Annotated in this window: 824 protein-coding genes, 12 tRNA genes and 8 pseudogenes (1 of these 844 only partly in view); 329 read left to right on the forward strand and 515 right to left on the reverse strand. The window is 61.3% G+C overall.

The window, feature by feature from the left end; genetic code table 11:
- The 3 genes from YH63_RS17340 to lptG all read right to left on the reverse strand — a co-directional run.
- Positions 1 to 902: the 5' portion of a peptidylprolyl isomerase gene (locus tag YH63_RS17340; RefSeq protein WP_046829436.1), read on the reverse strand. 28 nt of this gene lie to the left of the window's left edge; the window shows 902 of its 930 coding nt (coding positions 1-902); its start codon is at positions 900 to 902; its stop codon lies off the left edge, out of view.
- Between the two features lie 184 nt (positions 903 to 1,086).
- Positions 1,087 to 3,567, reverse strand: coding sequence for an LPS-assembly protein LptD (locus YH63_RS17345; protein ID WP_170978705.1), 2,481 nt, complete (start codon positions 3,565 to 3,567; stop codon positions 1,087 to 1,089).
- Positions 3,567 to 4,655: an LPS export ABC transporter permease LptG gene (gene lptG / locus YH63_RS17350; protein WP_046826525.1), complete on the reverse strand. Its 1,089-nt coding sequence runs from the start codon at positions 4,653 to 4,655 to the stop codon at positions 3,567 to 3,569. The genes YH63_RS17345 and lptG overlap by 1 nt, the downstream gene beginning before the upstream one ends.
- Positions 4,656 to 5,126: 471 nt before the next feature.
- Between lptG and YH63_RS17360 the strand changes: the two genes are divergently transcribed.
- The 3 genes from YH63_RS17360 (at position 5,127) to YH63_RS17370 (ending at position 8,039) form a co-directional block, all read left to right on the forward strand.
- Complete coding sequence (locus YH63_RS17360; protein ID WP_046826524.1) at positions 5,127 to 6,629, forward strand: leucyl aminopeptidase; 1,503 nt, start codon at positions 5,127 to 5,129, stop codon at positions 6,627 to 6,629.
- A 154-nt stretch (positions 6,630 to 6,783) separates the two neighbouring features.
- Positions 6,784 to 7,236: a DNA polymerase III subunit chi gene (locus YH63_RS17365; protein ID WP_046826523.1), complete on the forward strand. Its 453-nt coding sequence runs from the start codon at positions 6,784 to 6,786 to the stop codon at positions 7,234 to 7,236.
- Positions 7,237 to 7,508: 272 nt separating this feature from the next.
- Positions 7,509 to 8,039 carry a hypothetical protein gene (locus YH63_RS17370; RefSeq protein WP_170978706.1) on the forward strand — a complete coding sequence of 177 codons (531 nt, stop codon included), beginning with the start codon at positions 7,509 to 7,511 and terminating at the stop codon, positions 8,037 to 8,039.
- A gap of 4 nt (positions 8,040 to 8,043) precedes the next feature.
- Here YH63_RS17370 and YH63_RS17375 read toward each other — a convergent pair whose 3' ends face one another.
- The 4 genes from YH63_RS17375 to YH63_RS17390 all read right to left on the reverse strand — a co-directional run bounded on the left by YH63_RS17375 (position 8,044) and on the right by YH63_RS17390 (position 11,173).
- Positions 8,044 to 9,918: an ABC-F family ATP-binding cassette domain-containing protein gene (locus YH63_RS17375; RefSeq protein WP_046826522.1), complete on the reverse strand. Its 1,875-nt coding sequence runs from the start codon at positions 9,916 to 9,918 to the stop codon at positions 8,044 to 8,046.
- Positions 9,919 to 10,026: 108 nt separating this feature from the next.
- Positions 10,027 to 10,233, reverse strand: a complete 207-nt coding sequence (locus tag YH63_RS17380; protein ID WP_046826521.1) for a hypothetical protein — start codon at positions 10,231 to 10,233, stop codon at positions 10,027 to 10,029.
- A 210-nt stretch (positions 10,234 to 10,443) separates the two neighbouring features.
- Positions 10,444 to 10,704: a hypothetical protein gene (locus YH63_RS17385; protein WP_046826520.1), complete on the reverse strand. Its 261-nt coding sequence runs from the start codon at positions 10,702 to 10,704 to the stop codon at positions 10,444 to 10,446.
- 169 nt (positions 10,705 to 10,873) lie between these two features.
- Entirely contained in the window at positions 10,874 to 11,173 is a 300-nt protein-coding gene (locus tag YH63_RS17390) for a sulfur globule protein precursor (protein ID WP_083992690.1), read from the reverse strand.
- A 324-nt stretch (positions 11,174 to 11,497) separates the two neighbouring features.
- Here YH63_RS17390 and ndk point away from each other — a divergent pair, with 324 nt between their 5' ends.
- On the forward strand, positions 11,498 to 11,920 hold the full coding sequence (gene ndk / locus YH63_RS17395; protein ID WP_046826519.1) for a nucleoside-diphosphate kinase: 423 nt from the start codon (positions 11,498 to 11,500) through the stop codon (positions 11,918 to 11,920).
- Positions 11,921 to 11,957: 37 nt separating this feature from the next.
- On the forward strand, positions 11,958 to 12,794 hold the full coding sequence (locus YH63_RS17400; protein WP_046826518.1) for a TerC family protein: 837 nt from the start codon (positions 11,958 to 11,960) through the stop codon (positions 12,792 to 12,794).
- Between the two features lie 19 nt (positions 12,795 to 12,813).
- Here YH63_RS17400 and YH63_RS17405 read toward each other — a convergent pair whose 3' ends face one another.
- A complete protein-coding gene (locus YH63_RS17405; RefSeq protein WP_246658078.1) occupies positions 12,814 to 13,863 on the reverse strand; it encodes an autotransporter outer membrane beta-barrel domain-containing protein in 1,050 nt (349 codons plus the stop codon).
- A gap of 354 nt (positions 13,864 to 14,217) precedes the next feature.
- On the opposite strand from YH63_RS17405, the gene YH63_RS17410 reads away from it, so the two are divergent.
- Both YH63_RS17410 and YH63_RS17415 read left to right on the forward strand, forming a co-directional pair.
- Complete coding sequence (locus YH63_RS17410) at positions 14,218 to 14,421, forward strand: cold-shock protein (RefSeq protein ID WP_046826516.1); 204 nt, start codon at positions 14,218 to 14,220, stop codon at positions 14,419 to 14,421.
- A 162-nt stretch (positions 14,422 to 14,583) separates the two neighbouring features.
- Positions 14,584 to 15,918, forward strand: a complete 1,335-nt coding sequence (locus YH63_RS17415) for a PQQ-dependent sugar dehydrogenase (protein WP_046826515.1) — start codon at positions 14,584 to 14,586, stop codon at positions 15,916 to 15,918.
- On the opposite strand, the gene purN is transcribed toward YH63_RS17415, so the two are convergent.
- Positions 15,911 to 16,564 carry a phosphoribosylglycinamide formyltransferase gene (gene purN, locus YH63_RS17420; protein WP_046826514.1) on the reverse strand — a complete coding sequence of 218 codons (654 nt, stop codon included), beginning with the start codon at positions 16,562 to 16,564 and terminating at the stop codon, positions 15,911 to 15,913. The genes YH63_RS17415 and purN overlap by 8 nt on opposite strands.
- A gap of 1 nt (position 16,565) precedes the next feature.
- Complete coding sequence (gene purM, locus YH63_RS17425) at positions 16,566 to 17,639, reverse strand: phosphoribosylformylglycinamidine cyclo-ligase (RefSeq protein WP_046826513.1); 1,074 nt, start codon at positions 17,637 to 17,639, stop codon at positions 16,566 to 16,568.
- A 347-nt stretch (positions 17,640 to 17,986) separates the two neighbouring features.
- Between purM and YH63_RS17430 the strand changes: the two genes are divergently transcribed.
- The 7 genes from YH63_RS17430 (at position 17,987) to YH63_RS17460 (ending at position 26,611) form a co-directional block, all read left to right on the forward strand.
- Positions 17,987 to 18,532, forward strand: coding sequence for a CDP-alcohol phosphatidyltransferase family protein (locus tag YH63_RS17430; RefSeq protein WP_046826512.1), 546 nt, complete (start codon positions 17,987 to 17,989; stop codon positions 18,530 to 18,532).
- Positions 18,533 to 18,572: 40 nt separating this feature from the next.
- A complete protein-coding gene (locus tag YH63_RS17435) occupies positions 18,573 to 19,256 on the forward strand; it encodes a DnaA ATPase domain-containing protein (protein ID WP_046826511.1) in 684 nt (227 codons plus the stop codon).
- 128 nt (positions 19,257 to 19,384) lie between these two features.
- Positions 19,385 to 21,571 carry an RNA degradosome polyphosphate kinase gene (locus tag YH63_RS17440; protein ID WP_046826510.1) on the forward strand — a complete coding sequence of 729 codons (2,187 nt, stop codon included), beginning with the start codon at positions 19,385 to 19,387 and terminating at the stop codon, positions 21,569 to 21,571.
- Positions 21,572 to 21,590: 19 nt separating this feature from the next.
- Entirely contained in the window at positions 21,591 to 23,120 is a 1,530-nt protein-coding gene (gene ppx, locus YH63_RS17445) for an exopolyphosphatase (RefSeq protein ID WP_137325234.1), read from the forward strand.
- Between the two features lie 191 nt (positions 23,121 to 23,311).
- Positions 23,312 to 24,715, forward strand: a complete 1,404-nt coding sequence (locus YH63_RS17450; protein WP_246658079.1) for a hypothetical protein — start codon at positions 23,312 to 23,314, stop codon at positions 24,713 to 24,715.
- Positions 24,716 to 24,791: 76 nt separating this feature from the next.
- Positions 24,792 to 25,532, forward strand: coding sequence for a 2OG-Fe(II) oxygenase (locus YH63_RS17455; RefSeq protein WP_046826508.1), 741 nt, complete (start codon positions 24,792 to 24,794; stop codon positions 25,530 to 25,532).
- Between the two features lie 143 nt (positions 25,533 to 25,675).
- Positions 25,676 to 26,611, forward strand: a complete 936-nt coding sequence (locus YH63_RS17460; RefSeq protein ID WP_046826507.1) for a glutaminase — start codon at positions 25,676 to 25,678, stop codon at positions 26,609 to 26,611.
- A gap of 124 nt (positions 26,612 to 26,735) precedes the next feature.
- Here YH63_RS17460 and YH63_RS17465 read toward each other — a convergent pair whose 3' ends face one another.
- Positions 26,736 to 26,915 (reverse strand): DUF2735 domain-containing protein, encoded by a 180-nt coding sequence (locus YH63_RS17465; RefSeq protein WP_046826506.1) that lies wholly within the window; start codon positions 26,913 to 26,915, stop codon positions 26,736 to 26,738.
- Between the two features lie 448 nt (positions 26,916 to 27,363).
- On the opposite strand from YH63_RS17465, the gene YH63_RS17470 reads away from it, so the two are divergent.
- Together YH63_RS17470 and alkB are read left to right on the forward strand one after the other, a co-directional pair.
- Positions 27,364 to 28,401 carry a glutamine synthetase beta-grasp domain-containing protein gene (locus YH63_RS17470; protein ID WP_046826505.1) on the forward strand — a complete coding sequence of 346 codons (1,038 nt, stop codon included), beginning with the start codon at positions 27,364 to 27,366 and terminating at the stop codon, positions 28,399 to 28,401.
- 200 nt (positions 28,402 to 28,601) lie between these two features.
- Entirely contained in the window at positions 28,602 to 29,249 is a 648-nt protein-coding gene (gene alkB, locus YH63_RS17475) for a DNA oxidative demethylase AlkB (protein WP_083992689.1), read from the forward strand.
- A gap of 125 nt (positions 29,250 to 29,374) precedes the next feature.
- On the opposite strand, the gene rnd is transcribed toward alkB, so the two are convergent.
- Positions 29,375 to 30,523: a ribonuclease D gene (gene rnd / locus YH63_RS17480; protein WP_046826503.1), complete on the reverse strand. Its 1,149-nt coding sequence runs from the start codon at positions 30,521 to 30,523 to the stop codon at positions 29,375 to 29,377.
- Positions 30,524 to 30,691: 168 nt separating this feature from the next.
- Between rnd and YH63_RS17485 the strand changes: the two genes are divergently transcribed.
- The 5 genes from YH63_RS17485 to YH63_RS17505 all read left to right on the forward strand — a co-directional run bounded on the left by YH63_RS17485 (position 30,692) and on the right by YH63_RS17505 (position 37,008).
- Positions 30,692 to 30,955, forward strand: a complete 264-nt coding sequence (locus YH63_RS17485; RefSeq protein WP_046826502.1) for a hypothetical protein — start codon at positions 30,692 to 30,694, stop codon at positions 30,953 to 30,955.
- A 193-nt stretch (positions 30,956 to 31,148) separates the two neighbouring features.
- Positions 31,149 to 31,994, forward strand: coding sequence for a VOC family protein (locus YH63_RS17490; protein ID WP_137325235.1), 846 nt, complete (start codon positions 31,149 to 31,151; stop codon positions 31,992 to 31,994).
- Positions 31,995 to 32,183: 189 nt separating this feature from the next.
- The gene (aspS, locus tag YH63_RS17495) at positions 32,184 to 33,950 is read left to right on the forward strand and encodes an aspartate--tRNA ligase (protein ID WP_046826500.1); all 1,767 of its coding nucleotides are present in this window, start codon (positions 32,184 to 32,186) and stop codon (positions 33,948 to 33,950) included.
- Positions 33,951 to 34,193: 243 nt separating this feature from the next.
- Complete coding sequence (locus YH63_RS17500) at positions 34,194 to 36,503, forward strand: NADP-dependent malic enzyme (protein WP_046826499.1); 2,310 nt, start codon at positions 34,194 to 34,196, stop codon at positions 36,501 to 36,503.
- A 49-nt stretch (positions 36,504 to 36,552) separates the two neighbouring features.
- Positions 36,553 to 37,008 carry a DoxX family protein gene (locus YH63_RS17505; protein WP_046826498.1) on the forward strand — a complete coding sequence of 152 codons (456 nt, stop codon included), beginning with the start codon at positions 36,553 to 36,555 and terminating at the stop codon, positions 37,006 to 37,008.
- Here YH63_RS17505 and YH63_RS17510 read toward each other — a convergent pair.
- From YH63_RS17510 to YH63_RS17530, 5 genes are all read right to left on the reverse strand, one after another.
- Positions 37,005 to 37,550, reverse strand: coding sequence for a dihydrofolate reductase (locus YH63_RS17510; protein ID WP_046826497.1), 546 nt, complete (start codon positions 37,548 to 37,550; stop codon positions 37,005 to 37,007). The genes YH63_RS17505 and YH63_RS17510 overlap by 4 nt on opposite strands.
- Before the next feature lie 46 nt (positions 37,551 to 37,596).
- Positions 37,597 to 38,562, reverse strand: coding sequence for a polysaccharide deacetylase family protein (locus YH63_RS17515; RefSeq protein ID WP_046826496.1), 966 nt, complete (start codon positions 38,560 to 38,562; stop codon positions 37,597 to 37,599).
- A 151-nt stretch (positions 38,563 to 38,713) separates the two neighbouring features.
- Positions 38,714 to 39,286: a glutathione peroxidase gene (locus tag YH63_RS17520; RefSeq protein ID WP_046826495.1), complete on the reverse strand. Its 573-nt coding sequence runs from the start codon at positions 39,284 to 39,286 to the stop codon at positions 38,714 to 38,716.
- Positions 39,287 to 39,362: 76 nt separating this feature from the next.
- Positions 39,363 to 41,015, reverse strand: a complete 1,653-nt coding sequence (locus YH63_RS17525) for a hypothetical protein (RefSeq protein ID WP_046826494.1) — start codon at positions 41,013 to 41,015, stop codon at positions 39,363 to 39,365.
- 181 nt (positions 41,016 to 41,196) lie between these two features.
- Positions 41,197 to 42,765, reverse strand: coding sequence for a L,D-transpeptidase (locus YH63_RS17530; RefSeq protein WP_046826493.1), 1,569 nt, complete (start codon positions 42,763 to 42,765; stop codon positions 41,197 to 41,199).
- Between the two features lie 261 nt (positions 42,766 to 43,026).
- Here YH63_RS17530 and YH63_RS17535 point away from each other — a divergent pair, with 261 nt between their 5' ends.
- Positions 43,027 to 43,560, forward strand: coding sequence for a CreA family protein (locus YH63_RS17535; RefSeq protein ID WP_046826492.1), 534 nt, complete (start codon positions 43,027 to 43,029; stop codon positions 43,558 to 43,560).
- 192 nt (positions 43,561 to 43,752) lie between these two features.
- On the opposite strand, the gene YH63_RS17540 is transcribed toward YH63_RS17535, so the two are convergent.
- A complete protein-coding gene (locus tag YH63_RS17540) occupies positions 43,753 to 44,046 on the reverse strand; it encodes a hypothetical protein (RefSeq protein WP_083992533.1) in 294 nt (97 codons plus the stop codon).
- A 254-nt stretch (positions 44,047 to 44,300) separates the two neighbouring features.
- Between YH63_RS17540 and YH63_RS17545 the strand changes: the two genes are divergently transcribed.
- Complete coding sequence (locus YH63_RS17545) at positions 44,301 to 45,047, forward strand: SDR family oxidoreductase (protein WP_046826491.1); 747 nt, start codon at positions 44,301 to 44,303, stop codon at positions 45,045 to 45,047.
- Here the strand turns inward: YH63_RS17545 and YH63_RS17550 are convergent.
- From YH63_RS17550 to YH63_RS17565, 4 genes are all read right to left on the reverse strand, one after another.
- The gene (locus tag YH63_RS17550) at positions 45,044 to 45,292 is read right to left on the reverse strand and encodes a DUF6719 family protein (protein WP_046826490.1); all 249 of its coding nucleotides are present in this window, start codon (positions 45,290 to 45,292) and stop codon (positions 45,044 to 45,046) included. The genes YH63_RS17545 and YH63_RS17550 overlap by 4 nt on opposite strands.
- A complete protein-coding gene (locus tag YH63_RS21685; RefSeq protein ID WP_170978707.1) occupies positions 45,289 to 45,447 on the reverse strand; it encodes a hypothetical protein in 159 nt (52 codons plus the stop codon). The genes YH63_RS17550 and YH63_RS21685 overlap by 4 nt, the downstream gene beginning before the upstream one ends.
- A gap of 18 nt (positions 45,448 to 45,465) precedes the next feature.
- Positions 45,466 to 45,795 (reverse strand): DMT family transporter, encoded by a 330-nt coding sequence (locus YH63_RS17555; protein WP_046826489.1) that lies wholly within the window; start codon positions 45,793 to 45,795, stop codon positions 45,466 to 45,468.
- Positions 45,796 to 46,293: 498 nt separating this feature from the next.
- A complete protein-coding gene (locus YH63_RS17565) occupies positions 46,294 to 46,620 on the reverse strand; it encodes a winged helix-turn-helix transcriptional regulator (RefSeq protein ID WP_246658148.1) in 327 nt (108 codons plus the stop codon).
- A 206-nt stretch (positions 46,621 to 46,826) separates the two neighbouring features.
- Here YH63_RS17565 and YH63_RS17570 point away from each other — a divergent pair, with 206 nt between their 5' ends.
- From YH63_RS17570 to YH63_RS17605, 8 genes are all read left to right on the forward strand, one after another.
- Complete coding sequence (locus YH63_RS17570; RefSeq protein ID WP_046826486.1) at positions 46,827 to 47,438, forward strand: NAD(P)-dependent oxidoreductase; 612 nt, start codon at positions 46,827 to 46,829, stop codon at positions 47,436 to 47,438.
- Positions 47,439 to 47,659: 221 nt separating this feature from the next.
- Positions 47,660 to 48,952, forward strand: coding sequence for an ArgE/DapE family deacylase (locus tag YH63_RS17575; protein WP_046829431.1), 1,293 nt, complete (start codon positions 47,660 to 47,662; stop codon positions 48,950 to 48,952).
- A gap of 73 nt (positions 48,953 to 49,025) precedes the next feature.
- Positions 49,026 to 50,162 carry an alpha/beta hydrolase family protein gene (locus YH63_RS17580; protein WP_046826485.1) on the forward strand — a complete coding sequence of 379 codons (1,137 nt, stop codon included), beginning with the start codon at positions 49,026 to 49,028 and terminating at the stop codon, positions 50,160 to 50,162.
- Between the two features lie 96 nt (positions 50,163 to 50,258).
- Entirely contained in the window at positions 50,259 to 50,657 is a 399-nt protein-coding gene (locus tag YH63_RS17585) for a PaaI family thioesterase (protein ID WP_046826484.1), read from the forward strand.
- A 149-nt stretch (positions 50,658 to 50,806) separates the two neighbouring features.
- The gene (locus YH63_RS17590; RefSeq protein ID WP_137325236.1) at positions 50,807 to 52,321 is read left to right on the forward strand and encodes an outer membrane protein; all 1,515 of its coding nucleotides are present in this window, start codon (positions 50,807 to 50,809) and stop codon (positions 52,319 to 52,321) included.
- A 305-nt stretch (positions 52,322 to 52,626) separates the two neighbouring features.
- Positions 52,627 to 55,818 (forward strand): efflux RND transporter permease subunit, encoded by a 3,192-nt coding sequence (locus YH63_RS17595; RefSeq protein ID WP_137325237.1) that lies wholly within the window; start codon positions 52,627 to 52,629, stop codon positions 55,816 to 55,818.
- Positions 55,808 to 57,016 (forward strand): efflux RND transporter periplasmic adaptor subunit, encoded by a 1,209-nt coding sequence (locus tag YH63_RS17600; RefSeq protein WP_046826481.1) that lies wholly within the window; start codon positions 55,808 to 55,810, stop codon positions 57,014 to 57,016. The genes YH63_RS17595 and YH63_RS17600 overlap by 11 nt, the downstream gene beginning before the upstream one ends.
- Before the next feature lie 48 nt (positions 57,017 to 57,064).
- Positions 57,065 to 57,520: an MgtC/SapB family protein gene (locus tag YH63_RS17605; RefSeq protein WP_046826480.1), complete on the forward strand. Its 456-nt coding sequence runs from the start codon at positions 57,065 to 57,067 to the stop codon at positions 57,518 to 57,520.
- Positions 57,521 to 57,599: 79 nt separating this feature from the next.
- On the opposite strand, the gene YH63_RS17610 is transcribed toward YH63_RS17605, so the two are convergent.
- On the reverse strand, positions 57,600 to 57,911 hold the full coding sequence (locus YH63_RS17610) for a hypothetical protein (protein WP_046826479.1): 312 nt from the start codon (positions 57,909 to 57,911) through the stop codon (positions 57,600 to 57,602).
- Positions 57,912 to 58,100: 189 nt separating this feature from the next.
- On the opposite strand from YH63_RS17610, the gene YH63_RS17615 reads away from it, so the two are divergent.
- Positions 58,101 to 58,352, forward strand: a complete 252-nt coding sequence (locus tag YH63_RS17615) for a hypothetical protein (protein WP_046829430.1) — start codon at positions 58,101 to 58,103, stop codon at positions 58,350 to 58,352.
- A 7-nt stretch (positions 58,353 to 58,359) separates the two neighbouring features.
- On the opposite strand, the gene YH63_RS17620 is transcribed toward YH63_RS17615, so the two are convergent.
- The 3 genes from YH63_RS17620 to YH63_RS17630 all read right to left on the reverse strand — a co-directional run bounded on the left by YH63_RS17620 (position 58,360) and on the right by YH63_RS17630 (position 60,737).
- Complete coding sequence (locus YH63_RS17620; protein ID WP_046826478.1) at positions 58,360 to 58,914, reverse strand: cupin domain-containing protein; 555 nt, start codon at positions 58,912 to 58,914, stop codon at positions 58,360 to 58,362.
- 188 nt (positions 58,915 to 59,102) lie between these two features.
- Complete coding sequence (locus YH63_RS17625) at positions 59,103 to 60,296, reverse strand: ABC transporter substrate-binding protein (protein WP_046826477.1); 1,194 nt, start codon at positions 60,294 to 60,296, stop codon at positions 59,103 to 59,105.
- Positions 60,297 to 60,530: 234 nt separating this feature from the next.
- On the reverse strand, positions 60,531 to 60,737 hold the full coding sequence (locus YH63_RS17630; protein WP_046826476.1) for a KTSC domain-containing protein: 207 nt from the start codon (positions 60,735 to 60,737) through the stop codon (positions 60,531 to 60,533).
- 97 nt (positions 60,738 to 60,834) lie between these two features.
- On the opposite strand from YH63_RS17630, the gene clpS reads away from it, so the two are divergent.
- The 3 genes from clpS (at position 60,835) to YH63_RS17645 (ending at position 63,198) form a co-directional block, all read left to right on the forward strand.
- Positions 60,835 to 61,152 (forward strand): ATP-dependent Clp protease adapter ClpS, encoded by a 318-nt coding sequence (gene clpS / locus YH63_RS17635; RefSeq protein ID WP_046826475.1) that lies wholly within the window; start codon positions 60,835 to 60,837, stop codon positions 61,150 to 61,152.
- A gap of 83 nt (positions 61,153 to 61,235) precedes the next feature.
- Positions 61,236 to 62,300: a phospholipase gene (locus YH63_RS17640; RefSeq protein WP_046826474.1), complete on the forward strand. Its 1,065-nt coding sequence runs from the start codon at positions 61,236 to 61,238 to the stop codon at positions 62,298 to 62,300.
- 109 nt (positions 62,301 to 62,409) lie between these two features.
- Positions 62,410 to 63,198 (forward strand): tetratricopeptide repeat protein, encoded by a 789-nt coding sequence (locus YH63_RS17645; RefSeq protein WP_046829429.1) that lies wholly within the window; start codon positions 62,410 to 62,412, stop codon positions 63,196 to 63,198.
- A 14-nt stretch (positions 63,199 to 63,212) separates the two neighbouring features.
- Here YH63_RS17645 and YH63_RS17650 read toward each other — a convergent pair whose 3' ends face one another.
- The gene (locus YH63_RS17650) at positions 63,213 to 63,530 is read right to left on the reverse strand and encodes a hypothetical protein (protein ID WP_046826473.1); all 318 of its coding nucleotides are present in this window, start codon (positions 63,528 to 63,530) and stop codon (positions 63,213 to 63,215) included.
- A gap of 246 nt (positions 63,531 to 63,776) precedes the next feature.
- On the opposite strand from YH63_RS17650, the gene YH63_RS17655 reads away from it, so the two are divergent.
- Positions 63,777 to 64,073: a hypothetical protein gene (locus YH63_RS17655; protein WP_046826472.1), complete on the forward strand. Its 297-nt coding sequence runs from the start codon at positions 63,777 to 63,779 to the stop codon at positions 64,071 to 64,073.
- Between the two features lie 17 nt (positions 64,074 to 64,090).
- Here YH63_RS17655 and YH63_RS17660 read toward each other — a convergent pair whose 3' ends face one another.
- Positions 64,091 to 64,330, reverse strand: a complete 240-nt coding sequence (locus YH63_RS17660; protein ID WP_046826471.1) for a hypothetical protein — start codon at positions 64,328 to 64,330, stop codon at positions 64,091 to 64,093.
- Positions 64,331 to 64,903: 573 nt separating this feature from the next.
- Between YH63_RS17660 and YH63_RS17670 the strand changes: the two genes are divergently transcribed.
- Positions 64,904 to 65,494: an NADPH-dependent FMN reductase gene (locus tag YH63_RS17670; protein ID WP_046826470.1), complete on the forward strand. Its 591-nt coding sequence runs from the start codon at positions 64,904 to 64,906 to the stop codon at positions 65,492 to 65,494.
- A gap of 154 nt (positions 65,495 to 65,648) precedes the next feature.
- Here the strand turns inward: YH63_RS17670 and YH63_RS17675 are convergent, their stop codons facing one another.
- A complete protein-coding gene (locus YH63_RS17675) occupies positions 65,649 to 66,002 on the reverse strand; it encodes a hypothetical protein (RefSeq protein WP_046826469.1) in 354 nt (117 codons plus the stop codon).
- Between the two features lie 207 nt (positions 66,003 to 66,209).
- Here YH63_RS17675 and YH63_RS17680 point away from each other — a divergent pair, with 207 nt between their 5' ends.
- A complete protein-coding gene (locus tag YH63_RS17680) occupies positions 66,210 to 67,067 on the forward strand; it encodes a 3-hydroxybutyryl-CoA dehydrogenase (RefSeq protein ID WP_046826468.1) in 858 nt (285 codons plus the stop codon).
- Between the two features lie 112 nt (positions 67,068 to 67,179).
- Here the strand turns inward: YH63_RS17680 and YH63_RS17685 are convergent, their stop codons facing one another.
- The 4 genes from YH63_RS17685 to YH63_RS17700 form a co-directional block, all read right to left on the reverse strand.
- Entirely contained in the window at positions 67,180 to 67,395 is a 216-nt protein-coding gene (locus tag YH63_RS17685) for a hypothetical protein (RefSeq protein ID WP_046829428.1), read from the reverse strand.
- Between the two features lie 89 nt (positions 67,396 to 67,484).
- Entirely contained in the window at positions 67,485 to 67,709 is a 225-nt protein-coding gene (locus YH63_RS17690; RefSeq protein WP_046826467.1) for a hypothetical protein, read from the reverse strand.
- A 44-nt stretch (positions 67,710 to 67,753) separates the two neighbouring features.
- A complete protein-coding gene (locus tag YH63_RS17695) occupies positions 67,754 to 67,957 on the reverse strand; it encodes a hypothetical protein (protein WP_046826466.1) in 204 nt (67 codons plus the stop codon).
- Positions 67,958 to 68,078: 121 nt separating this feature from the next.
- Positions 68,079 to 69,056 carry a DUF4344 domain-containing metallopeptidase gene (locus YH63_RS17700; protein WP_052753795.1) on the reverse strand — a complete coding sequence of 326 codons (978 nt, stop codon included), beginning with the start codon at positions 69,054 to 69,056 and terminating at the stop codon, positions 68,079 to 68,081.
- A gap of 130 nt (positions 69,057 to 69,186) precedes the next feature.
- Between YH63_RS17700 and YH63_RS17705 the strand changes: the two genes are divergently transcribed.
- The gene (locus tag YH63_RS17705; protein WP_046829426.1) at positions 69,187 to 69,609 is read left to right on the forward strand and encodes a group III truncated hemoglobin; all 423 of its coding nucleotides are present in this window, start codon (positions 69,187 to 69,189) and stop codon (positions 69,607 to 69,609) included.
- A 64-nt stretch (positions 69,610 to 69,673) separates the two neighbouring features.
- Here YH63_RS17705 and YH63_RS17710 read toward each other — a convergent pair whose 3' ends face one another.
- The gene (locus YH63_RS17710; protein WP_052753794.1) at positions 69,674 to 70,630 is read right to left on the reverse strand and encodes a Bug family tripartite tricarboxylate transporter substrate binding protein; all 957 of its coding nucleotides are present in this window, start codon (positions 70,628 to 70,630) and stop codon (positions 69,674 to 69,676) included.
- 109 nt (positions 70,631 to 70,739) lie between these two features.
- Here YH63_RS17710 and YH63_RS17715 point away from each other — a divergent pair, with 109 nt between their 5' ends.
- Complete coding sequence (locus YH63_RS17715; RefSeq protein WP_052753793.1) at positions 70,740 to 71,654, forward strand: LysR substrate-binding domain-containing protein; 915 nt, start codon at positions 70,740 to 70,742, stop codon at positions 71,652 to 71,654.
- 49 nt (positions 71,655 to 71,703) lie between these two features.
- Here the strand turns inward: YH63_RS17715 and YH63_RS17720 are convergent, their stop codons facing one another.
- Positions 71,704 to 72,672 carry a Bug family tripartite tricarboxylate transporter substrate binding protein gene (locus tag YH63_RS17720; protein WP_052753792.1) on the reverse strand — a complete coding sequence of 323 codons (969 nt, stop codon included), beginning with the start codon at positions 72,670 to 72,672 and terminating at the stop codon, positions 71,704 to 71,706.
- 212 nt (positions 72,673 to 72,884) lie between these two features.
- Here YH63_RS17720 and YH63_RS17725 point away from each other — a divergent pair, with 212 nt between their 5' ends.
- On the forward strand, positions 72,885 to 73,583 hold the full coding sequence (locus YH63_RS17725; protein WP_046826464.1) for a hypothetical protein: 699 nt from the start codon (positions 72,885 to 72,887) through the stop codon (positions 73,581 to 73,583).
- 132 nt (positions 73,584 to 73,715) lie between these two features.
- Here the strand turns inward: YH63_RS17725 and YH63_RS21690 are convergent, their stop codons facing one another.
- Together YH63_RS21690 and YH63_RS17735 are read right to left on the reverse strand one after the other, a co-directional pair.
- Positions 73,716 to 73,877 (reverse strand): hypothetical protein, encoded by a 162-nt coding sequence (locus YH63_RS21690; RefSeq protein WP_170978708.1) that lies wholly within the window; start codon positions 73,875 to 73,877, stop codon positions 73,716 to 73,718.
- 170 nt (positions 73,878 to 74,047) lie between these two features.
- Positions 74,048 to 74,332 (reverse strand): DUF1488 family protein, encoded by a 285-nt coding sequence (locus YH63_RS17735; RefSeq protein ID WP_046826463.1) that lies wholly within the window; start codon positions 74,330 to 74,332, stop codon positions 74,048 to 74,050.
- A gap of 154 nt (positions 74,333 to 74,486) precedes the next feature.
- Between YH63_RS17735 and YH63_RS17740 the strand changes: the two genes are divergently transcribed.
- Positions 74,487 to 74,774 (forward strand): GIY-YIG nuclease family protein, encoded by a 288-nt coding sequence (locus YH63_RS17740; RefSeq protein ID WP_046826462.1) that lies wholly within the window; start codon positions 74,487 to 74,489, stop codon positions 74,772 to 74,774.
- Between the two features lie 255 nt (positions 74,775 to 75,029).
- Here YH63_RS17740 and YH63_RS17745 read toward each other — a convergent pair whose 3' ends face one another.
- Together YH63_RS17745 and YH63_RS17750 are read right to left on the reverse strand one after the other, a co-directional pair.
- Positions 75,030 to 76,241: a pentapeptide repeat-containing protein gene (locus YH63_RS17745; protein WP_083992529.1), complete on the reverse strand. Its 1,212-nt coding sequence runs from the start codon at positions 76,239 to 76,241 to the stop codon at positions 75,030 to 75,032.
- Positions 76,242 to 76,322: 81 nt separating this feature from the next.
- Entirely contained in the window at positions 76,323 to 80,060 is a 3,738-nt protein-coding gene (locus tag YH63_RS17750; protein ID WP_046826461.1) for a vitamin B12-dependent ribonucleotide reductase, read from the reverse strand.
- 899 nt (positions 80,061 to 80,959) lie between these two features.
- On the opposite strand from YH63_RS17750, the gene YH63_RS17755 reads away from it, so the two are divergent.
- From YH63_RS17755 to YH63_RS17765, 3 genes are all read left to right on the forward strand, one after another.
- The gene (locus tag YH63_RS17755) at positions 80,960 to 81,859 is read left to right on the forward strand and encodes a DMT family transporter (RefSeq protein ID WP_046829423.1); all 900 of its coding nucleotides are present in this window, start codon (positions 80,960 to 80,962) and stop codon (positions 81,857 to 81,859) included.
- A gap of 11 nt (positions 81,860 to 81,870) precedes the next feature.
- Positions 81,871 to 82,755, forward strand: a complete 885-nt coding sequence (locus YH63_RS17760; RefSeq protein WP_046826460.1) for a DMT family transporter — start codon at positions 81,871 to 81,873, stop codon at positions 82,753 to 82,755.
- Between the two features lie 220 nt (positions 82,756 to 82,975).
- Positions 82,976 to 85,399 (forward strand): autotransporter outer membrane beta-barrel domain-containing protein, encoded by a 2,424-nt coding sequence (locus YH63_RS17765; RefSeq protein WP_046829422.1) that lies wholly within the window; start codon positions 82,976 to 82,978, stop codon positions 85,397 to 85,399.
- A 105-nt stretch (positions 85,400 to 85,504) separates the two neighbouring features.
- On the opposite strand, the gene YH63_RS17770 is transcribed toward YH63_RS17765, so the two are convergent.
- On the reverse strand, positions 85,505 to 85,960 hold the full coding sequence (locus YH63_RS17770; protein WP_046826459.1) for a BA14K family protein: 456 nt from the start codon (positions 85,958 to 85,960) through the stop codon (positions 85,505 to 85,507).
- A gap of 151 nt (positions 85,961 to 86,111) precedes the next feature.
- Positions 86,112 to 86,801: a BA14K family protein gene (locus YH63_RS17775; RefSeq protein WP_046826458.1), complete on the reverse strand. Its 690-nt coding sequence runs from the start codon at positions 86,799 to 86,801 to the stop codon at positions 86,112 to 86,114.
- Positions 86,802 to 87,249: 448 nt separating this feature from the next.
- On the opposite strand from YH63_RS17775, the gene YH63_RS17785 reads away from it, so the two are divergent.
- Positions 87,250 to 87,660 (forward strand): NADH:ubiquinone oxidoreductase subunit NDUFA12, encoded by a 411-nt coding sequence (locus tag YH63_RS17785; protein WP_046826457.1) that lies wholly within the window; start codon positions 87,250 to 87,252, stop codon positions 87,658 to 87,660.
- A 250-nt stretch (positions 87,661 to 87,910) separates the two neighbouring features.
- On the forward strand, positions 87,911 to 88,819 hold the full coding sequence (locus YH63_RS17790) for a DUF2155 domain-containing protein (RefSeq protein ID WP_170978709.1): 909 nt from the start codon (positions 87,911 to 87,913) through the stop codon (positions 88,817 to 88,819).
- A 15-nt stretch (positions 88,820 to 88,834) separates the two neighbouring features.
- Here the strand turns inward: YH63_RS17790 and aat are convergent, their stop codons facing one another.
- From aat to YH63_RS17835, 9 genes are all read right to left on the reverse strand, one after another.
- The gene (gene aat / locus YH63_RS17795; RefSeq protein WP_046826456.1) at positions 88,835 to 89,509 is read right to left on the reverse strand and encodes a leucyl/phenylalanyl-tRNA--protein transferase; all 675 of its coding nucleotides are present in this window, start codon (positions 89,507 to 89,509) and stop codon (positions 88,835 to 88,837) included.
- Positions 89,510 to 89,546: 37 nt separating this feature from the next.
- Positions 89,547 to 90,638, reverse strand: a complete 1,092-nt coding sequence (locus tag YH63_RS17800) for a sensor histidine kinase (protein WP_046826455.1) — start codon at positions 90,636 to 90,638, stop codon at positions 89,547 to 89,549.
- Between the two features lies 1 nt (position 90,639).
- The gene (locus YH63_RS17805) at positions 90,640 to 91,074 is read right to left on the reverse strand and encodes a response regulator (RefSeq protein ID WP_046826454.1); all 435 of its coding nucleotides are present in this window, start codon (positions 91,072 to 91,074) and stop codon (positions 90,640 to 90,642) included.
- A complete protein-coding gene (locus YH63_RS17810) occupies positions 91,071 to 92,609 on the reverse strand; it encodes a sensor histidine kinase (protein ID WP_046826453.1) in 1,539 nt (512 codons plus the stop codon). The genes YH63_RS17805 and YH63_RS17810 overlap by 4 nt, the downstream gene beginning before the upstream one ends.
- A gap of 151 nt (positions 92,610 to 92,760) precedes the next feature.
- Positions 92,761 to 94,116: an acetyl-CoA carboxylase biotin carboxylase subunit gene (gene accC / locus YH63_RS17815; RefSeq protein WP_046826452.1), complete on the reverse strand. Its 1,356-nt coding sequence runs from the start codon at positions 94,114 to 94,116 to the stop codon at positions 92,761 to 92,763.
- Positions 94,117 to 94,140: 24 nt separating this feature from the next.
- Positions 94,141 to 94,635 carry an acetyl-CoA carboxylase biotin carboxyl carrier protein gene (gene accB / locus YH63_RS17820; RefSeq protein ID WP_046826451.1) on the reverse strand — a complete coding sequence of 165 codons (495 nt, stop codon included), beginning with the start codon at positions 94,633 to 94,635 and terminating at the stop codon, positions 94,141 to 94,143.
- 35 nt (positions 94,636 to 94,670) lie between these two features.
- Positions 94,671 to 95,126, reverse strand: coding sequence for a type II 3-dehydroquinate dehydratase (gene aroQ / locus YH63_RS17825; RefSeq protein WP_046826450.1), 456 nt, complete (start codon positions 95,124 to 95,126; stop codon positions 94,671 to 94,673).
- Positions 95,127 to 95,359: 233 nt separating this feature from the next.
- Positions 95,360 to 96,124 carry a DsbA family protein gene (locus tag YH63_RS17830; RefSeq protein ID WP_046826449.1) on the reverse strand — a complete coding sequence of 255 codons (765 nt, stop codon included), beginning with the start codon at positions 96,122 to 96,124 and terminating at the stop codon, positions 95,360 to 95,362.
- A gap of 40 nt (positions 96,125 to 96,164) precedes the next feature.
- Positions 96,165 to 97,607 carry a M48 family metalloprotease gene (locus tag YH63_RS17835; protein ID WP_046826448.1) on the reverse strand — a complete coding sequence of 481 codons (1,443 nt, stop codon included), beginning with the start codon at positions 97,605 to 97,607 and terminating at the stop codon, positions 96,165 to 96,167.
- Between the two features lie 144 nt (positions 97,608 to 97,751).
- On the opposite strand from YH63_RS17835, the gene YH63_RS17840 reads away from it, so the two are divergent.
- Positions 97,752 to 98,945, forward strand: a complete 1,194-nt coding sequence (locus YH63_RS17840; protein ID WP_046826447.1) for a pyridoxal phosphate-dependent aminotransferase — start codon at positions 97,752 to 97,754, stop codon at positions 98,943 to 98,945.
- A gap of 81 nt (positions 98,946 to 99,026) precedes the next feature.
- Here the strand turns inward: YH63_RS17840 and YH63_RS17845 are convergent, their stop codons facing one another.
- Positions 99,027 to 101,993, reverse strand: a complete 2,967-nt coding sequence (locus YH63_RS17845; protein WP_046826446.1) for an Rne/Rng family ribonuclease — start codon at positions 101,991 to 101,993, stop codon at positions 99,027 to 99,029.
- A 674-nt stretch (positions 101,994 to 102,667) separates the two neighbouring features.
- Here YH63_RS17845 and YH63_RS17850 point away from each other — a divergent pair.
- From YH63_RS17850 to YH63_RS17865, 4 genes are all read left to right on the forward strand, one after another.
- The gene (locus YH63_RS17850) at positions 102,668 to 103,954 is read left to right on the forward strand and encodes an N-acetylmuramoyl-L-alanine amidase (RefSeq protein ID WP_046826445.1); all 1,287 of its coding nucleotides are present in this window, start codon (positions 102,668 to 102,670) and stop codon (positions 103,952 to 103,954) included.
- 195 nt (positions 103,955 to 104,149) lie between these two features.
- Positions 104,150 to 106,642, forward strand: a complete 2,493-nt coding sequence (locus YH63_RS17855) for a penicillin-binding protein 1A (RefSeq protein WP_046826444.1) — start codon at positions 104,150 to 104,152, stop codon at positions 106,640 to 106,642.
- A 297-nt stretch (positions 106,643 to 106,939) separates the two neighbouring features.
- Positions 106,940 to 108,071 (forward strand): peptide chain release factor 2 gene (prfB, locus tag YH63_RS17860; RefSeq protein WP_137325239.1). Its coding sequence is split into 2 segments (ribosomal slippage): positions 106,940 to 107,008 and positions 107,010 to 108,071, totalling 1,131 coding nucleotides; the frame shifts between segments, so codons are not numbered across the junction.
- Between the two features lie 170 nt (positions 108,072 to 108,241).
- Positions 108,242 to 109,138 carry a DMT family transporter gene (locus tag YH63_RS17865; protein ID WP_246658080.1) on the forward strand — a complete coding sequence of 299 codons (897 nt, stop codon included), beginning with the start codon at positions 108,242 to 108,244 and terminating at the stop codon, positions 109,136 to 109,138.
- Positions 109,139 to 109,145: 7 nt separating this feature from the next.
- On the opposite strand, the gene YH63_RS17870 is transcribed toward YH63_RS17865, so the two are convergent.
- Both YH63_RS17870 and YH63_RS17875 read right to left on the reverse strand, forming a co-directional pair.
- On the reverse strand, positions 109,146 to 110,492 hold the full coding sequence (locus YH63_RS17870) for a peptidoglycan DD-metalloendopeptidase family protein (protein WP_046826441.1): 1,347 nt from the start codon (positions 110,490 to 110,492) through the stop codon (positions 109,146 to 109,148).
- Positions 110,493 to 110,652: 160 nt separating this feature from the next.
- Entirely contained in the window at positions 110,653 to 111,402 is a 750-nt protein-coding gene (locus YH63_RS17875) for a peroxiredoxin (protein WP_083992527.1), read from the reverse strand.
- Between the two features lie 286 nt (positions 111,403 to 111,688).
- On the opposite strand from YH63_RS17875, the gene YH63_RS17880 reads away from it, so the two are divergent.
- Together YH63_RS17880 and YH63_RS17885 are read left to right on the forward strand one after the other, a co-directional pair.
- The gene (locus tag YH63_RS17880) at positions 111,689 to 115,309 is read left to right on the forward strand and encodes a YhdP family protein (protein ID WP_137325240.1); all 3,621 of its coding nucleotides are present in this window, start codon (positions 111,689 to 111,691) and stop codon (positions 115,307 to 115,309) included.
- Complete coding sequence (locus tag YH63_RS17885) at positions 115,306 to 115,749, forward strand: PaaI family thioesterase (RefSeq protein ID WP_046826437.1); 444 nt, start codon at positions 115,306 to 115,308, stop codon at positions 115,747 to 115,749. Before YH63_RS17880 ends, YH63_RS17885 begins: the two co-directional genes overlap by 4 nt.
- A gap of 21 nt (positions 115,750 to 115,770) precedes the next feature.
- Here YH63_RS17885 and tyrS read toward each other — a convergent pair whose 3' ends face one another.
- Positions 115,771 to 117,024 (reverse strand): tyrosine--tRNA ligase, encoded by a 1,254-nt coding sequence (gene tyrS / locus YH63_RS17890; RefSeq protein WP_046826436.1) that lies wholly within the window; start codon positions 117,022 to 117,024, stop codon positions 115,771 to 115,773.
- Positions 117,025 to 117,179: 155 nt separating this feature from the next.
- Between tyrS and YH63_RS17895 the strand changes: the two genes are divergently transcribed.
- Both YH63_RS17895 and YH63_RS17900 read left to right on the forward strand, forming a co-directional pair.
- Positions 117,180 to 118,277: an anhydro-N-acetylmuramic acid kinase gene (locus YH63_RS17895; RefSeq protein WP_046829420.1), complete on the forward strand. Its 1,098-nt coding sequence runs from the start codon at positions 117,180 to 117,182 to the stop codon at positions 118,275 to 118,277.
- 212 nt (positions 118,278 to 118,489) lie between these two features.
- Positions 118,490 to 119,164 (forward strand): glutathione S-transferase family protein, encoded by a 675-nt coding sequence (locus tag YH63_RS17900; RefSeq protein WP_046826435.1) that lies wholly within the window; start codon positions 118,490 to 118,492, stop codon positions 119,162 to 119,164.
- Between the two features lie 76 nt (positions 119,165 to 119,240).
- On the opposite strand, the gene YH63_RS17905 is transcribed toward YH63_RS17900, so the two are convergent.
- Positions 119,241 to 119,888 (reverse strand): alpha/beta hydrolase, encoded by a 648-nt coding sequence (locus YH63_RS17905; RefSeq protein ID WP_006020406.1) that lies wholly within the window; start codon positions 119,886 to 119,888, stop codon positions 119,241 to 119,243.
- 241 nt (positions 119,889 to 120,129) lie between these two features.
- On the opposite strand from YH63_RS17905, the gene YH63_RS17910 reads away from it, so the two are divergent.
- The 8 genes from YH63_RS17910 (at position 120,130) to YH63_RS17945 (ending at position 127,537) form a co-directional block, all read left to right on the forward strand.
- On the forward strand, positions 120,130 to 121,287 hold the full coding sequence (locus YH63_RS17910; RefSeq protein WP_046826434.1) for a cysteine desulfurase family protein: 1,158 nt from the start codon (positions 120,130 to 120,132) through the stop codon (positions 121,285 to 121,287).
- 82 nt (positions 121,288 to 121,369) lie between these two features.
- Positions 121,370 to 122,848: a Fe-S cluster assembly protein SufB gene (gene sufB, locus YH63_RS17915; RefSeq protein WP_046826433.1), complete on the forward strand. Its 1,479-nt coding sequence runs from the start codon at positions 121,370 to 121,372 to the stop codon at positions 122,846 to 122,848.
- Positions 122,845 to 123,603 (forward strand): Fe-S cluster assembly ATPase SufC, encoded by a 759-nt coding sequence (gene sufC / locus YH63_RS17920; RefSeq protein WP_046826432.1) that lies wholly within the window; start codon positions 122,845 to 122,847, stop codon positions 123,601 to 123,603. The genes sufB and sufC overlap by 4 nt, the downstream gene beginning before the upstream one ends.
- A gap of 11 nt (positions 123,604 to 123,614) precedes the next feature.
- On the forward strand, positions 123,615 to 124,940 hold the full coding sequence (sufD, locus tag YH63_RS17925) for a Fe-S cluster assembly protein SufD (RefSeq protein ID WP_046826431.1): 1,326 nt from the start codon (positions 123,615 to 123,617) through the stop codon (positions 124,938 to 124,940).
- On the forward strand, positions 124,937 to 126,184 hold the full coding sequence (locus YH63_RS17930) for a cysteine desulfurase (RefSeq protein ID WP_170978753.1): 1,248 nt from the start codon (positions 124,937 to 124,939) through the stop codon (positions 126,182 to 126,184). Before sufD ends, YH63_RS17930 begins: the two co-directional genes overlap by 4 nt.
- The gene (locus YH63_RS17935; RefSeq protein ID WP_046826429.1) at positions 126,181 to 126,561 is read left to right on the forward strand and encodes an SUF system Fe-S cluster assembly protein; all 381 of its coding nucleotides are present in this window, start codon (positions 126,181 to 126,183) and stop codon (positions 126,559 to 126,561) included. The genes YH63_RS17930 and YH63_RS17935 overlap by 4 nt, the downstream gene beginning before the upstream one ends.
- A gap of 63 nt (positions 126,562 to 126,624) precedes the next feature.
- Positions 126,625 to 127,035 carry a HesB/IscA family protein gene (locus YH63_RS17940; protein WP_046826428.1) on the forward strand — a complete coding sequence of 137 codons (411 nt, stop codon included), beginning with the start codon at positions 126,625 to 126,627 and terminating at the stop codon, positions 127,033 to 127,035.
- A gap of 19 nt (positions 127,036 to 127,054) precedes the next feature.
- Entirely contained in the window at positions 127,055 to 127,537 is a 483-nt protein-coding gene (locus tag YH63_RS17945) for a TfoX/Sxy family protein (protein WP_046826427.1), read from the forward strand.
- On the opposite strand, the gene YH63_RS17950 is transcribed toward YH63_RS17945, so the two are convergent.
- Together YH63_RS17950 and YH63_RS17955 are read right to left on the reverse strand one after the other, a co-directional pair.
- Positions 127,534 to 128,601, reverse strand: a complete 1,068-nt coding sequence (locus YH63_RS17950; protein WP_046826426.1) for a GGDEF domain-containing protein — start codon at positions 128,599 to 128,601, stop codon at positions 127,534 to 127,536. The genes YH63_RS17945 and YH63_RS17950 overlap by 4 nt on opposite strands.
- A gap of 134 nt (positions 128,602 to 128,735) precedes the next feature.
- Entirely contained in the window at positions 128,736 to 130,151 is a 1,416-nt protein-coding gene (locus YH63_RS17955) for a DEAD/DEAH box helicase (RefSeq protein WP_046826425.1), read from the reverse strand.
- Between the two features lie 345 nt (positions 130,152 to 130,496).
- Here YH63_RS17955 and YH63_RS17960 point away from each other — a divergent pair, with 345 nt between their 5' ends.
- Positions 130,497 to 131,981 carry a caspase family protein gene (locus tag YH63_RS17960; protein ID WP_046826423.1) on the forward strand — a complete coding sequence of 495 codons (1,485 nt, stop codon included), beginning with the start codon at positions 130,497 to 130,499 and terminating at the stop codon, positions 131,979 to 131,981.
- Positions 131,982 to 131,995: 14 nt separating this feature from the next.
- Positions 131,996 to 133,240: an FAD-dependent oxidoreductase gene (locus YH63_RS17965; RefSeq protein ID WP_046826422.1), complete on the forward strand. Its 1,245-nt coding sequence runs from the start codon at positions 131,996 to 131,998 to the stop codon at positions 133,238 to 133,240.
- On the opposite strand, the gene YH63_RS17970 is transcribed toward YH63_RS17965, so the two are convergent.
- The 3 genes from YH63_RS17970 to parE are packed head-to-tail and all read right to left on the reverse strand — an operon-like array spanning position 133,241 to position 136,361.
- Entirely contained in the window at positions 133,241 to 134,011 is a 771-nt protein-coding gene (locus YH63_RS17970; RefSeq protein WP_046829419.1) for an SDR family NAD(P)-dependent oxidoreductase, read from the reverse strand.
- A gap of 60 nt (positions 134,012 to 134,071) precedes the next feature.
- Positions 134,072 to 134,260 (reverse strand): hypothetical protein, encoded by a 189-nt coding sequence (locus YH63_RS17975; RefSeq protein WP_046826421.1) that lies wholly within the window; start codon positions 134,258 to 134,260, stop codon positions 134,072 to 134,074.
- 49 nt (positions 134,261 to 134,309) lie between these two features.
- Positions 134,310 to 136,361 (reverse strand): DNA topoisomerase IV subunit B, encoded by a 2,052-nt coding sequence (gene parE / locus YH63_RS17980; RefSeq protein WP_046826420.1) that lies wholly within the window; start codon positions 136,359 to 136,361, stop codon positions 134,310 to 134,312.
- Positions 136,362 to 136,534: 173 nt separating this feature from the next.
- Between parE and YH63_RS17985 the strand changes: the two genes are divergently transcribed.
- The 4 genes from YH63_RS17985 (at position 136,535) to argC (ending at position 140,171) form a co-directional block, all read left to right on the forward strand.
- Complete coding sequence (locus YH63_RS17985; RefSeq protein WP_046826419.1) at positions 136,535 to 137,053, forward strand: DedA family protein; 519 nt, start codon at positions 136,535 to 136,537, stop codon at positions 137,051 to 137,053.
- A gap of 159 nt (positions 137,054 to 137,212) precedes the next feature.
- Positions 137,213 to 138,202, forward strand: a complete 990-nt coding sequence (locus YH63_RS17990; RefSeq protein WP_046826418.1) for an MBL fold metallo-hydrolase — start codon at positions 137,213 to 137,215, stop codon at positions 138,200 to 138,202.
- Positions 138,203 to 138,429: 227 nt separating this feature from the next.
- Positions 138,430 to 139,116 carry an FMN-binding negative transcriptional regulator gene (locus tag YH63_RS17995; RefSeq protein ID WP_046829418.1) on the forward strand — a complete coding sequence of 229 codons (687 nt, stop codon included), beginning with the start codon at positions 138,430 to 138,432 and terminating at the stop codon, positions 139,114 to 139,116.
- Complete coding sequence (argC, locus tag YH63_RS18000; RefSeq protein ID WP_046826417.1) at positions 139,113 to 140,171, forward strand: N-acetyl-gamma-glutamyl-phosphate reductase; 1,059 nt, start codon at positions 139,113 to 139,115, stop codon at positions 140,169 to 140,171. Before YH63_RS17995 ends, argC begins: the two co-directional genes overlap by 4 nt.
- Positions 140,172 to 140,251: 80 nt before the next feature.
- Here the strand turns inward: argC and YH63_RS18005 are convergent, their stop codons facing one another.
- Positions 140,252 to 140,650: an MAPEG family protein gene (locus YH63_RS18005; RefSeq protein WP_046826416.1), complete on the reverse strand. Its 399-nt coding sequence runs from the start codon at positions 140,648 to 140,650 to the stop codon at positions 140,252 to 140,254.
- A 156-nt stretch (positions 140,651 to 140,806) separates the two neighbouring features.
- Entirely contained in the window at positions 140,807 to 142,624 is a 1,818-nt protein-coding gene (locus YH63_RS18010) for a PHA/PHB synthase family protein (protein ID WP_046826415.1), read from the reverse strand.
- A gap of 282 nt (positions 142,625 to 142,906) precedes the next feature.
- Between YH63_RS18010 and YH63_RS18015 the strand changes: the two genes are divergently transcribed.
- The 7 genes from YH63_RS18015 to recJ all read left to right on the forward strand — a co-directional run bounded on the left by YH63_RS18015 (position 142,907) and on the right by recJ (position 150,113).
- Positions 142,907 to 143,194, forward strand: coding sequence for a hypothetical protein (locus YH63_RS18015; protein WP_052753791.1), 288 nt, complete (start codon positions 142,907 to 142,909; stop codon positions 143,192 to 143,194).
- A gap of 220 nt (positions 143,195 to 143,414) precedes the next feature.
- Positions 143,415 to 144,632, forward strand: a complete 1,218-nt coding sequence (locus tag YH63_RS18020; protein WP_024919170.1) for an LL-diaminopimelate aminotransferase — start codon at positions 143,415 to 143,417, stop codon at positions 144,630 to 144,632.
- A 24-nt stretch (positions 144,633 to 144,656) separates the two neighbouring features.
- Positions 144,657 to 145,979, forward strand: coding sequence for a homoserine dehydrogenase (locus tag YH63_RS18025; RefSeq protein WP_046826413.1), 1,323 nt, complete (start codon positions 144,657 to 144,659; stop codon positions 145,977 to 145,979).
- A 53-nt stretch (positions 145,980 to 146,032) separates the two neighbouring features.
- Positions 146,033 to 147,031: a class II fructose-bisphosphatase gene (gene glpX, locus YH63_RS18030; RefSeq protein ID WP_046826412.1), complete on the forward strand. Its 999-nt coding sequence runs from the start codon at positions 146,033 to 146,035 to the stop codon at positions 147,029 to 147,031.
- Positions 147,032 to 147,045: 14 nt separating this feature from the next.
- Positions 147,046 to 147,495 carry a GNAT family N-acetyltransferase gene (locus tag YH63_RS18035; RefSeq protein WP_046826411.1) on the forward strand — a complete coding sequence of 150 codons (450 nt, stop codon included), beginning with the start codon at positions 147,046 to 147,048 and terminating at the stop codon, positions 147,493 to 147,495.
- 8 nt (positions 147,496 to 147,503) lie between these two features.
- Positions 147,504 to 148,214, forward strand: coding sequence for a haloacid dehalogenase type II (locus tag YH63_RS18040; protein WP_046826410.1), 711 nt, complete (start codon positions 147,504 to 147,506; stop codon positions 148,212 to 148,214).
- 57 nt (positions 148,215 to 148,271) lie between these two features.
- Entirely contained in the window at positions 148,272 to 150,113 is a 1,842-nt protein-coding gene (gene recJ, locus YH63_RS18045; protein WP_046826409.1) for a single-stranded-DNA-specific exonuclease RecJ, read from the forward strand.
- 1,034 nt (positions 150,114 to 151,147) lie between these two features.
- Here recJ and YH63_RS18050 read toward each other — a convergent pair.
- The 3 genes from YH63_RS18050 to efp form a co-directional block, all read right to left on the reverse strand.
- Positions 151,148 to 152,386 carry a lytic murein transglycosylase gene (locus YH63_RS18050; RefSeq protein ID WP_046826408.1) on the reverse strand — a complete coding sequence of 413 codons (1,239 nt, stop codon included), beginning with the start codon at positions 152,384 to 152,386 and terminating at the stop codon, positions 151,148 to 151,150.
- 134 nt (positions 152,387 to 152,520) lie between these two features.
- Positions 152,521 to 154,239, reverse strand: a complete 1,719-nt coding sequence (locus YH63_RS18055) for a peptidoglycan DD-metalloendopeptidase family protein (RefSeq protein WP_046826407.1) — start codon at positions 154,237 to 154,239, stop codon at positions 152,521 to 152,523.
- A 40-nt stretch (positions 154,240 to 154,279) separates the two neighbouring features.
- On the reverse strand, positions 154,280 to 154,846 hold the full coding sequence (gene efp, locus YH63_RS18060; RefSeq protein WP_019197229.1) for an elongation factor P: 567 nt from the start codon (positions 154,844 to 154,846) through the stop codon (positions 154,280 to 154,282).
- A gap of 138 nt (positions 154,847 to 154,984) precedes the next feature.
- On the opposite strand from efp, the gene epmA reads away from it, so the two are divergent.
- The 4 genes from epmA to YH63_RS18080 are packed head-to-tail and all read left to right on the forward strand — an operon-like array spanning position 154,985 to position 157,609.
- A complete protein-coding gene (gene epmA / locus YH63_RS18065) occupies positions 154,985 to 156,037 on the forward strand; it encodes an EF-P lysine aminoacylase EpmA (RefSeq protein WP_046826406.1) in 1,053 nt (350 codons plus the stop codon).
- Positions 156,034 to 157,101, forward strand: a complete 1,068-nt coding sequence (locus YH63_RS18070; RefSeq protein WP_046826405.1) for a lysine-2,3-aminomutase-like protein — start codon at positions 156,034 to 156,036, stop codon at positions 157,099 to 157,101. Before epmA ends, YH63_RS18070 begins: the two co-directional genes overlap by 4 nt.
- Before the next feature lie 11 nt (positions 157,102 to 157,112).
- Positions 157,113 to 157,310, forward strand: a complete 198-nt coding sequence (locus YH63_RS18075) for a hypothetical protein (protein ID WP_046826404.1) — start codon at positions 157,113 to 157,115, stop codon at positions 157,308 to 157,310.
- Positions 157,311 to 157,351: 41 nt separating this feature from the next.
- Positions 157,352 to 157,609, forward strand: a complete 258-nt coding sequence (locus YH63_RS18080) for a hypothetical protein (RefSeq protein WP_046826403.1) — start codon at positions 157,352 to 157,354, stop codon at positions 157,607 to 157,609.
- Between the two features lie 20 nt (positions 157,610 to 157,629).
- Here YH63_RS18080 and YH63_RS18085 read toward each other — a convergent pair whose 3' ends face one another.
- Positions 157,630 to 158,202, reverse strand: coding sequence for an HdeD family acid-resistance protein (locus tag YH63_RS18085; protein WP_046826402.1), 573 nt, complete (start codon positions 158,200 to 158,202; stop codon positions 157,630 to 157,632).
- Positions 158,203 to 158,289: 87 nt separating this feature from the next.
- Positions 158,290 to 159,066: a cyclase family protein gene (locus YH63_RS18090; protein ID WP_046829417.1), complete on the reverse strand. Its 777-nt coding sequence runs from the start codon at positions 159,064 to 159,066 to the stop codon at positions 158,290 to 158,292.
- 281 nt (positions 159,067 to 159,347) lie between these two features.
- On the opposite strand from YH63_RS18090, the gene YH63_RS18095 reads away from it, so the two are divergent.
- The 10 genes from YH63_RS18095 to paaE all read left to right on the forward strand — a co-directional run bounded on the left by YH63_RS18095 (position 159,348) and on the right by paaE (position 167,483).
- Positions 159,348 to 159,422, forward strand: a tRNA-Glu gene (locus YH63_RS18095).
- Positions 159,423 to 159,800: 378 nt separating this feature from the next.
- The gene (locus YH63_RS18100; RefSeq protein ID WP_046826401.1) at positions 159,801 to 160,460 is read left to right on the forward strand and encodes a hypothetical protein; all 660 of its coding nucleotides are present in this window, start codon (positions 159,801 to 159,803) and stop codon (positions 160,458 to 160,460) included.
- Positions 160,461 to 160,706: 246 nt separating this feature from the next.
- Positions 160,707 to 162,227: an L-piperidine-6-carboxylate dehydrogenase gene (amaB, locus tag YH63_RS18105; RefSeq protein WP_137325320.1), complete on the forward strand. Its 1,521-nt coding sequence runs from the start codon at positions 160,707 to 160,709 to the stop codon at positions 162,225 to 162,227.
- 101 nt (positions 162,228 to 162,328) lie between these two features.
- On the forward strand, positions 162,329 to 162,475 hold the full coding sequence (locus tag YH63_RS21695; RefSeq protein WP_170978710.1) for a hypothetical protein: 147 nt from the start codon (positions 162,329 to 162,331) through the stop codon (positions 162,473 to 162,475).
- A gap of 272 nt (positions 162,476 to 162,747) precedes the next feature.
- On the forward strand, positions 162,748 to 163,641 hold the full coding sequence (gene paaX / locus YH63_RS18110) for a phenylacetic acid degradation operon negative regulatory protein PaaX (protein WP_046826399.1): 894 nt from the start codon (positions 162,748 to 162,750) through the stop codon (positions 163,639 to 163,641).
- Between the two features lie 57 nt (positions 163,642 to 163,698).
- Complete coding sequence (gene paaA, locus YH63_RS18115) at positions 163,699 to 164,694, forward strand: 1,2-phenylacetyl-CoA epoxidase subunit PaaA (RefSeq protein ID WP_046829416.1); 996 nt, start codon at positions 163,699 to 163,701, stop codon at positions 164,692 to 164,694.
- A gap of 9 nt (positions 164,695 to 164,703) precedes the next feature.
- Positions 164,704 to 164,991: a 1,2-phenylacetyl-CoA epoxidase subunit PaaB gene (gene paaB, locus YH63_RS18120; RefSeq protein WP_006020444.1), complete on the forward strand. Its 288-nt coding sequence runs from the start codon at positions 164,704 to 164,706 to the stop codon at positions 164,989 to 164,991.
- A 130-nt stretch (positions 164,992 to 165,121) separates the two neighbouring features.
- A complete protein-coding gene (paaC, locus tag YH63_RS18125; RefSeq protein WP_046826398.1) occupies positions 165,122 to 165,898 on the forward strand; it encodes a 1,2-phenylacetyl-CoA epoxidase subunit PaaC in 777 nt (258 codons plus the stop codon).
- Positions 165,892 to 166,392, forward strand: a complete 501-nt coding sequence (gene paaD, locus YH63_RS18130; RefSeq protein ID WP_046826397.1) for a 1,2-phenylacetyl-CoA epoxidase subunit PaaD — start codon at positions 165,892 to 165,894, stop codon at positions 166,390 to 166,392. Before paaC ends, paaD begins: the two co-directional genes overlap by 7 nt.
- Before the next feature lie 11 nt (positions 166,393 to 166,403).
- A complete protein-coding gene (gene paaE / locus YH63_RS18135) occupies positions 166,404 to 167,483 on the forward strand; it encodes a 1,2-phenylacetyl-CoA epoxidase subunit PaaE (RefSeq protein WP_046826396.1) in 1,080 nt (359 codons plus the stop codon).
- Here the strand turns inward: paaE and YH63_RS18140 are convergent, their stop codons facing one another.
- The 8 genes from YH63_RS18140 to paaG are packed head-to-tail and all read right to left on the reverse strand — an operon-like array spanning position 167,484 to position 174,892.
- Entirely contained in the window at positions 167,484 to 167,909 is a 426-nt protein-coding gene (locus tag YH63_RS18140) for a PaaI family thioesterase (protein ID WP_046826395.1), read from the reverse strand.
- A 21-nt stretch (positions 167,910 to 167,930) separates the two neighbouring features.
- Entirely contained in the window at positions 167,931 to 169,202 is a 1,272-nt protein-coding gene (locus tag YH63_RS18145; RefSeq protein WP_046826394.1) for a cytochrome P450, read from the reverse strand.
- 15 nt (positions 169,203 to 169,217) lie between these two features.
- Entirely contained in the window at positions 169,218 to 169,523 is a 306-nt protein-coding gene (locus tag YH63_RS18150; protein WP_046829415.1) for an EthD family reductase, read from the reverse strand.
- A 28-nt stretch (positions 169,524 to 169,551) separates the two neighbouring features.
- Entirely contained in the window at positions 169,552 to 171,585 is a 2,034-nt protein-coding gene (gene paaZ, locus YH63_RS18155; protein ID WP_046826393.1) for a phenylacetic acid degradation bifunctional protein PaaZ, read from the reverse strand.
- Between the two features lie 48 nt (positions 171,586 to 171,633).
- A complete protein-coding gene (locus YH63_RS18160; protein ID WP_046826392.1) occupies positions 171,634 to 172,269 on the reverse strand; it encodes a TetR/AcrR family transcriptional regulator in 636 nt (211 codons plus the stop codon).
- Between the two features lie 20 nt (positions 172,270 to 172,289).
- Positions 172,290 to 173,621 carry a phenylacetate--CoA ligase PaaK gene (paaK, locus tag YH63_RS18165; RefSeq protein ID WP_046826391.1) on the reverse strand — a complete coding sequence of 444 codons (1,332 nt, stop codon included), beginning with the start codon at positions 173,619 to 173,621 and terminating at the stop codon, positions 172,290 to 172,292.
- 15 nt (positions 173,622 to 173,636) lie between these two features.
- The gene (paaI, locus tag YH63_RS18170) at positions 173,637 to 174,101 is read right to left on the reverse strand and encodes a hydroxyphenylacetyl-CoA thioesterase PaaI (protein ID WP_046826390.1); all 465 of its coding nucleotides are present in this window, start codon (positions 174,099 to 174,101) and stop codon (positions 173,637 to 173,639) included.
- Entirely contained in the window at positions 174,101 to 174,892 is a 792-nt protein-coding gene (gene paaG, locus YH63_RS18175; RefSeq protein WP_046826389.1) for a 2-(1,2-epoxy-1,2-dihydrophenyl)acetyl-CoA isomerase PaaG, read from the reverse strand. The genes paaI and paaG overlap by 1 nt, the downstream gene beginning before the upstream one ends.
- Positions 174,893 to 175,082: 190 nt before the next feature.
- On the opposite strand from paaG, the gene YH63_RS18180 reads away from it, so the two are divergent.
- The 5 genes from YH63_RS18180 to YH63_RS18200 all read left to right on the forward strand — a co-directional run bounded on the left by YH63_RS18180 (position 175,083) and on the right by YH63_RS18200 (position 179,681).
- A complete protein-coding gene (locus tag YH63_RS18180) occupies positions 175,083 to 176,249 on the forward strand; it encodes an ABC transporter substrate-binding protein (RefSeq protein WP_046829414.1) in 1,167 nt (388 codons plus the stop codon).
- Positions 176,250 to 176,381: 132 nt separating this feature from the next.
- The gene (locus tag YH63_RS18185; RefSeq protein WP_046826388.1) at positions 176,382 to 177,254 is read left to right on the forward strand and encodes a branched-chain amino acid ABC transporter permease; all 873 of its coding nucleotides are present in this window, start codon (positions 176,382 to 176,384) and stop codon (positions 177,252 to 177,254) included.
- A 3-nt stretch (positions 177,255 to 177,257) separates the two neighbouring features.
- On the forward strand, positions 177,258 to 178,205 hold the full coding sequence (locus tag YH63_RS18190; RefSeq protein ID WP_046826387.1) for a branched-chain amino acid ABC transporter permease: 948 nt from the start codon (positions 177,258 to 177,260) through the stop codon (positions 178,203 to 178,205).
- Entirely contained in the window at positions 178,202 to 178,984 is a 783-nt protein-coding gene (locus YH63_RS18195; protein ID WP_046826386.1) for an ABC transporter ATP-binding protein, read from the forward strand. The genes YH63_RS18190 and YH63_RS18195 overlap by 4 nt, the downstream gene beginning before the upstream one ends.
- Entirely contained in the window at positions 178,977 to 179,681 is a 705-nt protein-coding gene (locus tag YH63_RS18200) for an ABC transporter ATP-binding protein (RefSeq protein ID WP_137325241.1), read from the forward strand. The genes YH63_RS18195 and YH63_RS18200 overlap by 8 nt, the downstream gene beginning before the upstream one ends.
- 6 nt (positions 179,682 to 179,687) lie before the next feature.
- On the opposite strand, the gene YH63_RS18205 is transcribed toward YH63_RS18200, so the two are convergent.
- From YH63_RS18205 to YH63_RS18230, 6 genes are all read right to left on the reverse strand, one after another.
- Positions 179,688 to 182,933, reverse strand: a complete 3,246-nt coding sequence (locus YH63_RS18205; RefSeq protein ID WP_046826384.1) for an efflux RND transporter permease subunit — start codon at positions 182,931 to 182,933, stop codon at positions 179,688 to 179,690.
- Positions 182,934 to 182,943: 10 nt separating this feature from the next.
- Positions 182,944 to 184,137, reverse strand: a complete 1,194-nt coding sequence (locus tag YH63_RS18210) for an efflux RND transporter periplasmic adaptor subunit (RefSeq protein ID WP_046826383.1) — start codon at positions 184,135 to 184,137, stop codon at positions 182,944 to 182,946.
- A gap of 139 nt (positions 184,138 to 184,276) precedes the next feature.
- Positions 184,277 to 184,648: a hypothetical protein gene (locus tag YH63_RS18215; RefSeq protein ID WP_046826382.1), complete on the reverse strand. Its 372-nt coding sequence runs from the start codon at positions 184,646 to 184,648 to the stop codon at positions 184,277 to 184,279.
- Positions 184,649 to 184,689: 41 nt separating this feature from the next.
- Positions 184,690 to 185,664: a cation diffusion facilitator family transporter gene (locus YH63_RS18220; RefSeq protein WP_170978711.1), complete on the reverse strand. Its 975-nt coding sequence runs from the start codon at positions 185,662 to 185,664 to the stop codon at positions 184,690 to 184,692.
- A gap of 120 nt (positions 185,665 to 185,784) precedes the next feature.
- Positions 185,785 to 186,648 carry an SGNH/GDSL hydrolase family protein gene (locus YH63_RS18225; RefSeq protein ID WP_046826381.1) on the reverse strand — a complete coding sequence of 288 codons (864 nt, stop codon included), beginning with the start codon at positions 186,646 to 186,648 and terminating at the stop codon, positions 185,785 to 185,787.
- Between the two features lie 200 nt (positions 186,649 to 186,848).
- Positions 186,849 to 187,499, reverse strand: a complete 651-nt coding sequence (locus YH63_RS18230; RefSeq protein ID WP_083992687.1) for a MarC family protein — start codon at positions 187,497 to 187,499, stop codon at positions 186,849 to 186,851.
- Positions 187,500 to 187,681: 182 nt separating this feature from the next.
- Between YH63_RS18230 and YH63_RS18235 the strand changes: the two genes are divergently transcribed.
- The gene (locus tag YH63_RS18235) at positions 187,682 to 188,041 is read left to right on the forward strand and encodes a hypothetical protein (protein ID WP_046826380.1); all 360 of its coding nucleotides are present in this window, start codon (positions 187,682 to 187,684) and stop codon (positions 188,039 to 188,041) included.
- Positions 188,042 to 188,244: 203 nt separating this feature from the next.
- Here YH63_RS18235 and YH63_RS18240 read toward each other — a convergent pair whose 3' ends face one another.
- The gene (locus YH63_RS18240; protein ID WP_046826379.1) at positions 188,245 to 188,694 is read right to left on the reverse strand and encodes a VOC family protein; all 450 of its coding nucleotides are present in this window, start codon (positions 188,692 to 188,694) and stop codon (positions 188,245 to 188,247) included.
- Positions 188,695 to 188,842: 148 nt separating this feature from the next.
- Here YH63_RS18240 and YH63_RS18245 point away from each other — a divergent pair, with 148 nt between their 5' ends.
- From YH63_RS18245 to YH63_RS18265, 5 genes are all read left to right on the forward strand, one after another.
- On the forward strand, positions 188,843 to 189,052 hold the full coding sequence (locus tag YH63_RS18245) for a hypothetical protein (RefSeq protein ID WP_083992525.1): 210 nt from the start codon (positions 188,843 to 188,845) through the stop codon (positions 189,050 to 189,052).
- 105 nt (positions 189,053 to 189,157) lie between these two features.
- Positions 189,158 to 189,412, forward strand: coding sequence for a hypothetical protein (locus tag YH63_RS18250; RefSeq protein WP_046826378.1), 255 nt, complete (start codon positions 189,158 to 189,160; stop codon positions 189,410 to 189,412).
- 95 nt (positions 189,413 to 189,507) lie between these two features.
- Positions 189,508 to 190,269, forward strand: coding sequence for an SIR2 family NAD-dependent protein deacylase (locus tag YH63_RS18255; RefSeq protein WP_046829411.1), 762 nt, complete (start codon positions 189,508 to 189,510; stop codon positions 190,267 to 190,269).
- 377 nt (positions 190,270 to 190,646) lie between these two features.
- On the forward strand, positions 190,647 to 191,285 hold the full coding sequence (locus YH63_RS18260) for a cold-shock protein (protein ID WP_046826377.1): 639 nt from the start codon (positions 190,647 to 190,649) through the stop codon (positions 191,283 to 191,285).
- Between the two features lie 147 nt (positions 191,286 to 191,432).
- Complete coding sequence (locus YH63_RS18265; protein ID WP_046826376.1) at positions 191,433 to 191,924, forward strand: DUF192 domain-containing protein; 492 nt, start codon at positions 191,433 to 191,435, stop codon at positions 191,922 to 191,924.
- 72 nt (positions 191,925 to 191,996) lie between these two features.
- Here the strand turns inward: YH63_RS18265 and YH63_RS18270 are convergent.
- Together YH63_RS18270 and YH63_RS18275 are read right to left on the reverse strand one after the other, a co-directional pair.
- Positions 191,997 to 192,073 (reverse strand) — tRNA-Pro (locus YH63_RS18270).
- 101 nt (positions 192,074 to 192,174) lie between these two features.
- On the reverse strand, positions 192,175 to 193,353 hold the full coding sequence (locus tag YH63_RS18275) for an OpgC domain-containing protein (RefSeq protein ID WP_046826375.1): 1,179 nt from the start codon (positions 193,351 to 193,353) through the stop codon (positions 192,175 to 192,177).
- A gap of 226 nt (positions 193,354 to 193,579) precedes the next feature.
- On the opposite strand from YH63_RS18275, the gene YH63_RS18280 reads away from it, so the two are divergent.
- From YH63_RS18280 to YH63_RS18305, 6 genes are all read left to right on the forward strand, one after another.
- Positions 193,580 to 193,885, forward strand: coding sequence for an ETC complex I subunit (locus tag YH63_RS18280; protein WP_046826374.1), 306 nt, complete (start codon positions 193,580 to 193,582; stop codon positions 193,883 to 193,885).
- A gap of 299 nt (positions 193,886 to 194,184) precedes the next feature.
- Entirely contained in the window at positions 194,185 to 195,789 is a 1,605-nt protein-coding gene (locus YH63_RS18285; protein ID WP_046826373.1) for a carboxyl transferase domain-containing protein, read from the forward strand.
- A gap of 14 nt (positions 195,790 to 195,803) precedes the next feature.
- Positions 195,804 to 196,583: an enoyl-CoA hydratase/isomerase family protein gene (locus YH63_RS18290; RefSeq protein WP_046826372.1), complete on the forward strand. Its 780-nt coding sequence runs from the start codon at positions 195,804 to 195,806 to the stop codon at positions 196,581 to 196,583.
- A gap of 7 nt (positions 196,584 to 196,590) precedes the next feature.
- A complete protein-coding gene (locus YH63_RS18295) occupies positions 196,591 to 198,615 on the forward strand; it encodes an acetyl/propionyl/methylcrotonyl-CoA carboxylase subunit alpha (protein WP_046826371.1) in 2,025 nt (674 codons plus the stop codon).
- Between the two features lie 18 nt (positions 198,616 to 198,633).
- Positions 198,634 to 199,536 carry a hydroxymethylglutaryl-CoA lyase gene (locus YH63_RS18300; RefSeq protein WP_137325242.1) on the forward strand — a complete coding sequence of 301 codons (903 nt, stop codon included), beginning with the start codon at positions 198,634 to 198,636 and terminating at the stop codon, positions 199,534 to 199,536.
- A gap of 177 nt (positions 199,537 to 199,713) precedes the next feature.
- Positions 199,714 to 199,938, forward strand: a complete 225-nt coding sequence (locus tag YH63_RS18305; RefSeq protein ID WP_046826369.1) for a pentapeptide MXKDX repeat protein — start codon at positions 199,714 to 199,716, stop codon at positions 199,936 to 199,938.
- An 88-nt stretch (positions 199,939 to 200,026) separates the two neighbouring features.
- On the opposite strand, the gene YH63_RS18310 is transcribed toward YH63_RS18305, so the two are convergent.
- Positions 200,027 to 200,368, reverse strand: a complete 342-nt coding sequence (locus tag YH63_RS18310) for a DUF6481 family protein (protein ID WP_019197182.1) — start codon at positions 200,366 to 200,368, stop codon at positions 200,027 to 200,029.
- A gap of 230 nt (positions 200,369 to 200,598) precedes the next feature.
- Between YH63_RS18310 and YH63_RS18315 the strand changes: the two genes are divergently transcribed.
- Positions 200,599 to 201,459 carry an outer membrane protein gene (locus YH63_RS18315; RefSeq protein WP_046826368.1) on the forward strand — a complete coding sequence of 287 codons (861 nt, stop codon included), beginning with the start codon at positions 200,599 to 200,601 and terminating at the stop codon, positions 201,457 to 201,459.
- A 227-nt stretch (positions 201,460 to 201,686) separates the two neighbouring features.
- Here YH63_RS18315 and YH63_RS18320 read toward each other — a convergent pair whose 3' ends face one another.
- From YH63_RS18320 to YH63_RS18330, 3 genes are all read right to left on the reverse strand, one after another.
- Positions 201,687 to 201,938, reverse strand: coding sequence for a DUF1488 family protein (locus tag YH63_RS18320; protein WP_046826367.1), 252 nt, complete (start codon positions 201,936 to 201,938; stop codon positions 201,687 to 201,689).
- 82 nt (positions 201,939 to 202,020) lie between these two features.
- Entirely contained in the window at positions 202,021 to 202,272 is a 252-nt protein-coding gene (locus YH63_RS18325; protein WP_046826366.1) for a DUF1488 family protein, read from the reverse strand.
- A 134-nt stretch (positions 202,273 to 202,406) separates the two neighbouring features.
- Positions 202,407 to 202,643, reverse strand: a complete 237-nt coding sequence (locus YH63_RS18330; protein WP_046826365.1) for a hypothetical protein — start codon at positions 202,641 to 202,643, stop codon at positions 202,407 to 202,409.
- Positions 202,644 to 202,711: 68 nt separating this feature from the next.
- Here YH63_RS18330 and YH63_RS18335 point away from each other — a divergent pair, with 68 nt between their 5' ends.
- Positions 202,712 to 203,410, forward strand: a complete 699-nt coding sequence (locus YH63_RS18335) for a metallophosphoesterase (RefSeq protein ID WP_083992523.1) — start codon at positions 202,712 to 202,714, stop codon at positions 203,408 to 203,410.
- A 138-nt stretch (positions 203,411 to 203,548) separates the two neighbouring features.
- Here YH63_RS18335 and YH63_RS18340 read toward each other — a convergent pair.
- Positions 203,549 to 203,625 (reverse strand) — tRNA-Arg (locus YH63_RS18340).
- A 314-nt stretch (positions 203,626 to 203,939) separates the two neighbouring features.
- On the opposite strand from YH63_RS18340, the gene YH63_RS18345 reads away from it, so the two are divergent.
- The 6 genes from YH63_RS18345 (at position 203,940) to YH63_RS18370 (ending at position 215,188) form a co-directional block, all read left to right on the forward strand.
- A complete protein-coding gene (locus YH63_RS18345; RefSeq protein WP_046826363.1) occupies positions 203,940 to 209,162 on the forward strand; it encodes an alpha-2-macroglobulin family protein in 5,223 nt (1,740 codons plus the stop codon).
- Positions 209,159 to 211,387: a penicillin-binding protein 1C gene (gene pbpC, locus YH63_RS18350; protein ID WP_433995101.1), complete on the forward strand. Its 2,229-nt coding sequence runs from the start codon at positions 209,159 to 209,161 to the stop codon at positions 211,385 to 211,387. The genes YH63_RS18345 and pbpC overlap by 4 nt, the downstream gene beginning before the upstream one ends.
- A 50-nt stretch (positions 211,388 to 211,437) precedes the next feature.
- A complete protein-coding gene (locus YH63_RS18355) occupies positions 211,438 to 213,183 on the forward strand; it encodes an ArnT family glycosyltransferase (RefSeq protein ID WP_046829410.1) in 1,746 nt (581 codons plus the stop codon).
- A gap of 1 nt (position 213,184) precedes the next feature.
- Positions 213,185 to 214,030 carry a phosphatase PAP2 family protein gene (locus YH63_RS18360; RefSeq protein WP_046826361.1) on the forward strand — a complete coding sequence of 282 codons (846 nt, stop codon included), beginning with the start codon at positions 213,185 to 213,187 and terminating at the stop codon, positions 214,028 to 214,030.
- A gap of 64 nt (positions 214,031 to 214,094) precedes the next feature.
- A complete protein-coding gene (locus YH63_RS18365; RefSeq protein WP_046826360.1) occupies positions 214,095 to 214,850 on the forward strand; it encodes a glycosyltransferase family 2 protein in 756 nt (251 codons plus the stop codon).
- The gene (locus YH63_RS18370; RefSeq protein ID WP_046826359.1) at positions 214,850 to 215,188 is read left to right on the forward strand and encodes a lipid-A-disaccharide synthase N-terminal domain-containing protein; all 339 of its coding nucleotides are present in this window, start codon (positions 214,850 to 214,852) and stop codon (positions 215,186 to 215,188) included. Before YH63_RS18365 ends, YH63_RS18370 begins: the two co-directional genes overlap by 1 nt.
- 91 nt (positions 215,189 to 215,279) lie before the next feature.
- Here YH63_RS18370 and metC read toward each other — a convergent pair whose 3' ends face one another.
- The gene (gene metC / locus YH63_RS18375; RefSeq protein WP_046826358.1) at positions 215,280 to 216,476 is read right to left on the reverse strand and encodes a cystathionine beta-lyase; all 1,197 of its coding nucleotides are present in this window, start codon (positions 216,474 to 216,476) and stop codon (positions 215,280 to 215,282) included.
- 247 nt (positions 216,477 to 216,723) lie between these two features.
- Between metC and YH63_RS18380 the strand changes: the two genes are divergently transcribed.
- Genes YH63_RS18380 through YH63_RS18395 form a run of 4 tightly spaced genes read left to right on the forward strand, consistent with a single transcriptional unit; the run spans position 216,724 to position 221,262 of the window.
- Positions 216,724 to 217,764, forward strand: a complete 1,041-nt coding sequence (locus tag YH63_RS18380) for an amino acid ABC transporter substrate-binding protein (RefSeq protein ID WP_046826357.1) — start codon at positions 216,724 to 216,726, stop codon at positions 217,762 to 217,764.
- A gap of 19 nt (positions 217,765 to 217,783) precedes the next feature.
- Positions 217,784 to 218,989, forward strand: a complete 1,206-nt coding sequence (locus tag YH63_RS18385; RefSeq protein WP_046826356.1) for an amino acid ABC transporter permease — start codon at positions 217,784 to 217,786, stop codon at positions 218,987 to 218,989.
- Positions 218,986 to 220,512 (forward strand): amino acid ABC transporter permease, encoded by a 1,527-nt coding sequence (locus YH63_RS18390; RefSeq protein WP_046826355.1) that lies wholly within the window; start codon positions 218,986 to 218,988, stop codon positions 220,510 to 220,512. Before YH63_RS18385 ends, YH63_RS18390 begins: the two co-directional genes overlap by 4 nt.
- Positions 220,513 to 220,521: 9 nt before the next feature.
- Complete coding sequence (locus YH63_RS18395) at positions 220,522 to 221,262, forward strand: amino acid ABC transporter ATP-binding protein (RefSeq protein ID WP_046826354.1); 741 nt, start codon at positions 220,522 to 220,524, stop codon at positions 221,260 to 221,262.
- Positions 221,263 to 221,354: 92 nt separating this feature from the next.
- Here the strand turns inward: YH63_RS18395 and YH63_RS18400 are convergent, their stop codons facing one another.
- The 4 genes from YH63_RS18400 to YH63_RS18415 form a co-directional block, all read right to left on the reverse strand.
- Positions 221,355 to 222,395 (reverse strand): cysteine synthase A, encoded by a 1,041-nt coding sequence (locus YH63_RS18400; protein ID WP_046826353.1) that lies wholly within the window; start codon positions 222,393 to 222,395, stop codon positions 221,355 to 221,357.
- Between the two features lie 133 nt (positions 222,396 to 222,528).
- Positions 222,529 to 223,758: an SAM-dependent methyltransferase gene (locus YH63_RS18405; RefSeq protein WP_046826352.1), complete on the reverse strand. Its 1,230-nt coding sequence runs from the start codon at positions 223,756 to 223,758 to the stop codon at positions 222,529 to 222,531.
- Positions 223,759 to 223,770: 12 nt separating this feature from the next.
- Positions 223,771 to 224,637, reverse strand: coding sequence for a DUF1365 domain-containing protein (locus YH63_RS18410; RefSeq protein WP_046826351.1), 867 nt, complete (start codon positions 224,635 to 224,637; stop codon positions 223,771 to 223,773).
- Between the two features lie 2 nt (positions 224,638 to 224,639).
- On the reverse strand, positions 224,640 to 225,953 hold the full coding sequence (locus YH63_RS18415) for an NAD(P)/FAD-dependent oxidoreductase (RefSeq protein ID WP_046826350.1): 1,314 nt from the start codon (positions 225,951 to 225,953) through the stop codon (positions 224,640 to 224,642).
- Positions 225,954 to 226,249: 296 nt separating this feature from the next.
- Between YH63_RS18415 and YH63_RS18420 the strand changes: the two genes are divergently transcribed.
- The 6 genes from YH63_RS18420 to YH63_RS18445 all read left to right on the forward strand — a co-directional run bounded on the left by YH63_RS18420 (position 226,250) and on the right by YH63_RS18445 (position 238,461).
- Positions 226,250 to 227,719, forward strand: a complete 1,470-nt coding sequence (locus YH63_RS18420; RefSeq protein ID WP_046829409.1) for an efflux transporter outer membrane subunit — start codon at positions 226,250 to 226,252, stop codon at positions 227,717 to 227,719.
- Positions 227,709 to 229,061, forward strand: a complete 1,353-nt coding sequence (locus YH63_RS18425; protein ID WP_046826349.1) for an efflux RND transporter periplasmic adaptor subunit — start codon at positions 227,709 to 227,711, stop codon at positions 229,059 to 229,061. The genes YH63_RS18420 and YH63_RS18425 overlap by 11 nt, the downstream gene beginning before the upstream one ends.
- 166 nt (positions 229,062 to 229,227) lie before the next feature.
- The gene (locus YH63_RS18430; protein ID WP_046826348.1) at positions 229,228 to 232,380 is read left to right on the forward strand and encodes an efflux RND transporter permease subunit; all 3,153 of its coding nucleotides are present in this window, start codon (positions 229,228 to 229,230) and stop codon (positions 232,378 to 232,380) included.
- 158 nt (positions 232,381 to 232,538) lie between these two features.
- Complete coding sequence (locus YH63_RS18435; protein WP_046826347.1) at positions 232,539 to 235,643, forward strand: efflux RND transporter permease subunit; 3,105 nt, start codon at positions 232,539 to 232,541, stop codon at positions 235,641 to 235,643.
- A gap of 58 nt (positions 235,644 to 235,701) precedes the next feature.
- Positions 235,702 to 237,633 (forward strand): ABC transporter ATP-binding protein/permease, encoded by a 1,932-nt coding sequence (locus YH63_RS18440; protein ID WP_046826346.1) that lies wholly within the window; start codon positions 235,702 to 235,704, stop codon positions 237,631 to 237,633.
- Positions 237,634 to 237,699: 66 nt separating this feature from the next.
- A complete protein-coding gene (locus tag YH63_RS18445) occupies positions 237,700 to 238,461 on the forward strand; it encodes a tRNA-uridine aminocarboxypropyltransferase (protein WP_046826345.1) in 762 nt (253 codons plus the stop codon).
- A 101-nt stretch (positions 238,462 to 238,562) separates the two neighbouring features.
- Here YH63_RS18445 and YH63_RS21700 read toward each other — a convergent pair whose 3' ends face one another.
- From YH63_RS21700 to YH63_RS18470, 6 genes are all read right to left on the reverse strand, one after another.
- Positions 238,563 to 238,724 (reverse strand): hypothetical protein, encoded by a 162-nt coding sequence (locus tag YH63_RS21700; RefSeq protein WP_170978712.1) that lies wholly within the window; start codon positions 238,722 to 238,724, stop codon positions 238,563 to 238,565.
- Positions 238,725 to 238,906: 182 nt separating this feature from the next.
- Positions 238,907 to 239,212, reverse strand: a complete 306-nt coding sequence (locus YH63_RS18450) for a hypothetical protein (protein ID WP_046826344.1) — start codon at positions 239,210 to 239,212, stop codon at positions 238,907 to 238,909.
- Between the two features lie 117 nt (positions 239,213 to 239,329).
- Positions 239,330 to 239,404: transfer RNA gene (locus YH63_RS18455), tRNA-Asn, on the reverse strand.
- A gap of 104 nt (positions 239,405 to 239,508) precedes the next feature.
- Positions 239,509 to 239,582 (reverse strand) — tRNA-Cys (locus YH63_RS18460).
- A gap of 121 nt (positions 239,583 to 239,703) precedes the next feature.
- Complete coding sequence (locus YH63_RS18465) at positions 239,704 to 239,991, reverse strand: hypothetical protein (protein ID WP_046826343.1); 288 nt, start codon at positions 239,989 to 239,991, stop codon at positions 239,704 to 239,706.
- Complete coding sequence (locus YH63_RS18470; RefSeq protein ID WP_246658083.1) at positions 239,988 to 240,635, reverse strand: hypothetical protein; 648 nt, start codon at positions 240,633 to 240,635, stop codon at positions 239,988 to 239,990. Before YH63_RS18470 ends, YH63_RS18465 begins: the two co-directional genes overlap by 4 nt.
- A 159-nt stretch (positions 240,636 to 240,794) precedes the next feature.
- Between YH63_RS18470 and YH63_RS18475 the strand changes: the two genes are divergently transcribed.
- From YH63_RS18475 to YH63_RS18500, 6 genes are all read left to right on the forward strand, one after another.
- Positions 240,795 to 241,460 carry a protein-L-isoaspartate O-methyltransferase family protein gene (locus YH63_RS18475; protein ID WP_046826341.1) on the forward strand — a complete coding sequence of 222 codons (666 nt, stop codon included), beginning with the start codon at positions 240,795 to 240,797 and terminating at the stop codon, positions 241,458 to 241,460.
- Positions 241,461 to 241,649: 189 nt separating this feature from the next.
- A complete protein-coding gene (locus tag YH63_RS18480) occupies positions 241,650 to 243,062 on the forward strand; it encodes a TolC family outer membrane protein (RefSeq protein WP_046826340.1) in 1,413 nt (470 codons plus the stop codon).
- Between the two features lie 381 nt (positions 243,063 to 243,443).
- Positions 243,444 to 244,247, forward strand: a complete 804-nt coding sequence (locus tag YH63_RS18485) for a PopZ family protein (RefSeq protein WP_046826339.1) — start codon at positions 243,444 to 243,446, stop codon at positions 244,245 to 244,247.
- 219 nt (positions 244,248 to 244,466) lie between these two features.
- The gene (locus tag YH63_RS18490) at positions 244,467 to 247,325 is read left to right on the forward strand and encodes a valine--tRNA ligase (RefSeq protein WP_046826338.1); all 2,859 of its coding nucleotides are present in this window, start codon (positions 244,467 to 244,469) and stop codon (positions 247,323 to 247,325) included.
- A complete protein-coding gene (locus YH63_RS18495) occupies positions 247,322 to 248,488 on the forward strand; it encodes an MFS transporter (RefSeq protein WP_046826337.1) in 1,167 nt (388 codons plus the stop codon). The genes YH63_RS18490 and YH63_RS18495 overlap by 4 nt, the downstream gene beginning before the upstream one ends.
- Before the next feature lie 49 nt (positions 248,489 to 248,537).
- Entirely contained in the window at positions 248,538 to 248,924 is a 387-nt protein-coding gene (locus tag YH63_RS18500; RefSeq protein WP_046826336.1) for a VOC family protein, read from the forward strand.
- 313 nt (positions 248,925 to 249,237) lie between these two features.
- Here YH63_RS18500 and YH63_RS21870 read toward each other — a convergent pair.
- From YH63_RS21870 to YH63_RS18515, 3 genes and pseudogenes are all read right to left on the reverse strand, one after another.
- Positions 249,238 to 249,327, reverse strand: a pseudogene (locus YH63_RS21870) (DNA-3-methyladenine glycosylase); the annotation flags it as partial.
- 14 nt (positions 249,328 to 249,341) lie between these two features.
- On the reverse strand, positions 249,342 to 250,487 hold the full coding sequence (locus tag YH63_RS18510; protein WP_052753790.1) for a hypothetical protein: 1,146 nt from the start codon (positions 250,485 to 250,487) through the stop codon (positions 249,342 to 249,344).
- A 34-nt stretch (positions 250,488 to 250,521) separates the two neighbouring features.
- Positions 250,522 to 251,115, reverse strand: coding sequence for a DNA-3-methyladenine glycosylase (locus YH63_RS18515; RefSeq protein ID WP_046826335.1), 594 nt, complete (start codon positions 251,113 to 251,115; stop codon positions 250,522 to 250,524).
- A 193-nt stretch (positions 251,116 to 251,308) separates the two neighbouring features.
- Between YH63_RS18515 and lipA the strand changes: the two genes are divergently transcribed.
- Positions 251,309 to 252,268 (forward strand): lipoyl synthase, encoded by a 960-nt coding sequence (gene lipA, locus YH63_RS18520; protein WP_046826334.1) that lies wholly within the window; start codon positions 251,309 to 251,311, stop codon positions 252,266 to 252,268.
- A gap of 9 nt (positions 252,269 to 252,277) precedes the next feature.
- Positions 252,278 to 252,748, forward strand: a complete 471-nt coding sequence (locus tag YH63_RS18525) for a type II toxin-antitoxin system RatA family toxin (protein WP_433995102.1) — start codon at positions 252,278 to 252,280, stop codon at positions 252,746 to 252,748.
- Between the two features lie 34 nt (positions 252,749 to 252,782).
- On the opposite strand, the pseudogene YH63_RS18530 reads toward YH63_RS18525, so the two are convergent.
- Positions 252,783 to 253,253: pseudogene (locus YH63_RS18530) on the reverse strand (CinA family protein); the annotation flags it as partial.
- The gene (locus YH63_RS18535; RefSeq protein ID WP_083992518.1) at positions 253,250 to 254,458 is read right to left on the reverse strand and encodes a bifunctional 2-C-methyl-D-erythritol 4-phosphate cytidylyltransferase/2-C-methyl-D-erythritol 2,4-cyclodiphosphate synthase; all 1,209 of its coding nucleotides are present in this window, start codon (positions 254,456 to 254,458) and stop codon (positions 253,250 to 253,252) included. The gene YH63_RS18535 and the pseudogene YH63_RS18530, both read right to left, overlap by 4 nt.
- Positions 254,459 to 254,715: 257 nt before the next feature.
- On the opposite strand from YH63_RS18535, the gene dusB reads away from it, so the two are divergent.
- From dusB to hflX, 8 genes are all read left to right on the forward strand, one after another.
- Positions 254,716 to 255,741, forward strand: coding sequence for a tRNA dihydrouridine synthase DusB (dusB, locus tag YH63_RS18540; RefSeq protein WP_046829407.1), 1,026 nt, complete (start codon positions 254,716 to 254,718; stop codon positions 255,739 to 255,741).
- On the forward strand, positions 255,738 to 256,907 hold the full coding sequence (locus YH63_RS18545) for a two-component system sensor histidine kinase NtrB (protein ID WP_046826330.1): 1,170 nt from the start codon (positions 255,738 to 255,740) through the stop codon (positions 256,905 to 256,907). Before dusB ends, YH63_RS18545 begins: the two co-directional genes overlap by 4 nt.
- Positions 256,908 to 256,909: 2 nt before the next feature.
- A complete protein-coding gene (gene ntrC / locus YH63_RS18550) occupies positions 256,910 to 258,352 on the forward strand; it encodes a nitrogen regulation protein NR(I) (protein WP_046826329.1) in 1,443 nt (480 codons plus the stop codon).
- A gap of 236 nt (positions 258,353 to 258,588) precedes the next feature.
- A complete protein-coding gene (locus YH63_RS18555) occupies positions 258,589 to 260,859 on the forward strand; it encodes a sensor histidine kinase NtrY-like (protein WP_046826328.1) in 2,271 nt (756 codons plus the stop codon).
- Positions 260,860 to 260,876: 17 nt separating this feature from the next.
- A complete protein-coding gene (locus YH63_RS18560; RefSeq protein WP_046826327.1) occupies positions 260,877 to 262,247 on the forward strand; it encodes a sigma-54-dependent transcriptional regulator in 1,371 nt (456 codons plus the stop codon).
- A gap of 2 nt (positions 262,248 to 262,249) precedes the next feature.
- On the forward strand, positions 262,250 to 263,107 hold the full coding sequence (locus YH63_RS18565; protein WP_046826326.1) for a D-amino-acid transaminase: 858 nt from the start codon (positions 262,250 to 262,252) through the stop codon (positions 263,105 to 263,107).
- Positions 263,108 to 263,276: 169 nt separating this feature from the next.
- A complete protein-coding gene (gene hfq / locus YH63_RS18570) occupies positions 263,277 to 263,525 on the forward strand; it encodes an RNA chaperone Hfq (RefSeq protein ID WP_006020546.1) in 249 nt (82 codons plus the stop codon).
- A gap of 12 nt (positions 263,526 to 263,537) precedes the next feature.
- Entirely contained in the window at positions 263,538 to 264,914 is a 1,377-nt protein-coding gene (gene hflX, locus YH63_RS18575) for a GTPase HflX (RefSeq protein WP_046826325.1), read from the forward strand.
- A gap of 18 nt (positions 264,915 to 264,932) precedes the next feature.
- On the opposite strand, the gene mazG is transcribed toward hflX, so the two are convergent.
- On the reverse strand, positions 264,933 to 265,748 hold the full coding sequence (mazG, locus tag YH63_RS18580) for a nucleoside triphosphate pyrophosphohydrolase (protein WP_046826324.1): 816 nt from the start codon (positions 265,746 to 265,748) through the stop codon (positions 264,933 to 264,935).
- A gap of 95 nt (positions 265,749 to 265,843) precedes the next feature.
- Between mazG and queC the strand changes: the two genes are divergently transcribed.
- Positions 265,844 to 266,572 carry a 7-cyano-7-deazaguanine synthase QueC gene (gene queC, locus YH63_RS18585; protein ID WP_046826323.1) on the forward strand — a complete coding sequence of 243 codons (729 nt, stop codon included), beginning with the start codon at positions 265,844 to 265,846 and terminating at the stop codon, positions 266,570 to 266,572.
- On the forward strand, positions 266,569 to 267,126 hold the full coding sequence (locus YH63_RS18590) for a VUT family protein (protein WP_046826322.1): 558 nt from the start codon (positions 266,569 to 266,571) through the stop codon (positions 267,124 to 267,126). Before queC ends, YH63_RS18590 begins: the two co-directional genes overlap by 4 nt.
- Positions 267,127 to 267,128: 2 nt before the next feature.
- On the opposite strand, the gene YH63_RS18595 is transcribed toward YH63_RS18590, so the two are convergent.
- Positions 267,129 to 267,962: an enoyl-CoA hydratase/isomerase family protein gene (locus YH63_RS18595; RefSeq protein ID WP_046826321.1), complete on the reverse strand. Its 834-nt coding sequence runs from the start codon at positions 267,960 to 267,962 to the stop codon at positions 267,129 to 267,131.
- A 136-nt stretch (positions 267,963 to 268,098) separates the two neighbouring features.
- Between YH63_RS18595 and YH63_RS18600 the strand changes: the two genes are divergently transcribed.
- Complete coding sequence (locus tag YH63_RS18600; RefSeq protein ID WP_046826320.1) at positions 268,099 to 268,350, forward strand: DUF1272 domain-containing protein; 252 nt, start codon at positions 268,099 to 268,101, stop codon at positions 268,348 to 268,350.
- A 62-nt stretch (positions 268,351 to 268,412) separates the two neighbouring features.
- Here YH63_RS18600 and YH63_RS18605 read toward each other — a convergent pair whose 3' ends face one another.
- Positions 268,413 to 268,991 (reverse strand): thermonuclease family protein, encoded by a 579-nt coding sequence (locus YH63_RS18605; protein WP_083992517.1) that lies wholly within the window; start codon positions 268,989 to 268,991, stop codon positions 268,413 to 268,415.
- A gap of 178 nt (positions 268,992 to 269,169) precedes the next feature.
- Between YH63_RS18605 and YH63_RS18610 the strand changes: the two are divergent.
- The 4 genes and pseudogenes from YH63_RS18610 to YH63_RS18625 all read left to right on the forward strand — a co-directional run.
- Positions 269,170 to 270,690, forward strand: a pseudogene (locus tag YH63_RS18610) (alpha-amylase family glycosyl hydrolase); the annotation flags it as partial.
- A 406-nt stretch (positions 270,691 to 271,096) separates the two neighbouring features.
- The gene (locus YH63_RS21875; RefSeq protein ID WP_246658084.1) at positions 271,097 to 271,435 is read left to right on the forward strand and encodes a hypothetical protein; all 339 of its coding nucleotides are present in this window, start codon (positions 271,097 to 271,099) and stop codon (positions 271,433 to 271,435) included.
- Between the two features lie 21 nt (positions 271,436 to 271,456).
- Entirely contained in the window at positions 271,457 to 272,413 is a 957-nt protein-coding gene (dapA, locus tag YH63_RS18620) for a 4-hydroxy-tetrahydrodipicolinate synthase (protein ID WP_246658085.1), read from the forward strand.
- 666 nt (positions 272,414 to 273,079) lie between these two features.
- A complete protein-coding gene (locus YH63_RS18625; protein ID WP_046826318.1) occupies positions 273,080 to 274,738 on the forward strand; it encodes an acyl-CoA synthetase in 1,659 nt (552 codons plus the stop codon).
- Positions 274,739 to 274,795: 57 nt separating this feature from the next.
- On the opposite strand, the gene YH63_RS18630 is transcribed toward YH63_RS18625, so the two are convergent.
- From YH63_RS18630 to metG, 3 genes are read right to left on the reverse strand one after another with little or no spacing between them, the layout of a single operon-like run.
- Complete coding sequence (locus YH63_RS18630) at positions 274,796 to 275,596, reverse strand: MBL fold metallo-hydrolase (protein WP_046826317.1); 801 nt, start codon at positions 275,594 to 275,596, stop codon at positions 274,796 to 274,798.
- Positions 275,593 to 276,387, reverse strand: coding sequence for a TatD family hydrolase (locus tag YH63_RS18635; RefSeq protein ID WP_046826316.1), 795 nt, complete (start codon positions 276,385 to 276,387; stop codon positions 275,593 to 275,595). Before YH63_RS18635 ends, YH63_RS18630 begins: the two co-directional genes overlap by 4 nt.
- 5 nt (positions 276,388 to 276,392) lie before the next feature.
- Positions 276,393 to 277,988, reverse strand: coding sequence for a methionine--tRNA ligase (metG, locus tag YH63_RS18640; RefSeq protein WP_046829402.1), 1,596 nt, complete (start codon positions 277,986 to 277,988; stop codon positions 276,393 to 276,395).
- Here metG and YH63_RS21880 point away from each other — a divergent pair.
- Positions 277,978 to 278,358 carry a hypothetical protein gene (locus YH63_RS21880; RefSeq protein ID WP_246658086.1) on the forward strand — a complete coding sequence of 127 codons (381 nt, stop codon included), beginning with the start codon at positions 277,978 to 277,980 and terminating at the stop codon, positions 278,356 to 278,358. The two genes, metG and YH63_RS21880, sit on opposite strands and share 11 nt — an antisense overlap.
- A 70-nt stretch (positions 278,359 to 278,428) precedes the next feature.
- Here YH63_RS21880 and YH63_RS18645 read toward each other — a convergent pair whose 3' ends face one another.
- From YH63_RS18645 to YH63_RS18655, 3 genes are read right to left on the reverse strand one after another with little or no spacing between them, the layout of a single operon-like run.
- Positions 278,429 to 279,490: a DNA polymerase III subunit delta' gene (locus tag YH63_RS18645; protein WP_046826315.1), complete on the reverse strand. Its 1,062-nt coding sequence runs from the start codon at positions 279,488 to 279,490 to the stop codon at positions 278,429 to 278,431.
- Positions 279,487 to 280,179, reverse strand: coding sequence for a dTMP kinase (tmk, locus tag YH63_RS18650; protein WP_046826314.1), 693 nt, complete (start codon positions 280,177 to 280,179; stop codon positions 279,487 to 279,489). The genes YH63_RS18645 and tmk overlap by 4 nt, the downstream gene beginning before the upstream one ends.
- A gap of 1 nt (position 280,180) precedes the next feature.
- Complete coding sequence (locus YH63_RS18655; RefSeq protein ID WP_046826313.1) at positions 280,181 to 281,431, reverse strand: D-alanyl-D-alanine carboxypeptidase family protein; 1,251 nt, start codon at positions 281,429 to 281,431, stop codon at positions 280,181 to 280,183.
- Between the two features lie 113 nt (positions 281,432 to 281,544).
- On the opposite strand from YH63_RS18655, the gene YH63_RS18660 reads away from it, so the two are divergent.
- Positions 281,545 to 282,510 (forward strand): alpha/beta fold hydrolase, encoded by a 966-nt coding sequence (locus YH63_RS18660; RefSeq protein WP_046829401.1) that lies wholly within the window; start codon positions 281,545 to 281,547, stop codon positions 282,508 to 282,510.
- On the opposite strand, the gene YH63_RS18665 is transcribed toward YH63_RS18660, so the two are convergent.
- Entirely contained in the window at positions 282,504 to 283,436 is a 933-nt protein-coding gene (locus YH63_RS18665) for a septal ring lytic transglycosylase RlpA family protein (RefSeq protein WP_046826312.1), read from the reverse strand. The genes YH63_RS18660 and YH63_RS18665 overlap by 7 nt on opposite strands.
- Positions 283,437 to 283,789: 353 nt before the next feature.
- Between YH63_RS18665 and YH63_RS18670 the strand changes: the two genes are divergently transcribed.
- The 4 genes from YH63_RS18670 to YH63_RS21705 all read left to right on the forward strand — a co-directional run bounded on the left by YH63_RS18670 (position 283,790) and on the right by YH63_RS21705 (position 285,623).
- Entirely contained in the window at positions 283,790 to 283,987 is a 198-nt protein-coding gene (locus tag YH63_RS18670) for a hypothetical protein (protein ID WP_046826311.1), read from the forward strand.
- 130 nt (positions 283,988 to 284,117) lie between these two features.
- Entirely contained in the window at positions 284,118 to 284,873 is a 756-nt protein-coding gene (locus YH63_RS18675; protein ID WP_046826310.1) for an outer membrane protein, read from the forward strand.
- Positions 284,874 to 285,040: 167 nt separating this feature from the next.
- A tRNA-Ser gene (locus tag YH63_RS18680) sits at positions 285,041 to 285,130 on the forward strand.
- A 316-nt stretch (positions 285,131 to 285,446) separates the two neighbouring features.
- Entirely contained in the window at positions 285,447 to 285,623 is a 177-nt protein-coding gene (locus YH63_RS21705) for a hypothetical protein (protein ID WP_170978713.1), read from the forward strand.
- Positions 285,624 to 285,667: 44 nt separating this feature from the next.
- Here YH63_RS21705 and YH63_RS18685 read toward each other — a convergent pair whose 3' ends face one another.
- The 4 genes from YH63_RS18685 to YH63_RS18710 all read right to left on the reverse strand — a co-directional run bounded on the left by YH63_RS18685 (position 285,668) and on the right by YH63_RS18710 (position 299,364).
- A complete protein-coding gene (locus tag YH63_RS18685) occupies positions 285,668 to 285,871 on the reverse strand; it encodes a cold-shock protein (protein ID WP_046826309.1) in 204 nt (67 codons plus the stop codon).
- Between the two features lie 193 nt (positions 285,872 to 286,064).
- Positions 286,065 to 296,867 carry a tandem-95 repeat protein gene (locus YH63_RS18695; RefSeq protein WP_046826308.1) on the reverse strand — a complete coding sequence of 3,601 codons (10,803 nt, stop codon included), beginning with the start codon at positions 296,865 to 296,867 and terminating at the stop codon, positions 286,065 to 286,067.
- Between the two features lie 405 nt (positions 296,868 to 297,272).
- Entirely contained in the window at positions 297,273 to 297,929 is a 657-nt protein-coding gene (locus YH63_RS18700; RefSeq protein WP_046826307.1) for an outer membrane protein, read from the reverse strand.
- 1,012 nt (positions 297,930 to 298,941) lie between these two features.
- Positions 298,942 to 299,364: a DUF5413 family protein gene (locus YH63_RS18710; RefSeq protein ID WP_046826306.1), complete on the reverse strand. Its 423-nt coding sequence runs from the start codon at positions 299,362 to 299,364 to the stop codon at positions 298,942 to 298,944.
- Positions 299,365 to 300,333: 969 nt separating this feature from the next.
- On the opposite strand from YH63_RS18710, the gene YH63_RS18725 reads away from it, so the two are divergent.
- Together YH63_RS18725 and YH63_RS18730 are read left to right on the forward strand one after the other, a co-directional pair.
- Complete coding sequence (locus YH63_RS18725; protein ID WP_046826304.1) at positions 300,334 to 300,600, forward strand: PilZ domain-containing protein; 267 nt, start codon at positions 300,334 to 300,336, stop codon at positions 300,598 to 300,600.
- A gap of 35 nt (positions 300,601 to 300,635) precedes the next feature.
- Positions 300,636 to 300,719 (forward strand) — tRNA-OTHER (locus YH63_RS18730).
- 42 nt (positions 300,720 to 300,761) lie between these two features.
- On the opposite strand, the gene YH63_RS18735 is transcribed toward YH63_RS18730, so the two are convergent.
- Positions 300,762 to 301,034 carry a DUF3551 domain-containing protein gene (locus YH63_RS18735; RefSeq protein WP_046826303.1) on the reverse strand — a complete coding sequence of 91 codons (273 nt, stop codon included), beginning with the start codon at positions 301,032 to 301,034 and terminating at the stop codon, positions 300,762 to 300,764.
- Positions 301,035 to 301,384: 350 nt separating this feature from the next.
- Here YH63_RS18735 and YH63_RS21710 point away from each other — a divergent pair, with 350 nt between their 5' ends.
- A complete protein-coding gene (locus YH63_RS21710) occupies positions 301,385 to 301,543 on the forward strand; it encodes a hypothetical protein (RefSeq protein WP_170978715.1) in 159 nt (52 codons plus the stop codon).
- Positions 301,544 to 301,615: 72 nt separating this feature from the next.
- On the opposite strand, the gene YH63_RS18740 is transcribed toward YH63_RS21710, so the two are convergent.
- The 8 genes from YH63_RS18740 to YH63_RS18775 all read right to left on the reverse strand — a co-directional run bounded on the left by YH63_RS18740 (position 301,616) and on the right by YH63_RS18775 (position 314,644).
- Positions 301,616 to 302,113 (reverse strand): hypothetical protein, encoded by a 498-nt coding sequence (locus tag YH63_RS18740; protein WP_046826302.1) that lies wholly within the window; start codon positions 302,111 to 302,113, stop codon positions 301,616 to 301,618.
- Between the two features lie 113 nt (positions 302,114 to 302,226).
- Positions 302,227 to 303,045 (reverse strand): DUF6537 domain-containing protein, encoded by an 819-nt coding sequence (locus YH63_RS18745; RefSeq protein ID WP_046829400.1) that lies wholly within the window; start codon positions 303,043 to 303,045, stop codon positions 302,227 to 302,229.
- An 80-nt stretch (positions 303,046 to 303,125) separates the two neighbouring features.
- Complete coding sequence (locus YH63_RS18750; RefSeq protein WP_046826301.1) at positions 303,126 to 303,770, reverse strand: Crp/Fnr family transcriptional regulator; 645 nt, start codon at positions 303,768 to 303,770, stop codon at positions 303,126 to 303,128.
- 163 nt (positions 303,771 to 303,933) lie between these two features.
- Positions 303,934 to 304,764: an MBL fold metallo-hydrolase gene (locus tag YH63_RS18755; RefSeq protein WP_046826300.1), complete on the reverse strand. Its 831-nt coding sequence runs from the start codon at positions 304,762 to 304,764 to the stop codon at positions 303,934 to 303,936.
- A 134-nt stretch (positions 304,765 to 304,898) separates the two neighbouring features.
- Positions 304,899 to 307,151, reverse strand: coding sequence for a CHASE2 domain-containing protein (locus tag YH63_RS18760; protein ID WP_083992514.1), 2,253 nt, complete (start codon positions 307,149 to 307,151; stop codon positions 304,899 to 304,901).
- A gap of 18 nt (positions 307,152 to 307,169) precedes the next feature.
- Positions 307,170 to 308,567, reverse strand: coding sequence for an HlyD family type I secretion periplasmic adaptor subunit (locus YH63_RS18765; protein ID WP_083992513.1), 1,398 nt, complete (start codon positions 308,565 to 308,567; stop codon positions 307,170 to 307,172).
- Positions 308,564 to 310,327, reverse strand: coding sequence for a type I secretion system permease/ATPase (locus YH63_RS18770; protein ID WP_046826299.1), 1,764 nt, complete (start codon positions 310,325 to 310,327; stop codon positions 308,564 to 308,566). Before YH63_RS18770 ends, YH63_RS18765 begins: the two co-directional genes overlap by 4 nt.
- 144 nt (positions 310,328 to 310,471) lie before the next feature.
- A complete protein-coding gene (locus YH63_RS18775) occupies positions 310,472 to 314,644 on the reverse strand; it encodes a VCBS domain-containing protein (protein ID WP_052753787.1) in 4,173 nt (1,390 codons plus the stop codon).
- Positions 314,645 to 315,211: 567 nt separating this feature from the next.
- Here YH63_RS18775 and YH63_RS18780 point away from each other — a divergent pair.
- Positions 315,212 to 316,072 (forward strand): transglutaminase-like cysteine peptidase, encoded by an 861-nt coding sequence (locus tag YH63_RS18780; protein ID WP_046826298.1) that lies wholly within the window; start codon positions 315,212 to 315,214, stop codon positions 316,070 to 316,072.
- 227 nt (positions 316,073 to 316,299) lie between these two features.
- Here the strand turns inward: YH63_RS18780 and YH63_RS18785 are convergent, their stop codons facing one another.
- Together YH63_RS18785 and YH63_RS18790 are read right to left on the reverse strand one after the other, a co-directional pair.
- Positions 316,300 to 316,497: a hypothetical protein gene (locus YH63_RS18785; protein WP_046826297.1), complete on the reverse strand. Its 198-nt coding sequence runs from the start codon at positions 316,495 to 316,497 to the stop codon at positions 316,300 to 316,302.
- Between the two features lie 91 nt (positions 316,498 to 316,588).
- Entirely contained in the window at positions 316,589 to 317,434 is an 846-nt protein-coding gene (locus tag YH63_RS18790) for an SDR family NAD(P)-dependent oxidoreductase (RefSeq protein ID WP_046826296.1), read from the reverse strand.
- Positions 317,435 to 317,649: 215 nt separating this feature from the next.
- Here YH63_RS18790 and YH63_RS18795 point away from each other — a divergent pair, with 215 nt between their 5' ends.
- A complete protein-coding gene (locus tag YH63_RS18795; RefSeq protein WP_083992512.1) occupies positions 317,650 to 317,859 on the forward strand; it encodes a hypothetical protein in 210 nt (69 codons plus the stop codon).
- A 32-nt stretch (positions 317,860 to 317,891) separates the two neighbouring features.
- Here YH63_RS18795 and YH63_RS18800 read toward each other — a convergent pair whose 3' ends face one another.
- Positions 317,892 to 318,596 (reverse strand): ribonuclease activity regulator RraA, encoded by a 705-nt coding sequence (locus YH63_RS18800; RefSeq protein WP_137325245.1) that lies wholly within the window; start codon positions 318,594 to 318,596, stop codon positions 317,892 to 317,894.
- A 176-nt stretch (positions 318,597 to 318,772) separates the two neighbouring features.
- Here YH63_RS18800 and pxpB point away from each other — a divergent pair, with 176 nt between their 5' ends.
- The 3 genes from pxpB to YH63_RS18815 all read left to right on the forward strand — a co-directional run bounded on the left by pxpB (position 318,773) and on the right by YH63_RS18815 (position 321,351).
- Positions 318,773 to 319,495: a 5-oxoprolinase subunit PxpB gene (gene pxpB, locus YH63_RS18805; RefSeq protein ID WP_046829396.1), complete on the forward strand. Its 723-nt coding sequence runs from the start codon at positions 318,773 to 318,775 to the stop codon at positions 319,493 to 319,495.
- Entirely contained in the window at positions 319,492 to 320,511 is a 1,020-nt protein-coding gene (locus tag YH63_RS18810; RefSeq protein WP_046826293.1) for a biotin-dependent carboxyltransferase family protein, read from the forward strand. The genes pxpB and YH63_RS18810 overlap by 4 nt, the downstream gene beginning before the upstream one ends.
- 75 nt (positions 320,512 to 320,586) lie before the next feature.
- The gene (locus YH63_RS18815; RefSeq protein WP_046826292.1) at positions 320,587 to 321,351 is read left to right on the forward strand and encodes a LamB/YcsF family protein; all 765 of its coding nucleotides are present in this window, start codon (positions 320,587 to 320,589) and stop codon (positions 321,349 to 321,351) included.
- 111 nt (positions 321,352 to 321,462) lie between these two features.
- Here the strand turns inward: YH63_RS18815 and YH63_RS18820 are convergent, their stop codons facing one another.
- The 10 genes from YH63_RS18820 to YH63_RS18860 all read right to left on the reverse strand — a co-directional run bounded on the left by YH63_RS18820 (position 321,463) and on the right by YH63_RS18860 (position 334,639).
- A complete protein-coding gene (locus YH63_RS18820) occupies positions 321,463 to 324,168 on the reverse strand; it encodes a nitrate reductase (RefSeq protein WP_046826291.1) in 2,706 nt (901 codons plus the stop codon).
- Between the two features lie 142 nt (positions 324,169 to 324,310).
- Entirely contained in the window at positions 324,311 to 324,463 is a 153-nt protein-coding gene (locus YH63_RS21715) for a hypothetical protein (protein WP_170978716.1), read from the reverse strand.
- A 183-nt stretch (positions 324,464 to 324,646) separates the two neighbouring features.
- Positions 324,647 to 326,263, reverse strand: coding sequence for a sulfite reductase subunit alpha (locus YH63_RS18825; RefSeq protein ID WP_046826290.1), 1,617 nt, complete (start codon positions 326,261 to 326,263; stop codon positions 324,647 to 324,649).
- A complete protein-coding gene (locus YH63_RS18830; RefSeq protein WP_046826289.1) occupies positions 326,263 to 328,017 on the reverse strand; it encodes a NirA family protein in 1,755 nt (584 codons plus the stop codon). The genes YH63_RS18825 and YH63_RS18830 overlap by 1 nt, the downstream gene beginning before the upstream one ends.
- Before the next feature lie 3 nt (positions 328,018 to 328,020).
- Positions 328,021 to 329,235: an NAD(P)/FAD-dependent oxidoreductase gene (locus tag YH63_RS18835; protein ID WP_046829395.1), complete on the reverse strand. Its 1,215-nt coding sequence runs from the start codon at positions 329,233 to 329,235 to the stop codon at positions 328,021 to 328,023.
- A 9-nt stretch (positions 329,236 to 329,244) separates the two neighbouring features.
- Positions 329,245 to 330,036 carry an ABC transporter ATP-binding protein gene (locus tag YH63_RS18840; protein ID WP_046826288.1) on the reverse strand — a complete coding sequence of 264 codons (792 nt, stop codon included), beginning with the start codon at positions 330,034 to 330,036 and terminating at the stop codon, positions 329,245 to 329,247.
- 173 nt (positions 330,037 to 330,209) lie between these two features.
- Positions 330,210 to 331,112 (reverse strand): nitrate ABC transporter permease, encoded by a 903-nt coding sequence (gene ntrB, locus YH63_RS18845; protein WP_046829394.1) that lies wholly within the window; start codon positions 331,110 to 331,112, stop codon positions 330,210 to 330,212.
- Between the two features lie 66 nt (positions 331,113 to 331,178).
- On the reverse strand, positions 331,179 to 332,510 hold the full coding sequence (locus YH63_RS18850) for a CmpA/NrtA family ABC transporter substrate-binding protein (RefSeq protein WP_046826287.1): 1,332 nt from the start codon (positions 332,508 to 332,510) through the stop codon (positions 331,179 to 331,181).
- A 369-nt stretch (positions 332,511 to 332,879) separates the two neighbouring features.
- A complete protein-coding gene (locus tag YH63_RS18855) occupies positions 332,880 to 334,052 on the reverse strand; it encodes a CmpA/NrtA family ABC transporter substrate-binding protein (protein WP_046826286.1) in 1,173 nt (390 codons plus the stop codon).
- Positions 334,049 to 334,639 (reverse strand): ANTAR domain-containing response regulator, encoded by a 591-nt coding sequence (locus YH63_RS18860; protein WP_046826285.1) that lies wholly within the window; start codon positions 334,637 to 334,639, stop codon positions 334,049 to 334,051. The genes YH63_RS18855 and YH63_RS18860 overlap by 4 nt, the downstream gene beginning before the upstream one ends.
- Before the next feature lie 113 nt (positions 334,640 to 334,752).
- Between YH63_RS18860 and rimO the strand changes: the two genes are divergently transcribed.
- Positions 334,753 to 336,078, forward strand: a complete 1,326-nt coding sequence (gene rimO, locus YH63_RS18865; RefSeq protein ID WP_046826284.1) for a 30S ribosomal protein S12 methylthiotransferase RimO — start codon at positions 334,753 to 334,755, stop codon at positions 336,076 to 336,078.
- A 240-nt stretch (positions 336,079 to 336,318) separates the two neighbouring features.
- Here rimO and YH63_RS18870 read toward each other — a convergent pair whose 3' ends face one another.
- The 3 genes from YH63_RS18870 to pcsA form a co-directional block, all read right to left on the reverse strand.
- A complete protein-coding gene (locus YH63_RS18870) occupies positions 336,319 to 337,293 on the reverse strand; it encodes a quinone oxidoreductase family protein (protein WP_046826283.1) in 975 nt (324 codons plus the stop codon).
- A gap of 88 nt (positions 337,294 to 337,381) precedes the next feature.
- Positions 337,382 to 338,119, reverse strand: coding sequence for a TerC family protein (locus YH63_RS18875; RefSeq protein ID WP_046826282.1), 738 nt, complete (start codon positions 338,117 to 338,119; stop codon positions 337,382 to 337,384).
- Entirely contained in the window at positions 338,116 to 338,853 is a 738-nt protein-coding gene (gene pcsA / locus YH63_RS18880) for a phosphatidylcholine synthase (protein ID WP_046826281.1), read from the reverse strand. The genes YH63_RS18875 and pcsA overlap by 4 nt, the downstream gene beginning before the upstream one ends.
- Before the next feature lie 157 nt (positions 338,854 to 339,010).
- On the opposite strand from pcsA, the gene YH63_RS18885 reads away from it, so the two are divergent.
- The gene (locus YH63_RS18885; protein WP_046826280.1) at positions 339,011 to 340,207 is read left to right on the forward strand and encodes a UbiH/UbiF family hydroxylase; all 1,197 of its coding nucleotides are present in this window, start codon (positions 339,011 to 339,013) and stop codon (positions 340,205 to 340,207) included.
- A 231-nt stretch (positions 340,208 to 340,438) separates the two neighbouring features.
- Here YH63_RS18885 and YH63_RS18890 read toward each other — a convergent pair whose 3' ends face one another.
- Positions 340,439 to 340,660 (reverse strand): hypothetical protein, encoded by a 222-nt coding sequence (locus YH63_RS18890; protein ID WP_046826279.1) that lies wholly within the window; start codon positions 340,658 to 340,660, stop codon positions 340,439 to 340,441.
- 52 nt (positions 340,661 to 340,712) lie between these two features.
- Complete coding sequence (locus YH63_RS18895; RefSeq protein ID WP_046826278.1) at positions 340,713 to 341,666, reverse strand: AEC family transporter; 954 nt, start codon at positions 341,664 to 341,666, stop codon at positions 340,713 to 340,715.
- Positions 341,667 to 341,790: 124 nt separating this feature from the next.
- Here YH63_RS18895 and hspQ point away from each other — a divergent pair, with 124 nt between their 5' ends.
- Positions 341,791 to 342,123 carry a heat shock protein HspQ gene (hspQ, locus tag YH63_RS18900; RefSeq protein WP_019197079.1) on the forward strand — a complete coding sequence of 111 codons (333 nt, stop codon included), beginning with the start codon at positions 341,791 to 341,793 and terminating at the stop codon, positions 342,121 to 342,123.
- Positions 342,124 to 342,309: 186 nt separating this feature from the next.
- Here hspQ and YH63_RS18905 read toward each other — a convergent pair whose 3' ends face one another.
- Both YH63_RS18905 and YH63_RS18910 read right to left on the reverse strand, forming a co-directional pair.
- Positions 342,310 to 342,507 (reverse strand): hypothetical protein, encoded by a 198-nt coding sequence (locus YH63_RS18905; RefSeq protein WP_046826277.1) that lies wholly within the window; start codon positions 342,505 to 342,507, stop codon positions 342,310 to 342,312.
- A gap of 130 nt (positions 342,508 to 342,637) precedes the next feature.
- Positions 342,638 to 343,429, reverse strand: a complete 792-nt coding sequence (locus YH63_RS18910; protein ID WP_046826276.1) for an invasion associated locus B family protein — start codon at positions 343,427 to 343,429, stop codon at positions 342,638 to 342,640.
- Positions 343,430 to 343,823: 394 nt separating this feature from the next.
- Here YH63_RS18910 and YH63_RS18915 point away from each other — a divergent pair, with 394 nt between their 5' ends.
- The 3 genes from YH63_RS18915 to YH63_RS18925 all read left to right on the forward strand — a co-directional run bounded on the left by YH63_RS18915 (position 343,824) and on the right by YH63_RS18925 (position 348,582).
- Positions 343,824 to 345,551 (forward strand): extracellular solute-binding protein, encoded by a 1,728-nt coding sequence (locus YH63_RS18915; RefSeq protein WP_046826275.1) that lies wholly within the window; start codon positions 343,824 to 343,826, stop codon positions 345,549 to 345,551.
- A gap of 16 nt (positions 345,552 to 345,567) precedes the next feature.
- Positions 345,568 to 347,091 carry a class I adenylate-forming enzyme family protein gene (locus YH63_RS18920; RefSeq protein ID WP_046829393.1) on the forward strand — a complete coding sequence of 508 codons (1,524 nt, stop codon included), beginning with the start codon at positions 345,568 to 345,570 and terminating at the stop codon, positions 347,089 to 347,091.
- Positions 347,092 to 347,337: 246 nt separating this feature from the next.
- The gene (locus tag YH63_RS18925; protein ID WP_046826274.1) at positions 347,338 to 348,582 is read left to right on the forward strand and encodes a hypothetical protein; all 1,245 of its coding nucleotides are present in this window, start codon (positions 347,338 to 347,340) and stop codon (positions 348,580 to 348,582) included.
- Positions 348,583 to 348,810: 228 nt separating this feature from the next.
- Here the strand turns inward: YH63_RS18925 and mfd are convergent, their stop codons facing one another.
- Positions 348,811 to 352,326 (reverse strand): transcription-repair coupling factor, encoded by a 3,516-nt coding sequence (gene mfd / locus YH63_RS18930; protein ID WP_046826273.1) that lies wholly within the window; start codon positions 352,324 to 352,326, stop codon positions 348,811 to 348,813.
- Entirely contained in the window at positions 352,323 to 352,613 is a 291-nt protein-coding gene (locus YH63_RS18935; RefSeq protein WP_046826272.1) for a succinate dehydrogenase assembly factor 2, read from the reverse strand. Before YH63_RS18935 ends, mfd begins: the two co-directional genes overlap by 4 nt.
- Before the next feature lie 270 nt (positions 352,614 to 352,883).
- On the opposite strand from YH63_RS18935, the gene recG reads away from it, so the two are divergent.
- Positions 352,884 to 354,992, forward strand: a complete 2,109-nt coding sequence (gene recG / locus YH63_RS18940) for an ATP-dependent DNA helicase RecG (RefSeq protein WP_046826271.1) — start codon at positions 352,884 to 352,886, stop codon at positions 354,990 to 354,992.
- A 151-nt stretch (positions 354,993 to 355,143) separates the two neighbouring features.
- Complete coding sequence (locus YH63_RS18945; protein ID WP_046826270.1) at positions 355,144 to 355,431, forward strand: GIY-YIG nuclease family protein; 288 nt, start codon at positions 355,144 to 355,146, stop codon at positions 355,429 to 355,431.
- 141 nt (positions 355,432 to 355,572) lie between these two features.
- Here the strand turns inward: YH63_RS18945 and YH63_RS18950 are convergent, their stop codons facing one another.
- The 3 genes from YH63_RS18950 to glmU form a co-directional block, all read right to left on the reverse strand.
- Positions 355,573 to 356,349 (reverse strand): DUF502 domain-containing protein, encoded by a 777-nt coding sequence (locus YH63_RS18950; protein ID WP_046826269.1) that lies wholly within the window; start codon positions 356,347 to 356,349, stop codon positions 355,573 to 355,575.
- A gap of 122 nt (positions 356,350 to 356,471) precedes the next feature.
- Positions 356,472 to 358,298 carry a glutamine--fructose-6-phosphate transaminase (isomerizing) gene (glmS, locus tag YH63_RS18955; RefSeq protein WP_046826268.1) on the reverse strand — a complete coding sequence of 609 codons (1,827 nt, stop codon included), beginning with the start codon at positions 358,296 to 358,298 and terminating at the stop codon, positions 356,472 to 356,474.
- Positions 358,299 to 358,430: 132 nt separating this feature from the next.
- Positions 358,431 to 359,792, reverse strand: a complete 1,362-nt coding sequence (gene glmU, locus YH63_RS18960) for a bifunctional UDP-N-acetylglucosamine diphosphorylase/glucosamine-1-phosphate N-acetyltransferase GlmU (RefSeq protein ID WP_046829392.1) — start codon at positions 359,790 to 359,792, stop codon at positions 358,431 to 358,433.
- Between the two features lie 325 nt (positions 359,793 to 360,117).
- On the opposite strand from glmU, the gene YH63_RS18965 reads away from it, so the two are divergent.
- On the forward strand, positions 360,118 to 361,233 hold the full coding sequence (locus tag YH63_RS18965) for a hypothetical protein (protein WP_046826267.1): 1,116 nt from the start codon (positions 360,118 to 360,120) through the stop codon (positions 361,231 to 361,233).
- 57 nt (positions 361,234 to 361,290) lie between these two features.
- Positions 361,291 to 361,671 carry a hypothetical protein gene (locus tag YH63_RS18970; RefSeq protein WP_046826266.1) on the forward strand — a complete coding sequence of 127 codons (381 nt, stop codon included), beginning with the start codon at positions 361,291 to 361,293 and terminating at the stop codon, positions 361,669 to 361,671.
- On the opposite strand, the gene YH63_RS18975 is transcribed toward YH63_RS18970, so the two are convergent.
- Positions 361,631 to 363,121, reverse strand: coding sequence for a beta-1,6-glucan synthase (locus YH63_RS18975; protein WP_046829391.1), 1,491 nt, complete (start codon positions 363,119 to 363,121; stop codon positions 361,631 to 361,633). The genes YH63_RS18970 and YH63_RS18975 overlap by 41 nt on opposite strands.
- 383 nt (positions 363,122 to 363,504) lie before the next feature.
- On the opposite strand from YH63_RS18975, the gene YH63_RS18980 reads away from it, so the two are divergent.
- Positions 363,505 to 364,050: a hypothetical protein gene (locus YH63_RS18980; RefSeq protein WP_046826265.1), complete on the forward strand. Its 546-nt coding sequence runs from the start codon at positions 363,505 to 363,507 to the stop codon at positions 364,048 to 364,050.
- 64 nt (positions 364,051 to 364,114) lie between these two features.
- Here YH63_RS18980 and YH63_RS21925 read toward each other — a convergent pair whose 3' ends face one another.
- Positions 364,115 to 364,249, reverse strand: coding sequence for a hypothetical protein (locus YH63_RS21925; RefSeq protein ID WP_283809712.1), 135 nt, complete (start codon positions 364,247 to 364,249; stop codon positions 364,115 to 364,117).
- Between YH63_RS21925 and YH63_RS18985 the strand changes: the two genes are divergently transcribed.
- Positions 364,239 to 366,896 carry a glycosyltransferase gene (locus tag YH63_RS18985; RefSeq protein ID WP_046826264.1) on the forward strand — a complete coding sequence of 886 codons (2,658 nt, stop codon included), beginning with the start codon at positions 364,239 to 364,241 and terminating at the stop codon, positions 366,894 to 366,896. The two genes, YH63_RS21925 and YH63_RS18985, sit on opposite strands and share 11 nt — an antisense overlap.
- 24 nt (positions 366,897 to 366,920) lie before the next feature.
- Here the strand turns inward: YH63_RS18985 and YH63_RS18990 are convergent, their stop codons facing one another.
- Positions 366,921 to 367,106, reverse strand: a complete 186-nt coding sequence (locus YH63_RS18990) for a hypothetical protein (RefSeq protein WP_046826263.1) — start codon at positions 367,104 to 367,106, stop codon at positions 366,921 to 366,923.
- 112 nt (positions 367,107 to 367,218) lie between these two features.
- A tRNA-Lys gene (locus tag YH63_RS18995) sits at positions 367,219 to 367,294 on the reverse strand.
- Between the two features lie 171 nt (positions 367,295 to 367,465).
- Here YH63_RS18995 and YH63_RS19000 point away from each other — a divergent pair.
- On the forward strand, positions 367,466 to 367,717 hold the full coding sequence (locus YH63_RS19000) for a hypothetical protein (protein WP_046829390.1): 252 nt from the start codon (positions 367,466 to 367,468) through the stop codon (positions 367,715 to 367,717).
- 16 nt (positions 367,718 to 367,733) lie between these two features.
- Here the strand turns inward: YH63_RS19000 and YH63_RS21720 are convergent, their stop codons facing one another.
- On the reverse strand, positions 367,734 to 367,907 hold the full coding sequence (locus tag YH63_RS21720; protein WP_170978717.1) for a hypothetical protein: 174 nt from the start codon (positions 367,905 to 367,907) through the stop codon (positions 367,734 to 367,736).
- 111 nt (positions 367,908 to 368,018) lie between these two features.
- Between YH63_RS21720 and YH63_RS19005 the strand changes: the two genes are divergently transcribed.
- Entirely contained in the window at positions 368,019 to 368,948 is a 930-nt protein-coding gene (locus YH63_RS19005; RefSeq protein WP_046826262.1) for a glycine/sarcosine/betaine reductase selenoprotein B family protein, read from the forward strand.
- A 1-nt stretch (position 368,949) separates the two neighbouring features.
- Here the strand turns inward: YH63_RS19005 and YH63_RS19010 are convergent, their stop codons facing one another.
- Positions 368,950 to 369,195: a BrnA antitoxin family protein gene (locus YH63_RS19010; RefSeq protein ID WP_046826261.1), complete on the reverse strand. Its 246-nt coding sequence runs from the start codon at positions 369,193 to 369,195 to the stop codon at positions 368,950 to 368,952.
- 2 nt (positions 369,196 to 369,197) lie between these two features.
- Complete coding sequence (gene cysK, locus YH63_RS19015; RefSeq protein WP_046826260.1) at positions 369,198 to 370,181, reverse strand: cysteine synthase A; 984 nt, start codon at positions 370,179 to 370,181, stop codon at positions 369,198 to 369,200.
- A gap of 231 nt (positions 370,182 to 370,412) precedes the next feature.
- Between cysK and YH63_RS21885 the strand changes: the two genes are divergently transcribed.
- Complete coding sequence (locus YH63_RS21885) at positions 370,413 to 370,625, forward strand: hypothetical protein (protein ID WP_046826259.1); 213 nt, start codon at positions 370,413 to 370,415, stop codon at positions 370,623 to 370,625.
- Between the two features lie 24 nt (positions 370,626 to 370,649).
- Here YH63_RS21885 and tgt read toward each other — a convergent pair whose 3' ends face one another.
- The 5 genes from tgt to coaD form a co-directional block, all read right to left on the reverse strand.
- Complete coding sequence (gene tgt, locus YH63_RS19025) at positions 370,650 to 371,783, reverse strand: tRNA guanosine(34) transglycosylase Tgt (RefSeq protein ID WP_046826258.1); 1,134 nt, start codon at positions 371,781 to 371,783, stop codon at positions 370,650 to 370,652.
- A gap of 16 nt (positions 371,784 to 371,799) precedes the next feature.
- On the reverse strand, positions 371,800 to 372,876 hold the full coding sequence (gene queA / locus YH63_RS19030) for a tRNA preQ1(34) S-adenosylmethionine ribosyltransferase-isomerase QueA (RefSeq protein ID WP_046826257.1): 1,077 nt from the start codon (positions 372,874 to 372,876) through the stop codon (positions 371,800 to 371,802).
- 72 nt (positions 372,877 to 372,948) lie between these two features.
- Positions 372,949 to 373,413 (reverse strand): peptidylprolyl isomerase, encoded by a 465-nt coding sequence (locus YH63_RS19035; protein ID WP_046826256.1) that lies wholly within the window; start codon positions 373,411 to 373,413, stop codon positions 372,949 to 372,951.
- 66 nt (positions 373,414 to 373,479) lie between these two features.
- Positions 373,480 to 374,022, reverse strand: a complete 543-nt coding sequence (locus tag YH63_RS19040; RefSeq protein WP_046826255.1) for a peptidylprolyl isomerase — start codon at positions 374,020 to 374,022, stop codon at positions 373,480 to 373,482.
- Positions 374,023 to 374,050: 28 nt separating this feature from the next.
- Positions 374,051 to 374,548, reverse strand: coding sequence for a pantetheine-phosphate adenylyltransferase (coaD, locus tag YH63_RS19045; protein ID WP_046826254.1), 498 nt, complete (start codon positions 374,546 to 374,548; stop codon positions 374,051 to 374,053).
- A 165-nt stretch (positions 374,549 to 374,713) separates the two neighbouring features.
- Here coaD and YH63_RS19050 point away from each other — a divergent pair, with 165 nt between their 5' ends.
- Positions 374,714 to 374,968, forward strand: coding sequence for a hypothetical protein (locus YH63_RS19050; RefSeq protein WP_046826253.1), 255 nt, complete (start codon positions 374,714 to 374,716; stop codon positions 374,966 to 374,968).
- A 9-nt stretch (positions 374,969 to 374,977) separates the two neighbouring features.
- Here YH63_RS19050 and gyrA read toward each other — a convergent pair whose 3' ends face one another.
- The 3 genes from gyrA to YH63_RS19065 form a co-directional block, all read right to left on the reverse strand.
- Positions 374,978 to 377,719: a DNA gyrase subunit A gene (gene gyrA / locus YH63_RS19055; RefSeq protein WP_046826252.1), complete on the reverse strand. Its 2,742-nt coding sequence runs from the start codon at positions 377,717 to 377,719 to the stop codon at positions 374,978 to 374,980.
- A 181-nt stretch (positions 377,720 to 377,900) separates the two neighbouring features.
- Positions 377,901 to 378,305 (reverse strand): DUF2306 domain-containing protein, encoded by a 405-nt coding sequence (locus YH63_RS19060; RefSeq protein WP_046826251.1) that lies wholly within the window; start codon positions 378,303 to 378,305, stop codon positions 377,901 to 377,903.
- 135 nt (positions 378,306 to 378,440) lie between these two features.
- Positions 378,441 to 378,929: a single-stranded DNA-binding protein gene (locus tag YH63_RS19065; RefSeq protein WP_046826250.1), complete on the reverse strand. Its 489-nt coding sequence runs from the start codon at positions 378,927 to 378,929 to the stop codon at positions 378,441 to 378,443.
- 491 nt (positions 378,930 to 379,420) lie between these two features.
- On the opposite strand from YH63_RS19065, the gene YH63_RS19070 reads away from it, so the two are divergent.
- Positions 379,421 to 380,134, forward strand: a complete 714-nt coding sequence (locus YH63_RS19070; RefSeq protein ID WP_137325247.1) for an outer membrane protein — start codon at positions 379,421 to 379,423, stop codon at positions 380,132 to 380,134.
- A 278-nt stretch (positions 380,135 to 380,412) separates the two neighbouring features.
- The gene (gene uvrA, locus YH63_RS19075; RefSeq protein WP_046829879.1) at positions 380,413 to 383,397 is read left to right on the forward strand and encodes an excinuclease ABC subunit UvrA; all 2,985 of its coding nucleotides are present in this window, start codon (positions 380,413 to 380,415) and stop codon (positions 383,395 to 383,397) included.
- A gap of 40 nt (positions 383,398 to 383,437) precedes the next feature.
- On the opposite strand, the gene YH63_RS21930 is transcribed toward uvrA, so the two are convergent.
- Together YH63_RS21930 and YH63_RS19080 are read right to left on the reverse strand one after the other, a co-directional pair.
- Positions 383,438 to 383,566: a hypothetical protein gene (locus YH63_RS21930; RefSeq protein ID WP_019197040.1), complete on the reverse strand. Its 129-nt coding sequence runs from the start codon at positions 383,564 to 383,566 to the stop codon at positions 383,438 to 383,440.
- Positions 383,567 to 383,800: 234 nt separating this feature from the next.
- A complete protein-coding gene (locus YH63_RS19080) occupies positions 383,801 to 384,208 on the reverse strand; it encodes an SPW repeat protein (RefSeq protein ID WP_046829880.1) in 408 nt (135 codons plus the stop codon).
- A 244-nt stretch (positions 384,209 to 384,452) separates the two neighbouring features.
- On the opposite strand from YH63_RS19080, the pseudogene YH63_RS19085 reads away from it, so the two are divergent.
- A pseudogene (locus tag YH63_RS19085) lies at positions 384,453 to 384,725 on the forward strand (GNAT family N-acetyltransferase); the annotation flags it as partial.
- A gap of 56 nt (positions 384,726 to 384,781) precedes the next feature.
- The gene (locus tag YH63_RS19090; protein ID WP_046829882.1) at positions 384,782 to 385,048 is read left to right on the forward strand and encodes a GNAT family N-acetyltransferase; all 267 of its coding nucleotides are present in this window, start codon (positions 384,782 to 384,784) and stop codon (positions 385,046 to 385,048) included.
- Between the two features lie 69 nt (positions 385,049 to 385,117).
- Here the strand turns inward: YH63_RS19090 and YH63_RS22035 are convergent.
- Positions 385,118 to 385,224: pseudogene (locus YH63_RS22035) on the reverse strand (fumarylacetoacetate hydrolase family protein); the annotation flags it as partial.
- Between YH63_RS22035 and YH63_RS21725 the strand changes: the two are divergent.
- Complete coding sequence (locus YH63_RS21725; protein ID WP_170978718.1) at positions 385,217 to 385,450, forward strand: hypothetical protein; 234 nt, start codon at positions 385,217 to 385,219, stop codon at positions 385,448 to 385,450. The pseudogene YH63_RS22035 and the gene YH63_RS21725 overlap by 8 nt on opposite strands.
- 88 nt (positions 385,451 to 385,538) lie before the next feature.
- On the opposite strand, the gene YH63_RS19095 is transcribed toward YH63_RS21725, so the two are convergent.
- Both YH63_RS19095 and YH63_RS19100 read right to left on the reverse strand, forming a co-directional pair.
- Complete coding sequence (locus YH63_RS19095; RefSeq protein ID WP_046829883.1) at positions 385,539 to 385,904, reverse strand: DUF3597 domain-containing protein; 366 nt, start codon at positions 385,902 to 385,904, stop codon at positions 385,539 to 385,541.
- 561 nt (positions 385,905 to 386,465) lie between these two features.
- Positions 386,466 to 387,503 (reverse strand): DUF1775 domain-containing protein, encoded by a 1,038-nt coding sequence (locus YH63_RS19100; protein ID WP_046829884.1) that lies wholly within the window; start codon positions 387,501 to 387,503, stop codon positions 386,466 to 386,468.
- A 917-nt stretch (positions 387,504 to 388,420) separates the two neighbouring features.
- Here YH63_RS19100 and YH63_RS19105 point away from each other — a divergent pair.
- A complete protein-coding gene (locus tag YH63_RS19105) occupies positions 388,421 to 388,573 on the forward strand; it encodes a DUF1127 domain-containing protein (RefSeq protein ID WP_002711692.1) in 153 nt (50 codons plus the stop codon).
- A gap of 132 nt (positions 388,574 to 388,705) precedes the next feature.
- On the forward strand, positions 388,706 to 390,142 hold the full coding sequence (gene trmFO, locus YH63_RS19110; RefSeq protein ID WP_046829886.1) for a methylenetetrahydrofolate--tRNA-(uracil(54)-C(5))-methyltransferase (FADH(2)-oxidizing) TrmFO: 1,437 nt from the start codon (positions 388,706 to 388,708) through the stop codon (positions 390,140 to 390,142).
- A 549-nt stretch (positions 390,143 to 390,691) separates the two neighbouring features.
- Here trmFO and YH63_RS19115 read toward each other — a convergent pair.
- The 5 genes from YH63_RS19115 to yajC form a co-directional block, all read right to left on the reverse strand.
- Positions 390,692 to 391,555: a phytoene/squalene synthase family protein gene (locus YH63_RS19115; RefSeq protein ID WP_046829888.1), complete on the reverse strand. Its 864-nt coding sequence runs from the start codon at positions 391,553 to 391,555 to the stop codon at positions 390,692 to 390,694.
- Entirely contained in the window at positions 391,552 to 391,959 is a 408-nt protein-coding gene (locus tag YH63_RS19120; protein WP_137325248.1) for an Mth938-like domain-containing protein, read from the reverse strand. Before YH63_RS19120 ends, YH63_RS19115 begins: the two co-directional genes overlap by 4 nt.
- A 199-nt stretch (positions 391,960 to 392,158) precedes the next feature.
- Positions 392,159 to 393,163, reverse strand: a complete 1,005-nt coding sequence (gene secF / locus YH63_RS19125; RefSeq protein ID WP_046829889.1) for a protein translocase subunit SecF — start codon at positions 393,161 to 393,163, stop codon at positions 392,159 to 392,161.
- 13 nt (positions 393,164 to 393,176) lie between these two features.
- On the reverse strand, positions 393,177 to 394,775 hold the full coding sequence (gene secD / locus YH63_RS19130) for a protein translocase subunit SecD (RefSeq protein ID WP_046829890.1): 1,599 nt from the start codon (positions 394,773 to 394,775) through the stop codon (positions 393,177 to 393,179).
- Between the two features lie 207 nt (positions 394,776 to 394,982).
- Positions 394,983 to 395,336: a preprotein translocase subunit YajC gene (gene yajC, locus YH63_RS19135; protein ID WP_046829891.1), complete on the reverse strand. Its 354-nt coding sequence runs from the start codon at positions 395,334 to 395,336 to the stop codon at positions 394,983 to 394,985.
- A gap of 205 nt (positions 395,337 to 395,541) precedes the next feature.
- Between yajC and YH63_RS19140 the strand changes: the two genes are divergently transcribed.
- Entirely contained in the window at positions 395,542 to 396,513 is a 972-nt protein-coding gene (locus tag YH63_RS19140) for an ATP-binding protein (protein ID WP_046829892.1), read from the forward strand.
- Between the two features lie 34 nt (positions 396,514 to 396,547).
- Here YH63_RS19140 and YH63_RS19145 read toward each other — a convergent pair whose 3' ends face one another.
- On the reverse strand, positions 396,548 to 397,426 hold the full coding sequence (locus YH63_RS19145; protein ID WP_046829893.1) for a LysR family transcriptional regulator: 879 nt from the start codon (positions 397,424 to 397,426) through the stop codon (positions 396,548 to 396,550).
- 125 nt (positions 397,427 to 397,551) lie between these two features.
- Here YH63_RS19145 and YH63_RS19150 point away from each other — a divergent pair, with 125 nt between their 5' ends.
- Positions 397,552 to 399,108, forward strand: coding sequence for an MFS transporter (locus YH63_RS19150; RefSeq protein WP_046829894.1), 1,557 nt, complete (start codon positions 397,552 to 397,554; stop codon positions 399,106 to 399,108).
- Positions 399,109 to 399,191: 83 nt separating this feature from the next.
- Here YH63_RS19150 and YH63_RS19155 read toward each other — a convergent pair whose 3' ends face one another.
- A complete protein-coding gene (locus tag YH63_RS19155) occupies positions 399,192 to 400,568 on the reverse strand; it encodes a LysM peptidoglycan-binding domain-containing M23 family metallopeptidase (protein ID WP_046829895.1) in 1,377 nt (458 codons plus the stop codon).
- A 146-nt stretch (positions 400,569 to 400,714) separates the two neighbouring features.
- Positions 400,715 to 401,368, reverse strand: a complete 654-nt coding sequence (locus tag YH63_RS19160) for a protein-L-isoaspartate(D-aspartate) O-methyltransferase (protein ID WP_046829896.1) — start codon at positions 401,366 to 401,368, stop codon at positions 400,715 to 400,717.
- 143 nt (positions 401,369 to 401,511) lie between these two features.
- Here YH63_RS19160 and YH63_RS19165 point away from each other — a divergent pair, with 143 nt between their 5' ends.
- The gene (locus YH63_RS19165; protein ID WP_046829897.1) at positions 401,512 to 401,982 is read left to right on the forward strand and encodes a PaaI family thioesterase; all 471 of its coding nucleotides are present in this window, start codon (positions 401,512 to 401,514) and stop codon (positions 401,980 to 401,982) included.
- A gap of 120 nt (positions 401,983 to 402,102) precedes the next feature.
- On the forward strand, positions 402,103 to 402,486 hold the full coding sequence (locus YH63_RS19170; RefSeq protein WP_046829898.1) for a response regulator: 384 nt from the start codon (positions 402,103 to 402,105) through the stop codon (positions 402,484 to 402,486).
- Between the two features lie 94 nt (positions 402,487 to 402,580).
- Here the strand turns inward: YH63_RS19170 and surE are convergent, their stop codons facing one another.
- The 11 genes from surE to YH63_RS19225 form a co-directional block, all read right to left on the reverse strand.
- Positions 402,581 to 403,348: a 5'/3'-nucleotidase SurE gene (gene surE / locus YH63_RS19175; protein WP_046829899.1), complete on the reverse strand. Its 768-nt coding sequence runs from the start codon at positions 403,346 to 403,348 to the stop codon at positions 402,581 to 402,583.
- Between the two features lie 117 nt (positions 403,349 to 403,465).
- On the reverse strand, positions 403,466 to 404,914 hold the full coding sequence (serS, locus tag YH63_RS19180) for a serine--tRNA ligase (RefSeq protein WP_046829900.1): 1,449 nt from the start codon (positions 404,912 to 404,914) through the stop codon (positions 403,466 to 403,468).
- 292 nt (positions 404,915 to 405,206) lie between these two features.
- A complete protein-coding gene (gene tatC, locus YH63_RS19185) occupies positions 405,207 to 406,034 on the reverse strand; it encodes a twin-arginine translocase subunit TatC (protein WP_046829901.1) in 828 nt (275 codons plus the stop codon).
- Positions 406,031 to 406,438, reverse strand: a complete 408-nt coding sequence (gene tatB / locus YH63_RS19190) for a Sec-independent protein translocase protein TatB (RefSeq protein ID WP_046829902.1) — start codon at positions 406,436 to 406,438, stop codon at positions 406,031 to 406,033. Before tatB ends, tatC begins: the two co-directional genes overlap by 4 nt.
- 60 nt (positions 406,439 to 406,498) lie before the next feature.
- Entirely contained in the window at positions 406,499 to 406,735 is a 237-nt protein-coding gene (locus YH63_RS19195) for a twin-arginine translocase TatA/TatE family subunit (protein ID WP_046829903.1), read from the reverse strand.
- A gap of 178 nt (positions 406,736 to 406,913) precedes the next feature.
- A complete protein-coding gene (gene scpB / locus YH63_RS19200; protein ID WP_170978719.1) occupies positions 406,914 to 407,684 on the reverse strand; it encodes an SMC-Scp complex subunit ScpB in 771 nt (256 codons plus the stop codon).
- Positions 407,685 to 407,722: 38 nt separating this feature from the next.
- A complete protein-coding gene (locus YH63_RS19205) occupies positions 407,723 to 408,559 on the reverse strand; it encodes a segregation and condensation protein A (protein ID WP_046829904.1) in 837 nt (278 codons plus the stop codon).
- Positions 408,556 to 409,584 (reverse strand): beta-N-acetylhexosaminidase, encoded by a 1,029-nt coding sequence (gene nagZ, locus YH63_RS19210; RefSeq protein WP_046829905.1) that lies wholly within the window; start codon positions 409,582 to 409,584, stop codon positions 408,556 to 408,558. The genes YH63_RS19205 and nagZ overlap by 4 nt, the downstream gene beginning before the upstream one ends.
- A gap of 127 nt (positions 409,585 to 409,711) precedes the next feature.
- Positions 409,712 to 411,211 (reverse strand): SPOR domain-containing protein, encoded by a 1,500-nt coding sequence (locus YH63_RS19215; RefSeq protein WP_046829906.1) that lies wholly within the window; start codon positions 411,209 to 411,211, stop codon positions 409,712 to 409,714.
- Positions 411,212 to 411,316: 105 nt separating this feature from the next.
- Positions 411,317 to 413,110, reverse strand: coding sequence for an arginine--tRNA ligase (gene argS / locus YH63_RS19220; protein WP_046829907.1), 1,794 nt, complete (start codon positions 413,108 to 413,110; stop codon positions 411,317 to 411,319).
- Between the two features lie 49 nt (positions 413,111 to 413,159).
- Positions 413,160 to 414,368 carry a deoxyguanosinetriphosphate triphosphohydrolase gene (locus YH63_RS19225; protein ID WP_046829908.1) on the reverse strand — a complete coding sequence of 403 codons (1,209 nt, stop codon included), beginning with the start codon at positions 414,366 to 414,368 and terminating at the stop codon, positions 413,160 to 413,162.
- Between the two features lie 97 nt (positions 414,369 to 414,465).
- Here YH63_RS19225 and erpA point away from each other — a divergent pair, with 97 nt between their 5' ends.
- Entirely contained in the window at positions 414,466 to 414,816 is a 351-nt protein-coding gene (erpA, locus tag YH63_RS19230; RefSeq protein ID WP_046829909.1) for an iron-sulfur cluster insertion protein ErpA, read from the forward strand.
- A gap of 15 nt (positions 414,817 to 414,831) precedes the next feature.
- Here the strand turns inward: erpA and YH63_RS19235 are convergent, their stop codons facing one another.
- Genes YH63_RS19235 through YH63_RS19245 form a run of 3 tightly spaced genes read right to left on the reverse strand, consistent with a single transcriptional unit; the run spans position 414,832 to position 419,959 of the window.
- Entirely contained in the window at positions 414,832 to 415,722 is an 891-nt protein-coding gene (locus YH63_RS19235; RefSeq protein ID WP_246658088.1) for an amidohydrolase family protein, read from the reverse strand.
- Positions 415,688 to 418,816, reverse strand: a complete 3,129-nt coding sequence (locus YH63_RS19240; protein WP_137325249.1) for an efflux RND transporter permease subunit — start codon at positions 418,814 to 418,816, stop codon at positions 415,688 to 415,690. The genes YH63_RS19235 and YH63_RS19240 overlap by 35 nt, the downstream gene beginning before the upstream one ends.
- Before the next feature lie 3 nt (positions 418,817 to 418,819).
- On the reverse strand, positions 418,820 to 419,959 hold the full coding sequence (locus YH63_RS19245) for an efflux RND transporter periplasmic adaptor subunit (protein ID WP_046829912.1): 1,140 nt from the start codon (positions 419,957 to 419,959) through the stop codon (positions 418,820 to 418,822).
- A 171-nt stretch (positions 419,960 to 420,130) separates the two neighbouring features.
- On the opposite strand from YH63_RS19245, the gene xth reads away from it, so the two are divergent.
- A complete protein-coding gene (xth, locus tag YH63_RS19250) occupies positions 420,131 to 420,916 on the forward strand; it encodes an exodeoxyribonuclease III (RefSeq protein ID WP_046829913.1) in 786 nt (261 codons plus the stop codon).
- Between the two features lie 39 nt (positions 420,917 to 420,955).
- Here the strand turns inward: xth and YH63_RS19255 are convergent, their stop codons facing one another.
- The 3 genes from YH63_RS19255 to YH63_RS19265 all read right to left on the reverse strand — a co-directional run bounded on the left by YH63_RS19255 (position 420,956) and on the right by YH63_RS19265 (position 424,040).
- Positions 420,956 to 421,780: a tetratricopeptide repeat protein gene (locus YH63_RS19255; protein WP_046829914.1), complete on the reverse strand. Its 825-nt coding sequence runs from the start codon at positions 421,778 to 421,780 to the stop codon at positions 420,956 to 420,958.
- On the reverse strand, positions 421,767 to 423,491 hold the full coding sequence (gene ilvD / locus YH63_RS19260) for a dihydroxy-acid dehydratase (RefSeq protein WP_046829915.1): 1,725 nt from the start codon (positions 423,489 to 423,491) through the stop codon (positions 421,767 to 421,769). Before ilvD ends, YH63_RS19255 begins: the two co-directional genes overlap by 14 nt.
- 270 nt (positions 423,492 to 423,761) lie before the next feature.
- Positions 423,762 to 424,040, reverse strand: a complete 279-nt coding sequence (locus YH63_RS19265; RefSeq protein ID WP_046829916.1) for a GlsB/YeaQ/YmgE family stress response membrane protein — start codon at positions 424,038 to 424,040, stop codon at positions 423,762 to 423,764.
- Positions 424,041 to 424,279: 239 nt separating this feature from the next.
- Here YH63_RS19265 and YH63_RS19270 point away from each other — a divergent pair, with 239 nt between their 5' ends.
- Positions 424,280 to 425,104, forward strand: a complete 825-nt coding sequence (locus YH63_RS19270; protein ID WP_083992733.1) for an outer membrane protein — start codon at positions 424,280 to 424,282, stop codon at positions 425,102 to 425,104.
- A 246-nt stretch (positions 425,105 to 425,350) separates the two neighbouring features.
- Here the strand turns inward: YH63_RS19270 and lpdA are convergent, their stop codons facing one another.
- From lpdA to eno, 11 genes are all read right to left on the reverse strand, one after another.
- Positions 425,351 to 426,784: a dihydrolipoyl dehydrogenase gene (lpdA, locus tag YH63_RS19275; protein ID WP_046829917.1), complete on the reverse strand. Its 1,434-nt coding sequence runs from the start codon at positions 426,782 to 426,784 to the stop codon at positions 425,351 to 425,353.
- A gap of 27 nt (positions 426,785 to 426,811) precedes the next feature.
- Positions 426,812 to 427,609: a DUF4886 domain-containing protein gene (locus YH63_RS19280; protein ID WP_349642972.1), complete on the reverse strand. Its 798-nt coding sequence runs from the start codon at positions 427,607 to 427,609 to the stop codon at positions 426,812 to 426,814.
- A gap of 11 nt (positions 427,610 to 427,620) precedes the next feature.
- The gene (locus tag YH63_RS19285; protein ID WP_046829918.1) at positions 427,621 to 428,094 is read right to left on the reverse strand and encodes a hypothetical protein; all 474 of its coding nucleotides are present in this window, start codon (positions 428,092 to 428,094) and stop codon (positions 427,621 to 427,623) included.
- 35 nt (positions 428,095 to 428,129) lie between these two features.
- Entirely contained in the window at positions 428,130 to 428,345 is a 216-nt protein-coding gene (locus YH63_RS19290) for a hypothetical protein (RefSeq protein ID WP_137325250.1), read from the reverse strand.
- 34 nt (positions 428,346 to 428,379) lie between these two features.
- Positions 428,380 to 429,750: a pyruvate dehydrogenase complex dihydrolipoamide acetyltransferase gene (locus tag YH63_RS19295; protein WP_046829919.1), complete on the reverse strand. Its 1,371-nt coding sequence runs from the start codon at positions 429,748 to 429,750 to the stop codon at positions 428,380 to 428,382.
- Positions 429,751 to 429,768: 18 nt separating this feature from the next.
- Positions 429,769 to 431,181, reverse strand: a complete 1,413-nt coding sequence (locus YH63_RS19300) for a pyruvate dehydrogenase complex E1 component subunit beta (RefSeq protein ID WP_046829920.1) — start codon at positions 431,179 to 431,181, stop codon at positions 429,769 to 429,771.
- Between the two features lie 13 nt (positions 431,182 to 431,194).
- Positions 431,195 to 432,235, reverse strand: a complete 1,041-nt coding sequence (pdhA, locus tag YH63_RS19305; RefSeq protein ID WP_046829921.1) for a pyruvate dehydrogenase (acetyl-transferring) E1 component subunit alpha — start codon at positions 432,233 to 432,235, stop codon at positions 431,195 to 431,197.
- 152 nt (positions 432,236 to 432,387) lie between these two features.
- On the reverse strand, positions 432,388 to 432,705 hold the full coding sequence (locus YH63_RS19310; protein ID WP_137325251.1) for an FtsB family cell division protein: 318 nt from the start codon (positions 432,703 to 432,705) through the stop codon (positions 432,388 to 432,390).
- A gap of 65 nt (positions 432,706 to 432,770) precedes the next feature.
- Positions 432,771 to 433,322, reverse strand: coding sequence for an NADPH-dependent FMN reductase (locus YH63_RS19315; protein ID WP_046829923.1), 552 nt, complete (start codon positions 433,320 to 433,322; stop codon positions 432,771 to 432,773).
- Between the two features lie 111 nt (positions 433,323 to 433,433).
- Positions 433,434 to 434,558, reverse strand: a complete 1,125-nt coding sequence (locus tag YH63_RS19320; RefSeq protein WP_046829924.1) for a CaiB/BaiF CoA transferase family protein — start codon at positions 434,556 to 434,558, stop codon at positions 433,434 to 433,436.
- 130 nt (positions 434,559 to 434,688) lie between these two features.
- Positions 434,689 to 435,972: a phosphopyruvate hydratase gene (gene eno, locus YH63_RS19325; RefSeq protein WP_137325252.1), complete on the reverse strand. Its 1,284-nt coding sequence runs from the start codon at positions 435,970 to 435,972 to the stop codon at positions 434,689 to 434,691.
- A 139-nt stretch (positions 435,973 to 436,111) separates the two neighbouring features.
- On the opposite strand from eno, the gene queF reads away from it, so the two are divergent.
- On the forward strand, positions 436,112 to 436,591 hold the full coding sequence (gene queF / locus YH63_RS19330) for a preQ(1) synthase (protein ID WP_046829926.1): 480 nt from the start codon (positions 436,112 to 436,114) through the stop codon (positions 436,589 to 436,591).
- A 143-nt stretch (positions 436,592 to 436,734) separates the two neighbouring features.
- Here the strand turns inward: queF and YH63_RS19335 are convergent, their stop codons facing one another.
- The 4 genes from YH63_RS19335 to YH63_RS19350 form a co-directional block, all read right to left on the reverse strand.
- Entirely contained in the window at positions 436,735 to 437,910 is a 1,176-nt protein-coding gene (locus tag YH63_RS19335) for an MFS transporter (RefSeq protein WP_046829927.1), read from the reverse strand.
- 43 nt (positions 437,911 to 437,953) lie between these two features.
- Positions 437,954 to 438,805 (reverse strand): 3-deoxy-8-phosphooctulonate synthase, encoded by an 852-nt coding sequence (kdsA, locus tag YH63_RS19340; protein ID WP_046829928.1) that lies wholly within the window; start codon positions 438,803 to 438,805, stop codon positions 437,954 to 437,956.
- Positions 438,806 to 438,871: 66 nt separating this feature from the next.
- A complete protein-coding gene (locus YH63_RS19345) occupies positions 438,872 to 439,744 on the reverse strand; it encodes a VOC family protein (RefSeq protein ID WP_046829929.1) in 873 nt (290 codons plus the stop codon).
- A gap of 22 nt (positions 439,745 to 439,766) precedes the next feature.
- On the reverse strand, positions 439,767 to 440,093 hold the full coding sequence (locus YH63_RS19350) for an NIPSNAP family protein (RefSeq protein WP_046829930.1): 327 nt from the start codon (positions 440,091 to 440,093) through the stop codon (positions 439,767 to 439,769).
- A gap of 138 nt (positions 440,094 to 440,231) precedes the next feature.
- Between YH63_RS19350 and YH63_RS19355 the strand changes: the two genes are divergently transcribed.
- Positions 440,232 to 440,555 (forward strand): PAAR domain-containing protein, encoded by a 324-nt coding sequence (locus YH63_RS19355; protein ID WP_046829931.1) that lies wholly within the window; start codon positions 440,232 to 440,234, stop codon positions 440,553 to 440,555.
- Positions 440,556 to 440,564: 9 nt separating this feature from the next.
- On the opposite strand, the gene YH63_RS19360 is transcribed toward YH63_RS19355, so the two are convergent.
- From YH63_RS19360 to tpiA, 4 genes are all read right to left on the reverse strand, one after another.
- The gene (locus YH63_RS19360) at positions 440,565 to 441,332 is read right to left on the reverse strand and encodes a hypothetical protein (RefSeq protein ID WP_246658089.1); all 768 of its coding nucleotides are present in this window, start codon (positions 441,330 to 441,332) and stop codon (positions 440,565 to 440,567) included.
- Between the two features lie 143 nt (positions 441,333 to 441,475).
- Positions 441,476 to 443,107, reverse strand: coding sequence for a CTP synthase (locus tag YH63_RS19365; protein ID WP_046829932.1), 1,632 nt, complete (start codon positions 443,105 to 443,107; stop codon positions 441,476 to 441,478).
- Positions 443,108 to 443,287: 180 nt separating this feature from the next.
- A complete protein-coding gene (gene secG / locus YH63_RS19370) occupies positions 443,288 to 443,656 on the reverse strand; it encodes a preprotein translocase subunit SecG (RefSeq protein WP_046829933.1) in 369 nt (122 codons plus the stop codon).
- Between the two features lie 134 nt (positions 443,657 to 443,790).
- A complete protein-coding gene (tpiA, locus tag YH63_RS19375; protein WP_046829934.1) occupies positions 443,791 to 444,546 on the reverse strand; it encodes a triose-phosphate isomerase in 756 nt (251 codons plus the stop codon).
- Between the two features lie 295 nt (positions 444,547 to 444,841).
- Here tpiA and YH63_RS19380 point away from each other — a divergent pair, with 295 nt between their 5' ends.
- The 6 genes from YH63_RS19380 (at position 444,842) to lexA (ending at position 451,274) form a co-directional block, all read left to right on the forward strand.
- A complete protein-coding gene (locus YH63_RS19380; protein ID WP_046829935.1) occupies positions 444,842 to 446,737 on the forward strand; it encodes a peptidylprolyl isomerase in 1,896 nt (631 codons plus the stop codon).
- Positions 446,738 to 446,791: 54 nt separating this feature from the next.
- Positions 446,792 to 447,805 carry an anthranilate phosphoribosyltransferase gene (gene trpD, locus YH63_RS19385; protein ID WP_046829936.1) on the forward strand — a complete coding sequence of 338 codons (1,014 nt, stop codon included), beginning with the start codon at positions 446,792 to 446,794 and terminating at the stop codon, positions 447,803 to 447,805.
- A gap of 13 nt (positions 447,806 to 447,818) precedes the next feature.
- Positions 447,819 to 448,640 (forward strand): indole-3-glycerol phosphate synthase TrpC, encoded by an 822-nt coding sequence (gene trpC, locus YH63_RS19390; protein WP_046829937.1) that lies wholly within the window; start codon positions 447,819 to 447,821, stop codon positions 448,638 to 448,640.
- A gap of 3 nt (positions 448,641 to 448,643) precedes the next feature.
- Positions 448,644 to 449,153 carry a cyclic pyranopterin monophosphate synthase MoaC gene (moaC, locus tag YH63_RS19395; protein ID WP_083992734.1) on the forward strand — a complete coding sequence of 170 codons (510 nt, stop codon included), beginning with the start codon at positions 448,644 to 448,646 and terminating at the stop codon, positions 449,151 to 449,153.
- 10 nt (positions 449,154 to 449,163) lie between these two features.
- On the forward strand, positions 449,164 to 450,372 hold the full coding sequence (locus tag YH63_RS19400; protein ID WP_046829938.1) for a molybdopterin molybdotransferase MoeA: 1,209 nt from the start codon (positions 449,164 to 449,166) through the stop codon (positions 450,370 to 450,372).
- Between the two features lie 194 nt (positions 450,373 to 450,566).
- Positions 450,567 to 451,274 carry a transcriptional repressor LexA gene (gene lexA, locus YH63_RS19405; RefSeq protein ID WP_046829939.1) on the forward strand — a complete coding sequence of 236 codons (708 nt, stop codon included), beginning with the start codon at positions 450,567 to 450,569 and terminating at the stop codon, positions 451,272 to 451,274.
- Positions 451,275 to 451,425: 151 nt separating this feature from the next.
- Here lexA and YH63_RS19410 read toward each other — a convergent pair whose 3' ends face one another.
- Complete coding sequence (locus tag YH63_RS19410; RefSeq protein ID WP_046829940.1) at positions 451,426 to 453,711, reverse strand: ComEC/Rec2 family competence protein; 2,286 nt, start codon at positions 453,709 to 453,711, stop codon at positions 451,426 to 451,428.
- A gap of 261 nt (positions 453,712 to 453,972) precedes the next feature.
- Positions 453,973 to 455,646, reverse strand: a complete 1,674-nt coding sequence (locus YH63_RS19415; RefSeq protein ID WP_046829941.1) for a glutamine--tRNA ligase/YqeY domain fusion protein — start codon at positions 455,644 to 455,646, stop codon at positions 453,973 to 453,975.
- Positions 455,647 to 456,017: 371 nt separating this feature from the next.
- Between YH63_RS19415 and gltX the strand changes: the two genes are divergently transcribed.
- The gene (gene gltX / locus YH63_RS19420) at positions 456,018 to 457,442 is read left to right on the forward strand and encodes a glutamate--tRNA ligase (protein WP_046829942.1); all 1,425 of its coding nucleotides are present in this window, start codon (positions 456,018 to 456,020) and stop codon (positions 457,440 to 457,442) included.
- 329 nt (positions 457,443 to 457,771) lie between these two features.
- Complete coding sequence (gene gltA / locus YH63_RS19425) at positions 457,772 to 459,076, forward strand: citrate synthase (protein WP_046829943.1); 1,305 nt, start codon at positions 457,772 to 457,774, stop codon at positions 459,074 to 459,076.
- Between the two features lie 75 nt (positions 459,077 to 459,151).
- Here gltA and lpxB read toward each other — a convergent pair whose 3' ends face one another.
- From lpxB to dnaE, 16 genes are all read right to left on the reverse strand, one after another.
- Complete coding sequence (lpxB, locus tag YH63_RS19430; RefSeq protein WP_046829944.1) at positions 459,152 to 460,327, reverse strand: lipid-A-disaccharide synthase; 1,176 nt, start codon at positions 460,325 to 460,327, stop codon at positions 459,152 to 459,154.
- On the reverse strand, positions 460,324 to 461,178 hold the full coding sequence (locus tag YH63_RS19435; RefSeq protein ID WP_046829945.1) for an LpxI family protein: 855 nt from the start codon (positions 461,176 to 461,178) through the stop codon (positions 460,324 to 460,326). Before YH63_RS19435 ends, lpxB begins: the two co-directional genes overlap by 4 nt.
- Positions 461,175 to 462,005: an acyl-ACP--UDP-N-acetylglucosamine O-acyltransferase gene (gene lpxA, locus YH63_RS19440; protein ID WP_046829946.1), complete on the reverse strand. Its 831-nt coding sequence runs from the start codon at positions 462,003 to 462,005 to the stop codon at positions 461,175 to 461,177. Before lpxA ends, YH63_RS19435 begins: the two co-directional genes overlap by 4 nt.
- A 148-nt stretch (positions 462,006 to 462,153) precedes the next feature.
- Positions 462,154 to 462,612 (reverse strand): 3-hydroxyacyl-ACP dehydratase FabZ, encoded by a 459-nt coding sequence (gene fabZ / locus YH63_RS19445; RefSeq protein WP_046829947.1) that lies wholly within the window; start codon positions 462,610 to 462,612, stop codon positions 462,154 to 462,156.
- Positions 462,612 to 463,697 carry a UDP-3-O-(3-hydroxymyristoyl)glucosamine N-acyltransferase gene (gene lpxD / locus YH63_RS19450; RefSeq protein ID WP_046829948.1) on the reverse strand — a complete coding sequence of 362 codons (1,086 nt, stop codon included), beginning with the start codon at positions 463,695 to 463,697 and terminating at the stop codon, positions 462,612 to 462,614. Before lpxD ends, fabZ begins: the two co-directional genes overlap by 1 nt.
- Positions 463,698 to 463,840: 143 nt before the next feature.
- Positions 463,841 to 466,363, reverse strand: a complete 2,523-nt coding sequence (gene bamA, locus YH63_RS19455) for an outer membrane protein assembly factor BamA (protein ID WP_046829949.1) — start codon at positions 466,361 to 466,363, stop codon at positions 463,841 to 463,843.
- Between the two features lie 172 nt (positions 466,364 to 466,535).
- Positions 466,536 to 467,684 (reverse strand): M50 family metallopeptidase, encoded by a 1,149-nt coding sequence (locus tag YH63_RS19460; RefSeq protein WP_046829950.1) that lies wholly within the window; start codon positions 467,682 to 467,684, stop codon positions 466,536 to 466,538.
- A 46-nt stretch (positions 467,685 to 467,730) separates the two neighbouring features.
- Complete coding sequence (gene dxr / locus YH63_RS19465; RefSeq protein ID WP_046830311.1) at positions 467,731 to 468,954, reverse strand: 1-deoxy-D-xylulose-5-phosphate reductoisomerase; 1,224 nt, start codon at positions 468,952 to 468,954, stop codon at positions 467,731 to 467,733.
- A gap of 4 nt (positions 468,955 to 468,958) precedes the next feature.
- Positions 468,959 to 469,813: a phosphatidate cytidylyltransferase gene (locus YH63_RS19470; protein WP_433995103.1), complete on the reverse strand. Its 855-nt coding sequence runs from the start codon at positions 469,811 to 469,813 to the stop codon at positions 468,959 to 468,961.
- Positions 469,810 to 470,580, reverse strand: a complete 771-nt coding sequence (locus YH63_RS19475; protein ID WP_046829952.1) for an isoprenyl transferase — start codon at positions 470,578 to 470,580, stop codon at positions 469,810 to 469,812. The genes YH63_RS19470 and YH63_RS19475 overlap by 4 nt, the downstream gene beginning before the upstream one ends.
- An 11-nt stretch (positions 470,581 to 470,591) precedes the next feature.
- Positions 470,592 to 471,155: a ribosome recycling factor gene (gene frr / locus YH63_RS19480; RefSeq protein WP_046829953.1), complete on the reverse strand. Its 564-nt coding sequence runs from the start codon at positions 471,153 to 471,155 to the stop codon at positions 470,592 to 470,594.
- Positions 471,156 to 471,263: 108 nt separating this feature from the next.
- Positions 471,264 to 471,980 carry a UMP kinase gene (pyrH, locus tag YH63_RS19485; RefSeq protein WP_046829954.1) on the reverse strand — a complete coding sequence of 239 codons (717 nt, stop codon included), beginning with the start codon at positions 471,978 to 471,980 and terminating at the stop codon, positions 471,264 to 471,266.
- A 98-nt stretch (positions 471,981 to 472,078) separates the two neighbouring features.
- A complete protein-coding gene (tsf, locus tag YH63_RS19490; RefSeq protein ID WP_046829955.1) occupies positions 472,079 to 473,002 on the reverse strand; it encodes a translation elongation factor Ts in 924 nt (307 codons plus the stop codon).
- 171 nt (positions 473,003 to 473,173) lie between these two features.
- Positions 473,174 to 474,169: a 30S ribosomal protein S2 gene (locus tag YH63_RS19495; protein ID WP_046829956.1), complete on the reverse strand. Its 996-nt coding sequence runs from the start codon at positions 474,167 to 474,169 to the stop codon at positions 473,174 to 473,176.
- Between the two features lie 234 nt (positions 474,170 to 474,403).
- Positions 474,404 to 476,761 (reverse strand): caspase family protein, encoded by a 2,358-nt coding sequence (locus YH63_RS19500; RefSeq protein ID WP_046829957.1) that lies wholly within the window; start codon positions 476,759 to 476,761, stop codon positions 474,404 to 474,406.
- Positions 476,762 to 476,871: 110 nt separating this feature from the next.
- A complete protein-coding gene (gene dnaE, locus YH63_RS19505) occupies positions 476,872 to 480,393 on the reverse strand; it encodes a DNA polymerase III subunit alpha (protein ID WP_046829958.1) in 3,522 nt (1,173 codons plus the stop codon).
- Between the two features lie 541 nt (positions 480,394 to 480,934).
- Between dnaE and YH63_RS19510 the strand changes: the two genes are divergently transcribed.
- Positions 480,935 to 481,210: a DUF3551 domain-containing protein gene (locus YH63_RS19510; RefSeq protein WP_046829959.1), complete on the forward strand. Its 276-nt coding sequence runs from the start codon at positions 480,935 to 480,937 to the stop codon at positions 481,208 to 481,210.
- A 16-nt stretch (positions 481,211 to 481,226) separates the two neighbouring features.
- Here the strand turns inward: YH63_RS19510 and YH63_RS19515 are convergent, their stop codons facing one another.
- The 3 genes from YH63_RS19515 to proS all read right to left on the reverse strand — a co-directional run bounded on the left by YH63_RS19515 (position 481,227) and on the right by proS (position 484,618).
- Positions 481,227 to 481,925 (reverse strand): ABC transporter ATP-binding protein, encoded by a 699-nt coding sequence (locus YH63_RS19515; protein ID WP_046830312.1) that lies wholly within the window; start codon positions 481,923 to 481,925, stop codon positions 481,227 to 481,229.
- A gap of 8 nt (positions 481,926 to 481,933) precedes the next feature.
- Positions 481,934 to 483,202 carry a lipoprotein-releasing ABC transporter permease subunit gene (locus YH63_RS19520; RefSeq protein WP_046829960.1) on the reverse strand — a complete coding sequence of 423 codons (1,269 nt, stop codon included), beginning with the start codon at positions 483,200 to 483,202 and terminating at the stop codon, positions 481,934 to 481,936.
- Between the two features lie 96 nt (positions 483,203 to 483,298).
- Entirely contained in the window at positions 483,299 to 484,618 is a 1,320-nt protein-coding gene (proS, locus tag YH63_RS19525; protein WP_046829961.1) for a proline--tRNA ligase, read from the reverse strand.
- Between the two features lie 328 nt (positions 484,619 to 484,946).
- On the opposite strand from proS, the gene YH63_RS19530 reads away from it, so the two are divergent.
- Both YH63_RS19530 and YH63_RS19535 read left to right on the forward strand, forming a co-directional pair.
- Positions 484,947 to 485,327 (forward strand): hypothetical protein, encoded by a 381-nt coding sequence (locus YH63_RS19530; RefSeq protein ID WP_046829962.1) that lies wholly within the window; start codon positions 484,947 to 484,949, stop codon positions 485,325 to 485,327.
- 57 nt (positions 485,328 to 485,384) lie between these two features.
- On the forward strand, positions 485,385 to 487,490 hold the full coding sequence (locus tag YH63_RS19535; RefSeq protein ID WP_046829963.1) for a TonB-dependent receptor family protein: 2,106 nt from the start codon (positions 485,385 to 485,387) through the stop codon (positions 487,488 to 487,490).
- A gap of 453 nt (positions 487,491 to 487,943) precedes the next feature.
- Here the strand turns inward: YH63_RS19535 and YH63_RS19540 are convergent, their stop codons facing one another.
- The 22 genes from YH63_RS19540 to YH63_RS19645 all read right to left on the reverse strand — a co-directional run bounded on the left by YH63_RS19540 (position 487,944) and on the right by YH63_RS19645 (position 508,637).
- A complete protein-coding gene (locus YH63_RS19540) occupies positions 487,944 to 488,219 on the reverse strand; it encodes a DUF1467 family protein (RefSeq protein WP_046829964.1) in 276 nt (91 codons plus the stop codon).
- A gap of 14 nt (positions 488,220 to 488,233) precedes the next feature.
- Entirely contained in the window at positions 488,234 to 488,638 is a 405-nt protein-coding gene (gene mce / locus YH63_RS19545; protein WP_019196912.1) for a methylmalonyl-CoA epimerase, read from the reverse strand.
- A 29-nt stretch (positions 488,639 to 488,667) separates the two neighbouring features.
- Complete coding sequence (locus YH63_RS19550; RefSeq protein WP_046829965.1) at positions 488,668 to 490,338, reverse strand: ribonuclease J; 1,671 nt, start codon at positions 490,336 to 490,338, stop codon at positions 488,668 to 488,670.
- Positions 490,338 to 491,147, reverse strand: coding sequence for a biotin--[acetyl-CoA-carboxylase] ligase (locus YH63_RS19555; RefSeq protein ID WP_046829966.1), 810 nt, complete (start codon positions 491,145 to 491,147; stop codon positions 490,338 to 490,340). Before YH63_RS19555 ends, YH63_RS19550 begins: the two co-directional genes overlap by 1 nt.
- Before the next feature lies 1 nt (position 491,148).
- On the reverse strand, positions 491,149 to 492,576 hold the full coding sequence (gene nuoN, locus YH63_RS19560) for an NADH-quinone oxidoreductase subunit NuoN (protein WP_046829967.1): 1,428 nt from the start codon (positions 492,574 to 492,576) through the stop codon (positions 491,149 to 491,151).
- A 15-nt stretch (positions 492,577 to 492,591) separates the two neighbouring features.
- Positions 492,592 to 494,100 carry an NADH-quinone oxidoreductase subunit M gene (locus tag YH63_RS19565; RefSeq protein WP_046829968.1) on the reverse strand — a complete coding sequence of 503 codons (1,509 nt, stop codon included), beginning with the start codon at positions 494,098 to 494,100 and terminating at the stop codon, positions 492,592 to 492,594.
- Positions 494,100 to 496,175 (reverse strand): NADH-quinone oxidoreductase subunit L, encoded by a 2,076-nt coding sequence (nuoL, locus tag YH63_RS19570; protein ID WP_046829969.1) that lies wholly within the window; start codon positions 496,173 to 496,175, stop codon positions 494,100 to 494,102. The genes YH63_RS19565 and nuoL overlap by 1 nt, the downstream gene beginning before the upstream one ends.
- Before the next feature lie 8 nt (positions 496,176 to 496,183).
- Entirely contained in the window at positions 496,184 to 496,492 is a 309-nt protein-coding gene (gene nuoK, locus YH63_RS19575; RefSeq protein WP_002711592.1) for an NADH-quinone oxidoreductase subunit NuoK, read from the reverse strand.
- Complete coding sequence (locus tag YH63_RS19580; RefSeq protein ID WP_046829970.1) at positions 496,489 to 497,127, reverse strand: NADH-quinone oxidoreductase subunit J; 639 nt, start codon at positions 497,125 to 497,127, stop codon at positions 496,489 to 496,491. Before YH63_RS19580 ends, nuoK begins: the two co-directional genes overlap by 4 nt.
- 9 nt (positions 497,128 to 497,136) lie before the next feature.
- Complete coding sequence (gene nuoI / locus YH63_RS19585; protein WP_046829971.1) at positions 497,137 to 497,625, reverse strand: NADH-quinone oxidoreductase subunit NuoI; 489 nt, start codon at positions 497,623 to 497,625, stop codon at positions 497,137 to 497,139.
- Between the two features lie 10 nt (positions 497,626 to 497,635).
- Positions 497,636 to 498,676, reverse strand: a complete 1,041-nt coding sequence (nuoH, locus tag YH63_RS19590) for an NADH-quinone oxidoreductase subunit NuoH (RefSeq protein ID WP_046829972.1) — start codon at positions 498,674 to 498,676, stop codon at positions 497,636 to 497,638.
- A 10-nt stretch (positions 498,677 to 498,686) separates the two neighbouring features.
- On the reverse strand, positions 498,687 to 500,762 hold the full coding sequence (nuoG, locus tag YH63_RS19595; RefSeq protein WP_046830313.1) for an NADH-quinone oxidoreductase subunit NuoG: 2,076 nt from the start codon (positions 500,760 to 500,762) through the stop codon (positions 498,687 to 498,689).
- Between the two features lie 5 nt (positions 500,763 to 500,767).
- Positions 500,768 to 502,093, reverse strand: coding sequence for an NADH-quinone oxidoreductase subunit NuoF (gene nuoF, locus YH63_RS19600; protein WP_046829973.1), 1,326 nt, complete (start codon positions 502,091 to 502,093; stop codon positions 500,768 to 500,770).
- Between the two features lie 10 nt (positions 502,094 to 502,103).
- Positions 502,104 to 502,283 (reverse strand): hypothetical protein, encoded by a 180-nt coding sequence (locus YH63_RS19605; RefSeq protein WP_046829974.1) that lies wholly within the window; start codon positions 502,281 to 502,283, stop codon positions 502,104 to 502,106.
- Positions 502,280 to 503,050 (reverse strand): NADH-quinone oxidoreductase subunit NuoE, encoded by a 771-nt coding sequence (nuoE, locus tag YH63_RS19610; RefSeq protein ID WP_046829975.1) that lies wholly within the window; start codon positions 503,048 to 503,050, stop codon positions 502,280 to 502,282. Before nuoE ends, YH63_RS19605 begins: the two co-directional genes overlap by 4 nt.
- Positions 503,051 to 503,085: 35 nt before the next feature.
- Positions 503,086 to 504,054 carry an FkbM family methyltransferase gene (locus YH63_RS19615; protein ID WP_046829976.1) on the reverse strand — a complete coding sequence of 323 codons (969 nt, stop codon included), beginning with the start codon at positions 504,052 to 504,054 and terminating at the stop codon, positions 503,086 to 503,088.
- Positions 504,054 to 505,247, reverse strand: coding sequence for an NADH-quinone oxidoreductase subunit D (locus YH63_RS19620; RefSeq protein WP_046829977.1), 1,194 nt, complete (start codon positions 505,245 to 505,247; stop codon positions 504,054 to 504,056). Before YH63_RS19620 ends, YH63_RS19615 begins: the two co-directional genes overlap by 1 nt.
- Before the next feature lie 58 nt (positions 505,248 to 505,305).
- On the reverse strand, positions 505,306 to 505,686 hold the full coding sequence (locus YH63_RS19625) for a four helix bundle protein (RefSeq protein WP_083992735.1): 381 nt from the start codon (positions 505,684 to 505,686) through the stop codon (positions 505,306 to 505,308).
- A 30-nt stretch (positions 505,687 to 505,716) separates the two neighbouring features.
- Entirely contained in the window at positions 505,717 to 506,325 is a 609-nt protein-coding gene (locus YH63_RS19630) for an NADH-quinone oxidoreductase subunit C (protein ID WP_046829979.1), read from the reverse strand.
- A gap of 6 nt (positions 506,326 to 506,331) precedes the next feature.
- The gene (locus tag YH63_RS19635) at positions 506,332 to 506,928 is read right to left on the reverse strand and encodes a NuoB/complex I 20 kDa subunit family protein (RefSeq protein ID WP_046829980.1); all 597 of its coding nucleotides are present in this window, start codon (positions 506,926 to 506,928) and stop codon (positions 506,332 to 506,334) included.
- Positions 506,919 to 507,284 carry an NADH-quinone oxidoreductase subunit A gene (locus YH63_RS19640; RefSeq protein ID WP_046829981.1) on the reverse strand — a complete coding sequence of 122 codons (366 nt, stop codon included), beginning with the start codon at positions 507,282 to 507,284 and terminating at the stop codon, positions 506,919 to 506,921. Before YH63_RS19640 ends, YH63_RS19635 begins: the two co-directional genes overlap by 10 nt.
- A gap of 261 nt (positions 507,285 to 507,545) precedes the next feature.
- On the reverse strand, positions 507,546 to 508,637 hold the full coding sequence (locus tag YH63_RS19645) for a tartrate dehydrogenase (RefSeq protein ID WP_046829982.1): 1,092 nt from the start codon (positions 508,635 to 508,637) through the stop codon (positions 507,546 to 507,548).
- Positions 508,638 to 508,831: 194 nt separating this feature from the next.
- On the opposite strand from YH63_RS19645, the gene YH63_RS19650 reads away from it, so the two are divergent.
- The 4 genes from YH63_RS19650 to YH63_RS19665 all read left to right on the forward strand — a co-directional run bounded on the left by YH63_RS19650 (position 508,832) and on the right by YH63_RS19665 (position 511,512).
- Positions 508,832 to 508,908: transfer RNA gene (locus YH63_RS19650), tRNA-Asp, on the forward strand.
- Positions 508,909 to 509,174: 266 nt separating this feature from the next.
- Positions 509,175 to 509,477, forward strand: coding sequence for an HU family DNA-binding protein (locus YH63_RS19655; RefSeq protein ID WP_046829983.1), 303 nt, complete (start codon positions 509,175 to 509,177; stop codon positions 509,475 to 509,477).
- Between the two features lie 209 nt (positions 509,478 to 509,686).
- Positions 509,687 to 510,934 (forward strand): peptidase T, encoded by a 1,248-nt coding sequence (gene pepT / locus YH63_RS19660; RefSeq protein ID WP_046830314.1) that lies wholly within the window; start codon positions 509,687 to 509,689, stop codon positions 510,932 to 510,934.
- Entirely contained in the window at positions 510,931 to 511,512 is a 582-nt protein-coding gene (locus YH63_RS19665; protein WP_046829984.1) for a hypothetical protein, read from the forward strand. The genes pepT and YH63_RS19665 overlap by 4 nt, the downstream gene beginning before the upstream one ends.
- A 43-nt stretch (positions 511,513 to 511,555) precedes the next feature.
- Here the strand turns inward: YH63_RS19665 and YH63_RS19670 are convergent, their stop codons facing one another.
- Entirely contained in the window at positions 511,556 to 511,864 is a 309-nt protein-coding gene (locus tag YH63_RS19670; RefSeq protein ID WP_046829985.1) for a YciI family protein, read from the reverse strand.
- Positions 511,865 to 512,015: 151 nt separating this feature from the next.
- Between YH63_RS19670 and YH63_RS19675 the strand changes: the two genes are divergently transcribed.
- A tRNA-Val gene (locus tag YH63_RS19675) sits at positions 512,016 to 512,092 on the forward strand.
- Between the two features lie 167 nt (positions 512,093 to 512,259).
- Here YH63_RS19675 and lon read toward each other — a convergent pair.
- The 10 genes from lon to YH63_RS19730 all read right to left on the reverse strand — a co-directional run bounded on the left by lon (position 512,260) and on the right by YH63_RS19730 (position 527,126).
- On the reverse strand, positions 512,260 to 514,686 hold the full coding sequence (gene lon / locus YH63_RS19680) for an endopeptidase La (RefSeq protein WP_046830315.1): 2,427 nt from the start codon (positions 514,684 to 514,686) through the stop codon (positions 512,260 to 512,262).
- 490 nt (positions 514,687 to 515,176) lie between these two features.
- Positions 515,177 to 516,451, reverse strand: a complete 1,275-nt coding sequence (gene clpX, locus YH63_RS19685; protein ID WP_046829986.1) for an ATP-dependent Clp protease ATP-binding subunit ClpX — start codon at positions 516,449 to 516,451, stop codon at positions 515,177 to 515,179.
- Positions 516,452 to 516,770: 319 nt separating this feature from the next.
- Positions 516,771 to 517,538 (reverse strand): hypothetical protein, encoded by a 768-nt coding sequence (locus YH63_RS19690; protein ID WP_046829987.1) that lies wholly within the window; start codon positions 517,536 to 517,538, stop codon positions 516,771 to 516,773.
- A 280-nt stretch (positions 517,539 to 517,818) separates the two neighbouring features.
- Positions 517,819 to 518,271, reverse strand: coding sequence for a hypothetical protein (locus YH63_RS19700; RefSeq protein WP_046829989.1), 453 nt, complete (start codon positions 518,269 to 518,271; stop codon positions 517,819 to 517,821).
- Positions 518,272 to 518,346: 75 nt separating this feature from the next.
- Positions 518,347 to 521,715, reverse strand: coding sequence for a CHAT domain-containing protein (locus tag YH63_RS19705; protein ID WP_046829990.1), 3,369 nt, complete (start codon positions 521,713 to 521,715; stop codon positions 518,347 to 518,349).
- A gap of 270 nt (positions 521,716 to 521,985) precedes the next feature.
- The gene (locus YH63_RS19710) at positions 521,986 to 522,618 is read right to left on the reverse strand and encodes an ATP-dependent Clp protease proteolytic subunit (RefSeq protein WP_046829991.1); all 633 of its coding nucleotides are present in this window, start codon (positions 522,616 to 522,618) and stop codon (positions 521,986 to 521,988) included.
- A gap of 244 nt (positions 522,619 to 522,862) precedes the next feature.
- The gene (gene tig / locus YH63_RS19715; protein ID WP_046829992.1) at positions 522,863 to 524,221 is read right to left on the reverse strand and encodes a trigger factor; all 1,359 of its coding nucleotides are present in this window, start codon (positions 524,219 to 524,221) and stop codon (positions 522,863 to 522,865) included.
- 432 nt (positions 524,222 to 524,653) lie between these two features.
- Positions 524,654 to 525,229 carry a hypothetical protein gene (locus YH63_RS19720; RefSeq protein ID WP_052753920.1) on the reverse strand — a complete coding sequence of 192 codons (576 nt, stop codon included), beginning with the start codon at positions 525,227 to 525,229 and terminating at the stop codon, positions 524,654 to 524,656.
- Positions 525,230 to 525,246: 17 nt separating this feature from the next.
- Entirely contained in the window at positions 525,247 to 526,833 is a 1,587-nt protein-coding gene (locus tag YH63_RS19725) for a hypothetical protein (RefSeq protein ID WP_046829993.1), read from the reverse strand.
- 208 nt (positions 526,834 to 527,041) lie between these two features.
- Positions 527,042 to 527,126 (reverse strand) — tRNA-Leu (locus YH63_RS19730).
- Between the two features lie 184 nt (positions 527,127 to 527,310).
- Between YH63_RS19730 and YH63_RS19735 the strand changes: the two genes are divergently transcribed.
- Complete coding sequence (locus YH63_RS19735; protein ID WP_046830317.1) at positions 527,311 to 528,654, forward strand: multicopper oxidase family protein; 1,344 nt, start codon at positions 527,311 to 527,313, stop codon at positions 528,652 to 528,654.
- A gap of 96 nt (positions 528,655 to 528,750) precedes the next feature.
- Here the strand turns inward: YH63_RS19735 and YH63_RS19740 are convergent, their stop codons facing one another.
- Positions 528,751 to 530,250, reverse strand: coding sequence for a bifunctional ADP-dependent NAD(P)H-hydrate dehydratase/NAD(P)H-hydrate epimerase (locus YH63_RS19740; protein WP_046829994.1), 1,500 nt, complete (start codon positions 530,248 to 530,250; stop codon positions 528,751 to 528,753).
- 385 nt (positions 530,251 to 530,635) lie between these two features.
- Between YH63_RS19740 and YH63_RS19745 the strand changes: the two genes are divergently transcribed.
- Both YH63_RS19745 and glnA read left to right on the forward strand, forming a co-directional pair.
- Positions 530,636 to 530,974, forward strand: coding sequence for a P-II family nitrogen regulator (locus tag YH63_RS19745; RefSeq protein WP_046829995.1), 339 nt, complete (start codon positions 530,636 to 530,638; stop codon positions 530,972 to 530,974).
- 144 nt (positions 530,975 to 531,118) lie between these two features.
- Positions 531,119 to 532,528, forward strand: coding sequence for a type I glutamate--ammonia ligase (gene glnA, locus YH63_RS19750; RefSeq protein ID WP_046829996.1), 1,410 nt, complete (start codon positions 531,119 to 531,121; stop codon positions 532,526 to 532,528).
- A 383-nt stretch (positions 532,529 to 532,911) separates the two neighbouring features.
- Here the strand turns inward: glnA and YH63_RS19755 are convergent, their stop codons facing one another.
- Genes YH63_RS19755 through YH63_RS19770 form a run of 4 tightly spaced genes read right to left on the reverse strand, consistent with a single transcriptional unit; the run spans position 532,912 to position 534,361 of the window.
- Entirely contained in the window at positions 532,912 to 533,388 is a 477-nt protein-coding gene (locus YH63_RS19755; protein WP_433995104.1) for a DUF1801 domain-containing protein, read from the reverse strand.
- Complete coding sequence (locus YH63_RS19760; RefSeq protein WP_046829998.1) at positions 533,357 to 533,569, reverse strand: hypothetical protein; 213 nt, start codon at positions 533,567 to 533,569, stop codon at positions 533,357 to 533,359. Before YH63_RS19760 ends, YH63_RS19755 begins: the two co-directional genes overlap by 32 nt.
- 46 nt (positions 533,570 to 533,615) lie before the next feature.
- The gene (locus YH63_RS19765; RefSeq protein ID WP_046829999.1) at positions 533,616 to 534,041 is read right to left on the reverse strand and encodes an SRPBCC family protein; all 426 of its coding nucleotides are present in this window, start codon (positions 534,039 to 534,041) and stop codon (positions 533,616 to 533,618) included.
- On the reverse strand, positions 534,038 to 534,361 hold the full coding sequence (locus tag YH63_RS19770) for an ArsR/SmtB family transcription factor (protein ID WP_046830000.1): 324 nt from the start codon (positions 534,359 to 534,361) through the stop codon (positions 534,038 to 534,040). Before YH63_RS19770 ends, YH63_RS19765 begins: the two co-directional genes overlap by 4 nt.
- 207 nt (positions 534,362 to 534,568) lie before the next feature.
- On the opposite strand from YH63_RS19770, the gene YH63_RS19775 reads away from it, so the two are divergent.
- Complete coding sequence (locus tag YH63_RS19775; protein ID WP_137325254.1) at positions 534,569 to 537,244, forward strand: DUF3772 domain-containing protein; 2,676 nt, start codon at positions 534,569 to 534,571, stop codon at positions 537,242 to 537,244.
- Positions 537,245 to 538,322: 1,078 nt separating this feature from the next.
- On the opposite strand, the gene YH63_RS19785 is transcribed toward YH63_RS19775, so the two are convergent.
- Positions 538,323 to 539,120 carry a hotdog fold domain-containing protein gene (locus YH63_RS19785; protein ID WP_046830001.1) on the reverse strand — a complete coding sequence of 266 codons (798 nt, stop codon included), beginning with the start codon at positions 539,118 to 539,120 and terminating at the stop codon, positions 538,323 to 538,325.
- A 169-nt stretch (positions 539,121 to 539,289) separates the two neighbouring features.
- On the opposite strand from YH63_RS19785, the gene YH63_RS19790 reads away from it, so the two are divergent.
- Together YH63_RS19790 and YH63_RS19795 are read left to right on the forward strand one after the other, a co-directional pair.
- Complete coding sequence (locus YH63_RS19790) at positions 539,290 to 539,760, forward strand: YaiI/YqxD family protein (protein WP_046830002.1); 471 nt, start codon at positions 539,290 to 539,292, stop codon at positions 539,758 to 539,760.
- A 14-nt stretch (positions 539,761 to 539,774) separates the two neighbouring features.
- Entirely contained in the window at positions 539,775 to 541,589 is a 1,815-nt protein-coding gene (locus YH63_RS19795) for an ABC-F family ATP-binding cassette domain-containing protein (RefSeq protein ID WP_046830003.1), read from the forward strand.
- Between the two features lie 157 nt (positions 541,590 to 541,746).
- On the opposite strand, the gene YH63_RS19800 is transcribed toward YH63_RS19795, so the two are convergent.
- The 9 genes from YH63_RS19800 to YH63_RS19840 all read right to left on the reverse strand — a co-directional run bounded on the left by YH63_RS19800 (position 541,747) and on the right by YH63_RS19840 (position 551,747).
- Positions 541,747 to 542,967 carry an NAD(P)/FAD-dependent oxidoreductase gene (locus YH63_RS19800; protein WP_046830004.1) on the reverse strand — a complete coding sequence of 407 codons (1,221 nt, stop codon included), beginning with the start codon at positions 542,965 to 542,967 and terminating at the stop codon, positions 541,747 to 541,749.
- Positions 542,968 to 542,972: 5 nt separating this feature from the next.
- Positions 542,973 to 543,905 (reverse strand): SDR family NAD(P)-dependent oxidoreductase, encoded by a 933-nt coding sequence (locus YH63_RS19805; RefSeq protein WP_046830005.1) that lies wholly within the window; start codon positions 543,903 to 543,905, stop codon positions 542,973 to 542,975.
- Between the two features lie 14 nt (positions 543,906 to 543,919).
- Positions 543,920 to 544,384: a MaoC family dehydratase gene (locus tag YH63_RS19810; RefSeq protein WP_083992737.1), complete on the reverse strand. Its 465-nt coding sequence runs from the start codon at positions 544,382 to 544,384 to the stop codon at positions 543,920 to 543,922.
- A 224-nt stretch (positions 544,385 to 544,608) separates the two neighbouring features.
- On the reverse strand, positions 544,609 to 546,336 hold the full coding sequence (locus YH63_RS19815; RefSeq protein WP_046830007.1) for an AMP-binding protein: 1,728 nt from the start codon (positions 546,334 to 546,336) through the stop codon (positions 544,609 to 544,611).
- A 9-nt stretch (positions 546,337 to 546,345) separates the two neighbouring features.
- Positions 546,346 to 547,230, reverse strand: a complete 885-nt coding sequence (mmsB, locus tag YH63_RS19820) for a 3-hydroxyisobutyrate dehydrogenase (RefSeq protein ID WP_046830008.1) — start codon at positions 547,228 to 547,230, stop codon at positions 546,346 to 546,348.
- 31 nt (positions 547,231 to 547,261) lie between these two features.
- Positions 547,262 to 548,350 (reverse strand): enoyl-CoA hydratase/isomerase family protein, encoded by a 1,089-nt coding sequence (locus YH63_RS19825; RefSeq protein ID WP_046830009.1) that lies wholly within the window; start codon positions 548,348 to 548,350, stop codon positions 547,262 to 547,264.
- Positions 548,347 to 549,492, reverse strand: coding sequence for an isobutyryl-CoA dehydrogenase (locus tag YH63_RS19830; protein ID WP_046830010.1), 1,146 nt, complete (start codon positions 549,490 to 549,492; stop codon positions 548,347 to 548,349). Before YH63_RS19830 ends, YH63_RS19825 begins: the two co-directional genes overlap by 4 nt.
- A 19-nt stretch (positions 549,493 to 549,511) precedes the next feature.
- Positions 549,512 to 551,008, reverse strand: a complete 1,497-nt coding sequence (locus YH63_RS19835) for a CoA-acylating methylmalonate-semialdehyde dehydrogenase (protein WP_046830011.1) — start codon at positions 551,006 to 551,008, stop codon at positions 549,512 to 549,514.
- A 115-nt stretch (positions 551,009 to 551,123) separates the two neighbouring features.
- Positions 551,124 to 551,747 (reverse strand): TetR/AcrR family transcriptional regulator, encoded by a 624-nt coding sequence (locus YH63_RS19840; protein ID WP_046830012.1) that lies wholly within the window; start codon positions 551,745 to 551,747, stop codon positions 551,124 to 551,126.
- 165 nt (positions 551,748 to 551,912) lie between these two features.
- Here YH63_RS19840 and YH63_RS19845 point away from each other — a divergent pair, with 165 nt between their 5' ends.
- From YH63_RS19845 to fabF, 3 genes are all read left to right on the forward strand, one after another.
- Positions 551,913 to 552,683 carry an enoyl-CoA hydratase gene (locus YH63_RS19845; protein ID WP_046830319.1) on the forward strand — a complete coding sequence of 257 codons (771 nt, stop codon included), beginning with the start codon at positions 551,913 to 551,915 and terminating at the stop codon, positions 552,681 to 552,683.
- A 191-nt stretch (positions 552,684 to 552,874) separates the two neighbouring features.
- The gene (locus YH63_RS19850) at positions 552,875 to 554,068 is read left to right on the forward strand and encodes an acetyl-CoA C-acyltransferase (RefSeq protein WP_046830013.1); all 1,194 of its coding nucleotides are present in this window, start codon (positions 552,875 to 552,877) and stop codon (positions 554,066 to 554,068) included.
- 127 nt (positions 554,069 to 554,195) lie between these two features.
- Complete coding sequence (fabF, locus tag YH63_RS19855; RefSeq protein WP_083992759.1) at positions 554,196 to 555,458, forward strand: beta-ketoacyl-ACP synthase II; 1,263 nt, start codon at positions 554,196 to 554,198, stop codon at positions 555,456 to 555,458.
- 9 nt (positions 555,459 to 555,467) lie between these two features.
- Here fabF and YH63_RS19860 read toward each other — a convergent pair whose 3' ends face one another.
- A complete protein-coding gene (locus tag YH63_RS19860; RefSeq protein WP_046830320.1) occupies positions 555,468 to 555,971 on the reverse strand; it encodes a winged helix-turn-helix transcriptional regulator in 504 nt (167 codons plus the stop codon).
- A gap of 104 nt (positions 555,972 to 556,075) precedes the next feature.
- Between YH63_RS19860 and YH63_RS19865 the strand changes: the two genes are divergently transcribed.
- The 4 genes from YH63_RS19865 to YH63_RS19880 all read left to right on the forward strand — a co-directional run bounded on the left by YH63_RS19865 (position 556,076) and on the right by YH63_RS19880 (position 559,121).
- On the forward strand, positions 556,076 to 557,053 hold the full coding sequence (locus YH63_RS19865) for a zinc-dependent alcohol dehydrogenase family protein (protein ID WP_046830015.1): 978 nt from the start codon (positions 556,076 to 556,078) through the stop codon (positions 557,051 to 557,053).
- A gap of 131 nt (positions 557,054 to 557,184) precedes the next feature.
- Positions 557,185 to 558,048 carry a class I SAM-dependent methyltransferase gene (locus YH63_RS19870; protein WP_046830016.1) on the forward strand — a complete coding sequence of 288 codons (864 nt, stop codon included), beginning with the start codon at positions 557,185 to 557,187 and terminating at the stop codon, positions 558,046 to 558,048.
- Between the two features lie 109 nt (positions 558,049 to 558,157).
- The gene (locus YH63_RS19875) at positions 558,158 to 558,394 is read left to right on the forward strand and encodes a DUF6496 domain-containing protein (protein WP_046830017.1); all 237 of its coding nucleotides are present in this window, start codon (positions 558,158 to 558,160) and stop codon (positions 558,392 to 558,394) included.
- Between the two features lie 154 nt (positions 558,395 to 558,548).
- Positions 558,549 to 559,121, forward strand: coding sequence for a DUF4189 domain-containing protein (locus tag YH63_RS19880; protein ID WP_046830018.1), 573 nt, complete (start codon positions 558,549 to 558,551; stop codon positions 559,119 to 559,121).
- Between the two features lie 15 nt (positions 559,122 to 559,136).
- On the opposite strand, the gene YH63_RS19885 is transcribed toward YH63_RS19880, so the two are convergent.
- From YH63_RS19885 to YH63_RS19900, 4 genes are all read right to left on the reverse strand, one after another.
- Entirely contained in the window at positions 559,137 to 560,015 is an 879-nt protein-coding gene (locus YH63_RS19885; protein WP_046830019.1) for a transglutaminase family protein, read from the reverse strand.
- Positions 560,012 to 562,519: a circularly permuted type 2 ATP-grasp protein gene (locus tag YH63_RS19890; RefSeq protein WP_137325255.1), complete on the reverse strand. Its 2,508-nt coding sequence runs from the start codon at positions 562,517 to 562,519 to the stop codon at positions 560,012 to 560,014. The genes YH63_RS19885 and YH63_RS19890 overlap by 4 nt, the downstream gene beginning before the upstream one ends.
- A gap of 52 nt (positions 562,520 to 562,571) precedes the next feature.
- Positions 562,572 to 565,904, reverse strand: coding sequence for a DUF2126 domain-containing protein (locus YH63_RS19895; RefSeq protein ID WP_046830020.1), 3,333 nt, complete (start codon positions 565,902 to 565,904; stop codon positions 562,572 to 562,574).
- A gap of 83 nt (positions 565,905 to 565,987) precedes the next feature.
- Positions 565,988 to 567,838, reverse strand: a complete 1,851-nt coding sequence (locus YH63_RS19900) for a sigma 54-interacting transcriptional regulator (protein ID WP_433995121.1) — start codon at positions 567,836 to 567,838, stop codon at positions 565,988 to 565,990.
- Between the two features lie 244 nt (positions 567,839 to 568,082).
- On the opposite strand from YH63_RS19900, the gene YH63_RS19905 reads away from it, so the two are divergent.
- From YH63_RS19905 to cynS, 4 genes are read left to right on the forward strand one after another with little or no spacing between them, the layout of a single operon-like run.
- A complete protein-coding gene (locus YH63_RS19905) occupies positions 568,083 to 569,465 on the forward strand; it encodes a CmpA/NrtA family ABC transporter substrate-binding protein (protein WP_046830322.1) in 1,383 nt (460 codons plus the stop codon).
- The gene (gene ntrB, locus YH63_RS19910) at positions 569,465 to 570,304 is read left to right on the forward strand and encodes a nitrate ABC transporter permease (RefSeq protein ID WP_046830022.1); all 840 of its coding nucleotides are present in this window, start codon (positions 569,465 to 569,467) and stop codon (positions 570,302 to 570,304) included. The genes YH63_RS19905 and ntrB (YH63_RS19910) overlap by 1 nt, the downstream gene beginning before the upstream one ends.
- Before the next feature lie 4 nt (positions 570,305 to 570,308).
- Positions 570,309 to 571,223 carry an ABC transporter ATP-binding protein gene (locus YH63_RS19915; RefSeq protein ID WP_046830023.1) on the forward strand — a complete coding sequence of 305 codons (915 nt, stop codon included), beginning with the start codon at positions 570,309 to 570,311 and terminating at the stop codon, positions 571,221 to 571,223.
- A 24-nt stretch (positions 571,224 to 571,247) separates the two neighbouring features.
- Positions 571,248 to 571,736, forward strand: coding sequence for a cyanase (gene cynS / locus YH63_RS19920; protein ID WP_046830024.1), 489 nt, complete (start codon positions 571,248 to 571,250; stop codon positions 571,734 to 571,736).
- 6 nt (positions 571,737 to 571,742) lie between these two features.
- Here the strand turns inward: cynS and otnK are convergent, their stop codons facing one another.
- The 3 genes from otnK to ltnD are packed head-to-tail and all read right to left on the reverse strand — an operon-like array spanning position 571,743 to position 574,738.
- On the reverse strand, positions 571,743 to 573,017 hold the full coding sequence (gene otnK / locus YH63_RS19925; RefSeq protein WP_046830025.1) for a 3-oxo-tetronate kinase: 1,275 nt from the start codon (positions 573,015 to 573,017) through the stop codon (positions 571,743 to 571,745).
- Positions 573,014 to 573,805: a 2-oxo-tetronate isomerase gene (otnI, locus tag YH63_RS19930; protein WP_046830026.1), complete on the reverse strand. Its 792-nt coding sequence runs from the start codon at positions 573,803 to 573,805 to the stop codon at positions 573,014 to 573,016. Before otnI ends, otnK begins: the two co-directional genes overlap by 4 nt.
- A gap of 21 nt (positions 573,806 to 573,826) precedes the next feature.
- A complete protein-coding gene (gene ltnD / locus YH63_RS19935) occupies positions 573,827 to 574,738 on the reverse strand; it encodes an L-threonate dehydrogenase (protein ID WP_046830027.1) in 912 nt (303 codons plus the stop codon).
- Between the two features lie 135 nt (positions 574,739 to 574,873).
- Between ltnD and YH63_RS19940 the strand changes: the two genes are divergently transcribed.
- The 4 genes from YH63_RS19940 to YH63_RS19955 all read left to right on the forward strand — a co-directional run bounded on the left by YH63_RS19940 (position 574,874) and on the right by YH63_RS19955 (position 577,910).
- Positions 574,874 to 575,530 carry an aldolase gene (locus YH63_RS19940; protein WP_046830028.1) on the forward strand — a complete coding sequence of 219 codons (657 nt, stop codon included), beginning with the start codon at positions 574,874 to 574,876 and terminating at the stop codon, positions 575,528 to 575,530.
- On the forward strand, positions 575,527 to 575,934 hold the full coding sequence (gene arsC, locus YH63_RS19945; protein ID WP_046830029.1) for an arsenate reductase (glutaredoxin): 408 nt from the start codon (positions 575,527 to 575,529) through the stop codon (positions 575,932 to 575,934). Before YH63_RS19940 ends, arsC begins: the two co-directional genes overlap by 4 nt.
- A 262-nt stretch (positions 575,935 to 576,196) precedes the next feature.
- Positions 576,197 to 577,474: a PQQ-dependent sugar dehydrogenase gene (locus YH63_RS19950; protein WP_046830030.1), complete on the forward strand. Its 1,278-nt coding sequence runs from the start codon at positions 576,197 to 576,199 to the stop codon at positions 577,472 to 577,474.
- A 103-nt stretch (positions 577,475 to 577,577) separates the two neighbouring features.
- The gene (locus YH63_RS19955) at positions 577,578 to 577,910 is read left to right on the forward strand and encodes a c-type cytochrome (RefSeq protein WP_046830323.1); all 333 of its coding nucleotides are present in this window, start codon (positions 577,578 to 577,580) and stop codon (positions 577,908 to 577,910) included.
- 34 nt (positions 577,911 to 577,944) lie between these two features.
- Here YH63_RS19955 and pip read toward each other — a convergent pair whose 3' ends face one another.
- The 6 genes from pip to pqqA form a co-directional block, all read right to left on the reverse strand.
- Positions 577,945 to 578,922 carry a prolyl aminopeptidase gene (gene pip, locus YH63_RS19960; RefSeq protein WP_046830031.1) on the reverse strand — a complete coding sequence of 326 codons (978 nt, stop codon included), beginning with the start codon at positions 578,920 to 578,922 and terminating at the stop codon, positions 577,945 to 577,947.
- On the reverse strand, positions 578,912 to 580,114 hold the full coding sequence (gene pqqE, locus YH63_RS19965) for a pyrroloquinoline quinone biosynthesis protein PqqE (RefSeq protein ID WP_046830032.1): 1,203 nt from the start codon (positions 580,112 to 580,114) through the stop codon (positions 578,912 to 578,914). Before pqqE ends, pip begins: the two co-directional genes overlap by 11 nt.
- A complete protein-coding gene (gene pqqD, locus YH63_RS19970; protein ID WP_170978755.1) occupies positions 580,111 to 580,419 on the reverse strand; it encodes a pyrroloquinoline quinone biosynthesis peptide chaperone PqqD in 309 nt (102 codons plus the stop codon). Before pqqD ends, pqqE begins: the two co-directional genes overlap by 4 nt.
- A 5-nt stretch (positions 580,420 to 580,424) precedes the next feature.
- Positions 580,425 to 581,189 carry a pyrroloquinoline-quinone synthase PqqC gene (pqqC, locus tag YH63_RS19975; protein WP_046830034.1) on the reverse strand — a complete coding sequence of 255 codons (765 nt, stop codon included), beginning with the start codon at positions 581,187 to 581,189 and terminating at the stop codon, positions 580,425 to 580,427.
- Positions 581,186 to 582,106, reverse strand: a complete 921-nt coding sequence (pqqB, locus tag YH63_RS19980) for a pyrroloquinoline quinone biosynthesis protein PqqB (RefSeq protein ID WP_046830324.1) — start codon at positions 582,104 to 582,106, stop codon at positions 581,186 to 581,188. Before pqqB ends, pqqC begins: the two co-directional genes overlap by 4 nt.
- 153 nt (positions 582,107 to 582,259) lie before the next feature.
- Entirely contained in the window at positions 582,260 to 582,340 is an 81-nt protein-coding gene (gene pqqA / locus YH63_RS19985) for a pyrroloquinoline quinone precursor peptide PqqA (protein WP_040426128.1), read from the reverse strand.
- Positions 582,341 to 582,679: 339 nt separating this feature from the next.
- Between pqqA and YH63_RS19990 the strand changes: the two genes are divergently transcribed.
- Positions 582,680 to 583,027 (forward strand): hypothetical protein, encoded by a 348-nt coding sequence (locus tag YH63_RS19990; RefSeq protein ID WP_046830035.1) that lies wholly within the window; start codon positions 582,680 to 582,682, stop codon positions 583,025 to 583,027.
- 44 nt (positions 583,028 to 583,071) lie between these two features.
- Here the strand turns inward: YH63_RS19990 and phoB are convergent, their stop codons facing one another.
- The 11 genes from phoB to YH63_RS20040 form a co-directional block, all read right to left on the reverse strand.
- A complete protein-coding gene (gene phoB, locus YH63_RS19995) occupies positions 583,072 to 583,773 on the reverse strand; it encodes a phosphate regulon transcriptional regulator PhoB (protein ID WP_046830036.1) in 702 nt (233 codons plus the stop codon).
- 24 nt (positions 583,774 to 583,797) lie between these two features.
- On the reverse strand, positions 583,798 to 584,514 hold the full coding sequence (gene phoU / locus YH63_RS20000) for a phosphate signaling complex protein PhoU (protein ID WP_046830037.1): 717 nt from the start codon (positions 584,512 to 584,514) through the stop codon (positions 583,798 to 583,800).
- 26 nt (positions 584,515 to 584,540) lie between these two features.
- Positions 584,541 to 585,368 (reverse strand): phosphate ABC transporter ATP-binding protein PstB, encoded by an 828-nt coding sequence (pstB, locus tag YH63_RS20005; protein ID WP_046830038.1) that lies wholly within the window; start codon positions 585,366 to 585,368, stop codon positions 584,541 to 584,543.
- Positions 585,365 to 586,210, reverse strand: a complete 846-nt coding sequence (gene pstA, locus YH63_RS20010) for a phosphate ABC transporter permease PstA (protein WP_046830039.1) — start codon at positions 586,208 to 586,210, stop codon at positions 585,365 to 585,367. Before pstA ends, pstB begins: the two co-directional genes overlap by 4 nt.
- Before the next feature lie 3 nt (positions 586,211 to 586,213).
- Positions 586,214 to 587,212, reverse strand: a complete 999-nt coding sequence (gene pstC / locus YH63_RS20015; RefSeq protein ID WP_137325256.1) for a phosphate ABC transporter permease subunit PstC — start codon at positions 587,210 to 587,212, stop codon at positions 586,214 to 586,216.
- Positions 587,213 to 587,332: 120 nt separating this feature from the next.
- Positions 587,333 to 588,343 carry a phosphate ABC transporter substrate-binding protein PstS gene (pstS, locus tag YH63_RS20020; protein WP_046830041.1) on the reverse strand — a complete coding sequence of 337 codons (1,011 nt, stop codon included), beginning with the start codon at positions 588,341 to 588,343 and terminating at the stop codon, positions 587,333 to 587,335.
- 351 nt (positions 588,344 to 588,694) lie between these two features.
- On the reverse strand, positions 588,695 to 588,856 hold the full coding sequence (locus tag YH63_RS21730) for a hypothetical protein (RefSeq protein WP_170978721.1): 162 nt from the start codon (positions 588,854 to 588,856) through the stop codon (positions 588,695 to 588,697).
- A gap of 2 nt (positions 588,857 to 588,858) precedes the next feature.
- Entirely contained in the window at positions 588,859 to 591,624 is a 2,766-nt protein-coding gene (gene fdhF / locus YH63_RS20025; protein ID WP_046830042.1) for a formate dehydrogenase subunit alpha, read from the reverse strand.
- Complete coding sequence (locus YH63_RS20030; RefSeq protein ID WP_046830043.1) at positions 591,621 to 593,330, reverse strand: NADH-ubiquinone oxidoreductase-F iron-sulfur binding region domain-containing protein; 1,710 nt, start codon at positions 593,328 to 593,330, stop codon at positions 591,621 to 591,623. The genes fdhF and YH63_RS20030 overlap by 4 nt, the downstream gene beginning before the upstream one ends.
- A 177-nt stretch (positions 593,331 to 593,507) precedes the next feature.
- The gene (locus tag YH63_RS20035; protein ID WP_046830325.1) at positions 593,508 to 593,891 is read right to left on the reverse strand and encodes a gamma-butyrobetaine hydroxylase-like domain-containing protein; all 384 of its coding nucleotides are present in this window, start codon (positions 593,889 to 593,891) and stop codon (positions 593,508 to 593,510) included.
- Entirely contained in the window at positions 593,891 to 594,130 is a 240-nt protein-coding gene (locus YH63_RS20040) for a sulfurtransferase TusA family protein (protein WP_046830044.1), read from the reverse strand. Before YH63_RS20040 ends, YH63_RS20035 begins: the two co-directional genes overlap by 1 nt.
- Positions 594,131 to 594,219: 89 nt before the next feature.
- Here YH63_RS20040 and YH63_RS20045 point away from each other — a divergent pair, with 89 nt between their 5' ends.
- Positions 594,220 to 594,465, forward strand: a complete 246-nt coding sequence (locus tag YH63_RS20045; RefSeq protein ID WP_137325257.1) for a hypothetical protein — start codon at positions 594,220 to 594,222, stop codon at positions 594,463 to 594,465.
- Positions 594,466 to 594,472: 7 nt separating this feature from the next.
- Here the strand turns inward: YH63_RS20045 and YH63_RS20050 are convergent, their stop codons facing one another.
- From YH63_RS20050 to YH63_RS20105, 12 genes are all read right to left on the reverse strand, one after another.
- Complete coding sequence (locus YH63_RS20050) at positions 594,473 to 595,726, reverse strand: molybdopterin molybdotransferase MoeA (protein ID WP_046830045.1); 1,254 nt, start codon at positions 595,724 to 595,726, stop codon at positions 594,473 to 594,475.
- Positions 595,727 to 595,732: 6 nt separating this feature from the next.
- Positions 595,733 to 596,260 (reverse strand): molybdopterin-guanine dinucleotide biosynthesis protein B, encoded by a 528-nt coding sequence (gene mobB / locus YH63_RS20055; protein ID WP_046830046.1) that lies wholly within the window; start codon positions 596,258 to 596,260, stop codon positions 595,733 to 595,735.
- Between the two features lie 83 nt (positions 596,261 to 596,343).
- Positions 596,344 to 597,354, reverse strand: coding sequence for a formate dehydrogenase subunit gamma (locus YH63_RS20060; RefSeq protein WP_046830326.1), 1,011 nt, complete (start codon positions 597,352 to 597,354; stop codon positions 596,344 to 596,346).
- A gap of 82 nt (positions 597,355 to 597,436) precedes the next feature.
- Positions 597,437 to 598,033, reverse strand: a complete 597-nt coding sequence (fdh3B, locus tag YH63_RS20065) for a formate dehydrogenase FDH3 subunit beta (RefSeq protein ID WP_028348819.1) — start codon at positions 598,031 to 598,033, stop codon at positions 597,437 to 597,439.
- A gap of 14 nt (positions 598,034 to 598,047) precedes the next feature.
- Positions 598,048 to 601,014 carry a formate dehydrogenase subunit alpha gene (locus tag YH63_RS20070; protein ID WP_046830047.1) on the reverse strand — a complete coding sequence of 989 codons (2,967 nt, stop codon included), beginning with the start codon at positions 601,012 to 601,014 and terminating at the stop codon, positions 598,048 to 598,050.
- A gap of 13 nt (positions 601,015 to 601,027) precedes the next feature.
- On the reverse strand, positions 601,028 to 601,252 hold the full coding sequence (locus YH63_RS20075; RefSeq protein ID WP_046830048.1) for a hypothetical protein: 225 nt from the start codon (positions 601,250 to 601,252) through the stop codon (positions 601,028 to 601,030).
- Between the two features lie 43 nt (positions 601,253 to 601,295).
- Positions 601,296 to 602,078: a molecular chaperone TorD family protein gene (locus tag YH63_RS20080; protein ID WP_046830049.1), complete on the reverse strand. Its 783-nt coding sequence runs from the start codon at positions 602,076 to 602,078 to the stop codon at positions 601,296 to 601,298.
- Between the two features lie 114 nt (positions 602,079 to 602,192).
- Entirely contained in the window at positions 602,193 to 602,903 is a 711-nt protein-coding gene (locus YH63_RS20085; RefSeq protein ID WP_046830050.1) for a DUF3306 domain-containing protein, read from the reverse strand.
- Positions 602,900 to 603,409 (reverse strand): DUF3305 domain-containing protein, encoded by a 510-nt coding sequence (locus YH63_RS20090; protein ID WP_046830051.1) that lies wholly within the window; start codon positions 603,407 to 603,409, stop codon positions 602,900 to 602,902. The genes YH63_RS20085 and YH63_RS20090 overlap by 4 nt, the downstream gene beginning before the upstream one ends.
- A gap of 25 nt (positions 603,410 to 603,434) precedes the next feature.
- Positions 603,435 to 604,454, reverse strand: coding sequence for a DUF6352 family protein (locus YH63_RS20095; RefSeq protein ID WP_046830052.1), 1,020 nt, complete (start codon positions 604,452 to 604,454; stop codon positions 603,435 to 603,437).
- A complete protein-coding gene (locus tag YH63_RS20100; RefSeq protein WP_046830053.1) occupies positions 604,451 to 605,023 on the reverse strand; it encodes a DUF6505 family protein in 573 nt (190 codons plus the stop codon). Before YH63_RS20100 ends, YH63_RS20095 begins: the two co-directional genes overlap by 4 nt.
- A gap of 7 nt (positions 605,024 to 605,030) precedes the next feature.
- A complete protein-coding gene (locus YH63_RS20105) occupies positions 605,031 to 605,789 on the reverse strand; it encodes a biotin/lipoate--protein ligase family protein (protein ID WP_046830054.1) in 759 nt (252 codons plus the stop codon).
- 147 nt (positions 605,790 to 605,936) lie between these two features.
- Here YH63_RS20105 and YH63_RS20110 point away from each other — a divergent pair, with 147 nt between their 5' ends.
- The 4 genes and pseudogenes from YH63_RS20110 (at position 605,937) to mobA (ending at position 610,407) form a co-directional block, all read left to right on the forward strand.
- Positions 605,937 to 607,976 carry a 4Fe-4S binding protein gene (locus tag YH63_RS20110; protein WP_046830055.1) on the forward strand — a complete coding sequence of 680 codons (2,040 nt, stop codon included), beginning with the start codon at positions 605,937 to 605,939 and terminating at the stop codon, positions 607,974 to 607,976.
- 45 nt (positions 607,977 to 608,021) lie between these two features.
- Positions 608,022 to 608,867 (forward strand): annotated as a pseudogene (locus YH63_RS20115) (Mrp/NBP35 family ATP-binding protein); the annotation flags it as partial.
- 66 nt (positions 608,868 to 608,933) lie between these two features.
- A complete protein-coding gene (locus tag YH63_RS20120; protein ID WP_433995122.1) occupies positions 608,934 to 609,785 on the forward strand; it encodes a formate dehydrogenase accessory sulfurtransferase FdhD in 852 nt (283 codons plus the stop codon).
- The gene (gene mobA / locus YH63_RS20125; RefSeq protein ID WP_046830057.1) at positions 609,778 to 610,407 is read left to right on the forward strand and encodes a molybdenum cofactor guanylyltransferase MobA; all 630 of its coding nucleotides are present in this window, start codon (positions 609,778 to 609,780) and stop codon (positions 610,405 to 610,407) included. The genes YH63_RS20120 and mobA overlap by 8 nt, the downstream gene beginning before the upstream one ends.
- 10 nt (positions 610,408 to 610,417) lie before the next feature.
- On the opposite strand, the gene YH63_RS20130 is transcribed toward mobA, so the two are convergent.
- From YH63_RS20130 to YH63_RS20155, 5 genes are all read right to left on the reverse strand, one after another.
- Positions 610,418 to 612,367 carry a molybdopterin biosynthesis protein gene (locus tag YH63_RS20130; protein WP_046830058.1) on the reverse strand — a complete coding sequence of 650 codons (1,950 nt, stop codon included), beginning with the start codon at positions 612,365 to 612,367 and terminating at the stop codon, positions 610,418 to 610,420.
- 9 nt (positions 612,368 to 612,376) lie between these two features.
- Positions 612,377 to 613,501, reverse strand: coding sequence for a molybdopterin-binding protein (locus tag YH63_RS20135; protein WP_046830059.1), 1,125 nt, complete (start codon positions 613,499 to 613,501; stop codon positions 612,377 to 612,379).
- 415 nt (positions 613,502 to 613,916) lie between these two features.
- On the reverse strand, positions 613,917 to 614,753 hold the full coding sequence (locus YH63_RS20145; protein ID WP_046830060.1) for an extracellular solute-binding protein: 837 nt from the start codon (positions 614,751 to 614,753) through the stop codon (positions 613,917 to 613,919).
- Positions 614,754 to 614,776: 23 nt separating this feature from the next.
- Complete coding sequence (locus tag YH63_RS20150) at positions 614,777 to 615,499, reverse strand: energy-coupling factor ABC transporter ATP-binding protein (RefSeq protein WP_170978757.1); 723 nt, start codon at positions 615,497 to 615,499, stop codon at positions 614,777 to 614,779.
- A 2-nt stretch (positions 615,500 to 615,501) separates the two neighbouring features.
- A complete protein-coding gene (locus YH63_RS20155; protein ID WP_046830062.1) occupies positions 615,502 to 616,194 on the reverse strand; it encodes an ABC transporter permease in 693 nt (230 codons plus the stop codon).
- Positions 616,195 to 616,278: 84 nt separating this feature from the next.
- On the opposite strand from YH63_RS20155, the gene YH63_RS20160 reads away from it, so the two are divergent.
- Positions 616,279 to 617,172: a helix-turn-helix transcriptional regulator gene (locus tag YH63_RS20160; protein ID WP_046830063.1), complete on the forward strand. Its 894-nt coding sequence runs from the start codon at positions 616,279 to 616,281 to the stop codon at positions 617,170 to 617,172.
- 150 nt (positions 617,173 to 617,322) lie between these two features.
- The gene (locus YH63_RS20165; RefSeq protein ID WP_046830328.1) at positions 617,323 to 618,618 is read left to right on the forward strand and encodes a c-type cytochrome; all 1,296 of its coding nucleotides are present in this window, start codon (positions 617,323 to 617,325) and stop codon (positions 618,616 to 618,618) included.
- On the opposite strand, the gene phnN is transcribed toward YH63_RS20165, so the two are convergent.
- Genes phnN through phnG form a run of 8 tightly spaced genes read right to left on the reverse strand, consistent with a single transcriptional unit; the run spans position 618,602 to position 624,892 of the window.
- On the reverse strand, positions 618,602 to 619,180 hold the full coding sequence (phnN, locus tag YH63_RS20170; RefSeq protein ID WP_046830064.1) for a phosphonate metabolism protein/1,5-bisphosphokinase (PRPP-forming) PhnN: 579 nt from the start codon (positions 619,178 to 619,180) through the stop codon (positions 618,602 to 618,604). The genes YH63_RS20165 and phnN overlap by 17 nt on opposite strands.
- The gene (locus YH63_RS20175; protein ID WP_046830065.1) at positions 619,177 to 620,334 is read right to left on the reverse strand and encodes an alpha-D-ribose 1-methylphosphonate 5-triphosphate diphosphatase; all 1,158 of its coding nucleotides are present in this window, start codon (positions 620,332 to 620,334) and stop codon (positions 619,177 to 619,179) included. The genes phnN and YH63_RS20175 overlap by 4 nt, the downstream gene beginning before the upstream one ends.
- 10 nt (positions 620,335 to 620,344) lie before the next feature.
- A complete protein-coding gene (gene phnL, locus YH63_RS20180; protein WP_046830066.1) occupies positions 620,345 to 621,043 on the reverse strand; it encodes a phosphonate C-P lyase system protein PhnL in 699 nt (232 codons plus the stop codon).
- Between the two features lie 7 nt (positions 621,044 to 621,050).
- On the reverse strand, positions 621,051 to 621,833 hold the full coding sequence (gene phnK / locus YH63_RS20185; protein WP_046830067.1) for a phosphonate C-P lyase system protein PhnK: 783 nt from the start codon (positions 621,831 to 621,833) through the stop codon (positions 621,051 to 621,053).
- On the reverse strand, positions 621,833 to 622,708 hold the full coding sequence (locus tag YH63_RS20190) for an alpha-D-ribose 1-methylphosphonate 5-phosphate C-P-lyase PhnJ (protein ID WP_046830068.1): 876 nt from the start codon (positions 622,706 to 622,708) through the stop codon (positions 621,833 to 621,835). The genes phnK and YH63_RS20190 overlap by 1 nt, the downstream gene beginning before the upstream one ends.
- A complete protein-coding gene (locus YH63_RS20195) occupies positions 622,705 to 623,811 on the reverse strand; it encodes a carbon-phosphorus lyase complex subunit PhnI (protein ID WP_046830069.1) in 1,107 nt (368 codons plus the stop codon). Before YH63_RS20195 ends, YH63_RS20190 begins: the two co-directional genes overlap by 4 nt.
- A 2-nt stretch (positions 623,812 to 623,813) precedes the next feature.
- Positions 623,814 to 624,428 carry a phosphonate C-P lyase system protein PhnH gene (gene phnH, locus YH63_RS20200; RefSeq protein WP_046830070.1) on the reverse strand — a complete coding sequence of 205 codons (615 nt, stop codon included), beginning with the start codon at positions 624,426 to 624,428 and terminating at the stop codon, positions 623,814 to 623,816.
- Between the two features lie 2 nt (positions 624,429 to 624,430).
- Positions 624,431 to 624,892, reverse strand: coding sequence for a phosphonate C-P lyase system protein PhnG (gene phnG, locus YH63_RS20205; protein ID WP_083992743.1), 462 nt, complete (start codon positions 624,890 to 624,892; stop codon positions 624,431 to 624,433).
- A 125-nt stretch (positions 624,893 to 625,017) separates the two neighbouring features.
- Here phnG and phnF point away from each other — a divergent pair, with 125 nt between their 5' ends.
- The gene (gene phnF / locus YH63_RS20210) at positions 625,018 to 625,749 is read left to right on the forward strand and encodes a phosphonate metabolism transcriptional regulator PhnF (RefSeq protein ID WP_046830072.1); all 732 of its coding nucleotides are present in this window, start codon (positions 625,018 to 625,020) and stop codon (positions 625,747 to 625,749) included.
- Between the two features lie 9 nt (positions 625,750 to 625,758).
- Here phnF and phnE (YH63_RS20215) read toward each other — a convergent pair whose 3' ends face one another.
- From phnE (YH63_RS20215) to phnC, 4 genes are all read right to left on the reverse strand, one after another.
- A complete protein-coding gene (gene phnE, locus YH63_RS20215) occupies positions 625,759 to 626,610 on the reverse strand; it encodes a phosphonate ABC transporter, permease protein PhnE (protein WP_046830073.1) in 852 nt (283 codons plus the stop codon).
- Complete coding sequence (gene phnE, locus YH63_RS20220; RefSeq protein WP_046830074.1) at positions 626,607 to 627,491, reverse strand: phosphonate ABC transporter, permease protein PhnE; 885 nt, start codon at positions 627,489 to 627,491, stop codon at positions 626,607 to 626,609. The genes phnE (YH63_RS20215) and phnE (YH63_RS20220) overlap by 4 nt, the downstream gene beginning before the upstream one ends.
- Positions 627,492 to 627,556: 65 nt before the next feature.
- Positions 627,557 to 628,495, reverse strand: a complete 939-nt coding sequence (gene phnD, locus YH63_RS20225; protein ID WP_046830075.1) for a phosphonate ABC transporter substrate-binding protein — start codon at positions 628,493 to 628,495, stop codon at positions 627,557 to 627,559.
- A 45-nt stretch (positions 628,496 to 628,540) separates the two neighbouring features.
- On the reverse strand, positions 628,541 to 629,350 hold the full coding sequence (phnC, locus tag YH63_RS20230) for a phosphonate ABC transporter ATP-binding protein (RefSeq protein ID WP_046830076.1): 810 nt from the start codon (positions 629,348 to 629,350) through the stop codon (positions 628,541 to 628,543).
- Between the two features lie 196 nt (positions 629,351 to 629,546).
- Between phnC and YH63_RS20235 the strand changes: the two genes are divergently transcribed.
- Together YH63_RS20235 and YH63_RS20240 are read left to right on the forward strand one after the other, a co-directional pair.
- Positions 629,547 to 630,737, forward strand: a complete 1,191-nt coding sequence (locus YH63_RS20235; protein ID WP_046830077.1) for an alpha-D-ribose 1-methylphosphonate 5-triphosphate diphosphatase — start codon at positions 629,547 to 629,549, stop codon at positions 630,735 to 630,737.
- 23 nt (positions 630,738 to 630,760) lie between these two features.
- Positions 630,761 to 631,462 (forward strand): DUF1045 domain-containing protein, encoded by a 702-nt coding sequence (locus YH63_RS20240; RefSeq protein WP_046830078.1) that lies wholly within the window; start codon positions 630,761 to 630,763, stop codon positions 631,460 to 631,462.
- Between the two features lie 43 nt (positions 631,463 to 631,505).
- On the opposite strand, the gene YH63_RS20245 is transcribed toward YH63_RS20240, so the two are convergent.
- From YH63_RS20245 to YH63_RS20280, 8 genes are all read right to left on the reverse strand, one after another.
- On the reverse strand, positions 631,506 to 633,308 hold the full coding sequence (locus tag YH63_RS20245) for an AMP-dependent synthetase/ligase (protein WP_046830079.1): 1,803 nt from the start codon (positions 633,306 to 633,308) through the stop codon (positions 631,506 to 631,508).
- Positions 633,309 to 633,326: 18 nt separating this feature from the next.
- Positions 633,327 to 634,139, reverse strand: a complete 813-nt coding sequence (locus YH63_RS20250) for an ABC transporter ATP-binding protein (RefSeq protein ID WP_205717127.1) — start codon at positions 634,137 to 634,139, stop codon at positions 633,327 to 633,329.
- A 5-nt stretch (positions 634,140 to 634,144) separates the two neighbouring features.
- On the reverse strand, positions 634,145 to 635,323 hold the full coding sequence (locus YH63_RS20255) for an ABC transporter substrate-binding protein (protein ID WP_046830081.1): 1,179 nt from the start codon (positions 635,321 to 635,323) through the stop codon (positions 634,145 to 634,147).
- 19 nt (positions 635,324 to 635,342) lie between these two features.
- A complete protein-coding gene (locus tag YH63_RS20260) occupies positions 635,343 to 636,383 on the reverse strand; it encodes a branched-chain amino acid ABC transporter permease (protein WP_046830082.1) in 1,041 nt (346 codons plus the stop codon).
- Complete coding sequence (locus tag YH63_RS20265) at positions 636,383 to 637,261, reverse strand: branched-chain amino acid ABC transporter permease (RefSeq protein ID WP_046830083.1); 879 nt, start codon at positions 637,259 to 637,261, stop codon at positions 636,383 to 636,385. The genes YH63_RS20260 and YH63_RS20265 overlap by 1 nt, the downstream gene beginning before the upstream one ends.
- Positions 637,261 to 638,094, reverse strand: coding sequence for an ABC transporter ATP-binding protein (locus YH63_RS20270; RefSeq protein ID WP_046830084.1), 834 nt, complete (start codon positions 638,092 to 638,094; stop codon positions 637,261 to 637,263). The genes YH63_RS20265 and YH63_RS20270 overlap by 1 nt, the downstream gene beginning before the upstream one ends.
- Positions 638,095 to 638,248: 154 nt before the next feature.
- Positions 638,249 to 639,022 (reverse strand): FadR/GntR family transcriptional regulator, encoded by a 774-nt coding sequence (locus tag YH63_RS20275; protein ID WP_046830085.1) that lies wholly within the window; start codon positions 639,020 to 639,022, stop codon positions 638,249 to 638,251.
- 299 nt (positions 639,023 to 639,321) lie between these two features.
- Positions 639,322 to 639,395 (reverse strand) — tRNA-Gln (locus tag YH63_RS20280).
- Positions 639,396 to 639,823: 428 nt separating this feature from the next.
- Between YH63_RS20280 and YH63_RS20285 the strand changes: the two genes are divergently transcribed.
- The 9 genes from YH63_RS20285 (at position 639,824) to YH63_RS20325 (ending at position 648,171) form a co-directional block, all read left to right on the forward strand.
- Positions 639,824 to 641,584, forward strand: coding sequence for an ATP-binding protein (locus tag YH63_RS20285; protein WP_046830086.1), 1,761 nt, complete (start codon positions 639,824 to 639,826; stop codon positions 641,582 to 641,584).
- A gap of 109 nt (positions 641,585 to 641,693) precedes the next feature.
- Positions 641,694 to 642,275: a peroxidase-related enzyme gene (locus YH63_RS20290; RefSeq protein WP_046830087.1), complete on the forward strand. Its 582-nt coding sequence runs from the start codon at positions 641,694 to 641,696 to the stop codon at positions 642,273 to 642,275.
- A gap of 109 nt (positions 642,276 to 642,384) precedes the next feature.
- On the forward strand, positions 642,385 to 642,699 hold the full coding sequence (locus YH63_RS20295) for a hypothetical protein (protein ID WP_046830088.1): 315 nt from the start codon (positions 642,385 to 642,387) through the stop codon (positions 642,697 to 642,699).
- A gap of 162 nt (positions 642,700 to 642,861) precedes the next feature.
- A complete protein-coding gene (locus YH63_RS20300; RefSeq protein WP_002711294.1) occupies positions 642,862 to 643,143 on the forward strand; it encodes an acyl carrier protein in 282 nt (93 codons plus the stop codon).
- A gap of 11 nt (positions 643,144 to 643,154) precedes the next feature.
- Positions 643,155 to 643,628: a 3-hydroxyacyl-ACP dehydratase FabZ family protein gene (locus YH63_RS20305; RefSeq protein WP_046830089.1), complete on the forward strand. Its 474-nt coding sequence runs from the start codon at positions 643,155 to 643,157 to the stop codon at positions 643,626 to 643,628.
- Positions 643,621 to 644,820: a beta-ketoacyl-ACP synthase gene (locus YH63_RS20310; RefSeq protein ID WP_046830090.1), complete on the forward strand. Its 1,200-nt coding sequence runs from the start codon at positions 643,621 to 643,623 to the stop codon at positions 644,818 to 644,820. Before YH63_RS20305 ends, YH63_RS20310 begins: the two co-directional genes overlap by 8 nt.
- Before the next feature lie 18 nt (positions 644,821 to 644,838).
- Positions 644,839 to 646,119, forward strand: coding sequence for a beta-ketoacyl-ACP synthase (locus tag YH63_RS20315; RefSeq protein WP_046830091.1), 1,281 nt, complete (start codon positions 644,839 to 644,841; stop codon positions 646,117 to 646,119).
- 97 nt (positions 646,120 to 646,216) lie between these two features.
- Positions 646,217 to 647,239 carry a zinc-binding dehydrogenase gene (locus tag YH63_RS20320; RefSeq protein ID WP_046830092.1) on the forward strand — a complete coding sequence of 341 codons (1,023 nt, stop codon included), beginning with the start codon at positions 646,217 to 646,219 and terminating at the stop codon, positions 647,237 to 647,239.
- Positions 647,239 to 648,171 (forward strand): lipid A biosynthesis lauroyl acyltransferase, encoded by a 933-nt coding sequence (locus YH63_RS20325; RefSeq protein WP_137325258.1) that lies wholly within the window; start codon positions 647,239 to 647,241, stop codon positions 648,169 to 648,171. Before YH63_RS20320 ends, YH63_RS20325 begins: the two co-directional genes overlap by 1 nt.
- On the opposite strand, the gene YH63_RS20330 is transcribed toward YH63_RS20325, so the two are convergent.
- From YH63_RS20330 to YH63_RS20370, 9 genes are all read right to left on the reverse strand, one after another.
- A complete protein-coding gene (locus tag YH63_RS20330; protein ID WP_137325325.1) occupies positions 648,172 to 649,284 on the reverse strand; it encodes a polyamine ABC transporter substrate-binding protein in 1,113 nt (370 codons plus the stop codon).
- A 23-nt stretch (positions 649,285 to 649,307) separates the two neighbouring features.
- Positions 649,308 to 650,459: an aminotransferase gene (locus YH63_RS20335; RefSeq protein ID WP_046830095.1), complete on the reverse strand. Its 1,152-nt coding sequence runs from the start codon at positions 650,457 to 650,459 to the stop codon at positions 649,308 to 649,310.
- A gap of 7 nt (positions 650,460 to 650,466) precedes the next feature.
- The gene (locus YH63_RS20340) at positions 650,467 to 650,811 is read right to left on the reverse strand and encodes a rhodanese-like domain-containing protein (protein WP_046830096.1); all 345 of its coding nucleotides are present in this window, start codon (positions 650,809 to 650,811) and stop codon (positions 650,467 to 650,469) included.
- Between the two features lie 124 nt (positions 650,812 to 650,935).
- A complete protein-coding gene (locus YH63_RS20345; protein ID WP_046830097.1) occupies positions 650,936 to 652,837 on the reverse strand; it encodes a potassium transporter Kup in 1,902 nt (633 codons plus the stop codon).
- 153 nt (positions 652,838 to 652,990) lie between these two features.
- Positions 652,991 to 653,818: an OmpA/MotB family protein gene (locus tag YH63_RS20350; RefSeq protein ID WP_046830098.1), complete on the reverse strand. Its 828-nt coding sequence runs from the start codon at positions 653,816 to 653,818 to the stop codon at positions 652,991 to 652,993.
- A gap of 29 nt (positions 653,819 to 653,847) precedes the next feature.
- Positions 653,848 to 654,621 carry a motility protein A gene (locus YH63_RS20355; RefSeq protein WP_046830099.1) on the reverse strand — a complete coding sequence of 258 codons (774 nt, stop codon included), beginning with the start codon at positions 654,619 to 654,621 and terminating at the stop codon, positions 653,848 to 653,850.
- 244 nt (positions 654,622 to 654,865) lie between these two features.
- Complete coding sequence (pssA, locus tag YH63_RS20360) at positions 654,866 to 655,741, reverse strand: CDP-diacylglycerol--serine O-phosphatidyltransferase (RefSeq protein WP_433995123.1); 876 nt, start codon at positions 655,739 to 655,741, stop codon at positions 654,866 to 654,868.
- 79 nt (positions 655,742 to 655,820) lie between these two features.
- Entirely contained in the window at positions 655,821 to 656,519 is a 699-nt protein-coding gene (locus tag YH63_RS20365) for a phosphatidylserine decarboxylase (RefSeq protein ID WP_046830101.1), read from the reverse strand.
- Between the two features lie 34 nt (positions 656,520 to 656,553).
- Positions 656,554 to 658,527, reverse strand: coding sequence for an ABCB family ABC transporter ATP-binding protein/permease (locus tag YH63_RS20370; protein ID WP_046830102.1), 1,974 nt, complete (start codon positions 658,525 to 658,527; stop codon positions 656,554 to 656,556).
- Positions 658,528 to 658,742: 215 nt separating this feature from the next.
- Here YH63_RS20370 and YH63_RS20375 point away from each other — a divergent pair, with 215 nt between their 5' ends.
- Positions 658,743 to 659,348 (forward strand): TIGR00730 family Rossman fold protein, encoded by a 606-nt coding sequence (locus YH63_RS20375; RefSeq protein WP_046830103.1) that lies wholly within the window; start codon positions 658,743 to 658,745, stop codon positions 659,346 to 659,348.
- A 10-nt stretch (positions 659,349 to 659,358) separates the two neighbouring features.
- On the opposite strand, the gene YH63_RS20380 is transcribed toward YH63_RS20375, so the two are convergent.
- From YH63_RS20380 to cysS, 4 genes are all read right to left on the reverse strand, one after another.
- Positions 659,359 to 659,751, reverse strand: coding sequence for a VOC family protein (locus YH63_RS20380; protein WP_046830104.1), 393 nt, complete (start codon positions 659,749 to 659,751; stop codon positions 659,359 to 659,361).
- Between the two features lie 27 nt (positions 659,752 to 659,778).
- Positions 659,779 to 661,377 (reverse strand): citramalate synthase, encoded by a 1,599-nt coding sequence (gene cimA, locus YH63_RS20385; RefSeq protein ID WP_046830105.1) that lies wholly within the window; start codon positions 661,375 to 661,377, stop codon positions 659,779 to 659,781.
- Entirely contained in the window at positions 661,374 to 661,898 is a 525-nt protein-coding gene (locus tag YH63_RS20390) for a GNAT family N-acetyltransferase (RefSeq protein ID WP_046830106.1), read from the reverse strand. The genes cimA and YH63_RS20390 overlap by 4 nt, the downstream gene beginning before the upstream one ends.
- Positions 661,899 to 662,012: 114 nt before the next feature.
- Positions 662,013 to 663,452, reverse strand: coding sequence for a cysteine--tRNA ligase (gene cysS, locus YH63_RS20395; RefSeq protein ID WP_046830107.1), 1,440 nt, complete (start codon positions 663,450 to 663,452; stop codon positions 662,013 to 662,015).
- Positions 663,453 to 663,742: 290 nt separating this feature from the next.
- Here cysS and YH63_RS20400 point away from each other — a divergent pair, with 290 nt between their 5' ends.
- Positions 663,743 to 664,042, forward strand: coding sequence for a hypothetical protein (locus tag YH63_RS20400; protein ID WP_046830108.1), 300 nt, complete (start codon positions 663,743 to 663,745; stop codon positions 664,040 to 664,042).
- Positions 664,043 to 664,189: 147 nt separating this feature from the next.
- Positions 664,190 to 665,305 (forward strand): DUF2865 domain-containing protein, encoded by a 1,116-nt coding sequence (locus YH63_RS20405; RefSeq protein ID WP_046830109.1) that lies wholly within the window; start codon positions 664,190 to 664,192, stop codon positions 665,303 to 665,305.
- A 7-nt stretch (positions 665,306 to 665,312) separates the two neighbouring features.
- Here the strand turns inward: YH63_RS20405 and YH63_RS20410 are convergent, their stop codons facing one another.
- The 6 genes from YH63_RS20410 to rpiA all read right to left on the reverse strand — a co-directional run bounded on the left by YH63_RS20410 (position 665,313) and on the right by rpiA (position 671,702).
- Complete coding sequence (locus YH63_RS20410; RefSeq protein ID WP_046830110.1) at positions 665,313 to 667,064, reverse strand: NAD+ synthase; 1,752 nt, start codon at positions 667,062 to 667,064, stop codon at positions 665,313 to 665,315.
- Positions 667,065 to 667,119: 55 nt separating this feature from the next.
- The gene (locus YH63_RS20415) at positions 667,120 to 667,488 is read right to left on the reverse strand and encodes a diacylglycerol kinase (protein ID WP_046830111.1); all 369 of its coding nucleotides are present in this window, start codon (positions 667,486 to 667,488) and stop codon (positions 667,120 to 667,122) included.
- Positions 667,488 to 668,876, reverse strand: a complete 1,389-nt coding sequence (locus YH63_RS20420) for a class II 3-deoxy-7-phosphoheptulonate synthase (protein WP_046830112.1) — start codon at positions 668,874 to 668,876, stop codon at positions 667,488 to 667,490. Before YH63_RS20420 ends, YH63_RS20415 begins: the two co-directional genes overlap by 1 nt.
- A gap of 194 nt (positions 668,877 to 669,070) precedes the next feature.
- Positions 669,071 to 670,456, reverse strand: coding sequence for a glutathione-disulfide reductase (gor, locus tag YH63_RS20425; RefSeq protein WP_046830113.1), 1,386 nt, complete (start codon positions 670,454 to 670,456; stop codon positions 669,071 to 669,073).
- A 17-nt stretch (positions 670,457 to 670,473) separates the two neighbouring features.
- Positions 670,474 to 670,980, reverse strand: a complete 507-nt coding sequence (locus YH63_RS20430) for a DUF2059 domain-containing protein (protein WP_046830114.1) — start codon at positions 670,978 to 670,980, stop codon at positions 670,474 to 670,476.
- A gap of 11 nt (positions 670,981 to 670,991) precedes the next feature.
- Entirely contained in the window at positions 670,992 to 671,702 is a 711-nt protein-coding gene (gene rpiA, locus YH63_RS20435) for a ribose-5-phosphate isomerase RpiA (RefSeq protein ID WP_046830329.1), read from the reverse strand.
- A 164-nt stretch (positions 671,703 to 671,866) separates the two neighbouring features.
- Between rpiA and YH63_RS20440 the strand changes: the two genes are divergently transcribed.
- The 5 genes from YH63_RS20440 (at position 671,867) to YH63_RS20460 (ending at position 677,018) form a co-directional block, all read left to right on the forward strand.
- Entirely contained in the window at positions 671,867 to 672,553 is a 687-nt protein-coding gene (locus YH63_RS20440) for an HAD hydrolase-like protein (protein WP_046830115.1), read from the forward strand.
- A gap of 151 nt (positions 672,554 to 672,704) precedes the next feature.
- Positions 672,705 to 673,154, forward strand: a complete 450-nt coding sequence (locus YH63_RS20445; protein ID WP_046830116.1) for a PEGA domain-containing protein — start codon at positions 672,705 to 672,707, stop codon at positions 673,152 to 673,154.
- Between the two features lie 134 nt (positions 673,155 to 673,288).
- Entirely contained in the window at positions 673,289 to 674,302 is a 1,014-nt protein-coding gene (gene moaA, locus YH63_RS20450; RefSeq protein ID WP_137325259.1) for a GTP 3',8-cyclase MoaA, read from the forward strand.
- A 234-nt stretch (positions 674,303 to 674,536) separates the two neighbouring features.
- Positions 674,537 to 675,133: a TRAP transporter small permease subunit gene (locus YH63_RS20455; RefSeq protein ID WP_046830118.1), complete on the forward strand. Its 597-nt coding sequence runs from the start codon at positions 674,537 to 674,539 to the stop codon at positions 675,131 to 675,133.
- Positions 675,134 to 675,173: 40 nt separating this feature from the next.
- A complete protein-coding gene (locus YH63_RS20460; protein ID WP_046830119.1) occupies positions 675,174 to 677,018 on the forward strand; it encodes a TRAP transporter large permease in 1,845 nt (614 codons plus the stop codon).
- A 78-nt stretch (positions 677,019 to 677,096) separates the two neighbouring features.
- On the opposite strand, the gene YH63_RS20465 is transcribed toward YH63_RS20460, so the two are convergent.
- The 3 genes from YH63_RS20465 to YH63_RS20475 all read right to left on the reverse strand — a co-directional run bounded on the left by YH63_RS20465 (position 677,097) and on the right by YH63_RS20475 (position 680,734).
- A complete protein-coding gene (locus tag YH63_RS20465) occupies positions 677,097 to 678,185 on the reverse strand; it encodes a TRAP transporter substrate-binding protein (RefSeq protein WP_046830120.1) in 1,089 nt (362 codons plus the stop codon).
- 171 nt (positions 678,186 to 678,356) lie between these two features.
- On the reverse strand, positions 678,357 to 679,445 hold the full coding sequence (locus tag YH63_RS20470) for a TRAP transporter substrate-binding protein (RefSeq protein ID WP_046830121.1): 1,089 nt from the start codon (positions 679,443 to 679,445) through the stop codon (positions 678,357 to 678,359).
- A 161-nt stretch (positions 679,446 to 679,606) separates the two neighbouring features.
- Positions 679,607 to 680,734 carry an Mrp/NBP35 family ATP-binding protein gene (locus YH63_RS20475; protein ID WP_046830122.1) on the reverse strand — a complete coding sequence of 376 codons (1,128 nt, stop codon included), beginning with the start codon at positions 680,732 to 680,734 and terminating at the stop codon, positions 679,607 to 679,609.
- Between the two features lie 123 nt (positions 680,735 to 680,857).
- Between YH63_RS20475 and YH63_RS20480 the strand changes: the two genes are divergently transcribed.
- The 4 genes from YH63_RS20480 to YH63_RS20495 all read left to right on the forward strand — a co-directional run bounded on the left by YH63_RS20480 (position 680,858) and on the right by YH63_RS20495 (position 684,390).
- The gene (locus YH63_RS20480; protein WP_170978758.1) at positions 680,858 to 681,775 is read left to right on the forward strand and encodes an NAD(P)-dependent oxidoreductase; all 918 of its coding nucleotides are present in this window, start codon (positions 680,858 to 680,860) and stop codon (positions 681,773 to 681,775) included.
- Between the two features lie 215 nt (positions 681,776 to 681,990).
- A complete protein-coding gene (locus tag YH63_RS20485; RefSeq protein WP_046830124.1) occupies positions 681,991 to 683,586 on the forward strand; it encodes a sensor histidine kinase in 1,596 nt (531 codons plus the stop codon).
- Between the two features lie 41 nt (positions 683,587 to 683,627).
- Complete coding sequence (locus tag YH63_RS20490; protein ID WP_046830125.1) at positions 683,628 to 683,858, forward strand: DUF1289 domain-containing protein; 231 nt, start codon at positions 683,628 to 683,630, stop codon at positions 683,856 to 683,858.
- A 103-nt stretch (positions 683,859 to 683,961) separates the two neighbouring features.
- Positions 683,962 to 684,390: a TIGR02281 family clan AA aspartic protease gene (locus tag YH63_RS20495; protein ID WP_433995124.1), complete on the forward strand. Its 429-nt coding sequence runs from the start codon at positions 683,962 to 683,964 to the stop codon at positions 684,388 to 684,390.
- Between the two features lie 17 nt (positions 684,391 to 684,407).
- Here YH63_RS20495 and dusA read toward each other — a convergent pair whose 3' ends face one another.
- The 9 genes from dusA to YH63_RS20540 form a co-directional block, all read right to left on the reverse strand.
- The gene (gene dusA / locus YH63_RS20500) at positions 684,408 to 685,403 is read right to left on the reverse strand and encodes a tRNA dihydrouridine(20/20a) synthase DusA (protein ID WP_283809713.1); all 996 of its coding nucleotides are present in this window, start codon (positions 685,401 to 685,403) and stop codon (positions 684,408 to 684,410) included.
- 170 nt (positions 685,404 to 685,573) lie between these two features.
- Positions 685,574 to 687,184: a benzoylformate decarboxylase gene (mdlC, locus tag YH63_RS20505; RefSeq protein WP_046830330.1), complete on the reverse strand. Its 1,611-nt coding sequence runs from the start codon at positions 687,182 to 687,184 to the stop codon at positions 685,574 to 685,576.
- 30 nt (positions 687,185 to 687,214) lie between these two features.
- Complete coding sequence (locus YH63_RS20510; RefSeq protein WP_170978722.1) at positions 687,215 to 688,357, reverse strand: Bug family tripartite tricarboxylate transporter substrate binding protein; 1,143 nt, start codon at positions 688,355 to 688,357, stop codon at positions 687,215 to 687,217.
- A complete protein-coding gene (locus YH63_RS20515; RefSeq protein ID WP_046830129.1) occupies positions 688,326 to 689,777 on the reverse strand; it encodes an aldehyde dehydrogenase in 1,452 nt (483 codons plus the stop codon). Before YH63_RS20515 ends, YH63_RS20510 begins: the two co-directional genes overlap by 32 nt.
- 37 nt (positions 689,778 to 689,814) lie before the next feature.
- The gene (locus tag YH63_RS20520) at positions 689,815 to 690,540 is read right to left on the reverse strand and encodes an ABC transporter ATP-binding protein (RefSeq protein ID WP_046830130.1); all 726 of its coding nucleotides are present in this window, start codon (positions 690,538 to 690,540) and stop codon (positions 689,815 to 689,817) included.
- Positions 690,533 to 691,279: an ABC transporter ATP-binding protein gene (locus tag YH63_RS20525; RefSeq protein ID WP_046830131.1), complete on the reverse strand. Its 747-nt coding sequence runs from the start codon at positions 691,277 to 691,279 to the stop codon at positions 690,533 to 690,535. Before YH63_RS20525 ends, YH63_RS20520 begins: the two co-directional genes overlap by 8 nt.
- A complete protein-coding gene (locus YH63_RS20530) occupies positions 691,279 to 692,223 on the reverse strand; it encodes a branched-chain amino acid ABC transporter permease (protein WP_046830132.1) in 945 nt (314 codons plus the stop codon). The genes YH63_RS20525 and YH63_RS20530 overlap by 1 nt, the downstream gene beginning before the upstream one ends.
- Complete coding sequence (locus tag YH63_RS20535; RefSeq protein WP_246658092.1) at positions 692,220 to 693,089, reverse strand: branched-chain amino acid ABC transporter permease; 870 nt, start codon at positions 693,087 to 693,089, stop codon at positions 692,220 to 692,222. The genes YH63_RS20530 and YH63_RS20535 overlap by 4 nt, the downstream gene beginning before the upstream one ends.
- A gap of 28 nt (positions 693,090 to 693,117) precedes the next feature.
- On the reverse strand, positions 693,118 to 694,344 hold the full coding sequence (locus YH63_RS20540) for an amino acid ABC transporter substrate-binding protein (RefSeq protein ID WP_046830133.1): 1,227 nt from the start codon (positions 694,342 to 694,344) through the stop codon (positions 693,118 to 693,120).
- A gap of 152 nt (positions 694,345 to 694,496) precedes the next feature.
- Between YH63_RS20540 and YH63_RS20545 the strand changes: the two genes are divergently transcribed.
- Positions 694,497 to 695,423 (forward strand): helix-turn-helix domain-containing protein, encoded by a 927-nt coding sequence (locus tag YH63_RS20545; RefSeq protein ID WP_052753924.1) that lies wholly within the window; start codon positions 694,497 to 694,499, stop codon positions 695,421 to 695,423.
- Between the two features lie 90 nt (positions 695,424 to 695,513).
- On the opposite strand, the gene YH63_RS20550 is transcribed toward YH63_RS20545, so the two are convergent.
- From YH63_RS20550 to YH63_RS20580, 7 genes are all read right to left on the reverse strand, one after another.
- Positions 695,514 to 695,936, reverse strand: a complete 423-nt coding sequence (locus YH63_RS20550) for a c-type cytochrome (RefSeq protein ID WP_046830134.1) — start codon at positions 695,934 to 695,936, stop codon at positions 695,514 to 695,516.
- Between the two features lie 70 nt (positions 695,937 to 696,006).
- Positions 696,007 to 696,300 carry a GYD domain-containing protein gene (locus YH63_RS20555; RefSeq protein ID WP_046830135.1) on the reverse strand — a complete coding sequence of 98 codons (294 nt, stop codon included), beginning with the start codon at positions 696,298 to 696,300 and terminating at the stop codon, positions 696,007 to 696,009.
- A 32-nt stretch (positions 696,301 to 696,332) separates the two neighbouring features.
- Positions 696,333 to 696,713 carry a cytochrome C oxidase subunit IV family protein gene (locus YH63_RS20560; protein ID WP_046830136.1) on the reverse strand — a complete coding sequence of 127 codons (381 nt, stop codon included), beginning with the start codon at positions 696,711 to 696,713 and terminating at the stop codon, positions 696,333 to 696,335.
- Positions 696,714 to 696,722: 9 nt separating this feature from the next.
- Positions 696,723 to 697,448 carry a heme-copper oxidase subunit III family protein gene (locus tag YH63_RS20565; RefSeq protein ID WP_046830137.1) on the reverse strand — a complete coding sequence of 242 codons (726 nt, stop codon included), beginning with the start codon at positions 697,446 to 697,448 and terminating at the stop codon, positions 696,723 to 696,725.
- Positions 697,449 to 697,463: 15 nt separating this feature from the next.
- Positions 697,464 to 698,168, reverse strand: a complete 705-nt coding sequence (locus YH63_RS20570) for a cytochrome c oxidase subunit 3 (protein WP_046830138.1) — start codon at positions 698,166 to 698,168, stop codon at positions 697,464 to 697,466.
- Positions 698,165 to 699,940: a cytochrome c oxidase subunit I gene (gene ctaD, locus YH63_RS20575; RefSeq protein ID WP_046830139.1), complete on the reverse strand. Its 1,776-nt coding sequence runs from the start codon at positions 699,938 to 699,940 to the stop codon at positions 698,165 to 698,167. Before ctaD ends, YH63_RS20570 begins: the two co-directional genes overlap by 4 nt.
- 76 nt (positions 699,941 to 700,016) lie before the next feature.
- Entirely contained in the window at positions 700,017 to 700,850 is an 834-nt protein-coding gene (locus YH63_RS20580) for a cytochrome c oxidase subunit II (RefSeq protein ID WP_046830140.1), read from the reverse strand.
- Between the two features lie 573 nt (positions 700,851 to 701,423).
- On the opposite strand from YH63_RS20580, the gene YH63_RS20585 reads away from it, so the two are divergent.
- Positions 701,424 to 702,326 carry a DUF2189 domain-containing protein gene (locus tag YH63_RS20585; protein ID WP_046830141.1) on the forward strand — a complete coding sequence of 301 codons (903 nt, stop codon included), beginning with the start codon at positions 701,424 to 701,426 and terminating at the stop codon, positions 702,324 to 702,326.
- A 108-nt stretch (positions 702,327 to 702,434) separates the two neighbouring features.
- Here the strand turns inward: YH63_RS20585 and YH63_RS20590 are convergent, their stop codons facing one another.
- Complete coding sequence (locus tag YH63_RS20590; protein WP_349642973.1) at positions 702,435 to 703,013, reverse strand: TetR/AcrR family transcriptional regulator; 579 nt, start codon at positions 703,011 to 703,013, stop codon at positions 702,435 to 702,437.
- A 122-nt stretch (positions 703,014 to 703,135) separates the two neighbouring features.
- On the opposite strand from YH63_RS20590, the gene YH63_RS20595 reads away from it, so the two are divergent.
- The gene (locus tag YH63_RS20595; RefSeq protein WP_046830143.1) at positions 703,136 to 704,371 is read left to right on the forward strand and encodes an MFS transporter; all 1,236 of its coding nucleotides are present in this window, start codon (positions 703,136 to 703,138) and stop codon (positions 704,369 to 704,371) included.
- A gap of 27 nt (positions 704,372 to 704,398) precedes the next feature.
- Here YH63_RS20595 and YH63_RS20600 read toward each other — a convergent pair whose 3' ends face one another.
- From YH63_RS20600 to YH63_RS20635, 8 genes are all read right to left on the reverse strand, one after another.
- A complete protein-coding gene (locus tag YH63_RS20600; protein WP_046830144.1) occupies positions 704,399 to 706,021 on the reverse strand; it encodes an ABC-F family ATP-binding cassette domain-containing protein in 1,623 nt (540 codons plus the stop codon).
- 103 nt (positions 706,022 to 706,124) lie between these two features.
- Positions 706,125 to 708,692 (reverse strand): putative Ig domain-containing protein, encoded by a 2,568-nt coding sequence (locus YH63_RS20605; RefSeq protein WP_083992746.1) that lies wholly within the window; start codon positions 708,690 to 708,692, stop codon positions 706,125 to 706,127.
- 36 nt (positions 708,693 to 708,728) lie between these two features.
- A complete protein-coding gene (locus YH63_RS20610) occupies positions 708,729 to 710,273 on the reverse strand; it encodes a GNAT family N-acetyltransferase (protein WP_246658094.1) in 1,545 nt (514 codons plus the stop codon).
- A 105-nt stretch (positions 710,274 to 710,378) separates the two neighbouring features.
- Entirely contained in the window at positions 710,379 to 711,737 is a 1,359-nt protein-coding gene (locus tag YH63_RS20615) for an HlyD family type I secretion periplasmic adaptor subunit (protein ID WP_046830146.1), read from the reverse strand.
- A 65-nt stretch (positions 711,738 to 711,802) separates the two neighbouring features.
- Entirely contained in the window at positions 711,803 to 713,977 is a 2,175-nt protein-coding gene (locus YH63_RS20620) for a type I secretion system permease/ATPase (protein WP_046830147.1), read from the reverse strand.
- Positions 713,978 to 714,037: 60 nt separating this feature from the next.
- Complete coding sequence (locus YH63_RS20625) at positions 714,038 to 715,975, reverse strand: hypothetical protein (RefSeq protein ID WP_046830148.1); 1,938 nt, start codon at positions 715,973 to 715,975, stop codon at positions 714,038 to 714,040.
- A 115-nt stretch (positions 715,976 to 716,090) separates the two neighbouring features.
- Complete coding sequence (locus tag YH63_RS20630) at positions 716,091 to 716,924, reverse strand: hypothetical protein (RefSeq protein ID WP_046830334.1); 834 nt, start codon at positions 716,922 to 716,924, stop codon at positions 716,091 to 716,093.
- A gap of 486 nt (positions 716,925 to 717,410) precedes the next feature.
- Positions 717,411 to 717,983 (reverse strand): hypothetical protein, encoded by a 573-nt coding sequence (locus YH63_RS20635; RefSeq protein ID WP_046830149.1) that lies wholly within the window; start codon positions 717,981 to 717,983, stop codon positions 717,411 to 717,413.
- Positions 717,984 to 718,115: 132 nt separating this feature from the next.
- Here YH63_RS20635 and YH63_RS20640 point away from each other — a divergent pair, with 132 nt between their 5' ends.
- Entirely contained in the window at positions 718,116 to 718,670 is a 555-nt protein-coding gene (locus tag YH63_RS20640; protein WP_046830150.1) for a hypothetical protein, read from the forward strand.
- Positions 718,671 to 718,904: 234 nt separating this feature from the next.
- On the forward strand, positions 718,905 to 719,963 hold the full coding sequence (locus tag YH63_RS20645; RefSeq protein WP_046830151.1) for a LuxR C-terminal-related transcriptional regulator: 1,059 nt from the start codon (positions 718,905 to 718,907) through the stop codon (positions 719,961 to 719,963).
- Positions 719,964 to 720,018: 55 nt separating this feature from the next.
- On the opposite strand, the gene YH63_RS20650 is transcribed toward YH63_RS20645, so the two are convergent.
- From YH63_RS20650 to YH63_RS20680, 7 genes are all read right to left on the reverse strand, one after another.
- Positions 720,019 to 723,339, reverse strand: a complete 3,321-nt coding sequence (locus YH63_RS20650) for a carboxyl transferase domain-containing protein (protein WP_046830152.1) — start codon at positions 723,337 to 723,339, stop codon at positions 720,019 to 720,021.
- Positions 723,340 to 723,418: 79 nt separating this feature from the next.
- Positions 723,419 to 725,137, reverse strand: coding sequence for an AMP-binding protein (locus YH63_RS20655; protein WP_046830153.1), 1,719 nt, complete (start codon positions 725,135 to 725,137; stop codon positions 723,419 to 723,421).
- A 34-nt stretch (positions 725,138 to 725,171) separates the two neighbouring features.
- On the reverse strand, positions 725,172 to 726,047 hold the full coding sequence (locus YH63_RS20660; protein ID WP_046830154.1) for an ABC transporter permease: 876 nt from the start codon (positions 726,045 to 726,047) through the stop codon (positions 725,172 to 725,174).
- Between the two features lies 1 nt (position 726,048).
- Entirely contained in the window at positions 726,049 to 727,002 is a 954-nt protein-coding gene (locus tag YH63_RS20665; RefSeq protein WP_046830155.1) for an ABC transporter permease, read from the reverse strand.
- 68 nt (positions 727,003 to 727,070) lie between these two features.
- The gene (locus YH63_RS20670) at positions 727,071 to 728,624 is read right to left on the reverse strand and encodes an ABC transporter substrate-binding protein (RefSeq protein WP_046830156.1); all 1,554 of its coding nucleotides are present in this window, start codon (positions 728,622 to 728,624) and stop codon (positions 727,071 to 727,073) included.
- 18 nt (positions 728,625 to 728,642) lie between these two features.
- Positions 728,643 to 729,665: an ABC transporter ATP-binding protein gene (locus YH63_RS20675; RefSeq protein WP_046830157.1), complete on the reverse strand. Its 1,023-nt coding sequence runs from the start codon at positions 729,663 to 729,665 to the stop codon at positions 728,643 to 728,645.
- The gene (locus YH63_RS20680) at positions 729,665 to 730,702 is read right to left on the reverse strand and encodes an ABC transporter ATP-binding protein (RefSeq protein WP_046830158.1); all 1,038 of its coding nucleotides are present in this window, start codon (positions 730,700 to 730,702) and stop codon (positions 729,665 to 729,667) included. The genes YH63_RS20675 and YH63_RS20680 overlap by 1 nt, the downstream gene beginning before the upstream one ends.
- Positions 730,703 to 731,071: 369 nt before the next feature.
- Here YH63_RS20680 and YH63_RS20685 point away from each other — a divergent pair, with 369 nt between their 5' ends.
- Entirely contained in the window at positions 731,072 to 731,863 is a 792-nt protein-coding gene (locus YH63_RS20685; protein WP_433995125.1) for a GntR family transcriptional regulator, read from the forward strand.
- 89 nt (positions 731,864 to 731,952) lie between these two features.
- Here YH63_RS20685 and YH63_RS20690 read toward each other — a convergent pair whose 3' ends face one another.
- The 3 genes from YH63_RS20690 to YH63_RS20700 form a co-directional block, all read right to left on the reverse strand.
- The gene (locus YH63_RS20690; RefSeq protein ID WP_046830159.1) at positions 731,953 to 732,411 is read right to left on the reverse strand and encodes a carboxymuconolactone decarboxylase family protein; all 459 of its coding nucleotides are present in this window, start codon (positions 732,409 to 732,411) and stop codon (positions 731,953 to 731,955) included.
- A 54-nt stretch (positions 732,412 to 732,465) separates the two neighbouring features.
- A complete protein-coding gene (locus YH63_RS20695; protein WP_046830160.1) occupies positions 732,466 to 733,263 on the reverse strand; it encodes an enoyl-CoA hydratase-related protein in 798 nt (265 codons plus the stop codon).
- 304 nt (positions 733,264 to 733,567) lie between these two features.
- Positions 733,568 to 734,668, reverse strand: a complete 1,101-nt coding sequence (locus tag YH63_RS20700; RefSeq protein ID WP_046830161.1) for a substrate-binding periplasmic protein — start codon at positions 734,666 to 734,668, stop codon at positions 733,568 to 733,570.
- 238 nt (positions 734,669 to 734,906) lie between these two features.
- Between YH63_RS20700 and YH63_RS20705 the strand changes: the two genes are divergently transcribed.
- From YH63_RS20705 to YH63_RS20715, 3 genes are all read left to right on the forward strand, one after another.
- Entirely contained in the window at positions 734,907 to 735,875 is a 969-nt protein-coding gene (locus tag YH63_RS20705; RefSeq protein WP_046830162.1) for a zinc-binding dehydrogenase, read from the forward strand.
- 99 nt (positions 735,876 to 735,974) lie between these two features.
- Positions 735,975 to 737,342, forward strand: a complete 1,368-nt coding sequence (locus YH63_RS20710; protein ID WP_046830163.1) for a cation diffusion facilitator family transporter — start codon at positions 735,975 to 735,977, stop codon at positions 737,340 to 737,342.
- A 339-nt stretch (positions 737,343 to 737,681) separates the two neighbouring features.
- Positions 737,682 to 740,138 (forward strand): sensor histidine kinase, encoded by a 2,457-nt coding sequence (locus YH63_RS20715; protein WP_246658095.1) that lies wholly within the window; start codon positions 737,682 to 737,684, stop codon positions 740,136 to 740,138.
- Here YH63_RS20715 and YH63_RS20720 read toward each other — a convergent pair.
- The 19 genes and pseudogenes from YH63_RS20720 to YH63_RS21935 form a co-directional block, all read right to left on the reverse strand.
- A pseudogene (locus YH63_RS20720) lies at positions 740,059 to 742,956 on the reverse strand (bifunctional [glutamine synthetase] adenylyltransferase/[glutamine synthetase]-adenylyl-L-tyrosine phosphorylase); the annotation flags it as partial. The gene YH63_RS20715 and the pseudogene YH63_RS20720 overlap by 80 nt on opposite strands.
- Positions 742,953 to 744,392, reverse strand: a complete 1,440-nt coding sequence (locus YH63_RS20725; RefSeq protein WP_137325261.1) for a sensor histidine kinase — start codon at positions 744,390 to 744,392, stop codon at positions 742,953 to 742,955. The gene YH63_RS20725 and the pseudogene YH63_RS20720, both read right to left, overlap by 4 nt.
- Positions 744,376 to 745,101: a response regulator transcription factor gene (locus tag YH63_RS20730; RefSeq protein WP_046830336.1), complete on the reverse strand. Its 726-nt coding sequence runs from the start codon at positions 745,099 to 745,101 to the stop codon at positions 744,376 to 744,378. Before YH63_RS20730 ends, YH63_RS20725 begins: the two co-directional genes overlap by 17 nt.
- Positions 745,102 to 745,585: 484 nt before the next feature.
- Positions 745,586 to 747,166, reverse strand: coding sequence for a Do family serine endopeptidase (locus YH63_RS20735; protein ID WP_046830166.1), 1,581 nt, complete (start codon positions 747,164 to 747,166; stop codon positions 745,586 to 745,588).
- 195 nt (positions 747,167 to 747,361) lie between these two features.
- Positions 747,362 to 747,844, reverse strand: a complete 483-nt coding sequence (locus tag YH63_RS20740) for a cytochrome c-type biogenesis protein (protein WP_046830167.1) — start codon at positions 747,842 to 747,844, stop codon at positions 747,362 to 747,364.
- 181 nt (positions 747,845 to 748,025) lie between these two features.
- Positions 748,026 to 750,017 (reverse strand): heme lyase CcmF/NrfE family subunit, encoded by a 1,992-nt coding sequence (locus YH63_RS20745; RefSeq protein ID WP_046830168.1) that lies wholly within the window; start codon positions 750,015 to 750,017, stop codon positions 748,026 to 748,028.
- Positions 750,014 to 750,496: a cytochrome c maturation protein CcmE gene (gene ccmE, locus YH63_RS20750; protein WP_046830169.1), complete on the reverse strand. Its 483-nt coding sequence runs from the start codon at positions 750,494 to 750,496 to the stop codon at positions 750,014 to 750,016. The genes YH63_RS20745 and ccmE overlap by 4 nt, the downstream gene beginning before the upstream one ends.
- A gap of 138 nt (positions 750,497 to 750,634) precedes the next feature.
- A complete protein-coding gene (ccmI, locus tag YH63_RS20755; protein WP_046830170.1) occupies positions 750,635 to 751,735 on the reverse strand; it encodes a c-type cytochrome biogenesis protein CcmI in 1,101 nt (366 codons plus the stop codon).
- 188 nt (positions 751,736 to 751,923) lie between these two features.
- Positions 751,924 to 752,106: a hypothetical protein gene (locus tag YH63_RS20760; RefSeq protein WP_137325262.1), complete on the reverse strand. Its 183-nt coding sequence runs from the start codon at positions 752,104 to 752,106 to the stop codon at positions 751,924 to 751,926.
- A 79-nt stretch (positions 752,107 to 752,185) separates the two neighbouring features.
- Positions 752,186 to 752,998, reverse strand: coding sequence for a nickel-binding protein (locus YH63_RS20765; RefSeq protein ID WP_046830172.1), 813 nt, complete (start codon positions 752,996 to 752,998; stop codon positions 752,186 to 752,188).
- Positions 752,999 to 753,214: 216 nt separating this feature from the next.
- Positions 753,215 to 754,630, reverse strand: a complete 1,416-nt coding sequence (locus YH63_RS20770) for a hypothetical protein (RefSeq protein WP_046830173.1) — start codon at positions 754,628 to 754,630, stop codon at positions 753,215 to 753,217.
- Positions 754,631 to 754,732: 102 nt separating this feature from the next.
- Complete coding sequence (locus YH63_RS20775) at positions 754,733 to 755,197, reverse strand: DUF6941 family protein (protein WP_046830174.1); 465 nt, start codon at positions 755,195 to 755,197, stop codon at positions 754,733 to 754,735.
- The gene (locus YH63_RS20780; protein ID WP_083992748.1) at positions 755,194 to 755,622 is read right to left on the reverse strand and encodes a helix-turn-helix domain-containing protein; all 429 of its coding nucleotides are present in this window, start codon (positions 755,620 to 755,622) and stop codon (positions 755,194 to 755,196) included. Before YH63_RS20780 ends, YH63_RS20775 begins: the two co-directional genes overlap by 4 nt.
- Positions 755,609 to 756,109: a hypothetical protein gene (locus YH63_RS20785; RefSeq protein WP_137325263.1), complete on the reverse strand. Its 501-nt coding sequence runs from the start codon at positions 756,107 to 756,109 to the stop codon at positions 755,609 to 755,611. The genes YH63_RS20780 and YH63_RS20785 overlap by 14 nt, the downstream gene beginning before the upstream one ends.
- 102 nt (positions 756,110 to 756,211) lie before the next feature.
- A complete protein-coding gene (locus YH63_RS20790) occupies positions 756,212 to 757,612 on the reverse strand; it encodes a sensor histidine kinase (RefSeq protein WP_046830176.1) in 1,401 nt (466 codons plus the stop codon).
- A gap of 158 nt (positions 757,613 to 757,770) precedes the next feature.
- Positions 757,771 to 758,448 (reverse strand): response regulator transcription factor, encoded by a 678-nt coding sequence (locus tag YH63_RS20795; protein WP_046830177.1) that lies wholly within the window; start codon positions 758,446 to 758,448, stop codon positions 757,771 to 757,773.
- A gap of 101 nt (positions 758,449 to 758,549) precedes the next feature.
- Positions 758,550 to 759,122, reverse strand: a complete 573-nt coding sequence (locus tag YH63_RS20800; protein ID WP_046830178.1) for a 3TM-type holin — start codon at positions 759,120 to 759,122, stop codon at positions 758,550 to 758,552.
- 213 nt (positions 759,123 to 759,335) lie between these two features.
- Entirely contained in the window at positions 759,336 to 760,121 is a 786-nt protein-coding gene (locus YH63_RS20805) for a glycoside hydrolase family 108 protein (RefSeq protein WP_046830179.1), read from the reverse strand.
- The gene (locus YH63_RS21935; protein WP_283809714.1) at positions 760,121 to 760,252 is read right to left on the reverse strand and encodes a hypothetical protein; all 132 of its coding nucleotides are present in this window, start codon (positions 760,250 to 760,252) and stop codon (positions 760,121 to 760,123) included. Before YH63_RS21935 ends, YH63_RS20805 begins: the two co-directional genes overlap by 1 nt.
- Before the next feature lie 156 nt (positions 760,253 to 760,408).
- On the opposite strand from YH63_RS21935, the gene YH63_RS20810 reads away from it, so the two are divergent.
- Positions 760,409 to 761,254: a class I SAM-dependent methyltransferase gene (locus YH63_RS20810; RefSeq protein WP_052753925.1), complete on the forward strand. Its 846-nt coding sequence runs from the start codon at positions 760,409 to 760,411 to the stop codon at positions 761,252 to 761,254.
- A 266-nt stretch (positions 761,255 to 761,520) separates the two neighbouring features.
- Positions 761,521 to 762,726, forward strand: a complete 1,206-nt coding sequence (locus YH63_RS20815) for a hypothetical protein (protein WP_083992750.1) — start codon at positions 761,521 to 761,523, stop codon at positions 762,724 to 762,726.
- Here YH63_RS20815 and YH63_RS20820 read toward each other — a convergent pair.
- The 6 genes from YH63_RS20820 to YH63_RS20845 all read right to left on the reverse strand — a co-directional run bounded on the left by YH63_RS20820 (position 762,721) and on the right by YH63_RS20845 (position 770,817).
- Entirely contained in the window at positions 762,721 to 763,017 is a 297-nt protein-coding gene (locus tag YH63_RS20820; protein ID WP_205717116.1) for a hypothetical protein, read from the reverse strand. The genes YH63_RS20815 and YH63_RS20820 overlap by 6 nt on opposite strands.
- Positions 763,018 to 763,281: 264 nt before the next feature.
- On the reverse strand, positions 763,282 to 764,487 hold the full coding sequence (locus YH63_RS20825) for a DUF2793 domain-containing protein (RefSeq protein WP_052753927.1): 1,206 nt from the start codon (positions 764,485 to 764,487) through the stop codon (positions 763,282 to 763,284).
- Positions 764,488 to 764,699: 212 nt separating this feature from the next.
- Positions 764,700 to 768,560: a baseplate multidomain protein megatron gene (locus YH63_RS20830; RefSeq protein WP_046830181.1), complete on the reverse strand. Its 3,861-nt coding sequence runs from the start codon at positions 768,558 to 768,560 to the stop codon at positions 764,700 to 764,702.
- 119 nt (positions 768,561 to 768,679) lie between these two features.
- A complete protein-coding gene (locus tag YH63_RS20835) occupies positions 768,680 to 769,123 on the reverse strand; it encodes an NlpC/P60 family protein (RefSeq protein WP_046830182.1) in 444 nt (147 codons plus the stop codon).
- Positions 769,117 to 770,013, reverse strand: coding sequence for a DUF2163 domain-containing protein (locus YH63_RS20840; RefSeq protein ID WP_046830183.1), 897 nt, complete (start codon positions 770,011 to 770,013; stop codon positions 769,117 to 769,119). Before YH63_RS20840 ends, YH63_RS20835 begins: the two co-directional genes overlap by 7 nt.
- Positions 770,014 to 770,172: 159 nt before the next feature.
- A complete protein-coding gene (locus tag YH63_RS20845) occupies positions 770,173 to 770,817 on the reverse strand; it encodes a DUF2460 domain-containing protein (RefSeq protein WP_046830184.1) in 645 nt (214 codons plus the stop codon).
- Positions 770,818 to 770,913: 96 nt separating this feature from the next.
- On the opposite strand from YH63_RS20845, the gene YH63_RS20850 reads away from it, so the two are divergent.
- Complete coding sequence (locus YH63_RS20850; RefSeq protein WP_046830185.1) at positions 770,914 to 771,150, forward strand: hypothetical protein; 237 nt, start codon at positions 770,914 to 770,916, stop codon at positions 771,148 to 771,150.
- 120 nt (positions 771,151 to 771,270) lie between these two features.
- On the opposite strand, the gene YH63_RS20855 is transcribed toward YH63_RS20850, so the two are convergent.
- The 7 genes from YH63_RS20855 to YH63_RS20885 form a co-directional block, all read right to left on the reverse strand.
- Positions 771,271 to 771,861: a phage tail tape measure protein gene (locus tag YH63_RS20855; protein WP_083992751.1), complete on the reverse strand. Its 591-nt coding sequence runs from the start codon at positions 771,859 to 771,861 to the stop codon at positions 771,271 to 771,273.
- Positions 771,858 to 772,058 (reverse strand): rcc01693 family protein, encoded by a 201-nt coding sequence (locus tag YH63_RS20860; protein ID WP_046830187.1) that lies wholly within the window; start codon positions 772,056 to 772,058, stop codon positions 771,858 to 771,860. The genes YH63_RS20855 and YH63_RS20860 overlap by 4 nt, the downstream gene beginning before the upstream one ends.
- A complete protein-coding gene (locus tag YH63_RS20865; RefSeq protein ID WP_046830188.1) occupies positions 772,055 to 772,381 on the reverse strand; it encodes a gene transfer agent family protein in 327 nt (108 codons plus the stop codon). The genes YH63_RS20860 and YH63_RS20865 overlap by 4 nt, the downstream gene beginning before the upstream one ends.
- Before the next feature lie 177 nt (positions 772,382 to 772,558).
- Positions 772,559 to 772,966 (reverse strand): phage major tail protein, TP901-1 family, encoded by a 408-nt coding sequence (locus YH63_RS20870; protein WP_046830189.1) that lies wholly within the window; start codon positions 772,964 to 772,966, stop codon positions 772,559 to 772,561.
- 144 nt (positions 772,967 to 773,110) lie between these two features.
- Positions 773,111 to 773,521: a DUF3168 domain-containing protein gene (locus YH63_RS20875; protein ID WP_046830190.1), complete on the reverse strand. Its 411-nt coding sequence runs from the start codon at positions 773,519 to 773,521 to the stop codon at positions 773,111 to 773,113.
- 185 nt (positions 773,522 to 773,706) lie between these two features.
- Positions 773,707 to 774,027, reverse strand: a complete 321-nt coding sequence (locus tag YH63_RS20880; RefSeq protein WP_046830191.1) for a phage head closure protein — start codon at positions 774,025 to 774,027, stop codon at positions 773,707 to 773,709.
- Positions 774,024 to 774,590 carry a head-tail connector protein gene (locus YH63_RS20885; protein ID WP_046830192.1) on the reverse strand — a complete coding sequence of 189 codons (567 nt, stop codon included), beginning with the start codon at positions 774,588 to 774,590 and terminating at the stop codon, positions 774,024 to 774,026. Before YH63_RS20885 ends, YH63_RS20880 begins: the two co-directional genes overlap by 4 nt.
- A 171-nt stretch (positions 774,591 to 774,761) precedes the next feature.
- On the opposite strand from YH63_RS20885, the gene YH63_RS20890 reads away from it, so the two are divergent.
- The 3 genes from YH63_RS20890 (at position 774,762) to YH63_RS20900 (ending at position 776,483) form a co-directional block, all read left to right on the forward strand.
- A complete protein-coding gene (locus YH63_RS20890; protein WP_137325264.1) occupies positions 774,762 to 775,529 on the forward strand; it encodes a S1 family peptidase in 768 nt (255 codons plus the stop codon).
- A 107-nt stretch (positions 775,530 to 775,636) separates the two neighbouring features.
- Positions 775,637 to 776,047: a YbaY family lipoprotein gene (locus YH63_RS20895; protein ID WP_046830193.1), complete on the forward strand. Its 411-nt coding sequence runs from the start codon at positions 775,637 to 775,639 to the stop codon at positions 776,045 to 776,047.
- Between the two features lie 145 nt (positions 776,048 to 776,192).
- On the forward strand, positions 776,193 to 776,483 hold the full coding sequence (locus YH63_RS20900; protein ID WP_052753928.1) for a hypothetical protein: 291 nt from the start codon (positions 776,193 to 776,195) through the stop codon (positions 776,481 to 776,483).
- A 78-nt stretch (positions 776,484 to 776,561) separates the two neighbouring features.
- Here YH63_RS20900 and YH63_RS20905 read toward each other — a convergent pair whose 3' ends face one another.
- From YH63_RS20905 to YH63_RS20925, 5 genes and pseudogenes are all read right to left on the reverse strand, one after another.
- Complete coding sequence (locus tag YH63_RS20905; RefSeq protein ID WP_046830340.1) at positions 776,562 to 776,801, reverse strand: hypothetical protein; 240 nt, start codon at positions 776,799 to 776,801, stop codon at positions 776,562 to 776,564.
- A gap of 127 nt (positions 776,802 to 776,928) precedes the next feature.
- Positions 776,929 to 777,780 carry an outer membrane protein gene (locus YH63_RS20910; RefSeq protein ID WP_083992752.1) on the reverse strand — a complete coding sequence of 284 codons (852 nt, stop codon included), beginning with the start codon at positions 777,778 to 777,780 and terminating at the stop codon, positions 776,929 to 776,931.
- A gap of 200 nt (positions 777,781 to 777,980) precedes the next feature.
- Positions 777,981 to 778,103: pseudogene (locus YH63_RS20915) on the reverse strand (phage major capsid protein); the annotation flags it as partial.
- Positions 778,104 to 778,105: 2 nt separating this feature from the next.
- Positions 778,106 to 778,480 carry a DUF2019 domain-containing protein gene (locus tag YH63_RS20920; RefSeq protein ID WP_046830194.1) on the reverse strand — a complete coding sequence of 125 codons (375 nt, stop codon included), beginning with the start codon at positions 778,478 to 778,480 and terminating at the stop codon, positions 778,106 to 778,108.
- Positions 778,477 to 779,334: a hypothetical protein gene (locus YH63_RS20925; RefSeq protein ID WP_083992761.1), complete on the reverse strand. Its 858-nt coding sequence runs from the start codon at positions 779,332 to 779,334 to the stop codon at positions 778,477 to 778,479. The genes YH63_RS20920 and YH63_RS20925 overlap by 4 nt, the downstream gene beginning before the upstream one ends.
- A gap of 255 nt (positions 779,335 to 779,589) precedes the next feature.
- Between YH63_RS20925 and YH63_RS20930 the strand changes: the two genes are divergently transcribed.
- Entirely contained in the window at positions 779,590 to 779,856 is a 267-nt protein-coding gene (locus YH63_RS20930) for a hypothetical protein (RefSeq protein ID WP_137325265.1), read from the forward strand.
- Between the two features lie 54 nt (positions 779,857 to 779,910).
- Here YH63_RS20930 and YH63_RS20935 read toward each other — a convergent pair whose 3' ends face one another.
- From YH63_RS20935 to YH63_RS20975, 8 genes are all read right to left on the reverse strand, one after another.
- Entirely contained in the window at positions 779,911 to 781,182 is a 1,272-nt protein-coding gene (locus tag YH63_RS20935) for a phage major capsid protein (protein ID WP_046830342.1), read from the reverse strand.
- Positions 781,183 to 781,320: 138 nt separating this feature from the next.
- A complete protein-coding gene (locus YH63_RS20940; RefSeq protein ID WP_046830196.1) occupies positions 781,321 to 781,698 on the reverse strand; it encodes a hypothetical protein in 378 nt (125 codons plus the stop codon).
- Between the two features lie 530 nt (positions 781,699 to 782,228).
- Entirely contained in the window at positions 782,229 to 782,876 is a 648-nt protein-coding gene (locus tag YH63_RS20950) for an HK97 family phage prohead protease (RefSeq protein WP_046830343.1), read from the reverse strand.
- Positions 782,877 to 783,110: 234 nt separating this feature from the next.
- Complete coding sequence (locus YH63_RS20955) at positions 783,111 to 783,302, reverse strand: hypothetical protein (RefSeq protein ID WP_046830197.1); 192 nt, start codon at positions 783,300 to 783,302, stop codon at positions 783,111 to 783,113.
- Positions 783,303 to 783,305: 3 nt separating this feature from the next.
- Positions 783,306 to 783,521, reverse strand: coding sequence for a hypothetical protein (locus YH63_RS20960; protein ID WP_046830198.1), 216 nt, complete (start codon positions 783,519 to 783,521; stop codon positions 783,306 to 783,308).
- Between the two features lie 162 nt (positions 783,522 to 783,683).
- Positions 783,684 to 784,856: a phage portal protein gene (locus tag YH63_RS20965; protein WP_046830199.1), complete on the reverse strand. Its 1,173-nt coding sequence runs from the start codon at positions 784,854 to 784,856 to the stop codon at positions 783,684 to 783,686.
- 206 nt (positions 784,857 to 785,062) lie between these two features.
- Positions 785,063 to 786,331: a DNA-packaging protein gene (locus YH63_RS20970; protein WP_170978760.1), complete on the reverse strand. Its 1,269-nt coding sequence runs from the start codon at positions 786,329 to 786,331 to the stop codon at positions 785,063 to 785,065.
- The gene (locus tag YH63_RS20975; protein WP_349642974.1) at positions 786,318 to 786,716 is read right to left on the reverse strand and encodes a hypothetical protein; all 399 of its coding nucleotides are present in this window, start codon (positions 786,714 to 786,716) and stop codon (positions 786,318 to 786,320) included. Before YH63_RS20975 ends, YH63_RS20970 begins: the two co-directional genes overlap by 14 nt.
- Before the next feature lie 88 nt (positions 786,717 to 786,804).
- Between YH63_RS20975 and YH63_RS21890 the strand changes: the two genes are divergently transcribed.
- Positions 786,805 to 787,143, forward strand: a complete 339-nt coding sequence (locus YH63_RS21890; RefSeq protein ID WP_246658151.1) for a hypothetical protein — start codon at positions 786,805 to 786,807, stop codon at positions 787,141 to 787,143.
- A gap of 48 nt (positions 787,144 to 787,191) precedes the next feature.
- Here YH63_RS21890 and YH63_RS21735 read toward each other — a convergent pair whose 3' ends face one another.
- Both YH63_RS21735 and YH63_RS20985 read right to left on the reverse strand, forming a co-directional pair.
- Positions 787,192 to 787,356, reverse strand: a complete 165-nt coding sequence (locus tag YH63_RS21735) for a hypothetical protein (RefSeq protein ID WP_170978723.1) — start codon at positions 787,354 to 787,356, stop codon at positions 787,192 to 787,194.
- 196 nt (positions 787,357 to 787,552) lie between these two features.
- Positions 787,553 to 787,930, reverse strand: coding sequence for a response regulator (locus YH63_RS20985; protein WP_046830345.1), 378 nt, complete (start codon positions 787,928 to 787,930; stop codon positions 787,553 to 787,555).
- Positions 787,931 to 788,066: 136 nt separating this feature from the next.
- Between YH63_RS20985 and YH63_RS20990 the strand changes: the two genes are divergently transcribed.
- Entirely contained in the window at positions 788,067 to 788,234 is a 168-nt protein-coding gene (locus tag YH63_RS20990) for a hypothetical protein (protein WP_246658096.1), read from the forward strand.
- Between the two features lie 323 nt (positions 788,235 to 788,557).
- On the opposite strand, the gene YH63_RS21000 is transcribed toward YH63_RS20990, so the two are convergent.
- Both YH63_RS21000 and YH63_RS21005 read right to left on the reverse strand, forming a co-directional pair.
- The gene (locus tag YH63_RS21000; RefSeq protein ID WP_046830203.1) at positions 788,558 to 789,253 is read right to left on the reverse strand and encodes an RES family NAD+ phosphorylase; all 696 of its coding nucleotides are present in this window, start codon (positions 789,251 to 789,253) and stop codon (positions 788,558 to 788,560) included.
- A 147-nt stretch (positions 789,254 to 789,400) separates the two neighbouring features.
- On the reverse strand, positions 789,401 to 789,799 hold the full coding sequence (locus YH63_RS21005; protein ID WP_046830204.1) for an MbcA/ParS/Xre antitoxin family protein: 399 nt from the start codon (positions 789,797 to 789,799) through the stop codon (positions 789,401 to 789,403).
- 600 nt (positions 789,800 to 790,399) lie between these two features.
- On the opposite strand from YH63_RS21005, the gene YH63_RS21740 reads away from it, so the two are divergent.
- Positions 790,400 to 790,567, forward strand: a complete 168-nt coding sequence (locus YH63_RS21740; protein ID WP_170978724.1) for a hypothetical protein — start codon at positions 790,400 to 790,402, stop codon at positions 790,565 to 790,567.
- A 12-nt stretch (positions 790,568 to 790,579) separates the two neighbouring features.
- On the opposite strand, the gene YH63_RS21010 is transcribed toward YH63_RS21740, so the two are convergent.
- From YH63_RS21010 to YH63_RS21020, 3 genes are all read right to left on the reverse strand, one after another.
- Positions 790,580 to 790,819: a hypothetical protein gene (locus tag YH63_RS21010; RefSeq protein ID WP_046830205.1), complete on the reverse strand. Its 240-nt coding sequence runs from the start codon at positions 790,817 to 790,819 to the stop codon at positions 790,580 to 790,582.
- A 575-nt stretch (positions 790,820 to 791,394) separates the two neighbouring features.
- Positions 791,395 to 792,975: an MDR family MFS transporter gene (locus YH63_RS21015; protein WP_046830206.1), complete on the reverse strand. Its 1,581-nt coding sequence runs from the start codon at positions 792,973 to 792,975 to the stop codon at positions 791,395 to 791,397.
- 204 nt (positions 792,976 to 793,179) lie between these two features.
- Positions 793,180 to 793,698, reverse strand: a complete 519-nt coding sequence (locus tag YH63_RS21020) for a YcgN family cysteine cluster protein (RefSeq protein WP_046830207.1) — start codon at positions 793,696 to 793,698, stop codon at positions 793,180 to 793,182.
- 326 nt (positions 793,699 to 794,024) lie between these two features.
- On the opposite strand from YH63_RS21020, the gene YH63_RS21025 reads away from it, so the two are divergent.
- The 3 genes from YH63_RS21025 to YH63_RS21035 are packed head-to-tail and all read left to right on the forward strand — an operon-like array spanning position 794,025 to position 797,464.
- Positions 794,025 to 796,298 (forward strand): transglycosylase domain-containing protein, encoded by a 2,274-nt coding sequence (locus YH63_RS21025; protein ID WP_046830208.1) that lies wholly within the window; start codon positions 794,025 to 794,027, stop codon positions 796,296 to 796,298.
- A gap of 24 nt (positions 796,299 to 796,322) precedes the next feature.
- A complete protein-coding gene (locus YH63_RS21030) occupies positions 796,323 to 796,901 on the forward strand; it encodes a DUF1214 domain-containing protein (RefSeq protein ID WP_046830209.1) in 579 nt (192 codons plus the stop codon).
- Complete coding sequence (locus tag YH63_RS21035) at positions 796,898 to 797,464, forward strand: DUF1254 domain-containing protein (protein ID WP_046830210.1); 567 nt, start codon at positions 796,898 to 796,900, stop codon at positions 797,462 to 797,464. The genes YH63_RS21030 and YH63_RS21035 overlap by 4 nt, the downstream gene beginning before the upstream one ends.
- Before the next feature lie 163 nt (positions 797,465 to 797,627).
- On the opposite strand, the gene YH63_RS21040 is transcribed toward YH63_RS21035, so the two are convergent.
- Complete coding sequence (locus YH63_RS21040; protein WP_046830211.1) at positions 797,628 to 798,557, reverse strand: LysR family transcriptional regulator; 930 nt, start codon at positions 798,555 to 798,557, stop codon at positions 797,628 to 797,630.
- Positions 798,558 to 798,665: 108 nt separating this feature from the next.
- Here YH63_RS21040 and YH63_RS21045 point away from each other — a divergent pair, with 108 nt between their 5' ends.
- Together YH63_RS21045 and YH63_RS21050 are read left to right on the forward strand one after the other, a co-directional pair.
- Positions 798,666 to 799,169: an ester cyclase gene (locus tag YH63_RS21045; RefSeq protein WP_083992755.1), complete on the forward strand. Its 504-nt coding sequence runs from the start codon at positions 798,666 to 798,668 to the stop codon at positions 799,167 to 799,169.
- Between the two features lie 49 nt (positions 799,170 to 799,218).
- Positions 799,219 to 799,824, forward strand: coding sequence for an NADPH-dependent F420 reductase (locus YH63_RS21050; protein ID WP_046830212.1), 606 nt, complete (start codon positions 799,219 to 799,221; stop codon positions 799,822 to 799,824).
- A gap of 55 nt (positions 799,825 to 799,879) precedes the next feature.
- Here the strand turns inward: YH63_RS21050 and YH63_RS21055 are convergent, their stop codons facing one another.
- The 4 genes from YH63_RS21055 to YH63_RS21070 all read right to left on the reverse strand — a co-directional run bounded on the left by YH63_RS21055 (position 799,880) and on the right by YH63_RS21070 (position 802,234).
- Positions 799,880 to 800,518 (reverse strand): TerC family protein, encoded by a 639-nt coding sequence (locus tag YH63_RS21055; protein WP_046830213.1) that lies wholly within the window; start codon positions 800,516 to 800,518, stop codon positions 799,880 to 799,882.
- 239 nt (positions 800,519 to 800,757) lie between these two features.
- A complete protein-coding gene (locus YH63_RS21060; RefSeq protein WP_246658097.1) occupies positions 800,758 to 801,111 on the reverse strand; it encodes a hypothetical protein in 354 nt (117 codons plus the stop codon).
- Between the two features lie 121 nt (positions 801,112 to 801,232).
- Complete coding sequence (locus tag YH63_RS21065) at positions 801,233 to 801,961, reverse strand: hypothetical protein (protein WP_046830214.1); 729 nt, start codon at positions 801,959 to 801,961, stop codon at positions 801,233 to 801,235.
- A gap of 66 nt (positions 801,962 to 802,027) precedes the next feature.
- Positions 802,028 to 802,234 carry a hypothetical protein gene (locus YH63_RS21070; RefSeq protein WP_019197873.1) on the reverse strand — a complete coding sequence of 69 codons (207 nt, stop codon included), beginning with the start codon at positions 802,232 to 802,234 and terminating at the stop codon, positions 802,028 to 802,030.
- Positions 802,235 to 802,378: 144 nt separating this feature from the next.
- Here YH63_RS21070 and YH63_RS21075 point away from each other — a divergent pair, with 144 nt between their 5' ends.
- Complete coding sequence (locus tag YH63_RS21075) at positions 802,379 to 803,374, forward strand: DUF2336 domain-containing protein (RefSeq protein WP_046830215.1); 996 nt, start codon at positions 802,379 to 802,381, stop codon at positions 803,372 to 803,374.
- 3 nt (positions 803,375 to 803,377) lie between these two features.
- Here the strand turns inward: YH63_RS21075 and YH63_RS21080 are convergent, their stop codons facing one another.
- The 3 genes from YH63_RS21080 to YH63_RS21090 all read right to left on the reverse strand — a co-directional run bounded on the left by YH63_RS21080 (position 803,378) and on the right by YH63_RS21090 (position 806,211).
- Complete coding sequence (locus YH63_RS21080; protein ID WP_046830216.1) at positions 803,378 to 803,725, reverse strand: DUF1491 family protein; 348 nt, start codon at positions 803,723 to 803,725, stop codon at positions 803,378 to 803,380.
- 100 nt (positions 803,726 to 803,825) lie between these two features.
- Positions 803,826 to 804,458 carry a peptidoglycan-binding domain-containing protein gene (locus tag YH63_RS21085; protein ID WP_046830217.1) on the reverse strand — a complete coding sequence of 211 codons (633 nt, stop codon included), beginning with the start codon at positions 804,456 to 804,458 and terminating at the stop codon, positions 803,826 to 803,828.
- Positions 804,451 to 806,211, reverse strand: coding sequence for a PAS domain-containing sensor histidine kinase (locus tag YH63_RS21090; RefSeq protein WP_433995105.1), 1,761 nt, complete (start codon positions 806,209 to 806,211; stop codon positions 804,451 to 804,453). The genes YH63_RS21085 and YH63_RS21090 overlap by 8 nt, the downstream gene beginning before the upstream one ends.
- 522 nt (positions 806,212 to 806,733) lie before the next feature.
- Between YH63_RS21090 and YH63_RS21095 the strand changes: the two genes are divergently transcribed.
- Positions 806,734 to 807,207, forward strand: coding sequence for a DUF5330 domain-containing protein (locus YH63_RS21095; protein WP_046830219.1), 474 nt, complete (start codon positions 806,734 to 806,736; stop codon positions 807,205 to 807,207).
- Positions 807,208 to 807,337: 130 nt separating this feature from the next.
- Positions 807,338 to 807,769: a SufE family protein gene (locus YH63_RS21100; RefSeq protein WP_046830220.1), complete on the forward strand. Its 432-nt coding sequence runs from the start codon at positions 807,338 to 807,340 to the stop codon at positions 807,767 to 807,769.
- On the opposite strand, the gene YH63_RS21105 is transcribed toward YH63_RS21100, so the two are convergent.
- The 3 genes from YH63_RS21105 to YH63_RS21115 form a co-directional block, all read right to left on the reverse strand.
- Positions 807,759 to 808,370, reverse strand: a complete 612-nt coding sequence (locus YH63_RS21105) for a DUF6456 domain-containing protein (protein WP_046830221.1) — start codon at positions 808,368 to 808,370, stop codon at positions 807,759 to 807,761. The genes YH63_RS21100 and YH63_RS21105 overlap by 11 nt on opposite strands.
- On the reverse strand, positions 808,367 to 808,744 hold the full coding sequence (locus YH63_RS21110; protein WP_046830222.1) for a helix-turn-helix domain-containing protein: 378 nt from the start codon (positions 808,742 to 808,744) through the stop codon (positions 808,367 to 808,369). Before YH63_RS21110 ends, YH63_RS21105 begins: the two co-directional genes overlap by 4 nt.
- Before the next feature lie 162 nt (positions 808,745 to 808,906).
- Positions 808,907 to 809,320: a MucR family transcriptional regulator gene (locus tag YH63_RS21115; RefSeq protein WP_046830223.1), complete on the reverse strand. Its 414-nt coding sequence runs from the start codon at positions 809,318 to 809,320 to the stop codon at positions 808,907 to 808,909.
- A 233-nt stretch (positions 809,321 to 809,553) separates the two neighbouring features.
- Between YH63_RS21115 and YH63_RS21120 the strand changes: the two genes are divergently transcribed.
- Positions 809,554 to 810,189: a class I SAM-dependent methyltransferase gene (locus YH63_RS21120; protein ID WP_046830224.1), complete on the forward strand. Its 636-nt coding sequence runs from the start codon at positions 809,554 to 809,556 to the stop codon at positions 810,187 to 810,189.
- Between the two features lie 72 nt (positions 810,190 to 810,261).
- Here the strand turns inward: YH63_RS21120 and YH63_RS21125 are convergent, their stop codons facing one another.
- Positions 810,262 to 811,296 carry a hypothetical protein gene (locus YH63_RS21125; RefSeq protein WP_046830225.1) on the reverse strand — a complete coding sequence of 345 codons (1,035 nt, stop codon included), beginning with the start codon at positions 811,294 to 811,296 and terminating at the stop codon, positions 810,262 to 810,264.
- 330 nt (positions 811,297 to 811,626) lie between these two features.
- On the opposite strand from YH63_RS21125, the gene YH63_RS21130 reads away from it, so the two are divergent.
- Complete coding sequence (locus tag YH63_RS21130) at positions 811,627 to 813,276, forward strand: ArnT family glycosyltransferase (protein ID WP_046830226.1); 1,650 nt, start codon at positions 811,627 to 811,629, stop codon at positions 813,274 to 813,276.
- A gap of 101 nt (positions 813,277 to 813,377) precedes the next feature.
- Positions 813,378 to 814,157, forward strand: a complete 780-nt coding sequence (locus tag YH63_RS21135) for a class II aldolase/adducin family protein (protein ID WP_046830227.1) — start codon at positions 813,378 to 813,380, stop codon at positions 814,155 to 814,157.
- Between the two features lie 1,301 nt (positions 814,158 to 815,458).
- Here YH63_RS21135 and YH63_RS21140 read toward each other — a convergent pair.
- Together YH63_RS21140 and YH63_RS21145 are read right to left on the reverse strand one after the other, a co-directional pair.
- Positions 815,459 to 816,859 (reverse strand): M20/M25/M40 family metallo-hydrolase, encoded by a 1,401-nt coding sequence (locus tag YH63_RS21140; RefSeq protein WP_046830228.1) that lies wholly within the window; start codon positions 816,857 to 816,859, stop codon positions 815,459 to 815,461.
- Between the two features lie 41 nt (positions 816,860 to 816,900).
- Positions 816,901 to 818,574 (reverse strand): helicase HerA-like domain-containing protein, encoded by a 1,674-nt coding sequence (locus YH63_RS21145; protein WP_137325267.1) that lies wholly within the window; start codon positions 818,572 to 818,574, stop codon positions 816,901 to 816,903.
- 492 nt (positions 818,575 to 819,066) lie between these two features.
- Between YH63_RS21145 and YH63_RS21150 the strand changes: the two genes are divergently transcribed.
- The 12 genes from YH63_RS21150 to YH63_RS21205 all read left to right on the forward strand — a co-directional run bounded on the left by YH63_RS21150 (position 819,067) and on the right by YH63_RS21205 (position 831,063).
- On the forward strand, positions 819,067 to 819,432 hold the full coding sequence (locus tag YH63_RS21150) for a DUF2267 domain-containing protein (protein WP_046830230.1): 366 nt from the start codon (positions 819,067 to 819,069) through the stop codon (positions 819,430 to 819,432).
- 23 nt (positions 819,433 to 819,455) lie between these two features.
- Positions 819,456 to 819,878: a DUF4332 domain-containing protein gene (locus tag YH63_RS21155; protein ID WP_046830231.1), complete on the forward strand. Its 423-nt coding sequence runs from the start codon at positions 819,456 to 819,458 to the stop codon at positions 819,876 to 819,878.
- 103 nt (positions 819,879 to 819,981) lie between these two features.
- Positions 819,982 to 820,839, forward strand: coding sequence for a dihydropteroate synthase (gene folP / locus YH63_RS21160; RefSeq protein ID WP_046830232.1), 858 nt, complete (start codon positions 819,982 to 819,984; stop codon positions 820,837 to 820,839).
- Entirely contained in the window at positions 820,836 to 821,216 is a 381-nt protein-coding gene (gene folB / locus YH63_RS21165; RefSeq protein WP_046830233.1) for a dihydroneopterin aldolase, read from the forward strand. The genes folP and folB overlap by 4 nt, the downstream gene beginning before the upstream one ends.
- A 27-nt stretch (positions 821,217 to 821,243) precedes the next feature.
- Positions 821,244 to 821,735, forward strand: coding sequence for a 2-amino-4-hydroxy-6-hydroxymethyldihydropteridine diphosphokinase (gene folK, locus YH63_RS21170; RefSeq protein WP_046830234.1), 492 nt, complete (start codon positions 821,244 to 821,246; stop codon positions 821,733 to 821,735).
- A gap of 87 nt (positions 821,736 to 821,822) precedes the next feature.
- Positions 821,823 to 823,688 carry a methylmalonyl-CoA mutase subunit beta gene (locus YH63_RS21175; protein WP_046830235.1) on the forward strand — a complete coding sequence of 622 codons (1,866 nt, stop codon included), beginning with the start codon at positions 821,823 to 821,825 and terminating at the stop codon, positions 823,686 to 823,688.
- A gap of 4 nt (positions 823,689 to 823,692) precedes the next feature.
- Positions 823,693 to 824,157 carry a GFA family protein gene (locus tag YH63_RS21180; protein ID WP_046830236.1) on the forward strand — a complete coding sequence of 155 codons (465 nt, stop codon included), beginning with the start codon at positions 823,693 to 823,695 and terminating at the stop codon, positions 824,155 to 824,157.
- Between the two features lie 44 nt (positions 824,158 to 824,201).
- Entirely contained in the window at positions 824,202 to 826,361 is a 2,160-nt protein-coding gene (scpA, locus tag YH63_RS21185; protein ID WP_046830237.1) for a methylmalonyl-CoA mutase, read from the forward strand.
- A gap of 39 nt (positions 826,362 to 826,400) precedes the next feature.
- On the forward strand, positions 826,401 to 827,378 hold the full coding sequence (gene meaB, locus YH63_RS21190; RefSeq protein WP_246658098.1) for a methylmalonyl Co-A mutase-associated GTPase MeaB: 978 nt from the start codon (positions 826,401 to 826,403) through the stop codon (positions 827,376 to 827,378).
- Between the two features lie 162 nt (positions 827,379 to 827,540).
- A complete protein-coding gene (locus YH63_RS21195) occupies positions 827,541 to 828,194 on the forward strand; it encodes a pyroglutamyl-peptidase I (protein WP_046830239.1) in 654 nt (217 codons plus the stop codon).
- 103 nt (positions 828,195 to 828,297) lie between these two features.
- On the forward strand, positions 828,298 to 829,545 hold the full coding sequence (locus YH63_RS21200) for a multidrug effflux MFS transporter (protein WP_046830240.1): 1,248 nt from the start codon (positions 828,298 to 828,300) through the stop codon (positions 829,543 to 829,545).
- Between the two features lie 147 nt (positions 829,546 to 829,692).
- The gene (locus YH63_RS21205; RefSeq protein WP_046830241.1) at positions 829,693 to 831,063 is read left to right on the forward strand and encodes a TIGR03808 family TAT-translocated repetitive protein; all 1,371 of its coding nucleotides are present in this window, start codon (positions 829,693 to 829,695) and stop codon (positions 831,061 to 831,063) included.
- On the opposite strand, the gene YH63_RS21210 is transcribed toward YH63_RS21205, so the two are convergent.
- From YH63_RS21210 to YH63_RS21235, 6 genes are all read right to left on the reverse strand, one after another.
- On the reverse strand, positions 831,019 to 831,348 hold the full coding sequence (locus tag YH63_RS21210; RefSeq protein ID WP_046830242.1) for a TIGR03809 family protein: 330 nt from the start codon (positions 831,346 to 831,348) through the stop codon (positions 831,019 to 831,021). The genes YH63_RS21205 and YH63_RS21210 overlap by 45 nt on opposite strands.
- Positions 831,349 to 831,513: 165 nt before the next feature.
- Entirely contained in the window at positions 831,514 to 833,808 is a 2,295-nt protein-coding gene (locus tag YH63_RS21215) for a DUF4384 domain-containing protein (RefSeq protein WP_046830243.1), read from the reverse strand.
- 80 nt (positions 833,809 to 833,888) lie between these two features.
- Positions 833,889 to 834,512 (reverse strand): OmpA family protein, encoded by a 624-nt coding sequence (locus YH63_RS21220; RefSeq protein ID WP_246658099.1) that lies wholly within the window; start codon positions 834,510 to 834,512, stop codon positions 833,889 to 833,891.
- Between the two features lie 301 nt (positions 834,513 to 834,813).
- Positions 834,814 to 836,277 carry a S8 family serine peptidase gene (locus YH63_RS21225; RefSeq protein ID WP_246658100.1) on the reverse strand — a complete coding sequence of 488 codons (1,464 nt, stop codon included), beginning with the start codon at positions 836,275 to 836,277 and terminating at the stop codon, positions 834,814 to 834,816.
- A 194-nt stretch (positions 836,278 to 836,471) separates the two neighbouring features.
- The gene (locus YH63_RS21230) at positions 836,472 to 837,143 is read right to left on the reverse strand and encodes a hypothetical protein (RefSeq protein ID WP_046830245.1); all 672 of its coding nucleotides are present in this window, start codon (positions 837,141 to 837,143) and stop codon (positions 836,472 to 836,474) included.
- Positions 837,140 to 837,709: a sigma-70 family RNA polymerase sigma factor gene (locus tag YH63_RS21235; RefSeq protein ID WP_046830246.1), complete on the reverse strand. Its 570-nt coding sequence runs from the start codon at positions 837,707 to 837,709 to the stop codon at positions 837,140 to 837,142. Before YH63_RS21235 ends, YH63_RS21230 begins: the two co-directional genes overlap by 4 nt.
- Positions 837,710 to 838,020: 311 nt before the next feature.
- Between YH63_RS21235 and YH63_RS21240 the strand changes: the two genes are divergently transcribed.
- Positions 838,021 to 839,181 carry a GGDEF domain-containing protein gene (locus YH63_RS21240; protein WP_170978725.1) on the forward strand — a complete coding sequence of 387 codons (1,161 nt, stop codon included), beginning with the start codon at positions 838,021 to 838,023 and terminating at the stop codon, positions 839,179 to 839,181.
- Between the two features lie 67 nt (positions 839,182 to 839,248).
- Complete coding sequence (locus YH63_RS21245; protein WP_046830247.1) at positions 839,249 to 840,358, forward strand: DUF2336 domain-containing protein; 1,110 nt, start codon at positions 839,249 to 839,251, stop codon at positions 840,356 to 840,358.
- Positions 840,359 to 840,383: 25 nt separating this feature from the next.
- On the opposite strand, the gene YH63_RS21250 is transcribed toward YH63_RS21245, so the two are convergent.
- Both YH63_RS21250 and YH63_RS21255 read right to left on the reverse strand, forming a co-directional pair.
- Positions 840,384 to 841,022, reverse strand: coding sequence for an NrsF family protein (locus YH63_RS21250; RefSeq protein WP_046830248.1), 639 nt, complete (start codon positions 841,020 to 841,022; stop codon positions 840,384 to 840,386).
- Positions 841,023 to 841,024: 2 nt separating this feature from the next.
- Positions 841,025 to 841,570 (reverse strand): sigma-70 family RNA polymerase sigma factor, encoded by a 546-nt coding sequence (locus YH63_RS21255; RefSeq protein WP_046830249.1) that lies wholly within the window; start codon positions 841,568 to 841,570, stop codon positions 841,025 to 841,027.
- A gap of 83 nt (positions 841,571 to 841,653) precedes the next feature.
- Here YH63_RS21255 and YH63_RS21260 point away from each other — a divergent pair, with 83 nt between their 5' ends.
- Positions 841,654 to 842,517, forward strand: a complete 864-nt coding sequence (locus YH63_RS21260) for a hypothetical protein (RefSeq protein ID WP_246658101.1) — start codon at positions 841,654 to 841,656, stop codon at positions 842,515 to 842,517.
- A gap of 180 nt (positions 842,518 to 842,697) precedes the next feature.
- Positions 842,698 to 843,477 (forward strand): enoyl-CoA hydratase, encoded by a 780-nt coding sequence (locus YH63_RS21265; RefSeq protein WP_046830251.1) that lies wholly within the window; start codon positions 842,698 to 842,700, stop codon positions 843,475 to 843,477.
- Here YH63_RS21265 and YH63_RS21270 read toward each other — a convergent pair.
- From YH63_RS21270 to YH63_RS21300, 6 genes are all read right to left on the reverse strand, one after another.
- Positions 843,474 to 845,330 carry an acetyl-CoA hydrolase/transferase C-terminal domain-containing protein gene (locus YH63_RS21270; RefSeq protein WP_046830252.1) on the reverse strand — a complete coding sequence of 619 codons (1,857 nt, stop codon included), beginning with the start codon at positions 845,328 to 845,330 and terminating at the stop codon, positions 843,474 to 843,476. The genes YH63_RS21265 and YH63_RS21270 overlap by 4 nt on opposite strands.
- Positions 845,331 to 845,716: 386 nt before the next feature.
- Entirely contained in the window at positions 845,717 to 849,073 is a 3,357-nt protein-coding gene (locus YH63_RS21280; protein WP_046830253.1) for an error-prone DNA polymerase, read from the reverse strand.
- On the reverse strand, positions 849,070 to 850,662 hold the full coding sequence (locus YH63_RS21285) for a Y-family DNA polymerase (protein WP_046830254.1): 1,593 nt from the start codon (positions 850,660 to 850,662) through the stop codon (positions 849,070 to 849,072). The genes YH63_RS21280 and YH63_RS21285 overlap by 4 nt, the downstream gene beginning before the upstream one ends.
- Complete coding sequence (locus tag YH63_RS21290) at positions 850,553 to 851,338, reverse strand: ImuA family protein (RefSeq protein ID WP_046830255.1); 786 nt, start codon at positions 851,336 to 851,338, stop codon at positions 850,553 to 850,555. The genes YH63_RS21285 and YH63_RS21290 overlap by 110 nt, the downstream gene beginning before the upstream one ends.
- 244 nt (positions 851,339 to 851,582) lie before the next feature.
- Complete coding sequence (locus YH63_RS21295) at positions 851,583 to 852,086, reverse strand: ferritin-like domain-containing protein (protein WP_046830256.1); 504 nt, start codon at positions 852,084 to 852,086, stop codon at positions 851,583 to 851,585.
- Positions 852,087 to 852,203: 117 nt separating this feature from the next.
- On the reverse strand, positions 852,204 to 853,379 hold the full coding sequence (locus tag YH63_RS21300; RefSeq protein ID WP_046830257.1) for a M20 aminoacylase family protein: 1,176 nt from the start codon (positions 853,377 to 853,379) through the stop codon (positions 852,204 to 852,206).
- Between the two features lie 165 nt (positions 853,380 to 853,544).
- Here YH63_RS21300 and YH63_RS21305 point away from each other — a divergent pair, with 165 nt between their 5' ends.
- Complete coding sequence (locus tag YH63_RS21305; RefSeq protein ID WP_046830258.1) at positions 853,545 to 855,164, forward strand: GMC family oxidoreductase; 1,620 nt, start codon at positions 853,545 to 853,547, stop codon at positions 855,162 to 855,164.
- Positions 855,165 to 855,329: 165 nt separating this feature from the next.
- Here YH63_RS21305 and YH63_RS21310 read toward each other — a convergent pair whose 3' ends face one another.
- Complete coding sequence (locus tag YH63_RS21310; RefSeq protein WP_046830259.1) at positions 855,330 to 856,886, reverse strand: acyl-CoA carboxylase subunit beta; 1,557 nt, start codon at positions 856,884 to 856,886, stop codon at positions 855,330 to 855,332.
- A gap of 152 nt (positions 856,887 to 857,038) precedes the next feature.
- Here YH63_RS21310 and YH63_RS21315 point away from each other — a divergent pair, with 152 nt between their 5' ends.
- The 4 genes from YH63_RS21315 (at position 857,039) to YH63_RS21330 (ending at position 861,308) form a co-directional block, all read left to right on the forward strand.
- The gene (locus tag YH63_RS21315; RefSeq protein WP_046830260.1) at positions 857,039 to 857,260 is read left to right on the forward strand and encodes an acetyl-CoA carboxylase biotin carboxyl carrier protein subunit; all 222 of its coding nucleotides are present in this window, start codon (positions 857,039 to 857,041) and stop codon (positions 857,258 to 857,260) included.
- Between the two features lie 138 nt (positions 857,261 to 857,398).
- Positions 857,399 to 858,556 (forward strand): TAXI family TRAP transporter solute-binding subunit, encoded by a 1,158-nt coding sequence (locus YH63_RS21320; RefSeq protein ID WP_046830350.1) that lies wholly within the window; start codon positions 857,399 to 857,401, stop codon positions 858,554 to 858,556.
- 54 nt (positions 858,557 to 858,610) lie between these two features.
- Complete coding sequence (locus YH63_RS21325) at positions 858,611 to 860,851, forward strand: TRAP transporter permease (protein WP_046830261.1); 2,241 nt, start codon at positions 858,611 to 858,613, stop codon at positions 860,849 to 860,851.
- A gap of 220 nt (positions 860,852 to 861,071) precedes the next feature.
- Positions 861,072 to 861,308, forward strand: coding sequence for a hypothetical protein (locus YH63_RS21330; protein WP_046830262.1), 237 nt, complete (start codon positions 861,072 to 861,074; stop codon positions 861,306 to 861,308).
- A 64-nt stretch (positions 861,309 to 861,372) separates the two neighbouring features.
- Here YH63_RS21330 and hpnO read toward each other — a convergent pair whose 3' ends face one another.
- Positions 861,373 to 862,764 carry an aminobacteriohopanetriol synthase HpnO gene (hpnO, locus tag YH63_RS21335; protein ID WP_137325330.1) on the reverse strand — a complete coding sequence of 464 codons (1,392 nt, stop codon included), beginning with the start codon at positions 862,762 to 862,764 and terminating at the stop codon, positions 861,373 to 861,375.
- A gap of 123 nt (positions 862,765 to 862,887) precedes the next feature.
- On the opposite strand from hpnO, the gene YH63_RS21340 reads away from it, so the two are divergent.
- Complete coding sequence (locus tag YH63_RS21340; protein WP_046830264.1) at positions 862,888 to 863,487, forward strand: DUF2147 domain-containing protein; 600 nt, start codon at positions 862,888 to 862,890, stop codon at positions 863,485 to 863,487.
- Here the strand turns inward: YH63_RS21340 and YH63_RS21345 are convergent.
- Positions 863,471 to 866,068 carry an MMPL family transporter gene (locus tag YH63_RS21345; RefSeq protein WP_046830265.1) on the reverse strand — a complete coding sequence of 866 codons (2,598 nt, stop codon included), beginning with the start codon at positions 866,066 to 866,068 and terminating at the stop codon, positions 863,471 to 863,473. The two genes, YH63_RS21340 and YH63_RS21345, sit on opposite strands and share 17 nt — an antisense overlap.
- A gap of 213 nt (positions 866,069 to 866,281) precedes the next feature.
- Here YH63_RS21345 and dxs point away from each other — a divergent pair, with 213 nt between their 5' ends.
- The 3 genes from dxs to hpnH are packed head-to-tail and all read left to right on the forward strand — an operon-like array spanning position 866,282 to position 870,383.
- Positions 866,282 to 868,198 (forward strand): 1-deoxy-D-xylulose-5-phosphate synthase, encoded by a 1,917-nt coding sequence (gene dxs / locus YH63_RS21350; RefSeq protein ID WP_046830266.1) that lies wholly within the window; start codon positions 866,282 to 866,284, stop codon positions 868,196 to 868,198.
- Between the two features lie 4 nt (positions 868,199 to 868,202).
- Complete coding sequence (gene ispH, locus YH63_RS21355; RefSeq protein WP_137325331.1) at positions 868,203 to 869,180, forward strand: 4-hydroxy-3-methylbut-2-enyl diphosphate reductase; 978 nt, start codon at positions 868,203 to 868,205, stop codon at positions 869,178 to 869,180.
- Positions 869,181 to 869,186: 6 nt separating this feature from the next.
- A complete protein-coding gene (gene hpnH / locus YH63_RS21360) occupies positions 869,187 to 870,383 on the forward strand; it encodes an adenosyl-hopene transferase HpnH (RefSeq protein ID WP_046830268.1) in 1,197 nt (398 codons plus the stop codon).
- Positions 870,384 to 870,461: 78 nt separating this feature from the next.
- Here the strand turns inward: hpnH and YH63_RS21365 are convergent, their stop codons facing one another.
- From YH63_RS21365 to YH63_RS21400, 8 genes are all read right to left on the reverse strand, one after another.
- On the reverse strand, positions 870,462 to 871,157 hold the full coding sequence (locus YH63_RS21365) for a phosphorylase (RefSeq protein WP_046830269.1): 696 nt from the start codon (positions 871,155 to 871,157) through the stop codon (positions 870,462 to 870,464).
- Positions 871,154 to 873,127, reverse strand: a complete 1,974-nt coding sequence (gene shc / locus YH63_RS21370) for a squalene--hopene cyclase (protein WP_046830270.1) — start codon at positions 873,125 to 873,127, stop codon at positions 871,154 to 871,156. Before shc ends, YH63_RS21365 begins: the two co-directional genes overlap by 4 nt.
- Positions 873,128 to 873,149: 22 nt before the next feature.
- Positions 873,150 to 874,409: a hydroxysqualene dehydroxylase HpnE gene (gene hpnE / locus YH63_RS21375; protein ID WP_046830271.1), complete on the reverse strand. Its 1,260-nt coding sequence runs from the start codon at positions 874,407 to 874,409 to the stop codon at positions 873,150 to 873,152.
- Positions 874,409 to 875,248 carry a presqualene diphosphate synthase HpnD gene (gene hpnD, locus YH63_RS21380; protein WP_046830272.1) on the reverse strand — a complete coding sequence of 280 codons (840 nt, stop codon included), beginning with the start codon at positions 875,246 to 875,248 and terminating at the stop codon, positions 874,409 to 874,411. The genes hpnE and hpnD overlap by 1 nt, the downstream gene beginning before the upstream one ends.
- A gap of 6 nt (positions 875,249 to 875,254) precedes the next feature.
- Positions 875,255 to 876,133, reverse strand: a complete 879-nt coding sequence (gene hpnC / locus YH63_RS21385) for a squalene synthase HpnC (protein WP_046830273.1) — start codon at positions 876,131 to 876,133, stop codon at positions 875,255 to 875,257.
- Positions 876,133 to 877,302: a glycosyltransferase gene (locus tag YH63_RS21390; protein WP_046830274.1), complete on the reverse strand. Its 1,170-nt coding sequence runs from the start codon at positions 877,300 to 877,302 to the stop codon at positions 876,133 to 876,135. The genes hpnC and YH63_RS21390 overlap by 1 nt, the downstream gene beginning before the upstream one ends.
- 196 nt (positions 877,303 to 877,498) lie before the next feature.
- Positions 877,499 to 878,686 carry an NAD(P)/FAD-dependent oxidoreductase gene (locus tag YH63_RS21395; protein WP_046830275.1) on the reverse strand — a complete coding sequence of 396 codons (1,188 nt, stop codon included), beginning with the start codon at positions 878,684 to 878,686 and terminating at the stop codon, positions 877,499 to 877,501.
- A 47-nt stretch (positions 878,687 to 878,733) separates the two neighbouring features.
- The gene (locus YH63_RS21400) at positions 878,734 to 880,320 is read right to left on the reverse strand and encodes a B12-binding domain-containing radical SAM protein (RefSeq protein WP_046830276.1); all 1,587 of its coding nucleotides are present in this window, start codon (positions 880,318 to 880,320) and stop codon (positions 878,734 to 878,736) included.
- A 237-nt stretch (positions 880,321 to 880,557) separates the two neighbouring features.
- On the opposite strand from YH63_RS21400, the gene YH63_RS21405 reads away from it, so the two are divergent.
- Both YH63_RS21405 and YH63_RS21410 read left to right on the forward strand, forming a co-directional pair.
- Positions 880,558 to 881,556 (forward strand): NADP-dependent oxidoreductase, encoded by a 999-nt coding sequence (locus tag YH63_RS21405; RefSeq protein WP_046830277.1) that lies wholly within the window; start codon positions 880,558 to 880,560, stop codon positions 881,554 to 881,556.
- 185 nt (positions 881,557 to 881,741) lie between these two features.
- Positions 881,742 to 883,331, forward strand: coding sequence for a gamma-glutamyltransferase family protein (locus YH63_RS21410; RefSeq protein ID WP_046830278.1), 1,590 nt, complete (start codon positions 881,742 to 881,744; stop codon positions 883,329 to 883,331).
- A 142-nt stretch (positions 883,332 to 883,473) separates the two neighbouring features.
- Here YH63_RS21410 and eda read toward each other — a convergent pair whose 3' ends face one another.
- The 7 genes from eda to YH63_RS21445 form a co-directional block, all read right to left on the reverse strand.
- Positions 883,474 to 884,133 carry a bifunctional 4-hydroxy-2-oxoglutarate aldolase/2-dehydro-3-deoxy-phosphogluconate aldolase gene (eda, locus tag YH63_RS21415; protein ID WP_046830279.1) on the reverse strand — a complete coding sequence of 220 codons (660 nt, stop codon included), beginning with the start codon at positions 884,131 to 884,133 and terminating at the stop codon, positions 883,474 to 883,476.
- Positions 884,130 to 885,068, reverse strand: coding sequence for a sugar kinase (locus YH63_RS21420; RefSeq protein ID WP_046830280.1), 939 nt, complete (start codon positions 885,066 to 885,068; stop codon positions 884,130 to 884,132). Before YH63_RS21420 ends, eda begins: the two co-directional genes overlap by 4 nt.
- Before the next feature lie 17 nt (positions 885,069 to 885,085).
- The gene (gene denD / locus YH63_RS21425) at positions 885,086 to 886,069 is read right to left on the reverse strand and encodes a D-erythronate dehydrogenase (RefSeq protein ID WP_046830281.1); all 984 of its coding nucleotides are present in this window, start codon (positions 886,067 to 886,069) and stop codon (positions 885,086 to 885,088) included.
- Between the two features lie 129 nt (positions 886,070 to 886,198).
- Positions 886,199 to 887,107, reverse strand: coding sequence for a carbohydrate ABC transporter permease (locus YH63_RS21430; RefSeq protein WP_046830282.1), 909 nt, complete (start codon positions 887,105 to 887,107; stop codon positions 886,199 to 886,201).
- A gap of 87 nt (positions 887,108 to 887,194) precedes the next feature.
- Positions 887,195 to 888,154, reverse strand: coding sequence for a carbohydrate ABC transporter permease (locus YH63_RS21435; protein WP_137325270.1), 960 nt, complete (start codon positions 888,152 to 888,154; stop codon positions 887,195 to 887,197).
- Positions 888,155 to 888,273: 119 nt separating this feature from the next.
- Complete coding sequence (locus YH63_RS21440; protein WP_046830284.1) at positions 888,274 to 889,599, reverse strand: ABC transporter substrate-binding protein; 1,326 nt, start codon at positions 889,597 to 889,599, stop codon at positions 888,274 to 888,276.
- A 78-nt stretch (positions 889,600 to 889,677) separates the two neighbouring features.
- Positions 889,678 to 890,745 (reverse strand): ABC transporter ATP-binding protein, encoded by a 1,068-nt coding sequence (locus tag YH63_RS21445; RefSeq protein ID WP_046830285.1) that lies wholly within the window; start codon positions 890,743 to 890,745, stop codon positions 889,678 to 889,680.
- A 257-nt stretch (positions 890,746 to 891,002) separates the two neighbouring features.
- Here YH63_RS21445 and YH63_RS21450 point away from each other — a divergent pair, with 257 nt between their 5' ends.
- From YH63_RS21450 to YH63_RS21460, 3 genes are all read left to right on the forward strand, one after another.
- Entirely contained in the window at positions 891,003 to 892,826 is a 1,824-nt protein-coding gene (locus tag YH63_RS21450; protein ID WP_046830286.1) for an IlvD/Edd family dehydratase, read from the forward strand.
- Between the two features lie 163 nt (positions 892,827 to 892,989).
- Positions 892,990 to 893,724, forward strand: a complete 735-nt coding sequence (locus YH63_RS21455) for an SDR family oxidoreductase (protein ID WP_046830287.1) — start codon at positions 892,990 to 892,992, stop codon at positions 893,722 to 893,724.
- Between the two features lie 30 nt (positions 893,725 to 893,754).
- Complete coding sequence (locus YH63_RS21460; protein WP_046830288.1) at positions 893,755 to 894,501, forward strand: SDR family NAD(P)-dependent oxidoreductase; 747 nt, start codon at positions 893,755 to 893,757, stop codon at positions 894,499 to 894,501.
- A gap of 246 nt (positions 894,502 to 894,747) precedes the next feature.
- Here the strand turns inward: YH63_RS21460 and YH63_RS21465 are convergent, their stop codons facing one another.
- From YH63_RS21465 to YH63_RS21515, 11 genes are all read right to left on the reverse strand, one after another.
- Positions 894,748 to 895,173 (reverse strand): DUF4399 domain-containing protein, encoded by a 426-nt coding sequence (locus YH63_RS21465; protein WP_046830289.1) that lies wholly within the window; start codon positions 895,171 to 895,173, stop codon positions 894,748 to 894,750.
- A gap of 56 nt (positions 895,174 to 895,229) precedes the next feature.
- Positions 895,230 to 896,750, reverse strand: a complete 1,521-nt coding sequence (locus YH63_RS21470; RefSeq protein ID WP_046830290.1) for an SUMF1/EgtB/PvdO family nonheme iron enzyme — start codon at positions 896,748 to 896,750, stop codon at positions 895,230 to 895,232.
- A gap of 291 nt (positions 896,751 to 897,041) precedes the next feature.
- Positions 897,042 to 897,902: a crotonase/enoyl-CoA hydratase family protein gene (locus tag YH63_RS21475; protein ID WP_246658102.1), complete on the reverse strand. Its 861-nt coding sequence runs from the start codon at positions 897,900 to 897,902 to the stop codon at positions 897,042 to 897,044.
- Positions 897,902 to 899,608, reverse strand: a complete 1,707-nt coding sequence (locus YH63_RS21480) for an IlvD/Edd family dehydratase (protein WP_137325271.1) — start codon at positions 899,606 to 899,608, stop codon at positions 897,902 to 897,904. Before YH63_RS21480 ends, YH63_RS21475 begins: the two co-directional genes overlap by 1 nt.
- A gap of 246 nt (positions 899,609 to 899,854) precedes the next feature.
- On the reverse strand, positions 899,855 to 901,378 hold the full coding sequence (locus YH63_RS21485; RefSeq protein ID WP_046830292.1) for a UxaA family hydrolase: 1,524 nt from the start codon (positions 901,376 to 901,378) through the stop codon (positions 899,855 to 899,857).
- A 158-nt stretch (positions 901,379 to 901,536) separates the two neighbouring features.
- A complete protein-coding gene (locus YH63_RS21490; RefSeq protein WP_046830293.1) occupies positions 901,537 to 902,313 on the reverse strand; it encodes an HpcH/HpaI aldolase family protein in 777 nt (258 codons plus the stop codon).
- Between the two features lie 92 nt (positions 902,314 to 902,405).
- On the reverse strand, positions 902,406 to 903,491 hold the full coding sequence (locus YH63_RS21495) for a malate/lactate/ureidoglycolate dehydrogenase (RefSeq protein WP_046830294.1): 1,086 nt from the start codon (positions 903,489 to 903,491) through the stop codon (positions 902,406 to 902,408).
- Between the two features lie 166 nt (positions 903,492 to 903,657).
- Positions 903,658 to 904,386: an ABC transporter ATP-binding protein gene (locus YH63_RS21500; RefSeq protein WP_046830295.1), complete on the reverse strand. Its 729-nt coding sequence runs from the start codon at positions 904,384 to 904,386 to the stop codon at positions 903,658 to 903,660.
- Positions 904,387 to 904,389: 3 nt separating this feature from the next.
- The gene (locus YH63_RS21505; RefSeq protein ID WP_046830296.1) at positions 904,390 to 906,168 is read right to left on the reverse strand and encodes a branched-chain amino acid ABC transporter ATP-binding protein/permease; all 1,779 of its coding nucleotides are present in this window, start codon (positions 906,166 to 906,168) and stop codon (positions 904,390 to 904,392) included.
- Entirely contained in the window at positions 906,165 to 907,040 is an 876-nt protein-coding gene (locus YH63_RS21510) for a branched-chain amino acid ABC transporter permease (protein WP_046830297.1), read from the reverse strand. The genes YH63_RS21505 and YH63_RS21510 overlap by 4 nt, the downstream gene beginning before the upstream one ends.
- 154 nt (positions 907,041 to 907,194) lie before the next feature.
- Positions 907,195 to 908,340, reverse strand: coding sequence for an ABC transporter substrate-binding protein (locus tag YH63_RS21515; protein ID WP_046830298.1), 1,146 nt, complete (start codon positions 908,338 to 908,340; stop codon positions 907,195 to 907,197).
- A 303-nt stretch (positions 908,341 to 908,643) separates the two neighbouring features.
- Between YH63_RS21515 and YH63_RS21520 the strand changes: the two genes are divergently transcribed.
- Positions 908,644 to 909,147 (forward strand): hypothetical protein, encoded by a 504-nt coding sequence (locus YH63_RS21520; protein WP_046830299.1) that lies wholly within the window; start codon positions 908,644 to 908,646, stop codon positions 909,145 to 909,147.
- A gap of 73 nt (positions 909,148 to 909,220) precedes the next feature.
- Here the strand turns inward: YH63_RS21520 and YH63_RS21525 are convergent, their stop codons facing one another.
- Positions 909,221 to 911,575, reverse strand: coding sequence for an efflux RND transporter permease subunit (locus YH63_RS21525; protein WP_046830300.1), 2,355 nt, complete (start codon positions 911,573 to 911,575; stop codon positions 909,221 to 909,223).
- Between the two features lie 283 nt (positions 911,576 to 911,858).
- Here YH63_RS21525 and YH63_RS21530 point away from each other — a divergent pair, with 283 nt between their 5' ends.
- From YH63_RS21530 to YH63_RS21545, 4 genes are all read left to right on the forward strand, one after another.
- Positions 911,859 to 912,656 carry a rhodanese-related sulfurtransferase gene (locus YH63_RS21530; RefSeq protein ID WP_046830301.1) on the forward strand — a complete coding sequence of 266 codons (798 nt, stop codon included), beginning with the start codon at positions 911,859 to 911,861 and terminating at the stop codon, positions 912,654 to 912,656.
- Positions 912,649 to 912,867, forward strand: coding sequence for a SlyX family protein (locus YH63_RS21535; RefSeq protein ID WP_046830302.1), 219 nt, complete (start codon positions 912,649 to 912,651; stop codon positions 912,865 to 912,867). Before YH63_RS21530 ends, YH63_RS21535 begins: the two co-directional genes overlap by 8 nt.
- 128 nt (positions 912,868 to 912,995) lie before the next feature.
- Positions 912,996 to 914,177, forward strand: coding sequence for a substrate-binding domain-containing protein (locus YH63_RS21540; RefSeq protein WP_046830303.1), 1,182 nt, complete (start codon positions 912,996 to 912,998; stop codon positions 914,175 to 914,177).
- 106 nt (positions 914,178 to 914,283) lie between these two features.
- Complete coding sequence (locus YH63_RS21545; RefSeq protein WP_046830304.1) at positions 914,284 to 915,051, forward strand: ABC transporter ATP-binding protein; 768 nt, start codon at positions 914,284 to 914,286, stop codon at positions 915,049 to 915,051.
- Positions 915,052 to 915,089 lie beyond the last annotated feature (38 nt).

Genomic DNA, 915,089 nt, shown 5'->3' on the forward strand with positions numbered 1-915,089 from the left:
TTGCGGACTTCCTGAAGATACGACTTGGATTTGGCTTCGTACTTCTGGTTATAAATTTTCTCGCGCGCCGCGCGCTTGGCCGGTGTGTCCGCCTTGGTCGGCTTGCGGCTGCACAGCGCCACCATTTCGACGCCTTGCTTGGTGACTTCCGGCGGCGTCAGTTTGCCGACAGGTGTTTTGTCGAGCAGTTCACGCAAGGCCGGCGGCAGATCCGCCGAGGTCTTGGTCAGTTGATCGCGGATCGCGGCATCGCGCATCGAACGGAACAGCGACTGCGCTTCATCGCAACTCTGAATCCGGCTGCGAAGCAATTCCGCTTCCTTGCGGCGTGCTTCGATGGCGCTCGACGGCGAGCCGCGCGGCACGATCAGAACGATCGGACGAACGAGATACTCGAAGCTTTCGCCTTCCTTGGTGTCGGACGGTTCGATTCCGGCGAGGTCCTTCTCCGGCACCAGCAGGTTCGACTGGAACCGCCCGCGTACCAGGTTGCCCCATGTCATGTCGGCCTTGATGCGGTTTTTGAGCGTCTCGGGACGGATGCCGTGGCCCTCCAGCGTTTTCGACAACTGCTCGGGATTCATGCGCATGCGCGACGCCATGTTGCCGTACGCACCGTCGACGTCAGACGATGACATATCGAGGCCGTATCGCTTGGCTTCCTTGACCTTGAGCTTGTCGTCGATCAGTTCTTCGAGCGCTTCCTGCCGCGAGATCGCCTTCTGCGTCGTAAGCTTGGTCAGCTTGATGCGCTGCTCGATGTCGAAATTGGTAATGGCCTCGCCATTCACCATGGCCGCTACGGATTGCGCCATGACAGTCGAGCCGAAACCCGACACGGCGAGCAGGGCGGCCGCGAGTGCAGCTGTTCGTGCGTAGCGAAAAAGAAAAGTCGCGATCATATTCAAACCCGTCATCAAACCGGTCTTGGCGGAGGCTGGAGATTCCAGCGGGTATTCAGCAATATCAACCCCGAGTTTGCGGCGTTAATACGCGCATCCGATGCTCCCGGCGGTTCCCGTGACTATACGGTGCGCGCCCTGAAACCTGCAATCGAGTTGGCTGCACCACCCAGCTACCAGAATATTACTGAGCAGCGCTAAATGACGTGCCGCCGATGGTGCGCAGGCCGATCTGCAGCATGATGCGGTGATCGGTGACGGGACTCGTGTAGCTCTTCGAGGTATACGCGTAGTCCGTGATGTAGTTGGCCGCGATGATGAAGCAGTCGTCTACGTAGCCCGCGCCCACGATGTACTGATTGACCGTCTGGTTAGCGATGTCGTAGCGCAGTGCGCCCGACAGCATCCAGTTGGTGGCTACCTTGATCGATCCGGTGGCCACGACGCCTTCGCGGCGCGTGAGGAAGCCGAGTTCAGGTTGTGCGTCGTAATTGCCGTACAGCAGGCTCACCCCGAAGCGGTCGAAACTAGCCCGGCCTTCGAGTTCGAAACGCCGCACAGTTCCCGTTGCCTCGTCGAGCCGGGTGCGGGCGATCAGACTGTAAATTCTGTTGGGTTGATAGGCGATGCGAGCGACATAGTCGGAGCGGGCGGTTTCAAGGCCACTGCCGATGCCGGTGTTGGTGGGATCCTGCACGGCGAACGAGTTCAGGCCGAACAGTTGATAGGACTGTCCGAACAACACATTGACGAAGCCGCCACGGTCGAACTGCGTCGTCGCCTGGACGCCGACATTGGCGCGGCCGCCGCCTTCGACGCGATCGTAGCCGGAGAATTTATCGACGCGGAACAGATTGCTGTCGTCAAACGTGAAGCTCTGTGCGTCTTCGTTGGGAAGGCGGCCGGCGCTCGGTTCGTTCGGCCGGATGATCAACTGGCCGATCGGTTCGATCGTCGTCGTGCCCCATGGCTGCACGTTGATGAATGGATAGCGATACTCGAGTCCGACCGTCGGCATTAGGCGCGCTGTCTGCGTCGAGCCGATCGGCAGGTAATTGGAAACGCCAGGCTGGTTGTCGATGTTGGCGCTGATCACGTCACCGCGCAGCGACGCGAACGGCGTGAAGATCTGCCCGATGGAATCGGTGAACGACCGGCGCCATTCCACCTCGGCCGTCAGCCGCGTGTAGTCGCCGGGAATACCGCGCAGGAGGCATTGCGATCGGGTTCTCGCCAGCGGGTCGGCCGAGGTCGGCAGGCAATACCCAGCGGCGAATGCTGTCGGGTTGATCGCGTCAAATGAGGCGGTCTGGCGGCTCAGGCTGGTGAAGTTTGCCTTATAGCTGAACTCGCCGCCGAGAACGTTGCGGTTGAGCACGTTGGAATAATCGATCACCGGATGAACGATCGGAATTGTGCTTTGATCGTCGGCGGCCGAATAGCCGAGGAAGTGCATCACGCGCGCGTCGAAATAACTGCGGTTGCCGACGCCGGTGAGATAGATCTGCGACAAGCCCGTATCGGGCGTCAGCAGGAATGCGTTAAGCGCGTTCTTGTACGGGCCCAAGCCGTAGTCAAAGAAGAACGATTTATCCGAGACGGCGACCGCATCCCAGCCCCAGACCCATTTGTCGTTCAACGCGAACTGGCCTTTGGTATCAATGCCGCCGCGGAACTCGCGATCGCCGGGTTCGCCGTTGAACTGCTTTTGATCGTTCTGGCGAATGCCATAGCCACGGATTTCGTAAGCGCCATTGATCAGGCGCTGACGGAATTCGCCCTGCAACAACAGGCCCTGCTTGGTGGTGTAGCGCGGCGACACGGTCGCGTCATAGTCTGGAGCCAACGCGAAGTAATAGGGCACCTCGATGCCGACACCGTAGCGCGTGCTCGACGAATAGTTCGGAATCAGGAAGCCGCTCTTGCGCTTGACCGTCGGGTCCGGCGTCGAGAAGAACGGCAGATACGCGATCGGCTGGCCGAAGAATTCGAGGCGCGCGTCCTCGAAGTACAGCATCTTCTCGGTCTGGTTGTGGATGATGCGCGCACCCTTGACCTGCCACAGCGGCGGTTTCTTCGGATTGTCCTTACAGGCTGCGCAGGCAGTGTAGACGCCGTTCTGGAAAATCGTGACCTCGCCGCCGGTGCGATCCGCGCGCGTCGCCGCCATGCGGGTCTGATCGGCGGTGTCGAGCCGCAGCGAATCGACGAAGCCGTCACGGTAATCGTCCGACAGGTCGAGCAGGTTGGCGTAGGTGATCTTGCCGTCAGGGTCGGTCAACCGGACGTTGCCTTCGGCATGCAGGCGCTTGGTCTTCTGGTCATAGATGACCTTGTCGGCCTCGAGCGTCGATCCGTTGTAGTAGATCTGGACGCTGCCGACCGCCGAGACACGCGAATTGTTGTAGTCGTAATTGACCTCCGCGGCCTGCACGAGCATCTGCCCGTCATTGGCCTGCTGGGCCGGCTTCTGCTTGGGCGGCTTGGGCGGCTGGGGATTGTATCGGAAGGATTGCTGGGCCGACGCGGGTGTCACACCCGCGTTGCCGAAGCCGGCTGCCAGGCCAAGCCCCAGAACTGCAGACATGACCAAGCTTTGACGGCGCAAGCGAATGCGCCGCCTGAACGCAGGCGTCCGTCCTTGGAGGGCGGCGACAACGGCCACTACCCGTCCTCCTGGTACAGCAAAGCCAAAAATCCCGAGAGGCCGCCCACGCAAACAGGCAACCACGCGGCAGCGAGCGGATGCATCAACTCGGCCTTGCTTAAATCTTCAGTTACTTTCGAGAGGACATAGAGCAGAAACCCTGCTGCAACGCCACTCAAAACCATCTTTTGCACGCCGCCGAAGCGGAAGAACCGCAAGCTCACAGCGGCTGCGAGCATCACCATTGCAGCCAGTAAAAATGGGCGTGCGATGAGCTTCTGGTACTGCAGGCGGTAACCGGCTGTGGCCTGGCCGGAGTTCTCGGACGATCTGATGTAGTCCGGGAGTTGCCAAAATGACACGGTTTCGGGAGTGGAGAAGCTGTTCCGGACCTGGGCCGGGGTGAGGCTCGTGACCAGTGTAAAGGTATCTTGTTCCTCTGGCGGGCTATCGAGCTTGTACCTGCGTACCTGTTTGAACACCCACTGGCCGGGTTCAAGGGTGGCTTCCTTCGCCTCGATTCGTTCCCTGAAAACGCCGGACGTGTCGTATCTGAATACCGTGATGCCGGTCAGGAGCGCGCCTTGTCCCTGGCTCCGGGCGGCGTTGATGATGCTCTGTCCTTCGCTGGTCGACTGATTGAGCCAGAAGCCTGCGCCATCCTGGTTCGCCGGCGCACCATCAGTGAAGATCTTGGTCTCCATGCTCTTGGCGCGTTCGAGCATCTCCGCCGACATCGGATTGTAGAGCACAGTTGCAAGGACACCGAGGATGAGTGCGCTGAGCAGGGCAGGAGTTATGAACTGCCAGGCCGAGATGCCGGAGGCGCGCGCCACCACGAGTTCGAGCCGTCGCGACAAGGCGAGGAACGACACCATTGCACCGATCAGAATGCAGAACGGCATCAGTTTTTCGAGCGACAGCGGCACGCGAAACAGCGCGGTCTGCGCGACAAAGAGACCCGACAGATTCGGCACGCTTCCGGCGCGGCGCATCAGTTCGATGTAGTCGACGGTAATGACCAGCACGAAGATCGCGCCGAAGGTCATGACCGATGCGATCACGAAACGGGCGGCGAAATAGCGTGCGAGAATTGTCGTTACCATGCGCGCTTCCGCCTCACGCCAACGCCCACCGCCGGACGAGCCGTGCGGTCGCGATAGTCCGGGCGGACGACGGCATTGCCGTCCGGGCAACAGTGGTATCGATCGAGCCCATCGGGCAGTTGTATCCCCAACTCCAGCCGGATTTCGTGAGCGCGCCCAAACCTCTTGCGAAGTTCCCCCAGGCGCGGAATCGAGCTTTCCGGCACATTCTTATTTCATAGCATCCCTTTGATTGGTCAACAAAATGGCCGACCTGAGGCTGGGTGCCAACTGTGGTTAATAAAACATCATCGTTGCTTTGGGGCCACTCCGGGGGCAAGCGGCTGCTGCCGTAGGCGGGCTTGATTGCGGCGCGCTTGGCAGCGCACGCCGGAACGCGTCATAGTGCGCCGTCTTATGTCCCGAATCTGAGCGTCCGCCGGATTCTGGTCCCTTTGCTGCGCAAGCCGCGACTATCTGGAGGATTTGCTTATGACCGACGCCGTGAAGGTCGGCTTCGTACCGTTTTCCGCTGCCCCACGCGGCGTTCTGGTGGTGTTCTGCGACGAAACGCTCAAGTTCGGGCCCGCAACGATCAAGGCGCTGGGAACTGCGGCGAACGCCGTCAAACGCGCCGCGACAATGAACCAGTTCAAGGCGAAAAGCGGCTCCACGATGGATATCCTGGCGCCGGAAGGCCTCAAGGCCGGCCGCCTGATCGTCCTCAGCGCCGGCAAGATAGCTTCGCTGAAGGACCGCGACTTCCTGAAATTCGGCGGCAAGATCGCCGCCAAGATCACCGCCGGCACGGAGGCCGTCACGGTTCTCGCCGAGCTTCCATCGGGTGCGATGAAGGGATCGCAGGCCGCGTCGGTCGCATCGGGCGTCCGGCTGCGCGCCTATCGGTTCAACCGTTACAAGACCACGAAAAAGGACGGCGACAACGCGCCGCTGCGCGCGCAGTTCTCGGTCGCGGTCGCCGATGTCGCTGCGGCACGCAAGGCGTTCGCGCCGGAGAATCATATTGTGGACGGCGTGCTGGTCGCGCGCGATCTCGTCAATGAACCGCCGAACGTGCTGTTCCCCGCGGAATTCGCGCGGCGTGCAGCACTGCTGCGGAAACTCGGCGTCAAGGTCGAGATTCTCGACGTCAAGGCGATGACGAAACTCGGCATGGGCGCGCTGCTCGGCGTCTCGCAAGGTTCGGAACACGACGGCCGCATGGTCATCATGCGCTGGAACGGCGGCAAGGCCGGTGAGCAGCCAATTGCTTTCGTCGGCAAGGGCGTGTGCTTCGACACCGGCGGCATTTCAATCAAGCCGGCCGGCAGCATGGAAGACATGAAGGGCGACATGGGCGGCGCGGCCTGCGTCGTTGGCCTGATGCACGCGCTGGCCGCACGCAAGGCGAAGGTGAATGTGGTCGGCGCGATCGGCCTCGTTGAAAACATGCCGGACGGCAACGCGCAGCGGCCCGGCGATATCGTCACATCGATGTCGGGACAGACCATCGAGATCATTAATACCGATGCCGAAGGCCGCCTCGTGCTGGCCGACGTGCTTTGGTATGTGGCGAAAAAGCACAAGCCGAAGTTCATGGTCGATCTGGCGACTCTCACCGGCGCGATCATGGTTGCGCTCGGTGTCGATTACGCAGGCATGTTCTCGAATGACGACAAGCTTGCGGAACGTCTGACGGCTGCGGGGCAGGAGACCGGCGAGCGCGTGTGGCGCATGCCACTCGGTCCCGAATACGACAAGCAGATCGACTCGCAGTTCGCCGACATGAAGAACACCGGCAGCCGCAACGGCGGTTCGATCACCGCGGCGCAGTTCCTGAAGCGTTTCGTCGATGATACGCCGTGGGCGCATCTCGATATCGCCGGTACGGCGATGGGGGTTCCCGCGTCGGATCTGAACCGCAGCTGGGGATCGGGATACGGCGTGCGCTTGCTGAACAAGCTGGTGGCGGACAACTACGAGGCGAAGCGCTGAAGGCCCTTCGGCGTCATTGCGAGGAGCGCTTGCGACGAAGCAATCCAGTTCTTGCTGTTTCCAAGGCTGGATTGCTTCGCGGAGCCTGTCATCGGGCGGCGCTTTGCGCCGACCCGTTGGCTCGCAATGACGACTTGCAACCTGGCGGCACGCGATGACCGAAGTCCTGTTCTATCATCTGCAAGATACGGCACTTGAGAAGGTGTTGCCGCCGCTGCTTGAGAAATCGCTTGAGCGCGGATGGCGCGTCGCTGTGCAGACCGGATCGGAAGAGCGCGCGGAAGTGCTCGACGCGCATCTGTGGACGTATCGCGACGATTCCTTTTTGCCGCACAGCACATGGCGGGAGAGCGACGTCGCGAACCAACCGATCGTTCTCACCGTGGATGATGGCAATCCGAACAATGCCAATGTCAGGTTTATCGTCGATGCCGCAGGTTTGCCCAAGGATTGCGCGACATATGACCGCGTGGTTCTCGTTTTCAACGGCGACGACGATGAAGCTCTCAGCGTCGCTCGCGCGGCTTGGGCGGACGGCAAATCGCGCGGTCTGGATCTGACGTACTGGCAGACCGATGAACGCGGCAAATGGCAGAAGCGGGCGTAAGCTGAAGCACGATGACAATTGCGTAACGCGGCTTCTCTCGCCGCGCTGCGCGCCGGTCCGCGTTAACAATACAGTCTTTTTTCGTTGACCAGACCGGCGGTTAGCCACCATGGTGCCGCAAAGGGGTGGTGGAAGGCCAGACGAGCGCAGTGATCGGCGAGTGTTCCATCTTGTCGCCCAAAGACGCGCAAATGATTCTTTAGGCATTTGCTTTAAGTGATGTCCTGGTTCCGAAACGCGCAGCAAGCGCTGAAGTTGGTGTGAGAACGAATTTGAGCGTCCTGCGTAAAAGCATCCATGTCCGGCAGTTGGCGGCCCTTGTCATCCTGGCCCCCATGATGGCTGGCTGCGGCGGACTGTCCGACTTCTCGCTCAAGGACCAGGAATGGTTCGCGCGACCAGGCAGGATTTTCAAAGGCGGCAATAGCGCGATTGAAACGCCGCCGCTGAGTTCGTCGAAGGAAGTCTCGCAGAGCGACCTGATTTCGTCAGATGGTCAATGTCCGGGCATGCCTGCAGCCGGCGCGCCTGCCGATGCCAACGCATCGTCGGAAGGTCAGGTCTCCGTGGCTCCGGTCGCGCTGGGTCATACCGAATGCGATGTCGCGCGTGCGATTCCTGTCGCGCCCGACAACGTCAACCTGTCGAGCAATGCGCGCGGTGACCGCGTCGCGCTCATTACCTGGCGGAGCGGACCGCGCCCCGGCGCCTATACATTCACGTCCGGCCGCCTGACGTCGATCGAACGTGTCGATGTGCCGCCGCCCGAGAAGCCCGCGCGCGGGACCAAGAAGCGCTCCTAAATTTTCAGCCTGCCGCTTCGTCGTAGGACGAGCTTGCTTCCAGCCACTCGTCCTCTGCGCGTTGCAGCGCATCGGCCGCACTTGCGCGGGCCTTGGTGAGTTGTGCTGCCTGTTTCGGATCGCGCTTGAACAGATCGGGCAGGGCAAGCGCGACATCGATCTTCTCGATGATGCCGGTGATCCGCGCGATCTCGCTTTCCGCGTTCGAGATTTTCTGCTTGAGCGGGACGCGCTTTTCCTTGGGACGCTGCGGTTTGTCGCGGCCGTTGCCGCGCTCATTGCCAGCGCGGTCGCGGCTTGAAGCGCGCATGCCGCGCGCGGTCAGCACAGACCGGCGATAGTCGTCGAGATCGCCGTCGTAAGGCGTCACGGCGCGGTCGGCGACCACCCACAACTGATCGGCGCAGGCTTCGATCAGGTAGCGATCATGCGAGACCATGATGATCGCGCCGGGAAAGTCGTTGATGGCTTCCGCGAGCGCTGCGCGGCTGTCGATATCCAGATGGTTGGTCGGCTCGTCGAGAATGATCATGTTCGGGCCGTAGAATGTCGCAAGCCCGAGCAGAAGCCGCGCCTTCTCGCCGCCGGACAGCGAACTCACTTTGGTGTCGCCAGCCTTGCCGGAAAACCCGATGGCGCCGGTGCGGGCGCGCACTTTGGTTTCCGTCTCGTGCGGCATCAGCCTGCGCAGATGATCGTAAGCCGAGCCCTCGAGATCGAGTTCGTCGGTCTGATGCTGCGCGAAGTATCCGACCGACAGCTTGTCGGCGCGCACGACCTTGCCGGAAAACGGCGGGAGCTTGCCGGCGAGCAGTTTCACCAGCGTCGATTTGCCGTTGCCGTTGGAGCCGAGCAGCGCGATGCGATCATCGTCGTCGATGCGCAGCGTGACGTTGTTGAGCACCGGCTTTGCCGGATCGTATCCGACCGACACACCGTCCACCGCGATAATAGGCGGCGAGAGAATCTTGTCGGGCGTCGGAAATGTGATCTCGCGAACGTCCTGCGTCACGAGCGCCGTGACCGGCTTCATCCGCTCCAGCATTTTCACGCGCGATTGCGCCTGCTTGGCTTTCGAAGCCTTCGCCTTGAAGCGATCGACGAACGCCTGCAACCGCTTGCGCTCGTCCATCTGCTTCTTGGCATGCTTGGCGTCGAGCATCTCGCGGGTGGCGCGCTGTTCCTCGAACGACGAATAGGTGCCCTTGTAGAGCGTGAGCTTGCCGCGATCGAGATGCAGGATCTGATCGACGGACGTATCGAGCAGGTCGCGGTCGTGGCTGATGACGATCACGGTGCGTGGATAGTTCGCAAGATGATCCTCGAGCCAGAGCGTGCCTTCAAGATCGAGGTAGTTGGTCGGCTCGTCGAGCAGAAGAAGGTCAGGCGCCGCGAACAGCGTCGCCGCCAGCGCCACGCGCATGCGCCAGCCGCCGGAGAATTCCGAGCAGGAGCGCAATTGATCGGCGGCGGAGAAACCGAGGCCGGAGAGAATGGCCGCGGCGCGGGCAGGGGCGGAATGCGCATCGATGTCCACGAGCCGGGTCTGGATATCCGCGATGCGATGCGGATCGTGGGCGGTTTCCGCCTCATGCAGCAGCGCGGCGCGCTCCAGATCCGCCTTGAGAACGACGTCGATCAGGCTCTCCGGGCCATCGGGCGCTTCCTGCGCGAGGCTGCCCACGCGCCAGCGCGGCGGAATCGAAATTGAGCCGGTTTCTGTCGGCAATTCGCCTCGAATGGCGTGAAACAGCGTCGATTTGCCGACGCCGTTGCGTCCGACGAAGCCAACGCGCGCGCCCGGCACGATTTGCACCGTGCTTTGGTCGATCAAAAGGCGTCCGGCGATCCGGATGGAGATGTCATTGATGGAGAGCATGGCGGGCTTTTACGAAACAGGCCGCCGAACGCAACTGCTTTGTCAGGTCGAATTGTGACGGATGGCGGCGCTTTTGGCGTGCGCGACCCGGCTATTGGAGCAAACGCGCTAGCGCGTTTGCATGTCCGGCACCAGCGAGGGAGCCTTTTCGCCATCGAGCTCGGGCAAACGTGCGATCACCGCGCGCAGGCGCTGCGACATGTCCGGCGACTCGCGATTGAGCGCATCGCGCAGCTTTTCGCCGATGCCTTGCCAGACGGCCTCGCAGTGGATGTGATCGAGATGGACGTCCCGCGTGTCGACTCGATTGGGCATGGCGTGTTCCAATTCGTTTCAACTTCAATTCAAATTACACCGGACCAAGTCCACAGGGGTGAATTCGTTCAGACGTTCGCGCCGGATGGTGAGCAACCGGTAAAAATTAAAACTTCGGGAACCGGGAACTTGCGATGAGGATGAAGAAAGCCCCCGAACAGTGTCACCTGCCGGGGGCCTGAAGTCTGGGAGAAGCGGATTGCGATCTGCTTAGTAGCAGACGTTCACCACGCGGTAGCGCAGGCCATACGGCGTATCGACCAGGCGCTTCACGTAGCAGCCGCCATAACCGCCGCCGTAGCCGCCGGCGAAGAAGCCGTACCCGCCACCCCAGTGGCCGTGGCCGTGATGGTGACCATGATGATGGTGATGATGCCAGCCCTTGCCCTTGGCTGAAGCGGCGGTGGGAAGCATGGCGGCGGTGGACAGAGCAGCGACAGCAGCCAGTCCAAGAACGAGTTTGCGCAACATGACAAGTCTCCTTCGGTTTGGCGCGGGGCGCCTTGATGTGTCCCTGCATGTCTGTCGATGCGTCCGTGCGGATGGTTCGATCCGCCGGTGCGAAAAAAGACCGGCCGCTTTTGGCGGCCGGTCAAGTCCGGGAACCGGGTTCGGGGAAGTCAGGAAAGCAATCGCTGGATCAGTAGCAGCGATTTACCAGCCGCTCCCGATAGCCCCACGGGGTCGGAACCAGACGGCGCACGTAACAGCCGCCGTAACCGCCACCTGCAAAGTAACTCGGAGCGCCCCAGCCGCGACCGCCCCAGCCACGATGATGATGGTGGTGATGACCGCCATGTCCACCGTGCCAGCCGCCGTGTCCGCCGCCACCCAAGACACCGACGCTGCGCCATTCCCGCGCCGAGGCAGCCGAAGGCGTCAATGCAGCCGCACCGAGAGCTGCCGCCGCGATGCATACAAGTGCGAGTTTGCGAAACATGGTCATCTCCTTAAGTTCGCTGCGAGGCGTGGGCGGGATACGCCAAACCTCGCTGCTCATAAAGTTAGACCCGCGATCCTGAACCTGACCGTGCTGGCCGGGTCAGTCAGCGTTCATGTTGATGAAATCGGAGTAAGCTTGGAAGTAAGCCTTGGGAGAGGTTGATAAAATCGAAGCAGGGCTTGGCAGGAGCGCGCTGCGGGGGTATCGGGGGCGTGATGTCGTCCATCCCGGGCGGGCTCTGGTATACCAGCTTGCCGTCGCATCACCGCGCCGTTATAAGCGCGGCAACCCTTCCAACAGACCCTTCCAAGGACAGTTATCATGGCGATTGAGCGCACCTTTTCGATTATCAAGCCGGACGCGACCGCGCGCAATCTGACCGGCGCCGTCAACGCCATTATCGAAAAGGCCGGACTGAAGATCGTTGCGCAAAAGCGCATCCTGATGACCCGCGCCCAGGCCGAGACGTTCTACGCCGTGCACAAGGCGCGTCCGTTCTTCGGCGAACTGGTCGATTTCATGATTTCCGGCCCGGTGGTGGTCCAGGTCCTCGAAGGCGAGGGCGCCATCCTGAAGTATCGCGACGTGATGGGCGCGACCGATCCGTCGAAGGCCGCTGACGGCACCATCCGCAAGGCGCACGCCAAGTCGATCGGCGAGAACTCGGTGCATGGTTCGGACGCTGCCGAAACCGCGACGATCGAGATCGCGCAGTTCTTTGCAGGAAATGAAATCGTCGGCTGAGTAACAGCCGCACTAAATTGGCCGGGGGGCCTTTGACGTGAACTGGATTGCGCAGATCTTCGATCCCGCCTCCATCGGCGGTCTCGTCACTCAGTTCGAGAGTGAGATTCAGCACCCCCAGTTCTGGGTCGCCCTGACCAAGATCATCTGGATCAACGTGCTGTTGTCCGGTGACAACGCGCTGGTGATTGCGCTGGCATGCCGCGGACTGCAACCCAGTCAGCGCGTATGGGGCATGGTGCTGGGTGCGGGTGTTGCGGTTTTCCTGCGCATCATCTTCACCTTCATCGTCGTGACGCTGATGACGATTCCGTTCCTCAAGCTGATCGGCGGACTGGCGCTGATCGTCATCGCGGCGAAACTCCTCGTGCCTGAAAAGGAAGACGAGGACGGCGTGCAGGCCGCGGCCCATCTGTGGGCGGCGGTGCGCATCGTCGCCATCGCCGACATCATCATGAGCCTCGACAACGTCATCGCGGTCGCGGCCGCCGCCAACGGCAGCATCGTGCTGATGGTGCTCGGCCTTGCGATCAGCATTCCGATGATCGTGGCCGGAGCTGCGCTGATCATGGCGCTGCTCGACCGCATGCCGGCCTTGATCTGGCTGGGCGCAGCACTGCTGGGCTGGATCGCGGGCGAGGTGATCGCCACCGATCCTGCCGTTGTGCCCTTGCTGCACAGTGTGCTCAACGGCCACATCGCGCTCGATCTCGATACGACCTCGACGATGTTCGGCTTCGCCAGGCATCTCAAGTTCGATGGCGAGATCGGCGAGATCACGCTCGCATTGCTCGGCGTGATCGTGGTGCTGGCGGTGGGTACGGTCTGGCGCCGCCGCGCATTGCGCGAACACGAAGCACCTGCGGCGGCCTGAGGCCGCGACACTTAGCGCATTACCACTTCAACTCGACGCCCAGCGTCCCCTGGTGCGACTGGTATCCGTCGCGGAACCTGCCGTCGTAGTTGGCGTAAAGCCGAGCCGCATTGCTGAAGATCCAGGACGCGGCAGCACCCGCGTCGGCACCGTTCCGACTTTCGCCAATGCCTTGCACGCTGATCGCGTTGTTGCCGAGGCTGACCTGAACCGCGCCGATGTTCTGCGCGAAGTTATCGACGAACTTGCCATACACCGACACGTCGATCGCCTGCTGGCCGACGATCCAGTAATGGCCGACTTCCGCGCCGGCCAGTACACGGGCGCGTTCGCCGTGCCCGGCGGCGACCGTCACCGGATTGAGGCCGCCGACCTCCGAGAAACTGTCTGTGCGCGCCGAAACGTATTCGAGTGCGACCTTGGGCACGATCCGGCTCTGGCCGAAGGAGTAGGTATAGTTGAGCTCGCCGAGCACGCCGTCGATGCTGCCGCGATAGTTCGCGAGCGCGCCGCCGATCAATGTGGCGCGGGTTGAACTGATCCGCGCGAAACCATGAACCGCCGCCATCGCCACCGTCCACGGGCCGTTGACGTATGATGCGTTGACGCCAAGCTGCGTCATGCCGAGCGTTGCGGATTGCAGCGCGAGCGGTACATCGATCCAGGTGTGACTCTGATCGACCGAAAATCCGACGTTCAGGCCGGGCGCAACGGTGGTGCCGATGCCGCCGACGATCCCAAGCGTCCCGCGCTTGTCGCCGACGAAGGTGCCTTGTGCGGCCGTGCGCGCGCGGATGCCGTAGGTTTCCGCCCATGTCCGGTACAGCGGCTCGGCGGTGCTTTGCGACGCGCCACCGCCGCCGGAATTATCCCGCGCTGCGTATCCGTAGGTCGCTTCACGTGCGAGACGTTGCAGAAAGCTGCTGCCGATGTCGAATTGCGCGGCGTTGACCGAGAATTGGGCGTTGTTGTCAGTGACGCCCGGGACGGGTGGTACGAATTGTGCGCTGGCGTTTGAGGCCGCGCACATCGCGGTCAGGCCGGCCACAGTCGCGTGCAGCACCTTCATGCGCCTCAAGCCCGGTCGCGATGCTGTCATTCTCATAAAAACGGAACTCAAATGGATTTGCTGCAACCGCGTCCCGCGATTAGCCGCGAATCCAACGCTTGCGTCAACGTGCCGCCGCGCAGACCGGAGCCATTCGCACCCTCTGTGTTGCTCGCGCCACAGGCATTTTGTGGCTTCGTACCGTCTTGCTAAGACGAAATTTTCGTGTTGGGATTGTTGCTGCAATCGGATTTGGGCCGTTCGGCTGTGCACTTGGAAGACACTACATCCAGCAAAACATTTGAAGCCCGCTAGCGGCGTGGCACGCGATGAGCGTGACCGCGTCTTTTTTATATCTGAACGAGGAGACGGACGTTGGCAAAAGGTACGGTGAAGTGGTTCAACCCGACCAAAGGCTACGGGTTCATCAAACCGGTGGTCGGTGACAAGGACGTGTTCGTTCACATCTCGGCGGTGGAACGCGCAGGGCTTTCCACCCTCAACGAAAACCAGACTGTCGAATACGATCTCGTGGATAATCGCGGCAAGTCATCCGCGGAAAACCTGAAAGTTTCCTGATCGCGACATAACGGGAATGCGATGCTCCCCCGGCCACCAGCCGGGGGTTTTTGTTTGTGCCTTCGAGTTCGGCGGCGCAGAGCGTGAATTCTGCGTGATCGCTGTTTCGTACCTTGAACGGTTGGCTGGCCTGTGCGTTGCCAGAGGACACTGAGGATCAATATGTACAGCAATAGCCGCACCATCCTTCTGCTTGGGGCACTTGCCCTGACCTTGGCCGCCTGCAATGAGCAGGCGAACGTCCCCATTGAGCAGGGTTACGGCCCCAAGCCGACGTTGCCGGAGCCGAAGAGTTCGTGGATACCGACGGTCAAGATCGCCACCGCCACGGGTTGGCCATCCGGTGAAAAGCCGACGGCAGCGGACGGGTTTTCAGTGACGGCGCTCGCGTCCGGCCTGGATCATCCACGCACGCTGTTCGTATTGCCGAACGGCGACGTGCTGGTTGCGGAAACCAATGCCCCGCCGAAGCCCGATGACGGCGGCGGAATCAAGGGGTGGGTAACCAAGAAGGTGATGGGACGTGCAGGCGCAGGCGTGCCGAGCGCGAACCGCATCACGCTGCTGCGTGACGCGGACGGCGATGGCAAGGCCGAGACGAAATCCGTCTTTCTCGAAAATCTGAATTCGCCGTTCGGCATGGCGCTGGTGGGCAATGATTTCTACGTCGCCAACACCGATGCGATCATGAAGTTCACCTACCGCGACGGCGACACCAGGATCACGACGGCCGGCACCAAGGTGGCGGATCTGCCAGGCGGCCGGCGCAATCATCACTGGACCAAGGATCTGATCGCCGGTCCCGACGGGACGAAGCTCTATGCGACCGTCGGCTCCAACAGCAATGTCGGCGAAAACGGCATGGAGGCAGAGAAGGATCGCGCGGCCGTTCTCGAAATCGACATCGCGACAGGCTCGTCGCGGGTGTTCGCGTCGGGACTGCGTAATCCGAACGGGCCCGCGTGGCAGCCGCAGAGCGGCGCGCTGTGGGTTGCGGTCAATGAGCGCGACGAAATCGGCAGCGATCTCGTGCCTGACTACATGACGTCCGTGAAGGACGGCGGGTTCTACGGCTGGCCTTACAGCTACTTTGGCCAGCATGTGGACGTGCGCGTCAGCCCGCCGCGTCCGGACCTTGTGGCCAAGGCGATCGTGCCGGACTACGCGCTCGGGCCGCACACCGCGTCGCTCGGACTGACGTTCTATCAGGGCGATCTGTTTTCAGAGTCGTTCAAGAATGGCGCGTTCGTCGGCCAACACGGATCATGGAACAGGAATCCGCGCAGCGGCTACAAGGTGATCTTTGTGCCGTTCAAGGACGGTATGCCGTCCGGCAAGCCGCAGGATATCCTCACCGGATTTCTCAACGACCAGGGAGAAGCGCGTGGCAGGCCGGTGGGCGTGGCGATCGACAAGCAGGGTGCGCTGCTGGTGGCCGACGACGTCGGCAACATGGTGTGGCGCGTGACCCCTGCGGCAAAGTCCGCGTCTAGGTAATCGCCGGCACGATCAGCGCGGTATCAGGACCTGCATTGCCGGTCTTGCAGAAGCCGTTCTCGAGCCGCGTGCCGCCGCTGGCGACGAGGCGCAGCGCATCCGGATAAATCCGATGCTCGACGCCGAGGACACGCACAGCCAGCGCGTCCGGCGTATCGTCGTCATGCACCGCGACCGCGCCCTGCATGACGATCGGACCGGAGTCCATTTCCGGCACCACGAAATGAACCGTCGCGCCGTGAATCTTGACGCCGTCGGCCAGCGCGCGCTCGTGGGTATGCAGGCCGCGATAGGACGGCAGCAGGGCCGGGTGGATATTGAGCATCCGTCCCTCCCACTGCTTGACGAACCACGGCGTCAGCAGGCGCATGAATCCTGCTAGGCAGACCAGTTCGATGTTGTGGGCCACAAGCACGTCATGCAGCTTGCGCTCGAATGCTTCGCGGTCCTTGCCGAACGGCTTGCTTTCCACGGTCGCGGTCTCGATCCCGGCGTCGCTCGCCTTTGCCAGTCCCCCGGCGCCCGCGATGTTGGAGATCACCAGAACGATCTCTGCGGGATAGTCCTTGGCCTTCGCGGCCTCGATCAGCGCGGTCATGTTCGAGCCGCGGCCCGAAATCAGAATGGCGACGCGGCGTCGTACCATCTCAATCCGCCAGGTTGAGGTGGCCGTCGTAAATCACGCGCTCGTCGCCTGATGCTTCGACCACTTCGCCAAGATCCACGACGCGCTCGCCATTCTGCGAGAATACGTCCATCACCTCGGCGAGCTGTTCGCGCTTGACGATCGCGATCATACCGATGCCGCAGTTGAAGGTGCGCAGCAATTCGAGTTCGGCAATGTTGCCCTCGCGCGCCAGCCACTTGAACACCGGCAACACCGGCACGGCGGTCAGATCAATGCGGACGCCGAGATGCTTCGGCAGTACGCGCGGGATATTGTCGGTGAAGCCGCCGCCGGTGATGTGGGCGAGGCCCTTGACCGCGCCGGTCTGGCGGATCGCCGCAAGGCAAGACTTCACATAGAGCTTGGTCGGCGTGAGCAGCGCTCCGCCGAGCGTCATCACGGGCGCGAACGGCGCCGGCGCGTCGAACGTCACGCCGGATTTCTCGACGACCTTGCGCACCAGCGAAAAGCCATTGGAATGGACGCCGGAGGAGGCGAGGCCGATCACCGCGTCGCCGGGACCGATGTTCTTGTGCGGCAGCAGCGTGCCGCGTTCGGCCGCGCCCACCGCGAAGCCCGCGAGGTCATAGTCGCCGTCCTTGTAGAGGCCGGGCATTTCGGCGGTCTCGCCGCCGATCAGCGCGCAGCCGGATTCACGGCAGCCTTCGGCGACGCCCGCCACAATCGAGGCGGTGGCCTCGGGGTCGAGCTTGCCACAGGCGAAGTAGTCCAGAAAGAACAGCGGTTCCGCACCTTGAACGACGAGATCGTTGACCGACATCGCCACGAGGTCGATGCCTATGCCGCCGTGGATCCCGGTCTCGATGGCGATCTTGACCTTGGTGCCGACGCCGTCTGTGGCGGCAACCAGCACAGGGTCCTTGAAACCCGCAGCCTTGAGGTCAAACAGGCCGCCGAAACCACCGATTTCGGCATCGGCGCCCGGCCGTGCGGTGGCGCGCACCATTGGCTTGATGAGGTCAACCAGCCGGTTTCCGGCGTCGATATCGACGCCAGCGGAGGAGTAGGTCAGGCCGGATTTTTGATCGGTCATACTAACCACCACACCAGGTTTCCGTGAGTTAGCCGGTGGTTACGTCGGATTTTGCGCTGGCGCAATGGCTGGTGGACGGGCTGTGCATAGCTAGGAGAACGGGACTTCTGACGGCGGGGCGTCCTGAAGTGGATTTGACATTCGCACCCGGCTCAACCGCAAGCGCGCAATGCGAATGTCAAATCCAAAACTGCTCTGGAAGCTTATACTTGCCAATGGTCCTTCGATTCTAACATTTGCAAAAGCGCCCCCTGAAACGGGACGCCAATGCTGGAATCCGACCGCCCGCCGCATCCTATGCAAGGCTGTGGGGGGCCGCTAAAAGACGGAGAGCCGGGAAAAAGCGCGTGAATCTGCCGAACATCATCACTCTTGGCCGCATCTTGCTGGTGCCGGTCATCGTCTGGGCGATCGCGTCGAACCAGATGACCATCGCTTTTGTGATCTTCGTCGTGGCGGGGGTCAGCGATGCTATCGACGGGTTCCTCGCCAAGCGGTTCAACATGGCGACCGAAATCGGGGCGCTGCTCGATCCGGTCGCCGACAAGGCGCTGCTGGTGTCGATCTATGTCGCGCTCGGAATCTCGGGTGACATTCCGCGCTGGCTGGTGATCCTGGTGGTGTCGCGCGATTTCATGATTGTGGGCGCGGTGATCATCTCGTGGATTCTCGACAATCCCGTTCCGATGAAGCCGCTGATGGTGTCCAAGCTCAACACCGTGGCGCAGGTGGCGTTCGCCGCACTGGTGCTGGCATCGCTTGGTTTCGGTTTCAGTACAGCGCCTTACGAGATCGCGTTGATGTTGTGTGTCACGGTCTTGACGCTGCTTTCGGTGTCCTTCTATCTCGTCGAGTGGGCAAGGCACATGAGTGCAGGCGCTCCAACGCCTTGAATGCGATGATGGCCGCGTATTGCGTACCTGGAGTGACTGCGTGGTAGTCCGCGTCCGCCCTCGTCAATTGGCCCTTGCGTTGCCGCACGCGGAGAGCCTGACGCGCGACAATTTTCTGGAAGGTTCCGCGAACGCGCAGGCGCTTGCCCTGATCGATGCGTGGCCGGATTGGCCCAACCGCGTGATGATGCTGGTGGGGCCCGAGGGCAGCGGCAAAAGCCATCTCGCGTCGATCTGGGCGGATGAGGCGGGCGCGCGGTCGGTCGCGGCACATACGCTGACACCGGACAATGTGCCGGGCGAGCTCGCGACCGGAGCGCTGGTTGTGGACGATCTCGACCCCGCGTCATTCGACGATCGCGCGCTGTTTCACCTGCTCAACCTCGCACGCGAAGACGAGGCCTATATCCTGATGACGGGGCGGGCGCAGCCGTCCTCGTTCGCGGTGACGTTGCACGACCTGCGGTCGCGGTTGCGGGCGGTGCCGGTGGTGACGCTGACGCCGCCGGACGATCAGTTGTTTCGCGCGCTGATCGTCAAGTTCTGCGCCGACCGGCAGATGAGTGTGGACGAGAGCATTGTCAGCTATCTCGCGACCCGCATCGAACGCTCGTTCGCGGCGGCGCGGCGAGCGGTCGAACAGCTCGACGAAGAGGCGCTTCGGCAGCGCCGCCCGGTGACCCGCGCGCTGGCGGCGGAAGTGCTGAAAGACACTGCGGCCTGACCGCGCAGGGACTTGGTCATTAACCGGTCCTGGCTCATCATGTCATCGAACTGTCATGACAGTGGCACATTGTCTCTGTGGAACGGGCCTAAGGTCCGGTCTGATGACATGATATGAGGTTTCGCTTCATGGACGCCGCGCAAGCTGTTGTAAAAAAAGAAGAAAATGAAGAAATCGTAAGCGTGTCGTCGATCGGGTCGAGCCCCGAGCGCTTCATCAATCGCGAATTGTCATGGCTCCATTTCAATCGCCGCGTGCTGGAAGAGTCGGTCAATCTCAATCATCCGGCGCTGGAGCGGGTCCGGTTCCTGTCGATTTCGGCCAATAACCTTGACGAGTTCTTCATGGTCCGCGTCGCGGGCCTCAAGGCGCAGGTCCGCGAAGGCATCGCCGAGCGCAGCCCTGACGGCTCGACGCCCACCGAACAGCTCGCCAAGATCAACGAGACCGTCTCGAAGCTCGCCAGCGACCAGCAAGAGATCTGGCGCGATCTGCGCCATGTGCTGTCCGATGTCGGAATCGTTCTGGTCGACGGCAAGGACGTCACCAAGGCCGAAGGGAGCTGGATCGAGGACCATTTCCTTCACAACATTTTCCCGCTGCTGACGCCGCTGGCGATCGACCCGGCGCATCCGTTCCCGTTCATTCCGAGTCTCGGCTTCACCATCGCGCTGCATCTGGCGCGCGTGTCCGACGGCAAGGCGATGAATGCGCTGATCCGCATGCCGGGCAAGATCGACCGTTTCATCAAGCTGCCGGCCGGCAAGGACGGCTCGGTGCGTCTCATCACGCTCGAACAAGCCACCGGCCTGTTCATCGGCCGGCTGTTCCCGGGCTACACCGTCAAGGGGCGGGGCGCGTTCCGCATCATCCGCGACTCCGAACTGGAAATCGAGGAAGAGGCCGAGGATCTCGTTCGCCTGTTCGAGTCGGCGCTGAAGCGCCGCCGTCGCGGGTCGGTGATCCGTCTCGAAATCGAAGCCCACATGCCAGACGAACTGCGCGCCTTCGTGCAGCGCGCGCTGTCGGTGCCGGACGATGACGTCCTGCTGGTCGACGGCGTGCTCGCCATGAACGAGCTGTCGCAACTGACGCGGCTGGATCGTCCCGATCTCGAATTCACGCCTTACGTGCCGCGTCACCCCGAGCGTGTCCGCGACCACGGCGGCGACATTTTCGCGGCGATCCGGCAGAAGGATCTGGTCGTCCACCATCCGTATGAATCGTTCGACGTCGTCGTGCAGTTCCTGCAGCAGGCGGCGCGCGACCCCGACGTCGTTGCCATCAAGCAGACGCTCTATCGCACCTCGCGCGATTCGCCGATCGTGAGAACGCTTGTTGAAGCTGCCGAAGCCGGCAAGTCGGTGACGGCGCTGATCGAACTCAAGGCGCGGTTCGACGAAGAAGCCAACATTCGCTGGGCACGCGATCTCGAACGTGCCGGCGTGCAGGTCGTCTACGGGTTCCTGGAACTGAAGACCCACGCCAAGCTGTCGCTGGTGGTGCGCCGGGAAGGCGCAGGTCTCACGACCTACGTTCACGCCGGCACCGGCAACTACCATCCCGTTACGGCGCGCATTTATACAGACCTGTCGTACTTCACCTCGGACCCGGTGATCGCGCGCGATGCCGCGCGCGTGTTCAACTACATCACCGGCTACGCCGAGCCGCGCGACATCGAGAAGATGGGCGTGTCGCCGCTGACGCTGCGCAAGCGGATGATCGAGCACATTCACGCCGAGAGCAATCACGCGCGTCACGGCAAGCCGGCGGCGATCTGGCTGAAAATGAATTCTCTGGTCGATCCCGAGATCATCGACGCGCTCTACGAGGCGTCGCAGGCCGGCGTCTCGATTGATCTGGTGATCCGCGGAATCTGCTGCCTGCGTCCCGGTGTTCCCGGGCTGTCGGAGAACATCCGTGTCAAATCGATCATCGGCCGGTTCCTGGAACACGGACGTGTCTACTGCTTTGGTATGGGTCACGGCCTGCCGAGTGCGAAGGCGGCTGTGTATATCTCGTCAGCCGACATGATGCCGCGCAACCTCGACCGCCGCGTCGAGGTCCTGTGCCCGCTGCAAAATCCTACGGTTCATCAGCAGGTTCTCGAGCAAATCATGGTCGCCAACCTGAAAGACAACGAACAAAGCTGGCAGTTGTTGCCGGATGGGTCGTCAACGCGTATGAAGGCCGCGAAGGGCGAGGAACCTTTCAACGTGCACAATTATTTCATGACGAATCCGAGTCTGTCAGGCCGTGGAAAGTCGCTTAAAGAATCTTCGCCACGTCGTCTTACGCGCCGTTCGGAGCGTTAGCGGCACGAAGAACGAATCCGTGGCCCCCGCAGCCGTTCGCGAACGTCATCGCAGCGTGCGCAAGGTTTCCAAGAGCGTCGCCGTCATTGACATCGGATCGAACTCGGTCCGTCTCGTTGTCTATGAAGACAAGACGCGCAATCTCGCGCCGATCTTCAACGAGAAGACGCTGTGCGGCCTAGGGCGCGAAGTGCAGTCCACCGGGCTTCTCGCCGCCGACGCCGTCGAGAAGGCGCTCGTTGCGCTGAAGCGCTTCAAGGCGCTCTGCAAGGTGATGAAAGTCGGCGAGGTTCATGCGATCGCGACGGCAGCCTGCCGCGACGCGACCAACGGACCGGACTTCATCGCCAAGGCCGAACGCATCTGCGGCTGCGCCATCGACATCCTGCCCGGCGCGCGCGAAGCGAAGCTGTCCGCGCTTGGCGTGGCGTCGGGTGTCTACAAGCCGGACGGGATCGTCGGTGACCTCGGCGGCGGCTCGCTCGAGCTTGTCGATGTACGCGGTCATCGCATCCGCACCGGAACGACGTTGCCGCTCGGCGGCCTCGCATTGCAGGACGCGTCGCAGAAATCGCTGAAGAAGGCGGAACGTCTCGTCGCCAGTCAGTTGACCGGGCTGCCGCAACTTAAGGCGGGGACGGGGCGGACATTTTACGCGGTCGGCGGCACATGGCGCGCGCTGGCGCGCATCCACATCATTCAAAGCGGTTATCCGCTGCGCGTCATGCACGGCTACAGCATTCCAGCGGCCGATGCGCTCGACTTTGCGCGACGGCTTCGCCGTCTCGCCGCGAGCAATACGCTTGCCGATATCGAGACTGTGGCCGATGCCCGCCGTCCGCTGCTGACCTATGCGGCGCTGGTGCTGGAATATATCATTCGTGTCGCGAAGCCGAAGACCATCGTGTTCTCGACCTACGGAGTTCGCGAAGGATTGCTCTACGAGATGCTGCCGGAAAAGGAGCAGCGCAGGGACGGGCTGATCGCCACGGCGCAGACGATGAACGAGTTGCGGTCGCGCTCGCCGCGCCACGCCGATGATCTGATCATGTGGACCGACAAGCTGTTCCGGGTCGCGGGCCTGCGCGAAACCGACGACGAGAAGCGGCTGCGTCATGCGGCTTGCTGGCTGTCCGATGCAGCCTGGCGCGCCCATCCGGATCACCGCGGCGAGCAATCGCTCGATTTCATCATCAACGGAAATTTCGGCGCGGTGACGCATGAGGGCAGGGTATTTCTCGCGCTCGCGGCTTTCTATCGTTACGCCGGATTGAATCCGGAGAACGAGGCGCCGGAATCGGTGCGCGCGCTCATTCCGCCCGCGATGGTCGAGCGTGCGCGCCTGGTCGGCGCTGCGTTCCGCGTTGCGTTCATGATCTCCGCGGCGCAGCGCGGCGTGCTGCCCCACACGCATTTCCGCAATCAGGGCCGCAAGCTTATCCTGGTGTTCGACAAGCGGGCCACCGACCTTGCCGCCGACCGCGTCACCAATCGCTTCAAGCAGCTCTCGCGCCTGATCGGGCGCACCGGCACGATCGTAAAACAATAGGGATGCGCGCGTCTGCTGGATCTTTCGGCAGGCTCGATCCCGGTCCATTGTGGTATGCGACGGCGCTGGCGCTCGTTGCAGGCTTGGCAGCTCCGTTCTTTCTCGTCGATCTGCCTCCGGTTCTGGATTATCCGAACCATCTCGCGCGCTACTTTGTTCTCGCCCATCCGAACGATCCATTTCTTTCGCAAATGTACGCGCCGCGCTGGGGCATCCTGCCGAATATCGGCATGGATGTTCTCGGCGTGAGCTTGCTGAAATTTGTCGAACCGCATTTTGGCGGTCGATTGATACTGGCATTGAGCCTCTTTGCGCCGGTGGTGGGGGTTGTCGCGTATAGCCGAGTGGCTTTCGGACGCTTCACCTATTGGCCGTTAGCCTCCGGGCTAGTCGCCTGGAACGCTATCTTCTTTCTGGGGTTCATGAACTTCCTGCTGTCGGTGGGGCTTGCCTTCGGCGCCGCCGCGCTGTGGATGATGCTGGTTCGGCGCGGTCAACGATGGAGCGCGGCCGTGCTTCTCGCGGGCGCCGTCGCCGTGATTTTCTTCTGTCATATCTTCGGTGTGTTGCTCACGGCGCTCCTGATCGGTTCATACGAACTGGCTCGTCTTCTCGATCTGAGGCGAGACGGAGCGTTCACCTTGGGTGAGGGGTTGCGAACCTGTCTTCCGATCGCGTTGGCTCTGAGCCCGGCAGTCGCGCTCTATCTGGCGTCGCCATTGTCGGGTGATTCCACTCCCGGCACATGGGACGGCCTGCAAAAGGTCTTCGTGACGTTTGCGCCTTTCACGGTTTACAGCACGGTCCTGACAGTGGCGGCCGGAGTTGTTTTCTTTTCTTTTCTCGTCCTCGTCTGGCGTCATGCCGTCTTCGCGCAGGGCGTCCCGCTGGCGCTTGCGGCATTGGGATTGGTGTTCGTCGTGGCACCATCGACAATCAAGAACGGCACGTTCGTTGACGGACGGCTGGCGTTGCTGTTTGCGCTGCTGATTTTCGCAGGCATGCAGCCGCGGATCACGCCACGTCAGGGCTTGCTGGCGGGTCTGGTCTTCGCGGCGTTGATCGGCATTCGCACAGGTTATGTTGCGTGGGCCTGGATCGATCATCGGCATGACGTCGCAGATGTCAGGTCTGCCATTGCAGAGGTGAAGCCAGGTTCCCGGGTGTTGGTGGCGCGAGGACAGCCGGGGTACAAAACAGCCGGCGTCTCGCCGCCGGAGCGGGCGCTGCCGGGAATGTACAGGCTTGATGGGCACCTCGGTGCGCTGCTTGTGATAGAACGGCGCGCCTTCTGGCCGCTGATGTTTGCCGATCCTGCCCAGCAGCCCTTGATGGTGAAGCCCCCCTATGACCGTATCGCCCATCCGCTTGCTGAGCCGGTGGATTGGCCTGTGTTGAATCGGGACCGGTTCACAGCGGAAGACCTCGCGGCAGCGCGCTATCTGCCGGACTGGCGGGCAAACTTCGATTATGTCCTGCTGATTGATCCGCCGACGCCGTTGCAGCCACCCTCTGGTCTGATGCCTGTGGTTTCTAACGGTTACGCAGTTCTCTATCGGGTAACATCAGCGCCCGCAGCGGCTGCGAAGCGATAGAGCGCCGTTTACGTCAGAAATCGGGTGGATGCTTTATCGTTCGCAACGTAGCTCTGGCTCCAAAGAGGAGCTTTGTATGACAGTTGTAGCGAAACCCAGGGTTCCCGCGTCGTCCGATTCATCCCGCGTCGAGGCGTTGGATTGGCCGGGCATCGCCACGCATCTCGACGGCAACGGCTGGGCCGTGTTGCCGCGCTTGCTGTCGCCGGAGGAATGCGGAGCAATTGCCGGGCTCTATGGCGAGGAGAGCATTTTCCGCAGCCATATCATCATGGGTCGGCATGGCTTCGGACGAGGCGAATACAAATACTTTTCCTATCCGCTGCCGGACATCATCGCCGACCTGCGAACGGCGCTGTATCCGCAACTGGCGCCGATCGCCAACCGATGGAACGAATCGATGGGGATCGATGTGCGTTATCCGGCGGCGCATGCCGATTTCATCAAGCGTTGCCACAAGGCCGGCCAGACGCGGCCGACGCCGCTGCTGCTCCAGTATGCCGCGGGCGATTACAACTGCCTGCATCAGGATTTGTACGGTGAGCATGTGTTTCCGCTGCAGGTCGCGATCCTGCTGTCGGAACCGGAGCGCGACTTCACCGGCGGCGAGTTCGTGCTGACGGAGCAGCGCCCCCGCATGCAGTCGCGCGCGGCGGTGGTGCCGCTGCGCCAGGGCGATGCGGTGGTGTTCGCGGTTCATCAGCGTCCGGTGCAGGGCACCCGCGGGACCTATCGCGTCAATCTCCGGCATGGCGTCAGCCAGCTCCGGTCTGGCCACCGGCATACTGTCGGGATCATTTTCCACGACGCCAAGTAGGAGCGCGGGCGGGTTCGAGGCTCGACGGCTGGCACGTTTGTGGCTTTGGCACATTTGTCGCGTTGGCACATTTGTCGCGTTGGCACATTTGTCGCATAAGACGACATCGACACGAGTGCCCGCAACGAGAAGCCGAATCCCACATGAGCAATGCCACCCTGGATCGCGTCGTGAAGGAAATCACCGACGAGATGATGGAACGAAAGGACCGTGGAGACGTCGCCACCTATATTCCGGAACTGGCCGGGGTCGACGTCAACTCATTTGGTCTCGTCGTGGTCGATTCCAATGGACACGTCGCGGCAGGCGGTGACGCCGACACGACGTTCTCGATTCAAAGCATCTCCAAGGTGTTCACGCTGACGCTGGCGCTGGGCATGATCGGCGACAAGCTGTGGCAGCGGGTAGGGCGCGAACCGTCGGGCAGCCCGTTCAATTCGATCGTTCAGCTCGAGCGTGAACGCGGTATTCCGCGCAATCCGTTCATCAACGCCGGCGCGATTGCGGTGTCCGACGCTATTCTGTCCGGGCATCAGCCTAGGGAGACGCTGGGCGAAATCCTGAGGTTCATGCAGTTCCTCTCCGGCGACTCCTCGATCACGATCGATGAAGCGGTCGCGGCCTCGGAGCAGCGCACCGGCTTTCGCAACATCGCGCTGGCGAACTACATGAAGTCGTTCGGTGTCGTCGAGAATCCGGCGGAGCTCACGCTCGGGGTTTATTTCCATCAATGCGCCATCGCCATGTCGTGCCGTCAGCTTGCGATGGCGGGGCGGTTTCTCGCTCATTCCGGACGGAACCCGTCGACAGGATTCCTGGTCGTTCCTCCGGAGCGGGCGCTGCGCATCAACGCCGTGATGCTCACATGCGGGCATTACGACGGGTCCGGGGAGTTCGCCTATCGGGTTGGCCTGCCGGGCAAGAGCGGTGTCGGGGGCGGCATCCTGGCCATCGCGCCGGGCAAGGCATCCATCGCGGTCTGGTCGCCAGGCCTCGACTCGAATGGCAATTCCCGGCTTGGCCGCGACGCCCTTGAAAACCTCAGCAAGCGGATGGGGTGGTCAATCTTCGGCGCATGACGGGGCGTGACGCGCTTCGCGAGCACCAAAGCAAAAGGGCCGAAGCTTGATGCTTCGACCCATTATTCGACGTCGTTATCTACCGGGCGGACCTGCCACCCGGGCGTCATGCCGGCCGGCGGCATCAGTGTTCGCTGCCCCGCTTGGCGTCTTCGATGGCGGCTTCGTGGTACCAGCCGCTGCCGGAGACTGCATAGTCGAGTGTCGGCTTGGCAGGCTCGCTTCGGCTGCTGAGCGCGGCTCCTCGGCCGCCCACGGGGAATTGGTAGATCTTGGCCGTCGGCTGGGTCGAATTGGGTGTCATTCCGGTCTCCTCTCGGTGGGCGCGTCAGCGCTTCGAGATAATGTAAGTGGAACGCACGTCTTTTGCGCGGTTTGCCCTATAAAAAGCAGGCGTTTGCATACAATTTGCGCATCCGCGATTCTGCGCCGTCACTCAGCATGCGCTTGATGTCTTAACGCACTCACACCTGCAGGGTTTCCTCGACAGATAGCCCTAAATCGGGCCGCCGCCAAACGAGGCAGGTGCAAAAACTGATGCGAAAACGTGCACATGGCTGAGCGGGACTGGCGAATCAGTCCGGTGCAATGGATGGGGCGGGGGTGACCTGACCCGCTGTGGACAGCGTCCCGCCAGGAGGCCGGTTGGCATGTTAAATGCTTATTAAGGGCCAGCCGTTTGCGGCCGGGTTCCCCGGTGGCTAAACCGGCCGGGAACTTAGCACGCAATCGTTCACTCACGAGAGATCGCAATGACAAAGTATAAGCTCGAGTACATCTGGCTCGACGGATACACCCCAACACCTAACCTCCGCGGAAAAACACAGATCAAGGAATTCGATGCGTTTCCGACGCTCGAGCAACTCCCGCTGTGGGGCTTCGATGGAAGCTCGACCATGCAGGCCGAAGGCCATAGCTCGGATTGCGTTCTGAAGCCCGTTGCCATCTATCCCGATGCCACGCGCATCAACGGCGCTCTGGTCATGTGCGAAGTCATGATGCCGGATGGCAAGACCCCGCACGCGTCCAACAAGCGCGCCACCATTCTCGATGACGCCGGCGCCTGGTTCGGCTTCGAGCAGGAATACTTCTTCTATCAGGACGGCCGCCCGCTCGGCTTCCCTGAGGCTGGTTATCCAGCACCGCAGGGCCCGTACTACACCGGCGTCGGCTACAGCAACGTCGGTTCGGTCGCCCGTGAGATCGTCGAAGAGCACCTCAACCTGTGTCTCGCTGCCGGCATCAACCACGAAGGCATCAATGCCGAAGTGGCCAAGGGGCAGTGGGAATTCCAGATCTTCGGCAAGGGCTCCAGGAAGGCCGCTGACGAAATGTGGATCGCGCGTTACCTGCTTCTGCGTCTCACTGAAAAGTACGGCATCGACATCGAATTCCACTGCAAGCCGCTCGGCGACACCGACTGGAACGGCTCGGGCATGCACGCCAACTTCTCGACCGAGTATATGCGCACGGTCGGCGGCAAGGACTACTTCGAAGCGCTGATGAAGCAGTTCGACAAGAACCTCATGGACCACATCGCCGTCTACGGCCCGGACAACGACAAGCGTTTGACCGGCAAGCACGAGACCGCTCCGTGGAACAAGTTCAGCTACGGCGTTGCCGACCGCGGTGCATCGATCCGCGTGCCGCACTCCTTCGTCAACAACGAGTACAAGGGCTACCTCGAAGACCGCCGCCCGAACTCGCAGGGCGACCCCTACCAGATCGCTTCGCAGATCCTGAAGACGATCTCCGAAGTTCCAACGGGTGCCAAGAAGGCCGCGGCCTGAGGGCCTCAAGGCTAAGCTATCCAGATAGCTTGAGCCATGAGTTACCCCTTTTGGTTCAAGTTAGTGCCGGACGGAAGCTCACGCTTCCGCCCGGCTTTTCTTTTGCGGGCGCGGTCCCCGGAAACCGGGTGGAAACATCGCCCTGAATCGGTTGATGTAGGTGAGGCGGCGAAGCCGCGAATCTCACTTTGAGTCCGATGATGCGTGATCTATTCGACGGCGATGTTATGGAACCGCGCGACGTGCAACTCGCGCCAGGAGCGATGCTACTCGCTGGCTTTGCGCGGCCTCTGGAAGCGTCGTTGATCGAAGCGGTGAACGCCATCGTTGAGCGCGCACCGTTCCGCCATCTCGTCACGCCCGGCGGGCACCGGATGTCGGTGGCGATGACTAATTGCGGCAGGGTGGGCTGGGTCAGCGACCACACCGGCTATCGCTATGATGCGATCGATCCCGAAAGCAGCCATCCATGGCCGCAAATGCCGGCCGTGTTTGCCGATCTGGCTGCGCGCGCCGCAGCGAAGGCAGGCTTCGTCGATTTTCGTCCCGACGCCTGCCTCATCAATCGCTATAAGCCGGGCGCCAAGCTGTCGCTGCATCAGGACAAGGACGAACTGGATTTCAACGCGCCGATTGTTTCGGTGTCGCTGGGTTTGCCCGCGACGTTCCTTTTCGGCGGCTTGAACCGGTCCGACAAGACCGCGCGCTACCGGTTGACCCATGGCGATGTGGTGGCGTGGGGCGGGCCGTCGCGGCTGGCTTATCACGGCGTGATGCCGCTGCCCGACGGCGAGCATCCGCTGCTCGGTGCCCAGCGCATCAACCTGACTTTTAGGAAGACGCGTTGACGCGGTTTCGTCGCAAGACGCGGTAAAGCTTTCACTCCGTTCGTCCCCGCGAAGGCGGGACCTAGGGCAAAGAACTTTATTCCCGCTTGCGCGGGAATGAGCGGAGAAAGGCAAGTCGGAAGCTTTTACTCTCGATCGACCCGCACGACGCGGCCCTTGTCGATGGCCAGCGCAAGGCGGCCCTTCTTCAAGGCCAGCGCTGCTTCGCCGAACAGTTCACGGCGCCAGCCGTGCAGCGCGCCGACATCGGCGTTGTCGTCGGCGGCGATCTGTTCGAGGTCGTCCACGGTCGCAATCACCTTGCTGGCGACGGCGTGCCGTTCCGACGTCATGCGCAGCAGTACCTTGAGCAGTTCGACCGTTGCTGCGCCGTTGGTGTTGCCGCGTGGCTTGTCGAGCTTGGGCAATGTCGACAGGTCGCGTGCAGTCCCGCGCTTCACCGCGGCGACGATGTCCTGTCCCCATTTCGATTTGTCGAAACCCTTCGGCAGCGAGCGCAGACCCGCGAGCCGCTCGAGGCTGGTGGGCGCGTGAGTGGCGATGTCGCCGATGGCGTCGTCCTTCAACACACGCGAGCGCGGCACATCGCGGCTTTGCGCTTCCTGTTCGCGCCACGCCGCGACTTCCATCAGAACGGCGAGTTCTTTCGGCTTGCGGACGCGGGTCTTGAGACGCTCCCACGCGCGCTCGGGGTGGAAATCGTATGTCTTCGGCGAGGTGAGGATTTCCATCTCCTCGCTGACCCATTCGCTGCGGCCGCGCTTCTTGAGGTCGGCGTCGAGTGCAGCGAACACGTCGCGCAGATGCGTGACGTCGGCGAGGGCGTAGGTGACCTGATCATGCGTCAGCGGACGGTTCGACCAGTCGGTGAAGCGGTGGGTCTTGTCGGGACGATGCCCGGTGATGCGCTCGACGAGTTGATCGTAGGCGATGGAATCGCCATAGCCGAGGACCATGGCGGCGACCTGGGTGTCGAACACCGGATGCGGGATGATGCCGGCCCGGTGAAAGATGATTTCGATATCCTGCCGCGCGGCATGGAACACCTTCAGCACGCTCTCGTTGGCCATCAGGTCGAAGAACGGCTTGAGGTCGATTCCCTCGGCGAGGGTGTCCACAACGACAGCCTCATCCGCACTGGCCATCTGCACGACGCAGAGGAGCGGATAGTAGGTGGTTTCGCGCAAAAACTCGGTATCGACGGTGATAACACGGTGTTTGGCGAGGCGATTGCAGACTGCGGCGAGTTCGTCCGTGGTGGTGATCATTTCCATGCGGGGGTTATGGACGCCTTGAACGGAATTTTCCATGCGAAAATCGGCTGATCGGGCAAGCCCATAGGTCATGGCAGGGGACATCTTTTCCCCGCTTCTGAACCGGAGGCGTATGCTCCGCGACCAATAGGTTATTGCCGCAATGCACTATTTCAGGGAGCAATTGTCATGGCCGGAAAATGTCTCATCGGTGCGGGAGCCGCGGGCTTCCTGATCGCGTCGCTGGTTCCAGCCATGGCCCTGGCCAACAACCTCAACGTCAACGCCGGCACGCACATTCCAATGCGGCCCCACGTCAATCTCAACGCGACGATCAATCTCGATGTAAAGTCCCGAATGTTTCGCGATATTGACCTCTCCGATACCTGCCGCGCCGATGAACGCATCAAAACGAAAGGCAAGCGGGAGTGGCGTTGCCGTCAGGATCGCTAGGATTCACGCCCCGCGAATTCCCATCCCCGCTCGTCCCCGCGCAAGCGGGGACCCAGAGCAACGGCCGGATTCCCGCTTTCGCGGGAATGAGCGGAGAGAGCTGGAATTCAAGGTAGCTATGCGAGCCGCTGAAGGGGCTGCATTGCGCGCTATAGCGTGATTAGGTGCGGCTCCACATGCGAGCTTCATCATCATGATTACTGGACTTGATCACGCCGTCGTTCTGGTTCGCGACATTGAAGCCGGTATCGCGGGCTATCAGACATTGCTCGGCCGCGCGCCCGCATGGCGCGCGCAAAGCAATGGTGCAGCCACCGCGATTTTCGCGCTCGATAACACGTCGCTCGAACTGATGGCGCCTGCGGGTGAAGGCGAAGCAGCCGATCGCGTGCGCGCCGCGCTCGACAAGCAGGGCGAGGGGCTTGCGAGTCTGGCCTTCGGTGTCGACGACATCGCAAAGGCGCATCATCGACTCACGAGGCTCGGCCTTGCGCCAGACGAGATTTCCGACGGTGCCAGCACTGATACTGCGGGACACACGCTGACCTGGAAACGCACGCGAGCGTCGGCGGAATCGACCCACGGTATCCGGCTGTTCTTTCTCCAGCGCGCGGAACGGTTGGCGCGTTCAGAGGAGACGACCGCTGCGTCGGTTGTTGCGCTGGATCATCTGGTGATTGCGACACCCGACCCGGAGCGCACCGCAGCGCTGTATGGCGCGCGACTCGGCCTCGACATGAAGCTGGACCGGACCATCGCCGCGCTCCAGACCCGCTTCCTGTTCTTCAAAACCGGCGGTCTGGTGTTCGAGGTCATCCATCGCACCAAGGACGGAAGAGGGGACGGTCCGGACAAGATTTACGGCGTGTCCTGGCGCGTCGCCGACATCGAGGCGACCCGGGCGCGGCTTCTAGGGGCGGGTCTGGACGTCTCCGAACCGCGTGAAGGACGCAAACCGGGCACCCGGGTCTTCACGGTGCGGACCGGCACATTCGGGGTGCCGACCATTGTGATCCAGCAGGGGCAGCGGGAGCCCTAGCGACAGTTGACGGCCCTCTGCGACCCGGGCAGCGGGTACATTGTTTTTATTAAGCTTTTTCCCGCCATACGGGAGGGTAACCGGCACCATGCGGTTGCCGCGTTCCCTTCGCTCGGGTAAACCCTGCGCGCGCGCACTAGCGCCTGCACCCCTTGATTCTGCCCTCTGACGCCGTTTTCCAGGATTTCCATGCATCGTTATCGTTCCCACACCTGCGGCGCGCTCCGCGAAGCCGACATTGGTCAAGAGGTCCGGCTGTCCGGCTGGTGTCACCGCATCCGCGACCACGGTGGACTGCTGTTCATCGACCTGCGCGACCATTACGGAATGACGCAATGCGTGGTCGATCCGGATTCGAAGGCATTCGGTCTGGCCGAAAAGCTGCGCGCCGAGTGGGTGGTGAAGATCGACGGCAAGGTTCGCCGCCGTCCTGACGGCACCGACAATCCTGACCTGCCGACCGGCATGGTCGAACTGTTCATCGCCGACATTGAAGTGCTGGGCGAGGCGGGCGAACTGCCGATGCCGGTATTCGGCGATCAGGAATATCCTGAGGAAATCCGGCTCAAGTACCGCTTCCTCGATCTGCGCCGCGAGAAGCTGCACCAGAACATCATGACGCGCGGCGCCATCGTCGATTCGATGCGCGCGCGGATGAAGACGGCCGGTTTCTTCGAATTCCAGACGCCGATCCTCACTGCGTCGTCGCCGGAAGGCGCGCGCGACTTCCTCGTGCCGTCGCGCATTCATCCCGGCAAGTTCTACGCGCTGCCGCAGGCGCCGCAGCAGTACAAGCAACTGCTGATGATGTCGGGCTTCGATCGCTACTTCCAGATCGCGCCGTGCTTCCGCGATGAAGATCCGCGCGCCGATCGTCTGCCGGGCGAGTTCTATCAACTCGACGTTGAGATGAGCTTCGTCACGCAGGACGATGTTTTCGCGGCGATGGAGCCGGTGATTACCGGTGTGTTCGAGGATTTTGCCAAGGGCAAGCCGGTCACCAAGAAGTGGCCGCGCATTCCGTTCGCCGAAGCGCTGCGCAAATACGGCACCGACAAGCCGGACCTGCGCAATCCGCTGGTGATGCAGGACGTGTCCGAGCACTTCCGCGGCTCCGGCTTCAAGGTGTTCGCGCGCATGCTCGAAGACGCCACCAATCAGGTCTGGGCGATTCCCGGACCGGGCGGCGGTTCGCGTGCATTCTGCGACCGCATGAATTCGTGGGCGCAGGGCGAAGGCCAGCCGGGCCTCGGCTACATCATGTGGCGCGAAGGCGGTGAGGGCGCAGGCCCGCTTGCCAACAACATCGGACCCGAGCGTACCGCTGCGATCCGTGAACAGCTTGGTCTCAAGGAAGGCGATGCCGCGTTCTTCGTCGCCGGCGATCCGTCGAAGTTCTGGAAATTCGCGGGCCTCGCGCGCACCAAGCTCGGCGAAGAATTGAACCTGATCGACAAGGATCGGTTCGAACTCGCATGGATCGTCGACTTCCCGATGTACGAGTACAACGAGGAAGACAAGAAGGTCGACTTCTCGCACAACCCGTTCTCGATGCCGCAAGGTGGCATGGAAGCGTTGCAGACGCAGGATCCGCTCACGATCAATGCGTTCCAGTACGACATCGCTTGCAACGGTTACGAGATCGCATCCGGCGGCATTCGCAACCATCGCCCCGACGCGATGGTGAAGGCGTTCGAGATCGCGGGCTATGGCGAGGAAACGGTCATCGAGCGTTTCGGCGGCATGTATCGCGCATTCCAGTACGGAGCTCCGCCGCATGGCGGCATGGCCGCTGGCGTCGATCGTATTGTGATGCTGCTCTGCGGCACGAACAACCTGCGCGAAATCTCGCTCTTCCCGATGAACCAGCGTGCTGAAGATTTGCTCATGGGCGCGCCATCGGAAGTCGCACTCAAGCAGTTGCGCGAGCTGCACATCAGGCTCAATCTGCCCTAGTGTGGTGGTTCGCAAGTCCGCGTGTTTCCTGCTGCACGCTTTTTTGCGGACTTGCGAACCGAAACCACACTAGAATTATAATTTCCAGTGTCCTTTTGAATCCGAAGTTCGCTAGATACGCGCTGCAAAATTAAGCGAACTTCGGATTCAGGACACTGGGACTGAATCGCATAACCGTCGCAAGACGGGACTAAACAGCACTCGCCGCAAGACGGTGCTGATAAGAATATATCGGGAGTGGGTATGGCGTCGACGTTGTCTGAAGAACTGCGCCTCGCGGCGTTGGCTTACCATCGCCTTCCACGGCCCGGTAAACTCGAGATTCAGGCGACCAAGCCGCTTGCCAATCAGCGCGACCTCGCGCTGGCCTATTCGCCGGGTGTTGCCGCGGCCTGCGAGGCGATTGCAGCCGATCCGGCGATGGCTGCCGAACTCACGACCCGCTCCAATCTTGTTGCCGTCGTCAGCAACGGCACCGCCGTGCTTGGCCTCGGCAATATCGGTCCGCTCGCGTCCAAGCCCGTGATGGAAGGCAAGGCGGTCCTGTTCAAGAAATTTGCCGGCATCGATGTGTTCGACATCGAGATCGCCGCCGACACCATCGCGCGCGTGGTGGAGACTGTTGCGGCGCTGGAGCCGACCTTCGGCGGCATCAATCTTGAGGACATCAAGGGGCCGGAATGCTTCGAGATCGAGGAGCAGCTCAAGGCGCGGATGAAAATCCCGGTCTTCCACGACGATCAGCACGGCACCGCGATTATCGTCTGCGCAGCGATCCGCAACGCGCTGATGCTGACCGGCAAGAAGATCGAAGATATCAAGATCGTGGCGTCCGGCGCGGGTGCCGCCGCGATCGCCTGCCTCAATCTGCTGGTGTCGCTCGGCGCGCAGCGCAAGAACATCTGGGTCTGCGACATCGACGGCCTCGTCTATGAGGGCCGCAATACGCTGATGGACAAGTGGAAGGCGGTCTACGCGCAGAAGACCGACAAGCGCACGCTGGCCGATGTCATCGGTGGCGCGGACGTGTTCCTCGGCGTGTCGGCGGGCGGCGTGCTCAAGCCCGAGATGGTCAAGGAGATGGCCGACAAGCCGCTGGTGATGGCGCTCGCCAATCCGACGCCGGAAATCATGCCTGACGAGGCGCGCAAGGTGCGCCCCGACGCAATGATCTGCACCGGGCGTTCCGATTTTCCCAATCAGGTGAACAATGTTCTCTGCTTCCCGTTTATCTTCCGGGGCGCGCTCGATGTCGGCGCGACCGCGATCAACGAGGAGATGAAGCGTGCGGCAGTGGATGCGCTGGCGCAGCTTGCGCGCGATCCACCGTCCGATGTCGTGGTGCGCTTCGATGGCGGCGAGACGCAGGGCTTCGGTCCCGGCTCGTTGATCCCGAGCCCGTTCGATCCGCGGCTGATCCTGCGCGTCGCGCCCGCGGTGGCGCAGGCGGCGATGGACTCCGGCGTGGCGACGCGGCCGATTACTGATTTCGACACCTATATCGAACAGCTCGACCGGTTCGCGTTCCGCTCCGGTCTGGTCATGAAGCCGGTGTTCGCCAAGGCCAAGACCCAGCCGGTCCGCGTGATCTACGCCGAGGGCGAGGACGAGCGCGTGTTGCGCGCGGTTCAGGTCGTGCTTGAGGAAAAGCTGGCGCGCCCCATTCTGGTCGGACGTCCGTCGGTGGTCGCAACGCGCATCAAGCGGTTCGGTCTTTCGATCAACCCCGGCAGCGATTTCGATCTGATCAATCCCGAGGACGATCCGCGTTATCGCTCCTACGTGCAAACCTACATCGATCTGGCCGGGCGGCACGGCATCACACCGGAAGCTGCACGGACGCTGGTGCGCACCAATGCGACCGTGATCGCGGCGCTTGCGGTGGCGCGCGGCGAGGCCGACGCCATGCTGTGCGGCGTCGATGGCCGCTACATGAGCCATCTGCGGCGCATTCGCGAGATCATCGGCGTCACGCCGGGTCTTGCGGACTATTCGGCGCTGGCACTGGTGATCACCAGCAAGGGTGCGTACTTCATCGCCGACACCCAGATTCGTCCCAACCCGACCGCGGAAGAACTGGCGGAAATGGCGGCGCTCGCCGCCGTGCACGTCCAGCGGTTCGGCATCAAGCCGAAAGTGGCTTTCCTGTCGCATTCGGACTTCGGCAGCTACGATTCAGCGTCGGCCCAGAAGATGCGGCGCGCGACCGAGATATTGGTCAACGACCACCCCGAGATCGAAGCCGACGGCGAGATGCACGGCGATTCCGCGCTGACCGAGCTGTCGCGCAAGCTCGTCCTGCCGCATTCGCGGCTCGAAGGGTCGGCCAATATCCTGATCATGCCGAACCTGGATGCGGCCAATATCGCGTATCAGATGATCAAGATTCTCGCCGACGCGCTTCCTGTCGGGCCAATCCTGATCGGACCCACGCGTCCGGCCCATATTCTGACGCCGTCGGTGACGGCGCGGGGCATTCTCAACATGACGGCGGTTGCGGCGGTCGAGGCGCAGGAGCGGGCGGGACGGCAACAGCCAACGCTGTTCGGTTGACGGCAACTCCTGTATAGTCCCGTTCGCGGGATTTCAGCGGGGGCGACAAATGCCAGCCATAGTCACAGTCGGTCGTGTTCTGTTTGTCGTCCTGTTTGTGTTTTCCGGGGCCTCCAAGCTATTCGATATCGCATCGACCACCCAGGCAATCACCGAGAAGGTCGTCCTTCCGGCGATGCTGACGCAATACACCACCCAGCTTGAGGGCGTCACCGGGATGCCGACCGCGCAGATGCTGGCAATTTTGGCCGGCGTCCTGGAAGTCGCGGCCGGATTGTTCATCGCGCTGAATTTCGGCACGCGGTTCTTCGCCTGGGTGCTGGTGCTGTTCGTTGCGGTGGCGACATTCTACTTCCATAATTTCTGGGACATGACCGGCGCCGATCGGATCAACAACATGATCCATGCGCTGAAGAATCTCTCAGTGATCGGCGGGCTGCTGGTGATCGCAGGGTACCCGCGTCCAGTGGCGATGGAAGACAGTGGCCGCTACACCGACGTCTAGCTCCGCCGCCACGCCGTTACATCGACGCGCCGTTCCGCGTCCAGTACGCGGACTCCGTCAGCCTTGAGGCCGTGACTGGCCAGAATTTCCTGCGGCGAACGCGACGGTACTTCGAGAAACCCGCCCATGCCGCCGGGGATTGTCAGGTTGTGCGCCTGCGACAGCCAGAACGTATCGAAGCGGTCCATGAACATCTCGAACACGACGGGGCCGCCGATGATCGCCGCTGTTCCGGTCGTCACGCCGCTCTCGCGGCAGGCGTTTTCGAACGATGCGCCGGCGGGATTCCACAACGTCGCCCTGGGATTGGCGGGATCGCGGGCGAGGCCCGGTACGGTTCGCGTCAGCACGATGCGCGTGCGGTCGGGCGAGCGCGGCTGATCCTCGAATGAGTTTCGCCCATGGACGATCAGGTCCGCCGCATCGAGGGCGGATTCGAAAAACCTTTGATCGGCCTCGAACTTCAGTTCCGGCGGCATGATACCACTGGCGTCCGCGAGCATGCCGTCGGCGGAAAGGATCACATAGCCTTCGATGCGCATGAGATGCGGTTTAGCCATTTTCGGGAAAGCCGCAAGTGCGCGTTTGTTATTCCGAAATGGTCTGCACGACGCTGTTGACCGGGCGCGCGCTGACCGTCGGTAGCTTCACGTCCTTGACCAACTCCTCGTCGTATTTCGCGATGGTCTGCATCGGCGCCTTGGCCTTGACCTGTACCACCTTGTAGCCGCCTGCCTTCAGCCGCTTCATCAACTCGGGCAGCGCTTCTGCGGTATGCTTCTGGAAGTCGTGCATCAGTACGATGCCCTTGCCGTTCTTCTCGAGCTTGTTCATCACGTTCTCGATGATCTTCTCGGCCTTACTGGCCTTGAAGTCGAACGAGTCGAGATCACACGACCAGATCGAAATGTTGCGCTCGCCGAGATACGTCACCATCGCAGGCGGATGCTGGAGTGCGGGAAACCGAAACAGCGGTGAGGGCGCGGCTCCCAGCGCCCACTTCACGGCGCTGAACCCCTTCTCGATTTCGTCCTTACGCTGGTCGTCGGTCAGCTTCTTGTTGGCGAGGTTGGCGTGGGACCACGTATGCGCGCCGATGGTGTGACCTTCCGCTGCGACCTGCTTGAGAATCTCGGGATAGTAGGTGGCATGCTTGCCGATCGGGAAGAAGATCGCCTTGACGCATTCGTCGGCAAGCGTCTTGAGCACTGATGGCGTGTTGACCGGCCATGGACCGTCATCGAACGTCAGCACCACTTCCTTGTCGCGCAGGAAGTCGAGCTGCTTGAAATGCTCGAAGCCGAAGCCGGGGCCGCCGGTGGTGTCGATCTGCACCACGCGCGACACGCCGATGGCGTTCGGGTTGGCGCAAGTGGCCTTGATCGGCGTTGGTGCAGGCGCTGGTGCGGTCGCAGTCGTTGGCGCCGGCGTTGGAGCTGCGGCTTTGGGCGGCGGTGGGGTGGTGCGCTGCGGGATGAGGGCCTGTGACCAGACGCTGGTGAAGGCGCAGATCGAGATGACACTGGCGGCGAAAACGGTTGCCTTGATGCGCATGGAAAATACCCCCGAACGCAAAACCCCCGCGTCCGGCCCGGCGGACGCTGCCGTAGTCCCGGGCATGAGCCTAGACCCACATCGTTTATTGCGCCAACCGATTTTCAAGCGGAGCGTTGGCAGGGTTAATTCTGGAGAATTGCGGGTTCCGTCAGGCTGTCAGGGCGCGAGCAATCGCGGTGACGACGCGCGTGTCGGTCGGCTCGACGCGGGAGGAAAACGCATCGGCGATATGGCCGTCACGGCCGACGAGATACTTGTGAAAATTCCAGCCTGGCAGATCGGCCGGGCGCTCGGTTGCGGCCCATTTGTAGAACGGATGGGCGTTTGGTCCCTTCACGGAGGTCTTGGCCGTGATCGGGAAGCTGACGTGATAGGCCTGCTCTGCGGTGTGCGTGATGTCGCTTGCGCCGCCCGGCTCCTGCGCACCGAAGTCGTTGGAGGGGACGCCGATGACAGTCAGGCCGCGGTCGCGAAACTTCGTCCAGATCTCCTGCAGCCCCGCATACTGCGGGGTGTAGCCGCAGAGCGAGGCGGTGTTGACCACCAGCAGCGGCTTGCCCGCGAAGTCGGCGAGGCGGATGTCGCCGCCCTTCAGGCTCTGGAATGAAAAGCCGTATGCGGTCATGCGGCTCATCGCGGCCTGCGCGAAGACGGATCGCGTCGCGAACGGGAGTGCTGCGCCAGCCGCAATGGCCGTTATCACACGTCGGCGGTCGATCATGATGCGCTCCCTGAGAGACTGTCGCTCAAGATAACGGATTGCCGCCGCTCCAAGTTTCAAGAAGCCGTGACAGGTCTCACGGACGCTTTGGCGGCTTGTCGCACCATGGCATCGGCAATTCCGGTTCGTAGTACTCGTTCCACTCGCAAATGTATTCGGGGCCGCTGCGCTTCATGACATGCTTCACCGGCTCGGCCTGGCTGATAGCCACATGGGCGACGATCAGCGCCGCGCCGATCGGATAGGCCCACTTGCTCCACCGCAGGTCGTTCAGCTTTTCCAGCAGGAGTGCGCCGGCCAGAATGATGAGCGGGTCGGTCAGAATGAAGTATTCGGCCTTGAGGTTGCGCCGCACGCCGAGCGCATCGATGCCGATAGCTGACAGCAGCAGCAGCGTTGCCTGGATCGCGACCTGCCGTTCGCCTTTGAGCCACGCATAAACGATGCCCGGAATGACCAGCCAGGTCAGGAACACGGTCGGGCGCGGTGACGTGAACAGGACGAACGTGTACCGCTTGAGCACGGAAATGACGCCGTCGAACAGCAGGCTGATGGCCGCGAGAATCTTGCCGCCTTCAGTCGCCGTGGTCGCCGGCGCGCCCGCAAACACCAGCATTTTCTCGATAGGGTTGATCACCGCGACGGCGTTTTGCGGATCATACTGCAGATAGAGCGCGAGCAGTCCGAGTGACGCGCCGGCGATAACCGCGAACATCGACGTCAGCGTTTCGGTGAGGCTGATCCGCCAGATCACCGCATAGACAATCATGGCGAGGCCGATCCAGCAGAGCAGGGCAACCTGATACACCCCGAATTTGCCGCCGATCAGCGCGTTAAGCTGGGCAATGTCCATCGATTCCGGCTCGAGCCCCGCGGCAATCAGGGGCCACGCAAGGCTGAACATCAAAGCCGCGACAACGGCTGCACCGAGCGTCGCAATCCATGCCCGAGCCGAGTTGTTCCAGAACGCTGTGCTGGTGCTCTCCGGTGTGCCGAACGGCAGCATCATCAGCGGCAGTCCCGCGATCAGCAGAATGATCTGAACCTTGTTCTGCAATCCGAGCACGCACAGCGCGGCCGCGCCAGCGAGTGCCATCGGACGCCAGGTGCTGGCGCGGCGGCTCACCGCGATCAGCAGCATCAACGCCAGCGTGAACAAACACGCGGCGATCAGTTCGCTGCGGAGAATACGCATATGAACCGCGATGCCGCCGGAGAATGCGAAGGCGAATGTGGCCAGCAGCGCGATCCGCCAGTCGCGGAAGATGCAGCGGGCGAGCGCCGCGAAGGCAAGCACGAAGATCGTTGCGGTAAGCCACGCCGCAACGCGGCCGGCGCGAACCGCGCTCGTCATCGCCGCATCGAAGGCGGGAACGTTCAGCGCCGAGGGGATCGACGACAGCTTCCATGCATCGAGCAGACCCAGCGAATGCATCAACTGGAACCACGACTTCACCGACAGGATGGTGAAGTAGGATGGGTGATCGAAGAACGCCTGCGGCTTGCCCTCGTTCAGCACGAGCGCGTTGTAGACGATCATGAAATCCATATCGGCATTGCGCCAGTAGATGACGAAATAGCCGGCCAGGAAAAACGACAGCGCGAGGCCAATCAAAATGACGGCCATGCCGCCGGTCCAGCCGAACGGTGTCAGCCTAGCAAGCGCGTCACGCCGCGGGTCTTTGGAGGAGGGTGTTGCTGAGGTCTGGATGTCGGGGAGGGCTGTCATGATTGGCGGGTTCTATCGCAAGGCCGCACCGAAAGCCAACGGGGTTGCAGGGCAAGTGACCGCTGAAAGAAACCCTCTCCGCTCATTCCCGCGCAAGCGGGAATCCAGTTCGTCAAATTCTGGGTCCCCGCTTACGCGGGGACGAGCGGGATTAAATCTGGCCCACCCTTTCGATCAGACGCTACCGCAGCGGGACGATGAAATCCGTGCCCCGGCCGGTCTCGTCGCCAAGGCCGCGATCGGACACGGTGATCGAGCCGCCCGGCGCAAGCGCCGATGCGATCCGCTTCATGGCGTCTTCAGGAATGGTCAGGCGATCGAGCGCCTCCGTTGGCGATGACGGTGGAGCGGTCGTTGTGATCGCAGCGGCAGGCTCGCCGCGCCTGCGCCGGGGAGTTTCTTCGGCCGCGCGCACGGGCACGGGAAGCGAGACAACCGACCAGCGCAGCGCATCGGGATCGGCCTTGTCCGTACGGACCGTGAAGACGTACGTGCCGAGCGGGCGATCCGATGCGGCGATGGTGATCGGCGCTTCAAACCACGGTTCGAAATTCTGCCGCACGTAGATTTTATTCTCCTTAGCGCTGACAAGGGCCGCAACATGACCGGTGCGGGGTTTCACCGGGCCGATAAATTCCGCCGTTCCTTCGAGCGGAGGCGTGACGCTGGGCGATGCTAGAGGATCAGTGGCGCGGGCCTGATCCTTGTCGGTCTTCGAGGTTTCGCCCTTCTGGTCGGCAAGCTTGTCATCGACAGGTTTACTGTCAGGCGCATCAATCTTGGTGTCATCTTTCTTCGCGTCATCGTTCGAGGTCTCCGACGATGCGACCTTGGGAGTTTCCCGACCGGAATCCCACGCTTGCGCGACGGTGTCCGCATCGCTCTTTTGCGGAAATGCACCGCTGGCGTCGGCTGTGCGAATGGGCGCGCCTTCGGAAATCGATGTCAGCCTCAGTTGCGGCTTTTCGTGAGCGGCGGCATCGAGGATCGACGAGCGGTCGGACTTCAGCGTCGAGGCCTGCTTGTCCGGTGCGGGCGCCGCTGCGACCGGCCTTGTGTCCGGCTTGCGCGTGATCAGCAGCGGATGAGAGACATCGATCGGCGAGATCTCGCCGGGGGTGACGATCACGCGCGCGCCCATGCGGGTCCAGCCCCACATCCGCATCGCGAAATTCATCGGCATGCGGATGCAGCCGTGCGACGCCGGATAACCGGGCAGCGCGCCCGCGTGCATTGCTATGCCGGACCAGGTGAGGCGCTGCATGTAGGGCATCGGCGCGCCGCTGTAGATATTCGAGCGGTGGTATTTGTTTTTCTGGATGATGCTGAACACGCCCGTCGGCGTCGAATGGCCCTGCATGCCGGTGGACACCGGCGACTCCGCGAACAAGCCGTTCTGGTCGTAGATTTTCACCTTCTGGTTTTCGATCGAGATCGCGATGACGATCGGCCCGACCGGTTTGGCGGTGTCCTTGGGCGCATCGGGCAGCTTCTGGCGGGTGCGCGCGACGCGCGGGCGGCGCGGTTCCATTAGCGGCGGCTCGGCGTAATAGTCGCCGCCGGGGTCCATCGGCCAGAACATCTGGGCGTCGGCGGGCAGCGCAAATCCGGCTGTCAGCGTCGCGGCAAGCCATGCGGTTCGCAGGCCCCCGGATCGGGCCGGACGGGAACTGATGTCACTGCCAAAAGGGGAGGTTGTGCCGACCATTTTGTGCTGGTCGTTCGGAAAAGGTAGCCGATTGCCGTACACGCGAAATTCCTCAATTGATTCCAGTATTAGTGTCGCCAATCGGCTGAATGTTCATCGCCGTCCCGGGTCTCGGTACCGCATTCTGCGTGATTCACGGTGCTCAAATGCTAGCCGGGGAGCCTTCAAAAGCGCTTAACGGCTGCTTGGTGGCGGTCACAATCCCGTGCCTTCCAACGCCGCCGACGCCACCCCACATGAGGGGTTCCCGGCGCGGGGCAAGTTGCCCTGAGCCGTCCTGAAGACCCTTCCTTGGAGTTCCCGATGTCCTTACGTTCGACCCGAATGACAGCCGCCGCGCTGTTGGCCACCGCTTTTGTCTGGCTGGCCGCAGCGCCTGTGGTGGCGGCTGACGAGCCGGACCTGATCTTCCGCCGCTCCACCGTCTTCAAGCTACTCAGCCCGGACGACAAACTCGCGACCTACGGAGTCGATGATCCGGCGGTCGAAGGCGTGGCGTGTCATTTCACGGTGCCGGAGAAGGGTGGTTACAAGGGCTGGCTCGGACTTGCCGAGGAGGTCTCGGACATCTCGCTGGCCTGCCGCCAAATCGGACCGATCCGCTTCAAGGCCAAGGCGGCTCAAGGCGAGGACATGTTCCGGCAGCGCCGCTCGCTGTTCTTCAAGAAGATGCAGATCGTGCGCGGCTGCGACGCCAAGCGGAACGTGCTGGTCTACATGGTCTACTCCGACAGGCTGATCGAGGGCTCGCCGAAGAACTCGACGTCCTCGGTCCCGGTCATGCCCTGGGGCAGCAACGACACCATCCAGAAATGCAGTGATTTCATTTCGGGATAGTCACTCGTGATGACGGTGGTGCGATCCGTCATTGTGAGGAGCGCTTGCCGTTTCCATCCCCGCTCGTCCCCGCGAAAGCGGGGACCCACGCACGCAACGCTGGATTCCCGCTTTCGCGGGAATGAGCAGAGAGGACACGTTCTCTAGTTCATCACGAACACACGCCAGCTCGCTCGCAATGACATCAGGCGATCAAGCCGCCGACTTGTTCTTGATCATGCCGACGATGGCGGTCAGCACCGCACCGGCAACGCCGCCGCCTGCAGCCTGTCCGATGATCGCGCCGATGTCCGGTGTCGCAGCCGTGTTGGCCAGCAACGGAATCAGCATTCCGAGAATCTGCCCGCCCACGCCGCCGCCGATAGCACCGGCGATGGTATTCCCTATGGTGCCAAGATCGATGTTCTTGGCCGCGCCGCCCACGACGTTTCCGCCGATGGCGCCGCCGATGATCTGAATCAGCAGGGTAACAAGCATGCCCGACATGATTTCGCCTCCCGGTCCGGATTGACGTTCATCACGACGGCGCCGGACTCATTCGCCGCGCTTTGCAACTGTAGGACGATGAAACCGGCGGTCACGCTGAAAGTGAGAATTCGTACGACGAAAAGCCGGGCGATAAGTCATCGAATTGTCTTGCGCGATTTCGAATCAGAAGTGACGCGCGGCGCTCTTGCGTTTGCGGGTGGTTTGATCGACCCTTGCCGGACAACCAAATGAAAATCAAAAGGGCGGATAACATGCGTCTCAAGAACAAGGTTGCGCTGGTCACGGGCGGCGCATCGGGATTTGGCGCGGCCATTGCGCGGCTTTTCGTGGACGAGGGCGCCAAGGTGGTGATCCTCGATCTGAACGGCGAGGGCGCGGCGCGCGTCGCCGCGAACACCGGCGGCGCTGTCGCGGTCGCTGGCGATGTCTCGAAGCGCGACGACATCGACAGGGCCGTCGCAACAGCGGTCGAGAAATTCGGACGGCTCGACATCGTGGTCAACAATGCGGGGTGGTCGTTTCGCAACAAGCCGATCATGGACGTGACTGAAGACGAGTTCGACCGCGTGTTCGCGGTCAACGTCAAGTCGATCTATCACATGACGAACGCGACCGTGCCGCTGATGCGCAAGCAGGGCGGCGGATGCATCATCAACATCGGCTCGACCGGCGGCATCCGTCCGCGTCCGGGGCTTACATGGTACAACGGCTCGAAGGGCGCGGTGAACCTGCTCTCCGGCGCGATGGCGGCGGAACTTGCGCCCGACAAGATACGGGTCAACTGCGTTGCGCCGGTGATGGGCGAGACCGCGTTGCTTGAAACATTCATGGGTGTGCCGGACACGCCGGAAAACCGCGCGAAGTTCATCGCGACGATTCCGCTCGGCCGTATGTCCCAGCCGGATGATATCGCCAAGGCGTGTGTCTATCTGGCGTCGGACGATGCGGATTTTATTACCGGCGTGGTGCTGCCGGTGGATGGCGGCCGAACGATCTAGCGCTTGCCCTTGCGGTCGACGCATTTGCGGGAAGCTTCGACGCCTGCTGCGGTGAGGCGAAGGCCTGACACTTCCTTGATCTGCCCCGAGGGGCAGGAGCCGTCATCGACATAGATCTTCTGGCCGAGCCGCAGGTTGGTGATGTCGGCTTCACGACCGACAATGTCGGCGCGAGCGGAGGCAGTCGTCGCAAGCGACAGGACTACTGCGAGCAAGAGCGTTCGTGGCGACGATACTGCGTTCATGCGTAGCTCTTGTTCTGGATCTTCAGCCCGTCGGGACCGACATTGATCTGCAGGCCCTGCGGCTTCTTGTTGTCCTGATAGACCTTGTAGCCGAGCACGCCGACCGCGATCACGAGTGCGCCGACGACGGCGTAGAGAATGTTGCGATTGTCCATGCGTGTCTCTCCAATGCGTCAATGCGAAACTGTTGATGAAAACAGGTTGATGGTGCCGACGCCGGCGATGATCAGCGCGAGGCCGATGACGGCGGGCATGTCGAGTTTCTGGCCGAACCAGACGAGGCCGACGATGGTGATCAGCACGATGCCGAGACCGGACCAGATCGCATAGGCGATCCCGACCGGCATGGTCCGCAGCACCAGCGACAGGAAATAGAACGACGCCGCGTAGCCGATCAATGTCAGGATCAGCGGCTTCGGTTTGGTGAATTGCTCCGACGCCTGAAGCGCGGCGGTGCCGATCACTTCAAGAATGATTGCGATGATGAGGTAGGCGAAGGTCATGCCTCATCGTAGTCGGGCCACCGCGATTCTCATAGGCAGCGGTTGCCTTGCGGACATGCGCAGACGCGGTCAGCCGGCGCATGTCGCAAGATGTGGGCGAAGGGAACCGGCACGCGCAAGTCGCGCGTGCCTAATGCTTCGCCACCGTTTCCCTGACTTCGGTACAGCACGCCGGGCATTCGTAAACGAAGTCGACTCTCGCCAGGTCCCAATGGGGCTGAACCTCCATGATCTGCATGGGAAGGCTCAGGCAGCTTGGACACACGGTCATCGCTGCGTGAAAGATCTGACGCTTTTGGTGATGCTGCGCATAGGCTGGCATGATTGCTCTCCTTTATCGTGGGAGCTCATTCTCAATCGCCGGCGAGACTTCATCGCAAGAGACTTCATTGATTGTCGCCGATGATGAACGATCCTATCGCGCAAGCCGCAAATGCCTCATCAACTCTTGCGAACGCACGAAGAACATCCGCACAAACTCGGCGTGTGTGACTAAATCTACACAGTTGGCGCCTTGGTTCGGTCATAATGTATCTGCGCTTTCGCGACATCGCTCATGTGTCGCTCGGCCCAGATCCGTAACGCGTCGACAGTTTCGCTCAGCGTGCGCCCCAGCGGCGTGATCGAATACTCCACCGTCACTGGAACAGTGGGCGTCACCTTGCGCGTCACGAGGCCGTCGCGCTCAAGACCTTTCAGAGTCTGAGATGCCATCTTCTGCGTAAGCCCGCCAATCTCGCGGCGCAGTTCGTTGAATCGCCATGGCCGGTGCGAGAGCAGGATCAGCAACAGCACGGTCCACTTGTCGGCGATGCGATCGAGCACAAGCCGCGTCGGGCAGTCCTGCGCGTAGGGATTAGCCGGCCAGTTGCCGCGCGAGGCCTTGGTCGCACGCGCAGATCTGGCGGGCGGTCTCTCGCGGGAGACCATGTCTCTGGAAAGTGCCTTCTTCACAGCGGCGCCGGCAGCGGGCATCTGATGTCCATTCGTTAGTTGGTATCGATTGGATACCACGTATCGCAAAGGACGTCATGATGAAAGTCGCATTGATCGGAGCCACCGGCCGCGCCGGTTCGCCCATCCTCCAGGAACTCGCCCGCCGCGGCCACGAGGTCACCGCCATCGTCCGCAATCCGGAAAAGGTTCAGGCGCAGGCCAACGTCACGCCGAAGAAGGGCGACGTGTTCAACAAGGATGATCTCACAGCGCTGCTCAAGGGACACGACGCGGTCATCAGCGCCGTGCATTTCCTGCAAAGCGATCCGCGCAAGCTGATTGACGCCGTGAAGGCGTCGGGCGCGAAGCGCTATCTGGTGGTCGGCGGTGCGGGCAGTCTCGAAGTCGCGCCCGGGGTTACGCTGGTTTCGACGCCGGAGTTTCCGGCGATCTACAAGGACGAGGCGACGAAGGGCGGCGAGTTCCTGAATCTGTTGCGGCAGGAGAAGGAACTGGACTGGACGTTTCTCTCGCCGTCGGCGCTGTTCTTTGAGGGGCCGCGCACCGGCACATTCCGCCTTGGCAAGGATCAGCTTCTGACCAATGATAAGGGCAGCAGCATCTCGTTCGAGGATTACGCCATCGCGCTGGTCGATGAAGTCGAGAAACCGGCGCATTCAAGGCAGCGGTTCACGGTGGGGTACTAACCCGACACGACGGCTCCTGCCCATCGTCATTGCGAGCGAAGCGAAGCAATCCAGTCCTGAGAAAGACAGAGGCTGGATTGCTTCGTCGCTTTGCTCCTCGCAATGACGGGGGCTGGAACAACTTACCTCCAACGTCATCGCATCCCTTCCAACGGCCCCTTAAAGTTGGCTACACTCGCGGCCAATAATCTGCGCGCAGACGCATGAAGGGACGAAACGCGATGGACGCCAAAACAACGACGAACGAGACCCAGCGCCGTATTCTCGATGCGGTCGACGATGCCTTCGACCGGCAGATCGAAACCACGAAGCAGTTTTCATCCATCCCCTCGACGCGCGGTGCGGAAGGCCCGTGTCAGGACATGATGGGCGACCTGCTGCGCGCGCGCGGCTATGAGGTCGATGACTGGCATATCGACACCGACGATCTGAAAGACCTGCGCGGCTATGGGCCAATCGAGCATGATTTCTCCAAGGCTCGCACGGTGGTCGGGACCTATCGTCCGGCGCGAGAGGCAGGCCGCTCGCTGATCCTGCAAGGCCACTGCGATGTGGTGCCGGCCGGTCCGCTCGACATGTGGGACACGCCGCCGTTCACGCCGACGGTCAAGGACGGCTGGCTGTATGGACGCGGCGCAGGCGATATGAAGTCCGGCACCATCGCCGCACTCTACGCGCTGGATGCGTTGCGCGCGGCGGGCCTGAAGCCGACGGCGCGAATTCATTTTCAGTCGGTCATCGAGGAGGAGAGCACCGGCGTCGGCGCGCTCTCGACGGTGCAGCGCGGTTATCGCGCCGACTGCTGTTTCATCCCGGAGCCGACCAACGGCAAGCTGGTTCGTTCGCAGGTCGGTGTGATCTGGTTTCGCCTCAAGGTGCGCGGCAAGCCGGTGCATGTGTTCGAGGCGGGGGCAGGGGCCAACGCGATCAAGGCGGCGTATCACCTCGTGCAGGCGCTTGAAGTGCTGGAAGAGGAATGGAACAGGCGCGCGGCCAGCGACAGGCACTTCAAGGTCGTCAAGCACCCGATCAATTTCAATCCCGGCATTATCAAGGGCGGCGACTGGGCCTCAAGTGTGCCGGCATGGTGCGACCTGGACTGTCGTATTGCCGTGCTGCCCGGCTGGTCGATCGCCGATCATCAGGCCGAGATTGTGGCCTGCGTCGAGGCGGCCGCGAAACGGCATCCGTTCCTGGCGAAGAACCCGCCGGCGGTGGAGTGGTCGGGCTTTCTCTCCGAAGGCTATGAACTGACGGACGCCGGCGAGTCCGAGGCTGTGCTGCGCTCAGTCCACGGGACCGTATACGGCGGCCCGTTGAAGGAGCTGGCGTTCACGGCGCTGACCGATACGCGGTTCTACGGCCTCAATGCGGGCATCCCGAGCCTGTGCTTCGGGGCGACGGCGGAGGCGATGCACGGCTTCAACGAGCGGGTCGAAATCGAATCGCTGCGCAAGACCACGCAGGCGATCGCGCTGTTCGTGGCGGGGTGGTGCGGCGTGGAGGCTGCATAGGACGCAGGATCACTTGCGCAAGCCAGCGAGCATCTCGGGGTCTGTCGAATTGCTCATGACGGGGAGAAAGCGAATGCGACGCTGTGTTTACGTTTTCGGCTTGCTCGTTTTGCTCACGACAGGCGCGGCCGCCCAAACAGTGTTGCCTGGTTTGATCCGCGCTCCAATCGCCATTGCGATCGATCTGCCCGATGGACGCAAGGTAACTCTCGAAGGTCTCGTGATCCGCCCCGACAGATCCGGGCGCTTCCCGCTGGTCGTCCTTATTCATGGGACGCCTCGCGGTGATGGCCCGACTTTTTTGGCGACGATTGCCCGCCAATCGCCAGCCCGACTTAACGGCCCGTCGGTTGCCTTCGCGCAACGAGGTTACGTGGCGGTCTCGATCATGCGCCGCGGTTTCGGACGTTCCGAGGGGCCGTATGCTGAACATATATCAGGAACATGCGACAATCGGGACTATCTGGAGGTGGCACGTACGGCAGGCGAGGATGTTGCCGGTGCGGTAGCGGCGCTTCGGCGTGAGCCTTGGGTGGACCCCGATCATGTGTTGCTGTTGGGCTGGTCGTCAGGCGGCCTGGCTGCGACTGCGGCTGCTGCGACCAATCCTGCGGGCGTCGTCGGCGTTCTGAGTGTCGCTGGTGGCCGCGGCTCTTTCGCACCAGGCCAAATTTGCAGCGCCGGCCGGCTGGTCGAGGGCTTCGGCGTGTTCGGCAAGACAGCGCGTGTCCCTGCGTTGTGGCTGTATTCCGAGAACGATCGTTACTTCAATGCGACACTGGCCCGCCAAATGTTCGAGGCCTACACAGCCTCGGGCGCTCCGGCGCAGTTACAGATGCTGCCGCCGTTCGGCACGGACGGTCACATGGTGCTGGATGCCGAGCCGATCGAAATTTGGTGGCAACCCGTTCAGACATTCCTGACCGCGTTGCATTTGCCAACGTCGGTGGTGGTGGAGTTACCTCCGTTGGCTGATCTTCCACCGCCGACGCCCATAAATGCTGCGTGCGCAGCCTTCTTCAATCGGTATTATTCCGCGCGCACCGACGTCAAGGCGTTTGCCGTCAACCCCGAAGGGCATTGCGGCTCCAGCGTTATGGCGCGATCGCGCGACGAAGCTAAGGAAGAGGCGATGACGCGATGCGCGCGGGCCTGGAAGGATTGCCGGCTCTATGCGGTCGGGCAGGAATTGGTCGAGCGCTCCAACTAGCGAGTGGCGGAGCGCCCGGAGCTTCATCCATCGCTTTAACTGATCTGTTGCCTGAGGAAGGTCTTCATCTTTTTCCTGAATGTGAGGAGCGGCAGCGTGACCCTGCTTGAAATGATCCAGTCGCGGCCGATGCCGTTCGCCGCCCTGATGGGCGTGACTTTCACGCAGGCCGAGAAGGACAGGGTGGTCGCGACTATGGTGGTGCGCGAGGACCTCTGCACGCTGGGACATGCGATCCACGGCGGTGCGGTGATGGCCTTTGCCGATTCCGTCGGCGCGGCCGCAACCATCATCAACCTGCCGCCGGACGCCAAGGGCACCACCACCATCGAGAGCAAGACCAATTTCACCGGGGCGGCCAAGGCCGGGACGACCGTCACGGCGACCGCAACCGCCATCCATCTCGGGCGGCGCACCCACGTCTGGCAGACCCGGATCGAGACCGGCGAGGGCAAGCTGGTCGCTGTGGTCACCCAGACCCAGTTGATCCTGTGATTGGTCCAATCTCAAGTTGTCCGGGCAGGGACTGGGCCGATTCCGGACGTTGAAATACGACGCCTTCACACGTTTTTGGAAGGTGTTGCCCTGCCGCTATATCGTTGGCTCGGTGTGGCCACGTAAGCTCCCTCGGTATTTTTGACTCGTTGGTATTTGAGGCTTCGGGGGTTCTAATGCGGACAATTTTTCTGTCGACCGCTGCAGCGCTGGCGACTGTTTCGTTCGCCCATGCAGCTGACTTGCCAAGCCGCACCTACACGAAAGCGCCGGCTGCGGTTTCAGCCTATAGCTGGACCGGGTTCTATGTCGGTGGCGGCTTTGGCTACGGAATGGTCAATGAAGAAACCAGCTCAGCAGCTCTAAATGGCCTTTTTGCAAATAGCGGTCTGAACAACGCTGCGAAAGGTTGGTTCGGAACGGTCAGCGCCGGTTACGACTATCAATTCACGGATCGTATCGTCGCGGGTGTGTTCGGAAACTATGATTTTTCGGACATCAAGGGCACGTATTCGCTGGCAAACGCGACTGCACCTTTCTCGCCATTGGGCGGTGAGGAAAAGCTCAGTTCGACATGGGCTGTCGGCGCCCGCCTTGGCTGGCTTTTCGATGAAAAGACACTGACCTATGTCAGCGGCGGTTACACCCAGGCCAGGTTCGATTCCATCAACATCGCTCAACTCAACGGTATTCCGGCGGTCCCTCCTGGTGTTTCCTTCACCTTGGGCTCACGGACCGTGGATGGTTGGTTCTTGGGCACCGGTATCGAAACGAAGCTGGATTTCCTGCCTGGGGACGGCTGGTTTGCGCGGACCGAATATCGGTATGCGCGCTACGATGCGGCATCCGCTCCTCAGTTGGTCAATGGCGGCCCGTTCAATGCGGTCGTTACGATGCGTCCCGACGTGCAGACTGTACGGACGGAGCTGACGTATAAATTCAATCCGTTCGGCGCGCCGAAAACTTATGCACCGCCTGTTCGGAGCTTCACCTCTGCTCCAACATCGTGGACCGGCATCTACATCAGCGGTGGCGGCGGGTACGGCCTCGCCAGTGTCGCGCAGTCCAATTTTGGCGCTCTTCCGTTACATGCCAACATGGGTGCGAAGGGTGCGTTCGGCACCATCGGCGGCGGCATCGACTATCAGTTCAGCAACCGCATCGTTGCTGGTGTTCTCGCCAATTATGATTTCGCCAACATTCACGGCACCGCCGACACACTTTTCTATACGAACCCGACAGACCCGATCGGTGCCGCGACAAAGTTGAGTTCGTCCTGGGCCGTTGGTGCGCGCGCCGGCTGGCTGATCACGCCGAAGACGCTGACGTATATTAACGGTGGTTACACCGAAGCGAAATTTGACGGGTCTCCGGCTGCAAGTCTTTTAACCGGTTTGCCTGAAGCGCCGGGCGACAATGTGCCCGGCCATACTCACAAGGGCTGGTTCCTCGGCAGCGGCGTCGAAACCAAGCTTGACCTTCTTCCCGGCAACGGCTGGTTCCTGCGCTCGGAGTATCGCTACGCGGAGTATGACAGGGTCAACACCGTCGCCACTCTTGGCGGAGCGCCCATTGCTATGTCGTTCAAGCCGACGGTCCAGACCGTCCGGACCGAGTTGAGCTACAAGTTCAATTGGGACGGGCCAGTTGTCGCGAAGTACTGAACGCCTCTCTCCACGCAAAAGCCCGGCTAGGCCGGGCTTTTTCATTTTTGAAGACTGGCCGCTTGGCTCGCGGTGGTCACCCAGACCCAGTTGATCCTGTGATAAATTAACCCCACGCGGCGAAATACTGCGCAATTTGGCCTCTAAACAGGCAGTTCCGCCGCCTGAACAAGTAACTGTGAGGTTTGCCGCGTTGCGCAATCGCGGCAGATTCGGATAGATCAGCCCCCAGATTTGAAGCGTGAAGAGAACAGGTCCTTCCTGCGGGCGCAGCGTTGCGCATCGCTGACCGAGAAACGTCAAATATGAATGCGCTCGTCCGGATTGCCCTGAGCCGACCCTATACTTTCGTCGTACTGGCACTTCTGCTGCTGATTGTCGGGCCGCTCGCGGCCTTGCGTACACCGACCGATATTTTCCCCGAGATCCGGATTCCGGTGATCGGCGTGGTCTGGTCCTATACCGGCCTGCCGCCGGACCAGATGTCGGGCCGCATCGTGACGCCGTTCCAGCGCGCACTGACCACGACTGTCAACGACATCGAGCACATCGTCGCCAATTCTTACAACGGCACCGGCGTCATCAAGATCTTCTTTCAACCCAACGTCGATATCCGCACCGCCAACGCGCAGGTGACCGCGATCTCGCAGACGATGCTCCGGCAGTTGCCGCAGGGCGCCACGCCGCCGCTGATCCTGAATTACAATGCTTCCACGGTGCCGATCGTCCAGCTTGCGCTGGCAGGCGAAGGACTGACCGAGCAAAACCTGTTCGACTTTGCCACCAACCAGTTGCGAACGCCGCTGGTGACGGTGCCCGGTGCCGCGATCCCATGGCCGTACGGCGGCAAGCAGCGCCAGATCCAGATCGACCTCAACCCGAGCGCGATGCAGGCGCTTGGTCTGTCGGGGCAGGACGTCGCAAACGCGCTGGCCGCGCAAAACCTGATCACGCCTGTCGGCACCCAGAAGATCGGCGACTTCGAATACAACATCCGGCTTAACAACTCTCCGCTGAAGATCGAAGAGCTTGGCAACCTGCCGATCAGGGTCGTGAACGGGGCCACCGTCTATATCCGCGACGTGGCGACGGTGCGTGACGGCAATCCGCCGCAAACCAATATCGTTCACGTCGACGGCAACCGCTCCGTGCTGATGATGGTGCTGAAGGCCGGCGCGACATCGACGCTGGACATCATCTCCGGCATTAAACAGAAGGTCGCCGATATCAAGGATTCGATGCCTGACTCGCTCAGGGTCTCGTTCATCGGCGATCAGTCGATCTTCGTGCGCGGCGCCATCGCCGGCGTCGCCTTTGAGGGCGTGCTCGCCGCGGTGCTGACCAGCATCATGATCCTGCTGTTCCTGGGAAGCTGGCGTTCGACCATCATTATCGCGGTCTCGATCCCGCTGTCGGTGCTCGGCGCGATCATTTGCCTCGCGGCGATCGGCGAGACGCTCAACATTATGACGCTTGGCGGCCTCGCGCTCGCGGTCGGCATTCTGGTCGACGACGCGACCGTGACCATCGAGAACATCAACTGGCATCTGGAGCAGGGCAAGGAGGTCGAGGAATCGATCCTCGACGGCGCGCGTCAGATCGTGACGCCGGCGTTCGTATCGCTGCTGTGCATCTGCATCGTGTTCGTGCCGATGTTCTTCCTCACCGGCGTGTCTCGCTTCCTGTTCGTGCCGATGGCGCTCTCGGTGATGTTCGCCATGGTGTGGTCGTTCATCCTGTCGCGCACGCTTGTGCCGACGATGGCGAAGTACCTGCTGCACAAGCACGCCCATGACGAGCACGGCAATGCCGCGGAAAAGCCGCCCACCCGCAATCCGCTGGTGCTGTTCCAGCGCGGCTTCGAGGCCCGGTTCGAGAAATTTAGGGCGGGCTATCACGGCCTGCTTGAGATGGCGCTCGCTCACCGGCCGATATTCGTCACGGGCTTCCTCGCCTTCGTTGCGCTGTCGTTCCTGCTTGTGCCGTTCCTCGGCCGCAACTTCTTCCCGTCGGTCGATACCGGCCAGATCCTGATCCACGTCCGCAACCAGATCGGCACCCGTGTCGAGGAAACTGCGAACCGGCTGGCCGACATCCAGAAGGCGATCCGGCAGGTCATCCCGCCCGACAACATCGACACCATGGCCGATAACATCGGGATGCCGAACAGCAGCATCAACATGACCTACAACAACACCGGCGTGATCGGTCCGCAGGACGGCGACATCCAGATCAAGCTGAAGGGCGATCACCGCCCGACCGACGACTATGTCCGCGAACTGCGCGAGAAGCTGCCGCGCGAATTCCCCGGCGTCTCCTTCGCATTCCTGCCGGCCGACATCGTCAGCCAGATTCTGAACTTCGGCGCGCCGGCTCCGATCGATCTTCAGGTGCGCGGCAATAATGCCGAGGGGAATTTCAAGTACGCCAACGATCTGCTGCGGCGGATCAGGCTCATTCCCGGCGTAGCGGACGCGCGGATCCAGCAGTCGCCGAACAGTCCGGGCTTCAATGTCGATGTCGATCGGACCCGCGCGCAGTATGTCGGGCTGACGGCGCGCGACGTCACCAACAGCATGGTCGTCAATCTCGCCGGCAGTTCGCAGGTGGCGCCGACGTTCTTCCTCAATCCCGAGAACGGCGTGTCGTATTCCATCGTGATGCAGACGCCGCAGTATCGGATCGACTCGCTGAACAAGCTCGAGGCGCTGCCGATTTCATCGGCGGGGATGGCGACGCCGCCGATCCTCGGCAGCATCGCCAACATCAACCGCTCATCCTCCAGCGCCGTGGTGTCGCAGTACGACATCCAGACCATGGTCCAGATCTATGCGACGCCGCAGGGGCGCGATCTCGGCGCGGTGGCGAAGGACATCAACAAGGTTATCGCCGACACCGCGAACGATGTTCCCAGGGGCAGCCGCGTGGTTCTGCTCGGGCAGGTGGAAACCATGAACAACGCCTTCGCGGGGCTGCTGTTCGGCCTGCTAGGCGCCATTGTGCTGATCTACCTTCTGATCGTGGTCAACTTCCAGTCGTGGTCCGATCCGTTCGTGATCATATCGGCGCTGCCGGCGGCACTGGCGGGGATCGTCTGGTTCCTGTTCGCGACCCACACCACGCTGTCGGTGCCCGCGCTGACCGGCGCGATCATGTGCATGGGCGTGGCGACGGCGAACTCCGTGCTGGTCATCGCCTTCGCCCGTGAGCGTTATGAGGAATTGGGCGACCCGATCGCCGCCGCGCTCGATGCCGGTTTCGTTCGGTTCCGGCCGGTGCTGATGACCGCGCTGGCGATGATCATCGGCATGACGCCGATGGCGCTGGGACTGGGCGAGGGCGGCGAGCAGAACGCGCCGCTCGGACGCGCCGTGGTCGGCGGGTTGATTTTTGCGACATTTGCCACGTTGATGTTCGTGCCAGTGCTGTTCAGTATGGTTCACAAGAAGATGCCCGCAAAACCTGCGATGGCACCGGAGATTGTTCATGCGACCTGATCAGGGCTCACGCGTGTCGCCGCGCAAGCTAAGGCTCTACGGCACCGTCGCCATCGGCGTGCTGACTGCCGTGGTCGTCACTGGCATCATCACCCGCTCGAAGGGCGACGCCCAGCTCAAGGAATGGACCGATGCGCAGGCCGTGCCGTCGGTGGCGGTGACGCTGCCCGGGACCAAGCCGCTCAACGCCACGCTCGAGCTGCCGGGCCGGCTGGAAGCCTATTCCCGTGCGCCGATCTATGCGCGGGTCAGCGGCTACCTGAAAGGCTGGAAGTCCGACATCGGCGCGCAGGTCAAGGCCGGGCAGGAACTGGCTGAAATCGAAGCCCCGGATCTCGACCAGCAGCTGCTGCAGGCGCGCGCGGACCTGGCCAACGCACAGGCCGCCGCCAAGCTGTCGGCCGCGACGCTGGCCCGCCGCAAGACGCTGCTGGCGTCGAACTTCGTTTCGCAGCAGGAGATCGACGAGCGCTCGGCCGACCTCGCCAGCAAGGAAGCGCAGGTCAAGTCGCAGCAGGCCAATGTCGAACGTCTCGAGGCGCTCGCCGCCTACAAGCTCGTGACCGCGCCGTTCGACGGTGTCGTCACCGAACGCAACACCGACGTCGGTGCGCTGATCAGCGGCGGCACCGGTTCGGGTGCCGCGATGTTTGTCGTGTCCAACGTCAGCAAGCTGCGGCTCTATGTGAACGTGCCGCAGAGCTATCTGCCCGCCATCAAGATGGGCGCGAAGGCGACGGTCACGGTCCCGGAATATGCCAACCGGACCTTCCCGGCGACCATCGAGGCCTCCGCGCAGTCGGTGGACGTGTCATCCGGCACCACGCGGATGCAGCTGGCCATCGAAAACCCGAAGGGCGAATTGCGCCCCGGCGCCTACGCCAACGTCAAGCTATCCCTGTCGAGCGACGTGCAGCCCCTGAGCATTCCGGCAAGCGCGCTGGTGTTCAATAGCAGCGGTCTGCGCGTGGCGACGGTCAACGCGGGGGACAAGGTACTGTTCAAGACCATCACCATCGCCCGCGATCTCGGCCGCGAGATCGAGATCGCCTCCGGCCTGTCGCCGGACGACCGGGTCATCGTGACCCCGCTCGACGGTATCGCCGACGGCGATCAGGTCCGCATTGCGGGCGCGGGCAAGAATGGCAAGGACGGCAAGCCGCGGACCAGTTCCAACAGCACCACCAAGACCGAGTAGCGCCGCGCGCGTCTCCGTGTCACGCTGCAACGGTTCCTGGAGGGGTCCATGCAGTCGCTTTTGGAGATGACCGGCAGCTTTCGGCTCGGGCCGCATTTCATCGCTCTCGCAGTGGCTTACGTGCTGGCGCTGCCAATCGGATGGAACCGGGAAAAGGCGGAGCGAAGCGCCGGACTGCGGACGTTCCCGCTGGTGGCGCTGGCGACCTGCGGCATCGTCCAGGCCACGGAGCACATCCTCGAGGGCCACCCGGAGGGCACTGCGCGCATCATCGAAGGCTTGATGACGGGCATGGGCTTCATCGGCGGCGGGGCGATCCTGAAAACCGAGAATTCGGTGCGTGGTACCGCCACTGCCGCCAGCCTCTGGGCGACCGGGGCCACCGGCGCGGCGGTCGGGCTCGGCGCTTACGACGTCGCCGTGATGATCTCCCTGTTCACGTTCCTCACGCTCTGGCTGCTTGCTCCTTTCAAGCAGGAAGGCAGCGAAGAGGAAAAGAAGTAGCCGCGCAGCGAGTGTTCTGCGCGCGATCGCGCTTAGAATCCGCGAAGCATTCGCGCGCGGCCGGCCACCGGGACCGTGTCTACTTTCCGACCTTGCCCGGATAACCGGGACTGGAGGTGCTGTCGCCTGGCAGGCCGCTCGGGTACGCGCCGGTCCCGATCGATCCGGGCGTCGAGGTATTCGGCACGCCGGGCTGGTTGATGCCGGTATTGCGACCGGTCGTTCCGGTGGCTGGCGCCGACGATGGAGGCGGGGTCGCGGGCGAGACGCCCGGTGAACCGGCCGCCGAACCGCCCGGCGAAGACGGGGGAGCAACCTGGGCGGAGGCCGCCAGCGTCGATGCCGCGAGCGATGCCGCCACCAATGTCGTCAGGAGCAATTTACGTCGCATTAGAACCTCCGTTGCTATTGGAGGCCCAACACATCGCGGCTTGTCCCGTTCCGGAATTTGCTATGACGTGTTCGCGAAGGCGTGCCGTAAAAATTTTCACGGTGCCGCTGTTCACGTCTTGGAACCTTCACTGAAACCGAGCATTGTGTTGTCCGTCGGTGTTGTCTGCCGGCTTTTGGGATGAGCGTCATGCGTACCGTCGTCGCCCTCGCGTTTCTATGCGGTGTGTCCGCGCCTTGCATGGCGCAGGAAATGTCACCCAACTTCTTGAAAAAAGAACCTTATTTCCTCTCACCGTGGTCCGTCGTCTATGTCGATAACGGCACCTGCGGGGTCGGTAAGGTGATGAAGGTCACGGGCGCGATCGGCGCGCTCCGCCGCAAGAAAGTCTGCGTCCCGATGGGACCGGAGCAGGCATCGCGAACATTCGCGACGCCCTGATCGCCGGTTATCGGCGTCGTTTTCTCCAGAGTTCGACCAGCGGACCCCGTTGTCCGTACACCGGGTCTGTCTCCGGCAGGGCAACTTGCGGGATCATCCGGATCGCCAGGCGATAGTTCTCCGCCGTCGGGCGCGTGACCTGCATCTGCTGGCCGGGCGGATAGGCGCCGACCACGGCGAAATCGTTGCTGGCCGACAGGCACTGATGGCCGGTGCCGGCGGGCAAAATGGCGACATCGCCCTTTCTGATCTCGAAATCCTCACCATGGTTGCCGCCGAAGCGGACAAGCGCGCGGCCGCGCGTGACGCCCAGCACTTCATGGACCGTCGCGTGATAGTGCAGATAGTCGAAGATGCCGTTGCGCCAGCTCTGACCCCAGCCGTTCGCGTGAAACATTTCTTCCATAGTCTGCTCCGGATCGCCGTCAACGGCGACGGCTCCCTTGTAGAGCAGGAACGGCAGCGGGCTGTTCGGGACCAGTCCGTCATCGGGGAAGATGAAGGACACGGGGCTAACCTTGAACGACGCCGTCGGTGGATCGGAGTTATAGATTGCAGGCATGGGGGCTAATCCATGTTTCCGTCATTCAGATAGGGGATTTTGCCGGCGGCAAAAGCCTGCGCGGCGGGGTGCAGGAAATAACGCCTTGACCGTGACTATGTTCCGCGAAACCGGTGCCTCATGAAGAAGGGCGCCGCGATTTTTCGCGACGCCCTGATAGTTGCAGAAGCCTGACGGCGTAAGTTGCGTCAGTCGGCTCTCATGACTTCGCCGAACTGATCCCAGCTTTTGCCATTCCAGCGCTGCATCTGCATCTGTGTGTAAGCCTGGTTCACTTCAGGTGTTGTATTGACCTTGATGCCGGGCAGAACTGTCGGCAACACAAAGTCCTTGAAGCTCTTGCTTTGCTTTACGATGTTTTCGCGGGACAGATCGCTGCTGCTCTGCTTGATGAGTTGTTCAAGGATCATGCCCTGCTGGTATCCGTACATGTAGTTCTGGTCGGCGAGGTCCGCGCCGGGCAGATACTTGTTGAAGAACGCGACGAAATCCTTCACGCCCTGATCGTCCTTCCACTTCGGATCGGTCGGATCCTTCTGGAAGCCAGCCGTCACGACGCCTGTCACCTTGTCCAGGCCGACCGGCGCGAACGTATTGCCGATCGAGGCCGCGACGAAGTTAACGAGAGTGAGGGGCTTCCAGCCCATCTCGTTCATCTTGCGCAAGGCTTGCGCCGCGAACTTCGGAGTGCCTGCGATGAGGAGGGCGTCCGGTGCGCTGGCCCTCAGGTTGACGACCTGTGAATCCACTGTCGGGTCGGCAACCTCGTAGGCCATTGCCACGACCTTGGACGCGTATTCGTCCTTGTAGACCGCTTTCATCGCGACGACGAAATCCTTTCCGAGGTCGTCGTTCTGGTAGAGGACTCCGACTTTCGCGTTGGGCAACTGGGCGCGGAAGTACTTGGCGTAAATCTTCCCCTCGGTGTCGTAGCTCGGCAGCGCCGTCGTAGTCAGCGGGTAGTCCTTGCTGTCGGTGAATTTGGTCGCGCCGGTGGTGATGAAGGTGTCCGGAACCTTCCTGCCGGTGATGTATTTGATGGTCGCCGAGTTCGACGGAGTTCCGAGCTGGCCGAACATGAACGAGACTTCGTCGCTCTCGATCAGCTTGCGCGTATGTTCCACGGCCTTCGGCGGGCTGTAGGCGTCATCGTAGGTGATCAGGTTGACCTTGCGGCCATTGATGCCGCCACGGTCATTGACCTGATTGACGTAGGCGATCAGCCCCTTGCCGGCGTTGCCGAGCGATGAGGCAGGGCCGCTGAACGGGAAGGTCGCTCCGACCTTGATTTCCGTTGCGGTGACGCCAGGGGCATCGGCGGCGACTGCAGCCGCGGTCAGCGTGAGCGATGCGGCCAGCGCGGCGAATAATATCCTCGACATAGTGGTTTCTCTCCCGTGAGCCGCCCGTCTACCCGATGCGGACTATTAGTTCGATTTTAGAACTTTAAACTAGCTTCGGCGAAATCAAGGAGCAAGTGGAAAGAATCCATATTTTAAGGAGATTTATGCGGCATAAGCGCCGTCACTCGTCGCAAAGACGATGCTATAGTATCAATTTTGGACTATTGATTGGCTCGGCTGTCTGCGGTTTGCCGCCAGCGGATGCCGTCCGCGTCAGCGATGCTCGGTAAATTCGTAGCGGTCGAGGATCAGGGTGTTGAAGAAGTCGCCCTTCGAGGGAGCCCGGCAGAACTGGAAGTAGACCTCACCGGGAACGCCGAAATAGCTGTAGGACCGGCCGCTCGTGAAAGTGACGTGAAGCTCGCGCGCGGGCGCGTTATACTCGATGCGCGAAATCACGCTTGATGCGACCTGCGGCATGCGGTCCTCGTTGCTTTCACTCGTCCCGATATGGGAAGCGAAACGTCCCGTACCAACCCTGAGATCGTCAACCTCTGCACGTGCCGAGAGATCACAGATGAGCCCGACCACCGTCACACCGAAAACCACCACCAAGACCAAGACCGAGGTCAAGCTGCAGCGGCCGCCGCTCTACAAGGTGATCCTGCTCAACGACGATTATACGCCGCGCGAATTCGTCGTCAGTGTGCTGAAGGCGGTTTTCCGGATGGGTGAGGAGACGGCGAGCCGCGTGATGCTGACGGCGCATCAGAAGGGCGCCTGCGTGATCGCGGTCTACACGCGCGACGTCGCCGAGACCAAGGCCAAGGAAGCGACTGAACTCGGCAAGGCCAAAGGCTATCCGCTGTTCTTCACGACCGAGAAGGAAGAGTAGCGGGGCGAAAACCTTCACGATCATGGCTGCCAGTCGTGGGCGTTGCCTTGCCTGAGCGCCGCGTCAAGCGGTAGCGTGGATCGATGACATCCGATCCCGCGAAGATTCTCCTGCCCTTGCTCACCTGCATCGAGACACTCAGTCTCATTGCGCGTCACTTCGATCCGTCCGCGCTCGGTGAGGTGATGGAGGCGGTCGGCGCGCCGGATGCGGCCTTGCGCGCGGACTATTCGGACTTCAAGCCATCCGATGCATCCGACGATGTCGGCAAGCGCCTTGTCGCCGCCAGCGACGAAGCGCTGGCCGGGTTCGCCGCATTGCGTGTGGCCGCTTTGCAGGGCGATGTCCGCGCGGTGTTTCGCGCCTTGCGTCATTTGCCGCGCGCGCAGGAAGCGCTCTATCCGCTCGCATCGATGATCCCGGCGGTAAACGGGTTCTTCCTCGATCCATCGCTGCGAAGCGATGCGGAAGCATTGGCGCACCGCATGCAGCCGCCCCGCGAGAACGAGACCGGCGTGATGCATGTCGACAACGAGCCGCGCACGCGCGGCGGCTTCTCGCTCTATGTGCCGGAAAACTACACGCCGGATCGCGCGTGGCCGCTGGTGGTGGCGCTGCACGGCGGCAGCGGGCATGGCCGCGGTTTTCTCTGGAGCTGGCTACGCGATGCGCGCTCCTTCGGTGCGATCCTCGTTGCGCCGACCTCGGCGGGCAATTCGCTCGGCTCGACATGGGCGCTGATGGGCGACGACACCGACACGCCGAACCTAGCGCGTATCGTCGCCACAATTCGCACGCGATGGAACGTCGATCCGAAGCGCCTGCTGCTGACCGGCATGAGTGACGGCGGCACGTTCTGCTATGTCAGCGCGCTCGATAACGGTTCACCGTTCACGCATCTTGCGCCGGTGTCCGCGACCTTCCATCCGATGCTGATCTCGATGGCGGACGCCGGGCGGATGCAGGGGCTGCCGATTTTCCTGACCCACGGCGCACTGGACTGGATGTTTCCGGTCGAGGTCGCGCGGCAGGCACAGCGCGCGCTGAGCGCGGCGGGCGCGAACGTGACCTATCGCGAGATCGACGATCTTAGTCACACCTATCCGCGCGAGATCAACGCGCCGCTGCTGGATTGGCTGAAGGCGTAGCCGGGCGGATGATTGTCGGGATATACTGATTGCAGGAAATCCCGAGATCCTCATGACCCTTTCCGCAAGTTCCATTGCCGCAAGTTTAGGCATCGCCGCATTCGTGTGGATGGCGACAGCGCATGCGCCGCTGCGCGCGCAATCCGCCGATCTCGTGCTGTGCGACCGGCTCGCCGCCGATCCCGCCGACCCGGACAAGCCTGCGGATGCGAAGGGCGTTGCCGCTGTCGCCGCAGCCGATGTCGCAACCGCGATCAAGTTCTGCAAGCAGGCGTCGGGTTCGCGCCGCGCAATGTATCAGCTTGGCCGCGCCTATGCCGCGAACCGCCAGAGCACGGAGGCCATCGGTGCCTGGCGCAAGGCCGCCGACAAGGGCAGCACCTCGGCGATGGTCGAACTTGGCGTCGCTTACGCGACCGGCGCGGGCGTGGCCAAGGACGAAGCTGCAGCGGCCAAGCTGTTCGAGCGCGCGGCGCTGGGCGGCAATCCGCGCGGCGTCAGCAACCTTGCGGCCCTCTCGGGAAAGGGCGGTGCCGCGCCCGCCGATGCAGCCCGGTCGCGCAGCCTGCTGGCGAAGGCAGCCGAGACCAATGCCGAGGCGCAGTTTCAACTGGGGTTGATGTTGCAGGATGGCGTCGGCGGTCCGAAGGACGACGCGGGCGCGCGCAACCTGTTCGAGAAGGCAGCGGCGCAGGATCATCCCGGCGCGCTGGAGCGCATGGGAGCTTTCGCGAAGGACGGCCGGGGAGGCGCGCAGGATTCCGGCGCGGCGAAAACCTATTACGAGAAAGCCGCAGCGCTCGGCAACGACGAGGCCAAGGCGGCGCTCAAGCGTGCGCAGTGTCCCTATGTGCTCAAGGACAAGTCCGGCAAGGTCGTGACCAACCTCTGCTTCTGACGGGACGCGGCTGTTCAGCCCGTCCGCCGCTCGCGCACGACCTGCGAGCTAATCGCGGTTTCCACCGCGCGATGACGCGGCCGCTCGGCGGCATCGGGACTGAAGCGGAAAATCTCGAGACTGCGCAGATGCGTCGTGGCGCGCGACGTAAATATTGGCGTGTCGCCCGCGATCGCACGGATGGTCTCGGTGCCGCAGCCCGAGCAGGCATAGGTGAACTCGAGCTTGGTCATCGCCCAGCGGACGTCCATGACGTCCATCAGGTGTTTGGCGCAGCCAGGACACACGATCACCGCCGGCCGGGCATCCCGGAGCGCAACATTTGTCAGCATCTGAACTCTCCCTCCAGACCAGGGATGACGCGACTCACGGACAAACGCCGAAAGACCACAGGTATTTGAAGGCGCTTGCGAAATCGCAATGGCCGACGAGGCGTCAGTGTACTCCTATGCGGGGGACCGCTCCCGTGAACTGTTGCGATATGCACAGGAAAGGCGGGCCTGCTAGACTACCGGAGCGTGTGGGTTGTAAGGCGAGCCGGGGAACCCGATGGCTAGCTGGAGCGGGAGAGGCGAACGATGAAACGGCTGACATTCCTTGCAGCGGCATTTGCCGTCCTGACCGGCGCGGACACGTCGCCGGTGTCCGCGCAGAGCTTCCAGAGTTTCACCTGCGCCGACGGCGCACGCTTCGTTGCGCTTCTGGATACGAAGGTCGCGAACGTCCAGATCGACGGCAAGGCCGTGGCGCTGAGGAAGCGGTTCACCCTGACGGGTGCGCGCTACACCGGTCGGGGCATTACGCTGACCATGAACAAGAAAGGCACCTTGCTCAGGCACGGCAAGCGAGGGCCGACTGTATGCACCAGGACATAATCTAGCGCGGCGCTATCTCAAACCGCCGCAGACGGCGGTTCTTTCGCACCATGCACACGCATCATCCACTGGCGATACTTGCCGGGCTCGCGGCGCTTGAGGGCGGGCCATGTCCACGACATCGCGCGCCTGGCGTTGCCGTCCTTGTCCGCTAGCCAGATCCGTCCGATGCTCAGAGGGATCGGCGTTTCGTCGATGGGGTGCCAGGTCTGATAATCGTCGGCCCGCGCCCGCCGAAGTCGCTTCCAGATCGCCATCGACAAACCTCGCAATCGGCTTGCAGAAAAATGCTTCTCAGAAACGAGGGCATCATGTCGCAACGGGGCCTGTTTTGAAAGCTTCGAGTGCTTCGTCGCGGCGGGTTCGTGAAGACGGGCAAGGGCATTCGATCTGGTGTATTGCGGCACCCGGATTTCGCTCCGCGTCTTCCGGCGCTGGGCTATTGACCGCTCTCGGCCAGAGCCCTGAGACATGGCTTGCTGAGCTTGGCGCGGTTTTCTTTCAGGCATCCCAAAATTGCGAAATCGTCCTCCTTCATCACCGGACGGCAATGACGGGACACATCCTTTGAACAGGCGCGCTGCTGGTCGGATGTTCCGCCGCGTCGAGAGTCCTGGGCGAAAGCGGCGGTGACGGTTGCGGAAAGCACGGCAGCGATGAGGATCGTTCGAACCATTGCTCTTGCTCCTCAGTCAGGGACAGGCCGGAGCACGGAATGATGACCGCGCCATTTCAAACCCAAAACGCGGGTAGTTGTTCCACTCCCTCCGGATTACGCCGCGCTCCAATCCGGGCTACGCTTTCTGCCGTCCCGCAACCGGAGCGCGCCCATGACCGACCGCATTCTCGTGCTCTATGGCTCCTATCGGTCCGACCGGATGGGCATTCGCCTCGCGGATTTTATCGTCAAGGGTCTGCGCGACCGGAGCGTCGATGCCGAACTGATCGACGCGAAAGCCATCGGCCTGCCGATGCTGGACCGGATGTACAAGGAGCATCCGAAAGGCACAGCGCCCGCCGCGATGGAAGAACTCGCGCAGAAGATCATCGCTGCCGACGGCTTTGTGTTCGTGACCGGCGAATACAACTGGGGCCTGCAGCCGGGCCTGAAGAATCTCACCGATCATTTTCTGGAGGAATGGTTCTGGCGCCCGGCGGCCATCGCCAGCTATTCGGCGGGACGGTTTTCCGGCGCGCGGGCTGCGCTGGCGTGGCATGGCACGCTGTCGGAGATGGGCATGGTGGTAACCTCGAGCACCATCGCGGTCGGACCGATTGGACAATCGCTCTCTGAAGCAGGAGAGCCGACCGGCGAGGGTGGCAAGGCGCTCGCAAGATCGTTTCCGCGCTTCGCCGATGATCTGATGTGGTGGGTCGAGGCCGCAAAGGCGCAGCGCGCGAAGAAAGCGCCGCCGTACTGAGGGGCAAACCCCTAACTTCCGCTCATCGGGCGAGCATTCGATTTATCCCGCTCATCCCCGCGCATGCGGGGATCCAGAGGGCGGCGCCACGTGAACTCTTCCCTATGTCCTGACAAGCCAGCATCATCCTTGCGGATACGCGTCTGTTCCGCGCTTATTTCGTTCCCGTGAACTCGCCGAGAACCTGCAAGTACATCATCGCGTTCAGCATCGTTGCGCCGATCACCAGCGCCAATGCAATGCCGAGATTGAATCCTGGTCCGAAGGCACGGGGTCCGCGGATCGCGCGCATCGCGGGCAGCAGCGCGCCGAGAAGGAAGATGAAGCCGAACGGCATCACCGCGACCCATTCGAAGCCGTCGCCTTTGGGATTGGTGTGGGCCGCGATGAAGCGGAACGTCCAGAGCCAGAACACGGTGTTCGCCGCCGCAATCGCCAGCACGGTGGCGCGGATCGTCGGCGTCTCCCAGTCGGAGACCGGCGGCAGCGGAGGGGGCGTGGAGGTCATGACAAAGTCTCGTTGGATGTCGCTTCTTTCGTCGTCCGGCGGAGGAACCGGGTTCATGAGCGGACGGCCCGTCCGTGTTAGCTGTAGCGCAGCCGGGCAGGGCGGAGTAGATACCCGGTCCATGGACGAGACGCGGCCGGGCCGTATGGCGAACCCATGCGGCGTAAAGGTTTGCCGCCGGATTGAAGCAATGAAAGGACAAGAGACATGATTGAGACCGTTGGCATCATCGGAGCCGGCACCATGGGTAACGGCATCGCGCAGATCTGCGCGGCTGCGGGTCTTCAAGTCGTGATGGTGGACATCTCCGACGCGGCTGTATCGCGCGGTGTCGCGACGGTCGGCAGCAGCCTCGATCGGCTGGTCAAGAAAGAGAAGATGACCACCGCCGACCGCGACGCCGTGCTGGCGCGGATCAACGGGACGACCGACAAGTCCAAACTGTCCTCATGCGATCTGGTGATCGAGGCCGCGACAGAGAACGAGGATCTGAAAATCAAGATCCTCAAGGACCTCTGCGCGAACCTGCAGCCGCGCGCGCTGGTCGCCACCAACACCTCGTCGATCTCGGTCACCCGGCTTGCGGCGGCGACGGATCGTCCGGATCGCTTCATCGGCATGCACTTCTTCAATCCGGTGCCGGTGATGCAACTGCTCGAACTGATCCGCGGCCTGCAGACCTCCGACGACACCCACGCCAAGGCGCTCGCTTTCGCGCAGCGCGTCGGCAAGGTGGCGGTCACCGCCAAGAACAGCCCGGGCTTCGCGGTCAACCGCATCCTGTGCCCGATGATCAACGAGGCGGTGTTCGCGCTGCAGGAAGGCATTGCCACCGCGGAAGAGATCGACGCCGGCATGAAGCTCGGCTGCAATCATCCGATCGGCCCGCTGGCGCTGGCCGACATGATCGGTCTGGACACCATGCTGTCGGTGATGGAGGTGTTCTACACCGGATTCAACGATCCGAAGTACCGGCCCGCGCCGCTGCTGAAGGAGATGGTCGATGCCGGACTCCTCGGCCGCAAGACCGGGCGCGGGTTCTACGAGTACGGCAAGGCGGGCTGAGCCCGCCGGACCTCTGCAGCGTTTTCGAGCGAAGCGGGTACCGGTTCGCCTGAAAAAAGCGCTAAATGAAAAGCTGAAGTCCGGCTTTGATTTGATCAAAGCCGGGCAGGCTCTACGGCCGCATGAAGGCGAAGTCCGCGTCGGGGTCGCAGTTGTCAGCAAGGAAGTGCAGTTCCGACTGCACGTCGGAGACACTCCTTGTCTCAAGATATTTCGCGACGATGAGACCGAGCAGCGAGCGGCAGACGCCGTCGTCATCCAATCCTGCGGCTTTTGCTTCCGCCAGAGCCGCCGCGAAGTGACGGCTTGCGATTTCGGATGCGGACATTTTGGCTTCCCTGTCTGTTGGTTCCGGCTTGTACATCGGAACCATACCCGGCCCTTGATCCGGATCAAACAGGCGTGCGCCAGCGGCGCTTATTCCGCTCCGGAATAGGGCCTCGGCATTTCTCTCCCGGACATTTTTTCCATGGACCCCGGGCCAGTCAGCCACAAGGGTGCGCGGGCCGTTTGCCGCGGGGCGGCCTTGTCGATGATGACCGTCATCATGGTCAGCTGCGTATGGATCAGGACGGGATCGTCGGTCGCAGATGCGGCCTTGATCAGGGTGCGGAGATGTTTGAACGCCTGAGCAGACTCCATGCGGTCTCTCCTGTGTGCTCAATCTGAAGATCTAACTCGAAGACTTAACTCCAGGGGCTCTCGACGGTTGGCCTGGAACGGCTGCGTTGGGCGATCCGCTCCAGCGCCTGGGCCACCTGATCGCTGTCGAGTACAGACCGCAGACTGTCGATTGTTATCTTGCGGTCCTGTGGACCAGAGCCGGTGTCGCGGCCGAGGATGCGACGCGCTTCCTGAACAGCCGCGATGACAGTTTCCTGATCGTCCATCGTCGTAAACCCCGCCTTCTCAACACAGCTTGAGAGTTTCAACCCGGAGACAGCGGTTTCGTTCCAAACGGCTGAGTGCCGCCGGGGCGTGTTCCTCGCAGTCGCGGAAAATGCAGTGCCGTTACGGCTTGCCGCCGGTCCCGACACGGTCCGGCTTGACTTCAGGTGTATCTGACGGGCGCGCGAGGCGGGCGCGCCGCGCGCTGACGGTTCGCGCCCAGACCTCGTGAAATTTTTTGGCAACACGCATGTCGATATGCGGGGCGATCAACTTCGTCATCGCGAAGGTGAGGTCCTCGTATTCGTATCCGCAGCCTTCGGCGCGCTTTTTCGGCAGAAAATCCTTTTCGACGACGTCGGCGAACAGCGTCTTGTCCGCGCCATAGGCGATGCACAGGACGTTGAACGCCCGCTGGGCCGGCAGGGAATGTTCGTCCGAAAACGCATTGAGCCGAACGGTGACGTGCGGTCCCTGCGGCATCTGGATGTTGTAACCGTAGGCGGAGCCCAGGATCATCCGGCGGGCCTCGTCCTTGCCGAGCCGGAGCATGACATAGGCAGCGAACTGATCGGCGGCGTCCTCCTCGCGACCGAGCACGGGAATTTCCAGCATATGGAAGACCGCGTGTCCGGTTTCGTGTAGGAAGACATCGAGCGCTGGACCCAGCATGGTGTCCGCCCGGGAAATGCCGATGGGAAGGTCCTGCTTCGGCGCGTTTTTCTGGATCTCCGCGAGCAACTCGTAGCAGACCGTGATGACTTCATTCTCATACCAGGCGTTGGCAACGCCGTCGCACCCTGCGACCTTGAGCATCAGCGGATAGGGAAGGCGAAGCGGGCTGAGCAATTCCTGCAAATTTTCGAGGGCGCGGCCTTGCTTCATCTGGTCGTGGATCGGCTGGTGCGCAGGATTCTTCGGCGGCACATACTCGTAGCGGATCTGATTGGATTTGCCTCTGGGGGCTGCGTTCGCGGTGCCGTTGGCGGACAGTGACAGAACCATGGCCGCTGCGGCGACAATCGCAGCCACCGGCTTTGGCCGCACAGCGCTGCGCGACTTCGCGTCCGGCGCGAATGCGCGATCCATGGGACTGGGCATGCATGTCCTCCCGCCGGCGGCTGGGTTTTGGGCTCGATCAAGAGCAGCAAGAATGCGCGCGCCGCGTCAACCGGAAAGTGATGGCTGTAGGGCGCTTGTCTGCGGCGAGGCGGCGGCTTACATCAGCCGCATGACCGATCAGACTACTCCCGCCATTCATACCTTCCATCCCGACCTGACCGAACAGAAGATCGCCCAACTTGTGGCGACATTCTACGGCCGCGCCCGCGCCGACGATGTCATCGGGCCGATCTTCAACGCGGCGGTGAAGGACTGGGACCATCATATCGCGCAGATCAGCGATTTCTGGTCGTCGATGCTGCTCAAGACCGGCCGTTACGAAGGCCGCCCCATGCGCCCGCACCTGATGCTACCGATCAAGGGCGAACACTTCGACCGCTGGCTTCAGCTCTTCGAAAAGACCGCGCGCGAAATCTTCCAGAGCGATGTGGCTGAGGCCTTCGTCATCCGCGCCCGCCGCATCGCCGACAGTTTCGAGATGGGCATCGCCACCACGCGCGGCGAGATCGCAAGGCCGAGGCACAGCGTGTAAAGCGAAGGGAGCTGACTGACAGCCAGCTCCCCGAGGATGGTCCCGCCTTTGGGCAGGTTAGTTCTCACTCGATGATCTCGATACCGGCGACTGAGACCATCTTGCGGTGGATGTCGAGCTGCCGCTTCACAAGTGCACCGAGGTCTTCCGGCGTTGATGGCGTCAGCGTAAAATCCTGCTCGGCCATCCGCTGCTTCACGGCGGGATCGGACATGGCTTCTTTGAAGGCGTTGTTCAGCAAGGCAACGATGTCGCGCGGCATATTCGGCGGACCGAACAGGCCTGCCCAGGGCTCGATCTTGAAATCCGGAAAGCCCGCTTCGGCGATGGTCGGCACGTCCGGCGCGGCGGCGCTGCGCTTTTCGAGAATGGTCGCCAGTGCCAGGATCTTTCCGTCCTTCACCTGCGGGAGGCCGGTGCCGGAGGTTGCGACCATCGCCTGGATACGGCCGGTGATCAGGTCGGTGATGGCAGGCGGCTCGCCCTTGTAGGGGACGGGCGTCACATCGAGATTGTTCGCAGCGACAACCGACGCAAAAGCCAGACGGCCCGTGATGTTGCCCGAGCCATAGGCGAGCTTGCCCGGGTTCGCCTTGGCGTAAGCGATCAGTTCTTTCAGGTTCTTCGCCGGAACGTCCTTGCTGACGTAGAGGAAGAAATTGTAGCGGCCGATCTCGGTGATCGGTGTGAAATCGGTGGTGACGTCGTAGGGCGGCGTCTTGCGCGTCGCAGGCACCCCGGACATCGCGCTGTTGGTCGCGAGCATGATGGTATAGCCATCCGCCGCGCTGCGCTTCAGCTCGTTTGCGGCGATCGAACCGTCTGCTCCGGGCTTGTTGTCGATGATGATCTGCTGGCCGAGTTTCTTTGAGACGGACTCGCCGAACGTGCGCGCGATCACGTCGGTGGAGGAACCGGCCGGGAAGTGGACAATGAGCCGGATGGGGCGGGTGGGAAAGTCGGCGGCCGTGGCTTGGCCGAGGCCCATAACCATAGAAATCGCGATCAAAATCTTCCGCAAAACGGTCTCCTCCGCAGGGTTCTGTGTGTCTTTTGCGCTCACATAGGAAGTGGACTGTCCGATGAGTCAAATGATATATATCCCCCGTATCAATCGATGGTATCGATGAATGATCGAACTTCGGCATCTTCGGTATTTTCTGGAAATTGCACGCTCCGAGCACATCACGCGCGCGGCCGAAGCGCTGCATGTCACTCAGTCAACGCTGTCGCACCAGATCGGACAGCTTGAGGCGCTGCTTGGAACCCGGCTCTTTGATCGTGTCGGGCGCGGAATTCAGCTGACCGACGCGGGGCGAACGTTCTCGGACTACGCGCGGCGCGCGCTGGAGGAGGTCGATGAGGGACGGTTTGCGCTGGATGGTCTCCGTGACCTCGTGCGCGGTCGGGTCCGGATCGGAGTCATCCATACCTACAACACCACGCTGCTCCCCGCCGTGATCGCGGAGTTTGCGCATTCGTACCCAGGAATTCACATTTCCATCGAGGATCTGCCGGCGCCGGACATCGCGGCGCAAGTTGCGAGCGGCGCGCTGCACCTGGGTCTGTCGTTCGCAACGCCGGGTCGCACCGACGTGGAAGCGGAGGCCTTGTTCTCGGAGCGGCTGATGCTAGTCGTGCGGGACGATCATTCGCTCGCGCGGCGAAAATCCGTTCCCGCGCGGATGCTGACGGGCCTGAGGCTAACGGTACAGACCGAACGGTTCCTGTCGCGCCGGATCATCAATGCCGAGCTTGGGAAATGGATCGAGCGCGACATCTGGCTGGAGATGAGTTCGATCGATGCGATGCTCGAGACCATTCGTCTTCAGGGGCAGACGGCCGCGATCCTGTTCGAGCGCGCCATTGGCGAGGAGAGTGGCTTAAGACAAATCGAGATCGTCCAGCCCGGCGTGACGAGGACTGCGGCGATCATCTGGCGCAACGGCCGTGCGCGAAGCCGCGCGGCGACCGAAATCGCCGCGGCCGTCCGGCGGCACTGCAAGGCCGCGGGACTGTCGGTGAAGCGAACGGCGCGGCGCTAGCGGGCGCGGGCAACTGACAGCCAGCTGCCCGCGATTGACGCCGCCAACGTTAGTCGATCTTGACGTCGGCCGCGGTGATGACCTGCTTCCAGCGCGCGACTTCCTCGCCGACGAACTTCCGGAATTCGTCCGGCGTGGTGCCCATGGCGACGATGCCCTGTTGCTCAAGCTTTTTCTTCAGGTCGGGATCGGCGAGGGCTTTCTTTGCCTCGGCAGCCACGCGCTCGACGATCTCCTTGGGCACGCCCGCCGGAGCAACGATGCCCGCCCAGGTCCCGGAGGCAAAATCCTTCACGCCTTGCTCGTTCAGGGTCGGCATGTCGCCGGCAGCCGGAACGCGCTCCTTCGCCGCCACGCCGAGCGCCTTGGCGTTGCCCGCGCGCACCTGCTCCATCAACGGCCCGATGATATCGAACATGACGTTGATCTGGCCGCCCACCAGATCCTGCAGCGCGCCTGCCGTGCCCTTGTAGGGCACGTGCTGGAGATTGATGCCTTCGCGGCTCTTCAGCATTTCCATGGTCAGGTGCGCCGCAGAGCCGACGCCGCTGGACGCAAAATTGAGCTGACCCGGCTTCGCCTTGGCCAGCGCGATCAACTCCTTCATGTCTTTCGCGGGCAGCGAGGGCGTCGCGATCAGGATCAGCGGCGCGACGCTCATCAGCGAGACATAGGTGAAATCCTTTTCCGTGTTGTAAGGCAGATTAGCCTTGAGCGTCGCGTTCACCGCATGGGCCGCGATCACGGTGCCGAAGGTGTAGCCGTCGGGCGCGGCCTTGGCGACCACGTCGGTGCCGATCGCGGCATTGGCGCCCGGCTTGTTTTCGATAACGATGCTCTGCCCAAGCGCGGCCGCCATCTTCTCGGAGACAAGGCGCGCCATCATGTCGGTGTAGCCGCCCGGCGTGTAGGGCACGACCATGCGGATCGGCCGGGTCGGCCAGTTCTGGGCCGATGCGTTTCCGGCGCCAGCGGAGATGACAACGAGCGCTCCCAGCGCGCGGACGAGGCATTTCATCTTGGTATTTCCTTCTGATGCGCGGCTTTCGGGCGGCGGTGTGTCGGTCCGCCCAACCGCATTTTGATTATTGTTTGTTCTTCCCGCGCCGCGTGTGTGCCGCGCCGGCAGGCTTGGATGCTATATCAATTAAGAGCAGGATGGAAAGGTGGCGGCATCGCAAGCACACGCGGCGAGATCGCGCGGCCAGGTTTGGACGAAGGGACTTGCAGATGACCTTGCTGGGTCGCGCCGCCGTGGCGATGTGGTGGGACATGGCTCCCGATCAGCGTGCGGAATTCGAGGATTGGCACTCGCACGAGCATTTTCCCGAGCGAATGAGCATTCCGGGTTTTCTTCGCGGATCGCGCTGGTCCGCCGCGGATGGAAGCGAGGGATTCTTCGTCATCTACGAATTGGACGCCTATGAGACGCTCACGTCCGAACACTATCTCGCCCGGCTGAACGATCCGACGCCGTGGTCGGCGAAGATGATGCCGCATCATCGCAACATGGTGCGCAGCCAGTGCCGCGTGATCGCCAGTCACGGCGGCGGTGTCGCGAGCGTGATGGCGACGCTGCGATTGTCGCCGCAGCCGGGCAGGGAGGAGGCGCTGTCGGCGCATTTGCACGATGCCCTTGCCAAGCTGCCGTCGCAGCCCGGCGTCACGGGAGCGCACCTGTTCCAGACGAACACGCCCAAATCCGGCGTCACCACCGAGCAGCGGATTCGCGGCGGTGCCGATGCTGCGGCGGACTGGATTGTCCTTGTGTCCGGATACAGCGACGAGGCCCTGCGGCAGGTTCTGTTGTCCGAGCTTCAACCGACGGCGTTGGAAGCAGCCGGCGCGTCGGCCAAGCCATCGTCATCGGTCTTTCGACTGGCATTCTCGATGACGCGCGACGACGCTGCACAGCCAGGTGCGCGATGAGCGAGGGCGGCGCGGCCGCCAAGCGCGCCGCCGAGGCCATGCTCAGGATGAAGAAGCTCGACATCGCCGCGCTGAAGAAGGCGTTTGAGGGCTGACGCGTCCGCGTGAACCCGCGCGCCTTGCTAGACTCTGTCAGAGCGGCGAGGCGAGCGGCACTCGCGCGAGGGTCTGTGTCGTCACTTGATAGTGTGTACCCATGTACAGGATCGCGGACCCCGCGAGGATCATGATCGCGATCACCAACGCCAGACACATCTGCGTTTCACGTCTCTCGTTGTCGAGATGAAGCCGCATGGCGCGTTCTCCGCTCGCCTCCGGAGAACAATACGCCCGGGGCCGCAGCGTTCCAGCAACAGGGCTGACGTATCCGATAAGTTTATGTGCGGTGCGGAAGGTTGACGGTTTGCGGCCGGCTTTGAGGCGGGACCGTTTCCCGTTGATGAACCGGGCGGAGGAAGCCGCCGTTACTTGCGCGGCGTGAGGTCGATGGAGCGCACGAGGATGCGCGACGCGCCGGCTTCCAGATTTCCGGCGAGATATTTTTTGGCGGCGCAATCGGTGATGCGGTCCTGCAGACGCGCGAACTGGTCGCCGCGCTGGTTTTCGCGGACGTTGCGCGCCTTCTCGGCGTCGTCCATGGCGGAGTCCGAGACGCCGCATTGAATTTCGGTTTCGCCGTCGGCCATGAAGAACAGGAACGTGCCGGTCTGGTAATCGTGACCCTGGGCGCGAAGGAAGGTGAGTGACATGGGGATCGTCCTTTCAGGCATATGATGCCGGTGCCCTGAAGGAGCGTAGCACAGTCTGGAGGAGCGCCGGCCAATTGTTTCCGTTGATCCTCGGCTGCTAAAATCCCGTTCTCCGCTCATCCCCGCGCATGCGGGGATCCAGAGGCAACGCAATATGAGCTTCTTCGTCTACATGCTGGCAAGCCAACGAAACGGCACGCTCTACATCGGCATGACCGACGATCTGCCGCGCCGCGTCTGGCAGCACCGGACGGGGGCCGTGCCGGGATTCACGTCACGATACGAGGTGAAGATGCTGGTTTGGTATCAAGCGCATGAGAGCCGGGAGTCAGCCTTCATGCGCGAGCGGCAATTGAAGAAATGGAATCGCGGCTGGAAGATTGCTTTGATCGAGGCAGGCAATCCGGAGTGGCGGGATTTGTTTGAGGATTTGTCGCCGTGATTCTTCGTTGATCGCGTGGGCATCGGATCAAGTGCACTTGCTGTCAGGTTCCTTTCTGGGTCCCCGCTTTCGCGGGGACGAGCGGATGGGGGAGCGATCTCGCACCACCCGCTCATTCCCGCGCAAGCGGGAATCCAGTCAATACCTACCGGTGAAATTTGGGATGGGGCGGAAGTAGCCGCATGGAGCGCAGCGCAATGCGGGGGAGATGGCGGCCGCGGATGCAGCCCCGGATTTCGCTTCGCTTCATCCGGGCTACGCTTGCTTCATCAAGCCGATGGCGTCGAGGGTAGTTTTTGATAAAGCCGTCGTTTCGTCCCAGTGGGCCTTCTTAAATAGTTCATTTGTTCGAACGATTTCCATCGCATTAAAGCTCGTTGCGCCATTCTTAATTGCGTCGGTTACGGAAAATTCTAGCCAAGAACTGAAAGCGTTTTTTAAGTTTGCGCCTCTAATATCTAGACTTATTATGTGAGCTTCTCGAAGATCGGTGTTTTCAATCGTGGTTAGAGAGAAGTCAGAGTCCTTAATTTTTTCCGAACTGAAATTACAATGATTGAGTGAAGAGCAGGTCAATTTGGTTCGATTAAGTTCTGCCCCACAAAATAGAGTATTTGAGAATATTGAATTCTCGAAACTAGCTCCGTTCAGTTTACAGAAATTCAGAAATGAGCCTGTAAAATCTGATCCATCGAAATTCAGGCCGGAGAAATCATATCCAACGAGATTTGCTTCACGAAGATCTAAGCGCCATCCTTCTCTACGTCCTCGTTCATGAACGACCAAAAGTCGGCGGCCAATTATCGTAATTGCAGCTTGCACGTCGGTTCGTCTGCTCGGTTCAGGCGCTTGCTTGCCGGAAGAAATTTTGTCCCGCTCGTTTTCATCTTCTGGAATTTCCAACGGAGAGTTTTCGCGAACGTAAGCACATAGCGTTTCCAAAATTGCTTGTTGGTCTTTGTTGCTTTCGCGCAGGAGGCGTTCGAGCGAATACAAAGCCCCTAAGCGCGATTCTAAATTTGGGAGAGACCGCACGACAGGTGAGCCATCTGGCTTTATGGTTTTCACTTCTCGGACGAGGCCTAGGAGCTCCACCGACTTTGCAAAGATACCGGTTAAATGGCTTTCTAGTGCCGTATTCGCTTGAGCCGTGGCCGCGTTGGCTTGTAGGTGAGCAACCCATGTTCTCCACACGAGAAATGGTGCACCAAACGCACCGGCTAAAGCGAACAAGAAGTTTTTGGCCGCGTCCTGAAATGAATCGTCCGGCGAAAACAGCGCATTGACGCCAAGGCGAAATAGTAGAATTGCGGAGATCAGCACACCTAAGCTGAAGACAATTAATCCAATCGTGAGTGAAACAGTCGTCCAAGATCTAAATGTTTCGGGAACGGGTGCGAAAACGTTTCGGTCAATTCCGAAAATGTCAAAAAAGTTTCGTTTATTCGGATCTGGCTCTGTCGACATAGCGTAACCGTGTGCCGTTTAAGAAAAGGGGCAGGTTAGACCTGCCCCAAATTCAGTCGATTAGCTACTATTCAGCCAATCTCACGAACATCCCGTCGTGCTGCCACACGTGTCGCACTTCATGCACGTTCCGTTACGAACGAGAGTGAAGTTCGAGCACTCGGTGCACATGTCGCCCTCGTAGCCGCGAGCCTTGGCTTCCGCGCGGCGTTCGGCCTTGGATGGAGCGGCCTGTGCTGCTGAACCTGATTTGCTCCAGTTCTGCTGCTCCAGCTTTTCCGTCGGCGAGAGTTCGCGCTCAGGCTCGGCGACCTTGAGTGCCACCGCGCCCTCGACATTGTCCTGCCCGTCGTGGTGCCGTGCGGTCGCGCCGGCGGACGCAATCGAGGTGACATTGCCGGAAGCCTGCGCGTCGGCGCCGCCCTGCATGACCACAAGCTTGTCGGTGCGCGAGCGGGTGAGGCCCTTCGAGACGAACTTGTTGCCGTCCGGATTGCGGCCTTCCTCGACGCCCTTGCCGAGCGCGTCGAACTGCGTCTCGCTCGGATCGACGTGGGCGAGATCGAAGCGCGACTGGTACGACACGGCGAGTTCGCGGAACACGTAATCGAGGATCGAGGTCGCGAACTTGATCGAGTCGTTGCCCTGCACCGGGCCCGCAGGCTCGAAGCGGGTGAAGGTGAAGGCGTCGACATACTCTTCCAGCGGCACGCCGTACTGGAGGCCCAGCGAGACGGCGATGGCGAAGTTGTTGATGAAGGAGCGGAGCGCCGCGCCTTCCTTGTGCATGTCGATGAAGATCTCGCCGAGGCGGCCATCATCGTATTCGCCGGTGCGCAGATAAACCTTGTGCCCGCCGACCACAGCCTTCTGGGTGTAGCCCTTGCGGCGATCCGGCATCTTCTCGCGTTCGCGCATGACGATGATGCGCTCGACCAGCTTCTCGACAATCTTTTCCGAGACCTGGGTGGTGCGCGCCGCCATCGGCTTGTCGTAGAACGCCTCGATGGCATCTTCCTCGTCGTCATCATCGCTGATGAGCTGCGAGTTCAGTGGCTGCGAAAGCTTCGAGCCGTCGCGATAGAGCGCGTTGGCCTTGAGCGCGAGCTTCCACGACAGCAGGTAAGCGGATTTGCAATCCTCCACCGTGGCGTCGTTCGGCATGTTGATGGTCTTGGAGATCGCACCCGAGATAAAGGGCTGCGACGCGGCCATCATGCGGATGTGGCTTTCCACCGAAAGATAACGCTTGCCGATCTTGCCGCAGGGATTGGCGCAATCGAACACCGAGTAGTGCTCGGCCTTCAGGTGAGGCGCGCCTTCCACGGTCATCGCGCCGCAGATGTGGATGTTGGCCGCTTCGATCTCGCGCTTGCTGAAGCCCATGGCGGTGAGCAGGTCGAAGCCGGGGGCCGCGATGGCTTCCGGTTCGATCTTCAAGGTGTCGCGCAGAAAATCTTCGCCGAAGGTCCACTTGTTGAAGGCGAACTTGATGTCGAAAGCGGTCGGCAGCGCAGCCTCGGCCTTCTTCAGGGCTTCGTCGGTGAAGCCCTTGGCCTTCAGCGTCGAGGCGTTGACGCCGGGCGCTTGTCCCAGCGAGCCGTGACCGACCGCGTAGGCTTCGATCTCGGCGATCTGGTTTTCAGGATAGCCGAGCGCGCGCAGCGCTTCCGGCACGGCGCGGTTGATGATCTTCCAGTAGCCGCCACCGGCGAGCTTCTTGAATTTCACCAGCGCGAAGTCCGGCTCGATGCCAGTGGTGTCGCAATCCATCACGAGGCCGATGGTGCCGGTCGGCGCGACTACCGTGGTCTGCGCGTTGCGGTAGCCGTGGGCTTCTCCGAGTTCGAGCGCCTGATCCCAAACGAACTTCGCGCGGGTGACGATGTCGCCCTGCGGGCAGCTCGCATGATCGAGCGGCACCGGATTGACGGCAAGCGCTTCATAGCCGTTGGAGTGGCCATGGGCCGCGCGGCGATGGTTGCGGATCACGCGCAGCATGTGCGCGGCGTTCTTCTTGTAGCCGGGGAAGGGGCCAAGCTCCTTTGCCATCTCGGCGGAGGTGGCGTAGCTGGTGCCGGTCATCACGGCGGTGAGGGCGCCGCACAGCGCGCGGCCTTCCTTGGAGTCGTAAGACAGACCCATGGTCATCAGCAGGCCGCCGATGTTGGCGTAGCCGAGGCCGAGCGTGCGGTACTCATAGGAGAGTTCGGCGATCGGCTTGGACGGGAACTGCGCCATCATCACCGAGATTTCGAGCACCACGGTCCACAGGCGGCACAGGTGCTCATAGGCTTCGATGTCGAAGCGGCGGGTCTGCGTGTCGTAGAAGGTCAGCAGGTTGGCGGAGGCGAGGTTGCACGCCGTGTCGTCCAGGAACATGTATTCCGAGCACGGATTCGACGCGCGGATGTCGCCGCTGGCCTTGCAGGTGTGCCAGTCGTTCATGGTGGTGTTGTAGTGCAGGCCGGGATCGGCCGACGCCCAGGCGGCGTAACCGATTTTTTCCCAGAGATCGCGGGCCTTCAGCGTCTTCATCACCTTCTTGCTGGTGCGGGCGTTGAGATTCCAGTCGCCGTCGGTTTCCACCGCCCGCAGGAAATCGTCCTTCAGCGAGACGGAGTTGTTCGAGTTCTGGCCCGCGACGGTGAGATACGCTTCCGAATCCCAATCCGTGTCGTAGGTGTCGAACGAGATGTCGGTGTAGCCCTGCTTGGCGAACTGCATCACGCGCTTGATGAGGTTGTCCTGCACCATGGCGCGGCGCGCGAACTTGATCTCACGGCGGAGCGCCGGGTTCTTTTCGGGATCGAAGCAGTCGTCGCCTGAACCTTCGCAGTTCACGCAGGCCTTCATGATGGCCTTGAGGTGCTTCTGGTTGATCTTGGAGCCGGTGACGAGGGCCGCGACCTTCTGCTCCTCCTTCACCTTCCAGTCGATATAGGTCTCGATATCCGGATGGTCGGCATCGACCACGACCATCTTGGCCGCGCGGCGCGTGGTGCCGCCGCTCTTGATGGCGCCCGCTGCACGGTCGCCGATCTTGAGGAACGACATCAGGCCCGACGAGCGGCCGCCGCCCGAAAGCTTTTCGCCTTCACCGCGCAGACGCGAGAAGTTGGAGCCGGTGCCGGAGCCATACTTGAACAGGCGCGCTTCGCGGACCCACAGGTCCATGATGCCGCCTTCGTTGACGAGGTCGTCGTCCACGCCCTGGATGAAGCAGGCGTGCGGCTGCGGATGCTCGTAGGACGATTTGGATTTGGTCAGCTTGCCGGTCTTCCAGTCCACATAGTAGTGGCCCTGGCCGGGACCATCGACGCCGTAGGCCCAGTGCAGTCCGGTGTTGAACCACTGCGGCGAGTTCGGCGCGACCATCTGCTTGGCGAGCATGAAGCGCAGTTCGTCATAGAACGCGCGGGCGTCTTCTTCCGACGAGAAGTACGAACCCTTCCAGCCCCAGTAGGTCCAGCAGCCGGCGAGGCGGTCGAACACCTGCTTGGCGGAATGCTCGCCGCCGATACGCTCGGATTCGGGGAGGAGGGCGAGCGCTTCGGTGTCCGGCACCGAGCGCCACAGCCACGAGGGAATGGTTTCTTCCTCGACCTTCTTCAGGCGCGAGGCGACGCCGGCTTTACGGAAATATTTCTGCGCCAGAACGTCGGAGGCGACCTGCGACCAGAACTCCGGCACCTCGACGTTCTCAAGGCGGAACACCACCGAGCCATCGGGGTTGCGGATCTCGCTCGTCGTCAGCCGGAAGTCGATGGCGGCGTAGGGTGACTGGTCGGCTTTGGTATAGCGGCGTTCGATGCGCATTGTAGTGCCCCGTCCTTTGCCGGCGCTCCCGTCCCTTGACGGTAAGCCGGAGATTTCAATTTGCGAACCGGTTCGTCCGCAGTTCTTTGCCGTTCACGTCGTCCCGTTTCGGGTCCGAAGCCGCGGCCTGTTAACTCTGGTGGGCGCGATCCGGTCCCCAAACCGGCCTTGCCCGAACGCCCCAAACTCGCCTTATGCGCCACGGTTTGCCGCGGTTTCGCCTTTTGCCCGGACTGCCGTCCGGCTCCGAAAAAAGAGCAGACAAATCCACGTCCCGTGGCCTCGACCGGCCTGACGGAGTTGTCGTTTTGACCCTTTTCGGGAGGTGTCCGGCGGGACTGAAAACCCCCGCGCCGAACAGTCCCAAAGCTAGGCCGACTCCATCCGGCACGTCAAGGATTAGTGTCGAAAGTTGAATCAAATACTAAATATGGTGGAAAATGCGGATTTCCAGCGGGATGGCGCATCGCCGGGATGGTTCGCATTGCGGGAAGTATCGGTGAGTCCTTGTGGATTCGGAAGCCGAAATCTCACCTCCTTGTGAGTTCCTCCAAGGTTTGTCGCGAGCCTCCAAAATCGCGTCTTGGGTATGCGCGCTTTTTGCGGATTTCGGGTGGATCACGTGACGCGCCCAAGGTCTTTCTCCCCGTCATCCACATGGTGTGGAATTCAAGTCGAAGGGCCAAACCTGTGGACAGCCGCACGCCGCCCGAAGCGCTGATCGAAACGTCGCCGGACGAGCGAGCCGTCGCGCAGTGGCGAATGCGGCCTGTCGGGAATCGTTGAGATGCATCGACCCGGCGCCTGCGCAATCGCGGGGAAGATCTGCCGCAAAGCGGGTGGCTGAACGCGCGAATCGCGGTCATGGTGCGGACGGTTCCCTCGGACTCTTCATTCCCATGACAGCCCAGATCTATCGAAGCGCGCCGGCACGCATAGCGCCCGCTGGGCTGGTTTTCCTCGGCATTATGACGCTGGGCGCCGGCATCAACTGGCCGGTTCAGAAGATATTGCTCGGCGAATGGCCGCCGTTATCGGCGCGGGGGCTGTCGGGACTGGCGGGAGCGTGTCTGCTTGCCGTGCTTGCGATCGCGGCGCGCCAGAGTCTGCGCGTGCCGGAGGGGCAGTGGCTGCGAATCTGTATCTCCGCGTTCCTCAACATCACTTCCTGGGTGGTGATGATGGGATTCGCGCTCACAATTCTCCCTGCCAGCGAAGCCGCCATTCTCGCCTATACCATGCCGGTTTGGACGGCCGTGCTGGCATGGCCTGTACTTGGCGAACGGCTGACGCCATTGCGCGTCGTCGCCATGATCATGGCGTTCGCCGGGATCGTGGTTCTGATGGGCGGTAGCGGCGTCGAGGCCAGCGTTGCAAAATTGCCAGGCATCCTGCTGGCGCTGGCCACCGCCTTTACGTATGCGCTGGGCACCATTTTTCTGAAGCGCTTTCCGATCACGATGCCGCCGATGGCCTCCGCATCCTGGCAACTGGCGGTCGGCTGCCTGCCCGTTGCGCTGTTCGGCGTCGCGATCGAGCGGCCCGACATCGCGGCGCTGTCCATCGTTGGCTGGAGTTGTCTCGCCTACAACGCCATCGTGCAACAATGTATCGGCTATGCCTGCTGGCTTGCAGCCTTGCAGCGCATGCCGGCATCCGCCGCCGCCATCGGTACGATGTTCGTGCCGGTGATCGGTGTGCTGGTGTCCGCGTATGTCATCGGCGAGCCTCTGGGCGCCGCGCAGATTGCCGCGCTCGTGCTGACGGTCGGTAGCGTCGCGCTGGCAGTGCGATCGTGAGTACGCCAACGATGAGCAGGGCGAGCTCCAAAATCGATCCGACAGGTGTGCTGCTGTTGGTCGCAACATCGATCGGCTGGGGTCTCAACTGGCCCGTCACCAAACATCTGTTGACGGAATTGCCGCCGCTGTCGGTGCGGGGCCTGTCGGGAATCGTTGGCGCGGCGTTGCTCGCGCTGCTGGCGCTGGCGTTCCGGCAATCGCTGAAGGTGCCCCGCGCGCAGTGGGCGCGGCTTGTGCTCCTGTCCGTTCTGAACGTGACGGCGTGGATGGCGCTGATGGGCTTGGCGCTGGTTTATCTCCCGGCGAGCGAAGCGGCCGTGATGGCCTATTCGATGCCGGTCTGGGCTTCGATGCTGGCGTGGCCGATTCTGGGCGAGCGCATTTCACTGCTGCGCGTGGTCGCCATGGCGATGGCTATTACGGGCCTCGTGACGCTGATGGGCGGGGGAGGCATTACTGCCAGCTACGCCAAGCTGCCGGGCATTCTCCTCGCGCTGGGAGGCGCGTTCCTGTTTGCTTTGGGTACGGTGTTCGGCAAACGCTGGCCGCTGACGCTGCCACCTCTGACATCGGCGGTCTGGCAGATCCTGATCGGCTGCCTGCCGGTCGCGGCGATAGGACTTTTGATCGAGCAGCCGCACTTTATGAGCCTGACGCCGCTGGGCTGGACGTTGTTTGGCTATTCGATCGTAGTCCAGTTCTGCGTCGCCTATGCCTGCTGGTTCGCCGCGCTGCAGCGGCTACCGGCGTCGGTCGCCGCCATCGGGACGTTGCTCGTGCCGGTGATCGGGGTGCTGGCTTCGGCGGCGGCACTCGGCGAACCGCTTGGTGTCGCGCAAATCGCAGCGCTCGGGTTCACCATTGCCGGCGTCGTGCTGGCGTCACGGTCCTAATGGACGTCTCAAAGCGCGCAGAAAGCGCCTGTTAACACTTCATTATTTGGCGCTGTCGCCCAAATGCAACAGCTCTTGGAACCGCCGCCTGCTAGGTTCCCCTGCGGAACAACCACGGCTGACGTGCCGCTGGGTGTGTGGGGTTGGCGTGGCGTTGATCGTTGCGGATGTGGCGTTGAGGGTGAGCGCGTCGTGGGCGCGCGCGCTGCGATTCCTTGTGATGACCGCTTCGATCACTGCCGTCGTGACGCTGGTCTCAACCAATGCGCGCGCGCAATTCGCCTGCGTCGGAACGCTGGGCGCCAGTGACGTCACCTGTAGCAACACCGGCGCGACGGCCGTGCCGTTTCTTCAGGACCAGCTCGGCTCGTTCAATCTCACGACGACCAGTTCCGGATTTAGCAACGGAATCACCACGACAAGTGTTGACGGCAACGTTACCGCCACGAACTCCGGCATCAACGCGGATATGCTGGAAACGTCGGCCAGCGGTCTTGGCAACGCGACGTCCAACAATTCCGGGACAATCGGGACATACATCAGCACGCTCACCGGAGCAGGCAATGCCACTTCGACGAACTCCGGAACGGTAATTCAGGATATCACCACGATTGCGCAGGACGGCGGCAATGCGCTGATCAACAACTCCGGATTCACTTCAGCGATTACCACTTCCACGGTACCTGGCTCGGCGCTGGTTAGTGGATCGGCGACATCGATCAATTCGGGCTTCGTGGCGAATGTGATCAGCACCACGGCGGATGGCGGCGGCAACGCCACGACCAGAAATTCTGGTATTGCCATTAATGGAATGGCCACGGTCACAAGCAATGGCGGCTTGGGGTCCGGCGCTGGCACTGCGACCGGCATCAATTCCGGCACAGTCGATACGATTTTGACTCAGACCTCCGATGGCGGCAACGCAATCACCATCAATTCTGGACGCATCGTGAATGCGGGCTTTGGACCCGGAATCTTTAGCGGCGCTGTCGATGGTGGCAACGCAACGACGGTAAACACCGGTTTCGTGAATGGCGGCATTTTTACCGGGAGCGGTATGGCCGGAGGCGACGGCAATGCGATCACTGTAAACTATGGCACCGTCATGGGCCCAGTCGTGACGGCCGCTGGCGTGGCCGGAGGCAACGGCAATGCATCCGCGCTGAATGCCGGCAAAATCTATGGCACGGTCGATGTCATCGCTGGTGTGATCGGCTCGGCTAGTTTTACCAACGCGGGCTTGGTCGATGGAACCTCGAGCGGTGGATTGGCCATCAATCTCGTCCAATTCGATCCTGCAACGCCGACAACACTAAACATCCTGCCGGGCTCGCGTATCGTCGGGCAGGTTATCCTCAACGGCGACATCACCGATCCGTTCGCGGTTGGCACCAAGGTCAATATCCTGAGCGGTCACGACATATCTTCTGTCTTGACCTTTGGCGGTCCTGGCTGCGGATGCGGCGCCTTCGGCGGCCTCATGGATACCGGCGCGATCGTCAATATCACCGGTGGTGCGCCTTACGTCATCAACGAAGACACCGTCGCCATTCTTGATCCGACGTCGTTCGCGGCCGCGGATCGCAATGTTGTCGACGTGACACGCACGATCACGTCGCTGGTCACGAGCCGCCTGACCAATCCTGCGCCGATCGGCGGCAGCGGATCGATGGCAATCGGTTTCGCACCGTCCGGCAACGTCGCGCGCGACATGGCCAACGATGCCTTTTCGGGCATTCCTGCGCTGGCTTATGCGAGCAACGATCGCGTGCTCCTGAGCAATCCGAGCTTCACGGCGGCAGACGGCACAAGCATCTGGGCGCAGGGTTTCGGCGGCCAGCGCATTCAACAAGCGGATGCCCCGACGTTGCGCTCGGTGTCTAATTTCTATGGCGGTGTGCTCGGCATCGACAAGACGGTGCAGCCCGGCCTGCGTCTCGGCGGCTTCATTGGTGGCGGCGCGATCAAATCCACCATCGATCTGAATTCAGGCGACACTTCAAGCGACATCGGGTTCGGCGGTCTCTACGGCCGCTACGCGATGGGGCGCGCCTTCCTGGATTTCTCATTGCTCGGCGGCTACAGCAGCAATGACGTCAAGCGCACGATCGCCAACAACCTCGTACCGGGCGGCTACGAATACGCTGCAGGAAAATACAACGGCTGGTTCATCAGTCCGGAGGTTGCTTACGGCTTCCAGCGGTCGCTCGGCTATAATCTGACCCTGACACCGTCCGCGCGCATGCGCTACCTCGCAGCCGGCTTCGGCGGATATCAAGAGGTGGGATCCTCCACAAACCTGACGGTCGCTTCGCGCACGTCGCACAATTTCGAGGAACGCGGCGAATTCAAGCTGACGCACACGACCAACGCGACGCCGACGGAGCAGCTCCAGTTGAGCGGCACAGCGGGTCTGATCGCCTTGCAGCGCGTCGGCGACAGCAACGTCAACACCGTTTTGCTCGGGCAGAGCCTCGCTTTCGCAACACCGGGCAAAGCCAGCATCGTCGGCTTCTATGCGGGGGCGGGTTTCGACTGGCGCAATGCGTCGGGTTTCTCGGTGTTCGGAGCAGCCGAATTCACCGCGATGTCCGATCAAAGCCAGACCATCACGGGCAGGGGCGGCGTGAAGGTTTCGTTCTAGCGCTTTCGCTCTGCGGGATTTTTGGATTCAAATCAAAATGGTCAAAAACAAACCGGCGACGCATTCGGATGCATCGCCGGATTTGAAATCAAGCTTTGTTCGAACTTACGGGCAGGGATAGCGATTGCCATCGTAGTTCAGATACGTTCCTGAAGCCGGATCATAAGACCGATACCGCTGCATGCAGTACGCCTCGGCGTCTCCGCCACCGTAGCCGTACCGAGGTGCGACAACGACCGGAGCAGGGGCCGGATAATAAGCCGGGCCGCCATATCCATAACCGTATCCAGGTCCGTAGTAATATGGGCTGGATCCCGCAGCGATGGCGCCGCCGATCAGCGCGCCCGCAGCTAGGCCGATCCCGAGGCCGGCAGCACCTCCGCCGCGATAATATCGCCGCCGGTACTGAACCTGAGTTGCCAGCGAATTGTCGGCACCGATGTGCGCCGCCGACATCAACTGGCTCGGCGCCAGCGGAGCAGCATGGCTGGATGACGTCGCAGCCATCGGAAGCGCCAGCGCAACTGCTGCGATCGCACATCCATTCCTAAACGTGATCATGTCCTCACTCCAAGCCCGCATCGATCACTCTGCATCGAGAAGCCGCGCGGAATGCGCGGCCTCACTCAGAGGACAATAATGTTCGTTTGGATTCAGGCGCTTCTGGGGCGGTTCCAAATCCGGAACACGCCCCGAAGCGTGGAGCGGCAGCTTACGGGCAGGGGTGCCGCTGGCCGTCATAGCCAAGGTACGTCCCGGATGCCGGATCGTAGGACTTGTAGCGCTGCGAGCAGTAAGCGTCATCGCCGCCCGGCACTGCTGCATACTCCTCATAAACCGGCGCATAGGCATACGAGTCATCGTAATAGTACGGGCTGTTGTAATAATAAGACGAGCTCAATGCACCGAGAGCCAGCCCGGCGCCGAAGCCGTAACCCGGGCGCCAATGACGATGGTGCCTGTGACCGTGGTGTCTGTGGCCACTCCATCCGCTACCAAGCTGGGCAACCGGACGTCCGCCTCCGAGCTGCGCTACGGGCCGTCCGGCGAATGCCGGGCCTGAGGCAAGAGCGCCGGCTCCGGCGCCAGCGATTGCCGCGCGGCCGGCAAAGTTGCCACCGCCGCGGAAGCCACCGCCGCCCATCGCAGCACCACCGCCACGGAAACCGCCGCCACCTATCGCCGCACCGCCGCCACGGAAGCCACCACCACCGATGGCAGCACCGCCGCCACCACCGCGAAAGCCGCCGCCTCCACCGATGGCACCGCCACCGCCGCCGCCGCGAGACATGCCGCCGCCGCCGCCTCCACCTCTACCGCCTTGCGCATCCGCGGTTGACGACGCAATCGCCGGTGCGACTGCGAGTAGCGCTGCTGCGCCGATAATCTTGAGATTGATCATTGTTCGCACTCCGAGTGAACTTGACGAAAGAACGGACAGGAAAGTCAGTCGTTCCGTCCTTTCGAAGTTTCACGTCACGGTCCCAGACATCACCCCAATGCAGCATGAACGGATTGCGACCAAACCATGTTGCTCCATCACTTATGCGCGACGCCCGATGCCAGTTGCGTGTGGCGACAGTTCAGTGTCATGCGTTGTTTCACGATGAACGAATTCCTGGCGCGTTCGGGGCAGGGCGCCGGGGTATTCTTCCTGCAGGAAGGCGATCAGCTTTTCCTGTATCTCGCAGCGCAAATCCCATGCGGCAGGCGCGCTGCGCGCGCTGAGTAATGCGCAGTTCGACCGTGTGGTCCTTCCACCAAGTTGCTGTTGGTGCTGGACAATTGGCCCGCCCGGTGGCATCAAACAGCTCTCGCGCGGCCACCCGCGCCCAGTTCGGATTCGCGCCATGAAGCTGTTTTTCCTGCGTTTTTTCACGTGGTGGAGCGGGTCGACCTTCGGCACGCAGCTCTGGACTCGCCGATTTGGCGAACTGGTCGGACAGGACGAGGGCGGCAACACCTACTACCGTACGCGCGGCGGCAAGATCGACCCGACACTGGGCTTCGAACGCCGCTGGGTGATCTACAACGGATATGCCGAAGCGACGCGCGTTCCACCGGCGTGGCACGGCTGGTTGCACCACACCGTGGACACGCCGCCGACCGAGATCGATTACAAGCCCCGCGAGTGGGAAAAGCCGCACCGCCCCAACATGACCGGGACGCCTGCAGCCTATCGCCCTTCGGGTTCGACGCTTGCCAGCGGCCGCCGGCCCAAGGCCACCGGTGACTATCAGCCGTGGACGCCCGGGCAGTAACGCCAGCTCCAACGCCCTTAATGTAGCGCGGACGGCCCGCCCTTTCCCCGCCGTATTCGGCGTGTTAACCGAAGACCTGCGCAAGGCCCATTATCTGTAGAATGGCGTGCAGCCGATTCGATTGAATCGCATAATGGGGCCGGATCAGCTTAAGATCATGACCGTGATCGTTCCGACAGGTGTGGAGCACGATGTTTTCCGGAAACCGCTTCGCACCTCTTGGCGTCGTGCTCGTGTAAAGTCGCGCAAGATGTTCCGAACCATCACCACCTTTTCATTCGCAGCCTTGATCGCGACATCGCTGGTGTCGCTTGCGTCGCCCGTTCACGCGCAGATCGGCAACATCTTTTCCGACAGACCGCGGCCGCCCGCCAATATCCAGCGCGGGGAGCCGATACAGGAGCCGGAAGAAGAGGAAGTCCCTGATCTGCCGCCGCAGGGCCGCCTGCTTCCGACCCCCAACCGTCCGCCACCGGGGCAGGGCGTACCGCCGCCCGGCAACGTTCAAACACAGCCGTTGCCTCCACCGCCAGGAACGGCCGCTGCTCCAAGACAGCCCGCAGTGCCCGGACAAGGCACGCCAAACGTCGCGACCGTGCCTCCAGCCAATCCGTTGCCGGGGTTGCCGCCGGGGCAGAAACAGCCGCGCGGTGCGCCGCCGTCGCCTGCGACCTTGCAGCCGGGCGACGAGGTCGTGACGGAGCCGCCGGCGCAGAAGATCGTCAACAAGCAGGCGGTCTTTGCGGGCCTCGACAAGATCACCGGCCGCATCATCAAGTTCGATGCCGACATGGGTGAGACCGTTCAGTTCGGCGCGCTGCGCGTCAAGCCACAGGCCTGTTACACGCGACCATCGACAGAAGCGGCCAACACCGACGCGTTCGTCGAGGTCGATGAGATCACGTTGCAGGGTGAGGTGAAGCGGATATTTTCAGGCTGGATGTTCGCGGCCAGTCCGGGTCTGCACGGCGTCGAGCACCCGATTTACGATATCTGGCTGACCGACTGCAAAGGTCCGGCAGCAACCGTTGCGCAGCAGGAGGCGCCGAAAGCCGCGCCGCCTCCGCCGCCTCAGCAGCAGCCAAAGCGTCCGGCGAAGCAGCCGGCCGTGCAGCGGCCCTTGCCGCCGCCCAATCCATTCCCGCCGTTCCAGCGATAACGCCTTTCGTGCAAGCTAGGTTTGCGTCAGGCACGCCAGCGCTTCCGCGCCGGTGACCGGCCGGCTGGCGGGAAGCGCGAAGAAGTCGCCATGCCCGGTCACGGCTTCATCGAGCAGCATGCGATAACGCCGCCGCGGAACTTCGACAGCGCCGAAGGTGCGCAGGTGGTCCGTCACGAATTGCGTATCGAGCAGCACGAAGCCTCCGGCCAGCAGGCGGGCCACGAGATGGACGAGTGCCACCTTGGATGCGTCGCGCTCGGTGTGAAACATGCTTTCGCCGAAGAATGCGCGGCCGAGGCTGACGCCATACAGTCCGCCCACCAGGTGATCGCCGCGCCATGCTTCGACGCTGTGGCAATGACCGATCTCGTGCAGCGACGTGTAGAGATCGCGGATGCGGCCATTGATCCAGGTGTCATCGCGGCCCCGCTGCGGCGCGGCGCAACCGGCGATGGTTTGCTTGAAAGCAGTATTGACCGTGACGCGGAAGGTGTCGGCCCGAACGGTCCGCGCCAGGCGAGATGCGACGCGAAAGCCATCAAGCGGGATAATGCCGCGCTTTTCGGGTTCAACCCAGAAAATGGTCGGGTCGTCGGCGCTTTCCGACATCGGGAAAATGCCGCAGGCATAGGCTCGCAGCAGGACACTGGGGGTAATTTCGGAAGGTGCGGTGTCGCGCGAACTCATGCGCAACTGTAGCAAAATGTATCCGCTTCCGCGACCGTCAAGCCATCCCGGGGGCGGGCTGTCGAACGTGGGTTTGGGCCGTGTTCTTCAGGTGCAAGACGATACGTGTTCCAGGATGCGCCGGGTCGCGTTCTGCCTTGGTGTCGAGCTTGATCGCCATGGCGCTGACGATGCGCTGGCCCATGCCGGTGGATTGGGGATTCTGCTTCACTTGCAACCCGACGCCGTCGTCGGAAATCGACAACTCCAGGCCGCCGTCGCGCGATCGAAGCTCGACGTGAATAGGGCCGGCTCCATCCGGATAAGCGTATTTGACCGCATTCATCACCAGCTCGTTGACGATGATGCCGATCGCCACCGCGCGGTCCGGGTCGATCTCAACCGGCTCCGCCTTCAGCGTCAGCCGCGACATCCGGTTGCCTTCCGCGGAACGGCGCAGATCTTCGAGCAACGCCTCGAGATACTGATTGAGCATGACCGTCTTCAGATCCTGCGATGTGTAAAGGCGGCGATGCACCTGCGCGACGGCAGCGACGCGGCCCATTGCGTTGGTCAGCGCGGCCTTCACGTCTTCGTCGGTACTTGAATTCGCTTGAAGATGCAGCAACGACGCGATGATCTGCAAACTGTTGCCGACGCGGTGGTTCACCTCGCGCAGCAGAACCTCGCGTTCCGCCGCCAGCGCAGCGTAGCGATCACGCGAAGCATGAACTTCCGCTTCGGCATCGTCGCGCGCCTTTCGGACCAGGGCCTGCTCCACGGCACCCCTGGCTGCCACGTCGAGTAGCGCGAGAAATTCTCCCTGTGTATCCTTCACCAGATAGTCCGAAGCGCCAGCCTTCAACGCAGTGATCGCAATCTTGCTATCCTGTGATGCGGTTACAAAAATGACTGGCGGTGCATCGGAAATCTTCTGGATTTCAGCGAGTGTCTCGAGCCCGTCGAGGCCAGGCATGTGCTGATCGAGTGCGACCACATCGATCCCGCCTTGCCTAATGCGTGCAAGACCGCTCGTACCATCTGAGGCGTGCTCCACGGCATATCCTTGCCGCTTCAATCCGCGCTCGACCAGCCGCGCGAGATCGGCATCGTCGTCGATGTACAGGAGGAGTGGTGTTTCCGGTTTCATGTTAGGCGGATGGAACCTTGATGACTGAAAAGAAGAGGCCCAACTGCCGAATGGCGTTGGCGAAATTTTCGTAATTCACCGGCTTTGTGATGTAGACGTTGCAGCCGAGCTCGTAGCAGCGCTTGATTTCCTGTTCGTCGTCCGTGGTTGTTAGCACCACAACCGGCGCGCATTTGACGTGACTGTTTTCCTTTATCCGCTTGAGAATATCGATCCCGGTCATGTCGGGCAGGTTCAAGTCGAGCAAGATCAACAGCGCCTGATCCTTATGCTCTTCGCCAGATCCATCCGTGCCGAACAGGTACTTCACCGCGTCGGTTCCGTTGGTGAATGGCACGATCTCGTTGTTGACGCCGGAACGGCGAATGTTGCGTTCGATCAGACGAGCATGACCTTCGTCATCCTCGATCATGATAATTTTGACTGGCAGACTCATACTTCTTTTCCTTGAGTTCCAAAATTCCATCGTGCGGGCAGGGTAACTGTAAAAGTACTGCCCTCGTGAAGCTCTGACGAAACATTGATGGTGCCACCCAAACGGCGCACCAGTGCGCGGACGTGGGCAAGCCCGATGCCCTGGCCCTGACGATCCTGAAGGCCCGCCCGGCGAAACAGGTCAAAAATACGGGAGTGATCTTTTGGATCGATACCGCGGCCATTATCGATGATCTCGAAGACAACGAAACCGAGCTTCTGGCGGCCCTTGATCAGGATGTCGCCTGGCGTGCCTGGCTTGAGATATTTGAGAGCATTGTCAATCAGGTTGGAGAAGATTTGTTCCAATGCAAGGCGGTCGCTGACGACACCCGGCAGCGGTTCGACGCGTATTTGCGTATTGGATTCAGATGCCTGGTGAGCAGTCGACGATATAATCGTCTCGATCAACTCTCTTGCGTCGATCTCCACGGGATGAAAATCGCGACGGCCTTCGCGGGTCAGATTGAGAATTGCCGAGATCAGTCGATCCATCTTGCCGATTGACGACTTGATAAAGCCGAGCGCTTCGGAAAAATCCTGAGAGAGCTGTTTGTCCTCTGCCTGGAGTTCCGGCGCATCGGCGGGATTCGCATCGCCGATAGGCTCGGGAGCTACGGAGGTTATAGCTGCGGCCCGGCTGTATTTTGCGATACGGGTGAAGATGTCGGTGCGCAGCTCTTCGAGCTCGCTCGTGAAGCCCATGATGTTGACGAGCGGCGAGCGCAGGTCGTGGCTTACAATATAGGCGAAGCGCTGTATCTCTTCATTGGCTTCGCGAAGATCGGCGGTTCGCGTTTCGACGGTCGCTTCGAGATAAAGGTTGTTGTCACGCAATTGCTGCTCGGCTTCATCGCGTGCCTGCGTCGAGCGGCGCACCAGAAAGATCGAGGCGCCGGCCAGAAGAAGCACCAGCCCTGAACCGGCTGTGGTGACAACCGCTGATAGCGTCTGGCTGCGATCCGCCGCTGCAGTTCGCAGTTGTAAAAGGCGATCTTCCTCGGCGCTCATCGCGGCGGCGACTTCAACGACGCGTTGAACGACAGCGCTGCTGCCATCGCGTAACATCGCAATGCCGCCGGGGATATCATCTCGCTTTACATAGTCGATAGCTTTCACAAATTCGGCCAGCCGCAACTCCACAGCTGTGCGTAGTTGCTTGCTGTTTTCGATTTGAGCGGGGCTGTCGGTGGTCAACTTCGCAAGTGCATCGACACTGGGCGGAATGCGTTTGACCGCCGTTTCATGCTCGGTCAAAAACTTTGGTTGGGATGTCAGCAGATAGCCGCGAGCCGCGCTTTCAGCGCGCCGGATTTCCAGCAGAACTGTCGATATCTGACTTTCAACTTCGACGGTATGAACCACCCACTTGCTGTCGTCGCGCACCCTGTTCACCAGAATGATCGACGTGATGCTGATCGCGACCAGCACCAGAAAGCCCGCGGAGAGCAGGGCAATCTGCCAGAGCGTGCGCCGACGGGCCGCGTCCTGTGTCACGTTGGCCCTGCGGAGCTGCCGGAATGGAGAAATCTATGAAATTTCAATGTGCTACCCCTGAAACCGATAAATAGCTCAGTTGCGGGATCACGCGCAAATAGGAATTTAGTTCCATCGCTGGAACCGAAATTTGGGTGCGGGCAATATCGGCTCAGGACGACTTGGTGTCGCCGGCTGCGAGATAATGTTCGAGCCAGTGGATGTGGTAGTCGCCGTCGATGATGCTGGGCTCGCGCACCAGCCCGCGGAACAGCGGCAGCGTGGTTTCGACGCCGTCCACCACCATCTCGTCCAGAGCGCGCCGTAGCCGCATCAGGCACTCGCCACGGGTCTTGCCGTGGACAATGAGCTTGCCCACCAGCGAGTCGTAATACGGCGGAATGACATAACCCTGATACACTGCTGAATCGATCCGCACGCCCAGTCCACCGGGCGGATGGTATTGCAGTATCTTGCCCGGCGAGGGGCGGAAGGACACCGGATTTTCGGCATTGACCCGGCATTCGATCGCGTGGCCGTTGATGACGATCTCGTCCTGCGTGCAGGGCAGATCGCCGCCGGCGGCAACACGGATCTGCTCGATCACCAGGTCGATGCCGGTGATCATCTCGGTCACCGGATGCTCGACCTGGATGCGTGTGTTCATTTCGATGAAATAGAACTCGCCATCCTCGTAGAGGAATTCGATGGTGCCGACGCCGAGATACTGCATCTCGCGCATCGCCTTGGCGCAGGTCTCGCCGATCTTGGCGCGCGCGGCTGCGTTCAGGATCGGTGAGGGGCCTTCTTCCCACACCTTCTGGTGACGGCGCTGGAGAGAACAATCGCGCTCGCCGAGATGGATCGCGCCGCCGCGTCCATCGCCGAGAATCTGAATCTCGATGTGGCGAGGCTTGCCGAGATACTTTTCCAGATAGACCGATCCGTCGCCGAACGCGGCCTTGGCTTCGTTGCTGGCGGTTGATAGCGCGAGCAACAGATCAGCTTCGGTCGGAGCGACCTTCATGCCGCGTCCGCCGCCGCCGGCGGCAGCCTTCACCAGCACGGGAAACCCGATCTTCTTGGCGATGGCCATGGCATCGTCACCAGGACCAACGCCACCGTCCGAGCCGGGCACCACGGGAATGCCGAGGCGTTGCGCGGTTTTCTTAGCTTCGATCTTGTCGCCCATCAGGCGGATGTGTTCGGCCTTTGGGCCGATGAAGTGCAGATTGTGGTCGGCCAGAATTTCAGCGAACCGCGCATTTTCCGACAGGAAGCCGTAGCCCGGATGAACCGCATCGGCGCCGGTGATTTCGCACGCTGCGAGCAGCGCCGGCACGTTCAGATAACTGTCCTTGGCGGGCGGCGGTCCGATGCAGACGCTCTCGTCGGCAAGCCGGACATGCATTGCGTTTGCATCCGCAGTCGAATGCACGGCAACAGTCGCGATGCCGAGTTCCTTGCAAGCGCGCAGCACGCGCAATGCAATCTCGCCGCGATTGGCAATCAGGATCTTGTCGAACATCGCAGCGCCTGACGGTGAGAACGATTATTCAATGATGACGAGCGGTTCGCCGAATTCGACGGGCTGGCCGTCTTCGACGAGGATTTGCGTGACGGTGCCGGCGCGCGTCGACGGGATCTGGTTCATCGTCTTCATCGCTTCGATGATGATGAGCGTATCGCCGACCTTGACCTTGCTGCCGACGTCGATGAACGGCTTCGCGCCAGGCTCCGACGCAAGATAGGCCGTGCCGACCATCGGCGAGGGAACCGCACCGGGATGCTTCGAGATGTCGGCGGACGTCGCCGCCGCAACAGGTGCGGATGCCGGAGCCGCCGCGACGGGCGCGGGGTGATAAGAGACGGGTGCGGCTGCCGCGATGCTGATGTTACGTGCAACCCGCAGGCGCAATCCGGCGCGCTCGATCTCGATTTCCGTGAGATTGGTTTCGTCGAGCAGCATTGCCAGCTCGCGAATGAGCTCGCGCTCGTCGGCTGGCTTTTCTTTGGGAGCAGATGGTTCTTTCGGCGAAGCGGCCATGTGAAATCCGGAGCTTTCTTAACTGACAAACAGGATCAGGCTTTTGCCTTGGCGCCGATCTTGGCGGCGAGGCCGCTGATAGCGAGGCGATAGCCGTCAATTCCGAAGCCGCACAGCGTTGCCACGGCTGCCGATGCGACGAAGGAGTGGTGACGAAAGGGTTCGCGCGCGTAGATGTTGGATACGTGAACTTCAATCGTCGGGAGCTTGACCGCGATCAGCGCATCGTGAAGCGCGATCGAGGTATGGGAGTAACCGCCCGCGTTGATGATGATACCGGCAGCCTTCTTGGCACCGGCCTCGTGGACGAAATCGATCAGTTCGCCCTCGCGGTTCGACTGCCGGCAATCCGCCGTGAGGCCGTAAAGGGCGGCGCTGTCGTGGCAAAGCTTTTCCACGTCGGCCAGCGTGTGATGGCCATAGGTCTCCGGCTCGCGGGTGCCGAGCAGATTGAGGTTCGGCCCGTTGAGCACGTAGATCGTCTTTGCCATCCGAAAACCAAACCCAGCAATGTCGGCGAAATGATGCGGCGCGCGCGGCTTCGGCCGGTTTATAGGCAACATGAGGCCGGGAGGGAAGCCTGATCGGCTTCGCCGTCCCCTGCCAAATGGTTCAGAAATCACCCGAAAAGCCCGATAGAAGGCCCGGAAATCGTTGGTTAACCAATATTAACGGATATTCCCGGCGGTCTTCCGATACCCCCAGACCTATGGGCCGGTTGGGCCTAGCAGGTCGCCTTGCCGCAACGGGCCTCGGAGATTTTCTTGGCCAGGCCTGCCGCGCCGACCGCGCCGACCACGACATCTTTTCCGATCACGTAGCTTGGTGTCCCGTTGAGACCCATCTCCTCTGCGAGCTTGAAGTTCTCATTGAGCGTCGCGCTGATTTCGGGGCTGGTCATGTCCTTTTCGAGCTTGGCCATGTCGGCGCCGGCGTCCTTGGCCGCTGCCATGGCGCGGGCCTTGTCCGCCTGTCCGCGTCCGTTCAGCAGCTTCTGGTGGAAATCGAGATACTTCTTGCCGGTTGGATCCTGCATGCGGACCGCGATCCCGACCTGGGCGGCTTCGACTGAACTTGGCCCGAGCACCGGGAACTCCTTCAGCACGACGCGCAGCTTCGGATCCGATTTCATCAGCGCGAGCATGTCGACCATAGCGTGTTTGCAGTAGCCGCAATTGTAGTCGAAAAATTCGACGAAATTCACGTCGCCATCGCGGTTGCCGACAACGACGCCACGCGGCGACTTGAAAATCGTGTCCGCATTTTTCTGGACGGCGGCGCGATGCTTTTCGGCTTCTGCCACAGCCTGTCGCTTCTGCAACTCTGCGGACATCTCCTCAAGCAACTCCGGATTCGCCACGAGATAGTCCTTGATGATTTTTTGAATCTCGCTGCGTTGGGCGTCGTTAAATGACTGCGCATGCGACGCGGCAGGCAGACCCAGCACCAGTGCGAAGGCGAGGGGAGCAAGAGAGCGGAGCGAGAACATGAGTATCCCTTCGGACGGTTTGGACCGGCAACGCCGGAGTTCAATTCTTTATCGGCTTCGTATTAACGATATCGTCGGCCTTGACCCAACCGGGCGTGCCGATGGCGAATCTCGTCTTCGCGCGCGAGGCGAGGTCTCGCGCCGTTTTCTGGTCTCCGCGTAGAAAGGCTGCCTGGGCCGAGGCGAGATCGGCTTCCGCATAGTCGCCCTTGCGGCCGTACGCCATTGCGAGCTGCGTATATCCAAGCGCTGCCTCGGGCTCCCGTATCAGCGCTGCACGCAGAATCTTGATGGCCTCCTCAGCGTAGGCCTTATTCTCGGATGCCACGAAGGCCTGGCCAAGTAACATCTCGATGAGCGGTGCGTTGTTGGACAGCTGCACCGCCTTGCGCAGGGGCGCGATGGCCTCGACCGGCTTGCCGCCTTCGAGCAGAGCCTGACCCTTCAGTTCATAAAAGTAAGGATTGTTGGGCTGCACGCGGATCAAGGCGTCGATCTGGGACTGGGCGCTGCGCAGGTCCCCATGACGATAGGTGGCGATGGCGCGGGCATAGCGCGCGGGCAGGCTGTCGTTCGAGGCCGGATAGCGGCGATTCACGGTATCCGCGCGTTCCATGAAGCCGGATACCTTGGCGCGCATCATGTCGTGGCGGAGCTGCAGAGCTGCATCGTCTTTCTTGTCCCAATACGGACTCGACTTCGCCAGTTCTTCCAGCGCCCTGACGCGCTCGGCGGGCATCGGGTGAGACATGTTGTAGGGATCGGCGCCGCGGGATGCGTACAGGCTTTGCTCCGAGAAGCGCTTGAATGTCTCATACATGCCCTTGGCCGACTGGCCGGTGGCGTTGAGAAATTTCACGCCGGCCTTGTCGGCGTTTTCCTCCTGCTGCCTTTGATAGGACAGCATGGTGCGCATGATGGCGGCCTGAGGTGCTGCGACCGCAGCGGCACCGGCGCTTCCGGCGCCCGAACGTGCACCGGCCACCGCTGCGCCCAGGCCGAGCAGCATGGCGATGATCATCTGTGTTTGCGCGCGGGAAATCTGCTCGCGTAGCTTCGAAAGATGTCCGCCGGCCAGATGCCCCGTTTCGTGCGCAAGCACGCCGATGATCTGGTTGGGCGTATCGGACTCGCGCAATGCGCCGTAGTTGACGAAAATTCGGCGGCCGTCGGCAACGAAAGCGTTGAACGACGACTCGTTGATGATGACGACCTGAATGTTGTGCTTCTCGAGTCCTGCCGCGCGCAGGATCGGGCGGGTATAGTCGCGCAGGAGTTGCTCGGTTTCGGTGTCGCGCAGCAGCGGAAGGCCACCGCCGCCTCTCTGTTGCGCATGAACCGGCCATGACGCGACGAGCAATGCCGCCGTCGTGACGATCGCAGTCGCGCGTCGCGCGAACGATTGCCCGAAACGGAACCATCCGGTGATGGGTGCGCGGACGGACGAGCGTTCGGCTGGCACGGTCAAGGGGACATTTGTCATGGCTTGGTCAGCGAGCTTGGCAATGGAGCGGCGGCCTGTAGGGTGCTAAAATCAAGGTCTAACAAGCCGCCGAATGCGGCGGTAGAACGGCACGGCGCCGCATGCTTTCCTCGCATGTCGCCACACCGGGGAACAGCAGATTTCATGCTCGATGTGACACTCAGAGACAAGGCAAAAAGCCTTTTGAAGCCCTCCAGCCGCGGCAATGTTCCGCCGTTCATGGTGATGGATGTGATGGCGGCCGCGGCCAAAATAGAGGCTGAGGGCGGTAATGTGGTTCACATGGAGGTCGGGCAGCCGGCGGCGCCTGCGCCTCAGACCGCCATCGCCGCCGCCCGCGCGGCGCTCGATGTAGGCAAGATCGACTACACCGCTGCCATCGGTATTCCTTCACTGCGTAAGCGAATATCGCGCCACTACCGCGAAACCTACGCGCAGGATGTGGATCCCGCCCGCATCGTGATCACCACAGGCTCATCGGGGGCCTTCGTTCTCGCGTTCCTGTCTGCGTTCGAGCCGGGCGACAGGGTCGCCATCACGTCGCCGGGCTATCCGCCATATCGTCATATTCTGCGTGCGCTTGGATGCGAACCGGTCTTGATCGAAACCACCAGCGCCACACGGCACGCACTCACTGGCGAAATGCTGCTGGAGGCTCATCGGAAGACACCGCTCAAAGGCGTGCTGGTTGCCAGCCCCGCCAATCCGACCGGCACCATGATGACCCGCGAGGCGATGACCGATCTGATCGCCGCGGCGGACAGCGCGGGTATCCGGTTCATTTCGGATGAGATCTATCACGGCCTCGACTACGCATTCCCGGCGGTGACGGCGGCGCAGTTGTCGTCCGAGGCGATCATTATCAATTCGTTCTCGAAGTACTTCTGTATGACCGGCTGGCGTGTGGGCTGGATCGTCGTGCCCGAGGGATTGGTACGTTCCGTTGAAACGCTGCAGCAGAACCTGTCGATTTCGGTGCCGACACTGTCGCAGATCGCGGCCGAAGCCGCGTTCGACGGCTGCGCCGAGATGGATGTGATCAAGCACGGTTATGAAGAGAACCGCCGTATCCTGATCGATGGTCTGCCTAAAGTCGGCTTGACGGAATTCCTGCCGGTGGACGGTGCGTTCTATCTTTACGCGGATGTGTCGAAATTCAATTCCGACAGTTTCGAGTTCGCCAAGGCGATGCTGCAGCAGGCGCATGTGGCGGCGACGCCGGGTGTGGATTTCGATCCGTTTCACGGAAAGTCGTTCGTGCGCTTTTCCTACTCGCGCTCGACGCAGGAAATCTCCGAAGCGGTGGCGCGGATTACGCGCTGGCTGACCAAGGGCTGATCGGCCGCATGGCAACAAGGCTGCAGTAAAAAACCGCCCGCTGTGAAGCGGGCGGTTTCATTTTTGACGACGGTCTGGATGCTACTCGCCGCGGCGTGACCACCAGCCCGCGCGACGCGGTGAGGAGGGCTCACTCTGCGGTTCGGAAGGCGTTGGCTCGCTCGACGATGCCGGCGTCTGAACAGGAGTCGGCTCCTGCTCGGTTTTCGGCGTCTCTCCGAAGAAGAAGCTCACCTTCTCGCGGACGGTCGATCGCTTGCGCGGAGCGGCCTCGACGTCTTCCGGCGTCGAGATGTGATGGGATACGGGTTCGGGCGCCGGTGCAGGAGCAGGGCGTTCCTCGCGGACCGGCTCTGCCGGCGCCGACAGATCGGCAACCGCTTCAGCGGATTCGGATTCAGGCAACGGTCCGAAGTCGTCGGCAATCGTAGAGACGATTCCCTCGCCGGGCTGAGCACCTTCGCCGGCTTCGTTGCCTCCACGGCGGCGGCGGCCACCGCGACGGCCACGGCGGCGCGGACGGCGCTCGCCGTTTGCCTGGTCGGCGCGCTGTTCGCCGCTCTGATCTTCCTGCTCGTCGTCACCTTCTTCGCTATCGTCGTCCGTGGCCTCAGCCTGCGTTACAGATCCCTGAGCGGCGTTCTGATCAGCGGGAGCAGCACCTTCACGCCCCTCACCACGGCCACGTCGACGGCGGCGACGCTTGCGGCGCGGACCTTCTTCGCCTTCTGCAACGGCACCGGCGTCAGCGGACTGAGCTTCCGTGCCTTCGGCTTCTTCGTCGCCTTCGAACTCGGCTTCGGCTTCAAACGTTTCGTCGTCTTCGTAGTCGTAGGTATCCTCGGCCGCAGCCGGGGACGCGGCGAGCTGCGCGGCAAGGATCGCCTTGGCGGCCTCGAGCGTATGCACGGCTTCGCCACGATCGATCACGAAGGATTGCTGGCCGCTGATCGTCCCGTCGGCGATGACCGCCAGCGTGACCTTGAAGCTGCTTTCCAGATCGCGCAGGTGACCGCGCTTGTGATTAAGGACGTAGAGCGCCACGTCGGTACGCGTGCGCACCGTGAGGTTGTGGGTGGGGCCCTTCATCAGGGTTTCTTCGAGGCCGCGCAGCAATTGCAGCGCGACGGACGAAACCGAACGGACGTGGCCGCTGCCGCCGCAATGTGGGCACGGTTCGGTCGAGCTTTCCAGCACGCTGGCGCGGATGCGCTGGCGCGACATTTCCAGCAGGCCGAAATGGGAGATGCGGCCGACCTGAATGCGGGCGCGGTCCTGCCGCAGGCAGTCGCTGAGCTTGCGCTCGACGGAGCGGTTGTTCCGCTTCTCGTCCATATCGATGAAGTCGATGACGATCAGACCGGCGAGGTCGCGCAACCGGAGCTGCCGTGCGACTTCCTCGGCGGCTTCAAGATTGGTCTTGAGCGCGGTGTCCTCAATGTGGTGCTCGCGGGTGGAGCGGCCCGAGTTCACGTCAATCGAGACCAGCGCTTCGGTCTGGTTGATGACGATGTAACCGCCAGACCGCAAAGTGACCGTCGGCGAGAACATCGCGTCGAGCTGGCTCTCGACGCCCATGCGCGAGAATAGCGGCTGGCCGTCGCGATATTGCTTCACCGACCGCACATTGGTCGGCATCAGCATTTTCATGAAATCGCGCGCCTCGGTGAAGCCGGACTCGCCGGCGACGAGGACCTCGTCGATTTCCTTGTTGTAGAGATCGCGCAGCGAGCGCTTGATCAGCGAACCTTCCTCGTAAACGAGGGTGGGGGCCTGTGACTTCAGCGTGGTGTCGCGGACGGTTTCCCACATCCGGATCAGGTATTCGAAGTCGCGCTTGATCTCGGGCTTGGTGCGCGAAGCGCCCGCGGTGCGCAGAATGATCCCCATGCCCTCCGGCACGTCGAGATCCTGCACCACGTCCTTCAGGCGGTTGCGGTCCTGCGCCGAGGTAATCTTGCGGCTGATGCCGCCGCCGCGTGCGGTGTTGGGCATCAGGACGGCGTAGCGGCCTGCGAGCGAGAGATAGGTCGTCAGCGCAGCGCCCTTGTTGCCGCGTTCTTCCTTCACGACCTGAACCAGCATCACCTGGCGGCGCTTGATGACTTCCTGAATCTTGTACTGACGGCGTGGACGGAAGGCGCGTTCCGGCACTTCTTCCAGCACGTCGTCGCCACCGACCGACTCGACGACTTCCTCTTCGGCATCGTCTTCTTCTTCTTCGTCGTCAGCATCGTCGGCGTGGTGTTCGTCCTGACGATCGTCGCCGCGCGAAGCGGCGTCGGTGTCATGAGAGTCGTCATGCGCATGATGCTCATGCGGTTGATCGTCATGCGCGTGGTCGTCGTGAGAATGATCGTGAGCCGCTTCAGCTTGGTCGCTGGCAGATGTGCTGGGCGCGTCTTGAGCTAAGGGCGCAGCAGCTTGTTCAATCTCATGTAGATGATCGTCATGGGCGTGTGCAGCGTGATCGTCATCGGCGCGATCGCCATGGTTGCGCTGATCACGGCTGTGCTCGCCATGCTCGTGCTCGCCGAGACCGTGTTCATCGTGATGTGCAGCCTCTGCATCATGCGGATGGTCAGGCGCGTGATCGCCGACTTGCGCCGTATCCGCCTGCGTCAGGCCCTCAGTCTCGGAGCTTGCGCCCTCGACAATCTCGCTTTGCACGCGCTCGCCGCTGTTGCGGCGTCGCGAACTGCGATGACGGGACCGGCGGCGGTTGGACCGGTTTTCCGTTTCTTCCTCGGCTTCGCGGTGCGCGCGCTCGTCGGCCTCGATCAGGGCCTGACGATCGGCAACCGGGATCTGATAGTAGTCCGGATGGATTTCGCTGAAGGCAAGAAAGCCGTGACGATTGCCGCCGTACTCGATGAAGGCAGCCTGCAGCGACGGCTCTACGCGCGTGACCTTGGCGAGATAGATATTGCCGCGCAGTTGCTTGCGCTGGGCAGACTCGAAATCAAATTCCTCGACGCGATTGCCGCGGACCACGACCACCCGGGTCTCTTCCGGATGGGTGGCATCGATCAACATTTTGTTGGGCATTTTTGAGCTCTTGACGGCGAACGGCACGTTCGGCGGGCAGCGCTAGGCGCGTAGCCGGGTCACGTAACGGTTCACCTGATTCGGGGGTGAGGGGAAGGCCAAAACGCCGCCCGAAGCACCGTGCCGATCGCAACGTCAGCGAAACGCGACGCGGAAAAGATTCGCGTCGTATCGATGCTGGCATTGATGGGATTTTATTACAGATCCCGTTCGGCAATAGAGTCTGGCGCATCAAGCGTCGGCCCGTCTAATTCAATGGGCGGCAAAGGTGCCGCCGTATCCTGCCGCCGACGTCGCCAGCGGGTTCGCGCTGGTTCTGGATGTCCGCTGCCTTGCAGCAGCGGTTGCCGGTTATGAGGGTAGCCGCTCGGGCTGGTAACCGCCGCTCCGTGTCAGCCGCGCACTGCGCTGGCTGTGGAGGGTCGGAAGGTACGCTGGAACCTCTGATTGAACTATGAGGAACTGGCGCTGCACCGGGAAGCTGAACGCGACACAACCGGAAGTTTAAACCGTCAGCCCCTCATACATACGTCGAACAGTGGTTTCTGGCAAGCGAAGCGTCACAACGCTGCAACACAGCGTCTTAATCGTTCTTTGCCCGGTAAGCCGTCGTTAACTGTGCGGTTCTATTGCGGTATGAGGTGTCCGGAGCTGCGGATTTGGTGACAAACTACATGAAATATCGCGCATTGTTGGTGGCCGCCCTTGTGTGCGCCGCAGCATTGTCGTGCCTGGCGATTCCCGCCGCCAGAGCAGTCGAATCTCAGTCGCCACAGCCGACGGTTGCACCAGCCTTTCCAATCGCCTCCGGCGTGCGCGTGGCGGGCGATAACAAGCAGACCCGATTCATTCTCGATCTCGACCGCAAGATCGACGTGGGGGCCTTTGTGCTCGGCGATCCGTATCGCGTTGTGGTGGATATTCCTCAGGTCACCTTCGACTTTCCTGCCGGCACAGGGGCGACAGGGCGCGGGCTGATCCGCGCATTCCGTTATGGTCTCGTGATGCCGGGCGGGTCTCGGGTGGTATTCGACCTGACAGGCCCGGCGAAAATCGAGAAGGCCTACGTCATTGATGCCGCTAACGGGCAGCCGCCGCGGCTCGTCGTCGAACTGGCCGCCGTGGAACGCTCTGCCTTCAAGGTTTCGCACGCGAGCGACGAAAAACTCCAACTGCGTCCGGCGATTGTCGCCGATGCCTCGGGCGCCGCGGTGGAAATGACCGGCGCGACTGGGGCCGGCAAAGCCGCCGATCCCCGCCCGGTTATCGTGATCGATCCCGGTCACGGCGGCGTCGACAACGGAACTCAGGCGGCGACCGGTGAGGCTGAAAAGACGCTCGTGCTGGATTTCGCCAAAGCGCTGCGGGACAGGATCGAGAAGGGCGGCAAATTCCGGGTCGTCATGACACGCGATGACGATACCTTCATCCCGCTCGGCGAGCGCGTGAAGATCGCCCGCACCAACATGGCATCGCTGTTCGTCTCGATTCACGCCGATGCGCTGCCCAAGCGGGAAGGCGACGCGCAGGGCGCAACCGTCTACACGCTCTCGGATCGCGCCTCCGACGCGGAAGCCGAGAAGCTGGCCGAGGCGGAAAACAAGGCGGACGCCATCGCGGGCATCAATCTGACCGAAGAGCCGGCGGAAGTGGCGGATATCCTGATCGAGCTCACCCAGCGCGAGACACGAGCGTTTTCAAACCGATTTGCGCGAACCCTCGTCAACGAGATGAAGACCGTCGCCCGGATGCACAAGCATCCGCTGAAGTCGGCTGGCTTCAAGGTCCTCAAGGCGCACGACGTTCCCTCGGTGTTGGTCGAGCTCGGCTACGTGTCCAACAAGGACGATCTCCAGCATCTGGTCTCTGAAAGCTGGCGGTCGCGTACGGTCGGTTCCGTCGCGCAGGCCGTCGATGCGTTTCTGGGAAAGCGTGTGATTTCCGCAGGGTCTTCGAAATAAGCGCCTTCGGCTTGAATTCGCAGGGCAATTGTCGCCGAGGCCCTAGTTTGGCCACAGCGGCGGCTCTATAGAAATTTGGGTTGGGAAGAGACGAGAATCGATCCACGCGCGAATGGCGAATGGTATAGTTCGGTTCGGAAGCCCGGTCGTTTACCGCGGGTGATCGCGCCAGACGCTTAAGGACGGATACTGACGATGCGCTTGCTCTTGCGGTTCATGGGCTTTCTGTTCGCGGCTGGAACGATCGTGTTCCTCGTCGGCGTCGCCGCTGCTGCGGGATTGATCTGGCATTTCTCAAAGGACCTGCCGGACTATTCCCAGTTGCAGGACTATGAGCCGGCAGTGATGACGCGCGTTCATGCTGCGGACGGATCGCTGCTTGGCGAATACTCCAAGGAGCGCCGGCTTTATCTACCGATCCAGGCGATTCCGAAGCCGGTCATCAACGCGTTCCTCGCGGCGGAAGACAAGAATTTTTACGAACATGGCGGCATCGATTTCATGGGCATGGCCCGCGCCGCAGTGCTCTACGCGCAGAACTATGGCTCCAACCGCCGCCCGCAGGGGGCGTCCACGATCACCCAGCAGGTCGCGAAAAACTTCCTGCTGACCAACGAAGTCTCCTTCGATCGCAAGATCAAGGAAGCGCTGTTGGCAATGCGCATCGAGCGCACCTACACCAAGGACAAGATTCTCGAACTTTATCTCAATGAAATCTACCTCGGCTTGAGCGCTTACGGCATTGCCGCTGCGTCGCTGGTCTATTTCGACAAGTCAGTGAACGAACTCACCATCGCGGAAGCCGCGTATCTGGCGGCGTTGCCGAAGGCGCCGTCGAGCCTTCATCCGGTCCGCAATCGTGATCGTGCCATCGAACGCCGAAACTACGTCATTGACCGGTTGGTTGAGAACGGCTGGATCAAGCAAGCCGACGCTGTCGCTGCCCGCAAGGAGCCAATGATCGTGACGTCGCGCTCCAACGCGGCACACATTTTTGCGGGCGAGTATTTTGCGGAAGAAGTCCGCCGCGACATCTTCGAGCGTTACGGCGAGAAGAAGCTCTATGAAGGTGGCCTTTCGGTGCGCACCTCGCTCGATCCCAAACTTCAGATTATGGCCCGCAAGTCGATGGTGGCCGGGCTGGTCAAATTCGACGAGGCCCAGGGCTGGCGCGGCGCGCCCCACAAGATCGATGTTGGCGGCGATTGGGGCGTGAAACTCGCCGAGGTTAAATCGCTCTCCGATATCTCGCCGTGGCGGATGGCGGTGGTGCTCGAGACCAGCGACCAGTCGGCGCGTGTCGGCTTTCAGCCCGGGCGTGAACTTGGCGGCGCGGTTTCCAAGACGCGCGAAACCGGTTTGATTTCGCTGGACGGCGTGCGGTGGGCGAAGGCGGCGGCAGGTCCGACACGGTTCAAGACGCCGACCGCCGTGACGCAGGTGCTTGCACCGGGCGACGTGATCTATGTCGATCCGCTGCTGGACAAGGATGGCAACAAGGTCGAGGGGCAGTATCGGCTCCGTCAGACACCGGAAGTTTCGGGCGCGATGGTTGCGATGGATCCGTGGACCGGCCGCGTCGTCGCCATGGTCGGCGGCTTCTCGTTCGACCAGAGTCAGTTCAACCGCGCGACCCAAGCCTATCGTCAGCCGGGCTCGTCGTTCAAGCCGATCGTGTACTCGACCGCGATGGACAACGGTTACACGCCGTCAACGGTTGTCGTGGACGCGCCGATCGAAATTGATCAGGGGCAGGGAGCCGGTGTCTGGCGTCCGGAAAACTACTCGACCGGCAAGTATTACGGACCGACCACGCTGCGGAACGCGCTGATCAGGTCGCTGAATACGGTGACGGTACGCCTCGCGCAGGATGTCGGCATGCCGCTGATCGGCGAATACGCCAAACGCTTCGGCATTTACGATGAACTGCCGAACTATCTATCTTACGCGCTTGGCGCGGGCGAGACGACGGTGATGCGCATGGTGACCGCCTATTCGATGTTCGCCAACGGCGGCAAGCGGGTAAAGCCGACGCTGATCGATCGTATTCAGGACCGCTACGGCCACACCATCTTCAAGCACGATCAACGTGAGTGCAGGGGCTGCGATGCGGGCGAGGGCTGGAAGAACCAGCCGGAACCGTCACTGGTCGACCGGCGCGAGCAGGTGCTGGATTCGATGACCGCCTACCAGATCACGTCGATGATGGAAGGCGTCGTGCAGAGCGGCACCGCAACCGTCTTGCGAGAGGTCGGCAAGCCGATCGCGGGCAAGACCGGCACGACCAACGATGAAAAGGACGCGTGGTTCATCGGCTTCTCGCCGGATCTCGTTGTCGGCGTTTACATCGGCTACGACAAGCCAAGGAACCTCGGCAGAGGCGGTACCGGCGGTCATCTGGCCGCGCCGGTTGTCAAAGACTTCATGAAGCTCGCGCTTGCCGACAAGCAGGCGGTTCCGTTCCGCGTGCCCGCCGGAATCAAGCTGATCCGTGTGGATGCCAAGTCCGGCATGCGCGCTGGACCGGGCGACGGCGGCAGGACCATCCTCGAGGCCTTCAAGCCGGGCACGGCACCGCCCGATAACTACTCGGTGATCGGCGTGGCTGATGCGGACGGGCGCTCGCCGGGGATCTCTCCCGACGCGGACCGCGCGATCTTCCGGCCGGGGACCGGCGGTCTCTATTAGCGCGAAGCGTATTCCGCAAAAGTGGGTACCGGTTTTGCGATCAGAATACGCGATCCTATAAAGTTGCGCTGGCCGCCGTCAGCCGTTACATCCCTCACGTCCTTGAATCGCGGCTCAGCCGCTAGTGTCCCGAATCCGAAGTTCGCTTCATTCTGCCGCACGCTCTTTGGCGAACTTCGGATTCGAAAGGACACTAGCAATTATGATTCTAGTGTGGTCTTGGTTCGCAAGTCCGCATGCGGATCACACTGCGGGAATGATGCGGACTTGCGAACCACCACACTAGCTGGAATTGTCATGCGCCCCGAAATCGAACGGTTAGTCGAAGAGATCAAGCAGTCAGTCGGGCTGCTGAGGAGGCATCTTTGACGTCGATGCTGCAACGGCGCGCCTCGCCGAACTGAACGCCCTCGCTGAAGACCCCAATCTCTGGAACGATCCGCAGAAAGCCCAGAAGCTGATGCAGGAGCGGACCGCGCTTGAGGGGCAGCTCACCGGTATCGGCAAGATCGAGCGCGAGCTCGAAGACCAGATCGGCATGATCGAGCTTGGCGAGTCCGAGAACGACGAGGGCGTTGTTCTCGAAGCTGAGAATGCGCTCAAGGCTCTGAAGAAGGATGTTGCGCGTCAGGAGCTGGAAGCCCTGCTGTCCGGCGAAGCGGACAAGTTCAATTCCTATCTTGAAGTCCATGCCGGTGCGGGTGGCACGGAGAGCCAGGACTGGGCCTCGATGCTGCTGCGCATGTATACGCGCTGGGCGGAGAAGCGCGGCTTCAAGGTCGAGTATCTGGAAGAAACGCAGGGTGAAGAAGCCGGCATCAAGTCTGCAACGGTCCAGATTAGCGGCCACAATGCCTATGGCTGGTTGAAGACGGAGGCGGGCGTGCACCGGTTGGTGCGGATATCGCCTTACGATTCGAACGCGCGCCGGCACACGTCGTTTTCGAGCGTGGCGATTTTTCCGGTGGTTGATAATTCGATCAAGATCGATATTGCGGAGTCCGATGTTCGTGTCGACACGATGCGTTCAGGTGGCGCCGGCGGCCAGCACGTCAACAAGACCGAATCCGCGGTGCGTTTGACGCATATTCCGACCGGCGTGGCCGTGGTCTGTCAGGCGGGCCGTTCACAACATAAGAACAAGGCGCAAGCATGGGACATGCTGCGCGCGCGGCTCTACGAAATTGAATTGAAGAAGCGCGAAGAGAAAGCCGCAGCCGATCAGGCCGCCAAGACCGACATCGGCTGGGGGCATCAGATCAGATCTTATGTGTTGCAGCCGTATCAGATGGTGAAGGATCTGCGCACCGGTGTGCAGACGTCCGATACGTCGGGCGTGCTCGACGGCGATCTCGATGATTTCATGGCGGCGACATTGGCGCAGAAGGCATTCGGCACCACGCCGGGCGCGATCGAGGACGTCGACTAGAGTCCTTGATGTGTAGCGTTTTCGTTACATGAGCCGGTGTCCACCTCGCTTGAAAACGCTCCAGACGCAGAACCGGGTTGTCGGGAAGCGGGTGGTTTTGCGCCCGAGCGCCGCGTACTCCTTGCGCCATGACGATCGTGCAAGAGAGACTTCCCGACACTGAATTGCGAATGGACGAGCGCGATTGGTCGCGGCTTGTCCTGCTGTCGGTTCTCTGGGGCGGCACGTTCTTCTTTACCGGCGTGGCGCTGAAGGAATTGCCGCCGCTGACACTGGTGTTCCTGCGGCTGTCGATTGCGACGTTGATCCTGCTGCCGCTGCTCTGGGTCAATGGAATCCGGCTTCCAGCCGGTGTCGCGGGATGGCGCCCCTTTGCGGTGATGGCGCTAATCAACAATGTGATCCCCTTTTCACTGCTCGTCATGGCGCAGACCTACATTCCGAGCGGGATGGCATCGGTTCTGAACGCAACGACGCCGGTTTTCACTGTTCTGGTCGCAGCGGCGTTCGGGGAGGAGAATCTCATCCTCCGGCGCGTTGCGGGCGTGCTGCTCGGCCTGTGCGGCGTCATCATCCTGAAAGGGTATGACTTTGACATCAGTTCGAACCAGAGCATCGGTATCGCGCTCTGCCTTGGGGCCACGATCAGTTTCGGGTTCTCCGCGCTGTGGGCAACGCGGAAGCTGGCCGGCACTCCGCCGATCGGGGCCGCAACGTTTCAACTGATCTCGGCAAGTCTGATGATGGCGGTTCTGGCCAGCATCTTCGATCGCCCCTGGCAGTTGCAAATGCCGGGATTGGTCACATGGCTGGCCATACTCGGTATTGCGTCACTCTCCACCGCGCTGGCGTTTATTCTTTTTTTTCAGATCGTCACGCGCTCCGGCGCGAGCAACGTGATGCTGGTGACGCTTCTTGTTCCCGTCAGCGCAATTCTGCTGGGCTATTTCTTCCTGGGCGAGAGGATCGAGGCACGTGAAATCGTTGGCGCACTCGTTATCGCGAGCGCGCTGCTGGTGATGGATGGGCGCGTCTTTCGCCTGTTCCGCCGGTCCGGAATTGCCTGAACTGAAACTAACCCTGCGTCAGGCGAACGCCCGCGCGAAGGAATTTCTGCGGGTCCACCGCATCGCCGTCGATACGCGTTTCATAATGAAGGTGAGGACCCGTTGACCGGCCGGTCGAGCCGACCGCGCCGATCACATGGCCGATCGTGACATGCTGGCCGACTTTGACGTTGATCTCCGACAGATGCCCATAGCGCGTCGACAGGCCGTTGCCGTGATCAATCTCCACCAGGCGGCCGTAGCCGCCGCTCCATCCTGCAGTGACGATCTTGCCGTTCGCGGTGGCGCGCACCGGATCGCCGGTCGAGCCGCGGAAATCGAGGCCGGTGTGCATCGCCGGACGGCCGAGGAACGGATCGCTACGCACGCCAAAGCCGGACGAGAATTCGACGTTGCCCACAACCGGCTTCCGGTAGGGCACCAGCGACAACGTGCGCGTCAGCTTGTCCACCTGCGCGCGGGTGAGGTTGATGCGGTAGAGCTGCCGTTCGAACGCGCCGGCATCCGACCCGGGCTTTGCGGGTACGAATGGTCCGCCCACGCCGCCTTTCGGGGTAGCAGCTTCCAGTTGCGCCATATCGAGGCCGAGATCGGTGATCACGCCTCGCATGCGGCGCATTCGTGACTCGTAACTGCCTTCGACGGAGCTGAGTGTAGCAGTCTGGCGGCCCTCGACCTTGTCGAGCGCTGTCTGCAGGTTCGACAACACGCTGTCGACGCCCTGAGTTTTCGCAAACTCCGTGCGCGGCTGGGCGACTGCTGGCGTCCGCGATTCGAGCCGGGCCTCGCGATCCGGCGGCGTGACGAAGATCACGGTGTCGTTGATCGGTGACGGCTTGGGCATTCCTGTCGTCGTGCCGGCGTCGGTCGACTGTGGCCCCCGCGAGGTCGGCTTGATCGAGCCGGTCGGAGCGGTGTCAGGCATGGCGTTGAGTGCCGCGGCGCGCGATTCAAGCAGCGCCTGCCGCCGCATGATCTGGTTGAGCTTCTGATCGTATTGCTCCTGATCGAGCAACTGGCGACTGGTGGTGCGATCGACACGTGCGCGTAGTTCCGCGATGCGGTCTTCGTAAGCGTACTGCATCTCGGCCTGGCGTGCGATCAGCCGCGTCAGTACGTCGTCACGGAAAGCGAAGTAGGTCGCCGTCGCCGCGGACCACGCGCCCATGACAACGATCGATCCGGCCACGATCCAGAACACCACCGGCCCGAATCGCACCGCCTTGCCGTGATGGACGATCGTATAGCCGTTGCGATCGGGGCGATGATGCGCCGGGCGTCGCTGCGGCGCCCTTGCATGCTCATGGGCGTGATGTTTGGGGTGATCAGAATAGTGGGCGGAACGGTTCGACATCAGCACTCCCGCGCCGGCCGGAACGGCTCCGGACGGCTCATTTACAGAGGCTGATTTGAACCTTTCATGGTTAATTTTCGGAAAACGGTACTTAGTTGCGGTGCCAGAATCTGAAGTCGCGTGGGGAGGTTAGGTAGCGAACGTCGACGCGCCAGTCCCGCTAGGCGACTCGCGCCGCCGCCAGCACCTCATCGGCATGGCCATCGACCCTGACGTTGCGCCAGATTTTTGCGACTTTGCCGCTGGCGTCGAGCAGAACTGTTGTCCGAATAATCCCCATGAACGTCTTGCCGTACATCGATTTTTCGCCCCATACGCCATAGGCTTTCAGCATCCCGAGCGTCTCATCCGACAGAAGGGGGACCGTCAGTTCGTGCTTGTCGCGAAATCGTTCCTGCGCGGTTACCGGGTCTGCCGAAACTCCGAGAACAGCAGTTTGGGCCGCCGCGAAAGCATTGGCGAGGCGGCTGAAGGCGACAGCTTCGAGGGTGCACCCCGGCGTGTCCGCGCGGGGATAGAAGAAAATCACCAGCTTGCGCCCGGCATAGGTCTTCAGCGACACGAGTTGCCCGCCGTCGCGCGGCAAGGAGAACGCAGGCGCTGGTTTGCCCTCTGTAAGCGTTCCCACCATCCGGACCGGTGTGGTCGCCGGTTTGCCCTTTGTTGCGGATGCAGCAGGCTTTCTGGCCGATGCGGTCTTGGCGCCGGCGCGTTTCGATGTGCTGGCAGCAGATGTTTTTTTTGTTGCCGCAGCTTTCGCCGCCCCCCGTTTGGCCGTGGTTTTTCTGCCAGATTTACCGGCGGCGGATGAGGCCGCTGCCCTGGTGGCAACCCGCTTGGAGGTTTTGGTTTTTCCGCTCCCCGCCGTTGGGCTCGATTTGGACGATTTCTTACGCGTTTTCTTGGACATACGCCTTCCTTTCGTCGCTTTCAGCGGGGTATTTTGGGATTCGCGAGAACCGCGACCAGACCACTAATGCCAACTTCTTCGGCTGGGCAAATTTGACGTCCCCGGGGTATGGTGGATAGCCATTTTATTGAATTTTCGACTCTCTCAGGCCACCGGTCGAACGACGGATAATACAATAAACTAAGACTGGACCTTTAGTCTGGCAGTACTCCGACGGAGCGAGTCTCCAATTTGACGCTTTGACGCCCGGCGGCGCGACCAGGCTGACTATCAATACCGAGAGGCAATGCCGAGATCAGAGCCCCAAAAAGCCTTTGCGAAGGCTGCAGACGAGCACCGGCATTGGGATGATTCCGGATGGAATCACCATGACGCTGCCGCGTGTGACAGGGCGGTCAAACTTCTCAATCGGCCAAGCATCGGAATTCACCGGGTCACAGACTGGTTTCGTGGGTTGCGCCGAGGGATCGCGCGCAGTCGATGGGCCGGACGGACCGCGATTGTCCTGATGTCGGTGAGTCTTATCTTTGCCGCGGCGTTCGGAGCGCTATGGCTGCGGCTTGGTGCCGGCCCGGTAAATCTCGACGTTATGACGCCCTGGCTGGCATCGGCGATCGAAGAGAATCTTGGACACAATCACACCGTTGAAGTTGGAGGCACGCAGATCGAACGTGCCGGCCGGATCAGGATTGCGGTGCGGTTGCGTGACATCGTCGTACGGGATCACGACCGCAACATCGTTGCGAGCGCGCCGAAAGCGGAAGTGCGGCTTTCCGGGATGGCGCTCTTCACCGGGCGGCTTCGCGCTGAAACTCTTCGGCTCGTGGGTGCCGAACTTGCGGTGCGGATCACGCCCGACGGCCGCGTGATTGTTTCGACGGGACAAAGCAACAGCCCGCTCGCGACCGGCAAGGTTCCCGTTAAACCCGCACCGCCGACCGCTACCGGTCCGACACCTTTGCCGTTTCAGGCATCGCCCGCGCCGCCGGCAGTGCCTGCGACATCGGCCGCAGCGTCGAACGGTACGGGAGGGCTGCTTGCCGCGCTTGATTGGCTCGACAGTCTCAGCGCCAACGGTCTTGATGGCCAGAGCCTCAACGAAATTGGATTGCGCAATGGTGTGCTGACGGTCGAGGATCAGCGCAACGGCGGAGTCCTCAACTTCTCGAACATCAGCCTGAGCTTGCGCCGTCCGTTGGGCGGCGGTGTTGCGCTTAGCGTCGGCGAAGAAGGCAAGAACGGCTGGGAGCTCAAGGTCGCGGTCGGTGCGCCGTCCAACGGCGTGCGGTCGATCGAGATCAGCGCCAACAAGGTTCCGACCAACAACCTGCTGCTTGCGGCCCGCTTGAAGGATTTCACCTACGCGGCAGACATGCCGCTCAGCGGCGAGTTCAAGGGCGAGATCGGCCGTGACGGGCTGCCCACCTATTTCAGGGGCGAAATTGTTGCGGGCAAGGGCACTATCGTCGATCTCAACGTGCCCGACTATCCAATGGTGATCGACCACGCCGATGCGCGTGTTGAGTGGGATGCGGGCCGCCGCGTCATGGTGGCGCCGTTTCATGTTTACGCGGGCGCCAACCGCATCACGCTGCTGGCACATCTCGAACCACCCAACGACAGCATCCCGAACTGGCAACTCGGACTCAGCGGCGGAACAATTCTGCTGGCCGGTGAAGCGGGAGAAGCCCCCTCGATCTTCAACCGCATCGCCATTCGCCTCCGGTTCGATACCGAAAACCGGCGCGTACTTTTGACTCAATGCGACATCAGCAACGGCGAGATCGGTGTCGCGGGTTCCGGAAGTCTCGACTATTCGGGCGAGGCGCGGTTGACGCTCGGCATGGCGGCGACGCCGATGCCGGTGACGGTGCTGAAGCGCATCTGGCCCGTCCTGATTGCGCCCGAGGTCCGCGAGTGGGTCACCGAGCGGGTCGATCGTGGAATGGTCCAGCGGCTTGATGTTGCCGTGAATGCGCCAGTCCATACGCTGGTCCGCGGCGGTCCGCCGATCCCTGACGATGGGCTGTCGGTGAATTTCCTGGCGAGCGGCCTGACCATCAAGCCAGTCGATGACATGCCGTTGGTTCGCGATGCCGACATGAAGGGTCGTGTCAGCGGCCGCACGGTCAACATCAACGTCGGGCAGGGCGCGGTCGATACGCCGGCGGGTAGACGGCTCAACATTTCCGACCTGACGTTCGAGGTGCCGGATCTTGCGCCGAAACCCGCGCCGACCAAGGTGCGCTTCCGGATTGATGGTCCGGTTCCGGCGGCAGCCGAAGTCCTGCAATCGGAGAGGCTGCGCGAAGCCGGCGATACGGCAATCGATCCCAATTCGAGCAAAGGAACGGTTTCCGCGATTGTCACGCTGGCGATGCCTCTGAAGAATGCGTTGACCAAGGCGGATACGACTTACTCCATCAACCTCGATCTTGGCGCGCTGGCCGTCGACAAGCTCGCAATGAACCAGAAGCTTGAGGCAAACTCGCTGAAGGTGGTTGCCGATAATCAGGGGTATCGTGTGAAGGGCGACGTCAAGATCGGCGGGCAACCAGCGGCACTCGACTATCGCAAGAACAATGAAGGCGATGCCGACGTGCGCGTTTCGGCAACCCTTGACGATGCGGCCCGCGCGCGCTTAGGCGTCGATCTGGGATCGAGCCTGAGCGGCGCCATTCCGATCAAGCTGACCGGGAAGATCGCCGGCGGCGAGGGGGATAACCGCGACAATCGCTTTGGCGTCGAGGCCGACCTCACAGCCGCGCGCATCGACAACCTGCTGCCCGGCTGGATCAAGGTTGCGGGCAAGACGACCAAGATGACCTTCAACGTCGTGCAGAAGCCTCAAGGCACGCGCTTCGAGGATATCGTCGTCGAAGGCAGTGGGACACTGATCAAGGGTTCGCTGGAGGTCGATGACAAGAACGATCTCGTCAGTGTGTCCTTCCCGACGTTTTCGCCGTCGGAAGGCGACAAGGCGAACCTGAAGGCCGAGCGGCTGCCGGACGGAATGCTCAAGGTTACGATGCGGGGTGAGGTGTTCGACGGCCGCGGCTTCATCAAGAGCGCGATGTCGGGCAGGGACCAGAACACCAAGGAAAAATCCAAGAATTTTGACATCGATATCGACGCCAAGCTCGGTGCGCTGGCGGGTTTCTACGGCGAGGCGGTCCGCAGCATAGATCTGAAACTCACGCGCCGCGCCGGAGCGATCAGATCGTTCTCGCTCAGCGGCAAGCTGGGGCGTGACACGCCGGTGATCGGGGACCTGCGTGGACGTGCACAGGGGCGTGACGTGATGTATCTCGAGACCAGCGACGCAGGCGCGTTCTTCCGTTTCACCGACACCTACGCGAAGATGAATGGCGGCAAGATGTGGCTGGCTGTCGATCCGCCGACGTCGGATACGGCACCCCAGGAGGGACTGCTGAACGTTCGCGACTTTGTTATCAAAGGCGAGGCCGCGCTTGACCGGGCTGTCGCCAATGCGCCGGGCGCAAATTCGCAGGGCGTTGGTTTTTCCGGCATGCGCGCGGAGTTTACGCGCCAGAGCGGCCAGCTACGGGTGAAGGACGGCGTGCTTCGCGGCCCGACGATCGGTGCGACTATCGAAGGGTTCATCGACTATCCCGTCAATCAGGTGAAGATGAGCGGCACCTTCGTTCCGCTCTATGGTCTGAACAATATGTTCGGGCAGATTCCGATCGTCGGCCTGTTCCTTGGCGGCGGCAGCAATGAAGGCCTGATCGGCATTACATATGAGGTAGTCGGAACACCCGGCGCGCCTGTTTTGCGGGTCAATCCGATTTCGGCCATGGCGCCCGGCGTATTCCGCAAGATCTTCGATTTCAACACCGGCAGGCAAAGCGCCCCAGCGGATTTTGCGACCCCCAACCAGCAATGAGCGCATTTCAGATTCAGGATCCCGACTACGAAGCGCGGGTGCGGAAGACGTTCGCGGGTCAAATGGCTTTGGCCACGCTTGGAGTAACGCTGACCAGGATCGAGCCGGGAACGCTTGAACTACAGATGCCGTACGATGTGAGGTTCTCGCAGCAGAACGGCTTCCTGCACGGCGGTATCGTCTCCGCTGGACTGGATACCGCGTGCGGGCTGGCGTCTTACACGCTGATGCCCGCGCAGGCGGATATCCTCACCGTCGAGTTCAAGATCAACCTGCTGGCGCCTGCCAAAGGCCAGACGTTCCGTTTCGTCGGCAATGTTGTGAAGCCGGGCCGCACGCTTGTCATCGCGGAAGGCCGCGCCTTCGCCAGCGACGATGGCCGCGAAAAATTGGTGGCCACGATGTCGGCCACCATGATGACCATGCTCCGCCGGGGTTAGCCAAAGCTAGCGGCGCGCTTTCTAAACGGGCTTCAGGAGCACGTGCTTTTTGCGCCCCATCGAGAGCTTCACCACGCCTTCCGACGTCAGATCCTTCGGCGTCAGGTTCATTTTCTCATCGGTAACCGGCGCATCGTTGACACGCAGGCCGCCGCCTTTGATCTGACGGCGCGCCTCGCCATTCGACGCCACAAGACCAGCCTTAACGAACAGTCCCAGCGCCGGCGCACCGGCCTCAAACTCGGCGCGTGAGATTTCCAGCGTCGGCAGGTCACCGGCGATAGTGCCTTCCTCGAAGGTCTTTCGCGCCGTCTCCGATGCCGCATCCGCAGCTTCGCGTCCGCGAATGAGTGCCGTCGCTTCGGTTGCAAGGATCTTCTTCGCCTCGTTGATGTCCTGTCCCTTGAGTGCCGCGAGCTTCGCGATCTCATCCATCGGCAGAAGCGTGAACAGCTTCAGAAAGCGTTCGACGTCCGCGTCTTCGGTGTTGCGCCAAAACTGCCAGTAGTCGTAGTTGCTCAGCAGGTCAGCGTTCAGCCAGACCGCGCCCGCAGCGGTCTTGCCCATCTTCGCGCCCGAGGAGGTCGTCAGCAGAGGACACGTCAACGCGTAGAGTTGGTGCGTTCCCATGCGGCGTCCGAGATCGATACCGTTGACGATGTTGCCCCACTGGTCGGAGCCGCCCATCTGCAGGTTGCATCCGTAACGACGCGAGAGTTCTACGTAATCATAGGACTGCAAGATCATGTAGTTGAATTCGATGAATGACAGTTCCTGCTCTCGCTCCAGTCGCATCCTCACCGAATCCATGGTCAGCATGCGGTTGATCGAGAAATGCCGGCCGACGTCGCGGAGCATTTCGATGTAATTCAGCGTGGTCAGCCATTCCGCGTTGTCGGCCATTACCGCATCGCTTTTGCCTGCGCCGAACCGGATCAGCTTCGTGAAGGTTCCCTTGATGCTTTCCTTGTTGGCATCGATCTGCTCGTAGGTCAGAAGCTTACGCGTCTCGTCGCGGCCGGACGGATCGCCGACCCGGGTGGTGCCGCCGCCCATGAGCACGATCGGCTTGTTGCCGGTCTGCTGGAGCCAGTGCAGCATCATGATCGACAGCAGGTGCCCGACATGCAGGGACGAGGCCGTGCAGTCGTATCCGATGTAGGCTGTCACATCGCCCTTGTCGGCAAGGGCATCGAGACCGGCGGCATCCGACATCTGGTGGATGAAACCGCGGCTCTGAAGGACATTGAGGAAATCGGACTTGTAGGCGCTCATGGAGGCACTCTTTGACGATTGAGCTATTTAGCATTTTGTTTGGGCCTGTGGTGTATCAGGTCCGGCGTCGGATTCAACCAAGCGCGTATTCGGGCTTTGCGGCCAGAATGCGAACAAAACAATGAATGCGGGCATTTTGGCCGAAGGAGACGCTCTTGCTGAAGGCGATTGGGCTGATGAGCGGGACATCTCTCGATGGCGTCGATGTCGCCCTGATCGAGACGGATGGTGAGCGTATCGGGACGTTCGGCCCGACGTCTTATCGCGCCTATAGCGACTGTGAACGCGTTTTGCTGAGGCAGGCGCTTGCCGATGCCGTATCTGTCATCGAACGCGATGCACGGCCCGGCGCGCTGATGGACGCGGAGTTGCTGGTCACGCGCGCACATGCAGAAGCAATCGAGAATTTTCTGAAGGCCCATAATCTGTCTCGCGACGCCATCGATGTCGTCGGCTTTCACGGCCAGACGGTGCTGCATCGTCCGGATCAGAAACTGACGGTGCAGATCGGCGACGGTCATGCGTTGGCCAAGGCACTTGGCTTGCCGGTGGTGTTCGATCTGCGCGCCGCCGACGTTGCCGCAGGCGGGCAGGGCGCGCCGTTGGTGCCGGTGTATCACCGCGCATTGGTGCGGCTGTTGAACAGCACAGGACCGGCGATGGTCGTGAACATCGGCGGCGTCGCCAACATCACATATATCGACGGCGAGACATTGATCGCCTGCGACACTGGACCCGGCAATGCGCCGCTCGACGATTTCATGCTGCGCAGGACAGGCGAGGCGGTGGATCGCGACGGCCGAACGGCAGCCAGAGGGCGTGCCGATCAGGATTGGATCGCGCGTGCATTGAGCCGCCCCTTCTTCACAACGCCACCACCGAAATCACTCGATCGCAATGATTTCGCAGCGCTGAGTGTTGAGGGCATGAGCACGGAGGATGGCGCGGCTACCCTGACGGCATTTACGGCTGCCTCGATCGCGATGATTGCGCCGACGTTGCCAAAGCTACCCGCGAACTGGATTGTCGTTGGCGGAGGTGCCAGCAATCCGACCTTGATGCGGATGCTGGGCCAGCGCGTCGCGCCCGCGTCCATGATACGGGGCACCGATCTCGGCTGGTCAGGAGATGCGGTCGAGGCCCAGGCCTTTGCCTACATGGCCGTCCGCAGCCTCAAGGGCTTGCCGCTGACATTTCCGGGAACCACAGGCGTAACCGCACCACTGACGGGTGGCGTGCTCGCGAAACCGTGACTTCATGCATCTGCATGGATCTTGACAAGTTTCATGCACTCGCATTTATTTGCATACAAGTGCATAGAAGGAAGATTCCCGATGCTGGTCGCCGAACTTATTCTCGCAGTTCAAATCATTCGCGACGGCGTGTGGCGCTATGTGCGCCAGACAGCGTCGAATGTCGAAAGTGATCGACCGCCGCCGTGCTCGCATCAGTGGAGGAAGACGTCATGAGCGAGAAGCTCAAGCTCATTAGCCACAAGCTCTGCCCTTATGTGCAGCGTGCGGTGATCTCCTTGACGGAGAAAGGCGTGCCGTTCGAGCGGATCGACATTGATCTCGACAACAAGCCCGATTGGTTCCTGAAGATTTCGCCGCTCGGCAAGGTGCCGGTGCTTCAGGTTGGCGACAAGGTTGTTTTTGAATCTGCGGTCATTCTCGAATATCTCGAAGAAACCCAGCCCAAGCCATTGCACCCGAAGGACCCGCTCACCCGCGCCGAACATCGCGCGTGGATGGAGTTCGGCTCGGCGGTGTTGGCGGATATCTGGGGGCTGGAAACGGCCACCGATGAGGCAGCGTTCAACGTCAAGGTGAAGCAGGCAACTGAAAAATTTGCGCGGCTTGAATTGCGACTCGTCGCGGCACCATGGTTTGACGGCGAATCCTTCTCGCTGGTCGATGCAGTGTTCGCACCGGTGTTCCGTTATTTCGATACGTTCGATGAAATCGGCGATTTCGGCATTCTCGCCGACAAGCCGAAGATCGCACGCTGGCGCAAGAGTCTGCGCGAACGGCCCTCAGTGGTCGCAGCCGTGAACGCCGAGTATCCGGCGCTGCTGCGGGCCTTCATGAAGAAGCACAGGTCGTATCTTTCCCAACTGGACCAGCGTGCTGCTGCTTAAAGGCGCAGGTTCAGTAATGAAAATGGCGCGGAACGATCCCTCGTCCGCGCCATTTTGTTTGGAAAAGATCGCTTCGTTAGCGGACGTTGGCGAGCCGCATGTCGAGATAGGACGTCACCGATTCCATCAGCGGCTCCATCTTGTCGACGAAGAAGTGGTTGGCGCCGGGAATGACCTGCTGATCGATCACGATTCCCTTTTGCGTCTTGAGCTTCTCGACCAGGGTCGTGACGTCCTTCGCCGGCGCCACGATGTCCTTGTCGCCATGAACGATCAGGCCGGACGAGGGGCAGGGCGCGAGGAACGAGAAGTCGTAACGGTTGGGCTCAGGCGCGATCGAGATGAAGCCTTCGACCTCGGGACGGCGCATCAGAAGCTGCATGCCGATCCATGCGCCAAACGAGAAGCCGGCAACCCAGCAGGCGCGCGCCTCGGGATTGATGGTCTGTGCCCAGTCGAGCGCCGACGCCGCATCCGACAACTCGCCGGTGCCGTGATCGAATTGCCCCTGGCTGCGGCCGACGCCGCGGAAGTTGAAGCGCAGCACGGAGAAGCCGCGCGCCACGAACGCGTAATAGACCTGATACACGATCGGATGGTTCATGTTGCCCTGAAACTGCGGATGCGGATGCAGCACCATCGCAATCGGCGCGTTCTTTTGCTTCGCCGGGTGGTAGCGGCCTTCAAGACGGCCGGCAGGGCCGGTGAAAATGACCTCAGGCATCAAAATTCCTTTGAAGCGTCGTTGTGCGGGCCGGTTGGCCGATGCAAACGATGTGTCTCTCGAGTGTTCTCATGCGCGCGGCACGGCGCGATGAACGGGTGCCGCGTTCTAGCATGGGGCAAGGGGCAAAAAGCAAGCATATTGAGCCTGCAGGGACTATCTAGGGGGCGCAGATTGCTGATTATTTTCATGCAATTGTGGGGTAAAGCGCCCAGCGGATCGGACGGGATTGTCAGACATCATGCGTGAACGCGTCTATCTCGACTGGAATGCGACGACGCCGCTGCGGCCGGAAGCGCGCGCGGCGATGGCGGCTGCGTTCGATGTCAGCGGCAATCCATCGTCGGTGCACAGCGAGGGCCGCGCCGCCCGAAGGCTTGTCGAGGATGCGCGTGCGGCTGTGGCTGAAGCGGTCGGCGCCGATCTGCGGAACGTCATTTTCACCTCGGGAGGTACGGAGGCGAACGCGCTGGCGCTGACGCCGGCGTTGCACCAAAGCGGCGGGGAACCGGTGCAGCGGCTGATCGTCTCGGCCATCGAGCATCCGTCGGTGCTCGCGGGCGGTCGATTCGCGCAGGGCGCGGTCGAGATCGCGCCGGTGCTGCCCTCGGGCGTGATCGACCTGGAGAGCCTCGCCGCGTTGCTGGCAGGCGGACCTCCGGCGCTGGTCTCGATCATGCTGGCGAACAACGAGACCGGGGCGATCCAACCAGTCTCCGAGGTGGCTGCGCTGGTTCATGAGGCCGGAAACCTGCTGCATGTGGATGCGGTTCAGGCGCTTTCAAAAATACCCATCAAGGCTCTCGGGGCCGATATTCTCACGATTTCTGCGCACAAGATCGGCGGTCCCAAGGGGATCGGAGCAGTCGCTGTCGCCGCCGGGGTCGAAGGACTGTATGCGCTGGTCAGGGGCGGCGGTCAGGAGCAGGGCCGCCGGGCCGGAACCGAGAATGTGCCGGGAATCGCGGGCTTTGGAGCCGCGGTGAGGGCCGGCGTGGCGTCGATAGACGTGGACGCATCCCGGATGAAGTCGCTTCAGGCGCGGCTAGAAACGGGCCTCAGGAACCATCCGGGCACCGTAATTTTCTCGGATGCCGTATCGAGGCTACCCAACACTACGCTGGTTTCGGCTCCGGGCCTGAAGGCGGAAACCGCTGTGATCGGCTTCGATCTGGAGGGCATTGCGGTATCGTCGGGATCTGCGTGTTCCTCGGGCAAGGTCCAGCCCTCCCATGTCCTGCAGGCGATGAAGGCCGATCCGGCGCTCCTGCAGGGAGCTATTCGCTTCAGTCTGGGCTGGGACACCACCGAAGCAGACATAGATCGGTGTCTTGAGGCTTGGATAAAGCTCTCAGGTGTATTAGGTAAAGCGCATGCAATCGGGCTTGAACGGTTCTAACCTTCACGCGATGCGTGTACTCAAGTCTGATACAACTTAAGCGGTCCACCGCGGTCCTTGAAACCGCGAGCGGAGGATTGAAATGCCGGCTGTACAAGAGACGGTCGATCGGGTTCGCCAGATCGACGTCGATCAATATCGTTATGGATTCGAAACCATCATTGAATCCGAGAAGGCCCCGAAAGGGCTTTCCGAAGACACCGTCCGATTCATCTCCGCGAAGAAGAACGAACCGGAGTGGATGCTGGAATGGCGTCTTGAAGCGTATCGCCGCTGGCTGACGATGGAAGAGCCGACCTGGGCACGCGTCAATTATCCGAAGATCGACTATCAGGACCTCTATTACTATTCCGCGCCGAAGAAGAACGCGCTGGCCTCGCTCGACGAGGTCGATCCGGAAATTCTGAAGACCTACGAGAAGCTCGGCATTCCGCTGCGCGAGCAGGAGATGCTGGCCGGCGTCGTGCGCCCTGAAGGTGAGCGCCGCGTGGCCGTCGATGCCGTGTTCGACTCGGTGTCTGTTGCGACGACGTTCCAGGCCGAGCTGAAGGCAGCCGGCGTGATCTTCATGCCGATCTCGGAAGCGATCCGCGAGCATCCCGATCTGGTGAAGAAATATCTCGGTACCGTGGTGCCGACTTCGGACAACTATTTCGCGACGCTGAACTCTGCTGTGTTCTCCGACGGCTCGTTCGTTTACGTGCCGCCGGGTGTGAAATGCCCGATGGAATTGTCGACCTATTTCCGCATCAATGAGCGCAACACCGGCCAGTTCGAGCGCACGCTGATCATCGCCGACAAGGGCTCATACGTCAGCTATCTCGAAGGTTGCACCGCGCCGCAGCGCGACGAGAACCAGTTGCACGCCGCCGTGGTCGAACTCGTCACCCATGACGATGCCGAGATCAAGTACTCGACGGTTCAGAACTGGTATCCGGGAAACTCGGAAGGCAAGGGCGGCATCTACAACTTCGTCACCAAGCGTGGTGACTGCCGTGGCAAGAATTCCAAGATTTCGTGGACGCAGGTCGAGACCGGCTCCGCGATCACCTGGAAGTATCCGAGCTGCATCCTGCGCGGCGACAACTCGCGCGGCGAGTTCTATTCGATCGCGATTTCGAACGGCTACCAACAGGTCGATTCCGGCACCAAGATGATTCATCTGGGCAAGAACACGACCAGCCGCATCATCTCGAAGGGTATCGCGGCCGGCGTTTCGCAGAACACCTATCGCGGTCTCGTCACCGCCCATCGCAAGGCAACCGGCGCGCGTAACTTCACCGCGTGCGACTCGCTGCTGATCGGCGACAAATGCGGCGCGCACACCGTGCCGTATATCGAAGCCAAGAATTCATCGGCGCTGTTCGAGCACGAAGCGACCACGTCGAAGATTTCCGAAGACATGCTGTTCTATTGCGTGCAGCGCGGACTAAGCCAGGAAGAAGCCGTGGCGCTGGTCGTCAACGGTTTCGTCAAGGATGTGCTGCAGCAATTGCCGATGGAATTTGCGGTCGAGGCTCAGAAGCTGATTTCGATCTCGCTGGAAGGAAGTGTTGGATGACCGCGTTACTGCAAGTCAAAGGCCTCAAGGTTCAGGTGGAAGATAACGAGATCCTTCATGGTCTCGACCTCACCGTGAATCAGGGCGAAGTTCATGCAATCATGGGGCCGAACGGCTCCGGAAAATCGACGCTGAGCCATGTCATTGCCGGCAAGCCCGGTTACGATGTCACCGCTGGCGAAATCCTGTTCAAGGGCGAAGACGTTCTGGAGATGGCGCCGGATGAGCGCGCCGCCAAGGGCGTGTTCCTGGCGTTCCAGTATCCGGTGGAAATTCCCGGCGTCACCACCATGAACTTCCTGCGCACCGCTTTGAATGCCCAGCGCAAGGCGCGCGGCGAAGCCGAGCTTCTGGTTCCTGATTTTCTGAAGAAGGTGCGTTCCGTCGCGGACTCGCTCAACATTCCGATGGATATGTTGAAGCGCGGCGTCAACGTCGGCTTCTCTGGTGGCGAGAAGAAGCGCAACGAGATTTTGCAGATGGCGCTGTTCCAGCCGAGCTTGTGCATCCTCGATGAAATGGATTCCGGTCTCGACATCGACGCACTGCGTGTCGCCGCCGACGGCGTCAACGCGCTGCGCTCGAAGGATCGCGCGATGGTTGTCATCACGCACTATCAGCGGCTGCTGAACTATATCACCCCGGACTTCGTCCACGTGATGTCGAAGGGGCGCGTCGTGAAGAGCGGCGGCAAGGAACTGGCGCTGGAGCTGGAAGAGTCCGGTTACGCCCAGTTCGAAGACAAGGCAGCGTAAGCGGGTCCATCATGAACGTTGCATTGGTTAAGCCCACGACGGACCATGCGCTCGGCGAACTGTTCGCCGCGGCGCGCGGCCGTCTGCCCGGATCGGGCACCGTTGCCGAAGTCCGGCAGAATGCTTTCGACGACTTTGCGCGTCGCGGCCTGCCGCACCGGCGCATCGAGGAATGGAAATACACCGACCTGCGCGCCTTGCTGCGTGAGGTCGCGCCACTGGCGCCTGCGCCGGATCAGGCAGATCTTGTGCGCGCTGCGAAAGCGATCAAGTCGCTCGGCATCGATGGCACGCAGAAGCTGGTTCTCGTCGACGGCGTGTTCGCGCCGCAACTGTCGGATGTGACGGTGCTCGAAGCGGGCGTTCACGTGAAGGCGTTGCGCGAGGTTCTGGAAGATAACGACAACAAGGTGCGCGCGGATCTGCTGATGACCAGCGTTGCGTCGGATGCGATGATTTCGCTGAACGCCGCGCTGGCAACGGACGGGGTCGTGATCGACGTGGCCGAAGGCGCCGCGCTCGCAAAGCCGATTCATATCGTTCACGTGGCGACCGATTCAGGCACGTCGCTTGTCACGCGCTCCCTGCTGAAGATCGGGAAGGGCGCGCGCGCGACATTCGTCGAGAGCTTCGTTGCAGCGGAGGGTGCTGCATCCTACCAGACTCACGACTCTGTCGTGATCTGGATTGGTGACGATGCTGAGCTTCAGCATGTCCGCCTGATGGAAGACGCGCTTGACGCCGCCCACATCTCGACCAGCATCGTAACCATCGGCGCCAAAGCGAAGCTCAACACATTCAACCTGACGAATGGCGGCAACGTCAGCCGCTATCAGGGCTTCATCACGTTCGCCGGCGAAGGCAGCGAGCTGACCACGAACGGCGTCAACCTGCTCGGCGCTCGTCGGCATGGCGATACTACGCTTGTGGTCGATCATGCGGTCCCGCACTGCACGAGCCGCGAGGTGTTCCGCGCGGTTCTCGATGATCGCGCCCATTCGGTGTTTCAGGGCCGCATCATTGTGCGCCCCGACGCGCAGAAGACCGACGGCAAGATGATGACCCGTGCTCTGTTGCTGTCTGACGAGGCCGAAGCATCCAACAAGCCGGAGCTGGAGATCTTCGCGGACGACGTGACCTGCGGTCACGGCGCGACCACGGGAGCGCTGGACGAGAGTCTGTTGTTCTACCTGCGCGCGCGCGGCTTGCCTGAGAAGGAAGCGCAGGCACTTCTGATCGCAGCTTTCGTCGGCGAGGCCATTGAGTCGATCGTGGATGACAATCTTCGCGACTTCGCGATCGCCGCGGCCGAGCGATGGCTGGCGACGCGAGGCTGATCATGCATCCGGCAGTAGCCAATGGCTCATATGATGTGGAGCGCGTCCGGCAGGATTTTCCGGCGCTCGCGCTGAAAGTCTATGGCAAGCCGCTGGTGTACCTCGACAACGCGGCCTCGGCGCAGAAGCCGAACGCCGTGCTTGACCGCATGATGGAAGCCTACAAGTCCGAATACGCCAACGTCCATCGCGGCCTGCACTATCTCGCCAACGCGGCGACGGACGCCTACGAGGGCGGCCGGACCAAAGTTGCGCAGTTCATTAACGCGAAGCGCAACGAAGAGATCATCTTCACACGCAATGCCACTGAGGCCATCAACCTCGTGGCGTCGTCATGGGGTGAGCCGAACATCAAGGCAGGCGACGAGATCGTGCTCTCGATCATGGAGCATCACTCGAACATCGTGCCGTGGCATTTCCTGCGCGAGCGATACGGAGCGGTCATCAAGTGGGCGCCGGTCGATGATGAAGGCAACTTCCTGATCGACGAGTTCGAAAAGCTGCTGACGGCGAAGACCAAGCTCGTCGCCATCACGCAGATGTCGAATGCGCTCGGCACCGTCGTGCCGGTCAAGGACGTCGTGAAGCTCGCGCATGCGCGTGGCATTCCGGTGCTGGTCGACGGCAGCCAGGCGGCCGTGCATATGGCCATCGACGTGCAGGACATCGATTGCGATTTCTATGTCTTCACCGGTCACAAGCTCTACGGGCCGACCGGGATCGGCGTGTTGTACGCAAAGTATGATCACCTCGTTGCGATGCGCCCTTACAATGGCGGCGGCGAAATGATCCGCGAGGTCGCGAAGGACTGGGTGACCTACGGCGATCCGCCGCACAAGTTCGAGGCCGGCACGCCGGCCATCGTCGAATCGATCGGGCTCGGTGCAGCGATCGACTATGTGAATTTGATCGGCAAGGACCGTATCGCCAGGCATGAACACGATCTGCTGACCTATGCGACCGACCGGCTGCGCGAGATCAATTCGCTCCGCATTATAGGTACGGCGAAGGGCAAGGGTCCGGTCATCTCTTTCGAAATGACCGGTGCACACCCACATGATGTGGCGACGGTCATCGACCGTGGCGGGATCGCGGTCCGGGCAGGCACCCATTGTGTCATGCCACTTCTGGAGCGATTCAACGTGACGGCGACGTGCCGTGCCTCATTTGGCATGTATAATACGCGCGCTGAAGTCGATCAGTTGGCGCAGGCGCTTATCAAGGCGCGGGAGCTATTCTCATGAACGACACCATCCAGACGGCCGAACCGGCGGCCCTGAAATTCGATACCCAGTCGGCGCTTCCTCCCGAGGAAACCGAGCGGCTCGGCACGGATATCGTGGCCGCGCTGAAGACCGTGTTCGACCCCGAAATCCCGGCGGACATCTACGAACTCGGCCTGATCTACAAGGTCGACATCAAGGACGACCGCTCCGTGGACGTACAGATGACGCTGACGACGCCGAATTGCCCGGCTGCAGGCGAATTGCCCACCATGGTGGAGAATGCCGTGGCCAGTGTCGCGGGCGTTGGCCCTGTCAGCGTCGCCGTTGTCTGGGAGCCGACCTGGACCCCCGACCGGATGTCAGACGAGGCGCGCCTCGTCCTCAACATGTGGTGATTTGAAGTACCGACTCGGCATGTAATCTGAAGGCGGCATTGAATCGCCGCGGGAAATGACCAAATGACCGGTATGACGCCAAGCACTCCGACACCCGCCGCAAAGCCGGCCGTTCGCCCCCGTCCGCAGGTCATGCGACTGACGGACGCTGCTGCGTCGCGAGTCAAGGAACTGTCGGCGCGCGCCGACTCCGAGATCGTCGGTCTTCGCGTCGGTATCAAGAACGGCGGCTGCGCAGGCCAGTCCTACACTGTAGAATATGCCCATGAAGTGCGCCCGACCGATGAAGTGGTCGAGGACAAGGGCGTGAAGGTGCTGGTCGATCCGAAGGCCGTGCTGTTCCTGCTCGGCACCGAGATGGACTACAAGGCCGACAAGATGCAGGCGCAGTTCATCTTCAACAATCCCAATCAGATCAGCGCCTGCGGTTGCGGCGAGTCGGTTCAGTTGACCGCCGCGAAAATCGACGGCTGATCGACCCGGTCCGGGGAAAATGGACCGCGATTATCTCATAGACCTCTTTTCGGAATTCGGACCCGTCGTGCTGCGGCGGATGTTCAGCGGCTACGGCATCGTCGCCGACGGCGTGAACTTCGCCATGGCGTTGCGCGCAGGCGTCATCTTCAGGGTCGATGACCTCACGGTCCCTCGCTATGAAGCCGAGGGAGCCAAGCCTTTCCAGTATGAGACCAAAAGCAAGATAGTCGTGGTGAAGTCGTATCGGCATTTGCCGGAGCGGCTTTACGACGATCCTGAAGAACTGGCTGTGTGGGCGCGCGAGGCTCTGGGTGCGGCGAAACGGGCTGCGGCGAAGAAGTCCGGGGTGAAAAAACGGGCAACCAAGCTGGCTGCGAAGCCCGTCCCGGCCAAGGCCAGAACGAGCAACGCAAAGTTGTCCGCAGGAAAGAAAGCGCCGGCGAAAGCTGCCAAAAGCAAGAAAGTCAGCCCGAAACGGGCGCGCGCGAAAAAGCGTTAAGCGACCTGAATGCGATCTGTCGGCGAGAATTCGGGATCGGCTTCGCAGATCACCCGATTGCGGCCGTTGCGCTTGGCCGCATAGAGGCAGGCGTCCGCGCGCTCAATCAGCCTCTCGCGGTCATCGCCGGGCTGCAGCATCGAGACACCGACAGAAATGGTCACGCGGCCGAGAATCTCGCCCGTCGATTTCTTTTTCAACTGCTTCGACATCACCGCACGGCGGATGTTGTCGGCGACCGTCAGCGCCTGACGTAGAGCGGTGTTCGGCAGCACCACGGCAAATTCTTCGCCGCCGTAGCGCGCAGTGATGTCCTGACCCTTGGTGGTCTGCTTCAGCGACATCGCGACAAGGCGCAGCACCTGGTCGCCGGTGAGGTGACCGTAGTTGTCGTTGAAGGATTTGAAGTGGTCGATGTCGAGCATCAGCAAGGATAGCGGCTCGCCGCATTCGGCCGCGTGCGTAACCGCGTTTTCGATGGCGCGATCGAAGAATTTCCGATTTCCCAGCGAGGTGAGAGGATCGGTCAGGCTTTCGTTGCGAATGGCCTCAAGACTGTGCTGGAGGCTGCTGATCTGCTGCTTGGACGTGGCGAGGCGGGCCTCCAGCGCCTTGTTCGTTTCTTGCATCTCCCGCGTCGATGCCACGAGCGCCTCGACCACGGCCTTGACCTGTTCGCGATCCTTGGCGCCGGACAGTTTCTGGGTGGCGCCCTCGAGATTGCGCCCGAACGTGGACGTCATTCCCAGAGCATCCGTGATGAGATTCATCACGTCGTCGATTTCATTGATCACCCGCGTGCCGACCGTGTCGATACGCTCAGTGGTCCGGTTCTGGGAGAGATAGGTTTCGTAAATCTGCTCGAGGTCGGCCTCGGTCAGTTTGCCGTTGCGACCCAGCGTTTCGTTGATGATCTTGTTGAGCGCGGCGTTGTAGCCGGTCGCGTAAATGTACCAAATCTCGTAATTGCGAGGCACTGCGTTCTGACGCAAGGATCGGATTTGACCCAAAGCGACTTCGGCGAACGCCATGGTGCGCTCGTATTCTTCCAGCAGGCCAATCACGTTCGGTGTCCTTCAAGGCGGGCTTCTGCCAGCCTTTGTCAACGAAATGGCTAAAAATATCGAAGGCACGTTAAGGGATGAGAATGAATGACCCGTAAACGACATAATCGGCAGACGGGTCAAATAGTTGTAGCTTAGCCGCGGGCGCGGACTGGCCTTAGCAGGAACGCTGGAAGATGCGAGTGGTCTCCCGGCTCGGCATGTTGTTCGCGCGCGGCCGGCGGCATTGCGCGTCCGATTGACGGCGGCTGGGATTGTGCGGGTTTTTCGGCTGCCTGAGGTTTCCGGTCTGCGCCTTCAGGCTTGCGGGACTTGTTACGGCCACCACGGGTTCGCTGGGAATCGCGGCGAGGCTTGCGCTCTTCCGGTGCACGCTCGGCCTGCTGTTCGCGGGCTGGCGATGGGGATGCGTCGCTGTTCTCAAGGGGGACGAAATCGGCGCGGGCGATCGGCTGCCCGATCAGCTTCTCGATAGCGGCGACAGATTTCTGGTCCGCAGGGCTGACGATCGAAATCGCTGTCCCGAGGCGTCCGGCCCGGCCTGTGCGGCCGATGCGGTGGACGTAGTCATCCGGATGGTGAGGAACGTCGAAATTGAAGACGTGGCTGACTTCGGGGATGTCGAGGCCGCGGGCTGCGACGTCGGAGGCCACCAGCAGCGGAAGCTCGCCCTTGCGGAATTGGTCGAGTGAGGCGGTTCGAGCCGACTGATCCATGTCGCCATGAAGGGCGCCGACGCTAAAACCGTGCTTCTGCAACGATTTATAAACCACCGCCACGTCGCGCTTGCGGTTGCAGAAGATGATCGCGTTCTTGAGATCCTTGGCGTCGCGGAGCAACTGCCGAAGCACTTCGCGCTTCTCGTGCGGCTCGCGTCCGACCCCGACCTGGAATTGGGTCACGCCCACGGCGGTGGACGCCGGTTTGGAAACTTCGATCTTTTCGGGATTGTGCAGGAAGGTCTCGGTGATGCGCCGGATTTCCGCTGGCATGGTCGCGGTGAAAAACAGGGTCTGCCGCGTAAACGGGACAAGCTTGCAGATGCGTTCGATGTCGGGAATGAAGCCCATGTCGAGCATGCGATCGGCTTCGTCGATCACCAGCAGTTCGACGCCCGTGAGAAGCAGGCCACCGCGCTCGGTGTGATCCAGCAACCGGCCGGGCGTCGCGATCAGCACGTCGACGCCGCGCATGAGCTTGGTGTCCTGGTCGCCGAATGACACGCCGCCGATCAGCAGGGCGACATTCAGTTTCTGGCCGGCGCCGTATTTGTCGAACTGTTCCTTGACCTGCGCTGCGAGTTCGCGCGTCGGCTCCAGGATGAGGGTGCGCGGCATCCGCGCGCGGGCCCGGCCCTTTTCCAGCAGCGTCAGCATCGGCAGCACGAAGGCGGCGGTCTTGCCGGTGCCGGTCTGGGCGATGCCGAGCACGTCGCGCCGGGCGAGAACGTGGGGGATCGCTTGTTCCTGGATGGGGGTGGGGATCGTATAACCAGTCGCCGCCACGGCAGCGAGAACCTTGTCGGACAGGCCGAGATTGGAAAAGGACATTGAGCCTCGAGTCGAAATCGCCGTTCGGACTCTGGAAATTTCTGTCGCGCTCACCCCGGAACGGCACGCTTTAAGGGCACGGGGAGGAGATATTTGCCGACAGGCGGCTGGCCAGAGAATCGCGTCTCGATTCTGACCGCGTTGCAGCGGAACATAGGCATGAAACGGCGAAAGTCAATGAATTTGAGGGCGAAAACCGCGAAAAACCTTAATACGACAACAAGTTGAAGGGGTTTCCAGCCCTCTGGCAGGGATGCATGAACCGCCTTCTTGTCCCTGACGACTATGACATACTGACCGCCGGAACCGGGCCTCGCCAGCCGCGCGGCCCGAGGGGACAGAATCATGGCCATATTTCGGATCGGGACGCTGCTGATCGGCCTCGTTGCGCTGATGACGGCGTTTGCCGCGCCAGCTTCCGCCGAAAGGCGCGTGGCGCTGGTGATTGGCAACAACGACTATCGCAACGTGCCACGGCTGCAGAAGGCGGTGAACGACGCGCGGACCATGACCGATGCGCTGAAACAGCTCGGCTTCACCGTGCTGTTCGCTGAAAATCAGACCCGCAAGGCGTTCAGCGAAACGATGTTGGCGTTCGACAAGATTGTTGAGCCGGGCGATACGGCGTTCTTCTTTTTTGCCGGACACGGATTCGAAATCAACGGCCAGAACTATCTGCTTCCGACGGACATCGCTGCGGTCACGCAAGGGCAGGAAGAGTTGATCCGTGACGGCGCATTCTCGGCCGAGCGCGTGATTTCACGCCTGCAGGCTCGTGGTGCACGAACCTCGATTTTCGTTTTCGATGCTTGCCGCAATAATCCCTTCGAGGCGACGGGCACACGCGCCCTTGGCGGAAGCGGCGGCCTCGCACCAATCTCACCGCCAGAAGGCGTGTTCGTGATTTTCTCCGCGGGCGCAAAGCAGACCGCGCTCGACCGCCTGAACGACAACGATCCCAATCCCAATTCGGTGTTCACCCGCAGCTTCGTGCGCGAACTGGCGCAACCGGGTCTCAATCTCGTGCAGATCGCCAAGCGGACCCAGTCCGATGTCCGTCAGATGACGGTGGCGGCGAGCCGGATGCAGACGCCCGCCTATTACGATCAGATCGTCGGTGATTTCGTCTTGAGGCCAGTCAAGGACGGCGACCGCGCCATCGCGGTCGAGGCGCAAACGCAGGTCGCGGCGCTGCCGGTGCAGCCGACGCCTCCGATTATCATCGATAACGGCAACGCGCCGATTGCGAGTTTCATGCGCCACAACGGCGGATGGTCGATTGCGTTTTCCATTGCAGACCCGACACTGGCGATTTCCTGGCGGCTCGGCGAGAGCGGCGAATTCAAGGAAACCGGTTTCACTGATGCGCTCGATCCGCGCACCCGGCGGCGCATGCCGAACCCTTCGATCGAACTGCCGAACGATGCGCCGGCGGCGACGATTCAGGTGCGTTATGTCGATCCGACCGGCCAGATGCAGGGACCGTTTCCGATCAAGTTCGATCCAGAAGCGGCGCTCATCGCCAGCCATCGCAAGCTGCTGGACATGACGTCGAACAGCTGGCTCTCGTTCGGCGGATACAGCGGCCCGCTGGTTTACTATTCGCAGATATTGTCGTTCCGCTGCGCGGTTCGGGAAATGCGCATTGGCATCGACACGACGGTGCCGAACCAGGTGGTCAAGATCCCGCCGTGCAATCCCAGGGATCCGTCCGCCATCCCGGAAAACGCCGCGTCATACATGAAGATTCCCGCATCGACCCGATCCGTTTCAGTCGAACTGACCTATCAGGACGGCAGCCTGTCGGAGATCAAGAACTTCCGGCGATAGGAAGGGACCGTCCCATGTCCTTCGAGAGTTCGAGCGAATCTGCCGGGCGATCCCTCTCGGTGCAATGTTGCATTGTAGGCGGCGGGCCTGCGGGCATGATGCTTGGCTATCTGCTTGGCCGCTCCGGGATCAGAACCATCGTTCTGGAAAAGCACGCAGATTTTTTCCGCGATTTTCGTGGCGACACGGTTCATCCCTCGACCATGCAGGTGATGCAGGAGCTGGGTCTTCTGGACGACTTCCTGAAAATTCCGCATCAGAAATTGACGCAGATGCAAGGCGTGTTCGGCGCGACGCCGATCCGGATTGCTGACCTGTCGCGACTAAAAACCCAGTGTCCGTTCATTGCGCTCATGCCGCAATGGGATTTCCTGAACTTTCTCGAAACGAAGGGGGCACGTTTTCCGAGTCTTCAGATCATGAAGTCCACCGAAGCAACCGAGCTGGTCAGGGACAGCGAGCGGATAACCGGCGTCGTTGCTGCCACGCAGCAAGGGCCGCTTCACGTTACGGCAGACCTCACGGTGGCTTGCGATGGCCGTCATTCGATTCTGCGGGAGCAGGCGGGCCTCAAGAGCGAAGATATCGGCGCGCCGATAGACGTGCTCTGGTTTCGCGTCGGAAAGCAGAAGGCCGACAGCGACGGCATATTCGCGCGCCTGCAGCGCGGGCAGATGATGGTGACCATCGATCGTGATGACTACTGGCAGTGCGCCTATGTGATCGCCAAAGGCAAGATCGACGACATCAAGGCGCGCGGGCTTGATGCGTTTCGCGAGAATGTCGCATCGCTGGTGCCGATCTTGCGCGATCACATCGGCGACGTAAAAAGCTGGGATGACGTCAAGCTGCTCACAGTTCGGATTGATCGGCTGACGCAATGGGCGTTGCCCGGCCTGCTTTGCATTGGCGACGCAGCGCATGCGATGTCTCCGGTTGGGGGCGTTGGCGTCAATCTTGCGGTTCAGGATGCGGTCGCGGCCGCAAACATCCTGTTCGACAAATTTGGGGCCGGGGAGCCATCGCTGGACGACCTCGAAGACGTTCAGCAACGTCGCCTGTTTCCGACGCAGGTGACGCAGGTCATGCAAACCGTTGTTCAGGATCGCATCATCAATCGCGCACTGTCCGGTGAAGATCTAAAGCCACCGTTCGCCGTCCGCGTGATCAATGCACTGCCGTGGCTCCAGGGCCTCACGGCCCGTCTGCTCGGCATCGGCGTTCGGCCGGAACACGTCCGCTCTGTCGAGAAGACATGATCATCCTTGTGTGGAATAGCCGCCATCCACCGGGATCGCAGTGCCGGTGACGAAATCGGACGCGGACGACGCGAGAAATACCGCGGCGCCCGCGAGATCATCGATGTTGCCCCAGCGTTTTGCGGGTGTGCGGTTCAGCACATTCTCGTTGAGCCCCGGAATCTGCTCGCGCGCGGTTCGGGTGAGGGCGGTGTCGATCCAGCCGGGCAGGATCGCATTGGCCTGAATGTTGTCGGCCGCCCACGACAATGCGATTGACTTGGTGAACTGCACGATGCCGCCCTTGCTCGCGGCATAGGCGGGCGCGAAGCTCGCACCGAAAATCGACATCATCGAACCGATGTTGATGATCTTGCCGCCACCGGCATCCTTCATCGCCGGATAGGCCGCTTTTGAGCAGATAAAGGCACTCGTGAGATTTGTATCGATCACGGTGTGCCAGTCGTCGAGACTGAGTGTGTGAGCGGGATGGCGGACGCTCATTCCAGCATTGTTGATGAGGATGTCGAGCCGGCCCAGCTGCTTCAACGTGACCTCGACCAAGTCTGCGACGGAGGCTTTGTCTGTCACATCGACCGTGACCGCCAGCGCCTTTGCGCCAAGCGTTTCGATGTCACGAACAGCGTCTTCGGACTTTGCCTTGTTGCGCCCGGCAATGACGATGCTTGCGCCTGCGCGGGCCAGACCGCGAGCCATGCCCAGGCCGATACCACCATTACCGCCGGTGACGATGGCGACCTTGCCGGTGAGATCGAAGAGCGTTGTTTGCATGTTGCCTCCGTTGCGGTCTTCGCCGCTCGCGGAGATCAAATCATATCGAGGCCATATCGCCTAGCGGCCCCGCGCGAACGCCACCATGAGCAATCCGACGAGGCTCAGTGCAGCACCGTAGTACGCCCATTGGATCTGGCTGATCATAAAGCTGGATTGCGGCCAGTTCACATAGCCCGTGCCCTGACCGATCCAGAGTAGACCGATGGCTATCGCGAATGCGCCGATGGTGAGGAAGAGTGTTCGCATATGAACACTACGCCTCGTTCCTGAATTGGTTTCATCCGCGCATGGCGGTTTACACGTCCAGCAGATCCTCGCTGGCGAACTCCGCCTTGTCGGAAATGAAGGCGAAGCGTGCTTCGGCCTTGGTGCCCATCAGGCGCTCGACGGAATCCGCGGTGCCTTCGCGGTCGTCCGGCAGCAGCACCACACGCAGCATGGAGCGCTTCGTCGGGTCCATTGTGGTTTCCTTCAATTGCGCCGGCATCATCTCGCCGAGGCCTTTGAAGCGGCCGATATCGACTTTGGCGTTGGCGTGGAATTCCCTTTTCAGGAGCTCATCGCGATGCGCCTCGTCGCGGGCGTAGACCGTCTTGGAGCCGTGCGTCAGACGATAGAGCGGGGGCACGGCGAGATAGAGATGTCCTTCGTCGATCAGGCGCGGCATCTGCCGGTAGAAGAACGTGATCAGCAGCGAGGCGATGTGCGCGCCGTCCACGTCCGCGTCCGTCATGATGATGATGCGTGAGTAGCGCAAATCCTCTTCGCGATACTGTGCGCCGATGCCGGCGCCGATGGCCTGAATGAGATCGGCCAACTGCGCGTTCGAGGTCAGCTTGTCCTTGGTTGCCGAAGCGACGTTGAGGATCTTTCCGCGCAGTGGCAGGATCGCCTGCGTCTTGCGGTCGCGCGCCTGCTTGGCGCTGCCGCCTGCGGAGTCACCTTCGACGATAAAGAGTTCGGAGCCCTCGGTGGCGCTGTTGGTGCAGTCGGCCAGCTTGCCTGGCAGCCGCAGTTTTTTCACAGCGGTCTTGCGCGAGGTCTCTTTCTCGGCGCGACGGCGCAGTCGCTCGTCGGCGCGCTCCACCACAAATTCCAGCAGCTTGTTGGCCTGCAGGGGATTGCCGGTCAGCCAGTGATCGAACGGGTCCTTGATGGCCTGTTCGACAATCTTCTGGGCTTCAGCGGTTGCCAGACGATCCTTGGTCTGGCCCTGAAATTCCGGTTCGCGCACGAACACCGAGAGCATGGCGGCTGCGCCAACCATTACGTCTTCAGACGTGATGGACGAGCCCTTCTTGCCCTGACCGATCCGCTCTGCGTAATCCTTCAAGCCGCGCAGCAGCGCGCTGCGGAAACCTGCTTCGTGCGTGCCGCCATCCGGCGTCGGAACCGTGTTGGTGTAGGACGACAGGAAGCCATCGGCGTCCGCAGTCCATGCGACCGCCCATTCGCAAGCGCCGTGTGCGCCGTTGCGGCCTGACTTGCCGGAGAAAATATCCGGATGCACCAGCGTGTCGGCGTGGATTGCTGCGGCGAGATAGTCCTTCAGGCCGCCGGGGAAATGGAATGTGTCTTCCGCCGGCACGTCATCGACGCCCTTGAGCAATTCCTTGTCGCAGCGCCAGCGGATTTCAACGCCGCCGAACAGATAGGCTTTCGAGCGCGCCATCTTGAACAGGCGCTGCGGTTTGAACACGGCCTTCACGCCGAAAATTTCGGTATCGGGCTTGAATCGGATGCTGGTGCCGCGGCGATTGTTGATCTTGCCGAGTTCTTCGAGCTTGCCCTTCGGCTTGCCGCGCTCGAAGGTCATCCTGTAGAGCTGCTGATTGCGCGCGACTTCGACCACGAGCTGCGAGGAGAGGGCGTTCACGACCGATACGCCGACGCCATGCAGACCGCCCGAGGTCTCGTAGACCTTGGAGTCGAACTTGCCGCCCGCATGCAGCGTGCACATGATGATTTCGAGAGCGGACTTCTTTGGAAATTTCGGATGCGGATCGACCGGAATGCCGCGGCCGTTATCGACGACGGTCAGATACCCGTCGGCTCCGAGATGCACCTCGATGAAAGTCGCGTGACCGGCCAGCGCCTCGTCCATCGAGTTGTCGATGACTTCCGCGAACAGGTGATGCAGCGCCTTCTCGTCGGTGCCACCGATATACATGCCGGGGCGACGGCGCACCGGCTCCAGACCCTCGAGCACCTCGATGTCGCGCGCGGTATAGCCAGCCTCCGCGCCTGATGGCTTGGCGGTGGCTTTTGCGGCCGCACGGGGCTTCCGGTCCGATGAGGCGAACAGATCGACGTCTGTTTTATCTTTCTTTTTCAAAGGCTTCCGCATATCTCTTAAATCTTGATAGATCGTGATCAGGGGACGAATCGCTGGCTGTTACTATGCCATGGTTAGGGCGGTAAATGTGACGCAGGCGGTTCCCGAACAAGGCAGTTCCAGTCGTGGTACTTGGAATTAAGGGGAACCGGCAGATTCGATAAAAGCCGGGATTGGGACATTGCATGACGTTCGAGGAAATGACTCGCGGGATCGCCGAATTTGTCCGCGACCATCAGATGTGGGCCGTGCCCGTCGTGTTCGCGCTCGCGTTCGCGGAATCTCTCGCATTTCTTTCGCTGGTCATTCCGGCGTGGGGCGCACTGGTATCGATCGGCGCACTGATCGGCGTTAGCGGCATCAGCTTCTGGCCGGTGTGGATTGCGGGCGGGCTCGGTGCGGCGATGGGGGACTGGGTCTCCTACTGGATAGGGGTCAGGTTTCACGACCGAATAGCTCACATGTGGCCGATGTCGAGTTTTCCCGACATGCTGCCGCGCGCTGAACGGTTCATGCAAAAGTGGGGCGTGCTCGGCATTTTCATCGGCCGCTTTTCCGGGCCGTTGCGCGCGACCGTGCCGCTCGTCGCGGGCATTGTCGAAATGGAGTACTGGCACTTCCAGTTCGCGAACTTCGCCTCCGCGTTCCTGTGGGCTGGCCTGTTGATGGCGCCAGGCATGCTCGGCGTCAAACTGCTCATGTGACCGGGCCATTTCAAACTATTTGTGATCGGGAATAGCTGTCGCGAAGTGGTGTTACAGTGACGCGCGGTCATGCGCGCGTTCGTGCTGCGAATGATTTGCAAGAAGGCGTCACAAACGGCGCGGTGTTTTCAAACGATCTCATTTACGGGGAGAAACAAGATGGATTTGACACGACGTCATGCGCTGACTGGCGCTGCAGCTCTCACTGCGGCTCCGCTGTTATCTGCTCATCCCGCGAAGGCTGCAGCACCCGTTGCGGGCAAGCAGAACGCCAGCTTCTATCGATATAAGGTCGGCGACGCTGAGGTCACCGTGATCTCGGATGGCGCCAACACGTTTCCGCTCGGCGAGACGTTTGTTCTCAACGCCAAGAAGGACGAGGTCAATGCTGCGCTCGAGAAAGCTTTCCGCCCGCGCGACAAGATGACAATCCAGTTCGGACCGCTCGTGATCAACACCGGTGGCAAGCTTGTGGTCATCGATACCGGCAACGGACCCGGCGCTTTTGCATCGAGCAAAGGTGCGGTCGGTCAGTTTTCGTCCAACATGGCGGCGGCCGGGATCGATCCCAAGTCGATCGACATGGTGGTGATCTCGCACTTCCACGGCGATCACGTGAACGGCCTGCTTACCGCAGACAATCAGCTTGCGTTCCCGAACGCGGAGGTTCTGGTGCCTGCCGCGGAGTGGAAGTACTGGATGGACGATGGCGAGATGAGCCGCGCTCCTGCCGGTCGCATGGAAGGTCTGTTTAAGAACAACCGCCGCGTTTTCGAAGCCGGGCTGAAGAAGAAGGTGACGCCCTATGAGTGGGGCAAGGATGTTGCTCCCGGTTTGCTGACCGTCGAATCCATCGGCCACACCCCCGGCCACACGTCGTTTGTCCTGTCGTCCGGCGCGGACAAGGTCTTCATCCAGTCGGATGTAACCAATGATCCCGACCTGTTCGTCCGCAATCCCGGCTGGCACCTGATGTTCGATCAGGACCCTGCACAGGCCGAGAAAACCCGGCGCAAGGTTTACGACATGATCGCCGCCGACAGGATGCGCGTGCAGGGCTTCCATTACCCGTTCCCCGGCCTCGCCAACATCGAGAAGGACGGCTCGGGTTATCGCTGGGTGCCGGCCCCCTGGAATTCGTCCATCTAAGCTGACGGATCACGACTTGACGGAAATTGGGCGCGGACTTATATCCGCGCCCATGATTTTGAATGCAATCATCATCGCTGCCCGCCGTCGCCGCATTCCCGCGGTATGGGCGGTTGATCGCGTTTAAGATCACCTTTCGTGCCGCCGGAGACAGTCCGCGGCATGCTTCCACTCCCAAAACACGCGGTTTGATCTCAGGCGGCTCCTCGCTGAAGCAGGAGTTTGCAATGTACGTTCCGCCCGCCTCCCGAGTTGATCGAACTGCTTGCCTCGCGTTTGCTGCCGCGCGCGGTTTTGGGCTCGCCTGCGCCCACGACGGCAAAAAGCCGGTCGCGTCGCCGGTGCCGTTCCACATTGAATATGGGAGCGATGGCACGCCGCTGCTTTGCTTTCATCTTGCTCGTCACAATCCGCTTGTCGGCCACGCCGACGGCGTGACGCCGTGGCTGTTCGCCGTGAGCGATGCGGACGCCTATGTGTCACCCGATTGGTACGTTTCGCCCGATCAGGTGCCGACGTGGCTCTATCAGACGGTTCACATGACGGGTCCGGTTCGGGTGATGACAGGACAACAACTGCCTGATCATCTGAACCAGGCCAGTGCCCGGTTCGAAAGCGACCTTGCGCCGAAGCGGCCCTGGACGATGGACAAGATGTCTAGCGGCCGTCGCGAGGCGATGATGAAAGCGATCGTGGGATTGGTCATGACCGTCGAGGAGATTGAGGGCAGCTTCAAGCTGAACCAGCACAAATCGGATGCGGACCATGTTGCGGTGACCGGCGCTTTGGCCTTACAGAAGTCGGCGGGCGCACAAACACTGTCGGCTGCGATGCGCGCCGCGCGCCCGCAGGCTTTTGCTGCCATTAAAGAAAATGAAATGTTGAGCACTGTGCACGAAAGGATCGCGCCATGAGCACGAAGAAGAAGATCGGTATCCTCGGCGCTTCGGGCTACACCGGGGCGGAGCTCGTCCGGCTGTTGCTGCGCCATCCCCGAGTGGAGATCGCCGTGCTGACGGCCGACCGGCGTGCCGGGCAGATGATGGGCGACGTGTTCCCGCAATTTGCTCCTTACGATCTCCCACGGCTGGTGACGATCGACGAGGTCGATTGGGCCAACGCCGGGCTCGATCTGGTGTTCTGCGCACTGCCGCACGCCACCACGCAGAAGGTGTTGAAGGACGTTTTCGCCAAGGCCCCTGACGTCAAGATTGTCGACCTGTCGGCGGACTTCCGGCTGGAAGATCCGGCGGCCTACGCCAAGTGGTACGGACACGAGCATCACGCGCTGGAACTACAGAAGGAAGCCGTCTATGGGCTGGCGGAAATCTATCGGCGTGACATCAAGAAGGCGCGGCTGGTCGCCAATCCTGGCTGCTACACCACCTGCGCACAGTTGCCGCTGATTCCGCTGTTGAAAGCCAAGGCGATCGAGCCGGACGAAATCGTCATCGACGCCAAGTCAGGCATGACCGGTGCAGGACGCTCGGCGAAGGAGGAGATGCTGTTCTCGGAAGTCTCCGAAGGCTTCAATGCCTATGGTGTCGGCCAGCATCGGCATATGGCCGAACTCGATCAGGAGTTCTCGAAGGCCGCCGGCAAGGATGTCGTCGTATCGTTCACCCCGCATCTTCTCCCGATGAATCGCGGCATCTTCTCGACCATCTATGTGCGGGGCCGGCGGGGCAAGATCGCGCAGGACCTTCACGAGATTCTGGTCAAGCAATACGAGAAGGAGCCGTTCGTTCACGTCCTGCCGTTCGGCAAGACACCGCACTCGCGGCATGTGCGCGGCTCGAACATGACGTTCATCGGCGTGGCCGCGGATCGCATCGCGGGGCGGGCAATCATCGTCTCGACGCTCGACAATCTTACCAAAGGCGCCTCGGGCCAGGCAGTGCAGAACATGAATCTGGTGCTTGGGTTTCCGGAGACGGCGGGCGTCGATCAGCCACCGATGTTTCCGTAAGACATCGCATAGCGGACATACGAAAGAAAAAAGGGACGGCGATCAGCCGTCCCTTTTGTTTGACCGGCGATGTCGCGCGATCAGAGGATCTTGAAAATCGCCAGCGCGAGAACGGCCTGCGCGATGAATCCGACGGTGAAGGCGAGGGTGCGCAGCACGGGAACGCCGAACGTGTAGACAATGAGATGCGCAACGCGCGACCAGAAGTACACGGCGCAGGCAAGCACGGTCCATTTGGTCGAATAGTCGACCGCATTGAGGATCAGGACCAGCGGCGCGAAGATCACAAGATTTTCGACGGCGTTGTCATGGGCGAACATCAGGCGGTTGGCCCATTCGGCCTGTGGCTTGTCGTTGCGCGACGGGTTCGCCAGGGTGCCGCTAAGGCCGCGCACCTGGCAGCGATTGAGAATGTAGGGCACCCAGAGCAGGCCTGTGAAAATAACGGTCAGCGTCAGCCAGAACAGTTCACGTGTCATCGACGTTTTTCCTTCCAATCTTGCAAGGCCTGCCCGGAGGCGGGTGGAAATGCCTTCACCGTCCCGTCATGGTACGGGGCGAGTCGACGAAGCAAATAACGTGAGAAGTCATAGACGATTGGCGGTGCGAGGCCAATGTCGAGGCAGGTGTTATTCTCAGGCGCGGACCCGGACATAGCTTCCCGGCGCGTCTTCGAGCGCTTCCAAGGGCCCGGAGCCGGGGATGCGCGCGGGCACCTGTTCGGCGTCGATCGACTCGACCCATGAGCGCCAGTCAGGCCACCACGACCCCTTGTGCTCCTGCGCATCCTTGACCCAGTCGGCGAGTGTGACGTCGCCGATGCGGTCATTGGTCCAGTACTGGTACTTTTCCAGCTCCGGCGGATTGACCACGCCTGCAATGTGGCCCGATCCGGCCAGCACATATTTGACCGGACCGCCGAAGAACTGCGAGCCATAGAGCACGGATTCCGCTGGCGCGATGTGATCTTCCTTGGTGGCGAGATTGTAGATCGGCACTTTCACCTTGGAGAGATCGAGTTGGGTGTTGTCGATGGCCATGGTGCCAGTGGACAGCCGGTTCTCGAGATAGCAGTTGCGCAGGTAATAGGAATGGTTTGCCGCCGGCATGCGGGTGGCGTCCGAATTCCAGTGCAGCAGGTCGAATGCCGCCGGCTCCTTGCCCTTGAGATAATTGCTGACGACGTACGACCAGATCAGGTCGTTTGAACGCAGCATGTTGAAGGCCATCGCCATCTTGCTGCCTTCGAGCACGCCGGTTTGTTTCATGTCGCGTTCGAGATTCGAAATCTGGCTCTCGTCGACAAACACGAGCAGATCGCCGGCATGGGTGAAATCGACCTGTGCAGCGAGGAACGTCGCCGAGGTCACACGGACCTGGCGCTTTTCCGCGAGCCACGCCAGCGTCGTCGCCAGCAGCGTGCCGCCCACGCAGTAGCCTATGGTGTGGACGCGCATCTCGCCCGTGGCCTTTTCGATGACGTCCATCGCCGTCAGCGGGCCTTCGCGCATGTAATCTTCGAAGGTCTTGCCGCCGAGCGTCTTGTCGGGGTTGACCCATGAGATCAGGAACACCGTGATGCCCTGATTGACGCACCACTGGACGAATGACTTCTGCCTGTTGAGATCGAGAATGTAGAACTTGTTGATCCACGGCGGCACGACCAGCAATGGCGTGCGCAGGACGGTTTCCGTCGCCGGCGAATATTGAATGAGCTGCATGATCTCGTTCTGGTAGATGACCTTGCCCGGTGTCAGCGCGACATCGCGACCGACTTCGAGGTTGCCTGCGGACTGACGGATCTTGAGCGTGCCGTGTCCGGCCTCGATGTCTTCCGCAAGCATCGTCATGCCGCGGACAAGGTTATCGGCATTGCTTGCCAGCGTTTGCCGAAGAACTTCCGGATTGGTCAGCACGAAGTTGGACGGCGAAATCGCGTTGGTGACCTGCTGAACGTAGAACTCCGCTTTCTTGCGGGTATGCGGATCGAGGCCGTCGGCATTCTTGACGAGGTCGTTCGCGCACTGCGTGGTGAGCAGATAGGCCTGCATCATGAAATCAAAAAACTGATTGGTCTTCCATTCAGGATCATGGAAACGCTTGTCGCGCGGCGACGGTTCGGCCGCGGGTGTCGTTGCCTCGCCCGACAGACGGCGCGCGGCGCTGGTCAGCAAGTCCAGATAGGCCTTGCCGAACTTCATCTGCACGTCGGCGGCACGATCCTTGTCGGAAAGCCAGTACTCGGCGACCGACGTAAACGTCTTCACCACTTCGTTGAGTTCGCCGGGTGGCCGGCCCTTTTCCTCACCGTTTTCACGCGGCTTCAGATAGGCGGAGAGGGCGCGACCGCTTGATTCAAGTGCGCGCGCAAGATTTGCCGAGAACGCCTCCGGATCGAAGCTTTTCGTGGAGCCGTTCTCGCCGGTCTTGGTGCTTAGCAGGGTGTCACTCATCGCTTACTTCTGAACTTTCGTTTCGATCAGCCACGAACCTTGTGAGTTCGCACGATCATCATGGCATAGTTCGGATCGGCTTGCTGATTTGCATGTGCTGCGTTGCGGCATGATTAATACTTCGGTCACATTAGAGCCTCATGAACACTGTCTGCTCAGCGGCAATGATTATCCGGGGTTAACGCTCTCCGCCGATGATAAGTTCGCATCGCCTGCCCATCCACAGAGCAGGAATCGTGCCGATCGAAACCAGAGGACGTAAATATTTCCGTGCGACGCCAAATGCAGCGGGTTCGGCAGTCGCCGGCTTGGGCCGGCTTGCTGCTGCTTGGCCTTGCGCTCGGCGGTTGCGCGTCCACGATCGCTGACGCACCCTTGGTCGGGCTGCCTGCAAATACGCCAGCGCGGCCTGCAACCCCGGCAGAGTATCTGTCCGTCCATGACCTGCCGGCGCCCCGTCAGGAAACGGTGCTGGATCAGGCCCAGCAGGACAAGCTGGAGAAGGATTTGCTCGCGGCCCGCGATCGGCAGGCCTCCGGCGCAAAGGCCGCCCAGCGCCGCACCAACTGAGATTTACGCTTCGCCGCAACCCCCGGTGGTGCTAAAAAGACCACGATTCAATCGCAAAAATGCAAATTCTGGTGCGGGTCCTCCCGCATTGCGTCCGAATCCGCGTAATATGCTGAAATTCCGCACCTTCTAACCACCGTGCCGAATTCCACTTCGGTGCAAAACACGTTACTGATCTCGTCTGTTACCGCCGGTTTTACCGGCCTTCGGAGCCCGACCCATGGAAGAGTTTTACCGTATCCGCCGTCTGCCGCCTTACGTGTTCGAGCAAGTCAATCGGGCCAAGGCGGCCGCGCGGAACGCCGGGGCCGACATCATCGATCTCGGGATGGGAAATCCGGACCTGCCGACACCGCCGCATGTGATCGAAAAGCTTAAAGAGACACTCGGCAAGCCGCGGACCGACCGGTATTCGGCATCGAAGGGTATTACAGGCCTGCGTCGTGCGCAGGCTGCCTATTACGAGCGCCGTTTCGGCGTGAAACTCAATCCGGAAACCCAGGTCGTTGCGACACTCGGTTCCAAGGAAGGCTTCGCCAACGTTGCGCAGGCGATCACGTCGCCCGGTGACGTGGTGCTGGTGCCGAACCCAAGCTATCCGATCCACGCCTTCGGCTTCCTGATGGCGGGCGGTGTGGTTCGCTCTGTTCCTGCCGAGCCGACTCCAGAACTGTTCAGCGCGCTCGAGAAGGCGATCATCCACTCGATCCCCAAGCCGATTGCGATGATCGCGTGTTATCCGTCGAACCCGACGGCTTATGTCGCCTCACTTGATTTCTACAAGGACCTCGTCGCGTTCGCGAAGAAGCACGAGATATTCATTCTGTCCGATCTGGCCTATGCGGAGCTTTATTTCGACGGCGTGCCGCCGCCATCCGTTTTGCAGGTGCCGGGTGCAATCGATGTCACGGTCGAATTCACGTCGATGTCGAAGACGTTCTCGATGGCCGGCTGGCGCATGGGCTTTGCGGTGGGCAATGAGCGGATCATCGCTGCGCTGACCCGCGTCAAATCATACCTCGACTACGGTGCGTTCACACCGGTTCAGGTCGCAGCCACGGCTGCGCTGAATGGTCCGCAGGATTGCATCAAGGAAATGCGTGACACCTACCGCAAGCGCCGCGACGTGCTGGTGGAAACCTTTGGCCGCGCGGGCTGGGATATTCCGCCGCCGGCTGCGTCAATGTTCGCCTGGGCGCCGTTGCCGGAGAAGTTTCGCGAAGTCGGCAGCATGCAGTTCGCCACACTCATGGTGGAAAAATCCGGTGTCGTTGTGTCGCCCGGCGTCGCCTTCGGCGAGCATGGCGAGGGCTATGTCCGCATCGCGATGGTGGAAAACGAGCAGCGCATTCGCCAGGCCGCCCGCAATATCCGGCGCTTCCTTGAAACTGGCGTTGAATCGTTGCACAACGTGGTTCCGCTCGCCAATCGGCGGTAATTTTTCCGGCAGGTTTTCAGCACAATGGTCGCACCACTCAAGGTGGGTATCGCGGGCCTCGGCACCGTGGGTGCCGAGGTAGTCCGCCTGATCGAAAGTCAGAGCAGGGTCTTGTCGGCGCGGTGTGGCCGTGGCGTCCGGGTTGTCGCAGTGTCAGCGCGTTCAAAAGCCAAGAAGCGCGGGCTCAATCTGCGCGGCCTCGAGTGGGCGAAGAACCCGCTGGCGCTCGCCAACGATCCGAAGATCGACTGCTTCGTCGAACTGATGGGCGGTTCCGGTGAACCGGCGTTGTCGGCGATCGAAGCGGCTCTGCGGAACGGCAAATCGGTGGTCACCGCGAACAAGGCGCTGATCGCCAAGCACGGTTCTCGCTTGGCTGCGCTGGCCGAAAAACACGGCGGTGCACTGAACTACGAAGCGGCGGTGGGGGCAGCGATCCCCGTCATCAAGACGCTGCGCGAAGGTCTCGCCGGCACCGACATTCATCGCGTCTACGGCATTCTCAACGGCACCTGCAACTACATCCTGACCCGGATGGAGCGCGAGGGATTGTCGTTCGCGGAATGCCTCAAGGATGCGCAGCGGCTCGGCTATGCCGAGGCCAATCCGTCTTTCGACGTCGATGGACATGACACCGCGCAGAAGCTCGCCATTCTCGCGAGCCTTGCGTTCGGCACCAAAGTCAATCAGAGCGCGGTTTACGTCGAAGGCATTTCATCGATTGCGCCGGAAGATTTGCGCGCAGCCGAGGAACTTGGCTATCGCGTCAAACTGCTTGGCGTCGCGGTGCGGACCGAGTCCGGTATCGAACAGCGCGTGCATCCGACCATGGTGCCGAAGTCATCCTCGATTGCGCAGGTTATGGACGTGACCAATGCGGTCACCATCGACGGCGAGGGATTTCCGCCGATCACGCTGGTCGGTCCCGGCGCTGGCGGTGCCGCGACCGCTTCGGCGGTGCTCGCCGACATCGCGGATGTCGCACGTGGTATTCGTGCTGCGCCGTTCGGACGGCCGACTGCGAAGCTGAAAACCACAACCAAGGCGCCGATGAAGCGTCATGAAGGCGGCTACTATATTCGCCTGATGGCGCGCGACCTTGCTGGAACGGCTGCGACCATCGCGACGCGTCTCGCCGAGCAGAAAATTTCCATTGAATCGATCGTGCAGCGTCATCCTGATGGCACAGTCGAACCGACAAATACGCGCGGCAAACCATCGCCGGTGCCTGTCATCCTCATTACCTACGCCACCACTGAGGATGCGGTGCGCCGTGCCCTGCATGCCGTCCAGCAAGATCGGGTGATAACCGGCCGTCCGCAGGTCATCCGCATCGAAAAGAACTGATAGGGTCCGGTCAGCCGGGTCCGTCGCCACGTTGTTGTCTTGGGAGTTAGCCTATGTCCGTTACGATTTCCGTTCCGCCGCAGCTTCTGCTGGAACGCATTCTCACACTCGAAATCGTGCGCGTGACTGAGCGTGCCGCCGTATCCGCTGCGCGCCTCCGGGGCCACGGCAACGAGAAAGCCGCCGACCAGGCGGCGGTGGACGCCATGCGGCGCGAGCTCAACAAGATTCCAATTCAGGGCACCGTCGTGATCGGCGAAGGCGAACGCGACGAAGCGCCGATGCTGTTCATCGGTGAAAAGGTCGGCTCGGATGCCGGTCCGGAAGTCGATATCGCGGTCGATCCGCTCGAAGGCACCACGCTGTGCGCCAAGAACATGCCGGGCGCGATTGCGACCATGGCGATGGCGGAAGGCGGCACGCTGCTGAATGCCCCGGACGTCTATATGCAGAAGATCGCCATCGGTCCCGGCTACCCGAAGCATGTTGTGGAACTGGATGCATCGCCTGCCGAAAACATTCGTCGCCTTGCACGCGCCAAGGACGTGCATCCGTCAGCGATCACGGCGCTTGTGCTTGATCGTCCGCGCCACGCTGACATCATCAACGCGATCCGCAGCACAGGCGCGGCTGTGCGCCTGATCACCGACGGCGACGTTGCGGGCGTGATCCATACCGCAGACCCGGACAACACCGGCGTCGACATCTACATGGGCACCGGTGGCGCGCCGGAAGGCGTGCTGGCTGCGGCCGCGCTGCGCTGCATCGGCGGCCAAATGCAGTGTCGTCTCATTCTCGATACTGACGAGAAGCGCGAGCGCGCTCTGAAGATGGGTGTGACCGACCCCAAGATGATCTACGGCATCGAGGACATGGCGCGCGGCGATTGCCTGTTCGCGGCGACCGGTGTGACTGACGGCTCGCTGCTGTCCGGCGTCAAATTCCGCAAGAACGTCATCGAAACCGAGACCGTCGTGATGCGCTCGGTCACCGGCACCGTTCGCATCATCAAGGGCGAACATCGCCAGTTCGAGAAATTCCACCTCGATTGAGCAGGGCATAATCCATGACTGACCGCGTTGTCATCCGGCCTCTTCGCGTGGATGAGCGCGAAGCGTGGGAGCCTTTGTGGGCCGGCTATCTCAAGTTCTACAAAGCCACCGTTCCGGCTGAGACGACTGCCGTGACGTGGCAGCGCTTTCACGACGATGCGGAGCCGATGTACGTGCTCGGTGCATTCGTCGATGAAAAGCTGACCGGTATTGTCCATTTCCTTTACCACCGCTCATGCTGGACGGTCGGCAACTATTGCTATCTGCAGGATCTGTTCGTGAACGCAGGTGCGCGCGGGCATGGCGTGGGCCGCAAGCTGATCGAGGCCGTCTATGAGAAGGCCAAGGCCGCCGGTGCGAGCAGGGTGCACTGGCTGACGCAGTTCGAAAACGCGCGCGCACAGATTCTGTATGACGAAGTCGCCGATCGGTCGGGCTTCATGCAATACCGCAAGATTCTCTGAGGAGTTCGATGTCCGAGATCAAGGCGCTGGTGTTCGATGTCTTCGGGACCGTGGTCGATTGGCGAACCAGCCTGATCGATAATTTCATCGCATGGGGCAAGGCGAAGGGCATCAAGGGCGACTGGACCGCGCTGGTCGATGGGTGGCGTGGCGCGTATATGCCGTCGATGGACGAGGTTCGCAAACATCCGGAGCGGGGCTTCGTGATCCTCGACGACCTGCAGCGGCAGTCGATCGAGCCGCTCACCGCAAAACTCGGCATCACCGGTCTGACGCCGGCCGATTTCGATTATCTCACCCGAGGCTGGCACAGCCTCAATCCCTGGCCGGACAGTGTCAGCGGCCTGACACGGCTGAAGACAAAGTTCATCATCAGTCCGCTGTCCAACGGCAACGTCGCGCTTCTGACCAACATGGCGAAGCATGCCGGCCTGCCGTGGGATCTGGTGCTGAGCGCCGAGATTTTCCGCCATTACAAGCCTGATCCCGAAGCCTATCTGGGCGCAGCGAAGATTCTCGGTCTTGCGCCGGCGCAGGTGATGATGGTCGCCGCTCACAATAACGATCTGGCGGCGGCGCAGGCGCTCGGCCTGAAGACGGCTTTTGTGCCGCGCATCACGGAGTATGGTCCGTTTCAGAACCGTGATTTCAAGGCCGAGGGAAACTGGGATTTCGTCGTCAAGGATTTCAACGACCTCGCCGACAAGCTCGGCTGCTAAGCTCGTCGCGGCGAATCATTGAACGTTGACGCTTCGTGCTTACCTGCGGAAGGCATCATGACGCTCCCTGCATCCGCATTGCCTGCTGAGTCGGTCCCGGCCTTCCTTGGCGTGACCCGGTCCGCGACCGGCCGCGTGTGGCGCGACCGGCTGGATCCGCGCGGCGCGGCGAGGGCGCTTGCCATCGCGCAGCGTTATCAGGTGCCCGAAATGCTGGCGCGGATCATTGCTGGCCGTGGCATTGACATCGATGCCGTCGATGATTTCCTCGATCCGACCATTCGTAAACTGATGCCCGACCCTTTGACGGTGACGGAAATGGAAGCCGCTGCGAAACGCATTGCCGATGCGGCGGCGCGCGGCGAGAAGGTTGCGATCTTCGGTGACTATGACGTGGACGGTGCGACCTCGGCGGCGCTGCTGACCTGGCATTTGCGTCATTGCGGGCTCGATCCGCTGATCCATATTCCCGACCGCATCTTCGAAGGCTACGGCCCCAATGTCGAAGCGGTGCGAGGGCTTGCCAACAAGGGCGCGACGCTGCTGGTCACGGTCGATTGCGGCACCACAAGCATCGAGCCGCTTGCGGAAGCCAAGCGCCTCGGCATGGACGTGGTCGTGATCGATCATCACCAGTGCGGTGATGAACTTCCCGTGGTGGATGCGCTGGTCAATCCGAACCGGCTCGACGATCTATCGGGCCTTGGGCATCTCGCCGCTGTCGGTCTTGTGTTCGTTACGCTGGTGGCTGTGAACCGCGAGTTGCGCGCCCGTAATTTCTGGAGCGATGTGCGGCCCGAACCAAATCTGCTTGATGCGCTCCACCATGTCGCACTCGGCACCGTCGCCGACGTCGCTTCTCTGACCGGACTCAATCGCGCTTTCGTCGCCAAGGGATTGATCGCGCTGCGACGCCGGGATCACGTCGGCCACACCGCGTTGATGGATGTCTCCCGGCTCAGCGGCCCGCCTGAGGCTTGGCATCTCGGATTCATGCTGGGTCCACGCATCAATGCGGGCGGCCGTATCGGACGCGCCGACCTGGGCGTGCGATTGCTGCTCGAAGGCGATATCTCGGAAGCTGCCCGGATCGCTGCTGAACTGGATCGTCTCAACACTGAGCGCCGCGTGATCGAGCAGATGGCGGAAGCGCAGGCCGAGGCGGAAGCGCTGGCGTCGCTCGGACTCGACGACAAGGGCTCTGTGATCGTTACGGCTTCCGAGGGCTGGCACCCGGGCGTGGTCGGTCTTGTGGCGTCACGGCTCAAGGAGAAGTTTTCGCGACCAGCTTTTGCCATTGCGCTGGAACCCGGCGGCATCGGCACAGGCTCGGGCCGCTCCATTCCGGGCGTCGATCTTGGCAAGGTGGTGCGCGAGGCGGTGAATGAAGGAATTCTGCTGAAGGGCGGCGGGCATGCGATGGCCGCGGGCGTGACGCTGAAGAAGGAGAACCTCGCGGAGTTTCGGGCGTTTGTCGAAACAGCGCTGGCCGCGACCGTTGCCGACGCGCGGCATGCGAATGAGCTGTTCATCGACGGTGCCGTCAGCGCGCGCGCGGTGACCACTGATTTCGTCAACACCATGAACCGCGCCGGACCGTATGGCGCAGGCAATCCCGAACCGCTGATCGCGTTGCCGTCACACCAACTGGTTTTCGCGGATGAAGTGGGACAGGCGCATCTGCGTCTGCGATTCAAGTCCGGCGACGGTTCTTTCGTCAATGGCATCGCGTTCCGTTCGATCGGTCAGAAACTCGGCAATGCGCTGATCGAAAATCGCGGACAGATGTTGCATGTCGCGGGATCGCTCACGGTCGATCGCTGGCAGGGCTCCGAGCGCGTGCAGATGCGTGTGACGGATGTGGCCGTGCCTGATCTGGGGCCTAGCGTTATTCGCTAGGCCTCATTCCTGAGCGCGCAACGCACCTCTGGATGACGATCTCGGTGATGGGACATGCGCACAATCTCTGCGCGTCGTCCCCGCGCAGGCGGGACCCATACTCCCTGAGTTCTCGATTTGAGGGAGATGCTGGAGCGATCTTCTCGCCATCATCACATCGTTTAGTGGTTATGGGTCCCCGCCTGCGCGGGGACGACGAATGAATGTGACGTGACAGCGTGTGTCACTTCGACTTCCAGATTCAATTTTCAAACAGCCACTACATTCACGCACGCGCCATCGTTCTCGCGCCACGCGCGAGGTGAACTCTGAGTCTCGCCCTCAAACAATGAGGGGCATGGAGCGCCGCGAGGCGCAAATGTAGTGTCTCGCTTCCTTTGCGAGGAAGCGCATCGCCTTGCGGCGCTCCATCAGCGGCGATTTTGGGCGAGGGGAGCGTTCTTCCGGGACAGGACAAGCGCTTTCACGCCCCGATCCGGCGGCTTTCGCCGCGTTCATCCTGTCCGCGTCCAGCCACTGAAGGCAGAGCCACGTAGTTGGCCCGGTCGCTGACCCCAGCCTCCCGGACGCATGGTTGCGAACCATGCGCGCAGGCGCCGTATCCTGCTCCGCTCTCTGACGCCTCTAGAAAGCGCCCCTCACGAACAGGACGCGCTGAATTTAAGGGAGGTTCAGCGCATGGGGATTGCTATCCCCATCACGAAATGTTGCAGAAATGCGTGGCTTTCTGCCCTGTCATTCCGGGCTCGCGCGAAAACGCGCGCCCCGGAATGACGGGTGGAAAAATCTCCATCCAGATCATTTTGCTGGCGTTGTTTGGAATCCCCCCACGTCGTCCCGGCGAAGGCCGGGACCCATACGCCCAAGATTCTCGATTGAGGAAGATGTTGGAGCGATCTTATCGCCACCACCACGATGTTCGGTGGTTATGGGTCCCCGCCTGCGCGGGGACGACATCGTATATATGGCGCAATCCCAGTTAAACTCGTCGTCTGCAACTCGCAGTCTTTATGAGCAAAGCGGGCTGACGGCAGCTACGATCCTTGCCGCAGCCGCGCCAGCACCTTCAATCCGGCATAACCGTCAGCGGGCAGCAGTCCTGCCTTGGTCTGGAAATCTTTCACTGCCTGCATGGTGTCGTTGCCGACGCGGCCATCGGTGCCGCCGGTGTCGAACCCCGCCTTGGTGAGGCGCGTCTGGACTTCCTGGATTTCGGCCAGCGTGAGCGCGCGTTCCGATCCGGGGAAGGGCTGGACGAATGGTCCGCCGCCCTGAATGCGATCGCCGAGATGCACGATGGCGAGCGCGTAGTTCATCGACGGATTGTAGCTCTTCACGGCGTAAAAATTCGGTCCCAGCAGGAACGATGGTCCGCCCTGCACGGGCACCCAGAGCTGTGCAGAATCGTTGGGGCGCGGAAACGGCTGGCCGTCCGCGCGGGTGACGCCGGAGGCAGCCCACTTGGCGTAGGACTGGCTGCCGCTCTTGGGCGCGGTCGCGCCCTTCACCTCATAACCCCAATGCTCGCCGCGACGATACTTGCCGCGGTTGACGAGGTAGCGCGCGCTGGAGCCCAGCGCGTCATCGGGGCGGCCGAACGGCGAGACGCGGCCGTCGCCGTCGTAGTCGAAGCCGACATTGAGCCAGACTTCCGGCATCCACTGGGTGTGGCCCATCGCGCCGGCCCATGAGCCGCGCATTTCCTCGGGCGTGCTCCAATGCTTGTCGACAATGCGCAGCGCGTTGATGAGTTCGGTTTCCCAGTAGGCCTTGCGGCGGGGCTCGTTCCACGCCAGCGCCGCCAGCGAGGGAAACACTGGCCGCATATGGTTCTGCTGCACCAGCGGGTCGCCGTACGCTGTCTCGACGCCCCACAGCGCGAGCAGCGTGCCGCGCTCGACGCCGAAATCCTTTTCGATCCGCGCAAACAGCGCACTGTATTTCTGAAGCGCCACCTTGCCTGCGGCCAGACGCCAGTCCGAGACGCGGCGGTTGATGTATTGCCAGAGTTGCTCGTTGAACTCAGGCTGCTTGCGCATCTTCTGGAACACGCTCATGTCCGGTTCGATGCGGCTCAGCACGCGAATGTAGGTGCCCTCGGAAATCCCGCGCGCGAGGGCGCGGGCGCGAAATCCTTCGCGCCATTGATCGAAGCCGGGAGGGCTCGCGAGCGCGCGAAGCGGATTGGCCATCAGCGCGCCTGCACCAATCGCAGTGCCAAGCAGCGTTCGTCGCGTGAGGAAGGTCGGATTCCGAGAATCTCTGTGTGTCATGCGGTCAGTCTAGCGTGGCTTTGCAGAATGGGCCAAAGGCCAATCTGCCGCGGATTCTGTCTGGCATGATCCCTCGGGTCAGGCCCGAGGGCATGCTTGTCTGAGAACCGGTTCCCATTTCGGGATCATGCCGTCTAGCGGCCTCCGCCTTCCGTAACAGCATTCGGCGGGAGATCCGCACGCGGTTGGGCATGCGCCATCGCAGGCGCTTCCGGAGGCGGCTGGATGTATTCCCGGCCACGGCCGCCGACGAGGCGTTCATAGGACGAGATCAGGGTGACGTAGGGATTGACCCAGAGCCAGCCGTCACGTGTGAACACCTGGACGTCGAAATGCAGATGGTTTGTCGTTCCGCCGGGGCGATCCTGAAAATTCGAAACCACACCGATCCGCTCGCCCTCGGTCACGCGCCGTCCATAGATCACGCCGTCGGCGTCGAGGCGCGCCGGGTTCATGTGCATGTAGCGGAAGCGGACGTGCTCGTTTCGTGTATTCACCAGCAGGAACGCGGCCTGTTGCTTCGGCGACCTGATCAGAACGCCTTCCCGGACCGCGACAACCGGAAAAAGATCGGGGATGCAGCGATCCGCGCCATCGTTGCGCAGGTGACATGTCGAGGGGCGGATATCCTGACCCTGATGCCCCATTCCGTTGGCGCACTGTCCGACCTCGAAGTCGCGTGTCTCGCAGAAGTTGTCCTGCCAGGGGTAGCTGTAGTTCTCCTTGGCCGATTCATCGAACACCAACTGCTTGTCATTGCGCTTGCAGCGATACGGATCGCCCTTGGTCGGCGCAAATGAGACCCGCCCCGTGAGGTTGCAGTCACCCCAGTTCAGGAACGACTGCGAGTTGGCGAATGCCGGAGCTTTCTCGATCGGAAAGCGGATCTGCGAGTAGACCGTGAAGTCCTGGTGGCCGCCTTGCCCGCGATAGCCGCTGTTGGCGATGATCTCGCCCGGCGGGCGATAGGTGAAGTCAGCGTCGTATGCGATCGGCCGCTCAGAGGCGTAGGAAGCGATGTTGTAACGGGGATCGCGCGGGGTGCCGCCCGCGATGCGCAGGGCCTTGATAAACCGCTCGGCGACGGGCGACGCTTCACGGCAGGAGAGACGCTTGCTGCGCGCGACGCTGTCGAGGCACTGGATCGAAACGACATAAGGAACGCCGAACCGTGTGAACGCGTAGCGTACATACCCCTCGCGGATCACCCGGCGCAGGTTTGGAAATTGCGTCGCCAGCGATTTGACCGGCTCGCCCTTGCCGGCGAGCGGATCCCTGATGTCGTAGATCAGCAGTGACGCGGTGATCTGGACTTCAACGGGTTGCGAATAGACCCGCGACGGCATGTTGCCGTCGGCGCCATGGTCGAGCAGGAAGACCGCGTCGTAGCCGGACGGCCCGGCCTCGAACATGCTGGCGGCGCGGAAGCCGGCCTGATAGCGCGGGATCAGAAGATTGACCGCCCCGCTCCGGCGATCGGCGAGATACAGGGCGCCGTCGAACGGCAACAACACCGGAACCGGACTGAGTTCGATGCCGGAAAAGATCGGCGACGTGACGGTGTTGATCTGCGAGACCGCCGTGATGCGCCGTGCGCTGAACTGACGTGACGGGCGGCGTCCGCCGGTGAAACTGAAATTATCGACGGCAAGCGGCTGCGAGTCGATTTCGGTCTTGAGCTGGTTGACGGCAGCAGACCAGTCCGGCCTGACGAGCGATATCGATGGCGTTCTGAATTCGCCGGCTCGGGCAGGTTGCGCGAGCAGGCCAAAGGAGAGCGAGGTAACGGAGAGCGAGGCAAGGTACAGAAAACAGCACCAGAAATTCCCCGATGCCGTCCTTCTGTTGTTCACTGCCCGCGCCGTCGTCACTACGTCCTCACGGGATCTGCGCTCAGTCTTTCGCGCGCTCGACGTAGGAGCCGTCTTCGGTCATCACGACGATGCGCGTGCCGGTGCCGATGTGCGGCGGGACCAGCGTGCGGACGCCGTTCGACAGCATTGCAGGCTTGTAGGATGACGACGCCGTCTGTCCCTTGGTCACCGGCTCGGTATCGACCACTTCCAGCGTGGTGCGCTGGGGCAGGGTGATCGCGACCGCGATGTTGTCGTGGATCGACAGCTTCACGGTCATGTTTTCCTGCAGGTAAGGAGCCTGCGTGCCGACCACATCCTTGGGCACCAGGAGTTGGTCGTAATTCTCGTTGTTCATGAAATGGAAGCCGTCGCCGTCTTCGTACAGATAGTTGTAGTCGCGATCCTCGACGAACGCGCGCTCGACCTGATCGGTCGTCTTGTAGCGTTCGGAGACCTTGGTGCCGTCGCTGATTCGGCGCATTTCGATCTGGCTGACCGGAGTTCCCTTGCCGGGGTGGATGTTCTCCGCAGTCAGAACGACATATAGCTTGCCGTCCTGCTCAATGATGTTGCCCTTGCGGATCGAACTGGCGATGACTTTCACAGATAGGTTTCCTAATGTTCAGGGCCGGTTGCGGTGCCGGGTCGGTGCTTCGAGGTCCGGCAAGGCGGTTTCGGGCCGCAACATACCGATTTGGAGCGCCAAAGCCAGCATTTTGCTAGGGAATCAGGCATTTCGCGCATGAATGCGGGACAGGAACCTTCACCCTGGTGGATGCCCGGCCGCCACGTGGACCGCAAGCCGTTTTTGCAGGCGCGGAGCGCCATTACCCGGGCTACGCGAGAGTGGTTCGGAGGTGAGGGGTTCACCGAGGTCGAAACCGGAATTCTCCAGAAATCGCCCGGGAACGAGACACATCTTCACGCCCCCTCGGCTGACCTGACGTCGGCCGCGGGTGACAAGACGAGGCATTATCTCCGAACCTCCCCCGAATTTGCCTGCAAGAAGCTGCTGGCAGCCGGGGAGACAAAGATTGTGGAGTTCGCCCGGGTATTCCGGGATCGCGAGCGCGGTCCGCTGCATCTGCCGGAATTCACCATGCTGGAATGGTATCGCGCAAATGAGGGGTATGAAGCGGTCATGGCCGATTGCGTCGTCGTGATCGCACGCGCAGCTCAGGAGACGGGAATCGGGACGTTCTCATTCCGCGGCAAGAGCGCCGATCCATTTGCCGCGCCGGAACTGCTGACTGTTGCGGATGCGTTTTCGCGCTTCGCGTCCATCGATTTGCTTGCAACGATTCCCGAAGGACAGGCGGACCGCGATGCGCTCGCAGTGATGGCGGGACATCGCGTCCGCATCACCGAGGACGACACGTGGTCGGACATCTTCAGCAAGGTTCTGGTCGAGCATGTAGAACCAAATCTGGGGCAGGGCCGATTGACGATTCTCTACGAATACCCCGCGCCGGAATCAGCGCTGGCTCGCGTCAAACCATCCGATCCGCGCGTTGCAGAACGGTTTGAAGTCTATGCCTGTGGTGTCGAACTCGCGAACGGCTTTGGCGAATTGATCGACGCAGGCGAACAACGGCTGCGCTTCACCGCGGCGATGGACGAGAAGGAGCGGCGATACGGTGAACGCTACCCGCTCGATGAGGACTTCCTTGCGGCGATGACCCGCATGCCGGAGGCCTGCGGCGTGGCGCTGGGGTTCGATCGCCTTGTGATGCTCGCCAGCGGCGCAACGCGCGTCGATCAGGTGGTCTGGACGCCGCCGGGAGGTGACGCATGACCGGTCGCGCCACTGCAACGTTGCGAACGGCAGCCGACCTGATCGAGCATGGCCTGGTGTCTCCTGAGCAGCTACCCGCGCTTGAAAAGGTCGCTGCGCGTTACGCGGTCGCAGTGACACCCGCTGTGGCCGCGCTGATCGATCCATCCGATCCGCACGATCCGATCGCGCGGCAATACATTCCCTCCGCCGATGAACTAGTTACACAATCGAACGAGAATGCCGATCCCATCGGCGATCATCCCCATTCGCCGGTCAGCGGGATCGTGCACCGCTATCCGGACCGTGTGCTGTTCAAGCTCGTGCATGTTTGCGCGGTGTATTGCCGGTTTTGTTTCCGCCGCGAAATGGTTGGGCCGGGCAAGGAGACTGCGCTTTCGAATGAGGCCTATGCCGCTGCTCTGGACTACATTCGGACGCATCCGGAAATCTGGGAGGTGATCCTGACCGGCGGCGATCCGCTGATGCTGTCGGCACGTCGGCTGAAAGAGATCATGAACGATCTCGCTGCGATTGATCACGTCAGGATCATTCGCATTCACACGCGCGTGCCGGTTGCTGATCCGGGCCGCGTGACCGACGAGACCGCGGCCGCATTGAGAGTGAGCGGGGCGACCACGTGGGTTGCCGTGCACGCCAACCATCCGCGCGAACTGACGGCCGAGGCGCGTGGCGCCTGCGCGCGGATCATCGACGCGGGGATTCCGATGGTCAGCCAGTCGGTGCTGCTGCGCGGCGTCAACGACGACCCGGAGACGCTGGAGGCGCTGATGCGCGGCTTCGTCGAGTGCCGGATCAAGCCGTACTATTTGCATCACGGCGACCTTGCGCCGGGCACGGCCCATTTACGCACGACGCTGGAGGAAGGGCAGAAGTTGATGCAGCATCTGCGCGGGCGTGTGTCGGGACTATGCCAGCCGGATTACGTACTCGACATTCCGGGCGGTCACGGCAAGGCGCCGGTCGGGCCGCAGTATCTATCGCGGACAAGTGAAGACGCGGACGGTCAGTATCGCGTTGCGGATTACTGCGGCGATGTTCACCTCTATCCGCCTGCAGAGTAGGCAGTTCAACGATGGCGGGACCCGAACCTCCCGAAAACGACGGCAATCGAGCTGTCGAAAATGCGGTGATGTTCGGCTTTTTCGTCCTGCTTGTGGTCGCAGGTATCTGGCTGCTCGGATCGATGGCGGATCTGCGCAAGGTGCAGGATTGTGCGGCGCAAGGCAGACGCAACTGCGGAACGATAGAAAATCCCAATCGTTCCCAGTAGAATAGTCTCACGCTGAGGAATCGCATTGCTGGAGGTGTGACATGAGAAAATCCATCCCGATGGCCATCATGGCCGTGTTGCTGGCCACGTCCGGCGCTCTGGCGCAAAGCAAAAGTGGCACGTCCGGCCCCACGACCCCCTCGGCGACGACGAATTCAGGCAACATCCCCAACGCGCCGGTTGGACATCGGCAGCCGCGCGCCAGCGATGTGCCAACCCTGCAGGAAAAGAATTACACGGAGTCAGCCGAAGACAAGGCGCTCGATCGCAAGATCAAGAGCATCTGCAGAGGCTGCTGAACGCAACAGATCTCAGGACGTCAGGCCTTCCGCGCGGCGAGCGCCATCCCGATCAGGGAGGTGCCGCCGAACACGAGGTTGATGCCGACAAGCAGTCCGATCGCCCACGCGGCTGATCCGGGAAGCCCTGCGATGATCAGCGCAGCTACCACCAGATCGACGATGCCCGACACCAGCAGCCATCCCCAACGTCCGGATAGTTCACTACGATGGGCGAGGGCATACATGATCGTGGTGATGCCTTCGGCGATGAAGTAGGCGCTGACCACGAGCGTGAGCGTCAGCGTTCCCGCCACAGGCTGAACAATCAGGATGATGCCAGCGGCAAGTGCGAGCACCGCTGAGAGCAGCGACCACCAGAAGCCGGGCATGTCACGCGTGGTGAAGGTGAGGTAGAGCCCGACCGCACCGCTGATCAGGAACAGCCAGCCGAGGAAGATCGTAACCGCGATGCTGGCGAGCAACGGAATCGCAATCGCAGCCATCCCCAGGATCACCAGAACGATGCCCTCGATCAGGAAGGCTTTCCAGTTCGCCTTGACGGCTTCCTTCATTCGCTTGTGAAGCCCGGCGACATCCTGAGGCATCGTCATGGACGGTCTCCTGTTCCTATTTCGATCTGCCGGTTACAGCCAGCTTAGTCCTGGGCTGGTGGTGTTGTAAGAGCCAGCCGGCTCAGTCTACGCGTCGAGGATCGCGACTGCGCGGGTCCAGCCGGCCGATGCACGCTCGATCTTAACCGGGAAGCATGACACGGTGAATCCGGTCGATGGCAATTGTTCTAAATTGTGCAGCTTTTCGAGGTGGCAATAGCCGATGTGGCGGCCAGCCTTGTGACCTTCCCAGATCAGGCTGGCGTCTTTCGTCTCGGCATATTTCTTGGCCGTGTAGATGAATGGTGCGTCCCAGCTCCAGCCATCGATGCCGGTGAGACGCACGCCGCGCTCCAGCAGATACATCGTTGCCTCGTAGCCCATTCCGCAACCGGACGTGACGTAATCCTGCCGGCCATACTTCGCACCGGCGCTGGTGTTGACGATGACGATCTCAAGCGGCTTGAGGGTGTGTCCGATCCGCTTCAATTCGTTTTCAACGTCGGCGGCGGTCGCGACATAGCCGTCGGGGAAATGGCGGAAGTCCAGTTTCACGCCGGGCTGGAAGCACCATTCCAGCGGAACCTCATCGATGGTCCATGAGCGCTCGCCGCGGTTCATGGTGGGATGAAAGTGATAGGGCGCATCGAGGTGGGTGCCGTTGTGCGTGGAGAGGCTCACTTGCTCCACGGCCCAGCCCTGACCGTCGGGAAGGTCTTCCTTCTTTAATCCGTCGAAGAATTGCAGCATCCGCGGCAATCCCTGCTGGTGGTCGATATACTGGATCGTGGGGTGGCCGCCCGGAGGATCCGCCGGCACGTCATTTTGCAACGGTACGGAAATGTCGATCAGCTTGCGGGTCATGCTTGGCGCTCCGGCGGCCTGGCCCACTGCGGGCGGCAGGTCTCAACGGAGTGTGCATGAAGTTACGCACACCGCTCAAGCGGGGGCATCTGGCGGCTTGCCGCAGTCGCGAAACGCCTTTATACGTTCCCCCGCGTCGGCCAAATCACCTCACGGGATTGCGGTTCGGTGCCGCCCAGAACAATGCTAACGCATTGTTTTTGTGCGACTAAAAGACTAGTTCCAAGGCGAAAAGACAACGGTCAACGTACCACCCGGTGCGCAGCGGTTGCAGCCTTTTCGCTCCCTTCGTCTATCGGTTAGGACGCCACCCTTTCACGGTGGAGAGAGCGGTTCGATTCCGCTAGGGAGCGCCACTCACAAAGCTAAAACAATAATATCAAATACTTAGGTGTGTGTTTCGTCCTAGATTCTGTGAATCGTCCTACATCGCAGTCGAGTGCTGAATCTTAATGCCGAATGATGTGAGCATTAAGTTCGCATGCACTCCCGGCTCGCGTGAGCGCGATTGACACGATCCGTTGCGTTGTGTGTCGATGCACGGGAACTCGGCGTGGGCGCATTACCATGAGTGATTTTGGAACGGTGGAATCGACCGTAATCAAACTGCATTTCGCCGTTGCTCGAGGCAAGGGACACGGAAAAATGCGCGTTGCATTGGTGTCGTGTTGATCAAGGGACTGCGATCACGGTCGCTAGTATTGAAAGAATTAATCCGCCCAACATGGGAATGGATGATTGCTGTCCCGTTGTCACTACTCGGCGCGGCCGGCGCCGTTCGAGACGAAATACTTCTGCCTTCGCATCCCGAAATCTACAAGCTTGTCTATTGGCTGCCAGCTTGGAGCTGGCAGACTTATCTCATCATCGTCGCGTGTATGCTTTTGGCTCTAATCTTGGAAAGCGCGTATCGCGCGATCCGACGGCGAGAAGATCGGTATACCGAACTTGTTGATCGCTATAGCCATGCGCTGGTTTTGCAAAACGTAGTTCCACAGACTGATTGGAAAAATGTCGCAAACATGCTTGAGCTAAGGCTTTTGCTACAAAATAGTACAAGCCTGCCGTTGAAGTTCCTCGTCCAAGATTACCGCTTGGCGTTTAATGGAGTCGTTATCCGTCAGGCGAATTCGTCGTCGTCGGTTATGGGATCCAACGCGCAGATGACCTATTTTCCAAATCGCGGTCTTTCCAAATGGCAGTTTGACCAAGTACCCGAACGATGCGTGGGAACGCTTGTTTACGAAATTGCCTATGGGCATCCTGATCTGGGTTATTCGAGGTTGGCAACGAAAGAATTACGGGTTGAGCTTTTCAAGAATAGGAAGACGCGGCAGGTGTCGCTCATTCAAACGGTACTGACGGAAAAAGACTCGCCCATCGGTGAAGTGTAACGACAGGCTAACTGCATGGCCCGGCAGTGCTCGCACACTTCAATTCGCGGCGTGATCCGGGATATTGGGAAATTGAATGTACTGTAGCTGGCGGCAAGCTGTGCGATGATGCTCGCACGAGGCTTGGTCTTCGTTTGTCGAAGAGCGCGCGATATTCAAACGGCGGAGCGCGGGTCGTATGTCGGAACTGCCTGAGCCGGATCATCTCGTTGGTGAAGTTGCCGGGAGTGGAAAATGAGTGCTCGCATGGAAAGCTCGACCGTCGCTCGCGAAGCAATTGATCTCCTGAACAAGCTCGGCGCAGCCCCGCCGTTTGCGGCGCAGGGCAGCCTCGTCGCGCGGTCGCCGATCGATGGCCTGACCGTCGGCCATCTGCCGGAGGCAAGTGCGGATGATGTGCGCAGGACGATCGAGCAAGCGCATGCGGCTTACCTGATTTGGCGCAGCGTTCCGGCACCGCGCCGTGGCGAACTGGTGCGGCTTCTGGGTGAGGAACTGCGCCGGTCCAAGGAGGATCTGGGTCGTCTGGTGACCATCGAGACCGGCAAGATCCTCTCCGAAGGATTGGGCGAAGTGCAGGAGATGATCGATATCTGCGACTTCGCCGTCGGATTGTCGCGGCAGCTCTATGGCCTCACCATCGCCACCGAGCGGCCGGGCCATCGCATGATGGAGACCTGGCATCCAGCCGGTGTCTGCGGAATCGTGACGGCGTTCAATTTTCCGGTTGCTGTCTGGTGCTGGAATGCGGCTCTCGCTCTGGTGTGCGGCGATGCTGTCGTCTGGAAGCCGTCGGAAAAGACGCCGCTGACGGCCTATGCGGTGCAGGCTGTCATGGAGCGCGCGCTGGCGCGGTTTGCCGCCGCGCCGCTTGGGCTTGCCGGACTTGTTCAGGGCGGCCGAGCTGTTGGCGAGGTTCTCGTCGATCATCCGAAGGTTGCGGTCGTGTCCGCGACCGGTTCGACGCGCATGGGCCGGGACGTGGGGCCGCGGGTCGCGGCGCGGTTCGGCCGCTGTATTCTCGAACTGGGCGGCAACAACGCGGCGATCGTCACGCCGTCCGCCAATCAGGATCTCGCGCTGCGCAGCATAGCGTTCTCCGCGATGGGGACCGCAGGACAGCGTTGTACTTCGCTGCGGCGGCTGTTCGTTCATGAAAGTATTGCGGACGGATTTATCGCGAAGCTGCGCAATGTTTACGCTTCGGTCTCGATCGGCGATCCGTCCCAGCCGTCGACCTTGATAGGCCCGTTGATCGATGCGGCAGCTTACGAGGCGATGGAAAAATCACTGACAGAAGCGCAGGCGCTCGGCGGCAAGGTTCACGGCGGCGGGCGCGTCGATCGCGCTCTGCCTTCGGCTTACTACGTAACGCCGGCGCTCGTGGAAATGCCGGGGCAGCAGGGGCCCGTCCTGCGCGAGACCTTCGCGCCAATTCTCTATGTCATCCGTTATCGCGACCTGACCGACGTGATCGCCATGCACAACGGCGTTCCGCAGGGGCTCGCGTCATCGATCTTCACAACCGACATTCAGGAAGCTGAAACCTTCATGTCGTCGGCCGGGTCCGATTGCGGCATCGTCAACGTCAATATCGGCCCGTCCGGCGCCGAGATTGGCGGCGCGTTCGGCGGCGAAAAGGAGACGGGGGGCGGCCGTGAATCCGGTTCGGATGCTTGGAAGGGCTACATGCGCCGGACCACCAATACGATCAACTATTCGCGCGACCTGCCGCTCGCCCAGGGCGTCAAGTTCGACGTCGGATGAGTGTCTGATCACAAGGCCGCCTCACGGAATTTAGGTGGGTGGCGGAACCTCCACGCGGGTTCGCGATTGTCTCTCACAGGGAGGCTTCATTGGAGGCTGCGATGGCTGACCATTGGCGTGTCCACCAGGTGCCGACAGAGCACATGAACGATCTGGGTCTTGAGGCCGCCGCTTACGTTGCCGGCTGGGTGCTAAGCGGCGCAGCGGTGTTGGGCGTCGTTCTGCTGGTTTGGCATTTTCACGTCTGATCGCCCGGTTAGAGGCGGTCGCTATGGACAAAGCGCTCTCCGCGCCGAGGATGTCCCTTGGCGTCAAATATGGGCGGAAGCCTAGCGGCCGTAGACTGGCAACCAGGGCAGTCTCTCCCTGAAATTTTCCTCAGATTTTAGATGAAGAAGCTGATCTAGCCCGTCCGGAATGGGCGGTAAGCTAGCCTGCTGGTCGGATTGACTACCCCGAAGCGACGCATCTTTATCTTCCGGGCTCGCCCGCCTGATGGAATGCACTATGCTGGGTGGCCATGAGTCACCCATCGCTTTCCCGCATTGTCAGCCGATTCAAGCGCGAGCCCTCGCGTACCGGCTCCCTCATCATCACGTTCTATGGCGATGCGATTCTGCCACGTGGCGGGTCGGTCTGGCTGGGGACGCTTCTGCAGTTCCTGGACATGCTGGGAACCGACGGGGGCGTGGTACGGACTGCGGTGTCGCGGCTCGCCACCGATGGCTGGCTCGACCGGGACAAGGTGGGCCGAAAGAGCTTCTACAAGCTCGCAAAGAGCGGGCGCGAGCGGTTCGAAACGGCCGTCGCGCATGTCTATAACCCGCATTCGTCGGACTGGGCCGGGCGCTTCGAGCTCCTGCTGATCGGAAACGGGGCGGACCGCGAAGCATCGCGCACGGCTTTGACCGAAGCTGGCTTCGGCAGCCCGATGCCCGGCGTCTGGGTGGCGCCGTCCAATGTTTCGCTGCCGTCGATCGCCGCCGGCGCGATCCGGCTTGAGGTGTCGGCTGACGATGCCTCGGGGCGGCGGCTGGTCGATGCGAGCTGGTCACTGGAGCGGACCGCGGACTCGTATCGCGAGTTCATGAAAACCTTCGCGCCGCTGGAGGCTTGGGTCAGCGATGCCGACAGCATGGTGCCGGCGGACGCCATCCTCGCCCGGGTCCTTTTGATCCATCACTACCGGCGGGTGATCCTGCGCGATCCGCTGCTGCCGGCGTCGCTGTTGCCGCCGGCATGGCCCGCGCTCGAAGCGCGGAAATTCTGCGCCCGGCTTTATCAAGCCCTTCTGCCTGCTTCCGAATCCTGGCTGGACGCGCATGGGGAGAGCGCAACAGGTTCGCTGCGGCCGCCGGGGCCGGAACTTGGCCGTCGGTTTTCGGACGTGCGGCGCAACATGTTACAAAAATAACTTGCGATTAGATATTTTTGTTATATGTTTATCGGCGTCTCCCGGGAGGAAACGGCGATGTACACGCAAGCGCTCAACACATCGGAAGCCGAAGTCGTTCATGTCGAGGACGCGGAACGTGCGGCGCATTTCCAGGCGCGCATTGATGCCGATGATCGCATCGAGCCGAACGACTGGATGCCTGCCGCGTATCGCAAGACGCTGACACGGCAGATTTCCCAGCACGCTCATTCCGAAATTGTCGGCATGCTGCCGGAAGGCAACTGGATTACCCGGGCTCCGACGCTGCGCCGCAAGGCCGCGCTGCTGGCCAAGGTTCAGGACGAGTGCGGTCACGGACTCTATCTCTATGCGGCGGCCGAGACGCTTGGCTCATCGCGCGAAGAGCTTGTCGATCTGATGCTGAGCGGCAAGGCGAAGTATTCCTCGATCTTCAATTATCCGACGCCGACGTGGGCCGACATTGGTGCGATCGGCTGGCTGGTCGATGGCGCTGCCATCATGAACCAGATCCCACTCTGCCGTTGTTCGTACGGTCCCTATGCGCGCGCGATGATCCGCGTCTGCAAGGAGGAATCATTCCACCAGCGCCAGGGCTACGAGATCATGCTGACGCTGGCGCGTGGCACCGAGGAGCAGAAGGCCATGGCGCAGAACGCGCTGGATCGCTGGTGGTGGCCCTGCCTGATGATGTTCGGTCCGCCGGACCAGCTCAGTCAGCACAGCGATCAGTCGACGCAGTGGAAGATCAAGCGCTTCTCGAACGACGACCTGCGTCAAAAGTTCATCGATGCGACGGTCCCGCAGGCACACTATCTCGGCCTCACGATTCCGGACGCCGACCTGAAGTGGAATGAGGCAAGCGGCCACTGGGACTACGGCGCGATCGACTGGAACGAATTCAAGCAGGTGCTTTCGGGCAACGGCCCGTGCAATCGTGACCGCATTGCCGCGCGCCGCAAGGCCCACGAGGAGGGTGCGTGGGTGCGTGAGGCGGCGGCCGCTTATTCGGAGAAACAGCAGGCGCGCCGCACCGCTGCGGTTGCGGCTTAGGAGGCTGTCATGACCACTCAGAACACCCAGCTTTGGGAAGTTTTCATCCGCAGCCGTAACGGCCTCGCGCACAAGCATGTCGGATCGTTGCATGCTGCGGACGCGACGCTGGCGCTTCAGGCAGCGCGGGACATCTACACGCGGCGCGGTGAGGGGCTGTCGATCTGGATCGTGCCGTCGAATGCGATCATCGCGTCCGATCCGTCTGAGAAGGGCATGATGTTCGAGCCGGCGATGTCGAAGATCTATCGCCACCCGACGTTCTACGACGTGCCCGATGAAGTCGGCCATATGTGATTGGCATTCACTCGTCATTCCGGGGCGCGAGTGAAACGATCGAACCCGGAATCCATAACCATCGTTGGCGCATGGATTCCGGGTCTGCGCCAAGAAGCGCATCCCGGAATGACATCGCGAGTATTGAACCATGGCAACGCCTTCTATCAGTATTTCTGAAAGTCCGCTGGTGCTTTACGCGCTGCGCCGGGCCGATGACGCGCTGATCCTCGGGCACCGCGTGTCCGAATGGTGCGGTCACGCCCCGATGATGGAAGAGGACATGGCGCTCGCCAATATGGGTCTCGACCTGATCGGGCAGGCGCGCGAGCTCTACAGCTATGCCGCCGAGGTCGAGGGCGCGGGCAATGACGAGGATAAGTACGCGTATCTGCGCGACGTCCGCCAGTATCGCAACGTGCTTTTGGTCGAGCAGCCGAACGGAGACTTCGCCCGCACCATCGTGCGGCAGTTCTTCTACTCCGCCTTCGCCGATCCCTATTGGCGCGCGATGATGAAATCCAGGGATGAGACGCTGGCGGCGATTGCCGCGAAATCCGAGAAGGAAAGCGCCTATCATCTGCGACACACGTCGGAATGGATGATCCGGCTCGGCGACGGCACCGACGAAAGTCACCGGCGAGCGCAGACCGCGACCGATGATCTCTGGGCCTTCACGGGAGAGTTGTTCCACGCCGATCAGAGCGATGCAGAATTGATCTCTTCCGGCATCGCCATCGATCCGGAAAGCCTGCGGGGGCTCTGGACGGAGACTGTCTCCAATGTTCTGGGCGCGGCGACGCTGACGCGTCCGGCCAGCGACTGGATGCAGAAGGGGGGCCGCTCCGGCGATCACACCGAACATCTCGGGCATCTGCTCAGCGAACTGCAATCGATGCAGCGAACCTTCCCGAACGCGACATGGTAACCGGCAGCAACATGCACGACCTTCGCCAGACCGCGTGGAATGCGGCGGCGCAGGTGGTTGACCCGGAAATTCCGGTGCTGACCATCGCCGATCTCGGTGTGCTGCGCGATGTGACCGTGATCGACTGCGCCGTTGAGGTCGCGATTACGCCGACCTATTCCGGATGTCCGGCGATGAACATGATTGCGCTGGAAATCGAACTGGCGCTTGAACGCGAAGGCATTCGCAATTCGAAGGTACGTACGGTCCTGTCACCAGCCTGGACAACAGACTGGATGAGCGAGCAGGGGCGACAGAAACTGAAAGAGTATGGCATCGCGCCGCCTCAGACTGGAGGTGGACGTCGTGCGCTGTTCGGCGAGCAGGAAGTGGCCTGTCCGCAGTGTGGATCGGTGAACACCGAAGTTCTTTCGGAATTCGGCTCGACCTCCTGCAAAGCGCTATGGCGCTGCAAGGCGTGCCGTGAGCCGTTTGATTACTTTAAATGCCACTAAAGCAGCCAACCATGTCACACGTTCCAAAATTCCACCGCCTTGCCATTGACGATCTGCGCCGCGAAACCGCAGATGCTGTATCGATGACGTTCGCCATTCCGGGTGAGCTGGCGCAGGACTACGTCTTCGCACCCGGCCAATATCTCACGCTGCGCACGATCATGGACGGCGAGGAGGTGCGGCGCTCGTATTCGATTTGCTCAAGCCCGGACGATCACGAGCTGCGCATCGCGGTCAAGAAAGTCGACGGCGGTGCGTTCTCCAGTTGGGCGCTGGACGAATTGAAATCCGGCGACGAGATCGACGTGATGACGCCCACGGGCCGCTTCGGCGTGGCGCATGCGCCTGACCAGGCGCGCATCCATGTCGGCTTTGCCGCCGGTTCCGGCATCACGCCGATCATGTCGATCGTGCGCGGGATTCTCGCGCGTGAGCCAAACAGTCGCTTTTTCCTGTTCTACGGCAACCGTGCGACCAACGGCATTCTGTTCCGCGAGGCGCTGGAAGAGCTCAAGGACCGGTTCATGGGCCGCCTGTCGGTGTTCCATGTGCTGTCGCAGGAAGAGCAGGATTTGCCGATCCTGTACGGTCGGCTCGACCGCGCGAAGGTCGAGGTCTTGTTGCGTTCGATGGTGCCGGCAGCAGCGGTTGATCATGTGTTCGTCTGCGGCCCGGTCGCCATGAGCGAAGAGATCGAGGCAACTTGCATCGATCTCGGCATTCCGGCCGATCGCGTGCATGTGGAGCGGTTTGTATCGGAATTCGGGGGCAAGCCGCGTCCGAAGGTTCAGATCGTTCCGGAAGCACCGCCGAAGGCGGTCGCATCGCTGATCGTGGACGGCAAGCGCAAGGATGTGCCGATTGCCGACGGCGAAGCCATTCTCGACGCCGCGTTGCGCGCCGGCATGGACCTTCCGTATGCCTGCAAGGGCGGCATGTGCAGCACATGCCGCGCCAAGATCGTCGAGGGCGAGACGCGGATGGACGTCAACTACTCGCTGGAGCCGTGGGAGCTTGAAGCCGGCTTCGTACTGACCTGCCAGGCGCACCCGGTCTCAAGCCGCGTCGTGGTTGACTACGATCAGATGTAACTATTTTCCCTCGCGGAGCAGAGCGTAGGCTGTTTGCGCCATCGCGACAGGCCGCGCGTCGGCGTCCGTCCGGATCGACACGCTGCCGTAAGCCATGGTCTTTCCCATCCGCACGACGCGTGCTTCAGCCAGCAAGTCCGAGCGCATGGCCGGGCGCATGAAGTGGATTGTCTGATCCACCGTGGTCATCGGAAAGTATTCTCCCGCAGCTGAGCAGATCGCGAACACCATCGAAGTGTCGGCGAGACTCATCAATGCCTGACCGCAGACGACGCCGTTGTCGCGGCAGAGCTTGTCGGAAAAACGCATCCGGAGTACGGCCCCATCGCCCTCGATGCTTTCAATCGACAGGTCGAGGTCCTGGACCCACTGCGCGAAGACGGATGTGAGCAAAGTTGTAGCGGCGGCCTTGTCGAATGTCGGCATGTGATGTCCTGTGAATGAAGCTTAGGCGAGCGTGACGGGAAGCGATGTGAAGCCGCGGAAACGCACACGTCTCGCCCTGTGGGTAGGCCCGCTGGCTTTGAAGTTCGGGAAGCGGGCGAGAAACCGGCTAATGGCAATCCGGCCTTCAAGCCGCGCGAGGGTGAGGCCGACACAGGCGTGCGCGCCGGATGCGAACGCGAGGTGGCGGTTCGGTGAGCGTCCGATGTCGAGGTGCTCCGGTTGCGCGAATACGTCTGGGTCCCGGTTCGCCGCGCCGATGCAAAGCGTGATTAGCGTCCCTTCCGGGATCGCCACGCCGTCGATTTCCGTGTCCTGAGTAACGCGCCGGTTTCCGAGCTGATTTGAACTCTCGTAGCGCAGGAACTCCTCGACCGCCGTCTTGATCAATGCCGGGTCGTCGATCAGGCGTTGTCGTTCGCGCGGGAAACGCAATAGCAGTTCCAGCCCGTTGCCGATCAGGTTGGTCGTCGTCTCGTGGCCTGCGTTCAGGATGAAGATGCAATTCTGCAGAAGCTCGATCTCGCTCAGGCGTTCTCCGCTGCTCGCTTCACCTTCGATCAGGCGGGTCAGGACGTCGCGCTCTGCGTCGCCGGGCCGTGCGCGGCGATCCGCCACCAAGCGGCGGAGATAGTCTAGAAATTCTTTTACGGCTCGCTCGCCACGTGCCTGCACATCCTCTGAAAGGAAAGGCTCCAGCGCGCCAAGGATCGCCAGCGACCAGCCGCGCAGCGGTGCGCGGTCCCTATGAGGAATGGCAAGCAGGTTGCCGATCACTTCGACGGGAATAGCGGACGCAAAATCCTCGATGAGGTCGGCATTGCCGCGCGCCTGCATGTCGTCGAGCAGCCGGTCGACAAGGGCAGTCAAGCCCGGCTCCATCTCGGCGATGGCGCGCGGATTGAGCGCACCGGCGATCAGGCGGCGCACCCGGGTGTGCAGCGGCGGATCGTTGAAAACGAGGCTTGTGGTGTGATGCTGGAAGAGGAGTGAGCCCGCGCCATATTTTGGCGCGAACTCGACCTTCTTGTCGGAGCTGAAGCGCGTCGTGTCCTTGTAGATCGCTTCCAGATCGCGATGGCGGGTCAGGAACAGCGATCCGTCCGGCATGCGATGGATCGGATCGGCGGACTGCAGCGCGCGATAAGTCGGGTAGGGATCATCATAGAATGCATCGGGAAGGTCCTTGAGCGAGAAGGCGCGCGCAATTGCAGCATCCTCGCTCGAAACCGAACGACGTGCACTCTCAGGATCTGTTTGATCCGTTGACGACACCTTATCGCCCGAAGTCTAGAAAACGACGTCGTTGATCTGCACCACGGCCTGCGCCTTGGTGAAATTGGGAATGTCGGCGAAGATTTCCTTGCCGTGCGCTTTTCCGGCGGCCTTGAAATCGTCCATCGATCCGAAGGTCAGCAGCGCGCTCATCTGATAATCGGGCGCGCTGCCGTCCGGCTTCGCCACGCCCTTGATGGCTTGCGCATTCTTGAGCCCGAGCGGACCCCAGCGATCCTTCACCAACGGCATGTGTGTCTTGAGATAGTAATCGGTGTCGAATGCCTCACCCACTGGGTACATCACTGTCACGAGGATCATGGTCGCTCCCTTTGTGCTGTTTGTTTGATCAGGCCTGAGGACGAACAGCATTCATCGTCAGCAATTCGTAGGTCGCTGCAGATTCGTCCTTGTCGGTCAGAATTTCAACGTCCCAGCGCACTTCGCCGTACTGTTTGTTGCGGGGTATTTTCTCTTTCGCGGTGAGCCGCACCTTGATGGTCTCACCAGGCTGGATCGGTTTGATGAAGCGAAGTGAATCGAGGCCGTAGTTCGCGAGCACCGGACCGGGATCGGGATCGACGAACAGGCCAGCAGCGAACGACAGCAAAAGGTAGCCGTGCGCGACACGCCCGGGAAAGAACGGATGGCCCTTGGTGGCTTCCTCGTCCATGTGGGCATAGAACGTGTCGCCCGTGAAATGGGCGAAATGTTCGATGTCCTCCAGCGTGATGGTGCGCTCCTTCGAATAGAACGTCTGTCCGACGTCCAGATCCTCGAAATGAAACCGGAACGGATGCCGGTCTTTTTCGATCACAGATGCGCCCTTCATCCAGCTTCCGGTGATGCCCGTCAGCATCGCCGGTGAGCCCTGCAGCGCGGTGCGTTGCATGTAATGATGCACGCTGCGCACCCCGCCCAGTTCCTCGCCGCCGCCTGCGCGGCCGGGACCACCATGGACCATCTGCGGCATCGGTGAGCCGTGACCGGTCTGCTCCTTGGCGCAGTCGCGATCGATCATCACGAGACGTCCGTGGAAGCTACCGACGCCAAACACAAGCTCCGACGCCACCTTCGGATCGTGGGTATAAACTGAAGCGACCAGACTGCCGCCGCCGCGATTGGTGAGCGCAATGGCTTGTTCGAGATCGCCGTAACCCATCACGGTGCAGACCGGGCCGAAGGCCTCGACCGAATGAACATTCGTCGCGCGAATAGGATCGGCACAATGCAGCAGCAGGGGCGGAAGGAACGCGCCACGCGTGACATCAGCTCCCTGAATGTCGAAATTGTCGGGATCGCCTGCGACAAGCTGCGCTTCGGTCCGCAACGTCTTCACGTGAGCAAGGACATCGCGGCGCTGATCAAGGCCGACCACGGGGCCCATGCGAACGGTTTCCAGTTCAGGATTTCCGATGGCCACCTTCGCGAGCCGTTCGCGCAGGGCGTCGATGACGGCCTCTACACTGGCGGACGGCGCAAGCGCGCGGCGGATCGCCGTGCACTTCTGCCCGGCCTTCACCGTCATCTCCTTGGCGACTTCCTTGACGAACAGGTCGAACTCCGGCGTGCCGGGCTTGGCGTCCGGCGCGAGAATTGCAGCATTAAGCGAATCCCGCTCGGCGATGAAACGGACGGCTTCCCGCGCGATCACCGGATGCCGCTGAAGCTTCTCGGATGTATCGGCGGAGCCGGTGAACGAGACAACGTCCTGGCAGGTGAGGTGATCGAACAAGTCGCCGGTGCTGCCGACGACAAACTGAAACGCGCCTTCGGGAAGAATTCCGGACTCGGCGATCATGCGCGCGAGCGCGTGTGCAACGTAGGATGTCACAGTTGCGGGCTTTGAGACGACCGGAACGCCCGCAAGCAGCGCGGGTGCAAGTTTCTCAAGCAATCCCCAGCATGGGAAATTGAAGGCATTGATGTGAACTGCGGCGCCATGCAGCGAGGTGACAATGTGCTGGCCTGCGAATGTGCCACCTTTGCCCATCGGCTCCACCGCGCCGTCCAGCAGGAAAGTGGAATTCGGAAGTTCGCGGCGGCCCTTGCCGGCGTAGACGAACAGCGTGCCGATGCCGCCATCGACATCGATCAGGTTATCGGTCCGCGTCGCGCCGGTCTGGAACGACAGCTTGTAAAGCTGGTCTTTGCGCTCCGTCAGATACTGCGCAAGCTTCTTGAGCAGATCCGCGCGCTGGTGGAATGTCAGCTTGCGTAGATTCTTGCCGCCGACATTGCGGGCATATGCGAGGACGCTGTGCATATCCAGCCCGCCGCTTGTTGCTTCTGCGACCACATCGCCGGTGACGGCGCTGCGCACTTCGACGAGGTCGCGCCCGGGTGCGGCCCATTGTCCATTGACGTAGCTGTCGAGTTTCATGCGATCACTTCGATGTTGGGTGCGGGCAGCACCGGTTGAGAAATGAGTCTATTCCGCTGCTGCGGTGCGTTTGGACGCCTTTGACGGTTGCTTGAGAACATTACGAGCGCCGTCAACGATCAGCCTGGTCACGAGATCGGCGTATTCCGCGCGGCTGACCGATCCGGTGCTTTTGAACCAGAGGTAATGCCAGTTGACCATGCCGAACAGCGACATGGTCACCGGTGTCAGCATTTTGGTTCCCTTGAGGTGAGGCGCGACGCCGACGACGGCCGATGAAAAGATGGTGACGAGATCGCGCTCCATCCTTTTAAGCTCGGTCTGACGCTCCTGAGGCAGAAACCGCATGCTGCTGATTTGAACGTTGTGCTGGGAATCGGCATCCCGGTAGGCTTCCAGCAGTGCTGCAACCAGTCCGCGCAAACGCGCCTCGGGCGGCGCGCCCGGATCGTCTGCGGTTTCGACGACTTCCAGCAACTCTTCAAGATGGAAGCGGATGACGTCAAACAGCAGACCTTCCTTGTCCTTGTAGTAATGATAGAGATTGGCCTTGGACACGCCGCAGGCTTCGGCGATCTTGTTCATCGACGCGCGGTCGTAGCCGTGCGCCGAGAAAAGCTCCGCCGAGCGATCGAGGATCGCCTGTCGTTTGTCGTCGTAGTCGTTGGCGCGGCTGCGTGCCATGAGTCTTTGCTATTCCTTGGTTATTCTTTTGGCCGGCGATCGATAATGCGTGTGGCCTTGCCGACGGAGCGTTCGATGCTTCCCGGATCGAGAACCGTGACGAGGGCCGTGATGCCGATGGTGTCTTTCACCGATTGCACCAATTGCTTCGTCGCAGCCTCGCGTGCGGGAAAGCTGGCTTCCGGCCGCGCTTCAACCTGGATTTCCATGTTGTCCATGCGGCCGTCGCGTGTGAGCACAAGCTGATAGTGCAGGGAGAGATCGTGAATGCTGAGAAGCTTTTCCTCGATCTGAGTAGGGAATACGTTAACGCCGCGAATGATCATCATGTCGTCGGAGCGTCCGGTGACTTTTTCCATCCGGCGCAGCGATCGCGCGGTGCCGGGCAGCAGCCGTGTCAGATCGCGCGTCCGGTAACGGATCACGGGCATCGCTTCCTTGGTCAGCGACGTGAAAACCAGTTCGCCTTTCTCACCATCGGGCAGCACTTCGCCAGTCGCAGGATTGATGACCTCGGGATAGAAATGGTCTTCCCAGATGTGAAGGCCGTCTTTGGTTTCGACGCATTCGCTGGCGACGCCCGGGCCCATCACCTCGGACAGCCCATAGATATCGACGGCGTGAAGATCGAAGGCCTCTTCGATTTCCTCACGCATGGCGTTGGTCCATGGCTCGGCGCCGAAAATGCCGATACGCAGCGATGATTTCCGCGGGTCGAGACCCTGTTTCCTGAATTCATCGAGGATCGCCAGCATGTAGGACGGCGTCACCATGATGACTTCGGGTTTGAAGTCGTTGATGAGTTGGACCTGACGCTCGGTCATGCCACCCGAGATGGGAATCACGGTGCAACCCAGACGCTCTGCGCCGTAATGCGCGCCGAGGCCGCCGGTAAACAGGCCATAACCATAGGCGATATGGACCTTCATGCCGGCACGGCCGCCCGCAGCGCGGATCGAGCGTGCGACCACGTCGCTCCAGGTTTCGATGTCGCGCTTGGTGTAGCCGACAACGGTTGGCTTGCCGGTCGTTCCTGACGACGCATGGATGCGCGCAACATCCTTTTCGGGTACGGCAAACATGCCGAAGGGATAGTTGTCCCGCAGATCGGTTTTGATGGTGAAAGGAAACTTCGCCAGATCTGGTAGATCCTTGAACGAATCCGGGGTGACGCCAGCGGCATCGAACTTCGCGCGGTAGTGCGGCACGTTCTGATACGCGTGACGGAGCGACCAGGCCAGCCGCTCGCGCTGAAGCGCGCGGATGTCGTCGCGGGAGGCGATCTCGTAACGATCGAGTTCCGTCGGTTCGGGCGTCAGCCGGTCGAGCTTGCGTAGCGGTATCTGAAGCAACGTTCTCTCCCAATCCTACTTGTTGTCTTGCGGCTGGTTGTCGAGCAACTGGCCCGAGATCGTCCGCGAATGTCCGCGAAATTCGGCGATGACCTTGTTGCTGCTGTCGCGGACCGTAACATCGTAAATGCCGCCGCGCCCGGCGCGTGTGCGTTCGACGGCGTGCGCGGTGAGCGTTTCGCCCTCGCGGACCGGCTGGAGAAACGTCACCGCGCATTGCTGCGCGACCGTGCGCTGGTCATAGGTGTTGCATGCGAACGCAAACGTAGAGTCGGCGAGGGTGAAGATGAAGCCGCCGTGGCAGATGCCGTGACCGTTGGTCATCTCCTTGCGGATGGTCATCGAGAGAACGGCTTCACCCGGCGCAATCCGCTGAAGGCTCATGCCGAGTCCCTGACTGGCCCGGTCGTCCTGCCACATCTTGTTGGCGCAAGCCTGGGCCAGCGCATGCGGATCTTTGTTGCCGGCAACTGCGTCCATCACATGCCTCCGACAAAACGAGGCGCACGTTTTTCGAGGAATGCGTTCACGCCTTCCGCGAAATCCGGAGCACGGCCTGCTGCCCCTTGAAGATCGCGTTCAAGATCGAGCTGTTGGTCGAGCGTATTCGTCTCTGACGCGTCGAGCGCTTGCTTGGTGAGCGTCAGTGCGCCGGTCGGCTGCTTGGCGAGATGAGCGGCGAGGCGGTGTGCTTCCGCCATCAGGCCTGCATCGTCCACCACCTTCCAGATCATGCCCCAGGCCTCTGCCTGTTCGGCGGTGACAGGTTCGGCCAGCATCGAGAGGGCACGAGCGCGCGCACTCCCTGCAAGCCGTGGCAGGAACCATGTGCCGCCGCAGTCCGGGACAAGGGCGATCTTGGAAAAGGCCTGAATGAATTTGGCGGAACGGGCGGCCAACACGATATCGCAGGCAAACGCAATATTGGCGCCGCCGCCGGCAGCCACGCCATTCACCGCGCAGACGATAGGAAGCGGCAGTTTTCGCAATCGGCGAATGAAAGGATTGTAGTGCCGATCCAGCGTGACGGTGAGATCCGGCTTCTGGCCGGGGGTGAAATCCACTTCCGACAAATCCTGTCCGGCGCAGAACCCGCGTCCCGCGCCTGTGAGGATCAATGCACGGCATGCCTTGTCGGATTCCGCATCGGTCAATGCCGCATCCATCGCGGCATGCACGCTTGCGTTGAACGAGTTGAGGCTGTCAGGCCTGTTGAGCGTGATGACGCGATATCCGTCGCGGATCTCGGTCAGGACCACATCCTTGTCCACAGCGTCCTCCCAATCGGCCTGTTTCTGTCAGCCGTTGGAAAGCATATTACTATTGACCAACCGTTCGGTCAATTATATTGATGAGATCAGAAGCGCATCAGATCACATGGGACAATTCGCCGATGTGACGAACAAGATGCGCCGGGCAAGCTCTCCAAAAAACGGGCGCCCATCATTCAGGGAGGAAACCATGAAGCCGACTTCAGCATTGAAACTTTTATTGGCCGCCGGTGCAGCCGGATTGGCGTTCAGCAGTTCCGCATTCGCGCAGCAGACCGTCAAGATCGGTTCCGTCCTTTCGGTGACGGGTCCGGCTTCGTTCCTCGGCGAGCCTGAAGATAAAACGCTGCGGATGTATGTCGACAAGATCAACGCGGCTGGCGGGGTCAACGGCAAGAAAATCGAACTCATCGTCTATGACGACGGCGGCGACGCCAACAAGGCGCGCACGTTCGCCACGCGTTTGATCGAGGACGACAAGGTTATTGCAATGGCGGGTGGCTCGACCACCGGAACAACCATGGCGATGATCCCGGTTTTCGAGGAAGCACAGGTTCCGTTTATTTCGTTCGGCGGTGCTGTCGAAATCATCGACCCGGTCCGCAAGTATGTCTTCAAGACGCCGCACACCGACAAGATGGCGTGCGAAAAGATTTTCGAGAATCTGAAGGAGCGCAAGCTCACGAACATCGCCATGATCTCGGGCACCGACGGCTTTGGCGCTTCGATGAAGGCCCAGTGCACCAAGGTTGCGCCGAACTACGGTATCAAGATCGTCACCGAGGAAAGCTACGGTCCGCGCGACAGCGACATGACCGGCCAGCTCACCAAGATCAAGAACACCGCAGGCGTTCAGGCCATCGTCAATCCTGGCTTCGGGCAGGGACCTGCGATCGTCACTCGCAATTACGCGCAGCTCGGCATGACCGCGACGCCGCTGTATCAGAGCCACGGCGTGGCCTCGAAGAGCTTCATCGACCTCGCGGGCGCCGCTGCTGACGGCATCCGCCTGCCGGCAGCCGCGCTGCTGGTCGGTGACAAGCTGCCGGACAGCGATCCGCAGAAGAAGGTCGTCGTGGATTACAAGAAGACTTACGAGGACACCGCGAAGAGCCCGGTCTCGACCTTCGGCGGCCATGCCTATGACGGTCTGTACATCCTGATCGACGCCATGAAGCGCGCCGGTTCAAACGACCCGAAGAAGATCCGTGACGAAATCGAAAAGACCAAGGGCTTTGTCGGCACCGGCGGCATTGTGAACATGACGCCGACAGACCATCTTGGCCTCGATCTCTCCGCGTTCCGCATGCTGGAAATCAAGGGCGGCGACTGGTCGCTGATCAAGCCGGGCTCGTAAACCCGCCGCGTATGTATTGATGCTCCCGGATGGTTCGGATTGCTCCGTCCGGGAGCACCATCTCTCTGCCTGAATGAATTGTATCGCCGGGAACGGCAGCCCTCGGCTGCCATCGTCGTTCGTGGAGCGTGAATGCCAGAGTTTGTCCAATTTCTTGTTTCCGGACTGACCGTGGGCGCGGTGTACGCTCTGGTCGCTCTCGGCTTCACGCTTGTCTACAATGCATCCGACGTCGTCAATTTCGCCCAGGGCGAGTTTGTGATGCTGGGCGGCATGGTGACGGTGTTCGCCGCTGCCGCCGGCGTTCCGCTTCCGCTCGCAGCGCTTCTTGCGGTGTGCGTGGCTGTCGTCGTCGGTCTTTTGTTGTACTGGCTCGCCATCGAGCCTGCACGCGATGCATCGCCAGTCACGCTGATCATCATCACAATCGGCGCCTCGATCTTGTTGCGTGGCGTGGCGCAGGTCCTGTTCGACAAGCAGTTTCACAAGCTTCCGAGCATCTCCGGCGACACGCCGGTCAATCTGCTCGGTGCGGCCATCCAGCCGCAGAGCTTCTGGGTCCTCGGCGGAACGGGCGTGATCGTGCTTCTGCTGTATGTGTTTCTGGAGCGCACCGTGCTCGGAAAGGCTGTGCTCGCGACCGCTGCGAACAAGCTTGCAGCGCGCTTGGTTGGTATCAACACGGCGACCGTCATGGCGCTGGCGTTCGGAGGATCTGCTGCCATCGGCGCGGTCGCCGGCGTCCTGATCACGCCGATCACGCTGACGAGCTACGATGTGGGAACATTGCTCGCATTGAAGGGATTTGCGGCTGCGATGCTCGGCGGCATGGGTAATCCGCTTGGCGCGGTCGCAGGCGGATTGCTGCTTGGCCTGCTTGAAGCGTTCGGGGTCGGTTACATCAGTTCGACCTACAAGGACGCCTTTGCCTTCATCGTTATCCTTCTCGTCCTGTTCGCCATGCCGCAAGGCCTGTTTGGCCGGCGGACCGTGGAAAGGGTCTGAGCGGTGCTGCAGAAGATCGGCCATCGTTATCTGACATTGATTGTGCTCGCGGCAATCGTCGCTGCGTTGCCGCTGATATTTCCGTCGAGCTACTACTTCCGCGTGGCGTCGCTGGTCTGGGTCTCCGCCTTCGCGGCCATCGGCCTCAACATTCTGATGGGATCGGCTGGGCAGGTCAGCCTCGGCCATGCCGGCTTCTTCGGAATTGGCGCTTATGCCGTCGCTATCGGACCAGCGCATCTCGGAATTCCGACATGGGCTGCGCTTCTGATCGGCTGCGTGCTTTCTTCGGTACTGGCCTATCTCGTCGGTCGTCCGATCCTCAAGCTCAAGGGCCACTATCTTGCTATCGCCACGCTTGGCCTCGGTGTGCTGGTGGCGCTGGTCATCACCACGGAGGGCCGCTGGACCGGCGGCCCGGACGGCATGCCAGTGGCGAAGCTCACGCTGTTCGGCTGGCGCGTCAGTGGCTCGGACACGTGGTACTGGATCTCGGGCGGACTTCTGCTGCTGGGAACATGGATCGCCCTCAACCTGAACAATACGCCGACCGGACGCGCCTTTCGCGCGCTCCATGACAGCGAGGTTGCGGCCAGGGTCGCCGGTATCGACGTCGCACGCTTCAAGCTGCAGGCATTCGTCATTGCCGCCGCATACGCATCGATCGCCGGGTCCGTGCTCGCGCTGATGAACGGCTTCACCAACCCCGATCAGGCGGGTTTCCTGCACTCCGTGGAAATGGTGACAATGGTGGTGCTCGGCGGCCTTGGATCGGTCGTCGGGAGCATCGTGGGCGCAGCGGTGCTGATCACGCTGCCGCAAGTTCTCACCGTCTTTCAGGAATACGAGCATCTGCTGCTCGGCTTCCTCATCATCGTGTCGATGATCTTCATGCGCGACGGAATCGTCCCGACGCTTTCGCGCGTGCTGGCGAAGAGGACACAGTCATGACGATCCTCGCGGCCAAGGACATCGGCATTTCGTTCGGAGGCATCAAGGCGATTGATGGCGTCAGCTTTAGCGTCAGCCCGGGACAGATTCTGTCCATCATCGGACCGAACGGAGCGGGCAAGACAACGCTTTTCAACGTCGTTTCCGGTGTGTATGCGCAAGATCAAGGGCGGGTCGAACTGTCCGGCGAAGACGTCACCGGATTGACCCCGGACAAGCTTGCCGCGCGCGGCCTGTCGCGTACCTTCCAGAACCTCCAGATATTCCAGCGCATGACCGCGGCGGAAAACGTCATGGTCGGCCGTCATCTGCGCGAGCGCTGCAATCTTCTCGCGGATATGTTTCGGCTGCCGTCGGTGACGCGGCAGAACAGTGAGACGCGTGATGCGGCGCTGACCTTGCTCGACGATGTCGGCTTGCACGGCAGCGCCGATGTTCCGGCGGGTTCGCTGTCGTATGGAGCCTGCAAGCGCCTTGAGATTGCCCGCGCACTCGCCGCCGAACCGCGCGTGCTTCTGCTCGACGAGCCGGCTGCCGGATGCAACGCGGTGGAGACCGAGGAAATCGATCATCTCATTCGCCGCGTAGCAGCCAAGGGCATCGCAGTGGTGTTGGTCGAACATGACATGAAACTCGTCATGAAGATTTCCGACCACATCCTTGTATTGAACCGTGGCAAGCCGATCGCGGAAGGCGCGCCTCGTGAGGTGCGCGACAATCCAGCCGTGCTTGAAGCCTATCTCGGCAAACACGGTGCAAAGGAGGCGGCCCGTGCTTGAAGTCGCCAATCTTCGCAGCGCCTATGGCCGCATCGAGGTTCTGCACGGCGTGAACCTCAACGTCCGCTCGGGTGAGGTCGTGGCGCTAATCGGCTCGAACGGCGCGGGAAAGACCACGCTGCTTCGGGCGCTGTCCGGCGTTCAGCCGATCACCGCCGGCGAGATCAGCTTTTTGGGTGATCGAATCGAGCGTCTCCCGCCGCACCGGCGGGTGGAGCGCGGCATGACACAATCGCCGGAAGGACGTCAGGTTTTCGGACCGCTGAGCGTCGAAGACAATCTGCGTCTCGGGGCCTACATGCGCCGCGACAAGGATATCGACAGCGACCGGGATCGTGTTTTCGAGATGTTCCCGGTTCTGGCGGAGAAGCGGAAGCTTCTGGCGGGAGGATTGTCCGGCGGCCAGCAACAAATGCTTGCGATCGGACGCGCCTTGATGGGTAAACCGAAGTTGCTTCTTCTGGACGAGCCGTCGCTAGGTCTGTCGCCCACGCTGGTCGACCAGATCCTTGCCGCCATCGTCGATCTTCGGAGCAATGGCGTCACCGTGTTGCTGGTCGAGCAGAACGCCAGCGCAGCTCTTGAAATTGCCGACCGCGGTTACGTGCTGGAAACAGGCAAGGTGGCTTTTGAAGGTGCCGGCGCGACGCTCCTGTCAGATCCGAAAGTGAAGGCCGCGTATCTCGGCGCGGCCTAGCACCCATTAACTTCGCGATGGCTCGATAACCGTTCTCTGCTCCGCCGGCATCGAGACGGAATCTGCCTCGGCGTCTTCGCTCACCGGAGCGCGTCCGAACCACGCATAAAGTGCTGGCAGCACAAAGAGCGTCAGCAGCGTCGCGCTGATGAGGCCTCCGATGACGACGGTCGCAATCGGCCGTTGAACCTCCGCTCCGGTTCCGGTTGCCAGCGCCATCGGGACAAATCCGAGCGATGCGACCAGCGCGGTCATGGCAACGGGACGAAGCCGGGTGAGGGCGCCGACAAAGATTGCGTCTGTCTTCTCGTACCCCTTCGCCATCAACTGCTTGATGTAGGTCAACATCACCAGGCCGTTGAGGACGGCGACGCCGGACAGGGCGATGAACCCGACTGCGGCCGAGACCGAAAACGGAATTCCCCGCAGCCACAGCGCGACAACGCCGCCGGTCAGCGCCAACGGCACGGCGCTGAAGACCATGAGTGCATCCCGCGCTGTGCCGAGTGCCCCCATGAGCAACAGGAAGATCAGGACGAAGCAAACCGGAACCACGATGAGAAGTTTCGCGCGCGCCGCCGCGAGGTTCTCGAACTGGCCGCCCCAGGACATCCAGTAGCCGGACGGCAGGGTCACGGCGCTCTCGATCTGCGACCGGGCGTCGTTCACGACGGTGGCGATGTCGCGGTCCCGTACATTGGCGGTGACGACAACGCGGCGCTTGCCGTTCTCGCGGCTGATCTGATTGGGGCCTTCGCTGATCTTGAAGGTTGCCAGTTGCCCCAGCGGTACGGTCAATGGCGTGACGCCTGCCATCGGCAGTGAGACCGGAAGATTTTTCAGGGCATCGAGATCGCCGCGGATGTCCTCCGGCAGCCGGACCACGATGTCGAAACTGCGGTCTCCTTCAAACACGGCTCCGGCGGCTCGCCCGCCGATGGCGGTGCCGATCACATCCTGAACTGCTGCAAGGCTAAGGCCGCGCCGCGCGATCTCCATCTTGTCCACGGTGATATCCAGCACCGACAGGCCGCTGACCTGTTCGATTCTAACGTCGGTTGCGCCCTTGGTTTTCTTCAGGATGTTTGCAATCTGTCCCGCGCTGCGCAACATCGGTTCGAACTCGTCGCCGAAAACCTTCACGGCAAGATCGCCGCGAACACCGGCCAGCAGTTCGTTGAAACGCATCTGGATTGGCTGGGTGAATTCGTAATTGTTGCCGGGCAGCTCGCGCACGGCGTCTTCGATCTGCTCAAGCAGAGCAGCCTTGGTCAATTTTGGATCGGGCCATTGGTCCTGCGGCTTGAGAATAATGAAGGTATCCGAGGTGTTGGGCGGCATCGGATCGGACGCGACTTCGGCGGTGCCGGTCTTGGAGAACACGTAGGAGACTTGCGGGAACGCGCTAATTGCTTTCTCGACGTCAAGTTGCATCGTCTGCGATTGCGTCAGGCTGGTGCTGGGAATCCGCAGCGCGTGCATGGCGATGTTCTTTTCGTCCAGCGTCGGGATGAATTCCTGACCGAGCCGAGAAAACAGCAGCAAGGCTCCGACGAACAGGACCAGTCCGGTCGCAACAGCAGGAGCAGGCCGTTTGATGGCGCGCTTGAGCAGCGGTGCGTAAGACGCCTTAAGGCTGCGCACGAGCCGGCTGTCGGATTCCGTCACCCGGCCGGTCACCGCGATGGCGATCAGCGCAGGAACGAAGGTGAGGGACAGCACGAAGGCCGAGACGAGCGCAAGGATGACCGTCAAGGCCATCGGTTCGAACATCTTTCCCTCAACGCCGCTGAACGTCAGCAGCGGGACATAAACCAGGATGATGATCGCCTGACCGTAGACGCTGGGGGCGATCATCTCTTCGGCTGATGTTTTCACAACCGCGAGACGCTCGGGCAGCGACAGTGTCCGGCCGGCGGCGGTCTGCTTTTCGGCCAGGTGACGCAGCGCGTTCTCGGTAATGATGACCGCGCCGTCGACGATCAGGCCGAAATCGAGCGCGCCGAGGCTCATGAGGTTCGCGCTGATCCGGCCTTGCAGCATCCCGAAGGCCGTCATCAGCATCGCCAGCGGAATAACGAGAGCGGTGATAAATGCTGCGCGGAAGTTGCCGAGCAGCAGGAACAGGACGGCGATGACGAGCAGGGCGCCTTCGCCCAGATTCCAGGCCACTGTGGTGATCGTCGCATCGACGAGCTGCGTGCGGTTGAGAACTGTTTCGACAGTCACGCCGGCAGGCAGCGTACGGCGGATGTCCTGCATTTTGGCATCGACCGCGGCGGAGACCGTTCGGCTGTTGCTCCCGATCAGCATGAGAGCCGTTCCGACGACCACCTCATGCCCATCGCGGCTGGCGCTGCCGGTGCGGATTTCACCTCCGATCGTCACGTCCGCGACATCGCGAATCCGTACAGGAACCGCGCCGCGGGTGATGATGGTCACGTCGCCGATGTCGGCGATCTTTTCCAGACGGCCGCCGGTCCGGACCGCGATGCCTTCGCCGTTACGGTCGATGGTGCTGGCCCCGCGGCTGATATTGTTCACCTCAATGGCGCGCACGACGTCGCCGAACGAAAGACCCAGCGCGATCAGCTTCGCAGGGTCCGGCTTGACCTGAAACTGCTTGATGAACCCGCCGATGGCGTCAACGCCCGCCACACCGGGCACGGTTTTGATCTGCGGGCGGATGATCCAGTCCTGCACCGTTCGCAGATATGCGCCGCGCTCGATGTCGGTTTTCAGCAGTTCGCCTTCTGTGGTCAGGAACGAGCCGTCTGCCTGCCAGCCCGACTTGCCGTCGCCAGATTTCGCGCCGAGCGAAACTGTCCACATGTAGATTTCGCCAAGACCAGTGGAGATCGGCCCCATCTTCGGATCGGCGCCGGGCGGCAGGCTGGCGCGTACGTCGATCAGCCGCTCGTTGATCTGCTGCCGCGCGAAGTAAATGTCGGTCTTCTCATTGAAGATCGCCGTGACCTGCGAAAATCCATTGCGTGACAGCGACCGTGTGGTTTGCAGTCCGGCGATGCCGGCCAGTGCGGTCTCGATACGGAACGTGACCTGCTTTTCGATCTCCACCGGCGACAGCGCCGGCGCCGTGGTGTTGATCTGCACCTGCTTGTTGGTGATGTCGGGCACTGCATCGACAGGAAGACGCGTGAGCGACCACGCGCCCAGAGCGACGAAGCCAAGACTGAGCAGGACGACGATCCAGCGATGCTGGATGGATAGATCGAGAATGCGCTTGATCATGATGATTGCCTTAATGCTGATGCTCGGTGTCGCCTTTGCCGAGATCGGCCTTCAAGACGAAGGTGTTGGCGGTCGCGATCCGGTCGCCGGGAGACAGGCCGGAGATCACCTCGAATGATTTGCTGTCTTCGCGGCCCGTGATGATCTTGCGGGGCTCGAAGCCTTCCGAAGTGCGGACGAAGACGGCGCTTTGGCCCTCCACGGTCTGCACGGCGCTTTTCGGCACCACGATGCCCGCTTTAATCTGCTGGAACGGAATGTGAGCGGTCACGAACATTCCCGGCCGCAGGACATGGGAAGGATTGTCGACCGAGGCGACGACGCGCGCCAGACGAGTGTCCTTGTCGAGCAGCGGGCTGACGAACATGATTGTCGCGGGCAGAGGCTCCGCGCCGGAACCGGTTTCGACGCTGATCTGCTGTCCCTCCCTGACCACGGCAATATCCGCCGCAGGCAGCGCCAGTTCGGCCCACACCACGCGCGAGTCGACGATCACGAACAGTTCGCTTTCCTGACCTTCGCGACCCACCAGGGATCCGAGATCGACGCGGCGCTCGGCGATCCGGCCGCTCATCGGCGCACGCAGTTCCTGCAGCCTCAGGCTTTCGACCGGTTGCTTGGGCAGCGCTGCAATCTGGTCACCGGTCAGGCCCAGCGCAAAGAGCTTCTGGCGTGCGACATCGAACTTGATCCGCATGTCTTCGTACAGGGTCTTCGCACGCAGGAAATCATTCTCGCTGCTGACCTTGGACTCGAAAAGACTCTTCGAGCGAGTGAACAGCGTTTCCTGAAGTTCAAATGCGACACGCGCGGCGAGGTACTCGCTTTTGGCGTCGGCAACCTCACGGCTTTCGATAATCGCCAGAACGTCGCCCTCACGGACAGTATCTCCGAGCCGTTTGCGCAACTCCGCGACGGTGCCGAGCAATCGCACGGAGACCTTGGCGAAATGCTCGCCACTAGGGACGATGGTACCCGGTACGGCGATGCGTTTGCTCAAGATCCCGGCGGTCACCTCCCGGATCGCGAAGTTTCCGGCTGCGATCTGACGCTCGCTGAGCTTCAGGCCGGCTTCTTCATGATGCTCATGTTGCTCGGACTTGCTTTGCGCCTTTGGAGATTCATGCGCGTGTGCGGCGGTGAGAAAAATGCTCGCGAGTGCGCCAAGAGCGCCGCCTGCGACACGTAATCGAAGTCTGGTCATTGTTAAAATCCCGCGAGCGGTCAGGCTCGAGCCACGATCAATTCAACGAATTGCTGTGCCTGCGAAAGTTGATGCAGACAGGCTGTCGCGCAGCCTGCGGGGCTGCGGACATGCCAACGGGCCTGTCGGCCCTCGGGATTTAGGCGCGGGGTGGTTTGAAAAGGGGCAGGCCGGCAAGCGACGGCGGCGTCTGTTCCCGGCCGATGCGCGGCGCTTGATGGCTGATGTCAGCAGGAAGACTCACGGCAGAGGCCGGTTGCCCGGTGACGTGGTTCAGGCAATGGTCGCAATGCGCGGGCATCTTCTGATCTGGCGTATCGGGCGGGGTGCCCGCGTCGAAATCCAGCGTGATCGCCGTAGGATTCGAGCCCGCAAAGGCCAGATCGCAGCTTCCGCAATGGATCAGCGATGCCAGCAGGCCAAGCATCAACGCCAGAACCAGCGACAGACGGCGTCGCCGTCCATTGCGTCCTGAGCTGAAGCCCGCATCGAGTTGAAGACCGCTGGTCATGTTCTATCAGTAGATTTTCTGTCGGGCCTTTTCAAGGCCGGTTAGACGGCCCGATCGGGGACCAGCGCGCACGCCGTGACCGGACTGGTCACGATCTGGATGGTTGTGTGCTGAATGCCGAAATCTTCATTCAAATGATGCGTCGCCTCCACCAGGAAGGCATCGCCCGGATGGCCGGACGGCATGACCAGATGGCAGGTCAGCGCAACCTCGGTCGTGCTCATTGGCCAAATATGAAGATCGCAGACCTCCGTCACGCCCGGACGCTGTTCAAGGTAACGGCGGACTGCGGCGGGATCGATGGTTGACGGCACCGCGCCAAGCGACATCGCGGTGCTATCGCGCAGAAGTCCCCATGTGCCCCACACGATGACCGCGACGATCGCAAGGCTTGTGAGAGCGTCGATCCACAGCCAGCCGGTGAACATGATAACCAATGCGGCAATGACGACGCCGGCCGAAACCGCAGCGTCAGCCGCCATGTGCAGGTAGGCGCCCTGGATATTGAGATCGCTCTTGCGGCCGGAGGCGAACAGCAAGGCTGTGAATCCGTTGATGACGATCCCGATGGCCGCGACAATCATGACGGTCACTTCCGCGACCGGCTCGGGATTGAACAATCGCAGCACGGCCTGCCAGCCGATCGCGCCGACCGCGATCAGCAGGAAGACCGCATTGAACAGCGCAGCCAGGATCGAGGATCCGCGCAGACCATAGGTGTAGCGCTCAGAAGGCGGCCGCTTCGACAGGATGACCGCGATCCAGGCGACGATCAGTCCCAGGACGTCAGAGAGGTTATGCCCGGCATCCGCGATCAGGGCTGTCGAATTGCTGATGTAGCCGTAGACCGCTTCGATAACGATGAAGATCGTGTTGAGCACGATGCCGACCGCGAAGGCCATCCCGAAATTCGCAGGCGCGTGCACGTGTCCGCCGGGCCCATGATCATGTCCATCGGCATGGCCGTGATGCTGACGATCAGCATGGTCGTGAGCGGCGTGATGCGAGTGCGTCATGCGGTTCCCATACAGGGCGGCGCCCGAAGCGCCGGTTGCTGCAAGGGATATGCGTCATCCGGAAACCGAATACTATCACAGCGGGGAAGCAATTAGAGAGCGTCGATGGCGCTCGGGGTCTTACTGGAACGGCTTCACACCCGCGACGGCGCGCGATCGGGCAACGGTGGCTGTGATGTTTTCAGCAAGCAGGCGGGCGAGGCAGGAGTAGCCCCAGTCGTTCATATGTAAGCCATCTGCGGTGATGAACCGGTCGAACGCGATGGCCTGATCTTCATGCCAGTGCCGCATGGCCACGTAACGCCGAAACAGCGGGACATGCGTTTGCTTTGCGACATAAGCGATCAGCCCGACCATTTCGCTGACCGCCGGCTTGGCGTTCACGCGCGGTGCGAACTGCGGGTCGATCAGCAGCACGTCCGCGCCGCTTTTCTTGATGCGCGAGATCCCGGCCTGCAACACGTTCGCAGTCTCGGGGATGTTCCCGTCGCGAAGCACGGTATTTGTGCCGAGTTGCCAGATCACCAGATCCGGCTTGGGCTCGAGAACCGCATCCATCCGCGCCATCATCGAGTTCGCGTCTTCGCCGTTGATGCCCTGGTTGATGACGGTCACACGCGTTTCCGGAAACCTTTGACGCAACTCGCGCTCAAGGCGGCTGGGATATGAGAACGCCGGCGTGCTGGCGCCTGCACCGCCGGTCGAGGAAGAACCGACAGCGACAATCGTGACGGGATCGTGCGCTTCCAGACGTTTGGCGACGCGCGCGAGCGGAGCATCGAGCTGCGAGAGCGACTTCGCCTGCACGCAGGGCTGAGTCTTGAAAACGCTGTTCAGATCGTCGGATGCGGAAGAACTGGTTTTCGCCTGTTCTGCGTGCGACGCAGCGGGGCATACGACAAGTGCCGAGATGCCAAGCGCAAGCGCACCAACGCTGGCGGCGATCGTCGAAGCCGTTTTCCGGCTGGGCGAGGGGCTGAGCATCAAAAAGCGAACCCTGGCGTAGCGGCCATCGAGGGTCCGCGTCGATCAACACCTAACGAAATTTACCACCGTATTCAATGCGCCCTTCGGAGGTAGGGAACTCATGCTTAATCAAAATCATCCGCCAAAACAGCAGGTTGAGTTCATGTTCCGCGTGCTGCGATGCACAAGGGCGTGAATGGGGCACCGTTTTTTGGTTGTCAGAGGGTCTTGCCGAGCAGCGCACTCAATCCGTTCCAGATGATCTGAATGCCGATACAAAACAGGATGAAGGCCGAGAGCCGCATCACGACGTCCGTTCCGCGCGCGCCGAGAAACATGATGATGCGATCGGCGAAGCGATAACTGACGAAGATCGTAATGGCGATGGCCGCCAGACCGGCCACGGCTGCGCCTCCGAGCATTGCCAGGTGCGTGAGATCGTCGGCAGCCATTGGCCGTTGGCTTCCCAGCGTGACTGCAACGGAAATCGAGCCGGGTCCGACCGTCAGCGGCATGGTCAACGGATAGAACGCATCGATCGTAGGGCCGGTATCGACCTTTGGGTTATTCAGGTCCGGCTCTTCAGGGGCATGGAGCAGACGCCACCCAAACGCCGCGACCACGAGGCCACCGGCGACCCGGACGACGGGCAGGGTGATCCCGAAGAACTCGAGCACATGAGAGCCGATGAACAGCGAGCCGAGCAAAAGGAAGAAACTGTTGCGCGCTACGCTCCGGGCGAGAACGCTGCGCTCGGCTGTGGTGCGTCCGCGAGTCATTCGCAGGAACAGCGGCGCGCTGCCGATCGGGTTGACGATCGGAAACAGCGCGGCATAGACCAGCAGAAATGCGTTGATGATGTTTTGCACGACGTCCGTCCCGGCAGCACCTGGCCCGATCACCAATTTCGAACAGAGATCGCGGATGTTTGCAACTCGGACGGACGGTCCGAATTCGTCGAACGTCTCTCCGAACAGCGACCGTCTATGAAGCGCTCGTGTTTGGCGGGCGGTCTTGATACCGTGCTGACGGAAGCAACGACGGTCGATTCATGTTACGCAAACTGGCTGTAATTACTCTGACGGCTCTGATCGGAAGTCCGCCATCTACGCTGCATGCGGAGCCGGTCCCGATTACCTGCACGATCCTGCCGGGTGCGGAATCGGCAAGCGTGTTGCTGACCAACTCGCTCAGCTATGCCGCGTCATGTCAGGCGAACTGCAAATTCTCGACTGCCGTGTACGACGATAATCCTCAGATCATCTGCGCAAAGCCGGTGCCGGCCGGCAAGCAAGTCGAGATGTGCATACTCAAGGCTGCGGGCAACAAGCTCGTCAAACTTGTCGAAGCGACCGCTGATTGCAAAAAACCCAGAGCGGCCGCGTCTGGAATCAACTTGCAGAAACGATGAAAGCCCCGCGATGCGGGAGCTTTCATATGATGCGGCTAGCGGCCGAAGAACAGCCAAAGCAGGATGATGATCGGGATCGGCACGCCGATCAGCCACAACAATAGTCCGCGTCCCATTTTCGCCTCCATGTCAACCTCAGGACATGGAGAACGTCGAAGCGATGCGCTTGTTCCAACAATAAGGTCTGACGCGACCGCGGAAGATCACCAATGTCCGGTGTTCGGCATTGAGCTCCAGGGTTCTTTCGGTGCGAGCGCGTCGCCCTTCTGCAAGAGCTCGATGGAATGCAGATCGGGTGACCGGATGAATGCCATCTGGCCGTCGCGCGGCGGACGATTGATGGTGATGCCGAGCTTCATCAGCCGGTCGCAGGTCGCATAGATATCGTCGACCTCATAGGCGAGATGTCCGAAGTAGCGATCCTCGCCATACGTTTCTTCATCCCAGTTATAGGTCAGTTCGACCAGCGGCGCGCCGCGCCCCTTGACCTGCTTGAGCAGGTGCTCGTCTTCGGCGGCGCACAGAAACACCAGCGTAAATCGGCCTTTCTCGCTCTCGGTGCGGCGGACTTCCTTCAGCCCGAGCGCGTCGCTGTAGAACTTGAGCGCAGTGTCGAGGTTGCGGACGCGCAGCATGGTGTGGAGGTAACGCATGGTTCTTATCCTTCTTCGGACATTGCCGGAGTTTGATGTCGTCAAGCGAGAGTGGCGATCAAATAGCAGCAAAAGGAATCGGATGGAGCGGAACTTTTATGCTGCGTCGCCGTTGTCTTTCACAACTTCGAGATGATGGAGGCGTTTTTTGAACGAGGTTGACCGGGTTATCCATACCTTCGGGATGATGCGTAACTTGAGCGAAGACGCGCTACGCGAAGCCAGAGAGAGTCTCGGCAGTTACATCGAAACGCTTACGTCCGCCGGAGAAACCGATCCACAACGCCTGGCGGTGTATGGCTTGGCTTATCTCCGTAATCGTCATGACGGCTCCTCGCCAAAATTCACGGGCTGCTGACGTTTTCAGGCGGCCACTAGCCCTATGACAGTGGATAAGAAACCGCGTCAACTGGCGAGATGTGGTCCTTCTTGGTACCTCCGTGAGCATTCAACGGAGACGACCATGCAAAAAGTAGATCTGGATTCGATGTCGATCGACGATCTGGCGAAGCTGCGCGATCAGGCGAGCGAAAAGCTTGCGGAGAAGGTTGCCGCACGCCAGCTTGAACTCGCCGCAGAGATGGAAAAGCTCGCGGCGTTCGGTGGCGGCAAGAAGGCCAAGGCTATTGTGCCAAAGAAAGACCTGAAGGATGTCAAGGAAGCCCTGAAGCCGCAGCTTCAGGAGGCATCGAAGCCGCAGGCGACCAAGGCAGCCTGAGGCGCAACGATCCGTGATCGATGCCCAATGGGGGCTTCGCGCCCCCATTTTTGTTGAGCTATACTTCGCGCGAACCCATCATTCAGGCGCGCCAGATGATTGCATCCGATCTTCGCAGCGGAATCGAAATGCTCGGCGACATGATCGCCGAGGCACGCACAATCGTGCCGTTCACCGGCGCCGGCATTTCCACGGAATGCGGTATTCCCGATTTCCGCTCGCCGGGTGGTTTGTGGACACGCAACAGGCCTATTCCGTTCGACGAGTTCGTCGCGAGTCAGGAGGCGAGGGACGAATCCTGGCGGCGGCGATTTGCGATGGAGTCGAGCCTTGCAGCGGCGCGGCCGGGGCGGGGGCACCGGGCGTTGGCTTCATTGTATAAGGCGGGCAAGGTACCCGCGATCGTGACGCAGAACATCGACAACCTGCATCAGGCTTCGGGTTTTTCCGCCGAACATGTCGTGGAACTGCATGGCAACACCACTTACGCCCGGTGCATCGGATGCGGAACGCGCTTCGAGATTGCCTGGGTCAAGGAACGCTTTGATCCTAAAGGTATTGCGCCGTCGTGCACGGCATGCGGCGAGCCGGTAAAGTCAGCGACGATCTCCTTCGGCCAATCGATGCCGGAAGAGGAAATGCGCCGCGCAACGGAACTCGCGCAGCACTGCGATCTGTTCCTCGCGATCGGATCGTCACTGGTGGTATGGCCTGCAGCCGGTTTTCCGGTATTGGCGCGGAACTGCGGAGCCAGGCTGGTGATCATCAACAATGAGCCGACGGATCAAGATGATATCGCCGATCTGGTGATCCGCTACGACATCGGCGAAACACTCGGACCGTTCGTCAGGAATTGACCAGTGGAGTGGATTTGACATTCGCGCCCCACTCAGCCGGGAATCTGCAACGCGAATGTCAAATCCAAAACTCCACTGGAAACTTATATTTGCTAGTGGTCCTTTGATTCTCACATTCGCAAAAATGTCGGCAGAGACGGGATGCGAATGTGAGAATCGGACCACTAGCTCAATCGATTCGCATCGTTCAAGGCTGTTCATAGGTCGCTGCTGTTTTCTTTTTTGTCTTTCAGCCCTGTTCCGGAGTGTTATCGTTCAATTAAGGATTCGCATTGCTTCGTTTTGATTCGTCACGATGAGAAATGCGAGCTTCGTTGCATAACGTACTTGGTCATGCCGGTGGGGCTGACTGCAGATTTTGTTGGGGTCCGGGAGTCATGGGTTCGGACGCATTTGAGTCCAAGAAGGCAGGCGGTTCGCTGATGGGGGCTGGACCCGACAGGTTCGCTCCGAGCGATTTGGCTGCCGACAGCTTCGCAGCCGCTGATGGAGCGGCCGTCAACCTCGTCGAGATTTCCGGCGTCATCAAATGGTTCGACGCCTCCAAGGGTTACGGCTTCATCGTCCCCGACAATGGCTCGCCCGATGTGCTGCTCCACGTCACGGTCCTGCGCCGCGACGGCTATCAGACCGCCTATGAAGGGGCGCGACTGGTCTGCGAATGCGTGCAGCGCCAGAAGGGCTATCAGGCCTTCCGCATTGTCTCGATGGACGAGTCGACGGCCATCCATCCGGCGCAGATGCTCCCGGCGCGGACTCATGTCAGCGTCACCCCGACAAGCGGGCTGGAGCGGGCGCAGGTCAAATGGTTCAACCGGCTTCGCGGCTTCGGCTTCCTTAGCTGCGGCGAGGGAACGCCGGATATTTTCGTGCACATGGAAACCCTTCGCCGGTACGGCATGACCGAACTGCGTCCCGGCCAGTACGTGCTGGTCCGCTTCGGGCCCGGTTCCAAGGGCATGATGGCGGCTGAGATCCAGCCCGAGACCGGCGCGCCAGGACTGTCTTCACACTAATCCGAGGCCGGCAGTACTGCCGCCTTCGCGCTGGTCTGTCCCGACCACATCCACGTGATCCTCCAACGAGGCCAGACCGGTGTCTGGCCTTTGCCATGATTGCCGCGCTAGGGTGCAGTGGTCATTGGTTCAGGACATTGCTCGCGAATGCTGTTTGGTCGTCTGCCGAAATCCCCAAATCTGAAAACGAATATCCGGATCGTCTTCGCGGCGGCGATCGCATTCCTTGGGGCTGCGGCGAGCAACGTCTCCGCCGCCGAGATGCAGCCTCTGGAGATCGTCACCAAATCCGGCGTGCATGTGTTTACGGTTGAGGTGGCGAAGACCGAGCAGGAGCGGGCCACCGGCCTGATGTATCGCAGAGAGTTGCCCGAGGGGCGGGGCATGCTGTTCGATTTTTCCCCGGAGCAGCCTGTCTCGATGTGGATGAAAAACACCTTCATCCCGCTCGACATGATTTTCATCCGGAGCGATGGCCGGATCCTGCGGATCGCGGAAAACACCGAACCTCATTCGGAGAAGATTATTTCGTCCGGAGGACTGGCCAAGGGTGTACTTGAGGTGATCGGGGGCACCGCCCGGAAGCACGGAATTCAGGCCGGTGACCGGGTTGCCCATCCGTTGTTTGGAACCCGGTGAACGCGCGTTGGGCGAGCCGCAGCAGGACACGCCGCAGCATCGTCAAAATCATATAATATTCAATGATTTAGTTGGTCGGGGCACGAGGATTCGAACCTCGGACCTGCAGTACCCAAAACTGCCGCGCTACCAGGCTACGCTATACCCCGATGAATGCAGTCGATACACGCTTCGCATGGCGTCAGCAAGGCGGAATGGCGCATCGCGGGCGGCAAAAAACCGCCCGCACATGCAGTCCTCCAGTCGCGGATCAGGCCCCCGGAGCCGCCGAGGCTTGGGGCGCGGCGGTCTTTGGAGGTGCCGTACGCGCCGACGGCTTGTCCTGCTTTTTGGACCAACTTCCGTAATAGGCAACCGCGGTCAGGATTGCGACGCCGCCGATGGAGACGCCCAACTGCGCCCAGACGGTGCCCCAGCTCAGCATCAGGATAAAGTGCGCGACAAACGACAGGAAGATACCGACGCAGAACACCTGCAGCGATTGCTGTCCGCACTTGATCACGGGTTCGAGCCACTTCGATTCGAGTAAACTCCAGTCCTTGGGCACGAAGCGGGTGATGAAGAACGCGATCACCACGAAATGGAGAACGCGATACGGCGCAAGGAACGTCTTGTCGTTCGGATTGAAGGCGTCATAGAGCCACTTCGGAAACAGCGCGCCGAAGGATTCAAAACGACCCGCCATCGTCATGATCATCGCGAAGATGAGATAGATCGTGCCCGCGATCAGCAGCCATTGCGACTTGATCACCGAGCGGGACTCGTTGGCTCCGCCGAGCGCGAACCAGGCGCCGAACACGAACAGCAACTGCCAGGTATAGGGATTGAAGTACCAGGAGCCGGTCGGATAGGCCGAGAAATTCCAGCCGAACTGGCGGGCTGCGAAATACAGCACCAGTGAAGCGATCATCACCATGTCGGGCTTGCGCAGCATCAGCCACAGCACCGGCGGGAAGAAGCCCATCAGGATGATGTAGAGCGGCAGCACGTCCAGATTGACCGGCTTGAAGCGCAGCAAAAGCCCCTGATCGAGCGTCTGGATCGGGTTCTCGATCAGGCCGGCGACGTTGAACTCGTTGAGGATGTCCGGATCAGCGTAACGCAGCGCGACCCAGCCGATCGCCGCGATATAAATCACGAACAGAATGACGTGCGCGACATAGAGTTGCCAGACGCGCTTCCACAGCCGTGTCGAACCGACGATAAAGCCGCGATCGAGCATCATCTTGGCGTACACGAACGACGCCGTGTAGCCCGAAATGAACACGAACAGGTCGGCCGCGTCGCTGAAACCGTAGTTCCGCGGGGTGACCCAGTTGATGACGTTGTTGGGAATGTGGTCGAGAAAAATCCACCAGTTGGCGATACCGCGGAAGAAATCGAGCCGGAGATCTCGGCCTTTTTCTGGGAGTGTTGCCTGAATTTCCATGGGTACCGTTTCGTGATGCGATCGAACTAAAATAACTTGAGCGGCGGCTATCCGGACCCAAGCGGTCCGGCGTTGTCACCGCGTTTTGGACAGACTATACCAGAACCCACCGTAGAAAAGTCTCCTTCGGGGCATGCTCAACATCTTGATCTTGGCCGGCCACCGAATCGCACGCTTTTTACCTATCTGATCGATGCCACAGCGAGCAGGCCAGGACCCCGAATCCATGACAGCCAGAATATTCAAACCTGCCAAGAATGCGATGCAGTCCGGGTCCGCCAAGACCAAGGCGTGGCAGCTCGACTATGAGCCCGAACAGCCGCGTGTGATCGAGCCGCTGATGGGATGGACCAGCTCCACCGACATGAAGCAGCAACTGACCCTTCATTTCGACACCAGGGAAGAGGCGGTTGCCTATTGCGAGCGGGAAGGCATCCCGTACCAGGTGCTTGAGCCGAAGGAATTGCAGCCGCGCGTGAAGGCCTATGCGGACAACTTCGCATTCCGCCGCGTCGAGCCCTGGACGCACTGAGCCCGCAGCGGGTCTTGTCCCATTTGTTCTGCGGGAGGCGCGCCACCGGCCGGGCGCGCGCGGCTTTACATCCAGACCCGCAAGCCGTTGCTTGTGAAATGCCCCAACAAATGTCGGGGACATGACATTTCAGATGATCGCTTTGCCCTATTGAGGGCGTCTGACCCGGCGCAAGTCTCTCCAATATCGTCGCAAAAGTTGTGGTTGCATTCAGCCGCCAAGCAGTGACACCTTGCGGGTCGAAGCCGTCCGGAATGGACGGAAGCAAGCAAGATCAAAACGTTACGCGGCGGGAAACAATGGGACTTCGTTCCGGACTCGATCCCAAATCGTCCGATTTCACGCGCAATGCGGAAGCTATGCGTACTCTGGTCGCTGACCTGCGGGACAAGCTTTCGCAAGTCGCAGGCGGGGGCGGTGAAGCGTCCCGCGCCAAGCACTCGGCACGCGGCAAGATGCTGGCGCGTGACCGCGTCGACCTTCTGATCGATCCCGGCACCGCGTTTCTGGAATTCTCGCCGATGGCCGCCTACGGTCTCTACGGCGGCGCGGTGCATTCGGCCAGCATCGTCACCGGCATCGGCCGCGTCTCGGGCCGCGAATGCGTCATCGTCGCCAACGACGCGACGATCAGCGGCGGCACCTATTACCCGATGACGGTGAAGAAGCATCTGCGTGCGCAGGACATCGCCCGTCAGAACAACCTGCCGTGCATCTACATGGTGGATTCCGGTGGAGCGTTTCTGCCGCAGCAGGACGAAATCTTCCCGGACGAGAAGCACTTCGGGCGTATTTTCTACAATCAGGCCAACATGTCGGCGCAGGGCATTCCGCAGATCGCCATTGTGATGGGGTCGTGCACCGCCGGCGGCGCGTATGTGCCTGCCATGTCGGATGAGAGCATCATCGTTCGTAATCAGGGCACGATCTTCCTTGGCGGCCCGCCGCTGGTGAAGGCCGCGACCGGCGAAGTCGTGACGGCGGAAGAGCTCGGCGGCGCTGACGTTCACAGTCGCCAGTCCGGCGTGACCGATCACTATGCCCAAAACGACAGCCATGCCATCGGCATCGCCCGGCGCATTGTCGGCAATCTCAATCCTGCGAAATCCTCCGCTACCGGATTGCGCGAGCCGCGCGATCCGCTGTTCGAGCGTGAAGATATTTACGGTGTAGTGCCGGCCGACGCGCGCAAGCCGTTCGACGTGCGCGAGATCATCGCGCGGATCGTCGACGGCTCGGAGTTCGAAGAATTCAAGAAGCTGTACGGAACGACGCTGATCTGCGGTTTCGCACACATCTGGGGTTACCCGGTCGGCATCATCGCCAATAACGGCATCCTGTTCAGCGAGAGTTCGCTGAAGGGCGCGCACTTCATCGAACTGTGCTGCCAGCGCGGCATCCCGCTGCTGTTCCTGCAGAACATCACCGGCTTCATGGTCGGCAAGAAATACGAAGCCGGCGGCATCGCGCGCGACGGCGCAAAACTCGTGACGGCGGTTGCGACGGCGTCAGTGCCGAAGTTCACCGTGGTGATCGGCGGCTCCTACGGCGCCGGCAACTACGGCATGTGCGGCCGCGCCTATAGTCCGCGCTTCCTCTGGATGTGGCCCAATGCCCGGATCTCGGTGATGGGCGGCGAACAGGCGTCGATGGTGCTGAGCCAATTGCGCCGCGACAACATCGAGGCCAAGGGCGGAACGTGGTCGGCCAAGGAAGAAGACGCTTTCCGCAGCCCGATCCGCGAACAGTACGAAACGCAGGGCCATCCGTATTACGCCACCGCGCGACTGTGGGACGACGGCGTGATCGATCCCGCCGATACGCGCTTGGTGCTCGGCCTCGGACTATCGGCGGCCGCCAACGCTCCGATCGAGCCGCCGAAGTTCGGCGTGTTCAGAATGTGATGCAAGGCATAACGATGAGCGATCTTGTCCGCATCGAACGCGATCACGACGTGGCGCGCGTCACGTTGAACCGCCCTGAACTGAACAACGCCCTCAACAAGGCACTGATCGAGGAACTGCGTGCCGCGTTCGAGAGCATCGCCGCCGATCGCTCGATTGCGACGCTGCTGCTTGCGGGCGAGGGCAAGAGCCTCTGCGCCGGCGCCGACATCAACGCGATGCGCGAAGCGGGCACTTACTCGCGCGAGGAGAACATCAACGACGCGATGCCGCTGGTGCGGATGCTGTCCGCGCTCGACCGGATGCCCCAGACCACCATCGGCAGGGTGCAAGGACCGATTTACGGCGGCGGCGTCGGTGTAGTCGCCGCGTGCGACATTGCCATCGGAACATCGAGCGCGACGTTCTGCCTGTCCGAGGTTCGTCTCGGCATCGTACCGGGCATGATCAGCCCTTACGTTCTGCGCGCCATCGGCGAACGCACCGCGCGGCGTTACTTCCAGACCGCAGAAGTGTTCGATGCGAACGAAGCGATGCGGATCGGCCTGTTGCATGAAGTGGTCGCGCCAGAGGCGCTCGACGAGCGGATCGTTAAACTGCTCAAGCAATTGAAGTCCGCAGCGCCGGGAGCGCGCAGCATTGCCAAGAAGCTCGCCGGCGACATCGCCGGCCGTCCCATCGACGAAGCCCTGATGACCGAGACCGCGCAGTTGATCGCCGATGTGCGCGCCAAGCCAGAGGCCCGCGAAGGCCTTTCGGCATTTCTTGAAAAGCGCAAGGCGTCGTGGAGTTAAGCCGGTCATGGAGTCGCATGTGAACGCCAAAACCCCCTCTGCGCTGTATCGCCGCTTCAACACATTGCTGATCGCCAACCGCGGCGAAATCGCCTGCCGTGTGATCAAGACCGCACGCGCCATGGGGTTGCGAACGGTCGCGGTCTATTCCGAAGCCGACGCCGATGCGCTTCATGTCGCGATGGCCGACGATGCCGTCCTGCTGGGCCCGGCGCGGGCGCGCGACAGCTATCTCAATGTCGATCGCATTATCGAGGCTGCAAGGAAGACGGGGGCCGAAGCGATCCATCCCGGCTACGGCTTCCTGTCGGAGAATGCCGGGTTCGCACGCCGCTGCGCTGCCGAGGGCATTGTGTTCGTCGGTCCGACCGGCGAGATGATGGAAGCGATGGGGTCGAAGTCCGGCTCCAAGGCGCTGATGGAAAAGGCCGGCGTGCCGCTGGTGCCCGGCTATCACGGCGACGCGCAGGACGACGCGACCTTGGCGAAGGCAGCCGAGAAGGCGGGCTATCCGGTTCTGGTCAAAGCATCGGCGGGCGGCGGCGGGCGCGGCATGCGCATCGTCCGCAGCGCCGATGAACTGGCGGCGGCCATCGTCAGCGCCAAGCGCGAAGCGCTGGCGGCGTTCGGCGATGACAGGATGCTGATCGAGAAGTTCGTTCAGAACCCGCGCCACATCGAAGTACAGATCATCGGCGACAGCCACGGCAATCTGCTGTCGCTGTTCGAGCGCGAATGCACGCTTCAGCGCCGCCATCAGAAGGTGATCGAGGAAGCACCGTCGCCGACGCTCGACCCGGCGCAGCGCGAGGCTGTGTGTGCGGCAGCACGCAAGGCCGCAGCAGCGGTCAGCTATGTTGGAGCAGGAACCATCGAGTTTGTGTCCGACGGCCGCGACGTGTTCTTCATCGAAATGAACACCCGCCTTCAGGTCGAACATCCCGTGACCGAACTGATCACCGGCATCGATCTGGTCGAATGGCAGTTGCGGGTCGCGTTCGGCGAGAAGCTGCCGCTGGCGCAGGATCAGATCAGGCTCAACGGTCACGCCATCGAGGCGCGCGTCTACGCAGAAAATCCGAACAAGAATTTCATGCCGTCGGTCGGCCGCATCCGGACGTGGCATACGCCGGATGAAGTCGACGGTCTGCGCATCGACGCCGGTTACGGCGAGGGCAAGACAGTATCTCCGAACTACGACGCCATGCTGGCCAAGGTGATTGCATGGGCGCCGACGCGCGATCTCGCGATCTCCCGGCTCAATCGTGGACTGCAGGAGACCGACGTTCGCGGCATCGTCACCAATATCCCGTTCCTGTCGGCGCTGATCACGCATCCGGATGTCCGCGCCAACACCATTGACACCAGTTTCATCGAACGCGAGCTGGCGAAGCTGACGCCGGCCGAAGCCGAGCTGACCGACCTCGAACTCGCCGCTGCCATGGCTTCGATCCTGCGCAGCGAGGAAGTCGCCGCGGGCCGCGACGCGAACTCGCCGTGGCGGGCGTCGTCGGGATGGGCCGCTGTGGGCGCGCGCCATCGCCGGTTCCTGTTCCGGCAGGCAGGCGGCGAGCGCAAGGTGTCGCTCCGATACGGTCAGGGCCCCTCGACGCTGGCGATCGATGGAAAAATTCTGGCTTTTGCGAGTTCGGCGTCGCCGCGCGGCGGCATCGATGTCGTGCTCGACGGCGTCAAGCATCACGTCACGGGACTCCTCGACGGCCATGAGGTCTATGTCCGCACCCGCAACGGCCGGTTCGAAGTGCACTGGGTCGATCCGTTCGGCACCGAGGACGAGGAGCAGGCGGGTGCCGACCGCGTGGTTGCACCGCTGCCGGGCACCGTCGTGGCAATACTGGTCGAGGAGGGCGCGGAGGTCGAGAAGGGTGCTGCGATCCTGACGCTCGAAGTGATGAAGATGGAGCAGACGCTGCGCGCGCCGTTCGCGGGCACCGTGAAGCAGCTGAAGTGCAAGGTCGGCGACATCGTGCAGGAAGGCGTCGAACTCGCAGAGATCGAGCCCAAGGCTTAAGTTTAAAGGCGTAGGTTGATGAGCGATCAGGTCCACATTGTCGAAGTCGGCCCGCGCGACGGGCTGCAGAACGAAAAGACGCCGGTCACTGCCGAGGCGCGCATCGCGTTCATCGAGGACCTGATCAAGGCGGGCCTGCACACCATCGAAGTCGGAAGTTTTGTTTCGCCCAAGGCCATTCCGCAGATGGTCAATTCCGATCAGGTGCTGCGCGCAGTGAATCACCATCCCGGCAGCGAGTTTCATGTCCTCGTTCCCAATGAGAAGGGCTACGAGGGCGCGAAGGCGGCGGGCGCGAAAGTGATCGCGGTGTTCGCTTCTGCCTCGGAAGGTTTCTCGAAAGCCAACATCAACTGCACGGTCGCGGAATCGATCGAACGTTTCGCCCCTGTGATGGAGCGCGCCAGGGCCGACGGCATCAAGGTTCGCGGCTATGTGTCGTGCGTGCTCGGTTGTCCTTATGATGGCGAGGTGAAACCGTCAGCAGTTGTCTCCGTGACGAAGAAGCTGTGGGACCTTGGCTGCTACGAGGTTTCGCTGGGTGACACCATCGGTGTCGGCACGCCGGCGAAGGCGCGGCAGTTGCTGCGCGCGGTCGCTGCCGAAGTCCCGATGAAAAATCTCGGCATGCATTTCCACGACACCTACGGGCAGGCGCTCGCCAATCTGTATGCGGGTCTGGAAGAGGGTGCGCGCGTGATCGATTCCGCCGCAGGCGGTCTCGGCGGTTGCCCTTACGCACCGGGTGCGACAGGCAATGTTGCGACTGAAGATGTCGTCTACATGCTGGAAGGCATGGGCATCGCGACCGGTGTGGACATGAAGCAACTCGTTGCGGCCACCAACGGCATCGCCAGGCTGCTCGGCAAATCGCCTGTGAGCCGGGTGGCTTCGGCACTTAATGCCAAGGCACGCAACTAACCGATCCGCCTTCGTTAGCTGATTGTCTGCTCAAGTCGCGCGTGCGACCGGAGGTTGTTGCGCTGCACTGATCCGGGAATATTTTTCCCGGCGCGATGTAACGAAATCCGATCTCGCCCGAACATCCAGAAGCGGCACACGTCGCGCAACGCAACTGGATTCAGAGGACTGCTTCACATGGCACGCACCACCCATTTCGCGCTCGGCGCAGCGGCACTTCTTTCGCTTGGCCTGGCCTTCGCGCCGGCCGCTGTTGCTCAGGACAAGATGTCCAAGGACGGCATGAAGAAGGAAGACACCATGTCCAAGGACGGCATGAAGAAAGATACAATGTCGAAGGATGGAATGAAGAAAGACACGATGTCGAAGGACGGCATGAAAAAAGACGAGATGAAGAAGTAACTTCATCTCGCCTTTGCGTTTCTGCAGGCTCGCTCTCATCGGGCGGGCCTGTCGCATTTTGAAATCGTCGCGGGACGTATCCGCGGTGTTACTTCTTCGCCTTGCGAGCGGCGTAGCGCGCGTCGCGGGCGGCCTTCTGCTGAGCCTTCAGCTCAGCTTCTGCAGCCTCTTTCTCGGCCTGAAGGCGGCGCGCTTCCGCAGCCGCCTGGGCTGCGAGTTCAGCTTCGCGGGCAAGCTTTTCAACCCGGGCTGCCTCACGCTGCTTCTGGGCTTCGGCACGCGCGGCGGCTTGCGCCTGCCGCTCGGCAGCCTTTTTCAGCACAGCAGGATCGTCAGGCCCCGGCTTGGCCTTGAACTTTTCGACGATGTTCTTCCTGGCGTTCTGCGCGGCGGCCTGCCGGTCCGCAAAACTCGGCTCCTTAAAACCCATACGGTCGATGTCTTTCTGTTCAATGGTGTACTGGGCGGCTTGTAGCAGATTTCGAGCGCGCGCAATGAGCTAGGGAGCCGATCTGGAGGCTATTTTTGGAGCTAGAGGCCAAAGTTTCCCAAATAGGGGCTCAAATGGCCGAAAGGTGTTGCCCGTCAGCTACATCATCGCCGAACAGCTCCCCGTAATATGGTTCCATATTCGGTATGTATTTTTCTTATGGGGTTTAAATGAAGAAGCTTTTGATCGCTGCTGCGGTTGCAGTTCTTGGTGCAACCAGCGCGCAAGCTGCCGATATAGCGGCGCGGCCTTTCACCAAAACTCCTGCCTCCAGTTGGTCCGGATTCTATGTCGGCGGGAATCTGGGAGCCTCCTTTAGTGACGCGAAGCCGTCCAATAGCATCGCCTGCGGCGCAGCAGGTGTGGCTGATTACATCTGCAGCACTGGTGATCCAGCGTCGCTAGCCAACGCACCTGCTGTCGTCAATTCGCTAGTGGGATCCAGCTCAAACTCCAACGTCATTGGCGGCGTGCACGCCGGTTACAATCAGCAGGCCGGCCTCATTGTCTATGGCGGCGAGATCGACGTTGGCTATTTTAACTTTGGGACCAGCCAGTTAGGTCGGGGTGTTTATCCCGAATCCGGCGGCGGCGGCGCTGGATTAGCTGGCGACAGCTTCGTAGCAGCGACCTCGGTGTCGAGCGACGTTCTGGCCACGCTGCGTGGTCGCCTCGGGTATCTGATTTCGCCAAATCTGCTGGGTTACGCCACCGGCGGCCTGGCCATCGGCCGGGTGAAAACTGCCAACAGTTTCGTCGATAGCCACACCGACGGCAATCCGTTTAGTGGAAATGGATTCGGTGAGAGGACCGAAACGAAGGTTGGCTGGACCGTCGGCGCTGGTCTTGAATACGCCTTCGCGCGGAACTGGAGCATGCGTGCCGAATACATGTATCTCGACCTCGGCAGCTCCAGTGTGAATACGCTCATCACCAACCAGAACCACGGCGGCGAACAAACGCCCTTCAATACCTCCGTGGACCTGACGGCCCATCTCGTTCGCGCTGGCGTCAGCTACAAGTTTCAGTGAGGCGAGCGGCTAGCACCGCAGCTACTCAAGGATTGATGGATCTAAACAAAAGCCCGGCCTCGCGCCGGGCTTTTTGCTTTTGTAATGTAACTTCACAGGCTGGCCGCCCCACATCAACACCTTAGCTGCCGGGCGGTGGCGAACAGGGCATCCACAACTCAGCTTGCCTCGCTTTTCAGCAAGTGGTGACAACTGGCACTCATCACTGGTGGAACCGGCGACGGTTCTCAGGGGTTCAGGTCATCAGTGGTCAAGACGAAGCCCTGGTCGGAATGTTCTTCGCGCTGCATCTTCGCGATAGCGAGATATTCGATCTCGGCTCGGTGCTTCACAAAAATAGCAATGAGTTGTCCGTGATTGAGGTGTTCTTTGTCCGCACGCTCTCGATTCAAGAGGGCAGCCTCAGTTATTCGGCACCTTTCGGTATTCCCGCCGTACCGCACAACGAAGTCGACGTAATCGCCGCTAACGACAGCCATGAGGGTGACCCTCCGCTACCTCCAATCTCAACAGATAGCCGGCTGATAAGTTCCGGTTAGGCGAGGACACCCCTTGGGCGTTTCAGCGGTTCAAATCCTCAGTGGTCAGGATAATACCGAGCAGAGAAACATGGCCGCTCTCCAGCTTCACAACCGCAATACGCTCAATTTCAGCCCGGTGCTTTTCAAACATGGCGAGAAGCTGGTCGTGGCTCGTGTCTTTCTTGCGAACGCCCTCCTTGTTCGTGAGGGCAATATCAGACACTCGGCATTTTTGCATTTTGCCGCCGAATTCCACAAGGAAATGCACGCAATCGCCGATAACGACAGCCATTGGCTTGATCCTCGGATATCTGCGATCTTTACAAGTGGCGGCTGGTCGGCCCCGCACAAGCGAGTGCGGCATCATGGCTGAAACCTCCTCAATGGCGCCGACACGGTAAATCACCAGGGAAGGGCGGCGTGAGATCAGTTCTCCAAATCGAACTGCTTCCCAAGATGGTCGCCTATCTGGACGATGCGCGCGACGCACTCGCCGTAACCAACGGAGGACTTGGTGGCGTCGTCAGCGGTTGTCCGAAACTCCCAGGAATCACCAGCCGGGATCACAGAGACGCTTATGCCGTCGGGACAATCGGCGTAGTGGTTCATTTCTTCCTTGAGGAGGGCAAGGAGAGCTGCCGAGGTCTTTGTGGGTTTGCTCATGGGTCACTCACCTTCTGGCGGTGGTGGATCGAGACTAACACGAGATGTGAAACCATCGGAGGCACAGCTTGAGCCTCATATACGCAATCGCTGACCTGCACGGCCGGATGGATATGTTGTTGAAATCTTATGAGCAGATCGCGGTCCGCGCGAACGGCGCCCCGGGCGCGATCATCCACCTTGGCGATTATATAGATCGCGGGCCCGACAGTCGGCAGATCATCGAATTTCTGATGAGCCCTGCAACATTGCCGCCCGGTTGGAGGCGCATCGTGCTCAAGGGCAATCACGAAGACATGATGGTAGAAACGCTCCGCAAGCCGCTTCACCCGGGCTGGTGGATCGGCAATGGGGGGGCGGCGACGCTCATTTCTTACGGCCACCTACGGGACGGCGACTACGATCCCGGCGTCATCCCGACCGCGCATCTGGATTGGATCGACAGGTTGCCGCTTATGCACGTCGATAAACACCGCGTGTTTGTTCATGCCGGTGTCGATCCGGCAATCCCGCTCGATGAGCAGAAAGAGCAGGTCTTGCTCTGGTGGCTGTATCCCGATCGCACAGACATCGGTCACGGTGATCGCCACGTCGTGCATGGTCACCATCAGTTCGCAGATGGGCCGAAGTGCTTTCACCATCGCACCAACCTTGACACCTTCGCCTGGTACACGGGGCGGCTTGTTGTCGGCGTGTTCGATGATGATGTTGCAGGCGGCCCGGTTGATTTCATCGAAATCCTCTGCGCTCCAGCGCAGACGCCGTAGGGACGCGCAACGCTGACCGGAAACACGCGGCCGCCAGAGCAGGGAGGCTCATTTCAGGAACAGAAAGTGGCTCACCGAACTGCCCAGTGAGCCAAACGGCGACTAAACATCTGAAAGGAAACAGGTCTCATGGATAGATGGCGATCCCAGCAGGATTCGAACCTGCAACCCACGGAGTAGAAATCCGTTACTCTATCCAGTTGAGCTATGGGACCGTTGGCCCTCTCATATCACCCGGATCGTGAAAAATCCGCCACCCTGCGGTGAAATTTCTGAACCGTTCCACGCGTCCGGCCGACAAACCTGCGGGGTTTGCCCGAGGGTCCGCATTGTCTTCGGCATCCCCCGGCCTAAAGTCATGCTGCCGCCGGGTCAATGGCTTGACGCGCCGTCTCGCGCCCGTCGATGCGCGACCGTCGCGCAGAATCTTTCGACCCGATATCGGTACGACCATGAGTCCGTCACGATTCGCGCATTTTCTACATTTCAAGGCGACTTTTGCTCACCGTCGCCGGCAGGGAGTTTCACCATGATTGGTCTGGTTCGCGCCATTTCGGTTTGCGCCGCGCTGGCGCTTGGCCTCGTCACGGCCCAGGCGGCCGACAAGGCCTTCAAGCGGGACGATCTGGCTGACTCCGCGATCCGGCTCGAGGCCCAGATCAAGACCGAGGCCGGGATCATCAACAAGACCGCGGCGACGCTGAAGTCCGATACCGACGCCGCCTTCAAGCGCAACGATCTGCGCGGCGCGCTGGTCCTGCTGGGACAGACGGCCGCTGTTGCCCCCGAGGACAGCGGCAACTGGCTGCGGCTGGCCAAAACCGTGTTCCAGATCCGCCCCTCGGATAACCGCGAGCGAACCTTCTTCCACGAGCGCGCATCGACCGCAGCCTACATTGCCTATCAGCGCGCGGCGAATGCGAGCGAGGAGGCCGACGCGCTGGCTGTGTTGGGGAACGCCTTGGCTGAACGCAAGCTCTGGCGCCCGGCGCTCGATGCGCTGCGGCTGTCGCTCGATCAGAAGGAGGTCGCGGACGTCCGCGGCCAGTATGAAAAGCTGCGTGATGAAAAGGGCTTCCGGCTGCTGGATTACAGCGTGGATTCGGATTCGGCGTCGCCACGCGCCTGCTTCCAGTTCTCGGAAGACCTCGCCAAGCGGGTGGACTTCAATCCGTTCGTGGCGCTGGCCGGCACCGACAGCCCGGCGCTCACCTCCGAAGCGAAGCAGCTTTGCGTCGAGGGTCTCAAGCACGGCGAGCGCTACACCATCAACCTGCGCGCCGGCATGCCGTCCACCGTCAAGGAAACCCTGCCGAAGTCTGCCGAGTTCAACATCTATGTCCGCGACCGCAAGCCGTTCGTGCGCTTCACCGGCCGCGCCTATGTGCTGCCGCGCACCGGCCAGCGCGGCATCCCGCTGGTCAGCGTCAACACGCCGTCGGTGTCGGTGAACATCTTCCGGATCGGCGATCGCAACCTGATCAACTCGGTGCTGGGCAGCGACTTCCAGCGCAGCCTGTCGAGCTATGAACTGTCCGACCTCGGCAACGAGAAGGGTGTCAAGGTCTGGACCGGCGAGGTTGCCACCGCACAGACGCTGAACGCCGACGTGGTCACCGCTTTCCCGGTCGATCAGGCCGTGGGCGAAATGCAGCCCGGCGTCTACGTGATGACGGCTGCGGCCAAGGGGCCGGGCTCGTCCGGCGATGACGATTCCGGTCAGTTGGCGACACAGTGGTTCATCGTCTCAGACATGGGCCTGACCGCTTATTCCGGCAATGACGGCGTCCACGTGTTCGTCAACTCGCTGGCGACTACCCAGCCGACCTCCGGTGCGGAAGTCCGGCTGGTGTCCCGCAGCAATGAAGTGCTGGCCACCCGCAAGACCGACAGCGCCGGCCACGTGCTGTTCGAGGCCGGGCTCGCGCGCGGCGAGGGCGGGTTGTCGCCGGCGCTGCTCTCGGTCTCGGGCGATAAGGGCGACTATGCCTTCCTGAGCCTCAAATCCAATGCGTTCGATCTGTCCGATCGCGGTGTCTCGGGACGCGCGGTGCCTGCGGGACCGGATGCGTTCGTCTATGCCGAACGTGGCGTCTACCGCTCCGGCGAGACGGTGTACCTCACCGCGCTGCTGCGTGACGGCAAGGGCAATGGCGTGACCGGCACGCCGCTGACGCTGGTGGTCGAGCGTCCGGACGGCGTGGAATTCCGCCGGTCCGTCGTGCCGGATCAGGGCGCGGGCGGCCGCAGTCTCACCTTGCCGCTGAATTCGGCGGTCCCGACTGGGACCTGGAGGGTCCGGGCCTTCACCGATCCGAAGGCGCCGTCGGTGGGCGAAACCACCTTCATGGTCGAGGATTATGTCGCGGATCGCATCGAATTCTCGTTAAATTCCAAAGCAAAGCAGATCACTGCGGAACTTCCTGCAGAACTTGAAGTCGATGGCCGTTTCCTCTACGGCGCCCCCGCGTCCGGTCTTGCCCTTGAAGGCGACATGCTGGTTGCTCCGGCGTCGGATCGTCCGGGCTTTGCAGGCTACAAGTTCGGCGTCGCCGACGAGGAAACCTCGAGCAACGAGCGCACACCGCTGGAAAACCTTCCGGAGGCCGACGCCAACGGCAAGGCGACCTTCAAGGTCAGCCTGCCCAAGCCACCGTCTTCCACGCGTCCGCAGGAAGCGCAGATATTCGTCCGCATGGTGGAAACCGGCGGCCGCGCGGTCGAGCGCAAGCTGACGATTCCGGTCGCGCCGAACGATGCGATGATCGGTGTGAAGCCGCTGTTCGCTGACAAGAATGTCGCCGAGGGCGACCCTGCCAATTTCGACGTGGTGTTTGCAGCGCCCGACGGCAAATCGCTGGCGCGCAGCGGGCTGCGTTACGAATTGCTGAAAATGGAGTCGCGCTATCAGTGGTACCGGCAGGGCTCATCCTGGGGTTACGAGCCGGTGAAATCCACAAAGCGCGTGGCCGACGGCGACGTGACGATTGCCGCCGACAAGCCCGCGCGCATCACAGTCGCGCCGCAGCCCGGCCGCTATCGCCTCGACGTGAAGACCACCGAGGCCGATGGACCGCTGACATCGGTGCAGTTCGATGTCGGCTGGTATTCCGACGGCAGCGCCGATACGCCGGACCTTTTGGAGACCTCCATCGACAAGCCGGAATACAAGTCGGGCGATACGATGGTGGTATCCATCAACGCGCGGGCTGCAGGCAAGCTGACCATCAACGTGCTCGGCGACCGGCTGCTGACGACGCAATCCACCGACGTCAAGGAAGGTGCTAACAAGGTCAACATTGCCGTCGGCAAGGACTGGGGCACCGGCGCCTATGTTGTAGCCACGCTGCGCCGTCCGCTCGATGCCGCCGCCCAGCGCATGCCGGGACGCGCCATCGGACTGAAATGGTTCGGGATCGACAAGGCCGACCGCACGCTGAAAGTCAGCCTCACGCCGCCTGCGCTGGTGCGTCCGGGAACGACGCTCAAGCTGCCGGTGAAGGTCGAAGGCCTCAGCCGCGGCGAAGACGCCAAGATCGTGGTGGCCGCGGTCGATGTCGGCATTCTCAACCTGACCAACTACAAGCCGCCCGCACCGGATGACTATTATCTCGGCCAGCGCCGCATGACGTCCGAAATCCGCGACCTCTATGGGCAGTTGATCGATGGCATGCAGGGCACGCGCGGCCAGATCCGCACCGGCGGTGACGGTGCAGGCGCCGAGCTGCAAGGCAGCCCTCCGACGCAGAAGCCGCTGGCGCTCTATTCGGGCATCGTTACGGTCGGCGCCAACGGCACGGCGGAAGTCTCATTCGAGATTCCGGAGTTCGCCGGCACCGCGCGCATCATGGCCGTGGCCTGGACCGCCACCAAGGTCGGGCGCGCCAACACCGACGTCACGGTGCGCGATCCGGTTGTGCTGACCGCAACGCTGCCGCGCTTTCTGCTGAGCGGCGATCGCGGCACCATGAACCTCGATCTGGATAACGTGGAGGGTGCTGCCGGCGACTACGTCATCAGCGTCAAGACATCCGGCCCGGTGAAGCTCACCGGCAATCCGGCGACCACCGTGCGGCTCGCTGCCAAACAGCGCAGCTCCGTCGCGCTCGCCATTGACGCTGCAGGCGGTGCGGGGCAGGCGCAACTCAATGTCGAGATCAAGGGACCGAATGGTCTGACGCTGGCGCGTAACTACGCGCTCGACGTGAAGGCGGCGACGCAGATACTTGCGCGGCGTTCGGTGCGCACTTTGGCCAAGGGTGAGAGCCTGACGCTGACCTCCGATATGTTCACCGACCTCGTGCAGGGGACCGGCGGCGTGCAACTGTCGGTCGGTCTGTCGACGGCGCTCGATGCGGCGACGATCCTGAAGGCGCTGGACCGGTATCCGTTCGGATGTTCCGAACAGATCACCAGCCGCGCGATGCCGCTGCTGTATGTCAACGATCTCGCGGCGGAGAACCATCTGGCGCTGGACACCGCCGTCGATCAGCGCATCAAGGACGCCATCGACAAGCTGCTCGCACGCCAGGGCTCGAACGGTTCGTTCGGCCTGTGGTCGTCCGGCGGCGACGATGCCTGGCTCGATGCCTACGTCACCGACTTCCTGACGCGCGCGCGCGAAAAGGGATTCTCCGTGCCGGACGTGCTGTTCAGGACGGCGCTGGATCGCATCCGCAATTCCGTCGTCAACGCCGATGAGCCGGAGAAGGATGGCGGCCGCGATCTCGCCTACGGCCTCTATGTGCTGGCGAAGAACGGCACCGCGCCGATCGGCGACCTGCGCTATCTCGCGGACACCAAGCTGAACAATATCGCCACGCCTATTGCCAAGGCCCAGCTTGCTGCAGCACTGGCATTGGTCGGCGACCGCGCCCGCGCGGAACGCGTCTATTCGGCGGCGGTGAACAGCCTTGCTCCGAAACCGACGCTGGAGTTCGGCCGCAGCGACTACGGCTCGTCGCTGCGCGATGCGGCAGCATTGGTCTCGCTCGCCAGCGAAGGCAGCGCACCCCGCGCGACGCTTACGCTCGCCGTCGAACGGGTCGAAGCCGCGCGCGGCCTGACGCCGTACACCTCGACGCAGGAGAATGCGTGGCTGGTTCTGGCCTCGCGGGCGCTTGCGAAGGAGGCCAACAGTCTGGCGGTTTCCGTCAACGGCGAGGTCGCCAAGAACGCGGTCTACCGTAACTATCGAAGCGCCGATGTGGTCGCAAAGCCGGTCACCATTACCAATACCGGCGACACGCCGGTGCAGGCGGTTGTCTCGGTCACCGGTGCACCGATCACGCCGGAGCCTGCGGCGTCGAACGGTTTCAAGATCGAGCGCAATTACTTCACGCTCGACGGCAAGCCCGCCGATGTCTCGAAGGCGAAGCAGAATGATCGCTTCGCTGTCGTGCTAAAGGTCACCGAGGAAAAGCCGACGTTCGGTCAGATCATGGTGGTCGATTATCTGCCCGCCGGTCTGGAGATCGACAATCCGAAGCTGGTGTCGTCGGGTGACTCGGGCACGCTCGACTGGATCGAGGATGGTGAAGACCCGCAGAACACGGAATTCCGGGATGATCGCTTCAGTGCCGCCATCGAGCGTGCGAGCGACGACACCGCCGTGTTCACGGTCGCCTACATCGTGCGTGCGGTCTCGCCCGGTAAGTACGTGCTGCCGCAGGCCTATGTCGAGGACATGTACAATCCCTCGCGTTACGGCCGCACCGGCACCGGAACAGTCGAGGTGACGAAGGCGAAATGAGCACGTCAGTCGACGATAACGCTCCCTCATCACGTGCGGTCTTTCCGCCGTCATTGCGAGGAGCGAAGCGACGAAGCAATCCAGCTCTTTGGGTTGCTCGTTTGGCTGGATTGCTTCGCTTCGCTCGCAATGACGGAGCGAAAAGCGAGCGTCGTGTGCTGCGGCGGTTTGCAATCACGGCCGCAGCAACCGTCGCGTCTTGCATGATCGCAGGCACGATTTGGATCGCGTCGCTGCCACCGCTGCCGTTCGAGGATGCGCGGAAGGTCTCGACCACGATCCTCGATCGTAACGGCAAGCTGCTGCGTGCGTTCGCGATGGCCGACGGGCGATGGCGGTTGCCGGCCCACGCGAAGGACGTCGATCCGGGTTATCTCAACCTGCTGCTGAACTACGAAGACAAGCGTTTCAGGTCGCACATCGGCGTCGATCCGCTGGCGATGGGACGTGCCTCGTTCCAGCTCGTCACGCGCGGGCACATCGTATCCGGCGGCTCGACCATTACCATGCAGGTGGCGCGGCTGATGGAGCCGCGACAGGAGCGCTCGGTCGCCGCCAAACTTCGCCAGATGGTGCGCGCCGTGCAGCTTGAGCGGAATCTGACCAAGGATCAGATTCTCGATCTGTATCTGACGCTCGCGCCATTCGGCGGCAATCTCGAAGGCGTGCGCGCGGCGTCGTTCGCCTACTTCGGCAAGGAGCCGAAGCGGTTGTCGCTCGCTGAATCAGCGTTGCTGGTGGCGCTGCCGCAGTCGCCCGAAACACGGCGGCTCGACCGTCATCCCGATTTGGCGCGGATCGCGCGCGATCGCGTGCTGTCGCGCATGGTGGAACATCGACACGTCTCCGCCGACGACGCAACTCAGGCGAAACGTGAGATCGTGCCGCGCCTGCGCAAGCCGATGCCGCTGCTCGCGCCGCATTCGACCGATCAGTCGCTCGCGATCATGAAAGATGCAACGCGAATTCAACTCACGCTGGATTCCAATATTCAAAGTGCGCTGGAGTCGCTGGCGAAGGATCGCGCCTTTGCACTGGGGCCTGATGTGTCGGTCGGCATTCTCGCGGTCGATAACGAGACCGGGGACGTGCTGGCGCATGTCGGATCGTCCGATTACTTCGATACGCGGCGGGCGGGGCAGGTGGACATGACGCGGGCAGTGCGCTCGCCCGGCTCAACACTGAAGCCCTTCATCTACGGCCTCGCTTTCGAGGACGGCTTTGTGCATCCCGAAAGCCTGATCGAGGATCGGCCGATCCGTTACGGCAGTTACGCGCCGGAAAATTTCGACATGACGTTTCAGGGTACCGTCACCGTGCGCAAGGCCTTGCAGATGTCGCTCAACGTGCCGGCGATCGCCTTGCTCGACCGGATCGGTTCGAACCGGCTCACGGCGCGGATCAAACAGGCGGGCGCGAACCTGATCCTGCCCAAGGACGAAACGCCCGGCCTTGCGATGGGGCTTGGCGGCGTTGGCATCACTCTCAACGATCTCGTCCGGCTTTATGCGGGACTGGCCCGGTCCGGCGACACGGTCACCCTGCGGGAGATCGTGCGTCCGGACGACAAGGACGAGCCGGAGACCCGACGGCTGCTCGATCCGTCTGCGGCATGGCTGATCGGCAACGTCCTGATGGGAACGCCGCCGCCGGACAATGCCCCCCGCAACCGGCTCGCGTTCAAAACGGGCACCAGCTACGGCTACCGCGATGCCTGGTCGGTCGGCTTCGACGGCCGGATGACCATCGGGGTCTGGGTCGGCCGCCCGGATGGCGCGCCGGTTCCGGGGCTCATCGGTCGGACCGCCGCAGCGCCGATCCTGTTCGATGCCTTTGCACGGACCGGCAAGCTTCCCATGGCGCTGCCGAAGGCCCCGAAGGGAACGCTGATGGCGAGCAATGCCAAGCTGCCGTTGCCGCTGCGGCGGTTCAGGGCGTCCGGGGAGTTCGTCCGGACCGGGAGCGAACAGGCGCTGCGCATCCAGTTTCCGCTCAATGGCTCGCGGATCGACGCCTATGGCGGCGGGGAGGCGAGCCAGTCGGCGATGCCGGTCAAGGTCGCAGGCGGGGTGCTGCCCCTGACGATGATGGTTAACGGAGTAGCCGTCGGACATATCGACAGCCGGCGTCAGAAACTGGTCGATCCGCCGGGTCCGGGCTTCGTTCGGCTGACGGTGATGGATGCGACTGGCGCGGCGGACACAGTTGTCGTGAGAATTCAGTAGAACCGGCCCAAGCTGTTGTCCGGGTGTCGGTTTCAGCGTATGCGGAACCGATGGCTGAGACCTACCCAAGACCCAGATTTGGCGCGCCGCGCGAACCCGTGGAACAGAAGAATCCCGGCAGCGGACTCGTGCGCGTCGTTGATTTCGCAGTCGGCAGCCATGGCCGCGCGGTTCTCCTGCTGATCGTGGTCGGCCTGCTGTTTTTCTTACCCGGCTTCTTCACCATTCCGCCTGTCGACCGCGACGAGGCCCGCTTCGCGCAGGCCACCAAGCAGATGGTCGAAACCGGCGATTTCGTCGACATCCGTTTCCAGGACGAGGTGCGCTACAAAAAGCCGGTCGGCATCTACTGGGCGCAGGCGGCCGTTGTGGAGACCGCATCCAAGCTCGGTCTGCCGCGCGCGCAGGTTCGCATCTGGCTGTATCGCGTTCCGTCGCTGATCGGCGCCATTGGAGCCGTGCTGCTGACATACTGGACGGCGCTGGCATTCGTGACACGCCGCGGCGCGCTGCTTGCCGGTCTGATCATGTGCAGCTCGATCCTGCTGGGAGTCGAAGCGCGTCTGGCCAAGACCGACGCTATGCTGCTGCTGACGACGACGGCCGTGATGGGCGCGATGGCGCGTGCCTATCTCTCTTGGCAGCGCGGGGACGACGGGCCGCAGCCGTGGAGATGGGCCGCGATTTTCTGGACGGCGCTGGCCGGCGGCATTTTGCTGAAGGGTCCGCTGATCCTGATGTTCGTGGCGCTGACGGTGGTGACCCTGGCGATCCTCGATCGCTCGGCGGCGTGGCTGTGGCGTTTGCGCCCGGTCTGGGGATTGATGTGGACCCTCGTGCTGGTGCTGCCGTGGTTCATCATGATCTTCCTCAAGGCGGGCGATACGTTCTTTGCCGATTCACTCGGCCGCGACATGCTCAGCAAGGTCGCCAGTCCGCAGGAGACGCACGGCGCGCCGCCGGGACTTTACTTCGTGCTGTTCTGGGTGACGTTCTGGCCGGGCGCGGCGATGGCGGGCATGGCGACGCCGGCGGTCTGGCGCGCACGCCGCGAGCCCGGTGCGCAGTTCCTGCTCGCCTGGCTTCTGCCGGCGTGGATCATTTTCGAACTCGTCATCACCAAGCTGCCGCACTATGTGCTGCCGCTCTATCCGGCCATCGCCATCCTGATCGTCGGCGCGCTCGAGCGAAAAGTCCTGTCGCGCACCCCATGGATCGTACGCGGCTCGGCGTGGTGGTTCGTGTTGCCGCTGGTCATCACCGTTGCGTCGATCATCGGCGCGATGACGCTGTTGCGGCAACCGGAATTCCTGGCGTGGCCGTTCGCGGCCGGTGCGCTGATCTTCGGGCTTTTCGCATGGTGGATGTACGACGATCAGCGCGCCGAGCGCTCGCTGTTGAATGCGATCGGCGCGGCGTGGTTTCTGGCCGTCTGCATTTACGGCGTTGTCGTGCCGTCGCTCGCGCCGCTGTTCCCGAGCGTCCAGGTCGCGCGCGCATTGCGCAACGTCGAATGCGTCGGTCCGGCAGCCGCAGCGGCGGGCTTCCACGAACCGAGCCTTGTGTTCATGGTCGGCACATCGACGGTGCTGACCAACGGCTCTGGCGCCGCCGATTTCCTTTTGCAGGGAAGCTGTCGTTTTGCGCTGGTCGAGTGGCGCGAGGAGCGGGCCTTTGCGCAACGGGCCGAAACGGTCGGCCTGCGCTACAACGTGGCCACGCGCATCGACGGCTATAACTTCTCGCAGGGCCGGGCGATTTCGATCGCTGTGTTCCGCTCGGAAGGGACCCGATAGGATGGCGACCGACATCAGCGGCAGCCATCCGCGCAATTACGTGACGGACGTCGGTTTGGTGGCGTGGCAGTCGGTCACGCGCCTCGTGCGCGCGCCCTCCCATTCGAGGTGTGCCGAAGCGCGCCGCGCGCTCGCCCGGCGATGGCTGGGCCTCGCGGTGCTGACGGCATTCACCATCGGAATTCTGATGGTCGCCGCCGACGTCGCGACCATCAAGCTGATGCCGGCGCGGGGGACAGCCAGCCTCTGGCCGTTGCGTTGGTTCACCGAGCTTGGGAAGTCGACCTACGTGCTGTGGGCGCTGGCGGGCGGGCTCATCGTCATCTTGCTAATGCTGCCGCGATTGGCCGGCATATCGCGGCAGGCTCTGATCGCATTCGGCGTGCGCGTTCAGTACATTTTCTTCTCGGTGCTGACCGCCGTTTTGTGCGCCGAATTCCTCAAATACATCATCGGCAGGAGCCGGCCGTTCGTCGGCGGCGAGGCCAATGCTTTCTATTTTAGCCACTTCGCTGGAAACCCGGCGTTTGAGAGCCTGCCGTCCGGCCATGCGACCACGGCGTTTGCGCTGGCCTTTGCGGTCTCCGCGGTATGGCGAAAAACGACGCTCGTTATGCTGGTCTATGCGGTGCTGATCTGCATCAGCCGGGTCATCCTGCTTGCCCATCATCCAAGCGATGTCGTCGGCGGCGCCTTGACCGGCGTGGTCTGCGCGATGTTCGTCCGCTACTGGTTCGCGGCCCGCCGCCTCGGGTTCTCGATCGGCCGGGACGGCTCCATTGAGCCCCTCGCGGGGCCGTCCGGGGCCTCCCTGAAAAGGGTTGCCCGACAGGCGTTGGCACCATAAGAAGCGGTCGCCCGCCCGGTGCGTGTTTTTACACGCATTTCTGGGCATTTGGACCCATCGGGACATGAGCGAGCACCAGACAAACCCCGGCCTGCCGGCCCCCGACGTATCGATTGTGGTTCCTGTCCGCAACGAGCAGGACAACGTCGCGCCGCTGATCGCCGAGATCGCGGCGGCGCTCGATGGCCGCTGGGCCTATGAGATCATCTACGTTAACGACGGATCGACCGATGCGACCGGCGAGCGGCTTGCCGCCGAAATGCAGAAGCGGAACAATTTACGCCAGATCCGCCATGCGGCCTCCAGCGGGCAATCCGCCGCCGTGCGGACCGGGATTCGCGCGGCGCGCGGCCGGATTGTCGCCACGCTCGACGGCGACGGTCAGAACAATCCCGCGTTCCTTCCGGATTTGATCGAAGCGATCGAGAAGGGCGGCGACAAGGTCGGCCTGGCAGCAGGTCAGCGTGTCGGCCGCAAGGATACCGGCTTCAAGAAATTTCAGTCGCGCACGGCCAACGGCGTGCGAAACGCAATCCTGCATGATGGCACCCGCGACACCGGATGCGGATTGAAGGCGCTTCGCCGCGACGTATTCCTCGCGCTGCCATATTTCGATGGTCTGCATCGCTTTCTGCCGGCGCTGGTGCGGCGGGAAGGGTATGACATCGTCTATGTCGATGTGATCGATCGTCCGCGCCACTCAGGCGTCTCGAACTACGGCTTCTTTGACCGGCTCTGGATCGGGATCATGGATCTCGCAGGCGTGTGGTGGCTGATCCGCCGCAAGAAATCCACGCCGGTCGCGACGGAGGTGAGCTGATGCTGATTCAGTTCGGTCAGGATCTTGGCAACTATCTCTACGATGTGTTCGTCGCGAAATTCGACTTCTGGCTCGCGTTCGGGCTCGTCGCGCAGTTGCTGTTCACGGCGCGTTTTCTGGTGCAGTGGATTTCGAGCGAGCGCGCAGGCCAGAGCGTGGTGCCGATGGCGTTCTGGTTCTTCTCGATGGCCGGCGGATTGATGACGCTGATCTACGGCGTCGCCAAGCGCGAGCCCGTGATCATTCTCGGCCAGTCGCTGGCGACGATCATCTACATCCGCAACATCATGCTGATCATCAAAAGCCGGGGCACAGGCTCGAAGGTCGAGAAGACCTAAGCGTCATTGCGAGGAGCGCCAGCGACGAAGCAATCCACTCTTGAGAAAATTTTGGATTGCTTCGCTACGCTCGCAATGACGAAAGGTAAGATCACTTCGCCGCGTTGAATGCGTCGAAGCCGCGCGCCAGATCGGCTTTCAGGTCATCCAGATTTTCAAGACCGATGTGGAAGCGCAGGGTGGGACCGCCCGGATTCCATGTCGTTGCCGTTCGATATGACGAGCAGTCGAACGGGATGACGAGGCTCTCGAAGCCGCCCCACGAATAGCCCATACCGAACAGCGTGACCGTGTCGAGAAACGCATCGACCGCCTGCTTCGACGCAGGTTTCAGCACGATGCTGAACAGCCCCGTGGCGCCGGTGAAGTCACGCTTCCAGATCGCATGCCCCGGATCGCTTTCCAGCGCGGGATGGATCACCCGCTGAACCTCGGGACGAGTAGCGAACCAGCGCGCCATGTCGAGACCGGCCTGCTGGTGATGGGCAAGGCGCACGGCCAATGTCCGGAGCCCGCGCAAGGCAAGAAACACATCGTCAGGTCCGGCGCAGACGCCGAGCAGACGGATCGCTTCGGTGATCGAAGGCCACGTTTTCGCGTTGGCGGAAATGGTCCCGAACATGATGTCGGAATGCCCGCCGATATATTTTGTCCCCGCCTGAATGCTGATGTCGACGCCCTGATCGAGCGAGCGGTGAAACAGCGGCGTGGCCCAGGTGTTGTCGTCGACGACCAGTGCGCCCTTGGCATGAGCGACGGCGGCAATGGCCGGTATGTCCGGCATCTCGAACGACTGCGATCCGGGCGCTTCGACCAGGACGGCCCGGGTGTTCGGCTTGAACAGCTTTTCGATCCCGGCTCCGATCAGCGGATCGAAATAGGTGGTTTCGATGCCATAGCGCTTGAGCAGGGCGTCGCAGAAATTCCGGGTGGGACGATATGCGCTGTCGATGACGAGCAAGTGATCGCCGGCCTTGAGAATCGCCAACAACGCTGTGGAAATCGCAGCCACGCCGGACGGCGCCAGTCCTACGCCGGCGCAGTTCGGGCCTTCGAGGGCCATAAGGGCCTGCTGGAGCGCCTTGGTGGTCGGCGTACCGTGCCGGCCGTACTGATACTCTCCGCGATGCGCGTGGAGATCTTCGGCGGTCGGATAGAGCACCGTTGAACCGCGCACGATGGGCGGATTGATGAAACCCTTTTGCGCAAGGGTGTCGCGACCGGAGGTCACCAGCTCTGTCTGTGGATCGAGCGGTGCGGAAGATCGGTCGTCTTTTCGGGAATTCATGTGAGGATCACTTGTGGAAGACATCTTGCCGCAGCGTTGCCCGACATGACCAATACGCCGCCGCTGCCTATGAATGGTATGCTCAGTAAGCTGACCGTGATGGCCGACGTCAACCCCTTGACACGTCACGCGCGGCGTTCTGTTATGCAGACCAGATATTTAGCTGGGTCTGTACACATCAGCAGGATCGTTTAGCCCCGCGCGACGTTGTCGTCGCCAGTGCCGAACTATCGGGAAAGGTCTTTCTATGAAACGGGTATCTCTCGCTCTTATTTCAATTGTCTCGGCATTTGCCGTCCAGTCCGCCCTTGCCCAGACGCAGGACAAGCCCAAGGACCGGGGAACGCTGCAGGGCGTGAAGGACCGGGGCACTCTGTCCTGTGGCGTCAGCCAGGGATTGCCCGGTTTCTCGGCACCCGATGACAAGGGCAACTGGACAGGCCTCGATGTCGATGTCTGCCGCGCCCTCGCGGCGGCGATCTTCAACGATCCGAGCAAGGTGAAATTCGTGCCGCTGTCGGCGAAGGATCGCTTCACGGCCCTCCAGTCGGGCGAAATCGATGTGCTCTCGCGTAATTCGACCTGGACCCTGTCGCGCGACACCTCGCTGGGCCTGAACTACACCGGCATTTCCTATTACGACGGGCAGGGCTTCATGATCCGCAAGTCGCTCAAGGTCAATTCGGCGCTGGAACTGAACGGCGCGTCGATCTGCGTTCAGACCGGCACGACGAACGAACAGAACACCTCGGATTACTTCAAGGGCAACAACATGAAGTACGAGCTGATCGCGTTCGGCACCGCGGACGAGACATTGAAGGCTTATGAGTCGGGCCGTTGCGATGTGTTCACGTCCGACGTCTCGCAACTGTATGCCGAGCGTCTCAAGGTCGCCGCGCCGAACGATCACGCCGTTCTCCCGGAAGTAATTTCCAAGGAACCGCTCGGTCCCGTCGTGCGTCACGGCGACGACCAGTGGTTCGATATCGTGAAGTGGACGTTGTTCGCGATGATCAATGCGGAGGAATATGCCATCACGCAGAAGAACGTCGACGAGATGGCGAAGTCGAGCAAGCCCGAACTGAAGCGGATGTTCGGCACCGACGGCAACCTCGGCGAGCAACTCGGCCTGACGAAGGATTGGGTCACGCGCATCATCAAGGCGACGGGCAACTACGGTGAATCCTTCGATCGCAATGTTGGCGCCGGTTCGAAGCTCAACATCGCGCGCGGATTGAACAAGCTCTGGAATCAGGGCGGGCTGCAGTACGCGCCGCCCATTCGCTAAGCGTCGCCGGACGCGGCGAATGGCCAATGAGCCCCGCAAGCCCCCGCTGCAACTGGTCGCACGGCTTCGCCGTGCGCTGGGTGGCCAGGCGGGGTGGAGCGGTGTGGTCGTACAGATCCTGTTCGTCGCGCTCGTCGTCTGGGTCGGTTACGAAATCGTCGATAATGCAAGGGCCAATCTTCAGACCCAGCGAATCGCGTCCGGCTTCGGATTTATGTCCAACACGGCGGGATTCGCGGTCAGTCAGGCGCTGATCCCGTTTACCGAAAGCGATTCCTACGCACGCGTTTTCGTTGTCGGTCTGCTGAACACGCTGCTGGTGTCCATCGTCGGCATCGTGATCGCGACGATCATCGGCGTGCTCGTCGCGCTGGGACGCCTGTCGCCGAACTGGTTGCTGGCGCGGATCGCCGGCGGCTATGTCGAACTGATCCGCAATCTACCGCTGCTGTTCCAGATTCTGTTCTGGTACCTGGCCGTGCTGGCGACGCTGCCCAGTCCTCGCCAGAGCATTTCGCTGTTCGGCACTGTGTTTCTGAGCAATCGCGGACTGATCGTTCCCGATCCTGTCCCGCAGCAACCGTTCGGCGTGTTCGTCGTGGCCATTGCGATCGGGATCGTCGCATCGCTTGCGATGCGCGCCTACGCACGTCGCCAGTTGTTCGTCGCCGGAGAGAAGCTCACGATCTGGCCGTTCGTGCTGGCCATGCTGATCGGGTTGCCCGCGCTGGCCATCGCGATGTTCGGCGCGCCTGTCACCTTCGACATGCCGCAGTTGAGGGGCTTCAACTTCGTCGGTGGCGCGAAGGTTTTGCCGGAATTCGCGGCCCTGACCATCGCACTGTCGACCTACACCGCCGCGTTCATCGCTGAAATCGTCCGCGCGGGGCTACAATCGGTTCCCAAGGGGCAGATGGAGGCTGGCGCGTCGCTCGGTCTGTCGCGCGGTGAAACGCTACGGCTGGTCATCATTCCGCAGGCGATGCGCGTGATCCTGCCGCCGCTGACCAACCAGTACCTCAACCTCACCAAGAATTCGTCGCTCGCGGTTGCGATCGGTTATCCCGATCTGTTCTCCGTGTTTGCTGGAACGGCCCTGAGCCAGACCGGGCAGGCGGTCGAGATCATCGCGCTGACCATGGGCGTCTATCTGCTGATCTCGCTGGTCACGAGCGCGATCATGAGTTTTTACGGCTGGCGTCTGAACCGGAGCCTTGCCGCATGACCGAGCAGGCCACCTCATTTGTCCGGCAGAATATCGTCGAAGCGCGCCGCGCTCCCGTCAGGACCACGGGCCTGATCGGCTTTGCGCGCGAACGGCTGTTCAATTCACCGCTCAACATCGCGATGACGCTCATCGGAGCTGTGCTGCTGTGGCTGATCCTTGTGCCTGTCGTGAAGTTCCTGCTGGTCGATGCGGTGTGGCAGGGCAGCGATCGCAACGCCTGCCTTGAGTCGAACGTAGGTCGCGTGGTCGGGGCATGCTGGCCATACATTCAAGCAAAACTCGACCAGTTCATCTACGGCTTCTATCCGGCGGAGGAACGCTGGCGGGTCAATCTCACGTTCGCGCTCGGCGCGCTACTGCTTCTGCCGCTGCTGATCCCGCGCGCACCTGCCAAAGCCCTCAACTCCGGACTGTTCTTCGCAGCGTATCCTGTGATCGGTTTCTTTCTGCTGCGCGGCGGCGGCCTGAAAGGTTTTGCCGTGCACTGGGTCGCCGATCTTGGATCGGGATTCGCGTCCAGCCTTGTGGACGCGGGTAACCAGCTCGCGGGCGCGGGAGCAACGATCAGTCGCGGCTGGCTCAGCCAGCCGGTCGCATTGCTTGGAAAGGCGCTGGCGTGGCTCGGCGAGGGGCTCGGCTGGCTGGTGTGGCCGCTGGAGTGGCTGCGCGATTACACCGAGCGATTCCATTCGCCGCTGTGGGCGGATTTGACGGCAACCGCTGTCATCGTATCGCTGTTTGTATTTTTCTTCACCGGCGGATTCCGCAACGGCTGGCGGGGACTGTTTCGCAGCATTGCGATCTTTGTCGGCATTGCCATCGTCATCAAGGTGATGCGTCTCGATCAGGGCGGCCTGCCGATTGTCGATACACGGTCGTGGGGCGGTCTCCTTGTGACGCTCGTGGTGTCGGTCACCGGCATCGTCGCGTCGATGCCGGTCGGCATCGTGCTGGCGCTTGGCCGCCGTTCGACCATTCCGCTGATCCGCGTATTCTCGATCGCCTTCATTGAATTCTGGCGCGGCGTGCCGCTGATCACGGTGCTGTTCTTCGCCACCTACATGCTGCCGCTGTTTCTGCCGGGCAACTTTACCGTCGATGGTCTGGTGCGCGTGCTGATCGGCATCGCGCTGTTCGCCGGCGCGTATAATGCCGAGGTCATTCGCGGCGGTTTGCAGGCCGTTCCACGCGGACAGCCGGAAGCGGCGAATGCGCTCGGATTGTCGTACTGGAAAACCACCGGGCTTATCGTGATGCCGCAGGCGTTGCGGAATGTCATTCCGGCTCTTGTCAACAGTTTCATCGCGCTGTTCAAGGACACGACGCTGGTGCTGATCGTGGCGATCTTCGACCTGCTCGGACAGTTGCGCGCGTCTTTCGCCGATCCGAACTGGGCGACGCCATCGACATTGTTCACCGGCTTTGCCTTCACCGGCATGATCTATTTCGTGTTCTGCTTTGGAATGTCGCGCTATTCGCTGTTCGTGGAACGCCGCTTGAACGTTCACAAGAATGTCTGAGATGAAATCATGACCGCAGATCCCATTGTCAGTATCTCGGGCCTTAACAAGTGGTTCGGCGACTTCCATGTGCTGCGCGACATCGACATGGCCGTCGGCCGCGGTGAACGCATCGTGGTCTGCGGACCGTCGGGCTCCGGCAAATCGACGTTGATCCGCTGCGTCAATGCGCTGGAGGAATTTCAGGAAGGCCGCATCGTCATCGATGGCATCGAGCTTGGTCCGAACCTGCGCCGCGTCGATGACGTGCGCCGCGAGGTCGGCATGGTGTTTCAGAGCTTCAACCTGTTTCCGCATCTGACCGTGCTGGAAAACTGCACGCTGGCGCCGATCTGGGTGCGCAATATTCCGAAGAAGGATGCTGAAGCCGCGGCGATGAAATACCTCGAGCGCGTCCGGATACCCGACAAGGCCAACAAGTATCCCGGCCAGATTTCAGGTGGTCAGCAGCAGCGCGTGGCGATTGCGCGTGCGCTGACGATGAATCCCAAGGTGATGCTGTTCGACGAGCCGACGTCCGCGCTCGACCCTGAAATGGTCAAGGAAGTGCTCGACACCATGGTCGATCTCGCCAGGGAGGGCATGACCATGCTGGTGGTCACCCATGAGATGGGCTTCGCCCGCGAGGTCGCGGACCGCGTCGTGTTCATGGATGCCGGTCAGATTGTCGAAGCGAATACGCCCGACAGGTTCTTCTCGAACCCGCAGCACGCACGGACGAAGTTGTTTCTCAGTCAGATTTTGCGGTAGCCCCTCGTCATTGCGAGGAGCACTTGCGACGACGCAATCCAGTTCTTTCTTATGTTCTGGATTGCTTCGCTTCGCTCGCAATGACGAAGAATTCACACCTTCTCGAACGGCGGTTTGATCGTGCTCTTCCGCTCAAGCCAGGCCGGCACCGGCAGATTCTTCGAGCGCAGAAAGTCCGGATTGAACAGCTTCGACTGGTAGCGGGTGCCGTAGTCGGCAAGGACGGTCACGATGGTGTGGCCGGGGCCAAGGTCTTTCGCGAGACGAATTGCGCCTGCGATATTGATGCCGGAGGAGCCGCCCACGCAGATACCCTCATGTTCGAGAAGGTCGAACACGATCGGCACGGCTTCCGCGTCTTCGATCAAATAGGCCTTGTCGACCTTGACGTCCTCGATGATCGCGGTGACGCGACCGAGGCCGATGCCTTCGGTCACCGAGCCGCCCTCGGTCGATTTGACCTCGCCGTGATCGAAGTAGTTGTACATTGCTGCGCCGCGCGGATCGGCCACGCCGATCATGATGTCTTGCTTCTTTTCGCGCAGGAAAGTGGCCGTTCCGGCGAGCGTGCCACCGCTGCCGATGGAGCAAATGAAGCCGTCGACCTTGCCGTTGGTCTGGTCCCAGATTTCGGGGCCGGTCGAAACGTAGTGCGCCTTGCGATTGTCGAGGTTGTTCCACTGGTCGGCGAAGATCACGCCGTTCTTCTCGGTCTTGCGTAGTTCATCCGCGAGCCGGCGGCCGATGTGCTGGTAATTGTCCGGATTGCTGTAGGGCAGCGCCGGCACTTCGACCAGTTCGGCGCCGAACAGCCGCAGCACGTCCTTCTTTTCCTGGCTTTGCGTTTCCGGGATCACGATGATGGTGCGGTAACCGCGCGCGGCGGCGACGAGGGCGAGGCCGATGCCGGTGTTGCCGGCGGTGCTCTCAACGACAAGGCCGCCGGGCCTGAGTTCGCCGCGCTTCTCCGCTTCGAGGATCATCTGCTTTCCGGCGCGGTCCTTGACCGACTGTCCCGGGTTCATGAACTCGGCTTTGCCAAGGATGGTGCAACCGGTCTCTTCGGAAGCGCGTTTCAGCTTGATGAGCGGAGTGTTGCCGATAGCGTCGATGACGTCTTTGCGAATGTGCATGATATTGAAGGACCTGGGACCGGCTGTGTCAGGAGGCAAAGGAAGGATGAGCTTATGCTCACAACCTAGAGGCCACCTGCCGTTCCGACAAGGGCAGCGCGTGCAGGCGTGATCTGCTGTGTTTCGGCCTTGGTTAACCCGATTTGGCGAACACCACCTGACGAACGTCGATGTTGCCGGACAGGAATCCTGCCTCGCAATAGGCGAGGTAGTATTCCCACAGCCGCCGGAAGCGCTCGTCGAATCCGAGCGGCATCAGGTTCGGCCACGCTGCGCGGAAGTTGTCTCTCCATGTCGCAAGCGTCTTGGCATAATCTTCTCCAAAAATGCGCTCGCGGATAACAGGAACACCGAACTTCTCGCCGAGCGATTTCAGCACCTGCGGCGAGGGCAGCATGCCGCCGGGAAAAACGTAGCGCTGGATGAAATCAACCTCGCGCCGATAGGCGCTGAAGAACTTGTCCTGAATGGTGATCGCCTGAATCCCCGCGAAGCCGCCGGGGACGAGGCGATCGCGAAGCTGGGTGAAGTACTGCGGCCAGAATTGCTCGCCGACGGCCTCGATCATTTCGATGGAGGCAATGCGGTCATATTGCCCGCGCTCGTCGCGGTAGTCCTGAAACCTGATCTCGACCTTGTCGTTCAGTCCCGCAGCCTGCATCCGCTTCTGCGCGAAGTCGCGCTGCTCGGTGCTGATGGTGAGCCCGACGACCTTTACGTCGTAATTCTTGGCGGCATACTCCGCGAAGCCGCCCCAGCCGCAGCCGATCTCAAGAACCTTCTGTCCGGGCTGCAGGTTGATCGCCTCCGCAAGGCGCCGGTACTTGTTGTGCTGCGCGGCGGTGAGGTCGTCGGTGCCGTCCTCGAACAGCGCGGATGAATAGGTCATGCTCGGGTCGAGCCATGCCGAGTAGAACGAGTTGCCGATGTCGTAATGCGCGTAGATGTTGCGGCGCGCCTGACGCTTGGTGTTGCGGTTGAACCAGTGACGAACCGACTGCACGAACCGCGCAATCGGTTTGTCGCCGAGCATGGTCTGGATCAGATCGTGATTGACGCAGAAAATATAAAGGAACTGCGTCAGGTTGGGCGTGTCCCATTCGCGGCGCAGATAGGATTCGGCAATGCCGATGTCGCCGCCGCGGGCAAGCCGCCATGCAAAGCCGTAGTTGTAGACCGTCATCTGCGCGGCGGGGCCGGGCTCAAGTCCGCCGCAGCGCACCACGCGGCCATCAGGCAGGGTGATGTCGAGCGTCCCGCGCCGGAGATTGGATGCGAACGTGAGTGCGAATTGGACCAGTTTGGGCACGTCAGGCAAAACCGCCTCGACGTTGTCGGGGGTCAGGGTGATCAGGTCAGACATCGCGCAATTCCATCAGTGTGATGTGGCTCTGGGTCCAAATCTTCTGCTCGCGTGTGCCGGCCGTTTGTCCGCCGAACTGTCCTTCTCTGTTGGTCTTGCCACAATTCTTGCGCCTTTGATCCAAAGACGCAAGGCCTCCCAATGTATCGCCGCCATGATTTTGAAAGTTACGAGCGGTAGCGCACCGAAGGTCCGGATCAGCGCAGCAGAGGTCAGTCGCCGCCGTTTACCATTGAACGTCGCTGCCAGAACGGGGCCTTCCGCGTCCGATTCCAGGATGCGCAGTTTCACGCGGTCCCCCGGCGGCGTGACGCGGAAACGGTATCGCATGGCCATGTCGATGAAGGGCGAGACATAGAAGAGCTTGTCCTGCTCCTGCCGGATGCCGGCTTCGCTGATCTCGTTCGGGGCAACGGGAAGCGCATAGGAATGGATTTCGCCGAACGTGTTGCGGACCTCGTAGATCAGCATCGCGAGAGTGCCGTCAGCGCGCGTGCAGAAGTAGACCGACAGCGGATTGAAGGTGTAGCTGAGCAGCCGCGGGTAGCACAGCAACAGGACCTTGCCGCCGCTCAGGTCGATCCCGTGTTCGGCCGCACGGCGCTGGACATAGACGCGCAGTGGCGAGCCGTCGCGGTCGCCGTGATCGATTTCATGGAAGCTGTAGAGCGCCGCGCGATTGACGCCGAACAGGCGTGACTGCCGGTCCGCCGCGTCCAGCCTGTCGAGGTCGATCAGCAGACTCATGACCCGGTAGCTGAAGCGATGGCCTATGAATCTGGAATTTATGGGTTTGAGCCGCGCATGCATGACGTCGCCGAGATACAGCGACGCTGCCTCGTTGGAATTAGCCTGCTTGCTCGCTTCGTCCGGCAGCATGATCACTCCGCCGCTTGTGCAAGTTCTTGGGGCGGCTCGCGCCATGGGACCGATGCTCCCAGAGCTTCCGCGATCGCAAATCCCGACCGCAAGCCGTCTTCGTGAAATCCGTATCCGGTCCAAGCGCCGCAGAACCAGGTACGGCGCTTGCCCTGAATGTCCGGCAAGCGCGTCTGCGCCGCGAACGCCGCCGGATCGAACTGCGGATGATCGCACAGGTGGCGGCCGAAGGTGAGCGCCGGATCGGGTGCGAAGGGCGGATTGAGGCTGACGAACAGCGGCAGTGCATTGTCGAGGCCCTGAAGCGGATTCATCCAGTAAGTCACCGCGACGTCATTGACCGCCGCGCCGTCGCGCTTCCAGCGCAAGAAGTTCCAAGAGGCCCAGGCGTTTCTGCGCTTCGGCATCAGCCGTGGATCGCGATGCAGATAGACGGTGTTCGGGGCGTAGCGAATGTCGCCGAGCACGCTGCGCTCGTTCGCGTCGGCATCGGACAGCATCTTCAGGGCCTGATCGCTGTGGGCCGCGATCACGACGTGATCGTAGGTGTCGGTGTGTCCGAGGCTGTCCTTCACGACAACCCCGTGGCTGGTGCGCTCGATGGACGTGACGGCGCAACCGAGCCGCAGGCGATCGCGGAATGCAGCTGTCAGCTTGTCGACATACACCTGGCTGCCGCCCCTGATCGATCGCCATTTCGGGCGGTCGTATTGCAGCAGGCGGTGATTGTTGAAGAACGCGACGAAGTTCTCGGCCGGAAAATCCAGAATGCGGTCGGCGGGTGCCGACCATATCGCAGCCCCCATCGGCGCGAGGTAGTCCGACAACAGTCGCGGCGCGAAACCGCGCATCGTGAAGTAGTCACCGAGCGACAGATCCTTGAGCGTTCCGTCTGCGTGATCCTTCACGCTCGTGTCGTTGAACACGAGAATGTCGCGCAACATCCAGAGATAGGACGGGGAGAGCAGGTTGCGCGGCTGCGCGAACAGGCCTTTCGCGGTCTCCGGCCATGTATCGCCGCCGCCCTTCCACTCGAAGCGGCCCGCGTCGGCGGTGACCGCGAAACTCATGCAGCTCTCGACGGTCTCCACGCCGAGATGCGCCAGCATCGCGGTGAAACCGGGATAGTTCACCTCGTTGTAGACAATGAACCCAGTGTCGACAGCGACCGGGGTTCCATCGTAGTCGAGGGTGACAGTGTGACTGTGACCGCCGGGGCGAAGTTCGCGTTCATAAACTGTAACCGGGTATCGCCGCGACAAGGCCCACGCTGCGGCGTTGCCGGCAATTCCCGTTCCAATAACCGCGACTCGCATTCCAACCCCCGTTGTCAAAACCGTGTTTGAGATACGGGAGTGTGCTGTTGAGGTTTCAGGAGCGCGCGAACGGCCGAATCGCACATGAAATCTTGGTAACGCTTGTCAATGCACAAGCGCGCGAAATCCGGAAAGTCCCCTGTTTATGGGGCTAAGTGCAATTCCAGATGTGACACTGCGGAGACACAGGTGGCCCTTGTCTTGGGGGCGGCGATGGAACATCCCTGTGCGCCGCCAGAACAGCCCGCTACAATAAGATTCTGGCCCTGTTGGAGAGTATTCACCTGGTGTTCGAGTTGCCCCTCAAGCTGAAACGTGGAGCGTTTCCGAGGCCTTCGCTCGCGTTATGCGCGGCGCTGGCATTGGCGGCCACGTCGGGCGGCTGCATCCTCACGGCCGACCTGCCTGATCCGGCGCTGGACATCCCAGCAGCCTACAAATCGGCATCGGGCGCTGCCGACACCAGGCCGCCGACACTGGACTGGTGGCGCGGCTTCCGCTCGCAGGAACTGACGGTCCTCATGGAAGAGGCGCAGACCGTCAATCTCGACATTGCCGCCGCGGTCGCCCGCATTCGGCAGGCGGACGCACTGGCGCAGACGGCAGGCGCAGCGCTGCTGCCGAACGTCACCGGCAGTTTCTCCGGCTCGCGGTCGCGTTCGTCGAGCACGACCGGCACGATCACAAGCGCTACTCCGATCACGGGACGCGGCGAGGTCACCAACCACACGGCGTCGCTCAGCGCGAGCTACGAGATCGATTTCTGGGGCAAGAACCGCGACGCCCTGCTGGCCGCCGAAGAGACCGCCAACGCCAACCGCTTCGATCGCGATGTGGTCGCGCTGACGACATTGGCGAGCGTGGCCAATGCCTACTTCAACGTGGTCGCTGCGCAGGAGCGGATCAGGATCGCGACGCGCAACATCGCCAGCGCGCAGCGCATCTACGATGCGATCAAGGCGCGCGTCGATGCGGGAACGGGGTCCGACCTCGATCTGGCGCAACAGGAAAGCCTGCTGGCGAACCAGAAGGCGGCGGTACCGCCGCTGCGACAGGCGCTGGCAGAGAATGCCAACATTCTCGCCACGCTGGTGGCGCGTCCGCCGGAGCGGGTGCAACTGGCCGGCGGCTCGCTTGGAGGGATTGCGATTCCTCGCGTGACGCCGGGTATCCCGTCGGATCTGCTGACGCAGCGGCCTGACATCCGACGTCAGGAAAATCAGCTCGCATCGGCGACGGCCAGCGTCGGCAGCGCGCGGGCGCAGTTCTTTCCGAGCATTCAATTGACCGGACAGGGTGGCTACCAGAGCGCGGCGCTGGCGGCGCTGTTCACTCCGCAGTCGGCGTTCTTCAACGTGGCCGCCGGGCTGACGCAGCCCATTTTCGATGCAGGCCGGATCCAGGCCAACTTCGACCTGCAACAGGCGCGGCAGGATGAGCTGTTGCAAACCTATCGCAAGACCGTGGTCTCGGCGTTTGCCGACGTGAACACGGCGCTCTCGACGCTCAAGCAGGCGAACGAGCGGCTGCGGTTGCAGCGTATCGTGGTGGCGGCGTCGCGGCGGGCATTTGAGCTGTCGGAACGGCAGCTTGGCGCGGGCACAGCAGACATCGTGACTGTGCTAAACACGCAATTGACGCTATTTCAGGCTGAAGATTCGCTGGCGCAGTTCCAACTCGCCCGGCTGCTGGCGGTCGTCAGTCTCTATCAGGCATTGGGCGGTGGTTGGTCGCCAAGGACGGAAGGGCCGGCGAATGCTCTTTAAGCCCGATCTGAATGAAAAGGCCAAAGCGGCCGGCGAGGGAGTCGCGCGCGTTGCGTCGGGCGCGCGGCGGCGAACCGTGTCGATCGCGGTATGGCTGCTCATTCTCGGCGGCCTCGGCTATCTCGGCTGGACCTACTTCAAGAAAACCGAGACAGCGACAAGGACGCGGCCTGATTTTCCGATCCCGGTGCTTGCCGCATCGCCTCGTATCGAGGACGTGCCGGTCTATATCGACGGCGTCGGCACTGTCCGCGCGCTGAACAACGTGACGGTGCGTGCGCAGGTCGATGGAAAACTGCTGTCGGTGAAATTCAAGGAAGGTCAGGACGTCAAGGCCGGTGACGTGCTCGCCGAAATCGATCCGGTGATCTACCAGGCGCAGTACGATCAGGCCGTCGCCAAGAAGGCGCAGGACGAGGCGACGCTCGCCAACGCGCGAATGGATATGGTCCGTTATCAGCAACTGGCGACAGCCAAGGCAGGCTCGGCGCAGCAGGCGGACACCCAGAAGGCACTGGTTGCGCAGCTTGAGGCGCTCGTGAAATCCGATCAAGCGGCGATCGACAATGCGCAGGCAACGCTCGGCTATACCAAGGTCGTGGCGCCCTTGTCGGGCCGCGTCGGGCTTCGTCAGGTTGATCAGGGCAATATCATACGCGCGTCGGACGCCACCGGTCTGGTCGTCATCACACAGCTGCAGCCGATTGCCGTTCAGTTCAGCCTGCCGCAGCAGCAGATCTTCCGCGTCAACACGGCATCGGCGAAGGGACCATTGGCCGTCGATGTGTTCGGGAATGACGGCAAGACCGTTGTCGATACCGGCACCGTGACCGGCATCGACAACCAGGTCGATCAGACCACCGGCACGGTGAAGGTGAAGGCGGAATTTCCCAACACCAATTTCCAGCTGTGGCCCGGGCAGTTCGTCAACGTGCGCCTGAAGGTGCAGACACTGGACAAGGCCATCGTTGTTCCGACGGCTGCGGTTCAGCGCGGTCCGGCGGGGACGTTCGTTTACGTCATTGGCGCCAATGACGTCGTTACCGCGAAGACCGTCTCCGTCGTCCAGCAGAACGAAACCATTGCCGTGATCGCGTCAGGCCTCGCCGTCGAGGACCGCGTGGTCACGACCGGGTTCGCCAATCTGTCGGACGGCGCGAAGGTCTCCATCAGCAAGGACTATCAGGCTCCGACGCCGGACCTCGCGCCGCGCAAGCGGCAGGGACCGGGTGGCGGCGAGAAAGGCCCACGGGCTGAAGGACGCAGTGGTCAGAAGGAGCAGGGGGCTGCACCACAAGGCGGGCAACAAAACACGGGCGGCGGCGCGAAAGCGCCGCAGTGAGTTGCGATCGAAACAGGATTTATCACCGTCATTGCGAGGAGCTCTTGCGACGAAGCAATCCAGCTTCTCACATCCGAAAGATGGATTGCTTCGCTTCGCTCGCAATGACGATTGAAAATCCACCTGCTTCGCCGTTTTCTAGCGTCCAACCTGTGAGCGCGTATCGATGAGCGTCTCTGAGCCATTTATCCATCGGCCGATCGCGACCTCGCTGCTCGGCATCGCGCTGATGATCGGCGGCGCGCTCGGATACTGGGCGCTGCCGGTGTCGGCTTTGCCGCAGGTCGACTTCCCGACGGTGCAGGTCACGACCCAGTTGCCGGGCGCAAGTCCCGATGTGGCGGCGTCGCTGATCACCGCGCCGCTGGAGCGGCAGCTCGGGCAGATTCCGTCGCTGGTCTCGATGACGTCGACGAGTTCATTCGGCGTCAGCCAGATCTCGCTGCAGTTCGATCTCAACCGTGACATCGACGGCGCGACGCAGGACGTGCAGGCCGCGATCAACGCCGCAGCAGGCGTGTTGCCGAAGAACCTGCCGTACCCGCCGACCTATGCAAAAGTAAATCCAGCCGATGCGCCGGTGCTGACGCTGGCGATGACGTCGGACACATCGCCGCTACGCGCAATGAGCGATCTCGCCGACACCATGATGGCGCAGCGGCTGGCGCAGATTTCCGGCGTCGGCCGCGTTTCGATTCTGGGCGGACTGAAACCCGCTGTTCGTGTGCAGGCCGATCTCGCCCGGCTCGCGGCCTACGGCATCTCGATGGAAGACCTGCGCACGGCGATTGCGGGCGCCAACGTGTCCGGCCCGAAAGGATCGCTCGACGGCGCGCAGCAGGCTTACACCATCGCAGCGAACGACCAGATCGCCACCGCAGAGGCCTACAAGCCGATCATCATTGCCTATCGCAACGGTTCGCCGGTCACCATCGGGGACGTTGCCAGGATCGTCGACGGGCTGGAGAACGAGAAGACCGGCGCCTGGTATCAGGGCAAGCCTGCGGTTGTCATCGAGATCCAGCGCCAGCCGGGCGCCAACGTCATCGACGTCGTGCGGCAAATCCGCGAAGAAATCCCCAAGCTGCAGAAAGCCGTTCCGGCCGGCATCGACGTCGCCATCGTCAGCGACCGCACCGTCACCATTCGCGCCTCGGTTCACGACGTCCAGTTCACGCTGGTGCTCAGCGTCGTTCTGGTCACGCTGGTGGTGCTGATCTTCCTGCGTTCGCTGCGCGCAACGCTGATCGCGGGCGTAGCGCTGCCGCTGTCGCTCATTACGAGTTTCGGCGTGATGTACTTCGCCGGCTTCAGCCTCGACAACCTGTCGCTGATGGCGCTGACCATCGGAACCGGGTTCGTGGTCGACGACGCCATCGTGATGATCGAGAACATCGTTCGCCATATGGAAAATGGCGAGAACGCCATGGAAGCGTCGCTGCGCGGCGCGAGCGAAATCGGGTTTACAGTCATATCGCTGACGGTGTCGCTGATCGCGGTATTCATCCCGCTGTTGTTCATGTCGGGTCTGGTCGGGCGCATGTTCCGGGAGTTCGCGCTGACGCTGACAATTGCCGTGGTCACATCCGCGGTCGTGTCGTTGACGTTGACGCCGATGATGTGCTCGCGGCTGCTGAAGCGGCACGACGAGGAATTCGCCGTTCCCGGTCTCGCCACGCTCAGCGGCTGGATCGACAAGATGGTTGCGTTTTACGAGCGCACGCTGCTGGTGGTGCTTCGGCATCAGCGCGCGACGCTGGTCGTAACCTTCCTGACCATCATTGCAACGCTCGCGCTTTATGTCGTCGCCCCGAAGGGCTTCCTGCCGCTGCAGGATACCGCGTCGATCACGGCGGTCACCGAAGCCGGCCCAGAAGTGTCGTTCGCGGACATGCGGCTGCGGCAGACCCAGGTCGCCGATGCCATCAAGGCCGATCCTGACATTGTCGGCGTCGTCTCGGTGATCGGGGCGGGATCGGTCAACCCGACAACCAATGTTGGCCGTCTTGTCCTGACGCTGAAGCCGCGCGGCGAGCGCGACACCGATATCACCGTGGTGATCGCTCGGCTGAAACAGCGTGTGGCCGCTGTTCCCGGCATGACAGTCTATTTTCAGGCGGTGCAGGATGTCCAGATCAGTACACGCGCCAGCAGGTCGCAATATCAGTACACCTTGAGCGCCACCGACGCGCCCTCCGTCATCGAATGGTCGAACAAGCTCGTGCAGGAGATGCGGCGCGATCCGCTGTTCCGTGACGTGTCGTCGGACGGGCAGGAGGGCGGTCTCCGCGCGCTGGTCAATGTCGATCGCCAGCGCGCCGGCCAGCTCGGCGTTTCGGTGCAGGCCGTCAACGACACGCTGAACGACGCTTTCGCCCAGCGCCAGATTTCAACGATCTTCGGTCAGGCCAATCAGTACCGTGTCGTGCTCGAAGCGTTGCCGGAATATCAGCGCGATCCGTCGGTGTTGTCGAAGCTGTACGTGCCGGGCGCCGCCGGTGCATCAGGGGCGCCCACTGCGCAGGTGCCGATCGACGCCGTGGCCACGATCACCCGCACCACGGCGCCGCTGTCGATCTCGCATCAGTCGCAATTTCCGTCGGTCTCGCTGTCGTTCAACCTCGCGCCTGGCGAGTCGCTCGGCAATGCCGTTCAGCGGGTCGCGGAGATCGAAAAGCGCATCGGCATGCCGGGAAACATCGTCGGCCTGTATTCGGGCGACGCAGCGGAGTTTTCCAAGTCGCTGGCGGGCCAGCCGTGGCTCATCCTCGCCGCGCTGGTGACGATCTACATCGTGCTCGGCGTGCTGTACGAGAGCTACATCCATCCGATCACCATTCTTTCGACGTTGCCGTCGGCGGGCGTCGGCGCGATTCTGGCGCTGATCCTCTGCGGGCAGGACCTGTCGGTGATCGGCTTGATCGGCATCATTCTGCTGATGGGTATCGTGAAAAAGAACGCGATCATGATGATCGACTTCGCGCTCGAAGCGGAGCGGCATCAGGGCCTGTCGTCTTACGATGCCATCGTGAAAGCTTGCCTGCTGCGGTTCCGCCCGATCATGATGACGACGCTGGCCGCGCTGTTCGGCGCCTTGCCGCTGGCGCTCGAGAGCGGGACGGGGTCCGAGCTGCGGTTTCCGCTCGGCGTCTCGATCATCGGCGGCCTGATCGTCTCGCAGATCCTGACGCTCTACACCACGCCAGTGATCTATCTCGCGCTTGACCGGATCAACCGCCGGATCGAAGCCGTCGTGCCGCCGGATGAGCCCGGCAAGCCGTCGCCTCCGATCGCAGGAGCCACGGAGGGCGTGCAGTGATCCGGTTCTGACATTCGTATCACACTCTTCGCGGGCACTTTACGAATGTCAGAACCAAAGGATCACTGCCATTATAGTAAGCTAGTGTCCTTTCGTATCCGACGTTTGCTCGGAAGGCGCTGCAGAATGAAGCAAACGTCGGATACGGGACACTAGGAATGCCCTCCATCTCCGAACCATTCATCCGCAGGCCGGTCGGCACCACGCTGCTGGCGATCGGCCTGTTTCTGGTCGGAGCCGTCGCCTACAATTTCCTGCCGGTCGCAAGCATTCCGTCGGTCGATTTTCCATCGATCCGCGTGTCCGCGTCGCGCCCCGGTGCCGATCCGACCATCATGGCCTCGACCGTCGCCGCACCTCTGGAGCGGCGGCTCGGCGAGATCGCCGGCGTCGATCAGATCACGTCCACAAGTTCGCTGGGATCAACCAGCATCTCGCTTCAGTTCGCGATCGGCCGCAACATCGACCGCGCGGCGCGCGACGTGCAGGCGGCGATCAATGCCTCGCTCGCGGATCTGCCGACCGATCTGCCGACCCTGCCGCGGTTTCGCAAGGCCAATCCGGCAGCCTCTCCGGTCCTGATCATCGCGCTGACCTCGAAGACTATGCTGCCGAGCGCGATCTACGACATCGCGGATACGGTCATCAATCAGCGCATTTCGCAGGTTCCTGGTGTCGGTGAAGCCACCGTCAGCGGCGCGGACCAGCCCGCGGTCCGGATTCAGCTCAATCCCGGTGCACTGGCGACGGCGGGTATTTCCAGCGACGATGTCCGCACCGCCATCATCAATGCCAATGCGATCGGACCTGTCGGCGCGTTCAACGGTTCTGCGCTGAGCGAAACCATCGCCACAAATCCGCAGATGCGGACCGCCGCCCAGTTCCGCGACATCGTCATCAAGTCTGCGAACGGCAACTTCGTGCGGCTGTCGGATGTGGCCGACGTCAGCGACGCGACCCGCAACAGCCGTTCCATCGCCTGGTTCAACAAGCAGCCCGCGGTTCTTATCACCGTAACCAAGCAGCAGGACGCCAACGTCATCGAGACGGTGGATCGCGTCAAGGCGCTGCTGCCCGAGCTGAAGCAGTGGATTCCCGGCGGGGTCGAGATTTCAATTCTCTCCGACCGCACCGGGACCATCCGGGCCAACGTCGAGGACATGGAGTGGACGCTGGGCGCAACCGCGTTCCTCGTGATGCTCGTGGTGTTCGTGTTCGTGCGCCGGATGACGCCGACCATCGCGGCGGGCATTTCCGTCCCGCTGGCGCTGGCGGGCACATGCGCGATGATGTGGGTCGCCGGGTTCTCGATCAACAACCTGTCGCTGATGGCGCTGGCGGTGTCCGTCGGCTTCGTGGTCGACGATGCCATCGTCATGATCGAGAACATGTATCGCAACCTCGAGGAGGGCATGAAGCCCTATCAGGCGGCGCTGCTTGGCGCGAAGCAGATCGGTTTCACCGTGCTGTCGATCAGCATCTCGCTGGTGGCGGCATTCATTCCGCTGATCTTCATGGACGGGATCGTCGGGCGGCTGTTCCGCGAATTTTCGCTGACCCTGACGTTCGCCATTCTGGTCTCGATGGTGGTGTCGCTGACCGTGACGCCGATGATCTGCGCGCACTATATCAAGACCACGGTTTCACCTGATGCCACGTGGTTCGACCGGCTTGTCGAAGGCAGCCTGTCGGGAATGGTCAGGTTCTACGAGCGGACGCTGCATGTCGTGCTGCGGTTTCCGTTCCTGACCATGGTGGTCTTCGTCGCGACCATCGCCCTGACGATCACGCTCTACATCAAGACGCCGAAGGGATATTTCCCGCAGGATGACAGCGGCCTTGTGATCGGCGCGACACGCGCGTCGCCCGACGTGTCGTTTCAGGCGATGCTCGGTCTGCAGCAGCGCGTTGCGGATATCGTCATGGCCGACCCGGCCGTCGCCGGAATCGGTTCGAGCCTCGGGAGCGCCAGCGGCTTCGGCGGCTCCAACACCGGCCGCATGTTTATCAGTCTCAAGGAACCTGCGGAGCGCGCAGGAGTGAGCACCCAGCAGGTGATCGATCGGCTGAGGCGAAAGCTCGGGGCCGTGCCCGGCATTCGCCTGTTCATGTTTGCCGCGCAGGATTTGCGGACCGGCGGACGTCAAAGCGACTCCAACTATCAGTACACGCTGATCAGTGCCGATCTCGACCTTCTGTCGAAATGGGCGCCGATCGTGGCGAAGAAGCTGGAGAGCGTCGAAGGCATCACGGATATATCCAGCGACCGCGAAGCATCAGGTTTGGCACTCAACCTCACCATCGACCGGAAGACTGCAGCGAGCCTCGGCGTGCAGGCTCAGGACATCGACAACGCGCTGAACAACGCTTTCTCGCAGCGGCAGATATCGATCATCTACACGCAGCGCAACCAGTATCAGGTCATTCTGGAAGCAGCCCAGCGGCTGCAGGGCGATCCGTCCTCGCTCGACAAGATCTACGTCGCCGGGGCGGGGGACACGCAGGTGCCGTTGTCGGCGGTCGTGCGGATGGAGCGTGGCCTGTCGCCGCTCTCCGTGTACCATCAGGGCTCTTTCCCCTCGAACACGATCTCGTTCAATGTGCCCGACGGCGTCCCGCTGCAGACCGCGACCGACAACATCCTGCGCGCGGTCGAGGAACTGCACATGCCGGAAGGCATCCGGGGCGAGTTCGCGGGCAACGCCGCCGACAGCCAGAAAACCGCAGGCAAGCAACCGTTGCTCATTCTCGGCGCGCTGATCGCCGTCTACATTGTTCTGGGTGTTCTGTATGAAAGCCTCGCGCATCCGCTGACGATCATTTCGACATTGCCGTCAGCGGGACTGGGCGCGCTGCTGGCCTTGCAGCTCACCAACACGCCGCTCACCGTGATCGCGTTTATCGGCATCATCCTTCTCATCGGCATCGTGAAGAAGAACGGCATCATGATCGTCGACTTTGCGCTCGAAGGGGAGCGGCAGCGTGGCTTGGCGTCGGAAGAGGCAATCTTCGAAGCCTGCCTTGCACGCTTCCGGCCGATCCTGATGACCACGATGGCGGCGCTGCTGGCGGCTGTGCCGCTGGTGCTGGCCACAGGGCCGGGCACTGAGCTGCGAAGGCCGCTCGGCATCACCATCATCGGCGGCCTGATCGTGTCCCAGATCCTCACTCTCTATACGACGCCGGTGATCTACCTGCTGATCGACCGGTTGCGGGGACGCGATAGGCCGAGGCCGCTGCCGCAGGCTGCGCCTGCCGAATAGCCGTTTGTGGCGCGCACAGCGTGGTGGAACTTTGCGGTTCCATCCGCGTTGGGCGGGTATGAATAAACCGCCGATTCAAGAAGTTGTCGCAGAAACCGGAAAGCCGGTTGAGGCTCCCCCGCCTGAAATGCTTGAGCCGGACCCGGCTCTGTCGCCTGAAGAACTCGAACAACTCAAACGCGATTATCTGCTGACCCGCTTCTGGATCAGCGCGCGCGGGTTTTGGGGGGCGGGCGGAGGCCGGCTCTCGCGAGTGCTGAGCGTCGGCCTGTTCGGACTCATCATCCTGCAAATTTCCTTTCAGTACGGCATCAACGTCTGGAACAGGGCGATCTTCGACGCCATCGAGAAGAAGGACGCCTCTACGGTGTTCTATCTGACCGGCGTCTTTTTCCCGTTGGCCATCGGGAGCGTCGCCGTCGGTGTCGTGCAGGTTTATACCCGCATGAACATTCAGCGGCGCTGGCGCGCGTGGCTGACGAACTCCGCCGTCTCGCGCTGGCTGGCCAACGGCCGCTACTACCAGCTCAATCTGGTCGATGGCGATCATCAAAATCCCGAGTACCGGATCGCTGAGGATTTGCGGGTTGCGACGGACGCGCCGGTCGATTTCGCGGCGGGTGTCACGCAGGCGTTTCTCTCGGCGACGACCTTCATCGTCGTGTTGTGGACCATCGGCGGCGCGCTCACACTGTCGATCGGCGGCAGCACCGTCACCATTCCCGGCTTCCTCGTGATCGCGGCCGTTCTGTACGCGGCGATTGCCAGCAGTTCGATGGCGATCATCGGCCGAAATTTCGTCTCGGTGTCCGAAGGCAAGAACCAGGCGGAAGCCGAGTACCGCTATGCGTTGATGCGCGTGCGCGAGAATGGCGAAAGCATTGCGTTGCTTGGCGGCGAGGAAGAAGAACGCTCAGGGATCGACAGGTCGCTCGGCAATGTTCTGCGGCAATGGGCAAGGCTGTGCGGGCAGCATATGCGAACCACGGTCGTGTCGCAGGGATCAAGCCTGATCGCGCCCGTCATTCCGATCCTGCTGTGCGCGCCGAAGTTCCTGGATGGAAGCATGTCGCTGGGTCAGGTCATGCAGGCTGCGTCGGCGTTCACGATCGTGCAGGCGGCGTTCGGCTGGCTGGTGGACAATTATCCACGCCTTGCGGAATGGAACGCAGGCGCACGGCGCATCGCGTCGCTGATGATGTCGCTCGATGGTCTTGAGCGCGCCGAAACCGGCGACGGCATCAATCGCATCCAGCGCGGAGAGACCGAGGGCGATGCGATGCTCCGCCTCAATGAATTGTCCGTCACGCTGAACGACGGCACCGCTGTTGTCGGAGAGTCGGAGGTGCTGATCGGGCCCGGTGAGCGTGTTCTTGTTGCCGGCGAATCCGGCACCGGCAAGAGCACGCTGGTCCGCGCCATTGCCGGGCTCTGGCCGTGGGGCGGCGGCAGTGTCGATTTCCATCCCGACCGCCGGATATTCATGTTGCCGCAGAAACCGTATGTGCCGTCCGGAACGCTGCGGCGCGCGATTGCGTATCCCGGCGCGGCGGACGACTGGACCGTCGAAACCATGGCGGAGACGCTCGAGAAAGTCGGGCTGGCGCATCTGAACGAGAAGATCGAGGAGGACGCGCCGTGGGATCAGACCTTGTCGGGCGGCGAAAAGCAGCGGCTGGCGTTTGCGCGGCTGCTCCTGCATCGCCCGGACATCATTGTCCTCGATGAAGCGACATCCGCGCTCGATGCAACCGGGCAGGACAAGATGATGCAGTTGCTTCAGGACGAGCTCAACGATGCGACCATCATCAGCGTGGCGCACCGCGCCGAGCTGGAAGAGTTTCACAGCCGCAAGATCACGCTCGAGCGGCGCAAGGGCGGCGCGAAGCTCGTCAGCGACATCGATCTCATTCCGCGCGAAGGCAAGCGGCGCCTGCTGGGCGGGTGGCTTCGACGGCGCCGGGCCCCACCGCCCAGCAAGGCGGCCTGACCGAATTGTCGCCAGCCGATGCCTGACAGGTTGCCGTGATCTGGTGCGCAGCGTATAGCCGGACCCATGTCAAAAGCCGCCAAAGCCAAGCCGGGCGCCGATGCGCCTGAAGAGATCGAAGAGTGCCCCCGCTGCGGCAAGCCGCTGCCGCTGTGCATCTGCGACAGCGTCACGCCCATCGCAAACCGGATCGAACTCCTGATCCTGCAGCATCCGCAGGAGCAGGACAGGGCGCTTGGCACCGCGCGGCTGACGGCACAGCATTTCAAGAAAGTGACCCACAAGATCGGCCTGTCATGGCCGAGCCTGTCCAAGGCGCTGGGCCGTTCCGTCGATCCGCTCGACTGGGCGATCCTCTATCTCGGCTCGGCGAAGGTCGCCGATCTCGCGACCGAACGGGACATCGTCGCCATCGACCGCAAGGGTGAGCTCGAGGAGAGCCAGCGATCGATCCTGAAGGACATCGAAGGCGTGGTGCTGCTCGACGGGACGTGGAGCCAGGCCAAGGCGCTGTGGTGGCGCAATGCGTGGATGCTGAAATGCCGGCGCATCATCCTTGGGCCAGCGCAGCCGTCACTCTACGGCAAGCTGCGCAAGGAGCCGCGGCGCGACGGACTGTCGACCATCGAAGCTGCGGGCATGGTGCTCAGTAGGCTTGAAGGACGCGCGGACATCGAGACGGAACTCAATGCGACGTTCCAGCGGATGCTGACACAGTATCGCGCCGTTCAGTCGACGATGCCCGAACTCGCGCCGAAGCCTCGGCCCAAGCGCGATTATCGGCGTCCGGAAAACAGGCGGGGCAAGGGCGCCAAGGCCTCGACCTGATTCTGATTGTCAGCAATCGCGGCGGGTAGACTAAGCTTGGTCATTGCGAGCGAAGTGAAGCAATCCAAAAACCAACAAGTAAGGCGTTAGCTGAAGCCGCGTCAGCGCCAGCCGGCGTTCTGCACCAGCAACACGCCGACGATGACCGCGAGTGTCACTGCAGTGGCGATCAACATCGACCGTCCGCCCATGCCACGGCCGATCCACCACAGCAGCGCCGCGCCCATCAGGATCGGAACAATAATGTCGAGAGGTGAGTTCATTCCCGGCTTCCTGTGACGGCTAGTGGAGTGGATTTGACATTCGCTACCCAAGCGCTGCGAGTCCGCGAAGCGAATGTCAAATCCAAAACTCCACTAGAAACTTATACTTGCTAGTGGTCCGTCGATTCTAACATTCGCAAGGATACCCGCTGTAATGGGATGCGAATGTTAGAATCGGACCACTAGGACTGTCCGTTCTTCCGGCCCAGCCATTTTCGCTCGACCCATCCAAGCGCATGGGCAAGCGGCCGCTGAAGGAACGGCACGTCCTGGGCAATCAGCATCAGGCCGAGCGGCAACATCCAGAGGCCCAGAATGGGCAGGAAACTGAAAATGCCGCCAACGACAAGAAAAAAGGCGAGGGGAATCCGCACCAATCGCGATGACGGCTGACGCAACCAGCGCACGAAACGGCCGCCTTTTTCCGGAAGCCGATCCGCGATCCACTCAAAGTGGCGGTTAAGCTCGGCCCTGGATTCTGCACTCACTTCAAAACCGCCTGTTCCATTCCGGGATTGCCCGCCGCGCCCTTCGAGAAGCTAGGCACATGCGCAGGCCCCCGCAAGGCAGGGAAGGATCGGGAACAGTTAAGTGATTGATTTGATTGGCTCCCCGGGCTGGATTCGAACCAGCGACCATTCGATTAACAGTCGAATGCTCTACCGCTGAGCTACCGAGGAATACTGCTGAAGCAGCAATGGGCCGCCTATAGCAAAGGCCCCGAGTCTTGCAAAGCGTAAATCGCCGAAAAAAGAGCGATGTGTGTGAATGGATAAGAGAATATTGGAGGCCACGACCGGAATTGAACCGGTGTACACGGTTTTGCAGACCGTTGCGTAACCACTCCGCCACGTGGCCCCACTGGCGGAGTAGTTACAAGGGCACAGGCACTTATGCAATCCCGTGACCGGGGGCCGTCTTTATGCCGCAGCCGAGCCCGGTTGGGCGGATTTGCGGCGGTGATAACCACGCCCTCAATTTAGCTGCTGCCCTTGGCGTTGCTTGCCGTGATCACCTTCATCAGGGCTTCGACCGGAAAACCGCTGCGATGCATGGTGCAGAGGACATCGATCATCTGATCGCTGGGCTCATTCGCGGACATCAATGCCGCGCGCACCTCGGGCGGCAGGTCGTCGAACTCGCCCATCTGCCGCCGGACAGTCGACAAGCCGGTTGCGGACAGCGCGCCGGACCCAGACTCCGGAACTGATGTGTCCGTACCCGATGCCGGCATTCCGCTGCGGCGTTTGCGCTGATCTTTCTTCATTTGAATGAATTGGCTGCCACGTCATAGGTCCAGGTCAGGCGGCCATCCGTGAAGATCACGGACCGGAATCCGAGATCGCGCGCCCTGTCGAATATCTTGCCGGATCTCGCGAGACTGAGAACCGTCGGCCGATCCATCTTGAAATACTTGATGCTCAACACCGTCTCGTGCTCGTCGGACGTGCCGATATCCATTGAAAGCCCCCGCCGCGACATCTGCTTGCGGGTGTCGGCTGCGAATTTCCTGCGGCCCTCGACGTTGCCGGCGAGCGAATCAAGTTTGGCGTCGATGTTGTTGGTGCCGAGCTTGCGGACATATTCGCGCTCGTTCTTCTGCATCGCGGCCAGCAGCTTCTTGGCCCGTGGCGCTTCCGGGGCAGACGGATCGATCGACTTGAGGTCGGCCTTCGCGGCGTAATAGTCGGCCAGCGCCGGGAGTTTCTGCCCGCGCTTCGCCGAAGCATCTCCGAGCGCCTTCATGATGGCAGCAGCGCGCTCGACCATCTTCTTGCGCTTGGGAGCCTGATCCGCGGTGTCCGCCGGTGTCGCGGCCGTTTGCGCAGGGGCGGGGATGATGCTTGCGCCGATCATCAGTGCAGCCAGCACCAGGCCAGAAATGTGAAAGCGGAACGGAAGTGTTGTCATATGATGTGCCATCATTTCCCACCATGCCCCGGCATGCTGCCATCGGCCGTAAGCCCATACCATAGACAGGCTTGCAACGTATTCTGCCTTGCCGCAAATATGCCCGCGCCGGATACGTCGATCCGGCTGTCCCAATCAGTTCCGTCTTGAGGTTATCCCATGTCAGATTTCACGGCCGCGCGGCAGAATATGGTCGACTGTCAGGTGCGTCCGAGCGATGTGACGGACCTGCGCATCATTGATGCGATGCTCGCGGTGCCGCGCGAACAGTTCGTGCCGGACGGCAAGCGTCCGATCGCCTATCTGGATATGGATATCGATGTTGCCGCGGACGGGCAGGCGAAACGCCACCTGATCAAGCCCGCGGTGCTTGCAAAAATGCTGCAGGCAGCAGCGATCTCCGACACGGATCGTGTGCTGGTGGTCGGCTGCGCGACCGGCTATTCGGCGGCTGTCGTTGCGCACCTCGCTGCCGAGGTGTTCGCCACCGAGCCTGATTCGTCGCTGGCAGCCGCGGCGACAAAGAATCTGGCGGGTCTGGGTCTCGCCAATGTGACGGTGATCGCGGCTGCGCCTGCCGATGGCGACCGCGCTCGCGGGCCGTATGACGTCATCGTCATGGACGGGGCCACGGAAATCGAGCCTCACGGACTCTATGAGCAGTTGAAGATGGGCGGCCGGCTTGTCGGCGTCTTTGCGACCCGCAAGCCTCCACGGGCGACCTTGGTAGCGCGCTCACCGGCGGATTTCGGCAGCCGGATGCTTTTTGATGCCTCCGCGCCGGTCTTGACGGGTCTGGAGCGCCGTCCGGCGTTCACTTTCTAGGATCGCTTTCTCGGAATCACGCAGGTGTGGCTACAATGTCCCAGCCACACTGTTTCGGTGGCACCCGGGCGGGACGGGGTTTCCCCCCGGCTTGCCGATGCTAGACTGACGCGCACGGGCAAAGGCGACTCAGTTACCCGGTGTACGGGCGCCCAAATGGCGAGCGGAACCGGTTTGGGGACAGACGTAATGCAAGCTAAAAATCGGACGAAACTCAGTGCGGGTGTCGCTCTCGCGGCTCTCTTGATGGGTCAGCTCGCCACAACGCCTGTCATAGCCGACACCATCGAAGCCGCACTGGTGCGTGCCTACCAGAATAACCCGCAATTAAACGCTCAGCGCGCATCGGTCCGCGCTACTGACGAAAGCGTGCCGCAGGCGCTCTCCGGTTACCGTCCACGCGTCGCCGTGACGGCCAGCGCCGGAACCCAGTACACCGACACCGCGCAGAACACCCAGGTTGGTGGGCGCGTGAGCACCACCAGCATCGCGGGCGTGAATGCGCCGCGCTCGGTCGGCGCAACGGTGACCCAGACGTTGTTCAACGGTGGGCAAACTGCCAACCGCACCCGCTCGGCGGAAAGCCAGGTCTCCGCAGCGCGCGAAGGTTTGCGCGTGCTCGAACAGACCGTGCTGTTCTCGGCTGCGACGATCTACATGGATTACCTGCGCGACTCGGCCATCGTTGAGGTGCAGAAGAGCAACGTCCGTGTGCTCGAGCAGACCCTCAAGCAGACCCGCGACCGCTTCAACGTCGGCGAAGTGACCCGCACCGACGTGGCCCAGTCCGAAGCCCAACTGGCGAACGGCCGTACCCAGCTTCTGACGGCGGAATCGAACCTGACGTCCACGCGCGCAAACTTCCGCCGCATCATCGGCAACGACCCCGTCAATCTTGCGCCTGGTTCACCCGTTGATCGTTTCCTGCCGACCACGCTGAACGGCGCGATCGATCGCGGTCTTCTGGAAAACCCCAACGTGACTGCCGCCATGTACGGCATCGACGTCAGTTTCCTTCAGGTCAAAGTCAGCGAAGGTGCGCTGTTCCCGGTTGTCACGCTTCAGGGCAGCGTGCAGCAGTCCTATGAGAGCACGATGTCCCAGTACCGGGCATTCGGCGCGTCCGCCGTCGCCCAGTTGACCGTACCGGTCTATCAGGGCGGCGCAGAATATGCCTTGATCCGTCAGTCGAAAGAAACGCTGGCGCAGCAGCGCCTCAATCTCGAACAGGTTCGCGATCAGACCCGCGCGACCGTTGCGCAGGCGTGGGGCCAGCTTACTGCCGGCAAGGCGCAGGTTCAGTCGGCGCAATCGCAGGTGACCGCGTCTGAAATCGCGCTCAACGGCGTTCGCGAAGAGGCGAGGGTCGGGCAGCGCACGACGCTCGACGTCTTGAACGCGCAGCAGGCGCTGGTGAACGCCCGCGTCGCGCTGGTGACGGCGCAGCACGATCGCGTCGTCGCGTCCTACAGCGTGCTGAACTCCATCGGACGTCTGTCGCCGAGCGTGCTGAAACTCGCGACCAACGTCTACGATCCGAGCGTCCACTATCATCAGGTGCGCGATAGCTGGTTCGGCGTACGGACTCCCGACGGCCGCTAGGCCGTCGGTCGCGGCAGCCATCCGGCTACCGCCTTTTAAGCACTGCCATCAAGCACTGTCATTCCGGGGCGCGAGCGCTTGTGAGCGAGCCCGGAATCCAGAAATTGCTTCCGATGAACTCTTCGGGATTCCGGATCGGCCCGCTTGCGCGGGCCGTCCGGAATGACGTGCAAGGCGAGAGAGACAAGCCTTAGGCCTCGGTGTTGGACGCCGGCACAAACGGCCGTCAGCGCTGTGATCAACCGGCCGACTTTGCAGGCCGTTGCTTGCAATCAATTGTTGCCATGACATACCGTTCTGAAGGGTCGCTAAAGCGATTCGTGACGGTGGTGTGCGGCTCTGCAGGTCCTATGATCTGGAGCCGAGGATTTGGAGTCGGAGATGACGCAACCGGCAAAGGCGCAGGAGCCCTCCATGGAGGAGATTCTGGCGTCGATCAGGCGCATCATTTCGGATGACGAAGCGAAACCGGCTGCAGGAACTGCCGCACCGGCTGCGGCGGCTCCGGTTGCTGCTGTTCCGGCTGCCGCGCCTCCAAAGACCGAAGTTCCCAAGGCGGAAATGTCCCGTCCCGCACCGGCGCGTCCGGTGATGTCGGGCATTCCGCCGTCCAAGATCGCACCGGCTAAACCGGCTGTTGCTGCGGCGCCTGCACCTAAGCCGGCTCCTGCACCTGCAGCAAAGAACAGCCAGGACGAAATCGACGCGATGATGGCGAGCTTTGATGCGCCCGCCGCGCCGCCAAAGGCCGAAGAGCCTGAGGAAGACAATGATGTGTTCGAACTGACTGAACAGATGGCGGTGCCGGAAACGCCTCCGCCGTCGTTCAACAAGATCGAACCCGAGGATGATCTGGAGTTTACCGAGTCGCCGATGGTTCAAGTTTCTCCTCACCGCGCCCCGGCGATGGAAGCGCCCAGCTTCACCGAGCGGGCGCCGCCGCGCGAAATGCCTTCGCCCCAGATGTCGTCGCAGCAGATTCTGTCGGGCTCGACGGTGTCCGCGGTCGAGTCCGCTTTCAACGCGCTGCAGAACACCGTCCTGAGCAACAACGCCCGGACGCTGGAGGATCTCGTCAAGGAGATGCTCCGTCCGATGCTGAAGTCCTGGCTGGACGACAATCTGCCCCAGTTGGTCGAGCGGATCGTCAAGGCCGAGATCGAACGGGTCTCCCGCGGCCGCTGACCGCGCGCCAAAGCAAGCCATCCAAGGCAGGCGGCTTTACCCAGAACCTTCAATTCCTGGCAGGAAGTGCCCGGAATACCGCAGGTTTTGCTTTCAGGGCCAACACCCAATATAGTTGTGCTCGCGTTTCCGAACGCATTCCGGATTTCACAACGCCTGAAAACGCGCTAGAGCGCGCTGGATGCGTTCCAGCGCGATAAACCCACGATTGCACGCAAGATGATCGAGAAAAATTATCAGCCCGCCGAAATCGAGACCCGCATCGCCAGCGCCTGGGAAGACGCCGGCGCGTTCAAGGCCGGACGGCCCGAGCGGCGCGAGGCCGAACCCTTCACCATCGTGATCCCGCCGCCGAACGTCACCGGCTCGCTGCACATGGGACACGCGCTGAACAACACGCTGCAGGACATCCTGTGCCGGTTCGAGCGTATGCGCGGCCGCGACGTGCTTTGGCAGCCCGGCACCGATCACGCCGGCATCGCCACCCAGATGGTGGTCGAGCGGCAGTTGATGGAACGGCAGGAGCCGGGCCGCCGCGACATGGGGCGCGCGAAGTTTCTGGAGCGGGTCTGGAAGTGGAAGGCCGAGTCCGGCGGCGTCATCGTCAACCAGCTCAAGCGCCTCGGCGCATCGTGCGACTGGTCGCGCGAACGCTTCACCATGGACGAGGGGCTGTCGCGCGCCGTCGCGAAAGTGTTCGTCGAACTCTACGCGCAGGGCCTGATCTACAAGGACAAGCGGCTGGTCAATTGGGATCCGAAACTGCTGACCGCGATTTCGGACCTCGAAGTCCAGCAGATCGAGGTCAAGGGCAGCCTCTGGCACCTGCGTTATCCGCTCGAAGGCGTCGCCTATAACGCGGAAGATCCCTCGACCTACATCGTGGTCGCAACCACGCGCCCCGAGACCATGCTCGGCGACACGGCTGTCGCCGTGAACCCGGATGACGATCGCTACAGACATCTCGTCGGCAAGAGAGCGGTGCTGCCGCTGGTCGGTCGCCTGATTCCGATTGTCGCCGACGAGTACTCCGATCCGGAGAAGGGCTCGGGCGCGGTGAAGATCACGCCGGCGCACGACTTCAACGACTTCGAGGTCGGCCGCCGCCACAGCCTGCGCTCCATCAGCGTGCTCGATCAGGAAGGCCGCATGTCGCTCTCCGGCAACGAGGATTATCTGCGCGACCTGCCGGAAGCCGCATTGATCTTCGCGGAAGAACTTGACGGCAAGGACCGCTTTGCCGCGCGCAAGCTGATTGTCGCGAGGCTCGAGGAAACCGGCTTCCTCGACAAGATCGAACCCAACACGCACATGGTGCCGCACGGCGACCGTTCCGGCGTCGTGATCGAGCCGTATCTGACCGACCAGTGGTACGTCGACGCGAAGACGCTCGCCGCCCCCGCGATTGCCGCGGTGCGCAGCGGTGAGACCGCGTTTGTGCCGAAGAACTGGGAGAAGACCTACTTCGAGTGGATGGAGAACATCCAGCCGTGGTGCATCTCGCGTCAGCTCTGGTGGGGTCATCAGATTCCGGCGTGGTACGGCCCGGACGGCAAGGTGTTCGTCGCCGAGACCGAAGACGAGGCCGTCGGCAAGGCGCTCGGCTACTACGTCGAGAAGGAAATCATCACGGAAGAGCAGGGCCATGACATGGCCGTCGATCCGGCGAAGCGCGAGGGCTTTATCACGCGCGACGAAGACGTGCTCGACACATGGTTCTCGTCGGCGCTGTGGCCGTTCTCGACGCTCGGATGGCCGGATACCGACGTTGACGTGAAGCGCTACTACCCGACCAACGTGCTCGTGACGGGCTTCGACATCATTTTCTTCTGGGTCGCCCGGATGATGATGATGGGCAAGCATTTCATGAAGGACGTGCCGTTCCCGACGGTCTATATCCACGCCCTCGTCCGCGACGAGAAGGGCGCAAAGATGTCGAAGTCGAAAGGCAACGTCATCGATCCGCTGCACCTGATCGACGACTACGGCGCCGATGCGCTGCGCTTTACGCTGGCCGCGATGGCGGCGCAGGGCCGCGACATCAAGCTCTCGACCCAGCGCGTCGAGGGCTACCGCAACTTCGCGACCAAGCTGTGGAACGCATCGCGCTTCGCAGAAATGAACGGCTGCGCACTGGCCGAGGGGTTCGATCCGTCGAAGGCCAAGGAGACGCTCAACCGCTGGATCGCGCATGAAACCGCGCGCGCCACCCGCGAGGTCACCGACGCCATTCAGGCCTATCGCTTCAACGACGCAGCCGGCAGCATGTACCGCTTCGTCTGGAACATTTATTGCGACTGGTACCTCGAACTCGCAAAGCCCGTGCTGATGGGCGCGGACAGTCCGGCCAAGGTCGAGACGCAGGCCAGCATCGCCTGGGCACGCGACGAGATCCTGAAGCTGCTGCATCCGTTCATGCCGTTCCTCACGGAAGAGCTCTGGGCGGTGACGGCGCAGCGCAACGGGCTGCTCGCACTGGCTGAATGGCCGCTGAAGGCACCGGCCGAGCCGATCTTTGAGCCGGCGATCGCCGGCGATCCGATGGCGATGCCGGTCATCGTTGTGCCGGCGCCGGAGATCGAACAGTTCAGCGATCCTGCGGCCGAGGCTGAAATCGGCTGGCTGATCGAACTCATCTCGGCAATCCGCTCCATGCGCGCCGAAATGAACATCCCGCCAGCCACGTTGTTCCCGCTGGTGCTGGTCGGTGCATCCGCCGACATCAAATCCCGCGCGGAGCGCTGGAGCGATGTGATGAAGCGTCTGGCGCGGCTGGGCGACATTTCGTTTGCCGATCGCGCGCCGGATGGTTCGGTGCAGTTGCTGGTGCGCGGCGAGGTGGCTGCGATCCCGCTCAAGGGCGTGATCGATCTCGCTGCTGAAAAGGTCCGCCTCGACAAGGAACTCGCGAAAGCTGACGCCGACATCAAGCGCGTCGACGCTAAGCTCGGCAACGAGAAGTTCGTCGCCAATGCGCCGGAAGAGGTGATCGACGAGCAGCGCGAGAAGCGTGACGAAGCCGAAGCCCGCAAGGCGAAGATTCTCGAAGCACTGGAGCGGCTGAAGGACGTGGCGTGAGCTCGGCACGCTCCACATTCGGCGCGCTTTTTCTCCTTTGGCTCGCAGGGAATGGCCTTCGTCTGACCATCCTTGCGGTCCCGCCGGTGCTGGCGCTCATCATTCTCGATCTCAAGCTTTCCGGCACCGAAGTCGGAATTCTCAACGCCATTCCGGTTTTTCTGTTCGCTCTGGTCGCGATCCCGGGCTCGCTGCTGATCGCGCGTGTCGGTGCCGTGCCCGCGCTGATCATCGGGCTTTTGATCGCTGCGGCGGGTTCGGCCTTGCGCGGCCTGACGTCCGATACGATCGTGCTTTACATCACAACCGTCGTCATGGCGGCGGGGATCGCGGTGATGCAACCGGCGATGCCGCCGATTGTCCGCCAATGGGTGCCGAGGCAGATCGGCTTCGCCACCGCCGTTTACACCAACGGACTTCTGTTCGGCGAAATCTTCCCGGTGCTTCTTGCCGCCGTGATATTGCCGGTCGTCGGCGGAAGCTGGCGGGCCAGCCTCGTGCTGTGGTCAATTCCGCTGGTCGTCATCGCGCTCATCATCTTCTGGTTTCAGCCGGGAGGGAAGAGCGCGCCGGTCTCCCGCCCACGCCAGTGGATGCCGGATTGGCGCGATCCGTTGCTCTGGAAGCTCGGCCTGATGATGAGCACCAGCAACCAGCTTTACTTCTGCTCCAACGCGTTCCTTCCCGGATTTTTGCTTCACACCGAGCGTACGGACCTGATTGGTCCCGCGCTCACCGCGCTGAACGTCGGGCAGTTGCCGGCGTCGTTCATTCTGCTGGTCATGTCGAGCCCATGGGAACGAAAGAAGTGGCCGCTCATTGGTGGCGCGGTGATTGGACTCGCCGCCATTGCAGGCGTTTTGTCCGCAACGAGCCTGTGGGGCGTTCTGGCGGCAGCCGCCTTTATCGGCTTTTCCTGCGCGGTTGTGCTGACCCTCGTTCTGACGCTGCCCGCTCTGCTGGTTGCATCCGATGACGTGCCCCGCATGTCTGCGGGGGTATTCACAATCGGTTATGGCGTCGCGATGCTCATCTCAATCATCGGCGGGATCGCGTGGGACGCCAGCGGAAATCCGGCGTTTGCATTCATACCCATCGCAATCGCAACACTTCCCGTCATTTTGTTTGCATTGCTGACCGACTTCTCAAAACGCCGGGCCTGAATGTAGTCTGGCTAGTGAACATCACGGAGTGATAATCCCGGAGTGACCGATGCTCGATCATGTTTCGATTACCGTCTCCGACATAGCGGCTGCTGAGCGGTTCTATGATGCGATCATGAATGCGCTTGGCGTCGTCAAGATCGGACGCCGAGATGATTGGCTTGGCTACGGCGAACGCTCGCGTTCCGCTTATCCCGATCGCGTCTACATCTCGATCCGCAAGGGCGCGAAGCCCGAGGACGCCGCCGGCCGGCACTGGTGCTTCAAGGCGAAGTGGCAAACTCAGGTTGATGCATTCTGGGACGCGGGGCTCGCAGCAGGCGGCAGCGACGATGGCGCGCCGGGCCTGCGCAACTACCACGCGTCCTATTACGCCGCGTTCCTGCGCGACCCGGACGGCAACCGGATCGAAGCCGTCTGCCATGCGGCGATTTGATTCAGGTCAAATTGTCTCTCTCGTCATTGCGAGCGAAGCGAAGCAATCCAGCTTTTGAAAAGCGAGAACTGGATTGCTTCGTCGCTACGTTCCTCGCAATGACGGCTTGTGAGGGACGAGTATTGCGAATGCCTGCATTCTGATGGATGCACGTTTTCGAGGCTTGCGTGCCTTCACGGTCATGCACGCGGCGCATAACAAGCGCGCGCTTCGACGGAGCTACGTCGCCGCGATGCAAACATCGCGAAATTCTGAGATGTCGCGGTTACGTCACCGGTTCGCCTTTTGCAGCGAAGTTCGTCACCGTTTCGCCTTATGCCGGAAACGGCTTGCTGAGAAATTTCGAGCCCTTCAATCCGTAGCGCCACGGTAGCTCCACCGCCTTGGTGATGCCGATACGGATGCGACAATCCGAAGCTAGTCAAAGATAAGTTTCAGAGTTCCCCGCTCCACGTCGTTCAGATAATCGATATTCTCGGTTATGGCCTCTACCAGTCGTTTCTTAGCTCGATTAAATTGACTCGTTATCCGAGGGAGGGCTTCTACGGTTTGTTTAAAGGCGATCATGGTATCGCGCGTACCAATCGCGTTGGTAAGCATCTCACTGAACCCTTGAGTCATGGCATGTTTAGCTTTCGCAAGCTCTTCTTCTTTAAGATTTCCGAGAATGATCAGTTGAAGCTCAGTTTGAGCCTCAAACAAATTTCTGAACAGAATGCGAGCTCGCGATGATCGATCAAGAAGTTGTTGGGCATTGGTCACCAGAAAGGCAGCGAAATCGTTTGCGGATGACTTTTTGACAGTTGTCGATACGTCCGCTGCATTAAGCTGTTCAAAAGTTGCGGTCTGCTTTGTCGCTTCGTTGCCAATTTCATCTACAATTTTTGATAGACCCTCTAACTCACGAGTCATTTCAGCTACGGCTCTTTCGGACGCCTCCATTAAATCGAGAAATCCTGGCTCGTCAGGTTCGTCAAAGTTGGTTAGTTCAATTGATGTCAGAGCAGGCGCTGAGGTATTCTGGACCTCCTTTGCAGAGTTAAGCAACTTCATTACCGCGCGCTGGACATTTATGCGAACGGCTTTGGATAGTTCTCCGGGCTCAAGGAAGGTGCTATAAAGTATTCCCTGCTCCCCAAGCTGTGATCGAAAAGCGAGAACATCTGCGAGTTCGCCAGCGTCTATTTTCGATAAGGCTGGAATGGAATCTTTAAAATATATCTGTATCCGCTGATCCTCAAAGACGCTTTCGGTAGCAGCGATGGCTTTTTCGATTTCCTCGATGCTGCCAGATCGAAACGATTTTGTTGGCGTACCTAACTTTGCCCCGAAAACGGCAATAAGCATGTCATAGGATTGGAACAGTTGCTTGTTGATGACTGCTTGAGGTTCGGTCCCAATGCCGGGGGATACGGATTCTTCCCACCCGATAGCTCGAACAGATATATTGCTGCCTTCGAGTTGCATGTTTAATTCAGCGATTGCCTCAAAAACTGCTTTTCTCTCTTCGAATACGTCGCTAGGTGACGCGATAACCAGTCGGTATTCTGTAATGTTGCGCATTCCGGTTCCTATGAGGCGGTTGAGTGCTTACTGCTTAACGAAATGGCTTGCTGAGAAATTTCGAGCTCTTCAATCCGTAGCGCCACGGTAGCTCCACCGCCTTGGTGATACCGATACGGATGCCGCTGACGATCTCGGGCTTTCGCAGCCGCGCGTAAATCGCAATCGGAGGTGCGTCGAGCGGCAGCGCATTGTGCTTGTCGCTCACGCCCATCGCTTCGCAGAGTTTGCCCGGTCCAGAACACAGCATTCGTTCGTCGTGCAGTCCGCGGTGGCGACGCATCGCCGGGATGCCGTGGGTCGGCTCGATCGCGCGGATTAGTACGGCGCTCGCGGAGCCTTCCTTTTCGCAGACAAAGTTCATGCACCAGTGGATGCCGTAGGAGCGGTAGACGTAGAGAAACCCCGGCGGGCCGAACATCACCATGTTGCGCGGCGTCGGCCCGTTGAACGAGTGCGCCGCCGGCTCCGTGTGGTGATAGGCCTCGACCTCGGTGATGATGCCGCCGACACCGTCCACCAGCAGCGTCGCCCCGATCAGGTCAGGAGCAACCTCATGGACGCTGCGGGCAAAGAATTTGCGCGTCAGCAGGCGTCCTGCAGGGGCGGGAAGGCGGTTTTCAGCCATTTATGGGCAGGGGATGTGCGCGGAGGGCCATGCTGGACTGCTTCAGGACGTGATATGCATTCCAGGGTAAGGCATGATCCCGAAAAGTGGAAACCGGTTTTCGGAAAAGATCATGCCCTATCAAGGCGACGCAGATAGCTTGCGCCAAGGGGGCGGCAGGCTTAGGTAAGTCGAGGGAAATCGCGGACTTTTCATGGTTGTTCTGATCGATACGGTATCTTCCAATCAGGTGCGCCCGCGCCATCCGGAGAAGGTCAACCGGCCGGATTCGAAGTCGCCGGCGAAGCCCGACTGGATTCGCGTGCGCGCGCCGAATTCGCGCGGCTATGCAAACACCCGCAACATCGTCAAGGAAAACGGGCTCGTTACCGTATGCGAGGAAGCGGGCTGCCCGAACATCGGCGAATGCTGGGACAAGAAGCACGCCACCTTCATGATCATGGGTGACACCTGCACCCGGGCCTGCGCCTTCTGCAACGTCAAGACCGGCATGCCGAACGCGCTCGATGCGTCGGAGCCGGAGCATGTGGCACTGGCCGTCTCGAAGCTCGGCCTGAACCATGTCGTTATCACCTCGGTGGACCGCGATGATCTCGCCGACGGCGGCGCCGATCATTTCGCGAAAACCATCCGCGCGATTCGCGCGAGCTGCCCGACCACGACGATCGAGATTCTGACGCCGGATTTCCTGCGCAAGGACGGCGCACTGGAGCAGGTCGTTGCGGCCAAGCCCGATGTGTTCAATCACAATCTGGAAACGGTGCCGTCGCGCTATCTGACCGTGCGGCCCGGCGCGCGCTACTTCCATTCGATCCGGCTGCTGCAGCGGGTCAAGGAAATGGACCCGACTATTTTCACCAAGTCCGGCATCATGGTCGGCCTCGGCGAGGAGCGTCACGAGGTGTTGCAGGTGATGGACGACCTGCGCTCGGCGGATGTCGATTTCCTTACCATCGGCCAGTACCTGCAGCCGAGCCTCAAGCATCATGCGGTGATGCGCTATGTGACGCCGGATGAATTCGGCGGCTACGAGAAGGTTGCCTACACCAAGGGGTTCCTGATGGTTTCTGCGAGCCCGCTGACGCGCTCCTCGCATCACGCCGGCGAGGATTTCGCCAAACTGCAGGCGGCACGCGAAGCAGCCGGACGCTAGCCTTCCACGATGCCACACTTTTCAAACAAGCGCCGCGTGCATCACAGCGCGGACAAAATGTTCGATCTCGTCGCCGACGTCGAGCGGTATCCCGAATTCGTGCCGTTGTGCCAGTCGCTGAAAGTCCGCCAGCGGACGGCGAAGCCTGACGGCCGCGAGGTCATCGTAGCCGACATGACGGTGTCGTTTCAGCTTGTCCGCGAGAAATTCACAAGCCGGGTGACGCTCGATCGTCCGGACCTGAAAATCATGGTCGAGTATCTGCAAGGTCCGTTCAGCAAGTTCGAGAACCGCTGGACCTTCGAGGCGAAATCCGATCATGCCTGCGTCGTCGGATTCTTTATCGCCTACGAGTTCAAGAGTCGGATACTCGCGGTGCTGATGGGCGCGATGTTCGACGCAGCTTTCCACCGCTTCGCCGCGGCGTTCGAGAAACGCGCGGACGCAATCTATGGGCGGCCGCGCGTGGGCGCTTCTTGATCGGTGGCTGCGGTCCGCGCGCCATCTCCGTCAGCATCTTCAGCGCTTCCACGACCGACTGCTCGCGGACATTGTTGCGGCCGACCGCGCCGAAACGGCACTCCTTGTGCGCGATGCGGCCATCGCGCGCGGCGACCGCCAGATGCACCAGTCCCACGGGTTTTCCCGGCGTTGCGCCGCCGGGGCCTGCGATCCCGGTAATCGAAACCGCCAGATCGACATCGGCATGTTCGAGCGCACCGAATGCCATCGCGGTCGCGGTTTCCTTGCTCACCGCACCGAATGTTTCCAACGTCGAGGTCTCGACGCCGAGCATCGCGTGCTTGGCTTCGTTGGAATAGGTGACGAAGCCGCGATCGACCACATCGGAAGAGCCGGGAATTTCGGTCAATGCCGCCGCGACCAGACCGCCGGTGCAGGATTCGGCGGTCGCAATCGTCAGCTTGCGCATCCGGCACAGATCCAGCAACGAGCGGGAGAGGGCGCGAATGGCGCTGGCGCTCATGCGAACTGCTCGCTTGGGTCAGAAGATTCTTGCCAAGGCAGGCGGATCGTTGCGCTGGCGGTCGCGGCAATGCCTTCCTGGCGTCCGGTAAATCCGAGCCGCTCGCTCGTTGTCGCTTTCACGGCGACGCGCGACTGCGGAAGCCCGGTGATCTCGGCGATCTTCGCGCGCATCGCATCACGCAACGGACCAATTTTCGGCGCTTCGCAAATCATCGTCACTTCGAGATGCGCGATACGGCCGCCGCGCTTGCCGACGAGTTCGACGGCATGTTTCAGGAATTGATCGGATGCCGCGCCCTTCCACTTCGGATCGCTCGGCGGGAAATGCGAGCCAATGTCGCCGTCCGCCAGCGCGCCGAGGATAGCGTCGACAATGGCATGCAGTCCGACGTCGCCGTCGGAGTGAGCAAGGAAGCCACGATTGAACGGCACGCGCACGCCGCACAGCATCAGGTGATCGCCGTCGGTCAGCGCATGCACATCGTAGCCGGTGCCGGTGCGGATATCGCCCAGCATGGCGCCGAGGCGCGCTTCTTCGCGTGCAAAGTCTTCGGGGGTGGTGAGCTTCATGTTCGCAGCATCGCCTTCAAAGGTCGCGACCGTCAATCCTGCCCATTCGGCAATTGCAGCGTCGTCGGTAAAATCATCGCGGCCCTCGCGCGCGGCACGGCGATGGGCTTCCAGAATAACGTCGAAACGAAACGCCTGCGGCGTCTGCGCGATCCGTAAGTTCGCACGATCCGGCGTCGCCTGTACCGCGCCCGATCCATCTACGACCTTGATGGTGTCAGTCACCGAAACAACAGGGATGGCTGCGCCTGTGATCAGCGCGGCATCGATGGCGCGAGAGATCACCTTGTCGGTGACGAACGCACGCGCCGCGTCGTGAATGAGAACGATGTCCGGGGCCTCACTCGCAAGCGCTTCAAGACCGGCACGAACGGAAGCCTGCCGCGTCGCGCCGCCGCTCACAGGCGTTTGATATTTGAGATGGCACACCGCCTGGTCGAAAATGTCGGCGTCGTCCGGATTGCGCACCGGCTGAACGGCGAAGACATCCGGATGTGTGCAGAACGGCTCCATAGCCCTCGAAAGGACGGTTTTACCGCCGATGGATCGGTATTGCTTGGGGCCGCCAGTGCCGGCGCGAAGCCCGCGGCCGGCGGCAACGATGATAGCAGCAGTCCGTTTTGAAGTTGGCATGAGTAGGTAACGACCGTCCGAGCAGGGTGGATGAGCCGAATGTTGGCAGGTTTGGGTGCTGCCCTTAGCATATTTGGGTCGGGAACAGCACGATTCCGCAACCCTGTGAAGAATTTGGAAGAATTGGTGCGTTGCACTTGCGCACCGCCCATAAATGGCTAAAGTGTAGGCATGATTTTGCGATGCTTAGAAATTGAGCTGCGCGCCCTCCGCAATGAGGCGGGGTTCGTCAGAAAACGGGATACGCGGTGATCGGCATGGCTCCGGCACGTCAGGCAGCGCTGACCATTGGCGATATCGAGGTTGCCAATCGCGTCCTCCTCGCCCCGATGTCCGGGGTGACCGATGCTCCGTTCCGCCGCATTGCTGCCGAGCTGGGCGCCGGCCTCGTTGTCTCCGAAATGACGGCTAGCGACGATCTCGCGCGCGGCCGCCCAATGTCCGTCCTGCGCTGTGAAGCCGCCGGTATCGGCCCGCATGTGGTTCAGCTCGCCGGCTGTGAAACGCACTGGATGGCCGAGGGCGCGCGCATCGCGGAAGCCGCCGGAGCCGACATTATCGACATCAATATGGGCTGCCCGGCGCGTCACGTGACCGGCGGCCAGTCCGGCTCCGCGCTGATGCGCGATCTCGATCATGCGCTGCGGCTTGTTGAAGCCACGGTGTCTGCGGTCAGCGTCCCGGTGACGCTGAAGATGCGGCTGGGCTGGGACGACACGTCGCTCAACGCACCGGAGCTTGCACGCCGTGCGGAAGCGGCAGGCGTGAAAATGATCACCGTCCACGGCCGCACGCGCTGCCAGTTTTACAAGGGAAGCGCCGACTGGACTGCGGTGCGGCCGGTCAAGGATGCTGTGACCGTGCCTGTGGTGGTCAACGGCGACATCACCTCGTTCGAACAAGCCGCTATCGCGCTCGAAGCTTCTGGCGCGGACGCGGTCATGATCGGACGCGGCGCGCAGGGGCAGCCGTGGCTGCCCGGGCAGATCGCCCGTCGTCTCGACGGCGGCGAACTCGAACAGACGCCGCAACTCAGCACGCAACTGGACCATCTCTGCAATCTCTACGATCAGGTGGTCGAGCACTACGGACCTCGTGTCGGCACACGCCACGCGCGCAAGCATCTCGGCTGGGCGCTCGATGTGGCCGCGAAGGGGAGTGCTGCGTCCGGCGATGTCCTCAAGCGATGGCGGCAGATCATCCTGACCGCAACCGAGCCGGCTCAAGTACGCCGCTCGCTTCACGATGCCTTTGGCGAATTTTCCTGGAGCGCAGCTGCATGAGCAACGTCGCCGAACAACGCGCTCCGCAGCTCGCCAACAGCGATGCCATTCTGAATGCGTTGCCCAATCCGGTGATGCTGATTGCTCCGGACGGCAAAATTCTCGACGCGAACATCGCTGCGGAATCATTCTTTGAGACGTCTATCCCGCATTTGCAGCGGCAGATGCTGCGCGAACTCGTACCGTTCGGCAGCCCGCTGCTTGCGTTGATCGATCAGGTGCGCCGTACCGGCTCCGCTGTGAACGAATACAAGGTCGACCTCGGCACGCCGAGAATCGGCGGCGATCGTCAGGTCGATCTTCACGTCGCGCCGCTGGGGGAACATCCGGGCCACATCGTTGTGATGCTTCAGGAGCGCACCATCGCCGACAAGATGGACCGGCAGCTCACTCATCGCAGCGCCGCCCGTTCGGTGATTGCGCTGGCCGCAATGCTGGCACACGAAATAAAGAATCCGCTGTCGGGCATTCGCGGTGCCGCGCAATTGCTCGAACAGGCAGCGTCGCCGGAAGACCGCACGCTGACACGTCTGATCTGCGACGAGGCGGACCGGATCGTAACTCTCGTTGACCGCATGGAAGTGTTCGGTGATGAGCGTCCTGTGGCGCGCGGACCGGTCAACATCCATTCCGTGTTCGATCACGTGAAGCGTCTCGCGCAATCGGGCTTTGCGCGCAACGTCAAGTTCGTCGAGGAATACGATCCATCGCTGCCGCCAGTCCTCGCCAACCAGGATCAGCTGATTCAGGTGTTTCTGAATCTGGTCAAGAATGCTGCCGAAGCGGTGACGGATTTAGGCACCGACGGAGAAATCCAGCTCACTACAGCGTTCAGGCCTGGCGTACGTCTTTCGATTCCGGGCAAGAAATCACGGGTGTCTTTGCCGCTGGAATTCTGTGTGAAGGACAACGGTCACGGCGTTCCGGATGACCTTCTTGCAAATCTTTTCGATCCGTTCGTGACCACGAAACCGACGGGAAGCGGGCTCGGTCTCGCCCTCGTCGCCAAGATCGTCAACGATCACGGCGGCATCATCGAATGTGAATCGCAGCCGCGCAAAACGGTGTTCCGCGTGTTGCTGCCGATGTTCAACCCAACCAAAAGCAATAGCGACGCGCGCCCGGGAACGCCGTTGCATGCCTCACAGACTGCAGATGAGGACTAAAAATGCCCGCAGGTAGCATACTTGTCGCTGACGACGACACAGCCATCCGAACCGTCCTCAATCAGGCGCTGTCACGCGCCGGATACGAGGTGCGGTTGACCGGAAATGCCGCCACGCTGTGGCGCTGGGTCAGCCAGGGCGAGGGGGATCTCGTCATCACCGACGTCGTGATGCCGGACGAGAACGCTTTCGATCTGCTGCCGCGGATCAAGAAGATGCGCCCCAATCTGCCGGTCATCGTCATGAGCGCGCAAAACACGTTCATGACGGCGATCAGGGCGTCGGAACGCGGCGCGTATGAGTATCTGCCGAAGCCGTTCGATCTGAAGGAACTGATCGCAATCGTCGGCCGCGCATTGTCGGAGCCGAAGGAGCGTCCGGCCTCGGTCAAGGACGAGGGGGAATTCGATTCCATTCCGCTGGTCGGCCGTTCGCCGGCGATGCAGGAAATCTATCGCGTGCTCGCACGCCTGATGCAGACCGATCTGACGGTGATGATCTCCGGCGAGTCCGGCACCGGCAAGGAATTGGTCGCACGCGCGCTTCATGACTATGGCAAGCGCCGCAACGGTCCATTCGTCGCCGTCAACATGGCGGCAATCCCGCGTGACCTCATCGAGTCTGAACTGTTCGGACACGAACGCGGCGCGTTCACCGGCGCGAATGCCCGCGCGACCGGCCGCTTCGAACAGGCCGAGGGCGGCACCCTGTTCCTCGACGAAATCGGCGACATGCCTATGGAGGCGCAAACCCGCTTGCTGCGCGTGTTGCAGCAGGGCGAGTACACCACGGTCGGCGGCCGCACCCCGATCAAGACCGACGTGCGGATCGTCGCGGCCAGCAACAAGGACCTGCGCATCCTGATTCAGCAGGGCCTGTTCCGCGAAGATCTGTTCTTCCGTCTCAACGTGGTGCCGCTGCGGCTTCCGCCGCTGCGCGAGCGCATCGAGGATTTGCCTGACCTGATCCGGCACTTCTTTGCTCTGGCGGAGAAGGATGGCCTGCCGCCAAAGAAACTCGACGCGCAGGCGCTGGAGCGGCTCAAACAGCATCGCTGGCCTGGCAACGTCCGCGAGCTTGAAAACCTCGCGCGCCGGCTTGCCGCGCTCTATCCGCAGGACGTCATTACAGGCTCTGTCATCGAGGGTGAACTGGCGCCGCCTGCTGTCGTCTCCGGTGGCAGCATGCCGCAAAACGTCGACAACCTTGGGGGCGCGGTCGAGATGTACCTGGCATCGCATTTCGCCGGCTTCCCGAATGGGCTGCCGCCGCCGGGGCTTTACCATCGCATCTTGAAGGAGATCGAAATCCCGCTGCTCACGGCGGCGCTGGCGGCCAATCGCGGCAACCAGATCAGGGCTGCGGATCTGCTGGGCTTGAACCGGAACACCCTGCGCAAGAAGATCCGGGATCTCGATATTCAGGTCTATCGCAGCGGCAGCTAGTTAGTCCTTGGCGCTCTTTCCCGGGCAGCGAATTCTGCTCGGGGCAGGTCGCGTGGCATTCCGGTGACTGGATCGATGCTGAAAGCCCTTTGCTAGGGTTAGAACCGGTTGAAGGTGTTGCTTTGTTCGTTGGCACGCCTAGGAATTGTCGCAATTCAGCAACATTGTGATATGAATGCATCACTGGATACGGCAACCGCCGTGTTCCGGCAATTTGGCCTGACACGATCCCCCGCATGAGCGCAGTAGAGGCGTCGGCCCAATCCATTGAACAGTCGGCTGCCGAGCCGGCCAGCCGGCCGTGGCATCGGCTATTGGCCCCGTTTGCCGTCGCGGTTGCGCTGCTGTCGGCCTTCCTGACCTTCGTAGTGCTGACCGGGCTGACCCCGATTGCACCGACCCACGAAATCGTCGTCACGTTTCTCCTGATCAACGGCGCAACCATCCTGTTGCTGCTCGGGATCATCGCGCGCGAGGTGTGGCAGGTCGTTCAGGCCCGGCGCCGCGGCCGGGCTGCCGCGCGCCTCCATGTTCAGATCGTCAGCCTGTTCTCGGTGATCGCGGTGTTACCGGCGGTGCTGGTGTCGATCGTCGCCAATGTCACCATCGATCGCGGTCTGGATCGGTTGTTTTCGGTTCGCACCCGCGCGGTGATCGAGAATTCGCTGATCGTCGCCAATGCCTATGTCTACGAGCACGCCCAACTCATTCGCGGCGACATCCTCGGGATGTCGAACGACATCGCGCGTGCGCGGCCACTGTACGATCAGGACCGGCAGACCTTCCGCAGCCTACTGACGTCGAGCGCGAAGTCGCGCAATCTTCCCGGCGCCATGATCATCGACAAGGATCGCAACATCCTCGAAACGGCGGCAACCGGTATCCGGCAGGACTTCCAGACACCGGCCGCAGACTTCCTCAAGAACGTCACGGAGGAAGACCCCCAGATCGCGGTGTTCATCGAACAAAATTACGTTGCCGCGGTCATCCGCCTGCGCGCGTTTCAGGACACGTTTCTCTACGTGGCGCGGCTGCTCGACCCGCGTGTCGTTGCCCAGTTGCAGCAGACACAGGCGAGCGTGAAGGAATACGCCGAACTCGAATCGCGGCGTCTCGGAATTCAGGTCGCCTTCGCGCTGATGTTCACCGTGATCGCGCTGACCGTGCTGATGTCGTCGGTGCTGATTGGCCTGAATTTCGCCAACTGGCTGGTTGCTCCGATTCGGCGACTGATGGGCGCCGCGAATCTCGTCTCCACCGGTGACCTCCACGTTCAGGTCCCCGTCATTAAATCCGAAGGCGACCTCGCCAGTCTAGGCGAGACTTTCAACAAAATGACGCAGGAGTTGCGGACACAGCGCGACGATCTCATGAATGCGAGCGGGCTGATCGACAGCCGCCGGCGGTTCATCGAGGCCGTTCTCTCATCCGCAAGCGCCGGCATCATCGGCGTCGATGGCGCTGGCAAGATCGCTGTCCTCAATCGCTCTGCGGAGAAATTGATCGGGCATTCGGAATCCGAGGTCTTGAGCAAGCCGTTGTCCGAGATCGTGCCTGAACTGAACGATCTGATGGCGACGGCGCGCAGCAGTGCGCAACGGCTGTTGCAGGGCCAGATCGAGATCAGCCGCGATAGCGTCGAACGCAACCTGTCGGTGCGCGTCAGTTCTGAACAGACCGGACAATCCAACGAGAGCTACATCATTACCCTCGACGATATTACCGAGCTGGTCACGGCGCAGCGTACCTCGGCATGGGCGGACGTTGCGCGCCGAATCGCTCACGAGATCAAGAACCCGCTGACGCCGATCCAGTTGTCCGCCGAGCGCATTCGCCGCAAGTTCGGCAAGGTGATCACCGAGGACCGGCCGATCTTCGATCAGTGCACGGATACGATCATCCGTCAGGTCGATGACATTCGCAGGATGGTGGACGAATTCTCGAAATTCGCGCGCATGCCCAAGCCGGTGATCGAGGGCGAGGATGTCGCGGACACCGTTCGTCAGGTCGTATTCCTGATGCGCGTCGGACATCCCGATGTCGATATCGAAGCCGATATCAAGCAAGAGCCGATGCATGCGAAGTTCGACCGGCGGTTGATCTCGCAAGGGCTGACCAACATCATCAAGAACGCGACCGAAGCTATCGGCGCGGTTCCTCCCGGAGAGATCGAGCGCGGACACATTAATGTCATCGCCGCGCGCGAGAACGACGATATCGTGATCGACGTTGTGGACAACGGAATCGGGTTGCCCAAAGAAAGCCGCGCGCGCCTGCTTGAGCCGTATGTCACCACCCGCGAGAAAGGCACCGGGCTGGGCCTCGCGATTGTCGGCCGTGTTCTGGAAGATCACGGCGGACGCATCGAACTGAACGACGCATCCGCCCTTCGTCCCGGTGCACGGGGCGCATGGGTGCGAATGAGATTCTCCGTCCTCGGCCAGGCGAAAGACGCCGGTGCCGCGGAATCCAATGAAATAAAAGCAGAAGCCGTAACCGGCAATTGACAGAACGGGCATGATTTATGGCCAATGACATTTTGATCGTCGATGACGAAGCAGACATTCGAGACCTCGTTGCGGGTATTCTCGATGACGAAGGTTTCAAGACGCGCACCGCGCGCGACAGCGATACCGCGCTGGCAGAGATTTCGGGCCGCCGGCCGAACCTGATATTCCTCGACATCTGGCTTCAGGGCAGTCGTCTGGATGGGTTGCAGCTGCTTGAGCAGATCAAGCTCGAGCATCCCGAAGTGCCGGTCGTGATGATTTCGGGGCACGGCAATATCGAAACAGCGGTCGCGGCAATCAAGCGCGGCGCCTACGACTTCATCGAGAAGCCGTTCAAGGCGGACCGATTGATTCTCGTCGCCAACCGCGCGCTGGAAACGTCGCGGCTCAAACGTGAGGTGCGCGAACTCAAACAGCATGCGCCGTCGTCCGGAACGCTGGTTGGCCGCTCCCCCAGTATGAACCAACTGCGTCAGACCATCGATCGCGCAGCCAAGGCCAATAGCCGCATCATGATCGTCGGCCCGTCAGGGGGCGGCAAGGAACTCGCGGCGCGCACGCTGCATGCGATGTCCAGCCGCGCCGATGGACCGTTCGTCGTCATCAATGCCGCGGCGATTACGCCCGAGCGGATGGAAGTCGAACTGTTCGGTGTCGAGTTGTCGGACGGCGAGACCGGCCGCAAGCCGGGCGCGCTCGAAGAGGCGCATGGCGGCACCTTGTTTATCGATGAGATCGCCGACATGCCGCGCGAAACCCAGAACAGGATTCTGCGTGTACTGGTCGATCAGACGTTCCAGCGGGCAGGCGGCACCACCAAAGTCAGCGTCGATGTCCGCATCGTGTCCTCGACAGCGCGCAATCTCGAAGCCGAGATCGCCGAGGGAAAATTCCGCGAAGATCTTTATCACCGGCTTTCTGTCGTTCCGATCCGCGTGCCGCCGCTCTCGGAGCGCCGCGAGGACATTCCAGACCTCGTCGAATATTTCATGGACCAGATCTCGTCCGCGACCGGCCTGCCGAAACGTCGGATCGGAGAGGACGCGATGGCGGTTCTGCAGTCGCATGTCTGGCCGGGCAACGTCCGGCAACTTCGCAACAACGTCGAGCGCGTGATGATCCTGGCCGGCGGCGATGCCGAGGCGGCCATCACCGCGGACATGCTGCCGCAGGATGTCGGCTCGATGATCCCGGCCATGCCGACCGGTAACAACGGCGAGCACATCATGGGTCTGCCGCTGCGCGAAGCCCGCGAAGTGTTCGAGCGCGATTACCTGATTGCGCAGATCAGCCGCTTCTCGGGCAACATCTCGCGAACGGCTGAATTCGTCGGCATGGAGCGCTCCGCCCTGCATCGCAAGCTCAAGGCGCTGGGTGTAGGTTAAACATGTCCCGCATTGCCTATGTGAACGGCCAATACCGCGACATGCGGGACGCCAGCGTGAACATCGAGGACCGCGGCTATCAGTTTTCCGATGGTGTCTACGAGGTCTGCGAGATCAGGGGCGGCAAAGTCGTCGATATGCCGCGCCACCTGACGCGACTGCAGCGCTCGCTGCGCGAGTTGCGCATCGACATGCCGATGCCGCTGGCCGCACTGGAAATCGTGATCCACGAGACCGTGCGGCGAAATCGCGTCAGTTACGGAATCGTCTATCTGCAGGTCACGCGCGGCGTCGCGCGGCGGGATCATGCATTCCCGGTCAATCCGGTGAAACCGGCCCTGGTGGTGACCGCGCGCGGTCTCAATCTTCAGAAAAATCAGGACACCGCTGCGAAGGGCATCGGCGTCATCACCGTGCCCGAGAACCGCTGGCCGCGCGTCGACATCAAATCCGTGTCGCTATTGCCCAACGTGCTGGCGAAACAGCAGGCGCGCGAGAACAGCGCTTATGAGGCGTGGTTTGTCGATCACAACGGTCATGTCACCGAAGGCTCATCGAGCAATGCCTGGATCGTGACCACGGATGGCAAAGTGATCACCCGATCAGTTGACAGCGGCATCCTGGCCGGGATCACCCGCGCCGTGCTGATGGAGGTGCTGGCGGCGCTCCAGATCAAACTCGAGGAACGGCCGTTCACCCCTGCCGAGGCTTATGAAGCGGCTGAGGCGTTCGTGACGGCTTCCAGCCAGATCGTCATGCCGGTGGTCCGGATCGACGGCCGCAACATCGGAGACGGTAAGCCGGGCTCCATTTCCATGCGGTTGCGTGAAGAATTCCACCGTTTTTCAGCATTTTCGTAAGTTTTTCCGCCCTTTGGCCGCTTAGCCGGGTACCACGGTCTTGCCTAACAACCGGGCGTGTCCTTTAATCGCGCTGCAGCACCCGGAGGGGGATCTCAGGGACGCCGGCAGCCAGACTACGCCCCGAAGAGGGCAGGCTGGCCCAAAAACAAGAATGCGGGATAAGAAAATGGCGGCAGACCGCGCACAAAACCTACAAGACACTTTTCTCAATCACGTTCGCAAAACCAAAACGCCACTGACGATCTTTCTGGTCAATGGAGTGAAGCTGCAGGGCATTGTCACCTGGTTCGACAATTTCTGCCTGCTGCTTCGGCGCGATGGTCACTCGCAGCTTGTCTACAAGCATGCGATCTCGACAATCATGCCGGGCGCTCCGATCCAGTTGTTCGAAGGCGGCGAGGACGCGCCAGCTTGAGATTGAACTGACTTGGAACCCCGGAACTTCGACGGGGCCGCTGACCGTCCGCGGTCGGCGAGGGGCGATACAGGACGGGTGCTGGTCATCGGTCCTTACAAACGTGCGCGACGGGGTGATCCTGACGCGCCAACGATATCCCATGGCACACGCAATCCTGACGCCCGGCTTGAAGAAGCCGTCGGCCTGGCGCGCGCCATTGATCTGACCGTGGCGGAAGCGGTCGTGGCACCGCTGAGCGAGATCCGGCCTGCGACCTATCTCGGCAAGGGCAAGGTCGAGGAGATGATCGGCCTGATCAAGGCCAACGATGTCGATCTGGTCGTGATGGATTGCGCGCTGTCACCGGTTCAGCAGCGCAACCTCGAAAAGGAATGGAATGCGAAGGTGCTCGACCGCACCGGCCTCATTCTGGAAATTTTCGGCCGCCGCGCGAAGACCCGCGAAGGCACGTTGCAGGTCGAACTCGCACATTTGAACTATCAGCGCAGCCGCCTCGTGCGGTCGTGGACCCATCTCGAACGCCAACGCGGCGGATTCGGCTTCATGGGCGGCCCGGGCGAAACCCAGATCGAAGCCGACCGCCGCATGATCGGCGAGCGCATCACGCGCATCGAGAATGAGATCAAGAAGGTACAGGCGACGCGCCGGCTGCACCGGGCAGGGCGCCAGCGGGTGCCCTACCGTGTCGTCGCGCTGGTCGGTTACACCAATGCCGGCAAGTCCACGCTGTTCAACCGGCTGACCCGCGCCGATGTGCAGGCCGCCGACATGCTGTTCGCGACGCTGGATCCGACGTTGCGCGCGCTAACGTTGCCGCACGGTGGCAAAGCGATGCTGTCCGACACGGTCGGATTTATTTCCGATTTGCCGACCATGCTGGTGGCAGCCTTCCGCGCCACACTGGAAGAAGTCATCGAGGCCGACGTCATCCTGCATGTGCGTGATATTTCGCATGAGGATGCCGAAGCCCAGCAACACGACGTCGAGAATGTGCTGCGCCAGCTTGGCATCGATCCGGACAGCGGCCAGCGCATCCTGGAGGTCTGGAACAAGATCGATCGCTTCGACGAAGAAGGCCGCGCCAACCTCATGAATATCGCCGCGCGCCGGCCTGCCGAGCGGCCATGTTTTCCTGTCTCGGCCGAAACCGGCGAAGGCATCGACGCGCTTCTCACCGCCATCGAGGATCGTCTTGCGACCACGCGAGTGACGCTCGAACTCTCCATCGATGCCTCAGACGGCGCGGGCATCAGCTGGCTGCACCGGAACGCTGAAGTGCTCGACAAGAATCTGCTGGACGGCCGTTTTGCCATGACCGTGCGTGTCGATGAAACCAAACGCGACATCACCATTGCCAAGTTCGGCGCAGTGCCCAGCACGCATTGAAACGCGCATGCCGCGAGATTACTTCGCGGTTTTTGCCTCGTTCCACAACGCATCCATTTCGGCCAGCGTCGCGGCTTCCAGCGATGAACCGCGCGCGGCCAGGGTACGTTCGATATAGGCGAAGCGCCGCTCGAACTTCGCATTGGTTGCTCGCAACGCCATCTCGGGATCAGCCTTGGCATGACGGGCCAGATTGACGACGGCGAACAGCAGATCGCCGGTTTCCTCGGCAATGTGGGCATCGTTGCCGCTGTCCAGCGCCGCTTCGATTTCGTCGGCTTCCTCGCGGATCTTCGCCAGCACTGCGCGAGGGTCGTTCCAGTCGAAGCCGACGGTCGAGGCGGTGCGCTGCAAATCCATCGCCCGTGCGAGCGCCGGCTGGCTCTTTTTCACACTCTCCAGCAGGCCGGGCTTTGCGTCGGGAGTCTCACCGCGCAACGCCGCGCGCTCGGCCTTTTCTTCAGCCTTGATGCTGTGCCACAGGCCCTTCACTTCGTCAGGCGTCATGTGCCCGGCTTTTTCGCCGAACACATGGGGATGGCGCCGGGTCATTTTCGTCGTAATGGCATTGACCACGTCGCCGAAGGCGAATGCGCCTTGCTCCTCGGCCATCCGCGCATGAAACACCACCTGAAGCAGCAGATCGCCGAGTTCTTCCTTCAGGTCTTCGAGATCGTCCCGTGCGATTGCCTCCGCGACCTCATAGGCTTCCTCGATGGTGTAGGGCGCGATGGTCGCGAAGGTCTGCTCCAGATCCCATGGGCATCCGGTTTCGGGCGTGCGCAGCGCCGCCATGATGTCGAGGAGTTCGGAGATGTCGCGGGAAGGAGGCATGGCGCACCACGGGCATGAAAGGGCTTGCCCTCTATGCCGCAATGACGGTCTGGAGACAATTGGCGGAGCGGTGTCCGGATGCTAAGTGCAGTCTCATGACAGAGTTGGGCCAAAACAACGCAGCCTTGGTGCTTTTCTCCGGCGGGCAGGATTCCGCGACGTGCCTGGCGTGGGCGCTGGCGCGCTTTACGCGCGTGGAAACCATCGGGTTTTCCTACGGCCAACGCCACGCCGTTGAACTGGACAGCCGGGCGAAACTGATCGACGGCATGATGGCGCTCCGCCCCGAATGGGCTTCAAAGCTGGGCGAAAACCACACCCTGGATGTTCCGACGCTCGGCGACATCTCGGAGACCGCTCTGACGCGCGACACCGCGATTGAAATGGGCGAGGGCGGCCTGCCCAACACCTTCGTGCCCGGTCGCAATCTGGTGTTCCTGACCTTCGCCGCCGCGCTGGCCTACCGGCGGGGCGTCACCCACATTGTCGGCGGCATGTGCGAAACGGATTTCTCAGGCTATCCCGACTGCCGCGACGAAACCATCAAGGCACTCAATGTGGCGCTCAATCTCGGCATGGCGCGTCCGTTCGAACTGCACACGCCGCTGATGTGGCGCGACAAGGCCGACACCTGGGCGCTGGCGGAAGAACTCGGCGGCAAGGGGCTGGTCGATCTGATCGTTGAACACTCCCACACCTGCTATCTCGGTGAACGCGGCGCGCGTCACGATTGGGGCTACGGCTGCGGCGAATGTCCCGCTTGCAGCCTGCGCGCCAAGGGCTGGGCGGCTTATGCTGCGCACGCCGTCCCCGAAGCGCGATGACGCTCGCTCGACGTCTTCGCGCGGAAGGCTTTGTTTTCCTTGCCGCCTATATCGCCTGCATCCCGATCGCGAACTGGCTGATCCAGCACATCGGAACTGTCTGCCCACCCGATGGACCGTGTCTTATCCCGGTGGCGCCGGGTCTGATGGCGCCGAGCGGCGTGCTGATGGCCGGCCTCGCGCTGGTGCTGCGCGATCTGGTGCAGCGGCGGCTTGGCGTGACATACGGGTTGGCGGCGATCGGAGCAGGGACCGTGCTCTCGGCGGCGCTGGCCCCCGCGTCGCTTGTGGTCGCGTCAGCGGTTGCGTTCCTGTTGTCGGAACTGGCCGACTTCGCGGTCTATACCCCACTGCAAAAGCGCGGGCTTGTGCTCGCCGTCGCGGCGAGCAGCCTTGTTGGACTGGTCGCTGACTCGCTGCTGTTTCTGTGGCTCGCCTTCGGCAGCCTCGATTTTCTATCGGGTCAGATCGTTGGCAAGGTCGTGATGGTGCTGCTCACGCTGCCGGCGATCCGCTGGCTGCGCAACAGGGATGAGCGACTGGGCGTCACGTAGGCTCAGCGCCCCTTGAAATCGGCTGGCCGCTTTTCGAGGAACGATGCAAGGCCTTCACGAAAATCCTGCGTTCGCATCAAGGGCAGCAGTTGCAGGAAGACGTGGTGAACGTGATCGTTGAAATTCTCCGAAAGCCCGACGCGCATCATGCGCTTGGCTGACTGAACCGCCAATGGTGCATTGGCTGCGATCTCGGCCGCAAGCGCGCGGGCGCGCGGCATTAGTTCGGCGTCGGGAACGACGTGATTGGTCAGGCCCATCTCAAGGCTTTCCTTGGCCGACAGCGTGCGCCCCGTGAAGATGATTTCGGCGGCCTTCGCCCAGCCGAGCATGCGCGGCAGAAACCAAGTCCCGCCTGACTCCGGCACGATGCCGCGCTTGACGAAGGCGGCCGCGAACTTCGCGCTTTCGGCCATGATGCGAATGTCGCAGCCCAGTGCCGTGTCCATGCCGTAGCCGGCGGCGGCGCCATTGAGCGCGCAGATCGTCGGCTTCTCCATGTTGAACAGGATCGTGGGTGGCGCGGTCTTGAGGTCGAGCGTTGTCCGTGCGCCGTCGGCATCATTCTGCGAGCCGATTCCGGTGCCGCTGGATGCGCTGGCCACATCGAGGCCGGCGCAGAAGGCGCGTCCCGTCGCGGTGAGAATGACGACACGCACGGCAGGATCGTTGTCCGCCTGCAGAAGCAATTGACCGAGCTGTTCCAGCATCGGACGCGAGATCGTGTTCAGCCGCTCCGGGCGATTGAGCGTGATGGTGGCGATGTTGCCGTCGACCGCATAGAGCACTTCCGACTCGGCGATACGGGATTCCGGCACTCTTTCGGTCTTCGACATTTGGCATTTCCTCATTTTTTCTGCGCGCAGGTAAGATCAAAAGCCGCCACGGCGCAAGCGCTGGACACCGCTCGGCTGCCTTGCGCGCGCTGTGGCAGCCGCATAGACTCGAGAAGCCGCGCACGGGAGAAGCACAATGATGAAGCTCAAGCCGAACTGCGAATGTTGCGACAAGGATCTGCCGCCGGAGAGCGGCGAGGCTGTGATCTGCACGTTCGAGTGCACGTTCTGCGCAACCTGCGCCGATACCGTGTTTGGCGGCGTCTGTCCGAACTGCGGCGGAAATTTTGTGCCGCGCCCGATCAGGCCTGCAGCGATGTTGCGGAAGTATCCGGCTTCGACCGAGCGACATCTGCGCGAACAGCCGTGTCTGGCGAAAGCGGGCTGAGCATGATCCGGAAAAGTGGGAACCGGTTTTCCGACAAGATCATGCTCGTATAATCAAAGCCCTCAATCTTTGCGATTGTCTGTTCGCGGATGCTGCTGCCGCCACTCGCGCGGCGGCGTGAACGATCCGGCCCACAATCCGCGCTTCGCGGACTTCGCCTCGTCCTGCTGCACGCCATAGATATTCGCGACACCTGACGTCATGGCCCAGCCCTGCCGGACCATCCAGGCGTTGATGTCGGTGCCGTCGGGCAGGGTGCAGGTGGCCAGCGAGCGCCCATACTTGTCGATGGACTTTGGCTGGCACGTCAGATCTCGGCCGCGCACACGGCTTCGGAGCTGCGCCGAGGCCTGTCGGCCACACGGCCAGTCGCGGCCCTGGGCATCCAGGCACATCTGATCGAGTTCCGGTGCATCGATGTCGACGAGGCGAATCCGCGTCCCGGAAATTGTCAGCGTATCGCCGTCAGCGACAAGGGCATTGCCGGCAATGGGCGCGTCCGGAGTCCGCATCCAGCGTTCGACCGCATAAACACCAAGCGAGCCGATCAGCACGATCAGCATCACGCCCCAGCGCCTTGTATCCGAACCGAACCGTTCCGGTCCGCGTGGCTGCCGCCGCTGTGGCGTTTGAAAAATCATGCGCGAACGTAACTCGGCTCTGTGTGAAGGATTTATGTCGCGCAGTCGCGCAATGCGATTCATCACCTGAATTATGAACTTGCGCGCGCCGGGTTCAAGACAATCTTGCCAACGACCGCGTGCTGCGACTAAGTGCCGAAGAAGGACCATTCAATACTCAACTCATCCGGCCTGACATATGCAAGAGAGTTGTCCATGGTGGATGTCCGGCATCCTGTATCAGATCTATCCGCGTTCGTTTCAGGATTCGAACGGCGATGGCGTAGGTGATCTGCGCGGCGTCATTCAGCGATTGCCTTATCTGGTTGAGCTTGGCGTGGATGCGCTGTGGCTGTCGCCGATCTTTCCATCGCCAATGGAAGATTTCGGCTATGACATCTCGGACTACACCGGGATTGATCCGCTGTTCGGTTCGCTTGATGATTTCGATGCGCTGGTAGCGGCGGCCCACGAGTTGGGTCTGAAAGTCATTCTCGATCTGGTGCCAAATCACACATCAGAGCAGCATCCGTGGTTCATCGAAAGCCGCAGTTCGAAGACCAATCCCAAACGCGACTGGTACATCTGGCGTGATCCCAGCGGTGAGGGCGGCCCGCCCAACAACTGGCTCTCCGAATTCGGTGGCAGTTCGTGGGAGTTCGATGCTGTTACCGGACAGTATTACTATCACGCATTCCGGCGCAGTCAGCCGGACCTGAACTGGCGCAATCCGGAGGTGCGCCGGGCAATTCATAACGTGATGCGGTTCTGGCTGCGGCGCGGCGTCGATGGCTTCCGCGTCGATGTGATGTGGCATCTCATCAAGGATGAACTGCTGCGCGACAATCCGCCGAACCTCGACTATGTACCGGGACAGCAACCTTATCAGCAGTTGATACCGTCGTATTCGACCGACAGGCCTGAAGTACATGCCGTGGTGGCAGAGCTTCGACAGGTCATCGAAGAATGCGATGATCGCGTTCTGATCGGAGAAATCTATCTGTCGCCGGAGAAGCTCGTGGCCTATTACGGCCGTGACCTCGCCGGCGCGCATTTGCCATTCAACTTTGCGCTGATCTCGACGCCGTGGAACGCGCGTGCCGTCGCCAAGCTAATCGATGACTATGAAGCCGCGCTGCCGCCGGGCGCATGGCCCAACTGGGTGCTCGGCAACCACGACCGCCAGCGCATCGCCAGCCGGATCGGCGGCGATCAAGCCCGCGTCGCGGCGATGTTGCTGCTGACGCTCCGGGGAACGCCGACGCTGTATTACGGCGACGAGATCGGCATGCCGCAGGTCGACATTCAGCCGGATCAGGTGAGGGACCCGTGGGAGAAAAATCTGCCCGGTCTTGGTGTCGGCCGTGACGGCTGCCGCACGCCGATGCAATGGGATTCGACGCCGCAGGCGGGCTTCAGTGCTACCGAACCGTGGCTGCCGCTGAGCCGGAACTTCGCATCGGAAAATGTCATGACGCAGCGCCAGGACGCAGCGTGCATGCTCAGCCTGTACCGTGCGCTGATCGCGTTACGCCGTGCGAGACCTGAGCTGGCACTTGGCACGTACAAGCCACTCGGCGCGACCGAAAGTCTCCTGGTGTTTGCGCGCGAGCATCACGATCGACGGTCGTTGGTGGCTCTGAACTTTGGAAGAGAACCAGTGTCGTTCGAAACGAACAGTTCGCGCGGCCGGATACTGCTGTCGACGGTCATGGACCGCTAGGACGAGGTCGTGGACGGAAGGTTCGCTCTGCGGGGCTCTGAAGGGCTCATTATGGAGCCTTTGGACTGAGGTGGAGACAGCCGTAAGCCCGTATGCTTGGCCATATCTCGGATTCGCATAAGGTATATTATGGAACATAAATAGATCTGTCTTTCCATGAGCGGAAAACCCGGCTCAGACAGTCGCCACACGGCCTCTGGGCCGGGTCATTCGCGAATGCGGATGGGGCCTTGCCGGTTCATCGCGGACCACGGGTCATTTATGTCCCGCTTATGAGATCGCCCCAGATTCCATCTCGAATTCATATGGGCCCCACCTGACACTGCCGGTGTGATTGCGCGGCGACTTTTCGATTCTCGAAGGCCGGGCGCGACGTCCCAGAATGACTTTTCGAGGCGATCAAATGACGATCCAGACTGAACCTCCGTCGTGCAGTTCCGCGTTGGTTTTCATCGGCAAGAACAGCCGCGGCCAGTGGGTCGCGCAGGAGCAGAACGGGCTGTTCGGCGGTCTGTTCATTAGCCGAGCCGCAGCCGTTCGCTACGCCCTCTTTGAGAACGGCCATCATCCCGAAACCATCATAGCCGCGACCAGCACGCTTGAGCTCGATATGGGCGGCAGCGCTTCGCGCGGCCTGGAGAGCTATTCGGGCTCGGAGAGCGAAGTCGGCCTGAGATGCCACGAGCAATTTTTGCTGTCGGGGCGGCGGCGAAATTTCAGCCACATGACCAAGGCAGCGTGACGGCATCTCATGACATATGCGATGAACCATCCCGCGACCTGGCTGGCGGGCTATATTCCTGATCTTCCAACACCCTTTGACAACGCCGGCGAACTCGACCTTGCGGCCTTTCGGCGGCTCTGTGAACGGCAGATCGCGGCCGGCGCGACCGCACTGGTGGTCGGCGAACTCACAGGCGAGGATTCAACGCTGAGCGATGCGGAGCATTCGGCGCTCACGCGCATTGCTGTTCGCACGTCGCGTGGCCGCGCGGCGGTGATCGCCGGGGCAGGTTCAAACTCCACAAGTGCTGCCATTGAACTCTCTCAACGGGCCGAAGCGGACGGCGCCGATGCCGTCCTGTCTGTGGTGCCGTACTATAACAAGCCGACACAAGCGGGGCTCTACGCACATTTCTGCGCGATCGCCGAAGCCACACGCCTGCCCATTGTCCTGCATGACGTCCCTTCCCGCACGGTTCGCGAATTGTCCGACGACACGGTTGCGCAGCTGTCGCAATCGGCGCAGTTCGTTGGTTTGAGAGACGCAACGGGCGATATTTCCCGCCCGCAGCGGCTGCGGTCATTGATCCGGCCGGAGTTTCGACTGCTGTCAGGCGATGACGCGACCGCGCCAGCTTTTCTGGTGCACGGTGGCGACGGCTGCATATCCGTCACATCGAACCTGATTCCGGATCTGTGCCAGTACCTGTATCGCTGCTGCAAGGAAGACGATCTGCAGACCGCCAGAGCCTTGGCGATCAGGATCGGCCGCCTCACCGCGACGTTGCTGCGCGAGCCTCCATCCGTGTCCATCAAATACGCTCTCAGCCTGTTCGGCCTGATGGCGCCCCATGTCCGCCTGCCGCTTCTAGAGCTCACGGATACTGCCAAGGTCGCGATTGCGGAAGCGATCCGCACCACAGACGAAAGTCCTGCCCCGCATGCCTTGAAGTGCATTGCAACGTCTGATGCGCAGCCCGCCAATGCCGTCCGGTGAACGTCGTGACTGCCGCGTGTCTTCCTATCGACGATCGTTACGACAGGACAATCAGGGCATGGTTGTTGGCGCTGCTGCGGTACGCGATCACGCTGGACGACGAAGACCGGCTTGTAGCGCTGGCTGCAGCCTCCGAGATCGACAAATCGGGCACACGGCAATCCGGTGACTTTCGGTTCTTTCATCGCACCAGCGCTAGGCTTTGCGAAGCGATGGCAAGCCCTAGTCGCGCCAGTACGGACGTCTTGCGCTGTCATCTGGACCGGATGAGCGACCCGCGCATGAAACGAGCGTTCGTCGCCGTTCTCGATCTGGATTTGGGTCAAGCCGTCACCCAGCACGCAGCGAGAGCGCCGCGAGGGCCGGAACGTCCCGATTTGTGGAAGGGCTTGAAATCTAACCCCGTGTGCCAAAGGATGCGTGATGGATAAATACGATATAATTCAATATCTTATTGATTTTCATCCAATTTGAATCTTAGATAGTTCAAGTAATTTATAAGAAGCCCTTGCCTCGTTGCTGCAACGTCCGATCTGCACGCCGCCATCCACCACAAGCGCGGCCCGGCGCGATCATTGACCGGAAATGCCGCCGCTGTAGAACCAGATGCAAATGCTCGCCGGACTTGCGCGTTGGGAACGGCAGCAGCACCGAGAGGTCCGAACCATGAGCAGCCAAGGCCAATACAGCATCGGTCTGGACAAGAACGCCGCCAATTACGTCCCGCTGTCGCCGTTGAGCTTCCTTGTCCGCAGCGCCAGCGTCTATCCGGACCACACCAGCGCCGTCTACGAAGGCCGCAGCTTCACCTGGACGCAGACCTATGAGCGCTGCAAGCGCTTCGCGTCGTTCCTCGCCAAGCGCGGCATCCAGCGCGGCGATACCGTCGCGGCCATGCTGCCGAACATTCCGGCGATGAACGAAGTCCATTTCGCCGTGCCGATGGCCGGCGGCGTGCTCAACGCGCTCAATATCCGGCTGGATGCGGCTTCCATCGCGTTCCAGCTCGACCACGGCGGCGCAAAGATCATTCTGGTCGATCCCGAATTTACCGGCGTGATCTCCGACGCGCTCGATCTCATGAAAGGCCCGAAGCCGCTGATGATCGATGTCGATGACCCAGCGTTTGCCGGTGGCAAGCGGATCGGCGAACTGGAATACGAAGCCGCGGTCGCGTCCGGCGACCCTGAGTTTGCGTGGCTCCAGCCGCAGGACGAATGGGACGCCATTGCACTCGGTTACACGTCGGGCACCACCGGCAATCCCAAGGGTGTCGTGACGCATTATCGCGGCGCGTATCTCAACGCCGTCAGCAACATCCTTGCGGGCAATCTCGGCACGCATCCGATCTATCTCTGGACGCTGCCGATGTTCCATTGCAACGGCTGGTGCTTCCCGTGGACCATCGCGGCATCGGCCGGGATCAATGTCTGCCTGCGCAAGGTCGATCCCACCAGGATTTTCGAACTGATCAAGGCCCACGGCGTGACCCACATGTGCGGCGCGCCGATTGTCTACAACACACTGATCAACGCACCCGGCGCGCCCAAGAAATCGTCAGAGGGCAAGTCCGAGAAGCCGGTCGTGGGACTGATCGCGGGCGCTGCGCCGCCCGTGGCCGTGCTCGAGGGCGCGGAAAACATCGGGATCAAGCTCACCCACGTCTACGGCCTGACCGAGGTTTACGGCCCCGCCTCCGTATGCGCCGAACAGCCCGGCTGGGACGACCTGCCGGCGGACCAGCGCGCGCAGCTCAAGCGCCGTCAGGGCGTGCCCTATCCGCTCCAGGAAGCCGTCACGGTGCTCGATCCCGAAACCATGCAGCCGGTGCCGCGCGATGGCGAAACCATCGGCGAGGTCATGTTCCGCGGCAACATCGTCATGAAGGGCTACCTGAAGAACGAAAAGGCCACCAAGGAAGCGTTCGAAGGCGGCTGGTTTCACACCGGCGATCTCGGCGTGCTCGATGAGTTCGGCTACGTCATCATCAAGGACCGGTCCAAGGACATCATCATCTCGGGCGGCGAGAACATCTCGTCGGTCGAGGTCGAAGACGTTCTGTACAAGCACCCGGCGATTCTCTTTGCCGCCGTTGTCGCCAAGCCGGACCCCAAATGGGGCGAGGTGCCCTGCGCCTTCGTCGAACTGAAAGAGGGCGCGACCGCGACCGAAGCGGAGATTCTGGCTTACTGCAAAAACATCTTGCCGGGATTCAAATCGCCGAAATCCGTGGTGTTCGGCGCGATCCCGAAGACATCGACCGGCAAGATCCAGAAGTTCATGCTGCGTGAACAGGCGAATTCCGCGAAGGCGATTTCGGCCTAGCGCTTATTCGCGAAAGCCGGGACCGGTCTTGCGATCAGAACAAGCGCAAAATAGTTCTCAGGCGTCGATCGCCAGCCGCATGCCGTCGTAGCCCACCTCGATACCCGGCGGCAATTTCGCTTGCAGCACGTCATAGTCGAGGTCGGAATGCAGGTTCGTCAGCACCGCGCGGCGCGGCTTGAACTTCGCGATCCATGAGAGCGCATCGTCAAGGCTGAAGTGGCTCGGATGCGGCGCGTAGCGCAGCGCATCGATGATCCACAGATCGAGATTCTCCAGTGCATGAAAACTCTCGGGCGGAATATCGTGAAGATCCGGTGTGTAGGCAGCATCGCCGATCCGATAACCAAGCGCCGGAATATTTCCGTGCTGGACCAGAAATGCGGTCAAGGCGAGGGAGCCGCCCTTCCCGTCGATAGTCTCGGTTTCTCCGGCCTCAATCGAGCGCTTTTCGAGGATCGCCGGATAGTCGCTGCCGGGCGCCTGCTCAAAGCAGTATGAGAAGCGCAGCAGGATGTCCTTGCCTGTCGACGTGTTGAGATAGACCGGAATCCGCTTGCGCTGATGCAGCACCACGGAGCGCAGATCGTCGATGCCGTGGGTCTGGTCGGCATGCTCATGGGTAAGGAATGTCGCTTCAAGATGATCCACATTGGCGTCGATCAACTGCTCGCGCAGGTCCGGCGACGTATCGATCAGCACCCGCGTCAGACCGGTCGCGCGCCCCTTCTCGGCCAGCAGCGAACAGCGGCGGCGGCGATTTTTTGGATTGTTGGGATCGCACGCGCCCCACCCCAGCGCGGGGCGCGGCACGCCGGCGGACGATCCGGAGCCAAGGATTGTCAGGATCACCGTCATGCAGCTTTTGCGTCCGGTCGCGGCACCTTGTCAAACAGCCGGAAGAAATTTTCCGTGGTCTGCTGCGCGATCTCGTCCTGCGAAACGCCGCGCGTTTCCGCCAGCACCCTGGCGGTCTCGGTCACGAAGGACGGTTCATTGCGCTTGCCGCGGAATTTCCCCGGCGCGAGATATGGCGCGTCGGTCTCGACCATGATCCGGTCTGCCGGCAATTCGGCGGCGATGTCGCGGATCGCCTGCGAATTCTTGAACGTCAGGATGCCGGTGAAAGAAACCGACAGTCCGAGCGAGACAGCCTTCATCGCAAGTTCGCGGCCGCCGGTGTAGCAATGCAGCACAGCCTTGAACGGGCCCTTTGCGATTTCGTCCTCAAGAATCCGGCCGCAGGCTTCATCAGCTTCGCGCGTGTGAATCACCAGCGGCAGGCCGGTCACCCGCGCCGCCGCGATGTGCGCACGAAAGCCCCGCTCCTGCGCCTCCGGCGATCCGTCCTTGTAGAAGTTGTCCAGCCCCGCCTCGCCCAGCGCCACCACCTTCGGATGTTGCGTCAGCGCGATCAGCTCACTCGAGGTGATGCCGTCTTCTTCATCGGCGTTATGCGGATGCGTACCGACCGAACAATAGACGTTCGGAAACCGCGCGGTGATCGCCAGCAACGATTCGATCCGGCGCACGCGCGTCGAGATCGTGACAATACGTCCGACTCCCGCCGCTTCGGCGCGCGCGACAATGGCGTCGAGATCGTCCGCGAAGTCGGGGAAATCGAGGTGGCAATGGCTATCGACAAGCATCAGGCTTAACCCGGCGAATCTTCTTTGGGTTCGACGTAACGCGGAAAAATCGGTGCAGGCGGCGGCAATTGCGTGCCGCCCTTGATCCGCGTCCCGAGTGCCGCGAAGTCGCGCGCGTCCGGTGCGATACCGAGAATATCGAGCAGCTTGGCGCACGCATCCGGCATCGCAGGCTGCGCGAGGATCGCAATCTGCCGCACAACCTCGGCCGTGACATACAGCACCGTTTGCTGACGCGAGGGATCGGTCTTGGCGAGCGCCCACGGTGCCTCTCCCGCGAAGTAGCGGTTGGCTTCCGCCACCACAGCCCAGATCGCATTCAGCGCTTGATGAATCTGCTGCGTGCTCATGGCAGTGCGCGCCTGCTCGAGCATGCCGTCGGACATCGCGAGAATGGCATTGTCGTTGTCGCTGAATGCGCCCGGTACCGGCAGCACGCCCTGATACTGCTTGCCGATCATCGACAGCGAGCGCTGCGCCAGATTGCCGAGATCGTTGGCGAGATCCGCATTGGTGCGCGCGACGATGGCTTCGTGATTGTAGTTGCCGTCCTGACCGAACGGCACTTCGCGGAGGAAAAAGTAGCGAAGCTGATCGACGCCGTACGCATCGGCGAGACTGAACGGATCGACCACGTTGCCGACCGACTTCGACATTTTCTCGCCGCGGTTGAACAGGAAGCCGTGTGCGAACACGCGCTTCTGCACAGGAATACCCGCCGACATCAGGAATGCCGGCCAGTACACCGCGTGAAAGCGGATGATGTCCTTGCCGATGATGTGAACATCCGCCGGCCAGTAATTCCAGTTTGCGTCGCCCTCGTCCGGAAACCCGACGCCGGTGATGTAGTTGGTCAGCGCATCGACCCAGACATACATCACGTGGCCTTCGTCGTCCGGCACCTTCACGCCCCAGTCGAACGTGGTGCGCGAAATCGACAGGTCCTTCAACCCGCTTTTTACGAAGCTGATGACTTCATTCTTGCGGGAGTCCGGGCCGATGAAGTCCGGCTGGTTTTCGTAAAGCGCCAGCAGTTTGTCCTGATAGGCGGAGAGCTTGAAGAAATAGCTCTTCTCCTCGACCCACTCGACCGGCGTTCCCTGTGGGCCGCGCCGAACCTGGTCTTCGCCGACGACGGTTTCGTCCTCGGCGTAATAAGCCTCGTCGCGCACGGAATACCAGCCGGCGTAGCTGTCGAGATAGATGTCGTCGTTCGTCGTCATCCGCTTCCAGATTTCCTGCGTCGCTTGATGATGCACGGACTCCGAGGTGCGGATGAAACGGTCGTAGGAAACATTCAGGCGCTGATCCATCTCCATGAAACGCGCGGCGTTGCGCGTCGCAAGATCCATCGGCGTCATGTTTTCCTTCTGCGCCGTCTGGACCATCTTCTGGCCGTGCTCGTCGGTGCCGGTCAGGAAAAACACATCCTTGCCGTCGAGCCGCTGAAAGCGCGCGAGCGCATCGGTCGCAATCGCTTCATAGGCGTGGCCGATGTGAGGTTCGCCATTCGGATAAGCGATCGCGGTCGTGATGTAGAAAGAATTTTTCGCGCGAGCGCTTGCGGCGCTCTGCGGAGCAGCCGACGCTTTGGGCTTCACTGGTTTTGCCGGTGCTTTCTTTGTCACCTGCTTTGCGGGCTGCGCAGTTTTCGCGGTAACTTTCTCAGCAGGCTTCTTTGTAACGGACTTTTTGATGGCGCTCTTTTTGGCGCCGGTCTTTTTGGCTACGGCCTTCTTGCCGGCACGCTTTGCAGCCGCTTTCTTTGCAACCTTCTTGGCTGTTTTTCCGACGACTTTCTTTGCGGCTTTCTTGACAGCTTTTTTTTCCGCCTTTTTGGTGGCCGCCTTGCGTCCCTTCTTCTTCGAGGAAACCGTCGCGCGCCGGGACGCTACTTTGCCAGCCGGTTTGACTGCTTTCTTTTTCTTCTTCGCGGCGGTTTTCTTGGCTTTGGCCATTACGCTTCCTTAGAATTTCTTACGGCGCCGACGTGTGCGCGATCACTCAAATGGGGTGCTGCCAAACCGCTGCGATTATCCAGTTAGCGAGCCTGCGGGCGGGCCGCGGTGGCTTCGGCGAGCATGCCAAATACCGAGAAAACCAACGGTTTCCGCTCCAGATTGAAGCTTTCCGTGTCGCGCGCGGCACTGTTGATCTTTTCCCATACCTCGGCCAGCCGTGCAAGGCGCGGCAGGTTTGCGCCAACATCAGGCGCATGAAGGTGCCCCGTCAGCCAGCGGTCGATGGTGTCGACAAACGCTTTCAATCCGACACGGTCGTTGAGCGGAAGCGCATCGCCGAGAGCATGAAGTGCGCGCTGATCGAGCTGCGGCAACCGATTGAGGAGTTCAAGCGTACGTTGGTGAAGCCCGAGCGATTGCCCACCGAGCAACGTGAGGGCGCGGGCAACGCTTCCCTCCGCTGCATCTGCCGCCTCAGCCAGCGCCGGATCGCGGCGAGTTAACCCGCCTGCCTCAGCTACAGCCTGAATAACCTCGTCTGTCTCCAGCGGCCGCAACGGCAGCTTCCGGCACCGCGACTGGATGGTGGCGAGCACGCGCGCCGGTGCGTGACTGATCAGCAGGAACAGCGAACGTGCCGGCGGCTCTTCAAGAATCTTCAGCAGCGCGTTGGAGGCGTTGGCGTTGAGTTCATCCACGGTATCGACCACGCAAACGCGCCAGCCCCCGACGGATGCGGCGGTCGAACCGAAAAATCCGATGGTCTCGCGCGACTCGTCCACCGTGATGACGGTGCGCATCGTGCCCTTCTCATTGGCGGTGCGCTCCAGCGTGAGCAACCCGCCGTGACTTCCGTTTGCGACCTGTCGCGCCACAGGATGATCCTGATCGACGTAAAGACTGTCCGCCCCCTGAACGGCTTGCGCAGCAGGATCGGAATGGGCCAGCACAAACCGCGCCATGCGATAGGCCAGAGTCGCCTTTCCGATGCCCTGCGCGCCGCCAATCAGCCACGCGTGCGGAATGCGTCCGCTGCGATAGGCCGTCAGCAACGTCTGCTCGGCGTCACGATGACCGAACAGCGCGGTTGTTTCACGCGGCGCCGGGATAGCTACTTCTGGTTCGGATGACTTCGCGCTCATGCCTTGGTGGTCTCGCGAACCGTGGCCACTGTGAACAGATGATCGCGCAAAGCTTTCCAGACCCGCTCGGCGACGGTCTTGGCATCGGCATCGGCGTCCACCAGCGCGCAGCGCTGCGGATCGCTTTCAGCGATCTTGCGATAGGCGTCGCGCAGCTTCTCGTGAAAGCTCACGCCCTCGCCCTCGAACCGATCCGGCACAGCCGTCCCGCGCCGCTTCAGCGCGCGCTCCATGCCGATTGCGACGGGCACGTCCAGAATGATCGTGAGGTCAGGTTTGAGATTGCCGATGGTGACGCGCTCCATCGCCCGGATCAGCTTCGGATCGACCTTCCCCAATTCGCCCTGATAGACTCGCGTGGAATCCGTGAAGCGGTCGCACAACACCCACGTTCCCTGCGCCAGCGCCGGTTCGATCACCTGACTGACATGATCATCGCGCGCAGCAGCGAACAGCAGGGACTCCGTCTCGGGACCGAACGCCTTCGCCATGCCCGAGAGCAACAGATGCCGGATAATTTCCGCGCCGGCCGAGCCGCCGGGCTCGCGCGTCGTGATCGTCCGCAACTTGGCGGCGTTGAGACGATCCGCCAGCAACTGGATCTGCGTTGATTTGCCGGAGCCCTCGCCGCCTTCAAAGGTAATGAAGCGCCCGCGCGGCGGCTGTTTCGGTTTAACGGTGTCAGCCATATTACAGCTTCTCCGCGCCGGCGCGGAACAGGCCGATGACCAGTTCGCTGGCGCCGTCGATCGCGCGGCGGGTGGTTGAACCTGTCGCGACCGGTTCTGCCGCAACCAGCGGAGCTTCCATCGCGATGTTGCTGCCGCGCCAGACTTTCAACACGCCGATCCGCTGGCCGGGCGCGACCGGCGCACGCACCGGGCCGGTGTAAACGATACGCGCCACCAGCTTGTCGGTTCCGTTTCGCTGCACCATGACCTTGATGGGTTCGGGACTGGCCAGTTTGACCGAACGGTTTTCACCGCCGAACACGCGCGCGAAACCGACAGCTTGGTTCGCGGAGAACAGCGTCCGCGCCTCAAAATTGCGGAACCCCCATTCGAGCAACTTCTTGGCCTCCGTCGCTCGATCGTCGGAATCCGTCAGGCCATTGACGACCACGATCAATCGCAGGCCGTTCTGCACGGCGGAGCCGACCATGCCGTAGCCGCCCTCCTTGGTATGGCCGGTCTTCATACCATCGGCGCCTTCGAGCATTGTCAGCAGCGGGTTGCGGTTCTGCTGGCGGATCTTGTTCCAGGTGAATTCGCGCTCGCCGAACAGCTTGTACTGATCCGGATAGGTCAGAACGATGTGGCGCGCGAGCATTGCCAGTTCGCGCACGGTCATCTTGTTGCCGGGGTCCGGCAGGCCGCTCGAATTCCCAAAGGTCGATTTCGTCAGCCCGAGTTCACGTGCGCGTTTGGTCATCCGTTCGGCGAAGGCGGCTTCGGTGTTCGACAGGCCCTCAGCCAGCGCCATGCAGGAATCGTTGCCGCTCTGGATCACCGCGCCGCGGAGCAGGTCATCGACGCTGACGCGGCTGTTGATTGCCGCGAACATGGTTGAACCGCCTGACGGCGCACCGCCCTTGCGCCAGGTGTTCTCGCTGATCCTGAATTCATCGGTGGGCTTGATCTCACCCTTCTTGAGCGCGCTGAAGACCACCTCGGCCGTCATCAGCTTCATCATGCTGGACGGCGCGCGCAACTCGTCTGCGTTCTTCTCGAACAGGATGCTGCCGGATTTCGCCTCGATCAGGATCGCGGTCGGCGCATCGACCTCGTACCCGTCCTCTTTCTTGGCACCCTGCACGCTGTTGTTGGCGGCATAGGCCATCTCGCCCAGCGCCACGCCGGCCGTCAGGACCGCGGCGACGAGCGGCCAGAACCGCCCAGTCCGACGTCCACGAATCCGGGATGCTGTAAGAATGGCTGCCATGTCGAGATTCCTGAGGATCGCCTTGTAACAGTTGGGCTGATACCAAACAACGTGCGGCTGACCACCCCGGTGTTCACACAGCCTTCAAATTCTTGAAAAAAGGCAGCAAATCGATGTCGTCATCGCGAATGATCTCGGCCAACGGCATCGAGATCAGTGTCACCGAACAAGGCTCAGGACCGCTGGTGCTGCTGTGCCACGGCTGGCCCGAATTGTCGCATTCATGGCGTCATCAGATTCCCGCCATCGCGGCAGCCGGTTTCCATGTCGTCGCTCCCGACATGCGCGGCTTCGGTCGGACCTCGGCCCCTCTGAACGTCGAGGCCTACTCCATCTTCGATCTGGTGGGCGACATGGTGGCGCTGGTCGCAGCGCTGGGTGAAACCAAGGCGATCATCATCGGCCACGATTGGGGCGCGCCGGTCGCATGGCATGCCGCCCTGTTCAGGCCCGATATCTTCACCGCCGTCGGCGGCCTGAGCGTCCCGCCGCCATGGCGAGGGCGCGAGCGGCCGCTGGAGACCCTGGCGAAGAGTGGGGTCAACAACTTCTACTGGCAATATTTCCAGACGCCGGGTGTGGCGGAAGCCGAGTTCGAACGCGACGTCGATTTCACGATGCGTGCGGTCACCTTCGGCGTCGACTCATCACTGTTCCTGAAAGACGGACAGGGTTTTCTGGGCGATCCTGCAAAGGCGCGACCCCGCCCGGCCTGGGTGAGCGAGCAGGATCTGGCACACGTCGTTGAAACCTATTCACGCACCGGGTTTCGAGGCGGCCTGAACTGGTATCGCAACATCGACCGGAACTGGGAGCTGACCGCTCCGTGGCATGGCGCAAAGATCTATCAACCGTCGATCTTCATCGCCGGCGCAAACGATTCCGTGGTCACCGGCATCATCGGCGGAAAGCGGGTCACCGAGATGGATCGTGTGTTGCCTAACCTGCGGCGAAAGCTGCTGATCGAGGGTGCGGGTCACTGGATTCAGCAGGAGCGCCCCGACGAGGTCAACGCGGCGCTGGTGGAATTCCTGAACGGCGTACGGGATTTGCCTGTCGACAGCGACTGGTCTCAGTAGAGACCGCGACCCGACATTAGGTTGTTGTTGCTGGTGCGCGGAGCCGCTGCAAAGGAAGCGACAGGCTTCGTCGCCGACTCCTCGCCCCCCTCCTCAGCGTCAGCCTGAACGATGCGCTCGAAGCGACGTCCGCCCGGCCGTGCGGCGCGTGATGCCGAGACTTCCGACGCGCCGGCTGCCGCAAAATCTTCCTTGGTATGGCCGAGCGTATAGGGACGCCCCGCCGGCAGCGGAACATCTCCCCGCATGACACCGCGCGTCGGCGCGATATCCGGGACAAAGGCATTTGCCGACGCGATCCTGACGCCCGAAGGCGCCGGAGCCGGCTGCCCTGTCCGCAGCGTCGCCATCAACTGGCGGTCGTCCGATCCCTCCAGCGGAGCGCGTCCGACATACTCGACACGCACGCGCCCAACGCCATTCTCGTGGAATTCCAAAAGCTTGGCCGCGGTATTTGAGACATCGATCAAGCGATTGCCGTGGTAAGGACCACGGTCGTTGACACGCACGATCACCGACTTGCCGTTGGCCATATTGGTCACGCGCGCGTAGCTCGGCAGCGGCAGCGTTGGATGGGCAGCAGTGAGCGACGTCATGTCGAACACCTCGCCGTTGGCAGTCAGGCGGCCATGGAAGGCATCGCCATACCAGGAGGCCATGCCCTCGGCGCGATAGTTTGGATCTTCTTCCGGCACATAGGTTTTGCCGGCAACGACATAGGGTTTGCCGACGCGATAGGTGCCACCGCCCTTGGGAACGGCTTCGCCGAAATCGACCACCCTGGGGCTGCTGGACACGCCGTATTTCGGATCGACACGACTGGAGAGTTTGTTGGACGCGCCGCAATTGGCGACCAGCAGGCACACGGCTCCCGCCGCTGCGACACGCAGGCCCGCCTTGCCCGATTCCCTGACGCTAATCCCCATAGAACCCCAAATAGCACTTTTCGCGCCGTCTTGCCTACCGGGCATCGCCGTGGCCGGACGCTCGCACTTCATACGGCGATTACCTTAACCCATTGCTTCCATGCCCGGAACGGCGAGATACGCGAGGTGGTAAACCAGAGATTGATTTTCCTAGCGCTTGCCGCCACCCGTTGCGCAGGCGATCTTCGCGCCCGCGACGGCCTTGGGGCGGTGGAAGCGTCTGAGATCCAACATGGAACGGCTGGTTTTCGGTCCTGCTTATCGGGGCGCTTCTGATCGCCGCAGCGGTTGTCCTGATCCGTCGGGCCGCACGGCGATGGTGGGACTATCTGCTGATCCTGGCGCTGGCCGGATTGCTGTTTCGGCCCCTCTACAACCTCGTCAGCGGTGACGTGTCGCGTTACCTGCCGGCGTTCATCTGGTCGGACGGCAGCGACGGAAAAGACCAGATTATTCTCGCCAGCATCGCGAGCACATTCCTGCTGCCGCTCGTCGTCTCGGCGCTCATCCTGTTGATCGTGAAGTGGATTGTGGCCATCAGCCATTCCTGACCGGCCCGAGAGGGATCGTTCGGCAGGCGCACTTTTTTGCCGCCGATGTTGCCGGGGCGTGACAGGTGGAGCGGTGATTCTAGGTTACAAACGATGCAATTGAATTGTTTCGAACGCAGGACATTTTGATATGAAAAAGTTCCTTCTCGCCACGACAATTCTCGGCGCAGCCATCGCCTCCGCATCCGCCGCTGACATGAGCCGCCCTTACACGAAGGCTCCTATCTATGTCGCGCCAGTCTACAACTGGACCGGATTCTACGTCGGCGCGCACATCGGTGCAGCCTTCGGCGGAAGCGACACGGTCGAACAGGTTCTTCCTGCACCTGCCCTCTTCCCTCTCTCGGCAAGCAGCCGCGACGCCACGTTCCTCGGCGGTGGCCAGATCGGCGCCGACTATCAGTTCGCCCCGAATTGGCTGATCGGTGTCGAAGGCCAGATCAGCGGCCTGGCCAGCAGCGACCGCACCTTCACCAGCACGTTCAGCGGCGGTGTCGTCATCAACGATCGTTCCAGCGACTGGCTCGCTTCTGTGACTGGCCGCCTCGGTTACGTGTCCGGTCCGCTCCTGATCTACGGCAAGGGCGGCGTCGCATTCCGCGATGACAGCGACATCAGCTTCACGGTCGCGAACCTGGCGACTCCGTTCATCATCAACCGCGAGACCACTGGCTGGACCGTCGGCGGCGGCCTGGAATACATGTTCGCTCAGAACTGGTCGGCCAAGATCGAGTACCAGTACTATGATTTCGACCGCACCAACTTCTCGACCGTAGCGGGATCGACCACGCCGGTGGCCTTCAGCTACAAGGAAGACCTGCACACTGTGAAAGTTGGCGTGAACTATCACTTCAACTGGGGCGGCCCGGTCGTCGCCAAGTACTGAGTACTGAAAGCTTCAGTTTCTGCCATTAGAACTTAGGCCCGGCCATGCGCCGTTTTGTGGTTTGCGGCCAGCGGCAAGGCCGAATGGTCATCAGGGCAGCGGTCTTGGAGGCAATCACCTCTTTCGCTACCCCGTTCGCTTTGCTAAGTGCTGGTTTCCAAAGCGCAGGAAGGGTGGCCGAGTGGTTTAAGGCACCGGTCTTGAAAACCGGCGTGCCTGCAAGGGCACCGTGGGTTCGAATCCCACCCCTTCCGCCATGTCAGCGTTTTTCCCGAACTTTTTCAATCGTCTAACGCCGGCACCTGTTTCTAGCCACGGTTCTGCCCACGAGCGAAATGGCGTGTGGTGCGGACGGAGATGGTCGCATGCGCTCTCAATCCTCGCGATGGTCACTATCAATGGGTGACCATCTGGCCGGTACTGAACGGGTGGATCGCGCCGTGACGTGGCTTGACCGGGTGCCGGTCGCCCCCTGCGTGGCGTCATTTAGGTCGCAGCCCTAATGCGAAAAATGGACTCGATTCTCGTTCGGCGCAGGAACTAGAATGGTGAACCCTTGGCAGGGCGGTCACGATGCCCATCAATCAGCGGATTTGTCCGGAGTGTGGAAAGCCTGTGAAACTGATGCTGCCACCCGGCGGCAAAGGTCCGCGCGTTTATCAATGCATCCATTGTGATCGGCCCGACCCGATCAAGTCGCCCCAGGTTAAGAACCTGCTGGATGCGCTCCTGCACGACGAAAAGAAGTAGACCGCCCAGTGAGGCGGCCTCCCCTGTCCCTAACCATTGCGCAATCAGCCGACGCGCAAATTCTCAGCAGATTCTTTGCCGCGGTTTGGCACCACGTCGTAGCTGACCTTTGCGCCCTCGTTGAGGTTAGAAAGTCCCGCCTTTTCAACTGCTGAGATGTGTACGAACACGTCTTTGCCGCCATCGTCAGGCTGAATAAATCCGAAACCTTTAGTCGAGTTGAACCACTTCACGGTACCCATAGCCACGGCTGATATCTCCCAGATTAATCAAGACTGACAGCAAGCCTGAAATAATGATCCGTGACAATAGGAACCTGCCGGCGCGAACCGGCAGGTGCCTGTTCTCCTTTTCGCGCCTGACGCCCTAGGCGATTGCCTCAAGCCGGTACGCTTGGCCCTGGGAGCCTGCCAAACGCAACCCGATTCCACCCTAGCGCAATCAAGCAAGAATGAAGTCGCCAAACGTCAGGGTGTGAAGACCGTGGAGCTTGAAATCGATGGTGCCACCAAACACATCCGCATGCACCAGCGTTGCGTCGGCCGTCTGGGTAATCGCCAGCGAACTGAAATCCAAAGCCAGCCCCTTCATATCGATCTTGTCTTGCCCATCCTGGAAATCGGCAATGACAGCAGGCACCCCGACCTGTGATCGCGCGAATACGAACGTGTCCGCGCCGCCGCCGCCAATCATGAGACCGCCCCCGGCATCGAAATCGAGCCGGTCATTCTCGTTGCCGCCAATGAGGATTGCGCCGGTGTACGAGCGGTAGGTGATGTCATTGGCGATGTTCAGGTCGCCGACAATCACGCTGCCGCCGTTAGGCACGTTGATCACGGGAACGCCGGCCTTGTTGAGGGAGTAATCAGTGTTTCCGAAATCAAATCCGGCGTAGGAACCGCCATTGAAGTTGATGGTTTCAATATTGTGACCCTGGCCATCGAACTGGTTGAGCACCGTGATCGAGTCCGTGCTGCTGTAATTGATAACAAGGTCATTTCCCCCGCTCGCGGCGGATGGATCGTGAGACGCTGAAAACGAAGTCAGCGCGGCTCCCTTGGTGTCGATGATGATGCGGTCGGCGTAAAGACTCGATTGCGGATTTCCGCCGCCCCGATCATCGATGCTGTCCTGCCCATCGCCGACGTTGAAGACGTAAGTTTCGGTCGCATAAATATTCGAGAATGGGCCAGCGTTCGGATCACCAACTCCATAGCTGATGAGCATGTCGTCGCCCTTCCCGCCGACATAGATATCGCTGCCACCCAAGGCATAGGGGTCCACATTTGCCAAGGCATTGCCGCCGGTGATGACATCGTTGCCATCGCCGCCGAACATGAGGTTGCCGAAGCCGACGGCGTTGATGTGATCTACGCCATCGGTGCCGACAAGAATCTGCTTGCTATCGGTGCCGTCCACTCCGTGGTGAAAACTCCAGTTCCAGCCAAATGATGCGGTGCCGTAGATGAATGGAATGGGGTTATCGAACGTGAAGCCGATGTTCACATGATCGTTGTCGGTGTAGTTCAGCAGATCGATGACGGTGTTGCCGTACGTCAGTTGCAGCCCGTCGGCGCCCAGATGTGTGATGTTGAATGCATCGTATGGTGCATAGCTGGGAGAACCGCTGAGCAAAATCGTTCGGGTGCCGCCGTCGGTATAGGCGACGGTGTCGTGGCCATCATTCGCGGTGAACTTGAATGTGTTGTTGCCAGTGCCGCCGTCGAGATAATCGTTACCGCCGCCACCCATGATGACGTCGTCGCCATTGTTGCCATAGATCGACTCGGTGCCGCTCGATCCGACGATCGTGTCGGATCCGCTACCGTCGATAATTGTCAGATACTCGACGTTGAGGATTTGGCCTGGGGTAATGGTGAAATCACTGCTCGTGACGATGGTGAGTGCATCCTGAGCACCATCGCCCAGATCGATTGACGCGAATTGCGCAACTTCGGTGCCGGTCATTTTCAACGACTGATTGCCCGAACCGGTCGTCATCAGCCTTATGGATTGAGCATAATTCGCGCTAACGTAATTGAATGACGTCATGTCGAATTGTGTTGGAGCGGTCGCAAGATCGGCGGAATTGATCGAGCTCGGCAGATACACGTTGACTTCGTTCGTACCGCCTCCAAGATTGAATACGGCCAGCGTGCGGTATTGATCGTAGGACATCAAAACGGTGTTGGAGCTATTGTCACCGAACAGAAATTCAAAGTTCACGATGGTCGCGGGACGCAGATCTACGTAACCTGTTTCGATGGATATGATATCGTAGATATTGCTCTCTCCGGTTCCACCGTCGAAGACGTCACCCGCGCTGATATTGCTGCCGTCGAGCAGTTGAAGCGTATCGGCGCCCGGTCCGGCGTGGATAATGTCATCGCCATCGCCCGGAGTGTAAAGATCGCCCGCAATGTCGCCGACCTGCCCGGCCGTGCCGCCCGTGAACCCGACGAGCGCGCGCGGGGTCGCAACGGCCGTGTCGTTGCCAGATGTGCCGACGAAATGGGCAGAGATGTTTTCAAAAACGAAATCATTGGCGGTCAGCGTGTGCGATCCGTACAGATTGACAACGATGCCGGTAAAACTGTCGGTCACGACGGTCATGTTTCGAGCGGCGTCGTAGACGAACGACAGATTGCTGAACGACGTGATGTTCGGGAGGAGAGAGAAATCGATCGAATCCACGCCGTCCTGAAAATCGGCGATGATATCGGTTGCAGAAGCAGTGCTTGAAGAGGCTAACGAAAATACGAAATGATCGGAGCCGCCGCCGCCGACCATCAGATCGCTCTTGGTGCCGCCGTAAAGCTGATCGTTCTGATCGCCACCAAACATGAGTTTGGCGCCGTCAAAATAATCACCGCGCAGGATGCTGGGCTGGTCTTTTTCCGCGACAAGAACCGTATTTTTAGTGGCGCTCATCGCATAGCGCGACAGCGTGACATTGTCGTCGTGAGACAGGTCGTAAAATCCAAACCCGAGATTGTATCCGGCGAACGACGCGCCGTTGAAATCAATTGTGTCGCCTCCAGCGATGCCGTTATTTGTGAACTGGTTGTTAATCGTGATCTGATCGGAACTGCCGCCGCTGCCATACTTGATAACGAGATTTCCAGTGATGCTCGCCGGATTGTCGTCGTAAAAACTCAGACTCGTGAACGCGGCGCCTGCGGTGTCCAGAACAATAAAGTGCTCGTAATTGGATGTGTCGTTGATCGTGTCGTTGCCGTCGCCCGGCTGGAAAACGTAGGTCACGCCATAGCTGTCGGTTCCATTGAGCGTGTCATCGCCACGCCCGCCGATGAGAAAGTCGGCCGAAGTCGAGTTGACCAGTGTCAGCGTGTCGTTGCCGTCTCCTCCAAAGAAAGCGCCGCTGCCGGATATAATGTCGTTGCCGTCAGTTCCCACGATAAGGGAATTGGTTCCCGATAGCCCGGTCGCGATGCTGTATCCATTGGTATTGAAAAAATTATATGTCGGCAGATAGGACGCGATGTAGTCGATGCCGCCCTGATCGATGATCGTTTCATTTCCGAACGTGAACGTCAGTGTCGAGCCATCTCGCGTCACATCGAATGTCATGTAAGGCGACGTTGACGAAGGGATCGAACTGGAGTTGCCGAGAACCAACGTATCAAACTGATCGGCCGACCCTATAGAGCCAGTATCGGTGACTGTCGTCGTGCCGCCGCTCGTGCCGAAAAATTTGTACGTATCGATACGCCCGCCGCCGTCTATGAAATCGTTGCCGCCGCTGCCGATGAGAATATCGTCTCCGTCTCCGCCGCGGATCGTTTCGGAGTGACTCGATCCGGTAATCGTGGCGCCAATGCTGCCTTGGCCTAGGACGATGCCTTGACCCACAATGGTCACTTTTTCCGCGTTGAGAACGACGCTCTCAGGCATAGAGAAGTTTCGGCCGGTGTGAATCTCAAGCGTGTCATGATTTCCCGCGCCTAGATCGATAAGCGAGAGCGCCGCAAACTGCGCCTGCGACAGAACGAGGTATTTGCTGCCTGAACCCGTTGGATGGAGATTGACCGTTCCCACGCCGGTCAAGGTCGGGAATGGCAGGTTGGAAATGTCGTACTGTGTCGCCGGAACAGCATCCGGATCGCTACCGAAATCAGGCAGATAGAGATCGATCTTGTTTGTGCCGTCGCCGAGATCGATCGCGCCCAATTGCAGGAATTGGTCAAACGTCATTGATACCGTGTTGTCGGCATCGCCACCGGTGAGATTCGTAAAGTTGGAGATGCTGGCGCCACGAAGGTCGACGGCTGTGGTTTCGCCGACGTCGATGGTGTTGGTGCCTGACCCGCCCTGGAATACGTCGCCCGCGCCAACGTTGGTGGAAGAGGTGATCTTGATCGTATCGTCGCCTCGCCCGCCGATCACCGTATCGACGCCATCGCCTGGCAGGAATACGTCGCCGGCGATGTCACGCAATTGGCCGACGGAGCCGCCGGTAAATCCCGTCAGCGTCCCTACCGATGCATTGGCAACGTCGTTGCCTGAGGTGCCAGTGAATGTCGCGGTTTCAGGCGCGCGTGCCGAGGCGGTCGCGGGAGCCGACTCGGTGAGATAGGAATCGATCGCGACGTACGTGAAGTCACCAGGAAAATCTGCGCTCGCCGACACGATATAAAGCGTGTCGGTGGTGAAGACCTGGTTCTCCACCACGGGATGCAGATGCTGTTCGTCGAGATAGACCTGAACGTCGTTGGGGATATGCGTGAGCTTGTAGCTCAGCGAATCCCCGCTGTCCTGATCACTACCAGCCAGCGTCAGCACGGACTCGTCGCCGGATGAGAATGAGAACGTTACAGGCGCCACGGTTGGCAAATGATTGACGGCCACCACGATGTTGAACGTGCTGGCGATGCTTGCGATGCCATCGTTCGCGACGACCTTGACCTGCAAGGTTTCGGCGTTGGGCGGCGAACCCGAGAACGTGCGGGTCGCAATATTGAACGACAGCCAGCCCGGGAGCGGATCGCCGTTTGCGAGTGTGGCCGAATAGGCCAGCGCATCGCCGTCGCCATCGCTGAAGGTGTTGCTGTTGAACTGGTAGGAAAACGGCGCGCCCTGCCCTGTGGCCTGATTTACCAGCGCCTGCGCGACCACCGGTGCATCGTTCACCGGATCGATAACGATCTGGACCGTATCCGTGAACGTCACGGAATTGCTGGTGGCGCCCGTCGTCAACGTCGCGGTATCGGTGACCGACGTGACTGCCGTGATCACGAAGCTGCCGTTGAAATTCTGCGGCGCCTGCAGGATCAGATTGTTGGACGCGAGCGATGCGATCTGCGCCGCATCGGTGATGACCCATTTACCGTTGTCGGCGCCGCCGACCGTGAGCGCGCCAGCTTGCGTGCCGTTGATCATAAAGACCGTACCGGGTTCGAAACCGCTCAGAACAAGTTTCGTGATCTGCTCGGAGCCATCGGTATCGCCGGTTGACAGCTTACCGACCACAATGCCGGCATCTTCTGCACCCGTCCCGTTGAAAGTGAAAACCGGATGATCCGCGATCGGTTTGACATCGATGGTGACGTGGGCGCTTGAGGTCCCGCCCGCGCCATCCGAGATGACGTAATCGAAGCCGGCGATACCGGAGAATCCTGCGGTAGGTGTGAATACCGCGCTCGTTCCATTGAGAGCAACGGCACCACCCACGGCTCCGCTCACCGCCGAAACGAGAAGGCTAGATGCGGAAGAATCGACGTCGGTGTCGTTGGCGCGCAGCGTTGCACTCGTGAGCGTCAGAACGGTGTCTTCATTTACCGTGACCAGATCGTCATGCGCGACCGGCGCGTCGTTGACTGCGTTGATCGCGACACTGAGGGTTTGCGTGACCGGAGCACTTGTATTCGTGACCGTCACGCCATTGACGACGGCGCTGTCCATCGTCGTCGCCGCGATGCTCAGGCTGTAGCTGCCGTTGACGTCTGCAGGCGGCACCAACTGGAGCGCGTGGTCATGAAGCGACGCGATCTCGCTCGCGCTGGTGATGATCCACTGTCCGAACGTGGGGCTTCCCGGCGTGCTGTCGAGCGCACCGACCTGAACACCATCGATCTTAAACACGGTGCCCGCCGGGAAACCGCTGATCGCAACTTTGATCGTTTCGGAAGGATCTGACGTCGAAATATCCAGCGTGCCGAGATTGATCGTGGTGTCTTCTTCTCCTGCCCGCGCTCCGGCGGATGGTGGAAGAAAGATCGGAATATCGGCCACCGGATTCACATCGAGCGTGATGGTGTGAGTCAGCGACAAGTCCGTGTCGACATGCGTGCTGTCGTAGCCGCCGCTGCCGCCGTCGTCCTGCACCTGGAATGTGAACGACGAGATCGAGGAACCACTCATATTGTCGGCCGGCGTGAAAACCAGCTTGCCCGCATTGATATCCGCGAGGGACACAGTCTGGCCGGCCGCCACAGCAACACCGTTCAGCGCCAGTGACCCGCCTGCCTGTGGCACACTGACGATTTTGATGGCCTGGAGAACATCGCTGTTGACGTCGCTGAACGGAAAGTCGTTGGCAGTGAACGTACGCGGAACATCTTCGCTGATAGCAATGCGCGCATCCGCAGACGTCGGCGCATGGTTTGGCGGCAGGATTTCGACTTTCAGCGTATCGGTAAAAGTCTGTGAGGCTGTGTGAACGGTGCCGTCCGAATAAATTGCGCTGTCGGTTATAGTCGCTACGCTCGTGACGTTGAAGCTGCCGACATAATCCGCGGGAAGAGATGCCTTCAAATCCGTTGTCGCAAGCGCGTCGAGCGACGCCTGATCGGTGATGACCCACTTGCCGATGTCGGGACCGCCAAGCACAAGCGCTCCGACCTGCACTCCGTTGAGCTTGAATACGGTGCCCGCAACAAATCCGCTCAATACCAGTTTGGTGACGTGCTCGGAGCCGTCAGTGTCGCCTGTTGAAAGTCTTCCGATAACAATGTCACCGTCGTTCTCAAACCCTACGGCGCCGATCTTGGCGGTTACCACGACATTGTCGACGCCCATGTCCAGGGGAATGGGATAACCGTTCACAACGCCAAACCGGAGAGTGTAAGTCTGGTCGCTGGTGAAGCTGATCAGGCTTCCCGTATCCGTCGCGAAATCATAGTGGTGCCATTGGTCGGCACCAAAATGCCGGAAGCCACCCGAAACGTTGCCGCCCAACAGGTCTGCCGTTGTGCCAATGAACAGATTATCCAGAACAGCATTACTGCTTACGTCGTAGTGGTCCGATACGCCGTTAAGGAGGTCCACCCGCCCAAATTGCGAGTACGGAGTTCGATGAAGCGAGCCATCGACATTGTCGTGAGTCGAATTTCGATTCAGAATAAACATGTCATACGAGATACTTATGCTCTCGATGCCGTACGGAATCTTGAATGACTGCTGGAGAATTGCGTCGTAGGTGGTGGTCTCGGGGTAAGCCAATGCGTATGGGCCGGTGGGAGCACCGGGCAGATGGTAAACATTGGTAACGGGGCCCGCCTGCTTCTGGTATTGCCCCATCGTTGTGTCGAAGAATACGTAGTTGAGATTGCTTGCCCCCAAGGACCAGCCGCTCATACCCGTATCGAATCCGCCATTAACAATCAGACTCACATTGCCGCGGCCGAACGCGAACGTCGCGGTATCCACCACCGGCGCAATATCGATCTCCACCGTCGCAGGCGTCGTGTCGTCGCTGCCGAAATTGTTGACGGCCGCGAACTGGAACGACGCAGAACCATCGAAGTTTGCGGCAGGCTTGAAGTAGACAGTTGTTGCGAAATTGTTGGCGGCATTCCCGCTCGCGGCCACGTTGCCGGTGATCAACTGCGATAATCCGGCGTCCTTGTAGAGCTGACCATGCGATATCGACGTAATGTTGTAGCTGGAGACCGTGCCCGTCGGGTCCGTACCCGACAACACGATGGCGACGCCCGTTGTCTGGTCTTCCGTACCCGCAGCGACCGATGACGGCGCAATCGTCTGCGGCTCGGGCGGCAGGGTAACGTTGAAATGGAACGTGCTGGCAACGGGTGTCGAAAGATCCTCATTGCCGTCTTCGACGGTCACCGAAAATGAGGCTGACGTGTTTGCCGAGCCGTCCTGGGCGAAGGTGACACGACCGGCCGCCACGTCGGCCTGTGTAAACGTCGTCGCTACCGTGCCGTTGACCTTGATCGTGCCGTGCTGAAGGTTCGAAACCAAGAAATTGGACGTTGCGTCGTCGGGATCGCTGGCGTTGAGATCATTCGTCGTCAGCGTGTAAGCCTGGTTTCGTGTCACGCTGGCTGTCAGATCGCCGAGAAGTTTCGGCGCGTCATTGGTACCGGCAATGTTAACGGTGATCGTCGAGGTCGTGCCATCGGTGCCGGCAACATTCAGCGTGTCGGTATAGGTTATGCCCGCGACGAACTCGTTGTGGACGCTGTCGGTCGCATAGCTCCACACGCCATCTGCGCCGAGCGTGAAATGTCCATAGCCGCCGCTTCCTGCGACATTGGTTTGCGCAACGAAAGTCGGCGAGTTGTCGGGATCGACAATAGCGATCGTGCCACCCGTCGTAAGGACCGCGTCGCCTTCATTCAGATTGACGGTCGCCGCCGCTATCACCGCGATGTCATCGGTACCGGCGACGTTGACCGTGATCGACGACGTCGTGCCATCCGCGCTCGTCACGGTGAGCACGTCGGTATAGGTCACCCCTGCCTTGAATTCATTGTGCGCCGAATCCATCGCGTAGGACCACGCGCCATCCACGCCGACCGTGAAATGTCCGTAGCCGCCGCTCCCTGCGACGTCCGTTTGCGCGACAAATGTCGCCGGGCTATCGACGTCCGTAATCGCCAGCGTTCCGCTTGCCGTCTGCATCGCGTCGGTTTCGTTCAGGTTGACGACGGCTGATGTAATCACCGCCGCGTCGTTGACGCCGTTGATCGTTACAGTGAGCGTCTGCGTGTTGGAATCGACCGCGCCGTCGCTGACGTGCACGGTATAGGTAATGGTCAGGACATCGTTTTCTTTGAGGAAATCGAGGGTCGCGGCACCGGGATCATAGGTCCACGTCAGATCTTTCGACCCGCCATCGCTTGTTGCACCATCGATATGAATGTTGCCGGCCAGGCCAAGCCCCGACAGATTGACGCCAGGCGGTAATACAGTCGAACCGTTCAGTTTGATGACGGCGGCGCCTGCGACCGAGGCCGTCAGCGTGTCGCCGACATCCAGGTCGTGAGCCGTCAGGGTTCCGGTAATCGACCCAATGTCCTGTGCCGAGGCGTTCAGCGCTTCGGTCTGGTCCGGCGGCACGGTTACACCCGTAATAACCGGCGCGTCGTTGACCGCCATAACGTTCAGCGTGACGATGGCGCTTGCCGAATTCTGGCCAAAGTGGGCGGTGCCATCGGGATCCTGCACGGTTAAGGTGATCGTGCGCGGCGATGTCGATGGCGCATCGGATGTGTCGGTGTATGTCACCGATTGTAACGCAGTCTGGAAATCCGCAAGCGTCGGTGACTGCCCGGCAATAGCAGTCAGTGTCAGCGTACCGGAGGTCACGTCGAACACACCGTGAATCTTGGTCGTGTCCGTGAACGACAGCACGTCTTCAACTGCGTGATAATTGCCGGTGATCTGGACGGTCGTCTTCGTCAGTGTTGTGCTGTCGATGTCTGCGAGCGTGAGCGACGGAGCGACGAAAACAGTCGTCTGCTCCTGCGCGGTGACCGGGCTGGTTCCGATAATTACGACAGGTGCATCGTTCACCAAGTTGACGTTGAGCGTCACAATCACCGGGTCGGATATCGTGGTGCCATTGGTCGCGTGATAGGTAAACGTATCCGTGCCGCTGAAATCCGCCGCCGGCGTGTAAAGGAACGAGCCGTCTGGATTGAAGGTCAGCGAACCGTGCTGGGGGCCGACATCAACAATCGCAGTCAGCGATGAGCCGTCGCGCGTGGAATCGTTAGCGAGTACGCCGCTCGGCAGAACGGCAAGAATGCCGTCTTCATTCAGCGTATAGGAATCCGCTGACACGTAGGTTTTATGATCGACCGCGCTGACGCCGGCGACAGTTGTCACAGCCGGGTTGCCGGTCGTCGTGTTACCGGTGCTGTCGCTTGCTGGTGGAATGACAATCGTAACCGGAACGACAACCGGTGGCGATGCCGTATCGCTCGGCGTCAGGAGCGGCGTGGTTGGATCGCCAAAGGGCGACGATGAGCCGTGCCTCGTAGTCGATTGCGGCTGTGCATCGGCCAGCATGCCGGAGCCGGCGATACTCTTGAATTTCAGCAAGGCCTCGAGCGCGCTCAACTCGGCCGCAAGATCGGCGGGCGTTTTGCCCTGCAACTGACTGTCGAATTGCGACGGGCCGGTCGGCGTGAGAATGAGCTTGCCGCCTTCGCTGGTCAGCGTCGCAATGACATTGCCGTTCTGGTCGAGGACGGATGCCCTGTGCTCTCCGTCGCCCTGACGGAAGATATACAGCGTCACCTCGCCGTTATTCGAGCCGACATCACCGCCGCCTGCAGTGCCATCGATCTTCATGGTCGCGGCCGGCGTGCCTATCCGCATGTTGCCGAGCTTGGCGATCGCGCCCGAAACAAAACTGAACGAGCCCTGGACGAGATTGAACTCTTCGATATTGGCGGAGCCGTTCGCGTCATAAGCGAAGTCGGTCAACACCAAACGCGAATCCGGCGTGATCTGAAACACGCTGCCATCCCTGAACAGGATGCCAATCGTTCCGCTGGAATCTGTCTGAACGACGTCGCCCTTCAGCACTACATCGCCGACGTTGAGCACGATGGCAACGCCGTTACGGATCACGGTCGCGTGGCCTTCAAGCTTGGCCACCTGCCCGATGGCTTGTGCGGAGGCCTCTTGCGTCGTTGCGGACGCGTGTTGCCCGGCGGCGCGCGGGCCGGCGAGAGCTGCGATCACATCGCCTGTCAGCGCTGCACCGCTCGGCGATTGAATTGTCGCGGGAGCGCTTGTTTTGAAATAGCCCATAACGACGTGAACGCTGCCGTCGCCACCGATAAGCGTGAGGTCGTCGCCGGTGCGTTTGAAATCAGCGTGGAACAGCAACTGCGCATCAACGATCGCAATGCTGGCGCTTGAGCTGACATCGTCTGTCGGCTGCGAGGTCCACGCCGGAAACGTGTCGCCTCTGCTCTTCAGAAAGGAGGGGATTTCCGCGAAACCAGTATCGTCGCTGCCCAGCATTTCAACCCACCGCCAATTTGCCGTCACGTTCCGTATGGAGCGCGGCGGGACCCAAGCGGGGGGTTCCACTGCAGGTCTAACTTTTGACGAATTGTAGGGAACCAAGCAAGAAAATGTTCCCGATAACCTTAGCTCTCCACCGTCCCCGCTAAGTTCCGTACGAGCTAAGGGAGCGCTCATTGGGCAAGAAATCGGGGAGGCGTCAAAATCGATATATTGAAAATACATAATATTTTCAATATATTATAGGTCGTTCTTGTTGTGAAAATTGACACTAAGAAGGCACGGCCTGAGGTTGGCTTTTCGCCCGTTGCGGACACCGCCGGCGGCATTCATCTGCGGCTTGACGAAAAAGGCCCCGGTTTTCCCGGGGCCTAAGTTCAAACTGGAGTAGGAATTCGACGGTTAGTAAGCGCCGAACCGATAGTTCAGGCCGACCTTGACCGTCTGCACTTCGATATCGCCGCTGCGCAGGAAGCCCGCGGTGCTGACGAAGTAATCTTCGCTGCCGTAACCGGCGTAGAGATACTCAGCCTTCACAGACCAGTTTCGAGCAAAGCCGACTTCCACGCCCGCGCCCACAGAATATCCAACGTGCGTCTTGCTGTCGTTGAAATTGACACCAAGCACGGCGACGTTCACCTCATTGCTTGCGAAGCCGACGCCGCCCTTACCGTAAACCAGCACGTTGTCGAAGGCGTAGCCGATGCGACCCGACACAGAGCCGAAGCCTTCAATCTTGGTCCCGACGGTGAGCAGACCGACCACACCCGCGGTCTGGCCGATGTCGGACCATGCACCTTCAGCCTCGATACCGAAAACCCAAGGCGAGCCGACGCCCTGCCAGTTGTAACCGAGGGTGCCGCCCGCGAAGCCGCCCTTCAGATCCATTCCCTGGCTGTCCGACCAACCGTAACCGCCCATCGCGCCGATATAGAAGCCGGTCCAGTTGTAGGCCGGAGAAACGATTGGCGCCTTTGTATAAGTGCGCGTTGGCAGATCGGCCGCAGAGGCGATCGACGTCGTGGCAAGAAGTCCCAGTGCAATAAGCTTAAGTTTCATTCCCAGTCCCCAAGGTTCCAAATTTACGGTTCCACTGAGCATTGTTTAGTCAAGTGGCTCAAGTGGATGCCCATATTTCAGGCCGATTAACCGGGGTTGAGCTTTTTTGGCAACACTACTGCCGAGAACGCTAGCGGTATCTGGCCACTTATGGGAGCGCTGCCACGCTAGGGCGCCACGAGCGTTCTTGGATCCTGCCTAAAACAGCCGTCCACGTTGGGCACTTCACACGCGCGGTTGAGCGGCCAAAATGGACGGGCTGGGTTCACCCGGACCAAGCGTCTATGCCAGCGCAACCGCCCAATGTGTCGCGGAGTCCTGCGCGCGCGCACGCGCACATTTATGAAAGGACGACCGCCGACCGAAGGTCTTGCAGGCTTGGCAGGCAGATTTCTCAATCACGATCTCTCCCGCTGTCCTTCAGCAACTGCGCCGCGTTGATGAGCCGGTAGATCTTTGGTGATTTCAGCGGGTCCGCGTCGCAATTCGGGCAAAGCAACTGCGTCTTCCCGCCCTTGAGAGCGATCGCCATCTTGTTCCCGCAGTGGGGACAACGACTATGGACCCATTTTCCCATTCCGGAACTCAAGCAACTGGCTGGGACTCTGTCTGTGCAATACCTCACAGATAACCCCGAGCCGCCTGCTTTCTTCCAACTGGTTTTCGTGAAAGCATTCCCTTCCGCAGTTTCAAACACGGGACCGCCGTGAGCTCGCGTACGAATAAAAAGGACGCGCCCAGCAATGCTCGACGCGTCCTTCCTATCTCGCTGAACCAGGCGGAAAGACCGCCATGTCCGAAGCTCTTGCGAGCTTAGCGGGCGGCCCCAGCGAGGTGACAGCGCTTGGAATGAGACACTGGACCACCTCCTTTCGTGTTGACGGAACAATCAATATAGGCCGCCAGACGCCAAAGTGAAGGTGCGCCGCGCAATGTCCCCTGTTTCCGCGCGCTACTCGATAGACCAGCTATCGTAGCAATTGCGCTGGCGATGCAGCGCAATCGGCAAGCATCATGCGCTCATCGTATTCGGGTGTGCCCCGCCGACCTTGTCGAACTTGTGCGCCAGCCACGATGAAAACGTCGCCGGGATGAATCCCACAAGTCCGTAGAGGAAGTAATGCTTGAGGCCCGTCTCGGTGCCCAATGTCCCATAGAGAACGGCTGTTGCCGCAAATGCCACGAGCCCGGTCAACACCATTCGGACGGCCGGACTGATCCGCCGGACGTGCAGGAAAATATCATCGACCGCGCCGATCATCAGAGCCGGAATAATCCCGAACAGGTAATTGTAGGGAAGCGTCACGACCAAAACCTTGAACAGCTTCCTTATGACGTTGTCTCCGTCCCAGTATCCGTCCGGCGTTCCCAGGACGAGCAGGAAGAACCCAGCCACCAGCGGTCCTATGGCTGCGAAGATGATGTATCGCTTCATTTGCTCCCTGCCCGGTTCTTTTCGCGCGAGCCGCGCCCAGCGTGTTCCACATATAAGAAAACGAGAACCGGCCGCGCGCAAGTCGTTAGCCTCTGCCGCCGGTCTCGCCGGCAAAAATATCTACCTCTGCGGGGAACGAAGTGAAAAGCCGACGCGTTATCGAAACAAGAGCCGTCAGCCCGAGAGGGTTGAAAGCTCGAAGAGCCCCGCTCGATGCTCCGGCATAGGGCGGGGCTTTTTCAGGGCGCCAAGATCAGTAAAGCCTACCAACCGAGGCCGATGTCTGGAAACATGCCGCCCGGAACGGCCTGGTCGTCGATGTGGCGCCGGCCCGGACGAGCCTACGCCGAAACGGATTCTCGATAATGACTGGACCATCCGTCCCTGCGAACCGGCCCCGAAGGAAAGCACGATCCGGGAGCGACGGACATCGAACTGCCTGTCAGTTCCTGATTGCGTGAAGGCCTACCGCGCGCCCCTGAGCTTGCAAGACGTCGAGCACGTTGTCTTCACGCCCGCGCTGCAGGCCATGCAAACGGCCATGCATTGCTCGAGATTCTTCGGGTCATAGGTACTGTAAAGCTTCGTTGCGCACGCCAGCGAAGCTTGAGGCTGCTCCGCATTGCCGAGTGACCGCATGACAGCGAAGGCAACAATCAGCAGGCACACAACCGCGGACATCAACAGAATCACGCCGCGGATCATGCCTGACCGCCCGTGTTTTTCCGCCTTGGCCGTGCTGCCAGTGTCGCTGCCGTCACCGGAGGCTCCTCCGGATAACCAACGCGAGGGACCTTTGTCGGTTCCCGGACGGAAGATCCCTGCGTTCAAACCCGCTGCCCGCTAGGTTTTCGCGGCCCCGCCATGGTTAACGAAATCTAAATCGGCGATCCGGGTATTGGCGCTTTGATTCAAATTTTCCGAAACTTTCGCGGGCTATGAATACGCTTCAATCATGGAGCGCAGCCGATGGCCGTTTTCAAAAGAGAATCCCGCAAGCCCCGCCACACGACCCGGCACGATGCGTGGATGCTGCTCGACGGGGGATTTGCAAAACGCAACTGCACCATCCTCGACCTGTCGGCGGGCGGTGCGCGAGTCAAACTCGCAGACCGCGAGCCGCTCGGAAGCAGGCTCAGTCTGGCGCTGACAGGCGATGTGCGAAAAGTCACGCATTGCCGCCTGATCTGGCGCAAGGACACCATCATCGGCGTGGAGTTTGTCGGGCGTAGCTGATGCCACACAAGCCGCGCCCGCGGCTGAACGAATCCGGAGAGGTGGCTGAGTGGCCTAAGGCACCGCGTGCGGTACACGGGCAACCGTGTCGGAGGTTCGAATCCTTCCCCTCTCCGCCATCACGCTTCCCCGCCTAGCTGCGAGCATTTTCGCAGATACCGTCAGCGCTGGCTACGTTTGCTTCTCGGGGCACCCTGCTCAACTGGATAGACGCTGCGGTTCTGCGTCAATCTCCAGTTCGGCGCGCATGTCCCGCTCAGGCCGCCGGTGCTCGCCTGACACTGCGCCATCGACGTGTAGTCGCATTGCTCGATGGTGCCGCTCCACCCCTGAACGTAGGTCATGCAATAGGGATAGTCGATCGCCTGCGCCGGAGCCTGACCCAAGAGGACCAGCCCGGCGAATGCCAGCAAGGTGCGATGCGGATAGTTCATTCAATCCTCGATTCTTGTTTTGCCGCATGAGACACCAAGGCGCTCCCGCGCTCAAGGCGATAGCCAGCCTCCACGATCACAGTTCAGCGAACCGGGCGGGCACCTGGTTTCAGCGTAACTCGCCGCCCTGCGCCGTGCTGAAGCCACCCCAACCCTTTTGCGATGCCGGGTCCTTGCTGACAACCAAATGGAAAACGCCGGGGGAAACGTCATGGCATCGTCCTGGAGCGCCGCCGCCCTCTGTTTTGTTCTTTGCGGATTGATCCCTGTGCCGGATACACTGCTCGCGTGGTGCCTCCGGCCTCAAACCGGCGGACGATGTTCTGGCCCTGCCAAAGTCAGGAGAAGCCGTGAGTGACCCCGAGCAAGACAATCGGAAACGCAACCTGAAAATCGCCGAGAACGAAGCAGCGCGCGAACTCAAAAGTGACGTCCGCCTGACAACCTGGGCGATCGCTGTTGCGGTGGTCGTCGCGCTGATCGTTCTTGCGCTCTTTCTGAGGCGATAAAGTCAGGCTCGCCCCTGCACCCCCGTCTTGGCGGCTATGCGAGCGGCGGCCTGAACCATCCCCGAATGGAGGCTACTTGTCGAAGGTCATGTCCACGCATTTCATGACGTCCGGCCCGACGCCAACGCTGAGGATGATGCATCCCTTGGCGCTGAGCTTGGAGCGGTCGCTGACCCAGATCGCGGACCCGCCGGAGCCGAAGAATGCATTCGTGTTCGGCGGCTCGGTTTCGGTCGCGTCGAATGCGTAGTCCGAATCTCCGGGAAATATGCGGGCCTTCAATTTGCAGGAACCGTCGGTATCGACCTTGAGCACTTCCTTGTTGTCGCGGGTCACGCCGACGCTGACCTGACATCGATAGAATTCGGATGTCCGCGAGTTGAAAATGTAAGCGTAGGACTTGCAGTTGATGTTCTGGAGCTTGCCCGCGTTCAGGCCGCGACCGCAGGCGATCCGCTGGTTGCTGCTGAGCTTGATTTCGTCGGCTGCGCGAGCGTCCGTGACGCCGGAAAAGGTAGTGAGAGCGAGAGCCGGCAAAAGCCCAAAAAAGAATCCGCGAAACTTCTTCATTGATTATCTCCTGTTGCGTATGCCGTATGGCGGCGAAATCATGCCGGGCACCGCACGTCCGGCCCCGACTCTAATGCAGTTTGTACAGATAGGCTATCGGCCAGCCGGTTTCCTCAGCGCGCAAGCGCCTGCGCTCTCAAATGCTCCACGGCGCTCAGCAGGCGGCTTTGGCCCTGCTCTCCGATAGCCGCCTCACGCGCTTCCAGGATGGCGTCACCGAGCTTCGGAAGCGGGAGGTCCCCGTCGCATGTCGGTTTGACCAGGCGGTCGATAATAATATTCCATTGTGCAAGGCCATTCTCGTAGGCGTCGCCGTGCCCGTTGATGAGGTTGGCAGTACGTACAATCGCAATGGTTGCATCGGGCTGTTTCACGAGGCTGCGGTCGACCATGTGAAGCCACCGTTCAACCCACACGCGCTCCAGCTTGAATCGCTCGGAAAACGGTCGCGTGACCCGCAGTGCGGCAAGCCATTTCAGCTTGCGAAGCGAAAATCGGCCCGCAGAACTGAACCGCAGCTTGACCGACCGGTGTGTCAGCCGCGCCAGCCGCAGCCGCCGGAAAATATCCAGCGCGGCGCCCGCTATTGCGGATGGAAGCATCCGGATCACCTCATCCCAGTGAAACCGCTCCACCCGGTCGGTCGACGATGCGTTGGGCTCGGCATTCATACCGCCGGCGGCGGACAGCTTGAGCTGTGCCACGCGGATCGGATCCTCGAAGTGCATCCGGTCCGACAGGAGTTGTGCCAGTTCGGCAAGATTGGGCACGGTAACACCGATCGGACCGATATAGCGGCCGATCCGGTCGAGATAGGCCAGCGCGTAATCGGGATCCTGGTAGTCGATCAGCGAATGAACGGCTTCATTCACGATGGGGACGACGTCGGGCGGCAGGCGCAGCGACAGCCGTGCCAGCGCCGCGCGCGCCACTCGCGGATCGCGGGTCTCCTCGCCGAAGTAGCGCTCTTTGAGCAGCCGGAACGGCGATGGCGGGACTTTGACCCTTATCTTCATGACGAGGCCTGAGCACTGCTTTGGGCGAGTTGGGCCTCAAGCTTTCCGACATTCTGGAACAGGCGCGCGCTGACCAGCCGCAGGAAATAGAATCCGAACTCCGGATTCTGGACGTAAAGCTCCTGCACCTTTGAATAGGTCACGCTGAGCACCAGCCCGCCCTCGAGACATTCGAGTGTCTGGGTCCGCTTGTTGGATGGCGACAGCATTCCGAGTTCACCGACAATGGCGCCGACCGGAAGCTCGATGCCGGATTCAACCAGCCGGTAACGGCCGCTGACGATGTAGTACATTTCCTCGGCCTGTTCGTGCTTGTAGAACAGCACCTCGCCGGTTGCGCACTTTCGCTCTGTCATGAACGGCTTCAGCCACGCCATCGACAGATCGCTGCTGACCGAGCGCTTGACCTCGCGGACCAGCAGCAGCATTTCCCGCAGCCGGTAGATGTTGAGCGGCAGCAGGATCATGTGCAGCACCATCACGGGGTAATGGCGGTGCGCGATCGAGAACGCGATGAACACAACGTTGGTGAGGATACCGAAGATGCGGAGCGGGATCATCGTCCGCATCGTGTAGCCTGCGACCACGAACGCGGACGCGATAAACCCGCCGGCTCCAGAAACGAGACCTGTCATATCCATGGGAATCGACCTGATGCTGAAGGATGTTTGACGCGTATTATGCCGTTCCGCGCCTTGCGGAACAACGGTTGTCGCCTCTGACGCCGCTATTCAGGCGTCAATCTCGATATGGACGCCCACCATGACCGGCGGATGATACCGGCAGCGCAGTGTACTGCGTTGCTCAAAGGTCGATGGACAGGCCTTCCCTGGCGACGATGGTCCCTGCCCGCGCCTTGGCAGCAGCCGCAGCTATGCGATCCATCTCGTCGTCGTCATGCTCTGGATCGTGATGAAACAGGCAGAGCGTCCCGGCGCCCGCCTCATCGGCAAGCTGGACCGCCTGTTGCCAGCTCGAATGCCCCCAGCCGACATGTTCCGGCAATTCCTCGTCCGTATATGTCGTGTCGATAACGACAAGCGCCGCATCCTTTGCGAGAGCGAGCAAGGCCGGATCGATCGAACTCCCGCTCAACTCGGTGTCGGTGATGTAGGCAAAGACACGGCCGCCGAATTCCACACGGTAGCCGGTCGCACCGCCGGGATGATTCAGCGCGGCGGTCTGGACCTTGATTCCGGGCCGCGGAGAGAGCGTCTCGCCGGGTACAAAATCGGTAAACTCGATGGCGCCCTGCGCGGTTCCGATCTCGATCGGAAACAGCGGATAGCTCATCAGCTTCCGCACCGTTTCCTTGATCCCGCCGGCGGGCTGCAGATTTCCCGCCCACAACCGGAGCCGGCTGCCCCTGTCGAACACCGGCGTAAAAAACGGAAGGCCAATGATGTGATCGATGTGCGAGTGGCTCAAAAACAAATCGAGGTCCGTCCGCGCGGCCTCATCGCTCAGCGCGTTGCCGAGCAGACGAAGTCCCGACCCTGCATCGAACACCAGACGATGATCGCCGCACTTCACCTCGACGCATGACGTATTGCCGCCATAGCGCACGGTATTGGGGCCTGGACATGGAATGCTCCCACGAACACCCCAGAACCGCACAGACATTGTGGTCGACATGAAAAAACTCAATGAATCTTACGTAAGGATGGCATGCAGCGGTCATACTCACCAACATGATACCTCGCGGCGGCGATCAAAAAAATGGCTTGCCAGACGGTCATGTGGACGGTAGCGACGGCCTTTCGCCTCATTTACTTGGTTGTCAGGGCAACGACGCCATTCCAGTCGTCCGGCGGCGGAGTTTTGCGGAATGTTTCGATCCGCTCGGAATACAGATCATAGAGCACGCTGAAGCTCTTTGCTTCGTCGGCAATGCGGCCCTTCGCGATTGCGGCGAGAGCGCCGTCCCAATCCCGGCTGCGGTAGCACGCCAGCATTTCGATGCCGAGGTTGCGCTGGCGTTGAAACGGCCCCGATTTGGCAAGATCTTCCCGCCCGACGATCGCATAAATCACCTCGGGCTCTTGCTTGCCCTTCACCGTGATGAAATCGATTTCCAGGATTGCGAACTTGTCCTTTGCCGCCAGCGCCGTCGCTGATCCCGCGATGATCGGCACGCCGTAGGACTTCGACTGCCCCTCAAGCCGCGAGGCCAGGTTCACGCTGTCACCCAGCACCGAATAGTCGAATCGCAGGTTGGACCCCATGTTTCCGACCACGCAGGTCCCGGTATTCAGACCGATGCCGACACGCATTGGAATGAACGGCTTGCCAGCCTCATTTGCCTCGCGCTCACGTTCGACATTCAGCGCCTCGATGCGGTCGATCATGTCGAGCGCTGCATTGCACGCGTTGATCTGATGCTGCTGATCGCTCAGCGGCGCGTTCCAGAACGCCATGATGGCGTCGCCCATGTACTTGTCGATGGTGCCCTTGCGATCGAGAATCGCATTGGTGAGCGGTGTCAGGAACCGGTTCATCAGCGATGTCAGGCCCTGCGGATCCCGCTTGAACTGCTCTGAGATGGCGGTGAAGCCACGTACGTCGCTGAACATGATGGTCATGTCCCGCTCCTCGCCGCCGAGCACGAGCTTTTCCGGCGACTGCGCCAGTTGTTCAACCAACGCCGGCGACAGGTATTGACCGAAGGCCGAACGGATGCGGCGGCGCTGCGCCTGTTCGCGGAAGTAGCTGCTGAACACCAGCACCAGGTAGATCGCGGTGCTCGCGATCAGCGGGAACGTGAAATCGATCAGCAGCCGGTGCTCCGCGAAGAAGTACCAGGACGTCGCCACCATGATGCTGACGATGACGGCGCCGAACAGCAGAAGCATGATGGCGCTGAGGATCGGCGCGAGCCAGATGATGGCGATGCCGAACAGGATCGCGGCCAGCACTTCCGCGCCGACAGCATAATTCGGCTGCGACAGCACCGAGCGGGTCAGCGCGCTCTCCAGCACCTGCGCATGAACTTCGACGCCCGGCATCACCGGATCGAGCGGTGTGGTCTTCACGTCCAGCAATCCGACAGCCGAGGTGCCGATCAGGATCAACTTGCGCGAAATCCGATCGGGACCAACCACACCGTCCAGCACATCGGCTGCCGACACATAACGCGCCGCATCGTGTTTTGCGAAATGCACCCAAAGCTGGCCGTTGCGATCGGTGGGGACTTCAAATCCAGGCACCGCCACGCTCTTCACACCGGCCTCGTCCGACTTGATGAGAATGGTGTCGGACTTGGTGACGATGCGCAGCATCTCGAACGTCAGCGAAGGCATCAATTCGCCCTGCGCCAACATGATCATCGGGACGCGGCGGACAATACCGTCGCGCTCGGTGCGGATCGTGAACAGGCCGCGCCCGGGAGCGGCCTCCTCAAGCACCGGAATATTGCGCAGCAGCCCCGGGAACTGCAGCAGGAACGGCCGCGGATCGCCACCCAGCGTCGCAAGGCCAGTCAGAGGCAGATTCAATTCCGGCTGGGGTACGAATCTCGGCAGGCCGGATTCGCCAAGAATAGACGGCGATTTCCGCAGCACGTCGGCGAGCACCTGATCGTTGCTAGGCAGCGCCCGCAATTTTGCCCGGCTTGCTTCATCCAGATCACGGTACGTATCGGCTGCGATGCCGGGCGAAAGTCGATCCTGCTCCGCGAACACGATATCGAAGGCAATCGCGGCGGCACCGAGATCGGTCAGCCGCTGAACAAGGTCGGCAACGCGCGTGCGCGGCCACGGCCATTGCCCGAACTTGGCGAGGCTTTTCTCGTCGATGTCGATGATGACGACGGGGCGCTGCGTGGTTTCGCGCGGCTTGAGGATTTGATACCCATCGAAGGTGCGGACGCGCAGCTCTTCGAGCGGGATCGGGTCCACAATGCGGACACCGAGCATTGCGATCAGAAGCAAAAGACACAACAGCCGCGCGTAGCCGAACAGCTTCGCATAACGCCTGAGACGCGCGAGAAAACGCACCGCCGATTTCATGACCGCCCGCACCATGCCGCTAGCCGATACCCGTTACTTTTCCCGGAATGCACGCATGAGCTGGTCGCTGAACGGCTTCGCGAGATAGGATATCATGGTGCGCTCGCCGGTCTGCACAAAAGCCTCGACCGGCATGCCGGGCATCAGCCTGACATCCCCGAGCCGCGCCACCTCTTCCGGCGGCAGCGAGACGCGGACAGTATAATAGCTTTGGCCGGTACGCTGGTCGACCGTGGTGTCGGGCGAAATCCGGCTGATGGTCCCGTTCAGTTCAGGCGTGGTGCGCTGATTGAAGGCGGACAGCCGGAGCAATGTCTTCTGGCCGATCCGCAACTGATCGATGTCCTGCGGATTGACCTTGGCTTCGACGGACAGATTGTCGGAGTCCGGTACGATGAGCATGACCGCATCGCCGGCGGTGATGACGCCACCGACGGTGTGGACTGTCGACTGGAGCACCATGCCGTCCTGCGGCGCGCGGATATCGATGCGGCGCAGCTGATCCTCGGCGGTCACCTTGCGTTCGACGAACTCGCCGATCTTGTCGTTGATCTCGCGCATCTCCTTGGAGACTTCGCTGGAAAGATCCTTGTCGATCTGGATGATCTGCAGTTCGATTTCTGTGATCTTGCCCTTGGCTTGCGCCTTCTGGGCGACGAACTGCGCACGATCGCCGTCGAGCCGTGCTGCGTCCCGCTCGAGAACGGTCAGTCGTGAAATCTGCACGAGGTTCTTTGCGTAAAGATCGCGGACGCCGACGAGCTCCTTCTGAATGAGTTCAATCTCGCGCGACTTGGCGTTCTCCTGCGCCTCAAGGCCGCCGATCTCCTCCTTGAGCTGTGCGATACGTTCCTTGAGCTGAGCCTTCTGGTTGACCCGGCCGGATGAGCGCACCTGAAACAGCTTGATCTCGTTGCCGATGAGCGACCGGACATCCGGATTGGCGAACGATTCCATCAGTTCCGGCGGAAAAGTAATGCGGTCTGCGCCATCTTGCTCCGCCAGCAATCTAGCCCGGCGCGCCAACAGTCCGTCCAGACCTTTGGTGACGATAGCAAGGCTTGCCTTGGTCACCGTGTCGTCGAGGCGCACCACGACATCACCGGCCTTGACGCGGTCGCCGTCACGCGCCCTCACCTCGCCGACGACACCGCCGGTCGGGTGCTGCACTTTCTTGACGTTGGAATCGACGACAATGGAGCCCGGCGCGATCAGCGCGCCGGAGATCTGCGCGGTCGAGGCCCAGCCGCCGATGCCGCATGTCAGCAGCGTGACGACGACAAGGCCCACGATCAAATGAAAACGGATCGATCTGCGCGATCCCGGCTGGTCGAGGCTCTTGAAGATGGAGAGGCGCTCCAGCGGTGAAAACAAGGCGGTGAAGATGCGACGCACATTACCTTCGGTTCTGGCGAGGGGCGGCTTGCTCATGGTTGGCCTCCTCCCTTGTCCGACACGATCTTGATGGCGGGTGGGGTCGCGACGGGGCGTTGCAGCACCTGGCCAAGGACAGCCTCCTTGGGTCCGAACGCCTGAACCCGCCCGTCCTTCAAGACCAGAACGAGATCGACGCTCTCGATGCCGATCGGGCGATGGGCGACCACGACAACAACGCCGCCCCGTGCGCGGACCGCAAGGATGGCCTTGTTCAGCGCCACATCGCCTTCGCTGTCGAGGTTGGAGTTCGGCTCATCGAGCACCACGAGGAATGGATTGCCGTAGAGCGCCCGCGCCAGCGCGATGCGCTGGGCCTGTCCGGCCGACAGCACGCTGCCCTGATCGCCGATCTGGGTGTCGTAGCCGTCCTTCATGCCGATGATCAGGTCATGGACGCGCGCTTCCCGGGCGGCAGCGATGATGCTTTCCGGCGACGCATCGTCTTCGAAGCGCGAAATGTTCTGGGCAATGGTGCCGGCAAACAGCTCCACATCCTGCGGCAGGTAGCCGATATGGCGGCCGAGGATTTCCGGCGACCATTGGTCGAGCGCCGCCCCGTCGAGCCGCACCTTGCCGCGCAACGGCTGCCAGACTCCGACCAGCGCCCGCACCAGCGAGGATTTGCCCGATCCGCTGGGCCCGATGACGCCGACGCCCTGACCTGCCTCAAGCGTAAACGTGATGTCCTGCCCCACCACCTTCTGTTCGCCCGGGGGCGCGATGGTGAGCACCTCGACGGAGACCTTGTTGGCCGGGGTTTCCAGCAGCGTCGGAGCGCCCTGCTCCGGCAGCATGCCCAGCAGCCGGTTGAGCCGGTGCCAACTTTGCCGGGCGGCCACGAAACCCTTCCAGTGCGCGATGGCGAGATCGACCGGCGCCAGCGCCCGGGCGCTGAGGATCGACCCGGCGATAATGATACCCGCAGTGGCCTGCTGGTTGATGACCAGATAGGCGCCGACGCCGAGCACGGCGGATTGCAGCATCATGCGCATCACCTTGGCGATGGCGCCTAGCCCGCCCGCGACGTCGCTGGCCCGCTGGTTGCTCGCGAGGTAGTCGCGGTTGGACTCCTCCCATCGCCGGCCGACACGACCGGCCATGCCCATCGCCGCCAGCACCTCCGCATTGCGGCGGCTCGCCAGCGCAAGGTCCTGCCGGCGCATAGCCATGCCCGTGGAGCGCTTCATAGGGTCGTTGGTCAGGTATTCGGTCAGGATGGTCAGTGCGATCAGGAGAATGGCGCCGACCAGCGCGGTCACACCGATCAGGGGATGGAAGGCGAAACAGATCGCGAGATAAAGCGGCAGCCACGGCAGGTCGAACAGCGCGCCCGGCCCCATGCCCGAGAGGAACGACCGGACGTTGTCGAGATCACGCAGCGGCTGCAGGCCCTCGCTGCGATTACCCACGAGCAGCGGCATCCGGACGACAATGTCATAGACGCGGCGGCTGAGCATTTCATCGAGCGCGGACCCGATCCGGATCAGGATGCGGCCGCGGATCACATCGAGGATGCCCTGGACGACGTAGAGACCGCCCGCCAGCACGATCAGCCCCACCAGCGTCGGAATGCTGCGGCTCGGCAGCACCCGGTCGTAGACCTCCAGCATGAAGAACGAGCCGGTCAGGTAGAGTATGTTGATGACGCAGCTCATCACACCGACGCCGACAAACGCGCTGCGGCAGGCGCGCAGCGCCGCGCCCAGCTCGGAACGGGGCGAATGAGCGTGACCTGATGTCTTAGCGGACTGCATCGATACCTGGCTTGCCGGCTGCTGTCAGAACGCCAATCTGCAGTTCATGAATCGTGCGCGGCGACGGGTCCATCATGCCATGACATGGGCGGAGATTGCAGCCGGAAACATGATCGAAGTTAATGTTTCCGCCCCTCCCGCTCATCAGGCGTGGAGGATGAAATCGCTCGCATTCAGGGTGGCAACACCCTTCAGGAGCAGGGTATCCGTGTTGCCGTTGAAATGGAGTAACAAGTCTGCACCACCCGCACCGACATGATCCGCCGAGGACAGCAGCGTCGTCAGCGCGGACGCAGTCATGCCTGAGAGCGCCTTGAGGTCGATCTTGTCGGATCCGACCGAAAAATCCATGATCGTGTCTTGCCCAGAAGCCGGCGCGAACACGAAGTTATCCCGACCCGTCGTCTCGACGAGCGTTTCGTTCGCGCTGGTGCTCGCTATTTCGGTGACGCCGTTAATCGTGAAGTTGATGTCTTTGGACGTACCGTCCTGCGACTGAATCGTGAAAACATCCAAGTGCGTTTGGAAGCCCGTCAGAGCCTGAACGCTCGGGTTTGAGTTCAAAACCGAGTAGACGTATTGACCGTCCGCCTGAAGCGACAAGGTTCCGAGGTTGGTGTGACCAGTTGCATTCACCACGGTCGTGCTGAACGTCGCGGGACTATCGACATCTGAAATCGATAGCGTGCCGGACGTAACGAGATTTCCCGCGAAATCAATGATGCCCTCGCGGACTTCTGCCGTTGGCGGGTTGCCTATGACAGCAGCGTCGTTGGCGCCGTTGACAGTGACCGTTACCGACTTCTGAACCGTATCCGGACCAGACGAAGCATCAAATGTGAACGTCGCCGTCACGAATTGGCCAGCAGCGAGATAGTCGAATGCCGCGCGATCGTAGCCGATCGTGCCGTCTGTCGTGTTGACGGTAAACAGATCTGCCAGCGCGCTGCCGCTCGGCGCGAGCCCCGTCGCTGAATCGAAGAGCAGTGTGCCGGTTACATACGGCACATGAGTATCGCTGACATCGACATCTGCAATCAAAACATGATCGGCGACCGTCACCGTCACAGGTGCTGGCGTCCCGGTATCGCCTTCAACAACGGCAACTGGATCAGTTACCGTCACTGTCGGCGCGTCGTTCACGCCATCGATGGTGACCGTGATGTTCTGAGGAACGGTATCGGGCCCCGACGAGGCATCGAACGTGAACGTGGCCGTCACGGACTCGCCGGCGGCAAGATAATCGAACGCCGCGCGATCGTAGCTGATCGTACCATCCGTCGCGTTGACGGCAAACAGATCAGCCAGCGTGCCGCTGCTCGGCACAAGGCCGGTCGAAGAAGTGAGGGCGAGCGTACCAGCCACATACGGCACATGCACATCGATCGCATCGACGTCTGCAATGGAGACATGATCGGCGACCGTCACCGTCACAGGTCCTGGCGTCCCGGTATCGCCTTCAGCAACGGCAACTGGGTCCGTCACTGTCACCATCGGCGCATCATTGGTGCCGCTGATCGTGACAGTCACCATTTGAGTTGGCGACGTATCGTTGGCAGTAACGCCGCTGCTATCCTTGACCTGGATCGTATAGCTCAGCGTGATCGTCTCGCCAGCGGCGAGATACTGGACGAGACTGTTGTCGAGTGCGAAATTCCAGTTGAACGAATGGGTGCCGGCAGCCAGAGCCGAGGCCGGAACGGTCAGAGCGGTTGCAAGAGCCGTGGCCAGCGCCGTCGAAACGACCGCCCCGGTGGCATCGTTGTTGTAGACAACATGAGCGGTGTGGGTATCCGTCAGATCGCTGTCGGTGAAAGTCACCGAGCCGGTATCTTTCAAAACGCCGCTGTCAGGATTGACGTCTTCCCCGACGACAGCGCTCAAATCGGAATCGATCACGGTGATCACCGGCTGATCGTTCGCAGCGCCGACCTGAACGGTCACCTGTCGGATCGATGAAACCCCGTTGTTGTCGGTGATTGTGACGTCATAGATCAGCGTGAGGGTCTCGCCATCCGCCAGAAAATCAAGCAGATAATCTGGCAGCTTGAACTCCCAGGCTACCGACCCTTGATTGCTGGTATCCGTGCTGTTCTCCGACACCACCGTCTTCATGGCGTTGCCAAGCGCGGCGATGGTAGCCGACGGAATATCGCTATAGAGACCGCCAGACCATGCCACTGAGCCCGGATGAAGTGCCGCACTCGCCAGATGCGTATCTGACAGATCAAGATCGACAAACGCTAACGTTCCCGAGACGACATCCTCGACCAACGAGTTCGTCGTGTTGAGGACCTCTTCCGTCTGATGAGTAAGCTGTGTTCCCGTCGATGTTGCGTCCAACGTGTCGTAAGCAAGCACCGGCGCATCATTCGTGCCGGTGATCGTGATCGTGACGGTTTGCGTCACCGGGACGCCGTTGTCGTCCGTGATCGTGATCGTATAGGTCTGCGTGATCGTCTGGTCTTTGGCCAGCGATTGCAGCGTTGTATTGTTGTCGGCGAGCTTGAAATGCCAGCCGACCGAACCATGATTATTGGTGTCGGCCGTGCTCTCCGAGACCGGATCGATGGTGAACTCACCGATCTCGGTACCCGCGACAAAGCCCGGCAGGCTCGACGCGGTCGATGTGAGCGAGGCCGTCGCCGTATGCACGTCGGTCAGATCGACGTCCTGAAAGGTAATCGTGCCGTTGGTTACGATGTCGCCGGATGTCGTAACGTCGGTGTCTTCCTTCACGTCGCCCGTTGTCGTCGTCGCCGCACCGACCACGATCGTCGGCGCGTCGTTCTCGCCCGTGATCGTGACCGGGATCAGGACGGTGCCGGTATCAGGCCCCGACGTCGCGGTGACCCGGATCATGAAGGTGACCGTTTCGCCGTCGTCCAGGAAGTTGAACTGCTGGCGGTCGAACGAGACGACGCCCGTTGTCTGGTTGATGTGGAGCAGCGGCTTCAGAAAAGCCTCGGTGAGATGGCCGATTGTGCTGACCGCGCTAGTGATGACGGCGCTGCCGGCGACGAACGGAACGCCGATATCGTAAAACGGCGCGTTGCCGATGTCCGGATCGTCGATCCTGACGACATCCATGAACTTGAATGTCTCTGTGGTCGAGACGAACGCCTGATCCGCTGTAACAGCAAGCGCCGAGAACTGCGCCTTGGTATTGTAGAAAATCCTGTTCTGGTAGGTCGTGATCCCGGTCAGCGGATCGGTCACGGCGAAACGCAGCTCGATCTGCGTCAGGAACGTCTGCTTATTGTTGGAGTTGGTCGTGAAAAGAATTTCGGCGAGGTTGTTGCCGCTGCTGTTCGATCCGAACTTGGGCATCTTCGGATTGGAATCATCCGGATTGTAGTTCGGAAAGTAAAGCTGGAAGACCTGCTGGATGATGGCCTTCTCGGCCTGCTGGTCGGCCAGCGTCTTGAGTTGTTCGATCGCGGTCGGAGGCTGACCGATGCCGAGGCTCGACACGAAGGTCACCTGCCCGGCCTGTGACACGGTGCCGATCAACTGACCGGAAATCTTGTCGTACAGGTTGAACGATCCCGTCGTGCCGTCCGGCTCAACGAGCACAGAGAACTTTGTCGGGCCATCATTGGCCGCGATTTCGACAAGCACCGCCGTGCCGCGAATGCCCATCGTGGCCACCGGCGTCTCGACGCGCATGTTGCCGTTCTTGGCGGTCTGGCCGGCGACGAAGGTGACGGTGCCCTGAACAAGGCTCATCAGCGACGAGTTCGACGATCCGTTCGGATCGAAGATCATCTCGTTGAGAACCATGCGCGCGTTCGAGGTCATGCCGAACGCGCTGCCATCAACGAAGGTCATGCCGATCGAGGAATTCGATCCGGTCTGGATCACATCGCCCTTCTGCACGGCGGCGCCGATCTGCAGTTCGACGGAGACGCCGTTCCGGATCACGGATGCGCTGCCGGACATCTTCTGGACGGTACCGATCACCGCGCCTGCGGCAGGTGCAGCTGTTGCCTGGGCATAGTGAACGTGTCCGGTCAATGCATCGACGATATGACCGCCGAGCGTCGCGCCGTCTTTCGTTGACAAGGCGGGTCGCGTTTCACCCTTGAAGTAATTGCCGACGACGAATTTCTGGTTGTTCCCTGAAATGATCAGGTCGCTGCCGATCCGGGTGTAGTCGCCGGAAAACAGCAGATGTGCATCAGGAACGACAACATGGCTGTCGGATGCGTGGTGCTGGACGAAGCCTGGCTTTGAATCGAACGCAAAGCGCTCGCCACCCAGTGATACCGGGGAGTCGTGCGAAAATTCGGAATCAAATGGTCCGGCGAAATTCAAACCCTGCCCGCCCGTATCAAAATTCTATTGTTAAGAAATTGAGAATTCGCAATTCATAGCATCAAAGGCCGCAACCCCATAGAGGATTGAACTAAACGGCATGGCTTACATGCCCCCGTTAAGTACAATTACGGGATCATGACTTGGTCGTTCACGCGTTACTTTCGAAATCTATGAAATAGAACTGATAATTTATGCTGTCCCGCACCATCACCGGTCAATCAACAAGGCATAACCAAGCCTAGAGACCAAACGGCCTGCTGAAGGGCAATTAGCCAAAACTCAATCTATACTTCAAAACTTGTGCGCTAAACTCAAACAAACCAGTCAACTAAACAGGGATTACTGCTGAGACGCGGGATTTAGCATCCGGGCGCCTGCGCGTTAGCTCTATCTACAATTTTAGGCAATGTCGTCAACATTAGTTCCGCATATTTGAATCCAGTTGGCCGATTTGTCCCGTGTTTAAGCCGCCGAAAAGGGGACCCGCCCTACTCCTTGTGACGAAATGATCTGGCCACGAGCACGCATACCTTTGCGAGCCGATGTCCGGACAAGGGGCGTCACATGTCGGCTTTCACCGCAGCGCGCGCGGGCGCGATAGCATTTATCTGTATTTTCAACGTATTGGGCGCTCCCGCGCATGCGGCAGCTTATGCGCTGCGCGAGAGTCCGGCCGGTGCCGAGGAAGCCCCCGCACCTGGCCCTGCCGAGCCTTTCGGGCTTTCAACCTCCGCCCTGACCGAAGGCCCCCTTCGCGCCAAATGGCTGGCAGTCGAGCGCGCCATTGCGGCCGAAACGGACATTATCGCTGGCTGCGCCAGCGACCCGGCACATTGCACGTCCCAGCCGGCGCATCGATTCCTCGAAATCGTCAACGCCGCCGCTGCCCGCGAAGGTCTTGCCCGTCTGGGTGAGATCAATCGCGCGATCAATCTCGCCATCCGGCCGGTCAGTGACCGGGCGCAGTATGGTGTCGAGGACCACTGGTCCTCACCGCTGGCCACGCTGGCGGCGGGAGCCGGTGACTGCGAGGACTATGCAATCGCAAAGCTAGTTGCGCTTCGCGCGGCCGGCGTCGCGGCGGAGGACCTCCGCCTCGTTATCATTCGCGAGAACGCGACCGGCGACGACCACGCCGTGGTCGCAGCACGGTCTGGTGGTCATTGGCGCGTGCTGGATAACCGCACGTTTCTGATGATCCAGGACAACGGGTTCGGCAAATACCGGCCGCTGTTTGCAATCGACGCGGAAGGCGCAAAACGCTTTGAACAGCCGATGTATGCGAATGCTGCACCGGTGACGCAGTCCCGCCCCGCCGAGATCGCAACGCGCGATCCCGTCGTCGATGCCGGCGCAACGGCGGTCGGATCGAACACGGCGACGACTGTTGCGTTCGACAAGTTCTGTATGACGCTTGCACTGTAAGGCAACGCACAAGGTTTGGCCGGATTGACTCCCGGTCCGATCGATTCACCTAGTGGAGTGGATTTGACATTCGCGGCCCACTCAGCCGCAAGTCCGCAACGCGAATGTCAAATCCAAAACTCCACTAGAATCTAATATTTGCTAGTGGTCCTTCGATTCTAACATTCGCAAAGTTGTCTGCCGAAACGGGAGGCGAATGTTAGAATCGGACCACTAGTTTCCATCGCTCAGGTCTTGGCGATGCTCTGGATGGTCGCGACAAACAGCAACGCCGCAAGGGTGACGAGCACCCATCCCGGGTTGTCGCACAGGACCGCTCCTTGAACACAGATCTGGTCGGCTAATGGCCAGCCGCGGTTCCGTGTTGCACCTGCGAGCAGGAAAATACCGCCCGCGCCGGAAATTGCGAGAATGAGCTGACGCATGGATACACTCCTTTCCGCCGCCCATGTTCGGCGCGAAGGAGTGAATCAATGCTTGTTTCGACCGATGAAACATCGGTCCTTCACGCAAAATTCAGCCGGGCTTTCCGATCGCCGCCTGGTCAAACGCCGCTGTAATGGCGGCAAACCTGCCTTCGACCTCGGTGCGCATGTCGGGATGCGTGAAAATGTAGAGTTCGTTGGCACGGATCGCGGCAAGCACGCGCGCCGCCACGTCCGACGGATCCAGTCCGTTCCGGATCAATTCGTCGATCATGGCGACCAGCGCAGCGGTCGGACTTGCCGGGTCGAGCGTTTGCGCCGGGCCGTACTGCTCCGTCCTGTTGCGCCCGCTCTCCCCGATACGGGTGCGGACAAATCCGGGACACAATACGCTGACGCCGATTCCGAACGGCGCCAGTTGCGGCGCGAGCCCTTCCGACATGCCGACCACGGCGAACTTGCTCGCGGTGTACGGACTGAAACCGAGCGCGCTCTGCATTCCGGCCATCGATGCGGTGTTGACGATGTGGCCACCTTCGCCGTGCGCGCGCATGTGCGGCAGAAAAGCCCGGATGCCGTGAACGACGCCCATCAGGTTGACGTCGAGCACCCATCGCCAACTGTCGAGCGCGATATCCTCGATACCGCCGCCCGCGGCAACACCGGCGTTGTTGCAAATTACATGAACGTTTCCGAATGCATCGAACGATGCCTTGGCGGCGCGCTCGACACTGGCCGCATCGGTCACATCGCAGTCAATGCCGCGCACGTCCGGACCGACGTTGTGCAGGCTTTTGACTGCGGCCTCCAATGCGTCGGTCTCGATATCCGCAAGCATGACTTTCATGCCCGCTTCCGCAAAGGCCCGCCCGAGTGCGAATCCGATGCCGCTCGCACCACCCGTCACGAATGCAGTCTTGCCGGCAAGCTCCCGCATGTTTCCCCCCGCGTTTTTCTATCGAAGCCATCATGTCACGATCGGGGGAGCGAAAACCAGCGCGATCGTCGAAGCCGAATTTCGTGTCATTGAAGCCGGCCGCTTCGAGCGGCGTCTTAAAATGGACACGCGCACGCGGCTTAGTTTGTTTTTACGCCTTCGTGCCGGTGGAACTGCCAACACACCGGCCGATTTATCGCGGAAGGGATTTGCCGATGGCGACACGCATACAGCGACTCGCGGAATTTGACGGCAATGGTGAACCGTCACCTGAAGAGGCGGTTCAGGTTCTTTGTGAAGACAAGAGTGGAACCTATCAGTTGCCATTCGCTTGCCGCCGCATCAACGGCGAATGGCGTAACAGCGAATCCGGAAGCCTTGTTGAAGCAATGGTCGTTGGATGGCGGCGGCCCAGAGGGACATGATCCGAAAGATCATGTCCCCGGAAATCTGACGATTACTTTTTCGCCTTTGAGGCGGCGTACCGCGCCTTGGTCTCGGCATTCATCGGATAGAGGCCCGGCAGTTCTGCGCCGTTGTTGACCTCGTTGACGATCCAGCCCTCCATCGCCTCCTGCTCCGGACCTTCGGTCAGGATCAGTTCGAGGAAGGCCTGCGGGATCAGCACCGCGCCGTCCTGATCGGCCACGATGACGTCATCGGGGAACACCGCGACCCCGCCGCATCCGATCGGCTCGCCCCAATTGACGAACGTAAGCCCGGCAACCGACGGCGGAGCTGCCGCGCCATCGCACCACACCGGCAGGCCCGTGCCGAGCACGCCTTCGAGATCGCGCACGACACCATCTGTTACCAGCGCGGTGACGCCGCGCTTGGCCATGCGCGCGCACAGGATGTCGCCGAAAATTCCGGCGTCGGTAATTCCCATCGCATCGACCACGGCGATACAACCCGCCGGCATCGCCTCAATGGCGGTGCGGGTCGAAATCGGCTTGGACCACGATTCCGGCGTCGCGAGATCTTCGCGTGCCGGGACAAACCGCAGGGTGAAGGCCGGACCGACCAGACGCTCCTGCCCCGGACGCAGCGGACGCGACCCGCGCAGCCAGACGTTGCGAAGCCCCTTCTTGAGAAGGATGGTCGTGATGGTGGCGGTCGTGATCTTCTTGAGCGTTGCGACGGCTTCGGGCGAGAGCGACATAGGGGAGACTCCGATGGGGTGGTCATGCCTTGTTGCCAAAGCAGGGCATGGCGTCAAGGCGACAATCGCGTGAGCGGTAATGCCCGCTTATGCGTCGCGATAACACCAACTTATTTGCCATTTGAACGCGAGTGTCGGACAAATGGCGACCGATCCTTCAGATTTCCGGCCCGTCGATGACCGCCTCGCCCCGCATCCTCCCGTCCGGAGATACTGCCCTGACGGTCGAGTTCGGGCGCAGCATCGATCCGGCGATCAACCGGCAGGTTCTGGCGCTTGACCGCAGCGTCGCGAGCGAGGCTGTGACCGGCGTGCTGGAGACGGTTCCGACCTACCGTTCGCTTCTGGTCCACTACGATCCGCTGCTAGTCGGTTACACAGCATTGTCGGAGCAGTTGCTCGCGCTGGCACAGCGACCCGTTCCCCCCGAAACCGGCGTCCGGCGCTGGCGCGTTCCTGTGGTCTATGGCGGCGAGTACGGCATCGATCTCGACGATGTCGCGCGCGCGCATAACATCGCGACGTCGGATGTGATCGCGAAGCATATCGGCAGCGAGTACCGCGTGGCGATGATCGGTTTCACGCCCGGCTTCGCCTATCTGAGCGGCCTCGATCCCGCCATTGCGACGCCGCGCCGCGAAAGTCCAAGGACGTATACGCCGCCCGGCACCATCTCCATCGGCGGCGTGCAGGCCTGCGTGCAATGCCTTGCCGCGCCGAGCGGCTGGCATCTCTTGGGACGAACGCCGGTCCGCACCTTTCATCCGCACCGCGATCCGGTGTTCCTGATGGAGCCCGGCGATGCCGTGACCTTCCATGCCATCGCGGCCAGCGAGTTCGCTTCACTCGATCGCGCGGCTGAGCGCGGCGAGACCGTCGCCGAATTGATCGCGTCATGAGCAAGCTCGTCGTCGTCACAACAGGGCCGGCTACGTCCGTTCAAGACGCCGGGCGCTTCGGCGCGCGACGCTACGGCCTCACCACCAGCGGCGCGATGGATCGAGTCTCGCTGGCAATGGCGAATTGCCTTGCGGGAAATGCGCCGTTCGCCGCCGCCATCGAGGTCGGCCCGTTCGGCGCGTCGTTCACGGCATGCAACGGCGCTGTCCGTGTGGCGCTGTCCGGCGCGGCGCGTGTTGCGGACATCGCGGGATCGCCGTTACTGTTGAATGAAACCGCGCTGATTGCGGAAGGCGAAACGCTCAAGCTCGGCGCTGCGCGCAACGGCATGTTCAACTACCTTGCGATCGAGGGCGGCATCGCCGGTGAACCCGTGTTCGGAAGCCTGTCGGTCAACGCGCGTGCCGATCTCGGCAGCCCCTTCCCGCGGCCGCTGCAGGTTGGCGATACACTCGATGTCGGGACCGCGCAGGTTGCTCCCTGTGAGCGCGCGCTGGACACGTTCGATATGCCGCAAACACCAATTCGCGTTGTGATGGGGCCGCAGGACGACGAGTTCGGCGCGGCATGCGATGTGTTCCTCAACAGCGACTGGCGCATCTCCGCCACCAGCGACCGCATGGGCTATCGGCTCGAGGGCCCGAAGGTCGTTCATCCCGGCGGGCACAACATCGTCTCCGACGGCGCGGTTCATGGCAGTATCCAGGTGCCCGGCAACGGCCAGCCCATCGTGCTGATGGCGGATCATGGCACGACCGGCGGCTATCCAAAGATCGCGACAGTCATCAGCGCCGACCTCGGACGGTTCGCGCAGATGCAATCGGGCGCGATGATCCGCTTCAAGGCGATCAGTGTCGCGGAAGCGCAAGCCGAGGCGCGCAACCTGGCTGAGTTCATGCACGCTCTGCCCGGCCGCATTCACGCGGCTGGCGGATCGAGCCTCAATCTTGTCGAATTACAGAAGGCGAATGTTGCAGGTGTCGCCGTGAATGCTATCGACACCGGCGAACCATAGCGTTTTCAAGCGAAGTGGGAACCGGTTCGCGTCAAGAAAACGCGTTAAAGTAAAACAACTCCCACGAGGCGTACCATGACCATCGATCTCAACAGCGATCTCGGCGAAGGTTTCGGCGCATGGGACATGGGCAATGACGACGCTATGCTGGGCCTCGCCAGCAGCGTCAACGTCGCCTGCGGTTTTCATGCGGGCGATTCCGACATCATGCTCAAGACCGCCAAGCTCGCGAAGGAGCGCGGCGTCAGCATCGGCGCGCATCCCGGTTACCGCGACCTGCACGGCTTCGGACGGCGGCCGGTGCCCGGACTGAAATCGTCCGAGATCGAAACCATGGTCGCCTACCAGATCGGCGCGTTGCAGGCGGTCGCCGCGCTGGCCGGTCACAAGGTCACCCACGTCAAGGCGCACGGCGCGCTCTCGAATGTCGGATGTGTCGACGACATGACGGCACGCGCCATCGCCGCTGCCATCAAGGCCGTCGACCCGAACCTGTACTTCGTGGTGCTGCCGAATACCACGCTGGTCCGCGCCGGCGAAGCCGCAGGACTGAACCTGATCTATGAGGTGTTCGCCGACCGCGCCTATGAGGACGACGCGCAACTGGTGGCGCGCAGCAAGCCCGGATCGGTGCTTCATGACGCCGATCAGATCGCGCAGCGTGTGGTGCGCATGGTGCAGGACAACGCCATCACCGCCGCATCAGGAAAAGTCATCCCTGTGAAGATCGATACCGTCTGCATCCACGGCGACACGCCCGGCGCGGTCGACATCGCGCGCAAGGTGCATGCGGAGCTGGAGCGCAGCGGCATCAGCGTCGCGCCGTTCAGTAAACGATAGATATCCACCCGTCATTGCGAGCGAAGCGAAGCAATCCAGAGCCACAAGAAAGAACTAGATTGCTTCGTCGCAAGTGCTCCTCGCAATGACGGCTTCGCAAAACTTAGCTCACTAGCTAGCCGCGCTAGCTTCCATCGGCTGCTGAACGTCCGTCTGAGCGATCAGACGCTTTAGTTCCGGGATGCATGAACCGCAATTGGTGCCGGCCTTCAGCTTCGCGCCGATCTCGGCGGCGGTGCGTGAGCCTTCCGCAATGGCCCCGCAGATCGCATTGCGTCCGACGCCGAAACACGCGCACACCACGGGGCCATCGTTCGCGACACCATCCGCGGACTTGCCTGACAGCAGCAGCCGCCGCTGCTCGTCACTGATGGTCTCCGCCCCAAACGCCGCCTTCACAGCCTCCCAGTTGGGCGCGTCATCGGCCGGGCCAATGAAGAGGCAGGCCTCCAGTGCGTCACCGGAAAACTGCGCTGCGCGATAGACGCCGTGTGCCGTATCTTCATATTCGGCGACGTGCCCCGCTTCTTCCAGCGATGACAGACAGGTTTTCCAGTTCGCTGTACCGGGATTGCTGGCAAGCAGATAGCCATACCCGCCGGTGACAGCGACACGCGACCACAACACGCCTTTCGGAAGCGCCATCGGCTTGCGTGACAGCACGAACCCGCGCTGTGCGAACGCGACGGCCTCGATGGCGACGGGCGTCGCCTTGTTCTCCGGCTGCCCGGAAAACGGATCGGTGAACGGCGCGACCAATGCACCGACCCGCCCCGATGCGGAATTTTCCTCGCTCCAGTGGATCGGCGCGAACAGCATACCGCGCTGTTGCCGCTCGCTCACCACAACCTTCAGGATGCACTGGCCGAGGTCTGTGGCGAGTCTCGCAAAGCCGCCATCGACGATCTCCGCTTGCGCGGCATCTATGGGGTGAATCTCGACGTAGGGCTCCGGCAGATGCTGACCGAGGCGCGGGCTGAGACCCGTGCGCGTCATGGTGTGCCACTGATCGCGGATGCGCCCTGTGTTCAGGCGCAGCGGCCGAGCCTCGGAGGTCGCGCCGCGCAGCATCGGGACGTCGGGCGCGATGAAGTGTGCCTTGCGATCGGATGTATAGTACGCGCCTTCTGCGAAGAAACGCGGCTGCGGTTCAACCGCGCCCTCGGGCATCGGCCACATGAGAGGCGGCATCTCATCGAAGCCGTCATCTTCGATCGATGCCAGCGCTCCGATATCGAAATCACGGCTGCCGTGATTTTCAAAAGCGGACAGCGCGGCATGTTCGCGGAAAATATCGGCGGCGGAGTTGTAGGCGAACGCCGCGCCGTAACCGAGGCGCTTCGCCACCTCGCTCATGATCCACCAGTCGGATTTGGCCTGTCCCGGCGGCGGCAGGAACGCTCGCTGACGCGAGATACGCCGCTCGGAATTTGTCACCGTGCCGGACTTCTCGCCCCATGCGTGCGCGGGCAAAAGGACATGCGCGCCGGAATTGATGCTGTCGTTGGATTGCACATTCTCGGAGATCACCAGCAGATCGAGCTTGCGCATTGCCGCGCGGACTGCGTTTGCATTCGGCAGCGACACTGCCGGATTTGTGCCCATCACCCACAGCGCCTTGATCTCCCCGCGGCCGATGGCCTGGAACATCTGCACCGCCTTGAGCCCTTCATGGGTGGCGATGTGCGGTGCGTTCCAGAACCGGCGCACGCGGTCGATGTCCGGCGGCGTGAAGCCCATATGCGCCGCGAGCTGATTGGCGAGACCGCCGACCTCGCGCCCGCCCATTGCGTTCGGCTGGCCGGTCAGAGAGAACGGCGACGCCCCCGGCTTGCCGATGCGTCCGGTCGCGAGATGGCAATTGATGATTGCGTTGACCTTGTCGGTGCCCTGCGCCGACTGATTGACGCCTTGTGAATAGAGCGTCACCACGCGTTGCGTTTTCGCGAACATCAGGAAGAACGCCGCGACGTCGGACTCTGATAGGCCCGTCGCCAGGGCGGTTGCGGTCACGCTGCCTGCAATGCTGCGCGCCTTGGCCAAGCCTTCCGCGAAACCGCTTGTATGCTCATCGATATAGGCGTGATCGAGCGCGCCGTTATCCGCGAGATACGTTAGCAGCCCGCTGAACAGCGCCGTGTCGGTGCCGGGCTTGAGGCCGAGAAACAGATCGGCGTCGCCAGATGTCTCGGTCTGCCGCGGATCGATCACCACGATGCGCGCTCCGCGCTTCTGCTTGTTGGCGATCATGCGCTGGAACAGGATCGGATGGCACCAGGCCGCATTCGATCCAACCAGCACCAAGAGATCGGCTTGATCGAGATCCTCGTAACAACCCGGCACCGTATCGGAGCCGAACGCGCGGCGGTGACCCGCGACCGACGAGGACATGCACAGCCGCGAATTGGTATCGACATTCGCCGTGCCGATGAATCCCTTCATCAGCTTGTTGGCGACGTAGTAGTCCTCCGTCAGCAACTGGCCGGACAGATAGAAGCCGACCGAACCCGGACCATGCTTGGCGATAATGTGCTGCAGCCGGTTGGCGACATGATCCAGCGCATCGGTCCAGGCGACCTGCTCGAGCTTGCCGTTCGAGCAGCGGATCATTGGATTCAGCAGCCGTTCGCCCAGGCCCAGCGTCTCGCCGAGCGCCGAACCCTTGGAACAGAGACGTCCGAAATTCGCCGGGTGCTCCGGATCGCCGGCGATTGTCGCGCCGCCCTTGCCGTCAGGCGTGGCGATGACGCCGCAGCCGACGCCGCAATAGGGACAGGTGGTTTTTGTGGGAGCGAGGGATGGATCAGCGTTCGTCATGCGGTTCCCCGCACGACAGAACGCAATTTGTCATTGCGAGGAGCGCAGCGACGAAGCAATCCAGCTTTTCTTTGCCGCTCTGGATTGCTTCGCTTCGCTCGCAATGACGCGAGGAAACAATCCGACGCTAATTCAACCTTCCTTAGAACGGATGATAGGACAGCGTGCCGAACACGACGGCTGCGATCAGCGCGAACGCGCCGTACACGGCGAGCATGTGCACGCGGTTGTCCGGCTCCGCCTGAGCGGAGGCCGCCCGGGCATGGGCCTCTATTCCAGATACAACATCGCGCATCGCCGATCTCCAGTCGATCATCGTATGCGGTATTGAAGCGCTCTAACGCCCGGTTACAAGGCATTGACGCAAAAGACGATAACGTTGCCCCGGCCTGCGCCGGGAGAGAGAATATTCCTCCCGTCAGACCCTGCGGAGAACGAACTGTCTCCGGCAGAATCGGCGATTTGTGCCCTTCTGCCATCAATAGACGTCCTGCTGGTAGCGGCCCTTTTTCTTCAGATCCGCCACAAAGGCGATCGCCTCGTCTGTCGATCGCGCACCGAACTGGGCTGCGATATCCACCAGCGCGCGCTCGACGTCCTTCGCCATCCGCTTGGCATCGCCGCAGACGTAGACGTGAGCGCCATCCGCCAGCCAGTTCCAAAGTTCACGGCCGACCTCACGCATGCGGTCCTGCACGTAGAACTTCTCCGAGCCGTCGCGCGACCATGCCAGCGACAGTCGTGTCAGCACGCCCGAGGTTTTCATCGCGTTCAGTTCGTCCGAATAGAAGAAATCGTACGCGCTGCGCTGATGACCGAAGAACAACCAGTTGCGGCCCGGCGCCTTGGTGGCCTGACGGTCGTGCAGGAATGCACGGAACGGTGCGATTCCGGTACCGGGGCCGATCATGATGATCGGCGTGTTCGGATCCTGCGGCAGGCCGAAGCCGTGGGCCTTCTGCACATAGACGCCGAGCTGTTCGCCGGGATTGATCCGCTCCGCGAGGAACGTCGAGGCAAGGCCCAGCCGCTTACGCTTGCCGATGACATAGCGCACCGCATCGACCGTCAGCGACAGCTTGCCCGGCGTGGCGTTATGCGACGACGAGATCGAGTAGAGACGCGGTTGCAACGGCTCCAATGCCTCAACGAAGGCCTCCGGATGTGGGCGCACGCCGGAAAATTTCTGCAACGCCGCCAGTACGTCGAGATTGGCGGCGTCACCATCCGGATCGTCGCCGGATGCGAGCGCCCGCGCCTTCTCGCGCAGCGCCCCGCCGGTCACGAACGAGATCAACTCAAACAGCGTGTCCGGTGCCGGAGACAGCGAGACGTCGTTGAGCAGCACCTCACGCAACGGCTTGCCATTGACCTCAACCATGTGCGACGCGCCGAGCATCGCGATGATCTGATCCACGAGGCCGAGATCGTTGGCGGCGAACACACCGAATGAATCGCCGACGACATAATCGAGACCGGCCTGCGCGAGATCGAACTCGATATGCCAGGTTTCCTTTTCGGAGCCGGGCTTGTTAACCGGGCGGCGCGACAGGAACGAGGCCATCACAGGGTTGTCGCGCGAACGTCCCGGCTCCGATGCCGGTGCAGCAGCGACAGGTGCAGCGGCAGGTGCATTTGCGGAGGACGATGCCGCGGCAGGCGCTTTCTCAAGCTCCTCGTAGAGTGACTTGAGCATCCGCGCGGTTTCCTTGCCGCCCGGAACACAAAGATTCAACCGCGCCTCGGCCTTGCTGGCGATCACCTCGGAGTAGTCGTGGCAGTTGTAGCCGCACTGGCCGCAATCCTGCTGCGCCATCGCCGCCATCATCTTGCGGCGGATGGGGCGGCCTTCCGCCAGCTTCATCCGGTCGGCGATCGGCATGGTCTGATCGTGCCAGGGCGCTTCGCCATCATCGCCGTCGCCGGCTGCGCCTTTCATCACAGCGTCGCCCTGCTCTGGCGACAGCGGTGTCACCGCGTTGTCGAGCGACACGAGGCCGGCGAAGAAGCCGTTCAGCCAAGAGCGCTGCTCCTGCGAAAACGGCGCGGTGTCCGGGATGATCTCAAGCTGTCCGGGAGGAGTTCTCTGGTTCATCACACAGACTCCATTTCAGTCATGCGCTTGAGGGCGTCGATCTCGGTCCGCTTGGCGAAGGCGATAAACGTTTCATCCTCCGACACGCGATGGGCGACGTAGGCCTTGAGAACACGTTCGACGGTGCGCGGCGCATCTTCCGCCTTCACGTTCTGGAACAGCTCGCGTCCCATGGTGGCGTCGGTGCCGAAGCCGCCGCCGACCAGCAGGTGATAGCCGTCGACGGTGTCACCTTCGTCGTTGATCGGAACACGCGCGCCGATCAGGCCGATGTCGCCGATGTAGTGCTGCGCGCACGAATGATGACATCCGGTGAGATGGATGTTCACCGGCGTCTCAAGCGGCACGCGCTCGTCGCACCAGGCCGCGATCTCTTCCGCATTCTCCTTGGTGTGAGCGGCGGCGAAGCGGCAACCGGTCGCTCCCGTGCAGGCGATCAGTCCTGCGCGGAGCGCCGATGTCGTCGCTGCGAGACCCAGCGCCTCGATGGCGGCGGTAACGGTCGCGACGTTGGCGTCAGCCACGCCGGAAATCAGCAGGTTCTGCCAGACCGTGAGGCGAATATCGCCGTCGCCAAAATCGGCTGCGAGCTTGGCAAGTCCGCGGATCTGCTCCGGCGACAGGCGGCCGAGCTTCAGCGCAACGCCGATCCAGTTCAGGCCAGCCTGCTTTTGCGGATGCACGCCGATATGCGCGAAGCGATCATAGGCCGGGCGCGGCGCAATGGCCTCCGCCGGCACGCGGGCCAGCTTCCGGCCGAGCTTTTCCTCGACGGCCGCGAGAAACTTGTCGAAGCCCCACGAGTCGAGCACGTACTTCAGCCGCGCCTTGTTGCGGTTAGTCCGGTCGCCGTTCTCGATGAAAACGCGCACGATCTTGTCGGCAACGTCGGTTGCTTCCTGCGGCTTGAGGATGACGCCGGTATCGCGGGCGAAATCCTTGTGACCGGTGATGCCGCCCAGCGCCAGCCGGAAGTAAATCCCTGGATCGACCCCAAAGCCTTCGCGCACTTCGACCGCCTGAAGGGCAATGTCGTTGGTCTCCTCGAGCGTGGCGATGCGCCCTGCGCCGTCGAACGCCACGTTGAACTTGCGAGGCAAGCCATACAGCGAGCGGTCGTTGAGAATGTGAAAATGCCAGTCGCGGGCATACCGCCTTGTATCGAGAATTTCCTGCGGATCGATGCCCGCGGTCGATGTGCCGGTGACGTTGCGGATATTGTCCGCGCCGGAACCGCGCGAGCACAGTCCGAGGTCCTGAAGGCCTTCGATGACGTTGATGGCGTTCTTTGGCTCGATTTCGCGAAGCTGGAGATTGGCGCGCGTTGTCACATGGGCATAGGGCCCGCCGAAATTCTCCGCAATGTCCGCGACGCCCGCGAACTGCCAGTGCTTCAGGATGCCGTTCGGAATGCGAAGACGGCACATGTAGGACGCCTGCGTCGGCGCGACGTAGAAAATCCCGTAATAGCGCCAGCGGAAATTGTCCTGCGGCTTCGGCGCTTCGTTGTTTTCCGCCTGCTTGACCAGTCGCGGATAGGCATCGAACGGATGTTCGTCGCGCTTGAATTTTTCCTGATCGTTGAGTTTGCCGCCCGCGGCGACGGTGCGGTCCTGCGCCTTGAGGTGGATGGCGTCAGGCCCGACCGGTTCGGACTTTGCCGGAGCGTTGGTGCGCGCGACACGTGAGGCAGAGAGGCCCGATACGAATCCTTCGAGATAACGCTTCTGGTCAGGAGAAAAATCGCTGGACATGTCTCATGCGGCCTTCGGTTGTGCGAGCGCGCGGCCAAACATCATGTCGCCGCGGATCGCTTCGATGGACGCCGTTGTCCTGATCAGTTCGAGGTACCAGAGCGCGTCCTGCGTATCGCCGACCAGGACCGCTCCCGTGAGGCGGCCGTCGGCCACCACAAGTTTCTTGTAGGTGCCACGCCGTTCGTCATTGAACACAAGCGTGTCGGTGTCGGTTTCACCGAGAAAATCGCCAGCCGAAAACACGCTGACGCCCGAGACTTTGAGGTTGGTGGAAACAACGCTGCCGGTGTACTGCGCCGAACGCCCCGCAAGGTGATCGGCCAGCACGCGGGCCTGCTCATAGGCGGGCTCGACAAGCCCGTAACACGTTCCGCGATGTTCGGCGCATTCGCCGAGCGCGAACACGTCGGCATGGCCGGTCCGTAACTGGTCATCGACGACGATGCCGCGATTGACCGGCACGCCGGCCTCTTTCGCCAGTGTGACGTTCGGCCGGATACCCGCGGCGAAGACCACGGCGTCGGCAGCAATCGTCCGCCCATCCGAAAGCTCGATGCCCTGCGTCGTATCCTCGCCGATGATCTGCTTGGTGTTGGCGCCAAGCAGAACTTCGATGCCCTTGCTCTCGACCAGCCGCTTCAGCAGCGCCGCCGCCGGCGCATCGAGCTGCCGCTCCATCAGGCGGTCCATCAGATGCAGCAGCGTCACCCTGGAGCCGGCCTTGGCGAGGCCATAGGCCGCTTCAAGGCCGAGCAATCCGCCGCCGACCACCACGACACGCTTCTTCTCACGCGCAAGCTTGAGCAGAAGATCGACGTCGCGGCTGTCCCGGAACGTATGGACGCCCGGCAGGTCCGCGCCGGGCACATTCAGCCGGATCGCCGTCGAGCCGGTCGCGATGACCACTTTCGAGAACGGAACCGCCGCGCCGTTCGCGAGGTGAACCGTGCGCGCGTTCAGGTCGATCGAATTGGCGGCGCAGCCATAGGTCAGCGTCACGCCGCGGTCGCGCCACCAGGATGCCGACCGCAACTCGATGTCCTGCGACGTGGTCTCGCCCGCCAGCACCGACGACAACAGCACCCGATTGTAGGCGAGCCTCGGTTCGTCGCCGATCACGGCGATGGCGTAGCGGCCGAGCGCGCGCTTCGCCATCTCATCGACGAAGCGAGCGGCGGCCATTCCGTTACCGATGATGACAAGAGGTTCGCTCATGCCGCGCTCCTAAGCCGCCTCGACGAACCGATGACGCTCATAAAGGAACTCAAGCACGCGCTGACGGCACTTGAGGTAGATCGGGTTGGCGGCAAGTTCGAGCCGCTTGCGCGGATGCGGCAGCGGCACTTCGAGCACCTCGCCGATCCGTGCGCTCGGACCGTTGGTCATCATCACGATGCGGTTCGAGAGCAGCACGGCTTCGTCAACGTCGTGCGTGATCATCATCACAGTGTTGTTGAGCTTCTGGTGCAGCGCCATCACCGAGTCCTGGAGATGGGCGCGGGTCAGCGCATCGAGCGCGCCGAACGGCTCATCGAGCAGCAGTACTTTCGGCTCCATCGCCAGCGCGCGGGCGATGCCGACGCGCTGCTTCATGCCGCCCGAGATTTCCGAAGGGCGCTTGTCCTTCGCGTGAGTCATCTGCACGAGGTTGAGGTTGTGCATCACCCACTCGTCGCGCTCGGCGCGGCTCTTGGTCTTGCTGAACACCTTGTCGACGCCGAGACGGACGTTGTCATAGACCGTCAGCCACGGCAGCAGGCTGTGGTTCTGGAACACCACGGCGCGATCCGGCCCCGGCGAATTCACCTCGCGGTCCTCGAGCAGCACGCCGCCCTGCGTGGCATTCGTCAGCCCGGCGACGATGTTGAGCAGCGTGGACTTGCCGCAGCCGGAGTGGCCGATGATCGAAACGTAGTCGCCCTTCTCCACGATCAGGTTGATGTCCTTGAGGACCTCGCTCTGCGTCGAGCCGCGGGTGAAGACCTTATCGACGTGGTCAATCTTGAGATAAGCCATTGTCATTCTCCGCTAGTGTCCCGTATCCGACGTTCGCTTCACTCCGCAGCGCCTTCCGAGCGAACGTCGGATACGAAAGGACACTAGCAAGTTATAATTCTAGTGATCCTTTGGTTCTGACATTCGTAAAAGTGCCTGCGCAAGATTGTGATACGAATGTCAGAACAGGATCACTAGCTTGCCTGCGCGCCGCGCGTTGCGATGTTCGCAACGAAGGCCACGATGCGGTCGAGTACAAATCCGACGACGCCGATGTAGGCGAGCGCCACGAAGATGTCGGACAGCCGCGATGAATTCCACGCGTCCCAGATGAAGAAGCCGATGCCGACGCCGCCCGTGAGCATTTCAGCGGCGACGATGGCGAGCCACGACAGGCCGATGCCGATGCGAAGACCTGTGAAGATGTACGGCGCGGCCGACGGGATCATGATCTTCCAGAAGAACTCGAGTTGGTTCAGCCGGACCACGGCGGCGACGTTGCGGTAATCCTGCGGAATGTTGCGGATGCCGACGGCGGTGTTGATGATGATCGGCCAGATCGAGGTGATGAAGATCACGAAGATCGCCGAGGGATTGCTGTCGCGGAACGCCGCCAGCGAAATCGGCAGCCAGGCCAGCGGCGGCACGGTGCGCATCACCTGAAAGATCGGATCGAGACCGCGCATCGCCCAGATCGACTGGCCGATGATCGCGCCGACAAGCACGCCTACGACGCTCGCAAGGCCGAAGCCGACGGCGACGCGCTGCAACGAGGTCATGACGCGCCAGCCGAGACCGATGTCCTGCGGTCCATTGACGAAAAACGGATCTACGATCAGATCCTTGGCGTCGGCCCAGATCCGCGACGGCGACGGCAGCGTCGCGCCCGGCTTCATGCAGAGGATCTGCCAGATGCCGAAGATCAGCACGAGCATGATGAACGGCGGAATGACGCGCGCCGCCAGCGCCCGCAAATTGGGAGACAGCGTATCCGTCACAAAGTTGCGGGATGATTTCGGCAGCGAAACCACGGCGGCGGTCGCCGCCGGTGCCGCTGCGGCGGCTGAAACTGTGCTGGTGGTTTTGGCGAGCGGCATGTTCATGAGATTGCCTCGGTTCTGTTAGGTGCGAGGCCGCCCCTGCGTGGGGCGGCCCGCAGGATCTCAGGCTTCGATACGCTTGATCGACAAACTCTTGAGGTACGCCGACGGATTTTCGGGATCGAAGACCTTGCCGTCGAAGAAGGTTTCCTTGCCGCGCGACGTGCTGGCCGGAATGTCGGCCGCGGCAACGCCGAGCGCCTTCGCCGCCGATTTCCAGATGTCCTCGCGGTTGACCTTGTCGACCAGCGCCTTGACGTCCGTCGTCGGCTCGAACTTGCCCCAGCGGATGTCTTCGGTGACGAACCATGCGTCATGGCTCTTGAACGGGTAGGACGCATGGTCCTGCCAGAACTTCATGAACTGCTTGGTGCCCTTCTCGACGCGGCCGTTGCCGTAGTTAATGTCGCCGTTGGCGCGGCCGATGATGTCGGCGACCGGCACGTTGAACCACTGACGGCGTCCGACGATCTCGGACATCTCGGCGCGGTTCGCGGGCTTGTCGCACCACTGCTGCGCTTCCATCACGGCCATCAGGATGGCTTGCGTCGCCTTGGGATATTTGTCGGCATATTCGGCGCGGATACCGAGCGCCTTCTCCGGATGCTTCGCCCAGATTTCGCCGGTCGAGCACGCCGAGAAGCCGATCCCCTGATTGACGAGTTGTTCGCCCCACGGCTCGCCGACGCAGAACGCGTCCATGTTGCCGACCTTCATGTTAGCCACCATCTGCGGCGGCGGAACGACGATGGTCGAGACGTCCTTGTCGGGGTCGATGCCGCCGGCTGCCAGCCAGTAGCGAATCCAGAGGTCATGCGTGCCGCCCGGGAAGGTCATCGCGACCTTCACTTCCTTGCCTTCAGCCCTCTTCTTGGCGAATGCTTCCTTCAGTGCGGACGCATCCGCCGTGACCTTGAGATTCTTGTAGTCGTTGGAAACCGAGATGGCCTGCGCATCGAGATTGAGGCGCGACAGGATGTACATCGGCGTCGGCACGTTGTTCTGCGTCACCTTGCCGGCCGAGATCAGGTAAGGCATCGGCGTCAGGATGTGCGCGCCATCGATGCCGTTCTTCTCGCCGCCTAGCACGAGGTTGTCGCGCGTCGCGCCCCACGAGGCCTGCTTGTTGACCTCGACGTCCGGCACGCCGTGCTTGGCAAACAGCCCCTTCTCTTTCGCGATCACCAGCGGCGACGCATCCATCAGAGCGATGTACCCGAAGATTGCCTTGGTCACTTCCGGTCCGGCGGTCTGCGCGAACGCACCACCGGGGAAATTCAGCCGCGCGGCGGCCAGCAGGGCCGCTGTTCCAGCACCCGCCTTGAGCAATGCGCGGCGGCTCATCTTGCGGTTGATCGTCATTTCCCCTTTGCCCTCTTTGGTGGTCCTGGTCATCGTGTCTGGTGTCCTTTCGACGGTGTCGTTGTCCGGTTGCCGTTGTCAGTCGCCGTTCTCAGTCGCTTGGCTCAGTTCCCCGTCGTCCAAACAAAAAGCCGCCCCCGAGGTGCGCGGGATGCGTGCTCCTCGAGACAGCGGCGGTGCTGCTTGGTCCATCGGTGGACCCGTAGGCCTTCGTCGCGGCCTGCAGCTAACTATTCAAGGATCGTGCCAGTCGCGTGCAGCGCAGCAAATCCATGTTTTTCAGGGGTTTGAGGCGATGCCTTAATATGAAGCAGGCCGCCGGTGCGGCCTCTCCAAATGGCAAATGCCCACATTTTGCGCGGCGCACAAAAATTGGGCAGACGTAATTCGCAGGTATCGTGGTCAGGAAAAACGGCGTCCGATCGTCACGGATCCGAGGTGCGCGGCGATGTCATTGGCATCGAACCGCGCGCCGTCGAAGGCCCCCACGCCATCCGTCACGGCGTGCGCAGACCCGGCCGATGCGCCGAGGGCGGCGTCATACAAATCGGGCCGGAACACCTTCTTGGCCCGCTCCAGAGCTTCCGGCGAATAGGCAACCTGCCCCCATCGGACCATCTGGGCATAAAGCCATGCCGCCTGCACGGGATCGGGCCGGGCCGCCCCTTCGCGTCCGACCAGCAGATAGCGCTCGCTTTGCCGCATCGTACCGTCCGGGGAGATTTTCATGCGGCCGTCGAGCGTCCGCCGGATCACCTCGGGATTGACGTCGATCCGGTCCGGCATTGCGAGAATGCGCGCGACCTCCTCCCGGTTGTCCGGGCTCTCGATGAAATTCGCGGCCTGACCATGGGCGCGGGTGAGCCTTGCGAGAACGTCCGGGTTCTCCAGCGCCCACTTCTCGCGGACCGCCAGCACCTTTTCCGCTGCTCTCTCCAGAATGTCCGACACGAAATGCAGGATGTGCCCGACGCCGAGATCGACCGCGACCGAATTCCACGGTGCGCCGACGCAGAAGGCATCGACATGGCCGCTGGCGAGACTGTCCACCATGAAAGGCGGCGGCAGCACCACCAGCCGCACATCCTCATCCGGATCGACGCCGCCGGCCGCCATCCAGAACCGGAGTTGATAGTTGTGGGTTGAGAACGGAAACGTCATGCCGAAGGTCAGCGGTTCGCCGCCGGCCTTGCGACGGGCCGTAACCACGCGCGCCAGCGCCTTCGCGGTCACCATCGGATCGAGCGGATCGCCGTCCGCCTCGCCCATGATCGCCGCATACAGCGCAGGCGATACCGTGATCGCATTGCCGTTCAGGCCGAGATTAAAGGGCGCAACGATTGGCACCTTGACCTGCGACAGGCCGAGCGTCGATGCGATGGCAACCGGCGCCAGCAGATGCGCGGCATCGAACAGGCCGATATTGAGCTTGTCGCGGACGTTCGACCACGACACCTCGCGCACCAGCGTCACGTCGAGGCCTTCAGCGGCGGTGAAGCCCTTGTCGACGGCGACAATCAGCGCTGCGGCATCGACAAGCGGAATGAAACCGATCGTGAGCGGTCTACTGGTCATTTCAACATCTCCGCCGCGGTGATGATCGATTGGGCGATTTCGCCGATCTTCTTTTTCTCGCGCATGGCGGTCGAGCGGATCAGCACGTAGGCCTCCTCCTCGGAGAGGCCCTTCAGCTTCATCAGCACGCCCTTGGCGCGATCGAGAATCTTGCGGTCCTCGAGCGCCGATTTGGTGCGGTCCAGTTCGTCCTGCAACTTGGCGAAGGCGTTGAAGCGCGAAATGCACAGATCGAGGATCGGCTTGATCCGCTCCTTCTTCAGGCCATCGACGATATAGGCCGACACCCCCGCCTCGACCGACTGCTGGATCGATGCGGCGTCGCTCTGGTCCACGAACATGGCGATCGGCCGCCGCACGGCACGACTGACCTGGAACATCTGTTCCAGAACGTCGCGGCTGGGGTTTTCGAGGTCGATCAGGATGACGTCAGGATCGAGCGCATAGATTCGCGCCAGGAGATTGTGCATCTCCGGAATGTGCTCGACACTGGTAAAGCCCGCGTCCCGCAACCCTTCCTTCAGGATTGCCGCGCGGATCGGGCTTTCGTCGACAATGACGATCTTAAACGACGAATCCGCAGCCATTCACACCCACATTCCGGCAAAACAACCCTAGCACGCGTCAGCGATTGGCTTAAAGCCTTGTATTTATAGGTAATCAGGGATAGCTCCTGCGTTCTCCCAGCAGGTCGGAAGCAATGGAACAGGGCGTCGCCCCAAAAGTCAGTTTTGTGTCGCTTGGATGCCCCAAGGCCTTGGTGGATTCCGAGCGGATCATCACGCGCCTGCGCGCTGAAGGCTACGAGCTCGCGCGCAAGCATGACGGCGCGGATCTGGTGATCGTCAACACCTGCGGGTTCCTCGACAGCGCCAAGCAGGAATCGCTTGGCGCCATCGGCGAGGCCATGGCCGAAAACGGCAAGGTCATCGTCACCGGCTGCATGGGCGCCGAGCCCGAGCAGATCGAAAAAGCCTATCCGAACGTGCTTTCGATCACCGGACCGCAGCAGTATGAGAGCGTGCTCGATGCCGTGCATCGCGCGCTGCCGCCGCTGCACAATCCGCATCTCGATCTGGTGCCGCCGCAGGGCATCAAGTTGACGCCGCGCCACTACGCGTATTTGAAAATTTCCGAAGGCTGCAACAACCGCTGCACCTTCTGCATCATCCCGAAGCTGCGCGGCGATCTGGTTTCGCGCCCGGCCAAGGATGTGCTGCTCGAAGCCGAGAAGCTGGTCGCCGCCGGCGTCAAGGAATTGCTGGTGGTGTCACAGGACACCTCGGCCTACGGCGTCGACATCAAATACGCGACCAGCATCTGGAAGGACCGCGAGGTCCGCGCGAAATTTTTCGACCTGTCGCGCGAACTCGGCGAACTCGGCGCGTGGGTGCGGCTGCAGTACGTCTATCCCTACCCGCATGTCGATGAAGTCATCAGCCTGATGACCGAGGGCAAGGTGCTGCCCTATCTCGACATCCCGTTCCAGCACGCGTCGCCTGACGTGCTGAAGCAGATGTGCCGCCCGGCCGCGCAGGACAAGACGCTCAATCGCATCAAGAAGTGGCGGGAGGAATGTCCGGACCTCACGCTGCGCTCGACCTTCATCGTCGGCTTTCCGGGTGAGACCGATTCCGATTTCCAGTATCTGCTCGACTGGCTGGACGAAGCGCAGATCGACCGTGTCGGCTGCTTCAAGTATGAACCGGTCGCGGGCGCGACCTCGAACACCATCGAGAACCCGGTGCCTGAAGAGATCAAGACCGCGCGCTGGAACGCATTGATGGCGCGGCAGCAGAAGATTTCCGCGCAGCGCCTCAAGCGCAAGGTCGGCACGCGCCAGCAGGTCATCATCGACGAAGTCGGCCCGACCGTGTCAAAGGGCCGCTCGAAGGCCGACGCGCCGCAGATCGACGGCAATGTCTACGTCTCAAGCCGCCGTCCGCTGAAAGTCGGCGACATCGTCACCGCCAAGATCGACCGCGCGGACCAGTACGACCTCCACGGGACCGTGGCGGGGTTCTAACAATCTATCTGGTCGTCCCGGCAAAGGCCGGGACCCATACTCCCTGCGTTTCATTTATGCAGGGTGGCGCGATCTTTCTAACCGATAGTCTAGGGGTTATGGATCCCGGCCTTTGCCGGGACGACGCAGAGTATGTAGCCACCTTCCCGTCATTGCGAGCGAAGCGAAGCAATCCAGAGCAGCACGCTCAAAGACTGGATTGCTTCGTCGCTACGCTCCTCGCAATGACGAACAGAAACCTTACGGCTTCAGAATTCCCGATCCCGTGGTCATCCGGCTCTCGAGCTCGCGATGCGCTTTCTGAGCATCCTTCAGCGCATAGGCGTGGTTGATCGGCACATGCAGCGTGCCGCTGATGACGGCGGCGAACAGCGTATCGGCGCCTTCCATCAATTCCTTGCGCGTACCCACGTAGTCGTTGAGCTTCGGGCGTGTCGCAAACAGTGAGCCGTGATTGTTCAGCTCCGCGATCGAGAATGGCGGCACCGGCCCCGAGGCATTGCCGAATGAGACGAACAGCCCGCGCTGCTTCAGCGACTTCAGCGATCCCGCGAACGTATCCTTGCCGACGCCGTCATAGACCACATCGCACAACTCGCCGCGGCTGATCTGCTTCACGCGCTCCGCAAAATCCTCCTGCTTGTAGAGAATGACGTGGTCGCAGCCGTTGGATAGCGCGAGCTTCGCCTTCTCCTCGGTGCCGACGGTACCGATGACGTTCGCGCCCAGAGCCTTCGCCCACTGACACGCGAGCAAACCGATGCCGCCGGCTGCGGCATGGATCAGCACGCGATGGCCCGGCTCGACCTTGAAGGTCTTATGCAGCAGATAATAGACCGTCAGTCCCTTGAGCATCAGCACTGCCGCCTGCTCGTGGGAGATATGATCCGGAAGCTTCACCAGCTTGTCGGCAGGAATGTTGCGCTCGGTCGCGTAGCCGCCGAGATTGAAATAGTAAGCGACACGGTCGCCGGGATGGAAATTGGTCACGCCAGTTCCGACCGACACAACCTCGCCGGACGCCTCATTGCCGACGATGAACGGCAGGCCCGGCGCCTTGTACAGACCGGTGCGATAGTACGTGTCGATGAAGTTCAGACCGATGGCGTGCTGGCGGATGCGGACCTCGCCGGCGCCGGGCGCGGGCACGTCGACATCCTCGTAGATCATCACTTCCGGACCGCCCACTTGGTGGACCCGCACAGCCTTGCTCATGGTTTCTCCCGACCCTTTTTCTCAAGCAATCTCAACCGGGAGCGAAGTCCATCGGCAGCAAATTGTCAACGCGGACCAAAGCCGCGCCTTAACCGGCCGCGCTTTTCGCCCGCTTCTTGCGATTGCGCTTGGCCAGGATGTTGAAAAACTCCACCGCCGCCGAAAAGCAGATCGCGACGTAGATGAAGGCGCGCGGAATGTGGAAGTGGAAACCGTCCGCGACCAGCGCCACGCCGATCAACACCAGGAACGCCAGCGCCAGCATCTTTGTGGTGGGATGTTCCTTCACGAACGCCGCGACGGGTCCCGATGACAGGTACATCACGCCGACCGCGATGACGACCGCGGCGACCATGATTTCGATGTCCTGAACCATGCCGATCGCGGTGATGATGGAGTCGATCGAGAACACGAGGTCGATCACGATGATCTGCATGATCACCCAGAAGAATGCGCTCGGCGACGCCTTGGCGTTGTCCTCCCCGTCCCGCGCCTCGACCTCGGCATGAATCTCATGGGTCGCCTTGGCGATCAGGAACAGGCCGCCGACGATGAGGATGATGTCGCGCCATGACAGCGCGAACTTGGCGATGGTGATGACAGGCTCCGTCAGGCCGATCAGCCAGACCAGAATGCTCAGCAGAGCGATCCGGAAGATCAGCGCCAGCGCAAGACCGATCTTGCGGGCACGTTCCGCCTGCGCGGGCGGAATGCGCGACACGATCACCGACAGGAAGATCACGTTGTCGATGCCCAGCACGACTTCGAGCGCCGTCAGTGTTAGCAGCGCGACCCAGGCTTCCGGACTTGTCAGTAATTCCATCATGCGCGTTTCCCGCCTATCAATCGGATCAGGACGTCACTCAGAAGAATGTACACGCCGATGGCGCAGAGCCCGACAGTGACCCACACCGGCGCCTCGAAATTGGTGGCAACCGCGATCATGGCCAGGATCGCCCAGACCACCAGCAGCGCGATGTTCAGCATACGGAACCGTGTGGTGCGCAGCGGATGCATCACATGGAACGGCACGAAGGTGAGAACGACGAGAACGGCAAGCGCGATGCTCCCGACCGCAGCCGGCGGCTTCAGCAGAAACAGATAGAACGCAGCTCCGTTCCACAGCGCCGGAAAACCGCGAAAATGATTGTCGTCGGTTTTCATGCGCCGGTCCGAGAAGTACAGCGCGCCTGAGATGACAATCGCGCCGCCGAGCAGCGGCGTGGCGAGCGGAATCAGCAGACCGCTGGCGGTAATCGCATAGGCCGGCACGAACACGTAGGTGAGGAAGTCGACCACCAGATCGAGCGTGTCGCCGGACCAGTTCGGCAGCACATCACCGACCTTGAGCCGGCGCGCCAGCGGACCGTCGAGAGCGTCGATCAGAAGCGCCAGCCCGAGCCAGCCGAACATCGCTGCCCAGTGTTCCCTCACCGCCTCCAGCATGGCGATCAGCGCAATCGCGCCGCCGAGCGCCGTAAAAATATGAACGCCAAATGCGCGCACGCGCGTCCTGGCGGGAAACGGGGGCTGCTGGTCCTGCGGGCCGGGCTCACTCATATGCAGCCGTCACTAACAGGATTCCCTTGGTTTTGCATATCTGGCTTTGCCGCCATCCATTGTGACGGAGCGCGAACCGGATTTGCCTCAAATGCGGCTCAGAACGACAACCGGAAATCCATTGTGACACCGGAAAATTCCGACCATAGGTATAACCATGACCGAGCCTCGATCCGCATCGCAAAATCATCAAGCCGCCGTGGTGGGCGGCGGGCCCGCCGGGCTCGCCGCCGCCATCGCGCTGGCCCAGGCGGGCGTCGACACCGTCCTGATCGCCCGCCGCTCGCCTTATGCCGACAACCGGACCACGGCCCTGCTCGGCGGCTCGGTGGACTTCCTCCAATCGCTCGATATCTGGCAGCGCTGCAGCGCCGACGCAGCCGCGCTGCGCACCATGCGGCTGGTGGACGATACCCGCCGCCTGATCCGTTCGCCGGAGGTGAAGTTTTCGTCGGACGAGATCGGCATGGAAGCGTTCGGCTACAACATCGAGAACCGCCTCCTGATGGTCGCGATGGAAGCGCGCGCCGCCGAACTGCAGAACCTCGCGCGCGTCGACGATGAAGCGGAGTCGATTGTCACGGGCGAGTCGTCGGTGACGATCACCACGAAGCAAGGCCAGCCGCTCTCGGCCGCCCTCGTGGTTGGCGCGGACGGGCGGCATTCGCTGTGCCGCGAGGCGGCAGGCATCGGCGTCAAGCGCCGCGACCTCGGCCAGTCGGCATTGACATTGAACGTGACGCACACGCGACCGCACGGAAACTGCTCGACCGAGTTTCACACCGAGTCCGGTCCCTGCGTGTTCGTGCCCCTGCCCGGCGAGCGTTCGAGCATCGTTTGGGTGGTGAAACCGGACGAGGCCGCGCGCCTGAAGAGCCTCGACGACGACGCGCTCGCCCTCGCCGCAGAGCGTCAATCGCATTCGATCCTCGGCAAGCTGACCATCGCGCCGGGACGTCATGTGTTCCCGCTGGCGATTGAAAATCCCGACCACCTGGCTGCCAAACGCATCGCGCTGGTCGGTGAAGCCGCGCATGTGCTGCCGCCGATCGGCGCGCAGGGTCTCAACATGGGCCTGCGCGATGCCGCCGATCTCGCGGAGACGGTGCGGGACGCGCTGCTGATGGGCACCGATCCCGGCGACGACGCCGTGCTGCAACGCTATGCGGGCGCACGCCGTGCCGATGTGTTCAGCCGCACCTTCGCGGTGGACATGGCGAACCGTACGCTGCTGAGTGATTTCCTGCCCGCGCAATCGCTCCGCGCCGCCGGCATGCACGTGCTCAACACCATCGGCCCGATCCGCCGCCTCGCGATGCGCGAAGGCTTGTCGCCGTCGTGGCGCGGGCGATAGAATCTGATCCATGTCCTTTGAAGCACAATCCATCCCCGTTCATCCCCGCGAACGCGGGGATCCACATTTTTGAAGGCTGGATTCCCGCTTTCGCGGGAATGAGCGGGTTTCAATTCAGATAAACTGGACTCTCGCTTTGTCATTGCGAGGAGCACTTGCGACGAAGCAATCCAGTCCCTGCTGTTCCCAGACTGGATTGCTTCGCTTCGCTCGGGACCGCGGTTACCGTCTCTACCGAACCGGAACCAGATGAACGCGATCAATCGTTCCGCCGCTGGTGGCGAAGCCCTTCATCGCGGCTTCGATCAAGGCATCGACCTTGGCAACATCAAAGGCCGGAGCGGCGGCATTCAGTTCCAGATCGGTTTCGACAACCAGCACCGTCTCCACGCCGTCCTTGTCGATTTCAATCGTCGTCCAGATGCTTTTGGCATTGGGATGATTAATCGTCATCGGAGTGCTCCCTGCGGTTCGCTGGAGCATACCACAACCGTGGGCTGCCTTTTCAGGGAAACACGATCACGCCGGTCTTGATCATCCACATCACGCTCGTCAGCGTCACAACGGACACGAACGTGCCGACCAGCACCAGCGTCGATGCCGGTTCGATCCAGGTGTCGTACTGACGGGCGATCACGAACACGTTGAGCGCGGGCGGTAATGACGCCAGCAGCAGCGCGGTCGCCGCCCAAACCGGCGGAAACGGCCCGAGCAGCAACAGCAGACCGACCACGATCAGCGGGTGCAGGATCAGCTTGACCAGGATGACGCCCGGCACTTCCCATGGCACCCGCTCGAACGGGCGCAGCGCCACGGTGACGCCGAGCGCGAACAGCGCAACGGGTGCTGCGGCGCTTTGCAGAAACTGGAACATGTTGTCCACCGCGACCGGTACCGGCACATGGAAGGCTGCGACCAGTACACCGAAATAGGACGCGACGATCAGCGGGTGCAGCAGGATCTGTTTCGCAACCAGCAGGATCGTCGGCAGTAGCGGACGGCGCTCGCCGTCGGTCAGCACCATCATCAGCGGCGCGATCGTGAACAGGAAGATGGTGTCGAAACAGAAGATCAGCGCGACCGGCGCGGTTGCCTTTGCGCCCAGCGTCGCCAGCGCGAGTCCCGGCCCCATGTAGCCGATATTGCCGTAGCCGCCGCCGAGGCCCGCCATCGCGGATTCGCGGGTCGACAGCTTCGCGATGAACTTCACGCCGAACATCGAGATAAAGAACGCGCTCGCGGTGGCGAGCGTCGTGGCGATCACAAACGGCGGATTGTTCAGCTCCTCGAGCGGCGTCTTTGCAAGTGTTCTAAAGAAGAGCGCGGGCAGCGAGACGTAGAGCAGGAAGAAATTCATCCACTCCAGCCCGGCTTCCGGCAGCCGCTTATATTTGCCGCAGGCATAGCCGATAAAGATCAGCCCGAAATACGGCAAAGCAAGATTCAGAATATCGATCATCGGGATACGCTTATTATGCCGCGCGGCAGCAGAGAACCGACTGCGGCGCAGGGGAGCCCCTCACCCGCCCGATTCATGCCCTAGCCCCTAGCATCGGCCACAATCATGGTCTATTCGACGGAGGATGATAAAAGCGCGCACCGCCAAATTTCAGATCGGCCAGATCGTTCGCCACCGGATTTTTTCCTTCCGTGGCGTGATCTACGATATTGATCCGGAATTCAACAACACCGAGGAATGGTGGTTGTCGATTCCTGAGGAAATGCGGCCCCACAAGGACCAGCCGTTCTATCACCTGCTGGCCGAGAATTCCGAATCCGAATACGTCGCGTACGTTTCGGAACAGAACCTGCTGCCCGATGACTCGGGTGAGCCGATCCGCCACTCGCAGGTCGCCGAAATTTTCGTCAAGGACAAGTCCGGCAGCTACCGCCCGCGCAATCCGTCGCTGAACTGACGGTCGACGCCGCTAAATCTTCGTCATGGCCGGGCTTGTCCCGGCCATCCACGTCTTTGGGCTACGCAAAAAAACAAGACGTGGATGCCCGGCACGAGGCCGGGCATGACGGTGATAGATTGCGTTGAAACGAGAACTCCGGACCGGAGCTTTCACACGCCTTCCGGGTGTCCAAGATGCTCTCATCTAGCGCTTGCGCCCGTCCCGCTCCTTCACCAGCGCTTCAAGCTCCTCGGTCTGTTGCGCGATGCGGTCGGCGTTGCGTTCTTCGTTCTGACCGCCGGACACCGCTGCGGCCTGCTCGATCAGTTGCCGGATGTTGTCCCGCACGATCGCAATGCGGTCTTCGAGTTCAGGAAGCGAGAGCGAACTGTAGTCGCGCATGCCGTGGTCTCCTGTGCGGGCGACGCTGATGCTTACATAGATAAGACCGCCCGTTGATTTATGCTCGCGGCAACGCAAACAAAAAGGGCGCGCATCGCTGCGCGCCCTTTGGGTTTTTGCGGAGACCGCGTTACTTCGCGGCGGGATTGGCGGCCGGCGCCGCGTTTTCCAGCTTCTGGCGGGCTTCCGCCGCGCGCTTCTGAAGCTCTTCCTGCAGTTTCTTCTGCGACTCTTCGAAGACCTTCGGATCGGTCGGCGGGCCGTCATAGGCCTTGGCGAATTCAGCGAGCGGAAGCGCCAGCGTCAGCGGCGCGCCGTTGGCGTTGATCGCCTGCACGACGAGGTTCTGGCCCTTCTTCATCTGGCCGAGCATGTCGGGGGTCACTTCGTAATCCGACATACAGCCGTTGGCGAAGCAGATCACGTAAGGGCTCTGCAGCGGCGCGTTGGCGTCGACGATGATGCGGGTGCCGTGAACAAGCTGCATGCCGAGCGGCAGGGTGACGCGAAGAAGCTTCTTCGGTTCGCCTTCCGGCTCGATGATGACGGCGGCGACAACGGGCTGGCCGGATTCAATGCGGCCGTCCTTGCCGGTGAAGCAGACCTGCTTGGCGTTGGCGTCCTGGCCCTTCATGCAGAACTTGGTCCAGGGCTGATAGATCAACTGAACCTGCTGGTCGGCGGGAGCCTGCTGCGGAGCACCTGCAGCCGGAGCCTGCTGGGCAGCAGCCGGCGCCTTCGGCGCGGCCTTCGGTGCAGGAGCCTTTGGCGCAGCCTTCGGAGCCGGAGCGCCAGGAGCTGGTGCGGGGGTCTGCGCATGCACGCCGGAAATGGTCGCTGCGGCCAAAAAAGCGCCAGCGGTCAGAGCGGCGAACATCCCGCCGCGCGGCGAGGCCTGCGCGGCCAAGACACGGAAATTCATTGTGGAAAACCCTTTCTGGACCTTAACGCCCGCTCCCGCCTGGGTCGCGGATGCCTGTTTGTTCGGCGGCTGTCTCGGAGCCAATTGAGGCGGATACGTGACAGTTCTCGCAGCCTTCCTCGAATAGCCCGCCTTCAATACAACGGCGGACGAAAAGATCAATGCCAACAGTGATATTTGCGGGTCGCAACCCGCAATATCGGGTCTCAACGTGGTAAATTTTGGCGTGAAGTCCGCCGAATCAAACGCCGTACCACACCCGTTGCGCCGCAACGGCAGAACCGTTGCGTGGAAACTTTGTTGCGCGGCTCTGGTCTTGTCCGGCCTCGGAGCATTGCCGGTCGCGGCTCAGCCGTCGCCTGTTCCATCTCCCGTTCATTCTCATGGCATCGCCATGCACGGCGCACCGGCGCTCCCTGCGGGGTTCGCCCATATGCCCTACGTCAATCCCGACGCACCGAAGGGCGGCCGGATCATTTTCGGGCTGCTGGGCACCTTCGATAGCCTCAATCCGTTCATCGTCAGGGGCCTCGCGGTCCAGCACATCCGCGGCTACGTGGTCGAGAGCCTGCTGGCGCGCGGCAATGACGAGCCGTTCACGCTCTACGGCCTGCTGGCGCAAACCGTCGAAACCGACAGCGCGCGGACCTACGTGACGTTCCGGCTCAATCCGCTGGCGAAGTTCTCCGACGGTAAGCCGGTGTTGGCGGAGGACGTGCTGTTTTCATGGCAGTTGATGCGCGACAAGGGCCGGCCCAATCACCGGCTGTACTACGCCAAGGTCGAAAAAGCCGAGGCGCTGGACGACCGCACGGTGCGTTTCGATTTCGGCGGAGCCAATGACCGCGAGCTGCCGCTCATTCTCGGCCTGATGCCGATCTTCCCGAAGCACGCCGTCGATGTCGCGACCTTCGAGGATACCTCCCTCACCGGCCCCATCGGCTCCGGGCCCTACCGGGTCACCGGCGTGCGCGCGGGCCAGAGCGTGACTCTGACGCGCAACCCCGACTACTGGGGCCGCGACCTGCCGGTGAACCGGGGTCAGTGGAACTTCGATGAGGTGCGGCTGGACTACTACCGCGAAGCCAACGGCGCGTTCGAAGCCTTCAAGCGCGGCCTCTACGACTTCCGCGCCGAGAACGAACCGCTGCGCTGGCACGAGGGCTATGACTTCGCCGCCGTGCGCAGCGGCGAGGTGATCCGCGACGAGATCACGCCCGGCACGCCGCAGCCGTCGGAGTATCTGGTGTTCAACACGCGCCGTCCCGTGTTCGCGGACATCCGCGTGCGCCAGGCGCTGACGCTGCTGTTCGATTTCGAATGGATCAACCGCAATTACTTCTTCGACCTGTACGGGCGCTCGGCGGGTTACTTCGCGGGCTCGGACCTGTCGGCCTACACGCGCCCGGCGGATGCGCGCGAAAGAACGCTGCTCGCGCCCTACGCGGCGAGCATCCGTCCCGACATCATGGACGGCAGCTATCGCCTGCCGGTCACCGATGCATCCGGCCGCGACCGCGCCTCGCTGCGCGCCGCGCTCACGCTGCTGGAACAGGCCGGTTACCAGCTTGACGGCTCGGCGCTGCGCCACAAAGCCACCCGGGCGCCGCTGACTTTTGAGATTCTGGTCACCACCCGCGATCAGGAACGCATCGCGCTAGCCTACTCCCGCGACCTCAAGCGCGCGGGAATTACCGCGTCGGTTCGCGCGGTCGATGGCGTGCAGTTCGACCAGCGCAGGCTCTCCTTCGAGTTCGATATGATCCAGAATCGCTGGGATCAGTCGCTGTCGCCGGGCAACGAACAGGCCTTCTACTGGGGCAGCGCCGCCGCCGACAATCAGGGCACGCGCAACTACATGGGCGCGAAGTCCCCGGCCGTCGACGCGATGATCGCCGCACTTCTCGAGGCAAAAGAGCGGACCGACTTTGTTCCCGCCGTGCGTGCGCTCGACCGGGCGCTGATCGCGGGCTTTTACGCAATTCCGATTTATAATGCGCGGCAGCAATGGATCGCGCGCTGGAATCGGATAGAACGGCCTAAGGCTACCGCACTCACCGGCTATCTGCCGGAAACGTGGTGGCACAAGCCGGGCGCCAAGCCGACTTCAGCGAAGCCGTGACCATGTGAGCGAGACCTTGCAGACCGCGCCATCCTCAGCAGCGACATCATCCGGCACCGCGCTGACGCTCGACGATCTGTTTCGCCGCACCGTGTTGCGCCAGCCCGATGCAATCGCGCTGATCGATCCGCCGAACAAGGAGCGCGTCACCGGCAGCGCACCCCGGCAACTGACCTTCGCGCAGACCGATCAGGCCATCTCGGGCATCGCCGCGCGCTTCGTCGAAGCGGGGCTGCCGCCGGGCTCGATCATCGCCGTGCAGATGCCGAACACCATCGAGTTCGTGGTGACGGTGATGGCTGCGCTGCGCGCCGGTCTGGTGGTGGCGCTGCTGCCGCAACTCTGGCGGCAATCGGAATTGACGATTGCGCTCAACCGCGTCGGCGCGCGAGCGATTGCCGGCGTCAGCCGCATCGAGATCGTCGATCACGGCGAGCTGGCACTCCATGCCGCGGCGGAAGCGTTTTCCATCAGGCAGGTTTTCGGGTTCGGTAACGATCTGCCCGAAGGCATGACGCCGCTGGAAATCACCACAAGCGGCATGAACGGCTGGCTGTCGCCCACTTTGCCGGATGCGCGCCGACCGGCGATCATTTCGTTCGACGTCACGCCGGACGGCTTTCGCGCGATCCCGCGCAACCATCTTCAGCTGATCTCGGGCGGCCTCGCGGTTTTCCTTGAAGCCGGACTCCCGCAGGGCGCGCGGCTGCTGTCGTCGATCGCACCCGCCTCGTTCGCGGGTTTTGCGTCCTCCGTGGTGACCTGGCTTCTGAGCGGCGGATCGCTGGCGCTGCATCACCCGGCAGATTTTCAGATTCTCGAACAGCAGATCGTCGATGACCGTCACGACACGCTGATCGTGCCCGGTCCACTGGCGATCCGGCTGGCCGAGAGCGGGACGCTCGCGCGGCCGCAAGTCGCGATCCGGCACGTCATCGGCCTGTGGCGCACGCCGGACCGCGTGACCGGAAGCAACGACTGGCAGGATACCGGCACGACGCTCACCGATATCTATCTGTTCGGCGAGATCGGACTGTTCGGCGCGCGGCGGCTTGAGGACGGCTCCGCCGCACCGATTACGCCGGGCGCATTCGGCGCGCCGCGCGGTGCGGCAAGCTCGAAGACCATCGGTGAGATCATCGTGACGCCGAAAGCCACGCTCGCGCTGCGCGGCGCGATGGTGCCGGTCGCCGCCTATCGCATCTCGTCCGAGGACTCTCTGACGGAAACACCCGTGCTCGATTACGTCGACACCGGTTACGCCGCGCATGTCGATCGCGTCACCGGCGCCATCGGCATCACCGCGCCGCCTGTCGGGATCGTCGGTGTCGGTGGCTATCGTTTCCTGTCGCAGGATCTCGATGCATGGGCGAAGCGACTGACAGCCGGCGCCATGCTGACCGCGTTGCCGGATCAACTGAACGGCTTCCGCCTTGCCGGACGCGCCGGCGACAACAGCCGCGCCCGTGAAGCGCTGGGCGAACTGGGGCTTAATCCGCTAATGGTCGAAGCGTTTCGCGACCGTTCCAGCGGAACCTGAGGAGATACGAATCCGATCCGTGTCTATTGGATCAGATTCCATCCCCGCTCGTCCCCGCGAACGCGGGGACCCAGCGCTGGATTCCCGCTTCCGCGGGAATGAACGGAGAGAACGTGTTTCGATTCAGCGGAACCTGACCCCGTCATTTCATCGATTGCATTGACCTGCCATTAAGAGCCGCGGGTTAAGGTTTCGCGCAGCGCCGACACGTTCGGCAAACCGCGTTTCTCAAGAGTTTGCAGCACCATGTCGCAGCAAGGCCCGATCGTCATTGTCTCAAATCGGGAAGGCCACGCACTTTCGGGCGCGATCACGCAGGTCAAGGCGTTTCCGATGGTGGGTGTCGACTGGTCCGACGCCATGGATGCCGTTGCGCGGCTGCGGCCTGCCGCAATGCTCCTCACCGATCTCGACGGTCATGAGGACATGCTGGCGGATCTCGCGGAACGCACCGCCCGCATCGATCCCTATGTGCCGCTGATCGCCCTCGACCCCGGCACAGTTTTGCCGCGAAATGTTCTTCCTTTCACCCAGGCAAGCCGAACTCCGGAGCGCCTCGTCAGCCGCCTCAACGCCGCGCTGCGCGTCCGTGCGCTGCACGCCACCCTGCTCCGCCGCCTGTCCAACAACCGCGGCACCTCCACACGCATCGCGACGAGCGATCCGATCGATGACGCGACCGTCCTGCTGCTGGGACGCGGAGGCGCGTACCCGGCCCTGTCGGTTGCACTCGGCGAACAGATGGGCGTCGTCGGCGCACTGAGTATCGAAGCCGCCGCCAAGCACCTCAATGCGCGCGAACTTGACGGCATCATCGTCGGCGACGGCTTCACGCCGCGTGTTCTGGATGCCTTCCTGACGGTGCTCTCGGAAGATTCCCGGTTCCGCAATCTTCCCGTCGTGGTGAGAAGCCTGTCCGGGCTGACCGCCGACTACGATCTGCCGAACCTTGAAGTCGCCGACGCCGATCCGCCGATGCTTGCGGCGCATGCCGTTCCGCTGATCAGGCAGCAGGCGTTCGAGTCCCGCATCGGCCGCGCCCTGAAATCCATCGATGTGGGCGGACTGCTCGATCCCCGCACCGGACTGCTGAACGAGGACGCCTTCAGCCGCGACTTCGAGACTGCCGTCACGGAAAGTCAGACCCGCGGCGCGGGATTGTCCGTCGCCCGCATTTCCTTCGCGCAGGGCTCGATCTCCGAGCGGATGCGTCTTGATGCTGCGCGCATTCTCAGCCGCCTGATGCGGCGGATGGATTTCGCGACGCTCGATGAATATGGCGCGATCATTATCGTGTTCGCCGAGGCCGACCTGCGCAATGCACACGCCATCGCGCGGCGGCTCACCAGCGTATTGAAGCACACCATGTTCAGCACCAAGCGCGACCAGCGGCTCGATCCGCAGGTCACGGTCGCGACGCTGATGCCCGGCGATACGGCATCGATGGTGCTCGGGCGGCTGCATGCCGATGGACATCGGGTCGCGTCGTAAGGGCAGCGTTCCTGCCTTCAATGCCCTAGCTGCTGATCGTCATTGCGAGCGAAGCGAGGCAATCCAGAGCTTCAAACAAGGGTTGGATTGCTTTGTCGCTGCGCTCCTCGCAATGACAGCGCCCCCATATCCGCTCGCCCCCGCGAAAGCGGGGACGACCCAAGGCTGAGTGTTGAGACGATGAGAACTGGATTCCCGCGTTCGCGGGAATGAGCGGCGGAAAATGAATTACGCCGCCTTCTTGCCCTCAGCCAGATTGGCGAGATCGCGCAGGATCGTGGTCGTGCCCTCGACGCGCTCTTCGGGAGTTCTCCATTCCTGGAAAAACACCACCTTCATGTCGGGGCGCACCTTCGCGGCCTGCCCGTGCTGGCGGATAAAGTAAACCAGCTTCTCGGGTTGCGCGAACGAGTTGTCACGGAAGGTAATGACCGCGCCCTTCGGCCCGGCATCGACCTTCTCGATGTTGGCGCGGCGGCAATACGACTTGATCGCCGCGATCTGGAACAGATAGCGCACCTCGTCCGGCAGCGGGCCGAAACGGTCGCGCAACTCCGCGCCGAAGTTCTCGATCTCGTCGTCGGTGTCGAGGTCCGCAAGGCGACGATACAGCGACAGCCGGATCGAGAGATCCTGTACGTAGTCTTCCGGAATGAGCACCGGCATGCCGAGCGTGATCTGCGGCGACCAGCGATCCGCGACTGGCTCGGAGATGCCGGCCTTGAGCGAGAGGATCGCCTCCTCCAGCATGGATTGATAAAGCTCGAAGCCGACTTCCTTGATGTGGCCGGACTGCTCCTCGCCGAGCAGATTGCCCGCGCCGCGAATATCCAGATCGTGCGACGCCAATTGGAATCCTGCGCCGAGGTTTTCCAGCGACTGCAGCACCTTCAGGCGGCGCTCGGCCTGCGCCGTGATCTTCTGCTGCGCCGGCAGCGTGAACAGCGCATAGGCGCGCAGCTTCGAGCGGCCGACGCGGCCACGCAATTGATAAAGCTGCGCGAGACCGAACATATCGGCGCGATGCACGATCAGCGTGTTCGCGGACGGAATATCCAGTCCAGACTCGACAATCGTGGTCGACAGCAGGACGTCATACTTACCGTCGTAGAACGCGGACATGATGTCCTCGATCACGGTCGGCGGCATCTGGCCGTGCGCGACCGCGACCTTCATCTCGGGCACGTGCTTGTCGAGGAAATCCTTGGCCTCGGCGAGATACTCGATACGCGGACACACATAGAACGCCTGACCGCCGCGATAGCGCTCGCGCAGCAGCGCTTCGCGGATCATCAGCGGATCGTGCGGCGCGATGAAGGTGCGCACCGCGAGGCGATCGACCGGCGGCGATGCGATGATCGACAGTTCGCGCACACCCGTCAGCGCCAGTTGCAGCGTGCGCGGGATCGGTGTCGCGCTTAGTGTCAGCACGTGAACTTCCGCGCGCAACTGCTTCAGCCGCTCCTTGTGCGAGACGCCGAAGTGCTGCTCCTCGTCCACGATCAACAGACCGAGGTCCTTGAACTTGATCGCCTTGCCCAGCAGCGCGTGGGTGCCGACGATGATGTCGATCTTGCCGTCCGTGAGATCCTTCTTGACCTGCGTCATCTGCTTGGGCGCGACGAGGCGCGAGGCCTGCGCCACGTTCACGGGGAAACCCTTGAACCGCTCGGTGAAGGTCTTGGTGTGCTGCCGCGCCAGCAGCGTGGTCGGCACCACGACCGCGACCTGCTTGCCGTCCAAAGCAACCGCAAAAGCCGCGCGCAACGCCACTTCCGTCTTGCCGAAGCCGACGTCACCGCAGACCAGACGGTCCATCGGACGCCCGGCGTCGAGGTCATGCAGCGCGGCAGTGATCGCGCCGAGCTGGTCTTCGGTCTCCTCATACGGAAAGCGCGCGCAGAATTCGTCGTAGGTGCCCTGATGCACCGGAAACTTCGGCGCGACGTGCACATGCCGTTCGGCGGCGATCTTGATCAGGTCGCCCGCGATCTCGCGGATACGGTTCTTGAGCTTGGCCTTGCGCGCCTGCCATCCGCCGCCGCCCAGTCGGTCCAGTTCGACATTGCTCTGGTCGGAACCGTAGCGCGACAGCAGTTCGATGTTTTCGACCGGGAGAAACAGTTTCGTTTCGTTGGCATAGTGCAGTTCGAGACAGTCGTGCGGCGCGCCGCCGACCTGCAGCGTCTGCAAGCCCACGAAGCGCCCAATTCCGTGTTCGACGTGCACCACCAGATCGCCGGTGGCGAGGCTGGTGACTTCGGAAATGAAGTTCTCGAGCTTGCGGGTGGCCTTGCGCGGACGCACGAGGCGGTCGCCGAGAATGTCCTGCTCGGTGATCAGCGCGATGGTCTCGGTCTCGAAACCGGATTCGAGGCCGACCACGGCCAGCATGGTCTCGTTGCGCGGCGTCGCCTGCACCGCGCGCCACGAATTCACGCTGGTGGTGTTGAGCAGCTTGTGGTCCTTGAGCATGCTCGCCATGCGGTCGCGCGAACCTTCGGACCACAGCGCGACGACGACTTTCTTGCGCGCGGCCTGCAGACCGTTGATATGCGCGACCACACCTTCGAACACGTTGACCTTGGTGTCTCCGCGCTCTGGTGCAAAGTCGCGGCCTTGCCGCGCGTCGATGTCGATGACACCCTCGCCCTCGGGCAAGGCAAACGGTGTCAGCCGCGCCAGCGAACTGTCGGAAAGCTGCGATGCCCATTCGGTGTCGGTGAGGTACAGCCGGTCCGGCGGCAGCGGCTTGTAAATAGCGCCGCCGCCCGGCGTGTCCATCACCTCGCGCCGCGCTTCATAGTAGTCGTTGATCTGCGTGAAGCGTTCGCGCGCGGCATCCTCCGCCAGCGGCTCCATCACAATGGGCGCAGCACCGAGATAATCGAACAGCGTGTCCATCCGCTCCTGAAACAGCGGCAGCCAGTGCTCCATGCCGGGATGGCGGCGGCCTTCGCTGACCGCCTCGTACAGCATGTCATCGCGGTCCGGCGCGCCGAACGTCGCGACATAGCCCATGCGGAAACGCTTGATGGTTTCCGTCACCAGCTGGAATTCCGATACCGGCACGAGATCGAGCCCGCGCATGTCGTGCAGCGTGCGCTGGGATTCCGCGTCAAACGTGCGGATCGATTCCAGCGTGTCGCCGAAGAAATCGAATCTCACCGGCTGATCGAGCCCGGCCGGATAAAGATCGAGAATGCCACCGCGCACCGCGTATTCGCCCGGTTCGCGCACGGTCGAGGTGCGGTTGTAGCCGTTGTGCTCGAGCCACGCCGCGATGTTGTCCATCGCCACGCGATGTCCGGGCGCGACCGACAGCGCCTGCGCCGCCACTACATCGCGCGCAGGCACGCGCTGAACGATGGCGTTGACCGTGGTCAGAACGATCAGCGGCTTCTCGCTGCCCTGAAGACGCGAGAGCTTTGCCAATGTGGTCAGGCGCTGCGCCAGAATGCCGCCATGGGGCGACACGCGGTCATAAGGCTGACAGTCCCACGCTGGGAACTGCATCACCGGCAAGTCCGGTGCGAAGAATTCCAGCGCACGCGCCAGCTGCGCCATGCGCGGCCCATCGCGGCAGACGACGGCGAGACTGATGGCGGGCGGGTTCGGCTTGGCCGCGACCGCGCGCGCCATGTCCGACACCACCAGCGCCTCCGCGCCGTCGGCGACGTTCGACAGCGTCAGCGCGTGGCCGAGGCGAAGCGATTGGGCCGGAGATCGGACAGGCGACTTCATGAACGCTGGCTCGCATCGAGATGCTGCTTGATGCGGATGAAGACGCCGTCCCGGTATGGAGACACGAGCGGCTGGGCGCCACTGAACGCCGCATAAAGATCAGGGTCCGGCAATTCCATCAGGCTTTCGAGGTCGGTCATCTCCGCGTCGGACAGCGCCGCGATATTCGCGTCGGCAAAGCCCCCGAGGATCAGATCCATCTCGCGCGTGCCGCGGTGCCAGCAGCGGAACAGCAGGCGCTTGCGTCTGTCGTCAAGACCATCGCTCGATCGTGTCGTACCTGTCATCCGTCACCTTCTCCAACGCAAAAAGCCCGGACGGTGCCGGGGAGGCTGATATAGCTATCGAAAGCGGCGCTGTCAGTATTTTCCTGCGCGTGCGTGCTGCGCTTGGGCGTCATGGCGGGGTGGCGGCCCCCGCGGCCGTCATTGCGAGGAGCGCAAGCGACGAAGCAATCCAGTTCTTCATGTATGATACAAAGGAATCTGGATTGCTTCGCTACGCTCGCAATGACGTTGGGCGGCGATTCGGCCCGAAATTCCGCTTTAGGTTTCTCGATGCGCCCTTCCCTGCTCAATCCGCTGTTCGCGCCCGTCACGAGCCTGTCCGGCGTCGGGCCGAAGCAGGACAAGCTGTTTCGCTATCTGCTCGACCGCAGCGAGACGCCGCGGCTGGTGGATCTGCTGCTGCATCTGCCGACCAATGTGATCGATCGCCGCGCGCGGCCGACCATCCGTGAAGCCATTCCCGGAACCGTGGTGACGCTGGAAGTGACCATCGACCGTCACCGGCCTGCATCTCCCGGCCGCTCACGCGCACCCCACCTCGTTTACGCCAGCGACGAAACCGGCGACGTGCTGCTGACCTATTTCCGCGCCAAACCCGAATACATCGAGAAGCTGCTGCCAAAGGGCGAGAAGCGTTTCGTTTCCGGCACCGCGCAGATGTTCGACGGCACGTTGCAGATCGTGCATCCCGACCGCGTGGTGGACGAGGAAGGCCTCGCCAAGCTGCCGCAGATCGACACGGTCTATCCGCTGACCGAAGGCCTCGCCATCGGCTCGATCCGCCGCGCGATGGCGCAGGCGCTGCAGAAGCTGCCGCCGTTGCCCGAGTGGATCAGCCCCGAAGTGCTGCGGCGCTGCAAGTTTCCACCCATCGCAGAGGCCCTTCATCGGGTTCACGAGCCGGTCGAACTGACCGACATCCTGCCGCAGAATCCGTTCTGGTCGCGGCTTGCGTTCGACGAACTGCTGGCCGGGCAACTGGCGCTGGCGCTGGTGCGCGCGCAGCTTCGCCGTCCCGCCGGTGTGCGCAATGCCGGCGACGGGCACCTGCGTCACAAGATCATCGACGCGCTGCCCTATGCGCTCACTAATTCGCAGCAGGAGGCGGCGAAAGCCATCGCCAGCGATCTCAATCAGCCGATCCGTATGTTGCGGCTGCTGCAAGGCGACGTCGGTTCGGGCAAGACCGTGGTGGCGCTGCTCGCTGCAGCCGCCGTGGCGGAAACCGGCAAGCAGGCGGCGCTGATGGCGCCGACGGAAATTCTCGCGCGCCAGCACATCAAGACCATCGCGCCGCTGGCCGAGCGCGCCGGACTACGCGTCGCCATTCTCACCGGGCGCGAGAAAGGAAAAGAGCGCCGCGAGATCATCACACGGCTTGCGGATGGCGAGATCGACCTTCTGGTCGGCACCCATGCGCTGATCCAGGACGATGTGGTCTTCAAATCGCTGGCGCTCGCCGTGGTCGATGAACAACATCGTTTCGGCGTGCGCGAGCGCCTCGCGCTGACCGAGAAAGGCGACGCCGTCGATGTGCTGGTGCTGAGCGCCACGCCGATTCCGCGCACGCTGGTGCTGACGTATTTCGGCGACATGGACATCTCGGAGTTGCGTGAAAAACCTGCGGGCCGTCAGCCGATCGACACCCGCGCGGTGGCTGACAGCCGCACCGGCGAGATCATCGACGCCGTCGGACGCGCCATCAAGGACGGAAAGCTGGTCTACTGGATCTGTCCGCTGGTGGAAGAATCCGAAGCGGAAGGCATCGAACACCTGACCAACGCAACGAAACGCTTCGAGATTTTGCAGAAACGTTTCGGCGAGCGCGTTGGCCTCGTTCACGGCCAGATGAAAGGCACGGAAAAGGATCGCGTCATGGCGCAGTTCGCCGCCGGCGAGATTCAGGTGCTGGTGGCGACCACTGTTGTCGAGGTCGGCGTCGATGTCCCCGCCGCCTCCATCATGGTGATCGAGAACGCCGAACGTTTTGGCCTGGCACAGTTGCATCAGTTACGCGGGCGCATCGGTCGGGGTTCCGAGGCCTCGACATGCCTGCTGCTCTATCATGAGCCGCTCACTGAAATGTCGGCCGCACGTCTGAAAGTGATCCGCGAAACCACCGACGGCTTCCGGATCGCGGAGGAAGACCTCCGCCTGCGCGGCGAAGGCGAAGTGCTCGGCACCCGGCAAAGTGGCCTGCCCGGCTACCGCATCGCGCGGCCCGAGGTCCATGCGCAGCTTATCGCGCAGGCGCGCGACGAAGCGCTGCGTATCATGCAGAGCGATCCGAAGCTCAAGGGCGAGCGCGGCGAAGCGCTGCGCTGCCTGCTCTATCTGTATGAGCGCGACGAGGCGCTGCCGCTGATCGGTGCAGGGTGAATTTGAGCTTATGCACGGATCGCTCAACAACCGTCATTGCGAGGAGCATTGCGACGAAGCAATCCAGTTTTACTGTTCTTAAGACTGGATTGCTCGCTTCGCTCGGAATGACGCGGTTGACAGTTCGTGCAGCAATGACAGTCTCAGATACGTGAAACAGCCCTGCGCTTACATCGTCGCCAGTGAACGTAATGGGACACTCTACACGGGTGTGACTGCCGACTTGCCCCGACGCGCCTTTGAACATCGCGAAGGTGCGGTGAAAGGTTTCTCGACCAAATATGGCTGCAAGATTCTGGTCTGGTATGAAATTCATGAGACAATGCTTGAAGCAATAGCCCGCGAGAAACAAATCAAGGCTGGAAGCCGAGCGAAGAAGCTTCTCCTGATAGAAAGTACCAATCCGAACTGGATCGATCTCTACGAGTCGCTGATGTGAGTTGCGGTGCTATCGCCGTCATTGCGAGCGATGCGATGCAATGCAGAATAGCCAGCACAAGCAAGAACTGGATTGCCTCGTCGCAAGCGCTCCTCGCAATGACGGAGTGAGCGACAGCGGCTTACCCCGTTCGATTGCGCCCTAGTCCACCTTCGCCGCGTCCGGTGTCTGCGACGCCGTCGCGACGCGCGCAGCGTTAGCCATCTCGGCCAGCGCGTTGACCTTCTTCTGTGCGTCGCTGCCCGGCTGCACCACGCCCGCCGACATGATCAATGTCGCGGCGGCGTCAGTGCTCATGTCGACCTCGATCAGTTTTGATTTCGGCACATAGAAGAAGAAGCCGGTGGTCGGGTTCGGCGCGCATGGCAGAAACACCGAGATGAACTCTTCGTTCTGCGGAAGCTTCGTACCAATCTCAACACTCGGCGGCTGGGAGATCAGCACGATCGACCACATTCCCGGTGACGGAAACTCGACGAGACCGACCTTGCGAAAGCTCGAGCCGTTGCCGGAGAACAGCGTCTCGAACACCTGCTTGAGGCCGCGATAGATCGCGCGCACCACCGGCATGCGGCCGAGCAGGCTCTCGCCGAATTCGACCAGCGTTCGCCCGATCAGATTGGCGGCGAGGAATCCGAGAAAGGTCAGCGCAAGGAAAGCGACGATCAGGCCATAGCCCGGCAAGCCAAACGGCAGATAGGTTTCCGGACGGTAGACGACCGGCACGAACGGCCGCACGATCCCGTCGACCCAGGTCACGAACCACCAGATGAGATAGATCGTAATCGCTATGGGGCCGGCAATAATCAGGCCGGTGAGGAAATAGCGGCGCAGCCGCGCCATCGCACCGCGTGGTGCCTCCGGCGGCGGCACGGGCGGGACACCTCCCGGGATCATATTGGGCGTGGTCTCATTCATCGCAGAACCGAACCATCCTCATGCAAAATGTCAGAACAACATCGCAAATTATTACGACACCACTGTATCAGACTTTTCAGGGCGCGGACCGCCCGCGCTGCGACCGTTTGTCTGCCTGCGGCTTATTCAACGGTCACAGATTTGGCGAGGTTCCGGGGCTGGTCGACGTCGGTACCCATCACCACCGCCGTGTGATAGGCGAGCAACTGCACCGGGATCGCATAGACCAGCGGCGTCACTGTCGCCGGCATATCGGGCAGGATGATCGTCACCAGCGAGTCGACGGTGGCTTCCCTGGCGCCCTGCGCGTCGGTCATCAGAATGATCCTGCCGCCGCGCGCCGCGACCTCCTGCATGTTCGACACCGTCTTTTCGAACACACGATCGTAAGGCGCGATCACGACCACAGGCATCTTCTCGTCGATCAGTGCGATCGGGCCATGCTTGAGTTCGCCGGCCGCGTAGCCTTCGGCGTGGATGTAGGAGATTTCCTTGAGCTTCAGCGCGCCTTCCAGCGCCAGCGGATAGTTGGTGCCGCGGCCGAGATAAAGCACATCCTGGCTCTTGGCGATGTCGCGCGCGAGCTTCTCGATCTGCGGTTCGAGCGCCAACGCTTCGGTCATCAGGCGCGGCACTTCGATGAGGCCATGCACGAGTTTCGTCTCGTCGGTCTCGGAGAGTTCGCCGCGCGCCCTGCCCGCTGCGATGGCGATCGCTGCCAATGCTGCAAGCTGGCATGTGAAGGCCTTGGTCGAGGCGACGCCGATTTCAGGCCCGGCCAGCGTCGGCAGCGCGGTCTCGCTTTCACGCGCGATGGTCGAGGTCGGCACGTTGACCACGGAGATGGTGTGCAGCCCCTGCGACTTGGCGTAGCGCAGCGCCGCCAGCGTATCGGCGGTTTCACCGGACTGCGAAATGAAGATCGCAAGGTCACCCTTGCGCAGCGGTGCTTCGCGATACCGAAACTCGGAGGCGACATCGAGTTCAACCGGCAGCCGCGCCAATCGCTCGAACCAGTATTTTGCGACGAAGCCCGCATAGCTCGCGGTACCGCAGGCCGTGATCGACAGGCGCTGAATGTCCTTGAAGTCGAACGGCAGCTTGACCGGCATCGCTACCTTCTCGGTGGCCATGTCGACGTAATGCGCCAGCGTGTGACCAACGACTTCGGGCTGCTCGTGGATTTCCTTCGCCATGAAGTGGCGGTAGTTCGCCTTATCGACCAGCGACGTCGCGGTGTTGTGCTTGACGATCTCGCGTTCGACCACGGCGTTCTTGTCGTCGTACACCGTCGCATCGGCGCGGGAGAGAACAACCCAGTCCCCGTCATCGAGATAGCTGATGGTGTCGGTGAAAGGTCCAAGCGCGATGGCGTCGGAGCCGAGATACATCTCGCCGTCGCCATAGCCGACCGCGAGCGGCGAGCCCTTGCGGGCGCCGATCATCAGATTTTCCTCGCCCTTGAAGATGAAGGCGAGCGCGAACGCGCCGTGCAGTTGCGGCAGCGTCGCCTTCACCGCATCGGCGGGCGATAAGCCCTTGGCGAGATACGAGTTGACGAGATGCGCGACGACCTCGGTGTCGGTCTCGCTGGAAAACGTCGCGCCCTGCGCTTCGAGCTGCGTGCGCAGGTCGCGGAAATTTTCGATGATGCCGTTGTGGACGACGGCGACATTGTCGGTCGCATGCGGATGCGCGTTGTTTTCCGTCGGCTTGCCGTGGGTGGCCCAGCGCGTGTGACCAATGCCGATGTGCCCGCCGAGCGGCGAGGACTTCAGCACGGCTTCGAGATTTTTCAGCTTGCCCTTGGCGCGACGGCGATCGAGCAGCACGCCTTCGAGCGTGGCAACGCCTGCCGAGTCGTATCCGCGGTATTCAAGACGCTTGAGCGAGTCGACCAGTTGTTCGGCGACCGGACCCCGTCCGAGAATTCCTACAATTCCGCACATGCGGTTCGATGTCTCCAGCCCGCCCCAATGCGGCCTTTTCTACTGAGGAATAACACAATCCCGCCTCAACAATTGTTGCGGATTGAGACAGGGTAAATCATTAACGAAATCAGGATCGTAAGCGCGGATGCCTTACTTTTGACTTTTGGGCTTCCGATTGAGCATTTTCATCTCGCGGAAGCGTTTTACCCAACCCTCACGGACGGTCTGCTGGCTGCGTTCAACCGCCAGCGAATCGTCCGGCACGTCACGGGTGATGACCGAGCCCGATCCGATAAAGGCGCCCGCGCCGATCTTGACCGGCGCTACCAACGACGAATTCGAGCCCACGAAAGCCCCCGCACCGATCTCGGTCCGATGCTTGTCGAAGCCATCGTAGTTGCAGGTGATGGTGCCCGCGCCGATGTTGGCGTTCTCGCCGATATGCGTATCGCCGATATAGGTCAGGTGATTGACCTTCACACCGGCTTCCAGATCGGCAGCCTTGGTCTCAACGAAATTGCCGATGCGGACACCCTCGCCCAGCACGGTGCCCGGCCGCAGCCGCGCGTAGGGACCGATGGACGCATTCTTGCCGATGCGCGCGCCGACGATGTTCGAGAACGAATGGATCACCGCGCCGTCGTCAATCGCAACGCCCGGGCCAATGACGACGAACGGCTCGATGGTGACGTCCTTGCCGAACGTGGTGTCCGCAGCGAGGAAAACCGTTTCCGGCGCGATCAACGTGACGCCCGCGTCAAGCGCCGCTTGCCGCAGCTTGCGCTGCATCACCTGTTCGGCTTCAGCGAGCTGGGACTTGGTGTTGATTCCGCGCACTTCGTCCTCACTGGTTTCGATCACAACCGCCCGCAAGCCAAGCTCGCGCACGATCGCCACCGCATCAGTTAGATAGTACTCGCCCTTGCTGTTGCCATTGCCAATACCATCAAGGATTTTCAGCGCGGTCTTCCCCGCGAACGCCATGACGCCAGCATTGCAAAGCGTGACGGCACGCTCGGCTTCGCTGGCATCGGCATGTTCGCGGATCGCGGCAAGCTGTCCGTTGTCTTCCAGCAACCGCCCGTAACCTGTCGGATCGGCGGCACGAAATCCAAGCACCGCCAGCGCCGCACCATCCTTCAGCGCAGCGCGCATTCGTTCGAACGTGGTGGCATCAATCAGCGGCGTATCGCCGAACGCGATGAGAATATCGTCCGCGCCGGCTGCAATCGCTTCGCGCGCGGCCAGCACCGCATGGGCTGTTCCGAGCCGCTCACGCTGAACGAATGTCTTGGCCTCGGGGCGCGAACGCTTGATCTCGTCGATCACCGCCTGATGATCGGGGCCGACCACCACAGCAAGCGCGTCACTCTTTCCGCCGGGCGCAGCCGCCAGCACATGGGAAATCAATGGCCGGCCCGCAACGGGATGCAGCACCTTGGGCAGGCTCGAACGCATGCGGGTGCCCTCGCCGGCGGCAAGCACGATCGTGAGGGTTGTTCTGCCCGACATACGTTTTCCCTGTGCCACACGCAGAAGCGCGCTGGTGTCCTGAATCCTTTCGTTCGCTTCATTTCGCGGCACCTTCTATAGCGAACGAAAGGATTCGAAAGGACACCAGAAATTTACGACTGCTCGTGGTCCTTTGGTTCTGACATTCGCAAAGAGTGCTGCCGAGACGGGATGCGAATGTCAGAACCGGACCACGAGCGCCGTCTTACCCGAGAGTGCCGAGGGACAAAAGCGTTTTGGACGCTCTCCTCCGCGCGCGGACCCCGGCTTCCTGTTAATCTTTACACAATGATTCGCCGCGGCACGGGAGGGCCACGCCTGCGCTATGACCAAGGACAGCCACCAATTCCGCGATGATCTGACGGACGGCGATGGCGCCGGCTGGATCAATCGCTTTCTCGCGGAAGAGGACGAATTCGACGGGCGGTCGATGTGGCGGCTGGCGTCATGGGGCGTCGGCTCGGTCGGAGCGCTGATCATTGCGATTCTGGCGACGCGATCTCCGGCGGCAATAAATCGCGATCAACTGGCATCCGCGGAAATCGCGCGGCAATCGCAACAGGTCCAGTGGATCGCCAAGGAAAGCCAGAACAAGGCACGGGAACTTACCGCAGCGGTAGAAACACTCAACGGTGACCGCGATCGCCTGTACACGCGCGTAACCATACTTGAACAGGGACTGGACTCGGTAACGGGTGCGCTGGCGCGCCCAGCGGCAGCTACGCTGCCGGCTATTCCGCAGGCGACGCCTGCAGCAACAGCGCCCGCACTGGCCACACCGGCAGTATCCGCCGAAGCCGACCTGATTGGGCCGGTCAAACCCGTCGAGGCGAAAGCCGAGCCGGCAGCAGCACCTCCCAAGATCGCGCCGGTCGCGACCGCGGCTCCGGCAGCGTCTCCTGGTCCTGCCAAACCAGCCGAGCAGAAAGCCGAAGCTCCACCCGCCGATCCTGCGCCGACGGTCACGGCTGCTATCCCGCCATCCGAACCGGTCACTAGTGAAGCGCCATCGGCGAGTATCGTTCGCAAGACAGAATTCGGCGTGGATCTCGGCGGCGCCAAGTCGATCGAGGGCCTCCGCGCCGTCTGGCGCGGCGCGCTCAAAGTCTATTCGCAACAGCTTGCATCATTGCAGCCCATTATCGTGGTGAAGGAACGTCACGACGGACTGGGGATGCAGTTGCGGCTGGTTGCCGGGCCGCTGTCGGACGCGGCAGAAGCCGCCAAGCTGTGCGCGGGATTCCTGACCGAGAGCAATCGCCCTTGCGAGACGTCCGTGTATGAAGGCCAGCGCCTCAGCATGATCAGCGAAAAACAGCCTGAGACAAAGAAGCCGGAAGCCCCGGCTCATCGCGCAAAGCGGCGGAGCAAACAGCGCAGCGAGCCGGTCCAGGAACAGCCGAAAACGTCGTCGTTCAGTTCGTTTTTCGGCAACAGATAACGTCCAAACGTTGCTGCCCGGGTTGTATCCTCATTCGATCCGAACCATATTCGGCGCATGAAAAAAGAGCCGTTCAGACTGACCCCCTATCAGGTGCAGTGGATTCTGGTCGTGGGATTTCTCACCATCGGATACGCCCTCTATCTGCGTTATCTGGCCATCGAGTTCGCACAGGTCCGCCTCGAATGCGACGCCGGCTTGCAAACCATGCTGTGCAAGACACGGCTGACGATGACCTACCTGTTCAAAAACTACGTGTTTGGAATAACAGCCCTGGTTGTCGCGCTGCTGCACGTGATCCGGCCATCGATCGTCACCCTGACCATCGGGCTGATCGCCGCGTGTTTTGGAGTCGTGCTCTACAATATCGGCCTGTCGGGCGTAGCGATCGGGCTGCTTATTCTGGGGTTCGCGCGCCCCGCGCCCGCGACAGCGTAAGCGCCAGCAGCAGATACAATCCACACGTCCAGAGCGACTGCCAGTTGGCCGGTCCCTCATTGAAGCCGATATAGATCGCCGAGAGCACAAGCGCGCCGGCGAAGATCGACTCCGCGATCGGGCGCTTGCCCGACGCGGGCCGGTTCAGCGCCGTCAGGAGCAGGAACGGCACGACGGCCATGGTCAACGCGGCGAACTGGAAATCGCGGTAGCGCGGATCGAACACGAAGCCGAGCGCGGTCTGCGTCGCGATCACTGTCGTGACGAGCAGCACGAGTCCGAGAATGGTCTGCATGCGTGAGGTGGTGCGATAATCGCGCGGGCCGAGCAACTCAAGAAAGGTCGGAAGGCTGCGGCCATACATCACGGTGTTGGCCACAACCAATGGCGACAGCACGGCGGCGCCGAACAGCAGGATGCCGACGGTCCAGCCGCCCACCCCGAGGCTTTCGACAATCAACTTATCGAACGCCACGCCGAGAAGCGCGCCGCCAGCGGTGGCGGAGATTCCAACCGTCATCCATGAACTCAGATGCGGCGACCACGGCCTGCGGCGCAGCGTCAGGAGCGCAACGCCAAAGACCAGCACCGAGAAGATCATGCCGGCTGCGGCATAGACCTTCGCGCGCGGGAAGTTGGTGATCGGCTCACCCGCCGGATATTTCAGGTCGCGCGTGCCGCCGGCATCGAACAGGCCCCAATGGCCGCCGACAGTCCCTTCCCACATGCGTTTCCAGGGCTGATCGTATGCTTCGATCAGATTGACCCGGAACTTCTCCTGACGGGCCAGTTGGAGGATCTCGGACACCACCCGCGCCTGGTTGGCCCGCGACGGCAACGCGCCTTCGCGCATGCGGCCTGCACTCGGCCAGCCTGTTTCGCCGATCAGGATTTCCTTGTTGGGAAATGCGACCGCCATTCGTTTGCGAATCGAATCAACATGACTTGCAGCATGCCGCGCGCGGATCGGGTGATCCTCCCAATACGGCAGGATGTGAATCGTGACGAAGTCGACCGCGTCATAGACGTCACGGTTCTTCAGCCAGAATTCCCAGACATCGGCATATGTTACCGGAACGCCGGCTTTCGATTTCACGTAGCGGATATTTGCCACCAGGTCGGCCGCGGTCATCTCACCCCGCAACAGCACCTCGTTACCGACGATGACCGCACTGACCACACCGGGGTACTTCTTGGCGAGCGCGATGCCGGTTTCCATCTGCGTCCGGTTGTCGACGCGGTTGGTTCCGATCCAGACACCGAGCATCACCTTGAGGCCGGCTTTTTCAGCAAGCTCCGGAATCCGTTCGAGACCGTTGCCGACCGAATAGGTGCGGACGCAGCCAGTCACTTTCGCGAGCTGTGCAAGGTCTTCCGCAATCTGCTCCGGCGCGATGACCAGTCCCGGTTCGAGCGGGTTTTGTCCTCCCCGGAACGGCGCGTAAGACACGCATTCCAGCTTCGCTGCGGGGTCGATTGGCGCGCGCGCCAGCATGATCGGCGTGGCCAACCACCACCAAACTGCGGCAATAGCGCTCAGGGATATGACCAGAAGGGCCAGTGGCGTACGAAGCGAAATGGTTCCGTCCTCCAGGGAGGCACGTCGATAACCGCTCCGCGCTGGTCTGCCAAGACCCCAACCGATACCTCCCCCGGTCTTCTCGGCGCATGCCTTTACCAAAAGCGCATCAAACTTCCGCCTTGCTGGACAAAAACATAAATGTCCTTCATTGGAATCAGGCAGTTGCGGTAAAGGCAATCTTCCGCCGCAATAGCGGGGCATCTGTTTGGCGCCGAGCGTTGCCGACTGGCACGCCATTCATCGGGGATTTCATGGGTCGGGTTCGTACCGGGTTTCGAGTTGCCATTTTTCAGCGAGTCGCCGTTCCGGCCCTTGCTCTGTTTGTCGGGATCGGGGCCGCCATCGCTCAAAGCGGCGACCTCCGAGCGCAGGATACAGCCCCCAAGCAAGCTCCCGGCGACGCCGCCAAGGACAGCCAGCGCAAGGCCGACGAGTTCGTGGAAGCTGCGCAGGCGATCAACGGCCCTGCAGGAAACCCGGAATGTGTCTGGCTCGGCCGGCGCGTGGTCGGCCTGATGTGGCGCGACGACCTTGATACCGCGTTCCGCCATCTCGATCTTTACGAGCGATTCGGTTGCCCCGGCGGTCACATCCAGGCCGCGTTCCGCTGCGTGGTACGGTTCGGCGCGACAATCGATCCCAAGGTGGCCGAAACCCTTCAGGGGCGCGTTCAGGCCTGCTGGATCAATCCGGCCGCGCAGCCGCAGACGGCTGCCACGCCCGCCGCGCCCGCACCTGCCGCAGCGACACCGTCAGCCCCTGCCGCAGCGCCTCCTCCGGCTGCCCCTGGTAAATAGTCGGGCCGCGAAACTGCCCATGAGGAACCAAGCGGCCGTATCTCGATTGGATTCGGCTGCGCCCTCAAAACGCCATGTCGCCGTATGAGTTGTTAAGCTGCGCAGCATAGATAAGCTGCTTTTGACGCTGCCGAACCGAGGGGACAGGTTCGCGATCTGCCACGTTTGGCCCCGTATGGTTTTCCTTGATGCGCGCCATCGTCGCTGTCCTGCTCTGCGTTACCGCCATTCACGCCGCCCTTTGGGGCCTGTTGCGTGACGAGCAGAAAGCCCCCGACTTCAACGGAATGCTGCCCAGTCTGTCTTACGCGCCGTTTGAGGGCGCGGGGCATCCGGATGTCGACAACATTCCCAACAAGGAAAAAATCCGCGCGGATTTGAAGAAACTCGCCACGATGACCAAGGCGATCCGCCTGTATTCGTCGACCGGCGGCGTTGAACTGGTTCCCGCAATCGCCAACGAATTCGGCCTCAAGGTCACGGTTGGCGCTTGGATCGACAAAAACGCGGACCGTAACGAGCGCGAAATCGCCGCTGCCGTCGAACTCGCCAAGCGCAACAGCAACGTCATCGGCATCGTCGTCGGCAACGAAACCATCTACCGCGGGGAACAGAAGGTCGAAGATCTCATCGAGATCATCCAACGCGTCAAGAAACAGACAAATGTTCCGGTAACGACTGGCGAAATCTGGAACATCTGGCGCGACAATCCGCAACTGGCCTCGTCCGTCGATTTCATCGCCGCACACATCCTGCCGTATTGGGAAAACTTCACCGCCCAGCAGGCTGTGGATCAGGCCATGTACATCTACGGGCTGCTAAGGGACACGTTTCCCGGCAAGCGGATCGTGATCGCCGAATTCGGATGGCCGAGCGCGGGATACAACCTCAAGAACGCTTTCCCCGGGCCGTTCGAGCAGGCTTCGGTGCTCCGCAATTTTGTGACCCGCGCCGAAGCCATCGGCATGGACTACAACATCGTTGAAGCCATCGATCAGCCGTGGAAGTTTTTTGAAGGCGGCGTGGGACCTTACTGGGGCATCCTTGATGCTTCACGTGAACCGAAGTTCGCCTGGACGGGGCCTATTCGGGATCAAGACTACTGGAAGATTGCTGGCATAGCCTTGCTCGTCGGGGTTCTTCTGTCGCTCCCGATCTTCCGTCTGGCGCGCCCCACGGTTTTGCAAGCGACCGTGCTTGCCGCTGCCGCCAGCGGCGTCGGCACATGGGTCGCGACCGTCTTTGCCTACTGGAATACGCACTATTTCGTTTTCGGTTCCGCCTTCGCTCTGACACTGGGCCTTATCCTGCTGGTGCCGCTGGTCCTGATCGCGATGGCCCGGATCGAGGAAATCGCCACCATCGCCTTTGGACACAAGCCTGCCCGCCTGATCTCGGCCGCAGTCCCCCCACCAGCCGAAGGCTACGCGCCGAAGGTCTCGATCCATGTGCCGGCTTATTTCGAGCCGCCCGAGATGCTCAAGCAGACGCTCGATGCGGTATCGCGCCTCGATTATCCGAACTTCGAATGCGTTGTGATCATCAACAACACGCCTGATCCGGCGTTCTGGCAGCCTATACAGGATCACTGCCGCACGCTGGGCGAGCGTTTCATTTTCATCAACGCCGAGAAGGTCGAAGGCTTCAAAGCCGGCGCGCTGAAGATCGCCATGGCGCGCACGGCCGCCGACGCTGAAATCATCGGCATCATCGACGCCGACTATGTCGTCACGCCGGATTGGCTCAAGGATCTGGTTCCGGCCTTTGCCGATCCGCGCGTGGGCCTGGTGCAGGCGCCGCAGGATCATCGCGATGGCGACCGCTCTCTGATGCACTACGCCATGAACGGCGAGTATGCGGGCTTCTTCGACATCGGCATGGTGCAGCGGAACGAAGCCAACGCCATCATCGTTCATGGCACGATGTGCCTGATCCGCCGCGCGGCAATGGATATGGCAGGCGGCTGGGCCGGTGACACGATCTGCGAGGATACCGATCTCGGTCTGGCTGTGATCGAGCACGGCTGGCTCACGCACTACACCAACAAGCGTTACGGTTTCGGCCTGCTCCCGGACACCTACGAGGCCTTCAAGAAGCAACGCCACCGCTGGGCCTATGGTGGCTTCCAGATCGTAAAGAAGCATTGGCGCCGGTTCCTGCCCAATGCGAGCCGGCTCTCCCCGGATCAAAAGCGTGAATTCGCACTTGGCTGGCTGAACTGGCTCGGCGCGGAAAGTCTCGGCGTGGTGGTTGCGATCCTGAACCTGATCTGGGTGCCGATCGTTTCATTCGCCGACATCGCCATCCCGGACAAGATTCTCACCCTGCCGATCATCGCCGCATTTGTGGTGTCGCTGGCGCACTTCCTGACGCTGTATCGGCTTCGCGTACCTGTGAAGACCGGTCAGATGCTGGGGGCCATGGTGGCGGCAATGTCGGTGCAATGGACGGTTTCCCGCGCCGTGGCGAACGGCCTGATCACCGATCATCTTCCGTTCGCACGCACGTCCAAGGGCGGGCTTTCGATCATGTCGGTGGAGTTCCAGGCGTTCTGGGAAGCCGTGATCGGTATCCTGCTGATCATCGGCGCGATCGTGCTGGTTGCGTTCAATGTGAAGGAAGTGCGGGAGATCAACATCTTCGCAGGCGTGCTCGTACTTCAGAGCCTGCCCTTCCTGTCGGCCGTCGCCATTGCGATCCTCGAGAATTCGCGGATCAACGCCTTCAACTTCTGGAAGACTTCGTCGGTTCGCGCTGCCGAGCTGATCGGACTTCGCCGTGAAGCGACGCCGGCAGCCATCACCGCGCAGCAGCCGGTCACCTCGGATGTCCGCTCAGACACCTGATCGTTAAGGATTGAGTTCGTCAGCTCATTTCATGCTGACGAATGCACCCCACACCGCGGCCAATCCCGCGCCCACCAGAACATAGACGGGATGCCGGCAGAACGTGTCGCCGTAGGTGCACATCTGAGCGCCAAACCTGCCGAGCTGGCCATGGTCGGCGGCGTAGAAGAGTCCGGACAAGACAACCAAGAGACCGGCAACGAAGTACATTGTCGTTATCCCTTCCCAGCGAGAAACCGCATCTTGATGCGGTGCCATTCTTGCTGCGATTCCCTCGGCGCGTCGAGGACGAACGTCCTACTGCGGTTTGACTTGGGGGCCATGGTGAGCGCGGAGGGACTCGAACCCTCGACCCCATGATTAAAAGTCACGTGCTCTACCGCCTGAGCTACGCGCTCACGTGTCGCGGTGTGTAGGTGGCGGGTGAGTGTGGGTCAAGTGCAGCCCGGCATCCTTGTTCAGGCTGTGGAATTCGTCGCCAAGGCTTGAGAGATTCCCGCGGCAAGACGACAATTGACAAAGGAACAAAAAGAGAACACGATGTCATCATCACTGCCTTGGAAACAAAGATGACCGATATCTCCTACTATGTAGCGCTTCCGTTCAGCGAGGACGACGAAGGGTCCGTCGTGACGGGAACAGCCGAAGAGTTTCAAAGCCCATCTACGGCGATCCGGCGTGCGGAAACATTGTCCCGAGCAGCCGGTATGGTTGGAGCAGTTGCTTTCACGCGCTCTGGCGACCCGATGACGGGAGATTTCAAGGATGCCGTGGTCTTGAAAGCATTCGGCAGTGTCCCCACGGATCTCAGCGGCCTGTAATCGCAGTCTGCAACCGTCAGGGCCTGCGGTCCTCCTGTTCCTTTAGTTCATCTTCGCTCAAATCATTCCGGGGTGTCGCGAAGTCATCGCTGTTGGGATCAACCTTGAACGGTGCATCCTTGGTCGGATCCGCACGGCGTTTCTTCGCCTTGGGGTCGGCAGCGTCGTCTTTCTTCTTTTTTCCGCTCATCGGCTGGTTTCCTTGCCCGCGCCGCCGGCATGGCCGGCCTCGTTTCCCTGAATATGGCTGAGACGGCGAGCATCTGCTACGCCTACCTCACGAGATTTGAGGACGCCCATCATGACGGATTCGCCTGCTGTCCCCGAGGATACCGTGCGCGACTTCGACGTGCCCGTCCCATACATGCAACGGACGCGGGATTATTATCTCGCCATCGGTTACGACACCCCCTACCGCTGGGCGCACAATATCGCGGCGCCTTTCCAGCCGCTGACCAAGCCTCTGGCGAGGGCGCGCGTGGCCATCGTGACCACGGCCGCCCGCTTCGATCCCACGAAGGGCGATCAGGGACCGGGAGCGGCGTACAACGGCAGCGCGAAATTCTACCAGGTCTACGACGGCGACACCTCCCAGCAGCACGACCTGCGAATCTCCCACATCGCCTACGATCGCGCGCACACGTCTGCGACCGACATGAATACCTGGTTTCCACTGACGCAATTGCATCGCCTCGCTGGCGAAGGCCGGATCGGATCGGTTGCGCCTCGCTTCTTCGGTGCCCCAACCAATCGCAGCCATCGCGTCACCATCGACACCGATGCTCCGGACATTCTTGCACGCTGCAAGGCGGATGATATCGACGCGGTTGTGCTCGTGCCGAACTGTCCGGTGTGCCACCAGACCACGTCTCTGGTTGCCCGCCATCTGGAGGCCAACGGGATTTCGACCGTGGTGATGGGCTGTGCGAAGGACATTGTCGAGCATGCGGCTGTGCCGCGGTTTCTGTTCAGCGATTTTCCGCTAGGCAACTCCGCCGGAAAACCGCACGATGTGTCATCGCAGGTGTTCACGCTTGAACTGGCGTTGAAGGTGCTGGAAAGCGCGCCGGGGCCGCAGACAACGGTACAGTCTCCGCTGCGCTGGAGCGAGGATGCCTCGTGGAAGCGCGACTACAATAACGTGGAGCGGATGGCGCCCGAGGAACTCGCGCGCCGACGCCGCGATTTCGACGCTCAGAAGGAAGCCGCGCGCGCCAATCGTGTGGCGTGATTCAGTCGGACTTTCCGGCAGCCTTGCGCAGCGCTGCGTTAATCCGATCCTGCCACCCGGGACCGCCCTCCTGAAAATGCTCGAGGACGTCCTGATCAATCCGGATCGAAACAAGCTCCTTCACGCTCGGGATCGCGACCGTCTTGGGAAATGCCTCAGGCACTTTCGCCGTGACCGATTTGAACGCAGCCTCGGCTTCTGTCTTCGCATCGCTGAGCGTGCGAGGCCGTCTCGGAGGTGACGCCATGCTCAGATTCCCTCGAACAACGCCGTTGACAGATACCGCTCTGAGAACGATGGCACGATCGCAAGAATGGTCTTGCCCGCGTTCTCGGGCCGCTTGCCAAACTCCAGCGCCGCGGCAATGGCAGCGCCGGACGAAATGCCGCCGGGAATGCCCTCGATGCGCGCCAGAGCGCGGGATGTTGCGATCGCGGTTGCGCTATCGACCTTGACGATCTCATCGATCACAGACCGGTCGAGAATGTCCGGAATAAAGCCGGCGCCGATACCCTGAATCTTGTGGGGCGAATGTTGACCGCCAGACAGCACCGGACTTTCCACCGGCTCGACCGCGACGACACGCAAGGACGGTTTGCGAGGTTTCAGAACCTGCCCCACGCCGGTGATCGTACCGCCGGTACCGACGCCAGCGACAAACACATCGATGTTGCCGTTGGTGTCGTTCCAGATTTCCTCCGCGGTGGTGCGCCGGTGCACCTCGGGATTAGCCAGGTTCTTGAACTGCTGCGGCATCACCGAGTTCGGCGTGTTGCGGATCAACTCCTCTGCGGTTGCAATCGCGCCTTTCATGCCTTGCGCTGCCGGTGTCAGAACGATTTCCGCACCGAGGAATGCCAGCATCTTGCGGCGTTCGATTGACATCGACTCCGGCATCACGAGTTTCAGGCGGTAGCCCCGCGACGCCGCGACGTATGCCAGCGCGATACCCGTGTTGCCGGATGTCGGTTCGATCAGAACGGTGTCCGGATCGATGACGCCAGCCTTTTCCATCGCGATGATCATCGCCGCGCCAATGCGATCCTTCACACTCGCAGCAGGATTGAAATACTCAAGTTTGGCGAGAATTGTTGCCTTCACGCCGTTTTGCTCAGGCAATCGATGCAGCCGGACAGTTGGCGTATCGCCGAATGCATCAACGATGCTGTCGTAAATTCGTCCGCGCCCCGGCCGATGTGATTGCGAAATGTCTGAATGTGACTTGGTATCCATGCCGGGTCCTCCACATCAATCAAATGCGAACTATGAGAGAAAGTTACGCGAAACGAACAGCTTCCACCATTAAGGGTAGCTGCGCCCCCGCGCGCAAGGGCAATCGCGACGCTGTCGACGAGCGTTGCATCGCAAAATGTTATTTTGCAAAAGAAACACATTTGTGTTGCGACAACTTCAAACTCTCATGTGTATAGTGGGCAAAAGATCAAATCTGGTAGGGAGGTCACGATGCCAGCTCTTGCTGAAATTCTGTCGACCAAACCAACACGCTTGCCGCCGCGCATATCTGACCGTCCGATTTGCACGATCTGCGCGGACTCGATGGTCGCAGCCGAAGCATCTGCATTTCTTTCCGATAACGTGATCAGCTATCTGTGGACCTGCGACAATTGTGGCTATGGCTTCGTCACGAAGCATTCCACAAAGATCGTCTGCAACTGACAGCACACCTGCAGGCATACCCTGTCAGCGCGGCGCGATATCGCCCCGCGCCCATCCCTCGCGAACCGATGCGCGGTAGTCGCCATATGTGCCGGCGGCGATAGCGGCGCGCGCACCGGTCATCAGGCTTTGATAGTATGCAACGTTGACTTCCGACAACAGCATCGCGCCGAGCGCCTCCTCGGACTTCACAAGGTGGTGCAAGTAGGCCCGTGAGTAGCCATTCGCCGAACGCCAGGCACTTTCCTCGTCCAGCGGACGCGGATCATCGGCATGACGGGCATTACGCAAATTGATGACGCCATGCCGCGTGAAGACGTGGCCGTGCCGGCCGTTGCGCGTCGGCATGACGCAATCGAACATGTCGATCCCTCGCGCGACCGCTTCCAGCATATCGTCGGGCGTTCCGACGCCCATCAGATAGCGCGGCCGCTCCTGCGGCAGGATCGGCGCCACCTCCTCGATCATCGCCAGCATAACCGCCTGCGGCTCGCCAACCGCCAATCCACCGACCGCGTAACCGTGAAACCCGATGTCGATCAGCGCACGCGTGCTCTCGCGGCGTAATTCGGGAATGTCGCCGCCCTGTACGATGCCAAACAGCATGTATCCCGCAGGCGCCGTTTCGAACGCGCGCTTGCTGCGCCCCGCCCAGCGGATCGACAACTGCATCGCGCGTTCGATATCGGCTCGCTCGGCCGGCAACCGCACACACTCGTCGAGTTGCATGGCGATATCGGAACCGAGCAAGCGCTGCACCTCGATGGCCCGCTCGGGCGACAGTTCCACCTTTGTGCCGTCGATATGCGAGCTGAACGTCACCGCATGTTCCGTGACCTTGCGCAGCTTGGCCAGTGACATGACCTGAAAGCCGCCGGAGTCGGTCAGCATCGGGCCGTTCCATGTGGTGAACTTCTGTAGTCCGCCCAGCGCCGCGATGCGCTCCGCGCCGGGACGCAACATCAGGTGATAGGTGTTGCCGAGCACGATGTCGGCGCCCGTGTCCCGGATGTCGCGCCAATGGATGCTCTTCATCGCGCCTGCGGTGCCGACGGGCATGAATGCCGGCGTGCGCACCACACCGTGCGGCGTCGTCAATTCGCCGGTGCGTGCTTCGCCGTCGCGGCCAAGAAGCTTGAAATGATTGGGAACGGTCATATGGCGACGTTATGGGTCAGGTCGACTGACGAAACAACAGGCATGCATCGCCATAGGAGTAAAAGCGATAGCCGGTTGAGATGGCATGGGCATAGGCCTGCTGCATGGTCTCCAATCCGCTGAAAGCGGAGACCAGCATGAACAGGGTCGAGCGCGGCAAATGGAAGTTCGTCATCAGGACATCCACCGCTTTGAAGCGGTAGCCGGGCGTGATGAAGATTGCGGTCTCCCCGGTGAACGGCTGGATCGTGCCGTTATCTGCCGCAGCACTTTCGAGAAGCCGCAGCGATGTCGTCCCGATAGCCACGACGCGGCCGCCCTTGGCGCGGGCATCGTTAAGCGCGGTGGCGGTCTCGCCGGACACCGTGCCCCACTCAGCGTGCATCTTGTGGCTGGATGTATCGTCGGCCTTCACCGGAAGGAACGTCCCTGCTCCGACATGCAGCGTCACACGGTGCAACCCAATGCCACGGTCGCGTAACGCAGCCTCGAGTGCCGGCGTGAAATGCAGCCCCGCCGTGGGGGCCGCGACCGCGCCTTCGCTGACCGCAAACATGGTCTGATAGTCGGCAGTATCCCGCTCGTCCGGCGTCCGCCGTGAAGCGATGTAGGGCGGCAGCGGCGGCGCGCCGACGTCGGCAATGGCCTGATCCAGAATTGGCCCGTGAAACGAGAATGACAGCGTCACCTCGCCGTTCTCGCCTTTGTGCTCGACCTGCGCGTCGAGATTTCCCAGCAGACAGACACGGCCTTCGTTCCCAAAGCGGATAGCGTCACCGGCAGCAAGTTTCTTCGCCGGCTTCACCAGCGCCTGCCAGCGCGACCCGTCGATGCGCTTGATAAGCGTGGCTTCGATCTTCGGCTCTGTCTCCCGGCCGACGCGGCGGCCGGTCAATTGCGCCGGGATCACCTTGGTGTCGTTGACGACCAGTTGATCGCCGGGTTGCAGGAAACGCGGCAGATCGGAAACGGTGGCTTCAGCCAGCGGCTTGCCAGGTGTCACCACGAGCATGCGCGCCGTGTCGCGCGGGCTGACAGGCCGCAGCGCGATGTTGGCTTCCGGAAGTTCGAAGTCGAATAAGTCAGTACGCATGACGTTACGTTCAAATGTTGATGGCCGGGACATGCCCGGCCATCCGTTCGCAAAGCCAGACTACAGCGACAATCAGGCGGCGTCAGCCGCCATATGCGCCTTGACGATCTTGTCGGGATTCTGCACGGGTTCGCCGCGCTTGATCTTGTCGACGTTTTCCATGCCTGACGTCACCTTGCCCCATACGGTGTACTGGCCGTTGAGGAAGGCGGCATCGTCGAAGCAGATGAAGAACTGGCTGTCACCCGAATCCGGGTTCGCCGCACGCGCCATCGACGTGGTGCCGCGCACATGCGGCTCCTTGTTGAATTCGGCCTTCAGCTTCTTGCCCGAGCCGCCGGTGCCGGTGCCCTGCGGGCAGCCGGTCTGCGCCATGAATCCTTCGATGACGCGATGGAAAACGATGCCATCGTAAAATCCTTCGCGCACCAGTTCCTTGATGCGCGCGACGTGACCCGGCGCCAGATCGGGACGCATCTCGATCGTCACCGACCCCTGCGTGGTTTCCAGGATCAATGTGTTTTCGTTGTCTGCCATGATGTTTCCTTTGCAGATTGGGAAACCCGCGATGGCCGATATGGCCCGCGGATCGCCTGAGATGGATTACTTGATGTCGGAAGCGACCTGCACCTTCACCATCTTGTCCGGATCCTGAACCGGCTCGCCGCGCTTGATCTTGTCCACGACATCCATGCCCGACACGACCTCACCGACGACCGTGTACTTGTTGTTCAGGAAGCTGCCGTCCGCGAACATGATGAAGAATTGCGAGTTGGCAGAGTTCGGTTCGCTCGAGCGTGCCATCCCAACAATGCCGCGCTTGAACGGCACGCTGGAGAATTCGGCCGGAAGGTTCGGATACTTCGACCCGCCGGTGCCGTTGAAGCGCTGACCGTCGCCGGTCTGGGCCATGAAGCCTTCGATTACGCGATGGAATGGCACATTGTTGTAGTACCCGTCGCGCGCGAGCAGCTTCATGCGCTCGGCATGCTTGGGCGCGAGATCGGTGCGCAGCTTGAAGATGACGCGGCCCTTGGTGGTGTCGATAACGATCGCATTGTCCTTGTCGAGGCCGGCGGGAAGCGCCTGTGACAGGGCGGGCGTTGCGAAAGCGAAAGCCGCGAGAACGGCGAGTATGCGGATCATGACAACTCCGGGGTGATAGGAGGGCTGGTTAGCCAGCGAGTCTCTTCTTCAGGCGCGAGGCGACGGCTTTCGGCACGAAGTGCGAAACGTCGCCGCCCATCCCCGCGATCTGACGCACCAGTGTGGCGGTGATCGGGCGGACGGTGGCGGAGGCAGGAATGAAAATCGTGTGAACCTCCGGCACCAGCGTCTGGTTCATACCGGCGATCTGCATTTCGTAGTCGAGATCGGTGCCGTCGCGCAGCCCGCGGATCAGGATTGTAGCCCCTGCCCGCTGCGCTGCGGTAACGGTCAGATCCTTGAATGTGACGCAATCGATTTCGCAACCGGCGTTGGCGGCAATGGGCGCGAACACCTCCCGGACCATATCCAACCGCTCTTCGGTGGAAAACAGAGGGGCCTTGCCGGGATGGATGCCGATCGCAACGATCAGCCGGTCGACCAGGCTGCAAGCCTGCCGCACCACATCCAAATGGCCATTGGTAACAGGGTCGAACGACCCAGGGTAAAGCGCAATACGGGACATGCCCCCTCCTAACCCGGCCCGGCGACCGCCGCAAGGAGGCCGGTTCCGCCGGCGGCTGCTCTATTTATCCGGGGCAATAATTTTAAGATCCCGTGAACTTTTACCCGACACCGCGCGTCATCCCCTCAAGCAGACCGTAAAGGCCGGCATGACAGGGGACGGACCATGATCAAGGCACTCTCAGCAGTGACGATTGCGGCTTTCGTTGCAGCCGCCATGACGATTCTTCCAAGCTTTGCGCCTCGCGTGGAGGCAAGCGTGCCGCAAGCGCTTGCAAAGGCTGACCGGCTGCCGATCCGAACGGCCAATGCATCCTGCGCGGTACAGCATTGGCCGACTAAGGACGCGTCCTGCCTGCGCCGCAGCAACTGGAAAGCCGGCGTCCAACCGGTTCGGGTCGTGACGACGGACCGCAACTAGCCTAACCCTTTAGCCGCCGTTGCCGTTTTCCGCCTCATCCGTGATGTGTTCGACCGAGACGACATGTTCGTCCTCGGCCGTGTCAAACACGATCACGCCTTGGGTTGAGCGTCCGGCGACGCGAATGTCCTCGACCGGGCACCGGATCAACTGGCCGTTATCAGTTACCAGCATGATCTGATCGCTGTCCTCGACCGGGAACGACGCCACCAGCTTGCCGTTGCGATTGTTGACGGACATCGCGACGATGCCCTTACCGCCGCGGCCGGTGGTGCGATACTCGAACGACGAGCTGCGCTTGCCGTAACCGTTCTCGCTAATGGTCAGAACGAACTGTTCAGCAGCCGACATTTCGACGTAGCGCTGCTCGCCAAGCTCGATCGCGCCCGTGGCTTCTTCCTGATCCGTACCGGCCTCTTCCTCGGCTCCGCCGCGACGCACCGCGTTGGCGCGGCGCAGATACGCAGCGCGCTCATCGGCGTTGACGTCCATGTGGCGCAGGATTGTCAGAGAAATCACTCGATCATCTGGTTCAAGTTTAATGCCTCTGACCCCCATGGAGGTTCGACCAGTGAAGACCCTAACCCCTGCGTCCGTTCCATCGGAACGCGGATCGGAGACAGGGAAGCGAATGCATTGCCCACCCGCTGTAGTCAGCAAGACATCATCATGTTCAGTGCAAATTTGCACGTCGACGATGGCTTCGCCCTGGTCGAGCTTCATGGCGATGATGCCCGACCGGCGCACCTCGACGAAATCGGAAAGCTTATTGCGACGGACATTGCCCCCGGTGGTCGCGAACAGCACGTCGAGATTAGCCCACGACGACTCATCCTCAGGCAACGGCATGATGGTGGTAATGCGCTCGCCCTGCTCCAGCGGCAGGATATTGATCAACGCCTTGCCGCGTGAATTCGGAGCAGCCATCGGCAGGCGCCAGACCTTTTCCTTGTAGACCTGACCGCGGGACGAAAAGAACAGCACCGGTGTATGCGTCGAGGCGACGAACAGGCGGCTGACGAAATCCTCGTCGCGCGTCTGCATCCCCGAGCGGCCCTTCCCGCCACGCTTCTGCGCGCGATAGGTCGAGAGCGGCACGCGCTTGACGTAGCCCGCATGCGAGACGGTAACGACCATATCCTCGCGCTGGATCAGATCCTCATCTTCGACCTCGCCTTCCTGATCGATGATGACGGTGCGGCGCGGCGTCGCGAACTCAGCCTTCACTGCACCAAGTTCGTCCTTGATGATCGCCTGAATCCGGGCACGGGAGCGCAGGATATCAAGATAGTCGGCGATTTCGAGCGCGAGCTTGTCGAGTTCGTCGGAAATTTCCTCGCGGCCGAGGGCTGTCAGGCGCTGGAGACGCAGGTCGAGAATAGCTTTTGCCTGCTCAAGCGACAGGCGTGCGGTACCGTCTTCGGCGACACGATGGCGCGGATCGTCGATCAGCGTGATCATCGTCGCGACGTCCTTGGCCGGCCAATCGCGCGCCATCAGGGTTTCTCGCGCGGTGTTCGGATCAGGCGACGTCCGGATGACGCGAATAACTTCGTCGATATTTGCGACAGCGATGGCAAGGCCAACCAGGATATGAGCGCGGTCGCGCGCCTTGTTCAGCAGGAATTTGGTGCGCCGTGAGACCACGCTCTCGCGGAACGCAATGAACACGGTGAGCAGGTCCTTCAGGTTCATCACCTGCGGACGTCCACCATCAAGAGCGACCATGTTGGCGCCGAAATTGGTTTGCAGCGGCGTGAACTTATAGAGCTGGTTCAGCACCACCTCAGGCACCACATCGCGCTTCAGTTCGACAACCACGCGGTAACCGTCGCGGTCGGATTCGTCGCGCAGATCCGAAATGCCCTCGATCTTCTTTTCGCGCACCAGCTCAGCGATGCGCTCGACCATGCTCGCCTTGTTTACCTGATACGGAATTTCCGAGACGATAATCGCCTCGCGATCCTTGCGAATCGTCTCGATGTTCACCTTGCCGCGCATCACGATAGAGCCGCGACCAAGATGGTAGGCCGCACGGATACCCTGACGGCCAAGAATGATGCCGCCGGTCGGAAAATCCGGTCCGGGAACGATATTGATAAGGTCGTCGATGCCAAGCGCGGGGTCATTGATCAGCGCGATACAGGCATCGATCACTTCGCCGAGATTGTGCGGCGGGATATTCGTCGCCATGCCGACCGCGATGCCGCCGGCGCCATTGACCAGCAGATTCGGAAACTTCGCGGGCAGAACTTTCGGCTCGCGCTCAGAACTGTCGTAGTTCGGCTGATAGTCGACAGTGTCCTTGTCGATGTCGTCGAGCAGCGAATGTGCGACTTTCTCAAGGCGCGACTCGGTATAACGCATCGCGGCGGCCATATCGCCATCGACCGAGCCGAAATTGCCCTGCCCGTCGATCAGCGGCACGCGCATGGAGAAGTCTTGCGCCATGCGCACCATCGCGTCGTAGACCGACTGGTCGCCGTGCGGATGGTATTTACCGATCACGTCGCCGACGGTACGCGCCGACTTGCGATACGGCTTGTTCCACTCGAAGCCGTTCTCATACATCGCATAGAGAATGCGGCGATGGACGGGCTTGAGACCATCGCGCGCGTCCGGCAGCGCACGCGCCACGATCACGCTCATCGCGTAATCGAGGTAGGAGCGCTTCATCTCATCCGTGATCGAGACGGGACGGATATCAGCCGCCTCGGGAGGGCCGGACGGCGGATCTTGGGGGTCAGTCAACGTGCGAATCCTGGGTGCGAAATACTCTTGTTATATAGGCGAAGTCGGCGGCCAACGCCAACCGCATTTACCGTCAAAACGGGCACGGAAACTTTTGTAATTACAATATCTTACAGTCAGTCAAAAACCCATTCCATCTCACGCTTTTTGATGCGGGGAAAACGCTGTTTTGGCGCGGCATTCAGGGCCCGAATGCAACCGCATGCATGATGCGGCCCGGGACAAATGTGAACAGCCCAGCGATGACCAGCCCGCCCGTAAACAGCGAGATCATTGTGATCCGGTGGCCGTTCACCCGATGTCTGTGCGCAAACCAGATGCCGAGCGGAAGCATGATCAGGCTGAAGATCGACAGCAGATGGATCGGACTCCAGGGGCCACCCAGTCTGATCTGATTTTGATGGATCCAGAAAGAACTAAGCGCGACTGTCACCATCAGCACAACCCAGATCCAGCCGAGAGTGCGATGAGGCAACGTGCCCTTCGGAGAAGCGAACTGGACGATGCCCAGTACCAGCGCGCTCATGGCGGCAAAGGCGTGCAACTGAATGACCAAAGGCGCATTGAGCAGCGGCGCTAGGCTCATCGGTCGTTTCCGGAAATGAAGCTGGTTAGAAAATCAGATTCCGACGGAGTGCAGTACGTAAAGTGTAGGCTGCGACACGCAGAGCCAGTGCTTCACTGGCCCTGCGCTCATTCACATGATCGTCCTTAAAATGGCTTAGAATGGAATATCGTCGTTCATATCGTCGTTGCGGCCGCCGCCGGCAGCGACGCGGCGCGGAGGCGCTGAACGCGACGGGCCTGACGATCCGAAATCGCCACCACCCTCGTCAGCCCCGAACGAACCACCGCTGCTCTTGCCGTCGAGCATGGTCAACGTCGAATTGAAGTTCTGAAGAACGACTTCGGTCGAATAGCGGTCCTTGCCGTCCTTGTCCTGCCATTTGCGGGTTTGCAACTGGCCCTCAAGGTAAACCTTGGATCCCTTCTTCAGATACTGCTCGGCGATCTTGCAGAGGCCTTCGCTGAAGATCACGACGCGATGCCACTCCGTCTTTTCTTTGCGTTCGCCGGAATTCTTGTCACGCCAGGTCTCCGACGTTGCAACGCTCAGGTTGGCAATCGGGCGACCGTCCTGCGTCCGTTTGATTTCAGGGTCGGCACCGAGATTTCCAACCAGAATGACTTTATTGACGCTTCCCGCCATTGCCGCTCTCCACTTTCGCGCACGCATACGGTGCGCCCGAATCTGTCAGGATTTATGTTCGCGGGGTCGCCATCCCAAACTAGGGAAACGCCCGCTCCGAAAATGACCCTATACGCTCCGGCCCGCGCGATGCGCCCGGCTCACCGGTTATCCACACGCAAGCCGCCAGTCACTCCAACCATAATATGTACTGTTTTTGTTCTCATGCAAGTGGAGCGTGAAAGGGAACCCTTTGACAGACAAAAACAATGTTCGGCCGGGCTCCGAAAATGTGACGAAAACGTGATCAAAACGTGGAGTCGAGGAACCAAATATCCCAAACAATTCCTTGCCTTAGGAAGCCTCACTTCCCGTCCGACTGTTGCATTTGGGAGACGGCTTTTTCGGAAGAAGCCGGTATATTCCGACTCACGAAATCGAAATCCCATTGCGTTCGCGCCTTGGAAAACTGCTTCGAAAAATCGAGGCGGACTTAAAACTGGAGAACTGAGATGAAGAAGTTTTTGCTCGGCACCGTGGCGCTGGTTGCCCTCGGTACTGCTTCGGCGGTCGCCGCTGATCTGCCGGCCCGTACCTACACCAAGGCACCGGTTTACGCCGCGCCGATCTACAACTGGACCGGCATCTACGTCGGTGCGCACATCGGCGCTGCTTTCGGTGGCGATGACGGCTTCACCACCAACAACGCGCTCTTGAGGGGCACCGACCGTGACGCAGCGTTCCTCGGCGGCGGCCAGCTCGGCGCTGACTACCAGTTCGCTCCGAACTGGCTGGTTGGTATCGAAGGCCAGATCAGCGCTCTGTCGAACAGCGACCGTACCTTCACCGATGGCAACCTTGTCCTTCGTGATCGTTCCGACTGGCTGGCTTCGGTCACCGGTCGCCTCGGCTACACTTGGGGTCCGGGCCTGATCTACGCTAAGGGCGGTGTCGCGTTCCGTGACGACAACGGCCTTGCTGCGAACTTCCCTGGCGTGACCAACCGTGAGTCGACCGGCTACACCGTCGGCGGCGGTCTGGAATACATGTTCGCCCCAGCCTGGTCGGCGAAGGTTGAGTACCAGTACTACAACTTCGACACCACCACCGCTGTGTTTGCTGATCCGGCTCTGACCAGCGTCAGCTACAAGGATGACCTCCACACTGTGAAGGTTGGCGTCAACTATCGCTTCAACTGGGGTGGCCCGGTCGTCGCAAAGTACTGAGCTTCGCAGACCTGACTAACTCTTCCTGAGCTTCTCAGGATTACGGAAAGGCCGGCTCTTGAGCCGGCCTTTTTGTTTGTCATCACGTCCCTATATCCTCGGAGTCCCACCAGACGGCAAACAGTTGATGGATCGCGAACAGGGCTGGAAATCCGGTCGCGTTCTTACTATGTTCTGCGGACAAGAATCTGATCGAGAAATGAGAAACCGGCGAACGGTCATCGCGTTTTCCGGGGACAGCGCCCTTGTTGCGCACAACGTGCCACCGGAAATCCCTCATGGACGAAGTCATCAAGGCAAACCGTAAAACAACTGCTGCATCGAGCATGCGGGCCATCACGATTCGCGGCGCGCGCGAACATAATCTCAAGAACGTCGACCTCGAGATTCCGCGCGACAAGCTGGTCGTTTTCACCGGGCTGTCCGGCTCGGGCAAATCCTCCCTCGCCTTCGACACCATCTATGCGGAAGGCCAGCGCCGCTACGTCGAATCACTGTCGGCCTACGCCCGCCAGTTTCTGGAGATGATGCAGAAACCCGACGTCGATCAGATCGACGGGCTGTCACCAGCCATTTCCATCGAGCAGAAGACCACATCGAAGAATCCGCGATCGACGGTCGGAACCGTCACCGAGATCTATGACTACATGCGCCTGTTGTGGGCGCGTGTCGGCATTCCCTATTCGCCGGCAACTGGCCTTCCCATCGAAAGCCAGATCGTTTCCCAGATGGTCGATCGGGTTCTGACTCTTCCCGAAGGCACACGCCTCTATTTGCTTGCGCCTGTCGTGCGCGGCCGCAAGGGCGAATACAAAAAGGAACTCGCAGAATATCTCAAGAAGGGCTTCCAGCGGGTCAAGATCGACGGAAAGTTCTATGAGTTGGCCGATGCGCCGACGCTCGACAAGAAAATTCCCCACGATATCGACGTGGTGGTGGATCGCATCGTCGTGCGTGCGGATATCGCGCAACGCCTCGCGGAATCGTTCGAGACCGCGTTGAAACTTGCCGAGGGACTGGCCGTCGTTGAGTTCGCCGATGCCCCCTCCGGTAGCGAACCGGCCCCAGAGAAGAAGGCCGAAAAGAAGACCGCCAAGATCCACGACAAGAGCGGACCCGAGCGGATTCTGTTCTCTGAGAAATTCGCCTGCCCGGTGTCCGGCTTTACGATTCCCGAGGTCGAGCCGCGGCTGTTCTCGTTTAACAACCCCTACGGCGCCTGCCCGAAGTGCGGCGGCCTCGGCGTCGAACAGCATATCGACGCCGAACTCGTGATTCCGGACAAGGAAGCGACGCTGCGCAAGGGCGCGATCGCGCCATGGGCGAAGTCCTCGTCACCTTATTATGTGCAGACATTGCAGGCGCTAGGGAAGTTCTACAAATTCACGCTCGATACCAAGTGGAAGGATCTGCCCAAGAAGACCAAGGACGCGATCCTGTTCGGTTCCGGCGACGACGAGATCAAGTTCTCCTACGAGGACGGCGTGCGATCTTACGACACCAAGAAACCTTTCGAGGGCGTGGTCACCAATATCGAGCGCCGCTTCCGCGAGACCGAAAGCGAGTGGGCGCGCGAGGAACTCGGAAAGTATTTCAGCGACGTTCCCTGCGAATCCTGCCGCGGTCATCGGCTGAAACCGGAGGCCCTGTGCGTCAAGATCGGTGGCAAGCATATCGGCGAGATTTCCGAGTTCTCGGTGATGCGCGCTGGTGAATGGTTCGAAACCGTTCCCAAGCAACTGAACAAGCAGCAGAACGAAATCGCGGCACGAATTCTGAAGGAAATCCGCGAGCGGCTGTCGTTCCTGCTCGACGTCGGCTTGAACTACCTGACACTGGCGCGCGCATCCGGCACTCTGTCCGGCGGCGAGAGCCAGCGTATCCGCCTCGCATCGCAGATCGGCTCCGGCCTGACCGGTGTGCTGTATGTGCTGGATGAGCCATCGATTGGCCTGCACCAGCGCGACAACGCCCGGCTGCTCGAAACCCTGCGGCGGCTGCGCGATCTCGGCAACACCGTGATCGTGGTAGAACACGATGAAGACGCCATCCACACCGCCGACTACGTCGTGGACGTCGGACCCGGCGCGGGCGTGCATGGCGGCAATATCGTCGCCCAGGGCACGCCGCAGCAGGTGATGAACAACCCGAATTCGATGACGGGAAAGTATCTGACCGGCGAAATGTACGTGCCGATTCCCGAACGGCGTCCGCCCAATCATCGCCGCACCATCAAGGTCATCAATGCGCGCGGCAATAATCTCAAGAATGTATCGGCCGAAATCCCCCTCGGACTGTTCACTTGCGTCACCGGCGTCTCAGGCGGCGGCAAGTCCACGCTGCTGATCGACACTCTGTACAAGGCGATCGCCCGCAAGCTCAACAATGCATCGGAAGGACCTGCCCCGCACGATCGCATCGAGGGTCTGGAACATATCGACAAGATCATCGACATCGACCAGTCGCCGATCGGCCGCACGCCGCGTTCAAATCCTGCGACTTACACCGGCGCGTTCACGCCGATCCGCGAATGGTTCGCGGGCCTGCCCGAATCGAAAGCGCGCGGCTACGAGCCGGGGCGCTTTTCGTTCAACGTAAAAGGCGGACGCTGCGAGGCCTGTCAGGGTGACGGCCTGATCAAGATCGAAATGCACTTCCTGCCGGACGTCTACGTCACCTGCGACACCTGTAAGGGTAAGCGCTACAACCGTGAGACGCTGGACGTCCTTTTCAAAGGCAAGTCGATCGCCGATGTGTTGGACATGACAGTCGAGGAAGCCGCCGACTTCTTCAAGGCGGTGCCGCGCGTCCGCGAAACCTTCAAGACGCTGCACCGCGTCGGGCTCGATTACATCCACGTCGGCCAGCAGGCGACAACGCTGTCCGGCGGCGAAGCCCAGCGCGTCAAGCTAGCCAAGGAATTGAGCAAACGCGCCACCGGCCGCACACTCTATATCCTCGACGAACCGACCACGGGATTGCACTTCCACGACGTCGCCAAGCTGCTCGAGGTGCTTCACGAACTGGTTGCCCAGGGCAACAGCGTCGTGGTCATCGAGCACAATCTCGAAGTCATCAAGACTGCCGACTGGGTGATTGATCTCGGCCCTGAAGGTGGCGATGGCGGCGGTGAAATCGTTGCGTGGGGTCCGCCGGAAGATATCGTCAAGGCGCCGCGCAGCTACACCGGAAAATTCCTTGCACCGGTCTTGAAGAAAGGGCGCGCCGGGAAGATCCGCGATGCCGAAGAGGCGGCGGAATAAACCGATAGGGGGTGCAAAGGGACATCGTTTTGCGAGGTGACTATCGCACCCCGGTCCCTTTGCAGCGCTGGCACGTGAGAACCTTGTCGCCTTTCTTCACCAAGCCCTTGCCTTCGCAGTTCTTGCACTTCTGCTTCTTCTTGATGTTGGGGCCTTTTTCGTTCGCCATTCCGTTTCCTGACCAATGTATGTTGCGGGACGCAACTACGTCGCGCGTTCAAATAGCGCGCAATCCTGTCATTGCGCGACTTAAATCATTGCATACCACCTTGAAACTGCATGAAGCCAAACCTGACCGCCGGCTCCAACACGAGTCGGCGGCCCGACTTGGACTCATCGCCCGGACTTAGCTTCATCGCACATCCCCTGGCTCGCGAAGCGGCTCCCGCTTCGGCGAAGAAGCTTACTGCCCATGCTTGGCAAGCTCGTCATCGCTCAGATCCCAATCCTGCCAAAGCGTCAGGACCCCAAGCAGGATCACAATGCCGCCGAGCGCCGTATGCCAGAGTCTGAGCGTTCCGCCTCCGGCATAGCCGAAGATATGGGGCGAAGCGATCAGCCAGAAGCCAAGCGCGACCTCGCACGCTTCCTCCCAGCGCCGAAGCACGATGTATTCGAGCTGGGCAAAGCCGAAGATGAGGACACCGACGCAAACCGCATTCAGAAGCGGCATTCCCGGATCAACGTTCGCGCCAAGCCCGTTGTTCGCCTGACCTGTAAGCCAGGGCGACAGGATGATCAGCAAGCCGAGCAACATGCCGAACCAATCTTCCCAGGATCGATGTTTGTTTAAAAAACGATCGATAGACATTGAATACCTCCATCAAGAAGGCATACGTCGGCGGCCTGACAGATGTGACATTCCGACTGTCAAACGACCAATTCGGCCGCCTCACGGTATGTCTCAGAAAAACGTATGAATCCCGGCAACCTTTACAAGGCCCCGAGAACGGGTTTTTGTCGGATTTGGAGACACTTGCTGGAGCGGCCGTACTGATCTGCGGGCTTCCCGCCGGGCAACAGGACCAACACCCGACATTGGGGACAATCGTGCAATGACCGAAACCGTTCAGAACAATCCGGCCTGGAAACGCTACGAACTGGAGGCCGAAGGCCATCTGGCTGAGACCTACTACGAACTTTCTGACGGCGTCATTACCTTTGTTCATACCGAGGTCCCGAAAGAACTCGAAGGCAAGGGCATTGGATCAAAACTGATAAAAGGCGCCCTCAATCAGGTCCGCGCTGCCGGACTGAAGGTTATCCCCCAGTGTCCGTTCGTGAAGGCGTACATTGAGAAACACACTGAATATGCCGACCTGTTGAAATATATTCGCGCCACGCATCGAGTCCGCAAACACAACCTCTCGCCACGGTTCAAGACATGGTTCGCAACAACACCACACTCAGCCGCTACGAACTCGACGTGGACGGCGCGACCGCTTTCGCCGACTACCGGCTTGCACCGGGCAAAGTGATCATTACCCACACCGAAACGCCGCGCGCCTTGCGCGGCCGCGGCATTGCCTCACGACTGGTTCAGGGCGCGCTGGAGCAGATCCGCGCCGATGGATTGAAAGTTGTGGCAGGCTGCGGGTTCGTCGTCGATTATCTAGATAAGCATCCGGAATTCGCGGATGTGGCGGCATGAGCGCGCCTTTACTTCCGGCGCCAAAAAGCCCGCCATCGGCGGGCTTTTCAATCGCACATCGAATGAGCGTCAAACGATCTTGATCGACATGTCCGGCAATCCGTCGAGCTTGCACAGCACAATGTCGCCTTTCACCACAGGTCCGATATCTCCGGCGTGCCGGAGTAGATGGTATCGCGTGGTCTGCTCAACTGGAAAACAGCCTTCAATCCAACCTCGGCATCGGCTGTCTCAGCGAAAGCCACGGTTCCGGCTAACGCCACCAGCCAGAATGTTTCTGCGAATGAGCTCGGTCATGGGTCGTTCCCTGGTTTTGCGTTGTCGGTCTTTTTGGTCGCCTGCTTCAGTTGCGGCGGCAGATTAATTGTTCTGGCATTTTGTATGCCGTGGACGAAAATTTGAACAACACGTTGTAAAAGTGTGCGTTGCAATGAAAAAGGCCCGCCTGAACAGGCGGGCCTTAAAAGCAGTGCGGCCCTAGAGCCGCTGATCAATTCTTCAGGTCGTCCGGAAGCTTGCCGCCGTTGGCCGCGAGCTTGGTCATGACCTGCTTGTGCAGCCAAATGTTCATCTTTGCGGAATCGCTGGTATCGCCGTCATACTTCAATTCCTTCGCCAGCTCCTTGCGGGCCGAAAGGCTTGAATCGATGTCGAGAGCCTTCATCAGGTCCACGATCGAGGTGCGCCATTCAAGCTTCTCGCCCTTGGCCGCGACAGCCTTGTCGAGAATTGGCGCAACATCAACCATTGGCACGCTGGCGCCGCCACCCGCAGCCGATCCAGCACCGCCGGCAGGCTCAGCAGCTTCGGCCTTGGTGCCGAAAATCGCGCCCATGATCTTCCCAAAAATGCTCATCTGTAAACTCCCGATAGCCCGTCGGTTGACTGTGAATGATTGGCGCTTCTTCTATCCGTCCGGCAGCACCGTGCCGGTCGTCACCCGTCAGTGTAGACGCCCGGTTTCAGCTTGCCAATGCAACTGATCAATATTTGCGCTGCGGCGATTTGAGTCAAAAGCGCCAAAAAGACGCCACAATGACTCGATGCGGCGCGACCTCAGCTTGTCACATAGCTTCGCGCCACCGTCCCTTGCAGAATTTTGCTGCGTCTGCTCGGTCTTTCATCACAAGCGACCGTGATGACTTGCACGGTGCCCCTACGAGCAATCGATCATGGGATGTGGGGTTTCGCTTCCGAGTTTGGCCTGAAGGATGGCGATGTGTTCGCCACCTCGTTTAGTCGATGAATCCCGCCTTCGCGACACGTTGATCGCGAGCGCAGAGAGAAACTCGCGACGGTCCTTGCAGAGTAGCGGACTTCCGGATGACTGCTTTTCGCGCCTGACTCTAGCCGCTTTGCGCAGGAAGGTGGTTTCGATACTGACGACACCACCCTCCTCAAGTTCGTTCTCATCTTATCAATGCCGGTGCGCAGGCGCTCCACCACTCGCACCTATCGCCCTGACGTTGAAGCTGAGGTCGAGCTTCCCGGCCTTCTCGAACGTCAGGGTCGCCTTTAGCGTGTCGCCTTGCTTCAACTGCTGCTTGATATCCATGAACATCATGTGGAATCCGCCTGGCTTGAGCTCGACCGTCTCTCCGGACTTGATAATGAGCCCGTCCGTCAGCGGCCGCATCTTCATCACGCCGTCGGTCATCGACATCTCGTGAATTTCTACGTGATGCGCACCGGCCGACGTCGCACCGACCAGGCGATCGGCCGATTTGCCGTTGTTGGTGATCTTGAGATAACCGCCAGCGATTTTGGCGCCGCCCGGCGTGGCGCGCGTCCATGGCGACACGACAACAAGATCGCCGATCGTGAAGGTATCGCTCCCGCTCTGCGTAGTCGCGCCCATTTGCGCGTGATCCATCTTGCTGTGATCCATCTGCGCCTGCGCAACTGTCGACGCGTCGGCAACGATCCGCAGCGTGGGAGCCGGCGATTTCAGGCTGTGCGGATTCTGTCCGTCCGATGCAATCTGGTCCCAGCGAACCTCACCCTTCGCGCATTGCTGGACGGTCGGAAAAGAGATCGCCTGCCCCGGACGGAAATCGCCGGCAAGGAAACTCGTGAAAACGAACTCATCGTAGTTGTCGTCCGAGAGAGCGCCGCCCGACCATATGATTTCCTTGGGTCCTTCGGTCACGGCTTTGCCGTGACTCTGATAGGACTTGGCGTAGGTGCCGCGCGTGATGTTGAGGGTCCATCCCGCCTTGGGCATCGGCTTCACGCCGATGACTCCCTCAGGAATTTGAATCCGGACTGTTTGCGTAGCTGCGCCATCGCAGCCGTGCGGGACCTGAAATACCGCCTTGTAATAGGTGCCGGTACGCGCCTCGCCCGTCGCAAGCGTGACATGGGCGAACGCGGCTGATTGCGAGATGATAACGGCAGATGCGGCGAAGCCAGCGCCGGCCAGCAGCCGCTGGGAGCTGCGGAAGTTGATGGACATGTTGTTCCTCGACTGATGCTGAAAGATAATTCCGAAACGAACGTCTCAGGTTGTCTCAGGTCAGCGTCGGAGGAGCCCGGGCCAGGAAGACCGGTTCGCGTAAGATAGCCGTCAGGGTGGTTTCGCGTGAAACAGCGGAATGCGCGTAGACCGTGGGGAGCGTCAGTGAGCCCCCCTCGCCCGATGGGCCCCCCGTCGTATGGCTCATCAGGCACGCGCTGAGACAATCGTGATCCGCCCTTGGCGCGAGCGGCGCACTCCCGTCATCGTTCGAGCTCGCAGATGTTCCGCCGGAACAGATCGTGCCGAGGCTCCCGGCGCCGCCCGCGAACGCCACCGTGCCACTCCAAGCCAGAAGCAGCCCCTGGATCACCAGGACCTGCGACAGCACGATGGTCAAAAGCAGCCGGCGAAATGGGTAGCGATCACGCATGTTGCGGCTATGCCACGCCTCGGGCGGAACGTCCACGATTCGGAGACGGTTCCTACAACACGCCCTGTCTGTCGATCTCTTGGAGACCGTATAAATGAACTATTGTTCGCTGTTATACTGATCCTCAGGCACTATATCTACCACGGAAACATCCCCAGATTCACTCTATCGATAAAGCATAGCTTAGCGAGAGACCTATTTAATTACCGACGCGCTGGCTGCTGTCAGAATTTATGTCTGCTTTGCGTCAACATGATGAAATAACGATCTAAATTTTGATTTCTCGGCATGAATGGGGCCGAGATCAGGGCTCATATCGGTAAAACTCTTGGTGAAAGATTAATCACTTCTTACTGGTGACATGCGTTTATCGCTTAGCTGCATCGCAACATTTGCGGTGTTGCAACGCAGAATCGTACCCTATATTCAGTTCCAACGATGACGCTACTCCAAGAGCTGAATCGGGATTACGAAGGAGACTACCATGCTGCTCTCATTTATCCGCGCTATCCAGGCGTTCCGTGACTATCAGCGCAATGTCGCTGAGTTGTCCCAGTTGAGCGATCGGGAACTGGCCGATATCGGGCTTGACCGCTCTGACATCCAGCGGGTCGCAGCCGGCGCTTACAACGGCTAACCCCGTTGCGAAAACTGACTGACGAACGATTGCGCCCGCCCTGTGCGGGCGTTGTCGTATCTGAAGCTTCGCCAAGCGAACCTCACGCACCGAAACATTGCATCGGAGCGTTGCCGGCTCTAGTTGTGAGCCATGACAACCCAGAAAGATCATAACGCGGCAGCGATCCACGTCATTGGCGGTGGATTGGCAGGTTCCGAATCAGCATGGCAGATCGCGAACGCAGGCGTCAGCGTTGTGCTGCACGAGATGCGTCCGGTCAGGACGACCGATGCGCATCGCACCGACAGTCTCGCGGAGCTCGTCTGCTCCAATTCCTTCCGCTCCGACGACGCAGCCAACAATGCTGTCGGTCTGCTGCATGCAGAACTCCGCAAGCTGAATTCCCTGATTATGCGCAGCGCCGACGCCAATCAGGTGCCGGCGGGCGGCGCGCTTGCCGTGGACCGCGACGGTTTTTCCGCAGCGGTCAGCGCGGCACTCGCCGCGCATCCACGGATCGAAATCCGACGCGAGGAAATTGCCGGGCTACCTCCGGCCGACTGGCAGAATGTTATTGTAGCGACAGGCCCGCTGACATCACCGGCGCTGGCCAGTGCGATCCAAAGCTTATCCGGCGAAGATGCCCTCGCCTTTTTCGATGCCATTGCGCCGATCGTGCATCGCGACTCCATCAACATGGATGTGGCGTGGTTTCAATCGCGCTACGACAAGGTTGGCCCGGGCGGCACAGGCGCCGACTACCTCAACTGCCCGATGACACGCGAGCAGTACGACGCTTTCGTCGATGCGCTGATCGCGGGCGAGAAAACCGACTTCAAGGAATGGGAAGCGAACACGCCCTACTTCGACGGCTGCCTGCCGATCGAGGTGATGGCCGCACGCGGCCGCGAGACACTTCGTCATGGACCGATGAAGCCGGTCGGATTGACCAACCCGCGTGATCCGGCGGTCAAGCCATATGCGATCGTGCAGTTGCGCCAGGACAACAAACTCGGCACGCTCTACAACATTGTCGGCTTCCAGACCAAGCTGAAGCACGGCGCGCAGACGCACGTGCTCCGCGCCATTCCGGGCCTTGAGAATGCAGAGTTCGCGCGTCTTGGCGGCCTGCATCGCAACACCTTCCTGAACTCGCCGAAACTGCTCGATCCTCAACTACGTTTGAAGGCGCAGCCCCGGCTGCGCTTCGCCGGGCAGATGACCGGATGCGAAGGTTATGTCGAGTCCGCAGGCATTGGCCTGCTCGCCGGGCTGTTCGCAGCAGCGGATGCGCGGCAGAGCGTCATCGCACCGCCCCCGCCGACAACGGCGCTCGGCGCGCTGCTTGGTCACATCACCGGCGGCCATATCGAAACCATCGATGCAGGACCGCGCTCGTTCCAGCCGATGAACATCAACTTCGGATTGTTTCCGCCGCTGGCCTCGCCGCCGACAAAGAAGCCGGACGGGACGCGGCTGCGCGGCAACGAAAAGACCGTTGCGAAGAAACAGGCGATCAGCGCACGCGCACTGTTGGATCTCGATCGCTGGATCGCGGAGACGCTGCGCGTGTCCGACGCGGCTTAATCGCACCGTCATTGCAAGTTGATGTCGTCCCGGCGAAAGCCGGGACCCATCACCCCTGTCAAAGCGGCTGCGAAGACAGCCGCTCAGCAATCTTCCTTGAGTCGTGAGTACGGTGGTGATGGATTCCGGCGTTCGCCGGAAGACCATGAATGTGGGGCAGGTCTCTCGCTTCGCGCGCACCGGGCCATGACACATGGCAAATCACGCAGGCTGCTCACGGGATTGGGTCAATGCTCTGAAACAACTTTAGTTTTGCCTTTGTCACAGCGCGCTATGGCCAAAAGGCAAATTGGTGACGAACCTTGCCGCAAAAGGCGCGATAGTGACGGGATGGCGGCGTGCAAGCGGATCGGGATTCAGCGCGCGGACCATGCCGCAATTCACTTGACACACATCATCTGAATAAAAATTCAGATGATGGCGCCAGCGCGAACGGCCACGAGCGGTTCGCTCGTCATCACTCGGCGAACGCCTATCGCGCGGCGAAGCCGGTGACGGCGGACACCACCTTGACCATCCTGACCGGCGAAGCCGTGATGAGCCCAGGCCTCACACCCTGAACGGCTTTGCACTTGCTGCGCGCCATGTCGTCCAGAGCACACCGAGTCGCGACGACGTCGGCGGCGCAAACGGCTCGGATGTGTCCAGCCGCGCGAGTGTCTTTCCGATCACCGCAAGCGGCAGGAAGGCAGGACGCACGGCGATCGACGCGTCCGCCAGCATCGCCATGGCCTGATCCAGTTGAGCCCGCGCTTCTCGGCGCAGATGCGCTAGCGCTTCCTTCAGCGGCGCGCTCGTCTGGTGCAGGAATACTTCTTCGGCAACCACGCCGTGGAGATTCATCAAGTCGGCCGGAAGATAAAGCTGCCGCCGCGCGGCATGGCGCGGCAGCGCCAGCATCGCGGCAACAAGCCCCTCCGCAATGCCTGCATGTTCGGCGAGGCGGGCAGTCTCCGGCGAGTTCAGACCCAGCACCCTGGCGCGCAGGGCGTACATCGCGGCAGCCGTATCGCGGCAATGCGCCTCCAACGCCGCCATGTCGGGCATCGGATCGTCATAGACATCGAACACATGCGCGTCGATCAGCCGAACAAATGCTTCGGCGGGAAGATCGTACAGAGCCATCGCCCGCAACAACTCCGCCGCGACCGGATTGCCCTCGACCGCCCCGTGGTCGGCAGCCTGACTGCTCCCCGTCAACGCGTCGCGCCACCATTGCAGGCGGATCTCGCCGGGCAGCGGCTGGCTGACGTGATCGCGGACATGCGCAACCTCAGCATTGAACGCCGCGAGCGCCATCCATGCCCGCCGCGCGTCCGGCTGGACGAACAGGCTCGCCGCATAGGTTCTGAAATCCTGCGCGCGCACCAGATCCGTGCAAAACGCTTCGGCAGATCGGTCTGCTGCGCTCATGGAACGGCAATGAGTGCTGCCGCCACGCGCCGGCGCTCACCCATCATGATATTGTAGGTGCGGATTGCCGGACCCGTCTGCATGGTGTCGAGCAACACATGAACCTGCCGCAGCGCATTGCGCAGCGGCGTGGGAGCGATCCAGACATCGCTTCCCGTGCCGATCAGCAGTGTATCGATCTCGTTGGCATGCTCGAAAATTCGCGCCAGTGAATACCGGTCGATGTCCTTGGGATCGTTGACCGGCCACGCCCAGATCGCATCCGGCAGGCACAACAGCGAGCCGCGATGCGACATCTCGGCGAACCGGAAGCCGCCGTTGCCGTAGGCTTCGATCGGCGCCGACCGCGGAAGATGCAACGCATCCGGCGCGCTCGTACTCACTTTCCGACGTTCGTGATCCATCTCAGCACCACCTGTCACGAACTTCGGAAAGTCGTGGGTATTAGAGCGGGGTGAATTCAGGTTAAGTCGCTCACCACGTCATTGCGAGCGAAGCGAAGCAATCCAGTTTTTGTTTTGCATCAGCAAGAACTGGATTGCTTCGTCGCAACCGCTCCTCGCAATGACGACCGAGAATGACTGTCGATCACACCTAAAATCATCAGGGCTTCGACGGCTTGTCGTCCTCGCCGCCCCGGTTTTCGCCCACGCCGAGATAGATCAGGATCGGGGCTGCGATGAAGATCGAGGTGTAGGTGCCGACCAGCACGACGCCGAAGGTCATCGTCGCCGCAAAGCTGTGGATCGCCTTGCCGCCGAACAGCAGCAACGCGAGCAGCGCAAGCGTCACCGTGACGTGCGTGATGATGGAGCGCGACAGTGTCGAGTTGATCGAGGCGTTCAGCAATTCCGGCATCGGCATCTTCTTATAGCGCCGCAGCATTTCGCGAATGCGGTCGTAGATGACGACGGTGTCGTTGAGCGAGTAGCCGAGAATGGTAAGCAGCGCCGCGATACTGGTCAGATCGAATTCGATCTGGGTGATCGACATGAATCCCAGCGTCAGCACGATGTCGTGGACGTTCGCGATCATCGCGCCCAGCGAGAACTGCCACTCGAACCGGAACCAGAGATACATGAAGATGCCCGCGATCGCGAGCATCAGCCCAACCGTGCCGTAGGCGAGCAACTCGCTCGACACACGCGGTCCGACCACCTCGACGCGGCGATACTCGACGCTGTCACCGAGTAGCTGACGGACCTTTTGAACCGCCACCTGCTGCGCCTGATCGCCGCCCGGCTGTTCGGCAATGCGGATCAGAACGTCGGAGGGACCGCCAAACTGCTGAAGCTGGACGTCGCCGAAATTCAGTGTCGTGAGCTGCGCGCGCAACGATGCGATATCCGCCGGACCCGACTTGGTCTGAATCTCCAGCAGCGTGCCGCCCTTGAAGTCGATGCCGAAATTCAGCCCGTGCGCGAAATAGAGGCCGATCGCGATCAACGACAACAGCGCCGAGATCGGAAAGCTGATGCGGCGAAAGCGCATGAAGTCGAACTTCGTATCGTCGGGAACGATGCGAAGCGCGGGGATCACGCCGTAAATGCTGAGCACCGTCAGAACGACGATGAAGACAGCCAGAGCAATGATAATCGTCTGAGTCACGGTCTAGCTATCCTCAAATCGGCACGGTCTTGGGCCGCTTCCAGCTCACCCACGTCGCAACGATCAGCCGCGTAACGGTGAACGCCGTGAAAACCGTGGTGATGATGCCGATGCCGAGCGTCACGGCGAAGCCGCGCACCGGTCCGGTACCGATATAAAACAGCACGGCTGCCGCGATAAATGTGGTGATGTTGGAGTCCAGAATGGTCGCGAGCGCCCGGGTGAAGCCGGCGTCGATGGCCGAGATTGCAGTCCGGCCGGCACGCAATTCCTCACGGATACGTTCGTAAATCAGGACGTTGGAATCGACCGCGATGCCAACCGTCAGAACGATACCGGCGATGCCGGGCAGCGTCAGCGTTGCATTGAGCAGCGACAGGATACCAAAGATCATGGCGACGTTGATCGCGACCGCGACGTTGGCGAAGAAGCCGAACAGCCGGTAGGTCAAAAGCATAAACACAATAACCAGCACCGAGCCGACGTAGGACGCCAGTTCGCCCGCGGCGATCGAGTCCTGACCAAGTCCCGGGCCGACCGTGCGTTCTTCGATGATCGTCAGCGGCGCAGGCAACGCGCCCGCGCGCAGCAGGATCGAGAGATCGTTCGCGCCCTGCACGGTGAAGTTACCGGAAATCTGGCCGGAGCCGCCGGTGATCGGCTCGCGGATGACCGGCGCCGAAATCACTTCGTTGTCGAGCACGATGGCGAACGGTTGTCCCACGTTCTCGAGGGTGGCTTGCGCGAACTTGCGCGCGCCGGAGGTATTGAAGCGGAAGCTGACGATCGGCTCGCCGGAGCGCTGATCGAAACCGGGCTGCGCGTCGGTCAGATCGCCGCCGGAGACAAGCACCTGCTTCTTGATGACGTAGGGCACCTTCGGCGCTGTCGAGCTCATCAACAGCTCGGAGTCCGGCGGCACCCGCCCCTGCTGCGCCTGATCGGGCGGCACGGTCGGATCAACCATCCGGAAGTCGAGCTTCGCCGTCTTGCCGAGCAATTCCTTGAGGCGGGTCGGATCCTGGAGGCCCGGTACCTGAACGAGAATCCGATCGATGCCCTGACGCTGGATCAGCGGTTCGACGGTGCCGAGTTCGTTGATGCGGCGCTCGACGATCTGGATCGACTGTTCGACCGACTGACGGACGCGTTCGGTGATCGCTGCCGGAGGCACGGTCAGACGGATCAGCCCGCCGCCGGCATCGCTGACTTCAACGCTACGCTGACCGCTCGATCCGAGCAGACCGCCAAGCGGCTGGGACAGTTCGCGCAGCTTGGCGAGCGCGTTGGTGAGGTCGGTGTCCTTGACGCGGACTTCGACGCTTTCGCCGCGAACCGCGAGCCCGGTGTAGCCGATCTTGGCGTCGCGCAGCGTGCGCCGCACGTCATCGCGCACCTGATCGAGCTTGTCCTTCTTCACCGAGTTCGAATCGACCTCGAGCAGGATGTGCGAGCCACCCTGCAAGTCGAGGCCGAGCACGATATGACGCTGGGCCCACTTCGGCCAGGTCTTGACGGTCGATTCAGGGAAGAAGTTCGGAACCGCGAAAAGGCAAACGATCGTGGCGGTCAGAATGACCGCCAGCGCCTTCCAACGCGTGAAATAAAGCATCTAGTGTCCCGTGTCCGACGTTTGCTTCATTCTGCAGCGGCCCCCTCGTGCAAACGTCGGACACGAAAGGACACTAGAAATTCAAATTTGCCAGTGGTCCTTTGATTCTAACATTCGCAAGAATGCCCGCCGAAAAATGGGTGCGAATGTTTGGATCGGACCACTGGATGACCCGTCAGATTCGTGAAAGCGTTTGCACCCGGAGCGTTAGCTCGCGGCTGTTTCTTCCTTTGAATCCTTGGCAGGCTCGCCCTTCGTCCGCACGCCGGAGATCATCTGGCGCATCTGACGGATACGGACACCGTCGGAGATTTCGACCTCGATCTGATCGTCATCGACAACCTTGGTCACCTTGCCGACAAGGCCGCCGTTGGTGACGATGGTATCGCCGCGGCGGATGTTCTTCACCAGTTCCTGATGATCCTTCAGCTTCTTCTGCTGCGGCTTCAGAATCAGGAAGTACATGATGACGAAAATCAGTGCGAACGGCAGCAGCGACATCAGCATGCTGTTGGTATCACCGGCGCCGGCGGCTTGAGCAAAGGCAGGAGTAATGAACATACGAAAAGTCCTCAGAAAGGCGCCCGCCATGGGGCGAAACGCGTAGGCGCAAGGCCGTTTTGGCCGAATTTGCGCGGACTATAGCGACAGGCCACCCAATTGCAACGGGACCGGACATGTCGATTTTGCCATGCATTCGTGGCGCTTGCGGGCATTCGTCAGCATCGGTAAGGGTGCCCTAGTGGTCCCGTTCTGGTGCTGATTCATGTCCAAAAAACCCAATAAAAAGGCCTCCAGGGCCGCCACGAAGGCGAGTCCCGGCAAGGCAATCAAAACCGCGACAAAACGCCCTGCCACAGCGGTCGACACCGAGACCCAGGCCCGGATCGCGCTCGCGCTCGAGAGTATCGCCGCGAACCTGAACGCATCAGCGGCCAGACCGTCGACCCCCGATTCTCTCAAAAAGGCCGACGCTTTCGTCTGGCAGCCCAATGGCCATCTGGTGCCGGTTCCAAAGGTCAGCCGCGTCGACCTCGGACTGCTCAAGGGCATCGACCGGATGCGGGACATCCTGATCGAGAACACCGAACGCTTCGCCACTGGCCTGCCTGCGAACAACGCCCTCCTCTGGGGTGCGCGCGGCATGGGCAAGTCGTCGCTGGTGAAGGCAGCGCATGCCAGCGTCAACGCCATGCCGAAAGTGCGCGGCCGGTTGAAGCTGATCGAAATCCATCGCGAGGATATCGAAAGCCTGCCGCTTCTGATGTCGCTGCTGCGCGAATCCGATTTTCACTTCATCGTGTTCTGCGACGACCTGTCGTTCGACGGCAACGACGCATCGTACAAATCGCTGAAGGCTGTGCTCGAAGGCGGCATCGAAGGCCGGCCCGACAACGTGATCCTGTACGCGACCTCGAACCGCCGTCATCTGCTGGCGCGCGACATGATCGAGAACGAGCGCTCGACATCCATCAATCCCGGCGAAGCCGTCGAGGAAAAGGTCTCGCTGTCGGATCGTTTCGGTCTGTGGCTCGGCTTCCACAAGTGCAGCCAAGACGAATATCTCGAGATGGTGCGGGGCTATTGCAGGCACTTCAACGTCAAGATGGCCGACGATCAGTTAGAGCGCGAAGCGCTCGAATGGTCGACCACGCGCGGATCGCGCTCCGGCCGCGTCGCCTGGCAGTTCACGCAGGAAATCGCGGGACGGATGGGTGTGAAACTCGCAACGGCGTAGAGCGCACGACAACGTATTAGAACTGCGAAGTGCGCTAGACCTGTCTCATGCGAGCCCGCTCTGACCAGAAGCCCGCCTCGTCCACAATCAACCGGCCCAACTCGGCAGCACATGGCATCTGGTCGCCTTGCTTCGAGATCAAGACGTACTTTGCCTCGGGCAAAGGCGGCAGGCCGTCGTTGGCATCAAGAACCGTCATCCAGGGCTCGATTTCCTCTTGCGCGAAAATCGACACCGCCAGCCCCGCTTGAACTGCCGCCCTCAGACCATGCTGGTTCGCCGACGTGAAGCCGACGTGCCAATCAATGCCAGACGCCGTGAGAGCCTCAACAGCCATCGCACGAAGCGCGCACGGCGGCGGCGAGAGTGCGAATGGCAATGAAGAATTCTGCGGCCGTTTGAAACTCTCGGCGGCCGCCCAGACGAATTGCGTCTGGCGAAGAACCGTTCCGCCCTCTGCGTCCGATCGGGTAATTGCCACCGCAAGATCGAGTTCGCCGGCATCGACCTTGGCCCGCAGGTCAAGACAGACACTGACCGAAACCTCGAGCCGAACCGCAGGGTACTGGCGAGCGAACCGGCCAAGCAGTTGCGGCAGCCGATCGCCAATGAAGTTTTCCGGAACGCCCAGCCGGATGGCGCCCGAGGCTGTGGAGGAATGAAAGCGGCGCGTCAGCGCCTCCTGCCCCTGCAGAATCTGTTCGGCGTGGCGCAGAAAATCCTCGCCGTCTTCGGTCAGTGTCAGCTTGCGCGTGGTCCGGTACAAAAGCTGCCGCCCCACCTGCTCCTCCAGCCGCCGGATCTGATGACTGACGGCGGATTGGGTCAAATGCAGTCGTTGCGCAGCGCGTGTGAATCCGCCGGTCTCACAGACAGCAACAAAGGCGCGAAGCAATGTGGGCTCAAAGTCCATGGACCCACATATATGACGAACGAAACTGAAATCAATAAAATCAATTCATTTCCTTCATGAAAAGGGAACGCCCATATCCGTCAGCCCGTGCCGCGACGTCCGCGCCGGGTTGAAAAGGAATATCCATGAGCGTCTCACCCTCGGCCAGAAACACCGCCGCGCTGATAGGCGTGTGTCTGGCATCACTGATGTTCGGCCTCGAAATATCCAGCGTCCCCGTGATCCTGCCGACCCTGGAAACGGCCCTGCCCGCGAATTTCAAGGATCTGCAGTGGATCATGAACGCCTACACAATCGCCTGCACCACGGTGCTGATGGCGACCGGCACCTTCGCTGACCGCTATGGCCGGAAACGCGTTTTCATCGCGAGCACCATCGCCTTCGGCGTAACGTCGCTGATGTGCGGGCTGGCGCAGAGCGCATCGGTGCTTATCGTCGCCCGGTTTCTGCAAGGTCTTGCCGGCGGCGCCATGCTCACCTGCTCGATCGCAATCATCTCGCACCAGTATCAGGACGAACATGAGCGCGGCAGGGCCTTTACCGCCTGGGGCGTCATCAGCGGCATCGGCCTTGGCTTCGGCCCGATCATCGGCAGCACCATCACCGCAGTATCGAACTGGCATTGGGTATTCCTGGTCCACGTCCCGCTGGCGGTCCTGGCCCTCATTCCGGCCTGCATCGGCATCCGGGAATCTCGCGACCCGCACGCCAAGAGACTCGATGGCTGGGGTATCGTTACATTGACGATCGCCGTCTTCGGCCTGACCTACGTCATCACCCAGGGAGCAGACCTTGGCAGGACAGCTGCGATCGGGCTCGCTGCCGTCGCCGTTGCAAGCTTCGTCACCTTCGTGCTCGTGGAGCGCAACATCGCGCAACCGATGTTCGATTTCTCGGTGTTCCGGATTCGGAAGTTCAGCGGCGCCATCATCGGCTGCATCGGCATGAACTTCTGCTATTGGCCGTTCATGATCTACCTGCCGATTTACTTCGAGGGTGGCCTTGGCCTCGACAGCAGGGCTGTTGGGTTCCTGCTTTTGGCCTATACAATTCCGTTTCTGATCCTGCCTCCTATTGCTGACTACTTGCTCCGGCGTCACGGCGCACGCATCGTGATTCCGTTGGGCATGGCCGTCATGGGCACCGGCTTTCTCGCCATGCGTCTCGGCAGCGGCATTGAACAGGCAAGTTGGCTCTCTGTGCTCCCGGGCGCACTGCTCGCCGGCATCGGACTTGGCCTGACCAATACGTCTGTCACCAACACAACAACCGGTGCGGTCCCGAGCAACCGTGCAGGCATGGCGTCCGGAATCGACATCAGCGCACGATTGATCTCGTTGGCCATCAACATCGCGGTAATGGGGCTGATCCTGCTGGAGGCTATCCAATGGTCCCTGCCCGACGCACTCGTCGCCGCCCTCGACGGTCAGCAGTTGCGCGCATTGGCCTCGACCATCGCCACTGGAAACTTCGGCTCGCTGCAGCAAACGTATCCGGTGCTATCCGTTCAGGACCCATCCGGTGCCGCCGTTCACACAGCGTTGGTCAAGGGCTTCGGCTGGGTGATGCTGTATGGCGGCGTCGGCGCGTGGGTTTTGGCCGCGGTCAGTTTCCTGATCTTCGGCTCCGAAGGCGCTACAGCGAAATCGGATCTGGCCTGCGCCATCGACGCGGCCGAATAGCGCCGTTGCAGGTTTGAACCGTATGCAAAACAAAATCCCCCGGCATTCGCGCGGGGGATTTCTCTAAACTTCAGCGTAAAGCCTTACGCCCCGTTCAGGAATTGAAGCGGGTCGACGGCTGAAGATCCCTTGCGAATCTCGAAGTGAAGCTGCGGCGACCCCACCTCCCCCGTCTGACCCGATTTGGCAATGATCTGGCCGCGCTTGATAGTATCCCCGCGCTTCACCATCAGTTCACTCGCGTGGGCATACGCGGTGACATAACCGTTGGAGTGCCGCACCAGGATCAGATTGCCATAACCTTTGAGTTCGCTACCCGAATAGGCAACTACGCCGTCTTCGGCGGCCTTGATCGGCGTGCCTTCGGGAACGGCGACGTTGATGCCGTCGTTCTGCTTGCCGTTGGCCTTCGCGCCGTATGCGGTGATGACGCGTCCGCGCACCGGCCAGCGGAATGTCGGCACGGCATTGGTCGCGTCAGCCGCTTTCACGGGTGACTGGGCTTCAGGCAAATCGGCCGCAGCCGTTTCGCTCGCAACGCGCGCTTTCTGCTGAGGCTCGGCCGATGCAACCGCGACGGGCTTGACCGCAGGCGCTGCAACGGCAGGCTTCGGCGCTTCCGCGACAACTTGCGAAGCAGGAGCCGCCGCGACAGCCTTGCCGCCCGGAATGTTGATCTTGGAGCCGATCTTGAGCTGTGTCGTCACCGGAATGTTGTTGGCCGCGGCCAGTTGCGCAGGCGCGATGTTGTGACGGCGCGACAGGTTCATCAGCGTATCGCCGGACTTGACGACATGAACGCTCGCCGGAAGCCCTGCGGCAACCTTGGTGCTCGGCGCATTCGACAGCGCCGGCGGATGGGCCTGCGCCATGCGGCGCGGAATGACGAGCTGCTGGCCCGGCTGAAGGACACGCGGTCCGCCGTAGCCGTTCGCTTTCAGAATTTCCGACGACGGCACATTGTAGCGCTTTGAGATGACATCGAGCGTATCAGCCGTACCGACGATGATCGTGGTGCCACCTTCGCGGCTATATCCCGAGGTCGCAGCAACCGAGCGCGGTGTCGCCGAAGCGGTTGTCTCGATCGGAGATGACGACGGAGGCGCGTAGGACGCCATGCCTCTGCCACCACCTGACGTGCCGACAGCCGCCGGCTGAGACAGCGGCGCGGATACGATCGGCGCGGAATGAGGCCGGCTGTATTGCGGCAGTTCGCGAGGCTGCTGATTAGATGACTGTTGCTGATAAGCGGGCTGCTGCTGAGGAGCGCCGCGATAATTGTTGGGGACGGACCCGGTCGACTCCGGCGCGGAGCGCGAAGTGAAGGGGTTCGAAAAAGTGGTGTCTGAAAATCGCGTCTGAGTGTCGGCGCTACAGCCGCCAAACCCGACCGAGACGAGCGTCAGGACCACGAAATGCGGCGCGTGACGCGAGTTTATCAACTCGACAAAGCGGGACATGATTACTCACTCAGTACGCAACTAACACAAATTTGAGTAAACACAGTCCGAGTAAATAACTCTTTAAGGTCCGAAATCTGCCTGCCGCCACAAGGGGGCGCGACGCTTCAGAGAGTGGTCCTGAAAAATTGACCGTGGACGCAAACTCAAAGCTCGCGGGCGATCCCCTGCAACGCCGGCACGAAGCGCACTGCAACAAGCTCCTGCCGCTCGAAGCCGTCGGCCGTTCTGATGACGCGGATCAGAAACTGCCGGTCGTTCATTGGCCCAACCGGCGCGATCAGGATCCCGTTGGGCTCCAGCCGCCCGAGCAGCGCCTCGGGAATTTCCTCCATCGCCGCGGTGACCATGATCCGGTCGAACGTGCCGAGCGTTTCCGGCAGGTCGAAGCCGTCACCAAGGATGACGTCCACATTGGTACATTGCAGCTCTTTCAGAACGAGCCTGGCGCGGTCTGCCAGCGTACGAAACCGTTCCAGCGTCACGACTTCCCGGGACAGCTTCGACAGGATCGCGGCCTGGTATCCCGATCCCGTCCCGATCTCCAGCACGCGGTGTCCCGGCTCCAGATCGAGCTGCTCGGTCATGTAGGCCACGACGAACGGCTGGCTGATGGTCTGTCCGCACGCGATGCCCAACGGCGTATCGCGGTAGGCATAGCCGCGGTCCAGCGACGTCACGAACAGTTCGCGCGGAACGTCCCCCATCGCTTTCAGCACGGCCTGGTCGCTGATCCCGCGCTGCCGCAGGTTCAGCTGAAACATCATCTTGTCATGTGGCGTGGGCTGGGATGACTGCATGCCTGATCAACGTTGGGAGCGGGAAAGACCTGTATCCGATGCGTACTTTGACAAGTGTCGCGGCATGCGCCACCTTTTCGTGTTAGCAATCCGGATCTGTTCTGCGCAATGACCGCTTACAGTTCAAGCGTGCCGAGACTCTCATGACCTTATCTCTTCCCGAACCATTTCGCTCCACCTTTGACGGCTTGGAGGAACAGCGCCTCTCGGGCGAGCCAGACAACCGCTTTCATCAATGCTTCGGCTGCGGTCCCTCGCATCCCACGGGCTTGCATGTGCGCACTTTCAGGACAGACGAAGGCGTCGCCTCGCCGATCCTCATTTCGCGACAACACGAAGGGCCTCCGGGCGCCGCGCACGGAGGCATCGTTGCCGCCTATCTCGACGAGGTGCTGGCAGCCACGGTGCTCCGGGTCACGGGGCGGCTGGGGGTGACCGGCGAATTGACCATCCGCTACATCAAACCGGTGCCGACCGAGACGCCGATCGTCGGGCGCGGTTCGCTGGTGACCGACCATGGCCGCTATGTGGACGTGGAAGGCCGGCTGGAGGACCTGTCCACCGGCAACGTGCTGGCGACCGGGCGGGGCCGGTTCTTTCCGGTGCCTTCCTGACCTCATTTGAGAGGCTTAAAAAAAGTTCCTGCTCATGGAACTTTTAGATCAGGTGTGAGTTTGTGCGCTGGATAATTATGTTATTTCTGTAGCAGTCCAGATTTGTCGTTTGGGGACCGAATGCCGGGCAATTTCAAAGCAGGATCGCGAACGTCGATTCTGTTGGTCGAAGACGAAGTCATGATCCGCATGATGGTTGCCGACATGCTCGAGGAGCTTGGCTACACGATTTCCGGTGAAGCAGGCGACATCGACGAAGGCATCAGGCTCGTACAGGCAATCGACTTCGACATCGCCATTCTCGACGTCAACGTCAACGGCAGGGTGATCACACCGGTCGCCGAAGCCGTTCAGATGCGCGGCCTCCCCTTTGTGTTCGCGACCGGCTACGGCGCGCAGGGTCTCCCGGAAAAATTCCGCGACCGTCCGACGCTGCAAAAGCCTTTTCAGATCGAAACGCTGGCACGCACGATCGAGACGGTTCTGAAAGGCATCGCGGCGTAGGCCGCCATTGCGAGGAGCACTTGCGACGACGCAATCCAGTTCCTTGTTGCTCTGGATTGCTTCGCTTCGCTCGCAATGACGGAGACGAAGTGCCCTATTTCAACACGCCCTTCAGCTTTTCCGAAAACGCGACATCGGTGCGGTCCAGCCGCAGCGGCGTGACCGATACGAACTTCGCGGCGAGTGCTGCGAGATCGGTCCCCTCCGCGGGCACTTCCAGCATCGCAAGCCGCTCGAAGCCGATCCAGTAATACGGATTGCCGCGCCCGTCCTGACGGCTGTCGATTTTCAGGAAACCCTGATTGCGCTTGCCTTGTCGCGTGACGGCAATGCCCTTCACCTCGTCCGGAAGACATGCGGGAAAATTGACGTTGACCACCGTGTCACGCGGCACGCCAAGTTTCATCACGTTGCGGATCACATCAGGACCGAATTTCAGCGCAGTGTCCCACAGCGGCTTGTTGCGCGTCTCCATGGAAAACTCCTGCGACAGCGCGAACGACGGCAGACCCAGGATGGTGCCTTCCAGCGCGCCGGCGATGGTGCCCGAATACACAACGTCTTCGGCGGCGTTGCGACCCTTGTTGACGCCGGACAGCACGAGGTCAGGCCCCTTGTCGCCGAGAATGTGACGCGATCCCATGATGACGCAATCGGTCGGCGTGCCGCGCACAGCAAAGTGACGCGGCCCGACTTCGCGCAACCGCAGCGGATCGTTCAGCGACAATGAATGCGACACGCCGGATTGATCGAGTTCGGGCGCAACAACCCAGACGTCGTCCGACAATTGCTTTGCAATCTCCTCAAGGACCTTGAGGCCCGGCGCGTGAATGCCGTCGTCGTTGGTGCAGAGAATTCGCATGGCTCGCCTTATGTTTCTTTTGTCGTCATGGCCGGACTTGTTCCGGCCATCCACGTCTTCATTTGCCTGGGTTAGAACAAGTCGTGGATGCCCGGGTCAAGCCCGGGCATGACGGTTTTAGATATCGCGTTCGATCACTTTGAGCCCGCCCATATACGGCTGCAACACATCCGGCACGGCAATCGAGCCGTCTTCCTGCTGATAGGTTTCCATCACGGCGATCAATGCGCGGCCGACCGCAGTGCCTGAGCCGTTTAGCGTATGCACGAAGCGCGGCTTGCCGTCGGGACCGCGCGAACGCGCGTCCATGCGCCGTGCCTGGAAATCGCCGCACACCGAACATGACGAGATTTCGCGGTACATGCCGCCCTCACCCTGTCCCGGCATCCATACTTCGATGTCGTAAGTCTTTTGTGACGCGAAGCCCATGTCGCCGGTGCACAGCGTCATGACGCGGTAATGCAGGTCGAGCTTTTTCAGAACCTCTTCGGCGCATGACAGCATGCGCTCGTGTTCGTTCTTCGACTCTTCCGGCGTGGTAATGGACACCAGTTCAACCTTGGTGAACTGATGCTGGCGGATCATGCCGCGCGTGTCGCGTCCCGCAGCGCCCGCTTCCGCGCGGAAGCACGGCGTCAGCGCGGTCAGCCGCATCGGCAATTCTTTTTCGTCGAGAATGGATTCGCGAACGAGATTGGTCAGAGGAACTTCGGCAGTGGGGATGAGCCAGTGGCGATCGACATTCTCATCCGTAACCGGGACAACCTCGGGATCTTTGGTCTCAAAGTTGATGGTGAACTTCGTTATTTTATCCATGACCGAAGGACCATGAAGCTTTATCGCCTTATCCGTCACTTCTAGAACATCGCGGATTTCTTGTTTACGAACATCATCCGTGTAGGTTTGAAATTGGTCATCTCGGAATTTGGGGAGTTGAGCCGTCCCATACATGGCCTGCGACCTGACCAAGAGCGGCGGATTCACCTCCGTGTAGCCGTGCTCGCCGGTGTGCAGATCGAGCATGAACTGGCCCATGGCGCGCTCCAGCCGCGCGAGGCCTTTCTTCAACACAACAAACCGCGCGCCGGACATTTTCGTCGCCGCCTCGAAGTCCATGAACTTCAGAGCTTCGCCGAGTTCGACATGCTCCTTCGGCTTGAACGCGTAATTGCGCTTCGCACCGAAGTGATGATGTTCGACATTGCCGTGCTCGTCGGCGCCGTCCGGCACTTCATCGAGCGGCAGATTCGGAATCTGCGCGAGTTCTGTCTTGAGGTCGTCTTCGAACTTCTTCACCGTCGCCTCAAGCTCGGGGAGTTTGGTCTTGAGCTCGCCGACTTCGGCCATCAGCGCGTCGGCGCGGGCAACGTCCTTGTACTTCTTGGCGTCGCCTATTTCTTTCGAGGCCGCGTTGCGGCGCGCCTGCGCCTGCTCCGACGCCAGAATGGCCGCGCGGCGCTTCTCGTCCAGCGCGATCAGCGATGCTGACAACGCGGCCGCCCCTCGGCGCTTGAGAGCCGCGTCGAACGCGTTCGGGTTGTCGCGAATCCATTTGATGTCGTGCATGAGAACTATCCTGCGTCATGGCCAGGTTTCCCGGCCATCCACGTATTTGCTGGTGGTTAGAACAAGTCGTGGATACCCGGGTCAAGCCCGGGCATGACGAATCGAGCGTGTGGCATCAATGATAGCTGAACAGACAGCGCAATATCGCTCGCTGAGGCCGTCATCCTGAGGTGCGAGCCGTCTTTGGCGAGCCTCGAAGGATGGCGATCAGCGGTGCATGTGGCCATCCTTCGAGGCGCGCAAGAAAGAGCGCGCACCTCAGGATGACGCCGGGAGTACCGGGGGTTAACCGCTACTCCGCCGGGGTCGTGGCCGGAGGTGTCGGCGGCGCGTCCGCCGGCGGCTGCGTCCCGGCGGCCTGCTTGGCCGCCCTCTTCTCCACAATGGCCACCGACAGGATCGAGCCCTCGTAGAGGATCAGCAACGGAATCGCCAACGACATCTGGCTGATGACGTCCGGCGGGGTCAGCACCGCGGCGATGACAAATGCCACCACGATGAAATAGCGCCGCTTCTCGCGGAGCTGCTTCGAGGTCAGGATTCCGATCCGGCCGAGCAGCGTCAGGATCACCGGCAACTGGAACGCGATGCCGAACGCGAAGATCAGCGACATCATCAGCGAGAGATACTCGCCGACTTTCGGCAGCAGCGCGATCTGCGCCGTCTCGTCGCCGCCCATCTGCTGCATGCCGAGCGAGAAGCGGATCAGCATCGGCAGCACGAGGAAATAGACCAGCAGCGTGCCGAGCGCGAAGAAGATCGGCGTCGCGATCAGGTACGGCAGGAACGCGCCGCGCTCGTGCTTGTAGAGGCCCGGCGCGACGAACATGTAGATCTGCGCGGCTATCACCGGAAACGAAATGAAGCCAGCGCCGAACATCGCGAGTTTCAACTGCGTCAGGAAGTATTCCAGCAGCGCGGTATAGATGAACTTGGAATTCTCCGGTCCCGCGACCCAGACGAACGGCCACACCAGCACGTTGTAGATCTGCTTGGCGAAGAAGAAGCAGAAGATAAACGCCAGCGCGAATGCGAGCAGCGCCTTGATCAGCCGCGAACGCAGCTCGATCAGGTGGTCCATCAAGGGCGCCTTGGTGGCTTCGATGTCTTCTGCACTCATGACGCTTTGGCGTCCGGTACGGCCGGCGTTGGGGGCTCAATGGCCGGCGCATGGGCCTCAGCCTCGGCGAACGTCGCGGCCGTCGGCGGCTCAGGCGTGGTCGGCGTCACCGGCGGGTCGATCTTCATGGCGTCCTCGACGTCCTTGTTGAGGGACGTCAGCAGATTGGTCGGTGACAGATCCTTGGCGGCGGCGGAGGCATCATCGAACGTCTTCTTGATGTCCGCCATTTCGGCTTCGCGCATCGCCTCGTTGAACTGGCCCTGGAATTCGGAGGCCATGCGGCGCGCCTTGCCCATCCACTGCCCGACCGTGCGCAGCACACCGGGCAACTCTTTCGGGCCGATGGCGATCAGCGCAACGACGCCGATGACGACCAGTTCACTCCACCCGATGTCGAACATGAAAAATTCCGCTCACGGGGCTTTGCCCCGTACTTCAATCAGGAAAAGCGCTTTCTGAAATCAGACCGCTTTGCTTCCGACATCGCTCCGCGAGGAGGTGGTAGCCTGCGGCGTGCTGTCGATGGTCTTGACCGGCTCGGGCTTCTCGGCCGGCTTCTCGTCATCGGCCATGCCCTTCTTGAAGGCCTTGATGCCCTGCGCGACGTCGCCCATCAGATCCGAAATCTTGCCACGGCCGAACAGCAGCAGGACGACGCCGATCACGACGATCCAGTGCCAGATACTAAACGAACCCATACTGCCATCCTCCAAACACGCGACCGGGTTTTCCGGTGATATCTAACCGGAAAGTAGGCCCCAGAGGTGTCAAAAACAAGGATTAACCCCGCGTCACGACTGCGCAAACCGGCGCATTGACACGAGAGTTAATGTTCACTCATAGCGGCCGCAATCCAGCCGCCCGCAGCGCCGAAACTCAGCTTTCTTCGCTCTTTTCCGGCTCCACGGCGGGCGCCAGAGCCAATTCGAGATCGCCGGGCTCGAGCGGCTCTTCATCCTCGCGCAGCGCCGGATCGTCCGACGGCGATGGAACTGCGAAGCCGCCCGGCAGCCGGGTATCCAGCAGGCCCGCGCCCTTCAACTCGTCGAGACCGGGCAGATCGCCAAGCGCTTCGAGGCTGAACTGCGAGAGGAAGGCTTCGGTGGTGCCGAAGGTCAGCGGCCGGCCCGGTGTCTTGCGACGGCCGCGCGGACGGATCCAGCCCGTTTCCAGCAGCACGTCCAGCGTGCCCTTCGACGTGACGACGCCGCGGATTTCCTCGATCTCGGCGCGCGTCACCGGCTGGTGATAGGCAATGATCGCCAGCATCTCGATCGCCGCACGCGACAGGCGGCGCGTCTCGACGCTTTCACGGGTCATCAGCCAGGCGAGATCACCGGCGGTACGGAAGGTCCACTTGCTGGCGACACGAACCAGATTGACGCCGCGCATGGCATAGTCGGCCTGCAACTGCGCCAGCGCGGCTTTGACGTCCACTCCTTCGGGCATGCGCTTGGCGAGCGATGGCTCATCGAGCGGCTCGGTCGAAGCAAACAGCAAGGCTTCGAGCAGACGCAGTTCCTCGGGACGCGCGACGGTATCGTTTGAAGATTCTTGCAAAGATTCCTGCGAAGACTCCAGCACGGAATCCTGCTCGACCGGAGCAACGTGCTGCGCCGCCACACTCGTTCTCGCCGGACTTGGCATGGCCCTGTCTCCTTCTTCCACTTACTCGACGTCTTCCACTAATCGGCTTGCACTTCCGACGCTGCATGAGCGTCGGAAGGCAAAAGCTCGACGTGCTTACGAAAATACAAAGGTGCGAACGCTTCTTTCTGGTGCAGATCCAGCGTGCCCTCGCGCACAAGCTCAAGCGCCGCGGCGAAACTCGACGCGAACACCGTCGCCCGTTGCGTCGGATCGACGACGTAGCGCATCAGATACTCATCAAGGTTCGCCCAGTCCTCGGACTCTGCCGAGCCAACCAGCCGTTCCAGCGACGCGCGCGCCTCGGACAGCGACCATACGGTCCGCTTGGTCAGATGCACCGTCGCCAGCACACGCTGCTGACGCTGCGTGGCGTAGGAGGTCAGAAGATCGTACAGCGTCGCGGTCCAGCGGGCATGCTTGACCTGGGCAATCGTTTCCGGCTGACCGCGCGGGAAAATATCGCGGCGCAACTGCGGCCGGGTCATCAGGCGGTTCGATGCCTCGCGAATTTGCTCCAACCTGCGCAGCCTGTTGGCCAGCGCGGTGGCGAGGTCCTCGGCGCTCGGTCCTTCAGCCTCGGGCGGCTCCGGCAGCAGCAGGCGGGACTTGAGATACGCCAGCCACGCCGCCATCACGAGATAGTCGGCGGCCAGTTCAAGCCGCAGCTTGCGCGCGGCCTCGATGAAAACGAGGTACTGATCGGCCAGCGCCAGAATGGAAATCTTGGCGAGATCGACCTTCTGCTGACGCGCAAGTGCCAGCAACAGGTCGAGCGGACCTTCGTAGCCCTCAACATCGACAACCAGCGCCGGCTCGTCATCAGCGTTGTCCGCCGGCAAACCTGTTTCGAAGGAAAGGATTTCCGCGCTCATGACGTCAGGCTCCCTGCCCGATCGATCAGCCGGTCGAGTTCGGCACGCGCCGCTCCACGGTCGAACGGCTGCGGGGTTCGGCGCGAGGCCAGAGCACAATCCGCGCGGGCCAAGGCCTCACCCGCGAGCATCGGCGTTTCGCCGGCGACCTGCCGCATCTCGTCGAGCTTGCCGTTGCAATGCAGGACGACGTCACAGCCCGCCGCGAAACTCGCGCGCGTCCGTTCCGCGATCGATCCCTGCAAGGCGTTCATGGACACGTCATCACTCATTAACAAACCCTGGAATCCAATGGTCCCGCGAATCACCTGTTCAATGATTGTCGCAGATGTCGTCGCAGGTTGGGCGGGGTCGAGGGCGCTAAACACAACATGCGCCGTCATGGCCATCGGCAGATCGGCAAGCGGCGCAAAGGCCGCAAAGTCGGTTTTGGCGAGTTCCGCCGCCGGGGTATCGACCGTCGGCAACTGAAAATGGCTGTCCGCTGTGGCCCTTCCGTGGCCGGGAATGTGCTTCAGGACCGGCAACACGCCGCCCTGCGCCAGCCCATCGGTCACCGCGCGAGCAATCGCGGCCACTTGGCCGGGGGTCGTGCCATAGGCCCGGTTGCCGATCACCGAGTCCGCTCCGGGAACCGGAACATCCGCCAGCGGCAGGCAATCCACAGTGATCCCGAGATCGGCCAGATCGGCGGCAATCAGCCGGGCCGACAGACGGGCGGCCTCAAGCCCGGCTTCGCGGTCGATTTCGTACAGCGCACTGAAGACCGCGCCGGGCGGATAGGACGGCCAATGGGGCGGCTGGAGCCGCTGAACCCGGCCACCTTCCTGATCGATCAGGACCGGCGCCTCGGGCTGACCGACGGCAGAGCGCATTTCCTCAACCAGTCGAATGACTCGGTCAGGAGTCTCGATATTGCGCTTGAAAAGAATAAAGCCCCACGGCCGCTGGTCGCGCAGAAATGCACGCTCATCGTCGGTCAAAGCGGTTCCGGAGACACCCGTGATGAATGCGCGCGCGGCCATAAGTCGGCGATTAGCCCGCGCGTGGCGCCAGGGTCAAGGAAACCCGGCGAATTCGCACGTGATTGTGGGTGTCATCCACAATCGCAACCGTTCTCAAAGGTTTGGCGGTACCGCCTAGTTCAAATTACTAGCGCCGCTGGACCACGCACTGCCCGCCGGCCGATTTGAGGTTCACGCAGAACTGCGTGGCCTCGTCGTTGGTCCCGAACGGCCCAACCATCGCGCGGTAGAACGTACCCTTGCCTTCGATATCGGCCTTATGGATCGACGCGGTTCGCGAGCCGAGAATGCCCGAATACTTGCTCTGGATAGCCTTGAAGGAGGCCTTCGCGTCCGCCTCGGACTTCTGCGAGGAGACCTGCACATAGGCCCCGCCGCCCGTGACCGCCGCAGGGTTTATCGCGGCAACCTTCGCTCGTGGCTCCGGAGGAGCCGCAGCGGGCTGCGCCTGCGGCGCGATCGAAACCGGCGCATTGGCCTGCGGCGCGCCGGTGGAGGCGGTGCTGGCTGGAGCCGGAGCGCGTTGCGGGGCCGGACCCTGCGCCCGCGCCGGGGTGGCCGCAGCGGATGAATCCGGCTGGTCCGGGCGAATACTCAGGGTACGGATTTTTCGCGGTTCCTCACCGCCGGTGAGCGTGCCGTTGCCGACGCCCGCGCCCGTCGGCCGGACGTTGGTTGACGCGCTGGCGACTGACGGCGGGTTCGCGTTCTGGGTCAGCGGCGGAAACACCACGCGCGGACCGGTCCTGGCGTTGACATCGACAGGCTGTTCTTCGCGGGACACCACGCGCTCGGCCGACTTGTCGCCGACGCGGTCGTAGATCTGTTTGCCTGAACTATCGATTCCGCCGGGCGGGATGATCTTGTTCGGTCCGGCGTCCGCCTTGATGACAGGAGGTTCGCCGCTGCGCGGCGAGCCGACGAAGGTCCGGTAAGCGAATGCCGCACCGGTGCCGACAACTGCAAGCAGGAGAACGACCACAACCGTCATGGTCCCGCCGCGACGCGACTTCGGCTCCTGTTCGTAATTCTCTTCGAAAGGCGGCCGGTCGTAGGCGCCGTCGCCATAATGCCCGTCCTGCGGAAACTGATCGTGGCCGGGATCATGATCCGGCCGGCCATAGAGGACGTCATCGTAACGATCACCGCTGGCCGCCTGACGGCCATGCGCCTGCAGTGGCAGCACTGGATCGTAGCCGGAGTGATCGAACTGCGGAGCCTGGCCGCCGTAGGCCGGATCGGTCTGAGGGCGCGCATAGCGCGGATCGTAATGATCCTCTTGGGGCTCCTCGTCGCGATAGGCCGGCTCCTGCCGGTAGGCCGGCTCCTGCGGTGCATGCCGGGACGCAGTCAGGTTTTGCATCCACGACGGACGGCTCGCAGGAACTTCCTCCTCGGCGGCGGGCTCGTAGGCGTCGTCGTACTGGTCGTGCTGAGCAGGCTGTGTCGGCTGCTGCGCCTGCCTTTGCGGATCGCCGGCAAAGCTCGAAAGCGGATCGGTCTGCCCGATCAGGCGAGCCAGTTCGGCCAACGGATCACTCGCGCCTTGCTGTGGGGCAATACGAGATTGATCCCGGGCGTAGTCGTCATCCGCCGGAAACGGTCTGTCGCGATATTGATCCGCCATTGCGATGTTGCATCCCCTTCGGGAAAGCGTCGCTCCCGTCATTCAAACGGAGCGGCCGCTATTCACACTGCCGCCACCCGTTCCCCGCGGCGGTCAAATCCCCAACTATCGCATCTCGTCTGGAGCATGGACGCCGAGTACGGCGAGGCCTGAAGCCAGAACCGAGACGACGCCCTGAACCAAGGCCAGTCGCGCGATTGTTATCTCTGCATCATTCTGGATAATGAAGCGTAAATAGGGCAAATCGCGACCCTTGGTCCAGAGCGCATGGAATTCGCTTGCGAGATCATACAGGTAAAACGCGATTCGGTGTGGCTCATGTGCGAGCGCCGCCGCTTCCACGATCCGCGGGTACAGCGCGATCTGCCGGATCAGGCTCAGTTCGACCGGATCGCTGAGACGCTCGATCTTCGCATCACGCAGGAAGGCGACGCGCGCGGCTGCCTCTTCTGGCAATGATGGAACCGTCTCGCGCGCATTCTTGAAAATCGAGTGCCCGCGCGCGTGCCCGTACTGCACGTAGAAAACCGCATTGTCCTTCGACTGCTCGATCACCTTGGCAAGGTCGAAATCGAGCACCGCATCGTTCTTGCGGAACAGCATCATGAAGCGCACGGCGTCGGAACCGACTTCGTCCACCACCTCGCGCAGCGTGACGAAATCGCCGGAGCGCTTCGACATCTTCACCGGCTCGCCGTTGCGCAGCAGCTTGACGAGCTGCACGATCTTCACGTCGAGCGCAGCCTTGCCGCCAGTGACGGCCTTGATCGCCGCCTGCACGCGCTTGATGTAGCCGCCGTGATCCGCGCCCCATACGTCAACCATGTTGAGGAAGCCGCGATCGACCTTGGTCTTGTGATAGGCGATGTCGGACGCAAAGTAGGTGTACGAGCCGTCCGACTTTTTCAGCGGACGATCGACGTCGTCGCCGAACGCGGTGGCGCGGAACAGCGTCTGTTCGCGATCTTCGTAATCCTCGACCGGCGCGCCCTTGGGCGGCGGCAGGCGACCTTCATAGACATCGCCCTTCGCACGCAGTCCGGCGATGGTGGCGCCGACGCGATCATTGCCGTTCTCGTTGAGCGAGCGTTCGGAGAAGAACACATCGTGCCGGATGTTGAGCGCAGCGAGATCGCCCTTGATCATGTCCATCATCATGGCGATGGCTTTTGCGCGCACCAGCGGCAGCCATTCTGCCTCGGATTGGTTCAGCAGCCTGTCGCCATGCTCCGCGGCCAGCGCCTTCCCAACCGGCACAAGATAATCGCCGGGATAAAGCCCTTCGGGAATGTCGCCGATGGCTTCGCCGAGCGCCTCGCGATAGCGCAGGAACGCCGAGCGCGCGAGCACATCGACCTGCGCGCCGGCGTCGTTGATGTAATATTCCTTCGCGACGTCATAGCCCGCGAACGACAACAGGCTCGCCAGCGCGTCGCCGAACACCGCGCCACGGCAATGGCCGACATGCATCGGCCCCGTCGGATTGGCAGAGACATACTCGACGTTGACCTTCTCGGCAGCACCGATCGCGCTGCGGCCATAGCCGCTGCCCTGCTCCAGCACCGTCCGCAACGCGCCGAACCACGCTGTCGTCTTCAAGGTCAGATTGATGAAGCCCGGTCCGGCGACATCGACGCTTTCAACGATCGGATCGGCGCGCAGCTTTTCCGCGATTTTGTCGGCAAGCTCGCGTGGCTTCGCCTTGGCGTCCTTGGCCAGAACCATCGCCGCGTTGGTCGCCATGTCGCCGTGGGTGGCGTCGCGCGGCGGCTCCACCACCACGCGCGTCAGGTCGATGCCCACAGGCAGGACGCCCTCGCTGCCGAGCGACGCGCATGCGGCATGCACGCGCGAAAGCACATCGGCGAACAAATGCTGGGGCTTGCTGGGCGAAGTCATTGGAGAATGTCCTGGTAAGCGCGCGAAATCGGCATATTCAGGCCGCCGCCTAACGTAAATCCGGGGTCAAGTCAAAAAGCCGCTGGTGCTCGATAATGGCGTATCTGTCGGTCATTCCGGCAATGAAATCGCCGATCCGGCGCGCCCGGCCGGCGTCGTCGTCCTCGCCGTCGTGCAGGAGCCATTCGGCGGGCAGATCGCCCGGTTCGGCCTGATAGCGTGCGAACAGATCGCGGACCACGGCCTCAGCGTCCCGCATCACGCTCATCACCCGTTCGTGGCGATACATTCGCGTTTTGAGAAAGGCCTTGATCGTCGCTTCGATTTTCTCGGCCTCAGTCGAGAAACTGACCAGCGTGGCGTCATGATTGCGCACATCGATCACGCTGCCGGGGTGCAGGGCCGTGAGCCGCTTGCGTGTTTCCGAGAACACATCCTCGATCAGATAAGAGATCAGTTCGCGCACCAGTTCGGCGCCGCGGCGGGTCTCATCGAGCACGGGATAGCGCGCCGTGATGACGGCGTTGATGTCGGCGATCAGCGGAATGGCTCCAAGATCATCGACGGTGAACAGCCCTGCCCGCAATCCGTCGTCAATGTCGTGCGCGTCATAGGCGATGTCATCCGCGACGGCGGCAACCTGCGCTTCCAGCGAGGCGTAGCTCCACAGTTCGAGATCGTGCCAGGCAACGTACTCCGAGATCCCGACCGGCACGCCGTGATCGCGATAACGGCCGACGGGCTCGCCGTTGCGATCGATCAACGGCCCGTTGTGCTTGACGATGCCCTCGAGCGATTCCCAGGTCAGATTGAGGCCGTCGAACTGCGGATAGCGCCGTTCCAGCAGTGTTACCACGCGCAGGCTCTGCGCGTTGTGATCGAAACCGCCGTGGCCCCGCAGGCACTCGTCGAGGGCACGCTCCCCGGCATGACCGAACGGCGGATGGCCAAGGTCATGGGCCAGCGCCAGCGTTTCCGTGAGATCCTCGTCGAGCCCGAGCTGCCGCGCCAGCGCGCGAGCGATCTGCGCCACCTCCAGCGTATGAGTCAGGCGGGTCCGGTAATGATCGCCTTCGTGGAACACGAAAACCTGGGTTTTGTGCTTCAGGCGGCGGAACGCGTTGGAATGGATGACGCGGTCACAATCGCGGCGGAAGTCGCTGCGGCGCAGGCTGGGCGGCTCGTTGAACCGCCTGCCGCGGCTTTGACCGGGATCGCAGCCATAGACCACGGGAGGGGCAGCCATTCCGACCGACATACGAATTATTCTACTTTCGATGTTTGATTCTGGCGTCCAGCGCACTTAACTATGACACACGGGGACATTCAAATACCCCCGATTTCGGAGACTCTTGATGACCGCCGTAGCGACCGAAACCGCCGCCAACGTTACGATTTCCGAGCGGGCTGCGAAGCGAATCGGCACGATCCTCAAATCCGAGGGTGAAGGCGCGATGCTGCGCATCAGCGTCGAAGGCGGCGGCTGCTCGGGTTTCCAGTACAAATTCGATGTCGAGCGCGCCAAGGCCGACGACGATCTGGTGATCGAGCGCGACAGCGCCGTGGTGCTGGTCGACCCGGCGTCCGTGCCGTTCCTGGCCGGATCGGAAGTCGACTTTGTCGATGATCTGATCGGCGCGTCGTTCCGTGTGGTCAATCCGAACGCCACCGCATCCTGCGGCTGCGGCACCAGCTTCTCGATCTAACCTCTAATGTCCGGCTTATTTGGCGGCGAACAGCCGCTTCGCGTTGCCGTGCGCGATCTGCTTGGCGACCGCCGGCGGCAGTTGCTTCAGCCAGCCGCGGTATTCAGCCATGATCGCGCCGTAGCTCGACCAGCGTTCGCTGATCCAGGTATCCGACCCCAGCAGAAAACGATCCGGATATTTCTCGAACATCGCACGCCATTCCGGCGTCAGTTGGCCGCCGGCGCCGGTGATGCCGCCACGATACGACAGTTCACCCCATAGCTGCGGATAGGTCGCCAGCATCGACGCGACACGGCTCGGCGCAAGGCTGAAGCCGGTATGCGCCCAGATGATCTTCGCGCGCCCGTTGTGGCGCATCAGGATTTCGACGGCCTCATCGTCGGCGTGAGCGTGAAGGTAGAGATCGTTGGCGACCGCGAAGTCCACGGCCTTCTTGACCCACTCGGTGGCCGCGGCCTTGCCCGAGAGATGAAACTCACCGATGCCGCGGTAGTAGCCGCGCTTGAACTCATCCTCCACCAGATCGAAGATCGTCGGATCGTTGAACCAGGTCTGGATGTCGGGGCGGACACGGTACGGGCGAATGAACGGCACCACCCAAAGCCCGTCAGCCTTTGCGTCCATCAGCGCATGCGTCCCGGTGTTGGGACGGCTGGTCGCGAGAACGCCGGTGACGCGATGCTTCTTGAACAGCGCGAGCACCTCCTCGACCTGATAATACGGATTCGGCTCCCAGTTGTAGTGCAGGTGCGCGTCGAAGATCTCGATCGGCTCCTCAGATGCATGCGCGGGTGCGACAGCCAGCAACGCGACAGCGGCGATTGCGACGCGCCACCATGAACTCGCTCGCGTGATGCACATCGGGATTCTACTCGGCCGCTGCAACGCGCGGAGGCTGAACATCCGGGGTTTCCTGCAAGGTCGGATCGAGACGCCGCTTCAGGCGGCGATCGAGACGATCGAGATAGATGTAGACCACCGGCGTGATGTACAGCGTCAGCAACTGCGACACCAAGAGACCGCCGACCACCGACACACCCAGCGGCTGCCTCAGTTCGGCACCCGCGCCCGCGCCCAGCGCGATCGGCAGCGTGCCGAAGATCGCCGCGAACGTCGTCATCATGATCGGCCGGAAGCGGAGCAGCGCCGCTTCGCGAATGGCGTGTTCGGCGCTCAAGCCGTGAGCGCGGCGTTCGATGGCGAAGTCCACCATCATGATGGCGTTCTTCTTGACGATGCCGACCAGCATGACGATGCCGATCATCGCGATCACCGACAGTTCCATGTTGAATAGCATCAGCGTCAAGATTGCGCCGATGCCCGCCGACGGCAGGCCGGAGATGATCGTAATCGGATGGATGAAACTCTCGTAGAGAATGCCCAGGATCACGAAAGCGGCGAACACCGCGGCGAGGATCAGCACGCCCTGCCCGCGCAGCGAATCCTGGAACACCTGCGCCGTTCCCGAGAATCCGGTCGTGACTGTCGCCGGCAGGTTCGATTCCTGTTCGATCTGGGTGATCTTGTCGACCGCGTAACCGAGCGACGTCCCCTGTTGAAGGTTGAACGAGATCGTCACCGCCGGCTGCTGTCCCTGGTGATTGATCTGCAGCGGACCAACCGTCGGCACCATCTTCGCCACCGCCTCAAGCGGGATCGTCTGATTGTTCGCCGTCTTCACATAGAGCTTGGACAGGTCAGTCGGATCGACACGGAATTTCGGCTGCACCTCGAGAATGATCTGATAGTCATTCGAAGGCATGTAGATGGTGCCCACCTGCCGCGCGCCGTAAGCGTTGAACAACTGGTTGCGGATCTGGTCGGCGGTGACGCCGTAGACCGCAGCCTTCTCGCGGTCGATCTCGACCGTGAGCTGCGGGTTCTTGATGTAGAGATCGGTGGTGACGTCGAGCAGCCCGGGCACCTTGGCGATCCGGTCGCGCATTTCCGGCGCGACGCGATAGAGCGATTCCGTGTCGCCGCTCTGCAGCGTGTACTGATACTGGCTCTTCGACGCGCGCCCGCCGATGTTGAGGTTCTGGATGCTCTGGAAGAACGCCTGCAACCCCGGCACCTGCAACGCCGTCTGCCGGAAGCGCGCGACGACAACCTGCACGGGTGCGCGCTCGTCCTTCGGTTTCAACCCGATAAAGAGGCGGCCGTAGTTCGCAGTCGCATTGGGACCGCCTGAACCGACCGTGCTGTTGACGAATTCAACCGCCGGATCGGCCCGCAGCGCATCGGCCAGCAACTTCTGCCGCTCGCTCATCGCCTGGAACGAGGTGTCGGTCGCGGCTTCCGTCACGCCGACAAGAAAGCCGGTGTCCTCCTGCGGAAAGAAGCCCTTCGGAACGATGATATACAGCCAGACGGTTGCGCCGAGCGTCGCCAGCGTGACCACCAGCATCACGGACTTGTAGGCCAGGACGCGATCGAGCGACCACTCGTAGGCGCGAAGCCACGAGTTGAACATCACTTCAAACCAGCGAAGGACGAAGTTGGGGCGATGATGCGGATCGTGCGCCTTCAGCACGCGCGCACAGAGCATTGGCGTCAAGGTCAGCGAGACGAACCCCGACACGAGGATCGCCACCGAAATCGTGACGGCGAATTCTCGGAACACGCGTCCCACGATACCGCCCATCAGCAGCACCGGAATGAAGACCGCGATCAGCGAGAACGTGATCGACAAGATCGTGAAGCCGATCTCGCGGGCGCCCTTCAAGGCTGCCTCATAGGGCTTCATGCCCTGCTCGATATATCGCACGATGTTTTCGAGCATGACGATGGCGTCGTCGACCACGAATCCGACGGACAGGGTCAGCGCCAGCAGCGTCATGTTGTTGATGGAATAATCCAGCGTGTACATCACGGCGCAGGTACCGAACAGCGAGATCGGAACCGCGAGCGCGGGAATGAACGTCGCCGAAGCGGAGCGCAGGAACAGGAAGATGACGACGATCACGAGACCGACCGCGATCAGCAGGGTCTCCTCGACGTCCGCCACCGACTCCCGAACCGACACGGAGCGGTCGAACATCACGTCCATCGTCACCGACGGCGGAATCTGGGCGCGCAGCGCCGGCAGCTTCGCCTTGACCGCGTCGACGACAGCGACCGTGTTGGCATCCGGCTGCTTCTGGATCGCGAGCACAATGGCGCGGCGGCCATTGAACCAGGTCGCCACCTTGTCATTCTCGACCGCGTCGTAAATTCGGGCGACCTCATCGAGCTTCACCGGCGAGCCGTTGCGCCATGCCACCACGACCTGCCGATAATCGACGGCCTTGTTCAACTGGGCCGACGCCTGCAGCGCGATGTCCTGCTTGGGGCCGTTGAGCGTGCCGACCGGCGTGGATGAGTTGGCGCGCGATACGGCGGTTCGAATATCCTCCAGGGAAAGTCCCCGCGCCGCGGCCGCCTCCGGGTCCGCCTGCACACGGATGGCGAACTTCTGCGCGCCATAGATCAGGACCTGCGCGACACCCGGAATTTGCGACAGCGCCTGACCGACAGTGATGTCACCGTATTCATTGACGGTCGAGAGCGGCAGCGTCTCGGAGTTCATCGAAAGGAACAGGATCGGAAACTCGGCCGGATTTACCTTTCGGAACGTCGGCGGAATGATCATCTCGACCGGCAGACGGCGCTGGGCGACGGTCAATGCGGTCTGCACGTCAAGCGCGGCGCCATCGATGTTGCGGTTCAGATCGAACTGAATCGTGATCGTGGTCGTTCCCTGCGACGAACTCGACGACATCGACGAGATACCCGCGACGGTCGAGAGCTGACGCTCGATCGGACCGGCGACGGACGCCGCCATGGTGTCCGCGCTCGCGCCCGGCAAGGTCGCGGTGACGGCGATGGTCGGAAAGTCGACCTTGGGAAGCGCGGACACCGGTAACAGCCGGAAGCCGAACACGCCGAACGCGATGATCGACGCTGTCATCAGCGTCGTCATCACCGGTCTACGGATGCAAAGCTCCGACAGGTTCATGTGTTAAGCTCCGGCCTTGCGGCTTCGCGGCTCGACAGCGGTGCCGTTCGTCAGCAGCAACTGGCCATCGACGACGATACTCTCTCCGCCCTCCAGACCGCTGTCGATCACCGACATGCCCTGAGACGTACGACTGACTGTCACAGGCTGCACCAGCGCCTTGCCGTCCTTGACCACGAACACGAAGTTCCCGGTCTGGCTGCGCTGGACCCCGACAGACGGAACCACAACCGCTTGCTCGGTCCGGACCGTGAGCGTCGTGTTGACCAGGATGCCCGGCCACAGAACTTCGCTTTCATTGTTCATCTTGCCGCGGACGGTGGCCATGCCGGTGGCCGGATCGACAGTGTTTTCAACCATGGCGACGATGCCGGTCTCCAACTTGCCGCTGCCGGGAATTGTTGCCGTCACCGAAGACTGTCCGGTCTTCATCGCGTCGCGCAGTTCGCTCAGCACGCGCTGGGGAATTGCGAACGTGACATAAACCGGCGCCATCTGATTGATGACCGCCAGAGGCGTCGTGTCCGCAGGCCGGACGAAATTCCCGACCTTGACGGACGCGGCGCTGATGCGGCCGCTGATCGGCGCTTTGATCTGGGTGTAACTTTTCTGAACCTTCAGATTGTCGAGAAGGGCCTGATTGGCCTGGATCGTCGCCGCCGCATTGTCGGATGCCGTTTTCGCGTTATCGACATTGACCTGCGTGGTCGCGCCTTTCCCGATCAGTTCGGTGTAACGCTTCAGGTCGCGCTCTGCCGCGGCGAGTTGGGTACGATCACGGGCCAGATTGCCTTCCGCCTGCGCGATCTGCGCATCGATCTGGCGCGCATCCAGCGTGAACAGGAGATCGCCCTCCTTCACGCGAGCACCGTCCTCAAAGTGAACGTCAACGATTGTGGTCTCGACCCGCGATTTCAGCGCGACACTCGAGATCGGCGTCACCGCTCCGATGGAATCGACATCGATCGGGACCGGCTTCTTTTCGGCCTTGGCAATTTCAACCGATACGGTCCGCACACGGGGCGGCGCCTTCGCCGTGGTTGCGTTTCCGGTCCACATCGAGCGGGTCGCATAGATTGCGATTGCGGCAACGGCAATGCCGGCAATCAGCAGGGCACGTTTCTTAAAATTATCTTTGATCATACCGACTCACAGGAGCAGGCAGTCCAACTCGTGGCAGCCATCTTTCCCCCCAACCCCATAGTACTGGTTTTCCAGCGTTATTTGTATTCGACTTATCACAGCCGCTTGAAGCATGGTACGGCATACGCATTAAATATCGCCCACGTGCCTAACGGGATTAACGGAACTGACATGCGGATCGCCACCTGGAACGTTAACTCTGTCCGCCAGCGGCTGGATCATCTGCTGGCATGGCTCCAGGAGCGGTCCCCGGACATCGTCTGCCTGCAGGAAATCAAGTGCGTGGACGAGGCATTCCCGCGCGAGCCGATCGAGGCGCTCGGCTACAACGTGGTGACCCACGGCCAGAAGACATTCAACGGCGTGGCGCTGCTCTCGAAGTATCGTTTCGACGAAACCACGCCCCGACTCGGCGGCGATCCCGAGGATCTGCACGCACGTTTTCTGGAAGGCGTGGTGTCGTATCCGAACGGCTCGCTGCGGATCGCGTGCCTCTACCTGCCCAACGGAAATCCTCCGGAAACCGAGAAATATCCATATAAAATCAAATGGATGGAGCGCCTCCTTGAATACTCGAAGGAGCGTATGAAGGGCGAGCAGCCGCTGGTGCTGGCCGGCGATTTCAACGTCATTCCGGCCAATGGCGACGTCTACAATCCGGCGGCATGGGCGGGCGATGCGCTGTTCCTGCCGAAGACCCGCGAACGCTACCGCGCCCTGCTCAACCTTGGCCTGACCGACGCCATCCGCGCCGTGTCCGATCAGCCCGGCCAGTACACCTTCTGGGATTATCAGGCCGGCGCCTGGCCGAAAAATAACGGCATCCGGATCGACCACCTGCTGCTGTCACCGCAGGCCAGCGACCGGCTGCGCGATGCCGGCATCGATCGTCACGTCAGGGGATGGGAAAAAGCCTCGGATCACGTTCCGGTGTGGATCGATCTGGATCTCAACTAACCGGCGACCGCCTGGCGAATTCTGTTTGGGTTACCGCACTCAGTCCCGCCGGCCCTGAACCCAGCGCTCCAGCATCTGCAATGCCATCGCCCGGTCGTCCTCAGACGCCTTGGCGAGCGCGGTCTTGTAGCTGTCCTTGATCCAGGTCTCGTCCGGCCCGGCGCTGTCCTGCGCCAGCGTCAGCCACATCAGGCCGCGGGCGGCCTGACGCTGCGCGCGATCGCCGTTGAACAGCATCTGGCCGAGCAGCGCCTGCGCCTGATGCTGGCCCTTTCGGGCGGCCAGACCGAGCCAGCGAATGCCGTACTTCGAATCCCGCGGCATGCCGACGCCGTCGAGATACATCCGCGCCAGATTGTACTGGGCTTCGGCATTGCCGAAATACGACGCGGCGTAGGAGAACATTTCCCGCGCCCGCTCCGGATCGGCCTTCACCCGCGAGTTCGGAATGCCGGACACGTAATACCGTCCCAGCGCCACGAAAGCGTTGGCGACGATCGTCGCCTGCGGTGCAGACGGGCTGTCTTCCGCATGGGCGTTCGCGATCTTGCTGAAATAATCGTAGGCGCGCAGGTCGTCCTGCGCCACGCCATCGCCCTTGGCGTACATCCGGCCGAGCTTCCACTGCGCCACCGGATGACCGCCCTCGGCGGCGTACTGCAAGGCGGTCAGCGACGGCGCCTGCGGGATATCGGCGGGAGGAAGCGGCTTCTTCAAGACAGCCACACCGCTCGGGGCGGCAACGATCGGCAGCGCGGCGTCCTGATTGCCCGGCGACGTGCCTTCAAAGGCAACGACCGGATCTGCCACGAAAATCGCGACCGTCAGGGCGGCGACGATGCCAATGCGCTCAGATGTCCGCATAACACACTTTCTCAGCCGACCCGCCGGGATGGGTTACGGCGCCTTTGACCGCCGGGCCGACCTGCTGGGCATATTTCCAGAGCACCCCGGAGCCGACCTTGGTTTCGCGCGGCTTCCAGGCTTTCCGGCGCTCGGCCAGTTCGGCATCCGTCAGCTTGACGCTGAGCGTGCCGTCGACCGCGTCGAGTTCGATGATGTCGCCGTCGCGGATCAGACCGATCGGGCCGCCGACGGCCGCCTCGGGTCCGACATGGCCAACGCAGAAGCCGCGGGTGGCTCCCGAAAAACGTCCGTCTGTGATGAGAGCAACCTTGCCGCCCATGCCCTGGCCGGTGAGAGCCGCCGTGGTCTGCAGCATTTCGCGCATGCCGGGGCCACCCTTGGGGCCCTCGTACCGGATCACGAGAACTTCGCCTTCCTTGTAGGTCTTCTTGTTCACGGATTCGAACGCGTCTTCTTCGCAATCGAAGCAACGCGCGGGTCCCGTGAACTTCAGCACCGACATTCCAGCGACTTTCACGATCGCACCATCCGGCGCGAGATTACCTTTCATGCCGACCACGCCACCGGTCACGGTGATCGGATTATCGGCAGGACGCACCACGTCCTGATGAGGATTCCATTTCACGCTCTTGAGGTTTTCGGCGATCGTGCGCCCGGTGACCGTCATGCAGTCGCCGTGCAAGTAACCGTTGTCCAAGAGCGTCTTCATCAGAAGCGGTATTCCACCAGCCTCGAACATGTCTTTGGCGACATAACGACCGCCCGGCTTCAAATCCGCGATATACGGTGTCTTTTTGAAGATTTCGGCGACGTCGAACAGATCGAATTCAATTCCGCACTCATGCGCCATGGCCGGCAGATGCAGCGCAGCATTGGTCGAGCCGCCCGACGCGGCGACCACGGCCGCGGCGTTTTCCAATGACTTACGGGTAACGATGTCGCGCGGACGGATATTCAGCGCGATCAATTCCATGATCTTCTCGCCAGCCGCCATGCAGAAGGCGTCGCGAATTTCATAAGGCGCCGGTGCGCCGGCCGAGTACGGCAGGGCAAGCCCGATGGCCTCGGACACGGTCGCCATGGTGTTGGCGGTGAACTGGGCGCCGCAGGCGCCGGCGGACGGGCATGCCACCCGCTCGATTTCGTCCAGATCCTCGTCGGACATCTCGCCGACCGAATGCTTGCCGACCGCCTCGAACATATCCTGGACGGTGACCTGCTGGCCGCGGAAGTTGCCGGGCAGGATCGACCCACCGTAGATGAAGATCGACGGCACGTTGAGGCGCAGCATGGCCATCATCATGCCGGGCAAGGACTTGTCGCAGCCCGCGAGCCCAATCAGGGCGTCATAGGCATGGCCGCGGACGGTCAATTCCACAGAATCCGCAATGGTTTCGCGCGACGGAAGCGACGACCGCATGCCGTCGTGGCCCATGGCGATGCCGTCGGTCACAGTGATAGTGCAGAACTCGCGGGGGGTGCCGTGGGCGGCAGCGACGCCCTTTTTGGCGGCCTGCGCCTGGCGCATCAGGGAGATATTGCAGGGGGCGGCTTCATTCCAGCAGGACGCCACGCCGACGAACGGCTGGTGGATCTGCTCGGTGGTGAGGCCCATGGCATAGAGGTACGAGCGATGGGGCGCACGCGCGGGGCCTTCCGTCACGTGACGGCTCGGGAGTCGCGCCTTGATGTTGCTCTTCGCGTCCATCGTGAACCCTGTCCCGCGGCCTCTCCGTGAGATCCAGAAAACCCCTGAAAATGGGAGGTTTTTCCAACACCTTCGCAAATGCCGTGGCGTTTAGCCTACGAACAATGATCTCATGGAGGCGTGTGGCTAAATCGCGGCGCGCGCAAGCGCTTGCTGGGGCCACGGTTAAATGTTCACGAAGTGTTGTAGGCGCGCCACATCCGTTGCACCGCGGCAACGATGCCGCGGCTGCCCGTTTGTGACGAGGGGAGACTGGACGAAGTTGAGCGGTTACCGCCGGCCGCGGATCATGCGCCAGGCAAACAGCAGAAGGACCGCGCCGATTGCCGCTGAAATAAGCGTACGCCAGAAGCCGAACACCGACACCTGCGCGATTTCAGCCAGCTTCGCGCCGACGAACGACCCCGCGATCCCGACCAGGATGTTGGTGAAGATGCCGTGGTCGGACTCGGTCACCCGCTCCGCGATCCAGCCGGCGATGGCGCCGATCAGGAGCATGGTGAAGAAACCAACCCCCGGCTGGCTGAAGAATGCCTGTGCATCGTTCATTGTCTGCCCCCATTCATCGGTATCGAAAGACCGCTTCTGTTGTACCGTTCTGTCATCCTGACATTGTGAAAACATCGTGGCGACGCGTTTTTTGCTCCATCCACCGTCCTCCTCCAATCAGGACGTCTCCGCAGGCGACGACGCGTCCGGGCAAGAGAGAGCCTCGGGTGTGGTTCCACCGCTACAGACTCGGGTGCCCGAGTCAGGTAGCTTTGCGTATTCACTCGCAGGCTATTTTCATGAAAATGATCGCCCTCGCCGCCACCCTCGTCGCTACCCTCTCCGCGACAGCTCACGCCGCCGACCTCTATCGCAAGGCTCCGGTTGCTCCGATTGCAAGCTGGACCGGATTTTACGCGGGCGTGAACATTGGCGGAGGCTGGAGCAACACCAACGTCGGCTACGGCACCAGCGATCCGGTCACCGCGATCTTTTTCGGTGCCGGCGTCGATCTTCCCGCGAATGGCGATCGCGTCGGATCGTCGGGCGTCCTGGGCGGCGCGCAGATCGGTTACAACTATCAATTCCAGCCGGCCTGGGTTGCCGGTGTCGAAGCCGACTTCCAGTTCGCCGATATCAGCGGGTCGGGCGCAACGCCTTATATCGGAGGCGCTCTGGTCTCGTCGGCAAGCCAGGATATCCAGTACTTCGGGACGGTTCGCGCCCGGCTCGGCTATCTGGCGACCGATAGGTTAATGGTCTACGCCACCGGCGGCTTCGCCTATGCGCAGTTGAACAACGCAGCAACGCTCGACATCGCGCCCGGCGGCACTATCAATCTCATCGGTATCGGCACCTCGACCAATTGCGGCGGCGCGTTTCCAAATAGCTGTTTTGCGGGTTCATCGAGCAGCCTGACTCCGGGCTGGACGGCCGGCGGCGGGCTCGAATATGCGCTGGGGCAGAACTGGTCGCTGAAGGGCGAGTATCTCTACGCGCGTTTCGAGCAGACGATCACGGCGTCCGCGGTAACGCCGACTCCGGGAACGTTGCCGAACACCTACATCGCGAAGTTCGCCACCGAACTAAACATCGCGCGGGTCGGCCTGAACTACAGGTTCTAGCTTACAGTCTCGCTCAAAAGTAGCAGCCAGTTAAACCAAACTCTATTTTGCCGCTCCGTCATGGCCGGATTTATTCCGGCCATCCACGTCTTGGCGATGTTGCAGCAAGAAAAGGCGTGGATGGCCGGGACAAGCCCGGCCATGACGAGTATCAGTTCGTATTCAAACCATTGGCGAGGGCCTGAAAATACTGAATGCGTTATGGTCAGCCTCTTACAACCTTGCCTCACATCACTGTAAGCGTCGTCACATATTCAGCACGCGCCCGTAAGCGTCGAGCACCGCTTCCTTCATCGTTTCCGAGATGGTCGGATGCGGGAAGATGGTGTGGAACAGCTCTTCCTCGGTGGTCTCGAGATTCATCGCCACGACGAAGCCCTGAATGAGTTCGGTGACCTCGTGGCCCACCATATGCGCGCCGAGAAGCTGGCCGGTCTTCTTGTCGAAGATCACTTTCACCATGCCCTGATCTTCGCCCTGCGCGATGGCCTTGCCGTTGCCGACGAACGGGAAGCGCCCGACGCGGATGTCCTTGCCCGCCTCTTTCGCCTTCGCCTCGGTGAGACCGACGGAAGCGATCTGCGGATGGCAATACGTGCAGCCCGGGATCAGCGTCTTGTCCATCGGATGCGGGTGAAGACCCTTGATGGCCTCCACGCAGATAACGCCTTCATGTTCGGCCTTGTGCGCGAGCATCGGCGGACCCGCAACGTCGCCGATGGCGTAGATGCCGGGCACGTTGGTCTTGCCGTATCCGTCGATGACGATGCAGCCGCGGTCGGTTTTCACGCCGAGCTTTTCAAGCCCGAAGCCCTCGATGTTGCCGACCACGCCGACCGCTGAAATCACGCGATCGAACTCAACAGTCTGCGGCTTGCCCTTGCCGTCATCGATGGTCGCGATCACGCTGTCGGCCTTCTTGTCGAGCTTGGTGACCTTCGTGTTTGCAAGAATCTTAAAGCCCTGCTTCTCGAACTGCTTGCGCGCGAAGCCCGCGATCTCGGCGTCCTCGACGGGAAGGATTTGCGGCAGCACTTCGACCACCGTTACCTCCGCACCCATGGTGCGGTAGAACGACGCGAACTCGATGCCGATGGCACCGGAGCCAACAACCAGAAGCGACTTCGGCATCTTGTCGGGGTTCATCGCCTCGAAATAGGTCCAGACCAGTTTCTTGTCAGGTTCAAGGCCCGGCAGCACGCGCGGACGCGCACCCGTCGCGACGATGATGTGCTTGGCGGTATATGCGCCCTCGCCCAGCGCGCCCTTGGGCGCAGCCGCCTCGGTTTTCTTCACCGTGAACTTGCCGCTGCCGTTACCAGCTTCTTGCAGCGTCGCCTCGCCCCAGATGATCGTGATCTTGTTCTTGTTCATCAGGTATTCGACGCCGCCATTGAGGCGCTTCACCACGCCGCGCGAGCGCGCGATCACCGCTTTCGGATCGAACGACACATTGTCCGCCGACAGGCCGTAGTCCTTGGCGTGCTTCATGTAGTGGTAGATTTCCGCCGAACGCAGCAGCGCCTTGGTCGGGATGCAGCCCCAGTTGTTACAGATACCGCCGAGATACGCCTTCTCGACGATTGCGGTCTTGAAGCCAAGTTGCGCGGCGCGGATGGCCGTCACATAGCCGCCCGGGCCCGAACCGATCACGACGACGTCGAAAGATGTATCAGCCATAAAGAACTCCATTCGCCCGATGGCGCACTATTGTCGGTAGTAGTCTTGCACTGTTGCCCACGCGACGTCCTGTAGAAATGTCGCGGTTTTGTCGTCGAGATCTGCGTGATATTTGTTGCCGACCGGCGAGCGCCGATAGACCGAAGCCATCACGACGCAGGCCGCCAGATATGTGCCCGCCAGACTTGGATGGCTCTTGTCCGGCACATGGAGATCAAGTTCGGGCCGTTGCGTGCGCGCCCGCGCGAACGCAAGTCCGGCCGGAATCACGAGGGCATCGTTGGCGTTGCCCGCAGCCGTATAAACACTAGCCAGCTTCTCCGTCATCTCGGGCTTGTCGGCGTAGGCCCACGTCATGAACAGGATCGGCTGCGCGCCGTGCTTGCGCACGATGGCACTGTCCTTCGTAACTGTCTCCGCGAATGTCGGCTTGCGCTTTGGGTCAGTCGAACACCAGCTGCAATCCATCATGATCACAGCGTCGAACTTTTTGCGATTGTCGCCGTCCTCGCCAGACGCGGGATGCCGCTTGTGCGACGAAAGAAGAGCATCGATATCGTGCTGGCTCAACGGCGCATCGCTGACGGTCGCGGACGTCGCGTTGAAGGGGTTTCCGGGATCAGCGCTGCGCAGCAGATTGAGCACGTGATTGTGCAGGCTGTTGTTGTAATAAAAGTAGCTATTGCCGACGAACAACACATTTTTCGGCACGTCGCTCAGCTTGACGACTTTCGGCCTGATCTGCGCGTCCGCAGCCGCGCAGACGCACAGAACCATGATCGCGCCTGCAAGCAATGACTGTGTCCATTTCACTTTCCTGGGCATCACCGGTCTCGTCAGTGCGGGCCTCTGTCAGAGTGAGCTGAAACCGCTACGACTTGCTTCCTGACCAGCAACGCGGCCTCACGCCGGCGCAGAAAGTCACGGATCAATCGCCACTGCACGAAAATGATTGACAAATACGCGAGCGCGGCCAGCAATGAATCCGAAATGTCCGATTGGCTCGTGGTGCGGCCCGACGACAAATCCGAGCCGACGGCAAACAGAAAAAGAAACACAGGCACCAGACACAGCGTAATCAGCGTCAGCCAGAGCGGTCGCTCGCGGTTCTTGCCTGCGGCTGAAATTCCGAACGCCACCATTCCCAGCAACACGAAGCCCGGCACGAAGAAAAAGCGATAGGCCTCGGCCATCCCGCATCCGGCTTTGTCGCTGTAGCACGGCGCGACAGCGTTGAGCGCGATGGTTACCCCGACGCCAACGATCAACGACAGCAGGCTTGCGAGAAGAACGACGCCAAGGAGTTTCATCGAATCTCGCGGGATCAGGAAATCGTACCGCCTTACTACTTTCTGGGATAATCGCGAATTGCACGGTCTAACTCACCCCAACTCATGTGGTGATGATCTTGTTTGTTTTTTGGCTTCCAACGAATGCCCCCTTTGCTCACAACAAGCTCTCCAAATCTGGCCGAGCCGTTCCTAACTTTGAAAACGACTCCATTTTCTTCGCGGCTCAAAGGATGACTGGTAATATCAACAGAGACCTTCTTAACGGCCATAAAAATTATCCTTTGTTGCAACCTATACTGAGAATCACACCACCATCATTACCGGATTTTCAATCAGCTTCTTGAACGCAGTGATCAGTTCCGCGCCGAGCGCGCCGTCGATGGCACGATGATCGCAGGACAGCGTCACGCTCATCATGCTGGCCGCCACGATCTGGCCGTTGCGAACGACCGCGCGTTCCTCGCCGGTACCGACCGCAAGGATCGAAGACTGCGGCGGATTGATCACCGCGGTGAAATCCTTGATGCCGTACATGCCGAGGTTCGACACCGAGGATGTGCCGCCCTGATATTCGTTCGGCTTGAGCTTCTTGCCTTTTGCGCGCGCGGCAAGATCCTTCATCTCGCTGGAGATTGCCGACAGCGACTTGATCTCGGCCTGACGGATGATCGGCGTGATCAGACCGAACGGCAGCGCCACAGCGACGCCGATGTCCGAATGCTTGTGACGAAGCATCGCGGCCTCGGTCCACGATACGTTGGCTTCGGGAATTTTCTGCAGCGCCAGCGCCATCGCCTTGATGACGAAATCGTTGACCGAGAGCTTGTAGAGCGGCTTGCCGTCCTTGTCCTTGCCTGCCGCCGCGTTGATCTCCTCGCGCGCCGAGTTGAGCTTGCCGAGATCGCAATCCACCGTCAGGTAGAATGTCGGCATCGAATTCGTCGCCGCCGTGAGACGCTGCGCGATGGTCCGGCGCATCGAGTCGTGCGGCACGCTCTCGTAACCGCCCTCCTGATAAAGCGCGAGGATCTGCTGATCGGACATCGCCGGGGCGCCGACCGCGCCGGTGCCACCGGCTGGAGCGCCTGCGCTGGCAGCAGGCTTGAGACCCTGACCGGATTTCGCCTGATCGACGTCGCGCGCGACCACGCGGCCGTGCGGCCCCGAACCGTTCACGCGGGACAGATCGATCCCGGCTTCCTTGGCAAGACGCCGTGCCAATGGCGACGAGAACACGCGCGCGCCGTTGCTGGCGGATGCGGGGGCTGGCGCCGCTTGTGGAGCAGCCTTCGCAGGCGCCGGAGCTGGCGCAGCAGGTGCTGGAGAGGCAGCGGGCGCAGCCGCCTTCGGTGCCGGGGTTGGGTCGGGGGTTCGAGTCGCGCTGGCGCTACCACCAGCAACAGCCCCCGCTCCCGCAGCCTTCACGTCTTCGCCATCGCTCGCGAGTACCGCAATGATGTTGTTGACCGGAACGTCCTGCGTGCCTTCCGGCACCAGTATCTTCGCAATGGTGCCTTCATCGACGGCTTCGACTTCCATCGTCGCCTTGTCGGTCTCGATCTCGGCGATCACGTCGCCAGACTTGACCTTGTCGCCTTCCTTCTTGAGCCACTTGGAAAGGTTTCCCTTCTCCATCGTGGGAGACAACGCAGGCATCAGAATGTTGATCGGCATGATCCTGGTCCTGCTCTCTCAGCGATAACAAACGGCTTTGGCAGCGGCGACGACTTCCGCCACCGTCGGCAGCGCAAGCTTCTCGAGGTTGGCGGCGTAAGGCATCGGCACGTCCTTGCCCGACACGCGCGCAACAGGCGCGTCGAGGTAGTCGAACGCCTGCTCCATGATCCGCGCCGCTATTTCCGCGCCGACGCCGGACTGCTGCCAGCCTTCCTCGACCGCAACCGCGCGTCCGGTCTTCTTCACCGAGTTGATGATCGTCTCGGTATCAAGCGGACGCAGCGTGCGCAGATCGATGACCTCGGCCTCGATGCCTTCCTTGGCGAGTTCATCGGCGGCGTTCAGCGCGTAGGTCATGCCGTTCGACCATGCGACCAGCGTCACGTCCTTGCCGGCGCGCGCGATACGCGCCTTGCCGATCGGCACGACATAATCGTCGAGCTTCGGCACATCGCCGGTGTGACCGTAGAGAATTTCGTTTTCGAGAAAGATCACCGGGTTCGGATCGCGGATCGCGGCTTTCAGCAGGCCCTTCGCGTCCGCCGCCGAATATGGCGAGACGACTTTGAGGCCCGGGATCTGCGAGTACCATGCCGAGTAATCCTGGCTGTGCTGGGCGGCGACGCGCGCAGCGGCGCCGTTCGGACCGCGGAACACGATGGAGCAGCCCATCTGGCCGCCGGACATGTACAGCGTCTTCGCCGCCGAGTTGATGATCTGGTCGATCGCCTGCATCGCGAAGTTGAACGTCATGAACTCCACGATGGGCTTGAGCCCGGCGAACGCCGCACCGACGCCGACGCCGGCGAAGCCGTGCTCGGTGATCGGCGTATCGATCACACGGCGCGCGCCGAATTCCTGCAACAGCCCCTGCGTGATCTTGTAGGCGCCCTGATACTCGGCGACCTCTTCGCCCATGATGAAGACGTCGCCGTCGCGGCGCATTTCCTCGGCCATGGCATCGCGGAGCGCCTCGCGCACCGTCATCTTCACCATCTCGGTGCCGGGCGGCACTTCCGGATCGGGCTCGACCGGCGCGGCGGGGGCTGCGACAGCAGCCGGAGCGCTGATCTGCGGCTTGCCTTCCCCGACAGGTGCACGGGACTCTTCAACTTCATGCTGAACATTAACGCTGGCTTCCGGGGCCTTTGCTGCCGGGGCCTTGCCCAGATCGGCGGCGCTTTCGCCGTCGCTCAGGATGGTGGCGATCGGCGTGTTGACCGCCACATCATTGGTGCCTTCGGCGACGAGGATTTTGCCGAGTGTCCCCTCGTCGGTGGCCTCGACTTCCATTGTGGCTTTGTCGGTTTCAATCTCGGCGATGACGTCGCCGGACTTGATGGCTTCGCCCTCTTTTTTCAGCCATTTGGAAAGGTTGCCCTTTTCCATCGTGGGGGAAAGCGCGGGCATCAGAACTTGAATCGGCATGGTGGCTCCGCACTTATCGGTAGATGTCGGTGTAAAGCTCGGACGCGTCAGGCTCCGGATCGCGCTGCGCGAAATCCGCGGAGTCATTGACGATCTCACGCACCTCAGCGTCGATCGCCTTCAGCTCCTGCTCGGTGACCTTCATCTCCAGCAAGCGAAGACGAACCTGCTCGATCGGATCGGAATCGTGCCGTACCTTGTCCACTTCCTCGCGCGTGCGATACTTCGCAGGATCGGACATCGAGTGACCGCGATAGCGATAGGTCTGCATTTCAAGAATGTAGGGGCCCTTGCCTGCGCGGCACCACGCCACAGCTTCGTCGCCCGCAGCCTTGACGGCGCGCACATCCATGCCGTCGACCTGTTTGCCGGGAATGTTGAACGACACTCCGCGCCTGGAGAAATCAGTCTGCGCCGACGAGCGCGTGACCGATGTGCCCATGGCGTAGCGGTTGTTCTCGATGACGTAGATGACGGGAAGCTTCCACAGCTCCGCCATGTTGAAGCTTTCGTAGACCTGTCCTTGATTGGCCGCGCCGTCGCCGAAATAGGCAACGCTGACATGATCGTTGTCGCGGTAGCGGTTGGCGAAGGCCAGCCCCGTTCCGAGGGAGACTTGCGCGCCGACGATGCCGTGTCCGCCGTAGAAGGCCTTCTCCTTGCTGAACATGTGCATGGAGCCGCCCTTGCCTTTGGAATATCCGCTCCTGCGGCCGGTCAGTTCGGCCATCACGCCCCTGGCTTCCATGCCGCATGCGAGCATGTGACCGTGATCGCGGTAACCGGTGATGACCTGATCGCCGGGCTTAAGCGCCAGCTGCATTCCGACAACGATGGCTTCCTGTCCGATGTACAGATGGCAGAAGCCGCCGATTGCGCCCATTCCGTAGAGTTGCCCGGCCTTCTCTTCAAAACGGCGGATCAGCATCATCTCGCGGAACGCGTGAAGCTCCTGTTCCTTGGTGAACTTGAGATTCGTCGGATGACGGGAGCCGTTACCGGCGTCCTGTGTGGCCGTTTTCTTCGCTGTTGCCGATTTTTTGTCAGACGACATGGCTTGTCCGGATGAGAGAGCGGGTATTCAACCTCTACCCTAACTCACATCGCCATGAAAAGGATCGCGTGCGCGAACACGTTGCGCATCTATGACGCAATGCAGCGACAGCAACTTTACAATCCAAACAGCGAGATTTTTGAAATTTGAAACTAGTTCTGACCGATCTTCCGCACGAGATCACGCGAATGCACGTACTCGAGCTGGTAGCGTGCGCGTTCGTCGAGCATGTCGGGATCGACTCGGTCCGAACGGAGCAGCGAGACGCGCTGTTCCGCCGCCACGCGCTCGGCCTTCAACCGGGCAAGTTCTTTAGTCAGCAACACGATCTCTTGATCAAGCTCCTGCCTAGCATTGAGGCCATACTTGCCCGTGTAGGCATTGACCCCAAAATAGGCAATCAACGCGGCCGCGATCGCGTAAAGCGCGAGGCCGGTCATGATTGCTTTGAGTCGCGTGCGTGAGACCATACCCGCACGATGCGACAGCCCGGTTAACCTATCGCTAACAACCGGGCTGCCTCACCTCAGCGAAGTCACTTCTTGTGCTTGTCGACCCATGCCGCGAAGGCATCAGCGTACTGCCTCAAGACCTTTTCAAGGGCTTCCTTGACCAGGTTGCCCTTGTCGTCGAATGCGTCACCGACCCCGTTCAGATAGATTTCCGGCTGCTGCATGATCGGGCCGCTGTAGCCCGGAAGACTCTGCTTGAGGTTCATCGCTGCGCAAACGCCCCCGAGCGCGCCCGGCGAATTGGCCACGATGCCAATCGGCCGGCCAAGGAACGAACTCTTGCCGGGCGGTCGCGAACCGACATCGATGGCGTTTTTCAGCACGCCGGGGATGGAACGATTGTATTCCGGCGTGACGAACAGAACCGCGTCGGACTTCTGAATCGTCTCGCGAAACGAAACCCAGTCCGCCGGCGGCGTCGCTTCCAGATCCTGATTGAAGAACGACAGGCCATGAAGCGTCACGATCTCGAGCTTGAGCGAGGGCGGCGCGAGCTTGGCAAGCGCATGGGCGACCTTGAGCGTAAACGACTCCTTGCGGAGGCTGCCGACAACGACGGCAACGGTATGGGCCATGAGAACATCCTTTCAGCAACGGCAACAGAACACCGGGCAGCCCGGCTTACCCTTGGGACAAAAAGCATGCAAGTGCATTAACTTCGAATAGCGGGATCGTGTCCCCGCAGGCTAACCCAGCAACTCGTCGTTGTGCTGCCCAAGCCGGGGCGCGCCGGAGCGCGGATGCGGGCGCTCGCCGTCGAAGGAAATCGGCAGACCCACCACCGGCAGATCGCTGCCGGGCAATGTGCGCATCAGATCGGACGCCTGGAACTGTTCGGTCTGTGACAATTCCACGATGGTATTGACCGGACTGCACGGCACGCCCACCGCCTCGAATGCCGCAAGCCACTCGGCGCGCTTTTTCGTCAGCAGCACCGGCTTCAACAAACCGATCAGGATGTCCCGGTGGACAAACCGGTCGCGGCCGCGCGCGAACCGCGGATCGGTGCACCATTCGGGAAATCCGAGCACCGTGGCCAGTTTGTGAAACAACCGGTCATAACCGGCGGCGATGACAAGCGGATGATCGGCGGTTTCGAACGCCTGATACGGCACGATGGTTGGCGTCGCCGCGCCCGTTCGCGGCGAGAGTTCCTGCGTCACGTGATAGGTCGCCAGCGATGAATCCACCCACGACGCCGCGCTGTCGAGCAGCGAGGTATCGATCACGCAGCCTTGTCCCGTGACATGACGCTGTTGCAGCGCGCCCAGCGCACCGATCACGCACCACTGCGCGGTCGCCTTGTCGTTGATCGCGGGCGCGCAGAATGTCGGCGGATCTTCGTGGCGGCCGGTCTGCATCATCACGCCGCCGAACGCCTGAAGCAGCGGATCGAATCCCGGCGCTTTCGACAGCGGCCCCTTCGGCCCGAACGCCCAGATCGAGCAGTAAATTAATCGCGGGTTGATCGCGCGCATGTGCTCGGGGCCGATGCCGAGATCGTTGACCACACCCGAGCGAAGATTCTGGATCAGGATGTCGGCATCGCGCACCAGAACTTTGAGCTTCTCGATGTCGGCTGCGTTCTTCATGTCGAGGGTCACCGACCGCTTGTTGCGGTTGGTGACGTGGAACATGATCGACGCTTCTTCAATGAAGGGAGGCCCCCAGCTTCGCGCGTCGTCGCCGCCGTCGGGTTTCTCGATCTTGATGACGTCCGCGCCCATGTCCGCGAGGATCGCGCCGGCGAGTGGACCTGCGAGCGCCTGCCCGATCTCGATGACTTTAATTCCAGCAAGCGGACCGTTCATGGGGCGTATCTCCTGTGGTTCATTTTCTTGAACGCTACTCAAGCGACAGCGGCCCGCCAAAGCAAGCCGCTCGCTTGATAAGAAAGAGAAACCCAGCGATGCGTCGTCGCGCCTTCCAATAAGGCGCGGTTTACGCCAGCGCCTTGAGCGCCGACCGGCCCGCGTAGATCGCCTGGTTGCCGAGTTCCTGCTCGATCCGCAGCAACTGGTTGTATTTCGCCGTGCGGTCCGCACGCGCCAGCGATCCGGTCTTGATCTGACCGCAGTTGGTGGCGACGGCGAGATCGGCGATGGTCGAGTCCTCGGTTTCACCCGAACGATGCGACATCACGGCGGTGTAGGCGGCCTTGTGCGCCATCTCGACGGCGGCGAGCGTCTCGGTCAGCGAGCCGATCTGGTTGACCTTCACCAGAATGGAATTTCCGAGACCCTTCTTGATGCCGTCAGCGAGGCGCGTGACGTTGGTCACGAACAGATCGTCACCGACGAGCTGGCACTTCGATCCGATCAGATCGGTCAGTTCCTTCCAGCCGTCCATGTCGTCTTCCGCCATGCCGTCTTCGATGGAGACGATCGGATAGCGCGAGACCAGGTCCGCAAGGTACTTTGCCTGCTCCGAGCGCGAGCGGGTTTTCTTTTCGCCTTCATAGACGTACGAGCCGTTCTTGAAGAATTCGGTGGAGGCGCAGTCGAGCGCCAGCATGACGTCGCCGCCGGCCTTGTAACCAGCCTTGGCAATCGCGCTCATGACGAAATCAAGTGCTGCGTCCGCCGACGGCAGGTTAGGCGCGAAACCGCCTTCGTCACCGACATTGGTGTTGTGACCGGCCTTCATCAACTCGGACTTCAGCGTGTGGAAAATCTCGGCCCCGCAACGCAGGCCTTCCGAGAAGCTCTTCGCGCCGACCGGCATCACCATGATTTCCTGAAAATCGATCGGATTGTCCGCGTGCACGCCGCCATTGATGATGTTCATCATCGGCACCGGGAGGGTCCGCGCCGAGGTTCCGCCAACGTAACGATAGAGCGGCATGCCGAGCGATTCCGCCGCAGCCTTCGCGACGGCCAGCGACACACCGAGAATGGCGTTGGCGCCGAGCCGGCTCTTGTTCGGTGTGCCGTCCAGATCAATCATGGTCTGGTCGATCTGAACCTGCTGCTCGGCTTCCATGCCGCCGATGGCATCGAAAATCTCGCCGTTGACCGCCTCTACGGCTTTCTGCACGCCCTTGCCGAGATAGCGGCCCTTGTCGCCGTCGCGCAGTTCCACAGCCTCATGTGCACCCGTGGACGCGCCCGACGGAACGGCGGCGCGGCCCATCGAACCGTCTTCCAGCACCACATCGACTTCGACGGTCGGATTGCCGCGGCTGTCAAGAATTTCGCGGCCGATGATGTCGACGATAGCGGTCATGTGCACCCTCTCAGGACGTGGGATTGAAGATTGGGGCAGCTTCTACAGGAACGCGCCCCTCGGGAAAAGACCATCCGAAGTCTTTGATCCCGTGACGTTTTGGTCCGGAATCGCTATCAGGGGATAAATGGAGATACCGATGTCCAGAAAGCCCCGCATCACCAAGGCCGCTGCTTCCTCGCTGCAACTCGGCCAGCAGGTCGAAACGCCCGCCTCGCCGGAGCAGGCGCTGCTCGACCGCGTGCCCAATCCGCACTCCGACACGAACTACGTCGCACGGTTCACAATGCCGGAATTCACCTCGATCTGCCCGGTCACCGGCCAGCCGGACTTCGCAATTCTCGTTATCGACTACGTGCCAAACAAGTGGCTCGTGGAGTCGAAGTCCCTCAAACTCTATCTCAACAGCTTCCGCAACGTCGGCTCGTTCCACGAAGACTGCACGGTGTCCATCGGCAAGCGGCTAACGAAACTGCTGGCGCCGCGTTGGCTGCGCATCGGCGGATATTTCTACCCGCGCGGGGGGATGCCGATCGACGTTTTCTGGCAGGCCGGAAAACTGCCGGCGAATGTCTGGGTGCCGGATCAGGGCGTCGCGCCGTATCGCGGGCGGGGGTGAACCCCGCGATGTCATGGCCGGGCTTGTCCCGGCCATCTCGATTCACTGAGCACAGCGATCAAGTCATCGGGATCACCGGGACATAGGCGAGCGAAGCGACGCCGTGCTTCGGACAGCTATGCCCGGTGATGACAACTTGAATTCTAAATATCGACCATCTCCGCCGGCTTCTGATGCAGCAGCCGTGCGGCTACAATTCCCAGCACGAGAATGGCGGTCGCGCTCAGGATCAGCGTCGGCATTTTGCCGATATGCGATATCCCGAAACCGTACACGATCGGTCCCACCGCCTGCCCCATGAAAAAGCAGAAGGCATGGAGCGACAGCGCCGAGGCGCGCGCCTCGGGCGCGAGATCGCTTGAGAACACCTGCAGCGACCCGTGCAGCGAGTAGAAGCCCCAGCCCATGATGAGGAAAGAGATCGCCTGAATCTCCCAACGCGGTCCGAATGCGATAACCACAAACTGCAGCGCCATGATCGCCGCACCGCCCACCATCAATCCCCTGACGCCAAATCGCGGCAGCATGCGCGACACGCTCATGGTGTAGAACAACCCGCCCAATGCGAATGCGGCGATGACGACGCCCGGTATCGACGCGCGGGTCTCGCCGAGTTCGAACAGAAACGCGGCGACGAACGGGAAAAGCCCGAGAACGCAAAGTCCTTCGATGAAGACGGCGGTGAAACAGACGCGCGCATTGGGATTGCGCAGGATCGTGCGGTAGCCATCCTTGAGCGATTTGAAGCTGACCCCGCCTTTTGAGCTGGTAACGCCGCCGCGCCGGAATCCGATGAATACCGCCACCGACGCGACCACCATGATCGCGCCGAGAACCGCCAGAACGCCACGCCACCCGAGAAAATCACCGATCACGCCGGCGGCCGAGGAGCCCAGCAGATTTCCGGTCATTGCACCGGCCAGCACGCGGCTCAGCGCAACTTGCCTTTGCGCTGTCGGCACGAGATCGCCGGTCAGTCCAAATGCAATCGGGAACGTACCGCCTGCGGCGATGCCGACCAGAACGCGTGACAGGAACAGCATTTCGAACGATGTGGCCATCGCGCCGACGATATTGGCGGCGCCAAGCAGCACGAGGCACGCGATCATCAGCCGCGGTTTGCCGAACATGTCGGCGGCCGCGCCCAGGATCGGCTGCACGATCGCGAACGTCAGCGCGAAGACGGCCGACAGGCTCGCGGCTGTCGCAACGGTCACGCCGAAATCGCCGGCCACAAGCGGAAGCACCGGCTCCAGCGCGCGCGAGGACAGCGCGGATGCGAAGGTCGTGACTGCGATAATATTGAGAATCGGCAGCATCAGGGATTCAGTCGCCCTGCGAATGCCGCACGATGCGATGGCATCAACGTGTCTCGCTTTTGGCGAGCGCGTCGAAGGCCATCAGGTTCTTCACGAGCGCCTCGAAGTCCTTGAGCGGCACCATGTTCGGACCATCCGACGGCGCGTTGTCGGGATCGGGATGCGTTTCGATGAAGACGCCCGCCACGCCGACCGCGACCGCAGCGCGTGCCAGCACAGGCACGAACTCGCGTTCACCACCTGACGACGTTCCCTTGCCGCCGGGCTGCTGCACCGAATGGGTCGCGTCGAAGATCACCGGCGCGCCTGTGCTGCGCGCCAGGATCGGCAGCGCCCGCATATCGGACACCAGCGTGTTGTAGCCGAACGATGCGCCGCGCTCCGTGACCATGACATTCGGATTGCCGCCGCCGGTGACCTTGGCGACGACGTTGGCCATGTCCCACGGCGCGAGGAACTGACCCTTCTTGACGTTGACGACCTTGCCGGTGGCCGCAGCCGCCAGCAGCAGATCGGTCTGCCGACACAGGAACGCGGGAATTTGCAGAACGTCCACCGCTTCCGCAACGCGCGCGCACTGGTCGATCTCGTGCACATCGGTGAGTACCGGCAGGCCGAGCGTCGAGCGTATCTCCGCAAAAATCGGAAGCGCCTTGTCGAGACCCATGCCGCGCGCGCCCGATGCGCTGGTGCGGTTGGCCTTGTCGAACGAGGTCTTGTAGACGAGTCCGATCTTGAGACGCGCCGCGATCTCCTTCAGCGCGGAGGCGATTTCCAATCCATGCGCCCGGCTTTCCAGTTGGCATGGTCCGGCGATCACCGCCAATGGCAATGCGTTGCCGAATTTGACGTTGCCTGCGGAAACCACCGGAGCCGCGGAAATCTTGGCGTTCAAGGCATATCCCTTTTGCTGGAGCGGGTGACCATGCCGATGAGGCTGTGCCGGATCAAGTCCGGTTGGTCAAATCCCGGCCGGTGTCTCGAATATCAGGGTTGCGCCAAAGGCGGTCTCCGGCGGCACCACGAGCCGCCCGGTCTGCCGGTGTGACGCCACCCCGCCGGCCCTGAGCACACGTTCCAGCGCATCGATGTCCGGCACCGCAAGGCGCAGCCCCTTCAACGAGGCGCCCTCGCCGTCCAGTTTGGGCGCGGTTCCGAACTGATCGCGAAACGATACCGCTTCCATGATCTCGACATCGCCGCGCGGCGTCGCCGCGGTGACGCCGATCGAACTGGCATGCAGGTCACGCACGCCCGTATAGGCACTGAGGAAGATGTGATGATCGGTCGGATTGTCCGCGACGAGAACCGCACCGAGGACGCCGCTCGCGCCGTTGGCATGCTGCTGATAATCCGGCTTCCAGAAGGCGGCTGGATTATGCTGCTGACAGGCCGCGAAGCCCGTGTGCGGCGACAACGCATCGCGCGCAAAGGCCAGCGAGAAGCCCACCGTGGTGGTGCTTCCGTCGGGCAAGACGGCTTCGCGCGAAAACGGCAGTGCGCTTGAGGCGCCGATCCCCGACGCCTCGAAGTCCGCAACATCGACCTCGATGTCCGTGCTCTCCAGGATCAGCATCGAGAATCCATCGCCGCGGGCAATCGCATCGCGATTGGCGGCACCGAAGATTTGCGGCAATCCCTCGCCGACCAGCTTCTCTGGTTCGCCGACCGTCAGCACTTCGATGAAGAAATTGGGAAACTGCACCACATGATTGTGCGTCCCCCACGGATGTCTGTTGCGCGCGCCGACCTTGAAGCCGGCGCGCCGATAGAAATCCGCCGCCGCATCGAGGTCGCGAACGGCATGGACGATGTGATCGAGACCGCGAGCCATGATCGATGCGCGAGGTGCGCCCTCACTTCACCGAGGAGAATGCAGTCGGCGTCAGAAGCTGGCTGACGATGTTCTCGACGATCTGACCGTCCTTTTCGCTTTCCGCGCGCACCGAAAGCCAGGCGGGGTCGGTCATGAACGCGGTCCACTTCTGCTCGCGCTCGGCCAGCGACTCCCACGCCAGAAAATAGGTCAGTTCCTGATTGGACTGGCCAATCACCGTGGTGAAAAATCCGGCCTGACGGATGCCATGCTTTTCCCAGATTTTCAGCGTGTGGTTCTCGAAGCGCTTCAGCAAATTTGGAAGCCGCCCCGGAAGACAGCGATAGACACGCATTTCTTGGATCATAGTCATGGCCCCTATTGATTGAACGGCGCGCGAACGGCGCCGACTGACGTTATGCAGGCTCTCCCGATCCGGCATATAGTCGCCTGCCCGGCAGGTTATCAAGCGCTTCCCGGGCATGCGCCCCATACGAGGTTTATCATGCGGACCATGCTGTTGTGCCCGATCCTTGTCGCCGCGATTCTTTCGGGCTCGGCATATGCGCAAACACCCGGCGTGGTCACAGGCGGCGCGGACGGCGTCACCTTCAACGGCAAGCCCGCCGCACGTCAGGGCGACACGACCAGCGACGGCAGCGTGATTGTCGAAGGATCTCCGAACGTCTTCATCAACGGCAAGCCCGCGGCCGTCATGAGCGGCAAGACTGGATGCGGCGGCGTTGTCGTCGGCGGCGCAGGCGGCATTTATATCAACGGGAAACCGGCAGCCCGCACCGGCGATCAGACGTCGGGATGCCCGAAGTAAGGTCGTGCGTCAGCGTCCGGCGTAGCGAGCCGTTGTCAGGTTCAGATCGAACGCCTCTTTCTCGGTGAGCCAGCGGATGTCCTTGCTCGCCGTCATTGCCTGCATGATCGACGGCGAAACACCCATGCGCGTCATGTAGTCGAGGATCATACCGGTGGTCTGCTGGGTCCGCGCCACGAGATCGTTCGCGGACTCTTCACCGCGCGAGGACGTGCTGGAGAACTGGTGAACGCCGAGCGCGGAACGCGGCATGGCCTCGCGGACCTTGCCGCCCGCAAAAACGAACACGCATGCGCTGGCGCAGCGCGAGGGCTGTGGCCGGCTCTCGGAATTCACCTTCCCCACCACCGTCGTCAGTCCGCGGGATCGCACGACCGCACCCATGATGAGGCCCTGGTCGAGTGAGCCGCCCGGCGACGACAGGAAGATCACATCCCCGCTGGCCAGCTTGGCGGCATCAAGTTGTTCGCGAAACCAGCTCGCGGAGGCCGGGCCGATCCTGCCCGCAATCGCAAGCGCCTTGCGCCCGTCCGCCATGTTGACCGCCGATGCCGTCATGCTGGGCGAACCGAAAAAGTCTTTCCAGTAGGACCACGCTCCCGGCGACGAAATATCCCGATAAGCGGGGATGAGGACCCCCGCCAACAAGAGACCAGCGAAGACGATCGACGCCAGCATCCCCCAGATGCGGCCGCGCCGCGCACCTGCCTGTGGCTGTGCCTGCTGATCCGGTGACTCGGATTGGTGCGGTTGCTGTGACGGCGCGCCCCACGGCATAGGTACGTCCGTCCGATTGCTTTCGCTCGGAGCGGACCTTGTCCGCGCGGAACCGGTTTCCGGCACGGAGCCTTTTGCAGATTGTCGCCGTTCGGCTTCAGTCATCGCTCATCCTGAGACATCCCTGGCAGAGACGCCCGGGATCAGAACAGCCGGCTCTGGACCATCGCCGCCTGCACAAACGACGCGAACAGTGGATGCGGCTCGAACGGGCGCGATTTAAGTTCGGGATGATACTGCACGCCGATGAACCACGGATGATCCTCGTATTCGACGATCTCCGGCAGCACCCCGTCAGGCGACAATCCCGAGAAGCGCAGGCCATGCTGTTCGAGGCGATCCTTGTAGGCGGTATTGACCTCGTAGCGATGCCGATGCCGCTCTGAAATCTCCAGCGCGCCGCCATAGACTCCGGAAACGCGGCTGCCCTTCTTCAGGGCTGCCGGATACGCGCCGAGCCGCATGGTGCCGCCGAGATCGCCCGCCTTGTTGCGCTTCTCAAGTTCATTGCCGCGCAGCCATTCGGTCATCAGACCGACCAGCGGCTCCTTCGTCGGACCGAATTCCGTCGAGTTGGCGTCTTCGATTCCGACCAGATTACGCGCGGCCTCGATCACCGCCATCTGCATGCCGAAGCAGATTCCGAAATACGGCACATCGCGCTCGCGCGCGAACTGCGCCGCACGGATCTTGCCTTCCGCACCACGCTGGCCGAATCCGCCCGGCACCAGAATGCCATTGACGTGTTCGAGGAACGGCGCGGGATCTTCGTTTTCGAAGACCTCGGATTCGATCCAGTCGAGATTGACCTTCACCTTGTTGGCGATGCCGCCGTGGGACAGCGCCTCGATCAGCGATTTGTAGGCGTCCTTCATGCCGGTGTACTTGCCGACGATGGCAATGTTCACCTCACCCTCGGGATTGCGGACGCGTTCGTTGATGACGTGCCAGCTTTGCAGCGAAGGCGGCTTGATGTCGACGATGCCGAACGCTGCGAGCACTTCGTCGTCGAGACCGGCCGCGTGATAGGCCTCGGGCACCGCATAAATGTTGTCGACGTCGCGCGCCTCGATCACGGCCGATTCGCGCACATTGCAGAACAGCGCCAGCTTGCGGCGCTCTTCCTTCGGAATCTCGCGGTCGGTCCGGCACAGCAGGATATCCGGCTGGATACCGATGGAGCGCAGCTCCTTGACCGAGTGCTGGGTCGGCTTTGTCTTGAGTTCTCCGGCACTTGGAATGTAGGGCAGAAGCGTCAGGTGAATGTAGATCACCTCACCGCGCGGCAGATCGTTCTTGACCTGACGGATTGCCTCGAAGAACGGCAGGCCCTCGATGTCGCCGACGGTGCCGCCGACTTCGCAGAGCACGAAGTCGTAGCCCTCGTTGCCGCCGAGGATGAATTCCTTGATCGCGTTGGTGACGTGCGGAATCACCTGCACCGTCGCGCCGAGATAATCGCCGCGGCGTTCCTTGTTCAGGATGTCCTGATAGATTCGGCCGGTGGTGATGTTGTCCTGCTTGGTGGCGGGACGGCCGGTGAAGCGCTCGTAGTGTCCGAGATCGAGATCGGTCTCGGCGCCGTCATCGGTCACGAACACTTCGCCGTGCTGATACGGCGACATCGTTCCGGGATCGAGATTGAGATAGGGATCGAGCTTGCGAAGGCGGACTTTGTAGCCTCGGGATTGCAGCACCGCGCCGAGCGCTGCTGAAGCCAGACCCTTGCCGAGCGAGGAGACCACGCCGCCGGTGATGAAAATGTACCGCGTCATGGGATTCTACCTTTAACTCCACCGCTGTGATTCGCAAAACTAAACGCACGCCCACGCGAGCAAATCACGACGCTGTGGGTGACTTCAAAATGTAAGTTCAGTCAGTGACTTGGAAGACTGCATTGAGACTTGCAGACAAGCGACGCGCGCATGACTGCAATTCCTGCCCCCAAAACAGCACTACTTCGACTGCGGCGCCTGCGGAGCGGACGGCGCTTCAGGCTTCTTCAGCGAGTCCAGCAAACCACCTGCCGGAGCCGCCGGAGCACCCGGCTGCGAGATCGGCGCTGGGCTGGTGCTGTTGATGATCGATGACGGCTTGCGCTCGTAGTTCGCAAGCCACGACAGAAACAGGCTGGTCACGAAGAAGCATGCCGCCAGGATTGCCGTGGTGCGGGTGAGCAGATTGGTCGTGCCGCGGCTGGACATGAAGCCGCCGCCTCCACCGCCGCCGATACCGAGGCCGCCGCCTTCCGAACGCTGCAACAGCACGACGCCGATCAGGCCAAGGACAAGCATGAGATGGATGACGATAATGACGGTCTGCATCGTTACCTTCCGTCACAAGCCACTGGCGCCGGCAGCCGGTCGCGTCGATGCTTGCGGGGGTTGAAGTTGCGCGGTCTGTACACGATTGCAGGGGTGATTGTCACCCCCGACAGACTGCTTGGCCTGAGGGCCATTTAGGGGCACGCGGCGGCAATCGCAAGGAAATCAACCGCTTTGAGGCTGGCGCCACCCACCAGAGCACCATCGACGTTGGCGACAGCCATCAGCTCGGCGGCATTCGAGGGCTTTACCGAGCCTCCGTAGAGAATCCGGACCTGATTACCCTCGCCGCTGAACCGATCCTTCAGCCGATCGCGGATAAGCTTATGGACTTCCTCGACATCTTTGGTTGTCGGGGTTCGCCCGGTTCCGATCGCCCAGACCGGCTCATAGGCGACGACCAGATTCGCGGCGGTCGCGCCGTCCGGAACCGACCCGGCGACCTGACGTCCGACCACTTCGAGGGTTTGTCCGGCGTCGCGCTCGGCCTGTGTTTCGCCGACGCAAACAATGGCGACGAGGCCTGCACGCCATGCCGCCTCGGCCTTGCCGCGGACCCGCGCATCCGTCTCGTGGTGATCCGTCCGGCGCTCGGAATGTCCCACGATAATGGCCGTCGCGCCTGCATCCGCCAGCATCTCGGCGGAAATATCGCCGGTATGCGCACCAGAGACTGCTGGGTGGCAGTCCTGCGCGCCGATGGCCACCTTCGATCCGATCACCACTGCGGCGGACGTGAACAGCAGCGTCGCCGGCGGGCAGATCAGCAAATCGGCCTTGCGCCAGACCGCCTCCGCACCCTGCCCGATGGCGGCAAGCTCATTCACCGCAGCCTTGAGGCCATTCATCTTCCAGTTCCCGGCGATCAGGGGGCGTCGCTTGTCGGTCATCGTTGATCTCGCATGACAATTGTTCGGTAATCGGCCGATCTGCGCTAGCAGAGGGCTCCTGCGGAAGCCAGTTCCAATGCCTGGTTTCCACATTGCGGGCTTGGATTGGCATGATCTTTTCCGAAAACCGGTTCCCACTTTTCGGGATTATGTCGTTAACCGCGCTGATGCGCCGCCGACAGCACGGTTGCTAGGGAACCGGCACCTCTTTATATGTTGGCGAAACAACGCGGTAACGCCCTCCGTGGCGACCCGCCCCACCCCCGAACATCAAGTTGGACCCATGCTCCGAGGAATGCGTAAAGCCTCATCGAATTGGCTCGGCAAGGCGGTTATGTCCGTCCTGTTCGGCGTGCTGATCATCAGTTTCGGTGTCTGGGGTATCGCCGACATCTTCAAGGGATTCGGACAGTCGTCTCTCGCCAAGGTCGGCAGCACCGAAATCACCACCGAGCAATTCCGAAACCTGTTCACCGACAGGGTGCAGCAGATCGGCCGCCGCTTCGGCCGGCCGCTGACGATGGAGCAGGCGCGCAACTTCGGTTTAGACCGCCAGGTGCTGCAGGACGTTATCTCCGACGCCGCGTTGGATGAGACCGCGCGCCGCATGGGTCTCGGACAGTCCGACGCCGACATCGTGCGCGCCATTCAGAACGAGCCTGCCTTCAAGGGTCTCGACGGCAAGTTCGAGCATGAGCGCTTTCTGCAGACGATCCGTCAGTCCGGCTACACCGAGCAGCGCTACATCGCCGAGCAGCGCAAAAACGCGACGCGCCGCCAGTTGACCGGGACGATCGTTGCCGGCCTCGAGCCGCCGAAAACACAGATCGAAGCCCTGGTCCGTTTCCAGAACGAGCAGCGCTCGGCGAACTACGTCAGGCTGACCGCCGCGCAGGCCGGCACCATCGACGCGCCCTCGCCCGAAACCTTCGCCACCTATTTCGAGGACCGCAAGCAACTGTTCCGGGCGCCGGAATATCGCAAGATCGCCGTGCTCACGCTGACACCGGATGACCTCGCGAAGTGGATCACGGTGTCCGACGACGACGCGAAGAAGGTTTTCGAACAGCGCCGCGAGCGATATGCGACGGCGGAACGCCGTCAGGTGCTTCAGATCCCGTTCCCGAATGTCGACGAGGCCAAGGCGGCGCGCGAGCGCATCACGGCTGGAATGTCGTTCGAGGATCTCGCCAAGGAGCGCAAGCTCACCACGGCCGACATCGACCTCGGCACGGTGGCGAAGACATCAATCGGCGATACAGCGATCGCAAATGCCGCGTTCGCCCTTGCGCCCGACACCGTCAGCGAGCCGGTCAAGGGGACGCTGACGACGGCCCTGCTGAAAGTCACCAAGATCGAGCCCGGCACCAACCCGACCTATGAGAGCGTCGCTCCCACGATCAAGCGCGAGATCGCGCTGGAGCGCGCGCGGGCGCAGCTGCAGGACCTGCACAACAAGATCGAGGACGAGCGCGGCGGCGGCGCGAATATCGCCGAAGCCGCCCAGAAGCTCGGGCTCAAGGCCATCACGATCGAAGCCGTCGATCGCTCCGGCCGCGGAACGGACGGCAAGCCGGTGACTGGCCTGCCGCAAGGCGTCGACATCATCGCGCCCGCGTTCGCCAGCAGCATCGGCGTCGAGAACGAGCCGTTGCAGTACAACGGCGGCGAGTTGTGGTTCGATGTCCTCGGCGTTACGCCGTCGCGCGACCGGACGCTCGACGAGGTGAAGGATCAGGTCGAGGCCCGTTGGCGCGACGAACAGATCTCGACCCGCCTGCGCGCCAAGGCAACCGAGATGGTCGGCAAGCTGGAAAAGGGCGCGGCCTTCGACGCCGAAGCTTCGGCTGCGGGAGTCAAGGTTGAGACGGCCAAGCTGTTCAAGCGCGACGCCGAAGCCAAGGATGTGCCCGAGCGGCTGGTCACGGCGGTGTTCCGCACCCCGAAGGACAGTGTCGGTCAGACCGAAGGCACCGGACCGAGCGAGTGGATCGTGTTCAAGGTCACCGACGTCGTTGTGCCGCCGGTCGATATGGCATCCGAGGACGTGAAGAAGCTGACCGAGAATCTGCGCCGCGCGGAAATGGAGGAGCAGCTTGGCGCCTACATCTCCAAGCTCGAAACCGAGGTCGGTGTCACCATCAACCAGAACGCGTTTGCCGTGGCGACCGGCGCGGCCTCGGCTCAATGATGAGCCTCAAAATCTAGGCTCATTCGAGCGGAAGTCACGTCAAGCGGAAGCCCCATGGACGACCTGAAAGCCATTATCGGAAAAGTCGCCACCGGCGCTGCCCTGTCGCGGGACGAGGCAGCAGCAGCGTTCGACCGCATGATGTCCGGCGAAGCGACGCCCTCGCAGATGGGCGCGCTGCTGATGGGCTTGCGCGTGCGCGGCGAGACGGTCGATGAGATCACCGGCGCAGTCTCTGCGATGCGCGCCAAGATGCTCACGGTGAAAGCGCCCGCCGACGCCGTGGACATCGTCGGCACCGGCGGCGATGGTTCGGGCTCCGTCAATGTCTCGACCTGCGCATCGTTCATTCTCGCGGGTGCAGGCGTCCCGGTCGCCAAGCACGGCAACCGCGCGCTGTCATCGAAATCGGGCGCAGCCGACGCGCTAGCCGCGCTCGGCGTCAATATCAACATCACGCCGGACGACGTGAGCCGCTGCATCGCAGAGGCGGGCATCGGATTCATGTTCGCGCCGACGCATCATCCGGCGATGAAAAATGTCGGCCCCACCCGCGTCGAACTCGCGACCCGCACCATCTTCAACCTGCTTGGACCGCTGTCCAATCCCGCCGGCGTCAAGCGGCAGATGGTCGGCGTGTTCTCGAAACATTGGGTGCAGCCGCTGGCGCAGGTGCTGAAGAACCTCGGCGCGGAATCCGCCTGGGTCGTGCACGGCTCCGACGGACTGGACGAGATCACCCTCACCGGCCCGACCTTCGTCGCTGCGCTAGAGAACGGCAGCATCCGCACGTTCGAAGTCACGCCCGAGGACGGCGGGTTGCCACGCGCCACCAGCGCCGAGCTCAAGGGCGGCGACGCTGAGGCCAACGGCAAGGCGCTTCGCGACGTGCTGGAGGGCAAGCAGAACGCCTACCGCAACGTCGCGCTTCTGAATGCCGCCGCAGCCCTCGTGGTTGCCGGCAAGGCCAAGGATCTGAAGGAAGGCGTTGCGCTCGGCACCAAGGCGCTGGACACTGGCGCGGCGGCGGACAGGCTCAAGCGCCTCGTCGCTGTCTCCAATGCTTGAGGAGCGATTACCTTTGTCGGACATCCTCGAAAAGATCGAAACCTACAAGCGCGAGGAAATCGCCGCCTCCAAGCGTGCGCTTCCGCTGGCCGAAGTCGAGGCGCGCGCCAAGGCCGCCTCCGCGCCGCGCGGTTTCGTCAACGCCATTCGCGGCAAGATCGCACGCGGTGACTATGCGTTGATCGCCGAGATCAAAAAGGCGTCTCCCTCGAAGGGACTCATTCGAGCCGACTTCGACCCTCCCGCTCTCGCCAAAGCTTACGAGGCCGGCGGCGCTGCGTGTCTTTCGGTGCTGACCGATACGCCATCGTTCCAGGGTTCGCTCGCATTCATGGTCGCCGCGCGCGCTGCGGTCTCGCTGCCGGTGCTGCGCAAGGATTTTATGTACGACACCTATCAGGTGGCAGAAGCCCGCGCGCATGGCGCCGACTGCATCCTGATCATCATGGCCGCGCTCGACGACACTGCGGCGAAGGATATCGAGGACGCAGCCTTCGCACACGGCATGGACGTGCTGCTGGAAGTTCACAATCGCGAGGAACTCGACCGCGCATTGAAGCTGCGCTCGCCGTTGCTCGGCGTGAACAACCGCAACCTGCGTACCTTCGAGACGACGCTGGCCACCAGCGAAGAACTCGCGCCGCTGATCCCGACGGATCGCATCAGCGTCGGCGAAAGCGGAATCTTCGCACCGGAGGATCTCGCGCGTCTCGCAAAGGTCGGCATGTCGACCTTCCTCGTCGGCGAAAGCCTGATGCGTCAGGCCGATGTGACGACCGCGACCCGCACCCTGCTCGCTCGTAACGACGCGCAACGCGCCACCGGGACGCGCTGAGCCGTGGCCAAAGAGAAATCAAAGAAGAAAGCAAGCGCCGCCCTTACCCACATCGATGCCAAGGGCGAAGCCCGCATGGTCGACGTGTCGGCCAAGCCGGACACCGAACGCGTGGCGGTGGCCGAAGGCCGTGTCATCATGACCCGCAAGACGCTTGATCTCATCGTCAAAGGCAACGCCGCCAAGGGCGACGTGCTGGGCACCGCGCGCGTCGCCGGCATCATGGCGGCGAAGCGCACGTCCGATCTCATTCCGCTTTGCCATCCATTGGCGCTGTCGAAAGTCACGCTCGACATCACACCCGACACCAAGCTGCCGGGCTGCCGCGTGCGCGCCACGGTGAAGGTCAAAGGCCCCACCGGCGTCGAGATGGAAGCGCTGACCGCCGTGTCGGTGGCGTGCCTCACCATCTACGACATGGTGAAGGCCGTGGAGCGCGGCATCCAGATCGAAGCCATCCGCCTGGTCGAGAAAAAGGGCGGAAAATCCGGTCACTACCTGGCCGATTACTGAGGAGCGTCCTATGGCGCTGATGCCGGTCGCCGACGCCTATGTCGCCGTTCTCAAGGACGCCAGCGCCCTTCCCGAAGAAACCGTTGCGCTCACCGATGCGTTTCATCGCACGCTCTCCCGCGACGTTGCAGCCCTTCGCACCCAGCCGCCCGTCGCGCTGTCGGCGATGGATGGCTACGCGGTGCGCGCGGCGGATGCGGTGCCGGGCGCGCGGCTGAAAGTGATCGGCGAAGTCGCGGCCGGACGGCCGTTCAATCAAGCCATTGGCGCGGGACAGGCAGCGCGCATCTTCACCGGCGGCGTTGTTCCCGGCGGCGTCGACGCCGTCGTCATTCAGGAAGACACCACGCGCGACGGCGAGTTCGTCATCGTCAACGAAGCCATCGCAGAGGGAAAGAACATCCGCCCCGCCGGCATCGATTTCCGCGAAGGCGACGTGCTGCTGCCGCGCGGTTCGTGGCTCAATGATCGCGCCCTGGCGTTAGCCGCAAGCATGAACCATCCGCAGTTGCCGGTGCACCGCCGCCCGAAGGTCGCGATCCTCGCCACCGGCGACGAGCTGGTCGCGCCGGGCACGACGCCCGGCCCCGGCCAGATCGTCTACAGCAATCTGTTTTCTCTCAGCGCACTGGTGCGAAGCGAAAGCGCGGAGGTCATCGATCTCGGCATCGCGTGCGACACGCTTGAATCCACCGCGAACGGAATCAGCCGCGCACGCGACCTCGGCGCGGACGTTCTCGTCACCACCGGCGGCGCGTCGGTCGGCGATCACGATCTCGTTCAGGCTGCGCTGAAAGCCGAAGGCTTCGACATGGCCTTCTGGAAGATCGCGCTGCGCCCCGGCAAACCGATGATGCACGGGCGGCTCGACACGATGCGCGTGCTCGGGCTGCCTGGAAATCCGGTGTCGTCCTATGTCTGCGCCTTCCTGTTTCTGGTGCCGCTGATCCGCGCGCTCTCGGGGCGGACGAGCGTCGATCATCTGCTTGAACGCGCCGTGCTTGGGCGCGAATTGCCTGCCAACGACAAGCGGCAGGATTATCTACGGGCGCGGCTCACGCCCGGCAGCGACGGCTTGCCTGTCGCAACCTCCGTGGGCGCGCAGGACAGCTCGCTTGTAGCCAATCTGGCCGCGTCCGATGCGCTGATCGTCCGCGCCCCCCATGCGCCAGCCGCCCCGGCTGGCTCGCCCTGCACGATCCTCCGGCTTCCCGGCTGATCCCTAAACCCTCCCGCCGTTCACGAGAAATTAAGGGGTTGCGGAACACATATGGAACATATAGTGTTCGTTCATGATTTGTTTCGAGTGACTCGCACCCCTTAAGTGTCCTTCCCGTACTTCTTTCAGTGGGATCTAAAGAGGCGCGGCATCGGCTCAAAACTCGAGATTCTAGGGATCGGGGACCAATTCAGATGCTGACACGCAAACAATACGAGCTTCTGCGCTTCATCAACGAGCGGCTCAAGGAAGCTGGTGTTCCGCCCTCCTTCGACGAAATGAAGGACGCGCTGGACCTGCGTTCCAAGTCCGGCATCCACCGGCTCATTACCGCCCTTGAAGAACGCGGCTTCATCCGCAGGCTCGCCAACCGGGCCCGCGCCATCGAGGTCATCAAGCTTCCCGAACTCGGCGCCAATCCGGGCGGCGCACGCCGCGGCTTCACCCCGAGCGTCATCGAAGGCAACCTCGGAAAGGTTCGCGCGAACACCTCCGCCGGTCCCGACGAGGATGTGAGCTACCCCGTTTCCGTACCGGTCATGGGCCGGATCGCGGCAGGTACACCGATCGAGGCGCTGCAGACCCGCAGCCACACCATCAGCGTGCCGCCCGACATGCTCGGGTCCGGCGAACACTACGCCCTCGAAGTGCGCGGCGATTCCATGATGGAAGCTGGTATTCTCGACGGCGATACCGTGCTGATCCAGCGCAACGAGAGCGCCGACACCGGCGACATCGTGGTGGCGCTGATCGATGAGGAAGAAGCCACCTTGAAGCGCTTCCGGCGCCGCGGTGCGTCCATCGCGCTCGAGCCTGCCAACGCGGCTTACGAGGTCCGTATCCTTCCGCCCAATCGCGTGCGCATTCAGGGCAAGCTGATCGGGCTCGTTCGGAAGTATTGAGTTCGGTTTGGCACGAACTGAAAAAATGGTCCGGCGCCATTCCGGGGCGCGAGCGCTTGCGAGCGAACCCGGAATCCAGAAACTGCTTCCACCGAACCCTGCTGGATTCCGGATCAACCCGCTGCGCAGCCTGTCCGGAATGACAGCGCGATCAATCATCAGGCTGGAGATCACTTTCCGTCGGCGTGGCGTCGACCGGCTGGACCGGACGGTTTAGCCGGACAGCAGAGACGTCAGACTCGTCTTCAACATTTGCCGGTGACCAGGGCCGATCCACGCCGCGCGGCCGGTTAGCCGTGATCGCGTAGCCGTCCGCTGTTTTGCGCAAGGCCAGCGTCCCTCGCCTGCGCAGCATCTCCTGATCCAGCACCATGGCCGCGCAGTCGGTGGGCGGTTGCCGAAGCGTCACGATGACCGCGGCCCGCGCGCAATCGTCCGCGAATGCGTCAGGCTTCAGTGTCAGCGCAATGGTCGAACCATCCGCCGCCTGCACCACGCATCCGGACGTGTCGCACGAGACACCGTCGGTCAGCGACGCATCGATTGCCTTGCGCATGTCGGCATCGGCCGCGAGCCATTCGCGCGACAGGAACGCGTCCTTTCCGGTGCGCATCAGGCGCAGCCTGCCGTCCTTCCCCCGCACCGCGACCGTATGTCCGTCTCCGGCAACAAGGATGTCCGGCTGCGGCGTGGTCAGTGCCCAGACCGTTGCCAGCGCGATCAGCCCTGCGCCCGCCCAGCGCAGCGGTGTCCGTAGCAGGCCGAGCGCGATGATGCCTGCGCTCATCACCGCCAGCGGGCCGGTCCCGAATGACGCGATCCGCCCGATGGCGCCCGGGAGCGCGGCAACCCATTGCGCTACCGCCACCATCCAGCCGATGCCGACATCCATCAGCCGCCAGAACAGGCCGTCGAATCCGAACGGCATGGCGAGCAGTCCCAGCAGTCCGGCCGGCATCACCAACACTGAGACCACCGGCATCGCCGCGAGATTGGCCAGCACGCCGTAGGGCGTGACGCGATGAAAATGAAACGCCGCGTAAGGCATGGTCGCAAACCCTGCGACGAGCGATGCCAGCGCCAGCATCGTGATCTCACGCCCGCCCCAGAGCGCCGCGCGCGCCACCTGCGCATTGTCAGGTGACGCAAACAGATTCGGCATGCCGATCTGGACTAGCGCGACTAATCCCAGCGTCGCCGCGAACGACATCTGGAAGCTCGGATGCACCAATGCTTCCGGCGCGATCAGCAGCACGATCATGGCCGCCACGGCGAGCGTGCGAAACGTGATCGCGCGCCGGTCCACCATCACGGCGATCAGCACCACCGCCGTCATGAAGAACGAGCGCTGCGTCGCGACTTCCGCGCCCGACAGCAGAAGATAGAAGGCGGCGGCGAGCAGCGCCGCAACGGCCGACCATTTCTTGATCGGGAACGTCACGGTGAGCGCGGGAAACAGCGCCAGTAGCGCACGCACCGCGAAGAACACGACGCCCGCCACCACCGCCATGTGATAGCCGGAGATCGACAGCACATGGCCGAGCCCGGAAATGAACATGGCGTCGTTGACCGGGGCGGAGATCGCATCGCGGCGTCCGGTGAGCAACGCCGTTGCAATGGCGCGGTTGTCGCCGCTGAGCACGCTGCGAATGCGCGCGTCGATCGCATCGCGCATGCCCTGCATCGTGGCTGCATAGCGCAGATAGGTGCCGCCACTGCGCGGCGCCTCGACGGTCTTGATCGCGCCCATGGCGAAGCCTGATGCGCCGATGCCTTGGAAATACATATCGCGTCCGAAGTCGTAACTCCCCGGACGCAGCGGCGAGAGCGGCGGCAGCAGTCTCGCCTTGAGCTCAACAAAGCTGCCAACCGCAGGCGCAGTGCCTTTCTTGACAGACAGCCGCACGCGCTCGAGTTTGATCCCGCCGCGCGGCGATTCCATTTCTTCGACACGCAGCACGAAGCGATCGGTGCGTTCGCGCTCGTCGCGGGTTTCGACAAAGCCCTTCATCGTCACCGAGAACATCGGACGCGCCAGCACACCATGAGCGACGCGCGCGGTTTTCAGCGCCGCCGTCGCGAAGCCCGCGGACAACGCGGCCAGCATCACCACGAGAGGAAAGATGCGACTCCGCCGCGCGAAGAACGCAGCGACACAGAGCGCGAGCGCCGTGACAGCAGCGACCGAGGCCACAGGCTCGCGATCCACCGCGAAGTAAGCGGCGATGCCCGCGCCGAACGCGACCGGCACCCACGGCAACAACCGGCCCGGCCCGGCTTCCGCCGCGACCCAGTTCCGGATCTTTTCAGTCAGAAATGCGGATCCGCGCTCGGCGGCATCGCCGGCATCTGCGCGCACGGCACCGCGCGGCGGCCATGTGATGGCCCGCCCCGCCCGGCCTTGGGATCGCGTCTGATGCTCGCCCCCGCCCGCCATCGCTTCGCTCCGGCATCGCTTTCGCAATGCTAGCGGAAGCGATCAGCCAAACCAGCGGAACGGATACAGAATGGACGCATATATTCTTTAGATGCCCCGTCCTGAAAAATTGACCGGAAATGCGGTCATTAAAACGAGAGACAGGCCGTCATTGCGAGCGAAGCGAAGCAATCCACCTTTGGGAAAACAAGAACTGGATTGCTTCGTCGCAAGTGCTCCTCGCAAAGACGAAGTACGAAAGCTTGCAGCGCGTCGGTATCTCTAGCTCCCTGCCGAGACCTTGGCCCAGGTGTCGCGCAGACCGACGGTGCGGTTGAAGACCAGCTTGCCCGGCGCGGAGTCCTTGTCGCGGCAGAAATATCCCTGCCGTTCGAACTGTATCGCGCCTTCGAAATTGTCGCTCGCCAGCGCCGGCTCCAGCATCGCGGTGACGGTTTCGAGCGACTCCGGATTGATCTGCGACGCGAAATTCGCGGCGTCGGGCTGTGGCGTGGTGAACAGCAGATTGTAAAGCCGCACCTCCGCTGGCACAGCTTCCGTCGCGCTGACCCAGTGGATCGTCGCCTTGACCTTGCGTCCGTCGGGCGCATTGCCGCCCTTGGTTGCGGGATCGTAGGTGCAACGCAGTTCGACCACCTCGCCTGCCGCGTTCTTGATGACGTCGCGGCAGGTGATGAAATAGCCGTAGCGCAGCCGCACCTCGCGGCCCGGCGCCATACGGAAGAACTTCTTCGGCGGCTCTTCCATGAAATCGTCGCGCTCGATGTAAAGCTCGCGGCCGAACGGAATCTGCCGCGCGCCCTGCGACGGATCGTCGGGATGGTTGATAGCTTCGAGCTTTTCGACCTGCCCTTCGGGAAAATTCTCGATCACCACCTTGAGCGGATTCAGCACTGCCATGCGGCGGGGCGCGGTCTTGTTCAATACCTCGCGCACCACGAAATCGAACATGCCGATGTCCACGGTGCTGTTCGCCTTGGCCACACCGATGCGCTTGACGAACTCCCGCAGCGCCTCCGCCGGAATGCCGCGCCGCTGCAGGCCCGCAAGCGTCGGCATGCGCGGATCGTCCCAACCAGACACATGGCCGCCGCGCACCAGTTCGGTGAGCACGCGCTTGGACAGCAGCGTGTAGGTCACGTTGAGACGCGCGAACTCATACTGGTGCGGCCGCGACGGCACCGGAAGATTTTCGAGGCACCAATCGTAGAGCGGCCGGTGATCCTCGAATTCCAGCGTGCAGATCGAATGCGTAATGTGCTCGATCGCATCGGACTGGCCGTGCGCGAAATCGTAGCTCGGATAGATGTTCCACGCACTTCCGGTGCGCGGATGATGCGCATGGAGGATGCGATACAACACCGGGTCGCGCAGGTTGATGTTGCCCGACGTCATGTCGATCTTGGCGCGCAGCACGCGCGCCCCGTTCGGAAATTCTCCTGCGCGCATGCGCGCGAACAGGTCGAGATTTTCATCGACCTGACGCTCGCGGAACGGGCTGTTTTGTCCCGGCTCGGTCAGGGTTCCGCGCGTCAGCCGAATCTCTTCCTGCGACTGGTCGTCGACATAGGCCTTGCCGGTGCGGATCAGGTGTTGCGCCCAGGCATAAAGCTGCTCGAAATAATCCGACGCGAAATGCAGATGCTCGCCCCACTCGAAACCAAGCCAGCGCACGTCGCGCTCGATGGCGTCGATGTATTCCTGTTCTTCCTTGGTCGGGTTGGTGTCGTCGAAACGCAGATGACAGCGGCCGCCGAATTCTTCGGCGATCCCGAAGTTCAGGCAGATCGACTTGGCATGGCCGAGATGCAGGTATCCGTTGGGCTCCGGAGGAAAGCGCGTCACCACGCCCTTTTCACGCCCCGAGGCCAGATCCGCAGCGACAATATCGCGGATGAAATCGCGGCCCGCGGTCGAAGGCGATTCGTCAGTCATTGGTACCCTTTCAACCCAGTGTGGCGGTTCGCAAGCCCGCATCATTTCGCAGCACATTCCTTTGCGCGCTTGCGAACCGAAGCCACACTGGAAATACAGCTTCCAATGTCCTTTTGAATTCGAAGTTCGCTACGGAAGATGCCGCAAAATGGGGCGAACTTCGAATTCAGGACATTGGGCCCTATGTGCCAAATCCGGGAGGCCACGCCAAGTGCCGCCCGGCGGTGACCTGACCGGACGTTTTGCTGGCAGAACCCCGGATCGGGTAACCCGAGCGTGTAAAATCCTCTGCAAATCCCGCTGAGACAGTGTGCCGTTGTTGTGATAAACGCCCGCCGATAACCTGACCGAGATGGATCGAACCGCCCGAAATGACCGAAACCGTTGTTACCCGCTTTGCGCCGTCCCCGACCGGCTTCCTCCACATCGGCGGCGCGCGCACCGCGCTGTTCAACTGGCTTTACGCACGCAAACGGGCTGGCCGGATGCTGCTGCGGATCGAGGATACCGACCGCGAGCGCTCGACCGATGCCGCCATCACGGCGATCCTCGACGGCCTGAAATGGCTCGGGATCGAGTGGGACGACGAGACGATCTATCAGTTCTCCTGCGCCGCGCGGCATCGTGAAGTTGCCGAGCAGTTGCTCGCGGACGGCAAGGCCTATCGCTGCTACGCGACGCCAGAGGAACTGACGCAGATGCGCGAGGCCGCCAAGGCCGAGGGCCGCGCGATCCGTTACGACGGCCGCTGGCGCGACCGCGATCCGTCCGAAGCGCCTGCCGACCTCAAGCCCGTCATCCGCCTTCGCGCGCCCCAGACCGGCGAGACCGTGATCGAGGATCAGGTTCAGGGTCGCGTGGTCTGGCAGAACGAAAATCTCGATGACCTCGTGCTGCTGCGCTCCGACGGCAACCCCACCTACATGCTGGCCGTGGTGGTGGATGATCATGACATGGGCGTCACCCACGTCATTCGCGGCGACGACCACCTGATCAACGCCGCACGCCAGAAGCACATCTACGATGCCCTCGGCTGGACCGTTCCGGTGATGGCTCACATTCCACTGATCCATGGCCCGGACGGCTCCAAGCTGTCGAAGCGGCATGGCGCGCTCGGCGTCGATGCCTATCGCGCCCTTGGATACCTGCCGGAAGCGCTCCGGAACTACCTCGTGCGTCTCGGCTGGAGCCACGGCGATCAGGAAATCTTCTCGACCGAGGAGATGATCAAGGAGTTCGACCTGCCGGCGATCGGGCGCTCCGCCGCGCGGTTCGATTTCGCCAAGCTCGAAAACCTCAACGGCCATTACATCCGCAACGCCGACGACAAGGCGCTGGTGGCGGCCTTCGAGGATGTGCTCCAGTTCGTCCCCAACGGCGCAGCCATCCGCGCCAAGCTGAACGACACGACCCGCGCCCAGTTGCTTGCGGCCATGCCGGGCCTGAAAGAGCGCGCAAAGACCATCATTGAGCTGATCGACAGTTCGAACTTCATCTTTGCCGACCGGCCGCTGGAGCTCGAGCCAAAGGCCGCAGCGGTCCTCACGCCCGACACGCGCAAGCTGATCGGGGAACTTCGCTCGGTGCTGGAAACGGTCACTCCGTGGGCAGCAGATACCGCCGAGGCCGCCATGCGAACCTTTGCCGAGGCAAAGAACCTCAAACTCGGAGCGATTGCACAACCGCTGCGCGTGGCTCTGACCGGACGGACCACCTCCCCCGGAATCTTCGATGTTTTGGCCGTATTGGGCAGGCAAACCTGCCTGGATCGCCTGCAAGATCAGGCCCTAGGATAACAAACGCCAGTGTCCCGAATCCGAAGTTCGCCTCATTTTGCAGCCCGGCCTGTAGCGAACTTCGGATTCGAAAGGACACTGGCAAACTATAATTCCAGTGTGGCTTTGGTTCGCAAGCCCGCAAAACGCCCCCCGCGTCAGGGATACAGCGGGCTCGCGAACCGCCACACTGGTGCAAGGCTGCCCAAACTTTAGGTGCAGCCTACCTATCTTGCAGCGCACACAGCAATAAGCTACCCATTCGGCCACACTTCTGGAATAAAGCGCCTACGTCCCTATATGGCCGTAAGCGTCACTCGCCCTGAGCAACACTTACCGGGGACTTCACGATGGATGCAAAGACCAACACCAAAAAAGCAACGCTGACGGTTGAAGGGAAGACCGTCGATTTCCCGGTGATGACCGGCACGGTCGGGCCGGACGTCATCGACATCAGCAAGCTTTACGCCCAGACCGGGATGTTCACTTACGACCCCGGCTTTACCTCGACCGGTAGTTGCGAATCCAAGATTACCTACATCGACGGCGACGAAGGCATCCTGCTGTATCGCGGTTACCCCATCGAACAGCTCGCCCAGAAAGGCGACTTCCTCGAGACCTGTTACCTGCTGCTGTACGGCGAACTGCCGAGCAAGGCGCAGAAGGAAGACTTCGATCAGCGCGTCACGAACCACACGATGGTTCATGAGCAGGTCGCTCGCTTCTTCCAGGGCTTCCGCCGCGATGCTCACCCGATGGCCGTCATGGTGGCCTCGGTCGGCGCTCTGGCCGCGTTCTATCACGACTCGACCGACATCAACGATCCGCACCAGCGGATGGTCGCCTCGATACGGATGATCGCGAAGATCCCGACGCTGGCTGCGATGGCCTTCAAGTACAACATTGGCCAGCCCTTCGTGTATCCGAAGAACTCGCTCGATTTCGCATCGAACTTCCTGCGCATGTGCTTCGCGGTGCCGTGCGAGGATTACAAGGTCAATCCAGTGATGGCGGAAGCCCTGGACAAGATCTTCATCCTTCACGCCGACCACGAGCAGAACGCGTCGACATCGACCGTGCGCATCGCGGGTTCGTCCGGCGCCAATCCGTTCGCCTGTATCGCCGCCGGCATCGCCTGCCTGTGGGGACCGGCTCACGGCGGCGCGAACGAAGCCGCGCTGCAGATGCTGGCCGAGATCGGCACCGTGGACAAGATTCCGGAATTCATCGCCAAGGTGAAGGACAAGAACAGCACCGTCCGCCTGATGGGCTTCGGCCACCGCGTCTACAAGAACTACGATCCGCGCGCGAAGATCATGCAGCAGATGTGTCACAAGGTGCTGGCGGAAACCGGCCACCAGAACGACCCGCTGCTCCACGTCGCCATGGAACTCGAGAAGATCGCGCTGAGCGACGAATACTTCATCCAGCGCAAGCTCTATCCGAACGTCGATTTCTATTCGGGCATCACGCTGAAGGCGATGGGTTTCCCCACCTCGATGTTCACCGTGCTGTTCGCGGTCGCGCGCACCGTCGGCTGGATCAGCCAGTGGAGCGAAATGATCCAGGACCCGCAGCAGAAGATCGGCCGTCCGCGCCAGCTCTACACCGGCGCGACCACTCGCGACTATGTCGGGATCGACAAGCGCAAGTAAGCGCAACACCACTCTCAGCAAAAAGGCCGGTGCTCTTCACCGGCCTTTTTCTTTGCGTGCTGGCAAGCGACGTAGTTAGCGAAGCGCCGCGATCACGCCGTCCGCGGCCAGTTCGCTCGGCCGCTTGCCGCCCGTGGACATGATCTGCTCCAGCCGGCCGAAGGCCTCCACCTGCCGCTGCCGCGCAGGCGTATCGCCCAGAATGTCCCGCAATGCCGGCGCGAGTTTTTCCGCCGTGAAATCCTGCTGCAGGAATTCGGGGATCACGTTTTCGCCAAGGATGAGATTGGCCAGAATGATCGATGACGTCTGGATCACGCGGCGCGCAACGAAGGCTTCGATCTCCGTGACGCGATAGGCCGTCACCATCGGCACGCCGGCCAACGCCAGCTCCAGTGTCACTGTGCCGGACTTCGCGAGCGCGGCGCGCGCCGTCCGAAACGCAGCCCTCTTGTCACTGTCGCTGACGACGATCCTCGGCTGCACCGGCCAGCTTTCAGCGGCGACGCGGACGCTGTCCAGCAATTCGGGTGTGGTCGGCAGTACCGGCTCGAACGTCACACCCTGAGAGCGCAACAGCCGCAGCGTTTCGCCAAAGATCGCCATGTTGCGCTTGATCTCGCTGCGGCGGCTTCCCGGTAACACGACCAGCAGCGGCGGCGCGGCGGTCCTGCGCGCCAGTTCCTGCGCATTCGGTCGCAACGCATCGAGTTCGTCCAGCAAGGGATGCCCGACGTAGCTGCACGGCGGACCACCCAACTTGCGGTGAACTTCTCTCTCGAACGGCAACACCGCGAGAACCTGGTCGACATAGGCGCGCATCTTCTTCGCGCGACCGCCTCGCCAGACCCAGACAGTGGGCGGAACATAGTTCACGACAGGGATCGACGGATCGCGGGCACGAACGCGCCGGGCCACACGGTGGGTGAAGTCCGGGCTGTCGATCAGCACCAGTACATCGGGATGCTCGTTCAGGACTGCGTCGGTCGCATCACGAAGACGCTGAAGGATCATCGGCAGCTTCTTCGGGATCGAAGCAAAACCAATGATCGACAATCCCTCAACTGAAACCAGCGATACGAGCCCCTGCTCTGCCATGTGGCGGCCGCCGATCCCGACCAGCCTCACCGCAGGTCCGAGCCGTTCGCGCAACGCCATCATCAGTCCTGCGCCGAGCCGGTCGCCGGATTCCTCCGCAGCGATCAGGAATATCGTTCGTGGTGCGTCAGCATGAGCGGCGCTCGTACTCACAACGGCAATCCCGTGACGAACAGCCCGGCCTGATCGGCCTTCGCGGTCATCACATCGGCCTCCGCAACGAGCGAATGTCCGGCAACGGTACCGATGCCGGCAAGACCCGCGGCCACGATTCCGTCAATGGTCCTCGGGCCGAGCGTCGGCAGATCGAAGCGCAAGTCCTGGCTGGTCTTCGGCGTCTTGACCAGCACACCGCGGCCCGCCTTGGCGCGAATTCGCTTCTCCTCCCGCAGTCGCGCGACCCGGGCCAGAAGGGCGTCCGTACCCTCGATGTCTTCAACAGCGACAACGTGACCGTCAACGACGACGACCGCCTGACCGACGTCGAAGGGGCCAAGCGCCCGCAGCAGGTCGCGTCCTTTTGCAATGTCAGCCAGAGCGTCAGCGTCAGGAACCCGGCGTGTGAGGCTTCCTTCCGGCATCAGCAGTTCAGGCGCGACGTCTCCGATGCCAACGACGCGAAAGCCATGGCGCTCGAAAATTCGGCTGACGCCCGTCAGCAGATGATCGTCGCCGCCGCGCAGCGCCGCTGCGATCGCGGGTATGGCGCGCACGGTGCCCCAGTCAAGACGAACGTCCGACAATGCGGGCCTCACCATCCCGCCGAGGAACACGATGTCACGGCATCCTTCGGACCGTATCAGCCGGGTCAGCCGGCCGACCTGACCGAGCGCAACCCAATGATGCGGAAACTGCGTCACGCGAACCGGATCGCAAAAGCCCCTGACGGCAAATATAAACGGCGCGATCCCCCGTGCGCGCAGCGCCTCCGCGACCGAGAACGGCAGCACACCGCCTCCTGCAATGATGCCGACTGTCGCGGATATTTCGGGGCCTGCTGTCATCGCGTTTCGAGGTGAGCGCGCTCGGTTGATTTGTTGGGATTGTTATGGGCCATGCAGAGCGGACGCTTGTTGCCGTCATCGATGAACGTCAGAATTTCCGCGATCGCAGGGTCACTGTCAGCCATTGGTCGCGCAGCCGTAAGCCGGTCGGAAAAGACGCCGCCGCCATGGAAGAGTTGCTGATAGAATTCACGCACAAGCTGCAGGCGCTTGTGGGTGAACTTGCGCCGCCGCATGCCGACCACGTTCAATCCTTCGAGGTGCGCGAACTGCCCGCTCGCAAGACCGTAGGGAATGACGTCGTGCCGCAACCCCGAAACACCGCCGATCATGGCCTGGGCTCCGATCCGGACAAATTGATGCGCCGCTGACAGGCCGCCTACAAATACATAGTCTCCGACTTCGCAATGGCCGCCGAGTTGCACCCCGTTGGCAAGAATGACATCGTTGCCGAGCTGACAATCGTGCGCGACGTGACTATAGGCCATGAAAAATCCGCGCGCGCCGATGCGGGTGATGCCGCCTCCGGCGACCGTACCTGTGTTGATCGTGACAGATTCACGGATCATGCAGCTTTCGCCTATCTCGAGCCTCGTCACTTCCCCACGGTGCCCCGAAGACTGCGGCGGTGTTCCGAGCGAAGCGAATGGATAAACTGTGCAGCCTGCGCCGAGTGTGGTTTGACCGGCGATGTTGACATGGGCGTGCAGCTTGCAGTCCGCGCCGATCGTCACGTTCGGTCCCACGACACAGTAAGGACCAATTGAGGCTCCATCTCCGATGATGGCTCCATCCTCAATTCGCGCCGTTGGATCGATCTTGCTCATCAGCCCCTCTTGCCTGCATGCCTTTCGCTCAGCCGAAAACTAGCCGTGCAGACGATATGACATCGTTATAGTGCAAGCCCGTCCATCATCTGGAATGAAAGACGGCACGCGCATGGTCATCAATTGTTACGCATGATGACAAGGCGCGTCAGTCGGCCAGCATCGCGCCGACATCGGCTTCCGCGACCACTTCGCCGTTAACCTTGGCGTCGCCGTGAAACCACCACATGTCCCGCCGCCGCGTCACAAGCTTCATATGATAGTGGATGATATCGCCCGGCCCCGTCGGCTTGCGAAACTTGCATTTGTCGATGGTCAGAAAATACACCGCCGTTGGACGATCTGTTTCGGTCGACAGCATGCCGATGACGCCGGCGGTCTGCGCCATGCCCTCGATCATCAGGACGCCCGGATAGATCGGACGACCAGGGAAATGCCCAAGAAACTGCGGTTCGTTCGCGGATACGTTCTTGATACCGATTCCGCTGAAATCCTTGCGGATATCGATCACCCTGTCGATCAGCAGCATGGGATAGCGATGCGGCAGAGTTTTCAGGATCTGCCCGATATCCACGGCCTCGATGGTGATTGGCGCCTTCTCGTCCATTATGTCTGTTCCTCGTCGCCCGAACCGGACGGCTTCGATTTCAATTTCGCACTGCCTTCCCGGCCCAGACGCTCCACCTCAAACAGCTCGCGAAAGAACTGCTTGATCGGCTTGGCCGGCGAGCCGCCCCAGCGCGCGCCCGGAGGCACGTCGCCGACGACGCTGCTGCGTGCCGCGATCTGCGCCCCGTCGCCGATGGTGGCGTGATCGCTCACGCCGATCCGCGCCCCGAGGATAACCCCGTCACCGAGCGTCGAACTGCCCGCAATCCCGCTCTGGCTGACGACGATGCAGTTCCGCCCGATGGTCACGTTGTGGCCGATCTGGACCAGGTTGTCGATCTTGCTGCCCTCGCCGATCACGGTGTCATTCAGGGCGCCCCTGTCCACCGTCGTCCCGGCGCCGATCTCCACCCCGTTCTGGATGATGACCCGCCCGGCCTGCGGCACCTTCTGATGCCCTCTCGCGCCCATCAGGTACCCGAACCCGTCCTGACCAATACGGCAGCCGGGATGGATGATGACCTCGTTGCCGATGAAGGCGCAAAGGACCGACGCATTCGCGCCGATATTGCAGTCCCGGCCGATCCGGACACCCGCCCCGATCACCGCACCCGACCCGATCACGGTTCCGGAGCCGATTTCGACATCCGGTCCGATGACCGCGAGCGGATCGACCACGACGTCGTCCTCGAGATACGCGGACGGATGCACCACCGCACCGGCCGCGACACCACTGTTGTCGAACCACGATGCAGGACGCAGGGTATCGGGATAAAGCGACCGCATCACCGCGACAAAGGCCTTGTATGGCTCGGCGACGCGCAGAACCGCGACATGCGGGGGAACGCTGCCCTCCATACGCTCGTTCACCAGACACGCGCCGGCATGCGTCTGTTCCAGCTGAGCCGCGTATTTCTTGCTTTCGCAGAATGTCAGATGAGCGGGCCCCGCGCGGTCCAGCGATGCCGCTCCCGCGATGACCTTGCCGGCGCACGATGGGTCGGCAAGCTGCGCACCGGTCGACGCAGCAAGGTCTGCCAGCGTCACCGGTGAAGGACGTTTAAAGAATGTCCCCTGCGTCATTCCACCCGCCGCGGTCAGGAAAATGCACTTTCCCGCGACGCGAACTCCGGACCGCAGAAGGAAAATGCCTGCAACAAAATACTTGAGCGGGTTCCAACCGGACGGCTGGAACCCGCTGTGTTAAGTGCGAGCCCGGTTTGAGCTCAGAATGACGTACCGCCGCCGAACCGGAATTCCTGGGTCCGGTCGAACTTACCCTTGGTCAGTGGGACCGCATAGTCGAAGCGCAACGGTCCGAACGGCGACTGCCAGATCAAGCCGACACCAACCGATGACCGGATCAATCCATCATCGCCGCCAACCGTGAGACACTGGTTTTGAGCGTTCTGCAGGGGAGTGCCGCCACATGAACCCACCAGAGAGGTCGCGCCCTGGTAGTCGAACAGCGAACCAGCGTCGGCATACACTGCACCCTTCAGGCCAATCTCCTTGGGCAGGAACCAGAACGGCATCTGCATTTCAGCCGAGGCGCCCCAGTACTTCGTGCCGCCCAAAGCGTCCTGATAAGTGCCCTGCGTGATGTCGCGTGGACCGATACCGACGGGTGCGAAGCCGCGAACGAGGTTCGGACCCATCTGGAAATGATCCAGCATGCGGATGCCCTTGCCCGTATCAGTGAGCACGCCGCCTTGAAGACGAAGCACGCCGACAACGTCCGACACGATTGGCGTATACAGTTTCACGTCGCCGACCGTCTTCAGGTAGCTGACGTCGCCGCCAACGCCGGCGAAATCCTGGTTCACGGTCGCAAGGATACCGGTGGTTGGGTCCTTGTTGTTGTCGAGGGTGTTGTAGGCGAGCGTGTAGCCCAGCGCCGACGTCGTGACGGCTCCCCTGGAAAGTCCCTGCTTCACAGCAACCGAAGCTTCGCCGTCTGCAAAGCAGTTGTTGGAAGCGGAGAAATTAGGGCCCCCGTTGGGGTTAACTGGGTCCCCGCCCGCTCCAAGATAGGCAGGTGTGGGGTAGTAAGTACTGCCCGGGATGCCCGCGCCGAAATTGTTACAATTCGTCAGATACGACGGCAGCGTGATTTCCTGCTGCGAGATCGAATAGCGCAGCTGCAGGTTCAAATCTTCACGCAGCTGGAAGCCGAGGCGCGGGCTGAAGCCGATCGACTTCGAATCGTAGGACACGTAGGTCGAAGCGAGTTGCTTGCGCTGATAGAAGTCGAGACCCAGCGCCACGCGGTAGCCGAGCAGATAAGGCTCGACGAACGACAGCTGATAGCCCTGCGTGCGCTGGCCATACTGAACAGACGCCTTTGCATACAGGCCACGACCCAGCAGGTTGCGTTCCGAAATACTGACTTCGCCGAGGAAGCCGTCCGCCGTCGAGTAGCCGCCGGACACCGAGAAGTCGCCGGTCGACTTCTCTTCAATATCAACATTCAGAACGACGCGGTCGGTTGACGAACCTGGTTCAGGGACGATCTTCACGACCTTGAAGTAGTCGAGGTTCTTCAGGCGACGCTCGGCGCGATCGACCAGCGCACGGTTGTAAGCATCGCCTTCGGAAATATCGAACTCGCGGCGAATGACGTAGTCGCGGGTTCGCGTGTTGCCGCGAACATTGATTCGCTCGATGTAAGTGCGCGGGCCTTCTTCGATCGCAAACACGATCGAAACGGTGTGCGCTTCGAAATTGCGGTCACCACGCGGCTTCACGGTTGCGAACGCATAACCGCGGCGTGACGCCTCGATCGACATTTCCTCGACCGATTTTTCAACGGCTTCGGCGTTGTAGATAGAGCCCACGCTGACACGCGACAGGCTGCGGAGCGAGTTTCCGTCGAATGAAGCAATGCTGGACTGGAAGTCGACAGAACCGACACGATACTGCTGGCCTTCCTCGATCTTGAAGGTGACGAGGAATCCCTTGCGCTCAGGATCATACTCGGTCAGCGCCGCGACGATCTGGACGTCGGCGTAACCGTTCTTGAGGTAGTACCTGCGCAGGATATCGCGGTCCGCTTCGATGCGGTCCGGGTCGTAAACGTCGCCGGAACCGAGGAAGCTGAGGAAGTTGCTTTCGCGCGTCTTGATGACGTCCTTCAGCCGGTAGGACGAATAAGCCTTGTTGCCGACGAAATCGATCGACTTCACGCCAGTCTTGGCGCCTTCGGTGACTTCGAAGACCAGATCGACGCGATTGTTCGGCTGCTCGATGATCTTGGGCTCGACCTTCACGTCGTAACGGCCGTTGCGGCGATAAATTTCGGTAATGCGTGCGGTGTCGGACTGAACCATCGCCCGCGACAGCGTTCCACGCGCCTTCGACTGAACTTCGGCGCTAAGCTGCTCATCCTTGACCTTCTTGTTGCCTTCGAAAACCACCCGGCCAATGACCGGGTTTTCAACGACCACAACGACCAGCCGACCACCGGCCTGATTGATCTTCACGTCCTGGAACAGGCCGGTCTCGATCAGGGCCTTCAGACCGTCGTCGATGCGAGCGCTGTCGAGGCGGCCGCTGGGGCCGGGCTTGAAGTAGGAACGGATGGTATCGGCTTCGATCCGGCGGTTGCCTTCCACACCAATGGAAGCCGCGGTCTGGGCGACGGCCTGCGACGACACGAGCGACGCGGTCGCCACTGCGGCAACCGGCACAGCAATCATGATCAGGGCGGCGGCCAAACCACCCCTTAACACTCGCAATCCAACCATCATGCGCCAGGCGCCCTTGTCATTCCAAAGCCGATCCGTTTCCGGGCCGGGAGATTCCCCAAATATTGCACTGCTTGTAGCCAATTTTGCCTAATGGGCAAACGTCCTTTCGCAGGGCAATTCCAATTTCCCAACAAGACGTTGCTGATCGGCCACGCCTGTAAAAAAGCCTCAATCAGGACGAGGCCAGATGCAGGATGTCGTTGTAGGTCGCGAACAACATCAACATCAGCACCAGCGCCAATCCGACGCGGAAGCCAAGCTCCTGCGACCGCTCCGACAGCGGCTTCCCGCGAATGGCTTCGACTGCATAGAACAAAAGGTGTCCGCCATCCAGAAGCGGCACTGGAAACAGGTTCAACAGGCCGATGGAAACCGAAAGGACCGCGGCGAGGTGAATCAGGGCCGAAAGGCCGATCGTGGCCACCTGCCCGGAGATCTGGGCGATCCGGATCGGTCCGCCAACCTGATCCGCATTCTCCCGGCCGGTGAAAATTCCACCGATATACGAAACGGTGCGGTCAACGACGAACCAGGTTTCCTTGACGCCCAGCCAGACAGCGGTCGCCGGGTTCACGGGCTTAGTGACGGTATCGCCGGGGCCCGTGGCACGGGTGATTCCCAGGATACCTACCCGGTGGACGTTGCCGAACGTATCCTTGATTTCCTTAAGCTGAGGCGTTCCGTTCAGCTTTACGGTTTCGTCGCCGCGCTTGACGGTGAACACCAGCGGCGTGCCCGCCTTGGTGCTGACGATGCGCTGCATCTCGGTGAAGCTTTCGATCGCGTCGCCGTTGATCCCGGTCACGATGTCACCGGGCTTGAAGCCTGCGGCCGCAGCGGCGCTGTTTTCCTGAATGGAATCGACGCGCGCGGTCTGGCTCGGCTTGCCGAAGAACGTGAAGAGCGCCGCGAAAATCACGATCGCGAGCAGGAAGTTCGCGATCGGACCCGCTGCCACGATCGCGGCGCGGGCGCCAACGCCCTTGTGATGGAAACTGACCTTGCGCTCGTCGGCCGTCATGGTCTGGAGCGTATCGGCGGAAGGCGTGCTGGCTTCAGATTCGTCGCCGAAAAACTTGACGTAGCCGCCCAGCGGAATCGCCGACACCTTCCAGCGGGTGCCGTGACGGTCGTTGAAACCGAACAGTTCCGGACCGAAACCGAGCGAGAACGTCAAGACCTTCACCCCGGCCCAGCGGGCGACCAGGAAATGGCCAAGCTCATGGAAGAAGACAACGATGGTCAGGACAAACAGGAAGGGAATGATGTAGCCGATCAGGCCATGACTCAACGTATTGAAACCACTCAGGAAAAAATCCACAACCCTATCCCTCACCAGCAGGCCGTCCGGCCCGATCCCCAACGCTCTAGGATGCCTTTAAGGCAATTTGAGGCAAGAGGGTGACCGCACTATTTCGTGCATCATGGTCAACGGAAATCGCGTCATCGGCTGACGTCAGCGGCGCGAGATTCCCTGCCCGCACCCAGTTGTTCATGGTCGCCTCGACGAGCTGTGCGATGCCGCCAAACCGGATCTTCTGGGCGACGAAAGCCGCCACAGCGACTTCGTTCGCCGCGTTGTAGACGGTCGTTGCGCCATTGCCGGTGCGCAGTGCGTCATAGGCGAGTTTCAGTCCGGGGAACCGGTCGTAATCCGGCGCCTCGAAGGTCAGCGAGCCGATTTTCGCGAGATCCAGCGTCGCCGCGCGCCCTACGATGCGATCCGGCCAGCCGAGGCAGTGCGCAATCGGCGTGCGCATGTCGGGCGTGCCGAGCTGCGCCATCACGGAACGGTCGGAGAACTCGACCATGCCGTGAACAATGGACTGCGGATGCACCAGCACATCGATTTCATCGGGCGACAGGGCGAACAGATAAGAGGCTTCGATTACCTCAAGCCCCTTGTTCATCATCGATGCGGAATCGATGGTGATTTTCTGGCCCATGCTCCAGTTCGGATGCTTCAGCGCCTGCGCCAAAGTGGCCTGCGCGATGTCGGCCGCTTTCCAGGTGCGGAACGGCCCGCCGGACGCGGTGATGATGACGCGAACCAGCTCTTCGCGGTTGCCGGATGCGAGCGCCTGAAACAGCGCGTTGTGTTCGGAATCCGCAGGCAGAATGCACGCGCCCGCTTTCGCGGCACGATCCATGAAGAAATCGCCGGCGCAAACGAGGCATTCCTTGTTGGCGAGTGCGATGGTCGCGCCGCGATCCGCTGCCGCGAGCGCGGGCTTCAACCCCGCCGCTCCGCTGATCGCAGCCATCACCCAATCCGCCGGACGCTCGGCTGCCTCGATGATGGCGCTTTCGCCTGCGCCGTACGCAATGTTCGTTCCGGCGAGCGCGTCCCGCAATTCACCGAGCTTCGATGCATCGGCCACGGCGACAAACCGCGCACCGAATTCCTTCGCGAGCTTGGCCAGTCCCTCGACGTTGCTGTTGGCTGTCAGCGCTTCGACTTGATAGCGCTCCGGCGACGCCCGCAGCAGGTCCATCGTGCTGTCGCCGATCGAACCGGTGGCGCCGAGCACCGTAATGGTCCGCATCGCAGAGTCTGCGGCTTTGTTGTTACGCAACGGAACAGCGTTCATCACATCACCAAACCATGAAACCGCGACCGACGCCATCGAGGCCGCCGCGCATTAACCCAATGAGAGCAGCGAAAACAATCGCCGCAACGAAACCGTCGAGCCGGTCCAGCAAGCCGCCGTGACCGGGAATGATGTGGCTCGAGTCCTTGACGTCGAAACGGCGCTTGATCGCGGATTCGAACAGATCGCCGAGTTGCGAAACGATCGACAGCACGGCACCGAGCAGAAGCAGCGCAAGCATGCTGCCGAACCCGAGCCCAGCGAACACCGCTGCAACGGCAAGGCCGAGCACCAGTCCGCCGATTGCGCCCGCCCATGTCTTCTTCGGGCTGACGCGCGGCCAAAGTTTCGGTCCGCCGATGCCACGTCCCGCAAAGTAACCGCCGATATCGGTCACCCAGACGACCAGCAGCACGAACATCAGCGCGACGAATCCGAAGTCAGCGTCGCGCCGGACAACAATAGCTGCCATCAGAGCAGCAGCGGCATAAACCAGTCCGCTTGCAACCCAGCCGCGCTGTCCGCGTCCGGCAACAGCGGCGAGCGCGATCCCCACAGCCACGATCCCGAGTGCGAGGTCCGTCCGTCGCATCATCAGACACACGCCCGCAACCGCGAGCGCGGCTATTCCTGCTGCGACGGCCAGCCGGTTGCCGGATGCACCGACGATCATCAGCCACTCGAAATACAGCAATCCGGCGGCGGCGATCACGATGCAGGCCCACGGCCAGCCGCCGATCCACGCGATCGCAATGGTCAGCGGAGCCATGACTAGCGCCGCAACGACGCGCATGAAGAGATTGCTCGAGCCTTTGGCAGTCTCCGGTGTCGCTGGCGTATCCGGGGCCACGCCGCTCACGATCCGGTCTTTGCAACGTTCTTGGCGACCAGGCCGCCGAAACGCCGCTCGCGGGTGGCGTATTCGGCAATCGCGCCTTCGAGCGCGGCCTTGTCGAAATCCGGCCAGTGAATCGGAACGAATACCAACTCGCTGTACGCGGCCTGCCACATCAGGAAATTCGACAGCCGTTGCTCGCCGCTGGTGCGGATGATCAGATCGGGATCGGGAATCTCCGAGGTATCGAGATAGCTGCCGAGCACGTCGGTCGTGATTGTCGCCGGATCGCGCTTGCCTTCCGCGACTTCGCGCGCAAGCCGCTGCGCGGCGTTGGCGATCTCCTGCCGCGAGCCGTAGTTGAAGGCGACAACGAGCGTCAGCCGCGTGTTGTTTCGCGTCAGGTCCTCGGCTTCAGTCAGAAGCGCGCAGATATCGGACTCGAGTCCGCCGCGCTCACCGATCACCCGAACGCGGACGCCATCGGCGTGCAGCGTCGCAAGATCGTTGCGGATGAAGCGGCGCAGCAGACCGAACAGATCGCCGATCTCGCTCGCGGGCCGCGACCAGTTCTCGGAACTGAACGAAAAGATCGTGAGATAGGAAATCCCGAGTTCGTACGTCGCGCGCACCACCTTGCGGAGCGCATCGACGCCGCGGCGATGCCCTTCGGCGCGGGGCAGTCCCCTCGCCGCCGCCCAGCGTCCGTTGCCATCCATGATGATCGCAACATGCCGCGGCGCATCGGCACGATCCGATTCCTCTGGCTTTGGCATGGCGCCGTTCGACATCGAGCGATCTCTTAAACCGTGAGAATTTCTTTTTCCTTGGTCGCAAGCGCCTTGTCGACGTCGGCGATGGCAGCATCGGTCGCCTTCTGAACTTCGTTCGAAAGGCGCTTCTCGTCGTCCTCGGAGATCTGATGATCCTTCTCGAGCTTCTTGAGCACATCAAGGCCGTCGCGGCGCACGTGGCGCACGGCAACGCGCGCAGCCTCGGTGTACTTGTGCGCGACCTTCACGAGTTCCTTGCGGCGTTCTTCGTTGAGTTCGGGAATTCGCAGGCGAATGACCTGGCCTTCGGTCGCCGGGCTGAGGCCGAGGTTCGAGTTGACGATAGCGGTCTCCACCGCTTTCACCATCGACTTGTCCCAGACCTGAACCGAGATCAGACGTGGTTCCGGCACGCTGACCGTCGCCACCTGATTGAGCGGCATATGACTGCCGTAGGCTTCAACCTGCACGGGCTCGACCATCGATGCAGAAGCACGGCCGGTACGCAGTCCGCCGAGTTCGTGCTTGAGCGCGTTGATCGCGCCCTCCATCCGGCGCTTCAAATCGTTGATATCGAAATTCCCGGCGGCCATGCGATGCTACTCCTTCAAGTCTGATGCGGCTCAACGTCTTGGCCGCATCGCGTATCTTATTGTTCAGGCTCAAATTTTCCGCTTACGCGCTCCGGAAATCGCAGCGCGTCACCCGGCGACAATCGTGCTCTTGCCCTTGCCGGCCAGAACGGCGCCGATCGACCCCGGCTCCGCGATCGAGAACACGATGATAGGCAACGATGTCTCGCGGGCAAGCGCGAAGGCCGTCGCATCCATCACCTTATAGCCGCCTTCCACCGCCTGCGAATGGCTCAGCCGTTCGAATCGCTTGGCGGCTGGGTCCTTCTTCGGATCGGCGCTGTAGACCCCGTCCACGTTGGTGGCCTTGAGAACCGCCTGCGCGCCGATTTCGGCCGCGCGCAAGACCGCCGTGGTGTCGGTGGTGAAGTACGGATTGCCGGTGCCGCCGGCGAGCACGACGATACGGCCCTCGGCGAGATATCGGTGAGCAGCGCTGCGCGTGAACAGCTCGCAGACCTGCGGCATGACGAAAGCCGACAGCACTCGCGCTGACTGACCCTTGCGCTCGAGCGCCGATTCCAGCGCGAGACAGTTCATGATGGTGGCAAGCATGCCCATCGTGTCGCCGGTGGTGCGGGACACACCGCGGGACGAGACCTCAACGCCGCGGAAAATGTTACCGCCGCCGACGACGACGGCGATCTCAACTCCGAGCTCGCGGGCCTTGATGAGGTCGCCGGCGATCCGGTCGATGGTGGGCTGGTGAATACCGAAGGACTGGTCCCCGGCGAGATACTCGCCGGACACCTTGACCACGACACGTCGATAAGCCGGTTCACCCATACGATCGCTCACTCTTTCGAATTGAGTACATTCCGGAGCAAAACAGGGTGCCCCTTTGCTGAATGCGCTCAGAACTCCGATCGACGCGCGTCGTCTCGTTACCCCTGCCCGGCAGCGGCGGCGACTTCAGCGGCGAAATCGGATTCCTGCTTCTCGATTCCCTCGCCGAGAGCATAGCGCACAAAGCCGGTCACCTTGATAGGCGCGCCGACCTTACCCTCAGCATCCTTCACAGCCTGCGCCACCGTCTTGGCGTTGTCGTGAATGAACGCCTGCTCCAGCAGGGTCACTTCCTTGTAATAGGTCTTCAGACCCGATTCGACGATCTTCGCGATCATCGCGTCCGGCTTGCCCTGCTGACGATACTTGTCCGCCATGACGTCCTTCTCGCGGCGCACAACCTCAGGATCGAGGCTTGCGGCATCGAGCGCCTGCGGATTGGCGGCAGCGACGTGCATCGCGATCTGACGGCCGAGGGTCGCCAGTTCATCCTTCGCGCCGGTCGATTCGAGCGCGACGAGCACGCCCATCTTGCCGAGGCCGTCGAACACGGCGTTATGAATGTAGCTCGCAATCACGCCATCGCTGACCGAGAGTTCGGCCGCGCGGCGCAGCGTCATGTTTTCGCCGATGGTGGCGATTGCGTCGGCGATCGCGCGCTCCACGGTGATGTCGCCAACCTTGGCGGCCTTGATCTTCTCGACGTCGGTGCCGGTCTTGAGCGCGACCTGACCGACCATCTTCACGAGGCCCTGAAACTGTTCGTTGCGCGCAACGAAGTCGGTCTCGGAGTTGACCTCAACGACGACGCCCTTGGTGCCCGCGGTGATGGCCGCGATCAGGCCTTCCGCAGCAACGCGGCCGGCCTTCTTGGCGGCCTTCGAAAGGCCCTTCTTGCGCAGCCAGTCGATGGCGGCTTCCATGTCGCCGCTGGTTTCGTTCAGCGCCTGCTTGCAGTCCATCATGCCTACGCCGGTCTTCTCGCGCAGATCCTTGACCATCGCTGCAGTGATCGTTGCCATCGTGGGATGTCCTTTGCCTGTGCGGGCCGCGCGGCGCAGCGTGTGCTGGCAAGCCGGATTCGACGCGCAGGATTTACATATAAGCTTGCGCGTAATCTGGTCGCAGAACCAATACGCGCCGTCGGGGGAAGTCGCGGCCGGAATGAACCGGCCGCGCGATACGTATGAGGCTTATTCCGCTTCCGCGGTCAGTGCCTTCGACTGGGCGACCCAGCCGTCGGCACGCGCCGGAAGGCCGACTTCTTCGCCGATCTTGTGGGCGGTATCGTGATCGAGTTCGGCAAGCTGCCAGTAGTGGAAGATGCCGAGGTCGTTGAACTTCTTCTCGATCGCGCCGGACACGCCGGTGAGCTTCTTGAGGTCGTCGGCAACGCCGCGCGGACCGGCAAGACCCTGGAAGCCTTCCGACTTCGCAGGCGCGACAGCTTCCGGAACAGGATTGGCCATTGCGCCGATGTCGATGCCAGCACCGCCCTGGGCGCGCGAAATGCCGTCGATCACCGCGCGCGCGATGAGGTCGCAATACAGCGAGATCGCGCGGCCGGCGTCGTCGTTGCCGGGAACCACGTAGGTGATGCCCTTCGGATCGCAATTGGTATCGACGATCGCGGCCACCGGGATATTAAGGCGCTGGGCCTCCTGGATCGCGATGTCTTCCTTGTTGGTGTCGATCACGAAGATCAGGTCGGGCAAGCCGCCCATGTCCTTGATGCCGCCAAGCGAGCGGTCAAGCTTGTCGCGCTCACGCGTCAGCGTAAGGCGCTCCTTCTTGGTGTACTGATGGCCTTCGCCCGAACCCAGCATCTCGTCGAGCTGGCGCAGACGCTTGATCGAACCGGAAACGGTCTTCCAGTTGGTCAGCGTGCCGCCGAGCCAGCGCGAGTTGACGAAGTACTGCGCGGAGCGCTTCGCGGCTTCTGCCACGCCGTCCTGTGCCTGACGCTTGGTGCCGACGAACAGCACGCGGCCGCCCTTGGCGACGGTGTCGCTGACAGCCTGCAGCGCGCGGTGAAGCAGCGGCACGGTCTGCGCGAGATCGATGATGTGAATGTTGTTGCGGGCACCGAAGATGTAATCCGCCATCTTCGGATTCCATCGGTGGGACTGGTGACCAAAGTGCACGCCAGCTTCAAGGAGCTGACGCATAGAAAATTCAGGAAGCGCCATAGTTCAATTCTCCGGTTGGTTCCTCCGGAAGCGTGTGAGCAAGACAAGCCAACGACAAAAGTCACGAATGACAAAAGTACTTGGCCCGGTTGCCACCGGACGGCTTTTTAGAGCCATGCTTCCGTGTGAGATGCGCGGCTTATACCCACGCCACTGTGGTTAAGCAAGCAAATCCGGCCGATTTTGCGGCCGGAAGCTGCCGATTTCAGCGAGGCACTCGCCGACGCGCGCCTCTCAACCTGGAGGCCTGACAGGCCTTGCGGCCGGTGCGGGCCTTGGCGGAGGAGGAGCCGCCCGTGGCGGCGGCGCAGCCGGAGCCGGACGCGGGGCCATCTGGGGCCGTGGCGCCATTTGCGGTCGCGGAGCCATTTGCGGCGCCGGCCGCTGAAACTGAGGCTGCGGTCGCGGTGCCATCTGGGGTCGCGGTGGCGCGGCAGGTCGCTGGAACTGCGGTTGCGGCCTTGGTGCCATCTGCGGACGCTGAGGCGGTGCAGCCGGCCGCTGGAACTGGGGCCGCTGGACTTGTGGCCGTGGCGCGACTTCAGGCCGAGGCGCAGCCGTCGGCCTCTGAATTTGCGGCCGCGGCTGTACGGCAGGAGGCCGCTCGGGGCGGCCCGGCCTTGCCACCGGCCCGGACGGGGCGACAGTCCCCGGCTGCACGGATGGCGACGCGACTCCCGGCTTGCCGTCGGAACCCCGGTCGGGTCGCCCCGGCCGGTCGGGTCGGCCCGGGCGTGCATCCTGACCCGGTTGCGGTCCGGTCACGCCGGGAGCCGGCAAGGTGCTCGGCAACGGGCGTGCTCCCGGTCGGGGCCGTCCATCCGGTCCGGCGCCTGGAGTTTGACCCGGCAGCACATTACCCGGCCGAAGATTGCCCGGTTGAACGCCGCCGGGCTTCTGATCCTGCCCAGGTCGTGCCAGTCCCGGGGCTCCCGGACGGCCGGCACCGGCTGCAACCGGCAGAACGCCCGGAGGCGGAGCCACCTTGCCCTGACGAATCAGGTTCGCTTTTCGCGTGGCCGCCGGCGGCAAACCCGGCGCAAACGCGGGTCGGGTAACTGCCGCATCGCGCGGTCCACCCGGCCGGCCCGGCCGACCTCCCGGCCCAACCTGACCGTCGGGTCGTCCCGGTCTGATGCCTGCGTCCGGCGGACGCCGGTTGATGACGGTGTTGATGACATTCCTGTTGTGAATGTTGGCGAACAGGAACCGGTTCACCGGCGGCCGCACATAGATCGGCGGACGGATGAAGATCGGGATCGGAATGAAGATCGGCTGCGGCAGATAGTAGACATCCGCGTAATAAATCGGCGGATCGAGCACGATGAAATCGTCCGGCGGCGGCGGCAGGAAGAACACCGGCACCGGTGGCGGCAAGGCGAATCCAAATACAGGATCGTCGAACATCAGATACGGCCGGTAGACGTACTCGTACTCATAGTCGAGCGGTGGCGGCACGTCGTATGCGTACTCGTCGAATACCGGCGGCGGCTCCAGCGCCGCAGCAATGTTGGCGAGCCGACGGCGCGCATCCGCAGCATGCGGCCCCTTCGGATAGCGCTTCAGATACGACCAGTAAGCCTGCTGGGTGTTGGCGCGGTAGGTTTGCCGCCATGTGACCGCCTCGCGACGCGCGGCGATGATCGCCCTCACCCGCTTCGCCATCGGATCGTCCGGATAGGCGGCGAGGAACGCCTCGTAGTCGGCAATCGTGTCACGTTCGAGCGCTGCGATATAGGCGTCCTTCGCATCGAGATCACGGATCGGCTTGGATCGCGCTGACTGATCGGCCTGAAGCGGCGGTGCATCCGGCGCGCGCTCGAAGAACAGGAAGTCGCCCTCAAGCTTCTGCGCATCCCATGGCACTTGTGCGCCCTTGGTCACGTCGTTGACCCGCAGCCGGGTGCGGTTGAAAATCTCGGGAAGCGGAATGCCGCCGGTGCGGATCATTTCCGCCAGCGCCTGCGCGTAAGGCCCGTAGTTGCCGGTCGGATTCGGCGCCACCGTTCCGGGGGCCGCGTTGAATGCGATCAGACCTTTCGGCTCCGGCTCGATCAACGCAAGACCGCCCGCGAGCGGCTGGCCTTCCTTCGCGAACGGATGATTGTAGGCCGCATCAACCACGACGATGTTGGCCTTTAGCGGCAGCGCCGACAACTGGCGGATGTAATCCCCGATACGCAGGCCTTCGACCGGAACGTCGGTGTCGCGCGCCATGGCCGCATCGACGGGTACGAAGTAGTTCTCGCCAGCGAGCTGCAGGCCGTAACCCGCGAGATAAACCATCGCGACGGTGTTCGGCCCCGCTTTCTGCGCCTTCTGGATGAAGTCGCGGAACGTCTGCCGCAGCGTCTCGCCGTCGAGATCGCGCGCGCCGACCACATCGAAGCCCGCCGCCTGCAATGTCTGGGCGATCAGGCCCGCATCGTTGGCGGCTGTCGCCAGCGGCGATCCCTGATAGTTACCGTTGCCGATGACCAGCGCGATGCGGCTTTGCTGGCCTTGCGCAGGCGGTGGAGTTTGTGCGTGAAGCGCCGACGCCATGGCAGCGAAAGCCAGTGCTGCCGCAAAAAGCCTGATCATCCCGCGCATGAGACGTGTCCCTCGTTCAGCCCAACGGCACAGTCAAACCCGCGCCGCCTGAACAGAGTTTGAACAAAAGGTAGTCGGAATAAGGCAGCCGGATGGCCTGCGCGAAACGGTCACACCGTCTGAACGTCCACCACCCCGGAGACCGCCTTGATCGCACCGGCGATCTGGGGCGACACCTTGAACCGGCCCGGCAACTTCAGCTCCACCTCTGTCTCAAGGTCGAGCATCATCACCAGCGTGACTTCGCCTTCGCCAGCCGCCGGCCCCGCAGATTTGACCGGCTGGATTTTGTTGCCAACAGACGTAGCCTGATGGCCTTCCAGCCGCTTGGCGATTGACTCCAGCGGCTTGTCGTCCCGCACGAAGATGCGCAAGCCCTTCTGGGTCTTGGCGGCGGCATCGTCGAGCGGTTCCGCATGGAGGATCCGGGCGCGCACATCCTCGCCCTGCAACTCCGCGCCGATCTGCATAAGCACGGCCGTTCCGGGCTCCAGCACGTCGCGGTACTGCGCCAGCCCTTCCGAAAACAGCACGGCCTCGAAATGTCCGGTCGGATCGGACAACCCGATGATGCCCATCTTGTTGCCGGTCTTGGTGCGGCGCTCCATCCGCGACACCACCGTCGCAGCGACACGTCCCGCAGTCGCACCGGTCTTCACCGCACGGGAAAACTCGCTCCACGACTGCACGCGCAGGCGTTTCAGCGCCGTCGCATAGTCGTCCAGCGGATGTCCCGACAGGAAGAAGCCGATGGCGTCGTATTCGCGGCGCAGACGGTCCGCCGGCAGCCACGGCTCGACATTGGGAAGCACGATGCTCGGCGCATCCGCCATGCCGCCGAACATGTCGTCCTGACCCGACGTCGTGGCTTGATGCCCGCGCTGGCAGGCCGCGACGATGACGTCGGCTCCCGCAAACACCCGCGCACGATTTGAATCGATGGTATCGAAAGCGCCTGCGGCAGCCAGACTTTCGACCACGCGCTTGTTGATGGCGCGCGGATTCACCCGCGACGCGAAATCGGCCAGTGACGTGAAGGCGCTGTCGCCGCGCGCTTCGACCAGAAGTTCGACCGCCTGTCCGCCGACGCCCTTCAGCGCAGCGAGTGCGTAATAGATCGTCTGGTCCTTGACCTCGAACGTCGCGCCCGAACGATTGACCGACGGCGCCTCGACCTTGAAGCCGAGCCGCTGCGCCTCGGCGCGGAATTCCGACAGTTTGTCGGTGTTGTTCATGTCGAGCGTCATCGACGCCGCGATGAACTCCACCGGGTAATGCGACTTCATGTAGGCGGTCTGGTAGGAGACCAGCGCATAGGCCGCCGCGTGGCTCTTGTTGAAGCCGTAGTCGGCGAATTTCGCGAGCAGTTCGAAGATCGTCTCCGCCTGCCCCTTGGTCACGTTGTTTTTCACAGCGCCCGCAACAAAGATCGCGCGCTGCTTTTCCATTTCCGCGCGGATCTTCTTGCCCATCGCGCGGCGCAACAGGTCGGCGTCGCCGAGCGAGTAGCCCGCCATGACCTGCGCGATCTGCATCACCTGTTCCTGATAGATGATGACACCGAAGGTTTCCTTGAGGATCGGCTCCAGCATCGGATGCAGGTATTCCGGCTCCTCATCACCGTGTTTGCGCGCACAGTAGGTCGGAATGTTCGCCATCGGACCCGGACGATACAACGCCACCAGCGCGATGATGTCCTCGAAACGATCGGGGCGCATGTCGACCAGCGCGCGCCGCATGCCCTGACTTTCAACCTGGAACACGCCGACCACTTCGCCGCGCGCCAGCATCTCGTAACTCTGCTTGTCGTCGAGCGGCAGCGTCGCGAGGTCGACCTCGACGCCGCGCTTCTTGAGCAGTTTCACCGCGACATCGAGCACCGTCAGCGTCTTCAGGCCGAGGAAGTCGAACTTCACCAGTCCCGCGGGCTCGACCCACTTCATGTTGAACTGGGTAACCGGCATGTCCGATTTCGGATCGCGGTACATCGGCACCAGCTCGCTGAGCGGCCGGTCGCCGATCACGATGCCCGCCGCGTGGGTCGAGGCGTGGCGCGTCAGACCCTCGAGGCGCTGCGCGATGTCGAAGGCGCGTGCGACCACCGGGTCCTCGTCGCGGAAGGCCTGCAGCTTCGGCTCGCTCTCGATGGCCTTCGCCAGCGTAACCGGCGCCGCCGGATTCTGCGGCACCAGTTTGGTGAGCCGATCCACCTGCCCATAGGGCATCTGCAGCACGCGGCCGACGTCGCGCAGCACACCGCGCGCCTGCAAAGTTCCAAAGGTAATGATCTGCCCGACCTGCTCGCGGCCGTAGCGGTCCTGCACGTAACGGATGACCTCGCCGCGGCGGTCCTGACAGAAGTCGATGTCGAAGTCCGGCATCGACACGCGTTCCGGATTGAGAAAGCGTTCGAACAGCAGGCCGAACCGGATCGGGTCGAGGTCGGTAATGGTCAGCGCGTAGGCCACCAGCGAACCTGCGCCCGAACCGCGGCCCGGTCCGACCGGAATACCCTGAGCTTTCGCCCACTTGATGAAGTCCGACACGATCAGGAAGTAGCCCGAATAATTCATGCGGGTGATGACATCGAGCTCGAAGGACAGACGCTTGCTGTAGTCCTCCTCGGTGATGCCCGGTGCCAGACCATGCAGCGCCAGACGGCCAGCCAAGCCTTCGGCCGCCTGACGGCGCAACTCGGTGCCCTCCTCGGCTTCCGCGTCGCCGGAGTTGTCACTTCCCACCGTGAAGCGCGGCAGGATCGGCTTGCGCGTCCGCGGCCGGTAGGCGCAGCGCTTCGCGATCTCGACGGTCGACGCCAGCGCTTCCGGCTGATCGGCGAACAGCACAGCCATTTCGGCGCGCGTCTTGAAGCGATGGTCCGGCGTCAATTGATTGCGATCGGTTTCCGACACCAGCCGCCCGCCCGCGATGCAGAGCAGCGCATCGTGCGCCTCGTAATCGTCGGCGCTGGCAAAGTACGGCTGGTTGGTCGCGACCAACGGCAGGCCCATGGCATACGCCATGTCGATCAAGGCGGGCTCAACGCGGCGTTCGTTCTCAAGCCCGTGGCGCTGCAATTCGATGTAGAGCCGATCCCCGAACAGTTTCGCCAGGGTGTCGCAGCGCGCCTGAGCCAAAGCCGGCTGCTCGGCGGTGATGGCCTGCGCGATCACGCCTTCCGGTCCGCCGGTCAGCGCGATCAACCCGGCGGTCTCGCCCTCCAGCCACTCGATCTTGATGTGGGGCGACTGATTGACCGGCGTGTCTTGAAACGCACGGGAGTTCAGTTTCATCAGGCTGCGATAGCCGTCCTCGTTGGTCGCCAGCAGCACGAGCCGCGCGGGCGCAAGCGCGTTGCGGGCCGCGGGGTCCTGATCGCCGAAATCGACCGACATCGCGCAGCCGGTGATGGGCTGGATGCCGTAACCAGCGATCTTGTCGGAAAACTCCAGCGCGCCGAACATGTTGTCGTTGTCGGTCAGCGCCAGTGCGGGCTGATGGTCGGCCTTGGCAAGTTCAGCCAGCTTGCCGATCGTCATCGATCCCTGCAGCAGCGAATACGCCGAATGCACGTGCAGATGGACGAACCCGGGGTCCGACGCGGACGACTTCGGTGTAATGGCTTTGGACATGCGGACCTTGGCAACCTTCGCGGAGTTTCATCGGCGCGATGAACCGCCTGCGACGACAGGACGACTCATGAGGGTCGATGGTGGTGCCTTGTACAACAGGTGTCCACGCGGATGACGCGGACCCGTCTGTCTATGCCGGGTCCATCATCGTTTTCCCCAGCCTCGGAGCGTTCCCGAGGCCGGTTACCGACTACATCTGCGGAATGACTTGCGCCCAGATCGCGATCATTCCGACGAACAGCACAAGCGAGGTCAGCGCAGCAGCTTCTTCAACGAATGTCTTCAACATGACCGAACTCCCTAATCGACGCTCTACCGACTCTATGAGAACGTAATAGGAACATTGTTCCTTTTTTGTTCTTCAAGTCAAGCGTCGGAAATTCCGGCCCAGCCGATGTTCTGGCCAATGCTAACAAAACGTAAACGGCCCGTGACTTTCGCAAATCCATCAACAGCTACGCAGGAACGTGAGTTGACGGAGCATGTTAAAAACGGTCTGGGTTCAACAGGAATCCCGGGCACCGCCCGGCAGGAGATCACAATGCGCAATCTACTTTTGGCCCTCGCGGTGCTCGGCACCGGTTTCGCCGTCCAGTCCGCCCCTGCGGAAGCCCGGGGAAACTATCCGTTCTGTCTGCAGGGCCGGGACATCGCCACCGGTCAGGGCGACTGCAGCTACGCGACCTATCAGCAGTGCCAGGCGACCGCAGCAGGAACCTATGCAGGTTGCTACGCCAATCCCTATTATGCCTACAGCGACGACGAGCCGGTCTATCAGCAGCCGCGCCGCCGCTCGCAGCAGCGCTCGGCCTACTGAGCCGACCTGATCGAGTTCAGTCGAGCTCGATGACGTGACCGTCCTGCAGCGAGACGCGACGGTCCATCCGGGCAGCCAGGTCCATGTTATGCGTCGCGATCAGCATCGCGACGCGTGTTGCCCTCACCAACTGGGTCAGGGCCTTGAACACATGATCCGCAGTATGCGGATCGAGATTTCCGGTCGGTTCATCCGCCAGCAGAACACGCGGCGCATTGGCCACCGCGCGCGCGATCGCCACGCGCTGCTGCTCGCCGCCCGACAATTCAGCCGGCCGGTGCGTCACGCGCTCCGCGAGGCCAAGATAGGCCAGGATTTCCTGTGACCGCTTGACGGTTTCCTTCTTCGGCAGGCCGCGGATCATCTGCGGCATCATCACGTTCTCGAGCGCCGAGAACTCCGGCAGCAGCCGATGTGACTGGTAGACGAAGCCGATATCGGTGCGCCTGATCTGGGTGCGTTCGATATCGGACAGTCCCGATGTCGCGGTGCCCCCGACATAGACCTCGCCCTCGTCCGCCTGCTCCAGCAGACCCGCGATATGAAGCAGCGTCGATTTGCCGGTGCCCGAGGGCGCGACCAGCGCCACGGACTGCCCTTCCCACAGCGCCAGACTGGCGCCGTCGAGAATGGTCAGCGTAGCTTCGCCCTGTTTGTAACGCCTGCGGACGTCGTGCAGATAGACGACCGGAACGCCATTTTCCCCCTGCTCCATCGGTGCGCTCATTCGTACCTGAGCGCTTCGATCGGATCGAGGCGCGCGGCGCGCCAGGACGGGTACAGCGTCGCCAGAAACGATAACGTCAGCGCCATGATTACGACCGCCGTGGTTTCTCCGACATCGACTTCAGCCGGAAGCTTGGACAGGAAATAGAGTTCGGGCGAAAACAATTCGGTGTTGGTCATCCATGAGATGAACTGACGGATCGTTTCGATGTTGAGGCAGACAAGCAGGCCGAGCAGGAAGCCCACCAGCGTACCGACCACGCCGATGGCTGCGCCAGTGATCAAGAACACCCGCATCACCGAGCCCTGAGATGCCCCCATGGTGCGCAGGATCGCAATGTCGCTGCCCTTGTCCTTCACCAGCATGATGAGGCCAGAGACGATGTTCAGCGCCGCCACCAGCACGATCAGCGTCAGGATCAGGAACATCACGTTGCGCTCGACCTGCAGCGCATTGAAGAACGTGGAATTGCGTTGCCGCCAGTCCACCAGGAAGATCGGCCGCTGCGCGGCTTCGGTCACCGACTTGCGGTAGACATCGATCTTGTCGGGATTGACCGTATAGACCTCGATGGCGGTGACATCGTTGGCGCGGTTGAAATAGGCCTGTGCTTCGGGCAGCGGCATGAATACGAACGATGCATCGTATTCGGACATCCCGATCTCGAACACCGCCGCGACCTTGTAAGGCTTGATGCGCGGCGTCGTGCCCATCGGGGTTACCGCGCCGCGCGGCGCAACCAGCGTGATGCTGTCCCCGGCGCGCAGCGACAGTTGATCCGCGAGCCGGCGGCCGATCGCGACGCCCTGCCCCTCATCGAATCCTTCCAGCGTGCCCTGCTTGATGTTCTTGGCAATCGACGTGACGCTGTTCAGATCCTGCGCACGGATACCGCGCACGAAAACGCCCGAGGCATTGAACGGCGACGACGCCAATGCCTGCCCATCGACCACGGGTGCCGCGAGGCGGATACCCTGAACCTTGCTAATCCGCTCGGCCACTTCCTTCCAATCGGTCAGCGGCGATTCCAGCGGCTGAACAACGACATGGCCGTTGAGGCCGAGAATCTTGTCGAGCAGTTCCTTGCGGAAGCCGTTCATCACCGCCATCACGATGATGAGCGTCGCCACGCCGAGCATGATGCCGAGAAACGAAAAGCCGGCGATGACCGAAATGAAGCCCTCTTTGCGCCGCGCCCGCAGATAGCGGGACGACAGCATCCATTCGAATGGCGCAAAAGGTGGTGTCCGAACTGGCTCGCTCATGTCTGTTCCATAGTCCGGATTTTCACACGAATCGGGCTAATTCTAGTCGCGAGCTACCACGACCGCGACCGCCCTCAAGATAAATCCGTGTATGACTCAGGCGGTGAAGCGGTTGATCGCCTCATCCAGGCTCATGAACTCGCGCGATCCGTCACTGCGGCGCTTGATTTCAACCTTGCCCTCGGCAAGTCCCTTCGGGCCGATCAGGATCTGCCACGGAATGCCGATCAGGTCGGCGGTGGCGAATTTGCCGCCCGGCCGCTGGTCGGTATCGTCGTAGAGAACATCGACGCCCTTGGCGTTCAATGCGGCATAGAGCTTTTCGCAGGCGGCTCCGGTCTCGGCGCTGTCCTGCTTCAGGTTGAGAATCGCGATGCGGAACGGCGCGACTTCTTCAGGCCACTTGATGCCGTTTTCGTCGTGGCAGGCCTCGATGATCGCGCCCACGAGGCGCGACACGCCGACGCCGTAAGAGCCGCCGTGAACCGGCTTCTCCGCGCCGTCGGGGCCGGACACCATGGCTTTCATGGTGTCCGAGTACTTGGTGCCGAAGTAGAAGATCTGCCCGACCTCGATGCCGCGGGTCTGCACCCGCTTGTCGGCGGGCACTTCGCTCTCGTAGCGCGCGTTATCGTGAACATCCTCAGTGGCGGCATAGAGATCCGTCCACTGCTTGATGATCGGCGTGAGGTCGCCGTTGTAATCCACGTCCGAACCCGGCACCGGCAGGTCGAGCACATCCCGGTTGCAGAACACGCCGGATTCACCCGTCTCCGCCAGCACGATGAACTCGTGGGAGAGATCGCCGCCGATCGGGCCGGTCTCGGCGCGCATCGGAATCGCCTTCAGGCCCATGCGGGCGAAGGTGCGCAGATACGCCACAAACATGCGGTTGTAGGACAGCCGCGCCGCCGCCTCGTCGACGTCGAACGAGTAAGCGTCCTTCATCAGGAATTCGCGGCCGCGCATCACGCCGAAACGCGGACGCTGCTCGTCGCGGAATTTCCATTGGATATGATAGAGATTGAGCGGAAGGCTCCGGTAGGACTTCACATAAGCCCGGAAGATTTCCGTGATCATCTCCTCGTTGGTCGGACCGTAAAGCAGTTCGCGCTTGTGGCGATCCTGGATCCGCAGCATCTCCGGCCCGTAGGCGTCATAGCGCCCGCTCTCGCGCCACAGATCCGCAAGCTGCAACGTCGGCATCAACAGTTCGATGGCACCCGCACGATTCTGCTCCTCGCGAACGATCTGCTCGATCTTTTTCAGCACCCGGAAGCCGAGCGGAAGCCACGCATAGATGCCCGCCGCCTCCTGCCGCATCATGCCGGCGCGCAGCATCAGGCGATGCGACACGATCTCCGCTTCCTTGGGCGTCTCTTTGAGAATTGGCAGAAAAAAACGCGACAATCGCATGGGAACACTCAGGGTTTCGATTTGATCCGGGAATCGGCGGGGGAAGTCTGGGAACCTTTTCAGTGAAAGCGGATCAAATGGCAAAACACAAGAGGAAGCATGGGTGTGGCATCCTAGTGGAGCGGATTTGACATTCGCTAGCCCCGAGGCGGCGAGTACGCAAAGCGAATGTCAAATCCAAAACTCCACTAGAAACCTATACTTGCTAGTGGTCCGTCGATTCTAACATTCGCAGGAGGCCTGCTGAAATGGGATGCGAATGTTAGAATCGGACCACTAGGAGATTTGCGGTTCCCGCAACCCATGGTAACAGCCTGATGGGGTCAAGATGACGGCAACACGGATCAGATCGATAGGACGATGGGCGGCGTTTGTCGCGGCCTATGCGCTTGTCTTCAACGTGATGCTGACCAGCGCCCTGCTGGCCACGATTTCTCCGTCCAAGCTGAACGCCTTCCACGAACTCTGCCTCAACGGCAGTTCGGCGGTTCCTGACGCTGACGGCAACACCGATTCCGGCAAGCCGGTTGTCCGTTGCCCGATGTGCCTGTCCAGCGCCGTGGCAATGGCCGACCAGCCGCCGCAGACCCCCGCGCTCGCCATCCGTATCGCGCTGCGCATTCTGTTCGAACCCACGTCGCACGATCACGTCGTTGTCCGCTTCGCGGAGAGCGATCACCAGCCCCGCGGCCCTCCCCACCTGAGCTGACGACCCGCGCTTCGGCGCATCCGTTCAATCGTCAATCTCACTGGTGGGACTCAACCCATGTTTTCCGTTTCCATACGGGCGCGCAGCATTCTGCTGGCGTCCGCCGCGGCCGTCGCGACGATCCCGTTCGCACGCGCGCAAACTGCACCTCAAACGCTGCCGCCCGTCGTCGTCGAAGCCGAACGACAGGATCAGCCTGCAAACACGCGTCCGGTCGCCACTTCTCCCGCACCACTCGGCGCGAAAACCGCGCAGCAAGCCCGTCAGGAGATTCAGCAGACGCCCGGCGGCGTCGCCATCGTCTCGGCGGAGGATTACAAGAACAACTCCGTCGCGAGCACGATCAAGGACGTTCTCGGCTACGTGCCGGGCGTCTTTGTGCAGCCGAAATGGGGCGACGACAGCCGCCTCTCGATTCGCGGCTCCAGCCTGTCGCGCAATTTCCATCTGCGCGGCATCCAGCTCTACATGGACGGCATTCCGATCAACACGTCCGACGGCTACGGCGACTTCCAGGAAATCGACCCAACCGCCTACAAATATGTCGAGGTCTATAAGGGCGCGAACGCGCTGCAGTTCGGCGCGAACTCGCTCGGCGGCGCGATCAACTTCGTGACCCCGACTGGACGCGACATAGGCGTCAACAGCGCCGGCGTCGACATGGGGTCTTTCGGCTATCGCCGCTTTCAGGGCAGCGTCGGCGGCGCGAACGGTCCATGGGATGCGTTCTTCACGGCGTCGAACCAGAGCGACCAAGGCTTCCGCGATCACAGCTACGGTCACAGCACCCGCGCAAGCGGCAATATCGGCTATCAGTTCTCGCCGGATTTCGAGACACGCTTCTACATCAACGCCAACGACATAAGGCAGCGCATCCCGGGCACCGTCACCAGAGCGTCCGCGCTGACGTCACCTCAGACAGCAGCGGCCGGTAACGTCATCAACGATCAGCAGCGAAATATCGACAGCGGGCGGATCGCCAACAAAACAACGATCCGGTTCGACGCAACCACGGTCGAATTCGGTGCATTCGCGGTGGATCGCCACCTGATGCATCCGATCTTCCAGTGGCTGGATTATCAATACAAGGACTACGGCGGCTTCGGGAAAGTCACCGACGATCGTATCATCGGCGGCTTCCGCAACCGGCTGGTCGCCGGCGTCAACGTCGTCAACGGCGAGATCGACAACAAGCAGTATCAGAATATCGGCGGCTACAAGGGCGCGCTGCTGTCGTCGTCGCTCGACAAGTCGAAGAACACCTCCGCCTACGTGGAGAATTCCTTCTACTTCCTGCCGAACGTTGCCGCGATCGGCGGCACGCAGTTCCTGTATGCGACGCGGGACCGCACGACCCGGTTCGGAACCGCGCCGAGCGGCTCGACCGAGTTCAATTTGTGGAGCCCCAAGGGTGGGTTGTTGTGGGACATCGATCCGACCTGGCAGGCCTTCGCCAACATCTCGCGCAGTGCCGAGGTGCCGAGTTTCGGCGAGGGCTCGGCAATGGCCGGGATTCCCTTTTATCTGATCCAGCCGCAGACTGCGACGACCTACGAGATCGGCACCCGCGGCCGGCGGCCCGACCTGACCTGGGAACTCACCAGCTACCGCGCCAACATCAAGAACGAACTTCAATGTCTGACGACCATACAAACCGCAGGCTCATGCAACGTGGTCAACGCTGACCGCACTGTCCATCAGGGCATCGAGGCCGGCCTCGGCGCTGCGGTGTTCAAAAACATCTTCACGCCCGACGCGGACAAGGTGTGGATCAACCTCGCCTACACCTACAACGACTTCCGTTTCGATAACGACATCAACTTCGGCAATAACCAGCTTCCCGGCGCGCCGCGTCACTTCCTGCGCGCCGAGGCGCTCTACAAGCACGCGAACGGATTCTACATCGGGCCGAATGTCGAATGGGTGCCGCAGGCTTACTACGTGGATAACGTCAACACGTTTACCACGCAGGCCTACGCGATCTGGGGACTGAAGGCCGGCATCGATGACGGCAAGTATTCGATGTATCTCGAAGCCCGCAACATCGCGAACACGGCCTACATCGCCAGCACGAGCATCGCGCGAAACGCCAACGCTACATCCGCGCTGTTCGAGCCCGGGACAGGGCGCGCGATTTACGCGGGAATGAAAGTCCGATGGTAGTTGCCCACCATTTTCCGAGCGATCAACTTGGACCAAGTCAAAACGCCATCAAAAGCCTTGTTTTCAGGCTGAATCAGGGAATTGTGCACTGCCGCAAAAATGGACATTTAATGCTGAATAACGTGACAAAGAAGAAACGTTCGGCTACAAAAACGCGTCAGCGCGATACGGCTAATCGCCGCATCGTCTGGTGGTCCAAGTCTCGGGAGGAGCCCCTGACGCGCACAAGCAGCGTCGCCCCGTCTAATCAAGGATAAATCCAACCTTTTCGGGGAAAATAGGGTCGACACAATTTTTAGAGCAGGGCCTTGGCCCTGCTCTTTTTTCTTCCGCAATGTTCGAAGGCGCGCGCGATCACATATCGGTGCAAGCGCCGCGCAATGCAGATGAAATATATCGCAGGTGCAATCGGTGTTTCGAATCCGGAGTTCGCTTCGCGGACTTCCGAACCAGCTAAAGCGGAATGCCCATCAGTTGGGTCAGGCGTTCGATATTGAGATAGCCTGCTCTGAAGGCCCACATTCCCGCAGCGAAGATCACCGCCGAGATCACCGTGGTCCACAGCAGCTTGCGCGCCATGCGCGGCACGCTCGGCGCGCCCGGATCGGTGCCGGCAATCTCCTCGCCGTTTTCCATCTGGCTGCGCACACCGAACGGCAGCACGGCAAACAGCACGACCCACCACAACACAAAGTAGATCGCGAACGCGGTTGAGATCGAATAGACCATCTATCTAACGCCCTTCAGGACTGTTCGATTTCGACGAGCGCGCCGGAGAAATCCTTGGGGTGCAGGAACAGCACCGGCTTGCCGTGTGCGCCGATCTTCGGATTGCCGTCGCCCAGCACACGAGCGCCCTCCGCAATCAGCGTATCGCGCGCCGCGATGATCTCCGGCACCTCATAACAAATGTGATGAATGCCGCCGTCAGGATTGCGCTCGACAAATTTCGCGATCGGCGAGTCGTCGCCGAGCGGCTGGATAAATTCGATCTTGGTGTTGGGCAGCGTCGCGAACACCGTGATGACACCATGCTCGGGCAGCGGCACCGCGCCGGAAATTTCCGCACCGAACGCCTTGCCATAGATCTCCGCGGCTTTTTCGGCATCCTTCACCGCAATCGCCACATGATTGAGCCGGCCCAGCATATTTCACTCCTCAAGATATCGAACGGGAATCAAACCATCAGCACGTGAACGACGCAAAGCGTCTTCTTGCCCCACTGCTCGTTGATTTCGGAGCGCACCGCGCGCCGCACGGATTCAGCGATCGCATCGGGATCGCGGCGGCGCGCGCGCGGCAGGTTTTCGACCGTCGAGACGACAATATCGAAAACATCGTCCGCGATCACCTCGCCTTCCTTATTCTTTTCCGGAATACCGACCAGATCAACCTCGGGATCGTCCGCAAGATCGCCTTTGTCGGTCACAGCGATGGCGACGAAGGCACAGCCTGCAAACGCCAGCCGCCGCCGCTCGACGACGGCACGGGCCTTTTCGGTTTCGAGGATGTTGCCGTCCTTGAAGATACGCCCGTTCGGCAGTTCCTCGATGATCGCCGGATCGCCCGGCCCTAGCCGAACCAGATCGCCGTTCTTGCAGATCAGCACCTTGGGCACGCCGCAGGCGCGTGCGAGCTTGGCATGCTCCGACAGATGCAGCGCCTCGCCGTGCGCAGGAATCAGCAATTGCGGGCGAACCCACGAAATCATGTCGCGCAGTTCATCGCGGCGCGGATGGCCCGAGACATGGACCATGTGGGTCCGGTCCGTAATGACCTCGATGCCCTGGGTCACGAGCCCGTTGATGATCGCGCCAACCGCCTTCTCGTTGCCGGGAATGGTGCGCGACGAGAAGATCACGGTGTCGCCCTGGTTCAGCGTCACCTGCGGATGATCATCATTGGCAATACGAGCCAATGCCGCGCGCGGCTCGCCCTGGCTGCCGGTGCACAGCGCCAGCACCTTGTCCGGCGGAAAATGTCCATACATGTCTGCGCCGCGAAACGCCTGCACGCCATCGAGATAGCCGGTCTCGCGCGCGACCTGCACCACGCGCTCCATCGCGCGTCCGACCACAACGACCTCGCGGTCTGCGGCTTTCGCAGCATCGGCCACCGCGCGCAGCCGCGCCACGTTGGACGCGAATGTCGTGACCGCGACGCGCCCGCGCGCGGCTTTCACGAGTTCGGTAATGTTCTTGGCGACTTCCTGCTCGGATGGCGAGCGGCCTTCGCGCACCGCGTTGGTCGAATCGCCGACCAGCGCCATCACGCCTGCATCGCCGATTTCGCGCAGCCGCTTCTCGTCGGTCGGCTTGCCGATGATCGGCGTCGGATCGATTTTCCAGTCGCCGGTATGCAGTACCGTGCCGGCGGTGGTGCGAATTGCGAGCGCATGGGATTCGGGAATCGAGTGCGCGACGGGCACGAATTCCACGCTGAACGGACCGACGTCGATAGTACCGCCCGACGGCACCACGGTGACCGGGATCTTGGGCGGGTTGCGTTCGCTGGCGCATTTGGCTTCGAACAACGCAGCGCTGAACTGCGTCGCGTAGATCGGGCACTTCAACTGCGGCCACAGATCGATGATCGCACCGAAATGATCTTCATGGGCGTGGGTGAGAACCAGCCCGACCAGATTCTTCCGTTCCTTCACCAGAAAGCGGATGTCCGGCATGATGACATCGATGCCCGGCAGATGCTCCTCATTGCCGAACGACACACCGAGATCGATGGCGAGCCAACTTCGCTGGTGCCGGTTGCCGAGGCCGTAGATCGACAGGTTCATGCCGATCTCGCCGACACCTCCCAGCGGTGCAAACGTCAGTTCGTCAGGTCGCGACATCAGGTAGCTCCAGACGATTTGGCCGATCCAAAATGAACATCGCCGGCGGCGATGGCCGTGCGCTTGCCGTCGCGGCCCGCGACGATCAAGCAACCGGTGTCGTCGATGGTCTCGAAGATACCCTCGACAGGCGCTCCGTTCGACTGGATCGAGACGGCTTCACCCAAACCGGCCGCGCGCTCCAGCCACAGGCGGCGAATCTCGGAAAAGCCTTTGCCGTTGTCCCAGATCCCGCGGAACTCGGCCCATGAATCCGACAAAGCCATGAACAGGTCACCTGCGCTGGCCGTGATCCCGAGCGCGGCAAGCGATGTCGCAGGATAGGGTGTCCCTTCCGGCGCGGAGACCACGTTGGTTCCCATCCCGACGGCGACGCTCAGACCGCCGCCGATGGTTTCCGCTTCAAGCAGAATACCGGACAGCTTTTCGCCATCCGCCAGAACGTCGTTCGGCCATTTCAGAAGAAACTCGCCCTTGCCTGCCCCGCCCGATCGCATGCGATATTCCACGCTGACTGCCTGCAACGCCGCTTCAAGCGCGAGACCCGCGGCAAATCCCAGCGTCGCCGCGACGGGAGGCTGAACGTCGACCGTCTCAAGAATGGTGGCCGCAAGATTGCCGCGCGGAGATACCCATGCGCGCTGCCGGCGTCCGCGTCCAGCGGTTTGCTGGTCCGTCACCAGCCAGAGCGGGCCGCGCTCGCCTGCCCGCGCCAGCGCCAGCGCCTCGGCATTGGTCGAACCGATACTGTCGAACGCCGCGAGACGATAGTTCTGGGCTCTGGCCCGTGGACCGAGCGCGAATGTCATCTCAGAACAATGACTTTGCGGCAATCGTGGCCGCGTTCACCAGCGGTGCGGGATAGACGAAGAACAGCAGGTTGAAGATGCCGGCGAACGCGAGCACCACCCGAAGCTCGACGTGCATCGGCTCCATCGCTTCCTTCGGCTCATCGAAGTACATCACCTTGATGATGGTGAGATAGTAGAACGCGCCGACCACGCTGGTCACCACGCCGATCACCGCGAGCGTAAACAGCCCGGCCTTGATCGCGGCAAGGAAGACATAGAACTTCGCGAAGAACCCGGCGAGCGGCGGAATGCCCGCCAGCGAGAACAGGAACATCGCGAAGAAGAACGCCAGCATCGGATTGGTGCGGGACAGGCCCGAGAAATCGCTGATCGTCTCGACGGCCTGACCGTTGCGCTTCATGGCGAGGATAATGGCAAAGGTGCCGAGCGTCATGGCGACGTAGATCGCGATATAGACCAGCACGCCCTGCGCGCCCTGCTCCGTACCGGCTGCAAGACCGACCAGCGCAAAGCCCATGTGACCGATGGACGAATACGCCATCAGGCGCTTGATGTTCTTCTGGCCGATGGCCGCGAACGATCCCAGCGCCATCGAGGCGATGGAGACGAACACGATGATCTGCTGCCACTGCGGCACGATGCCGGGGAACGCGGTGAGCGCCACGCGGGTGAACACGGCGAGCGCGGCGACCTTGGGGGCCGACGCAAAGAACGCGGTCACCGGCGTCGGCGCGCCTTCGTAAACGTCGGGCGTCCACATGTGGAACGGAACGGCGGACACCTTGAAGCAAAGACCCACAAGCAGGAACACCAGCCCGAACAGCAGGCCGATGTTGCCGCCCTTCGCCTCGGCTGCAATGCCGGCGAAGCTGATCGTTCCGGTGAAGCCGTAAATCAGCGACGCGCCGTAAAGCAGCATGCCCGACGACAGCGCGCCGAGAACGAAATACTTCAGGCCGGCCTCGGTGGACTTGGTGTCGTCGCGATGGCTGGCGGCGACGACGTAGAGCGCAAGGCTCATCAGCTCGAGGCCGAGATAGAGCATGATCAGATCGGCGGCGGAGATCAGCACCATCATGCCGACGGTGGAGAGCATCACCAGGATCGCGTACTCGAAAATCTTCGCCTGCTCGGCGAGATAGGCGCGCGACAGGATCAGCGTCACGCCGGAACCGAGCAGCGCCAGGATCTTCAGGAACCGCGCGTAGTCATCGACGATGAAGCTGCCGCCGAAGGTCGTGAGCTTGCCGCCGGGCAGCCACAGCACCAGGGCGCCCGTGATAACGAGAAGTACAACCGCAAGTCCGGTCACCAGCGACGTCGTCTGCCCGCTGCGAAACGCGCCCAGCATCAGCAGCGCCATGGCACCGGCCGCAAGCACCAGCTCCGGCAGCACGGGGAGCAGCGAATATCCTGCGAAAGTCATAAGCCGATCCCGTTGTTATTGAACCAGCGCCGCCGCTTTCACGGCGGTGATGGCAGTGTTGTAATTATTGACAAGCTGCTGCACCGACGCCGCCGACATATTGAGCACCGGCTGCGGATACACGCCAAAAAGAATGGTGAGGAACACCAGCGGAGCGAGAATGATCCCTTCCCGCAGCGTCAGATCCTTGATGCCTGCAAGAGCCGGCTTGTCCATCACGCCGAACACCACCTTGCGATACAACCAAAGCGCATAGGCCGCCGACAGAATGACGCCCAGCGTCGCGACCGTCGCGGTCGGGATGCTGACCTTGAAGGTGCCGATCAGCGTGAGGAATTCGCCGACGAAGCCCGAAGTGCCCGGCAAGCCGACATTGGCCATGGTGAACACCATGAAGACAAGCGCGTAAAGCGGCATCCGGTTCACGAGGCCGCCATAGGCGGCGATCTCGCGGGTATGCAGCCGGTCGTAGACAACGCCGACGCAGAGAAACAGCGCGCCCGACACGATGCCGTGCGAGATCATCTGGAACACGCCTCCGGCGATGCCCTGTGTGGTGCCGGCGAAGATGCCCATGGTGACGAAGCCCATGTGAGCCACCGACGAGTAAGCGATCAGCTTTTTGATGTCCTCCTGCATCAGCGCGACCAGCGACGTGTAGACGATCGCGATCACGGACAAGGAGAAGACCAGCGGCGCGAAGTCATACGACGCCAGCGGGAACATGGGCAGCGAGAAACGGAGGAAGCCGTAGCCGCCCATCTTCAGCAGGATCGCGGCCAGCACAACGGAGCCCGCGGTCGGCGCTTCGACGTGCGCGTCCGGCAGCCAGGTGTGAACCGGCCACATCGGCATCTTCACCGCGAACGAGGCGAAGAACGCCAGCCACGCCCATGTCTGCAGGCTGCGCGGCACCGCAGTGTTCATCAGCGTCGGAATGTCCGTGGTCCCGGCGTTGAGATACAGCGCCATGATGGCAAGCAGCATCAGCACCGAGCCGAGCAGCGTGTAGAGGAAGAACTTGAAGCTGGCATAGACCCGGCGCGGGCCGCCCCACACGCCGATGATCAGGAACATCGGAATGAGGCCGCCTTCGAAGAACAGGTAGAACAGCACCAGATCGAGCGCGGAGAACGTGCCGACCATCAGCGTTTCGAGAAACAGAAACGCCATCATGTATTCGCGAACGCGCACCGTCACCGACTTCCAGCTTGCGAGAATGCAGAACGGCATCAGCGCGGTGGTCAGGATCACGAACGGCAGCGAAATGCCGTCGACGCCCATGTGATAAGTGATGGTGTTGGCGAGCCACGGCGCCTTCTCGACGAACTGGAAGCCGGGATTCGACGCATCGAACCGCATCACCAGAATAAGCGACACCGCGAAGGTGATGATCGTGGTCCAGAGTGCGATCCAGCGTGCATTGCCGCGCGCCGCCTCGTCATCGCCGCGGCTGAGATAAATCAGGATCGCGCCGACGACCGGCAGGAACGTAACAACGGAAAGGATGGGCCAGGTTGTCATTATTGGCCCCCGAGACCGAATATGAACCACGTGATGAGACCGGCTGCACCGATCAGCATCGCGAAGGCGTAGTGATAGAGATAACCGGTTTGCAGGCGGACCACATTGCGCGTCACGTCAAGCACGCGCGCCGACACGCCGTCAGGCCCGAAGCCGTCGATAACGAAACCGTCGCCCTTCTTCCAGAGGAACCGGCCGAGCCACTTTGTCGGACGCACGAAGATGAAATCGTACAACTCGTCGAAGTACCACTTGTTGAGCAGGAAGCGGTACATGCCCGGATGCTGGGTCGCGAGTTCGACCGGCAGATAGGGCTTGCGGATGTAGAACAGCCACGAGACGACGAACCCGACCACCATCATCACCGTCGGCAGGAAGGCAATCATCGCCGGGATGTGATGCATCTCATCGATGATCTTCGGGTGGTTCTTCAGCGACTCGCGGAAGAACTCTCCGATCCCGTGTCCGGCGAACAGCTCCTTGAACGGGAAGCCCGCGAGGATAGAGCCCGCGGCCAACACGCCGAGGGGGATCAGCATCGTATAGGGACTCTCGTGTGCGGCCTCATAATGCTTCTTGTCGTGCGGCTCGCCATGGAACGTCTTGAAGATCAGGCGCCATGAATAGAACGACGTCAGGCCCGCGGCGATCACGGTGCAAAGGAAGCCATAAAGCGCAAACGGATTCTGCGCGACGAAGGCGGACTCGATGATCGCGTCCTTGGAGAAATAACCCGCCGTCAGCGGAAAACCCGTCAGCGCCAGCGTGCCGACCACCATCGTGATGTAGGTGAACGGGATCTTGTCCTTCAGGCCACCCATGGCGCGGATGTCCTGCTCGTGATGCATCGCGACGATCACCGAGCCAGAGCCCAAGAATAAAAGCGCCTTGAAGAACGCGTGCGTGAACAGATGGAACATCCCGACCGAGTAAGCGCCCGCGCCCATCGCCACGAACATGTAGCCAAGCTGCGAACAGGTCGAATACGCAACGATGCGCTTGATGTCGTTCTGCACGAGGCCGACGGTGGCCGCGAACAGCGCGGTGGTCGCGCCGATCAGCATCACGGCGGCCTGCGCATTCGGCGCAAGTTCGAACAGCGGCGACAGACGAGCCACCATGAACACGCCGGCGGTGACCATCGTCGCGGCGTGGATCAGCGCGGACACCGGCGTCGGGCCTTCCATGGCGTCCGGCAACCAGGTGTGCAGTAGGAACTGCGCGGACTTGCCCATCGCGCCCATGAACAGCAGCAGGCAGGTCAGCGTCAGCGCGTCGACATCCCAGCCGAAGAAGTGAATGGTCTTGCCGGTCAGGCCGGGGGCAGCGGCGAAGATCGTGTCGAAGTCGGTCGATCCCACCAGCATGAAGACCGCGAAGATGCCGAGCGCGAAGCCGAAGTCGCCGACGCGGTTGACGACGAAAGCCTTGATCGCGGCGGCGTTCGCCGACGGCTTCTGGTACCAGAAGCCGATCAGCAGGTAGCTCGCGAGGCCCACGCCTTCCCAGCCGAAGAACAGTTGCACAAGGTTGTCCGCCGTCACCAGCATCAGCATCGCGAAGGTGAACAGCGACAGATAAGCCATGAACCGGGGACGGTTCGGATCTTCGTGCATGTAGCCGATTGAATACAGATGCACGAGCGACGACACGGAGGTGACGACGACCAGCATCACCGCGGTCAGCGTATCGACACGCAGCGCCCAGTTGACGACGAGGTCGCCGGAGCCGATCCAGGTGAACAGCTGAACGCGGGCGTCATGATGCAGGAAACCGACATCGACCAGCGCCATCCATGACAGCGCGGCGGAAATCAGCAGCAGCGCCGTCGTGATGACTTCCGCTGCGCGCGAGCCCGCCGCCGGCGGCTCGACCGGGCCATGATCGTCATGTCCGTGGGCGTCGTGGTCATCATGGGCTGCGTGCGCGTGAGCCGCGCCGTGACCGTCATGCCCATGACCATGGGCATGATCCATCTCGTCGCCGCTCGGATTGCGCGCATGTGCGCCATAGATCGCAACAGCGCCCGCAATGAGCGCGCCGATGAGCGGCAGGAAAACAATAGCTTGAATCATTGTCCCTATCAGCCCTTCATCAGATTGATGTCCTCGACCGCAATCGATCCCCGATTGCGGAAGAACACCACCAGCACGGCAAGACCGATCGCGGCTTCTGCCGCGGCGACCGTCAACACCAGCAACGCGAATACCTGCCCGACGATGTCGCCGAGAAACGCCGAGAACGCCACGAGGTTGATGTTCACGGCGAGCAGAATGAGTTCGATCGACATCAGGATGACGATGACGTTCTTCCGGTTGAGGAAGATGCCGAGAATGCCCAGCGTGAACAGGATCGCCGCAACGGCGAGATAATGACCGAGGCCGATCGTCATTTCACCCACTCCCCGGAATCCGCATCCTGCAAGCCCTGCCCCACGGCGACCTTGCGGACATCCATCGCCGCCGCCTTGGTGCGGGCGTTCTGCACGTTGATGTCCTGCCGCTTCACCTTCGGCTTGTGCCGCAGCGTGAGCACGATGGCGCCGATCATGGCGACCAGCAGGATCAGCCCCGACAACTGGAAGTAAGGCAGATACTTCGTGTACAGCACGAGGCCGAGCGCCTCGGTGTTGCTGACGCCGCTAGGGATCGGCGACGTGATCGCCTTCGCGATATTCGGGTTCAAGACCCAGCCGCCCGCAACCAGCAGCAGTTCCGCGAGGAACACGGCGCCGATCAAGAGGCCGAACGGCAGATAGTCGATGAAGCCCTGCCGCAGTTCGGCGAAGTCCACATCGAGCATCATGATGACGAAGAGGAACAGCACCGCGACCGCGCCGACATAGACCACGATCAGGATCATCGCGAGGAATTCCGCCCCGAGCAGCATGAACAGTCCGGCTGCGTTCACAAACGCCAGGATCAGGAACAGCACCGAATGCACAGGGTTGCGCGAGGTCACGACCATGACCGCTGACGCCACGCAGACGCCGGCAAACAGATAGAAGAAGAGCGCTGGACCGATCATACCCTCACCTCACCGGTACGGCGCGTCGAGTTCGATGCTTTTCGCAATCTCACGCTCCCAGCGGTCACCGTTAGCGAGCAGTCTCGCCTTGTCATAATAAAGTTCCTCGCGCGTTTCCGTCGCGAATTCGAAATTCGGACCTTCGACGATGGCGTCGACCGGACATGCCTCCTGGCAAAGTCCGCAATAGATGCACTTCACCATGTCGATGTCGTAGCGCACCGTGCGGCGCGTGCCGTCGTTGCGGCGCGGACCGGCCTCGATGGTGATGGCCTGTGCCGGACAGATCGCCTCGCACAGCTTGCAGGCGATGCAGCGTTCCTCACCGTTCGGATAACGGCGCAGCGCATGCTCGCCACGGAAGCGCGGCGAGATCGGTCCCTTCTCGAAGGGGTAGTTCAGCGTCGGCTTCGGCTTGAAGAAGTAGCGCATGGCGAGAATGAACGCCGAGACGAACTCTTTCAGCAGAAGTGAATTGGCTGTGCTTGCTATGCCCATGACGACGACCTCATTTCGGAGCAAGCCCCCCGAATTGCAAAACAGCGGCGACGATCACAACCATCGCCAGCGACAACGGCAGAAACACCTTCCAGCCCAGCCGCATGAGCTGGTCGTAGCGGTAGCGCGGCACAATCGCCTTCGCCATCGCGAACAGGAAGAACATGAAGAACAGTTTCAGCACGAACCAGATGACGCCCGGCACCCAGGTGAACGGCGCGAACGGGATCGGCGACAGCCAGCCGCCGAGGAACAGGATCGTCGCCAGCGCGCACATGGTGCAGATGGCGACATACTCGCCGAGCATGAACAGCAGGTACGGCGTCGAGCCGTATTCGGTCATGAAGCCGGCGACCAGTTCCGATTCCGCTTCGACCAGGTCGAACGGCGGACGATTGGTTTCCGCCAGCGCCGAAACGTAGAAAATCACGAACATCGGGAACAGCGGCAGCCAGTACCAGCCGAGAATACCGAGCTTGGTGTCCTGTGCGGCGACCACCGCCGTCAGGTTCAACGAACCGGCGCACAGCAACACGGTGATGATGACGAATCCGATGGAGACTTCATACGACACCATTTGCGCGGCGGAGCGAAGTGCGGCGAGGAACGGATACTTCGAGTTCGACGACCAGCCGGCCATGATGATGCCGTAGATCGACAGTGACGAGATCGCGAAGATGTAGAGGACGCCGACATTGATGTCGGCGATCACCCAGTTGAGATTGACGGGGATCACCGCCCACGCCGCCAGCGCCAGTACGCACGTCACCAGTGGCGCGAGCAGGAACACGGCCTTGTTCGCGCCGTCCGGAATCGTTGGTTCCTTGAGCACGAACTTCAGCAAGTCCGCGAAGGATTGCAGCAGGCCCCACGGTCCGACCACGTTGGGGCCGCGCCGGATCTGCACAGCCGCCCAGATCTTTCGGTCGGCCAGCAGGATGTAGGCAATCCCAACCAGCAGCAGCACGAGCAGCAGCACGCTCTGCGCGACCATGATGATCAGCGGCCACAAAATGCCAGTCCACAACTCGCTTGCGAAAAATTCGGTCATCGGATCACGCTCACTCCGCCGCCGTCAGCATTTGCCCGGAGGCGAGCTTCGAACATTCGGCCATCACCGCGGACGCCCGCGTAATGGGATTGGTCAGGTAGAAATCCTGGACGGCGCTCTTGAATGCGCCCTTCTCGACCGAACCGCCACGCGCCGCAAGCGCTTTCACGCCCGCCGCGTCGCCCGCCTCGATCTGGTCGATCCGCATCAGATGCGGCACCGCCTTGAAGATCGCCTGCCGCAACTGCGCCAGCGAGTCATAAGGCAGCTTCTTGCCGACAGCTTCCGAGAGAGCGCGGATGATTGCCCAATCCTCGCGCGCATCGCCCGGCGGGAACGCGGCGCGGTTGGCCATCTGCACACGGCCCTCGGTGTTGACGTAGATGCCGGCCTTCTCGGTATAGGCAGCGCCCGGCAGGATCACGTCGGCGCGGTGCGCGCCCTTGTCGCCGTGGGTGCCGATGTAAACCACGAAGGTGCCGTCCGCCGGATTGATGTCGTCGGCGCCCAGCGAGAACAGCACGTCGAGCGTGCCGAACGTGGTCATCTGCGCCACCGTCAGACTTCCCGGGCCCTGCGCGAAACCGATGTCGAGCGCGCCGACCTGCGACGCCGCCTTGTGGAGCACGGCAAAACCGTTCCAGCCGTCCTTGAGCGCGCCGAAGTCCGCAGCGAGCTTCGCCGTCAGCGCCAGCGCGGCGACGCCGTCGTGGCGTGCAGCCACACCCGCGCCGACCAGCACGATCGGATTCTTCGCCCCCTTCAGCACGTCGGCGAAGGAATGCTTGCCCGCGGCCAGATCGGTCAGCGTGTCGGTGCCGGCACCGAGATGCTCGTAGTCATAGGTGAGATCGGCCTTGTCGCCGATCACGCCGATCTTGAGCGCACCGGTGCGCCAGCGCTTGCGGATGCGCGCGTTGAGCACGGCCGCTTCCTTGCGCGGATTGGAGCCGACGATCAGCAATGCATCCGCCTGCTCGATGCCGGCGATGGTCGGATTGAAGATGTAGGACGCACGACCGGCTTTCGGATCGAATGCCGCGCCATCCTGGGTGGCGACATTGGTCGAGCCGAACTTGCTCATCAGGTCCTTGAGCGCGAACATGTCCTCGACGGCGGCGAGATCGCCCGCAATCGCGCCGATGCGCACGCCGTGCAGCGGTGCAGTCTTCGCAGCAATCGCGGCAAACGCTTCGGACCACGACGCCGCGCGCAGCTTGCCGTTCTCGCGGATATACGGCCGGTCGAGGCGCTGCGTGCGCAGGCCATCGACGATGTGGCGCGTCTTGTCGGAGATCCACTCCTCGTTCACGTTCTCATTGATGCGCGGCAGAATGCGCATCACTTCGCGGCCGCGCGTATCGACTCGGATCGCCGAGCCGACCGCATCCATCACGTCGACGGACTGGGTCTTGCCGAGCTCCCACGGACGCGCCGCGAACGCATAAGGCTTCGAGGTCAGCGCGCCCACGGGGCAGATGTCGACAAGGTTGCCCTGCAACTCCGACGTCAATGCGCTCTCGAGATAGGTCGTGATCTCGACGTCTTCGCCGCGGCCGGTCAGGCCCATTTCCGGCACGCCGCAGACTTCGGTGGTGAAACGGACACAGCGCGTGCACTGGATGCAGCGGGTCATCGAGGTCTTCACCAGCGCGCCGATGTACTTGTCTTCCACCGCGCGCTTGTTCTCGGCGAAACGGCTGGTATCGACACCGTAACCCATCGCCTGATCCTGCAGATCGCACTCGCCGCCCTGATCGCAGATCGGGCAATCCAGCGGATGGTTGATCAGCAGGAATTCCATCACGCCTTCGCGTGCCTTCTTCACCATCGGCGATTTGGTCTTGATCGCCGGCAGTTCGCCATTCGGCCCGGGACGGCAATCGCGCACACCCCATGCGCAGCTTGCCACCGGCTTCGGCGAACCCGCGACCTCGACGAGGCACATGCGGCAGTTGCCGGCGATGGAAAGACGCTCGTGATAGCAGAAGCGCGGAATTTCAGCGCCAGCCGCCTCACACGCCTGCAACAGCGTGTACTCGCCCGGAACGTCGATCTCTTTGCCGTCGATGAGAATTTTGGTCATCGCCATTACTCCGCCGCGACCATGTTGACGGGATCGAGAACACCGATGTCATCGATCGTCGACTTGCGCGTGAAATCATCAATGCGCCGCTCGATTTCCGGACGGAAGGCGCGGATCAGTCCCTGAATTGGCCAGGCAGCCGCATCGCCGAGCGCGCAGATAGTGTGACCTTCGACCTGCTTGGTGACTTCCAGCAGCATGTCGATCTCGCGCTTGTGGGCGCGGCCCTCGACCATGCGCGACAGCACGCGCCACATCCAGCCGGTGCCCTCGCGGCACGGCGTGCACTGGCCGCAGCTTTCATGCTTGAAGAAGTAAGAGATACGCGCGATGGCCGCGACCACGTCGGTCGACTTGTCCATCACGATCATGCCGGCTGTGCCGAGGCTCGACTTCGCGGCGCGGGTGCCGTCGAAATCCATGATGAGATCCTGACAATCCGCCGCCGGGATCAGCGGACAGGATGCGCCGCCGGGAATGACCGCCAGCAGATTGTCCCAGCCGCCGCGAATGCCGCCGCCGTGCTTCTCGATCAGTTCACGGAACGTGGTGCCCATCGCGTCTTCGACGACGCACGGCGTATTCACATGACCCGAAATGCCGAACAGCTTGGTGCCGACATTGTTGGCGCGGCCGATACCCGCGAACCACGCAGCGCCACGACGCAGGATGTCCGGCGCCACCGCGATCGATTCCACGTTGTTGACGGTGGTCGGGCAGCCATAGAGACCGACGTTCGCCGGGAACGGCGGCTTCAGGCGCGGCTGGCCCTTCTTGCCTTCGAGGCTTTCAAGCAGCGCGGTTTCCTCGCCGCAGATATATGCGCCGGCGCCGTGGTGGACATACATCTCGAACGGATAGCCGTGGATGTTGTCCTTGCCGATCAGCTTGGCCTCGTAGGCCTGATCGACCGCAGCCTGCAGATGCTCGCGCTCGCGGATGAATTCGCCGCGCACATAGACGTAGCAGACATGCGCGCCCATGGCGGCGCTCGCAATCAGGCAGCCTTCCACCAGCAGATGCGGATCGTGCCGCATGATCTCGCGATCCTTGCAGGTGCCGGGCTCCGACTCGTCGGCGTTGACGACCAGATAGCTCGGGCGTCCGTCGGCGTTGTCCTTCGGCATGAACGACCATTTCATGCCGGTCGGGAATCCCGCACCGCCGCGCCCGCGCAGGCCCGATGCCTTCATCTCGTTGACGATCCAGTCGCGGCCCTTGTCGATGATCGCCTTGGTGCCGTCCCACGCGCCGCGACGGCGTGCGCCTTCGAGACCCCAGTCGCCCTGGCCATAGAGATTGCGGAAGATGCGGTCCTTGTCGTCGAGCATAGTCGCTACCTTAAGACCCTGAACGCTTGGATTGCTGATACGCGAGCCCGCCCGCCATCGTTCCGAACCCGATGGCCCAGAACACGGCTGACTGAAGCTCGGTCTTCAAGATGTAAAAATTCAGCACGAAGATGAACACCGCCGCGCAAACGGCGTGAAAAGCGATATGTTTGAGAAGCTGTGTGCTCATGATGCGCCTTTCGGTGGTTTTGTCGCGGTCGCATCGCCCATCGGCGGCTTCGGCGACGGACGCTCTTGCACGTTCGCGGACTCGGTCTGCTTCTTGGACTCGGCATCCGTCAGAACCGGCTTGTTCGGTGCTGACGCACTTCCCTTGTTATCGTTGTCGGCGTCCGACGTGAGCGAGGTCAGCCCGGTCACGGGCGCGGCAAACTGGCGGTCGATCTGCGGACCGGGCTTCGGCGGATTGCCCGAGGCGAAGCCGTCGAGCACCTTGTTCAGACTTTCCGGCGTCAGATCCTCGTAGGTGTCCTTCCAGATCATCACCATGGGGGCGTTCACACAGGCGCCGAGGCACTCGACCTCTTCCCAGCTGAAATTGCCGTCAGCCGAGACGTGGAACGGATCGTGATGAATCCGGTTCTTGCAAACCTCGATCAGATCCTTCGAGCCGCGCAGCATGCACGGCGTCGTGCCGCAGACCTGCACGTGCGCCTTCTTGCCCACCGGCTCGAGCTGGAACATCGTGTAGAAGGTCGCGATTTCCAGCACGCGGATGTAGGGCATCTCGAGGAGGTCGGCGACCGCGCGGATCGCAACTTCCGATACCCAGCCCTCGTGCTGTTCCTGAACGCGCCACAGGATCGGGATCACCGCCGAGGCCTGACGGCCGGGTGGATACTTCGCGATCTGGGCTTTCGCCCACGTCAGATTCTCCGCGCTGAACGCGAAGCTGGTGGGCTGCTTTTCTTTCGGGGCCAAACGGCGGACGGCCATCGTTTAAATCTTTCGGTCTTTCATTGCGCCACTTCCTATCGCGTCATGGCGCGGCGCGCGTTGCCAGAATTCATGCTGTAGATGCGCTGTTCCCAGAACGCGCTCGATGTCGCGAACACGTTGTAACCGACATGCGAGGCGACCTTGATGCGGTCGAGCGTGGACAACTTGGTCAGTTCCTCGAACCGATCCGTCGCCGGATCGTGGATGATCGCCTTCATCGGCGTCTGTTCGAGAATGTAGCGCGACACGCTGTGGGTCGGATCGTTGCCGTGCTCCTCGCAGACCACGACCGAATCCGTCTCCAGAATCCGCTTGCCGCCCTTCATCGCGTCGATCTCGACGCCTTCGACGTCGAGCTTGATGATGTACTTGCCCTGCGCCGGGATCTTGCCGTCGTCGATCAGGTTATCGAGCGCAAGCACCGGGACTTCCTCACCGCCCGCATTCGCCCCCCCGGCAATGCTGAAAGCTTCATGCTTGGTGCCCGACAAGCGCGCCGTGCCGCGCGCGGACCCGATGGCGGCATTGATCGCCTCGAACCGGCCACCGTTGATCTTGGCATTGTGCGCGAGCCGCGGAAAATTCCGCGACGACGGCTCCATCGCGATCGAACGGCGTGAGCCGAAGCGCTGGCTGGAGACCATCACCGACCAGTAGCCGTAGTTCGCGCCGCAATCGATCAGCGTGTAGTCGACGTCCTTCGAATCCAGCAGGAACAGCTCAAGCTCGTCTTCGTACTTGAAGGTGCGGTTGAGCAGCTTGCTCCAGTAGCCGTCGCCGTAGGGAAACGAAAACGTCGCGTCCGGATTGAGCATGATGTTGATGTCGCGCTCGGGCAGCAGCTTCTTCAGAAGATTGGCGGCGCTGTTGTAACCGCGATGCGAGATGTACGCGCCGACCTTTGACCCAGCGAGCAGCGCGAAGCCGATGCTGCGCTCCCACGGCGTAGCACCGGTCATCTCGCCGGTGATGCGGTCAAAAATAATCGGCTGCTGCGTCATCAGCGATCCACCTCGCCGAACACGATATCGAGTGAACCGAGGATCGCAGACACGTCGGCGAGCAGATGGCCCCTGCAGATGAAATCCATCGCCTGAAGATGCGCGAAGCCCGGCGCGCGGATCTTGCACTTGTACGGCTTGTTGGTGCCGTCGGAGACCAGGAACACGCCGAACTCGCCCTTGGGCGCCTCGACCGCGGCGTAGACTTCGCCGGCGGGCACACGAACGCCTTCGGTATAGAGCTTGAAGTGATGGATCAGCGCTTCCATCGAGCGCTTCATCTCGCTCCGCTTGGGCGGCGCGATCTTGTTGTCCTCGACGACAACCGGTCCCTGCCCGTCCGGCGCGCGCAGCTTCTCGATGCACTGCTTCATAATGCGCACCGACTGGCGCATTTCTTCCATGCGGATGCAGTAGCGGTCGTAGCAGTCGCCGTTCTTGCCGATCGGAATATCGAAATCCATCTCGGCGTAGCATTCGTAAGGCTGCGATTTGCGCAGATCCCACGCTGCGCCCGAGCCGCGAACCATCACACCGGAGAAGCCCCACTCCCACGCCTGCTCGAGGGTCACGACGCCGATGTCGACGTTGCGCTGCTTGAAGATGCGGTTGTTGGTGAGCAGCGTTTCGAGATCGTCGCACACCGTCAGGAACGGATCGCACCAGTTATAAATATCGTCGATCAGCTTCGGCGGCAGATCCTGATGCACACCGCCGACGCGGAAGAACGCCGCATGCATGCGCGAGCCCGATGCGCGCTCGTAGAACACCATCAGCTTTTCGCGCTCTTCGAAACCCCAGAGCGGCGGCGTCAGCGCACCAACGTCCATCGCCTGCGTGGTGACGTTGAGAAGATGCGACAGGATGCGGCCGATCTCGGAATACAGAACGCGGATCAACTGTCCGCGCCGCGGCACGGTGATGCCGAGCAGCTTTTCCGCCGCGAGGCAGAACGCATGCTCCTGATTCATCGGCGCGACGTAATCGAGCCGGTCGAAATACGGGATCGCCTGCAGATAAGTTTTCTGCTCGATCAGCTTTTCGGTGCCGCGATGAAGCAGACCAATATGAGGGTCCACGCGCTCGACCACTTCGCCGTCAAGCTCCAGCACAAGGCGCAGCACGCCGTGCGCCGCCGGATGCTGCGGTCCGAAGTTGATGGTGAAATTGCGCATGCCGGGCGTTTCGGTCATCGCGTTTGCTCCACACGCGAGCGAATGGCGAATAGCGAATAGCGAATGGCGATCAGCGTCATTTCGTTGTCTTTTCCTGCAACGACCGAATTAACGCGCGCAACATCTTGCCTAATTTCTCGCATTGATCGAGCGCGAACTGCATTTCCGATTTCGCCAGAATACCCACGCGCTCCGATAGCAGCAGATGCGTTTCCAACTCTTTCAAAGAACCTTGCGCGATTCGCAGATGCTGCACGAAGTTGCCGGTGTTGTCCCGACCGTGACCTTCCGCGATATTGGCGGGAATTGATCCCGTCGCGCGACGAATTTGAGATGTAAGACCGAACAACTCGTCGCGGGGAAATGAGCGCGTCAATCGATAGCAGGCTTCCGCCAAGGCCATGGCTTCCTGCCACACCCTCAGGTCCCGATACGAATTGATCGATGGTTCGCTCAAATCTCATCCCTATTCGCCACTCGCCATTCGCTACTCGCCACTTCTCTTCTCATCGCCCGGCAGCGGATAGTCCGCGCCTTCCCACGGCGAGAGGAAGTCAAACTTGCGGAATTCCTGATTGAGCCGCACCGGTTCGTACACCACGCGCTTTTCCGCGTCGTCGTAACGAACCTCGACGAAGCCGGTCAGCGGGAAATCCTTGCGCAGCGGATGACCGTCGAAGCCGTAGTCGGTCAGCAGGCGGCGCATGTCCGGATGCCCGGTGAAGATCACGCCGTAGAGATCGTAGGTCTCGCGCTCGAACCAGTCAGATCCCGGAAACACGCTGATGATCGACGGCACCTGCGTGGTCTCGTTCGCCTCGCCGCGCAGCCGGACACGCGTGTTCAGCACCGGCGACATGAAGTGATAGATCACGTCGAAACGGTTCTCGCGGCCGGGATAATCCACCGCGGTAACATCGGTGAAGTTCACGAAGCGGAAGCGCGGATCGGTCTTCAGCACGCGAACGACATCGACGATCTTCGCCAGATCAACCGAAATCGTGAGTTGGTTGAACGCTACCGAATGACCGAGCGCCGCGCCCGGAAGCGCGGCCAAGATCGTCTGGCCAAGTGCGTCTAGTTTCGCATCATCCATGTGCGATTACCGTTCAATCGTTCCGGTGCGCCGGATCTTCTTCTGCAGCAGCAGCACGCCGTACAGCAGCGCTTCCGCGGTCGGCGGACAGCCCGGAACATAAATATCGACGGGCACGATGCGGTCGCAGCCGCGCACCACCGAATACGAGTAGTGATAGTAGCCGCCGCCATTGGCGCACGAGCCCATCGAGATCACGTAGCGCGGCTCCGGCATCTGGTCGTAGACCTTGCGCAGCGCGGGCGCCATCTTGTTGGTCAGCGTGCCGGCAACGATCATGACGTCAGACTGGCGCGGCGATGCACGCGGCGCAAAGCCGAAGCGCTCGACGTCGTAGCGCGGCATCGAGACCTGCATCATCTCGACCGCGCAGCATGCGAGGCCGAAGGTCATCCACATCAGCGAGCCGGTGCGCGCCCAGGTGATCAGGTCGTCGGTCGCGGCAACGAAGAAGCCCTTGTCGGACAGTTCGCTGTTGATCTCGAGGAAGTACCTGTCGTCCGCGCCGACCGGCAGACCGGTGCGCGGATCGAGAATCCCCGTCGCCGCCTGCGAGACTGCCGGCTGCATGATCGAGGGCGCCGTGTTCGGGCTCAATCCCATTCCAGCGCTCCCTTCTTCCACTCGTAGGCAAACCCGACGGTCAGCACAGCGAGGAACACCATCATCGACCAGAATCCTGCGAGGCCGAGTTTGCCGAACGCCACCGCCCACGGAAACAGGAAGGCGACTTCGAGATCGAAGATGATGAACAGAATCGCGACGAGGTAGAACCGGACGTCGAATTTCATGCGCGCATCATCGAACGCATTGAAGCCGCATTCGTAGGCCGAAAGCTTTTCCGGATCGGGCTGCTGATAGGCAACGATGAAGGGCGCAACCAGCAGTGCGAGACCGATCACGGTCGCGACTCCGATAAACACCACAAGTGGCAGATAGTTCTGCAGAATTCCGCCCATCGGCGACCCTTATGCTGTCGGCTTTGTTCCGGAGATTCGCGGAACATTGGAATGGTTCTGAGGGATAGCGCAGCGCAACACGCAGGGCAAGACAAGCTATTTTTATTGCTCAGGTTCTTCGCATTTTCGACATGGCGCCATGCAGCGGGCGCGCACCCGTCTCGTTCGCTGCGAGGACTTGGGGTCTCTGGAACTAAAGGCTAAGGGCGCGCCGTCCGGTCCGATAAATCAGCGGAAAATTGGACCGGACGCGTTAGCGCTTCAGGACAGGACGCGCGCGATTTCCTTGCCGCATGCAACCGTGTCGGCCTTGCCGCCGAGGTCCCTCGTTCGCAGTTTTTCGTCGGCCAGAACGGTCTCGATGGCCGTCACAATCGCCTTGCCGGCTTCGGGCTCGCCGAGGTGATTCAGCATCATCGCCGCCGACCAGATCTGGCCGACCGGGTTGGCGATGCCCTGCCCGGCGATGTCAGGCGCGGACCCGTGTACCGGCTCGAACAGCGAGGGAAACTTGCGTTCCGGATTGAGGCTGCCCGAGGGGGCTATGCCGATGGTGCCGGTGCAGGCCGGTCCCAGGTCGGACAGGATGTCCCCGAACAGGTTCGAGCCAACCACGACGTCGAACCAGTCCGGGTGCAGAACGAAGTTCGCGGCCAGAATATCAATATGATACTTGTCCCACTTCAGGCCGGGGTAATTCTTGGCCATTTCTTCGACCCGCTCGTCCCAATACGGCATCGTGATCGAGATGCCGTTCGACTTGGTCGCGGACGTCAGGTGCTTCTTGGGGCGGCTTTGCGCGAGCTCAAAGGCGAACTTCAGAATCCGGTCGACGCCGACTCGCGACATGACGGTTTCCTGAAGCACCACCTCGCGGTCGGTGTTGGGGAACATGCGCCCGCCGATCGACGAATATTCGCCCTCGGTGTTCTCACGCACAACGAAAAAGTCGATGTCGCCGGGCTTCCGCCCTGCCAACGGTGACTTTACGCCGGGCATGAGGCGCACCGGACGCAGGTTCACGTACTGGTCGAATTCCCGCCGAAACTGGATCAGCGATCCCCACAGCGAAACGTGGTCCGGGAGAATCGCCGGCATGCCGACCGCGCCGAAGAAGATCGCGTCGTGGCTGCCGATCTGGGTCTTCCAGTCGTCCGGCATCATCTGACCGTGCTTCAGATGGTAGTCGCAGGAGGCAAAATCGAAGCTGTCGAGTTGCAGTTCGAAATTGAACTTCTTGGCCGCCGCCTCCAGCACCCGCAGCCCCTCCGGCACCACTTCCTTGCCGATTCCGTCGCCGGGAATCACGGCCAGTCTGTATTTTCGGTTGGTCGCGGTTCTGCTGGCAGACATACGGCGCTCCTCGGCTGAGTGCGGTTCAAATGCCGGGAACGCTGTTGATCCCGGCATTTCTAGGGATACGCGGTGTTCCTACATGAAGCCGGACGGTTTCCAAAATAACGAACAAACAAGAACAGCGACGGCGCACCTTGACTTGGTATGTCCCCCCCTTTAAGTCCCACCACCTGCGGACTGTTCACGGTCTTGCGGGAGTAGCTCAGTTGGTTAGAGCGCCGGCCTGTCACGCCGGAGGTCGCGGGTTCGAGCCCCGTCTCTCGCGCCAGATTTTCCCCTGAAAACAAACACTTCAGCAAAATTGGTTCGTCTCCCACCCGCGTTTCGCGCGGCGTGAGGTCTGCTGGCGGCCCTGCTGCGCTGCGCCGCATCGGCGGAAAATCACGAATCCCTCTAAAAAACAGCCCTTTTATTCCTGTCGATTTCAAAAATAGGCTATTTACGGGCAAAACTCGTAGGCAGATCGCCCCCGAATCAAATAAGCCCTGATTTACCGGTAGTTCTACAGCCTAGTATCCACGAGGAGGGCCACACATGGCGAAGAAAGCAGCGACGACCCCAGCAACAGTTACCCTGAAGCACCTTGCCGCAGCACTGGCCGAAGAGCACGAGTTGTCGAAGAAGGCCGCCGAAACAATCCTCGGCGATCTCGTCACCAAGATCACCAAGCACCTCAAGAAGGGCGAGCGTATCCGCATCGTCGGCCTCGGCATTCTTCAGGTTCGCAAGCGCGCCGCCCGCATGGGCCGCAACCCGGCCACCGGCGAAGCGATCCAGATCAAGGCCAGCAAGAAGGTTGCCTTCCGCGCAGCCAAGGAATTGAAGGAAGCCGTTTAACACCGGCATTCTCGACCTGAAGGCCCAACGCCATTCCGGTCCGCCGGGATGGCGTTTTTTTGTGGCTCTCGTCATTGCGAGCGAAGCGAAGCAATCCAGTCTTCGAATCGCAGAAAGCAAGGTGGATTGCTTCGTCGCAAGTGCTCCTCGCAATGACGAACGGGTGCTTCTACATTGCCGCAAGCGTCGCGAAGATAACGGGATACGACATGCAGCCTCCGAACTTCTCCCACACCGTCCTCGACCGATTCCTGCGCTACGTGCGAATAGATACCCAGTCGGACGCGTCGTCCCCCACCTGCCCCTCCACTGAAAAGCAGAAAGACCTTGGCCGCCTGCTCGCGCAGGAACTGCGCGATCTCGGGCTCAAAGACGCACATCTCGACGAGCACGGCTACGTCTACGCCACGATCCCGTCGAATACCGACAAGACCGTTCCGGTGATCTGCTTCTGCTCGCACATGGACACCTCGCCGGACTGCACCGGCAAGGACGTCAAGCCGCAGATCGTGAAGAACTATCGCGGCGGCGACATCGTGCTGCCCGCGGATCCCAGCCAGGTCATTCGCGTCACCGACAACCCTGCACTCGCGGACCAGATCGGCAGCGACATCGTCACCACCGACGGCACCACCCTGCTCGGCGCTGACAACAAGGCCGGCGTGGCCGAGATCATGGATGCGGCGCAGATCCTGATCGCCAATCCGCAGATCAGGCACGGCGCCATCAAGATCCTGTTCACGCCGGATGAGGAGATCGGCCGCGGCGCCGACAAGGTCGACCTGAAAAAGCTCGGCGCTGCTTTCGGCTACACCATCGACGGCGAAAGCGCCGGCCACCTCGAAGACGAGACGTTCTCGGCAGACGGCGTGACCATCACCATTAAGGGCGTCAGCATTCATCCAGGCTTTGCCAAGGGAAGGATGGAACATGCGCTCAAGATCGCGTCCCGCATTGTCGACCGTTTGCCGAAAGACCTCGCGCCGGAAACCACCGAAGGCCGCGAAGGCTTTCTGCATCCGGTCGGACTCGAAGGCGGCCTCGACAGCGCGAGCCTGTCGCTGATCGTGCGCGACTTCACCGAGCAGGGTCTGAAGGACAAGGAAGCGCTGCTCGAGGACATCGTGCGCGGCGTCATGAAGGATTTTCCGCGCTCGACCTATACGTTCGAGGTCAAGCAGCAGTACCGCAACATGAAAGAGGTGCTCGACCGGTATCCCGAGGTGGTCGAGTACGCTCTGGAAGCGATCGATCGTGCCGGCCTGCAGCCGGTCCTCAGCAGCATCCGCGGCGGCACCGATGGGTCGCGCCTGTCATTCATGGGGCTGCCCTGCCCCAACATCTTCGCCGGCGAACATGCGTTCCACTCGCGCCTCGAATGGGTCAGCGTTCAGGACATGGAAGCCGCGGTACGGACGATCGTGCACCTCGCCGCGATCTGGGAGGAAAAGGCATGATCCGGACTTTGAACCGTCTCAGCGCGTTGCTGGCGCTTGCGCTGCTCGTGCCGTTGAACGCACACGCACAGGAACAGCGTTTCGACATCACCGTGACGGCAGATGCCACGAAGAACAACGGCAGCCCGTGGGACGGCGTGCCGCGGCTCGGCAATTCAAAGCTCAATATCAACGCGGCGCCCGATATCGCGGTGTGCCTCGTGCGCGCTAATGCAAAGCCGGAATGTCTGTGGCGGCCACAGGGACGCCGCCTGCTCTCGATGTGCCAGAACGCATCGACCTGCACGTTCAGCAATGTCGCGCTACAGCCGCTGCCGATCGGACTGGTGTTCATCGATATCGACGCGCGCAACCACGACATCATCGACGTTGCAATTCTCAGCGACAAGCAAGACGCCAAGGCGAACGAGGACATAAAGGACTCGCTGCGCACCGCGATGACGGTGCTGACGCCGCACCGCTCTGAGGACACCAAGGAGCACCTCGTTCGCGGCGCGAAGCTGCTCGCCCTCGCCGATTGTGCTGGCGGAAAGCCGTGTCGCCTGACGCAATCGCAATTCACGCTCACCAGGCGTTAGAACGTCTCTCCATGCCTGACCGCTCGGCGGAGCGACTCCGCAGTCAGTTCCGCATCCGCAACTGGAGCATCGGCAGCACGTCGTAGCGCGCGCCGACATTGGCTTTGATCATCGGGTCTTCAGCGACGATGGCGCGGACGTCGTCGGCGCTCTCAGTGTCCGCCATCTCGAACAGCGACATGCCCCAGCCGCCCGCCGGATCGGCCACCGGCCCGTGCGCGACAACGCCGCCCCTCTCCAGCAGCGCCTGCAGGAACTCGCCGTGCGACTTCATCAGCAGCCTGTCGTCAGGCGTCATGGTCTTGAGGAAATCCGGCCCCGGCGGCACAAAGCGGCACATGAAATACTTCATCGAACCAACTCACGCTGAGGAGCAGTCAAAATTGGGCGGCTAAGGCTGGCCGGACAAAATCATCTAGATTGTCAAAATGGCGGTGACGTGACGAAATGCACGCCCGAATGACTTGCGCCGGCGCGGACGACAGGGCAAATACAGCGCTGACGGGCGGTTAGCTCAGCTGGTTAGAGCATCTCGTTTACACCGAGAGGGTCGGCGGTTCGAATCCGTCACCGCCTACCATTCCCCTGAATATCAACAGCATCAATTCGCCGCGCCGGCGACCGCAAGAGCGCGCCGTCAAGGCGACGGATCGCGGCACGAGCGGAGCAGCGCTTACCGCTGCCGCTCTCCCAAAAAGAAAACGGCGCCCCGAAGAACGCCGTTTCCATTCATTTTTACCGTTTCGCTCAGTGCGCGGTCAGGCCGCCCGCAGCCTCGTCCGCGTCGGGCTTTGCCAACGCTTTGACATCCTCTTCCCAGACGATCGGGGTCGGGACCCGCACCAGCGCCTTCGCCAGCACCTCGTCCATCCGAGCGACCGGGATGATCTCCATGCCGCCCTTGATGGCGTCGGAAATCTCCGTGAGGTCCTTGGCGTTGTCTTCCGGAATGAAGACCGTCTTGATGCCGCCACGTCCGGCCGCAAGCAGCTTTTCCTTCAGACCGCCGATCGGCAGCACCCGTCCCCGCAGCGTGATCTCGCCGGTCATGGCGACATCATGCCGGATCGGGATGCCGGTCAGCACCGAGACGATGGCCGTCGTCATCGCGACGCCGGCCGACGGGCCGTCCTTCGGGGTCGCCCCCTCCGGCACGTGCACGTGGATGTCACGGCGCTCGAACAACGGCGGCTCGATGCCGTAGTTGATCGCACGCGAGCGGACATAGGACGCGGCAGCCGAGATCGACTCCTTCATCACGTCGCGCAGGTTGCCCGTCACCGTCATGCGGCCCTTGCCGGGCATCATGACGCTTTCGATGGTGAGCAGCTCGCCGCCGACATCGGTCCACGCGAGGCCCGTCACGACGCCAACCTGGTCGTCGCTCTCGATCTCGCCGTAACGATACTTCGGCACGCCCAGGAACTCTTCGAGCGTCGCTTCCGTGACCTTCACCGACTTCTTCTTCGAGATCATCAGCTCCTTCACCGCCTTGCGGGCCAGTGTGGAGAGCTCACGCTCAAGATTACGCACGCCCGCTTCGCGGGTGTAGCGGCGGATCATCATCAACAGCGCGTCGTCGTCGATCGACCATTCCTTCGAGTTCAGGCCGTGCTTGCTGATCGCGTTCGGGATGAGATGCTTGCGGGCGATCTCAGCCTTCTCGTTCTCGGTGTAGCCGGCGATGCGGATGATCTCCATGCGGTCCATCAGCGGTCCGGGAATATTGAGCGTATTCGCGGTCGTGATGAACATCACGTTGGAGAGGTCGTAATCCACCTCGAGGTAGTGATCGTTGAACGTGCCGTTCTGCTCGGGGTCGAGAACCTCAAGCAGGGCCGACGACGGATCGCCGCGGAAATCGGCGCCCATCTTGTCGATCTCGTCCAGCAGGAACAGCGGGTTCGAGGTCTTCGCCTTCCGCATCGACTGGATGATCTTGCCAGGCATCGAGCCGATGTAGGTTCGGCGGTGTCCGCGGATTTCCGCTTCGTCCCGCACGCCGCCCAGCGACACGCGCACAAACTCACGTCCGGTCGCCTTCGCTATCGACTTGCCAAGCGAGGTCTTGCCGACGCCCGGAGGGCCGACGAGGCACAGGATCGGTCCGGTCAGCTTGTTAGCGCGCGACTGCACGGCGAGATACTCGACGATGCGGTCCTTGACCTTCTCAAGCCCGTAGTGATCCGAGTCGAGCACTTCCTGCGCGGCAACCAGGTCCTTCTTGACCTTGGACTTCTTGCCCCATGGAATCGACAACAGCCAATCGAGATAGTTGCGCACGACCGTCGCCTCGGCGGACATCGGAGACATCTGCCGCAGCTTCTTCAACTCGTGCGTCGCCTTCTCGCGAGCTTCCTTCGAGAGCTTGGTCTTGGCGATCTTCTCTTCCAGATCGGCCAGCTCGTCGCGACCTTCGTCGTCGCCGAGTTCCTTCTGGATCGCCTTCATCTGCTCGTTGAGGTAGTACTCGCGCTGGGTCTTCTCCATCTGGCGCTTGACGCGCGAGCGGATCTTCTTCTCGACCTGCAGCACCGAGATTTCGCTCTCCATCAGGCCCATCACCTTCTCAAGGCGCTGGGAGACGGACAACGTTTCCAGGATGGTCTGGCGGTCGGAGATCTTGACGGCGAGATGCGACGCCACGGTGTCCGCGAGCTTCGCGAAATCCGTGATCTGCTGAACGACACCCACCACCTCGGCGGAAATCTTCTTGTTCAGCTTCACATAGCTTTCGAAGTCGGACACGACCGAACGCGACAATGCTTCCGCCTCGACGCTCTTGGCGTCGACGTCGGCAAGCGCCACGGCTTCGGCTTCGTAGAAGTCGCTGCGGTCGGAATACTTGCCAGCCTTGGCGCGCTCGAGCCCCTCCACCAGCACCTTCACGGTGCCGTCGGGAAGCTTCAGGAGCTGCAGCACACTGGCGAGCGTGCCGATCTCGTAAATTGAATCGGGAGCCGGATCGTCATCGGACGCGTTCTTCTGCGTCGCGAGGAAGATCAGCGCATCGTTCTTCATCACCTCTTCGAGCGCCTTGATCGATTTCTCGCGGCCGACGAACAGCGGCACGATCATGTGCGGGAAGACGACGATGTCGCGAAGCGGCAGCACCGGATAGGAGTGGCTTTCGCCGTGAACGATGACTGGACGAGGCTTTGAGGCAGTTGTCATGCCCATATTCCTTTTGTTGCGCCCCCTTGCACGCAGTCCGCCGTTCTGACGCGACCGCCACAAGGTGCCTTGTGTGCCGGATAAAGAAAGAGCTCTTTTGAGCCAGTGGCCGCGACGCGACCTCTCCCTGCCCGGGTCGATTTGCTGCGAATCTCGCGAGGCTTTGCTCCGCAGCACATCATTAGGTGGCTATGGTGCATGGGGGTGTCAAGAGAGCGAAAACCCCTGCCAATCCAGTGTCCTGAATCCGAAGTTCGCTTCATTTTGCAGCACTTTCCGTAGCGAACTTCGGATTCACGAGGACACTGGCAATTATGGATTCCAGTGTGGCTTTGGTTCGCAAGTCCGCAAAAGAAAGCGCCGCAAATGATGCGGACTTGCGAACCGCCACACTGGCTTATTCTAACGTCGTAGAAGACAAAGAAACGGCTGCCGAGAGCGCTCTCGGCAGCCTGATCTGTTGATAACCTTGATGGTTCCGCAAGCCCTCTTACGCGCTGGCGCTGGTCTCCGCGGCGCGGTCGGAACGGTCCGCGTAAATGTACAGCGGACGCGCCGTCGCCTCGACCACTTCGCGCGAGATCACGACTTCCTCGACCCCTTCCAGGCCCGGAAGATCGAACATGGTCTCGAGCAGGATGCTTTCGAGGATCGACCGCAACCCGCGCGCGCCGGTCTTGCGCTCGATGGCCTTGCGGGCCACCGCGCCAAGCGCCTCGTCGGCGAAGGTCAGCTCGATGTTTTCCATCTCGAACAGCCGCTGGTACTGCTTCACCAGCGCGTTCTTCGGATCGGTCAGAATCTTCTTCAGCGAAACCTCATCCAGATCCTCGAGCGTCGCCACAACCGGCAGACGGCCGACGAATTCCGGGATCAGGCCGTACTTCAGCAAATCCTCAGGCTCGACCTCGCGGAAGATTTCGCCGGTGCGGCGGTCTTCCGGTGCCATCACCTGCGCGGCAAAGCCGATCGAGGTTGAACGGCCACGCGCAGAGATGATTTTCTCGAGGCCCGAGAACGCGCCACCGCAGATGAAGAGGATGTTGGTCGTGTCCACCTGCAGGAACTCCTGCTGCGGATGCTTGCGGCCGCCCTGCGGAGGAACGCTAGCCACGGTGCCTTCCATGATCTTCAGCAGCGCCTGCTGCACGCCCTCGCCCGACACGTCGCGGGTGATGGACGGGTTGTCGGACTTGCGCGAAATCTTGTCGATTTCGTCGATGTAGACAATGCCGCGCTGCGCACGCTCGACGTTGTAGTCGGCCGCCTGCAGCAACTTCAGGATGATGTTCTCGACGTCCTCACCGACGTAACCGGCTTCGGTCAGCGTCGTCGCGTCGGCCATCGTGAACGGCACGTCCAGAATGCGGGCGAGCGTCTGCGCGAGCAGCGTCTTGCCCGAACCGGTCGGACCGATCAGCAGGATGTTCGACTTCGCAAGCTCAACGTCGTTGTGCTTGGTCTGATGGTTGAGGCGCTTGTAGTGGTTGTGGACTGCAACCGAGAGCACCTTCTTGGCGTGCTGCTGACCGATCACATAGTCGTCCAGAACCTTGCAAATCTCCTTCGGCGTGGGAATGCCGTCGCGCGACTTCACCAGCGACGACTTGTTCTCCTCGCGGATAATATCCATGCACAGTTCGACGCATTCATCGCAGATGAATACGGTCGGGCCCGCAATGAGTTTGCGGACTTCGTGCTGGCTCTTCCCGCAGAACGAGCAATAGAGAGTGTTCTTTGAATCGCTCGTACCGACCTTGCTCATTCCAATCTCCGTCCGCCGCTCGATCTTGTCTCAGGGGTTTGCCCCATCCCGGCACACACCGGAATAATGTGTAGATAGAGCAAAAACCGTACCAAAAAAGACCCACCACTCCATTTGCCGCACGAATCACGGCTCAATCGAATCCCGATCCTCGATACCTAGCCAACCATGGTGCCACCCGACTATCAAGAATTCGCTAATCACCGAAGTACCCAACACTGTGATCTTGGCGCAATTTTGCGCGTTTTCAGGCGTTTAGGTTGTCGAATTCAGTGCAGCGTTGCGGGAATAACACGCGTCTTGGACCGTTGGAACTCCGCTAGGCGCCCAGGATTCCCTTGAGGCCCGCATATATCGAACCTGCGGCTGTGGACAAGATGCCAATTAGGGGCCCTGCGGTCCTCATCAGGTCCTGAATAATCCTGGCGCGGCGGCGAAGCTGGTCCTCTCCGACATACGGCCCAAGCAGCCGCGCCGCGCGATAGGCCGCGGCGTTTGGCTTGTCGCCCTGCGACAGCGAACTGGCCAGAAGCTGCAACATCAGGAGGCCGAGGATGTTTCCGGTCAGGAACGCGAGCGCGATGCTCGCCGAATACTCCAGCACTTCGCGCCACTCGATCCAGGATGCCGGCAAGATCGGAACGTGGTCGTTCAGGCCGGTGACGGTCAGCATGCAGAACACGCTCAACAGCGCCGTGATGATCCCGACGAGGGCCGCGCCGCGATAGCCGACCTTCTGGACCGCGAAGATCGCAAACCCGAACGGCAGCGGAATCAGCACCGAGGCGATACGCAAATACAGCGGCGACACGTTCAGCACGATGGTGACGATAATATGCGCCGCGACCAGCAGGATCGCCGGAATCAGGATGTAGCCGATGCTGTGAATGAGGAGGTATCTGACCGGATGCCGCCGCCGGTAAAGCCGCGCGCTGACGCTGTCGAACTCACGCCGGATCTTTTCGATGTCTTCGACGATGTCCTCGATTTCGAGGAGCACCGGGCGCACCACGCGCAGGTCACGCGAGCAGTGCTTGCACACCAGCGCCTCGTCTTTCACCTTCTCGGCGCAAAACGGACACTCCATCAGGCGGCCGAAGCGCGAGACGTGAGACTACAGAACTCGAAAGTGCCGAACCCGGACATATCAACTCCGCCGCAGTGAGATGCGCCGGCGGCGCGGGAGCCCTGCAAGCTCCGCTTTCGCCTGCTCCAGTTCCTCGCCGGCCATGGCACGCTTGCGGACAAGGTCATCCCGTTCGGCAATCAGCGATTCCGGAATGGCGATGTCGCGCGAACAGGAACTGCACACGAGTGCGTGCAGGACATTGGGCTGTGCGCAAAAGGGACAGTCGGCCGGCATGCGCTCAGGGCGCGACTTTGAGGGTGAAGCTGGTGCTCGCGCTGCGGCCTTCGGAATCCTTCACGTCGACACGAATGACGTGATCGCCGGCCGGCAGTTCCGCATCGGGCATGTCGATCCCGTCCGGCTTCACGAACGGCTTGAGCCGCGGTGTCAGATCGACCGACGGGCTTTTCATGTACGTCACTTTCAACGAGTCCGTATCGATCTTGGCCCCGCCGAAAGATTCGAACTTCAAGTGCAGGCGCATCGGCGATTTCGACGGACTCGCGGCCGGGACATGCGCAACCTTGGGGCCGCGCGTGATGCCGCGGGTGGCAACCGCGACCGCGCCTTTCGGCGGCGGCAGGTTGGCCTCGTCGGCCGAAATAAGGACCGTTCCGGCGTTGACCGGCGTGGCAACTGTCAGAGCAAAGCCAGTTGCCAGAACCGCAACCTGCAATAACGACCGTCGCATTCGCAAATCTCCTCCCCGCAATAAACCATTCTACCGCACGGCAGAGCCATCCGGAAGATGTGCCGCCGCTCTTCCTTAACGCCCGCCGCCGTCGCCGATGATCGAATACGGCGCCCAGAACAGCGGATGGGCGTAGGCGAATTCGGTCTTGCCATCGGAGCCGAGGTAGCCCGGTCCATCCGCGAGCGCCATCATCGCCTGCCGCAGCGCCTCTCCGCGCGTCAGTTTTGGATCGGTCGCCTGCCGCTTGAACAGGTCGGTCACCAGTTCACGCGCCGACTGCGAATGCACCGACCAGTTCGTCACCAGCAGCGCGCGGGTGCCTGCGTAGAAGAACGCACGCCCAAGACCCGAGGCGGCTTCCGCGCCCGCCCCGGCTCCCGCAGCCGTGTTACAGGCGGACAGCACCACCCAGTCGGCGTCGAGCTTTAGCGACAGGATTTCTTCCATCGTCAGCAACCCGTCGCCGTCGGAATCCGACAACGCGGGCGCGGACAGCGCCAGCGCCGGTTGCGTCAGTCCGTCCAGTTCGCCGGGGACCAGTCCATGGGTCGCGAAGGCGACGATCTTGAACCCCGAAAGGTCCATCGACTTCACCTTCTTCTCGTTTGCGTCCTTGCCGAGGTTGAGAACCTTGGTCGGGTCCGCCTGCAGCGCCAGCGCGATCGACGTCAGTTCCTCGGACGTGTCCGGCAGGCGCGGCAACTGGCCGAGTTGCGCGCTGTCGACGCCCTCAAGCTGCGGACTGTTGCGCCGCTTCAGCGGCACGCCGCGCGTAGCAATCGATGCGTCGGCGACCTGAATCAGCTTGTCGGTCTTCGCCGCATCGTCAGCCTGCTCCTTGCTGAAGTAAGGATCGCCGAATGCAATCAGATCCTGCCGCGTCGTCTTGCCCGCCGGCAGCTTGCGCAGGGTCTGCAGCGCGGATGCCGACGGCACCAGCGTGACGGCATGGGTTCGCGCCAGCCACGGCACGTTGCGGTAACTTGCAAACAGCGGATCGTCGTCCGTCTTGACCTCCGCCGTTGCGGTCGGCAGCAGCGACAGCGGCAACAGACCGAGCGCGCCGTTGGTCACGACGATCAGGCTTTTCGCCGGCTTCCAGCTGCTTTCCAGCGGCCTGAGCAAATCGTCGTAGAGCTGCGACGCCAGCTTCACGTCGAACGGAGGAATATCCGAGATCATCGCCGCCTTCGGCTCCAGCGCCTCGCGTAGCTTGGTCACGGTCGTGTTCAGGTCGCCGAGCGTCATCTTGATCCGCGCGAACTGGACCGGGGCACCCTTCCGCACCACCCAGACGAAACTGTCGAAGCGGCCGAAATAGAACGACAGCAGCGCCTCGTCGTCCGTGAGCTGCTTTTGCAGATCACCCGCGTTCGGCGGCGGCGGGTTCACCAGATTGCCGTAGTCGGGGAACTTCTTCGCAATATCGGTCAGCGTCTGCGCACGCGCCGCCTGCAACGCGGCGATTTCCGCCTGCGTTACCTTGACCGCCTTCTCCTCGCGTTCGGCAGGCGGAAGCGTCAGCAGGTTGTTCAGCGTGGCAACCGCCGCGCCGATCCGCTTTTCGCTGTCCTGCGACGCACGCATCAACTTGGCGAGTTCCGGATTGCTGGTGGACGCACGGGCGGACGACGCCTGCAACGCGCGCTGCACGGATTGCCCGCGCAGCAAGTCCGCATAGCCGAAGGTTTCCTCTGCGGCGTTCGCAGGCGCGGCCGCCGGGTTGAGCGCCAGCGTGCGGAGATAACCCTCGACCACGAAACGAACGCGACCTTCGCGCGCCGCGGCCGTCGATCCGCTGTCGTCATCGCTCCCGCCGGATGCCGTCTGCAGCACCGGGATCGAGTCCCTGAACGCCTGCAGCGCCTCGGCCGTCTTGCCCTTGCGCGCCAGCGTCACGGCGTAATAGCCGCGCGCGACTGCCGTATTGAGGCTCTTGTCGCCGGAGCGTGCCTTTTCGCGCTCGTACGACCGTTGCGCGATTTCAAGCGCGTTGTCGTAGTTGCCCTGTGTGAGCATGATGGAGACACGGGCAAGACCGCCGCTGACGGCTTCGCGGCGGGACGGCTCCCACTTCGCGGTCCAGACGTCGACCTGATCGTAGAGCTTCGTCGCCTCCTCGTACTTGCGTTGCAGGTTCAGAATCTGGGCGAGGAAGACATTGGCGTTGACCAGTTGGCCGGAGTCGTCGGCGTAACCGAGCCCCTTGTAGATATCGACGACTTCACGCTGAAGCTGCTCCGCTTCCGCGTAGCGGCCCTGCTCCTGAACAACGTAGACGAACACCGAGAGAATTCCCGCGGTATCCGCGTGGAATTTTCCGGACTTGCTGAGGCGGCTGAGAAGCGCGCGCCGCACCTCCGCCTCGCCCTCGCCGACACGCCCCTGCTTGACCTTGGTGCGGCCTTCAAAGGCCATGCCCCAATCGATGAACCGCTCCATCTCACCTTCGGCGGGCTTGCTCTCCCATTGCGATGAGGTCGCGAGCGCGTTCGTGTAGAACACGGCGGACTTGCGATACGCGGCCTCCGCGTCGGCATATCGGCCTCTGGCCTCGGCGACCCGCGCCGTGCCGTCCTCCAGAATGGCCTGCCAGACCATCCCGTAGATCGGAAATACCGGCCACCGCCGCGCCTCGTTCATCAGATTGCGATTCCGTGCGACGTAGGATTCCGCTGCGTTCACGTCGCCGGACTGGAGCGCGAGGATCGTCAGGGCATTATGGAGTCCGAACAGGCGCCCCTTGCCCTTGGGCAAGGCGGAGAACGTGGCAACCTGCTTGGTGTACATGGCCATGGCGCGCTTGTTCTCGCCCTTGTCGCGCAGGCGGCGGATCAGGAACTCCTCGTAGCGGCTCCCAACGGTCTTGTAGTCGGCGCCCTTGCCGTGTGTGACCGCCAGTTCCGCGTCGGCCAGCGCATCGCTGCTGCGACCGACGAGCGTCCGGGCCTGTCCTCGCTTGTAGTGGAACGCCGCAAGCTCGTTCCCTTTCAAGCCGGCGGGCACCGGCGCATCGGCCGTCGCCGTGAGTTCGGCGATCTTGGCCGGGTCAGGCTTCTGTTGATCGAGAATGGCCGTGATGTCCGAAACCGTGCGCGGAGGTGCGACCAGAACCGCATTGCCCTTCGCCAAAGCCGCTGCGCCCGCCGCAATGTCTTCCTTGCTCGGCGCCGACACCTTCGAGGCATCGAACAGCGCAGCCTTCGGCCGCGCGGCCATCATCGCATTGCGCACACAGGGCGTCGCGGCAGCCTTCGCCCGCGCCATGCACCCGTCGTGCTGTCCGCCACTCTGCCTGCAGGCCATGTAGGTCGGCTTGCCGATGGAAGCGCGGCAGCGCTCGCGGGCCTGCTCGAGCTGTGCGGAGGCTGGAACAATGGCTGTGAGTGAGCAGAGCGAAAAGAGGATCGCGGCCACGCCGCTCTTTGCAGCTGTCATCATGGCTTGCTCCGGACGTTGACGTTCTCACCGGGAATGCGGTCCGGAGCGCAATTGGATGCCGCCTAAAATAAACATCGAAAATAAGACGGGCCCAACAATCCCGGATCAATTGGAATAATTAGCTGCCAAGAACGGGAGCCGGTCAAGCACAGCGCGGGTGCGGCACCAAAAAAGCATGCGCCATACCCCAAATGGGTGAGGCGTTCATGCAAAAACGGACGCCCGAGGGGCGTCCGTTTTTCAATTCACAACCAGGCCGCGAGTTTCGCGTTACGGCAGCTTCGGCGTCGCTTCCTCTGCGCGCTTTTCGATCACCTTGTCGACGATGCCGAAGTCGCGGGCCATCTCGGCGGTCAGGAACTTGTCGCGCTCCAGCGCATCCTCGATCGCCTTGAAGGTCTGGCCGGTGTGCTTGACGTAGATTTCGTTCAGCCGCTTCTTCAGGTTCAGGATTTCCTGAGCGTGCAGCATGATGTCGGTCGCCTGGCCCTGGAAACCGCCCGACGGCTGATGGACCATGATCCGCGAGTTCGGGAGCGAGAAGCGCATGTCCTTCTCGCCGGCTGCGAGCAGCAGCGAACCCATCGACGCCGCCTGGCCTGTGCACAGGGTCGAGACCGGCGGACGGATGAACTGCATGGTGTCGTAGATCGCCAGACCCGATGTCACCACGCCACCCGGCGAGTTGATGTACATCGAGATTTCCTTCTTCGGATTCTCGGCTTCCAAAAACAGGAGCTGCGCGACGACCAGCACCGACATGCCGTCCTCGACCGGACCGGTCACGAAAATGATGCGCTCTTTCAGGAGGCGCGAGAAAATATCGTACGCCCTCTCGCCGCGGTTGGTCTGCTCGACCACCATCGGCACGAGGTTCATGTAGGTTTCAACGGGATCGCGCATTTATCACCTGAAGGTTGGCGGAGGCAGGGCGTAATGCCTCGTGATGCAGAAAGGTTGGGCACTACAGATATGGACCGGTGGCCCGGCCACAAGAGCGAAAAACCAGCATCGGCAAATGCCGACGGTGCACCAGTTGAAGCCGATTCGGCAGGGCCCGCAAAGCAGCGCGGGCTCGCCGCGCCGCTCATTTCGCCGGTATCGTTAATGCGAACCCAATCCCCGCAACAGGGACCGGGACTCACATTCAGGCGGCGGTCTTGTCTTCTTCTTCCTTGAGCAGATCGTCGCGCGTGACCTTCTTCTCGGTCACGTTGGCGAGTTCGAGAATGAAGTCGACGACCTTGTCCTCGTAGATCGGCGCGCGAAGCTGGGCCAGCGCGTTCGGATTGCTGCGATAGAAATCCCAGACTTCCTTTTCGCGGCCCGGCGACTGACGTGCGCGATCGATCAACGCGCGGCTGACTTCGTCGTCCGTGACGGTGATCTTGTTCTTCTCGCCGATCTCGGAGAGCACGAGGCCGAGGCGAACGCGGCGATCCGCGATCTTCTGGTATTCGTCCTTGGCCTTTTCCTCGGTGGTGTCTTCGTCGGCAAAGCTCTTGCCGGTCGACTCCATCTCGGCCTGGATCGAATTCCACATCAGCTTGAACTCTTCCTCCACCAGCGACGGCGGCGGATCGAAGCGATGCGTCTCGTCGAGCTTGTCGAGCAGCACGCGCTTGACGCGCTGGCGCGACGCACCGGCGAATTCAGCCACCAAACGCTCGCGCATGGCTTCCTTCAGCTTGTCGAGCGATTCCATGCCGAGGTTCTTGGCGAACTCGTCATCGACCTTCGACTCCTGCGGCGCCTCGATCAGGCTCGCGGTGGTCTCGAACTCGGCGTCCTTACCGGCCAGATGTTCCGCAGTGTAGTTCTTCGGGAACGAGGCCTTGACGTTGCGGGTCTCGCCCGCGGCGATGCCGATCAACTGGTCTTCGAAGCCCGGAATGAACGTGCCCGAACCGATCACCACCTGAATGCCTTCGCCGGTGCCGCCGTCGAACAGCGCGCCGTCGATGGAGCCCTTGAAGGCCACGGTGACGCGGTCGCCCTTCTCAGCCTTCGCGCCTTCTGCCTTCGCGGCATAGGGGCGGCTCTGGTCCGCAATGCGCTTCAGCGCTTCTTCGACGTCGGCGTCGGTGACTTCAGCCACCGGCTTTTCGACATTGAAGCTCTTGAAGTCAGCCAGTTCTATCGCCGGAACGACTTCGATGGCGACCGAGTAGTTCAGGTCGGACTTGCCGGCCAGAATATCTTCGATTTCCTTTTCCTCGGTCGGCATCGTGACCTTGGGCTCGGTGGCGAGACGGAAACCGCGCTCGGTGAATATCCCGGCGTTGGTGTCACGAATCAACTGCTCGACGGTCTCGGCGGCAACCGAGCGGCCATAGACCTTCTTGAGATGGGCGACAGGAACCTTGCCGGGACGAAAACCGTTCAGCTTCACCTTGTCCTTCATGTCGACAAGACGGGCATCCACCTTGGCATCGATATCCGACGCGGGAACGCTGACCTTGAACTCGTGCTTCAATCCCTCGGCGAGGGTTTCTGTGACCTGCATGGCGTCGATCTTCTTCCAGCTTGACCCGGCGGCGCCGGGTCGTTGTCAATGTGTTGGACGCAGCACCAGTCGGCAACGAGGCCGAGCGGCATGCATCGGTGGCGCGGCGGACGCGTGCCCCAACGGAACACCTTCCTCCAGAATTACTGCGCGAATGCGCCGGGTGCGGGCGGAGAGCCCGTTGCCGCACCACAATCCTTTGATATTGTTGGGTTTCTTGACGGAAAAGCGGTCAATCCATCCCAATTTGTATCGCAGTCTGTATCCAGTCTTCCGGCAAGCTGGAATACACGGATTCCGATGCTCATCGCATGATCCAAGCGTTGGTTCAAGCTGACATATGGCAACGTGCATCCGGCGCAAGATGCAGTCTCCGGCGGCAGGACCGGCGGTTCCGGATCATCGTTCCCGCCTGTTGTCAGCCTGTCTGCCTCACAAGCCGATCGCCACCTCCGCCCACTTGGCGATGGTGTCGCTGTTGAGGAATTCGATCACGCCAGGTTCGACCGCAGCGGGACGATCGTTCCCGACAATGGCCGTCGCAACGATGGCATCGCAGCGATCGTTGAACGCCACCGCGAGCGAGGACCTGCGCGTCCATCCCGGCGCCGCGAGCGTGTAGCCCCGGCTGCGGCCCTTCATCCAGCGGACGCTGATCGGCTGACCCGGGCCGGTTGCTGACGGCTTCTCGCCCATCAGATTGAAATCACTCAGACGCGCAAGCTCGTCGTCATCCGATACGCCGGTCGTGCAATTGCAGAAACCGATCTTGGCGCGGATGTAGAGGTTGACTTCGACGCCACAGTTGGCCGCCGCGCAGCGGAACGCTTTTCCCTTCCCCCACTCGTCCGTCGGAAACGGCCATTGCACTTCGGCCCACGCCGGCTGGCTTTTCGGGGCCTGCGCTCCGCTCCGGTTCAACAGCGGCCAGGCATCAGACGTGTACGCCCCGGCCAGACCGCCGAGCGCAAGGCCCGCTATCGCGGCGATGGTGACAGTTCGTGTCATCGTCTAGTTGCTCGCCTCTAGTTGCCCGCAACAAATTTCCTCGCGTCCGCCAGCGCCGGCCTGTCGGAATTCGCGTCGACCGCCTGCGCCAGCAATTTTCCATAAGCCTCTTTCGCTTTCGCCTTGTCACCTACCACCTCCGCGGCCTTTGCGGCTCCGGCATAGCCGTTGAAGCGGTTAGGCTCCTTGGCCATCGTTATCTCGAACGCCGCGAGCGCCTCCTTGGCCATGCCGCGATCGAGCAGCATGAAACCATACAGTTCGCGCGCCGGCGCCAGCGGCCCCGGCGTAACCGGCGACTTTTCGGTTTTATCCTCCGCAGCAACGGCGACTGTCATCGCCTTCAGTGCCTCGTCGTGCTTGCCTTCGGCGTACAGTATCCAGGCGGACGCCACCTGCTCCTGCACATCGACCTGAGCGGCCCAGTAATCATTCTTCGCGTTCCGCAGTGCGTCGCGCAGTTCGGCAAGCTTTGCGGCATCCGCCTTCGCCGCGGCCGGATTGCCCGAATGCGCCGCGCCGAGCGCCCGCGCAAAATGCGTCACCGCCACCGCGTGCGGAAACTTGCTCTGCTCCACGTCGAGATTGGCGGCTGCCGCCCAGTCACCGCGCTCCACAACATACCGCGCCGGCGACGCCGCGCGCGCGAACGCGGCAGCGAATGCATCTGGGCCGAATTTCATCGCTTTGACGTTCTCAACGATGTCACGCGCCTCCTTGTCCTGACCGAGTTGCAGGTAGGCGTAGACCAGATAATCCTCGCCGTGCATCTGATCGCCGGCTTCCTTGCTGGTTTTCGCAGCGTCGACCGAAGCCGCGTTCGCCCCGATCGAATCCCGCCAGTATCCGACACGCGTGAAAATGTGCGACGGCATATGCTGCGCATGCGGCGCGTTCGGCGCAATCTTCGCGTAGCGCAGCGCCGCAGGCAGACCTTTCTCGGCGATGGGCGGATAATCGTAGAGGTGGATCAGATAATGAGCGACGCCGGGATGCTGCGGCGCGCGTTCGAAAATGGGTTGCAGAATGGCCGCGCCCTTGAGCTGGTTGGCGTAGGTCTTGTCGGTGGCGGGAGCGCCGACATTCAGCGCGATGGCGTAGAAGATCTGCGCCTCGTCGTCGTCGGGATAACGCGTCGCCAGCGCTTCCATCGCCTTCACGTAAGACTGCACGCGCGCCTGATGCGGGATCTTGTCGTAATCGACATACATCACCGCCAGCGCGTCGATGTAATCGCGCTCGCGCTGTGTCTTCGCGCCCATAGCCTTCGCCTTTTCAATTGCCGCGAGACCGAGCGGCAGATTTGGCGCGGGCACGGCGAGGTGCGGATTGTTCAGGAGAGACAGCGCAATACCCCAATAGGCGATGGCGCATTCTGGATCGGCTTTGAGCGTTTCGTCGTAGATTTCCTTCGACGCCGCGTACCAGAACGAGTGCTGGTAGCGCATCGCGCGATCGAACCGCCGTTGCGCCGTCTCGTTGCACGAAGTGGCAAAATGAACTTTGCCCAATCTCTGTTCGGAGTCGTCCTGAGCAACAGCGGGCGCGGCGGATCCAAATAAGGAAACGCATGCAAAAATAGTTGCTATCGGCAATGCACGCATGGACGTTCTCCCTTGGCAGGTGAAGCGGTCGCGGATTCCCATTGCACGTGATGTCGCGAGCTTAGGCGCGAACGGTATCCGGCTCAACGCGCGCGGTGACTCATTTTTCGGTCAAGGTCGCTGACGGACTTCCGCAACGCGCACGGCGCAGCACGGCTGTTTGCAGCCGCCCTGCGGGGTCGATGAGCAAAAATAGAGAGGGATGATGTGGTGCGGGCGGAGGGACTCGAACCCCCACATCTTTCGACGGCAGAACCTAAACCTGCTGCGTCTACCAATTCCGCCACGCCCGCACGGCGCTTGCATTCAACGGCACAGCCGCGAGCGGCGGGCTTATAACATGAGGCAACCGGTTCGCGAGCCAAAAAATGACTTTCGCAACGCGGTCTTAGCGGACGGTTACACCTCCTACCAGCGGCCAAGCGCCCGCTGGACATCGGGGCGGGAACATGGTCCGCATCAGCCATGAAAACTACCATGACAAATCGGGTCTTTTTGCCCTCCAGACGCGCTCTGCTGGCAGGGCTCGGCGGTACTGCCCTCGCATCCGGGCTTCGGCTGCCTGCCTTTGCTCAGGGAAAAGCATTGGCTCAACCCGGCCCGGCTCTGCAACTGCGGGCGCGGCCCGCGACGGCGGCCCTCGGCGCGGGCCTGCCCCAAAGCCCGGTCTGGGCGCTTGAGCCCGCAAATGGAGTTGCCGCCACCGGTCCCTTCCGGTTCGGCAAGGGCGACCTCGCGGTTACGCTATCAAATGAACTCCCGGCCCCCATCGTCCTGAATTGGCTCGGAATTGACGGTGCGCAGGCTGCTGCCCCGCTGACCGGACTTGCGCCGATCCCACCGGGCGGCCGCGCCTCCTTCACCCTGCCTCTGCGCCAGGCCGGAGCGATTCTGGTCAATGCACAACTCCTTGGCGACGCTGCCGACCGGCCCGTGTCCGCCCGCGCACTCATTGTGGAGGACAGCCCACCGGTTCAAGCCGACCGCGACGAGGTGCTGCTGATCGAGGAATGGCGCGTGAAAGCCGACGGCAGCGCCATCGCGCCGGGCCGCAGCCCGGACGGCACCACTGCGGTCTACACCGTCAACGGACAACCGCGTTTCGACCTGACCGCCAAGGTCAACGAACGGCTGCGCCTGCGCTTCATCAACGGCTGCGCACGCTCGCCCCTCGGCCTGCGGATCGAGAACCATGACGTGCGCGTCATGGCGATCGACAGCCAGCCGTCCGAACCCTTCCCCGCGCGCGACGGCCAGTTGGTGCTGGCGCCCGGATCGCGTGTCGATGTTCTGATCGACGCCACGCGCGCGCCGGGAACCGTCTCACCGATCATCCTGCACGACGGCACCGGTCCACGAACCATCGCGCAACTCACCATGTTGAACGACACGCCGGTTCGCGCCGCGCCGCTGCCGCAGGCTGAAGCGCTGCCCTCGGGCAACCTGCCCGCGCGTCTCGACCTGAAGGGCGCACTCCGCACCGATCTGCCGCTCGATCCGAACGCGCAGTGGATCGCGCCGCTCAAGTTCGATGCGGCGACCGCGCCCGCGTATCGCGTCAAACGCGGACGCACCGTGGTGATGGCGATCACAAATCCAACCGCCGCGCCGGTCGTCTTCCGCCTGCACGGCCATCATTTCCGCCTGCTCGACCGGCTCGACGACGGCTGGAAGCCGTTCTGGCTCGACACGCTGATATTCGACAAGGGCCAGACCCAGCGCATCGCGTTCCTTGCTGACCACGCAGGCCGTTGGCTGATAGAAGCGACCGCGATGAACTGGGCCGCGCCGAAGCTCGTGCGCTGCTACGCGGTGGAATAAAACAGAAACTTTCCTCCGCTCATTCCCGCGAAAAGCGGGAATCCAGTGCATGAAGAACTGGGTCCCCGCTTACGCGGGGACGAGCGGACAGAGAGTTCAATACGCAATCCCGAGTTCATCGTAGAGATTGCGCAGCACCGCAGGCAGCACTTCCGGAAGATCTTCCGCGATCAGGCCCGGACCGAATTCATGTCCTGCTTCGCCATGCATCCACGCCGCGATGCAGGCCGCCTCGAGCGCCGGCACACCCTGCGCCAGCATGCCGCCGATGATCCCCGCTAGCACATCGCCCGATCCCGCCGTCGCCAGCCATGGCGGCGCATTGGCCGTGATCGCCGCACGGCCATCCGGCGCGGCGATCACCGTGTCGGCACCTTTCAGCAGAATCACAGCACCGGATTGAACCGCAGCTAGCCGCGCACGTTCAAGCTTCGACGCATGTGGATAACCAGAACCCAACTGACTGAACAGGCGTCCAAATTCTCCGTCGTGCGGAGTGAGGATAACCTGTGGATCGTCCTGATTTTTGATTGTCTCAAACAGCCTCTCCGGATCGTCCGCGAAGCTCGTCAGCGCATCGGCATCGAGCACAACGCCGCACCGCGCGGACAATGCGGCACGGACCATGTCGCGCGTGCGCTCGCCGATCCCCGCCGCGGGTCCGATCACGCAGGCGTTGAGCCGCCGGTCCGCCAACAGTTCAGCGAACTGCTGCGGCGTTTCCGTCTCGCGAACCATCACCGCCGTCAGCGCGGCCGCATTGACCGCGAGCGCATCGCGCTTTGAGGCCACCGTGACGAGGCCCGCACCTGCACGCAGCGCCGCTCGCGCGGCCAACCGCGCCGCCCCCGTCGAGACCATATCTCCCGAGACAACCACCGCATGCCCGCGTGCATATTTGTGGCCGTCGGCCTGCGGCGACGGGAAAATATCAGCCCACAGGTCAGGGACATTCTCGAATGTCTTCGGCGCGATCGCATCGAGCACGTCGGGCTCAATGCCGATGTCGGCGACATCGGTCTCGCCGCAATACGCACGGCCCGGCAGCAGCAGGTGCCCCGGCTTGCGCCGGAAGAACGTGACCGTGGCGGATGCCTCCACGGCAATGCCCATCACCTCTCCCGTGTCGCCGTTGACGCCGCTCGGCAGATCGACGCTGAGAATCGGAACGCCGCTCGCATTCATCGCCTCGATCATCGCGCAAGGATCGCCCTTCACCGGGCGATTGAGACCCGCGCCGAACAGAGCGTCGATAATGAGGTTGGGCTGGCCGAGCGCCGCCGGATCGCAGGACAGCACCGGGCCTTTCCACTCAGCGGCTGCGAGCGCCGCATCCCCCTTCAGGGTCGCGCGGTCGCACAGCAGGATGACGGAGACGTCCCGCCCTTTTGCGGCGAGTTCGGCGGCGGCGATGAAACCGTCGCCGCCATTGTTGCCGCGACCGGCCACCACCAGGATCCGTCCGCGCTCCGCCATCGCTTCGGCGGCCTGCGCCACCGCCTGCCCGGCGCGGCGCATCAATGAGAAGCCGCTGGTGCCGCCCGCGATCGCAGCCTGATCGGCGCTTGTCATTTCCGAGACCGTCAGGATTTCCATTCGCCGCCCGCCTGTTCGCTTCGCCTTATCCTCAGGCACTCTGGTGGGGAGAGCCGGAAAGTGTCAGGCTATTTTTTGTGCATTTGCCTAATTCATAGCCTTCCACTCTGGCGGCAGAAGCCACACAAAGAGGCAAAGCCACCACTAACTGTATGATGTTCTTGCGCAATCCAATGTCTTAATAAACTGGCACAGACCCTGCTTTTAGGGGGTGGCTTTCGGATTGTCTCACCCACCTGCAAACGCTGGCGGGCGCAGCCGTCATTTCCGGGTTGTTCGCCTGCCCGCGACGATGATGCTAACGGACGAACCGACGTGACGAGCGCGTGCATCGCGCGATATGGAAGTACAGACAGGCCAGTTGGAAGTGCCGGGGAGACGCTAAGTGAAAAAGATCGAGGCCATCATCAAGCCCTTCAAGCTCGACGAGGTGAAAGAAGCCCTTCAGGAAGTCGGAATTCAGGGCATCACGGTCACCGAGGCCAAGGGCTTCGGCCGGCAGAAGGGTCACGCCGAACTTTATCGCGGCGCGGAATACATCGTGGATTTCCTTCCGAAGGTCAAAATCGAGATTGTGGTCGGCGACGATCTTGTCGAGAAAGCCATAGACGCGATAAGGCGTGCCGCGCAAACTGGCCGCATCGGCGACGGAAAGATTTTCGTATCCAACATCGAAGAAGCCATCCGCATCAGAACGGGAGAGTCCGGGCTCGACGCCATCTGACCTGATTTCAGCCTGACCCACCTCGCCTCGCCGGCGGCAGCCTCCTGCCGCCCGAGGCTTCTCACTGTAATTCTCGCTGCACCTTGTTCTCGGTGCATCCAATCCACAACACGACAAACGACCAAGCAGACATAAGGGGTATTCATGAAGACCGCCAAAGACGTCCTCAAGTCGATCAAGGACAACGACGTCAAGTACGTCGACCTGCGTTTCACCGATCCGCGCGGCAAGTGGCAGCACGTCACGTTCGACATCTCGATGATCGACGAGGAAATCTTCGCCGAAGGCACGATGTTCGACGGCTCATCGATTGCCGGCTGGAAGGCGATCAATGAATCCGACATGACGCTGATGCCCGACCCGACCACGGCGACGATCGATCCGTTCTTCGCCGAGACCACCATGGTCATCGTCTGCGACATTCTCGAGCCGTCGACCGGCGAACCCTACAACCGCGACCCGCGTGGCATCGCCAAGAAGGCCGAAGCCCAGGTCAAGGCGATGGGCGTCGGCGACACCGTGTTCGTCGGCCCGGAAGCAGAGTTCTTCGTGTTCGACGACGTGCGTTTCCAGACCACGCCGTACAACACCGGCTTCAAGCTGGACTCCTCCGAACTGCCGACCAACTCGGACACCGAGTATGAAGGCGGCAACCTCGGCCACCGCATCCGCAACAAGGCCGGCTACTTCCCCGTTCCGCCGCAGGACTCGGTGCAGGACATGCGCTCGGAAATGCTCGGCTCGATGGCCAAGATGGGCGTCAAGGTCGAGAAGCATCACCACGAGGTCGCTTCCGCCCAGCACGAGCTCGGCATGAAGTTCGACACCCTGACCCACATGGCCGACCAGATGCAGGTCTACAAGTATTGCATCCATCAGGTCGCGCACATCTACGGCAAGACCGCCACCTTCATGCCGAAGCCGGTCTATGGCGACAACGGCTCGGGCATGCACGTGCATCAGTCGATCTGGAAGGACGGCAAGCCGACCTTCGCCGGCAACAAGTACGCCGACCTCTCCGAGACCTGCCTCCACTACATCGGCGGCATCATCAAGCACGCCAAGGCCATCAACGCCTTCACCAACCCGTCGACCAACTCGTACAAGCGTCTGGTCCCGGGCTATGAAGCGCCGGTGCTGCTCGCCTACTCGGCGCGCAACCGTTCGGCCTCCTGCCGCATCCCCTACACCACCAACCCGAAGGCGAAGCGCGTCGAAGTGCGTTTCCCCGATCCGATGGCCAACCCCTACCTCGCCTTCGCGGCGATGCTGATGGCCGGCCTCGACGGCATCAAGAACAAGATCGATCCGGGCCCGGCGATGGACAAGGATCTGTACGATCTGCCGAAGGAAGAACTGAAGACCATTCCGACGGTGTGCGGTAGCTTGCGCGAGGCACTCGAAAGCCTCGACAAGGATCGCGGGTTCCTGAAGGCCGGCGGCGTGTTCGACGACGACTTCATCGACAGCTTCATCGAGCTGAAGATGACCGAGGTCGAGCGTTTTGAGATGACCCCGCATCCGGTCGAATTCGAAATGTACTACTCGCTGTAAGCTGCGAGCTTTCACAGCTTCTCACAAACATCAAAGGCGTACCGAAAGGGACGCCTTTTTTGTTTTGGAAAGTCGCGATGTGGTTCGATGCAATTACACATCCGATGTCGTCCCCGCGGAAGCGGGGACCTATAACCACCGAACGACTTGATGACGGTGATTGCCCCAGCATCTCACTTAAATCGAGAACTCAGGGAGTATGGGTCCCCGCTTTCGCGGGGACGACATAGAGGAACATTGTGGGCGATAACTCAAATCGCGAGATCGTCATCACCGGGCTTGACCCGGTGATCCACGTCTTCCTTTACTGATGGCCAAAGACGTGGATGGCCGGGTCAAGCCCGGCCATGACGAACGAGAAATCTTGCACGAAAGCTATCGCTTCATGTCCTCTTGCTTTGGCTTACTTTCGCTCGCACGCCCGCAGGCGCTTTCTTCGCCGGTACCTTCTTCCTAGACTGATTAAACTCAATCGCGGCCCGAACAAGATTTTTCAGAGCACGCTGATCGACCTTGTCGCCTTCGAAAACATCGATCGCGCGCCACACCTTGCCCTCTAAACCCGCGTTGAACAGCTTGTCAGGGTCCGGGAGGCTCGCGCCGTGGGCAAAGGTCAGCTTCACCTTCTCCTTGTGGGCGTTGCCGACCGCGATGATGCCGTCGCGCTCCCACACCGGGCTTCCCATCCACTTCCATTCCTCGATAATCTCCATGTCGGCATCGAGGATGGCCTTGCGGATGCTGGCGAGCGTTTTGCCGCGCCAGTCCGTAAGTTTCGCGATCAGTGCGTCGATCTTTTCCGATGGCATCACTGGATCATGCCCGTCACTATTCGCCGACCCGCCGCGCACCGACAACATACGGCAGCATGAACATGTACAGGCCGCTAAACAGCAGCAGGAACAGCGGCGGCAGTGGAGAATAGACCACCCATGCGGGAGGTTCTCCCATTGCCATGGCAACGAAGTTGGCGATCACGGTCAAGGTAAAGATCATCGACAGCCAGCGGTGAATCTGCCGAACCCACATATTCCAGTTCAATGTAACCTCCTCTCTGAAGACGAGCCAAAGCGCAGCGCGGCAAACGTCAGTCCGCCCGCGCCAGCATTTCATCCAGCTTCGTGAAGAACTGCTGCCAGCCGTGCTTGGCGCCGCCGAAGGCCTGCTTCTGGTCCGGCCGGAAGCCCGACTGCTCCATGCGCAGGTGCGTCCCCGTGCGCGTCGGGGTGAGCGTAAAGGTCACCACGCTGGTCAGATTGAACGCCGCATCGTCGTGCGCAAAATTCCAGGTGTAGGACAGCGTCCTGTTCGGCTCGACGGCGAGCACCTCGCAATCAAGCACGCCACCCCAGTCGCCCTTCAGATTGAAGCTGTGGCCCACGACGGGCTTGAAATCGTTCTTCATGAGCCACTCCTCGATCAGGTGTGGTTGCGTGAGCGCGCGCCAGAGCTTCTCCGGCGGAAAAGACATTTCACGTTCGACAACGACAGAGAGCGTTTCAGTGCTGCTCATTGGTCCATCCTCTTGAGTAGGTTTTCGAGATCGTCGAACCGGTTCTCCCAGAATCCGGCCATCTGGCTCGTCCAGTCGATCAGCGGGGCCAGCGCACCGAGTTGCGCGCTGTAATGGGTCTGGCGTCCTTCATGGCGGTCGAGCACCAGCCCGGCCTGCTTCAGAACGCCGAGATGCTTGGAAACGGCCGGTTGCGAGATCCCGGCTTGAGCTGTTAGCGCCCCGACAGTCTGCTCTCCGCCGCGGCACAAGCGCTCGAAGATCGCCCGCCGGGTCGGATCGGCGAGCGTTCTGAACAGCATATCGTGAGCGTTTGGCATTCTTGATCAATAACTCTGTGGCTATGGATTAACGTATAGCCAGCGAGCTATGAGTCAGTCAAGCCCGGAACGCGAGCGGCGCAACCATCCCAGGACCACATCGCCTCAAACCATGGAACTCAGTGTCTTCTTTGGCCACCCGCGAACAGAACATCGCCGTGTTTGTGCGGCATGAGCGTCGATTAATTCGATGAATCAAGGACGATAATGAATATCCGGACTATTGCCGTTTTTCTCGCTCTCGCATTGACGCCGTGCGCCACTCTTCAGGCTGCGACCCCTGCGCCGACGCCCGCTCCCCCGGCTGCGAAAGGAGCTGAAAGCCCCGCCACGGCAGCGCCCGCCCCTGCAACGCCGCCGGCGAAGGAAGCGCTTCCCGAAGTTCCGGCGCCAACCTATCCGAGCGCCGTCGCCAGTCTCAACGGCTGGAAGCAAACGCTCGACAGTGTCGAATGGCTATTGCAGTTGGGCATCACGGACGAAGCCAGACTGACCCAAATTCGCGACCAGATTACCGAGGCGCAAAAGGGGGCGCGTGACCTTATCGCCTCCATGACGCAGGGGCTCAACGAGGCGACTGAACGAGCTGCCGGATTGGCGCCGGCTGAAAAGGATACAACGCCACAGTCCGACGAGGTCAAACTGGAGCGTGCCAAGCTGCTGGCCGAGATTGCCGCGCGGCAGAGCATCGTTCAACAGGCCAACCTGATCAACGTGCGCGCGCAGCAGTCGCTCGATCTTATCTCGGAGCGCCGCCGCGCCCGGTTCACGGACACGGTTTTCAAGCGCTCCCCCAGTCTGATCAATCCCTCGTTCTGGGTGCGTGTTGCCGAGGAGATTCCGCCCGCAACAACCCGGCTGATTGAGCTTGCATCCCGATGGATCGGCGTCTTGACGGAGCAGCCGCTTCGCGCCGCGTCGGGCTTCGCAATTGCCGTCGTTGTCTTGCTCGGCTTTTTCCTGTCGCCGTGGCGGCGCTGGCAAGCGCGCTGGACGACCCGCGATGCGGTGATCACCGAGCCTTCTGCGCTCCGTAAGACAAGTTCTGCGGCGGTCATCGTTCTCGCCAACACCCTGATCCCCGGCACCTGTTTGCTCGTGCTCTATCAATCGCTGATTGCGCTCGGCGTTTTGCCCGACGAAGTCAGTGCGATCGCACGGCCACTATTTGGCGTCGTCACCTTTGCGTTCTTTTTCTATAGCCTCGCGACCGCCACGCTGGCGCCAGATCGACCAGCCTGGCGCTTGATCGATCTTGACGACGAGATCGCCGGCAAGCTGGTTTCGGTCGCGGCCCTGCTTGGCATCGCGGCCTGCTTTGGCGTCCTGCTTCAGGGCCTCAATCGTGCGATTGGCGCTCCGGCCGAACTATCGGCAGCCAGCGAAGGCGTGGTCGCGTTGACCAAGGCTTTCCTGTTCATGGCCGCATTGCGCATCGCGGCCCACACTGGAAACGAAGACGACAAGGAAGAAGAGTTCGTAGCAAAGGCCGCCAAGCGCTCGGCATGGCATCTCTTGATTCCGCTCGGCTGGCTGCTCGCGGCAACCGCGGTGCTTGGGCCGCTGGCCGGCTTTGTCTCGTTCGGCGGGTTCGTCGCGGGGGAGTTGACACTTGTTGTCGTCGTGCTGATGGCTGCTGTTCTGCTCAGCCGTTTTGCCGACGCATTGATCGCCGCGACGTTTTCCTATTATGGAACCGTGGGCCGCTTCCTGCGGCAGACGGCGGGACTCAGCAGCCCCGCGGTACGCCAGATTGCCGCCCTGCTGAATGGCTTCAATCAGTTGGCCTTGATTGCATTCGCCGTGTTCATGGTCCTCGCCACATGGGGGATCAATTTCGACGATGTGTTCGGATCGTTGTCGTCGGCGTTCTTCGGATTTTCGATCGGCAAGTTCACGATCTCGCCGTCGGCAATTCTCGGCGCGATCCTCGTGCTGATCATCGGCGTCGCGGCAACCCGCGCGATCCAGTCTTGGCTCGAATCCCGCTTCCTGCCTGAGACCAATCTCGACTTCGGTGTCCGCAGTTCCATTCGCACCGGCGTCGGCTACATCGGCATCATTCTGGCCGTCATCATTGCGCTATCGTATGTCGGCCTCAATCTGCAGAACATCGCCATTGTCGCCGGCGCACTATCGGTCGGTATCGGTTTCGGCCTGCAGTCGATTATCAATAACTTCGTGTCGGGCCTGATCCTGCTGGTCGAACGGCCGATCAAGGTTGGCGATCGCATCGAGGTCGGCGCCCGCATGGGCGTCGTCAAACGCATCAACGTTCGCGCGACCGAGATCGCCACCTACGACAACGTCTCGGTCATCGTTCCCAACGCCGACCTGATCAGCGGTCAGGTCGTCAACTGGATGCACGGCAGCTATATGGCGCGCCTGTCGGTGAAGGTCGGGACATCCTACAACGCCGATCCGGACCACGTCATCGCGGTCCTGCTCGACATCGCCAGCAGTCATCCACGGACACTGAAATCGCCCGCGCCATTTGCGAACCTCGGCAACTTCGGCGCGGACGCGCTGGAATTTGCGGTGTTCTTTCATGTCGCCAATATCGGCGCCGACGGCGGTGTCGCTGACGAGATACGGCTCGAAATCCTCAGGCGGTTTCGCAAGGAAGGCATCGAAATGCCCCTCGCCCAGCGCGATCTTCATCTTCGCGATCTCGACAGGATCGAAGCTCTGGTGCGTACGGTTGGCAGAGGCAACCGCTCCGGCTCCCGGCGTGAACGAAATGAAGACGCCGACTTCGATCGGGCGGGGACCGACAACGGCAAGACCGATCGTGCCAGAAGTGATCGTGACAAGAGCGACCGTGCCAAGGCTGACAGCGTCAAGACGGATGGCACAAGAACCGCCAAGGAAAGCTGGCAGTAGGCGTAGAACGGATTGCGCGAAGCAAGGCTGTAACCGTCAACACACTATGACGGAAACCAAAGGCTGGATTGTTTCGCGCTTCGCACCTCGCAATGACGGTGTATCAACACCATCGATGTCGTCCCCGCGAAAGCGGGGACCCATAACCACCAAACGATGTGATGATAGCGAGAAGATCGCTTCGGCATTTTCCCACTCGTCATTCCGGGATGCGCCTCTTGGCGCAGGCCCGGAATCCATGACTGGCTTGCAATCGCGGGTATGGATTCCGGGCTCGCGCGAAGGCGCGCGCCCCGGAATGACGGCGGGTGGTTCATTCCGGCTACGTCTCCAGAAACATTTCGTGATGGGGATACCAATCCGCGCACTCTGGACCGCGCTTAAGTTCGCGATGTCCTGTTCGTGAGGGGCGCTTCTCGAGGGCGCTTTTGAAGCGGAACAGGATGCGGCGCCTGCGCGCACGGTTCGCACCCGTTGCGTCCGGGAGGCTGGGGTCACCGTCCGGGCCAACTACGTGGCTCTGCCGTTCGCGGCTGGACGTCGGTGAGGACGAAGGCGGCGAAAGCCGGCCGGATCAGGACGTGAAAGCGTCCGTCCTCACCCGGAAGTACGGTCCCCTCGCCCAAAATCGCCGCCAAATAGCAGTCAAGCTTGCGCAGACTGCGCAAACTTGTCTGCGGAGCGCCGCAAGGCGATGCGCTTCCGGAGGTTCATCGCCTCGCAAGCGGTGCCGGAAGCGAAACGATACCAAGGTGCGCCTCGCGGCGCTCCATGCCCCTCGTTGCTTTGATGGGGCAAGACCAAAGCTCACCTCGCGCGATGCGCGAGAACAATCACGCGTGGCTGTTTGAATCTATGGATCAGAAATGGCGCGAGGTGCTCGCGACACCCACGATGTCGTCCCCGCGCAGGCGGGGACCCATAACCACCGAACGAGGTGATGATGGTACGAAGCTGCTCCGGCATCACCCTCAAATCGAGAGCTTAGGGAGTATGGGTCCCCGCCTTCGCGGAGACGACGTGGAGAAATTGCGATACTGCAACACTCACAGTCGTCACCACCGGTCTTCTCCCGGTGCTACGCCGCCATCGTCTCGCGTGGCTGATAGATCGCCACATGCTGACAATGCGCGATCGGCTTTGAGCCGTTCGCGACGATCAGACCGTCCAGCTCCACGAACTTGTGGCCCTTGCGATCATAGTTGCCGGTGACCTTCGCGCGCACGGTCAGTTCATCCTCGACCGACGCTGCCGCCAGATAGCGGATGGTGCTGCCGACATGAATCCACGGACCAAGAATGGCGTTCTCCATCAGCGCCCAGTTCATCGTCCGCAGCAGCATGCCGGTGTGAACGATCTTCTCATCGGCATAGAGCGGATCGGTTTCGCGGGCATCGCGCAGATATTCGGACGAGCCCTGCGCGCCCAGCGTGAACGGCGGAATGGCGAGCCACTTGCCGGTCTGATAGGTCTTTTCATCGGCGGGCGCATGCTTGCCGACGGGCTGCATAACCTGGAAGTCTTCGAGCGATATCCTGGGCGTATCGGACGGCATCGAAGCGGTGCCGCTCGCACAAAGCTCGCCACGGCTCTCGACCTTGATGGCAAGGCCGCCGTCGATTTCCTCCGCCGTCACCACGGCGGTCTCGCCGTCATACACCGGCTTGAAGAACCGGCCGTCCATCAACCCGCGCTCCAGAAACGCCCGGCCCCATTTCGCCACCGGCATGTGGGTCATGTAGGCGAAGACATCGACACCGGGGACCAGCCCGCCCTGAAACCCGAACCGGCGCGCGACCGAATCGTCGTGCATCTTGTTTTCGGAGTTCTTGGCGAGATTGTAGGCGTGGATGCTGTAGGGCTTGAGCGCGGTCATCGTTTCCTCGGATTATTGCGTTATTGGGCCGAATGGTACGCAACCGGGAAGCCAAGGCAAGCCACGCCCGCGCATGCCTCGCAAGCCGGACCGCGTTCCACTCGCCATTTGGGCGGGTGTAGGTTACCAGCAGCCGCCTGCCGAACTTTTGCAAACCCATGGGTAAACCTTGACCCCCACGACCCGTATCTATGTCGATGCCGATGCCTGCCCGGTGAAGGACGAGATCTACCGCGTCGCCGCCCGCCACGACCTGCCGGTCAGCGTCGTCGCCGGGAACTTCATCCGCGTGCCGAACGACCCGCTAATCGAACGGATCGCCGCAGGGTCCGGCATGGATGCCGCCGACGACTGGATTGCGGAACGCGCTCAAAAAGGCGATATCGTCGTCACGTCCGACATCCCGCTCGCGGCACGCTGCGTGAAGGCCGGTGCGGACGTGATCGCGCCAAACGGCAAGCCGTTCTCAGAAGAATCCATCGGCATGACCTTGGCGGTGCGCAACCTGATGACCGATCTGCGCTCCAGCGGCGAAGTCACCGGCGGGCCGCGGTCGTTTTCGCCGCGCGACCGCTCCGCGTTCCTGTCGGCGCTCGACCAGACCATTCGCCGCATCCAGCGCGCAAGAGACCAGAAGTAAGGTATTCCGACGAGATGGCGCCTCCCCTCATCCAGTTGAAAGACATCGCGCTGACCTTCGGCGGCACACCGCTGCTGGCCGGCGTCGAGCTTGCGGTGTCGGCGGGCGAACGCGTCTGCCTGATCGGCCGCAACGGTTCTGGAAAATCGACGCTCTTGAAGATCGTCGCGGGCCTTGTGGAAGCTGATCGCGGCACCCGCTTCGTGCAGCCCGGCGCAACCATCCGCTATCTGCCGCAGGAGCCGGATTTCGACGGCTTTAGCACGACGCTGGCCTATGTCGAGGCCGGGATGAATCCGGGCGACGATCACTATCAGGCGCAATATCTGCTCGATCAATTGGGCCTGACCGGCACCGAGGACCCCGCCAATCTGTCCGGCGGCGAAGCGCGGCGCGCGGCGCTCGCACGCGTTCTTGCGCCCTCGCCCGACATCCTGCTGCTGGACGAGCCGACCAACCATCTCGATCTCACCACCATCGAATGGCTGGAAGGCGAACTCGCAAACCGTCGTTGCGCACTGGTCATCATCAGCCACGACCGGCGCTTCCTCTCCAATCTCTCCCGCGCCACCGTCTGGCTCGACCGCGGCGAAACCCGCCGCATCGAGAAGGGCTTCAGCGCCTTCGAGGAATGGCGCGACGAAGTGCTGACCGAAGAAGAGCGCGACCAGCACAAGCTGGATCGCAAGATCGTCGCTGAAGAACACTGGCTGCGGTACGGCGTTTCGGGCCGGCGCAAGCGCAACGTCAAGCGCCTCGGCAACCTGTTCGCGCTGCGTGACCAGCGCCGCGATTATCGTGGCGCCGCGGGCAAGGCAAACCTTGCGGCTGCTGAAGCTGAAAGCTCCGGCAAGCTGGTGGCCGAGGCGAAGCACATCGGCAAGTCCTACGGTGATCGGCCCATCGTCGATGATTTCTCCATTCGCGTCGCGCGTGGCGACCGCATCGGCATCGTCGGTCCGAACGGCGCGGGCAAGACCACGCTCATCAGCATGCTGACCGGGGCCGATTCACCGGACGCCGGCACGATTCGCCTCGGCGCCAATATCGAAATGGCGACGCTCGACCAGCATCGCGAAAGCCTCGATCCGAAAACGACGCTGGCTGATGCGCTGACCGGCGGGCGCGGCGACAGCATCATGGTCAACGGCAAGCCGAAGCATGTCATCGGCTACATGAAAGACTTTTTGTTTCAGCAGGAACAGGCCCGCACACCGCTGGAAGTTCTCTCCGGCGGGGAGCGCGGACGGCTGATGCTGGCCCGCGCACTGGCCAAGCCATCCAACGTACTGGTGCTGGACGAGCCGACCAACGACCTCGACCTTGAAACGCTCGACGTTCTGGAAGAAATGCTGGGCGACTACGACGGCACGGTTATTCTCGTCAGCCACGACCGCGACTTCCTCGATCGCGTCGTAACGTCGGTGATCGCCCCGGAGGGCAACGGCAAGTGGACCGAGTACGCCGGCGGCTACTCCGACATGCTGGCGCAGCGCGGAGCGGATCTGAAGCAGCGCGCGCTCGAGTCGGCGGCCGCTGACAAGCCGAAGGAAACCAAGGGATCAGCACCTGCGTCCTCGGCAAAGCGCCGCCTCAATTTCAATGAGAAGCACGCGCTGGAAACCTTGCCGAAAACGATGGCGAAGCTTCAGGCCGAGATCGCGAAACAGCAGAAGCTGCTCGACGATCCCGAGCTTTATGCAAAGGACCGCAAAAAATTCGATGCCGCCTCCGCTGCGATTGCCAAGGCGCACACCGAACTGGACGCCGCTGAGGAAAAGTGGATCGAGCTGGAAATGCTGCGCGAGGAAATCGAGAGCGGGGTTTGATCGCTGCCAAGATTTGTCTTCTTGGAGCTCGATCGGCACTACACAAAAGATCGTCATCACCGGGCTTGACCCGGTGATCCACGTCTTCCTTACGCATTAAGAGAAGGCGTGGATGGCCGGGACAAGCCCGGCCATGACGAAACTTAGAACACCGATGCTAAGAAGTGCGCTTCAGGTAGTTCAGCACGCCTCGTCCGGCCGCTGCGCCTGTGGCGAAGCATGCCTGCAAGAGGTAGCCGCCGGTTGGCCCTTCCCAATCGAGCATTTCACCGGCGACAAATACACCGGGTAACTTGCGCAGCATAAAGTGTGGATCGATTTCGCCGAATGAAATCCCGCCCGCTGTCGAAATCGCACGCTCGATTGGCGCAACGCCTGTGAGGCGGACCGGAACAGCGTTGATAAACGCGGCAAGCGTTTCAGGAGTCATCGCTGACAGGTTCAGCCCCGCAGCAATCGCCGCTTCCTGTAACAATCCGATGGCGACCGGCGAAAGACCTGCGGCTTTTCGCAAGTAAGTCGACATCGACTGCTTCTGTCGCGACTTGCTGACCCGCGCCGTCAGATCGGATGCTGTGAGATCTGGCCGCAGCGCGAGATGAACCATAGCCGCGCCATGCGCAAGCACCGCATCGCGCAATGGAGCCGACAGCGCATAGATCGCACCACCTTCGATTCCACCGCGCGTGATCGTCGCCTCACCACGCACTGTCTCTCCGCCGAAAGACAACGCAACGCCCTTCAACGGTTGTCCCTCAAAGCGGTCGCGGAACAGATCCGACCATGTGACACGGAAGCCGGAATTGGCAGGCCGCAACGGCACAATCTCAATGCCCCTCGCCTTGAACGAATCGATCCAGCCACCATCTGCGCCTAGCTTGGGCCAGCTTGCGCCGCCGAGCGCGATCACCGTGGCGTCAGGTTTGAGCGACGTCCGGCCTTCCGGGGTTCCGAATTGCAATTCGCCCGTCATGCTCCACCCCATCCAGCGGTGACGCAACGCGAGGCGAACTCCGGACTGATCGAGCCGCCGCAACCATGCGCGCAACAACGGCGACGCCTTCATGGCTTCCGGAAATACCCGTCCACTTGAGCCGACAAAAGTAGATTGCCCCAGACCTTCGCTCCACGCCCGCAGTGCATCGGGTGGAAATGCTTCGATGGCAGGCCGCAGATGCGGCATCGCCTCACGATAGCGCTGGAGAAAGTGATCGAGCGGTTCGCTGTGGGTGAGATTGAGGCCGCCGCGTCCGGCGAGCAGAAACTTGCGCCCGACCGACGGCATGCGCTCGTAGACGGTGACGCGCGCACCGCCCACCGCCAGAACTTCAGCCGCCATCAGCCCCGCGGGACCGGCACCGATGACGGCGACATCCAAGGCGCTTAACCGCCCATCGGCGGCAGCTTGATACCCGCGGCCTTGGCGGCCTGCTCGACATACTTGAAGGTCTGGAAGAATGCGCCGCCGAGATCACGCGCCGTCGACATATCGCCGATCTTGGCGAAATTCGCCGCGATGGCGTCCGGCGTCCACTGATCCTGCGGCAGGTTGAGGCCTTCGGTCTCGACCACCTTGATGACTGCGAATGAACCCGCGCCTGCGCCCATGATGGTGCGGGTCGGCGCGTCCTCGCTCAGCAAGTACAGCACGGCGGGCGTGATCGCTTCCGGCTTCATCAGCGCGAGGATCTCCGGCCCGATCAGGCCTTCGGTCATGCGGGTCGCAGCCGTCGGCGAAATCGTGTTGACGCGGATGTTGGTCTTGCGGCCTTCCTCGGCGAGCACATTCATCAGGCCCACCATGCCGGCTTTCGCGGCAGCGTAGTTCGCCTGCCCGAAGTTGCCGAACAGACCCGACGACGACGTGGTGACGACGATGCGGCCATAGTTGCGCTCACGCATGCCATCCCACACCGCGCGACAACAATTGAACGTGCCGGTCAGATGCACGGCGATGACCTTGGCGAAATCATCCGGCTCCATCTTGCCGAACGACTTGTCGCGCAGGATGCCGGCATTCGCGACCATCAGATCGACACTGCCCCACTTCATCGACGCGCGGGCGACCATTTCCTTGACCTGCTCGAAATTCGAAACGTCCGCGCCGTCGGCGATCGCCTCGCCGCCCGCCTTGCGGATCTCTTCCACAACCGCTTCGGCAGGACTAACCGAACCGCCGCTTCCGTCGCGCGCCGCGCCCATGTCATTGACCACAACCCGCGCACCGAGTTTTGCAAGACCGAGCGCATGCGCGCGACCGAGTCCTGCTCCAGCACCGGTCACAACCGCAACGCGTCCATCGAACCTGATTGCCATGATCGTCCCTTACATTATGCGAAGAAATGCATTCCGAGCCAGTCCGCGACCAGCGCGGGCTTTGGCTCACCCTCTATTTCCAGAGTCGTGTTGGTACGCGCCAGAAGTTCCTTCGGCGACTTCATGGTCACCTCGGACAGCACGAAGCGCGCACGCACCCGCTTGCCGGCCCGCACGGGCGTGAGAAACCTGATCTTGTCGAAGCCGTAGTTGATCGACATCGCCGCGCCATTCAGCGTCGGCATGGTGGCATAGGCGAGCTTTGGCAACACCGACAGCGACAGGAAACCATGCGCAATGGTCCCGCCGAAAGGCGTTTCGCGCTTTGCGCGTTCCGGATCGATGTGGATGAACTGAAAGTCTTCGGTCGCATCGGCGAACGCGTCGATCTGCTTCTGATCGATCGTATGCCACTCCGAAACACCAAGCTCTGTGCCCACGAGTTTCAGGTAGTCTTCCAGATTCATCGCAGCGCCCACGAACCATCTCCCGGCTGAAATTCGAACTGGGTTGGCACATTCCACAGATCGGCGGTCCGGCCAAGCGAAAACTTTGGCCGCTGCTGGTGCATCCGCCTCTAACGCAAGCCTTTCGTCGTCGTGCCCGGGCTTGTCCCGGGCATCCACGTCTTTGGTCAAGATTTTGAGAAGACATAGATGGCCGGGACAAGCCCGGCCATGACAACCTGTAAAGATAGGGCGCGTTACCGCGCAGCGCTTTGAGAAACCTGCAATTCCGGAAAATCCTCCTCCCGGAATTCCTGACCACGCAGCGCGTCCGTGCGGTCGTTGTTGTGTTCGAGACGGCGGAGCTGCACGCGGCGAATCTTGCCGGAAATCGTTTTTGGCAGTTCCGTCACCAGTTCGATCCGACGGATGCGCTTGAACGGCGCCAGCCGCGAATGCACGTACTTGAAGATCGACAGCGCCGTATCGCGCGTGATCGCGGTGCCCGGTACCAGCGAAACATAAGCCTTCGGAAGCGCGAGACGGATGGGGTCCGGCGTCGGCACGACGGCCGCTTCGGCAACCAGTTCATGCTCCAGCAATACGCTTTCGAGTTCAAACGGGCTGATGCGATAGTCAGACGACTTGAACACGTCGTCAGAGCGACCGACGAAGGTCAGGTAGCCGTCGTCATCGAGAAACACCACGTCGCCGGTCTGATAGACCTCGCCGTCTGCGCCCTTCGGTTTGCCGTCGTCGCCCTGATAGCCAAGCATTAGCCCTGCCGGACGATCCGCGCCGAGCACAAGACGCACTTCGCCCTCTTTCGCCAGATTGCCGTCGGCGTCAGCCACCTGGACCTTGTAACCCGGCATTGGCCGGCCCATCGAGCCGACCTTCACCGGCTGTCCCGGCGAATTTCCGGCCAGCGCTGTTGTCTCGGTCTGGCCGTATCCGTCGCGGATCGTCAGACCCCACGCGGCCTTGACCTGATCGATCACTTCCGGATTGAGCGGCTCGCCTGCGCCGCAGACCTCGCGCACCGAAACCTTGTAGTCCGCAAGCCGCTCCTGAATGAACAGCCGCCATACGGTCGGCGGCGCGCACAGCGTCGTCACGCCACAGCGCGCGACCGTGGCCAGCAGACCTTTGGCATCGAAACGCGGCTGGTTGACGATGAAGATGGTCGCGCCGGCGTTCCACGGCGAGAAGAAACAACTCCACGCATGCTTGGCCCAGCCCGGCGACGAAATATTGAGATGAATGTCGCCCGGCTGAAGCCCGAGCCAGTACATGGTAGACAGCGACCCAACCGGATAACTGCGATGGCTGTGCAATACGAGCTTCGGCTTGGCCGTGGTGCCGGACGTGAAATACAGCAGCATCGGATCGTTCGCGTTGGTCGCGCCATCCGGTGTGAACGCGTCCGGATAATTCGCCGCGTCCTCGAAACGCCGCCAGCCTTTGTGTTCGGAGGTTGCACCCACGACAATGCGCGTGAACCCCTCGCCGCCGAGGCCTTCGAACTTCGCAACCTGATCCTGTGTCGCGACAACAATCTTCGCCTTGCCGCGATCGAGACGGTCACGCAATTCGTCCGCTGTCAGCAGCGTCGTCGCGGGGATCACAATGACGCCCAGTTTCATGGCGGCGAGCATCGTTTCCCACAACGGCACCACATTGCCGAGCAGCAACAGCAGGTGGTCGCCGCGCTTAAGCCCCAGACCGCGCAGGAAGTTCGCCGTTTGATTAGATCGGCGCGATAGCTCCGCGAACGACAGTTTCGTCTCGGCGTTCGTCGCCGCATCGACGATCCAGAGCGCCGTGCGGTCGCGGCTTTCGGCATTGCCGGCCAGACCAGCATCAAACCAGTCGAGCGCCCAGTTGAACTGCTTCTCATCCGGCCAGCGAAACTCCGCAACGGCCTTGTCGTAATCGTTACGATGCTTGAGCAGGAAAGCGCGCGCGTCCCGGAATGTCGTCATCAAGAAATCCTATTTCGCCAGCCCACGAACATGCTTGATGATACCGGAGAAATCCACTCCGCCATGACCGGCTTTCTCGAAGGCGTCATAGATGCTTTCCGCATGTGCGCCGAGCGGCGTGGCCGCACCGGCAGCCTTCGCGGCTTCCTGCGACAGGCGCAGGTCCTTCAGCATCAGCGCCGCGGCGAAGCCCGGCTTGTACTCGTTGTTGGCGGGCGAAGCCGGAACCGGACCCGGTACCGGGCAATACGTGGTCAGCGACCAGCACTGACCCGACGAGGTCGACGCCACATCGAACAGCGCCTGATGCGACAGGCCGAGCTTCTCACCGAGCGCGAAGGCTTCCGATACGCCGATCATCGAGATGCCGAGGATCATGTTGTTGCAGATCTTGGCCGCCTGCCCCGCACCCGCCTCGCCGCAATGCACGACCTTCTTGCCCATGTTTTCCAGAATGGGCTTTGCAGCCGCAAACGCCGCAGCGGTCCCGCCGCACATGAATGTCAGCGTCGCGCCCTTCGCGCCACCGGTGCCGCCGGACACCGGAGCGTCGATCGAGGGCAAGTTGTGTTCTGTTGCGTGAGCGTGTGCAAGCCGAGCGCTTTCCACATCGATCGTTGAACAGTCGATCATCAGCGTGTTCTTGCCGACCGACGGAATGATCTCTTTCCACACGCCCAGAACATGCTTGCCTGCGGGCAGCATGGTGATGACGACCTGTGCGTCCTTCACGGCTTCCGCCGCACTCGCCGCAATGCCGACGCCATCTGCTTTGGCCGCGTCCTTCGACGCCTGCACAAGATCGAAACCCTGAACCTTGTGACCTGCCTTGACGAGGTTGGCCGCCATGGGTCCGCCCATGTTGCCGAGACCGATGAATGCGATGTTTGCCATTTCCTGCCCTCGTTATCGTTGTTCAGTGACGTCAGTCTGGAAAAACCAGCTTGTATGTTCCGTTCGGCGCGAAATACTTCTCGACGATCTCAGGCGTGACATCCTCGATCCGCGATGGCGACCATTTCGGGTTGCGGTCCTTGTCGATAATGGCTGCGCGAACGCCCTCGACGAACTCGGCGCTTGTGAAAACCGCCAGCGCCGAGTTGTATTCGCGAATGAGGCTTTCCTTGAGCGATTTGGACGCGCGCGCACGGCGCAGCAGTTCCAATGTCACTTTGAGGGCGGTCGGCGACTTTTCCGACAGCGCCTTGAGCGTTGCCAGCGCAAACTCCGAACCATCACCTTTCAACGCTGCGATGATCGCTTCCATCGTGTCATGCCCGAAGGCCCGATCAATCTGCTCGCGATGGGCAGCAACCGGCGCTTGAATGTCAGCCGTTGCATATCGCCCCATGATCGCACGAACATCGTCGCTGGTCGCCCGCAGCGGTGCATTAGTCAACGCGTCGCGCAGCGCCGGCCAGTTGCTCGATGCGATCAGTACATCCGCCGCACCTGCATAGACCGCATCGGCGCCGGTCATGGTTTGCCCCGTCAGGGCAAAGTAGGTTCCGATTTCGCCGGGCGCACGCGACAACAGCCATGTGCCGCCCACGTCCGGGAAGAAACCCAGACCGACCTCGGGCATCGCCATCTTTGTCTTGTCGGTCACGATCCGATGCGCGCCATGCGCCGACAGCCCAACGCCGCCGCCCATGACGAGGCCATCCATATAGGCGACATAGGGCTTCGGAAATTCGGGAATGCGCGCGTTTAAAATGTACTCTTCGCGCCAGAAGACCGGCCCGAGATCGCCACCTGTTTTCGCACTTTCGTAAAGTCCGCGAATGTCGCCGCCGGCACACAGTCCGCGCTCGCCCGCGCCTTCCAGCAAGACCAGCGACACGCCGGGGTCAGCTCCGAATTCATCGAGCGCAGTTACGATCTCGCGCGTCATCTCGAGCGTTAGCGCGTTGATCGCCTTCGGACGGTTCAACCGGATGATTCCGGCCGCGCCCTCGCGGCAGGTGATCAGGTCCTTTTCCGGTGATTCAGCCATCGCCGCATGCGCACTCATCGCCCACCTTCGATCAGCTTGCGCGCAACGATCACGCGCATGATCTCGTTGGTTCCTTCAAGGATTTGATGCACACGCAGATCCCGTACAATTTTCTCGACGCCGTATTCCGACAGATAGCCGTATCCGCCGTGCAGTTGCAGCGCCTGATTGGCGATTTCAAAACCGGCATCGGTGCCGAAGCGTTTGGCCATCGCGCAAAGCATGGTCGCGTCGGGATCCTTGCGGTCCAGCGCCGCAGCAGCCCGCCACAGGAACGAGCGCGCGGCTTCGAGTTCGATGGCCATATCAGCGAGACGGAACTGGAGCGCCTGGAATTCGTCGAGCCGCTGGCCGAAGGCCCTGCGCTCCCTCAGGTAGGCCAGCGACTTGTCGAGTGCCGACTGCGCGCCGCCGAGCGAGCAAGCCGCGATGTTGAGGCGACCGCCGTCAAGGCCGGACATGGCGATCTTGAAGCCGATGCCCTCCTCGCCGATGCGATTGGCGACAGGAACCCGCACGTTCTCGAAGATCACCGCGCGGGTCGGCTGGGCGTTCCAGCCCATCTTGCGTTCATTGGCGCCGAACGACAGGCCCGGCGCATCGCCCTCGACCACCAGCGTGGAAATGCCGCCCGCACCGTTACCGCCGGTGCGCGCCATCACAACGTAGATGTCGCTTTTCCCCGCGCCGGAGATGAACTGCTTCTGACCGTTCAGGACATAATGATCGCCATCGCGCACCGCGCGCGTGCTGAGTGCCGCCGCATCCGAGCCGGCGCCCGGCTCGGTGAGGCAATAGCTAGCCAGCAATTCCATGGTGCAAAGACGCGGGAGCCATTTCTGGCGCTGCGCGTCCGAGCCGTAGTGGTCGATCATCCACGAAGCCATGTTGTGGATCGAGATGAACGCCGAAACGGTCGGACATCCGGTTGCCAGCGCCTCGAAGATCAGCGCGGCATCGAAACGTGTCAGCGCCGAGCCGCCGACATCGTCACGAATATAGATGCCGCCGATACCAAGTGCGGCCGCTTCACGCATCACGTCGACGGGAAAGAATTTTTCCTCGTCCCATTTCAACGCAAACGGCGCGATCTTCTCGGCGGCGAATTCGCGCGCCATGTCGCGAACCGCGATTTGATCCTCGGTCAGAGCGAATTGCATGGCGCGCTCGCTTGTTAGCTTAGTTCATCGTCGGGATGGAGAACTCCGCGCCGTCCTTGACGCCGGAGGGCCAGCGCGAGGTGACGGTCTTGGTCTTGGTGTAGAAGCGGACCGAATCCGGACCATGCTGGTTGAGATCACCGAAGCCGGACTTCTTCCAGCCGCCGAAGGTGTAGTACGCGATCGGAACCGGGATCGGCACGTTGATGCCGACCATGCCAACATTGACCTTGGCCGCGAAGTCGCGCGCCGCGTCACCATCACGGGTGAAAATCGCAACGCCGTTGCCGTAATCGTGGTCGGACGGCAGCGCCAGCGCTTCATTGTAGTCGTGAGCGCGCACCACCGACAGCACGGGTCCGAAGATCTCTTCCTTGTAGATGCGCATGTCCTTGGTGACGTTGTCGAACAGACAGCCGCCCATGTAGAAGCCCTTCTCGTAGCCCTGCATCTTGAAGCCACGGCCATCGACGGCGAGCGTCGCGCCCTCCTTGATGCCGATCTCGACGTAATCCTTCACGCGTTCCAGCGCCGCCTGGGTCACCAGCGGGCCGAAGTCCGCGGACGGATCGGTCGAGGGACCGATCTTGAGGCTTTCAACCCTGGGAATGAGCTTTTCCATCAGGCGGTCCGCCGTAGTCTTGCCCACCGGCACCGCGACCGAGATCGCCATGCAGCGCTCGCCCGCCGAACCGTAGCCCGCGCCGATCAGCGCATCGACGGTCTGGTCCATGTCAGCATCCGGCATGATGATGGCGTGGTTCTTGGCGCCGCCGAAGCACTGCGCGCGCTTGCCCGTGGCGGCCGAGCGCTCATAGATGTACTGCGCGATCGGCGACGAGCCGACGAAGCCCACGGCGCGGATATCCGGATCGTCAAGAATCGCATCGACGGCTTCCTTGTCGCCGTTGACGCAGTTCAGGATGCCCGGCGGCAGACCCGCCTCGATCATCAAGGCAGCCAACGCCATCGGCACGCCGGGGTCGCGCTCCGATGGCTTGAGAATGAATGCGTTGCCGCAGGCGATCGCGGGCGCAAATTTCCACATCGGGATCATCGCCGGGAAATTGAACGGCGTGATGCCCGCGACGACGCCGAGCGGCTGGCGCATCGAATAGATGTCGATGCCGGGGCCGGCGCCCTCGGTGTACTCACCCTTCATCAGGTGTGGAATACCGCAGGCGAATTCAGCCACTTCGAGCCCGCGCTGGATGTCGCCCTTGGCGTCGGGAACCGTCTTGCCGTGCTCGCGCGCCAGCAGCTCAGCGAGTTTGTCGTAGTCTCGCTGCACCAGTTCCAGGAATTTCATCATGACTCGGGCACGGCGCTGCGGGTTGGTGTTCGCCCACCCGACCTGCGCGGCCACAGCATTTTCAACCGCAGCGCGCATCTCCGCCTTGGACGCCAGCGCAACCTTGGCCTGCACTTCGCCCGTCATCGGCTCGAATACGTCCGCAAAACGGCCCGACGTACCCTTGACTTCCTTGCCGCCAATAAAATGACCGATCGTGCGCATGCGTATCCTCCAAAAGCGAATGTTTCGAAGGTTCTAGCACCGCAACAACCGGAATAGGAACCCGGTTCTGCGCACAGCACGGTGGCGTGCAATGCAAAGAGATATTGCCTGGCGTTCAGGCCTCGGTTTTCGGTTTGGGCTTCTTCGTGCGCGGTTTTGCCGCGTTCTCGCCCCGCAACGCTGCGTGGCGGCCCGCGCTAAGGATTTCGTCCGAGAATTCGCCCGTCCCTGCCGCGCGCGCCAGGATCATCGCCCCCATGATCGTCGAGAGCACAGCGATAGCTTCGCGGCGGGCCGTCTTTGTGGGCAGGCTTGGGGATTGCTCCGCCAGCATCGAGATCATGTCTTCGAGCTTGCTGGCGAATGCCTTGCGCGTTTTTGGATTGGCCCGCGACACCTCGACGCCCAGCGACGGCAATGCACAGCCGTTACCGACGTCGTCGCGATGCTCAGCGGACAGATAGCCGTTCACGATCGAAGCAAGGCGCTTGTCTTCCGGCAACTGCTCCGCGCGCTTGCGCCACCGCCCTGTGGTCTGCTGCATCGCATGGGCGAAGGCCTCGCTGATCAGCGCGTCGCGCGACGAAAAGTGGGCATAGAATCCGCCGTGGGTGAGACCGGCTTCCTTCATCAGATCAGCCACCCCGAGGCTCGCCGCGCCCCGCTCGCGCAAACGCACGGACGCATTCTTCACGATCCGCTCGTGGGTTTCCGCCTTGTGATCCTTGGAGTAACGCATCACCGCCTCATCAGATGTCTCAGATCATATAATAACATACCTTGGCGAGAAAAGTGCCTGTTTCGGGCGCAAAATGGCTGCCATGCACGGTATTTGACGAAGGATAACGGATCGCGCACCATCGCGCATACCGACACCTTCTCGCAACCGTCAGGCTTCCGAAAAATGCAAACGATCAACGACTATTGCAACGTCACCCGTCGCGACAACGGCATCGCACAATTAACGATCACCAACGCCGGACCTCTCAACATCATGAACTCGGCAGTGATCTACGGCGTTCGCGAAGGGCTGGAATTGCTTGGGAAGGACCGCGACATTCGCGTGTTGATTGTCAGAGGTTCCGGCGAGAAAAGCATGATCGGCGGCGCGGACATCAAGGAGATGGCGACACTCGATCAGGTCTCGGCTGAAAAATTCATCACCGGGTTGCGCGACCTCTGCGAAGCTGTCCGGCAGTTTCCAACGCCGGTGATTGCGCGGCTGCGCGGATGGTGTCTCGGAGGCGGACTTGAGTTTGCCGCAGCATGCGATCTGAGGATCGCATCGCAAGAGGCGAAGTTCGCAATGCCGGAGGTCAAGGTTGGTATCCCCTCGGTGATCCACGCGGCCTTGTTGCCAAGGTTGATCGGCTGGGGACGCGCGCGCTGGCTAATCCTGACTGCGGCCACGATCGATGCGCCGACCGCATTGAACTGGGGACTTGTCGATCAGGTCGTTTCCGAAGCCGATCTTGACGAGGCGATCACAACCGCAGCCTCCGCCATCGCCGAATGCGGACCGGAAGCCATGCGAAATCAGAAGGCCCTCTTGAGGGAGTGGGAAGAACTCCCACTTACGGAATCGATCAATTTAAGCGTCGGCGTGTTCGGAAAATCGTTCCTGACCGGCGAACCCCAGCGCCACATGCAGGCTTTTCTCGACAGACGAAAATAGCTCATCCGACGCACGAAAATAACTCATGCGAGTTTTGGCATGCCAAGGCATGTTTTAAACGCCGGGCTGCTTGTCCGGACTCGATTCATGCTTTTATTGTCCGGACGCGGATTGCAATTTCCGCGTCCTTTCATATGATGCATGTCATCTAACACGGTCAGGCTCCGTGCGCGAACCAGGAGAGCTGTTGCATGTCCACCTCCGATCCCGTTGTCATCGTTTCCGCAGTCCGTACTCCTCTTGGTCGCTTCCAAGGTGATTTGTCCTCGTTCAGCGGACACAATCTCGGCTCGCACGCCATCGGCGCGGCGCTGGAACGGGCCAAACTGTCGCCCGACCAGATCGACGAAGTTCTGATGGGCTGCGTTCTTCCCGCAGGACAAGGTCAGGCCCCTGCCCGTCAGGCCGCGCGCGGCGCGAAGTTGCCAGACGCCACCGGCGCAACCACCATTAACAAGGTGTGCGGATCGGGCATGAAAGCCACCATGCTGGCCCATGACCTGATCAACGCGGGCTCGGCGAACATCGTTGTATCCGGCGGCATGGAAAGCATGACCAATGCGCCATACCTTCTTCAAAAGGCGCGCGGCGGCTATCGCGTCGGCCACGACCGCATCATCGATCACATGATGATGGATGGCCTCGAAGACGCTTACGAGACCGGCCGTTCGATGGGTGACTTCGGCGAAGCCGCCGCTGAAGCCTATCAGTTCAGCCGCAAGGACCAGGACGACTACGCTGTCGAGACGCTGACGCGGGCGCGTAACGCCGTCCAGAGCGGCGCTTTCAAGAAGGAGATCGCGCCGATTTCGGTCAAGGAAAAGGCAGGCGTTCGTCTCGTTGAAAACGATGAACATCCGCTGAAGGTCGACCCCGCCAAGATTCCCAACCTGAAGCCGGCGTTCCGCCCCAACGGCACCATCACGCCCGCAGCTTCCTCGGCGAATGCCGACGGCGCGGCCGCGCTGGTTTTGACCCGCCGGTCTATTGCAGAACGCGAGGGCCTGCCGATCCTTGCCGAGATCAAGGGTCACTCGACGCACAGCCAGGCTCCTGACTGGTTCACGACCGCTCCTATTCCCGCAATCCGCAAACTGCTCGAGAAGGTCGGCTGGAGCGTTAGCGATGTCGATCTGTTCGAAATCAATGAGGCTTTCGCCGTGGTTCCGATGGCAGCCGCCAAGGATCTCGGAATTCCGCGCGATAAGCTGAACGTCAATGGCGGCGCGTGCGCGCTCGGCCACCCGATCGGCGCAACTGGTGCGCGACTGATCGTGACGTTGCTGCACGCGATGGAGAAGAACAACGTCCAGCGCGGCATCGCCTCGCTGTGCATCGGCGGCGGCGAAGCAACCGCCATCGCAGTCGAGCGCAAGCTCAACTGATCGGCGCTGCGCCATTTTGAATAATGCACCGGCGAGTTTTCCGCCGGTGTGGTAAGCCGCATACCCGGCAAGCGGGCTGCGTTGTTTCTCAGCAACCTGTGGTGAGATCGTGAAACGAAACAGCTCCATACGACGGATCGTCGTCACCGGAATGGGCGCCGTCTCGCCGCTCGGCTGCGGCGTCGAGAGCAACTGGTCGCGTTTGATTGCCGGTCAGTCCGGCATCCGCGCATTGTCTGACAATGTCGCCGCTGACCTGCCGGTGAAAGCCTGTGGCACTGTGCCCGACATCGTCGACGATCCGGAATTCGGCTTCGATCCCGACCGCGCAGTTCAAAAGAAAGACCAGAAGAAGATGGATCGCTTTATCCAGTTCGCCATGCTGGCGGCGGACGAAGCGATCGCGCAGGCCGGATGGGCTCCTCAGGATGCACGTTCGCGCGAACGCACGGCGACCATCATCGGCTCCGGTGTCGGTGGATTTCCCGCCATCGTCGATGCGGTTCGCACCGCCGATGAACGCGGCGTTCGCCGGCTGTCACCGTTCACTGTCCCGTCGTTTCTCGTCAACCTCGCCGCCGGACAGGTTTCGATCCGTCATGGCTTCAAGGGGCCGCTGGGTGCACCCGTGACCGCATGCGCGGCCGGCGTCCAGGCCATCGGGGACGCTGCTCGCCTCTTGCTTGCGGGCGAAGCAGATGTCGCAATCGCGGGTGGAGCCGAAGCGTGCATCGATCGCGTCAGCCTCGGCGGATTCGCCGCCGCCCGCGCGCTCTCGACCAATTTCAACGATGAGCCGCAACGCGCGTCACGTCCCTTCGACCGCGACCGCGACGGCTTTGTGATGGGTGAAGGCGCGGGCATTGTCGTCATCGAAACCCTCGACCACGCACTCAGCCGCGGCGCAACGCCGATCGCCGAACTTGTCGGTTATGGCACGACATCGGATGCGTACCATATGACGGCCGGGCCGGAAGATGGCGACGGCGCACGCCGCTCCATCGAAATTGCGCTGCGCCAGGCCGGCATCTCTCCGACCGAGGTTCAGCATCTCAACGCACATGCGACCTCGACGCCGGTCGGCGACAATGGCGAGCTCGCAGCGATAAAGGCTGTATTCGGCACCGAAGGACGAGTCGCAGTCAGCTCCACAAAATCCGCCACCGGTCACCTGCTCGGTGCGGCAGGCGGGCTTGAGGCCATCTTTTCAGTGCTGGCGCTACGAGACCAGATCGCGCCGGCCACGCTCAATCTCGATCATCCCGATGCTGCCGCTGAAGGTATCGATCTTGTGCGCGGCGCTGCACGCCCGATGGCCATCGAGCACGTGTTGTCGAACGGCTTCGGCTTCGGCGGCGTCAACGCGAGCGTTCTGTTTCGCGCCTGGTAACGGCGCGGATCATATCTTCCTGACTGACGCTTGCTTCGCAAGCAGGTAGTCTCGCGTCACCGCCGTCGCACCGTGCCCGGGTTTGTACATCAGTTCGTCGGACGAGACCGCCCGGCCTGAGGTGCTCCTTACGATCAGTGGTTTGATCGCTGCGCCGCTTTCGCGATCAACAGCAACGACCGGCTCGTTGCCGGGTCCGGACACCCAGCGGTCGCCCCATTGCATGATCGCCATCAGCGGAGCCTGAAATTCTTTCGCCTTTTGTGTCGGAACGTACTCGAAACGTGTTCCGCGTTTGCCGACGTCCATTTGCGCCAGCATCCCCTCCTCGACGAGATGCCGCAACCGGTCGGTCAGCGTATTCCGTGCGATGCCGAGTCCGCGCATAAAGCCTTCGAACGTTCGAACACCTGCCAGCGCGTCCCGCAGGATCAGAAGAGACCACGCATCGCCGAGCACCGCGAGCGCACGCGCAATCGAGCAGTTCAGCCGTGCGAAAGAGGGTTCGCGCATACCAGTCATTTCCTTCATTTAGTTGCTAACTAATACTAGTTGCCATACTGGACTAAAATAGCATTTTTCGCTCGGCCGCAAAGCGGCGTTTTTGGGAGAACACCATGCATAGCGTTCAACTCAATGCGTTTGGCAAGCCATGGGAAGTGGCTGAGACCGTCACTATTCCCGATTCCGGCGCTCCCGGAGTCGGCGAAATCGTGATCGATATGGAGTTCTCACCGATCAACCCTTCGGATCTCGTGCTGATGCGTGGCCTTTATGGCGTGAAGCCAAAACTGCCCGCACCCGTCGGCACTGAAGGCGTAGCACGCGTGACCAAAGTTGGTTCTGGTGTTGCCGAAATCAGGGAAGGCGACCGCGTGCTGTTCCCAAGAGGAACATCGACGTGGCAAACGCGCAGCAAGGTCAAGGCCGACGGATTGTTTGCGTTGCCGGCCGGTGCGGACCCGCAGCAACTTTCGATGCTGATGGTCAATCCTCCCACGGCATATCTCCTGCTCACGGAGTACGTCTCTCTCAAGAAGGGAGACTGGGTCATTCAGAGCGCCGGCAATTCTGGTGTCGGTCGCGCGGTCATCGCCATCGCCAAACAGATGGGTGTTCATACCGTCAGCGTCGTACGCCGTCCTGAGTTGGTCGATGAGTTGAAAAAGCTCGGTGCCGATGTGGTTCTGGTCGAAGGCCCCGATCTGGCCAAACGCGTCGCGGAAGCGACAGGCAAAGCGAAGATCATGCTTGCGCTCGACAGCGTTGGGGGCCCGGGTCTGATGTCGCTGAACGACTGTCTGGCCAACGGCGGTACGCTGGTCGCCTATGGTGTCATGAGCGGCGGGCCGGGTCCCTTCTTCACCGCGCCGAACATCTTTCGCGATCTCACGCTCAAGGGCTTCTGGCTGTTGAACTGGTTCAACAAGAGTCCGCCAGCTCGTGTTGTTGAGGTTCAGAAGAAGATGGCCGGGTGGATCGCAGACGGAACAATCTTTACGCCCGTGGAAGCGACCTACCCGCTCATCGAGTCCGCAGCCGCGATTTCCCACGCCGCAAAAGGTACGGGAAAAATCCTCTTTAAGGGCTCCTGACGGCGCGCTTCAAGAACCTCTGGATGGACTGGAGCAATGCGCTCCCCGTCGAACCAGCGATGCATGGCTGGGCTTGCCTGTTCAGCGCCGCCGGACTGGCCTAGAAAGAACGGGCATCACCGGAGCGCCCCATGACCCAGTCCGCCATCGACGACCGCAACGCCGATCAGATCGCCTACTGGAATGGTCCAGCCGGCCGTCACTGGACCGACCGGCAGCAACTTCAGGATGTCGTCCTTGGGCCGGTGTCCGAAGTCCTGATCGATCGTGCCGACGTAAAGGCCGGAGAAACCGTGATCGATGTCGGCTGCGGCTGCGGAGCCACCTCTTTCGATCTTCTGAAAAAGGTTGGCCCCGCTGGGCGCGTTATCGGTGTGGACATTTCCGAGCCCATGCTGGGCCGGGCCCGAGAGCTTGCGCCAGCGGGTGGGCGGGTCGAGTTCGTGCTGGCCGACGCGACCGCCTATCCGTTCGCGCCTGAAAGCGCGGGCGTGCTGTTCTCGCGGTTCGGCGTCATGTTCTTTGCGCACCCATCGGACTCTTTCGCCAACATGCGCAAGGCATTGCGGCCGAACGGCCGCCTTGCGTTCGCCTGCTGGCGCACGCCGCGCGACAACCCCTGGATGATGCTCGGCCTGCAGGAAGCGTACAAGCATGTACCGAAACTTCCGGAAATGAAGCCGGACGATCCGGGTCCATTCTCGTTCGCCAGCGAGGATCGTGTTCGCCGCATTCTTGACGAGGCTGGCTTCACCAATATCGAGATGGAGCGGATCGACCTGTCGCTCGACATCGCAACCGGCCGCGGTCTTGAAGCCGCGATTGAGACGACTCTTGCCATCGGCCCCACCAGCCGCGCGCTTGAGAACCAGCCGCCTGACAAGGTCGAAGCGACCACGCAATCGCTTCGCACGGCACTCGCGGCGCATCAAAAAGGCGACACGGTCCCGCTCGGCGGCTCGATATGGATCGTGACCGCAGCAAACGGCCGCTAGCCTCCCCGCGTCGTCGCGGCCTTCGTCATCGTTGCTTGCCCACCGCAAATCGGAACCTATCGCCGTTTAGGGCGATTATCCGAGGGCAGTATCAATTGCGGAGACAAGCATGGCGCGGAAATATTCAAAGGCAGCGACGAAGAAAGTCGCGCGTGCATTGCACAAGCGGAAAAAGGGCACGTTGAAGAGCGGAAGATCAGGCAAGACGGTCAAGAGTCGAAAGCAGGCAATCGCTATCGGCCTTTCGGAAGCGCGAAAGGAAGGAAAAAAAGTGCCCACGAAGAAGTCCGTAACGAAATCCCGCACAACAAAAACAGCGAAGAAAGCCAAGCGATCAAAATCATAGCGCGCGGCTCAAGTCCTCCGACGATGGTTGAAAGCCACACCGCGCGGATAATACGAAGCATAGGAAGGGGTTATCCGCAGGAACGCGTCCCCGCCCGCTCGACAAGGCCAAAACGGGCTTTTAGTCTGCGCCAAACTCGAAACGGGGATAGGAGATGCGACGCGGGATTTGTTGTGCGCTGGCGCTTGCGGTTGCCTTGTTCTCGCAACCCGCAACAGGCTTCGCACAGACGGACTCCAGCGCGGAAATCACCTTCTGGAATTCGGTGAAGGACTCGCGGAATCCTGCCGAGATCGCAGCCTATCTCGACAAATATCCAAACGGGAATTTCGCCCCGCTCGCCAAGATTCGCCTTGAATCGCTCAAGCCGAAAGCTCCAGCGCCACCTGCCGAGCAATGGGCCGCTATCGGCTTTGCGGCACGCGGAGCATGGGGTGCGGTCTGGCAAAAGGCGACGCGAGATGAGGCGGAGGCGCGCGCACTGACCCTTTGCGTCAACAATGGCGGCCGCGGCTGCAAGATTTCCTCAACAACCAAATGCGGCGCGATGGCCTTTTATACCACCCGCATTCGGCGGACCCGTTACTGGGGGGCATACACCGCCGAAGCCGCAACGCTCGGTCAGGCTATCGATGCCGCCTCGGCACGCTGCCGCAAGGAGGGACGTAGCCCGGCGGATTGCAACATTCGCGCTTCGTTCTGCGCCGATGGCAGCCACAAGAGCTGACCGTCCCGGCGGGTATTATTCCGCCGGGATCACATCCACCGCCACGGCCAACTTCTGTTTGCGCGACCCGACGATCACACCATCAACCGGCGAAACATCCGTGTAATCGCGGCCGACGGCCAGAACGACGTGGTCGTTGCCGATCACCAGATCGTTGGTCGGATCGAAGCCCATCCAGCCGATCTCCGCTCCGCACCAGACCGAGACCCATGCATGCGTCGCGTCCGCGCCCTGAAGCCGCGGGCTGCCCGGCGGCGGCGTGGTTCGCAGATATCCGCTGACATAGGCTGCCGGTAGCCCAAGGCCGCGTAGTCCCGCGATCATGACGTGCGCAAAATCCTGGCACACGCCGCGCCGCTTCTCAAACACGTCCCGCAACGGCGTTGAAATTTCCGTCGCTTTGGAGTCGTAGACAAAGTCCTGATTGATCCGCCGCATCAGGTCCGCAGTCGAACCGAATATTCCGGCATCCGACGGAAAACTTGCCGCTGCATACTCCGTGACCGGTGACAGGATGGGCACCAGCGGGCTTGCGAACAGGTAGCCCACCGGAGAACTCGCCGCGAGACCATTCGTCGTGAAAGCAGCCTCGCGCACCTTCTCCCAGGGCGGAGATTTCATGTCGAGAGGTGGCGCGGCACGCGCGACATCCACGCGCGATCGCGCATCGATCCGCAAAACACGATGAGCAGCCTCGATCACGATGCTTTCGGTACGGATTCCGAAAAAGTCCGTCCTCACCGTGCGCTCCAGCGGGCCCGGCTTGATCTCGACGCTATGCGAGATCAATTGCTGGCCATCACCAGTTTTCGGTTCAAGCCTTAGTGAACACCGCGCGAAGCTGACTGCGCTTTCATAAGAGTATGTCGTGACATGACGGATGTCGTAGATCACGCGAACCCCGTCAGCTTCTCCGGGCGCAATGCGCTACTGCCGTGCGGGAAGTAATGCGAGCCGATGGCATCGGCGAGGTTGAGCAGATTTTGCTCCAGCGAAAAGAGAGCCTTGGTATCGAATGCCTCCGCCTCGCCGGCGGTCATGGCAGCTTGAAGCGTCACGGCGAGGCGATGCGGCGGATCAATCAACCCGCCTTCGCGCATGCTCGGGAGACTGGCGATGTGCTCATTGAGCGCGGCGATCTGAAACGCGACGGAACGCGGATTGTATGTATCCAACACCACCAGATCGCGCACCGGCGCCAGTAACGGCCCCACCAGATAGCGGGAACGATAGGTAATCTGGCAATCCACCAGCGTCAGCAGCAGATCGAGATCCTCGCCGGTTGCGGCGTCATAAGCGAACTGGCGCGCGAAACGAGCGATGTTGATCGCGCGCTCCACGCGCCGTCCCATTTCCAGAAAGCGCCAGCCAGCCGCGCGGTTCATGTTCTCCTGCGCAAGGCCTGCAAATGTCGCCAGCGATTGCAGAGTCCACTCGGCAGCCTCGAGCAGCGCTTCGTCGTCCTCGGCCTTTTCCGACAGGCGCTCCACCATGCCGGTGATGACGTGCCATGCGTCGGGCGACAACCGCTCGCGCAATGTCCTCGCTGTGCGTTGCGCCGAACGGACCAGCGACAGCGCGGAGCCGAACTTGTCGTGCGCCTGCAACGACTGCGCGGCGGTAGTGGCCAGCTTGGCGCGCGCAGACGGCGTGGTCGCCCCCCAGGCGACGAGAAGACGCTGTATCCGCTCGATCACCGGCTGCATTGGCGACGGGCCCTTGCCGGGCTCTCGCAACGCGCCGCCCAGTGCGCGCACCAGCCGTAGCGTAGCTTCGGCGCGCTCCAGATAGCGGCCGAGCCAGAACAGATTATCCGCCGCACGGCTCGGTACCCATCCGGCGATGCGCTTGATGCGAACGGCGTCGCTCGGCGGCAGCAGCGTCGAGGTGGCGACTTCCTTCTCCGATACCACCCAGACGTCGGCCGCGCGGGTGCCCTCGCCCATCGACACCGCCCGCGCATCGGGCTGATCAGCGATACGGCAAAATCCGCCCGGCAGGATGGTCCAGCCGTTCGGCGTGGCAGCGGCAAACACCCGAAGCACGAACGGGCGCGGCGAGATGTGACCGTTATCCCACACCGGCGTGGTGGAAAGGCGCACCATCTCCTGCCCGACGTAGTCGATGCCGCGCTTGCCTATCGCTGCAACCAGTTGCGCGCGCTCGTCCCTGGACAGCGAGCCGCCGATAATAGGACCGCGCCCCGGAAAGCCGGGTACTGATTGGCCGTAAGCGCCTTCGATGGCCATATCGTCCAGACGTGACAGCACCTCCTCGCGCGCCGATTTCTGTCCGCACCACCATGTCGCGATGTGCGGCATCTTCAGCCCTTCACCGAAGAAGCGCTGGCTGAGGCTCGGCAAGAATCCAAGCAGCGTTCGCGCCTCCATCACGCCGGATCCGGGCATGTTCGCCACCGCAACGCCGCCCTTTCTGACGACGTCGATCAGGCCCGGCACGCCGAGCATGGATCGGGCATCAAGTTCGAGCGGATCGAGCGAATTGGAATCGACCCGCCGCAGCAGCACGTCCAGCCGTTTCAGGCCTGCCACGGTTCGAACATGCAGCCGGTCCTCGCTCACCGCGAGATCGTCGCCCTCCACCAACAGGAAGCCGAGATAACGCGCCAGTGTGGCGTGCTCGAAATACGTCTCGCTCAAATTGCCGGGTGTCAGCAAGCCGATACGCGGCTCGTCGCGATCCGAGATCCCCCGCAAGCTGTCGCGGAATGCTTCAAAGAAAGGCGCAACGCGCTCGACATTCATCGACGTGTAAAGATTTGTCAGTGCGCGAGACAGCACCAGCCGATTTTCCAGTGCATACCCCGCGCCGGATGGCGCCTGTGTGCGGTCGGACAAAACCCACCAGCGCCCATCCGGACCGCGACCGATGTCGGCGGCATAGAGATTGAGATACTGGCCGCCGGGCGGCGATACACCGGAGACGGAGCGCAGATATTCAGAGCTTCCTGCGATAGCGGCCGCGGGCAATGCGCCATCGGCAATCAACCGGCCCTCGCCATACAGATCGCGCAAGATCAGTTCAAACAATTGGGCTCGCTGGGCAACACCTTCAGAAATCTGCTTCCATTCGGCTTCGTCGATCAGCAGAGGCAGGTGACTTAGCGGCCACATCCGGTCTGCCGCATCCCCCGGCGTCCGATAGGTAACGCCGGCCTCGCGCATATGTTGATCGGCGGACGCAAAACGACGCTCGATTTCGCCGGGCGCAAGCGTGGAGAATGCATCAAAGAACCGGGCCCAAACCTCACGAGGCTGACCTTTGGCATCGAGAAATTCGTCGGGAATTCCAGGGAGCGGCGCATAGCCGCGTGTGCAGTCCAGAAGGTCCTGCTGCACCCGCCGCGATCCGGTCTCTCCGTTCCTCGTGTCCGCCATCCCGACTCGCTTTCTGCTTTCCGCGACAATTTCGCCGATTATGGCTGCGGCCTCAATGCGGGAGCGGCGTCCGAAGGTCCAGAGTCAGGGGAAATTCGAGAGTTCTTTCCTCGGAAGGCACGGTTATTGGGCCGGGCGTGTGGCCGTGGTCCTGAAAGCGGGCCAACCGCCGCGCCTCGGCCTCGTAGCTGTTGACCGGCTTGGTCTCGTAGCTGCGGCCTCCGGGATGGGCGACATGATAGACGCAGCCGCCCAGCGAGCGCCCGTTCCAGGTATCGAGGATGTCGAAGGTCAGCGGCGCATGGACCGGAATGGTCGGATGCAATCCGGATGACGGCTGCCACGCCTTGAAGCGTACGCCGGCGACGGCCTGGCCCGAACGCCCGGTATCCGTCAGCGGCAAACGACGGCCATTGCAAGTGATGACGTGGCGTCCCTGGACGAGACCATTCACCTTGACCTGCAACCGTTCGACGGAGGAGTCGACATAACGCACCGTGCCGCCGCCGGTGCTTTCTTCGCCAAGCACATGCCAAGGCTCCAGAGCCTGACGCAATTCCAGCGTCACGCCGCCATGCTGCACGCAGCCGAAAAGCGGAAAGCGGAATTCAAGCTGTGCTTCGAACCATTCGGGTTCGAAATCGTAACCCGCCTCTTTCAGGTCCGACAGAACGTCCTTGAAATCCTCCCAGAGAAAGTGCGGCAACATGAAACGATCGTGCAGCGTGGTGCCCCAGCGCACGAATCGGCCGTCCTGCGGCTCCCGCCAGAATTTCGCGACCAGCGCGCGGATGATGAGCTGCTGCGCCAGGCTCATGCGCGCATCGGGCGGCATTTCCAGCGCGCGGAATTCAACCAAACCGAGACGGCCCGTCGGGCTGTCCGGCGAATACAGCTTGTCGATGCAGATTTCCGCGCGATGAGTGTTTCCGGTGATATCCACCAGCAGATGGCGGAACGTGCGATCGACCAGCCACAGCGGGACTTTTTCGCCCTTTGGTGGAATCTGCGCCATCGCAATTTCGAGCTCGTAAAGCGCGTCGTGTCGCGCTTCGTCGATGCGTGGCGCCTGACTGGTCGGGCCGATGAACATGCCCGAAAACAGATACGACAGTGACGGATGACGCTGCCAGAACAGCACCACGCTCTTGAGCAGATCGGGACGCCGCAGAAACGGCGAGTCCGCGGGCGTACCGCCGCCGATCACGACATGATTGCCGCCGCCGGTGCCAGTGTGACGGCCGTCGATCAGAAAACGGTTCGCGCCCAAACGAACATGCGCGGCCTCCTGATACAAACCGATGGTCGTATCGACGATCTCGCGCCAGTTTTTCGCCGGATGAATGTTGATCTCGATCACGCCGGGATCTGGCGTGACCTTGATGACCTCAACACGCGGATCGTATGGCGGCGCGTAGCCTTCGACATGCACCTGAAGCTTCATGTCCTCGGCAGTCGCCTCGACAACTGCGATCAATTCCAGATAATCGTCGAGCTTCTCGACCGGCGGCATGAACGCGCACAGGATGCCGTCACGGATTTCAATCGACAAGGCGGTGCGGACCCCGCCTTTGCCGTCTCCGACCTGCTGCTCCTGAATGAACTGACGCGGTGCACCGTCCATATGCGCGCCGTCATCGAATACGGGAGGCTGCGCAGCCGGTTCGGGCGGCGGGGCACCGCCACCGAAGTCCGGCAGCGGCTCGCGCTCCTCCATCGGATCCTGTTCAACGATATAGGGATAATCCTCCGGCGGAATCCATTGCAGCGAACTCATCGGCAGCCGCAGCCCGAGCGGTGAATCGCCCGGCATCAGAAAGAGATTGCCACGTCGCAAACTCCATTTCTCGCTGCGCCAGCGGCTGGCGGCTTTGGCGTTCCAGCGCTGCACAGGCAGAACGAAGCCACGCGGCACGTTCAATCCCTGCTGAAACACCTGCGCCATCCGCGAGCGCTCTTCGGGATCGGCCAGTTTTGAATCGCTCGGATCGACATTGCCGGGTAGGCTGTTCTCCTTCAGCAGCCAGTGTGCCTGATCTTCATAAGCAGGAAGCACATTGCTCGCGTCCACACCAAGTTTCTCGGCGATATGTGTCGCGAATTTTTCCGCCTGCTCGATCTTCGCCGAGCGCGGGCCTTCCATGGGCGCGATCAGATCCGGATTTCGCCAGATCGGCACACCGTCCTTGCGCCAATAGAGTCCGAACGCCCAGCGAGGCAGGCTTTCGCCGGGATACCATTTGCCCTGTCCGTAATGCAGCAAGCCGCCTGGCGCGAACCGCGTGCGTAAACGGCGGATGAGGTCGTCGGCGATACCGCGCTTGGTCGGACCGACAGCAGCAGTATTCCACTCGGCAGATTCCAGATCGTCGATTGAAACGAATGTCGGCTCGCCGCCCATCGTCAGGCGCACGTCATCCGCCGCCAGATCGGCATCGACCTTCACGCCGAGCGTATCGAGACGCCGCCAGGAGTCGTCCGAGAACGGCTTGGTGATGCGCGGCGCTTCATTGAAGCGCGTCACCTTCATCTCAAAACCGAATTCGACGTTCGCCGAACTGACGTTGCCGCTGATCGGCGCAGCCGTCCGGTAGTGCGGCGACGCGGCGACGGGAATGTGCCCCTCACCTGTCAGCATGCCGGAGGTTACATCGAATCCGACCCAGCCGGCACCCGGCAGATAAACCTCTGCCCATGCGTGCAAATCGGTGAAATCAGCCTCGACCTCGCGTGGTCCCTGCAGCGGATCGACGTCGGGACGCAATTGAATGAGGTAGCCGGAGACGAAGCGCGCGGCTAATCCGAGATGGCGCAGCGCCTGAATCAAAAGCCACGCCGAATCGCGGCAAGACCCGGCGCCGCTTTGCAGCGTTTCCTCCGGCGACTGGATGCCCGGTTCCATGCGAATGACGTAGTTGACCCGATCGCGTAATTTCGCGTTTAGATCGACGAGGAAGTTCACCGTATTGGTCGGTTCGCGCGGGATGCTTGCAAGATACTGTGCAAGCAATGGTGTCACAGGCTCGGTCTTCAGATAAGGCGCAAGTTCGTCGGCGAGATCCGGCGGATACAGAAACGGAAGCGTCTCGGCATAGGGTTCCACAAAGAAATCGAACGGATTGACCACCGCCATGTCGGCGATGAAATCCACCTCGATCTTGAACTCACGCGCCGGTTCCGGAAACACAAAGCGCGCGAGCCAGTTTCCCTGGGGGTCCTGCTGCCAGTTGACGAAATGCGTCTCCGGCAGAACCTTTAGCGAATAACTGGAAACGCGGGTGCGGGAATGCGGCGCCGGCCTCAACCGGATGACCTGCGGCCCGAGGCTGACAGGCTGGTCATACGTATAGTGTGTGACGTGATGCAGAGCGACGGCAATGGACACGGCGCGACAACCTCGATGGCTCGTTTTTTGAGCAGAACACCTGAACAAGCCGCTATCAAGCGCTAACAACGGGCAAGGACTGCCTAACGCATTGGCAAATCGAGGTTTCGTGCCGAAACTCCGAGCGATTTGATCCGCGACGCCAGCGTGGTCGGCTTGATGGCCAGCAGTTCCGCTGCACCGCCCTTGCCGAAGACCTTGCCGCCGGACGCCTTCAGCGCGGCCAGAATATTGTTGCGTTCGTGCTCCCGCATTTCATCGTCGGTCATGATGGGCTGAGGCGCACCATTCTTGGGACGGCGTGCCGCAACCGGTAGCTCGGGTCCGCCTTGCTGGATCGGCAGATCAATCCGCAGCCGTCCGTTCTGAGCCAGAATGGCGGCGCGCTCGATCACGTTCTGCAATTCGCGAACATTGCCCGGCCAGTCATATTGCATCAGGCGGCGCACATCGCCTTCAGACAGCCGCAGATCGGACTTGAACGACTTGCTTTCGCTGGCGAGGAAGTGTTGCGCCAACTGCGGAATGTCCTCGCGGCGATCACGCAGCGGCACAGTCTCAACAGGAAACACATTAAGCCGGAAATAGAGGTCCTCGCGGAAACGCCCCTGCTTCACTTCCTGCTTCAGTTCGCGATTGGTGGCAGCGATGACGCGGACGTTTACCGCGCGCGTGCGTTCCTCGCCGACGCGCTCGAAATGACCCTCCTGCAACACGCGCAGCAGCTTGCCCTGAAGCTCCAGCGGAATTTCGCCGACTTCATCCAGAAACAAGGTCCCGCCATCGGCGAGTTCAAACCGTCCGATGCGGTCGCGCAACGCGCCGGTAAACGCGCCGCGTACATGACCGAAGAATTCACTCTCGAACAGTTCGCGCGGAATCGCCGCGCAGTTGACGCGGATCAGCGGACGGTCGCTGCGCTGGCTCGCCTCGTGAATGGCGCGCGCAATTAGTTCCTTGCCGGTGCCGGACTCGCCAGTGATCATCACTGTCGCATCGGTCGGCGCGACAAGGCTGACCTGCCGTAGCGTTTTCTGCACCGCAGCCGTGTGGCCGATGATGCCGCGCGGATTGGTCTCGGTGCGGATTTCCTCCTGCAAATAGGCATTTTCCTGCTCGAGCCGCTCGCGCAGCTGATCAACCTCGGCAAGCGCCGCACGCAGTTTTTCATCGGCCTCGCGGCGCTGGCTGACATCACGGAACACGATCACCGCGCCGACCACCACGCCGCGATCGCGGATTGGCGTCGATGTATATTCAACCCAGACCGGCGTACCGTCCTTGCGCCAGAACACCTCATCATCGACCTGATGCACTGCGCCGTCACGGAACGCCGCATAGATCGGACAATCTTCGTGCGGATAATGCCGGCCATCGTGATGGGTGTGGTGCACGGTCGAGTGAATGTTGGTCCCGACAAGCTCCTCCGCTGACCAGCCGAGGATGCGTTCAGCCACCGGATTGACGAACGTGGTCTTGCCCTCCGCGTTGACTCCGTAGATGCCCTCGCCTGCGGCACGCAGGATGAGTTGGTTTTCGCGCTCGATGTCACGGAACACGCGCTCGACGCGCTGCCAGGCAGCGATTCCGCCGCGCATGTGATCTTCCGCCGTCAGATCGACCAGACGGCGGCGGCGCTGTTCGAGGTCATTCAGGGCCAGGAGCACAAGCGGCGTCCCATCCTGCGGGATCAGCGAGCCGGTGTATTCCAGCCGAAGTTTGTTTCCCGCCGCATGGCGCGGGGTCAGCGACGTGGTCCAGAACGAGCCTTTGTCGAACACCGCCTGCGTGAAAACGATCAGCGCGGGCACCTGTCCGGCGTGAAGCGCGCTGATTTTCATTTGCCGCATCAGAGCGCGATCATATCCCAACAGCGTGCAAACGGCTGGATTGGCGTCAACGATGCGGTCGCCGTGAGGGTCCAGCAGCAGCATCGGTTCGGTCGCGAAATCGAACGCCGCTCCCCACACATCGTGATCACGCGCCGAAGGTACCGGTAGCGAAACGTCCATCCACCCTCACTACGAGATATCGTGATTGAATTACGAATATTCGTATATCACGACATTTCGTAACAGACAATATTCCCGCTGTGCCGCAGGCACATTGATAAACCGCGAAAAACGACCGTGGCACGACCCTTGCGTAGTGATTGGAAACATCACGCTGGAGGCTTTCATGTCCACCTTCGACAATCCGTTCGATCCGAACCGCCGCCTCTCCTCGTTCGGCTGCTCATGTGGCCGGCACGCGACCGACGCCGAGCACCAAGCAGCCCTCCAGTTCCAGGCAACACCTGCGGAAAGCGACGAGCAGCGCTACGAAGGCGTCGTCGCCTCTGCCGTGATGCGCGCGATGTTCCCCCAGGACGCCGCCCGCCGCGCGTTCCTGAAATCGGTCGGCGCCGCCACCGCGGTCGCCGCAGTCTCGCAATTCTTCCCGCTGAAGACTGCCACCGAAGTTTTCGCGCAGGGCGCTCCGCTCGAAAAGAAAGACCTCAAGGTCGGATTCATTCCGATCACCTGCGCCACCCCGATCATCATGGCGGCGCCGATGGGCTTCTACGCCAAGAATGGCCTCAACGTCGAAGTCATCAAGACCGCTGGCTGGGCCGTCATCCGCGACAAGACCGTCAACAAGGAATACGACGCCGCGCACATGCTCTCACCGATGCCGCTCGCTCTGACACTTGGCGCGGGATCGAATCCGGTGCCCTACACCATGCCTGCGGTGGAGAACATCAACGGTCAAGCCATCACGCTGGCGCTGAAGCACAAGGACAAGCGCAATCCGAAGGACTGGAAGGGTTTCAAATTCGCTGTACCCTTCGACTATTCGATGCACAACTACCTGCTGCGCTACTATCTCGCCGAGCACGGCATCGATCCCGACGCAGACGTGCAGATCCGCTCTGTGCCGCCGCCGGAAATGGTCGCGAACCTGCGCGCGGACAATATCGACGGCTTCCTCGGCCCCGATCCGATGAACCAGCGCGCCGTCTACGACAATGTCGGATTCATCCACATCCTGACCAAGGACATCTGGGAAGGCCATCCTTGTTGCGCGTTCGCCGCATCGAAGGAATTCGTCACCACGATGCCGAACACCTACGCGGCGTTGCTAAAATCGATCATCGACGCCACTGCGTTCGCCCACAAAGCCGAGAACCGCAAGCAGATTGCGGAGGCGATCTCGCCGGCGAATTACATTAACCAGCCCCAGATCGTGCTGGAGCAGATTTTGACGGGCACCTTCGCCGACGGTCTCGGTAATATCGTCAAGCAGCCCAACCGCCTCGACTTCGATCCGTTCCCCTGGCAGTCCTTCGCGATCTGGATCATGACCCAGATGAAGCGCTGGGGTCAGATCAAGGGCGACGTGGACTACAAGGCTGTCGCCGAGCAGGTTTACCTTGCGACAGATACCGCGAAGCTGATGAAAGAGGTCGGCCTCACACCGCCGGCAACGACGACGAAGAGTTTCGTCGTGATGGGCAAGACCTTCGATCCGGCAAAGCCAGAAGATTACCTCAACAGCTTCAAGATCAGGAAGGCGAGCTGATGTCGTCCTCGCTGAGGTTTCGCGCTGCGATTGTGTCGGTGGCTATCTTCCTCGTCTTCATCGGCGCGTGGCATCTCGCCACGCGCAGCACCGGATCGGTCGCCGCGATGAATCCGGAATATGCCAAGCTGATGGGGCTGAATGCCACGCAGGGCAAGTCGGCAATGCCAGGCCCGCTCGATGTTGGTGCTAAACTCTGGGAGCACATCAGGCAGCCGTTTTACGACAATGGGCCAAACGACAAGGGGCTGGGTATCCAGCTCGCCTACTCCATCGCCCGTGTTGCGATCGGGTACTTGCTCGCCGTCGCTGTCGCGATCCCGCTCGGATTCTTGATCGGGATGTCGCCGCTGCTGAGCAAGGCGCTTGATCCGTTCATTCAGATTCTGAAACCCATCTCGCCGCTGGCCTGGATGCCACTTGCACTCTACACCATCAAGGATTCCAGCCTTTCGGCGATCTTCGTGATCTTCATCTGCTCGGTCTGGCCGATGCTGATGAACACCGCGTTCGGCGTGTCTGCCGTGCGCAAGGAATGGATCAACGTCGCCCGCACGCTCGAGGTGGGTAATGTCCGCCGCGCCTTCACGGTGATCCTGCCTGCCGCTGCGCCGACCATTCTCACCGGCATGCGCATCTCCATCGGCATCGCATGGCTCGTGATTGTCGCCGCCGAAATGCTCGTGGGCGGCACCGGCATTGGCTATTTCGTTTGGAACGAGTGGAACAACCTGTCGATCACCAACGTCATCATCGCCATCTTCGTCATCGGCCTCGTCGGCATGATCCTCGATCAAATCCTTGCGCGGTTCACGCGCATGGTTACGTTCCCGGAGTGAGGCAATGACCGACAAATTCATCTCAATCGAAGGCATCGCCAAGCGCTATCCCGCGCCGTCCGGCGGTACGACGACGATTTTCGAAGACCTGTGGCTGTCGATGCCACGCGGCGAGTTCGGTTGCGTTATCGGCCACTCCGGTTGCGGCAAGACCACGGTCCTGAACATTCTCGCCGGCCTCGATGAACCAAGCGAAGGCGCGGTGATCGTCGACGGACAGGCGATCGAAGGCACAAGCCTTGATCGCGCCGTGATCTTCCAGAGCCACGCGCTGTTGCCGTGGCGCACGGTGATGGGCAACGTCGCATACGCCGTCACATCGAAATGGCGCAAATGGGACAAGGCACGCGTCCGTGCCCACGCACAGAAGTTCATCGACATCGTCGGCCTGACCGGCTCGGAGCACAAGCGCCCGTCTGAACTGTCCGGCGGCATGAAACAGCGTGTCGGCATCGCGCGGGCTCTCTCGATCACGCCCAAGATCATGCTGATGGACGAGCCGTTCTCCGCACTGGACGCACTGACACGCGGCACATTGCAGGACGAAGTCCGCCGCATTTGCCTTGAGACCGGCCAGACCGCTTTCATGATCACACATGATGTCGATGAGGCAATCTATCTCGCCGACAAGATCTTTCTGATGACCAACGGTCCGGGCGCAGTGCTGGCGGAAGTCCTGGAAAACCCGCTGCCGAAAGACCGCGGCAGGATCGATCTGCACAGACACCCGCACTACTACGCACTGCGCAACCACATCATCGACTTCCTGGTGACCCGTAGCAAAACGTTCGTGGAAACCAATAAGGATCACGATCCTCGCAATGTACCAACGGTTCGTCCCGGGTTCGCCGAGCCTGCGATCGTCAACACGACCGAGTCCTTTCAAAAGCCGCAGGCCGGGCAGGCCAGCGCGCGATAACCTCGATAACTCAAGGAGAAAAGAATGAAGCGATCCGACCTCACCGAAAAGCTGCTCGACATCAAGCGCGAGAACGGCTGGACGTGGAAGCACATCTGCGAACAGATCGGCGGACACTCGGACGCGCTAATCGTCGGCGCGATACTCGGCCAAATGAAACTCACCAAGCCACAGGCATCTAACGCCGCAACGCTGTTCGGCCTGTCCAAGGCTGAAACCGCGATGATCAACGAGATTCCGACGCGCGGCGATGGCACGCAGATGCCGCCGACCGACCCCCTGATTTACCGCTTCTATGAAATGGTCATGGTGAACGGGCCGGCGTGGAAAGCGCTGATCGAAGAAGAATTCGGCGACGGCATCATGTCCGCCATCGACTTCGATTTCGCAATGGAACGTGTCGCTAACCCGAAAGGGGACCGCGTCAAGTTTGTGATGACGGGAAAATTCCTGCCGTTCAAGTACTACGGCGCAACCGGCAACAACATGGAATACGGTTTCAAGGAGGATTGAGCCGCGCTACGGCATCAGGCGGATGGCGTCGTTAAAGAAATCCGGTCCGCCGAAATTGCCGGACTTCAGCGCCATCACAGCTTCGCCCCTACCCCAGCCGACACAACGAAGGACCGGAACGCCAGCGGCGATTTCCGGTCCAACCAGAAACGCCGGGATGCGAAGGCGATCCACCACGGCACCCGATGTCTCGCCGCCCGCAATAACGAGACGCCGCACGCCTGCAGCGGCAAGTCCTTCGCTGATTGCGGCCATCGTCTGCTCGATAGCGTGACCGGCCGCATCTCGTCCATGTCTAGCCTGAAGTGCCGAAACCTGATCGGGCGAAGAACTGCTGGCTATCAGTACCGGTGCTCTCCCCATTTTCGCGCGCGCCCAGTCAAGCGCGCGTTCCGCTTCCGCTCGACCCACCACGATCTTTTCCGGATCTAGCCGCAGCACCGGCATCGATTTTTCCGCCTGCGCGATCTGCGCCAGCGTCGCTTGCGAGCAGCTTCCGGCGAGACAGGCGACAGGTCCGCCAATCGCCTTCTGATCCGCGCCCGAGGAAGTCGGCTTGACCTTGCCTGATGCGATCAATCCTCGCGCGAGGCCAAGCCCCATTCCGGATGCACCGACCGACAGCCGATGATCGAGAGAAACCTGACCGATGACTTCAAGTTCGGGGTCAAACACCGCATCGACAACGGCAGCGCCCATCCCTTGCTTCGCCAGTTCAGCGAGGCGTGCACGGATCGCGTCAGCCCCCTTCGCGACGGTCGCGAGATCAACAAGACCAACTTTGGACCTGCTCTGCCGCGCCAAGACGCGTACCAGATTGGAGTCGTGCATTGGATTGAGCGGATGATCCTTCAGCGGGCTTTCATTCAGCGGGACACCGCCGACAAACAGGTTGCCCTGATAGACCGTGCGCCCTGTTCCGGGAAACGCCGGCGTCACAAGCACGATATCGTCACTGGAGTCCGCGCGCAGCGCATCCATCACCGGGCCGATGTTTCCAGCGTCGGTGGAATCGAATGTCGAACAGATCTTGAACAGCACATGGGGCGCTCCACGCGCCCGCAGCCATTTGTCGGCCTCGCGCGACCGCGCTACCGCCTGAGACGCCTCGATAGAACGGCTTTTCAGCGACACCACGACGGCATCGACGTCGGGCAACGCCAGCGCATTGTTTGGAACGCCAATAGTCTGCACCGTGCGGAGGCCGCAGCGGGTCAGCATGTTGGCAAGATCGGATGCGCCGGTGTAATCATCGGCGATGCAGCCCAGCGCCAACGTCACGCGCGCGCTCCCGTTTTCGGGGCATACGGTGCGAACCAGCCGAGGCCGTCGACCGTATTTCCCTTCGGTCGATACTCGCAACCAACGAAGCCATCATAGCCGAGCCGGTCCAGCTCATCGAACAGGAACAAGTAATTCAATTCCTCCCCTGCCGGTTCGTTGCGTGAGGGAACGCTGGCGATCTGAATATGTCCGATCATCGGCATCATCTTGCGTAATGCCATGGTCACGTCGCCATGGACGATCTGCCGGTGATAAATGTCGAACTGCAGTTTCAGATTAGCAATTCTGAGGTCGTCAATCACGCCCGCTGCGAAATCAAAATCGTTCAGGAAGTATCCGGGCACATCCCGGGGATTGATCGGCTCCAGCATCAGATCGATGTTCTCTTTTGCCAACGCCTCGGCGGTCCATACCACCGAGCGGCAAAATGCATCGACCGCTTTCGGATCGCGGCGATCCGCAATGCCCGCCATCAAATGCAGGCGTTTGACACCCGTCGCTTTGGCGTAAGGGAGAACCTTCTTGACACTGGCCTGCACATCGGCGAAGCGATCCGGCAATGCCGCAAATCCGCGCTCACCCTTGTTCCAATCGCCGGGAAACAGGTTGAACAGCGCCTGAGTGAGGCCGTTGCGGTGAAGCCGATCGCCAACATCATCAGGCGAATGCTCGTAGGGAAACAAAAACTCTACCGCTGTGAACCCGGCCTTCGCCGCTGCATCGAAGCGATCGAGAAACGGCACTTCATTGAACATCATGCTGAGATTGGCGGCAAAGCGAGGCATCTTGACTCCTGGTCGAAGTACTTAGTTCTTTTCACCCGGCAGTTTCGTTCCGGTTACGCGTGCATACATCCGCGCAACCGATGCGTCGTCATCGCGGCCCATACCAGCTGCGGATGTCATGAGAAACATCTGCAAGGCCGCCGCCGATACCGGTACCGGGAACTTCGCGGTTCGCGCCATATCCTGAATGATGCCGAGATCCTTGACGAAAATGTCGACCGCGCTGCGCGGCGTGTAGTCGCCGTCCAGCACATGCGGCATCCGGTTCTCGAACATCCATGAATTGCCGGCGGATGCCGTGATCACTTCATAAACTTTGCTAATGTCGAGACCCTGCTTCGCCGCGAAGACCATAGCCTCGCTGGCGGCGGCGATATGCACGCCGGCCAGCAATTGATTGATCATTTTGAACGCCGCGCCCTGCCCCGGCTGATCGCCCAGTTCGTAGAGTTTCGCAGACATCGCGTCGAGCGCGGGCCTTGCCTTGGCGAAGGCAGCCTGGCTGCCCGAGGCAAGAATGGTCAATTCGCCCTGCGCGGCACGCTGCGCGCCGCCGCTGATCGGCGCATCGAGATAGTGTCTGCCGCTCGCTTCAAGCTGTTTGGCCATGCGCCTTGCCACGTCCGGATCCATCGTCGCCGAGGATATAAAGACTGCGCCTTTTGGCAGTGTTTCGGCCACCCCTTGAGTGCCGAACAGAATGGTTTCGGTTTGCGCCGCGTTCACGACGACGCTGACCACCGCATCGGCGTCCTTCGCCGCTTCCGCTGGTGACGCAGCGCCCTGTCCGCCCTCGGCGACAAGCCGCGCAGTGACCTCTGGCGCGACATCGCAACCCGCGACGTCGAAGCCGGCACGTTTGAGCGACAGCGCCATGCCAAAGCCCATCGATCCGAGACCGATGACCCCGACGCGTCCCATCTTGACGGACATGTTTCCTCATTTTGTTGCTTGCTCGTACGTTGGCGTCGAGCGGTTAGAGCGTTGGTAGCATGGCTAGCGGCGCGTCCAAAATGGCATTTGAGCCACGCGCAAAACCGTGAGAAAACGCAACCCGAAAGGCGCCCCATGACGGAAACAAGGCTTCGCGATCAAATCTGCCAGTTCGGCCGCTCGCTGTTCGAACGAGGCCTGACCCCGGGGTCTTCGGGAAACATCAGCGTCCGCCTCGACGACGGCGGCTGGCTGGTCACGCCGACCAACGCTTCGCTGGGCTTCCTTGATCCCGCGCGTCTTTCGCGGCTGAACGGATCCGGGCACCCTCTGTCAGGGGATGCGCCGACCAAGGAGATCCCCCTGCATGCGGCGCTCTATGAAACCAGACGCGGCGCAAGGGCTGTTGTGCACCTGCACTGTGCGCATTGTGTCGCCGTATCCATGCTTCCGGAGATCGACCCGAAGGCAGCGCTGCCGCCGCTGACACCCTATTACATGATGCGTTGTGGCGCCACGGCGCTGTTGCCCTACTACCGTCCGGGCGATGCGGCGGTGGCCGATGCGATCCGCGGGCTCGCCGGAAAATACTCTTGCGTGCTGCTCTCCAATCATGGTCCGGTGGTTTCGGGCGATACGCTCGAAGCTGCCGTCTTCGCCACGGAAGAGCTTGAAGAAACAGCGAAGCTCTATCTGATGACCCGTGGCATGAACCCGCGAACACTGACGCCGGAGCAGGTCACCGACCTTGCTGCAGCATTTGGGAAATCGAAACCGGGTACAACGTCATGACTGTCACCATCTATCACAATCCCGCCTGCGGAACGTCGCGGAACACGCTCGCGATGATCCGGCAGAGCGGCGAAGAGCCAACTGTCATCGAGTATCTTGAGACACCACCTTCCCGCGACCAACTGGTCGCTCTGATCAAAGACATGAACATTCCGGTGCGCGCGCTGCTCCGTGAAAAAGGCACACCGTTCGCAGCGCTCGGCCTTTCCGACCCGGCCTTGACCGACGACCAGTTGCTGGATGCGATGATAACGCATCCAATCCTGATCAATCGACCTATCGTCGTGACTCCCAAGGGTGTTCGCCTCTGCCGTCCTTCAGAGCTCGTGCTTGGATTGCTGCAAAATCCCGTCGCGACGTTTGTCAAAGAGGATGGCGAGATCGTTGGTGTCACACAGCCGTAATCCGTCTTGATAAAGGTGCGCTTCAGCCGGCCTTCGCGATCGCAAAACTGATCCGCACGTCGTCGAACCTCTCGGCGTAGTCAACGCTCGCCTGCTTGGCGTCTCCTCTTTCATCGCAAATCACAATCGCGCGATACCATCGCGGCGAAATGTTGCGCCGCCAGAAAAACTTCTGAAGCGCATCACCTTGCTTAACGGCGATGACGCGATAGGCTCTCGCCCGTAAAACGCTAAAAATCGAACCCTACCGGGAGGATAAATCATGTTTTACGCTTTCAAAAATCACGCCCTGACTTCAGCCGCAGCCGCTGCGTTTGTGTGCGCATCGGCAATTTCTGCATCGGCTCAAACTCCGAACAACAATTTGGACAAGCTCGGCAATTTCCAGAAGACCGGCGTCACTGAAATTCCAACCGTTCCGCAGACAGGCCGCAAGGTCGATGCGATCAAGGCCAATCTCGCCAAGATCAAACTGCCGCCAGGCTTCAAAATCAGTCTTTATGCGCTCGTTCCCGATGCGCGGCATATCGCCGTCGGACCGCAAGGTGTCGTGACGTTCGTCGGCACACGAAAGAGCAAGGTCTACGCCGTCACCGATCGCGGCAAGGCTGGTTTCGCGGAGGAAGTGAAAGAGTTCGCGCCGTCCGTCAGTTTCACCATTCCGAACGGCGTCTGCTTCTCCAAGGATGGATTCCTCTTCGTCGCCGAACAGAATCGCATTCTCAATTTCCCTGCCGCCGAATTCTTCTATGAAAGCCCTGATATCGCTGTCGCCGTGGTCGTTCCGCAGGGCGAGCTGATCCCCAAGGACGATGAAAGCTTCAATCACACCGCTCGCGTCTGCCGTGTCGGCGCGGACAACAAGATCTATGTGACGCTTGGACAGCCGTTCAACGTGCCGGCGAAGGATAAGCTCGAAGGCTACGCGAAACATGGCATCGGCGGCATCATCCGCGTCGATCAGGATGGCAAGAACAAAGAAGTTTACGCCCAAGGCGTCCGCAATTCGGTCGGCATGGATTTCAACCCGAAGAACAACCAGCTCTGGTTCACGGACAACCAGGTCGACGGCATGGGCGATAACATCCCGCCCGGCGAGCTGAACCGCGCTACACAAATCGGCCAGAACTTTGGCTTCCCCTATTTCGGCGGCGGCAAGGTCCGGACCGTCGAGTACAAGGCTGACACCCCGCCGGCCAACGTCGTGTATCCGGAAGTCGAGATGGACGCCCATGCGGCCGACCTCGGCATGACGTTCTATAACGGCAAGTCTTTCCCGGCCAAGTATCGCGGCGGCATTTTCTCGGCCCAGCATGGATCATGGAATCGTACCGATCCGATCGGCGCACGGGTAATGTTCACTTCGCTCAAGCCCGATGGTAGCGCCGACAAAACGGAAGTCTTTGCGTCCGGTTGGTTGACCCCGGATGGCGAATACACGGGACGGCCGGTCGACATCGCAACGCTGCGTGACGGCTCAATGCTGGTGTCTGACGATCTGGCCGGCGCACTGTACAGGATCACTTACGACGGAAAATAAGCACCGGATTGAACGTCTACCCGCCGCGAGACAGGACATAGCCTGCTCGCGGCGGATCGTCGTGAACACGCATCGCGTGACCACGCAAAATGGAAAGAAGAAAATGATCGCGCGCGCATTTGTCAGCCTTTTCACCCTCGGCCTCCTGGGTTCCTTGATGGGCACGGCTCATGCTGCCGACGTAAAGGCCGGACGTAAAAAGGCTCAGATGTGCGCAGCCTGTCACGGCATCGACGGCATTTCCAAAATGCCGATGGCACCCAATATCGCCGGCTCGCCCGCGATGTATCTGGAAAAGCAAATGAAGTCCTTCCGCTCCGAGGAGCGCAAGGACGAGACCATGAATGTGGTTGCCAAGCCGCTGTCCGATGCAGACATTGCCGATCTCGCCGCTTGGTACTCGGGGCTAACGGTCGACGTCACGCTGCCAAACTGAGGATTTGCGCAGCGGTTGGACGTACAGCTCTTGGCTAGGTGCGAGACAATCCATCGATGGCTTCGATAACCGCATCCCTTACGCCAGGATCATACAGCGAATGACCAGCGGCCTCGACCATTCGCAAGGTGGCGTCTGGCCAGGCCTTCAGCAACGCATGCGCGGTCGAGGGTGGACAAAGCAGATCGTAACGCCCCTGCACGATCAGGCCGGGAATCCCTTTTAACTGTCCGGCATTCGCCAAAAGTTGCCCGGGTTTCAGGAAGCAACCGTTCTGAAAGTAATGAGCCTCCATGAACGGCGTCGATGGAAGCCCGCGCTCGACATTGTTGACCGCGGCAAGATCAAGCCGACTTTTTGATGGTTTGTGATCGGACAAAACGCGCTCGGTATCGTGCCAGGCGCGGGATGCAGGTCCATGAACCGCGGGGTCGGGATCGAGAATACGCCGCCAATAGGCCTGAAGCGGTTGCGCGCGCTCCTCCGGAAGAAGCAGACCGAGAAAATCATCGTTCAGGTCCGGGTAGAGACGCGGCAGGGTGTCGAGAAATGCGCCTTCCAGCTCATCGCCCGTCCCGAGAAACGTCGCGCGCAGAACAATGCCGCTGACGCGTTGCGGATAAGCCTGCGCGTAGGCAAGCGCCAGAGTCGCGCCCCACGAACCACCGACAACAAGCCATCGCTCGAAGCCGAGGCTTTCGCGAATGGCTTCCATGTCCGCAATCAGATGCGGCAGCGTGTTGGCCTCGCGCGATCCCTTGGGGCGGCTCCTGCCGGCGCCGCGCTGATCGAATAGCACCGCATGAAACCGCTGTGGGTCGAACAATCCCCGATGATCGGGCTGGCAGCCGCTGCCGGGCCCGCCATGCAGATAAACCGCAGGAATACCGTCCGGACGACCGACCGTCTCAATATAAATCTCGTGGCCGTCGCTAACCGCCATGTGCTGCACGGAGAGCGGCGCTAAGCGATCTGCTCGCTTGCTTGAGGTCGCAGCGGCGTCAGGCCCCATGCGTATCTACCTCGAGCGTGCCGCCGGCGAAATTACGATAGATGAAACGCCGGTTGTCACCGGCAGCCTCGCTCACCGCCGTTTTGAATATCTGTTCGTGCATGGGCGAGAGCGCGCAGGCCGGATCGGTGTTGGCCGCATTCCCGGTCAGTGCAAAGGCCTGACAGCGGCAACCGCCATAATCGACCTCCTTGTACTCGCAACTTTGACACGGCTCCGGCATCCAGCCGGTTCCGCGATAGCGATTGAACGCTTCGGAGTTCTGCCAGATCCACGCGATCGAATAATTCCGGACCGACTCGAATTCCAGCCCCGTGATCGTTTCCGCCGCATGGCACGGCAGGATCTTGCCTGACGGCGAGATGTTGAAGAACTGCCTTCCCCAGCCGCCCATGCATTTCTTGGGACGCAATGCATAGTAGTCCGGTACGACGTAGTCGATGGCGAGAATGCCTTTCAGCCGCACCTGCGCCTCTTCAACGATGCGGGAGGTCTCGTCGATCTGATCCATCGTGGGCATCAGCGCCGCGCGGTTCTTCAGCGCCCAGCCGTAATACTGGACATTGGCGACTTCGAGCCTGTCGGCATCGAGATCGACTGCCATCTGAACAATGTCCGCAAGCTGAAACAGGTTCTGACGGTGCATCACCGCGTTCACCGTCAGCGGCAGACCAAGCTCACGAGCCCAGCGTGCAACCTCGATCTTCTTCGCATGGGCATCCTTCAATCCGGCGACGCGGTCGGCAACACCCTCCTCACTACCCTGAAAACTGATCTGGATGTGACAAAGCCCCGCATCGGCCAAAGCGGCGAGTTTGTCCTTGCTCAGCAGCACGGCAGAGGTGATGAGGTTTGAATACAGTCCGGCATCTGTGGAGTGCTGAACGATCTCAACGAGATCCTTGCGCGCCGTGGGCTCCCCGCCGGAAAAATGAATCTGGAGTACGCCGATTTCGGCGAGTTCGCTCAGCACGCGCTTCCACTCAGCCGTGGTGAGCTCCGCGCCGCTGCGCTCAAGCTCCAGTGGATTCGAGCAGTATGGGCATTGCAGTGGACAACGGTGCGTGAGTTCCGCCAGGACCGCCAGTGGAATGCCAAAAGTTTCCGCCTGCGACTTGCGCGCCTCCAGCACCGCCAATCCATCGGCTGGATCGGCGCGGACAGGAGAAGCATCGGTCAGCGTCGGACTCATGGTTTGGTGTCCTGTGCCTCGGCGAGAAAGCCTTTTTCCGCGAGATCCCGCAGCATGGCAATGACATCGGTGCCGATCAGGCCACGATCAGCGGCATACTTGGCGGCCAGCACATCGATAATCTGATCGACGGTGCGGACGCCATCGCAGAGCTGCAGAATCTCCACCGCGATCTCGTCCGGCGCAAGCACTCTCTCAGGCACCAGAACAACCCAAACCTGACGCGCTTCGTCGAATTTCAGTTTGGCGTGCCGCGCCAGAACTGGGTGGCTTCCTTCAGTTATGTCGATCCGCCGGTTTCGCAATGCCATCAGCCCTTCTCGGGCAGAAAAGCACCCGGCGGAACATGACCATCGACATAGGCATGATAGAGCGCATCGAGCTGAACCCAGAGCACGTTGGTCTTGAAGATCAGCGCATTGCAGACCGCTTCACGTTCTTCCGGCGTTTTTGCGTGTTTCTTGACGAAATCGAGGGCGAAATTGGCATCGCGCGGTGCCTGCTCCATACGAAGCTTGAAATAGCTCATGATGTTCGGGTTGATGAAGTCGTAATGCGCCAGCATCCCCGAAATGCGCTCTTCGTGCAGGTTCGGCGCAAACAGCTCGGTCAGAGACGACGCAATGGCCTCCAGCGGCGTCCGGTCCCGGACGAAATGGACGTAGGCATCCACGGCGAAGCGCGTTGCCGGAAGGATGCCCTCGGCGGATTCGACGTAGGCGCTGTCGAGACCTAGCCCTTCAGTCAGCTTCAGCCAGCGTTCGATCCCACCCTCGGTGTCCACATCGCCGTCGTGATCTACGATGCGGTGCCGCCATTCCAGCCTGATGTTGCGATCACGGAACCGCGAGATCACCACCGCATCCTTGATCGGAATGGAACTCTGATAGTAGTAGCGATTAAGGGCCCAGGCCTGCACCTGCCCTTTGTTAAGTTTGCCGCCATGCAACAACCGGTGGAACGGATGCAGGTTGTGATAACGCGTGGCGCCGATGCCTCGAAGCGCCGTCTCAAGTTCGTCCGCTGTCGCAAGCGGCGTTCCGGTCTTCAATGCAAACACGCTCGTCGCGATCAAATGGTGATCTCCGCTCCGTCCGAAGGAATTTGCCAGCCCGCACGCTCGGCCGCCTGACGTTCGGCGGAGCCCGGAAGCAAAACCGGATTCGAATTATTGATATGCAGGAAAATCTTGCGGGCAATGCCGAGGTCCGCGAACGCAGCTATCGCGCCGTCCTCGCCGGACATCGCCATGTGACCCATTCGCTGCCCCGTCTTGATGCCAAGCCCAGCAGAGATCAGTTCGTCGTCGCGCCAAAGCGTCCCATCGAAGAAAATCAGTGGGGCCCCTTGAAGGCGTTGCTTCAGCTCAGGGGTAAGCGCAGCGCACGCGGCGAGGAAATACAAATGCTCCCCGTTTCGTTTGTCGGAAATCCGGAGTCCAAGCGTATCCCCAGGGTCTTCGCTGCCGCTTTCGCCTTCAAGATACCACGCCCGCTTCCCCGGCACGGCGAATGGAAGAACCTCGAGGCCAGAGAGAGAGCCGTCGGAAAATTTCGGTTCAAACGCCACGTCAAACTCGATCGGCTCGCGCCGCGCGCGCTTCTCGTCGAGCACGTTGAAGATGCTGTTCGACTTGAGAATAGAGAGTACCCGCTGATGAGCGTAGATCGTGAACGGCGAGCCTTCGCGAAGCGATAGCAGCCCGGCTACAGCATCGACCTCGCCATTGGTCAGAATGACGCCGGTAATGGGACTATGCCGCAACTGATCTGTCTTGGGATGAAGTTGGGGAGTCGCTATCACCTGCTGACGCAGGTCCGGCGAGGCATTAACCAGAAACCAGTGCTCCCCGTCTGCGCTAACGGCGATGGAAGCCTGTGTCGCGCGCAGTTCCGGGCGCCCATCGCGCGCGGCCCGGCAGATTTCACAATTGCAGTTCCATTGCGGAACGCCCCCGCCCGCCGCAGCTCCAAGAACGACGACGCGCATCAGACCCCGCCCTCGATTCAATCACAGGATTAGTGATGGCAGAATTCAACGCCACAGACGCCAACAACCCGGCCTCGCACAGGAACACCTCTTCCTTCAAGGAATTCCTGGCGCAAACCGGATCGCTTCACTGCGAGCCTGATAGCGGGATGCGGCCTATTTTCGTGCCGCGCAGGCGTACATATTGATTTCCATGCCCACTGGCACTTCGACAATCCTAGGGGTCTTCCAGGCCATTTTGGTCTCCTTGCCCATTGTGGACGCGACTTTGAATCCTCGTCCGTGACAAAGCTAACATGGAGCTTCCGGACCGTGCCATTGAATTTCAGACACCAACGCCACAAGTTTGTGACCAAGTCAGATATGTGTGCAGCGCACCAATGTTCGATCCTTTCTCGCGGCGATGCAAAAAGCTGCACCTTCGCGAAAAAAAGCGCTTTACGCCGATACCTGTCGCTCTCAACCTGTCGTCAATAACGACGCCGCAACGGCGCGATTCTTCACAACAGCATGGGTCGCTATAGCCTTCCGAGCCGAAGGACGGACGACTCTGTAGTGACAGGGAGGGAATTCACGTTGAGCTTGCCCCGCGCACGCATCAAAATGTCCGATGCGGATATCGTCAGCCGGTTCGAACGGCTCGGCTACAAACTCGCCATCGATCAGATCGCCTTCACATCGGAAAGCGTCGAGGACTTCTACGACGCGCGGGAAACACTCTGGACAGGTGTAGGTACGATCAAGATCTATGAGGAAGGCGGATTGCTGCTTGTTGAAAAAGCACAGCCGCGCGCAGGCCAGCCCTCGCGCGACATCGCAGTCATCAGCCTCGGACATGCGCGTGCTGTGATGGGCGTCCTCAAACCGGACAAGTCAGCGGAGTTGCCCCGCTATGCCGGGCGCATGGAATTGTCCGAACGCTAGAACGGATCATCTTCGCGCGCCAATCGACGGCTCTTAGCCTGACGCTATTCCGCCTTGGCAAATCGATCGTCAAGCGCATAGCCTGCGCCGCGAACGGTGCGGATCGGATCGGATTCTCGCCCGAGATTCAGAAGCTTCCGCAGCCGCCCGATGTGGACGTCTACGGTACGCTCATCGATATAGATGTCGCGCCCCCATACGCCGTCGAGCAACTGCTCGCGGCTGAACACGCGTCCCGGGTGCTCAAGGAAGAACTCCAGGAGCCGGTATTCGGTCGGTCCGAGATCGATAGGACGGCCCGAGCGAGCAACGCGCCGTCTGTCCCGATCCAATTCGATGTCGCCGAATGCGAGCACCGTGGCGAGGCGCTCAGGACTGGCACGCCGCAAAAGACCCTTCACGCGTGCCAGCAATTCCGGCACCGAGAACGGCTTCACGATGTAATCGTCCGCACCAGTTGCAAGCCCCCTCACCCGTTCGCTTTCCTCGCCGCGCGCGGTCAGCATGATGATTGGAATCTGCTTGGTCTCTGGTCGCGCACGCAACCGGCGGCATAGCTCAATCCCGGACAGGCCCGGAAGCATCCAGTCGAGGACGATGAGATCGGGAACATGCTCCTTGAGCCGTGTATCCGCATCGTCGCCACGTGCAACCGTTTCGACGTCGTAGCCCTCGGCATCAAGGTTGTAGCGAAGCAGCGTTGTCAGCGCTTCTTCGTCTTCGACCACAAGAATTCGGGCGCTCATGCTCGATCCTTCAATTGAGACACATTAATTTCCAGACGCGGCCGCTGCAAAGTTCGTCATATCGCCCTTCGGGCGCTGATCGATCATCTGCTGGCCTTCGATCATATAGAACACCGTCTCTGCGATATTGGTCGCGTGATCGCCAATCCGCTCGATGTTCTTGGCGCAGAACATCAGGTGGATACAGAAGCCGATGTTGCGCGGGTCTTCCATCATGTAGGTCAGGAGTTCACGGAACAGCGAGGTGCAAATCGCATCGACCTCCTCGTCGCCCTTCCAGACCACCATGGCGGCAGGCAGATCATGCGCTGCGTAGGCATCGAGCACAGATTTCACCTGCGACTGCACAAGGTCGGTCATGTGCTCCAGTCCGCGGATCAATTTCAGCGGATGAAAATCACTATCGAGCGCCGCAACGCGCTTACCGATATTCTTGGACAGGTCGCCGATACGCTCAAGATCGGTCGCGACACGCATCGAGCTGACGATCTCGCGCAAGTCGACCGCCATTGGCTGACGGCGCGCAATCGTCAGAACCGCACGCTCCTCGATCAGGTGCTGCAGCTTGTCGATGTCGAGGTCTGCGGCGACGACACGCTTGCCAAGCGCAACGTCGCGGCGGATCAAGGCATCGACGGAATCGACGATCTGCCGTTCAGCCAGGCCGCCCATCTCGGCCACAAGCCGGTTAAGCTCCTGAAGGTCTTCATCGAACGCCTTGGCGGTGTGATCTGAACCCATGGTATGTCTCTCCCGCGAAATGCGCGTCAGCCGAATCGGCCGGTGATGTAGTCTTGCGTGCGCCGATCGGTCGGCGAGGTGAAAATCTTGTTGGTGTCGTCGAACTCGATCAATTCGCCGAGATACATGAACGCGGTCTTGTCCGACACACGCGCCGCCTGCTGCATATTATGCGTTACGATGGCGATCGTGTAATCTTCCTTCAGCTCCTGGATCAGCTCCTCGATCTTCGCGGTCGAAATCGGATCGAGCGCCGAGCAAGGCTCGTCGAACAGGATCACCTCGGGACGAACCGCAACGGTGCGCGCGATGCACAGGCGTTGCTGCTGCCCGCCTGACAGGCTGAGACCGCTGGCATTCAACTTATCCTTGACCTCGTTCCAGAGCGCTCCACCCTTCAGCGCGGCTTCGACGCGGCCGTCCATTTCCGACTTCGAGATCTTCTCGTAAAGCCTGATGCCGAAAGCGATGTTCTCGTAGATCGTCATCGGAAACGGTGTCGGCTTCTGGAACACCATTCCGATCCGGGCGCGCAACAGATTGAGGTCGAGCTTCGGATCCAGAATGTTGGTCGAATCCAGCATCAGGTGTCCGACCGCACGCTGACCAGGATAGAGATCGTACATCCGGTTGAAGATGCGCAGCAAAGTCGATTTGCCGCATCCCGACGGACCGATAAATGCGGTGACACGATTCTCGCCCAGAGCAAGATTGATGTTCTTCAGAGCGTGATGCTCGCCATAATAGAAATTCAAGTCGCGCGCTGTCACCTTGGCTCGCGCGTCCGCCTGGGCAACTACCCCCGGTACGTGCCCGCGCGGAAGATCAACACTCACTGAAAGCTGTTCGCTCATTTCGAGGTCCTCTCAGCGCCAAGAATGCGTGCGCCAATGTTAAGGGCAAGTACGGTCAAGGTGATAAGCAGTGCCCCACTCCATGCGAGCTGTTTCCAGTACTCGTACGGGCTCTGGACGAAGTTGTTGATGGTCACCGGCAGGTTGGCCATCGTCTTGGTAAGATCAAGACTGAAGAACTGATTGCTGAGCGCTGTGAACAGCAGCGGCGCGGTTTCGCCGGCAACGCGTGCAGTGGCCAACAGAACGCCGGTGATCAGGCCTGCGCGCGCGGCACGATAAGAAATACGCTTGATGACCAGTGAACGCGGCAGGCCGAGTGCGGATGCCGCTTCACGTAGTGGGTTGGGAACAAGGCCGAGCATGTCCTCCGTGGTGCGTACCACCACCGGAATGACGATGACCGCCAGAGCCAGTGTGCCTGCGAGCGCGGAGAAACCGCCCATCGGCACGACGACGGCGCCGTAGACGAACAAACCGATGATAATCGACGGCGCGCTCAACAGGATATCGTTGATAAAGCGGATCACCGACGTCAATCTGTCGTGCTTGCCGTACTCGGCAAGGTAAGTACCGGCAAACAATCCAACCGGCGCACCGATCCCGACACCCAGCACCGTCATGATGATCGAACCAACGATGGCATTAAGCAATCCGCCATCGGTAGAGCCCGGCGGCGGAGTGTTCTCGGTAAAGATACTAAGGTTCAGGCCCGCGAGGCCGTTGTAGAACAATGTGAACAGGATCAGCGCAAGCCAGGTGACGCCGAACAACGCGGCACCGAGACACAGGATACGGATCACGATGTCAGAGCGGCGACGGGAGGCATAAATCGGATTCATGGCTCAGTTCCCCGCCTTCTTCTCGAGGCGCATCAGCATCAGCCGCGCTGACGCCAGCACGAAGAATGTGAGAACGAAAAGCAGCAGACCGAGCAGGATGAGACCCGACTGGTGCAGGCCATCGCTTTCGGCAAATTCGCTGGCGATAGCTGCTGAAATTGTCGTGCCGGGCGCAAAGACCGAGGTCGATATCCTAAACGAGTTTCCGATGATGAAGGTGACGGCCATCGTCTCGCCGAGCGCGCGGCCGAGCGCCAGCATGATGCCGCCGATCACGCCGACCCGCGTATAGGGAATGACGACGTTACGGACGACTTCCCATGTAGTGCAACCGACGCCGTAGGCTGCTTCCTTCAAGACCGGCGGAACCGTCTTGAACACGTCGACCGAAATCGAGGTGATGAAAGGCAGCACCATGATCGCGAGGATCAGTGCGGCATTGAATAGGCTGAGATACGACGGCGGGCCCGCGAAGATGGTGCCGAGAATTGGCACGCCGTCGAAAATCTTGATCATGAAGGGCTGAAAGGTGTTCGCCAGGAACGGGCCGAGCACGAAGAAGCCCCACATGCCATAGATGATCGACGGAACGCCGGCGAGCAGTTCGACCGCCATGCCGATCGGGCGGCGCAGCCATTGTGGACACAACTCGGTCAGAAAGATCGCGATGCCGATACCGATCGGAATGGCGATCATCATCGCGATCACCGACGTTACCAGCGTGCCGTAGATCGGGCCAAGCGCACCGAGCACCGGTGGATCCGCGGACGGCGCCCAGCGCTGCGTCCACAGGAAGGAGAATCCGTACTCCTTCATCGCAGGCCATGCGCCCGCGATCAGGGAGAGAATGATGCCGCCGAGAATGAGAAGAACCGCGAGCGCACAGGCCCGAGTGGTCCAATAGAATGCCTTGTCCCCGAACTTGAATGCGCTCAGAGCCTTCGCGCGATCGTAAGGTCCAGCTTCGTCTATCGAGGTGCTCTGAACGGTCATCTCTGCCACGCTCGTCCCCTGTCCCATTCATTCTAATTGAAGTCTGCTAGCCGCACACGTCTTGATTGGCGCGGATGCCGTCAAAGGAACCGAAGGAGAGGCAGCAGGCCTCTCCTTCGGAATGTTCGCTTAGCTCTTGATGTCGGCCGACCAGGTCTTTTCGATCATCTTGACCACCGGCTCAGGCATCGGGATGTAGTCGAGATCCTCAGCCATCTTGTCGCCCTTCTCGAACGACCACTTGAAGAACTTGATCGCTTCCGCGGACGCGGCTTTGTCGACCGGAACCTTGTGCATCAGGATGAAGGTCGCGGCGGTGATCGGCCACGAAGCCTCACCCGGCTGATCGGTCAGGATCACGTAGTAACCGGGAGCCTTGGCCCAATCAGCGTTGGACGCTGCGGCCTGGAACGTAGCCACGGTCGGCTGGACGGTCTTGCCGGCCTTGTTGGTCATCGCTGCATGGGTCAGCTTGTTCTGCTTGGCGTATGCGTACTCGACGTACCCAATCGAATTCTTGGTCTGACCGACGTTCCCTGCAACGCCTTCGTTGCCCTTGGCGCCGACGCCGGTGGGCCATTCAACAGCCGTTCCCAGGCCGACCTTGGCCTTCCACTCGGCGTTGACCTTCGACAGGTAGTCGGTGAAGTTGAAGGTCGTTCCCGAACCATCCGAACGGCGCACCACGGTGATGGCGTCGGTCGGCAGGGTGAGCTTCGGGTTCAGCTTGGCAATGGCAGGGTCGTTCCACTTGGTGATCTTGCCGAGATAGATGTCGCCGAGCAGTTCGCCGGAGAGCACGAGTTCGCCCGGCTTGATGCCTTGGAGGTTCACGACAGGCACGATCGCGCCCATCACCATCGGCCACTGAATGAGGCCGTCCTTCTCAAGCTGTTCAGCCTTGAGCGGCGCGTCGGTCGCGCCGAAGGTCACGGTCTTGGCCTGGATCTGCTTGATGCCGGCGCCGGAACCGATCGACTGGTAGTTCAGGCCATTGCCCGTCTCTTTCTTGTAGGCGTCAGCCCATTTCGAATAGACGGGGAACGGGAACGTCGCACCCGCACCGGTGATGTCGGCGGCAAAAGCCGAGGTCGATGCGGCGACAAGGCCAGCAACGACGGCTGTTTTGATGAAATTCACTGGGTCTCTCCATCGTGTGAGCGGGTGCACAATCATCGGAGATTGTTTCCCGAGGCCGTCTCTTTAGAGGTCCGGCATAGAGCTTTTATGGAGGTTGGATGACAGTCGTGTGACACCCTGTGACAGCACAGGACACCACTGAATTCATCCGCGTACCCTGTTGATATATTTTATGAAAATCGACTTCAGCTCGCCCGCTCAAAATATGAACGGAAAGGAATTTTAACAACTGTGTACAGCGCGCGGGCCGCCCGATGACAGAGTTCCGTGCATCGTCGCCAAGCAATTTCCGGCTTGGTTGAAGGGCTGCGGGAGACGCTAACCGCTCAGAACACTGAATTTGCGCGCGATTCAGGTTTTGACCGAGCCATATGGCCCGGCGAGCGGCAGCCGGCGCGCGAATTCAGAAGCGAGCCAGTCGATAAAGGCGCACACCCACGAGAACTGGTGATTCTGCGGATAACCGGCAGCGCCAACGGCGGCGTTGTCTGACCGCCACGGCTTTGCGTTCAATACTACTCCGCCGCAGTGCGAAGCTCAGCGCGCTCCACACGCACAGCACAGAACTTGAACTCAGGAATTTTCCCGAACGGATCAAGCGCCGGATTGGTCAGCAGGTTTGCTGCCGCTTCGGCGTAGCAGAACGGCATGAAGACCATGTTTTCAGGAACGTCGCGGTCGGAGCGAATCTTGACCTCGATAGCGCCTCGGCGCGTTTCCAACTTTATGAAATCTCCGGGCCATACGTTTATCCGCCGCATGTCCCTCGGCGACATGAAGGCAACGGCCTCAGGTTCGATGCTGTCGAGCACCTCCGAACGGCGCGTCATCGAGCCGGTGTGCCAGTGTTCAAGCACGCGGCCCGTCGACAGCACCATCGGGTACTCGTCGTCGGGAATCTCGTCCGGCGCTGTGACACGCGCCGGCACGATCTTGCCGCGGCCGCTTTCGGTCGGGAAACCTGTGGTGAAAATGATCTCGTTGCCAGCCTTGAACGGATCATCGACCGGATAAGTCACCGCACCTTCGCGCTCGAGCCGTTCCCACGTGATGTTTTTCAGCGACGGCATCACATAGGTCATCTCGGTGAACACATCGGCAGGACCGCTGTAATTCCAGTCGAGCCCCATACGCTTGGCGATTTCCTGAATGATCCACAGATCCTGCCGGGCATCGCCGGGTGGCTTGATCACCTGACGTGCGATCTGCACGCGACGATCGGTGTTGGTGAACGAGCCTTCCTTCTCGGCGAATGCAGATGCCGGCAATATCACGTCGGCATGGAACGCAGTCTCAGTCACAAACAAATCCTGCACCACCAGATGCTCCAGCATGGCTAGCGCCTGACGGGCGTGCTGCAAATCGGGGTCTGACATCGCGGGATTCTCACCCTCGATGTACATGCCGGTAATATCACCTGCATGGATTGCATCCATGATCTCTACAACAGTCAATCCCCGGACCGGATCGATCTCCTGATGCCAGAGTTTCTCGAACGGCTGACGCAAGTCGACACGGCCCACAGGCTGATAATCCGGCAGAAACATCGGAATGAGACCCGCATCCGATGCGCCTTGCACATTGTTCTGACCGCGCAGCGGGTGCAGGCCCGTGCCGGGACGGCCGATCTGTCCTGTAGTCAGCGCAAGTGCGATGAGGCATCGCGCGTTGTCAGTGCCGTGGACGTGCTGGCTGATGCCCATGCCCCAGAAGATGATCGACGATTTCGCCTTCGCATACATGCGGGCGACTTCGCGCAGGGTCTCGGCTGGAACGCCGCAGATCAATTCCATCTTCTCCGGCGGGAATTCCTTGATCTTTTCCTTGAGGTCGTCGAACCCCTCGGTGTAACCGGCAATATACTGCGCGTCGGTCAAACCCTCGGTGATGATCGTGTGCAGCATTGCATTCAGCATCGCTACATCGCTGCCGGGCTTGAACTGCAGATGCATGGTCGCGTGACGCGACAGCGATTGTCGGCGCGGATCCATCACGACCAGCTTCGCGCCCTTCTTCGCCGCGTTCTTGATATAGGTCGCCGCGACAGGATGATTGACGGTTGGATTCGCACCAATGACGATAATCACCTCCGCATCCGCGGCCGCTGCGAACGGCGCGGACACGGCGCCCGAGTTCAGGCCTTCCATCAGGGCTGCAACCGAGGACGCGTGGCACAGTCGCGTACAATGATCCACGTTGTTCGAGCCGAAGCCGGTGCGGACCAATTTCTGGAACAGATAGGCTTCCTCGTTTGAGCCCTTTGCCGATCCGAAACCTGCCAGCGCCTTGACGCCCTTTGTATCGCGAATTTTGGCAAGGCCCTTGGCGGCGATATCGAGAGCTTCTTCCCACGACGCTTCGCGGAAGTGCGTGAACGGGTTAGCCGGATCGACCTGATCTCTGGCGTCCTTTTTGGCATTCGGCAATCGGACCAGCGGCTTCGTGATCCGGTGAGGGTGATGAATGTAGTCGAAGCCGAAGCGCCCCTTGACGCAGAGGCGGTTGTGGTTGGCAGGGCCATCGCGGCCCTCGGCATAGACAATCTTCTCGTCCTTGACCTGATACTCGACCTGACAGCCGACGCCACAGAACGGACAGAGTGAGGCGACCGTCTTGTCGGGATAAACCGTGCGGGTCTGGTTGGCGTCGAGATACGCTGACGGCATCAGCGCGCCGGTCGGACACGCCTGGACGCATTCGCCGCATGCGACGCAGGTGGATTCGCCCATCGGGTCGTCAAAGTCGAACACGATCTTGGCGTCATGGTTGCGGTAGGCCATGCCGATGACATCGTTGACTTGAACCTCGCGGCAGGCGCGCACGCATAGTCCGCACTGAATGCAGGCGTCGAGATTGACGCTCATCGCCGGATGGCTGCTGTCGCCCGCCCAGCGATCATTGGCCGGGAAACGGCTTTCGGTGACCTCGACCTTGTCGGCCCAGTTCCAGAATTTCGAATCCGGATCGTGCGAAGTCGCCCGCGCTGGCTGATCCGCGACGAGCAACTCCATCACCATCTTGCGGGCGGAGACGGCGCGTGCGCTCGCTGACTTAACCTTCATGCCGACATTGGGCATACGCTTGCAGGAAGCCGCCAGCACACGCTCGCCTTCAATTTCCACCATGCATGCGCGGCAATTGCCGTCGGCGCGATAGTCTGGCTCCGGCGAATAACACAGGTGCGGAATTTCCGTCCCTTCACGTTTGGCGACCTGCCAGATCGACTCGCCCGGCTGGGCCTCGACCATCTTCCCGTCCAGCTCAAATTGGATCTTGGTCATTCTGCGGCTTCCTTGGGCGCGAATTCCTCGGGAAAATATTTGATGACGGTAGTCAGCGGGTTTGAAGCCGCCTGCCCCAGACCGCAAATTGATGCATCACGCATCGCCTGACTCAATTCATCGAGCAGATCGCGGTTCCACACGCGCTGTTCCATCAGCGTCGCCGCCTTCTGCGTTCCGACGCGGCATGGCGTACACTGGCCGCAACTCTCATCCTCGAAGAAGCGCATCAGGTTTAGCGCAGCATCCTTGACCTCATCCTTGTCGGACAGGATGACAACCGCCGCAGAACCGATAAAGCAGCCATATTTTTCCAGCGTGCCGAAATCGAGGGGGATGTTGTCCATCGACGCCGGCAGGATGCCACCCGAGGCACCGCCCGGCAGATACGCGTGAAACGTATGCCCATCGGCCATGCCGCCGCAGAACTCGTCGATCAGTTCACGCACCGTGACACCGGCAGGCGCGAGTTTCATGCCAGGATTTTTCACACGCCCGGAGACCGAGTAGCTGCGCAAGCCCTGACGTTCGTTGCGGCCCTGCGATTTCCACCAGTCTCCGCCCTTTTCGACGATGTCGCGCACCCACCACAGCGTTTCGATGTTGTTGATCAGGGTCGGCAGGCCGAACAGGCCAACCTGAAACGGATATGGGGGCTTGTGACGAGGCAACCCGCGCTTGCCTTCGATGCTTTCGAGCAGTGCGGATTCTTCACCGCAAATGTACGCGCCTGCACCGCGGCGCAGATGCAATGTCGGACCGCCGGGCGGCAGTTTCTTGATTTCGCGTTCGATGATTTCGCGCGACGCTGGATACTCGTCGCGCAGATAGATGTAGACATCGGGAGCTTCAACGACATGCGCGCCGATCAACATGCCTTCGATAAAGCGATGCGGGTCGGTTTCGAGATAGTAGCGATCCTTGAAAGTCCCCGGCTCGCCTTCGTCACCGTTGATCGCCATGAGGCGAGGACCCGGCTCGCCCAGAACGGCGCGCCACTTGCGGCCGGTCGGGAAACCTGCGCCACCAAGACCACGCAGCGACGCGTCATCGAGCGCCTTCAGCAAATCCTCTTTCGTCATCGCACCGGAGCGCAACTTCGTCAGCAGCGCGTAGCCGCCCTCGGCAACGTAGGAGTCGTAATCGATGTACTTCGGCAGATGCGCGTGGGTATCACCGCTTTTCGCCGCGGCCAGAACGCTCTCAACGCTCGCATGATCGACGAAATTGTGTCCCACCTCCGCAGCCGGCGCTGTGTCGCAGCGCCCGACGCAAGGCGCGCGCACGACACGCACGCCGGGGCCGGCGCTCTTCTTCAACTCACTCAGCAGCGTCTCCGCGCCGAGCATCGCGCAGGTCAGAGAATCGCAAACCCGGATGGTCAGCGGCGGAAGATCGGGCTGGCCTTCTTTGACCACGTCGAAATGCGCGTAGAAGGTCGCGGTTTCGAACACCTCCGCGAAAGCCAGTTTCATCGAGTCGGCAAGCGCAGCCAAATGAGCCGCCGAAATCTGGTTGTACCTCTCCTGGATCAGGTGGAGATGCTCGATCAGCAGGTCGCGCTGCCGGGAGCGACCTTCGAGCAAAATCTCTATTTCTTCAGCGGCTTGCGGGTCAATCTGTCGACCTTTGGGCGTCGATTTTGCCCGCCGGCGGCCTTCACCAGGGTGTTCGAATGGCTGAACCTCTTGGACGTTATGATGCATTCGAATGTCTCTTCCCAAAGTCTTAGAACCCCGGACGATAGTATCTGGCATTCAATATGCCAAGAATTATTCCAAGGTTGCGCAATGACGCCGATTGCTACCCCTTTACGCAATATGAAATGGAATTCCGGAGCTGCCGCTTGCCGACGCCACGGCTATGGACACGTGCAGTAAGCGTTAACGGATTCCGGGCTTGTCGCGGTCCAACTGCTTGGCAGCCAGATCATCAAGATAGTTTTGAAAGCGACCTTCGGCGTTGATGCCGAGATCATGCAGGAATGCCCAGGAGTAAATCCCGGTATTGTGCATATCGTCAAAACCGATCCGCACTGCATAGTTTCCGACGGCATCTACGGAAAGAATGGCGACGTTACGCTTGCCGCCGACAGTTTTCCGCTCCGCTTCGGAATGTCCCTGCACCTCGGCCGAAGGGCTGGTCACGCGCAGCAGTTCGGCGGAGAGGTTGAAGACCTTGCCATCATCGAAGGCGATGACCAGAGAGCGCCTGTCTTTCGCAAGCCGGATTTCCACCGGCCACGCCGGCGAAGTGTCCGGGCCGATCAAGCGGACGCTCCATCCGCCTTCTCGATCATGAACACGATTCGTTGTTCGGCGCGTTCGATGATCTCAACGCGATCACCGGTTTCCCGGATCAGATTGGGAATATCGATGACGGACAACGGATCGGTGCAATGTACCTCAAGCCGATCGCCCGCGATCAACGTCTTCAACGCCTTTCGCGTCTTCAGTACCGGCAGCGGGCATTTAAGCCCCGTCAGATCGAGCTTGGTCATAGCCATACCTCTCAATGGCGGAGGCCATGATCATCGTCAACTGGCGCCTTAGCCATCTCTTGCAGTGCATCATTTTCACCCCATGAGTCCAAGACATGCGACGCGAGCGCGACAATCGATTGCTTGCTTTGCCCGATTCCGACGCCCAAAATGTATGTGGAACAAATGATTTGCTGGGGAATGCCATGAGAGTATTTATCGCGGCGTTGCTGTTTGCCGGAGTTGCCGCCGCCGGCACGTCAATGATCCTGAACGCTTTCCAAGAGCCTGGCTATGTCGCGTTCACGACCAGTGGAGCCCGCGTCGGCGACCCCGGCCACAACCTGGTCGGGCCAGGCTGATGTGGCGCTAGACCAGACTTGAATAGTCCAGAAACCCGACCGTCTGGCCGGGCTCAACCGTTGTGACCTCTTCATCGAGTTCGACCAATCCGTCGGTATCCACCAGCGATGAGAGAAGGCCCGCGCCTTCGCGCGGAAATTTTACCGCCTCCAGTGCCCCCTCACCTTTGCGTAAACTGACCCGCACGTACTCGCGGCGGCCGATCTTCTTCTTGTAGCTAAAGGCAGCGCGTACCGGCATCGGTATGGGCCTTTTCTGTGCTGTGCCAGCCAGCGCCAGAACGGTCGGGCGGACGACGTAGGCAAAAGTCACAAAGCTTGCCACGGGATTTCCCGGCAGCCCGATAAATGGCGTGCCGCCGATGACGCCCATTGCCACCGGACGGCCCGGCTTGATCGCCATGCGCCAGAGCACCAGCGTCCCGACGCTCTCGACTGCGGCCTTGACGTGATCCTCTTCGCCCGTGGAAACGCCACCCGAAGTAAGGATCAGATCATGATTGCCAGCGGCTTCTTTCAACGCTGATGCAAGGGAGGCGCGATCATCGCGCAAAATGCCGAGATCGCTGACCTCGCAACCAAGCCGCTTCAGCATTGCCGTCATCATGAAGCGATTGGAGTCGAAGAGTTGCGCAGCACCGCGCGGCGCGCCGGGCGACACCACCTCATTGCCAGTCGAGAACACGGCAATGCGCAGGCGTCGCCTTACCTCAACATTGGTGAGCCCGAATGCAGCAATCAGCGCGATGTCCTGCGGTCGCAATTGCCGCCCGGCGAGCAGCGCCGAATGACCTGCAGGAGTATCCTCACCGACCGGGCGCACATTGGCACCGGCTTTGAGACCCGGCGGCAGCACAACTTTGCCAGCCTGGTCGATCCGTACGTCCTCCTGCATGAACACAGTATCGGCGCCAGCGGGCATCGGCGCGCCGGTAAAAATGCGAACCGCTTCACCGGCGGCGATGGCAGCCGACGCCGAGGCCCCCGCCTGAATACGCCCGGCGATCGGAAATGCCTGCTCGGTGTCGCGCGGCAAATCCGCGCCGCGCACCGCATACCCATCAACCGCTGAATTGGTGAATGGCGGCAGCGCCAGCGGTGCTTTGATGTTGGCACCGAGGATGCGGCCATCCGCCTCGGCCAGATCGACCCATTCCGTATCCGTCACGGCATCAATGCGACTGCCAATAATCGAGACGGCTTCGTCGACCGACATCATGGGGCCGCCGAATGCGAAGCAGTCGTCCGAGAGTTGTGCCATCGGCGATCAGGCTCCCGCGGCCTCATGCGCAAACACATCCTCGATCCGCACCGCCGCCGCCTTCATAATGCGGGCGATGGCTGGAATGTCATCGAGATGAGCGGTCGGCAGCGTCGAATTCACGGCGATGTCGGCGGCGATACCGACAATGGTCGGGTCTGCAGGAAACATCAGCGGCTTGCCGTTCGCGGCACGATGCACCTCGATCTTGGGGTGCAGGTCCGCCTTGAAGCCTTCAACGATCAGCAAATCCACGCGTGACATCTTTGCCAGCAGTTCGGCCAAGGGGGCTTCCGGCGCGCCGCGCAATTCGTGCATCAATGCCCAGCGACGACCGGAAGAGACCAGCACTTCAGTAGCGCCCGCCTGCCGGTGCAGCCACGAGTCCTTGCCCGGAACATCGACGTCAAAATTGCTGTGGGCGTGCTTCATTGTAGAAACGCGCAAGCCCTCGGCGATCAGATGCGGGATAAGGCGCGCAAGCAGCGTCGTTTTGCCTGCCCCGCTCCACCCCGAAAGACCTATCACCCTCATTCCGTACTCCGAAAACTCAAAGGACCGCCCGGTTGTGCCGGACAGTCCCTTATATAGGTATGCGCTTTAGCGAATAGGCTGAATTATTCGGCGGGCATGGCCCGCGAACTGCCGGTGTCGGGCGCCCGACCCTTGGCCTGCTCCTCCTCGACCCAGAGCGAGTGGTGCTCCTTGGCCCAGTTGAGGTCCACCTCGCCCGTCCCCATCGCATCGAACGCCCCCTCCATACCGACCGAGCCGATATAAATGTGGGCGAGCATCGCAGCGATAAACAGCATGGCAATCACGGCATGGATCACAGTCCAGAACTGCAGTGTCGTGACGTTCGCCGGGATGTAGGGAAACAGCAGGTACCAGCCCGACACGGACATCAGCGCGCCGCCGATGATGACGATCCAGAAGATGCCCTTCTGGCCGGCATTGAAGCGCCTGGCCGGCGGATGCTCGCCATTCTTCAGCATGCCGCCGCCCTTCTTGAGCCAATTGAGATCGACCTTTCCGGGAATGTTGTCCTTGATCCAGATCAGGAACATGATCACGAGGCCAAGCATGAACGGGAACGCGAGGTAATTGTGCGCTATCTTGCCCCAAGCCGTCATCGTGGAGAATGCCTCAGGCCCGAACAGCGGCAGGATCAGCACGCGGCCGAAACTGATATTGAGGCCCGACAGCGCGAGGATGATGAAACAGCTCGCGGTCAGCCAATGCGTGAATCGCTCGAAGCTGGCGAAACGGAGAATCTTGAGACCGGAAAAACCGTGCTCGACCCGGATGCGGCCCCGAACCATCAGGAAGATGGCGAGCAAGGCAACCATGCCGATGATGGCAACGCCGCCGATGATGGGAAGCGTGCTGCGCTGGAAATCGCGCCAGTCCTTCCCGGCAGGCTGGATCAGGCTCGATGCCATCGGATCCGGGATGGTGATCCGGCCCGTGATCTTGTCGCCCTCCTTCAGCGCCTTGAGAAGCTGGTCTTCCTGAACGGCGTCGGCGGTGGGCTTGAAGGACAATTGCGCGGTGGCGGGATGCGCGAGCACGAACAACAACGCGAAGGCGGCACACAGGGTCTTGAGGGTTGAGAGCGAGATCGACATCGGCACGACCTTCCATTTCCAATCAAGAACAACTTCGAGCATGAGGTTGCCCGAAGGCCCTACGGACCTTCGGCATCGCGCCCTAGCCGGTCGGTGAATCGCTGTAAGCTGTCTTCCAGCCCCACATGCCCGAGCCGTAACCGCGCTTCATCACGCGCTCTTTGTAAATCTCGGCGATGATAGCGCCGTCGCCCGCAAGCAGCGATTTGGTCGAACACATTTCAGCGCAAATCGGCAGCTTGCCCTCGGCAAGACGGTTGGCGCCGTACTTGGCGTACTCGGCTGGCGTGGAATCCGCCTCCGGCCCGCCCGCGCAATAGGTGCACTTATCCATCTTGCCGCGTGAACCGAAATTTCCGACCTTCGGATATTGCGGTGCACCGAACGGACAGGCGTAGAAGCAATATCCACAACCGATGCAAAGATCCTTCGAGTGAAGCACGACGCCATCTGCCGTGGTGTAGAAGCACGACACCGGGCAGACCGCCGCGCAAGGCGCGTCGGTGCAATGCATGCAGGCCATGGACACGGAGCGTTCACCGGGCTTGCCGTCATTGATGGTGACGACGCGGCGGCGATTGATGCCCCACGGGACTTCATGTTCGTTCTTGCAGGCTGTCACGCAGGCGTTGCACTCAATGCAACGGTCGGCATCACAAAGAAATTTGACGCGAGCCATCGTTTATTCTCCTCTCACGCCGATTGAATTTGGCACAGGGTCGCCTTGCCCTCGTGCATGCCGGTCACTGGGTCGTAGCCATAGCTGGTGATCGTGTTGGCACTTTCGCCGAGCACAATCGGGTCCGCGCCTTTCGGATATTTGGAGCGCTGATCGACGCCCTGGAACCAGCCGGAAAAGTGGAAGGGCATGAACGCCACGCCCTTGCCGACGCGATCGGTGACCAGCGCCTTGACGCGAGCCTTCGATCCGTTTTCCGGGCCGAACACCCAGACCCATCCGCCGTCCTTGATGCCGCGTTCAGCGGCATCGGCTGTGTTCACCTCGACGAACATGTCCTGCTGCAATTCGGCGAGCCAACGGTTGGAGCGCGTTTCTTCGCCGCCGCCCTCGTATTCCACCAGACGCCCGGAGGTGAGGATGATCGGGAATTGCTTGGCAAGTCCCTTGTCCACCGCCGCCTTCTGAATCGAGAAGCCGAGATTGGCCATGCGGAACTGGCGTCCGTCCGGACGTGTCGGATACTTGGCGACCAGCTCAGGACGTGGCGTGTAAATCGGCTCGCGATGCACCGGCACCGGATCCGGCAAATTCCACGCCACCGCGCGGGCCTTGCCGTTGCCATAGGCCATCACGCCATGCTCAAGCGTGACGCGGATGATGCCGCCCGACAGGTCGACCGCCCAGCCCACGCCGTCCGGGTTGTTGCCGCCGATCTTGTTGATGGTGGCGAGTTCGGCTTCGGTGAGATCCTTGTCCCAGCCGAGCTTTTTCAGCACGCCGTAAGTGAACTCCGGATAGCCGTCGGTCAGTTCCGAGCCCTTGCTGTAGGAACCTTCCGCAAGCATGTTGACGTTCTTCACCGAGCCGTCGGGCTGTTTTTCCTCGTAGACCACGCCGAAGCGCGCACGGAACGTGCCGCCGCCGTCCTTCGCATGGAGGTTCGTGTTGTAAAGCGTGTGAGTGCCAGGATGCCTGATCTGCGGCGTGCCCCAGCAGGGCCACGGCAGCCCGTAATAGTCGCCGCCGATCTCTGGCTCATCCTTCTTTGCGCGCAGGGTCACCAGGTCGAACTTGCCCTGGTTCTTCATGTGCGCCTTGAGCCGTTCCGGCGACTGGCCGGAATAGCCGGTCGAGAAGCCGCCACGGTTGATTTCGCGCAGCAGGTCTTCGGCCGATGGATGATTGTTTTCGACCTTGATGTTCTTGAACATCGGATCGGCGAAACCGAGTTTCTTCGAAAGCAGGTAGATGATTTCGTAGTCATCCTTGGATTCGAAGATCGGCTTGACGATCTGCTCGCCCCATTGAAGTGAACGGTTCGACGCTGTGCGCGAGCCGGATGTCTCGAACTGGGTGCAGGCCGGCAGCAGATATGTGCCGTTCTTGCGCTCCGAGATCGCCGCGAACGTGGTGGGATGCGGGTCAGCAACCACCAGCAAGTCCAGCTTCTCAAGGCCCTTCACCATTTCCGTCATGCGCGGGATGGTGTTGCCACCATGCCCCATGACAATCACGCCCTTCACGGTGTCGCGCTGATCGACGTCATCGGGCTTGGCAAGCGTCGCATCGAACCAGCGGGTCCACGGGATACCCGGCAATTCCATGTTCTGCTTGCGGGTACGGGCCGGACGACCCGCCTTCGCCGGTACTTCATCGAAGCGGGACTGGAAATAATCGTAATCGACTTCCCACACGCGAGCCCAGTGCTTCCAGGCCCCTTCGACCAGACCATAGTAAAGCGGCAGCGAGGTGATATCGAGGCCGATGTCGGTCGCGCCCTGCACGTTGCAATGGCCGCGGAAGATGTTGGCGCCTCCTCCGAACACACCGACATTGCCGGTCGCGAGCAGCAGCGTGCAATAGGCGCGAACGTTCGCGGTGCCTACCGTGTGCTGCGTGCCGCCCATGCACCAGATGAACGTGGACGGACGCTGCTTTGCAAAGGTCTCGGCGACCTTCTTCACTTGTTCGCCGGGAATACCCGTGACGCGTTCAACTTCTTCCGGAGTCCACTTCGCAACCTCGGCGCGGATCTGGTCCATGCCATAAACGCGCTGGGCGATGTACTCCTTGTCTTCCCAACCGTTGGCGAAGATGTGGTGCAGCATGCCCCAGATCACCGCGATGTCGGTGCCGGAGCGGAAGCGCACGTACTCGGTCGCATGTGCCGCGGTGCGCGTGAAGCGCGGATCGAGCACGAAAACGTTGGCGCGGTTGATCTCTTTGCCCGTCAGAATGTGCTGGAGCGAAACCGGATGCGCCTCGGCGGCATTCGATCCCATGAAGACGATGGTCTTCGAGTTGCGGATGTCGTTGTAAGAGTTCGTCATCGCGCCGTAGCCCCAGGTGTTGGCAACACCCGCGACCGTGGTCGAGTGACAGATGCGCGCCTGGTGGTCGATCGAGTTGGTGCCCCAGAACGCAGCGAACTTGCGGAACAGATAACCGCCCTCGTTGGAGAACTTCGCCGAGCCCAGCAGATAAACCGAGTCGGCGCCGGATTTGGCACGGATCTCGAGCATCTTGTCGCCGATCTCGTTGATGGCCTGATCCCAGCCGATCTTCTGCCACTCGCCGTTGACAAGTTTCATCGGGTACTTCAGGCGGCGGTCGCCGTGCACCAGTTCACGAACCGACGCACCCTTGGCGCAATGCGAGCCACGGTTGAGCGGGCTGTCCCAAGCCGGCTCCTGACCGACCCAGACACCGTTCTGCACTTCGGCGATGACCGTGCAGCCCACCGAACAATGCGTGCAGATGTTCTTTTTGATTTCGGTTGGCGCACCGACGATTTTCGGACCGGCCTGCGCTTTGCGCACCGATCCCAACGGCATCAGTCCGACAGCAGCCCCCGCGCCTGCCACCAAGCCGGAGCGGCGCAGAAACGAACGTCGGTCAAGAACGCCGGAAGCGAGGCCAGCAGCAATGCCCTGCAAGCGTGTGCGGCCGGCAAATCCTTCTTTTCGCTTGATCAACATGTGCGTGCTTCCATCAATAACGGTTGACGCGATAGAAATTCTTGACGTGATCGGTTTCCCTGTAGCGAGCCTTCTTGGCGTCCTTATCCGACTCGGCCGCTTCAGCTTCGCCGGTCAGCGGCACCACCGCCGCGGCTGCAACCGCCGACCCTCCCATCATGAAGAAGCGGCGACGGTCGAAACCTTTTGTATCCTGCGGCTTGTCTGCGGGTATCTTGCTCTTGGATGGCTTGCTCATCGCGGTATCCTTCCAGTCAATTCCCCAAATTTCGCTTTCGGCCTCACTCGGACAGTGTGAAGGCCTCTGATTCCAGTTCCATGAAGACGCGACCAACGCGCCCGACGGCGCGATAGAATTTGACGGATTGCGAAATTTCGAGATCGGCAAACATCCGCGCAGCCCATGGCTTCAGATGGCGCTCGAAGAATCGTGCCTGCGCGGCGAAGTCTGTTTCGAAGTCCCCGCGCGCTAGACCGGCCATGACCTCGAGCAGAATCGCGATGTGATCCTCCGGCTCACGCGCGGAGCCCGCGCGCTCGATCCCCAGCATGTCAAAATCTTCGCGGACCCGGGCGAGCGGCCGCTCGTGAAGGAAGCCGGTCCGGTAGTACGAGGCATAGGGCAGCAGTTCGCCGCGTCCCAGGCCGATGAACAGATCGAAGAACTCCTTGGAGATCGCGCGCTCGTCGAACTCCGTCGCTGCTGCGGCGAGTTCGATATGCGCCATGCCGAGGTCGGACGCATCGCCTTTCAGCATCGCTACTTTGGACAGCGTGTCCGCCGTAGGCGCCCTGCCCATCAGCAACGACAGCAGGCCGTACTCCGCGGCGCGGAGCTGATCGATTTCGTCGATGTCTGATTTCACATGATCTCCCGCTGATCCGTAGAGGTCGGGGCGGAGAACGAAGCGGGAGACTTGCGTGAGGGACTCAACAGCGAGGACGCGTTCAGCTGGAATACGCGACCATGCCGAAACTGAGGGCTGAGCAATTCCAATAGCTCTCGCCAGAGAGGCGACGCCGCCTGCTGCCTTGATTGCCCGCTCTAATCCTGAGTCCCGCATGGTTCGAACCGAAGCCCTCCCACCGTGCCCTCAAATCAGGCATCTTCCTTTATTGGAACTATTCTAGTTCTAAATTTGTATCATAGGTTCGTCCTATGTCTCAAAGAATTTTGTCTAAACCCTTGGTTTTGCAGTGCCATGGCGTCGCACGTCTTGTTGCGGTGCACTAGGCTCGTTGAACACAGCATCCTCTGCGCGTTCAATCTGAGCGTGCTCAGCTTGAGCTTGATCACCCGAGACGGGATTTGAAGCTGTCGCCGGCACAGACAGCCTCACTTGCTGAAGCGGCAATATCGGCTCCGGATTTTGCGGCGCATCAACGTCTGTATCGCCGCTGGCACCATCGCTTGCGTCACCATGCGACCCGCCGCCCGACTCTTGCAGACCGGAGGCGACCGGATCGCTGCCCATGATCTGCAGAACCATTTTCGCGATGTCCGTACCCGCCGCGAGCTCGCTGCTTCCGGGCACGCCGCCGGGCGTATTCCAGTCATAAGCGTAGTCGAGTGCGGGATTGACATAGTTGCGGACGGCCGAATCCAGCGCCCAGGATTTCCGTAGCGCCGCGTTGCGCAAACTCTCTGGCACGCCCTTGCGCAGGAAGCCGGTGATATCGGTGGTTCCCGTGATCTCTTCCAGTTTCGGCAGGCTTGAGAGGTCGAACTGCTCTTCGGCGTCGCTTGCCACAGTCGGCGCGGGCAAGGCCTCCGCCTCATCAGCCGGCTCTACAGCCGCGCTGTCGTGTTCCGGAAGTTTCGCCTCGCGTTTGCGTTGCGACCAGCGCGACAGAAAATTCTTGTCGTTCTCCTTCTCGTCCTGGCTCATGCATCGTCCCTCCGTCTGCCGGATGGATCTTCACCGCGCCTGCGGTCATCACTCGTCCCATCGCGTTTACGCTTGTGGAAGACATGTTCGACATGGAATTCATCGACAAATGCCGCGACCCAGGACGCAATATCCGGCGACATCGGGACCGTACCAATCACGTCGGTGCCACTTTCGAACAGCGCCTCCCCTTCGGTCGGATCGGCGGTCACTTTTGTCAGTTCAAGCTCAGCCCCGCCGTCCTGACGCCGAAGCGCGATCCAGATTCGAGGCGCACCGTCGGCAAGATTGTCGCGGTAGTTAGCCGTATCGGTGCTGAACAAATCGATCGTCGCAGGGCCGGCATAATACAACGTCGCATCGGCCTCCTGCGACAGCACCGTCCAAGGTGCAGTAGCCGGCACGTCGTCCAGGACCGTCACAGGCGACCACATATGGTCGATCCAGGGATTGTCGATGACGCGGCGGCGCAGCACCACGCCAACTTCACGAGATATCTCGGTCATTGCAGATCCTCCCGTCGCCGGTGAATCACGCGACATTCGCAGTGGACGCGAGCGGCAGGCCCACGACGAGATTTTGCGGTTTCAGGCGCACCATCTTATCCGCGTCCATCGCCAGAATGAGATAAACTGGTTTGGTTCCGACACGCTCATCGACAAAACGCGCGTCATCAAAGATCAGACGCATCAAGGCGACAATCCGCCCGGCCGCAGCCGCGCCCGGCGTATCTCCATTCCAGAGGGCGTTGCCGATCCGGGTTCCTTCGCTGTCGAGGCCGACGAACCAGCGCCAGTCTCGGTCCTCTATCGACGCGACCGTCTCTGCCTTCACGGCAACGCCCAAAAGATGGGCGATCCAGCATTCGATCACCCGGCAGAGCGCATCGCGCGCTTTCTGATTGCCGCCGAGATTCATGACCATCGCATGGGCATCCGACCGCGACCAATAGGTCCAGGCATTCGCGTCATCCATGACGTCCATCTCGCCGAACGCCTGTGGCTGCAACATCGCGGTCAACGGCGATGAATGGAGATCATGTTGCGCATGATGCTGCGCTTCGACGACTTCGGCATCGGCGAGCAGCAGAGCGCCGTCGTGAATCGTGGCCTTCTGGCTGCGGTAGAACAACTCGGCGGCGCGCAGGATATACGGATCATCGCAGCCCTCGAGCGCGTTGCGCAGGATCAGGTGGCACAACTGCGAAAGAAAGATCGGCGGCAGGTCGGTTGCGCCCTTCCGTGCCAGCGAGACATACACCGCCTCCAGCGAAGGAGCCGCAACAAGCCGGTCGCGAAAAGCCATCATGAACGTCCAGTTCTCGCGCGCATCGGCGTCGGCGATCCCTGCAATGTCGGCCTTGGATACCGGACGAAGCGGATCAGCCAGCAGATCAGCATGCAGATTACGCTCGGCGTCGCATGCGTCATCGGGCGGCATCAACTCTGGCCGCGCCAGATACGCCATGATTAGCTCCGGCGTCGCAATCAGCCCGCCGTGATCGGCGCGGCGCGTAAGGTGATGACCTGAAGCGACCCAGAATTCTCTCATGCACGATCCGCCTTGATCCGATCGGTATTGCTCAATCCGAGAAGGTCCACCTCTTCGGCTGGCTCGTCGCCCTCGACCTCATGAAAGGTAAAGGCGCGTGCATGGGTGTGCAATCGATCCGAGCCCTGTTCCGTCTCGCGCGGCTTCAGGGTACGGAAACGCTCGCGGATTTCGCCGTTCTCAACAGTCCGTTGCACAGCCAAGATCGTCTGCGGCGGGTGGTCGCACAAGGACGCTGCGAATGCGACCTCCTCCTGGGCCGCAGCGAGCGCGGCTTCCATATCCGGCGCACCGAATTTTGTTACCAGTTGCTCCGCCAGCCGCACGATCACGCCCTGCCGTTCGACCTCAGTTGCCTCAGTCACGACTGCAAGCGTCGACCACCCGAGACTATCGATACCGAGAAAACCGGATCGCAGCGCCACGCGCTGCTTCTGGCCAAGCGTCGCAGGATCGCAGTTCCAGAATACAAACGCACCAGACACGGCCCACTCGCCGGGCTCGGCGGCACGCTCGAACACGAATGTGTCCGAGGGATCGAGCCTGATAGTGCGCGGCAGTTTCAGCATGTCCGCCTCACCCGAGTTTCGGTGCGCGGTATTCCGGATCATACCACGCGACCTTGGCGAGAGCATTGACAAGACTGCTCCGTATCACCGGCCCCTTCGCCGCAGGTGCCTTGACGAGAAGATCGCCGTTGACGTCGATGCCGTGCCGCTCGCCGGCGTTCTCCTTGGAAAGCCGCTCCAGATAGTCACGCGCCAACGGATCAAAGCCGCGCTCGTTCCATTGATCGAAGGCCGTCATGAGATGCCGGGCGAAACTGCCGATCATTGCCTCGGTATCGACCATCTCAAAGCCTTCGTTCAGAAGCGCAACCCCGCTTGCCGCCTCGACCTCTCCGACATGCGCCATGTCCGCGGCACGCAGGATGACGCCAAACACCAGCCACGCTGGGACTTCATCCTCGCGGCAGTCCTTCGGCCAGCCAAGTTGCCCGCCGCCCAACACACCGCCGTCGAACAGGATCGTGTCCGGCCAGGTAAACTGCACCTCCCGTTCCGGCGGACAGTGCACCGCAATAGCGTCCCCGATCGCATTCATGCCGGCAAAGAATGCTCGGCGAGCCGATGCCAACGGCTCATCCGGTTCTAGGACAACGGCGAACTCGACCAGATCGTAGCGCCGGACCCAAACCAATGTTCCCGCGCCGGCTTGGGCTGCGATGGTGCAGCCGTGCGCGAACGCATCGCCGTATTCGCGAAGCGATACGAGCGTGTAGCCCGGAGGGAGATCGAGTGGCTGCTCCACTTGCGCCGTGCGCGAAACCATCATCGTAGAAAATTTCCCTAAGCTCTTTGTATTTGGGCAGTCTATGCTATCCCGGTCAAGATGGCGGCGTGCTTGCGCAAGCCGCTGCCGCGGCACCATATGATTGACATAACCACTCTGAGCAGACGCCAAGGGTCAAGGTTGCAGATCATGAACAGCGCAAGGTCCCGCCTTCTGGTTTGCAGTTGCGAAAAGACCATGCCGCTCGATGCGCAGGCGATCGGACGCGGGTGCACGGCGCACATGACGCAGGCCAACCAGCTCTGCGGTCTGGACCTTGACCAGTTCAAGGCGGCCCTCGCCGAGGGCGAAGCGATCACGGTGGCGTGTACGCAGGAAGCGCCGCTGTTTAAGGAAGTCGCCGAGGAGTTCCCCGACGCCCTCCTCACCTTCGTCAACATTCGCGAAACCGGTGGATGGTCGAAGGACGCGGCGGCAGCTGGACCAAAAGCCGCGGCGCTGATCGCAGCAGCCGCGGAAGAGATGCCACCGATCTCGCTGGTCACGCTCGAAAGCAGCGGTGTCGCGCTGATCTATGGTCACGACGATATTGCCATCGACGCGGCCAAACGTCTTTCCGATCGCCTCGACATCACAGTCATTCTCACCAAGCCCGGCGACGTGACGCCGCGCGCAGTCAACGAGTTTCCAGTGCTCAAGGGCACGATCCGCAACGCGCGCGGATATCTCGGGCAATTCGAACTGACCATTGATGACTATGCACTGCCGGCCCCTTCCTCGCGGAGCAAGCTCGTGTTCGGCTCTTCACACGACGGCGCAATCTCGAACTGCGATCTTATCCTCGACCTCAGTGGCGGCCTGCCGCTGTTTCCGGCCCACGAACTACGCCCCGGCTATCTGCGCGCCGATCCGCGGGACCGCGCCGCCCTCGAGAGGGCGATTGCGGACGCGGGCAACCTCGTCGGCACTTTCGATAAGCCGCGCTTCATCCATTTCGAGGAATCGCTCTGCGCGCATTCACGCTCGAACATTACCGGCTGCACACGCTGCCTCGATTTGTGCCCGACCGGCGCGATCACTCCGAACGGCAACGCCGTCGTCATCGACCCTAATGTATGCGCCGGATGCGGGGCATGTGCATCGGTCTGCCCGACGGGCGCTGCGTCCTATTCGTTGCCGGGTGCCGATGCCTTGATGCGGCGGCTGCGTACACTGCTGCAAACCTATCGCAAGGCCGGCGGAGAAAATGGCGTTGTGTTGTTTCACGACGGCGATCACGGCGAGTCATTGATAGATGCACTGGCACGGTTCGGCGATGGCTTGCCGGCCAACGTGCTTCCGGTGCGCGTCAACGAAGTCACGCAACTCGGTCCGGAATCTCTCGCGGCGGTCTTCGCCTATGGCGGCACGGGCGTCGCGCTCCTGATGCGTGCGCAGCCCCGGCACGAAACGGCTGGACTGCGCCGCGCTGCCGACATGTCGGGGACGATCGCCGCTGCACTCGGCTTCGGCGAAGGTGTCGTCCGCATTCTGGAAACCGACGATCCGGATCAGTTGCGAGCGATGCTCGACGCCATGCCCGCCGGCGTTACGTCTCCGAATCCGGCGAACTTCGTTCCGCGCGGAGCCAAGCGCGGCGTACTGGAAACAATGTTCCGAGAACTGCATCTGGCCGCTCCCACTCCGGTTAACGTCGTTCCACTGGCGCCCGGCGCGCCATTCGGCAGCGTTCAGTTGAATGTCGAAGGCTGCACGCTTTGCCACGCTTGCGTCACCGCCTGTCCCACGAACGCGCTCTCCGATAATCCAGACCGGGCGATGTTGCGCTTCACCGAAAGCCTTTGCGTTCAGTGCGGGCTTTGCGAAGCCACCTGCCCCGAGGATGTCATCACGTTGGAGCCGCGGCTCGACTTCCAGGCGTGGAATGCACCACTGCGCGTGTTGAAAGAAGAAGAACCATTCCATTGCATCGCCTGCGGCACACCATTCGGCACCAGAAGCTCGATCGAGCGAGTGCTCTCGAAGTTGCAGGAGAAGCACTGGATGTTCGAAGGCGCCAACGCGCGGCGGCTCGATGTCATCAAGATGTGCGCGGATTGTCGCGTCGAGGCTGTCGTCAATGAGAGTTTCGATCCGCACGCTGCCCCGCAACGCCCGCCCGTGATGTCCACCGAGGACTATCTGCGTGCGCGCGAAACAAAAAAGAACGATCCTTTCGGATCGCAATGAGCCGGCGCGCCGCAAGCGCGATCGATCAGGAGATCGAATTTGTCAGTTACCCATCCTACCCCAAACACACCCGCGACATCGAAGGCGGCGGGCATTCCTGGTGTGAGGCACATCGTTGCCGTGGCGTCCGGTAAGGGCGGCGTCGGAAAATCGACCACCTCATGCAACCTTGCGCTCGGTTTCGCCGCGCTGGGATTAAAAGTCGGCATTCTCGATGCTGACATCTATGGTCCCTCACAGCAGAAGTTGTTCGGCCTGCGCGGAAAGCCGCGCCTGCTGGGTCCGCGCATGCTGGAGCCGCTGGAGCGCTTCGGGGTTAAGGTGATGTCGATCGGGTTTCTGGTCGAGGAAGATAACGCTATGGTCTGGCGTGGCCCAATGGTGATTTCGGCTATCACGCAGATGCTGCGTGAGGTCGCGTGGAATGATCTCGACATTCTCGTCGTTGATCTCCCGCCGGGGACCGGCGATGCGCAACTCACCATGGCGCAGCAGACGCCGCTGGCGGGTGCCGTCATCGTCTCGACGCCGCAGGACATCGCCCTGATCGATGCGCGGCGCGGCATCGAAATGTTCAAAAAGGTCAATGTGCCGATACTGGGTCTGATCGAGAATATGGCGAGCTTCTGCTGCCCGGCTTGCAACCATGTCACGCCGATCTTTGGCCACGGCGGCGCGCGGCTTGACGCGGAAAAGCGCGGCATCCCGTTTCTTGGCGAAATCCCGCTCGACATGGTTATCCGCCAAACATCCGACGACGGACGCCCCATCGTCGCAACCGATCCCGAAGGCGTTCACGCTAAACACTATATCGGCATCGCGCGCCAGCTCTGGATGTCCATCACCACTGGTGCTACGGCCAGACCCGCGCCGCGCATCGTGATCGAGTAAGCCATGACCGAAGCAATTCAAGCCAAGCCGAAAAGTGCAAGGGAGGACCTGCCCGCGCCGCGCGTGATGCCGGATCCGCAGAATCCGCGACTGACGGAGCGCGTCATGGGGATCGACCAGACCGGCGCTCCGGTCGAGATCAGTGTGCCGGTCGAGCGTCCGCTGACTCTCTATCTCAACTCACAGGAGATCGTCACCATGATGACGATCAACGACTATCCGGAGTATCTCGCGCTCGGCTATCTTCTCAACCAGAACATGCTCAAGCCAGACGATGTCGTGACCGAAGTGGTCTACGACGACGATCTGCAGGTGGTGGTCGTCTACACTGAGTGCGGCACCAATTTCGAAGAAAAACTAAAGAAAAAGACGCTCACCTCTGGCTGTGCACAGGGTACTGCATTCGGCGACCTGATGGAGGCCATCGAGGGCGCTTCGCTGCCCCATGCCGAGTTGCGCACATCATGGCTCTATCATATGACCCATGCCGTAAACACCGCGCCCTCGCTTTATCTCGAAGCCGGAGCCATTCATGGCTGTGTGCTGTGCAAGGAAGGCGAGCCGGTCTGCTACATGGAAGACGTCGGACGGCATAACGCCGTCGACAAGATTGCGGGCTGGGCCTGGCGCCACAAAGTCGATGTCGCCGACAAGATCATGTACACAACTGGGCGCCTCACTTCCGAGATGGTGATCAAAACGGTGCGGATGGGCATTCCCATTCTGGTGTCGCGATCCGGCTTCACCGCATGGGGTGTCGAACTGGCACGGCAGGTCGGTTTGACGCTGATCGGCCGGACCAAGGGCAAGCGGTTCATCGCCCTGTCAGGACAGGAGCGGATCGTGTTCGACCAAAGCCTCGAATTTGTCGCGGAGGAATCCGCGCGCCACCGGCGTAAGGGCAGCGACGATGACTGACGACCGGCCCTCCACGCTCGGCGTGCTTCTCGCAGGCGGCCTGGCCCGTCGCATGGGCGGCGGCGACAAGCCGATGAAAACCATCGGCGGCCGCACCATACTTGAGCGCGTGATCGCGCGGCTCGCACCGCAATGCGACGGGCTCATTCTCAATGCGAATGGCGACCCTGCGCGCTTCGCTGCGTTCGGACTTCCTGTGATCGCAGACACTGTCGAAGGATTTGCGGGTCCCCTCGCCGGCATCCTGACAGCGCTCGACTGGGCGGCCACACACAGGCCGGATGTCGAATGGGTGCTCAGCGCAGCGACGGACTGCCCTTTTTTGCCGCGCGATCTGGTTGCGCGATTGCAGCGTGCACGGATCGAGGGAGGCGCACAGCTCGCGGTCGCGGCCTCCGGCGAACAGATACATCCGGTGATCGGACTCTGGAACGTCGCATTGCGCGGCGAACTGCGGCACGCGCTGGTGATGGAAGACATGCGCAAAATCGATCGCTGGACCGCCCGATACAAGCTGGCGACGGTGACATGGCCGGATAAGCCGATCGATCCGTTCTTCAACGCCAACACGGTCGAAGACGTCGCGGAGGCCGAGCAACTCGCAGTGCTCGACGGTGTCTGATCTGAACGAACTACGCCGGACGGAATCCCGCCCGCTCCAATGCCTTCTGAACTTCCGCTGACGCAAGTGCGTCCAGAAACGCCCGAACCGCAGGACGCTGTTTTCGTGCCGTCACCAACGCAAAATCATAGTGCTCTTCCGCGAATGGCATGAAACCAAGTCCCGCCGCGTGAGCGACAGGCGCTATGGTCATGCCCCAGTCGGCGCGATTTTGCGCCACGGCTGCTGCAACAGCATTGTGTGAGCGCGGCTGATTCCAGTAGCCGTCTGGCCGCGCTTCCCCCAGCAGACGGTCGATCAAAATACGCGTACCCGCGCCCTGATTGCGGTTGACCATCAAACAAGAAGGGTCCTTCAACGCAGCGCGCACCGCGTCTTCGGCATTGAGGCTTTCAAAGCGCTTGTCGCCAGCGCGGAATACGATGCCCTGCATCCGCCGATAGCCCGGCACAAGCTCAAGGCCCTCGACAAGAAAGGGCGTATTGTATGTGTCGGTCTTCTCATCGAGCAGATGGATCGGTGCGAGATCGCATTCGCCGCGCCGTGCCGCGGACAATCCGCCAAGACTTCCCACCGAGATCGATCGCACCGACAGACCGGCGCGCGCCAGTGGTTCAGTGACGAGATCAAGGCCGGTGCAGTGGCTGCCGACAATCACCAGATCAGGCACGCGCACATGCGGTGTGAACAGGGTCACCTCCGCCTGGGTGCCTGCCGGCATCTGCTCGGCGAGCGCATCTATCTTCAGGAACCCGTCGGCCTGCGCGAACGACGTGATGGCGCCCGAGCCCTTGCCGGTCGGATACGCTATCAGCCCACCATCGCCCTCGACCAGCGCGACCATCACAAATTCCGTGCGACCGAGTTCCGATGCAATCCGCACCGGCACCTTCGCCGTCACCCGCGCGTCGTTGCGCGGCGGAAGTCCCGCAAGCCGGCGCAGCACCGGCACGATCATGTCGTGAAACGTGAACATTGCCGACGTGGGAAAACCCGGCAGGATAACAACGGGCGTACCGTCGCATACCGCGAGGCACAGCGGCTTGCCGGGCTTCAACGCGACGCCGTGCGCGATAATGCCTGGTTCACCGAGCCGTGCGACGATACGGTGGGAGACATCGCCCTCGCCTTTCGAGGTGCCGCCGGACAGAATAAGCATGTCGCTGGTCGCAAGCGCTTCGCGCATGACATGTTCAAGCTTGTCCTCGTCGTCAGGAAACGCGCCTAGAAAATGCGCCTCGCCGCCATTTTCGGACACAGCAGCCGTGACAATAGCACCGTTGGTGTCGAAGATCGCAGCGGGACGGAGAGCTTGGCCGGGTTGAACAAGTTCATCCCCGGTGGAAATTATCGTCACGCGCGGTTTCTTCACTACGGAAACGCGAGCGACGCCGGACGCAGCAAGCATGCCGATTTCGCGCGAGCCGATCAGCGTGCCAGACCGCAGCAAGACTTCGCCACATGCAATGTCAGATCCTGCATAGGACACAAACTGCCCGGGCGACGTCGCGCGTCTGATCTCGATTGCGCCCGAACCTGCAGGTTGCGTGTGCTCGACCATGACAACCGCGTCGGCACCGCGCGGAATGGGACCACCCGTCGCAATCGGCGTCGCCGTACCTTGCTTCACAGGCAATTGCGGCGCTGTGCCGCATGCGATGACTTCATCGTTTAGGAGTAGACGAACCGGCAATGCCTCGCCAGCAGCGACGAGATCCGCGGACCGCACGGCAAAGCCATCGACGTTGGAGCGATCGAATGGCGGTACATCGACAACCGCAACAACATCGTTCGCCAGCACGAGCCCCATTGCATCGGCTAGCGCGAGGTCGTCAGCCGTGAGGTCACGCGGAAATAGCGCAGCTTCAAATCGCGCAAGCGCCTCCTCACGGGACAGAATTGTCAGAAACTGTTCCTGGTCGACATTCGCGCTATTCGGCGACAGCTTCGGTTCGGTCATCACACAGTCTCACGTCATATCGCGAAGAGAGAATGCGCCGACCGCCGTCCCGGCGGCATAACCCTCGCTGTCTCCTGGGACAGCAAGCCATGCGTGGCTGCGGACGATAGCGTCCAGCGAAAGTTGTCCGGCGGCAACCGGCATCCACTTGTCATCCAGCGCTTCCAGCAACACGATCTCCGCAACACCGATAGACGAAGAAACCTTGCGCGCAAGGGGGCGAACGATGGCCTGTCGCTGCGCCCGTTCAGTGAGCAAGTCCAGCGCAGGTTGAACCAGCGTCAAACAGACCGCCAACGCCTGATCGGGGGTGCCAGGAACGGCGATAACCGGCGTTGTGCCGATCTTTGCGACCGCCGCTGTGCGCCCGGGCTGCAGCGCAAGTCCGTGCGCTAAAACAGTTCCATGTGCTGCCAGCGCCTGAACCGTTGCATCAGTGCGGCCGAGGCCCGTGCCGCCGACTGTTATCAGCAAATCATAAGTGCCTTCGTCTATAGCAGTGGAAATGCTGGCGGCGTCGCGTCCCCTTGTCTGTACACCAACCGCTCGGGCACCGGCAGCTTTCACAAACTCCACAATGAACTGCGAGGATGCGGCACTGCCGTCAGTGGAGGTGACATCGATGACGCACACACGCGGAGACCGAATCTGGATGCGGTCCAATCCTATGGCGTGGAGAGCAAGTCTATCGCGCGCGTTCACCTGTCGCCCCGGCGAAATAATCGAGCGCCCAGCGGCAACGTCGTCTCCGGCCCGGCGAATGCCGTGACCGGGAACTGCTTCAGCGAGAACCTCAAATATCGGTCCGGTCTGTTCGACCATATCGGCATCAAGCACGCAGTCACAATGCTCTGGCAGCCCATCACCCGCTTCGACCCATACAGGCGATGCGGGTAGCGGCAGCGGAGAATAGGATGATGCGCCGGCGATATCGCGCGCCCGCATTGCCCAGCCGTCGGCGACCGCGATACTGAACGCTGGATGGGCCGTTCGCAGCGGTGCAACCTCAGCTGCAATGCCACCGACAGAATCTGCAAGCGACACGCCGATGGGTTTAACCGGTCCCACATCGTCAAGCAGCAAACGAAGGGCGACATCGAGCGGAGTTAACACGGCCGGCAAACGCTGTGTCATCTTGACGCCCGATGACGGTCGGTTAGCAGCGAACGCTCGGGAACCATCTCAAATATGGCACGTTGAGGAGGAGGTTTCATTCAGCCCATTTAGCCACAGAGGTTCAAGATGCGCACTCAACTCATCGCTGCTGCTGTCGCGGGGCTGTTTGCTGCAATGCCGTCGCTGGCGCAGACCCCTGCGCCCGCAGCCGAAAAGCCTGAGACGAGTTGCAATACTACACCATCAGGCACGACCACGGGCAATGCCGACACCAAAGCTCAGACGTCGACAAGTATGGAAAAGAGCGCGATTCTGCCATCGGCAGGTGGGCACGCAAGCTCCGCTGCCCCGACGGTACAGAGCGATGGAAAACCCATGGCGGCGCGACCCGATTGTCCGCCAGAAACGAAGAAGTAGGTCTCGTCCGTCCGTCTCAGGACGCCTTTTTCTCCGCGTTGGGGAAGAAAAGCTGCTTGCCGTTGACCTGATAGGCCGCGATAGCGCCCTGACCTTCGGCTGAGGTCAACCAGTCGATGAAGCTTTGGCCAAGATCTTTCTTCACCGCCGCATGCTTCTCGGGGTTCACCAGAATGACGCCATACTGGTTGAACAGCCGCCTGTCGCCTTCGACTGCGATGACGAGATCACCGGGATTCTTGAAAGAAAGCCACGTTCCCCGGTCGGAGACCACATAGGCATTCATCGCTCCAGCCGTATTGAGAGCGGCACCCATGCCCTGTCCGATTTCGCGATACCATGGACCCTTGGCGGTATCGAGATCGACGCCCGCCTGCTTCCACAGCGCAAGTTCAGCTGAATGCGTGCCAGATTTGTCGCCTCGAGAAACGAACGGCACAGCTTTTCCCTGAATAGCCTTTAGTGCGGTGACAATATCCTTCGATCCACCAACGCCGGCGGGATCGCTTTTCGGGCCGATCAGGACGAAGTCATTATACATGACATCGAAGCGCTTCACGCCGTGCCCTTCGGCGACGAATTTTTCTTCCTGCGACTTGGCGTGCACGAAAACGACATCGGCATCGCCGCGCCGCGCTGTATCCAGCGCCTGTCCAGTGCCTTGCGCGATGACCTTCACCTCAATGCCGGTTTTGGCCTTGAACAGGGGCAAGATGTAACCGAACAGGCCGGAATCCTGCGTCGATGTGGTCGAAGCCACAACAATGGACGTATCCTGCGCGGAGGCAGGTGTTGCGAACGCCACCGCGAGCAACGACAGCGCGAAGGCAAAAGAAGCGTATTGGCGTTTCATGACGTGTCCCTCAAGAGTTCAGTTCAGACAACGAGATCGCCGTTTACGAAGGCCACGGCCTCCGAAGTCGACGGGTTTTTGAGAAAATCTTTTGCCGGGGTCTGCTCACGCACGTTGCCCCGCACCATGAAAACAACGTCTCCCGCGAGCCGCCGCACCTGGCCGAGATCGTGCGACGCCATCACGATCTTGATGCCGGATTGGGCGGCAATCCGAATGATCTCCTCCACGCTGCGCGTGGCCGCAGGATCGAGACTCGCGGTGGGCTCGTCGAGCAGCAGTAATTCTGGATCTCTTGCCAAAGCGCGGGCCAGCGCCAGCCGCTGCTGCTCGCCCCCCGACAAGCGGCGAGCAGGACGCAGGGCCAGATCCGACAGGCCCACGCGCTCGAGCAATTCGGTTGTGCGCGCAGCCAGTTTCTCCCGCGGATAGTCCGCATGGGTCAGCCCGTAGGCGATGTTGGCCGCCACAGTCCGGCGCAACATTACCGGCCGCTGGAACACGAACGCGCGGCGTGTCGGCTTTGCGTCGGCGCGACCGCCCCACGTGATGCGGCCTTCGGTCGGCACCGCAAGCCCCATGCACAAGCGCAGCAAGGTGCTCTTGCCCGCGCCATTGGGCCCAATAACAAGCGTCGGCGAACCAGACGATAACGTCAGGGTGAGGCGATCGAGGATCGTCGTGACGCCGGCCCGCACCGAGACGCGATCGAAGACAATGGGAAGATCGGTCACCGGCGCCCGCATCGTCATCCCGCCTGCCGTTCGGACCAGATTCGTGCACCCCACGCCGCGGCATTGATCGCTAGAACGATCACCACAAGGATCATGCCGAGACCGAGCGCGAGCGGCAGATTGCCCTTCGACGTTTCGAGCGCAATCGCCGTGGTCATGGTGCGGGTGAAGCCTTCGATGTTGCCGCCAACAATCATGACGGCGCCGACTTCCGCCGCAGCGCGTCCGAAACCCGCAAGCAGCGCAGTCAGCAGACTGAAGCGTGCGTCCCACAACAGCGTCGTAATGCGACCAAACGGACCGACATCCATCGCCGACAGTTCGTCGCGGTATTCGATCCAGAGATCTTCGATAGTTTGGCGCGTGAGGGCTGCGATGATCGGTACGATCAATATCGCCTGCGCGACGATCATCGCCGTCGGCGTGAACAGGATGCCGAGATTGCCGAGGGGCCCCGAGCGCGACAGCAGGAGATAGACCGCGAGACCGACAACAACGGGCGGCAGCCCCATGAAAGCGTTGACGAGCACGACAATGGCGCTCCGTCCGGGGAAGCGCATCAGCGCAAGCAACGCACCAAGCGGCAAGCCGACAAGGGCCGCGAGAACAACAGCGGAAAGGCTGACGGCCAGCGACAATTTGACGATGGCGAACAGCGTCGCATCGCCGCTCATGATCAATTGCCAAGCGCTCAACCCATCCAGCATGACTTCCTCTTGTGTGTAATCCTGCATACTTTTCGACTATGTCAATAGATTGAAAAGAAACAGGAATATGCATACAAGTGCAGGATGGACTTGCTAACTACCAGTGAGACATCGGAGTACCTACGGCTCGGAGAACGCAAGCTCTACGAGCTGGTGGCCGAGGGCGCGATCCCCTGCACCAAGGTGACGGGCAAGTGGCTCTTCCCGCGTGAAGAGCTTGATCGATGGGTGCTGTCAGGATTGACGCGGCCAGCCGGCATGGGTCATTCGGATGCACCTTTGATCGTTGGCGGAAGCCAGGACGCCCTGCTCGAGTGGAGTTTGCGCGAATCCGGCTCCGGCCTCGCGACACTTGTTGAGGGGACGGAAAGTGGCGTCGGCCGGGTGCTGCGCGGTGAAGCAATCGCCGCGGCGATCCATTTCCATACTGAAAATGATGTGCGGGATACCGGCGAGGACGCCAACGTCTCTGCAGTGCGCGCGTTCGCTACTTTGCACGATGCGGTGCTTGTCGGATTTGTGCGGCGCGAACAGGGCCTCCTACTCCAGCCGGGGAATCCGAAGGATCTCACCAGCATCGCGAGTGTTCTCGCGTCCGGGGCTACCATGGCTGTCAGGCAACCAGGCGCGGGCGCACAAATGCTGCTCGATGCACTCCTGAAACAGCATGGCGCGAAGTTGAAGGATCTCCGCCGGCTCGATCCGCCGTGCCTGACCGGACCTGATCTGGCGGCGGCTATTCGAGCGGGCGAAGCCGACTGCGGGATCGCGACGCGCGCAGCCGCCAAAGCAGCCGGTCTCGATTTTGTGCCGCTGCTATGGGAGAACTTCGATCTCCTGATGCATCAGCGTGATTACTTCAAGCCGTCCTTGCAGGCGTTGATGAGCTTCATGTCGAAGCCCCTGCTCAAACAGCGCGCGAAAGATCTCACGGGTTACGATACCATGCCGGCCGGCACGATCCGCTATTTCGCCTGACGGCTGGTTCGCCCCCGTCATGCGAACCTTTGCAGCATCGGTTTATTGAACCAGATTTTCGTGCTTCGATACGGTTCAGACACGGATTGAGTTTCAAGGGAACCGCCGGTGCGAGACGCTGACCGTCACAGCAGAAGGTGTCCACTTCGTCTGCCGCTCGTAATTGGAGTATTGATTGCTGCGCTTGGCGCCGCGCCCGCGGTCGCGCAACTGCGGGGTCACGGTGGACCGGTTCGAGCGCTGGCAATTTCATCCGATGGACAGACGTTGCTCTCAGGAAGCTTTGACAGCAGCGCTATCCGCTGGTCGCTTGGTCGCGATGCCGCCGAACAGGTTCTTCGATTTCACGCCGACGCTGTCAACGCTACAGCACTGCTTAAAGACGGCCGCGCAGCAACCGCAGGCGCTGACGGACGCATCGCAATCTGGAGTTCCGGCAAGCAGCAGCCTGACACTGTATTCGAGGGCCATACAGCGCCAATTGCGGCGCTCGCATTGTCGCCGGACGGTGCAACTCTTGCTTCGGCATCGTGGGATCATACCGTGAGACTCTGGCCCCTTGCAGGCGGCGCATCGCGCATACTCGAAGGGCACACGCAGAACGTCAACGGAATAGCATTCAGCGCTGACGGCAGGAACCTCATCAGCGCCAGCTATGACCTGACCCTCCGCATCTGGCCTCTCGACAGTGCAGCAGCACCGGCCATTACCACCCTGCCCACACCACTCAATTCAGTTGTCGCATCCAGCGACGGTGAGATTGCCGCCGCTGGCGCCGATGGAAAAATCTACTTCCTTGATCGCACAGGCAAACTCGTCGGCGAGGCCGTCGCAGGGCCGATCCCGGTGATCGCGATGGCAATGTCGCAGGATGGCGCACTGCTCGCGGCGGCGGACGTTCGCGGATCGGTCGCAATCATCGACCGCAGGGCACGCACGCTTGCTCGCAGGCTGGTCGGACCGGGGCTTCCGGTGTGGTCCGTCGCGTTCATACCAGACAACGGCACACTTCTTACCGGTGGTGCGGACAGCGTGATCCGGCGCTGGAATGCGCTGACAGGTGAGCCTATCGGGGCGACCATTCAGGAAAATCCGAACGACCCACTTGCCGTATATGCGGGTGACCGAGGAGCAGAGGTTTTTCGCGCCTGCGTCGCCTGCCATACGCTCGCGCCGGACCAGGGCAACAAGGCCGGTCCGACGCTGTCGGGTATTTTCGGCCGAAAGATAGCAACCTTGCCGGGTTACAATTTCTCTGAGCCACTGAAGAAGCTCGATATCTTCTGGACGCCGGAAACGGTGTCGAAACTCTTCGAGATTGGCCCGGCAGCCTACACACCCGGCACAAAGATGCCCGAGCAACGCATCGGCTCGGACGAAGACCGCAAGGCGCTTGTGCAGTTTCTCTCGCGCGCGACGGTGCCACCTGTCAAACCCGACCGATAGCCCTCAATAGCTCGGCGGCGCGATCTTCCGCCAGGCCGACATTGTTAATGACCACATCAGGTACAGGAGCAACAACCGCTCTGCGGAGTCTATCTCCGATCTGTCCGTCGCTCGGGCGCCCCCGCGCGGTTAGCCGTTCCGCGAGAACATCTGGCGGGGCAATTACCGAAATCACTGTTACATTGGCATACGATCTGCGCGAGAACTCGATGATGGTGCGGGACGCATTCACGATGACGGCGCGCCCTGCTCTTATGTCTTCAACAATCGAAGATGGCACTCCATAGCGCAGACCGTGCGCTTCCCATTGAAATGCGAAATTGCCGCGAGCCAGCATCTGCCCGAACTGCATCGGGCTGACCGCCTCATTGTTCTCAAAGGAAGAGGCTTCCCGCGTCACAACCCGCTGCGGAAACACGATGTTGTTATCATCAGCACATGCCACCTGCGCAAGGCTGATCAGCGTGTCTTTGCCGGCCCCGCTCGGCCCGACAACCAGCACAAGCCGGCCGGGCCCGATCAAATCCGTGCTGGGAGCAGGCAATGCCGCTACGTCGCTCATGCTACCCGATACCCCTCGCGCCATACGCTGCGGACCACCGGCAGATCACGGGCGAGATGCACGCGGATCAAATCGGCACGCTTGCCAGCAACGATCTCTCCCCGATCCTTGAGTCCGACGGCCTCAGCAGCCGTTTTGGTCACCGTCCGCACCGCCGATGTCAAATCAATCGTGGGCACGTGGTGAGGCAGTTGCATCGCGGCCATCAACAAGCTCGAAGGGATGTAGTCCGACGACATGATGTCGAGCAGGCCTTCGCGGGCGAGATCAACCGCGGCGATGTTTCCGGAGTGCGATCCGCCACGCACCACATTTGGCGCGCCCATCAGGACAGCGATGCCCGCCTGATGCAGCCCGCGCGCAGCCTCCATCGTGGTCGGAAATTCCGCGACCGACACGCGATCGCGGATTGCATCGGTGACGTTTTCCTCGGTCGTATCATCATGACTGGCGAGTGGAATATCATAGCTGTGCGCGAGCGCCACGATCTCGCGCATGTTGGCCTCGCCATAGGTCTTTTGATAGAAGAACCGACGTTCGAACATCACGTCGAGTTCAGCGTCCGTCAGGCCGCCGCTCTTACCGCGATAGTAGTCGCGCAGCTTGCCTTCATCGCGAAACTGGCGCTGGCCCGGCGTGTGGTCCATCAGGGACATCAGCCGCACGTCAGGTCGGCCGACCAGTTCCTTGGCCTCCTCCACGACGCTAGGCATCGGAATTTCGCAGCGCAGGTGAAGGAAATGCTCGGCACGCAGTAACTTCGCATCGCGTGCAGATGAAATGGCCTGTGCCAGAATCTCTGCCTGGCCGTCCACATCCTCGGCCCCCTCCTCGCGCCAGACGCGCAGAGAATCCAGCACCGTGGTAATGCCGCTGGTGGCAAGTTGTCCGTCATAGGACACCACGGCAGCAACCGGATCCCAGAACACCTTCGGTCGTGGCACATAATGCGCTTCCAGATGATCGGTGTGCAGCTCGATCAGCCCCGGCATCAGGAGATCGCCGCGCATATCCTCACCGCGCTCGGGGGAATCCCCCTCGCCGACCTCTGCAATCGTTCCGTTGGCCGTCGCAACCCAGCCCCGTTCAATCACACGGTCCTTCAGAACTACCTGGGCATTGCTAAAGATTCTGTCGGTTCTTTCGGAAATCATCCTGTTCCTCTTACGCTGCCGCCGCGAACGACGCCACGTCGATAATGCGGTCCGCGATCAGGTTGCGCACCTCGTCATCATGAACGATCGCCACCATCGCTACACCGCGCACCTTTTTCTCTGCGACCAGATCGACCACGATCTTTCGATTGGCTCCGTCGAGCGACGCGGTCGGCTCGTCCAGCAGCAGGATCGGCATGTCGGAAATGAAGCCACGCGCGATATTGACGCGCTGTTGCTCGCCGCCGGAGAAAGTCGAGGGCGGCAAGGTCCAGAGCCGTTCCGCGATGTTGAGCCGGCGCAACAATGCGCCCGCCTGTGCACGGGCCTCATTACGGGCAACACCGTTCGTGATCAATGGCTCCGCGACCACATCGAGCGTCGCCACCCGCGGCACAGCGCGCAAAAACTGGCTGACATAACCAATCGTTTGTCTGCGGACGCGCAGAATGTCGCGCGGCTGCGCCGTTGCGATGTCAACCAGGGCACCATCGTGGCGCACGGCGATACGCCCGTGGTTGCAGCTATAATTGCCGAAGATCATTTTCAGGATCGACGATTTCCCCGCACCCGAAGGCCCGGCGAGCACGACGCATTCACCGGCATTGACCTGCATCGATACGCCCGACACCACTGGCAGCCGCACGCCATTCTGCAAATGCATCGTGAACGTCTTCGAAGCGCTGGATATCTCGATCATTGGAGACATGCTGTCCTCACGCGGGCAAAATCGAGGAAACGAGAAGTTGGGTGTATGGCTCATGCGGATCGTCCAGCACCTGATCTGTCAATCCGGATTCGATGACCTCACCGCCCTTCATCACCATGACCCGGTGCGACAATAGCCGCGCCACCGCGAGATCGTGTGTGACGATGACGACGGCAAGCCCAAGTTCGTTGACCAGTCCCCGCACCAGATCGAGAAGCCGTGCCTGAACCGAAACATCGAGGCCGCCGGTGGGCTCGTCCATGAACACAAGCCGCGGCTCGGTCACAAGGTTGCGCGCGATCTGAAGCCGCTGCCGCATTCCGCCTGAGTATGTCTTCGGCGCGTCGTCGATCCGATCCGTCGAAATCTCGACGCGCTTCAGCCACGACGACGACGTTTCACGAATTCGGCCGTAGTGCCCCCAGCCGACCGCCATCAACCGCTCTCCGACGTTGGCGCCGGCCGACACGGCCATACGGAGTCCCATGGCTGGGTCCTGGTGGACGTACCCCCAATCGGTGCGGAACAGAAACCGCCGCTCCGCTCCGCCGAGGGTCGCAAGATCGCGCGTCACGCCGTCGCGCATGCGGTACGATAAGCGTCCCCTGCTTGGCGCGAGCTGCGTGGACAGCATCTGTAGCAGCGTCGACTTCCCCGAGCCGGACTCGCCCACAATGGCAAGCACCTCTCCCGGGTAAAGCTGAAACGAGATGTTCTTGCAGGCAAGCTGCCGGCCATAGGACTTGCTGAGTCCCTCGCAGATGAGCAGCGGCTGATCGTCGTTACTCATCACGTCACCTGGTGATCGGCGCCGAAACCCGCGCCCTGATGGCCGTCCGCGCGGCGCGTTTCGCAGTAATCCGTATCGGAGCAAACAAACATCCGCCCGCCTTTGTCATCAACCACGACTTCATCAAGATAGGACGCACCGGATCCGCACAGCGCGCATGGCGCATCGAACCGATAGGTCTCGAACGGGTGATCCTCGAAATCGAGCGATGTTACCTTGGTGTGCGGCGGGATCGCATAGATGCGCTTCTCGCGCCCCGCCCCGAACAATTGCAGCGCTGCGCAATCGTCCATCTTTGGATTGTCGAACTTCGGCGTCGGCGACGGGTCCATCACGTAGCGGTCATTGACCTTCACGGGATATGCGTAGGTTGTCGCGATATGGCCATGCCGTGCTATGTCCTCATACAGCTTGACGTGCATCAGCCCATACTCGCCGAGTGCGTGCATGCGGCGTGTCTCGGTTTCGCGCGGTTCAAGAAACCGCAGCGGCTCCGGGATAGGCACCTGATAGACCAGAACCTGATTGTCGTTCAGCGCCGTTTCGGGAATTCGATGCCGCGTCTGGATCACGGTCGCGTCCGAGGTCACCGTGGTGGTCTTCACACCGGCGGTCTTCTCGAAAAACTTCCGGATCGAGATCGCATTCGTCGTATCGTCCGAGCCTTGATCGATCACCTTCAAGGTATCGTCGCGGCCGAGGATCGCTGCCGTTACCTGAACGCCGCCGGTGCCCCAGCCGTAAGGCATCGGCATCTCGCGGCTGGCGAACGGCACCTGATAGCCGGGTATAGCAATAGCCTTGAGGATAGCGCGGCGGATCATCCGCTTGGTCTGCTCGTCCAGGTAGGCAAAATTATAGACCGGTGCGTTCATTCCGCGGCCTCCGCGAGCGCGACATCACTCTCTTTCGCGGCCTCAAATTCCTTGCGCAGCTTCCGCAGCAGTCCCAGTTCGGACTGGAAGTCCACGTAGTGCGGCAACTTGAGATGCTCGACGAATCCCGTCGCCTGCACGTTATCGGAGTGCGACATGACGAACTCCTCGTCCTGCGCTGGCGATCGCGCTTCTTCGCCGAATTCACGTGCACGAAGCGAACGATCTACCAGGGCCATCGACATGGTCTTGCGTTCACTTTGACCGAAAGAGAGACCATAGCCGCGCGTAAAGCACGGTGCCTCCGTGGCCGATCCCTTGAACTGGTTCACCATCTGACATTCCGTCAGCGTGATCGATCCAAGCGGGACAGCAAAGCCAGCGTCTTCCGCCATGAATTCGACCTCTACCTCGCCGAAACGAATTTCGCCGGCGAACGGATGAGTCCGGCCGAACCCGCGCTGAGTTGAATAGCCCAATGCCAGAAGAAACCCCTCGTCGCCGCGCGCAAGATTCTGCAGGCGCAGATCGCGGTCCGCCGGGAAGCTCAGCGGCTCACGGGTGAGATCACCGATCGGCTGGTCGGGATCAGCATCGGGCGACGCTTCGATCAAGCCGTCCGCGCCGAGAATGTCGGTCACGCGCGGCATCGGCGCATCATCCACATCGCCCCGAGCGGGCGCAGGTATCGGCGTCTCCTCCGTCAATGAGGGATCCAGCAACCGATGCGTATAATCGAACGTCGGCCCAAGGATCTGCCCGCCGGGAATATCCTTGAACGTCGATGAGACACGGCGGCGCACCTGCATGGTCGCGGTATCGACCGGTTCGGTCGCGCCAAACCGTGGCAGCGTGGCGCGGAACGCGCGCAGCAGGAAAATCGCCTCGATCAGGTCGCCTCGCGCCTGTTTGATCGCCAGCGACGCAAGTTCGCGGTCATAGAGCGAGCCTTCGGTCATGACGCGATCGACCGCCAGCGTGAGCTGCTCAGAGATCTGTGCGAGCGAGAGATCAGGTACAGCCGGATCGCCGCGGCGTTCGTGCGCCAGCAACCGGTGGGCATTTTCGATGGCGCGCTCGCCGCCTTTAACCGCAACGTACATCGTCAAGCCCCCTTTACGGTGACGTGCGTGCTGCGCGGCAAGGCCACAAGTTTAGCCCCGCACGTCAGCAGCAAATCGACCCCGCGCGGGAATAGCGCGCGATTAGCACGGATGCGTTCGACAAAGTCGGGCGGCAGCGCGCCGGCGCGCAACGACGCCGTGCCCTTGATGCCCGGACCACAAAGAATCAGTTCCGGCCCCTCGGTCAGCGTATCGAGCTGCACAACGAGCGTTGTCGAGCGGTCAGGATATTCTGGCGTCCCAAGCGCAAAAGTCTCGAAGTCCGGCAACGCCGTACCGCAATGAATGAGAGCAAAGCTCGCTCGTGACGTGTCTACCGTCAGCGGCGCGTCGCTCTGAAACCGCAACCATTCGGAAATTGCCGGAACACCGGCGAAATGATTGTCCAGCCAGACTGGTGTATCATGATCGAACAGTGTGAGTGCTACCGCGGCGGTCGCCTGTATCAACGGCGATGGTGCATGCACCGTATCGGCGATTGCCTGAATTGAACCAGGCCCCGCCAGCGCATTCATCACGCTACGAAACACCGATTGCGACGATAGCACCGGATCGGGAAGGCCCGCGCTGGAGACAAGATTCGCGTGAAGCGTCATCGTCAGCCCTCGCCTCTTACCAGCGTGTAGAAATCGACCCGTGTCGCGGCCGTCTCAGTGGCTTGTTGCCCACGCGCTGTCTCCCGCTCCTGCCGCAGCGGCGCGATGACTTTCTGTTCGACCTCGGTCGCCAGATCGCCGCTCTGGATCAGCGCATCGCACAGCGCGATCAACTTCGCCTTCTCGCCATCACGGCCCAGTACGTAGCCAAATCCCACCTCGCCGGAGGCGAGACGCACCGCCGCTCGCGACACGCTGGCCTCGCCGAGGTTGAATGGCGCGCCGTCACCACCAATCCGCCCTCGAACCATGACAAGGCCGCTCTCAGGCTGACGCGCCGGCTCGTGCGGTGGAAGGTCAATCGTTACCAGACATGCCGCTATCCGTTCCGTCGCCGCATGCGTCAGGATCGACATGGCGTCGCGGCGACGGGCTTGCTGCGGATCTCTATGGGGTTGGATCATGTCCGACTTGCCGATTCCAAGTTGTCTATGTTAGTAGACAACTTCCTAGCGCATGGCCATGACAATCTGGTGACACCCGATATGATTTTCACTGCCCAACAGGTGCATCACAACGTGTGGCAATCATGAGCCTAACCGGCGAAACCAACACTGGCGTAGCGCTTTGGCGACGCGTGGCGGATTCTATCGAGCAAGGTATCGCCGATGGAACTTATGCACGTGACACGCGCCTCCCCGGCGAACTGGAGATCGCGGAAGCCCATCGCGTCAACCGCCATACGGTGCGCCGCGCGCTCGCGGTTCTTGCCGAGCGAGGATTGGTGCGCGCCGAACGCGGTAGTGGCACCTATGTCGAAGCGCCGCGCATCGCCTATCCGCTGCGCTCACGTACGCGGTTTTCGGAGATTGTCGGAGCCGGTGGGCTGGAAGCCGGTGGTCAACTGCTCAGCGCGTCGATTGAATCCGCACCGCGAGAACTTGCGAAGCGGCTTGGTCTCAAGGCAGATGCACCCCTCCTGCGGATCGACGCCATGCGAATGGCCAATCGCATTCCCATCTGTCTTGGAACGACGTGGCTCGATGCAAACCGCTTCGCGGATGGCGGACGGATCTACGAAAAGACCCGCTCAATGACCAAGCTGCTGGCTCATTTTGGTGTGCGTGACTACCGCCGCGAGTGGACCACCGTCTCGGCTGCCATCGCAGACGCCGCGGATGCCGCACGGCTCGATCTCGCTCTGGGACGTCCGGTGCTGGTCGCGGACAGTCTTGATACGGAGCCCAACGGCACACCCCTGCTCACGACACGGGCGCGCTTTGCCGCCGAGCGCGTTCAGTTCGTCATCGAAAATCAGTAAGTCCGTGAATTAGTGACGCACGTCGCTCGCCCGGCCGATAATCGCGAAACGCAGCCGGGTCGAAATAAAGTCGATGACAGCGACAGCGACCAGGATCATCAGGATCAATGTCGAGACCTTCTGCCATTCCAGCACGCGGATTTGTTCGGCGAGTTGCAAGCCAATACCGCCCGCGCCGACAATGCCGATGATGGTGGCCGAGCGCGTGTTGGATTCGATGAAATAGAGTATCTGCCCCGCAAGCACGGGCAACACCTGTGGCATCAGCCCAAACCGTATTTCATGCAGCTTGCCACCCCCGGCCGCGCGGATGCCTTCGACCTGCTTGCGATCCGCCCCCTCGATCGCTTCTGAAAACAGCTTTCCAAACGCGCCGAAATCCGCCGTCGCGATTGCCAGCACACCGGCGAATGGTCCGAGCCCCACAACGTTGATCCAGACCAGCGCCCAGATCAGCGTATCGACACCGCGGATCGAGTCCAGAAATCGTCGAGCGGGGAAACGAAGAAAAATGGATGGGATGATGTTCCGCGCCGCCAAGAGACTGATCGGGAGCGCCAGTATCGCACCGAGCAGCGTGCCGAGAAACGCGATCGACAGCGTTTCCCCCATAGCCGCCAGATAGGTCGGAAGCGACGTTCCGGGATCTGGCGGGATCATCAGCATGACGAACCAGCTGAGCTGCCGGAGGCCGGTCATCAGACGATCCAGCGAAAAGTCCAGATGCCAGCACCCAAACAGAAACAGCGCGAAAGCCGCCATGCCGATGGCGAGCGCCTTCAGCCGCGCCGTATGCGTCCCCTGAAAAAGCTCCGGGTATTGCGCCGCCAATTGGTTTGGGTCTCGCGTCACGGGCGTCATACACGCTGCTCCACGCCAAACAAGCGCCCGCGCAGCCACCCTGTGAGAATGTCGATGATGAAGACCGTGACGATGATCATCAGCAGGATAGCGCTGACGTCGGAGTAAAAGAACTTGCGCACCGCAACCACCAGCTCCTGGCCGATGCCGCCGGCACCGACAAACCCCATCACCGACGCTTCGCGCACATTGATCTCGAAGCGCAGCAACGTATAGCTCGCGAAACCCGGCATCACCTGCGGCAGCACCGCAAAGCGGATGGAAGACATCCAGCTCGCTCCCGTGGACCGGACACCTTCCAGCGGCTTCATGTCGATATTTTCAGCTTGCTCCGAATAGAGCTTGCCCAGCGCGCCGATCGAATGAATGGCAATGGCTAATATACCCGCCATAGGCCCGAGGCCAAACGCGATCACAAAGATCAAGGCGAACACGATGCTCGGAACGGTGCGGCAGAACTCCATGACCCTGCGCACAACAAACCGAAGGCCGGGATGCGGCGACAGGTTGGTCGCAGCGAAAAAATTCAGGCCAAATGCGCCGACCGCACCGATGGTGGTGCCGACATAGCTCAACAGCAGAGTCTCCGCGAGCAACTTCAGCCACTTCTGCCAACCCCAGAACCACTCAGCGGGGTCGGTCCAGACTCTGCTGCCGGTATCGAGATTCAGGATGCGATCGAAGTAGCCGACAAAATTTCCGATCTTCTCGACAAAAGTCTTCGGCGCGACTTCCGCGCCGAGGCTTGCAACGATTAGCAATGCCACGAACACCACGAGACCCGCCGCAAAACGCAAACGCTTGCGCGCGACAGCTGCGTCATACGCGGCTTCGAGCACCGCGATCTGCTGTGGGGGATAGCTGGAAAGGCTGACCGTCAATTGATCGCTCTACGCACAAAGGAAGAAGGACCGGACCGCAAAAAGGTCCGGCCCCTCGTTCAAATTCAGGAGGCTTTCTTCTTGCGAAGGCTGTCAACGAACTTGATCAGTTCGATCATGCCATCCCAATCCTTGGTGGTCGCGGCGTTGAAGTCCTTCTTCTGTCCATCGGACAACCTGTCGAAAGCGGCCTTGTCCTTGGTCGGAGCTGCAAAGAAAGCTTTCTCAATACCGGCCTTCAGATCGGCCGGCATGTCCGTCAGGACAGCATAAGGGCCGTTCAGAATCGGAGCTGACCTGTGGACGATTCGGAAATCATCCTTCTTCATTGCCGAGCCGTCCGCGTTCTTCAGCATGCCCTTGGTCAGCATCTGCGCAAGCGTCGAATCGTTGTCGGCAGTCCACTGATTGGCAGCGACGTCGATGGTACCCTGCGAGAGCGCAAGCAACGCGTTCTCGTGGCTCCCCGTATACACTACCTTGCCGAAATACGATTCAGCGTCGGTAATCTGCATCTTGTTCAGTTCGAACCGCGGCACGTTGTTGCCCGAGGTAGAGTTCGGATCGACGAGGCCGAGGTTCTTGCCCTTCATGTCATCGATATTCTTGTAAGGGCTCTTGGCCAGCACAAAGAACATCGAGTAGTAGCCCGTGGTTCCGTCGATATTGCGGTCGTTCGCGAAAGCTTCAGTCTTGACGCCGGTCATCCGAGCGCGCGCGAACGACGCCGAACCGTAGCTCGCAATATGAATCGCGCCGGTTCGCTGACCTTCGATGACTGCTGCATAGTCGTTGGCGATACGCAAGTTCACCTTCACGCCGAGCTCCTTGCTCAGATAGGAGATGAACGGCGCCCAGCGCTCGGTCACGCCTGATGCGTTCTCCGCGGGAACCACTGCGAAAGTGAGTTCGGGATACTTGGCTTTCCATTCCTGAGCGGAAGCCGCGGTGGCGCTAAAGGCAAGCGCAGCGGCGCCGGCAATGACGGTACGACGATTGATCATGATGTCCTCTCGGTGAGTCAGGTAGGTTCGTTACAGAACAGGAAGTTACGCAGCCACATTTCCGAACGCTGGCGTCAGCTCTCCGGGCACAAAGTCCGGTGCGTCATCCATCACTTCGCCGGCCTCAAGATCGTAGAGCTCGCGCGCGATGCTGTCGGTGAGCGCTGCTGGCGCGCCGTCGAATACGATGCGGCCAGCAGACATTCCGATCAAGCGATCACAATAGGTCCTCGCCAGATCCAGCGAATGCAGGTTGCAGATCACCGTAATACCGAAATGCTTGTTGATGCGCAGCAATGCGTCCATCACGATGCGGGTGTTGCGGGGATCGAGCGATGCAATCGGCTCGTCCGCCAGAATAATGTCCGGCTGCTGGACGATCGCGCGCGCAATCGCCACGCGCTGCTGCTGTCCGCCCGAGAGCTGGTCCGCGCGCTGCGCTGCCATGGGCATCATGTCGAACTGCTCAAGCGCTGAAATCGCGACTGCCTTATCGTTCTGCGGCCAATGCTGGATCAACGATCGCCACAGCGGTACACCGGCAAGGCGTCCCATCAAAACGTTGGTGAGCACATCCAGTCGTCCAACCAGATTGAACTGCTGGAAAATCATCGCGGAACGCGCCCGCCAGCGGCGCAAATCGCGCCCCTGCAGCGCTGTCACATCGACGCCTTCGAACAGAATTCGTCCGCTGGTCGGAGTCTCCAGCCGATTGATCATCCGCAGCAGCGTTGACTTTCCGGCTCCGGAGCGGCCGATCACGCCGACAAAGCGGCCCGGCTCAATCGAGAAAGAGGCATTGTCGACGGCCGCCTTTGTGCCGAACCGGCACGTCAATCCGTCTACCTCAAGCATGCGCCGACTCCGTTTATGTAACCTCCCCCTCGCTAGCGCGCGTTTCCTACAGTTGTGTGACATGGCGACTTGCTGAGACCGATCTGCCCCGAAATCGCAAATCCTGTGATGAAAATCCCAGTGTCATTCGAGCTTCACACCACCGTCATGAAGACTCCCGATGACGTGATCTCCTTGGTTTGAAAGCAGTTGGCACATGACGGACATCTTGATCGAAGGCGGCAAGGCACTGATGGGACGCGAGCTCGTGGATGCCAACATCCACATCGCGAACGGAACAATCGCTGAAACATCGTCGCGCAGCGGCACTGCCGCCATGCGTCTCGATAGCCGCGGTCTGATCTCCCTGCCCGGAATCGTTGACATGCATGGCGACGCCTTCGAGCGCCAGATGATGCCTCGTCCCGGGGTCGACTTTCCGATCGATGTGGCTCTCGTTGATAGTGATCGTCAGGCGATCGCCAATGGCATCACAACAGTCTTTCATGCCACGACATGGTCGTGGGAGCCGGGTCTGCGCGGAACGGAGAACGCGCACCGGCTGCTCAATGCCGTAGAAACTATGCAGCCACAGCTCGCGGCCGACACCCGCTTTCACCTGCGGCAGGAGACATTCAATCTCGACGCTGAGCCCACAATCGCCGAATGGCTGACTGCCGGGCGCATCGATCTCCTTGCTTTCAATGATCACATGGACATGACCACCGCGTCGATGAGCAACCCGAAGAAGCGCGCCCGCATGGTGGAGCGCTCCGGCCTCGGCGAAACAGAATTCGACAAGCTGGTCGAACAGGTTCTGGCCCGCGCGGATAATGTTCCAGCGTCAATTGCACGGCTTGCAACCATTGGTCGCGATCACCGCGTCCCGCTGCTGTCCCACGACGACGAATCGCCCGAACAGCGCAGCGGATTCCGTGACCTGGGCATCGATATCGCTGAATTCCCGATCAACGAAGAAACAGCACGCACGGCTATCGAGGGCGGCGATTTCACCGTCTTCGGCGCTCCCAATGTAGTGCGCGGGGGCAGCCATACCGGATGGACCAGCGCCGCCGAGATGGTGAGCAAGGGCTTGTGTTCGATTCTCACGTCCGACTACTACTATCCCGCGCCCCTGCTCGCGGCGTTCCTGCTGGCTGCCGACAGTATTCTGCCGATGCCGCAGGCCTGGTCGCTGGTATCCGGAGCGCCTGCGAAGGCAACTGGACTACACGACCGTGGTCAGATCGCCGCCGGGAAACGGGCCGACATCATCCTCGTCGATGCGTGCGAGCCGCGGAGGCCGCGTGTTGTTGCAGTGATTACCGGCGGTCGTATCGTTCACCTTACCGAGCCGCAACGCATTTTATCGGGAGTTGTTGCCGCGCGAAGGGTTGAACCGGCCTGACCGGGCGGGTACTCAGGGTTTGCATGCCGCAGTATCCCCGTTACGCGATTTACTTCGTGCCTTCAGTTGCCAGCGCCCTTTATCGCTTCGGCGCCGAGCTGATTGGCTACGATGCATACACCGGTCAGCCACTGCCATTCGTCGGTGGCATTGAGACGGAAATCGAAGGCTGGAAGCCGCTCACCGCCGATCCGCGCAAGTACGGCTTTCATGCGACACTCAAGGCGCCTATATTACTCACTCTGGGCAAAACCGAGAATGAGTTGACGGCGGCAATGCAAGAGTTCGCGCAGACACCTCGCAGCATCCCGGTGATCGTGCCCACCGTCCGCAGCATCAGCAGCTTCATCGCCATCGTGCCGGACGGTCCTTGCCCCGAGCTACAAAAATTCGCGGAAGATTGCGTCACGGAATTTGATAGTTTTCGCGCACCGCTAACCAATCCAGACCGTGAGCGGCGCAATGTGTCGCCGCTCACCGACCGGCAGATCAAATATCTCGATCGCTGGGGCTATCCCTACGTGTTCGAAGAGTTTCGCTTTCACATGACGCTGGCAGGATCTCTTCCGGCAGAACGGCTTGGACCTGTTACCGAGGTTTTGCGGAAACGGTTTGCCGCGCTGGAACTGAAATCGATACCTATTGATCGGCTGGCGTTGCTTCGTCAGGACGATGCCGCGTCAGGCTTTACGCTCATCCATCATTGGCCCCTTCAGAGCGCCTGATCGTGACAGAGTGAGCGCAGGAATTCTGCGTAGGCCCAGAACGCTATCTATAAAGCCCTTCGATCTCCGAAACATACTTCTTCTGCACGTTGGAACGCCGGACCTTCATCGTCGCCGTGACTTCGTCATCGTCATGATCCAGTTCCTTCGTCAGCAGATGAAACTTCCGGATCTGCGAGACCTGTGCAAGCTGCGCATTGGCAGTGTTGATCTCAGACTGGATCAGATCACGTAGGCTTTCGTTCTCGGTGAGGTTCTTGAAGTTGGTGTAGGCGATGCCTTTTTCCTCGGCCCACTTCCCGGCGAGATCATAGTCGATCTGGATCAGCGCTGAGACATACTTGCGCGCCTCACCAATAACGATGCACTCCTTGATGAACGGGCTCGACTTCACCGTGTTCTCAATTTCTGACGGACTGAGATTCTTTCCGCCGGCCGTAATCATGATGTCCTTGAGACGGTCCACAATGCGGAAGTGGCCGTCCTTGAACTCCGCGACATCGCCGGTGTGCAGCCATCCGTCGCGGATCGACATCCTGGTCGCTTCTTCGTTGCGATAGTAACCTTCAAACACCGTATCGCCGCGAATGAGCAACTCGTTCGACTGTCCGAGCTTTGTCTCCATCCGGTCAATGCCGCTGCCCACGGTCCCCACTCGCCGGTCCGACAACACCTGCCCCAGCGCGATGCCCGAACTTTCCGTCAAACCGTAGACCTCGATCAGCGGCACGCCGATGGCGCGGAAGAAATGCACGATCGCAGGCGAGATCGGCGCGGCACCGGTCATGGCAATGCGGGTCTTTCGCAGTCCGATGAAGTTTTGCAGCGCGCGGAAGACCAGCCAGTACGACAGCACAAATTTGAGCTTCTCTGACACCGTTCGGTCGGCTGCGTTCTTCTCCGCAAACGGCTCGCAAGCAGCATAGGCCCGTTCGAACATCGCGCGCCGGATGCGCCCCGCCTCCAGCAGCTTGATATGGATCGACGAGTGCAGCTTTTCCCAAATGCGCGGCACGCCAAGGAACATGCTTGGCGCAACCTCACGCAGATCCTCCTGCACGGTCCGAATTGACTCTCCAAAATTGACCAGCGACGCCAGATACGTCGGGACCATCACTGTCGTCATCTGCTCGGCGACATGACACAGCGGCAAGTATGACAGAACGCTTGCGGATTGATCCACAACCAGCCGATCCGCGCAGCCGATCGCCTGCGCGCGAATGTTCTTGTAACTCAGCATCGCGCCTTTCGGCTTTCCAGTGGAGCCGGAGGTGTAGATGATCAGCCCGATCTGCGAGAGTTGTTGCCGATCAATAATTCCATCGATCAAAGCTGCGGGGCTGGCTTCGAAATCGGCGCCCAGCGCTTCGAGCGCATCGAACGACATCACCTGATCGGGCGGATAGTCCCTGATACCCTTGGTTTCAACGACGATGATTCGGCGCAGCTTCGGCAGTTCCTCGCGGCGTTCCAGAACCTTGTCGACCTGCTCCTGATCCTCGCAGACGATGATCTCGGATTCGGAATGCGCCAGCACATAAGCGACTTCGTTCGACGGGCTGGTCGGATAAACACCGACCGCGATCCCATCGACGATGTTTGCGCCAAGTTGCGCCAGCACCCATTCGATCCGGTTTTCGGATAAGATGGCGACATGGCCGCCCTCGTTAAGGCCGAGCGCACGAAAGCCGAGCCCGACATGACAAGCCCGCTGGTAATAGCGCTGCCAGGTCGAAGGATTCCAGATTCCGAATTCCTTTTGACGGATCGCCACGCGGTCCGGGTAGCGGCGCGCGTTTTCGCGCAGCATCTGCGGCAGCGTCAATTGGGGAAATCTGTCGCTCATGCGATCCTCATCACGACGTTAGGACAGCCAGCGCTTGCGGCGCTTGTAGTGCTTGATACCCCGAAAGCCCTTGGTCTCCGCATTTGCCGCGCCGACACCGAGATAGAATTCGCGAACATCCTGATCGCGCAACAACTGCGCCGTGGGACCATCCGTCACGATCTTTCCCGATTCCATGATGTAGCCATACGTCGACACAGCGAACGCCACAGCCGCATTCTGCTCCACAAGCAGCATCGAGACGCCCTGCTCGCGGCTGATGCGCGCGATGATGGTGAATATCTCTTCGACCAGCTTCGGCGACAGACCAAGCGACGGCTCATCGAGCAGCATCAATTCCGGCTGCGCAATGAGCGCCCGGCCGATGGCCAGCATCTGCTGCTCGCCGCCGGAGAGATAACCAGCGCGCCCGGTACGCCGCTCGAACAGGCGCGGGAAATAAGTGTAGACGAGATCGAAGGGTGTCTTCGCGCCGCTGCGACCCGACATTGCGTAAGTGGCGGCGGTCAAATTCTCCTCGACCGTGAGGTCCTCGAAAATTCGGCGGCCTTCCATCACATGGAAAAGCCCGCCCCGCACCAATTGATGCGGAGCGAGACGTGACACGGAGCGGCCCTTGAACAGAATGTCGCCCGTGGTGACCTTCCCATCCTCCAACTCAAGCAGGTTGGAGATGGCCTTGAGCGTGGTCGACTTGCCGGCCCCATTCGAGCCCAGCAAGGCGACCACCGCTCCCTTGTCGACCTTCAATGAGAGGCCGCGGAGCACCTGGACCGTCTTGTTATAGACGACCTCGATATTGTTGACGGAGAGGAGTGCTTCCGCGGTCATCGTCATTACTTCGCGATCTTGATCCAGTCGGAGACCGGCTTCATGGTCTTGTTCGCGCCGTCATACTGATAGACGCGCCCAACAGGAACGGTGTTGCCGGGAATCGAGATCGGTACGCCGATGATGCCGCCGGTGTCGAAGTCCTTGATCGAGTTCAGCGAAGCTTTCATGTTGGCCGCGGTGAGATCCTTCTTGGCGTCCAGCGTGCGCTTGGCGGCTTCGGTCATCAGCATCGCGGTCAGGAAGCCCTGCATGTAGCCGGTCGACTGATACTCTGGACGGATCTGCCGAATCTTCTCCAGCATCGGCGACTTGCCTTCCGTGTCGAAGTAATAGCGATACGGCATCACGCCCATGAAACCATCCGCGACATCGGCGGACTTCGCCCAGATCGCATTGTCCATCGACCAGAACGTGCCCATGAACTTGGTCTTGAGACCGAGCTGCTTGGCTTGACTCATGAATTCCGGCAGCGGCGCCAGAATGTAGCCGTGGAAGATGGTGTAGTCCGGATCGGCGCGGCGCAGCTTGAGCACCTCGGTCGAAACGTCAACGCTGGTCGGCGGCGTCGCGATCTTTTCAACGACCTTCAGGCCGAGTTCAGCCGCCCGCTTCTCGGTCGGTGCAATCGGATCACGTCCGAATTCCGTATCCGAATTGACCAGAGCGATTTTCGCGCCCGGCTTCGTTTTGGCGATGTACTCGAGCAGAATGCCAATCATCTCCGAATAATCCGGACCGGCGATAAACTGGTTCGGGAAGTTCTTCGGATCGTTCAATTCGGTCGCAAAGGATGCACCCGCAAGCATGATATCGCCACGGCGATTTAGCTCGGCATTGATGGTCTTCGAGAAGGCGGTGGAGTCTCCGTAATAGAGGCTTACCTTTTCCTGGCTGGTGATGCGATTGAAGACCGCCACCGAGTTATCGACCTTGTAGCCGGTGTCTTCAGCAACATATTTGACCTTGCGGCCATTGATGCCGCCGGCATCGTTCACGATCTTCACGTAATCCTGGAACGCGTTGTTCAGCGCGATGCCTGCGAAGGCAAACACACCGGTCATCGGCATTGACGCACCGATCACGATGTCGTCGGCAGCACGCGCTGGAACGTTAAGGCCTAGTGCGAGACAGCCTGCAGCTGCGTAAGACAACACCTTTCGGCGCGTTGGATAGAATCTCATGGTTGTTTCTCCCTGTGTGTCATTTCTTGAACGGCCATAGATGAAAGAAGCGTCGCACGCGGCGCCAGATTTCGGCAAGGCCCTGCGGCTCGAACAGCAGAAACCCGATAATCAGCAAGCCGAAAACGATTGTCCGGATCGGCGACAATTGCGCTGTCGCATTCGGAATGAAGGTCAGATAGGACACCGCGATCTTCAGAAATTCCGGCACCATGGTCATGAAGATCGCGCCAAGGATGGCGCCGAGAATTGTGCCCATTCCGCCGACGATGACCGCGGCAAGGAAGAATACCGAATAGATCAGCGGGAAACTTTCCGGCGTGACCACGCGGAAAAAGTACGCCCACATGCCGCCCGCAACGCCGGCGTAGAACGACGACAGCGCGAAGGAGAGCAGCTTGTATTTCAACAACGGAATACCGAGCACCTCCGCCGAGATGTCACGATCGCGAATAGCGATGAAGGCCCGGCCGATGCGGGTCCGGAACAGGTTGGCTGCGACGAACACAGCCAGCGCCGTCAGCGGCATGAACAGCCAATAAAGCTGGAACGGACGCGCGAGATCGTAACCGAACAACCGCGCGGGCGGCATGCTCAGCCCCTGCGTTCCGCCGAGAAAAGCCGGCCCGTTGGCGAATAGGAAATGCAGAATGAAGGACGCTGCGATGGTCGCAATCGCAAGATAGAGCCCCTTCACGCGAAGGCTCGGCACGCCGACAACGAGGCCGACCGCGGCCGACACGAAGCCCGCAAGGATCAGATTGATGATGAACGGCGTACCGACGCGAATTTCAAGAATAGCGACGGTGTATGCGCCGACCGACATGAAGGCCGCCTGCCCGAGGCTGACAAGGCCGGTATAACCAGTGAGGATGTTGAGGCCGGTGGTGCTGACGATGTGGATCAGGACGAGACAGGCGAGATAGATCCAGTACTGGTCCGCGATGAACGGAAACAGCGCCAGCGCCGCGAACAGCGCGACCAGCATCACGCGCTGCACGTTGGTATCGAGCAGCGCTTCTGCCTGCGCGTAGGTTTGGTGGGCCGCGCCAATACGCATCAGAGTCGCTCGATTTCAACTGTGCCGAACAATCCGTAAGGGCGGATCATCAGAGCAACCACAAGGATACTGAAGGTGACAAGCAGCTTGAATTCGCCGCCCATATAGGTGCCGACGAGCGCCTCGACGACGCCGATGGCGAGACCCGCCACCAGAGCGCCAGCAATCGAGTCGAGCCCGCCGACGATGACCGCGACCAGGACCGAGAGGCCAAACACGCCCATGGTTGGCGAAATACCGCCGATCGAACCGATCAAAATGCCCGATCCCGCAGCCGCCATACCCGCGACAATCCACGAGACCGAAAATACCGCAGGAACATTGATCCCGCAGGAAAACGCCGCGCCTTGATCGGTCGCGGTGGCGCGCAGCGCGACGCCGCCCCGCCACGTCCGGAAGACAACGAGAAACGCTGCGATCAATACCGTCGCGACCACAAAGCTCACCGCGATCTTTGGTGAGATGTATGCGCTGCCTATAAATATCGGCTTCGACGGCAGGAAGTTCGGCAAGGTGGCGGGATCACTCCCCCATACGAACTCCACAAATCCGATCAGCACCGAACTGAGACCGACAGTCACCATGAACACCGAGATCGGGCTTTCACCGAGCATCGGTCGGATCAGAATACGTTCGATAACGCCGCCGAGAATGCCGCCGCCGATCACCGTGAGAATAATCGCAAGCCAGATTGGAAGCGCAAATGCCGCGGTCATTCCGAAGAAGAAGTACGCGCACAGCATCAGCATCTCGCCGACGGCAAGATTCAGAACCTTGGTTGCCTTGTAGATCAGCACGAAGGCGATGCCGGTCAGCGCCAGCAGCGCGCCCGATCCAAGCCCAGACAACACGACCTCGAACAGGAACAGCCAATCCATCACGCTGCCCTCTCGCCCGCGATCCGCCGCGACAGATCTCCGACATCGCCGGACCCGAGATAAGCCGCGATCACGTCCGGGTTATTCTGAATCTCCGGCGGTTTTCCGGCTGCGATCACCTGACCGAAGTTCAGCACGACAACATGGTCCGAGATGTCCATGACGAGCCCCATGTCGTGCTCGACCATCAGGATGGTCACGCCCCACTCCTCCTTCACGTCGAGGATGAAGCGGGCCATGTCCTCGGTCTCTTCGCGATTCATGCCCGCCACTGGCTCATCGAGCATCAGCACGCGCGGCTGCATCGCAAGCGCGCGCGCAAGTTCGACTCGTTTGCGCAGGCCGTAGGACAGCGACGCCACCGGCTGGTCGCGGATGTGCTCCATCTCCAGAAAATCAAGCACCCGCCTCTCGATCTCGGATCGCAGCTCAAGCTCCTCGCGCCTGGCCCGCCCGAAGTACCACAGCGCGTCAAACACATTCGTCCGCATGTGTGCGTGACGGCCGAGCTTGATGTTGTCGAGCACCGTCATGCCGCGAAACAGCGCGATGTTCTGAAACGTGCGGGCCAGACCGATTTTGGCCCGCGCCGGCGGATGCAATTTGCTAATGTCGTTGCCGTCGAATTCGATCGCGCCGGCCGACGGGCGGTAGAAGCCGGAGATGCAGTTGAACAGCGACGTCTTGCCCGCGCCGTTCGGGCCGATCACGGCCGTGATCGATCCCGGGGCGACGGAAAACGAAACATCGGACAGCGCCTTCAATCCGCCGAACGCAAGCGACAGATGGCTGACGGCTAAACCTGCGGAGGACGACGATGTCTGACTGCTCATCGTCGTGCGCCGAACTGCGCCGGGGACGCGGCGATTACCGCCGGCCTGCCAGTCTCCAAACGGCGTGAATCAATCGAACTCAACTGACGCTCCCCCCTTTTTTGGCTTGCCCGGCGGTTGACCCGCTCTTTTGGCTGTTCTCTCGCTTCGGTGCCTATCGCTTGCGGCCCACCAAGGCATGTTCCATGTACATTCGCTCGACCGGCCGATCGAGCGAGTTACCCGCGCGCTCAAAGCCTCTCCGCCAGTCTTCAACGTGCCGCCGCATCCATACTTTCCCCGCTTCCTTGTCGCGTCTACGGATCGCGTCGAGCAGGTGATGGTGCGCGACGATGAGGCGCGGCATGCCTTCGGCCACGTTGCGGACCACCATCTCCGTGGTGGGAAAAAACAGCAGACCTGCCGGTTCTCGCGCGAGCTGCAACACGCGGTTATGGGAGGCCTTCGCAATCAGGATGTGAAACTCCGCATCCAGTTCAGCGAATGCGGCATGATTTGCGATGGCCTGCTCGGTCTTCTCGATGTTCGCCGCGATCTCGGCAATGTCGTCATCTGTCGCATGATCGACAGCATATTCGATCGCGGCAATCTCGAGGATCATCGCGGTTTCATACAATTCCCGAAATGTCACTTCGTGCAGCACAAGCGCCCGGCTCAACCGGCTGGCAAGCTTGTTGTAGCGCGGCAGGCACGCATACAGGCGGCGGCTGGAATCGCGCCGGATCAATCCGCTTTCTTCGAGCACCCGAATGCCTTCGCGGACCGTGGAACGATTCACACCAAACTGCTGGACGAGTTCAGATTCCGTTCCGATCGGATCGTCAGGCTTGATGCGGCCATTGACGATTTCACGCTCAATCGCGTCCGCCACCTTTTGATAGGCCGGCGCTACTTCGATACGCGCAAAATTCGGGACCACGGACGACATAGCGTCTCATCGTTGTTTGTCGGACAAAGGCTATGGGCGAAATCTTTCTCGGTCAATGGCCTGAAAACAGCGCCTGCAACGAAATTTTGGGGTGCATCGCACAAGATTCTGCGCCCAATGTCACTTTGTCCGACAAGCCATTGCATGATGGCGGCGGCCAACGACGAGGCAGGATCAATTGATCAAGGCATCAGCAGACGCGCCCGCTCGTTGTGGGCGGCCCAGTGATCAGGGTTTAGGTTGTTTGCAATTTTGCGGTGCCAAGAACGTCGAGCGACTGCAATCGGTGTTCTGAAGGCTGGCTGGGGAACTAGGATTCGAACCTAGACAAACAGAGTCAGAGTCTGTTGTGCTACCGTTACACCATTCCCCAATCGATCGCGGACCTGATCTTGCACGGTGAAGCACCGTTCGGATCGCTGTCCAAATCAGCAAATCGATGTCGCGCGCTGGATATAGAGCGGTGCTGCGCCGCGGTCTACCCCTGCCTTGCCCTGTCCACCAGCGACGCTCAAAAAACCACCCACCCGGCGCCTCAACCGGGCTGGAAGATCATCCATTAGTCCAAGGTGAACAAAGGCTTAACGCCAGGGAAATCCGCCGGCGGGCTCTCGTCAACCAATATCAAAATACCCCTTCAACTTCGGGACCTTAGCCGACGGGTAAATCTCAGCGGTTGTACCGACATATGGGCACCACCTCGCAGAACCGCGCAAAGTCACCAGGGGCATTTAACAATTCCTGCAACAAGCCTTTGTACAGTCGAGGAAATTCAGCAGTTCAGACAGGCCATATCGCTCTATGTTGACTTCACCGCAGCCAGCCTCGCTCGGGCGCGTCATTTCGGTACGCGGCTCACAAGCGCGAGTCGGCCTTGTGACGACGAGCCAGATCAACGACGCGAATGTCCGCGCCACGGTCGGCCAGTTCTTCGGCATCCGCACCGCCACGACCATCATCGTTGCGATGATCACCGAGGTGAGCCGCGAAAACCTGCCGCCCACCGACAACTACATCGCAATTGCCTCTGTCGACCTGCTGGGCGAGATCGCCGCCGGCCCTTCCGGCCGGTTCCAGCGCGGCGTCACGAGCTATCCGACCATCGGCGATCTGGTGGACGTGTTGACTAACCAGCAATTGCGGACGGTGTACGCGCCATCGAAAGCCGAGCAGATCAATATCGGTACGCTGCAGCAGGATCCGTCCGTCATCGCCTATGTTGATGTCGAGGATATGCTGAGCAAGCATTTCGCCGTACTCGGCTCCACCGGCGTCGGCAAGTCCAGCGGCGTTTCGCTGCTGCTGAACGAGATTCTCCGCGTAAGGCCGAACCTGCGCGTGTTCCTGCTCGACGTGCACAACGAATATGGCCGCTGTTTTGGGGACAAATCGCTGGTTCTCAATCCGCGAAACCTCAAGCTGCCGTTCTGGCTTTTCAATTTCGAAGAGTTCGTGGACGTGATCTTCGGCGGACGCCCTGGCGTTCCCGAAGAGCTCGAAGTCCTCGTTGAACTCATCCCGGTCGCGAAGGCGACCTACACGCAATATCAGAACACGGACCGCGTCGGACTGAAGCGTGTCGATGCCAAGACCGTCGGCTACACCGCCGATACACCGGTGCCCTATCGTCTGGTCGATCTGATTTCGTTGATTGATGAGCGCATGGGCAAGCTGGAAAACCGCTCCTCGCGCATCGTCTATCACAAGCTGATTTCGCGCATCGAGACCGTCAAAAACGATCCGCGCTACGCCTTCATGTTCGAAAACGCCAATGTCGGCGGCGACACGATGGCGGAAGTCATCAGCCACTTGTTCCGGATGCCCGCCAATGGCCGGCCCATGACCGTCATGCAGCTCGCAGGCTTTCCAGCGGAGGTCGTGGACTCCGTTGTATCCGTACTCTGCCGCATGGCGTTTGATTTCGGCTTGTGGAGCGACGGCGCTTCGCCGCTGCTGTTCGTCTGCGAGGAAGCGCACCGCTACGCGTCCGCCGATCGCGGCGTCGGTTTCGGGCCGACACGCAAGGCCGTCTCGCGTATCGCCAAGGAAGGCCGCAAATACGGCGTCTACCTTGCGCTGGTTACGCAGCGCCCGGCGGAACTGGATGCCACGATCATTTCCCAATGCAACACGCTGTTTGCGATGCGCCTTGCAAACGAACGGGACCAGATGCTGTTACGCTCCGCTGTCTCCGATGCTGCAGCGAATCTGCTGTCGTTTGTCCCGTCGCTGGGAACCCGCGAAGTGCTGGCGTTCGGCGAAGGCGTTGCTTTGCCAACCCGGCTCCGCTTCAAGGAAGTCCCTGTGCACCAGTTGCCGCGCAGCGAAGCGACCATCGCGACGACGCCTTCGGCGCTCAGCGGTCACGACATTTCCTTCGTCAGTTCAGTGTTGGAGCGCTGGCGCGGCGCGACTTCGCATCGCGAGACGCCAAACGATCCGACGTTCGATCGCGGCGGCATGGATCGGCCTATTCCGCGCGCACCGGAAGCGCCGATGCTGCAACCGTCGCTAGGTCTCGATCCCGACCGCTTCTCGCTGCTGAAAAAGCCCCTTCGCTGATCACTACGCGCCGCGTGGGACTGCCTTGCATCGGCGGACGCTTTGCGCCGGTGCCTTCCTCGACTATGGTCCCTGCAGACACTCCTACCGCCTGCATCGGATCATCAGCATGACCACACCGTCCATCAGCCGCTTTCCTGTTCCTGCGCTGAACGCGCTGCCGGATGATATCCGGACGCGCATTCTCGGTGTGCAGGAGAAGTCGGGTTTCGTGCCGAACGTGTTCCTCGCGCTGGCCTACCGGCCCGACGAGTTCAGGGCATTTTTCGCCTACAACGACGCGCTGATGGAAAAAGACGGCGGACTGAGCAAGACCGAGCGTGAAATGATTGTGGTCGCGACCAGCGCGGCCAACCAGTGCCATTACTGTGTCGTCTCGCACGGAGCGGTGCTGCGGATTCGCGCGAAGAATCCTCTGATCGCCGATCAGATTGCCAACAACTACCGCAAGGCCGACATCACACCGCGCCAGCGCGCGATGCTGGATTTCGCTGTCAAGGTTTGCCTGGAATCACAAAAGACGTCGCCGCAGGATTTTGAGATATTGCGCGGCCACGGTTTTAGCGACAACGATATCTGGGACATCGCGGCGATTGCCGCATTCTTTGCGCTGTCGAACCGCATGGCGAGCGTCACAGACATGCGCCCGAACGATGAATTCTATATGATGGGCCGCGTACCGAAGGCGTAACGCGCCCGGTTCCCGGCTATCCTTTTTGACATCCCAGCATTACGCTGGTGTCCGAAGACACACTTGCTCGGCGGGCTAATATGTTCGCGTTGATTTGGGACCGTTACCGATGACTGACGGCGAGCATCGCGTACTGAAATTCCGTCCGCGTACGCATACACCGCTACCGGCGGTTCAACGGTCGGGGAAACTCGCGCCTGACCTGTCCCGGTATGAGCAAGCTGACGAAAGCCCGGATGACTATCGTCACCGCATGATCGCGAACGCCGCTGCCATCGCATTCACGGCGGTACTGACCGGCGTCGGTATCTGGCTGGCGATGGCTCTCGCCGATCTGCGCAACACGCAGGATTGTGTCCTGATGGGTCGGCGGGACTGCGCGCAGATTTCGGCGCAGAGAATCGATCCGATTCGCCACAATTAGGCTTGGAAACCGGTCCTTCTTCGCCCGTGCTGCGCCATTGAACTCGGATCATGGCTCCGATATACGGGGTTTCAACCCGTCCCGAGGGGAACGCGGCACGGTTTCAAGCCAGCGTCCCGCGCCAAGAAATGGCATTTATCTCAAAAATCTCAAAGGTTTAGCATGTCGTCTACATTCGATCAGGTCGCCACGATCATTGCGGAAACGTGCGACATTCCACGCGACACGATCACCCCGGAAAGCCACGCAATCGACGATCTGGGCATCGACAGCCTCGACTTCCTCGACATCGCTTTCGCCATCGACAAGGCGTTCGGCATCAAGCTGCCGCTGGAGAAGTGGACGCAGGAGGTCAACGACGGCAAGGCCACGACCGAGCAGTACTTTGTCCTGAAGAACCTCAGCGCGCGCATCGACGAATTGGTCGCCGCCAAGGGCGCCTGACGCGCCCCGCCATGCAGCTCGAATACTTCCAGATGGTTGACCGCATTACCGATCTCGACGTCGGTAAGCGGACGATTACGGTCGAGTCGCAGGTTCCTGAGACCAGCACTGTCTTCGAGGGGCATTTCCCCGGCTATCCACTGATGCCGGGCGTGCTGCTGACCGAAGCCATGGCGCAGACCTCGGGCTGGCTTCTGATCGCGCTTCTGAAGTTCGAACGCATGCCGTTTCTTGCCAGCGTCAAGGAAGCGAAGATGCGCGACTTCGTGAGGCCCGGCGAACTGCTGACGATCGATGCAAGTCTGGTTCATGATGGCTCGGGCTACGCTGTCACCGACGCCAGGGTCCGCGTTGACGGTAAGCTGAAGTGCAATGCGACGCTGACTTTCCGTCACACACCGTTTCCACATCCCGATTTGCGAGTACACATGGAAGCGGTGGCGAAGCGGATCGGCTTTCCTGAACAGGTAATCGCTCATGGCTGAGACCCCTTCATCGCCCGGCGGCCCGCGCGAAGCCTGGATCACGGGTATCGGCCTTGCGACGTCGCTCGGCGAAGGCCTCGACGCGCACTGGGACGCGTTGAACGCCAAGACAGTTAATGTCGACGAGACGACATTCGCTCCTTACGTCGTCCATCCCATGACGAAGCTGGTCTTCGATGCGCAGATCCCGAAGAAGGGCGACCAACGCCAGATGGAAGCGTGGCAGCGGATTGGCACTTATGCAGCCGGTCTCGCGCTCGACTCCGCCGGTATCAAGGGTAATGCCGACATTCTCTCGCGCATGGATATGATCGTCGCTGCCGGTGGCGGCGAACGCGATCTCGCCGTGGATTCCTCGATCATCAATGCCGATGTTCAAGGCAATGCCGCGCCCGGATTTTTCAACGAACGCCTGATGAACGATCTGCGCCCCACTCTGTTTCTGGCGCAACTGTCCAACCTGCTCGCCGGCAACATCTCGATCGTCCATGGCGTCACCGGATCGTCCCGCACATTCATGGGCGAGGAAGCTGCGGGCGTCGATGCCGCGCGCATTGCGCTGGCGCGGATCGCTTCAGGTCAAAGCGACATCGCCCTTGTCGGCGCCGCACAGAACAGCGAGCGCAAGGAAATGCTGATGCTCTATGAGTTCGGCGATTTCAATATGAAGAACAAATTCAAGCCGGTCTGGGAGCGCGACAACGGCTTCGCGCTCGGCTCCGGCGGCGTGTTCCTCGTCATCGAGTCCAAGGAACACGCGCAGGCGCGCGGCGCCAAGCCCTACGCCAAGCTCACGAACGTCATTGCTGATCGCGCCAAGCGTAAGACTGCCGGCGATGTGACCGCAATACTCGACGGCCTGTGGTCGAGAATTGGAACTGTCGGCCAGGACAGCGCAATCATCACCGGCGCGACCGGCGCTTCCCCCGTCACCGCCGAGGAGCGCGCATTCCTGGCCAAGCATCGCGACACCCCGGCACGCGCGACCGGCACTGCATTCGGGCATGCCGTGGAGGCGCAGTTTGCACTCGGGATCGCACTCGCCGCCCTGTCGATTTCGCGAGGCGCGCTGTTTCCGGCGAACGATACCGCCGGTGTCGAGATTGAAATGACGAAGCCGCCGTCCCAGATTGTTGTGATCGGGGCGGGACACTGGCGCGGCGAAGGCATGGCGCTGGTCGAAGCGGTATAAGCCACATATGAGGGCACGATGACATCGACTCGCGACAAGTTCGGACGGCCTATTGTCGTCGTCACCGGCATGGGTGTCGTCACATCCCTCGGCGCAGGCAAATCCGATAACTGGACCAAGCTCACGGCTGGCGAATCCGGTATCCGAACCATCACGCGTTTCCCCACCGACGGTCTCAAGACCACGATGGCAGGCACGATCGATTTCATTCCGGTCGAGCCGTTCTCGTCGACGGTACTGTCCGAGCGTCTTGCCGACGTCGCGACCGAAGAGGCCGTTGCGCAGGCCGGAATCGGCGCCAAGGGCGACTTCCCCGGTCCGCTGTTTCTGGCCGTTGCACCGGTCGAACTCGAATGGCAGCCGCGGCAGGACATTGCCCGCGCCACCGGCATGAACTCCGGCATTGACTACGATGCGCTGCTGAAAGCCAGCGGCGGCGGACGCTTCACCAATCTGCATCGCCGATTCATCTTCGGCTCCGTCGCCGATCATCTGGCCGACACCTTCGGCACCAAGGGCTCTCCCATTTCGCTGTCCACCGCCTGCGCATCGGGCGCGACCGCGATCCAGCTCGGCGTTGAGGCGATCCGCCGCGGCGAAACCGACGCAGCGCTGTGCGTCGCAACCGATGGCTCGGTCAACGCGGAAGCCTTGATCCGCTTCTCGCTGCTATCTGCTCTTTCTACCCACAATGATCCGCCGCACGCGGCGGCGCGCCCCTTCTCCAAGAACCGCGACGGTTTCGTCATGGCTGAAGGCGCTGGCGCACTGGTGCTTGAAAGTCTGGAAGCGGCAACTGCGCGCGGCGCGAAAATCCTCGGCGTGGTCGCGGGCTGCGGCGAACTCGCCGACTCGTTCCATCGCACCCGCTCTAGCCCCGACGGCAAACCAATCGTCGGCTGCGTGCGCAATGCACTGGCCGACGCGGGTGTCAGTATCGAGCAGATCGACTACATCAACGCGCACGGCACCGGTACGCCCGAGAACGACAAGATGGAATATCTCGGCATCTCGATGGTGTTCGGCGAGCGCGCCAAGGAAATCCCGGTATCGTCCAACAAGTCGATGGTCGGGCATACCCTCTCGGCCGCCGGCGCGGTGGAGGCAGTAGTCTCGCTGCTCACCCTTGAGCACCAGCGCATCCCGCCGACGATCAATTATGACGTGCCCGATCCTGCGATCCCGTTCGACGTGGTGCCTAACACGGCCCGCGACGCGCGCGTCAGCGCGGTGATGTCGAATTCATTCGGCTTCGGCGGCCAGAACGCCTCCCTGATCCTAACCCGCGAGCCGATCTAACAGCCACGGACGCGGGTTTCGGCGGTTGACGGCCTTCGCCGAACCGGCGATACGCAGCCCAACAGTCCACAATCCTTCGTGCCGGAGACGCGATATTATGCGTGCGCTCAGTCTTGTTGCCGACCGCCAGCTGGTGGTCGCGGATACGCCGCCTCCCCCGCCGCCCGGCGCGGGCGAGGTGCAAATCCGCGTCAAGGCCGTCGCCCTCAACCACATTGACGTCTGGGGTTATCGCGGCATGGCTTTCGCCAAACGCAAGCTCCCGCTCGTGGTCGGCGCAGAAGCGTCCGGCGAAATCGCAGCTATTGGCGGAGGCGTGACGCGCTTCAAACCGGGTCAGAGCGTCGTGATGTACGGCGCGCTGACCTGCGGCACCTGCCCCGCATGCCAGGCCGGCCGCGATAACCTCTGCGAAAACGTCGCCGGCATCATGGGATTCCATGTCGACGGCTTTGCCCGCGAATTGATGAACCTCAACGAACGGCTGGTCATCCCGGTGCCGGACGGCGTGTCCGACCGTGACGCCGCCTGCGCGCCGATCGCGTTCTCGACCGTTCAGCACATGCTGTTCGACAATGCCAAACTGCTGCCGGGTGAAAGCGTGCTGGTGCATGCCGGCGGCTCCGGCATCGGCACGGTCGCGATCATGATGGCCAAAGCGATCGGCTGTACCGTCATCACCACCGTGGGCGACGATTCCAAGATCGATGGCGTGAAGAAGCTCGGCGCCGATCACGTCATCAATTATCGCAAGGATCGCTTTGAACACGAAACCCGCAAGATCACCAAGAAGAAGGGTGTCGATGTCGTATTCGAGCACGTCGGCGCGGACACCTTCAACGGTTCGCTGCTGGTTCTGAAGCGTGGCGGACGGCTGGTGACCTGTGGTTCGACCTCGGGGCCGACCACCACCATCAACCTGATGCAACTGTTCCAGCAGCAATACCGCATCTTCGGATCGTTCGGGGCCACCATGCGCAACATCACCGAGAGCCTCGACAAGATGGCTCAAGGCATGAAGCCGGTGATCGACACCGAAGTGCCGATCGAAGATGTCGCCCCCGCGCTCAAGCGGATGGAAAGCCGACAGGTGTTCGGCAAAATCGTCGTCACGTTCTGATGCGTCGCTTGCTCCTCCGCACAAGAGCCATCCTGCGCGATGCGCTGAAGCCTGTGACGGGAGCGATCCTGGGCGCGATTGCGGTCGGCTTGCTACGTGTGACTCGCTATTTCGATCCGGACCGCACCGCGAACTTCTTCGCATTGGTGACACGTGCCGTTGGTCCCTGGCTGCCCGAGCACAAGATCGGTCGCGCCAACCTGATCGCCGCATTTCCGGACAAGCCGCCTGCCGAGGTCGACGCCATTCTCATGGGCGTCTGGGACAATCTCGGCCGGGTCGGCGCGGAGTTCGCACATCTCGATCACATCTGGAACCTCGATCCCAATCATCCAGATAAGGGCCGCATCGAATTGGCCCCCGACGCGACGGCGAAGTTCGAAGCGCTGCGCGATGACGGTAAGGGTGCGCTGGTGTTCGCGAGCCATCTCGCCAACTGGGAACTGCCGGCGCTCGCAGGCCCGGCCTACGGACTAGAATCGGCGGTGCTGTTTCGCCGGCCCAACATCGCCGCGGTGGACCGCGCGATCCAGGAGATCCGCTCCGTCAACATGGGCACGATGATCGCGACCACGCACGATGCGCCGCTGCGGCTGGCGCAGGCGCTGCAGAAGGGCGTGCATGTCGGCATGCTGGTTGATCAGCATTTCGGGCGCGGTGTCGATGTCACGTTCTTTGGCCGCGTCACCAAGGCCAATCCCTTGCTCGCGCGTCTTGCGCGACAGGTCGAAGTCCCGATTCATGGCGTGCGCATCGTCCGGCTGCCGAACCACCGCTTCCGCGCCGAAATATCCGACGAGGTGAAGCCGGTACGTGACGCCGATGGCAAGGTCGATGTGCAAGCCACGACGCAGGCGATCACCACGGTGCTCGAGGGATGGATTCGCGAACATCCCGAGCAATGGCTCTGGCTCCACCGCCGCTGGCGGTAATCACCGCCCGGTCTTCACCCGCGTCCACAAGCGATTGATGATGCGCTGGGTGGCAGGACCGCGTGCCGTGATCACGAACAAACGGCTCAGCGTCGCCTCGTCCGGGTAGATCGTCTTGTCGTTGTAGATCTTCGGATCGATCAACTTCTGGCTGGCAAGATTCCCGCTCGCATAAGACAGGAAGTCCGAATTCTTTGCGGCGACATCAGGCCGATAGAGATAATTGATAAGCTCATGGGCCTCGGCGACGTTCCGCGCGTCCGCCGGAATGGCGAAGTTGTCGAAGAACATCTGCGCGCCCTCCTTGGGAAGTGCATATCCGATCTCGACACCGTTCTTGGCTTCCGCCGCGCGGCTTTGAGCCTGCTTGATATCGCCCGACCAGCCGACCACGAAGCAGATTTCGCCCGTGGCAAGCGCGTTCAGATACTCCGACGAATGAAACTTGCGCACATAGGGCCGCACCTTGCCGACCAGTTCTGCTGCTTTATCGAGATCGGCCTGCTTCGCCGTGTTCGGATCAAGACCAAGATAATTCAGCGCCGCCGGCAGAATATCGTCAACGGAATCCAGCATGTGGATTCCGCAATCCTTGAACTTGGCAAGATTCTCGGGCTTGAACACGATGGACCAGGAATTCATCGCTGAATCGATCTTCGCGTCCGCGCCGAGAATCTCCTGAACCTTCTTGACGTTGTAACCGATGCCCGTGGTGCCCCACATGTAGTTAGCCGCGAAGGCGTTGCCGGGATCGTAAACTGCAAGGCGCTTGGTCACCTCAGGCCAGGCATTGGCGAGATTAGGCAGCTTCGACTTGTCGAGCTTCTGGAAAATATTGGCCGCGATCTGGCGCTGCAGAAAGTAGGCCGTCGGCACCACCACGTCGTAGCCGGACTTTCCGGCCAGCAACCGGGTCTCAAGAGTCTCGTTGGCATCGAACGTGTCGTAGGTAACCTTGATGCCGGTTTCCTTGGTGAACTGTTCGAGGACGCCGGGCGCCATGTAGTTCGACCAGTTGTAGAAATTCACACTGCGCTGCTGCGCCTGCGCCAATGACGCCGAAGCCACAAGGGCAACTGAGAAGACTGTTGCGAGGGGCAATCCCCTCTTCATGCCAGCGGACACCGGATTTCCCCTCAACCGTGAAGAACGTGCGTGAGCCGTTCCAGCGCCGTGTCGAGCGTTGCGTCCTTCTTCGAGAAACAGAACCGCACCACCGAAGTGACATGGTTCTCTTCATAGAAGGCCGACACCGGGATAGCAGCAACCTTGTGCTCGTGCACGATACGCTTGCAGAAAGCCACGTCGCTTTCATTCAACCCAAGCGGCGCGAGATCGACATTGAGAAAATAAGTCCCCTGCGATTGCAGCACCGGGAAACCAAGGCTGGTCAAGCCTTTGCTCAAGCGATCGCGGCTCCGTGCAAGATCGGCGCGCATCTGCAGGAAGTAATCGTCAGATTTGCCAAGACCATAAGCGACCGCGACCTGAAGATTGGGCGGGGTCGTGAAGGTGATGAACTGATGCGCCTTGGCAAGTACGCGCAGGATATGCGGCGCGGCGCAGACGAAACCGATTTTCCAGCCGGTCAATCCGAACATCTTGCCGGCGGACCCGATCTTCACGGTGCGATCGCGCATTCCCGGAATCGCAATCAGCGGAATGTGCTCGCGGCCGTCGAACACCACATGCTCCCAAACCTCATCGCAGATAGCGATCAGGTTGTATTCCTGACAAATCCGCCCGAGCATCTCGAGGTCCTCGCGCGGATAGACCACGGCCGCCGGATTGAGCGGATTGTTGAGCATCACGTAACGCGTCCTGGGGGTGATCGCGGCACGGATCGCCTCTTCCGGCAGGCGCCAGTGCGGGGGCTCAAGTCGTAGGAACTTGGGAGTGCCGCCGGCGAGCCGGATGATCGGCACATAGGAATCGTACATCGGCTGGAAAACCAGCACCTCGTCGCCGGGCTGAACCAATCCGAGGATCGATCCCGTCAAAGCTTCGGTGGCGCCCGAGGTCACCATCACCTCGCTCATCGGATCGAGTTGTACGCCGTGCCAGTGCGCGTAGTGGGTGGCGATGGCCTGGCGCAGTTCCGGTATCCCCATCATCGAGGGATACTGGTTGTAGCCGTTCAGGACGGCATCCGCGGCCTTCTCCCGGATGTCGAGCGGGCCCGGATCGTCCGGAAAGCCCTGGCCCAGATTGATCGCGTTGAGATCGCGGGCGGCCTGCGACATGACGTCGAAGATGGTATTCGGCAGGTCCGCGAAAATCTTGTTCATCGGAAGATCAGCCGCCGGTTTTGGACGGCAGCCCGGCAGCCTTCCACGCCAACATGCCACCTGCGAGGTGCGAGTCATAAGGCTTGCCGCTGGCTTGTGCAGCCAGCGATGCAGTCACCGAACGCTTGCCGGAGCGGCAGGCAAAAACCACTGTTTTGCCCTGCGGGTCGGGAATTTCCGCCGGATCGAAGGTCGAAAGCGGCAGAACCACCGCGTCCGGATAAGCCTCGACGGCAACTTCATTCGGTTCACGCACGTCGATCAGGAGATAGCGCCCCTGCGCAATGCCCGCAGCAACCTCTTCCGCCGTCAGATCGTGAACTTTTTCAGCCTGTGACACATCAACCTCCACCGGGGGCAATCCGAAAAGCGGTCGCAGCTTTTCGAAAAATCACGCCCCGAGATTACGCGCGAACGGCGCACAACCTCTCTTTTTGCAGCAAGAAAATCAAGCGCGGCAGACCGCCGATTGTCCCTTAAATGGTGACCTGCGTACCGACTTCCACCACCCGCCCTGTCGGGATCTGGAAATAGTCGGTGGCGTCGTTCGCCGACCGGCTCAAGGCGATGAACAGATGGTCCTGCCACTGCGGCATGCCGGATTGCGCCGCTGGCTTTAGCGAGCGCCGCGACACGAAGAACGACGTCGACATGATGTCGAATTGCCAGCCGAGCTTGCGGGCAACTGCCAGCGCCTTTGGCACGTTCGGCGATTCCATAAAGCCGAACGACAACCGAACGGTGGAGAATTTGTCGCTGATCTTCGCCATCCGCACACGATCCGCCAGATCGACACGCGGCGTTTCGGCTGTGTGGATGGTCAGGATCACATTGTGTTCGTGGAGAACCTTGTTGTGCTTCAGGTTATGCAGCAATGCGGTCGGCACGTATTCGGGATCGCTGGTCAGAAATACCGCCGTGCCCTTGACGATATGCGGCGGGCGTTTCTCCAGGCTCTTGATGAGATCGAGTAACGGGACCTCGGTGCGCCGGGTCTTGTTGGTCAGAATCGCGGCGCCACGGCGCCATGTCCAGATCAGACCGGCCATCAAGACTCCGAACAGCACCGGTACCCATGCGCCCTGCAACAGTTTTAGGAGGTTCGCGGCCAGGAATGTCAGATCGACAATCACCAACGGCACGATTAGCGCTGCCGCCGTCGCGGCTCGCCAGTTCCAAACCTTCCAGATCACGACGAAGCACATGATGCCGTCGCAGACCATTGTCGTCGACACCGCGATCCCGTAGGCCGATGCCAGATTGCTTGAGGTGCGGAACAGCCCGACCAACAGCAAGACACCGATCAGCAGCATGATGTTGACCCGCGGCAGATATATCTGTCCCGCATGGGTCTCCGATGTGTAACGAACCTCGAACCGCGGCAGCAGGCCGAGTTGAATCGCCTGCCGCACAAGCGAAAACGCGCCGGTGATGACAGCCTGACTCGCGATCACGGTGGCCGCCGTGGCAAGACAAATCAGCGGCACCAGGAATGTTTCCGGCACCATGCGATAGAATGGATTTTCGATAGCGCCTGGATTCGCCAGAACCAACGCGCCTTGTCCGAAATAATTCAGCAGCAGGCACGGCAGCACGAAATAGAACCACGCCGCCTGAATCGGTTTGCGTCCAAAATGCCCGAGGTCGGCGTAGAGCGCCTCGCCGCCTGTGACCGCGAGGAATACCGCGCCGAGAATCACCAGCCCGATCACGCCGTGGGTCAGCAGGAAACTAACGGCGTGCCAGGGATTGATCGCATAAACCACTGTGGGATCGTCGCTGATGTGCATCAGGCCCATGACACCCAGCGTCAGAAACCAGATAATCATCACCGGGCCAAAAGCGCTGGCGACCATCGCCGTTCCCCTGCTTTGCACCGCGAACAGACAGATGAGGATGACAATAGCGAGCGGGACGACAAAGTGCTCGAGAGCAGGCGCTGCGATCTTCAAGCCTTCGACCGCGGAGAGCACCGAAATAGCCGGCGTGATCATCGCGTCACCGAGGAACATCGATCCGCCAATCACACCAAGGGCGAGGAGCAGCCAACTGCGCCGCCCCAGCGCTCGCTGGCCGAGAGCCATCAGAGAGAGCGTGCCGCCTTCGCCGTTGTTGTCGGCGCGCAGCAGGAGCAGCACATACTTGATGGTGACGACAACAATCAGAGACCACAGGATCAGCGACAGCACGCCAAGCACGATCTCACGGGAGACGGGACCACCATGCGCCGCGTTATGGACCGCCTCGCGAAAGGCGTACAACGGCGACGTACCGATGTCGCCGAACACCACCCCGACACTTCCGAGAGTGAGGGCCCAAAAGCCGGTGGTTACCGGCACCTCTTGGGGCGTATCGGCAGATGAGTCGCTGGCAGCCATGATCGAGGGAACGCCCTGACGGTGTCATTGATCCCGGCAAGCCCGGAGATCACTTTGGAGTGGCGCTTCTTATATCACTACCACCCGATGTCTACTGCGACAGGAAGCCGGAACCCGGAACATACCGCTAAATGGTACAATAATACAGTCCGATCAAGGCTTGAGGTTCGGAGGCAGCGGCGGATCCTCCCTCATCAACGTAATGGTCACACGGCGGTTTGCGGCCAGCGAGGGATCGTCCGGAAACAATGGCTGGGTATCCGCTTTGCCAGAGACAGAGAACACGTGCGAGGCCGGCAACCCCTCCTGTTCAAGGATCTGGCGGACAACATTGGCGCGGTCCGCAGACAGATCAAAACCGTCGTATCCGGATCGCGTGGGCATGAAGCCCGCAGAGGTGTGGCCGACGATGGCCACACGCAGCGGCGTCGCCTTCAGCGGCGAGGCAAGTTTTTGAAGCAGGCGGCGGGTTCGCTCCAGCGGCTGCTTCGAGCCATCGGCAAACATCGAGCGGCCATCCTGATCGACGATTTCGAGATTGAGCCCCTGCTTGGTTTCCTCGAACAGGATGTGCTTGGACAACTCGGAGATTTCCGGCAAGTCCTGCAGCGCCTGGCGCAGCGAGGCCGACGCGAGCGCAAATTCGCGGTCGGTCTTCATGCGCGCGCCGGCAGTCTTGTGCTTGTCTTCCTGATCCGGCGTCGGATTGTTCGACGCCTCGTCCGGCGGAACGTGGGCCGTGTTCTTCAGCCGCGCGCGGGTCGGAAGCCCGTCCGACTCGATAATGCCGGAGAAGCGAGATTGCGTCTGAACGCCGAATGCGTCGCGCATCGATCCGGCGACGATCTTCAGCTTGTCGGAGTCCTGATTGGAGAACGCCACAAGCATCACGAAATAGCTCAACAGAAGAGCCATCAGGTCGGCGAAGGTCACGAACCAGCCGTGACCTCCATGCTCTTCTGCGCGCTTTTTCTTGGCCATCCCGGTGGATCCGTTTCCGCAGCCGTCGTTTAAGCCGGAACCGGCTCACCCTCTTCGTGACGATGTTTTTCCGGCAGGTAGGCCAGCAGCATTTCACGGACGAGTGTTGGAGATTTCGCATCACGGATCATCAGGATTCCGTCGATGATCAGCGTGCGATTGGTCTCCTCATCGAGCACCTTGACGTGCAGCTTGTCTGCGATCGGCAGACAGACGAGGTTCGCAACCAGCGCGCCGTACAGTGTTGCCAGCAGTGCCACCGCCATGAATGGCCCCAGCTTGGACGGGTCCGACATGTTGGAGAACATCTGCACCATGCCGAGCAACGTACCGATCATGCCGAATGCAGGCGCGCAATCTCCAATCGCGCGATAGATCTTCGAACCCTCGGTAAGGTGCATCAGGAAGTTGTCGCGATCGCGCTCGAGATTGTCTCGAATAAACTCAAGATCGTAGCCATCCGCGATGTAACGAATGCCCTTGGCCAGGAACGGATCGTCAGCTTCGATTTTCTCAAGGCCGACCGGCCCCTGCTTTCGGGCAACTTCCGCGATCCGGGCCAGCTCATCAACAAGATCGCGCGCGGTCAGGCGGCTCAGTGTGAACGCGTATTTTGCGCCAAGCGGCATGCCGTGAATGATCGCGGAAAGCGGAAAACGGATCAGGGTCGCGGCGAACGATCCGCCGAAAATAATAATGACGGCATGAATGTCGTAAAACATCCGGAAATCGCCGCCCATCAGAACCAGGGTGCAAAGCACCGCAATGCCCACGAGCAGACCGATACTTGTGGCGATATCCATGAGAACTCCGACGCAACTCAACGGCGCACTCGTTCTGAGGGCGCATCGAAACCCTAGCGTCGGGGCCATTAAGGTCGGGTAAAGGTTATCGAATTGATGCGCAGCCGCGGTGAGATTGTCGGCGGAAACAGCCGCAAGCGGTCAAATGGTAGCGATCGGGATCGATAACGGCACCGCGCGCAACATCAATCTGAACAAATTTCAGGAAATCATTAACCATACGACCGCGCGTGGCAGCCTGCGATTAGTTCAGACGCGGCGGGCGATTCTCTTCGACAGGATCAACCGGCACGTTGAAATCCGGTGCTGTGGAGCTCGCATGGCCCGGTTCGCTTGCCGCCGCGGCTTCGCGGGCGCGTCGCTCATGCGCGCGATACGACATCCAGCCGATGGGAAGACTAAGCAGATACAACAGCGAGCCACCGGTCAGAAGCTGCCACGGATAGCTGATCAGCACAGCGATGAACAACACGACAAGCACGACCACCGGCAGCACCATGTCCGGAGCGATCTTGCCGCCGATCATCTTGCCGGAGAACACGGGCAACCGCGACACCATCAAGAACGCGATCGATAAGGTGAATACCGCCGTGATCGGGGCCGGCAACTGCGGCGCGCCGATAAATACCAGGTACATCGGCAGCAACACGCAAAGCGCGCCCAGCGGAGCCGGTACGCCCGTGAAATAGTTAGCCGCGAACGGTGGCTTGTTCGGGTCGTCCATAGTGGCGTTGAAGCGAGCCAGTCGCAAACCGCCGCTGATCGCGAAGATCATCGCCGCGATCCAGCCGACGTTCTTCAAATCATGTAACTGCCAGAAATACAGGATGAGCGCGGGCGCAACGCCGAAATTGACGAAATCCGCGAGGCTGTCGAGTTCGGCGCCGAAACGGGACTGGCCCTTGATCATGCGTGCCACGCGGCCATCGATGCCGTCCAGGATCGCCGCGAACACGATCGCCGCGAGGGCGAGTTCATTGCGGCCTTCGATGGACAGCCGGATCGCAGTCAGTCCGGCGCAGATCGCCAGCAACGTGATGACGTTGGGCACCAGCATCCGGATCGGAATCTGGCGAAACCGGCGGCGGCGCAGGTCGGGCGTTCTGGGATCGGGAAGCATGGCCATGGGACCTTATATAACAAGCCCCACCCTGCGTCGCCATTGTGGCGAAAAGCCTGCCGGATGATCGCAGGCTTGGTTAATCCACGCGGTAGCTCCGCCCGCCGTCGCCCAGCTTGAAATCGGCCAGCACGGTTTCACCGGCGATGGCAGTCTGGCCCTCCGATACAAGGGCTTTGGCGCCCTCGGGAAGGAAGACGTCGAGCCGCGAGCCGAAGCGGATCAGCCCGAACCGCTCGCCTGCCCCAAGGACCTGTCCTTCCTTGACGAAGGACACGATACGCCGGGCCACCAGACCCGCGATCTGGATCACCCCGATCCGGCCCGCCGGCGTGGAGATGACCAGCGAATTGCGCTCGTTGTCCTCGCTGGCCTTGTCGAGATCGGCGTTCAGAAACTTGCCGGGCCGGTACGCAATGCGATCAATGCGGCCTGCCACCGGGCTGCGGTTCACGTGGCAGTTGAACACGCTCATGAAGATCGAGATGCGCGGCAGTGGCTTGTCGCCAAGGCCGAGTTCCGCCGGCGGCACCGCCTGCACCACCATCGACACCCGGCCGTCGGCCGGCGACACCACGATGCCCTCGCGCACCGGTGTGACGCGCACCGGGTCGCGGAAGAACAACGCGCACCACACCGTCAATCCGCATCCGATCCAGCCGAGTGGCGTCCAGATCCAGAACAGGATCAGGCTGGCGAAGGCGAAAGCCCCGATGAAGGGATAGCCTTCCGGATGAACCGGGGGGATTTGCGCGCGAATGGAATTGACGACGGACATGAGTTCAAAGACCTGCGTTTAATGTGACCCAAAACTATTCGGCGGCGGCGGGCGTGACCAGCGGATCGTCGACCGGCGGCGGCGCGCGATTGGGCGCGATGTTCTCGTCGGCCATCATGGCCAGCTTTTCCCGCGCTTCCTGAGCCTCACGTTGCCTGTTCCACATGCTCGCGTAAAGGCCATTTGCCGCCAGAAGCTGTGAGTGGGTGCCGCGTTCGGAAATGCGTCCCTGATCCAGCACGATAATTTCGTCCGCGCCAACGATCGTGGACAGCCGGTGAGCAATCACCAGCGACGTTCGGCCGCGCGCGACTTTCTCCAGCTGATCCTGGATCTCCCGTTCGGTGTGACTGTCGAGCGCGGACGTAGCCTCATCCAGCACCAGAATCGGCGGCCCCTTCAGGATGGTCCGGGCGATCGCAACGCGCTGCTTTTCGCCGCCGGACAATTTCAGCCCGCGTTCGCCGACCTCGGTCTCGTAACCGTGCGGCGACATGCGAATGAAGCCGTCGATCTGAGCCATCGCCGCCGCAGCCTCCACTTCCGCGTCGGTCGCATCCCAGCGCCCATAACGGATGTTGTAGCGAATGGTGTCGTTGAACAGCACAGTGTCCTGCGGCACCATGCCAATGGATGCGCGCAGGGACGACTGCGTGATGTCGCGGATATTCTGGCCGTCGATGGTGATCTTGCCGCCGCTGACGTCGTACAGCCGGAACAGCAATCGGGAGATTGTCGACTTTCCCGCGCCCGAGGGGCCGACAATAGCCACGGTCTTGCCTGCGGGCACCTCGAACGAGAGCCCTTTCAGGATCGGCCGCTCCGGATCGTAAGAGAATTGCACATCTTCGAAACGAACCGTGCCGGCAGAAATCTGCAGTGGCTCCGCGCCCGGGATGTCTTTCACCTCCGGATTGCGCGACAGCACGCCGAACATCTTTTCAATGTCGATGATCGCCTGCTTGATCTCGCGATACACCATGCCCATGAAATTCAGCGGCTGATAAAGCTGGATCATCATGGCGTTGATCATGACGAAATCGCCGACCGTGTTGGTGCCGTTGCGGATGCCGACGGCGCACATCATCATGGTTGCGGTCAGGCCGAAGGTGAAGATCACCGCCTGCCCCGTATTCAGCACCGCGAGCGACGTATAGGTGTGAACGCTGGCGCGCTCGAACCGCTCGATGGATTTGTCATAGCGCTGCGCTTCACGCTGTTCCGCGCTAAAGTATTTCACGGTTTCATAGTTGAGCAGCGAGTCGATCGCCTTGGTATTCGCCTCGGTGTCGGATTCATTCATCCTGCGGCGGATGTCGATCCGCCATTCCGTCGCGTAGTAGGTGAAGGCCATGTAGATCACGACGGTGATGAACGTCACCAATACGTAACGCCAGTCGAATTGCCACAACAGCACGCCCATCATCAGCGCAAGCTCGACGATGGTCGGTGCGAGTTGAAGGATGACCATGCGCACCATGGTCTCGATGCCGGTTCGGCCACGCTCCAGCACACGTGTCAGACCGCCGGTCTTGCGCTCAAGGTGAAACCGCAGCGACAATTCATGCATGTGCACGAAGGTGAGAAAGGCCAGCTTGCGCACCGCATGCATCGCCACTTTGGCGAAAAGGCCGTCGCGCCATTGCGTCAGCACCATCATGATGATGCGGATGGCGCCATAACTGAGTGTCATGATCAGAGGCGACGCGATCAGCCACAACATCCAGTTCGAGGACTGAACCGGCGCGGTGTCCGCGCCCGTCAGGGCATCAACGGCCCACTTGAATGTGAACGGGACGAACAGTGTCGCCGCCTTAGCAACGAGCAGCAGTACCATCGACCAGACGACACGCATCTTGAGGTCGTCTCGGTCACCCGGCCAGATATACGGCCACAGATGGGCGAGCGTTCCGAAGAGCGTTGCTTTCTCGGCATTCAAATCAGCAGGCGCCGGCGGCTTGGCGTCGTCCGACACCTCGTCAGGCGGGGCAGGATAGAGGTCGGCCATTAAACGTCAGTCGCCTTAAGGCCAAACGGAGCCTGATGCTGCGCGGGGCGCCTGTTCATGATTGCGGTCATGGCCATCATATAAAGCGTTTGCGCGGTTTTCGCACCCTTCCCCATCGATTCTTTTCCCCAAAACCGCCGATTTGGAGAACTATCCACCTTGCACTGCGAGACACACGCCTTGAAGATGTCGCAACAAATCGCCAAATAACCGGTATGAATACAATTAAGAACGTTTGCGTCTATTGCGGTTCCGGTCCCGGTACCAATCCCGAATTCGTCAAAGCGGCCACAGCTTTCGGCAAGACCCTCGCCCAGAATGGCGTAGGCCTCGTCTATGGCGGCGGGTCGATCGGCCTGATGGGTGCGGTCGCGGCCGGTGCGCTCGACCACGGCGGCAAGGTCACGGGCATCATCCCGACGTTTTTGACGAAACGGGAGCATGTGCTGAAAGACGCGCAGGAGGTTATCGTCACCAAGGACATGCACGAGCGCAAGCAATTGATGTTCGAGCACTCCGATGCCTTCGTGGCGTTTCCCGGCGGCGTCGGCACCCTGGAAGAACTGGTCGAGCAAATGACGTGGTCGCAGCTCGGCCGTCACAGCAAGCCGATCCTGCTCGCCAACATTGACGACTTCTGGAATCCCCTGCTCGTACTGATTGATCACATGAAGCAGACAGAATTCATCCGCGCGAACCTGTGGGTGGATGTGCTGACCGCTGATCGGGTCGAGGACATTCTCCCGACCCTTCAGAAGGTAGCCGCGCAGGTGCCCGAAGCCGCCAAGCTGATGGACGATCAGGTCGCGAGCCGGCTGTAAGCCCGTCGGCTCACGCCGCCGGTTGACCGCCCTTCAGAAACGTCACCACCTCGATGCGGTTTCCGTCGGGATCGGTGACGAACGCCGCGTAGTAGCTCGGGTGATATTCCGGACGCGGCCCCGGCGCACCGTCGGAACGGCCGCCCGCTTTGAGCGCTGCGGCATGAAAGGCGTCAATCTCTGCGGCACTTCTCGCACGCAGGCAAATGTGCGTGCCGCTTTCCGGCGGCACCGGTGACATGCCCGCACGAAGATTGATCCAGAACTCCGGATAGGTTTTTCCAAAGCCGATCGTTGCCGACCGCCGGATCAATCTGGTCAGTCCTAATGGAGCGAATGCCGCTTCGTAGAATTTTGCGGCCCGCTCGAGATCTGCAACGCCCACCGAGACGTGATCAATCATTGAGCCCCTTCCCGCTTTCGGGATCAGCTATGCCGGCGCGTTCGATTTCACCAGCTTGTAGACGACCGAGTCCATCAGCGCCTGAAACGAGGCATCTATGATGTTGGGCGACACGCCGACCGTGGTCCAGCGCTCGCCGGCCTCATCCTCGCTTTCGATCAGCACGCGCGTGACCGCCTCGGTGCCGCCATTGAGGATACGCACGCGGTAATCGACCAGCCTAAGGCCCTCAATGTACCTCTGATACTTGCCGAGATCCTTGCGCAGCGCGACATCGAGCGCGTTCACGGGGCCGTTGCCTTCCGCCGCCGAGATCAGCATTTCGCCGGCAACATCGACTTTCACCACCGCCATCGCCACGGTGACACGTTGGGCCAGTGCGTTGTAACGCTGCTCGACATTGACGTCGAACTGCACAACACGGAAATAATCCGGGACCTTGCCGAGCGTTCGCCGCGCCAGCAGATCAAACGAAGCGTCCGCGGACTCATACGCGTAACCCGCGGCCTCCTTCTCCTTCATTTCCTCGACCAGACGCGTCAGCTTCGGATCGTTCTTGTCGAACGGAATACCGGCGCGTTCCAGTTCGGCGATGACGTTGGAGCGCCCCGCCTGATCGGAAACCAGAACCTTGCGGTGATTGCCGATCGCTTCGGGGGCAACATGCTCGTAGGTCTGCGGATCCTTCAGCACCGCCGAGGCATGGATGCCCGTCTTGGTGACGAAGGCGCTCTCGCCGACATACGGCGCATGGCGATCCGGCGCGCGGTTGAGAATGTCATCCAGCGCACGCGAGGCATGGACCAGCGTTGCGAGCTTTTCCTGCGACACGCCGATCTCGAACTTGTCGGCAAATTCCTTCTTCAGCTTCAGTGTCGGGATCAGCGAGCAGAGATTGGCATTGCCGCAGCGTTCGCCAAGCCCGTTCAGCGTGCCCTGAATCTGCCGGGCGCCCGCGCGCACAGCGGCCAGCGAATTCGCCACCGCCTGCTCGGTGTCGTTATGGGTATGGATCCCGACGTGATCGCCGGGGATATGCTTGACCACCTCGCCGACAATGGCCTCGATTTCGTTTGGCATCGTCCCGCCGTTGGTGTCGCACAGCACCACCCAGCGCGCACCGGACTCATACGCAGCCTTGGCGCAGGCTAAGGCGAACTGCGGATTCTCCTTGTAGCCGTCGAAGAAGTGCTCGCAATCAAGCATGACCTCGCGGCCCGCCGCTTTGGCGGCGCCAACGCTGTCGCGGATCGAGGCGAGGTTTTCCTCGTTGGTGGTCTCTAGCGCCACCCGCACCTGATACTCGGACGACTTCGCCACAAAGCAGATTGCGTCGGCCTTGGCTTCGATCAAAGCCGCAAGGCCCGGATCGTTCGATGCCGAGCGGCCAGGACGGCGCGTCATGCCAAAGGCGGTGAATTTCGCATGCTCGAACTTCGGCTTGGCTGCAAAAAATTCGGTATCGGACGGATTTGCGCCCGGATAGCCACCCTCGATATAATCGATGCCGAGATCGTCGAGCATGTCGGCGATGATCCGCTTGTCGTGCAACGTGAAGTCGACGCCGTTGGTCTGCGCGCCGTCGCGCAAAGTGGTGTCGAACAGATAGAGGCGCTCGCGGCTCATGATGGCCTTCCCGGCATTTCGCCTCGCGGCGCATCGCCGCCCAGTGACTTTTTCATTGTCGTATTGGCAAGCCATTCGTCGCCGACCGACACCGTATTGCGTTGCTGGCTTGTGTAGCCGCGCTTGACGAAGAACGGTTCGGCGGTGTCGCTGGCTTCGACTGTCAGCGCCGTTGCCCCTCGCGCTCCGGCTAGTTTCTCAAGCGCATCGCAAAGCGACGTCGCAACGCCCTGCCGCGCGAAACCCGGCAGCACGTAAAGAAGATCGAGATGATCCTTGCCTTTCAGCGAGGCAAAGCCGACCGGCGAGCTTTCGATGGTTGCAACCAGCGTGAGCTGACCGGCGAGACGTTTTCCGAATTTCTCTTCATCCTCGGCAGCGCCTGCCCATGCCTCGCGCTGCGCATCCGAATAGTCTTCCTCGGCAAGCTCATCGATACTGGCGACGAAGATCGCCGCGAGCACCGGGGTGTCTTGGGGGAGAAACGGCCGCAGGCCGACTTTGGGCATAGATTGTCCCATCGGACTAAAAAGCTCCAAACAGCTTGAGCGCGATCACGACCGCAGCCACGATCACGACCCACTTCAACACGATGTAGTAGCGCCAGTGCTTTGGAAACGGCGTGTCCGGCTTGGTCATCGCGCGATCTCCCATGTAGTCACGGGGTTGCCGTCGGCATCCTTGCCGTCCTTAATCGCAACACCCATCGCAGCAAGCTCATCGCGGATACGGTCGGACTCTTTGAAATCCTTTCGGGCGCGGGCGGCAGTGCGTGCGGCGAGCGACACTTCGACCTTGGCTTCATCAACCAAAATTACTTGAGGATCACTTTCTAGATACTCACGCTTGGTTCGACCAAGCAACCCAAGAATCATAGCAGATGATTTTAGGTTGCGCTTTAGATCAAGCTGCGCCTTCCCAGAAGCAGCACCACGAGCCTCCAGAGCAATTGCATGCAGACGCGCAATTGCGTTCGAAATATTCAAATCGTCGAGAAGCGCATCATGCAAAACTGCATCAATGTCACCACAAGGCTCGGTATCGTCTCCGATTACGTCGTACCAATAGTCGATAGCCTTCTTGCTTACGCCAAGCGCTTCAACCGTCCAATCAATGGGAGACCGATAGTGTGTCCTCAGCATAGCGAGGCGCAGTACCTCTCCATCCCACTTCCGCCCGCCAAACTTATCCGTCGCCAATAACTCATTGATCGTGACGAAATTGCCGAGGCTCTTCGACATCTTCTCGCCTTCGACCTGAAGGAAGCCGTTGTGCATCCAGACATTCGCCATGCGCTCTTCGTGAAAGGCACAGCATGATTGCGCGAGTTCGTTCTCGTGATGTGGAAACACGAGATCGATGCCGCCGCCATGAATGTCGAACTGCTCGCCTAGATGCTTCCACGCCATCGCCGAGCATTCGATATGCCAGCCCGGACGCCCCTCGGCCTTGATGCCGGCTGGAGACGGCCACGACGGTTCGCCCGGCTTCGACGGCTTCCACAGCACGAAATCCATCGCGTCGTGCTTGTAGGGCGCAACGTCGACGCGCGCGCCTGCCAGCATCTCGTCAAGCGATCGGCGCGCGAGCTTTCCGTAGTTCGGATCGGACGCCACCTTGAACAGGACGTGGTCCTGCTCGGCATAGGCATTTCCGTTGGCGATCAGCTTTTCGATGATCTCCCGCATCTCGGCGATATGCTCGGTCGCGCGCGGTTCGACCGTCGGCCGCAGGCAGCCCAGCGCATCCACATCGGCATGAAACTGCTTTTCAGTCTGCTCGGTGACCTTGCGGATCGCCTCGTTCAGCGGAAGCCCCGGGAAATCCCGCGCCGCGCGATCGTTGATCTTGTCATCGACGTCGGTGATGTTGCGGACATACTTGACGTGATCCGCGCCGTAGACATGCCGCAGCAACCGGAACAGCACGTCGAAGACGATGACCGGACGCGCGTTCCCGATATGCGCGAAGTCATAGACCGTCGGCCCGCACACATACATGCGCACGTCTTTGGGATCGAGCGGCCGGAACGGCTGCTTCTCCTTGGTCAGCGTGTCGTAGAGCTTTAGCTCCATGGAAATAGAATCCCTTGCCTTGCGGCCGGGTCGTCCCATGATCTCGATTGAGAAAAGACGGCTCCAGCCAGCGAATCGCTAGCTAATAATCTCGCGGCAAATGCCGAAAATGGAGACAGAACCGTTCATGGGCCGCACAATGGTCCAGCCGGGGTAACCGCGTCAAGGTCACACTCCAAGGATTTCGGCTTCCATAGGGCTGGCTGCCACGGAATCGCCGTCCTTAATCATTCTTAACCGTTCGGGCTTATTGATGGAGGCGCCTGTGCTTCTCCCGAACTGGTGCCACCATGCGATTCCTGTTCACACTGACTGCCTGCGTATCTCTGATGGCTGCGGCCGAGACCCGCGCCGACAGCCGTGTTTTCATCATCGCCAACCAGCCGGACGGCTACGGCGTCGACGAGTGTCTGGCCAAGGGTGAAAAATGCGGAGCCCCTGCTGCGCGGGCCTACTGCCAATCGCGGGATTTCGCGCAGGCCACCGGTTACCGCCGCATCGATCCCGACGAGGTGACGGGCGCAATCCCGGCATCCACCGGCACAACCGGAAGTCATGGCGAGTTTGTCGCGATCACCTGCCATCGCTGAAGCAGGCCATCCCAGTTCCATGGGGCTTCTTTTCGTCACGATTCCCTGCCTTATCTTCGTCCCTGAATCGACGTGACCTTGCCGCCGGAAGCTAGTATGTGAGCGTCCGTCGACCGCGCCGCGGTCAGCCAGCCGGATCGGGACAGCTTGCCGAATTCTTCGTTTCTGCGATGGACTTTTGCCAGCGCTGCGCTTGTGAGCGCGGCGATGCTGACCCATGGCGCCACGGCACAGCAGGGATTTTCGCCGCCGCCGGGCCAGCCCGGGGCTGCCAACCCCATCTGCCAGCGGCTCGTAGGCCAGTTATCGGCAGTTGACGGTGGCGGTGGCGACAGCGCCAAGGCGGACCAGATACAGCGTTATGTAGAGGCCCAGAGCCGGCAACAGTCCGAGCTGGAGCGAGTACAGGATCAGGCCAAGCGGCAGGGCTGCGACAGTTCGGGGTTTTTCTCGCTGTTCAGCGGCCAGTCCGCGCAATGCGGGCCGATCAACACGCGTATTCAGCAGATGCGGTCCAACCTGGACCAGATCACCAACAATCTTGAACGATTGCGCGGCGGCGGGTTCGGCGGTTCGGAGCGCGAGAACCAGCGCCGCTCTGTGCTGATGGCGCTCGCGCAGAACAATTGCGGTCCGCAATACGCAGCTCAGTTGCGCAACAGCGGTGGCGGCGGCTTCCTCGAGAACCTGTTCGGCGGCAATAACAATACCGGCGCGCCGATCGACAACGGGGCAGCCTCAGGCACCTACCGAACAGTCTGTGCGCGAAGCTGCGATGGCTTTTATTTCCCGATCTCTTTCGCCACCGTGCCGGGCCGCTTTGCGGACGACGAACGCACCTGCAAGGCACTCTGCCCCGCCGCGGACGCGACGCTCTACAGCTATCGCAATCCCGGCGAAGACATGAACCAGGCGGTGTCGGTCAACGGCCAGCCGTACGCTCAGTCCCCGAACGCATTCAAGTATCGCCAGGCGTTCGACAAGTCGTGCAGTTGCAAGGCCGTGGGCCAGACGTGGTCCGACGCGCTGAAGAACATCGACGACAAGGCCACTGCCGCCCAGCAGGGCGACATCATCGTGACCGATGAGAGCTCGAAGAAGATGTCGCAGCCAAAAGCTCCGGCACCGGCCCAGAAGAAAGCGGGCTCCGTCGCAACGCCGACGAACGCGCAACCGTTGCCGACTGGCGCACCGGCTGCACCCGCCGATTCCGGCGACAAGCCGATCCGCTCGGTCGGGCCGACGTTTATCCCCGCACGCTAAGGCTGGCTCAGCCCTCGAAAGCTTCCGCCGAGCCGCGGCTGGATCGCGTCACCAGCGAATGATCAGGCGCGGACGGCTCCGTCCCGGTGTCCCGGAATTTATTGATGATCGGATAACGACGGTCGCGGCCAAAATTCTTGCGCGTCACCTTCACGCCGGGTGCTGCCTGACGGCGCTTGTATTCGGCGATATTCAACAGCCGGTCGATGCGCGTGACGGTCTCCCGATCGAACCCCTCCGCGATGATCGAGGCAAGCGGCTCCTCGCGTTCGACCAATCTCTCCAGAATGGCGTCCAGCACATCGTAAGGCGGCAGCGAATCCTGATCGGTCTGGTTCTCGCGCAATTCCGCCGTCGGCGGACGCGTGATAATATTCGGCGGAATGACCTCGCCGGACGGACCAAAGGCGCCCTCGGGCTTCCATGAATTGCGCAACGTCGAAAGCCGAAACACTTCCGTCTTGTAGATATCCTTGATCGGATTGTAGCCGCCGTTCATGTCGCCATAGAGCGTAGCGTAGCCGACCGACATTTCCGACTTGTTGCCGGTGGTCACCAGCATCGAACCGAACTTGTTGGAAATCGCCATCAGCAGCACGCCGCGCGTGCGCGCCTGCAGGTTTTCCTCGGTGACATCACGTTCACGCCCCGCGAATGCCGGCTTCAGGATTTCCTCAAACCCTTGCACCGCCGCCGCGATTGGCAGCACCTCGTACTTGATGCCGAGTTGTTTCGCGAGCTTTGCCGCGTCGTCCAGCGATTCCTGCGCCGTAAACCGAAACGGCAGCATCACGCCGCGCACCTTGTCCGCGCCGAGTGCGTCCACAGCAATGGCCGCGCACAAGGCGGAATCGATACCGCCGGACACACCGAGCAGCACACCTGGGAAACCGGTCTTGCCGACATAATCCCGCAAACCCAGCACACAGGCTGCATAGTCGCCCCTGTCGCCGTCTAGCACCGGCGTGACCGGCCCCTTGCAGCTCCAGCCGCCCTCACCCTTGGTCCAGCGTACCGTCGTGATGTCTTCCACGAACCCCGGCAACTGGAAGGCCAGCGAGCGATCCGCGTTCAGCGCGAAAGACGAACCGTCGAACACCAGTTCGTCCTGCCCGCCGATCTGGTTGAGATAGATCAGCGGCAGTCCGCTCTCAGCCACACGGGCAACAGAGACCGACAACCGCATGTCGTTCTTCTCGCGCGTATAAGGCGAGCCATTCGGTACGATCAGGATTTCCGCGCCGGTCTCCGCAAGGCACTCGACGACGTTTTCGTAGTCTTCGGACTCTTCCATCCATGTGTCTTCACAGATGGGCACACCGACCCGCACACCGCGGATCGTGACCGGGCCGGACACCGGCCCACGCGCAAACACCCGCTTCTCGTCGAAAACACCGTAATTCGGAAGGTTGACCTTGAACCGCAGCGCTGCGATCCGGCCGTCGTCGAGCAGCGCGCAGGCGTTATAGAGTTTGCCGTCCTCGACCCATGGTGTGCCGATCAGTACCGCCGGTCCGCCATCGGAGGTTTCCCGCGCCAGCGCCTCAACCTCGGCGCGGCATGCTACCTGAAACGCCGGCTTGAGCACCAAGTCTTCCGGCGGATAGCCCGCCATGAACAATTCAGGCAACACCAGCAGATCGGCGCGATCGGCTTTCGCCCGCGAGCGGGCTGCACGGGCCTTGGCAGCGTTGCCCGTGACGTCGCCGACGACGGGATTGAGCTGCGCGAGCGTGATCGTGAACTGGGATTTGGTCATGATCGCTTTTAGCCCGCCGACTGCAGCATCCGCAATTGCTCAATATGAGCACAATTCAGATGAGACCTATGCGTTCGGCGATCGCAAACAGCCAGAAAATGCCCGCGATCAGTAGCATCACGGCGACTGCCGCTGATCCCATGTCCTTGACGCGGCCGATCTGGGGATCGTGGTCGGTCGTGAGACGGTCGGCGAGCTTTTCGATGGCGGTGTTCAGGAGTTCGACCACCATCAGCAGTAGCACGACCATCACAAGTTCAAGACGTCGCGCCGGCGTGACGCCAATCAGCCATGCCAGCGGGATCGCCAGCAGGAGCGCAATCAACTCTTCGCGGAAGGCCTGTTCGGAACGGAAGGCAAATGCCAATCCGTTCCGGCTGTTGATCGTGGCGCGGCACATCCGCGACAGCACCACTCGCACCATCAGAACCCCGCGACGGCCGGCATCGGCTTCACCTTACCCGCGCGCTCCTGCTTGAGAAGCTCGGCGATCAGGAAAGCCATGTCGATCGATTGCTCGGCGTTCAGGCGCGGATCGCAGACCGTGTGATAGCGGTCGTTGAGGTCCTCATCAGTAATCGCGCGCGCGCCGCCGATGCATTCGGTGACGTCCTGCCCAGTCATTTCCAGATGGACGCCGCCGGCATGGGTGCCTTCCGCGGCATGGATCGTGAAGAACGACTTCACCTCTGACAGCACACGATCGAACGGCCGGGTCTTGTAGCCGGACGTGGACGTGATGGTGTTGCCGTGCATCGGATCGCACGACCAGACCACGACGCGGCCTTCCCGCTGCACAGCGCGGATCAACTGCGGCAGGTGAGCATCAACCTTGTCCGAACCGAAACGATTGATCAGCGTCAGCCGGCCCGGCTCGTTGTCGGGGTTGAGGACGTCGATCAGCTTGATCAGTTCATCCGGCTTCAGCGACGGGCCGCACTTCAGGCCGATCGGGTTCTTGATGCCCCGGAAGTATTCGATGTGGCCATGATCGAGCTGGCGGGTGCGGTCACCGATCCAGATCATGTGACCCGTGGTCGCGTACCAGTCGCCCGTCGTGGAATCGACGCGCGTGAACGCCTGCTCGTAGCCGAGCAGCAGCGCCTCGTGGCTGGTGTAGAAGTCGGTCGCGCGCAGTTCCGGATGGCTCTCGAGATCGAGGCCGCAGGCGCGCATGAAATTCAGCGCCTCGGAAATGCGGTCGGCCAGTTCCTTGTAACGACGAGACTGCGGCGAATCCTTCACGAAGCCGAGCATCCACTGATGCACGCTGCCCAAGTTGGCGAAGCCGCCGGTTGCGAACGCGCGCAGCAGGTTCAGCGTTGCCGCCGACTGCCGGTACGCCATTAGCTGGCGTTGCGGATCTGGAATGCGCGCCTCTTTCGTGAAAGCCATGTCGTTGACGATGTCACCGCGATAGCTGGGCAACTCGACATCGCCCTGCTTTTCCATCGGTGAAGAGCGCGGCTTGGCGAACTGTCCGGCGATGCGGCCGACCTTCACCACCGGCAGCGCGCCGGCATAGGTCAGGACCACCGCCATCTGCAGCAGCACCCGGAAGAAATCGCGGATGTTGTTCGCGCCGTGTTCGGCAAAGCTCTCGGCGCAGTCGCCGCCCTGCAGCAGGAAGGCTTCGCCGGCCGCGACGCGGGCCAGCGATTTCTTCAGGTTGCGCGCTTCACCTGCAAAAACCAGCGGTGGAAACGTTGCAAGCTGCGCCTCGACATCGGCCAACGCTTTCGCATCGGGATAATCCGGCACTTGCATAACTGGCTTCTTGCGCCAGCTGTCGGGCGTCCACCGCTCGGACATGACTGAAACTCCTCAGGAAACGACAATCGCGTGATAGCGCCGGGTTATACACAGGTGGTCCCGGTCTTGCCAGTTGCAAATCGGCATGACGGATCAGGGACTTGCCGGCTCAGACAAGGCTGCCTTGGCGGGTACTGTACCGGTTTTGGCTGAATTTCCGGGCCGGCCGTTTGGTTCAGCCAGACCCGGGCCAGCTATTCCGCGGCCTGGCGGACGTGGCGTGCGCTTGGGGTGCGCAAGGTCACGAGTTCTTCAGCCGCGGTCGGATGGACCGCGATGGTGGCGTCGAAGTCAGCTTTGGTCGCCTTCATTTTCACGGCGATGCCGACAATCTGAATCAGTTCGCCCGCCTCCGGCCCCACGATATGGCAGCCGAGGATGCGGTCGGTCGAGGCATCGACGATCAGCTTCATCATGATCCGGGATTCGCTTCCCGACAGTGTCGATTTCAGCGAACGGAAATCGGTCTTGTAGATATCGACGTGGGTATATTGCGCCCGCGCCTCAGCTTCGTTGAGCCCCACTGTGCCCACCTCAGGCTGCGTAAAGACTGCGGTTGGAATGTCCGCATGGTCGACGCGGGTTGGTCGTTTGCCGAACACCGTGTCAGCGAACGCGTGCCCTTCGCGGATCGCGACGGGCGTCAGGTTGAGCCGATGCGTAACATCGCCCACCGCATAGATGTGCGGGACATTGGTCTGCGAAAATCCGTCAACCGCGATCCCGCCATTGACCGGGTTCAGCGCAACGCCAGCCTTCTCCAGCCCAAGTCCCTTGATATTCGGGTGTCTCCCGACTGCAAACATCACCTGATCGGCGGCAACACTCGATCCGCTCGACAGATGCGCCGTGAAAGCTTCACCGTGCTTGTCGACTTTGGTGACGACGCAGCCGGTCAGCACTGTGATGCCGGATTTTTCCATTTCGTTGCGCACATGCTTTCGCACGTCGTCATCGAAACCGCGCAGGATGTTCTCGCCGCGATAGATCACGGTCACATCCGCACCAAGACCGGCGAAGATGCAGGCGAATTCCAGCGCGATGTAACCCCCGCCCTGAATCACGATCCGCTTCGGAAACGTCGTAAGGTGAAACACCTCGTTGGAGGAGATCACATGCTCGATGCCTGGAATGGCTTCGCCATGGTTCGGCGCGCCGCCCGTGGCAATGAGGATATATTTTGCCCTAACGGTTTCGCCTGTCGAAAGGCGCAGCGTGTGTGCGTCCTCGAACGTCGCGCGCGCTTTTAGAATTTTGGCGCCGGCCTTTTCGACATTGAACGTATAGGCCGCCTCGAGCCGGGCAATTTCCCGATCCTTGTTGGCGATCAGGGTCGGCCAGTCGAAGGTTGCGGGCGGGATGGTCCAGCCGAAGCCCGCAGCGTCATCCAGTTCGTGGCGAACATGGGATGCGTAGACCATCAGCTTCTTGGGCACGCAGCCGCGAATCACGCAGGTGCCGCCCATGCGGTATTCCTCGGCGACCAAAACGCTTGCACCGTAGCCGGCGGCAATCCGGGCAGCGCGTACGCCGCCCGAGCCACCGCCGATCACGAACAGATCAACGTCGAAGTCCGCCATAGGAATTCCGATCGTGCTTAAATTTCCTTGCCGCGCTTCTTCATTTCAGCACGAAACTTGCCGTTGATTTCTTCGCCGAATTTCTGCGCCCACTGATCCATATATTGGCGCGCTGTGTTGAATGCCACCGGCTCCTGCGCGATCACCTTGACGCCGAGCGGCGACTTGTAGAACGCGGCCAGCTCCTTCAGCTCCTGCTCGGTGAAGGCGGTGGCGTAAATCCGCGCCATTTCCTCGCCGATTTCCTTTTCGCGGCCCGCGAGGTCCTTCGCGACCTGGACAGCGACTTCGTTGAGGTCCTTCTGGTAGTTCAGGTTCGACTGCAACAGCACATCCTTGGTCCGCTGCACGAGACCCGGGACCGCGCCCTGATAGATCATGCTGACATTCTTGGACGTCAGGATGTCCTTGGCATAGCCGAGGGCAGCGGCGGATGGCGGCTTCGAAGCCTGCGCCATCGCGCTACCCACCATCAGGACAAGCGCCGCGCCGGCCGCGAGCAACACGTTCGAAAACTTCTTCATTTCAATTCTCCTCAATTGCGGCGCGAGGGCCGTTCAACAACGCGAATACCCTCGGGGCCAGCGAGCACAGCCGTCCGCGCGAGTCCGATAAACAAACCGTGTTCGACCACGCCCGGAATCGAATTCAGTGACACTGCCAATCTGGCGGAATCCGGTATTTGCCCAAGGCGGGCATCGATAATCCAGTGGCCGCCATCGGTGACGAAAGCATGGCCGTCTTTGGCCTTACGAATATCCATTTGGCCGGAAACGTTATTTTCCGCAAAGGCCGCCTCGATGGCCCGGCGCGTCGCGCCGAGGCCGAACGGAACGACTTCGATCGGCAGCGGAAAGCGCCCTAGGGTTTTGACCCACTTGGACTCGTCTGCGATCACAATCATCCGGTCAGAGGCCGCCGCGACGATCTTCTCGCGCAGCAGGGCCCCGCCTCCGCCCTTGATGAGTTCAAGATTGGGATCAATTTCGTCGGCGCCATCCACGGTGAGATCGAGTCGGTCGACCTCCTCCAGCGTGGTCAGTGGTACTCCGCAGCGCTCGGCGTCGGCTCGTGTCGCTTCCGAGGTCGGAACGCCAATAACCTTTAGGCCCGCCTGCACACGTTCGCCGAGCAGTTCGACGAAGTGCTTGGCGGTGGAACCGGTGCCGAGCCCAAGCTTCATGCCGTCCCGCACCTGCTCAACCGCACGTGCTGCAGCCTGTCTTTTCAGATCGTCCATCGACATCATCGCCCTCGACGTTCCGTTCCCATGGAACGCGAGGCATATAGCGCGGTTTCCGCAGCGGTGGATACGGCCTTGCGGCGGAAAAAGCCGCCGAAAGGGGCCGGCATAAGACCAATTCCACTGCAGGTCTTGCATGATCGCGCCCCGCCCGTTAGCGATCCGCCATGGCCATTCCACCCCTTATCGTCTTCGATCTCGACGGCACCCTCGTCGATACCGCGCCCGACCTGGTTGGGGCGCTGAACTTCGTGCTTCAACGCGAGGGCCTGCCACTCGTGCCGGTTGCATCAGCGCGCGCTATGATCGGAGCCGGCGCACGCAAGCTGATCGAGCGCGGTCTGGAACTGGAAGGCCGGGTCATGAGCGTCGCGGATGTTGACCGGCTGACCGCCGATTTCATCGCATACTACAAAGACCACATCGCCGACGCGTCGCGCCCGTTCGACGGTCTCCATGCGGCCCTCGACAAGCTCGAAGCACAGGGATTCAGGTTCGCCGTCTGCACCAACAAGCTCGAGGGCCTCTCGAGACTTCTGCTCGACAAGCTGGATATGACCGGGCGATTTGCGACGATCTGCGGGGCCGACACCTTCGGGGTGGCCAAGCCCGATCCTACCATCCTGCGTCAAACCATCGTGCAAGCAGGCGGGGAAGTTTCGCGATCAATCATGGTCGGCGACTCCGGGCCGGATGTCGGGGTCGCGCGGCGGGCCGGCATTCCGGTGATCGGAGTTGAATTCGGCTACACGGAAATTCCGATTGCCGACCTGAAGCCTGACACTGTCATTGGTCACATGCGGGAACTGCCAAGCGCTGTTACAAACCTTCTGGAACAAGCCGTAACGCGTTGATATTTAATATATTTATACCATCTTGGATTTCAGGCCCGACATTAACCCTCTCTTAACGAATCCGATGCGAACCGTTGCGCGCGCGGAACGACACTTCTAAGGTCCGCGCGGGGACTATGCGGCTACAACCGCATCACATGACGGATGCACCATGCGTATCATTGTTGTTGTCGCGGCGGGTCTTGGCCTCGCGGGCTGCTCATCGTTCTCCATGCCCGACATGTTCAAGTCGACGCCGCCGAGCGCGACGATTCAGCTTGAATCGCTGCCCGCAGGCGCTGAGGCGCGCGCCTCCAGCGGCGAGACATGCAAAACCCCCTGCTCGCTCTCGGTCGTTGCGGCTGAGAATTTCTCTGTGACGTTCTCGCTGCCGAAGTATCAGCCGGAAACAGTCCCGGTTCAGATCATCCGCGACCCAAGTGGCCCCGGCGTCGTCGTCGATCCGAATCCGGTCTATGCTGAGCTACAACCAGCCCTTCCTACCAAGAAAGGCCGGGCAGCCCCTAAAGCCGCGCCAAAAGCCAAAAAGCCACCCGCACCGGCAGCCGCTGAGCCAGCCGAGGAACCGAACTCCCCCTTCCCGCCGCCACCGCGTCGCTGACGGTTTCCTGCGGACAGATTCATTGTGTCCGCAGCCGATCGTCCCTAGATTGTGACTGGCATGCCAAGCCCACAACGGCTTGGCATCTTGCGACAATCAAGGCGCGCTGAATGACCGGATCGCTTCCGAGCTCCATGGCAGAACCCACCACCTCCGCGATGACCGATCCTTTCGGGCGGACGATCAAGTATCTGCGCGTGTCCGTGACCGACCGCTGCGATCTGCGCTGTTTCTATTGCATGTCGGAAGACATGACATTCCTGCCGAAATCGGACCTGCTCTCACTCGAAGAACTCGACCGGCTTTGCTCTGCCTTTATCGCCAAGGGCGTTCGAAAACTGCGCCTGACCGGCGGCGAACCGCTGGTTCGGCGCAACGTGATGTCGCTGGTGCAGTCGCTGTCCCGCCATCTTGATACTGGCGCACTTGACGAGCTGACCCTGACAACCAACGGATCGCAACTCGAGAAGTTTGCTGCCGAGCTCAGGGGGCACGGCGTGCGGCGCATCAATGTCTCGCTCGACACTCTCGACCCCGCGAAGTTCCGCGCCATCACCCGTTGGGGGGACCTCGACAAGGTGCTGCGCGGCATCGAAGCTGCGCGAGCTGCGGGCCTGAAGGTCAAGATTAACGTCGTCGCACTGAAGAACATGAACGAGGACGAGATCCCCTCGCTGATGGAATGGGCGCACGGCAAGGGCATGGACCTCACCCTGATCGAGGTGATGCCGATGGGCGATATCGGCGAAGGACGAATTGACCAGTACCTGCCGCTGTCGTTGCTCCGGGCTCGCCTCGCCACCCGATACACGCTGACCGACCTCGCCGACGACACCGGCGGCCCGGCACGTTACGCTGGCGTTAGCGAGACCGGCGGAAAGCTCGGCTTCATCACGCCGATGACCCACAATTTCTGCGAATCCTGCAACCGGGTTCGCATCACCTGCACCGGGACGCTCCACACCTGTCTCGGCCACGAGGATGCCTCCGACCTGCGCAAACCGCTGCGGGCGTCCAATGACGACACCCTCCTCGCGGCCGCGATCGATCAGGCAATCGGGCTCAAGCCGAAGGGGCACGATTTCATTATCGATCGCCGCCACAATCGGCCGAGCGTCAGCCGGCACATGAGCGTGACCGGCGGCTAGTCCGGTTACGATTGTTTCCCGCACCGGCGGCTTTGCTTGCCAAAAATTTCCGTGCCCTCTGAGCGACGCAACATTCCGCCTTGGAATCAACAAACTTCCAATTGACGGCGGCGTGACACGCTGATTTGGTCGAGCGGCTTTATGCGCCTTCGGCTGTAAAAAGCCGGCATGCCGTCACCCTTCCTGGTCCCGGCAGAGCCAAGCAACGCAAGGGCATATTCGGGAGGATGGGGTTTGCAATCGCTTCTCAAATTGAGCCGCGCGATCGACGCGTTCAATACACTTGTCGGCCGCTGGGTATCGTGGCTGATCGTGCTCGCCGTGATCATTTCGTCGGCGAACGCAACGATCCGCAAGATTTTTGACGTATCGTCGAACGCCTACCTCGAATTGCAGTGGGTTTTGTTCAGCGTCGTGTTCCTGCTCTGCGCACCATGGACGTTGCTGAACGGCGAACACATCAAGATCGACATCATCAATCACAACCTGCCTCTCAAGGTCCGAAGCTGGATTGATATGATCGGGCACGTGTTCTTCCTCGTGCCGTTCTGCATTATCCTGATCTGGACCTCCATTCCGTTCTTCCTGGTTTCCTATCATCAGAACGAACAATCGTTCAGCGCCGGCGGACTGCCGCAGTGGCCGGCGAAATCCCTGATCATGATCGGTCTCACGCTGCTGCTCGTTCAGGCGATATCGGAAATCATCAAGCGCGCCGCCGTGATGCAGGGTCTGCTGCCCGACCCGAACGCACACGCATTGAGTGCACATGAGATCGCCGAGCTTGAAGCCTTGAAGCTGGCGCAAGCCATTACACCCGAAAAACCATGACCGGCGTCGCCGTCACAGCGTTCAACGAGAGAGATTTCTAATGGCGGCTATGTTCATCCACTACATGGCGCCGATCATGTTCGCGTCGCTGGTGCTGTTCCTGCTTCTGGGATATCCGGTCGCATTCTCTCTGGCCGCCAACGGGCTGCTGTTCGCGTTCATCGGCATCGAACTCGGGCTGTTCCGGCCTGACTTCCTCCAGGCGCTTCCTGAGCGCGTCTACGGCGTCATGAACAACGAGACGCTGCTGGCGATCCCGTTCTTTACATTCATGGGGCTGATACTCGAACGATCAGGCATGGCCGAGGATCTGCTCGAAACGATCGGACAATTGTTCGGCAGCATCCGCGGCGGCATCGCCTATGCGGTGATCTTCGTCGGCGCGCTGCTGGCTGCAACCACCGGCGTCGTCGCCGCATCCGTAATTTCGATGGGCCTGATCTCGCTGCCAATCATGTTGCGCTACGGCTACGATCGGCGCGTCGCCACCGGCGTGATCGCCGCCTCCGGCACGCTGGCGCAGATCATTCCGCCATCGCTGGTGCTCATCGTGATGGCCGACCAACTCGGACGATCCGTCGGCGACATGTACGAAGGCGCTTTCATTCCCGGCATTGTGCTTTCGATTCTCTATGCGGTGTACATTTTCCTGGTCGCGACTTTCTATCCGCAGGCAACGCCCGGCCTGCCGCTGGAAGCGCAGACCCTGCGCGAACCCGAAACTGCCAAGCATCCAATCATCATGCCGCTGGCAGCGGTTTCCGCCGCTGCGACCGCCTATTTCTTCGTGGTGAAACTCGGACTGTTCGACTGGACTTCGCCCGTCTTCAACATGATCTCGGAAAATCCGCTGGTGCGGCACGGCTTCTGGTTTGTCGTGATCACCGGACTTTTTGCCAAACCTTTCATTGGCATCATCCGCACGATGACGCTGTCGCTGTTCGTGGTTCTGATCGGCGCTACCGCGATCGCACTCGAAATCATGCAGTTCACCGACGTCAAGGCCGGCGCAGACTATGTTGTGCTGACCATGTCCCTTGTTGTCGCGATGTCGTTCGTGCTCGCCGTCATCAACCGTGTTTCCGGCCTGAAGCTGCTGTCGAAGCTCGCCGAACAGGTCGTGTTCGTGATGGTGCCGCCGCTTGGCCTGATCTTCCTCGTGCTCGGTACGATCTTCATCGGCGTCGCAACGCCGACCGAAGGCGGCGCGATGGGTGCCGCCGGTGCGATGATCCTTGCGATGATGAAACGCCGGTTGAGTTTCGATCTGACGCGGCAGGCTGCGGAATCCACCGCGAAGCTTTCTGCGTTCGTGATCTTCATTCTGGTTGGCGCCCGCGTGTTCTCTCTCACCTTCTACGGCGTCGACGGCCATCGCTGGGTCGAGGAGCTACTTGTCTCGCTGCCCGGCGGCCAGACCGGCTTCCTGATCTTCGTCAACGCTTTCGTCTTCGTCCTCGCGTTCTTCCTCGACTTCTTCGAACTCGCGTTCATCGTCATTCCGCTGCTTGGCCCCGCGGCCGAAAAGCTCGGTATCGACCTGATCTGGTTCGGCGTGATCCTCGGCGTGAACATGCAAACCTCGTTCATGCACCCCCCGTTCGGATTTGCTCTGTTCTACCTGCGCTCCGTGGCACCCAAGGAAGCGTATACCGATCGCCTCAGCGGCAAGCGGATGGAGCCTGTAACCACCGGACAGATCTATTGGGGTTCGGTGCCGTTCGTGATCATCCAGGTCATCATGGTCGGTCTCGTGATCGCCTTCCCCGCCATGGTCATGCATTACAAGGGAGCTTTGTCGACTGTCGATCCGAACAAAGTCGACATCCAGATCCAGCAGCAGGAAATGCCACCGCTCGATTTCGGGCCGCCGAGCAGCAAGTAAGGCCGCGGTCTTTATCTCCTTCCAAGCAAAAATCCCGGCCTTCTCGCGAAGGCCGGGATTTCGTTATGCGCGAAACGATCAGGTCCGCGTGCGGGACCGGATCTGGAAGCTGTCGAAGCCATACTCCGCGACCTGCCACCACGTGTACTGGTCGTTACGGAACGCGGCCATTGCCTCATAAAGCTTCTTGAAGTTGGCGTTGGTCGCCGAGGTCTCGGCATACACCTCGTTCGCAGCCTTCAGCGACGCATCCATGATCGACGCCGTGAACGGACGCAATTGCGTTCCGCTCGCCACCAGCCGCTTCAGGGCCGGCGGATTGTAGGCGTCGTAGCGTGCCTGCATGGTTTCGTTCGCGAGTGACGACGCCGACTTGAGGATCGACTTGTACCCTGCCGGCAACGATTCCCACTTTGGAAGATTGATGAGATTGTGCAGCGCAGGTCCACCTTCCCACCAGCCCGGATAATAATAGTACTTCGCAACCTTCTGAAACCCGAGCTTTTCGTCATCATACGGACCGACCCACTCGGCCGCATCGATGGTGCCCTTTTCCAGCGACGGATAGATATCGCCGCCTGCGACCTGCTGCGGCACGACGCCGAGCTTGGTCAGAACCCTGCCGGCGAAGCCGCCGATCCGCATTTTCAGACCGCTGAGATCTGACGGCTCCTTAAGTTCCTTTCGGAACCAGCCACCCATCTGGCAGCCAGTATTTCCGGCCAGAAGCGCAACAACATTATGCGGCTTCAGAAACTCGTTGAAAAGTTCGCCGCCGCCACCGACCTGCAACCAGGCGGTCTGCATGCGACTGTTCAGGCCGAACGGCACGGCGGTCCCGATCGCAAAAGTCGGGTCCTTGCCAATGTAGTAGTAGCTGGCCGTATGAGCCATTTCCACGGTGCCGTTCGACGCAGCGTCGAGAGCCTGCAGGCCGGGGACGATTTCGCCTGCGGCGAAGACCTGAATCTGGAACTTGTTGTCGGTGGCTTCTGCGACAGCTTTCGAAAACACCTCGGCCGCGCCGTAAATGGTGTCGAGAGACTTCGGGAAGCTGGACGTCATGCGCCATTTGATTTCAGGCGACGACTGGGCGATGGCAGGTGAAGCGATCACGGCACCGGCTGCGCCGATACCCGCGACTTTGATAAATTCACGACGTTTCATGAATAACTCCCTGGATGTGATTTTCCGTGTCCGCCTTTCTTTCCGAGGCTTTGATCTCAGCATGGAACAAGCGCTTCCGAATATCCATGCCGATTTCCTTGACCGCACTGCAAAAGAAAGCCCGGCCTCCTTGCGGAGACCGGGCTTGCCGTAGGGTAGATAAAGCCGGGATCAGCCGCGGGTGCGCGACCGGATCATGAAGCTGTCGTTGGTGTACTCTGCAACCTGCCACCACAGGTACTGATCTGAACGGTAGGCCTGCATCGCATCGATCACCTTCTTGAAGTCGGCGTTCTTCGCTGAGATCTCAGCCCACAACTCGTTGGTTGCCTTCAAGCATGCGTCGAGCACTTCGTTCGTGAACGGGCGCAGTTGGGTGCCGCTAGCCACCAGACGCTTCAGCGCGCCCGGATTCTGCATGTCGTAACGCGCAGGCATCCAGCTGTTAACGTGTGCCGCCGCGTTGGTCAGGATCGCCTGATAGTTCTTCGGCAGCGCGTTGAACTTCTCGAGATTGGTGTAGGCGTGAACCGTCGGCCCGCCTTCCCAGAAACCCGGATAGTAGTAATATTTCGCGACTTTGTTGAAGCCGAGCTTTTCATCGTCATACGGACCGACCCACTCGGCAGCGTCGATGGTGCCCTTTTCCAGTGACGGATAGATGTCGCCGCCAGCAAGCTGCTGAGGAACGACGCCGACCTTGGCCAGGACCTGACCTGCGATGCCGCCGATGCGCATCTTCAAGCCCTGAAGATCAGCGACCGTCTTGATCTCCTTACGGAACCAGCCGCCCATCTGCGTACCGGTGTTGCCGCAAGGCATGCCGATCACGCCGTACTTCTTGTAGAACTCGTTGGCCAGCTGGTTGCCGCCGCCCTGATCGAGCCACGAATTCTGCATGCGGGTGTTCAAGCCGAACGGCACCGATGCGAAGATCGCGAAGGTGGGATCCTTACCGACATAGTAGTAGGAAACCGTGTGGCTCATTTCGACCGTGCCATTGGAGGTCGCGTCAAGAGCCTGCAAACCCGGCACCAGTTCGCCCGCGGCAAACACTTGAATCTGGAACTTGTTGTCGGTCATCTCGGCGACATACTTCGAGAGCTGCTCGGCGCCGCCGTAAATCGTATCGAGCGACTTCGGGAAGCTGGACGCCAGGCGCCACTTAACCTCGGGCGAGGACTGGGCAATAGCCGGCGAGGCAACCGCAGTTGCTGCTGCTCCGGCCGCAGTTACTTTCAAAAAATCACGACGCTTCATTGGCATCTCCTTTTTGGGGGCGTTTCTTTTTGAAATCCCTCTGGGGCGGTCTCTAGCACGGAAGTTGACCGGCGGAAAATGCAGTAGCACTGCTTCCTGCGGGCATTAAACCAAAGTCGAATAAGGCCTCAAACCACCATAAAACGAGGCATCTGAGATCATCAGACCGCCGCTGCCGCGCCCACAACCTGCCTTTTGATTTCCGCGCCGATGGAGCGGTAAATCGCTGCGTGAACGCCGTCCGGCTCGCTGTTGACCACCGGTGTGCCGGCATCCGAAGACGTCCGGATCGCCATATGTAGCGGGACTTCGCCCAGAAACGGCACCTTGAGCCGTTCAGCCTCGTGCCGTGCTCCGCCATGTCCAAAAATATCGGAGCGCGTGCCGCATTCGGGGCATTGAAAATAACTCATGTTCTCGATGATCCCGAGGGTGGGCACGTTGACCTTGTCAAACATGGCGATCCCCCGCCGTGCGTCGATCAACGCCAGATCCTGCGGCGTAGAAACAATCACCACGCCCCGGAGTGGCACCTGCTGGGCAAGCGTCAGTTGCGCGTCCCCTGTTCCCGGCGGCATGTCCACCACAAGGACGTCCAGTTCGCCCCAAGCGACATCCCACAGCATCTGCCGGATCGCGGACATGACCATCGGTCCGCGCCAGACCATCGCGGTCTCTTCCTCGACCAGAAAACCGATCGACATCAGCGGCAGCCCGAAGCGCACAATCGGGACCATTTTCTTGGCGTCATTAAGCGTCGGCTTTTCGTGCACCCCGGTCAGGCGCGGCACTGACGGACCGTAAATATCGGCATCGAGAAGGCCGACGCGCAGGCCGAGGTCGCGCAGCGCCAGGGCAAGATTGAGCGCCGTGGTAGATTTGCCGACCCCACCTTTGCCCGACGCCACTGCGATGATGGAGCTGATGCCCGGAATGGAAGCTTGTTTCCCCATCGGAGAATCCGCCGGTGCGCCGTGGGGCCTGTGCTGCGCCACAGGCTTTACACCGTGCGAATGCTGGTGTGGAGCCGCGGCAGCGCCGGGTTTGCGCTCAGCAGTCAACGCGACCATTGCGGTGGTCACCCCCGGAATAGCGCGGACCGCCGCCTCGGCTCTGGCGCGAACCTCTTCCCACGCCCTAGCCTCATTGGCATCGACGTTGATTGAAAAGAAAACCTTGCCGTCAGCGGCAATGATTTCAGAGAGCACCTTTGCTTCGGTCAGCGATACGCCGCGCGGCGAAGCCACGGTCCGAAGGGCCGCAAGAACCTGAGCTGTATCGACTGCCACAACCAACCTCCCGGCATACGGCCCCGGTGTGCCGCCGCCTCGCGGGCCTTCATACGCGCGTCACCTGCGCCGTCAACGGCCTTGCAAGGCTGTCCATCATTCGCATAGCTGTTGCCATCCCACCTGCCGGGAAACCCGGCCGAAACACACCAACAATCCAAAGAGCAAGATATGGCAAAAGTCGCATTTCTCGGTCTCGGCGTCATGGGATTCCCCATGGCGGGACATCTGGCCACCAAGGGTGGTCACGAGGTGACCGTCTACAATCGTACCGCCTCAAAATCGAAGGCATGGGCCGAGAAATTCGGCGGGCGCGCCGCAGCAACGCCCAAGGCCGCCGCGGAAGGTCAGGACTTCGTGATCGCCTGCGTCGGCAATGACGACGACCTGCGCGCCGTCACTATCGGGGCAGACGGAGCGTTTTCGGGCATGACGTCGGGCGCCATTTTCGTCGATCACACCACCGCTTCTGCAGAGGTTGCCCGGCAGCTTGATGCAGCCGCAACGAAGAGCGGATTTCAGTTCATCGATGCGCCGGTTTCAGGTGGCCAAGCGGGCGCTGAAAATGGCGTGCTGACGGTGATGTGCGGCGGCAACGAAGCGGCTTACAAGCAAGCCGAGCCCGTGATCGCCTCCTACGCCCGCATGTGCAAATTGCTTGGCCCCGCCGGCTCCGGCCAGCTCACCAAGATGGTGAACCAGATTTGCATCGCCGGGCTCGTCGAAGGCCTGTCGGAGGGCATTCATTTCGCCAAGAAAGCCGGGCTCGATGTTCAGGCTGTGATCGACACCATCTCGAAGGGGGCCGCACAGTCCTGGCAGATGGAGAATCGCTACAAAACCATGAACGAGGACAAGTTCGATTTCGGATTTGCCGTCGAATGGATGCGGAAGGACCTCTCAATCTGTCTCGCGGAGGCTCGCCGCAACGGCGCAAGCCTGCCGGTGACCGCGCTCGTCGACAATTTTTATTCTGAAGTCGAGAAGATGGGCGGCAAGCGCTGGGACACATCGAGCCTTTTGGCGCGACTCCAGCGATAAGATCGGTCGCGAACGACCGAGATTTGAGGCGGTACGGTATCCCGTGCCGCCTTTCTCGTTTGCGCGATTAGGCGGCATCGAAATTCATACTTTCTTAACCCGAATAAATTGACCTTTAAGCCACCTCTTAATGATTTAGCGCCAGAAATAGCGGGCAGGAGTATGCGCGCGGCCAAGCGCATCATTCGCATTTGTCCAGGATTTGTCGCGTAAATATGAGTGAGCCCGCCGACAGGAAAGAACTCTCCGCAACATCGGCGGAAATGCCGGCGCGGAGCCGCCGGGCAGCCTCGCAACGCGTGCGCGAGGCGCGCGATCGTCTGACATCGACCAGCGGAACCCGGCCGGCTTTCGATCATGAATTGCTGCGGCAGTATGCGCAAACACGCATCTCGGCCTCGCTTGTCGTCATTCTTCTTGTTGTCTCGACCGGCATCCTGGCGAGCTTCTGGATTCCTCCCGTCGCTGCGCTGGTCTGGACTGCCGGTATTCTCGCAATCCACGGCGTCGTCATCCGGTTCTGTTCGAAGTTTCTTACCGCTACGTCCTCATCGCCGGCCATCACACGCAAATGGCGCCTACGGTTTGTGGGACTGGATCTGCTTTATGGATTGGCATGGACACTGGTCCTGATCCATCCGTCAGGTATCGACGTCGTCTCGAATACGCTGATGCTGTTCGTGATGCTGCTGGTCATTGCGGTGTCGAGCATGCTGGCCGCGAGCCTGCCGATCGCAGCTTTTGCCGCGACCGTCCCGGTTTCGGCGGCCATCGCCATGAACTTCGTTCTTCGCGGCACTTTCGACGATTATATTCTTGCAGCGCTCGCCGTAACAGCGGAGGGTTACTTCGCCCTGCTCGCTCATCGCTTGCATTCGACAACACTTGCGACACTCGAGGCGCGCGCCGAAAAGGATGCGCTGATCGGTGAACTCGAACAGGCCAAGGCAATCTCGGACGAAGCGCGCCATCGCGCCGAATCCGCCAACGTCTCGAAGTCGCGCTTTCTCGCCCAGATGAGCCACGAGTTGCGCACACCGCTGAACGCCATTCTCGGATTTTCCGAGGTGATGAAGAGCGAAATCTTCGGACCGCATGCCGTCGAGGTCTACAAGGACTACTCTGCTGACATTCATAACTCCGGCGTCCATCTGCTGAACCTCATCAATGAGATTCTCGATCTGTCGCGCATCGAGGCCGGACGTTACGAACTCAACGAAGAACCCGTAGCACTGGTTCATGTCGTCGCGGATTGCCACCACCTGCTGAAGCTTCGTGCATCCAGCCGCGGCATCACCATTCACGAAGTGTTCGAACAGAACATGCCGAAGCTGTGGGGCGATGAGCGCGCCACGCGACAGGTCGTCCTCAACCTGCTGTCCAACTCGATCAAATTCACGCCGCCCGGCGGCGAAATCTGGCTCAAGGTCGGCTGGACGGCATCGGGCGGACAATATCTCAGCGTCAAGGACACCGGCTCCGGCATCGCCGAGGACGAGATCCCGGTCGTGCTGGCATCGTTCGGCCAGGGATCGAACTCGATCAAATCCGCCGAGCAAGGCGCCGGCCTCGGCCTTCCGATCGCCAAAAGCCTCATCGACATGCACGGCGGCACATTTACGCTCAAATCGACCTTGCGTGTCGGAACCGAGGTGATTGTCACTTATCCGCCGGAGCGCGTGATGACGGCCCTCGCGCCGATGCGAGACGATTCCCCGCCGCTGCAGCCCGACCGACCGCCGGAAGGAATGACCGGAGACAAAAGCCGCCCCCGTTACAAACCGATCATGAATGCTGGAACTGGCTTGTAAGGACCTTGCGCGAGCGATGAAAATGGCCATCAGTAACGTCCATGAACCAGGAAGCCACCTCGAAACAAGAGACGCCTTGCATCGCCGTGTGCTTCATCGATCCCAAGGCCAAGCTTTGTCTGGGCTGCGGACGTACCCTGCCCGAGATCGCGAGCTGGCACAAAATGGACAACGCCGAACGACGCGCCGTGATGGCCACGCTGCATCAGCGCATGCTGGACGCCGGATTGCCGATTCTGGCGTCACCATCCGGACGACAGGTTGGCTCCTGATCGTCACAGGTGCCGCATGATGCGCGGACTGACGATCATTGCCGTCGTGGTATCTGCTGTCGGCTTTCTGCTCTCGATGTCCCATCCCGTCGCATTCGCCAGCATGAAAGGCGCGCTGATCCGCGCTACGGACCAGACCTTGAATACGAGGCCGACTCGCTCCGTCGAGATCGCACGCGGCGATAGCGGTGAATTTACGCTGCGGGCAAAGATTAACGGCGTGAGCACGCCGATGGTGATCGACACCGGTGCAACCTCCGTCGTTCTGACCTATGAGACCGCGAAGGCCGCCGGTCTGCCGCTGGAGTTGCTCGACTACAGCGTGGACGTCGAAACCGCAGGAGGCCGCGTTCGCGCCGCACGGTTGACGCTCGACCGTCTCTCTGTGGGCAAACTGGTCGAGCGTTCGGTGCCTGCGCTGGTGGTGCCGCGCGGCCAGATGAAATCAAACCTGCTCGGCATGAGCTTTCTCAACCGGCTGGAAAGCTGGGAAGTCCGCCCCGACAAGCTGATGCTGCGCGGATATCCGTAAATTCTGTCCGGATCTAGCTACGCAGCGATCGACGCATCGGTGCGTTGTCCAACAATGCGAAGCGCCTCGCGCAACGAATCCGTTCCTGCGCCTGGCTTCGTGCAGACCTCCGCAAGATAGCGGCGAAACCCGCGCGCGCCCGGCACGCCATGAAACGCGCCGACAAGGTGGCGGGTGATGGAATGCAACCGCGTACCGAGCGACAGCTGACGTTCGATATAGGGCATCAACGCCTCGATGGCGTCGTGCATTGTCGCGTGCGGAGCTGACTCACCAAACAGTTCCGGATCGACGCTGAGCAATCGCCAAGGCTCATGATAGGCTGCGCGTCCCAGCATCGCGCCGTCCACATGCGTAAGATGCTGCTTCGCGTCCGCGATGGTGGCGATGCCGCCGTTGATGACGACCGGCACATCGGACAACGCCGCCTTCAGGCGGTAGACCCGATCGTAATCGAGCGGCGGGATGTCGCGATTTTCCTTCGGTGACAATCCGTTGAGCCACGCCTTGCGCGCGTGAACGACCAGCGCATCCGAACCTGCGGCGATTACGGCACGGCTCAGCACGTCGAGCGCAACCTCGGGATCCTGATCGTCGATTCCGATGCGGCATTTCACCGTGACGGGAATTTTCACGGCCTGCTTCATCGCCGCGACACATTCCGCAACCAGTTGCGGCTCCGCCATCAGGCACGCGCCGAAACGGCCATCCTTTACCCGGTCGGACGGGCAGCCGACATTGAGATTGATCTCATCATACCCGAAGCCTTCGCCGATCCGTGCGCTTTCGGCGAGATCACGTGGGTTGGAACCGCCAAGCTGAAGCGCGACAGGATGCTCGCTGGCATCGAAACTCAGCAGCCGCTCGCGATTGCCGTGAATGACCGCGCCCGTGGTCACCATCTCGGTATAGAGCCGGGCACGGCGTGACAGCATGCGGTGGAATACTCGGCAATGAGTATCCGACCAGTCCATCATGGGCGCAACGCTAAATTTACATCTGTTATCAGTCACTTAGCGACCCTTATCGGTCCAGCCTTGGGAAGACACGGCATGTATGTACACTGATTTCATTGGGTTTTCTGTAGCGGTTAGATTTTTTAACCAGTTCTAGCGGGGTGAGTGCTCTGTGATCGCTGCCACCGAGTCCGCCAGTGCGGCGCAGCGGGAAAACTCAACAAGCCCTAGTACAGGGTGGCAACTGCGCGATCGACGGGCACATCAATGAGAACGGGCCCGTTCACCCGCCAAGCTTCGATCAGCGCGGCTTCAAGCGACGCGGCGTCACGGACTCGGGAGGCGGCGCAGCCGAACCCGGCCGCGATCTGCACGGAATCGATGCCAGGAAGATCAATGCCCGGCGGGCCTTCGACATTCAAGGCCCGGCTGAACGAACGCATGGCACCATAGCCGCCGTTGTTGGCGACGACGATCGAAATCGGCAGGCGATGCTGTGCTGCCGTCCAAAGGGCTTGGATGGAATACATCAGGGAGCCATCCCCCATGATACAAATGACGCGCTGTTCCGGCTTCGCCAGCGCGACGCCGACGGCGGCGGGCAGCCCATAGCCAAGCCCGCCGCTCGCCATCGTGTAGAACTGGCCAAAGCCGCGGATCGGCAGATGCTCGTGCATTGCGGGCCGATGCGATGGCGCCTCTTCCACAATGATGGCGCCAGCCGGCATCGTCGCAGAGATCATATGCATCAAATACTCGGCAGGGATGGGATCGCGCGCCAGCGGTATCTCGCGCAAGGGGCGTTGCGATGGCGCGACGCGGTTGCGCGCGGGCAAGAGCGCCATGATTGCGGGCAGCGCGAGACGCAAACTGCCGACGATGCCCGTCCCGATCGGCGCGGCTGCGGCCGCCTCGCCATCTGTCGTGATTTGGAAGAGCGGCGTATCGCTCCTGAACAGCGCGCAATCGCCGGCGACATGAAAGGTGAAGACAGGCGCTCCCAGCACGACAACGAGATCATGAGGAGATAGCGCCGCCGATACCGCTCCCGGTGCGGCAGGCAAGAAACCGGCAAAAAGCGGATGCTCTTCCGGAAAGCCGACGTTGCTCGAAAAGGGGCTGACCCAGACCGGGGCGCAGAGACGTTCGGCCAACGCGACGGCCGCCTCGCCCGCGCCTTCGGAATCGACTTCCGGTCCGATCACCAGCACCGGACGTTCCGATCTCCCCAGCGCGCGCGCCAGCGCTGCAAGCAGATCAGGATCAGGCGCCGTGTCGCGGCTGACAATGCGCGCGGCGGTGGGATAGGTCTCGGCGCTCCAGTCATCCATCGGGATGGAAACAAAAGTCGGCCCGCAAGGCCTTTGCATGGCGATATGATAGGCATGCGCCAAGGCCGTCGGCACGTCCTCGGCGCGCGCCGGTTCGCAACTCCATTTGACGTAGGGCTGAGGAAAGTTCGCCGCTTCCGTGGCGCCGAGGAATGGCTGCATCGGCAGGAGGCTGCGAGCTTGCTGCCCGGCAGAAATCACCAGGGGCGCTTGATTGCGGAACGCCGTGAAGACGCTTCCGAGCGCATGACCGATGCCGCCAGCGGAGTGCAGATTGCAGAAGGCGGCGCGGCCGGTGGCGCGCGCATAGCCATCCGCCATCGCCACGACCGACGCTTCCTGCAAACCGAGAATGTAACGGAAATCACGCGGCCAGTTGTTCAGGAACGGCAACTCGGTGGAACCGGGGTTGCCGAACACTGTCGTCATATCGAGCCGGCGCAGTAAATCGATTGTCGCTTCGCGAACGGTTATCTTGTCGGTTGCCGCCGGCGTTCTTGTCGTCATCATGCTACTCCACGCGAGTCCATGGGCCGTTCAATTGTCCTGCGCCTTGATACCGGCTTCGCGGATGACCGCGCCCCAACGATCCATCTCGGCGCGTACATGGTTCGCGAGCGCATCCGGGGTCGAACCGGCGACGCGAGCGCCAAGGTCCTCCAGCCGGGCCTTCACCGCGTCGTGCTGCAGAGCCGCCCGCACATCCTCCGATACTTTCTCGACGATATCGCGCGGCGTCTTCGCCGGGTAGAATAGCGCAAACCAAGAGCCGACATCGAAGCCAGGCACGGTATCGGCGATCGGCGGCACCTCGGCCAGGGCCGGAATGCGCTCGCGCGTCGAAACGCCGATCGCGCGGATCGTGCCCCCGCGAATCTGGCTCATGGATACGGTCGCTGTATCGAACATGACGTCGATACGCCCTCCCACCAGATCGTTCATCGCGGGCGCCGCGCCACGATACGGCACATGCTTCATATCGATGCCGGCGGAGCGTTTGAACAACTCGCCGATCAGATGCAACGATGAGCCGATGCCGGCGGAGCCGAAATTCAATGTCCCCGGCTTCGCCTTTGCCATTGCGATAAAGTCGGTCACGCTTCGCGCCGGCGAGGAGGTTGGGACGACCATCACATTGGGAATGACCGCCACCAGTGATACCGGCGCGAAGTCGGCGATCGGGTCAAAGGGCAGCTTTTCGAAAAGGAAGCGGTTCACCGCAATCGCACTCGATGTGATCAGGAGATGATGTCCGTCCGCATCGGCGCGCGCCACTTCGGTCGTCCCGATATTGGCGCCTGCGCCGGGCTTGTTCTCGATATATACCTGCTGGCCCCACATCGCGCTCAGGCGCTCGGCGAGTACGCGCGCGATGATGTCGTTGGCGCCGCCGGCAGCAAAAGGAACGACAAGGCGAACGCTCTTCGTCGGGCGCCAGTTCGACGCGCGTGCGGGGCGCCGATCGATCAGCGGCAAGAATACTGCGGCGCCGGCCAGCGGTATCACCTGGCGACGCGTCACGCCTAACGCCCCTGATCGCTTGATTGAACCGCACGAAGGGTTCAGAGAGCCTTGCTTGCGCGTCATTGTGCTCCTCCTCCATTTGCTAGTTTTGGTTGTCTGTTCTTCGGAACCTTCCCTGACTATTTCAAATTGGATAGTGCTGCGGGCCGGTTTCAATGGTGATCCATCGCAGTTCAGTAAATTCGGCGATACCCGCCTTGCCTCCGAAGCGCCCATAGCCTGACGCTTTGACGCCACCGAACGGCATCTGCGCTTCATCGTGCACCGTCGGCCCGTTGACATGACAGATGCCGGACTCGATCCGCTTTGCGACATCGAACGCGCGCGCAATGTCGCGACCAAAGACCGCGGCCGACAATCCGTATTCGGTGTCATTCGCAACCCGCACAGCTTCGTCTACGCCATTGACCCGGACGACCGTTACGATAGGTCCAAATGACTCCTCGCCGTAAATCCGCATCGTCGAGGTGACATGATCGATCACCGTCGCTGACATCAGCGTGCCATCGACCTTCCCGCCCGCAACAACCCGCGCGCCTTTTCCGACCGCGTCCTTGATCAAGCCCTGAATCCGGCTTGCAGCTTCAATGCCGATCAGCGATCCGAGCGGCATGTTTCCCGTGCGTGGATCGCCCGCCACGAGCGTCCCTGCCTTGGCAGCGAGCTTTGCGACAAACGCGTCAGCGACCTTCGTATCGATGACAATTCGTTCGGTCGACATGCAGATCTGCCCCTGATTCATGAATGCACCGAATGCGGCGGCAGCGACCGCGGCGTCGATGTCAGCATCGTCCAGCACAAGAAGCGGCGCCTTGCCGCCAAGCTCGAGCAGGACAGGCTTCAGATATTTCGCGGCGGTCTGGGCGATAATGTGCCCCACCCGGGTCGAACCGGTGAAGTTGATCCGTCGCACCGATGGATGAGAGATCAGCGCATCAATAAGAGCGGGCGCATCTTCCGGCGCATTCGTGATGACATTCAGAACACCCGGCGGCAGGCCTGCCTCGCGCAAACATTCGGCAATGAGCCGGTGCGTGCCGGGGCAGATCTCCGACGCTTTGAGGACGACGGTATTTCCACAGGCCAGGGGCAACGCCACCGCGCGCACGCCGAGGATGACCGGCGCGTTCCAGGGCGCAATGCTGAGCACCACACCGGCAGGTTGGCGGATCGCCATTGCGATACATCCGGGTTTATCGGAGGGGATCACCTCGCCGGAAATCTGCGTCGTCATCGACGCTGCCTCGCGCAACATGCCCGCGGCAAGATTGACATTGAACCCCGCCCAACCAGCGGTCGCGCCAGTTTCCACAGCCATCAACTCGACGAACTGGGGAGCTTTGCTCGTTAGCACGTCTGCCGCCTTCAGCAGGATCGTGCGGCGCTGGCTTGGTCCTGTTGCAGACCATGCAGGAAAGGCGGCAGCGGCGGCATCGGCTGCCCGCCTGACGTCCGCGATCTTCGCCGCGGCAGCGCGCGTGGCCACATCTCCTGTTATCGGATTGAGCCGGTCGAAGGTCACGCCATCAACTGCCTGAACATCCCGGTTCTCGAGCAACAGATTAATCTGATTCATCTGAACTTCCCTCTGTGATTCCTTGAGGCGTTCCGGGTCATGCCGCGCTGCCTGGAAGACCGCCAAGATAAGCGCGCCGCACCGCCGGATCGGACTTCAGCGCCGACGCCGTGCCGCTGCCGACGATTTTTCCGTTCTCGATGAGATAACCGCGATCGGCGAGCGCAAGGCTCTCCTGCGCGTTCTGCTCGACCAGCAGCAGGCCGACACCGGCCTCGCGCACCTGCCTGAGCGAGGCGAACAGTTCACGAACCATCAACGGCGACAGGCCGAGTGAAGGTTCATCAAGCAGCAGAATGTCCGGGTTCGACATCAGCGCGCGGCCGATCGCGACCATTTGCTGCTCGCCGCCGCTCATGGTGCGGACGGTCTGTGTCAGTCGTTCGCCGAGACGTGGGAACAACGACAATACCTGCTTGCGGCGCGCCGCCTCGCCATCGCGCGCTCGCTTTGGATTGGCACCGAGCAGCAGATTTTCGGCGACGGTCAATTCGCCAAAAATACCCCGCCCCTCCGGGACCGATGCGAGGCCTGCTTCAACAATCTCGTGCGCCGGAAGACTGGAGAGATCGCAACCGGAAAGTCTGACGCTCTTGCCGGGAAGGCATGGAGTAATGCCCGCGATAGCCTTCATGAGCGAGGTCTTGCCCGCGCCGTTCGCGCCAAGAATGACGACGATTTCTCCGTCGCCGACGTTCAGCGACGCTTCGGTGAGCGCTCGATGCTGACCATAGGCAACGCTGACATTTGAGACCTCAAGCATCCGCCACCACCCCGAGATAAGCCTCGATGACAACGGGATCAGTCAGGACCAGACCAGGTTCGTCTTCGGCGATCTTGCGGCCGCTGTTCATCACCACGCAGCGATCGCAAAGCGAACGGATCGCGTCCATCACGTGTTCTACGAGCAAGATCGAGAGCCCGTCGTTCTTCAGCGAACGAATCAACTCGATCCCTATCAGCAGTTCCGACGGGTTTAGGCCTGCGAGCCACTCATCAAGCAGTAAAAGTTGCGGCTTCAGTGCCAGTGCACGCGCCAGTTCAAGCCGCTTCTGATCGATGTAGGTGAGTTCCGACGCAGGCCGCTGGCCCTGCCCTCCCAGTCCGACGCGTTCCAGCAATATCGCCGCGGTATCATTCATCTCACCGGACGCAAGCGGCGAGCGATGAAATGTCAGCCCTGCCCGGACGTTTTCGGAACAGGTCATGCCGCCGAGCACGCGGACAAGCTGAAACGTGCGGGCCAGACCGAGACGCGCAATGCGATACGCCGGCAGTCCGGCAATGTCAGTTCCGGCAAAACGGATCGTTCCGGAATCCGGGCGCAGCAGGCCCGACATCAGATTGAGCGCCGTCGTTTTTCCGGATCCGTTCGGACCGAGCAGTCCTACGATCTCGCCGCGGTGCACGGTCAGATCAAGTGCATTCACCGCGACCAGACCGCCGAACGCGCGGGTCAGGGCTGAAACTTCAAGGACAGGCGATTGCGCGGTGGGCTGCATTATGCCTCCGCCTTTTTCGTCAGTCGCCACAGCGGCCGCGCGGCAACGCGGTCCCACAAACCAGCCACTCCGGACGGCAGCGCATACACGATCAGCAGAAAGACGACGCCCATCACGAGCGTTGAAGTGCTTGGAAACCGCGCCGACAAGAACTCGAACAGCAAGGTCAGTGGTACTGCACCGAGGATCGGGCCCCAGAGCCGGTGCGCGCCGCCGAGCAGCGCCATGATCACGACTTGAAAAGAGATCGTCGCGTTGAACGCAATCGACGGCTCGATGTATGTCCAGCGCGGCGACATGATCGCACCAACCAAAGTCATGACCGTGGCGCTAATCGTGAACAACGCAACCTTGGCGATCGTGACATTGATTCCGCAATGCTGCGCGACGGTTTCGTCCTCGCCGATAATGCGAAGGGCGAAGCCGAGCCGCGAACGCGCAATGATCCAGCCGATGGCGAACACCGCAATCGCGAGGACAAGAAGCTGCCAGTAGATATCGTTCTGCGTGATATCCACGAAAACATAGCGTCCAAGCACGCGCGTCTTGTTAACCTCGTACCAGACCACGAGCTGGCGCACGAGTTCCGCAAGTCCAAAGGTGAAAATCACGAAGTGAACGCCGCTGAGCCTCAGCGTCGACAGGCCGACGACCGCCGCCATCAATCCGCCGATCGCAGCCGCAATGCCGAGCACCAGCGGCCAGGCCAGGACTTCGCCCAGCACCGCGACCGTATAGGCGCCAACACCAAAGAAGGCTGCGGTTGCCAGCGAGACGTAGCGCGTGGGGCCGGAGAACATACCCCACGCCGTTGCAAGAACGGTAAATTGGAGAAGGCTCATCGCCAGCGACAAATAGTAGGCATTCACGAAAAATGGGAGAAAGGCCAGCATCACAAGGCCGCTGATGGCCGCCACAGCGAGCGCAATCCGCGACGGGCTCATCGCTGCGCCCTCCCGAACAGACCGGCCGGCTTGATCAGCAGCACCGTAAGAAACAGCGCGAAATTGACCGCGAGGGTCAGACCCGGATCGACATACGTCGCCACAAGGGCTTCGCTGAGACCCAGAAGCAGACCGGCAACAAGGCATCCCAGCAGATTGCCCACGCCTCCCATCACAACGATGATGAGCGCCTTCATCGTAAACACCACGCCCGAACTGGCACTGAACGTCAGGAACATGCTGATCAACACACCGGCGGTGGCCACCAACGCGCCGCCCAACGCAAAGGCAAGCGCCGACGTTTGCGCAACATTGATCGCGACCAGTTGCGCGGCTGCGGGATCGACTGCGACGGCGCGAATGGACGTCCCGATACGAGTGCGCGTCAACGCCAGATAAAGCGCGAGGCCTATGACCACGGCGAGACCGAACGCCATCAGCCGATTGAGCGCGAGGCTCTCGCCGAGCAACTGGACCGGAATCGCAAGAAACGAATAGCTGTAATAAGCGCCTCCGAACATCGCGAGCATGATGCCCTGAACGATGAACATCATTCCGAACGTCGCCAGAATGCTTTCAACCTCAAGCGCATCGCGCGTTCGGGCGCGCCGCACCAGTGGCGTGAGCAGCACACGGTAAAGTGCGTAGCTCACGCCAAAGCTGAGGGGGATGACGAGCGTCAATCCAAGCAACGGACTGAGAGCCCATCCTGTGAACAGCCAATAAGACGCAAAGGCCGCAGCGACGAGAAACTCGCCGTAGGACAGGTTCATAATCCGCGCCACGCCATATTGAAGCGTCAGACCCATGGCGATCAGCGCGTACATACCGCCAAGCATGAGTCCGGTGAGGACCGCGTTCGTCATCTTTGTTCAAACCAACCGGATTGGGCGTTCACTGCGCCTTCCAGGCCGGCTTTGGCACGACAGCGCTACGCGCGCCTTCGTTAGCTGCGGGTCCAACGCCGTAGAACTCGCCGCCCTGCCATTGTCCGACCCACCAGTATTTGGTCGGCATATTGTTCTCGAGTTTGATTTTTCCGATCACCGTGTCGAACGTGCCGGTCTGCAAGTCATTGATGACCGCAGCACGATCGATCTTGCCAACGCGCTCGATGGCCTGTTGCAGCATCTGAAGACTGGCATAGGTCACCGCACTGGCCCAGCGATCCGGCTCGGCCCCATTCGCGGATGCAGCCTTGTGGCGCGCGAGATAGTCCTTGATCGCCGGGCTGTCGCCGCTCCAGCCACCAATGCCCATCACGCCTTCGGCGTTCGCGCCGAACTTCTGCCGGAACAGCGGAAACGCCGTGCCAACGCCAGTGTAGAAGACCTTGGGGTTGAAGCCAGCAATGCGCGACTGCTCGGTAATTCCAAGCGTATCCGGTGGATAGCTGAAGGCGATAAAGACATCGGGATTGAGCCCCTTCGCTTCGTTGACAATAGGTCCGAGATCCTGCGTCCCGATCGGATAAGTCTTGTCGTAAACGAGCTTGAATTTCGCCGCTGTAAGCGCTGGGCGAGCCGCCGCCGAAAGATCGATGCCGAACCCGTCCGCGATGCTTGCCATCGCGACCGTGTCTCCGATCTTGCCTTCGGTTCGCAGCTTGACCAGCAGTTCAACGAGAGTCTTGGAGGCATCCGCGCTGGTGCCGAGCAGCCAGAAACTGTTGGGCCAGCGCTTTGCCAGTTCGGGTGCGCGGTCGGTCACCGCGGTCGCGGCGAGATGCGGATATCCAGCCTTGTTGAGAATAGGCCCCACCGCGAGATTCAGACCCGTGCCCCAAGGCGACAGGATGAAGTCCACCTTGTCCTGGCTGATGAGCCGTTCCAGTGCGCGCGCCGCTTCTTCCGCGCTCGAGCGATCGTCGTACTGCACGATCTCGATAGGTACGCGCTTATCGCCGAGCTTCAGCCCGCCGGCGGCATTCACTTCCTTCACCCACAGGTCGTAGTTCGGAATCGTGCTGACCGCGGCTCCCCCGGCATTTGGGCCGGTTCGCGAGATCGCGTAGCCGATCTTGACCGACGTTTGCGCCTGAGCGGCATCGTTCGCTCCGAAAACGGCAGCGCCGGCAATCGCAAGCACCCCCGCCGCGAGGCGCGTGACTGGTGACACCATGTTCTCCTCCCAGAGATATTCCGTCCGTCGCCTTGATGGCGTTCGACGGGAGAAAGACTAATGGAGCGTTCTCGGCATGGAATTGGACGGTTCCGGGGAAAGATTGTACTATTTCGTCACGTTTATCGGTTTTCAAGCGACGGATTGTCTCAATGCAGCACGGCGCGACGCATCTCACCCCTGGCCCGGCCGGCTTTGCCGAGGCAGCGAGTCCGGCCCTGTATGCGGAGGGTTTCTCCGGCGGACTGGCGCCACGCGACTGGGTTATTCGTCACGACATCGATCGGCGCGCGCATCTGCTTGTGATCGAGACCAGAGGCGGCACTGCCAGGCTCCGCGGGACAGCGATTGCGTTTGAAGCCCCCGCCCTGCTGTGGCTGCCGGGAGGTGTGGACGCCCATCTCCAGGTGCAGGCCGGCACGACCGGCCATCTCGTCGCCATCTCCGAGGATTTCCTGACGCGGATCGTCGCAGGCAGCGCGGAAGCTCTTCACCTGCAACGCACGATCGACCGGTTCGTGATGCTCAGAGAATCGCAAATCGAGGATGCATTCGAAGCCGTCGCAGACTCCTGTGCGACGCTGGTGCGTGAACTCCACGCGCCGGCCCGCGGCAGCATGACCATGGTTTCATCCCATGTTTTGCTGCTTTGCCTGCATCTGTGGCGCTCGGCGACCCTGGAGGAAACCACCGGCGAAGCAGCTCGTCGCGGCGGCGGGCCGCGCCTTGTTGGCAATTTTCTTCAGATGGTCGAACTGCATTATCGCGACGGCTGGCCGATTGCACGATATGCCGCGGCACTCGGCGTTACCGACGACAAACTGCACGCGCATTGCAAGCGCGAAAAAGCGCGCAGCCCGCGTGCCATCATACATGAGCGATTGATTCACGAGGCCTGTACCCGGCTCCATCAACTCGATCTGCCGGTCGAACAGATTGGATACGGTCTCGGCTTTCGCGATCCGGGTTATTTCAGCCGCTTCTTTCGCAAGCATCAGGGCATCTCACCCGGCGCCTACCGGCGTCGGGCCCGAGTTGAGCAGGCGAAACGCGGCCCATTTTATGCGGCATGGCCATAGCGCGCTTGCGACGCTCGTTCGGCCCTCCGAGACAGGGTCCACTGCTGCTCATCCAACGCAAGCCGCATTTGCCGACCAGTCATTTCGCGATCATTGAGCCTTCGTCAGTTTTGCTCCGCCGGAAGCTACCTCTGCTTTCTTTCCGCTGGAATCGAACTGCTTGAGGTAGGCGATGATATCGTCAATCTGCTGTGGATTCTTCAAGCCCGTAAAAATCATCTTGGTCCCGGGTATCTTGGCCTTCGGGTCCTTGATGTATTCGCGGAAGGTTGCTTCATCCCAGGTGATGCCGGAATTCTTGTTCGCAGGTGAATAATTAAACCCTTCAATCGTCCCGGACTTTCGCCCGAACAATCCGTTGAGCAGAGGACCGACCGCATTCTTCGCCGTCTCGCCGACCTGGTGGCACGCCTTGCACTGGGCAAAAACTTTCTCTCCCGCCGCCGCGTCCTGGGCGGAGGCGGAAACGGTCGAGAGGAATCCTGCTGCGATGGCGAAAACAAAAATGCGCATGCGACCACTCCAAGGCTGACAGCCAAAATGGCTGATAAAGTCAGATCTGAACGAGCGTGCTGTTGGCGAGTTAGCCCAGTGACGTGATGATTTCCCGGTAAGCAGCCTCAGGGAACGCCTTCAACGTGCGCGTTCGGATGTTACCCATCATTCCAAGCTGCAGGTTGAAACGCGCGGCGACTGCATCGTCCGGGGCTTCATAAATCGCGACGATGTCGTAGTCGCCCATGGTCAGGAAAAACAGTTTAAACTCGCCGTCCATATCCTTGAGGGCTTTCTTCGCCGCGTCCAAACGACGTGGCGACTCCTTCACGCTTTGAATGCCTTTGTCGGTCCAGTTTGCAAGCATGACATAGGTGGTCATGGCAGTCCTCCCTGCGCACGAGGCCCCCGCTTCTACGCTCCTGACTTGAAGAACACGATCCGGGTCAGCAGCGTGTAATCCGACTCAAGCACCATGATGGCCACGAAGACCAACAGCGCCAGTGGCGGAAGCAGGATGGCATAACTCAATGCCAGCCGCTCCCAGGCCATATGCATGAAGACGGCAACGATCAAACCGGCCTTCGCAACCATGAACAGCAGGATCAGCGACCAGCGCAAATATCCGTGAACGCCGAAGTAATCGACGAGATACGAACAGGCGCTGAGGATAAACAACCATCCCCAGACAACAAGGTACAGCTTGATAGGATGTTGCTGTCCCTCGGCATGCGAGGTTGCCGACGTGGCCGGATGCGCTGCCTGAGAAACTCCGTTCATCGTGACTTCGGCCATGCCGTCACCTCACCAAAGATAGAAGAAGGCAAAGATAAACACCCACACCAGATCCACGAAATGCCAGTAAAGCCCTGTGATTTCGACGATCTCGTATTGTCCTTTTCGGCTCGTGAAAAAGCCGCGCCGCTCGGTGTCGAAGTCCCCCCGCCAAACCTTTCGCGCGATGATGATCAGGAAAATCACGCCGATGGTCACGTGGGTGCCGTGGAAACCCGTGATCATGAAGAAGCTCGCGCCGAATTGGGCCGCGCCCCACGGGTTTTCCCACGGCCGGGCCCCTTCCGTGATCAGCTTGGTCCACTCGAAAGCTTGCATGCCGACGAACATCGCACCAAACACAGCGGTCACCAGCATCAGTATCGCAGTTTTGCGACGATCCCGGCGATAGCCGTAGTTGACCGCCATCGCCATGGTTCCGCTGCTGCTGATTAGCACAAAGGTCATGATCGCGATCAGAATGAGCGGAAGATGCTGTCCCGCAATCTCGAGGGCGAACACTTCACTTGGGTTCGGCCAAGGCACCGTCGTCGACATGCGCGCCGTCATGTACGACAGCAGGAAGCAGCCGAAAATAAAGGTGTCGCTGAGAAGAAAGATCCACATCATGGCCTTGCCCCACGAGACATCCTTGAACGCGCGCTGATCCGAAGACCAGTCGGCGACGATGCCTCGCAACCCTGCAGGCCGCGCTCGGGTTTGTTGTCCGGCGTTTGTCAGCGCAGTTTCAGCCATTGCGCTCACCTCTCCCTAGGTCAGCAACTGGCGGCAGATGGCGGCAAAATCGTCCGCCCAGCCCGTCAGCAGCGCAAGCAGGATCAGCCAAACCAGAAGCAGGAAGTGCCAGTACATGGTGCACAGTTCCACGCTCAGACGCAGCCGCGAAACTTCCACACCGCGCCATGCCTTCGCGGTGGTTCTGCCCAGCACCGCGAGGCCGCCGAGTACATGCAGCCCATGAACTGCAGTGATGAGATAGAAGAATGCATTGGCCGGATTTGCCGCCAGAAGGTAGCCGGCGGCGTTGAGTTGCTGCCACGCCAGAAGCTGACCAATCACAAACACTACAGAGGAAACACCTCCCGCAAGCAGACCAATCAGCACATTGTCGCTGTCATCCCGGCGTACGGCGACCTGCGCCCATTGCAGCGCCGCGCTGCTCACGATCAGAACGCCGGTGTTGAACCACAACAGCTTGGGCATGGGCAGCGAGCGCCAGTCAGTCAATTCCATGCGCATGGAGTACGCACTGATGAAGAGCGCGAACAGCGAGCCGACGACCGCAAGAAACACACCCAGCCCAATTTTTGCCGGCGGTAGCAACGAAGCGCCTCCACCAGGAAAATCGCCGATTGCCCCTTCCTCCAGCCAGGGTTTCGCCGCGAGCCGCTGCTGCGAGAGCCACCATCCCGCAATGGCCGCCAGCCCAGCCATGAACAGGATGATCGCGGTCATGGGTGAGCTCCCTGCCCTGTTAATGCGGACGGCGGCTCATTCTGCGGCACGAAATCCCGCGCAGCCCCGGGGACGCTGTAATCGTAAGCCCAGCGATACACGACGGGGAGCTCCTTGCCCCAATTGCCATGCGTCGGCGGAGTTTCCGGTGTTTGCCACTCCAGCGTGGTGGCGTTCCACGGATTCCCGCCCGCCTCTTTCCCTTTGCGCAGGCTCCAGAACATATTGAACACGAACACCAGCTGGGCGAAGCCGACGATCAAGGCCGCCACGCTCATGAACGCGTTCAGGTCGTGCGCGGATGCAGGGACGAAAGCCGTATCGCCAATATCGTGATAGCGGCGCGGTACACCCAGCAGGCCGAGATAGTGCATGGGGAAGAAAATTGCATAAGCTCCGAGGAACGTGACCCAGAAATGGAACTTGCCCATCCAATCGTTGAGCATCCGTCCGGTGACTTTCGGATACCAATGATAGATCGCGCCAAACACGACCATGATCGGCGCCACGCCCATCACCATGTGGAAATGCGCGACGACGAACATTGTGTCGGATAGCGGCACGTCCACGACCACATTGCCGAGGAACAGACCGGTCAGCCCGCCGTTGACGAACGTGACGATGAAGCCGAGCGCGAACAACATCGGCACCGTCAGATGGATGTCGCCGCGCCACAGGGTCAGAACCCAGTTATAGACCTTGATGGCTGTCGGGATAGCGATGATCAACGTGGTCGTTGCGAAGAAGAACCCGAATTTCGGATTCATGCCGCTGACATACATATGGTGCGCCCACACCACGAAGCTCAGCGCGCCGATTCCGACGATGGCCCAGACCATCATGCGATAACCGAAGATGTTCTTTCTCGCATGCGTGCTGATCAGGTCAGACACAATGCCGAACGCCGGCAGCGCAACGATATAGACCTCGGGGTGACCGAAGAACCAGAACAGGTGCTGAAACAACAGCGGACTGCCGCCGCCGTATTTCATCTGCTGGCCCATCTCCACAAGTGTGGGCATGAAGAAGCTGGTGCCGAGGAGCCGGTCCAGAAGCATCATCACGGACGCGACGAACAACGCTGGAAAAGCGAGCAGCGCCATGACTGTCGCCGTGAAAATGCCCCACACCGTCAGCGGCATGCGCATCAGCGTCATTCCGCGCGTGCGGGCCTGCAGCACGGTCACCACATAATTCAAGCCGCCCATGGTGAATCCGACAATGAACAGGATCAGCGACAACAACATCATGATGATGCCCGCTTCCTGCCCCGGCGTGCCGGAGAGAACTGCCTGCGGCGGGTACAACGTCCATCCGGCGCCGGTCGGACCACCGGGAACGAAGAAAGTCGCAACCAGCACCACCACGGCAAGCAGATAGATCCAGTAGCTCAGCATGTTCGCGTACGGGAACACCATGTCGCGCGCGCCCACCATCAGCGGGATGAGGTAGTTTCCGAAGCCGCCCAGGAACACCGCGGTGAGCAGGTAGATCACCATGATCATGCCGTGCATGGTGATGAACTGGAGATACTGGCTTGGGTCGATAAACGAGAACGTGCCGGGGAATCCGAGTTGCAGCCGCATCAGCCACGAGAGCACCAGCGCGACCATCCCGATCGCCATCGCGGTGAGCGAATACTGTATGGCGATGACTTTGGCATCCTGAGAGAAGACGTACTTCGTCCACCAGCTGTGCGGATGATAAAGATCGACCTCTCCCACCTCAGCCGGCGGAATGCGTGCAATGACGTCAGACGGGACATCAACCATCGAAATGTCCTCCTTGGTCTTCCTCTCGTCGGAGAAGGGTTCGCCTCACGATATGCGGCGTCTCTTCATCGATTTTTTATTCACTGCCTGTCGTGTAAGTCGCCTTCATAATGTTGCGCGGACCGGACAGTTCCGCGAACGTCTGCTGCTGCTCCAGCCACGCCCGATAATCTTTCTCTTCCTGAACGATGACCTTTCCCCGCATCTGCGAGTGCGCGAGGCCGCAAAGCTCCGCGCAGAGAACCTCGAACGTTCCCGTCCGCGTGGGAGTGAACCAGAAGTAAGTGACCGAACCAGGCACCATATCCATTTTGGCGCGGAACTCCGGCACATAGAAATTGTGCAGGACATCGATCGATCGCAGCAGCACCTTGACCGGCTTGCCGATTGGCAGGTGGAGGTCGCCGTTCTCGATCACGATGTCGTCCTGTCCGGCGGAATCCTTGGGATTCAAACCCAAAGGATTTTCAGCGCTGACGTTGCTGGCGTCGGACGTCCCCATCCGACCGTCCTTACCTGGGAGCCGGTAGCTCCAGCGCCACTGCTGACCCATGACCTCGATCTCGGTCGCATCCGCAGGGACTGTCACGAACTGATGCCAGACGACAAGACCGGGCGCCAACATCGCTCCGACGCCAACCGCGGTTCCGATTGTGAGCCACCATTCGAGCTTTTTGTTTTCCGGCTCGTAGGCTGCCTTCCTGCCTTCCTTGTGATGAAAGCGGTAAACGCAATAGGCCATGAAGGCGACGATGGCGAAAAAGACGGCACCCGTGATCCAGAAGGTCATGGTGATGGTGTCGTCGATGTAACTCCAGTTCGAGGCAATCGGCGTCCACCACCATGGACTCCAGAGGTGGAACGCCACCGAGGCGACCGCGACCAAAAGAAATATGAGCGCTACAGCCATCCCTTGTTCATCCTTGCCTCTAGAGGCTACGGACTTTAAGGGGCATGGATCATGTCGGCATCGGATGGCATGCCTGAAGCTAGCCACCGCAATGCTGGCCGCCTTGCCCCCTTAACCGGTCGCAACGTTGAACTCGACATTAAGTGGTTCAAGTCGGTCGGGTTCAATTCAGCGAGATGTTGCGATCGCTGGTGTCATCGAACTATGGGCATTACCACTACAGGATGTTCCTCGGCGGGCTTGGTTGTCAATAGACCGGCTTAGGCGAGCCGACGCCGTGAGCAGCTTGTTGAGACATTCGCGTGTCGTCGCGCGCGATACCGCATCGCAATCTAGAGGACTACGCAGCGTCAGACTCAGACAAGGGAACCCAAGGCTACTGGAAAGATTTTTTTTGCAGATGCACAATCGATCTAACAGCGCGTGCTATTCTTCCCGGATTCCGTTATACTTGCTCTACAGGTCGCGCCCTGTTTCGGATTCTATCGCGACTTCTGCGCACGAAGGCGATTGAACGCCGCTCCAAAAGTGACGCCCAATCTCGCCAGTGCTAATGCATGGGAGATTGTGACCATGGCCACACCGTATTCCGACAACATTCCGCAGGTTGTATCTGATCTTGTCGCCACCCCTGTTGTTCGCAACATCGGCTTCTCCGATTTACGTGAAGCGTTGCGGCTGGGCTGGGAGGACTTCAAAGCGATTCCAAGCCACGCAATCATCCTGTGCATCATCTATCCCGTACTGGGTCTTGTAATCGCCAGAACGGTGTTGGGCTATTCGGTATTGCCACTCCTGTTTCCGCTGGCGGCCGGCTTCGCATTGATTGGCCCCTTTGCGGCTCTGGGCCTTTATGAACTCAGCCGCCGCCGCGAACGCGGTGAAGAACCCTCTGCATGGCATGCGTTCGGTGTGCTGAGATCGCCTTCGTTCGGAGCCATGCTCGGACTAGGTGTGATCCTGCTCATCCTGTTTGTGGTCTGGGTCGCCACCGCGGACTCCATTTACGTTGCCATCTTTGGCAACACCCCAGCCGCAAGCATTCCCGATTTCGCCTCACGCATTTTTACGACCAGTGAGGGACTGAAGCTGATGATCGTGGGATGCAGCGTCGGCTTTCTGTTCGCCGTTATCGCCTTGTGTATCAGCGTCGTGGCGTTTCCACTGATGCTCGACCGGCACGCGAATACGACCGATGCAATCCGAACCTCGCTACAGGTTGTCATGAAGAACCCGATTGCCATGGCAACGTGGGGACTGATTGTTGCCGCGCTGTTGGTGATCGGATCGATTCCGTTGTTCCTCGGTCTCGCCGTCGTCCTGCCCGTACTCGGTCATGCCACATGGCATCTTTATAGGAAGGTGCTCGAGCCAGACCCACATCCTTGGCAGGAACCTCCGCACCCGCCCAAGGGACGGCGCTATGCGGCGGACTTTCCTGCGTCGCTCCTCCCGTGGGGGCGAGACAAGCCGTAGGGCGAAGCGACGACAACCCATCCTCGCGCGCTAGCGCTCGCGAGGATGTTCTGCGGACAAGCCAGCCGCGTAATGCTTCGCCGACAGATTGTGATGCAGCCTTCCTGACTATACGTCGGGCAACTTGACGCCCGCATTCACCAGCAAAAGCCGAGCCACATCCTGCGCCGCCCTGGCAACCGAGCGATCACGCAGGACGAGGTTCTGCGCAATCGCACCATCGACAAGGACAGCCAGTTGCGTCGCCAGAAGCTCGGGGTTCTCCACCCCGAGTTTGGTGACCTGATCGCTGAACCACTGACGTCGGCTTTCCTTGAAAGCCTTGGAGATCTTCCTCACCTGCGGGTCGGTCGCGCCGACCTCGGTCACGGCGTTGACAAAGGGACAGCCGCGCACGTCCTTGCTGGCAAATCCGCGCTCAAGCCTCTCGAACGCACGCAGGATTTGTTCGGCAGGCGGTCGGTCCGACGGCGGGATCGTCGAGAACCGGCCCTTGAGATAGGCGGCGACAAGCTGATCCTTGGACGGAAAATGGTTATAGAGGGTACGTTTGCTGATGCCGATTTCAGCTGCGATGGTATCCACCCCGACTGCCCGAATCCCCTGTAGATGAAACAACCGATCGGCGGTTTCGAGAATCCGCTGCTTCATCGGTTGTTTCTGGGGCTGTTTCTGAGATGACGGCATATGTCATGGACCGGGGTTTATCGCTGCTTGACAGCGTAAAGCTTCGGCCCCAATCTAGTTACACAGGTCGGTGTAATCAACCGACTTGCAGCGTAAAATAGAACAAGAAAAGGACGCTACCAATGAACGCGCTGCAAGCACTTCGTCCCGCTTTCCCCATCCTGCTCGGCGCATCGTTGATGCTCACCCTGAGCATGGGCATCAGGCAGAGTCTGGGCATTTTCATGCAGCCGCTGACACAGGATGTCGGCATCTCGATCTCCGAGTTCACACTGGCAATCGCAATCCAGAACCTGGCGTGGGGCTTCACGCAGCCGATTGCGGGTGCCTATGCAGCACGCTTCGGATTTCGGCCCATCATGCTGATCGGCGCGGGACTTTACATTGCCGGCCTCATCCTCATGGTGATCGCTCAGGGTTTTCTCAGCATCATGATCGGCGCCGGCATTCTGATCGGCACATCGCTGTCCTGTATCGCTTCGTCGGTGAGCATGGCGGTGGCGGCACGTGCCGTTGCAGCACCATCGCGCAGTCTGGTCCTCGGCATCGTATCGGCCGCGGGATCGCTGGGTGCACTGATCGCGGCGCCGCTTGGTCAGGCACTGAATCAGGAATATGGCTGGCGCTTTGGCGTTGCCGGTTTCGTGATCCTGTCGCTGGCGCTAATCCCCGCAACATGGTTTGCCGGAAAAGTGGACAAGGTCCCGCTTCCCGCGGCAACCTCAACTGATATGGATAATATCTCCGCGAAAACCGCGGCCGGCCGCGCATTCGGAAACGCCTCCTTCATCGTGATGACGGGGGCGTATTTCGTCTGCGGAATGCAACTGGTCTTTCTCACGACGCATCTTCCAACCTATCTCGCAATCTGCGGCATGGACCCGATGTTGAGCGCCCAGACACTTGGCGTGATCGGCGGCTTCAATGTGCTCGGCAGCCTGTTCTTCGGCTGGGCAGGCGGCAGATGGAATAAGCTCGCGCTGCTCGGCGGAATCTATTTTTCGCGGTCTCTCATTCTGGCGTGGTACTTCATGCAGACGCCAACGACCACGACGACACTGATCTTCGCGGCCTTGATGGGCTTTCTGTGGCTCGGCGTCGGCCCGCTGGTTGCTGGCGCAATTGTCGAGATGTTCGGACTGAAGTGGCAGGCGATGATCAGCGGCCTTGCCTTCATGAGCCACCAACTCGGCAGCTTCCTCGGCGCGCTTGGCGGCGGCCTGATTTACGACTCGCTCGGCTCCTACACACTGGCGTGGCAGGTCGGCGTCGCCATAGGTCTGACGGCTGGCATCATCCAGATTGCGTTTGCGCTGATACGCCCGTCCGAGCCGCCGCTAGCTTTGCGAACGACATAAGCCGATTGCAGGCGAGCCCGAACCTGCTCAGCTACGCAGGCCGGGAGCCTCGTGGCCGGTGCGTGCGACATACTCGGTATACCCGCCGCCATACTGGTGAATGCCCTCGGGCGTTAGTTCCAGCACCCGGTTCGACAACGCGGCAAGGAAGTGCCGGTCATGCGAGACGAACAACATGGTGCCTTCGTACTGCGACAGCGCCGTGATGAGCATTTCTTTCGTCGCCATGTCGAGATGGTTGGTGGGTTCGTCCAGCACCAGGAAGTTCGGCGGGTCAAACAGCATCTTCGCCATGACAAGCCGCGCCTTCTCGCCGCCGGAAAGCACACGGCATCTCTTCTCGACATCGTCGCCCGAGAATCCAAAGCAGCCGGCCAGCGCGCGTAGCGAACCCTGCCCCGCCTGCGGAAACGAATACTCCAGCTCTTCAAACACGGTGCGTTCGCCGTCGAGCAAATCCATCGCGTGCTGGGCGAAGTAGCCCAGCTTCACGCTACCTCCCACAGCCACCGTTCCGTCATCCGGCTCGGTCGAGCCAGTCACAAGCTTCAACAGCGTGGATTTTCCAGCGCCATTAATTCCCATCACGCACCAGCGCTCCCTGCGGCGGATCTGGAAATCCAGCCCCTCGTAGATGCTCCGGCTGCCATAGCCCTTGTGGACGTTCTTCAGGCTGACGACATCCTCGCCCGATCGCGGCGCCGGCAGGAAGTCGAACGCAACCGTCTGGCGCCGCTTGGGCGGCTCGACCCGCTCGATCTTGTCCAGCTTCTTCACGCGGCTCTGGACCTGGGCGGCGTGGGACGCACGCGCCTTGAACCGCTCGATGAACTTGATTTCCTTGGCAAGCATCGCCTGCTGGCGCTCGAACTGCGCCTGCTGCTGCTTTTCGCTCAGCGCACGCTGCTGTTCGTAGAACTCGTAGTTTCCCGAGTACGATGTCAGCCCGCCGCCGTCGATCTCCACCACCTTGGTCACGGTGCGGTTCATGAACGCGCGGTCGTGCGACGTCATCAGCAGCACGCCTTCATAGCCTTTCAAGAATTCCTCCAGCCAGATGAGGCTCTCCAGATCCAGATGGTTGCTCGGTTCGTCGAGCAGCATCGCATCGGGGCGCATCAAGAGAATGCGGGCCAGCGCCACGCGCATCTTCCAGCCGCCGGACAATGCGCCTACGTCGCCGTCCATCATCTCCTGGCTGAAACTGAGGCCTGAGAGAACTTCGCGCGCCCGGCCCTCGAGCGCATAGCCGTCCAGTTCCTCGAACCGGTGCTGCACCTCGCCGTAGCGCTCGATGATGCTGTCCATCTCGTCTGCCCGGTCCGGATCCGCCATGGCGGCTTCCAGTTCCTTCAACTCGGTGGCGACAGCGCTCACAGGGCCGGCCCCGTCCATCACCTCGGACACGGCGCTGCGGCCAGACATCTCGCCGACATCCTGGCTGAAGTAGCCGATGGTCACCCCGCGGTCGACGGCGACCTGGCCCTCATCGGGCAACTCACGGCCTGTGATCATCCGGAACAGCGTCGTCTTGCCTGCTCCGTTAGGCCCCACCAATCCGACCTTCTCTCCCCTCTGGAGTGCTGCGGAAGCCTCAATAAAGAGAATCTGGTGGCCATTCTGCTTGCTGATATTGTCGAGACGAATCATGTGCGCACGGGACCCGGAACAAGAAGTTTCGGCCGTGCTTTAATCCATGTAGCGCATCAACGGAAGAGTGTTCCGGACCGCCCCAGTGTCCTCAAATACCGGTCTAAACCAGGTGGAAATCGCTTTGATGCGTATGAAGTTCCACCGATGAACTGAGCCGGGTTGCCCCATGCTCATCGTGAGCGCTGAAAAAATCAAAGCTCGTCATCACGTGAACGAGAGCAGCCACATCAGGCCCGTCCCCGGACCACGATCTTCCGGTCTGTATCGGATCGGAGGTTGAGCGTGCCTCGTGATCCGCGTCGCGGCCAAAATTCGATCTGAAAACGAAATGGTCCCCACTCCAAGTATCGCGCTGTTCTCCGGAACTGCTATTCCATGAGAACGCCACGTTGTGACTGGTCATAAAAGAGCTGTGACTATGGTGTGACGAACTCGTCTGGCTTGAATGTTCGGCGACGGTGCGGGACCAGCCCGTATCCGCAAAGCTAGAACGGTCAGAATCAAAGTCCGTCGGAGCAGGTGTATGGGTTGATCCGTGCGCCCGTGCATCGTTCGCGCTGCTGTCGTGGGCACCGTTCGATGATACTTGATATGAAGTGTGCTCGCCGGAAGACGATGCAACTTCTCTTGACGACAACGAGCTTTCATCACTCTCCCGCGTGGAATCGCGGGAGCACTTTTCACCGCAATCGGCGGAATCGGATTTACTCACTTCGGAACTATGACGGCCCTGGCTCTCGTCGTTGACAGTGTCGCCGGTTTCTGCTGCCGCCGGATCGCGGCTAAGATCAGAGTCATTTGAGGCGATCGCGCCGTTTACACCGTCGTCATGGTGATGATGATCATGGTGGTGGTGGTGATGATGACTGTCTGCAATGACAAGATCGAACTGATCGACGGCCGTGGCATTGTGCTCATCGCTTGCGACGACCTTGATATGAAGAACACATTCTTCACCCTTGGGCGGTGTTCCGGAAAATGTCATCGTCACCGGATCGAACGTGAGCCAGCCAGGAAGCGGATCGCCATTCGCCAGCATTACACGGTAGCTCAACGTATCGTTGGCATCGAGATCGGCAAATACACAGGCCGGGATGACATATTCGAATCTGCAGCCTTCCCGTGCGCGCTGGTCCGGAATCGCGTGCTCGACAGTTGGCCGGTCGTTCAGCCCGTTGATGGTGAGAGTCAGGGTTTCTGGAACAACAGACGTTCCGGGTTGGCTATCAAAGCCGATCGTATAGATCGCTGATTCCCCAACGCCCAGAAATGCAAATCGGCTCGCGTCATACGTCACGACGCCGGTTGCTGGATCGACCCGCACCAGCTCGGCGAGATTGACGCCTTCCGGCGGCGGCACCGTGCTTTCCACGCCGGTAACAGCGCCGGTGCCCGATACATAGCGTCCGGCCGATTCTCCGATAACCTCACCATCGACTGTGACCGTGACCTGATCGCTGATGGTAAAGTTTCGTTCGACGGGTCCCTGCGATGCCTGGACATCGACCACATCTGCCACTGCAACCGTGCGCACCTCCGGAGGTTCGGGGGCCTCCGGAAAAACCAGAAACTCCTGTAGCGCGGCCGTGGCTGGTACGATTGCAACGCCATTTGCAAGGGCGATCAGCGCGGGCACGCCGGATTCACTTCCCAGCGTCGCAAAACTCCTGGTGGGATTTGCAAGCGGGTTCACGCTGGAACCGGTCCGATCGTTTCCGGGGCCGTCCGGATTATAGTTGGGATAGTAAATCTGAAAGACCTGCTGAATAAGGTTCTTCTCGCTCTGGATGTCGGCGAGCGTTTTCAGTTGATCGACGGCGGAGACTGGCTGGCCGGCGCCATGCGGCGAGACAACCGTCACGAGCCCCGCTTGCGACACCACCCGGATCAGATCGCCGGTTACCTTGTCATAGAGATGAAACGAACCGATTTTTCCGTCCGGCTCCTTGAGCACGGAGAATTTGCTCGGTCCATCGTCTGCAGCGATTTCCACCATGACGGCGGTGCCTCGAATGCCCATCGTTGCAACAGGTGTTTCGACTCGCATATTGCCGAATTTGGCCGTGTGTCCGGCAACGAGGGTGATGGCCCCTTGCACCAGACTTAAAAGCGACGAGTTGGACGATCCATTGGGATCATACGTCATCTCATCCAGAACAATGCGTGCATTGGATGCAAGACCCAAGGCCGTACCATCGACGAAACTGATTCCAATCGTGGTATCAGGCCCCGTCTGGATGACGTCACCTTTGAGAAGCCGATCGCCCTGTTTCAACTCTACAGGAACACCATTCCGGGTGATCACCGCGCTGCCGCTCATCTTGACGACATTGCCAACGGCGGGCACCGCGCTCGCGATCTGGTCCGCCTGGGCGTACTGGACTCTTGCCGTCATCGCCTCAACGACCCGTCCCGACAGGCTGGCTCCTTCCAGCGACATCAATGTCGGGCGATCTTCGCCTTTGAAGTATTCCGGAACGGTGACACTTCCGGCTTCATTGGAAATAACCAGATCGACGCCAACGCGATTGTAGTTTCCAGAGAACAGCAGTTCAGCGCCGACAAAGGCAGCCGCGTGACTTTCCCCGGGCACATCATCGCTCGTCGCGAATACAAAGCCGTCCACGACTGACAGCCCGGAGAAGTCTTGCGTGATGGCGTTGTTCATACGGGTTCTGGTGCCTCGGCTCCACGTTTTCCGCAGCTACAGTGACGCTGTTTCGCCCTGGACCATTGTGCGATCAGCGATACGCCTTGTTTTCAACTCGCTGCCATTCTTCTTGGCCGCCCTCGCCGTTTGTCCGAGAACGGCGACCAATGCCGCATTGACCTCCTCGATACGGCCAAGCTTGATCAGAATCCCTGCGAGGTTTTTGAAGGTATCAGGCAGATCCGGCCTCAGCCGGATAACCTCGCGATAGGCGTGGGCTGCATCCAGATACTGTTCCAGCGCTTCGCATGATTGCGCGAGACAGAGCCACGACTTGTAAGCATCTGGCCTGATCGTGCTCAGAGTCTTGAAAAGCCGCTTTGCTGCGATATGATCGCCCTTGTTGGTAAAGAGCTGGCCAAGCCGATGGATCGCATCAGCATTCTTCGGCTGGACGTTAAGCACTTCACGGTATCCGCGTTCGGCTTCCACGAGTTTGCCGGCCTGATGGAGTCCGGTCGCCTGCTCCAGAACCTCAGGGACGGTTCGCGGATCGATTTTCCCGCCGAGGTTCCGTCCATTCTTCGTCCCGACCACGGTGCAACGAATCCGGCGCTCCTTCACACCGAATGAATACTTGTAAGGCTCGTTGCCGCGAAGGAAATCGTACTCAGTAAAACCGTTGGCAATAGCGTAACGAATGCTGTGCGCGTGGAGGATGACACCCGGAGGCAGACCGTCGAAAGTTTCATCGCGTCCCGTCATGTAGAACAGGAATGAACGCTTGCGCGAATCCATGAGCGTGGCGAGCGCTGCCAGTGGGCGGTCTTCTTTCCAAAGCGTCGGGAGATACAGCAGGTCCGCGTGGAAGCTGCGCGTCAGCATCGCCCGATTTGAGCGCACCAGCGTTTGAGTGAGATCGCCTTTCCGCGGCTTCCATTTCGTCTCCCAGAACTGGAGGAGCGTATTGAGATCCCGCTCGATGGTTTCAGGTGTCGCCACAGTGATACGATATTCACCCGTCGCATCGACCTGCCTGAGCAACCGCCTGATTTTCTGCCTGGTATTCGTGCTCAATGTCTCGAGATACAAATCCCAGTCCGGCGGAAGCACTGCGAATGGGCACAGACTGTTGTCAATGCCATCGACTTTTCCGACGCGACTTGTCTCGCTTGTCTGAAAGTTCGCTTTTGGAAAATGCGCCAGCAGAAGACGCATCCTGGATTCCGAAACACGGAAGTTCTCGAAGTTCAGACGCGACCAGTTCAACTGCTTCACGTATCTGGCGAACGCCGGTATCGCCAAATGCTCCGCGCCCGGTGCACACAGGAAGCCCGTATAATCCGCCGCGAAGTTCCCGGCCATATTCAGCTCATTGTGGATACGCCCGTTCTCCGTCCTGGTTTGAATCCGCATCGGAAGAAAGGCGACATACGGCCCGTCCGCCTTGTTATCCATCTTCGCCGCAAGAACGAACCACGGACCGGCGACTTGCCTGAGCCAACCCGAGAGCCATTTCCATGACATGAAGAGCTGCGCATCCGGATCCGCATCATAAATGGCGTTCCAGTTGTCCTCGACCTTCGCCAGATCGGTCAATGTATCGATGACTTCGATGCGCATCTCATCACCTCGCTTGCGGGTTCATGTCTCGGCGTTTCTGCTCGATTCTTGCAAACTCTTCCTCTCGGCCCTGCGGCTTATTCATCGCTCGCGGAAAGCCCGCAGCATGCTGTCGTGTATCGGCTTTACGATGTACTGAAAGAACGTCCGTTCCGATGTCTTGATGTATACTTCTGCTGGCATACCGGGCGTGGGGCTGAAGCCGGGAATAGTTGCAGCCTCCACGGTGCTCAGCTTGACGCGAACGATGTAAATGTCCGTCGGCCCCACTTGCTGCGATTTACGCTCATCAGCCAGCGCATCGGCGGAGAGATAGATAACCTCCCCTGAAATCATCGGCGTGATGCGCTGATTCAGCGCCGTCAGACGAACCGTCGCATGCTGACCATGCTTCACGTTGTCGATGTCCTGCGGACGCACGCGCGCTTCAATGATAAGTTCATCCTTGAGCGGCAGAATCTCCATGATGTTCTTTCCAGCCTCGATCACTCCGCCTTGCGTGTGGTACCTGAGCTTGACGACGACTCCCCTGACGGGGGCCGTGATGCGAATGCGATCGAGAACGCCCTTGGCACTGAGCATTCGTTCGCGCACATCGACCAGCTCTCCGCGGACCTCATGCATCTGCTCGACCGCGGTCTTGATTGCGGCTTTCTTGACGCCATTGATCTGTTCGAGCGCCCTCGCGATGCGCTCCTTCGCATCTCCAATATCGCCCATGATCCGGCCAACCTCTCCTTCGAGGTTTGCCTGCGTACGCTGCAGGATCAGAAGTTCAGGCTTTCGAACCAACCCTGTCCTGAGCAGATGCTCCTTTGTTTCGACTTCTTCCTCGATAAACTTGATCTGGCGTCGAACGCCATCCAACTGAATCCTTGATCCCTGAATACGCTCATTCAGCGCGTTGATGCCCTCGTTGATGCCGGCAATGTCACTGTTCATATTGTTTCGCCGGGCGGTGAATGTCAGTCTTTGACTTTCGAGAATTTCCTTTACTTCAGGACTATCGGAACCTGTCAGTTCTTCCGGAAACGTTATCTCCGGCTGCTCGCGCATTTCAGCGTGCAGCCGGGCGTCGATCGCGGTCAATCGCGTGCGTCGCAGGAACAGCCGGCGCAGTTCGGTGTTCGGGGCGGTGCTGTCCAGTTCAACCAGAAGCTGCCCCTGTTCGACCACGTCGCCTTCACGCACATGGATCTCGCGAATGACACCGCCTTCAAGATGCTGGATGATCTTGTTCTGCCCTGTCGCAACGAAGACGCCAGATGCAACCACCGCGCCGGCTATGGGCGCCGTGTTGCCCCACACGCCAAAACCCATCACCATGCCGGCCATCACGACAACGCCCGCAATAGTCGGAAACCGCGTCGAGCGCGGGAGCGAGTCATACCAAGTCACATCGGCAACAGGTGCTTTCGCAGTGAGTTCTTTGCCAGACATCTCGATACCTCGATGATCAGCTCGCTCGCTTCAAGTACGCCACAATCCCTGGAATCGCATTTTCACTAAGAGTTCAGCATCGGCGGCCCATCGCCCGGGCCACCGGATCCATTCGGCTTCCGTCCGGTAATCATCGGAATGATGTCGTCGCGGGTGCCAAACGCCTTGACCGACCCGTTATGGAGAATCATGATCTTGTCGACGCTTCTCAGCAGCGCGGCGCGCTGCGTAATGGTCACGACGGTGATCCGCTTCTCTTTTGCACGAATGAGCGCCCTGGCGAGCGCACGCTCGCCGTTGGCATCGAGATTTGAATTGGGTTCATCAAGCACCATGAGCCGCGGATTACCGTAGAATGCGCGTGCCAGCCCGATCCGCTGCCTCTGTCCACCCGACAATGGGCTCCCGTCCATGCCAACGACGGTTTCATAGCCTTGAGCGAAGTTTGATATCATCTCGTGAACGTCGGCGGTTTCGGCGGCGTCGAATATGTCCTCGTCGATGGCATCCTGGCGCATGCGCGCGATGTTCGCTTTGATCGAGGCTGGAAAGAGCTGAACGTCCTGAGGCAGGTAACCGACGCTTTCGCCGAATTGGCGGGTGTCCCAGTTGCGGAGATCCATCATGTCGAGCCGCACGTTACCCGCCGTTGGAATGATGGAGCCAACGAGCATGCGTGCGAGCATCGTCTTTCCCGTCCCGGAATCGCCCACGATTGCCAGTGATTCGCCTGGCTCCAGCTGGAAGCTGATGCCATTCAGGATGACCTTCTTGGTTGGCGGAGGGACGTAGAGAATTCGCTCCACGCTCAGGTGCCCCTGGGGGCGCGGTAAACGTAGTCGATCAAAATTCAACGGCGAATTTTTCAGGAGCGTTTTCACGCGCCCGTAAGCCGACCGCGCCTGGACGAATCCGCGCCAACCTTCGATTGTGCCTTCCAGCGGAGCCAGCGCCCTGCTCGCCACGATTGAAGCAGCGATGATCATGCCGCTCGTCAATTGGCTTTCCAGCGCAAGCCACGCACCCCAGCCCAGGATGGCGATTTGGGTACATAGACGCAGGAATTTGGATATTCCGGTCATGATGATGTTGAGGTCTTGCCCGGCGACCTGTGCCTTTAGCGACTCGACGGTTTCGTGCCCCCAGACCTGAACGCCCTCCGGAATCATTCCCATGGCGTTGATGACCTGTGCATTGCGCGCCATCGATTCGGCTTGGAGATTGGCGCGGGTCCCGTATGCGTTCGCGCGCGTGAATGGAACCGCGGTGACTCTTTGATTGAGCAACGCGACGCCCATCAACACCACTCCGGACGACAGAACGATCAGGCCGAGGTGCGGATGAATAAGAAACACAACCGCAAAGTAGACGGGGGCGACCGGCGCATCGAACATCGTAAGCAGGACAGGACCGGTGATAAACGCGCGCAGATGCTGAAGGTCCGCCAGTGTCTGAAATTCACGGATCGATCCACCTTGCGCAGCTTTTGCGGCCGCGCTGAGGACAGGTCCGCCCAGCTTGGCTTCCGTCTCGACGGCAACCCGCATCAAGATGACGCGCCGCATCATGTCCATCAGGACGTGCGCAGCTATCGCAACGACGACAATTATCGTTAGCATAACGAGCGTATCCGTGCTCCGGCTCGTCATCACCCGATCCGACATGTTGAAGAGATAGACCGGAATCGCCAGAACCAGGAGATTGACGGCAACAGAGAAGATTCCAACGGTCACAAGATTGCGCCGAGCATTGGCAAGCCCCTTGCCCAGCACGTCGCGGAATTCATTGTCGCTCGAGCGTTTGTGCAGCGGCTGGGAACCCCCGCCGCCACCACCGCCGCCTCCACTGCCATTGGGAGGAGTACCGCCGCCGCCCGTCGCAACCGCCGGAACCGAAGCGCTGTCGCCGGCTGGGCCACTTTTTTCCGACGCTCGCCCCTCGATTTCTGGATGCGGAGGATTTTTCGCTGTCTCGGGTAGCGGAGAAGCATCTGACCGCCTGGCGGTGCCGTCCGCAGCCACCAAAACCTGTTGAATTGCGGCGGCCGTGCCGGCTTGATTCCCTCCCGGCGTTGCAGCTTCAGGAGGGATCACCGGCGATGGATGATTGTCAGACGCATCGTCATGCCGGAGCGGAAACGGAACAATCTCGGCAGAATACAGTTTTGCGCGCTCTTCATCAGTCAATTGCGCAAGCGAACGATCCTCGTCGTCAAATTCGTTGTCGCTGCCCCGGGTCATTCCCCCAACCTCCGCCGTCCATTACTTCAGTTCAAGGTTCGCGCTTTTTTGGTTCGGCCATCAGTGCATGACGCTTGCAACAGGATCCTCATAAGCAGGCGCGGTTGCTACCGGTTGCACCGCCGGCGCTTCCTCCGGGCCATCGTCGATGAAAGCGATAAGCTCCGGGACCAGCGACTCCACATCACCGGCAAGCACATGATCATCGTCCGTCGCCACCAAATTGGCCTGCACGAGAATCGTGTCCCCATACACCTCGCCGTTGACGTAGGTGTTCGTCGCGCCGACATCGACAATCGCAGCATCGTTGGTGAGAAGGTTCTTGCCGCTTGTCACCGACTGTGCGTCGGCGCCGTCTGGATCAAGAGCCAAGGCAGCCGCCGAGAGCGGATCGAGGAACTGCATAACGATGTTCACGTCAGTGATGACGTTGGTCTGCCAGATCGCGTTGACGTCGTAATAGTCGCCCGTGATGTACAACACGTTGAAAACGCCGCCGGAACCATCAACGAATTTGCCATAGGAGGGATCGAGAGTGGTCGAACCGTTTTCGATCGCGGTGACAAGGCTATTCAGGTTGTTATTCATCGGAAGGAAATTGTCGTCGCCATAGCTCGCGATTGTCGCCGTATTGGTCAGCTCGTTCTGGCCCGACACGACAGACTGCGACGGGTCGCCGCCGTCCGCGAACATCTTGATCAGGTCGTTGTTCAACAAGATATTATTCTGAAAGATCACATTCATGCCGTGATAAGCACCGGCGACGATGATCAGATCGTAATGAATCGTTCCGTCGAACAACGCGATCAGGTTACCCTGCTCGTTCCCGCCGCTATATAACTCATAGTGAGTGTCCGCGCTCTTCTGAACCACGATGTCGTTGTCGGACAGATAGTTCATCTGCACAATCGCGTGCACACTGTAGTAGTTGCCGTCCACCACATCGACGTTCCATTGCGGTCCGGCGAATGCCGCTTTCAACTCGGCATAGATCCCGGGTTTCTGAATGAAATCGGCAATGTTGTCGGTCTTGTTGCCACCCTCCACGACAGGAAGCGCGGCGCCTCCAGCCATCTCGATTTGGTCCTGATCCATGATGGAGTTGGTCTGGAAGATCGCGTTTGTCTTGAAGTAATCGCCCATCACGATCATGGAGCGCCCGGATTCGCTCAGATCGACTATCAAGCTGGCGTTCCAGCTGTCGTTGGCTCCGGTTTCGGCCCATTGCCCGAGACCGTTACCGAGATCGGGCGCGGGTACGGGGTCCGGAAGCGGCGTCTCGGCCGGCGGCTCAGGCCGAGGCGTTTGAAGCTCACCGTTCAGATAGTAACCAGGCTCGACTGAATGCGCGCCTGGTGCACCGTCCCGAGAGGCGAAGTCCGCATCATAGTCCTGGACGAATTCTGCCGCGCCTGCCGTGCTCTGCGGAATCAGCCATTCATTCGGAATATGTTCGCTTGCGCTCTCCGCCATCTTCTGAAGGATAGCTTCGGTATCGGATGCAATACGCGCGACATCGCAAGCGATGTCGTCGGCGCTGCCGCCGACGAGGATGCTGTCGCCATCCGACATGAAATTGTACTGACGAATCTGGACCAGGCTCTGCTCGCCGCCCTCCTGATACTGAACCGTAATCTTGAATTCGGATCCACCGCCGCCTCCACCTGACGCTCCGGGAAACAGGAACGGCGGGAGCCGGTCGGACAGATTGAAATCCAGATCCGGCCTTGGCGCTGCCGGGCTCAATGACTTGATCGGGAGGATCCGGGGATGGTGCAGTTCTTCAAACGGTCCAATGAACGGACCAGGCAAACCGTGGCTGTCGAGAGGATTGAAATCCGGGTTGCTTCCGTAATTGGGGCGCGGCGTGATGTAATCATCTTGCAAGTTGCGGAAGGCTGACTCGTCGTAGCCGATGCGGTCCCGCGCAATGTCATTTATGATCTGAAAATAGCCCGCGAAATGCCAGACTACTTCGGTTACGCCGCCAGGCACCATGGGAGCCTCCTGTGTCAGGCTCGGGAATCAACGATCCCCGGGGCTATTCACGACAGCCGGTCAATTAGCTTGACAGGAAAGACCCGCGCGGCTGACGCCGCGCGGGCCATTGGGATTAACTCAGACTGTGATCGTCGTTCAGATCGCGTCCAGCCACAGTCATCTCGATGCTGTTGAACTGGATGTTCGCACCCTGCGTGATGGTCTGGTTGAATGCGTCCTGCGAGATGGCCGCATCCGCGCTTGCCGCAACGCCACTGGCAGCGTTTCCGGTGATGTCGCCGATCTTCGAATCGATCTTGGGATCGCCACCATAGGCCTTCGCGTCGATACTGAAGCTACCGCCATGATACGAAACCTTGGCATCGGTCAGGTAGTCCGCATCGATCATGTTGTTCACTTGATCGATATTGAACTGGTTACCGCTGCCGAGCTTCTGATCGACCACGTCCGGCATGATCACCGAACCGAGGACATTGTGGAGATTCGAAATATCGATAACCGGACTGCTGAGCCCATCGGCCTTGAGGTCAAGATCAATCTTGACGTCAACTGCGACATTGACCTTGTTGTCGATGGTATTTGAGATCTTGTTATCGACCTTGTTGTCAAGGCTGTTGTCAACCTTGTTATCGACCTTGTTGTCGACCTTGTTCTCGTTCCAGTTGCTGTTCTTGTTGTCGTTGCTGTTCTTGTTGTCGTTGCTGTTCTTGTTATCGTTGCTGTTCTTGTTGTCGCTCTTGGAGTCGAGCGACTGAACAGCGATCTGTGCCTGGGCCTGACCCTGGCCTTGGCCCTGACCCTGACCCTGAAGCTGAGCCTGAAGCTGAGCCTGCAAATTGGCCTGCTTCTGATCCTGGTTCTGGTCTTGCTTCTGGTCTTGCTTCTGGTCTTGCTTCGGGTCGTGCTTCGGGTCGGGACGTGGATGTGGTGTGTTGTTGGTGGGCATGACGAACTCCTGTCCGTTAAGGAGCATCGCCGTCGCCTCGAAAATCGCTGATCTTCTGCGTCTGCGATTGTCTACGCGCTACGATGCCGTTGATGTCGGACCTTCCGACTGCGGTCCCCTCGCAATTGTTTGCGAGACTCCGCATCGTCAGCGTTGCTTATGTGGAAGTCAGGGAATAGCCGCACATTCGGGCATCGCCCGCAGCCTTAGGCATTAGGACGGGGAGCAGCCGCCTGATGCTTTTGAGATAAGCCATCCGCCATATGATCGGCGCGCTAATCCTTTCGGTTAGCTTGACTCTCCAAACGCGGCAGGATTTTGGAAGTTGCAACCTGTTGTGATGCTGTTGGTGTGCAGCACCATTGGCGCTTCGGGAGCTTACCATGCCGCCTGCCGGAAGGTGCGACGAAGTGAATTGTTCGGCAGCTTATCCACTGGAGATCATTTCCGAAGGACCTGCGGGGCCGATCGCATAGTTCTGCTCGGTCAGGGCGTCGCAGTACTTGCGGGCCGCAGGTGGTTTTCAAGCCGCGGCAGGAAATCCCAGATGTCGCGGTTGATGCGCGTCATATCCTTGATGGTCTTGACCATGCCCTTCAGCCGAACCTCATCCATGGGCTTCGTTTCGCCGAAATGAAGGCTGTTCTTTGTCTGCACAATTCGCATCGATTGCGTGTGGGTTATCTGCCCGCCGGCATCGACAATATACATGCAGTGATTGAACTCGTTTCGCACATGCGTCGTTTCATTGAACCGTTCGATGATCTTCGAAAGCGACCGGTCGAGGCTCTTGTCCTTGATCGTGATCTTCGCCAGACGCTGGATAAGATCGAGGCGTGCCCTGGTGGTGTTGAGCGTGGCGAATGTCAACGCCGCCGACGCCGGATCGGTTCTCATGAGGATCATGAGGACATAGATAAAAAGGCTTTCGTTGTTGGACCAGCTTGAAACCAGATTTCCGATCAAGGCCAGGATCTGCGTGCGACGATCGGCGGTTGCCGGCGCGGACGCGGCGAGCGCCTCAAAATCCGGTTTTGGCGGGAGTTGGGTTAGCACCATGAAACTGGTCCACTCCTGACTTGATCTGGAGCATCGCGTATCTTGGATGTATGATCAGGCAGGTCCTTGGACAACACAAGGGCGCCCCGTGCATTTTGGTTTATTTTAGAACCGCCCGCAGGGAGCGACGGTATGCTGCGCTGGGTTCTTGACCTCTCCAGAGTCCGCAGAGCACGCAAGGCAGCTTGCGCGGCGATCTCTCCCATGGTTGCGAGAAGCCGCCATCGCCTGGGCGCCATCCCCGACGCCGCGTGGTCGAGTCCTTACATCGTCGGCTTCATGGTCATGCTGATTACGATCATAGCCAAGATTGAGGTCGGAAAAATCGAAGGCCAAACCCTGTGCCTGGTGCAGACGAAGGCATGGGAGGACATCACCGCCTTGAGATCAGATTTGATCGGCGAAGAAGTTCTTCTGCTCAACGCCGCACGAAACCGCGATTTCGAAATCGGTTGCCAGAATGCGATGACACTCGGCTCCATGCTGATAGGCAATTCAATCTTGAAGGTAGGCCTCAGCGCAGATTGGCAGGATCAGAATCTAGATCTGCGGGACGATGCCACGGCGATCTGGTCGGAACGGGACGACGTGTCTTCCCTTTGGGAACGTTTCTTCGATGCTCATGTCTCACTACACATTTGCGACATCGAAACAGGGCTCGGCAAATCGCCTTTCGAATATTCTTGAGCAGAAACGCTGTTCTGGTTCGACTTTTTAAACCGGGTTCTATGCCCGGAACCGTCATTTCATTGTGCAACGCGCCAAACGCCCGCCGGAAAAGCATCACGGGCTTGCAATAAACGCAGGGTATCCTAAAGTTGAATGAATTACTTGAGCAGAAAATTACGAATTCCGCAGAGCTAGCAGATTCATACGAACGGAAATCGCTTCAAGACGGAGTATTACGAGTAGGGGTGCGTCATGAGTATCACCGGTTATTCGCATTCATTGCGCCAAAGGCAACAAAGCTCTGCTCGCTCCCAACAGCGACTACCTGTCAGTGAAGTTGTATCTTGCCCCATTGATCAAAGTAGCAGCGATCCTCCCATCAAGCGCTCGGACCAATTGCCGCAATCCTCTGTATCGATACGACCTGCACTGAGCAGCCCTCGCCATCCCTCACAGATATTGTCTGACGAACTCCGTCTCAATGCGCGAGCGAATTGCTCGAACCGGCGCGAGACGAACGGCCAGGACAGCCATCCCTCAGCGCAGCACCGCGTCAACATCAAAATCCCGACAAGACCCAACGAGGTCACGCGCGTCAACGGAGCGGCGAGAACTGATGACCCGCTTGCCGTCCCAAAGAGACCTGGGCTCGTCGTAATTCATCCGCGCGCTTTCTTCCGTGACTGCTTTGTTCGCTGCCTGGAGATTTCTTACACAAGCCACAACATCATGGCGTTCGCCAATATCTGCACATGGCGGGCCTCACCGCTGGAGAGCGCCGTCAACCCTTCAATTGTGGTGTACTTCGTCGATGGCAACGACGCGTCAAGTATCACCGATCTCCAGTTTCTCGAAGCAACCGCGATAGATACACCTGTTGTCATCGTGTCGGATATCGATGACGTGAATTACGTCGTGCGAGCTCTTAAAGGCGGAGCGCGCGGATACATCCCGACAAGTTTGTCGTTCAATGTCGCCGTTGAGGCCGTGCGGCTGGTTGAAGCCGGCGGCACCTTTGTGCCTGTGAGTAGCCTGGCGATGGATGGCAGCAAACAGGAGCCGACGGCGAAAACCGGCGATCTCCTGACCGAACGGCAAATGATGGTCGTCGAAGCGCTCTGTCAGGGAATGGCCAACAAGCAGATCGCTTATGAGTTAGGCATGAGCGAACATACGGTGAAGGTTCATCTCCGCCACATCATGCGAAAACTCAGGGCCAGGAACAGAACCGAGGTCGCTGTGCTGACCAAGGACTTTTTTGAACGGCCGCATGAGCAAAAGCGGCTCGGTGCGGACGACGGACCTCACTAGTAGGCCCGTCTTCCTGATCGAAATCGCGATGAGATCGCTTTCCGGAACGCAAGTCCTACCAGGTATCGATACACGGACGCTTGCGATGCTCCCGCGGCGCCGGCTTTGGCACCGAGCGAAGTCCCGCCATGATCCAGCTTCGGGTATCGGCAGGATCGATCACATTGTCGATCTCGAACACCGACGCGATCGAGGTGGCCTTGCCGTTGGCATACAGCTCGGCGACCTTGGCCTTGTAGTAAGCCTCCCGCTCCGCCAGATCGGCAATCGCTTCCATCTCCTTGCGGAAGCCGAGCCGGACATACCCTTCCAGTCCCATCCCGCCGAATTCGCCGGTCGGCCAGGCAGCGGTGAAGAACGACGCATGGAATCCGCCGCCGATCATCGACTGCGCGCCGAGGCCGTAACCCTTGCGGAGCACGATACCGAACAGCGGCACGGTGATGCTTGCCCCGGTGACGAACATCCGCGCAACGTGACGCACGATCGCAGTCTTCTCCGCCTCTGGCCCCACCATGAATCCCGGCGTGTCGCACAACGAAACGATCGGAATGTCATAGGCGTCGCAAAGCTGCAGGAATCGCGCGGCCTTGTCGCCTGCGTCGGCGTCGATAGCGCCGCCCAGATGCTTCGGATTGTTCGCAATCAGGCCGAACGGCTTGCCCTCGACGCGGATGAATGCCGTAATCATGCCGACGCCGAAGTCGCGCCGGATCTCGAGAACGGATCCCTCGTCGGCGATCAGTTCGATCACCGAGCGGATATCGTAGACCCGCAGCCGGTTCTCCGGGATCGCGCGGCGCAGCAGGCGCTGGTCCGGCGCTTTCCAGTCGGCCAGCGCGCCCTGGAAGTATGACAGATACTTCTGCGCGGCGGCGGTCGCCTCTTCCTCGTCCTTCACCAGAATATCGACAACGCCATTTGGCGACTGGAAGGAGACCGGCCCGACTTCGGCGGGATGATAGACGCCAAGACCGCCGCCTTCGATCATCGCAGGGCCGCCCATCCCGATGGAGGCATTCTCTGTGGCGATGATAACGTCACAGCAGCCGAGCATCGCGGCGTTGCCCGCGAAACAATAGCCCGAGACAACGCCGACAACGGGCACATGTCCCGACAGCCTCGCGAACTGCACGAAGGACGGCCCGTCGAGGCCGGTCATGCCGAGTCGGTCGGTATCGCCCGGCCGTCCGCCACCGCCCTCAGCATAGAACACCAGCGGCATGCGCCACTGTTCGGCAAGCGACAGCATCCGGTCGATCTTCTTGTGGTTCATGTGGCCTTGGGTGCCGGCCAGCACGGTGTAGTCGTAAGAGATCACCATGCAGCGGGCATCCTGCTCGCCGAGCTTGGCGGCATTGACAGTCGCGACACCGGCAACAAGACCGTCCGCCGGCGTATTCTTGATGAGATCATCGACCGCTCGCCGACGGCGCTGGCCGGCAATCGCCAGCGAGCCGTATTCCATGAACGATCCCTCGTCGACCAGTTGCGCGATATTCTCCCGCGCGGTCCTCTGATTGGTCTTGCGGCGGCGCTCCACCGATTGAGGGCGGTTTTCGTCCAGCGTGTTGCCCTGACGCGCAATCATCTCAGCCAGATCGGGGCGAATGAAGTCGAGGTCGATCTCCGCCTCCTCCGCCGCCACGTGCTCGTCCATCTCCACCGGCTCGATGTAAAGAATGGGTTCGCCCTGCATCAGCGTGGTGCCGTCAGTCACCGCGATCCTGGTGACCTTGCCGCCCTGCTGCGCAGTGACCAGATGCTCCATCTTCATCGATTCAATGATCGCAAGTTGTTGCCCCGGATGAACCACATCGCCCTCGGCCACCGGGATCGCAACCACCGTTCCCTGCAGCGGCGCGGACACCGGCACCGAACCCGCGGGCGCAATGCCTGCGTCATTCTTCTTCGTTGCCGCCGTGGGGTCCGCGCCAGCGCCTGTGGGTGCGAAGAACAGCGGCGGCGCGGTTTCCCGCGCCGCGCCAACCAGCGCAGCCACGTTGGTATCGATGAAGTTCGTGCTGATCTTGTTGGCGATGAAATCTGCGTTCGCCAGCAGCGCCTGCATGAAGGGAACGTTCGTGGCGACGCCGCCGATGCGGAATTCGCGCAATGTGCGTGCCGCCTTCGTCACCACATCCGGCCAGCGCGCGGACGGCGCGTGGACAATCACCTTGGCCAGCAGCGAGTCGAAAGCCGCACTGGTCTTGTAGCCGGCGTAACCGAACGTATCGACACGAACCCCCGGGCCGGACGGCGGCTCGAACACGGCGAGTACGCCACCCGTCGGCTTCGTCGCTCCACTCTCGTCCATCACCTCCATGTTGATGCGCAATTGCATCGCGTAGCCGCGCGGCGCGGGAACGGCGGATTGCGCCAGTCCGAGCGACCCCAGCGTCGCACCGTCCGCGACCGCTAGCTGCGACTTCACCAGATCTACGCCCAGCACCTCTTCCGTAACGGTGTGCTCGACCTGAAGACGCGGATTTGCCTCGATGAAGGCAAAGGCGCCGTCGCCCTCACCGGCTTCTCCATCCACCAGGAATTCGAAGGTGCCGAGGCTGTCATAGTTCGCAGCAGCAGCCAGTTGCCTCGCCGCCTCAAGGATACGCGCGCGTAGGCCATCGCTCAGGGATGGACTCGGCGCGACCTCGACCAGCTTCTGGTTACGGCGCTGGATCGTGCACTCGCGCTCCCACAGGTGGCTGATCGCGCCGTGCCGGTCGCCGATGATCTGCACCTCGATATGCCGGGCCTTGCGGATCAGCCGTTCGACGTAAACACCATCACTGCCGAACGCTGCCTTCGCCTCGGACTGACAGCGCGCATAGGCTTCCGCCAGATCGGCAGCATTCTCGACGGCACGCATGCCGCGACCGCCGCCGCCGGCCATCGCCTTGACCATGACGGCGCCGCCCTTACCGAGCGACGCGAAGAACGCCTTCGCCTCGTCCAGCGTGGTCGGTCCAACCGTGCCCTCGATCACCGGAACGTTGCAGCGCTTCGCCAGCGCCTTCGCCGCGACCTTGTCTCCGAACAGTTCGAGCGCCGCCGGTGACGGGCCGACGAAGACGATCCCCTCCTCCGCGCAGCGCCGCGCCAGCACGGCATTCTCGCTGAGAAATCCGTAACCCGGATGCAGTGCGTCGCATCCGGTGGACTTCGCTGCGGAGACCACGCTTTCAATGTCGAGGTAGGCGCGCGCACCGCGTCCCGGAATTTCGCAAGCCTTGTCCGCGGCGCGGACATGAAGCGACAATGCGTCGTCAGCCGGATAGATCGCGACCGTGGCGAGCCCGGCGTCTGCGGCGGCACGCGCGATACGAATGGCGATCTCGCCGCGGTTGGCGATCAGCAGCTTGCGAAAGGACATAACACTCTCCGTCAGGGAACAACGTCAGTCCGGCGCGGCCATTATGACACCGCACCGAACGAAAAATTCAGCGATCAGCTCAGGCGGCAGGCGTGGATGCGTCCAGTTCCTGCTTCTTGACCTTGCCTGTCGCGGTCATCGGCAGCGCCGAGATGATCCTCACTTCCGGCACCTTGTAGGTGGCCATCCGCTCGGCGCACCACGCGCGAATGTCTTCCGGCTTGGTCGTCCCGATCGCCTCTGGCTTGAGCTGAATGAACGCAACCGGCACCTGCCCCTTGTCAGGGTCTTCGCGCCCGATAACGCCCGATCCAAGCACTGCCGGATGCTGACCAAGCAGCGCCTCGATCTCCGGCGGAAACACGCTCATGCCCTTGACCTTCAGCATCTCCTTGCGGCGGCCGAGGAAATGAATGAAGCCATCGGTGTCGATGCACCCGATGTCGCCGGTGCGCAACCAGCCATCGACGAGAGATTCAGCAGTCGCTTCCGGCTTGTTCCAGTAACTTTTCAAGAGCGACGGTGTGCGAACACGGATTTCGCCCTCGCGTCCAAGCGGAACAAGTTCGCCGGTCTGGAAGTCGGTGATCTTGAATTCCGCACCCGGCACCGGAAGTCCGACGAAAATCGGCTGCGAGATGAGATCGAAATCGCCGTCCTGGAAACCGGCGGTGAAGGTGTTGGACGTATGGGTTTCGGTCATTCCATACGACGCTTCGGTCAGGATCGTTCCCGTGAGATCCTTCCAGCGCTTGCGGTAATCCGGATTGAGCTTCTTGACGAAGGAAACCACGCGCACCTGCGTCAGCGACGACAGGTTAAACTCCTTGAAGCGCGGGTGATCCATCAGCTCGACGGCGCCATCGACCGGCATCGCCGTGATGTTCACCTTGTACTTGTCGATGGCCGCGAGCGTGCTGACCGCGTCCCAGCGCGCCAGCAACACCAGCGTCGCGCCGGTGAACAGCGGGAAGATCAGGCCGAAATTTTCGCCCGCGATCCAGAACTCCGGGAAGAAGGACAGGAAGATGCTGTCCTCGTTGGACGTAACCGAAATGCCCTGATTGGCCGCGGCCGTATAGACCATGTCGCGCTGCGTATGGACGCAGCCTTTCGGCATACCAGTCGTGCCGCCGGTGTAGTTCAATGCGGCGACATCATCGAGACCGGCGGGCGGCAGCGGCGTCGGCGCGGGCATCGCCGCCAGCGCGGGCAGCAGATCGGTCGCGCCCTGAACCGCGAGACGCGGACCCGTGATCGAATCCGGAGCCGGAATCGAGGGCTTCGCAGGAAGCACATCGGCGAAGCTCGTCACGATAACCTCGCGCAGCTTGGTTTCCCCGCGCGCCTGATCCACCGTTGCCGCAAGCTGGTCGAGCGCGACGATCACTTCGGCATCAGTATCATTCAGTTCGTAGGCAAGTTCGAACGCACGCGACAGCGGGCTCACCGGCACATGGATCGCACCGAGCTTGAGGATGCCGAAGAACACGATGTGAAACTGCGGACAGTTCGGCAGGAACACCGCAACGCGGTCGCCTTTGCGCACGCCCTTGGCCTGCAGCAACGCAGCGAAACGGTCACTCTGCTGATCCAGTTCAGCGTAGGTCGTTACATGGCCGTAGAAAATCACCGCGGGTCGTTGCGGCCGATCCTTCGCCCAGGCGCGCAGATATTCGGTCAGAGCCACCTCGCCGTGCGGGTAATGCGGCTTTCGAGCGATGCCCTTCGGCCACGCCTTGTCCCACAAGGCGTGCAACTGCTCGAGGTATTCCTTTTCGTTGAGGCCCGCGGCCATTCCCGTCTTCCTTCTTATTTTCAGAAATCAAATATCAGCGGCGCTTCATGGTCGGATCGAGCGCAACGCGCATCGACTCGCCCAGTGTGTTGAAAGCAAGCGCGGTGAACAGAATCGCTAGTCCCGGCGGGTACATCTGCTCGGGCGCGATCTCCATGTTCTGGTAAGCGCGCGCCAGCATCGCGCCCCAGCTCGGGTCCGGCGGCTGGATGCCCAGACCAAGGAAGCTCAAGCTCGCTTCCGCGAGCAACGCGGCGGCCAGCAGCAGCGTCACCTGTACAATCACCGGCTGGATCGCATTCGGCAGAACGTGTCGCCACAGAATGCGGCCGGTGGACACGCCGAAGCATCGCGCCGCATCGACATAAAGCTCATTCCGCACCACCAGCGTCCGCGCGCGCACCAGCCGCGCCAGCTGCGGCGCGAAGACGATGCCGACCGAAATCATGCCGTTGGTCAGGCCGATGCCCAGCGCGCCCGTGACCGCGATGGCCAGCACGATGGCGGGAAACGACAGGAAGCTGTCAACGACGCGGCTGATCGCTTCATCGACCCAGCCTCCGAGATAACCAGCCAGCACGCCGACCGGAACGCCAATCGCCACCGCGATGGCGACCGCCAGGAAGCTGGCATAGAGCGACGCCATGCCGCCGTAGATCAGCCGGCTCAGCGTATCGCGCCCGAGATCGTCGGCGCCGAGCCAATGCTTCGCCGTCATCGGCGACAACGCTGCATCGAGATCCTGCATCGTCGGTGAATAAGGAGATATCCACGGCCCCAGAGTCGAAATCACAATGAGGGCGAAGAGGAATGAAAGGCTCAGCGCGCCGCGCAGATCGGACCGGAACCAGCGGCCGAAACCGGCGAGCCAGCTCGGCTTGCGCTCTGAGATAACGACTGTGTCCGCCATCTCAGGAAATCCTCGGATCGAGAACGCTGTAGAGAATGTCGGTCAACAAGTTGAGACCGACCACAATCAACACCATCGCGAAGACAACCCCCTGCACCACCGGAAAGTCGCGATTCATCGCCGCGTTGACGATCAGGCTGCCCATGCCCGGAATGGCAAACACGGCCTCCACGACGACCGTCGCCGCCAGCATGCGATTGGCCAGCAAACTCACGACGGTAAGAAGATTAACGCTGACATTCTTCAGTCCGTGCCGCCACAGGATCGAGGACGGCGGCAGACCCTTGGCGTGCAACGTGCGCACCTGCTGCGATGACAGGATTTCAACCAGCGACGAGCGCAACTGCCGTGCGACCTCGGCGATGCCGCCCGACGCCAGCGCTATCGCGGGCAGAAGCGCGTGACGTAACGCACCCCACGGATCTTGCGCGAACGCCACCGCCCCGGTGGCCGGCAGCCAGTTCATCTCGAGTGCGAAAAAGGCCACCAGCAACATGCCCAGCCAGAAATTCGGCACGGCCACACCTAGGGAAGCAACGGCCATAACGAAGCTGTCGATCCACGAGCCGGGTCTGCTTGCCGCCGCTATCCCGAGCGGGATTCCCACGAGCAGCGCCAGCATCAGTGCCATGGCGACGATCAACAACGTGTGTGGCAGGCACCGCTTGATCGAGGTGAGGACCGCCTCGCTCGACACCAGCGAGTTCGAAAGATCACCATGCGCGGCTTTCCAGAGCCACGTCCCGTATTGAACGAAGAACGGCCGGTCGAGGCCGTAGATTTCACGGATTTCCGCGATCCGCTGCTCCGACGCATTGTCCCCCGCCAGCGTCACGGCGACATCGCCCGGCACCAGCTTGAGCAGACCAAAGACGATGAAGGTCGACAACACGATCACTGGCAACGTCTGAAGCAGACGGCGGCCGATGATGCTGAGCTTGGCGGCGGTAATCATGACGAAACCAGACCTTCGATGACCGAATGACCGGCGCCGCGCTCATCGCAGCGGCGCCGGCATGGGTGTTATCCCAGCGAGATGTTTTCGAACTTCGGCTTGCCGAGCAGATTTGGCTTGAAGCCCTTCACCTTCTCGGACAGCGCGTCGATCTCGAACTGGAACGCGAGCGGAGCGGACAGCGCGTTTTCCATCGTGAAGCGCTGGATTTTCGCGAACACGGCGGCGCGCTTGGTCAGGTCTTCGCTTTCGCGGCTTTCCTGAATCATCGCCGACAGTTCGGGAGCCGCGAGACGACCGGCGTTGTAGTAAGCGCCCTTATCGAAACCGAGCGCATAAGTCATGCTCGGGTCCGGCCGCCCGGTCCATGCGGACACCAGCAGATCGAACTTCTTCTCGGTGGCGAAGAACTGCGAACTGATTTCCGCGATCGTTCCGCGCGAGAACTTGAGCCGGATTCCAGCCTTGCCGAGCTGATCCTGAATCACCTCGCCACGACGGACCGAGTCCTGATCCATGTAGCCGCCAATGGTCAGTTCAAGACCATCCTTGAAGCCCGCCTCCGCCAACAGCTTGCGCGCCTTGTCGGGATCATGCGGATAGAGATTGGCGATCGACTTGTCATAGGCCCAGTGCGTGCTGGGCAATGTCATTCTTGCCGGCTCGCCGAGGCCGTTCATCGTCGCTTTGACGAAGGCGTCGCGGTCCAGCGCAAAATTGATCGCCTGCCGGACCTTGACGTTGTCGAGCGGCGCGCGGGCGTGATTGAAGTAGATCTGAATGCAGTACAGCGTCGGCGACGTCACAGTCGTGAGATTCTTCGCGCGATCGATCACCGGCTTCAGGCGAGCGGGCAGCGCGAACGACATATCGTTCTGGCCGGCAACCACCGAGCGCAACGCGGTCGCAAGTTCCGGAATGATGTTGAACTCGATGCCGTCGAGATACGGCCGCCCCGGACGCCAGTAGCTTTCGTTGCGGGTCACGACGATGATTTCGTTGTCGGCCCACCGCACGAACTTCCACGGTCCGGCGCCCACCGGCTTGCGGTCGGTGTCGTTGCCGAGTGCCTTGATGTTGGTCGGAGACACCATCATGCCGGCGCGGTCGGAGAAGATTGCCGGCAGCGCACTGTCCGCGTTCTTGAGCTTCAGCGTGACCTGCAGCGGGCCAGTCACTTCAACCGATTCAACGCTGGTGAGATCCGCCTTCACGTTCGAGCGCTGGTCCTGACGACCGCGATCGATGTTGAATTTGACCGCTTCGGCGTCGAGCGGCGTACCGTCGTGAAACTTGATGCCGCTCTGGATGTCGAACACCAGGGTCTTGGGATCCGGGTAGCTCCACTTTGCGAGACCCGGCTTTGGCTTCAGCGTCGGATAATCCCATTCGACCAGCGTGTCGTACATGGTCCAGAGAATGCTGTGATCGGAGCCTGCGCCGCCCGTCGCCGGATCGAGCGAGGATGGGTTGGCGGGAGCCGCAATCTTCAGGATGCCGCCCTTCTTTTGCTCCTGGGCAAACGCCGGCAGCCCGAAGGTGCTTGCGGCAGCAGCGCCACCGATCAGCGCCAGCATCTCGCGGCGGTGCAACGCGCCCACCATGTGATCGAACTTCTTCATTCTTGTTTCCTCCTGTTGTTATTGCGCGAGAGGCGCATTTTGATTGTCTGGCGGCGGGCCTTCCGCCGTGGCGAAATGACAGGCGACCGAATGTCCGGGCTTCAGTTCGCGCCACACCGGCACTTCGGCTGCGCAACGCGGCTGAACCGAAGGACAGCGGGTGCGAAACCGGCAGCCCGACGGCGGAGCAACCGGGCTCGGGATTTCGCCCTGGAGAATGATCCGCTTATCAACCCGCATGCTCGACGGCAGCGGAACAGGCTCCGACGACAGAAGCGCCCGCGTATACGGATGAAACGGCCGCTCGATTACGTCTTCCGTCTGGCCAAGCTCCATCAGCCTGCCGAGATAGGTCACGGCGACGCGATCGGAGACATGGGAGACAACCGAAATATCGTGGGTGATGAAAACGTAGGTCAGCCCGAATTCGCGCTGCAGGTCGCTGAAAAGATTGAGCACATCGCCGCGGATCGAGACGTCGAGCGCGGCCACGACCTCGTCGCAGACGATGACCTTCGGGCGCAGGGTCAGAACCCGCGCGATGTTAACGCGCTGCTTCTGGCCGCCCGAAAGCTGGTGCGGATACCGGCCAGCGGTTTCCGGAGAAAGCCCCACCCGCTCCAGCGCCGCGACTCCGCGCTTGCGGCGCGATGCGTCGTTGCCCTCTCGCATCACTTCCATCGGTTCAATTACGCTGTCGATGATCGTCATCCGCGGATTGAGCGCCGCATTGGGATCCTGGAAGATAATCTGATAATCGCGCCGGTGTTTCCTGAACTGGCTGGTGCTGAGCGATTCAGGATCGGTGCCGTTGTGCAGGATGTGTCCGTGCGTCGGCGCAATCAGCGACACCAGCGCCCGGCCCAGCGTGGTCTTGCCGGAGCCGGATTCACCAATCACGCCGAAGGTTTCTCCGGCCCGGACTTCAAAGTCCATTCCGTCGATCGCCTTCACCGTATCGCGGCCATCGCGCGTCGGGAAAAGGATGCGCAGATCGCGCACCGCAAGAATGTCTTTCGTTGCGGAATTGGTCTCGGCCATCAGTTCACCGCTCCCGGCAGAGTGAGATCGGGCGCGCGCCAGCAACGCGCCAGACGGCCCGGCTCCACCTCGATCATCGGCTGTTCGCGCTCGCATCCGTCTGCCGCGTGCATGCAGCGGGGACGAAAGCGACAGCCCGCGGGCATGCCGGTCGGAGACGGGACACGGCCCGGAATCGACGGCAGCACGCCGCGGCGCTGACTGAGGCCGGGCAACGAACGCAGAAGTCCCGACGTATAGGGATGGCGCGGCCGCAACAGCGCGTCATCGACCGGCGCGTCTTCGACAACCTCACCGGCATACATGGTGATCATGCGGGTGCAGACTTCGGCGACCACGCCGAGATCGTGGGTAATGAAAATCAGCGCGGTCCCGGTCCGCTCGCTCAGCGAGCGTAGAAGATCGGTAATCTGGGCCTGCACCGTGACGTCGAGCGCCGTCGTCGGCTCGTCCGCGATCAGGAGTTTCGGCTTGCAGATCAGCGCCATCGCGATCATCACGCGCTGGCGCATGCCGCCGGATAACTGGTGCGGATACTCGTCGCAGCGCCGCTCCGGCGCGGGAATACCGACTTCCGCAAGCGCGGCGATGGCGCGCTCGCGCCCTTCGGCGCGGCTGGCCGGGAAATGCGCCCGATAGGCTTCGCTGATCTGATCACCGACAGTGAAGACGGGATCGAGCGCGCTCATCGGCTCCTGAAAGATCATCGCGATATCGCGGCCGCGCACGGCTCGCATCTGTCGCGGCGAGAGCCCTGCGAGGTTGGTGCCTTCGAACAGGATTTCGCCTCGCACGCGCGCCGATTGCGGCGGCAGCAGGCGCAGCAGCGAAAGGCCCGTCACCGTTTTGCCGCAGCCGCTCTCACCGACAATCCCGACCCGCTCGCCGGGCCGGATCGAAAAGCTCACGTTCTTGGTGATCGGCAATTCACCTTCGTTCGTTGCGAAGGAAAGCGAAAGACCGCGCACATCGAGCAGCCGCGACGCGGACTGCGGAGGCATCACCGTGGGGTCGGACAATTCCGTCGCGCTGACCATCGCGCGATCAGACGCAAAGCTGAAAAGAGCGGGACTTCAGGGCCGGCACGCACACCGCGCGGTCGTTACGGCAACCCTTTCCGGCCACCGGAGTCATAAATACCAACGTCGCACGCGGTGCCGTCATCAGTTGCTCCATCCCTGCATTGCCCGGTCTTTCTGCCGGGTATCGATCGTCCGCCTTTTGAGCCCCAATCAGTCAAATCGAGACCCGAGCAAGCGTTTATCCCGGCAAAAGCGAGAGGCTCGCCTGCCAGGTGACGTCCAAGGCATGAAAGGTCATCATTTGTCGATTGTCAACAATTGACTTTCTACAGTAAAATAGAACCACGGGGCTCGATCCACGGGCCCCAGATAGAGAGTCAGACCGTGGCACCACTCCTGCGAGCACCAACGAGCCGAGGCGACGACGATTCCGAGAGAAAGTTCGCTGCGCGGACGATCCCCGATCAGGTCGCCGACGAACTCGGCGCCGAGATTGTCGCCGGCCGCCGCAAGGCCGGGGAACGCCTGGTCGAGCTAGACCTTGCGCGAGACTTTGGCGTGAGCCGGGGCCCGATCCGCGAGGCCATCCGCATTCTCGAACGCCGTCGCCTCGTCGAGTTGCTGCCGCGGCGCGGCGCTTATGTGCGGCCGCTCTCGCTGAAATCGATCGCCGACCTGTTCAACGTGCGCATGGCGCTTTCGCTGCTGGCGGTTCGCGCGATGGCGACGTCTCCTATCGAAAGCTATGTCGAAACACTAGCACGGCGCTGCGCGGAATTAGACGAACTGGTCGAGACCGGCGATCCGATGGCCTTCGCGCGCGTCACGACACGCGCGGTCAAAACCGTCGCGCGCGGCTCGGGCAACGAACTTCTGGTGGAGTTGCTTACCGACCTCGCCAATCAAACGGTCTGGACGACGATCTGGAAGTCGCCGCTCGACTATCAAACACCCGATCTCCGCCGCGCCGCTGCCGACTTGATGGTTACGACTCTCGAAGCGATCAAACGCAGGGACCCTATCGCAGCAGTGGCCAGTCATGGACGGTTGCTTGAGGGAGACCGCGACCGTGCGTTGGCATCGCTGTCCCAGTTGCGGGGAGAGGCGTTCGACCTCCGTGCAATTTCACAGCCGGACGCGCGCCCTGCCCCTGATGACATCGTGCGGGTTGGCTGATCACCGTTGCGTTTGCGCAAATTGACAAAGCTGGCCTGATCAGCCCGCCGCAGAAATCCGCGGCGGCGGCATCTCCGGCGGCATGACGGTCAGGCGACAGCCGCCGTCTTCACCGGATGAATGAACCGGAAGCTGATCGCGATCCTGTTCCAGGCATTGATAGTCGCCACCAGCATGGTCAGCTTGACGATTTCCTCGTCCGAGAAACTGCCGCGAAGCTGCTCGTACACGTCGTCGGGGACATTGGTCTGCGACACCAATGTCACGGATTCGGTCCAGGCCAGCGCCGCACGTTCGCGATCGGTGTAGAGCGGCGACTCACGCCAGGTGCTCAACACATAGAGCCGTTCCTCGGTTTCACCCAGCGCGCGGGCATCCCGGGTATGCATGTGGATACAAAACGCGCAGCCGTTGATCTGCGAGGCGCGGGTCTTGACCAGTTCGATCAGCGATTTCTCCAGCCCGCTGGCCATAACGGCAGCTTCAAGCGCGCCGAGCGCCTTCATGATCTCGGGCGCAACCTTGTGCGGGCTTAGTCTCGCTTTCATGAATCACTCTCCCAAATGTTCGCTTGTCCAAAATTCCGGTTACGGATGGTATCTTCACTTGCCTTTGAAGGTCGGCTGCCGCTTGGCAAGAAACGCGCCGACACCTTCCGCGAAGTCCGCAGTCCCGATGCACGCACCGAACGCCACCGCCTCGGCCTCCATTTGATCGTGCAGTGAATTGTCCAGCGAACCCCGCAGCAGCGCCTTGGCTTTTCCAAGCGCGAAAGTCGGTCCGTCGGCAAGACGGCGCGCCAGCTTGTCGGTTTCGCTCGCCAGATCGGCCGCCGGCACGACGCGATTGATCAGACCGAGCCGGAGCGCCTCCGGCGCATCATAGACGTCCGACAGCAGCGCGATCTCCATCGCCTTGCGCAGGCCGACGAGCCGCGGCAGCGACCACGACGACGATCCGTCCGGGCTGGTGCCGAGCTTCGAATAAGCCAGCGTGAAAATCGCGGTATCGGCAGCAATGGCGAGATCCGTGGAAAGCGCGATGCTCATGCCCGCCCCGGCCACGGGCCCGTGCAGGCTCGCGATCACCGGCTGCGGCAGCCCCGCCAGAATTTCGAGACCTTCATGCAGCGGCTCCATGATCGTCGGCACACGCTTGCGAACTTCTTCCGCCGGTCCCGCAAACGCAGAGATGTCACCGCCCGCCATGAAGGCGCGGCCCTCGCCTGCGATGATGACGACGCGATTTCCTTTGTCCGCAGCCACGCCTTTGCAGGCGGCGAGAAATGCCTCCGCGGCGGCCACGTTGAGCGCGTTCAGCACTTTCGGGCGGTTGAAAACGATGCGGGTGATCGGCCCATCGACCTTCAGAAGCACCGGCTGTTCATCGGTCACTGACATCTCCCCCTGAGTGGTGGTTCGCAAGTCCGCGTCATTCCTACAGCGCGTTCTTTTGCGGACTTGCGAACCAAAACCACACTAAAATTATCATTTCTAGTGTCCTTTTGAATCCGAAGTTCGCTATGGAGCGCGCTGCAAAATAAGGCGAACTTCGGATTCAGGACACTAGATTGTTTCTTTCAACAATCGGTAGGCTGGAAAATCCGGAGCGTCAACGCACAGTCAGGCGCAGGAAGCTCATGACACAGCCGAGCGCTCCGAACCCCGCCCCCAGCGCCAGCTCTCGCGACCGGCGAGCGGCAGATCAGGGCGAGCTCAGCGAATCCTCTCCGAGGTAGCGGATGCGCGCCTCGGTCCATTCCTCTTTCTGGATCGTATCGAGTATGGCAATCGACAGCATCTTGCGCAGCGGGCTATCGGGCGGCACGGCGAACGCGTAATTCTGCGCTTCGATGGAAATATCGAGCAGCTTGAGCCGCGACGCATAACCCTGACGGATGGCCCACGCCAGCAGCGGCTTGTCATAGACGAATGCGTCGAGGCGTCCCGCACGCAGCGCCTTCAAACCATCGCGGGCGGTTTCATAGGGCTGAAACTTGAGCTTGCGCCTGATGAGATCGCCCTCCGACGACGTTCCCTTGACGGTGCCGACGCGAACGGAAGCCAGATCGGAGACGCCGGTAATTGTCCCCTGAATTTGCGATGTGGTCAGCACCGATGTGACGCCGGCCGTAAACACCGCAATCGTGATCACCGACACCACCAGCCAGATGGTCGCGACGAACCGGCCGAGAATGGTCTGCGGCCCCTTCTCCGCCGACGATCTCTGCGTCATCGCCAATGTCGACCACCACACGCTGGAGCTGATGCCCTTGGTGACGCCTCCGCCGAAGTACTCGTTCTGCCGCCGCTCGAGCAACCAAACGAGAATGCCGGCGCCCAGCGTCAGCCCGATCAGCGCAACGATCGCCTGCAGGAAATTGAACGAGGTCATCGCCCGGCGCAGCGTGCCCCAGTTCATGACGCTCACGACCGGAACGGCGATGCCCGTACCGGTCGAATAATAGGTCTGCGTGAAATCGAGAACCTTCTCGCGGTCGACGGTGACCGTGATCGCGCCGATCGCGATATCGAGATTTCCGGCAGCCGTTTCCCGGATCAGCTGCGGCATGTCCTTCTGTTCGACGAAGCGATACTTCAGATTCTCAGCCTTCGCGACCTGACGCCAGAGCTCGACGCTGAGGCCCGACCACGCGCCATCGGCGCCCTTCACGGCGAATGGCGGCGCATCCTTCACGCCGACCACGAGTTCGCGCTGCGGAATCGCCGATGTCGTCTCCTCCGCCTGCGCGAGCGGCAGGACCGAGAGCAACATGACCACCAGACAGGCCATCCGCAGGATCATCGTCTCTCCGCGCAATGATGCTATCCGCAGGCAGGTGCCGCGAATCCGATAACAAAGCTGTGACAGAATTCGGTGAGCGCCGCCTTACCAAAATGCAGGTCATTGTCGGCTATTTCGCCGCGTCGGCAATAGGCGCTGTCTCGACAAGCGCCGGGGATGCTGGTTTTACGCGACCGCGAAAGTACTGCTATACCCTGTGAAGACCATCCTCAGCGCGCGTAACTCAGAGAGCAATCCGATGAAGGCTTATGTTTACGGCGCGAACGGCGCCGCGATCACCGATGTGCCGAAGCCCTCCCTGAAGGGCACGCAGGTTCTGGTGAAAGTCCACGCCTGCGGCATGAACCGCGCGGATCTCGGCATGATCAAGGGCCATGTTCACGGTGCAGCCGGCGGCGTCGGCACTGTGCTTGGCATGGAGTGGGCGGGAGAGATTGTCGAACTCGGCCCCGATGCAAAAGGCCTCACCATCGGCGACCGGGTGATGGGCTCCGGCCCCGGCGGCTACGCGGAATATGCGGTGACCGATCACGGCCGCCTCTTCCCTATTCCGGCGTCCATGAGTTTCGAGCAGGCGGCCACGCTGCCGATCGCCTTGTCCACGATGCACAATGCCGTGGTCACCAACGGCGCACTCCAGCCGGGCCAGACCGTTCTGGTGCAAGGCGCGAGTTCAGGCGTCGGATTGATGGCGCAGCAGATCGCGAAGCTCAAGGGCGCAAAGCTGGTGATCGGATCGTCTACGGATGCTGCACGCCGTGCGCAACTCACCGCCCATGGGGCAGATATGGCAATCGACTCCAACGATCCGGCGTGGGTCGATCAGGTCCTGAAGGCCACCGGCGGCGCAGGCGTCGATATCATCATCGATCAGGTCTCCGGCAAGCTCGCCAATCAGAACCTCGCGGCAACGAAAGTGCTCGGCCGCATCGTCAATGTCGGGCGGCTCGGCGGCACTCACGGCGATTTCGATTTCGATCTGCATGCTGCGCGCCGCATCCAGTACATCGGCGTGACCTTCCGCACCCGTTCGATCGAGGAAATTCGCGACATCTTCGCGAAGGTCAAACAGGACATCTGGCCCGCGGTGGAATCCGGCAAGCTGAAGCTACCGATCGACCGTGTGTTCGCGTTCGGCGACATCGCGCAGGCTGTGGACTACATGTCGGCAAACAGGCATTTCGGCAAGATTGTCCTCAAGCTCTGACGTACTGTCGCTCCTGCGAATGATACGCATTTTGAATCGCGAACTCCCGCATTGACGTTCACTGCACGGCCGTGACAAGACCCGCGCATTGAGGAGCCGATGAGCGCAGTCAAGCAACGGGTCGCCGTCATTTCGATTGCCGCCAGCGCCAGCATGGCCGCGGTCAAATTCGCCGTGGGCGTCGCCATCGGCAGTATCGCGCTGATCTCGGAAGCGCTGCACTCATCGGTCGATCTGATCGCCACCGTCGTGACATGGATCGTGGTGCGGGTATCGGACAAACCTGCCGACGCAGAACATCACTACGGCCACGGCAAGCTCGAAAGCCTCTCGGCGCTCGGCGTCATCGCCCTGCTCTACATTCTGGCCGGCGGCATCGTGGTCGAATCCTACAGTCGCCTGCGCGAAGGCGTGGCGCCGCCGACATTGACCGCTTTGCCGTTCGTTGTGCTGGTGGTGGACATCGTGGTGAACTTCTGGCGCGCCCGGGCGCTCCATCGTACGGCGATGGAAACCAAGAGCCAGGCGCTGGAAGCCGACGCGCTGCACTTCGCCTCGGATGTGCTGGGCTCGTTCGCCGTCATCATCGGCCTCGGCCTTGCGGCATTCGGCTATGCTTGGGGCGATGCCGGTGCGGCGATCGCGGTGGCAGTGCTGATTTCAATTCTGGGATTGCGGCTGGGAAAAACGACCATCGAGACGCTGCTGGATCGCGCGCCCGAAGGCGCCTCCGAGAAGGCCGAAGCGGCCATCCGCGCCATTCCCGGCGTCGTCGATGTGGAGCGGCTGCGGGTGCGCATGGTCGGCGCCCGGCACTTCGTCGATGCGACGGTGCAGGTGCCCCGCACCTACCCCATCGACCGTATCGATGGCATCAAGCGCAAGGCGCAGGACGCCGTGACCGGCGCGCTTTACGACGCCGATCTGACGTTTACAGCCGTCCCGGTGGCGCGCGACAACGAAAGCGTGCGCGAGCGAATCATGGTGATCGCCCGCAACTCGGGTCTGGCGATCCATCATGTCACCGTGCATGACCTCGGCGGGAAGCTGACCGTCAGCATCGACCTCGAGGTCGACGGCGACATGCCGCTGAACGAGGCCCATGACATCGCGCACGGGCTCGAACACGCCATCCGCGATGAATTCGGCGCCGACGTCGAGGTCGATACCCACATCGAGCCGCTCGAGCCCGAGCTGCCGCACGGCACCGACGCCGCCATAAGCCGCGTCGAGACTATCCAGCAGGCCCTGTCGCGCTTCGCGGCCGAGAGCGGGGCGATTCACGACGTCCACAATGTGCGGGTGCGCGACACCGACGCCGGCGAAATCGTCAATTTCCACTGCCGCGCGGTGCCGTCGATGAGTGTGATCGCGGTTCACGAGAAGGTCGACGAAATCGAGCGCGCCCTGCGCCGCGCGTTTCCGTCCGTGAAGCGCGTCATCAGCCACGCCGAGCCCGCGCGCTAGCGAGTCTTACTCCCCTTCCTCGCCTCATCTCTGAAGAAATCTCGTCCGTCATTGCGAGGAGCAAAGCGACGAAGCAATCCAGTTTTTTGCTTGTCGATCGCAGACGCTGGATTGCTTCGCTGCGCTCGCAATGACGCTCTCACGCGCACCGTTCTCGTTTCGGACTCAACTCAACACGCAAAAACGAGTCTGAATTTCCTTGGGACAACATTTATTTCGCATTAACGATTCGTTGACTCTCGACAGCGTGGGAAAAGTGGATTCAAATCACATTCGATTCGGAGGGTTGGGGAAACCGGCCGAACGGGGTGCAGACAATAAAGTTCGAGGGGCGAAGGAATGGCGCGTTCGCACGCAGCGACAACGTGTGTCCAATCCGATTCTATCAAGGGATTGGCACAGTCGATCGCGAAGCCGGCATATCACCGGCTGCTGATTGCGGAGCCTGCGTTGCGACGCGCCGTTCCCACCCTGATCATCGCCTTCCTCATTACTATCTGCATCGGTGCATTCGTCCAGGTCATCGACCAGACCCGGCAAAAGCGCGCGTCCATCAAGCGTGACCTCTCAGCGCTGGCCGACCTGCTGGCGGAACGTCTCGACCGCGCGGGCCCTGTTCGTCAGGATCGCGCGGCGTCGGCCGAGCGGCTTCAGAGCCTGTTGCCCGGCTTGGTCCCCTCATGGGGCACCGCCGCCGGCCGCCATATCATCGTGACCAGTCCCGAACAGCGCATCATCGCGCGCATCCCCATCGATACCCCTGCCGAGAATGCAGGGCGCATCCTCGACGTGCTCAGCGCCACGTCCAAACTCAGCGTTCTTGGGCAGACCACTGTGATCGAGGTCGAACTACCGGGCGGCCCCCGCGCCCTCGCCACCCAGCGCACCGTGAAATCGCTCCCCGGCCAGGTGATCGTGGTTCAGGAACAGGTCGAGTCCCCCTGGCGCTCCGACGCCGCACTACAGATCACGCTCTCAGCGACCACCGGCTTCGTGGTGCTGATCCTCGGCTTCGCGTTTCACTGGCAATCGACCCGCGCCCGCGAGGGCGATCTGATCAACGACGCGGTGCGCTCGCGGATCGACACGGCACTCAACCGCGGCCGTTGCGGCCTGTGGGACTGGGACCTGTCGCGCGGCCGGATTTTCTGGTCACAGTCGATGTTCGAACTGCTCGGGCTGGAAAGCCGCAGCGACCTGCTGACGTTCGGCGAGGTCAACGCGCTGGTGAAGTCCGACGACATCGACCTGTTCCACATCGCTGACCAGCTCGTCTCCGGCAACCTCGATCATATCGACCAGACATTCCGGATGCGCCATGCCAACGGACATTGGATCTGGCTGCGGGTCCGCTGCGAACTCAGCCAAGGCCAGAACGGCGGCGGCAGCCACCTGATCGGCATCGCGGTGGACATCACCGAACAGAAGAGCCTCGCCGAGCGAACCGTCGAGGCCGACCTGCGACTGCGCGACGCCATCGAGACCATCCCGGAAGCCTTCGTGCTGTGGGACGCCGATAACCGGCTGGTTCTCTGCAACTCGCACTTCAAACGCCTGCACAAGCTCCCCGACTCCGCCGTCAAGCAAGGCACCTCCTACGAGACCGTCATCGAAGTCGGCAGCATGCCGGAAATCCGCACCCGGCTGCCGAACTCACTGGCCCCTGGCGCGCGCACCTTCGAGGCCCAGTTGGAAGACGGCAGCTGGCTCAACATCAGCGAGCGCCGCACCAAGGACGGTGGCTACGTCTCCGTCGGCACCGACATCACCCAGATCAAGCTGCACGAGCAGAAGCTGATCGACAACGACATGCGCCTCACCGCGAACGTGATCGACCTCAAACGCTCGCAGGCTGAACTGGAGCGTCAGGCGCAACTGCTTGCCGAACTCGCGCAGAAATACGCCGATGAGAAAAACCGCGCCGAGGAAGCCAATCAGACCAAGTCGAAATTCCTCGCCAACATGAGCCACGAGCTGCGCACTCCGCTCAACGCCATCATCGGCTTCTCGGAAGTGATGGGCAGCGGCATGTTCGGCGCGCTTGGCTCCGAAAAGTATCAGGAGTACTGCCACGACATCATGACCAGCGGAAACTACCTGCTGGACGTCATCAACGACATCCTCGACATGTCGAAGATCGAAGCCGGGCGCATGAAGCTCGATTACGAACCGCTCGACCTCGCCCAAACCCTCACCGAATCCCTGCGCGTCGTCTCCGGCCGCGCCGAAAACAAGAACCTGACAGTGACCGCTGACATTCGCGGTGCGATCCCGATTGTCGCGGATCGCCGCGCCATGAAGCAGATCGCAGTGAACCTGCTGTCGAATGCAGTGAAGTTCACGCCCGACGGCGGCAAGGTCACGGTCCGCAGCCGGATGCGCAACGGATCGATCATGCTGACCATCGCGGACAGCGGCATCGGCATTGCCCCGCAGTCGCTGGCGAAACTCGGGCGGCCGTTCGAGCAGGTCGAAAGCCAGCTGACCAAGAGCTATCACGGCTCGGGCCTCGGGCTTGCCATAGCAAAGTCGCTCGCCAACCTGCATGGCGGATCGATGAAGCTGCGCTCGCGGCTGGGTGTCGGCACCATCGTCTGCGTGATGCTGCCGTGCGGACACGGCGAACAGGCCGCGCCCAGCATTATTGCCGAGACGTCCCTTCAAGCAGCTTCAGGAAAACCTCGCGCACGTCGTTCTGGGTCTCTCGCACGCGCGCCTCAAGCGACGAGAAATCCGGCGCGTCGCCAGCCCGCGTCAGCACCCGCAGCAGATCCTCCCCAGCTGTTTCCGGTTTGAATTTCTCCGTCACGCACAAGCGGATGATCTGGGTCAAATCGTGATAGAGCCGTGACGCCGCACGCAGGATGTCGACATCCGACTGCGACAGAACTCCAAGCCGCGCCGCACTATCCAGCACCTGCACCGTGCTGACGTCGAGAATGCCCGGCTTGTCCGCCGCGTGGATCAGTTGCAGATACTGCGCGATGAACTCGATATCGACCATGCCGCCGGCGGCATTTTTCAGATCCCAGATGTCGCTCTCGCCCTTTTCCTCGGCGATGGCGCGGCGCATTTCCAGAACGTCGTTGGCGATGATGCCGGTCTCGCGCTTGCGCGTCAGCACATCGCGGATAACGGCCTCGATCTTGGCCTGAAAAGCCGGCGACGCCGAAATAACACGAGCGCGCGTCAGCGCCATGTGCTCCCAGGTCCAGGCTTCGTGTTCCTGATATTCGGAAAAAGAGTCGATCCGCGACGCCAGCGGACCCGCCCGCCCCGACGGGCGCAGCCGCATATCGACCTCATAAAGCACGCCGTAATTGGTGCGCGTCGTGAACGCGCTGATCAGACGCTGGGTCAGCCGCGCGAAATACTGTGAGCCGTGCAGCGATCGCGCACCGTCCGAGTCAGGCGCTTCGTGATCGAAGTCATAGATCAGGATCAGGTCGAGATCGGACGACGCCGTCATTTCGCGGCTGCCGAGCTTGCCCATCGCCACGATGGCGGTTTCCTGATCCTTGATCCGCCCATGCTGCTCCGCGAATTGGCCCATCACCAGACCATTCACGGTATGCGCGATGCCTTCCGCCACGTCGGCAAACGCGACGCTCGCGTGCTGTGCCGACACCGTGCCGGACAGAATGCGGGTGCCGATCAGGAACAGGCTCTCCTGCCCGAACAGCCGCAGCCGGTCCAGAAACTCCTCGTAGGAATTTGCGTCGGACAGGGTCGCCGCAAGCCGCGCCGACAGTTCGTCCTGATCCGGCATCGCGCCGAAGAAGCGCGGATCGATCAGTCCGTCCATGATCTGCGGCTGCCGCGCCAGCATGTCGCTCAGGCGCGGCGCCGCGCCCAGCACAAGCGCGACCAGCGCCACCAGATCCTTGTTCTGGCTCAGCAGCGAAATCAGCCGCCCGCCCCGCTGCAACGCCTGAAGGAAGCGGTCGAACGCCATCACGGCATCGTCGGGCTCCTCGGCGCGAGACAGACCGCGCATCAGGTCAGGGACGAATTCGTTGAATGCCTGCCGCGTTGCATCCACACGGAACACACGATACTCGCCGCTCAGCCAGCGCTGCACGGTCTCCGCCACCATCCTCGGCTTCTTGAAGCCCAGCGTGAGCAGATACTCGAGCAGCCGCTTGTCGTCCGGGCCAGCGCTGTAGTCCACGTCCGGCAATTTCTCGGCGCCGGCCGGATCGCCCTCGAATAACCGGCTGTAGTGGTTCTGCACGCAGTTGAGATGCGCCAGCAGATCCCTGGCGAACGCGGCGCGGTCGTCATATCCGAAGAACCGCGCGAAACGTTCGACCGCTTCGGCCTCGGTCGGCAACGTATGCGTCTGCTCGTCGGCGACCATTTGCAGACGATGCTCGACCCGGCGCAGGAAATCGTAAGCCACCGTCAGTTCGTCGCGCGCCTCGAACGTGATCCAGTTGCTGTTCGCCAGAATATTAAGCGCCTCCAGCGTCGGGCGCACGCGCAGTTCCGGATGCCGCCCGCCCGCGATCAGTTGCTGGGTCTGGGCGAAGAATTCGATCTCGCGGATACCGCCGCGGCCGACCTTGACATTATGGCCTTCGACGGAAATCTCGTTCTGGCCGCGGAACGTCTGCATCTGCCGCTTCATGTCGTGGACGTCGGCGAGTGCCGCGAAATCCAGATGCTTGCGCCAGACGAACGGCGCGATCTCGGCGAGCAGCGCATCGCCGGCTTTCAGGTCGCCTGCGCAGGGCAGCGCCTTGATCATTGCCGCGCGTTCCCAGGTGCGGCCCTCGCGCTCGTAATAGTGCAGTGCCGCCGCGATGGAGATCGCCACCGGCGTCGATGCGGGATCGGGCCGCAGCCGCAGATCGACACGGAACACGTATCCGTCGGCGGTGCGCGATTGCAGCAGCCGCGACAGCCCCTGCGCGACCTTGACGAAAAACGGCGATGGCTCGATGCCTTCGGCCAGCGTCGGCGCGTCCAGCTCGTAGAACACGATCAGGTCGATATCGCTGGAGTAATTCAGTTCCCCCGCGCCCATCTTGCCCATGGCGAGCACGACGAGGCCGCTGCCGATTTCCGGATGCTCGGCGTCGGGCGGCAGCAGCCGACCGCGCGCGGCTTCCTGCTTGAGCAGGAAGCGAATGGCGCATTGAACGGAAGTCACGGCGATGTCGGTCAGCGCCCGGGTCACCCGCATCACCGGCCAGACGCCGCCGATGTCGCACAGCGCGATCAGCAGTGCGGCTTCGGATTTCATCCGGCGCAGCGCCGTCATGACCTCGGCATCGGTCGGGGCGGCGGCGACATCGGCCACCGCCTTGACAATCAGCGCCGCGAGGTGGTCATCGGGATCGGATTGCAGCAGGCGGACGACGCGGCCGGCATCCGCGCGCATCAGATCGAACAGATAGGGCGAGGCTTCCGCGATGCCCTCAAGGATCGCCTTGGCCTGCGGGAACGAGCCGGATATGGCCTTGAGCGCAGTCGCGGCCTCGGGCGAGATATCGCCCAGCCAATCCGCGAGCCGCCGTTCGGCATCGTCAGGCGCGAACAGTTTCGGTCCGGCCACGAAACGGGCCGCCAGGGTGGGTCGGTCCGCACCGCCCATCTCAGGTGAACTCATACAGTCTTCTGTTCCACGCCCCGGCTCGGGATCACAAGCGTCACGCGCAGCCCCGGCTGGCTGTCCGCGAGTCGCAGGTCGCCACCATGCAACGTCGCGACAGCCGATGCCAGACTCAAACCGAGCCCCGATCCGGGCTGGGTGCGGCTGGCCTCCAGCCGGACAAACCGCTCGACCGCGCGCTGGCGGTCGGCTTCCGGGACACCTGGCCCGTGGTCCGTGACACTGAGAAGAACATTGTCCCCTTCCCGGTGCGCCTCGATCAGAATATCGGGAGTTTTTGCGGCGGCGCCGGATGCGGCGGGGTCGTTCCCCGCGGACGCGCCAGCGGGCTGGCCATATTTGATGGCGTTCTCGACCAGATTGGCCAGCGCCTGACTGATCAGTTCGCGGTTGCCGTGAATGGTCGCGGCGTCAGCCGCGACGTCGAGGGACAGGCCCTTGTCCTCGGCGAGCGGCTCATAAAGTTCATGGATGCCGTGGGCCACTTCGGCCGCGTCAAAGTCGATCATGTTGTCGCGGGCCTGACCGGATTCGGCGCGCGCGATCATCAGCAGCGCGTTGAAGGTGCGGATCAGGCCGTCGGACTCGTCGATGGTGCGCTCGAGCGCTGCGCGGTATTCACCTTCGTTGCCCGCCTTCGCCAGCGCCTCCTCGGCGCGGTTGCGAAGCCGCGTCAGCGGCGTCTTGAGATCGTGGGCAATGTTGTCGGACACTTCCTTGAGGCCGACCATCAGCGCCTCGATGCGCTCCAGCATGGCATTGAGATTTTCCGCGAGCCGGTCGATCTCGTCGCCGCTTCGGCCCACCGGCAATCGCTCGGACAGGTCGCCCGCCATGATCCGCTGCGTGGTTCCGGTCATCGCGTCGATCCGGCGCAGCACGCGCCGCGCGACGAACACGCCGCCACCGAGGCCGAGCACGACCACGATCAGCACCGACCATTGCGCGGCCTTTGCGACAATGGCGAACAGCCGCCGCCGCTCCTCAAGGTCGCGCCCCACCAGAATCCGGAAACCGCCGGAAAGCTGCGACACCTTCACCAGCGCGTAGTGACTCTTGGTGTCGGTCTCTTCGAGCCGCTTATAAAAGGTCTCCGCCCAGCCGGGATGGTCCATCACGCCGGGTTCGAGCGAGGACACGTTGCCGGCCACCCCCTGCCCCTGCGGCGTGGTCACGAGGTACAAATTCGCGCCCGGACGCAGCGCGCGGCCCTCGACCGCGGTGACAAGTCCGCGCAGACCGCCCCGCGTATATTGCTCGGTCAACTCGCTCAGTTCGGAATTGACGGTGTCAGTGATCTGCTCGGTGATCATGCGCCGCGTGTTCCAGGCGAAGTAGCCAAGCAGCGACGCGGCGAACAGCGCAAACAGCAGCAGATAGACCAGCGTCAGCCGGAACGCTGTGGTTCGTATCAGTTTACCGAATGCCGTCACGAACCATATATCCGGCGCCACGAATGGTGTGCAGCAGCGGCTTGTCCTGCCCCTTGTCGATCTTGGAGCGCAGCCGCGAGATGTGCACGTCGATCACGTTGGTCTGCGGATCGAAATGATAGTCCCATACGTTTTCGAGCAGCATGGTGCGGGTCACGACCTGCCCCGCATGTTTCATCAAGTATTCCAGCAGCCGGAATTCGCGCGGCTGCAACGTGATCTCGGTAGAGCCACGCTTAACCTGATGCGAAAGCCGGTCGAGTTCGAGATCGCCGACACGATAGGTCGTCTCCTCGGACGGACCGCCGTGACGGCGCGACAGCACCTCGACGCGCGCCAGCAATTCCGCGAATGAATAAGGTTTCGGCAGGTAATCGTCGCCGCCTGCGCGCAGGCCCTTGATGCGATCGTCGACCTGGCCGAGCGCGGACAGGATCAACGCGGGGGTATGATTGCCCTTGCCTCGCAGGGTGCCGATGATGGACAGCCCGTCGCGCTTGGGCAGCATGCGGTCGATCACGAGCACGTCGTACTCGCCGGACTCGGCGAGCGCGAGACCCTCCTCGCCGTCGCTTGCATGGTCGGCAACATGACCGACCTCGCGAAACGCCTTCACGAGATAGTCGGCCGACTCGCGGTCGTCTTCAACGATGAGCAGTCGCATCTGTGATTCGGTCTGGATTTGAGCAGCGGAACTTTGTGTCACCATGGCGCGATGATCGTCCTCATGCAAGGCAGCGAATGACGTGCCTGCGGCCGCCAGCCCCTGGTGCATTAGCAAGAAAACGGGCGGCGAAGCTGGGGGACTTCACCGCCCGCATTGCACGACCGACTGGAGTGCGATCGCGCCGCCTTCGACGGAGGGGGGCGTTTTCCATCGAAAGCATCTCTGCATGATGCAGAAAGAGCATCACGCCTGGTGTCCTGAATCCGAAGTTCGCTTTATCTAGCAGCGCCTTCGGTGGCGAACTTCGGATTCAAAAGGACACCAGTAATCATAATTCCAGTGTGGTTTCGGTTCGCAAGTCCGCAAACGAACGCGCTGCAAAAACGACGCGGACTTGCGAACCACCACACTGGATTTAAGGGACGGGCTTTTGGCCCGCCCCCGGGAAGGAGCCGTCGGCGGGGGCTACTATGCCGGCGACAACTCCCCATCTCGTCCTCGCCTCCCGGCGAGGATTAAACTTTGATCAGCCCTTGGCGACCGGCATCGCGATGAAGCGCGACGAGTCTCCGGACTTCACGCGAACCAGAACGCTGTTCTTGTTCTCGTTGCGCGCAGTGGTGATCGCGTCGCGAACTTCAGCCGGGTTCGAAACCAGCTTGCCTGCGACTTCGAGGATGACATCGCCTTCCTTGAAACCGCGCTCCGCCGACGGGCTGTTCGGATCGACGTCGGTCACGACCACGCCGTCCTTGCCCGCGCCGGCAACGCTGTTGGCCGGAGCCAGCGTCAGGCCGAGGTTCGGCACCGTCACGTTGCCGCGACCCTTGCCGCCATCTTTCTGGTTCGTGTCGGCCTTCGCAGCCTTGGCGTTCGGCAACTCGCCGAGCGTCATGTTGAGGATCTTGTCCTGGCCCTTGTGGACCACGACCAGCTTGACGGTCTGACCGGGGGCCATGCCGCCGATGGTGCGGGCGAGTTCGCGCGCATCCTTCACCGGCTGATCGTTGACCCGGGTGATGACGTCACCGGATTCGATGCCTGCCTTGGCGGCAGGGCCGTTGGCCTGAGGTTCGGCGACCAGCGCGCCTTCGGTCTTCTTCAGGCCGAGGCTGTCGGCGATCTCAGGCGTCACCTGCTGAATCTGGACACCGATCCAGCCGCGGCTGACTGTACCCTTGTCCTTCAACTGCTCGACGACGCTTTTCACAGTCGACGCCGGGATCGCGAAGGCAATGCCGACGCTGCCGCCCGACGGCGAGTAGATCGCCGTGTTGACGCCCATCACGTCGCCTTCGGTGTTGAAGGTCGGGCCACCGGAGTTGCCCTTGTTCACCGGCGCGTCGATCTGGATGAAATCGTCATAGGGTCCGTTGCCGATGTCGCGGCCGCGTGCCGAAACGATGCCGGCGGTGACGGTGCCGCCGAGGCCGAACGGATTGCCGACCGCAAGCACCCAGTCGCCGATGCGCGGCTGACCGTCGGAAAGCTTGGCGTAAGGAAGATTGCTGACGCCATCGACCTTGATCAAGGCGAGGTCGGTGCGCGGATCGGTGCCGATCACCTTTGCGGTGTGGACCTTGCCGTCATCGGTCGTGACTTCGACCTTGTCGGCGCCATCGACCACGTGATTGTTGGTCACGGCAAAACCGTCAGCCGAAATGAAGAAGCCGGAGCCCTGCCCGGTCTGGCCGCCACGGCCACGCGGACCACGTCCGCCCGGGAATCCATCCGGACCACCGAAGCGGCGGAAGAAGCGCTCCATCGGCGAGTTCGGCGGGAACGGATTATCTTCCGGGCTCGCCTCACCGGTGGTTGCCGGCTTCTCTGCGATCTTGACGCGCACCGAAATCACCGACGGCTTCACGCGCTCGACGATATCGGCAAAGCCGATCGGCTGCTGAACCTGACGGACTTCCTTGTTGACCTGCGCATGCGCGGTCGTGGTGAGCACATCGAAGTTATTCGAGGGGCTGAGGCCATAGGCGGCAACACCCAGACCCGCGACCACCGATGCCATCAGCGCGAACTTGCGCGCGGAGAAAATGGAACGGCGTGGAGCGGTGTAGGATGGAAGCTTGGAAAGATCGGTGGGACGGTCTGTCATGAATTATCTCCAGGAGAACGGCGAAACGGATGAGAATCTCGCGGTGCATGTGTGTGCACCTGTGCTCTGGAAGATGGGGCACGCGGCCTTACCGCGCTCTGACGGGGGAATTAATGTTTTGTAATAAAATCAGGGCGCGAGCGGACTTCTGAGGTCACGCGAAACATCTTCCCGGAACCGGCCGAAAACGGCTGTTCAGCGGGGCTTTTCCGGCGATTCCTGAGCGGCGATCAGCTTCTCCAGCCGCGCCTCTTCCTCGGGGGTGAGTTGGAATGACGCACCCCCCTCGCTTGCGGCCGCACGGTTGCGGCGGCGATTGCCGAACCACAGCACTAGCCCGCCTCCGAGCAGAACCAGCGGGGGAACCAGCCACAGCAACAGCGTCCGGCTTTGGACGCGCGGCTTGAGCAGCACGAACTCGCCATAGCGCGCGACGAGGAAGTCCATCACCTGCTGGTCGGTGCTGCCCGCCGCGATCCGCTCACGCACCAGCAGGCGCAGATCGCGCGCCAGCGGCGCATCGGAGTCGTCGATGGACTGGTTCTGGCAAACCATGCAGCGCAGTTCGCGCGACAGGTTGCGCGCCCGCGCCTCCTGCGCCGGATCGGCCATGATCTCGTCGGGCTGCACGGCAAGCGCGGGAGATGCGATTGCTATCGCGAGTCCAAGGATCGTCATGCTGATACGCAGACGCGAGCCCCAACTATGATGTCGTCCCCGCGCAAGCGGGGACCCATACTCCCTGTCGTTCGATTCGATGTGTGGCTGCGCAGCCACTTCCACCGGGAGTGCGGCGACTATGGGTCCCCGCTTTCGCGGGGACGACGCCGTATATGTATTTGCGACAGCGCCGAACATCTTACTCCGCCGCCTGCAACGCGCCAGTCTTCTTGCCGGCCTTGGCCGGTTTCGGCGCGCCGACGCGCAGCCGCCTGTCGGTGAGCGACAGCAAGCCGCCGAACGCCATCAGCACCGGCCCGAACCAGATCAGCAGCACCATCGGCTTGTGATAGATTCGCACCGCGATCGATCCGTCGGCATGGGCATCGCCGAGAGAAATGTAGATCTGGCTCGCGCCCCGCGTCAGCAGCGCCGCTTCCGTGGTCGACATGTCGCGCGTCGCGAAATTGCGCTTCGACGGCGACAGGATGCCGATGGTCCTGCCGTCCAGCATCACGGTGAAATGCGAAATCGCCTCGCGGTAATTCGGACCTTGCTGCTGCGTCACATCATCGAGCCGCACCTGATAGCCACCGACGGTGACAATGTCCTTCGGACGCATCGACGCGATGCTCTCCGAGTTCCATGTCGTCTCGCAGACGATCCCGATCAGCGCGATGCCGAGCCCGGCATGGGCAAACGCCGAACCCCACGTCGAACGCGGCAAACCGCGCGCGCGATGCAGCGACGTTGTGAACGGACCGCGGAACAGTTGGGTGCGCTCCACAATGTCGGTGAGCGCGCCGAGCACGACGAACACCGCGATGCCGATCATCAGCGGCGCAAATGCGCCACCGCCGCGGGTCCACGCCCACAGCACAGCCATCGCCACCAGCGCAACGATGCCAGCCGCGGTCAGGCGCTGCGATGCGCCGACGATGTCGCCGCGCTTCCACGCCAGCAGCGGCCCGAACGGAACTGCGACCAGCAAAGGCAGGAACAACGGTGCAAACGTCAGATTGAAGAACGGCGCACCGACCGAAATCTTGTCGCCGGTGAGAACTTCAAGCGCGAGCGGATACAGCGTGCCGACGAAGACTGTCGCACAGGCTGTCGTCAGCAGCAGGTTGTTCAGCACCAGCGCGCCCTCGCGCGAGATCGGCGCGAACAACCCGCCCTGCTTCAGCGTCGTCGCCCGCCACGCATAAAGGCCGAGGCTGCCGCCGATGAACAGGCACAGGATCATCAGAATGAACACGCCGCGCGATGGATCGCTGGCGAAGGTATGCACCGAGGTCAGCACGCCCGAGCGCACCAGGAAGGTGCCGAGCAGCGACAGCGAGAACGTCAGGATCGCGAGCAGAACGGTCCAGACCTTCAGCGCGTCGCGCCTTTCCATCACCACGGCGGAATGCAGCAGCGCGGTGCCCGCGAGCCACGGCATCAGCGAGGCATTCTCCACCGGGTCCCAGAACCACCAGCCGCCCCAGCCGAGTTCGTAATAGGCCCAGTACGAACCCATCGCGATGCCGAGTGTCAGGAAGATCCACGCCGTCAGCGTCCATGGCCGAACCCACCGCGCCCATGCTGCATCGATGCGGCCTTCGATCAGCGCGGCAACGGCGAACGAAAACGAGATCGAGAAACCGACATAGCCGAGATAGAGCATCGGCGGATGGATCGCGAGGCCGATGTCCTGCAGGATCGGATTGAGGTCGCGGCCCTCCATCGGTGGATTGGCGATCCGCGCGAACGGGTTCGATGTGGCGAGGATAAAGAGATAGAACGCCGCCCCGATCCAGCCCTGCACCGCCAGCACATGGGCGCGCAGAGAGCGCGGCAGGTTATTGCCGAACGCCGCCACCAGCGCGCCGAACAGCGCGAGGATCAGGACCCACAGCAGCATCGAGCCTTCGTGGTTCCCCCACACGCCCGTGTACTTGTAGATCAGCGGCTTCAGCGAATGGGAATTCTCGAAGACGTTCGCGACCGAGAAATCCGACGTCACATGCAAATAGGTCAGCGCCGCGAACGACGCAGCGGTGAACGCGAACTGCGTCAGTGCGGTCGAGCGCGCGACATTCATCAGCGCCGGATCGCGCAGGCGCGCACCGACCACTGGAACCACCGACTGGACCAGCGCCAGAACCAGCGCCAGCACCAGCGCGTAATGTCCCGCCTCGGCAATCACTTCGCGGCTCCCTGCACGCCTGGGGCTTTTTGCGGCTTCTTGTCGTAGTCGTCCTTCCAGTGGCCGGTCTTTTTGAGTTCCTCGGCGACGGCCTTGGGCATGTAGTTTTCGTCGTGCTTGGCGAGAACCGTGTCCGCCTTGAACACGCCTTGCGCGTCGAGCGCGCCCTCGGAAATGATGCCCTGCCCCTCGCGGAACAGATCTGGAAGGATACCTTGGTAAGTCACCGGCAGGATTGCATTTCCGTCTGTGACCTCGAATTTCACTTTAAGCTGTTCGCCGCGCACCAGCGATCCCTCGCGCACCATGCCGCCGAGGCGGAACCGCTGGCCGGGTTGGATCTGCTTTTCAGCGGCCATGGTCGGCGTCGAGAAGAACAGGATGGAGTCACGGAGCGCATTCAGCACGAGCGCAGCCGCAATCGCCAGTACCGCGAGCGCGCCTCCGATCAATGTCAATCGCCGCTGCTTGCGTGTCATGCGTGTTCCTTCGTCAGGTACGTCGTTCGCAACTCGTCATTGCGAGGAGCGCTTGCGACGAAGCAATCCAGTTCTTGCTGAATCAAGACTGGATTGCTTCGCTGCGCTCGCAATGACGTGAATGATGCAACTCGCATTTTACCCATCCAGTCCAAGACTCTTGAGACCGTCGTTCAGCAGTTGCAGCCGCGCTGCGTCGCTACCGACCGCCTGACGCGCATCAGCGAGCGCGGCCTGCGCCTTGTCGCGTTCGCCGAGCACCATATAGGCACGCACCAGCCGCAACCACCCTTCGACATCGTTGCCGTTGTCCTTCAGCCGCGTCGCGAGGCGATCCACCATCCCGCGGATCATCGTGTTGCGGTCGCCCTCGGTCATATCCTTGGTGGCCGCGATGGTATCATCGGACAACTTGGGCGCGACGACGCCGGCGCGCACCAGCGCCTCCTGCACCAGCGGGCGCCATGGCGCATCGGCTGGCGCCGACGCCAGCATGCCGCGCCAGATGTTCACGGCGTCATCTTTGCGTCCGTCCTGCTGAGCGGCGATTCCCATGAAATAGCGCGCCTTCACCTCATTGGGATCGAGCGCGATGGCCCGGTCGAATTCGGCCTTGGCTGCGGCGGTCACCACGCCCCCACTTGACGCTGCGATGGCTTCGCCGAGATCGGCGCGGCGCGGCGCGCTCTCGCCGTTGTAGGTGATGGCATTGCGCCAGGCGCGCGCCGCGTCGTCGTAGCGGCCGATCCGCGCCAATACGGGTGCCAGCACTTCCCAGCCCCGGCCGTCGGTCGGATTTTTCTCAAGATGAGTCTCGACCTGCGACACCAGCTTGTCCATCGACGCGGTTGCGACCGCCGCGCGGCTGCGCTCGGCGAGCGGGAAATCGCCCAGCGATGGCGAGCCGAATGTCGCGTAGAGCCCGACCGCGACCAGCGGCAGGCCGGCAAGCGCGATCAGGGCGACGGCGCGGCGAAACCAGAGGCTCGACGGCGATGATGCACCCGCCTCGGCGTCCGACGCTGCGAGCAGCCGGCGGCTGATTTCGACGCGCGCGGCTTCCGCCTCGTTCGCACCGATCATGCCCGCGGCCACATCGCGCTGAACCTCCGCGAGCTGGTCCTTATAGACCACCGTTTCGCTGCCCTCGCGCGCCGAGGCGTTGCCACGGCCGAGCGGCCACAGCACGGCAAATACCGCTGCGGCAGTCATCAGCGCCAATACGAACCAGAGCGTCATTCCACGGAGTTCCCGGCGAAACTAGAACCGTTACAAGTGGCCGGTTTACACCATGGCTGGCGAACGCGCGCAATTGACATTTCCGTCACGGATTCAATGCGGTTTGGGACCAAAGCTCGGCCTTTTCCGCAGGAACTGATGTGTGGTGGGATTAAAGCCGCTTGGCCTTGGGGCGGCCTTGCGCTGGATCAACCGGCGTGCGGCTGCTTTGCCGGCTCGGCCGCCTTGCGCTCGACCGGCCGCGTCATCTCGGTGGCCTTGCTCATCAGCGTGGCGTAATCCGGGCCGAACATCCCTTCGCAGACGGCCGGGCACGCCGTCGTCGGCCAGTGCTGGTCCGACATCCGGACGTCCGAATACCCTGCGTGCATCACGACCATCAGACTGTGGTCGAACTACTGATTGATCCGATGAAGTCCCACAGAACGAACGACAATCGTGCCGCGACAGTTAACGCCATTCGATTCCGAATACATCAACAGGCTGCTGGAAGCCTTTGAGATGGCAGGGACCAATGTTCGTGACATGCAAACGATCCTGGATGCGATCCTGGATGGCACTTGATACAAGAATGGCATCGGGCTCGGCCAACTGACACAAACGAGCAGCTAACTGAACGGTCGCACCAAAAAGGTCGTTGCTGTCCGCAATCGGTTCTCCGACGTCAATACCAATTCGCACTTGAAGCTTCTCCTTGCTTGCCAGGTTGAAGGCTTCGAACGCTTGCTGGATGGCGCGGGCGCATTGCACGGAGGCGGCCGCGTCGGCGAAGGATGCCATGATGCCGTCGCCAGTGTGCTTGACCACATGACCACCCTTGTCCTTCAACGCGCGGCGAACCAGCGCGTCATGCGCCCGAACCATCTCCACAGATCGGGCGTCCCCAAGACGCTCAGTCATGCTGGTAGAGCCGACGATGTCGGTGAACATAATGGCCCGCAAGGCCGAGTCGATTATAGCCTTGTTTTCCTCGCCGCTCGGTTCCGGATCTGACACTCTCCCCAGAAACGCCTGGACCGCTGAGAGGTCCACTTCGATCACGTCCTTCGCCACTTCGCCGTGAGCTTCGTCATGAACCCGCATCGCAGTTTGGATATCCGGTGCGTCGATGAGACAGAAGCCCGTACCGCGCGTTTCATCAAACCAATACGTCAGGAAACGAACTCCGTACTGATCTTGCACTTCCAGATCTTTTCGATGGGCCTCAGCGATATCGGAAGCTGTCAGGCCTGAGAGATCGTGTCGGTCGAGGAAAATTGGCATTGGCGTTACCCCCGTTTCTTCAGACAGAAATCTGCATTGAGCATGGTGTTTCGCCGAAATCGCCATTCAATGTACCAGCTTGGCAAGGCCATGGAAGTGCAGGAAGCTCGAGCCGGACAAATCGTGCGCTCTAATGTCTGCTTTGGGTCATTCGCGCCGATTTTGGCATGTCTGCCGCTGTCCGGTTAGAAGGCAGCCGGGCGGCCTTGCGCTGGATCAACCCGCGCGGGGCTGCTTGGCGGGCTTTGCACTCTCGGCCGCCTTGCGCTCGACCGGCCGCGCCATCTCGGCGGCCTTGCTCATCAGCGTGGCGTAATCCGGGCCATACATCACCTCGCAGAAGCGGATCGCGACCTTCATCTGCATCATGCGGAAGGCGCGAACCTTCTGATCGTGGGTGCGCAGCGATTCCACCAGCGTCTCGGTGGCCTTCTCGACGTAGTGCTGCAGCTCGGTATGGGCGCGCAGCGACACTTCATTGATCGCGAGTTCGCTTGCGTAGTTGCGGCACACCGCGACGAAGTCGATCAGCGCCGCGGTTTCCTCGACGTCCACCGGATCGATCCGGTTCGCCGTGGTCACGTCCTTGTCCGGCCCCTGCCGCAGCAGCCGGCGCACGCGGCCGGGCACCCCGTCGATTTCCGATTGCAGCGAATTGGATATTTCGGCGCGGATCGCCGCGAGCTGCCTGCCCCACGCCGAATCCGAACGGATGTCGAGTTCGGTCCGCAGGCCGCGAACGCCGTCATGCAGCGTCTTGAGATGATTGGAGGTATCCGCGAACTGGCCGCGCTTGATGTCGTTGCGCAGTTCCGAGGCGACGCGCGACAGATCATGGATCGCCATCGTCACGGTGGCGCCGAACGGCGTGCTGGCCACGCGGATTTCGTCGTCGGAGGCCGCGACCATGATCCCGAGGCGGACGATCTGCCATGGCGCGGCCAGCCGCTGCATCACCAGCGAGACGGCGAACGGCAGAACTTGCGGGGTTTGCAGCGCGGGCTGGTTCAGCGCAGCCATCGCCGAGGCGACGTGAGAGTCCGCAAACACCCGGATCTGCCCGGGCAGCTTGGCGCTGAGCTTGTCGAGCACATCGCTGGCGGCAAGGACCGCGCCGATCGGCGCAATATCCTCGACCACGCTCGGCGCGCCGAGGCGGCCAAGCGTACGCTGGCGCTCTCCGCTGGAGAGCGCTCCGGTTACATTGGCAATGGCGTCGGAGGCAGCCATCTGCATGGTGCGGACCGCCGCGTTGATGTCCGGTGTCGAGCCCTGCGCCAGCGCAGCCTCGAAGGCGCGAAGGGCGTCGGGGCTGCCCTCGTGGCCGAGCCACATCCAGATCGGGGCCAGCGACGACCGCCGGATCTGGCCGGGCCGGATATGGGCAACATTCTCCACCAGAAACGGCTCGATCGGACGGAACACGCGCCGCATCGGGTCATCAGTGCGCGGGGTCATGTCCTCGCTTGATGAGCGGACGATCATGCGCAACTGCTCGAGCACGAAATTCGCGACGGTCACCTCCTCGCCGCGCTCGATCGCACGCTCGAACTCGCGCATCAGCAGCGCCTGCGCCTTCGGCGGAAGCTGCCCGAGATACTCTCTCAATCGCTCGATCGACGATTGGCTCATGCGCCCAAACGCTCACCTTGACTGGAAGCCGAAAGGGCCCCACCGGGTGTCATAGCCGGGGCGTCGTTAATTTCGCGTTGAGGAAGATGTAGCCCGAAAAATTTATGCGCTGTCGGGAGAGCCTGACAACTTAAGATCCTCAGCAACTAAATGTTCAGGAATCTGGCCAACGGCAACTCGAAAATCATGAATTTCAATTTCATTGCCTGGATCGGAACGCAGCGAAAGCGTCATCCGATACTGGCCGGCTTCAGAGAGCTTAAGGCCATTGAATTGGAATCCCATGATAGAGCGACCATCAGTACCTTGTTGAGGCGGCGACGGTGACAAAATAACGTCTCCTCCTACGACTATTGCCCCGCTAGGGGCCCGAATCCTCATTGTCAAATCGATTTCTTTCGACGGGCTTCGTGCGAAAACAGTGAAAACCAAAATTGGAACTACGGTAGGCAGTTCAGGTACAATCATGTCCTCCGTATACATCCCGCCAATTACAAATTTTCCCGACTGGTCCATCGTGGCAAAGTCAGACATCAGGACAAAACGGATATCTGGAATCTCAATCATTTAGTCGCCTGGCCGATAACAGTTGACATTACATTTGAAGTTTTCGGCAACTGACTGCCAGCCAAGAAGAAACTTCCGACAACATTTTTTGCCGGTGGGCTGTATGAGTTTGTAATTGGCTCTGCTGTCCAATTGTGAGGCCGCATCTCTTCAACAGCTTCTGGAAGAAACGCTAAACGGAACCCGAGCGCCGATGTCAAAAGAACTATAGTGTCTAAGGTTATTCCTGAGCGCGCGGATAGAACACGCGATATCTGACCCTTGTCGCGGCCTAATGCATCAGCAAGCGCTTTTACCGTTACACCGTTTTCTTTAGCGCGCTTTTTGAAGGCTGATTTGAGTGCCAAGTATGCCCGCATTCGACCATCGGCCTTATAGTCCGATTGCTCAACATCAGACAATTTTTTCAGATCAAATCCCGCCATCGAAATCTCCCAATAACTCTACGCGAGGCGCTTTCAACATCGAACGATCAGGAAAGAGGTCTTCCCAGCGCTGACGAACAAGGTCGATTATCGGTTGAAAACCATACGAGGCCAAATGGCTGCGAATTCCATAAGACAGAGCGACAAACTCCCCCTTCCTAAGAAAACCTCCAAAGACACGCGCCTGTGGAACATAGATGATCTTGATTTCCCATAATCCAAGCTTGCCGTCGGGGCCTTTAGTGATCGGTTTGAACAAGGCATCGTCATCAAAATCCGCTCCGCCCACAAACGAACGGAATACTGCGCGAATACGCGCGCCATATTCAGCACCTTCGTCTGGCGCGTTGGCCCACGCATGAACTTTCGGATGAAGCCAAAGGCGCCGTTTGCAAGATCGGTCTGGCCATAGATCAGGGGAGTAATGGACAAGACTGCCGGTCCTATGAAGCTCCGAAAGATGATCTTCTGTTGACTTATTTGTCAACAATTACCCCCAAATATGACTGGCGTTAGTAAATGGAACCCCAATATGAATGAAAGTGATGCAATATTACAACCTTTTGTACGCCTAGCGAGATTGAGGCCCTCACACCCCCGGCAGCACCAGTTCCGCCCGCAAACCGCCGATCGGGGCTGCGCCGAGCGTAAGGCTGCCGCCGTAAAGCTGGGCCAGGTCGGTGACGATGGACAGGCCGAGGCCGGAGCCGGGCTTGGTCTCGTCCAGCCGCTGGCCGCGGCGGGCCACCTGGGTTCGCTCGGTGGGTGACAGTCCCGGGCCGTCGTCGTCGACAATGATGCGCAGGACAGGATCGGGCGCATTCGCGGCCGAGCGCTCCACCATCACCTCGACGCGCACCTGCTGACCGGCCCACTTGCAGGCGTTGTCCACGAGGTTGCCGGCCATCTCCTCGAAATCCTGCCGCTCGCCGCGAAACTTCGCGCCGGCATGGATTTCGCTGTCGATGAGGATATCCCGGTCGCGATGGATCTTTTCCATCGTCCGCGCCAGCGCCTCGATCACCGGCGCGACCTCGGTGACCGTGCCGATGGTGGTCACGCGCGCGGCAATGCGCGCTCGTTCCAGATGATGCGCGACCTGATCGCGCATGATGTCGGTCTGCTCCAGAACCTTGGCCGCGAACGGATCGCCGCGGTTGATCCCCGCCTCATTGACGATGACAGAGAGCGGCGTCTTGATCGCGTGCGCCAGATTGCCGACATGGGTGCGCGAACGCTCCACAATGGCCCTGTTCGCATCGAGCAGTGCATTGGTCTCTCGCGCAAGCGGCGCGATTTCCTCGGGGAACTCGCCCTCAAGCCGCTCCGCCTGCCCCGAGCGGATGGCGGCCAGCGAACTGGAAATCCGCTTGAGCGGCGCGAGGCCGAAACGCACCTGAAAGATCGTGGTCAGCAGCAGGCCGACGGAAAGCGCCGCGAACGTTCCCGCCAGATACGTATTGAAGGCCCAGGTTTCCTCGTAAATCTCGGTGGCGTCGCCTGCCACGCTCGCGAGATATTTTCCCTCGGTGCCGAGATCGACCGGCCGCTCCACCATGCGCAGATTCTGGTTTTCCGGACCTGTCACGTAGCCCAGCCGCACGCCGGATTGATCGAGTTCGACGCCCTGATCTTCGAGCTTCGGCAACGAGGCATCCCACAGCGAACGCGACGCGCGCACCTCGGGCTTGTCGCCGTCGGTGCGCGCCATGCGCCAGTACCAGCCGGACAGCGGCAATTCGAACAACGGTTCGCCGAGCGACTGCACCGACCTTTCGGACTTGTCGCTCTTGTCGTTCGGATCGTCAGGCTGCGCCGCTTCGGCAATCAACGTGCGGAGATAGAAATTGAGCCGGCGGTCGAAGGCGCGCTCGGTCGAGCGCTTGTAGACCGTCGACAGCACGACGCCGGTGATGACGAGGATCAGCACCACCCAGGCCGTCGCGGACAGAAACAGGCGTGTCGCGAGAGATTTCGTGCGACCGTTCAAAAATTCTCCCCGTGCTTGAAGCGCGTCCCATCGCGCGTCATTGCGAGGAGCGCTCGCGACAACGCAATCCAGCTTTTCTGGCTCCCGGACTGGATTGCTTCGCTCCGCTCGCAATGACGGCGTGGCAGGATTTCACTCCCGCCTGAACAGATCAAGCTTTAGCTCGCATTGGTCACGGGCGGCGGCGTCAGCAGATAGCCGAGGCCGCGCACGGTCTGGATGATGTCGACATCGAGCTTCTTGCGGATGCGCCCGACGAACACCTCGATGGTGTTGCTGTCGCGGTCGAAGTCCTGATCGTACAGGTGCTCGACCAGTTCGGTGCGCGACACCACACGGCCGGAATGGTGCATCAGATAGGCCAGCAGCCGGTATTCATGCGACGTCATCTTGATGGGATTGCCGTTGACGCTGACGCGGTTGGTCCGGGTGTCGAGCATCACCGGCCCGCAGGTCAGTTCGGACTGGGCGTGCCCCGCGCTTCGCCGCAGCAGTGCGCGAATCCGCGCCAGCACTTCCTCGAGATGAAAAGGCTTGGCCACGTAGTCGTCGGCGCCGGCATCGAAGCCCTGCACCTTGTCGCTCCAGCGGTCGCGCGCCGTCAGGATCAGCACCGGCATGGTGCGCTTGTTGCGCCGCCAGGCCTCCAGCACCGAAATGCCGTCCATCTTCGGCAGGCCGATGTCGAGCACCACCGCGTCGTAAGGCTCGCTGTCGCCGAGGAAATGCCCCTCCTCGCCGTCGAATGCGCGGTCAACGACATAGCCCGCATCGGACAGAGCCGTCGTCAGCTGGCGGTTGAGATCGGGATCGTCTTCAACAACGAGAAGGCGCAACGTCGTCTCCGGATGGTAAGCCTGCGATAGGCTAACATGAACGGTACGGCGGTGAATGCCTCATGAACAAAGCCGTGCCGGAGATTACTTTTTCTCCATACTCACTTCTTCGTCACAACCGCCTTGACCAGCTTGTCGAGCACGCCAGGCGTACTTTGACCTGTAGCTGCGCAGACCTTTTCGCGGGTCCGGCCGCTCATGTAGACGCCTAACACGCCGAATCGGAAGCCCCAATAGCTGACCAGCAGGCCGGTCGCGCCGATCAGCGCGTTGATCGCCGTCATGTCGCCGGTCCAGAATTCGTGCACCAAAACGGCCCAAAGGGCCGCGCATTCCAAAGTCAGTTCCAGCGCGTAAAGCGGACGCCACCAGCGTTGCAGCAAATCCTCGCTGGCGAGTTCCGCGCGGATCGTAGCCTGCGTCTCGGCGACCGAACCGCGCACGGCCTCGGCTTCGGCGCGGACAGCTTCGGCCCAGACATTCTCCGCCTGCGCGATCTGGTCCGCACTGCTCGTCGTCAACGCCTTGCCGACCGCTTCGGGCGTCGCGTCAGACGCGCCGACCACCTCCGCGAGAATACGGCCGGCTGCGCCACCCAGCGGACCGCCGAGCGCCGTCCCGAGAATAGGCGCGCCGAGCCCGATCACCTGCTTCGCAATGTCACCCCAATCCATTGGATCTCCTTTCCGCTTCAGTCCGAATGAACGCTCAAGAGCGAGGTCAAAAACATCAACCGCGAGTCCGGTGTGCTCCCTCTCCCCGTTGGGGAGAGGGTTGGGGTGAGGGGCTGTAGATGTCTGAACAGAAATCCGATCCCCCTCACCCGCTCACTTCGTTCGCGACCTCTCCCCGTTGGGGAGAGGTGAAACGACGCAATGTTCGGACCCTCATTTTGGAGGAGTCTCTCCAGCCACCACCGCTTCCTGATGCGCGCGATGCCGCCAGCGCCAGACGAGAAAAATCGCGAGAGCCGTGATCGCCGCGGCGGCAACGACCAGCGCCGCGATCTCAAGCCGCGATGTTGCGACGGCGCTTGCCGCGCCCGCAGCAATCACCGCCCCCGCCGACGCCGGACCCGCCGGAATTGTCACAGGCACCACAGCTTTTCCCGGGGACGCTTCTGTGGACACATTCGCGAGCGGCGCAAGCGGACGGCTCTGCGCCATCGCCAGCGCCGCGGCGCGCACGCCGTTGACGCGCCCGGTCCAGCCACGTCCGAACACCGGAAATGTTTTCAAGGCGCGCAGGAAGTCGATCCGCTCCGCGCAGATCGCGATAACGAGATCGCTCGCCACGCGCTCCCCTGCTGAGGCGATCACATCGTCGCTGACGACACTGATGCGATCGGACAGTTTCAGCACCCGGCGCAACACCTTCCCGGCGCGGCCGATGCCCGAGTTCACGCCGTAGTCGAACACCGCGTAATCGACGCCGGCCGGAAGCTCATCGCAGCGCATCGCATTCCAGTAGCGCTCGCGATAAATCCTGCGCGCGACACTTTGCGGCAATGCGCGAACATCGTCCGTGGTGGCGTTGCCCTTCCAGTAGCGCCGCGCATCATTGAGCGTGATGCCGAAATTAGTCGGCCCGCCGGGATCGGACGGATGATCGGTGTAACCGCCCTCGTCCTTCAGCAATCGCGTCAGCGCCATTTCATAAGACGCAACCGCCATCAGAAGACCCACGCGACGAGCGCGAGCGATGCGATCCACATCATCAGCGCGACCTTGGGCCGCGCCGCGACCTGCGTCGCGACCCATGCCGCAGACGCGGAAAGGCAATCACGCAACGACGTGAGGTTCATACCGGTTCTCCATGTGAAAACGGCCCGCAAGGGCGGGCCGTTGGTGAGATATTCGCAGGGGTTATCGTGGTTCGGCCGTCTTGCTCACGTAGATGGCCCGTTCTAAAGGTAGGCCTTCATCCAGGGCTCACAGGCGGGCGACGAGAGGATATTCGCGTGGAATTGACAGGCCAGAACTCACTCGACCACTACCTTGGAGGCGGAATCAAAGAGGTTGTCGGCTGGCTTTCGCTCACGTCCGCTGAATTTATCGCGCACCTGGCGCGATTCCAGACAAACATCGGTATCACCGGTGACACCTGTGAGATTGGAATTCATCACGGGAAGCTGTTTCTCATTCTTGCAAACGTGACATCCGGCAACGAGCGTGCTGTCGCCGTCGATATCTTCAGCGATCAGCACAAGAACGTTGACCAATCCGGCTACGGTGACCGCCAGATATTCGAGGGCCATCTCCGGAAGTTCGCGCCTCACTCGGCTGTCGATATCGTGCAGGAGTCGAGCCTCGATCTGACAAACTCGGACTTCGCAAAGCGCAAGTTCCGGATGTTCTCGGTCGACGGGGGCCACACATCCGAGATCACGCAAAACGACCTCGCTCTGGCACAGACCTGCGCGATCCCCGGCTCAATCGTTGTGCTCGACGATATCCTCAATTCGCACTGGCTCGGAGTAATCGAAGGCACCGCGAGGTACTTCATAGCCTCAGGCGGCCTGGTGCCTTTCGCCATTTCTCCCAACAAACTCTATCTGACGACGTCGGATGACTTCGCCAAACGGTATGCGGATGAACTCAAGCGCGCCTTCAAGGACGCCATCAGCAAGGAGCCGGTTGAGTTCTTTGGTTCACAGCTGGTCGTCTTTGGCGAGCGCCCGTCGCAGTGGCACGTCCCGCCGGCGGAGCTTGAACTTGCCAGGGCACGGCACGAACTCACCACGATCCGGAATACCATCTCCTGGAGAATAACCGCGCCGCTGAGGTGGGTCAGGTCAGCATTTTAGTGAACTTAAGTCGGCGCATAGAAGCCGCGACCGGTTCTCCCGGTTGCGCGCCGCCACGCCCTTGCATCATTGCAATGATGCAAGACTCTAGCGAGTTCAGAGGCAGATGAACCAGCCGAACACGGCCACAAGCGTCAGAAGGATTCCGATGGCAGGCCAGCGCATCGGCTTGGCTCCATAGGTTGGCGATCCGCGAGAACGGGCTCGGCGCGGCTTCCAGCTGCCCTGGTCTTGGTCTATCTTCTCGCCGCTGAATCGGAGGGCGAATGAGTACAGGCTTGCGGTTTTTTGATTCCTTTGGCGCTCACTACAACGACAAGATTCAGCTCTCACAGTACCAGGCCCAGATCATCGGAGGCGCGATCCGCTCACGCTCGCCGGGATGCAGGATGCTCGTATTCGGAGTCGGCAATGATACTCCGCTGTGGCTTGCGCTGAATCCCGACGGTGAAACGCATTTTCTCGAAGGCGACCAGAACTGGATCGCTGCGATCAAGGAGAAGATTCCAGATATTTCCATCGGCCTGTTCCCCGACCACGGCACGACGGTCCAGGGTTCGGCGACGATGGGCGCCAGCGATCTTTCCCGTTTTCCTCCCCCCGCACATCTGTCCGACCGCGAATGGGACGTCATCCTTGTCGATGGCCCGTTGGGATATGCACCTGACGATCCAGGGCGCGCCATCTCGATATACTGGGCCTCGAAACTTGCGTCAGATCGAACGCATGTTTTTGTCGATGACTACGACCGCGATATCGAGATGAAATTCGCGGACAAGCTGCTGAAGGCGCGCGATACCGCTTCGATGATCGTTCCGTCCAGCGACAAAGCATCGTACCGGAAAATGTTCTGGTCGATGGGATCCATTGTCCGACCAGACGAGAAGCCCGTCGTCCTGTCCGTTGCAACCCCTGACTACGCGCGCCAGTGGCGCTTCTGTATCGACAGCCAGAAAACCTATTGCTCCAGAAACCAGTTCGACCACCGGGTCATTGACCCGACCAGATCAAAGCTTCATCCAAAATGGACGAAGCTCGAACTGGCAATTGACCAGCTCACACGCGGAAACGACGTTTTACTGATCGATGCGGATGCCGAAATATCCAAGACGTGCCCGCCCTTCACCCGTGTTCTGTCCGATCATCCCCGGCATGATGTTTTCTTCGTCCGCGGAATCTCCGGACGCCCAAACTCAGGTGTCATGATACTGCGCGGCGGAAAGGACAGCATCGCAGTTCAACTTCTGAATTCCTGTCTCTCCACGCGTCTGGAAACCGTACCTGCAGACGATTTTGTGACAGCCGAAGGCGAGAACGGGCACATCATCTGGCAACTCCAGAAAACCCCTTTCGCGCAAAGCGCTCATGAACTCGATCGAAGCTGGAATTGTTCGATCCCGGAGCAAGCGGAGACCGCATTTGTCCGGCACTATACGAACCGGCTACGGGATCACCTGAACGCTAAGCTATAGATACTGCCCGCCGGTCGCCGCCGATCCCGCAACGCTGCCCGGAAAGAAATTCGCTCCGCCGCCGTTTGTGTTGATGACTGCGTTGCTGTTCGCGGTATACCGCGCTCCTGTGGCCGAACCTGAGTATGTGACGTTTGTATTCGTGATGAAGCCAAGCCTGTCCGCAAAAGCGAAGCCTCCGGAAAAGGCCAGGGTGCCGGTCAGAGTCACGGTCAGATTAACCAGATTAATGTATCCAGCCGGGGATGCCGAATGATGCCGGACGGCGGATCCGTTGATGGTGTAGTTCACTCCGCTAATCAGGATGGAGCCGTATTGGGTCGCACGCAGGTGATTGGCTGCGCATGCTCCAAAGCTCACATTGCCGCTCACGGTTATAAACCCGCCTGTCGATGCATCGAGTGCCGACCCCGATGTCGTTGTCCTGAATTCAAATCCCTCAACATTGAGGCGTCCGTTTGCACTGCAAGTGATGCATGCTGCGCCGGTTGTGGAGATGATGCAGTTGGCAGGCGTTGTCGTATCGCCCCGCAGCGTGACCGTGCCGGCGCCGATCTATGCACCATTGACCGCGGCACCGCTGGTGTACGTGCCGGAGCCAACCTGGATCGTCACATTGTAAATTGACAGATCGAGCGCGGCGACAATGTCGATTGCCTTCTGAAGCGTCAGAAATGCGCCGCCGGATGCGTTCGACAATCCATCGTTGCTGTTGCTGCCGTCGGTGCGCACATAATAAGTGCGGTTCGCGGTGAGCACCTCGCGGCCGCCGGACCGCGCGATCGCATACCAGCGTGCCGCCGTGCCATCGTAGCGCAGGATCGCCGCCTGCTTCGCGCCGACGGCGAGATCGCTTCCGAGCGTGAAGCGATTGGCGGCCGTCGACGATGCACTCTCATTCAGCAGCGAGATGACCTGGCTGCCGGTGTTGACGAGCGCGAAGACCCGCCCCTCCGCCCCGCCCGCCAGTCCCGACACGCTGCGCAAGGCATCGGACGACAGATTGAGAACGGCGGCCGAAGCCAGTCCGGTGGGATTGTAGTCGTTCTGGTTCGATGTGATCTGCGACGGCGAGATCACGCCGGTCAGCGCCAAACCGCGCGGCAGCGCCGCGTTGCCCGAACTCTGGTCGATCACCAGCGCTTCGACAAACGCCGATCCATCGTTCGAGACCTTGAGCTTGAATGCGTCCGAGCCGATCAGGCCGAATTCCGCGCGACCCGAGAACGCATCGGAGAACACCACTGATGCGGTGTTCGCGCTGGCCTCCTTGGAGATTTGTAGCCGCATGTCGCCGGTGCCGCTGTCGGCGACATCGAGGGCGTTGAACAGCGCCGCGTTCGATTTCACCGTCAGCAGGTTGGGAGCGCTCGCGATGTCGTTGATGCCGAGTTGCGCAACGCTGCCTGACATGGTGCCGACACCGCCAACGTCGATCCACGCTGCGCCGTCGTAGACGAGCAGCACGCCATCGGCATCGCACCAGGCACACCAGCCAAGTTTCGGGGGGAGAAAGCGCCATGCGCCGTCTTCATAGATGGCCACTGCGTCCGCATGCCCGGCCCACGCGCCGGTCGCGCCGCTCGCCACGATGTGACGATCGCCGTTCGCGGGCGTGAGCGGTGGCACGGCCTGGTCGGCATCGAGCACGCCGATCTGGACCACAGCGTCCAAAATCCGCAATGCTTCGTTGTGCGTGACATGCTTCTGCGCCTGGCTGCCTTCGATGAAAGGCATCCCGAGATGGACTGTGTCTGTCATGTGATAACTAACTCTGACTGCGATGAAATGCTTGGCTCTATACCGGCACAATCGAACTCCCTCTCCCGTGGGGAGAGGGTTGGGGTGAGGGCGTAGAATCTATCGAGAGACCGTACGCCCTCACCCGATGCACTTCGTGCATCGACCTCTCCCAACGGGAGAGGTGAAGCAGAACAGAAATCGCGCCGCAGTTTAACACCCGCGACTCTTGCTCAGAGTGTGAGGGTGAATTCGGATGGATGCCCGCGCCCGACCGTGCTCGACATTTGCGAGACGCGGCCGTGCAGCACCGTCAGCGGCGCGCCGAAATCGGCGAGCTCATCTGCACTGGCGTAAAGCGCGGACGGCACGGTGCATGGAATGCTCCGCACCACCGACGCACCGGAGAGAATGTCGAGCGTGTAGGCCTCGGCGTCTTCGCCGAGCGGCACCTCGACGCCCCAGTTGTCGCCGTCGCGGCGGGTGCGCCGTATCCAGGACACGCGGATGCCGCCGCCTTCACGCGACGCTTTGACATGCACCGGCGACAGCGGCATCAGCGCGGTGGGCTGCGGTGTCAGCGTCAAGGCCAGCGCCGATGGATCGTCGTGGCTGCGGCCGGTCGCGACGATGCGCAGATCGATGGCGCGGTCGAGCGCGCCAAGACCGCGCGCTATCGTCACCACATGATCGTCGAGCAGCACGAACGGCGACCCCGCGGGCAGCGGATCGGCAATGGCGTATTCACTGCCCGCCTGCCCGCGCAACAGCCGCGACAGCTTGTAGGTCTTGTCGCCCACCAGTTCGGCGTTGGCAAATTGCAGGATTTCCCACGTCCCGGCGGCGTTGAGCACCGCGGCCGCGTTCGCGCCATCGAGCACCCGCGCATCAGTGACCGAGGCCAGCGCGCCGCCGTAAAGCGCGACGCGCATCTCTCCGCCCCGGTCCCAGCGGCCTGTGGGACCAACCGGGAGCGCATCGAGCGTCTCGCCGATGATCGAGGGCACGAAGGCTGTCGCCGCCTTCTCGAAGCTCAATCCGTCGGTCGAGCGCCACACCGTCACTGAACCTGGCCAGGGATCGGCGAAGATCGCCAGCCGCGTCAGCACCGGCGGTTCGGAGGAATCGATGCCCGGCAGGTCGAGCACCAGCGCCTGCACCGGACCTAAAGCGGGCGGAATCGCCGGCGGCTTCACGCGCGGTGCGAACAGCGGCACCGAGAACACCTCTGGATCGATGCTGCGCGCCTTGATCTGCCGCGATGTCGTATCCACCAGTTCGGATATCTCGAACAGCCGCCGCCGCGCGTTGATCGTTACGCCGATCACATCACCCGGCGTCAGCGGCAACGCCTTCATGCCAAGCGAGAACGCGATGCTTTCACGCCCCGCCCACAGATCCTGCAGCCAGATATCGGCGCGGCGCGTGGCAGCAGCGTCATCGGTGATGACGGCGAAATCCGAGTGCAGCATGCGGTTCGATCCGCCGACCAGCCGCCGCGATGTCACCGCCGAACGGCGATAGTCCGCAGCACCATCCGTGAAACCAAACGACACCTCGCGCGGCAGTTCGGTCTCCTGCCCGCGCGTCAGCCGCGCCAGTGCCCCCTTCTGCGGATCGACCAGCTCGTCTTCCGCGATTTCAGCGACCGGCGCAGCGCCGCGCTGAATGAACGTCAGCTCTCCGCCCGCCACCGTCGCGTCGAACGCATAGGCCATCGCCAGCGGATCGATCATCGCGCGCGGCGACATCGGGCGATCCACCACATAGCCGTCGCAGCTTTCGCGCAGATTGTCGGTGCGCGCATCGGCCACGTCCGCATCATTGAGGATCGCGCCGACCAGCGCATCGAGCGGCGCCGCGCCAAGCCGCCCGGTCAGCCAATGCCCGGTCTGCCAGTTCGGTCCGTCGCTCCAGACGTCCACCGCCGCCGGAAATACCGGATACGGCCGCGCGTCCCAGGTCCACAGGTGAAGCCCGGAGACATCGACCATCCGGCCGCCATAGACCGGCGATACGGGATTGAGCGCATCCGCGCCGAACGCAGGATCGAAGGCACCGATAATCGCCTCGATATAGCGGCGCTGGATCAGGTCGTCGCGCTGGCCGTTCGAAAAATAGGGACTGGTGCCTTCGATCGACCGCGCGTCCGGAAACGCGCTCGGCTGGTTGGCGCCCTTGTCCACGGCGGGGCAACCGACTTCAGTGAGCCAGATCGGCTTGCTGCGCGGAGTCCATGCCGTTGCGCTGCCAAGCTCGACGCCGCCGACGCGCTCGATGTGCGGATTGGCCCACCAGTTCCAGAGATCCTTAGGCCGATAGATCCACGGCTTGCCGAGGCCGTCGGTGATCGGCGCGCGTGTCTGCGCGGCGCGCGCGGCATCGTCGGCGTAATACCAGTCATAGGCTTCGCCGCCGTTGAGGTTGGCTGCGAGATAGTCGCGATCATGGATCGAGGTTGCCAGCGATGCGTCGAAGTGCCCCGCATCGTCCCGCCAGTCCGACAGCGGCGCATAATAGTCGATGCCAATCGCATCGATGGCCGATGAGGCCCATAGCGGATCAAGCGGAAAGCGCACCTCGCCGCCGACGACATGCGCGCCGTATTCGGTCCAGTCCGCGCCATAGGTCACGACCGTGTCTGCGCCGACGACAGCCTTTACATCCGAGGCCAATGTCGCCAGCGCATTCACAGCCGGATACACGCCTGATGCAGAACGAACGCGCGTCAGCGCTTTCAGTTCCGAGCCGATCAGGAATGCATCGACGCCGCCGCACGATTCCGCGAGGTCGGCGTAATGCAGGATCATGCGGCGATAGTTCCAGCCGCTGACGCCGCCGCCGGAAAAGAAGTTTGCGATCTGCGTCGCCGCCGTGCCGGTGCCGTCGGGCGATCCGACCACGCCCGGCGCAGGACTGCATGTGATGCGCCCGCGCCAGGGATAGACCGGCTGCGAGGCAGCGCCGGTCCAGGGATCGGTCAGCGTGTTGCCCGCCGGAATGTCCATCATCAGGAACGGATAGAACGTGATTTTGAGTCCGCGCGCTTTCAGCTCCGCGATCAGATGGCGCAGGCTGTCGTCGGACGGCGTGCCGCCATAGGCCGGACGTCCCTCCACCGACGAGACCACAGTAGCGCTCGCCCGGCTCAACCCCGCAACCGACCACGTCCCGCCCGACGTCACCTTGATGGCGTTATCGACGCACGGACGCACGGTGCAGGTTCCTGCACGCAGATCGTTGCCGAACCACGCGACGACGATAGCGACGCGCTCGATATTGGGACAGGTCGCCTGCAGATCGTCGAGCGACGCGATGACGTTGGCGGCCGCGCTGGTGACGTGACGGTTTTCCGGCGCGGATTGACCGGGACCGAGCACCCGCACCACGGCGGATGTCTCGTACCCGAACTCGGTCGCGCCCGGGATCAGCGTCACTGCACGCGTCATCTGCTCGAGTTGGCCGATCGGCCGCACGATCTCGAACGACAGTTGCGGAATCCGGTTGCCGAAATCCGCCAGCGGCAGCCGCTCGAACACGACATAGGCCAGACCGCGATAGGCCGGTGCATTGCCCGCGCCCTCCTTCGCGACGATCAGATCGTCCGCCGCCTGGTCCTCGCCGCCGCGATGAACCCGCACGTTGAGGCCGGAAATATCGAGCGGCTTGCCGTCGGCCCAGATGCGGCCGACATGACCGATCTCGCCTTCGCACAGCCCGACCGCGAAGTTCGCATAGTAAGAGTAAGTCGTCGTGGTGGCCGTGCCGCCTCCACCGCCGCCAATGCCACCCTTGCCTCCGCCGCTTCCACCTTCGGTGCGCGTGGAGACGACTTCTTCAAGACGCGTCGCCCAGATCACCTGACCCGACAACCGTGCGCGGCCATAGACGCGCGGAATCGGCGCGCCTTCGGTCGAGGCCATAACATCGAGATCGGCGAGACGCGGACCCTGAACACTGCGGTCTTCCGCAAACAGCGAACGGTCGATCATGTTACCGACGAGGGCGCCGGCGATGCGGCCCGCGATCGCGCCTGCCGGGCCGAACACCGCGCCCGCTGCGCCGCCGGCAACTGAAAGAACGAGTGCGGCCATGAGAACGATCCAAGAAGTTGAAAATTCTGAACTCGTCATTGCGAGCGAAGCGAAGCAATCCAGAGCTACAAGCAAAGGACTGGATTGCTTCGTCGCTACGCTCCTCGCAATGACGGTGGTTAGTCCGTCACTCCGGGAAACCGAAACACAAACGCGAGACGCCGCCGCCACCAGGGCGACAGCGCGACTTCGCACACCTCCGCGCCGTCATGGGCGTGGATCATGGTGCCTTCGCCCGTCGTAATCGCCGCATGCTTGGCGACGTATCCTTCGCGCCAGCGAAACAGCAGCACGTCGCCGCCGCCGATCTCATCACGCGCCACCGGCACGAGATGCCGCATGGCGGCTTCAGCCAAAGTCTCTGCACCAGTCGCCTCGGCCCAGTCCGGCGCGTAAGGCGGCGGCGTCTCGGGCTCGGAGCCGACGCAATTGCGCCAGACCCCGCGCACGAGCCCGAGACAATCGCAGCCAACGCCTTTCAGCGAGCCTTGATGACGATAACGCGTGCCGATCCAGTCGCGCGCCTCGGCAACGATGGCGGCGCGGGTGAGAACGGTCATGATCCACCCCCGAATGACCCGCCGTCATTCCCCGCCCCCGCACCCGGTGACGCAATCACAAAGTCATTGCCGGGAATGTGCGGAAAGCCGCGAAAATTGACGACGTTGTTGAACCGTTCGCGGCAGGTCGCGAACCGCTTGTCGCATCCCGCGGTCACCACAAACGCATCCCCATTCGCGACAGGCTCCGGCATCGCCTGCCACAACGACAGCCGTGCGTGGCCCGACGCGATGCGATGCTCCTTGATCTCGACCGACAGACCGTCGTTGGCGCCCGACGTCCAGGTCAGCTTGCCGCCCGTGAAAACGCCTTCGGAAAACGCGTCGAGTCCCGTCGCGATTATCGTGGACGTGGACTCGATCGACGTCACGCTCCCCTCGCCCTCCAGCCCTGCTGCGGCGAGATCGAATTTGCACTGCGCATCGCCAAGGTCCGCGCCGCATCGCGCCGTGAACAGGCGGCCGCTTTGTTGCGACAACTGATCCGCCAGTCCGCGCAGCTCGGCGCTGAACGCCTGCCCCTCGCGCTTGACTTCCCCCAGTGTGGAACGCGCCGTCAGCACACGCAGCGACACGTCGCTCCAGTCCACCAGCCAGCTCTCAACAGCTGCTGCGTCGTAGCGGCCCGCGGCGAGATCGCTCTCCAGCAATGCATCGTCTGACAGCGCGCCCGCGATCTCCGCGCCGTCAACCGAGAGGTCGAAGCGGCTGGTCGCCTCGGACGACGTGAAGCCGGTGCCGGCGCGATAGGTCACGCCTCCGATCATCAGATCGTCGTCGTGATCGGTGAAGCCCTGCACCACGTCGTCACGCCGCGTCAGCTTCCAGCAATGGCAAAGCGTCGTTACGCCGGAATCGAGCTTCGCCTGGAGAGCGCTGGGAATATTACGCATGCTTCTTCCTTCCACCCTCCCCTTGAGGGGGAGGGTCGGCAAGCATTGAGCGAAGCGAGATGCGAGCCGGGGTGGGGTGAAACGGCATGGTGTGATTTCACCCCACCCCGCCACTCGTTTCACTCGCGGCGACCCTCCCCCTCAAGGGGAGGGTCAAGATCACACCCGAATCTCCACCAGCGGGATTTTCGGGATCGCTCCCGCCGCGAAGGCCGACAGATCGACCTCGAGATAATCGGTATCGAACCGCACCGGCACGTCGAACAGATAGCCTGCCGTCACCGCCTCGCCGCTCGCGGGAATGTGCCCGCCGAGAAACGTCACAACGCCGGTCGTATGATCGCAGGTGAACGCAGTGCCGGACGCGACTTCGCTGCCCGCGACCGCAACGCGCACGCCGCCCGGCACCGGCTTGGCGACGTTGCGCGTGTAAGGCGCATAGGTGCTGCCGTAGGTCTTGATCAGTTGAAACGCCGCGCGCGTACCGTCTCCCGCACCCAGCGTCTGATCGAGCGGCGAGATGTCCGACGCAGGCGGCGCGGAGGAATGATCAAGCCGGTCGCGCCAGCGAAAGCCATAAAGCTGCCCTCGCCGCTCCTCGAAAAACGCCACCACCTCCTGCAAGGCGTCGAGCGTTTTTACGCCGTACCCGGCATCGAAGCGGCGGCGCGAATGCGCCCAGCGCGCGTTGCGTTCCTCCCGCCCGGAGCCAAAGGTAATAATGTCAGTGCGCCGCTCCGGCCCGCCTGCGCTTTTCAGCGCGATGTCGAGCGGAAACAGAATTTCGTGAAAGCTGGCGGGCATGGTTCATCCCGGTGTTTGTTGAGGGCGACCGGGAACCGATACGCCCGGCGGTGATTGACTGATCGGATGCTCACGTAACCGAACGGAGATCAGACCATGGCCCAGTGCGAAACCTGCGGAAACGATTACGACAAGGCATTTCAGGTGACGTTGGGCGGCAAGACCCACACCTATGACAGCTTCGAATGCGCGATCCACGCCCTGGCGCCGACCTGCGCCAATTGCGGCACGCGCATCGTCGGCCACGGCATGGAGAACAAGGGCACGTTCTATTGCTGCGACCACTGCGCGGAGCACAAGGGCGTCAAGGGATTGCGCGACCGTGTGAACTAGAATTCGCTAAGTGTCCGTTGACCTGGACTTCATTCCCGCTCGTCCCCGCGAAAGCGGGGACCCAGGTTTTGGCGTCACTGGATTCCCGCTTCCGCGGGAATGAGCGGAGATGAGACCACACTACAAGCTCCGCTGCCCGCGCGAGACCGCACGCGCGATCTGGCCAGTGATGTAATTTTCGGAGCGGCGGAAACTGTCGAGATCCGGCGTCGCGATGTGAATTGTGACGCTGTTACCGCCACCACGGCTCGCGACACCGAGCTTGCCGTCCGGCCCGCGCGACAGCGGCATGATCGCCTCCGGTCCCGCTTCACCCGCGAGACCCACGCCGCCCTGCATCAACGGGAAGTAAGTCGGGGTGCCTATCACACCGCCGCTCGCGAACGGTTTCACAGCGCCCGAGGCCGCCGTAAGCGAAGGACCATTTCCGCTTCCGATGCCGGCCAGTCCGGACAACAAACTCTCGATGCCGCCCGAGATGCTCTTCTCCAGCGGCTTGAATGCAAGCCGCACCGCCATATCCGACAGGCGCAGCGTCAGCGACTTCAGCACGTCATCAAACTGCTTGCCGCCGACAACCGACGCCCGGAAGGCGCCGGTCATCGCACGCGAAAACGCATTCGCGCCGATCGTCAATTCCCGCGTTCGCAGGCCGACGGTATCGAGCGTCTGCGACGACTCCTCGTTCGAAGCCTCGAAAGCCATGCTCATGCTCCACGCAGCTTGTCAGGAAACTTTTGCATCAGGTGATCCAGCACCGTGCGGTCCATCGGCTCGCGAGCTGGGCCGCGCACCGCCGCCACTGCATAGGCGAGTTCACGCGGCGTCATTCGCCAGAACTGCTCCGGCGGCAGCCGCAGCACGCCGATACCGAAGCCGATTGCTTCACTCCAGGGAAACGGTTTCATGGCTCGCCGATCGGTGTGCCGTCGAACGTCGCGGCGATCAGGTCGGCAGCGACGCGCACATAGCCCGCCGCGCCGCCATCCACGGTCATGGCAGCAACCTCGTCATCCGCAACCGTCTCGCCCGCGCCGCGCAATCCTGCCGCGATGATGCGAACCAGATCACGCGCCGACAGCCGTCCGGTGCCGAAGCGTTCCGCCAGCGCCATCAGATCGCTGGCGCCGAATGCGGATTCCAGTTCGGCCAGCGCGCCGAGCGTCAGCACCAGCGTCCGCCGTCTGCCGCCGAGGTCTGCGGAAATTTCTCCGCGATAGGTGTTGGGCATGAGGTTCCTTGGTGGATAAGCTTCGCGCAGCCCTACGCCAAACATTCTGCGTCGTCCCCGCGCAGGCGGGGACCCATACTCCCTGGGCGGGAAGTTCTACACCGATGAACATGGCCTTCGGTGGTTATGGGTCCCCGCCTGCGCGGGGACGACATCGTAATTTTTGCAACACTCCGCTCAGCTCGCCGCGAAGGTCAACGCGCCGGCGGACTCCAGCGAGAGGTCGAACGTCACCTCGCCGTTGTGATCGCCCGAAAACTCGAGGCTCGAAATCTGGAACAGGCCTTCAATGGTGCCGAAGTCCGGCACCACGACCTGGCAGGATTTCAGCACGCCATCGAAGAACGCCTGACGCACCATCGCATCCGACGCCGAATCCTTGAACAGACCCCTGCCCGAGACCGACGCGCGCTTGACGCCGGCACCGGCGAGCAGCTCGCGCCAGCGTTCGGTGGATTCCGCGTGGGTGACGTCCACCGTCTCCGTGTTGAACGCGATGCGGCGGCTGCGCAATCCGGCGACGGTGACGAAGCCAGCGCCGTCGCTCATCTTCAGCAGCAGGTCCTTGCCTTTCTGGGCGGCCATTGTTCTCTCCATATGCGTCGTGAAAATATAGCGTTAGCAACATTCACAATCGTCATGCCCGGCCTTGTGCCAGGCATCCACGTCTTCTGCTTTTTCGGGGAAAGACGTGGATGCCCGGGACGGGCCCGGCCATGACGAAAACAGCTATTCCAGCGGCTCCGTCACCGCGCGAAACCGCACCAGCGCGTGATAGGTGCGTCCGTCGGATTCGCGGCGGATGTCGGCAATCGAAAATCGCAAATTGACCAGCCGATGCCCCTCGGGCGACAGCGGCGCGTCGTCGAGCGCCTGCAGCAACGCGCCGGCAATGACATGCGCCTCGCGATGGCCGCCCTTGCGTGACCAGGCGTGCAGCGTGAGCTGATGCTCCTGCGTCTGTCCGCCGTCCGTTGAGGCATCGGTCAGCCGCGCCTCGCCGAGCGTCACGTAGGGAAACTCGGCATCGCGCGGCGGTTCGTCGTAGACCCGATCACCGCCGAGCGCTCCGGTCAGCGCACTGTCCGCCAGCAATGCGTCATGGATCGCGGCGCGCAGCGCCACGTTGGCTATGGTCATGGTGATGTCCTGAAAGTCGGGGCAATACTTTCCTTTCCCTCCCCCTTGTGGGGAGGGTGGCGCGTGTGAGCAAAGCGAACAACGCGTCGGGTGGGGGTGCATTGCGCAAAGCAGCTCTAAGCCCCCACCCCGGCCTCCGCTTCGCTCGGCCGACCCTCCCCACAAGGGGTAGGGATTAAGGCCTGCTACGACACCCGTACGTCCGCATCGATCTCGATGAAGCGCCGGTCGTCGCGCTCCCGGATCGCAACGATCCGATAGATCCGCGCGCCGTCGCTGAAGCGATGCTGCAGCGTGAGCGAAAGATGGCTGCGCAGGACAATGCGATAGCTTTGCGTCACGCCGTCGGCGTCCGCCTCCACGTCCCGGCGCGCGGCAAGCGGCGTCACCTGCGCCCACACCGTGGCGAATGTCGTCCAGGTGCGGACCACACCGCCCTGGTCGTCGGGTGTCTCGATGGGTTGCTGGATCACCAGCCGTGTCTTGAGTTGTCCGGGATCGATCATAGCGACAGCACCCGGTGCGACGAGATCATGGCATTGACGCTGGCCGGCATCATCGCGACGCTCGAACCGATGGCTATGAGACCCCGGTTCTCGTACCAGTGGGCCACCAGCATGCGGATCGCCTGCCGCAGCGTCTGCGGGACATCGCTCGCGGCTCCGAAGCCGACTTCGATATCGAGTTCGATACCTGCGACGCTGCGCCCCGGCACAGGCAGCGACCACGCCGGTGCGGCGAGGACACCCGCTGCGGCATCGACCACGAAGATCTCGGAATCGATCGCACTTGCCTCACCCGCTGCATCGAACACGCGAACGGCGGTGAGTGCACGCAACGGTCCGATCCGCGGCGCGATGCGTCCGCCGTCGGGCCATCGATCCAGCACCAGTCGCCAGGTCTGCGTGATCAGGGCATTGCGCGTCAGCGCCTCGACATGGTTGCGCGCGGCGGACACAAGCGACGTGATGATGGCGTCATCGTCGCCGTGTTCCACCCGCAGAAAGCTTTTTGCATCGGCAAGCGACAGCGGCTCGGCCGCCGGCGCGGTAACGAGATATGCGGGCATGATTTGATGCTTTCTGCTTCGAGAAATTTCAGCACGTCATTGCGAGCGAAGCGAAGCAATCCATGGCACATAACGGTACTGGATTGCTTCGTCGCTACGCTCCTCGCAATGACGAGCAAATGTCTGGTTTGACGGTTGACAAAACATGCGGGCCGAGGCTCAACCTTGCGGATGATCTCGCTTCCTCGCCTCTGCGCCGCCCTCATCGTTACATTTGCATTCGTGCAGCCGTCGCATGCCATTACCGGCAGTCGCTCTGCGCCGAGCGTCGGCGTTGCGCAATCCATCGTCACGGTCGTTGCCGCGGGTGGCGGCGTCTGCACCGGGACGATGATCGCGCCGAACATTATTCTGACCGCCGCGCATTGCATCGCGCCAGGCACGGCCAATCGCGTGATCGACTACTCGACGAAGCCGCCGCAACTGATCGCGCCGCAGCAGGTCGCAGTGCATCCCCGCTACAACGCGCAATCCATCGCGGCCCATCGGGCGACGGCGGACGTTGCGCTGCTGCGCCTGTCCGCGCCGATGCCCGGCAAATCGGCCGCGCTTCTCGGCGTGCCGCGCATTCCCTTTACGCCCGTGTCGCGCTTCACTGTCGTCGGCATCGGATCGACGGTTGCAGGAAGCGACTCCGGCGTCGGCACGGCCCGCGCCGCGCCGCTCGCTGTGACCGGCCAGCCCGGCACCCTGCAGGTGCGCCTGGTCGATCCGCAAACCCAGAACAAAGCTGCGGGCATGGGCGCCTGCACCGGAGACTCGGGCGCACCCGCATTCGAAGATCAGGATGGCCGCAGCGTCATTGTCGGCGTGGTGAGCTGGTCGACGGGCGCGAACAATTCCGCGGGCTGCGGCGGCCTCACCGGCGTGACCCCGCTCACATTATATAACGACTGGATCGTAAAGACCGCGCGCAGCTGGGGCGCGGCGATTCCGTAAAGTTAACTGGCTACCTCCGCAGTGCATCTCGGGTTCCCGCGCCGAGGCCTGACAAACGACGGGCGATCCCCTACTCTCCGATTCATGAAACAAAACCGGAGACCATCATGATTTCACGACGCGGTATCATTGGACTTCTCACCACATCGTTGCTGCTGCCCGCCGCAAACGCGGCGGCGCGCGACACGATGCTGATGGGGACCGTGAATTATCGCGAACGGATGGCGCTGCCGCCGAACGCGTCCGTGCTCGTGCAACTCGTCGATGTCTCCCTCGCCGACGCGCCGGCGCAGGTGATCGCGCAAGATCGCATCACCGGCGCCACCGGCAGTCCGATCCCCTACCGGCTGCGCTTCGACATCACGAAGATCGAGCCGCGCCGCACCTACGCACTGCAGGCCCGCATCTCCGACGGCGATCGCCTGCTGTTCATCAATACCACCCGCCACGAGGTCTTCGCAGGCGGGCGCAACAACACGCGGATTCTCGTGCAGCGCGTCAGCGATCAGCCGCGTTAGAGCATGATTCATGCCCATTGAATCGAATCTCACCTCGCTCGTCCCCGCGTAAGCGGGGACCCAGACTGGATTCCCGCTTTCGCGGGAATGAGCGGAGAATGTGTTTTCAATTCAGGTTAATTCCATTCTAGCTTCGCCGACGGATATGACGATTCATCAGGCTCTCGCATACATTCTTCGATCGACCGCGGTTGCGGCGTTGTCCGTTACACTGACGGCGACCGCGCATGCGCAGCAGATGGACACTAAAACGCCGCGGCAACGCCCGCAGGCGGCGAAGCCGGATCACACCGCGAAGCAGCAGAAACCGCTCACACGTCCGCGCACCGCCACACCCTGTTCTGAATTCGGCGCGGGCTTCGTGCGCATGCCGGGTTCGGACAGTTGCGTCCGCTTCGGCGGATCGGTCGGCATCGGTGTAGGTACCGTGCCTTAAGGCACGATCCCGCATCGTCGGGATCGGTTTCTGGCGCTTATAAAGATTTGCGCGACAACGTGTAACGATCCGCCTGGTTCAGTAACGCTGGCCGCGATGCCGATACTTCCTGCGCGGATGCGCCGACTGCGAATGCGACTGGGTGTAGGCCTCCCGGTACCGCTTGCGCGATTCCTCGAGCGCCCGCTGATAGCCGGGCGAGCCCATAATAGTCGCCGCCACCCCGCCGCGCGCTGAGGCGGGGGTGATGTGGGAGACCGCGGTCGCGATCAGGAGAAGAAGAAAGAAAACTGCGGCCCGCTTGGTACGACAGTTCATGTTCGGCCTCTGCGCACGCCAGTTCCGGGTACCAACCTTGCATCGGCCTGAATGTTCCGCGGCGGCAACATAAAGGCTCAAACCCCAGAAAGCGATCAGGTGGCGCAACGCGCGGAAAGCCAGTACATCAACCGCCGAATTTATAATTCAAGCCGATCCGCACGATGTTCAGGTTGGTCGTGAAGTTTGCTGAATAGGATGCCGGCGTCGATCCAGGCGCCGCCGTTACTGCAACCACGTTCACAGTCTCCTTGAACTGCGCGAAAAGATACTCGCCCTTCACGGACCATTTCTGCCCAAGCGCGTATTCAAGCCCGCCACCCGCCGTCCAACCCGGAGTAATGCCGTTAGACGCCCCGGAAAAACACAGATCTGGAGCTGCGTTAAGGCTGCCGCAAGAGAACGTGTAGACCACTCCATTCGGACCAGCCAATCCCCCAGCGAAGCCTGTGCTAGTGACGGTGGACGCTGCGTTGTTCAGATGAGCGTAGGCAAAGCCGCCGGTGGCGTAGATCAGCAGCCTGTCGTTGGCCAGATAACCGAGCCGGGCGCGCACCGTGCCGAAATAGTCGATACTCTGGCTTGCCGAGGTCGATACTTGCCCGAAGAGATACGGAGTCGTGCCTCTCCCATCGATGCCCGCGCCCTGAAAGTCCGCTTCAAAGCCAGCCACCCATCTCGGGTCGAACTGATAATTGTAACCGACCTGAATGCCGCCGAGCGCTCCGGAGGAGCGATTGCGGTCGCCGTTGGCTGAGATCGGGAAGAAGTTGGGGGCCGAAAATATAAACGACATAAGAGCATCGTTCGGCGCGTAGCCAACATCCGTGTTGGCCCAACCACCACCCACATTGAGACCGGCATACCAGCCACTCCAGTTTGACACCGGCGCTGGCGGCGCCTTGCGTATGAGATCGGCACCTTGCGCGGTGGATGCCGCCCCGAGCGTCAAGATTGCGGCGATCAACAAGTGCTTCATGAAATGCCCCCTCGGAAATATCGCAACTGTAAAGCATCATTCTAGGTCGAGTCTGCGGGCATCGGATGTAGCAGCCGCGCAACACCCGGAGGTATTCAAGGATATGCTGCGGTAAAACAGTAGCGCGCCATTGGACTTCACTGAATGGCCGGGTGATCCCGGCCACCCACATCGTCATTTTCCCTGCCTGCTCGCAGCTCTCAACTCGCCGCGAACTTGACCAGCTTGATGGCCTCGAAATCCTGGACGCCGCCGCCGACGCGCTTGGTGGTGTAGAACAGCACGTAGGACTTAGCGAAATACGGATCGCGCAGCACGCGCAACCTTAAGTTGGAATATATCGTCCTTCATCAACTGCACGAAGCATCTGAGACGCGTTCATCGCAATCGGATACTCCTTCCGATCCTTGATCAATTGGAGAACATCTCTTGCTTCACGAGGCGCCAGCGCGAGCGTGGCTATCGCGGCCTTAAAACGTACGGTCGGGTTGGGATGAGTATAAAGCGGCAGCAGCGCGCGGCGTTGATCGCCCTCGCGCGATTTTAACTGTGCAGCCACTTCTTCCATCTCGCCGTACAAACGATTGTATTCAGAACTTCGAATATTTTCCAACGCCGCATTCTGTTTGACCGCGATGTCAGCGAACAAGGCTACGAGATCTTCAACACTTGCCGTTTCAAGTTCTATCCGGCGACTCATGGCTTGAGAACTCCCGCGTCGATCAAAGCTTCTATTCCAACACGTCTCCGTTCGCTTGAATCCTTATCTCTCAGATAGTCTCTTGGAGTTAATCCTCCAAACTCGTCGCTACGCGTGCTGAACCACCCGGAAATCTCATAATGCTTTAGGGTAGGAATTCGCACCTTGTTACTCGGATCGTCAATTTCGCCCCACGTGAATCCTAACCGTCTCAGCAGAGTCCGTTCTTCAATGTGGTGATCCTCATAGCCTGGCTCGCTGGCCGGACTGACCCTGCTTTGCAGCTCTTCTAGAGTCTTTGGTGGGTCACTATACGACTTCATTGCTGAATCGTAAGACTTTAACCACTCGATCTGGTCCTTCGCCCCGAAGAAGATGTCGACCGCGGGAGCATATCGGCCAACCCGGTTCACCCAGCGCGCGATATCCCAAACAACCTTCATTCTATCTGCCGGGGATTCCGGGCGCTGCAGTGGAATCTCGGACGGCTCAAGCGGGGGCCCTTGGTTGTGACCGATGCCTAGGCCGTCGCCTTCCGGCATATCACCCGCAAGCCGCGCATAATCGCTATTGTCCCGATCCCGCGGCGCGATCTGAAACAGCCCGAGATTGCCGATCTCGCTCAAATCGAAATTGATACTGCCCACCGGTCGGGCGGTGGCGTTTGCCGCAGGATTGCTTCCATCCCCCCCACCGTCCGTCCATTGCCCACCATCGGGATTGCCCGCCGGCACACGCGGCTGGCTCGGGCTGTATTTGCGTTCCAGCGCTGGAAAGACGCTTGCGACATCGGTGCCGGGTTTAAGAAAGCGCGCAGCATCCGGGCGTATCCAGCGATACGCGTCCGGACGCATCCATCGCGCTTGCTGAGCGCGCGTGTATGCATCATCGCGTGCGGGCATGCGAAGTGACCTATGAAAATAGAAACTGGAATCGTCTGCGGGGAAGCCGACTGTCTGCCAGCGTCCCCTATTCACTCGAAGCATTCGCGTGGTCGAATGCCGGGTTCCTTCATTCGGTGTTCATGCACGCGACGCGAGGATGATCTTGGCGGCCTCGTCATGCGGAACTGCGGCGGCGCCACTGTCGAGCCATGAGGAGATTGCGCGATGAAAAAGATCCTGTTCAGCCTTGTCGTTGCCCTGCCTGTCGCGTTTGCGGCATCACAGGCCCCGGCGCTGCCGCTCCATTCAACAAGTCCCTTAATCAGCCACACCACATCGTCAGATATCGTTGAAGTCAAAGGCGGCCGTGGCAAGGGTCACGGCTGGGGTAAGCACCATGGCTTCAAGCGGCATGGCTGGAGTCGTGGCCGCAAAGTCGGTTGGCGCGGCCGAGGCTGCCCTCCGGGACATTGGAAAAAGGGCTACTGCTAAGCGGCGGCACAGCGGCGCGCAAAAATCGACGCGCCGCTGTCTTCATGATGGAAGTCAGCTCGCCGCGAACTTCACCAGCTTGATGGCGTCGAAGTCCTGGACGCCACCGCCGACGCGCTTGGTGGTGTAGAACAGCACATAGGGTTTTGCGGAGTACGGATCGCGCAGCACGCGTACGCCCAACCGATCCACGATCAGGTAGCCGCGGCGGAAATCGCCGAACGCGATCGACAGCGAGTTCGCGCCGATGTCCGGCATGTCCTCGGCCTCAATGAGAGGGAACGTCATCAGCGATGCGCGTCCGCCCGCCTGCGCCGGCGGCTGCCACAGATAAGCGCCGCCGGAGTCCTTGAACTTGCGGATCGCCGCCTGCGTCTTGCGGTTCATCACGAAGTTGCCGTTCTGGCGATAGCCCGCTTTCAGCGCGTAGATGGTATCGACCAGCACATCGGACGGATTGCTTGAGGGAAACGCGCCCGCCGATCCGCTCGCGACATAGCCGAGATTGCCCCAGGTCCATGAGCCGTTGGCCACCGCCGTGTAATTGAGAAAGCCCTTCGGCTTGTTGCTGCCGTCGCCGTTGACGAAGGCGGCGCCCTCCTGCACCGCGAAGGTCAACTCGACTTCGGAGGCGATCCACTCGTCGATGTTCACCGCCGAGTCGTCGAGCAGCGTCGCGGTCGCGGCCGGCATGGCGTAAAGCTCCATCGCCGGAAAGCTCAAGGCATCGAGCGTCGGCGACGTGGTCTGCGTGCGCGTATCGGTCTCGCCGACCCAGCCGGTCGCGGGGCCCGCGGTCATGAACGGCTTCTTGTAGACATTGCCGGAGATCTCGCGCACGCTTGAGATGGCGCGGATCGGCGAGATCGCGGCGAGCCGCGATCCGATCTCCTGTTCGAGCTGCGCCGGCACCAGATAACCGCCGTCGGCATTGGAGCCGACCGACAGCGCCTTGGTCTCCATCAGGCGCAGACCCGAACTCTCGCCCTGGCGCACATAGACATCGAACGCACTCTTGTGCTCGCGCGCCGACGCGTCAGTGAAGCGCACGCGGCCGTCGTCGAGTCGGCCTCCGTCAAGCAAGGGGCGCGCGCTCTTCAATGCAAGATCGTCGATGCGTTTCATCTGGGCGTCGAGCGCGCCGTTGATGCGGTCGACCTTCTCATCGAGCAGCACGTCGGCGCGGCGGCCGACGGCGGCGAGTCGCTCGTCGTTCGAGGCCTTGAATTCCTCGAACATCGCCATGATGGCGTCGTGCTCGCCGCGCGCGGCGGACGAGATGCCGGATTTATGCTCCGGCGCGGTGTCGGTGATGTCGTAGTCCATGTTCTTGTCGAAACTCATGTGGTTCTCCTAGGGTGGGATCGGGTTGAAAATTGAAATGCACAAACAGAAACGCCGCCCAAAGGGGCGGCGGATTGAACTTTGGATACTGCGGCTTAGAAGCGAACTCAGGCGCTGCGGTCAGCGCAGCGTGAGTCCGGATCGCGCTTCGCTGTCAGTATCGATCAAGCGCAATGAGCTTGCTTCGTAGATATGACGCGAAATCTTCACGGCGAATCTGACTCCGTCAATTTCCTGTATCAAGTCAGCCGAAATATCCTGCAAATCGTAAGCGGCAAGGTCGAGCCCTGCTCCAAGATCGACCCACGGTCCTCCAAGCGGCTGACGTACAGCGCGAGAATCCGACCAATCGAATACGATCATCTGCGGACGGCCCTGCGAGCCGGCCTCCACCTGTGCAGCGAACTCCCGCGCCAGTTCAAGCGCCGTTTGCGAGATTTTCACGGCGCCGGGCGGCGCGAAGAAGCTGCGAGAAGGGGGAGCGAATTTGCCGGCCATTCGAGATATCCTGGAAATGTTAGATACTGTACAAATCGCAATTTATCGAAATGGGTCGCGAATGATTCCGGGAGGGCTATGACCAAGCCCGGATCGCCTGATTGTCTGTCCGTTCGCGCAGTCATAAAATGCGCTGAACTCCTTCAGTCCGAAGTAATTGACCGTTCGGGAAACTCCGCTCAAAATACACACAGGAATAATGTTCGCAAGCTGCGTCCCTGGCGCCCAGAAATTATCCGGCGTCGCATCCGAGATGACGCGCGGGTCATCGATGCCAACATTTCCCATCGGAATGGCAAGCGTTCCTCGCCCGTCCGTCCATCGGCCGCTCTCGTCACCGTTGCCCGCTGGTACGCGCGGCTGGTTGGGGCTGTATTTGGTCTCGACAGGAATGAGCGCCGGATAAACCGATGCCGGGTCCGTGCCGGGCGCAAGGAAACGCGCAGCGTCGGACCTAATCCAGCGGTGTGCATCGGGCCGCATGAAACGCGCGCGCTAATGCACGTCGAAAGCATCCAGACGTTGCGTCATCAGCGCGCCTCTGCACTGGACGACGCAACTCCACGCAACGCGTACTTGCGGCCGGCGCGGGTGTCCAGCCGGATTAGAGCCGGACTCCCGCGCCGGGCGAGCGGCGCCGGTGCGTCCGCGGCACCACCCGAACCCCGCCACTCTTGTTCAGCGCGCGTCCGCTGCGGCGACAGCTTTGGCTTGGGGAATGCCTGCTTCACCGCGCGGACGCGCGCCCCCGCCAGCAGCGGGAACGTGACGATCGAAATCTCCCAGAGATCGACCTGATACAGTTTGCGGATGCGCGTCTTCGGATCGATCTGGCCGCGCACGGTGCGATAGCCGATCGACAGGCCGTCGATGGCGCCCTGCTCCACCAACGCATAGAGTTCGCGTCCGCGCGCGACATCGGGGATCAGCCGCCCCCTCGCCCACAGGCCGCGAAAGTCCTCATGCAGATCGAGCCAGACGCCGACCGGTTCGGCGGGATCGTGCTGGAACAGCATCGGGATCTTGCGCAGGCCGCGTTGCGCCAGCGTGCGCGTGAATGCGCCGGGCATCACCATGTCGCGCGCCTGATCGACTTCGCCGAACAGGCTGGCATAACCTTCCACCGTGCCGTCGCTCGCGAGCGACACGGTGGATGTCGATGAAATGGGCGCGTGCATGGGCATCCTCGCGAACTGCGCGTGGTTGGGTGGGCTTGAATTTTCGGGATCACTCGCTGGAGGCGAAATTCCATTTCAGTGTCGTCCCCGCGAAAGCGGGGACCCATAACCACCGATCATTGTGTTGATTACGGGAGACGTATCCGCGCATCGCAACGAGGGACGATAGCGCGGGGAGTATGGGTCCCCGCTTTCGCGGGGACGACATTCTGAGACGTTACGTCGTTCACGTCCCTACTTCGTGCGCCGCGTCGTCTTTCGCCGCACGGGCTTGTTGCGCGACAGTTTCGCTGACGCAGGCTTCACCGGCGCCTTGTGCTGGATCCGATCGAGATGCGCGAGAAACTCGCGAAACACTGTCAGATGATCCGGCGCGGATTTCCGCTCCGGCTGTATCGCGCGCAACACCGTGTGTAACGTATCCATAAATTATTCCTCGTTGATGAAATGAGTGAGACTGCGCTGAACCTTCACCCTGCGGTTGAAACGCGAGAGCTGACGGACGAATTCATCGAACCGGCGCGTGGCGCCGACCAGTTCACGCAGCGTGAACAGGAACGCGGCGCTCGCCGCGAGCGCCCACAACAGCAGCGCCAGATGCGCGAGATCGCCGCGCTCGGTAAACGTCTTGATCAGGTCGGACATTGTTGTTCTGCGATTCTTGCTTATCCCTCCCCCTTGTGGGGAGGGTGGCGCATTGAGAGCGCAGCGAACAGTGCGTCGGGTGGGGGAGATTATTGAAGACCCCCACCCCGACCTCGCTCCGCTCGGTCGACCCTCCCCGCAAGGGGGAGGGACAAAGGAAATTCACCCCAGCCGATCCCCATCGGCCACCGGCGCATAGCCGGTCGCCTCGCGCTTCTCGTTCAGCGTCAGGAACGGCGCATTGGCGACGCGATCCCACAATGCTGCACGGTCGTTCGCCAGCGCGTCGATCCGGTCGGTATCCACCACAATGCGCAGCTCCCCGCCGAACTGCGGCGACAGCCATTGCGCCAATGAGCTGCCGACGCGCGAGGCCAGCGGCAGGATCGTCTGCCGCCAGAACACCCGATTGGCTTCCTGGAAATTCGCGTAGGTGTTGTCGCCGGGAATACCGAGCAGCATCGGCGGCACGCCGAACGCCAGCGCGATCTCGCGCGCGGCGGAATTCTTGGCCTCGAGAAAATCCATGTCCTTCGGCGTCAGCGACATCGCCTTCCAGTCGAGTCCGCCTTCCAGCAACAAGGGCCGTCCGGCATTCACCGCGCCCTGATAGGTGTCGGTGAGTTCGCGCTTGAGCCGGTCGAATTGTGAATCCGACAGCACCGCGCCTTCCGGCCCGGAATAGACCAGCGCGCCGGACGGCCGCGCGGCGTTGTCGAGCAGAGCCTTGTTCCAGGCCGAGCTGGCGTTGTGCGTGTCCACGGCGACGGCTGCTGCCTCGATCGGCGCGAGGCCATAGTGATCGTCGAGCGGATGAAAGAATGTCAGATGCAGGATCGGCGGCACGTTCGACGCAAGCTGATCGAACCGCACGCTGCGCCCTGCGACGCTGTACTCGTAAGCCTCCGCCCAGCCGTCATGACCGGGCACCACCTTCATGCGATCCGGCCGCAGCGCGTGAAGCTCGCGCACCTGGTCGCCGAGCGCGACGGCCTCGACATAGGCATTGCCGGCGAGCAGCATGTGCGCGTACAGCGCCTCGAAGAAACTCGCGCCGTCCTGCCGCGCGTTGGGTTTCGTCAGCAGTTGCGAAAGCGGATGCCCGTCCCTCTCCTGTGCGCCTTCATAGAGAAGGAAGCCGCACGACGCGGCGTTCTCCGCGATGAGGCGCACCGCGCGATGCACAATGGCGTTGGTGAGATAACCCTCGCGGGCCAGCGCCGCATAATCGCGCGGCGTCCACCGCGCCCGCCCGCCGCTCTCGAACGCCAGCACCTGCGCCGTGCGGCTGGCCTTGGCTTCGGGTGCGCGGAAAAGCTTTTTGAAGTTGAGCATGGCTGTCCGTTCTCCGGGGAGAAAGAGAAACGCGGGTGGCATCATAATCAGGGTCGTCCCCGCGAAAGCGGGGACCCATACTCCCTGAACCGTCATTGTGGACGCAGCCGTTTCGGCGCACCCGCTATCATCACATCAATCGGTGGTTATGGGTCCTCGCTTTCGCGAGGACGACATCGTGGAAAACACGTCGCCACGCTTTCAACTCACAACCCCCGCACCCGCGGCGCCGCGCGTGTGGTGAACGTCAGCGACGCAATCGCCCACACCAGCGCATCGAGCCGGTCGGGCGATCGGCCCGACGACAAACCGGACGGCCCGAAGTCGCACATCTCGTCTTCAAGCGCGGAGAACATGCCCGCATGTTTGACGCGGCCTTGTTCATAGAGTGTTGCGACGGGCTCGGCGCGCAGCCACTTTCCCCGTGACGCACGGACTGAGACCACCGGCACGCTCGCATCCACTTCATTAATGACCGAGCGCACCATTTCGCCGCCCTGGTTGACTTCGGCGACGAGTGCATCGGCTTCAAGCCGCCGCCACAGCGCGATCGCTTTCGCCGCCCACACCGATGGCGTCGCCTGCGACACCGTCTCGTCGGCGATCACGTAAATCGCGCCCTCGCCCGTGATGCCCGCCGCGACAATGCCGCAGGCATCGGCGCGCTTGCCGGATGACGCCGGCGGATCGACCGCGACCACGATGCGCGCCAACGGCGGTGCATCACTCACGCGGCAGCTTTCTATCAACATCCGCGACCACAGCGCGTCGGGCCTGTCCTCGATGATCTCGCCGTTCAGCTCCTGACGCCCGAGCCGCGTGTCCTTGTAGCGCGCGAGCACGCCCTTCAGAAACGTCGGCGCGAGATGATAGGCATTCGCCTGCGTCGCCGCACGAGTCACAACACTCGTCGGCTCCAGCATCAGCCGCTTGATCAGCGCGGTCGGCCGCGGCGTCGTCGTAATCAGTTGCCGCGGCTGATGGCCGAGACGCAGACCGAACTGCAGCATGTCGAACGTCGCCTCTGCATAGCGCCACTTCGCCATCTCGTCCGACCAGGCGCAGCCGAACTGCGGGCCGCGCAGGCTTTCGGGATCCTCCGCCGAGAACGCATAGGCCACCGCGCCATTGCTCCATTCCAGCCGCCGCCGCGACGAGGTCCACACCGGGCGCTCATCGCGACGATGCACAGCGAGTAATCCCGACACTCCTTCGATGACAACTTCCCTCACGTCGTGCTCAGTCTCACCCACGAGCGCGATGTTAGTCACGGGTGCATCCGCTAATGGCGGAATCCCGAGCGCCTGTGCCCTCACCCATTCCGCGCCCGCGCGAGTCTTGCCTGCCCCTCGTCCACCGATCAGCAACCACGTCAGCCACGGCTGCCCATTTGGCGCGAACTTCGGCGGCACCTGATGATCGTGCGCGAACACATCCCATCGTGCGAACAGCAGCTCCAGCTCAGCCCGCCTCATCCCCTCCAGCAGGAAGCGGCGCTGCGTCTGCGACCAGGCCTTCCAGGCGGCGCGAAAGTTCGCGGCGGAATTCGTCGAGGTCTCGGGGAATGGCGTCGTCATCGGCGGCCTTCGCTGTGTCGTCTCCCGCCCCGCGCTCCTGCTCGCGCAACCGCATCACTTCCTTCAGCGTGCGCGCGAGCGAGGCCAGCACACGGGCGCGGCTTTCGGTCTCGACGCGCTGCGCGGGCGCGATACGCGTCGGGCTGCCGACGATGCGCTCGATCTTCGTGAGTTCGCGCTCGATTGCGTCGCTGACACGCTCGACCATCGATGCCGCCGGCGTTTCACCGGGCGGCGGATCGGCAGCGATATCCACCGCAGTGCGCTTGCGTGACATGGGCACGGCGCGATCCGCCTTCACCCTCGCACTTTTGATCGCATCGATCGCAGCGTGATCGCTCGCATCCGCGACGAGATTGCTGGGGTGTTCGTTGAGGACTTTTGCGCGTGGGCGCTTTGCTTTCTCAGGCTTCGCAACCGGCTTTTTCGCTGCCGTCTTCCTGACTGTGACTTTCCGCACTACCTTTTTTGCAACGATCTTACGCGCAGCCTTCTTCGCCGCCGGCCTTTTCATCGGCGCGGCGGAAGGCTTCTTCGGCATCGTTGGAGACTCTCATGTTGATACGACAACGCCGCGCTGGGGCGCGGCGATCGATTGGATGGCTAGCCGTTTGTTGCCGACATTACCGCTCGTCATTGCGAGCGAAGCGAAGCAATCCAGAGCAACAAGGAAGACTGGATTGCTTCGTCGCAAGCGCTCCTCGCAATGACGCAGAAAACGCCAACGTGCGAAGATCCGATCCTCGTCAGAAGGCAGGCTACGTCCGGAAGAAAACGAACCAGACGATCGCCAGCACAAAGATCGCAGCGATGGTGCTGACGGTCAGCAGCGCCAGGATGGATGGCCCCGGCTCCGCCCCGCGTGCTTCGGTCGGCGTTTCGACGATCCGGCGTTCGCCTTGCACGTGTTCGACTTTTGCCATTGCGTCCTCATTCATTCGAATGCACGAAACAGCCCGCGCAGCGTATGAAGGGCAACGCCCTATGTCCGGTGAGGTTCCTGATTCGATGCCGCCTCGCGGCGAGACACCTTAAGTAGTGCTCAAGGGCACAACTCTGGAGCATGTCAGAACCCTACTGCGGGAGCGTTACGCTGTCAAGGATTATTTTCCTAGTGTCTCAATGCACCGTATGTCGCTGACGCGACATTTCGGCCTGCCGCAGCAGCTCAAGCGGCAGCCATGGTTTCTGCATGAACAGCACGTTGTCAGGAACATGCTCGACGCTCTGTCCCGACGTGAGAATGACATCGATATGCGGGAATCGCTCCCGCGCCATTGAGGCAAGCTCGAGGCCCGACATGTCGCCGTCGAGGTTCACATCGGTGAACATCAGCATCAGTTCGTTTCCTGCTCTTTCAAGAACGACGGCCGCGGCATCCCCACTCATGCACTGAATAACGTTCATGTCGCTTTCCTCAAAGATCAGGCTGACAAGTTCCCGCTGCAGCTGATCGTCTTCCACCACGAGAACAGTGTGCTTAAAAGCGCGTCCCATCGGTGCCTCCCATTCCATGAATAGGGGCAATGCGTCGGGACCGCATAAGTTCGGTAGATGACGTAAGGAACGAAATCCGCGGCAGCACGTTTGACCGAAAACGAGGTGCGTCATGAAGGAAGTTGTGGAGCGTGTGATGAAGGCGTTCGCGCAAAAACATCAAGCGATGACGCCGGAACAGGAGCGCAAGGTCCGCGACGAGGTGTCTGAATTCGTGGCCGAACTTCTGGAGAAGCGCGCGGCGCAACTGGCTAAATTCGCCGATCGCAGGCTGCGCGAAACCGAGCCGGAGCCGCGCATTTGAGTTTCATTGAACGGAAGTTGTGACAACCCGCCTTACCACGGCGGTTTTTTCATGACGGCACGAACCCCGCACGGAACCGCAATGCCTTCGAGAAGGTTCCTACCTCACAGTGTGGAGATCCGTCATGACACCCCAAGAGAGTGTGCTCGATGCGGTTCTGCGGGCACGAGGCATTCTGGCCGAGTACATCGAGCCAGGCCCACGCGATTGCGCTCAGACACTGAGCCGGCTTTTTGTGATCTTCGACGACGAGAAGCTGACGACTGCCATCAACATCCTGAGTCTGGAAACGGTCGGCGCGACGATGGCCTCTGCTGATGCGGCTAAGCCCCCACCCACCTCTCCTCCTTGTAGTCGAACCACCGGCTGAAGCGCTTGCCGTCCCATTCATATTGCAGGTGCCGCTCCTGCATCGGCACGCCGACGACATCCGGCCAGAATGCCGCGATGCATGAGCCGCCAGCGTCGCGCACGCTCGGATAGACGATGCCGTCACTGCCTCCGTCGCGGAGGCCAGCCGCGAACGGCCGACTGTGCGTGTAGCTCTCGCTGTCCAGGATCAGCCGCCTCAACCTGTCGTCGAGCTTCGTCACGTCGTGCAGCGTGGCGTTCACGTGGCCCAGCAGCACGCGCATGTCCTCGCGGCGCGGCGGGTCATCCGAGTCCGCCGCGAAGCGCGCGAAGTGATAGCCGGTTTCCCTGATCGCGGTGTGGAGCGTGCGCGCGGCGTAATAGACGCCATAGCTGCCGTCCGAAAAACGCGAGCCGTTGCGGTTCACATGGGTGAACGGCGCCATCACCCACGATGCGTTCGGCCCGGTCACCCGCCGCTCCGGCGGCACCAGCGCGATCTCGCCCGCCTCGTCGCGCAGGCGCGGATTGGTCGCCTGTTCAAGCTCGGTCAGCACGTCCCACACGGCGGGATCATCCGAGACCCGCTCGAACAGCGCGATCGGCGGATAGCGCGACGCGATGATGCGCCACGCCTCGCGCCAGCGCACCCGCGAGGTGGCTGTCATATGACAGCCCGGCTGAATGTACAGCCAATCTGCACGTGCTCCCATTTCGTCATTGCGAGGAGCAATTGCGACGAAGCAATCCAGTCCTTTCCAGATAAAAACTGGATTGCTTCGCTTCGCTCGCAATGACGATGTAGAAAAGACACGTCACGACCACGGCGCGCGGGCGGCATCGACATAGGCGCGGACCGCCGCGAGATCCGTGACGTCGCCTGCGGTCATCCTTGCGAGAGGAGTCTGTCCCGCGAAAGCGCGGTTCGGGCGCAGCACCCAGCCGTCGGCGAGCGCGGCGTCGGAGTAGACGATCTGCAGCGCCTTCCAGATGCCGGCGACGTAGCCGATCCGGCGCAGCGTATCGTCCGGCACGCGCGCAGCCTTGCCGCTCTTCCATTGAAAGAACGTGCGCTCCGCGGGATTGCCGAGGATGCGCCGCGCGTCGCCATTGCCGATGCCCCACCGGGCCATGATCCTGAAGAAGCCTTCCAGCGCGAGGCCGTGGCGGTCGGAAGGAATAATATCCTGTAATGTCTGCGGTTTTGCAGTCATGTGCCTATCCTCTGCAATCTTGCATAAGATAGGAACCTTGCCTGTGAGCGTCAATGGCTCACCTGGCCCGTGTCAGGGCCGGAAAACACAATTCTGGAGCATGCCGGAACCCTAACCCGGCAGCGTCACGCTATCAAGGATTAATTTCCTATTTATTGTGGTCCATTCACCCGAGCCGGCCAGTTCGGTACGCAATAGCGCGCTGAGTCCCATGACGTTTCGCGCCTGCTCTCTCGTGACGCCCTAATCCTCACCAAGCAGGATGGCCTCGGTTTTTGTGAAGCCGCAGAGGGTGCACAAATAGACGGCGCGGTCTGTCGCGGCGCGGCTGCTCATCCGAAGCGCCAGGCCCTGGATTTCCATGGGATAGCCTTTGCAATTGGGGCAACCCACCGTTGGAGGTCGTGCTGGCATTGTTTCGAAGTGACGATCTGTTTTCATCCCATCAGTCCTTTGGCAGTAGCCGTGGGGAACTGTGTCGCTCAACACGGCTGACCGGATATTGTTCCTTAATTTCCAAGCACTTCGTCGGAACATGCGCTCTTCGAAGCCGTTCTTGCGTAGCAGCGTGACGGAACCGCGCGCCTACGGAGACATGTCATGACAGACCCGTCCGACCTGATACGGCGGGCTTCGGAATTGACCGAGCGTGCCGACCACGAAGACGACCCTGAAACGCGGGAACGGCTGCTCAGGATGGCCGCCTATTATGTGCAGATCGCCGAAAGCGAAGAATGGCTGGCAGCTCACCCGACGTCGCGTCCATAGGTGACGTCCTGATCAAGAAGTAGCCGCACGGGTTGGGGCCAAACCGTTTTGCTGCGCGGCGCAGATGCCGACGCTGACTCGCTGCGAAATCTTCGCATCGCAGTAGCTGTTGCAGATGGATCCGTTGAGCCGGGAGCACTTCGCCATGCACGCCTGATAGGTGCACGTTACACCCGCAGGCCCGGCCGCAGCGGCGGCCCCCGGCATTGCGCTTGCGATCAGATGGACGATCAGCCACGCGGTGTTCAACATGCACTGCTCCGTTTGGGAGAGTGCAGCACGACGCGATGTCCCGCGCAACGCGAAGGATTTCCCTCAACCGCTGGTCAGCGAAGGCTAACTATTTGCACACGCCGCTCGCCTTGCGCTCGCGGATGGTCCTGTCGCAGTGGGTTGAGCATCCACCCTGCCGGCCGCCACCGCCCAGCTTCTGGCAGTTCGCGACGCACCCCTCGTAAGTGCAGGCCTGCCCTCTGGGTTTCTGGGCATTGGCGGGATTAGCCGCGACGATAAAGGCTGCCAGAAAACAGCCCGGGACAATGCGAAGCATGAATCCCTCCCTGCAAATTCATTGAAGTACTTTGGAAGTACTTTGGAAATATTTTGGAAATGTTTTGCCGGAGTTCAGCAGCGTTTCATGTCACCCACAACTGCCCATCTGGCTAGCTGGACAATCGCGAACGAGGTACCTCGTCGTCCCTCCCCGGCCGCGCCGCAGAAGTCCGCGACACCCGGCAGTGAAACCGGCCGTCCGCCGCTTCGCCTTATGCGCCGGAGTTTGTCACCGTTTCGCCTTTTCGCGCGAAACGGCTGTTCAGTATCGCACCCTACTCCGCCATTTCGGCGGCAGCGGCTTGCGGTGGTCCGGCGAGCGGGCGCTCTTCCATCAGCATCACCAGGGTCGCGGCGGTTGCAAGCAACGCCGCGGCGGCACCGAACACGTAACGGAACGCGGCGATCATATCGCTCGCGGCGATCGCATGCGCCGAACCGATCTGATGCTCGGCACCGATAGTGAGATTGCCGCCAAGCACCATCAGCAGGATCGCCGTGAAGACCGCGACCGTGAACGACGCCAGCAGCGAGCGGAAGAAGTTCATCGCGCCGGTCGCCGTGCCGACCTGCGCACGTGGCACAGCATTTTGAATCGACACCACGCTGACCGGGAAAACCGTGCCGAGCCCAACCGCCATCAGCGACAGCCCCGCGAGCAGTTGCCACAGCGGCAGCGGCGTCGCCAGCGCGAGCGCAAACGCCGCGCAGGTCGCGAGGCTCACGCCGCCGATCGCCGCGCGCTTGTAGTGCTTGGTGTACATCATCGCACGGCCCGCAGCCCATGCGCCAAGCACCGACACCGCGACCAGCGGAATCAAGGCGAGGCCCGCTTCGCTCGCGGTGAGGCCATACACGACCTCGTAATACAACGGCATGTGCACGGTGAGGCCGATCATGGTGCCGATGGCGCAGCCGCCCGCGGCCATCGCGTACGGCACCACCGTTCCCGACAGCAACGGGATCGGCAGGAACGGCTCCTGCGCGCGGCGCACATGCCAGACGAAGGCCACGCCGAGGAACAGCGCCGATCCGATCATCGCAAGGATCGCGGGCGATGCCCATGCGAAGCGGTTGCCGCCCCATGTCAGCACCAGCATCACAATCACAGCGGACGCCATCAGCAGGACGCCGCCGAGCCAGTCGACCTTGCGCCTGCGATGGAAGACCGGAATCTTTTTCATCCTCGGCAGCAGCAGTCCGAGCGATAGCGCGCCGAGCGGCAGATTGATCCAGAAGATCACCGACCAGTGCAGATGTTCGGCGAACAATCCGCCGAGCACGGGTCCGCCGATGCCGGCCGCAACCCACACCGATGAGAAATACGCCTGATACTGGCCGCGTTCGCGCGGCGACACCACGTCGGAAATCACGATCTGCACCAGCGGCAGGATTCCGCCGCCGCCGATGCCCTGAAGCGCGCGCGCCAGAATCAGCGTCAGAATATTCGGCGCGATCGCGCACAGCACCGAGCCGATCAGGAACAGCGACATCGAAACGATGATCATCGCGCGGCGGCCGTAGATGTCGCTCAGCGTGCCGTAGACCGGCGCGACCGCTGTCGCCGACAACAGATACGCGGTGATCACCCAGGACAGATTGCTGACGTCCTGAAACTGGCGGCCGATGGTCGGCAATGCGGTTGCGACGATGGTCTGGTCGAGTGCGGTCAGGAACATCGTGAGCATCAGGCTCAGCAGGATGGTTCGCACTTCGCTTTTCGACAGCGGCGGCGCCGGCACGATCGGCGGCGCTTCGGAAAGATCGATGACTTCGGTGGCGATGTTGGAAACGTCGTCCGGGTCCAGCGCCTGCGCTTCGTCCGCGTCGCCGCGCTGTCGATGTGTCTCGGTCATGAGCCTGAAAAGGTGGTCCGGGAAAGGACGTTATAACGAATGGTCCAGCCTCGACCGGCCTGACCTTGAAATGCACGGGATGACGCTAGGTTTATCCTGTTTCGCACGGCTTCATAAGCAGCGCGGGCGCATGGGTGCACCGCGCGGATGGATCATCACCTGCGCGTTATCCGCTGCCTGAAGGATCTTTAGGAACGGCGCGAGCTATTTGGAGGCCGGACGCTTCTTCAGCCGCGCGCGTTTTGGAATCACGCCGGGCCACTGCACGATATGGTCCTCGAGGTCCGCCTCTTCGACCTCGTCCTCGGTTCCCCACACCCGCCCCTGCACCGACACGCCGGCTTCGTGGACCGTGTTGGGATCTCCTGAAATCAGCGGGTGCCACCAGTACAGGTCGCGGCCCTCGGCGACGAGCTTGTAGCCGCAACTCGGCGGCAGCCAGTTCAACGTCCGGACGTTCTCCGGCGTCAGCCGCACGCAATCGGATACTTTGGCCGACCGGTTGGGATAGTCCTTGCAGGCGCACAGTCCCGCATCGAGCAGCGTGCAGGAGATGTGGGTGAAGTAGATCTTGCCGGTGTCCTCGTCTTCCAGCTTTTCCAGGCAGCAGCGCGCGCAGCCGTCGCACAGGCTTTCCCATTCGCTGTCGGACATCTCCTCCAACGTCTTGGTTTTCCAGAAAGATTCGCTCTGGGTCGAAGGCGGCCGAGGCCGGACTGTCATGGCTTTGAACCTGTCGGGATCGCGGGACGTACATACGCTATATGGAGGCTTTATGAGCCTTGGCGCAGGCGGTGCAAGCGCCAAGGTGGAGGCTGGCGTTTTCCATGCCGAAAAGCGTGGGCAGCGTTCACCCTCATCATCAAAAAACCAACGCGGCCATTGGTTTATGGTTCATGGTCGGCTAGAAGTTTGCAGATTCCCGACGGCGAAATCGGCTCTCCGGTCGCCTTGGGGATGCCGCAAATTGATCAGCATCGTCTAACCAGCGCTTTTCATCCGGCGACTCGTGATCCGTACGGGACGCCGCGTTATTTTCAAGGGTTCCGGTGCGCCAGATCGTACCCAGCGAGTGGAAAAAGCGGTTCCGGCATTTTCTGCTGGACCTCGACGCGCGCATCGATTCCACGCTGTTCTCGTCGGGCGCGGGACTGCGCGAACTCTGGGAGCGCTATTCGACCTTCATGGATCGTTTCTATGTCGGCCGCTGGAAGCGCTGGGTCTTCGTCGAACCGATCTCGGAAGGCGCAACCATCGGCCTCGCCGGCCTCGTGCTGATGCTCGCGTTGGCGGTTCCCGCCTTTCGCGAAACCTCCGACGACGACTGGCTGAAGAAATCCGATCTCGCGGTATCGTTCCTGGATCGCTACGGCAACCCGATCGGAAACCGCGGCATCAAGCACAATGACTCGATCCCTCTCGAGGACTTTCCCGACAATCTGATCAAGGCAACGCTCGCCACCGAGGATCGCCGTTTCTACGATCATTTCGGTATCGACATTGCAGGTACGACGCGCGCGCTGGTCACCAACGCGCAGGCCGGTGGCGTGCGGCAAGGCGGCTCGTCGATCACCCAGCAGCTCGCCAAGAACCTGTTCCTCAACAACGAGCGCACCATCGAGCGCAAGGTGAAGGAAGCGTTCCTCGCCATCTGGCTGGAAACGCGCCTGAGCAAGAACGAGATTCTGAAGCTCTATCTTGACCGCGCCTATATGGGCGGCGGCACCTTCGGCGTCGACGGCGCGGCGCATTTCTATTTCAACAAGTCCGCGCGCGACGTGAATCTGGCGGAAGCTGCGATGCTCGCCGGACTGTTCAAGGCGCCGACCAAATACGCACCGCACATCAACCTGCCCGCCGCCCGCGCCCGCGCCAACGTCGTGCTCGACAATCTGGTGGATGCAGGCTTCATGACCGAAGGTCAGGTGTTCGGCGCCCGCCGCAACCCCGCCAACGCGGTCGACCGGCGCGACGAGAATTCGCCGAACTACTATCTCGATTATGCCTTCGACGAGATGCGCAAGCTCGTCATGACGTTCCCGAAATCCTACACCGAGCGCGTGTTCGTCGTTCGCACCGCGATCGACATGAACGTGCAGCACGCCGCGGAAGCGGCTGTCGAAAACCAGTTGCGCCAGTTCGGCCGCGACTATCACGCAACGCAGGCCGCGCTTGCCCTCGCCGATCTGGACGGCGGCGTGCGCGCGATGGTCGGCGGGCGGGATTACGGCGCCAGCCAGTTCAACCGCGCCGTCGACGCCATGCGCCAGCCGGGCTCGTCGTTCAAACCCTATGTCTACGCCACCGCGCTGATGAACGGCTTTACGCCGAAGTCCATCGTCGTCGATGGACCCGTCTGCATCGGCAACTGGTGCCCGCAGAACTACGGCCGCTCCTATTCGGGCTCAATGACGCTGACGACAGCGATAACCCGCTCCGTCAATGTCATTCCCGTGAAGCTGTCGATCGCGATGGGCAAAGGCAGCCCCAACCCGCCGAGGGCTGGCCGCGCCAAGATCGTCGAGACCGCGCGCAAGATGGGCATCACCGCTCCCCTCGTCGATACGCCATCGTTGCCGATCGGCTCCACCGAAGTCAGCCTCGTCGAGCATGCCGTCGCCTACGCCGCCTTCCCGAACAAGGGACGCGCGGTGAAGCCGCACTCCGTTCTCGAAGTTCGCACCGGCACCGGCGATCTGGTCTGGCGCTGGGATCGCGACGGCAAGAAGCCGACGCAAGCGATCCCTGCCTCGGTCGCCGCGGACATGTCGGAAATGATGAGCCACGTGGTCGACGAAGGCACCGCCCGGCGCGCCCGGCTCGACGGCATTCCCGCTGCCGGCAAGACCGGCACGACGAACGCGTTCAGGGACGCATGGTTCGTCGGCTTCACCGGCAACTTCTCGATGGCCGTCTGGTACGGCAACGACGATTACTCGCCGACCAACCGCATGACCGGCGGCTCGCTTCCCGCACAGACATGGCATGACGTCATGGTGGTTGCGCATCAGGGCGTCGAGGTCAGAGACATTCCCGGCGTCGGTCCCGGCAAGAAACTTCCGCCGGATGTCCTTGCGGCTGCCAATGCAAACGCCAAGGCCCCCGAAGTGAATCCTGGTCCGCCGCCGATCCTGACCCGGCGCGGCGCGAACATTCTCGTGCGCGTCGAGAAACTTTTCGACGACGCGGCAAAGACCGTGAACGTGCCCGGCAAGACGACATCGAACGGTGCGGCCAAGCCTGCATCCAGCGTGGCCTTCCCGGACAGTTTCGCCTCGGCAACTTCCGATCCGGCGGCGCCTGTGCCGCCGCGCAAGAACTAACCGCGTCATGATAGCGCTTCCACCGTGCGGCTGATCCTCATCACTCTCGTCACACTGACCATCGCAACCATCGTCGGCCTCGGCACGACATGGATGACGGCGACGCGCGGCGTCAACGTCGGCACCATCAAGATCGGCGCATGGACCGCACGTCCGAAAACCGGCACGAGCGACATCGACCCCTACTCGCGCGCCTCGGTCGCGCGCAGCGGCGAACTTCCGGTCGGCACCGGCGATGGCGTCATGTTCACGGCCACGACCGATGATACCGGCCGCCAACTCGACGGACGATGCGATGTCGTCGTGAAAGGCGTGACGCCCGCCGCGCGGTTCTGGACCCTGACGTTCTACGATCCCAAGGGACGGCTCGTCGCCAATTCGCTGCAGCGTTACGGCTTCACCAGTCAGGAAATCGTCCGCGGATCGGACGGAGGCTTCGAGGTCCGGATCACATCGCGGTCGCGCGCCGGAAACTGGCTGCCGACAGGCGGTCTCGACCACTACATGCTGGCGCTCCGGCTTTACGATACGCCGGTCGGCGTCGGAACGCGCACGCAGAAGGATGCGCCGATGCCCTCCATCGTGACGGTGGGGTGCCCATGATCCGCTGGCTGTTCGCAATCATCGGTGGCGCGTTGCTCGGCGGGGTCGTGCACCTCGTCAGCGTGCTTGTGCTTCCCCGCGTCGCCACGCTCGATGCCTATTCGCGCCTCGCGCCGATCACCAGGCTCAATGCCGTCACCGCGCTGCCCGCGGCAGAGCCCGGCAAGGCGCCGATGCCGTTCATGGACCCGGCTTTCGCAAGCGCCGCCTGCCGCTACGATCTCTCGAACGGTCCGATCAAGCTCACGGTGCCGGTCAGTCAGGCCTACACATCGGTGTCGTTCTACACGCGCAACGATGTCGCGTATTACGCGATCAATGATCGCTCGGCCGGGCGGCGCGTGATCGAACTCGACCTGATGACGGCGGCACAGCACGCCGAATTGCCGGAAGACGAGGAAGTCACCGCCGCCGACCGGCTGATCATCGACTCGCCGACCACAACCGGCCTGATCCTGCTCAAGGCACTGGCCGCAGAACCCGGCCTGATGCCGCAGGCGCAGGCGTCGCTGGCCGCTGCGAATTGCCGCGTACAAACCGATACGCCGCAAGCGAAGCGATAGTTCGCTAGTGATCCGGTTCTGACATTCGTATCACTTCCCAGCAGGCGCCCTTACGAATGTCAGAACCAAAGGATCACTAGAATTATAGTTTGCTAGTGTCCTTTCGTATCCGACGTTCGCGTTGGACCCGCCGCAAAGTAAAGCGAACGTCGGATACGGGACACTAGCCGATGCTCCCCGCAAACCGTTCGGCGAGACGCTCGCGGCGGAAGGTGTCGGCGACGAAATCGACAAACGCGCGCGTCTTCGCCGGCAGCAACGTGCGGGTCGCATAATAGACCGAGATCGAGCCTGCGTCAGCGTACCATTGCGGCACGACGCGCACGAGCGCGCCGCTTTCGAGGTGGTGCAATGCATCCGGCACCGCGATCAATGTCACGCCAAGACCGAGCAGCGCTGCCCGGCACATCGCGGAGGGATCGTTGAACACGATCGTGCCCGGCAATTGCACATCGACTTCCGAACCTGCGGCGTTGCGCATGGTCCACTGCCGCACCCGTCCAGTCCGCGCAGCGCGCATCACGATGCCATCGAACGCGGCAAGTCCCGAAGGATCTGGCGGCAGTGTGCGGCCTTTCAGATAGGCCGGCGATGCAACCGCGATGATGTGCAACGGCGCAAGCGGCCGTGAGATGACGCCCGGTGCGAGTTCGATACCGCCGCCGATCGCCGCATCGAATCCTTCGGCGATCAGATCGACCTGCCGGTTCTCGAATTGCCAGTCAGCGCGAATGCGCGGATAGCGCGCGAGAAACGCGGGCAGCAGCGGCAGAACATAGTCCGCGCCAAATGTCGGACTGAGGCTGACCTTGAGCACGCCGGCAGGCTCGCCGTGGTCCGTCGCCGCTCCGGCGATGGCGACCTGAAGGCCTTCGAGATTGCCGCGTATCTCAAGCAGAAAACGCTCCCCGGCCTCAGTCAGCGTCAGCTTGCGCGTGCTGCGCTGAAACAGGCGGATTCCGAGATTCCGCTCCAGTATCGCGACGTTGCGGCTGACCGCAGCCGGCGTCAGCGCCAGACGGCGGGCTGCGGCAGAAAACCCACCATTTTCAGCGCTTTGAACGAAGGACTCGAGATTGGCCAGCGTTTCCATGTCACCATTTTATACGATTAGTTGAAAATAAATACAGCAATTACCTGCTAATCAGTTGCCAATAAACAGGCGATATCGGGTCCGTCACCAGCCAAACGGAGCCAGACAATGTCCCAGCCAGTCTCATCCACCCGCCGCGGTTTTCTGATTGCTCTCGCCCTCGCCGGCAGCGTCACCCAGGCCTTTGCCCAGAACACCGGCGCCCATCTCGAAGCCAACAAGGCCGTGGTGCGCACGGTCATCGAGGAAGTGCAGCGCGACGGCAACTTCGCGAATTTCGAAAAGCTGTTCGCGGCAAGCTACGTCGACCGGACCGCGTTCCCGGGATTCGCCAACGACCGCGAGGGCACCCGTAACGTCTACCTCACACTTCGCAAAGCCTTCCCCGGCTTCCGCGCCGTCATTCATCGTCAGGTTGCCGAGGGCGATCTCGTGACATCGCACAAGACCTACCACGGCAAGCATCTCGGAGAATTCAACGGCGTCGCCCCGACCGGCCGCGACATCACCTTTGAGGCCATCGACATCATGCGCGTCCGCGACGGTCAGATCACCGATCACTGGGGCGTCACCGACATCGGCTCGCTGATGCGCCAGATCAGCGCGCGCTGAACCGGCTTTGAAATCAACTCATACGCCTAAAACCTGAAAGGAACACACGATGACCAAGACAATCGGAATTATCGGATCGGGCTCAATCGGTTCAGCCGTCGCACGCAGGCTTGCCAGTGCCGGAATAGAGGCAACCATCGCCAACAGCCGCGGCCCTGCTTCACTCAAGGATCTCGTTCGCGAGATTGGCCCCTCCATCAGGGCCGGCACGGTGACGGAAGCCGCGAGCAAGGACATCGTTCTCGTCGCGGTGAACTGGTCGAAACTGCCGGCCGCGCTTGCCGGCCTGCCCGCCTGGAACGGCCGCATCGTGATCGACGCCAACAACCCGATTGAAGCGCCGCTGTTCAAGCCCGCTGAACTGAATGGCCGGATCTCGAGCGAAGTCTTCGCCGGGCTTGTGCCGGGCGCGCGCGTGGTCAAGGCGTTCAACCATCTGCAAGCGCACGTGCTCGCGAGTGACCCGCAAGCCGACGGCGGCAAGCGCGTCCTCCTCTATTCCGGTGATGACAACGCCGCGAAGGCGGAAGTCGCAGCGCTGATCGACCGGCTCGGCTTCTTCGGCATCGATCTTGGTTCGCTCGCAGTCGGTGGAAAGCTTGTCCAGTTTCCCGGCGGACCGCTGCCGGTGCACAATCTGGTCAAGGTCGCCTGATCGAAATGACAACGCCGCCCGCAATCGAACCTGCGGGCGGCGTTCTCAGTATCCCTTACTTCACATTATTCACATGCGGCCAGATCTCCAGCGCGCCGCGATAGATCATCTCGCCGGCAACGTAGAGGATGACCGCGAGGCCGACATAGGCGATCCAGCGGTGCTTCTGCAGCAACTTCGCAATGAACGATGCGGCAACGCCCATCATCGCGATCGACAGCGCAAGACCGAATACCAGAACCCATGGATGCTCGCGGGCCGCGCCTGCAACAGCGAGGACGTTGTCCAACGACATCGAGACGTCGGCGACGATGATTTGCCAGGTTGCCTGGGCCAGCGTCTTGGTCGGCATCCCTTCGACCGCCACCCCATTTTCATCTGTCACAGGATTTTCTTCGTGCCCGGCGCCGGAGCGCAATTCGCGCCACATCTTCCAGCAGACCCACAACAGCAGGATGCCGCCCGCAAGCAGCAGACCGACAATGGCCAAAAGCTGGGTTGTAAGACCTGCGAACACGATGCGAAGCACCGTGGCGGCGATGATGCCGATCAGGATTGCCTTGTTGCGCTGTTCCTTTGGCAGGCCAGCAGCAGCGAGGCCGATGACGATGGCGTTGTCGCCAGCAAGAACCAGGTCGATAAGGATGACCTGAAAGAGTGCAGTCAAAACTTCTGGTGTGATGAAATCAAACATAAGCCGGGCTTCCCTTTTTTGTTGAGGAAGAGCGGCCTCCTGTCACAGGCGATTACGGATCTTCGCTGCCTGTCACCCACCAACTCGCTTAAGTCAGTGCATCACAGGCGGACGTTGCCGCATATCCAAGGGGCCACTCCAAGTGAATTCCAGTCCGACATCGCAGCCTCGCGGCTGCCAGAGGGGCCCGGCCTGGTCGTCTATATTCCAAGTCTACGATCTAAGTTCTACGTATCTCCCTATTGTTCATAAGTTCGGCGTTCGAACAGATGCTCGAACAATTGCACGACTTGTTCCGGTTCGCCCATCACGGACGCAGCACAACCGGTAATAACCAGGCCACCAGCGATATCCCAGAGATTCAGGTTCTCCGTGTTCCGCCTCGCCCTGGTCGAGAGCGCTATCACTGCTGCCAGCGCCGCTGTTCCGAAAAACAGCACGCTCAGCGCAGGCAACACGAGACGCTGTTCAAGCGCGTAGACGATGAAAAACGCAGGCACGGCAACGGTGAAACTCAGCGCGATCAACGTTCCGAAGTTCCGACCGAAGAGAAACACCTTGGCAATTGGGGAACCTGTCATTCCATCCCCCATTTTTCATCTCGCGGCAAATCAGCTGGCGTGTTGTCTCAGGAACAAACAACCGATTGCGGGCGGACTCAACGCGACGTTCTGCCGCACATCTGAGCGCAAAGAGACAGAAACAGCAGTAAAATCAACCACCTACACGCAGCGCGCGACCAACGACCGGCGTGGCCTTAATCCACGTCTCCGATGCCCGCTTGGACAATTGCACGATCAGGCGGTCGGCATCCGCAGCCATCGCATCCGGCGCGTGGATCACCAGCCGATCCAGCGCCCATCTGTAGGACGCCACGCGCTGCTGCAGGCATTGCTGCACCCACTGCACCACCAGCACATTCTCGCGCATGCGCGCCTGCGCATCGGCGTATTCGCGTGGCGACAGTTCAGAGACGATCCCGAGCGCCTTGTTGCGCTTGATGTCGAGATCGTTGACGCGCAGAGCGACCGGAATGAACTGATCGAGCATGACGCCGTCGTTGCGCACGTCCTCCATCAATCCACCGTAGGCCGCGGCCTGCGAGCGGTGCGGTTCATCGATCATGCGGCGTCCATAAATCGTCCGGTCGAAAACGACCGTCTGCCGCCAGGGCGCCGGTATCGTTTTGTAATCGCCGAACACTGCTTTCCACGCCGGGCGTGAGTGCGGCGGTTCGATGAAGTAGTAGGCAAGATCGCGCAGCGATCGTTCCAGATCGGTCAACTGGAATTGCGACGGCTGACCGCCCAGCGCCGTGGTGGCCTCGACGCCGACCCACTTGTGCATGTCTTCATGATAAAACGTCGAGCGCGTGCGGCCGAAGTCATCACTCGCACATGCGAGGCTCGCCACGAACGGCAAAAGATAAAGCGGATTACACATCGCGGCCCGGTGTTACAGCGTTGCCGATCCGGCGAGGCTCTCGCCGGCAGAGACTCTGAACGCTGGTCAGGAACGCGCCCGGCGCTTGCGACGGCGGCCTGGTGCCGTTCCCTCCTCCGGTCCGATTCCATCGCTGGCTTCGTCAGCGTAACGCTCGATCCGGATGGCGGGGAGAATCAGGATGGTTGCCGTTCCCTCGCGCGGGGCCATGTTCACATCCGGTCCGGCGCGGCGCGCCGCTGCATCGACCGGAAATTCAACAATGGTGCCCATATCGATCTCTCCTGGCCGCCCTGCTTTTCCTCAAGGATTGGCTCAAGGATCGGCGGCACCCGGTCATTAAGAGTGAGCATGGTTAATGGCTTGTTAACAGGCGCCGGATAACGTCAGGCCGAGACTTAACCTCGCGTATCCGGCATGACGACACTCCCGATGTTTCACGGCTTTGATGGCCTGATGACTCTGTCCCGGCGCGAGGGCGTTGATATTCGCCCGACGCTGCTGCGCGTGCTGACGGACCTCTATGTCCAGACCGCCGACCATACCCGCGACGAGGAACGGCAGTTCGCCGAGCTGGCTTCGCGCCTGATCGATGAGGTGGACGACGCCACGCGCGCCGCCGTGCGGGCGCGGCTTGCGATCTATCCGAACACTCCGCGTGAAATCGCCCGGAAGCTGCAGTTGAAATACACGACGGGCAAACCGCAGCCCGTTTCAGCGAACGATGAGCATATTCTCGACGATACATTGATCGATCCGGCGGATCTGGAGATCGTATCGGAGCCCGAGGTCTCGGTCGCTCCTGCGATGATGCCCGCACCAACCATGTCGATGCAGCCGGACGATGCGGCGCAGCTGATCGAGATGTTTCTGTCAGCCGACCGCACCCAACGCGCCCAGATGCTTCATGGTCTGACCGACACGCCGCTGAAACCATCAACACCGGTCGACCCGCGCCGCGCGACCCGCGCGGTTGCGGCCCTGGAACAGGCTGCACTGGCGGCCGATGCCTCGGACTTTGCCGCCGAGCTCGCCGATGCCCTGATCCTGACCTCCAGGGTTGCGGCCCAGATCGTCAATGAACCCGGCGGCGAGCCGCTGGCCTGCGCGCTCAAGGCCCTCGGCATGCCCGGTGAATCATATCAGCGCGTGCTGTTGTTTCTGAATCCGTCGCTCGGCGCATCGGTCATGGATGTCTACCGGCTGGCGCGCCTCTACGAGGTGATCGAATTGCGGACTGCGCTGATCATGCTTGCGGCGTGGCGTGGTGCGGCGCTGGCCGCCACGCGGGCGAAATATCGCCCCGCACTCTACGATGACGAACGCCAGCGCGCCCGTTCAACGCCGGCGCAATCGCGTCCCGCCGCTCAGCCGGGCACGCACGTCACGGCGCGCGAAACATCGCGCGGGTAGTGGTTAGTTTTTTGCCAGATCGAGGAAGTGCCGGCCTTCCCTGTCCTCGATCTCGACAATCCAGACATCGGGATCGAAGCTGATTTCCTTGGCGAGGCGCGCTTCGATGGCGGCTTCGTCCACGGCCTGCGGCGGCGACTGCGTGAAAACGCGCTCGATAGGCCGGCTGTCGTCGTAGGCGGTTTGCGGCGCCGGAACGAACAGCAGCGCGGTCCCGTCCATCAGCGCCACCTTCACGAACACCGCGCCCGCCTCCTCCGCGCCACGGCGACGGACGGCGCCGAACATGCCGGCGCTCTGGCATCGCCGCAGATAACCCGCGACCCAGATAGACGATTTCAGGCGAGACATGAGGCAGGACCGATCAGGCGGATGGAAAGACAGGGAGTTGCTACCATAGCCGGAGCCGACGATGTTAGCCGCCTGTCTCACCATTGACGGGTGACGCCGCTTAGTCGAGCGGGCGGCCGGTCAGAACCGTCAGGTCCCGAATCAGGCGATCGGACAACTGGCCCGTGAGCGGCATCTTGCGATCCCGCTCGAATTTCTGAATCGCCGCCTGCGTATCAGTCCCGATAACGCCGGTCGGCTTAAGCTGGCCATAGCCAAACTCGGTCAGCGCACGCTGGACCGCGGCAATGCGACGGGTCGAAACAATCAGATCGCCGACCGGATCGCTCTTTGCCGCATGAATTGGCGCGGGAGGCCGCGGCGCGGCAGGTGATGCGACCGGCTTCGCAGGAGCAAGCGCCGCCGATTCCAGCGGCTTGTCGACAACGCGAGCCTCGGCTTCAACCGGACGAACCCGCGGCAGCGGCGCAGGCGACGGCGCAACGGCGGGCAGCGACGATACCGCAGCGGTGCTGAACATCGGCGATGGGTGACGGCCCGCCTGCAGGAACATCGCATTGGTGACGATGGCGATCACAGCCGCCAGCGCCGCAGTTGCCGCCAGTGTATCCTTCGGGCTGTGAAGCAGGACGCGCATGATCAAGCCGCGCTCCGGCTCCGGCTCAACCGCGACGGCGGCGGCGCGACGGCGGCGGCGGGGTTTCTCGTCGTCTTCGGCAATCTGTCTAGGCACGTTTCTTCACCTGATAGTCTTGTGGTTCCGCGCGCTGCGGCGCGAGGGTTGCGATATTGCTGGGCTTTTCTGCCGGCGGTGTAAACACCATCGGCAAGGCAACGGTCACGGTCGTGCCGACGTCGATCTGGCTTTGTACCGTCATCTCGCCGCCATGCATCGCGACCAGGCTCTTGACGATGGAGAGTCCAAGTCCGGTGCCTTCGTGACGGCGCTGATAGGTCTTTCCGGCCTGAAAGAACGGATCGCCGATCCGCTTCAGGTCCTCGGCGCCGATACCGACGCCGCTGTCGACCACACGAACCAGCAGGCGCGATCCTTCCACGCCAGCGGAAACGGTGACGGTGCCGCCCCGCTCCGAGAACTTGATCGCATTGGACAGCAAATTCAGAATCATCTGCTTGAAGGCGCGTGGATCGCCGGTGATCTGAGGCAAGTCCGCCGGCGCACGCGTGGCAATCTCGATGCCGTTTTCGCGCGCTTTCAGAACCATCAGGTTGCAGCAGCCGATCAGGGACTCGCGCGGGGCAAACAGCTCGGGAACGATCTCGAAGTTGCCGCTTTCCATCTTCGACATGTCGAGAATGCCGTTGACCACCGAGAGCAGATGCAGGCCGGAGTCGTTGATGAGCTGCGCGTATTCCTGCCGGCGCGCCGCATCGATCATCATTTCCTTCTCGCGAACGATCATTTCCGAGAACCCGATAATGGCGTTCAGCGGCGTCCGCAATTCATGACTCATCGTGGCGAGGAAGCGCGACTTGGATGCGCCCGCGCGCTCTGCTTCCATATGCGCCATCTCGAGCGCCTGTTCCTGGAGCTTGCGCTCGGTGACGTCGCGCATCACGGCCACCACGTCGACATCGGGACCCGCGAGCGACCTTGACGTCGCGTCGATCGGCCGGCACCGCATTTCGATCCAGACGAAGTCGGCGGACGGCGTGCGTGCATGATCGGAGTCACGCGCGACATCCCGCCTCACGCGGAATTCGACACTGCGTTCGTCGCCGCTGCGCGCGGCTTCCGACAAGGCAGTCAGGTAAGCCGGACGATCGGCGACATGAACGCGGTCGAACAGTCCGTGCTCCAGCAGCAGCGCCGCCGGCGTACCGAGCAAGGCCTCCGCAGCCGGCGAAATGAACCGGATCGCACCGTTACGGCTATGCCGGGAAATCACGTCGCTGATGTTGTGCGCGAGAAGGCGATAACGCTCCTCCTCGACCATCAGCAGCTTTCTGCTCATCCGGCCCAGCGATTCCGCGCTGAACGCCAGCGCCGATGCGTAGATCGTCGCGGTTGCGATACCCAGCGCCTCGAACAGCGAACTGTATGAGGCGGGAATCTGCGACATCGGCAAGGCTCCGAAGGCGTCGATCATCACGAGTCCCAGCGCACAGCCGAGCGCAAGCGCGACGGCGATGGCGACCGCACGCCGCGAGGCCGACAGCGCCGCATCGAGCGGAACGGCCACCAGCCAGATCGCGGCGAACGAGGAAATTCCTCCGGTATTGAGGCACACCGCCATGACCACCGCAGCCAGCGCAGTCGATGACAATATGTGCGCGCGCTCGTATTGGCCTGTGCGCGACAAATAATATGAGACGAGGATCGGCGCGATCAGCCATGCGAACACCATGACTTCGACTTCCTGCGGCGCTCCGCGAACCGCAAGATAAAGTGGCAGCGAAGCAAGCGCGGCAAGGCCGCCCAGCAGCCGCGGGCCGATGAAGGCGCGATGACGGGCTCTCGTCATCAGATCCCGCCGCGCTGATGGATGCAGCAGCGAGTCCAGATGATCGCGTATGATGCCGGACAATCTCACGTTGTTCTCACTGCTCGGCCGGACGTCGTATCGACAGCCGGAACGCCCCCGTTTTTCGTTTGGCCGATGGTGTCAGAGTGAACTTAAGCGAACACTAAGGCGCGGGGCCGATTGCGAGTTACACCGTTCGGATGCGCTGTTTCGCGCGAAATCGGCGATTTCATTCGGCCGAAATGGTGAACGCGAAGTTTCCATGCCGCGACGTTATGGTTTCGAAATCGTGCATGGCCGATGAGCGCTCCAACAGGTCCATGCGCGGCATTCAAAACAAAATAGCTTCTTATCAATTGAAAATTTACGCCAAATCAAACCATTCAAATTTTACACAGCACAAGAACCGGGGATTTATCCGCGTCTGCTACGACTGAGGATGATTGCGAGATCAATCGCAACGGGGCGGAGCGCTTCACGGCGGTGAAGCAGCTCCGGTGAAAGCGATCGACGGGGTGTGTGATGTTCTTCCTTCTTCGCATGGCATTCTGGCTGGGGCTCGTGCTCGTGCTGTTGCCGACCGACAAGTCGTCCGCTCCGGACCAGGGTCCGCAGATCGGCGCATCGGAAGCCATTTCGGCGGCCACTGCGGCCGTGTCCGACATGAGCCAGTTCTGCAACCGGCAGCCGGCGGCATGCACGGTCGGCGGACAGGCTGCGACCGTCATCGGCGAACGCGCCCAGTCCGGCGCCAAGAAAGTTTATCAGTTCATCACGGACAAGAACGAAAAGAGCGACAAGAACGAAAAGAAAGCGCCTGAGCCCACCGACAAGGCCAACAAGAAAGCACCGGATCATACCGGCTCGATCGGCACACCGGATGACCGCGATATGAGCGAATCCCGGACCGTGGCGATCGTGCATCAGACGTTGTCTCAAGACGATCTCGCCATCGACTGGCAGCCGCCGGCTTCGGGAACGGCAACGGACCCATAAAGGCCGCCCGGAACGGCCGATATTTCGGGCCGAAAAGGCCCGGAACTTATGGCTTTCGACGCTCCGCGATCTCATATAAGGCTCGTGCCAGAATCTTTGGCACGGATTTGACACGAGTTAGCGGGCGGCCATGACCACCATCGACGAGATCAGGGACAATTTCGAACTGCTCGAGGAGTGGGACGACCGCTACCGCTATGTCATCGAACTTGGCCGCACGCTCGCGCCGATGTCCGACGCCGAGCATTCCGCCGAAAACAAGGTTCAGGGCTGCGCCAGCCAGGTCTGGCTGTCGCGCAGCATCGACCGGGGCGGCGACGAGCCCGTGCTGAATTTCAAGGGCGACAGCGACGCACATATCGTGCGCGGGCTGATTGCGATCCTGCTGACCATCCAGTCCGGGAAGGCGCCGCAGGACATTCTGAAGACCGATCCGATCTCCATCTTCGACGAATTCGGATTCCGCGAGCATCTGACGCCGCAGCGTTCCAACGGCCTGCGGGCCATGGTGGAGCGCATCAAGAACGACGCCCGCGAAACGCTGGCGTCCTCTACGGCGTAAAGCTCGCGTCGTCGGCCAGCCATGTCCTGATGGCCGCGCCGGTGCCGGTTGTATCGCTGCGCAGTCCGTAATGCCGCGCCAGCCGATCCAGCGCCAGTTGCAGCACGACTTTCGCCGACCGTGACGGCCAGCCGCGCTCGCGCTCGACGTCCTCCAGACCGCGCAGGAAACAGCACACGTCGAGCAGCAACCCGGAAAATTCCGGACCGCAGGCGTCCAGCGCCAGACGCACCCGCTGGCGCGACGCGACGATCAGATCTGTCATCTCGCCACCGCCGCCGGCTCCGCGCGTTCGCCCGATGCCGGTCCAACTCGACGAGACGCGCGGCGTCAGGTGTCCGCGCGTGAAGTCCGCGCGCAGGCGTTCGCCTGCGATGAACTGATCCGGCCCGATCATGGCGCGGCCGTCGCGGCCCTTGCGGCGCGCCAACCATCCCAGCGGGCTTTCGTTGTCGTTGACGAGCACCTGCGCCATGCCGGTTTCCGTCATGAGATCGCGCACCGACAGGTCGAGGTGTTGCGCGCGGAACCCATCGATCTCATGGCCGGACGTTTGGCGAGTAGTGCCGGAGCCGGACGAGCGGCCTTGCTGCCGCTTCATCGGCCGTCTCCGCCAGCCGCCGCGCGGCTCATCAGTTCGAGCGTCGCGACACGGCAGTCGAACCAGATGTCATCGCGGGCATCCTCCACGACGCGGCAGGCATGGGCGATGGTGGTGCGGTCGCGTCCGAAGGCACGCCCGATGACCTCAAACGTCAGGCTAAAACCAACATGGGCGAGATACATCGCGATCTGCCGTGCGAGAGCGGCGCGCTGCGAGCCGCGCAGCCCGTTTTCAAGATCGGCGGCGGCGAGGCCAAAGTCGGCCGCAACGCAGGCAATGACCAAACGGCAAATGTCGTTCGGACGAAACTCGGCGGAGCTGGAGGATTGCGGCGGGGAAAAACCGGAAGCGGACGATCGGATTTCAAGCATCGGAACCTCACTAGGAATTTATACCTATATCCTAGTGACGATGCAAATGCCGGGGATAGCGATCCCCGGAAAAATATAGAGGCTATCCGGACTTGACTCCGGAAGCCTCCAATGTGGAATTATTCCTAGGGCGCGACAAGCCCGTTATTGGCCAGGCAGCCGTTATTTCCGGCGGCGGCGCTGCTGGCCGAGACCCATCTTCTTGGCGAGCTGGGAACGGGCCACGGCGTAGTTCGGAGCCACCATCGGATAGTCAGCCGGCAGGCCCCATTTCTCGCGGTATTGCTCCGGGCTCATGTTGTACTGCGTCCGAAGGTGCCGCTTCAGCGACTTGAAGCGCTTTCCGTCCTCGAGACATACGAGGTAATCCGAGGTCATCGATTTCTTGATGGAGACCGCGGGCCTGGCCGGCTCGGCCGCGGCCTCGGTGCCGCCGGTTGAGACCCGCACCAGCGCGGCGTGGATCTGACTGATCAGGGCCGGAATTTCGGCGGCGGTCGTCGCGTTGTTGCTGACATAGGCCGACACGATCGACGCGGTCAGCTCGACGAATCCCTTGGGGGCGGTTTCGCTCATGGTGATGTCTTTCAGACGCGATCGGATGCGCAGTCGAAAACGAGCCAGCCCAAGCAAACAGATGCCCGGCCGCGGCGTCTATACTTGGCAAGTATGGAAGAACTATTGCCAGTCTGACAAGAAGAACTGAATACTGCGGCGCTTTATTTGAAGCCGCAGCGGTTCGCGCCACGTACCGAAAGCTGCCGTGCATTATCCGCGCATGTTAAGCCGCCTTGAAAGGAATACCCTCCATGAGCACAGCGAGCGATGCCCGTTTCTGGGACCGGAGTTCACGGAAGTACGCCATCAGTGCGATTGCGGATCAGGCCGGATATGAGCGCACGCTGGACCGGACCCGCGCCCTGCTGCGACCAAACGACCGGGTGCTGGAGTTGGGCTGCGGCACAGGAACAACGGCGCTCCGGCTCGCGGACCATGTTCAAGGCTATCTTGCGACGGATATTTCCGCTGAAATGATCGCGATTGCCAATGAGAAATACGCCGCGGGCCCCATCCCGGCCCTTGTCTTCCGCACCGCGACCGCAGAAGCGCTTACACCCGCTGCGGCACAGTTCAACGCGGTTCTGGGATTCAGTTATCTCCATCTGGTCCGCGACCTGCCTGGCACGCTGCGCCGCATCCACGCCGTGCTGGCAGCGGAGGGTTTGTTTATCTCCAAGACACCCTGCGTCGGGGATATGAACCCACTCATCAAGTTTGCGCTGCCCGCGATGCGCGCGATCGGCAAAGCACCCTATGCAGGCGTCTTTCGGGCGGCGGACCTGAGGCGGCATATATGTGCGGCAGGCTTCGACATTCTTGCCACTGAAAACCACGCAACGAAGGGCAACGAGGCCCGTCCCTACATTGTGGCGCGCAAGATATGACATGAGCGGGCGAAGCTGTAACGACGCTTCGCAGCCGTTACGGCAGACATCAAACGCCGCGCTGATCCGCGCCTAGTTGCGCTGGTCCAGATGCGCGCGCAGTTCGTCGATGGAGGCGAACCGCACCATGCCTTCGGGCATCTGCGCCTCGATCGAGCCATCGGAATACAGCGAGTACGCCATCGAATCGACCACACCCGATTTCACGATCGTCACCGACGACGCATCGGCGCGCCGTGGAAATCGTTCGCGGACAGGCTCAGGCGTCTCCTGCTCATCGGCGGCTGGCTGCGATGCAGTCTGCCCGTTTTGAAGCGGAGACTTTGGAAACAAGGGGGATTCCTGCCGCGGTCTGCCGGACTGCGGCCATGCGCTCTCGAACGGGCTGGGTGCATTCGTCTCGGCGTCACCGCGCTGAGTGTCCTCCGCGGAGGACTGATGCTGACCTTCATCCGGCGACGCCGACGCATCGCGCGGCGACAGTTCGCGGTTCTTGTCGCGCCGGGACGATGAAAACATGATGTTGCGGCGCTGGCGCGGCGTGGGTTCGGCAGGCGGATCGAACGGTTCGCTCGATGCTCCGAGATTGCGGTTGCGGGTGATCGGATGTTCGTCCCAGGCAGCCGGTTCTGACGGCGCGCGGCCGTGATCGCCGGTCTCGTCGGCAAAATCATCCCGATCCCTGTCGGACGGCTGGTCGCGGGTGAACAGCGTATCCTCGCGGGCAGGCCTTTCTTCGCGGCCAAGTCTTTCTTCGCGGGCAGTTCTTTCTTCGCGGATGGGAGACCTTGGGGGCATCGGACGGGGCGCCGCCGGCGGTTCAGGGACAGCAGCGCGCGCCGGACGAATGGCCGGAGCCTCAAGCTCGGCGGCAGGTTCGCGCGGCACAGCCGGCGCCGGCAAACCGGTTTCGAGGCGGCGCGCGAGGTTCCTGAATTCCCGGCCAACGAAATACAGCCCGATCAGGACCAGCCCGGTGCAGGACACCACGGCTCCTGCCAGGATCATCGTGTTGCCGAAGCTGAATTCCTTGATCGGAATCCCGAAAACGACCGTGAGAAGGCCGATACACAGGACGACCGTTCCGCCGATCAATAGCGCAATCATTACAAGCTCCAAACCCGCGCCAGCGGACTCAACAGGTAGAGTTCCATAATAGTTTCAAGTAGACGCGTTACCAATCGGTAATTAAGCGCACTTTCAACGAAAGATGCCCCGTCGGTCAGGCGCCATTCAGATTCAGGAGCCTAATCTGTCAGGCGTGCAAGAAAGCGTTCGGGCCGTGGTTGTAATTTTACCCTGACCGCAATGTTGCGTTGCAATCTAAGAAAATGTGCCACAATTCACAATTACCTAAACACCGAACTGAGATACAAAGTTCCCGGGAAGCCTGCCCGGAAGATATGCAGGCGCGGGAACGCTGGATCCATTAGTTAGATGTCATCCGTCACAACATCGGCACTCGACTCGCCAGCCGGGCGCTCGATCGAGCAGACGTGCGATGACCTCGCGCTCGCAGTGCTGGCTGTTGTGACAGTCATCGCGGGCCTGACATTCAAAGACTATGGCCTTGGCTGGGACGACTACACCCACGCGGAGTATGCCGATCTGCTGCTAAAGATGTTCGGCAGCGGCTTCACCGACACCAGCGCCCTGTCGTTCGCGAACCTCTACATGTATGGCGGCGGCTTCGACATGGCGGCCGCGCTGCTGCACAAGATCGTTCCGCTTGAACTGTTCGAGACGCGGCGGCTGCTGGGCGCCATCGTGGGCGTGATCGGCCTCGGGGTCACATGGCGGCTCGCGCGGCGCGTCGGCGGACCCGTGGCCGGTCTCGCGGCGATCGTCCTGCTCGCGCTGTGTCCAATATTCTACGGGCACATGTTCATGAATCCGAAGGATGCGCCCTTCGCGGTGTCGATGGCGATCCTGATGCTCGGGCTGGTGCGGCTCGCGCAGGAATATCCGTCACCAACGCCGCACACGATCCTGATCATCGGCCTCGGCGCAGGTCTGTCGGTCGGTTGCCGCATCCTTGGCGGCCTGGCGCTGATCTATGCCGTGATCGGCTTCCTGCCGCTCTGGATTTCCGACATTCGCGTGCACGGCGCGCGTGAGGCCGCGCGCCGGCTCGGTCATGTCGTTTATGTTCTGCTGCCCGGCGTGCTGCTGGGCTATCTCATCATGGGTCTGATATGGCCCTGGTCCATTATCGACCTCGCCAATCCGTTTCGTGCGCTGACATACTTCTCGCATTTCTTCGAGAAGCCATGGAAGGAATTGTTCAACGGCGCGATCGTCTCGGTGCCGGACATGCCGTGGTCCTATCTGCCGACGCTGTTCGCGTTGCAGCTTCCGGAAGTCATGCTCGGCCTGCTCGGCGCGGGCGTCGTCGGCACGCTCGTTGCGTTGATGCGGTCGGAAGTCGATTCCAGGCGGAAGACCATCCTGCTGATGCTGACGCTGGCCGCGACGCTGCCGCTGATCATCGCGATGGTGAAGCGCCCTGCTCTTTACAACGGCATTCGTCATTTCATCTTCGTCATCCCGCCGATGGTGGTTCTTGCCGGTGTCGCCTTTGCCGCCATCGTCGGCTGGCTGAAGCAGCACAGCCGCGGCGCGCAGGCCGTGTTTGCCCTGGTGTTCATGCTGGGACTGATGTTGCCGCTCAATGAAATGATCCGGCTGCATCCGTATCAGTACACACACTTCAACCATATCGCCGGCACCGTTCGCGGCGCCGACGATCGCTACATGCTCGATTACTGGGGTCTTGCGCTCAAGCAGGCATCCGAAGGGCTGCGGCAGGAAATCGAGGAACGTCAGGAACCCGCGCCCCGGAACCGCAAGTGGCGTGTCGCGGTGTGCGGCCCGCAGCGTCCGGCGCAGGTCGCGCTTGGCCCGGACTTCACCATCGGCTGGGACAGTCACGCCGCCGACTTCGCCATGACGCTCGGCGAATTCTACTGCAAGGGCCTCAACGCGCCCGTGGTGGTCGAGATCAAGCGCGACGACGTGGTGTTTGCGCGGGTTTACGATATCCGCGGCAAGAGCATCGCCAGCCTGCTCGCCATCCCCGCGCCCTGATCCGCCACATGGCGCCCCTGCGAGGACCGCATGTTGCGGTAGCGGGGTCGCAGCGCTAGGCTCGCGGCATAAAAGATCAATAAATCGCAGAGGAAATCGCCATGTCGCCCGCCGAAGCACGCCTCACGGAAGTCAAATCCACCATGTCGGACGCGGAATGGGAACAGCGCGTCAATCTCGCTGCCGCATATCGCCTCGTCGCGCTGTACGGCTGGGACGATCTCGTCGACACGCACATTTCGGCACGGGTGCCCGGCCCCGAGCATCATTTCCTGATCAATCCCTACGGACTGATGTTCGACGAAATCACCGCGTCGAGCCTGGTCAAGGTCGATCTCGACGGCAACCAGTTGAGCGAGAGCGACTACAGCATCAATCCCGCCGGCTTTACGATTCACTCCGCCGTTCACGAAGTGCGCGAAGATGCCGGCTGCGTGATGCATCTCCACACTGCGGACGGCACCGCCGTTGCAAGCTGCATGGAAGGCCTGCTGCCGCTGAACCAGACTGCGCAGCTCGTCACCGGCGACCTCGCCTATCACGATTACGAAGGCATCGCGCTCGATCACGACGAACGCCCGCGCATCCAGAAGGATCTCGGCACCAAGAACCATCTTCTGCTGCGCAATCATGGCACGCTGACCGTCGGCCGTTCGGTCGCCTCGGCGTTCGAGCGCATGTATCACCTCGAGCGCGCCTGCACGATGCAGGTCCGCACCCGCATGCTTGGGCCGACCGCCTATCCGGTCGACAAGCTTGTGATCGAGAAGAACGAAAAACTGGTGACCGACCCGGTGCGCTCGGATCTGCGTTCGACCAAGCTGGTCTGGCCGCCGCTGCTGCGCAAGCTTGACAGGATCGACCCCAGCTACAGGACTTGACAGGATCGATCCCGGTTCTAGATATCGATCTGTCAGCCTCTACACTGACCGGACTGCAAACGCCGCCCAATTCCGGGCGGCGTTTTTGCGTTTGCGTCCGTCATTCCGGGATGCGCCTCTTGGCGCAGGCCCGGAATCCATGACTGCGAAAATCTCCTGAGTGGCTGTGGATTCCGGGTTCGCTCGCTACGCTCGCGCCCCGGAATGACGGCGGATCAACCTTCGATGTCGTCCCGGCGAAGGCACGCTGCCACACATTCAGCGTCGTCCTCGCGAAAGCGGGGACCCATAACCACCGAACGACGTGTTGAAAGCGAAAAGATAGCTCCAATACCACCCTCAAATTGACGCCTCAGGGAGTATGGGTCCCGGCCTTCGCCGGGACGACGTGGAGAGATACGAAACAGTCCGCCGCAACATTTCGTGATGGGGACACCAATCCCCGCGCCCCGGACCACGCTTAAGTTCGCGATGTCCTGTTCGTGAGGGGCGCTTCTCGAGGGCGCTTTTGAAGCGGAGCAGGATGCGGTGCCTGCACGCGTGTTTCGCACACACGTCGTCCGGGAGGCTGGGGTCACCGTCCGGGTCAACTATGTGGCTCTGCCGTTCGCGGCTGGACGTCGGTGAGGATGAAGGCGGCGAAAGCCGGCCGGATCAGGGGTCGAGTTGCTCCCCCGTCCCCACCCGGAAGTACGGTCCCTTCGCCCAAAGTCGCCGCAATGGAGCGCTGCAAGGCGATGCGCTTCCGGAGGTTCACCGTGTCGCAAGCGGTGCCGGAAGCGACACAAGACAAGGTGCGCCTCGCGGCGCTCCATGCCCCTCATGTTGCGAGGGGCAGATCCAAAGCTCACCTCGCGCGATCAAGTGCGAGAGCGATGCCGCGTGGCTGTTTGAAAACTGAATCGGAAAATGCGTCATCGCCGCTGAAGGCACTCACATATTCAATGTCATGGCCGGACTTGTTCCGGCCATCCCGATTACCGAGGCACCGTGCTCACCTGACCGGGATCACCGGGACATCCCCGATCAAGTCGAGGACAGGCGCCCGGTGATGACAACCAGCGAGTTAGGCAGGCGCTCGCCACACCCACGATGTCGTCCCCGCGCAGGCGGGGACCCATAACCACCGAACGACGTAGTGGTGGCGAGAAGATTGCTCCGGCATCTCCCTCAAATCGGTAACTCAGGGAGTATGGGTCCCCGCCTGCGCGGGGACGACGTGGAGAGATTTGTGATTGGATCAAAGTGGCTGAAAACTAAATCGGAAAGCGACGCTGCTGTCGCGACATCACATCGAAACGTCAGCGCGGTGTGTCGGCGAACGCCGCCAGAATACGCGCCCACGAGCGGATGCCTTTGTGGAAGCTCTTCAGGTCGTACTTTTCGTTCGGCGAATGGATGTTGTCGTCCTCAAGTCCGAACCCGATCAGCACCGTTTCCAGCCCCAGCGTCTTCTTGAAATCCGCGACAATCGGAATCGATGCACCCGAACCGATCAGGAGCGCGTCCTTGCCCCATTCGTCGGTCAGCGCACGCTTCGCCGCCGCCAGCGGCTTCATGCCCCAGTCGAGCGCAATTGCGGGCGCACCGGCATGATCGATGAACTCGGCGGTGCAATCCGCCGGCAGACGCGAGGTGACGAAGTCGCGGAAGGCCTTGCGGATCCTCGAAGGCTGCTGGCCCTCCACCAGCCGGAACGAAACCTTTGCGGACGCCTCCGCCGGAATAACCGTCTTGGAGCCTTCACCGGTATAGCCGCCAACGATGCCGTTGATGTCGCAGGCCGGACGCGACGACACCTGCTCGATCAGCAACCGGTCCTTTTCGCCGGCCGGAACCGACAGGCCGATCGGCTTCAGGAAAGTTTCCGGAGACAGGTTGAGATTCTTCCACTGCGCCAGAATGTCGGGCGGCAGATCCTTCACCCCGTCGTAAAACCCCGGAATGGTGATGTGGCCGTTGTCATCGTGGATGCTGCCGAGAATGCGGGTCAGCACGCGGATCGGGTTCTGCGCCCCGCCGCCGAAGATGCCCGAATGCAGATCGCGATTCGCCGCCTTGATCTTGACCTCGTCATAGACGAGGCCGCGCAGCGAGGTCGTGATCGCGGGCGTGTTCTGGTCCCACATGCCGGTGTCGCAGACCAGCACGAAGTCGGCGGCGAGGTCCTTCTTGTGCTTGTCGAGGAAGGGGCCGAAATTCTTCGAGCCGATTTCCTCTTCGCCCTCGATCAGGATCGTCACATTGAGCGGCAGCGATCCGGTGACATTCTTCCAGGCCCGGCAGGCCTCAACGAAGGTCATCAACTGGCCCTTGTCGTCTTCGGCGCCGCGCGCAACGATGATCTTGCGGCCATCGGCGTGATCGGTGACGACCGGCTCGAACGGCGGCCGATGCCACAGATCAAGCGGGTCGACCGGCTGCACATCATAGTGGCCGTAGAACAGCACATGCGCACCAGCGCTGCCGTTGCTCTTGCCGACGATGGCCGGATGCCCGGCGGTCGGGCGCACGTCGGTCGCAAACCCGATGGAGGCGATGTCGGCCGCGAGATGATCCGCGGCTTTTTTGCAATCGTCCGCAAACGCAGGATCGGCCGAAATCGACTTGATCCGGAGCAGCGTGAACAGCCGCTCGAGGCTCTTGTCGAAATCCTTGTCGATACGATCGAGGACGGCTGCGAGTTGGGGCGTAGCGGACATCGTATTCTTTCCTCAAATCAAGATGGCGCGAACGACGACAACTATCGCCGCAACAACCCGCCGAGCGCGCCGCGCACGATGGAGCGGCCGATCGATCCGCCGAGCGAACCGGCGACAGATTTGCCGAGGGTGGCTGCGACGTTACCGACAACCTTGTTCGTGACCGAGCGCGTGACGTCGCGCGCGATGACCTGCCCGGTCGACAGCTTCTGGCCCCGCGGTCGCGTCGTGCCGAAAATGGATCCGACGATCGAACCAAGCTGGCCCAGCACTCCGCCTTCAGAACTTCCTTCAGCGGGCGGGGCCGCGGTCTGGGTGAGGCGCTCGCGCAGCATCTCGAAGGCAGAGTCGGAATCGATGGTGGTGTCGTATTTGCCCCGCACCGGGCTCGCCGCCATGATCGCCTTGCGCTCCTCCGGCGTAATCGGTCCCATCCTGGCGGTCGGCGGACGGATCATGACGCGCTCGACCATGGCCGGCGTGCCGTTGCCCTCAAGGAACGACACCAGCGCCTCGCCCTTGCCCAGTTCGGTGATGACCTGAGCGGTATCGAGATTGGGATTCGGCCGGAATGTCTGCGCGGCGGCCTGCACCGCCTTCTGGTCGCGCGGGGTGAACGCGCGCAGCGCATGTTGGACGCGGTTGCCAAGCTGGGCAAGAACGCGATCCGGAACATCGATCGGGTTCTGTGTGACGAAATAGACGCCGACGCCCTTTGAACGAATGAGCCGCACGACCTGCTCGATCTTGTCGAGCAGCGCTTTCGGGGCATCGGTAAAAAGAAGATGCGCTTCGTCAAAAAAGAACACGAGTTTCGGTTGCGGCGGGTCGCCGACCTCAGGCAGTTCCTCGAACAGTTCGGACAGCATCCAGAGAAGAAACGTCGCGTACAAACGCGGGCTCTGCATCAGCTTGTCCGCGACCAGGATGTTGACCATGCCCCGGCCGTTGGAGTCGGTGCGCATGAAATCCTTCAGTTGAAGCGCCGGCTCACCGAAAAACTGCTCGCCGCCCTGGTTTTGCAGCACAAGTAGCTGGCGTTGGATCGTGCCGATGGTCTGTTTCGTGACATTGCCGAACTGCTGCGCCGTCCGTTTAAGTTCCAGAATGGCGTCGCTGGTATCATCCCCGTCCTTCTTCCCGTTGGCGGGGGATATGGCATCCAGGATTGCGCGCAAATCCTTGAAGTCGACCAGCGGAAGGCCGCCTTCGTCAGCGACCTTGAAGGCGACATTGAGCACGCCTTCCTGCACGTCGTTGAGATCGAGCATGCGCGACAGCAGCAATGGTCCCATTTCCGAGACCGTGGCGCGCACCGGATGGCCCTGCTCGCCGAACACGTCCCAAAACACTGTCGAAAACTGGTCCGGCTTGAAATCCAGTCCCATCGTCTTGGAGCGGCTGAGAATGAAATCCTTGGCCTCGCCCACCTCGGAGATGCCCGACAGATCGCCCTTGATATCCGCGGCGAAGACCGAAACACCTGCGCGCGCAAAACCCTCGGCCATGACCTGAAGCGAGACCGTCTTGCCGGTGCCGGTCGCTCCCGTGACGAGACCGTGCCGGTTCGCGAGCCCAAGCGTCAGAAATGCTGGCTGATCGCCCTTCCCGATAAAGATCGTCTTGTCGGTATCGGCGGACGCAGCGCCTCCGGCAGCAGCCGGCGCCGGCTTTGCCGCCTTGTCAGAAGCAGTTTTGGATGCCCTCTTTGCCATCTCTCGCCTCGTGCAGACTCTATTGTCCCGCCGTCGAAACGCGGCGCATGATGTGTGATCTTGCAGTATGGAACCCGCCGGTCAACCCGCAGATCGCTTGGCGGACAATAGCCGATGCCGCGCTGCATGATGCACTGGCATAATATATGTCGCTCCACCGCAGCGATTGAGTGAAATTTGCTCCAAGGCGTCAATTCGGTCCTTGTGAATCTCGAATGCGACGATGCGGGCCGCATCACAAATCGGACGATGGATTGAAACGAATTCGCATCCGCTGCGTAGTTTGAAACCGCGCTAACCAATTTGTCACCTTTGGAACGGCAAATGATCGCGAAATCGACGATGATTCGTGCACGGGTGCAACACTTCACGGTCGATTGCGCTCAACTGCGGTTTCAAAAAGCGTCATCGCTTGTAATTCGCAAAACACGCGCTCAAGATAAATCACAAACAAAGATCCGGTACGCAACCGGTGGGTAACGGGGCAATTTAATGGACGAGTTCATTGGCGAGCTGGCTGCAAAAGCCGGCATTGACAACGCTGTGGCCGAAAAAGCCGTCGGTGCCATGCTTGGGTTCCTTCGCAAGGAGGGGCCGGCTGAACAGGTGCGTTCGCTGATCGAGCAAATTCCAGGCGCAGAAGACGCGATCAAGGCTTCTGGTTCCGGCGGCGGTCTCGCGGGCATGCTTGGCGGTGGCATCATGGCGCTTGGCGCCAAGCTGATGGGGCTGGGTCTGGGAATGAGCGAGATTCAGAACCTCGCGCGTGAACTATTCAAGTTCGGCCGCGACAAAATTGGCGCGGACGGGATGCGCGCGATCATTGCCGAGACGCCAGGCCTTTCCAAATTCGCGTAAATTCATTTTCAAGTTCGAGCATCATGTCCAATCCTCTTTCAGCGTATCCTCTCTCGAAGATTGACGGCCTTGGCGCGCACGCCCAGGCCAAGCTCAAGGCACAGGGCATTCGCACGATGGCCGCGCTGCTCGACAATGCCAGCACCCCGAAGGGCCGGAAGTTGCTCGCTGCAAAGACCGGCCTCAGCGAACAACAGCTGCTGGCCTGGGCGAACATCGCAGACTGCATGCGCATCAAGGGGATGGGCAAGGCCAAGGCCGAACTGCTGCGCGCGGCAGGCGTCGTGACCGTGCGCGAGTTCGTGCAACGCAACCCTCAGCGCCTCGCGCAGGCCATGAAGGAAGCCAACGACAAGCGCAAGCTGGTCCAGGTTCTCCCATCGGATAAATCCGTCGCCGAACTGATCCAGCGCGCCCGCAAGCTGCCGTTGAAGATTTCCTACTGAAACGGCCCACGGCCCCGGTTGCGGTGGCTACTCAGGGCTCCTTGGGCCACAGCCCGCTTCGCCATCGCTTGACTCGCCAGCAGGGACCGCGCAAAGCCACCGCATGATGGCCGCCCCGTCCCGATCGTCAAATCCGGCTGCCGCGCAGCTTCATCCGGTGCTGCGCAGCCTGTTCGCGCGTCCCCTTCCCGTGGTCATGGGCGTGCTCAATATCACCCCGGACTCGTTCTCCGACGGCGGCCAGTTCACCACACCCGAACTGGCCCTCGCGCAGGCAAAGCGGATGGCCGCAGAGGGCGCAGGCGTTCTCGATATCGGCGCGGAGTCGACCCGGCCCTACGGCTCGAAGCCGGTTTCGGCCGACGACGAACTGCAACGGCTGCGGGACATCCTGCCGGCGGTTGCCGCCCTGGAGGTCCCGGTCTCCATCGACACCATGAAAGCATCCGTGGCCGCGTGGGCATTGAGCAACGGCGCGGCCATTGCCAACGACGTCTGGGGTCTGCAGCGCGATCCGGACATGGCGCGGGTGATCGCGGATCACAATGCGCCGGTGATCGTCATGCACAACCGTGACAGCGTCGATCCCGCCATCGATATCGTGACAGACATGGTGGCATTCTTTGCGCGCTCGCTGGACATCGCGGCCAAGGCGAATATCCCGCCGGGAAATATCGTACTCGATCCGGGCATCGGCTTTGGCAAGACGCCGGAGCAGAGCATGACCGCAATCGCCCGGCTCGATGACCTGAACCAGTTCGGCCTGCCGTTTCTGGTCGGCGCATCGCGCAAGCGATTTATCTCGGCCGTATCACCATCTGAACCGCATCAGCGGATCGGCGGCTCTCTTGCGGCACACCTCTTGGCGGCACAGCGCGGCGCCAAAATCATCCGCGCGCACGACGTGGCGGAAACGGTGCAAGCCCTGCGCGTGGCATCGGCAATCGAGGACAAGCGATGAGCGACGTGATCTTCATCAAGGGACTTTTGATCCACGCCCGTCATGGTGTCATGGACCATGAAGCCGAAGTCGGCCAGCGGTTCGTGATCGACCTCGAGCTGTCCATCGATCTCGCGGAGTCCTCCCGCACCGACAAGCTTGCCGACACTGTGTCCTATTCAGACGTGGTCACAACCGCGAGCGCGGCCTTCAAGGGCCATAACTATTATCTGCTGGAGCGCGCGGCCGGCGCAGTGGCGGAATCGATCCTTGCCGCCTTCACCCGCGTCAGTGCAGTGAAAGTGACGGTCCACAAGCCGCATGCGCCGATCGCCGCGATTTTCGACGACGTCGGTGTCGCCATCACACGCACGCGGGCGGGAGGCGCTGCACAGTGAAGCGAACGTCGGATACGGAACACTAGCATGGCGAGCGTCCTGATCGCCCTCGGCGGCAATATCGGCGATGTCCGCGCAACCTTCGTGAAGGCCATCGCCAATATCTGCGGCATGACGCAGGCTGCCCTGATCGCACGTTCCTCGGACTACACGACACCGCCATGGGGCGACGAGCATCAGGAGCCGTTCGTCAACGCCTGCATCGAAATCGAGACCAGTCTCGATCCGCACGCGCTGCTGTTCACACTGCACAAGATCGAGAAGAAGTTCGGCCGTGACCGGGCCAACGAACGGCGCTGGGGTCCGCGCACGCTGGACCTCGACATGATCGCCTATGATGACGTTCGCCTCGACAAGCCAGAACTGACGCTGCCGCACCCTCGCCTGTTCGAACGGGCCTTCGTGCTGGTGCCGCTGGCGGAGATCGCGCCGGATCGCCCGATTGCGGGACAAACCGCGCGCCAGGCCCTTGCGCGGCTCTCCGCTGATGGCATCGAACGCCTGCCTGATTTGCGTTAAACGCCTGAAACAACCAATTGGCTTGCGCGCCGCCGCGTGGCATTTTCAGGCCAACAAAGTAATGTTTACTGGGAGCTAACCCCCTGAATGTCCACTAAAACTGACGATCTGCCGCTCGCGGCCGACTTCGCCCCTGCCTCCCGCGATGACTGGCGGAAGCTGGCCGATGGCGTCCTCAAAGGCGCGCCGTTCGAAAAGCTGGTCGGCAAAACCTACGACGGGCTGCGGATCGATCCGATCTATGAGCGAGCCCGCAATGCGACAACCATTCCGGCTCGCCTCGCCGGCGCGCCGTGGCAGATCATGCAGCGCGTGGACCATCCGGATGCCACGATCGCCAACGCTCAGGCGCTTCATGATCTTGAGAACGGCGCGACGGGTCTGACCATCGTCTTCGCAGGGGCCAACGCCGCGCGGGGATTTGGTTTGCCGCCGACCAAGGAAGCGCTGGCGCGTGTCCTCGACGGCATCTACCTCGACGCCGGCATCGGCATTGAGCTCGAAATCGGTCCGCAGTCGCGCGACATGGGACAGCACCTCGCCGAACTGCTGGCCGCGCGAAAGATCGCGCCCTCCACTGTAAATTTCCGCTTCGGCCTCGACCCTATCGGCGGCGGTGGCGTGCGCGGCAGCAGCCACGGCAGCTGGGATTCAATCGCAAAGGTGTTCGGCGGAAAGATCGCGCAGCTTGCGAAGATCGGCTTTCGCGGTCCCTTCGCGCCGGCTGACGGCCGGGTGATTCATGATGCCGGAGGTTCAGAAGCGCAGGAACTGGCTTACGTCCTCGCCGTCGGTGTCGCCTATCTGCGCGCGCTGGAAGCTGCCGGCATCGCACTCGACGACGCACGGCGGATGGTCTACGCGCGCCTCAGCGCCGACGCCGACCAGTTTCTCACCATGGCGAAATTCCGCGCGCTGCGGCTTCTATGGGCCCGCATCGAGCAAAGCTGTGGGCTGACACCCGAGCCGATGTTCGTGGTGGCGGAAACCGCATGGCGGATGCTGACGCAGCGCGATCCCGACGTGAACATGCTGCGCGCGACCATCGCGGCATTCTCGGCAGGACTCGGTGGCGCCAACAGCATCAGCGTCCTCCCGCACACCCTGGCGCTCGGATTGCCGGATGCTTTCGCCCGGCGTATCGCGCGAAATACCCAGCTTGTGCTGCTGGAAGAATCCAATCTCGACAAGGTGTCGGACCCGGCCGCCGGATCGGGCGGCATCGAGACCCTGACCAGACAGCTTTGCGACACTGCCTGGGCACAGTTTCAGGAAATCGAAAAGGCCGGCGGTGCATTTGCAGCGCTTGAGAAGAATATCATTCAGTCGAAAGTCGCCGCCGTGCGCACCGCGCGCGATGTCAATATCGCCAAGCGCAAGGACATTCTGACCGGGGCCAGCGAATTCCCGAACCTGAACGAGAAAAAACCCGCAGTGCTCGATGTGAAGCCCGCGGTTCTGCCGTCATCGGATGAGGTCGTCACGACGTTTGATGCACTCGCGCCCATTCGTCTGGCTGCATCGTTTGAGAAACTGCGCGATGCCTCGGATCAAATGCTGGCGAAATCCGGCAAGCGCCCCGCGGTATTCCTCGCCAATCTCGGCACGCCAGCGGACTTCACCGCGCGAGCAACATTCGCGAAGAGTTTCTTTGAGACCGGCGGCATTGAAGCTCCCGGCAACGACGGCTTTTCCGATCCGGCTGCGCTCACGGCCGCCTTCGCGGCTTCCGGCGCGAGCCTCGTTTGTCTTTGTTCCTCCGATAAGGTCTACGCCACGCAGGCCGTTGCCGCAGCTCAAGCCCTTCACGCCGCGGGTGCAAAGCATATCTATCTCGCAGGCCGGCCCGGCGAACTCGAAGCCACGCTGCGGGCTGCGGGCGTCGGCGAATTCATTTTTGCCGGAGGCGATGCCCTGGCAATGCTCAAGGCGGCCTACGAACGTATGGGGTGAAGCCATGAAGGAACGAGTTCCCGTTCTCACCGGCGGTTGCCAATGTGGCGCTGTGCGTTTTGCGTCCTACTCCAAACCGGGACGGATCAGCGTCTGCCACTGCCGGATGTGCCAGAAGGCGGTGGCCGGACCGTTCGCATCGTTCGTTGAAATACCGCATGGCGATTTCGCGTGGACGCGCGGCACGCCGGCGACGTTTCGCTCGTCATCGTTGGCGGCGCGCGATTTTTGCGCGGCCTGTGGAACGCCGCTCAGCTATCGCAAGGTTGACGGTACGGTGATCGAGTTGCTGACCGGTGCTTTCGATCGGCCGGATCACGTCATTCCGACCTATCAAATTGGCGTTGAATCGAAGCTTGCCTGGATCAGCCATCTGCACAACCTTCCCGGCAAGACAACCTCGGAAGCTGCCGGTTCTGCCGAAGCCGGCAGCATTGTCAGCTATCAGCATCCAGACCATAATACGTAGCCGCGCGTCACCACGATGATTGCGCGCAAACCTGAGACAGCAGAATGACCCGCATTCCGAATTTCGCAGACGTTGCATTCGAACCCGCTGCCATCATGGGCGGCGAAAGCAGCGCTGCACCGTGGCTGACACCCGAAGGCCTTCTGGTGAAGCCCGGCTACTCCGAGGTCGATCTGCAAGGCATCGACTTCCTCGACACCTGGCCCGGCATCGCGCCCTATCTGCGCGGCCCCTACCCGACCATGTATGTCAACCAGCCGTGGACCGTGCGTCAGTACGCAGGCTTCTCGACGGCGGAAGACTCTAACGCCTTCTATCGCCGCAACCTCGCAGCGGGTCAGAAGGGCCTTTCAGTCGCGTTCGATCTCGCCACCCATCGCGGCTATGACTCGGATCATCCGCGCGTCTCCGGCGACGTCGGCATGGCCGGTGTGGCAATCGATTCCATCTACGACATGCGTACGCTGTTCGCCGGCATCCCGCTCGACCAGATGAGCGTGTCGATGACCATGAACGGCGCGGTGCTGCCGATCCTTGCGCTGTTCGTTGCGGCGGCCGAAGAACAGGGCGTGCCGCCGGAAAAACTGTCGGGCACGATTCAGAACGACATTCTGAAAGAGTTCATGGTGCGCAACACCTACATCTATCCGCCGACGCCCTCAATGCGGATCATCTCCGATATCTTCGCATACACGTCGCAGAAGATGCCGAAGTACAATTCGATTTCCATTTCCGGCTATCACATGCAGGAAGCCGGCGCGACGCAGGATCTTGAGCTCGCCTATACGCTGGCTGACGGCGTCGAATATCTCCGCGCCGGATTGGCCGCCGGACTCGATGTCGATCGCTTCGCACCGCGGCTGTCGTTCTTCTGGGCCATTGGCATGAACTTCTTCATGGAAGTCGCCAAGATGCGCGCGGCCCGGCTGCTGTGGGCCAAGCTCCTGAAGCCGTTCAATCCGAAGGACCCGCGCTCGCTGTCGCTGCGCACGCATTGCCAGACCTCGGGCTGGTCGCTGACCGCGCAGGATGTGTTCAACAACGTGGTTCGCACCAACATCGAAGCGATGGCGGCGACGCAGGGTCATACCCAGTCGTTGCACACCAACGCGCTCGACGAGGCGCTGGCCCTGCCGACGGATTTCTCCGCGCGCATCGCACGCAACACACAGCTGTTCCTGCAGCAGGAAAGCGGCACCACGCGGATCATCGATCCCTGGGGCGGTTCCTATTATGTGGAACGCCTGACCCACGATCTCGCCGCCAAGGCTTGGGCGCATATTCAGGAGGTCGAGGAACTCGGCGGCATGGCGAAGGCCATCGAAGCCGGTGTTCCGAAACTTCGCATCGAGGAAGCTTCCGCGAAGACGCAGGCGCGCATCGACGCGGGGAAGCAATCCGTGATAGGCGTCAACAAATACAAGCCCGAGAACGAAGCCGCTATCGACGTGCTCAAGGTGGAGAACTCCACCGTGCGCCGCCTGCAGATCGACAAGCTGTCGCGCCTTCGCTCCGAGCGGAAGCAGGCGGACGTCGATGCGGCGCTCGCGGCGCTGACCCGCAGCGCAGGCGACGGCAACGGCAACCTTCTGGCGCTCGCCATCGATGCGGCGCGCGCGAAAGCCACGGTCGGCGAAATTTCCGATGCGATGGAGAAGGTGTTTGGCCGTCATCGCGCCGAAATCAAATCCATTACCGGCGTTTACAAGCGCGAGGCCGCCACCATGTCCGACCGGGTCGAAAAACTTGCAGCCCTCATCGATGCTTTCGAGGATGCGGAAGGCCGCCGGCCGCGCATTCTGGTCGCCAAGATCGGTCAGGATGGCCATGATCGCGGGCAGAAGGTGATCGCCTCGGCTTTCGCCGACGTCGGGTTCGACGTTGACATCGGGCCGCTGTTCGCGACAGCCGACGAAGCCGCACGTCAGGCGGTCGAGAACGACGTCCACATGCTCGGGCTGTCGTCGCTGGCGGCGGCACACCTCACCGCCGTCCCGGAGTTGAAGGAAGCTCTGAAGAAGCGCGGCCGCGAAGACATCATGATCATTATCGGCGGCGTGATCCCGCCGCAGGATTACGATGAGCTCTACAAGGCGGGCGCCGAAGCGATCTTCCCGCCGGGCACCGTGATCGCGGACGCGGCGGAAGAATTGATCCGCAAGCTCAACGCGCGGCTCGGGCACTCCAGCGAAGCGGCGGAGTGAGCAACGGGTGGAACACGGTCGTCCATGCCGGCTCAGGCGATGAATTCCGATAGCGCGTCCCGCCTCGCCTCCGACGTGCGCTCCGGCGATCGCGCCGCGCTCGCGCGCGCCATCACCTTGATCGAAAGCCGCCGTGCCGACCATCAGGCGCAGGCGCGCGAACTGGTGCAGGCGTTGCTGCCGCTCACCGGCAAGGCGGTTCGCGTCGGCATCACCGGCTCGCCGGGCGTCGGCAAATCCACAACCGTCGATGCGCTCGGCATGGCGCTGATCGCAAAGGGCCACAAGGTCGCCGTGCTGGCAGTCGATCCGTCGTCTGCGCGAACCGGCGGCTCGATCCTCGGTGACAAGACGCGGATGGCGCTGCTTTCCGCCGAGGACAATGCGTTCATCCGCCCTTCCCCGTCGTCCGGCACGCTCGGCGGCGTCGCTGCCAAGACCCGCGAGGCGATGCTGTTGTGCGAAGCCGCCGGCTTCGATGTGGTGCTGGTGGAAACCGTCGGCATCGGCCAGTCGGAAACGGCTGTCTGCGACATGACCGATTTCTTCCTGGCGCTGATGCTGCCGGGCGCAGGCGACGAATTGCAGGGCATCAAGAAAGGCCTTGTCGAGCTTGCCGACATGATCGCCGTCAACAAGGCCGACGGCGACAATCTCAAGCGCGCGAAAGCCGCCGCCGCCGAGTACAACGCCGCGCTTCATATTCTCGCGCCGCGCTCGGAGCACTGGTTTCCGCCGGTCCTCACCTATTCTGCCCTGACCGGTGACGGGATCAACGCGCTGTGGGAGAAAATCCTCGCACATCGCACCGCGATGATCGCGTCCGGCGACTTCGAAACCCGGCGGCGTCATCAGCAGGTCAAGTGGATGTGGACCATTCTGGAAGACCGGCTGCACGCGCGGCTGCGATCCGATCCGGCGATCCGCGCCAAGGTGAAGCAAACCGAAGCCGCCGTTGCCAACGGCCGCATGACGCCCGCGGTCGCAGCGGAAACCATTTCGGCGCTGCTGGACTAGTGTGGTGGTTCGCAAGTCCGTAATATTTACTCAGCACGCCCATTTACGGACTTGCGAACCAAAACCACACTAGAATTGTTATTTTCTAGTGTCCTTTAGAATCCGAAGTTCGCTATGGAACGCGCTGCAAATGAGGCGAACTTCGGATTCAGGACACTAGTGATGGGCGACAAGCCGCGCATTCTCGTCACCGGCTTTCAGCCTTTTCCGGGCGCTCCCTACAATCCCACAGAGAAGCTCGTCGAAAGACTGCTGCGCCTGCGCCGCCCGGTGCTCGACGGTATCGAGCGGATCGGACACATCTTTCCGGTGACCTACAGCGCGGTCGATCGCGAATTGCCCGCGCTGATCGCAACTCATCGCCCCGATGCACTGCTGATGTTCGGGCTCGCGACACGCTCGCCGTACGTGCGCGTCGAGACCCGTGCGCGCAACACCGTCACGCAAATCTGGCCGGACGCCGAACACACGCAGGTTCGCAGCCGGACCATCGTCAGCGGCCTGGATTCAACGCGGCGTTTCGGACCGCACACGCTGAAACTGCTGCGCGCTGCGCAGCAGACCGGTGTCGATGCCCGCGCCTCGCTGAGCGCAGGATACTATCTCTGCAACTATCTGAGCTGGCGTGCGATTGAATTGACACGCGCAGAAAACGGGCCCCGCCTCGCGTCCTTCATCCATGTTCCGCTGGTGCCGCGCGGCACAGTGGAACGCCGCGCAGGTTCGCCGAACCGGGTGACGTTTGAGCAACTGGTGGATGCAGGCGAGGCTGTGCTTATGGAAATGGCACGTCTGGCGCGGCATCGGGCAAACTGATTTTCGGCCGCAAATCCGGCTGGCAGCCATTCGGTAAGCGGCGTTGTGCGACGCAATATCGGAGCCTAAGTGAAGAACTCCTCTCTGCGCGAGCGATGTCTTCATGACCGATACCAGTGCCAACGCTTGGGTTTCATCGACCCATCGCCCGATGGGCTTCCGCGAGTTCGTGGCCATCGTGGCTGCGATCATGGCGCTCAATCCGCTGGCCATGGATCTGATGCTGCCTGCCCTCCCTGACGTGGTCTCGGCATTCCACATCAGCAACGCCAACCGGGTGCAGGCCGTCCTCTCCGTGTTCCTGACCGGCTTCGGCGCCGGCCAGTTCATCATCGGGCCGCTGGCGGATCGCTTCGGACGGCGGCCGGTCCTGATCGGCGGATTGATCGTCTACGGCATCGCCAGTCTGCTCGCGATTATCGCGCCATCTTTTGAGACGCTGCTGCTCGCGCGCGGCCTGCAGGGGCTCAGCACGGCGGCGGCGCGGGTGATCGCCACGTCCATCGTGCGAGACTGCTACAGCGGCCGCCGCATGGCGAGCGTGATGTCGCTGGCCATGATGATCTTCATTTCGGTGCCGGTGATCGCTCCGTCATTCGGCCAGGCCATCATGCTGCTCGCGGAATGGCACGGCATTTTCATCGTGCTGCTGGTCTATGGCGTGCTGACGCTGAGCTGGATCATCATTCGCCTGCCGGAAACATTGCCGCTCACCGAGCGCAAATCCCTCGCCGTTGGCGAGGTGGCAAGCAACTTTCTTCAGACAATCAAGAACCGGCAAACCTTTGGTTACGCGTTGGCCGCCGGGAGCGTGCAGGGCATCCTGTTCGGTTACGTTCTGTCTTCGCAGCAAATCTTCACCGGCATCTACGGGCTTGGCCATTACTTCCCGCTCGCCTTCGCCGCAATTGCCATCGGGATCGCTGTCGCCGGCTTCGTGAACTCGCGCATTGTCGGCCGCTACGGCATGCGTATGATCTCGCATATCGCCCTCGTCGGCCAACTGGCTATCGCCACCGTCATGCTGACCGCGGCCCTCACCGGATGGCTTTCTCTCACTTTGTTCATGATCCTCGCCACAGGCAGCCTGTTTACATTCGGGTTGATGTTCTCCAATTTTGCCGCGCTGGCGATGGAGCCTCAGGGACATATAGCAGGAACCGCCTCGTCGCTGTTCGGATCGATCACAACGCTGATCGGAATCGTGATCGGCACCGCGATCGGCCAGTACTATGACGGCACGCTGGTTCCGCTCGCGACCGGCGGATTGCTGAGTTCGGCCGTCGCGCTTGCTGTCGTGTTCGTGGTTGAAAAAGGCCGGCTGTTTACGCCGCACAACGCGCCGATTTGAGCGGTTCTCAATCTCGATTCCATTAACCCTACCGTCGACAATCGTACGCGAATGCGCGTACGTGGGCATCGTTCGCTGTATTCCTGCATTAGGTCTTTACGATGCGATTCCCGTTCGGAAACGCAATCAGACCGATCGGGCCGCCGCATGGACATCAGCCGCCGCAATCTCATCAACGCTACCGCCGCCGGCGCGGCAGCAGGTGCGCTGACAACAGCACCTGCGCCCGCACGCGCCGCCCCGCTGACATCCACGCTCGGCCGTGACGCCACCCAATACGGCGTGCGGCCGAACAGTCCCGACGACCAGACCCGCGCCCTCCAGCGTGCCATCAATGAATCGTCCAATGCTCAGGTACCACTGGCGCTGCCGCCGGGAATCTATCGCACCGGCGCATTGAAGCTGCCGAATGGCGCCCGGCTTATCGGCGTCCACGGCGCGACGGTGCTGCAATTCACGGGCGGATCGTCGCTGGTCGGCAGCGACGGCGCGAGCAGTATCGCCCTCACCGGCCTCACGCTCGACGGCTCCGGAATCAAACTCCCCAACCGGCGCGGGCTGGTGCATTTCCAGAACGGCCTCGATGTCCGTGTCCAGGACTGCGACATCGTCGGCAGCGGCGGAAACGGCATCTGGTTCGAAACCATCGCGGGCGAAGTCAGCGGCAACACCATCCGCAAGACAGCGAGCACGGCATTCACGTCGTTCGACGCGCTTGGGCTGCTGGTCGCGCAGAACACCATTCAGGACGCGTCAGACAACGGCATCGAAATCCTGCGTCATACGATCGGCGATGACGGCACCATCGTCGTCAACAACCGTATCGATGACATCAAGGCAGGTCCCGGCGGCTCCGGCCAGCACGGCAACGCCATCAATGCGTTCCGCGCCGGCAACGTCATTGTCAGCGGCAACCGCATCCGCAACTGCGATTATTCAGCCGTGCGCGGCAACTCGGCATCGAACATCCAGATCACCGGCAATAGCGTCAGCAACGTCCGCGAGGTGGCGCTCTATTCGGAGTTCGCATTTGAAGGCGCGGTGATCGCCAACAACACCGTCGACATCTGCGCCGTCGGCGTATCGGTGGCGAATTTCAACGAAGGCGGCCGCATAGTGACCGTTCATGGCAACGTCATCCGGAATATGTTGCCGAAGCGCCCGATCGGCACCGCGCCGGACGATGATGCGGGCATTGGCATCGTCGTGGAAGCAGACGCCGCGGTCACTGGCAACGTGATCGAGAACGCGCCCTCATTCGGAATCATGGCCGGCTGGGGAAGATACCTGCGCGATGTGACTATCACCGGCAACGTGGTGCGCAACGCCTTCGTCGGGATCGGCGTATCGGTAGTGTCCGGCGCCGGCACGGCATTGGTCAGCAACAACCTGATTTCAGGATCGAGGGGTTCCGCGATCGTCGGGCTCGATCATGCGAAGACCGTGACCGCCGACCTGGGTAAGGAAGGAACCTCACGCTTTGCGCAAATCGCCCTGGGCCTCAACGCCGTGCGTTGACGGCATCTGCGTGAATGGCGACGGTAGAACGGCGGCGTCTTCCATTTGCGCGATCGCCACCTCGACGGGCTTGTCCTGAACCGGATCGGGGGGCGCAAGCTGCTCCCATGTGGCCAGCGCCACCCGGGCCTCCTGAATGACTTTCAGGAATTCCGGCTCCTTGTAATAGACCTTCCAGCGGCCGGTCTCGTAAAGTTCGATCAGATAATTAAGCCGTCGCTCCGCCAGCATGCGCCAGCGCGCTACGACACTTCGCCCACGATCGGCATCGCCGGAATTGGCCATTTCGATTCCAAGAAAGATCGCTGAAAAAAGACGTTCAGAAAATCACGCAAACGCAACGAATCGCTCAAGCTTCACAACAAGCACAATACGTATCTCAACTTTTGCCACAGATACATGCAACTTTCGTGACCCGGACTGACCGAAGGCCCGAAAACTCACTGATGATTAACGCACCTGGAGCCTGATCGCGGCGCGGAGTGACGTCCGCGACCCCGCCGCTGGCGGCTCACGGCCGGAGACAGCAGCCGAGCCGGTATTGGTCGTCCCCGCCACAGAGGGCGTGCCGGGCTTGACGGCTTCAACCGCAATCGAGCGCGCCAGAGTCCGGGTGTAATTCGGTACCGGTGTGAACTGGTTCTTGTTGAAGTCGTGCTGGATGCGGTCGCCGCCCCCCGCCTGGGTGGCGCACACAGCAGTCACGGTCTCGATCCCCTTGTCCTTCATCCGGAACTGAAATGGCGCACCGGCACCGGGGAATTGGATCGGCACGCCGGCCTTGATGAAGTTGTCCCGTTGAAAGGTGTTCGGCAGCAACACGGTCCCCTCACCCCGTTCGTCGATGTCAGTCAGGGTCAGGAAGCAGTCACGCGGCGCCACGACGGTAAAGACCGGCGTATCGCCGAGACGGTAGCTGTCCCGGTCCGACGTCAGGGACAGGTCGTCGCTGTTGCGAATCGGTTGTGGCACGGGCTGGGGCGGTCGCGCATTCCTGATGGCAACGATCTTGAGATCCGTGAGATCAGGCGCAATTCCACGGAACGACGCTTCGAACTGATCGCGCGGAACCGCTCCCTGCGCCAGCCGCCGGACCAGCGGCCGGTACTTCTGATCGACATCCGCGACGCCTTCATTGAACTCGGACTTCTTGAGGCCAAGCTCCGAGGCCGCCATCGTCAGATCGAGATCGTCCTCGTAGCGCTTGGCCAGCGCGTTGATCATTTCAATGCCATTCAGTTTCAGCGTCGAATCGAGGCCTGCGCGCTTCATTGCATCCGCGAACCGCTTCGCGTCGTCTTCGATCAGCGCATCCATCCTGGCATGCGGCGGATACAATCCCTCCACCGCATCGCGGACGTCCTTCGGGAAGACCCGTCCCTTCAGGACCAGTTCGCGAACGTCGTCCTTGGCTTTGCGCATGCCCTGATCGTGGCAGCCCATGCAGGAAATGCCGTTCGTCACCGAAAAGTCCTTGCGCGACGGATCGCGCACGATAGCAGTCGGCCCCTTGTCGATCCGGTCGCCTTTCGCCGTGTTCAGATAGTAGGCCTGAAAGCCATTGGGCAGGCTGTAGATCGTCTCGCCGCCATCATGATGGAAAGCGTTCGGGCCAGTGGGGCCAAGCGGAAAGTCGAACAGGCTCTGACGGTCGCGGTTGCCGGCGAAGTCATACGAGGTCCAGAAAAAACCGCTGCGCGAGGGATGCCGCTCGATCAGGCGATTGTTCTGGCTGACGCCGGACCGCTGGAATGCAGCACGCTGCGCGACGAAGTTGCGGATGTTTCCCTCGACATCGACGCCCTGCTCTCTCGCAAGCTGCTGGAAGGTGTTCGGCAGTTGGAGCAGCACATCATAGAGCGGCGGCTGCGACGCAGTGAACGCGAACCAGTCGGCGCGCACATATGGTATCGGCGTTGCCGCCCCCGAGGCCAGCGTGCGACTGGCTTCCGAATCCGGCACGGCGTTGTAGGGATAGGCTGCGATCACATTGTCCCAGTCGGCGGCTTTCCAGCCGAGATCGAGAAGATTGAAGCGCAGGATGCTGCCTTCCGGGTCGATCGTTTCCAGCTTGACGACGTCGGACGAACGGCTGAGCGAATTGAGGAACTTCACCGCAGCCTGCTGATAGACCTTCATCGCAGCCGGATCGGCGCAGATATTGGTGAGATGGGTCAGCGTCAGGTAGCGTGTCGTCGCCCGGCGTTGCGGCCGCTGCTTGCCAAGGTCCGCCGCCATGAAGGACGCCATGTCGTCGGGCGTGATGAACTTGTGCGTCTCGCAACTGGCGACGGCCTTGGCGCCAAGTGCACTGACCCAGTTCTCAAGCGCCTTGAGATCGGCCTCGGAAGGCGGCACATGCGACGAGCCCTCGTAATAGATGTCGTACGGCATCTCCTTGTCGACGATCTGACGGAACAGCTTCGACCCCAGCGGATTTCCCGGCAGGACATAGTGCGGATTGACGGCAAGCTCATCGAGTTGGAGAACGTTGCCGAAGTTCTTCGCAGGCCGCTCGCGGTCGACCAGCTTGTCTTGCTGATGACAACGCGCGCAGTGCTTGTCGAGAACATCGAACGCGGCTTTCGCAACCGGGTCGGATGGCGGAACGATCGCGTTTGCCACCGCTGCGTTATCCTTAGGCTTCGCATCCTGTGCGATCGATGGTCCGGCAACGCCGAGAACCAATCCCGCCGCAACCGCTATGCTAAACGCACGCAGAGCAACCTCCGCAAACCCGCTCATCAAATATGTCCCCTCAAAACCGTTAGCTTCACAATCAACGCCACGGATTAGTCGTGTCAGGAACCGCACGAGTTCAGGTATCAACGCCCCGCCGCTGCCTGTACGGTGGTATTCACGATTTGCACGCGGCGGTTTTCCTCGCCGAGCGGATTGGCCGGATTCTTCAGCTGCTCCTTGCCGAAGCCTGCCGCGATCAGAGTATCGGGTACGAGCCTGTACTGCTCGATCAGAACGCGCCGCACTGAATTGGCGCGGCGTTGCGACAGCATCTGGTTGTAGTCCGCACCACCCGCAGCATCAGTATGGCCGTTAATGAAGAACACCGATCCCTTCAGATCCTGCCGCGACAACGCATTGCCGAGCGCAACCAACGCCGGCACTGCCTTCGGGCTGATGTCAGCCGAGTTGAATTCAAACAGGATTTCTAGATCGATGGCCGGCTTGTCGCGCGCGATGTCCGCGATCTGCGCCCGTTCGTCGGCAGTCGGCGCCTGAGCAGGTTCGACACTGATCGAGCGTGCCCGCAAACGATCGACAATCTGCTTCTCTGCGACAGCCGCCGGGTCCGGCACTGCCGTAATGCTGCGTGTCAGCGGTTTCTTCGCTTGCAGCGCGGTGCCGATCTGGTCCTCGAGCGACTGTGCGTAAAGCGACGCGGGACAGAAAGCGAGAGCCAACGCCAATATCAGTGCCGTCCTGGTCACAAAATCCGTTCCCGCCAATTGATTCTGCATGCCCGCAGTGTCTTTCACAAAGATACGTTTCGCAGCAAAATTCGTAGGAAATCGGCCATCACCCAAGTGGTGATCCAGATTGCAGCACCGAGAAATGACGGCCCGTCCGTGGGACATCGGACGGGCCGAACCGGGACGGCACGAGGGTGGATGGGCGCCCGCACCGTTCAGGCCGCTGGAACGAAGGTTTCGTCACCAACCGGGATTGGTCGAGCGGAAAGTGCACGGGGTTCAGGCCAAATGTCAGCTTCGCGCAAACCCTGCGACACCGTCAGCGTTTTGACGTGTCGTCCGATGCGGCCGCTACCGGCGCAGGTATAACCGCCGAAACAGCGCTGAACGCATCGGCCTGCCCCGCCCCGAACTGGTCGTCGCGCCCCTTTGGCCCGAGATCGCGCGCCGTCGACGTCAATGTGGCACGGACGTCCGCGGATGAAATCCCAGGGTTGCGCGCAATCATCAGCGCCGCCACGCCACTGACATATGCGGCGGACAGCGAAGTGCCGGACGACATCTGGTACTTGCCGTCAGGCGCCGGCGACAGAATGTCCACGCCAGGTGCCGAGATCGCGACATAGCTGCCGCGATTCGACTGCACGAACAGCCGATCCGACTGGTCGGTGGCCGTCACGGCGATCACGTTGCGATCGGCCGCAGGATAGAGCGGCGGCGACTTCACGCCTGCATTGCCGGCGGCAGCCACCAGTACGATGCCCTTTGCGGCGGCAGCGGCAAGCCCACGCTCCATCGCCGGATCGTGCGGTCCCGCGAAGCTCATGTTGATGATCCGCGCATTCTTCGCCAGCGCGTAGTCGAGACTTTTCAGAATCAGGAAAGATGTGCTTTCCGCACCGCTCTTCTGGGACCCGAACGCGCGGATCGCCAGCAGGTGCGACGACGGGGCCGTTCCCATCAAGCGTGCATGGGAGGCGATAACGCCCGCGATGCTGGTGCCGTGAGGATGCGGCCCTTCGCCATTGTTCAATGCGTCGAATGTTCCGGTGATGACCCCGGCCAATTCAGGATGAGTGACGTCGATCCCGGAATCGATCACCGCGATTGTCACATCCGCACCAACCGAGAGCGCATGCGCTTCGGGCAGCCGCATCTTGGCGAGCGCATATTGCACAGGGTCGCCCTGGGATTTTGCACCCGCGGGGGTCGCGTCCTGTTGCAGCTTGAAGATGTTGTTGCGCTGCGCCGCCTTGACGTTTCCGCCGGCAACCAGTTCACGCACCACCGTATCGACCGAGCGTGAGTCGGTTATCCGCCAGCGGAAAAACGTGCTGTTTGTCAGGGGGAAATTTTGCGATTGAACCCGCGTCAGACGGTGACGCCGTGCGAGTTCATCGGCCTGCGCATCCGTCGGGGTACCAGCGATCTCGATCAATACTTCCTTCGCGACGTAAGTATTATCAGCCGCGACAGGCGCGGATTTCTTCCCAGCGTTTTTATTTGGCTGCTGCTTCTTGCGATAGTTAGGCGGCGGGTCATCGTAATAGTCCGCCGGCGGACCGTCGTATTCACGCACGATATATGGACGCGGTTTCGGACGGATACGGTCATATCCGTCGTATCCAATGTTGGGCCGTATCGTCGGATTGATGTTGATGCGCGGCCCCACGTTCATGCTGGGACCTGTCCGCATGCTCATGCCGCTGTACTGTGCGAATGCCTGCGGGGTTGCCAGGCTGAGGATCACTGCTGCGACAGCGATCGATCGCGCGGACCGCATAAGGCGGGCCTTTCGGATGAAATCCCCCTTCCCTTTGCCTGTCTCAGTCATCTGACGTCCTCGCAAATTTATGCGTGCGCCGGCGCGGGCGCGCGGGTGAGGTCCCCTCTCCTCCCGAAGCTTGACGCCGTGGACGGCGGCCAAGCCCGGGATACAACCTAGCTCGGCATCCGAACGGATGCCCGGACCAAGAACTAGTCGGCGCTCACGACGAGGCTGATAATCTTTTCAGCCTGGAGGCGCGTCATAAGCTGCGCCGCGTCCTGCTTTGACAGGGCCTTGTCACCGAACTGAACGCGGAACATGCCGGCCTTCGGACCAGAAACGATGGACGCGTTGTAGTTGTTAAGCAACTGCGCAATGTCGTCGGCCTTGGCGTCGGGCGCAAAGCGGATCAGACCAAACGTTCCGGCTGTCGACTGCGCCGGAAATGCGGCCGTCTGGAAATTACCGCCCGCGCGATCCTTGACCAGCACGGTTCCGATCACCCCTGCCTGCAGCAGGACCAGCACCGCACCGGCGACACCTGCATAAGCCAGCGTGCGCGGCGACAGGCTGGAGAAGAACCCGGCGATACGCATCACAGGATTGAAAGCCGCGCCCTTGCGCGCCGGCTCGGCATCGATGGCGGCGAACAGTTTCTGCATGGCTCGCGACGACGGCGCGCCAAGGCTCTCGTTCAGCAGGATCGTTTCAGCGTATTCATCCTGAATCGCCGCATATTGCCGCGCAAGATCGGGATCGCTGGCGAGCGCCTCATCGACACGGCGGGCGTCACGCAGGTTGAGCGTGCCCGCAGCATGGAACGGCAACAGAGCCTCAATCTCGGTGGGCTCGCGATCGGTTTGCTTGCTCGTGGCAGTCATGGCCAACCTCGCTCTATGCCGGCTGCCTTGAGCAACTCGGCCAATTTCTTTCGCGCGTAGAACAGGCGCGTCTTCACCGTATTCTCCGGGATGCCCACGATTTCGGCCACTTCTTCCACGGATTTCTCGTGGTAGTAGACGAGATCGACGATCTCCCGATGTTCTGGCGAAAGTGCGGTCAGGCAATTCCGCAATGCGTTACTCGTGTCCTTCTTCGCGGCCGTGACCTCCGGATTGTCGGACGTGTCCTCGATCGCGGCAGCCGTCTCGTCGTCCAGTTCCGCGTCCTTCCTCTTGCGGAGGGCGGACAGGGCCTTGAACCGGGTGATCGCCAGCAGCCACGTAGAAACGGCGGACCGGCCCTCAAACTTGCCGGCCTGACGCCACACATCGAGGAAAACCTCACTGATGAGATCTTCCGCGATGGACTCGTTTCGAACGAGCCGCAGCGAGAAGCGAAACACCCGTACATGGTGCCTTCCGTAAAGCACCTGCATGGCGAGCCGGTCACCTTGGGCGATGCGACCGATCAGAACCTCGTCCGATGTCGCGTGGGTTGCACTCAATGGCCGTCTCGCAAGGTTGGTCGCATGCGACTGGGAAGAGGTTCGATCAAATCGGTGAAAATCTTCGCGATTTCCCGAAATTGTCCGGATTGGCGATGCGCAAAATGCCCCTGAATCATGAACAAGGGCAAGTCGCCCGGCCCTTGTGACGGAAAGAGGTATATTTTTACCTAAACTCAACCATTCCTGGCGAACGGCGACCGATCCCGAGACGGCCGGCCTGTTCAAAGTTTCCACCGCCATCCCAATGATACCAAACCTAAAGGCTTTCCCGCCTACAGTCCCGCATTGCATTCCTTCACGGCGAGTTCATGCGCGGCGCAACGTCATCGGCCCCCGTATCCCTGATAGGCGGTCTCGACCGAAAGCATTCGGCCGTCGAGATCGAATTGTCACCAGAGATTCTCGCACGCCGCGCAAAGCAGCGGCGGCAAATGCTCGATATGACCGGCGTCAGCTACATGATCGACGCCGGGATCCTGCTGATCTACGCCTACGCTGGCGCCACCAGTTTCGTGATTGCACCGGCCTACGCGGCTTGCGGGCTGCTGTCGGTCGCGGTGTATATCGCGATATCCGAAGCCAAGGTGAACGACCGGTTCCGGGATCACTACTTCATCTCGCAGCAAACCAGCATCAGCCTGATGATCATGCTGGTGTTCTTGTACTTCGCGCCGGAAGTCGGCTGCCTGTTCCTCTGCTCGATTTTCCTGGTCTTCACGTTTGGCGCCCTGCGATCCACCCCCCGTCAGACCATCATCGGGTGGACGACGGCTGCTGTCGGCCTGACGGCCTTGTTTCTCCTGACCGACAAACCCATCGGCATGCCTACCGGCACGCCGCTGGAGCGCTTCGCGACCATGCTGGTTTTCATTCTCGTGCTTGCGCGCGGCATGATCGTCGGACTGTTCAGCAGTTCGTTGCACGAATCTCTCTACAGGCGCGGCATCGAACTGAAGAAAGCCTATCAGCGCATCGAGGAACTCGCCGAACTCGACGAGTTAACCGGATCGCTCAACCGCCGCTCCATCATGCAGACCCTCGACGAGGAAATCATCCGCGCCCGGCGCAGCAATGTACCTTGCGCCGTCGCCCTGATCGACCTCGATTGGTTCAAGCGGATCAATGACCGCTTTGGTCACCCCGCGGGCGATGAAGCGTTGCGGGCTTTTGCCATCACCGTATTCGCAAACATTCGCAGCATCGACAAATTCGGCCGTTACGGTGGCGAGGAATTCCTGCTCATTCTTCCGGAGACATCGGACGGCGCCGCACTGCGCACCGTCGACCGGCTGCGCGGGATCGTAGCGGCCCTCGACTGGAGCGCGATTTCACAGGACATGAGCGTCACGATGTCGGCAGGCCTCGCTACGCTTCGCGCGGACGATACCGCGGACACCATTCTCGCCCGTGCCGACCGGCTTCTCTACCAGGCCAAGGACATGGGGCGGAATCGAGTTGTCGCGGGCTAGTTTACATTTTCGTCAGCCAAGAACCTGGCTGGCATTCCTTGCTTCGGCGTTTCCAGGACAGAAAGTCATGAGTTCGAGACCAACAGCGCGGCCTGCAAATCTTCTCGATGAACTGCAAAATGCTCTCGCGCACGGTACCGTCGCGCGCCGCGTGGAAACGTTACGCCGGGTCACCGATCTCTTTCTGTACGGTGTGGCGGACTATTCCGACGAACAGATTGAGGTTTTCGATGACGTCTTTCATTGCCTGATCGAAGAAATCGAGACCTCCGCCAAATCACTGCTCGCAAAGCGCCTCGCGCCCGTATCTAAAGCTCCGCCACGTCTGATCTATACGCTGGCTTTCGATGACGAAATCGAAATTGCTGCGCCGGTGCTGTCGCATTCGGAAAGACTGAATGACGACATGCTGATCGCAAACGCGCGCAGCAAAAGCCAAGGCCATCTGCTTGCGATCTCAAAGCGCAAAGTTCTGAGCAACGCGGTGACCGACGTTCTGGTCGAACGCGGCAATAACGAAGTCGTCGAGAGCGCAGTCAACAATCCAGGCGCGGAATTTTCGGACAAGGGTTTCACAGAGCTTGTTTCCCGCGCAGAGGGCAATGATGAACTTGCGACATGCCTCGGGACAAGGCGGGGAATTCCGAGGCCGCATTATCTCAAGTTGATAGCAAGAGCCTCGGACTCCGTGCGGGAGCGGCTCCAGGCCGCCAACCCGCGCGCGGCGGACGACATCTCGGCGGCCGTTAAGCAGGCAGCCCTTAATGTCGATCCCGGAGCAGGCGGCGAGAAAGCGGCCCATGCCTATCGGCTTGTAAAATCTCTCTCTGACGACGGACGCCTCGACGAAAGGCAGATTGCCGAATTTGCCGCCGCCGGACGGTTCGAGGAAACCTGTGCCGCGCTCGCGATATGTGCGAACGTTCCGGTCACGACCGTCGAAAACATGATGATCGAGTCGCGCTCAGAAGGATTGATGGTTCTCGCCAAGGTCGCCGGGCTGTCCTGGATGTCTCTCAAGCTCGTTCTTGAATTGGGGGGCGACACATCGGAAACCGAGATCGAGACTATCGACGATCACAAATCGAGCTACGATATGCTGCGCCCGTCCACTGCCCAGCAAGTGCTGCGCTTCTACCGCATGCGACAGGACACCGCGCAGACCGAGCCGGCTTGATATCGATCGCTGAGCCACCGCGAATCTAGAATCTCAAGACACGCGATCCTGCGAGCGCGCCAATCGCCGCGACGAACCCAATGGCAATCGTGTACCAGGTCGCTACGAACATCGGCGAATCGTCGGTGCAGTGCGCCGCGTATAGCGTCGCAGCCAGTCCCGCCGACAGCAGTCCGGCGAACGCGCCGGCCACGGCCGGTCGCGATGACGCGCCGCGGCGCAAGGCGAACAACGCGGCCACCAGCAACGGCAATGACAGCAGCGGTATGGCTACAAGACAGACCCTCGAATTAGAGCCCATCATCCGTGTCGACATCGGCGCGCGATGCGGCATCATCATCTCACTCATCAAGCCGATGCCGAGCAATCCGACCGGAATGGCCAGCAGCCACGCCCAGCGTCCAAGCGAGGCTTCAGGCCGCGACAGATGCAGGCTGATGGCGATGGCGGCCGCGGCCAGTGCCATGGTGATCACGAATTTCAGATCGAAGAATGGATTGCGCATGGCGGTCATAACGTCAGACCGCACACCAAGCCCGGCAAGGAACAGCGCGGTCGAGACCGGAACCGCGAGCACCAGTGCAACCAGCAGCAGATTGCCGACAGGGCGTTCATGGACGTCGTTGTCGGCGGCGAGCGTGCGGATGAGATCGTTGGTATCCATGGTCACTCTTTCCGCAGTTTGCTTGCGAGGCCCGTCAGCCCCCGATGCAATGCCACGCGCACTGCGCCCTCGGTCATCGAAAGCTTTGCAGCCGTCTCCTTGATCGAGGCGCTGTCGACGGCGATCGATTGCAGCACGTCCCGCTGCCGCTTCGGCAGTCCGTTGAGATGGGTTGTGACCTCACTGGCCGGAACGCTCTCCTCAACTGGCGCACCCGCCAACGTCTCCGAAAAGTCGTCGATGTTGACGAATATCCGCCGACCGCGACGGCGCAGGGCGTCGATCAGCTTGTTGCGTGCAATTGCGAACAGCCATGGCGCGAACGGGGCGTTCGGATCCCAGGTATGCCGCTTCAGATGCACAGCGAATAAGATGTCCTGCACGATGTCCTCGGATTGGTCGACGGGCTGACCGGCCCGTGCCAAGCCACGACGCGCCCCTGCTCGCAGGACCGGCGTCACGGCCTTGAGGAGGCGATGATATGCGGCGTTGTCTCCGGCATTGGCCGATCGCATCAGATCGGTCCATTCGTCTTCACGTCCGCGCACGCGCGCTCCTATCAAGGAAATTCGCTCCTGTTCCTAAAGTGTTACGGACAGAAACTGCAATCACGCAATCGTGAGCAAGGCCGTTGGGGAACCCGGCGACCCGATCCCGAAGCATCTGCTCTGGGTCGTTTTTAGGGCAAAAGATCACAAGATTCCCTTTTTCTGCCGTCCTGTGGCCATTCCGCACCGGTCTGTTCCCTGTGCTGGAGACTCTGGCAAAAGGGGAGATTGCCATGCGGATAAGGAGTGCAGGTTTAGCGGCCTTGGTTGCTGCTGCCGGAATCTGGATGAGCTTTTCGGGCGAGCCCGCAATGGCTGCCAAATCAACAGCAGCGAAGGCCGCGAAAAGCAGCGTAGCTACCGCCGATCGCCCGATCGTTCTGTCGAAATTCAAGAAGCAGCGCGCTCACGCTGCGAAGAAATCCCGAACGGCCCAGGCGCGGCAAGCTAAAAGAGCAACGTCCAAGGCATCATCGAAAGCTAAAGTTCTCGCGGAAAAGTCTGCCGACAAGTCGGGGGCCGCAGGGAACAAGGTCGTGGCCGATGCGAGCAAGAGCGAGCTGCCGGTGTCGGTGGCCAATGCCCGTGCTCAGGCGCTGGCCGTTGACCAGGCACGGAATATTGCCGCTCTCGATAGTACCGATGTTGCTGTTGTGGACGGCATGCAACTCGCTTCCGCTGACCAGTTGACCGATGCCGACCGCGCAGCGACGGCAGACGCTGCGGTGGCGCAAGATCTCATCGCTCCAACTCCGCCAGTTGCGGCCCCACCGTCACCATCGGCCCCAAGCAGCAAGATCCTGCGGCCGGTTTCGACTGCAGAAAAGCCGGTGCTGAAGACCGACGACAGCGATCCCTGGAGCAAAACCTCGTTGATCGGGAAGATTTTCATCGCCTTCGGAAGCCTGCTGACGCTGGCATCGGCGGCCCGCCTGATGATCGCCTGACGCAAACACCATCTGCATCAGACGCAAACGCCGGTTCGCACCCCGCGAACCGGCGTTTTTGTTGCTTAGGTGACGATCAGTTCTGACATCGCCGGTCTTGCAGAGACAGGCCCCGGAAGGCACATTGCGGCTAACGGCGCGCCACGCGCTGATTTTCAGACATTCTTCAAGGGGCAAAACATGACGGCATTCGAACACATCATCGTTGAGAGCAAGGGCGCGGTCGGCATCGTGAAAATCAACCGACCTAAAATGCTCAATGCTCTCTCCTTCGATGTCTTCAGCGAAATCGCGACGGCCATCGACGACCTCGAAGAAGACGATGCCATCGGCTGTATCGTTGTCACCGGAGACGAAAAGGCATTCGCCGCCGGCGCCGACATCAAGGAAATGCAGCCGAAGAAATTCATCGACATGTTCAGCCAGGACTTCATGGACATCGGTGGTGACCGCGTCACGACCTGCAAGAAGCCGACTATCGCCGCAGTCAGCGGCTATGCGCTCGGCGGCGGCTGTGAACTCGCCATGATGTGCGACATCATCATCGCTTCAGACACTGCCAAGTTCGGGCAGCCGGAAATCACCCTCGGCACCATTCCGGGGCTGGGCGGTACGCAGCGCCTCACCCGCGCCGTCGGCAAATCCAAGGCGATGGACCTGTGCCTGACCGGACGCATGATGGATGCGGCGGAAGCCGAACGCTCCGGGCTGGTCAGCCGCATCTTCCCGGCCGACAAGCTGATGGAAGAGGTGCTTGCAATCGCCGACAAGATTGCTGCGATGTCGCGGCCGGTCGCGGCGATGGCGAAGAGCGCAGTCAATCGCGCGCTGGAAACATCCCTCGCGGAGGGCATGAACGTCGAAGGCGATCTGTTCCACGCGACATTCGCACTTGAGGATCGCGCCGAAGGCATGGCCGCCTTCATCGACAAGCGGAAGCCGAATTTCAGAAACCGCTAGTTATTTCGGCTCCGGGCGAGAGCGGCACTGACCAGTGCCCTATAGAGCCGATCCGAGAACGATTGAGGCCGGTCAAGCTGTAACCGAGCGAGACCGGCCGCTGTTTCCGCGTCCGGCGGACCGGCACGAAAGCCCTGCCAGGCAAGCTCAAGCAGACTGAGTTTGCTGGCGGTCGCTTCTTTGAGTATCTGCAAGGCTGGGATCAGCCGCTGCTCAACATCGGTGAAATCGCTGCCGAACGGAAATGCCGGAAGTAATCCCGCGTCGCGCGATGGCTTCAAGGCCGCAGTTATGCGATCCGGAAAATTCTCGCGATGGGCTACGGGAATTTCATAGGCCTTCGGCAGCTTGCCTGCGTCCTTGGCCTGCCGCATCAGTTCGGGTTGAAAGCGCGAATCCGCGACGCACAGCATTGCTGCGATGACATCCGCATCCGATTTCCCCCAGAGATCGGCAACGCCATACTCGGTGATGATGACATCGCGCAAGTGACGCGGAATCGTGGTGTGACCATAGGACCAGCGGATATTCGAGGCCGCTGTCTTGCCGGAGCCACGCGTCGACTCCAGGGTCAACATCGAGCGTGCGCCTTCAAGCGCAAATGCCTGCGCCACGAAATTGTATTGGCCACCGACGCCGCTCACCACCTGACCCGTATCGAGACCGTCCGAGATCGCAGCGCCCATCAAGGTCGCCATCATCGCATTGTTGACAAATCGCGCGTCAACGCGCGAATGTCGCTTGGCGTCTTCGCCACCATAGAGCTGGTTGGTGAAAGACACCGGGACCATCTGGATGCGTTCGATCTGCCCGGGCTTCATCTCGCGCAGGGCGCGGTAGAAGGATTTCGGCCCCAGGAAGAACGCCGCGTGCAGCAACGCCCCATCGACCTCACGCTTCAACACTCCGGCGTCGATTAGCGCGAGGAACGCTTCGACGAACATTTCGCTGACGCCGTAAAGACCTGCCGTGAACGGCCCCGCCTCGCGCAGCGGCTGCTCGGGTGCGAGCCGCGACATGACTTCGCGATAGGCTTTGTTGTCACGATGACGAACGATCAGGCCTTGTGCCAGCGCATCGCCAACCTGCCCGATGCCGATTTGCAGGGTGCCACCGTCCCGTATCAGTCCCGCAGAATGAAGCCCGATTGCGTATTTCGTATCGGAGACCGGCTCCGACGGCGGAGCAAACAGCGGAAAGTCCGTCTCCGGACTGTCGAGCACCGCATGAAATTCGTCGGAAGCCAGATCGCCCTGCCCCGGCATGAACGGCAATTCGGAATTCACCTGCGCCACGATCTTGAACGCAATGCGGCCTTCCGAGCGCGCCTTCATGAGGTCGAGAGTCGTGTCAGTGTTGCTGCTCAGGCTGTAGCGCGTCTGGCCGTCGACCACGCGCTTGGCCACAAGCTGAGCGATCACATTCACGCCACGTGTCAAAAGATACGACGACGCATGGGTATAGTTGGCTGAGATGTAGTGCTGCTGTGGATAGGCATTGCCAAGCCATTTTCCCGCCAGGAAGAAGAACTCGATGACTTCGATGTTCGGCGGCAGTGCTTTGGCATGCAGCGCCCTGGCGTAATCCAGATCGGGATACCCACCAAACAACCGATCGATCACCGGCTCTATGAATCGTCGCTCGAGATCAGCCGATGGCGTCGGCTTCTCCAACGTCAGAGCAGTAAAAATGGTCAGATGGATCGAGCGGTCGCTTGCCGCGCGCTGATAGAGAGCATTGACGATGTGGTTGGCCTTGCCGAGTCCCAGCGGCAGACCAACCACCAGCCTGGTCCCGACCTCGCGAATGATGTCGTCCGCGATTGCTTCAGGGTCGGAAAAAATTCTTGGCATCGGATGTCTGTCGATCCACTGCGCCGGACGTGCCGCCGGAAGACCACGCGGGAGGGCGCGGCAGATTGCTCTTGATGGGCTGCCGCTAATTTCACCACAGGACGTTGATCGGTCAAGAAATTACGGCTCACCGCGACAACAAATCAGTGCACATTCGTCGAAATTCTATGTGCGGTTTGCCAACACCAGCATGATGGTGTTGACGGTCACCACCGTGACGGCCACTCCGCTGTGCTCGACCCGAGCGGCATCGCATGACGCTCCCAAAATGCCGGGGTCGCTGACATCACGGCGGCGTGACGAACGCTTCGCAGAGCACCAAATCCTGAAGAGCTCTGCTCAATAAACGGAAGCATCGCGCGGACAGTGCGTTACATCAAGAATGTTTAATGGAAATCCCGCGAGCGCGGCAGAATGCGTACATTGCGCGGATGGCGCACCTTCTGTGCTGGGTTGTCAGGATGCGCACGGCGATCATCCTCCAGCGGTTCGATCACATCCGCGCCGGGCGGGATCGGGTGTTTTCGGCCGAGCGCGTCGTTGGCGAGGTTCATCAGATCATGAGACCGATCGAACAAACGCTCGGCCACCAGATGGACCACCTTCTCCGGACTGCTCTGAATGGTCCCCTGCACCTCGATCAGCCGCGCGCCCATCACTTCCTTGCGGAATTTTTCCATCACCTTGGGCCACACCACGATATTGGCGATTCCGGTCTCATCCTCCAGCGTCATGAAGACGACGCCCTTGGCACTGCCCGGCCGCTGTCGCACCAGCACGACGCCAGCGCAACGGACGCGTTGCTTGTCGCGGGCATGTCCAATCGCCTCACATGCCACCATACCTTCCTGCGAAAACATCGGCCGGAGGAATTCCATCGGGTGCCCCTTCAACGACAGCCTGATGGTCTGATAATCCGCCACAACCTGCTCAGGTAGCGGCATGGCAGGTAATGGCTGTGCGGCTTCGTCGGGCTGCTCGCGCGCCGCGGCTGCGGTGAAAAGCGGTAGCGGCACATCGTCCGGCAGACGCTGCACCGTCCACAGGGCTTCACGCCGGTCGAGACCCAGAGAGCAGAACGCATCGGCATCGGCCAGCAGGGTCAGCGCACGTTTCGGCAGCCGCGTCTCGCGCGCAAAATCTTCCAGCGAGGCGAACGGCTTTTGCGCACGGGCGGCAACGATCCGCTGATCCCAGTAATCCTTGCGCGGCTTTTTCTCGGATTTTCCAAACTTCTCGGGAAGCCTGTCATCGACATCGAACACTTCGAAACCGTCGATCTGACGAAAGCCGAGCCGGACGGCGCAATAATCTCCAGACCCCTCTTCCAGGGTGCTTTGTCCAAAGCTGAACGACACATCGATCTCGCGCACCTCGACGCCATTTTTGCGCGCATCGCCGACGATCTGCGCCGGCGCATAGAAGCCCATCGGCTGCGAGTTGAGCAGCCCGCAGCAAAAGGCATCGGGGTGATAATGCTTGAGCCATGACGACACATAGACAAGCTGCGCAAATGCGGCTGCGTGGCTTTCCGGGAATCCGTAGCTGCCGAAGCCCTTGATCTGGTCGAAGCAACTCACCGCAAATTCAGGATCGTAGCCACGGGCGATCATGCGATCGACCATCCGCCTTTCGAATTTCGGCATCGTGCCGACATTACGAAATGTCGCCATCGCGCGTCGCAAGCCATTGGCTTCCTCGGGTGTGAACTCCGCGGCCTCCATCGCAATGCGCATTGCCTGTTCCTGAAACAGCGGCACGCCGAGAGTCTTGTGCAACACCTGCTTCAGTTCGTCCTTGTTCCCGCCTTTTGGGTAAGGATATTCGATCTCCTCCGGCCTCATCTTTCTGCGCTTCAGATAGGGATGCACCATGTTGCCCTGGATCGGGCCGGGCCGCACGATGGCGACCTCGATGACAAGATCATAGAAGGTGCGCGGCTTCAGACGCGGCAGCATGTTCATCTGCGCGCGACTCTCAACCTGGAAGACGCCGAGAGATTCGCCCCTGCACAGCATGTCGAACACTTTATCGCTGTCATCGTTTTCCGACTTGATGTCCGCGAGTTCGAACCGCTTGCCCTTGTGATCCGCGATCAGGTCGAAGCACTTCCGGATACAGGTCAGCATGCCAAGCGCCAGCACGTCGACCTTCATCATCTTCAACGTATCGATGTCGTCCTTGTCCCATTCAATGAAGGTGCGGTCGTCCATGGCCGCGTTGCCGATGGGCACATAGGTATCGAGCCGATCCTGCGTCAGCACATAGCCGCCGACATGCTGAGACAGATGCCGCGGGAATTCGATCAATTCAGTGGCGAGCTCGACAGCACGGCGGATCATCGGATTGCCGGGATCGAAGCCTGCCTGCCTGATCTGCATATCGCTGACATCTGTGCCCCAGCTTCCCCACACCGTATCAGCCAGCGCCGCCGTGACGTCTTCCGTTAGGCCAAGCGCCTTGCCGACATCGCGGATCGCGCTGCGCGGGCGATAGTGAATGACGGTGGCGACAATCGCCGCACGATGACGGCCGTAGCGCCTGTAAACATATTGCATCACCTCTTCGCGCCGCGAGTGCTCGAAATCGACATCGATATCCGGTGGCTCCAGCCGTTCCTCGGAGATAAAGCGCTCGAACAGCACGTCAGTCTCGGCCGGATTCACCGAAGTGATGCCAAGCATATAACAGACGGCGGAATTCGCTGCCGAACCTCGACCCTGACACAAAATGTTTTGCGAGCGCGCGTAGCAAACGATGTCGTGAACTGTCAGAAAGTAATGTGCGTATCCAAGCTTCTCGATCAGCTTGAGTTCCTTGCCGATTGTCGCGCGCAGCTTTTGGTCGATCCCGCCCGGAAAATAATGCCGGATGCCCGCCTCGGTGAGATCCGCAAGATGCCGCTGCGCCGTCTTGCCCGGCGGAACAGGTTCATCCGGATACTGATACTTGAGTTCGCCGAGCGTAAAGGTGATGCGCTCTGCAAAGCGCATGGTTTCAGCAACCGCATCCGGATAATCGCGAAACAAACGCGCCATCTCATAGCCGGGTTTCAGATGCCGTTCGGCATTGGCTTCGAGCCGTTTTCCGACACTCATGATCGTCGTCTTTTCCCGGATACAGGTCAGGACGTCCTGCAGGGGACGGCGCGCCCGGTCATGATAAAGCACCTCGTTGGTCGCGAGCAGCGGAACGCGGGCCGTTGAAGCGATGCGCTGAAGCTTCGCCAGACGCCGCCTGTCGTCGCCGCGATACAGCAGACTTGCCGCAAACCAGACACCATCGGCGCGACTGCGTTTCAATCGATCGAGAATCTTTAGTGCCGCCGGGACATCAAAGCGATGCGGCAGCGTCAGAATCAGCAATTGCCCTTCGGCAAAGTCCAGCAGGTCATCGAATGTGAGGTGACACTCGCCCTTCCCGGCCGCGAGCTTGCCGCGGGTCAGCAACTGGCATAGCCGGCCATAGGCGGCGCGGTCACGGGGATAGACCAGGATGTCCGGCGTCCCATCCTCGAACACTAGACGCGATCCGATCAGCAGTTTCGGCTTGCATGTGACCTCGGGATTTTCGAGTTCCTTGTAGGCGCGGACGACACCGGCCAAGGTGTTGCGGTCAGCAATGCCAATGACCGGCAAGAGAAGCTCGCTGGCCCGCTTCACATATTCCTGCGGCTGCGATCCGCCGCGCAGGAACGAGAAGTTGGTCGTAATGCCGATTTCCGCGTAGTCGGTGGCTTTCATGCGAACAACCCGTGCACAAACCATTTGGGAGGAACGGGCTCATCTTTCTCAGACACAGGTTCGGTGTAGAGACCGTCGCGATAGATCCAGAAGCGCATGCCTTCCGCATCCTCGACGCGGAAATAATCCCGCGTTAGGGCTTCTCCCTTGTGCCTCCACCATTCCATGGCGATCCGTTCCGGGCCTTCCGCCCGTACCACCGCATGGGTCGCACGACGCCACTTGAATCGCGGCGGATGTCCGTCAGGAACGGCGGCCGCCATGACTTCGATTTCCTCGGGTCGCTCGAACAGACGCAGCGGGCGCAGCGGCGGCTCGGCCTCGGCACGAACAGGCCATTCCGCAACGGAAGCCACAGCAAGATTTTGCTGCGCGGGTGCCGCGATGACAGCGCGTTCCGGAATGTGCGTGTCCAGTGGCAGATGCACCACGACACGCTTGCCGCCGATGCGCGCGGCAAGACGATCGACCAATGCGGCGACTTCATCGTTGTCCTGCGCACGCGTGTCGAAGTCACGCTGCTCCTGGACCACGATCTCGACGCGGCCGGCTGACAGACGAATAAGATCGAAGCCGAAACCGGGGTCGAGCGGATCGGCCAGCGCCTCCAGCCGTTCGCGAAACAGACGGTCGACCACATTGACCTTGGTGACGGGCTGTCCCGTCTCCACCGCGATGGTGCGCACCGCGCCGTCGGTGCGGAAAAAACTCGCCTCCAGACGGCGCGCGCCCTTGCCCTGCTTGTCCATCGCGGCGACCAGCATCTGCGCAAGACCCGACAAGATCGCCGCGATCACGTTGTCGGTCGCGACCGGTTCGGCGAAACGCTTCTCCACCATAAAATCCGGTGGCGGCTTACGCGGCGAAATCGGCGCATCGCCCTGCCCCAGCGCCTGCTGCAACAGGCTGGTGAACGCAGCCCCGAACCGCGCGGAAATTTCATGCGGCGCACGCGACGCGACATCGCCAATGGTCTTCAAGCCGGCACGGCGCAGCCCGCGCGTGATCCCATCATCGGCGCCGAGCGCGAACACCGGCAGCGGCGCGACGGCGCGCGCTTCCTCGCCATCGGGGACGATGCAACTTCGCGTGGCCTGCGTCATGACCCGCGCGCAAACCGGCGTACTCGCAATCGCCGCGTTGATGATGAAACCCTGCCGCGCCAGCAACGCGCAGACCGTTCGCAGCATCGCGGCCTCGCCGCCGAACAGATGCGCGCAGCCGCTGATGTCGAGAAACAGACCATAAGGCGGATCGAGCGCCACCAGCGGCGTGAAGCGGTCGCACCAGTCGGCGACAGCTTCCAGCAGGCTCCTGTCCGCCGCCTCGTCGGCGTCGAACACCTGCACCTCGGGACAGACCGCGCGCGCATTGGCCAGCGGCAGACCTTTCTCGAGACCAATGTCCGCAGCGGCATCGTTCAGCGCCGAAATCTGCAGCGCGTTGTTCAGCTTCGCGACAACGACGCAGGGACACGTGTCATCCGGCGCGGCGTCTTGCCCCGAAAGCTGGCGCTTCAATCGGTCGGTCGGCAGGCGCGGCAGCCAAAGGCTGAGAATACGTCGCCGGTTCACGGAAGAGGCCCTCATCACATTTCCACTCCATGATCCATCGTCCGGTCTGGCCGTGACGGTTGCGAACAAGCTGCGTGTCGAGCAGTGGCGCGCCCCATGCTTCCATCGCGGACAGTGATGGTGCTGACCGCACCGCCCAGCGCGTCTCCGCTGTGCTGGCGGATGGCACCGCCGCCGTGCGCAGTACCAGACACGCGACATTCGAGGCGCGCGCGGCAAGCGTCAGCCTGCGGCTCGCCACCAGATCGAGCTGGCGCACCTCGCCCCAGACATCCAGCACCACCGCACCCAGTGCATCGCAGGCGAGCGCATCGGCTGCGGCGCGCAGCGCGGTCTCGGCATCTGTCGCCCGCACCGTCACCAGCAGGCGTGGATCGAGACCGAGTTCATTCAGGCCGCTCATCGACAGCGCGCCGGATTCCCGTTCCGCAAAATCCTGCCGGACCCACACCAGCGGCCTCCGCCCTGCGAGGCGATGGGCAAGACCCGCGATGAACCCCGTCGCTGCTGCGCCGTGGCGGCCGCTCTCGGCGAACACCTCATGCAGCGCGCCGCGCACCAGCCCGCCCTGCAACAGGGCGTCCGCTTCGGCGTGGCCCAGCGCCACGCGCGAAAGCCCACCGGCGTCGCCTTCCAGGCGGCCGATGGTCCCTCGCAGGGACGCAAGCGTGTTTATGCGCGCGCCGGTCATGCGCCGCTCCTGGGTTTCTGGGTCCGTCACCCGCAGTTGGTTGAACGAGTGACGACCTTATTTGTTCATGATATGTTCTAATATAAAGCTAAGAGAGGCCAAGGAGTCAATGGACTCCCGCAGATTAAGTTTTCTATTTTAAAACAACAGACTAACGGACAGCTCGCCGCTTTCACCGCTCATGCGGCACCCTCCGGCGTCCCTGACGGGACGCCAGAGGCATGATCGCTTGCCGAAACGGCTGTCAGGCCGCCATCGCTTCGGAATTCACTGCGGCAAGGGCCAGACTGGTCAGCGCCTCGTCCGTCTTGTGTTCCTGCTTAAGGGTTTCATCCAGCAGCCTCGCCGCTTCGGCCATGCCGAGCTTGGTCGCCCATGCCTTCAGGGTTCCATAGCGCGCGATTTCGTAATGCTCGACCGCCTGCGCCGCCGCCAGCAAGCCAGCGTCCAGAGCTTCGGTGCCCTTGTACTCGTCCATGATTTCCTTGCCTTCATCCAAAATGCCTTGGATGGCCTCGCAGGTTTTTCCTCGGGCCGGCTTGTCCATTAGATCGAAAATTTTCTCCAACCGCTCCACATGGTCTTCTGTCTCGCCTTCATGCTTCTCGAACGCAGCGCGCAGTTGACTGGAATGCGCGGCCTTGGCCATTTTCGGCAGCGCCTTGAGGATGTGCTTTTCTGCGAAATACATGTCCTTGAGGGTATCAAGGAACAGGTCGTTGAGGTCTTTGTCTTTTGCTGCGGACATGGCGTCCTCACTCGGGTTGATGGTGACGGGATGCTTCCGGCCTCTCAACGCGAGGTGTTGCGCTTCGTTCCTACGACGTAAACGGCGCGAAGCAGTTCCGGCCTCCGCTCGCCCGGGTCAGCCTGCGAGCTGGGTCTCGACCAGCTTGATCCAGTAGGACGAGCCATAAATGATGGCGTCATCATTGAAGTTATAGGCCGGGTGATGAAGCCCGGCGCTGTCGCCATTGCCGATAAAAATGAAGGCGCCGGGCCGTGCTTCCAACATGTAGGCGAAATCTTCCGCGCCCATTACGGGCGGAATCTCGGAGCTGACATTGCCCTCACCTGCAATATCCGCCGCGACCCGTGCGGCGATGCCAGTTTCGGCAGGATGATTGACCAGCACCGGATAGCTGCGCTCGTAATCGAGCGTGATCTTCGCACCCGAAAGCTGCGCAACACCGTTTACGACCTCACGCACCCGCTGCTCGATCAGGTCCCGCACCTCGGGCGTCAGCGTCCGTGCAGTGCCAAACAGTTCTGCCGTTTGTGGGATCACGTTGCGGGCGTTCCCGGCATGGAACTCGCAGATCGAAATCACCGCCGCGTCGAGCGGATCGACGCTGCGCGAGACGATCGACTGCAAAGCGGTAATCAATTGCGCGCCGACCAGCACCGAGTCGATGCTCTTGTGCGGACGCGCGGCATGTCCGCCCAGACCTTCGATATGAATGTTGATGTGATCGGTCGCCGCCATCGCAGGTCCGACACGCGTCGCAAACGTGCCGATCGGCATGCCCGGTGAGTTGTGCATCCCGTAGACCTGTTCGATCTTGAAGCGATCCATCAGGCCGTCCTTGATCATGGCTTCGGCCCCCGCACCGCCCTCCTCGGCAGGCTGGAAGATCATCACGGCATCACCCGCGAAATTCCGTGTCTCGGCGAGATAGCGTGCCGCCCCCAGCAGCATCGCGGTATGACCGTCGTGGCCGCAGGCGTGCATCTTGCCGGGCACGGTCGAGCTATAGGCGACGCCGGTTTCTTCCTCGATCGGCAGCGCGTCCATATCGGCGCGCAGACCAATGGCTTTCAGGTCGCCGCCATTGACGGGCTTTCGCCCCCTGATGACGCCAACCACACCGGTGCGTCCGAGACCCGTCGCAACTTCATCGCAACCGAACTCCCGCAGGCGGTCGGCAACGAATGCCGCAGTGCGGTGCACATCGTACATCAACTCCGGATGCGCGTGCAGCTCGCGGCGCCAGCCCATGATTTCGGGTTGCAGATCGGCGATGCGGTTGAGGATAGGCACGGCGGTAACCTCACAGGATCAAGACGACAAAAGCTAGCATGAGCCCGCAAGGGACCCAACATCCGCGCAAACGGGAATTGCGCGGAACCACACTGTACAGCGAACCCCGGCCGGGGCCATAAGAAGAAAAGTCTCCAATTTGAATAGAGAAATGCAGGACAGGGAATGGTGAAACGTCTCGAGGGGGATTTCGACTACATCGTCGTCGGTGCCGGTACCGCCGGTTGCATCGTTGCCAATCGCCTCTCGGCCGACCCGCGCAAGCGCGTGCTGATTCTGGAAGCCGGCGGCAAGGACAACTGGATCTGGTTTCACATTCCGGTCGGTTATTTGTTCGCCATCGGCAATCCCCGCTCCGACTGGATGTTCAAGACCGAACCGGAGGCCGGGCTCAACGGCCGCGCGCTGGCCTATCCGCGCGGTAAGGTGATCGGCGGATCGTCTGCGATCAACGCCATGATCTCCATGCGCGGACAGGCCGCGGATTACGACCATTGGCGGCAGCTTGGATTGACCGGCTGGGGCTGGGATGATGTGCTGCCCGCATTCAAGAAACTTGAAGATCATTTTCTTGGCGAGAGCGAGCACCACGGCACCGGGGGCGGCTGGCGGATCGAAGCGCCGCGCCTGTCATGGAAAGTGCTGGATGCCGTCGGAGACGCCGCGCACGAAATGGGCATCCGCAAGACGCCGGACTTCAATACCGGCGACAACGAAGGCATCGGATACTTCCACGTCAACCAGAAACGCGGACGGCGCTGGTCCTCGGCGCGCGGTTTTCTCAAGCCCGCATTGTCGCGGCCTAATCTTCGACTCGAAACCAATGTGCTGGTCGACAGGGTGATCGTCGAGAACGGCCGCGCCGTGGGCGTGCGCTTCAGCCAGGGTGGTGAAACCATCGAGGCACGGACACAAGGCGAAGTGATCCTGTGCTCGGGTTCGATCGGATCGACGCAGGTGCTGCATCGCTCCGGCATTGGCCCGCAGGAATGGCTGTCGCCACTCGGCATCGACACCGTGCTCGACCGGCAAGGCGTAGGCCGCAACCTGCAGGATCATTTGCAGCAACGCGCGATCTACAAGGTCGAGGGCGTGCGCACTCTGAACGAGACCTACTACAATTTGTTCCGGCGTGGCTGGATGGGCGTCGATTATCTCCTGCGGCGGCGTGGACCGCTGACCATGGCGCCGTCGCAGCTCGGTATCTTCACGCGCTCCGATGCGCGTCAGGAGCGCGCCAACATCCAGTTTCACGTTCAGCCGTTGTCGCTCGACAAGTTCGGTGAGCCGTTGCACCGCTTCCCGGCGATCACCATCGCTGCCTGTAATCTACGGCCGACATCGCGCGGCAGCGTGCGCATCAAGTCGAACGCCCCCGATCAAGCGCCTGCGATCGCGCCGAACTATCTATCGACACCCGAAGACCGGCAGGTCGCCGCCGATGCCATCCGCGTGACGCGGCGGCTGATGAAGCAGCACGCGCTCGCGGCCTATCATCCGCAGGAGTATCTCCCCGGCCCGTCCGTCGGCGATGACGATGCGTCTTTGGCGAAAGCCGCCGGCGACATCGGCACCACGATCTTTCATCCGGTCGGAACCGCGAAGATGGGCACGTCCAGCGATCCTCTCGCTGTGGTCGATGAGCGCCTGCGCTTTCACGGCCTTAAGGGGCTGCGTGTCGTCGACGCGTCGGTGATGCCGACCATCACGTCGGGCAACACCAACACGCCGACCGCGATGATCGCGGAAAAAGGCGCGGCGATGATTGTTGCGGATGGACGGTAGCAAGCGACCGACGAAATTAGGCGCGGAGCCTCAACTTACTCAGTCGTCATCACCGGGCTTGTCCCGGTGATCCACGTCTTGCTCGCGACGCCGTAAGGAAAGACATGGATGGCCGGGACAAGCCCGGCCATGACGAACTTTATATTTGCGGTCCTTGATAGATCATCACGGCCTGATCGCCATCTTCGCCACGCCCGGGGTACGCAGTGGCTCCGCCAGCCGTGCGAATTCGCAAATCAACGAACGCGTCTTACGCGGGTCTATGATCTCTTCGACCCAGAACTTCTCCGCCGAACGGAATGGCGACCGCAGCTTGTTGAGCCGGTCCTCGATCTCGGCCAGCTTCGCCTTGGGATCGTCAGCGGCCTCGATATCGGCACGATAAGCGGCCTCGATGCCGCCTTCGAGCGGCAGCGAGCCCCAATAGGCCGAGGGCCACGCATAGCGCAGCGAGAACCGGCCTGCCGGCTGATGCACAACCCCCGCAACACCGAAGGAGTTGCGAACGATGATCGTGCACCATGGCACCGTGGTCTGATTGACGGCGGTCATCGCCCGCACGCCATGCCGGATCGTCGCGGCCTTTTCGGCTTCAAGCCCGATCATAAAACCCGGACAATCCATCAGATAGACGACGGGAAGATGGAAGGTTTCCGCCAAATCGACGAAGCGCACCACCTTCTGGCAGGCTTCCGCTGTCCACGATCCTCCATAAATATAAGGATCGCTCGCCAGCAGCAGCACAGCGCGGCCGTCAAAGCGCGCGAACCCGGCGATCACCGAGCGCCCGAAATTCTGGCCCATCTCGAAGAACGATCCCTTATCGACCACCGACTCGATAATGGGCCGCATCTTGTAGATCTGCTTGCGGCTGCGCGGGACGATATTGAGCAGCGCTTCGTCGCTGCGCTCCGGATCATCGCTGCAAGGAGTGGTCGGCGGCAGGTCAAATACAGATGACGGCAGGTAAGACAGGAACTTCCGCGCACACTCGAACGCTTCTTCCTCGGTATCGACTGCGTGATCAACACCACCCGCCTTGGTCTGAATCTGCCAGCCGCCAAGCTCCTGCTTGTCGAGCGACTGTCCGAGACGCGCGACGACCGGCGGACCCGCGACGAACATCGCGGATGATTTGGTCATGACTGAATAATGGCTGGCTGCGAGGCGCGCCGCGCCAAGACCTGCAACCGATCCAAGGCCGAGACCCACGACAGGTACACGCGCCATGTTCGTGGTGGTGTACCAATACCAGGTTGTGCCACCAACGCCGCCCGGCAGATTCGCGGCGCCTTTCGTTTCGATGGTCTTGACCGAACCGCCGCCGCCGGATCCTTCGATCACGCGAATGATCGGCATCCGGAAATCGTGCGCCATCTGCTCGGCCATTGTCGGCTTTGCGGAGATCGACGCGTCCGCCGAACCGCCGCGCACGGTGAAGTCGTCACCGACGACGACGACGGGGCGCTTGTCAATCTTGCCGCGGCCGAACACGCAGTTGGCCGGCGTGAGTGTCGTCAACTCATTCTTGTCGTCATACTCGGCTATGCCGGAAATCGCTCCCATCTCGTGAAAGCTCTTCGGATCCACCAGTTTGTCGATACGCTCGCGAACGGTCAGCCGTCCCTGATCGTGCTGTCGCTTGACTTTGTCGGCGCCGCCCATCTCTTTCGCAAACGCTTCGCGCCGCGCGAGTTCATCGAGTTCAGGCTTCCAGTTCATCTTCGCTCCTTGCCGTACGCGTTGCGAACGCGTTTTTGTTCTACTCTGCGGAATAAAGTTTCCTCTTGCGGAACACGCTACCTCGGGCAATCTTTCGTCACAACAACAAGCCGCGCGTGCATGCCCTGCTCAAAGCGGATAGGGGGAAATCAATGGCAGAGATCAAGATCGTCACCGAGGTTGCCGGGCGCGTCTGCGCGATTGCGGCCAGCGCCGGCGGCGATATCGGAAGCGGTGACGACGTCATCTTCGTCGAAGCCATGAAGATGGAAATTCCCATCCCCTCACCTGCCGCAGGAAAAATCAAATCGATTCTCGTCAGCATCGATGATGTCGTGGCAGAGGGACAGGCAATCGCCACGCTCGAAGCGTGATGCGCGAAGTCTCCGCGACAAACTGTCTAGTACACCTTAGTAGGCTTGCGGGCGTTGCACTGGCGCCTGCACGATGACATGATCCGGCAAAATCAAAAACGCATTTCGCACAGCGAAAGCAAATGGGAGGGATACTTCATGACGCGATATATCACGACGGTTGCAGCCATGGTTGTTGCAAGCACGGCGATTTCGCCGGTGCTGGCACAGGAGATCAAACTGGCGCCGACCATGGCTTTCACCGCTTACGACACCGGAACGTCGGGCTTCAACATCGCCGTCGGCGTTGGCAAAATGATGAAGGACAAATACGGCTCGGACATTCGCGTGCTTCCGGCGGGCAACGACGTGGCGCGTCTCGCGCCGCTGCGCGCTGGCCGCGCCGTGCTGGCCTGGATGGGCACCGGCGTTTATTTCGCGCAGGAAGGCGTGTTCGAATTCGGCGTCAAGGAATGGGGCCCGCAAGCGCTGCAGATGACTCTCTCGACGGTCGACTGTAACGGTCTGTCGGTCGGCGTGACGAAGGACGCCGGTGTCAAGGAGTGGAAGGATTTCCGCGGCAAACGGCTCGGCTTCGTGGTCGGTTCGCCTGCGCTTAACCAGAACGCGCTCGCGATCATCGCTTATGGCGGCCTCACGCAGAAGGACGTCAAGATTGTCGAATTCGCGAGCTACGGTGCGATGTGGAAAGGCCTCGTCAACAATGATGCCGACGGCGCATTCGCCTCCACGGTGACCGGTCCGGCGAAGGAAGTTGAGAACTCGCCGCGCGGTCTGGTCTGGCCACAACTCCCGCCCGAAGACAAGGCGGCCTGGGAGCGAGTCAAGAAAGTCGGCGCGTTCTTCAATCCACACACCACAACCTGCGGCGCCGGTATCGAAGCCTCGAAACCATTGCAACTGGCCACCTATCCCTATCCGATCGCGACGACTTATGCGACGCAGCCGGTGGATCAGGTTTACTCGATCACCAAGGCAATGATTGACGGCTACGATTCGTACAAGGACTCCGCGCCCGGTTCAGTCGGCCTTGAAGCCAAGCGTCAGAGCAAGCAGTGGGTCATTCCGTTCCATCCCGGCGCTGCCAAGGCGTTGAAGGAAGCCGGTAACTGGACCGACGCAGACGAGAAGTACAACAACGACCTGATCAAGCGGCAAGGTGTTCTGGCTGACGCATGGAAAGCCTACAATACCGCAAGCGCACCAGGAGAACCGGCAGCATTCCTCTCCGGCTGGATGGCAGCACGCAAGGCAGCGCTCGCCAAAGCCAATCTGCCGAATGGGTTTGAAGACTAGCGATCTCGATCTCTGCATGACGGACGGCGCTACTATCTAAATCCGGGATCGACCATGACAGCTTCGTCCAACAACACCGGCCTTCCGGCTTCCGCATCTACTGCGGCTGCCGGAGCGAGTCCGCCAGAGACAATCCAGATCGAGAATCCGCACGCCGTCGTTGCCGACCTGCAGGAATCCGAAGTCACCCGCGTAAGAACCCTGCGCGGGGGGTGGCGCTGGGCGTTGCTGGTGGCAACAGCCGCGACGATCTTTCTGTGTATCAACCAGCAATTCTCGCTGCGTTTCTTCATGGATTTCACGCAGCTCAACACCGAATATTTTTACCTGCTTATTGCGCTGATGCTGCCGTTCACGTTCCTGATTTTTCCAAGCTCCAGCAAGGCGCCGCTCGACCGCATCCCCTGGTATGACGCAGTCCTGTTCGTACTGACGTGCGCCGCCGCGATCTGGCTGATGATGAACATCCGTAAGGCCGCGGCGCTCGGCTGGGAGTTTGAGGGAGCCCCACGGAACGTGATCGCCGCCGGTCTGGTGATGTGGTTCGTTCTCATGGAAGCGTTGCGCCGCACCGGCGGATGGAGCCTGTTGCTGAGCGTATTTCCTTTTACGCTCTATCCGCTGTTCGCTGACGCAAAGTGGCTGGGGCCGTTCCGGGGCACACAGTCCACGCTTGAGCAGACAACCGCCTATCACATGCTCTCGGGCGAAAGCCTGCTCGGCATTCCGATCCAGGCATTTGCGGATACGGTGATCGGCTTCCTTGTGTTCGGCACGGCGCTGATGATGACCGGCGCCGGCAAATTCTTCATCAACATCGCATTCGCGCTCTGTGGAACATTCCGCGGCGGCGCCGCCAAGGTCTGCGTCTTCGCGAGCGGCCTTCTCGGCACGGTCGGCGGGAGCATCGTGTCGAACGTCCTCACTGCGGGCACGATGACGATCCCGGCGATGAAGAAAACAGGATTCACGCCGTCCTATTCCGCCGCGGTCGAAGCATGCGCCTCCACCGGCGCTGTCCTTGCGCCTCCGGTTCTCGGAGCTACCGCGTTCGTCATGGCCCAGTTTCTGAATACGGGTTACTCGGACGTCGCCCTGGCGGCGACCATTCCGTCAGTGCTGTACTATTTTGGCTTGTTCGCGCAGGTCGACAGCTATGCAGCCCGCCATCAACTCGAGGGACTGCCGCGCAGGGAGTTGCCGCGCTTTTGGGACGCATTCAAGGAGGGGTGGTACTACCTCTTTGTCATCGTCGTCCTCGTGGTGATGCTTCTTTACTTCAAACGCGAAAGCCACGCTCCGTTCTATGCAACCGCGTTGCTGGTCATCCTGCATCAGTGGTCGGGACCAGCGGCGTGGAAACGCGCCAACACGGCGGTTCTGATGCTATCGGCCGCGTTGACCGGTGCCATGCTCTGGTTTGACATCGGCAATCCATTCCTCTGGGGGATGTGCATTCTGGCCGTTCTGAACGAGTTCTTTCCCGGAAAGAACTGGGGTGGCGGCCGGTGGCTTCATTTTCTCGAATTGAACGGAAAGACTTTCGTCGAACTTATCGCGATCCTGGCCGGCTGCGGCCTGCTGATCGGCGCGTTCTCCCTGACCGGCGTGATCTCAAGCCTAGCCAACGACCTTCTCAGCATCGCGGGCGGCAACGCCCTCCTCCTGCTGGTCATGTGCGCGATCACGAGTCTCATCCTCGGTCTCGGGCTGACGACGACGTCCTGCTACATCTTTCTGGCAATTCTGGTCGCGCCAGCGCTGGAAAAACTCGGCCTCAACAAGATGGCTGTGCATATGTTCATCTTCTATTGGGGCATGCTCTCGTCGATCACGCCACCAGTTGCCATTGCATCGTTTGCCGCTGCCGGCATTGCTGGAGCACCGGCCATGAAAACCGGATGGGAAAGCATGTGGGTGGGCAGCATCATCTACTTCATCCCATTCTTCTTCGTGCTGAATCCCGCGCTGCTGCTCCAAGGTGAAAACCCATACCTTGAGGCGCTCGGCCTCACCGCAATTTCCTGTTTCGGAATTGTCTTCATCTGTGGCGGCATCCAAGGCTACCAGGCGTATGTCGGCGATCTCAGGCGCGCCGGTTTTATGGAATGGCCAATTCGCGTGCTGCTGATCATCGGAGGGTTCACGATCGCCACGCCGGGCGGCGGCATTATGCCGATCTCGCAATTGCAAATCATGGCACTGGGCCTCGCCATTCTGGTTCCGACAGTGATCCTTGCTCTGCTTCTTGTTCGGCGGAACCCGATTACACCGAGGAAACTTTCGACTCGCTAGATCGGATTCGAAAAGCTGGCGCACATCGCGATTGTCGAAAGCCGCCAACAGAAATGTGGCGGTAATTCGCGGTCCATCATGCTGCTGGCGCGAAGGAGATCGTGCATCCACGCCACACCTGCCGAAATAGGCCACCCTTTCGGCGTGAATGGCTTGTATCTGGCATTCTGATGTGTTCGACCTATGGTTCGTCGAACGCTAGACCTGATAAGGGATAACGATGTTCAAAGCACTTCTCGCGACTACCCTGCTTGTCTCGGCAACTGTTGGCGCGTTTGCGCAGGCCCCACAGCGCAGCGGCACACCTGAAGAACAGAAGGCCTGTGCTCCGGACGTCTCGCGCTATTGCCGCGCCGTCATGAACGATGGTGACTTCGTGATCCTGGGCTGCCTGCAGGCCAACCGCCCGAAGATCAGCAAGAAATGTGATGCGGTTCTGCGCAGCCACGGCCAGTAAACGGCCGCGCTTCCACGCATTTCCTTACATACCTGAATGAGCCAAACCAATCAGCCTGACGTCGTCAGGCTGATTTTCTTGCTGCGTTATCGACCAGAGTCTTGCCCAGCGACCAGATCGCACCGGGCACACGATGGCTGCTTTCGATCACGGTGTCGAACGAACTGGTAATCCAGTTGCAGTCTTCCTGCGTGATCGTGAGCGACGGCAGCAGCTTGATCGTGTGGCTGGCATGGCCCGACACCTGGCTGAGGATCTTGTGATCCTTGAACAGCGGAATGGTGATCAGCTGGCAGAACAGACCCTTGCTCGCCGCTTCCAGCATCGTCCAGGACGCCTTGAGCGCCAGCGACTTCGGCGGTCCGAACTCGACGCCGATCATGAGCCCCTTGCCGCGAACATTCTTGAGCAACTCGTAGCGCGGAACCATTGCTGACAGTGTCGCAAGAAGCTCGGCGCCACGCGCCGCCGCGTTCTCGATCACCTTTTCCTGCTTGAGCGCTTCCAGCGTCGCAATGCCGGCAGCCATGGCGAGATCGTTCTTGGAGAACGTCGATCCGTGCACGACGGCGCGGTCCATTCGGTCGAAAATCTTGTCGAAGATCGCCTTGCGCGTCAGCACGGCGCCGACCGGGACGTGACCGCCGGAGAGAGACTTCGACAGCAGCACCATGTCCGGTTCGACATTCCAGTGCTCGACGGCAAGGAAACGCCCTGTGCGGCCCATTCCGGTCTGGATTTCGTCCGCCACGAACAACGTGCCATAGCGCTTGCACAGCGCAGCCGCATCCGCGAGAAACCCGTCGTCGGGTATGTTGACGCCCTTGCCCTGAATCGGCTCGACGATGAAGGCTGCAACCTGCCGAGAGGCCAGCGCCTTTTCGAGCGCCGGAAGGTCGTTGAACGGAATCGAGAAGCAGTCTGGCAACAGCGGCCCGAAACCGTCACGGAAGTTCTTGTCGCCGGTCAGAGACAACGAACCGTAGGACAGCCCGTGATAGCCGTGGTCGCAATAGACGATGCCGGTCCGGCCAGTGGCGCCGCGCGCGAATTTGATCGCAGCTTCGACACATTCCGTCCCTGAATTCGCAAAAAATACCTTGTCGAGATAGGGCACATGCGCGATCAGGCGCTCCGCCAGAATGCCGGCAAGCGTGGACAGATCGAGCTGGACGAGATTGGGCAGATCACTGTCGAGTACGCTCTTGAGAGCGTTCTTGACCGTCGGATGATTGCGGCCGAGTGCGAAGACGCCAAAGCCGCTCAGGAGATCGAGATAGCGATCGCCATCACGGTCAAACAGATACTGCCCTTGGGCCCGCTGGAAGCCGACGTCATAACCGATGGTCTTAAGGACCCGAACAAGCTGCTCGTTGAGGTACCGCGTGTGCAGAGCGTTGCGCTGGAATTGGCGATCCGCGAACATCTCTGAAATGTCTAGATTTGGCTGCATGATGTCATACATACTTCGTTTGCCGGGCGTGTAGTCAACTGAAATTAGTGTATGCGTCGATTTGTCAATCTCTGGAACAACGAACGGCTTTTGTGTTTAAATTGGTTGCAATGCACGCGAGGATTCATGCGAAAAATAGCCCTTAGTGGAATGTTCCTGCTCGCCGCTGCTGGTGCTGCCTCCGCGGCAGAACCGCTCGGTGAATGGCGCGATGAAGACGGCAAGGCGACAATCCGAATCGTCGATTGCAATTCGCGGCTTTGGGGCGTCGTCGCATCCGAATCCATCCCTGGTGGTCTCGACAAGAACAATCCCGACAAGGCCAAGCGGACGCGTCCCCTGCTTGGCATGCCCATCCTTCTGAACATGAAGAAAGTCGAGGACGAGAAGGACAAGTGGGAAGGCAAGGTTTATGACGCGACGAGCGGCAAAACCTACGATTCCTCGATTCAGGTCAAAGCGGCCAACTCACTGCGCATCGAGGGCTGCGTGGCCATGATCCTCTGTGGCGGCCAGACCTGGACCCGTGTCGTTGAGGGCGCTCCCGCGCCCGGCGGCCAGAAGACCACTGCACCTGCGCCCAAGAGCACCGCAGCGCCATTTCCGACGCCCATCGGCAGCCCCAAGACGGCTGCTCCGCCAAAGGCCGGAGCCAAGGCGGGATCGCCCGATGCTGTGACCTCCGAGGTCTGTATGCTCCCGGAGATCGCTAACGCTCCTCGTTAGTGTCGCGGGGGCGTCCCATCAGCGCAGGCTGAAACAGCACCGCGGCTGCGAGCGTCGTGACCAGCGACAGCGCCAGCAACTTGCCCATGCTCGACGTACCTGGGTGGCTCGATAGCCAAAGGCTGCCGAATGCCGTCGCGGTCGTCAGCGCACTGAAGAAGATCGCGCGCGTCAGGCTCGATTGCAGCAGGTCGGTCTGCCCTGCCCGCCACGCCGTCACATAGTAGATCTTGAACGCGACGCCGATGCCAAGCAGCAGCGGCAACGCGATGATGTTGGCGAAGTTCATCGGCAGCCCGATGAGGACGCAGATCTCGAGCGTCACAACACCTGCCAGCACAAGCGGCACCAGCGTGAGCAGCACGTCACCAATCCGCTTCAGAACGATCCAGAGCAGGATTGCAATCGACAGCAGCGCCCAGCCACCCGCCTGAATGAAGGCCGACACGATGGTGTCGCCCGACTTCAGAATCGAAATCGGGCCGCCGATGGCGGTCGGCTCGACCTTCAGGACCGCGGCCGCGAAACTGCGAAGCGTGTCGTTGTCGTTCGGATCACCCTTCGGCTGCGCCTCGACGCGGGTTCGTCCGTCGGAAGACGTCCAGTCGGCCAGAATGTCAGGCGGCAAGGTTTTCGCGCTAACCGGCTGCGCCTTGAGCAGCCCGCGCACCTGATCGAGCGCAACGTTCAAGGGAGAAATAAACGTCGCCTCGGCTTTATCGCGCGTGGCCTTGTCGGCCTGCGCGAGTTTCGCGAGCGCGTCCGCGAGGCGGCGTGCTGCCACAGCGCCCGGCCCCTTGTCGTCGCCGGCGGTCTTGCGCAGGCTGTCCACAGAGCCCTTCAGCGCGGCGACATTTTCCTCGTCTGACGGCGCAGTGCCGCGCGATGTCTCATTCAGGATCGGATTGAGCGACGCCGCCGCCTTGCGGATAATCGCGAGCTTTGCGGGCTGATCGTCGGGAATGAAACTGTCGAGCGAGACCGTTCGCGACACCTCTGGAATTTTCGCGAGGCGAGCCTGAATTTCCTTGGCCGCCGCCACAGACGGGGCCAGGACTTCGACGGCATTGGTGCCGGTGTTGGGATCGCGGCGCAGATCGAGATAGGTCGCAACCGATTCAACCTTCGCGCTGCGCAGGTTCATCGGATTGAAGTCGAACTGCAGGAAATACAGCAATGGCAGGCCGAGAACGGCCACGCCAAGCGTCGCTGCAACAACGCCGACGCGATGCCGCTCCAGGAAACTATCGACCGGAGCCAGGAACTTGAAGCCCAACGGTTCGGCTTCGCCCGGAGGATTGAAAATCTTGAGCAACGCCGGCAACACCGTGATCGCGGCGACGAATGCGATAAGCATGCCCGCACCGGCGATCTTCCCGAGTTCGGACACGCCCTTGTAGTCGGTCGGCAAAAACGAGAGGAAACCCGCAGCCGTGGCCACCGCCGCAAGTGTGAGCGGAATCGCGGAATACTCGGCGGCTTTCTCAAGTGCCGGACTAAGCTCGTCCTTTTCGTGGCGTTCAGCGCGATACCGGACGCTGTATTGAATGCCGAAATCGACTCCGAGACCGACGAACAGCACAAAGAACGCAATCGAAATCAGATTGAACGCCCCCACCAGCATCAGTCCGACGGCGGTGGTGATCGACAGTCCGATCACGAGCGTGATGAAAACCGCCCCGATAATCTTGGATGACTTAAGTGCTAGCCACAGGATGAACAGCACGATCAGAACCGTGCCGGTATGGGTGACGAGTGCCCCCTCCTGCACCGTCGCGAATTCGTCATTCGCGATCGGGACGGGTCCGGTAAGGCGGACCCTGGCGTTGTATTCGCCGGCGAGATTCGCATCCTGCGCCGCCTTGCGGATTGCTTCGGTAGCGGCACCGCCCGGTTCCAGCGCCTTGAAGTCGAGGACCGGCCGCATCATCAGGAGCGTGCGCTTGTCAGCCTCCGTCAGGGCCTCGTTGCTGGACAGTTCCTTCCAGGAGAAGGCCGCAGGCTGATTTGCAGCCACCTTCTCAACCGTCGCGGCGACCAGGTTCAGCGGCCCCGCCATGGAATCTCGCGAATACTGGCCCCGCTGGGACCCAGCCAGGCCGAATTCCAGCACGCCTGTCAGGCCGCGCAGGCTGGGATCGTCCACCAGAATATCGAAAATTGGGGCTGCCGAAGCCAATTGACCGACCTGCTTGGCCACCTCGGGGGTCGGCAAGAACAAAAGTCCGTTATTATCGAAGAACGGCCCGCCGCCCGGACGCCTGATCCAAATGAACCTGTCGGTCTGTGGGAGCAACTTCTTCTCAAGAGCGGCGGCGGCTTGCCGGGAGAGTTCCGGCGTCGGAGCCTCCACAACGGCCAAAATGCTGTCATTTCGGCCCGGAAACGCCTTCTCGAAGTCAATTTCGCGCTTTCGCCAGTCCAGATTAGGAGAAATCAGCGTCGCGACGTCGGTATTGATGGCAAAGTTCCGGTGGGAATAGACGCCTGCCACCGCTGCCAAAGCTACGCCGGCCAGGAGGACCAGCCATGCATGGCGCGTGCAAAAACGAACAAGCGATACAATAGTCCTTGTCAGCACAGGTTTTCTTTCTATTTCTGGCGACCAGCTTGGGGTAAAGGCAACTGCCGGGGAGGCAGCGGGTTAACTTACTGATGCCTCAAACGATGCCCTTAAGTCACACAATAGTGGCATTTAGCCAGCGGTTCCTCAGAACTACTGCTGAATAGCTGCAATAATGCTACACTGCAAAATGTTCCCGTCTTGTTCCACAGTCGCATTGGAAGCCTTGGTATGACCTCATCGACCCCATTGCTCGACGCAATCAAGTCGCCCGCCGATCTTCGCAAGTTGAAGGAAAGCGAACTGCCTCAAGTTGCAGCGGAACTCCGCGCGGAGACAATTAGCGCGGTTGCGGTTACAGGCGGTCATCTGGGCTCCGGTCTCGGTGTCGTTGAACTGACGGTTGCAATACATCATGTTTTTAATACGCCATCCGACCGCGTCATATGGGACGTCGGCCATCAGGCGTACCCGCACAAGATCCTGACCGAGCGGCGCGACCGGATTCGCACCCTGCGTCAGGGTGGCGGCCTGTCCGGCTTCACCAAGCGCGCAGAGAGCGAGTACGACTGTTTCGGCGCCGCTCACTCGTCGACCTCCATTTCAGCAGGCCTCGGCATGGCCGTCGCCCGCGATCTTGCCGGCGAGGAGCGAAATATCGTCGCAGTGATCGGTGACGGCGCGATGTCCGCCGGCATGGCCTATGAGGCGATGAACAACGCCGGCGCCATGGATTCGCGCCTGATTGTGATTCTGAACGACAACGAGATGTCGATTGCACCGCCGGTGGGTGCGATGTCGTCCTATCTGTCGCGCCTGACGTCCAGCAACACCTATCGTTCGCTGCGCGAGATCGGCAAGCAGGTTGCCAAGCGCCTTCCGAAGTTCGTCGAGAAGGGCGCGCAGCGCGCCGAGGAATACGCCCGCGGCATGCTGTCGGGTGGCACGCTGTTCGAGGAACTCGGCTTCTACTATGTCGGCCCGATCGACGGCCATAACCTCGATCATCTTCTGCCGGTGCTGAAGAACGTTCGGGATTCGAAGGTCGGCCCAACGCTGATCCACGTCGTGACCGAAAAGGGCAAGGGTTACTCCCACGCCGAGACCGCCTCCGATAAATATCATGGCGTCGTCAAATTTGACGTGGCGACCGGCAAGCAGGCGAAGGCGCAGGCCAACGCCCCCGCCTACACCAAGGTGTTTGGCACCAGCCTCGTCAAGGAAGCCGAGAAGGACGACAAGATCGTCGCCATTACCGCTGCGATGCCATCCGGCACCGGCGTCGATATCTTCAGCAAGGCCTTCCCCGACCGCACATTCGACGTCGGTATCGCAGAGCAGCACGGCGTCACGTTCGCCGCCGGCCTTGCGTCCGAAGGCATGAAGCCGTTCGTCGCCATCTACTCGACCTTCCTGCAGCGTGCCTACGACCAGGTGGTGCACGACGTCGCCATTCAGGGTCTTCCTGTCCGCTTCATCATCGACCGTGCCGGTCTAGTGGGCGCTGATGGACCGACTCATGCGGGCTCGTTCGACCTGGCCTATCTCGGCTGCCTGCCGGGCATGGTGCTGATGGCAGCAGCCGATGAGGCCGAGCTGGTGCACATGGTCGCCACCGCTGCCGCGATCGACGACCGCCCCTCCGCCATCCGCTTCCCGCGTGGCGATGGTGTCGGTGTTGATCTGCCGTCGGTCGGCGTTCCGCTGGAGATCGGCAAGGGCCGCATCGTCCGCGAAGGCACCTCGGTGGCGCTGGTATCGCTCGGAACCCGCCTCCAGGAATGCCTGAAAGCTGCAGACATTCTAAAAACCCATGGCTTAACGGCGACCGTCGCCGATGCCAGATTTGCCAAACCGATCGACACGGACATGATCCTGCGCCTGGCGCGGGACCACGACGTGCTCGTCACCATCGAGGAAGGCTCGATCGGCGGCTTTGGAGCGCAGGTCCTGCATACGCTCGCAGAGAACGGCGCACTGGACAAAGGACTGAGGGTTCGCTCGATGGTTCTTCCCGATACGTTTATCGATCAGGACAGCCCTGCTGCGATGTACGCAAAGGCCGGTCTCGACGCCAAGGGCATCGTGACGCGCGTCTTCGAGGCGCTTGGCCGCGAAGGCGAGATCAGCGCGGTGCAGCTTGCTTAATCACGTGCCCCAAAAAGCCGAGATTAAGATCTTGCTGGCTCAGCCACGCGGGTTTTGTGCCGGCGTTGTGCGCGCGATCGAGATCGTCGAACGCGCGCTCGAGAAGTACGGCCCGCCGGTCTATGTCCGCCACGAGATAGTGCACAACAAATACGTGGTCGAAAGCCTCAAGGCCAAGGGCGCGGTGTTCGTCGAAGATCTGCACGAGGTCCCGGCCAACGCGATCACGGTGTTCAGCGCCCATGGCGTCGCCAAGAGCGTCGAGGAAGAAGCCGCATCGCGCGGTCTTCCGGTTCTCAACGCCACCTGCCCTCTGGTCACGAAAGTTCACAATCAAGGCAAGCGCTACGTCTCCAAGGGACGCAAGCTGGTCCTGATCGGCCATGAAGGTCACCCGGAAGTCGTGGGCACCATGGGCCAGGTTCCCGGCCCCGTGATCCTCGTTCAGAGCGTCGAGGACGTTGCGGAACTCGATCTGCCGAACGACGAACCGATGGCCTATATCACCCAGACCACGCTCAGCGTCGACGACACCCGCGATATCATCGCGGCCCTCGAGGACCGCTTCAGTGACCTCGAAGGCCCGGATACCCGCGACATCTGCTACGCGACACAAAACCGCCAGTCTTCGGTGCGAGACCTCAGCAAGCTCGTCGACGTCATTCTGGTGGTCGGCGCAACCAACAGTTCCAACTCCAACCGCCTCCGCGAAATCGGGACCGAAGTTGGCGTCCCGAGTTATCTCATCGCCGATGGCAGCCAGCTCAATCCTGAATGGTTGAAAGACGCGAAGACCGTCGGCATCACCGCGGGCGCCTCGGCGCCGGAGGTGCTGGTGGACGATGTGATTGACGCCCTGCGGAGAATCGGACCGGTGACAGTGTCCGTACTGCCGGGCCGGGAGGAGAATATCGAATTCCGACTGCCGGCCGAGCTGACCCAACGCCAGCCGCGCCCCTCTCCCGTGATGCAAGAAAGATAAACATTCATGGCGATACCTTTTTTCAAAGAGATCAAGATCGGCTCCTATCTCGTCAAGCAGAAGCTGCTTGGCCGCAAGCGCTATCCTCTGGTGCTGATGCTGGAGCCGTTGTTCCGCTGCAACCTCGCCTGCGTGGGCTGCGGCAAGATCGATTATCCCGATGCGATCCTGAACCGCCGCATGTCGGCGCAGGAATGCTGGGACGCGGCCGACGAATGCGGCGCGCCGATGGTCGCGATCCCGGGCGGCGAACCGCTGATCCACAAGGAGATCGGCGAAATCGTGCGCGGCCTGGTCGAGCGCAAGAAGTTCGTCTCGCTCTGCACCAACGCACTGCTGCTCGAGAAGAAGCTCGATCTGTTCGAGCCCTCGCCTTACCTGTTCTTCTCGGTGCATCTCGACGGCCTGAAGGATCATCACGACAAGGCCGTGTCACAGAAGGGCGTGTTCGACCGGGCCGTGTCCGCGATCAAGGCTGCCAAGGCTCGTGGCTTCACCGTGAACGTCAATGCGACAATCTTCGACGGCCATGCCGCCGAGGACATCGCGAAGTTCCTCGACTTCACCACCGAGCTCGGCGTCGGCGTCTCGATGTCGCCGGGCTATGCCTATGAGCGTGCACCGGATCAGGAGCACTTCCTGAACCGCACCAAGACCAAGAAGCTGTTCCGCGACGTGTTCGCGCTTGGCAAGGGCAAGAAGTGGAATTTCATGCACTCTGGCCTGTTCCTCGACTTCCTGGCCGGCAACCAGAACTTCGAGTGCGAGCCGTGGGGCATGCCTGCGCGCAACATCTTCGGATGGCAGAAGCCCTGTTATCTGCTCGGCGAAGGCTATACCAAGACCTTCAAGGAGCTGATGGAAACCACTGACTGGGATACCTACGGCACCGGTAAGTATGAGAAGTGCGCCGACTGCATGGCGCACTGCGGCTACGAGCCGACGGCTGCCAACGCTGCTGTCAGCAATCCATTCAAGGCCCTGAAGGTCTCGCTGTTCGGCATCAAGACCGAAGGTCCCATGGCGCCTGAAATCGACATGTCGAAGCAACGTCCGGCGCAGTACGTTTTTTCGTCGGAAGTGCAGAAGCGCCTGTCGGAAATTCGTGCCGATGAAGCAAAGGCGGCGGAAGCCAAGGCCGCGAAACTCGCTGCCGCAACAGCAGACGCCAAGTCGGCCCAGAGCGCTTCGACCGCAGCCTGATTTCCAACCACATCCACTTAAAAAAGGCGCGAGCATTGCTCGCGCCTTTTTTCTTTAGGGATGGTCGTGAACGTGGCGTCAGCCCAGAGCTTCTCGGCAGCCGCGCAACGAACGCAGCGCGCGGCTAAAGTCGCGTCCCGTCGAAATCAGGTGCGGGATCGTTTTCGGGTTACGCGCGATTCCGCGCATCACCTTCCACATATCGACGTTACCGTTCGGCTTGATCGCACTCATCGTCAATTCAGGCAGTGCGCGATGCGCCGGATCGCTGATGACGCGCACCGCCGCGAACGGCAGGCCGTTGGCCTCCGCGTAGCGCGCGGCGATGTGGCTTTCCATGTCGACGGCATCGGCGCCGCTGGTGGCGCGCAGCGCGGCCTTGGCGATCTGACCGGTCACCACTTCCTCGACACCGGCGAGAATTCCAGGGACCACTGATGTGCGTCGGCGCTTCGCCGGCAGCGCGACGAGATTTTCAGTCAGCGCCGCGGCGGTAGACCAACGCTGCTTGCCGGCGATGATCTCAGAGGCAATGATGACGTCACCGGATTTCAGTTCAGGATTGAGCCCGCCTGCGACGCCAAAACTCACGATGCCGCGAATGCTCGCCGGATCAAACGACGTCATCATCTCGCGGAGTTGAACTGGATTGCTGGAACTGCAGATGACGGTGAGACCAGGCCCGGCAGCGATGCGGGCCTCCTGTTTCAAGCCAGTAACAATCAGGACTGGCAGCCCGTCGTGTGCGGCGTCCCCGCCCGCGCCTATAATCACATTCCGATCCCCACGAAGCGGCTGTTAGTATTACGCAGATTCCGATACCGCGCCAGCGCCCACAGCGGGAAGAACTTAGAATACCCGTGGTATCGCAAATAGAACACACGTGGGAACCCGCCCCCGGTGTACTGCGGCTCGGTCCAGAGACCATCCTTGGTCTGATTTTGAATCAAATAGGCAATGCCACGCTGAGTCGCGGGATGATCCACCTTCCCCGCAGCCATCAGAGCCAGCGTCGCCCAGGCCGTCTGCGAGGCACTGGTTTCCGACTTCACATAACCCTTGTAATCGAGCCGGTAGCTGTTGCCGTCCTCGCCCCAACCCCCGTCGCTGTTCTGAATCGAGATCAGCCAGTCGGCGCCCTTCGCCATCACCGAATCGCTGTGATCGACGCCGGCAGCGTTCAGCGCGCAGAGCACAGACCACGTTCCGTAGATGTAGTTGACGCCCCAGCGCCCGAACCACGAGCCGTCAGGCAACTGCGTGCGGCGAAGATACTCGATGCCGCGGGCCAGCGCCTCACTGGTCTTGGCCGTTTCGCCAAGCTGCGCCAGCATCGAGACACAACGCGCGGTGACGTCCTCGGTCGGCGGATCAAGCAGCGCGCCATGATCCGAGAACGGAATGTTGTTCAGATAGTATTCGAGATTGTCGGCATCGAACGCGGCCCAGCCGCCATCCTTGCTTTGCAGGCCCAGCAGCCATTCGCGGCCGCGCGCGATCGCCTCATCGTATTTGGTGCCGGCTTGCAGCGTGCCGCGTGCGCGGTCCATCGCCATGACGACGACAGCGGTGTCATCGAGATCCGGATAATGCGCATTGTTGTATTGGAACGCCCAACCGCCGGGACGCACGCCCGGCCGCTTCTCGATCCAGTCGCCCTCAACGTCGAGCACCTGCTTCGGCTTCAGCCAGTCCAGCGCGGCCTTGGCCAACGCTTCAGCCTTTTCGCCGCCGACTTCGATCATGGCGTGTGCGGCCAGCGCCGTGTCCCAGATCGGCGACACGCACGGCTGGCAGTAGGCCTCATCGTCCTTGATCACGAGCAGGTTTTCGATCGACTGCCGCGCCAGCACGTAGTGAGGATGATCCTTCGGATAACCAAGAAGGTCGTGCATCATCACGGTGTTGGCCATCGCCGGGAAGATTGCACCGAGACCGTCAACGCCGTTCAAGCGTTCGGTGACGAAAGCCACCGCCTTGTCGATCGCGCGCTGGCGGCTCTTCTTCGGAAAGAATGGGTCAACCACGCGCAGCACGGCATCGAGGATGCTGAAGCCCGTGAACCAGAGATGACTCTGATGCGGTGCTTTCGCCGTCATGCCGATGGACTTCGGGTCTTCCAGGAAAAGTTCATCGATGCCGACACCGAGCGGGTTGCGCGCGCGCGGCTTCTTGTTCATCAGCACCAGCAGTGGCACGATCACGGTCCGCGCCCAATACGAAATCTTGGTCAGATGGATTGGAAACCAGCGCGGCAGCAGCATGATCTCCACCGGCATCATCGGTGCCGCACGCCAGGTGACGACGCCGAACAGTGCCAGCATGATACGGGTGAAGACGTTGCTCTTGATCGCGCCACCGCGGCGGAGCATCTCCTCGCGCGCTTTTTTCATATGTGGCGCGTCCACGGAATCGCCGATCATCTTGAGCGCGAAGTAAGCCTTCACGCTAGCGCTCATGTCGAACTCGTGGCCATAGAACAGCGACCAGCCGCCGTTCTCGTTCTGGATGCGGCGCAGGTAATTGCCGATCTTGGCTTCCAGCACGGCATCGACAGGCTCGGCCAAATAGTGCCGCAGCAAAACGTACTCAGCCGGAATCGTCGCGTCGGCCTCCAGTTCGAACACCCAGTGTCCGTCAGGCTTGCGCGTATCCAGAATCGCGCTGCTGGCAGCCGCGATACTGCTTTCAAGGGCCGGCGCGGTGGGCGCAGCAGCGGCCTTATGGTCTTCAAGAAGAGTCATGGAACTCCGTAAAATGCTGAATTTATTGCATTTTCAGGGCCATATCGGCAGCCTGATCACCTGAGCGGATAGCCCCCTCAATGGTCGCTGGCAGTCCCGTATCAGTCCAGTCGCCCGCGAGGAACAGGTTTTTCCAATCGGTGGCAGTCCCTGGACGCATGGCATTTTGTTCCGGAGTTGCCTCAAATGTGGCGCGGCGTTCACGCACGATCTGCCACGGCGGCAGCGGCCCGTTCGCCACCTCATCGCCGAGGCCTGCGGCCTTGCAGATGTCGCGCCAGATATCGCGCGCCAATTGTTCACGCGGCACATTCACCAGCCGATCGGCATTGCTAATGGTGATCGACAGCCGCTGCGGGAACGCAAACAGCCATTCGATCAATCCACCGACCACGCCCATCATCGGCGGCATGTTGTCCGGCGGGTCGTAGCGGAAATGCGCATTGACGATCGCGCGGAATTTTGTCGGCGCCTTCAACCCGAGCAGAATGGATGACGCAGCACGCGGCGGCACTGCGAGCACGACAACATCGCTCGGTCCAACGGTGACCGTGTCGTCGCCGAACTCCAGCGCCGAGATGGTCTCGCCTGCCATCAGCACCTGACGCAATTCATGGCCGAAGTTGAGCGAGGCGCCCTTCTCGCGCAGCAGTTTGAGCGCTGGATCGACCAGAACGGCGCTGAGCCCCTCGCGCGCAATCAGCGGACGACACGACTTTCCGCCCGCAAGCAGCGTCTCGCGCACAATAGCGCCTGCGAGTCCCGCGGAGCCTTCCGGTGGATCGACGTTCAGCGCCGCAAGCAGCAGCGGCTGCACCAGACGTTCATACAGCTTGCCATCGCACTTCACGGTTTTGCCGACCAGCGCATCGGCCCCCGCCCAAATCACCGGCGCCAATGCGAGGTAGTCGCTCACGCTCGTGTCCGGGACACGGCGCGACTTGTCGAATACCCATGTCGGCAAGCGGCCATTGCCAAGATCAAGCATCCAGCGCTTGTCGGTTTTCAGATCAACAAAACTGAACTGCGCGCGCTCCGGTCCCACAAGACCGGCCTCGCTCCCGATCGCCAGCGCATAAGACCGCGCATGGAGATTGCCCGACAGCAAGAGATGATTGCCGTTGTCGATGACGAGATCGGTCGCGGCGTCGTAGTACGAGCGGCAACGGCCACCGGCCTGCTGCGTCGCTTCATGGACGTGAACCTGAAATCCTTCATTCGCGAGCCGAACGGCCGCGGCCAGGCCGGAGACCCCGGCGCCAATGATATGAGCTTTTGCCATCAGATAAATGCGTACCGAATGAGAATGAAAATCTTTGCTGCCTTGCTGAGCTTGACCGGCTTGCGCGGCAACGCGAAACCACGCTCAACCAGCTTTTCGAGAATCGCGTGGTAATATTCCGACATGATTTTCGGCGCGCGAACCACGCGGCGTGAATTGCGCGCCATGATGTCGTTCGACTTGGCGAAGTGATCCCGCGCCTGCTTTAAAATACCCTCGCACACGCGCGGCAGCCGCGGATCGGATGCGACCACCAACGGATCGTTCGACATGACACCGGCGGCGTTGAGGTCTTCGCGCGGCAGGTAAAGCCGACCGAGACCGGCGTCCTCATCAATGTCGCGCAGAATATTGGTCAGTTGAAGGGCACGGCCGAGGTGGTGCGCCAGCAGGATTCCGTCGTCTTCTCCAAGACCGAACACCCGCACCGACAGTCGTCCGACCGCACTCGCAACCCGGTCGCAGTAAAGGTCAAGCGTCCGCGCATCCGGCGCACGGATGTCGGCGGGCACGTCCATCTCCATGCCGTCGATAATGGCGATAAAATCATCGCGGCGCAGACCAAACCGCTTCACCGACGACACATAGTCGTGCAGATGCTGCGGCGGATGTCCGGCATAAAGCGCATCGATATCGCGCCGCCACTGATCCAGCGCTTTCAGCCGATCGGGGCGTGGCCCGTCGGAATCGGCGATGTCATCGACCTGACGGCAGAAGCTGTAGATCTGGAACATCGCCTCGCGCTGCTCGCGCGGCAGAATACGCATCGCTGCATAGAACGAACTGCCGGAGGCGGAACCTTCGGGCGTAACTTGCGATGTGGCGTCAGCAGCGGTCATGATGCATCACGCGCCGGAAACATGACGAACGACCGGCGTCTGCCCGGTCGCACGCTGGTACAGGGCGCGCGCCATGGCGGACAGCGCAACGCCCAGCATCTGCTGCTTGGAGAGGTGAACGCGCTCGCTCAACGGATCGCGGACCTTCAGCAGATTGACGATCCTGTCGGCGAAGGCATCGATCACGGCAATCTCCAGCCCGAGGCGCGTATCCTTCACCTGAGCGGGAAGCGAACGCCCCTTGTTCAGAAGCGCTTCAGTCCGGCGCGCCAGATCTTGCAGGCATTTCAGCAAGGCCGGCGGCGCGTGCCCCTCGCCGAGCATCTCCACTGTCGCACCGGCGGCGGCAAGCGCGTCGCGCGGGATATAGACGCGGTCGAGGTCGAGATAGTCCTTCCCGCAATCCTGCAGGTGGTTGTTGATCTGCAAAGCCGCGCAGATCGCATCGGACGCCGCCCAGGTCGAACGGTCCTCGCCGTGGACATCCAGCATGAAGCGGCCAACCGGCATCGCCGAGAGCGAGCAGTAATGGATCAGTTCGTCCCAGTTCTCGTAACGCAGCTTGGTGACATCGAGACGAAAGGCGTTCAGCAAATCCTGCGCATGCTTCGGCGACATTGCGCGCTCGGCAAATGCAGCCCGCAACGCCACGGCTTCAGGCTGGCTGTCGCCCTTGCCGAGCAATTCAGCCTCCAGCAAATCAAGCTTGTCGAGCTTGTCCTGAGGCGCAAGCGACGCATGATCGGCAACGTCGTCACCGGTGCGCACGAAGTTGTAGAACGCAAGAATCAGCGCGCGATGGCGCGGATGAATGATCCACGACGCGACCGGAAAGTTCTCGTCCTTATGGCCTTTGCCTGAACGCAATTCGCCTGCTGTTGTCATTACGAACTGGATACCTGTGCCTGGGCGCGGCCTTTCCACATTCCGCCACGTCCCTGAAAGTGCTGGACTGCGGAATTGACCGTGAACACCATGTAAGCGATTGCGATTGCGGGGAGCGCGAGCCCCCAAAGCGCGGACTGCCCATAATATCGCAGGGTGGGCTGGAACGCGAGCGCCATCAGCGCCCATGCCGCCACAGCAAATACCGCAGCAAAACCGTGGCCGAACAGTGCGATCAGCACGGGCGCCAGATATACGAGGCACATGCCAAGAATGGTTCCGATCAGGATTGCCACCGAGTATCGCAGTTGCGCGTAGGCCGACCGCGAAATCATATGCCCGACATTGGCGATGGTATCCGATGCACGAACGCTTTTCACGTCCTGCGAAAAACCGAGCCACACCGCCCCCTGCGTCTTCAGCCGCGCGCCGAGGGCGCAGTCGTCGATCAGCGATCCGCGGATCGCATCAATGCCGCCGGCATTTTTCAGCGCATCCCAGCGGGCAAGAATGCAGCCGCCAGCCGCAGCAGCGGTCGAGCGCGAGGGGTCGCGAACCCAGCCGAACGGGTAAAGCATTCCGAAGAAGAAGATGAACGCGGGGATCAGGTATTTTTCCGCAAAGCTCTCACAACGAAGCTTCGCCATCACGGACGTCATCGCGAACTTGTCATTCTGTGCACGCGCGACGAGCCGCATCAGCACATCACCGGAGTAAACGATGTCCGCGTCTGTCAGCAGGACGTAATCTGGCGGCGATGAACGGCCCTCGACCTTCGTGAGGCCCTGCTTCAGCGCCCACAGCTTGCCGGTCCAGCCGGATGGGAGCGGACGCCCCTGCAACACCGTGAGACGATCCGAAGCACCAATCGCGGCGGCGGCATCGCTCGCAATCTGCGAGGTGGCATCCTGGCTTTGGTCGTCAACCAGGATCATCGACAACTCACCGGGATAAGGCTGGCTCAAAACCGACGTCACGCAGGCACCGACGCCCGCAGCCTCGTCCCGCGCCGGCACGACGACAGCAATCGATGGCCAATTCATAAAGCCGGGTGCTGGCGCGAGGTCATCGAATTTCTGCGTTCGCCAGAAATCACCCCGGGCCGCGATCAGATAGACCCAGATCGCGAGAGCGAGCACAGCAATGACCAATGAGATTTGAGCAGACAATTCAGGCTCACGAGCAGGGTTGAACGGCGATGGCACAGGCCTCCGCCGCAGTCGATTAGCAGGTTCGCGCCTCCTAGCACAATCCTCTGTTAGATGGAAATATCTCTGTTATTTCAGTGTTTTATGGTGATGTTTCGAGACTGCCGGATACCCGATGGGGCGGGTCCGGCGCATTCAGGCCGATTCAGGGAACCGGTCAGACGTTTTGGCCGGCTGCAAAACCCGACGACCACGCCCACTGAAAATTGAAGCCGCCGAGGTGACCCGTGACATCGATCACCTCGCCGACGAAGAACAATCCTGGAACGGATTTGGTTTCAAATGTTTTCGACGACAGTTCGCCTGTATCGACGCCGCCGAGCGTGACTTCCGCCGTCCGGTAACCTTCAGTCCCGCGCGGGGTCACCTGCCACTTGTTCACGAGCGTCGCGACCACCTGCAATTGCCGATCGGATATATCCGCCATACGCGAACCTCCGCCGCCCGCCTCTGCGATCATCTGCGCAAGTCGCCCCGGCAGCAGCCGCGCAAGCCCGGTCGCCAATTCCTGGCGCGGATGATCGCGACGCATGTCCTTCAGCGCCGCGAATGCATCGATGCCCGGCGCCATGTCGATCTGAATGTCGTCGCCGTCGCGCCAATAGGACGAAATTTGCAGGATCGCCGGTCCGCTCAGCCCGCGATGGGTAAACAGCATCGCCTCGTCGAACTGGGTCCCGTCGCATCTCACCACCGCCTCGACGGAAACTCCGGCGAGGTCTTTTGATCGCGCCAGCAGCGCTTCATCGAATGTCAGCGGCACCAACCCCGCGCGCGGTGGCACGATCTTGAGACCGAATTGTTCGGCGATCTTGTAGCCGAATCCGCTCGATCCCATCTTGGGAATGGAAGGGCCGCCGGTGGCGATGACCAGCGAGCGCCCGCGCATCTCTCCACGATCGGTGATGACGACGAAACCGCCCTCGCCATTCGCCACCGACGAAATCTTCGTGCCCGAGTACAGCGTTACGCCGGCGGCTCCGCACTCATCGAGCAGCATGTCGATGATCTGCTGCGACGAGTCGTTGCAGAACAGCTGCCCGCGTGTCTTCTCATGATAGGCAATGCGATGTTTCTCGACCAACGCGATGAAATCGTGCTGCGTATATCCGCTCAGCGCCGACTTGCAGAAGTGCGGATTGCGGGACAGGAAATTTGCAGGCGTGGCGTGCAGGTTGGTGAAGTTGCAGCGCCCACCGCCGGAAATACGGATCTTCTCGGCTGGACGCTTCGCCTGCTCGATCACAGCCACGCGCTGGCCACGCCCGCCGGCAACACTGGCGCACATCAAACCCGCCGCTCCTCCGCCGAGGACGACGACGTCGTAAATCAGCGGCTGCTTCATAGGAATTCAGGCGATAACGCGTTCGGCGCGACCATCATCGTGTCGCGTCATTCAGCGGCGACAGGCATGTCCCGCAATCTCGTCGAATAATACGATGCATTCTGCTGCCCGCCCGATGCGTCCCGCGCGAACAATATCAGATGGTGGGCGACCAGACCAACAGTGATGACACGCTCGATGTCGCCGCGTTTGAGAAGCGGCAGCGAGAATTTCCAGAACTCGCGCCGGTAATCGCTCTTGACGCCGACCTGCCAGACGATGTTGGCCAACATGGTCAAGCCGCGCTTGATATTGCGGAACGACAACCGTTCCTTGCTATTGGGCAACTTGATCCGGTTCGGATAGGTATGGATCACCTGATACTCGAAACGCGCGAACAGCTTTTCGGGGGTATAGGCCCGGCCCATGCACTCGCGCCATGTGGAGACGACGTGATCGTAGGGAAGCAGGAAATCGACGTTGGAATCGCGGTCGCTGTCCTCAATCAGGCGACCTTCGCGCTTGAGACGATCCCACAGCGGCGTCTTCGGCAACGCCTGCAACAGATTGATCGTCAGCAACGGAATCTCCGACTGGTCGACGAATTCGAGAATGCCCTCGCCCGCCTCGAGCGAGTCGGTATCCAGCCCGAGGATAATGCCGGACACCACTTCCAGGCCATAGCTGTTAAGCGTCTGCACACCCTCAAGGATCGGCACCACCATGTTGTGCTGCTTCGACATCGCCTTCAGCGCAGCAGGATCCGGCGTTTCGATGCCGCAGAACACCGTGGCGAAGTAGGCATCGCGCATCAGCGCCAGGATTTCGGGACGCTTCGCGATGTTTAGCGTGGCCTCGCACGCGAACTGAAGCGCGAAGCCGTTGCGCTTCTGCCATTCGACAAGATGCGGAAGCAGGTCCAGCGCCGCCTTGCGGTTGCCGATGAAATTGTCATCGACGAAGTATACCGAGCCGGTGAGACCGCATTCGAGCAGCTTGTCGAGCTCTGCGGTAACCTGTTCAGGCGTCTTCAGGCGCGGATTGCGCCCATAAAGTCCGGGGATGTCGCAGAACTCACACTGATAGGGACACCCGCTGGAAAACTGGATGCTACCGAGAAAATAGCGCTCGAGCGGAATCAGCTCATACGCCGGAATCGGAAATTCCGACATCTCGCGGCGTTCCTGCGTCGTGAGAACGACCTGCTTGTCCGGCCGCGACGTATCGCGCGCCAAGCGCCGAAACAGTTCTTCGGTAGCGTCGCCAAGTTCGCCCACATGAAGATAGTCGAAATCCGGGTAATTCTCCGGACACGCACTGACGGACGGGCCGCCGAGCGCCACGGCAAGATCATGCTCATGGGCGCGGCGGCAGATGTCGTTGATTTGCGGACGCTGGATATGCATTCCGCTGACGAAAACAGCGTCGGCCCAGTCGAAATCCTCGTCCGTCGCAACTTTCATGTTCTCGTCGAGAAAGCGCACCTCCCAGCCCTTGGGCAGGGAAGCGGCGATCAGCAGCAGCCCCTGAGGGGGCATGAACGCCTGAACGCCGTCGGTCAGGGGGTAAGCGTATTCAAAGGTGCCAAACGAAGGGGAATATCGGGGAAAAACGCAAAGGATGCGACGAATGGAAGGACTTACGACGTCTCTCATCAGGCCCCCTGCTCTCAAGATGTGCAGTTGCGCTAAGAACGAGCCACAATTCCGGTGAGATTAGGGCGCTACCGAGGAGGCAGCCCCGCACTCAGCGCAACCTTACTCAAATAAGCAAGCCGCAGGCCATTCCAATAACAACCGCGATTCAAAGGCTTGGTTCCACGGGTTCCAATCCCGGTTGAGGCTGCTATCGTCCTCCGCACAAAAAGACACAAGCCCTGCGGAGGAATGCCCATGACACAAACCAATCGCCAGATCCTGCTGGTCGAGAAACCCACCGGCAAGCTGCTGCCGCAGAATTTCAAGATGGCCGAAGCCGCCATCCCCGAGCCGAAGGACGGCGAGGTGCTGGTACGCGTGCGCTACATCTCGCTCGACGCCGCGAACCGCGCCTGGATGCACGGCGCGACCTATCGCGCAGCGGTCGAAGCCAACACGGTCATGGCCGGCGGCGGGGTTGCCGAGGTGGTGTCGTCGAATGCGCCCGGCTTCGCACCCGGCGACCTCGTGTTCGGCGATACCGGATGGCAAGAATACGCTGCTGTGAAAGCGAAGACTCTCGTCAAGGTGCCCCATATGGAGCCAATGACGCATCTGCTCAGCGTGTACGGCATCGCCGGCCTCACGGCTTATTTCGGATTGCTTGAAGTCGGAAAGCCGAAATCCGGTGATACGGTCGTGGTCTCGGCGGCGGCGGGTTCGGTCGGCTCCATCGTCGGGCAGATCGCCAAGATCAAGGGCTGCCGCGTGGTCGGCATCGCGGGCGGCAAGGACAAGTGCAACTGGCTGGTCTCCGAACTCGGCTTCGATGCCGCGGTCGATTACAAGTCGGAGCCGGTGTTCAAGGCCCTGAAGGCCGCCGCACCAAACGGCATCGATGTCTATTTCGATAACGTCGGCGGCGACATTCTCGAAGCGTGTCTGCCTCAGATGAACAATGGCGGCCGCATCGCGTGCTGTGGCGCAGTCTCACAGTATGATGGCGCACCATCGGCGACAGGTCCGCGCGGCGTCCCCGGACTGATCGTGGTGAAGCGCCTCATCATGCAGGGGTTCATCGTGATGGACTATTACGACCAGCGCCAAAAGGCGATGGCCGATCTGCAGTCGTGGGTGAAAGCAGGCAAGCTCAAGGTGCAGGAAGACATCATCAACGGGCTGGAGAACACCCCCCAGGCGCTGATCGGACTACTCGCCGGAGAAAACCGCGGCAAGCGCATGGTAAAGGTGTAACGGGCGCACCAGTTTATTGCGGCAGGTCTGTCGCAATCTCGGCGGAATAGCGTCCCGACGCCGAAACACTACAAATCCCCGGTGAAAACCGGGCATTTTGCGTTTTGCCAAAAGTGAAGTTTTCACTTACATAGGGACATCGCGTCCATTGTTGGCGCATCAACGCTAGAACATGGATACGACCGATGCTGAATACACCCCGCTCCCGCCGCGGCATGGTGACCTCGCCCCATCATCTCGCCTCTGAGGCCGGATTGCGCGTGCTGCGCGAAGGCGGCAACGCCATCGAGGCGACGCTGGCCATGGCCGCCAGCCTGCCGGTGGTCTATCCGCATATGAACTCGATCGGTGGAGATGGCTTCTGGCTGATTTCCGCCGACGGCAAGCCGCCGATTGCGGTGGACGGCTGCGGTGCCGCCGCTATGTCCGCCACGCCTGAATTCTACCGCGCCAAAGGCCTCTCCGCGATTCCGCCGCGCGGGCCCCTCGCCGCGAATACCGTCGCCGGCACATTGTCCGGCTGGGCCGAGGTGATCGCGATCAACAAAGAAATGGGCGGCAAGCTGCCGCTGTCGCGTCTGGTGGAAGATGCGGTGTGGTCGGCTGAAAACGGTTTCGCTGTCACGGCGACACAGCAGGAATTGACCGAGACGAAATTCGCCGAACTGAAAGACTCGCCGGGCTTCGTCGATACGTTTCTGCTCGGCGGCAAGTTGCCGAAGGAAGGCCAGTTGATGAAGCTGCCGGCGCTGGGCGCGACGCTGAAGCGTCTCGGCCAGCATGGACCGATGGATTTCTATACGGGCGCACTCGCCAAGGAAATCGCCGCAGACTTGGCACGCTGCGGATCGCCGGTGACTCTCGCCGACCTCGCCATGCAGACAGCGCAGCGCCGCCAGGCGCTCTCCGTCGCCGTCAAGGACGCGACACTATACAATTTCCCACCGCCGACGCAGGGCCTCGCCTCGCTGATGATCCTGGCGATCTTCGAACGGCTTGGGGTGAAGGAGGCAGAGACCTTCGACTATCTTCACGGCATCGTCGAGGCCACCAAGCAAGCGTTCCTGGTGCGTGATCGCATCGTCGGTGATCCGGCTCATATGATTGAAGAAGCCGAGCACTATCTGACCTCCAAGGCGCTGGACGGCCTGGCGGCCAACGTCAACCGCAAGCGCGCGCTGCCTTGGCCGGTGCCGGCCAATCCCGGCGACACGGTCTGGCTCGGCGCCATCGACAACAACGGCATCGCGGTCTCCTTCATCCAGAGCATCTACTTCGAATTCGGTTCAGGCTGCGTGCTGGAGAACTCCGGAATCGTCTGGCAAAATCGCGGATCAAGCTTCCTGCTCGACGGCGATGGCCCCCGCGCACTGCGCCCCGGCCGCAAGCCGTTCCATACTCTCAATCCGGCGATGGCGCTGTTCAACGATGGCCGCCGCATGGTCTATGGCAACATGGGCGGCGAAGGCCAACCGCAAAGCCAATCCGCCGTGTTCAGCCGTTACGCCATGTATGGCCAGGGATTACAGGCGGCGGTCACCGCACCGCGCTGGCTGCTCGGCAAGACGTGGGGCGACGCCACGGTGACGCTGAAGCTGGAGAACCGCTTCGATCCGGACGTTGTGCAAGCTATGCGTGACGTCGGCCACGACATTGAGATCCTGCCGGATTTCACCTCCACCATGGGCCACGCCGGCGCTGTGGTGCGTCACCCCGACGGAATGTTCGAGGGCGCTACCGACCCGCGCAGCGACGGCGCAGCGATGGGATTTTAGGAGCGAAACAGAGTCATTAAGCGGCGCTCCTCATCTTCATGCGCAACTTAATCTGAATTTCAGCTTCGGCTTTCAAGCCAGGTTGCGGCTACAGCCGTAACCACCTCGCCGGACTCAATTTTCGGCGTTGACCGGGAATGGACTAGCGTCGCCGCAGATGCTTCATCGCGTCGATGCAGCGGCCGGTGATGACTTCCCAGTTCGCGGCCTTGATGTCCGACCCCGGACACAGCCACGATCCGCCCGCCGCAATCACGTTCGGCTCTGCCAGCCAGGTCGCCACGTTCGATCCATCAATGCCACCGGTCGGACAGAAGCGCATTTTCGGAAATGGCCCCGCCAAAGCCCGTAACAGCGGAATGCCGCCGGCCTGCTCCGCGGGAAAAAACTTCAGCAGCTTGAATCCCTTCGCATGCGTTTGCATGATTTCGGATGCGGTCGCAACGCCGGGCAGCAAAGGCAGCGCGCTGCCTGCCGCCGCGTCGAGCAGTTCCGGAGTGGCGCCAGGACTGACCGCGAACCGCGCACCGAGTTCCTGCGCACGGCGGAGGTCGTCCGCGTTGAGCACAGTGCCGATCCCGACAACGGCTTCGGGAACCTCGGCAATGATCGCCTTGGCGGCGGCGGCCGCAGCCTCGGTGCGGAACGTGACTTCAAGGACTTTCACACCTCCAGCGACCAGCGCTCGGGCGAGCGGCACGCCATCCTCGGCGCGGTCGATAGTCAGCACCGGGACGATCCGCGCCGGGATCAGGATTTGCTCCAGAGCCGCCTGCCTCTCGGACGCGGATAGGCCGGTCATGATGATCGCTCCGTCCCAGTCACATTGAGTATCCTGCCCGACGGCATGTCCGTGCGTGGTATGATCGCGCCGCGATGGCCGACCACCACACCGGCCAGACGATGCCCTGCCTTCGCCGCCTCGACCGGCGTTGCCCCGCTCAGCCGAGCGGCGAGATAGGCCGCCGAAAAACTGTCGCCCGCCGCTGTCGTGTCCACCACCCTGCTGACCGGTTCCGCTTTCACACGATGCTCCACGCCATCAAACCTGACAACGCTGCCAGGGGGGGCAAGTTTCAGCACGACTTCGCGGGCGGCCATGCGGTCGATCAGTTCGCCGTGCATGCGTGCTCCGAATAACGGAGTGAGGTCATCGACAGACGCCAGCACGATGTCGGCGACGGCAAGCACGTCGCGATAGACCTGACGTGCGGTGTCCAGCACCGGCCAGCCCTGCGAACGAAAGTTGGTGTCAAACGCCACGCGGGTTGAACCCTTGCGCGCCCTTCGCAGCGCATCGATCAACCGCTGGCGGCCGTCGGCGCTGTAGAGCGACAGTGTGACGCCTGAGAGGTAAATCATGTCGTAGCCCGCCAATGCTGCGAGCATCGCATCGGTTTCCGGCAGGTCGAGCAGCATGCGCGCGGCGGCGTTTTCGCGCCAGTAATAGAACGACCGCTCACCAGCCTCGCTGGTCCGGATCGCATAGAGACCCGGCAGCTTGCCGCTCACACGCGCCACGTGCGCCGTGCCGACGCCCTCGCCCCTCCAGGCCTCAACCATTTCGTCACTGAACGGATCATTGCCGAGCGCGGTGATATAGTCCGCTTTCACCCCAAGGCGCGCGAGATAGACCGCAGTGTTCAGCGTGTCACCGCCATAGCTGCGCGTGAGCTGATCACCAGCGCCCTGCGACAGCTCGATCATGCATTCGCCAATGCAGGCGACTGTCGTCATTGTCTTACCGGGGGTTGTCAGCTTACGAATATGCCGCCGAGTTCATCTTCGATATGAATCCGAATGATGTCATCGAACGTCTTCTCCGCGGTTGTGAAGCCGAGCTTGAGCGCGCGATCGGTGACGAAGTCCCGCGGCCATCCGGCGACAATGCCGACGATGGTCGGATCGGGCTGATGTCTGATCCGTGCCGTCACGCTTGGACCTGCCACCCGCGTCAGCGCGGCGATCTGCTCGCCGACTGTCGCCGAGAGGCCGGGCATGCTCAGCGCCCGGCGCGGGCCGATGGCGCCGGTGTCCATGGTCGCGGCATGCAGCAGGAATCCCACAGCCGAGCGCGGCGACGCATGCCAATGGCGAACATCTTCAGATACCGGCAGTATCGCTTCCTTGCCGGCAAGAGGCTCGCGGATGATGTTGGAGAAGAAACCCGAAGCAGCCTTGTTCGGCAACCCGGGCCGCACGCATATAGTCGGCAAACGAATGCTGACGCCGTCGAGCAAGCCTTTGCGGGAATAGTCTGAAACCAGAAGCTCGCCGATCGCCTTTTGCGTGCCGTAGCTCGTCAGCGGCGTCGTGAAGAACTCGTCACCGATCTTTTCAGGAAACGGCGCGCCGAACACCGCGATCGACGAGGTGAACACCACACGCGGCTTGTAGCCGCCTCCGATGGCCCGGATGGCATCGATCAGATAGCGGGTACCGTCGAGATTGATCCGGTACCCCTTGTCAAAATCCGCCTCCGCCTCGCCTGACACGATTGCGGCAAGATGGAAGATCACGTCCGGCTTTGCCGCCACCAGCTTTGCCACCGCCGCCTGTTCGGCGACGTCACAGGTCACAACCTCGACTGGAATGGACGTGTTCGGCTTCGTGGGGGCTACGACATCCTGCAGCGTCATGCGCGTGACATCGGACTTGCCGAGTCTGCCGTCGCGCGTCAGCCGTTCGACAAGTTTGCGCCCGACCATGCCGGCCGCGCCGAGAACAAGAATATGCAACGTAAACTCCTCTTCAGATCAATCTCGTCATTGCGAGCGAAGCGAAGCAATCCAGTCTCACGAAACAAACCTGGATTGCTTCGTCGCTGCGCTCCTCGCAATGACGAACTTTGTGTTCTTTCCTTGACGTTATTCCTTGACCGCACCGGTCATCGCGGACACGTAGTGCTCGACGAAGAAGGCGTAGAGGATGACCAGTGGCAGCGAGCCGACCAGTGCGCCCGCCATCAGCGATCCCCATTTGTAAATGTCGCCGTCGACGAACTCGTTGACGATGGCGACGGGGACCGTCTTGTTCTGGGTCGAGGACAGGAACGTCAGCGCGTAGATAAACTCGTTCCAGCACAGCGTGAACGAGAAGATGAACGCTGAAATTAGCCCCGGCACGGCTAGCGGCAATACGATCTTGGTCAGGATCTGCCAGCGACTGGCACCGTCGATCAGCGCGCACTCCTCCAGCTCATAAGGAATGGTCTTGAAGTACCCCATCAACAGCCAGGTCGAGAACGGGATCAGCAGCGTCGGATAAACCAGGATCAGCGCCAGCGGTGAATCGAACAGCCCGTAGGAATGGATCACCGACGCCAGCGGAATGAACAGGATCGACGGCGGAATGAGATAGGCCAGAAAGATCGAGGCGCTGACGACATTGGCTCCCTTGAACCGAAGCCGGACGATGGCATAGGCCGCCAGCACGCTGGCGACGATCGAGATGAACGTTGCTGCGCCCGCGACATACATCGTGTTCCACAACCAGCGTGGATATTGCGTCTCGAACAGCAATTTCTGAATGTGCTTCAGCGTGGGCTTCACAACCCAGAACGGGTTGTAAGTCTCCATGTCGATCAACTGCTCGTCGGGTTTGATCGATGTCAACGCCATCCAGTAGAATGGAAACAGCAGGATCACGATCATGATGAACAGCGGAATGTAGAGCGTCACGATCTTGCTGGGCAGCGTCTCGAGATAGCTCATGCCCTCGCTGTTGTCGGCCGCCGACTGCGTTGCTACTGGCGGATGTGCTGCGTGATCAGTCATTGTCGGACCCCTGCTGCCATTTGCGCCATGCGCGCGCGGGGCTTGCCCCGTTCGCGCAAAACCAGAAACTTCAGCCGCGCTGCATGATCAGTCATTGTCAGACCCCTGCTGCCATTTGCGCCGCTGCATGCCGAACCAAGAGATGGTGATGGCCGCGAGCAGGAACGGGATCATGGCGGTTGCAATCGCCGCTCCCTCACCCAGCCGGCCGCTGAGAATACCGCGCTGGTAGCTCAACGTCGCCATCAGATGGGTAGCATTGACCGGGCCGCCGCGCGTCAGCGCCCAGATCAGCTGGAAATCGGTGAACGTGAACAGCACCGAGAAGGTCATGACCACTGCGATGATCGGCGTCAGCAGCGGATAGGTGATGAAGCGGAAGCGCTGCCAGTTCGTCGCGCCGTCGAGCGTTGCAGCCTCATAGAGCGACGGCGACACCGTCTGCAGACCCGCCAGCAACGTAATGGCGACGAAAGGCACGCCGCGCCAGATGTTGGCGATGATGACACTTACGCGCGCCCAGGTGGAGTCACCCAGAAAATTGATGTTCTGGTTGATCAATCCCATCTTGGTCAGCGACCAGGAGATGATCGAGAACTGCGAATCGTAGATCCACCAGAATGCGATGGCTGACAACACAGTCGGCACAATGAACGGGATGAGGACCGCAGCGCGGATCAGCGCCTTGAACGGCATGCTGCGATTGAGCAGCAGCGCGAGGTAAAGCCCGAGCGCGAATTTGATGGCGCTGGCGATGATCGTGTAAACGAGCGTGTTGAACACCGATAGCCAGAAGACCCCGTCTTCCCAAAGCCACTCGTAGTTCTCCAGGCCGATGAAGACGCCGGGGCGCCCGATGCGCACGTCCGTAAAGCTCATCCAGACACCGAGGCCGAGCGGATAAGCCAGAAACAGGATCAGAAACCCCGCCGCAGGCAGCATAAACCAGAGTGCGATCCAGTTATGATTCGTAATCAGGCGCTGCCAGGCCGACTGCGTGCTGACGTAAGGCTTCGCTGCGGGCGCGCTTGCAGGGATCGCGGTCATGGTTCGAACCTTTGTCGCGTCGTCCGCAAAATGGAAACCGGCATTGCGGAAAGATCACGCGCAGATGGTTGATCGAAAAATCGCCGGCGCGAGATGTCCCGCGCCGGCGATGTTGGACGTTAGCGATACAGCCGCTTGGCCTGACGTTCTGCAAAGGCAATCGAGCCCTTGAGATCTTCACGACCGGTGCAGTAGTTGGCGAACATATCGACGACGACGAAATCGGCAATCGCCGCCGCGGCATTTTCGCCGAGGGTGCCGAGGCCGCCTGGCGTGAGCGTGCGCTTGGCGACATCGCGATACACGGTGTTCTTCGGATCGGAGGTCCAGACCGGGTTGCTGTCGGACGCATTCAAAAACGACGACAGATAGCCCGACGCAGACGTGAGCCAAGGATTGTACTGATCGGCTTCCATCATGAATGCGGTCAGCGCCTTGCACGCCTGCGGATACTTCGTGAAGTTGAAGGTCAGCATGGTGAAGGGCAGATGCAGTTCGGTCGGCTTGCCGGCCGGGCCGATCGGCATGTAGGCGTGGTTCATGTCGTCGGCGACCGCCTTGGCTTCGCGCTTCGCCGTAACGTAAACGGAAATTCCGTTACAGGTGACGTGCAACTGACCGGCAACGAACGCCTTGTTGTTCGACGAGTCATTCCATGACGCCGTGCCGGGAATGAACTCGGCATACAGCGCCTTGACGTATTCCAGCGCCTTGGCGGTTTCCGGCGAGTTGATGATGACCTTGTCGTTCTTGTCGACGAGATAGCCGCCATGGGTCCACAGTGCCCAGTGCAGCCAGGTATTGCCGTCACCCGACGCATGGCCGAGCGCCATGCCGGCCGGCGTGCCGTTCTTGTTGAGCGCCTTGCAGAGTTCGAGGAAACCCGCCGTGTCCTTCGGGAATTCCTTGAAGCCTGCTTTCTCACACGAACTGATGCGATAGTTCATCAGCGCGCCGGTGCAGGCGACCGGAATGCCGATCCACTTGCCATCCTTGTTCTTGCCATAAGCATTGGCCGACTCCGCCCAGCCGCCGTACTTCTTGCCGAGATAATCCGCGACGTCCGAAACATCGACACACTTTGTCGGCAACAGATGCGGCAGCGAATACAGACCCCACACCATGTCGAGTCCCTGCCCGGTATTCGCAGCGACAGATGCCTTCGGCTGAAGATCGTCATAGGATTCGTTCGTGACGTTGACTTCGACGCCAGTGGCCTTGGTAAAGGCCTGCATGATGTTCATGAAGGCAACGTCTTCGGCTTCCACGAAACGCTTCCAGCGCAGCAGGTTGATCTTGGCGCCGGCTTCAGGCTTCCATTGCGAGGTCTGCGCCCAGGCCGTGGCAAAGCCCATCAACTGGTCGACCGATACTGTCGCCGCACCGGCGAGCACAGAGGCGCCGCCCTTCAAAAGCGAACGCCGATTTGGTGTGAAATCACTCATAATCTGACTCTCCCTGTTGTACCGGCTCTTGATTGTTTCGGCCGGCTGTTGGCTATGATTTCGATGTAACGCGCAACGCTAGTTAATGAGACGCTTTCCGGTCTCTTTGTCGAAGACATGGGCAGCGGCGGGATTCGGCCGCAGCCGAACCTTGTCGCCTGGCTTCACCGGACGACGGTCGCGAATGACTGCGATCAGGTCTTGCTGACCGATGCGGGCAACGATCTGGGTTTCCGATCCTGTCGGCTCGACCACGATAACGTCGGCCTCGATGCCGTCGTCAGCGAACTCCAGATGTTCCGGGCGGATGCCGTAGATCACGGGCTTGCCGTCCAGACCGGTGCGTGAAGCCGCCAGCGGCAGCTTGCTGCCATTCGCCGTCTCCACGTACGGCGCATTACTGCCGACCAGTTTGCCTTCGAGGAAGTTCATCGCCGGCGAACCGATGAACCCGGCAACGAACCTGTTGTCCGGATGATCGTAAAGTTCGAGTGGCGAGCCCATCTGCTCGACGATGCCGTCGTGCATGACGACGATCTTGTCCGCCATGGTCATCGCCTCGATCTGATCATGGGTGACGTAGACGGTCGTGGTCTTGAGCCGCTGATGCAGCTCCTTGATCTCGGTGCGCATGGCGACACGCAGCTTGGCATCGAGATTCGACAGCGGCTCGTCGAACAAAAACACCTGGGGGTCGCGCACGATGGCCCGGCCCATGGCAACGCGCTGACGCTGGCCGCCGGACAACTGTCTCGGATAACGATCCAGCAGCGGCGTCAACGCGAGAATGCCGGCGGCGCGGTGAACGAGCTTGTCGATCTCGTCCTGTGGCGCGTCGCGCAGCTTCAGCGAGAATCCCATGTTCTTGGCCACGGTCATATGCGGGTAGAGCGCATAATTCTGGAACACCATGGCGATGTCCCGCTCTTTCGGTTGGACATCGTTAACCACGCGATCGCCGATCGAAATCGTTCCCGACGAAATTTTTTCCAGACCGGCCAGCATCCGCAGCAAGGTCGATTTGCCGCAACCGGAAGGGCCAACCAGAACGACGAATTCCCCGTCCTCGATCGGAACCGTCACGCCGTGCAGAACTTCAAATCCGCCAAACGATTTACGCACGTCGTGAATATGCACGGACGCCATATAGCCTCTCCTCCCTGTCGTCTCGGCGTCGTCCGGCGGAAGCCGTCGCTGCTCTGTTTTTTGTTTCGATGTTCGGAAGCGCGTCGAACCTATTCTCTGCGGTTTGCCCGTTCTTGCTATTAGACAGACGTATTAGCAGAGATTTCCGGTTTTGTCCCAAAGATCGGATGTTTGAGCGGACAGCGTTGCAGATGCCGCTTCGACATGCAAACATTACGTACGCGGACGCACAAAGTGTGCAGTGCGGGAGAAATCTTGTGAAAAAAAACGACGACCAAGCCGCAACAAAAAATGGCGCAAAGCGAAAACTGCGTTCCCAACTCTGGTTCGATAATCCGGACAACCCCGGGATGACCGCGCTCTATCTCGAGCGGTACCTGAACTACGGCCTCACCCGGCGCGAGCTGCAATCCGGAAAACCCATCATCGGCATAGCCCAGACCGGCAATGACCTCTCCCCCTGCAACCGGCATCATATCGAGCTGGCGCAGCGGGTCCGTGAAGGTATCCGCGAGGCCGGCGGCATTGCGATGGAATTTCCGACCCATCCCATTCAGGAAACCGGCAAGCGCCCGACCGCCGCGCTTGACCGCAACCTGGCCTATCTCGGCCTGGTCGAAATCCTGTTCGGCTATCCCCTCGACGGCGTGATCCTGACCACCGGATGCGACAAGACCACCCCAGCCTGCATGATGGCGGCAGCAACCGTCAACATTCCTGCCATTGTTCTCTCGGGTGGACCGATGCTCAACGGCTGGTTCAACGGCGAACGAACCGGCTCGGGCACTGTGGTCTGGAAGTCGCGCGAGGAAATGGCGGCGGGCAAGATCGATTACGACGAGTTCATGGACATCGTCGCTTCATCCGCACCGTCCGTCGGTCACTGCAACACCATGGGCACCGCCTCGACCATGAACTCGCTGGCGGAAGCGCTTGGCTTTTCGTTACCCGGTTGCGCAGCGATCCCTGCGCCTTACCGCGAGCGTGGCCAGATTGCCTATGAAACCGGCAAGCGCGCCGTCGAGATGGTGTGGGAAGACCTCAAGCCCTCCGACTTCCTGACACGGAAAGCGTTCGAGAACTGCATCGTCGTCAATTCCGCGATCGGCGGCTCCACCAACGCGCCGATCCATATCAACGCGCTGGCCCGCCACATCGGCGTCGATCTGACCATCGAGGATTGGCAGAAGTTCGGACACGACGTGCCGCTGCTCGTGAATATGCAGCCGGCCGGATTCTATCTCGGCGAGGAATATCACCGCGCCGGGGGCGTGCCGTCGGTGGTGCGCGAGCTGATGAAGCACAAACGCATTCACGAGGATGCGCTGACCGTCAACGGCAAGACCATGGGCGAGAATTGCAGGGACGCAACCCCGCCGGACAGCGATGTGATCCGCACTTACGACAAGCCGCTGGTGAAGGATGCCGGCTTCATCGTTCTGCGCGGAAATCTATTCGATTCGGCGATCATGAAAACCAGCGTGATCTCGAAGGAATTTCGCGACCGCTATCTTTCGAATCCGAAAGATCCTGAGGCGTTTGAAGGCAGGGCCATCGTGTTCGAGGGTCCGGAGGATTATCATCACCGCATCGACGATGAATCCTTGAACATTGACGAGCACTGCATGCTGTTCGTGCGCGGCGTCGGGCCGATCGGTTATCCCGGCGGTGCGGAAGTCGTGAACATGCAGCCGCCTGCGGCTCTCATAAAAAAAGGCATCACGTCTCTGCCCTGCATCGGCGACGGGCGCCAATCCGGCACATCGGGTTCGCCATCGATCCTGAACGCCTCGCCGGAAGCCGCCGCCAACGGCGGACTTGCGATCCTGAAGACCGGCGACCGCGTGCGCATCGATCTCAACAAGGGCGAAGCCAACATCCTGATCTCCGCCGAGGAACTGAAGAAACGCCATGCGGATCTCAAGGCCAACGGCGGCTTCCCCTACCCGAAGAACCAGACACCGTGGCAGGAGCTCTATCGCGACACCGTCGGCCAGCACGCCACCGGTGCCTGCCTGGAGCTCGCAACGAGGTATCACAATATTGCAGGCACCATCGGCGTCGCGCGGGATAATCACTGACGCATGACCATCATGATTTCGGGAAGCTTGCCTCAAACAATGTCTGTCATGCGCGGGCTTGACCCGCGCATCCATCCTCTTCGGAAATGATGGTTGGCCGGGTCAAGCCCGGCCATGACAATCAATTTGATGCGGGCCGCTCGTAAAAACATCGGGAGAATTCATGTCTGACCGACTGAAAGGCAAGCGCGCGTTCGTGACCGCTGGCGCTGCGGGCATCGGCCGCGCCTGTGCCCTCGCCTTTACCCGCGAAGGCGCGACGGTTATTGCGACCGACATCGATGAGGTCGGCCTCGCCGCGTTGAAAAAAGAAGGGGTCGCCGAAACGTACAAACTCGACGTGCGCGACACCGCGGCAGTCGAAAGCATGGCGAGGACGGTCGGCAAGGTCAATATTCTGCTCAATGCTGCGGGATTCGTGCACAACGGTACCGTGCTGGATTGCCCGGATGCCGACTGGGACTTTTCCTTCGACCTGAACGTGAAGTCGATGCACCGTACGATCCGCGCGTTCCTGCCTTCGATGCTGGAGGGCGGCGGCGGATCGATCGTGAACATCGCCTCGGCCGCTGGCGTGTTTAAAGCCGCCCCCAACCGTTATGTCTACAGCGCGACGAAAGCCGCCGTTGCGGCACTCACCCGCGCCGTGGCAGTCGATTACATCACCAAGGGCATTCGCTGTAATTCGATCTGCCCCGGCACAATTGAAACGCCGTCGATGCTGGGCCGCGCAGCCGCTCTGGGTACCGGCGGCCGTGAAATGTTCGTCAGCCGCCAACCCATGGGCAGACTCGGCACTGCGGACGAAATCGCCTCACTCGCGCTTTATCTCGCCAGCGATGAAAGCGCTTTCACCACTGGTGTCGCGCACGTCATCGACGGCGGTTGGACGCTCTGACAATAAAACAAAAATTCCGGGAGAAACGCCTTGAACAAGATTGATCTGAGCGGACGGTTCGCCGTCGTCACCGGCGGCGCGCAGGGTTTTGGCCGCGCCATCACTGAACGCTTCGCCGCTTCAGGCGCGAAAGTTGCAATCTGGGATTTTGATCAGACACTCGCCGAGAAAACCGCGAAGGAAATCGGCGCTGCTGTAACCGTGCACAAGGTTGACGTGACTGATCCCGCCGCAGTCGAGGCGGCGCGCGACGCGACGCTGAAGGCGTTCGGTCGCATCGACATTCTGGTCAACAACGCGGGCATCGCCGGCGTCAACAAGACGGTCGCCGATCTGTCCTATGACGAATGGCGTCAGGTGATGAAGATCAACCTCGACGGCCCGTTCATCTGCTGCAAGGCCGTCGTCCCGGCCATGATGAAGCAGAACTACGGGCGGATCGTGAACATCGCCTCCATCGCGGGCAAGGAAGGCAATCCCAACGCGTCGCACTATTCGGCCTCGAAGGCCGGCGTGATCGCGCTGACCAAATCGCTCGGCAAGGAACTGGCCGGGACCGACATTGCGGTCAATGCCGTAACGCCGGCCGCGGCGAAGACCGCGATCTTCGACCAGATGACGCAGCAGCACATCGACTTCATGCTGTCGAAAATTCCCCGCGGTCGTTTCCTGAAAGTCGAGGAACTAGCCTCGCTGGTGACATGGATGGCCTCGGAGGAATGCCTCTACACCACCGGCGCAGTGTTCGATATTTCCGGCGGCCGCGCGACGTATTGAGTTTCTCCCCCGCCCCGCCTGCGGGGAGAGGTGAAAATCTCAAGTCGATATTTGCGAGCGAACAAATCACGATGTCGTCCCCGCGAAAGCGGGGACCCATAACCATCGAACGGAGTGTGATGACGAGATGGCTTCTCCAACATCTCGACTAAATCGAGGGCTCAGGGAGTATGGGTCCCCGCTTTCGCGGGGACGACCCGTGGCTGAGAACTCATCCTCGTCCGAGACGATCGCCCGGCTATCCCACTATTTGATCGTCACCGTGATTTTCTTCGACACGACCGGCGGATCGAAGGGATAGTGCTTGGCGTCGCCCAGCACCAATTGAAGCGTGTGTTTTCCGGGCGGCAGTTCGATGCGCGCCTCTGTCTGTCCTGCGCCGAAATGAAGATGGGACTTGTCCTGCGGGATCGGCTCCTTCGGATCGAGCGGCTCCTTCACATCGATCAGCAGATGATGGTGACCAGCATTGGCGAAATTGTCGCCGGCGTGGGTCACTCCCATATTGCGCAGACCGAACCGGCACCAGAACGCACCCTTGATCGCCATGCCATCCTGTGGCCAGACAAAATACAGATACGCATCCTTGGCTGCCGGCGTTCCCTGGGCATGAGCAGCGAACGATAGCAATGACAGCGCCGCCGACAGCGTGATGGCCCTGATGATTTCCATGACGCCTCCTAGCTCAGAACGCGCTGCAGAATGAAGCAAACGTCGGATACAAGACACTAGCGGGAGAGAGCAACGCGGAAGCCGTGGGTCGGATAGCGCACCGCGACATCGTATCGATCCCGGCTCGCCGGCCGAGCCGCGTTCAGATCGTTTCGCCATGAGCCTGACCGGATCACGCGGGCGGAGCAATCGCCGTCGGTCACCCAGGGAGAGCCGTCCGACGGCGCGCCCTGATAATTCTTGTGCCAGCAATCCTCGACCCATTGATGGACGCTACCGCCCATCTCGTGAAGTCCAAACGGATTGGCCTTGAGGCTGCCGATCTTCATCGGTTGTTCGGCCGCGGCGCCATCGAGACAATTCTTGCAGTTGACCATTCCGGACCGGAATTGATCCCCCCACCAGTACTTCGTCTGGGTGCCGCCACGCGCGGCGTATTCCCATTCCGCTTCACTCGGAAGCCGATAGTTTTTCCCCGTCACTTTTGCGAGCCATGCTGCGAACTGCTTGGCATCGTTCCAGCTCACGTCCGTGACGGGAGCGTCCTCTTTCCCGGCTGCCGTAAATCCGCAGGCCTTTGCTTCCGCACACTCGTTCCACTCCCGCACGGCGACAGGATGTTTGCCGATAGCAAACGGCTTGATCGCCACCTGATGAACAGGCTTCTCCGTAATGTCGTCGTTGCTGCCCATCGCGAAATTGCCGCCGGGGACCGAAACCATGTCCGGCTCCCTGACCGGCTGAAGCGGAGGTTGCTTTGTCGCTGGCGCGGCTGTCGTGACAGACGTTTGCGGCGTTGCTTGAGGAACCACAGGCGTTGTCGGTGGCACTGTCTTCGCCACATCCGCCGGAGACGGAACCGTAACAGGCTGGCGGCTGACCAGGCTGTCCGATCGGATCAACATGTACCAAAGCACGCCACCTGCGATAGCCAGAAGAACGATGGTCGCAGCGGCCAGCAGCATGATCACCGGCCGCATGCGGCTCTCGGTCATCGCGGAAGGATCGGGCAAGACCCGATAGACGCGCACAGGATCGGTGATGTTCTTGACCTGACGATCGCCAAGTGACTGATAGCCGCAAACGAGCTTATGTTTGACCTGTTCGTAGATCCCGCCCGAAATGAAAATCTGCCCCGGAGTGGCAATGCCTTCGAGACGCGCAGCCACATTCACGCCGTCGCCGTACACATCCTCATCTTCGATGATGACGTCGCCGAGGTTGACCCCGATACGATACACGATCCAGTGTTCCCGCGGCAGCGACGCATTTCGTCCGACCATGCTTTGCTGAATCACGATGCCGCACCGGACGGCCTCCACCGGGCTATCGAAGATCGCGATGAAACCATCACCCGTTGTCTTGATCAGTCTGCCGTGATGTTCCGCAATGGTCGGCTCGATGAGATCGCGCTCGATGCGCTTGACCCGCGCATACGTCCCGTCCTCGTCGATCTGCATCAGGCGGCTATAGCCCGAGATGTCACCCGCGATGATGGCCGCGAGACGTCGCGACGTCCCGTCGTGCGAATGGTCTTTCTCGTGATCCGAATGGATGTGACGAATTTCACCGCGCATGCTCAGCGCCTCACCATCGAGACATTAAGGCGAGCGATCTTCTTGCCGCTCCACGGGCGGCAGGCGCGAAAACTACGCCTAACGATCCGATCCGACAATCACCCGAACGGGCCCTGCGCGGTTCCCAATGGGTCAGCGCACCTGTCGAAAGAGACTGCGAGGCCTGAAGTGGAGAACTTGCAGCACTCGTGGCGTGGATAGCACCAGAGGAGTGTTTCCATACGACCGGCGCGTGCTCGATACTTCGGGTGGGAGGCGACGCACCAGATGTCTTTGACGATCGAGCAAAGCTCAATTGTTTCGTGGCGGTTTACTGCCCTTGATCGGCGCACCAGAATCGCGCTCCTTCACGGCCTCGTGAAAACCGACTTCCTCGGCGCGATCCTTGAACCAGAGCCCTTCCGGCGAATGACGCGTGATGCCATCGAACACCGTTGCAAGCGTCTGCGTTGTCCGCATACCCATGTTCTCGAACGCTGAATTAATCGCAGTCTTCTGCATCCAGAGCTGGTTCTTCGGAACGCCCTTGATCCGGTCGCACAGCTTGGCCGTTTCCGCATCGAGCTCATCGGCAGGCACAGCTTTCGTGACGAGACCAATCCGCTCGGCCTCAATGCCATCTATCAGGTCGCCGGTAAACAGCATTCGCTTGGCCCGCTCGGCTCCAATCCGAAACACCCACATCATCGTGGTCGGACAACCCCACACGCGGGCCGGCGGGTATCCGATCTTGGCGTCTTCGGCCATTACGATGAGATCGCAGGAAAGTGCTATATCGCTGCCGCCTGCCACCGCATAGCCGTGGATCTTGCAGATTGTCGGCTTGTAGCTGCGCCACAGACTTTGGAAATTTTGCGTGTTGCGATCCATCAATTGGAAATCGATGAAGGGATCCCAGGGCATCTCCTGGGTGCCGGTTTGACCGCGCGGCGCTTCGGCATGATTCTTGAGATCGTAACCCGCGCAAAACGCCTTGCCCGCACCTTGCAACAGAATAACGTGAACGAGGTCGTCGTTGTTGGCGAGTTCGACGGCGTTGCGAATCTCACTTGGCATTCCTCTTGAAATCGCATTGAGCCGTTCAGGCCTGTTTAGCGTGATCGTCGCAACGCGATCAGTCACCTGATAGTTCAATGTCTCAAACGTCATCATCATTCCTTCCCGTCTCGCCGCATGAAATCGAAATCGCAGCCCTCGTCGGCCTGTGTAATGGTTTCATGAAACAAATGTGCGTAGCCTCGCGCGGCCCATTCCGGCGTCGATGGTTTCGGCAATGCGCGCTGGCGCAGCGTCAGTTCGACCTCATCAACGAGAAGATCAATGCGTCGTTTTTGGACATCGAGCCGGATCATGTCGCCGGTCTGCACCAGCGCCAGCGGCCCGCCGACGGCGGATTCCGGCGTGATGTGCAGCACGATGGTGCCGAAGGCCGTACCGCTCATGCGCGCGTCGGAAATCCGCACCATATCCTTGACGCCCGTGCGCAGGATCTTCTGCGGGATCGGAAGGTAACCGGCCTCCGGCATGCCCGGCGCGCCCTTCGGCCCGGCATTGCGCAGCACCAGCACATCGTCAGCCGTGACATCGAGAGCGGGATCGTCGACGCGCAGTGTCATGTCCTCGACGGACTCGAACACCACCGCGCGTCCGGTGTGCTGCAACAGCTTGGGGCTCGCCGCAGAATGCTTGATGATCGCGCCGCGCGGTGCGAGATTGCCGTGCAGGACGGCCATCGCGCCCTCGGGCGTGATCGGATTGTCCCGCGGGCGGATCGCGTCCTGTCCCGGCACTTCTTCGGCGCTGGCGACGACATCGCGCAGCGTGCCTCCGGCCACGGTCTTCTGATCGAGATCAATCAGATCGCCGAGTTGCTTCATCAGCTTCGGTACACCGCCCGCGTGATGAAAATGCTCCATGTAATGTGAGCCAGAGGGCTTGAGATCGATCAGCACCGGCACGTCCCTGCCCAATTGATCGAACGCCGCGAGGTCGATGCGATGTTCGGTGCGATTAGCGATAGCTGTCAGATGAATCAGCCCGTTGGTCGATCCGCCAATGGCCTGCAGCACCACCTGGGCATTCCTGAACGCAGCAGGCGTCAGCAATTCGCTGGGACGTGGCCCGCCGGTCACGGCCATCTCTGCCGCGCGCTTGCCGCTCAACTCGGCCGAGCGCACGCGCTCGGAATGCGGCGCGGGGATCGTCGCGCTCATGGGCAGCGACAGTCCGAGCGTTTCGGTGATGCACGCCATGGTGCTCGCGGTACCCATCACCATGCAGGTGCCCACTGACGGCGCGAGACGGCCGTTGACCGCTTCGATCTCGACCTCGTCGATTTCACCCGCGCGAAATTTCCCCCACATGCGGCGGCAATCGGTGCAGGCACCCAGCACCTCGCCCTTGTGATGGCCGACCACCATCGGCCCGACCGGAATGACCACGGTCGGCAGATCGGCGCTCACGGCAGCCATGATCTGCGCAGGCAAGGTCTTGTCGCAGCCGCCGATCACGACCACCGCATCCATCGGCTGGGCGCGGATCATCTCTTCGGTATCCATCGCCATCAGGTTGCGCAGGTACATCGAGGTCGGGAATGAGAAACTCTCGGCGATGGAAATGGTCGGAAACACCATCGGCATCGCGCCGGCCAGCATGACGCCGCGTTTCACAGCCTCGATCAGCTGCGGGACGTTGCCGTGACACGGGTTATAGTCGCTGTAGGTATTGGTGATGCCGACAATGGGGCGCTCCAGCGCGTCATCGGAATAGCCCATCGCCTTGATGAAGGCCTTGCGCAGGAACAGCGAAAATCCCGGATCGCCGTAGCTGGTCAGCCCCTTCTTGAGACCCTTGGTCATCTTGTTTCCCGTCGCATTGATTTGCGGCGGCACATTAGAAGCATTTCAACAGCGTGGCAAAAGCCACTTTACTTCAGTAGTCCCGGCGCAGGCCGGGACGACTGCCTCACCGTCATTGCGAGCGAAGCGAAGCAATCCATGAGCCAGAAAACGAAGACTGGATTGCTTCGTCGCAAGCGCTCCTCGCAATGACGGCTGCAAAATCCAGTTGCTCACCGGGAATCGGCACCCCGCGGGAGGCTGTTCCTACATCGTCGCGCCAAGCACCCACGGCGCGAACTCCGCAGCGCCGAAATCGAACGCTTCGCTTTTGGTCTGCTCCCCGGAAGCCACCCGCAAAATCAGGTCGAAAATGCGCTGGCCGCATTGCTGAACCGTTTCATCGCCGTCCAGAATGGTCCCGCAATTGATGTCCATATCGTCTTCCATGCGGCGGAACATCGGCGTGTTGGTCGCGAGCTTGATCGATGGCGACGGCTTGCAGCCGAATACGCTGCCGCGTCCAGTCGTGAAACAGACGAGGTTCGCGCCGCCCGCCACCTGCCCGGTCGCAGCCACCGGATCGAAGCCCGGCGTATCCATGAAGGTGAAGCCCTTCTTCGTGACAGGCTCGGCATATCCCACCACGTCGACAAGATTGGTGCTGCCGGCTTTGGCCATCGCGCCAAGGGACTTCTCAAGAATGGTAGTGAGGCCGCCGGCCTTGTTGCCGGGGCTCGGATTGGAATCCATCTCCGCGCCGTTGCGCTGGGTATAATCCTCCCACCAGCGCATCAGAGCGACGAGCTTCTCGCCCACCTCAGGGCTGACCGCACGGCGCGTCAGCAGATGCTCCGCGCCATAAGTCTCGGGAGTCTCGGACAGGATCACCGAGCCGCCATGCCGCACCAGCAGATCACTGGCCGCACCGAGCGCCGGATTGGCCGACACACCGGAGTAACCATCCGAGCCACCGCATTGAAGCGCGACCATCAACTCGCTCGCCGGACACGGCTCGCGCTTGATGTTGTTGGATTCAGCTAGCACCTCGTGAACGAAGGCCACCGCCTTCTCGACTGTCTTCCGCGAACCACCCACATCCTGAATGTCCAGCGAGCGCAGACGTCCCGCAAGCCGCTGCTCCTCGAGGAACCCACCGATCTGGTTCATCTCGCAACCGAGACCCAGGATGATCACATGCGAGAAATTTACATGGCGCGCATAACCACCGAGCGTCCGGCGCAACACGGTCAGCGGTTCAAGCTGAGTCATTCCGCAGCCGGTCTTGTGGGTCAGCGCGACCACGCCATCGACGTTGGGAAATTTCGCCAGCGGATCGTGGCCGGTGAACGGATTTTTCTTGAACACGTCGGCGACAAGACCCGCGACATGCGCACTGCAATTCACCGAGGTGAGAATGCCGATGTAGTTGCGCGTCGCGACCCGGCCATCCGGACGGCGGATGCCCTGAAACGTCGCGGGCAAATCGAAATTCGGCGTCGGCTTCACATCCACGCCGTAGGCGTAGTCCTTCGAGAACTCGCCCATTCCGATGTTCTGCACATGGACATGCTGGCCCGGCGCGATCGGTACGGTGGCAAAGCCGATAATCTGGCCGTAGCGCTTGACGGGTTCTCCTACCGCAATCGGTTTCACCGCCACCTTGTGACCCGCCGGAATGCGCTCGATGGCGGCGACGCCCGGTGCGACCTCCGCGCCGGGCAGCAGCGCCGCTCGCGCGATTACCACGCTGTCATCGGCATGCAGACGGATCACAGGTGTCGGGGCCATGGCTATTGTCCTTGTTTGGCTCTGGCTTGCAGTTCGTCGTGCGTAAGTCTCATCTCGTCATTGCGAGCGAAGCGAAGCAATCCAGAGCCATAAGCAAAAACTGGATTGCTTCGTCGCTACGCTCCTCGCAATGACGGCGCGGGCACGCCGACTTCAGCTCACGCCTTGCCGCCGGAATTCTTCCGCGTTTCCGCAATGTGGTTCTTGGCGGACATCGCGAGCAAGCCGCTGTCGTTCAGGATCGTCACCAGCTTGAAGCCGCGTTCGATGGCGAGCGCCGCGCCCGCCGCACCGCTGCAATGGATGCCGGGGAAGATTCCGCGCTTGTCGCATTCCTTCACGATCCGCTCATAGATCTTGATGATCTCCGGCTCGGTGCGATCGAGTGTCGGATGGAGGCCGTATGAGAAGCCAAGGTCGGACGGGCCGATGTAGACGCCGGCGACGCCCTTCACATCGAGGATCGATTCCAGATTCTCCACCGCGGTCTTGGTCTCGATCATCGGAATGCAGAGCGTCTCGTCGTTGGCGGTCTGCTGATAAGTCCCGGCCGAACCGTACATCATGGCGCGGATCGGACCGTTGCTGCGGGTGCCGCGCGGCGGGTATTTCGCAGCAGCGACGAAGCGTTCGGCCTCTTCCTTGGTGTTGATCATCGGACAGATCACACCATACGCGCCACCGTCGAGCACCTTGCCGATAATGCCGGGCTCGTTCCATGGCACGCGGACCATCGGCGTCACCGGATGCGCCTGCATCGCCTGGAAGCACTGGATCATCGACTGATACTCCTGCACGCCGTGCTGCATATCGACAGTGACGCTGTCGAAGCCGCATTGCGCCATCACCTCGGCGGAGAAGCCGGAGGGGATCGCGAGCCAGCCGTTGACCACCACCTTGCCCGCAGCCCAGATGTCCTTGACCTTGTTTGCCATTCGTTGGTTTCCCGTTTCTGTTTTGATTATTGTTGCTTGGTTTGGGCGCGGGTCATGCATGAGCAGCCCTCCGGCTAAACCTGATTCTCAACCTATCCGGTTGCCTTGGCAACCGCTGCGTCGTCGATCCCGACCGAACGGGCTGTCGCCGTGATGGAATTCCAGGTTTCTTCGGTGAGCGGCACGCCGTTTTTGGTGCGGTCGGCACGCGTCGCGGCTTCCGGTTCGCCCGGAATCAGGACCGCGTCGTGACCTTGCGCCAGCTTGCTGTCCTTGAAATAGGCGATGTAGCGCGCGACCTCGCCGTCGAAGAAATGCGCGGGATCGACGACCTTCGGATCGATGTAGATCGCGAGCATGCCGTTGGAAAAACGCCGGTCGGTCTTGGTCGCGCCGTTGCCGGTCAGCGCGCCGCCGAGCAGTTCGCACATCAAGGCGAGGCCCGAACCCTTGTGATCACCGAAGGCGCGGATCGCACCCTTGCCCTGCGCATGCACGCGCGGACCGTCGGCTTCATAAGGCCCGTAAAGAACGTGCGGGTCTTCGCTCATGCTACCGTCTTCATCGACCAGCGCGCCTTTCGGCAGTTTCTTGCCGCCGCGGCTCGCCACCATCACCTTGCCTTCGGCGACGATCGAGGTCGCGAAGTCCAGCACCACCGGCCCCTGCCCGGGACGTGGAATGCCGACGCAGTACGGCGCGGTGGAGAGCTTGCGCGCGACGCCGCCGTAGGGCGCGACCAGCACCGAGCCCGCCGCGTTGACGAAATAGATCGAAACCAGCCCTTCGGCCGCGGCCATTTCCGCCCAGTCGCCAACGCGCCCGAGATGGCCCGAATTCTTCAAAGTCATTGCCGAAAGACCGTTGGCTTTGCACTTGTCGATGCCGACCTTGACTGCCTGCGGCGTCACGGTCTGGCCATAGCCGAACCCGCCGTCGATCACCGCCAGCGACGGCGTATCGACAACCATCTTGATGGTTTGATCGGGGATGATGGCCCCCTCTTTCGCCCACTTCACATATTGCGGGACGCGGATGACGCCGTGGCTGTCGTGCCCGGTGAGATTCGCCGTAGTCAGATAGGTGGCGATACGCTCGGCCTCAGCCTTCGATGAGCCGGCTCGCGAAAAGATATCAGCGACAAAGCCGATGAGTTTCTGGGAGTTGATTGTAACCATGAGACCTAGTGCCCTGTATCCGACGTTTGCTTCACTTCGCAGCACCCTCCGAGCAAACGTCGGATACAAAAGGGCACTAGCAACTTTATAATTCTAGTGATCCTTTGGCTCTGACATTCGTAAAAGTGCCTGCGAAAGACGTCATACGAATGTCAGAGCCGGATCACTAGACAGCTGCCTTGGTATGGCCGCCTAGGTAAGCGGCTCTGATTGCTTCATTACCCCACAGTTCGTCAGGCTTGCCGCCGAGGGCGAGGCGGCCAGTCTCCAGCACGTAGCCATAGTCGGCGACGGACAATCCCATTCGCGCATTTTGCTCCACAAGTAAAACAGTCGTGTCGCGGCGGATTTCGGCAATGATGCGAAATACCGCCTGCACGATCACCGGTGCAAGGCCGAGCGACGGCTCGTCAAGCAGCAGCAGGCGCGGCTTCGCCATCAGCCCGCGCGCCACCGCGACCATCTGCAATTGCCCGCCGGAGAGCGTCCAGCCGAGCTTATCCGAGAACGCGCGAATGTCCGGGAACAGATCGAACATCGCGTCCGCCTCGCGCGACAATTGGGCTTTCGCGACCCGGCGATTCGACGCGCCGAGCATGATGTTCTCCTTCACCGTGAGGCCGGGAAACACCCGCCGCCCTTCCGGCACGTGTGAAATACCGAGCCGCACAATGGCTTCCGGCCCCAAACCCACGATGGACTTGCCATCGAACAGGATTTCGCCCGCCGCAGGCTTCGCGAGGCCGGAGATAGCGCGCAGCGTGGTGGATTTTCCGGCGCCGTTGGAGCCGAGCAGCGTCACCACCTGTCCTGTGTCCACCTTCAGCGAGATGCCACGCAGCGCTTCGATTTCGCCGTAGAGAACGATCAGGTCATTGATCTCGAGCAGCGCCATGACTCACTCCGTCCCGAGGTATGCGGAAATGACGTCAGGATGCTGCAGCACCGCCAACGATTCTCCATCCGCGATACGGCGGCCGAAGTTGAGCACCGTGATGTGCTGCGCCGCCTCGCGCACCAGCGTCATGTCGTGATCGATGATCAGAATGGTGAGCCCCTGCGCCGCGATGCGCTTGAGCAGATCATGCAACTCGACCTTCTCGCTGGAGTTCAATCCGGCTGCCGGCTCGTCCAGCAGCAACAGCGTCGGATTGCCGGCGAGCGCACGGGCAATCTCGATCAGACGCTGATGGCCGTAGGAGAAACTGGACACCAGTTCGTTGGCACGTCCGCCAAGACCGACGAAAGTCAGGGCCGACATCGCGCGCTGCGTCAGCGCGTCCTGCCCTCCCTCGCCAATCAGTGTATTGCCCGGACGCTCCGCACCGATCACCACGTTTTCGAGCGCGGTCATCGAACGGAACAGCCGGATGTTCTGGAAGGTGCGACCGAGCCCCGCCGCCGTACGCTGATGCGCCGGCATGTCGGTCACGTCGGTGCCGTCGAGCACGATCTTTCCTGACGTGGTCTTGTAGAGGCCCGAGAGCATGTTGAGCGTGGTGGTCTTTCCAGACCCGTTGGGGCCGATCAGCGCATGCACGCTGCCCCGGCGAACCGACAGATCGACCTTGTCGACCGCTTTCAGGCCACCGAAATGTTTCGACAGCCCGGTCACTTCGAGAACCATGTCCCCGCCGGTCTGTGCCGGTTTGAGCAGCAACGCAGGACTTGCGACATGAGGTGGCGCTTTCGCTTGCCATTTGGTGATCAGTTCCTGAACGAAGCCCCAGATGCCGTCCGGCATGAAGCGCACGATCAGGATCACGAACAGGCCATAAATAGCGAGGTACAGCCCCGGTATGGTTTTGAGAAAACGCAGCCATTCCGGAATAAGGATCAGCAAGCCGGTACCGATCGCGGCCCCGATCGGCGACGCCACGCCGCCGAGCAGCGCCATGGTCAGGAATACGATCGACTCGGCAAACGAGAACTGATCCGGACTGACGTAGGAGAAGCCGCCGGCGTAGAGCCCGCCGCCGATGCCACCGAGCAATGCGGAGAGTGCGAACGCCGCCACCTTGGTGCGAAAGATGTCGATGCCCGCCACGCCCGCGGCGAGTTCATTATCGCGCACCGCACGCATCGCACGGCCGATCCGTGTGTCCGGCAGATGCCAGACGATGTATCCAATCAGCGCCAGCGCCGCGACGCAGAAAGCCAGGAAGGACTGTTGCGACTGGAACAATGCAGGCCGGCCGATTTTCGAGATGCCGTCGGGTCCGCGCGTGAGCCAGATCGCATTGATCATGACCAGCGTCACAATCTGCTGGAACGAGATCGTCACCATGGCCAGGTAATGACCGCCGAGCTTGAGCGTGCTCATGCCCAGCAGCGCACCGGCAGCTAGCGCCAGCAACGATCCGCCGATGAGACAGATCCAGAAGTTGATCTGGTAGTCGGCGGTGCCGAGACCGACGACATAGGCACCGAGGCCGAAGAACGCGGCCTGAGCGAGATTGATCTGGCCGCACAGGCCCAGCACCACCGACAGCCCGAACACTGCGATGGCGAAGGTCGTGGCCTGCATCAGAATATTGAGGACGTAGCCGTCGAAGCTCATCGTGGCAGCCGCGAACACGGCGACCGCGGCCGCGATGAAATACGGCAAGTGGCGCAGCACCAGTGGCGCAGGACGCATGGTGGCGATGACGGGCATGTTTTCGCTGGGCACGCTCATGCTTTTTCCGCCACGCGTTCGCCGAAGATGCCTTGCGGACGGAAGACCAGAAACAGGATCAACACGAGGAACGCGAACGCATCCTTGTAGGGCACCGACACGTAGGCTGCACCGAAGGTCTCGATGATGCCGAGCGCGATGCCGCCGATGATCGCGCCGGTGACGTCACCGAAACCGCCGATAATGGTGGCGGCGAACGCCTTCAGTGCGATGGTCGCTCCCATCTGGATCGAGACGAAGAGAATGGGCGCCACCAAAATGCCCGCCAGCCCTCCGAGCACCGCGGAGTATATGAACGTGATCATGATCATGCTGGACACCGAGATGCCAAGCAGCGACGCCATCTCCTTGTCCTGCGAGGTCGCCTGCAGTTTCTTGCCGAGCATCGTGTGCTCGAAGAACCAGTAGTTCAGGATCACCAGCGCGATGGTGACTGCAATGATCAGCAGATACTGGCTGTCGAGATAGACCGGCCCCAACTGGATGCCCGGCGTCTCGAACCAGCCCTCCAGAACCTGCGGCGCGGGGCCGTAGATCGCCAGCACCGAGTTGGCCAGAAAGATCGACGCCCCGATGGTGGCGATGATGACTGGCAGGAAGGTGCGATGGCGCAGCGGATAATAGACCCCGAGATTGAAGATCACGCCGAACAGCGCCATCCCGCCCAGCGAGATCAGGAACGACAGCCAGTACGGCCATTGCAGATCGACTGCAAACACCACCATCAGGAATGCCGCCACCATCGAAAACTCGCCTTGGGCGAAATTCACAACGTTGGTCGCTCGGAAAATCAGCACAAAGCCCAGCGCCACAAGCGCGTAAACCGAGCCGATGCCGATGCCCGTGAAGAGCAACTGAAGAACCTGATCCATGAAAGGCCCGCTCAAGAGAAACAGAACACCGTTGATTGCTGCGTCATTGCGAGGAGCGATTGCGACGAAGCAATCCAGTCTTGCTTGTTGATTCTGGATTGCTTCGCTTCGCTCGCAATGACGGCGGCTCCCTTGAAGGAAGCCGCCGCGACGATCACCTGGCCGCTTCGATATGCTTCTCGAAGACGATGTTGCCCTTTTCGTTCTTCACGATGTTGTAGCCGTGAAGACCGTCGCCATTGGCGTCGAAGTTGTATTCGCCCTCCGCACCGTCATGCTTCTTGATCGCGAGGATCGCCGTGCGGACCTTCTCGGGTTCCGTCGACTTCGCGGTGTTCATCGCCTTCGCCAGCACATTGACCGCGTCGTAGGTCCAGGCGCTCTGGTTGTCCGGCGCGAGCTTGTAGGCATCACGATAGGCCTTGCCATACGCCTTGGCTGCCGGGCTCGAATCCTCGGCATAATCGGCAACGCCGTAAGTCCCGTACAGCGACGCACCCGCGAGACGCGTCGAGGACACGCCGACGATGGATGGCGAGCCGACCCACGGAATGTTGACGCCAAGCTGGCGCAACTGACGGGCGAAGATGCCGAGATCGTTCTCGAAAGTGAAATAGGAGCCCAGAACGTCTGCGCCCGATTGCTTGATCGCCAGCACCACCGGGGTGAAATCCTGGCTTTGGTTCGCATAGCCTTGGACGAGCACCGGCGTCACGCCAAGTTTGCTCAATCCCTCGGCGAGCGCCTTGCCGCCTGCCGTGCCGAACGCGTCGGTGGAATGCAGCACCGCCCATTTCTTCTTGCTGAGCGTGTTGGTGCCGTAGTCGGCGATCACCCTGCCGGAATAGCTGTCATTGGGGCGAAAGCGAAACAGCCACTTGTTGCCCATGTGCGTCAGGTTCGGATCGGTCCCTCCGATCGCCATCGGTTTGCCGAGCTTCAAAACATCCGGCGCCATCGCATGGACCTGCGTCGAGCGGATCGAGCCGAGGAAAGCGACGATATCCTGCTGCGCGGCGAGCTTGGAGAATGCGAGGACAACGCCCGGATTCGTGGTCTGGTCATCCTCAGTGATGAGTTCGACCTGCTTTCCGAGAATACCGCCTGCCTTGTTGACGGCATCCAGCGCCAGTTTTGCGCCGTTGAGCGCGAACTTGCCCTGCTCGGCGGCCGATCCGGTCACCGGAAGAACCATGCCGATCTTGATGGTGGCGCCTTGGGCTCCGGCGCTCTTGATGAATGCTGGCGCCGCAAGAGTTGCGGCGACGCCGACAGAAAAATCGCGTCGCGTTAATTTCATTCGTCGTCCTCCCAAATGACCGTGCTTTTGTTCGCCGGCCTTGGGGAGGATTAGATGTCCGAAAAACGAGATTGTCCACCGATCCGAGGAGGAAATATTCAAACATCCGATCTTTGCGCTGCAGCGCGCGAAATGACCGTAAAACATCCCGAAGCGGCCGGATGCCCTCTCCGTCACACAACAGACAGAAACGCCTCCGCGGCGATTTTGTCATTTTGGTGCACTGCGCCACATTTTCGGGTGAACCAAAGCGTGCTAGGACTCACCAATAAATATCGCGACCGCAAACGATGGTGTTTAGAAATGTCTTTTCCCGCTTCGAGTTTTGATTTTCGCCGTTTCCGCAGTGCAGCCCTGGCCGCAGCAGTCCTAATGGTCCCGGCATTCGCGCAGGCCGATTCCGCCCCGTTTGCCAATTTTGCAGGCAACTGGGCTGGCAACGGCACGATCACCATTGCGGAGGGCGGAACGGAGCGCATCCGATGCCGTGGCACCTACACCGTCGATGGCAGCGGCAACAACCTGCATCAGGTTCTGCGCTGCGCGAGCGACAGCTATAGATTCGAACTGACCAGCGACATCGCAGCCAGGGGTGGCAACATCACCGGTTCCTGGAGTGAAGCCAGCCGCGGCGTCAACGGCACCGTCGAGGGCAGCATCGCGAATGGCCAGGTGAGCGCCCTGGTCCAGACCAACGGTTACGCAGCGAGCTTCAACGTCACGACCCGCGGCAACAAGCAATCGGTCAATATCAGCTCCAAGGGCGAGTTGCGCGGCGTCACGATCAGCCTGGCACGCACCAACTAAGCCTTGCAATCCATCAGCAAAAAGCCCGCCGAAGAGAATTCAGCGGGCTTTTTGCTGTCCGGGAGAGACCCGCCTATTTGCTGCGCAGTGCCGCCTTGAGGCGATGCGATGTGCTCATCAGCCACATCGCCGTCGGCCGCAGGATGAAGAGATCGGCGATCAGCGCCGCGATCATCGAGAAGGCGCTGAGCCAGCCGAACAGGCGCAGCGACGGCAGATCCGAGAACACTGTCACCACCAGACCGCACGCCAGCACCACCGTGGTCAGGATCAGCGCAGGACCGACCAGAACCGTGGCGCGCTCGACAGCCTGCGCTTCATCGACACCGGGCTTTTCTTCGAGCCGCAGCCGGTTGAGGAAATGAATCGTCGCGCTCAATCCAAGGCCAAACGATACGGTCAGCGCGACCACGCTGGCGAATTGCAGTCCCTCCCCCAGAAACCACAAAACGGTTCCTGACAGCACCACCGGGAAGATGCCGGGAAGGATGCTCGCAAACATCACCACCACCGAACGGAACGCCAGTCCGATGAAAACAGCGACCAGGAGGAACTCGATGGTGAGGCCGGCATTGAGCTTGCCGATCATGCTGGCGCTGTTGCGCGCCGCAATCGCCGACAGGCCGGTCACGGCGATATTGTAACCAGGATGTGCGCTTCGGACCGTTCCCATCGCGGCGTCGAGTTTCTCCACCGTCGGCAGGATCTGGCTTGAATCGAGATCGGGCACCCGTCCCGACACCACAACTGCGTCCTCATTCTCCGAGATGAAGCGCCGCGACAGATACTTCGGCAGCAGGTCGACATATTCCTTCAGGATCGCCACGTCCGAGCGGCCGGCCTTTTCAGCGAGCCAGCGCCGCAGCGTCTCGATCGACCACACGTTGCCGACGCCCGCCTGCTTCTCAATGATGGTGTGAACGGCGGCGATAGTGTCGAGCGTTTCCTTGTCGTAGAGCGCTTTACCCTTCGGGAATTCGATCAGCACGTCGATCGGATTGGCGCCGGTGAGCTTGGCGTCGAGACGGCTGGAAGCTTCGACCGCCTGCTGCTTGTCCGGCACCTGGTCAGCCAGCCGGTAGCGCGGCTCGAGGCTCGCATAGATAATGCCGAGACCGAGCACCACGAGCAGCGCGATCAGACTGAAAAGACCGGGACGGCCGACCATTCGCTTGGCGATAAACGCGCAGAACGCGCGCAAGGCTTCGACACCCCTGTCCGCGCCCTTGATCTTGGTGGCAAGCAGGTTTTCCTTGCGGACCAGCAGCACACCGAACACCGGTACCAGCGACAGCACCGCGATCAGCGCGATGATCGTCGCCATCAGGCCCGCTTCGCCGAAGGTGCGGATCAGGTCGGAGTCGGAGAACTGCAACGCGAGGAACGAGAGCGCAGCGGTGCCGTGGGTCAGCACGCAAGCTGGACCGACCACCAGCACGGCGTTGCGGAAGGCCGTGTATTTGTCCTCGCCCGCAATCAGACGATCACGCGCGGCGAAGGTGAGCTGCATCGAGTCCGCGAAGCTGATGACCATGATGAGCGGCGTCATCACGTTAAGGAACATATTGAGGCTGAATCCGAGCCAGCCCAGCGTGCCGATCGAGAGCAGGATCGCCAGCAGCGGCGGAAACGCCGCGACAATCATGAACGAGACGCGGCGGAAGAAAATGATCGCTATGATGCAGCCAGCCAGAATGCCCGCGATGTTGTAGGTCAGGCCGTCACGCTCGACCGCGTTGCGGATTTCGAGCTGCATCACCGGCACGCCGGACAACTGGCTGCTGAGACCTGTTCCCTCCAGATCGTCCACCATCGTCTTGCGGACTTCGCCGATGGTGGTGTTGAGCCCCTTGTTGCCGACGATCGTGGGGTCCAACGCCAGTACGATCAGCGCCAGCGTGCCGTCGTCCGACAGCAGCTTGCCGCGGATGACCTCGTTGGCTTTGACCGTCTGGATAAACGCATCGTAGGCGGCGCCTTCCGGCAGCGTTTCCGGGAACAGCGCAGCGGGCAGCTTGCCGCCTTCGGGCGGCTGCCGCGCAGAAAAGAGAGAGATAATGCCGCGCGTACCGTCGATCAGTTGCAGGTCGGTGACCAGATCGCGGAGTTTCTCGAGCGAGGCGCGCTCGAGCAGCGACTTGCCTTCCACCACCACCAGCACGTCGTATTCGCTGGACGGGAAGCGCTTGGTCACCTCTTCGTACTGCTTGTATTCGGGCGTATCAGAGCGGAACAGCTGACTCAGCGAATCGTCGATCTTGATGCGCTGAATGCCGAACACCGCGACGACACAGAGCGCCAGCAGGATCGCCGCAGCCGTGCGCGGCGCGCGCAGCGCGATCAGCCCGATCCGTTCCAGACCGAACGCAATGCTGAAGTGTTGCTTTCCGGAATCGCTGTGGGCGGGCTCTTTTGAAATCTGATGCAACTGGACAGTTCCGATTCGAAGGTAAGCCGACGTTTTATCTAGCAGATTCTCCAGTTTGGTGGTTCGTAAGTCCGCCTCAGTGAGGCATGCCCACCAAATAAAGCTGGATTAGGTAGCCTTCGCGACACATCCCGCCATGGATCAGTATGCTAGACCGGAACGCAACACCGCCGATGGGGCCAAATTTGCCCCAAAATGCGGCAAACAGGCCCCCTGCCGCCAGCCCTGCTGGGGCCGAATACCGGCTGTTTCCGCGCCGCCTGGTGCTGATATAACCCCCGCCATGTCGTACAAAGTCGCCGCCTTTTATCAGTTTGTCGCACTCCCCGATTTCGAGGCCCTGCGTGAGCCGCTGCGCAATATGTGCGTGGCGCTGGACGTGCGGGGCATCATCCTGCTCGCCGCCGAGGGCATCAACGGGACCGTGGCCGGCCGCGAAGTCTCCATCGATGCCCTGATGAACCAGCTGCAAAACGGCGCCTTGTTCAATGGCCGCCTGAACAACCTGGAACTGAAATTCTCGGCCGCCTCCGACATGCCGTTCAACCGGATGAAGGTCCGGCTGAAAAAGGAGATTGTTCGGCTGGGCGATCCGGAGACCGATCCGAACGCCAAGGTCGGCATCTATGTGGATGCGGCGGACTGGAACGCGCTCATTAAACAGGACGATGTGCTGCTGCTCGATACCCGCAACGCTTTCGAAGTCGAGATGGGCACGTTCGATGGCGCGCTCGATCCAAAGATTTCCCGTTTCGGTGAGTTTCCCGATTTCGCGGGGCGGGCGCTCGACCCAGGCAAGCACAAGAAAATTGCGATGTTCTGCACTGGCGGGATCCGCTGCGAAAAGGCCAGTTCCTACCTGCTGTCGCAGGGGTTTGAGGAGGTTTACCATCTCAAAGGCGGCATCCTGAAATATCTCGAAGACGTCCCGCAGGAGCAAAGCCTGTGGCGCGGCGAATGCTTCGTGTTCGACCAGCGCATCGCGCTCGGCCACGGACTGAGCGAACGTCAGGTGCGCGGTGACGGCGCGGATCATACCGACGCAACCGAGATCGAAATGAGCGAGCAGGCCGATGACTGAGACCCCCTCACCCGCAGTACGGATCGACGCGCTGGAAATCCGGATCGCGTATCTGGACGAGACTATCGAAGCCCTGAACAACACCATCACCGCGCAGTGGAAGCAGATCGATGCCCTGAGCCGTGAGATGCTTAGTCTGCGCGAACGGCTCGAAGACGCCGAGATGAAATCGGGCGCGGGCACCACGAACGAGCCGCCGCCGCATTACTGAGCAGTGTCACAACTGTGACAACCAGGGCCTGCTGACAATTCATGGTCCTGGCCGTGGGCGTCCGCAAAAAAATTGGTAATTCCAGCGCGGGCATGTATCGTCCCCTCAAGGAAATGGGGAGGACATCAATGCGTAAGATTGCAATTTTCACAGCCACCGCAGCCGCGCTGCTGGCGACGCCGGCATCCGCGCAGGATCTCAAGATCGCGCTGATTTACGGCAAGACCGGGCCGCTGGAGGCCTATGCCAAGCAGACCGAAAACGGCCTGCGCATGGGTCTGGAATACGCCACCAAGAACACCATGATGATCGATGGCCGCAAGATTGTCCTCATTACCAAGGACGATCAGGGCAAGCCTGACCTCGCCAAGGCGGCACTGGCTGAAGCCTATCAGGACGACAAGGTCGATCTCGCTATCGGCACGACAGCTTCGGGCGCAGCGCTGGCCATGCTGCCGGTCGCCGAAGAGAACAAGAAAGTGCTGATCGTCGAGCCGGCGGTTGCCGACGCCATCACTGGCGAAAAGTGGAATCGCTACATCTTCCGCACCGGCCGCAACTCGTCGCAGGACGCGATCTCCAACGCGGTCGCCATCGGCAAGCAGGGCGTGACCATCGCCACCCTCGGTCAGGACAATGCCTTCGGCCGGGACGGCGTCGCCGCATTCAAGGCGGCGCTCTCCAAGACCGGCGCAACGCTGGCGGCGGAAGAATACGTTCCGCCCGCAACCACCGACTTCACCGCCGCAGGCCAGCGCCTGTTCGACGCACTGAAGGACAAGCCGGGCCGCAAGATCATCTGGGTGATCTGGGCCGGCGGCGGCGACCCGCTGACCAAGATCCAGGACATGGACCCGAAGCGCTACAGCATCGAGCTCTCCACCGGCGGCAACATCCTGCCCGCGCTCGCCGCCTACAAGCGGCTACCCGGCATGGAAGGCGCCACCTATTACTACTACGGCATCCCGAAGAACCCGATCAACGAGTGGCTCGTGACCGAGCACCAGAAGCGCTTCAACGCGCCGCCGGACTTCTTCACGGCGGGCGGCTTTGCCGCAGCGATGGCAGCGGTGACGGCGGTGCAGAAGGCCAAGTCGACCGACACCGAGAAGCTGATCGCGGCGATGGAAGGCATGGAGTTCGATACGCCGAAGGGCAAGATGATGTTCCGCAAGGAGGACCATCAGGCGCTGCAGAGCATGTATCACTTCCGCGTCAAGGTCGACCCGAACCTCGCCTGGGCCGACAACGAGCTGGTGCGCGAGTTGAAGATCGAGGACATGCAGATCCCGATCAAGAACAAGCGGTAAGAAGCACATCGTCATTGCGAGCGAAGCGAAGCAATCCAGAACCTTCTCGGACTGGATTGCTTCGTCGCTGTCGCTCCTCGCAATGACAAGATAGAAGTCGTCAGACATGACCCTCACCCTAGAAACCCGCGATCTGACCATCCGTTTTGGCGGCCACGTCGCCGTCAACAAGGTGAGTTGCACGTTCCGTCCCGGTGAACTGACGGCCATTGTCGGCCCCAACGGCGCCGGCAAGACCACCTATTTCAACCTGATCTCCGGACAGCTTCGGCCCTCAGCCGGCGATGTCCTGCTCGCGGGCGAGAACATCACCGGCCTTACCGCGCCGTTGCGCACCCGCAAGGGCCTCGGCCGCGCCTTTCAGCTCACCAATCTTTTCCCGAACCTGAGCGTCGAGGAAAACGTACGACTCGCCGTGCAGGCTGCCTCCGGCGTGCACTATGAGATGCTGCGCCCTTGGATGAAGCGCCGCGATCTGATCGAACGCGCCGATGCCATTCTCGACAGTATCGCGCTCGGCAATCGCCGCGCGGTCGCAGCAGCCGCGCTCTCACATGGCGACCAGCGCAAGCTGGAGGTCGCATTGATGATGGCGCTGGAGCCGAAGGTCTTCATGTTCGACGAGCCGACTGCCGGCATGAGCGTCGACGAAGTGCCCGTGGTGCTCGATCTCATTGGGCGGCTGAAGCAGGACCAGAGCAAGATCATCCTGCTGGTCGAACACAAGATGGACGTGGTGCGCTCGCTCGCAGATCGCATCATCGTTCTGCACAACGGGCAACTGGTGGCCGACGGCAAGCCCGCCGAGGTGATCGCCTCGCCCATCGTGCAGGAAGCCTATCTCGGCATCGCGCCCGGAAAGACCGCCGCATGACTTTCACGATGCACTTGCAACGAACGCAGCGCGGCTCC

The sequence above is a fragment of the Afipia massiliensis genome (genome assembly GCF_001006325.2).
GTDB classification, from domain to species: domain Bacteria; phylum Pseudomonadota; class Alphaproteobacteria; order Rhizobiales; family Xanthobacteraceae; genus Afipia; species Afipia massiliensis_A.

Coding starts and splice junctions, on each gene's coding strand:
- lptG (WP_046826525.1), bottom strand. CDS start 4,655: ATGGTAACGACAATTCTCGCACGCTATTTCGCCGCCCGTTTCGTGATC.
- YH63_RS17360 (WP_046826524.1), top strand. CDS start 5,127: ATGACCGACGCCGTGAAGGTCGGCTTCGTACCGTTTTCCGCTGCCCCA.
- YH63_RS17365 (WP_046826523.1), top strand. CDS start 6,784: ATGACCGAAGTCCTGTTCTATCATCTGCAAGATACGGCACTTGAGAAG.
- YH63_RS17375 (WP_046826522.1), bottom strand. CDS start 9,918: ATGCTCTCCATCAATGACATCTCCATCCGGATCGCCGGACGCCTTTTG.
- YH63_RS17380 (WP_046826521.1), bottom strand. CDS start 10,233: ATGCCCAATCGAGTCGACACGCGGGACGTCCATCTCGATCACATCCAC.
- YH63_RS17385 (WP_046826520.1), bottom strand. CDS start 10,704: ATGTTGCGCAAACTCGTTCTTGGACTGGCTGCTGTCGCTGCTCTGTCC.
- YH63_RS17390 (WP_083992690.1), bottom strand. CDS start 11,173: ATGTTTCGCAAACTCGCACTTGTATGCATCGCGGCGGCAGCTCTCGGT.
- ndk (WP_046826519.1), top strand. CDS start 11,498: ATGGCGATTGAGCGCACCTTTTCGATTATCAAGCCGGACGCGACCGCG.
- YH63_RS17405 (WP_246658078.1), bottom strand. CDS start 13,863: ATGAAGGTGCTGCACGCGACTGTGGCCGGCCTGACCGCGATGTGCGCG.
- YH63_RS17415 (WP_046826515.1), top strand. CDS start 14,584: ATGTACAGCAATAGCCGCACCATCCTTCTGCTTGGGGCACTTGCCCTG.
- purN (WP_046826514.1), bottom strand. CDS start 16,564: ATGGTACGACGCCGCGTCGCCATTCTGATTTCGGGCCGCGGCTCGAAC.
- purM (WP_046826513.1), bottom strand. CDS start 17,639: ATGACCGATCAAAAATCCGGCCTGACCTACTCCTCCGCTGGCGTCGAT.
- YH63_RS17440 (WP_046826510.1), top strand. CDS start 19,385: ATGGACGCCGCGCAAGCTGTTGTAAAAAAAGAAGAAAATGAAGAAATC.
- YH63_RS17450 (WP_246658079.1), top strand. CDS start 23,312: ATGTACGCGCCGCGCTGGGGCATCCTGCCGAATATCGGCATGGATGTT.
- YH63_RS17455 (WP_046826508.1), top strand. CDS start 24,792: ATGACAGTTGTAGCGAAACCCAGGGTTCCCGCGTCGTCCGATTCATCC.
- YH63_RS17460 (WP_046826507.1), top strand. CDS start 25,676: ATGAGCAATGCCACCCTGGATCGCGTCGTGAAGGAAATCACCGACGAG.
- YH63_RS17465 (WP_046826506.1), bottom strand. CDS start 26,915: ATGACACCCAATTCGACCCAGCCGACGGCCAAGATCTACCAATTCCCC.
- YH63_RS17470 (WP_046826505.1), top strand. CDS start 27,364: ATGACAAAGTATAAGCTCGAGTACATCTGGCTCGACGGATACACCCCA.
- alkB (WP_083992689.1), top strand. CDS start 28,602: ATGCGTGATCTATTCGACGGCGATGTTATGGAACCGCGCGACGTGCAA.
- rnd (WP_046826503.1), bottom strand. CDS start 30,523: ATGGAAATGATCACCACCACGGACGAACTCGCCGCAGTCTGCAATCGC.
- YH63_RS17485 (WP_046826502.1), top strand. CDS start 30,692: ATGGCCGGAAAATGTCTCATCGGTGCGGGAGCCGCGGGCTTCCTGATC.
- YH63_RS17490 (WP_137325235.1), top strand. CDS start 31,149: ATGATTACTGGACTTGATCACGCCGTCGTTCTGGTTCGCGACATTGAA.
- aspS (WP_046826500.1), top strand. CDS start 32,184: ATGCATCGTTATCGTTCCCACACCTGCGGCGCGCTCCGCGAAGCCGAC.
- YH63_RS17500 (WP_046826499.1), top strand. CDS start 34,194: ATGGCGTCGACGTTGTCTGAAGAACTGCGCCTCGCGGCGTTGGCTTAC.
- YH63_RS17505 (WP_046826498.1), top strand. CDS start 36,553: ATGCCAGCCATAGTCACAGTCGGTCGTGTTCTGTTTGTCGTCCTGTTT.
- YH63_RS17510 (WP_046826497.1), bottom strand. CDS start 37,550: ATGCGCATCGAAGGCTATGTGATCCTTTCCGCCGACGGCATGCTCGCG.
- YH63_RS17515 (WP_046826496.1), bottom strand. CDS start 38,562: ATGCGCATCAAGGCAACCGTTTTCGCCGCCAGTGTCATCTCGATCTGC.
- YH63_RS17520 (WP_046826495.1), bottom strand. CDS start 39,286: ATGATCGACCGCCGACGTGTGATAACGGCCATTGCGGCTGGCGCAGCA.
- YH63_RS17525 (WP_046826494.1), bottom strand. CDS start 41,015: ATGACAGCCCTCCCCGACATCCAGACCTCAGCAACACCCTCCTCCAAA.
- YH63_RS17535 (WP_046826492.1), top strand. CDS start 43,027: ATGTCCTTACGTTCGACCCGAATGACAGCCGCCGCGCTGTTGGCCACC.
- YH63_RS17540 (WP_083992533.1), bottom strand. CDS start 44,046: ATGTCGGGCATGCTTGTTACCCTGCTGATTCAGATCATCGGCGGCGCC.
- YH63_RS17545 (WP_046826491.1), top strand. CDS start 44,301: ATGCGTCTCAAGAACAAGGTTGCGCTGGTCACGGGCGGCGCATCGGGA.
- YH63_RS17550 (WP_046826490.1), bottom strand. CDS start 45,292: ATGAACGCAGTATCGTCGCCACGAACGCTCTTGCTCGCAGTAGTCCTG.
- YH63_RS21685 (WP_170978707.1), bottom strand. CDS start 45,447: ATGGACAATCGCAACATTCTCTACGCCGTCGTCGGCGCACTCGTGATC.
- YH63_RS17555 (WP_046826489.1), bottom strand. CDS start 45,795: ATGACCTTCGCCTACCTCATCATCGCAATCATTCTTGAAGTGATCGGC.
- YH63_RS17570 (WP_046826486.1), top strand. CDS start 46,827: ATGATGAAAGTCGCATTGATCGGAGCCACCGGCCGCGCCGGTTCGCCC.
- YH63_RS17575 (WP_046829431.1), top strand. CDS start 47,660: ATGGACGCCAAAACAACGACGAACGAGACCCAGCGCCGTATTCTCGAT.
- YH63_RS17580 (WP_046826485.1), top strand. CDS start 49,026: ATGCGACGCTGTGTTTACGTTTTCGGCTTGCTCGTTTTGCTCACGACA.
- YH63_RS17595 (WP_137325237.1), top strand. CDS start 52,627: ATGAATGCGCTCGTCCGGATTGCCCTGAGCCGACCCTATACTTTCGTC.
- YH63_RS17600 (WP_046826481.1), top strand. CDS start 55,808: ATGCGACCTGATCAGGGCTCACGCGTGTCGCCGCGCAAGCTAAGGCTC.
- YH63_RS17605 (WP_046826480.1), top strand. CDS start 57,065: ATGCAGTCGCTTTTGGAGATGACCGGCAGCTTTCGGCTCGGGCCGCAT.
- YH63_RS17610 (WP_046826479.1), bottom strand. CDS start 57,911: ATGCGACGTAAATTGCTCCTGACGACATTGGTGGCGGCATCGCTCGCG.
- YH63_RS17615 (WP_046829430.1), top strand. CDS start 58,101: ATGCGTACCGTCGTCGCCCTCGCGTTTCTATGCGGTGTGTCCGCGCCT.
- YH63_RS17620 (WP_046826478.1), bottom strand. CDS start 58,914: ATGCCTGCAATCTATAACTCCGATCCACCGACGGCGTCGTTCAAGGTT.
- YH63_RS17625 (WP_046826477.1), bottom strand. CDS start 60,296: ATGTCGAGGATATTATTCGCCGCGCTGGCCGCATCGCTCACGCTGACC.
- YH63_RS17630 (WP_046826476.1), bottom strand. CDS start 60,737: ATGCCGCAGGTCGCATCAAGCGTGATTTCGCGCATCGAGTATAACGCG.
- clpS (WP_046826475.1), top strand. CDS start 60,835: ATGAGCCCGACCACCGTCACACCGAAAACCACCACCAAGACCAAGACC.
- YH63_RS17640 (WP_046826474.1), top strand. CDS start 61,236: ATGACATCCGATCCCGCGAAGATTCTCCTGCCCTTGCTCACCTGCATC.
- YH63_RS17645 (WP_046829429.1), top strand. CDS start 62,410: ATGGCGACAGCGCATGCGCCGCTGCGCGCGCAATCCGCCGATCTCGTG.
- YH63_RS17650 (WP_046826473.1), bottom strand. CDS start 63,530: ATGCTGACAAATGTTGCGCTCCGGGATGCCCGGCCGGCGGTGATCGTG.
- YH63_RS17655 (WP_046826472.1), top strand. CDS start 63,777: ATGAAACGGCTGACATTCCTTGCAGCGGCATTTGCCGTCCTGACCGGC.
- YH63_RS17660 (WP_046826471.1), bottom strand. CDS start 64,330: ATGGCGATCTGGAAGCGACTTCGGCGGGCGCGGGCCGACGATTATCAG.
- YH63_RS17670 (WP_046826470.1), top strand. CDS start 64,904: ATGACCGACCGCATTCTCGTGCTCTATGGCTCCTATCGGTCCGACCGG.
- YH63_RS17675 (WP_046826469.1), bottom strand. CDS start 66,002: ATGACCTCCACGCCCCCTCCGCTGCCGCCGGTCTCCGACTGGGAGACG.
- YH63_RS17680 (WP_046826468.1), top strand. CDS start 66,210: ATGATTGAGACCGTTGGCATCATCGGAGCCGGCACCATGGGTAACGGC.
- YH63_RS17685 (WP_046829428.1), bottom strand. CDS start 67,395: ATGTCCGCATCCGAAATCGCAAGCCGTCACTTCGCGGCGGCTCTGGCG.
- YH63_RS17690 (WP_046826467.1), bottom strand. CDS start 67,709: ATGGAGTCTGCTCAGGCGTTCAAACATCTCCGCACCCTGATCAAGGCC.
- YH63_RS17695 (WP_046826466.1), bottom strand. CDS start 67,957: ATGGACGATCAGGAAACTGTCATCGCGGCTGTTCAGGAAGCGCGTCGC.
- YH63_RS17700 (WP_052753795.1), bottom strand. CDS start 69,056: ATGCCCAGTCCCATGGATCGCGCATTCGCGCCGGACGCGAAGTCGCGC.
- YH63_RS17705 (WP_046829426.1), top strand. CDS start 69,187: ATGACCGATCAGACTACTCCCGCCATTCATACCTTCCATCCCGACCTG.
- YH63_RS17715 (WP_052753793.1), top strand. CDS start 70,740: ATGATCGAACTTCGGCATCTTCGGTATTTTCTGGAAATTGCACGCTCC.
- YH63_RS17720 (WP_052753792.1), bottom strand. CDS start 72,672: ATGAAATGCCTCGTCCGCGCGCTGGGAGCGCTCGTTGTCATCTCCGCT.
- YH63_RS17725 (WP_046826464.1), top strand. CDS start 72,885: ATGACCTTGCTGGGTCGCGCCGCCGTGGCGATGTGGTGGGACATGGCT.
- YH63_RS21690 (WP_170978708.1), bottom strand. CDS start 73,877: ATGCGGCTTCATCTCGACAACGAGAGACGTGAAACGCAGATGTGTCTG.
- YH63_RS17735 (WP_046826463.1), bottom strand. CDS start 74,332: ATGTCACTCACCTTCCTTCGCGCCCAGGGTCACGATTACCAGACCGGC.
- YH63_RS17740 (WP_046826462.1), top strand. CDS start 74,487: ATGAGCTTCTTCGTCTACATGCTGGCAAGCCAACGAAACGGCACGCTC.
- YH63_RS17745 (WP_083992529.1), bottom strand. CDS start 76,241: ATGTCGACAGAGCCAGATCCGAATAAACGAAACTTTTTTGACATTTTC.
- YH63_RS17750 (WP_046826461.1), bottom strand. CDS start 80,060: ATGCGCATCGAACGCCGCTATACCAAAGCCGACCAGTCACCCTACGCC.
- YH63_RS17755 (WP_046829423.1), top strand. CDS start 80,960: ATGACAGCCCAGATCTATCGAAGCGCGCCGGCACGCATAGCGCCCGCT.
- YH63_RS17760 (WP_046826460.1), top strand. CDS start 81,871: ATGAGCAGGGCGAGCTCCAAAATCGATCCGACAGGTGTGCTGCTGTTG.
- YH63_RS17765 (WP_046829422.1), top strand. CDS start 82,976: ATGACCGCTTCGATCACTGCCGTCGTGACGCTGGTCTCAACCAATGCG.
- YH63_RS17770 (WP_046826459.1), bottom strand. CDS start 85,960: ATGATCACGTTTAGGAATGGATGTGCGATCGCAGCAGTTGCGCTGGCG.
- YH63_RS17775 (WP_046826458.1), bottom strand. CDS start 86,801: ATGATCAATCTCAAGATTATCGGCGCAGCAGCGCTACTCGCAGTCGCA.
- YH63_RS17785 (WP_046826457.1), top strand. CDS start 87,250: ATGAAGCTGTTTTTCCTGCGTTTTTTCACGTGGTGGAGCGGGTCGACC.
- YH63_RS17790 (WP_170978709.1), top strand. CDS start 87,911: ATGTTCCGAACCATCACCACCTTTTCATTCGCAGCCTTGATCGCGACA.
- aat (WP_046826456.1), bottom strand. CDS start 89,509: ATGAGTTCGCGCGACACCGCACCTTCCGAAATTACCCCCAGTGTCCTG.
- YH63_RS17800 (WP_046826455.1), bottom strand. CDS start 90,638: ATGAAACCGGAAACACCACTCCTCCTGTACATCGACGACGATGCCGAT.
- YH63_RS17805 (WP_046826454.1), bottom strand. CDS start 91,074: ATGAGTCTGCCAGTCAAAATTATCATGATCGAGGATGACGAAGGTCAT.
- accC (WP_046826452.1), bottom strand. CDS start 94,116: ATGTTCGACAAGATCCTGATTGCCAATCGCGGCGAGATTGCATTGCGC.
- accB (WP_046826451.1), bottom strand. CDS start 94,635: ATGGCCGCTTCGCCGAAAGAACCATCTGCTCCCAAAGAAAAGCCAGCC.
- aroQ (WP_046826450.1), bottom strand. CDS start 95,126: ATGGCAAAGACGATCTACGTGCTCAACGGGCCGAACCTCAATCTGCTC.
- YH63_RS17830 (WP_046826449.1), bottom strand. CDS start 96,124: ATGTTCTCGCTCCGCTCTCTTGCTCCCCTCGCCTTCGCACTGGTGCTG.
- YH63_RS17835 (WP_046826448.1), bottom strand. CDS start 97,607: ATGACAAATGTCCCCTTGACCGTGCCAGCCGAACGCTCGTCCGTCCGC.
- YH63_RS17840 (WP_046826447.1), top strand. CDS start 97,752: ATGCTCGATGTGACACTCAGAGACAAGGCAAAAAGCCTTTTGAAGCCC.
- YH63_RS17845 (WP_046826446.1), bottom strand. CDS start 101,993: ATGCCCAACAAAATGTTGATCGATGCCACCCATCCGGAAGAGACCCGG.
- YH63_RS17850 (WP_046826445.1), top strand. CDS start 102,668: ATGAAATATCGCGCATTGTTGGTGGCCGCCCTTGTGTGCGCCGCAGCA.
- YH63_RS17855 (WP_046826444.1), top strand. CDS start 104,150: ATGCGCTTGCTCTTGCGGTTCATGGGCTTTCTGTTCGCGGCTGGAACG.
- YH63_RS17865 (WP_246658080.1), top strand. CDS start 108,242: ATGGACGAGCGCGATTGGTCGCGGCTTGTCCTGCTGTCGGTTCTCTGG.
- YH63_RS17870 (WP_046826441.1), bottom strand. CDS start 110,492: ATGTCGAACCGTTCCGCCCACTATTCTGATCACCCCAAACATCACGCC.
- YH63_RS17875 (WP_083992527.1), bottom strand. CDS start 111,402: ATGTCCAAGAAAACGCGTAAGAAATCGTCCAAATCGAGCCCAACGGCG.
- YH63_RS17880 (WP_137325240.1), top strand. CDS start 111,689: ATGCCGAGATCAGAGCCCCAAAAAGCCTTTGCGAAGGCTGCAGACGAG.
- YH63_RS17885 (WP_046826437.1), top strand. CDS start 115,306: ATGAGCGCATTTCAGATTCAGGATCCCGACTACGAAGCGCGGGTGCGG.
- tyrS (WP_046826436.1), bottom strand. CDS start 117,024: ATGAGCGCCTACAAGTCCGATTTCCTCAATGTCCTTCAGAGCCGCGGT.
- YH63_RS17900 (WP_046826435.1), top strand. CDS start 118,490: ATGAGCGAGAAGCTCAAGCTCATTAGCCACAAGCTCTGCCCTTATGTG.
- YH63_RS17905 (WP_006020406.1), bottom strand. CDS start 119,888: ATGCCTGAGGTCATTTTCACCGGCCCTGCCGGCCGTCTTGAAGGCCGC.
- YH63_RS17910 (WP_046826434.1), top strand. CDS start 120,130: ATGCGTGAACGCGTCTATCTCGACTGGAATGCGACGACGCCGCTGCGG.
- sufB (WP_046826433.1), top strand. CDS start 121,370: ATGCCGGCTGTACAAGAGACGGTCGATCGGGTTCGCCAGATCGACGTC.
- sufC (WP_046826432.1), top strand. CDS start 122,845: ATGACCGCGTTACTGCAAGTCAAAGGCCTCAAGGTTCAGGTGGAAGAT.
- sufD (WP_046826431.1), top strand. CDS start 123,615: ATGAACGTTGCATTGGTTAAGCCCACGACGGACCATGCGCTCGGCGAA.
- YH63_RS17935 (WP_046826429.1), top strand. CDS start 126,181: ATGAACGACACCATCCAGACGGCCGAACCGGCGGCCCTGAAATTCGAT.
- YH63_RS17940 (WP_046826428.1), top strand. CDS start 126,625: ATGACCGGTATGACGCCAAGCACTCCGACACCCGCCGCAAAGCCGGCC.
- YH63_RS17945 (WP_046826427.1), top strand. CDS start 127,055: ATGGACCGCGATTATCTCATAGACCTCTTTTCGGAATTCGGACCCGTC.
- YH63_RS17955 (WP_046826425.1), bottom strand. CDS start 130,151: ATGTCCTTTTCCAATCTCGGCCTGTCCGACAAGGTTCTCGCTGCCGTG.
- YH63_RS17960 (WP_046826423.1), top strand. CDS start 130,497: ATGGCCATATTTCGGATCGGGACGCTGCTGATCGGCCTCGTTGCGCTG.
- YH63_RS17965 (WP_046826422.1), top strand. CDS start 131,996: ATGTCCTTCGAGAGTTCGAGCGAATCTGCCGGGCGATCCCTCTCGGTG.
- YH63_RS17970 (WP_046829419.1), bottom strand. CDS start 134,011: ATGCAAACAACGCTCTTCGATCTCACCGGCAAGGTCGCCATCGTCACC.
- YH63_RS17975 (WP_046826421.1), bottom strand. CDS start 134,260: ATGCGAACACTCTTCCTCACCATCGGCGCATTCGCGATAGCCATCGGT.
- parE (WP_046826420.1), bottom strand. CDS start 136,361: ATGCGGAAGCCTTTGAAAAAGAAAGATAAAACAGACGTCGATCTGTTC.
- YH63_RS17985 (WP_046826419.1), top strand. CDS start 136,535: ATGACGTTCGAGGAAATGACTCGCGGGATCGCCGAATTTGTCCGCGAC.
- YH63_RS17990 (WP_046826418.1), top strand. CDS start 137,213: ATGGATTTGACACGACGTCATGCGCTGACTGGCGCTGCAGCTCTCACT.
- YH63_RS17995 (WP_046829418.1), top strand. CDS start 138,430: ATGTACGTTCCGCCCGCCTCCCGAGTTGATCGAACTGCTTGCCTCGCG.
- argC (WP_046826417.1), top strand. CDS start 139,113: ATGAGCACGAAGAAGAAGATCGGTATCCTCGGCGCTTCGGGCTACACC.
- YH63_RS18005 (WP_046826416.1), bottom strand. CDS start 140,650: ATGACACGTGAACTGTTCTGGCTGACGCTGACCGTTATTTTCACAGGC.
- YH63_RS18010 (WP_046826415.1), bottom strand. CDS start 142,624: ATGAGTGACACCCTGCTAAGCACCAAGACCGGCGAGAACGGCTCCACG.
- YH63_RS18015 (WP_052753791.1), top strand. CDS start 142,907: ATGCAGCGGGTTCGGCAGTCGCCGGCTTGGGCCGGCTTGCTGCTGCTT.
- YH63_RS18020 (WP_024919170.1), top strand. CDS start 143,415: ATGGAAGAGTTTTACCGTATCCGCCGTCTGCCGCCTTACGTGTTCGAG.
- YH63_RS18025 (WP_046826413.1), top strand. CDS start 144,657: ATGGTCGCACCACTCAAGGTGGGTATCGCGGGCCTCGGCACCGTGGGT.
- glpX (WP_046826412.1), top strand. CDS start 146,033: ATGTCCGTTACGATTTCCGTTCCGCCGCAGCTTCTGCTGGAACGCATT.
- YH63_RS18035 (WP_046826411.1), top strand. CDS start 147,046: ATGACTGACCGCGTTGTCATCCGGCCTCTTCGCGTGGATGAGCGCGAA.
- YH63_RS18040 (WP_046826410.1), top strand. CDS start 147,504: ATGTCCGAGATCAAGGCGCTGGTGTTCGATGTCTTCGGGACCGTGGTC.
- recJ (WP_046826409.1), top strand. CDS start 148,272: ATGACGCTCCCTGCATCCGCATTGCCTGCTGAGTCGGTCCCGGCCTTC.
- YH63_RS18050 (WP_046826408.1), bottom strand. CDS start 152,386: ATGACACACAGAGATTCTCGGAATCCGACCTTCCTCACGCGACGAACG.
- epmA (WP_046826406.1), top strand. CDS start 154,985: ATGAATGCGGGACAGGAACCTTCACCCTGGTGGATGCCCGGCCGCCAC.
- YH63_RS18070 (WP_046826405.1), top strand. CDS start 156,034: ATGACCGGTCGCGCCACTGCAACGTTGCGAACGGCAGCCGACCTGATC.
- YH63_RS18075 (WP_046826404.1), top strand. CDS start 157,113: ATGGCGGGACCCGAACCTCCCGAAAACGACGGCAATCGAGCTGTCGAA.
- YH63_RS18080 (WP_046826403.1), top strand. CDS start 157,352: ATGAGAAAATCCATCCCGATGGCCATCATGGCCGTGTTGCTGGCCACG.
- YH63_RS18085 (WP_046826402.1), bottom strand. CDS start 158,202: ATGACGATGCCTCAGGATGTCGCCGGGCTTCACAAGCGAATGAAGGAA.
- YH63_RS18090 (WP_046829417.1), bottom strand. CDS start 159,066: ATGACCCGCAAGCTGATCGACATTTCCGTACCGTTGCAAAATGACGTG.
- YH63_RS18100 (WP_046826401.1), top strand. CDS start 159,801: ATGATTGCTGTCCCGTTGTCACTACTCGGCGCGGCCGGCGCCGTTCGA.
- amaB (WP_137325320.1), top strand. CDS start 160,707: ATGGAAAGCTCGACCGTCGCTCGCGAAGCAATTGATCTCCTGAACAAG.
- YH63_RS21695 (WP_170978710.1), top strand. CDS start 162,329: ATGGCTGACCATTGGCGTGTCCACCAGGTGCCGACAGAGCACATGAAC.
- paaX (WP_046826399.1), top strand. CDS start 162,748: ATGAGTCACCCATCGCTTTCCCGCATTGTCAGCCGATTCAAGCGCGAG.
- paaA (WP_046829416.1), top strand. CDS start 163,699: ATGTACACGCAAGCGCTCAACACATCGGAAGCCGAAGTCGTTCATGTC.
- paaB (WP_006020444.1), top strand. CDS start 164,704: ATGACCACTCAGAACACCCAGCTTTGGGAAGTTTTCATCCGCAGCCGT.
- paaC (WP_046826398.1), top strand. CDS start 165,122: ATGGCAACGCCTTCTATCAGTATTTCTGAAAGTCCGCTGGTGCTTTAC.
- paaD (WP_046826397.1), top strand. CDS start 165,892: ATGGTAACCGGCAGCAACATGCACGACCTTCGCCAGACCGCGTGGAAT.
- paaE (WP_046826396.1), top strand. CDS start 166,404: ATGTCACACGTTCCAAAATTCCACCGCCTTGCCATTGACGATCTGCGC.
- YH63_RS18140 (WP_046826395.1), bottom strand. CDS start 167,909: ATGCCGACATTCGACAAGGCCGCCGCTACAACTTTGCTCACATCCGTC.
- YH63_RS18150 (WP_046829415.1), bottom strand. CDS start 169,523: ATGATCCTCGTGACAGTGATGTACCCAGTGGGTGAGGCATTCGACACC.
- paaZ (WP_046826393.1), bottom strand. CDS start 171,585: ATGAAACTCGACAGCTACGTCAATGGACAATGGGCCGCACCCGGGCGC.
- YH63_RS18160 (WP_046826392.1), bottom strand. CDS start 172,269: ATGGCACGCAGCCGCGCCAACGACTACGACGACAAACGACAGGCGATC.
- paaI (WP_046826390.1), bottom strand. CDS start 174,101: ATGGACGCAGTTGCCGGCAACAAAGATCCGCATGCGCTGGCCCAGGCT.
- YH63_RS18180 (WP_046829414.1), top strand. CDS start 175,083: ATGAAGCCGACTTCAGCATTGAAACTTTTATTGGCCGCCGGTGCAGCC.
- YH63_RS18185 (WP_046826388.1), top strand. CDS start 176,382: ATGCCAGAGTTTGTCCAATTTCTTGTTTCCGGACTGACCGTGGGCGCG.
- YH63_RS18195 (WP_046826386.1), top strand. CDS start 178,202: ATGACGATCCTCGCGGCCAAGGACATCGGCATTTCGTTCGGAGGCATC.
- YH63_RS18205 (WP_046826384.1), bottom strand. CDS start 182,933: ATGATCAAGCGCATTCTCGATCTATCCATCCAGCATCGCTGGATCGTC.
- YH63_RS18210 (WP_046826383.1), bottom strand. CDS start 184,137: ATGACCAGACTTCGATTACGTGTCGCAGGCGGCGCTCTTGGCGCACTC.
- YH63_RS18215 (WP_046826382.1), bottom strand. CDS start 184,648: ATGACCAGCGGTCTTCAACTCGATGCGGGCTTCAGCTCAGGACGCAAT.
- YH63_RS18220 (WP_170978711.1), bottom strand. CDS start 185,664: ATGACGCACTCGCATCACGCCGCTCACGACCATGCTGATCGTCAGCAT.
- YH63_RS18225 (WP_046826381.1), bottom strand. CDS start 186,648: ATGCTCAGCCCCTCGCCCAGCCGGAAAACGGCTTCGACGATCGCCGCC.
- YH63_RS18235 (WP_046826380.1), top strand. CDS start 187,682: ATGTTACGCAAACTGGCTGTAATTACTCTGACGGCTCTGATCGGAAGT.
- YH63_RS18240 (WP_046826379.1), bottom strand. CDS start 188,694: ATGCGTTACCTCCACACCATGCTGCGCGTCCGCAACCTCGACACTGCG.
- YH63_RS18250 (WP_046826378.1), top strand. CDS start 189,158: ATGCAAAAAGTAGATCTGGATTCGATGTCGATCGACGATCTGGCGAAG.
- YH63_RS18255 (WP_046829411.1), top strand. CDS start 189,508: ATGATTGCATCCGATCTTCGCAGCGGAATCGAAATGCTCGGCGACATG.
- YH63_RS18260 (WP_046826377.1), top strand. CDS start 190,647: ATGGGTTCGGACGCATTTGAGTCCAAGAAGGCAGGCGGTTCGCTGATG.
- YH63_RS18265 (WP_046826376.1), top strand. CDS start 191,433: ATGCTGTTTGGTCGTCTGCCGAAATCCCCAAATCTGAAAACGAATATC.
- YH63_RS18275 (WP_046826375.1), bottom strand. CDS start 193,353: ATGGAAATTCAGGCAACACTCCCAGAAAAAGGCCGAGATCTCCGGCTC.
- YH63_RS18280 (WP_046826374.1), top strand. CDS start 193,580: ATGACAGCCAGAATATTCAAACCTGCCAAGAATGCGATGCAGTCCGGG.
- YH63_RS18285 (WP_046826373.1), top strand. CDS start 194,185: ATGGGACTTCGTTCCGGACTCGATCCCAAATCGTCCGATTTCACGCGC.
- YH63_RS18290 (WP_046826372.1), top strand. CDS start 195,804: ATGAGCGATCTTGTCCGCATCGAACGCGATCACGACGTGGCGCGCGTC.
- YH63_RS18295 (WP_046826371.1), top strand. CDS start 196,591: ATGGAGTCGCATGTGAACGCCAAAACCCCCTCTGCGCTGTATCGCCGC.
- YH63_RS18300 (WP_137325242.1), top strand. CDS start 198,634: ATGAGCGATCAGGTCCACATTGTCGAAGTCGGCCCGCGCGACGGGCTG.
- YH63_RS18305 (WP_046826369.1), top strand. CDS start 199,714: ATGGCACGCACCACCCATTTCGCGCTCGGCGCAGCGGCACTTCTTTCG.
- YH63_RS18310 (WP_019197182.1), bottom strand. CDS start 200,368: ATGGGTTTTAAGGAGCCGAGTTTTGCGGACCGGCAGGCCGCCGCGCAG.
- YH63_RS18315 (WP_046826368.1), top strand. CDS start 200,599: ATGAAGAAGCTTTTGATCGCTGCTGCGGTTGCAGTTCTTGGTGCAACC.
- YH63_RS18320 (WP_046826367.1), bottom strand. CDS start 201,938: ATGGCTGTCGTTAGCGGCGATTACGTCGACTTCGTTGTGCGGTACGGC.
- YH63_RS18325 (WP_046826366.1), bottom strand. CDS start 202,272: ATGGCTGTCGTTATCGGCGATTGCGTGCATTTCCTTGTGGAATTCGGC.
- YH63_RS18330 (WP_046826365.1), bottom strand. CDS start 202,643: ATGAGCAAACCCACAAAGACCTCGGCAGCTCTCCTTGCCCTCCTCAAG.
- YH63_RS18345 (WP_046826363.1), top strand. CDS start 203,940: ATGATTGGTCTGGTTCGCGCCATTTCGGTTTGCGCCGCGCTGGCGCTT.
- pbpC (WP_433995101.1), top strand. CDS start 209,159: ATGAGCACGTCAGTCGACGATAACGCTCCCTCATCACGTGCGGTCTTT.
- YH63_RS18355 (WP_046829410.1), top strand. CDS start 211,438: ATGGCTGAGACCTACCCAAGACCCAGATTTGGCGCGCCGCGCGAACCC.
- YH63_RS18360 (WP_046826361.1), top strand. CDS start 213,185: ATGGCGACCGACATCAGCGGCAGCCATCCGCGCAATTACGTGACGGAC.
- YH63_RS18365 (WP_046826360.1), top strand. CDS start 214,095: ATGAGCGAGCACCAGACAAACCCCGGCCTGCCGGCCCCCGACGTATCG.
- YH63_RS18370 (WP_046826359.1), top strand. CDS start 214,850: ATGCTGATTCAGTTCGGTCAGGATCTTGGCAACTATCTCTACGATGTG.
- metC (WP_046826358.1), bottom strand. CDS start 216,476: ATGAATTCCCGAAAAGACGACCGATCTTCCGCACCGCTCGATCCACAG.
- YH63_RS18380 (WP_046826357.1), top strand. CDS start 216,724: ATGAAACGGGTATCTCTCGCTCTTATTTCAATTGTCTCGGCATTTGCC.
- YH63_RS18385 (WP_046826356.1), top strand. CDS start 217,784: ATGGCCAATGAGCCCCGCAAGCCCCCGCTGCAACTGGTCGCACGGCTT.
- YH63_RS18390 (WP_046826355.1), top strand. CDS start 218,986: ATGACCGAGCAGGCCACCTCATTTGTCCGGCAGAATATCGTCGAAGCG.
- YH63_RS18395 (WP_046826354.1), top strand. CDS start 220,522: ATGACCGCAGATCCCATTGTCAGTATCTCGGGCCTTAACAAGTGGTTC.
- YH63_RS18400 (WP_046826353.1), bottom strand. CDS start 222,395: ATGCACATTCGCAAAGACGTCATCGACGCTATCGGCAACACTCCGCTC.
- YH63_RS18405 (WP_046826352.1), bottom strand. CDS start 223,758: ATGTCTGACCTGATCACCCTGACCCCCGACAACGTCGAGGCGGTTTTG.
- YH63_RS18410 (WP_046826351.1), bottom strand. CDS start 224,637: ATGCTGCCGGACGAAGCGAGCAAGCAGGCTAATTCCAACGAGGCAGCG.
- YH63_RS18415 (WP_046826350.1), bottom strand. CDS start 225,953: ATGCGAGTCGCGGTTATTGGAACGGGAATTGCCGGCAACGCCGCAGCG.
- YH63_RS18425 (WP_046826349.1), top strand. CDS start 227,709: ATGCTCTTTAAGCCCGATCTGAATGAAAAGGCCAAAGCGGCCGGCGAG.
- YH63_RS18430 (WP_046826348.1), top strand. CDS start 229,228: ATGAGCGTCTCTGAGCCATTTATCCATCGGCCGATCGCGACCTCGCTG.
- YH63_RS18435 (WP_046826347.1), top strand. CDS start 232,539: ATGCCCTCCATCTCCGAACCATTCATCCGCAGGCCGGTCGGCACCACG.
- YH63_RS18440 (WP_046826346.1), top strand. CDS start 235,702: ATGAATAAACCGCCGATTCAAGAAGTTGTCGCAGAAACCGGAAAGCCG.
- YH63_RS18445 (WP_046826345.1), top strand. CDS start 237,700: ATGTCAAAAGCCGCCAAAGCCAAGCCGGGCGCCGATGCGCCTGAAGAG.
- YH63_RS21700 (WP_170978712.1), bottom strand. CDS start 238,724: ATGAACTCACCTCTCGACATTATTGTTCCGATCCTGATGGGCGCGGCG.
- YH63_RS18465 (WP_046826343.1), bottom strand. CDS start 239,991: ATGAAGAAAGATCAGCGCAAACGCCGCAGCGGAATGCCGGCATCGGGT.
- YH63_RS18470 (WP_246658083.1), bottom strand. CDS start 240,635: ATGACAACACTTCCGTTCCGCTTTCACATTTCTGGCCTGGTGCTGGCT.
- YH63_RS18475 (WP_046826341.1), top strand. CDS start 240,795: ATGTCAGATTTCACGGCCGCGCGGCAGAATATGGTCGACTGTCAGGTG.
- YH63_RS18480 (WP_046826340.1), top strand. CDS start 241,650: ATGCAAGCTAAAAATCGGACGAAACTCAGTGCGGGTGTCGCTCTCGCG.
- YH63_RS18485 (WP_046826339.1), top strand. CDS start 243,444: ATGACGCAACCGGCAAAGGCGCAGGAGCCCTCCATGGAGGAGATTCTG.
- YH63_RS18490 (WP_046826338.1), top strand. CDS start 244,467: ATGATCGAGAAAAATTATCAGCCCGCCGAAATCGAGACCCGCATCGCC.
- YH63_RS18500 (WP_046826336.1), top strand. CDS start 248,538: ATGCTCGATCATGTTTCGATTACCGTCTCCGACATAGCGGCTGCTGAG.
- YH63_RS18510 (WP_052753790.1), bottom strand. CDS start 250,487: ATGCGCAACATTACAGAATACCGACTGGTTATCGCGTCACCTAGCGAC.
- YH63_RS18515 (WP_046826335.1), bottom strand. CDS start 251,115: ATGGCTGAAAACCGCCTTCCCGCCCCTGCAGGACGCCTGCTGACGCGC.
- lipA (WP_046826334.1), top strand. CDS start 251,309: ATGGTTGTTCTGATCGATACGGTATCTTCCAATCAGGTGCGCCCGCGC.
- YH63_RS18525 (WP_433995102.1), top strand. CDS start 252,278: ATGCCACACTTTTCAAACAAGCGCCGCGTGCATCACAGCGCGGACAAA.
- YH63_RS18535 (WP_083992518.1), bottom strand. CDS start 254,458: ATGCCAACTTCAAAACGGACTGCTGCTATCATCGTTGCCGCCGGCCGC.
- dusB (WP_046829407.1), top strand. CDS start 254,716: ATGGCTCCGGCACGTCAGGCAGCGCTGACCATTGGCGATATCGAGGTT.
- YH63_RS18545 (WP_046826330.1), top strand. CDS start 255,738: ATGAGCAACGTCGCCGAACAACGCGCTCCGCAGCTCGCCAACAGCGAT.
- ntrC (WP_046826329.1), top strand. CDS start 256,910: ATGCCCGCAGGTAGCATACTTGTCGCTGACGACGACACAGCCATCCGA.
- YH63_RS18555 (WP_046826328.1), top strand. CDS start 258,589: ATGAGCGCAGTAGAGGCGTCGGCCCAATCCATTGAACAGTCGGCTGCC.
- YH63_RS18560 (WP_046826327.1), top strand. CDS start 260,877: ATGGCCAATGACATTTTGATCGTCGATGACGAAGCAGACATTCGAGAC.
- YH63_RS18565 (WP_046826326.1), top strand. CDS start 262,250: ATGTCCCGCATTGCCTATGTGAACGGCCAATACCGCGACATGCGGGAC.
- hfq (WP_006020546.1), top strand. CDS start 263,277: ATGGCGGCAGACCGCGCACAAAACCTACAAGACACTTTTCTCAATCAC.
- mazG (WP_046826324.1), bottom strand. CDS start 265,748: ATGCCTCCTTCCCGCGACATCTCCGAACTCCTCGACATCATGGCGGCG.
- queC (WP_046826323.1), top strand. CDS start 265,844: ATGACAGAGTTGGGCCAAAACAACGCAGCCTTGGTGCTTTTCTCCGGC.
- YH63_RS18590 (WP_046826322.1), top strand. CDS start 266,569: ATGACGCTCGCTCGACGTCTTCGCGCGGAAGGCTTTGTTTTCCTTGCC.
- YH63_RS18595 (WP_046826321.1), bottom strand. CDS start 267,962: ATGTCGAAGACCGAAAGAGTGCCGGAATCCCGTATCGCCGAGTCGGAA.
- YH63_RS18600 (WP_046826320.1), top strand. CDS start 268,099: ATGATGAAGCTCAAGCCGAACTGCGAATGTTGCGACAAGGATCTGCCG.
- YH63_RS18605 (WP_083992517.1), bottom strand. CDS start 268,991: ATGATTTTTCAAACGCCACAGCGGCGGCAGCCACGCGGACCGGAACGG.
- YH63_RS21875 (WP_246658084.1), top strand. CDS start 271,097: ATGACGATCCAGACTGAACCTCCGTCGTGCAGTTCCGCGTTGGTTTTC.
- dapA (WP_246658085.1), top strand. CDS start 271,457: ATGAACCATCCCGCGACCTGGCTGGCGGGCTATATTCCTGATCTTCCA.
- YH63_RS18625 (WP_046826318.1), top strand. CDS start 273,080: ATGAGCAGCCAAGGCCAATACAGCATCGGTCTGGACAAGAACGCCGCC.
- YH63_RS18630 (WP_046826317.1), bottom strand. CDS start 275,596: ATGACGGTGATCCTGACAATCCTTGGCTCCGGATCGTCCGCCGGCGTG.
- YH63_RS18635 (WP_046826316.1), bottom strand. CDS start 276,387: ATGCTTGTCGATAGCCATTGCCACCTCGATTTCCCCGACTTCGCGGAC.
- YH63_RS18645 (WP_046826315.1), bottom strand. CDS start 279,490: ATGAGCGCGAAGTCATCCGAACCAGAAGTAGCTATCCCGGCGCCGCGT.
- tmk (WP_046826314.1), bottom strand. CDS start 280,179: ATGGCTGACACCGTTAAACCGAAACAGCCGCCGCGCGGGCGCTTCATT.
- YH63_RS18655 (WP_046826313.1), bottom strand. CDS start 281,431: ATGGCAGCCATTCTTACAGCATCCCGGATTCGTGGACGTCGGACTGGG.
- YH63_RS18660 (WP_046829401.1), top strand. CDS start 281,545: ATGTCGTCATCGCGAATGATCTCGGCCAACGGCATCGAGATCAGTGTC.
- YH63_RS18665 (WP_046826312.1), bottom strand. CDS start 283,436: ATGGGGATTAGCGTCAGGGAATCGGGCAAGGCGGGCCTGCGTGTCGCA.
- YH63_RS18675 (WP_046826310.1), top strand. CDS start 284,118: ATGAAAAAGTTCCTTCTCGCCACGACAATTCTCGGCGCAGCCATCGCC.
- YH63_RS21705 (WP_170978713.1), top strand. CDS start 285,447: ATGCCCATCAATCAGCGGATTTGTCCGGAGTGTGGAAAGCCTGTGAAA.
- YH63_RS18695 (WP_046826308.1), bottom strand. CDS start 296,867: ATGCTGGGCAGCGACGATACTGGTTTCGCGGAAATCCCCTCCTTTCTG.
- YH63_RS18700 (WP_046826307.1), bottom strand. CDS start 297,929: ATGAAACTTAAGCTTATTGCACTGGGACTTCTTGCCACGACGTCGATC.
- YH63_RS18710 (WP_046826306.1), bottom strand. CDS start 299,364: ATGAAGCGATACATCATCTTCGCAGCCATAGGACCGCTGGTGGCTGGG.
- YH63_RS18725 (WP_046826304.1), top strand. CDS start 300,334: ATGGCCGTTTTCAAAAGAGAATCCCGCAAGCCCCGCCACACGACCCGG.
- YH63_RS18735 (WP_046826303.1), bottom strand. CDS start 301,034: ATGAACTATCCGCATCGCACCTTGCTGGCATTCGCCGGGCTGGTCCTC.
- YH63_RS18740 (WP_046826302.1), bottom strand. CDS start 302,113: ATGAAGAAGTTTCGCGGATTCTTTTTTGGGCTTTTGCCGGCTCTCGCT.
- YH63_RS18750 (WP_046826301.1), bottom strand. CDS start 303,770: ATGGATATGACAGGTCTCGTTTCTGGAGCCGGCGGGTTTATCGCGTCC.
- YH63_RS18755 (WP_046826300.1), bottom strand. CDS start 304,764: ATGTCGACCACAATGTCTGTGCGGTTCTGGGGTGTTCGTGGGAGCATT.
- YH63_RS18760 (WP_083992514.1), bottom strand. CDS start 307,151: ATGGTGCGGGCGGTCATGAAATCGGCGGTGCGTTTTCTCGCGCGTCTC.
- YH63_RS18765 (WP_083992513.1), bottom strand. CDS start 308,567: ATGAGCAAGCCGCCCCTCGCCAGAACCGAAGGTAATGTGCGTCGCATC.
- YH63_RS18770 (WP_046826299.1), bottom strand. CDS start 310,327: ATGCAGTCCGCTAAGACATCAGGTCACGCTCATTCGCCCCGTTCCGAG.
- YH63_RS18780 (WP_046826298.1), top strand. CDS start 315,212: ATGTCGGCTTTCACCGCAGCGCGCGCGGGCGCGATAGCATTTATCTGT.
- YH63_RS18785 (WP_046826297.1), bottom strand. CDS start 316,497: ATGCGTCAGCTCATTCTCGCAATTTCCGGCGCGGGCGGTATTTTCCTG.
- YH63_RS18790 (WP_046826296.1), bottom strand. CDS start 317,434: ATGCGGGAGCTTGCCGGCAAGACTGCATTCGTGACGGGTGGTGCGAGC.
- YH63_RS18795 (WP_083992512.1), top strand. CDS start 317,650: ATGGCGACACGCATACAGCGACTCGCGGAATTTGACGGCAATGGTGAA.
- YH63_RS18800 (WP_137325245.1), bottom strand. CDS start 318,596: ATGTCGCTCTCGCCCGAAGCCGTCGCAACGCTCAAGAAGATCACGACC.
- pxpB (WP_046829396.1), top strand. CDS start 318,773: ATGACCGCCTCGCCCCGCATCCTCCCGTCCGGAGATACTGCCCTGACG.
- YH63_RS18810 (WP_046826293.1), top strand. CDS start 319,492: ATGAGCAAGCTCGTCGTCGTCACAACAGGGCCGGCTACGTCCGTTCAA.
- YH63_RS18815 (WP_046826292.1), top strand. CDS start 320,587: ATGACCATCGATCTCAACAGCGATCTCGGCGAAGGTTTCGGCGCATGG.
- YH63_RS18820 (WP_046826291.1), bottom strand. CDS start 324,168: ATGACGAACGCTGATCCATCCCTCGCTCCCACAAAAACCACCTGTCCC.
- YH63_RS21715 (WP_170978716.1), bottom strand. CDS start 324,463: ATGCGCGATGTTGTATCTGGAATAGAGGCCCATGCCCGGGCGGCCTCC.
- YH63_RS18825 (WP_046826290.1), bottom strand. CDS start 326,263: ATGAACCAGAGAACTCCTCCCGGACAGCTTGAGATCATCCCGGACACC.
- YH63_RS18830 (WP_046826289.1), bottom strand. CDS start 328,017: ATGTCCAGCGATTTTTCTCCTGACCAGAAGCGTTATCTCGAAGGATTC.
- YH63_RS18835 (WP_046829395.1), bottom strand. CDS start 329,235: ATGAGCGAACCTCTTGTCATCATCGGTAACGGAATGGCCGCCGCTCGC.
- YH63_RS18840 (WP_046826288.1), bottom strand. CDS start 330,036: ATGGCTTATCTCAAGATTGACCACGTCGATAAGGTCTTCACCCGCGGC.
- ntrB (WP_046829394.1), bottom strand. CDS start 331,112: ATGCCGCTCGCCAAAACCACCAGCACAGTTTCAGCCGCCGCAGCGGCA.
- YH63_RS18850 (WP_046826287.1), bottom strand. CDS start 332,510: ATGACCAGGACCACCAAAGAGGGCAAAGGGGAAATGACGATCAACCGC.
- YH63_RS18855 (WP_046826286.1), bottom strand. CDS start 334,052: ATGACCAGTAGACCGCTCACGATCGGTTTCATTCCGCTTGTCGATGCC.
- YH63_RS18860 (WP_046826285.1), bottom strand. CDS start 334,639: ATGGCTGCGGATTCGTCGTTTAAGATCGTCATTGTCGACGAAAGCCCG.
- rimO (WP_046826284.1), top strand. CDS start 334,753: ATGGAACAGGGCGTCGCCCCAAAAGTCAGTTTTGTGTCGCTTGGATGC.
- YH63_RS18870 (WP_046826283.1), bottom strand. CDS start 337,293: ATGAGCAAGGCTGTGCGGGTCCACCAAGTGGGCGGTCCGGAAGTGATG.
- YH63_RS18875 (WP_046826282.1), bottom strand. CDS start 338,119: ATGATGGAATTACTGACAAGTCCGGAAGCCTGGGTCGCGCTGCTAACA.
- pcsA (WP_046826281.1), bottom strand. CDS start 338,853: ATGAGTGAGCCCGGCCCGCAGGACCAGCAGCCCCCGTTTCCCGCCAGG.
- YH63_RS18885 (WP_046826280.1), top strand. CDS start 339,011: ATGACCGAGCCTCGATCCGCATCGCAAAATCATCAAGCCGCCGTGGTG.
- YH63_RS18890 (WP_046826279.1), bottom strand. CDS start 340,660: ATGACGATTAATCATCCCAATGCCAAAAGCATCTGGACGACGATTGAA.
- YH63_RS18895 (WP_046826278.1), bottom strand. CDS start 341,666: ATGATCGATATTCTGAATCTTGCTTTGCCGTATTTCGGGCTGATCTTT.
- hspQ (WP_019197079.1), top strand. CDS start 341,791: ATGATAAAAGCGCGCACCGCCAAATTTCAGATCGGCCAGATCGTTCGC.
- YH63_RS18905 (WP_046826277.1), bottom strand. CDS start 342,507: ATGCGCGACTACAGTTCGCTCTCGCTTCCTGAACTCGAAGACCGCATT.
- YH63_RS18910 (WP_046826276.1), bottom strand. CDS start 343,429: ATGAATTTCCGTGTCTTGGCCGCGCAGGCCTCGCCGCGCGGCGGGATG.
- YH63_RS18915 (WP_046826275.1), top strand. CDS start 343,824: ATGCACGGCGCACCGGCGCTCCCTGCGGGGTTCGCCCATATGCCCTAC.
- YH63_RS18925 (WP_046826274.1), top strand. CDS start 347,338: ATGTCGCAGCAAGGCCCGATCGTCATTGTCTCAAATCGGGAAGGCCAC.
- mfd (WP_046826273.1), bottom strand. CDS start 352,326: ATGAAGTCGCCTGTCCGATCTCCGGCCCAATCGCTTCGCCTCGGCCAC.
- YH63_RS18935 (WP_046826272.1), bottom strand. CDS start 352,613: ATGACAGGTACGACACGATCGAGCGATGGTCTTGACGACAGACGCAAG.
- recG (WP_046826271.1), top strand. CDS start 352,884: ATGCGCCCTTCCCTGCTCAATCCGCTGTTCGCGCCCGTCACGAGCCTG.
- YH63_RS18950 (WP_046826269.1), bottom strand. CDS start 356,349: ATGAATGAGACCACGCCCAATATGATCCCGGGAGGTGTCCCGCCCGTG.
- glmS (WP_046826268.1), bottom strand. CDS start 358,298: ATGTGCGGAATTGTAGGAATTCTCGGACGGGGTCCGGTCGCCGAACAA.
- glmU (WP_046829392.1), bottom strand. CDS start 359,792: ATGTCGGGCAGAACAACCCTCACGATCGTGCTTGCCGCCGGCGAGGGC.
- YH63_RS18965 (WP_046826267.1), top strand. CDS start 360,118: ATGACCAAGGACAGCCACCAATTCCGCGATGATCTGACGGACGGCGAT.
- YH63_RS18970 (WP_046826266.1), top strand. CDS start 361,291: ATGAAAAAAGAGCCGTTCAGACTGACCCCCTATCAGGTGCAGTGGATT.
- YH63_RS18980 (WP_046826265.1), top strand. CDS start 363,505: ATGGGTCGGGTTCGTACCGGGTTTCGAGTTGCCATTTTTCAGCGAGTC.
- YH63_RS18985 (WP_046826264.1), top strand. CDS start 364,239: ATGCGCGCCATCGTCGCTGTCCTGCTCTGCGTTACCGCCATTCACGCC.
- YH63_RS21925 (WP_283809712.1), bottom strand. CDS start 364,249: ATGGCGCGCATCAAGGAAAACCATACGGGGCCAAACGTGGCAGATCGC.
- YH63_RS18990 (WP_046826263.1), bottom strand. CDS start 367,106: ATGTACTTCGTTGCCGGTCTCTTGGTTGTCTTGTCCGGACTCTTCTAC.
- YH63_RS19000 (WP_046829390.1), top strand. CDS start 367,466: ATGACCGATATCTCCTACTATGTAGCGCTTCCGTTCAGCGAGGACGAC.
- YH63_RS21720 (WP_170978717.1), bottom strand. CDS start 367,907: ATGAGCGGAAAAAAGAAGAAAGACGACGCTGCCGACCCCAAGGCGAAG.
- YH63_RS19005 (WP_046826262.1), top strand. CDS start 368,019: ATGACGGATTCGCCTGCTGTCCCCGAGGATACCGTGCGCGACTTCGAC.
- YH63_RS19010 (WP_046826261.1), bottom strand. CDS start 369,195: ATGGCGTCACCTCCGAGACGGCCTCGCACGCTCAGCGATGCGAAGACA.
- cysK (WP_046826260.1), bottom strand. CDS start 370,181: ATGGATACCAAGTCACATTCAGACATTTCGCAATCACATCGGCCGGGG.
- YH63_RS21885 (WP_046826259.1), top strand. CDS start 370,413: ATGCCAGCTCTTGCTGAAATTCTGTCGACCAAACCAACACGCTTGCCG.
- tgt (WP_046826258.1), bottom strand. CDS start 371,783: ATGACCGTTCCCAATCATTTCAAGCTTCTTGGCCGCGACGGCGAAGCA.
- queA (WP_046826257.1), bottom strand. CDS start 372,876: ATGCGTACTGACTTATTCGACTTCGAACTTCCGGAAGCCAACATCGCG.
- YH63_RS19035 (WP_046826256.1), bottom strand. CDS start 373,413: ATGGCAGACAACGAAAACACATTGATCCTGGAAACCACGCAGGGGTCG.
- YH63_RS19040 (WP_046826255.1), bottom strand. CDS start 374,022: ATGATCCGCATACTCGCCGTTCTCGCGGCTTTCGCTTTCGCAACGCCC.
- coaD (WP_046826254.1), bottom strand. CDS start 374,548: ATGTCCCGTATTGCGCTTTACCCTGGGTCGTTCGACCCTGTTACCAAT.
- YH63_RS19050 (WP_046826253.1), top strand. CDS start 374,714: ATGATCAAGGCACTCTCAGCAGTGACGATTGCGGCTTTCGTTGCAGCC.
- YH63_RS19060 (WP_046826251.1), bottom strand. CDS start 378,305: ATGAGCCTAGCGCCGCTGCTCAATGCGCCTTTGGTCATTCAGTTGCAC.
- YH63_RS19065 (WP_046826250.1), bottom strand. CDS start 378,929: ATGGCGGGAAGCGTCAATAAAGTCATTCTGGTTGGAAATCTCGGTGCC.
- YH63_RS19070 (WP_137325247.1), top strand. CDS start 379,421: ATGAAGAAGTTTTTGCTCGGCACCGTGGCGCTGGTTGCCCTCGGTACT.
- uvrA (WP_046829879.1), top strand. CDS start 380,413: ATGGACGAAGTCATCAAGGCAAACCGTAAAACAACTGCTGCATCGAGC.
- YH63_RS21930 (WP_019197040.1), bottom strand. CDS start 383,566: ATGGCGAACGAAAAAGGCCCCAACATCAAGAAGAAGCAGAAGTGCAAG.
- YH63_RS19080 (WP_046829880.1), bottom strand. CDS start 384,208: ATGTCTATCGATCGTTTTTTAAACAAACATCGATCCTGGGAAGATTGG.
- YH63_RS19090 (WP_046829882.1), top strand. CDS start 384,782: ATGGTTCGCAACAACACCACACTCAGCCGCTACGAACTCGACGTGGAC.
- YH63_RS21725 (WP_170978718.1), top strand. CDS start 385,217: ATGGTATCGCGTGGTCTGCTCAACTGGAAAACAGCCTTCAATCCAACC.
- YH63_RS19095 (WP_046829883.1), bottom strand. CDS start 385,904: ATGAGCATTTTTGGGAAGATCATGGGCGCGATTTTCGGCACCAAGGCC.
- YH63_RS19100 (WP_046829884.1), bottom strand. CDS start 387,503: ATGTCCATCAACTTCCGCAGCTCCCAGCGGCTGCTGGCCGGCGCTGGC.
- YH63_RS19105 (WP_002711692.1), top strand. CDS start 388,421: ATGCTGCTCTCATTTATCCGCGCTATCCAGGCGTTCCGTGACTATCAG.
- trmFO (WP_046829886.1), top strand. CDS start 388,706: ATGACAACCCAGAAAGATCATAACGCGGCAGCGATCCACGTCATTGGC.
- YH63_RS19115 (WP_046829888.1), bottom strand. CDS start 391,555: ATGAGCGCAGCAGACCGATCTGCCGAAGCGTTTTGCACGGATCTGGTG.
- YH63_RS19120 (WP_137325248.1), bottom strand. CDS start 391,959: ATGGATCACGAACGTCGGAAAGTGAGTACGAGCGCGCCGGATGCGTTG.
- secD (WP_046829890.1), bottom strand. CDS start 394,775: ATGCTTTATTTCACGCGTTGGAAGGCGCTGGCGGTCATTCTGACCGCC.
- yajC (WP_046829891.1), bottom strand. CDS start 395,336: ATGTTCATTACTCCTGCCTTTGCTCAAGCCGCCGGCGCCGGTGATACC.
- YH63_RS19140 (WP_046829892.1), top strand. CDS start 395,542: ATGTCCAAAAAACCCAATAAAAAGGCCTCCAGGGCCGCCACGAAGGCG.
- YH63_RS19145 (WP_046829893.1), bottom strand. CDS start 397,426: ATGGACTTTGAGCCCACATTGCTTCGCGCCTTTGTTGCTGTCTGTGAG.
- YH63_RS19150 (WP_046829894.1), top strand. CDS start 397,552: ATGAGCGTCTCACCCTCGGCCAGAAACACCGCCGCGCTGATAGGCGTG.
- YH63_RS19155 (WP_046829895.1), bottom strand. CDS start 400,568: ATGTCCCGCTTTGTCGAGTTGATAAACTCGCGTCACGCGCCGCATTTC.
- YH63_RS19160 (WP_046829896.1), bottom strand. CDS start 401,368: ATGCAGTCATCCCAGCCCACGCCACATGACAAGATGATGTTTCAGCTG.
- YH63_RS19165 (WP_046829897.1), top strand. CDS start 401,512: ATGACCTTATCTCTTCCCGAACCATTTCGCTCCACCTTTGACGGCTTG.
- YH63_RS19170 (WP_046829898.1), top strand. CDS start 402,103: ATGCCGGGCAATTTCAAAGCAGGATCGCGAACGTCGATTCTGTTGGTC.
- surE (WP_046829899.1), bottom strand. CDS start 403,348: ATGCGAATTCTCTGCACCAACGACGACGGCATTCACGCGCCGGGCCTC.
- serS (WP_046829900.1), bottom strand. CDS start 404,914: ATGCACGACATCAAATGGATTCGCGACAACCCGAACGCGTTCGACGCG.
- tatC (WP_046829901.1), bottom strand. CDS start 406,034: ATGAGTGCAGAAGACATCGAAGCCACCAAGGCGCCCTTGATGGACCAC.
- tatB (WP_046829902.1), bottom strand. CDS start 406,438: ATGTTCGACATCGGGTGGAGTGAACTGGTCGTCATCGGCGTCGTTGCG.
- YH63_RS19195 (WP_046829903.1), bottom strand. CDS start 406,735: ATGGGTTCGTTTAGTATCTGGCACTGGATCGTCGTGATCGGCGTCGTC.
- scpB (WP_170978719.1), bottom strand. CDS start 407,684: ATGCCAAGTCCGGCGAGAACGAGTGTGGCGGCGCAGCACGTTGCTCCG.
- YH63_RS19205 (WP_046829904.1), bottom strand. CDS start 408,559: ATGAGCGCGGAAATCCTTTCCTTCGAAACAGGTTTGCCGGCGGACAAC.
- nagZ (WP_046829905.1), bottom strand. CDS start 409,584: ATGGCCGCGCGCGCATTCATCACGGGTGTCTCCGGAACCGCTTTGACC.
- YH63_RS19215 (WP_046829906.1), bottom strand. CDS start 411,211: ATGGCGGATCAATATCGCGACAGACCGTTTCCGGCGGATGACGACTAC.
- argS (WP_046829907.1), bottom strand. CDS start 413,110: ATGACTTCGCCCAGCAAGCCCCAGCATTTGTTCGCCGATGTGCTTTCG.
- YH63_RS19225 (WP_046829908.1), bottom strand. CDS start 414,368: ATGTCGGTCGGAATGGCTGCCCCTCCCGTGGTCTATGGCTGCGATCCC.
- erpA (WP_046829909.1), top strand. CDS start 414,466: ATGACCGCCGTAGCGACCGAAACCGCCGCCAACGTTACGATTTCCGAG.
- YH63_RS19235 (WP_246658088.1), bottom strand. CDS start 415,722: ATGTTCAGCCTCCGCGCGTTGCAGCGGCCGAGTAGAATCCCGATGTGC.
- YH63_RS19240 (WP_137325249.1), bottom strand. CDS start 418,816: ATGAACCTGTCGGAGCTTTGCATCCGTAGACCGGTGATGACGACGCTG.
- YH63_RS19245 (WP_046829912.1), bottom strand. CDS start 419,959: ATGATCAAAGATAATTTTAAGAAACGTGCCCTGCTGATTGCCGGCATT.
- xth (WP_046829913.1), top strand. CDS start 420,131: ATGCGGATCGCCACCTGGAACGTTAACTCTGTCCGCCAGCGGCTGGAT.
- YH63_RS19255 (WP_046829914.1), bottom strand. CDS start 421,780: ATGCGGACATCTGAGCGCATTGGCATCGTCGCCGCCCTGACGGTCGCG.
- ilvD (WP_046829915.1), bottom strand. CDS start 423,491: ATGGACGCGAAGAGCAACATCAAGGCGCGACTCCCGAGCCGTCACGTG.
- YH63_RS19265 (WP_046829916.1), bottom strand. CDS start 424,040: ATGAACGATGCACAGGCATTCTTCAGCCAGCCGGGGGTTGGTTTCTTC.
- YH63_RS19270 (WP_083992733.1), top strand. CDS start 424,280: ATGAAAATGATCGCCCTCGCCGCCACCCTCGTCGCTACCCTCTCCGCG.
- lpdA (WP_046829917.1), bottom strand. CDS start 426,784: ATGGCTGATACATCTTTCGACGTCGTCGTGATCGGTTCGGGCCCGGGC.
- YH63_RS19280 (WP_349642972.1), bottom strand. CDS start 427,609: ATGCCCAGGAAAGTGAAATGGACACAGTCATTGCTTGCAGGCGCGATC.
- YH63_RS19285 (WP_046829918.1), bottom strand. CDS start 428,094: ATGAAACTCCTTGGCGTCGTTCTTCTCGCAAGCCTGCTGTCGTTGATC.
- YH63_RS19290 (WP_137325250.1), bottom strand. CDS start 428,345: ATGGCCGTTAAGAAGGTCTCTGTTGATATTACCAGTCATCCTTTGAGC.
- YH63_RS19295 (WP_046829919.1), bottom strand. CDS start 429,750: ATGCCGATCAACATTCTGATGCCTGCGTTGTCTCCCACGATGGAGAAG.
- YH63_RS19300 (WP_046829920.1), bottom strand. CDS start 431,181: ATGCCGATTCAAGTTCTGATGCCCGCGCTTTCCCCCACGATGGAAAAG.
- pdhA (WP_046829921.1), bottom strand. CDS start 432,235: ATGTCGTCTGACAAAAAATCGGCAACAGCGAAGAAAACGGCCACACAG.
- YH63_RS19310 (WP_137325251.1), bottom strand. CDS start 432,705: ATGGTCTCACGCACGCGACTCAAAGCAATCATGACCGGCCTCGCGCTT.
- YH63_RS19315 (WP_046829923.1), bottom strand. CDS start 433,322: ATGGCCCATACCGTTGCCGTCGTTGTCGGCAGCCTCCGCAAGGAGTCG.
- YH63_RS19320 (WP_046829924.1), bottom strand. CDS start 434,558: ATGAACGGTCCGCTTGCTGGAATTAAAGTCATCGAGATCGGGCAGGCG.
- eno (WP_137325252.1), bottom strand. CDS start 435,972: ATGACCGCTATCGTCGACATCATCGGCCGCGAAATTCTTGACAGCCGC.
- queF (WP_046829926.1), top strand. CDS start 436,112: ATGTCCAGAAAGCCCCGCATCACCAAGGCCGCTGCTTCCTCGCTGCAA.
- YH63_RS19335 (WP_046829927.1), bottom strand. CDS start 437,910: ATGCTGCCGATTCTCAATATTATCGCAGTCACGACCTTCGCATCCGCG.
- YH63_RS19345 (WP_046829929.1), bottom strand. CDS start 439,744: ATGGCTCGCGGTCTCGATCACATCGTCCATGCCGTTCGCGACCTCGAT.
- YH63_RS19350 (WP_046829930.1), bottom strand. CDS start 440,093: ATGATCCAAGAAATGCGTGTCTATCGCTGTCTTCCGGGGCGGCTTCCA.
- YH63_RS19355 (WP_046829931.1), top strand. CDS start 440,232: ATGCGGACCATGCTGTTGTGCCCGATCCTTGTCGCCGCGATTCTTTCG.
- YH63_RS19360 (WP_246658089.1), bottom strand. CDS start 441,332: ATGCCGTGGGGCGCGCCGTCACAGCAACCGCACCAATCCGAGTCACCG.
- YH63_RS19365 (WP_046829932.1), bottom strand. CDS start 443,107: ATGACGCGGTACATTTTCATCACCGGCGGCGTGGTCTCCTCGCTCGGC.
- secG (WP_046829933.1), bottom strand. CDS start 443,656: ATGCAGACCGTCATTATCGTCATCCATCTCATGCTTGTCCTTGGCCTG.
- tpiA (WP_046829934.1), bottom strand. CDS start 444,546: ATGACCGACAAGCGACGCCCCCTGATCGCCGGGAACTGGAAGATGAAT.
- YH63_RS19380 (WP_046829935.1), top strand. CDS start 444,842: ATGCGTAAAGCCTCATCGAATTGGCTCGGCAAGGCGGTTATGTCCGTC.
- trpD (WP_046829936.1), top strand. CDS start 446,792: ATGGACGACCTGAAAGCCATTATCGGAAAAGTCGCCACCGGCGCTGCC.
- YH63_RS19400 (WP_046829938.1), top strand. CDS start 449,164: ATGGCGCTGATGCCGGTCGCCGACGCCTATGTCGCCGTTCTCAAGGAC.
- lexA (WP_046829939.1), top strand. CDS start 450,567: ATGCTGACACGCAAACAATACGAGCTTCTGCGCTTCATCAACGAGCGG.
- YH63_RS19410 (WP_046829940.1), bottom strand. CDS start 453,711: ATGGCGGGCGGGGGCGAGCATCAGACGCGATCCCAAGGCCGGGCGGGG.
- YH63_RS19415 (WP_046829941.1), bottom strand. CDS start 455,646: ATGACTGACGAATCGCCTTCGACCGCGGGCCGCGATTTCATCCGCGAT.
- gltX (WP_046829942.1), top strand. CDS start 456,018: ATGACCGAAACCGTTGTTACCCGCTTTGCGCCGTCCCCGACCGGCTTC.
- gltA (WP_046829943.1), top strand. CDS start 457,772: ATGGATGCAAAGACCAACACCAAAAAAGCAACGCTGACGGTTGAAGGG.
- YH63_RS19435 (WP_046829945.1), bottom strand. CDS start 461,178: ATGACAGCAGGCCCCGAAATATCCGCGACAGTCGGCATCATTGCAGGA.
- lpxA (WP_046829946.1), bottom strand. CDS start 462,005: ATGAGCAAGATCGATCCAACGGCGCGAATTGAGGATGGAGCCATCATC.
- fabZ (WP_046829947.1), bottom strand. CDS start 462,612: ATGGACGAGAAGGCGCCAATCACCATCGAGGCCGTGGATATCGGGCAG.
- lpxD (WP_046829948.1), bottom strand. CDS start 463,697: ATGACGCAGGGGACATTCTTTAAACGTCCTTCACCGGTGACGCTGGCA.
- bamA (WP_046829949.1), bottom strand. CDS start 466,363: ATGATGGTTGGATTGCGAGTGTTAAGGGGTGGTTTGGCCGCCGCCCTG.
- dxr (WP_046830311.1), bottom strand. CDS start 468,954: ATGAACGCTGTTCCGTTGCGTAACAACAAAGCCGCAGACTCTGCGATG.
- YH63_RS19475 (WP_046829952.1), bottom strand. CDS start 470,580: ATGTCGAACGGCGCCATGCCAAAGCCAGAGGAATCGGATCGTGCCGAT.
- frr (WP_046829953.1), bottom strand. CDS start 471,155: ATGGCCGCCGGGAATTTCGATATCAACGATTTGAAGCGCCGGATGGAG.
- pyrH (WP_046829954.1), bottom strand. CDS start 471,980: ATGGGTGAACCGGCTTATCGACGTGTCGTGGTCAAGGTGTCCGGCGAG.
- tsf (WP_046829955.1), bottom strand. CDS start 473,002: ATGGCAACGATCACTGCAGCGATGGTCAAGGATCTGCGCGAGAAGACC.
- YH63_RS19495 (WP_046829956.1), bottom strand. CDS start 474,169: ATGGCGCTTCCTGAATTTTCTATGCGTCAGCTCCTTGAAGCTGGCGTG.
- YH63_RS19500 (WP_046829957.1), bottom strand. CDS start 476,761: ATGCGCGGGATGATCAGGCTTTTTGCGGCAGCACTGGCTTTCGCTGCC.
- dnaE (WP_046829958.1), bottom strand. CDS start 480,393: ATGTCCAAAGCCATTACACCGAAGTCGTCCGCGTCGGACCCCGGGTTC.
- YH63_RS19510 (WP_046829959.1), top strand. CDS start 480,935: ATGCGCAATCTACTTTTGGCCCTCGCGGTGCTCGGCACCGGTTTCGCC.
- YH63_RS19515 (WP_046830312.1), bottom strand. CDS start 481,925: ATGGAGCAGGGGGAAAATGGCGTTCCGGTCGTCTATCTGCACGACGTC.
- YH63_RS19520 (WP_046829960.1), bottom strand. CDS start 483,202: ATGAGCGAGCCAGTTCGGACACCACCTTTTGCGCCATTCGAATGGATG.
- proS (WP_046829961.1), bottom strand. CDS start 484,618: ATGCGATTGTCGCGTTTTTTTCTGCCAATTCTCAAAGAGACGCCCAAG.
- YH63_RS19530 (WP_046829962.1), top strand. CDS start 484,947: ATGACGGCAACACGGATCAGATCGATAGGACGATGGGCGGCGTTTGTC.
- YH63_RS19535 (WP_046829963.1), top strand. CDS start 485,385: ATGTTTTCCGTTTCCATACGGGCGCGCAGCATTCTGCTGGCGTCCGCC.
- YH63_RS19540 (WP_046829964.1), bottom strand. CDS start 488,219: ATGGTCTATTCGATCTCAACCGCGTTCGCGATCTACTTTGTGTTGTGG.
- mce (WP_019196912.1), bottom strand. CDS start 488,638: ATGCTGGGCCGGCTCAATCATGTGGCGATTGCGGTGAAGGATGCCGAA.
- YH63_RS19550 (WP_046829965.1), bottom strand. CDS start 490,338: ATGTCGCGACCTGACGAACTGACGTTTGCACCGCTGGGAGGTGTCGGC.
- YH63_RS19555 (WP_046829966.1), bottom strand. CDS start 491,147: ATGACATTCGCGCTCGGTCCACGGGCCAGAGCCCAGAACTATCGTCTC.
- nuoN (WP_046829967.1), bottom strand. CDS start 492,576: ATGACTTTCGCAGGATATTCGCTGCTCCCCGTGCTGCCGGAGCTGGTG.
- YH63_RS19565 (WP_046829968.1), bottom strand. CDS start 494,100: ATGACAACCTGGCCCATCCTTTCCGTTGTTACGTTCCTGCCGGTCGTC.
- nuoL (WP_046829969.1), bottom strand. CDS start 496,175: ATGATTCAAGCTATTGTTTTCCTGCCGCTCATCGGCGCGCTCATTGCG.
- nuoK (WP_002711592.1), bottom strand. CDS start 496,492: ATGACGATCGGCCTCGGTCATTATCTCGCCGTTGCGGCGATCCTGTTC.
- YH63_RS19580 (WP_046829970.1), bottom strand. CDS start 497,127: ATGATCGGTCCAGCGCTCTTCTTCTATCTGTTTGCCGGCGTCTGCGTG.
- nuoI (WP_046829971.1), bottom strand. CDS start 497,625: ATGGGCATAGCAAGCACAGCCAATTCACTTCTGCTGAAAGAGTTCGTC.
- nuoH (WP_046829972.1), bottom strand. CDS start 498,676: ATGACCGAATTTTTCGCAAGCGAGTTGTGGACTGGCATTTTGTGGCCG.
- nuoG (WP_046830313.1), bottom strand. CDS start 500,762: ATGACCAAAATTCTCATCGACGGCAAAGAGATCGACGTTCCGGGCGAG.
- nuoF (WP_046829973.1), bottom strand. CDS start 502,093: ATGCTCGACGACAAGGACCGCATCTTCCGCAATCTCTATGGCCAGGGC.
- YH63_RS19605 (WP_046829974.1), bottom strand. CDS start 502,283: ATGAGCACACAGCTTCTCAAACATATCGCTTTTCACGCCGTTTGCGCG.
- nuoE (WP_046829975.1), bottom strand. CDS start 503,050: ATGGCCGTCCGCCGTTTGGCCCCGAAAGAAAAGCAGCCCACCAGCTTC.
- YH63_RS19615 (WP_046829976.1), bottom strand. CDS start 504,054: ATGACGCAGCAGCCGATTATTTTTGACCGCATCACCGGCGAGATGACC.
- YH63_RS19620 (WP_046829977.1), bottom strand. CDS start 505,247: ATGACCGAAACGCCCGGCATGCGCAATTTCACCATCAACTTCGGACCG.
- YH63_RS19630 (WP_046829979.1), bottom strand. CDS start 506,325: ATGGATGATGCGAAACTAGACGCACTTGGCCAGACGATCTTGGCCGCG.
- YH63_RS19635 (WP_046829980.1), bottom strand. CDS start 506,928: ATGGGATTGAGCCCGAACACGGCGCCCTCGATCATGCAGCCGGCAGTC.
- YH63_RS19640 (WP_046829981.1), bottom strand. CDS start 507,284: ATGGGCGGAATTCTGCAGAACTATCTGCCACTTGTGGTGTTTATCGGA.
- YH63_RS19645 (WP_046829982.1), bottom strand. CDS start 508,637: ATGTCTGCCAGCAGAACCGCGACCAACCGAAAATACAGACTGGCCGTG.
- YH63_RS19655 (WP_046829983.1), top strand. CDS start 509,175: ATGGCGAAGAAAGCAGCGACGACCCCAGCAACAGTTACCCTGAAGCAC.
- pepT (WP_046830314.1), top strand. CDS start 509,687: ATGCAGCCTCCGAACTTCTCCCACACCGTCCTCGACCGATTCCTGCGC.
- YH63_RS19665 (WP_046829984.1), top strand. CDS start 510,931: ATGATCCGGACTTTGAACCGTCTCAGCGCGTTGCTGGCGCTTGCGCTG.
- YH63_RS19670 (WP_046829985.1), bottom strand. CDS start 511,864: ATGAAGTATTTCATGTGCCGCTTTGTGCCGCCGGGGCCGGATTTCCTC.
- lon (WP_046830315.1), bottom strand. CDS start 514,686: ATGACAACTGCCTCAAAGCCTCGTCCAGTCATCGTTCACGGCGAAAGC.
- clpX (WP_046829986.1), bottom strand. CDS start 516,451: ATGAGCAAGGTCGGTACGAGCGATTCAAAGAACACTCTCTATTGCTCG.
- YH63_RS19690 (WP_046829987.1), bottom strand. CDS start 517,538: ATGGAGTGTCCGTTTTGCGCCGAGAAGGTGAAAGACGAGGCGCTGGTG.
- YH63_RS19700 (WP_046829989.1), bottom strand. CDS start 518,271: ATGCGACGGTCGTTATTGCAGGTTGCGGTTCTGGCAACTGGCTTTGCT.
- YH63_RS19705 (WP_046829990.1), bottom strand. CDS start 521,715: ATGATGACAGCTGCAAAGAGCGGCGTGGCCGCGATCCTCTTTTCGCTC.
- YH63_RS19710 (WP_046829991.1), bottom strand. CDS start 522,618: ATGCGCGATCCCGTTGAAACCTACATGAACCTCGTGCCGATGGTGGTC.
- tig (WP_046829992.1), bottom strand. CDS start 524,221: ATGCAGGTCACAGAAACCCTCGCCGAGGGATTGAAGCACGAGTTCAAG.
- YH63_RS19720 (WP_052753920.1), bottom strand. CDS start 525,229: ATGACACGAACTGTCACCATCGCCGCGATAGCGGGCCTTGCGCTCGGC.
- YH63_RS19725 (WP_046829993.1), bottom strand. CDS start 526,833: ATGCGTGCATTGCCGATAGCAACTATTTTTGCATGCGTTTCCTTATTT.
- YH63_RS19735 (WP_046830317.1), top strand. CDS start 527,311: ATGACAAATCGGGTCTTTTTGCCCTCCAGACGCGCTCTGCTGGCAGGG.
- YH63_RS19740 (WP_046829994.1), bottom strand. CDS start 530,250: ATGGAAATCCTGACGGTCTCGGAAATGACAAGCGCCGATCAGGCTGCG.
- glnA (WP_046829996.1), top strand. CDS start 531,119: ATGAAGACCGCCAAAGACGTCCTCAAGTCGATCAAGGACAACGACGTC.
- YH63_RS19755 (WP_433995104.1), bottom strand. CDS start 533,388: ATGTTGTCGGTGCGCGGCGGGTCGGCGAATAGTGACGGGCATGATCCA.
- YH63_RS19765 (WP_046829999.1), bottom strand. CDS start 534,041: ATGAGCAGCACTGAAACGCTCTCTGTCGTTGTCGAACGTGAAATGTCT.
- YH63_RS19770 (WP_046830000.1), bottom strand. CDS start 534,361: ATGCCAAACGCTCACGATATGCTGTTCAGAACGCTCGCCGATCCGACC.
- YH63_RS19775 (WP_137325254.1), top strand. CDS start 534,569: ATGAATATCCGGACTATTGCCGTTTTTCTCGCTCTCGCATTGACGCCG.
- YH63_RS19785 (WP_046830001.1), bottom strand. CDS start 539,120: ATGACCGCGCTCAAGCCCTACAGCATCCACGCCTACAATCTCGCCAAG.
- YH63_RS19795 (WP_046830003.1), top strand. CDS start 539,775: ATGGCGCCTCCCCTCATCCAGTTGAAAGACATCGCGCTGACCTTCGGC.
- YH63_RS19805 (WP_046830005.1), bottom strand. CDS start 543,905: ATGGCAATCAGGTTCGATGGACGCGTTGCGGTTGTGACCGGTGCTGGA.
- YH63_RS19815 (WP_046830007.1), bottom strand. CDS start 546,336: ATGACGACATTCCGGGACGCGCGCGCTTTCCTGCTCAAGCATCGTAAC.
- mmsB (WP_046830008.1), bottom strand. CDS start 547,230: ATGGCAAACATCGCATTCATCGGTCTCGGCAACATGGGCGGACCCATG.
- YH63_RS19825 (WP_046830009.1), bottom strand. CDS start 548,350: ATGAGTGCGCATGCGGCGATGGCTGAATCACCGGAAAAGGACCTGATC.
- YH63_RS19830 (WP_046830010.1), bottom strand. CDS start 549,492: ATGCAATTCGCTCTGACCGAGGATCAAATCGCGGTTCGCGACATGGCG.
- YH63_RS19835 (WP_046830011.1), bottom strand. CDS start 551,008: ATGCGCACGATCGGTCATTTTATTGGCGGCAAGGAAGTCAAGGGTACG.
- YH63_RS19840 (WP_046830012.1), bottom strand. CDS start 551,747: ATGCGTTACTCCAAGGATCACAAGGCGGAAACCCACGAGCGGATCGTG.
- YH63_RS19845 (WP_046830319.1), top strand. CDS start 551,913: ATGCAAACGATCAACGACTATTGCAACGTCACCCGTCGCGACAACGGC.
- YH63_RS19850 (WP_046830013.1), top strand. CDS start 552,875: ATGTCCACCTCCGATCCCGTTGTCATCGTTTCCGCAGTCCGTACTCCT.
- YH63_RS19860 (WP_046830320.1), bottom strand. CDS start 555,971: ATGCGCGAACCCTCTTTCGCACGGCTGAACTGCTCGATTGCGCGTGCG.
- YH63_RS19865 (WP_046830015.1), top strand. CDS start 556,076: ATGCATAGCGTTCAACTCAATGCGTTTGGCAAGCCATGGGAAGTGGCT.
- YH63_RS19870 (WP_046830016.1), top strand. CDS start 557,185: ATGACCCAGTCCGCCATCGACGACCGCAACGCCGATCAGATCGCCTAC.
- YH63_RS19875 (WP_046830017.1), top strand. CDS start 558,158: ATGGCGCGGAAATATTCAAAGGCAGCGACGAAGAAAGTCGCGCGTGCA.
- YH63_RS19880 (WP_046830018.1), top strand. CDS start 558,549: ATGCGACGCGGGATTTGTTGTGCGCTGGCGCTTGCGGTTGCCTTGTTC.
- YH63_RS19890 (WP_137325255.1), bottom strand. CDS start 562,519: ATGGCGGACACGAGGAACGGAGAGACCGGATCGCGGCGGGTGCAGCAG.
- YH63_RS19900 (WP_433995121.1), bottom strand. CDS start 567,838: ATGCTGCTGCTGGACCCTCACGGCGACCGCATCGTTGACGCCAATCCA.
- YH63_RS19905 (WP_046830322.1), top strand. CDS start 568,083: ATGTCCACCTTCGACAATCCGTTCGATCCGAACCGCCGCCTCTCCTCG.
- ntrB (WP_046830022.1), top strand. CDS start 569,465: ATGTCGTCCTCGCTGAGGTTTCGCGCTGCGATTGTGTCGGTGGCTATC.
- YH63_RS19915 (WP_046830023.1), top strand. CDS start 570,309: ATGACCGACAAATTCATCTCAATCGAAGGCATCGCCAAGCGCTATCCC.
- cynS (WP_046830024.1), top strand. CDS start 571,248: ATGAAGCGATCCGACCTCACCGAAAAGCTGCTCGACATCAAGCGCGAG.
- otnI (WP_046830026.1), bottom strand. CDS start 573,805: ATGCCTCGCTTTGCCGCCAATCTCAGCATGATGTTCAATGAAGTGCCG.
- ltnD (WP_046830027.1), bottom strand. CDS start 574,738: ATGTCCGTCAAGATGGGACGCGTCGGGGTCATCGGTCTCGGATCGATG.
- YH63_RS19940 (WP_046830028.1), top strand. CDS start 574,874: ATGACGGAAACAAGGCTTCGCGATCAAATCTGCCAGTTCGGCCGCTCG.
- arsC (WP_046830029.1), top strand. CDS start 575,527: ATGACTGTCACCATCTATCACAATCCCGCCTGCGGAACGTCGCGGAAC.
- YH63_RS19950 (WP_046830030.1), top strand. CDS start 576,197: ATGTTTTACGCTTTCAAAAATCACGCCCTGACTTCAGCCGCAGCCGCT.
- YH63_RS19955 (WP_046830323.1), top strand. CDS start 577,578: ATGATCGCGCGCGCATTTGTCAGCCTTTTCACCCTCGGCCTCCTGGGT.
- pip (WP_046830031.1), bottom strand. CDS start 578,922: ATGGGGCCTGACGCCGCTGCGACCTCAAGCAAGCGAGCAGATCGCTTA.
- pqqE (WP_046830032.1), bottom strand. CDS start 580,114: ATGAGTCCGACGCTGACCGATGCTTCTCCTGTCCGCGCCGATCCAGCC.
- pqqA (WP_040426128.1), bottom strand. CDS start 582,340: ATGGCCTGGAAGACCCCTAGGATTGTCGAAGTGCCAGTGGGCATGGAA.
- phoB (WP_046830036.1), bottom strand. CDS start 583,773: ATGAGCGCCCGAATTCTTGTGGTCGAAGACGAAGAAGCGCTGACAACG.
- phoU (WP_046830037.1), bottom strand. CDS start 584,514: ATGGGTTCAGATCACACCGCCAAGGCGTTCGATGAAGACCTTCAGGAG.
- pstB (WP_046830038.1), bottom strand. CDS start 585,368: ATGAGCGAACAGCTTTCAGTGAGTGTTGATCTTCCGCGCGGGCACGTA.
- pstA (WP_046830039.1), bottom strand. CDS start 586,210: ATGAATCCGATTTATGCCTCCCGTCGCCGCTCTGACATCGTGATCCGT.
- fdhF (WP_046830042.1), bottom strand. CDS start 591,624: ATGACCAAGATCCAATTTGAGCTGGACGGGAAGATGGTCGAGGCCCAG.
- YH63_RS20030 (WP_046830043.1), bottom strand. CDS start 593,330: ATGCATCATAACGTCCAAGAGGTTCAGCCATTCGAACACCCTGGTGAA.
- YH63_RS20040 (WP_046830044.1), bottom strand. CDS start 594,130: ATGGCTATGACCAAGCTCGATCTGACGGGGCTTAAATGCCCGCTGCCG.
- YH63_RS20045 (WP_137325257.1), top strand. CDS start 594,220: ATGCGACGCGAGCGCGACAATCGATTGCTTGCTTTGCCCGATTCCGAC.
- YH63_RS20050 (WP_046830045.1), bottom strand. CDS start 595,726: ATGGCACAACTCTCGGACGACTGCTTCGCATTCGGCGGCCCCATGATG.
- mobB (WP_046830046.1), bottom strand. CDS start 596,260: ATGAGGGTGATAGGTCTTTCGGGGTGGAGCGGGGCAGGCAAAACGACG.
- YH63_RS20060 (WP_046830326.1), bottom strand. CDS start 597,354: ATGTCGATCTCGCTCTCAACCCTCAAGACCCTGTGTGCCGCCTTCGCG.
- fdh3B (WP_028348819.1), bottom strand. CDS start 598,033: ATGGCTCGCGTCAAATTTCTTTGTGATGCCGACCGTTGCATTGAGTGC.
- YH63_RS20070 (WP_046830047.1), bottom strand. CDS start 601,014: ATGTTGATCAAGCGAAAAGAAGGATTTGCCGGCCGCACACGCTTGCAG.
- YH63_RS20075 (WP_046830048.1), bottom strand. CDS start 601,252: ATGAGCAAGCCATCCAAGAGCAAGATACCCGCAGACAAGCCGCAGGAT.
- YH63_RS20080 (WP_046830049.1), bottom strand. CDS start 602,078: ATGCGGGACTCAGGATTAGAGCGGGCAATCAAGGCAGCAGGCGGCGTC.
- YH63_RS20085 (WP_046830050.1), bottom strand. CDS start 602,903: ATGAGCCAGGACGAGAAGGAGAACGACAAGAATTTTCTGTCGCGCTGG.
- YH63_RS20090 (WP_046830051.1), bottom strand. CDS start 603,409: ATGACCGAGATATCTCGTGAAGTTGGCGTGGTGCTGCGCCGCCGCGTC.
- YH63_RS20095 (WP_046830052.1), bottom strand. CDS start 604,454: ATGAGAGAATTCTGGGTCGCTTCAGGTCATCACCTTACGCGCCGCGCC.
- YH63_RS20100 (WP_046830053.1), bottom strand. CDS start 605,023: ATGCTGAAACTGCCGCGCACTATCAGGCTCGATCCCTCGGACACATTC.
- YH63_RS20105 (WP_046830054.1), bottom strand. CDS start 605,789: ATGATGGTTTCGCGCACGGCGCAAGTGGAGCAGCCACTCGATCTCCCT.
- YH63_RS20110 (WP_046830055.1), top strand. CDS start 605,937: ATGAACAGCGCAAGGTCCCGCCTTCTGGTTTGCAGTTGCGAAAAGACC.
- YH63_RS20120 (WP_433995122.1), top strand. CDS start 608,934: ATGCCGGATCCGCAGAATCCGCGACTGACGGAGCGCGTCATGGGGATC.
- mobA (WP_046830057.1), top strand. CDS start 609,778: ATGACTGACGACCGGCCCTCCACGCTCGGCGTGCTTCTCGCAGGCGGC.
- YH63_RS20130 (WP_046830058.1), bottom strand. CDS start 612,367: ATGACCGAACCGAAGCTGTCGCCGAATAGCGCGAATGTCGACCAGGAA.
- YH63_RS20135 (WP_046830059.1), bottom strand. CDS start 613,501: ATGACACAGCGTTTGCCGGCCGTGTTAACTCCGCTCGATGTCGCCCTT.
- YH63_RS20145 (WP_046830060.1), bottom strand. CDS start 614,753: ATGAAACGCCAATACGCTTCTTTTGCCTTCGCGCTGTCGTTGCTCGCG.
- YH63_RS20150 (WP_170978757.1), bottom strand. CDS start 615,499: ATGCGGGCGCCGGTGACCGATCTTCCCATTGTCTTCGATCGCGTCTCG.
- YH63_RS20155 (WP_046830062.1), bottom strand. CDS start 616,194: ATGCTGGATGGGTTGAGCGCTTGGCAATTGATCATGAGCGGCGATGCG.
- YH63_RS20160 (WP_046830063.1), top strand. CDS start 616,279: ATGGACTTGCTAACTACCAGTGAGACATCGGAGTACCTACGGCTCGGA.
- phnN (WP_046830064.1), bottom strand. CDS start 619,180: ATGAGCGACGTAGCGGCATTGCCTGCTCCCAGCACGGATTTGATCGGG.
- YH63_RS20175 (WP_046830065.1), bottom strand. CDS start 620,334: ATGATTTCCGAAAGAACCGACAGAATCTTTAGCAATGCCCAGGTAGTT.
- phnL (WP_046830066.1), bottom strand. CDS start 621,043: ATGTCTCCAATGATCGAGATATCCAGCGCTTCGAAGACGTTCACGATG.
- phnK (WP_046830067.1), bottom strand. CDS start 621,833: ATGAGTAACGACGATCAGCCGCTGCTCATCTGCGAGGGACTCAGCAAG.
- YH63_RS20190 (WP_046830068.1), bottom strand. CDS start 622,708: ATGAACGCACCGGTCTATAATTTTGCCTACCTGGACGAGCAGACCAAG.
- YH63_RS20195 (WP_046830069.1), bottom strand. CDS start 623,811: ATGTACGTTGCGGTTAAAGGCGGCGAGCGCGCCATCGAAAATGCCCAC.
- phnH (WP_046830070.1), bottom strand. CDS start 624,428: ATGACGCTTCACGCGAATCTTGTCTCCAGCGCGGGCCTTCCCGATCCG.
- phnG (WP_083992743.1), bottom strand. CDS start 624,892: ATGATCCAACCCCATAGAGATCCGCAGCAAGCCCGTCGCCGCGACGCC.
- phnF (WP_046830072.1), top strand. CDS start 625,018: ATGAGCCTAACCGGCGAAACCAACACTGGCGTAGCGCTTTGGCGACGC.
- phnE (WP_046830073.1), bottom strand. CDS start 626,610: ATGACGCCCGTGACGCGAGACCCAAACCAATTGGCGGCGCAATACCCG.
- phnD (WP_046830075.1), bottom strand. CDS start 628,495: ATGATCAATCGTCGTACCGTCATTGCCGGCGCCGCTGCGCTTGCCTTT.
- phnC (WP_046830076.1), bottom strand. CDS start 629,350: ATGCTTGAGGTAGACGGATTGACGTGCCGGTTCGGCACAAAGGCGGCC.
- YH63_RS20235 (WP_046830077.1), top strand. CDS start 629,547: ATGACGGACATCTTGATCGAAGGCGGCAAGGCACTGATGGGACGCGAG.
- YH63_RS20240 (WP_046830078.1), top strand. CDS start 630,761: ATGCCGCAGTATCCCCGTTACGCGATTTACTTCGTGCCTTCAGTTGCC.
- YH63_RS20245 (WP_046830079.1), bottom strand. CDS start 633,308: ATGAGCGACAGATTTCCCCAATTGACGCTGCCGCAGATGCTGCGCGAA.
- YH63_RS20250 (WP_205717127.1), bottom strand. CDS start 634,139: ATGACCGCGGAAGCACTCCTCTCCGTCAACAATATCGAGGTCGTCTAT.
- YH63_RS20255 (WP_046830081.1), bottom strand. CDS start 635,323: ATGAGATTCTATCCAACGCGCCGAAAGGTGTTGTCTTACGCAGCTGCA.
- YH63_RS20260 (WP_046830082.1), bottom strand. CDS start 636,383: ATGCGTATTGGCGCGGCCCACCAAACCTACGCGCAGGCAGAAGCGCTG.
- YH63_RS20265 (WP_046830083.1), bottom strand. CDS start 637,261: ATGGATTGGCTGTTCCTGTTCGAGGTCGTGTTGTCTGGGCTTGGATCG.
- YH63_RS20270 (WP_046830084.1), bottom strand. CDS start 638,094: ATGAGCAGTCAGACATCGTCGTCCTCCGCAGGTTTAGCCGTCAGCCAT.
- YH63_RS20275 (WP_046830085.1), bottom strand. CDS start 639,022: ATGTCGTCCGTGGTCCCGAATTTTGCGCGTATCGAAGTAGCGCCGGCC.
- YH63_RS20285 (WP_046830086.1), top strand. CDS start 639,824: ATGTTGACTTCACCGCAGCCAGCCTCGCTCGGGCGCGTCATTTCGGTA.
- YH63_RS20290 (WP_046830087.1), top strand. CDS start 641,694: ATGACCACACCGTCCATCAGCCGCTTTCCTGTTCCTGCGCTGAACGCG.
- YH63_RS20295 (WP_046830088.1), top strand. CDS start 642,385: ATGACTGACGGCGAGCATCGCGTACTGAAATTCCGTCCGCGTACGCAT.
- YH63_RS20300 (WP_002711294.1), top strand. CDS start 642,862: ATGTCGTCTACATTCGATCAGGTCGCCACGATCATTGCGGAAACGTGC.
- YH63_RS20305 (WP_046830089.1), top strand. CDS start 643,155: ATGCAGCTCGAATACTTCCAGATGGTTGACCGCATTACCGATCTCGAC.
- YH63_RS20310 (WP_046830090.1), top strand. CDS start 643,621: ATGGCTGAGACCCCTTCATCGCCCGGCGGCCCGCGCGAAGCCTGGATC.
- YH63_RS20315 (WP_046830091.1), top strand. CDS start 644,839: ATGACATCGACTCGCGACAAGTTCGGACGGCCTATTGTCGTCGTCACC.
- YH63_RS20320 (WP_046830092.1), top strand. CDS start 646,217: ATGCGTGCGCTCAGTCTTGTTGCCGACCGCCAGCTGGTGGTCGCGGAT.
- YH63_RS20325 (WP_137325258.1), top strand. CDS start 647,239: ATGCGTCGCTTGCTCCTCCGCACAAGAGCCATCCTGCGCGATGCGCTG.
- YH63_RS20330 (WP_137325325.1), bottom strand. CDS start 649,284: ATGAAGAGGGGATTGCCCCTCGCAACAGTCTTCTCAGTTGCCCTTGTG.
- YH63_RS20335 (WP_046830095.1), bottom strand. CDS start 650,459: ATGAACAAGATTTTCGCGGACCTGCCGAATACCATCTTCGACGTCATG.
- YH63_RS20345 (WP_046830097.1), bottom strand. CDS start 652,837: ATGGCTGCCAGCGACTCATCTGCCGATACGCCCCAAGAGGTGCCGGTA.
- YH63_RS20350 (WP_046830098.1), bottom strand. CDS start 653,818: ATGGCCAAGAAAAAGCGCGCAGAAGAGCATGGAGGTCACGGCTGGTTC.
- YH63_RS20355 (WP_046830099.1), bottom strand. CDS start 654,621: ATGGATATCGCCACAAGTATCGGTCTGCTCGTGGGCATTGCGGTGCTT.
- pssA (WP_433995123.1), bottom strand. CDS start 655,741: ATGCTTCCCGATCCCAGAACGCCCGACCTGCGCCGCCGCCGGTTTCGC.
- YH63_RS20365 (WP_046830101.1), bottom strand. CDS start 656,519: ATGTCCGTCGTCAATTCCATTCGCGCGCAAATCCCCCCGGTTCATCCG.
- YH63_RS20370 (WP_046830102.1), bottom strand. CDS start 658,527: ATGGCCGACCTCTATCCTGCCCCGCCTGACGAGGTGTCGGACGACGCC.
- YH63_RS20375 (WP_046830103.1), top strand. CDS start 658,743: ATGAATACAATTAAGAACGTTTGCGTCTATTGCGGTTCCGGTCCCGGT.
- YH63_RS20380 (WP_046830104.1), bottom strand. CDS start 659,751: ATGATTGATCACGTCTCGGTGGGCGTTGCAGATCTCGAGCGGGCCGCA.
- cimA (WP_046830105.1), bottom strand. CDS start 661,377: ATGAGCCGCGAGCGCCTCTATCTGTTCGACACCACTTTGCGCGACGGC.
- YH63_RS20390 (WP_046830106.1), bottom strand. CDS start 661,898: ATGGGACAATCTATGCCCAAAGTCGGCCTGCGGCCGTTTCTCCCCCAA.
- cysS (WP_046830107.1), bottom strand. CDS start 663,452: ATGGAGCTAAAGCTCTACGACACGCTGACCAAGGAGAAGCAGCCGTTC.
- YH63_RS20400 (WP_046830108.1), top strand. CDS start 663,743: ATGCGATTCCTGTTCACACTGACTGCCTGCGTATCTCTGATGGCTGCG.
- YH63_RS20410 (WP_046830110.1), bottom strand. CDS start 667,064: ATGACCAAATCCCAGTTCACGATCACGCTCGCGCAGCTCAATCCCGTC.
- YH63_RS20415 (WP_046830111.1), bottom strand. CDS start 667,488: ATGGTGCGAGTGGTGCTGTCGCGGATGTGCCGCGCCACGATCAACAGC.
- YH63_RS20420 (WP_046830112.1), bottom strand. CDS start 668,876: ATGTCCGAGCGGTGGACGCCCGACAGCTGGCGCAAGAAGCCAGTTATG.
- gor (WP_046830113.1), bottom strand. CDS start 670,456: ATGGCGGACTTCGACGTTGATCTGTTCGTGATCGGCGGTGGCTCGGGC.
- YH63_RS20430 (WP_046830114.1), bottom strand. CDS start 670,980: ATGAAGAAGTTTTCGAACGTGTTGCTCGCGGCCGGCGCGGCGCTTGTC.
- rpiA (WP_046830329.1), bottom strand. CDS start 671,702: ATGTCGATGGACGATCTGAAAAGACAGGCTGCAGCACGTGCGGTTGAG.
- YH63_RS20440 (WP_046830115.1), top strand. CDS start 671,867: ATGGCCATTCCACCCCTTATCGTCTTCGATCTCGACGGCACCCTCGTC.
- YH63_RS20445 (WP_046830116.1), top strand. CDS start 672,705: ATGCGTATCATTGTTGTTGTCGCGGCGGGTCTTGGCCTCGCGGGCTGC.
- moaA (WP_137325259.1), top strand. CDS start 673,289: ATGGCAGAACCCACCACCTCCGCGATGACCGATCCTTTCGGGCGGACG.
- YH63_RS20460 (WP_046830119.1), top strand. CDS start 675,174: ATGGCGGCTATGTTCATCCACTACATGGCGCCGATCATGTTCGCGTCG.
- YH63_RS20465 (WP_046830120.1), bottom strand. CDS start 678,185: ATGAAACGTCGTGAATTTATCAAAGTCGCGGGTATCGGCGCAGCCGGT.
- YH63_RS20470 (WP_046830121.1), bottom strand. CDS start 679,445: ATGAAGCGTCGTGATTTTTTGAAAGTAACTGCGGCCGGAGCAGCAGCA.
- YH63_RS20485 (WP_046830124.1), top strand. CDS start 681,991: ATGAGTGAGCCCGCCGACAGGAAAGAACTCTCCGCAACATCGGCGGAA.
- YH63_RS20490 (WP_046830125.1), top strand. CDS start 683,628: ATGAACCAGGAAGCCACCTCGAAACAAGAGACGCCTTGCATCGCCGTG.
- YH63_RS20495 (WP_433995124.1), top strand. CDS start 683,962: ATGAAAGGCGCGCTGATCCGCGCTACGGACCAGACCTTGAATACGAGG.
- mdlC (WP_046830330.1), bottom strand. CDS start 687,184: ATGACGACAAGAACGCCGGCGGCAACCGACAAGATAACCGTTCGCGAA.
- YH63_RS20515 (WP_046830129.1), bottom strand. CDS start 689,777: ATGAATCAGATTAATCTGTTGCTCGAGAACCGGGATGTTCAGGCAGTT.
- YH63_RS20520 (WP_046830130.1), bottom strand. CDS start 690,540: ATGCTTGAGGTCTCAAATGTCAGCGTTGCCTATGGTCAGCATCGAGCG.
- YH63_RS20525 (WP_046830131.1), bottom strand. CDS start 691,279: ATGCAGCCCACCGCGCAATCGCCTGTCCTTGAAGTTTCAGCCCTGACC.
- YH63_RS20530 (WP_046830132.1), bottom strand. CDS start 692,223: ATGAGCCCGTCGCGGATTGCGCTCGCTGTGGCGGCCATCAGCGGCCTT.
- YH63_RS20535 (WP_246658092.1), bottom strand. CDS start 693,089: ATGACGAACGCGGTCCTCACCGGACTCATGCTTGGCGGTATGTACGCG.
- YH63_RS20540 (WP_046830133.1), bottom strand. CDS start 694,344: ATGGTGTCACCAGTCACGCGCCTCGCGGCGGGGGTGCTTGCGATTGCC.
- YH63_RS20545 (WP_052753924.1), top strand. CDS start 694,497: ATGCAGCACGGCGCGACGCATCTCACCCCTGGCCCGGCCGGCTTTGCC.
- YH63_RS20550 (WP_046830134.1), bottom strand. CDS start 695,936: ATGCGCATTTTTGTTTTCGCCATCGCAGCAGGATTCCTCTCGACCGTT.
- YH63_RS20555 (WP_046830135.1), bottom strand. CDS start 696,300: ATGACCACCTATGTCATGCTTGCAAACTGGACCGACAAAGGCATTCAA.
- YH63_RS20560 (WP_046830136.1), bottom strand. CDS start 696,713: ATGGCCGAAGTCACGATGAACGGAGTTTCTCAGGCAGCGCATCCGGCC.
- YH63_RS20565 (WP_046830137.1), bottom strand. CDS start 697,448: ATGGCTGAAACTGCGCTGACAAACGCCGGACAACAAACCCGAGCGCGG.
- YH63_RS20570 (WP_046830138.1), bottom strand. CDS start 698,168: ATGACCGCGATCATCCTGTTCATGGCTGGGCTGGCGGCCATTGCGGGA.
- ctaD (WP_046830139.1), bottom strand. CDS start 699,940: ATGGTTGATGTCCCGTCTGACGTCATTGCACGCATTCCGCCGGCTGAG.
- YH63_RS20580 (WP_046830140.1), bottom strand. CDS start 700,850: ATGGCTGTAGCGCTCATATTTCTTTTGGTCGCGGTCGCCTCGGTGGCG.
- YH63_RS20585 (WP_046830141.1), top strand. CDS start 701,424: ATGGCCACACCGTATTCCGACAACATTCCGCAGGTTGTATCTGATCTT.
- YH63_RS20590 (WP_349642973.1), bottom strand. CDS start 703,013: ATGCCGTCATCTCAGAAACAGCCCCAGAAACAACCGATGAAGCAGCGG.
- YH63_RS20595 (WP_046830143.1), top strand. CDS start 703,136: ATGAACGCGCTGCAAGCACTTCGTCCCGCTTTCCCCATCCTGCTCGGC.
- YH63_RS20600 (WP_046830144.1), bottom strand. CDS start 706,021: ATGATTCGTCTCGACAATATCAGCAAGCAGAATGGCCACCAGATTCTC.
- YH63_RS20605 (WP_083992746.1), bottom strand. CDS start 708,692: ATGAACAACGCCATCACGCAAGACTTCTCCGGGCTGTCAGTCGTGGAC.
- YH63_RS20615 (WP_046830146.1), bottom strand. CDS start 711,737: ATGTCTGGCAAAGAACTCACTGCGAAAGCACCTGTTGCCGATGTGACT.
- YH63_RS20620 (WP_046830147.1), bottom strand. CDS start 713,977: ATGACCCGGGGCAGCGACAACGAATTTGACGACGAGGATCGTTCGCTT.
- YH63_RS20625 (WP_046830148.1), bottom strand. CDS start 715,975: ATGGTGCCTGGCGGCGTAACCGAAGTAGTCTGGCATTTCGCGGGCTAT.
- YH63_RS20630 (WP_046830334.1), bottom strand. CDS start 716,924: ATGCCCACCAACAACACACCACATCCACGTCCCGACCCGAAGCACGAC.
- YH63_RS20635 (WP_046830149.1), bottom strand. CDS start 717,983: ATGGTGCTAACCCAACTCCCGCCAAAACCGGATTTTGAGGCGCTCGCC.
- YH63_RS20640 (WP_046830150.1), top strand. CDS start 718,116: ATGCTGCGCTGGGTTCTTGACCTCTCCAGAGTCCGCAGAGCACGCAAG.
- YH63_RS20645 (WP_046830151.1), top strand. CDS start 718,905: ATGAGTATCACCGGTTATTCGCATTCATTGCGCCAAAGGCAACAAAGC.
- YH63_RS20650 (WP_046830152.1), bottom strand. CDS start 723,339: ATGTCCTTTCGCAAGCTGCTGATCGCCAACCGCGGCGAGATCGCCATT.
- YH63_RS20655 (WP_046830153.1), bottom strand. CDS start 725,137: ATGGCCGCGGGCCTCAACGAAAAGGAATACCTCGAGCAGTTGCACGCC.
- YH63_RS20660 (WP_046830154.1), bottom strand. CDS start 726,047: ATGGCGGACACAGTCGTTATCTCAGAGCGCAAGCCGAGCTGGCTCGCC.
- YH63_RS20665 (WP_046830155.1), bottom strand. CDS start 727,002: ATGATTACCGCCGCCAAGCTCAGCATCATCGGCCGCCGTCTGCTTCAG.
- YH63_RS20670 (WP_046830156.1), bottom strand. CDS start 728,624: ATGAAGAAGTTCGATCACATGGTGGGCGCGTTGCACCGCCGCGAGATG.
- YH63_RS20675 (WP_046830157.1), bottom strand. CDS start 729,665: ATGGCCGAGACCAATTCCGCAACGAAAGACATTCTTGCGGTGCGCGAT.
- YH63_RS20680 (WP_046830158.1), bottom strand. CDS start 730,702: ATGGTCAGCGCGACGGAATTGTCCGACCCCACGGTGATGCCTCCGCAG.
- YH63_RS20690 (WP_046830159.1), bottom strand. CDS start 732,411: ATGAAAGCGAGACTAAGCCCGCACAAGGTTGCGCCCGAGATCATGAAG.
- YH63_RS20695 (WP_046830160.1), bottom strand. CDS start 733,263: ATGTCAGTGACCGATGAACAGCCGGTGCTTCTGAAGGTCGATGGGCCG.
- YH63_RS20700 (WP_046830161.1), bottom strand. CDS start 734,668: ATGATCCTGCGGATGGCCTGTCTGGTGGTCATGTTGCTCTCGGTCCTG.
- YH63_RS20705 (WP_046830162.1), top strand. CDS start 734,907: ATGAAGGCTTATGTTTACGGCGCGAACGGCGCCGCGATCACCGATGTG.
- YH63_RS20710 (WP_046830163.1), top strand. CDS start 735,975: ATGAGCGCAGTCAAGCAACGGGTCGCCGTCATTTCGATTGCCGCCAGC.
- YH63_RS20715 (WP_246658095.1), top strand. CDS start 737,682: ATGGCGCGTTCGCACGCAGCGACAACGTGTGTCCAATCCGATTCTATC.
- YH63_RS20730 (WP_046830336.1), bottom strand. CDS start 745,101: ATGGTGACACAAAGTTCCGCTGCTCAAATCCAGACCGAATCACAGATG.
- YH63_RS20735 (WP_046830166.1), bottom strand. CDS start 747,166: ATGACAGACCGTCCCACCGATCTTTCCAAGCTTCCATCCTACACCGCT.
- YH63_RS20740 (WP_046830167.1), bottom strand. CDS start 747,844: ATGACGATCCTTGGACTCGCGATAGCAATCGCATCTCCCGCGCTTGCC.
- ccmE (WP_046830169.1), bottom strand. CDS start 750,496: ATGACACGCAAGCAGCGGCGATTGACATTGATCGGAGGCGCGCTCGCG.
- ccmI (WP_046830170.1), bottom strand. CDS start 751,735: ATGACGCTCTGGTTCGTATTGGCGCTGATGACTGCCGCAGCGGTATTT.
- YH63_RS20760 (WP_137325262.1), bottom strand. CDS start 752,106: ATGCACGCAGGGTATTCGGACGTCCGGATGTCGGACCAGCACTGGCCG.
- YH63_RS20765 (WP_046830172.1), bottom strand. CDS start 752,998: ATGCCAATTTTCCTCGACCGACACGATCTCTCAGGCCTGACAGCTTCC.
- YH63_RS20770 (WP_046830173.1), bottom strand. CDS start 754,630: ATGAGCCAATCGTCGATCGAGCGATTGAGAGAGTATCTCGGGCAGCTT.
- YH63_RS20775 (WP_046830174.1), bottom strand. CDS start 755,197: ATGATTGAGATTCCAGATATCCGTTTTGTCCTGATGTCTGACTTTGCC.
- YH63_RS20780 (WP_083992748.1), bottom strand. CDS start 755,622: ATGGCGGGATTTGATCTGAAAAAATTGTCTGATGTTGAGCAATCGGAC.
- YH63_RS20800 (WP_046830178.1), bottom strand. CDS start 759,122: ATGGATTGGGGTGACATTGCGAAGCAGGTGATCGGGCTCGGCGCGCCT.
- YH63_RS20805 (WP_046830179.1), bottom strand. CDS start 760,121: ATGGCGGTTGCGTCTTATGAAATGGCGCTGACGCGATTGCTGAAGGAC.
- YH63_RS21935 (WP_283809714.1), bottom strand. CDS start 760,252: ATGAACCTCACGTCGTTGCGTGATTGCCTTTCCGCGTCTGCGGCATGG.
- YH63_RS20815 (WP_083992750.1), top strand. CDS start 761,521: ATGAGTACAGGCTTGCGGTTTTTTGATTCCTTTGGCGCTCACTACAAC.
- YH63_RS20825 (WP_052753927.1), bottom strand. CDS start 764,487: ATGACAGACACAGTCCATCTCGGGATGCCTTTCATCGAAGGCAGCCAG.
- YH63_RS20830 (WP_046830181.1), bottom strand. CDS start 768,560: ATGGCCGCACTCGTTCTTTCAGTTGCCGGCGGCGCAGCGGGCGCGGTG.
- YH63_RS20840 (WP_046830183.1), bottom strand. CDS start 770,013: ATGCGTAATATTCCCAGCGCTCTCCAGGCGAAGCTCGATTCCGGCGTA.
- YH63_RS20845 (WP_046830184.1), bottom strand. CDS start 770,817: ATGCCCGCCAGCTTTCACGAAATTCTGTTTCCGCTCGACATCGCGCTG.
- YH63_RS20850 (WP_046830185.1), top strand. CDS start 770,914: ATGGCCCAGTGCGAAACCTGCGGAAACGATTACGACAAGGCATTTCAG.
- YH63_RS20855 (WP_083992751.1), bottom strand. CDS start 771,861: ATGAGCATGGCTTTCGAGGCTTCGAACGAGGAGTCGTCGCAGACGCTC.
- YH63_RS20860 (WP_046830187.1), bottom strand. CDS start 772,058: ATGAAACCGTTTCCCTGGAGTGAAGCAATCGGCTTCGGTATCGGCGTG.
- YH63_RS20865 (WP_046830188.1), bottom strand. CDS start 772,381: ATGCCCAACACCTATCGCGGAGAAATTTCCGCAGACCTCGGCGGCAGA.
- YH63_RS20870 (WP_046830189.1), bottom strand. CDS start 772,966: ATGGCCGCCCAGAAAGGCAAGGACCTGCTGCTGAAGATGAGCGACGGC.
- YH63_RS20875 (WP_046830190.1), bottom strand. CDS start 773,521: ATGACCATAGCCAACGTGGCGCTGCGCGCCGCGATCCATGACGCATTG.
- YH63_RS20880 (WP_046830191.1), bottom strand. CDS start 774,027: ATGATCGATCCCGGACAACTCAAGACACGGCTGGTGATCCAGCAACCC.
- YH63_RS20885 (WP_046830192.1), bottom strand. CDS start 774,590: ATGCCCGCATATCTCGTTACCGCGCCGGCGGCCGAGCCGCTGTCGCTT.
- YH63_RS20890 (WP_137325264.1), top strand. CDS start 774,762: ATGATCTCGCTTCCTCGCCTCTGCGCCGCCCTCATCGTTACATTTGCA.
- YH63_RS20895 (WP_046830193.1), top strand. CDS start 775,637: ATGATTTCACGACGCGGTATCATTGGACTTCTCACCACATCGTTGCTG.
- YH63_RS20900 (WP_052753928.1), top strand. CDS start 776,193: ATGACGATTCATCAGGCTCTCGCATACATTCTTCGATCGACCGCGGTT.
- YH63_RS20905 (WP_046830340.1), bottom strand. CDS start 776,801: ATGAACTGTCGTACCAAGCGGGCCGCAGTTTTCTTTCTTCTTCTCCTG.
- YH63_RS20910 (WP_083992752.1), bottom strand. CDS start 777,780: ATGAAGCACTTGTTGATCGCCGCAATCTTGACGCTCGGGGCGGCATCC.
- YH63_RS20920 (WP_046830194.1), bottom strand. CDS start 778,480: ATGAGTCGCCGGATAGAACTTGAAACGGCAAGTGTTGAAGATCTCGTA.
- YH63_RS20925 (WP_083992761.1), bottom strand. CDS start 779,334: ATGCGTCCGGACGCGTATCGCTGGATACGCCCGGATGCTGCGCGCTTT.
- YH63_RS20930 (WP_137325265.1), top strand. CDS start 779,590: ATGAAAAAGATCCTGTTCAGCCTTGTCGTTGCCCTGCCTGTCGCGTTT.
- YH63_RS20935 (WP_046830342.1), bottom strand. CDS start 781,182: ATGGACTACGACATCACCGACACCGCGCCGGAGCATAAATCCGGCATC.
- YH63_RS20940 (WP_046830196.1), bottom strand. CDS start 781,698: ATGGCCGGCAAATTCGCTCCCCCTTCTCGCAGCTTCTTCGCGCCGCCC.
- YH63_RS20950 (WP_046830343.1), bottom strand. CDS start 782,876: ATGCACGCGCCCATTTCATCGACATCCACCGTGTCGCTCGCGAGCGAC.
- YH63_RS20955 (WP_046830197.1), bottom strand. CDS start 783,302: ATGGATACGTTACACACGGTGTTGCGCGCGATACAGCCGGAGCGGAAA.
- YH63_RS20960 (WP_046830198.1), bottom strand. CDS start 783,521: ATGTCCGACCTGATCAAGACGTTTACCGAGCGCGGCGATCTCGCGCAT.
- YH63_RS20965 (WP_046830199.1), bottom strand. CDS start 784,856: ATGCTCAACTTCAAAAAGCTTTTCCGCGCACCCGAAGCCAAGGCCAGC.
- YH63_RS20970 (WP_170978760.1), bottom strand. CDS start 786,331: ATGAGGCGGGCTGAGCTGGAGCTGCTGTTCGCACGATGGGATGTGTTC.
- YH63_RS21735 (WP_170978723.1), bottom strand. CDS start 787,356: ATGGCAAAAGTCGAACACGTGCAAGGCGAACGCCGGATCGTCGAAACG.
- YH63_RS20985 (WP_046830345.1), bottom strand. CDS start 787,930: ATGGGACGCGCTTTTAAGCACACTGTTCTCGTGGTGGAAGACGATCAG.
- YH63_RS20990 (WP_246658096.1), top strand. CDS start 788,067: ATGAAGGCGTTCGCGCAAAAACATCAAGCGATGACGCCGGAACAGGAG.
- YH63_RS21000 (WP_046830203.1), bottom strand. CDS start 789,253: ATGACAGCCACCTCGCGGGTGCGCTGGCGCGAGGCGTGGCGCATCATC.
- YH63_RS21005 (WP_046830204.1), bottom strand. CDS start 789,799: ATGACTGCAAAACCGCAGACATTACAGGATATTATTCCTTCCGACCGC.
- YH63_RS21740 (WP_170978724.1), top strand. CDS start 790,400: ATGACAGACCCGTCCGACCTGATACGGCGGGCTTCGGAATTGACCGAG.
- YH63_RS21010 (WP_046830205.1), bottom strand. CDS start 790,819: ATGTTGAACACCGCGTGGCTGATCGTCCATCTGATCGCAAGCGCAATG.
- YH63_RS21015 (WP_046830206.1), bottom strand. CDS start 792,975: ATGACCGAGACACATCGACAGCGCGGCGACGCGGACGAAGCGCAGGCG.
- YH63_RS21020 (WP_046830207.1), bottom strand. CDS start 793,698: ATGACAGTCCGGCCTCGGCCGCCTTCGACCCAGAGCGAATCTTTCTGG.
- YH63_RS21035 (WP_046830210.1), top strand. CDS start 796,898: ATGATCCGCTGGCTGTTCGCAATCATCGGTGGCGCGTTGCTCGGCGGG.
- YH63_RS21040 (WP_046830211.1), bottom strand. CDS start 798,557: ATGGAAACGCTGGCCAATCTCGAGTCCTTCGTTCAAAGCGCTGAAAAT.
- YH63_RS21045 (WP_083992755.1), top strand. CDS start 798,666: ATGTCCCAGCCAGTCTCATCCACCCGCCGCGGTTTTCTGATTGCTCTC.
- YH63_RS21050 (WP_046830212.1), top strand. CDS start 799,219: ATGACCAAGACAATCGGAATTATCGGATCGGGCTCAATCGGTTCAGCC.
- YH63_RS21055 (WP_046830213.1), bottom strand. CDS start 800,518: ATGTTTGATTTCATCACACCAGAAGTTTTGACTGCACTCTTTCAGGTC.
- YH63_RS21060 (WP_246658097.1), bottom strand. CDS start 801,111: ATGGGGGATGGAATGACAGGTTCCCCAATTGCCAAGGTGTTTCTCTTC.
- YH63_RS21065 (WP_046830214.1), bottom strand. CDS start 801,961: ATGTGTAATCCGCTTTATCTTTTGCCGTTCGTGGCGAGCCTCGCATGT.
- YH63_RS21070 (WP_019197873.1), bottom strand. CDS start 802,234: ATGGGCACCATTGTTGAATTTCCGGTCGATGCAGCGGCGCGCCGCGCC.
- YH63_RS21075 (WP_046830215.1), top strand. CDS start 802,379: ATGACGACACTCCCGATGTTTCACGGCTTTGATGGCCTGATGACTCTG.
- YH63_RS21080 (WP_046830216.1), bottom strand. CDS start 803,725: ATGTCTCGCCTGAAATCGTCTATCTGGGTCGCGGGTTATCTGCGGCGA.
- YH63_RS21090 (WP_433995105.1), bottom strand. CDS start 806,211: ATGACGAGAGCCCGTCATCGCGCCTTCATCGGCCCGCGGCTGCTGGGC.
- YH63_RS21095 (WP_046830219.1), top strand. CDS start 806,734: ATGTTCTTCCTTCTTCGCATGGCATTCTGGCTGGGGCTCGTGCTCGTG.
- YH63_RS21100 (WP_046830220.1), top strand. CDS start 807,338: ATGACCACCATCGACGAGATCAGGGACAATTTCGAACTGCTCGAGGAG.
- YH63_RS21105 (WP_046830221.1), bottom strand. CDS start 808,370: ATGAAGCGGCAGCAAGGCCGCTCGTCCGGCTCCGGCACTACTCGCCAA.
- YH63_RS21110 (WP_046830222.1), bottom strand. CDS start 808,744: ATGCTTGAAATCCGATCGTCCGCTTCCGGTTTTTCCCCGCCGCAATCC.
- YH63_RS21115 (WP_046830223.1), bottom strand. CDS start 809,320: ATGAGCGAAACCGCCCCCAAGGGATTCGTCGAGCTGACCGCGTCGATC.
- YH63_RS21120 (WP_046830224.1), top strand. CDS start 809,554: ATGAGCACAGCGAGCGATGCCCGTTTCTGGGACCGGAGTTCACGGAAG.
- YH63_RS21125 (WP_046830225.1), bottom strand. CDS start 811,296: ATGATTGCGCTATTGATCGGCGGAACGGTCGTCCTGTGTATCGGCCTT.
- YH63_RS21130 (WP_046830226.1), top strand. CDS start 811,627: ATGTCATCCGTCACAACATCGGCACTCGACTCGCCAGCCGGGCGCTCG.
- YH63_RS21135 (WP_046830227.1), top strand. CDS start 813,378: ATGTCGCCCGCCGAAGCACGCCTCACGGAAGTCAAATCCACCATGTCG.
- YH63_RS21140 (WP_046830228.1), bottom strand. CDS start 816,859: ATGTCCGCTACGCCCCAACTCGCAGCCGTCCTCGATCGTATCGACAAG.
- YH63_RS21145 (WP_137325267.1), bottom strand. CDS start 818,574: ATGGCAAAGAGGGCATCCAAAACTGCTTCTGACAAGGCGGCAAAGCCG.
- YH63_RS21150 (WP_046830230.1), top strand. CDS start 819,067: ATGGACGAGTTCATTGGCGAGCTGGCTGCAAAAGCCGGCATTGACAAC.
- YH63_RS21155 (WP_046830231.1), top strand. CDS start 819,456: ATGTCCAATCCTCTTTCAGCGTATCCTCTCTCGAAGATTGACGGCCTT.
- folP (WP_046830232.1), top strand. CDS start 819,982: ATGATGGCCGCCCCGTCCCGATCGTCAAATCCGGCTGCCGCGCAGCTT.
- folB (WP_046830233.1), top strand. CDS start 820,836: ATGAGCGACGTGATCTTCATCAAGGGACTTTTGATCCACGCCCGTCAT.
- folK (WP_046830234.1), top strand. CDS start 821,244: ATGGCGAGCGTCCTGATCGCCCTCGGCGGCAATATCGGCGATGTCCGC.
- YH63_RS21175 (WP_046830235.1), top strand. CDS start 821,823: ATGTCCACTAAAACTGACGATCTGCCGCTCGCGGCCGACTTCGCCCCT.
- YH63_RS21180 (WP_046830236.1), top strand. CDS start 823,693: ATGAAGGAACGAGTTCCCGTTCTCACCGGCGGTTGCCAATGTGGCGCT.
- scpA (WP_046830237.1), top strand. CDS start 824,202: ATGACCCGCATTCCGAATTTCGCAGACGTTGCATTCGAACCCGCTGCC.
- meaB (WP_246658098.1), top strand. CDS start 826,401: ATGAATTCCGATAGCGCGTCCCGCCTCGCCTCCGACGTGCGCTCCGGC.
- YH63_RS21195 (WP_046830239.1), top strand. CDS start 827,541: ATGGGCGACAAGCCGCGCATTCTCGTCACCGGCTTTCAGCCTTTTCCG.
- YH63_RS21200 (WP_046830240.1), top strand. CDS start 828,298: ATGACCGATACCAGTGCCAACGCTTGGGTTTCATCGACCCATCGCCCG.
- YH63_RS21205 (WP_046830241.1), top strand. CDS start 829,693: ATGGACATCAGCCGCCGCAATCTCATCAACGCTACCGCCGCCGGCGCG.
- YH63_RS21210 (WP_046830242.1), bottom strand. CDS start 831,348: ATGGCCAATTCCGGCGATGCCGATCGTGGGCGAAGTGTCGTAGCGCGC.
- YH63_RS21215 (WP_046830243.1), bottom strand. CDS start 833,808: ATGAGCGGGTTTGCGGAGGTTGCTCTGCGTGCGTTTAGCATAGCGGTT.
- YH63_RS21225 (WP_246658100.1), bottom strand. CDS start 836,277: ATGCGGTCCGCGCGATCGATCGCTGTCGCAGCAGTGATCCTCAGCCTG.
- YH63_RS21230 (WP_046830245.1), bottom strand. CDS start 837,143: ATGACTGCCACGAGCAAGCAAACCGATCGCGAGCCCACCGAGATTGAG.
- YH63_RS21240 (WP_170978725.1), top strand. CDS start 838,021: ATGCGCGGCGCAACGTCATCGGCCCCCGTATCCCTGATAGGCGGTCTC.
- YH63_RS21245 (WP_046830247.1), top strand. CDS start 839,249: ATGAGTTCGAGACCAACAGCGCGGCCTGCAAATCTTCTCGATGAACTG.
- YH63_RS21250 (WP_046830248.1), bottom strand. CDS start 841,022: ATGGATACCAACGATCTCATCCGCACGCTCGCCGCCGACAACGACGTC.
- YH63_RS21265 (WP_046830251.1), top strand. CDS start 842,698: ATGACGGCATTCGAACACATCATCGTTGAGAGCAAGGGCGCGGTCGGC.
- YH63_RS21270 (WP_046830252.1), bottom strand. CDS start 845,330: ATGCCAAGAATTTTTTCCGACCCTGAAGCAATCGCGGACGACATCATT.
- YH63_RS21280 (WP_046830253.1), bottom strand. CDS start 849,073: ATGAAAGCCACCGACTACGCGGAAATCGGCATTACGACCAACTTCTCG.
- YH63_RS21285 (WP_046830254.1), bottom strand. CDS start 850,662: ATGAGGGCCTCTTCCGTGAACCGGCGACGTATTCTCAGCCTTTGGCTG.
- YH63_RS21290 (WP_046830255.1), bottom strand. CDS start 851,338: ATGACCGGCGCGCGCATAAACACGCTTGCGTCCCTGCGAGGGACCATC.
- YH63_RS21295 (WP_046830256.1), bottom strand. CDS start 852,086: ATGTCCGCAGCAAAAGACAAAGACCTCAACGACCTGTTCCTTGATACC.
- YH63_RS21305 (WP_046830258.1), top strand. CDS start 853,545: ATGGTGAAACGTCTCGAGGGGGATTTCGACTACATCGTCGTCGGTGCC.
- YH63_RS21310 (WP_046830259.1), bottom strand. CDS start 856,886: ATGAACTGGAAGCCTGAACTCGATGAACTCGCGCGGCGCGAAGCGTTT.
- YH63_RS21315 (WP_046830260.1), top strand. CDS start 857,039: ATGGCAGAGATCAAGATCGTCACCGAGGTTGCCGGGCGCGTCTGCGCG.
- YH63_RS21320 (WP_046830350.1), top strand. CDS start 857,399: ATGACGCGATATATCACGACGGTTGCAGCCATGGTTGTTGCAAGCACG.
- YH63_RS21325 (WP_046830261.1), top strand. CDS start 858,611: ATGACAGCTTCGTCCAACAACACCGGCCTTCCGGCTTCCGCATCTACT.
- YH63_RS21330 (WP_046830262.1), top strand. CDS start 861,072: ATGTTCAAAGCACTTCTCGCGACTACCCTGCTTGTCTCGGCAACTGTT.
- YH63_RS21340 (WP_046830264.1), top strand. CDS start 862,888: ATGCGAAAAATAGCCCTTAGTGGAATGTTCCTGCTCGCCGCTGCTGGT.
- dxs (WP_046830266.1), top strand. CDS start 866,282: ATGACCTCATCGACCCCATTGCTCGACGCAATCAAGTCGCCCGCCGAT.
- hpnH (WP_046830268.1), top strand. CDS start 869,187: ATGGCGATACCTTTTTTCAAAGAGATCAAGATCGGCTCCTATCTCGTC.
- shc (WP_046830270.1), bottom strand. CDS start 873,127: ATGACTCTTCTTGAAGACCATAAGGCCGCTGCTGCGCCCACCGCGCCG.
- hpnE (WP_046830271.1), bottom strand. CDS start 874,409: ATGGCAAAAGCTCATATCATTGGCGCCGGGGTCTCCGGCCTGGCCGCG.
- hpnD (WP_046830272.1), bottom strand. CDS start 875,248: ATGACCGCTGCTGACGCCACATCGCAAGTTACGCCCGAAGGTTCCGCC.
- hpnC (WP_046830273.1), bottom strand. CDS start 876,133: ATGACAACAGCAGGCGAATTGCGTTCAGGCAAAGGCCATAAGGACGAG.
- YH63_RS21395 (WP_046830275.1), bottom strand. CDS start 878,686: ATGAAGCAGCCGCTGATTTACGACGTCGTCGTCCTCGGCGGAGGAGCG.
- YH63_RS21400 (WP_046830276.1), bottom strand. CDS start 880,320: ATGAGAGACGTCGTAAGTCCTTCCATTCGTCGCATCCTTTGCGTTTTT.
- YH63_RS21405 (WP_046830277.1), top strand. CDS start 880,558: ATGACACAAACCAATCGCCAGATCCTGCTGGTCGAGAAACCCACCGGC.
- YH63_RS21410 (WP_046830278.1), top strand. CDS start 881,742: ATGCTGAATACACCCCGCTCCCGCCGCGGCATGGTGACCTCGCCCCAT.
- eda (WP_046830279.1), bottom strand. CDS start 884,133: ATGACCGGCCTATCCGCGTCCGAGAGGCAGGCGGCTCTGGAGCAAATC.
- YH63_RS21420 (WP_046830280.1), bottom strand. CDS start 885,068: ATGACGACAGTCGCCTGCATTGGCGAATGCATGATCGAGCTGTCGCAG.
- YH63_RS21430 (WP_046830282.1), bottom strand. CDS start 887,107: ATGACTGATCACGCAGCACATCCGCCAGTAGCAACGCAGTCGGCGGCC.
- YH63_RS21435 (WP_137325270.1), bottom strand. CDS start 888,154: ATGACCGCGATCCCTGCAAGCGCGCCCGCAGCGAAGCCTTACGTCAGC.
- YH63_RS21440 (WP_046830284.1), bottom strand. CDS start 889,599: ATGAGTGATTTCACACCAAATCGGCGTTCGCTTTTGAAGGGCGGCGCC.
- YH63_RS21445 (WP_046830285.1), bottom strand. CDS start 890,745: ATGGCGTCCGTGCATATTCACGACGTGCGTAAATCGTTTGGCGGATTT.
- YH63_RS21455 (WP_046830287.1), top strand. CDS start 892,990: ATGTCTGACCGACTGAAAGGCAAGCGCGCGTTCGTGACCGCTGGCGCT.
- YH63_RS21465 (WP_046830289.1), bottom strand. CDS start 895,173: ATGGAAATCATCAGGGCCATCACGCTGTCGGCGGCGCTGTCATTGCTA.
- YH63_RS21470 (WP_046830290.1), bottom strand. CDS start 896,750: ATGCGCGGTGAAATTCGTCACATCCATTCGGATCACGAGAAAGACCAT.
- YH63_RS21475 (WP_246658102.1), bottom strand. CDS start 897,902: ATGATGACGTTTGAGACATTGAACTATCAGGTGACTGATCGCGTTGCG.
- YH63_RS21480 (WP_137325271.1), bottom strand. CDS start 899,608: ATGACCAAGGGTCTCAAGAAGGGGCTGACCAGCTACGGCGATCCGGGA.
- YH63_RS21485 (WP_046830292.1), bottom strand. CDS start 901,378: ATGGCCCCGACACCTGTGATCCGTCTGCATGCCGATGACAGCGTGGTA.
- YH63_RS21490 (WP_046830293.1), bottom strand. CDS start 902,313: ATGGCAAACAAGGTCAAGGACATCTGGGCTGCGGGCAAGGTGGTGGTC.
- YH63_RS21495 (WP_046830294.1), bottom strand. CDS start 903,491: ATGGTTACAATCAACTCCCAGAAACTCATCGGCTTTGTCGCTGATATC.
- YH63_RS21500 (WP_046830295.1), bottom strand. CDS start 904,386: ATGGCGCTGCTCGAGATCAATGACCTGATCGTTCTCTACGGCGAAATC.
- YH63_RS21505 (WP_046830296.1), bottom strand. CDS start 906,168: ATGAGCGTGCCCAGCGAAAACATGCCCGTCATCGCCACCATGCGTCCT.
- YH63_RS21510 (WP_046830297.1), bottom strand. CDS start 907,040: ATGGATCAGGTTCTTCAGTTGCTCTTCACGGGCATCGGCATCGGCTCG.
- YH63_RS21515 (WP_046830298.1), bottom strand. CDS start 908,340: ATGAAATTAACGCGACGCGATTTTTCTGTCGGCGTCGCCGCAACTCTT.
- YH63_RS21520 (WP_046830299.1), top strand. CDS start 908,644: ATGTCTTTTCCCGCTTCGAGTTTTGATTTTCGCCGTTTCCGCAGTGCA.
- YH63_RS21530 (WP_046830301.1), top strand. CDS start 911,859: ATGTCGTACAAAGTCGCCGCCTTTTATCAGTTTGTCGCACTCCCCGAT.
- YH63_RS21535 (WP_046830302.1), top strand. CDS start 912,649: ATGACTGAGACCCCCTCACCCGCAGTACGGATCGACGCGCTGGAAATC.
- YH63_RS21540 (WP_046830303.1), top strand. CDS start 912,996: ATGCGTAAGATTGCAATTTTCACAGCCACCGCAGCCGCGCTGCTGGCG.
- YH63_RS21545 (WP_046830304.1), top strand. CDS start 914,284: ATGACCCTCACCCTAGAAACCCGCGATCTGACCATCCGTTTTGGCGGC.